Source organism: Ensifer sp. R1-3, from assembly GCF_056739175.1.
Genome location: NZ_CP096517.1, coordinates 225829 through 1142465, shown reverse-complemented (window position 1 = coordinate 1142465; position 916637 = coordinate 225829). Strand labels below are relative to the sequence as shown.

Annotated in this window: 800 protein-coding genes and 73 pseudogenes (2 of these 873 only partly in view); 469 read left to right on the top strand and 404 right to left on the bottom strand. The window is 60.6% G+C overall.

Annotation, left to right across the window (positions count from 1 at the left end):
* Window positions 1–270 (bottom strand): annotated as a pseudogene (locus tag M1D43_RS30405) (carbon-nitrogen hydrolase family protein) (it extends 356 nt beyond the left edge of the window).
* A gap of 285 nt (window positions 271–555) precedes the next feature.
* Between M1D43_RS30405 and M1D43_RS30400 the strand changes: the two are divergent.
* Entirely contained in the window at window positions 556–1347 is a 792-nt protein-coding gene (locus tag M1D43_RS30400; protein WP_434118755.1) for a class I SAM-dependent methyltransferase, read from the top strand.
* 12 nt (window positions 1348–1359) lie between these two features.
* Here M1D43_RS30400 and M1D43_RS30395 read toward each other — a convergent pair.
* The 4 genes and pseudogenes from M1D43_RS30395 to M1D43_RS30380 all read right to left on the bottom strand — a co-directional run.
* Window positions 1360–1656, bottom strand: a pseudogene (locus M1D43_RS30395) (thermonuclease family protein); the annotation flags it as partial.
* 9 nt (window positions 1657–1665) lie between these two features.
* Window positions 1666–1772 (bottom strand): annotated as a pseudogene (locus M1D43_RS30390) (SOS response-associated peptidase); the annotation flags it as partial.
* A 2-nt stretch (window positions 1773–1774) separates the two neighbouring features.
* A pseudogene (locus tag M1D43_RS30385) lies at window positions 1775–1933 on the bottom strand (site-specific integrase); the annotation flags it as partial.
* Window positions 1934–2152, bottom strand: a complete 219-nt coding sequence (locus tag M1D43_RS30380; RefSeq protein ID WP_498814817.1) for a hypothetical protein — start codon at window positions 2150–2152, stop codon at window positions 1934–1936.
* Window positions 2153–2881: 729 nt separating this feature from the next.
* Between M1D43_RS30380 and M1D43_RS30375 the strand changes: the two genes are divergently transcribed.
* From M1D43_RS30375 to M1D43_RS30360, 4 genes are all read left to right on the top strand, one after another.
* On the top strand, window positions 2882–12424 hold the full coding sequence (locus M1D43_RS30375) for a hypothetical protein (RefSeq protein ID WP_498814638.1): 9543 nt from the start codon (window positions 2882–2884) through the stop codon (window positions 12422–12424).
* A complete protein-coding gene (locus tag M1D43_RS30370; protein WP_498814637.1) occupies window positions 12424–17895 on the top strand; it encodes a hypothetical protein in 5472 nt (1823 codons plus the stop codon). The genes M1D43_RS30375 and M1D43_RS30370 overlap by 1 nt, the downstream gene beginning before the upstream one ends.
* Before the next feature lie 55 nt (window positions 17896–17950).
* Window positions 17951–18568, top strand: a complete 618-nt coding sequence (locus M1D43_RS30365; protein WP_434118759.1) for a hypothetical protein — start codon at window positions 17951–17953, stop codon at window positions 18566–18568.
* A gap of 857 nt (window positions 18569–19425) precedes the next feature.
* Window positions 19426–19965, top strand: coding sequence for a hypothetical protein (locus M1D43_RS30360; RefSeq protein ID WP_434118760.1), 540 nt, complete (start codon window positions 19426–19428; stop codon window positions 19963–19965).
* 168 nt (window positions 19966–20133) lie between these two features.
* Here the strand turns inward: M1D43_RS30360 and M1D43_RS30355 are convergent, their stop codons facing one another.
* The 4 genes from M1D43_RS30355 to M1D43_RS30340 all read right to left on the bottom strand — a co-directional run bounded on the left by M1D43_RS30355 (window position 20134) and on the right by M1D43_RS30340 (window position 28535).
* Entirely contained in the window at window positions 20134–22821 is a 2688-nt protein-coding gene (locus tag M1D43_RS30355) for a patatin-like phospholipase family protein (protein ID WP_498814635.1), read from the bottom strand.
* Window positions 22822–23485: 664 nt separating this feature from the next.
* Window positions 23486–24733 carry a lipase family protein gene (locus M1D43_RS30350; protein ID WP_498814634.1) on the bottom strand — a complete coding sequence of 416 codons (1248 nt, stop codon included), beginning with the start codon at window positions 24731–24733 and terminating at the stop codon, window positions 23486–23488.
* Between the two features lie 587 nt (window positions 24734–25320).
* A complete protein-coding gene (locus tag M1D43_RS30345; protein WP_498814632.1) occupies window positions 25321–27024 on the bottom strand; it encodes a YncE family protein in 1704 nt (567 codons plus the stop codon).
* 362 nt (window positions 27025–27386) lie between these two features.
* Window positions 27387–28535: a hypothetical protein gene (locus tag M1D43_RS30340; RefSeq protein ID WP_498814631.1), complete on the bottom strand. Its 1149-nt coding sequence runs from the start codon at window positions 28533–28535 to the stop codon at window positions 27387–27389.
* 521 nt (window positions 28536–29056) lie between these two features.
* Between M1D43_RS30340 and M1D43_RS30335 the strand changes: the two genes are divergently transcribed.
* Window positions 29057–29752, top strand: coding sequence for a hypothetical protein (locus M1D43_RS30335; RefSeq protein ID WP_498814630.1), 696 nt, complete (start codon window positions 29057–29059; stop codon window positions 29750–29752).
* A gap of 42 nt (window positions 29753–29794) precedes the next feature.
* Here the strand turns inward: M1D43_RS30335 and M1D43_RS30330 are convergent, their stop codons facing one another.
* The 5 genes from M1D43_RS30330 to M1D43_RS30310 form a co-directional block, all read right to left on the bottom strand.
* Entirely contained in the window at window positions 29795–30931 is a 1137-nt protein-coding gene (locus tag M1D43_RS30330) for a hypothetical protein (protein ID WP_498814629.1), read from the bottom strand.
* A gap of 170 nt (window positions 30932–31101) precedes the next feature.
* Entirely contained in the window at window positions 31102–31233 is a 132-nt protein-coding gene (locus M1D43_RS30325; protein WP_498814627.1) for a hypothetical protein, read from the bottom strand.
* Window positions 31234–31380: 147 nt separating this feature from the next.
* On the bottom strand, window positions 31381–31971 hold the full coding sequence (locus M1D43_RS30320; protein WP_498814626.1) for a hypothetical protein: 591 nt from the start codon (window positions 31969–31971) through the stop codon (window positions 31381–31383).
* Window positions 31972–31977: 6 nt separating this feature from the next.
* Window positions 31978–32910: a Shedu immune nuclease family protein gene (locus M1D43_RS30315; protein WP_498814624.1), complete on the bottom strand. Its 933-nt coding sequence runs from the start codon at window positions 32908–32910 to the stop codon at window positions 31978–31980.
* Window positions 32911–33810: 900 nt separating this feature from the next.
* Entirely contained in the window at window positions 33811–34923 is a 1113-nt protein-coding gene (locus M1D43_RS30310) for a histidinol-phosphate transaminase (protein ID WP_127624240.1), read from the bottom strand.
* Between the two features lie 129 nt (window positions 34924–35052).
* Here M1D43_RS30310 and M1D43_RS30305 point away from each other — a divergent pair, with 129 nt between their 5' ends.
* The 11 genes and pseudogenes from M1D43_RS30305 to M1D43_RS30255 form a co-directional block, all read left to right on the top strand.
* On the top strand, window positions 35053–35820 hold the full coding sequence (locus M1D43_RS30305; RefSeq protein ID WP_017263983.1) for an SDR family NAD(P)-dependent oxidoreductase: 768 nt from the start codon (window positions 35053–35055) through the stop codon (window positions 35818–35820).
* 305 nt (window positions 35821–36125) lie between these two features.
* Entirely contained in the window at window positions 36126–37259 is a 1134-nt protein-coding gene (locus tag M1D43_RS30300) for an ABC transporter ATP-binding protein (RefSeq protein WP_127624241.1), read from the top strand.
* Window positions 37260–37292: 33 nt separating this feature from the next.
* A complete protein-coding gene (locus tag M1D43_RS30295) occupies window positions 37293–38408 on the top strand; it encodes an ABC transporter substrate-binding protein (RefSeq protein ID WP_010967208.1) in 1116 nt (371 codons plus the stop codon).
* 65 nt (window positions 38409–38473) lie between these two features.
* On the top strand, window positions 38474–39418 hold the full coding sequence (locus tag M1D43_RS30290; RefSeq protein ID WP_088195837.1) for an ABC transporter permease: 945 nt from the start codon (window positions 38474–38476) through the stop codon (window positions 39416–39418).
* Window positions 39415–40215: an ABC transporter permease gene (locus tag M1D43_RS30285; RefSeq protein ID WP_010967209.1), complete on the top strand. Its 801-nt coding sequence runs from the start codon at window positions 39415–39417 to the stop codon at window positions 40213–40215. The genes M1D43_RS30290 and M1D43_RS30285 overlap by 4 nt, the downstream gene beginning before the upstream one ends.
* Window positions 40212–41582: a histidinol dehydrogenase gene (hisD, locus tag M1D43_RS30280; RefSeq protein WP_088195836.1), complete on the top strand. Its 1371-nt coding sequence runs from the start codon at window positions 40212–40214 to the stop codon at window positions 41580–41582. The genes M1D43_RS30285 and hisD overlap by 4 nt, the downstream gene beginning before the upstream one ends.
* Window positions 41583–41585: 3 nt before the next feature.
* Window positions 41586–42599 carry a zinc-dependent alcohol dehydrogenase gene (locus tag M1D43_RS30275; RefSeq protein WP_088195835.1) on the top strand — a complete coding sequence of 338 codons (1014 nt, stop codon included), beginning with the start codon at window positions 41586–41588 and terminating at the stop codon, window positions 42597–42599.
* 63 nt (window positions 42600–42662) lie between these two features.
* Window positions 42663–43394 carry a histidine utilization transcriptional repressor HutC gene (gene hutC, locus M1D43_RS30270; RefSeq protein ID WP_088197695.1) on the top strand — a complete coding sequence of 244 codons (732 nt, stop codon included), beginning with the start codon at window positions 42663–42665 and terminating at the stop codon, window positions 43392–43394.
* A 43-nt stretch (window positions 43395–43437) separates the two neighbouring features.
* On the top strand, window positions 43438–44730 hold the full coding sequence (locus tag M1D43_RS30265) for a hypothetical protein (RefSeq protein WP_498814622.1): 1293 nt from the start codon (window positions 43438–43440) through the stop codon (window positions 44728–44730).
* Window position 44731: 1 nt separating this feature from the next.
* Window positions 44732–45877 (top strand): alpha-hydroxy acid oxidase, encoded by a 1146-nt coding sequence (locus tag M1D43_RS30260; protein ID WP_498814620.1) that lies wholly within the window; start codon window positions 44732–44734, stop codon window positions 45875–45877.
* 271 nt (window positions 45878–46148) lie between these two features.
* A pseudogene (locus M1D43_RS30255) lies at window positions 46149–46476 on the top strand (transposase); the annotation flags it as partial.
* 648 nt (window positions 46477–47124) lie between these two features.
* Here the strand turns inward: M1D43_RS30255 and M1D43_RS30250 are convergent.
* Entirely contained in the window at window positions 47125–47766 is a 642-nt protein-coding gene (locus M1D43_RS30250) for a TetR family transcriptional regulator C-terminal domain-containing protein (protein ID WP_088195832.1), read from the bottom strand.
* 255 nt (window positions 47767–48021) lie between these two features.
* Here M1D43_RS30250 and M1D43_RS30245 point away from each other — a divergent pair, with 255 nt between their 5' ends.
* The 12 genes from M1D43_RS30245 (at window position 48022) to M1D43_RS30190 (ending at window position 59313) form a co-directional block, all read left to right on the top strand.
* Window positions 48022–48849 (top strand): uracil-DNA glycosylase family protein, encoded by an 828-nt coding sequence (locus M1D43_RS30245; RefSeq protein WP_088195831.1) that lies wholly within the window; start codon window positions 48022–48024, stop codon window positions 48847–48849.
* A 3-nt stretch (window positions 48850–48852) separates the two neighbouring features.
* The gene (locus M1D43_RS30240) at window positions 48853–50478 is read left to right on the top strand and encodes a GMC family oxidoreductase (protein WP_498814619.1); all 1626 of its coding nucleotides are present in this window, start codon (window positions 48853–48855) and stop codon (window positions 50476–50478) included.
* A gap of 12 nt (window positions 50479–50490) precedes the next feature.
* Entirely contained in the window at window positions 50491–50811 is a 321-nt protein-coding gene (locus M1D43_RS30235; RefSeq protein ID WP_014528773.1) for an NIPSNAP family protein, read from the top strand.
* A 106-nt stretch (window positions 50812–50917) separates the two neighbouring features.
* Complete coding sequence (locus M1D43_RS30230; protein ID WP_017265517.1) at window positions 50918–51943, top strand: BMP family ABC transporter substrate-binding protein; 1026 nt, start codon at window positions 50918–50920, stop codon at window positions 51941–51943.
* Window positions 51944–52092: 149 nt separating this feature from the next.
* Window positions 52093–53673, top strand: a complete 1581-nt coding sequence (locus M1D43_RS30225; RefSeq protein ID WP_498814618.1) for an ABC transporter ATP-binding protein — start codon at window positions 52093–52095, stop codon at window positions 53671–53673.
* Window positions 53670–54707, top strand: coding sequence for an ABC transporter permease (locus M1D43_RS30220; RefSeq protein ID WP_014532027.1), 1038 nt, complete (start codon window positions 53670–53672; stop codon window positions 54705–54707). Before M1D43_RS30225 ends, M1D43_RS30220 begins: the two co-directional genes overlap by 4 nt.
* Window positions 54704–55597: an ABC transporter permease gene (locus tag M1D43_RS30215; protein ID WP_014532026.1), complete on the top strand. Its 894-nt coding sequence runs from the start codon at window positions 54704–54706 to the stop codon at window positions 55595–55597. Before M1D43_RS30220 ends, M1D43_RS30215 begins: the two co-directional genes overlap by 4 nt.
* A 9-nt stretch (window positions 55598–55606) precedes the next feature.
* Window positions 55607–56032 carry a VOC family protein gene (locus M1D43_RS30210; RefSeq protein ID WP_498814616.1) on the top strand — a complete coding sequence of 142 codons (426 nt, stop codon included), beginning with the start codon at window positions 55607–55609 and terminating at the stop codon, window positions 56030–56032.
* Window positions 56029–56967 (top strand): nucleoside hydrolase, encoded by a 939-nt coding sequence (locus tag M1D43_RS30205; RefSeq protein ID WP_498814615.1) that lies wholly within the window; start codon window positions 56029–56031, stop codon window positions 56965–56967. Before M1D43_RS30210 ends, M1D43_RS30205 begins: the two co-directional genes overlap by 4 nt.
* A complete protein-coding gene (locus M1D43_RS30200) occupies window positions 56964–58490 on the top strand; it encodes an amidohydrolase family protein (RefSeq protein WP_017265033.1) in 1527 nt (508 codons plus the stop codon). The genes M1D43_RS30205 and M1D43_RS30200 overlap by 4 nt, the downstream gene beginning before the upstream one ends.
* A gap of 227 nt (window positions 58491–58717) precedes the next feature.
* Window positions 58718–58993 (top strand): type II toxin-antitoxin system ParD family antitoxin, encoded by a 276-nt coding sequence (locus tag M1D43_RS30195; protein ID WP_013845882.1) that lies wholly within the window; start codon window positions 58718–58720, stop codon window positions 58991–58993.
* Window positions 58990–59313 (top strand): type II toxin-antitoxin system RelE/ParE family toxin, encoded by a 324-nt coding sequence (locus M1D43_RS30190; protein ID WP_017265035.1) that lies wholly within the window; start codon window positions 58990–58992, stop codon window positions 59311–59313. The genes M1D43_RS30195 and M1D43_RS30190 overlap by 4 nt, the downstream gene beginning before the upstream one ends.
* Window positions 59314–59560: 247 nt before the next feature.
* Here the strand turns inward: M1D43_RS30190 and M1D43_RS30185 are convergent, their stop codons facing one another.
* Window positions 59561–60274, bottom strand: a complete 714-nt coding sequence (locus M1D43_RS30185; protein WP_127509154.1) for a 3-keto-5-aminohexanoate cleavage protein — start codon at window positions 60272–60274, stop codon at window positions 59561–59563.
* A gap of 629 nt (window positions 60275–60903) precedes the next feature.
* On the opposite strand from M1D43_RS30185, the gene M1D43_RS30180 reads away from it, so the two are divergent.
* The 5 genes from M1D43_RS30180 (at window position 60904) to arsH (ending at window position 63674) form a co-directional block, all read left to right on the top strand.
* Window positions 60904–61257: an ArsR/SmtB family transcription factor gene (locus tag M1D43_RS30180; RefSeq protein WP_040120628.1), complete on the top strand. Its 354-nt coding sequence runs from the start codon at window positions 60904–60906 to the stop codon at window positions 61255–61257.
* On the top strand, window positions 61254–61781 hold the full coding sequence (locus tag M1D43_RS30175; RefSeq protein ID WP_088195824.1) for an arsenate reductase ArsC: 528 nt from the start codon (window positions 61254–61256) through the stop codon (window positions 61779–61781). The genes M1D43_RS30180 and M1D43_RS30175 overlap by 4 nt, the downstream gene beginning before the upstream one ends.
* A 66-nt stretch (window positions 61782–61847) precedes the next feature.
* Window positions 61848–62546 (top strand): aquaporin, encoded by a 699-nt coding sequence (locus M1D43_RS30170; protein WP_088195823.1) that lies wholly within the window; start codon window positions 61848–61850, stop codon window positions 62544–62546.
* 2 nt (window positions 62547–62548) lie between these two features.
* Complete coding sequence (gene arsC, locus M1D43_RS30165; protein ID WP_088195822.1) at window positions 62549–62974, top strand: arsenate reductase (glutaredoxin); 426 nt, start codon at window positions 62549–62551, stop codon at window positions 62972–62974.
* The gene (gene arsH / locus M1D43_RS30160; RefSeq protein WP_088195821.1) at window positions 62967–63674 is read left to right on the top strand and encodes an arsenical resistance protein ArsH; all 708 of its coding nucleotides are present in this window, start codon (window positions 62967–62969) and stop codon (window positions 63672–63674) included. Before arsC ends, arsH begins: the two co-directional genes overlap by 8 nt.
* A gap of 98 nt (window positions 63675–63772) precedes the next feature.
* On the opposite strand, the gene M1D43_RS30155 is transcribed toward arsH, so the two are convergent.
* Window positions 63773–64822 carry an extracellular catalytic domain type 1 short-chain-length polyhydroxyalkanoate depolymerase gene (locus M1D43_RS30155; protein WP_088196370.1) on the bottom strand — a complete coding sequence of 350 codons (1050 nt, stop codon included), beginning with the start codon at window positions 64820–64822 and terminating at the stop codon, window positions 63773–63775.
* Window positions 64823–65027: 205 nt separating this feature from the next.
* Between M1D43_RS30155 and M1D43_RS30150 the strand changes: the two genes are divergently transcribed.
* The 3 genes from M1D43_RS30150 to M1D43_RS30140 all read left to right on the top strand — a co-directional run bounded on the left by M1D43_RS30150 (window position 65028) and on the right by M1D43_RS30140 (window position 66185).
* Complete coding sequence (locus M1D43_RS30150) at window positions 65028–65351, top strand: hypothetical protein (protein ID WP_088195820.1); 324 nt, start codon at window positions 65028–65030, stop codon at window positions 65349–65351.
* Window positions 65352–65499: 148 nt separating this feature from the next.
* Window positions 65500–65856 (top strand): hypothetical protein, encoded by a 357-nt coding sequence (locus tag M1D43_RS30145; RefSeq protein ID WP_088195819.1) that lies wholly within the window; start codon window positions 65500–65502, stop codon window positions 65854–65856.
* A gap of 47 nt (window positions 65857–65903) precedes the next feature.
* Entirely contained in the window at window positions 65904–66185 is a 282-nt protein-coding gene (locus M1D43_RS30140) for a hypothetical protein (protein ID WP_127579024.1), read from the top strand.
* A gap of 21 nt (window positions 66186–66206) precedes the next feature.
* Here the strand turns inward: M1D43_RS30140 and M1D43_RS30135 are convergent, their stop codons facing one another.
* The gene (locus M1D43_RS30135) at window positions 66207–66557 is read right to left on the bottom strand and encodes a hypothetical protein (protein WP_088195818.1); all 351 of its coding nucleotides are present in this window, start codon (window positions 66555–66557) and stop codon (window positions 66207–66209) included.
* Between the two features lie 437 nt (window positions 66558–66994).
* On the opposite strand from M1D43_RS30135, the pseudogene M1D43_RS30130 reads away from it, so the two are divergent.
* Window positions 66995–67102: pseudogene (locus tag M1D43_RS30130) on the top strand (class I SAM-dependent methyltransferase); the annotation flags it as partial.
* Between the two features lie 18 nt (window positions 67103–67120).
* Here the strand turns inward: M1D43_RS30130 and M1D43_RS30125 are convergent.
* Together M1D43_RS30125 and M1D43_RS30120 are read right to left on the bottom strand one after the other, a co-directional pair.
* Window positions 67121–67516 carry a response regulator gene (locus M1D43_RS30125; RefSeq protein ID WP_127509156.1) on the bottom strand — a complete coding sequence of 132 codons (396 nt, stop codon included), beginning with the start codon at window positions 67514–67516 and terminating at the stop codon, window positions 67121–67123.
* A 146-nt stretch (window positions 67517–67662) separates the two neighbouring features.
* A complete protein-coding gene (locus M1D43_RS30120; protein WP_088195816.1) occupies window positions 67663–68556 on the bottom strand; it encodes a LysR family transcriptional regulator in 894 nt (297 codons plus the stop codon).
* A 153-nt stretch (window positions 68557–68709) separates the two neighbouring features.
* On the opposite strand from M1D43_RS30120, the gene M1D43_RS30115 reads away from it, so the two are divergent.
* On the top strand, window positions 68710–69363 hold the full coding sequence (locus tag M1D43_RS30115) for a hydrolase (RefSeq protein ID WP_127509159.1): 654 nt from the start codon (window positions 68710–68712) through the stop codon (window positions 69361–69363).
* A 347-nt stretch (window positions 69364–69710) separates the two neighbouring features.
* Here M1D43_RS30115 and M1D43_RS30110 read toward each other — a convergent pair whose 3' ends face one another.
* The 5 genes from M1D43_RS30110 to M1D43_RS30090 are packed head-to-tail and all read right to left on the bottom strand — an operon-like array spanning window position 69711 to window position 74951.
* A complete protein-coding gene (locus tag M1D43_RS30110; protein ID WP_088195814.1) occupies window positions 69711–70457 on the bottom strand; it encodes an amino acid ABC transporter ATP-binding protein in 747 nt (248 codons plus the stop codon).
* Complete coding sequence (locus tag M1D43_RS30105) at window positions 70454–71551, bottom strand: amino acid ABC transporter permease (protein ID WP_127638094.1); 1098 nt, start codon at window positions 71549–71551, stop codon at window positions 70454–70456. The genes M1D43_RS30110 and M1D43_RS30105 overlap by 4 nt, the downstream gene beginning before the upstream one ends.
* Entirely contained in the window at window positions 71548–72699 is a 1152-nt protein-coding gene (locus M1D43_RS30100; protein WP_127638095.1) for an amino acid ABC transporter permease, read from the bottom strand. The genes M1D43_RS30105 and M1D43_RS30100 overlap by 4 nt, the downstream gene beginning before the upstream one ends.
* Before the next feature lie 17 nt (window positions 72700–72716).
* Complete coding sequence (locus tag M1D43_RS30095) at window positions 72717–73733, bottom strand: amino acid ABC transporter substrate-binding protein (protein WP_127638096.1); 1017 nt, start codon at window positions 73731–73733, stop codon at window positions 72717–72719.
* A gap of 36 nt (window positions 73734–73769) precedes the next feature.
* A complete protein-coding gene (locus tag M1D43_RS30090) occupies window positions 73770–74951 on the bottom strand; it encodes a trans-sulfuration enzyme family protein (RefSeq protein WP_127509165.1) in 1182 nt (393 codons plus the stop codon).
* Between the two features lie 103 nt (window positions 74952–75054).
* Here M1D43_RS30090 and M1D43_RS30085 point away from each other — a divergent pair, with 103 nt between their 5' ends.
* The gene (locus M1D43_RS30085) at window positions 75055–75960 is read left to right on the top strand and encodes a LysR substrate-binding domain-containing protein (RefSeq protein ID WP_088195809.1); all 906 of its coding nucleotides are present in this window, start codon (window positions 75055–75057) and stop codon (window positions 75958–75960) included.
* A 323-nt stretch (window positions 75961–76283) separates the two neighbouring features.
* Here M1D43_RS30085 and M1D43_RS30080 read toward each other — a convergent pair whose 3' ends face one another.
* A complete protein-coding gene (locus M1D43_RS30080; protein ID WP_234827314.1) occupies window positions 76284–77102 on the bottom strand; it encodes an NIPSNAP family protein in 819 nt (272 codons plus the stop codon).
* Between the two features lie 115 nt (window positions 77103–77217).
* Between M1D43_RS30080 and M1D43_RS30075 the strand changes: the two genes are divergently transcribed.
* Window positions 77218–77838 carry a TetR/AcrR family transcriptional regulator gene (locus M1D43_RS30075; RefSeq protein ID WP_127509171.1) on the top strand — a complete coding sequence of 207 codons (621 nt, stop codon included), beginning with the start codon at window positions 77218–77220 and terminating at the stop codon, window positions 77836–77838.
* Between the two features lie 25 nt (window positions 77839–77863).
* Window positions 77864–78014, top strand: a pseudogene (locus M1D43_RS30070) (carbon-nitrogen hydrolase family protein); the annotation flags it as partial.
* Window positions 78015–78077: 63 nt separating this feature from the next.
* Here M1D43_RS30070 and M1D43_RS30065 read toward each other — a convergent pair.
* The 7 genes from M1D43_RS30065 to M1D43_RS30035 all read right to left on the bottom strand — a co-directional run bounded on the left by M1D43_RS30065 (window position 78078) and on the right by M1D43_RS30035 (window position 83988).
* Window positions 78078–78641, bottom strand: coding sequence for a hypothetical protein (locus tag M1D43_RS30065; RefSeq protein WP_127638097.1), 564 nt, complete (start codon window positions 78639–78641; stop codon window positions 78078–78080).
* Window positions 78604–79407: an AfsR/SARP family transcriptional regulator gene (locus M1D43_RS30060; RefSeq protein ID WP_127578428.1), complete on the bottom strand. Its 804-nt coding sequence runs from the start codon at window positions 79405–79407 to the stop codon at window positions 78604–78606. The genes M1D43_RS30065 and M1D43_RS30060 overlap by 38 nt, the downstream gene beginning before the upstream one ends.
* 159 nt (window positions 79408–79566) lie before the next feature.
* Window positions 79567–79854: a response regulator gene (locus tag M1D43_RS30055; protein ID WP_234827270.1), complete on the bottom strand. Its 288-nt coding sequence runs from the start codon at window positions 79852–79854 to the stop codon at window positions 79567–79569.
* A gap of 502 nt (window positions 79855–80356) precedes the next feature.
* On the bottom strand, window positions 80357–81097 hold the full coding sequence (locus tag M1D43_RS30050) for an SDR family oxidoreductase (protein WP_088202519.1): 741 nt from the start codon (window positions 81095–81097) through the stop codon (window positions 80357–80359).
* 126 nt (window positions 81098–81223) lie between these two features.
* Window positions 81224–82105 (bottom strand): helix-turn-helix domain-containing protein, encoded by an 882-nt coding sequence (locus M1D43_RS30045; protein WP_088202520.1) that lies wholly within the window; start codon window positions 82103–82105, stop codon window positions 81224–81226.
* 144 nt (window positions 82106–82249) lie between these two features.
* On the bottom strand, window positions 82250–82963 hold the full coding sequence (locus M1D43_RS30040) for a formylglycine-generating enzyme family protein (RefSeq protein WP_088195807.1): 714 nt from the start codon (window positions 82961–82963) through the stop codon (window positions 82250–82252).
* A complete protein-coding gene (locus M1D43_RS30035) occupies window positions 82933–83988 on the bottom strand; it encodes an aldo/keto reductase (protein WP_498814609.1) in 1056 nt (351 codons plus the stop codon). The genes M1D43_RS30040 and M1D43_RS30035 overlap by 31 nt, the downstream gene beginning before the upstream one ends.
* 1055 nt (window positions 83989–85043) lie before the next feature.
* Here M1D43_RS30035 and M1D43_RS30030 point away from each other — a divergent pair.
* The 3 genes and pseudogenes from M1D43_RS30030 to M1D43_RS30020 all read left to right on the top strand — a co-directional run.
* The gene (locus tag M1D43_RS30030; protein WP_015241953.1) at window positions 85044–85340 is read left to right on the top strand and encodes a hypothetical protein; all 297 of its coding nucleotides are present in this window, start codon (window positions 85044–85046) and stop codon (window positions 85338–85340) included.
* A complete protein-coding gene (locus M1D43_RS30025) occupies window positions 85330–85932 on the top strand; it encodes a type II toxin-antitoxin system VapC family toxin (RefSeq protein WP_088195806.1) in 603 nt (200 codons plus the stop codon). The genes M1D43_RS30030 and M1D43_RS30025 overlap by 11 nt, the downstream gene beginning before the upstream one ends.
* Window positions 85933–86374: 442 nt before the next feature.
* Window positions 86375–86545, top strand: a pseudogene (locus M1D43_RS30020) (aldose epimerase family protein); the annotation flags it as partial.
* Between the two features lie 243 nt (window positions 86546–86788).
* On the opposite strand, the gene M1D43_RS30015 reads toward M1D43_RS30020, so the two are convergent.
* Window positions 86789–87928 carry a M14 family metallopeptidase gene (locus M1D43_RS30015; RefSeq protein ID WP_088195805.1) on the bottom strand — a complete coding sequence of 380 codons (1140 nt, stop codon included), beginning with the start codon at window positions 87926–87928 and terminating at the stop codon, window positions 86789–86791.
* A 55-nt stretch (window positions 87929–87983) separates the two neighbouring features.
* Here M1D43_RS30015 and M1D43_RS30010 point away from each other — a divergent pair, with 55 nt between their 5' ends.
* Window positions 87984–88259 (top strand): hypothetical protein, encoded by a 276-nt coding sequence (locus M1D43_RS30010; RefSeq protein WP_153314766.1) that lies wholly within the window; start codon window positions 87984–87986, stop codon window positions 88257–88259.
* A 298-nt stretch (window positions 88260–88557) separates the two neighbouring features.
* On the opposite strand, the gene M1D43_RS30005 is transcribed toward M1D43_RS30010, so the two are convergent.
* The 5 genes from M1D43_RS30005 to M1D43_RS29985 form a co-directional block, all read right to left on the bottom strand.
* Window positions 88558–90594, bottom strand: a complete 2037-nt coding sequence (locus M1D43_RS30005) for an ABC transporter ATP-binding protein (protein WP_498814606.1) — start codon at window positions 90592–90594, stop codon at window positions 88558–88560.
* Window positions 90595–90596: 2 nt separating this feature from the next.
* Window positions 90597–91484 (bottom strand): ABC transporter permease, encoded by an 888-nt coding sequence (locus tag M1D43_RS30000; RefSeq protein ID WP_088195803.1) that lies wholly within the window; start codon window positions 91482–91484, stop codon window positions 90597–90599.
* Entirely contained in the window at window positions 91481–92434 is a 954-nt protein-coding gene (locus M1D43_RS29995; protein WP_088195802.1) for an ABC transporter permease, read from the bottom strand. Before M1D43_RS29995 ends, M1D43_RS30000 begins: the two co-directional genes overlap by 4 nt.
* On the bottom strand, window positions 92431–93102 hold the full coding sequence (locus M1D43_RS29990; protein ID WP_088195801.1) for a dimethylsulfonioproprionate lyase family protein: 672 nt from the start codon (window positions 93100–93102) through the stop codon (window positions 92431–92433). Before M1D43_RS29990 ends, M1D43_RS29995 begins: the two co-directional genes overlap by 4 nt.
* A gap of 68 nt (window positions 93103–93170) precedes the next feature.
* Window positions 93171–94694, bottom strand: coding sequence for an ABC transporter substrate-binding protein (locus tag M1D43_RS29985; RefSeq protein WP_088195800.1), 1524 nt, complete (start codon window positions 94692–94694; stop codon window positions 93171–93173).
* 111 nt (window positions 94695–94805) lie between these two features.
* On the opposite strand from M1D43_RS29985, the gene M1D43_RS29980 reads away from it, so the two are divergent.
* Window positions 94806–95684, top strand: a complete 879-nt coding sequence (locus M1D43_RS29980; RefSeq protein WP_088195799.1) for a LysR substrate-binding domain-containing protein — start codon at window positions 94806–94808, stop codon at window positions 95682–95684.
* Window positions 95685–95769: 85 nt separating this feature from the next.
* On the opposite strand, the gene M1D43_RS29975 is transcribed toward M1D43_RS29980, so the two are convergent.
* Together M1D43_RS29975 and M1D43_RS29970 are read right to left on the bottom strand one after the other, a co-directional pair.
* Window positions 95770–97410 carry an HAL/PAL/TAL family ammonia-lyase gene (locus M1D43_RS29975; RefSeq protein ID WP_127668145.1) on the bottom strand — a complete coding sequence of 547 codons (1641 nt, stop codon included), beginning with the start codon at window positions 97408–97410 and terminating at the stop codon, window positions 95770–95772.
* A 480-nt stretch (window positions 97411–97890) separates the two neighbouring features.
* Window positions 97891–99090: an NAD-dependent formate dehydrogenase gene (locus M1D43_RS29970; RefSeq protein WP_028005114.1), complete on the bottom strand. Its 1200-nt coding sequence runs from the start codon at window positions 99088–99090 to the stop codon at window positions 97891–97893.
* A 327-nt stretch (window positions 99091–99417) separates the two neighbouring features.
* On the opposite strand from M1D43_RS29970, the pseudogene M1D43_RS29965 reads away from it, so the two are divergent.
* From M1D43_RS29965 to M1D43_RS29955, 3 genes and pseudogenes are all read left to right on the top strand, one after another.
* A pseudogene (locus tag M1D43_RS29965) lies at window positions 99418–100251 on the top strand (plasmid partitioning protein RepB C-terminal domain-containing protein); the annotation flags it as partial.
* A 160-nt stretch (window positions 100252–100411) separates the two neighbouring features.
* The gene (locus tag M1D43_RS29960) at window positions 100412–100687 is read left to right on the top strand and encodes a type II toxin-antitoxin system ParD family antitoxin (protein ID WP_013845882.1); all 276 of its coding nucleotides are present in this window, start codon (window positions 100412–100414) and stop codon (window positions 100685–100687) included.
* Window positions 100684–101007 carry a type II toxin-antitoxin system RelE/ParE family toxin gene (locus tag M1D43_RS29955; RefSeq protein ID WP_127668144.1) on the top strand — a complete coding sequence of 108 codons (324 nt, stop codon included), beginning with the start codon at window positions 100684–100686 and terminating at the stop codon, window positions 101005–101007. The genes M1D43_RS29960 and M1D43_RS29955 overlap by 4 nt, the downstream gene beginning before the upstream one ends.
* A gap of 448 nt (window positions 101008–101455) precedes the next feature.
* Here M1D43_RS29955 and M1D43_RS29950 read toward each other — a convergent pair.
* From M1D43_RS29950 to M1D43_RS29935, 4 genes and pseudogenes are all read right to left on the bottom strand, one after another.
* Window positions 101456–102790 (bottom strand): annotated as a pseudogene (locus tag M1D43_RS29950) (acetamidase/formamidase family protein).
* 274 nt (window positions 102791–103064) lie between these two features.
* A complete protein-coding gene (locus M1D43_RS29945; protein ID WP_088195796.1) occupies window positions 103065–103841 on the bottom strand; it encodes an alpha/beta fold hydrolase in 777 nt (258 codons plus the stop codon).
* Between the two features lie 23 nt (window positions 103842–103864).
* Window positions 103865–104275 carry an organic hydroperoxide resistance protein gene (locus M1D43_RS29940; protein ID WP_088195795.1) on the bottom strand — a complete coding sequence of 137 codons (411 nt, stop codon included), beginning with the start codon at window positions 104273–104275 and terminating at the stop codon, window positions 103865–103867.
* Window positions 104276–104313: 38 nt separating this feature from the next.
* Window positions 104314–105585 (bottom strand): epoxide hydrolase family protein, encoded by a 1272-nt coding sequence (locus M1D43_RS29935; protein WP_234827265.1) that lies wholly within the window; start codon window positions 105583–105585, stop codon window positions 104314–104316.
* 392 nt (window positions 105586–105977) lie between these two features.
* Between M1D43_RS29935 and M1D43_RS29930 the strand changes: the two genes are divergently transcribed.
* Window positions 105978–108749, top strand: coding sequence for an ATP-binding protein (locus M1D43_RS29930; protein ID WP_153320657.1), 2772 nt, complete (start codon window positions 105978–105980; stop codon window positions 108747–108749).
* Between the two features lie 32 nt (window positions 108750–108781).
* Here M1D43_RS29930 and M1D43_RS29925 read toward each other — a convergent pair.
* From M1D43_RS29925 to M1D43_RS29915, 3 genes and pseudogenes are all read right to left on the bottom strand, one after another.
* Window positions 108782–108977: pseudogene (locus tag M1D43_RS29925) on the bottom strand (IS3 family transposase); the annotation flags it as partial.
* A gap of 80 nt (window positions 108978–109057) precedes the next feature.
* Window positions 109058–109591, bottom strand: coding sequence for a cytochrome P460 family protein (locus M1D43_RS29920; protein ID WP_127627025.1), 534 nt, complete (start codon window positions 109589–109591; stop codon window positions 109058–109060).
* A gap of 5 nt (window positions 109592–109596) precedes the next feature.
* Window positions 109597–110646 carry an alpha/beta fold hydrolase gene (locus M1D43_RS29915; RefSeq protein WP_153320654.1) on the bottom strand — a complete coding sequence of 350 codons (1050 nt, stop codon included), beginning with the start codon at window positions 110644–110646 and terminating at the stop codon, window positions 109597–109599.
* A 417-nt stretch (window positions 110647–111063) separates the two neighbouring features.
* Here M1D43_RS29915 and M1D43_RS29910 point away from each other — a divergent pair, with 417 nt between their 5' ends.
* From M1D43_RS29910 to M1D43_RS29895, 4 genes and pseudogenes are all read left to right on the top strand, one after another.
* Window positions 111064–112086 carry a DUF3095 family protein gene (locus M1D43_RS29910; protein WP_088196366.1) on the top strand — a complete coding sequence of 341 codons (1023 nt, stop codon included), beginning with the start codon at window positions 111064–111066 and terminating at the stop codon, window positions 112084–112086.
* Between the two features lie 30 nt (window positions 112087–112116).
* Window positions 112117–112314 carry a hypothetical protein gene (locus M1D43_RS29905; protein ID WP_127627022.1) on the top strand — a complete coding sequence of 66 codons (198 nt, stop codon included), beginning with the start codon at window positions 112117–112119 and terminating at the stop codon, window positions 112312–112314.
* A gap of 318 nt (window positions 112315–112632) precedes the next feature.
* The gene (locus M1D43_RS29900; protein ID WP_498814815.1) at window positions 112633–113877 is read left to right on the top strand and encodes an epoxide hydrolase family protein; all 1245 of its coding nucleotides are present in this window, start codon (window positions 112633–112635) and stop codon (window positions 113875–113877) included.
* A 398-nt stretch (window positions 113878–114275) separates the two neighbouring features.
* Window positions 114276–114439, top strand: a pseudogene (locus tag M1D43_RS29895) (LysR family transcriptional regulator); the annotation flags it as partial.
* Between the two features lie 477 nt (window positions 114440–114916).
* On the opposite strand, the gene M1D43_RS29890 reads toward M1D43_RS29895, so the two are convergent.
* The 6 genes and pseudogenes from M1D43_RS29890 to M1D43_RS29865 form a co-directional block, all read right to left on the bottom strand.
* Window positions 114917–115390: a (R)-mandelonitrile lyase gene (locus M1D43_RS29890; RefSeq protein WP_088195790.1), complete on the bottom strand. Its 474-nt coding sequence runs from the start codon at window positions 115388–115390 to the stop codon at window positions 114917–114919.
* A 35-nt stretch (window positions 115391–115425) separates the two neighbouring features.
* Window positions 115426–116220, bottom strand: a complete 795-nt coding sequence (locus M1D43_RS29885; RefSeq protein WP_088195789.1) for a carboxymuconolactone decarboxylase family protein — start codon at window positions 116218–116220, stop codon at window positions 115426–115428.
* A gap of 193 nt (window positions 116221–116413) precedes the next feature.
* Window positions 116414–117160, bottom strand: coding sequence for an SDR family oxidoreductase (locus tag M1D43_RS29880; RefSeq protein ID WP_153320652.1), 747 nt, complete (start codon window positions 117158–117160; stop codon window positions 116414–116416).
* 86 nt (window positions 117161–117246) lie between these two features.
* The gene (locus tag M1D43_RS29875) at window positions 117247–118329 is read right to left on the bottom strand and encodes an alpha/beta hydrolase (RefSeq protein ID WP_498814603.1); all 1083 of its coding nucleotides are present in this window, start codon (window positions 118327–118329) and stop codon (window positions 117247–117249) included.
* Between the two features lie 31 nt (window positions 118330–118360).
* Window positions 118361–118817: pseudogene (locus M1D43_RS29870) on the bottom strand (cyclophilin-like fold protein).
* Window positions 118814–120001 (bottom strand): MFS transporter, encoded by a 1188-nt coding sequence (locus M1D43_RS29865; protein ID WP_318859762.1) that lies wholly within the window; start codon window positions 119999–120001, stop codon window positions 118814–118816. Before M1D43_RS29865 ends, M1D43_RS29870 begins: the two are co-directional and overlap by 4 nt.
* A 130-nt stretch (window positions 120002–120131) precedes the next feature.
* Here M1D43_RS29865 and M1D43_RS29860 point away from each other — a divergent pair, with 130 nt between their 5' ends.
* Complete coding sequence (locus M1D43_RS29860; protein ID WP_040120657.1) at window positions 120132–121025, top strand: LysR family transcriptional regulator; 894 nt, start codon at window positions 120132–120134, stop codon at window positions 121023–121025.
* Between the two features lie 75 nt (window positions 121026–121100).
* On the opposite strand, the gene M1D43_RS29855 is transcribed toward M1D43_RS29860, so the two are convergent.
* The 3 genes from M1D43_RS29855 to M1D43_RS29845 all read right to left on the bottom strand — a co-directional run bounded on the left by M1D43_RS29855 (window position 121101) and on the right by M1D43_RS29845 (window position 123679).
* The gene (locus tag M1D43_RS29855; RefSeq protein WP_127509220.1) at window positions 121101–121595 is read right to left on the bottom strand and encodes a hypothetical protein; all 495 of its coding nucleotides are present in this window, start codon (window positions 121593–121595) and stop codon (window positions 121101–121103) included.
* A 113-nt stretch (window positions 121596–121708) separates the two neighbouring features.
* Entirely contained in the window at window positions 121709–122266 is a 558-nt protein-coding gene (locus tag M1D43_RS29850) for a hypothetical protein (RefSeq protein WP_127509222.1), read from the bottom strand.
* 696 nt (window positions 122267–122962) lie between these two features.
* Complete coding sequence (locus M1D43_RS29845) at window positions 122963–123679, bottom strand: GntR family transcriptional regulator (RefSeq protein ID WP_017268460.1); 717 nt, start codon at window positions 123677–123679, stop codon at window positions 122963–122965.
* A gap of 128 nt (window positions 123680–123807) precedes the next feature.
* Here M1D43_RS29845 and M1D43_RS29840 point away from each other — a divergent pair, with 128 nt between their 5' ends.
* The 11 genes from M1D43_RS29840 (at window position 123808) to M1D43_RS29790 (ending at window position 137201) form a co-directional block, all read left to right on the top strand.
* Entirely contained in the window at window positions 123808–124872 is a 1065-nt protein-coding gene (locus M1D43_RS29840; protein ID WP_014531220.1) for a zinc-dependent alcohol dehydrogenase, read from the top strand.
* Window positions 124869–125870: an NAD(P)H-quinone oxidoreductase gene (locus M1D43_RS29835; protein ID WP_127668140.1), complete on the top strand. Its 1002-nt coding sequence runs from the start codon at window positions 124869–124871 to the stop codon at window positions 125868–125870. Before M1D43_RS29840 ends, M1D43_RS29835 begins: the two co-directional genes overlap by 4 nt.
* A gap of 35 nt (window positions 125871–125905) precedes the next feature.
* Entirely contained in the window at window positions 125906–127651 is a 1746-nt protein-coding gene (locus M1D43_RS29830; protein WP_153320655.1) for an acetolactate synthase catalytic subunit, read from the top strand.
* Window positions 127652–127695: 44 nt separating this feature from the next.
* Window positions 127696–128898, top strand: coding sequence for an ABC transporter substrate-binding protein (locus M1D43_RS29825; RefSeq protein ID WP_127509228.1), 1203 nt, complete (start codon window positions 127696–127698; stop codon window positions 128896–128898).
* Between the two features lie 126 nt (window positions 128899–129024).
* Complete coding sequence (locus M1D43_RS29820) at window positions 129025–129912, top strand: branched-chain amino acid ABC transporter permease (RefSeq protein WP_014531224.1); 888 nt, start codon at window positions 129025–129027, stop codon at window positions 129910–129912.
* A gap of 50 nt (window positions 129913–129962) precedes the next feature.
* Window positions 129963–131729 (top strand): branched-chain amino acid ABC transporter ATP-binding protein/permease, encoded by a 1767-nt coding sequence (locus M1D43_RS29815; RefSeq protein ID WP_234834222.1) that lies wholly within the window; start codon window positions 129963–129965, stop codon window positions 131727–131729.
* The gene (locus M1D43_RS29810; RefSeq protein ID WP_127509233.1) at window positions 131716–132420 is read left to right on the top strand and encodes an ABC transporter ATP-binding protein; all 705 of its coding nucleotides are present in this window, start codon (window positions 131716–131718) and stop codon (window positions 132418–132420) included. The genes M1D43_RS29815 and M1D43_RS29810 overlap by 14 nt, the downstream gene beginning before the upstream one ends.
* A 2-nt stretch (window positions 132421–132422) precedes the next feature.
* Window positions 132423–133232 (top strand): 3-oxoacyl-ACP reductase FabG, encoded by an 810-nt coding sequence (gene fabG, locus M1D43_RS29805; protein WP_164780898.1) that lies wholly within the window; start codon window positions 132423–132425, stop codon window positions 133230–133232.
* Between the two features lie 137 nt (window positions 133233–133369).
* Window positions 133370–134185, top strand: a complete 816-nt coding sequence (locus M1D43_RS29800; protein ID WP_127668139.1) for a shikimate dehydrogenase family protein — start codon at window positions 133370–133372, stop codon at window positions 134183–134185.
* On the top strand, window positions 134185–135594 hold the full coding sequence (locus tag M1D43_RS29795) for an FAD-binding oxidoreductase (protein ID WP_498814600.1): 1410 nt from the start codon (window positions 134185–134187) through the stop codon (window positions 135592–135594). Before M1D43_RS29800 ends, M1D43_RS29795 begins: the two co-directional genes overlap by 1 nt.
* The gene (locus tag M1D43_RS29790) at window positions 135591–137201 is read left to right on the top strand and encodes a GMC family oxidoreductase (protein ID WP_318859764.1); all 1611 of its coding nucleotides are present in this window, start codon (window positions 135591–135593) and stop codon (window positions 137199–137201) included. The genes M1D43_RS29795 and M1D43_RS29790 overlap by 4 nt, the downstream gene beginning before the upstream one ends.
* Before the next feature lie 110 nt (window positions 137202–137311).
* Here the strand turns inward: M1D43_RS29790 and M1D43_RS29785 are convergent, their stop codons facing one another.
* The 4 genes from M1D43_RS29785 to M1D43_RS29770 all read right to left on the bottom strand — a co-directional run bounded on the left by M1D43_RS29785 (window position 137312) and on the right by M1D43_RS29770 (window position 140166).
* Window positions 137312–137914 carry a PIN domain-containing protein gene (locus M1D43_RS29785; protein ID WP_234891418.1) on the bottom strand — a complete coding sequence of 201 codons (603 nt, stop codon included), beginning with the start codon at window positions 137912–137914 and terminating at the stop codon, window positions 137312–137314.
* Between the two features lie 37 nt (window positions 137915–137951).
* Entirely contained in the window at window positions 137952–138410 is a 459-nt protein-coding gene (locus M1D43_RS29780) for a helix-turn-helix domain-containing protein (protein WP_153320643.1), read from the bottom strand.
* A 496-nt stretch (window positions 138411–138906) separates the two neighbouring features.
* Window positions 138907–139392, bottom strand: coding sequence for a GNAT family N-acetyltransferase (locus M1D43_RS29775; protein ID WP_153320644.1), 486 nt, complete (start codon window positions 139390–139392; stop codon window positions 138907–138909).
* A 141-nt stretch (window positions 139393–139533) separates the two neighbouring features.
* Entirely contained in the window at window positions 139534–140166 is a 633-nt protein-coding gene (locus M1D43_RS29770) for a LysE family translocator (RefSeq protein ID WP_153320645.1), read from the bottom strand.
* Window positions 140167–140796: 630 nt separating this feature from the next.
* Between M1D43_RS29770 and M1D43_RS29765 the strand changes: the two genes are divergently transcribed.
* The 13 genes from M1D43_RS29765 (at window position 140797) to M1D43_RS29705 (ending at window position 155478) form a co-directional block, all read left to right on the top strand.
* Window positions 140797–141780, top strand: a complete 984-nt coding sequence (locus tag M1D43_RS29765; protein WP_127668135.1) for a Bug family tripartite tricarboxylate transporter substrate binding protein — start codon at window positions 140797–140799, stop codon at window positions 141778–141780.
* Between the two features lie 54 nt (window positions 141781–141834).
* The gene (locus tag M1D43_RS29760) at window positions 141835–142308 is read left to right on the top strand and encodes a tripartite tricarboxylate transporter TctB family protein (protein ID WP_015241974.1); all 474 of its coding nucleotides are present in this window, start codon (window positions 141835–141837) and stop codon (window positions 142306–142308) included.
* A gap of 8 nt (window positions 142309–142316) precedes the next feature.
* Window positions 142317–143816, top strand: coding sequence for a tripartite tricarboxylate transporter permease (locus M1D43_RS29755; protein ID WP_127662794.1), 1500 nt, complete (start codon window positions 142317–142319; stop codon window positions 143814–143816).
* 69 nt (window positions 143817–143885) lie between these two features.
* Complete coding sequence (locus M1D43_RS29750) at window positions 143886–144770, top strand: GntR family transcriptional regulator (protein WP_015241976.1); 885 nt, start codon at window positions 143886–143888, stop codon at window positions 144768–144770.
* A gap of 144 nt (window positions 144771–144914) precedes the next feature.
* The gene (gene acnA, locus M1D43_RS29745; protein WP_127665397.1) at window positions 144915–147521 is read left to right on the top strand and encodes an aconitate hydratase AcnA; all 2607 of its coding nucleotides are present in this window, start codon (window positions 144915–144917) and stop codon (window positions 147519–147521) included.
* Between the two features lie 602 nt (window positions 147522–148123).
* Window positions 148124–148255 carry a cytochrome oxidase gene (locus M1D43_RS29740; protein WP_088195778.1) on the top strand — a complete coding sequence of 44 codons (132 nt, stop codon included), beginning with the start codon at window positions 148124–148126 and terminating at the stop codon, window positions 148253–148255.
* A gap of 197 nt (window positions 148256–148452) precedes the next feature.
* Window positions 148453–149313, top strand: coding sequence for an FAD binding domain-containing protein (locus tag M1D43_RS29735; protein ID WP_127668133.1), 861 nt, complete (start codon window positions 148453–148455; stop codon window positions 149311–149313).
* Window positions 149313–149789: a (2Fe-2S)-binding protein gene (locus M1D43_RS29730; RefSeq protein ID WP_026030725.1), complete on the top strand. Its 477-nt coding sequence runs from the start codon at window positions 149313–149315 to the stop codon at window positions 149787–149789. The genes M1D43_RS29735 and M1D43_RS29730 overlap by 1 nt, the downstream gene beginning before the upstream one ends.
* Before the next feature lie 2 nt (window positions 149790–149791).
* Window positions 149792–152044 carry a xanthine dehydrogenase family protein molybdopterin-binding subunit gene (locus M1D43_RS29725; protein WP_102903850.1) on the top strand — a complete coding sequence of 751 codons (2253 nt, stop codon included), beginning with the start codon at window positions 149792–149794 and terminating at the stop codon, window positions 152042–152044.
* Between the two features lie 9 nt (window positions 152045–152053).
* Window positions 152054–152299, top strand: coding sequence for a MoaD/ThiS family protein (locus tag M1D43_RS29720; RefSeq protein ID WP_027988886.1), 246 nt, complete (start codon window positions 152054–152056; stop codon window positions 152297–152299).
* A gap of 853 nt (window positions 152300–153152) precedes the next feature.
* On the top strand, window positions 153153–154064 hold the full coding sequence (locus tag M1D43_RS29715) for an NAD(P)/FAD-dependent oxidoreductase (RefSeq protein ID WP_127668129.1): 912 nt from the start codon (window positions 153153–153155) through the stop codon (window positions 154062–154064).
* 37 nt (window positions 154065–154101) lie between these two features.
* The gene (locus tag M1D43_RS29710) at window positions 154102–154539 is read left to right on the top strand and encodes an Rrf2 family transcriptional regulator (protein WP_127623938.1); all 438 of its coding nucleotides are present in this window, start codon (window positions 154102–154104) and stop codon (window positions 154537–154539) included.
* Window positions 154540–154851: 312 nt separating this feature from the next.
* Window positions 154852–155478: a class I SAM-dependent methyltransferase gene (locus M1D43_RS29705; RefSeq protein ID WP_127662792.1), complete on the top strand. Its 627-nt coding sequence runs from the start codon at window positions 154852–154854 to the stop codon at window positions 155476–155478.
* Between the two features lie 426 nt (window positions 155479–155904).
* Here M1D43_RS29705 and M1D43_RS29700 read toward each other — a convergent pair whose 3' ends face one another.
* Window positions 155905–156798: a LysR family transcriptional regulator gene (locus M1D43_RS29700; RefSeq protein ID WP_027990738.1), complete on the bottom strand. Its 894-nt coding sequence runs from the start codon at window positions 156796–156798 to the stop codon at window positions 155905–155907.
* 228 nt (window positions 156799–157026) lie between these two features.
* Here M1D43_RS29700 and M1D43_RS29695 point away from each other — a divergent pair, with 228 nt between their 5' ends.
* Together M1D43_RS29695 and M1D43_RS29690 are read left to right on the top strand one after the other, a co-directional pair.
* The gene (locus M1D43_RS29695; RefSeq protein ID WP_127583879.1) at window positions 157027–157761 is read left to right on the top strand and encodes an SDR family NAD(P)-dependent oxidoreductase; all 735 of its coding nucleotides are present in this window, start codon (window positions 157027–157029) and stop codon (window positions 157759–157761) included.
* A 72-nt stretch (window positions 157762–157833) separates the two neighbouring features.
* Window positions 157834–158432, top strand: a pseudogene (locus M1D43_RS29690) (NADPH-dependent F420 reductase).
* A 209-nt stretch (window positions 158433–158641) separates the two neighbouring features.
* Here the strand turns inward: M1D43_RS29690 and M1D43_RS29685 are convergent.
* Complete coding sequence (locus M1D43_RS29685) at window positions 158642–159202, bottom strand: TetR/AcrR family transcriptional regulator (RefSeq protein WP_088895945.1); 561 nt, start codon at window positions 159200–159202, stop codon at window positions 158642–158644.
* A 140-nt stretch (window positions 159203–159342) separates the two neighbouring features.
* Here M1D43_RS29685 and M1D43_RS29680 point away from each other — a divergent pair.
* From M1D43_RS29680 to M1D43_RS29670, 3 genes and pseudogenes are all read left to right on the top strand, one after another.
* Window positions 159343–159975: pseudogene (locus tag M1D43_RS29680) on the top strand (NADPH-dependent F420 reductase).
* 41 nt (window positions 159976–160016) lie between these two features.
* Complete coding sequence (locus tag M1D43_RS29675) at window positions 160017–160970, top strand: SDR family oxidoreductase (RefSeq protein WP_127668127.1); 954 nt, start codon at window positions 160017–160019, stop codon at window positions 160968–160970.
* Window positions 160971–161030: 60 nt separating this feature from the next.
* The gene (locus M1D43_RS29670) at window positions 161031–161651 is read left to right on the top strand and encodes an NADPH-dependent F420 reductase (RefSeq protein WP_127668126.1); all 621 of its coding nucleotides are present in this window, start codon (window positions 161031–161033) and stop codon (window positions 161649–161651) included.
* Between the two features lie 350 nt (window positions 161652–162001).
* Here M1D43_RS29670 and M1D43_RS29665 read toward each other — a convergent pair whose 3' ends face one another.
* Window positions 162002–162925: a LysR substrate-binding domain-containing protein gene (locus tag M1D43_RS29665; RefSeq protein ID WP_127623929.1), complete on the bottom strand. Its 924-nt coding sequence runs from the start codon at window positions 162923–162925 to the stop codon at window positions 162002–162004.
* 488 nt (window positions 162926–163413) lie between these two features.
* Here M1D43_RS29665 and M1D43_RS29660 point away from each other — a divergent pair, with 488 nt between their 5' ends.
* Window positions 163414–164373, top strand: coding sequence for an LLM class oxidoreductase (locus M1D43_RS29660; RefSeq protein ID WP_127626813.1), 960 nt, complete (start codon window positions 163414–163416; stop codon window positions 164371–164373).
* Complete coding sequence (locus M1D43_RS29655; RefSeq protein ID WP_127668125.1) at window positions 164367–164873, top strand: flavin reductase family protein; 507 nt, start codon at window positions 164367–164369, stop codon at window positions 164871–164873. The genes M1D43_RS29660 and M1D43_RS29655 overlap by 7 nt, the downstream gene beginning before the upstream one ends.
* A gap of 275 nt (window positions 164874–165148) precedes the next feature.
* Here M1D43_RS29655 and M1D43_RS29650 read toward each other — a convergent pair.
* A pseudogene (locus M1D43_RS29650) lies at window positions 165149–165740 on the bottom strand (Fic family protein); the annotation flags it as partial.
* Between the two features lie 412 nt (window positions 165741–166152).
* On the opposite strand from M1D43_RS29650, the gene M1D43_RS29645 reads away from it, so the two are divergent.
* Window positions 166153–167832, top strand: a complete 1680-nt coding sequence (locus M1D43_RS29645; RefSeq protein WP_498814596.1) for a phospholipase D-like domain-containing protein — start codon at window positions 166153–166155, stop codon at window positions 167830–167832.
* A gap of 505 nt (window positions 167833–168337) precedes the next feature.
* Here the strand turns inward: M1D43_RS29645 and M1D43_RS29640 are convergent.
* Window positions 168338–168787 carry a VOC family protein gene (locus M1D43_RS29640; RefSeq protein WP_127623926.1) on the bottom strand — a complete coding sequence of 150 codons (450 nt, stop codon included), beginning with the start codon at window positions 168785–168787 and terminating at the stop codon, window positions 168338–168340.
* A gap of 54 nt (window positions 168788–168841) precedes the next feature.
* Here M1D43_RS29640 and M1D43_RS29635 point away from each other — a divergent pair, with 54 nt between their 5' ends.
* A complete protein-coding gene (locus M1D43_RS29635) occupies window positions 168842–169447 on the top strand; it encodes a TetR/AcrR family transcriptional regulator (protein WP_010968053.1) in 606 nt (201 codons plus the stop codon).
* A 75-nt stretch (window positions 169448–169522) separates the two neighbouring features.
* On the opposite strand, the pseudogene M1D43_RS29630 reads toward M1D43_RS29635, so the two are convergent.
* Window positions 169523–169594, bottom strand: a pseudogene (locus tag M1D43_RS29630) (hypothetical protein); the annotation flags it as partial.
* Here M1D43_RS29630 and M1D43_RS29625 point away from each other — a divergent pair.
* Window positions 169574–169711: a hypothetical protein gene (locus M1D43_RS29625; protein WP_234891416.1), complete on the top strand. Its 138-nt coding sequence runs from the start codon at window positions 169574–169576 to the stop codon at window positions 169709–169711. The pseudogene M1D43_RS29630 and the gene M1D43_RS29625 sit on opposite strands and share 21 nt — an antisense overlap.
* A 199-nt stretch (window positions 169712–169910) precedes the next feature.
* On the opposite strand, the gene M1D43_RS29620 is transcribed toward M1D43_RS29625, so the two are convergent.
* The 4 genes from M1D43_RS29620 to M1D43_RS29605 form a co-directional block, all read right to left on the bottom strand.
* Window positions 169911–170984: an ROK family transcriptional regulator gene (locus M1D43_RS29620; RefSeq protein WP_127623947.1), complete on the bottom strand. Its 1074-nt coding sequence runs from the start codon at window positions 170982–170984 to the stop codon at window positions 169911–169913.
* 59 nt (window positions 170985–171043) lie between these two features.
* On the bottom strand, window positions 171044–171646 hold the full coding sequence (locus M1D43_RS29615; protein ID WP_420377088.1) for an SGNH/GDSL hydrolase family protein: 603 nt from the start codon (window positions 171644–171646) through the stop codon (window positions 171044–171046).
* A gap of 207 nt (window positions 171647–171853) precedes the next feature.
* Window positions 171854–172312, bottom strand: coding sequence for a helix-turn-helix domain-containing protein (locus M1D43_RS29610; protein ID WP_153320643.1), 459 nt, complete (start codon window positions 172310–172312; stop codon window positions 171854–171856).
* Window positions 172313–172628: 316 nt separating this feature from the next.
* Window positions 172629–173516 (bottom strand): LysR family transcriptional regulator, encoded by an 888-nt coding sequence (locus M1D43_RS29605; protein WP_017266788.1) that lies wholly within the window; start codon window positions 173514–173516, stop codon window positions 172629–172631.
* A gap of 88 nt (window positions 173517–173604) precedes the next feature.
* Between M1D43_RS29605 and M1D43_RS29600 the strand changes: the two are divergent.
* Window positions 173605–174646: pseudogene (locus tag M1D43_RS29600) on the top strand (NAD-dependent epimerase/dehydratase family protein).
* A 367-nt stretch (window positions 174647–175013) separates the two neighbouring features.
* On the top strand, window positions 175014–175169 hold the full coding sequence (locus M1D43_RS29595) for a hypothetical protein (protein WP_017264742.1): 156 nt from the start codon (window positions 175014–175016) through the stop codon (window positions 175167–175169).
* Window positions 175170–175220: 51 nt separating this feature from the next.
* On the opposite strand, the gene M1D43_RS29590 is transcribed toward M1D43_RS29595, so the two are convergent.
* Window positions 175221–176093 (bottom strand): LysR family transcriptional regulator, encoded by an 873-nt coding sequence (locus M1D43_RS29590; protein WP_153320764.1) that lies wholly within the window; start codon window positions 176091–176093, stop codon window positions 175221–175223.
* Between the two features lie 90 nt (window positions 176094–176183).
* Between M1D43_RS29590 and M1D43_RS29585 the strand changes: the two genes are divergently transcribed.
* Both M1D43_RS29585 and M1D43_RS29580 read left to right on the top strand, forming a co-directional pair.
* The gene (locus tag M1D43_RS29585; protein WP_153320763.1) at window positions 176184–176888 is read left to right on the top strand and encodes a haloacid dehalogenase type II; all 705 of its coding nucleotides are present in this window, start codon (window positions 176184–176186) and stop codon (window positions 176886–176888) included.
* Window positions 176889–176913: 25 nt separating this feature from the next.
* Window positions 176914–177705 (top strand): aldolase, encoded by a 792-nt coding sequence (locus M1D43_RS29580; protein WP_153320762.1) that lies wholly within the window; start codon window positions 176914–176916, stop codon window positions 177703–177705.
* Between the two features lie 63 nt (window positions 177706–177768).
* On the opposite strand, the gene M1D43_RS29575 is transcribed toward M1D43_RS29580, so the two are convergent.
* From M1D43_RS29575 to M1D43_RS29550, 6 genes and pseudogenes are all read right to left on the bottom strand, one after another.
* The gene (locus M1D43_RS29575; protein ID WP_272950236.1) at window positions 177769–177891 is read right to left on the bottom strand and encodes a hypothetical protein; all 123 of its coding nucleotides are present in this window, start codon (window positions 177889–177891) and stop codon (window positions 177769–177771) included.
* Window positions 177888–178964 (bottom strand): Gfo/Idh/MocA family oxidoreductase, encoded by a 1077-nt coding sequence (locus M1D43_RS29570; RefSeq protein WP_153320761.1) that lies wholly within the window; start codon window positions 178962–178964, stop codon window positions 177888–177890. The genes M1D43_RS29575 and M1D43_RS29570 overlap by 4 nt, the downstream gene beginning before the upstream one ends.
* A 13-nt stretch (window positions 178965–178977) precedes the next feature.
* Entirely contained in the window at window positions 178978–179241 is a 264-nt protein-coding gene (locus tag M1D43_RS29565; RefSeq protein ID WP_498814813.1) for a putative quinol monooxygenase, read from the bottom strand.
* 162 nt (window positions 179242–179403) lie between these two features.
* On the bottom strand, window positions 179404–180243 hold the full coding sequence (locus M1D43_RS29560) for a type 1 glutamine amidotransferase domain-containing protein (RefSeq protein WP_498814594.1): 840 nt from the start codon (window positions 180241–180243) through the stop codon (window positions 179404–179406).
* Between the two features lie 77 nt (window positions 180244–180320).
* Window positions 180321–181013 carry a type 1 glutamine amidotransferase domain-containing protein gene (locus M1D43_RS29555; protein WP_014990288.1) on the bottom strand — a complete coding sequence of 231 codons (693 nt, stop codon included), beginning with the start codon at window positions 181011–181013 and terminating at the stop codon, window positions 180321–180323.
* A 194-nt stretch (window positions 181014–181207) separates the two neighbouring features.
* Window positions 181208–181716 (bottom strand): annotated as a pseudogene (locus tag M1D43_RS29550) (SDR family oxidoreductase); the annotation flags it as partial.
* A gap of 195 nt (window positions 181717–181911) precedes the next feature.
* Here M1D43_RS29550 and M1D43_RS29545 point away from each other — a divergent pair.
* Complete coding sequence (locus M1D43_RS29545) at window positions 181912–182868, top strand: LysR family transcriptional regulator (RefSeq protein ID WP_498814811.1); 957 nt, start codon at window positions 181912–181914, stop codon at window positions 182866–182868.
* A 111-nt stretch (window positions 182869–182979) separates the two neighbouring features.
* A complete protein-coding gene (locus M1D43_RS29540) occupies window positions 182980–183450 on the top strand; it encodes a CHAD domain-containing protein (RefSeq protein ID WP_127672499.1) in 471 nt (156 codons plus the stop codon).
* A gap of 82 nt (window positions 183451–183532) precedes the next feature.
* Here the strand turns inward: M1D43_RS29540 and M1D43_RS29535 are convergent, their stop codons facing one another.
* Window positions 183533–184342, bottom strand: coding sequence for a class I SAM-dependent methyltransferase (locus tag M1D43_RS29535; RefSeq protein ID WP_498814593.1), 810 nt, complete (start codon window positions 184340–184342; stop codon window positions 183533–183535).
* A 303-nt stretch (window positions 184343–184645) separates the two neighbouring features.
* On the opposite strand from M1D43_RS29535, the gene M1D43_RS29530 reads away from it, so the two are divergent.
* Window positions 184646–185719: an extracellular catalytic domain type 1 short-chain-length polyhydroxyalkanoate depolymerase gene (locus M1D43_RS29530; RefSeq protein ID WP_498814810.1), complete on the top strand. Its 1074-nt coding sequence runs from the start codon at window positions 184646–184648 to the stop codon at window positions 185717–185719.
* A gap of 64 nt (window positions 185720–185783) precedes the next feature.
* Here the strand turns inward: M1D43_RS29530 and M1D43_RS29525 are convergent, their stop codons facing one another.
* Complete coding sequence (locus M1D43_RS29525; protein ID WP_010968030.1) at window positions 185784–186239, bottom strand: winged helix-turn-helix transcriptional regulator; 456 nt, start codon at window positions 186237–186239, stop codon at window positions 185784–185786.
* Between the two features lie 92 nt (window positions 186240–186331).
* Between M1D43_RS29525 and M1D43_RS29520 the strand changes: the two are divergent.
* Window positions 186332–187569 (top strand): annotated as a pseudogene (locus M1D43_RS29520) (MFS transporter).
* Between the two features lie 304 nt (window positions 187570–187873).
* On the opposite strand, the gene M1D43_RS29515 reads toward M1D43_RS29520, so the two are convergent.
* Window positions 187874–188764, bottom strand: coding sequence for an NmrA family NAD(P)-binding protein (locus M1D43_RS29515; protein WP_015241985.1), 891 nt, complete (start codon window positions 188762–188764; stop codon window positions 187874–187876).
* Window positions 188765–188842: 78 nt separating this feature from the next.
* On the opposite strand from M1D43_RS29515, the gene M1D43_RS29510 reads away from it, so the two are divergent.
* Window positions 188843–189757: a LysR family transcriptional regulator gene (locus M1D43_RS29510; protein ID WP_498814591.1), complete on the top strand. Its 915-nt coding sequence runs from the start codon at window positions 188843–188845 to the stop codon at window positions 189755–189757.
* Window positions 189758–190237: 480 nt separating this feature from the next.
* Here the strand turns inward: M1D43_RS29510 and M1D43_RS29505 are convergent, their stop codons facing one another.
* Window positions 190238–191221 (bottom strand): LysR family transcriptional regulator, encoded by a 984-nt coding sequence (locus M1D43_RS29505; protein WP_014990280.1) that lies wholly within the window; start codon window positions 191219–191221, stop codon window positions 190238–190240.
* A 102-nt stretch (window positions 191222–191323) separates the two neighbouring features.
* Between M1D43_RS29505 and bla (M1D43_RS29500) the strand changes: the two genes are divergently transcribed.
* The 3 genes and pseudogenes from bla (M1D43_RS29500) to M1D43_RS29490 all read left to right on the top strand — a co-directional run.
* Window positions 191324–192328 carry a class A beta-lactamase gene (bla, locus tag M1D43_RS29500; protein WP_127638270.1) on the top strand — a complete coding sequence of 335 codons (1005 nt, stop codon included), beginning with the start codon at window positions 191324–191326 and terminating at the stop codon, window positions 192326–192328.
* Window positions 192329–192497: 169 nt separating this feature from the next.
* Window positions 192498–193392 (top strand): annotated as a pseudogene (bla, locus tag M1D43_RS29495) (class A beta-lactamase).
* A 112-nt stretch (window positions 193393–193504) separates the two neighbouring features.
* Window positions 193505–193881, top strand: a pseudogene (locus M1D43_RS29490) (Ku family protein); the annotation flags it as partial.
* A 665-nt stretch (window positions 193882–194546) separates the two neighbouring features.
* On the opposite strand, the gene M1D43_RS29485 reads toward M1D43_RS29490, so the two are convergent.
* Window positions 194547–195263, bottom strand: a complete 717-nt coding sequence (locus tag M1D43_RS29485; protein WP_010968022.1) for a Crp/Fnr family transcriptional regulator — start codon at window positions 195261–195263, stop codon at window positions 194547–194549.
* A 268-nt stretch (window positions 195264–195531) separates the two neighbouring features.
* Here M1D43_RS29485 and M1D43_RS29480 point away from each other — a divergent pair, with 268 nt between their 5' ends.
* Window positions 195532–195738, top strand: coding sequence for a hypothetical protein (locus tag M1D43_RS29480; protein WP_013845721.1), 207 nt, complete (start codon window positions 195532–195534; stop codon window positions 195736–195738).
* A 213-nt stretch (window positions 195739–195951) separates the two neighbouring features.
* Here M1D43_RS29480 and M1D43_RS29475 read toward each other — a convergent pair whose 3' ends face one another.
* Window positions 195952–196845 (bottom strand): DMT family transporter, encoded by an 894-nt coding sequence (locus M1D43_RS29475; protein ID WP_041169756.1) that lies wholly within the window; start codon window positions 196843–196845, stop codon window positions 195952–195954.
* 63 nt (window positions 196846–196908) lie between these two features.
* Here M1D43_RS29475 and M1D43_RS29470 point away from each other — a divergent pair, with 63 nt between their 5' ends.
* Both M1D43_RS29470 and M1D43_RS29465 read left to right on the top strand, forming a co-directional pair.
* Window positions 196909–197907: a LysR family transcriptional regulator gene (locus M1D43_RS29470; protein ID WP_498814590.1), complete on the top strand. Its 999-nt coding sequence runs from the start codon at window positions 196909–196911 to the stop codon at window positions 197905–197907.
* Window positions 197900–199399 (top strand): FAD-dependent monooxygenase, encoded by a 1500-nt coding sequence (locus tag M1D43_RS29465; protein ID WP_015241991.1) that lies wholly within the window; start codon window positions 197900–197902, stop codon window positions 199397–199399. Before M1D43_RS29470 ends, M1D43_RS29465 begins: the two co-directional genes overlap by 8 nt.
* A gap of 210 nt (window positions 199400–199609) precedes the next feature.
* On the opposite strand, the gene M1D43_RS29460 is transcribed toward M1D43_RS29465, so the two are convergent.
* Window positions 199610–200848 carry an MFS transporter gene (locus tag M1D43_RS29460; protein ID WP_015241992.1) on the bottom strand — a complete coding sequence of 413 codons (1239 nt, stop codon included), beginning with the start codon at window positions 200846–200848 and terminating at the stop codon, window positions 199610–199612.
* Window positions 200845–201483: an NAD(P)H:quinone oxidoreductase gene (wrbA, locus tag M1D43_RS29455; protein ID WP_010968017.1), complete on the bottom strand. Its 639-nt coding sequence runs from the start codon at window positions 201481–201483 to the stop codon at window positions 200845–200847. Before wrbA ends, M1D43_RS29460 begins: the two co-directional genes overlap by 4 nt.
* A gap of 154 nt (window positions 201484–201637) precedes the next feature.
* Between wrbA and M1D43_RS29450 the strand changes: the two genes are divergently transcribed.
* The 3 genes and pseudogenes from M1D43_RS29450 to M1D43_RS29440 all read left to right on the top strand — a co-directional run bounded on the left by M1D43_RS29450 (window position 201638) and on the right by M1D43_RS29440 (window position 203455).
* Complete coding sequence (locus M1D43_RS29450) at window positions 201638–202558, top strand: LysR family transcriptional regulator (protein ID WP_498814588.1); 921 nt, start codon at window positions 201638–201640, stop codon at window positions 202556–202558.
* Between the two features lie 4 nt (window positions 202559–202562).
* A pseudogene (locus tag M1D43_RS29445) lies at window positions 202563–202807 on the top strand (hypothetical protein); the annotation flags it as partial.
* Between the two features lie 138 nt (window positions 202808–202945).
* Window positions 202946–203455, top strand: coding sequence for a DEAD/DEAH box helicase family protein (locus M1D43_RS29440; RefSeq protein WP_010968015.1), 510 nt, complete (start codon window positions 202946–202948; stop codon window positions 203453–203455).
* A gap of 587 nt (window positions 203456–204042) precedes the next feature.
* Here the strand turns inward: M1D43_RS29440 and M1D43_RS29435 are convergent.
* On the bottom strand, window positions 204043–205035 hold the full coding sequence (locus tag M1D43_RS29435) for a Bug family tripartite tricarboxylate transporter substrate binding protein (protein ID WP_017276714.1): 993 nt from the start codon (window positions 205033–205035) through the stop codon (window positions 204043–204045).
* A gap of 336 nt (window positions 205036–205371) precedes the next feature.
* Between M1D43_RS29435 and M1D43_RS29430 the strand changes: the two genes are divergently transcribed.
* Together M1D43_RS29430 and M1D43_RS29425 are read left to right on the top strand one after the other, a co-directional pair.
* On the top strand, window positions 205372–206046 hold the full coding sequence (locus M1D43_RS29430; protein WP_017276713.1) for an XRE family transcriptional regulator: 675 nt from the start codon (window positions 205372–205374) through the stop codon (window positions 206044–206046).
* Window positions 206043–206663 carry an RES family NAD+ phosphorylase gene (locus M1D43_RS29425; protein ID WP_127672505.1) on the top strand — a complete coding sequence of 207 codons (621 nt, stop codon included), beginning with the start codon at window positions 206043–206045 and terminating at the stop codon, window positions 206661–206663. Before M1D43_RS29430 ends, M1D43_RS29425 begins: the two co-directional genes overlap by 4 nt.
* Window positions 206664–207885: 1222 nt before the next feature.
* Here M1D43_RS29425 and M1D43_RS29420 read toward each other — a convergent pair.
* Window positions 207886–208473 carry a TetR/AcrR family transcriptional regulator gene (locus M1D43_RS29420; RefSeq protein WP_088195726.1) on the bottom strand — a complete coding sequence of 196 codons (588 nt, stop codon included), beginning with the start codon at window positions 208471–208473 and terminating at the stop codon, window positions 207886–207888.
* 110 nt (window positions 208474–208583) lie between these two features.
* Between M1D43_RS29420 and M1D43_RS29415 the strand changes: the two genes are divergently transcribed.
* From M1D43_RS29415 to M1D43_RS29390, 6 genes are all read left to right on the top strand, one after another.
* Entirely contained in the window at window positions 208584–209204 is a 621-nt protein-coding gene (locus tag M1D43_RS29415; protein WP_088196354.1) for a (2Fe-2S)-binding protein, read from the top strand.
* A 2-nt stretch (window positions 209205–209206) separates the two neighbouring features.
* A complete protein-coding gene (locus M1D43_RS29410) occupies window positions 209207–210223 on the top strand; it encodes an FAD binding domain-containing protein (protein ID WP_088195725.1) in 1017 nt (338 codons plus the stop codon).
* Window positions 210223–212337 carry a xanthine dehydrogenase family protein molybdopterin-binding subunit gene (locus M1D43_RS29405; RefSeq protein WP_127540722.1) on the top strand — a complete coding sequence of 705 codons (2115 nt, stop codon included), beginning with the start codon at window positions 210223–210225 and terminating at the stop codon, window positions 212335–212337. Before M1D43_RS29410 ends, M1D43_RS29405 begins: the two co-directional genes overlap by 1 nt.
* A 69-nt stretch (window positions 212338–212406) precedes the next feature.
* Window positions 212407–212826 (top strand): DoxX family protein, encoded by a 420-nt coding sequence (locus tag M1D43_RS29400; RefSeq protein ID WP_127667915.1) that lies wholly within the window; start codon window positions 212407–212409, stop codon window positions 212824–212826.
* Window positions 212827–213587: 761 nt separating this feature from the next.
* Window positions 213588–213929: an ArsR/SmtB family transcription factor gene (locus M1D43_RS29395; RefSeq protein ID WP_014527972.1), complete on the top strand. Its 342-nt coding sequence runs from the start codon at window positions 213588–213590 to the stop codon at window positions 213927–213929.
* Entirely contained in the window at window positions 213926–214852 is a 927-nt protein-coding gene (locus tag M1D43_RS29390) for an SRPBCC domain-containing protein (protein WP_127662867.1), read from the top strand. The genes M1D43_RS29395 and M1D43_RS29390 overlap by 4 nt, the downstream gene beginning before the upstream one ends.
* A 368-nt stretch (window positions 214853–215220) precedes the next feature.
* Here M1D43_RS29390 and M1D43_RS29385 read toward each other — a convergent pair whose 3' ends face one another.
* The 3 genes from M1D43_RS29385 to M1D43_RS29375 all read right to left on the bottom strand — a co-directional run bounded on the left by M1D43_RS29385 (window position 215221) and on the right by M1D43_RS29375 (window position 218472).
* Window positions 215221–215343, bottom strand: coding sequence for a hypothetical protein (locus M1D43_RS29385; protein WP_267880213.1), 123 nt, complete (start codon window positions 215341–215343; stop codon window positions 215221–215223).
* Between the two features lie 355 nt (window positions 215344–215698).
* Window positions 215699–216958 carry an MFS transporter gene (locus M1D43_RS29380; RefSeq protein ID WP_015242008.1) on the bottom strand — a complete coding sequence of 420 codons (1260 nt, stop codon included), beginning with the start codon at window positions 216956–216958 and terminating at the stop codon, window positions 215699–215701.
* Window positions 216955–218472, bottom strand: a complete 1518-nt coding sequence (locus tag M1D43_RS29375) for an FAD-dependent oxidoreductase (protein ID WP_017265342.1) — start codon at window positions 218470–218472, stop codon at window positions 216955–216957. The genes M1D43_RS29380 and M1D43_RS29375 overlap by 4 nt, the downstream gene beginning before the upstream one ends.
* A gap of 44 nt (window positions 218473–218516) precedes the next feature.
* Here M1D43_RS29375 and M1D43_RS29370 point away from each other — a divergent pair, with 44 nt between their 5' ends.
* A complete protein-coding gene (locus M1D43_RS29370) occupies window positions 218517–219011 on the top strand; it encodes a MarR family winged helix-turn-helix transcriptional regulator (protein ID WP_017265341.1) in 495 nt (164 codons plus the stop codon).
* Between the two features lie 213 nt (window positions 219012–219224).
* On the opposite strand, the pseudogene M1D43_RS29365 reads toward M1D43_RS29370, so the two are convergent.
* Window positions 219225–219575: pseudogene (locus M1D43_RS29365) on the bottom strand (LysR substrate-binding domain-containing protein); the annotation flags it as partial.
* Between the two features lie 634 nt (window positions 219576–220209).
* Between M1D43_RS29365 and M1D43_RS29360 the strand changes: the two are divergent.
* A pseudogene (locus M1D43_RS29360) lies at window positions 220210–220546 on the top strand (hypothetical protein).
* 713 nt (window positions 220547–221259) lie between these two features.
* On the opposite strand, the gene M1D43_RS29355 reads toward M1D43_RS29360, so the two are convergent.
* On the bottom strand, window positions 221260–221478 hold the full coding sequence (locus M1D43_RS29355; RefSeq protein WP_015242012.1) for a hypothetical protein: 219 nt from the start codon (window positions 221476–221478) through the stop codon (window positions 221260–221262).
* 11 nt (window positions 221479–221489) lie between these two features.
* On the bottom strand, window positions 221490–221771 hold the full coding sequence (locus M1D43_RS29350) for a hypothetical protein (RefSeq protein ID WP_017265338.1): 282 nt from the start codon (window positions 221769–221771) through the stop codon (window positions 221490–221492).
* A gap of 389 nt (window positions 221772–222160) precedes the next feature.
* Here M1D43_RS29350 and M1D43_RS29345 point away from each other — a divergent pair.
* Both M1D43_RS29345 and M1D43_RS29340 read left to right on the top strand, forming a co-directional pair.
* Window positions 222161–222499 (top strand): annotated as a pseudogene (locus tag M1D43_RS29345) (hypothetical protein).
* A 338-nt stretch (window positions 222500–222837) separates the two neighbouring features.
* Entirely contained in the window at window positions 222838–224616 is a 1779-nt protein-coding gene (locus M1D43_RS29340; protein WP_127638263.1) for an SLC13 family permease, read from the top strand.
* 163 nt (window positions 224617–224779) lie between these two features.
* Here M1D43_RS29340 and nhaA read toward each other — a convergent pair.
* The 3 genes and pseudogenes from nhaA to M1D43_RS29325 all read right to left on the bottom strand — a co-directional run bounded on the left by nhaA (window position 224780) and on the right by M1D43_RS29325 (window position 226816).
* Window positions 224780–226051, bottom strand: a pseudogene (gene nhaA / locus M1D43_RS29335) (Na+/H+ antiporter NhaA).
* A 224-nt stretch (window positions 226052–226275) separates the two neighbouring features.
* Window positions 226276–226443, bottom strand: a complete 168-nt coding sequence (locus M1D43_RS29330) for a hypothetical protein (RefSeq protein WP_164822838.1) — start codon at window positions 226441–226443, stop codon at window positions 226276–226278.
* Between the two features lie 97 nt (window positions 226444–226540).
* On the bottom strand, window positions 226541–226816 hold the full coding sequence (locus tag M1D43_RS29325; RefSeq protein ID WP_027988854.1) for a DUF1488 family protein: 276 nt from the start codon (window positions 226814–226816) through the stop codon (window positions 226541–226543).
* A gap of 436 nt (window positions 226817–227252) precedes the next feature.
* On the opposite strand from M1D43_RS29325, the gene M1D43_RS29320 reads away from it, so the two are divergent.
* The 3 genes from M1D43_RS29320 to M1D43_RS29310 all read left to right on the top strand — a co-directional run bounded on the left by M1D43_RS29320 (window position 227253) and on the right by M1D43_RS29310 (window position 228621).
* Window positions 227253–227633, top strand: a complete 381-nt coding sequence (locus M1D43_RS29320; protein ID WP_017263404.1) for a hypothetical protein — start codon at window positions 227253–227255, stop codon at window positions 227631–227633.
* A gap of 382 nt (window positions 227634–228015) precedes the next feature.
* Entirely contained in the window at window positions 228016–228297 is a 282-nt protein-coding gene (locus M1D43_RS29315; RefSeq protein WP_027988853.1) for a hypothetical protein, read from the top strand.
* Between the two features lie 129 nt (window positions 228298–228426).
* Window positions 228427–228621 carry a DUF2934 domain-containing protein gene (locus M1D43_RS29310; RefSeq protein WP_080589961.1) on the top strand — a complete coding sequence of 65 codons (195 nt, stop codon included), beginning with the start codon at window positions 228427–228429 and terminating at the stop codon, window positions 228619–228621.
* Window positions 228622–228958: 337 nt separating this feature from the next.
* Here the strand turns inward: M1D43_RS29310 and M1D43_RS29305 are convergent, their stop codons facing one another.
* The 8 genes from M1D43_RS29305 to M1D43_RS29270 all read right to left on the bottom strand — a co-directional run bounded on the left by M1D43_RS29305 (window position 228959) and on the right by M1D43_RS29270 (window position 237574).
* Window positions 228959–231304, bottom strand: coding sequence for a PBP1A family penicillin-binding protein (locus M1D43_RS29305; protein WP_027988852.1), 2346 nt, complete (start codon window positions 231302–231304; stop codon window positions 228959–228961).
* 749 nt (window positions 231305–232053) lie between these two features.
* Entirely contained in the window at window positions 232054–232317 is a 264-nt protein-coding gene (locus M1D43_RS29300; RefSeq protein WP_015242023.1) for a hypothetical protein, read from the bottom strand.
* Window positions 232310–233845: a S8 family peptidase gene (locus tag M1D43_RS29295; RefSeq protein WP_015242024.1), complete on the bottom strand. Its 1536-nt coding sequence runs from the start codon at window positions 233843–233845 to the stop codon at window positions 232310–232312. The genes M1D43_RS29300 and M1D43_RS29295 overlap by 8 nt, the downstream gene beginning before the upstream one ends.
* An 83-nt stretch (window positions 233846–233928) precedes the next feature.
* Window positions 233929–234090: a helix-turn-helix domain-containing protein gene (locus M1D43_RS29290; protein ID WP_080991238.1), complete on the bottom strand. Its 162-nt coding sequence runs from the start codon at window positions 234088–234090 to the stop codon at window positions 233929–233931.
* A gap of 322 nt (window positions 234091–234412) precedes the next feature.
* Window positions 234413–235639 carry a bifunctional alpha/beta hydrolase/OsmC family protein gene (locus M1D43_RS29285; RefSeq protein ID WP_015242025.1) on the bottom strand — a complete coding sequence of 409 codons (1227 nt, stop codon included), beginning with the start codon at window positions 235637–235639 and terminating at the stop codon, window positions 234413–234415.
* 205 nt (window positions 235640–235844) lie between these two features.
* Complete coding sequence (gene msrA / locus M1D43_RS29280; RefSeq protein WP_014527954.1) at window positions 235845–236351, bottom strand: peptide-methionine (S)-S-oxide reductase MsrA; 507 nt, start codon at window positions 236349–236351, stop codon at window positions 235845–235847.
* A complete protein-coding gene (gene msrB / locus M1D43_RS29275; protein ID WP_027988850.1) occupies window positions 236352–236795 on the bottom strand; it encodes a peptide-methionine (R)-S-oxide reductase MsrB in 444 nt (147 codons plus the stop codon). It lies immediately after the preceding gene.
* A gap of 176 nt (window positions 236796–236971) precedes the next feature.
* Complete coding sequence (locus M1D43_RS29270; protein ID WP_027988849.1) at window positions 236972–237574, bottom strand: TetR/AcrR family transcriptional regulator; 603 nt, start codon at window positions 237572–237574, stop codon at window positions 236972–236974.
* 99 nt (window positions 237575–237673) lie between these two features.
* Between M1D43_RS29270 and M1D43_RS29265 the strand changes: the two genes are divergently transcribed.
* The 4 genes from M1D43_RS29265 to M1D43_RS29250 all read left to right on the top strand — a co-directional run bounded on the left by M1D43_RS29265 (window position 237674) and on the right by M1D43_RS29250 (window position 242577).
* Entirely contained in the window at window positions 237674–238789 is a 1116-nt protein-coding gene (locus M1D43_RS29265) for an efflux RND transporter periplasmic adaptor subunit (RefSeq protein WP_127638261.1), read from the top strand.
* A complete protein-coding gene (locus M1D43_RS29260; RefSeq protein WP_498814585.1) occupies window positions 238786–241896 on the top strand; it encodes an efflux RND transporter permease subunit in 3111 nt (1036 codons plus the stop codon). The genes M1D43_RS29265 and M1D43_RS29260 overlap by 4 nt, the downstream gene beginning before the upstream one ends.
* A gap of 152 nt (window positions 241897–242048) precedes the next feature.
* A complete protein-coding gene (locus M1D43_RS29255) occupies window positions 242049–242273 on the top strand; it encodes a TetR/AcrR family transcriptional regulator (protein ID WP_234835513.1) in 225 nt (74 codons plus the stop codon).
* The gene (locus M1D43_RS29250; protein ID WP_234704514.1) at window positions 242212–242577 is read left to right on the top strand and encodes a hypothetical protein; all 366 of its coding nucleotides are present in this window, start codon (window positions 242212–242214) and stop codon (window positions 242575–242577) included. The genes M1D43_RS29255 and M1D43_RS29250 overlap by 62 nt, the downstream gene beginning before the upstream one ends.
* A gap of 599 nt (window positions 242578–243176) precedes the next feature.
* Here M1D43_RS29250 and M1D43_RS29245 read toward each other — a convergent pair.
* The 6 genes from M1D43_RS29245 to M1D43_RS29220 all read right to left on the bottom strand — a co-directional run bounded on the left by M1D43_RS29245 (window position 243177) and on the right by M1D43_RS29220 (window position 249028).
* Window positions 243177–244136 carry a sugar phosphate isomerase/epimerase family protein gene (locus M1D43_RS29245; protein WP_015242034.1) on the bottom strand — a complete coding sequence of 320 codons (960 nt, stop codon included), beginning with the start codon at window positions 244134–244136 and terminating at the stop codon, window positions 243177–243179.
* A 12-nt stretch (window positions 244137–244148) separates the two neighbouring features.
* Window positions 244149–245159 carry a Gfo/Idh/MocA family oxidoreductase gene (locus tag M1D43_RS29240; RefSeq protein WP_027988846.1) on the bottom strand — a complete coding sequence of 337 codons (1011 nt, stop codon included), beginning with the start codon at window positions 245157–245159 and terminating at the stop codon, window positions 244149–244151.
* Window positions 245160–245169: 10 nt separating this feature from the next.
* On the bottom strand, window positions 245170–246144 hold the full coding sequence (locus tag M1D43_RS29235) for an ABC transporter permease (RefSeq protein WP_498814583.1): 975 nt from the start codon (window positions 246142–246144) through the stop codon (window positions 245170–245172).
* Complete coding sequence (locus M1D43_RS29230; protein WP_015242037.1) at window positions 246144–246920, bottom strand: ATP-binding cassette domain-containing protein; 777 nt, start codon at window positions 246918–246920, stop codon at window positions 246144–246146. Before M1D43_RS29230 ends, M1D43_RS29235 begins: the two co-directional genes overlap by 1 nt.
* A gap of 17 nt (window positions 246921–246937) precedes the next feature.
* The gene (locus M1D43_RS29225) at window positions 246938–247894 is read right to left on the bottom strand and encodes an ABC transporter permease (RefSeq protein ID WP_027988845.1); all 957 of its coding nucleotides are present in this window, start codon (window positions 247892–247894) and stop codon (window positions 246938–246940) included.
* A gap of 102 nt (window positions 247895–247996) precedes the next feature.
* Window positions 247997–249028, bottom strand: a complete 1032-nt coding sequence (locus M1D43_RS29220) for a sugar ABC transporter substrate-binding protein (protein WP_015242039.1) — start codon at window positions 249026–249028, stop codon at window positions 247997–247999.
* A 77-nt stretch (window positions 249029–249105) separates the two neighbouring features.
* On the opposite strand from M1D43_RS29220, the gene M1D43_RS29215 reads away from it, so the two are divergent.
* Complete coding sequence (locus M1D43_RS29215; protein ID WP_015242040.1) at window positions 249106–250263, top strand: LacI family DNA-binding transcriptional regulator; 1158 nt, start codon at window positions 249106–249108, stop codon at window positions 250261–250263.
* 200 nt (window positions 250264–250463) lie between these two features.
* On the opposite strand, the gene M1D43_RS29210 is transcribed toward M1D43_RS29215, so the two are convergent.
* Window positions 250464–251060, bottom strand: coding sequence for a tyrosine-type recombinase/integrase (locus M1D43_RS29210; protein WP_498814808.1), 597 nt, complete (start codon window positions 251058–251060; stop codon window positions 250464–250466).
* 248 nt (window positions 251061–251308) lie between these two features.
* On the opposite strand from M1D43_RS29210, the gene M1D43_RS29205 reads away from it, so the two are divergent.
* A complete protein-coding gene (locus M1D43_RS29205) occupies window positions 251309–252010 on the top strand; it encodes a class I SAM-dependent methyltransferase (RefSeq protein ID WP_015242041.1) in 702 nt (233 codons plus the stop codon).
* Here the strand turns inward: M1D43_RS29205 and M1D43_RS29200 are convergent.
* The 6 genes and pseudogenes from M1D43_RS29200 to M1D43_RS29175 all read right to left on the bottom strand — a co-directional run bounded on the left by M1D43_RS29200 (window position 251982) and on the right by M1D43_RS29175 (window position 258486).
* Window positions 251982–252779, bottom strand: coding sequence for an ABC transporter ATP-binding protein (locus tag M1D43_RS29200; protein ID WP_015242042.1), 798 nt, complete (start codon window positions 252777–252779; stop codon window positions 251982–251984). The two genes, M1D43_RS29205 and M1D43_RS29200, sit on opposite strands and share 29 nt — an antisense overlap.
* Before the next feature lie 8 nt (window positions 252780–252787).
* Window positions 252788–253822, bottom strand: a complete 1035-nt coding sequence (locus M1D43_RS29195; protein WP_015242043.1) for a FecCD family ABC transporter permease — start codon at window positions 253820–253822, stop codon at window positions 252788–252790.
* Window positions 253819–254820 carry a FecCD family ABC transporter permease gene (locus M1D43_RS29190; protein ID WP_028010733.1) on the bottom strand — a complete coding sequence of 334 codons (1002 nt, stop codon included), beginning with the start codon at window positions 254818–254820 and terminating at the stop codon, window positions 253819–253821. Before M1D43_RS29190 ends, M1D43_RS29195 begins: the two co-directional genes overlap by 4 nt.
* A 22-nt stretch (window positions 254821–254842) precedes the next feature.
* Window positions 254843–255823 (bottom strand): ABC transporter substrate-binding protein, encoded by a 981-nt coding sequence (locus M1D43_RS29185; protein WP_050579892.1) that lies wholly within the window; start codon window positions 255821–255823, stop codon window positions 254843–254845.
* Window positions 255824–255998: 175 nt separating this feature from the next.
* Window positions 255999–256925, bottom strand: a pseudogene (locus M1D43_RS29180) (ornithine cyclodeaminase family protein); the annotation flags it as partial.
* Window positions 256926–257160: 235 nt separating this feature from the next.
* Window positions 257161–258486 carry an NAD(P)/FAD-dependent oxidoreductase gene (locus tag M1D43_RS29175; RefSeq protein WP_027988837.1) on the bottom strand — a complete coding sequence of 442 codons (1326 nt, stop codon included), beginning with the start codon at window positions 258484–258486 and terminating at the stop codon, window positions 257161–257163.
* A 235-nt stretch (window positions 258487–258721) separates the two neighbouring features.
* Between M1D43_RS29175 and M1D43_RS29170 the strand changes: the two genes are divergently transcribed.
* On the top strand, window positions 258722–259198 hold the full coding sequence (locus M1D43_RS29170) for an Lrp/AsnC family transcriptional regulator (protein ID WP_003533554.1): 477 nt from the start codon (window positions 258722–258724) through the stop codon (window positions 259196–259198).
* Window positions 259199–259306: 108 nt separating this feature from the next.
* On the opposite strand, the gene M1D43_RS29165 is transcribed toward M1D43_RS29170, so the two are convergent.
* The 7 genes from M1D43_RS29165 to M1D43_RS29135 form a co-directional block, all read right to left on the bottom strand.
* A complete protein-coding gene (locus M1D43_RS29165) occupies window positions 259307–260962 on the bottom strand; it encodes an ABC transporter ATP-binding protein (protein WP_015242049.1) in 1656 nt (551 codons plus the stop codon).
* A complete protein-coding gene (locus M1D43_RS29160; RefSeq protein WP_010967983.1) occupies window positions 260962–261825 on the bottom strand; it encodes an ABC transporter permease in 864 nt (287 codons plus the stop codon). Before M1D43_RS29160 ends, M1D43_RS29165 begins: the two co-directional genes overlap by 1 nt.
* The gene (locus M1D43_RS29155) at window positions 261822–262772 is read right to left on the bottom strand and encodes an ABC transporter permease (RefSeq protein ID WP_010967982.1); all 951 of its coding nucleotides are present in this window, start codon (window positions 262770–262772) and stop codon (window positions 261822–261824) included. Before M1D43_RS29155 ends, M1D43_RS29160 begins: the two co-directional genes overlap by 4 nt.
* Window positions 262773–262863: 91 nt before the next feature.
* Window positions 262864–264474, bottom strand: a complete 1611-nt coding sequence (locus M1D43_RS29150; protein WP_027988836.1) for an ABC transporter substrate-binding protein — start codon at window positions 264472–264474, stop codon at window positions 262864–262866.
* Between the two features lie 69 nt (window positions 264475–264543).
* Window positions 264544–265257, bottom strand: a complete 714-nt coding sequence (locus M1D43_RS29145; RefSeq protein ID WP_026029646.1) for an HAD-IA family hydrolase — start codon at window positions 265255–265257, stop codon at window positions 264544–264546.
* A 243-nt stretch (window positions 265258–265500) separates the two neighbouring features.
* Window positions 265501–266877 carry an aspartate aminotransferase family protein gene (locus tag M1D43_RS29140; protein WP_015242050.1) on the bottom strand — a complete coding sequence of 459 codons (1377 nt, stop codon included), beginning with the start codon at window positions 266875–266877 and terminating at the stop codon, window positions 265501–265503.
* 14 nt (window positions 266878–266891) lie between these two features.
* Window positions 266892–267728, bottom strand: a complete 837-nt coding sequence (locus tag M1D43_RS29135; protein ID WP_015242051.1) for a GNAT family N-acetyltransferase — start codon at window positions 267726–267728, stop codon at window positions 266892–266894.
* A 316-nt stretch (window positions 267729–268044) separates the two neighbouring features.
* On the opposite strand from M1D43_RS29135, the gene M1D43_RS29130 reads away from it, so the two are divergent.
* Together M1D43_RS29130 and M1D43_RS29125 are read left to right on the top strand one after the other, a co-directional pair.
* Window positions 268045–268713: a haloacid dehalogenase type II gene (locus tag M1D43_RS29130; protein WP_015242052.1), complete on the top strand. Its 669-nt coding sequence runs from the start codon at window positions 268045–268047 to the stop codon at window positions 268711–268713.
* A 16-nt stretch (window positions 268714–268729) separates the two neighbouring features.
* Window positions 268730–270007 (top strand): NAD(P)/FAD-dependent oxidoreductase, encoded by a 1278-nt coding sequence (locus M1D43_RS29125; RefSeq protein WP_027988835.1) that lies wholly within the window; start codon window positions 268730–268732, stop codon window positions 270005–270007.
* A 264-nt stretch (window positions 270008–270271) separates the two neighbouring features.
* On the opposite strand, the gene M1D43_RS29120 is transcribed toward M1D43_RS29125, so the two are convergent.
* The 6 genes from M1D43_RS29120 to argE all read right to left on the bottom strand — a co-directional run bounded on the left by M1D43_RS29120 (window position 270272) and on the right by argE (window position 277113).
* A complete protein-coding gene (locus tag M1D43_RS29120) occupies window positions 270272–271726 on the bottom strand; it encodes an NAD-dependent succinate-semialdehyde dehydrogenase (protein WP_027988834.1) in 1455 nt (484 codons plus the stop codon).
* A gap of 34 nt (window positions 271727–271760) precedes the next feature.
* The gene (locus M1D43_RS29115; protein WP_013845665.1) at window positions 271761–272804 is read right to left on the bottom strand and encodes a tartrate dehydrogenase; all 1044 of its coding nucleotides are present in this window, start codon (window positions 272802–272804) and stop codon (window positions 271761–271763) included.
* Window positions 272805–272813: 9 nt separating this feature from the next.
* Complete coding sequence (locus tag M1D43_RS29110; RefSeq protein ID WP_017264873.1) at window positions 272814–274277, bottom strand: aldehyde dehydrogenase family protein; 1464 nt, start codon at window positions 274275–274277, stop codon at window positions 272814–272816.
* Between the two features lie 332 nt (window positions 274278–274609).
* Window positions 274610–274963, bottom strand: coding sequence for a cupin domain-containing protein (locus tag M1D43_RS29105; RefSeq protein WP_014990237.1), 354 nt, complete (start codon window positions 274961–274963; stop codon window positions 274610–274612).
* Window positions 274964–275053: 90 nt separating this feature from the next.
* Window positions 275054–275977: a 2-hydroxyacid dehydrogenase gene (locus tag M1D43_RS29100; protein WP_015242057.1), complete on the bottom strand. Its 924-nt coding sequence runs from the start codon at window positions 275975–275977 to the stop codon at window positions 275054–275056.
* 11 nt (window positions 275978–275988) lie between these two features.
* Window positions 275989–277113 (bottom strand): acetylornithine deacetylase, encoded by a 1125-nt coding sequence (gene argE / locus M1D43_RS29095; RefSeq protein WP_017264872.1) that lies wholly within the window; start codon window positions 277111–277113, stop codon window positions 275989–275991.
* Window positions 277114–277441: 328 nt separating this feature from the next.
* On the opposite strand from argE, the gene M1D43_RS29090 reads away from it, so the two are divergent.
* Window positions 277442–278332 (top strand): GNAT family N-acetyltransferase, encoded by an 891-nt coding sequence (locus tag M1D43_RS29090; protein ID WP_164822773.1) that lies wholly within the window; start codon window positions 277442–277444, stop codon window positions 278330–278332.
* 191 nt (window positions 278333–278523) lie between these two features.
* On the opposite strand, the gene M1D43_RS29085 is transcribed toward M1D43_RS29090, so the two are convergent.
* From M1D43_RS29085 to M1D43_RS29070, 4 genes and pseudogenes are all read right to left on the bottom strand, one after another.
* On the bottom strand, window positions 278524–279834 hold the full coding sequence (locus tag M1D43_RS29085; protein ID WP_027988833.1) for a PQQ-dependent sugar dehydrogenase: 1311 nt from the start codon (window positions 279832–279834) through the stop codon (window positions 278524–278526).
* Between the two features lie 268 nt (window positions 279835–280102).
* A pseudogene (locus tag M1D43_RS29080) lies at window positions 280103–280271 on the bottom strand (Fic family protein); the annotation flags it as partial.
* A 183-nt stretch (window positions 280272–280454) separates the two neighbouring features.
* Window positions 280455–281057, bottom strand: a complete 603-nt coding sequence (locus tag M1D43_RS29075; RefSeq protein WP_015242061.1) for an alpha/beta hydrolase — start codon at window positions 281055–281057, stop codon at window positions 280455–280457.
* Window positions 281058–281108: 51 nt separating this feature from the next.
* Window positions 281109–282027: pseudogene (locus tag M1D43_RS29070) on the bottom strand (VOC family protein).
* A gap of 118 nt (window positions 282028–282145) precedes the next feature.
* Between M1D43_RS29070 and M1D43_RS29065 the strand changes: the two are divergent.
* The 12 genes from M1D43_RS29065 to M1D43_RS29010 all read left to right on the top strand — a co-directional run bounded on the left by M1D43_RS29065 (window position 282146) and on the right by M1D43_RS29010 (window position 294303).
* On the top strand, window positions 282146–283045 hold the full coding sequence (locus tag M1D43_RS29065; protein WP_318853691.1) for a LysR family transcriptional regulator: 900 nt from the start codon (window positions 282146–282148) through the stop codon (window positions 283043–283045).
* 243 nt (window positions 283046–283288) lie between these two features.
* Entirely contained in the window at window positions 283289–284197 is a 909-nt protein-coding gene (locus M1D43_RS29060) for a helix-turn-helix domain-containing protein (protein WP_027988832.1), read from the top strand.
* Between the two features lie 144 nt (window positions 284198–284341).
* Entirely contained in the window at window positions 284342–285250 is a 909-nt protein-coding gene (locus M1D43_RS29055) for a helix-turn-helix domain-containing protein (protein ID WP_015242064.1), read from the top strand.
* A gap of 214 nt (window positions 285251–285464) precedes the next feature.
* Window positions 285465–286376 (top strand): helix-turn-helix domain-containing protein, encoded by a 912-nt coding sequence (locus M1D43_RS29050; RefSeq protein WP_010967962.1) that lies wholly within the window; start codon window positions 285465–285467, stop codon window positions 286374–286376.
* A gap of 236 nt (window positions 286377–286612) precedes the next feature.
* Window positions 286613–287263 carry a hydrolase gene (locus M1D43_RS29045; protein ID WP_010967961.1) on the top strand — a complete coding sequence of 217 codons (651 nt, stop codon included), beginning with the start codon at window positions 286613–286615 and terminating at the stop codon, window positions 287261–287263.
* 85 nt (window positions 287264–287348) lie between these two features.
* Window positions 287349–287639 carry a XapX domain-containing protein gene (locus M1D43_RS29040; RefSeq protein WP_014990228.1) on the top strand — a complete coding sequence of 97 codons (291 nt, stop codon included), beginning with the start codon at window positions 287349–287351 and terminating at the stop codon, window positions 287637–287639.
* Window positions 287639–289624 (top strand): amidohydrolase, encoded by a 1986-nt coding sequence (locus M1D43_RS29035; protein WP_017264867.1) that lies wholly within the window; start codon window positions 287639–287641, stop codon window positions 289622–289624. The genes M1D43_RS29040 and M1D43_RS29035 overlap by 1 nt, the downstream gene beginning before the upstream one ends.
* A gap of 13 nt (window positions 289625–289637) precedes the next feature.
* Window positions 289638–290096: a DoxX family protein gene (locus M1D43_RS29030; RefSeq protein ID WP_127672515.1), complete on the top strand. Its 459-nt coding sequence runs from the start codon at window positions 289638–289640 to the stop codon at window positions 290094–290096.
* Complete coding sequence (locus tag M1D43_RS29025) at window positions 290093–291685, top strand: MFS transporter (protein WP_027988831.1); 1593 nt, start codon at window positions 290093–290095, stop codon at window positions 291683–291685. Before M1D43_RS29030 ends, M1D43_RS29025 begins: the two co-directional genes overlap by 4 nt.
* A 19-nt stretch (window positions 291686–291704) precedes the next feature.
* Window positions 291705–292679, top strand: a complete 975-nt coding sequence (locus M1D43_RS29020; protein ID WP_127672517.1) for an MBL fold metallo-hydrolase — start codon at window positions 291705–291707, stop codon at window positions 292677–292679.
* A gap of 76 nt (window positions 292680–292755) precedes the next feature.
* Entirely contained in the window at window positions 292756–293595 is an 840-nt protein-coding gene (locus tag M1D43_RS29015) for an alpha/beta fold hydrolase (protein ID WP_498814579.1), read from the top strand.
* Between the two features lie 465 nt (window positions 293596–294060).
* Entirely contained in the window at window positions 294061–294303 is a 243-nt protein-coding gene (locus M1D43_RS29010) for a hypothetical protein (protein WP_027988828.1), read from the top strand.
* Window positions 294304–295278: 975 nt separating this feature from the next.
* Here the strand turns inward: M1D43_RS29010 and M1D43_RS29005 are convergent.
* From M1D43_RS29005 to M1D43_RS28995, 3 genes are all read right to left on the bottom strand, one after another.
* Window positions 295279–297180, bottom strand: coding sequence for a potassium transporter Kup (locus M1D43_RS29005; protein WP_027988827.1), 1902 nt, complete (start codon window positions 297178–297180; stop codon window positions 295279–295281).
* Window positions 297181–297796: 616 nt separating this feature from the next.
* Entirely contained in the window at window positions 297797–298066 is a 270-nt protein-coding gene (locus tag M1D43_RS29000) for a hypothetical protein (RefSeq protein WP_027988826.1), read from the bottom strand.
* A 60-nt stretch (window positions 298067–298126) separates the two neighbouring features.
* Window positions 298127–298249 carry a hypothetical protein gene (locus M1D43_RS28995; protein WP_017264058.1) on the bottom strand — a complete coding sequence of 41 codons (123 nt, stop codon included), beginning with the start codon at window positions 298247–298249 and terminating at the stop codon, window positions 298127–298129.
* A gap of 620 nt (window positions 298250–298869) precedes the next feature.
* Here M1D43_RS28995 and M1D43_RS28990 point away from each other — a divergent pair.
* A complete protein-coding gene (locus M1D43_RS28990; protein WP_027992839.1) occupies window positions 298870–299073 on the top strand; it encodes a hypothetical protein in 204 nt (67 codons plus the stop codon).
* 255 nt (window positions 299074–299328) lie between these two features.
* On the opposite strand, the gene M1D43_RS28985 is transcribed toward M1D43_RS28990, so the two are convergent.
* The 3 genes and pseudogenes from M1D43_RS28985 to M1D43_RS28975 form a co-directional block, all read right to left on the bottom strand.
* Window positions 299329–299751: a hypothetical protein gene (locus tag M1D43_RS28985; protein ID WP_017264060.1), complete on the bottom strand. Its 423-nt coding sequence runs from the start codon at window positions 299749–299751 to the stop codon at window positions 299329–299331.
* 184 nt (window positions 299752–299935) lie between these two features.
* Entirely contained in the window at window positions 299936–300397 is a 462-nt protein-coding gene (locus tag M1D43_RS28980; RefSeq protein ID WP_088196305.1) for a GFA family protein, read from the bottom strand.
* Window positions 300398–300473: 76 nt separating this feature from the next.
* Window positions 300474–301182, bottom strand: a pseudogene (locus M1D43_RS28975) (aldehyde dehydrogenase family protein); the annotation flags it as partial.
* A 97-nt stretch (window positions 301183–301279) separates the two neighbouring features.
* Between M1D43_RS28975 and M1D43_RS28970 the strand changes: the two are divergent.
* Window positions 301280–301891: a TetR/AcrR family transcriptional regulator gene (locus tag M1D43_RS28970; RefSeq protein WP_088196304.1), complete on the top strand. Its 612-nt coding sequence runs from the start codon at window positions 301280–301282 to the stop codon at window positions 301889–301891.
* Window positions 301892–302390: 499 nt separating this feature from the next.
* On the opposite strand, the gene M1D43_RS28965 is transcribed toward M1D43_RS28970, so the two are convergent.
* Window positions 302391–305744 carry an AAA family ATPase gene (locus M1D43_RS28965; RefSeq protein ID WP_088196303.1) on the bottom strand — a complete coding sequence of 1118 codons (3354 nt, stop codon included), beginning with the start codon at window positions 305742–305744 and terminating at the stop codon, window positions 302391–302393.
* Between the two features lie 112 nt (window positions 305745–305856).
* Between M1D43_RS28965 and M1D43_RS28960 the strand changes: the two genes are divergently transcribed.
* Window positions 305857–306051, top strand: a complete 195-nt coding sequence (locus tag M1D43_RS28960) for a hypothetical protein (protein WP_033053163.1) — start codon at window positions 305857–305859, stop codon at window positions 306049–306051.
* 125 nt (window positions 306052–306176) lie between these two features.
* Here the strand turns inward: M1D43_RS28960 and M1D43_RS28955 are convergent, their stop codons facing one another.
* A complete protein-coding gene (locus tag M1D43_RS28955) occupies window positions 306177–307070 on the bottom strand; it encodes a LysR family transcriptional regulator (protein WP_127672519.1) in 894 nt (297 codons plus the stop codon).
* A 91-nt stretch (window positions 307071–307161) separates the two neighbouring features.
* Between M1D43_RS28955 and M1D43_RS28950 the strand changes: the two genes are divergently transcribed.
* Together M1D43_RS28950 and M1D43_RS28945 are read left to right on the top strand one after the other, a co-directional pair.
* On the top strand, window positions 307162–307605 hold the full coding sequence (locus M1D43_RS28950) for a PACE efflux transporter (RefSeq protein ID WP_088196301.1): 444 nt from the start codon (window positions 307162–307164) through the stop codon (window positions 307603–307605).
* A gap of 165 nt (window positions 307606–307770) precedes the next feature.
* A pseudogene (locus M1D43_RS28945) lies at window positions 307771–308043 on the top strand (SDR family NAD(P)-dependent oxidoreductase); the annotation flags it as partial.
* On the opposite strand, the pseudogene M1D43_RS28940 reads toward M1D43_RS28945, so the two are convergent.
* Window positions 308038–308199 (bottom strand): annotated as a pseudogene (locus M1D43_RS28940) (nucleotidyltransferase family protein); the annotation flags it as partial. The pseudogenes M1D43_RS28945 and M1D43_RS28940 sit on opposite strands and share 6 nt — an antisense overlap.
* A 13-nt stretch (window positions 308200–308212) precedes the next feature.
* Window positions 308213–309580 (bottom strand): alpha/beta hydrolase, encoded by a 1368-nt coding sequence (locus M1D43_RS28935; RefSeq protein ID WP_164831136.1) that lies wholly within the window; start codon window positions 309578–309580, stop codon window positions 308213–308215.
* Between the two features lie 879 nt (window positions 309581–310459).
* Here M1D43_RS28935 and M1D43_RS28930 point away from each other — a divergent pair.
* Window positions 310460–310707: pseudogene (locus tag M1D43_RS28930) on the top strand (damage-inducible protein).
* Between the two features lie 27 nt (window positions 310708–310734).
* Window positions 310735–310857: pseudogene (locus tag M1D43_RS28925) on the top strand (type II toxin-antitoxin system RelE/ParE family toxin); the annotation flags it as partial.
* 103 nt (window positions 310858–310960) lie between these two features.
* Here M1D43_RS28925 and M1D43_RS28920 read toward each other — a convergent pair.
* On the bottom strand, window positions 310961–311266 hold the full coding sequence (locus M1D43_RS28920; protein WP_027992830.1) for a hypothetical protein: 306 nt from the start codon (window positions 311264–311266) through the stop codon (window positions 310961–310963).
* A 671-nt stretch (window positions 311267–311937) separates the two neighbouring features.
* On the opposite strand from M1D43_RS28920, the gene M1D43_RS28915 reads away from it, so the two are divergent.
* The 3 genes from M1D43_RS28915 (at window position 311938) to M1D43_RS28905 (ending at window position 313044) form a co-directional block, all read left to right on the top strand.
* On the top strand, window positions 311938–312189 hold the full coding sequence (locus M1D43_RS28915; protein WP_015242086.1) for a GlsB/YeaQ/YmgE family stress response membrane protein: 252 nt from the start codon (window positions 311938–311940) through the stop codon (window positions 312187–312189).
* A gap of 27 nt (window positions 312190–312216) precedes the next feature.
* Window positions 312217–312702, top strand: a complete 486-nt coding sequence (locus tag M1D43_RS28910; protein ID WP_017264070.1) for a YidB family protein — start codon at window positions 312217–312219, stop codon at window positions 312700–312702.
* A 78-nt stretch (window positions 312703–312780) separates the two neighbouring features.
* The gene (locus M1D43_RS28905; RefSeq protein ID WP_192925902.1) at window positions 312781–313044 is read left to right on the top strand and encodes a hypothetical protein; all 264 of its coding nucleotides are present in this window, start codon (window positions 312781–312783) and stop codon (window positions 313042–313044) included.
* 36 nt (window positions 313045–313080) lie between these two features.
* Here the strand turns inward: M1D43_RS28905 and M1D43_RS28900 are convergent, their stop codons facing one another.
* Both M1D43_RS28900 and M1D43_RS28895 read right to left on the bottom strand, forming a co-directional pair.
* Window positions 313081–314397, bottom strand: coding sequence for an aspartate aminotransferase family protein (locus M1D43_RS28900; RefSeq protein WP_013845634.1), 1317 nt, complete (start codon window positions 314395–314397; stop codon window positions 313081–313083).
* Window positions 314398–314399: 2 nt separating this feature from the next.
* On the bottom strand, window positions 314400–315449 hold the full coding sequence (locus M1D43_RS28895; RefSeq protein WP_318853479.1) for a phosphotransferase: 1050 nt from the start codon (window positions 315447–315449) through the stop codon (window positions 314400–314402).
* 170 nt (window positions 315450–315619) lie between these two features.
* On the opposite strand from M1D43_RS28895, the gene M1D43_RS28890 reads away from it, so the two are divergent.
* From M1D43_RS28890 to M1D43_RS28865, 6 genes are all read left to right on the top strand, one after another.
* Window positions 315620–316300 carry a GntR family transcriptional regulator gene (locus M1D43_RS28890; RefSeq protein WP_127623636.1) on the top strand — a complete coding sequence of 227 codons (681 nt, stop codon included), beginning with the start codon at window positions 315620–315622 and terminating at the stop codon, window positions 316298–316300.
* 75 nt (window positions 316301–316375) lie between these two features.
* Window positions 316376–317116, top strand: a complete 741-nt coding sequence (locus M1D43_RS28885) for an SDR family NAD(P)-dependent oxidoreductase (RefSeq protein WP_013845631.1) — start codon at window positions 316376–316378, stop codon at window positions 317114–317116.
* A gap of 231 nt (window positions 317117–317347) precedes the next feature.
* Complete coding sequence (locus tag M1D43_RS28880) at window positions 317348–318373, top strand: ABC transporter substrate-binding protein (protein ID WP_318853508.1); 1026 nt, start codon at window positions 317348–317350, stop codon at window positions 318371–318373.
* Window positions 318374–318435: 62 nt separating this feature from the next.
* On the top strand, window positions 318436–319551 hold the full coding sequence (locus M1D43_RS28875) for an ABC transporter ATP-binding protein (RefSeq protein WP_050579953.1): 1116 nt from the start codon (window positions 318436–318438) through the stop codon (window positions 319549–319551).
* Window positions 319548–320726 carry an ABC transporter permease gene (locus tag M1D43_RS28870; RefSeq protein WP_027990357.1) on the top strand — a complete coding sequence of 393 codons (1179 nt, stop codon included), beginning with the start codon at window positions 319548–319550 and terminating at the stop codon, window positions 320724–320726. The genes M1D43_RS28875 and M1D43_RS28870 overlap by 4 nt, the downstream gene beginning before the upstream one ends.
* A 3-nt stretch (window positions 320727–320729) precedes the next feature.
* Entirely contained in the window at window positions 320730–321512 is a 783-nt protein-coding gene (locus tag M1D43_RS28865; RefSeq protein ID WP_027990356.1) for an ABC transporter permease, read from the top strand.
* Between the two features lie 372 nt (window positions 321513–321884).
* On the opposite strand, the gene M1D43_RS28860 is transcribed toward M1D43_RS28865, so the two are convergent.
* Window positions 321885–323264 carry an enoyl ACP reductase FabMG family protein gene (locus M1D43_RS28860; RefSeq protein ID WP_027990355.1) on the bottom strand — a complete coding sequence of 460 codons (1380 nt, stop codon included), beginning with the start codon at window positions 323262–323264 and terminating at the stop codon, window positions 321885–321887.
* A gap of 553 nt (window positions 323265–323817) precedes the next feature.
* On the opposite strand from M1D43_RS28860, the gene M1D43_RS28855 reads away from it, so the two are divergent.
* The gene (locus M1D43_RS28855; RefSeq protein ID WP_017264078.1) at window positions 323818–324717 is read left to right on the top strand and encodes a helix-turn-helix domain-containing protein; all 900 of its coding nucleotides are present in this window, start codon (window positions 323818–323820) and stop codon (window positions 324715–324717) included.
* Window positions 324718–324756: 39 nt separating this feature from the next.
* Here the strand turns inward: M1D43_RS28855 and M1D43_RS28850 are convergent, their stop codons facing one another.
* Window positions 324757–326895, bottom strand: coding sequence for a TonB-dependent siderophore receptor (locus M1D43_RS28850; RefSeq protein WP_164856458.1), 2139 nt, complete (start codon window positions 326893–326895; stop codon window positions 324757–324759).
* Window positions 326896–327199: 304 nt separating this feature from the next.
* Here M1D43_RS28850 and M1D43_RS28845 point away from each other — a divergent pair, with 304 nt between their 5' ends.
* From M1D43_RS28845 to M1D43_RS28820, 6 genes are all read left to right on the top strand, one after another.
* A complete protein-coding gene (locus M1D43_RS28845; RefSeq protein WP_015445481.1) occupies window positions 327200–328195 on the top strand; it encodes an iron-siderophore ABC transporter substrate-binding protein in 996 nt (331 codons plus the stop codon).
* Window positions 328192–329238, top strand: coding sequence for a FecCD family ABC transporter permease (locus M1D43_RS28840; protein ID WP_014531406.1), 1047 nt, complete (start codon window positions 328192–328194; stop codon window positions 329236–329238). The genes M1D43_RS28845 and M1D43_RS28840 overlap by 4 nt, the downstream gene beginning before the upstream one ends.
* On the top strand, window positions 329235–330272 hold the full coding sequence (locus tag M1D43_RS28835; protein ID WP_017264080.1) for a FecCD family ABC transporter permease: 1038 nt from the start codon (window positions 329235–329237) through the stop codon (window positions 330270–330272). Before M1D43_RS28840 ends, M1D43_RS28835 begins: the two co-directional genes overlap by 4 nt.
* Complete coding sequence (locus M1D43_RS28830; RefSeq protein WP_127623633.1) at window positions 330272–331114, top strand: ABC transporter ATP-binding protein; 843 nt, start codon at window positions 330272–330274, stop codon at window positions 331112–331114. The genes M1D43_RS28835 and M1D43_RS28830 overlap by 1 nt, the downstream gene beginning before the upstream one ends.
* On the top strand, window positions 331111–332181 hold the full coding sequence (locus tag M1D43_RS28825; RefSeq protein WP_027990353.1) for a DUF2218 domain-containing protein: 1071 nt from the start codon (window positions 331111–331113) through the stop codon (window positions 332179–332181). The genes M1D43_RS28830 and M1D43_RS28825 overlap by 4 nt, the downstream gene beginning before the upstream one ends.
* Before the next feature lie 420 nt (window positions 332182–332601).
* Window positions 332602–333297 (top strand): class I SAM-dependent methyltransferase, encoded by a 696-nt coding sequence (locus tag M1D43_RS28820; protein ID WP_027990352.1) that lies wholly within the window; start codon window positions 332602–332604, stop codon window positions 333295–333297.
* A 16-nt stretch (window positions 333298–333313) separates the two neighbouring features.
* On the opposite strand, the pseudogene M1D43_RS28815 reads toward M1D43_RS28820, so the two are convergent.
* A pseudogene (locus M1D43_RS28815) lies at window positions 333314–334081 on the bottom strand (IS5 family transposase).
* 233 nt (window positions 334082–334314) lie between these two features.
* Window positions 334315–335373 (bottom strand): YeiH family protein, encoded by a 1059-nt coding sequence (locus M1D43_RS28810; RefSeq protein ID WP_027990351.1) that lies wholly within the window; start codon window positions 335371–335373, stop codon window positions 334315–334317.
* Window positions 335374–335577: 204 nt separating this feature from the next.
* Here M1D43_RS28810 and M1D43_RS28805 point away from each other — a divergent pair, with 204 nt between their 5' ends.
* Window positions 335578–336459: a LysR family transcriptional regulator gene (locus M1D43_RS28805; RefSeq protein ID WP_017264087.1), complete on the top strand. Its 882-nt coding sequence runs from the start codon at window positions 335578–335580 to the stop codon at window positions 336457–336459.
* A gap of 43 nt (window positions 336460–336502) precedes the next feature.
* On the opposite strand, the gene M1D43_RS28800 is transcribed toward M1D43_RS28805, so the two are convergent.
* Window positions 336503–337567 carry an FAD-binding oxidoreductase gene (locus M1D43_RS28800; RefSeq protein ID WP_017264088.1) on the bottom strand — a complete coding sequence of 355 codons (1065 nt, stop codon included), beginning with the start codon at window positions 337565–337567 and terminating at the stop codon, window positions 336503–336505.
* Between the two features lie 437 nt (window positions 337568–338004).
* Between M1D43_RS28800 and M1D43_RS28795 the strand changes: the two genes are divergently transcribed.
* From M1D43_RS28795 to M1D43_RS28780, 4 genes are all read left to right on the top strand, one after another.
* The gene (locus M1D43_RS28795; protein WP_017264089.1) at window positions 338005–339087 is read left to right on the top strand and encodes an amidohydrolase family protein; all 1083 of its coding nucleotides are present in this window, start codon (window positions 338005–338007) and stop codon (window positions 339085–339087) included.
* Window positions 339088–339098: 11 nt separating this feature from the next.
* Window positions 339099–339452, top strand: a complete 354-nt coding sequence (locus M1D43_RS28790; RefSeq protein ID WP_017264090.1) for a Rieske (2Fe-2S) protein — start codon at window positions 339099–339101, stop codon at window positions 339450–339452.
* Between the two features lie 19 nt (window positions 339453–339471).
* Window positions 339472–340941: a betaine-aldehyde dehydrogenase gene (betB, locus tag M1D43_RS28785; RefSeq protein WP_153500378.1), complete on the top strand. Its 1470-nt coding sequence runs from the start codon at window positions 339472–339474 to the stop codon at window positions 340939–340941.
* 193 nt (window positions 340942–341134) lie between these two features.
* On the top strand, window positions 341135–342136 hold the full coding sequence (locus M1D43_RS28780) for an ABC transporter substrate-binding protein (protein WP_153320726.1): 1002 nt from the start codon (window positions 341135–341137) through the stop codon (window positions 342134–342136).
* Window positions 342137–342324: 188 nt separating this feature from the next.
* Here the strand turns inward: M1D43_RS28780 and M1D43_RS28775 are convergent, their stop codons facing one another.
* Complete coding sequence (locus M1D43_RS28775) at window positions 342325–343215, bottom strand: alpha/beta fold hydrolase (protein WP_153320725.1); 891 nt, start codon at window positions 343213–343215, stop codon at window positions 342325–342327.
* Between the two features lie 100 nt (window positions 343216–343315).
* Between M1D43_RS28775 and betI the strand changes: the two genes are divergently transcribed.
* The gene (gene betI / locus M1D43_RS28770) at window positions 343316–343927 is read left to right on the top strand and encodes a choline-binding transcriptional repressor BetI (RefSeq protein WP_010967911.1); all 612 of its coding nucleotides are present in this window, start codon (window positions 343316–343318) and stop codon (window positions 343925–343927) included.
* A gap of 143 nt (window positions 343928–344070) precedes the next feature.
* Here betI and M1D43_RS28765 read toward each other — a convergent pair whose 3' ends face one another.
* Complete coding sequence (locus M1D43_RS28765; protein WP_164780967.1) at window positions 344071–345099, bottom strand: GlxA family transcriptional regulator; 1029 nt, start codon at window positions 345097–345099, stop codon at window positions 344071–344073.
* Window positions 345100–345150: 51 nt separating this feature from the next.
* Between M1D43_RS28765 and M1D43_RS28760 the strand changes: the two genes are divergently transcribed.
* Window positions 345151–345696 carry a cysteine hydrolase family protein gene (locus tag M1D43_RS28760; protein ID WP_318853480.1) on the top strand — a complete coding sequence of 182 codons (546 nt, stop codon included), beginning with the start codon at window positions 345151–345153 and terminating at the stop codon, window positions 345694–345696.
* A 740-nt stretch (window positions 345697–346436) separates the two neighbouring features.
* Here M1D43_RS28760 and M1D43_RS28755 read toward each other — a convergent pair.
* A complete protein-coding gene (locus tag M1D43_RS28755; protein WP_017265248.1) occupies window positions 346437–347387 on the bottom strand; it encodes a LysR family transcriptional regulator in 951 nt (316 codons plus the stop codon).
* Between the two features lie 115 nt (window positions 347388–347502).
* Here M1D43_RS28755 and M1D43_RS28750 point away from each other — a divergent pair, with 115 nt between their 5' ends.
* From M1D43_RS28750 to ade, 3 genes are all read left to right on the top strand, one after another.
* A complete protein-coding gene (locus M1D43_RS28750) occupies window positions 347503–349305 on the top strand; it encodes an adenine deaminase C-terminal domain-containing protein (protein ID WP_318853483.1) in 1803 nt (600 codons plus the stop codon).
* Between the two features lie 47 nt (window positions 349306–349352).
* Window positions 349353–350753, top strand: a complete 1401-nt coding sequence (locus tag M1D43_RS28745; protein WP_017265250.1) for an NCS2 family permease — start codon at window positions 349353–349355, stop codon at window positions 350751–350753.
* 72 nt (window positions 350754–350825) lie between these two features.
* Complete coding sequence (ade, locus tag M1D43_RS28740; protein WP_017265251.1) at window positions 350826–352613, top strand: adenine deaminase; 1788 nt, start codon at window positions 350826–350828, stop codon at window positions 352611–352613.
* Between the two features lie 227 nt (window positions 352614–352840).
* On the opposite strand, the gene M1D43_RS28735 is transcribed toward ade, so the two are convergent.
* From M1D43_RS28735 to M1D43_RS28725, 3 genes are all read right to left on the bottom strand, one after another.
* Complete coding sequence (locus M1D43_RS28735) at window positions 352841–353101, bottom strand: hypothetical protein (RefSeq protein ID WP_017265252.1); 261 nt, start codon at window positions 353099–353101, stop codon at window positions 352841–352843.
* Between the two features lie 35 nt (window positions 353102–353136).
* Window positions 353137–354030 (bottom strand): arginase family protein, encoded by an 894-nt coding sequence (locus tag M1D43_RS28730; RefSeq protein ID WP_017265253.1) that lies wholly within the window; start codon window positions 354028–354030, stop codon window positions 353137–353139.
* 136 nt (window positions 354031–354166) lie between these two features.
* Entirely contained in the window at window positions 354167–354595 is a 429-nt protein-coding gene (locus M1D43_RS28725; protein WP_017265255.1) for a Ros/MucR family transcriptional regulator, read from the bottom strand.
* 127 nt (window positions 354596–354722) lie between these two features.
* On the opposite strand from M1D43_RS28725, the gene M1D43_RS28720 reads away from it, so the two are divergent.
* Both M1D43_RS28720 and M1D43_RS28715 read left to right on the top strand, forming a co-directional pair.
* Window positions 354723–355901 (top strand): low temperature requirement protein A, encoded by a 1179-nt coding sequence (locus tag M1D43_RS28720; RefSeq protein WP_027990347.1) that lies wholly within the window; start codon window positions 354723–354725, stop codon window positions 355899–355901.
* Between the two features lie 376 nt (window positions 355902–356277).
* Window positions 356278–356871 carry a hypothetical protein gene (locus M1D43_RS28715; RefSeq protein ID WP_027990345.1) on the top strand — a complete coding sequence of 198 codons (594 nt, stop codon included), beginning with the start codon at window positions 356278–356280 and terminating at the stop codon, window positions 356869–356871.
* A gap of 149 nt (window positions 356872–357020) precedes the next feature.
* Here M1D43_RS28715 and M1D43_RS28710 read toward each other — a convergent pair whose 3' ends face one another.
* A complete protein-coding gene (locus tag M1D43_RS28710) occupies window positions 357021–357230 on the bottom strand; it encodes a hypothetical protein (RefSeq protein ID WP_015242121.1) in 210 nt (69 codons plus the stop codon).
* A gap of 690 nt (window positions 357231–357920) precedes the next feature.
* Between M1D43_RS28710 and M1D43_RS28705 the strand changes: the two genes are divergently transcribed.
* Both M1D43_RS28705 and M1D43_RS28700 read left to right on the top strand, forming a co-directional pair.
* Window positions 357921–358376, top strand: a complete 456-nt coding sequence (locus M1D43_RS28705) for a transposase (RefSeq protein WP_015242122.1) — start codon at window positions 357921–357923, stop codon at window positions 358374–358376.
* 256 nt (window positions 358377–358632) lie between these two features.
* A complete protein-coding gene (locus M1D43_RS28700; protein ID WP_127540869.1) occupies window positions 358633–359244 on the top strand; it encodes a hypothetical protein in 612 nt (203 codons plus the stop codon).
* Window positions 359245–359839: 595 nt separating this feature from the next.
* On the opposite strand, the gene M1D43_RS28695 is transcribed toward M1D43_RS28700, so the two are convergent.
* The 3 genes from M1D43_RS28695 to M1D43_RS28685 all read right to left on the bottom strand — a co-directional run bounded on the left by M1D43_RS28695 (window position 359840) and on the right by M1D43_RS28685 (window position 362754).
* Entirely contained in the window at window positions 359840–360256 is a 417-nt protein-coding gene (locus M1D43_RS28695) for a response regulator transcription factor (RefSeq protein ID WP_015242124.1), read from the bottom strand.
* Window positions 360257–360337: 81 nt separating this feature from the next.
* Window positions 360338–360979, bottom strand: coding sequence for a response regulator transcription factor (locus M1D43_RS28690; protein WP_010967892.1), 642 nt, complete (start codon window positions 360977–360979; stop codon window positions 360338–360340).
* Window positions 360976–362754, bottom strand: coding sequence for a sensor histidine kinase (locus M1D43_RS28685; RefSeq protein ID WP_318853510.1), 1779 nt, complete (start codon window positions 362752–362754; stop codon window positions 360976–360978). The genes M1D43_RS28690 and M1D43_RS28685 overlap by 4 nt, the downstream gene beginning before the upstream one ends.
* A gap of 440 nt (window positions 362755–363194) precedes the next feature.
* Between M1D43_RS28685 and M1D43_RS28680 the strand changes: the two genes are divergently transcribed.
* The 3 genes from M1D43_RS28680 (at window position 363195) to M1D43_RS28670 (ending at window position 368415) form a co-directional block, all read left to right on the top strand.
* Window positions 363195–364862 carry an arylsulfatase gene (locus tag M1D43_RS28680; protein ID WP_015242126.1) on the top strand — a complete coding sequence of 556 codons (1668 nt, stop codon included), beginning with the start codon at window positions 363195–363197 and terminating at the stop codon, window positions 364860–364862.
* An 85-nt stretch (window positions 364863–364947) separates the two neighbouring features.
* Entirely contained in the window at window positions 364948–365961 is a 1014-nt protein-coding gene (locus M1D43_RS28675) for an HAD family hydrolase (protein WP_027990341.1), read from the top strand.
* Window positions 365962–366021: 60 nt separating this feature from the next.
* The gene (locus M1D43_RS28670; protein WP_318853511.1) at window positions 366022–368415 is read left to right on the top strand and encodes a tetratricopeptide repeat protein; all 2394 of its coding nucleotides are present in this window, start codon (window positions 366022–366024) and stop codon (window positions 368413–368415) included.
* Window positions 368416–368918: 503 nt separating this feature from the next.
* Here the strand turns inward: M1D43_RS28670 and M1D43_RS28665 are convergent.
* The 5 genes from M1D43_RS28665 to M1D43_RS28645 form a co-directional block, all read right to left on the bottom strand.
* Window positions 368919–370223 (bottom strand): metal-dependent hydrolase family protein, encoded by a 1305-nt coding sequence (locus M1D43_RS28665; RefSeq protein WP_041169768.1) that lies wholly within the window; start codon window positions 370221–370223, stop codon window positions 368919–368921.
* A 319-nt stretch (window positions 370224–370542) separates the two neighbouring features.
* Window positions 370543–370821, bottom strand: coding sequence for a YMGG-like glycine zipper-containing protein (locus M1D43_RS28660; RefSeq protein ID WP_015242130.1), 279 nt, complete (start codon window positions 370819–370821; stop codon window positions 370543–370545).
* A 1533-nt stretch (window positions 370822–372354) separates the two neighbouring features.
* Entirely contained in the window at window positions 372355–374190 is a 1836-nt protein-coding gene (locus M1D43_RS28655) for an SLC13 family permease (RefSeq protein WP_015242132.1), read from the bottom strand.
* Between the two features lie 85 nt (window positions 374191–374275).
* Window positions 374276–375487 carry a M20/M25/M40 family metallo-hydrolase gene (locus tag M1D43_RS28650; protein WP_041169770.1) on the bottom strand — a complete coding sequence of 404 codons (1212 nt, stop codon included), beginning with the start codon at window positions 375485–375487 and terminating at the stop codon, window positions 374276–374278.
* Window positions 375488–375524: 37 nt separating this feature from the next.
* On the bottom strand, window positions 375525–377075 hold the full coding sequence (locus M1D43_RS28645) for an AbgT family transporter (RefSeq protein WP_015242134.1): 1551 nt from the start codon (window positions 377073–377075) through the stop codon (window positions 375525–375527).
* 350 nt (window positions 377076–377425) lie between these two features.
* Between M1D43_RS28645 and M1D43_RS28640 the strand changes: the two genes are divergently transcribed.
* Entirely contained in the window at window positions 377426–378499 is a 1074-nt protein-coding gene (locus M1D43_RS28640; protein ID WP_234841904.1) for a helix-turn-helix domain-containing protein, read from the top strand.
* A gap of 338 nt (window positions 378500–378837) precedes the next feature.
* Window positions 378838–379344, top strand: coding sequence for a cupin domain-containing protein (locus M1D43_RS28635; RefSeq protein WP_015242136.1), 507 nt, complete (start codon window positions 378838–378840; stop codon window positions 379342–379344).
* Window positions 379345–380255: 911 nt separating this feature from the next.
* On the opposite strand, the gene M1D43_RS28630 is transcribed toward M1D43_RS28635, so the two are convergent.
* Window positions 380256–380471: a hypothetical protein gene (locus M1D43_RS28630; protein ID WP_041169771.1), complete on the bottom strand. Its 216-nt coding sequence runs from the start codon at window positions 380469–380471 to the stop codon at window positions 380256–380258.
* Between the two features lie 514 nt (window positions 380472–380985).
* Between M1D43_RS28630 and M1D43_RS28625 the strand changes: the two genes are divergently transcribed.
* The 4 genes from M1D43_RS28625 to M1D43_RS28610 all read left to right on the top strand — a co-directional run bounded on the left by M1D43_RS28625 (window position 380986) and on the right by M1D43_RS28610 (window position 384199).
* A complete protein-coding gene (locus M1D43_RS28625; protein ID WP_318853485.1) occupies window positions 380986–381570 on the top strand; it encodes a GNAT family N-acetyltransferase in 585 nt (194 codons plus the stop codon).
* Between the two features lie 797 nt (window positions 381571–382367).
* Window positions 382368–382613 (top strand): hypothetical protein, encoded by a 246-nt coding sequence (locus tag M1D43_RS28620; protein WP_015242139.1) that lies wholly within the window; start codon window positions 382368–382370, stop codon window positions 382611–382613.
* A gap of 1065 nt (window positions 382614–383678) precedes the next feature.
* On the top strand, window positions 383679–384020 hold the full coding sequence (locus M1D43_RS28615) for a hypothetical protein (RefSeq protein WP_013845580.1): 342 nt from the start codon (window positions 383679–383681) through the stop codon (window positions 384018–384020).
* 56 nt (window positions 384021–384076) lie between these two features.
* The gene (locus M1D43_RS28610; RefSeq protein ID WP_003528336.1) at window positions 384077–384199 is read left to right on the top strand and encodes a hypothetical protein; all 123 of its coding nucleotides are present in this window, start codon (window positions 384077–384079) and stop codon (window positions 384197–384199) included.
* 301 nt (window positions 384200–384500) lie between these two features.
* Here the strand turns inward: M1D43_RS28610 and M1D43_RS28605 are convergent.
* The 3 genes and pseudogenes from M1D43_RS28605 to M1D43_RS28595 form a co-directional block, all read right to left on the bottom strand.
* Window positions 384501–384852, bottom strand: a pseudogene (locus M1D43_RS28605) (PIN domain-containing protein).
* Window positions 384836–385012, bottom strand: coding sequence for a CopG family transcriptional regulator (locus M1D43_RS28600; RefSeq protein ID WP_196315486.1), 177 nt, complete (start codon window positions 385010–385012; stop codon window positions 384836–384838). Before M1D43_RS28600 ends, M1D43_RS28605 begins: the two are co-directional and overlap by 17 nt.
* Before the next feature lie 274 nt (window positions 385013–385286).
* Window positions 385287–386240 carry a LysR family transcriptional regulator gene (locus M1D43_RS28595; protein ID WP_127669544.1) on the bottom strand — a complete coding sequence of 318 codons (954 nt, stop codon included), beginning with the start codon at window positions 386238–386240 and terminating at the stop codon, window positions 385287–385289.
* Window positions 386241–386288: 48 nt separating this feature from the next.
* On the opposite strand from M1D43_RS28595, the gene M1D43_RS28590 reads away from it, so the two are divergent.
* Both M1D43_RS28590 and M1D43_RS28585 read left to right on the top strand, forming a co-directional pair.
* On the top strand, window positions 386289–386609 hold the full coding sequence (locus tag M1D43_RS28590; RefSeq protein WP_015242142.1) for a nuclear transport factor 2 family protein: 321 nt from the start codon (window positions 386289–386291) through the stop codon (window positions 386607–386609).
* Window positions 386609–387388 carry an SDR family oxidoreductase gene (locus M1D43_RS28585; RefSeq protein WP_013845578.1) on the top strand — a complete coding sequence of 260 codons (780 nt, stop codon included), beginning with the start codon at window positions 386609–386611 and terminating at the stop codon, window positions 387386–387388. The genes M1D43_RS28590 and M1D43_RS28585 overlap by 1 nt, the downstream gene beginning before the upstream one ends.
* Window positions 387389–387528: 140 nt before the next feature.
* Here M1D43_RS28585 and M1D43_RS28580 read toward each other — a convergent pair whose 3' ends face one another.
* Window positions 387529–388155: a DUF924 family protein gene (locus tag M1D43_RS28580; RefSeq protein WP_434153453.1), complete on the bottom strand. Its 627-nt coding sequence runs from the start codon at window positions 388153–388155 to the stop codon at window positions 387529–387531.
* Window positions 388156–388266: 111 nt separating this feature from the next.
* Between M1D43_RS28580 and M1D43_RS28575 the strand changes: the two genes are divergently transcribed.
* On the top strand, window positions 388267–389190 hold the full coding sequence (locus tag M1D43_RS28575; protein ID WP_498814571.1) for a LysR family transcriptional regulator: 924 nt from the start codon (window positions 388267–388269) through the stop codon (window positions 389188–389190).
* 545 nt (window positions 389191–389735) lie between these two features.
* Here M1D43_RS28575 and M1D43_RS28570 read toward each other — a convergent pair.
* Together M1D43_RS28570 and M1D43_RS28565 are read right to left on the bottom strand one after the other, a co-directional pair.
* Window positions 389736–390713 (bottom strand): NmrA family NAD(P)-binding protein, encoded by a 978-nt coding sequence (locus M1D43_RS28570; protein ID WP_318853487.1) that lies wholly within the window; start codon window positions 390711–390713, stop codon window positions 389736–389738.
* Complete coding sequence (locus M1D43_RS28565) at window positions 390710–391801, bottom strand: alkene reductase (RefSeq protein ID WP_080991249.1); 1092 nt, start codon at window positions 391799–391801, stop codon at window positions 390710–390712. The genes M1D43_RS28570 and M1D43_RS28565 overlap by 4 nt, the downstream gene beginning before the upstream one ends.
* A gap of 83 nt (window positions 391802–391884) precedes the next feature.
* Here M1D43_RS28565 and M1D43_RS28560 point away from each other — a divergent pair, with 83 nt between their 5' ends.
* Window positions 391885–392760, top strand: coding sequence for a LysR family transcriptional regulator (locus M1D43_RS28560; protein WP_318853488.1), 876 nt, complete (start codon window positions 391885–391887; stop codon window positions 392758–392760).
* 278 nt (window positions 392761–393038) lie between these two features.
* Here the strand turns inward: M1D43_RS28560 and M1D43_RS28555 are convergent, their stop codons facing one another.
* Window positions 393039–394793, bottom strand: coding sequence for a cation:proton antiporter domain-containing protein (locus tag M1D43_RS28555; RefSeq protein WP_127540855.1), 1755 nt, complete (start codon window positions 394791–394793; stop codon window positions 393039–393041).
* A 194-nt stretch (window positions 394794–394987) separates the two neighbouring features.
* Between M1D43_RS28555 and M1D43_RS28550 the strand changes: the two genes are divergently transcribed.
* Window positions 394988–395704 (top strand): fimbrial biogenesis chaperone, encoded by a 717-nt coding sequence (locus tag M1D43_RS28550; protein ID WP_318856889.1) that lies wholly within the window; start codon window positions 394988–394990, stop codon window positions 395702–395704.
* Window positions 395705–395906: 202 nt separating this feature from the next.
* Here M1D43_RS28550 and M1D43_RS28545 read toward each other — a convergent pair.
* Together M1D43_RS28545 and M1D43_RS28540 are read right to left on the bottom strand one after the other, a co-directional pair.
* Window positions 395907–396043 (bottom strand): annotated as a pseudogene (locus M1D43_RS28545) (nitric oxide dioxygenase); the annotation flags it as partial.
* 757 nt (window positions 396044–396800) lie between these two features.
* Window positions 396801–397013, bottom strand: coding sequence for a hypothetical protein (locus tag M1D43_RS28540; RefSeq protein ID WP_434153452.1), 213 nt, complete (start codon window positions 397011–397013; stop codon window positions 396801–396803).
* Window positions 397014–397510: 497 nt separating this feature from the next.
* On the opposite strand from M1D43_RS28540, the gene M1D43_RS28535 reads away from it, so the two are divergent.
* Entirely contained in the window at window positions 397511–399010 is a 1500-nt protein-coding gene (locus M1D43_RS28535; RefSeq protein ID WP_318853512.1) for an FAD-dependent oxidoreductase, read from the top strand.
* A gap of 130 nt (window positions 399011–399140) precedes the next feature.
* Window positions 399141–402530, top strand: coding sequence for an AAA family ATPase (locus M1D43_RS28530; RefSeq protein WP_318853489.1), 3390 nt, complete (start codon window positions 399141–399143; stop codon window positions 402528–402530).
* Between the two features lie 210 nt (window positions 402531–402740).
* Here the strand turns inward: M1D43_RS28530 and M1D43_RS28525 are convergent.
* Window positions 402741–403005, bottom strand: a pseudogene (locus M1D43_RS28525) (Fic family protein); the annotation flags it as partial.
* Between M1D43_RS28525 and M1D43_RS28520 the strand changes: the two are divergent.
* Complete coding sequence (locus tag M1D43_RS28520; RefSeq protein WP_164822812.1) at window positions 402944–403423, top strand: ester cyclase; 480 nt, start codon at window positions 402944–402946, stop codon at window positions 403421–403423. The pseudogene M1D43_RS28525 and the gene M1D43_RS28520 sit on opposite strands and share 62 nt — an antisense overlap.
* A 341-nt stretch (window positions 403424–403764) precedes the next feature.
* Here the strand turns inward: M1D43_RS28520 and M1D43_RS28515 are convergent, their stop codons facing one another.
* Window positions 403765–403974, bottom strand: a complete 210-nt coding sequence (locus M1D43_RS28515) for a hypothetical protein (protein WP_013845569.1) — start codon at window positions 403972–403974, stop codon at window positions 403765–403767.
* Window positions 403975–404484: 510 nt separating this feature from the next.
* A complete protein-coding gene (gene eglC / locus M1D43_RS28510) occupies window positions 404485–405882 on the bottom strand; it encodes an endo-1,3-1,4-beta-glycanase EglC (protein WP_010967830.1) in 1398 nt (465 codons plus the stop codon).
* Between the two features lie 318 nt (window positions 405883–406200).
* Between eglC and M1D43_RS28505 the strand changes: the two genes are divergently transcribed.
* The 4 genes from M1D43_RS28505 to M1D43_RS28490 all read left to right on the top strand — a co-directional run bounded on the left by M1D43_RS28505 (window position 406201) and on the right by M1D43_RS28490 (window position 411284).
* Complete coding sequence (locus tag M1D43_RS28505) at window positions 406201–406656, top strand: transposase (protein ID WP_010967829.1); 456 nt, start codon at window positions 406201–406203, stop codon at window positions 406654–406656.
* A 916-nt stretch (window positions 406657–407572) separates the two neighbouring features.
* Entirely contained in the window at window positions 407573–407875 is a 303-nt protein-coding gene (locus M1D43_RS28500; protein WP_498814569.1) for a hypothetical protein, read from the top strand.
* A 98-nt stretch (window positions 407876–407973) separates the two neighbouring features.
* Window positions 407974–409737 (top strand): adenylate/guanylate cyclase domain-containing protein, encoded by a 1764-nt coding sequence (locus tag M1D43_RS28495; protein WP_015242161.1) that lies wholly within the window; start codon window positions 407974–407976, stop codon window positions 409735–409737.
* A gap of 248 nt (window positions 409738–409985) precedes the next feature.
* Window positions 409986–411284, top strand: a complete 1299-nt coding sequence (locus M1D43_RS28490; RefSeq protein ID WP_017267452.1) for a mechanosensitive ion channel family protein — start codon at window positions 409986–409988, stop codon at window positions 411282–411284.
* A 98-nt stretch (window positions 411285–411382) separates the two neighbouring features.
* Here the strand turns inward: M1D43_RS28490 and M1D43_RS28485 are convergent, their stop codons facing one another.
* Together M1D43_RS28485 and M1D43_RS28480 are read right to left on the bottom strand one after the other, a co-directional pair.
* Window positions 411383–411895 carry a pilus assembly protein N-terminal domain-containing protein gene (locus M1D43_RS28485; RefSeq protein ID WP_498814568.1) on the bottom strand — a complete coding sequence of 171 codons (513 nt, stop codon included), beginning with the start codon at window positions 411893–411895 and terminating at the stop codon, window positions 411383–411385.
* 112 nt (window positions 411896–412007) lie between these two features.
* Window positions 412008–413303, bottom strand: coding sequence for a pilus assembly protein TadG-related protein (locus M1D43_RS28480; RefSeq protein WP_010967824.1), 1296 nt, complete (start codon window positions 413301–413303; stop codon window positions 412008–412010).
* A gap of 259 nt (window positions 413304–413562) precedes the next feature.
* On the opposite strand from M1D43_RS28480, the gene M1D43_RS28475 reads away from it, so the two are divergent.
* The 8 genes from M1D43_RS28475 (at window position 413563) to M1D43_RS28440 (ending at window position 421155) form a co-directional block, all read left to right on the top strand.
* Window positions 413563–414075, top strand: coding sequence for an A24 family peptidase (locus tag M1D43_RS28475; RefSeq protein WP_014528725.1), 513 nt, complete (start codon window positions 413563–413565; stop codon window positions 414073–414075).
* A 42-nt stretch (window positions 414076–414117) separates the two neighbouring features.
* Window positions 414118–414909, top strand: coding sequence for a Flp pilus assembly protein CpaB (gene cpaB / locus M1D43_RS28470; RefSeq protein WP_010967822.1), 792 nt, complete (start codon window positions 414118–414120; stop codon window positions 414907–414909).
* Window positions 414910–414915: 6 nt separating this feature from the next.
* Entirely contained in the window at window positions 414916–416676 is a 1761-nt protein-coding gene (locus M1D43_RS28465; RefSeq protein ID WP_498814566.1) for an AAA family ATPase, read from the top strand.
* Window positions 416673–417098: a TadE/TadG family type IV pilus assembly protein gene (locus tag M1D43_RS28460; RefSeq protein ID WP_010967820.1), complete on the top strand. Its 426-nt coding sequence runs from the start codon at window positions 416673–416675 to the stop codon at window positions 417096–417098. Before M1D43_RS28465 ends, M1D43_RS28460 begins: the two co-directional genes overlap by 4 nt.
* Window positions 417099–417442: 344 nt before the next feature.
* Window positions 417443–417613, top strand: coding sequence for a Flp family type IVb pilin (locus M1D43_RS28455; protein ID WP_003526943.1), 171 nt, complete (start codon window positions 417443–417445; stop codon window positions 417611–417613).
* A 43-nt stretch (window positions 417614–417656) separates the two neighbouring features.
* Window positions 417657–419150 (top strand): TadA family conjugal transfer-associated ATPase, encoded by a 1494-nt coding sequence (locus M1D43_RS28450; RefSeq protein ID WP_010967819.1) that lies wholly within the window; start codon window positions 417657–417659, stop codon window positions 419148–419150.
* Between the two features lie 28 nt (window positions 419151–419178).
* Window positions 419179–420180, top strand: a complete 1002-nt coding sequence (locus tag M1D43_RS28445) for a type II secretion system F family protein (RefSeq protein ID WP_010967818.1) — start codon at window positions 419179–419181, stop codon at window positions 420178–420180.
* 9 nt (window positions 420181–420189) lie between these two features.
* Window positions 420190–421155 (top strand): type II secretion system F family protein, encoded by a 966-nt coding sequence (locus M1D43_RS28440; protein WP_010967817.1) that lies wholly within the window; start codon window positions 420190–420192, stop codon window positions 421153–421155.
* Window positions 421156–421209: 54 nt separating this feature from the next.
* Here M1D43_RS28440 and M1D43_RS28435 read toward each other — a convergent pair whose 3' ends face one another.
* The 8 genes from M1D43_RS28435 to M1D43_RS28400 form a co-directional block, all read right to left on the bottom strand.
* Window positions 421210–422274 carry a chemotaxis protein CheB gene (locus M1D43_RS28435; RefSeq protein ID WP_498814565.1) on the bottom strand — a complete coding sequence of 355 codons (1065 nt, stop codon included), beginning with the start codon at window positions 422272–422274 and terminating at the stop codon, window positions 421210–421212.
* 9 nt (window positions 422275–422283) lie between these two features.
* The gene (locus M1D43_RS28430; RefSeq protein ID WP_498814563.1) at window positions 422284–424410 is read right to left on the bottom strand and encodes a hybrid sensor histidine kinase/response regulator; all 2127 of its coding nucleotides are present in this window, start codon (window positions 424408–424410) and stop codon (window positions 422284–422286) included.
* Window positions 424397–426037, bottom strand: coding sequence for a methyl-accepting chemotaxis protein (locus M1D43_RS28425; protein WP_498814562.1), 1641 nt, complete (start codon window positions 426035–426037; stop codon window positions 424397–424399). Before M1D43_RS28425 ends, M1D43_RS28430 begins: the two co-directional genes overlap by 14 nt.
* Window positions 426015–426683, bottom strand: a complete 669-nt coding sequence (locus M1D43_RS28420) for a chemotaxis protein CheW (RefSeq protein ID WP_015242171.1) — start codon at window positions 426681–426683, stop codon at window positions 426015–426017. Before M1D43_RS28420 ends, M1D43_RS28425 begins: the two co-directional genes overlap by 23 nt.
* The gene (locus M1D43_RS28415; RefSeq protein ID WP_498814561.1) at window positions 426680–428041 is read right to left on the bottom strand and encodes a CheR family methyltransferase; all 1362 of its coding nucleotides are present in this window, start codon (window positions 428039–428041) and stop codon (window positions 426680–426682) included. Before M1D43_RS28415 ends, M1D43_RS28420 begins: the two co-directional genes overlap by 4 nt.
* A gap of 153 nt (window positions 428042–428194) precedes the next feature.
* Window positions 428195–428878, bottom strand: a complete 684-nt coding sequence (locus M1D43_RS28410) for a LuxR C-terminal-related transcriptional regulator (protein WP_010967811.1) — start codon at window positions 428876–428878, stop codon at window positions 428195–428197.
* A gap of 190 nt (window positions 428879–429068) precedes the next feature.
* Window positions 429069–432284, bottom strand: coding sequence for a sensor domain-containing protein (locus M1D43_RS28405; protein WP_498814559.1), 3216 nt, complete (start codon window positions 432282–432284; stop codon window positions 429069–429071).
* Window positions 432285–432425: 141 nt separating this feature from the next.
* Window positions 432426–433097: a protein-L-isoaspartate(D-aspartate) O-methyltransferase gene (locus M1D43_RS28400; protein ID WP_010967809.1), complete on the bottom strand. Its 672-nt coding sequence runs from the start codon at window positions 433095–433097 to the stop codon at window positions 432426–432428.
* Between the two features lie 293 nt (window positions 433098–433390).
* Here M1D43_RS28400 and M1D43_RS28395 point away from each other — a divergent pair, with 293 nt between their 5' ends.
* From M1D43_RS28395 to nuoG, 14 genes are all read left to right on the top strand, one after another.
* On the top strand, window positions 433391–433891 hold the full coding sequence (locus M1D43_RS28395) for an NADH-quinone oxidoreductase subunit J family protein (RefSeq protein WP_010967808.1): 501 nt from the start codon (window positions 433391–433393) through the stop codon (window positions 433889–433891).
* On the top strand, window positions 433891–434193 hold the full coding sequence (gene nuoK, locus M1D43_RS28390; RefSeq protein WP_003526959.1) for an NADH-quinone oxidoreductase subunit NuoK: 303 nt from the start codon (window positions 433891–433893) through the stop codon (window positions 434191–434193). Before M1D43_RS28395 ends, nuoK begins: the two co-directional genes overlap by 1 nt.
* A gap of 4 nt (window positions 434194–434197) precedes the next feature.
* On the top strand, window positions 434198–435661 hold the full coding sequence (locus M1D43_RS28385) for a monovalent cation/H+ antiporter subunit D family protein (protein ID WP_014528720.1): 1464 nt from the start codon (window positions 434198–434200) through the stop codon (window positions 435659–435661).
* On the top strand, window positions 435658–435912 hold the full coding sequence (locus M1D43_RS28380) for a hypothetical protein (RefSeq protein ID WP_127637234.1): 255 nt from the start codon (window positions 435658–435660) through the stop codon (window positions 435910–435912). The genes M1D43_RS28385 and M1D43_RS28380 overlap by 4 nt, the downstream gene beginning before the upstream one ends.
* Window positions 435905–437665 (top strand): Na(+)/H(+) antiporter subunit D, encoded by a 1761-nt coding sequence (locus M1D43_RS28375; RefSeq protein ID WP_153409379.1) that lies wholly within the window; start codon window positions 435905–435907, stop codon window positions 437663–437665. The genes M1D43_RS28380 and M1D43_RS28375 overlap by 8 nt, the downstream gene beginning before the upstream one ends.
* 6 nt (window positions 437666–437671) lie before the next feature.
* Window positions 437672–439147, top strand: a complete 1476-nt coding sequence (locus M1D43_RS28370; protein ID WP_010967804.1) for an NADH-quinone oxidoreductase subunit M — start codon at window positions 437672–437674, stop codon at window positions 439145–439147.
* Complete coding sequence (locus M1D43_RS28365) at window positions 439144–440583, top strand: NADH-quinone oxidoreductase subunit N (protein WP_010967803.1); 1440 nt, start codon at window positions 439144–439146, stop codon at window positions 440581–440583. The genes M1D43_RS28370 and M1D43_RS28365 overlap by 4 nt, the downstream gene beginning before the upstream one ends.
* A 215-nt stretch (window positions 440584–440798) precedes the next feature.
* Complete coding sequence (locus M1D43_RS28360; protein WP_088218277.1) at window positions 440799–441164, top strand: NADH-quinone oxidoreductase subunit A; 366 nt, start codon at window positions 440799–440801, stop codon at window positions 441162–441164.
* The gene (locus M1D43_RS28355; RefSeq protein WP_010967801.1) at window positions 441152–441655 is read left to right on the top strand and encodes a NuoB/complex I 20 kDa subunit family protein; all 504 of its coding nucleotides are present in this window, start codon (window positions 441152–441154) and stop codon (window positions 441653–441655) included. The genes M1D43_RS28360 and M1D43_RS28355 overlap by 13 nt, the downstream gene beginning before the upstream one ends.
* On the top strand, window positions 441652–442200 hold the full coding sequence (locus M1D43_RS28350; RefSeq protein ID WP_010967800.1) for an NADH-quinone oxidoreductase subunit C: 549 nt from the start codon (window positions 441652–441654) through the stop codon (window positions 442198–442200). Before M1D43_RS28355 ends, M1D43_RS28350 begins: the two co-directional genes overlap by 4 nt.
* Before the next feature lie 16 nt (window positions 442201–442216).
* Window positions 442217–443431: an NADH dehydrogenase (quinone) subunit D gene (gene nuoD / locus M1D43_RS28345; protein ID WP_498814557.1), complete on the top strand. Its 1215-nt coding sequence runs from the start codon at window positions 442217–442219 to the stop codon at window positions 443429–443431.
* Window positions 443432–443449: 18 nt separating this feature from the next.
* Window positions 443450–443956, top strand: coding sequence for an NADH-quinone oxidoreductase subunit NuoE (gene nuoE / locus M1D43_RS28340; RefSeq protein ID WP_318882535.1), 507 nt, complete (start codon window positions 443450–443452; stop codon window positions 443954–443956).
* 3 nt (window positions 443957–443959) lie between these two features.
* Window positions 443960–445225, top strand: coding sequence for an NADH-quinone oxidoreductase subunit NuoF (gene nuoF / locus M1D43_RS28335; RefSeq protein WP_127673006.1), 1266 nt, complete (start codon window positions 443960–443962; stop codon window positions 445223–445225).
* 28 nt (window positions 445226–445253) lie between these two features.
* Window positions 445254–447815, top strand: coding sequence for an NADH-quinone oxidoreductase subunit NuoG (gene nuoG / locus M1D43_RS28330; RefSeq protein ID WP_153409375.1), 2562 nt, complete (start codon window positions 445254–445256; stop codon window positions 447813–447815).
* A 91-nt stretch (window positions 447816–447906) separates the two neighbouring features.
* Here nuoG and M1D43_RS28325 read toward each other — a convergent pair whose 3' ends face one another.
* From M1D43_RS28325 to M1D43_RS28310, 4 genes are all read right to left on the bottom strand, one after another.
* Entirely contained in the window at window positions 447907–448347 is a 441-nt protein-coding gene (locus tag M1D43_RS28325; protein ID WP_010967795.1) for a CBS domain-containing protein, read from the bottom strand.
* Window positions 448348–448390: 43 nt separating this feature from the next.
* Window positions 448391–448957 carry an NADH-quinone oxidoreductase subunit I gene (locus tag M1D43_RS28320; RefSeq protein ID WP_010967794.1) on the bottom strand — a complete coding sequence of 189 codons (567 nt, stop codon included), beginning with the start codon at window positions 448955–448957 and terminating at the stop codon, window positions 448391–448393.
* 69 nt (window positions 448958–449026) lie between these two features.
* Entirely contained in the window at window positions 449027–450013 is a 987-nt protein-coding gene (gene nuoH, locus M1D43_RS28315) for an NADH-quinone oxidoreductase subunit NuoH (protein ID WP_010967793.1), read from the bottom strand.
* 159 nt (window positions 450014–450172) lie between these two features.
* On the bottom strand, window positions 450173–450319 hold the full coding sequence (locus M1D43_RS28310; protein WP_164822436.1) for a hypothetical protein: 147 nt from the start codon (window positions 450317–450319) through the stop codon (window positions 450173–450175).
* A gap of 44 nt (window positions 450320–450363) precedes the next feature.
* On the opposite strand from M1D43_RS28310, the gene M1D43_RS28305 reads away from it, so the two are divergent.
* On the top strand, window positions 450364–450555 hold the full coding sequence (locus tag M1D43_RS28305; protein ID WP_003526979.1) for a DUF6494 family protein: 192 nt from the start codon (window positions 450364–450366) through the stop codon (window positions 450553–450555).
* Between the two features lie 45 nt (window positions 450556–450600).
* On the opposite strand, the gene M1D43_RS28300 is transcribed toward M1D43_RS28305, so the two are convergent.
* The 5 genes from M1D43_RS28300 to M1D43_RS28280 all read right to left on the bottom strand — a co-directional run bounded on the left by M1D43_RS28300 (window position 450601) and on the right by M1D43_RS28280 (window position 456106).
* A complete protein-coding gene (locus tag M1D43_RS28300; protein WP_003526980.1) occupies window positions 450601–451521 on the bottom strand; it encodes an ABC transporter permease in 921 nt (306 codons plus the stop codon).
* Window positions 451521–452585: an ABC transporter permease gene (locus tag M1D43_RS28295; RefSeq protein WP_013845536.1), complete on the bottom strand. Its 1065-nt coding sequence runs from the start codon at window positions 452583–452585 to the stop codon at window positions 451521–451523. Before M1D43_RS28295 ends, M1D43_RS28300 begins: the two co-directional genes overlap by 1 nt.
* Window positions 452569–454104 (bottom strand): ABC transporter ATP-binding protein, encoded by a 1536-nt coding sequence (locus M1D43_RS28290; protein ID WP_010967791.1) that lies wholly within the window; start codon window positions 454102–454104, stop codon window positions 452569–452571. The genes M1D43_RS28295 and M1D43_RS28290 overlap by 17 nt, the downstream gene beginning before the upstream one ends.
* 84 nt (window positions 454105–454188) lie before the next feature.
* Window positions 454189–455283 (bottom strand): BMP family ABC transporter substrate-binding protein, encoded by a 1095-nt coding sequence (locus tag M1D43_RS28285; RefSeq protein WP_010967790.1) that lies wholly within the window; start codon window positions 455281–455283, stop codon window positions 454189–454191.
* 52 nt (window positions 455284–455335) lie between these two features.
* Window positions 455336–456106 (bottom strand): GntR family transcriptional regulator, encoded by a 771-nt coding sequence (locus tag M1D43_RS28280; RefSeq protein WP_014528712.1) that lies wholly within the window; start codon window positions 456104–456106, stop codon window positions 455336–455338.
* 231 nt (window positions 456107–456337) lie between these two features.
* On the opposite strand from M1D43_RS28280, the gene M1D43_RS28275 reads away from it, so the two are divergent.
* Genes M1D43_RS28275 through M1D43_RS28260 form a run of 4 tightly spaced genes read left to right on the top strand, consistent with a single transcriptional unit; the run spans window position 456338 to window position 460598 of the window.
* Window positions 456338–457204 (top strand): aromatic ring-hydroxylating dioxygenase subunit alpha, encoded by an 867-nt coding sequence (locus tag M1D43_RS28275; RefSeq protein ID WP_318876453.1) that lies wholly within the window; start codon window positions 456338–456340, stop codon window positions 457202–457204.
* Between the two features lie 39 nt (window positions 457205–457243).
* Window positions 457244–458149, top strand: coding sequence for an aromatic ring-hydroxylating dioxygenase subunit alpha (locus M1D43_RS28270; protein WP_498814555.1), 906 nt, complete (start codon window positions 457244–457246; stop codon window positions 458147–458149).
* Between the two features lie 24 nt (window positions 458150–458173).
* Window positions 458174–459940 (top strand): PDR/VanB family oxidoreductase, encoded by a 1767-nt coding sequence (locus tag M1D43_RS28265; RefSeq protein ID WP_498814553.1) that lies wholly within the window; start codon window positions 458174–458176, stop codon window positions 459938–459940.
* A gap of 10 nt (window positions 459941–459950) precedes the next feature.
* Window positions 459951–460598 carry a glutathione S-transferase family protein gene (locus M1D43_RS28260; RefSeq protein WP_498814552.1) on the top strand — a complete coding sequence of 216 codons (648 nt, stop codon included), beginning with the start codon at window positions 459951–459953 and terminating at the stop codon, window positions 460596–460598.
* A 201-nt stretch (window positions 460599–460799) separates the two neighbouring features.
* Here the strand turns inward: M1D43_RS28260 and M1D43_RS28255 are convergent, their stop codons facing one another.
* Window positions 460800–461912 carry a pyridoxal-phosphate-dependent aminotransferase family protein gene (locus tag M1D43_RS28255; protein ID WP_014990162.1) on the bottom strand — a complete coding sequence of 371 codons (1113 nt, stop codon included), beginning with the start codon at window positions 461910–461912 and terminating at the stop codon, window positions 460800–460802.
* 330 nt (window positions 461913–462242) lie between these two features.
* Between M1D43_RS28255 and M1D43_RS28250 the strand changes: the two genes are divergently transcribed.
* Complete coding sequence (locus M1D43_RS28250) at window positions 462243–462476, top strand: hypothetical protein (RefSeq protein WP_013845530.1); 234 nt, start codon at window positions 462243–462245, stop codon at window positions 462474–462476.
* Window positions 462477–462870: 394 nt separating this feature from the next.
* Here the strand turns inward: M1D43_RS28250 and M1D43_RS28245 are convergent, their stop codons facing one another.
* A complete protein-coding gene (locus tag M1D43_RS28245; RefSeq protein WP_088198260.1) occupies window positions 462871–463794 on the bottom strand; it encodes a LysR family transcriptional regulator in 924 nt (307 codons plus the stop codon).
* A gap of 158 nt (window positions 463795–463952) precedes the next feature.
* On the opposite strand from M1D43_RS28245, the gene M1D43_RS28240 reads away from it, so the two are divergent.
* From M1D43_RS28240 to M1D43_RS28220, 5 genes and pseudogenes are all read left to right on the top strand, one after another.
* The gene (locus M1D43_RS28240; RefSeq protein WP_015242186.1) at window positions 463953–464399 is read left to right on the top strand and encodes a (2Fe-2S)-binding protein; all 447 of its coding nucleotides are present in this window, start codon (window positions 463953–463955) and stop codon (window positions 464397–464399) included.
* A gap of 14 nt (window positions 464400–464413) precedes the next feature.
* Window positions 464414–466657, top strand: a complete 2244-nt coding sequence (locus tag M1D43_RS28235) for a xanthine dehydrogenase family protein molybdopterin-binding subunit (RefSeq protein WP_318869056.1) — start codon at window positions 464414–464416, stop codon at window positions 466655–466657.
* Entirely contained in the window at window positions 466654–467028 is a 375-nt protein-coding gene (locus M1D43_RS28230) for a c-type cytochrome (RefSeq protein ID WP_498814550.1), read from the top strand. Before M1D43_RS28235 ends, M1D43_RS28230 begins: the two co-directional genes overlap by 4 nt.
* Window positions 467019–467254 (top strand): annotated as a pseudogene (locus M1D43_RS28225) (MFS transporter); the annotation flags it as partial. The gene M1D43_RS28230 and the pseudogene M1D43_RS28225, both read left to right, overlap by 10 nt.
* Complete coding sequence (locus M1D43_RS28220) at window positions 467209–467682, top strand: cyclophilin-like fold protein (protein ID WP_425336889.1); 474 nt, start codon at window positions 467209–467211, stop codon at window positions 467680–467682. The pseudogene M1D43_RS28225 and the gene M1D43_RS28220, both read left to right, overlap by 46 nt.
* Window positions 467683–467742: 60 nt before the next feature.
* On the opposite strand, the gene M1D43_RS28215 is transcribed toward M1D43_RS28220, so the two are convergent.
* Both M1D43_RS28215 and M1D43_RS28210 read right to left on the bottom strand, forming a co-directional pair.
* Window positions 467743–470163 (bottom strand): GcvT family protein, encoded by a 2421-nt coding sequence (locus M1D43_RS28215; protein ID WP_498814549.1) that lies wholly within the window; start codon window positions 470161–470163, stop codon window positions 467743–467745.
* Window positions 470164–470398: 235 nt separating this feature from the next.
* Entirely contained in the window at window positions 470399–471286 is an 888-nt protein-coding gene (locus M1D43_RS28210) for a LysR substrate-binding domain-containing protein (RefSeq protein WP_014528701.1), read from the bottom strand.
* A 224-nt stretch (window positions 471287–471510) separates the two neighbouring features.
* Between M1D43_RS28210 and M1D43_RS28205 the strand changes: the two genes are divergently transcribed.
* The 12 genes from M1D43_RS28205 (at window position 471511) to M1D43_RS28150 (ending at window position 482977) form a co-directional block, all read left to right on the top strand.
* Entirely contained in the window at window positions 471511–473046 is a 1536-nt protein-coding gene (locus tag M1D43_RS28205) for a trimethylamine methyltransferase family protein (protein ID WP_010967775.1), read from the top strand.
* Window positions 473047–473053: 7 nt separating this feature from the next.
* Window positions 473054–474046 (top strand): GlxA family transcriptional regulator, encoded by a 993-nt coding sequence (locus tag M1D43_RS28200; protein WP_014528700.1) that lies wholly within the window; start codon window positions 473054–473056, stop codon window positions 474044–474046.
* Between the two features lie 91 nt (window positions 474047–474137).
* Complete coding sequence (locus tag M1D43_RS28195; RefSeq protein ID WP_498814547.1) at window positions 474138–475442, top strand: M24 family metallopeptidase; 1305 nt, start codon at window positions 474138–474140, stop codon at window positions 475440–475442.
* Window positions 475442–476122, top strand: coding sequence for an isochorismatase family protein (locus tag M1D43_RS28190; RefSeq protein WP_318882543.1), 681 nt, complete (start codon window positions 475442–475444; stop codon window positions 476120–476122). Before M1D43_RS28195 ends, M1D43_RS28190 begins: the two co-directional genes overlap by 1 nt.
* Window positions 476123–476272: 150 nt before the next feature.
* Window positions 476273–476935, top strand: a complete 663-nt coding sequence (locus tag M1D43_RS28185) for an ABC transporter permease (RefSeq protein WP_010967771.1) — start codon at window positions 476273–476275, stop codon at window positions 476933–476935.
* A complete protein-coding gene (locus M1D43_RS28180) occupies window positions 476932–478047 on the top strand; it encodes an osmoprotectant ABC transporter ATP-binding protein OsmV (protein ID WP_014531500.1) in 1116 nt (371 codons plus the stop codon). The genes M1D43_RS28185 and M1D43_RS28180 overlap by 4 nt, the downstream gene beginning before the upstream one ends.
* On the top strand, window positions 478044–478799 hold the full coding sequence (locus M1D43_RS28175) for an ABC transporter permease (RefSeq protein ID WP_014531501.1): 756 nt from the start codon (window positions 478044–478046) through the stop codon (window positions 478797–478799). Before M1D43_RS28180 ends, M1D43_RS28175 begins: the two co-directional genes overlap by 4 nt.
* Window positions 478800–478822: 23 nt before the next feature.
* Window positions 478823–479713 carry a glycine betaine ABC transporter substrate-binding protein gene (locus tag M1D43_RS28170; RefSeq protein WP_498814544.1) on the top strand — a complete coding sequence of 297 codons (891 nt, stop codon included), beginning with the start codon at window positions 478823–478825 and terminating at the stop codon, window positions 479711–479713.
* A 126-nt stretch (window positions 479714–479839) separates the two neighbouring features.
* Window positions 479840–480964 carry a mandelate racemase/muconate lactonizing enzyme family protein gene (locus tag M1D43_RS28165; RefSeq protein WP_498814543.1) on the top strand — a complete coding sequence of 375 codons (1125 nt, stop codon included), beginning with the start codon at window positions 479840–479842 and terminating at the stop codon, window positions 480962–480964.
* Window positions 480961–481965: an Ldh family oxidoreductase gene (locus M1D43_RS28160; protein ID WP_498814542.1), complete on the top strand. Its 1005-nt coding sequence runs from the start codon at window positions 480961–480963 to the stop codon at window positions 481963–481965. Before M1D43_RS28165 ends, M1D43_RS28160 begins: the two co-directional genes overlap by 4 nt.
* Window positions 481966–482072: 107 nt before the next feature.
* Entirely contained in the window at window positions 482073–482462 is a 390-nt protein-coding gene (locus tag M1D43_RS28155; RefSeq protein ID WP_010967765.1) for an MbcA/ParS/Xre antitoxin family protein, read from the top strand.
* Window positions 482459–482977 carry an RES family NAD+ phosphorylase gene (locus M1D43_RS28150; protein ID WP_010967764.1) on the top strand — a complete coding sequence of 173 codons (519 nt, stop codon included), beginning with the start codon at window positions 482459–482461 and terminating at the stop codon, window positions 482975–482977. The genes M1D43_RS28155 and M1D43_RS28150 overlap by 4 nt, the downstream gene beginning before the upstream one ends.
* Here the strand turns inward: M1D43_RS28150 and M1D43_RS28145 are convergent.
* Window positions 482959–484002 carry an AraC family transcriptional regulator gene (locus tag M1D43_RS28145; protein ID WP_010967763.1) on the bottom strand — a complete coding sequence of 348 codons (1044 nt, stop codon included), beginning with the start codon at window positions 484000–484002 and terminating at the stop codon, window positions 482959–482961. The two genes, M1D43_RS28150 and M1D43_RS28145, sit on opposite strands and share 19 nt — an antisense overlap.
* Window positions 484003–484123: 121 nt before the next feature.
* Here M1D43_RS28145 and M1D43_RS28140 point away from each other — a divergent pair, with 121 nt between their 5' ends.
* The 4 genes from M1D43_RS28140 to M1D43_RS28125 all read left to right on the top strand — a co-directional run bounded on the left by M1D43_RS28140 (window position 484124) and on the right by M1D43_RS28125 (window position 487908).
* Window positions 484124–484891: a 3-hydroxyacyl-CoA dehydrogenase gene (locus M1D43_RS28140; RefSeq protein ID WP_010967762.1), complete on the top strand. Its 768-nt coding sequence runs from the start codon at window positions 484124–484126 to the stop codon at window positions 484889–484891.
* A 24-nt stretch (window positions 484892–484915) separates the two neighbouring features.
* Window positions 484916–486106: an acetyl-CoA C-acyltransferase gene (locus M1D43_RS28135; RefSeq protein ID WP_010967761.1), complete on the top strand. Its 1191-nt coding sequence runs from the start codon at window positions 484916–484918 to the stop codon at window positions 486104–486106.
* Window positions 486107–486235: 129 nt separating this feature from the next.
* Complete coding sequence (locus tag M1D43_RS28130) at window positions 486236–486436, top strand: hypothetical protein (RefSeq protein ID WP_013845516.1); 201 nt, start codon at window positions 486236–486238, stop codon at window positions 486434–486436.
* Window positions 486437–486594: 158 nt separating this feature from the next.
* Window positions 486595–487908, top strand: a complete 1314-nt coding sequence (locus M1D43_RS28125; RefSeq protein ID WP_498814541.1) for an MFS transporter — start codon at window positions 486595–486597, stop codon at window positions 487906–487908.
* Between the two features lie 170 nt (window positions 487909–488078).
* On the opposite strand, the gene M1D43_RS28120 is transcribed toward M1D43_RS28125, so the two are convergent.
* Window positions 488079–488792 carry a ferritin-like domain-containing protein gene (locus M1D43_RS28120; RefSeq protein WP_498814540.1) on the bottom strand — a complete coding sequence of 238 codons (714 nt, stop codon included), beginning with the start codon at window positions 488790–488792 and terminating at the stop codon, window positions 488079–488081.
* 251 nt (window positions 488793–489043) lie between these two features.
* On the opposite strand from M1D43_RS28120, the gene M1D43_RS28115 reads away from it, so the two are divergent.
* From M1D43_RS28115 to M1D43_RS28080, 8 genes are all read left to right on the top strand, one after another.
* Complete coding sequence (locus tag M1D43_RS28115) at window positions 489044–489808, top strand: FadR/GntR family transcriptional regulator (RefSeq protein WP_010967758.1); 765 nt, start codon at window positions 489044–489046, stop codon at window positions 489806–489808.
* Between the two features lie 60 nt (window positions 489809–489868).
* Complete coding sequence (gene kdgD, locus M1D43_RS28110) at window positions 489869–490774, top strand: 5-dehydro-4-deoxyglucarate dehydratase (protein ID WP_003527022.1); 906 nt, start codon at window positions 489869–489871, stop codon at window positions 490772–490774.
* Window positions 490775–490848: 74 nt separating this feature from the next.
* Window positions 490849–492357 (top strand): ABC transporter substrate-binding protein, encoded by a 1509-nt coding sequence (locus M1D43_RS28105; protein ID WP_010967757.1) that lies wholly within the window; start codon window positions 490849–490851, stop codon window positions 492355–492357.
* A gap of 74 nt (window positions 492358–492431) precedes the next feature.
* The gene (locus M1D43_RS28100) at window positions 492432–493346 is read left to right on the top strand and encodes an ABC transporter permease (RefSeq protein ID WP_026029732.1); all 915 of its coding nucleotides are present in this window, start codon (window positions 492432–492434) and stop codon (window positions 493344–493346) included.
* Window positions 493347–493358: 12 nt separating this feature from the next.
* Complete coding sequence (locus M1D43_RS28095) at window positions 493359–494276, top strand: ABC transporter permease (protein ID WP_003527027.1); 918 nt, start codon at window positions 493359–493361, stop codon at window positions 494274–494276.
* On the top strand, window positions 494273–495925 hold the full coding sequence (locus M1D43_RS28090) for an ABC transporter ATP-binding protein (RefSeq protein WP_010967755.1): 1653 nt from the start codon (window positions 494273–494275) through the stop codon (window positions 495923–495925). Before M1D43_RS28095 ends, M1D43_RS28090 begins: the two co-directional genes overlap by 4 nt.
* Window positions 495926–496097: 172 nt before the next feature.
* Entirely contained in the window at window positions 496098–496616 is a 519-nt protein-coding gene (locus M1D43_RS28085) for a VOC family protein (RefSeq protein WP_498814538.1), read from the top strand.
* A gap of 47 nt (window positions 496617–496663) precedes the next feature.
* The gene (locus M1D43_RS28080; RefSeq protein ID WP_010967753.1) at window positions 496664–497680 is read left to right on the top strand and encodes a zinc-binding dehydrogenase; all 1017 of its coding nucleotides are present in this window, start codon (window positions 496664–496666) and stop codon (window positions 497678–497680) included.
* 1 nt (window position 497681) lies between these two features.
* On the opposite strand, the gene M1D43_RS28075 is transcribed toward M1D43_RS28080, so the two are convergent.
* Entirely contained in the window at window positions 497682–498341 is a 660-nt protein-coding gene (locus M1D43_RS28075) for a TetR/AcrR family transcriptional regulator (protein WP_010967752.1), read from the bottom strand.
* 255 nt (window positions 498342–498596) lie between these two features.
* On the opposite strand from M1D43_RS28075, the gene M1D43_RS28070 reads away from it, so the two are divergent.
* The 9 genes from M1D43_RS28070 to M1D43_RS28030 all read left to right on the top strand — a co-directional run bounded on the left by M1D43_RS28070 (window position 498597) and on the right by M1D43_RS28030 (window position 508352).
* Window positions 498597–499709, top strand: a complete 1113-nt coding sequence (locus tag M1D43_RS28070; protein ID WP_014528694.1) for a sugar ABC transporter substrate-binding protein — start codon at window positions 498597–498599, stop codon at window positions 499707–499709.
* Window positions 499710–499783: 74 nt separating this feature from the next.
* Entirely contained in the window at window positions 499784–500749 is a 966-nt protein-coding gene (locus M1D43_RS28065) for an ABC transporter permease (protein ID WP_003527033.1), read from the top strand.
* A 10-nt stretch (window positions 500750–500759) separates the two neighbouring features.
* Window positions 500760–502271 (top strand): sugar ABC transporter ATP-binding protein, encoded by a 1512-nt coding sequence (locus M1D43_RS28060; RefSeq protein WP_010967750.1) that lies wholly within the window; start codon window positions 500760–500762, stop codon window positions 502269–502271.
* Between the two features lie 7 nt (window positions 502272–502278).
* On the top strand, window positions 502279–503220 hold the full coding sequence (locus M1D43_RS28055; RefSeq protein ID WP_010967749.1) for an ABC transporter permease: 942 nt from the start codon (window positions 502279–502281) through the stop codon (window positions 503218–503220).
* A 9-nt stretch (window positions 503221–503229) separates the two neighbouring features.
* Entirely contained in the window at window positions 503230–504264 is a 1035-nt protein-coding gene (locus tag M1D43_RS28050; RefSeq protein WP_014528693.1) for a zinc-dependent alcohol dehydrogenase, read from the top strand.
* Between the two features lie 162 nt (window positions 504265–504426).
* Window positions 504427–505923 (top strand): aldehyde dehydrogenase family protein, encoded by a 1497-nt coding sequence (locus M1D43_RS28045; RefSeq protein WP_014528692.1) that lies wholly within the window; start codon window positions 504427–504429, stop codon window positions 505921–505923.
* Complete coding sequence (locus M1D43_RS28040) at window positions 505923–507518, top strand: GMC family oxidoreductase (RefSeq protein WP_498814534.1); 1596 nt, start codon at window positions 505923–505925, stop codon at window positions 507516–507518. Before M1D43_RS28045 ends, M1D43_RS28040 begins: the two co-directional genes overlap by 1 nt.
* Window positions 507519–507745: 227 nt before the next feature.
* Window positions 507746–508021: a type II toxin-antitoxin system ParD family antitoxin gene (locus tag M1D43_RS28035; RefSeq protein WP_014531516.1), complete on the top strand. Its 276-nt coding sequence runs from the start codon at window positions 507746–507748 to the stop codon at window positions 508019–508021.
* Window positions 508002–508352: a type II toxin-antitoxin system RelE/ParE family toxin gene (locus M1D43_RS28030; RefSeq protein WP_074853348.1), complete on the top strand. Its 351-nt coding sequence runs from the start codon at window positions 508002–508004 to the stop codon at window positions 508350–508352. The genes M1D43_RS28035 and M1D43_RS28030 overlap by 20 nt, the downstream gene beginning before the upstream one ends.
* 65 nt (window positions 508353–508417) lie before the next feature.
* Here the strand turns inward: M1D43_RS28030 and M1D43_RS28025 are convergent, their stop codons facing one another.
* Entirely contained in the window at window positions 508418–509239 is an 822-nt protein-coding gene (locus M1D43_RS28025) for an aldo/keto reductase (RefSeq protein WP_013845505.1), read from the bottom strand.
* A 124-nt stretch (window positions 509240–509363) separates the two neighbouring features.
* Between M1D43_RS28025 and M1D43_RS28020 the strand changes: the two genes are divergently transcribed.
* From M1D43_RS28020 to M1D43_RS28010, 3 genes are read left to right on the top strand one after another with little or no spacing between them, the layout of a single operon-like run.
* Entirely contained in the window at window positions 509364–510935 is a 1572-nt protein-coding gene (locus tag M1D43_RS28020) for an acyl CoA:acetate/3-ketoacid CoA transferase (RefSeq protein ID WP_014528688.1), read from the top strand.
* Entirely contained in the window at window positions 510932–511702 is a 771-nt protein-coding gene (locus M1D43_RS28015) for an enoyl-CoA hydratase/isomerase family protein (RefSeq protein ID WP_010967742.1), read from the top strand. The genes M1D43_RS28020 and M1D43_RS28015 overlap by 4 nt, the downstream gene beginning before the upstream one ends.
* 12 nt (window positions 511703–511714) lie before the next feature.
* Window positions 511715–512974, top strand: a complete 1260-nt coding sequence (locus M1D43_RS28010) for a glycerate kinase type-2 family protein (protein WP_010967741.1) — start codon at window positions 511715–511717, stop codon at window positions 512972–512974.
* Between the two features lie 114 nt (window positions 512975–513088).
* Here the strand turns inward: M1D43_RS28010 and M1D43_RS28005 are convergent, their stop codons facing one another.
* Window positions 513089–514105 carry an aldo/keto reductase gene (locus M1D43_RS28005; protein ID WP_010967740.1) on the bottom strand — a complete coding sequence of 339 codons (1017 nt, stop codon included), beginning with the start codon at window positions 514103–514105 and terminating at the stop codon, window positions 513089–513091.
* A gap of 159 nt (window positions 514106–514264) precedes the next feature.
* Between M1D43_RS28005 and M1D43_RS28000 the strand changes: the two genes are divergently transcribed.
* From M1D43_RS28000 to M1D43_RS27975, 6 genes are all read left to right on the top strand, one after another.
* Window positions 514265–515407, top strand: a complete 1143-nt coding sequence (locus M1D43_RS28000; protein WP_010967739.1) for an acyl-CoA dehydrogenase family protein — start codon at window positions 514265–514267, stop codon at window positions 515405–515407.
* Entirely contained in the window at window positions 515404–516183 is a 780-nt protein-coding gene (locus tag M1D43_RS27995; protein ID WP_010967738.1) for a 3-ketoacyl-ACP reductase, read from the top strand. The genes M1D43_RS28000 and M1D43_RS27995 overlap by 4 nt, the downstream gene beginning before the upstream one ends.
* Before the next feature lie 8 nt (window positions 516184–516191).
* Entirely contained in the window at window positions 516192–517340 is a 1149-nt protein-coding gene (locus M1D43_RS27990; RefSeq protein WP_498814532.1) for a dihydrodipicolinate synthase family protein, read from the top strand.
* Window position 517341: 1 nt separating this feature from the next.
* Window positions 517342–518199, top strand: a complete 858-nt coding sequence (locus M1D43_RS27985) for a sugar phosphate isomerase/epimerase family protein (protein WP_010967736.1) — start codon at window positions 517342–517344, stop codon at window positions 518197–518199.
* A gap of 16 nt (window positions 518200–518215) precedes the next feature.
* Entirely contained in the window at window positions 518216–518965 is a 750-nt protein-coding gene (locus M1D43_RS27980) for an electron transfer flavoprotein subunit beta/FixA family protein (RefSeq protein ID WP_498814531.1), read from the top strand.
* A 116-nt stretch (window positions 518966–519081) separates the two neighbouring features.
* Window positions 519082–520011, top strand: coding sequence for an electron transfer flavoprotein subunit alpha/FixB family protein (locus tag M1D43_RS27975; protein WP_010967734.1), 930 nt, complete (start codon window positions 519082–519084; stop codon window positions 520009–520011).
* 15 nt (window positions 520012–520026) lie between these two features.
* On the opposite strand, the gene M1D43_RS27970 is transcribed toward M1D43_RS27975, so the two are convergent.
* Entirely contained in the window at window positions 520027–520914 is an 888-nt protein-coding gene (locus tag M1D43_RS27970) for a LysR family transcriptional regulator (protein ID WP_014528684.1), read from the bottom strand.
* Between the two features lie 189 nt (window positions 520915–521103).
* Between M1D43_RS27970 and M1D43_RS27965 the strand changes: the two genes are divergently transcribed.
* The 18 genes and pseudogenes from M1D43_RS27965 to M1D43_RS27880 all read left to right on the top strand — a co-directional run bounded on the left by M1D43_RS27965 (window position 521104) and on the right by M1D43_RS27880 (window position 539532).
* Complete coding sequence (locus tag M1D43_RS27965) at window positions 521104–522273, top strand: NAD(P)/FAD-dependent oxidoreductase (RefSeq protein WP_014528683.1); 1170 nt, start codon at window positions 521104–521106, stop codon at window positions 522271–522273.
* On the top strand, window positions 522270–522527 hold the full coding sequence (locus tag M1D43_RS27960; RefSeq protein WP_003536978.1) for a 2Fe-2S iron-sulfur cluster-binding protein: 258 nt from the start codon (window positions 522270–522272) through the stop codon (window positions 522525–522527). Before M1D43_RS27965 ends, M1D43_RS27960 begins: the two co-directional genes overlap by 4 nt.
* On the top strand, window positions 522520–523872 hold the full coding sequence (locus M1D43_RS27955; protein WP_498814530.1) for an FAD-dependent oxidoreductase: 1353 nt from the start codon (window positions 522520–522522) through the stop codon (window positions 523870–523872). The genes M1D43_RS27960 and M1D43_RS27955 overlap by 8 nt, the downstream gene beginning before the upstream one ends.
* A 100-nt stretch (window positions 523873–523972) precedes the next feature.
* Window positions 523973–525448 (top strand): ABC transporter substrate-binding protein, encoded by a 1476-nt coding sequence (locus M1D43_RS27950; RefSeq protein WP_017276789.1) that lies wholly within the window; start codon window positions 523973–523975, stop codon window positions 525446–525448.
* Between the two features lie 167 nt (window positions 525449–525615).
* Entirely contained in the window at window positions 525616–527031 is a 1416-nt protein-coding gene (locus tag M1D43_RS27945; RefSeq protein WP_498814529.1) for an amidase, read from the top strand.
* A 29-nt stretch (window positions 527032–527060) separates the two neighbouring features.
* The gene (locus tag M1D43_RS27940) at window positions 527061–528545 is read left to right on the top strand and encodes an ABC transporter substrate-binding protein (RefSeq protein WP_003536988.1); all 1485 of its coding nucleotides are present in this window, start codon (window positions 527061–527063) and stop codon (window positions 528543–528545) included.
* A gap of 78 nt (window positions 528546–528623) precedes the next feature.
* Window positions 528624–529544, top strand: coding sequence for an ABC transporter permease (locus M1D43_RS27935; RefSeq protein WP_003536990.1), 921 nt, complete (start codon window positions 528624–528626; stop codon window positions 529542–529544).
* Window positions 529544–530503 carry an ABC transporter permease gene (locus tag M1D43_RS27930; protein ID WP_127713316.1) on the top strand — a complete coding sequence of 320 codons (960 nt, stop codon included), beginning with the start codon at window positions 529544–529546 and terminating at the stop codon, window positions 530501–530503. The genes M1D43_RS27935 and M1D43_RS27930 overlap by 1 nt, the downstream gene beginning before the upstream one ends.
* Window positions 530500–531486, top strand: a complete 987-nt coding sequence (locus tag M1D43_RS27925; protein WP_498814528.1) for an ABC transporter ATP-binding protein — start codon at window positions 530500–530502, stop codon at window positions 531484–531486. The genes M1D43_RS27930 and M1D43_RS27925 overlap by 4 nt, the downstream gene beginning before the upstream one ends.
* Window positions 531483–532466, top strand: a complete 984-nt coding sequence (locus M1D43_RS27920; RefSeq protein WP_010967725.1) for an ABC transporter ATP-binding protein — start codon at window positions 531483–531485, stop codon at window positions 532464–532466. The genes M1D43_RS27925 and M1D43_RS27920 overlap by 4 nt, the downstream gene beginning before the upstream one ends.
* Window positions 532463–533191: a sulfite exporter TauE/SafE family protein gene (locus tag M1D43_RS27915; protein ID WP_013845492.1), complete on the top strand. Its 729-nt coding sequence runs from the start codon at window positions 532463–532465 to the stop codon at window positions 533189–533191. Before M1D43_RS27920 ends, M1D43_RS27915 begins: the two co-directional genes overlap by 4 nt.
* A gap of 7 nt (window positions 533192–533198) precedes the next feature.
* Window positions 533199–533957: an SDR family NAD(P)-dependent oxidoreductase gene (locus tag M1D43_RS27910; RefSeq protein ID WP_003526782.1), complete on the top strand. Its 759-nt coding sequence runs from the start codon at window positions 533199–533201 to the stop codon at window positions 533955–533957.
* Between the two features lie 193 nt (window positions 533958–534150).
* Window positions 534151–534424 (top strand): annotated as a pseudogene (locus M1D43_RS27905) (ABC transporter ATP-binding protein); the annotation flags it as partial.
* 263 nt (window positions 534425–534687) lie between these two features.
* Window positions 534688–534901, top strand: a pseudogene (locus M1D43_RS27900) (type II toxin-antitoxin system RelE/ParE family toxin); the annotation flags it as partial.
* A gap of 270 nt (window positions 534902–535171) precedes the next feature.
* On the top strand, window positions 535172–536392 hold the full coding sequence (locus M1D43_RS27895; RefSeq protein WP_498814526.1) for an extracellular solute-binding protein: 1221 nt from the start codon (window positions 535172–535174) through the stop codon (window positions 536390–536392).
* Window positions 536393–536455: 63 nt separating this feature from the next.
* Window positions 536456–537544: a carbohydrate ABC transporter permease gene (locus M1D43_RS27890; RefSeq protein WP_127510292.1), complete on the top strand. Its 1089-nt coding sequence runs from the start codon at window positions 536456–536458 to the stop codon at window positions 537542–537544.
* Entirely contained in the window at window positions 537541–538941 is a 1401-nt protein-coding gene (locus M1D43_RS27885) for a carbohydrate ABC transporter permease (protein ID WP_498814525.1), read from the top strand. Before M1D43_RS27890 ends, M1D43_RS27885 begins: the two co-directional genes overlap by 4 nt.
* 408 nt (window positions 538942–539349) lie before the next feature.
* Window positions 539350–539532 (top strand): DUF3606 domain-containing protein, encoded by a 183-nt coding sequence (locus M1D43_RS27880; RefSeq protein WP_003526775.1) that lies wholly within the window; start codon window positions 539350–539352, stop codon window positions 539530–539532.
* A 597-nt stretch (window positions 539533–540129) separates the two neighbouring features.
* Here M1D43_RS27880 and M1D43_RS27875 read toward each other — a convergent pair.
* Entirely contained in the window at window positions 540130–541134 is a 1005-nt protein-coding gene (locus M1D43_RS27875) for an MBL fold metallo-hydrolase (protein ID WP_498814523.1), read from the bottom strand.
* 195 nt (window positions 541135–541329) lie between these two features.
* On the opposite strand from M1D43_RS27875, the gene M1D43_RS27870 reads away from it, so the two are divergent.
* Both M1D43_RS27870 and M1D43_RS27865 read left to right on the top strand, forming a co-directional pair.
* Window positions 541330–542133, top strand: a complete 804-nt coding sequence (locus M1D43_RS27870) for a helix-turn-helix domain-containing protein (RefSeq protein ID WP_095926500.1) — start codon at window positions 541330–541332, stop codon at window positions 542131–542133.
* Between the two features lie 187 nt (window positions 542134–542320).
* A protein-coding gene (locus M1D43_RS27865; protein WP_498814793.1) for an IS630-like element ISRm10-1 family transposase occupies window positions 542321–543264 on the top strand; the annotation gives its coding sequence in 2 pieces (ribosomal slippage) (window positions 542321–542657 and window positions 542657–543264; 945 coding nt in all).
* A 334-nt stretch (window positions 543265–543598) separates the two neighbouring features.
* On the opposite strand, the gene M1D43_RS27860 is transcribed toward M1D43_RS27865, so the two are convergent.
* Complete coding sequence (locus tag M1D43_RS27860; RefSeq protein WP_013845485.1) at window positions 543599–543973, bottom strand: VOC family protein; 375 nt, start codon at window positions 543971–543973, stop codon at window positions 543599–543601.
* Between the two features lie 341 nt (window positions 543974–544314).
* On the opposite strand from M1D43_RS27860, the gene M1D43_RS27855 reads away from it, so the two are divergent.
* Window positions 544315–545136 (top strand): DUF1206 domain-containing protein, encoded by an 822-nt coding sequence (locus M1D43_RS27855; RefSeq protein WP_498814806.1) that lies wholly within the window; start codon window positions 544315–544317, stop codon window positions 545134–545136.
* A gap of 351 nt (window positions 545137–545487) precedes the next feature.
* Here the strand turns inward: M1D43_RS27855 and M1D43_RS27850 are convergent, their stop codons facing one another.
* Window positions 545488–546339 (bottom strand): sugar phosphate isomerase/epimerase family protein, encoded by an 852-nt coding sequence (locus M1D43_RS27850; RefSeq protein ID WP_010967715.1) that lies wholly within the window; start codon window positions 546337–546339, stop codon window positions 545488–545490.
* 314 nt (window positions 546340–546653) lie between these two features.
* Here M1D43_RS27850 and M1D43_RS27845 point away from each other — a divergent pair, with 314 nt between their 5' ends.
* Genes M1D43_RS27845 through M1D43_RS27830 form a run of 4 tightly spaced genes read left to right on the top strand, consistent with a single transcriptional unit; the run spans window position 546654 to window position 550451 of the window.
* Window positions 546654–547541: a sugar phosphate isomerase/epimerase family protein gene (locus M1D43_RS27845; RefSeq protein WP_010967714.1), complete on the top strand. Its 888-nt coding sequence runs from the start codon at window positions 546654–546656 to the stop codon at window positions 547539–547541.
* 48 nt (window positions 547542–547589) lie between these two features.
* Window positions 547590–548759, top strand: a complete 1170-nt coding sequence (locus M1D43_RS27840) for a mandelate racemase/muconate lactonizing enzyme family protein (protein ID WP_013845481.1) — start codon at window positions 547590–547592, stop codon at window positions 548757–548759.
* 2 nt (window positions 548760–548761) lie between these two features.
* The gene (locus M1D43_RS27835) at window positions 548762–549454 is read left to right on the top strand and encodes a FadR/GntR family transcriptional regulator (protein WP_017264147.1); all 693 of its coding nucleotides are present in this window, start codon (window positions 548762–548764) and stop codon (window positions 549452–549454) included.
* 25 nt (window positions 549455–549479) lie between these two features.
* Window positions 549480–550451 carry a 2-hydroxyacid dehydrogenase gene (locus tag M1D43_RS27830; protein WP_017264148.1) on the top strand — a complete coding sequence of 324 codons (972 nt, stop codon included), beginning with the start codon at window positions 549480–549482 and terminating at the stop codon, window positions 550449–550451.
* 109 nt (window positions 550452–550560) lie between these two features.
* Here M1D43_RS27830 and M1D43_RS27825 read toward each other — a convergent pair whose 3' ends face one another.
* The 7 genes from M1D43_RS27825 to M1D43_RS27795 form a co-directional block, all read right to left on the bottom strand.
* Window positions 550561–551637 (bottom strand): ABC transporter ATP-binding protein, encoded by a 1077-nt coding sequence (locus M1D43_RS27825; RefSeq protein ID WP_498814792.1) that lies wholly within the window; start codon window positions 551635–551637, stop codon window positions 550561–550563.
* Window positions 551637–552746, bottom strand: coding sequence for an ABC transporter ATP-binding protein (locus tag M1D43_RS27820; protein ID WP_017264149.1), 1110 nt, complete (start codon window positions 552744–552746; stop codon window positions 551637–551639). The genes M1D43_RS27825 and M1D43_RS27820 overlap by 1 nt, the downstream gene beginning before the upstream one ends.
* Entirely contained in the window at window positions 552743–552946 is a 204-nt protein-coding gene (locus M1D43_RS27815; protein WP_003526763.1) for a hypothetical protein, read from the bottom strand. The genes M1D43_RS27820 and M1D43_RS27815 overlap by 4 nt, the downstream gene beginning before the upstream one ends.
* The gene (locus M1D43_RS27810) at window positions 552943–553902 is read right to left on the bottom strand and encodes a carbohydrate ABC transporter permease (protein WP_003526762.1); all 960 of its coding nucleotides are present in this window, start codon (window positions 553900–553902) and stop codon (window positions 552943–552945) included. The genes M1D43_RS27815 and M1D43_RS27810 overlap by 4 nt, the downstream gene beginning before the upstream one ends.
* A 1-nt stretch (window position 553903) precedes the next feature.
* The gene (locus M1D43_RS27805; protein WP_003526755.1) at window positions 553904–554809 is read right to left on the bottom strand and encodes a carbohydrate ABC transporter permease; all 906 of its coding nucleotides are present in this window, start codon (window positions 554807–554809) and stop codon (window positions 553904–553906) included.
* 135 nt (window positions 554810–554944) lie between these two features.
* Window positions 554945–556252 carry an ABC transporter substrate-binding protein gene (locus tag M1D43_RS27800; RefSeq protein ID WP_498814790.1) on the bottom strand — a complete coding sequence of 436 codons (1308 nt, stop codon included), beginning with the start codon at window positions 556250–556252 and terminating at the stop codon, window positions 554945–554947.
* 355 nt (window positions 556253–556607) lie between these two features.
* Complete coding sequence (locus M1D43_RS27795; protein ID WP_017264152.1) at window positions 556608–557249, bottom strand: TetR/AcrR family transcriptional regulator; 642 nt, start codon at window positions 557247–557249, stop codon at window positions 556608–556610.
* 104 nt (window positions 557250–557353) lie between these two features.
* On the opposite strand from M1D43_RS27795, the gene M1D43_RS27790 reads away from it, so the two are divergent.
* The 7 genes from M1D43_RS27790 (at window position 557354) to M1D43_RS27760 (ending at window position 565202) form a co-directional block, all read left to right on the top strand.
* Window positions 557354–558550 (top strand): Tm-1-like ATP-binding domain-containing protein, encoded by a 1197-nt coding sequence (locus M1D43_RS27790; RefSeq protein WP_088196221.1) that lies wholly within the window; start codon window positions 557354–557356, stop codon window positions 558548–558550.
* Window positions 558551–558561: 11 nt separating this feature from the next.
* A complete protein-coding gene (locus M1D43_RS27785; protein ID WP_498814788.1) occupies window positions 558562–559404 on the top strand; it encodes a phosphoenolpyruvate hydrolase family protein in 843 nt (280 codons plus the stop codon).
* Between the two features lie 29 nt (window positions 559405–559433).
* Window positions 559434–559847 (top strand): cupin domain-containing protein, encoded by a 414-nt coding sequence (locus tag M1D43_RS27780; RefSeq protein ID WP_088196219.1) that lies wholly within the window; start codon window positions 559434–559436, stop codon window positions 559845–559847.
* Between the two features lie 34 nt (window positions 559848–559881).
* Window positions 559882–561069 carry a M24 family metallopeptidase gene (locus tag M1D43_RS27775; protein WP_127623698.1) on the top strand — a complete coding sequence of 396 codons (1188 nt, stop codon included), beginning with the start codon at window positions 559882–559884 and terminating at the stop codon, window positions 561067–561069.
* 666 nt (window positions 561070–561735) lie between these two features.
* Complete coding sequence (locus M1D43_RS27770) at window positions 561736–563058, top strand: MFS transporter (protein ID WP_014990105.1); 1323 nt, start codon at window positions 561736–561738, stop codon at window positions 563056–563058.
* A gap of 598 nt (window positions 563059–563656) precedes the next feature.
* Complete coding sequence (locus tag M1D43_RS27765) at window positions 563657–564505, top strand: alpha/beta fold hydrolase (protein ID WP_498814787.1); 849 nt, start codon at window positions 563657–563659, stop codon at window positions 564503–564505.
* Window positions 564506–564554: 49 nt separating this feature from the next.
* Window positions 564555–565202, top strand: coding sequence for a dihydrofolate reductase family protein (locus M1D43_RS27760; RefSeq protein ID WP_010967700.1), 648 nt, complete (start codon window positions 564555–564557; stop codon window positions 565200–565202).
* 589 nt (window positions 565203–565791) lie between these two features.
* Here the strand turns inward: M1D43_RS27760 and rctA are convergent.
* Entirely contained in the window at window positions 565792–566160 is a 369-nt protein-coding gene (gene rctA, locus M1D43_RS27755; protein WP_010967698.1) for a conjugative transfer repressor RctA, read from the bottom strand.
* Between the two features lie 96 nt (window positions 566161–566256).
* On the opposite strand from rctA, the gene M1D43_RS27750 reads away from it, so the two are divergent.
* The 13 genes from M1D43_RS27750 to virB11 are packed head-to-tail and all read left to right on the top strand — an operon-like array spanning window position 566257 to window position 576361.
* Window positions 566257–566775, top strand: a complete 519-nt coding sequence (locus M1D43_RS27750) for a hypothetical protein (protein ID WP_017277528.1) — start codon at window positions 566257–566259, stop codon at window positions 566773–566775.
* 3 nt (window positions 566776–566778) lie between these two features.
* Window positions 566779–567453, top strand: coding sequence for a lytic transglycosylase domain-containing protein (locus M1D43_RS27745; RefSeq protein WP_498814786.1), 675 nt, complete (start codon window positions 566779–566781; stop codon window positions 567451–567453).
* On the top strand, window positions 567450–567749 hold the full coding sequence (locus M1D43_RS27740; protein ID WP_010967695.1) for a TrbC/VirB2 family protein: 300 nt from the start codon (window positions 567450–567452) through the stop codon (window positions 567747–567749). Before M1D43_RS27745 ends, M1D43_RS27740 begins: the two co-directional genes overlap by 4 nt.
* A gap of 4 nt (window positions 567750–567753) precedes the next feature.
* A complete protein-coding gene (locus M1D43_RS27735; RefSeq protein WP_014528661.1) occupies window positions 567754–568095 on the top strand; it encodes a VirB3 family type IV secretion system protein in 342 nt (113 codons plus the stop codon).
* Window positions 568088–570466, top strand: a complete 2379-nt coding sequence (locus M1D43_RS27730; RefSeq protein ID WP_498814785.1) for a VirB4 family type IV secretion/conjugal transfer ATPase — start codon at window positions 568088–568090, stop codon at window positions 570464–570466. Before M1D43_RS27735 ends, M1D43_RS27730 begins: the two co-directional genes overlap by 8 nt.
* Window positions 570466–571167, top strand: a complete 702-nt coding sequence (gene virB5, locus M1D43_RS27725; RefSeq protein ID WP_017276191.1) for a P-type DNA transfer protein VirB5 — start codon at window positions 570466–570468, stop codon at window positions 571165–571167. The genes M1D43_RS27730 and virB5 overlap by 1 nt, the downstream gene beginning before the upstream one ends.
* Entirely contained in the window at window positions 571164–571397 is a 234-nt protein-coding gene (locus tag M1D43_RS27720) for an EexN family lipoprotein (RefSeq protein WP_013845460.1), read from the top strand. The genes virB5 and M1D43_RS27720 overlap by 4 nt, the downstream gene beginning before the upstream one ends.
* 5 nt (window positions 571398–571402) lie before the next feature.
* Window positions 571403–572338, top strand: a complete 936-nt coding sequence (locus M1D43_RS27715; protein ID WP_017276192.1) for a TrbL/VirB6 family protein — start codon at window positions 571403–571405, stop codon at window positions 572336–572338.
* Complete coding sequence (locus tag M1D43_RS27710) at window positions 572335–572649, top strand: hypothetical protein (RefSeq protein ID WP_017276193.1); 315 nt, start codon at window positions 572335–572337, stop codon at window positions 572647–572649. The genes M1D43_RS27715 and M1D43_RS27710 overlap by 4 nt, the downstream gene beginning before the upstream one ends.
* Before the next feature lie 4 nt (window positions 572650–572653).
* Window positions 572654–573325 (top strand): VirB8 family type IV secretion system protein, encoded by a 672-nt coding sequence (locus tag M1D43_RS27705; protein WP_017276194.1) that lies wholly within the window; start codon window positions 572654–572656, stop codon window positions 573323–573325.
* Entirely contained in the window at window positions 573325–574179 is an 855-nt protein-coding gene (gene virB9 / locus M1D43_RS27700; protein ID WP_498814782.1) for a P-type conjugative transfer protein VirB9, read from the top strand. The genes M1D43_RS27705 and virB9 overlap by 1 nt, the downstream gene beginning before the upstream one ends.
* Before the next feature lie 9 nt (window positions 574180–574188).
* Window positions 574189–575361 carry a type IV secretion system protein VirB10 gene (gene virB10 / locus M1D43_RS27695; RefSeq protein ID WP_017276196.1) on the top strand — a complete coding sequence of 391 codons (1173 nt, stop codon included), beginning with the start codon at window positions 574189–574191 and terminating at the stop codon, window positions 575359–575361.
* 10 nt (window positions 575362–575371) lie between these two features.
* Complete coding sequence (gene virB11, locus M1D43_RS27690) at window positions 575372–576361, top strand: P-type DNA transfer ATPase VirB11 (protein ID WP_088201145.1); 990 nt, start codon at window positions 575372–575374, stop codon at window positions 576359–576361.
* A 310-nt stretch (window positions 576362–576671) separates the two neighbouring features.
* Here the strand turns inward: virB11 and M1D43_RS27685 are convergent, their stop codons facing one another.
* Together M1D43_RS27685 and M1D43_RS27680 are read right to left on the bottom strand one after the other, a co-directional pair.
* Complete coding sequence (locus tag M1D43_RS27685; RefSeq protein WP_088201146.1) at window positions 576672–577898, bottom strand: MFS transporter; 1227 nt, start codon at window positions 577896–577898, stop codon at window positions 576672–576674.
* Between the two features lie 38 nt (window positions 577899–577936).
* Complete coding sequence (locus M1D43_RS27680; protein WP_318880005.1) at window positions 577937–578548, bottom strand: TetR/AcrR family transcriptional regulator; 612 nt, start codon at window positions 578546–578548, stop codon at window positions 577937–577939.
* 527 nt (window positions 578549–579075) lie between these two features.
* On the opposite strand from M1D43_RS27680, the gene napE reads away from it, so the two are divergent.
* The 7 genes from napE (at window position 579076) to M1D43_RS27645 (ending at window position 584153) form a co-directional block, all read left to right on the top strand.
* Window positions 579076–579261: a periplasmic nitrate reductase, NapE protein gene (napE, locus tag M1D43_RS27675; RefSeq protein ID WP_088198221.1), complete on the top strand. Its 186-nt coding sequence runs from the start codon at window positions 579076–579078 to the stop codon at window positions 579259–579261.
* Window positions 579261–579761, top strand: coding sequence for a ferredoxin-type protein NapF (locus M1D43_RS27670; RefSeq protein WP_088201148.1), 501 nt, complete (start codon window positions 579261–579263; stop codon window positions 579759–579761). The genes napE and M1D43_RS27670 overlap by 1 nt, the downstream gene beginning before the upstream one ends.
* Window positions 579754–580041, top strand: coding sequence for a chaperone NapD (locus tag M1D43_RS27665; RefSeq protein WP_498814781.1), 288 nt, complete (start codon window positions 579754–579756; stop codon window positions 580039–580041). Before M1D43_RS27670 ends, M1D43_RS27665 begins: the two co-directional genes overlap by 8 nt.
* Window positions 580016–582520 (top strand): periplasmic nitrate reductase subunit alpha, encoded by a 2505-nt coding sequence (napA, locus tag M1D43_RS27660; protein ID WP_127525417.1) that lies wholly within the window; start codon window positions 580016–580018, stop codon window positions 582518–582520. The genes M1D43_RS27665 and napA overlap by 26 nt, the downstream gene beginning before the upstream one ends.
* Window positions 582490–582993 carry a nitrate reductase cytochrome c-type subunit gene (locus M1D43_RS27655; RefSeq protein ID WP_498814780.1) on the top strand — a complete coding sequence of 168 codons (504 nt, stop codon included), beginning with the start codon at window positions 582490–582492 and terminating at the stop codon, window positions 582991–582993. The genes napA and M1D43_RS27655 overlap by 31 nt, the downstream gene beginning before the upstream one ends.
* A 3-nt stretch (window positions 582994–582996) precedes the next feature.
* Window positions 582997–583698 carry a cytochrome c3 family protein gene (locus tag M1D43_RS27650; protein ID WP_088196046.1) on the top strand — a complete coding sequence of 234 codons (702 nt, stop codon included), beginning with the start codon at window positions 582997–582999 and terminating at the stop codon, window positions 583696–583698.
* 266 nt (window positions 583699–583964) lie between these two features.
* A complete protein-coding gene (locus tag M1D43_RS27645; RefSeq protein WP_498814778.1) occupies window positions 583965–584153 on the top strand; it encodes a hypothetical protein in 189 nt (62 codons plus the stop codon).
* A gap of 249 nt (window positions 584154–584402) precedes the next feature.
* Here the strand turns inward: M1D43_RS27645 and M1D43_RS27640 are convergent, their stop codons facing one another.
* Complete coding sequence (locus M1D43_RS27640) at window positions 584403–585296, bottom strand: LysR family transcriptional regulator (RefSeq protein WP_153491719.1); 894 nt, start codon at window positions 585294–585296, stop codon at window positions 584403–584405.
* 101 nt (window positions 585297–585397) lie between these two features.
* On the opposite strand from M1D43_RS27640, the gene M1D43_RS27635 reads away from it, so the two are divergent.
* Window positions 585398–586138: an SDR family oxidoreductase gene (locus tag M1D43_RS27635; RefSeq protein ID WP_088198219.1), complete on the top strand. Its 741-nt coding sequence runs from the start codon at window positions 585398–585400 to the stop codon at window positions 586136–586138.
* Between the two features lie 21 nt (window positions 586139–586159).
* On the top strand, window positions 586160–586378 hold the full coding sequence (locus tag M1D43_RS27630; RefSeq protein WP_013845422.1) for a tautomerase family protein: 219 nt from the start codon (window positions 586160–586162) through the stop codon (window positions 586376–586378).
* A 611-nt stretch (window positions 586379–586989) separates the two neighbouring features.
* Here the strand turns inward: M1D43_RS27630 and M1D43_RS27625 are convergent.
* Together M1D43_RS27625 and M1D43_RS27620 are read right to left on the bottom strand one after the other, a co-directional pair.
* A complete protein-coding gene (locus M1D43_RS27625; RefSeq protein WP_153491717.1) occupies window positions 586990–587355 on the bottom strand; it encodes a hypothetical protein in 366 nt (121 codons plus the stop codon).
* Between the two features lie 288 nt (window positions 587356–587643).
* A complete protein-coding gene (locus tag M1D43_RS27620) occupies window positions 587644–588513 on the bottom strand; it encodes an aldo/keto reductase family oxidoreductase (protein ID WP_498814775.1) in 870 nt (289 codons plus the stop codon).
* Between the two features lie 113 nt (window positions 588514–588626).
* On the opposite strand from M1D43_RS27620, the gene M1D43_RS27615 reads away from it, so the two are divergent.
* The 3 genes and pseudogenes from M1D43_RS27615 (at window position 588627) to M1D43_RS27605 (ending at window position 591275) form a co-directional block, all read left to right on the top strand.
* A complete protein-coding gene (locus M1D43_RS27615) occupies window positions 588627–589550 on the top strand; it encodes a LysR family transcriptional regulator (RefSeq protein ID WP_498814774.1) in 924 nt (307 codons plus the stop codon).
* 1237 nt (window positions 589551–590787) lie between these two features.
* Window positions 590788–590877, top strand: a pseudogene (locus M1D43_RS27610) (type II toxin-antitoxin system HigB family toxin); the annotation flags it as partial.
* A 17-nt stretch (window positions 590878–590894) separates the two neighbouring features.
* Window positions 590895–591275: a helix-turn-helix domain-containing protein gene (locus tag M1D43_RS27605; RefSeq protein ID WP_127525420.1), complete on the top strand. Its 381-nt coding sequence runs from the start codon at window positions 590895–590897 to the stop codon at window positions 591273–591275.
* Window positions 591276–591331: 56 nt separating this feature from the next.
* Here the strand turns inward: M1D43_RS27605 and M1D43_RS27600 are convergent, their stop codons facing one another.
* Window positions 591332–591541, bottom strand: a complete 210-nt coding sequence (locus tag M1D43_RS27600) for a hypothetical protein (RefSeq protein ID WP_234837684.1) — start codon at window positions 591539–591541, stop codon at window positions 591332–591334.
* A 462-nt stretch (window positions 591542–592003) separates the two neighbouring features.
* Between M1D43_RS27600 and M1D43_RS27595 the strand changes: the two genes are divergently transcribed.
* Window positions 592004–592879, top strand: a complete 876-nt coding sequence (locus M1D43_RS27595) for a LysR family transcriptional regulator (RefSeq protein WP_498814773.1) — start codon at window positions 592004–592006, stop codon at window positions 592877–592879.
* A 90-nt stretch (window positions 592880–592969) separates the two neighbouring features.
* On the opposite strand, the pseudogene M1D43_RS27590 reads toward M1D43_RS27595, so the two are convergent.
* Window positions 592970–593445: pseudogene (locus M1D43_RS27590) on the bottom strand (LysR substrate-binding domain-containing protein); the annotation flags it as partial.
* Window positions 593446–593573: 128 nt separating this feature from the next.
* Between M1D43_RS27590 and M1D43_RS27585 the strand changes: the two are divergent.
* Both M1D43_RS27585 and M1D43_RS27580 read left to right on the top strand, forming a co-directional pair.
* Entirely contained in the window at window positions 593574–593843 is a 270-nt protein-coding gene (locus M1D43_RS27585) for an antitoxin (protein ID WP_127624257.1), read from the top strand.
* Entirely contained in the window at window positions 593840–594253 is a 414-nt protein-coding gene (locus M1D43_RS27580; protein ID WP_127621819.1) for a type II toxin-antitoxin system VapC family toxin, read from the top strand. Before M1D43_RS27585 ends, M1D43_RS27580 begins: the two co-directional genes overlap by 4 nt.
* Window positions 594254–595479: 1226 nt before the next feature.
* Here the strand turns inward: M1D43_RS27580 and M1D43_RS27575 are convergent.
* The 3 genes from M1D43_RS27575 to M1D43_RS27565 all read right to left on the bottom strand — a co-directional run bounded on the left by M1D43_RS27575 (window position 595480) and on the right by M1D43_RS27565 (window position 598602).
* A complete protein-coding gene (locus M1D43_RS27575; RefSeq protein ID WP_318880267.1) occupies window positions 595480–597651 on the bottom strand; it encodes a xanthine dehydrogenase family protein molybdopterin-binding subunit in 2172 nt (723 codons plus the stop codon).
* Window positions 597652–597661: 10 nt separating this feature from the next.
* The gene (locus M1D43_RS27570) at window positions 597662–598132 is read right to left on the bottom strand and encodes a (2Fe-2S)-binding protein (protein WP_015242247.1); all 471 of its coding nucleotides are present in this window, start codon (window positions 598130–598132) and stop codon (window positions 597662–597664) included.
* A 77-nt stretch (window positions 598133–598209) separates the two neighbouring features.
* Window positions 598210–598602 carry a c-type cytochrome gene (locus M1D43_RS27565; protein ID WP_127623994.1) on the bottom strand — a complete coding sequence of 131 codons (393 nt, stop codon included), beginning with the start codon at window positions 598600–598602 and terminating at the stop codon, window positions 598210–598212.
* 473 nt (window positions 598603–599075) lie between these two features.
* Between M1D43_RS27565 and M1D43_RS27560 the strand changes: the two genes are divergently transcribed.
* The gene (locus M1D43_RS27560; protein WP_498814770.1) at window positions 599076–599339 is read left to right on the top strand and encodes a hypothetical protein; all 264 of its coding nucleotides are present in this window, start codon (window positions 599076–599078) and stop codon (window positions 599337–599339) included.
* Between the two features lie 168 nt (window positions 599340–599507).
* On the opposite strand, the gene M1D43_RS27555 is transcribed toward M1D43_RS27560, so the two are convergent.
* Complete coding sequence (locus M1D43_RS27555; protein ID WP_498814768.1) at window positions 599508–600944, bottom strand: sensor histidine kinase; 1437 nt, start codon at window positions 600942–600944, stop codon at window positions 599508–599510.
* Entirely contained in the window at window positions 600944–601663 is a 720-nt protein-coding gene (locus M1D43_RS27550; protein ID WP_027992214.1) for a response regulator, read from the bottom strand. The genes M1D43_RS27555 and M1D43_RS27550 overlap by 1 nt, the downstream gene beginning before the upstream one ends.
* Window positions 601664–602041: 378 nt before the next feature.
* Between M1D43_RS27550 and M1D43_RS27545 the strand changes: the two genes are divergently transcribed.
* Window positions 602042–602314: a hypothetical protein gene (locus M1D43_RS27545; protein ID WP_498814766.1), complete on the top strand. Its 273-nt coding sequence runs from the start codon at window positions 602042–602044 to the stop codon at window positions 602312–602314.
* Window positions 602315–602527: 213 nt separating this feature from the next.
* Here the strand turns inward: M1D43_RS27545 and M1D43_RS27540 are convergent, their stop codons facing one another.
* The 9 genes and pseudogenes from M1D43_RS27540 to M1D43_RS27500 form a co-directional block, all read right to left on the bottom strand.
* Window positions 602528–603379, bottom strand: a complete 852-nt coding sequence (locus tag M1D43_RS27540) for a DUF3313 domain-containing protein (protein WP_498814804.1) — start codon at window positions 603377–603379, stop codon at window positions 602528–602530.
* A gap of 188 nt (window positions 603380–603567) precedes the next feature.
* Window positions 603568–604908, bottom strand: coding sequence for a sensor histidine kinase (locus M1D43_RS27535; RefSeq protein ID WP_498814765.1), 1341 nt, complete (start codon window positions 604906–604908; stop codon window positions 603568–603570).
* Window positions 604905–605576, bottom strand: a complete 672-nt coding sequence (locus tag M1D43_RS27530) for a response regulator transcription factor (RefSeq protein ID WP_498814803.1) — start codon at window positions 605574–605576, stop codon at window positions 604905–604907. The genes M1D43_RS27535 and M1D43_RS27530 overlap by 4 nt, the downstream gene beginning before the upstream one ends.
* Before the next feature lie 874 nt (window positions 605577–606450).
* Window positions 606451–606864, bottom strand: a complete 414-nt coding sequence (locus M1D43_RS27525; protein WP_498814764.1) for a hypothetical protein — start codon at window positions 606862–606864, stop codon at window positions 606451–606453.
* A gap of 49 nt (window positions 606865–606913) precedes the next feature.
* Window positions 606914–607552, bottom strand: coding sequence for a MipA/OmpV family protein (locus M1D43_RS27520; protein ID WP_498814801.1), 639 nt, complete (start codon window positions 607550–607552; stop codon window positions 606914–606916).
* On the bottom strand, window positions 607504–607749 hold the full coding sequence (locus M1D43_RS27515; protein WP_498814818.1) for a hypothetical protein: 246 nt from the start codon (window positions 607747–607749) through the stop codon (window positions 607504–607506). The genes M1D43_RS27520 and M1D43_RS27515 overlap by 49 nt, the downstream gene beginning before the upstream one ends.
* Window positions 607750–608069: 320 nt before the next feature.
* Window positions 608070–608198 carry a hypothetical protein gene (locus M1D43_RS27510; protein WP_267880576.1) on the bottom strand — a complete coding sequence of 43 codons (129 nt, stop codon included), beginning with the start codon at window positions 608196–608198 and terminating at the stop codon, window positions 608070–608072.
* A gap of 4 nt (window positions 608199–608202) precedes the next feature.
* Window positions 608203–608823, bottom strand: a pseudogene (locus M1D43_RS27505) (efflux RND transporter permease subunit); the annotation flags it as partial.
* Window positions 608747–609259 carry a helix-turn-helix domain-containing protein gene (locus tag M1D43_RS27500; RefSeq protein ID WP_498814800.1) on the bottom strand — a complete coding sequence of 171 codons (513 nt, stop codon included), beginning with the start codon at window positions 609257–609259 and terminating at the stop codon, window positions 608747–608749. The gene M1D43_RS27500 and the pseudogene M1D43_RS27505, both read right to left, overlap by 77 nt.
* Window positions 609260–610288: 1029 nt before the next feature.
* Between M1D43_RS27500 and M1D43_RS27495 the strand changes: the two genes are divergently transcribed.
* Window positions 610289–611947, top strand: a complete 1659-nt coding sequence (locus M1D43_RS27495; RefSeq protein WP_088198206.1) for an arylsulfatase — start codon at window positions 610289–610291, stop codon at window positions 611945–611947.
* A 171-nt stretch (window positions 611948–612118) separates the two neighbouring features.
* Here M1D43_RS27495 and M1D43_RS27490 read toward each other — a convergent pair whose 3' ends face one another.
* From M1D43_RS27490 to M1D43_RS27445, 10 genes are all read right to left on the bottom strand, one after another.
* Window positions 612119–613507 carry a BatD family protein gene (locus M1D43_RS27490; RefSeq protein WP_498814762.1) on the bottom strand — a complete coding sequence of 463 codons (1389 nt, stop codon included), beginning with the start codon at window positions 613505–613507 and terminating at the stop codon, window positions 612119–612121.
* Entirely contained in the window at window positions 613504–615072 is a 1569-nt protein-coding gene (locus M1D43_RS27485) for a VWA domain-containing protein (protein WP_498814761.1), read from the bottom strand. The genes M1D43_RS27490 and M1D43_RS27485 overlap by 4 nt, the downstream gene beginning before the upstream one ends.
* Entirely contained in the window at window positions 615069–616073 is a 1005-nt protein-coding gene (locus M1D43_RS27480; RefSeq protein ID WP_088198203.1) for a vWA domain-containing protein, read from the bottom strand. Before M1D43_RS27480 ends, M1D43_RS27485 begins: the two co-directional genes overlap by 4 nt.
* Window positions 616060–616581: a DUF4381 domain-containing protein gene (locus tag M1D43_RS27475; RefSeq protein ID WP_498814760.1), complete on the bottom strand. Its 522-nt coding sequence runs from the start codon at window positions 616579–616581 to the stop codon at window positions 616060–616062. The genes M1D43_RS27480 and M1D43_RS27475 overlap by 14 nt, the downstream gene beginning before the upstream one ends.
* A complete protein-coding gene (locus tag M1D43_RS27470; RefSeq protein ID WP_498814758.1) occupies window positions 616582–617577 on the bottom strand; it encodes a DUF58 domain-containing protein in 996 nt (331 codons plus the stop codon).
* Between the two features lie 15 nt (window positions 617578–617592).
* Entirely contained in the window at window positions 617593–618564 is a 972-nt protein-coding gene (locus M1D43_RS27465; protein WP_498814757.1) for an AAA family ATPase, read from the bottom strand.
* Window positions 618565–618685: 121 nt separating this feature from the next.
* Complete coding sequence (aspT, locus tag M1D43_RS27460) at window positions 618686–620359, bottom strand: aspartate-alanine antiporter (RefSeq protein WP_498814756.1); 1674 nt, start codon at window positions 620357–620359, stop codon at window positions 618686–618688.
* An 80-nt stretch (window positions 620360–620439) separates the two neighbouring features.
* A complete protein-coding gene (locus M1D43_RS27455) occupies window positions 620440–622026 on the bottom strand; it encodes a bifunctional aspartate transaminase/aspartate 4-decarboxylase (protein ID WP_498814754.1) in 1587 nt (528 codons plus the stop codon).
* 24 nt (window positions 622027–622050) lie between these two features.
* Window positions 622051–623739, bottom strand: a complete 1689-nt coding sequence (gene aspT / locus M1D43_RS27450) for an aspartate-alanine antiporter (protein ID WP_498814753.1) — start codon at window positions 623737–623739, stop codon at window positions 622051–622053.
* Window positions 623740–623886: 147 nt separating this feature from the next.
* On the bottom strand, window positions 623887–625104 hold the full coding sequence (locus M1D43_RS27445; RefSeq protein ID WP_498814751.1) for a hypothetical protein: 1218 nt from the start codon (window positions 625102–625104) through the stop codon (window positions 623887–623889).
* A gap of 314 nt (window positions 625105–625418) precedes the next feature.
* Between M1D43_RS27445 and M1D43_RS27440 the strand changes: the two genes are divergently transcribed.
* The 3 genes from M1D43_RS27440 to M1D43_RS27430 are packed head-to-tail and all read left to right on the top strand — an operon-like array spanning window position 625419 to window position 628335.
* The gene (locus tag M1D43_RS27440; RefSeq protein ID WP_498814750.1) at window positions 625419–627254 is read left to right on the top strand and encodes a sensor histidine kinase; all 1836 of its coding nucleotides are present in this window, start codon (window positions 625419–625421) and stop codon (window positions 627252–627254) included.
* Window positions 627255–627263: 9 nt separating this feature from the next.
* Window positions 627264–627926 carry a response regulator transcription factor gene (locus M1D43_RS27435; RefSeq protein WP_234851583.1) on the top strand — a complete coding sequence of 221 codons (663 nt, stop codon included), beginning with the start codon at window positions 627264–627266 and terminating at the stop codon, window positions 627924–627926.
* Between the two features lie 7 nt (window positions 627927–627933).
* Window positions 627934–628335 (top strand): response regulator transcription factor, encoded by a 402-nt coding sequence (locus M1D43_RS27430; protein ID WP_498814748.1) that lies wholly within the window; start codon window positions 627934–627936, stop codon window positions 628333–628335.
* Window positions 628336–628543: 208 nt separating this feature from the next.
* Here M1D43_RS27430 and M1D43_RS27425 read toward each other — a convergent pair whose 3' ends face one another.
* Together M1D43_RS27425 and M1D43_RS27420 are read right to left on the bottom strand one after the other, a co-directional pair.
* Window positions 628544–629545 (bottom strand): HAD family hydrolase, encoded by a 1002-nt coding sequence (locus M1D43_RS27425; protein ID WP_498814747.1) that lies wholly within the window; start codon window positions 629543–629545, stop codon window positions 628544–628546.
* Between the two features lie 185 nt (window positions 629546–629730).
* On the bottom strand, window positions 629731–631404 hold the full coding sequence (locus tag M1D43_RS27420; RefSeq protein ID WP_498814746.1) for an arylsulfatase: 1674 nt from the start codon (window positions 631402–631404) through the stop codon (window positions 629731–629733).
* Between the two features lie 399 nt (window positions 631405–631803).
* Here M1D43_RS27420 and M1D43_RS27415 point away from each other — a divergent pair, with 399 nt between their 5' ends.
* From M1D43_RS27415 to M1D43_RS27340, 16 genes and pseudogenes are all read left to right on the top strand, one after another.
* Complete coding sequence (locus tag M1D43_RS27415) at window positions 631804–632607, top strand: transporter (RefSeq protein WP_498814745.1); 804 nt, start codon at window positions 631804–631806, stop codon at window positions 632605–632607.
* A 134-nt stretch (window positions 632608–632741) separates the two neighbouring features.
* Window positions 632742–634109 carry a DUF3300 domain-containing protein gene (locus M1D43_RS27410; protein ID WP_498814743.1) on the top strand — a complete coding sequence of 456 codons (1368 nt, stop codon included), beginning with the start codon at window positions 632742–632744 and terminating at the stop codon, window positions 634107–634109.
* An 18-nt stretch (window positions 634110–634127) separates the two neighbouring features.
* Window positions 634128–635105, top strand: a complete 978-nt coding sequence (locus tag M1D43_RS27405) for a DUF2950 family protein (protein ID WP_498814741.1) — start codon at window positions 634128–634130, stop codon at window positions 635103–635105.
* A gap of 33 nt (window positions 635106–635138) precedes the next feature.
* The gene (locus M1D43_RS27400) at window positions 635139–636089 is read left to right on the top strand and encodes a formylglycine-generating enzyme family protein (RefSeq protein ID WP_498814740.1); all 951 of its coding nucleotides are present in this window, start codon (window positions 635139–635141) and stop codon (window positions 636087–636089) included.
* A gap of 17 nt (window positions 636090–636106) precedes the next feature.
* Window positions 636107–637780: an autotransporter outer membrane beta-barrel domain-containing protein gene (locus M1D43_RS27395; RefSeq protein WP_498814739.1), complete on the top strand. Its 1674-nt coding sequence runs from the start codon at window positions 636107–636109 to the stop codon at window positions 637778–637780.
* A gap of 120 nt (window positions 637781–637900) precedes the next feature.
* Entirely contained in the window at window positions 637901–639172 is a 1272-nt protein-coding gene (locus M1D43_RS27390; RefSeq protein ID WP_498814738.1) for an alpha/beta hydrolase, read from the top strand.
* 67 nt (window positions 639173–639239) lie between these two features.
* The gene (locus M1D43_RS27385; RefSeq protein WP_318876755.1) at window positions 639240–640031 is read left to right on the top strand and encodes a hypothetical protein; all 792 of its coding nucleotides are present in this window, start codon (window positions 639240–639242) and stop codon (window positions 640029–640031) included.
* Between the two features lie 216 nt (window positions 640032–640247).
* The gene (locus M1D43_RS27380) at window positions 640248–640538 is read left to right on the top strand and encodes a FadR/GntR family transcriptional regulator (protein ID WP_498814737.1); all 291 of its coding nucleotides are present in this window, start codon (window positions 640248–640250) and stop codon (window positions 640536–640538) included.
* Window positions 640539–640673: 135 nt separating this feature from the next.
* Window positions 640674–641359: pseudogene (locus tag M1D43_RS27375) on the top strand (PhnA-like protein); the annotation flags it as partial.
* A gap of 337 nt (window positions 641360–641696) precedes the next feature.
* Window positions 641697–642095: a response regulator transcription factor gene (locus M1D43_RS27370; RefSeq protein WP_498814735.1), complete on the top strand. Its 399-nt coding sequence runs from the start codon at window positions 641697–641699 to the stop codon at window positions 642093–642095.
* Between the two features lie 627 nt (window positions 642096–642722).
* A complete protein-coding gene (locus tag M1D43_RS27365) occupies window positions 642723–645176 on the top strand; it encodes an autotransporter family protein (RefSeq protein WP_498814733.1) in 2454 nt (817 codons plus the stop codon).
* A 9-nt stretch (window positions 645177–645185) separates the two neighbouring features.
* Window positions 645186–645914 (top strand): DUF6065 family protein, encoded by a 729-nt coding sequence (locus M1D43_RS27360; RefSeq protein ID WP_102763453.1) that lies wholly within the window; start codon window positions 645186–645188, stop codon window positions 645912–645914.
* Window positions 645915–646532: 618 nt separating this feature from the next.
* On the top strand, window positions 646533–647906 hold the full coding sequence (locus M1D43_RS27355; RefSeq protein WP_014528618.1) for an ISNCY family transposase: 1374 nt from the start codon (window positions 646533–646535) through the stop codon (window positions 647904–647906).
* A gap of 287 nt (window positions 647907–648193) precedes the next feature.
* Window positions 648194–649195 (top strand): IS30 family transposase, encoded by a 1002-nt coding sequence (locus tag M1D43_RS27350; RefSeq protein ID WP_088196131.1) that lies wholly within the window; start codon window positions 648194–648196, stop codon window positions 649193–649195.
* A gap of 187 nt (window positions 649196–649382) precedes the next feature.
* Window positions 649383–650810 carry an ISNCY family transposase gene (locus M1D43_RS27345; protein WP_274857858.1) on the top strand — a complete coding sequence of 476 codons (1428 nt, stop codon included), beginning with the start codon at window positions 649383–649385 and terminating at the stop codon, window positions 650808–650810.
* 283 nt (window positions 650811–651093) lie between these two features.
* Window positions 651094–651201 (top strand): annotated as a pseudogene (locus M1D43_RS27340) (helix-turn-helix domain-containing protein); the annotation flags it as partial.
* 132 nt (window positions 651202–651333) lie between these two features.
* Here M1D43_RS27340 and traR read toward each other — a convergent pair.
* Together traR and M1D43_RS27330 are read right to left on the bottom strand one after the other, a co-directional pair.
* Complete coding sequence (gene traR, locus M1D43_RS27335) at window positions 651334–652038, bottom strand: autoinducer-binding transcriptional regulator TraR (RefSeq protein ID WP_498814732.1); 705 nt, start codon at window positions 652036–652038, stop codon at window positions 651334–651336.
* A gap of 193 nt (window positions 652039–652231) precedes the next feature.
* Window positions 652232–653183: pseudogene (locus tag M1D43_RS27330) on the bottom strand (LysR family transcriptional regulator).
* Here M1D43_RS27330 and M1D43_RS27325 point away from each other — a divergent pair.
* Window positions 653171–653924: pseudogene (locus M1D43_RS27325) on the top strand (IS110 family RNA-guided transposase); the annotation flags it as partial. The pseudogenes M1D43_RS27330 and M1D43_RS27325 overlap by 13 nt on opposite strands.
* A 653-nt stretch (window positions 653925–654577) precedes the next feature.
* Here the strand turns inward: M1D43_RS27325 and traI are convergent.
* Window positions 654578–655198 (bottom strand): acyl-homoserine-lactone synthase, encoded by a 621-nt coding sequence (gene traI / locus M1D43_RS27320; protein ID WP_088196126.1) that lies wholly within the window; start codon window positions 655196–655198, stop codon window positions 654578–654580.
* Between the two features lie 179 nt (window positions 655199–655377).
* On the opposite strand from traI, the gene rctB reads away from it, so the two are divergent.
* The 5 genes from rctB (at window position 655378) to M1D43_RS27295 (ending at window position 660017) form a co-directional block, all read left to right on the top strand.
* The gene (rctB, locus tag M1D43_RS27315) at window positions 655378–655701 is read left to right on the top strand and encodes an SMa0974 family conjugal transfer regulator (protein WP_088196125.1); all 324 of its coding nucleotides are present in this window, start codon (window positions 655378–655380) and stop codon (window positions 655699–655701) included.
* Between the two features lie 278 nt (window positions 655702–655979).
* The gene (locus tag M1D43_RS27310) at window positions 655980–656711 is read left to right on the top strand and encodes a helix-turn-helix transcriptional regulator (RefSeq protein ID WP_088196124.1); all 732 of its coding nucleotides are present in this window, start codon (window positions 655980–655982) and stop codon (window positions 656709–656711) included.
* Window positions 656712–656923: 212 nt separating this feature from the next.
* Window positions 656924–657994 (top strand): class I SAM-dependent methyltransferase, encoded by a 1071-nt coding sequence (locus tag M1D43_RS27305; protein WP_153492871.1) that lies wholly within the window; start codon window positions 656924–656926, stop codon window positions 657992–657994.
* Between the two features lie 170 nt (window positions 657995–658164).
* The gene (locus tag M1D43_RS27300; RefSeq protein ID WP_192925935.1) at window positions 658165–659394 is read left to right on the top strand and encodes a hypothetical protein; all 1230 of its coding nucleotides are present in this window, start codon (window positions 658165–658167) and stop codon (window positions 659392–659394) included.
* A gap of 113 nt (window positions 659395–659507) precedes the next feature.
* Window positions 659508–660017, top strand: coding sequence for a GNAT family N-acetyltransferase (locus tag M1D43_RS27295; RefSeq protein WP_234834580.1), 510 nt, complete (start codon window positions 659508–659510; stop codon window positions 660015–660017).
* A 405-nt stretch (window positions 660018–660422) separates the two neighbouring features.
* On the opposite strand, the gene M1D43_RS27290 is transcribed toward M1D43_RS27295, so the two are convergent.
* Window positions 660423–660683 (bottom strand): helix-turn-helix domain-containing protein, encoded by a 261-nt coding sequence (locus M1D43_RS27290; RefSeq protein ID WP_088196121.1) that lies wholly within the window; start codon window positions 660681–660683, stop codon window positions 660423–660425.
* 141 nt (window positions 660684–660824) lie between these two features.
* Between M1D43_RS27290 and M1D43_RS27285 the strand changes: the two genes are divergently transcribed.
* The 7 genes from M1D43_RS27285 to pepT all read left to right on the top strand — a co-directional run bounded on the left by M1D43_RS27285 (window position 660825) and on the right by pepT (window position 669300).
* On the top strand, window positions 660825–661373 hold the full coding sequence (locus tag M1D43_RS27285) for a hypothetical protein (RefSeq protein ID WP_498814729.1): 549 nt from the start codon (window positions 660825–660827) through the stop codon (window positions 661371–661373).
* A gap of 163 nt (window positions 661374–661536) precedes the next feature.
* Complete coding sequence (locus M1D43_RS27280; protein ID WP_498814728.1) at window positions 661537–663132, top strand: ABC transporter substrate-binding protein; 1596 nt, start codon at window positions 661537–661539, stop codon at window positions 663130–663132.
* 6 nt (window positions 663133–663138) lie between these two features.
* Window positions 663139–664116, top strand: a complete 978-nt coding sequence (locus tag M1D43_RS27275; RefSeq protein WP_318889040.1) for an ABC transporter permease — start codon at window positions 663139–663141, stop codon at window positions 664114–664116.
* Between the two features lie 13 nt (window positions 664117–664129).
* Entirely contained in the window at window positions 664130–665005 is an 876-nt protein-coding gene (locus M1D43_RS27270) for an ABC transporter permease (RefSeq protein ID WP_127664885.1), read from the top strand.
* The gene (locus M1D43_RS27265) at window positions 665002–666675 is read left to right on the top strand and encodes a dipeptide ABC transporter ATP-binding protein (RefSeq protein WP_498814727.1); all 1674 of its coding nucleotides are present in this window, start codon (window positions 665002–665004) and stop codon (window positions 666673–666675) included. Before M1D43_RS27270 ends, M1D43_RS27265 begins: the two co-directional genes overlap by 4 nt.
* A gap of 32 nt (window positions 666676–666707) precedes the next feature.
* A complete protein-coding gene (locus tag M1D43_RS27260) occupies window positions 666708–667943 on the top strand; it encodes a CapA family protein (RefSeq protein WP_498814726.1) in 1236 nt (411 codons plus the stop codon).
* Window positions 667944–668073: 130 nt separating this feature from the next.
* Complete coding sequence (gene pepT / locus M1D43_RS27255; RefSeq protein ID WP_498814725.1) at window positions 668074–669300, top strand: peptidase T; 1227 nt, start codon at window positions 668074–668076, stop codon at window positions 669298–669300.
* A gap of 160 nt (window positions 669301–669460) precedes the next feature.
* On the opposite strand, the gene M1D43_RS27250 is transcribed toward pepT, so the two are convergent.
* From M1D43_RS27250 to M1D43_RS27230, 5 genes and pseudogenes are all read right to left on the bottom strand, one after another.
* Window positions 669461–670006, bottom strand: a complete 546-nt coding sequence (locus M1D43_RS27250) for a hypothetical protein (protein WP_164820836.1) — start codon at window positions 670004–670006, stop codon at window positions 669461–669463.
* A 78-nt stretch (window positions 670007–670084) separates the two neighbouring features.
* Entirely contained in the window at window positions 670085–671722 is a 1638-nt protein-coding gene (locus tag M1D43_RS27245; RefSeq protein WP_010967491.1) for an arylsulfatase, read from the bottom strand.
* Between the two features lie 232 nt (window positions 671723–671954).
* Window positions 671955–672283: pseudogene (locus M1D43_RS27240) on the bottom strand (response regulator transcription factor).
* A 162-nt stretch (window positions 672284–672445) separates the two neighbouring features.
* The gene (locus tag M1D43_RS27235; RefSeq protein ID WP_498814724.1) at window positions 672446–673060 is read right to left on the bottom strand and encodes a response regulator transcription factor; all 615 of its coding nucleotides are present in this window, start codon (window positions 673058–673060) and stop codon (window positions 672446–672448) included.
* Between the two features lie 4 nt (window positions 673061–673064).
* Window positions 673065–674966 carry a sensor histidine kinase gene (locus tag M1D43_RS27230; RefSeq protein ID WP_498814723.1) on the bottom strand — a complete coding sequence of 634 codons (1902 nt, stop codon included), beginning with the start codon at window positions 674964–674966 and terminating at the stop codon, window positions 673065–673067.
* A gap of 256 nt (window positions 674967–675222) precedes the next feature.
* Here M1D43_RS27230 and M1D43_RS27225 point away from each other — a divergent pair, with 256 nt between their 5' ends.
* The 5 genes from M1D43_RS27225 to M1D43_RS27205 all read left to right on the top strand — a co-directional run bounded on the left by M1D43_RS27225 (window position 675223) and on the right by M1D43_RS27205 (window position 681545).
* Complete coding sequence (locus tag M1D43_RS27225; RefSeq protein ID WP_498814722.1) at window positions 675223–676566, top strand: DUF3300 domain-containing protein; 1344 nt, start codon at window positions 675223–675225, stop codon at window positions 676564–676566.
* A 19-nt stretch (window positions 676567–676585) separates the two neighbouring features.
* The gene (locus M1D43_RS27220) at window positions 676586–677536 is read left to right on the top strand and encodes a DUF2950 domain-containing protein (RefSeq protein ID WP_498814720.1); all 951 of its coding nucleotides are present in this window, start codon (window positions 676586–676588) and stop codon (window positions 677534–677536) included.
* A gap of 68 nt (window positions 677537–677604) precedes the next feature.
* A complete protein-coding gene (locus M1D43_RS27215; protein ID WP_127624232.1) occupies window positions 677605–678081 on the top strand; it encodes a hypothetical protein in 477 nt (158 codons plus the stop codon).
* A 3-nt stretch (window positions 678082–678084) separates the two neighbouring features.
* Window positions 678085–679314 (top strand): HlyD family secretion protein, encoded by a 1230-nt coding sequence (locus tag M1D43_RS27210; RefSeq protein WP_028011581.1) that lies wholly within the window; start codon window positions 678085–678087, stop codon window positions 679312–679314.
* Window positions 679315–679448: 134 nt separating this feature from the next.
* On the top strand, window positions 679449–681545 hold the full coding sequence (locus tag M1D43_RS27205; RefSeq protein WP_127624233.1) for a mechanosensitive ion channel family protein: 2097 nt from the start codon (window positions 679449–679451) through the stop codon (window positions 681543–681545).
* A gap of 453 nt (window positions 681546–681998) precedes the next feature.
* On the opposite strand, the gene traA is transcribed toward M1D43_RS27205, so the two are convergent.
* On the bottom strand, window positions 681999–686618 hold the full coding sequence (traA, locus tag M1D43_RS27200) for a Ti-type conjugative transfer relaxase TraA (protein ID WP_498814718.1): 4620 nt from the start codon (window positions 686616–686618) through the stop codon (window positions 681999–682001).
* Window positions 686619–686796: 178 nt separating this feature from the next.
* On the opposite strand from traA, the gene M1D43_RS27195 reads away from it, so the two are divergent.
* The 3 genes from M1D43_RS27195 to traG are packed head-to-tail and all read left to right on the top strand — an operon-like array spanning window position 686797 to window position 689223.
* Complete coding sequence (locus tag M1D43_RS27195; RefSeq protein WP_017275861.1) at window positions 686797–687084, top strand: TraC family protein; 288 nt, start codon at window positions 686797–686799, stop codon at window positions 687082–687084.
* The gene (locus tag M1D43_RS27190) at window positions 687074–687313 is read left to right on the top strand and encodes a conjugal transfer protein TraD (RefSeq protein WP_498814717.1); all 240 of its coding nucleotides are present in this window, start codon (window positions 687074–687076) and stop codon (window positions 687311–687313) included. Before M1D43_RS27195 ends, M1D43_RS27190 begins: the two co-directional genes overlap by 11 nt.
* Window positions 687304–689223, top strand: a complete 1920-nt coding sequence (traG, locus tag M1D43_RS27185; protein WP_498814715.1) for a Ti-type conjugative transfer system protein TraG — start codon at window positions 687304–687306, stop codon at window positions 689221–689223. The genes M1D43_RS27190 and traG overlap by 10 nt, the downstream gene beginning before the upstream one ends.
* 505 nt (window positions 689224–689728) lie before the next feature.
* On the opposite strand, the gene M1D43_RS27180 is transcribed toward traG, so the two are convergent.
* The 7 genes and pseudogenes from M1D43_RS27180 to M1D43_RS27150 all read right to left on the bottom strand — a co-directional run bounded on the left by M1D43_RS27180 (window position 689729) and on the right by M1D43_RS27150 (window position 695575).
* The gene (locus M1D43_RS27180; protein WP_014531615.1) at window positions 689729–689896 is read right to left on the bottom strand and encodes a hypothetical protein; all 168 of its coding nucleotides are present in this window, start codon (window positions 689894–689896) and stop codon (window positions 689729–689731) included.
* A gap of 342 nt (window positions 689897–690238) precedes the next feature.
* Window positions 690239–690562: a DUF736 domain-containing protein gene (locus tag M1D43_RS27175; RefSeq protein WP_010967482.1), complete on the bottom strand. Its 324-nt coding sequence runs from the start codon at window positions 690560–690562 to the stop codon at window positions 690239–690241.
* A gap of 621 nt (window positions 690563–691183) precedes the next feature.
* Complete coding sequence (locus M1D43_RS27170) at window positions 691184–691429, bottom strand: type II toxin-antitoxin system Phd/YefM family antitoxin (protein WP_498814714.1); 246 nt, start codon at window positions 691427–691429, stop codon at window positions 691184–691186.
* 327 nt (window positions 691430–691756) lie between these two features.
* Window positions 691757–692121: pseudogene (locus tag M1D43_RS27165) on the bottom strand (hypothetical protein).
* A 205-nt stretch (window positions 692122–692326) separates the two neighbouring features.
* Window positions 692327–693268 (bottom strand): DUF2493 domain-containing protein, encoded by a 942-nt coding sequence (locus tag M1D43_RS27160; RefSeq protein ID WP_088196104.1) that lies wholly within the window; start codon window positions 693266–693268, stop codon window positions 692327–692329.
* A gap of 328 nt (window positions 693269–693596) precedes the next feature.
* Window positions 693597–694628 (bottom strand): DUF7146 domain-containing protein, encoded by a 1032-nt coding sequence (locus M1D43_RS27155; protein WP_015242406.1) that lies wholly within the window; start codon window positions 694626–694628, stop codon window positions 693597–693599.
* Window positions 694629–694633: 5 nt separating this feature from the next.
* A complete protein-coding gene (locus tag M1D43_RS27150) occupies window positions 694634–695575 on the bottom strand; it encodes a strawberry notch C-terminal domain-containing protein (protein ID WP_498814712.1) in 942 nt (313 codons plus the stop codon).
* A gap of 747 nt (window positions 695576–696322) precedes the next feature.
* On the opposite strand from M1D43_RS27150, the gene M1D43_RS27145 reads away from it, so the two are divergent.
* Window positions 696323–697513: a DUF1173 domain-containing protein gene (locus M1D43_RS27145; RefSeq protein WP_498814711.1), complete on the top strand. Its 1191-nt coding sequence runs from the start codon at window positions 696323–696325 to the stop codon at window positions 697511–697513.
* Here the strand turns inward: M1D43_RS27145 and M1D43_RS27140 are convergent.
* The 5 genes and pseudogenes from M1D43_RS27140 to M1D43_RS27120 all read right to left on the bottom strand — a co-directional run bounded on the left by M1D43_RS27140 (window position 697431) and on the right by M1D43_RS27120 (window position 701175).
* A complete protein-coding gene (locus M1D43_RS27140; protein WP_498814710.1) occupies window positions 697431–698042 on the bottom strand; it encodes a hypothetical protein in 612 nt (203 codons plus the stop codon). The two genes, M1D43_RS27145 and M1D43_RS27140, sit on opposite strands and share 83 nt — an antisense overlap.
* Window positions 698043–698124: 82 nt before the next feature.
* Window positions 698125–699315, bottom strand: coding sequence for a hypothetical protein (locus M1D43_RS27135; protein ID WP_013845376.1), 1191 nt, complete (start codon window positions 699313–699315; stop codon window positions 698125–698127).
* Between the two features lie 145 nt (window positions 699316–699460).
* Window positions 699461–699883, bottom strand: a complete 423-nt coding sequence (locus M1D43_RS27130) for an antirestriction protein (protein WP_013845375.1) — start codon at window positions 699881–699883, stop codon at window positions 699461–699463.
* Between the two features lie 119 nt (window positions 699884–700002).
* Window positions 700003–700413, bottom strand: a pseudogene (locus M1D43_RS27125) (DNA-binding protein); the annotation flags it as partial.
* A 111-nt stretch (window positions 700414–700524) separates the two neighbouring features.
* Entirely contained in the window at window positions 700525–701175 is a 651-nt protein-coding gene (locus M1D43_RS27120) for a plasmid pRiA4b ORF-3 family protein (RefSeq protein WP_234826691.1), read from the bottom strand.
* A 345-nt stretch (window positions 701176–701520) separates the two neighbouring features.
* Here M1D43_RS27120 and M1D43_RS27115 point away from each other — a divergent pair, with 345 nt between their 5' ends.
* Window positions 701521–701772, top strand: a complete 252-nt coding sequence (locus M1D43_RS27115; protein WP_498814708.1) for a hypothetical protein — start codon at window positions 701521–701523, stop codon at window positions 701770–701772.
* A 49-nt stretch (window positions 701773–701821) separates the two neighbouring features.
* Here the strand turns inward: M1D43_RS27115 and M1D43_RS27110 are convergent, their stop codons facing one another.
* The 3 genes from M1D43_RS27110 to M1D43_RS27100 are packed head-to-tail and all read right to left on the bottom strand — an operon-like array spanning window position 701822 to window position 707281.
* Window positions 701822–705085 (bottom strand): error-prone DNA polymerase, encoded by a 3264-nt coding sequence (locus M1D43_RS27110; protein WP_498814707.1) that lies wholly within the window; start codon window positions 705083–705085, stop codon window positions 701822–701824.
* Window positions 705085–706509, bottom strand: a complete 1425-nt coding sequence (locus M1D43_RS27105) for a Y-family DNA polymerase (RefSeq protein ID WP_027993062.1) — start codon at window positions 706507–706509, stop codon at window positions 705085–705087. The genes M1D43_RS27110 and M1D43_RS27105 overlap by 1 nt, the downstream gene beginning before the upstream one ends.
* Entirely contained in the window at window positions 706463–707281 is an 819-nt protein-coding gene (locus M1D43_RS27100; protein WP_027990999.1) for an ImuA family protein, read from the bottom strand. The genes M1D43_RS27105 and M1D43_RS27100 overlap by 47 nt, the downstream gene beginning before the upstream one ends.
* A gap of 444 nt (window positions 707282–707725) precedes the next feature.
* Here M1D43_RS27100 and M1D43_RS27095 point away from each other — a divergent pair.
* Window positions 707726–707872: pseudogene (locus M1D43_RS27095) on the top strand (Y-family DNA polymerase); the annotation flags it as partial.
* On the opposite strand, the gene M1D43_RS27090 reads toward M1D43_RS27095, so the two are convergent.
* A complete protein-coding gene (locus M1D43_RS27090; RefSeq protein WP_498814706.1) occupies window positions 707872–708369 on the bottom strand; it encodes an SOS response-associated peptidase family protein in 498 nt (165 codons plus the stop codon). The pseudogene M1D43_RS27095 and the gene M1D43_RS27090 overlap by 1 nt on opposite strands.
* Window positions 708370–708426: 57 nt before the next feature.
* On the opposite strand from M1D43_RS27090, the gene M1D43_RS27085 reads away from it, so the two are divergent.
* A complete protein-coding gene (locus M1D43_RS27085) occupies window positions 708427–709017 on the top strand; it encodes an SOS response-associated peptidase (RefSeq protein WP_122102918.1) in 591 nt (196 codons plus the stop codon).
* A gap of 45 nt (window positions 709018–709062) precedes the next feature.
* On the opposite strand, the gene M1D43_RS27080 is transcribed toward M1D43_RS27085, so the two are convergent.
* From M1D43_RS27080 to M1D43_RS27035, 10 genes are all read right to left on the bottom strand, one after another.
* Window positions 709063–709506, bottom strand: a complete 444-nt coding sequence (locus tag M1D43_RS27080; RefSeq protein WP_206379497.1) for a VOC family protein — start codon at window positions 709504–709506, stop codon at window positions 709063–709065.
* A gap of 168 nt (window positions 709507–709674) precedes the next feature.
* Window positions 709675–710442 (bottom strand): SDR family NAD(P)-dependent oxidoreductase, encoded by a 768-nt coding sequence (locus tag M1D43_RS27075; RefSeq protein WP_498814705.1) that lies wholly within the window; start codon window positions 710440–710442, stop codon window positions 709675–709677.
* Window positions 710443–710452: 10 nt separating this feature from the next.
* Window positions 710453–712162: an SMP-30/gluconolactonase/LRE family protein gene (locus M1D43_RS27070; RefSeq protein WP_498814704.1), complete on the bottom strand. Its 1710-nt coding sequence runs from the start codon at window positions 712160–712162 to the stop codon at window positions 710453–710455.
* A complete protein-coding gene (locus M1D43_RS27065; protein WP_498814702.1) occupies window positions 712141–713121 on the bottom strand; it encodes an NAD-dependent epimerase/dehydratase family protein in 981 nt (326 codons plus the stop codon). Before M1D43_RS27065 ends, M1D43_RS27070 begins: the two co-directional genes overlap by 22 nt.
* Before the next feature lies 1 nt (window position 713122).
* A complete protein-coding gene (locus M1D43_RS27060) occupies window positions 713123–714211 on the bottom strand; it encodes an ABC transporter ATP-binding protein (protein WP_192936539.1) in 1089 nt (362 codons plus the stop codon).
* Window position 714212: 1 nt separating this feature from the next.
* Window positions 714213–715043: a carbohydrate ABC transporter permease gene (locus tag M1D43_RS27055; protein ID WP_127623796.1), complete on the bottom strand. Its 831-nt coding sequence runs from the start codon at window positions 715041–715043 to the stop codon at window positions 714213–714215.
* Between the two features lie 11 nt (window positions 715044–715054).
* Window positions 715055–715960 carry a carbohydrate ABC transporter permease gene (locus M1D43_RS27050; protein WP_498814700.1) on the bottom strand — a complete coding sequence of 302 codons (906 nt, stop codon included), beginning with the start codon at window positions 715958–715960 and terminating at the stop codon, window positions 715055–715057.
* Between the two features lie 82 nt (window positions 715961–716042).
* Window positions 716043–717308, bottom strand: coding sequence for an ABC transporter substrate-binding protein (locus M1D43_RS27045; protein ID WP_127666600.1), 1266 nt, complete (start codon window positions 717306–717308; stop codon window positions 716043–716045).
* A 32-nt stretch (window positions 717309–717340) separates the two neighbouring features.
* On the bottom strand, window positions 717341–718510 hold the full coding sequence (locus M1D43_RS27040; protein ID WP_498814699.1) for a mandelate racemase/muconate lactonizing enzyme family protein: 1170 nt from the start codon (window positions 718508–718510) through the stop codon (window positions 717341–717343).
* Complete coding sequence (locus tag M1D43_RS27035) at window positions 718507–719436, bottom strand: dihydrodipicolinate synthase family protein (protein WP_164821173.1); 930 nt, start codon at window positions 719434–719436, stop codon at window positions 718507–718509. Before M1D43_RS27035 ends, M1D43_RS27040 begins: the two co-directional genes overlap by 4 nt.
* A gap of 84 nt (window positions 719437–719520) precedes the next feature.
* Here M1D43_RS27035 and M1D43_RS27030 point away from each other — a divergent pair, with 84 nt between their 5' ends.
* The gene (locus M1D43_RS27030; RefSeq protein ID WP_153404692.1) at window positions 719521–720462 is read left to right on the top strand and encodes a 2-dehydro-3-deoxygalactonokinase; all 942 of its coding nucleotides are present in this window, start codon (window positions 719521–719523) and stop codon (window positions 720460–720462) included.
* A gap of 115 nt (window positions 720463–720577) precedes the next feature.
* Here M1D43_RS27030 and M1D43_RS27025 read toward each other — a convergent pair.
* Window positions 720578–720804: pseudogene (locus M1D43_RS27025) on the bottom strand (NapC/NirT family cytochrome c); the annotation flags it as partial.
* A gap of 175 nt (window positions 720805–720979) precedes the next feature.
* Between M1D43_RS27025 and M1D43_RS27020 the strand changes: the two are divergent.
* Window positions 720980–721111, top strand: coding sequence for a hypothetical protein (locus M1D43_RS27020; RefSeq protein WP_498814697.1), 132 nt, complete (start codon window positions 720980–720982; stop codon window positions 721109–721111).
* A 60-nt stretch (window positions 721112–721171) separates the two neighbouring features.
* On the opposite strand, the gene M1D43_RS27015 is transcribed toward M1D43_RS27020, so the two are convergent.
* The 5 genes from M1D43_RS27015 to M1D43_RS26995 form a co-directional block, all read right to left on the bottom strand.
* A complete protein-coding gene (locus M1D43_RS27015) occupies window positions 721172–722614 on the bottom strand; it encodes a DUF1254 domain-containing protein (RefSeq protein WP_498814696.1) in 1443 nt (480 codons plus the stop codon).
* A 57-nt stretch (window positions 722615–722671) separates the two neighbouring features.
* On the bottom strand, window positions 722672–724222 hold the full coding sequence (locus tag M1D43_RS27010) for a DUF1254 domain-containing protein (protein ID WP_028010638.1): 1551 nt from the start codon (window positions 724220–724222) through the stop codon (window positions 722672–722674).
* Between the two features lie 52 nt (window positions 724223–724274).
* Window positions 724275–724610, bottom strand: coding sequence for a hypothetical protein (locus M1D43_RS27005; RefSeq protein ID WP_017276535.1), 336 nt, complete (start codon window positions 724608–724610; stop codon window positions 724275–724277).
* The gene (locus M1D43_RS27000; protein WP_017276536.1) at window positions 724607–725419 is read right to left on the bottom strand and encodes a DUF2092 domain-containing protein; all 813 of its coding nucleotides are present in this window, start codon (window positions 725417–725419) and stop codon (window positions 724607–724609) included. Before M1D43_RS27000 ends, M1D43_RS27005 begins: the two co-directional genes overlap by 4 nt.
* A gap of 63 nt (window positions 725420–725482) precedes the next feature.
* Complete coding sequence (locus M1D43_RS26995) at window positions 725483–725791, bottom strand: hypothetical protein (protein ID WP_017276537.1); 309 nt, start codon at window positions 725789–725791, stop codon at window positions 725483–725485.
* A gap of 247 nt (window positions 725792–726038) precedes the next feature.
* Between M1D43_RS26995 and M1D43_RS26990 the strand changes: the two genes are divergently transcribed.
* The 4 genes and pseudogenes from M1D43_RS26990 to M1D43_RS26975 form a co-directional block, all read left to right on the top strand.
* The gene (locus tag M1D43_RS26990) at window positions 726039–728291 is read left to right on the top strand and encodes a tetratricopeptide repeat protein (RefSeq protein WP_274858091.1); all 2253 of its coding nucleotides are present in this window, start codon (window positions 726039–726041) and stop codon (window positions 728289–728291) included.
* 8 nt (window positions 728292–728299) lie between these two features.
* Window positions 728300–729766, top strand: coding sequence for an alpha/beta hydrolase (locus M1D43_RS26985; protein WP_028010641.1), 1467 nt, complete (start codon window positions 728300–728302; stop codon window positions 729764–729766).
* A gap of 118 nt (window positions 729767–729884) precedes the next feature.
* Window positions 729885–730028, top strand: coding sequence for a hypothetical protein (locus tag M1D43_RS26980; protein WP_017276538.1), 144 nt, complete (start codon window positions 729885–729887; stop codon window positions 730026–730028).
* Window positions 730021–730305, top strand: a pseudogene (locus M1D43_RS26975) (hypothetical protein); the annotation flags it as partial. The gene M1D43_RS26980 and the pseudogene M1D43_RS26975, both read left to right, overlap by 8 nt.
* An 80-nt stretch (window positions 730306–730385) precedes the next feature.
* Here the strand turns inward: M1D43_RS26975 and M1D43_RS26970 are convergent.
* The 3 genes and pseudogenes from M1D43_RS26970 to M1D43_RS26960 all read right to left on the bottom strand — a co-directional run.
* The gene (locus tag M1D43_RS26970; RefSeq protein WP_017266938.1) at window positions 730386–731369 is read right to left on the bottom strand and encodes a helix-turn-helix domain-containing protein; all 984 of its coding nucleotides are present in this window, start codon (window positions 731367–731369) and stop codon (window positions 730386–730388) included.
* Window positions 731370–731392: 23 nt separating this feature from the next.
* Entirely contained in the window at window positions 731393–732565 is a 1173-nt protein-coding gene (locus tag M1D43_RS26965; RefSeq protein WP_127510100.1) for a type II toxin-antitoxin system HipA family toxin, read from the bottom strand.
* Window positions 732566–732858: 293 nt separating this feature from the next.
* A pseudogene (locus M1D43_RS26960) lies at window positions 732859–733289 on the bottom strand (transposase); the annotation flags it as partial.
* A gap of 106 nt (window positions 733290–733395) precedes the next feature.
* Here M1D43_RS26960 and M1D43_RS26955 point away from each other — a divergent pair.
* From M1D43_RS26955 to M1D43_RS26940, 4 genes are all read left to right on the top strand, one after another.
* A complete protein-coding gene (locus M1D43_RS26955; protein WP_017276542.1) occupies window positions 733396–733641 on the top strand; it encodes a hypothetical protein in 246 nt (81 codons plus the stop codon).
* 714 nt (window positions 733642–734355) lie between these two features.
* Window positions 734356–735648 (top strand): CmpA/NrtA family ABC transporter substrate-binding protein, encoded by a 1293-nt coding sequence (locus M1D43_RS26950; protein WP_028010644.1) that lies wholly within the window; start codon window positions 734356–734358, stop codon window positions 735646–735648.
* A 62-nt stretch (window positions 735649–735710) separates the two neighbouring features.
* Window positions 735711–736604 carry a nitrate ABC transporter permease gene (gene ntrB, locus M1D43_RS26945; RefSeq protein WP_014989842.1) on the top strand — a complete coding sequence of 298 codons (894 nt, stop codon included), beginning with the start codon at window positions 735711–735713 and terminating at the stop codon, window positions 736602–736604.
* Between the two features lie 13 nt (window positions 736605–736617).
* Window positions 736618–737418 carry an ABC transporter ATP-binding protein gene (locus M1D43_RS26940; protein WP_010967299.1) on the top strand — a complete coding sequence of 267 codons (801 nt, stop codon included), beginning with the start codon at window positions 736618–736620 and terminating at the stop codon, window positions 737416–737418.
* Window positions 737419–737853: 435 nt separating this feature from the next.
* Here the strand turns inward: M1D43_RS26940 and M1D43_RS26935 are convergent.
* Both M1D43_RS26935 and M1D43_RS26930 read right to left on the bottom strand, forming a co-directional pair.
* Window positions 737854–740314 (bottom strand): annotated as a pseudogene (locus tag M1D43_RS26935) (adenylate/guanylate cyclase domain-containing protein).
* Between the two features lie 174 nt (window positions 740315–740488).
* Window positions 740489–741580 (bottom strand): branched-chain amino acid ABC transporter substrate-binding protein, encoded by a 1092-nt coding sequence (locus M1D43_RS26930; RefSeq protein ID WP_014531894.1) that lies wholly within the window; start codon window positions 741578–741580, stop codon window positions 740489–740491.
* Window positions 741581–741975: 395 nt separating this feature from the next.
* On the opposite strand from M1D43_RS26930, the gene M1D43_RS26925 reads away from it, so the two are divergent.
* The 3 genes from M1D43_RS26925 to M1D43_RS26915 are packed head-to-tail and all read left to right on the top strand — an operon-like array spanning window position 741976 to window position 744866.
* Entirely contained in the window at window positions 741976–743415 is a 1440-nt protein-coding gene (locus M1D43_RS26925) for a DUF7125 family protein (RefSeq protein ID WP_015242552.1), read from the top strand.
* Window positions 743416–743421: 6 nt separating this feature from the next.
* On the top strand, window positions 743422–744465 hold the full coding sequence (locus M1D43_RS26920; protein ID WP_017276544.1) for a sensor histidine kinase: 1044 nt from the start codon (window positions 743422–743424) through the stop codon (window positions 744463–744465).
* An 11-nt stretch (window positions 744466–744476) separates the two neighbouring features.
* The gene (locus M1D43_RS26915; RefSeq protein ID WP_010968081.1) at window positions 744477–744866 is read left to right on the top strand and encodes a response regulator; all 390 of its coding nucleotides are present in this window, start codon (window positions 744477–744479) and stop codon (window positions 744864–744866) included.
* 774 nt (window positions 744867–745640) lie between these two features.
* Here the strand turns inward: M1D43_RS26915 and M1D43_RS26910 are convergent.
* The 3 genes and pseudogenes from M1D43_RS26910 to M1D43_RS26900 form a co-directional block, all read right to left on the bottom strand.
* The gene (locus tag M1D43_RS26910) at window positions 745641–745832 is read right to left on the bottom strand and encodes a CsbD family protein (protein WP_017276545.1); all 192 of its coding nucleotides are present in this window, start codon (window positions 745830–745832) and stop codon (window positions 745641–745643) included.
* A 443-nt stretch (window positions 745833–746275) separates the two neighbouring features.
* Window positions 746276–746584, bottom strand: a complete 309-nt coding sequence (locus tag M1D43_RS26905) for a type II toxin-antitoxin system RelB/DinJ family antitoxin (protein ID WP_153443969.1) — start codon at window positions 746582–746584, stop codon at window positions 746276–746278.
* Window positions 746585–747175: 591 nt separating this feature from the next.
* Window positions 747176–748069: pseudogene (locus M1D43_RS26900) on the bottom strand (class I SAM-dependent methyltransferase); the annotation flags it as partial.
* Between the two features lie 452 nt (window positions 748070–748521).
* Here M1D43_RS26900 and M1D43_RS26895 point away from each other — a divergent pair.
* Window positions 748522–748693: pseudogene (locus M1D43_RS26895) on the top strand (arginase family protein); the annotation flags it as partial.
* 86 nt (window positions 748694–748779) lie between these two features.
* On the opposite strand, the gene M1D43_RS26890 reads toward M1D43_RS26895, so the two are convergent.
* The 4 genes from M1D43_RS26890 to M1D43_RS26875 form a co-directional block, all read right to left on the bottom strand.
* Window positions 748780–751056 carry a glycosyltransferase family 4 protein gene (locus M1D43_RS26890; RefSeq protein WP_127637985.1) on the bottom strand — a complete coding sequence of 759 codons (2277 nt, stop codon included), beginning with the start codon at window positions 751054–751056 and terminating at the stop codon, window positions 748780–748782.
* Window positions 751053–754295, bottom strand: coding sequence for a glycosyltransferase (locus M1D43_RS26885; RefSeq protein ID WP_153443968.1), 3243 nt, complete (start codon window positions 754293–754295; stop codon window positions 751053–751055). The genes M1D43_RS26890 and M1D43_RS26885 overlap by 4 nt, the downstream gene beginning before the upstream one ends.
* Window positions 754292–756526, bottom strand: a complete 2235-nt coding sequence (gene glf, locus M1D43_RS26880) for a UDP-galactopyranose mutase (protein WP_017276576.1) — start codon at window positions 756524–756526, stop codon at window positions 754292–754294. Before glf ends, M1D43_RS26885 begins: the two co-directional genes overlap by 4 nt.
* Before the next feature lie 190 nt (window positions 756527–756716).
* Complete coding sequence (locus M1D43_RS26875; RefSeq protein ID WP_026030081.1) at window positions 756717–757877, bottom strand: glycosyltransferase family 4 protein; 1161 nt, start codon at window positions 757875–757877, stop codon at window positions 756717–756719.
* A gap of 528 nt (window positions 757878–758405) precedes the next feature.
* Between M1D43_RS26875 and M1D43_RS26870 the strand changes: the two genes are divergently transcribed.
* Window positions 758406–758666 (top strand): DUF2934 domain-containing protein, encoded by a 261-nt coding sequence (locus M1D43_RS26870; RefSeq protein WP_017276579.1) that lies wholly within the window; start codon window positions 758406–758408, stop codon window positions 758664–758666.
* A gap of 708 nt (window positions 758667–759374) precedes the next feature.
* Here the strand turns inward: M1D43_RS26870 and M1D43_RS26865 are convergent.
* The 8 genes and pseudogenes from M1D43_RS26865 to M1D43_RS26830 form a co-directional block, all read right to left on the bottom strand.
* A pseudogene (locus M1D43_RS26865) lies at window positions 759375–760072 on the bottom strand (alpha/beta hydrolase).
* Between the two features lie 486 nt (window positions 760073–760558).
* The gene (locus M1D43_RS26860; protein ID WP_017276581.1) at window positions 760559–760972 is read right to left on the bottom strand and encodes a DUF6766 family protein; all 414 of its coding nucleotides are present in this window, start codon (window positions 760970–760972) and stop codon (window positions 760559–760561) included.
* 148 nt (window positions 760973–761120) lie between these two features.
* Entirely contained in the window at window positions 761121–761612 is a 492-nt protein-coding gene (locus tag M1D43_RS26855) for a DUF4142 domain-containing protein (RefSeq protein WP_017276582.1), read from the bottom strand.
* A 185-nt stretch (window positions 761613–761797) separates the two neighbouring features.
* Window positions 761798–762097: a DUF982 domain-containing protein gene (locus tag M1D43_RS26850; protein ID WP_017276583.1), complete on the bottom strand. Its 300-nt coding sequence runs from the start codon at window positions 762095–762097 to the stop codon at window positions 761798–761800.
* Window positions 762098–762197: 100 nt separating this feature from the next.
* Window positions 762198–762479, bottom strand: a complete 282-nt coding sequence (locus M1D43_RS26845) for a hypothetical protein (protein ID WP_127637988.1) — start codon at window positions 762477–762479, stop codon at window positions 762198–762200.
* Window positions 762480–762527: 48 nt separating this feature from the next.
* The gene (locus tag M1D43_RS26840; protein WP_234834261.1) at window positions 762528–762701 is read right to left on the bottom strand and encodes a DUF892 family protein; all 174 of its coding nucleotides are present in this window, start codon (window positions 762699–762701) and stop codon (window positions 762528–762530) included.
* Window positions 762682–762963, bottom strand: coding sequence for a DUF892 family protein (locus tag M1D43_RS26835; RefSeq protein ID WP_234844134.1), 282 nt, complete (start codon window positions 762961–762963; stop codon window positions 762682–762684). The genes M1D43_RS26840 and M1D43_RS26835 overlap by 20 nt, the downstream gene beginning before the upstream one ends.
* A gap of 661 nt (window positions 762964–763624) precedes the next feature.
* Window positions 763625–764520: pseudogene (locus M1D43_RS26830) on the bottom strand (MBL fold metallo-hydrolase).
* A gap of 370 nt (window positions 764521–764890) precedes the next feature.
* On the opposite strand from M1D43_RS26830, the gene M1D43_RS26825 reads away from it, so the two are divergent.
* The 8 genes and pseudogenes from M1D43_RS26825 to M1D43_RS26790 all read left to right on the top strand — a co-directional run.
* Window positions 764891–765523, top strand: coding sequence for a GDSL-type esterase/lipase family protein (locus tag M1D43_RS26825; RefSeq protein ID WP_044558323.1), 633 nt, complete (start codon window positions 764891–764893; stop codon window positions 765521–765523).
* Between the two features lie 81 nt (window positions 765524–765604).
* On the top strand, window positions 765605–766606 hold the full coding sequence (locus M1D43_RS26820) for a LacI family DNA-binding transcriptional regulator (RefSeq protein ID WP_127637989.1): 1002 nt from the start codon (window positions 765605–765607) through the stop codon (window positions 766604–766606).
* 178 nt (window positions 766607–766784) lie between these two features.
* Entirely contained in the window at window positions 766785–767819 is a 1035-nt protein-coding gene (locus M1D43_RS26815) for a sterol desaturase family protein (RefSeq protein ID WP_017276589.1), read from the top strand.
* Complete coding sequence (locus tag M1D43_RS26810) at window positions 767816–768127, top strand: MocE family 2Fe-2S type ferredoxin (protein ID WP_017276590.1); 312 nt, start codon at window positions 767816–767818, stop codon at window positions 768125–768127. The genes M1D43_RS26815 and M1D43_RS26810 overlap by 4 nt, the downstream gene beginning before the upstream one ends.
* 72 nt (window positions 768128–768199) lie before the next feature.
* A complete protein-coding gene (locus M1D43_RS26805; protein WP_017276591.1) occupies window positions 768200–769144 on the top strand; it encodes a substrate-binding domain-containing protein in 945 nt (314 codons plus the stop codon).
* Window positions 769145–769202: 58 nt separating this feature from the next.
* Window positions 769203–770408: an NAD(P)/FAD-dependent oxidoreductase gene (locus M1D43_RS26800; protein WP_017276592.1), complete on the top strand. Its 1206-nt coding sequence runs from the start codon at window positions 769203–769205 to the stop codon at window positions 770406–770408.
* Window positions 770405–771264 (top strand): annotated as a pseudogene (locus M1D43_RS26795) (sugar phosphate isomerase/epimerase family protein). Before M1D43_RS26800 ends, M1D43_RS26795 begins: the two are co-directional and overlap by 4 nt.
* A gap of 13 nt (window positions 771265–771277) precedes the next feature.
* Window positions 771278–771448: pseudogene (locus M1D43_RS26790) on the top strand (S-(hydroxymethyl)glutathione dehydrogenase); the annotation flags it as partial.
* A gap of 466 nt (window positions 771449–771914) precedes the next feature.
* On the opposite strand, the gene M1D43_RS26785 reads toward M1D43_RS26790, so the two are convergent.
* Window positions 771915–772016, bottom strand: a complete 102-nt coding sequence (locus tag M1D43_RS26785; protein ID WP_234827283.1) for a hypothetical protein — start codon at window positions 772014–772016, stop codon at window positions 771915–771917.
* Window positions 772017–772291: 275 nt separating this feature from the next.
* Complete coding sequence (locus M1D43_RS26780; protein WP_086023399.1) at window positions 772292–772927, bottom strand: NADH dehydrogenase ubiquinone Fe-S protein 4; 636 nt, start codon at window positions 772925–772927, stop codon at window positions 772292–772294.
* A 385-nt stretch (window positions 772928–773312) separates the two neighbouring features.
* On the opposite strand from M1D43_RS26780, the gene M1D43_RS26775 reads away from it, so the two are divergent.
* Window positions 773313–773675, top strand: coding sequence for an SPW repeat protein (locus M1D43_RS26775; RefSeq protein WP_086023400.1), 363 nt, complete (start codon window positions 773313–773315; stop codon window positions 773673–773675).
* A 475-nt stretch (window positions 773676–774150) separates the two neighbouring features.
* Here M1D43_RS26775 and ftsH read toward each other — a convergent pair whose 3' ends face one another.
* Window positions 774151–775992, bottom strand: a complete 1842-nt coding sequence (gene ftsH / locus M1D43_RS26770) for an ATP-dependent zinc metalloprotease FtsH (RefSeq protein ID WP_044558321.1) — start codon at window positions 775990–775992, stop codon at window positions 774151–774153.
* Between the two features lie 517 nt (window positions 775993–776509).
* Here ftsH and M1D43_RS26765 point away from each other — a divergent pair.
* Window positions 776510–777388, top strand: a pseudogene (locus M1D43_RS26765) (Crp/Fnr family transcriptional regulator).
* Between the two features lie 72 nt (window positions 777389–777460).
* Here M1D43_RS26765 and M1D43_RS26760 read toward each other — a convergent pair.
* The 6 genes from M1D43_RS26760 to groES form a co-directional block, all read right to left on the bottom strand.
* Entirely contained in the window at window positions 777461–778414 is a 954-nt protein-coding gene (locus M1D43_RS26760; protein WP_020479881.1) for an ABC transporter permease, read from the bottom strand.
* Window positions 778404–779342 carry an ABC transporter ATP-binding protein gene (locus M1D43_RS26755; protein WP_017276601.1) on the bottom strand — a complete coding sequence of 313 codons (939 nt, stop codon included), beginning with the start codon at window positions 779340–779342 and terminating at the stop codon, window positions 778404–778406. Before M1D43_RS26755 ends, M1D43_RS26760 begins: the two co-directional genes overlap by 11 nt.
* On the bottom strand, window positions 779339–780526 hold the full coding sequence (locus M1D43_RS26750; protein WP_234893750.1) for an NEW3 domain-containing protein: 1188 nt from the start codon (window positions 780524–780526) through the stop codon (window positions 779339–779341). The genes M1D43_RS26755 and M1D43_RS26750 overlap by 4 nt, the downstream gene beginning before the upstream one ends.
* Before the next feature lie 42 nt (window positions 780527–780568).
* A complete protein-coding gene (locus M1D43_RS26745; RefSeq protein ID WP_017276603.1) occupies window positions 780569–781903 on the bottom strand; it encodes a Do family serine endopeptidase in 1335 nt (444 codons plus the stop codon).
* Between the two features lie 180 nt (window positions 781904–782083).
* Entirely contained in the window at window positions 782084–783712 is a 1629-nt protein-coding gene (gene groL, locus M1D43_RS26740) for a chaperonin GroEL (RefSeq protein ID WP_017276604.1), read from the bottom strand.
* Window positions 783713–783753: 41 nt separating this feature from the next.
* The gene (gene groES, locus M1D43_RS26735; protein WP_017276605.1) at window positions 783754–784068 is read right to left on the bottom strand and encodes a co-chaperone GroES; all 315 of its coding nucleotides are present in this window, start codon (window positions 784066–784068) and stop codon (window positions 783754–783756) included.
* A gap of 1606 nt (window positions 784069–785674) precedes the next feature.
* Between groES and M1D43_RS26730 the strand changes: the two genes are divergently transcribed.
* From M1D43_RS26730 to M1D43_RS26720, 3 genes are all read left to right on the top strand, one after another.
* Window positions 785675–785947 carry a DUF2934 domain-containing protein gene (locus M1D43_RS26730; RefSeq protein WP_017276607.1) on the top strand — a complete coding sequence of 91 codons (273 nt, stop codon included), beginning with the start codon at window positions 785675–785677 and terminating at the stop codon, window positions 785945–785947.
* Window positions 785948–786123: 176 nt separating this feature from the next.
* Window positions 786124–786402 carry a hypothetical protein gene (locus tag M1D43_RS26725; protein ID WP_017276608.1) on the top strand — a complete coding sequence of 93 codons (279 nt, stop codon included), beginning with the start codon at window positions 786124–786126 and terminating at the stop codon, window positions 786400–786402.
* 706 nt (window positions 786403–787108) lie between these two features.
* Window positions 787109–788521, top strand: coding sequence for a PhoPQ-activated pathogenicity-related family protein (locus M1D43_RS26720; RefSeq protein WP_153443965.1), 1413 nt, complete (start codon window positions 787109–787111; stop codon window positions 788519–788521).
* Window positions 788522–788839: 318 nt separating this feature from the next.
* On the opposite strand, the pseudogene M1D43_RS26715 reads toward M1D43_RS26720, so the two are convergent.
* The 3 genes and pseudogenes from M1D43_RS26715 to M1D43_RS26705 all read right to left on the bottom strand — a co-directional run bounded on the left by M1D43_RS26715 (window position 788840) and on the right by M1D43_RS26705 (window position 790549).
* Window positions 788840–789123, bottom strand: a pseudogene (locus tag M1D43_RS26715) (type II toxin-antitoxin system RelE/ParE family toxin).
* Window positions 789120–789428, bottom strand: coding sequence for a type II toxin-antitoxin system RelB/DinJ family antitoxin (locus tag M1D43_RS26710; protein ID WP_127637991.1), 309 nt, complete (start codon window positions 789426–789428; stop codon window positions 789120–789122). Before M1D43_RS26710 ends, M1D43_RS26715 begins: the two are co-directional and overlap by 4 nt.
* A gap of 229 nt (window positions 789429–789657) precedes the next feature.
* A pseudogene (locus M1D43_RS26705) lies at window positions 789658–790549 on the bottom strand (LysR family transcriptional regulator).
* Between the two features lie 82 nt (window positions 790550–790631).
* Between M1D43_RS26705 and M1D43_RS26700 the strand changes: the two are divergent.
* The 4 genes from M1D43_RS26700 (at window position 790632) to M1D43_RS26685 (ending at window position 794346) form a co-directional block, all read left to right on the top strand.
* Window positions 790632–791558, top strand: a complete 927-nt coding sequence (locus M1D43_RS26700) for an NmrA/HSCARG family protein (protein ID WP_164852589.1) — start codon at window positions 790632–790634, stop codon at window positions 791556–791558.
* A 2-nt stretch (window positions 791559–791560) separates the two neighbouring features.
* Window positions 791561–791824, top strand: a complete 264-nt coding sequence (locus M1D43_RS26695) for a DUF2798 domain-containing protein (RefSeq protein WP_080590566.1) — start codon at window positions 791561–791563, stop codon at window positions 791822–791824.
* 528 nt (window positions 791825–792352) lie between these two features.
* Window positions 792353–793903: a calcium-binding protein gene (locus M1D43_RS26690; RefSeq protein WP_017276429.1), complete on the top strand. Its 1551-nt coding sequence runs from the start codon at window positions 792353–792355 to the stop codon at window positions 793901–793903.
* A 158-nt stretch (window positions 793904–794061) separates the two neighbouring features.
* Window positions 794062–794346: a TniB family NTP-binding protein gene (locus tag M1D43_RS26685; protein WP_017276428.1), complete on the top strand. Its 285-nt coding sequence runs from the start codon at window positions 794062–794064 to the stop codon at window positions 794344–794346.
* Here the strand turns inward: M1D43_RS26685 and M1D43_RS26680 are convergent.
* The 9 genes from M1D43_RS26680 to M1D43_RS26640 form a co-directional block, all read right to left on the bottom strand.
* Window positions 794329–794844 carry an EAL domain-containing protein gene (locus M1D43_RS26680; protein ID WP_017276427.1) on the bottom strand — a complete coding sequence of 172 codons (516 nt, stop codon included), beginning with the start codon at window positions 794842–794844 and terminating at the stop codon, window positions 794329–794331. The two genes, M1D43_RS26685 and M1D43_RS26680, sit on opposite strands and share 18 nt — an antisense overlap.
* Before the next feature lie 296 nt (window positions 794845–795140).
* The gene (locus M1D43_RS26675) at window positions 795141–796355 is read right to left on the bottom strand and encodes an MHYT domain-containing protein (RefSeq protein ID WP_017276426.1); all 1215 of its coding nucleotides are present in this window, start codon (window positions 796353–796355) and stop codon (window positions 795141–795143) included.
* A gap of 257 nt (window positions 796356–796612) precedes the next feature.
* Entirely contained in the window at window positions 796613–797149 is a 537-nt protein-coding gene (locus M1D43_RS26670) for an invasion associated locus B family protein (protein ID WP_017276425.1), read from the bottom strand.
* Window positions 797146–797622, bottom strand: a complete 477-nt coding sequence (locus M1D43_RS26665; RefSeq protein WP_017276424.1) for a DUF4189 domain-containing protein — start codon at window positions 797620–797622, stop codon at window positions 797146–797148. The genes M1D43_RS26670 and M1D43_RS26665 overlap by 4 nt, the downstream gene beginning before the upstream one ends.
* Before the next feature lie 10 nt (window positions 797623–797632).
* Entirely contained in the window at window positions 797633–798310 is a 678-nt protein-coding gene (locus tag M1D43_RS26660; RefSeq protein ID WP_026030062.1) for a hypothetical protein, read from the bottom strand.
* A 13-nt stretch (window positions 798311–798323) separates the two neighbouring features.
* Window positions 798324–798902 (bottom strand): invasion associated locus B family protein, encoded by a 579-nt coding sequence (locus M1D43_RS26655; RefSeq protein ID WP_017276422.1) that lies wholly within the window; start codon window positions 798900–798902, stop codon window positions 798324–798326.
* Window positions 798903–798906: 4 nt separating this feature from the next.
* Entirely contained in the window at window positions 798907–803421 is a 4515-nt protein-coding gene (locus tag M1D43_RS26650) for a YadA-like family protein (protein WP_020479870.1), read from the bottom strand.
* Window positions 803414–803839 (bottom strand): hypothetical protein, encoded by a 426-nt coding sequence (locus M1D43_RS26645; RefSeq protein WP_017276420.1) that lies wholly within the window; start codon window positions 803837–803839, stop codon window positions 803414–803416. The genes M1D43_RS26650 and M1D43_RS26645 overlap by 8 nt, the downstream gene beginning before the upstream one ends.
* Window positions 803840–804188: 349 nt before the next feature.
* Window positions 804189–804923: a helix-turn-helix domain-containing protein gene (locus M1D43_RS26640; protein WP_017276419.1), complete on the bottom strand. Its 735-nt coding sequence runs from the start codon at window positions 804921–804923 to the stop codon at window positions 804189–804191.
* A gap of 1081 nt (window positions 804924–806004) precedes the next feature.
* Here M1D43_RS26640 and M1D43_RS26635 point away from each other — a divergent pair.
* Window positions 806005–807000 carry an SLAC1 anion channel family protein gene (locus M1D43_RS26635; protein WP_017276417.1) on the top strand — a complete coding sequence of 332 codons (996 nt, stop codon included), beginning with the start codon at window positions 806005–806007 and terminating at the stop codon, window positions 806998–807000.
* A complete protein-coding gene (locus tag M1D43_RS26630; protein ID WP_017276416.1) occupies window positions 807000–807959 on the top strand; it encodes a GlxA family transcriptional regulator in 960 nt (319 codons plus the stop codon). Before M1D43_RS26635 ends, M1D43_RS26630 begins: the two co-directional genes overlap by 1 nt.
* 288 nt (window positions 807960–808247) lie before the next feature.
* On the opposite strand, the gene M1D43_RS26625 is transcribed toward M1D43_RS26630, so the two are convergent.
* Both M1D43_RS26625 and M1D43_RS26620 read right to left on the bottom strand, forming a co-directional pair.
* The gene (locus M1D43_RS26625) at window positions 808248–808346 is read right to left on the bottom strand and encodes a hypothetical protein (protein WP_164849193.1); all 99 of its coding nucleotides are present in this window, start codon (window positions 808344–808346) and stop codon (window positions 808248–808250) included.
* A gap of 430 nt (window positions 808347–808776) precedes the next feature.
* Window positions 808777–809016: a homocysteine S-methyltransferase family protein gene (locus tag M1D43_RS26620; protein ID WP_017276415.1), complete on the bottom strand. Its 240-nt coding sequence runs from the start codon at window positions 809014–809016 to the stop codon at window positions 808777–808779.
* A 339-nt stretch (window positions 809017–809355) separates the two neighbouring features.
* Here M1D43_RS26620 and M1D43_RS26615 point away from each other — a divergent pair.
* The 6 genes and pseudogenes from M1D43_RS26615 to M1D43_RS26590 all read left to right on the top strand — a co-directional run.
* Window positions 809356–809596: pseudogene (locus M1D43_RS26615) on the top strand (site-specific integrase); the annotation flags it as partial.
* Window positions 809597–809677: 81 nt separating this feature from the next.
* The gene (locus tag M1D43_RS26610) at window positions 809678–809875 is read left to right on the top strand and encodes a transposase family protein (RefSeq protein WP_420377043.1); all 198 of its coding nucleotides are present in this window, start codon (window positions 809678–809680) and stop codon (window positions 809873–809875) included.
* Window positions 809876–810191: 316 nt separating this feature from the next.
* Window positions 810192–810491, top strand: coding sequence for a transposase (locus tag M1D43_RS26605; RefSeq protein WP_420377042.1), 300 nt, complete (start codon window positions 810192–810194; stop codon window positions 810489–810491).
* Window positions 810439–810930: a hypothetical protein gene (locus tag M1D43_RS26600; protein WP_020479934.1), complete on the top strand. Its 492-nt coding sequence runs from the start codon at window positions 810439–810441 to the stop codon at window positions 810928–810930. Before M1D43_RS26605 ends, M1D43_RS26600 begins: the two co-directional genes overlap by 53 nt.
* A 38-nt stretch (window positions 810931–810968) precedes the next feature.
* Entirely contained in the window at window positions 810969–811154 is a 186-nt protein-coding gene (locus tag M1D43_RS26595; protein ID WP_017277193.1) for a hypothetical protein, read from the top strand.
* Window positions 811123–811350: a transposase gene (locus tag M1D43_RS26590; RefSeq protein WP_420377041.1), complete on the top strand. Its 228-nt coding sequence runs from the start codon at window positions 811123–811125 to the stop codon at window positions 811348–811350. The genes M1D43_RS26595 and M1D43_RS26590 overlap by 32 nt, the downstream gene beginning before the upstream one ends.
* A gap of 252 nt (window positions 811351–811602) precedes the next feature.
* Here M1D43_RS26590 and M1D43_RS26585 read toward each other — a convergent pair whose 3' ends face one another.
* The 8 genes from M1D43_RS26585 to M1D43_RS26550 form a co-directional block, all read right to left on the bottom strand.
* Window positions 811603–812799, bottom strand: coding sequence for a M20 metallopeptidase family protein (locus M1D43_RS26585; protein WP_017277191.1), 1197 nt, complete (start codon window positions 812797–812799; stop codon window positions 811603–811605).
* A 70-nt stretch (window positions 812800–812869) separates the two neighbouring features.
* Window positions 812870–813871: an ABC transporter ATP-binding protein gene (locus M1D43_RS26580; protein ID WP_127637994.1), complete on the bottom strand. Its 1002-nt coding sequence runs from the start codon at window positions 813869–813871 to the stop codon at window positions 812870–812872.
* Window positions 813868–814848: an ABC transporter ATP-binding protein gene (locus M1D43_RS26575; protein ID WP_026030195.1), complete on the bottom strand. Its 981-nt coding sequence runs from the start codon at window positions 814846–814848 to the stop codon at window positions 813868–813870. The genes M1D43_RS26580 and M1D43_RS26575 overlap by 4 nt, the downstream gene beginning before the upstream one ends.
* Window positions 814845–815759, bottom strand: coding sequence for an ABC transporter permease (locus tag M1D43_RS26570; protein WP_017277190.1), 915 nt, complete (start codon window positions 815757–815759; stop codon window positions 814845–814847). Before M1D43_RS26570 ends, M1D43_RS26575 begins: the two co-directional genes overlap by 4 nt.
* A 4-nt stretch (window positions 815760–815763) precedes the next feature.
* Window positions 815764–816738 carry an ABC transporter permease gene (locus M1D43_RS26565; protein ID WP_017277189.1) on the bottom strand — a complete coding sequence of 325 codons (975 nt, stop codon included), beginning with the start codon at window positions 816736–816738 and terminating at the stop codon, window positions 815764–815766.
* A 148-nt stretch (window positions 816739–816886) separates the two neighbouring features.
* Window positions 816887–818497, bottom strand: coding sequence for a gamma-glutamyltransferase (ggt, locus tag M1D43_RS26560; RefSeq protein ID WP_017277188.1), 1611 nt, complete (start codon window positions 818495–818497; stop codon window positions 816887–816889).
* Window positions 818494–819348 (bottom strand): alpha/beta hydrolase family protein, encoded by an 855-nt coding sequence (locus tag M1D43_RS26555; RefSeq protein WP_017277187.1) that lies wholly within the window; start codon window positions 819346–819348, stop codon window positions 818494–818496. Before M1D43_RS26555 ends, ggt begins: the two co-directional genes overlap by 4 nt.
* 59 nt (window positions 819349–819407) lie before the next feature.
* Window positions 819408–820982: an ABC transporter substrate-binding protein gene (locus tag M1D43_RS26550; RefSeq protein ID WP_017277186.1), complete on the bottom strand. Its 1575-nt coding sequence runs from the start codon at window positions 820980–820982 to the stop codon at window positions 819408–819410.
* A 188-nt stretch (window positions 820983–821170) separates the two neighbouring features.
* Between M1D43_RS26550 and M1D43_RS26545 the strand changes: the two genes are divergently transcribed.
* Complete coding sequence (locus M1D43_RS26545) at window positions 821171–821938, top strand: IclR family transcriptional regulator (RefSeq protein ID WP_017277185.1); 768 nt, start codon at window positions 821171–821173, stop codon at window positions 821936–821938.
* A gap of 59 nt (window positions 821939–821997) precedes the next feature.
* Window positions 821998–822230: pseudogene (locus tag M1D43_RS26540) on the top strand (ISL3 family transposase); the annotation flags it as partial.
* A 321-nt stretch (window positions 822231–822551) separates the two neighbouring features.
* Here M1D43_RS26540 and M1D43_RS26535 read toward each other — a convergent pair.
* From M1D43_RS26535 to M1D43_RS26525, 3 genes and pseudogenes are all read right to left on the bottom strand, one after another.
* Window positions 822552–823150: pseudogene (locus tag M1D43_RS26535) on the bottom strand (LabA-like NYN domain-containing protein).
* A 462-nt stretch (window positions 823151–823612) separates the two neighbouring features.
* Window positions 823613–824524: a hypothetical protein gene (locus M1D43_RS26530; protein WP_017277184.1), complete on the bottom strand. Its 912-nt coding sequence runs from the start codon at window positions 824522–824524 to the stop codon at window positions 823613–823615.
* A 119-nt stretch (window positions 824525–824643) separates the two neighbouring features.
* Window positions 824644–824913 (bottom strand): annotated as a pseudogene (locus M1D43_RS26525) (ATP dependent DNA ligase); the annotation flags it as partial.
* A 274-nt stretch (window positions 824914–825187) separates the two neighbouring features.
* Between M1D43_RS26525 and M1D43_RS26520 the strand changes: the two are divergent.
* From M1D43_RS26520 to M1D43_RS26500, 5 genes are all read left to right on the top strand, one after another.
* Window positions 825188–825634, top strand: a complete 447-nt coding sequence (locus M1D43_RS26520) for a VOC family protein (RefSeq protein WP_017277182.1) — start codon at window positions 825188–825190, stop codon at window positions 825632–825634.
* A 3-nt stretch (window positions 825635–825637) separates the two neighbouring features.
* On the top strand, window positions 825638–826297 hold the full coding sequence (locus M1D43_RS26515) for a phytochelatin synthase family protein (protein ID WP_026030194.1): 660 nt from the start codon (window positions 825638–825640) through the stop codon (window positions 826295–826297).
* A gap of 148 nt (window positions 826298–826445) precedes the next feature.
* Complete coding sequence (locus tag M1D43_RS26510) at window positions 826446–827183, top strand: TerC/Alx family metal homeostasis membrane protein (protein ID WP_017277180.1); 738 nt, start codon at window positions 826446–826448, stop codon at window positions 827181–827183.
* Between the two features lie 534 nt (window positions 827184–827717).
* A complete protein-coding gene (locus M1D43_RS26505) occupies window positions 827718–828281 on the top strand; it encodes a dual specificity protein phosphatase family protein (protein ID WP_026030193.1) in 564 nt (187 codons plus the stop codon).
* A 180-nt stretch (window positions 828282–828461) separates the two neighbouring features.
* Complete coding sequence (locus M1D43_RS26500; RefSeq protein ID WP_017277177.1) at window positions 828462–828779, top strand: DUF1476 domain-containing protein; 318 nt, start codon at window positions 828462–828464, stop codon at window positions 828777–828779.
* Window positions 828780–828967: 188 nt separating this feature from the next.
* Here the strand turns inward: M1D43_RS26500 and M1D43_RS26495 are convergent, their stop codons facing one another.
* The 3 genes from M1D43_RS26495 to M1D43_RS26485 all read right to left on the bottom strand — a co-directional run bounded on the left by M1D43_RS26495 (window position 828968) and on the right by M1D43_RS26485 (window position 833459).
* Window positions 828968–831019, bottom strand: coding sequence for an NADH:flavin oxidoreductase (locus M1D43_RS26495; protein ID WP_127637995.1), 2052 nt, complete (start codon window positions 831017–831019; stop codon window positions 828968–828970).
* A 17-nt stretch (window positions 831020–831036) separates the two neighbouring features.
* Window positions 831037–831876, bottom strand: a complete 840-nt coding sequence (locus M1D43_RS26490) for a sugar phosphate isomerase/epimerase family protein (RefSeq protein ID WP_017277175.1) — start codon at window positions 831874–831876, stop codon at window positions 831037–831039.
* 98 nt (window positions 831877–831974) lie between these two features.
* Window positions 831975–833459, bottom strand: coding sequence for an FAD-dependent oxidoreductase (locus M1D43_RS26485; RefSeq protein WP_026030192.1), 1485 nt, complete (start codon window positions 833457–833459; stop codon window positions 831975–831977).
* A 146-nt stretch (window positions 833460–833605) separates the two neighbouring features.
* On the opposite strand from M1D43_RS26485, the gene M1D43_RS26480 reads away from it, so the two are divergent.
* From M1D43_RS26480 to M1D43_RS26470, 3 genes are read left to right on the top strand one after another with little or no spacing between them, the layout of a single operon-like run.
* Window positions 833606–834607, top strand: coding sequence for an SIS domain-containing protein (locus tag M1D43_RS26480; RefSeq protein WP_017277173.1), 1002 nt, complete (start codon window positions 833606–833608; stop codon window positions 834605–834607).
* An 18-nt stretch (window positions 834608–834625) separates the two neighbouring features.
* Complete coding sequence (locus M1D43_RS26475; protein WP_127637997.1) at window positions 834626–835336, top strand: GntR family transcriptional regulator; 711 nt, start codon at window positions 834626–834628, stop codon at window positions 835334–835336.
* A gap of 10 nt (window positions 835337–835346) precedes the next feature.
* Window positions 835347–836285 carry an ornithine cyclodeaminase gene (locus M1D43_RS26470; protein WP_127637998.1) on the top strand — a complete coding sequence of 313 codons (939 nt, stop codon included), beginning with the start codon at window positions 835347–835349 and terminating at the stop codon, window positions 836283–836285.
* A gap of 4 nt (window positions 836286–836289) precedes the next feature.
* On the opposite strand, the gene M1D43_RS26465 is transcribed toward M1D43_RS26470, so the two are convergent.
* The 3 genes from M1D43_RS26465 to M1D43_RS26455 all read right to left on the bottom strand — a co-directional run bounded on the left by M1D43_RS26465 (window position 836290) and on the right by M1D43_RS26455 (window position 838915).
* A complete protein-coding gene (locus tag M1D43_RS26465; protein WP_020479932.1) occupies window positions 836290–837081 on the bottom strand; it encodes an amino acid ABC transporter ATP-binding protein in 792 nt (263 codons plus the stop codon).
* Entirely contained in the window at window positions 837078–838001 is a 924-nt protein-coding gene (locus M1D43_RS26460) for an amino acid ABC transporter permease (protein ID WP_026030191.1), read from the bottom strand. Before M1D43_RS26460 ends, M1D43_RS26465 begins: the two co-directional genes overlap by 4 nt.
* Window positions 838002–838069: 68 nt before the next feature.
* Window positions 838070–838915, bottom strand: a complete 846-nt coding sequence (locus tag M1D43_RS26455) for an ABC transporter substrate-binding protein (RefSeq protein WP_011970326.1) — start codon at window positions 838913–838915, stop codon at window positions 838070–838072.
* Between the two features lie 242 nt (window positions 838916–839157).
* Between M1D43_RS26455 and M1D43_RS26450 the strand changes: the two genes are divergently transcribed.
* The 6 genes and pseudogenes from M1D43_RS26450 to M1D43_RS26425 all read left to right on the top strand — a co-directional run bounded on the left by M1D43_RS26450 (window position 839158) and on the right by M1D43_RS26425 (window position 843684).
* Window positions 839158–840264: a LacI family DNA-binding transcriptional regulator gene (locus M1D43_RS26450; protein WP_017277169.1), complete on the top strand. Its 1107-nt coding sequence runs from the start codon at window positions 839158–839160 to the stop codon at window positions 840262–840264.
* Window positions 840265–840479: 215 nt separating this feature from the next.
* Window positions 840480–841409: a PfkB family carbohydrate kinase gene (locus M1D43_RS26445; RefSeq protein WP_017277168.1), complete on the top strand. Its 930-nt coding sequence runs from the start codon at window positions 840480–840482 to the stop codon at window positions 841407–841409.
* A 312-nt stretch (window positions 841410–841721) separates the two neighbouring features.
* Window positions 841722–842354 carry a GNAT family N-acetyltransferase gene (locus M1D43_RS26440; protein ID WP_017277167.1) on the top strand — a complete coding sequence of 211 codons (633 nt, stop codon included), beginning with the start codon at window positions 841722–841724 and terminating at the stop codon, window positions 842352–842354.
* Window positions 842355–842580: 226 nt separating this feature from the next.
* Window positions 842581–842981: pseudogene (locus tag M1D43_RS26435) on the top strand (hypothetical protein); the annotation flags it as partial.
* 30 nt (window positions 842982–843011) lie between these two features.
* Window positions 843012–843371: a type II toxin-antitoxin system RelE/ParE family toxin gene (locus tag M1D43_RS26430; RefSeq protein ID WP_015241874.1), complete on the top strand. Its 360-nt coding sequence runs from the start codon at window positions 843012–843014 to the stop codon at window positions 843369–843371.
* Entirely contained in the window at window positions 843361–843684 is a 324-nt protein-coding gene (locus tag M1D43_RS26425; protein WP_003526806.1) for a helix-turn-helix domain-containing protein, read from the top strand. The genes M1D43_RS26430 and M1D43_RS26425 overlap by 11 nt, the downstream gene beginning before the upstream one ends.
* Before the next feature lie 284 nt (window positions 843685–843968).
* On the opposite strand, the gene M1D43_RS26420 is transcribed toward M1D43_RS26425, so the two are convergent.
* A complete protein-coding gene (locus M1D43_RS26420) occupies window positions 843969–845078 on the bottom strand; it encodes a sulfite oxidase (RefSeq protein ID WP_086023409.1) in 1110 nt (369 codons plus the stop codon).
* Between the two features lie 531 nt (window positions 845079–845609).
* Between M1D43_RS26420 and M1D43_RS26415 the strand changes: the two genes are divergently transcribed.
* Window positions 845610–846713, top strand: coding sequence for an IS5 family transposase (locus M1D43_RS26415; RefSeq protein ID WP_153444512.1), 1104 nt, complete (start codon window positions 845610–845612; stop codon window positions 846711–846713).
* Window positions 846713–847057 carry a hypothetical protein gene (locus M1D43_RS26410; RefSeq protein WP_013845644.1) on the top strand — a complete coding sequence of 115 codons (345 nt, stop codon included), beginning with the start codon at window positions 846713–846715 and terminating at the stop codon, window positions 847055–847057. Before M1D43_RS26415 ends, M1D43_RS26410 begins: the two co-directional genes overlap by 1 nt.
* Before the next feature lie 16 nt (window positions 847058–847073).
* Here the strand turns inward: M1D43_RS26410 and M1D43_RS26405 are convergent, their stop codons facing one another.
* Window positions 847074–847568: a hypothetical protein gene (locus tag M1D43_RS26405; RefSeq protein ID WP_153444235.1), complete on the bottom strand. Its 495-nt coding sequence runs from the start codon at window positions 847566–847568 to the stop codon at window positions 847074–847076.
* A gap of 1277 nt (window positions 847569–848845) precedes the next feature.
* Complete coding sequence (locus M1D43_RS26400) at window positions 848846–849580, bottom strand: class I SAM-dependent DNA methyltransferase (RefSeq protein WP_017277654.1); 735 nt, start codon at window positions 849578–849580, stop codon at window positions 848846–848848.
* Window positions 849581–850069: 489 nt separating this feature from the next.
* On the opposite strand from M1D43_RS26400, the gene M1D43_RS26395 reads away from it, so the two are divergent.
* Entirely contained in the window at window positions 850070–850876 is an 807-nt protein-coding gene (locus tag M1D43_RS26395; protein ID WP_017277653.1) for an AraC family transcriptional regulator, read from the top strand.
* 782 nt (window positions 850877–851658) lie between these two features.
* Here the strand turns inward: M1D43_RS26395 and M1D43_RS26390 are convergent.
* The 8 genes from M1D43_RS26390 to M1D43_RS26355 form a co-directional block, all read right to left on the bottom strand.
* The gene (locus tag M1D43_RS26390) at window positions 851659–852081 is read right to left on the bottom strand and encodes a hypothetical protein (protein WP_017277652.1); all 423 of its coding nucleotides are present in this window, start codon (window positions 852079–852081) and stop codon (window positions 851659–851661) included.
* 6 nt (window positions 852082–852087) lie between these two features.
* Entirely contained in the window at window positions 852088–852243 is a 156-nt protein-coding gene (locus M1D43_RS26385; protein ID WP_020479970.1) for a hypothetical protein, read from the bottom strand.
* Between the two features lie 675 nt (window positions 852244–852918).
* Window positions 852919–854352, bottom strand: coding sequence for an FGGY family carbohydrate kinase (locus M1D43_RS26380; RefSeq protein ID WP_017277651.1), 1434 nt, complete (start codon window positions 854350–854352; stop codon window positions 852919–852921).
* Window positions 854353–854355: 3 nt separating this feature from the next.
* On the bottom strand, window positions 854356–855585 hold the full coding sequence (locus M1D43_RS26375; RefSeq protein WP_017277650.1) for an FAD-dependent oxidoreductase: 1230 nt from the start codon (window positions 855583–855585) through the stop codon (window positions 854356–854358).
* On the bottom strand, window positions 855582–856991 hold the full coding sequence (locus M1D43_RS26370; RefSeq protein WP_017277649.1) for an NAD(P)/FAD-dependent oxidoreductase: 1410 nt from the start codon (window positions 856989–856991) through the stop codon (window positions 855582–855584). The genes M1D43_RS26375 and M1D43_RS26370 overlap by 4 nt, the downstream gene beginning before the upstream one ends.
* A gap of 117 nt (window positions 856992–857108) precedes the next feature.
* Window positions 857109–858203, bottom strand: a complete 1095-nt coding sequence (locus M1D43_RS26365; protein ID WP_017277648.1) for a type 2 periplasmic-binding domain-containing protein — start codon at window positions 858201–858203, stop codon at window positions 857109–857111.
* 38 nt (window positions 858204–858241) lie between these two features.
* Window positions 858242–859579 (bottom strand): TRAP transporter large permease, encoded by a 1338-nt coding sequence (locus tag M1D43_RS26360; protein WP_017277647.1) that lies wholly within the window; start codon window positions 859577–859579, stop codon window positions 858242–858244.
* Complete coding sequence (locus M1D43_RS26355) at window positions 859576–860088, bottom strand: TRAP transporter small permease subunit (RefSeq protein WP_017277646.1); 513 nt, start codon at window positions 860086–860088, stop codon at window positions 859576–859578. The genes M1D43_RS26360 and M1D43_RS26355 overlap by 4 nt, the downstream gene beginning before the upstream one ends.
* 544 nt (window positions 860089–860632) lie before the next feature.
* Here M1D43_RS26355 and M1D43_RS26350 point away from each other — a divergent pair.
* The 3 genes from M1D43_RS26350 to M1D43_RS26340 all read left to right on the top strand — a co-directional run bounded on the left by M1D43_RS26350 (window position 860633) and on the right by M1D43_RS26340 (window position 863489).
* The gene (locus M1D43_RS26350; RefSeq protein WP_017277645.1) at window positions 860633–861406 is read left to right on the top strand and encodes a DeoR/GlpR family DNA-binding transcription regulator; all 774 of its coding nucleotides are present in this window, start codon (window positions 860633–860635) and stop codon (window positions 861404–861406) included.
* A 292-nt stretch (window positions 861407–861698) separates the two neighbouring features.
* Window positions 861699–862139 carry a hypothetical protein gene (locus M1D43_RS26345; protein ID WP_044559005.1) on the top strand — a complete coding sequence of 147 codons (441 nt, stop codon included), beginning with the start codon at window positions 861699–861701 and terminating at the stop codon, window positions 862137–862139.
* 153 nt (window positions 862140–862292) lie between these two features.
* Window positions 862293–863489: an IS256-like element ISRm5 family transposase gene (locus tag M1D43_RS26340; RefSeq protein ID WP_088197378.1), complete on the top strand. Its 1197-nt coding sequence runs from the start codon at window positions 862293–862295 to the stop codon at window positions 863487–863489.
* Between the two features lie 505 nt (window positions 863490–863994).
* Here M1D43_RS26340 and M1D43_RS26335 read toward each other — a convergent pair.
* A complete protein-coding gene (locus M1D43_RS26335; RefSeq protein WP_026030087.1) occupies window positions 863995–864507 on the bottom strand; it encodes a tetratricopeptide repeat protein in 513 nt (170 codons plus the stop codon).
* A gap of 25 nt (window positions 864508–864532) precedes the next feature.
* Window positions 864533–864859 (bottom strand): hypothetical protein, encoded by a 327-nt coding sequence (locus M1D43_RS26330; RefSeq protein WP_026030088.1) that lies wholly within the window; start codon window positions 864857–864859, stop codon window positions 864533–864535.
* Between the two features lie 304 nt (window positions 864860–865163).
* Between M1D43_RS26330 and M1D43_RS26325 the strand changes: the two are divergent.
* Window positions 865164–865292, top strand: a pseudogene (locus M1D43_RS26325) (IS3 family transposase); the annotation flags it as partial.
* Window positions 865293–865435: 143 nt separating this feature from the next.
* Here M1D43_RS26325 and M1D43_RS26320 read toward each other — a convergent pair.
* The 11 genes from M1D43_RS26320 to M1D43_RS26270 all read right to left on the bottom strand — a co-directional run bounded on the left by M1D43_RS26320 (window position 865436) and on the right by M1D43_RS26270 (window position 877123).
* On the bottom strand, window positions 865436–866671 hold the full coding sequence (locus M1D43_RS26320; protein WP_234835553.1) for an NAD(P)/FAD-dependent oxidoreductase: 1236 nt from the start codon (window positions 866669–866671) through the stop codon (window positions 865436–865438).
* A gap of 42 nt (window positions 866672–866713) precedes the next feature.
* Window positions 866714–867478: an amino acid ABC transporter ATP-binding protein gene (locus M1D43_RS26315; RefSeq protein WP_010968133.1), complete on the bottom strand. Its 765-nt coding sequence runs from the start codon at window positions 867476–867478 to the stop codon at window positions 866714–866716.
* Window position 867479: 1 nt separating this feature from the next.
* On the bottom strand, window positions 867480–868346 hold the full coding sequence (locus tag M1D43_RS26310) for an amino acid ABC transporter permease (RefSeq protein ID WP_044558330.1): 867 nt from the start codon (window positions 868344–868346) through the stop codon (window positions 867480–867482).
* Between the two features lie 111 nt (window positions 868347–868457).
* The gene (locus tag M1D43_RS26305; protein WP_017276625.1) at window positions 868458–869348 is read right to left on the bottom strand and encodes an ABC transporter substrate-binding protein; all 891 of its coding nucleotides are present in this window, start codon (window positions 869346–869348) and stop codon (window positions 868458–868460) included.
* A gap of 110 nt (window positions 869349–869458) precedes the next feature.
* Complete coding sequence (locus M1D43_RS26300; protein ID WP_010968136.1) at window positions 869459–869839, bottom strand: RidA family protein; 381 nt, start codon at window positions 869837–869839, stop codon at window positions 869459–869461.
* Between the two features lie 89 nt (window positions 869840–869928).
* On the bottom strand, window positions 869929–870723 hold the full coding sequence (locus M1D43_RS26295) for an ABC transporter permease (RefSeq protein ID WP_014528259.1): 795 nt from the start codon (window positions 870721–870723) through the stop codon (window positions 869929–869931).
* On the bottom strand, window positions 870720–871580 hold the full coding sequence (locus tag M1D43_RS26290; protein WP_014528258.1) for an ABC transporter permease: 861 nt from the start codon (window positions 871578–871580) through the stop codon (window positions 870720–870722). The genes M1D43_RS26295 and M1D43_RS26290 overlap by 4 nt, the downstream gene beginning before the upstream one ends.
* A 1-nt stretch (window position 871581) precedes the next feature.
* Window positions 871582–872667 carry an ABC transporter ATP-binding protein gene (locus M1D43_RS26285; protein WP_014528257.1) on the bottom strand — a complete coding sequence of 362 codons (1086 nt, stop codon included), beginning with the start codon at window positions 872665–872667 and terminating at the stop codon, window positions 871582–871584.
* A 110-nt stretch (window positions 872668–872777) separates the two neighbouring features.
* Window positions 872778–873800 (bottom strand): ABC transporter substrate-binding protein, encoded by a 1023-nt coding sequence (locus tag M1D43_RS26280; RefSeq protein WP_014528256.1) that lies wholly within the window; start codon window positions 873798–873800, stop codon window positions 872778–872780.
* Between the two features lie 121 nt (window positions 873801–873921).
* The gene (locus M1D43_RS26275; RefSeq protein WP_014528255.1) at window positions 873922–875622 is read right to left on the bottom strand and encodes a thiamine pyrophosphate-binding protein; all 1701 of its coding nucleotides are present in this window, start codon (window positions 875620–875622) and stop codon (window positions 873922–873924) included.
* A gap of 16 nt (window positions 875623–875638) precedes the next feature.
* Complete coding sequence (locus M1D43_RS26270; RefSeq protein ID WP_017276626.1) at window positions 875639–877123, bottom strand: aldehyde dehydrogenase; 1485 nt, start codon at window positions 877121–877123, stop codon at window positions 875639–875641.
* A gap of 274 nt (window positions 877124–877397) precedes the next feature.
* Here M1D43_RS26270 and hutC (M1D43_RS26265) point away from each other — a divergent pair, with 274 nt between their 5' ends.
* The 7 genes from hutC (M1D43_RS26265) to M1D43_RS26235 are packed head-to-tail and all read left to right on the top strand — an operon-like array spanning window position 877398 to window position 883587.
* Window positions 877398–878153, top strand: a complete 756-nt coding sequence (gene hutC, locus M1D43_RS26265; RefSeq protein WP_014528253.1) for a histidine utilization transcriptional repressor HutC — start codon at window positions 877398–877400, stop codon at window positions 878151–878153.
* A gap of 22 nt (window positions 878154–878175) precedes the next feature.
* Window positions 878176–879501: a UbiD family decarboxylase gene (locus tag M1D43_RS26260; RefSeq protein WP_017276048.1), complete on the top strand. Its 1326-nt coding sequence runs from the start codon at window positions 878176–878178 to the stop codon at window positions 879499–879501.
* 2 nt (window positions 879502–879503) lie between these two features.
* Window positions 879504–880097 (top strand): UbiX family flavin prenyltransferase, encoded by a 594-nt coding sequence (locus tag M1D43_RS26255; protein ID WP_014528251.1) that lies wholly within the window; start codon window positions 879504–879506, stop codon window positions 880095–880097.
* Window positions 880094–880807, top strand: a complete 714-nt coding sequence (locus M1D43_RS26250) for an aspartate/glutamate racemase family protein (RefSeq protein ID WP_014528250.1) — start codon at window positions 880094–880096, stop codon at window positions 880805–880807. Before M1D43_RS26255 ends, M1D43_RS26250 begins: the two co-directional genes overlap by 4 nt.
* Window positions 880804–881910, top strand: coding sequence for an NAD(P)/FAD-dependent oxidoreductase (locus M1D43_RS26245; protein WP_017276049.1), 1107 nt, complete (start codon window positions 880804–880806; stop codon window positions 881908–881910). The genes M1D43_RS26250 and M1D43_RS26245 overlap by 4 nt, the downstream gene beginning before the upstream one ends.
* Window positions 881900–882214: a (2Fe-2S)-binding protein gene (locus M1D43_RS26240; protein ID WP_017276050.1), complete on the top strand. Its 315-nt coding sequence runs from the start codon at window positions 881900–881902 to the stop codon at window positions 882212–882214. The genes M1D43_RS26245 and M1D43_RS26240 overlap by 11 nt, the downstream gene beginning before the upstream one ends.
* Complete coding sequence (locus M1D43_RS26235; RefSeq protein ID WP_153444257.1) at window positions 882211–883587, top strand: FAD/NAD(P)-dependent oxidoreductase; 1377 nt, start codon at window positions 882211–882213, stop codon at window positions 883585–883587. Before M1D43_RS26240 ends, M1D43_RS26235 begins: the two co-directional genes overlap by 4 nt.
* Before the next feature lie 91 nt (window positions 883588–883678).
* Here M1D43_RS26235 and hutC (M1D43_RS26230) read toward each other — a convergent pair whose 3' ends face one another.
* Window positions 883679–884452 carry a histidine utilization transcriptional repressor HutC gene (gene hutC / locus M1D43_RS26230; protein ID WP_017276052.1) on the bottom strand — a complete coding sequence of 258 codons (774 nt, stop codon included), beginning with the start codon at window positions 884450–884452 and terminating at the stop codon, window positions 883679–883681.
* A gap of 176 nt (window positions 884453–884628) precedes the next feature.
* Window positions 884629–885117, bottom strand: coding sequence for a TIGR02444 family protein (locus M1D43_RS26225; protein ID WP_026030016.1), 489 nt, complete (start codon window positions 885115–885117; stop codon window positions 884629–884631).
* Between the two features lie 554 nt (window positions 885118–885671).
* Here M1D43_RS26225 and M1D43_RS26220 point away from each other — a divergent pair.
* Together M1D43_RS26220 and M1D43_RS26215 are read left to right on the top strand one after the other, a co-directional pair.
* Window positions 885672–885872: a type II toxin-antitoxin system VapB family antitoxin gene (locus M1D43_RS26220; protein WP_013851145.1), complete on the top strand. Its 201-nt coding sequence runs from the start codon at window positions 885672–885674 to the stop codon at window positions 885870–885872.
* The gene (locus M1D43_RS26215) at window positions 885869–886252 is read left to right on the top strand and encodes a type II toxin-antitoxin system VapC family toxin (RefSeq protein WP_010968151.1); all 384 of its coding nucleotides are present in this window, start codon (window positions 885869–885871) and stop codon (window positions 886250–886252) included. Before M1D43_RS26220 ends, M1D43_RS26215 begins: the two co-directional genes overlap by 4 nt.
* A gap of 140 nt (window positions 886253–886392) precedes the next feature.
* Here the strand turns inward: M1D43_RS26215 and M1D43_RS26210 are convergent, their stop codons facing one another.
* From M1D43_RS26210 to M1D43_RS26180, 7 genes are all read right to left on the bottom strand, one after another.
* The gene (locus M1D43_RS26210) at window positions 886393–886596 is read right to left on the bottom strand and encodes a hypothetical protein (RefSeq protein WP_026030017.1); all 204 of its coding nucleotides are present in this window, start codon (window positions 886594–886596) and stop codon (window positions 886393–886395) included.
* Between the two features lie 763 nt (window positions 886597–887359).
* Complete coding sequence (locus M1D43_RS26205) at window positions 887360–888085, bottom strand: MBL fold metallo-hydrolase (protein WP_412549036.1); 726 nt, start codon at window positions 888083–888085, stop codon at window positions 887360–887362.
* Between the two features lie 8 nt (window positions 888086–888093).
* On the bottom strand, window positions 888094–888834 hold the full coding sequence (locus tag M1D43_RS26200; protein WP_017276056.1) for an amino acid ABC transporter ATP-binding protein: 741 nt from the start codon (window positions 888832–888834) through the stop codon (window positions 888094–888096).
* A 24-nt stretch (window positions 888835–888858) separates the two neighbouring features.
* On the bottom strand, window positions 888859–889536 hold the full coding sequence (locus tag M1D43_RS26195) for an amino acid ABC transporter permease (protein WP_026030019.1): 678 nt from the start codon (window positions 889534–889536) through the stop codon (window positions 888859–888861).
* Between the two features lie 16 nt (window positions 889537–889552).
* On the bottom strand, window positions 889553–890392 hold the full coding sequence (locus tag M1D43_RS26190; protein ID WP_234835554.1) for a transporter substrate-binding domain-containing protein: 840 nt from the start codon (window positions 890390–890392) through the stop codon (window positions 889553–889555).
* A 119-nt stretch (window positions 890393–890511) separates the two neighbouring features.
* Window positions 890512–890814, bottom strand: a complete 303-nt coding sequence (locus M1D43_RS26185) for a GYD domain-containing protein (RefSeq protein WP_017276057.1) — start codon at window positions 890812–890814, stop codon at window positions 890512–890514.
* Window positions 890811–891485 (bottom strand): cysteine hydrolase family protein, encoded by a 675-nt coding sequence (locus M1D43_RS26180; RefSeq protein ID WP_017276058.1) that lies wholly within the window; start codon window positions 891483–891485, stop codon window positions 890811–890813. The genes M1D43_RS26185 and M1D43_RS26180 overlap by 4 nt, the downstream gene beginning before the upstream one ends.
* A gap of 108 nt (window positions 891486–891593) precedes the next feature.
* Here M1D43_RS26180 and M1D43_RS26175 point away from each other — a divergent pair, with 108 nt between their 5' ends.
* Together M1D43_RS26175 and M1D43_RS26170 are read left to right on the top strand one after the other, a co-directional pair.
* Window positions 891594–892502, top strand: a complete 909-nt coding sequence (locus M1D43_RS26175; RefSeq protein ID WP_164782777.1) for a LysR substrate-binding domain-containing protein — start codon at window positions 891594–891596, stop codon at window positions 892500–892502.
* 31 nt (window positions 892503–892533) lie between these two features.
* Window positions 892534–893460, top strand: coding sequence for a LysR substrate-binding domain-containing protein (locus tag M1D43_RS26170; RefSeq protein ID WP_127643308.1), 927 nt, complete (start codon window positions 892534–892536; stop codon window positions 893458–893460).
* A gap of 7 nt (window positions 893461–893467) precedes the next feature.
* Here the strand turns inward: M1D43_RS26170 and M1D43_RS26165 are convergent.
* Window positions 893468–893746 (bottom strand): annotated as a pseudogene (locus M1D43_RS26165) (transposase); the annotation flags it as partial.
* A gap of 80 nt (window positions 893747–893826) precedes the next feature.
* On the opposite strand from M1D43_RS26165, the gene M1D43_RS26160 reads away from it, so the two are divergent.
* Complete coding sequence (locus M1D43_RS26160) at window positions 893827–894198, top strand: Abi family protein (protein WP_080590509.1); 372 nt, start codon at window positions 893827–893829, stop codon at window positions 894196–894198.
* Between the two features lie 516 nt (window positions 894199–894714).
* On the opposite strand, the gene M1D43_RS26155 is transcribed toward M1D43_RS26160, so the two are convergent.
* The gene (locus M1D43_RS26155) at window positions 894715–895674 is read right to left on the bottom strand and encodes an MBL fold metallo-hydrolase (protein ID WP_498814680.1); all 960 of its coding nucleotides are present in this window, start codon (window positions 895672–895674) and stop codon (window positions 894715–894717) included.
* A gap of 93 nt (window positions 895675–895767) precedes the next feature.
* On the opposite strand from M1D43_RS26155, the gene M1D43_RS26150 reads away from it, so the two are divergent.
* Window positions 895768–896721 (top strand): LysR family transcriptional regulator, encoded by a 954-nt coding sequence (locus M1D43_RS26150; RefSeq protein WP_020479824.1) that lies wholly within the window; start codon window positions 895768–895770, stop codon window positions 896719–896721.
* 102 nt (window positions 896722–896823) lie between these two features.
* On the opposite strand, the gene M1D43_RS26145 is transcribed toward M1D43_RS26150, so the two are convergent.
* Together M1D43_RS26145 and M1D43_RS26140 are read right to left on the bottom strand one after the other, a co-directional pair.
* Complete coding sequence (locus M1D43_RS26145; protein ID WP_017275963.1) at window positions 896824–897150, bottom strand: type II toxin-antitoxin system RelE/ParE family toxin; 327 nt, start codon at window positions 897148–897150, stop codon at window positions 896824–896826.
* Window positions 897147–897422, bottom strand: coding sequence for a type II toxin-antitoxin system ParD family antitoxin (locus tag M1D43_RS26140; protein WP_020479825.1), 276 nt, complete (start codon window positions 897420–897422; stop codon window positions 897147–897149). Before M1D43_RS26140 ends, M1D43_RS26145 begins: the two co-directional genes overlap by 4 nt.
* A gap of 441 nt (window positions 897423–897863) precedes the next feature.
* On the opposite strand from M1D43_RS26140, the gene M1D43_RS26135 reads away from it, so the two are divergent.
* Window positions 897864–898259 (top strand): response regulator, encoded by a 396-nt coding sequence (locus tag M1D43_RS26135; protein WP_127638002.1) that lies wholly within the window; start codon window positions 897864–897866, stop codon window positions 898257–898259.
* 288 nt (window positions 898260–898547) lie between these two features.
* On the opposite strand, the gene M1D43_RS26130 is transcribed toward M1D43_RS26135, so the two are convergent.
* Entirely contained in the window at window positions 898548–898859 is a 312-nt protein-coding gene (locus M1D43_RS26130; protein WP_017275966.1) for a hypothetical protein, read from the bottom strand.
* A 332-nt stretch (window positions 898860–899191) separates the two neighbouring features.
* Here M1D43_RS26130 and M1D43_RS26125 point away from each other — a divergent pair, with 332 nt between their 5' ends.
* The 4 genes from M1D43_RS26125 to M1D43_RS26110 all read left to right on the top strand — a co-directional run bounded on the left by M1D43_RS26125 (window position 899192) and on the right by M1D43_RS26110 (window position 901619).
* Entirely contained in the window at window positions 899192–900028 is an 837-nt protein-coding gene (locus M1D43_RS26125) for a TIGR02587 family membrane protein (protein ID WP_026029999.1), read from the top strand.
* Window positions 900025–900471 (top strand): TIGR02588 family protein, encoded by a 447-nt coding sequence (locus tag M1D43_RS26120; protein ID WP_017275968.1) that lies wholly within the window; start codon window positions 900025–900027, stop codon window positions 900469–900471. Before M1D43_RS26125 ends, M1D43_RS26120 begins: the two co-directional genes overlap by 4 nt.
* A 243-nt stretch (window positions 900472–900714) precedes the next feature.
* The gene (locus tag M1D43_RS26115; protein WP_017275969.1) at window positions 900715–901380 is read left to right on the top strand and encodes a DUF433 domain-containing protein; all 666 of its coding nucleotides are present in this window, start codon (window positions 900715–900717) and stop codon (window positions 901378–901380) included.
* Entirely contained in the window at window positions 901377–901619 is a 243-nt protein-coding gene (locus M1D43_RS26110) for a DUF5615 family PIN-like protein (protein ID WP_026030000.1), read from the top strand. The genes M1D43_RS26115 and M1D43_RS26110 overlap by 4 nt, the downstream gene beginning before the upstream one ends.
* Before the next feature lie 359 nt (window positions 901620–901978).
* On the opposite strand, the gene M1D43_RS26105 is transcribed toward M1D43_RS26110, so the two are convergent.
* On the bottom strand, window positions 901979–902383 hold the full coding sequence (locus M1D43_RS26105; RefSeq protein WP_017275970.1) for a MerR family transcriptional regulator: 405 nt from the start codon (window positions 902381–902383) through the stop codon (window positions 901979–901981).
* A gap of 54 nt (window positions 902384–902437) precedes the next feature.
* Between M1D43_RS26105 and M1D43_RS26100 the strand changes: the two genes are divergently transcribed.
* The 3 genes from M1D43_RS26100 to M1D43_RS26090 all read left to right on the top strand — a co-directional run bounded on the left by M1D43_RS26100 (window position 902438) and on the right by M1D43_RS26090 (window position 907799).
* Window positions 902438–903226 (top strand): glutaredoxin family protein, encoded by a 789-nt coding sequence (locus M1D43_RS26100; protein WP_017275971.1) that lies wholly within the window; start codon window positions 902438–902440, stop codon window positions 903224–903226.
* A 149-nt stretch (window positions 903227–903375) separates the two neighbouring features.
* Window positions 903376–903987: a class I SAM-dependent methyltransferase gene (locus M1D43_RS26095; RefSeq protein ID WP_015242586.1), complete on the top strand. Its 612-nt coding sequence runs from the start codon at window positions 903376–903378 to the stop codon at window positions 903985–903987.
* Between the two features lie 443 nt (window positions 903988–904430).
* Window positions 904431–907799 (top strand): hypothetical protein, encoded by a 3369-nt coding sequence (locus tag M1D43_RS26090; RefSeq protein WP_234893798.1) that lies wholly within the window; start codon window positions 904431–904433, stop codon window positions 907797–907799.
* A gap of 154 nt (window positions 907800–907953) precedes the next feature.
* On the opposite strand, the gene M1D43_RS26085 is transcribed toward M1D43_RS26090, so the two are convergent.
* The 9 genes from M1D43_RS26085 to M1D43_RS26045 all read right to left on the bottom strand — a co-directional run.
* Entirely contained in the window at window positions 907954–911079 is a 3126-nt protein-coding gene (locus tag M1D43_RS26085) for a LysM peptidoglycan-binding domain-containing protein (RefSeq protein ID WP_153444261.1), read from the bottom strand.
* Between the two features lie 186 nt (window positions 911080–911265).
* On the bottom strand, window positions 911266–912084 hold the full coding sequence (sctT, locus tag M1D43_RS26080) for a type III secretion system export apparatus subunit SctT (RefSeq protein ID WP_026030001.1): 819 nt from the start codon (window positions 912082–912084) through the stop codon (window positions 911266–911268).
* A gap of 7 nt (window positions 912085–912091) precedes the next feature.
* The gene (sctS, locus tag M1D43_RS26075; protein WP_015242590.1) at window positions 912092–912361 is read right to left on the bottom strand and encodes a type III secretion system export apparatus subunit SctS; all 270 of its coding nucleotides are present in this window, start codon (window positions 912359–912361) and stop codon (window positions 912092–912094) included.
* Window positions 912362–912366: 5 nt separating this feature from the next.
* Window positions 912367–913017: a type III secretion system export apparatus subunit SctR gene (gene sctR / locus M1D43_RS26070; protein ID WP_015242591.1), complete on the bottom strand. Its 651-nt coding sequence runs from the start codon at window positions 913015–913017 to the stop codon at window positions 912367–912369.
* A complete protein-coding gene (gene sctQ, locus M1D43_RS26065) occupies window positions 913010–914110 on the bottom strand; it encodes a type III secretion system cytoplasmic ring protein SctQ (RefSeq protein ID WP_234836225.1) in 1101 nt (366 codons plus the stop codon). Before sctQ ends, sctR begins: the two co-directional genes overlap by 8 nt.
* On the bottom strand, window positions 914064–914501 hold the full coding sequence (locus tag M1D43_RS26060; protein ID WP_153315233.1) for a type III secretion protein: 438 nt from the start codon (window positions 914499–914501) through the stop codon (window positions 914064–914066). The genes sctQ and M1D43_RS26060 overlap by 47 nt, the downstream gene beginning before the upstream one ends.
* A gap of 47 nt (window positions 914502–914548) precedes the next feature.
* Window positions 914549–915895 (bottom strand): FliI/YscN family ATPase, encoded by a 1347-nt coding sequence (locus tag M1D43_RS26055; RefSeq protein ID WP_127638007.1) that lies wholly within the window; start codon window positions 915893–915895, stop codon window positions 914549–914551.
* Window positions 915892–916497 carry a type III secretion system stator protein SctL gene (gene sctL, locus M1D43_RS26050; RefSeq protein ID WP_498814677.1) on the bottom strand — a complete coding sequence of 202 codons (606 nt, stop codon included), beginning with the start codon at window positions 916495–916497 and terminating at the stop codon, window positions 915892–915894. The genes M1D43_RS26055 and sctL overlap by 4 nt, the downstream gene beginning before the upstream one ends.
* Window positions 916494–916637 carry the end of a hypothetical protein gene (locus M1D43_RS26045; RefSeq protein ID WP_017275977.1) on the bottom strand. 537 nt of this gene lie beyond the right edge of the window, so only the last 144 of its 681 coding nucleotides appear in the window; its start codon lies beyond the right edge, outside the window — the gene reads right to left on this strand; it ends in the stop codon at window positions 916494–916496. Before M1D43_RS26045 ends, sctL begins: the two co-directional genes overlap by 4 nt.

Sequence of the window (916637 nt, the reverse complement as noted above, 5' to 3'; positions counted from 1 at the left end):
CGAATATTTCCGGATAGTGCGTCTCCATGCCGAGCGCGCATCCGAAGCGGACACCATCAAGCGCCGCATTTCCACTCCGCTGGAACGGATTCCGGAAATGTCGCGAGGGTCATTGAATAGCGACGTCTGGGCTACGCCCAATCGCATTGATCTCGCATCAGCACGATCTGGCGATGTCTGGCGTATATGCCTGAGAGCTGCGGTGTAAGACTCGCCCGTCTTCGCTGCGCGAGCGCGTACACGACGTTTGAAGCTTCCATTGTGGGTCATTGTCAGGGCCTTTCGCGTGACGGTCGGAGTTCCCCAGCAACTGCGGCCGAAACGATCGGTCCAGGACAGCGACCCGAGACTGAAGTCCCTTTGCCTCCGTTGAAGACCGCGCTGGGGAGGGTCTTGGGAGGTTCGGCGGTGGGCCGCGGCGGACCTAAGGAGGCGCATGCCGCCGTGATTCGTCAACGCCGGGTCCGCGGACGCGTTTGCCCCTTTACACGCTGAGTGGCTCGCTTCAGATTGCTGGGACAACCTCAGACTGCACCCGGACCGAGGACTCGCATGATGACCGATCCAAATGCGTATTACGCCGCAGGCCTCGGTGTCGAGCTTTACGACCTGTTTACAGGAGGGGGATTGCTCACCGGCGACGTCGAATTTTACCTGGATTCCGCCCGACGCTTTGGCGGACCAATCCTTGAGATCGGGACCGGGACCGGGCGCGTATTGGTGCCGTTGGCGGACGCAGGCCATAAGGTAGTGGGAGTGGACCTTTCCCGCCCCATGCTCGATCGCGCCGCCGCCAAGCTCCGCGAGCGGCCTGAGCTGACCAGTCGTGTCCGCCTCGTCGAAGGTGACATGACGAGCTTTGACCTGGAACAACGGTTTGCGCTCGCCCTCGTGCCGGCGCGAAGCTTCCAGCACGTCATCACTCCGGAGGGGCAACGGTTGGCGCTGAATTGCATTCGGCGCCACCTACTTCCCGGCGGCCATCTGATCCTAGACCTCTTCGACCCGAATTTCGAATTGCTGTTTGGAAACGACCGCAACGCTCCGCCGCGAGAAGCGCAGCATCCCCGCTCGGACGATTTGGTCCGCAGGACAGTCGTCGCCCGCGACACCGACGCCTTCCGGCAGACGGTCCATGAAGTCCTTCGTTTCGAAGAATTCGATGGAGCGGGGAATGTCGTGGGCTCCGAAGAAACGTCTTGGTCGCTGCGCTGGAACATGCGGCAGGAAACTGGCTACTTGCTCGAACTCACCGGTTTCGAGGTGATCAATCTTTATTCCGACTTCAACCGATCGCCGCCCGATTACGGGCGAGAACAGCTTTGGGTCGCGCGCGCGAGACAATGACGTTTAGCCAACGCAGACGCCGACAAACCGCTGAAATCGAACGCGTTCGACAAATTCACAGCGCGTCGAGCGGGACTCGGCGAGAAACTGATCGAGCGCGAAGGCTGCCTCTTTGCCGCACCTATAGGTGCCGCCGTCGCCATCCTCGCAGGTTTGCCAACTCTCCGGAGCATCGACGCCGTGCAGTCGAATGCGCTCGCCTCTGATTTCGAGCGTGTCGCCGTCGATGACGGTGGCGCGGCCGATAATCGGACCGGCGGAGTGGGCGGGCAGAGCGATCCCGAGGGGAGACCGCGACGACAAGGAAATACGAAGGCATCATGGAATGGGCTCGGTTGGGTCGAGGATATCGGCGGTGTCGTTCTTCGGTGAGCCGACCCTTCGATCAATCGGCCCATGGTCATGAGTTTGGCCGGGAATGGTTTCCGCTCGCGGATCTCCTTGGATCGGAAGGAAAGAACCAGTCGTAAGCATTCGGCTTGATCGACTCGATGAGCCGGCCGCGATCTCGGGCACGGGAATGGCATGTGGCTTTGCGTTCTTAGTCGATGATGCGTTCCTTGGCATCCCACTGATCGACATGTAACTACGTACCCGCGAGGGGATTCTCTCCGAGGCTAGTCGGTTCCGATTTCGTTGGCGCTTGGCCGACAGCGGTCTGCGATATGTCGGCACCATCGGACGCCTTGCGGGAAGCATTGCCGCCGCTACGGCCTAGTTGCCGCAACTCTCGGCGAAAGCTACCGATCCCGTTACCCACTTCAGACATGAACCCCGATATCCGGGTTCCGCCAAAAAACAGCATAATTACGGCAAGAACGATAATCCAGTGCCACGCACTCAGCGACCCCATGACCTTCTGAACCTATTGCTTCCCTGTCGTGCGTCGCGCCAACGTTTCAAGTCTGCATCCTCGTAAATGAAGATCCGGGTGATTTTGCAAAGGCCCGAATTTCCGTCATGAAGTTAAAAAGCCTTCTTCTCTTAGCACATCCGTTGCCATTGCGTGATCTTCCGTACGTAGATCACCCCATAATAACAATAAGGGAACACGATACATTGCAATTAGATACAGAAGTATCTTTCGCAGCAGATCTGCGCCAAACAATAACCGACAAAAGCCAGGGTTCGGGATAATCAAGCTGCCTCAAAGGGGGCAGATCTTGACCCCGCGTTCCTCCCCATTCGTTAGTATCTTTTTATATTCGAAAAAATCAAGTCAATTCTGGATGGATATTTGAGAAAAATGCGACTTCTAGTATTGACGTGCGGCGTGCTCGGTGTATCAAATCTCCTAACGTGGCCGACTACCGCGGTCGTAGAAGGCCGATGAGGGGGGATTACCTTGGCCCGTTTGCTCGACAGCAGCGGATCGCCGCTGCATGGGAGTCTGCCTGTTGGATGGCAAGAGCTCATTAACCCAAGAATGACTCGGCGCGCACTGTTGCGCGGTCTCGTGGCCTCGCCAGCCGCTCTTTACTCGGGCCCAGGAGTCGCTCAGACAGGGGATGCGCCCCCTTGGTATGATCTGGAATTGATCATTTCTGACGACCAGAGCATGGTATCGGTGCGTGAGATCATGGTCGACGTGCGGATCACGCAGACCAAAGTCAACGGCAAGACTAAACAGGTTATCTCTGAAGCTCGTTGTGTAGAATGCATTTGGGATGTACCGGCGGCTGCGTTTGGCAAAGAAGCCTATTTCGACATGAGCTTGCCAGACGCTCGTCCAATCGATGAGAAGAATGCCTATGAAAGGGTCTTGTATGTCCGGCGTGTGAACTATGGCTTGCGCTTCACCGAACAAGACCCGGAAGGCAAGACGCCAACAGTCGCCCATAGCGGCAATATCAACAAACTGGGGTATGTAGCCTTTCGCTTCACCCGGCCGGAGTCGCGATGGATGGTCTCCTACGAGACAGACTTGTGGCTGCGGTCAAGGGGCAGCACCGAGTCAATTGTTAGCAGCCGGGCGGTCAAGCTCGAGGCCTTCATCGGTGAGACTGCAAAACGGCAGGACAAGGTCCAAGCAAAAGGGAAGCCTACGCCAGCCGCAATGCGCCTGCGCCCGGCGGAATTCATCGAGGCGGGCCGCGTCGGCAAAACGTTGCAGATCACATTCGGCGGCCTCGTTTCAGCTGCCGCGCCGTCCAACGGTATATTCGATGTATCTATCGACAGGCATTTGGTCTGGCATATCGAAGCGCTTGGGCAGGCAAGGCTAATCGCTCATGAAGGAGAAATTCGTTCGTCCAAACTCAGTTTCGCCTGGCGGCGGTTTAAGGAGGACAATCCCCAACAAGCCGGCGCCGGCGGCACTGCGTCCCGGGGCCACCAAAGTGCGGCTCGCTCGGAGGATGTGGTCTATTTTTCGGGCGAGGCTGCTTCCGAGAGCCTTTCGGTTAATACTGCGAACGGCATATACCGGCTCGGTAACGGGGGCGGCCACCATATCGGGATTCGGATTCTTCCGGAGGGCACTACCAGGCTCGACGTCATTGTCGGTTCCGCTCCGTCCTTGCCGATGAAATTGCAGGCTGTGTGCGCCTTAAGCACTCCGAAAGCGGCGCTAGCGGTTCGGACGGGCGACACGACGCTCGTGGACAGTATAGCCGTCGATACTCTGACGATCGCCCAGACCAGAACTCCCGGTGCAAACGGCCTGCCCCGCGTCTTGCGGACGGTTCTGTGGGGTAATGCTAGCGGCGCAGGAGAACGCCTTCTGGAGGCGGCTATCTCGAAGGAAGAAGGTGCTACAGGCCCGAAAAAAGAAAAACAGTTCGGTGGAGCGGGGATTATCGACACTCCGATCGGCCCTCTTACGGTAGACAAACCCGTCCTGCGTCTTGATCTCCCAACGGAACAGCACGGCGGCGAGAAAAAGGAAGCGAAGACTTCAACCGCAACCGAGTCTTCTTCGAAGGTTGAGTATGCTTGTCAGCCTCCCAAAGTCGGCGAAGTCGAGCCAGAAACCGGGGATCAGGACGTCAAGCGGCTGGTGCGCTTCTTCCAGTCCGCGAATGGCGATCGCGGTGGCGTGCCCGAAGCTTCAGTCCATGCTCTGGCCGATCGTCCATGGTCCGGTCCGGAGGAGACGCTCCTAAGGCGAGTCCATATCGATCTGACGCTGTTGGGGGTTGCCACCGCGCTGCCCGACGCCAGTTTCAGCAGATTAGCTTTCCGGCGAACCGAACTGCGCTTGGCTTTCGAGGATGGCACCCCGATCAAGGAGCTCTCGGGTGGGGAATACCCGCGTGCTCTTTCCACAAGCTTTGTGTGGATCGGGGCTCCCTCGTCGGTTGTGGCGCAGCCACTCGCGTTGATCGATCTGTCGCGAGCTACGCTGACCTGCGCCCGCGACTACGACTTGATGAAGCTGCGTCTACGTTTTCACGACCTGCTACTGCATTACGGTCCGCATCCGACGGTCCGGCCGGCCCGGGATGACGCTCGAATGCGTGTCGGGGACGACGGCGCTGTCCAGGACAGCCGCCCGATCCTTGTGGCCGAATTTGACCCGCAGCACGTCATGGAGGAAGCGGTTTTTCTGCCGGAAACACCTGAACTTCCCGATGTCGATCTCGAGCCGCTGGGCGATGGTGAAAAGGCCGGTGACCATCAGGATAAGGGTTCTCGCGAGCAGATCCTGATGCATCTCGCAAGCCTCCAGTATGAGGCGGAACGAACCAAGTATAGAGAGAAAATTCAATCAGCGAAAATCGTCAAAGAAGACCCGCAAGGTCCGTTCCGAGACATCGCCAATAACTTTCAGGAGCAACTCAAGAAACTGCCAAACGAGTTGCGCCCGCCTGCCGATCAACACGTTTACATCGGCCCGTTCGCTCTCGATCCCGACGCCTTGGGCGTTGCGCGCAAGCTTATGCTCGACAAGGGCCGGGCGGGCGTTCAACAAAGCGTAGAAGGCACGTTGGCGCGCGCCCGGGCGCAGGTAATCCCGAATGGGCCGCTCGACGGGAAGAAGTTGCTTGGAGACGTTAAGGACGCTTCTGACCAGCAAAAAAGTTTTGCAAATGCCGTGCGCAACGAGGCGCTCCTGGAATCACTCGAACCACTCTACGGCGTTTTCCGGGATTTCTGGCGGGAATTTGTGACGGGCGATCCTTCGGTGGCTCAGGCAGGGCCTCCCAAAACCGCCAATTGGATGCAGCGCGAATACCTGATCGAGGGCAATCGGCCGTCGAGCTATGGCGATCTAGGAGAATTGTACAGCAAGGTTATGGACGCTTTCCTCGACCGCGCGCTCGGCAAAGACCCATTGGATCGGCTAATGGGTGCGCGGCTGTCAGGCCCCAGCCGCCTAGCTTTCCGTGTGAACGGAGAGGCACAGGTCGGCGTCGACGCGCGCCAAGCCGGGACGCTGCCGAGCAGCGGCGACGGCATTAACAGGTCCGGTGCAGGTAACACTCACTTCAGGCCGATCCCGTTCACGTTCGAAGGGTTGACCGAATGGTCACGCTTCGAGCCTCAGGTGACGAAGCGTGCACGCAAGCTGTTCCAAGCCCTTCCGTCGGGCGCATTACCACGTCCGGGGAACCGCGCCACAAACCCAAGCGACCAGGCGATGATGCGTTTCCAAGGTTTCACGGAGGCGCCGACCACCGGCGAAGCGCGCATGGCCGAGGTGCGCGCCTCGCTGAAAAGCGAGCGAATTGCATCCCTGCAAAACGGTGAGGACCGCCCGTTTCCCGGAGAGCCGCTGGACTTCGAGACCGCGATCGAACTGCCTTCGCGACTGATCCTGTCCACTGCGCAGGATGCGGTGTGGCATACCAATCGGCGGCTCCCCAAACAGGTCTTCGGCTCGGACAAAACCAATCCTATCGCGGTGCCGCCAGCCGACGAAGGATTGCCTGAACTCGAGAACGGTGCTGCGCTTGCCGGAGACCTGCAGACCAATGGGCATCCTTATGACCTTTGGTCCGTGCGTCTTGCCACACATGGTGAAACGCCAGGAGTTCGTGCCGTTTCCTCTCCCGACTTGCGCCCAACAGCCTTGGTTCCACGCAGGAGAGAGATAGTTGAGCGGCTGCCCGGCGAGGGGGCGCCGCCGCGCGGTCCATATGCACCTTGGTTCATTGGCCTTGACCAACTCGAGAACCAAACGCTGACCGAAAATGCCGAGCTTCCAGCCTCAAGATTGGCGCGGTGGCTGAAGGACCGCCTGAAGTTCCGCGACGACCTGCCCAAGCGCGATTTTACCTATTTCCGCACGTCACTTGACGCCTTCGACCGGCACGAGCTTGTCCTGCTGACTTCGAGTTACGGTCTCCCAGTCGTCGGCAAACGGCTGCCAGGTCCGGACGGAGCCAGCGATGCTGGTGGTGGATTGATTGCAGATTCAGGTCAGATCGAGCCCGGTGAGAAATTTGCACTTCTTGATGCCACCGACGACCAGGCCCTCCACAAGCCCGTGCCGTTGGAAGTCAAGGCATTGTCGCTGACGGCGCTCGGCGGCTCTCTTCTTCATGAGACGGCCTTCAAGCCTTCTGCCGGAGCAAATGACATATTCGGCCGTAAGTTATTTGAAGGCTTTTCGATCGACACATTGCAGCAGGACATTGTCCTCGGACGCGACATCCGCACGGAGGTCGTATATAAAGGCTATCTGCTGCCTCTTGGCCACAAGGCATCGTTCGTGAAGCTGACCGAGCGAATCTTTTTGCGCGTGGCCAATCATGGCGTCAAGGCCATGCTACGCCAGCGTATGTTCCTGCGCATGGCCGACCCGGAAAAGCTATATGCAGCGATGGGCCAGCCACATGGCGGACGGCTGTGGTGCGCCAAGAAAGTCCGGCTGACGACAGACAAAACGCCCGATATCGTGGATCCGACCTTCCCGATTGGCGGCGACCTCAGCGAAAAACACAAAGTCAGTTTGAGTGGACGAGTCTGGCTTGCAAATGGTCCAGGTTTGGCATTCTGGCCACGTACCGACGTCACGGATCAGGGTGTTTTCCGCTTCCCCGTGACCATCGACGGTTCGCCGACTGAGCTGCCGATGTTGTTCCTCGATAACATCGCTGCAACATCAGCCGAGTCCGTTAAGGCCGCGTGCGATTATTACAACAGCCTGGTGCCTGAAGAAGCGGAGGCACAGCCGGCCGCGCCGCGGCCCTATACCCGGACGCTCCGATTGGCGGGCCGCAAGATCGACTACGCGCCTAACAGCCAGTCAGGGGAGGGGCAGTTCGAAACCGAACGGATCGTGGTAAGAGCTCAGGGTCGCCTCCTCGCGGCGAGCAGCGACAGTTGGGTTGGCCAACTCGAGGCCGAAGACAATTTCATCACGACTGGCGTACTGGAAGGCGCCAGCCAGCCGCCTTTCTACCCGATGATGGAGTATGCCACCATCAGGCTAGGGCAGGTCGAACGCATGAGCGGCGGTCGCCCCGCACCCGTCGACGTCCAGTATGATGGTCACTATGTGCTGTATGGCTTCCCCGGCGAGCAGGCGCCGAAGGGCTATCCAAAACCGGAAGGCAAGAATGCCAATCCGCAGGAAGTATTCCTGATCCTTCGCGAATGGCGCAAGCTCGACATGGGCAACAGCGGCGATCGTTCCGGAGGAATTGCCCGTCCAAACTCGAACCTCATCGCCATTAGCCGCAGCAAGGGCCCACTTGGCGGCGATGAGGCGACATGGTGGAGTGTGGCGCCGGGCCAAGAACCGCCAAGTGGCGAGTTGGTGCATGCAGGCGGTGAGCCCGACAAAGAAAAGCTCGCAGAATTGATTGAGCGCGGGGCGCTGGTTTCGCTGGCGTCTTACTGCAACGCTGCGGTCCCACGTCAGATCATCCAGGAACCCACAAAGGAAGAAGACAAGGATCCGTACGGTGCGGTCCAGTTGTCAGAGGCCGTCCATCAGATCCGCTCTTTCTTTAGCATGGATGCCAAGCTGCTGGGCACTGTCAAGCTTAAGCATCTGATGCGGCTGCTTGGCTTGTCGGTCGACAGCATCCCCGTTCTCAAGGAACTGCAGGAGTTCGGCACGGCTGCGCTTCGCGAGGTCGACGCCGCAAGCGGTGACGTGCGCAGTCGGGTTCTTGTGCCGCTACGCAATATTGTATCACTGTTGCGCCGTGAGTGGGATTTGTTCGACCAAAAGGTACGCGAGGCGTCCTCAAACCTCCAGGAGGGATTAGAAGGCCTTGGGGAGAAGAACCCACTCAGTCTTGCCGCTACCTATCCGGAGGTTGATACTGGTCTCGAAAAGCTGCAAACGTCCCTCGATGACGCTTTGGCGACCGAGGACGCAACAAGCCTGATCCCCAAGCTCGCGGCTGTTCACGCTGCCGCCAAGGAGCTTCTCCGGGGACTGGCAATCATAGCTTCCAATCCGATTGAACGTCTCGAAGAGGCCGTCACAGCGAACCTGCGAGAAAAGATCGCATCGCTTGAATCGGTGCTGAATGAACTGAAGGACCTCGGGGGCAATTTCAAGGCATTTGTCGACAAGTTTCTGGACGATGTACCCGAGGATGCGGCGCAGGACATCACCAACTGGATATTTGAGAAGCTCTCGGGCAGTTCGGAAGCGAGCATTCGGGATACGAAGGGACCGGCTGAACTAGCGAACGTCATGCCGTTTGCATCCCTGCCACCCAGCCTTGGCGAACTGACGAAGCTGCTGCTTGTGAATGTCGAGAACAGCGCTCAAGAGTTCTGGCAGGCCGTTTCGAGGGAAGGCGGTATCGCGGACAGGCTGGTTCTCGACATCCGGAAAGTCTCCGAAGAGGCGCTTAGGTCAACCCTGACGCGATCGCTGAGCAAGCTTTTCAGTGGCGATGATCCTGCGACTGTGCTCGAAGAGGGCTTGGCGGCCTACCGTGAGACGGTCAAAGCTCGGATTGGCGGCGCGATCACTGCAGCAAAGCAGGCGCTGGAGGAGGCCACCACGGGTGCCGACACCGCGGTTAAGGACGCGGTCAAACAACTGCAGGTGATGCTCGACGGCTATGTCGAGCAACTGGAAAAGAAGCTCCTACCGGTCGCACCTGGCGTCGCCGGCAAATACCCGGAAGAGTTGAACGCCATTGCTGTGGGCATAGACAGGATCGATGACACCATTCGCGAGGGCAAGGTGTTCGCGAGGGCCATCCGAGAAGGTGATACAAAGACTATCCTGAAGGCTAGCGGTGCGTTTGCCAACGATGTGCTGGGCATCGACATCGCCGCCCTGAAAGCCGAGGTCGAAAACATCGAGCAGAAACTAATGGCGGGCGCTGTCGCTCACGCGCAAGCGGTCTTCACCAAAGGCGTTTTCGAGATTTCTCCAAACAGCGGTGAAGGCTCGGTTCTTTCCAAGGAGCTCCGCGCCTTGGAAATGCTGCAGGCGGAAAACTATCAGCCAAAAACACCGGGTCCGCTTCCGATCTACAGCGTTCAAAATTCTACAGCCGTCATTGCGAGCAATGAATTGCTCGCGGCTGTCGGTAGGCAACTGCGCGACCTTGACAAGCTTATCGATCCAAGCGGGGACACCTCGCTCGACAGTCTCAAATCACTTGTCGAGGCCAATCGAGGCAAGATTGACGATGCAGCGAAAGCGGCCAATACGAGCGAACTCGGCGCGGATGGTCTTCTTAACTTCATTGCGAACCTCCGGTTCCTGATCCAAGGCACCAATCTCGACAGAATGGACTGTTTAGTCTCCGATCTGGAGGGCCTCTACGGCGACGTGGTAGATGTCGTTGTGTCGACGCGCGGTCTGAAGACCTTGGTCGATAATTCGCCTGAGACCCTACGCTCGTTCCTGCCAGTGCTAGGCGAGACAATGCGCCGGTTGCGTCAGCTTGGTGAGAAGCTGGGCAATGGAGTAGCAACGGTCGTGACTCGCGTGCGGATGTTTGCGGTCAAACCGGAGAACAGGCCTTTCGTCGAGACTGGCGCAATCCTTGGTGGTGCGTCCGCGATTCTCAAAGGCTACTTGGACAAGAACCAGCTGAAGGATATCGCTGACGATGTCAGACAGGCGATCACGAATGCCATGAGCGCGTTCGATCAGGCAGAGGCTGATGTCGTCGCGCAGCTGACGACGATCACGAACTTTGCGCTCCGGCTTATTGGCAACTCCGTGTTCGGAGGCGCGGATGTTGTCGGCCAAGTGGCCGAAGCGTTGCCGAAATTGGCAGCCGCCGGCTCGATGTTTGGGTTTGATCTTCGCGAGGAAATGAGCGCGCTCACCAATGTAGTGGGCGAAATCAAGACAAAACTAGAAGGCTTTCAGGGATTCGTCGTTCCTGAAGGTCTCCGCAATCTCGAAAAATTTCTCACCGCCGACCTCGATCCGAGCGGCGAGGAGCGGACGCTGCATAAATTCTTTAAACCTGACAGTGCAGATAACACTTTTCATGCGGTGGAAGCGAGCCTCAGGAATCTCGAGAATGGCGCTGTAAGTGAATGGCGCAAGCTGGAACAACGGCTGACCGGAGCGCCCGAAAGACTGCGGCACGAGGCCGAAAGCACGCTAATTGCAACTGGAGTCTTTTCGGCAATCAGCAAGGCTTATAAAGGTCTTGAGAAGCAGCGCACTGATCTCCTCCAGTTGGCCGAGAAAGTTCCCGTTTTCAACGTCGCAGCACGCAAGGCGTTGCTCGTCATGCCTGTACAAGTACTGGCCAGGGATGAGAATGAAAATCTCGCGCAGTGCAATGTGAATGATGCGACGGCCGAAAATCCCATGCTGGATTGCGACCGGCTGGCGCAGGAGGCCAGCGTAGCCGAAGACGTTGCTGCGCTTGTAGGAGGCGCCTCACTCGAGCAAAGCCACCGTCGCCGTGTGGTCGCGCTTCTGCGCGGCTGGTCGGGCGAAGCTGCGCCGCTGGTGATTCTGGCGCAGGCCGACGACATGGCCAAGAATCTGATGCGCGGTGACGTGCTTGCCGCAATCGATTTCGGGGCATTCCGTGATCAGATCGAGGATGCGATCTCCAGCCTGATCCCGACCAAGGTTCACCTCAGCTACGACTTCAACTCAACTGTCGCGAGCGACGCCGGTCCACAAGCGATTTTTCGGCCGCTGATGGGATCCTCGTTTGGGATAATGCTGCGCGCCACTTTGGACCTTTTGGAGCGAAAGTCGGATTTCAGCGCGACTGCAAGCCTCGGTCCGTTCGAGATCTATCTCATCGGCGGAGTTGTCGACGCCCTGCGGCTTAAATTTGGTGGTGCAGCTTTCACGATAACCAATAACACCAGCCCGCGCTTCGACGTGATCTACAATGCATTCGAGATCGGCCGCGATCTGGAGTTCGCCCAAAAACTGCAGAGTTATTTGTCGCCAAAGGACGGAAACGGTGTCTTCATCCAACCAATGACCCGAAGCGCTGGTATTGAGGCTGGATACGGAATCAACCTCGGAACCATTGGGATTGGCGCGACGTCCTTCTTCAATGTTTCGCTGAACGTTTCGGCGGAGCTTCCGTTCGGGGACGAAGAATCTCTGTTCAAGGTCTCACTTGGAAGGCGGCTTTCTCCTTTTACGATGGGCGTCTTTCCATGCGTCGGCTCGGGCTATTTCTCAATTTACGCCGCCGCCGACGGCGTCAGAGGGTTCGAGGCTTCGTTCGAATATGGGGGTGGCGCGGCCGTCGGCTACGGACCTCTTCAAGCGAGCTGTCGCATCCAGGTTGGCGTGTTTGTCAGGGTCATCAAGAACTCTGCCGGGAAGAGGACGACCGACCTTTATGGCACCTTCTTCGCTGGCGGTTCGGCCAGCATCTGGATATTCCATTTTGCAACATCGCTTTACGTGAGGTTGGGTACTGCGGCCGGCGGGGCCATGTATGGCGAGGCGATCTACTCGTTCTCGTTCTCACTCGGCATCGCCGACTACGACTATTCAATTACCGCGTACAAAATGGAGCGCGCGCTGGGGAACCAGCAGGCGTCGGTGTCAGGAGGAAGGACCCGCTTCGCGGCACTCGACAGGGACATTGACTTCATGACGACAGGCTCGACGAGCAGGTCGATCGTCATTAGGGCGGTCGACCAAGCGCGGGACTGGAATACTTATGCAACATATTTTGACACCAATCTGACCAAGGAGTTCATATGATGAGCGGGTCATTGGTCAAGCCTCTGTTTCGCGTCGTTGCGAACGGACTCAAAGATGACAAGACGGTACGACTGACGGTAGTTGCGACGCCTCGTCAGAGCAGCGAAGCCGATGCCTTCGAACTGCGGAACTGGCCGCGCGAGGTGGCCAGGGGTCTGCGAGAGGGCAAGTCGCCGTTTCCAGAGGGAGGGCTGACGCTGTGGTTCCGCGAGATAGACTCGGAGCCCATCCCCGCAATTGGCAAGCCGCGGTGGAAGACCGCAAAAATGCTGCCCAGCCGAGGGGCGGCGTACTCGAGTGCCGCAGACTGGGACGAAATCAACAGTCTATGGCAGGGCGCGCTTGGCGCCTCCGGCGCAAGCTGGGCGGAACTCGCGAAAGACATTGCCGATTCGTTGAAGGGGTCCAAGCACACGGCCAATCTCAAAGAGAGCTATTCAGGCGCGACAGGCGCGCGCGACCAAGTTGACAAGCAGGACGAGGAACTCGCCGGCAAAACTCTTGCGGATGACGGCTCGATCGCGATTAAGAGGCCCACTTCGGGCGACTCCCTAAAGATCAGTGCGATCTTACCGGTCAGGCAAAGCGACTTGGCGGTCGAGGAGGAAACTGTGCGCGCCGCCCGTCTGCTAGCAAAGCAATTTTTGGGTCCCTTTTCGGTGCTCGATGATCGCGATGGGGATACTGTCGCTGGCACTGCTGTGGAGCGGTTCAAAGCCGTGATAAAGGCCACGAGAGCCGAGCGCAGCTATTCCAAGAGCAACTACGACAAGGTTAAGGAGGCGCTTGCGAACGACGCTGCGGACGGCACTGCGCAAGGAGGGCCTACTCGCCCGATGCTAGTCCCCGAAGCCTCTGATGTCGTGGCTCCGGAAAACCAGACTGCGATCGACGGGATGTCGCAGCGCCAGCAGAGGCGGGCCACACAGGAATACGGAGCCTGGTTGCAGCGGCGGCCCGATCTCACGGGCAAGAAGGAGGGCGACCGCATTGCTCCTCCCGACATTACAACTGGCCAAGCCGTGGATCACACTGATGATGCGCCGCTGCAGAAGATGCGAGGCATTTATTTTGCGCTTCAGGGCGATCCGATTCTGTCGCGCCTTTTCGGTCTCGCGTTCGATTTTGAGGCATCGATCGACGAAATCGTGCCGGCAGGGGGCGAAATCAGGCTGCATCTGGCGGTCGCCGCAGAGGCCGGGGCATCCGACCCGGGTCAAGTCGCGACTGCCGCGAAACTGCACAACAGCGGTTTTTGGCCGGTCTCGGTCTTCGATACCAAAGCGGCAGCGACCGAAAACAAGCAAGTACACCTGATTGAGCAAGTGGATGGGATATGGAGGCTCGGCGTGTCCGCTAGTGGCGGACCGCGCTACGAACTGGCTTCGCTCGATATCCGCCGTTCCGTGGATTCCAAGACGCTAGGTCGCGATCGTGGCGAAGCTCATCGAACCGGCGGCTTTACGATTCTGGACCGCGGTAGGTCAGAGCAGATCACACGAGACATCGCTCTTGCGGACCTCAACCGCGAGAAACTTTCAACCAACGCCCCGGTCGTTGTCCTTCATGCCGAGGAATTGACCATCGGGCGGCGGGTCGACGTGGCCGTCGCCCGTCCGGGCGAATTGCTGGCCAATATCCAGTGGCGAAGTCTCATGAACCGCTTCGTGGACTTCGATTTCGGAACGAATGACAAATCTGTCGAATTTGTGCTGCGCGCGCTTCTCGGAGCCAAGACAACTGAAAAGGGAATACTCGAGGAAACGTCGTTCCAGACCGCGTCGCGATTTGTCCCCAAGAAGGGTGAGGGCGACGCGGCTTCGGAGTTCGAGGCCGTTGCCGAGGAAGCGATTTTTTTGTGGGATGGAACGCCGGTGAGCGTGCTCACCGACAGCGGTCTTGGGACAAACTCGATTTCAAGTAGCCTGCCGTTTGATCGATTGCTCGACCTACCAGGTGCAGATCCCGCAGAGGCCGGTTTGCGTCCTCCACCACTGCGCTTTGGGGTTCCATACCTGTTCCGGTTCCGCTCCATGTTTTTGGGAGGTGGCTCTCCGCCTTTGTCAATGCGGAGTGGCCGCGGGGCTGTGTTGCCTGCTGAAAAGGAAGTGGGCGGTAGCCTCGCGACGGCGCCCAGGCGGTATCTTCGTCACGAGTCAATCAGTGCGCCCATTCTACTTCTCCCGCGTCATCTAGCTGAACTGCGGCGCGGCCAGATGGGGTACGAACTAGCCGACCAAGCGATTGTCCGCTCATGGAACGACGAGGATTCCAAACTTGCAGCATTCCACGTGCCGGACGAGATCAAGGGGGAATACGTCGGCAAGAACATTCGGGCAAGTCCGTCTGAAACGATCCGCGTGTTCGTCGCGCCCGAGGCGCCGCATGATCTCGTCTCGGCGCATGGGAGGCTGGATAATCCGAATGCGGCCGAAATCCGCAAAGGCGGTTTGCGCGACATCAGCTACACGCCGCGCCAAAACGATGGAAACGCAGCTAGCCTCGATGATGGAACGGAAAGGCCGAGCGGTTTTCCGGTTGCGGTAAGTACTCGGCGCGACGCCCTCGATAACGAAGGTGTGATCTATCCTCGATCAGTTTTTTCGCTCGACAAGAATCCTCCGCGTGGCATCCCTGTTTTCGAGCCCGGAGGTAAGAACACGACGCAAATCGGTCAGGTCGGGTACCTACCGGATCCGGCTATCGTTGAATACAGCATCAGAGCAAAGATCAAGGGCAGCGACAGATATTTGACTGGCGCCCGTGCGGTCGCGCTTTACCAGAGCATAAGCTATCCTCACGCACTACCTCTCGTGGTGAAAGTGGTCCGCGTCGCGTCGATCCGGCATTCTGCACCAGTCTCGATCGATGACATATCGAGCAAACCAGTGGTGACTTTCATGGATGATGCGGGCAATGTTCCGGCGAAGACCCCGAAGCGCGCCCGTGTTCAATTTCTCCTGGTCTCTCTGTACCAGGGCGAGGATTTTGACCTCGAAATAAGCTGCCTCCCAGATGCTGAGATACTGGCAAGCCGGTTCTCGGTTATTGAGACTATGGCGGTTCAACTACTCTCCGCCGCGGCCGACAAGGAAGCGCGGGAACGCCTGGTAGAAATTTGCGGCAAGTCGGTGCTCAACGCTTGCGTGTCGGGAGGTGCTGATCAACTGACCGGTGTGGGCGGCAACCAGGTGCCGAACGCGACTTATCGAAATAATGTAGCGAACGGACTGCTCGACGCCATCAAGACAAAATGGCCTGTTGAGGAACTCGCTGCAGTGACAACCCTTCGCGTGCATCACGCGCTCAACAAGCCGCCCGCGAAGTCTATCGGCTGGTTGTCCGATTCCAAAAGCACGCGGTCGATCCGAACTCGCCATGCGAGCGTGTGCGGCCCCACTCCTGGTGGAGAAAACAATTGGGATGAAAGGGATGCGACCGAACTAATGATTGACGGGAAAGTGCAGGTCGACCTCGATCTAGTCGAGTCCTTCCAAGTGATCGCCACTACGATAGCGGCCAATGGTTTCCAGGTTGATTCGCCCGATCGCGGACGGAGCATGATTTCCAAGCGGTCTGGCCGCTGGCCGGTCGTTACAAGATCTGATGGCAGCGAAGCATATGTGGCGCCCGCGGACGTCGTAGGCTTTGCCGTTGCCGAGGATGGGGCGGTTACACTACCACGAGAACCAGTTACGCTCCTGGCCGTCGGTAATTTACCAATGACGAAGGCGATCGACCCGATATTGCCGGTGAGGGTGGCCGCCAACCCCGAATGCACGCCCTACGTCTTCCGGACGCCGGCTGAGGGGCGGGTGACAGAAGTTTCGCTGAAGCCGTTGTTTGCCGCGGCAATTGCTGAGGTGCCAATCGAACAATCCATTGGAATGCCGGCTGACGGCGAAGACAGAACGCACCGGAAACGAAGGCTACAGATTCAGCGACCGCACGTCTTCAACGACACGCTTGCCCGGAAGCTCACGCTCAATCTCGTGGCGGTCTCGCGAGGCGCCGCGGCCTTCGAGACCGCACCAACCTATGTACAGGGGCAAGAGCAGACACTGTTTCGTCGACAGCCGCTTAAACGGATCGATCAAGCAATCCGAGCTTCGACGCCGGTCGAGATATGGATGAATTCGACGAAGGCACCATCGTCGCCGGATGCCCGTCGGCCCGAGCCTTCTTTTTTCTTCAGCCGTTGGGCCACCCGCGTGGAAGGCAGCCGAGCCGTAAGGTATGTTGTCGAACGCCACGCACTGGCGCGGATCTATCTCGGCCGAGGTTGGTTTAGCTCGGGCGAGGGGGAGCGCCTCGCTATAGTTCTCTGGCCGCCGAGTTACAATCAACTCGACTGGAAAGAGCTGGATAAAAATCTCGTTCGCGCCGGCGGGCGGACGATGGGGCTGACGGATTTCGAGGACCGCGACCTCGGGGCCGCTGGTGGCTACGTGACGAGATGGGGCGGTGATCCCATCCGCCTCGACAAGAATGTCCAAGATGGCAACTTCATTCCGCCTGATGCGTTCGCGGACGTGCCAAGGTCCCAGAATCCGGCGGAAGCTATGACAAATGGGGAGGGAGATCCGGCAGAAGTCAATGCGCAAACCAATCCGCACGACCCCAAGTTTGTCGGGGAGGCGCTGATGCCCATCCCAAAGGCTGCGCCACCAAAAATGGACGGAGAACCGGGCAACGACAAGCCCAGCAATAATATGCGAGATTTCCTGCCAGTGTCGCTGCTCACCTACGAGCCTTGCTTCGACCTTGATCGGGAGGAATGGTACGTCGATGTCGCCCTTAAAGCGAATCGCGCGTCAGAGCCTTTTGTTCGGTTCGGACTGGTGCGCTATCAGGAACATTCGATCTCTCCGGACTTGGCGACTTCTGAGCCGGTCACCGTCCACATGCAGCTTTTGCCGAAGCGTAGAGTCAGCGTCCACGTTGAGCCGAGGGACAAGACGAATCCGCTTCCCTCTGGAAAGAAAATAACGGTCGAAGTCGCGGGGCGCGGTTCACGAGGGATAAAAGAGTTTGATTTTAGCGCGCTGCCTCCGGATACGGCCGAACGGCAAGCCGCGTGGAAAAAGAACTTCGACCGGCTGAGGCTCCCAAAGATACGAGCCACCGTGTTCCATGAACGCGGCGAGGCTACAAACCGCATCCGTAAGCCGATCAGCCCACTTGGGTGGCATCCGGCATATCCGGAGCAGGATTTGCCCCTGGAAATGCCGGAGCCGGACGTCGATGGCGATCCAGACCTAGTCTGGAAGCAGACTTTCGAGCTGCCTCAATCCATTTTAAGCGATCTCGGAGAAGGTCAGGTCGTAATCTACCTAGAAGAGATCGATCTACGAATGCCGGCAGCCTATCGTGAAGAGCCGATTACGTTTGACCGCATGTTTGACGAAGAAACATTCGTGGCGTCAGGCCCGCGCTTCAGCGCCAGGGTGCCGTTCCTCGAACTGCTGTAATGTATCTTCCGTGCGAAGGCACAGCAAAGTTCTGCTTACCAAATGGGGACAGGACATGAAATTGAAACGACCTCTTTTTATTTGTTTCATTGCGATGGCGGTATGCGCGGGAGAGAGCTTTGCCGGCTTCACCTGCGGCGGTCCGCTGAAGTCCAGCCAAGTCGAGGGCTTCAAGACTTTTTTCGATCCAGACTTTAGCCCCTCGTTGAGCCACATGGGAGGCGCCGTCGCGCCAGAGAACATGTCAAAAGTCGTGTCTGCTGCAGAGCTTAAAAACCTCGAGGTAGAAAAGCCCGCAGTTGCAGCTTCTGCGAAGCTAGACAGTTCCGGTGCGAAAAGCCTTCAAGATTGGCTAAATGCCAACGCGAACGATACGATACCGGGCTGGTTCAGTACGACATTAGGAATTGTCTCTCCCGCAGCATGGATAGGTTTGGCGGCGGACGTTGCCATTCAGCTTATAAACGTTGCTGGTGACGCTGGTCGGATCAAACTGGCAAATATTGCAGGTACTGTCTCGGAAGGCGGATTTGTTGGTGTCGTCCACCGGATTGCAACGAGGGATCGTGGTGGGCGTTCTTACATCTGGAACTATGTGTATACGGCCGAGCTGAACGGCAAGAAAATTACATTTCTGCTTGCTGTGTGTTCTGCCGATGTCGTGGTGAAATGATAAAAAAACTAATTTATGACGTGACAATTGAACGATTTGTTGTCCCATACGAGAAAACCACGTTCGCGGCAGTCAAGGCGCGCACGGCGAAACAACCGTTAAGAGGACAGGCGGTTGTTTGATTGTGGGCGAGGTTTGTGCACTTGGATTTCCGTCGACTGAGTTTCACTGGCAGAACGGAAAACCGTTTTGGGTCGCTGCGTTACTCGTCGCTCTACCGATGGCCCTTCCCATGGCTGCACTGGTTACGAAAGGAGGACAATAGCGGCCCGCTTCGAGAGTACTCGACAGCAATAGCCTTGGCCCATTGCTGTTATGCACGTTGACTAGTTTAGAAGATGTATATTGCACATAGTCTCATGAGGAATTTACCTGGCAATTTAAAATATATCCAAAATATGGAGACTGGTTATGAGATGTCTTACACGCCGACTGGGTGCTTGCTACATCAGCATCTTGATCTCTGCTGGTGTCAGTGAAGCGGAAACAGTGACGTTCACAAATCCAACGAACAATAATCTGGAGCTACACCTCCGGAATGGACCAATTGAAACACATCCAGACAATCGTGGGTCTCGCAACACCACTATGAAGCCATCTGACGTCTTCCAAAATGATGTGGGAGACGGAGACACCTGGTTTACTTATGGAAACCAAGTCGTGAACGATAACGATAACCCTCCGTTGTGCAATGCAGGGGCTGGGCAGACCATCACGCTCGATAAATCTCATTCTTGCTATGTAAACAACTGAAAGCAAGTGCCGGTGTAGGAGTAATGAGCTAAAACTGTCCTTAACGGCAGCAAAGCAGTGGTCTCGATATTTCTTTATCCCAGAATCAGTCTTGGAGGTGCGCCATGAGCACCAGGTTAAATTCAGAAATCGCAGAGCAGCGTACGCGCAAGGCGGCCTTTCAGTTAGAGGATAAGCGAGTTCAAAGCGAGCAATTTCTAACCGTCTGGAAGGCGATCTTTGAATACGCTCAGATTGCTGTTCGAGCGATTATCTTAGCTAATGGCGCGGGGGCAATCGCGATATTGACGTTCCTTGGCCATGCGGTGGATAAAGACGCAGTTCCAGTCAATAAAGTCTTGTTAGGGGCAGCTGGGGGAATATTCGCAATCGGTGTTGCTATTGGTGTGCTGACCGCTTTTTTTGCCTATCTGAGCCAATATGACGTTATCCGGATCGCCATTGCCAATGGTGGGAGCGTGCCAGTCGGAACGGCTTCAAAACGGGTCGCAGGAATTGTCCTTGCGTTTGTGGGCTTGGCATTTTTCTTGGTCGGCATTGTCGTTGCTATTTTTGGCTTTCTTTTGGTACCGGAACCTCCCTTCCAAGGGAACTTACTCCGCCCCATGGCGGCGTTACAGAACGTTTTATGTCCTAAAATGTGACTTCGTGGGGTTCGTGGCGCGCAGCTTCGATCACCCACCACCTGGGCGAATGAGTGCGTGATACAGGGCAACGAGGCCCAATGGTGCCCCTTTTTGGGAAGCCACAGCGCTGCGGGTGAGTAGGAGGAAAGGCGTGTGAATTAGCCCACTCGAGCGGCAAACTTCGCTCTATCCTGCTTGAGCATTTCGATGAAAACCCCGTGCCGACGCAGTGCGCTGCGCATTCAGTCGTCGTATAAGATGAACCAATAGCCCGTTCCGGTTCATGGAAGCATACGGCATATCGTAGTTGGGCTCGGGTCCGATAAAGCTGCGGGAGGCGTAGGTCTGTGCCTGGGCGAAAACCTCATTGACAGCGTGGAAGCCTAGTGCCCTGTAGGCTTCCATCTGCTCTTCGGAGAAGAACTGGTCGCTTGTCGCCTCATGCGGAAAATTCGGATATCGCCGCTCATAGTCCAACACATAGTCCGGCTCTTTTCCGGTGACAGCGGCCTTTATGTACAGAAGGATACCTTGATCGCCGTTTTCATAGGTGATGCAGCCGATGGCGAAGTGGGGAAATCCCTCGATAGGACGAGAACGCGACTTGGACCGGTCAGCCAATCTTTCGAGTGCGGCATCTCTTACCGGACACCAATCAAGCGATATTAGCACCCCAATATCAATACGTGCAAAGCGTTGCACGTCGGCAAAGGCGCTAAAGTTCATGCCCGGATCGGCCTCCGCGTCTATTACGATGATAAACTTGCAGCCGCGCTTAAGGAGCTGATAGAGGCCAATGTTATCAATGTGGCCGCCGTCGGTGACATAAATACGCGAGCTGTCAGAGCGGAGCCTTCCAAATGCCTCGGCAAACAGATAGAGTCGAAAGAGATCCTCCCAGTGCCTGTCTTGAGCTTTTGGTCTGGAAGGGTTTGGAAGCCAGAATCCCAGTCGGAGGTTCAGCAGCGCCAGGGTAGGTCCTAATAATCCTATTCCGATCCTGCCCATGCTCGACGACACCGCAGCCCCTGAAATTGCAGCCGCTGCTGCCAGGTCGAGTTCAGGCTCGACTGACCACATCCAGTTCGGGTTGGCGTAGCCTGTCGATTCGCTGCCGATGGCATGCTTGGAAAAGAGGAAGAACTCCGCATTTCGTCCGCGCTTCGCCGGATCTGGCAGTCGGTGACGATCGGTCGCCGCTACCGCGGCGCCGGCCTTCACCTTTCCGTTTGCCGTACGTTCATCCTTCCTCGGCAATCTGACATTCAAAGTGCCGTTGACGAGTAGATAGGGAGCCTCTTCTGGAAGAGCGTGTATAGGCAGGCGCCTTCCTTCTTTGTCCCCGAGGCGATAGGCAACCCGGAGCCGGTCTCGGTAAAGCCTGTGCAGCCCGTTCGCGTTCTCGGTGAATGCTGCCGCAACTACGGCCACCGCAAAGCTTAGTGCCAAATAGTTGCTAAGGATGATCCAGTCCTCGAGATTCTTGCTAGGCCCGCTTCTCGTCGCGATGGCCGCAACTACTAGGGCAACCAACCATGTGCCGACCAGCACCAATATAGGAACGTTGAAGTGGCCGTGCACAATTGCTGTCAGCGTTTCCCACGGACGACTCTTTAGACGCCTGCTTAAAACCTGAGTTGCGGCAAGAAACAGAACAGCGAATCCAGCGATCACCGTGGAGAAGGTCCAACTATCTGAAACAAGGAAACCAGGACTGTGCGGGAAAGCGCCTCCGTCTTTGATTCCCCAGGTCACGATTAGTAGAAAGACAGCATATATGGTCAGTGGCAGCAACATCGCCGCGCCATACAGTACACTCTTTGCCAGGAGCGACTGCAGGTGCGCAGCAATGGAAGGGACACTCAAGGCCCGTTGAATCCAAACAACCAATTTGCCTTGGAACGCTGCGGTCAGTCCAACGATTGCTCCAGTGATTGTTGCAAGACCTGCGAGCCCTTGTGTACTTCCACCATCGCTGTCCAATCGAATTTTTACGGCTCCTATAATGATAGGTTGGAGTTCCATTGTCGCTGCGAAGACAAAGGCGATAATCAACCAGCGGCCAACCCTTGCGCCGTAGCCGTCGTACTCCAGAGACGCCCTTTCGTTCGGATGCGAACGGCCGAAACTTTCAACATACGAACGCCGGAGAGCCCAGCCTATCAGCCATAGGCACAGACAAATAGCGGTAATCACTGAGAAGAGGAAAGGGCTAGCGATCAGCGGTTCAACGCTCAGCCACCAAGAACTGCTTTTTGTCCACTCCTCGCGAAGCACTAGGTTTGCCACGTCCAGGAGTATGCTGTGCTTGAGTTCCTCCGTCGTCGGGTTGCTGAGAATAAAAACTGTTGCCACGGGTAATAGAAACGAGAGCAACAGAAGGACATTTACCGCCAAGCCACGCATTATGATGACTGTCGAAGTTATTATATCCAATAGGCCGCGAGGTGCGAGAAAGCGGCTGTAGTCGCGGAGATGACTCACCGCTTCAGGGTCTCGGAGACTTTCGTTGGAGGGCCGAGCAAATGGGAATCCAGGCTCGCCATTTTCTTCCTGGTTCGCATGCATGCCGGCGATCATGCTCGTACCCACGTAGCCGCCGCCAGAAACTGTTGACAGATAGTCGATACGGTGGATCAAGCCCCACGCATGCAGAGCCTGTAGTGCACCCAGGCAATACGAGGCCGAGCGTATTCCGCCCCCCGAGAGAGAGACGCCAAACAAGTCGGCAGGGCGTCCGTGAGGGGGGCCAAGCTCATCGGGAGTCTCAACTTTTGCGGCACCGCGGCGAATCCGAATGGAGGCGTGCTCAAGCGCAAGGACCTCCTCGAAATCATGGACGCGGTTTTCATCTTCCGTTTGTTTGATTGTCATATCGGCCCATCCTCCCCCTTAGGAATAACCAGCCGCAGACGCCTTCGTTTGGGAAAGCTTGTTGGATGTTCATTTTGAATGCGGTACGGAACAAACCAATGCCTTGGTACAGGTTTTTGCCGCTCGGACGCAGGGACGCGCTTCCTATGCAATTTTTAGGTTATGATGTTCTAAAATACACTACGCACGTCCGATGGCAAGTGACTAGGCATCGCAGATCTGATGCGGCTCGAGAATAGGCCGTATGCTTCTCCGTACCGTGCCGATCTAGTCTATCATCCTTTAATGATGGCTGAGAAAGGTCGAAGCCACCGCTCTTTCCGACAGCTAAAAATCGAAAGCTATGCCCCAGCCACGAAGGTAGTGCTACCCACGTGTGTTGCCTGGCCGGCGGCTTCCATCACGTCGCGCGTTGCCTCCAAAGCCACATCAGCCCGATGCTTCCAAGCGCTTTTGCCTAGAGAGCTTTAACAAAGGCATTCCAGTTTCTTCATCGCGGATCGCTTTTCGTCGAGGCAGCGAGTACCGACGATTGGTGACGGAGGCTGCGTTAATATCGGCTGCAGCTCGGGCGCATTCTGGCCGCTGTGAGCAGGTGTCGAACCTTTCGTTGAGGATCGCCGAAGCTTCGTGTATCCGGTCCGCTGCCGAGTGAGGTTCGGTTTCACGAAGGCGCCCTAACGAGCGGTTCGCCAACTGGCTTAGGCGCTGCGATAAACTCGACAATCGCCCTCAAAGCCAATGGATGCGTGTAGGACCAGGAATGCGTCAGAAAGGCGTCCATTGTGGACACATCTGAGCCCTGTACAACCGGGTATTGCCCAGGTGGCGAAGCCTCGACCGCGACAGTTATTGTGGCGGCGCAAGGTCCCAGCTCTGGAACGCTTGTTATCGCCAGGAGGGCGGTACAAGCGACGGCGAGTAAAAAGAGGGCGCCGAGGAAAGTGCCAAAGGAAGCCATCCACACGAGCAGCGTGACAACAACTCGTACGTGTTCAATGAAAAGGAGGGCAGGCATGGCGATAGCAACAACGATCAAAAAAAACCACCTGGGAAGCGCGTTCAAAACAAACGGATATCCGACCCCGAGCACGCTCGTGGGGGGCTCCGGCGGAATTCGATCCGGTGCCCAAAGGACATAATATTCAGGGAAATTTATCCGGACCCACACGCCAACGAAGATCGCTGCGAAAACCACTGCGAAGCTGGCGCCCAGCCAAGCGCCAAACAGCCTGAGCGGCTTGCTATGTCGGCTTTGCCATTCGTTGAGCGAATTAACTAATTCGGCGGTTTTCGTCGTAATGAGACTGTCGAAAGGCCCCCGTCTTCCCCAAACGACGGTCACTAACAATTCCAAAGCATGGAGCAGCGAAATCAGTGCGCTAGCTTCATCGCTGGGTCCCCTCACGATCAGGAACCGTTTCGGATGAATCTCCGGTATGGCCAGGGTTGTCAGGAACCATTTCGTTAGAGGGTCCATTGCCTCAACGAGATAGACGAGCGCAAGTAGCAGGCCACCCACAATTAAAAAGGTGCCAACGGTGGGAGCGTCGTTAAAAATGCTGCCGGGGGGGTCGTTTGGGTCCCCACGGAGTGGCCACCATGCGATGAGAAAAATTAGCCAAAAGTAGCTAATAGCAGCTGCGACCCGGCCGAGTACGCTGAGCTGTCGGCGCCGCGCGACCAGGTAGGGCGTCGATAACGAGACGACGCCCGCGACCCTTTTCGCAAGAGCCGGATCGCGAAGAGCATACAGAAGGACGAGGGTACCGTAACTGTGACCAATCACGTAGTGCGATCCGGTATGCTCTTCCGTTACGTTCCACAGATATGCCTGCAGTCGCTTCCCCGCGACGTGACGCGCGATATGGCTCGGCAGGCCGGACCATCTAAAATCGTCATGGAAGTGCACTCTGCCCGGAAAAGCTTCTTCTAACGTCTGCCTGAGTAAGGACCCTTGCCGGGTCCACCTGGCCCCACGTGCACAGGTGCCGTGTACGAGTGTAATATGCGTTTCCTGCGCAGTCCCATCCATGGCTCGCTTCCAGGTCTCCGCACGCGGGATCATTCTCAGCGACAGCTGCAAATCGGTCGGAGAGGAACGGAAATTCGCTCCTTGTACTAGCAGCAGGTACAGCTGCGCGAGCCGGTCTGCTCTCAGCCAAATCACTTCATCCGGAAACGCATCTTATATAATTCGATTTCCGCTGACGAGTCATGCCGAACGCGGGCGCCGTACAACCGAAGCATTTTCGCGCCTCTGCGGCGGCCGGGCGAATGGATCCAAGTCGCGACGCCTCACCACGGGACCGGGACGGAGACCGCGTTGCAAGGGCCCATCGCACGAGATCGTAGCTATGGGACGATCCGTGGAGGCCTCTGGCACAGCAATCAGGGAACGCGCTTGCTGGGCCTGTCGAGGTAACGGGGTCATCACCCCCCCCCCCCAAGATTTCTCTTAAGTTTTAATAACATGCGTACGCAGATTTGATGTGAAATCTATTTCGCGATCTGTTCCTTCCAAAGAATTCTCAGAATCGATGTTCCGTCGGTGCGCCACGGCCCGCCGTAGGCGAACACTATGTTCCCAGTGACGGCGAGCCCGCGCAGCGCCAAATCGGTTTCGAGTTCGCCAATCTCCGTGCCCGAGTTGATGTCAATTGCGCGAACAGTCCCGTTGGCCGTTCCAACCACCGCAATACGTTCCGCAAGTGGCTGAACAGCCACGTACTCGGTAGAAGGCGAGACTGTTAGCATTCTATTATAGGCCCCACGCGTGAGGTTCACTTCGGCAAGCAGGCCAGTGCCGACAATGACAACGGAGTCATTCGAAAAAGTGCACATCGCGCGGATTGGCCGATCAACCGGAACCTCGGACTGAATTTCGAGGTATTCGTCCAGTACGAGCACCTTTTCGTCAACTGCAACGACGATCTTGTCGCTCCATTTGGCGATCGCGTGAACGCACTTACCGAACTTTTCGCTGCTGACTCTCGCTCCATTTCTATGAGCGCTTAGTCCACCGGAAAGGGTCCATCTTCTGACATGACCGCTTTTCGATCCAGAGACGATTGCGGCGCCTGCACCACCCCAATCCATTACCTGGACAGCCGATATGCGTTCGGAATAACTGGATCTGACCGTGCCGCGATTTCGGTCAACGCCTTGCACCCAAAGCAACCCCTCGGGAGTTCCTGCGACGCATCCGAGGCCGCGAGGCAAGAGACTCACGGAATGAATATCATCTTGGCTCGGAGCAGGGAGACGCAAAAACTGCCCAGTTCGCTTTGTGTACGTTCCACTCATTCCGCGGCGGCCAGCAAAAAGAACATCTCCGTCTCTTCCAACGGAAGCGCACGTGACAGCCGGTGACGCTGCCTTTGATTGAAGTGAAAACGCTACCGTCTTGTTGTCTTCATTATCTCCGTTGAAAATATCTTTAATTACGTTTCCTATAAACTTTACGAACCGCGTGCCTTTATCGATTATAGGTGAAATCGCGTCAATAAGGTCTTCAACCTTTTGATACTTCTCGGAAATAAATTCAGAAAACTTGATTATGTCGGCGATTATTTTGTCGACGCCGTCATTGAGAAATCTAACTGTACCCTCGAATACTACGCCCATATCGAAGTTTAGCCGGATGGCAAACACGCTAGCGCTAAGTCGCTTAATATTCATCTTAAACTCTCGAACAAGATTAATGGTGTTACCATCAAAGTTCAAGATATTTAGGTTTATCGTTCTCTGCGTAATGTTTACGTTGGTGATGATGGAGTTTGCCTGTTCAGAGACCTCCTGGGTAATTGCTGGCTGTACGATTGCACGTGAAGTCGCAGCCAGACTGTCAACTACTTCTTTCGCCTCAGCGATTTCGCGGTCGTTGTGCTGAACAAGCCGTTCGACATCAACGTAGAGGCGGCTGATCGAGTTCAGCAGTTGTTCAATTGAATGCCCATGTTCGTCTTGCCCATCTTGTGCTTTCTGAAGGGCATCGTGCAGGCTATCTCGGATTATATGGATACGGGCAAGGTCATCCTGTGTGACACTCATTGGCTCGATCGACATGGCATGGGTAATCGCCTGCATGCCAACCGTATCTACGTACAAATCCAGCGGGGCGTTTGACTTTTGCCGCAGTTGCGCAGCGAGATTCTCCGCGCTGGTTTGCACTCGATTGAGATACTTGCCTGCATCTTCCATTGCGAATCCGTCGTGAGAGGCCTCTTAACTTAATTTCTTCGTTAATGGGCACGGTTGCAACATTTGGCTTATGCAATCCCCTGCAATCGGCGTCCTTTGCGGAAATCTTCGGTTGCCCTGAATAGTCAACGGCTATCGATCGGTATGCACAGCAGCAATGGTGCTGCTGGTGAAATGGTAGATCGAAAATGACGAATGCAATTGAACTTCTCAAGTCCGCAGCAATGATCTCTTTTTCTCATGCGCTCCTTTTGTACAAAGGCTAGGAAACGAGACGAAAAGAGCCATAGAAGACCAGCGGACCGGGGGCGAGAGGAAGGTCACGCAGCCGGAGACGCTGAGGACAACGACACGGAAAGGCATCACCCCCCGAGGGTCAGCTTGTTCCAGTCGGGAAACTCGCCTTGGCCAAGCACCGTCAGCAATATCCGTTGGACAATCCGATCCGCTGCAGGAAAATGCGGCATCTTCCTTGACGAGAGGACACCAGTGTGGACAGACTGTGATCTGGCGCCATAAAGTTTCTTAATTTCCTTGAAGATCGTCGCCCGTTCCTGAGACGTCTCTCCCAGGAGCCACGCTGCTCTCGTCCCAAGCTTGTGTGAAATCTCGGTATTCTCGGAGTCTTGGTCGTGCATTAGCACGATCTCAGCTGCCAAGCCGAGAAACGCGGCGCGGTCAACATCCCTCGTAGCAGCGCGGCTGCGGCCAAGAGCGTCAATTGCCCTCTCTAATTTTCCAAAGCCCTTGTAGGTCGACAGGAGAGAGTACGCGCGTTTGACATCCGAGGCACGCACGGTCGAGACTTCGAACTCGAAACCTAACCGCCTTGGCGCTTCTTGCATTGGGAGCGCAAAAAGGGCGTCGTTTTCCGGCCGGATGCCATACGCGGGAATTTCGACGGGCCCCTCGCTCGAAAGGAGACACGCTAGCCGGACATTCCGGCGCGCACGATCTCGGCGTTTTATGCTCGGCGTTGCGGCAGCCGTCTTTGTGCCGTCGCTTTCCATGGAGAAAGCTGGATTCAGGATAAATGGCTGTGCCACGAAGGCGGTACCTTCTGGCAGCATCGTATTGGTGAACGGCCGGCAGCTATACGACCTGGAAAAGCTATCGACGGGAGGAACCTGAAGGGTCAGGCCATCTTCAATCACACACTCTTCGTCGAGGCTGACGCCAAGGACTGGCGACAACTCTGTATATTCAGTGAAATTGCGAGCGACCTGCTCTAGGAACGCCTCGATGACGGCTTCGCCGGATTTCTTACTTAGAAGGACAGCGATTACCCAAGACCCGAGCTCCATCCGACAAGGCTGATTGTTTTCGGCTTCAGCGAGGATGAACGCGTCCAAATAATCGCGAAAAGGAGCAAGGGCGGAAAGTCGCCGGTCAAGGGACCATTCATTTTCCTCTCGCCAGAACATGTAGTGGCGGCCGCGGCGAATTTCGGCAAGCTCGGCGGCGGCCACATCGAGAACAGCGAGCGCTTCCGCATAGATCGCCTTATCCAATCTTCCGTCTCCTGTGTCCTCGCACTAGGCTTTGCGCGTTAGTGGCTCACCTAGCGTACACAACTTGGAAACGTCCTAAGATTGCAACCGTTTAAGAATCCTTTGCGACGGCTGTGCGATTGCCCGGTCGAAGGAGGGCAAAGGCCCTGAGCATGGGCCCGCCTTGGGGCGGATGATCTATTCGATCGACGAGGCCTTTGTGAGCCTTGCTGGAATGACGTGGCGACTGGCGCCGCGACCGCTTCTCTCTCGGGCTCAGCAACACCAGAACTATATTGGGTATGCTGTAGCGGCCGCCCGATGGGCGTTAAGATCGCGCGGTCGGGTAAATTATCACTTACGATAGAGCGATGCCGATCGCCGACATAACGAATGCTTGTGAGGCGTCGTCGCTGGCGTCGAGGTGAAAACATTAGAGTATCGAAACGCCCAGCAGGCGCAGGCCGGGCATTTTATCCGTGCTCGACCCGTACAGCCGGTTTAGTACCGGCTGATCGTTTTAGCGGATCGCGAGGAACTCCATGGACGTCAAATATTTCGCCGACCTGCGCACCAACTTCATCCGCATGTACTACCGCGAAGGACGCAGGCCGTTCGTTGACATCCAGAGAGCGAACGACGAAGGAACGCCGCCTTTTGACGAGCCGCCGCGCGGGTACGACTTGGAAAGCGGCGAACCACCATATCTTAAGGAATGGCTCCAGGCCGAGATGGCGCTAAACGTGCTGGGCTACTCATGTCTCTCGATGCTGTCGAACTCACTCAAGATCGCCTTCATGAACTTCGAGCGCGAATTTGGATTCAGGCCGAGCGCCGAGGCGAAGAAAACACTCTTCAAGCAAGGTTTCGTCAAGGGCTATAAAGGGGTCCTCTTCGAAATTCTCGACACCGATTGGAGCGACTGCCCCGCAGATCTAGCGATCATCGAGCAGGTGGTTCTGGCCCGCAACATCACCCAGCACACGAACGACTACTCGGGTTTCGACGCCTACTACGATGACAGTACGATCCGGAAGCACCCAAGCCTCTTCTTCGTAGGCGGCGACAAGGAAGAGCTTAATCCGGAGGATTCCGCCTCATGGTTCGGTCGCCGCGTCGAAGTTACCGAAGCGGAACTTTTCCGAGCCATTGAGGAGGTAGAGAAGCTGGTTGGGTACATCATCGGACGCGAAGACAAGGCTTTTGAATGGCGAAAGGGTCGACGGGAAAAATCCTAGTCTGGGCTTCCAGAAACGTCGCCACTTAGCCATCCGCGCGTCCTACTTGTCGTCAGCGGGCTGCCGTTTGACGGCGGCTAGGAGGCATTCCTCGCAGTCGTCTCTGTATCTCGCAGCCTGAAGGTGCTGCCAATATTCCTCTCGTGTCTTTTCACCTGCGAGAGCCTGTTCCCGCGTCACCTCGTCGGGATCTGGCAGCATGGTCGAAAGGGCCATCCGAAAGATGGCGGCCGGATAGGACAGGATCCATGTGCCATTGTCTAGGCGGAATTTCTCCGTTTCGACCGGATTGCCATGGAGGAAATCGTTCCTCAGATCGTGCATCTTGACATAGAGTGCATTGGCAAGCCTGACATTACCGACGTTTCCACCGCCGAAGTCCGCCTGATGCGTCGCTTCCTGCATCATCTTGCTCTGCCATGAAATGGTCTTGAGCAGGTCGAGGACTCTCTGACGAGTGGCCTTGCCCGTCGACCCCGGATGAACGAGAACCTCGAAAGCGCTTACCCACAAGGAGAGGATGCGGCCGTAGTCGTAGAAGGACTCGGTCGCACCTGTCGGAGAAGACAGTCGAAGCGCAGAGGTCGCCATCTTCAGCGATCGGAGAATGGCACGCGACGTCCAGCCGTCCTGTCCGTCGATAAAATGAGACTTCCAGATCGCATGCAGTTGCTTGAAGAAGCGCGGATGCGTTGCCTCCCGGCCGACTTCCTGCACGGGGACGGCAGCCGAGGCGGTTCCACGGAACTTGTCGAGTTCATGCACAGCCCAGAGCGCGGCATTCTGCGCAACGAGCCTTTTCCCATCAGGGGCAATCATCCACGGGTAGATCTCGAAGGAGTCGGCGTAGAACGGGCCGACATTCCTGCGCCACGTCACCGTGCGCACCCTCACGTCCAGCACGACGCAGGCGATAACGATATCCATGAAGCTCGAGATGGCCTCCGAGTTCGGACGCTCGGGATAGGCGTCGGACCTGATCAGCAGACTCGGCCTCAGTCGCTGACCGTTACTGCCTTCGATCTTCGAAAGGAAGGTGTGAAGGTTCGGCCCATTGGCGATCGCATCCCGATAGCGATCGTCGTGAGCGCCCGCCACGGCCAAGTATTCGCCTGCGAAATAGTCCGGCTTCATGTCGATGCTTGGTAGGGCGCCGAGCGCCGTCCATTTCAGGGCCATCGAAATCTCTTACGTAGCGTCTTGTTCCTTCGGAACGTAAAAGATCAGCGCGGCGCCTGGTCAACGCGCCCGCGGGGCCGTCCACAGGAATGCGGCATGCCTCATCGTCGAGACGGCTTTCGAGGTTTCCCGCTCCATTGCGACTGAACATCGGTTGGGCTGTCGTCGCGTTAGTAGGGAAAAAGTTCGAGAACCTTAGCGAACGGGTTCTTTCGCTCCGCCGCCGCTCTGGCCTTCTCCCGGATCACGAGGCCGGGATCAATTCCCCGGCTTAGAGCAATGTAGATGTCCTGGCCGTCCATCAGGATGATCCGCCGGGACGTAAAGGCGGCAGATGACGGACCCGAGTAACCCGCGTGGCTCACGTGAAGCCCACGCGTCCAAATTGGTCGCTCTTCGATCTTGCCTTGGCAGGAGTGCAGCATCGTGGCATCGGTCTGTGCCCGGTGTCACTTCGCCTCCACCAGATACGTCGTGCCATCGTGCTGGAAGGAACCGTCGATCTGCTCTCCAATGGTCCGGAAGGAGGCGCGGGCATCCAGCCCCCAGGTGTCGAACCAGCGTTTCAAGAACCTCTCGAACTCGTAACCTCGCTCTTGCGGGCGGTCGTCCATTACCTCCAACGAAAGGAATTCGGCTTCAAGCGCAACGAGGACACCTTTCGACGGTCGAAGAGGCGGTGCGGCCTTGGGCTCCTGGGCAACAGTCGCTCCCGGCAGTGGGGCTCCACCGAGCCGCTCAATGATCGCACTTAGCTTCCTGCGGTTGTCCGCCGTAGCCGATTCTGGTCGCTCGGCTTCGAGAAACTCCCACAGGCCGGCGAGCGCCTTCGCTATCGCCTTGGGTTGTGCCTTCTGCGTGAAGGCGATCAAACGCTTCCCCTTCGAGCCGCCCCTGAATGCATAGACGTCGTCGTAGATGTCGACGCCGACCTCGTGTTGAAAGAATTCGAAGAACGTCCGGTTCGTGAATTCGAGGACATATCCGCCTTGGACGAACAGTTCCTCCACGAGCTGGGTTTCAATGGGGCGGAGCGTCATCTGGTATCAGTCTCTCGTAATAAATCTCGCGCGGTCGAGAAGCTCGTCGAAGGTTACGATATCCAGGTTACGGGTGTCCCGCCGGAATAGCTCGAACGTGTCGCGCCGCACCTCGGCGTCGCGGGTGCTCCCATTGCCTTCGATGTCGCGACGGCGCCCTATGACCAGGATCGCTTTTGGATCGCGGGTTCTCGCCATGAGGCGACGGTCGCCCGACTTGTCATAGTTCTGTCCAGTCTGAGCCTGCACGAGCCATTCAGCTTTCTGTTCGAGTACCTGTGAAACTGCATCCATGAACTCGTTGCTGAACCTCCAAGTGCCAGAGCGACCGGAGCGACGCTGATGAAAGATCGGAGTATCGGGACGCTTGATCTCGACGAGGACGGAGTAGTCGGTGAAGTTCATGAGGTAGTCGACGGTGGGTCTGTCGCGATCGTCCGTTCCGCCTGCGCCGACCACCATCTCTCGGTCGAAGGGGCGCATTATCCGGTAATCGAGCCCGTAGCCGAAGACCCAGGTTTGCCGCTCGAAGAAGTTCTGCCAGTCGGCCTCAGCCCATCGATCGGCACTGAGCTGGCGTTCGAACTCCTCGAGTCCTTGCCGACGTCCGAGCAGAAGATTGATTTCGGCTTGGCTAAGTTCCGCCTGTATGCCCCGAAGGAGATGTTCCCGCTCCCTGTGATCCAGGTCTTTGATTCGGGCAAGAAGCGCCTCGTCCGCAGCGTCGGTGATAATCTTCGATCCGTGAGCGACGGAGATATCGCGGATGTCGAACCGCCCCTCGTTCGACCGATCTATGAAGTGGATGCTTTGCAAAAAATGAAACGAGCCTTGCGAATTCGCCCGCTCTGAAGGTGAAGGAATGCTCTTCGTATCCGCGATACCAGTCGCCAGCCCGGTTTTGGAACGTCTGCAACGTGACGCGCCGTATGCCGCCATCGTCCTGACTGACAAGAGCCGTCACCTGCGTCTTTCGCTTCTCCCCCGTAAGGCGCAGGCATAACGCGCCTTGGATTTCCCCAAGCAGGACCTTATCGGTTCCTTCGAGAACCCAGCGGACGTTGCGACGTCGTTCGGGATTGATCGATCCATGCGTAAAAACGGAAGTCAGGTAGGTTCTGCCCTCCTTCCGGAGCTCAAAGAATTTCACGTCATCGTCGTTCATACCAGACATCCAGAGCACAAGAGACGGTGCGAACTAGATCATGCCCGTCGCTTCTCTACAACCTGCAGGGACGCTTCGCCGCCGTGCCCGCCACAAGGATGCAGGTCACACCACGTGCCGAAGATCGTCCGGGATTCGGTCGGCAGCCGCCCGGTCGAAGCGAGAGCGCCCCGGGCTCGCCATGAATTGACAGCCCGCTTCGGGCTTAATCAAGCCCTAGATCGGGTCCGGCGCCAAAGTCCGCAGCGCTTGAAGGGAGCCGTTCTTCACGAACGCCGTGCGCGGCTTGTTGCGACGATGTTCACGTTCTGGGCCAAAGAGATCGCATAATGTATCATCAGGAAACATTTGTCGTAGGCTGGACTGCCGTTGCGGGCGCAAGTCCCGTTGCTATTACGACTGTGATCCCGACGATGTCGATCGTCACAGTGGGTGGCAATCTTCCGCCGCTGCTGCATTAACGACTCAGTTGTGTGTGAGAATGTTTTTACGCGTGCCGTCTATTCCTGCTTACCTTCGCGACAACAGCGGTCGTTGCGGCGGCTTGACATTAGTCTGAAGACGCTCAAGGGGCTCACCCACTACGGAATACACCTGCGAGTTCTGGGCAAACGAGCCCAAACGCTTCAGGTTCGACCCCATCAAATGCCTAAACAGTCCGGTTCACGCCTGCCTCATCCGGCAGCCTCGACCTCCTTCAACGCATGGATGAAGTGGTCGTTTTCCACAGGCGAGCCGATGCTGACGCGAATATACGTGTCGAATCGAGGTTGTTTCCAGGGTTTGACGATGACGCCTCGCCGGAGCAGTGCTTCGGCCAACGGGGTCGCTTCTGTGCGTGCGTCGAAAAACAGGAAATTGCATTTCGATGGTGCAATCCGGTAGCCCATCGTCGCGAGCTCTTTCTTCATCCGTTCGCGTTCGACAAGAGCAAGCTCGACGGAACGGTTTAGGTGATCGGTATCATCAAAGGCGGCGAGGGCGGATACTTGCGCGATCGCATTGGTGTTGAACGGAGTGCGCGCACGATTGAAAAAATCGCAAAGGCTGCCGTCGCTGACAATACCATAGCCGATACGCAGGCCTGCCAGTCCGTAGGCTTTGGAGAAAGTCCGTAGCACGACCCAGTTCAAGCCCGTCACCTTCAGCACTTCGGCCGCACTTGGATAGTCGTCGCCGGCTGCATATTCCGCATAGGCCTCGTCGACCACGATGAGCGTTTCCGGATCGAGCGCGGCGACAACCTTTGCCAGTTGGAGCGGTGTCAGCCATGAGCCGACGGGGTTCATCGGGTTCGAGAACATCAGCATACGCGGCTTGCGGGCAATCGCGGCGAGAAGTGCGTCCATGTCGACGGAGAGGTCGGGGGTAACGGTGACGCGATCGACCTTTCCGCCCATCAGAGTCGTATAATCTTCATGCAGGGGGAAGGATGGATAGAGCGTCACCACAGTGTCGCCCGCGCGCACGACGGAGCGGCAAATGACGGCGATCAGATCTTCCGAGCCGTTGCCGAGGATAACCTGATTGTTCTCGACATCGAAGCTGGCAGCCAGCCGGGCGCAGAGCGCGCGGCCCTGCGGATCGGGATAAAGCCGGGCTAGTTCGCCGATGTCGGGAAAGAGCCGGCGCAAGGCGGGCGAGGGACCGAGAGGGTTCTCGTTGGAGCCGAGCTTGGCAACTTCGTCGACATGGTACTTCGCTCGCACCTCCTCGAGCGTCAGTCCGGCATTATAGGGGGCGATCGAGCGAATTTCTTCCCGTATGGGCCTTGAAGGGATTGCCATTTTACCGTCTCCATGGGGTGCCATTGCCATGTGCTGTTCATAAGCCGGGATTCATGATCTGTATATATGTATAGACATGTTGTTGAGATAATGATGTCATCCCGGTGGGGAACCAGAACAGGAGCCGTCATGACCAGCCCGATCTTCGACCTTTCCGGCCGCCGCGCTCTTGTTACGGGAGCAAGCCGCGGCATAGGGCAGTCTATCGCCCTCGCTTTGGCCGAGGCCGGTGCGCACGTGGCCGTGACCGCGCGAACGGTAGAGGGTTTGGCCGAGACCCGGGCACTGATCGAAAAGGCTGGCAGGCGCTCGGTGGCGCTTGCCCAGGATGTCCGCGACGTCGAAGCCTGCGCAAGCGTCACGAGAGCAGCGGCTGAGGGTTTGGGCGGTCTCGACATCCTGGTCAACAATGCCGGGTTCGAGAATGTCCGGCCTTCCTTCGATGTAGACGAGGCGCTCTGGGAAACGATTGTCTCGACCAATCTGAAGGGCGCCTTCTTCTGTGCCCAGGCGGCGGGCCGGATCATGGCGGACGCAAACGGCGGCGCGATCGTCAATCTCTGTTCCCTGACATCCTACGTCGGCATTCCGACGGCGGTACCCTACGGCGCCTCGAAATCCGGCCTACTCGGCGTGACGCGTGCCCTGGCAACCGAGTGGGCAGCGCACAACATCCGGGTGAACGCCATTGCTCCCGGCTATTTCCGCACTGCCATGACTGAGGGCTTCTACGAGGACGAGGACTGGCAATCCCGCATGCTGGAAAAAATCCCTCAGCGGCGCTTTGGCAAGGAAAGCGACATCGGCGGTGTCGCGGTTTTCCTCTGCAGCGATGCGGCTGCCTATATCACGGGGCATTGTATTCCTGCCGACGGCGGCTACCTCGCCTCGATCTGATCCGTGCGCGAACCTGCATGAGTGCTCCGTGTGGGGTGCAAACCGTACGACGGACCCGTCTTGCCTGCTTGTCATTCTGTCCGTCGCTGCCAAACTGTCAGCGGCTTTGCGCCTTGCTTTCGCACGTGCACAAAAAATTGGCATACAGAATTGCAGCGCAAAAAATGCGCAATGCCGGTTGACGGTACTTGTACTAATATGTATAGACAACTAGGCGTAAAGGCTGGTGGAGTGCCTTCCCGCCGGGTGGAATAGAATAAAGCTTCGCCGCGGTCTCATCGGTTGGAGCAAGACAGGGGAATCGTATGGGCGTTGTTGCTGCTGGTCTCCGTCCGACCGGATCCGTCAATCCGGTCGCTGTTTCCGTCAAGGACGTCGGCATGGCTTTCGGCGATGTTCACGCTGTCAGGAATGCCTCATTCGACCTCCCGAAGGGGCGGTTCCTGACCATTCTCGGCCCGTCCGGATCCGGTAAGACGACACTGCTGCGCATGATCGCCGGTTTCGACCGGCCGACCCACGGTGAGATCTTCATCAATGGGCGGCCGGTCAGTGCCGTGCCGCCGCACAAGCGCGCCATCGGTATGGTGTTTCAGAAGCTCGCGCTTTTTCCGCATATGACGGCGGCCGAAAACGTCGCCTTTCCGCTCAAGATGCGCCGCCATGACGCGCGCACGATCCCGGAAAAGGTCGAGCGCTATCTCGATCTCGTGCGCCTTGGCGGCTACGGAGACCGACGGATCAATGAGTTGTCGGGCGGCCAGCAGCAGCGTGTCGCCATCGCCAGGGCGCTGGTGTTCGAGCCCGATCTGCTGCTGCTCGACGAACCGCTTGCCGCGCTGGATCGCAAGCTGCGCGAGGAGATGCAGCTCGAGTTCCGCCGCATCCAGAAAGAGCTCGGCGTCACCACGATCAACGTCACCCACGATCAGCGAGAGGCGCTGGTGGTTTCCGACGAGATCATCATCATGAATGGCGGAGCCATCCAGCAAAAGGCCCGGCCGGTCGATGCCTATCGCGCGCCGTCGAATGCCTTCGTTGCCAACTTCATCGGCGTGACCAATTTTCTCGAAGGAAGGATCGTTGAACTTACTTCGACGCAGGCCGTGTTTGAAACGAACGGTGTACGTCTCGTCGGCATCGCTGCCGATGCCGCTCTCGCGCCAGGTCTATCCTGCAGCGGAGCGCTTCGTGCGGAACAAATACGCATTGCGCCCAGGGGCGGGCGGCTCGATGAGTTGGAAACGCTGGTCGACGGCCAAGTGGTCGATTGCATTTTCGAAGGCGATCGAGTCGTTTACGAGATCCGGGTTCCGGATCTGGCAGGCGTGCTGATGCGCGTCTTCGATCACGATCCGGAATCCCAATTGCAGTTCGGTCCGGGCGACGAGGTTCGCCTCGGCTGGAATGCAAGGGATATGCATGTCTTTCAAAAGTGACCCCCAGAAGGTCCAGCCAGAGGAGAACCTGTAATGTCGCATGAAAAGTTCCTGTCCGCGCAGATCGGCCGCCGGACGCTGCTTGCGTCCATGGCCGCGGCCGGCGCTTCGGCGGGTCTTTCGACCCTCGGCGTCAGCCGCGCCTTTGCCCAGGAGCCGGAAAAGCCGGCCGAGATCATCGTTCGCGCCTGGGGCGGCAGCTGGGTCGATGCGCTCAAGGCTGGCGTGTCCGACAGCTTTACCAAGATGACCGGGATTGCCGTCCGTCACGACCTGACCGAGGACAACGAGATCCAGCCGAAGGTCTGGGCCGCCGTTGCCCAGAAGCGCGTCCCGCCGATCCACATCAACTGGGATACGACGACGAACGCCACCAAGTCCGCTTTGCGCGGCGTGACCGAAGACCTGTCCGACCTGCCGAACCTCAAGAACGCCACGGATCTCGCAAAGCCGGTCGGCCTCGACGGCTATCCGATCGTCAACACCTACGGTTATGTCTACGTGCTCGCCTATCGCCCGTCGGCCTTCCCGAACGGCGCGCCAAAATCCTGGAAGGATCTGCTCGACCCCAAGCTCAAGGGCCGGATCGCATTGTATAACGACGGGATCGGCTTCCACTTCCCCGCACAAGTCGCCGGCGGCGGTAAACTCGAGGACATTCCCGCCAACATGCAGCCGGCCTGGGATTTCATCTCCAAGATCAAGGAGCAACAGCCGCTGCTCGGCGAGGACCCGGATTTTACCACCTGGTTCCAGAAGGGCGAGATCGACGCCGCCTGCACCATCTCGACCAATGCGCGCGAAGCCAAGAAGAACGGCATCGAGATCGCCTGGGTCGTGCCGGAGGAAGGCGCCAAGTTCGACACCGACGGCCTTTGGATACCGAAGGGTCTGCCCGAGAACGAGCTTTACTGGGCCAAGCAATATATCAACCACGCCCTGACCAAGGAAGCGCAGCAGATCTGGCTGGACGGTCTCGGCTTGCCCGGCGTCATCCCCGGCATCACGCCGCCCGCCGATCTCGTGGGCGATCCCTCCTATCCAACAACGGAGGAGGACTTCAAGCAGCTGATCCGTATCTCGGCCAAGGTACAGGTCGAGAACGAGAGCCAGTGGTTCGCCAAGTTCAAGGAAATCATGCAGGGCTGATGCCTTATCTGCCCGCCGCACCCCTTGCGGCGGGCAGCCTTCTCTCGTGAAACAGGATCGTTGCCATGCGCGCTCCCCGTGCTGCATATCCCCTGACGTGGCGTGTCATGGATGTCCTCGAACGCCTTGCGGCCATCGTCTGGCCATCGAGCTTCCAGCGGGGCCTGCCCTATCTCATGCTGATGCCCGCGCTCGTGCTTGTGGGCCTTTTGGTGCTCGGTCTCGTCCAGATCGGCGACACGAGCCTGAGAACGCTCGACACCAATACCTTCCTGATGTCGGAGAGCTACACGCTCGCCAATTATCAGCGTGTTCTGACCGAAAGCTTCTTCGCGACCGTTGCCGGCCGCAGCCTTGTCGGTTCGGTGATCGTGACGGTGATCACCCTGCTGCTCGCTTTTCCATATGCCTACCTCATGGTGCGTACGCCGTCGTCCGCCCTTCGCAAATTTCTGCTGGTTGCGCTTTTCCTGCCCTTCTTCATCGGGCAGGTGGTGCGCGCCTATGGCTGGCTCATCATTCTCGGCAACCAGGGCATGGTCAACGAGGCGCTCGGTCTCGTCGGCGTGCCGCCGATACGTCTGCTCTACAACTACCCGGCGGTACTGTTCGGCCTCGTCCAGTACATGCTGCCTTTCGCGGTGCTGATGCTCGCACCGGCTCTGACCGCTATCCCGAGCGAACTCGAGGCCGCTGCCGCCTCGCTCGGCGCGGGCTGGACCCGGACATTCCGCCACGTCGTTCTGCCGCTCTCCCGGCCGGGGCTGGTCGGTGCCGGTTTGGTGGTATTGACGCTGTCGCTCACCGACTTCGCCATTCCCGCCATCCTCGGCGGCGGCACGCAGGATTTTATCGCCAACGCGATATACGACCAGTTCTTCCGCACCTCCGACCAGGGCATGGGTGCCACGCTGTCGCTGATGCTCGTTGCGGTCGGGTCCATGCTCGTCGGCGTCGTCTTCATGCTGTTCGGTGCAGGTACGCTCGCCATGACGGGAGACCGCAAATGACGGGCAGCAAAAGCAAATCCTTCGTCCTGTGGGCCTTCGTCACGACTGCACTTTTGATGCTGTCCGCGCCCACGGTCGTGGTGCTCGGAGCCTCCTTCACCGCCGGCAACATCATCACCTTCCCGCCGGACGGCCTGTCGCTGAAATGGTACGGCGCGATCGCCCAGGCAAGTGACCTCAGGCAAGCTTTTGTTCGTTCGCTGATCGTTGCCACGATATGCACCCTGGTCTCGATCCCGGTCGGCACGCTCGCCGGCATCGCATTGGCCAAGTATCGGGTGCGGTTTGCCCGTTCGATCCAGATCTATCTCTTGTTGCCGTTCACCATTCCGCTGATCGGTTCCGGCATCGGCATGATGCTGGTACTCGGCAATATGGGCGTTCTGGGAAAATTGTGGCCGGTCGGGATCGCCTGCGCTGTCATCAACCTGCCCTTCATGATTTGGGCTGTGACGGCGAGTGCCAGCAATCTGTCGCCCGATCTGGAGCTGGCGGCGGCCAATTGCGGAGCCCCGCCGCTGCAACGCTTCCTCTACATCACGCTGCCGGCGGTCCTGCCGGGCGTGATCACGGGATCGCTGCTGATGTTCATTCTGGCGCTCAACGAGTTTCTGGTCAGCCTGCTGCTGGTCGACGCCCGAAGCGTGACGCTGCCGGTCCAGATCTACAATTCCATCCGCTCGATCATCACGCCGGACCTGGCCGCGATCTCGGTCGTATTCATCGCCTGCGCCGGTCTCGCGATCGCGCTGCTCGACCGCCTGGTCGGTCTGGATATCTTCCTGAAATCGAAATGACCCTCCGGCCCCAACTGGCCAGATACAAGGACAAGACGATGACATCAGTGTCTTTCTACGAATATTCGAAGCTGAACGCCGAAGAGAAGGCCGCCTTGCTGCGCCGTTCGGAAACCGACATATCGGGCTTCATCGAAAAGGTCGCGCCGATCCTCGAAGCGGTCCGCACCGAGGGCGACAAGGCACTGGCACGCTTCGGCCGCGAACTCGACAAGGCCGATGTAACGGAAGCCAATCTCAAGGTTACGGCGGCAGAGTTCGATGCGGCCTTCAAGCTGGTTGATGCAAGTGTCCTCGAGTCCGTTCAATTCGGCATCGACAACATCCGCAAATTCCATGAGGAGCAGAAGCCAGAAGCCATGTGGCTGAAGGAGATCCGCCCCGGCGCTTTTGCCGGAGACCGCTTCACGCCCATTCAGTCGGTCGCGCTCTACGTCCCACGGGGCAAGGGCTCCTTCCCGTCGGTGACTATGATGACATCGGTCCCGGCCGTGGTTGCAGGCGTCCCAAACCTGGCCATTGTCACGCCGCCGGCGCCGGACGGTTCGGTCGATGCCGCGACGCTGGTTGCTGCACGTCTCGCCGGCGTTGAAACCGTCTACAAGGCGGGCGGCGCGCAGGCCGTTGCTGCCGTCGCCTATGGTACCGAAACCGTCAAGCCGGCGGTGAAGATCGTGGGTCCCGGCAGCCCGTGGGTGGTCGCCGCCAAGCGCTCGCTCTCCGGTGTGATCGATACCGGTCTTCCCGCCGGTCCCTCCGAAGTGATGATCCTTGCCGATGATACGGTCCATGGCGGCCTTGCCGCGCTCGACTTGCTGATCGAGGCCGAACATGGCCCTGATTCCTCGGCCTATCTCGTTACTCACAGCCGCCGCGTTGCCGAGGAGGCGCTCGCAGCCCTGCCAGAACACTGGGCGAGGATGACCGAACAGCGCACCGCCTTCTCAAAGACCGTGCTGAGCGGAAAGACGGGGGGCATCGTCCTCACCTCGTCGATTGAGGAAAGCTACGAGTTTGTCAACGCCTATGCGCCGGAGCATCTGGAGCTCCTGTCGGAACAGCCCTTCATTCATCTGGGCCACATCACCGAAGCTTCCGAAATCCTGATGGGCACCCATACCCCGGTCAGCATCGCCAACTTCTCGCTCGGACCGAACGCCGTATTGCCGACCAGCCGTTGGGCCCGCACGTTCGGTCCGCTGTCGGTCGCTGATTTCGTCAAGCGCAGCTCGATCGGCTATGTCACGGCACCGGCCTATCCGGAATTCGCCAAGCATTCCCATAATCTGGCGATCTACGAGGGTTTCTCCTCGCATGCGCTTGCCGTATCGCCCGTGCGCGATCGTTATCTGAAGAAGGGCGCCTGAACCATGAAGGCTGTGCGGCTTTACGGCGCAATGGATTTGCGGGTGGGAGAGGTCGCCGAACCGTCGGCTCCGCCGCCGGGCTTCGTCAACCTTGAAGTAAGGGCTGCTGGCATCTGCGGTTCCGACCTTCACAACTACCGTACCGGCCAATGGATCTCGCGCCGGCCCTCGACGGCAGGCCATGAATTCTGCGGTCGCGTGACTGCGATCGGAGAGGGCGTCAGTCACGTGGTGCGGGGAGACGTCGTCTCGGCGGACTCACGCATGTGGTGCGGCACTTGCCCGGCTTGTACGAGCGGCCGCAGCAATGTCTGCGAGACCTTGGGCTTCGTCGGCGAGATTTGTGACGGCGGCTTTGCCGAGGCAGTGCAATTGCCAGCCCGACTGGTCGTGCGCCACGATCCGCAGCTTTCGCCCCATGTTGCCGCCATGGCCGAGCCGCTGGCAGTGGCCTTGCATGCCGTACGTCGCCTTGCCATTCCGGCCGGCGAACCGGTCCTCGTCATCGGCTGCGGCACGATCGGTGGGTTGAGCGCGCTTCTTCTGTCCCGGCTGCATGATGGTCCGCTGCTGCTCGGCGATCTGAACGCCGACAAAGCCGCCCTTGTCGCTGAGGTGACTGGCGGCGCGGTCGTTGCTCTTGACAGGGCGGTGGTCGAGGCCGCGCTTTCCGGCGGAAGGGTGCGCTATGCACTGGATGCCACCGGCAGCATCCAGGCGATCGCCCGAGCTCTCGACATTCTGTCGGGCGGCGGAGCGCTGGCGCTCGTCGGCATCGGCCACGGCAAGCTCGATTTCGATCCGAACATCATAGTGGAGCGGGAGATATCGCTCGTCGGCTGTCATGCCTTTGCCGGCGAGTTGCCTGAGGCCGTCGGGTTGCTCGTCGATCTCGCGCCCGCGCTGCAACGTTTCATCGAGGTGCTGCCGGCGCTCGACGATGTGCCTGAGGCTTACGAAAGGCTGCTGCGGGGCGAGAGCAAGGCGCTCAAGACCATTATTGAGGTGGCGGGCTAAGTCCAGTCCGTCATGTCATTTCAGATGCCGGCTCACTCGAGGCGGCGGTGGAGGCAGTGAACCATGAATACGCTTTCAGATTCCGCATCGCCGCTCTATGAGAAGGTGAAGGACTTTGTCCTCGGTAACATCGGTAGCGGCAAGTGGGCCCGCAACAGCCGGCTTCCGTCTGAGAACGAGCTAGTGGCGGCACTCGGCGTCTCCCGCATGACCGTTCATCGGGCGCTGCGGGAACTCACTTCGGAGGGGCATCTGCGCCGCATTCAGGGTGTCGGCACCTTTGTGGCTCCGCCAAGGCCCCAGTCGACATTGATCGAGATCAGCAACATCATCACCGAGATCAGGGCGCGCGGTAGCCGGCACCGGGCCGAGGTGTTCGTGCTCGAGCGCATCGAACGACCGGAACCAGAGCTTCTGCTCGCCTTCGAGTTTGAGGCGGTGAACCCCGTTGACCATTCCGTCGTCATTCATTTCGAGAACGACCTGCCGGTCCAGCTCGAGGAGCGCTACGTCAATCCCAATCTCGTTTCCGGCTATATCGACCAGGACTTTGCCGCAGTCGCCACCTATGACTACCTTCAGAATGCCACGCCGTTGACCGAGGTGGAGCACCTCATCAGCGCTCTGCCGGCCAATGCTGAACAGGCTCGCCTGCTGAACGTTCGCCCTGGTGACTGCTGCCTGATCCTGCACCGCAAGACCTGGACAGGGCCGGTCGTCGCAACCGTCAATACCTTCACCTATGTCGGCAGCCGCTACTCGCTCGGCAGCCGCTATCTGCACGGCGGCAAGTGACCGCCGTTCCTATGCCCAGAAAGACCCATCCGGAAAGAACGCCATGAGCCAGCCCACGAGCCGCACCGCGGAAATAAGAAAGGTCGCCAAAACCGGAGACGGCAAGGCGGAACAGTTGCTGGCCGAGCTGCTGCGTGATCTCTTCAGGATCGAGGCAAGGAACGTCGCGATCAATCACGACCAGTACAGCCTCAATTCGCTCAATGGCTTCTTCGAGACGGAGAACGGCGCCTTCTTCTTCAAGTTCCACCAGGAAGAGGGAGAAGAGGCCATGAGCGGCGAATATTATCGCGCCGACATCTTGGCGCGCGCCGGCCTGCCGGTGGACCAGCCATTGCTGATGTCGGTGCTTCCTGGCGAACAGATACTCGTCTATCGCCGACGCACCGATCCGCGTTTTTCAGATGTGCTGAGGGCATTGGACTTGAAGGACGATGCCGCGGCGAGGGGAAGGGCGGTTGAGGCCGAACGCCGGCTGAGCGAAGCCGTGCTGAAGGTCTATCTTGCCACACTGCATACGGTGGGTGCGAGGGAGGTTGCGGCCGAGCCGATCCACCGTCTGTTTTACGAAAGGCTCGTAGACCCTTCGGCAGCAAGCTATCCGGGCGGGCGCATGGCAAGCTTCTATGTCGGCAAGGACTTTGCCTTTCCCAACCTGACACTCGATTGGGAGACGCTCTCGCGCTGCCGGTTTGTGGTGAACGGCATCGAATACAGCGACAGTATCGGCGCCCTGTTCGATGCCGCGCATGAGCGGCTGAACCCCGCGCGGCTGGCGGATGCCGGGGGAGTGGTCGCGCATGGCGACGCCCACAATGCGAATGTCTGGTACGAGGAGCGCGATGGCGGGGCACACTTGTCCTTCTTCGATCCCGCCTTTGCCGGCGAGAACATTCCTGCATTGCTCGCCGAGGTGAAGACGACCTTCCACAACATCCTTGCCCATCCGCTGTGGCTCTACGATCCCGCCATGGCGGCCGGGCGCTACAAGGCAAGCGCAGTGCTTGATGGCGCTCTGCTCCGCGTTACCACCGATTTCGCGCCGAGTCCTGTCAGGCGGGCGCTTCTCGACGTAAAGGCAGAGGCACTTTGGCGTCCGCTGCTTAGCGAACTGAAGGCGCGGGGCATGCTTCCGGCCGACTGGCGCCGGGTCATCCGGCTTGGCCTTTTCCTCTGCCCAACGCTGGTGATGAACCTGCGGGCTAGCGCAACGACCCATAACGCGATTTCCTCCCTGATAGGCTTCTCCGTCGCGGTGATGGCCGGAAGCGAGCCGGTTGCGGGAGACGATTTAATTTCCCGCTTCATCGACACAATCGATCCGGACAACGGCTGACATGGCGCTGGTCAACATCGACGACTTTCGCGATCTCGCCCGGCGGCGGCTGCCGAAGATCTTTTTCGACTATATCGACGGCGGTTCCTTCGAGGAGGAGACGATGCGGGCGAATCGCTCGGACTTCTCCCGCCTAACCCTGCGCCAGAACGTGCTGGTCGAGCCGCAGCCGCAGGACCTTGCCACGGCCTATCTCGGGAAACGTCATCCCCTGCCGTTCATGCTCGGGCCGGTCGGCTTCCTCGGCCTCTATTCCGGCAAGGGCGAGGTCAAGGCCGTGCGGGCGGCGCATGCCGCGGGCATCCCCTTCTGCTTATCAACCTTTTCCATCGCCTCACTCGCCGACCTTCGGATCGTCACGGACGGGCCGCTGCATTTCCAGCTCTATGTGCTGGAGGATCGCTCGCTCTGCGAGGAATTCCTACGAGCGGCAGAATACGCCGGCGTCGACACCCTGTTCGTAACGGTCGACACCGCCATTACGGGTATTCGCGAACGGGACGTGCGAAACGGATTCCGATCGCTGACGCGGGTGACGCCGGACCTCCTCGCGCGCCTCGCGCTGAAGCCGCGCTGGCTTGCAGAGGTGGTCCTTGCCGGCATGCCGTCGGTCAGGGCTATCGAGCACCGGCCGGAATTCGGTCGCGGCGCGCTGGAGCAGGCGGCCAATCTCTCGCGCCGAATCGACAAGACGCTGTCGTGGAAGGACATCGCCTGGCTGCGCCAACGCTGGACGGGCAAGCTCGTGATCAAAGGCGTTCTCACGCCCGCTGATGCTGTGCGCGCTCGCGATCTCGGCTGCGATGGGGTGGTGGTTTCCAACCACGGCGGACGCCAGCTCGACGGTGCCCCGAGCACGATCCGAGCCCTGCCCAGCATTCGCGCCACCGTGGGAACCGACTTCTGCCTTATGCTTGACGGCGGTATCCGCCGCGGCGCGGACGTCATCAAGGCGATCGCACTCGGCGCAGACGGCGTGATGCTTGGCCGGGCTTATGCCTACGGCCTCTCGGCCGCCGGGCAGGCGGGGGTGGCCGAGGTGATTGCCATCCTCGAGCGCGAGATTTCGATCAGTCTTGCGTTGATGGGGATTGCCTCGGTCGAGCAACTCAAGGCTCTCGGCGCGGAAGCCGTCTCGACACTCTGACGGAGCGCCGCGCGCCGTTTTTTAGGGCCGGGCTGCTGCTGCCGCCCCCATCGTCATCCGCCCCCCATCCCTTCTAATCATCACCAAGCGGCTCCTCTGCCTGCTGACCTGTCGCTTGGCAGATAAATGGGGTCTTCCTCACTTTGTGTGGTGGCGATTTTGGTCAAGCGGCAGCACGCGTGCCCTGAGCAGCTCCGGGCCAGCTCTGCCATAGATTGCACGCTTGATTGTCTTCAGGCGGTTGATTTCGCCTTCCCCCTGGCCGTTGCTCCTGGTGGCGCTGACGTTTGTGGCGGCCGTTGATGCGCCGGAGCGATTCCGCTCCTCGCGCGCGGTGGGGCCGCACTTGGGATTGACGCCGAAGAAGTGTCAGTCGGGCGAGACCGATCATAGCGGTCGCATCTCGAAGATCGGCGATGGCAGCGTGCGAACCGCGCTCTACGAGGCGGCCAATGTCAATCCTGACGCGACCGGTCAAAGGCTCCGATCTGAAGGGTTGGGCGTTGGCGGTCGCAAGACGTGCCGGCCCCAAAAAGGCGCGCGTGGCGCTGGCCCTCAAGCTGGCGGTGGTGTTGCATTGCATACTCAGGGATAGAACTTCATTGCTCATAAGGGAGCGCCAGCCCTGGCGGCTTGATCGGAGGAGACGACGAGACAGGCTTTCGGACGGGCACAGCCATCAGCCCTCCGCAGCAAGGTCCCTTCGCCGGGACGATGGATGGGTTAGGCCGCTATGCGATCAGCAGCACGCGGTGACTGCGCTTCTAAGATTGGCCAACCGGTCCTCAGCAGACACCATAGAGCAGCGGCAAAGCTCCGACTGCGGACAGAAGCAAGCCCTCGGCGACGGATTAAGCGCACAAGGGATTGACGCAAAGCCCGTTACAGAAGATCGCATAAGGTATCAATTGGACGGGGGCGTTAAGCCCGGCCGACACGCAGTTCGTTTGCACATCCCGGACCAACACAGCGAAAGTGTCGGTCGATTACACTTTAGGTAGTATCTGATGATGGTCTTGCGGATGGACTCTTGCCGTTTGTCGTCAAGCACCCCGATGCCCGTCCGGTCGACCGCCCTTGCGATCCACCAACAACGTTTCGTCCCACCGTTTCCTCAAGGCTAATTCGCGCTTCTCGAAAGACGGGGGTGAATGAAGAGAAGGGCCGATCGAATCGCATCAAGTCCATCACGTCGGTAGGCGCGTTCGGCCAGAGGGTCCCAAGAGGCGACTCTGTCCGGCATCGATTCAACTGTGCACCGGGCCGGGTAGAATGCCTTTCAGGATCGTCTCCGTAATTGTCGTTGCGGCTGCTTCATAATCCTCCGCTTTCAAACGCGCCTTCCTTAGCCCGTCGGCGGCGATGGGCTCAAAATCCGCGTAAAACTGCGTTGAAGCCCACAGCATGATGAACAGGTGGCGCGGATCAACCGGCAGCAACTTTCCGGCCGCAATCCAACCCTCCACGACCGCCACATGCGCATCCGTGACGTGGCGCATATGGTCGCGATCCTTCTTCTTCAGGAACCGCGCTCCCTGAATGATCTCACTGGCGAAGAGCCGGGACTCGGCGATGTTCTTGCGCGTGTAGTCGAGCTTTGCCTTGATGTAGAGCCGGAAGGCCTCCGCCGGCTCACGCTCGGGCGAAATGTATTTTAGCGCCTCGTCCCAGCTGGTAATGAGGTGCGCAATGATGGCCCTGTAGATCTCCTCCTTAGAAGAGAAATAGTAATAGACGTTGGCCTTGGGCAGGCCCGAGGCCTCGGCGATCTCGGCGATCCGCGTACCATCAAAGCCCTTGCGCGCGAATATCTCGATCCCAGTTTTGATGATGAGGCGCATGTTGCGTTCGCGGATGCGCTCCTCTGGATCCCGTGCTGCCGTTGCCATGCGATCTCGTCCCTCTCACGTCGCCGCTTCCTACCAGGCAATCATGCGTGGCGGCGAGGTCGTTTCCGCAATTGCCGCGTTTTACGGCGAAATGCAAGCGCGCCACTATTCAAAAAACCGACGATCTGGTCAAAAAAAACTGACCCATTCGTCATTTTTTTCCTTTAAAAAGTTGACACTTTGGTCAGCTTTTGTCTAGTCTCATTTCAACGAACGCAGGGGAGCGGCGTGATGCCGGCACGACTGAGAGAGGCGATGGCAGAATCGCTCGCCGGCTGGCAAGCCGACCTGCCGCATGCCTGGCGGGATGCGCTCGGACCCGTCGAAGAGGATTTCGACCGCATCGATGCCGGGCTCGATCTGGAGGCCTGGGAGCCGATCTTTCCCGCACGCCGCGGCAAGACCTTTCCCGGCCAGCCCCGGGGTGCCCATGTCCTCGCCGCCTTCGACGGCATCGCGCCGAACGGCGTCCATTGCATGATCCTTGGCCAGGATCCCTATCCGGAACCGGGTCTGGCAACAGGTCGCGCCTTCGAGGCCGGCAACCTGGCCGCGTGGAACGAGCTGGACAAGATGTTCTCCAAGAGCATCCGTGCCTATATGCAGCTCATTGCGGCCGCGCGTCTCGGCGATGAGAGTCTGGCGCAAAGCTTCGACCGCTGGCCCGACGTGCGACGTCTCTTGTGCGACCCCGCCGGCCCGTTCGAGGCACCCGGAGTGATTGCCGGTCGCTGGGTGGGCGAGGGCGTGCTGCTGCTCAACGCGTCGCTGACGCTCTCGCGCTTCCGGGTCGATATCGATCCGCATCAGTCGCGCGGGCACCTTCCTTTCTGGCGACCCTTGATGCTGCGTGTGATCGATATGCTGGTGGCGCGGGGTGAGCCGGTCGTGTTCCTCGGATTCGGCGCGGCGGCTGCGGACATTCTTGCGGAAGCAAGCATTCGCGAGGGGCATGCGGGCCATGTCGGCTATGTCCAGCGCGAGCATCCCGCCTTCGCCGACAAGGTGCTCGGCCGGGAAAATCCTTTCCTTCTCTGCAATTCCTATCTGGAGGCGATGGGCGGCCGGCCCATCGCATGGTGAACCATGGCGTCTACCCCGGAATATGATTTCATCATCGTCGGCGCGGGTTCGGCCGGCTGCGTTCTCGCGAACCGTCTGTCGATGGACCCTGCGAACCGCGTGTTGCTCATCGAGGCTGGCCGCAAGGACCAAAATCCGCTCTTTCGGTTGCCAATGCTAATGGGCAAGCTTTTCCATTCGGGCATCTACAACTGGCACTATCACACGGAACCCGAGCCCTATCTCAACGGCCGGTCCCTCTACTGGCCGCGCGGCAAGGTGCTGGGCGGAACCTCCACGATCAACGGCATGATCTACGTGCGTGGCAATCGCCACGACTACGACCGCTGGGCGCAGCTCGGCCTGCCCGGCTGGTCCTATGACGAAGTCCTGCCGGCATTTCGCCGCTCGGAAGCGCATATCCAGCGCAATGGGGAATTTCACAATGTGGACGGCGAGCTCACTGTCTGCCGTGCCCGTGGCCACAATCCGTTGATGGACGTGTTCTGCGAGGCAGGACTGCAGGCCGGCTATCCTCAGAACGACGACTTCAACGGTGTGACCCAGGAAGGGTTTGGCCGATACGATTTTACCATCCGCAAGGGCAAGCGTTGGTCCACATCCTGGGCCTTCCTGCGCCCGGCGCTCGGCCGAAAGAACCTTACCGTACTGACGGGCGCTGAAACGACGCATGTCCTCATCGAGGGTGGCCGGGCATGCGGCGTCGGATATTTGAAGGACGACAGGCCCGGCCTCGCGCGTGCAGGTCGCGAAGTCATCCTGTCCGCCGGCGTGGTCAACTCGCCCAAGGCGCTGTTGCTTTCCGGCATCGGGCCGGCAGACGAACTGAGTGCCCTCGGCATCAAGCCGACGCTCGATCTTCCCGGTGTCGGCAAGAACCTCCAGGATCACGTCGACTGCGTCATGAGCTGGGAATGCCGCGAGCCGGTCACGCTGTTCGGCGACCTGCGCGCCGACAAGCTCATTCCTGCTGTCGCGCAAGGGATGCTATTCGGCGAGGGTATCACGACGACGTTTCCCTACGAGGCGGGTGCCTTCATTCGCTCGAACGACGGCCTCGTCTCGCCCGACATCCAGCTGCATTTCATGCCGGCGCTGGAAAAGACCGCCAACCTGCATTTCCCCAATCCCTTCGCCAAGAAGCGGGCGGTCGAGGCAGATCACGGCTTCACTATCCGGGTCGGACCCGTCAATCCGGCGAGCCGCGGCGAGATCACGCTACGGTCGGCGAACCCCACCGACAAACCGAAGATCCAGGCGAACTACCTCCAGTCCGATTTTGACGTCCGCACGATGATTGACGGCATCCGGCTGACGCGCGACATCGTCGGCCAGAGGGCTTTCGACCGCTATCGCGGCAAGGAGCTGGCGCCCGGGCCGGAAGCAAACGACGACGCTGGGTTGACCCGCTGGCTACGGGCCACGGCCATGACGACGTTCCACCCTGTTGGCACCGCCAAGATGGGTAACGATCCCATGGCGGTGGTGGATGCGCAGCTCAAGGTCCATGGCATCGCGGGTCTGCGTGTCGCCGACGCCTCGATCATGCCGATCATCTCGAGCGGCAACACCAACGCGCCCGCCATCATGATCGGCGAGAAATGCGCCGAATTGATCCTGAACAGCTAAGGGAGTGATCCGATGATCCTCGAACACCGCACCTATACGTTCAAGCCCGGCACGGTCGACAAGTGGATGAAGAAATACGAGGCTGACGGTCTCCCGGTGCAGAAACGTCATCTCAACAAATTCGTCGGCCTCTACGTTTCGGAGCTCGGCACGCTTCACACCACCGTTCTCATGTGGGCCTACGACAGCCTTGCGGATCGCGAGGCGCGCCGCTCGGCCATGTACGCCGATCCGGATTGGAAAAAATTCATCTCCGAGGTCTGGGCGCTCGATGCGATCCAGAAGCAGGAGGTGATGATCATGAACCCTGCATCCTATTCGCCGCCGCTTTGAGACGACCAGGCACGTGTCGCCATTGCCCGCGTGTCGGAATGCGCATGACACAAGACAATTAACAAAAGAGGGAACGATCATGACTGACAAGGCTTCACAACACATAATGCACCGTCGCACATTCCTACAGGCGAGCGCGGGCGCCGCTGCGCTCGGTCTTGCCGCCAGCATTGTGCCCGAATTTGCCAGGGCGTCCGGTGGGCTGGTCGCACTGGTCCACACGCAGGCCGCCGGCGACAACGGCCCGGTCGATCAGATGATCGCCAAGCTCAAGCAGCTGTCGGAAGAGAAGGGGTTTGAGCACCGTGCCATCTACGCGCAGGACCCCGCGACCTACGAGACCATCTACCGCACGCTCGGTGACGCAGGTGCTGCGATCATCATCTCCACCTTCAACGAAGTGGCCGAGCCCTTCAAGGCGCTGGCGCCGTCCTATCCCGGTACCAAATGGATCCAGCTGTTCGCCGACCCCTTCGAGCCGGCGATCCCGAACGTGGTGACGGTGTCCTACGACTACTATCTCGGCTGCTATCTCTCTGGCGTCTTTGCGGCCAAGATGACAACGACGGGCAAGACCGGCTTCATCGGAGGTGTTTCGATCCCGCCGCTCAACGCCGATTTCAACGCTTTCAAAGCCGGCGTCCACTCGATCAAGCCGGACGCCAGCGTCATCGCCGCCTTTGCCGGCTCGTTCCAGGATCCTGCAAAGGGCCAGGAAATCGCCGCCCAGATGTACAATGACGGCATCGACTACATTCAGACGGACGCAGCCGCCACCGACGGCGGCATTATCGCCGCAGCCAACGAAAAGGAAGGCCGCATGGTGAGCTGTCTTGCGCCAGGACAGTATGCACTCGGTCCGAAGTCGCTCATCTCCATCGTCGGCCTCGATTTCGGCGTCTCGCTCTACAACGAGGCAACGAAGGCCGTCGGTCCTGAATGGAAGGGCGGCACGCACGAGCATACGGGCCTTGGCACCGGCGTCATCGACTTCATTCCCTCGCCCGTCTTCGCCGAACAGGGGCCGCCTGAGCTGAACGCCAGGGCGAAGGAAGCGCTGGTCGAGGTCGAAAAGGCGCGTGCCGGTATTCTTGATGGCTCCATCAAGGTTCCGTTCAACACCACGCTCTGAGCTCCGGCGCCGGCCGCAGGGTCGGCCCCCGGAGCCTTGACGGAAAACCGGTATCGGCCTTTGCCTTCGGGGAGGGCCGCCGGACGTTCGCGGATCGTCTTCCTTCCTGTTGACGGTCCGTGAGCCTTCGCTCTCGATGGGAACTTTTGATGTGCAACCTTCTGAAGCCTGCGCTGGAGTGCCGGGATGTCACCGTGAAATTCGGAGACGTGACTGCACTGTCGGGCGTTGCCGTTTCGTTTGTTCCCGGCCAGATCCACGCGGTCGTGGGCCAGAACGGCGCCGGCAAGACAACCTTCGCCCGCGTCGCTGCGGGGCTCGTTCAACCGACTGCCGGTGCCGTCGACGTGATGGGCCACGAAATTCGCACCGGCCAGGTCAGCGTGAGCCGAACGGCGGGTGTGGAGCTGGTTCATCAGAGTTTCGCCCTGCCGCCATCCTTCACGGTCGCGGAAATCATGGAGTTCGGCGCCACTGGCAAAGGTGGTATTTACAGCCGCAAGGGGCTCGCCAAAAGATGGCGGGGGCATATCGCCGACCTCGACGTCCAAGTTGACCTAAACCGGCGGATCCGCGACCTGCCGATCGAGACCCAACAGGGCATCGAGATCGCAAGGGCGCTCGTGATGGATGCGCGCGTGCTCATCCTCGACGAGCCGACCGCGGTGCTCTCGCCCTCCGGCATAAACATGCTGTTTGCTCGTGTCCGCCGCCTCAGGGAACGTGGCGTTACCGTCATCCTGATCCTGCACAAGATCCGTGAGGTGCTCGGCATCGCCGACACGGTAACGGTGTTGCGCGGCGGCCGAAAGGTCGAGGGGCCGCTTCCGATAGCCGAGGTTTCGGCCGAGAGGCTCGCCAACCTGATCGTCGGTGAAGCGGCTGCCAAGACTCTTGATCGGCATGAGCGCGACGCGCTGGTCGGAACGAAACCGCCCTCAGGCGAGGGCGCAGGTCATCCAAAAAATGCAAAAGGTCCGAGCGTGCTATCCTTGAAGGCCGTCTCCACGCGGCCCGACAGTGAGGGCATCACACTCGATGGCGTCGATTTGGACATTCGCCCAGGCGAGATCGTTGGTATAGCAGGCGTGGAGGGCAACGGACAAAAGACGCTGGTGCGCGCCATTTCCGCCCTTGCCGATCTTGCCGGCGGATCGATCGTGCTTGCAGGCCATGACGTGACCGGCAAACCGCTCGCCGCCCGTCGCGCGATTGGGCTCAGGATCATTCCCTTCGAGCGCAACGTCGAAGGTCTCAGCCTCACGAGTTCGCTCTGGCAGAACTGGAGCGCAAGGGAGTTGCTGCAGGAGAGCCTGCTCAAGGTGATCCGCCCCTCGGCGGTGCGCGAAGCCTGCGACCGGTCGCTTAGGGAATGGAGCGTTCACTACCACAATTCAGCTCAGAAGGCGGGGTCCTTGTCGGGCGGCAATGCCCAGAAGGTGATCCTTGCGCGCGAGGTCGATCGCGATGCCAGGCTGATCATCGCGGCTCAGCCGACGCGTGGTCTCGACATCGGTGCCACCGCCTTCGTGTGGCAGGCGCTCCGGCAGGCACGCGATCGCGGCGCCGCCATCCTTTTGATTTCGTCTGATCTCGACGAGCTGTTCGACATCTCCGACCGTGTGGTGGTGATGCTGTCGGGACGTGTGAACGGTGAATTCCACGCGCCCTTCGATATCGCGTCGGTGGGCGCAGCCATGACCGATGCGGCTGCGAGGGTAAGCGCATGAAAGACAGTCTCGTCACGGTTGCCCGCAGCCTGATCTTCGTCGCCTTTGCGCTCATCCTGTGCGCGCTGGTGTTCCAGTTTGCCGGCTACAATGCGCCGGTCATGCTCTGGGCGGTGGCCGACGGCGCCTTCCTGCGCAGCGGTGCGATCGAACAGAGCCTCAGATGGGCATTGCCACTGTTCATCACGGCCGTAGGCGTCGGGATTTCCTTCCGGGCGGGTTTCTTCAACATCGGCGCACAGGGCCAGTTCTATGTCGGCGCAATCTGCGCTGCCTTCGCCGCCGAGGCATTCAAGGGCGGGCCGGCTTTCCTCGTCATCCCGGCACTCATCATTGCCGGTACGCTGGGCGGCGCCCTCTGGGCTCTCTGGCCGGGACTTCTGAGGCTACGGTCCGGCACTGACGAGGTGATCACCACGCTGATGGGCAACTTCATGGCCGGCCTGCTTCTGGTCTATGTGACCTCGGGACCGCTCAAGGACCCTTCGGGGTCCGGTCAGCAGGCATCGAGCCGCCCCCTCGACGCGGCCTACCGCATCTCGGACTCGCTTGGCATATCCCCGACCACCATCGCCATCGGGGCCGCCGTCGGCATTTTGATGTGGCTCCTTGTCAACCGCACGGCATTCGGGGTTCTTGCAAGCCTTGCCGGCCGCAACGGCACGATGGTGGAGTGGCAGGGCGCGCGGCTGTGGAAGCTCGGCCTGTCGAGCTTCATCATCTCGGGCGCACTGGCGGGTCTTGCCGGAACTATCGAGTTCATGGGGCCGAACGGCCGCATTGCGTCCGGGTTCCTGCCGGCCCACGGCTTCACGGCAATCCTGATCGCACTCGTCGCCAATCTCTCCGTGGTCGGCACTGCGGCGGCGGCGGTGTTTTTCGGCGGCCTTGCCTCGGCGGCGCTCTATCTGCCGATCATGGCCGGGCTGCCGGCCGCCGCGATCGACATCATCAATGCGGCGATCGCGCTGTTCATCACAGCAAGGTCGAAACTCGTCGACCAAGTGCTGCGTCTCGGAGGACGCCCGTCATGAACGAGATCATCATCGCCATCCTGCGTTCCGGGACGCCGCTGATCTACGTCACCCTCGCTGGCGTCATTGCGCAGCGGGCAGGGGTGTGGAACCTCGGTCTCGAGGGCCTGATGATCATGGGTGCCTGCGCCACGATCGTCGGCATCATGCTGACCAACTCCATCGTTGCGGCCATCCTCATCGCCATCCTCATCTGTGTGCTTGCCTCCGTCCTCCTCTGGTTCGTCATCGACAGGCTCAAGGCCAATCCGATCATCGCCGGCCTCGGCCTGACGGGCCTTGGCCTCGGTGGCACGGCGCTCGCCGTTCAGTCGATCTTCGGAAGCCAGGCGAGCGTGACCGCACCGTTCGGCATTCCGAAGCTCGGGCCGGCCTTCGGCGCCTATGGCGTGCTGTCGATCGCGGTCGCCGCCATGCCTTTCGTCGTCTTCGGCATGTGGGTAATGCTCCGCCGCACACGCTTCGGTCTCCGCCTCGCCGCCTGTGGCGAGCATCCCTTCGCTGCCCGCAGCGTCGGGGCCAATCCCTCGCGGATGCGCCTCGTGGCGCTGGCGATCGGCGGGGTGCTGTGTGCCATCGGCGGGGCGGAACTTGCCGCCGGCAGCCTGCAGTTCTTCGCCCAGGGCATGACGGCGGGTCGCGGCTTCATGGCCTTTGCTGCGGTCATCTTCGGCGCTTCCCATCCGGTGGGGGCCACTTTCGCTGCGCTGTTCTTCGCCGTCGTTGGCGCGCTCGGTATCCGGGCGCAATTGATGTTCGGCGACAAGATCCCGCACGACCTTCTGCAGGCTTTGCCCTATCTCGCGACTGTCTTCGGCGTCTGGCTTTCCGGCAAGCTGCGCGGCGGCGCGAAGGCCGCCAGCTCGTTCGCCGAACTCAAGGATCAATAGGGAGGCACCATGAAGTTCGCGCAACTCCATCCGATCCAGGATGTCTGCATCCTGGTCACCGACGTTGAGGCGTCGATCCGCTTTTATACGCAGAAGCTCGGCTTCGAACTCAAGCACCGCGCACCAGGCTTTGCCGATTTCATCGGCGCGGGGCTGACGCTCGCGCTGTGGGAGCGGTCGCATATCGAAAGCCACACTGATATGCGCGTGCCCGTAGGGTCGGCATCGGCCGTGCTCGTGGCGGTGCGAGTCGACAGTCCCGCTGATATCGATGTCCTCTATGCGGACCTCGAAAAAGATGGCGTGACCTTCGTCAATCCCCCGGCCGACTACCCGTGGAACGCCCGGTGCCTCTATTTCCGCGGACCTGACGGCGAGACCTGGGAGCTTTACGCGTGGCTTGATGGCGGCGCTCCTGGCAGGGTGGCCGCATGACACGCAAGCTGATCATCCTAACCGATCCGGGTCAGGACCAGGCGGCTGCCATCCTGACGATCCTCGGGCAGAAGCAAGCGTTCGAGGTTCTCGGACTGGTCGCCACCGCCGGCAACATCAACCTCGATCACACCATCGCCAACTGCCTGAAACTGATGGAACTGGCCGGCCGGCCGGATATTCCCGTCTTCGCCGGTTGCTCGCATCCGATCATCCGTCCGCTGGTCACGGCCGAGCATGTGCATGGTCCGACGGGTCTCGACGGTCCGGACCTGCCGCCGCCGTCGATCAAGCCGCAGGAAAAGCACGGCATCGATTTCATAATCGACACCGTCTGCGCGCATCCCGGCGAGGTCACCATATGCTCGCTGTCCCCCGTGACCAATTTGGCCATGGCTTTACGCAAGGCGCCCGACATTGCCGGCAAGATTCATGAGGTTGTCGCGATGCTCGGAGCTTATTTCGAGGTCGGCAACATCACGCCGGCGGCGGAATTCAACTGCTATGTTGACCCCGAAGCCGCGGACGTCGTGCTGAAGGCCGGCATCAAGACCACGCTCCTGCCACTCGACGTGACACACCGAATGCGCTCGACGCCGGAGCGGCTCAGCGCAATGCGGGCTCTGGCAAACCGCTGCGGCGTGGCGACCGCCGAAATGCTGGAATATTCCCAAGCCTTCGACCTCAACAAATACGGTTGGGAGGGCGCACCGCTGCATGGGCCATGCGTGCCCGCCTTCATGCTGGCGCCGGACATGTTTTCAGGCCGGCAGATCAATGTCTCGGTGGAGCTCAACGGCACGCTGACAGCGGGGATGACGGTCGCCGACTGGTGGCAGACCACCGACCGTCCGAAGAATGTCTTCTATGTCAGGGATGGCGACCCCGTCGCCTACTACGACCTTCTCATTCAATCTTTGGCGAACCTGCCATGAGTGAAATCCTGATCCGCAATGCGACGATCGTCGCTATGGACGCTACCCATGGTACAGCGCCGTTTACCGGTGATATTCTGATTGATGGAGGAAAGATCAAGGCGATGGGCGCGGCGCTTGCCGCCAAGCCGGATGCGAGCATCATCGAGGGGCACCGCAAGCTGGTCATGCCTGGACTCGTGAACGCCCACACCCATTCCAGCGAGACCTTCCTTCGCGGCCGCTATGAGCGCATGCCGCTTGAAGTCTGGCTGCTCTATGCCTATCCGCTGCTGATGAACGACCCGATCGGCGAACGCCTGCTCTACCTGCGCAGCCTGCTGCTGGCGATGGAGTCGTTGCGTAACGGCGTCACCACCTTGTGTGACGATTTCTTCGATCCGCCCCGTCACGATCTCGACAGACTGGCGACGGTGTTCCGCGCCTACGACGATGCGGGCATCCGCGCCAATGTGTCGAGTGCCGTGATGAACGTCCACACGCTCGAAGCGCTGCCCTTCGCGCGCGAGGTAATGCCCACTCAATTGCAGGACCTTCTCGATTTCGGCCCGCCCATGACTGCCGCCGCGTATCTGGACTACTGCAAGTCGGCCTTCTCCAGCCTGCATGGCAAGTCCGGCCGCCTGAATTTCATGATTGCGCCCTCGGCGCCGCAGCGTTGCTCGCCTGATCTCATGGCCGCTTGCATGGATCTTGCAATCGAAAATCACGTGCCGTTCCACACGCATATTTTGGAAACCAAAACCCAGGCGGTAACGGGCCACTTGCTCCACGGCAAGTCGCTGATCGCTTACATGGCCGATCTTGGCCTTTTGAAGCGCAACACAACCATTGCGCATTCAGTCTGGGTAAGCGATGAGGACATGTGCCTGATGGGGGAGGCGGGTGTCTCCGTCGCCCACAATGCCGTATCGAACATGAAGCTAGGCGCTGGCATCGCCCCGATCCGCCGCCTGCTCGATGCAGGAGTGACGATTGGCCTCGGCACCGACGGCGTCTCTTCGAACGACACCTCGCGCATCTTCGATGTTATGCGTGTTGCCGGCCTCATCCATAGCGCTTCCGGGCCCGACTATGCGAAATGGGTTGCGGCGGACGAGATTCTCGCGATGGCCACGATCGGCGGTGCGAGGACGGCCTTGCTGGAACAGGTGACCGGCTCGCTTGAGGCCGGCAAGGCGGCAGATCTTCTGATTCTCGATTTGCGCACCTACCCCTTCATGCCACTGAACGATCTGGCTAAGCATTTGGTCTATTCGGAGAACGGTTCCTCTATCGAGACCGTGATCGTCGCCGGTCGGATCGTGATGCATGACAGGCGGTTGACCGCGTTGGATGAGCCGGCCATCTTCGACGAGATTGCCGAGCTGGTGCCGGCGTATCTTGCCGAACATGCTGACCTCGAGCGCCGCAACAGAATTTTCGAACCTGTCATGGCGGAGATCCATCATAGGGCGGCTCTGATGGATATCGGCCTGAACCGCTACCACGGGACGCCGCCTGATGTCGGCCGTAGAACATAATTCACATCCCTGCTGTACCGTCACCACGAGCGCCACCGTCGCGCGAGCGGCTTCGTTCTTGGTCGAAGGAAGCCGTGCATCACGAGCCCGGGCACGGCTTGTTGCAAGGATCTTCACGTTCTGGGCTAAATAGATCGCATAATGTATCGACGGGAACCTGCGTCACTGCCATGCTGCGGATTCGGCATTGCGGCGTCGGTCTCGTGGTTGAAGGGAAGCGAGCGGTCTTGCCAATTTTTGCCAAAACCGGTATAGTCACTTGCATGGGCACAATGAACATTTCCCTGCCGGACCACCTTAAGAGCTTCGTCGATGAGCAAGTCGCCGGACGGGGTTATGGGACAAGTAGTGAGTATATTCGGGAGTTGATACGTCGAGATCAGGATCGCCTCGCGTTACGCAGGCTGTTGCTTGACGGAGCCTCGTCCGCACCAACTGAGCCGGTCGACGCCGATTATTTCACCAGTCTGCGCGATCGAGTTCGTGGTGAGCACAGCAAGTGAAGACTATTATCCCGCGGCAGTTGGCGCGCAGCGATGTCGAGGCGGCCATTGACTATTATGCACGCGAAGCAGGAACCGAGGTCGCCCTCGGATTTATCGACGCACTTCAAGCGGCGTACGCTTCGATCGCGAGCCATCCGGAGGCCGGATCGTTGCGATATGCATACGAATTGGGATTGCCTGACCTACGGAGTGTCTCTCTGAAGCGATATCCCTATCTCATTTTGTATCGCGACCAGCCAGATCATGTCGATGTGTGGCGCGTGCTACATGCCAAGCGAGACATTCCGCAATGGATGCAGGAGCCGAACAATCACTGACCGCTCGGACATTCCCGCCGAAGCTATTGGTGGGCCGGCGGTTCGTATCCTCTCAACTGCGTCAGACGTCAAATGACGGGGGTCTCAGGTTCTACTCCCTGCAAGGCGAAGGACCGAAACTCACCTCGGAGACCGCAATGGGTGGTGAGAAGTCGCCCATGGTCAGCACACGGGACCGCCGAAATGCGGACGAAGCTGCCATTCGAGCGGGGTGTTACCGTGCTGAATGGAAGGCCAATCTGGCATGTTACGAGCGAAAGATTTGAAGCGCATCTGCCACGAGGTCGGCGTTCCCACCCGCTATTTCACCATTCGTAAGTTGGCACCCATCCTCCAATCCAACTCGCGTAGACCAGCGCCGTTGATGCGCGCGGTTGACGAAGTGCCAAGCGGTCGCGTCCAACCCGTGTAGAAGGACTGGTCGTAGGATATTCGCGCGCTCAAGAACTTGCGCGATCCCATCCGCGATTGCGTCAGCCTTTCCGAGGTCCTGTTCTTCGATCTCGATGAGGATGCGGAAAGCTCGATGGCGATCCGGAAGCGTGACAAATCGCTCGGCATCCGCGACCGTGGCCAATCCCGCCTCGACGCCGACACCCATGCGGTGCAGCAACGCGATAACCGCTGGAGCATCTCGCTCGGAGATATTGACGGAGGCGTAGTCGGGCAGCTGCCGCCAAGCAGAGATGCAGTCTCGCGTCTGCTTCTCGTCGCGTTCTATCCACGCGCCCGTTGACACTCCGACAAGACTTCCCGGACAAGCGCGCCGCACGGCGTATATCGCCTCATCGACCGCCAGGAGGCTCTCACGTCCGTCCGGGCCGCGGGGGTGTATGTGAAGTTCGGCAGCCCCCGCGGAGATGCATGCCGCACCGTCGAGGGCAATGGCATCCGCCGTGAGCGGTAGCCGCGGGTGATAGTCGCTAGGACGTGCACCGTTAAGGCAGGCTTGGACGATCATGTTGGTCTCCAGTATTTGTGGGGCCATGTTAGCTGTAGAGAGAAGGTCTGCAATGGGCTCATTCGAGCCGCTCATTGCGCCCATCGCTGACGACCACTTGCGGGCGAAGGGAGCCGTTCGTCACGAGCTCTGTGCACGGCTCGTTGCGAGGATGTTCACGTTCTGGGCTAAGAAGATCGCATATTGTATCGTCAGGAACGACAGGGATTGCCGCTGTGCTTCTAACAGCGCCTCCGATTGGAACTGCGCGGGGCCAGGAAGCGATCGATTTCGCCGGGCGGCGACATTGTTGGAGAATGCGTGCCGCCGAGAACCTTTCGACAACGCCGCACCGATTGCCGCCGATTGTCGCATATTCTACCTTCCATTGCAGGATTACCTGATATCCGCACGCGCGGTATCTTAGGTTTTGCCATCCAACGCACTCGACATGTGATGGGGGCCCCGTCGCATCCCAGTGAGCGGGTATCTAAGGCGCTGTCGCTCGGCAGAATGGGCCGAACCGCCGGCAGCGCCGTCGACTTTCGCTGTCTCGATCGCCACGACAGGTAAGCGCGGACGCCGCTGCTCAGCCACCCGGCGCAGTATCAAACGGTTGACGGTGTCGACATTTCCGGTATTCTCGACATATGGAACAAGAAACCGCTATTCTGGCCTTGGCGGCGCTGGCGCAGTCGACCCGTCTGGAGACATTCCGTCTCCTCGTCCGGCATGAACCCGAGGGGTTGCCGGCAGGCGACATCGCACGTGCCCTGGCGGTGCCTCACAACACCATGTCGAGCCATTTGAACATTCTCGCGCGGGCAGGTCTCGTTACCTCCGAACGCCACAGTCGGCTGATCGTCTACCGCGCCGAGTTGGCGCGCCTTCGCGAGTTGACCCTGTTCCTCGTCAAGGACTGCTGTGGAGGGAATGCCAGCCTCTGCGCGCCGCTGATCGAGGAACTCGTGCCCTGCTGTTCAAAGGAGAAGGTGTCGCAATGACCAAGACGAAGTTCAACGTGATGTTTCTCTGCACGGGAAACTCCGCCCGGTCGATCATCGCCGAGAGCGTGCTGCGAAAGGACGGGGGTGGCAAATTCAACGCCTTCTCCGCCGGAAGTCAACCGAAGGGGGAGGTGAACCCTTTGGCGATCGAGACCCTTGCAGGCCACAACTATCCCGTAGAGGGCTTACGCTCTAAGGGTTGGGAAGAGTTTGCAGGTTCGGATTCTCCACAGATGGATTTCATCTTCACCGTCTGTGACAGCGCAGCGGGGGAGGCCTGCCCCGTATGGCCGGGCCATCCGATATCAGCCCACTGGGGTGTGGAGGATCCAGCAGCGGTCGAGGGCGCAGACGCCGACAGGCGTGTCGCCTTCGCAACCACGCTCCGATACATGAAGCTTCGCATTGCAGCTTTTGCCGCTCTCCCAGTGGAGAGTCTTGAGCGGATGAGCCTGACGTCCAAGCTACACGAGATCGGCCAGATGGAGGGTTCCACTTCGGCAAGGTCCGAATTCGGATGACCGGCATTGTTGCCAGCCATCGGCCCTCTGAACCAGTGCAGAACAGCAATCACACGGGACTGAAACATGGTGTTCGACCTTAATCGTCGCCTCGCCGCCGAGACCCTGGGCACGGCCGTTCTGGTGGCGACCGTCATCGGCTCCGGGATCATGGCCGATCGCCTCTCCGACGATGTGGCGGTTTCGCTGCTCGGCAATACGATACCGACGGGCGCGATCCTCGTCGTGTTGATCAGCATTCTCGGACCGATCTCCGGCGCGCACTTTAACCCGGCGGTGACGATGGTCTTCGCGGCGAGGCGGGAGATCGAGATACCTGAGGCTACGCTATACATCCTCGCCCAGGTCTTAGGCGGCATTGCCGGCACGCTGATTGCCCATTCAATGTTCGAGGTCGAGATCTTCCAGATATCGGAGACGGTACGAACGGGAGCGGGGCAGTGGATCGCCGAAACAGTCGCCACCTTCGGTCTGGTCTTTACGATCCTTGCCGGGCTGCGATGCCGACGTGAAGGCATTCCGTGGCTGGTGGGACTCTACATCACGGCGGCATATTGGTTCACTGCCTCGACCTCATTCGCGAATCCCGCCGTCGCTATTGCCCGCGCCTTGTCAAACACCTTTTCGGGTATCCGCCCGTTGGATGTCCCAGCCTTTATCGTCGCCGAAATTCTTGGCGCGCTTGTCGCTGCGGCTCTAGCCGGGTGGATGCTCGTGCAGCGAAGCGCCTCTGCTTCACCTGTTACCGTCACAGGAACCGAATGACCATGGACGGCACTATTTATCACAATCCCCAATGCGGAACTTCGCGCAATACGCTGGCGCTGATCCGTCACTCCGGCATCGAGCCGACCGTCATCGAATATTTGAAGACGCCGCCGAGCCGCGACGAGCTTGCACAAATGATTCGCGACGCCGGCCTCTCGGTTCGCGAGGCGATCCGGGCGAAGGGAACCCTCTACGAGGAACTCGGCCTGAACGACGCCTCGGTGACTGATGACCAATTGCTTGATACAATGCTTGAGCATCCGATCCTCATCAATCGACCGTTCGTCGTCACCCCGTTGGGCACCCGGCTGGCGCGGCCGTCGGAGGCGGTTCTCGACATTCTGCCCGCCAACGCCTTCGACCGAGCATTCGTCAAAGAAGACGGCGAAAAGGTCCTCGACGAGGAGGGGCGCCGCCTTGTCTGATCTTCCAGCTGCCGATCCCTGCCATTTGCGCACACCCGACATCAACGCGCTTCGGCCGCCGGTATCCAGCCATCGGCCGCGCATTTTGGTTCTCTACGGATCGTTACGCCAGGTGTCCTACTCACGGTTCCTCGCCGAGGAAGCTGGGCGATTGCTGCAGCAGTTTGGGGCCGAGGTACGCTTCTTCAATCCGTCCGGGCTGCCGCTGCCGGACGATGCACCGGTCAGCCATCCGAAAGTCCAGGAACTCCGCGAACTCTGCGGGTGGTCCGAGGGCCAGGTCTGGGTCAGTCCCGAGCGCCACGGAGCGATCACCGGGATCATGAAGGCACAGATCGACTGGATACCCTTGTCGATCGGATCGATCCGACCGACCCAGGGCAAGACCCTGGCGGTCATGCAGGTGTCGGGCGGCTCCCAGTCCTTCAACGCGGTGAACACCCTCCGCCTGCTCGGCCGTTGGATGCGCATGATCACGATCCCGAACCAGTCCTCGGTCGCGAAGGCCTACCAGGAGTTTGACGCAAGCGGGCGCATGAGGCCGTCGTCATACTACGACCGCGTCGTGGACGTCTGTGAGGAGCTCGTAAAATTCACACTGCTGACCCGTGACGCTTCGGCCTATCTCGTCGACCGATACAGCGAACGCAAGGAAGACGCGGAAAAACTCGAACAGCGGGTCAGGCTCAGTTCAATCTGAACCTCCCCAACCAGGTCGAGCAAACTCGCATCCGAGTCACTTGCCAAGGAGTACTCCCGGTGAACATGCGGGTGGAAGGCGCCGAGAATGCGATTGCCTCACTTGGAGCTGATGAACCCTGCTGCCCTCAAAGCCCTCTCGATCACCGCACTGATCCCATCTGGGGTCCGCGACGGCGTTTTTATTCTCCTCTCGATCGGCGTTTTGATCAGCCCCCAAGCCAGAGCGGTCTCGATCGTGGAGGAGAGACCGACGTCCAGGAAGAACCTCCCACTCATTTCGTAGCCCGCGGAGGTATCGATAGCTACCCCGTGAGCCATGCCGGGCAGGGTATAGAGTTCTATGACGTCGCGACCGCTGGCGTCTTTCCAGATGTCCAGCGATCCACCACCCCGTTGCTGCGTGACAGTCGGTTGCCGGCCGACCCCATGCACGCCCCGCCACTGTTCGACAATCGCCCTTGCATTGGCGGGGACCACGGTGTCATCCTTGGCACCGTGCCAGATGGAGACTGTTGGCCAAGGTCCTTGGTGATCCGAAGCGTTGCGGAGTTTCGTTCGCAGGGTTTGACCATCCGGCAGACCGTGCCCTCGCATGCGATCGAAGGCCTCCGGGACTGTCGACGCCGCCTTATAAGGCAGGCCTGAGAGAATGGTCCCTGCCGAAAAGACCTCCGGGTAGGCGGCCAGCATTGCGTTCGCCATCGCCCCACCTGCCGAAAGGCCCGTGATGAATACGCGGCTAGGATTCACACTGTGCCGTTTAATCATGTGCTCGACCATCTGCCGGATGGAGAGAGCTTCCCCGGAATTCCGGCGGATATCGACGGGATTGAACCAGTTAAAGCACAAGTTCGCATTGTTGGAGCGGAGCTGTTCTGGAAACAGCACGACGAAGCCATTGTCGTCGGCAAGTCGCGACCAGCCTGAGCAGGCATCGAAGAGCGCTGCGGTCTGGGTGCACCCGTGCAGGACCACCACGAGAGCGGGGGACCTTCCGACCTCCACCGGAACGTGGGACCAGGCGCGCAGTTGACCGGGATTTGATCCGAAGCCTTCCAAAGGCTTAAGCCGAGCCGAGCGGAACCGTGAAGCATCCGTTTCAGAGAGTCGGTTGAGGCGCCTCAAAGTGGCTGAAAGAGATCGCACACTGCTCTCCTTGGTCATTGTCTAGGACACCTCGGAAACGCTCAGAATGCAATTTAGTTGCTGCACTGCACAAAACAAAATGACGTGGTGTTAGGAAGCGAGCGCTCCTTAACCGCGCTTGAAGTTTCGGCCGAAGATTTTATTGGTATGATTTTTGATATGCTGAAATATGGGCCACCTGCAGACCGCAGTGGAGGATGAAAGCATGGGTGAGAAGCGGAAGAAGATTTACGAAGCCCTGGTCGAGGGCGCCATGCATGGCCACTCCGACAAGGAGCTTTATGAGTTTGTAGCAGAGCGTTGTCCAAAGACATCGAGCAAGAAAATCGTCCGCGCTTCGCTGCTGGCTTTGAGCGACCCCGCGCTGAAGGATCGCAACATCCTCAGCACAATCTACGCCTTAGCCATTAAGCACCGCCTGGATGACGTCCGTGCCGATGATGTCGAACAGGACGATGATCCGGCCGAACTCGCGCCATCGATCTCCCGCGAGAGAATCAAACAATCGCCCGCCACAGAGCCGCGTTGAAGCAAAATCGCTTCGTGATCTTCGGAAATTGAGGGTGGTCTCGCTGCGGCCTAAGTGTGTGATTGCCCATAATTCCCAATGCGTGCCCTCCCGATCGCGGAACTCCAACCGCCCTTGAACGTTCCGGCGCAAGTCAAGGAGAACGCCAATGGCAAAGAAAAACCGTGTCCCGAAGAAGATTGCAGGCGTGAAGGTTCCTAAGCCGCTGCGTAAGTCCAAGGTGTTGCGGTCGATGATGGCCACCAGTGTTGGGCGTGACGTTTTCGCCAACGCCCTTACCGCGGGGGCAGGTGCTGCCGCGGCGATTCTGGTTGAACAGCGCCAAGACGTGGGTGACACAGCCAAAGCGACCGCTCGCAAGGGTGCAAAAGCGGTTGGCGTGGCGGGAGAAGCCTTGCAGGGTGCGTTTTCTGCTGCCATGGACGTGGTGCGGCGTTCTGAGCTCCCCACAAAGTCAAAGCGGAGGAAGAAGGCTTCCCCTTCCCGGCGCGCCGCGATGCACTAGGCGCAGCGGGGCGCGACCATGGCCGCGAATCGGACGATGGGCTCGGTGTGATAGAGCGCTTCCTGATAGCGCATTACGGTCGCGAGTTTGCCTCGCGACTGGTCGTCGCCGCCTCTGTGCGAGCCATCTCCGTGCTGATCCGAGAACATCCGCTGATCGCGGCAAGGCTGCTGGGGGCGGGCTTGGCGCGAGCGGCGCAAGTCGGCGTGAGCGATCTTTTTGAGGTGGTGCGTCAACGCGATGATGACGGCAGCGCAGAGCCGGACGCAAGCGCGCGGCCGCCTTCCGTCCCGCTTGTCGGGACTTCAGCTAATTTTCGGGAAGAATAGCCAAGTGTCGACGCGATGGCATTAATGCAATTGAGCACTCTTGGCGGGGCTTTTACCTTTGCTCTTTTTATTCGAGGGGATGGTATCGCGCACCACCTCCATTGCTGCGGAAAAGCCGCTTTGCATTGCCTCGCGGGCGAGACCGACTGCAGAGGCGCCTTTCTTTGTCACGGCGTTTGCGGCGTCCCCGACATCGTCGCGATGGTCCATCAGGACAGCCGCGGCGGCGCCGGCCCCCGCTTTGAGCGCGTTTGCCAGGACATCGCGTCCGACATCGCTGCTCATCATCGCTCTGAGCGCCTTAGATTTGCGTAAGCCCTTCGGGACTTTAACGCCGGCGACCTTTTTCGGAATGCGGTGCTTCTTGGCCATAGATCGTTCTCCTGATCTCTGGAACGTCGAATTTCCCTGCACTGTTCAGGAACATAGCAAGAAACTGGGCTAGCTTCCAGATCGCCGCGTGCAACCGTTCGTTCAAACCGATGCTCGGGAGTCGCCGAAGACGTGCTGTCCGGACTGCTTCTTAGAATTCGAGAGCTTGTTTATGACGGCTGTATCACGGACCATCCGAATGCTTGCCTTCCATTTTCTGCGGAAGGCTGCCGAGGGCATGATGCAGGAGATGGACATAAGCTCGAGCTGTCCGCGGCGGGTGCCTCATCGCTCCTGGAGAAGAACCCTTTTGGGCAGTCCCCAACCATTCTTCGGCGGAGATCTGTTTATTTCGATACCGTGGAGGGAGACCTATCCAAACGCGGCCTGTCGCTGCGGATCCGCCAATGCGGAGAGGAAAGCATCGAGCGCTACCCGAGGCGACTGTTCTCCATCTCGGCTGTGGTCTCGGCAGTCGGATCTTCCGGATTGATCCTGGGCCGGGAGTTCGTTGGTTCGAACTGGATTTTCCCGATGCATTCGCGTGAGGGTTAGCCCCCAAGCTATTCCAAAGCTGCGACTCCTGCCGTTCTGTCATTTAGCAACTGCGAAATTGCAACGATCAATTGTGACATGACAAAAGGCTTTTCGATCATGATACTTTTAGGAACGCCTTGAGAGGCCCAATCGGGAGCACTGTCTCCGCTGATGTAGACGACCGGCATCTCAGGGTCGATCTCCCTTGCAATGCGGGCGACGTCCCAACCGCTCGGGGATTCAGCGAAGCGGATGTCCGTGACTATTCCAGCAATGGAGGACTCTGCGGCTTTCAAGTGCTCGACTGCCTTCTTGCCGCTCGTCACCGCCAGAACCATGAACCCGGCCTCTTTAAGCGCGTCTTCGAAGTCCAATAGCAGGAGAGTCTCGTCTTCTGCGAGCAATATGGTGACTGATTCCAATGCCTGTCCCCCGAGAATAAGGTTCCCGTGAACGCGCGGTTTGGCAAACGGTTCCCTTGATGTGACTGAATTCGGCGCCTGCTCAGGTTTCTCGCCAGGTCAGACCGGATGTTCGCGCGGCAGCAGCGACCACTCACGTTCGTGACTCACCGGCCTGCGTCCACAGGTGCCGCACTTTGTTGGAAACACTCGATCAGCATTTCGGTAAGGACACGTATCTTTCTTGCGGGATGCTGCCCCGGCGGGCGGATAACATATATGCCTGCCGGAGGCGGGGGATAGCGTGTCATGACCGGAACCAACGCGCCGGATGCTATATGCTCATGGGTTACGCCGTCGGGGATCCAAGCTATGCCAACCCCTGCCAATGCGGCGGCGGCGAGAGCCAGTGCGTTGTCGGCCTTGAACCGTCCCCGTGGATGAACCGTAATGATCTCGTCACCATCCATGAATTGCCAGGCTTCCGTTCCTTGCATCAGGGCCTGGTGGGTGATGAGCGCCTCCGGCGTCTCGGGGGAACCGTGCCTGCTGATATACTCCGGGCTTGCGACCAGCCTCCCGTAAAGTGGCCCGACGCGTTTTGCGATCATATTGGAGTCCTGCAGATAGCCTACTCGGATGGCGCAATCAAAGCCTTCCGAGACGAGATCAACGAAACGGTCGCTGTAGGAAGCATGGATGTGGAGCTGCGGGTGACGTCGCGCCATGTCCGCGAGCACGGGGGCGAAGTGGGTCGGGCCAAAGGAGAGCGGCACGGCAATTCGCAAGCGGCCGCAAAGGTCACCGGCGGGTAGGATCGTTTCCCTAGCCTGGTCGATCTCGGCGCAGACCCTTGCTGCATGGTCGCGAAACGTTATCCCGGCTTCTGTGAGTGCCGCGCCGCGGGTCGTTCGTGCAAGAAGCTGGACGCCAAGTTCCGCTTCAAGCCGGAAGAGCCGCCGACTGACCATTGACTTGGAGACGCCGAGACGCCGGGCGGCGGGCGAAACACCCCCGGCATCAGCCACTTCCACAAATGTCCGCAGTTCCTCGATATCCACTTAGCGTTCCCCATCCCGCGACACAACTTGGCACAAAGCGAGGCTACCGTATCGCAAACGGGAATGACAGTGTTCGTATCGCAGGCGGCGCGCCGCTGTCGGCGCATGTCTGCCAGTAACCGATCTCACACAAACGGCAGCAGAGGATTATCCATGAACTTTCGTAACGGCCTTGCTTCGCTTCTTCGTCCCAAAGACTCCGTGCTGGTACTGATCGACCACCAGCCTTACCAGCTCGCGAACCTTAACAGCCACGATCCACAGATGGTCGTCAACAATGCGACGGCTCTCGCGAAGGCCGCCAAGGCCTTCAGCGTCCCCACCATTCTGACCAGCGTGATCGCTGACCGTGGCGGCCTCATTTTCCCGCAAATCACCGACGTGTTCCCGGGCCAAGAGGTGATCGACCGTACATTCATCAACACCTGGGAAGACAAGAAGGTGGTGGACGCGGTCAAGTCAACGGGGCGCAAGCAGCTGATCATCGCTGGCCTGTGGACCGAGATATGCGTCGCGATGCCGGTGATCCAGGCCCTTGGCGAAGGCTGGGACGTGACGGTCATCGCCGACGCGTCGGGCGCTGTTTCGGTAGAGGCTCACGAGGTCGCCATCCAGCGCATGATCGCGGCCGGCGCAAACATGATGACTTGGCTGGCGCTGGCGGCGGAATGGCAGCGCGACTGGGCCCGGACGGAGCACGCCGCAGAGTTGACCGACGTGCTCAAGCAGCATGCCGCGGGTAGCGGCATCGCGTACTTGTGGGAGCAGCAGCTGCTCAACACGCCAGTGCCGAGCAATGCAGGCTGATTTGAGCGGGGATGACGAGAACCATGAACGAAGCGATGTAAAAAGTTCATTGCTTATCTAGGCTCGTCATCCCCATGCGTTGGACGCCAAGGTTCGAGGTCTCGTTTGGATCATAACCGGAAATTCCGGGTCGTAACCATGAGCTTTCGCAACCGGTCGATTTGCGCCGTAGCGCGATCAGCTCGGCTGATTGCAATGGGATCCGAGGGCAGTCGTTCTCAGCCTGTCTGCTACTCGACACGGCATGTTCACGTTCTGTGCTGAAGGATCGCATAATGTATCGACCGAAACGACCTGGCACGGCATTTGGTTCGCGATACCGCAAAATGTGCGCTCGCGAGACCGCGCTAGTGCATGATGTTGGCTAGAAATCGCTTGGTGCTCTCTTGTTCCGGAGCGTCGAAGAAAGCTTGAGGTTCGTTTATTTCTACGATCTGGCCCTCCTCCATGAAGACGACGCGATCTGCCACCTTGCGTGCGAAGCCCATCTCATGGGTAACGACGATCATGGTCATTCCTTCTCCGGCAAGAGTTACCATAGTGTCGAGGACCTCTTTGACCATTTCCGGGTCGAGCGCTGAGGTCGGTTCGTCGAAGAGCATGATCTTTGGTGTCATGCAGAGCGCCCGGGCGATCGCGACGCGCTGTTGCTGTCCACCCGATAGTTGCCCGGGATACTTGTCCGCCTGTTCCGGGATCCGCACCTTACCCAAGAAATGCGTGGCCACTTCCTCAGCGTCCTTACGCCGCTTTCCGCGCGACAAAATCTGTGGCAGGGCGCAGTTTTCCTTCACTGTGAGGTGCGGAAAGAGGTTGAAGTGCTGGAACACCATCCCAACCTCGCGCCGGATCGCGTCGAGGTTCTTGACACTTTCGTTGAGCGCTATGCCATTGACGGAAATGCTGCCTCGCTGGTGCTCTTCCAGGCGATTGACGCAGCGGATGAGTGTCGACTTGCCGGAGCCTGAGGGACCGCACACGACAATCCGTTCCCCGGCCGCCACGCCGAGATTGATGTTCCTCAGCACGTGGAATGTACCATACCACTTGTCGAGGGCGGAGACCTCGATGGCGTTGGGTCGAATTGTCATCATCGGTAGCTCCGGGACTGAACGCGGCATTCAAGCCAGCGGCTGTAGTTGGATATGCCAAAGCAGATCAGGAAGTAGATCAAGGCGACGAACACATAGCTTTCCACATAAGGCGCAGGCCACAGAGGATCAGTGGCTGCTACACGACTGGCGCTCAGCATGTCGAAGACGCCGACGATCAGCACGAGGCTCGTGTTCTTCACCATGACGATTGCCGTATTGGTCAACGGTGGAATGACCTTCTGAAGTGCTTGTGGGAGCACGATGTGCCAAGCCGCTTTCCAGCTTGGAATTCCGAGCGCCTTTGCTGCTTCGATCTGGCCGGCTGGAATACCCTGAAGGCCGCCGCGGATCACCTCCGCTAGATAGGCGGCGGCAAACACAGTCAGCGCCGCCAAGGTGCGGCCGAGTTTGTCGATCGACCAGCTGGCAGGGAGCAGAAGCGGCAGCAGGATCGATGCCACGAACAGCAGCCCGACCAACGGCAGGCCTCGCACAAGCTCTATTGTCAGCAAGGACAACAATCGGGGGATCGGGAGCGTTGAACGCCGGCCGAGCGCGAGGAAGACGGCGAAGGGAAAACCAAGGCTCAGCGAGAGCAGCGCGAGCAGCAGCGTGATTGGCAGTCCGCCCCAGCTTGACGTCGGCACGGGCGTCATTCCGAAGACGCCGCCCCACATCAAGATAAGCATGACCGCAACCGCCGAGACCCACGTATAGATGAGCTTCTTGCCCCACAGCCTCGGCGAAAGAGAGGTGAGGCTCATCGTGAGGATGAGGCCGGTCACCAGTTGCGGGCGCCATTGTTCTTCCGGCGGGTAAACGCCGAAAATGATAAACCGGAACTTTGCCGTGATAAACGCCCAGCAGGCGCCGCCTTCACGGCAAGTGGACGGATCGTGCGCCAACCACACTGCATCGAGCACCGCCCAGTTCAGAGCCGGGATCATGAGCATCAGCAGAAAGCCGGTGGTGACGGTGAGAACCGAGGCAACAAGGTCGCCGAAGAAAAGGTGAAGGATCGGTTTGCGCGGCGGCTTTGGCGGAGCTGAAGGCTCTATATGTGCAACCGGAGTACTGATGTCGATCGCGGTCATCGTGCCTCCACCAATGCAACATGTGCATTGTACCAGTTCATGAAGAGCGATACGGCGATGCTGATCGTTAGAAAGATGCCCAGCAGGAGGGCAATGCTCTCGATCGCCTGACCGGTCTGGTTGATGACCGTCCCGACGACCAGACCGAGTTCGGGATATCCGACGGCGAGAGCCAAGGTCGTGTTCTTGACTGTGGAGAGGTACTGCGACGTCATCGGCGGGATGATGACCCGTAGCGCTTGCGGTATGATGATCTTGGTGAGCGTGTGCCGCTCCGACAAGCCGATTGCGCGCCCCGCTTCCCATTGCCCGAGGGACACTGCATCAATGCCACCGCGGATGATTTCGCCGATGAACGCCGAGGTGTAGATCACCAGCCCCAGCATGAGGGCCGCAAATTCGGGCGACAGTCTCAGACCGCCCGCGAAGTTGAAACCCTTCATTTCGGGGAAACTGATTTCGGCCGTCGGCTGAAGCGTCAGTCCTAGGACGATCGCGAATAGCATCACCAGGGCAATCAGGGACAGAAAAGGATGTCGAGCTTTCAATCCGAATGTCGAGAGGATGCGGCGGCCGAAAATGACAGCGATCAGGACACCGGCAGAAACGAGACACAGGAGTGCTACTGCACCGTCGTCCAGGTTGAGAGACGGGATGTAGAACCCACGGAGTGAGAGGAAGACGCCAGGAACCGGATTGTAAGCCTGGCGCGGCGCGGGCAGGGCGGTCGTTGCGACTGCATACCAGAACAACAGATGGACGATCAGCGGCATGTTTCGCGTGGTGGTTACGAAGACGCCGGCCACGCCGGCCGTGAGCGGGTGCTTTGAACGCCGCGCGAGCCCGACAACGAGGCCAAGAGCCGTCGAGAGCAAAATTGCGAGCAACGAGATCGCCAGAGTATTGCCCAAGCCCGTAACATAGGCCCAAAGGAAAGTGTCAGAAGGGTCGTATGGCACGACGCTTTCCGAGATGGGGAAGTTCGCGGTTCGCCACAGGAAGTCAAAGCCCACACGGATCCCGCGGGCATCGAGGTTGGTGACGGTATTGGCCACAAGCCAGGCGAGAAGGGCCAGCAAGCCGGTCAGCAGCAGGATTTGCCCGCCCCAACTTCTGAATCGTCTGTTGTCCAGAACGGCCGAAAACATGGATGTCTCCTCCGATCCTATTGGAATGCCATCGGAAACATCATGCCGCCGTCGGAAAAGAGCTTGTTTGGACCGCGCTCGATCTTCAAAGCGCTGCCTTTGCCAAGGTTGCGGTCGAACACTTCGCCGTAGTTGCCCAGCTGTTTGACGATGTTGTAGGCGAACTTGTCATCAAGACCGAGTGCTTTGCCATTGCCTGGCTCGACACCAAGAAAGCGTTTCACGCGCGGGTCGTCTGTCGTCAGCATCTCATCGATGTTCGCCTGAGTGATGCCGTAGAGCTCCGCGTTCAACAGCGCCTGGATCGACCAGTTGACGACGTCCAGCCAGTTGTCGTCACCGTGGCGGACGGCTGGAGTTAGCGCATCCATGTATTTGGTCGCCGGAAAGATGACATAGTCATCGGGTTTATCCGACTGCGTGGCGCGAACGGAAGCAAGTGCCGCTGCGTCGGTAATCAGCGCATCGCATCTGCCGGAAAAGAACGCCTGCCGGGTGGCCGCGACATTGTCAAACACCACCGGCTTCAGATCGAGGTTCAGCTTGCTGGAGACGTCGTTAACCACGACCTCCGTTGTCGATCCCGTCTGCACACACACGGACGCACCTGTCATCTCCTCGACCTTCGTAACGCCGGACGACTTAGCCACCATGAAACCGGTGAACTCGTAGTAGGTCGGCGTGGCGAAGTTGATGCCGTTGGCATCTCGCTGCAGGGTCCATGTAAGTGTGCGCGGCAGAATGTCGATTTCGCCTGTTTGGAGGGCAGGTATCCGCTGCTGGCCACTGAGCGGAACGAACTCCACCTTGTCCTTGTCGCCAAATATCGCAACGGCCACCGCACGGCACGTTTCCACATCGAGCCCGGTCCAGTAGCCTTTGTCATCCGGCGAGCCGAAGCCAACGGTGCCTTGGCTTGCGCCGCAGACGATGTGTCCGCGGGCTTTGACTTTGTCCAATGTGGGTCCCGCGTGAGCGGTGGTTGCGGCGAGCGCGACACCGGCGGCAAGGGTCGCAATCTTCCAGTTTTTCATGACGTTGTTCCCTTTTTTCTTATCGGGTTGGCCTGTTCAGGCGGTTCTTGCAATCGCGGGTTCAGATGCGATGACATTCACGATTGGTTCGAGATCGGCCCAAAGGTCATTTTCGTCCTCAAGACCGATGCTGATCCGGAGGATCGTTCCTGGATGGGCATTGGCATCCGCCACGCGGCTGATGGTCATCGGGGCAAGCAGACTGTGGGTTCCTCCCCAGGACGCTCCAATCGAGAAGGTCTTTGCGGCGGTCAGCAGATCCGGCAAGGCTTCTTCGGCGTGCGCAGGGATGCTGACGCTGAATACGCCGCTCGATCCGGAAAAGTCTCGCTTCCATACCTCGTGCCCGGGGGCAGTTCGCAATGCAGGATGAAGGACCAGACCCGGTGCCACCCGGCTGGCGATCCGCTTGGCAAATTCAAGCGCTACCCCTCCGGAATGGCCGAGACGAACCCCCATGGTTTCCATCCCGCGCAGAGCCAGAGCACAGTCATCCGGAGACACGCCGAGCCCGATCATCCGCATGGTGTCCTTGATCCGGCGATACAGGTCGATGTCCTTGACCGCGATCGATCCCATCAGAAGGTCCGAGTGACCACCAACGTATTTGGTCAGGGCCATGGAAGAAAAGTCGATCTCGTGGGCGAGCGGCTTGAAGTAGAGCGGCGTAGCCCAGGTGTTGTCGCAGCCGGTGAGAACGCCTCGGCTCTTCGCCACTGCGACGATTGCGGGAATGTCCTGTACTTCCATGGTGGTGGAGCCGGGTGACTCCGTCCAAATCAGCTTTACCGTCGGATCGATCAACCCGGCGATCGCGCCTCCAATCATCGGATCATAGATCCGGTATGAAATGCCGCGCGGCTTCAAATAGTTCTCGCAGAAGCCTGCGACCGGTGGATAGGCCGTGTCAGGTATCAGGACACTATCACCAGGCAGCAGGACAGCCAGGAATACGATGGTAATCGCTGCCTGACCGGATGGCACCAGCACAGTTCGCAGACCCTGTTCCAGCGCGGTAATCGACGCTTCCAGCGTGCGCGAGGTTGGTGTGCCGTGCAGGCCATAGGTGTAGCCATCCGGGCCCCGGTATTTGCGATTGGCGTAGGCCTCCGCGCTATCGAACACGATTGTCGAAGCGCGGTAAGTCGGTATTGCGAGGCTTGCAAAGCCTTCATGGGAAACTTCGGGCCACTTTACGCACAGCGTCTTGTCACGCATGGATTGTCCTCGTTGAAATTTCCAGCAGTCTAAGCGGACGCAGGGTAGACAAACAATTGACCAGCGTGTCTAAGTCTATGCGTAATCCGTATAGGCGTCCGACATGAATTTCCGTCAGATCGAGGCGTTTCGCGCCGTCATCATCAGCGGCACTGTCTCACGTGCGGCTGAGCTTATGGGCGTCACGCAACCGAACGTCAGCCGCTTGGTCGGCGAGTTGGAAGAGGCTATTGGCTTCGCACTGTTCGATCGCGTGAAGGGAAGACTGATCCCCACGCCTGAAGGCCAAGCGTTCTACCGGGATGTCGATGCCAGCTTCAAAGGCCTTGATCTGTTGCGTTCGTCGGCGGCTCGTATCCGAGACTTCGGCTCCGGGCAGATTCGCGTGGCAAGCCTCGCAGCCGCTGGATCAACCATCGTGCCCCGTGCGGTGAAGCGGTTTCGACAGAGCTTCCCGTCGGCAATCGTCACCCTCAGCATCATGACCTCTGCGTCGGTCAGAAACCACGTGGTAGACGGGGAATACGATCTCGGGCTTGCGGCAGACGAAGTCGACCTGTCAGGCGTTGAGCATCAGGTATTCGGCAGTTTTCCTGCACTGTGTGCCATCCCCGCAGGTCACCGCCTTGCGTCTAAGAAGGTCATCCGGCCGGAGGACTTCGATGGCGTTGACTATGTCGCCCTCTCTCCCGAAGACAGAGCACGTCTCCAGTTCGACCGCTTCTGCGAGCAAGCCGGCGCGAAGCCAAACCTCGTCATCGAGACGCCATTCGCCATAACGGCCTGCGCGCTGGCGCTGGAGGGGGTCGGCATCGGAATTGTGAATCCTCTGGCCATCGACGGCTTCGCCGAGCGCGGGCTGATATTCCGGCCTTTCGAGCCGGCAGTTTATTTCAAAAGCTACCTCTTGTTCCGCCCCGACATGCAGAAGGCGAGACTCGTGCGCGCCTTCGTGTCCTCGTTGCTGGCGGTAAGAAACGTCCGCTCCGCAGTACGCGTAGACGTATGAAATCGCCTCCGGCTACCTCTCGAGACGCCCGAAGAGGGCGAGTTCGTCCGGGCGGCAGAGGCGCCCGGCAGTCGTCTGGGCGGTGGGTGACATCCGCGCCACCTGAGCGACGTCCCATCCGAATGATCCTCGATGAGCTGCAGCCCCGGCACCAGCCGCTCCAGCTCTGCCGGGCCGTCGGCATACGTCGTGTGTCGAAATTGCGTCGGTGCGCCCCGACACTGCGCGGCTGTGCGCCGGCTGCACCTCGGAACCCAGCCGCTCCACCCAGTTTCTCTCAAAAAGGCCGAGCGGCCCGAAAAATAGTTTCATCTGTCGTCTCGTTAGCTGGGCACTTTCATCGCGAGCGATGAAAGGCCTTCAGCATGAATCAGTGACCGCGCTGTCGGCGTCAGCCGGGAAATTTCGTTCGGCCGCCACACGCGGCTGTCCATCTCCGGAAGGATGCGCTCGGTCCATTCCCGCGTCTCTGAAAGAGCATCGAGGTGAGCGTCATAGGCCACCTCATCGCGAAAGAGCAAAAACCAGACGAAGACGGTTTCTCCCTCCCTCACGGGCAAGCGCGGAAAGGTGTTTTGAGATCGCTCCGCGACGAAGGTCCCAAGCACGGTCGCGCCCGCCCGAATTAAGATCGGCGACAAGTCCCGGATGAAGAACTCCGCGAAGGCGCCGTCGGTTCGCGGAGCAAGGTGTGCGACCGTTGCGACGACGAGACCGGGCCGGCTCCCTTTTGCATCGCGAGGCGGTCGCCGTACAGCCGTCATCCTACATGCGTTCTCCGGCGAGAGCGGGCGCAGCAGCAGAACGTTGTCAGAGTTCACCATCGTTCCGTTGGCGGCATCGCGATGCTGGGCCCAGATCGACCCCGAATAGAAGGCCCGCAGCGCCGTCTCGCGGGAAGTCATGTTGGCGAAGCCGCGCAGCCAGACGAAGCTGTCGGGCGCGTCGAGGTCACGGAACTGGCCGATGACATGCATGCCGGCCTCCTCCTGCGTCTCCACGAACTCCCGATCGAAAAGCTCGATCAATTTCTCGCGGCTTCCCGGATGCAAGCGGTATCGGCGCAGCTCCACCACGGAGATCGGATCCTGGCCTGCAGGTGCCGGCATGGGCCCTTCGGCAGTCGTGTCCAACGCTTTCATTGCATAGTTCTCCCTTTGGCAGGACGATCATCCTGTTTTGACTATACAGGACACTTGTCCTGTTCTGTCAAGCTGCTATCTTCCGGCCGGCGACGCAGCGATAATGGAGGATCAAATGACGACGGATGCGGCGCGGCCAGACGCACGGCGAAACGATCCCAGGGGCACGAGGGAGCGGTTGATTGATACCGCCTATGCTGCTTTTGTCGGCAACGGCTACCACGCGACTTCGATGCACGATCTCAAGCGCGAGGCCGGTGTTTCCGGTGGCGCGCTCGCCCATCATTTCCCGACCAAGAAAGACCTCGGCCTGTCGGTCCTACGCGACCGGGTCACCAGAGCGGTCGAGGAGACGTGGATCGCGCCACTACAGGCAGCCTCCGGCGCGCGCGAGGGCATTCTGTCCATCTTCGGTGAGATCGCCGTCGAACTCGAAGGCCGTGGATCTGTGACCGGCTGCCCGCTAAACAACCTGTCCTATGACATGGCGCGGCAAGACCCGGATTTCCGCGATGAGATCGAGCTGACCTTCCGTCGCTGGCGCGACGCAATCGCCAGAAAAATCCGTGACCGCCAAGGGGCGCTCAATGAGGTCGATCCCGACGCTTTCGCGGTGCTCGTCGTTGCCGCTTATTCAGGCGCCATGGCAATGGCCCGGGCCAGTCAGACCGCGGCTCCACTCAAGGCCTGCGCCAGCCAGCTCGAACGTATCATGATTGACTGGGACATCATTTGAAGAGAACTCATCGCGACCCTTGCTGGACACCGGCGAGCTGGTTGGCCGATATGAACGAGCGGATGCTTTCAACACAAAGATATCGTTCATCTATTCGCCGGGGAAGACGACGTTCGAGGTCAGGCCTCCGTTTCGGATGTGCGCTTGGCATGGAACTCCATTACGGCGAAATCTTCGGCACCCGATGAGAGCAGACAGCCTCACGAAGATACCAGCCGATCAGAGACTAACCATCTGTCCTAAATGGACGGGGGGACAAGAAGAGCGTTTGAGTCCGGGAAATTCGATGCGAGCGTTCGGGCCCGGCGCAGGCTGGGCAACGTCAAGCGCGAAAAGTACTGCCGTCCGATGAGATAGCGATGATAGGCGGCAGGGTTCTGCTCAAAATGAGCGCGGGTGATCCGATGACGCTCGATTTCGCTCGCCACCGAAAGTGCCAAGCGCCGAGATATGTCGCGGTTGTTCCGCGCCAGGTCCCGCCCGTCGATGCTGAACCGCTCGGCCCAAACGATCTCGTCGCTTGCCATGTATATAAGCTGGCAGAAAAGAGAAAGATCACTATCGACCCCGCTTAACCGGGTGTCCAGAACATAGCTGACGTCGTGGTGCTCGAACGCCGCCGCTTTATCGGCAGTCTGCCGGCTGATCTGAACAGCGGAATACGGCGCCATGACCTGATTGCTGTTGAGCACGCAAAAGCCGATGGTGATGTCTTCGAGAAGGGCCGTCACGATTCCGGCGGCCGCCGGGTCGCTGCCGCGGTTGCTAGGTGGCAGCAATGACAAGCGCGGGACGCGGGCCATGGGGGTGTACCGCCGCTTCCGTGGCTGGCACCTCCAACGTCGGCGAGTCGGCCCTGGTTGATACGACGGCACCCTTCACCGATCGCTTGGCGGCCGCTGCCCATGATGAGAGCAGACGGCTGCGTCGCTCAAAAACACTTCGAAAGTGGTTCACCTCACTCTGTGCATCGTGGGCCTCGATCAACACTCTGCGGGCAACTTCATCCTGCGGGTGCGCGAGGGAAACCAGAAGCGCGGCTTCCTTGACGAGGGCAATTTCGCCCGGTTTTGCAGCGAGAGGTCTGGCAATGTCTACCGCGCGTTCCAGCGCTATCGTCTGCCGCTCTCGCTGTTGCGCGAGCCAATCGCTAAAAACGATGCTTCGGGGACTGATCCCTTCCAGGAATAGCCCCTCATGAAAGCGCTCAACGAGGAGTGCGAGTTTTTCGAATGGCTCTTCTGGTCCTGCTACTCCAAAGGCAGAAACGTCGCAGCTAAGCAAGGACGGATTGAGTTCGATCCTGCTCTCAGAGAACGAGAGAAAATGCCTGTCGAGTTCCAACTGCCTGTTCTTAATCCGCGAGATCAAACTGCGAAGATTGGTGAATGACGTGCTGGGGGTGCTCTTTCGCCAAAGCAATTCGGCCACGGTCACCCTTGGGACGGAGGCCCGATCCGCTGCGATCAAGCAAGCGATGATCACAAGACCTTTTTCAGGGAAAGCGGTGGCGTGTCCCTGCTCATCAAGCAGGCGCAAATCGCCGAATGTGCGCAACCAGAATTTCATTCAGCAACGCTAGGGTGAGGGCCGAGATGATGGCTATAGCGGTTGTGGCGCTTAACCCGGTCCACCTGCAAGATCGTGCGTGGAAAAAGCAGCAGTCCACCTCGTGGCAAGGACGCGCTAGGCGACGGCGAGAGCCTTGCCCCTAAGTCGTTCCCCAAGTCATTCCAAAGCTGCGGCTCCTGCTGTCCTATCATTAAGCAACTGCGAAATTGCAACGATCAATTGTGATATGACGAAAGGCTTTTCGATCATACTTCTAGGAACGCCTTGAGAGGCCCAATCGGGAGCACCGTCACCGCTGATGTAGACGACTGGCATCTCTGGGCCGACCTCCCTTGCGATGCGGGCGACATCCCAGCCACTCGGGAACTCAGCGAAGCGGATGTCCGTGACTATTCCGGCAATGGAGGACTCTGCGGCTTTCAAGTGCTCAATGGCTTTCTTCACTCCATGGCATTTCGCGGAGCGGGCTGAGATTGCCGTGGCACATCCTGATATAGAAAGACCCCGATGCGGGAGGAGTGCATCGGGGTCTCTGAACTAGATCGGTCCTGGGAGGAGGAGTGAACCGATCGCGTCTGGCGCCGTGGGAGGAGGTACAGCGCTTCGACAAGGAGGAGAATAAATCACTCCCCCTGAATTAATAGGGACAATATTGCATCGCAGCATTGCGCCCAGAGCAGGGCAGCAGGCCGACCCGGCCACTGCATGCGGCAGGCGCCTGGCCCAACGTAACGGTTTCCGAGGCCGAAGAACGCTGTTACGCCATGCTGGACGCGCAAGCTTCCGGGCGGGCCGCTTCCGGCGCTCAATCTCGCGAAAATCGGCTAATCGGGCCTCGCCCTTCGCATGAATGCATCTTCTCCACACCAGCGGTCAAGATCCTGAAAGACATGGCCGCCTGTCGAAAAAGCAAGCGAAACCGTCGGCACATTATGATTGTCGCTTATCAGTGCATGATCAGCCCGCCATCGACGGCATATTGGCTGCCCGTGACGTAGGAAGAATCGTCAGAGAGAAGAAACAATGCCACCGCCGCTGCTTCATCGGCCGTTCCGACTCGTCCTAGCGGCACTTGATTTAATACGAAGCGTTCGAATCCGTGGCGAGCTTCGTCTGGCAAGAAGCTTCGGAGGTTGCTTTCGATCGGACCGGGAACCAAAACGTTCACGCGAATGCCGCGCGGAGCCATTGCTGAAGCCCAAGAACGGGACATCGCGACGACAGCGCCTTTGGTCGCCGCATACAGGCTGGTAGCTGACGCACCTTCATAGGTCGAACTGGACGAGGTGAGAACGATGGAGGTGCCTGGCCTTAGTAGTGGTGAGAGCTTCGCCAACTGAAGCATAGGACCACGCACGTTCGTAGCCATCATCCGGTCGAAGTCCCAAGCATGAATTTCTTCTGGCGGGCCCAGTGCCGCGAATGCCGCATTGAGCCAAAGTCCATCTATTCCTCCAGCAGATTTCACAATCTCGGAAAGATCTGCAGACGCCGCAGGATCAGCAGCATCGTTTCTCACAACTACTGCTTTGTCGCCAAACTCTTTGCGAGTCGCCTCCAGTCTGTCTTCGTTCATCCCGGTCAGAATAACCATTCCGCCCTCTGCGACGATGCGACGTCCGCCAGCGAGTCCGATGCCGCTCGTGCCGCCTGTGATTAGAACATTTTTCCCAGTAAACCTGGTCATGGACTTCCTTTCAGTGACACGGGCGCTGTGTGGTTTTCGAGAACATCGCAGACGCGACTACTGTGATATCGCGCCCCAAGCCTCTTGCATGCCGCTTCTGTGCGTCGCGCCTGGAAACCTGGCCGACTACCGATCTCGGAGGAAGCCAGCATCAGATCGCTTTCGCCATTCCGAGGGGGAATGGCCTTTGCGGGTGCGAAAAAGGCGCGCGAAATGGCTCGGGCTCTCTATCCCGCAGTGCGCCGCCACCTCGATGATCTGTAAATCCGTTTCGCTCAAGAGGCGGGCCGCGTGGTCCATCCGCCGGTTTGAAATTGCCTGCAGTGGCGTCTCGCCCGTTGCTCCACGAAACGCCCGGAAAAAATGACCCTCTGAAATACCAAGTGGGATCGATAAGTCGGCGATGGCGATAGGCGCCGCCAGCATGGCGTCGATCCTCTCATAGGTGTCGTTGAGTTGCCGTCGCGTCAGCGTGTACCTAGCCGAGGCGTCTGGCTGCCGCTGCCCTGCAATTCTGTTGGAGAGGTATTCGGAAAGGGCGAGCGCCATTGTCGAGCCGTAGGTAGCATCCAGACTGCCGTCGCGATGGAAGACACCACCCATCTGCGCGGTCATGCCATAGATGAAGTCGTCGCGGCAGACCAAGAAAGACTTGATGTTCGCCAGCCTCGGGCTCGAAATGGCTGGATCGATGGCGATTGCCCCCCATTCCCAGGCGACGTCGCGGAGAATGAGCTCGCGCCGACAACCGGCAGGCAAAAAGGAAACCATTCCCTTGGCGTCGCGCCCCTCATACCGATATCCGTCGTCCGTCCGAAAGGCATGATAGGCGGCGCCGCCGTTTAGGGTCACCATAATGAGGTGGAAGTGCGGCTCGATCTTCCCTTCGACCTCTCCCGTACGACCTCTCCGGGCGGTCTCAAACCGGCCACCGGACCATTCGGCTTTAAGATGGTCCTGGGGCGGTTGCGTCAGTTGCCAGTCTTCGGTTTTCATCGTCTGTTGCATTGGTACACCACTCGGCTAGCCTCCCGCTATGATGTATCCAGCGGGCAGGATGCCGAGCGTATGGCTGGTTAGAGGTACACGCATCAGAAATATCGGGGGTTTTTCCACGGACCGTTCAATAGTCCGTGAGCATTCTTGCAGCAGTTAGGATTTAAGGTCATAGGCACAGCGGAATCCGACATAGGCGACGTAGAAGTCGGCGGGCTTCCACTGCATGGACTCTTCCCGCATCTTGTCCGGGCCATACCACCACGAGCCCCCGGCGGTCAGCGCGTCGCCGCCTTCCCGGTCCGCGAGCCATTCCCAAACATTGCCACCCATGTCGTGGAGGCCATTCACGCCCTGCCGGGTGGCTCCTCGTGGCGCATGCCTCGCCCAGGCGTCATCATCGCTGGTATTTGCCCCTTCAGGCGTAGCGCCGGTCGGATACCGATATGTCGTACCCGTGACGAAGCCTGCTGCCGACCCGCCGCCATGTTCCCGGTAGGCTGCCAGCCGCCATTCCTCGCGCGTAGGCAGGCGCCCGCCGACCCAAGCGCAGTAGCCTCTTGCCTCGTGCCAGCTGACGTGCACGGCAGGTTCGAGCGTGTCTAGTGGTGGTTCACCATAGGGGGTGCGAAACGTCCAGCCGGGGCGGCGTTCCCAGCCGCTTCCCCATTCACGGCCCCCGCCTTCCTGTTCGGCGGCCGTCTTCAGCTTCGTTGCTTCGGCGAAGGCAGCGAAGTCACCGATGGTGACCTCGTTCCGGTCTATGGCAAAATCTCCGATGGCGATCCGGTCGCTGGCGCCAAGGGCGGAAGGGGGGGCGACGAGGAATACTACCGATGTCAGGTACGCTTGGGTTGCGGGAAAGGCCACTTGACGACGCCTCCATATTGCTTGCCGGGATAGGGAGGTTGTTTAAGCGCGTCCGCGACGCCTGTCAGCCCGGTGTAGTGATCCGTCATCCGTTTGCGCATCGCCTGATCGGGAAGGTCGCCGTAAAGCGCACCCATGTTATCGACGACATGCTCCGGCTGACTGGTCGCAGGGATGACGTTGGTCACCGCCGGATGGGAGATAATCCATTTCAGGAAATATTGGGCCCAGGTCTCGATACCCAGTTCTCTTGCGAAATCCGGAACCGGCTGCCCGGCCACAGGCGTGAACAGCCTTGCCTTCTCAAAGGGAGTGTTGACCTGGACCGCGACGCCGTTCGCAGAACATGCATCGAGCAGCCGCTGTTCGGCGGCCCGTGTCACGATCGTATAGGCGATCTGCACGAAATCCAGCGTGCCTGTGTTCACGAGGCGCTCCATCGTGTCGTAATATTCAGGACTCCATTGCGTGATCCCGATGTAGCGGATGGAGCCCTCGGCTTTCTTGTGGGCCAGCCAGTCGCGCACCTGATCGTGGTTCTCGAGGCTGTGAACTTGCAGAACGTCGATCCGCTCCCGCCAGAGCCTTTCGCGCGATTGCCTCAGTTGTCGCTCCGAATGGCTATTGTCCGAAAGATAGTCGCCTGTCGTCCATGTTTTGTTGGTGATGAAGATGTCGTCAGCGATACCGAGGTCCATGATAAAATCACCGACACAAACCTCGGCCGTCCCGTAAAGCGGGGAAGTATCGATGACCCGCCCACCATTCTCGTGGAACAATCGGATGACATCACGAAGGTCATCTCGGGGCTCGCCGGGTAGGATATCGAAAGTCTCGAAGGTGCCGAGGCCTATGGCCGGGATCATCTCGCCCGATTTCGGGATTGGGCGTCTGATCGGCGTGCGGCTGGCCTGTTGTGCGCCGGCCGCGCGAACCGGAAGAGCTGCACCCAAAATCGATGTCGCAGCGACAGCTGCCGAGCCGGTCAGGAATGTCCGACGCTTCGTATGTTGTCCTAAAGTCATGTCCCAGTCCCTATTGTGATAGAGGCAGACTAGGTGGCGGGCTGGCGCGGCGCGCGCCGGATCCTGATCATTTGCTCGATCCTGACCCATTTTTCGCAGCCATCTAGGTCAGCTTCAGCTTTGTGATCATCGCGCGGCTGGTGTTGCACGGTCCTAAGCCGAGCGGCCTCCTTTTCTTTTGCAGGCGATGGGGCGTCCAAATGAAACTCATGCAGAGTTGGCCTACTTTGGTTTCGGCCTCCTGCTGACGGTTGGGGGTCTCAGAAATTTGTTCCAACATTCCGGTCAGTTCGGGAAAGTGCCAGACTCCTATGTCCCCGAATTGTTGATATGTCAGCGATCGATCTTGCATCAGTCAAATAACGTCAACGCCGCCGCGGCTCCCCCAGCGCTGTTCGGGTCTCGTGCAGGTGCACCAATCCTTCAACACGTCCCGCATAACGGCAATGCCGTCTGGTCTGTAGCTGCGCTGAAACATCGGCGTGGTCGTAGCTGGCACAGCGATTCCAAAAAATTAGGGAGGTCGTAATGGCTTTTCAGAGACCCTTGTACGCTATCGAACGCCCCCTCAGGCGACCTTTTATGGCCACCTCGGGGAACGGAGCGGAGTCCCGTGCGTTCCCGACCATCGACACGGAAAACTCCCATGCACAATCAAAGATATAGTGTGAAGCGTGAGCAAGATGGGACCTGGACGGTCTTCGACGTCTTCACGGGGGAGCCAGCCGTCATTGGTCCCGACAAGCTCTCCTCGCAGCTCAGCCCTGAAGAGGCCGACGAGGTCGTGGGTCTACTCAACCTGCTGGATGCCATTAGGCGGAACATCTTGGAGGAGCCCCCTCCGACGATCCATTAGAGGGGAGGCTCTCGCCTGTTCTCGAGCTGGACCTTGCGGATGGCCTTCGACGGGGGCACGCCTCTTCGAAGACTACGAAAACAGTGACCTCGTTGAGAGAGCAGCGCGGGATCTAGTCACCCGAATCCGAAATTCGTGTCGATGCGCCTTGTTTTCATGTTGAACACTACATATAATATGTTCAACATAGGAGGCTAGCATGAGTGCCCAAATCCGTTCTGCTGCAGACAACGAAGCAAAGGTCGCGCTGACCCGAAACAAGCTCGTGCTCGAGCAAGCGAGGGCTATTGGCCTTCTCGGCACGGCGAAAAATACGCGGTTGTCCGGGCGTGTGCCCTCCGAGCTGATCGACGCAGCGAAAAAGCGAGCCCACGTTACTTCGGACACCGAGTTGTTGGAACTGGCGCTGTCGCGGTTGGCGCTGGAGGACGACTTTGGCGTCCGACTCGTTAGGCGCAAAGGCAGCATTCCGTCGGATATCGACCTTGGGATTTGATCTCGCAGAAACCCTCCGTTCACTCAAACCTCAGAAACGCCAGGGAACGCTTGAGCGGCGAGTCGACGACGATCTGCCTTGGGTCGATGACGAGCCAACCATCGGTGGCCCATTATTCCTGGACACCACCGTCTATCTGGACGTGCTGCAGGGGCGATCGCCGGGAGCGGTGGATACGCTTCTGACGTATCGGCTATGTCACCATTCGGCTGTGTGTCTCTCTGAGCTGACCCACGCATTTGGCCGGCTGAATCCGAAACACGCCTCTACCAAGACGGTCTTGGAAACGATCGAGGCGACACTAGACGACATACCGGAGCACAGACTTCATACGCCGGACGTGGCCATCTGGGGTCAAGCAGGCGTTCTGGCCGGCTTGCTCTTTCGGTTAAGCAACTTGCCAAAGGGTGAAGGCCACGAGCGCAGGTTCGTCAACGACGCTCTGGTTTTCCTGCAGGCGCGGCAATTGGGAGCGAGTGTGCTTACCGGAAACATCCGGGACTTCGACTATCTTTCCCAACTCGTTCCAACGGGGCGCATCATTCTATATCGATCTCCGGCAGCGTCGAGGCGATTGGCTTCGGGCTGGTAGAAATGCACGGTGCGGAGCGTAGTAGCCTCCTAAGTAGTTTCCCTCTTTCGGACAGTCCACTAAGGCTGGGCGGCTTTTTTGATACGCTTTATGCCCGTTACGACGAGCGCTTTGTCGTCAGTGCCCCCGATCTATCAAGCACGACTCGCCGGCTAGAATGGGATTCCACCTCTCCGTCGTTTCAGGTTCCATGTCTCGATTACACTCCGCGAATTGATGGCAAAGCTGGCGGTAGCGAGGACCCAAAGTAGGCGGAACCGACGATTAAGGGAGATATAGTGTAGTACAAACCTGCCCGCCAAGAACCTCCAAGTGGCATTCAAGCCGCGCCTTCAGATTTTTCCGATGGATCAAAGCCAGCGCCGAGGTTGGTGCGTCTGTTGTATGGAACAAGGCATGAAGTTTTCACTTGTATTGGGTACCCTAGGAGACGACGCCTTCGACGCTCGTCGGCGCGGCCGGTCAGTACTACCGCCAGACCGACGGCTTCTGCCTTGAGACGCAGCACTTCCCGGATTCGCCGAACAAACCGTCCATTCCGACGACGGTGCTGAAACCAGGCGAAACGCTGAAGTCGACTACGATACACAAGTTCTCCACCTATGCGTCTTAGCTGATGGAGGTGCGTCCCTTCCTAGTCGCTGAACGGATGGGATTACAAATCGGAGATCATGGATGACGAGCGTTTCGATCGAGGCAAAGCTGGAATTCTGGGCGTCGTCAAGTGGAATGTAAGGCATCCGTCCGTAGCCTTAGCTTTGTGCTGGCGCTCTGACCTGCACCACAATACGATCGAACGCTGCTTGTGAGGCGGTACCGAAGGTTGATGGACCGGTCGTCCTCCGCTCTCCGCTCCCTATGCCACGGATACCGCCAGCAGCTGTTCGACAAACCGGAATGCAGCCGGACGGTTCTCTTCCCAGGTCGGCAGGATATGGTCCGGAGGCAGGATGAAACCGCCTTCCTGGAAGGTGCGGGGCCTAAGTTCGACCGTGAAGGACGGAATGCCGTAGGTGCCGTAGGTCCAATCCGTTGTGTCGCCCGCGGTTGGGTAGAGCGCGGAAGACTGCTGCGGGACATAGATCTTTCCATGCACGCCCTGGATCAGGGTTTGCATCTCCTGTGCCATCCCCGCCATCTGCTCCCGATGTTGAACGTCCGGTATGGGCTTGTCCGTGTAACCCCAGGGGTAGAGTATGAGCTGAGAGTAGCTGTGATAGGTGATCACGCCGGCGAAGCGTTCGCAGCCTACAAGATCGCGGACCGCTTGCGTCTCCGGCTCGGAGAAAGCGCGCGGGCCGACGTAGGTCTCGTCGCTCGGCACTTGGCTGGAGGTAGGGACGTCGAGAATGCCCCACATGTAGCCATAGTTGCGGTTCGGGTCGACGCCGAACGAGCCGTCGTCGTTACGCCGGCGATTCTTGCGCCAAAGCCGCTCTTGCGCCCGACTGTATTCGTGGCCGTCCGGGTTGACCATCGGGGCGACCCAGACTTCTCCGCTCGTAAGCCAGCCTGCGATCGGCGCCTCGTCAGCCCGCTCCACGAGTTCCTTGGCGAGCAGGAAGGGCACTTCCACAGCGATCCACTCGCGCGCGTGATGGCAGCCCATGAAGAGAATTTTGGGAACACCACCGCGACGGTCCCCGATCCGCAAGGCGAAGATAGGTCGGCCCTCGATGCTTCGACCCATCTCGATCAGCTGGGTGATGTCCGGCTTCGCTTCGGCGAGCTGTCGCAGTTCCTCCTCCAGACTGGCTGCCGAATGATACTGCTCCGCCGCCTCGGTTGCGGCGAAGGTGGACAGGTGCCGCGCTACATCTTCGAGCTGCTCAACCAGGTAGCCCATGCGGGACAGGCGGTCCAACTGAGCCTCGGTTCCACGAAGGATCAGGTGATCCGGCTTGACCTCCCAGACGTCGATGCCCAGCGGCACCCGAAGAACGTCCCCAAGTGGCTTCTGCGGTCCCGAAGACGTGACCTTGGCGATGAGGCTCATACGACCATTCCTTCGTTTTGATAAGGCTAGCTTAGCTCGATCAGGAACCTTCCGGTTGCTCATCGGAGCGATCGGAGTTGGGTGCGTCACTTTCCAGGGCGGCGATCGGGCGGAGGCGCTCTACGCCAGCTATTCGTCGGCGCTCGAGCTCGACAATCGTCCGCTCGGAGGCAGCCGCCACGACGGCGTCAGCTTCCCGTTCCCACACATCAAGGCTCAATGGAACCTTCAGGAGATCGTTAACTGTGCGGCCCGCGACTGGAGTGAGGCGAACCAGCCAGCGGACCCTCGCGCGCTCCGGCATATCAGGTGCTCCTCGGGTTTCAAGTAGCCTGCCGCGATTTTAGCTCCCCCCGAACTATACGGCAACGCCGCCGCCCGGACGGCACTTGGATGAACGGCGGTAAGACACTCGAAAGCCGCTGCTCGGTGGACCAGGATGAAAGTCTCGAACGGCCGAGGGCAGCCGTTCCTGACGAGCGTTGTGCGCGGTTCATTGCGAAGGTGTTTCACGTTCTGCGCTCCGAAGATCGCATAATGTATCAACAGGAATTGGCGATGCTATCTGCTGGCGATCGGCGCAAGGCAGAATGCAGAACGCCGGCTGGCTTGCGCCTTATCGTGCGAGATCAGGGCATCGATGTCATATGCTCCGACTGGCCGTTGTGGCGGGCCGGGGAGGAGTGGCGTACCAGTGCTTCGGACGGTATATGGCAGCGGATGATGCCGGCAGGCGTGACCTGGACAGGTGGCCGGTTCTCGACGCAGGTGTTGCCGATCTGGCGCGGACAGCGGCCGGCGAGGGGACAGCCGACGCCCGGTACGGCCCTCGACCCCTGAACCGCGGGCGGGCGTGAGACGTAGTGGTCCTTTTTGAGGCCAGGGGCGGCTTTGAGTAGCATTTCCGTATACGGATGGAGTGGCGCGCCGAGCAGCATGTCTGTGTCTGCCAGTTGCATGAGTTCGCCCCGATAGAGCACGGCCACCCGATCGGCGAGCTGCCGCACGACGGCGAGGTCATGCGAGATGAAGAGCATGGCGACGGCCTGCGTCTCTTTGAGCGAACGCAGGAGCTCGACGATCCGTGCCTGTACCGAAACGTCGAGCGCGGAGAGGATCTCGTCACAGATGAGCAGCTTCGGATTGACCAGAAGTGCACGGGCGATGGCGATGCGCTGGCGCTCGCCGCCAGAAAGCTGCTCGGGGAAGCGGTCGAGATAGCCGACATGGAGGCCAACATTCTCCAGCACCGTTTCAAGCCTGTTTTCATCGGCGTCGATGCCGAAATGCTCGAGCGGGCGCTCCAGAATCGAGCGGATGCGCCTGCGAGGGTTCAGGGAGGCGTCCGGGTTCTGGAAGATGTATTGGATCTGCCGCAACTCTTCGACCGAGCGGTCTTTCAGCGAGGGCGCAAGGGCGGTGCCGTCGAGGCGGATGATGCCGGCGCGGGGCGGGAGGCGACCGCTGATCGCCCGGGCAATCGTCGACTTGCCGCTGCCGGATTCGCCGACGAGCGCGACCACTTCCCCGGCAGCCAGGTTCAGATTGATCTCGCGCACGACGGCAGGGCTCGTTCGGCCCAGAAGCCTATTGAAGAGGCCCGGCTGCTGGTAGGAGAGGCTTAGCTCGGTAACCGAGAGCAAGCTTTCCGACCTAACAGCGGTCCTTGCGACAGCCTTCGCCGTCACGCTCGGCGCCAGCGGCGCGGTTGCCTCCCGCCATCGCATGCAGGCAACGGATCGTGCGTCTTCAATCAGCTCGAGCAGTTGTGGTGTGGCACGGCAGGCGGCGGTGGCGAAACCGCAGCGCGGTTCAAACTCGCAGCCGGTGGACATCTCATCCCGGCGGAGCATGCCGCGAAGACCGCGCGCCTGCCTGTCGGTGCCGTCGTTGGTTGGGATCGAAGCGATCAGCCCACGAGAATATGGATGGGCCGGCGCCGACAGGAGCTTATCGCAAGGCGCAACTTCGACGAGTTGGCCAGCATACATGACGCCGACACGGTCGGCGATCTGGGCGAGCAGCGCAAGGTCGTGTGTCACGTAGAGCATCGCCATGCCGATACGGCTTCTGAGATCCGCGAGGAGCTGGATGATCTGGCGCTGCGTGGTGACGTCGAGTCCGGTGGTCGGCTCATCAAGCACCAGCAGATCCGGATTGCAGGCGACCGCCATGGCGATCGTCACGCGCTGCTGCTGTCCGCCGGACAGCTCGTGCGGATAGCGGTGACCGACATCCGGCAGGCCGACCAGGGTGAAGAGCTCGACTATGCGGCGCTCCATCGTCATGCCGTCCGGCAGGGCCTTGTGTGTTGCGATCATCTCGCAAATCTGCGAGCCGACCCGCATGCCCGGGCTGAGCGAGGTCGTCGGGTTTTGCGGCACGAACGCGATCCGATTGCCACGCAGACGCATCAGTGAGGCGGCGTCAAGCTTCAGGAGATCGGTTCCATCGAAGAGCACTTCGCCGGTTTGCACAAGACTGTTGATGGTGCCGTAGCCGAGCAGGCGGTAGGCGACAGTGGATTTGCCGCAGCCGGATTCGCCGACCAGGCCGAAGGCTTCGCCGGGGGCGATTTCGAAGGAGACGTCCTGCACGACGTTGGTCCAGCCGGACGGCCCGCCATAAGCGATGTTGAGATTGCGTACTTCGATGAGGTTTTTCATATTCACGCTCCCGCGACCGGCCGCTGGCCGAGCATGCGCGACAGGCCGTCGGTGAACAGGTTGAAACCAATGACGAGGGAAGCAAGGCCGAGGCCGGGCCCGAAGACCGTTACGGGTGAGGCTATCAGCAGGTTGCGGTTCTCGCTGATCATCAGACCCCATTCCGGCGTCGGCGGACGGATGCCGAAACCGAGGAAGCCGAGAGCGCCGATCAGGATCGGCGCATAGCTAAGCCGCAGCGAGAACTCGACGAGCAGCACATTGGCGGCGTTGGGAAGGATCTCGCGGAAAACGATCGACCAGGTACCCTCACCGCGCAGTTCCGCCACGGCGACGTACTCACGGGTGGCGATGTCCATGGCGGCGGCCCGGGCAATTCGGGCAATGCGCGGGGCATAGACGAGGCCGACGACGAAGACGATGAGCACGGGTTCTCCGGCAAGCGCCGGACCGGCGGCGATGATCATGACCAGAGCGAGGGCCAGAAATGGAATGCTGATCATCGCCTCGACGATGCGCTGGGTGACCTCGTCGAACCAGCCGCCGATATAGCCGGAGAGAAGGCCGAGCGTAGTGCCGGCCACCATGCCCAGCATCGTGCCGGCAAAGGAGAGCATGAGCACGATATGTGCGCCATGCATGAAGCGGCTGAAGACGTCGCGACCGATCTGGTCGAGACCCATCGGATGTTGCCAGGATGCGCCGGAGAGCGGCAGGCCCGCTCCCATTTCGGCAAAGCCGTAAGGGGTCCAAAAGACTCCGAGGATGGCGAAGAGCGCATGGGCGACGAGGATGACCGCGCCGACCTTGAAGGGACCGGGGGTCGCCCGCCAGCGCTCGGCATTGAACCGGGAGAACCTTCGGGCGGGGATTGTTGTGATAACGCTCATCGGCTTGTCCTCAAGCGCGGTTGAAGCAGCACGGCTAGGACGTCGGCTACGAGATTGGCTGCAACATAGACAACGGCGCTGATCATCACGGTTGCCTTGATCAGCGGAATGTCGCGCAGTTGCAGCGCATCGATCAGCAGCGTTCCGAAGCCAGGATAGGAGAACACCCGCTCGACGATGACGACGCCGCCGATCAAGAAGCCGAGGTTCAACGCCGTGACGTTGAGCGCGGGCACGATGGCGTTCGGCAGGGCATGGCGAAACAGCACAGCGGTAGGGCGCAGGCCCTTTAGCTCGGCGAGGCGCACATAGTCCGAGCGCAGCACCTCGATGAGGCTGTCGCGCAGCACGCGAATGGCATAGACGGCCATCATGATGGCGAGCGTTACGGCCGGCAGCACCATGGCACGCAGCGTCTCCTGCCAGGTGCTCGCCTCCGAGATCGTCGCGAGCGCAGGCAGGATCGGCACCGCGACGGCGAAAAGGAAGAGCAGGATCGTCGCGAGCAGGAAATCAGGCAGCGACAGCAAGACGAGCGTGATGACCGAGATGATGTTGTCTACGGCTTTGCCGCGGTTCGTCGCCTGGATGATCGCCGGAACGAGCGCCAGCACGAGATAGATGGTAAAGGCGAAGAGGGAAAGGAGCAGCGTGTTGACGATGCGGGGCCCAAGAACATCGGTGATCGGCCGGCCGGTTGCGATCGAAACGCCGAGATCACCGCGCAGGAAATCGCCGAGCCACTGAAAATACCGGACGAGAGCGGGCTGATCGAGATCGAGCTGACTGCGCAGCAACTCCAACGCCTTGACGGTCGCATCGCGGCCGAGAATGCGGGTGGCGACGTCGCCAGGAAGCGCCTCGAGAATCAGGAAGATCAGGACCGAGACGAGAAGTAGCGTCAGGGCCGAAAACAGGATCCGGCTCGCAAGCAGACGTAGCACGCTCATGTCGCATCCAATCCCGTGGAAGAAAGGGCGGCGTCCGCCGTCACGGTGTCAGGAATAAAGGCGGCATCGGTTTCGAGGTCGCCCTCCCAGATGTAAAGAAGTACCAAGGGGCCCTCCGCTGAGAGCGTCGCATGAGGCAGCCAGGGCGGATGGTGAATGATCTCATCGATGCCGCGCCGGGTCCAGTCCGCCTCGCCCGCTCGCCAGAAGGAGGGGCCGGTAACGGTGTAGTAAAGTTCGTCGGCCGGGTGGTGGTGGAGCGGATAGTGGGTCTTCGGCCCCAGCAACATCAACCCGAAGGCGATTTCCGGGTCTTTGATCAGGGCTGGCGGGCCGCTATTCGGGCCGCAGATGACCCCATAGCCGTAGTTCTCGCCGAAATCGCTGCTCGGCGGATTGGCAAGATAGCTCTTGCTGCGGGTGACGTGAACGAAGGGCAGGAGAGTGGCAAGCGCTCGGGCGATCACTGACTGCGTCTCACGGGCGGCAAGCTCGGCCTCACACGTCGCCTGGATGGGCACGCGGCTCTGCGGCACGGCGCTCATCGGCGGCAGGTGGTCTGCAAGCCGGCGCAGCCGGGCGGCATGTGATCGCGACACGGTTCGCGCATCGCGATCGAGTGCATCGGCAAAAGAGTCGAGAAAGGTGGTCAGGGCAGAAACCGTCATGCAGCTATCCTCTTCCACGGGGTGCATGCCCGTGGACGCGGTTGTCTCGGAATGGTGGATGGCAGCGCCTAGTCGGCGCAGGTCAGTTCGGCATAGTCGATGCGGTTCACGTCGACATTGGGTTCGTAGCCCGAGCACCCCTTGCGCAGGCCCGCCACGACGGAGCTGAAGACCGGTAGGATCATACCGCCCTCATCGGCGACCATGCGCTGAGCGTCCCGATAAAGATCGTTGCGCTGCTTCTCATCCGCTGTCTGCCCGGCCTTGACGACAAGAGCATCGAAATCATCACGCTTCCAATGGGTTTCGTTCCATTCGGACTTGCTGTTGAGCGACAGCGTCAGCGCCTCCGCCGGTGGACGGGCGCTGGTGTAGGAGATGACGGCCGGCTTTTTCAGCCAGATCGTGTCCCAGTAGCCTTCCGCTGGCGAGGTGATGACATTGACGCGGATGCCAGCGGGAGCGGCCATCTGCGCATAGACCTGGGCAAGCAACATCATACCAGGATAGGAATCCGAGGTGTAGAGATCGAAGTCGATGCCATCCGGATGGCCCGCCTCCGCGAGCAGCGCCGTCGCTTTCTCGATATCCGCGGTCTTCGCCGGCGTGCCGAGGCCGAACGGCGAGGAGGGCGGGATCGGCGTGTCGGCGCCAACCTCGCCATAGCCGAGCAGCACCGTGTCGAGGATCTTCTGCCGGTCCATCACCAGCTTCATCGCCTCGCGAACCTTGACGTCGTCGAAGGGCTGCGTGTCCGTCCATACGGCTATATAGAGCGACGTCGCGCCCGGCGTGGCAGCGAGCTCGACGGCGGGATTGTCCTTCAGCGTGATGAGGCTCGCCGGATCGACTGTTAGCGACAGGTCGACCGTTCCGGACAGCAGCGCGGAAAGACGGGAAGTCGGCTCCAGGCTGGTGGTGATCTCCAGGCACTCGGCTTTTGGGAGGCCGGCACGCCAATAGTCGGGATTGCGCCGCATTACGCGCACCGCGCCGTTGATGGTGAAGGTCTCCTGCATGAAGGGGCCGGTACCGTTGCCCTTGACGCGCAGGTCTGCGGACTTGGCGCCCTCCGGAACCATCAGCGCATATTTGGTGGCGATCAGCATCGGCAGCTCGACGACAGGTTCCTTCACTTTGAAGCGCACCGTATGGTCGTCAATGGCGGTGATGCCATCGGCATCGAGGAAGGCAAGCGTGGAGAAGCCGCCCGGCGAGACTGCGGGGTCGAGCAGGCGGCGATAGGAATAGACGACATCCTTAGCGTCGAAAATGGAGCCGTCGTGGAACTTCACGCCCTTCCTCAGGTGAAAGGTCCATTCCGTCGCGTCAGCATTCGATTCCCAGGACTCGGCGAGTGCCGGCACGGGCTGCATCGTATTGCTGCGATCGACAAGCGGTTCGTAGACCGCCCGGATATGGTAGACGCTGTCGGTGCCAATGAGGCCGGCCGGGTCCATGGTCTGCTTCTCGCCGTCGGATTCATAGCCGAGCACGCGTACGCAGCTCTGTTGTGCAAACGCGGTTGCGGGAAGCGAACAGCCCGCCATTGCCACGGCGAAAACGGTGCATTTCAGAGGGTGGCTCTTCATTTTGGTTCCCCATGTTCTTGGATTATCTCACGAGTATGAAAACGCGGTCGGCGCCTTGCAAACGATTAGAATTTACGTCTACATGAGTAAAATTCATGTGGGGCTGCGAGCATGGTCCGTCGCAATTTACCTCCCCTGACGACGCTGAGGGCATTCGAGGCAGCGGCGCGGCTCATGAGCTTCAAGGCGGCGGCAGAAGAGCTTCGGGTTACCCAATCCGCTGTCAGTCACCAGGTCGCCTCGCTAGAGCGCAATCTCGGCACGCCACTGTTTGTGCGACTGCCAGGCCGCGTGGAACTGAGCCAGGAGGGAGCGGTCTACTTTCCCGTGGTTCAGGATGCGCTTGACAAGATCGCGCTGACCACCGATCTCATCCGCAAAACCAACACGCCCGCCTCGCTGACTCTCCAGGTCTATGTCACTGTCGCCGTGCGCTGGCTGATACCGCGGCTCCAGACATTCAAGGAGTCCTCTCCGGAGATCGCCGTGAACCTGGATGCAAGCCTCCTCGACTGGGAGTTCAATTCGGATCGCGCCGACGTCGGCTTAATCTATACACGCGCACCGAACCGGCCGAACCTCACTTACACTTTGCTGCGCCGGGAACGACTCGTCGGTGTCTGTGCGCCTGCCATAGCCAGGGCCATCAAGACACCTGAGGATCTGCGGCATTTCTCATTTCTTTCTGTCAGCGGGACTACTGAGGATGCGGAGACCTGGGCTGCCAGTATCGGGCTAGCTGGCCTTTCGCAGAAATCGTCGCCGCTCTTCGACAGCAACCTGCTCGCCATTGAAGCAGCCGCCAATGGACAGGGCGTGGTCGTCGTTCCGCAGTTTCTGGTGGAAGGGGACATTGCCAACGGCAATCTCGTCGCACCGCTCACTTCCGATGTCATGCAGCCCGGCGGCTGGTATCTCGTTCATCTGCAGCGGCGCGCCAGCGAGAAGGCAGTCCGCAAATTTCTGCAATGGATCCAGAGCCAAGGTTGACGTCGCCGCGGACGAAAAAAGCGGCTCGCAACAGTCACGTTGAGAGCCGACAGTGCGGGAGACCTTCGCGCGTATTGCTGGCGGCTCAGTTGGTCAGCGCATAGTCCTTCAGGAAAGCGGCTCCGGCGGCGATGTCCGGGGTCATGGATCGGTCCCGATCCAGGAACGGCACCTTATCGCGGAACGCGCCGTGGAAGGAGGCTGTCGCCGTTGAAAGTTTCCGCTCCGGATGCTCCTTCAGGCGAAGATCCGCCGCTTGCGCGGCATGCAACAGTTCCATCGAGAGGATGGTGAAGCTGTTGTCGATTTGCGTCCTTATACGCTCCACGACGAAGGGCGCGTTCGTGCCGACATCTTCGACGCCGCCGGCAATCGGGCGGGAGTCGAAGGATGTGGGCTGCGCCAGCGCCCGGTTTTCTGTCGCCAGCGCCATCAGCGGTGCCTCGACCACGAGGAATGCGTGGTGTGTGTTCTCCGTGCCGAGATAGCGCGTGAGCTTCGTATGGGTCGGGTTGTTGAGCTTCAGGACGCGTTCGGACGATGCCGTCGTATGGTGCGCCAGTACTATGCCGAGTTCCTCGAAGGCGATGATCCACGGCAGAGGCTCGAAATTCGCCGTCGGAAGCACCGCGCCGCCTTCGACATAACCCCTCCGCGCCTGGAAGAGGTCCGACTTCGGCTCAACGCCCACTACAATGCCGGGATTGTCGTCCGAGGAGTTGATCTGGATTTGCACGAGCGCCTTGGTACGCGCGAGGCTGTCGGCAAAGCTGCCGAGCAGGTAGGGCGCAGTGCGGAAACTCAGTGGATCCTGGAGGATGCGCTTGTCATCCGCCTGCCACAGGTAGCTGCCTTCGAGCAGCGCCCGCAGTTCGGCGGTCGAGCTCAAATGGCTCGGGAAGGGCCGGAGCGCCGCGACGTCCTCGAGAAGAGGGGAGACGTTGCCGTTCAGGCCCTCAAGGCTGAGCGCATAGACGAGGCGAGAAGTAGAGAGAAGCTGTTCGGCATCGTGGATGGCAAGGGCAGCGAGACCCGCGGCGTAGGCATTGGAGCTGAGGATCGCGAGGCCGTCCTTGCCAAACGGTTTTAGCGGCTCAATGCCGGCGGACTTTAGAGCCTCTCCGGCCGGCATCCGGCGGCCCTGATAATCGACGTCGCCTTCACCGAGCATGGCAAGACCGATATGGCTTAGCAGCGTCATATCCGCCTGACCGACGGAGCCGCGCGAAGGCATGGTCGGCGTGATGCCTTTGTTCAGGAACCCGATTAGCATCTCGGCGACGTGAGGCTGAACGCCCGGGCCGCCCGTCAGGATGTTATTGAGGCGGACAGCCATGGCGGCGCGAACGACCGGAACTGCGGCATCCGGGCCGACCCCCACGGAATGCGCGCGCAGTAGCCCTTCGTTGAATTCGCGCGACGCCTCCATGAGCTCTGGCGTGAGTTCCCCGGTGGCATCGACCATCTTCCGGTCTTTGTTCCACCCGACGCCGACGGTCAGCCCGTAGATCTCCTGCCCTTCCTTCGCGCCCTGCAAAAGCACGGCATATGCTCGTTCGACCTTGTCGAGGCTTTCGCCGTCGACCGCAACGGCTTCACCCTTTGCCACACGGACGATCATTTCGGGCGTGGCGTTGCGACCGTTCAAAAGAACATCGGCCATAACTGGACTGGAAAAGAATAGGCAAGCGCCGACAACACTGTGGAAAAGACTATCTATTCGCATCTGAATTCCCCTTCCATTGGAATGGGGGAACTATCGAAGGTGGGAGAAATTACCGCAAATGATGAGATTTAAACTCCACTTGAATGAAATTCATGTGGGATGGACGGTAGATACTCACGCGTCGATCGATGATCAGGGAGCGACCTTCCTTCGGCGAACTGACTTCCAGTTCTCTCGCGCCGGCCGATGGAAGTTCCGTCGCTCAGGCTGAGGGAACGAAAACACCAGCTTTCTGGAGCTCTGGGATACAACGTTTTGATGCGATAGCGGAAAGCCCAATTCGAAGGCCGACGGTTCAACTCCCTTCAAGGCGCCCAAGGTTCAAATCTCCACGGCAGATGCTTGTGGCAGAGTGATTCTGACGGCTTGCTGAACACGGTGATCGCAGAGATCACACCGGTGAACTGTAAGACGGCCGCTAGAGAAACATCAACTTGCCGTGCGGCTGCCCCGCAGGGCCTCAGAAAAGCCCGCCCGCGTTCAGGTCTTGAAGTGTGCTGCTTCCTCGGATCCGCGAGTCGCGTCTCCGGCGCTGTAGGAGTGGGCGCCGGCGCCGGCGAGCTTGCCGCCGGAGACGATCAGATATTCCTCGCGGATCGGCCTGCCCTCGAACCAGCATTCGAGAATCTCTCGCGTGCCCGCGGCATAGCGCGCTTGGGCGGAGAGCGAGGAACCCGAAATATGCGGCGTCATGCCGTGATGGGGCATCGAGCGCCACGGATGGTCCTTGGGCGCCGGCTGCGGGAACCAAACGTCACCGGCATAGCCGGCGAGTTGGCCGCTTTCGAGCGCCCGTGCGACGGCATCGCGATTGCAGATCTTGCCGCGCGCGGTGTTCACCAGATAGGCACCGCGCTTCATCTTGCCGATCATCGCCTCGTTGAAGAGGTTTTCCGTCTCCGGGTGGAGGGGCGCGTTGATCGTCACGACGTCGCAAACGGGCACCATTTCCGCCGCTGTCTGATGGAAAGTAACGCCGAGCTCCTTCGCGACCTCGTCCGGAAGCCGGTGCCGGTCGGTGTAGTGCAGCTTGACATCGAACGGTTTGAGCCGGCGCAGCACCGCGGTGCCGATCCGCCCAGCGCCCACCGTGCCGATGTCCATGCCCTCGATGTCATAGGATCGCGCAACGCAGTCGGCGACGTTCCAGCCACCTTTTACGACCCACTGGTACGAGGGGATATAGTTGCGCGCGAGGCTGAGGATCATCATCACCACATGCTCGGACACGCTGATCGAATTGCAATAGGTCACCTCCGCGACGGTAATGCCGCGGTCGATCGCGGCCTGCAGGTCGACGTGGTCCGAGCCGATGCCGGCGGTGATCGCAAGCTTCAGCCTGGCCGCCTTGACGATCCTCTCGGCGGTGAGGTAAGCCGGCCAGAAAGGTTGCGAGATGACGATCTCGGCGTCGACGAGCTCCCGCTCGAAGACGCTGTCGGGACCGTCCTTGTCCGATGTCACCACCAGGGTATGCCCTTGGCCTTCGAGAAATTTTCTTAAACCCAGTTCGCCGGAGACGCTGCCCAGGAGGGCGCCTGGCTCAAAGTCGATCGCCTTCGGGGTGGGGAGCGTCTGGCCGCCGGGGTAGCGCTCCAGCGTCGGCAGGCCATCCCGCGCGTAAGCCGTCGGGTAGCCATCGACCGGATCATCATAAAGTACGCAAACGACCTTTGCCATTTCCATCTCCCTTCATCGGAAACGAAGAGGAAGGGCGCGACCTGTTCAAGACTGCCGGTCAATGCGGACGAACAGCAGGGCGACATGCTCTGTTGACGATCTGTGGGCAGCAGGCTTGCTCCTGGCCCTCCCACGTTCGTGGCGCTAGTACTGCGCGAGAAGATGGAGGAGCCGGGCGAGGTTTCAAGTGGCCGCAGCGCTGCATGAGGGCAGATGAATTCGTACGACCTCGCTTTGGGTCGAAGGGAGCCGTTCTTCACGAGTCCCGTGCACGGCTTGTTGCGAAGATGTTGACGTTCCGGGCTAAAGAACCGGGACGTTGCGCACAAGTTCCTGCGGATCGGTGTTCGCGAGAGCCGGAAGTTTGGGCAGGTCCTGAGCTCGATCAGGATAATTGGACTCGTCGAGGCACCGGTGGTCTTTGCAGATACAAGGAGCGCGGGAACCTGGTACCTGCTCGATGGACACCTGCGGCTGGAAGCACTGAAGGAACTAGGCTTCGCGAAGGTCGAGTGTTTGGTTGCGATTGACGACGACACCTACACTACAACAAGCGGGTCAACCGGCTGGCCCCGATCCAGGAGCACAGGATGATTGCTCGTGCCATCGAGCGGGGCGTTTCTTCGGCCGATATAGCCGATGCATTGGGGCTTCAGAGTCCGTCATTCGCCGGTTCCGTCTGTTGGAAGGCATCAGCCCGAGGTAGCCGAGATGCTGAAAGACACGCCCTGCTCGATGAAGGTGTTCGATGTCCTGCGGCAGATGAACGCCGTTCGGCAAATCGAAGCGGCAGATTTGATGATCGGTCAGCACAATTTTACGCTTATGTTCGCGCGAGCGATACGCGCTGCCACGCCTCACAGCCAGTTGGTCGCAGCCAAAAAGATGACAGGCGCTGCTGCATCCACGCCGCCAGGCCAGCAGATTGCTCGCATGGAAAGGGAACTGGCAGCACTTCAGACTCAAGTGAAAAGCGTCGAGGAAACTTACGGCATCGACAATCTGCATCTTACCGTCGCACGCGGATACGTTGCCAAGCTCCTCGCCAACACTCGCATCACCCGGTGGCTTTCGTATCACCGCCAAGAATATCTTGGGGAGTTTCAGAAAATCGCCGAGATCGAAGCGATCGGTCCTCAGCCGGAGGCCCCGGAGGCGTAAAATTCCTTATGGGGAAGAGACGTGGCCCACTGGAAGCACGAAACGTTCCCGGCTTGTTCGTCCAGGATTGCATAATGTATCGACGGGAACCTGCGTCACTGCCATGCTGCGGATTCGGCATTGCGGCGTCGGTCTCGTGGTTGAAGGGAAGCGAGCGGTCTTGCCAATTTTTGCCAAAACCGGTATAGTCACTTGCATGGGCACAATGAACATTTCCCTGCCGGACCACCTTAAGAGCTTCGTCGATGAGCAAGTCGCCGGACGGGGTTATGGGACAAGTAGTGAGTATATTCGGGAGTTGATACGTCGAGATCAGGATCGCCTCGCGTTACGCAGGCTGTTGCTTGACGGAGCCTCGTCCGCACCAACTGAGCCGGTCGACGCGGATTATTTCACCAGTCTGCGCGATCGAGTTCGTGGTGAGCACAGCAAGTGAAGACTATTATCCCGCGGCAGTTGGCGCGCAGCGATGTCGAGGCGGCCATTGACTATTATGCACGCGAAGCAGGAACCGAGGTCGCCCTCGGATTTATCGACGCACTTCAAGCGGCGTACGCTTCGATCGCGAGCCATCCGGAGGGCGGATCGTTGCGATATGCATACGAATTGGGATTGCCTGACCTACGGAGTGTCTCTCTGAAGCGATATCCCTATCTCATTTTCTATCGCGACCAGCCAGATCATGTCGATGTGTGGCGCGTGCTACATGGCAAGCGAGACATTCCGCAATGGATGCAGGAGCCGAACAATCACTGACCGCTCGGACATTCCCGCCGAAGCTATTGGTGGGCCGGCGGTTCGTATCCTCTCAACTGCGTCAGACGTCAAATGACGGGGTCTCAGGTTCTGCTCCCTTCAAGGCGAGGGACGCATCCGGACTGGGCGACATCTTGCCGGTTCCGGCCGTCTCGGTCGGGTGGAGTTCGCGTTAATACCCTTTGCTCTGAAGGCCCAGGAAGCGTCATGCCGATGGATGAGCAGTTCATGGCGACGATCGTCACTTTGCAAAGGCGTGCCGGCGGAAGCCGGCTGACGATGGCGTCTCATAGCCGTCCGCCCTGCCGGCGCGCCTAATGCCGCTGAATTCTGCAGCGCTTCGGTTTGCCGGTCGGAGCTTCACCGGTCAGTGCAGGCCCACACGCAGCAACGACTCTTGGAGAATTGCAGGCAAATGTTTTGGCCTGCGGAATCTGCCGGCCAGTCGCTATTCCCCGTCTCTTAGATTGTAGACGCTGCGTGCCAGATGGCCGATGCCCTTCTTGTCAAGCATGGAGAGCGGGACTCGGAAGGTGACGCGCACGACTCCGGGATTCCGGGCGATCTCAATCGCACCCGCGATTGTCGCCCTGTTCTTCACCTCGCCGATGCTAATGCCTAAGAAATCCGCCGCGCGTTGCAGACCGTTGTCCGTGGCGTCGTTCAAGGTCCGACCTGAGCCAACGAAGGTGATCGGCGCATCCTTCTCGATCACCTCGACGCCGTGTGTCTTGGCTAGCGACTGGGCGCGGCGAAGTTCCTCTTCGTTCAGAGGGCGTGCGAGATGCGGGAGGTCCTCGGGAACAGTGAAAAGGATGGGGCCGTCGATCGTAAGGCCTTTGAGGACGCTAACCTCGAGCGTGACGGTGCCTGCGACGTCAGCCGTATGGCCGGCGATCTCGCCGTCGCCCTGCATGGCATGGATGTCGCCCATATAAATCCCGCCGGCTGGAACCTTCACGGGACAGATCATGATCGCGCCCTCTCGGACCGTGTTGTCATCCAGGTGGCCGTCCGTAATATGGGTTGCGATCTCGTCTTTGGAGATCGAGAAAGCGTGCGGGGCGTCGAGGAGGAAGTGACCGAAATCGCCGGCATTGTGAGAGTCCGGTATCAGCTTCGATGGCGAAGTGCCGAGCTGACCGAGGAAGGGACGCAAGCGTGTCGCGACGCCGACGAGATCAGAGGGCGCAAACAGCAGGATCGGGTGCTGGATTGAATTGTCGGGTACGGCCATGACCTTGGAGGCGTTACACGCCATGCCCTCCGCAGCGGCACGTCCTATCGTTAAACCGATTTGGCGTTCTTCGTCGAACGCCATCGTATACGCGTTTTCGAAGATGAACGGCGTCGCGTCGGCACCGCAGTTCGTGCAGCGGATCGAGGTTGGCCCGATACCTTCTACTCTCGTATGGGGCCATTCGATTCCGCATCCTGGGCAAACTGCGGCGCAGAAGGGGTCGCCATTGTGCCGGCCGGCCATCACGGTATCGCTTCCCGACGACGTGGCCGCCGATGTCACGACAATAGAGCGGATGCGGATCGCGATCGCATCGCCGACTTCTGCCCCCTCCACAGCAACAGGATGCGTGACTTCGTGGCCGCCACGGATTTCCGGCGTGATCATTGGGCCCTAACAGCCTGGCGCTGGGTTAGCGACGATGACGCCCCCATCAGCGACAGGGCCGAGCATGGGCTGGGCTGGATCCAGCGTCCCGTTGGTGAGCTGATTCACGAAAAGCGTCGTTGCCCCACGAACCTCTGTCTTCGATATTCTATTCATACCTACCTCCCTGCTTATTGGTTTAGTTAGATGTGGAATCGAAATATTTACTGGGCCGAATTGCCTCGGCCGAGAACGCTGATGCTGTAGCCAGCATCGGCTAGTTCTGAGCGTGGCGAACTACGCCAATGAGGCCGCCACACCGATCCTCGAACACCATAAGCTCAGTGTCAGCGGGGCTGATCTCGTGGGGATACGAGCGCACTGCCAACCGTGAGAGCATGGCTGTCCGTGCATCTGTGTCTAGGCGCGGGCAGAAGCCCGCGCCGCAACCTCACTGGACGGCGGCGGCCCGCTCAATCAGCCCGGCGACCTCCGGTGCATGCGACACCATCACGACGTGCGACGCGCCCTTAACAACCACGGTCTGCCGCGACTTCGCCCGCTCCGCCATGAAGCCCATCGCGACCGGCGGGATGTTCTTGTCCATGTCGCCATAGATGAACCACGAGGGCACGGTCTTCCACGCCGGCTGGGTGGACACCTCCGACAACGCCGCCTCCGCGACCGGGCGCTGGCCGGCGGCCATCAGTTGCGCCTGCGCCGCGGGCACGTCGGCGGCGAACTGGTCGTGGAAGCGTGCTTGAAGGATGTAGAGATCGTTGCCGCCCGCCATCAGCTTGACCGGCGGCGCGAGGGCGGATCCGAGCGTGCTGCCCGGAAACTTGCCGGTCAGCCCGAGTGCCGTCTCGCCAGCATCTGGCGCGAATGCGGCGACATAGACCAGCCCCTTCACATTCGACAGCCCCTCGGCCGCTTCGCTGATGACCAAGCCGCCATAAGAATGGCCGACTAGCACCACTGGACCGTTGATGCTCTTCACGACATCGACGACGACATCCGCGTCGGCGCGAACTCCGCGGAGCGGATTGGGTGCCGCGACGACCGTGTAGCCGTCGCGCTGGAGGATGGTGGCGACGCCGTTCCAGCTCGACGAATCCGCGAAGGCGCCATGGACGAGCACCACGGTTGGCTTGGCGGGTTGGGCGTGCGCGGCGGAAGCGAGCAGCGCGGCGGCGAGCGCGAGCCCACCGGCAAGGATCTTCTTCATGTCGATGTCCTTGTTACCCGAGGTCAGACGAGCGCGACCACGGCGTCGATGTTGCCTTTGATCGCCTTGGAGTAGGGGCAGGTGCGGTGCGCGGTCTCGATGATCTGGCGGGCGACTTCCGGGTCGGTGCCGGGAACATGGACGTTCAGCCGCGCTGCGAGCGAATACCCGTCGTCGCCGTGGCGAAGCTCGACCTGCGCATCAATCGCGAGCTCGGCCGGCAGGGTGACGCCTTTCGCCTTGGCGGCGATGCCCATCGCGCCCTGGAAGCAGGCGGACCAGCCTGCCGCGAAAAGCTGCTCCGGGTTGGTGCCCTGACCGGGTCCGCCCGGAGTGGACAGCTTGACGTCGAGGCGGCCGTCGCTGCTCCTGGCGGCGCCGTCGCGGCCCCCGGTCACATGCACGTCGGCGGTGTAGAGGGTCTTGGTGGTCACGGTCTATCTCCTTCTTGCAATAAAGTGTGGGGTCGGGGTCAGCGAAGCGAGCGGAAGGCCGTGCGGAGTTCCTGGGTGAACAGCTCGGGTTGTTCCCAGGCGGCAAAATGGCCGCCGTCGCCGACTTCGTTGAAATAGAAGAGGTTGGTGTAGCAGCGCTCGGCCCAGCTCTTCGGCGCGCGGAAGATCTCTCCCGGAAAGACGCTGACCGCGACCGGCATGTCGATGATGCCGCGCGCGTTGAAATTGTTGGAATGATCCTCCCAATAGATCCGGGCGGCAGAGGCGCCCGTGCCGGTCAGCCAGTAGAGCGAGATATCGTCGAGAATCGCGTTACGGCCGAGGACGCGCTCAGGCTGGCCGTCGGCGTACACCCACTGCGCGATTTTCTCGTACATCCACGCGGCCATGCCGACTGGCGAATCGACCAGCGAATAACCGATGGTCTGCGGCCGGGTGTTCATCATCGCCGCATAGGCCGAGTTGTCGCGATAGAAGGCTTCGAGCTGGTCGAACGCCCCGCGTTCTTTGGCGGTCAGCATCGCCGGAGCAGGATCGCCAGCAGCAAGGGTGCGGGCGATATCGGCGGGCACCACGGCGGGCATATTGAGGTGGATGCCGAGTAGGCCGGGCACATGCTGCAACGCCATGCGCTGCGAGATTACCGAGCCGCAATCGCCGCCCTGACTGACATAGCGATCATAGCCGAGGCGCAGCATAAGCGTCGACCACGCCCGCCCGATATGATCCGAACCCCAGCCCGGCACTGTCGGCCGCGCGGAAAATCCGAAGCCGGGGATCGACGGGATGACGAGGTGGAAGGCGTCCTCCGTCTTGCCGCCGTGCGCGGTCGGGTTGGTCAGCGGATCAATCACCCGCATGAATTCGAGGATTGACCCCGGCCAACCATGCGTGAGGATCATCGGCATCGCGTTTTCATGACGCGAGCGGACATGGATGAAGTGGGTGTCCAGCCCGTCGATCTCGGTCATGAACATTGGCAGCGCGTTCAGCCGAGCCTCGACCTTGCGCCAGTCATAATCGCCAGCCCAGTAGCGCATTAGCGGCTCCAGCGTCTGGCGGCGCACGCCCTGCCCATCGTCGAGGACAGGCTGCGCATCCGCCCAGCGCGTCTCCGCAATGCGGCGCTTCATCGCCGCGATATCGGAGGCGGGAATGTCGACTTTGAACGGTCGAATAGCCGTGCCGTCCGCCTGAGCGCGGGCAATTGACGGAATGGCGCTCATCGCACCGACGGCGGCGGCACCAACAACGAATTGGCGACGTGAAGTGGAAAAATTCTCGAACAAAGCTCGTCTCCTCAACCGATGTGAACTGGTTGGGAGAGAGATAAAGCGACATCGCCGCCGGACGCTTGTTAGGCGCCGTGATGCGGTGTTAGCGTTCGCGATAGGGCCCGATCAGGGACCGCACGGTCACGATCGAATTCGCAAGGCCGTGGGTGCGTGCCTACTCCTTCACTTCGGATGAGATGAACGGGATTGGCAGCTATTCGAGCTGGGTAAAGATCAGGCGTGAAATTCTAATGCGCGCACCATCTATACCAACTATAAGGAGAATCGTTAGTGGCGGGTGATGCTGACGGCCGTTGAGCCGCTGGCAGCGCCCGCTTTGCTGTTTCGCCACCGTGGGAGCGCAACACGGGGGGCATGGGTACGGAAGTGGTATAGTCGTGGCGATCATGGAGAATCGGCATCTTGGCGAGCAAATAGTTTTCGGCCCTTTCTGCCTGTCGCCAGGTGAGCGGTTACTGACCAAGGATCGGGAGCCTGTCCCGATTGGGGGACGCTCGCTCGACCTCCTTGTTGCCCTGACGGAACGGCCTGGGCAGGTGCTGTCCAAGCGCGAACTGATGAAGCGAGTCTGGTCCGACGTCGTGGTCGAGGATGGCAGCTTGCGCTTCCATATGGCGGGCCTGCGCAAGCTGCTGGGCGATGGCGAGGACGGCGCGCGTTACATCGCGACGCAGGTCGGCGTCGGCTACGCCTTCGTCGCCCCGACCGAGCGAGTCGATCCGGCGGGCGATATGCCCGCTGTCCCTTCGTCCCCGTCAATCGCCGACGTGATCGAGACCGGAGTGGCCGCCAACTCCACCAACCTGCCGCCACGCTTGTCCAATCTGGTCGGGCGTGAACGCGACATCCGGCTGCTCAAGGAGCAAGCCGACCGAGCGCGGCTGTTTACGATCGTCGGCCCGGCGGGCGTCGGCAAGACCTCACTCGCGATCGAGATCGCACATCAGGCGGCTGCTGAATTCGGCGGCAGTATCGCTTTCGTCGACTTCAGCATGCTGGAGAATCCGGCGATCGTTCCATCGATGATCGTCGGCGCGATGGGGCTCACCGTAGAGGGCGAGGACGCGCTTGCGGTGATCCTCGGTCATGTCCGTGGTCGGCGCTTCCTGCTGGTGCTCGACAATTGTGAGCATGTCATGGAGCCGACCGCGACGATGGTCGAACGCATCATGGACGAGGCGCCCGGCATACGCATTCTCGCCACCTCGCGCGAGACGCTGCGGGTACGCGGCGAGCATGTCCATCGCCTCGACCCGCTGGGCTATCCGGAAGACCCGGACACGCTGGCGGTGAAGGAAATCCTTACCTTTCCGGCGGTGGAACTGTTCTGCGAGCGCGCGGCCGCCGCCGACAGCGCGCTCGACGTAGACGAGAAGGCCATCCGCCTCATCGCCGGCATGTGCCGGCGGCTCGACGGCATGGCGTTGCCGATCGAACTCGCCGCCGTGCGCGCCGCAACCCATGGCATCGCGGCGACCGCGCGCCAGCTTGGCGAACGGTTCAGCCTGGGTTGGTTGGGTCGGCGGACCGCACAACGGCGCCAGCAAACACTGCAGGCGACGCTCGATTGGAGTTATGACCTGCTATCCGACTTGGAGCGGATCGTGTTCGAGCGCCTTTCCATCTTCGTTGGGCCGTTCTCGATCGACGCCGCGCTCGACATCGCCTCGGACGAGGCGATTGGCCTGGACGACGTCGCCGTTGCACTTGATGAACTGATCTCAAAGTCGCTGGTCAACGCCAACCGCTCGAGTGGCGCTGGGATGTACCGGCTGCTGGAGATGACCCGCGCCTATGCCCGCGAGAAACTGCGCGCGCGGGGCGCCGACCATTATACCGCCGCGGCGGCCCGACACGCGAGCTTCTATCTTCGCGAATTGGAGGCGGTCGCCGGGCAGGACGAGCAGGCGCTGGAAGACTCAGAGCCTCTCCGCCTGCAACTGGGCAACATTCGCCATGCGCTCGACTGGAGTTTCGGCAAAGACGGCGACCGAAAGATCGGTGTGCGCCTCGCCGCTGCCAGCGCGCCCGTCTTCCTCAACCTGTCGCACCTCATTGAGTGCCAGACCTGGTGCAAGCGCGCGATGGCCGAAATCGAGGGGGCGCCGCGCGAACTGGAACTGGAGCTGCAGGGGGCGCTGGGGATTGCGCTGATGTTCACGCGCGGGAACGGCACAGCGGCCGGCGATGCGCTTGACCGCGCCCTCGACCTCGCTACCGGGCTGGAGGATCGCTGGAACCAGCTACGGATGCTGGCACGCCTGCACATCTTCCACAAGCGCCTCGGCAATTACGCTATTGCCCAAGCCCATGCGGTGCGCGCAGTCGAAGTCGCGACGCAAATCGGCAATGACGAGGCTCTGAGCGTCGCCTTCTCACTATCGGGGATTTCGCGATATCTGGCGGGCAATCTGGTGCGCGCGCGGCAGGAACTCGAGCTGGCCATGGAAAAGAGCGGGCCTTCGCTGCGCAGCCGGACGATCCGCTACGGCTTCGACAATCGCAGCCGAACGGGCATCGCGCTCGCCTACACGCTCTGGCTGCTGGGCGAGCCTGAAGCGGCGGGCCGCCTCGCCCGCCAGACGGTGCGCGAAGCCGCGCAGCTTCAGCACGGGATCACGCATTGCATCGCCCTGGTGTGGTCGCTGGTCATTCATCTGTGGATGAACGATTTCACCGCTGCCGAAGAAGCGCTTGCCGTCTTTACCGAATCCGCCGAGTCAAACGCGCTCGATCCCTATATCGCCGCTGCCAGCGGCTTTCGCGGCGAACTAGCCTTCCAGCGCGAGGGCACACCGGCCGCGCTGGACGCGATCGCAGAGAGCCTTGCCGGGTTGCGCTCGGCCAGGTACGAACTGCTCATCGCTCCGCTCACGATCATGCTCGCGTGGGATTTGTTGCTCACCTCCCGCCTTCAGGAAGCGCGCGCGCTGATCGAGGCGGCGGTCTCCCGCTGCGAAGCGATCGGCGAGCTTTTCGTCATGCCCGAACTGCTGCGGATCAAGGCGGAAATCGCGTATCGGCTGGATGGCGACGCCGCCGCAAGCGAAACGCTGCTGCGCGAAGCGATCACGCTCGCCCGTGAGCAAGGCGCCGTGGCCTGGGAGCGTAAGTCTAGCGCGAACCTCGCGGCCTTGACCAGCACTCACGCATCCTGAACCAGCCACTTATTCGCTCAGTGACCGGAAGGTAGTGCGCAGTCCGCTGGTGAAGCGCTGCCCAAGCTGATCTCCAGAACCTTCGCCTGTCGACAGAGCGCAGGTCATGCTGACCGTCGATCATCGCCTTACGCTCGGAAGTCCGGCCTTCCCGAGCGCGCCGGACAAAGAATCGTTCTCCCGCGTCAGCTCCCCGATCTTCGCGTGCAACGTCTTCACGTCGACCGTCCGTCGGCGCGCACGCTCACGGCCGGTCATGCTTGGCATTACCGGCCGTGAGTTCGTTTCCGGAGGCGCGTCGCCAGCGATCAGCGGGAATAGCCGGTGAAGACGAAATCGGTGCCGGCATCGAGCGTCTCCAGCTTCCGGTGGCAGGCGAAGCAGGACTGCACAAGCGCCCGGTCGGGGTTTGGCCGGCCGCCCTCGAACTGCCCATAGCCCCAGCCGCCGGTCGCGGCATAGCGTTTCGGATCCTTGACGCTGACCTGCACATTGGTTGGTGTCCCCGCCGCGAACGACTGCGGTGCGGGGAAAACCTTGTCGTTGCGCGCGGAGGATTCATAACGCCAGGCGAGGCGGACGATGACCGCTCCGTCGGGAAAGGGCCGCTTGCCTTCGCGGAAAGCCCTGACCGCGACGTCGTTGCCGAGGATGGCGCGGATGTCGTTGTTCCGGCCATTCTCCTGCGCGACGCTGATCAGCTTCCAGTCGCGGTAGCCTTCGGGCAGCTCGACGCCATAGATCGGCGACGCCCTCTCATCGTCGCGCAATGCAGCGACGCCGGTCGAGATGCCGAACAGCAACGTCGAACCGATCAGGGCGGAGGCGCCGACCCTTCGCATCCCGCTCATCGCGCGAGCTTCGCCGCGTCGAACACCGCCTGCGCGAAGGCGGCCGGGGCTTCTTGCGGCAGGTTGTGACCGATACCGCCCGTGATCAGGCGGTGGGCATAGGGCCCCGTGAATTTGGCGCGATATTGCTCCGGCTGCGGATGCGGCGCCCCGTTCGCGTCGCCTTCCATCGTGATCGCGGGGATCGTTATCGCGGGCGCGGCCGCCAGCTTCGCCTCGAGCGGGTCATATTGCGCCTCGCCGTCGGCCAGACCCAGCCGCCAGCGGTAGTTGTGAATGACGATCTCGACATGATCGGGGTTGGCGAAGGCGGCTGCCGAGCGATCGAAGGTGGCATCGTCGAAGGACCATTTCGGCGAGGCGAGCTGCCAGCTCTGCTTGTTGAACGCGTTGGTGTTCGCGGCATAACCCGCCTTCCCGCGCTCGGTCGCGAAATAGAATTGATACCACCATTGGAGCTCGGCGGCGGGTGGCAGCGGTTTGGCATTCCCCGCCTGGCTGCCGATCAGATAGCCGCTGACCGAGACCAGTGCGGCGCAGCGCTCCGGCCAGAGAACCGCCATGATATCGGCCGTGCGCGCGCCCCAGTCGAAGCCGGCGACGATCGCCTTCTTGATGCCCAGCGCATCCATCAACGCGATGCCGTCGGCGGCCAGTGCCGCCTGCTGTGCATTGCGTGGAGTCGCGTCCAAGCGGAACAGCGTCGTGCCATGCCCGCGCAGATGGGGCACGATGACGCGATAGCCTTTCTTGGCGAGTAGCGGTGCCACCTCGGCAAAGGCATGGATGTCGTAGGGCCAGCCGTGAAACAGCAGGATCGGCGTACCCGCCTCAGGACCCATCTCGACATAGCCGATATTGAGCACACCGGCGTCGATCTGCCGGATAGGGCCGAAGATCTCCGGTGCCTGCGAAGTAGTTTTGCGCCCCGCAGCGCCGCTTTCGGCCTGCGCCGCGCCGGTCAGCACGGTCGCGGCGATCACTGCTGCTCCACACACGAAGGCGCGCCGGTCCGGGTTGATGGTTTGCGGAGTTATTTTGGTCATGACTCTTTCCTTCAGCCTGCTTTCGAAGAAGCGCCACCATAGGCTCGCTGTCAGCCAAGCGCCTGTTAGACGCCATGAAGTTCTATGAGTGGTGGCCCGTCCAATCGCTAACATCGACATTCATGCTTCATTCGCGTGAATGACGGCCGGGGAGCAGAGATATATGCCGAGGCCGTTGTATGACTTGTACTGGGTTGTTTTAGCGGGTTGGTTTGTTCGCCGGTCTATGCCGCTGGTGTTAGGATGAGTTTACAGTCGCAAGTTTCCTTATGCGGCTCCACTCCCGCGCCTTGGGGATAACCGTTCCTCACGCCGCATAACGGGCTCATTGCGTACGAATTTGCCATGCATTATGCGTGATCGATGTCCGTCCAGTCGCGGATCGATACCTGATTGGTGGTCCTGATGGAGCTGGCGATGACTGCAACCGAGGCGCATTTGGCCCGAACATATGATGATTTTGACCGCATCCTCGACCAGGCAGCTTATGATCCGCTACCAGAGGACTGGCTGATCGGGGTGACCGATGTGGTCAATTCAACCGCGGCCATCCGACGCGGTGCGTATGAAGACGTCAATTTTGTCGGGGTGTCGGTGATCGCCGCGCTTGGCGCCGAACTGGGTGACTACAGCTTTCCGTTCGCCTTCGCCGGAGACGGTACGTCATTCGCCGTGCCGCAAGATCGGCGTGCGCAAGCAGCCAGCGTATTGCGACAGGTGATTGTCCTGGCACGGAACGATTTTGATCTTGAGTTGCGCGGCGGGCTGGTTCCGGTCCGCGACATCCGCGCCAATGGGCATGATGTCAAAATCGCCCGCTACGCTGCCTCCGAGCATGCGGTCTACGCCATGTTCGCGGGCGGCGGTCGCAAATGGGCCGAGGCGGAAGTCAAGCGGGGACGATATGCCATCACTCCGGACGATGACGTTTCAAGACCTGACCTCTCCGGGCTGTCGTGCGAATGGAGGCCAATCCCAAACCGTCATGGGTTGATCCTGTCCCTGCTGGCGGAGCCGCTGGAGGCGAAAGGCAGGGAAACATTCGCGCAACTGGCGCGGCGTGTTCTCGAGATATTTCGGGAGGATCAGAGACAAGGCCATCCGCTGCCGCTGACGATGCCCACGGCAAAACACGACAAGCAGCTTGACGCCGACAAGTGGTTGGAGGTGGCCGCCAATTCCGATTTCAGGAAATACGACGACATCCTGCGACTGACCCTCGACTGTTCCGCCGCACAGGCGGACAGGGCGGAGGAGATATTGAGAGACGCGTCGTCGCAAGGCCAAATCCGCTATGGCGCACACCGCCAGACACACGCCCTGATGACGTGCTTCGTCCCGTCCTCCGATTTGAAGGGGCACCTGCATTTCCTCGACGGCGCAGACGGCGGATACGCGACGGCTGCAGACAACATGTCACGGATTAGCCTGACAAAGTGACTGTGGTTTTATAGAACGCGGTGCGGAGGCATGACCTTTTCGCTCAAGAGCGCGTTCGTTCCACATCCTCCTGCAGACAGCTCAAAGCCGATAGCGACGCGGGCAGACGGCCGCAACACCTTGGTGTTCCTGTGGAGAGGCAGCCAGTTCAGTGCTGGCACCAACCACAACGCGTATCGCACATGGCTGCTGCTGGCGGTCGCTCGCGAACGCCATTTCGTGTCATGAGAGTGCATCATTACCCATGCTGAAAGTGGGGTCGCCGCAATGGCAGGCCACGCGCGATCACAATGGGCGCTGTACCTGCGCGCCACCACAGCAAACGGCAATTACGGCGACTGACAGCATATCACATCGCATAACGGGCTGTTTCTCCTTCTCCTCGATACGAACCGGCACGCAAGCAGAGCCGAGACCGTTCACATCAACCTGAGGAGAACTTTTATGAATTTCAACAACCCTAAAACCATTGATCAAAATCGACGCCGGTTGCTGGGCATCGCCACCATCGGCGTCGCCGTCGCGGGCCTACTGCTCGCGCCTCAGATGGCGGCCGGCGCCAGCGCCCGAACCTCAAGCCAAGGAAGTTTAACCGCGGGTACGACCGACGATACCGCTATCCGTCCCTTCTCCGTCAATTTCCCGGACGAAGCACTTGCCGATCTTCGCCGGCGCGTCGCAGCGACTCGCTGGCCGAGCCAGGAATTGGTTGCAGACGACACACAGGGCGTGCGGCTCGCCACAATGCGGAAGCTCGCCGACTACTGGGCTAACCAGTATGATTGGCGCAAGGCCGAAGCGAACATCAACAAATATCCCCAGTTCGTCACCAGTATCGACGGCGTGGACATCCACTTCATCCATGTGAAGTCGAAGCACGAGAACGCCTTGCCGGTGATCATCACACATGGCTGGCCCGGCTCGATCATCGAGCAATTGAAGATCATCGACCGGCTGACCAACCCGACAGCACATGGCGGCACTGCGGCTGATGCGTTCGATGTCGTCATTCCCTCGCTCCCCGGCTACGGCTTTTCGGGCAAGCCCACCGAACTCGGCTGGGATCCGCAACACGTCGCGCGCGCCTGGGCCACGCTGATGAGCCGCCTTGGGTATAACGAATATGTCGCGCAGGGTGGCGACTGGGGTGATGCTGTCAACGAGCAGATGGCGGTGCAGAAGCCGGCGGGCCTGCTCGGCATCCACACCAATATGCCCGGCACGCTTCCCGACTCCATCTCGGCGGCACTGGCCGGCGGCCCACAGCCGACGGGCCTTACGGGCGATGAGGAATATGCCTGGAAGCAACTCGACTTCTTCTACAAGAATCGTGTCGGCTACGCGTTGGAAATGGGGGCCCGGCCGCAGACACTCTACGGCTTGGACGATTCGCCGATAGCGCTCGCCGCCTGGATGATCGACCACGACCCGGAAAGCCAGCAGCTGATCAACCGCGTCTTCGACCGGGCGAGCGAAGGTCTGTCGCGCGATGATATCCTCGACAACATAACGCTCTACTGGCTGACCCAAACGGGGCTGTCCTCGGGCAGGCTGTTCTGGGAAAGCAAGCTCGCCTTCTTCGCGCCGAAGGGTGTGACCATCCCGGTCGCCGTCAGCGCCTTCCCGGACGAAATCTACACCGCTCCGGAAAGCTGGTCGCGCAAGGCCTTCCCCAACCTGATCTTCTACAAGCGCCACGACAAGGGCGGTCACTTCGCCGCCTGGGAACAGCCACAGGCGCTTGTCGAGGATATGCGCGAGGGATTTCGGTCGTTGCGCAAAGCGAGGTGACTTCTTCCGAATGCGGTGCGCGCCGTGCGCGCCGCATTCTCCGGACGACTTTTGAGATGAGGCACGATCAAAGCGGAGGAGCGATCTTCGGAGAGCACACAGATGAAGACGCGCACGGTCTAATGCTCCCTTTGACGACCGTGAAGTTCACTGGCGGAATGGACTTTTGACGCCTCGTTCAAAGCACGTCTTCTGCGTTCGGTGCCCGTCCCTTTTTTGTTCTATGCGCGAAGCAACCGAAGAAGAAGCAGGAGACCGAACGCATCGGCGCACCCTGCGGACGGCCGCTTCGTTCGAGGGAGTGGCGGCTCTGGCCTCCGGTAAAGTCGTAAAGTCCTGAGGATCCTCCTTGTCAGAACCTGTGCCTGGCACACTTGAGGACGAGGCTTCGCTCTAATGTTTCGGAGGACATCGTGGCGCGGCAGATCGCATCCGGTGCACTGGTGCAAGTTCTCGGCGACTGGTCGCCTATTTCGACGGCTATTTCCTTTACTATCCGAGCCGCCGGCAGAACCTGCCGGCGTTCAAAGTCATCGTCGACGCGCTGCGGCATCGCAGTTAGGATGAGTCAACCAGATCCGATGGATTATGCCCCTGATCGGTGCCCCCAAGGCGGCCGGTCTGGAACCGGCCCCGGAACCGACTTACATCCCTCGCCTTGAATGGGATCGAACCTTCGACCTCTTGAGCGTATACTTGGCCAGCGTGATCCTGCGTCTCAATTGGGGCCGACAAGAGACAGTCTGCTTCCAGCCGGGCGAACGAAAAAGCGGACATGCCAACATTCAAGTGCAGGAAGCTAAGGCACTGAGGCAGGGGCTGGCGCCTAGGATAGAGGTGCGAGCCGCTAGCTCCAGCGCATTTTCGACGCCGACGCTGAGATATCTCACGGCGTTTCCGTTCACGGGCGACCATAGAAAAACAGAGGCACGGCCCCGACGGGTGCGGGACCGTAGTCTGTCGTCGTATGCTAAGCCAGTTCCACAGCCTGCAGCAACGGTCGTTCAACTTCCGGATCATCGATGCGAGTGGGCCGGCGCTACCTGTCAAGATACTGCTCGTCAGAAACGAGTTCCATCCATTCAGCGTTCTTGCCGTCCTGGATGTAGGTGATGGCGTAGTGGCTCATGGCGTTTCGCGCAGTCCCACCATGCCAGTGCTTGACACCGGCTGGGATCCATACCGTCTGGCCTTGCGTGATCTCCTGACGATCCTGGCCTTCCCGTTGCACCCACCCTTTTCCTGCTGTGACAATCAGCATCTGACCAAGCGGGTGGCTATGCCACGCTGTTCGAGCACCGGGTGCGAACGTGACAAGTCCGGATGACGCTGGCGTCGATAGTGAACTAGGCAGAAGCATATCGACGACGACGTGGCCTGTGAAGTTCTTCGCATCCGCGAGGACAGACGCTGCGGCGCCTACGGGGTTGACGGTAATGCTTTCGGATCTTGCGGCCGGCGCGTCGACTAATGCCATGGTGGAAAGGGTGGCTGCGATGAGGGTGTTCTTCATGGATCAATCTTCCTGTTCGGTATGGCCTTCTTCGCTCACGGCTGGCGCTTCTTGAGCACTTCGGCAACGACAGGCCCTGCCGAGAAAGCATTCGGCCAGCCGGCGTAGAAGGCAATCTGCGTCACGACCTCGCCCGCCTGCTCGCGAGTGAGGCCGTTGTCGAGCGCCCTGTTGAGGTGCCCTGCGAGCTGAGCCACCTGGCCGTTGGCCATTAGGGACGTGATGGTCACGAGACTGCGGTCACGCGGCGAGAGATCCGGTCGCAGCCAGACATCCTTGAACAGCGGATCCGTCGTGAAGTCTGCCAGCCCAGGCGATGCATGGCCCAGTAGGCCTTCGACCGCCTTTTGACGTGCAGCCTCACCCTCCCGGTTGAGCGGCATGAGATCCGGAGAAGCTTCAGGCAACTGATCTGCGCCTATGTTCCGCTCGGCGAAGATGTCATGGGCGACAGCCACCGCCGACGTGGCGTTCGTCCAGCCCGCATAAAATGCAAGATGCGAGATGATCTCGGAAAGCTCCTTCGGCGTGACGCCGTTGTCGAGCGCGAGGCTCATGTAGTGTGGAAGATCGGCAGTCTGGCTGCGGGCGATAAGGGTGGCGACCGTGACGACGCTACGATCGCGGACGGAAAGCTGCGGGCGGGCCCACAGGCCTTCGACGACGTCCTCCTTCTCGTATCGCCCGAGAGCGGGGGAAACGCTCCGGATCTCGTCCGAAGACACGCTTGTCGATCTGGTCATGGTCGAGCTCTGCTGGGAGAAGGCGGGTGAAGATGCGATGGTCGCAAGAGTGAGGGTGGCGGCTGCCAGAAGTTTCACGGTCGTCATCCTTTCGATGGTGTACCAACCACCATGAGATAGGAGCGAGGAAACGCAGGATTAGAACGCCGTTTCTGATAGGGTCTATCCGATCTCGACATCAAACGTCGGCGACACTGCAAAGACGAAGACGGCCGAGGGGCTGTCCTTCGGCCGTCTTGGGTCAAGTCGGAAACCGCCGCCGGGCGGTCAAAAGGCTGGTTTAAAGTTCCTGCGCCGTCGGACGGAACAGGATCTCATTCACCGCGACATCCTCGGGTTCGTTGATTGCAAAGGCAACCATCCTGGCAAACGTGTCGGCTGGGACGCCGACCTGACCTACGTAATCCTGGTTCGCCTGCTGCACGTCCTTCTCACTGATGTGGTCCAGCAGCTCCGTCTTGACGGCGCCGGGCGAGATGATCGTCGTGCGGATGTTGTAAGGCGCCATCTCCTGCCGCAGCCCCTCCGACAATGCCCTCACTGCGAATTTGGTGGCCGAGTATACTGCCGAGCCCCCGAAGAGCTTGTGGCCGGCCACGGAGGATAGATTGATAATGTGGCCCGACCTCTGCTCCTTCATATGGGGGAGCGCTGCGGCGATGCCGTACAAGACGCCTTTGACGTTGACGTCGATCATCTGGTCCCATTCGTCCACCTTCAAACGATCCATGGGCGAAAGCGGCATGACGCCCGCGTTGTTGATGAGCACGTCGACCCGTCCATAGGTCTCAACGGCCGCGTCGATCAACTTCCGCAGGTCCTCTTGCCTCGTCACGTCGGTGACTACAGCAGTGGCCTTGTGGCCGGCTTCGTTGAGTTCGGCGGCTAGGGCGTCGATCCGATCAGAGCGGCGCGCTCCAAGGACTACGTTGGCGCCCTTGGTTGCGAGATACCGGGCGGCTGCGGCACCCATGCCGCTCGAGGCGCCCGTGATCACGATGGTCTTGCCAGCGATGTTGTCTGTCATTTCGTGTCTCCTGACGAGAAGCGAGACGGCGTTGTGACCAGAAGGTCACCTCGCCGCCTACGATTAGTTCGACCGGCGAGTTTGGCTTATGCCAGATGTTGACCGAAGAACTCGGCCATCCGGTCGAAGGGGATCTTGTCCATGCGGTCGTAAAGGTCGGTATGGTTTGCGTCCGGAATGATCATCAGTTCCTTCGGCTCCGCGGCGGCTGCGAAGGCGGTTTCGCTGAAGTAGCGTGAGTGAGCCTTCTCGCCGTGGATGAACAGCACCGGACGCGGCGAGATCTCCGCGATGTAGGTCAGAATCGGCATGTTCATGAACGAGATCGGCGTGGTCTGCGACCAGGCGTTGCCCGAGTTGACAGCGCGCTTATGATAACCGCGCGGCGTCGAATAGTAGTCGTGGTAATCGACCATGAACTGCGGTGCATCTGGACCGACCTCGGCGTTGTACGCCGCCTGGTACGCAGGAGTACCCTTTACCGCATCGACCCAACGCTGCCGGCTCAACTGCTCCAAGGTCTTGGTGCGCTGTTCCAGTGTGACTGTGTCGTTGTACCCCTTGGACATGACGCGCGTCATGTCGTACATGGTGCTGGCGACGACTGCCTTGACGCGCTTGTCGACGGCAACGGCATTCAAAGCCATTCCGCCCCAGCCGCAGACGCCGATAACGCCGATCCGTTCGCGGTTCACTTCTGACCGCAGCCCGATGAAGTCCACCGCGGCACTGAAGTCCTCGGTGTTGATGTCCGGCGAGGCGATGTTACGCGGTTCACCGCCGCTCTCTCCGGTATATGATGGATCGAAGGCAAGCGTCGCGAATCCACGTTCTGCCATCGTCTGCGCGTAAAGCCCGGACGACTGTTCCTTCACCGCGCCGAACGGCCCGCTGACGACGATGGCGGCCAGCTTGCCGTTGCCTCGCTCCTTGGGGAGGTAGAGATCTCCCGTCAGCGTGATGCCATATCGGTTCTTGAACGAGACCTTTTGATGGTCGACCTTGTCGCTCTTCGGGAACGTCTTGTCCCATTCCGTGGTCTGAGCCAGGGCCTGGGTGCCGGCAGCCGCCGGGATGAGGCTCATGGCCGCGACGGCGACACCGGTTGCTTTCATCAGGCCGCGCCTGCTCGAATTGAAGCCGTCCTGCCTCTCAATGTGCTTGCTCATTTGGAAATCTCCTGTCTGGATGAGTTGAGTGTCACTGGATGCGCTCGATGCGCAGCGGGAATTCCCCAGGGACGTGAAGCGCCTCATAGCCGTCTTCGAAGCGACCGAGGCGGACGAGGCCCGGATGCTTGTAGTCGGCGTAGAACATCGCGAGATTTCCCCAGGGCATGTAGTAGCAGAGGTCGTATGGCCGCTCGTCGGAGAAGGGTCCGTGTCCTTCGACCGTCAGCTTGCGTGGCAGGTATGCGATCTTCTCGTTCGATCCGAAGCCCTTGATCTCGAGATCGAGTGGAAGCAGGAGGCGAAGTCACGGGCGGACGGATTGTCGTAAAGTGTCGCCGTCATCGTGTGGTCGCCGAAGGTAAGCCTTATCTTCACGTCAGTCGGCTCCTGTTGTTGGGTTCGGTGCGACCCAGGCCTGGCAGAGCAAGGACGGCAGCAACTAGCACCAGGGTCCGGCGCGACATGAAGGGCGGCCGATAGCTCATGAGGCTCTCCTGACGGTGTACCAGGCGGCGATCGACGCGAGAGACGAGCCGACAAGCAAGGCTGCGCTGAGGGCAAAGGCGGACCACCAGCCGACCGTGTCGAAGAGGAGGCCGCCGATCGATGCTCCTGCCGTGATCGCGAGCTGGATGACCGCGACCTGCAACCCTCCTCCCGCCTCGGCGTCATCGGCGAGATATCGGCTGAGCCAGGTTCCCCACCCGACAGGAGCGGCTGTCCCGAAGAGGCCCCAGCCAACGAGTGCGGCGAACACGGGAAGCTCCCTGTCTCCAAAAGCGATCAGGAACAAGGCGATTCCTGCCATCACCAAGGGTATGACAACAAGGATGCTGAACAGACGCTGCCTCAGCAGTCTACCGATCAACCAGGTGCCACCCGCCCCAGCGAGGCCCATCACGAGCAGGCTGAGCGAAAGCGTCTCGATGCCGAGATCAGTTACCTGCTCCAGGAAAGGTCGCAGATAGGTGAAGAGCGCGAACTGTCCCATGAACAGGAGCAGGATCGCCATCATCCCCGCGATGACAGGGGGTTGCCGGAGCAACCTCAACACGTTCGGCGAAGACTGGCCGGCCCGGACAGGCAGCGAAGGAAGGCTGATAAACTGCCAGAGGATCGCAAGAAGGCTCACCGGAACAACGAGGAAGAACGCGCCTCTCCAGCCGACGTATGCGCCCAGGAGGCTGCCGGCCGGAGCCGAGATGGTCGCGGCGATCGCATTCCCGGCGTTGAGCAGGGCCAGCGCTGCAGGCACCTGGCTCCCTGATACAAGCCGCATGACGATCGCTGTCGACATGGACCAGAAGCCTCCGATCGAGATGCCAAGCAGCGCGCGGCCGATCATGAGGACGTGATATGTTGGCGCGCACGTCACGATAATGCCGGAGACCGTCAGAAGAGCGGTCAGTCCGAGAACCACGATCCTCCGGTCGCGCCGACGGGTGATCGTCGCGATGAAGAGGCTTGTGATGACTGCGAAGACGCCGGAGATCGAGATCGCCTGCCCGGCCTGTCCCTCGGAGATGCTCAGGCTCGACGCAATGGGTGTCAGAAGACTGACCGGCATGAACTCGGAGGCGATCAGAACGAAGACGCAAAGCGTCATGGAGAATACTGCTCCCCAAGCGGCCTTCTGGCTCTCGATGCCATCTTGAAAGGTTATGCTCATGTCATGGATCCTTGCGTGCTCGCGTTTCGCGACTTGCAGGAGAAAGATATTGCCGAGGGACTTTGCCAACAATCCGTGCTAATCCGCATGAAGTTATCGATACGGAACATCAATAGGAGCCTAGCTGGTCATGCTGCGGGAGGATGTGAAGGATCTGCTGTGGTTCATCGAGGTGGCGAGGGAGCAGAGCTTCACCAAGGCCGCGGCCACGCTCGGCACCTCTCAGTCGACCCTCAGCCATACGATTAAGCAGTTGGAGGCGCGGCTGGGAGTACGCCTGCTGACGCGGACGACCCGCAGCGTGGCAACAACGGAGGCTGGCGAGCGCCTGCTACAGTCGCTCGCTCCAAGATTCGAGGGGATCGAGGCAGATCTTGCGGATCTGGTGGCTTTCCGGGAGAAGCCGTCAGGCACTGTGCGCCTGACGCTTTCAGATCATGCTCTCCAGACAACGGTCTGGCCTAAGCTCAGCCGCATCCTGGCCGATAATCCCGACGTCAAGGTCGAGCTCTACAGCGACAACGGGATGCGCAACATCGTTGAGGAGCGTTTCGACGCCGGCGTCCGGCTCGGCGAGAGCGTCGACAAGGACATGATCGCCGTGCGCATCGGCCCCGATTGGCGGCTGCGCGCCGTAGCCTCCCCGGAATATCTCGCCAGGCACGGGATCCCCGAGACCCCGCAGGACCTCGTCAGCCATGTCTGCATCAACACGCGCCAAGCCACTTGGGGCGGATTCTATGCCTGGGAGTTCGAGAAGGACGGGAGGGAGCTTCGGGTCCGGGTCGAGGGGCAGCTCAGCTTCAATTCCTCGATCTCCCAGATCGACGCCGCCGTCAAAGGATACGGGATCGCCTACATTCCGGAGGACCTCGTGGAAGAACACATCCAGGCGGGAACGCTGCAGGCTGTCCTCGACGATTGGAGTGAGCCGTTCGCGGGATACCATCTCTACTATCCCAGCCGACGCCAGATGTCTCCCGCGATGGCACTGATCGTCGATGTTCTGAGACATCGGAGCTGAACACGCGCCGCTTGCTTGTGTGAGCCTTCCACGGCAGAAGCCCTATCTGTCGCTCCGGCTAGTTCGTCTCGGAGATCAGGTGTAGGCTAGAAGCCGTCCGGCGAAGATGATGCCCGTCCATGCGGTCAATGATATTGCTGCCCCGAGGCGGGCGGCGACGGGAGGCACCGCAGCATCCGTCCAGTTATCCACGCTCCGGTAGATGCCGCCGTGGAAGACAGCTACATTGACGCCGGCAAGAACTAGCAGACCGAACTTCCATGGTGCGGCTCCGGCGCTGGCGATCACAGTCGCCTGCGCACTCATCAGTGCGACGCCAGTTGTTGCGGCGATGGCCAAGCCCGCGTGGGAAACCGGGAGCAGATAGCGCGCCGTTGTGGTGACGGAAACGGTACGGTGTCCCAAACCCAGAAGGCGGAAGTCGAAGGTGAAAGCGGGGCCGACCAGAAGAGCGATCCCAATGATGTGGATGGCCTCAAGCACGGGATAGAAGTAACGGGCATTCCGTACCACATCGCCGAGGGCTGAACTCTGCAACATCATCAGCAGAGAGCTGAGCAGATCAAACATATCCGTACACGTCCATTCCGCGGGTGATGGCGCAGGTGAAAGGATCTTCCCACGCCTGCTGAGATGACGGCGAGCAGGATCGCCTCAAGCCATCAGTCTGTAGCGGCCGAAGCCTACTTCGGAAGGGGGGCTCGTACCGGAAGCGTGTTGCCCAGCACTTGGTTCACCGGCACATTGTCATCGCCGTACCAGAACACGACCGGACGAAACAGGCCGTCGTTCGTCCGATTGATGTAGCCGACGGCCCGGAAGCGCTCGCCGATCTTCAGCGCACGGCCCAGGCCCCACCTGCCCGACCACGCAGGAGGAGCAATGATGATTTCCAGCTCCTTATGGGGACCTTTATATGAGCGAGCAGCATTGACTCGGCTGCTATCCTCAGGATCTTGCAACTCCTCCGGAATCCTCAGATCAGGAGTGTCGGCAGGCATGCTGCTGTCCAGTGTGACGTCGAACTGGGAGTGCGGGTTCCCCCAGACGCCGTCCGAAGAAACCGTTCCCGAGATATAAATGAGGCGATCGGTCTCGAAGCCAGGCCACCCATGATGCGCGGCAGCAGGAGACACCGGACCCAAAACGGCTCCAAGCGCGATCAAGGCGGCAATCCCTGACGTGGTTAGCTGCCGGAGTCCCCTAATGACACTAGGCGTATTAAAGTTCATGCTTTTCATCTGGCGCTCCCTTCCTTGCTGCACGCGTCATCGCGCTGCGCGGCATCGGATGCGAAAGGAGATATCACTGCGTGGCGCGCTCGATTAGCTGCCGTAGATCGCATGTGCTTATTGGAACGGGACATAAATGGGCGCGAACACATGCGAGGCTGTAATCGGCGTCGGGCGACCTTAGCTGTCACCCGCCCTTTGCTTCCACTCTGTAACATCGTGAGCAACGGCCCTCGGAGGCAGTATCGCCCTTTAACAATGCCGGACCGGTTGAGAGAAGTCGATCAGCACCGAATGCCTCCTTTCGGGCGGGCGCGATGATGGCGTCTATGACCGACATGGGGCGCAAACCCGCCGTCCCTGCGTAACGAATTGATTGTCCGCGCCGGACTACCAAATCGTGTCCGAAGCCGAAGTGCACAGTGATTGAAGGGATCCGTTCTTCACGAGCGCGTTGGACGGCTGGTTGCTAGGATGTTCACGTTCTGGGCCAACAAGACCGCATAATGTATCAATGGGAACACAGCGTCGGCCTTGGCCGGGGCCCCTACGCCCGCCTGTTGCTTACCATTGGGAGAACGCGGTCACCAGCCTAACCCGACGTCGCGCGAAGGCCCTCTAGCTCGCAAGTTGCAAAAGCGAGCAGTGCGCGACGGGGCACACACATGAAACTGATCGTTCCCGCGTTCGCATGGCGCCAGCCCATTACGTACCCTCGTCGACATCCTTCACGTGTGTCAGGAGACCCTGGCCGCCGCGCTCGATATCCTCACGGATGGCATCACGCGCGCCTTCTCCGTCGCCGGCCCGTAGCGCCGCGATTACGCGCAAGTGTGGGTGCGGCTCCCAGTCCGGCAGTCCGGCGTCGTAGAGATGCGACAGGATCGGCCCGCAGCGCACCCAAAGCCCTTCGACGATATCGTAGACGATCGGCATGCGTCCGAGGCGGCACAGGCCCAGGTGGAACTCGGTATTGAGGTCGACCGCCTTTTCGAACTGTTGCGAAAGATGGCACTGTGAGATCTGCCGATGGATAGCCTCCAGCCCGTCGATTTCCTGCTTGGACGCAAATCTGGCCGCGGCCGCGGCCGCGCGCCCCTCCAGATCGGTCCGAACCGCGCGGATCTCGAGCAACTGGTCAAGCGTGAGGGTGGGGACAACCACGGTTCCGCGTGCGTCGAGGGTCAACGCCTTCTCGCTCACGAGCCGCAGCAGCGCCTCGCGCATCGGCGTCGCGCTGATCCCGAATCGTGCTGACATCGGCCGTAGACGCAGGAGCGCGCCCGGTCGCAACTGCCCGCGCATCAGCGCTTGGCGCAGGTCGGAATAGGCGCGATCGCTGAGGTTCTCCTTGACGATCGGCTGCACCCAGTCGGCCTCTTCCAGGGTCTTCGCACTATTTTCTTGCAGGCTTCTTGACACGCGTCACCTTCTTCGCGGATAGTGTTATAACAAATTACATATATCACAAACTTCGGCTTGTGCGAGCGGAAATCGTACACAGGGACGGGCGAGGAGGCCAGTCGCCGGAGCAAAAGCGGAGGACAAGCATGATCGCGCTGCGCAAAACCGTGGCCGCGTTCGGCGCCGAACTCGTATCGCTCGGCGTTGCGCAGGCGCCCGGCTATGGCGAACTGGCCATCGAGGTAGCGGCCGCCGGCATCTGCGGCAGCGATATCCATGCCTATGAGTGGACAGCTGGGTACGAGTTCATGACCGCAGTCATGCCGGTCACGATCGGACACGAGTTCTCCGGCGTGGTGCAATCCGTCGGGGAGGGGGTAAGCGGCTTTCGAGCCGGCGATCGCGTCACCTGCTGGCCGACAAAGACCTGCGGCAAATGTCATGCCTGCAGCGCCGGGCGGCCGCAGGACTGCGGCCACCGCAGCATCATAGGTCTTCACTGCGATGGCGGCTTTGCGGAGAGAGTCACGGTGCCGGCTTCCAACTGCCGCCGCATTCCTGACGGGCTGGATCTCGAGATTGCCGCCCTGACCGAGCCGCTGTCGATTGCTGTCAACGCCCTCGATGTCGCCGAGGTGGCGCCCGGCGACTGTACCGTCGTGCTCGGGCCGGGACCGATCGGCCTCGGTGTTGCCTGGGTTGCCGCCAATCGCGGTGCCGATGTCCTGCTGGCCGGCTTCAACGACGCGGTTCGCCTCTCCCTCGCCCGTGAGATGGGCATTCCTCACATCGCCGATCTTGCCGAAACCAGTCTTGCCGACGCTGTGACCGAGGCCTTCGGTCAGCCGGCCGATCGAGTGATCGAAGCCACGGGTGTCGCGCAATCTGTCGCCGACGGTCTTATGGTGTTGCGCTCCAGCGGCATTCTGGTGGCCGCCGGCATCCACTCGTCGCCGCTCCAGCTCGACCTCACCCGCTTCGTTCGCGAGAAGAAGCAGTTACGTGCGGCCCATGACACGACATCGAAGGCGCTCGAGGAGGCGATCCGACTGCTTGCAGAGAATGCCGAGACGCTCTCGTGTCTCATCACCCATCGGCGCCCGCTTTCCCAAGCCGTCGAAGCCTTCGAACTCGCCCGCAGCCGACAGGCGGTGAAAGTGCTGCTGCTGCCGGGTGCTTTGCCCAGCCAGTTCAACGGAGAAGAGGCATGAGCGCCACCACCCGTGCCGTAATCGCATCCAGGCCCGGCGGCCCCGAGGTTCTCCAGATCGTGGAGCGACTCCGCCCCGTTCCGGGTGAAGGCGAGATGCTCGTGCGCGTCAGCGCCGCCGGCATCAACCGACCGGACGTGATGCAGCGTCAGGGCAACTATCCTCCGCCGCCCGGTGCCTCCGACATACTCGGGCTGGAACTCGCGGGTGTGGTCGAGAGCCTGGGGTCCGGAGTACGCCGCTTCAAACCCGGCAACCGGGTGATGGCCCTGGTCCATAGCGGCGCTTATGCCGAGTGGGCGGTCGTGCAGGAGGCCTCCGCGCTGCCGGTGCCCGACGGCATGTCCTTGGTGGAGGCCGGCGCCTTTCCCGAAACCTATTTCACGGTGTGGAGCAATGTCTTCGAGCGGGCGGGCCTAAAGCGGGGCGAGACGCTGCTTATCCATGGTGGCACGTCAGGCATCGGCACCACGGCACTGATGCTCGCGAAGGCCATCGGCGCCAAGGTAATTGTCACCGCCGGATCGCCCGAGAAATGCGAGGCATGCCTGAAACTCGGCGCCGATGGCGCGATCGATTACCGCCGCCAGGACTTCGTGGCCGTTTCGAAGGAGCTTACAGGCGGTCGCGGTCCCGATGTCATCCTCGACATGGTCGGCGGCGACTATATCGCCCGCAACCTCGAAGCCGTCGCCGTCGACGGCCGCATCGCCCAGATCGCCTTCCAGAAGGGCTCGAAGGCGGAGGTCGATTTCCTGCCGCTCCTGATGAAGCGGATCACACTGACCGGTTCGACGCTGCGCGCCCGTCCGCTCGCCATGAAGGCGAAGCTGGCTGCGTCGCTCGAGGAGCACGTGCTGCCGGTTCTCGCGCGCGGCGAGGCACGGCCGCTGATCGACTCCACCTATCCCTTTGAACAGGTCGCCGATGCCCATGCCCGCATGGATAGCGGCAGCCATACCGGCAAGATCGTTCTCGTTATGGACACGCAGGCATAGGCCTGCCCTTCGAAAGGCCAGGAAAGGAAATGAGCATGAACGTTATGAGCAGGTCACAGGCGACATCGGCCGCCGATAACATGACCGGCGCCCATCTGCTCGCCGCAGCCCTTCAGCGCCACGGCGTGAAGGAGATCTTCGGTCAGAGCATTCCCTCCGCCCTGTTCCTGGCCGCGCCCGATTACGGCATCCGCCAGATCGGCTACCGCACCGAAAATGCCGGCGCCGCCATGGCGGACGCGTTTGCGCGAGTCTCCGGCAAGGTCTCTGTCGTCACCGCCCAGAACGGGCCTGCGGCGACCCTGCTGGTGCCCGGTCTTGCCGAGGCGCTGAAGGCATCGATCCCGGTCGTCGCGATCGTACAGGACGTGTCGCGCCGCTTTATCGACAAGAACGCATTCCAGGAGCTCGACCATTTTGCGCTGTTTTCGGGTGTCGCGAAATGGGTCCGCCGCGTGGCCGATCCGGCCCGCATCGACGACTATGTCGACATGGCCTTCACCGCTGCCGCGACCGGCCGCGCAGGCCCCGCGGTTCTCCTCGTCCCGCTCGACGTCCTGGACGAGCGTCCGGAGATCGATCCCGCACAACCGCGCCGCAGCGCGAACCTTGGAACGTTCCCGCTCGACCGCACCGCTTCTGATCCGGCCCGGATCGCAGAGGCCGCTCGTCTTATCGCAAAGGCCAAAGCCCCGATCGTGATCGCCGGCGGCGGCGTGCATGCCTCGCAGGCATCCGCGGAGCTCTCTGCATTGCAGGCGCTCGGCCTGCCGGTCGCCACCACCGTCATGGGCAAGGGCTCGGTCGACGAGACCCATCCGCTCTCGCTCGGTGTCGTCGGCTATTTCATGGCCCCGCGCGGCCGCACCTCGCATCTGCGCAGTCTCGTGACCGAGGCCGACGTCGTGCTTCTCATTGGCAACCGCACCAACCAGAACGGAACCGACAGCTGGTCGCTCTACCCGAAGGGCGCAACCTATATCCATCTCGACGTGGACGGCGGCGAGATCGGCCGCAACTACGAGGCACTGCGTCTTGCGGGCGATGCCAAGCTCACGCTCGCGGCGCTGAAGCAAGCGCTGGACAAAGAGGACCTGTCGGCACTTTCCACTCGCTGTAAGGCGCTCGAGGAGAAGATCGCCGGGGGCTTGGCCGCTCATCGCGAAGACATGAAGAGACTCGTCGACATGGACGCAGCGCCCCTGCGCCCGGAGCGCCTGATGGCGGACCTCGACAGCGTGCTGACGCCGGAAAGCATTGTCGTCGCCGATGCCAGCTATTCGTCGATCTGGATCGCCAACTTCCTGACCGCCCGCAAGGCCGGCCAGCGCTTCATCACGCCGCGCGGCATCGCCGGCCTCGGCTGGGGACTTCCCTATGCGCTCGGCGCCAAGGCGGCGCGTCCGGACGCGCCGGTCGTCTGCCTCACCGGCGACGGCGGCTTCGGTCATGTCTGGTCGGAGATGGAGACGGCGCGCCGCATGAAGCTGCCGGTCGTCGTCATTGTGTTGAACAACCAGATCCTCGGCTACCAGAAACATGCCGAGCTCAGCCTGTTCGGTAATTTCACCGATGTCTGCGACTTCGAGGCGGTCGACCATGCGGCCATCGCACGGGCCATTGGCTGCAACGGCGTTCGCGTCGACCGGCCGGAAGACTTTCTGCCGGCCCTGAAGGAAGCACTGTCTCGCGACGAACTCACCGTTATCGACGTCATCACCGACGAGCGGGCGCATCCGCCGATCACCAGCTTTCAGGGGAAGGATGCCCTGAACTACTGAGAGCTTGAGACCATCGTAACCAACGGCATTTCCGGGAGGAGAACATGAAACTGTCGTATCTTCTGAAGACCACCGTCGCAGCCATCGTGCTGTCGGCAACCGCTGCGCATGCCGATGTGAAGTTCGGGGCGCTTTATCCCTTCAGTGGCCAGCTCGCGCTTCTCGGGGAGGAGAGCGCACGCGGCCTGGAGATCGCGGTTGACGAGATCAATGCAGCCGGCGGCATCCAGGGCGAAAAGGTCGTCCTGGTTCGCGGTGACGCGGTCGACAACAATCAGGCGATCGGCGAAGCCCGCCGCCTGATCTCGCTCGAGCAGGTGGCGGCGATATTCGGCACCTATTCGTCGGCGCGATCTATCGCAGCAAGCCAGGTTGCCGAGCTTTCCGGCATTCCTTATTTCGAGCTCGGTGCGGTCGCCGACGAGGTGACTGGCCGCGGCCTCAAGTACCTGTTCCGCACCAACCCTTACGCCGCCGACATGGGCAAGATGATCGTCGACATGGTCGCGGACAAGATCGCACCTGGCATCGGCAAGAAGCCGGAAGAGCTGAAGATCGGCATCATCTACGAAGACTCGAGCTACGGCACCTCCGTCTCGACACACCAGGCCAACTACGCCAAGGAGAGGGGCCTGAACGTTGTTGTTTCCTCCGGCTATCCGGCGGCGACCGTCGACATGTCCTCGTTGGTGCTGGAGCTGAAGCAAGCCGGCGTCGACGTGGTGCTGCAGACTTCCTACCAGAACGACTCCGTCCTGTTCCTGCAGCAGGCCAACGAGGCAGGCTACAAGCCTGCGGCCGTCATCGGTGGCGGTGGCGGCTACTCTATGCAGCCGACGGCCGATGCTGTGGGCCATGATGTGATTGACGGCGTTCTCGACGTGGACTTCACCCAATACCTCGTCAACACCAAGGCGACGCCTGGCCTTGACGCCTTCGTCGAGGCCTATAAGGCTAAGTATGGCAGCGCCCCGCGCTCCGGTCACTCGTTGAACAACTATGTCGGCGCCAAGGCCTTGCTCGAAGCGATCGACAAGGCGAAGGGCTTCGAGCCTGACACTATCGTCGAGGCGGTCAAGGCCATGGACATTCCGGACGGCGCGACCGCGGCCGGATACGGCATCAAGTTCGGCGAGAACAACCAGAACGAACGCGCCTCTATGATGGGTATGCAGTGGCAGGGTGGCAAACTCGTCACCGTCTATCCCGACGCGGCCGCGACGGCGCCGATCCAATTCGCCGACTGAGGCGACCTCCCGAGCGGAAGGCGCATCATGCCGGTTGCGCCTTCCGCCGCAGTTCTCCTTGGGTAGCACGCTGCGTTTCGGTCATCGTGGCCCCGATCGCCGTGCCCAACAGACAGTGAGGCGTTGATGGATACGTTTCTACAAGTGCTTGCCAGCGGTCTGATGCTCGGCGCCCTCTTCGCCATCGTCAGTATCGGCCTCACTCTGATCTTCGGGATCGTCAAGGTCGTGAATTTCGCGCATGGCGAGTTCCTGATGATCGGGATGTACCTTGTCTACCTGATCACGGCCAAGCTCGGTCTCCATCCGCTCGTAACCGTCGTGGCGGTCGCGCCGCTCTTGTTCCTGGTGGGCGTCGCCACGCAGCGCTTCATCATCCAGCCGCTGATGAGTGCGCGCGACGACCACATCCAGATCTTCGCCACCGTGGGTCTCTCCACGGCATTGATCAATCTGGCGCTCCTGATCTTCGGCGCCGATATCGCCAACACGCCTCCGGGTGGCCTGCGCATGCCCATTCAGATCGGGCCCGTCCGCGTGCTGCTCGGGCAGATGATCATTCTGCTCGCTTCTGCGGCGCTCGTGGTCGGACTGCGGATGTTCCTGCAGCGGACGCAGACCGGCCGAGCCATTCGCGCGGTAGCGCAGAACCGCGCCGCCGCCCAGCTCATGGGTATCAATGTCAACCGCATCTACATGCTGACCTTCGGCATCGGCGCCGCTTGCGTAGGCTTCGCTGCCGCCATGGTCGCGCCCCTCTATCCGACGTCCCCGACCATCGGCACCTACTTCGTGCTGACCGCCTTCGTGGTTGTGGTGCTCGGCGGCCTCGGTTCGATCGGCGGCGCCTTTGCCGGTGCGATGATTATTGGCCTGATCGACAGCTTTGCTGGCTTCTACATCGGATCCGATCTGCGTGAGGTCGCCGTCTTCGGCGTGTTCCTGCTGATCCTGATCCTCAAGCCATCGGGTCTCTTCAGCGAGCGCCTCAACCTCTCGCACGTATCGCCATGAGGAAAGCCATGACAGATACCACGCTCGACAACACCGTACCCGCCGCGCGCATGAGCCCGTTTCCGCTGAAGAAGGCTGCGGCGCTGGGCGCGCTCTTGCTGGCGCTGCTGGCGGCTCCGATTGCCATCGGCGACCAGTTCATCTCGCACATCTTCATCACCATCTTCATCTTCGCCGGTCTTTCGACCGCCTGGAACATCGTCGGCGGCTATGCCGGACAGCTCTCGCTCGGTCACGCCATCTTCTATGGCATTGGCGCCTATGCCGGCGTGATGCTGATGAACATGGGCATTTCCCCTTGGCTCGGCATGTTTGCCGGTGCGGCGGTGTCCGTCGTCGTCGCCGTTGCGATCAGTTATCCCTGCTTCCGCCTGCGCGGCCCGTTCTTCTCGCTCGCGACGATCGCATTCCTCGAGGTATTCCGGGTGCTCGCGCTGCACCTTCGCGAGTTCACGGGCGGCGCGACGGGCCTGATGATCCCGCTGAAATTCGGCTGGGAATGGATGGTTTTCCGCGACCGTACACCGGCGCTTCTCATCGCCTTCGGCTTGCTGGTCGTGGCGCTGGCCGTCGCCTGGTGGATCCGTTCGCACCGCCTGGGTTTCTACCTGGTCGCCACACGCGAGCGCCAGAGCGCCGCCCAAGCCGCCGGCGTGAACACGGTCAAGGTGCGCCTGATCGCGGTCTCGGCCTCGGCCGCGCTCACCGCTTTCATCGGCACGTTCCACGCCATGTATCTCACTTTCATCGAACCGGCGGCGATGTTCTCGTTGACCATGTCGATACAGATCGCGATGTTCGCGCTCATCGGAGGTCTTGGTACCGTCATCGGACCGCTCGTCGGCGCCTTGTTCCTCGTGCCGCTCTCCGAACTCGCCCGTGGCTGGCTCGGCGCCCAGGCGCTCGGCCTGCACGGCTTCGTTTACGGCGTCGTGCTGGTTCTTGTCGTGCTCTTCATGCCGAACGGTCTGATGGGCATCCTCTCACGCTACCTTGGCAACGCGACACCGCAGCGCGGAACTCAGTCAGCTTCGGTTGCCGCTACCCCACGCGCCGCCGAGCGTCCGCCGATCGGCAACGACATCCTGATTGCGGACCATCTGGACAAGCACTTCGCCGGCCTGCACGTCACCAACGACGTCAGCTTCTCGCTGAAGGAAGGCGAGATCCTCGGCCTGATCGGCCCGAACGGCGCCGGCAAGACCACCGTGTTCAACATGCTTTCCGGCTTTCTCAAACCCGACAGCGGCTCTGTCAAAGTTCGGGCGGAGGACGGCTCCTGGCAGGCGCCGCTGACGCCGGGGGATTTCGCCGCGATCGGCGTCGGCCGGACTTTCCAGATCGTCCAGCCCTTCGCGGCGATGACGGTCGAGGAAAACATCATGGTCGGCGCCTTCCACCGCTACCGCGACGTCAATGACGCCCGCGAGGCGGCGCGCGAGACGGCCTTCCGCATGGGTCTCGGTCCCTGGCTCCACGCCGAAGCAAGAGGTCTTACGATCGGCGGGCTGAAGCGGCTGGAAGTCGCCCGCGTCATGGCCATGAAGCCGCGGATCCTGCTCCTGGACGAGGTCATGGCCGGCATCAATCAGACCGACGTCCGCCGTGCCATCGACCTCATGCTCTCCATTCGTGACAGCGGTGTCTCGATCATCGCCATCGAACACGTGATGCAAGCGGTGATGTCGCTGTCGGATCGTGTGGTGGTGCTGAACTCCGGCCAGATCGTCGCAGAGGGCAAGCCCCAGAATGTCGTGCGCGATCCGCATGTGATCGAAGCCTATCTCGGAAAGGAATTCACCCATGCTCAGGCTTGAAGGCATTCACGCCGGATACGGCGCGACAACCATCTTGCACGGCATCTCGCTCAACGTTCAGGCGGGCGAGGTCGTAACCATTGTCGGAGCCAACGGCGCCGGCAAGACGACGACGCTGCGCACCGTCGCCGGCCTGATCAAGCCAACCGCCGGACGTATCACCTTCGAGGGGCGGGATATCACCAGACTTCCCGCGCATGAGGTCGTCGATCTCGGTATCACGCTCATCCCGGAAGGCAGGCAACTCTTTGCGGATATGACCGTGCATGAAAACCTCCTGATGGGCGCCTATCGCGCGGAGGCGCGTGCGAAGCAAAAGGATACACTCGACCAGGTGCTATCGCTCTTTCCCCGTGTACGGGAACGGCTGAGCCAGAGTGCCGGCTCACTGTCGGGAGGCGAGCAGCAGATGGTGGCGATCGCAAGGGGCATGATGGCCCGCCCGAGACTCCTGATGTTCGATGAGCCCTCGTTGGGTCTCGCGCCGATCATTGTGCAACAGGTGTTCGACGTCATTGGCACGATCGTCAGGACGGGTGCCACGGTCCTGATCGTCGAGCAGAACGTCTTCCATACGCTCAAGGCCGCCGACCGCGGCTATGTCCTCGAAAACGGCGAGATTGTTCTCTCCGACAGCTCTGACGCGCTGCTTACGAACGATCACGTCCGTCAAGCCTATTTGGGAATTTGATGATGCCTGCAAGAGAAGAAAACCCTCGCTCCATCTCCTACCGTCCGAGCCACGCCGGCCGCCGCGTGCTCGTCACCGGTGCCGGTCGCGGCATCGGACGGGCGATCGCGATCGGCTTTGCTGCCCGCGGCGCGACCGTCGGCGTCGCCGACATGAACGCGGACGACATCGCCGAAACCGTGGCGCTCATCAAGGCCGATGGTCACGGCGAGGGTCTGCCGCTTCTTCTCGACGTTGCAGACTATGACGCGGTCGAAGCAGGGCTTGCCGATGCGGCGAGGGCCATAGGCGAAGCCTTCGACACCGTCGTCAACAATGCTGGCATTTCGCCGAAGCACGATGGGGTTGCGCACAAGGTCTGGGAGATGGATCCCGCGGAATGGAGCCGCGTGGTTGCCGTCAACCTCTCCGGCCCGTTCAATACGATCCGCGCGCTCACGCCATCGATGCGCAGGGCCGAACGCGGCTGGATCGTCAATATGTCGTCGGTGGCGGGCAAGACCTATTCGCCGATCGTTGCCTGCCACTATGCGGCGACGAAATCGGCGCTTATCGGCTTCACCAAGCATCTTGCGGCGGAACTCGGCCCCTATGGCATCCGCGTCAACGCGCTGGCGCCGGGCCGCATCGAGACCCCGATGGTGCGCGGCGTCGCGCGCGAGATCAACGAGGAGCAGGTGAAGCTGACGCCAATGGGCAGGCTCGGCCAGCCGGAGGAGGTGGCGGATACCGCCGTTTATCTAACCTCTGCCGAATCAAGCTTCGTCACCGGCCAAACGATCGACGTCGCCGGCGGTCTTTATATGACGTGAGGGCAGGCTCCGCGCCCACCGCAACAGACGAGATCAAAGATGTTGTTACAGAACGTATTCGCCGCACAATGGCGTTCGGCGTCCAATGCCTGGCGTCAGACCAATCCTTCCAACGTCCGAGCGACACGGAGCATGGCATGACGGATGCACCCGCCCATCGGATCACGGGCAAGACCCGCATCTACGGTATTCTCGCCGATCCGATCCATCACGTGAAGACGCCGGAGGTCATGGCCGAGGTCTTTGCCCGTCACGGCGTGGACGCGGTGCTGATCCCCTTCCATGTCCTGCCCGAAGGGCTGGTGACGCTGGTATCCGGCCTCAAGGCGATGGAGAATTTCGGCGGGTTCATTGCGACCGTGCCACACAAGCCGGCCATGCTCGGGCTCTGCGACGGGGTGACCGAAGAAGCCCGCAACATCGGCGCCGTCAATTGCGTCCGGCGCGAGGCGGACGGCCGTATGGTGGGGACGATGCTCGACGGCATCGGCTTCGTCGTGGCGCTTCGGACGGTAACCGGCTTCGAGCCGGAGGGCAAACGCGCCTACGTGGCCGGTGCCGGGGGTGCAGCCTGCGCGATCGCGTTTGCGCTGGCCGATGCCGGTGTCAGCCACCTCACCATCGCCAATCGCACCATCGACAAGGCCGAGGCTCTTGCTGCGCGGCTGCGGCGGGCGCATCCCGGCCTCTCGCTCTCGACCGACGCCGCTTCGGTGGCCGACCACGAACTCGTCGTCAACGGCACATCGCTCGGCATGAAGGGGACCGACGCGCCGCCCCTCGATCTTTCCAGTCTCTCTGCCAGTCAGGTCGTCGCAGACGCGATCATGGACCCGGTGATGACGCCGCTTCTGAAAGCGGCCGAGGCGTTCGGGTGCCGCATCCAGCGCGGCCTACCGATGCTGCAATGCCAGATCGAACTCATGGCAAAGCACATGGGGGCGATCGCGTAATGGCCGAGCAGAACGCGCTTCTCGATCAACTGCGGACGATCTGCGGCCCTGCGGCAGTGCTGACGGCGCCGGGCGACGTCGAGCCCTATGCCGTCGACTGGAAGCGGAGCTTCGTCGGGAGCCCCTTCTGTGTCGTGCGTCCGGGCAATACCGGCGAGGTGGCGAAGGTCGTCGCCGCCTGCCGCAAGCACGGCACATCGATCGTGCCGCAGGGCGGCAACACGGGCCTTGCCGGTGGAGCGACGCCCGACGCCAGTTCGTCGCAGGTGCTGCTGTCGCTCAACCGCTTGACCAGGATCCGCAGCCTGGACCCCATCGGCATGACCGTGGAGGTCGAGGCCGGTACGATCCTGCAGTCCGTCAAGGAGGAAGCCGCGAAAAAGGAGCGGCTGCTGCCCGTCAGTCTCGCGGCCGAGGGGTCTGCCACCATCGGCGGCATCGTTTCCACCAATGCCGGCGGCGTCAATGTGCTGCGCCATGGCATGACGCGCGCTCTCGTGCTCGGGCTCGAGGTCGTGCTTGCCGACGGCACGATCGTCAACGGCCTCCGGCACCTGCGGAAGGATAATGCGGGCTACGACTGGAAGCAGCTCTTCATCGGCGCCGAAGGAACGCTCGGCATCGTCACGGCCGCCGTCCTGGGGCTCGTGCCGGCGCCGCGCCACAGCGTCACCGCGCTGCTCTCAGTCGCAGACGTGGAGACGGCGATCGCGCTTTACGCAAAGGCCCAGAGCGAGATCGGCGATGCGCTTTCCGCCTTCGAGCTCATCTCGGGGGAATCGATTGCGCTCGTCGAGAGGCACGCCGGCCTGAAAAGTCCGATCGCCGCGGGCGAGTGGTTTCTGCTGATCGAAGCCGCGTCCAGTCTGACCGGCCTCGAGGCGGCGATGCAGGTGCTGCTTGCCGCCGCTTTCGAGGAGGAACTCGCCCTCGACGGCGTGATAGCCGCGAGTCACCAGCAGGCGCAATCGCTGTGGGCGCTGCGTGAACACGTGACGGAGGCAGAGGCGCGGGAGGGCCGCGGCCTGAAGCACGACATCTCCGTGCCGCTCACCGTCATGCCTGCCTATCTCGCGGACGCACGTGCCGCGGTAGCGGCCGTCTCGCGCACGGCGCGGCTCAACGTCTTCGGGCATCTCGGCGATGGCAACCTGCACTACAACGTGCTGCTGGGACCCGAGGACCATCCGGCTGCGGTCAATCGCGCGGTTCATGATGCGGTCGTTCGCCATCGCGGTTCGATCTCGGCCGAACATGGGCTCGGCCAATATCGCGTGGGCGAGTGGCAGCGCACCAAGCCGGCCGCTGAACAGGCGCTCGCCCATACCATCAAGCAGGCGATCGATCCCGCCGGTCTCTTCAATCCCGGAAAGGTGCTGGCCGCGCCGAACAAAGGAGGTGCGGCGTGAACGCTGCTGCGGAAACCTTCGACTACATCATCGTCGGCGGCGGCAATGCCGGCTGCGTACTCGCCAACCGTCTGACGGAATCGGGCCGCCACAGCGTGCTTCTGCTCGAGGCCGGCGGCGTCGGTCGTAGCCCGTGGATCGGTATCCCCGCCGGGTTCTCGAAGCTGCTGGTCGATCCGACTTACAATTGGCGCTTCAAGTCCGAACCGGAAGAGGCGACAAAGAACCGCGTCATCGCCGTGCCGCGCGGCAAGGGCCTCGGCGGCTCGACGCTGATCAACGGCATGATCTATGTGCGCGGCCAGCCCCAAGATTATGACGGCTGGGCCCAGGCAGGCTGCCGTGGCTGGAGTTTCGACGATGTCCTGCCTTTCTTTCGGCGCATCGAAGATTATGACGGCCCCGCAAACGATCTACGGGCGCATGGAGGTCTCTTGCCGCTCAGCACCGTCGCACTCCGCCCGGGAATCGGCGAGGCCTTCATCAGGGCTGCCGAAAAGGCCGGTTATGCGCGCAATCCCGACTACAACGGCGAAAGCCAGGATGGCTTCGGCTACTATCAGGTGAACCAGCGCGGCGGCCGCCGCGTCAGTGCCGCCGAAGCCTATCTGAAGCCGGCAATGAAGCGCCAGAACCTCAGCGTCCGGACCGGGGCGCATGTCCTTTCCGTCGATCTCGATGGAAAGCGGGCAGCCGGGGTCACCGCGCGTATTGGCGATGTGAAGCTCCGTTTCAAGGCGAGGGCGGAGGTCATTCTTGCGGCGGGTGCGGCGCAGACGCCGCAATTGCTGGAACTTTCCGGCATCGGCAATCCGGGCATCCTGCAGAACCTCGGCGTCCCGGTGGCCCATGCCCTTCCGGGGGTCGGGGAAAACTACATCGACCACTTCTGCACCCGCATGAACTGGCGGGTAAAACAGCCGGTCACGCTGAACGAGCAGACGCGCGGGGTGAAGTTCGCAATGGCCGTTGCGCAATATGCCGCCACCCGTCGCGGTATACTTACGCTCGGTACCGGCCTCGTTCACGGTTTCGTGCGGACCCGCGAAGGGCTGGAAGGCCCGGATGTTCAGTACTTCTTCATGCATGCAAGCTATGCGAACGCCGCCGAACGGGTGCTTGACCGCATGCCCGGCATGACCATCGGCGTGACGCAATTGCGACCGCAGTCGCGTGGCGTCATTCATGCGGTCTCCCCGGATCCGTTTGTGGCCCCTTCGATCCGGCCGAACTTCCTCGCGGAGGAAGAGGACCGCCGCGTCATTGTCGAGGGCATGAAGATCGCCCGCCATATCGTCGAACAGGCGCCGATGGACGTCTTCCGCGACATGGAAATGAACCCCGGACCCAATTGCCGCACGGATGCGGACTGGCTGGATTTCGCCCGTTCCAATGGCCAGACGATCTATCATATCTGCGGCACATGCCGGATGGGATCGGACGAGAAAGCGGTGGCGGACCCGACGCTGAAGCTGCGCGGCATTGGAGGCCTCCGCATCGTAGACGCCTCGATCATGCCGACGATGGTATCCGGAAACATCCAGGCGGCTGTCTTCATGATCGCGGAAAAGGCGGCGGACATGATCCTGGCTGATGCTGCAACATAAATTAGCCCTAAAATTGAAGTGCGAGGCGTGGCCCGCTAAGGCGATGCGTTTTTCGCCTTATGTCTCGCTTTGTGCGTCCATGATCGCATAATGTATCACCGGGAACACGGCTATGGAGTTGCGGCGCTCCAGGGAGGGTAGGTGGCCTCCTTCGAACCTAGAGCGAGAGAATGTGGGGCTTTAGGACGTCCACGGTTTCCGTAAGGCCGTTTGCCTCCATATCCAAAAGAAGGATATCGGCGGTTTTTTTCCGGCTTTCTGAAGCGCTCTCTCATGCGCCTAACCGCTGCCACCGCTCTACCGGTGTCCAAGGCAATTGTATCAGCGATAAAGGCATCGGCCGACCTCGCTTCAAGGTTCGACCGGCGGAGCAACTCCTCGGGGAAGTCTCTCAGATTATCGGTCACAATTACAGCGGCCTGCGTCTTCAGAGCAGCTGCAACTACATGCGCGTCGTTTTCGTCGGGGAGACCCTCGCAAGCGGAGAGAAACTGATCAAAATCAACGACCATCGCTTCCTCGAATGCAGCCTCCATGCTTGCTCTTGCGCGCGATGCACGTACGGTGGCGTCGGCGACGTCCTTATTGGCCAAGATCTTCTCGATGGCCTTCTGGGTCTCATCAAGAATAGTTGCGGACCAGCGGAGTCGAAAGAATTCCGCTTCGCAAGGGTCAGCAGCAGGTTTCGCTTTAGTGCACTTGCGAGTGTGCAGGCGTCGACGAAGGCGGTGAATCGATTAGCGAACAAGCTTACAGATGCTCCGCGTCCAACTCGGCAAGATCTGCAAGGGCCTTACTCCGCTTCTCGTCGCGTTCCTTCTTGTATTTGAACAGATGATCGGCCTGAATCCTTCGATGTCGACCAACAAGCGAGTACTCGATCTCGCCCTTATCGAGGAGGGAAACCAGGAATGGCCGCGATACATTGAGAATATCCGCCGCTTGTTGCGTCGTCAGCATCTTGCTGACGGGAACGAGCGTCACCGCGTCACCCTTGCCGATATGACGCAACAGCTCCATTAGGAGACTGGACAGCGCTGGGGTAAGGGTAATCTCCGTTGGCTGCTGCGTCTCATCGTCGAGCACGCGCAATTTTGCGTCGCCGGTAGCATGAGCCGCCAGTATCTTCCGCAGGTGGTTCGCGGCAGCTTTTTCGGAGGCTGACGGCAGGCGCCCGCCCAGTTCCTGGGCTGCTGCTGGAACTGTCATTTTGATAGCCCTCCATTTGGAACTCTTTTCTACCCTGTATTCGAAGCAGACGCAATAAACGAAATAAACGAAAATACCCGAAGCTCTTAGAGCCGACTCAAACCCCGGCTTTGTTGAAATCCCTGGTCTGCAGTCCGATTCCGTTCAAGGCGAGGGATAGGAGACATACGGGCTGCCCGCTATGGTCTTCGAGTGGAGAGTTCGCGCTACTATCCATAATCTGAACGCCCAGGAGCGTCGGGAACGGATACTTGTCCAGTGTGACCCGACCGTCTCAGCGTTTCCGGTCTCGGGGATCAGGTAGGACTGGCCGTGAGATCTGCACCAGGTAGTCTTGCCAGCCGCGTTGATGCCTTCGACGACGACAATCATCATGTTCCTCTTGGTTGCCGTACGACCGTACGAAGACAATGCCTTCATCCGCAATGCCGCAATGTCGATGTGGCGCGACGCTGCCGAAGGAACTTGGCAGCTTTCGGGCCCGAAGCAGACAAAACTACTCGCTCAATTTTTTCCGATAGCGGTGAGTGGAAACGACGAACTTATGATTGATGCCAGTCGGTGCCCAGAGCGCATCGTCGAATGTGTCAAAGAGGCTCCAACCTTGTCGTCGGTAAAAGCGTTCAGCTCGGGCGTTGCCGGCTGTACAAAGAAGTACCGCCTCAAGTACCCCATTTTCCCGCAAAGTCCTCTCTGCGAAGCTTAACAGGCCAGACGCCACGCCAGTGCCCCGAGAGCCTACGGCGACGTAGAGCTTGACGACCTCGATCCCCTGCAAAGAAACGAAACCAAGCAGGTTCTCGCCCGATCGAGCAACGTATAAAGTATCCGGCGCTTCCTTCGACCAGATGAGGAAATGGCTCTGCGTTCGGTATGGCAGAACCTCTGGAGGAACCAGTTCGGCATGAGCGTCATGCCATCTCTGATGCCAAAGGTGAACGATCGCCTCCTTGTCCCCGAAGACTGCTGGTCGAATATACATACGGATTCGCTGCCGATTCTGAAGAGTATCAACGCAACTTGGAGATTACGCAAAGCCTCATGGAAGGCAACGGGACGACATGTCCGGCCTGAGACAAGGCGGAGAAACGCGCAATCGCCCGAAGCGTACCTCCGGGGTTGGTCAGGTGCGCTGCAAAGCAACGTGCAAACCTAGCCCTACAAGGATAGTGCCACCCGTTCGTTGGACAAGCTTCTGGGCCGCGCTGGAACCCTTCAGCTTCTTCATGATGAACCCGGCAAGCAATACGCAAACGATATCTGCAAACGTGAAAATAGCGTTGACGATCGCTCCGAGTACAGCGAGCTGCGCCCAGAGTGGAAGACTTGCATTGACGTCAACGAACTGCGGAAGAAACGCCATAAAGAAGATTGCGGTTTTGGGATTCAACACTTCAACGGTGACGCTTTCCCCGAATGCCTTTCTTGCGGACTTCGGTGACGCAGCCGACACACCGTCAGAGCTGGAATCCCTCCTTCGGAACATCGAGATACCGAGCCAAATCAAATAGAGTGCGCCTGCCAGCTTTATGAGTGTGTATGCCACCGGTACGGCATGGAAGAGTGCAGACAACCCTGCTGCGGCTGCGATGATATGCACGTAAGCACCAAGGTGGATGCCCAGCACTGCCATCAATCCAGCATGTCGGCCGCCCGCCATGGTGCGGGCTGCTGCATACAGCATTGCTGGCCCCGGAATGAATGCGAACACCGCCGTGGTGACGGCAAATGCGAGCAAAACCTCAAGTGGTGGCATCCGGCGGTTTCCTTGTGCGGGGAAGGAGTCAGAACACTAGAGACTTTTTTGCCCACGCAATGACCGTTCCGTCCGGATCGAAGAATCTGAATACGCGTTGAACCCAAAATTGTTGCCTGACCTCGTCGTCCCTCATGCACTTTCCAGTTTGGCTAAGTGTGTCGGCTTTAATTAGCATGCCCGGTTAATAAACAAAATCTCATTTTCGTTAATTAGTGAGATCGCTTATTTAATCTGGTCGCGGATCATAGCCTCAGTTCGAACCCTTCAAGGCAAGGGCACCCGGACCATTGTATTTGCGGGTCTACGTCTCGATTCCGTTCAAGGCGAGGGATGAAAGTCGGTTCCGCGCCAGAAGGGGAATCTCTTCTTTAGCTGCATTGCACGCATGGCTGCCGTCCTGCAACCGACCTGTTTGCCGGCCTTCGCTCTCGTCGTGCTCCATTTGACCTCCGGTCCGCAAACTTAAACGGCGCCTCGCGGCAGTCCTGGGCAACTCCACCTACAGTCGATCTGACGCAAAGCGGCGCTCCGTCGGCCAAAGCGTTCGCTTCAAGGCGGGACAACTATTTACTTTTATAATTATATAATGCAATGTCCCTCGCGTCGCCCTCGGGAGGGCTAGCCGCAATGAGGAGGAACTTCGTGCGAAAGATACTAGGATTTGGCCTTGCGGCCGCAGCGCTCACAGCTTCGTTCGCGTCGGCAACGGTTGTCGGCGCTCAAGAACTTGAACTTACAGTCACTGCGCCGGCGGGCGCGGGCGGCGGATGGGATTCGGCCTCGCGATCGCTGCAGGAAGTGATGACGGCGACTGGCAACGCGAAGAGCGTGCAGGTCGTGAACGTCCCCGGTGCCGGCGGCACCGTTGGTCTCGCCCAGTTCGTTGGTGCAGCCAAAGGTAGTTCAGACCAGTTGCTCGTGGCGGGCATCACGCTGGTCGGTGCGAGCATTTCGAACAACTCTCCGGTCGATCTTACGCAGGTGACGCCGATTGCCCGGTTGACGGGAGATCCGCTGGTGATCGTCGTGCCGAAGGATTCGCCGATCCGGACGATCGCGGACCTTCAAGCTACCATCAAGGAGGACGTCGCCAAGACGATCTGGGTTGGCGGGTCGGCTGGCGGTGCAGACCACATCCTGGCAGCACTTGTGACCCAGGCCTCCGGAGAGGATCCGAGCAAGATCAACTATGTGGCTTATTCGGGCGGCGGTGAGGCTCTTGCGGCTATGCTAGGCGGTCAGGCGACTGCTGGCGTTTCCGGCTATGGCGAGTGGCAGGGCCAGATTGAGTCCGGCGATCTGCGCGCTCTCGCAATTTCCTATCCCGATCCGATCGAAGGTATCGAGGCAAAGCCACTGAAGGCGCAGGGGCTCGACATCGAGCTCGTCAACTGGCGCGGCGTGTTTGCCGGTCCCGGCGTCGAAGGAGACGACCTGGAGGCATTGAAGACGGCAGTCGATAAGACAGTGAAGTCACCCGAGTGGCAGGCTGTCCTGAAGGCTCGTGGCTGGACCGACTATTATGCACCGGCCGAGGAGTTCAAGACCTTCATCGGTTCAGAGACGGAACGCGTCCGCGGCATTCTGAAGTCGGTCGGCCTCGCGAACTAAGCAACCCTATCGGACCGGGGCGTGGTTCTCCGCATTCCGGTCTTGGAGGCATTCATGACAAGCAATCCTTTTCGCGTGCCAGACCGTCGATCGGCAGTTGTCGGCGTCGTTCTCTTTGCGATCGCGGCGGTCACCTACTGGGATGCCAGCCGCATGGTCGTGCGGGCAGGATACGGCATGGGGGCGAACACCACTTCCTATTTCGTGGCCGTGCTCTTCGCGCTTCTCGCAATCGGGCACCTCGTCAGCGCCTTCAAGCCTTCCAACTACGAGGCCGAAACGGCCGACTGGAAGGCCGTTGGCTTTATCGCAATCGCTCTTACGGGGCTCGTGGCCACGATCTGGCTTGGCGGCGGCTTCATCCTCGGGTCGACGCTCCTTTTCGCATTCACGGCGCGAGCCTTCGGGCGAGCCGCGCTTCCGTTCGACATCTGTCTCGGATTGGGGATCGGCGTCGTCGTGTTTCTCTTTTTCAACAAGCTCCTGACGCTGGCCCTTCCCATGGGACCGCTTGAGCGCCTGTTATAAGGCTTCCCATGGACTCCCTAATCTATCTCTTCCAGGGATTCGCGACGGCGATCGAGCCCGCGAACCTGTTGTTTGCAGCAGTCGGCGTCTTCATCGGCACGGCCGTGGGCGTTCTTCCTGGCATCGGACCAGCCTTGACGGTCGCGCTGCTGCTGCCCGTGACCTTCAAGCTCGATCCGGGAGGTTCGATCATAATGTTCGCCGGGATCTACTACGGTGGCATGTACGGCGGCTCGACCACGGCGATCCTTCTGAATACCCCAGGAGAAAGCGCCTCGGTCGTCACCGCTCTTGAAGGAAACAAGATGGCAAGAGCAGGCCGCGGAGGCCCAGCTCTCGCAACTGCGGCAATAGGGTCCTTCGTAGCGGCTCTAATCGCCACAGTCGGATTGGCGCTGCTGGCTCCTCTCCTCGTCAGGGTGGCGGTCCGCTTTGCACCGTGGGATTACTTCGGCCTGATGCTGATCGCGTTTGTTACGGTGTCCGCCACTTTCGGCTCGTCGCCTTTGCGCGGGCTGACCAGCTTGGCCTTCGGCCTGTGGCTCGGTCTCATGGGCATCGATCAGCTAACCGGACAGGCCCGTCTTACCTTCGGCGTGCCCGAGCTTCTCGACGGGATAGAGGTGACGACGCTTGCGGTGGGTCTATTCGCGGTAGGCGAAGCGCTCTTCGTGGCGTCGCGCCACCTCTACAAGCCGGAGAAGCCGATTCCCGTGAAAGGTTCGATCTGGATGACGAAGGAGGACTGGGGCCGGTCCTGGAAGCCGTGGCTGCGAGGCACCTTCCTCGGCTTCCCGATCGGCGCCTTGCCCGCGGGCGGCGCCGAGATCCCGACCTTCCTCAGCTATAACATCGAGCGGAATCTGTCCAAGAAGCCTGAGGAGTTCGGTTCAGGCGCGATCGAAGGTGTGGCCGGACCGGAAGCGGCGAACAACGCTTCTGCGGCAGGGACCCTCGTTCCCCTTCTGACCTTGGGCTTGCCGACGTCGGCGACGGCCGCGGTCATGCTTGCTGGATTCCAGCAGTACAACATCCAGCCGGGCCCGCTGCTCTTTGCCCAGCATGCGGACCTCGTGTGGGGACTGGTTGCAAGTCTCTTCATCGCGAACGTGATGTTGCTCGTCCTGAACCTCCCGTTGGTCGGCCTGTGGGTTCGGCTGCTCGCCATTCCATTGCCCTGGCTCTACGCAGGCATCCTGGTCTTCGCCGCTATGGGAACCATCGCCGCGAATCCGTCGGTCGTCGAGCTGCTTCTGCTTTGCGGCTTCGGCGTCGTCGGTTTCCTGATGCGACGGTATGACTATCCGATAGCGCCGGCGGTCGTCGGTCTCATTCTGGGTCCTCTCGCAGACAACGCCCTCAGGCGGTCCCTGCAGATGAGTCTGGGTGACCCGATGGTCCTGCTCCAGCATACCAGCTCGGCCATAATGATCGGCATCGCAGCGTTGGCATTGGTCGCCCCCTTCATTTTCAAAGGGCTCTCGCGCTTCCAGCAGGACGAGGATTGAGATGGGGCGGCGCCTTGTCCATCCGGAGGGGCAGATGATAGAGAGCGGGCAGAAAACCCGAGCAGGTCCATGGCACGAAAGAGTCTGACGCCGCAAATCAGTGGGAGCATCATGGAGTTCGTGAAGGCGAACAACATGCGAGAAGGCGATCATCTGCCGTTGCAGATGCTTGCGGATACCTTCCGCGTCTCCCGCGCTCCAATCATGAGTGCTCTCAGATTCCTGGAGACGCAAGGCGTCGTGAGGTCGGAGCCAAACCGAGGCTATTTTCTCACGGTCGGTGCGAGGAGCATGCCGAGTTCGCAGCCACAGCGAATGGATGGATCGCAAGACGACGAGGCCGTCTACTTCCGTATCGCGGAAGACCGGCTATCGGGGAAACTTGGCGAACGGGTCTCCGAGAACGAGCTGATGCGGCTCTACGGTCTTCCTCGCACGAGGCTGCTGCGAATCCTGCGTCGGATTTCAGAGGAAGGGTGGATCGAGCGGCTACCCGGCAACGGCTGGGAGTTCAGCCAGGCATTGACGTCCAAGAAGAGTTACGAGGATGGTTACGCTTTCCGCGCCGTCATCGAGCAGCAGGCCATGCTCCTGCCCACCTTCGAGGTGGACATGGAGGGGCTGAAACGCGCGCGAAAGGTACAGACCCAATTGCTCGAGGGCGGGTATGAAACGTGGTCCCGGGCGGAGATCTTCAAGGCGAATAACGAGTTCCACGAGATGCTCGTTGCCTGTTCGCGTAACGAGTTCTTCCTTGACTCCATCAGGCGCATCAACCGCCTGCGGCGCCTAATTGAGTATCATATCACCATCGACCGGAGCCGCCTTCCAAGGCAGACAAGCGAGCACCTGCATATCCTTGATCTGATCGAAACTGGAAGGCGGAACGAAGCGGCTGCCTACCTCTACACGCACATCATGGGCGCAGGACGCATCAAGACGCCACAGGTATAGGCAGCAATCCCACCTTCACTCCGGATGAGCCAGCACGCTTACCGACTATTGCATTTTATAATCACGTTATGTAGCGTTCCTGCGGCTCCAGACCATTGAGACACTTAACATCGCGGACTTGGTCCCTGCAGCGGATGGTGATGAATGCCCACAGCATTTGAGTTTGAAGGCACTCGCTACAAGGTCATCGATCTTGTCGCAGAAGCAGGTGACCGCTTGTACCGTATGCCGTACATCCACCGCATCCTGCTGGAGAACGTGCTGCGCACGGCTGAAGACGCTCAGATGGCGATACAGGCGTTCCTTGAATGGGTGGAGACAGGTGGGAGCGACGTCGAGATTCCGTTCCTTCCAAACCGTGTCTTGATGCACGACACCACGTGCGGGCCGGCCCTCGTCGACATTGCGGGTATGAGGTCGGCACTTGCCGAAGCAGGAGGCGACCCGGTTCTCCTGAACCCGGTCGTACCCGTTGACGTCTCTACCGACCATTCAGTCGCTGTTGATGTCTTTGGAACCGCCTCGGCGCGTGAGCGCAACGTGAGGAGGGAATACGAGCGCAATGCGGAGCGCTACAGCTTCATGAAATGGGCGACGAACACGCTCGCGAATTTCCGGGTCCACCCGCCGGGTACCGGAATCATGCACACGCTCAATCTCGAACGCCTCGCTACGGTCGCGACCGCCCTCGAGCGAGATGGCGTGCTGTGGGCCGTTCCCGACACCCTCATCGGGACGGACAGCCACACGCCGATGATCAATGGCATCGGTGTGCTTGGATGGGGCGTAGGGGGGCTGGAGGCGGAGAGCGTCTTCTTCGGAATGCCGGTCGCGCTGCGCGTGCCGGACGTCGTCGGCGTCCGCCTGACGGGCTCTCTCCGGAAGGGGGTATTGGCAACCGATCTGGCGCTCGTCGTCACGCACCTTCTTCGCCAGAGCGATCTTCAAGACAAGTTCGTGGAGTTCTACGGTCCAGGTGTTTCAAACCTTACGGCGGGCGATCGTGCTGTGGTGGCGAACATGACGCCTGAGTTCGGCGCCAACAGCGGCTATTTTCCGATTGACCGTCAGTCGATCGGCTATCTTGCGCGCACGGGGCGCTCACGTGAGCACTGTGCGTTCGTTGAGGCCTACGCCAAGCGCGTCGGCATCTGGTTCGACCCCAATGCTACTCCGCGCTACTCCTCGACCGTAGAGCTTGATCTCGCAACCGTGGAGGCGAGCCTGGCGGGTCCTCGACGCCCGCAGGACAGGATCGCGATAGGCGACACACGTGCCGCTATCGCCGGGATGAAGCGGAAGGCCATCGCGCCATTGGTCGAAGGCGAACCGAACGACGGCGCGGTCGCCATAGCGGCCATCACCAGTTGCACGAACACTTCCGATCCGAGGCTCCTGATCGCGGCAGGACTGGTTGCCCGCAAGGCGCGCGCCTTCGGCCTGCGGCCGCCCCGCTGGGTGAAGACCTCGACGGCGCCAGGATCGCCCACAGCGGAGCGATATTTGAGACGCGCCGGACTTCTGGACGATCTCGAGGCTATCGGTTTCGGCATCGTAGGATACGGTTGCACTACCTGCATCGGGAACTCGGGCCCACTTACTGAGCCTGTCGTCAGCGCGATTGCGGAGCGAGATATCCTGCCGGTGGCGGTGCTGTCAGGAAACCGCAATTTTCCCGGACGCGTCCATCCGCAGCTCGAGGCAGGTTTCCTTGCGTCTCCGCCGATGGTCGTCGCATTTGCCCTCGCTGGTACCGTTGAGCTGGACATCATACACGATCCGATCGGGATATCCGCGGACGGGCGGCCAGTGACCCTCAAGATGCTCTGGCCCCAGGCTTCCGAGATCGACGAGGCGATGACGCTGGCGTCGAGCACCTCCGACTTCGCTCCGTCCTACGATGCTGCCGAAGCCAGCGAAGCTTGGAAGGACCTTCCAGCGCCAACCTCCACACTGTTTCCTTGGGATGAGACGTCCACATACATACGCCGTCCGCCTTTCGCGAACATCGGCCGCGGCACGAGACTAGGCGTCTACGAGGCGCACCCGATCCTTGTCGTGGGAGACGACATAACCACCGACCATATCTCGCCCGCCGGAGCAATTCCTCCGACAGGAGATGCAGGTCGGCATCTTATCGAGCGAGGCGAAAATCCCATCGATCTGAACGTGTTCTCGTCACGGCGCGGAAACTGGGAGGTCATGATCCGAGGGCTGTTCACAAACAAGACGGTGCGCAACCTCATTGGAGAAGATATACCGCCCGGTTCCACCATTCATGCAGGCACGGGGGAGGTTCTGTCGCTCTGGGAGGCGGCTCAAAGATATAAAGCAGAAGGGCGCGCCACCGTCATAGTGGCCGGCGAGCGCTATGGTATGGGTTCTTCTCGCGACTGGGCAGCAAAGGGAGTCGCTCTTCTGGGTGTGCGGGCCGTGCTGACTTCAAGTTTTGAGCGGATTCATCGGTGGAACCTGATCGGCATGGGAGTGCTTCCGCTTCGGCTGCCTACCGGCACGACGCCGGAAACGCTGGGTCTGTCAGCCGATGCCACGATCATCATCGAAGCCGACCCTTCATCAATCTCGCCACGTGCAGCGATCGCCGTCGGCATCAGGCATGCCGATGGCTCCCTCGTCTCATTGGACGCAACTGCGGCGATCGAAACTCACGCAGAGGTGGAGATTCTGCGCGCCGGGGGCGTCTTGCCACTCATACTCGAGCGGCTGATGAAGCGACGTTTAAGTACTTGATGTCCAATCGCCGGTCAGCACTCTTTGCCCGTGATCGGCAACGTTCGATTTCGGACTGACCGCTCGTCTTCAGAGCGACCTGCAGAAAGGCCCCTACAATCATCTGAAGGGCGTCCCAAACTCTTTCGGGTAACGGCAGAGCTTACCGCTACAATTGCCTTGCGGGCGCAAGGCGGGCAAGCACGACCCCGCCTCTGAGACCCTGCATTGGGTCGAAGCGAGCCGTATTTCACGGCCGGTGCACGGCTTATCGCGAGGATACTCTCTTTCCTGCTAAAAAATCGCATAATCTATCGACCGGAACCGGATGCGGGTGCAGGGGCGGGTTGTGAAGATCCGAAATTTAGGGAGTGATAAGCAAACCGCTGCAATCTGCTAGCGGGTGGCGACGGCGCCGCGATGAGACCCTCGTGATTTTTTCGCCGACCCACTCGGAAAGACCGGTGCAAAGCTGATCCAGCCCCACCTGGCGAGCGATCTCGATGATCTGCTGATAGGAGATCGGCCTAATCTCGGCTTGGCCGCGCCCAGCCTGGCATCAAACAGGCCCAGTTTGGACTTCCGGGCCGTCGGGAACCAAGAGCCACGCGACCGCGCTGCCTATGGCCGGCATTCTTTTCGATACAGCCGAAATAGCCCTTATTATACTCCCGTTGATGCTATTTCATTTTATTCAGCTGTTGGTGCTGGCAGTCGCCGCCCAGCGCAGTGCCATACCCTGTCAGGCAGGCTAGCGTTGGACAGGTTCAGAACATTAAGACACCTGGAGTGGACCCCTGAACTCTGCGTCGGGACCCGGCTAATCGGACTGGAAGGCAGAACTCGGCTTGCAACCAAACAGCGCAGTTCACAGCGTGATGCGGAAGATCGCTCGACACACTTGGGTCTGCGGGTTTAGCGTGTCCCCCAATGCATAAAGAGGAGGGTTCTTTTGCGCTATATTCGTCCTAGTTCAATAGAAGATGCCGTTGGTCTCTTGGCGGAAGCGTCAGGCAAGGCAGCCGTTCTGGCCGGCGGAAGTGATCTGCTGGTGAGAATGAAGGGGGGCTTCATCGAACCCGAGCTCATTATCGACATCAAAGCTATAGACGCCCTGAGACACATAACTGAAAGCGAGGATGGTTTCGTCATCGGCGCTGCGGTGCCTTGCGCGGTCCTCGGCGAGAATGCAGCGCTCCGGCGGGCGTGGCCCGGCGTGGTGGAAGGCGCTAATCTCATCGGTTCCAAGCAAGTGCAGGGGCGTTGCACCATCGTCGGAAATCTCTGCAACGCATCGCCTGCGGCCGACAGCGTGCCCGCGCTGCTGGCGGCCGGTGCAAAGGCTCTGATCAGGGGGCCGGCCGGCTCCCGCACGATCGCTGTCGAAATGGTGCCGGTGGGGCCGGGCAAGACGTCGCTTGCGCCGGGCGAGATCATCGAGGCCATTCTGCTCGACAAGCGGCAGCCGCGTTCGGGCGACGCCTATCAACGGTTCACGCCACGCACCGAGATGGATATTGCGGTCGTCAGTGCCGCGGTGAAGCTCACTCTTGATGATCAGGGTGTCGTCCAATCGGCGCGCGTCGCGCTTGGCGCGGCGGCGCCGACGGTGCTTCTGGTCGAGAAAGCGGCCGAAATCCTCACTGGTTCCCGCGTCGACGACAAGACGCTTGACCGCCTGGCCGCGGCCTGTTCAGGCGCCTGTCGTCCCATAGACGACAAGCGAGGCACTGTGGAATTCCGAAGGAAAGTCGCGGGAGTGCTGGCCAAGCGGGTCGCACTGGCCGCCTATCAGCGTGCAGGACTGGAATGATGGCAGGCATAGCAGTTTCAACGAACATCAATAGCGACAACGCCGAGTTTCTCTGTCACGCCGACGAGACGCTGCTTGACGTGTTGCGTGATCGCCTGGGGCTTATGGGAGCGAAGGAAGGCTGCGGAACGGGCGACTGCGGCGCCTGCAGCATCATTCTCGACGATCGGCTGGTCTGCTCCTGTCTCGTGCTTGGGGCAGAGGCGGAAGGCCGGCGCATCGAAACCGTCGAGGGCATGGCTCAGGGTGACCAGCTTCATCCGCTGCAACAGAAGTTTCTCGAGCATGCCGCCTTGCAATGTGGCATCTGCACACCCGGCTTCCTCATTGCCGCAAAGGATCTGCTGGCGAAGAATCCGGATCCGACCGAAGAGGAAATACGCTTCGGCCTTGCCGGAAATCTCTGTCGTTGCACCGGCTACGACAAGATCGTGCGCGCCGTTCAGGACGCAGCAGGCGTCATGAGAGGAGCTTGACTATGAATTTTGATCCCAGCCACTCGAAACGCAGCTTCTCCTCCGTGGGCACTCGACCCATCCGGCCGGATGGAGTCGATAAGGTGACGGGCCGCGCGCGCTACGGCGCGGACTTCAACATGCCAGGCCAGTTGGTCGGACGGATTTTGCGCAGCCCGCACGCTCATGCCATCATTCGCAAGATCGACACGTTGAAGGCCGCGCAACTTCCTGGCGTCAAGGCGGTTTTGACGGCGGCGGACCTGCCCGACCTCACCGATGGTGACGCGGCGATGTATGACATTCTCGACAACTGCATGGCGCGCAAGAAGGCGCTCTACGACGGCCACGCCGTGGCCGCCGTGGCAGCAATCGATGCGCGAACCGCCAAGCAGGCGCTCAAGCTCATCGAAGTCGAGTATGAACTCCTGCCGCACGTTACCGATGTTGACCAGGCGTTCGCGCCGGATGCTCCGCTCATCAACGATACGATCTTCACAACAGGCGTCGATCCCAAGCCGGATCGCCCTTCGAATGTCTCAATGCGGAGCCAGTTCGGGCATGGCGACGTCGATGCCGGGATGGCAAGGGCCGATTTCGTCGTCGAACGGACATTCAAGACCGAACAGACGCACCAGGGCTATATCGAACCTCACGCCTGCGTCGCAAGTGTCAGTTCGGACGGCACAGCGGACCTATGGGTTTGCACCCAGGGTCACTTTGTCTATCGCCAGCATTGCGCGCAACTGCTCGGCATGGATGCCTCCAAGCTGCGCGTGACGTCGTCGGAAATCGGCGGAGGCTTCGGCGGCAAGACCCATGTCTGGGCCGAGCCTGTCGCGCTCGCACTGTCGCGCAAGGCCGGCAGGCCGGTCAAGCTGGTGATGACGCGCGACGAAGTGTTTCGCGCCTCCGGCCCAACAAGCGCCACGTCGATCGACGTGAAGATCGGCGCATTGAAGGACGGAACGATCATCGCCGCCGATGCGACGCTGCGCTATTCCTGCGGCCCCTATGCCGGAGCATGGGCGGAGGTTGGCGCCATGACCGCATTCGCCTGCTACAAGCTCGAGAATGTCAGGACGGTCGGCTATGAGGTGCTGGTGAACCGGCCGAAGACCGCGGCATATCGCGCGCCTTCGGCGCCGATGGCGGCGTTTGCAGTGGAAAGCGCCATCGATGAACTTGCCAAGAAGGTCGACATGAATCCGATCGATTTCCGGATCCGGAACGCGGCACAGGAGGGAACCAAGGCATCCTACGGCCCAGTCTACGGCCCGATCGGCATCGGCCCGACACTGGAGGCCGTGAAGAACCATCCTCACATGAAGGCACCCCTTGGCAGGAACCAGGGGCGCGGCATGGCATGTGGGTTCTGGTTCAACTTCGGGGGCCAGACGTGTACCGATCTCAACATCGGGATGGATGGCACAGTATCGCTCGCGGTTGGCACGGTGGATGTGGGCGGTTCGCGCGCATCGCTGTCGCTGGTGGCCGCAGAGGAGCTCGGGATCGACTATTCGCAGGTCAGAACGGTGATCGCCGACACGTCCAGTCTCGGCTACAATGACATGACCGATGGCAGCCGAGGAACGTTCTCGTCGTCGATGGCCACCATTTCTGCTGCCCGCAACGCTATCAAGATTCTCCGAGAGCGGGCGGCACAGATGTGGGACATTCCGGTCGAGGACGTGACCTGGGAAAAGGGCCATGCCGTCGCCAAGGGCGAGACGCACGGAAACCTTCCGAAACTGTCTCTGAAGGAGATTGCCGCGGCATCGGGCACCACGGGCGGCCCGATTGCGGGGCACAGTGAGATCGTCGCCGACGGCGCCGGCGTATCCTTCGCCACCCATATCTGCGATATCGAGGTCGACCCCGAAACCGGGGCTACCAAGGTGCTGCGCTACACCGTGGTGCAGGATGCCGGCAAAGCCGTGCATCCGACCTATGTCGAAGGACAGTACCAGGGCGGCGCTGCGCAGGGCATCGGCTGGGCACTCAACGAAGAATATATCTACGGCAACGACGGCCGGCTGCAAAATGCGGGCTTCCTCGACTACCGTATCCCGGTGTGCTCGGATCTGCCTATGATAGACACGCAGATCCTGGAGATTCCGAATCCCAACCACCCCTATGGGGTTAGGGGCGTCGGGGAAACGTCCATCGTCCCTCCGCTTGCAGCGGTGGCCAATGCCGTGTCGAATGCGGTCGGCGTGCGGATGCTGCATATTCCCATGTCGCCGCCGCGGATCCTGGCAGCGCTTGAAGCGTAAGGAGGACCGATGGTAGAGGTCACGCTCTGGGGCTCTCTCGCCGCGGCAGCTGAGGGCAACAGCAAGATCGAGATCGAGGCAAAGAATATCAGGGAACTGTTCGCGAGGTTGAGCGAACGGTTCCCTCGGCTCGAGCCGCTCATGGCACGAGGGATCGCAGTCGCAATTGACGGAACGATTTATCGGGACACCTGGTCGAAGGAACTGCCGACGGGCGCGGAAATCTATTTGCTGCCGAGGCTGGCAGGCGGTTGAAGGCGGTCGCGAGAGCGCCCGCGTAGACGCACTGTTTCGACGAGGCAATGCACATCTCACCTTGATCGTCGTCCTGCAGCAAAGACTTGGAAATCGCATTCGCCCAGCGCAGTTAACCAGACCCGTCTCCCTATAGTCAAACTGCGCGTGTGACGCATGGAATAGGGTCGCCCGGGGGTCGATTCGTACGCTGGGCTGTGGGTTCGTCGATGCTCTTCCAGGATCGTCGATTGCTCTCAGCAGTGACGGCTGCATGCGCGCTTATAGAAGTAATGACGAAACAAAATCAGGAGCAGTTCTGGCGGCTTTGACTTATCCAGTTGGTTTGACCAAACGACCGCAGGCCGCAGAAACGACAAGGTCAGATTATGTTCGATCGGGGCTTAACCAGTCATTTCGACGAGCTGGACATTTTCGTTTCGCGGAAGGTGAACGATCCAGACAGCATCCAGTCGCTCATCAACAAAACGGGACGCGCGATCGTTCCAAAGCGACTTTTCGAAAGGCCGCATCCGCACTTCCTTCGATGGCACCGGGATAACTGCTTTAAGCATTGAGTGCCGCGGTAGGTCCACAGCGGTAGGATAACACATTGCAAGGCTGTCTCGAGAACGCGCTTAGCATGGCGGAAGCGCAGATGAACGTGGTTATGACCGGCTCGGAGTTCCTGACCGTGTTTGCCGCCGCCTCGACAGCGCCATTCCATGCGGAAGAAGGGGCCTTAGCCGGATCAACGAAGCAGCCATCTGCGGCAATCGTAGCTCTTCGCATCCATTTGTAACGTTTGATGTTGCAAAAGGGGCTGCACGCCCTATACTCTCGACCCGAACGAAATTCAGAGCGAGACAGTGGTATGGAGCTTGTTGTGGACGCGGCAATCGTCGGCGCGGGCGTCGCGGGTCTAAGCACCGCTTTGTTCCTCGGCAGAGCAGATCGGTCGGCCATCGTATTCGACGGAGGCACAACCCGCATCGAAAGCGTTGAGGAAGTCCGCGAATACCTCGGCTTCGATGGGTTGCCGCCCCAGGAACTTCTTTCCCGAGCGCGCGCCGAGGTTCACAGATATGGGGTCGAGATCAAACGCCAGCGGGTAACGTCGGTGACGCCACGTGCCGACGGCCTTTTCGAGGTGCATCACGGCCATTCGGTAACGATGGCTCGTACTGTTGTTCTTGCAACCGGGCTGATCGACAAGCTGCCGCCGCTTTCAGGAGTGTCTAAGGCCTGGGGCCGAGATCTTCGCGTCTGTCCATGCTTCGACGGCTATGAGGTGCGAGGGAAGCGCTTCGTGGTCTTCGGAGTGCCGAAGAGGCTGGTCCACATGGCGTCATGGGTTTGGATGTGGTCTCGCGATGTGACGGTGGTTTCGGAGCATGCGTTCACCGACGCCGAGCTCGACCGCCTGCGGCTTCTGGATATCGACGTGATAGCCGACGAGGTGACGGGACTGGTTCACAGCGGCGAGCGGCTTGAAGCGCTCTCGACACGCGGGGGCAAATCGATCGCTTGCGGCGCCGCGTGGATTGCCGCTGACATGGTAGCGGCCTCCGATCTCGCCGCGAGCTTGTGCGATGTCGATGACATGGGATTGGCGCGGATCGACAGCGCCGGACGGACAAGCAGAGCGGGGGTTTTTGCTGTCGGGAACGCTGCCGATCCCGCCGCCCACCTCGCTCACGCATCCGCGGCTGGCACAAATGTTGGTCCGCATGTCGTCATGTATCTGCTGGAGAGAGAAATAGAGCGACGAACGACCAATCAGTAGGAACGCCGATTTTGGGTGACATTTCACAGAGAGTGACATGAGAACCGACAGCCGCTTGTCCCGCATGCTCCACGTCCTGCTGCACATGGCCCGCCATGATGGTCCCTATACGTCCGAGCAGATCGCGGGAATGCTTCAGACGAACGCTGTTGTCGTTCGTCGGACCATGGCCGGCTTGCGCGCCAATGGCTACGTTCGGTCTGTCACAGGACAGGGGGGCGGCTGGACGATTGCCTGTGATCTCAACAGAACGACCTTGCTGGACATTCATCGGGCGGTCGGCGGCCATCATCTCTTCGCGATTGGCCTCGACAACGCCAATCCATCCTGTGCAGTCGAACGGGTCGTCAACAGCGCAGTCGCGGATGCGCTGGATCGAGCCGAACGGCTGCTGATCGGTAGATTGGCTGAGGTCACACTCGCCGAGTTAGCGGAACAGTTCGATGCCATCTGCCTAGCCGAACTCCAACAGTAACGCCGATCGGTGCTGCCATCGAATGAACGCAACAAGCTCAAGCAGAAGGATTGTCACGCCCATGCTTCGTTCATGACCGCGAAGCCGACGGTCCGCTGTGTGCCCGCGTCGGCCGGTCGCGAATGACCGACATGAAGGCGCATTGCCGCCCGGCAGCATTGGCAATCGGTCGGTGGTGTTTCTGATCGCATTTCTGCTAAAGCTGGGAAGCAAATCGCCCGCGATGTCACCAACTGCCGAAGTGTGAAGGGCGCAACGGGCTGATGGGCCTCTCGCTCATCGGGCCTCTTGTCTGGAAGAAGGAGCGCGAGGATGAGCACCGACCGGGAGACCGTGTGGTCCTATGATACGGTCGCGGCGGAGTACGCTGCTGAGGCCGCGGTGATGCCCGAATGGGTTGCGACAGAGATGGATGCGTTCGTGACCGAGCTGGGCGGCTCGGGCAGGGTGCTGGAGATCGGAAGCGGTGGCGGGCGAGATGCACTTGAGCTTGAGAAGCGGGGAATTAGCGTCCGGCGCACCGACATTTCAAAGGGTTTCGTCGAACTGCTTCGCGAAAGTGGCTTCGAGGCCGACCTGTTGGACCCGCTGACCGAAGACTTGGTCGACCCGCAGCGTCCCGGCACGTCGTACGACGGGGTCTGGGCCTGTGCCTGCCTGATTCATGTCGCGCGCGAGGATTTCGGCACGGTACTTGCGCGGCTTGCCGAGGCAACCCGGACCGGTGGCCGACTGCACGCCTCGGTTAGAGAGGGCGAAGGCGAGGATGTGTCCACACACGGCAGTGCTGCAGCACCTCGGCGCTACGTGGAGACCTACTGGCGCGAGCCTACCCTGCGGTCCGCACTCACAGACGCCGGCTGGATTGTCAGCGAGATACGTCGATGCGTCGGAGAGCCTCATGATCGGTGGCTGAGCGTTCGGGCGACTCGGGCGTGACGCACACAGAACTTGCGGGAATTGGTTGTGGCGCGACTATGAACTCTAGGTGGTCACCGGAATGCCGGCTTCCGGGCGAAGGCAAAGATCGCCTCTATGGCCGACATGAAGGCGCAAAGCGGACATTCGATATGCCGCTGGCGAAAGTCAACAGCGAGCAGGACTCCCGTCCAGGCTTCGCGGCGAAAACGCAGAAAGGGCCAAGGTAGCCGTCCTCACGAGCCCTGAAACGGGTTGCGCGTATGTTCACGTTCTGGGCCAAAGTCATCGCACACCCGGAACTGACGCTCACCCGGGCCGACGGCTTTCGGGAACGACTTGGGATAAAGCCGCCAGTGTAAAGGCCACTTCGCCGGGGGATGTCTCTAAGGCTATCTGCTTGCAGGCACTTGTCCACTGCAAGCGCCGCCGGCGATCTACTGCGCGTCAGTCGCGCGATATGGACAGCCCCGCTAAAAGTGGGGCGTAAGCGGTGAGTCTGCGGAATACGAACTCGGTGAGGAGCCGCACGCGCTTCGTCTTGCGGGTCTCTCCCTGAGTGAGAACCCAGACCGGTCCATACAGGTGTAGATTGGTACCTGGCACCCTCTCCAATAGGGGATCGGTATCTCCGACGAAACACGGGAGCGCCGTGATGCCTATACCTTGCCGGACCGCCGCGATCTGGGCTTCGAAATCCATTGTTCGGAACGGCGTCCCAGTCGTGCGACGTTCTCCCTCGCGGGTCCAGTCCGGTACTCCATGACCGCTTATGGCGATCCACCTAGGATCCGGCCCGCCCGCCTGCCACTCGGCCAGTTTATCGCCGGACATGTAGAAGCCGCCGTACAGCTCCGGTCCCTTCAGACCGTGAAGATTGAGCGGCAGGGCTTCGCGGTCATAGACGACGCGGATCGCCACGTCGGCTTCTCTGTTGGTCAGATTTGCCAGTTCGCCGGACGACAGGATTTCCATCTCGATACCCGGATGCAGGCCTACGAACTCCGCGAAGTCCGGCATTAGCAGGTGTGCTGCGAGGGGCGCCGGCAGCGTCACCCGCAGAAGCCCGCCCACGCTTTGATCGCGCCCCAAGACGCGCGTTTCCAGTTGGTGCGATGACGCTTGCATCTGGTCCGCGAACTCGAGGACCTCCTCGCCCGCAGCTGTTAAGCGGTAGCCCGAAGGCAGCTTTTCGAACATCTGCGCCCCAAGGCGGTCCTCGAGTTGGGCGATGCGTCGCAGCACGGTCGCGTGGTTCACTCCGAGACGTTTGGCGGCGGCCCGCACTGAACCTCCTTGCGCGGCGGCGAGAAAGTAACGAACGTCATCCCAGTCGATCATGGTGCATCCCCGCGCCGCGCAGTGTGGCCTCCGAAGCTCGTTCTAACATACAGAGCCCGAGTTTGCGCGAAGATTGTGGCGCTTGATTACCGGTATGGATCGTTTTCGCACCACCGATGCGCGCGATTGCTCACTATCCCGCTGACTTCGGCAGGGCCATGTTGAGGTTCTCGGGAAGACCTCCCGTACAGCCAAAGACCAGAGATAGCGAAACGAAGGATACACGAAATGACCAGATTGAACGGAAAGACCGCCGTGATCACGGGTGGCGCCACCGGCATCGGCCTTGCCGCTGCAAAGCGCTTCATCGAGGAGGGCGCTTTCGTCTTCATCTTCGGCCGTCGGCAGGATGCGCTCGACACCGCCCTCATCGAGCTCGGGTCCAATGCACGCGCGGTGCAGGGCTCGGTCTCCGATGAGGCCGATCTCGACAAGCTTTATGCGGCGGTGAAGACCGAGCGCGGAACCCTTGAAATCGTTTTTGCGAACGCCGGGGTAGGAAGCCAGCTCAAGCTCGGCGAGATCACCGCCGAGCACATCGACGAAACCTTCGACGTCAATGTGAAGGGTACGATCTTCACGGTCCAGAAGGCGCTGCCGCTGATGGGCGAAGGCGGCACGATCATCCTGACCGGATCGAGCGCCGGCACCACGGGTGCCCCGGCGTTCACCGCCTACAGCGCAAGCAAGGCGGCCGTGCGCAACCTCGCACGAAGCTGGGCAGAGGACCTCAAGGGCACCGGCATCCGGGTAAACGTCCTGTCGCCCGGGGCCATCGCGACCGAACTCGCGACCGAAGCGCTCGGAGAGGCCGGCTTGAAGGCTTACGGCTCAATGACTGCGTTTCAGCGCATGGGCGATCCGGCAGAGCTCGGGGCGGTGGCGGCCTTCCTTGCCTCGTCGGACAGCAGCTTCATGACCGCCAGCGAGGTAGCCGTAGACGGCGGCCTGGCCCAACTCTGACCTGCTACGCCTGGACGGGTTCCATTCGATATTCGGCGCTCGCCCGGGCGTGGTAAACAAAGGAAAATAAACATGAGCTACGCAACTATCGGCTTCGGCAACATCGGCAAAGCCCTGGCCAAGGCGTTTGCACGCAAGGGCATCGCGGTGTCCGTGGCAACCACGCGCGACCCGGAAAGCTTTGCAGTCGATGCGGCGCGATTGGGCCCACGATCATTCCCAAGAATCTGGCGGAGGCAGTCAAAGCGGACATCATCTTTCGGGCAGTTCGTTTCGAGTCGCACCTCGATGTCGCGAACGCGCTGCCCACCCGGCAGGGGAAGAGCATCGTCGATGTGACCAATGCCTATGGCGTGCCCCCTGAGGAACTGGGCGGACAGCCGTCTTCGAAGTTCATAGCGCAGGCTTTCTCTGGTGCAAGACTGGTCAAGGGCTTCAACCATCTTATCGCTGCCACCCTCGACCAGGATCCAGCCGTAAAGGGTGGCAGGAGAGTCGTATTCCTGGCGAGCGATGATGACGACGCTGCGGCGCACATTGGTACGCTCGCGGAAAATCTCGGTCTCTCGCCGATCAGGCTAGGCGGGCTGTCGGAAGGTGGGCTGCTCGTCCAGGCGCGCGGAAACAGCTGGGGTCATCTGATCTTCAAGGGCTTGGTCAAATTCGACTGACGAACATATGCCCGCCGGCATGGCGACGGTGCACGGATCGGATCGAGCGCGATCCGATCCGTGCGAAAAGGAGAAACTCCCGTGAGTATTGAGCAGAACATCCAGACCGCAAAGGACCTCTTCGCCGCGATCGGCCAGGATGAAGTGCTCCGCCTCTAGTCAGCAGTCGAGCGCGGCAGATGCCGATCCGGCTCAACATGCCGCCTTCTTTACATCTTTGCTCGACGGTTTGTCAGGATGGCGCCCGTGATGATGTGAAAGAGGTGATCTGCCCGCGGCGCGAATGAGGGTTGATCGACCGCCCAGCCGAGAGCCGTCATCAGGGCGAACAGATCATCCCCATTCATGTCGGGCCGCGCCGCGCCTTCGGCCTGAGCACGGAGCAGCAGTCGCGCGCTCGCCGAGTGCACCGCAGCGCATGAAGCATAAAGAGCGGAGTCCGGGTTCGTGTGGGCCGCTGCCATCATGGCGACGACGCCCCTATAGCTTTGGGCGAACGCCAACCATTCCTGGAACCAGGAGATGAGCGCTTCGTCAGGCGAATCCGAGGTTTTGAGTTCATCTGCCTTCTGCGTCAGTGCGTCCAGATTCGTACACAGCAACGCTTCGAACAGGGCTTCTCGTGTCGGGAAGTGACGCAGCAGCGTGGCTAACCCGACGTCAGCCCGGCGGGCGATATCGCGCATCGACGCGTCGGCGCCGTGTTGGGTGACGACCTCACGCGCGACCGCGAGGATATGGCTGTAATTTTTTTTTGCGTCGGCTCGCATGAGATGCCTTGATAAACGGATCAGTGATCCGTATATGTGGATCGATGATCCGGTTAATAAGCGGATCGGTGAACCACTAAATAGAGTGCGTCTGCGCAAATGGCAACAAAGGCGCTGCCGGTCCCGCAAGGAAAATGAACATGAGCACCATCAGCATCATCGGCTCAGGCGGCATGGCCGCAGCGATCGGCGGCCTCGCCGCCAAGGCCGGACATGCCGTCGAGGTGATGAGTCGCGACGCCGCCAAGGCACGGGCGCTGGCCGCAGGTTGGAGCCGGCGCGACGACAGGGACTTTCGGCGCCGCTCCGGTCGGGGACATTGTCATTCTGGCGGTTCCTTATTCGGCCGTTCTGACGTGGTGAAGCAGTACGGCGAAAAGCTGGCAGGCAAGCTCATCATCGACATCACCAACCCCATCAAATCCGACTTCACGGGTTTCTTGACCCCTGAAGAGAGTTCCGGTGCGCAGGAGATCGCCAAGGTTGCTCCTGCCAATGCCACTATCGTCAAGGCGTTCAACACCCAAAACGCCCAGGTCTTGGCTGCCGGTCTGGTCGGGGGCGATCCATTGGACGTGTTCATCGCCGGGGACGACTCTCAGGCGAAGCTGTGTGTCTCGGCGTTCATCGACAGCCTCGGACTACGTCCGATGGATACCGGACGGCTGACTATGGCGCGGACGCTGGAGCACGCCTGCATGCTGTGGCTGGGCCTCATGGCCCACTCCATCAAACACACCAACTTCTCGATCCGCGCCAGCCTCTTTGGCTGAACCCGCGACGTCTCGCATCACATTACCCAAGGAGCAGCAGCATGCGCGTTTTAGTTACTGGCGGGACCGGCCATATCGGTTCGTATATCATCCACGAGCTCATCGCGGCCGGACATGAGGTCATTGGCCTGGCCCGGTCGGACACGTCCGCGACTGCGGTGTCGGCGCTCGGCGCCAAGGTACGACGCGGGGATATCACTGACCTCGACGGGCTCAAGGCCGCGGCGACGGAGTCCGACGGCGTCATCCACGTCGCGCACCGGCAGGACCTGCTGCCCTCTGGCGGGATCGACGCCGTGGCCGCCGCGGAGTTCCAGATCATGCTCGCCTACGGCGAGGCGCTGGCGGGGACCGGAAAGCCGCTCGTCGTCTCGGGGAGCATCGGCTCGCCGGGCTGGGAAAGCCTGGGTCGCCCAGCCACCGAGGAAGATCCGGCTCTTCCCGGCGGCGATGCATACAAGGGTACACTGCGGGTTCGTAACGCGGTGGAACTCGCCGTGATCGGCTTAGCGGGACGGGGCGTGCGGTCTTCGGTCGTCCGAATTCCTCCCATCGCGCACAGCACGACCGATGCCGGCTTCCTCCAGCTGCTGATCGGTCTCGCGAGGGAGAAGGGCGTTATCGGTTACCCCGGAGACGGCGCGAACCTCTGGCCGGCTGTGCACGCCCGGGACCTGGCCTCCCTCTTCCGACTGGCGCTTGAGAAGGGGCCGGCTGGCAAATATTGGCACGGGATTGAGGGCGACGGCATCCGGTTCCGCGAGATCGCCGAGGCTTTGGGCAGCCGTATGGGCGTGCCCGCCGTGCCCGTCCCCGCGGACGTCCTGATGTTGCCGGCCTTCTTCGGCTTTCTCGCGAATCTGGTCACGCTGGACCTTCCGGCGTCCAACGCCATCACCCGCCAGACTCTCGGCTGGGACCCAGTTCAGCCGGGCCTGATCGAGGACCTCGACAACGGCCATTACTTCCCGGCGGGCCGTATCGCGATCCCGTAATTCGTCAAACCAATAGACGGATCCTCCGCCTAGAGACCACATCTCAATAGGAGACTGCACATGAGCATTATCAGCATCATTGGCTCTGGAGCTATGGCCACGGCGATTGCCGGCCGTGTCGCCAAGGCTGGATACACTGTCGAGGTGGTCGGCCGCGACCCCGCCAAGGCGCGGGCGCTCGCCGAGCAACTTGGAGCCGGAGCGATCACAGGGACGTACGCCGCCGTCCCCGCGGGCAACATCGTCATCCTCGCCGTGCCGTACAGCGGCGCAGCGGCGGCGGTGGCCGACTTTGGGAAAGCGCTCGATGGCAAGGTGATCGTCGACATCGCCAACCCGGTTGCCCCCGACCTCTCTGGCCTCGTCACGCCCCACGGCAGTTCCGGCGCGCAGGAGACCGCGAAGGGCCTCCCCGCCGGCGCGCATGTCGTTAAGGCGTTCAACACGATCTTTGGTCACGTGCTTGCGAAGGATGGACGCCTCGACGCGTTCATCGCAGCCGACGATGCGGAGGCGAAAGAGAGCGTCTCGACGTTCCTCGAGAGTCTCGGGCTGCGTCCGCTCGACGTCGGTGGCTTGCACATGGCCCAGACGCTTGAGGCGCTCGGTTTGATGATGATTGGCCTCGCCAAAAACGGCGCCGGCACTTGGGATTTCGCCATGAACGTCGATATCGGCTGAACGACCGACACCACGTCCTCCGCGGCAAATCCACGTGGCAGGCAATCGCTGGCAGATCTAGGGACGAGTCAAGAGAGTTCGCAGGACCGACAGCATGGTGGCGGTATTTCAGGCGCATGGAGCTCCGACCAACGAACGGCAGGTATTGCGATTGCGGCTGGACAGGTTGAACGTCGGCCTTAAGGGCGCAAAGCGGCCACCAATGACTCCGCCCTTGAGACTTCTGCACGGTCGAAGAGAGCCGTTCTTCACGAGCCCTGTACCACTTGTCGCGGTGCCTCGGACGCATCCGCGGCAGCGACATCCGATCCGTGCAAGTGCGGGCGGCATGCCACCGCACAGTTTTTGGATCACAAGACCTCGACAGCGTCATCCGCTATTGTCGACCTCGGCGCCTCGGCCTCCTTGATCAACCACTCCACGAACCGAGCAAGAGCAGGTCTCTCCGTTGCTTGTGGCAGGGTCACGACATAATAGGCAAATTCCGTCGGCCATGGACGTTCGAGCGCCACTGACAACCTCCCTGAAGCCACCTCCTCGCGAGCGTAGATATCTCTGACAAGCGCGATCCCTTGCCCTGCTTCAGCCGCTCGTATGAGGAGGAAATCTTCGTCGAAGGCTTGTCCGCGCTCGATTCTCGGATCGCCGTCGACACCAAATGCCTTGAGCCACAAACGCCAGTCAGAGCGATCGGAGTCCTGCAGCAACGGGTACGCAAGGCAATCACCGGGCTCATTGATCTCAGGACCCTCGGCGAGCAAGCGCGGGCTTGCGACGGGGATCAACTCAGGCGCCATCAGATGAATTGCCTCGAGACCGGGGTAATCGCCCAGCCCGTGACGGATCGCAACATCGACGCGTCGTTTCTGTAAGTCGACAAGGGCCGACGAGGCTTCCACTCGAACCTCGATCTCCGGATGAAGTGTTGTGAAGTGACCGAGCCGCGGCACCAACCATGAAGCGGCAAAAGAAGGGACTGTACAAACCGTCACAGACTGGGCGGCGCAACTTGCTTCGAGTGCGTCGAGCCCGCTTTCGATCTGGTCGAAGGCTCGAAGGATTGACAAATGGACCTTCGCTCCGACCTCGGTCAGCTCGACGCCGTACCGAGTCCGGGAAAAGAGGGATGCGGCGATTCGCTCTTCCAACAGACGTAGCTGCTGACTGACGGCACCGGAGGTGACCCCCATAGCCTCGGCGGCACGCTTTATGCTGCCGTGCCGCCCGGTTTCGGCAAACGCCCTCAAGGCGAGAAGGGGAAGTACTCGACCCATCGATTTTTCCCGTTCAAGAGTTTAGGTGAACTCAACATAGTTTCGGGCTTTTCCATTGGCTACCGAAAGTTTGTGACGGTGCTTATTATAGATCAATATTGGGGCCTGTTCTGGTGGTCGAGGGAAACAAAGACCGGTTGTGGCTGCCACCAAGAACTTAGCGTACCTAAATTTAAGATTAGAAACGATCGTTTCCCGGCGCAGGGTTCATTCCCTAAATTCCGTTCAGGGCGAGGTTCGTTAGTGAGGCGATTTCGGATCAAGGCAACCGTCATCGTTTCGGGGGCCGCTGCACTTGATCGCTATTTGCCTCAACCAGGCGCGGTGATGTTGAGGGCGGATCCCCCGACTGCTCGCGGACCTAAATGCCCCGAACTGTCGAATGAAGGAGTGACCTTGTGAATATCGTACCTTCGAGCACTCATCCAGCAGCCGCGACCTCCGGCGCCTCATACGAAGCGTTCGCCAACCACCCCGGGTACCGGCGCATGTTTGCGCCTGATCGCCTGACGATTGGCATTTTTCTGCCGCTGCGTTTTTTCCAGGGAGATATGACCGTTTTACAGGGACAGTCCGAACTTGTCGCCGAAATCGATCGGTTCGGCTTTTCCGCGGTGTGGGTGCGGGACGTGCCTTTGTTTGACCCCGCGTTCGGCGACGCAGGACAGTTGTTCGATCCGTTCACCTATCTGTCTTATCTGGCCGCCCGCACGCAAAAGGTTGCACTTGCTACGGGCAGCGCGATCTTCACGTTGCGGCACCCTATCGATCTCGCCAAGGCGGCCACCACAATCGACCATCTCTCCGGCGGACGCCTTGTCCTCGGGATCGCGTCCGGCGATCGCCCCGTCGAGTTCCCCGCCTATGGTATAGATATGGAGAGCAGAGGCGAGCGGTTTGCGGAAGCTGTCAGCTATTTCCGCCATCTCACCGCACCGGGCCGGCCACAGATCTCGTCCAGGCTTGGGGCCCTGAACGGAGCGGACTTTTTACCGAAGCCGGCGGCCGGCCGAATTCCTCTGATTGTGACAGGCTCCAGCCGCCAGGACCGAACCTGGTTGGCCGAAAACGCCGACGGGTGGCTCACCTATCCTCAGGCGACCCATACGGCCGAAGGGCCGCAAAGGTTGGCAAATATCATTCAAGATTGGCGTACAAAGATACCGGATGGCGGGTTTCGTCCGCACATGACGAATGATTGGCTTGATTTGGTGGACGACCCCGACTTTCCACGCACCCCGCTGCGTGGAGGCTTTGTCCTCAAGACAGGTCGCAAAGGTCTCATCGATCTCTTGAGCGAATGGAAGAAAGCTGGTGTCAACCACGCGGCGCTCGGCATCCAGTTCTCAGAACGACCGGCCAAGGAAATCATTCAAGAGCTCGCTGAAGAGATCCTTCCGTTGTTTCCGTCGCTGGAGGGGCCAGAGCCGCTTTCCGCAAAATGGTGAGCGGCGCCGAACGAGCCGGACTTCCTGTTCCCGCCCTCAAAGAGCTCTTTGCTCACATACCGACTTCTGTCGCTGTGATCACCATCGCAAGTGGGGCTGGACGGTATGGCGTGACAGTCGGCACGCTTAGTGTTCTTTCGCTCGAACCCGCTTTGGTGGCGTTTGCCTTGAAGGCGGACTCCGGCTTGTTACCGCATCTACACACCGGTAGGGCCGCTGGGATCAATGTTCTCGCTGACGGCCAATCAGACGTGGCTTTGCGGTTTGCCACCGCGTCGATCGACCGCTTCAACAGCACACGGTGGTGCGAGGAACATTCTTTGCCTCGCATCGATGATGGCGTTGCCTGGCTTGCAGTACGGGTCGAGGACCGATTTGTTTTGGGCGATCACACCCTGGTTACGGCCCGGGTCGAACACGGAGAGACCAGCCGGCTCACTCCATTGCTGCACTGGCGGCGGGATTTCCACTCGCCCAACCCGATCGCCTCTGCGGTCTGAACCATGAGGAGAATCTCGTCATTTCCACTTCTATCAACCGCCCGGCGGCTGGAAAGCAATCGGGTAGAGGACTGGTCGAAGCGCTTGGACGGAGGGCTCTGAGAACTGAACACATTTCGAACCACAACTTGGACAATCGGGCGAATTCCAGTCGTCTACGAGGGCGCCGCTCGAGTCAGCCGTTGCCAGCCGGTTCATAGGTTCGGCTGCGAAGCGTGCAGCGAATGGTGTTCCTGATGAAAGATCGCATAATGCATCACCTGGGTCGGCCCAGCTTATGAACGAGCAGCGTTAGTGCCCGCGCCGTCACTGAGAATGTCCATATAGGCGCGATAAACGAACACCCGGCCACGGCGCCGTCCCGTGGCTTCCTCGACGATGCCGAGTCTCTGTAGTTGGTCTAGTGCAGCGTTCACGGTCGGCACTGTCAGAGCGCTTCGCTTCGCCGCGGACGCTGCGGTCAGATAGGGGCTCGTGCGCATGATATCGTGAATCTGAAGGACCGATCCGGTGCGCTCGGATTCTCTCACAATCCGTTCCCTGTTGTCGTCAAACAGTCGTGCAATACGGTTGGCCGTCTCAAAAGCTTGATCCGCTGTTTCGGCCACGCCGTCCAGGAGAAACTCTAGCCAGGCTTACCACGTTCCATATTCTCGGACTTCCTGCAGAAGCCGGTAGTAATCGGGCCGTCGCGATTTGCATAGAGGCTGAGATAGAGCAGAGGTTGTCGAAGCACGCCGGTCGCGCAAAGAAACGTGTGATCAAAAGTCGACCGAGGCGACCATTTCCATCTAGGAAAGGATGAATGGTTTCAAACTGGACATGGATAAGGCCGGCCTTAACCAGCGGCGGAATGCTTGGCGTGTCCTGAAAGTCGGTTCCGCGCCAGAAGGGGAATCTCTTCGTTAGCTGCATTGCACGCATGGACTCCCGATTCAGGCTTTGGCGGAAAGGCAGAGAAGGTAAGGGGCCTGTTCTTCACGAGCCCTGTGCACGGCTTGTTGCGAGGATATTCATGTTCTGGGCTAGAACGATCGCATAATGTTTCGTTGGGAACGACAGGGATTGCCGCTAACAGCGCCTCCGATTGGAACTGCGCGGCGGCCAGTAAGCTATCGATTTCACCGGGCGGCGACATTGTTGGGGAATGCGTGCCGCCGAGAACCTTTCGACAACGCCGCACCAATTGCCCCCGATTGTCGCATATTCTACCTTCCCTTGCAGGATTACCAGCATGGTGAGAAGCTCCAGTCGGTGCCGATTCCTCGGGGAGGCAAGGATGCGGAAGAAGGGCAGTCGCAACGGTGTCACGGCACTCGCGGTGGCCGGCACGAATGTCGTTGTTCTCGGTTGGGACATGAGCGAGGAGGATATCCGCACGCGCGGTATCTTAGGTTTTGCCATCCAACGCACCCGACATGAGGATGGCGAGAAAATATGGCTGTCAGGTCTGAAAACGTTCGAGAGCGTCGACCCGCATCCGGATCCGGGAGTTCCGGTGTCGTCGTTCCGGCATCCATTGCAGACGTTTCAGTGGTCCGACTACACACCGTCACCCTGGAAAAAATACACGTATAGAATCGTAGCAATGGGGGGTCAGCCGGGTGCCTTGGTCGAGGCCGCAGACGTTTCCCTCGAGGTGACGACAGAACGTATTGACCAAGGCAAGCACGCGATCTTTTTTAACCGCGGAGCAATCGCGTCGCAGGAATATGCCCGGCGCTTCCAAAACCTCCCGCCCAATGAAGTGGGCCAGGCAGCTTACGATTGGCTATCGCGTGGTTTGGTTGAGGGGCTCGAGGCGTTCCTGAGTCAGGCAGGCCAAGGAGATGAGCTCTATGGCGCCATCTTTGAATTCGAGAACAAACGAATTCATGTCGCGACTAGGGCAGCCCATGATCGTGGCGCCAAGATCAAAATCCTTTACGACGGCGACAGCCAGCGCGAGGGCAACGAAAATGCGCTGAAGGGCTCAGGGATCGCGGGTCTCACCAAAGCTCGCACCCGATCCGGGCAGTTCGCGCACAATCAGTTCTTCGTGCTCCGGCGAGCTGGAAAATTCTCCGAAGTGTGGACCGGCTCGACCAACCTCAGCGACAATGGAATTTTTGGTCATTCGAACAATGCACATATCATTCGAGACCAGAAGATCGCAGAAGCCTATTTCGCGTATTGGGAAGTCCTAAATAAGGACAAGACAGTTCGGCCGACCGCAACGGCCTCCACAGCGATTTCGCCAACCCCACCGCAGCAGATAAACACGTCAGGCGACACCGTCGCCGTCTTCTCCCCACGGACCGACCTTGCCGCTCTCGACTGGTATGCGCAGCTTGCCGGAAATGCCGAGCGGGCTCTTTTCACCACCTTCGCATTCGGCATGAACAGCCGGTTCGTAACCGTCTATGACCAGACGGACGACGTATTGCGCTTCGCCCTCATGGAGAAAAAAGGCAATGGCAGGAACTATAAGGTCCAAGCGGCCGAGGTGGATCGGATCCGGAAGCGACCGAACACCACAGTTGCGGTTGGCAACAACATCACAACCAACGCATTCGATCGCTGGTTAAAGGAAATCGATCGGGTCCAGGACGATGTACACGTTCGGTTCGTTCATACGAAATACATGCTGATCGACCCCCTTGGGTCTAAGCCGATCGTCATTGTCGGATCTGCGAACTTCTCCAAGGCATCGACCGACACGAATGATGAGAATATGCTGGTCATTGAAGACAACGACGCCGTCTCCGACATTTACCTCGGTGAGTTCATGCGACTGTTTTCACACTATGCGTTCCGAGAGTCGCTTACCTTCGAGAAATCGAACAAGCCGGCCGACATTCTGCGGCGAAAGCATCTGAAAGAAGACCACTCCTGGATTGACGGAGATGGCGGCAATTCAGGTTACTTCGTTCAGGGCTTCGACCGCGCTCTTCGACGCCTTTATTTTTCAGGCCAGTGAAGCGGGAGAAGGAATCCGGGAGGCTGCGCACGGATAGGGGTCCTCGTCGCAAGCACCGACGTAATCTCATTTGCAGCATGGCCGTTCGGGGGGAGCAGTGGATGCTCGTTGGAGTGTTGCGCGTTCGCCGACCACAGAAAACGGCTGGTCACTACCGCACTCTTCCGGCGCCGATGAGCATGTGCTGAAGACATAGGGTTTGCCGGTTTGAGATTGATTTAGCAGCCGGTCTACTGACCAGCAGTGGCCGCAACCAGACCCGGCCTTCTCGATTAGAAAGATCGAAAGATCCCATAATGCATCGAGTGGAATGCCGGGAACGCGCCCGAACGGTGCTGAAGTTCTCAGCGCGGACGGTGAAGGAGGAACACGCCGATGAGCAGGCCGAGCCCGTAGTGCCGCCCTTCTCCCGGCTGCAAAAGGCGGTGCGACAGACTGTCCTCGCCTGCGCTGTTCTCCAAGGGAGCCGTGCCGGCTCTTCCAGTTCGAGTTCCGTCTGCCCGGTTCAGGCTCCGGTCTGCTCGTTCCAGCGGCGCTGCATCTCTTCCGGCGCCACATCCTCGATCTTCTGCGAAAGCATCCACCGATGGCCGAAAGGATCGACGACCATGGCGACGCGCTCCCCATAGCCTTGATCTGCAGCGGCACGCAAAACGACGGCCCCCGCGTCGACGGCCCGGGCAAGATCGGCATCGACCGCCAGAGTTGCGAGGTGGAAGGTCACGGGAGAGCCACCGATCGTGTCTGGGCTCAGTGCACCGAAGTCGGGATACTCGTCGGCAATCATGACGGTACTTTCGCCGATCTTGAGTTCCGCGTGGCCGATCCGACCGTCGCGCGGGTCGGTCATCCGGAAGAGCTCCTCGGCGCCAAAGGCGCGACCGTAGAAATCAATCGCTACGCGAGCATTCTTGACAATGAAGTAGGGGGTCAGGGACGAAATCGAGGTAGACATGGACGGCCTCTTGTCGCTGGCGTATAGTTACGTTACGTTACGTTTTATAAATGCATGAGTCAACAGCACATGAGCCCACCGAAACGGCGCGGAAGACCGCCAAACCAATTGGCGCAGGCGACAATCCTGAAAGCGGCGCACGACATCCTGACGGAGGACGGGTTTGGCCGTCTGACCGTCGAGGCCGTTGCCGCGAGGTCCGGTGTGGGGAAACCGACGATCTACAGGCACTGGGCGAACGCCTCCGAACTCGCCATGGCCGCCTTGATGTCCGGAGACCCGGGCATCTTCGCAGAAGGCGGAACAAGTCTGCGATCGGCCCTCGCGGGGCAGATGCGATCGCTGATCCAGGCCTTTGCGACGACCAGAGGGCGCCAAATCGCCATGACGCTCGCGGCCGCCGACCCCGAAAGCGAATTCACCAAGGCCTTCCGCAACCAAGTCATCCTCTCGAGCCGCGAGGCCGGTCGCGCCATGTTGCTCGAGGCTGCCGCCAGGGGGGAGATCACGTTGCAGCAAGACCTCGAGGTGCTGCTCGACATGATCTACGGTCCCGTCTTCTACCGGCTGCTCGTCGGGCATCGCCCACTCGACACGGGCTTCGCCGACAGCATCGTCGCGATCGCCCTGGAAGCAGTGGCAGCCAGCCCGCAAAGCTAGGAAACGAGAGCGGACCGTGATTTTCTCGATGCCATTACGCTCGGACAGGCTGTCGATATCGCTGAATATTGCATTGAGCAACTCAACCAGGTGGACGGGCGAGAGATTTTCCGCGAGGTCCGTGAAATGGACGAGGTCGGCGAACAGAACGGTACATTCGCCGTGGCTCTGGGCCGGGATGCTTTCACCGTTCAGGAGGTGTTGCGCGACATCCGCACGAACGAGCTCGCGAAGCATCTCCGCCGACTTCGCGCGCTCTTTTGAAGTTTGATGTAGTTCGCGATCGAAGATCGCGAGTAGCCGAAGAGCAAATACGTCATCACCGCGGCAACGGTGACGGTGTTCGCAATGTATGGGGACGTCCGATCCGACTGCTCCAGAGCGAGCAAGGGCGGTCGCCACACGACAGGAATTCCGCAACGCCCACACCCATGGCAAGGGCCGCGTGCGCGCGCCTTGCGGACTAGTTCACCATAAAACGCGAACTAAAGGGGAGGCTGGCGGCGCCGACTGCTTTCGGAGCTGCGGATGTCCTTCCCACCACCGCGTTAACGGAGGGGATTTCCTGCCGGACGAGCGTACACAGCGCCTCACAAATAGCGGCGGGAACGAAGGACGAGAGGACGACGGTCCTGAGTTCGATGAATTGCAGCAGCGATTGCGTCAGTTGAATGAGATTTTCAGCGCAGGCCTGCTGCCAGTCTGCAAGAGTCGCTCCCAACGGAGGCCAAGACAAATCCTGGCCCCAGAGTTTCTCCGCCATAGCGCTGTCCGCCGGCAGGCGGCGTTCCAGGGCGAGCACGCCGACATCATAGCTAAGCGGCGAATTGCCGTTGTAAATCTGGTGATTAAGGACGAGGCGGCAGTGCAGGCGGGCGCCGAGATAGAAGAACAGGAAATCCTGCAACTGCCTCGCCGTCCCGAACAGGCTTTCGCCACCGGCTGCGGCCGTGATGTCGTTCTGTACGAAGACGGGAAGACCGAACTCGGCCTCCAGATAGCGGTGCAGCACGTCGTGGTCCGGCTCGGAGCGGATTGGCGGGGTGGGAAGCGCGAGGCCGACGCCGGCGATACGGGCCTGCCGGCTTTCTGAAAGGCCGGCGACGGCCAAGCGAATTTCGAGCGCCAACGCTTCCGGCGCATCGAACGTGTCGGCCGCCTTGTGCGGCATCACGCGATGGTGCTGGACGTTGCCGATGAAATCGACGACGACGATGTGGGTGTTGTGGTATCCGACGCTCACGCCAACCGAGTAGGCTCCCTCGGAGTTCAGCATGAGAGGCGTCGTCGGCGGGCCGACGCGGCCCTTCTGTGCCTCGCCGCGCACGACGAGGCCTTCCTGTTCGAGCGAGCGCACGATCACTGAAATCGTCTGCGCCGAAAGGCCCGTCTTCTCGCCGATTTCAAGGCGGGTCGTCGCTTCGTTCTGCAGGAGCAGGGAGAGCACTAGACGCTCGTTGTAGCTGCGCACGCTCAGCGAGTTGAGGCCGCTGGCGCGGTCGGCGATGCGAAGCGGATTGGGCGGCGCGAAACGCATGTCAGGCAAGGGAGCGATCCTTCCTGGAAAGGGCGACGGTCAGGGAGAAGGAGACGGAGTTACGCATCGGGCCACCCGATCGCCAGCACTTCCTGGGCGAGAGCCTCGCCGAGCAGGCGGTGGGCATCCTCGTCGATGTGGAAGCCATCGGCCGGCGAACACTGGCAGACCGTACCGGCGTCGAAGAAATGCGCCTCCAGAGAATCCGCCATTATCTCGAACTCCAGCGCCAGCTTGCGAGATTTTTCCTGTGCGCCTGAGAAAATCGACTCCCATTCCTTGAGATCTTCCAGCATCGGCGACGGGGCGACGATCATGATTTCGGGATCGTTGCCGGTCCGGCCGGGCGAGAGTTCTCGGATATCGTGCACGAGACAGCCGATGCCCATTGCGACCTCGGACGGTGGCATGTTGAAGCGCCGCTTCAGGTCATTGGTGCCGAGCATAATGATGATAAGGTCGAGCGGTGCATGGCTCTGCAGACAGGGGCGCAGATAGGTCCGGCCGTTCTTGAGCGAACCTTCGATCGGATCGTCATGCACGGTCGTGCGTCCGCTCAGGCCTTCTTCGATAACCTGCCAGTTCGGGCCGAGTAGGCCTTGCAGAACACCGCCCCAGCGCTGTTCGCGTCGGTAGCGATCAAGCGGTCCGCGGCCAGGTATCTGGCCGTGAGTGTTGGAAAGGTGGCGTCGGCGACGTCCTTATTGGCCAAGATCTTCTCGATGGCCTTCTGGGTCTCATCAAGAATAGTTGCGGACCAGCGGAGTCGAAAGAATTCCGCTTCGCAAGGGTCAGCAGCAGGTTTCGCTTTAGTGCACTTGCGAGTGTGCAGGCGTCGACGAAGGCGGTGAATCGATTAGCGAACAAGCTTACAGATGCTCCGCGTCCAACTCGGCAAGATCTGCAAGGGCCTTACTCCGCTTCTCGTCGCGTTCCTTCTTGTATTTGAACAGATGATCGGCCTGAATCCTTCGATGTCGACCAACAAGCGAGTACTCGATCTCGCCCTTATCGAGGAGGGAAACCAGGAATGGCCGCGATACATTGAGAATATCCGCCGCTTGTTGCGTCGTCAGCATCTTGCTGACGGGAACGAGCGTCACCGCGTCACCCTTGCCGATATGACGCAACAGCTCCATTAGGAGACTGGACAGCGCTGGGGTAAGGGTAATCTCCGTTGGCTGCTGCGTCTCATCGTCGAGCACGCGCAATTTTGCGTCGCCGGTAGCATGAGCCGCCAGTATCTTCCGCAGGTGGTTCGCGGCAGCTTTTTCGGAGGCTGACGGCAGGCGCCCGCCCAGTTCCTGGGCTGCTGCTGGAACTGTCATTTTGATAGCCCTCCATTTGGAACTCTTTTCTACCCTGTATTCGAAGCAGACGCAATAAACGAAATAAACGAAAATACCCGAAGCTCTTAGAGCCGACTCAAACCCCGGCTTTGTTGAAATCCCTGGTCTGCAGTCCGATTCCGTTCAAGGCGAGATGGATAATCAGTCCGCGTACCGATTGGTAAACCTCGGGCGATTGCGCATCGTCATTTTTCTAGGCTCCTCGTCAATCGATCGACGGGAAAGTGTTGGGCGCTGTTGTGCCCTTTGTGAGATAGAGGTGAACAATGTCTGCAAATTTGCGTCACGGTGTGCCCTAACGGCGGCCATAGCTCTCGAACGCCTCGACCAGATGATCGAAGAGTGCCGCGACGCGTGGCAGGCGACGAAGATTTTCGTGCGTGACGATCCATGTCGGCAGTTGCGGAAGTTCCACGTCCGGCAGAACGCGTTCCAGTTCGGGGTACCGCGCAGCCGCCGGAATCTGGGCGACAGCAATACCGAGGCCGGCGCGTGCGAGCGCGAGCTGTGCAGGATGGCTATCCGTCCGCGCGATCCAACTGACGGGGACGGAACCTGCGATCTGTGCGGCTACGGCGAGATCGCCGCGATTGCGGTCCGGCCCGATGAACAAATGGTCGCGGATCTCGGTCTTGGTGGCGGGGCGGCCGTAGACAGCAAGATAATCGCGATGAGCAAACAGGCCGAGCGGGATAAGCGGTACCTTCTTTGCCACCAGCGCGGACTGTTCAGGCGGATGCATCCGCACCGCGACATCGACCTGTTGGTCGAGCAGGTCGGCGCGTGCATTGCTCAGTTCGAATTCGACGGTGAGTTGCGGATGCTTGTCGCGCAGGCTGCGAAGCATGGGCGGAAGAACCTCGATTCCCACGAATTCTGAGACGCTAAGCCTTACCCGGCCCGCCGCTGTCGCTGAGTCCGCCGACGCGGCGCGTAGCATGGCCTCCGAGGCGTGTGCCATTGCCCGGGCGGGCGTGGCCATTGCTTCGGCTGTCGGCGTGGGTACCAGTCCATGGACCGAGCGGGTGAACAGCGCCGTACCCAGCGCGGCTTCCAGCCCTTCGATGCGCGCGCGCACAGTGGGTTGAGACAGTCCCAGCCGTCGTGCGGCCGCCGACAGACTGCCGGTTTCCATCACCGCCAGAAAGGCCCGCTGATCGTCCCAGTCCACGTTCTTGCTCATAAATTTCTTATAGTCAGATGGAGGCTTATTGGCAATTTTCTTGTGATCCGATCTGACAAAAGCTCTCCTCATCGAAAGGAGATTACTCATGGTTCAGACTGTTTCCACACATGTAGGCAACCGGGCGGCCAACCGGACCGCCCTCGTTCTTGGCGCTACGGGCGGCGTTGGCGGTGCCATCGCTGCCAGGCTCATGCGCGAGGGATGGCAGGTCCGTGCCCTGTGCCGGAACGCCGATGCGGCCAGGTCCGGCTGGCGACATGATTGCCCGGCTCCGCAGTTCGTCACGGGTGACGCCATGGACGGGGCGTCCGTCGTTCGCGCGGCCACGCTGGGAGATGGCGTCGCGGCCATCGTCCATGCGGTCAACCCACCGGGTTATCGAAACTGGTCGTCGCTCGTGCTGCCGATGATCGACAATACGCTGGCGGCCGCTCGTGCGGCAGGCGGCGCCCGTATCGTGCTGCCGGGCACGGTCTATAATTACGATCCGGTGCACACGCCTGTGATCGACGAAAACACCCCGCAGAATGCACGCACCACGAAGGGCAGGATCCGCGTCGCGCTTGAGCGGAAATTGGCGGAGGCGTCCCCGGAGGTTTCCTCCCTCATTTTACGGGCGGGCGACTTCTTCGGGCCGGGAACACGGGCCAGCTGGTTCGCGCAAGCGATGGTGCAACCGGGACGGCCGGTGCGCAAGTTTACCAGCATGGCTTCGGGTGTACCCCCATGCCTATGCCTATCTGCCTGATCTTGCTGCGGCCTTCGCCGGCCTTATGGCGATTCCCGAACGATTGCGCGCCTATGAAACGGTGCAGTTCGCCGGCCATTGGGATCCAACCGGTACGCAGATGCGCGATGCGGTCCGCCGGGCCGTGGCCCAGGATGTTCCGGAACGCGCCTTCCCGTGGTGGATGATGCGTCTTGCCGCGCCCTTTGGCGGGTTTCCGAAGGAAACGCTGGAGATCGAACCGGCGTGGAAACACCCCATGCGCCTCGACAATCAACGTCTCGTTGACCTGCTGGGCGTCGAACCGCATACGCCCCTCGACCAGGCCATCGCCGCGGCGTTGACCGATATGGGCTGCCTTGCCCGATCGCAGAGCCATGCCCGCCTTCGCCATGCCTAACCTTGAAAGACGGAGATACAAGGTGAACTGGAGGACCTATGTGATCGCACAGACACCGGGCGTCGCGGCCTTCAACACGCCCTGCAATGCGGCCTAAACCGCCCCCTCTGGCGTGGCGAGGCGGTGCTGACGTTCGACCGGATCGGCGCTGACTTTGCCATGACGCCGATCTGGATCGCCCTGCTCTCGGTGCTGCTGGGCACCCCGTTCAGCAGGAAGGCACTGGCCGACGGGCGGATGATCGGCCGGGCGGGCTTCGGCCGCATCCGCTCGCAGCCATACTGCTACCCAATCTGGTCGTCCACTCCGTCCGCCATCGCCCCCTCTGCGCATGATCCTGGCTCTACCACTGGCGCTTACTCTGCCCATGCTCGGCGACGGGCTGCTCACGCCAGTCACCGCAATCGGTAGCCAGTCGGTCATCACCATCGCCTTCAGCCTCGTCATCGTGCCGCTGGTCGCCCATGCCACGATTTCCGATATTCCGGCTGCGCCCGACCTTGATAAACAAGCGAGCGCTTAGCGGGACGGCGAGTTGATGGACGGCGGGATAAAGGACTAAGAACCAAGCCCTCTACGTGAACTTCATCGCTTTCAGGCTAGCCAGCAGATAATCCACAAGGTCCTGCAGGACGGGGTCCAGCTTTTTCGCGATGGTGATGAGCGCGAGTTCCGATGCGGGTTCCGGCAGAAAGCCATCAGTCTCATGCAGCAGCCGATGTTCGGGCAGCACCGCATCGTTGGGCAGTAGGCTGATGCCAAGGCCGGAGGCGACAGCGGCCTGGACGCCCATGAGACCCTGACTGGAATAGGCGATACGCCAAGCTTTGCCGCTGCGTTCCACCGCCCGGATCACTCGCTCCCGATAGATGCAGCCTGAGGGGAAAACCGCAAGGGGAACCGGATCGTTGCCGACGGCGAGCAACGGGTCACCGATCCAGACCAGGCGTTCTTCCCATTTGGCGATGCAGGCGCCGTCCCCCGGCTCACGCTTTACAAGGGCGAGGTCGATTTCTCCTGCCTGCAAGAGCCGACGAAGCTCGAAACTCCAGCCGCTGATCGTATCGAGCCTCGTGCGCGGAGAAGCCCGTGCAAATCCAGAAAGCAGATCAATCATCCGTCGCCCAGCGAAGTCTTCGGGAACCCCAAGGCGAACAGTCTTCGGCGAGGGCATCGATCGACCGAGCGCTTCGTTTGCTTCGGCCGAAACCGACAATATCCGGCGGGCATAGCTCATCAGAAGTTCGCCCTCCTCGGTGGTGCGAACGCTCCCCGTTGCGCGGTCCCGGATAAGGAGAACATGGCCAAGGTTGGTTTCGAGCTTCTTGATCTGCTGGCTGATCGTCGATTGCGTGCGATGAACCCGTTCCGCTGCGCGCGTAAACCCACCTGTCTCCACGACAGCGGTGAAGGCGCGCAAAAGATCGAGATCAAATCCGAAAGTCATTCGGTTTTCCAATGGAGAATATGTCAACATCCAATTTCCAAATAACGGCGCTTTATGTCAATCCTGCTGCCAGTTAAACAGGAGAGCGACATGATCCGTTCTGGACGGCGGCCGGAATGGCTGACTTTTGATTGCTACGGCACTCTCATTCAGTGGGACGAAGGCTTGCTGGCGGCGATGGAGAGGATTCTTGCGGGAAAGAACCGTTCCATCGAACGCGATGACTTTATTTCCGTATACGACCGGTACGAGCATCGGTTGGAACGGGAGCGTCCGCACCGGTCGTTCAAGAATGTGAGCGCGACAGCCCTTGCGCTTGCGATGGGCGAATTCTCCCTCGATGTATCACCTGACGATGCAGACATCCTGACGTCGTCAATTAGCCGCATGCCGCCCTTTCCGGAGGTGGTCGCCACGCTTACCAGGCTGAAGGCGGCAGGGTTCAAGCTCGCCATTATCTCCAACACGGACGACGCGATCATCGCCGGAAACGTCGCTCAACTTGGCGGTTCGGTCGATCGGGTCATCACGGCGGAGCAGGCCGGAGCTTACAAGCCGGCAAGGCAGATATTCCAGCATGCCTGGAGAGAGTTGGGTATCGAAAAGGAGCAACTGGTCCACATTTGCGCCAGTCCGCATCTCGATCTCGCCGCAGCAAGGGAGCTTGGCTTCCGAACGATCTGGGTCGACCGCGGAACCGGGCGGAAGCCGCTTGCCGATTACGTGCCGAATGAAACGGTTGCCCGGCTTGACGAAGTTTGCGGCTTGCTGTCCGCCGCGGGCTGGATGGAATAGCGATTGTTCTTACGGAGATATATTCATGGCGCATGAACTTAAACGCGGACTGGCTGCACCGGCGATCCTGCGAAACGTCGATCTCGGCGGGGAAGAGATCTGGCAGGCGCGTGTGGATCTGGCTGCCTGTTTGCGGGCGGCGGCGCGATATGGCCTTGAGGAGGGGATCTGCAATCATTTTTCGGCGCTCGTGCCTGGGCATGCGGATGTCTTCCTTGTCAACCGGCTTGGCTGGGCTTTCGAGGAGGCGACGGCGTCCAGCCTGCTGATCTGCGGTTTCGACGGCAATGTGCTTTCCGGCGATGGCGAACCGGAGGCGACGGCCTTCTTCATTCATGCGCGTCTGCATAAGGCGGCGCCGCGTATCGGTGCGGCGTTTCATACCCATATGCCGAACGCGACGGCGCTCAGCGTGATCGAAGGAGAGCCGCTTGAATGGGCCGGGCAGACCGCGCTTAAATTTTACGGGCGCACCGTGGTTGACGAGGACTACAACGGCCTTGCGCTCGACGACCGCGAGGGAGATCGTCTGGCGAGCGTTCTTGGCGACAAGGATATTCTCTTTATGAAAAACCACGGTGTCATGGTTTGCGCGCCGAATATCGCGGAGGCGTGGGATGATCTTTATTATCTCGAGCGGGCAGCGGAAGTGCAGTTGAAGGCGATGAGCACGGGGCGGCCGCTTCTGCCGGTCGATACCGAAATTGCTGCGGCGACCGCCAGACAGATGCGGGAGGGCGATCCGGAGAGTGCGCGGCTGCATCTGGAAAGCCTCAAGCGCAGACTTGACGTTGTGGCGCCCGAATACAGACTGTAGTGTGAGAAAGGAATGGCGACGGCTCTCGGACATTGCCATTCCTATTGGTCAGGCCGTCAGCGCCTAGTCCTCGGGGCGAGGTTCCGCTTCGCCGACATCGGCGCGGGCGGCGGTCATGGGAGCCATGACGAACCGGTTGCGCAGGGTGCGCCCCGCCAGCTCGTATGGTTCGAACAGGCTGTTCATGGATTTTCTCTCATATTTACTTGGGGGGTCATTGCCGGGGATGCTCGAGTCTGCGTCTGAATTTGCTGCCAAATCGCATCGAGGAAGACTTGCGTCTTTTCTGTCGCAGACAACCAGATCTCCCGCTCGGCGGCGTCGCCGTTGCGGATCAGATCGGCGAAGTTGTCGATCATGAGGGCGTGTTGTGATCTTTCGCTCGGCGTCTCGATGAAAGCGAAGTCATTCCGCGTGGCCAGGCCGGAACGATGGATGAAACCCGTTTGAATGTCGGGATTATCGAAGCCGAAGCCGCTCTGCCAGTCGAGGACGAAATCGTCCTGCGTCAGGATGCCGGATGTGCCGGCGACGGTGAGCTCCATCACCGCCGCACCGGCTGTATAACCGACATCGAAGGTCGCGGTCTTGCCGGCGTTGAATTGCAAGACGCCGGTTGCGCGGATGACCGCGCCTGAGTGCGGGTCCCACTCGGCAAAGACCTTGATATCTTCGAGCGCGTCCGGTGCGAGGTATTCGACGACGGCCCGCATCGAATACCAGGCCATGTCGCCCGCCGCGCCCATCGGCTCGTCGCTCGGGTCAAAGCGGATGTTCTCCCGGTTGGAGAAGGGGAAATAGAACATAGTGTGCAGCGAACGCGGGGCGCCGATCAGTGCGGCCAGACGCTGGCGCATCGCGGATGTGCGCGGATGATGAACGAAGTGGGTGGCGTCCATCAGCACGAGGCCCTTTTGACGGGCGAGAGCCGACAGGCGTTTAAAAGATGCCGCCGAATGCAGCGGCTTTTCGATGAGGACATGCTTGCCGGCAGTGAGCGCACGGCTTGCGACGTCTTCCTTCGCTGACGTTGGGGTCGCGATATAAACCGCGTCGACATCATCGCGTGCGATCAACTGATCGGCACCCTCGACGGCGATGGCGCCCGGATAGTCGGCGACAAAGCTTTCGGCCTTCGCAAGTGTGCGGCTCGAAACGGCGTCTAGCCTCGCCTTCTTGGATGACTGGATTTGCGGGGCAAGGATCGTCGCAATAAAACCCGTGCCGACGATTCCGATTTTTACCTTAGTCATGGTCATGCCTTCTGTCGCCTCAGGCGATCTGTTCGAGGGGGTGGATCTCGATGTGGGCGATCGTTCCGGCGGGCAGTTGCCTGTTGAAGGCGCGGATGGCTTCGCCGGACATGTGCTGTTCCCATACCTGGCGGGAGGCCCATTCCTCGACGAAGACGTAGACGCCCTTTTGGTTGAGGTGTCGATGGAGATGATAGGAGAGGCACCCCGCCTCGGTCCCTGTGGCGACCGACAGTTCCGCCGCATATGTCTCGAATTCGTCTTCGTTGCCGGGTGTGATCATGACGCGCGCCACTACTTTAATACTATTGGTCACTTTTCTGTCCTGTCAGGCTGGTTCCCCGCTTGCGATATGGGCAGCGCCCAAGCCGCTACATGGCGGTGTGAATGATGGTGAAGCATCGTCACCGTTCCGGGAGCGGCGTTGGCCACTGGTCGGGCCGGTTTATTTCAGGCGTTTCAGCAGTTCTGTGGCAACGGCCGGGGCGGAGGCAGGGTTCTGGCCGGTGATCAGTTCGCGGTCGGTCACGACGTTTGAGGCCCACGGCGCCTCATTGCTGACGAAGTCTCCGCCGGCCGCTTCCAATGCCGTCTGCGGATAGAACTTCATCTTGCCACCGTTCAGCAAACCCTTGGCGATTTCCTCTTCCTGATTGCTGATGACGGTCATCTTGTAGCCTGCATAGATCCAGCCCTCGGCCTTCGCTGAACCGCTCGTCTCAAGCTTTGTGGTGAAGGCCGACGCATCGGGCAGGGTCGACAGGAGCGCGATCGGGCCGTGGCAGGCAAGGGCGGTTGTCTTACCCTTCGCATGGAAGTCGGCGAGTAGCTTGCCGAGTTCCGGGCTGACCAAAAGATCCTGCATCGGGGCATGGCCGCCCGGCACATAGACCGCATCGAAATGGTCGTAACCGATCTGCTCGACGCGGGCGAGGCTGACGACCGGCGAGCTGCTGTCGGATGTCAGCTTGAGCTTGTCGAGCATGGCAATGCTTTCCTGCATCGCGGCCTCGTTACCGCCGAAATACATGTTGTCCACGGAGGATTTGTCCAATGTCGGCGCCGTACCCTTCGGGGTCGCAAAGGTGATGTCGTGACCGGCCTCGGTGAGCGCCTTTACCGGCTGCATCAACTCGTTGAGGTAGAAGCCGGTCTCGAAAACCTTGCCGTCCTTGAGGTCGAGGTGATCGGAATCGGAAAGAACGACCAGCACGTTGGCGGCCTGTGCGGTAAAGGCACTTGTTCCAAGGACAACGGCGAGAGCAAAAGTGCGGATGGGTTTCATGTTTTTTCTCCAGGCGAAGGCCATTCCCAAACCGCACGGGCAGGGATGGCTGATGATCCGTTATGAGTGATGCGGGGTTATGCGGTCAGCAGGTCGCGTAGAGCTTCGCCGACGCCCGTTGCTGACTGCGGGTTCTGGCCGGTGACCAGCCTTCCATCGACGACAATCTTGGCCGCCCAATCGGCGGCCGGATGATGATGTGCACCGCGGGCGGAAAGCGTGCTGGCAAGCAGGAAGGGAACCGTCTTGTCCAGCTTGACGGCCCGTTCCTCGTCGTCGGTAAAAGCGGCGACATTCTTGCCGGCAACCAGGTGGGCGCCACTGCTCAGGGTGATGTTGACCAGTGCCGCGGGGCCGTGGCAAACGGCGGCGACGACACCACCAGCCTCATAAATGTCGCGGGCGACGCTGTTGACGGCCGGGCTTGTCGGGAAATCCCACATAGCGCCATGGCCACCGGCGAAGAAAATGGCGGAGTAGTCTTTTGGATCGACATCGGAAAGACGCGACGTGTTGCGGATGGCGTGGCGGAAGCCTTCGCTGTTCCAGTAGCGCGCATTGACAGCGTCATTGAGGTCGAGGCCGTCGACCGGCGGTTCACCACCGGCGATCGAGGCGAACTCGACCGGGATGCCGGCGGCATCGAGGACGGCGAGGGGATGGGTGACTTCGCCGAGGTAGAAGCCTGTGGATTCGCCAGTTTCGCCTTTGACGCTATGGCTGGTGAGGACGAAGAGAACCGGTTTGAGATCCTGAGTTGCGCTTGTCATGATCTGCTCCTGAAATCGGGATGAGTTGGATCGCATCGATTGCCTTGAACGTATTAAAGCTGCGAAAGTGGATAAATGGGCTTTCGAGGAATTCATTTGTTCGCAGAAGGACAGAATGGTGGCCAATAATACGCTGCCGTGCCACAGGGACGGTTCCGCTGCCCTTCTGTCTGGTTCACCCGACGCGAAATGCCTCAGAGCAGTGCCTTCCCGATCGATGCGCCACAATAAACAAACAGTGTCTGGCCGGTGATGAAACCGGCGTCCTCTGACAAGAGGAACTGGATCGCGGCTGCAATTTCGTCCGGCCTACCGAGCCGATGCATGGGAACACCCGTCAAATACTGGTATTCCCTTTCGCAGTTCGGTTCGGTCGGGACGGGCGCCACATTGACCGTAATGCCTGTTTGCGCGAGTTCGAGCGCCCACGTCCTGGTGAAGCTGACCAAGCCCCTTTGCGGCCGCATAAGCAGTTCGCTCGGCGATGCCGACGGTGAGGCTGCAGATATTAACGACACGGCTCCGTCCATTCGCTCGCATTCGGGGCAACGCTGCCTGCACGGCCCGAATGCCAGGATGTAAGTTCAGGCGAAGGATCGCATCGGGCGCGTCGAGGTCGACATCGCCAAGGGCTTGCTGGCCGCACGTGGCCGACATTGTTGACAATCCCGTCGATCCCATACCGCTTGGAAATATCGTGGAGTGCGGCTTTCCACGAGAAATGTACGTTGTTGGGTCATGATGCGTGCCTTTCGGTCTTGCTATCAAAGGTGGCGTCTGGGAGCTGACGCGGAATTTGGTCTCCACCCGACAGGGGGAAGGGCTAAAGCACTTTATTGATGCCAAAATCGAGGATAAAGCTGTCCCAAAGAAACTAACTTATTCGCTAGGGGTCAAAATGGGACGGCGGTTTGATCATCTTGGCGATGTGGAGGCATTTATCACCGTTGCCGAAAAAGGCTCGATGACTGAAGGCGCAGTCACACTGTCGACGACGCCGTCGGTCCTCAGCAGGGCGATTACCCGTCTTGAAGCCCGCCTTGGCGCGCAACTGATGCGTCGAACCACGCGACGGTTAAGCCTGACGGATGAAGGCCGCGCCTATCTGGAGCAGGCCCGAGCCGCTTTTTCGATGATCGATGATGCGGAGCGGGCGATTCAAGGCCCAACAGGAGCGTCGTTGACGGGTCATGTGCGCATAAGCGTGCCAACGACCTACGGTCACTATCGACTCCCGGCGATGCTGGACCGCTTCACGCAGATCCACCGAGAAGTCCAGGTTGAACTGAGCATCACCAACCGCAATGTCGATCTGGTGGCGGAGGGTTACGATCTGGCGATCCGCCTCGGCCCGTTTCCCGACAGCGGGCTGGTGGCGCGCAAACTGGAGGATGCTCCTTTGCGGCTGGTTGCCTCTCCGCATTATCTCGAACGGGCCGGCGTTCCGCGGAGTGTCGAAGACTTGGCGACACATCAGTGCCTGCCGTTCGTGATGCCGAGCACAGGCCGGTGCGCCCCATGGCTGTTTCGTGTCGAGGGACGTGACGTTGACTGGACGCCATCTGGTCGCATCCGGGTGTTTGACGACGTGCTGGGTGTGGTTTCGTTGGCGGAAAACGGCCTCGGCATCTGTCAGACCTACGATTTTATTGTGCGGGGCCGTATCGAACGGGGGCGTCTTGTCGATGTGCTGGAGCACGCGCGCGGCCGTTCCCGGCCTTTCTCGCTCATCTTCGCCCCACACCGCCGCCTCTCGGCGGCCACGCGGACGCTCATCGATTTCCTTGCCAGTGACGGGTTAGGCACCTGTCTGGCGCTTTCCGGGCCAGGGCGCAGGACATCCGTGAAAGTCTAGCGGCGTCTTCGCTCTGCACGGCGCGCGGCACCGTTTCCTCGGCCCTTTTGACTCCCACAGTTCCGGAGTTCGAACGACCGTAAGCCGCGTTCGCTTCGGCGCGCGAGATCGTTGATCATCGACTTCGCCGAATGGATTTCAATGAAAGATTGGCGGAGCGACAAAAAGGGCGCGGCGTTGCTCGCCAGCCCAGCAAAGAGTTTCGCCTCTACTGTCCTGGACAAGCTTTGGAAGAGGGTGACGAGGGGCGGCAATCTTGTCGATCTCGACGACGAGGCCCGCCATCAGCTGCGGATAACGGCAAAGAAACTGCGCTATGCGGCGGAGTTTTTCAGCCCTCTCTGTATGGGCAAGGCGGAAACCAAACGCCACCAGCGATTTATCACGGCGATGGAGGGACTTCAGGATCAACTCGGTAGCCTGAACGATCTTGCGACCGCTCCCGATATGCTGTCGAAGCTCGCTCTTTCGGGCGTTCCGGCAGCGGGGGACCTTGTCAGTGCTGCCGATAAAGGCACGCTTCTAAACGCTACCGCGGAAGCGGATGATACCTTTGTTGACGCGAAGCGCTTCTGGCGCTGAGGCAGGGGAAAACAGTTATCGCGGCAGGATTTGGCTCATTTCTTCTTTCGGATCGTGTGATCATCCCGCCGCTGCGATGCGCTCAGAAACCATACCGAATGAGGCGCCCCATAGGATAAGGTATGGTGCTGAAGAGCTGCAGCGCCACCTGGGCGGCGGGTGACATCCGCGCCACCTGGCCGATGTCCCAATCCGAACGATCCTCAATGAGCTGTAGCCCCGGTACCTGCCGCTCCAGCTCTGCCGGGTCGTCGACCGCCCATTGGAGACTGGCACCGGTGGCTCGGATCGCCGGATTGAAGCGCAGTAGCCGTATCGCAGTACTGCTATAGGCATCGAAAGCTATCTCGCCCTCGGGAAAGTGCCCGGCGATCCGGCGCAGAACCTGCGAAACCTCATGATCTTCCAGATACGGGAGAACACCCTCGGCGACGATCATCGTCGGTCTGTCGGCGGGAAGTCTCTCAATCCAGCCACGCTCGACAATCGAGCAGGCAATCGTTGTGCAGCCCGCACGGCCGGGATAGATCCGTTTCCGCCAGGAAATGACATCAGGGACATCCAGTTCGAACCAGCGAACTCTCGGCCCGGGATCGATCCGGAAGATGCGACTGTCGAGACCGCAGCCGAGATGCAGAACAGTGGCCTCCGTGCAGCGCTGGAGGAATGCCTCGGTCCAGCGATCAAGCATATAGGCCCGCAGCGCGATGCCGATCGTCATGTCGTGACCAATCTCAAGGTGCCGACCATCCGGATCAAGACGGTGCAATGCATCAGCAGCAAAGCGGTCGCGAAGCAGCGAATCCGGCATGGCGCTTTCGGCTGCCTTGGCTTGGAGCGTAATGAGCAGGGTTTCCGTTGCGCCGGTGAGGCGGACTTGCTCCGGTTGCATTGCTTCCTCCAAAGTGCCGGATCAAGAGGGTACCCTCTCCGCCGCATCAGCAGCAACGATCATCTTATCCTTGCCAAGCATTGAGAGCCGGGAGTCGAGGTAAATTCGACTGACAAACCGCCTTAGCGGAACCAGCGTCCATTTCCCCGGGTTTCGACGGAAATGGGCAAGGCACGTGATTTTTGTAGGACAAGGCAGCGGAACTAGAATATTGTGCAGTGCAGCAACAAGAGGCAATCTGCCGCGTAGCACCCATGATCGCCTGGCGGCGACAGCGAGGAGGCGACATGCGATCCCTTTACACTGGAGCGACTGTCCAGATTTCGTAAGGACAAGAGTGGCCACGCCGCTACCGCAAGGTCGAGGCTGTCTCGGTTGCAACGGTTCGGTTCAAATCCCGGAGCTTTGCAAGGTTGGTACCATGTTCCTGTCGGCCTGAAAGAGTCACCGGCCTTGGTCGTTGTTCTCCATGGATGTACGCAGAATGCTGCCGGTTATGATCACGCATCCGGGTGGTCGAAAATCGCTGAAGATTTCGGGTTCGCGGTCCTTTATCCGGAGCAGGTTCCCGCCAACAACCCAAATGTGTGCTTCAACTGGTTCACCCCAAGCGATATTAGGCGCGGCCAGGGAGAGGTCCACTCGATACGGCAGATGGTGGAGACCATAATTGTCGAATATGGCATCGACCGTCGTCGGGTTTACATCACCGGGCTATCGGCGGGAGGCGCGATGGCCAACGCGGCGCTTTGCGCCTATCCGGAGATCTTCACCGGCGGCGCGATCATCGCTGGCCTCCCTTTTGCCGCTGCGTCGACAGTACCAGAAGCCTTCGATCGCATGCGGGGACACGGCATTCCCGATGTGGAAAGCCTGCGAAGCCGGCTGTCCGGCGCCTCGCCCCATGCCGGTCCATGGCCGACCATATCGGTGTGGCACGGCACAAACGACCGGACCGTTGCGGAGGCGAACGCCAAAGCAATCATCGCTCAATGGAGCGGCGTCCATGGTGTCCCATCGAACCCTTCGTCGGTCGAAACGGTCGACGGGCACAAAAGGCTGGCCTGGCGAGACCGATCCGGTAGGGACGCGATCGAGCTCTACCTCATCGAAGGTATGGGCCATGGGACACCACTCAAGGTCGCATCTGGCTACGGACACACAGCACCACATATGCTGGACGTGGGAATTTCCTCTACCCTGCACATTGCCCGCTCATGGGGCCTTACGCCGTTGTCCCGCCGCCAGCCGGAAAAAGTTGGTTCCGTAAAGCCCGCGCCGCCACATCAGGCTGCGCACCGATCACAGTGGGATCGGCGGGCAGACATTCAGGCGGTAATCGAAAGGGCACTGCGCTCGGCGGGATTAATGCGTTGACAGCCCCGCATCAGTACACCCCTGATCCCCCTGGCTCAGGGTGGGCTGACGCTAGGAGCCCTGCTTACCCTAGGTCCTCCGAGATCTTGAGGATAACCGTCTCCTCAGAATTCACCGGGCGCCCGTCTTCTGTCAGCACATCGAGGCGTATGGGTCGTCCGGTCGATCGTTCGACGAGCTTCGAGCGCTTCTCGTTGGGCGCGAAAAGATGGCGCTCGCCGAACTGTCGCAACGCGACCATTACGGGGAAGAGATCACGCCCCATTTGCGTGAGACGATATTCCTGGCGCGCCCCACCTTCGGATATGGGCACCGCCTCCAGGATTCCGCGGTCGACAAGGGTGCGAAGACGGGCGGTGAGGATGTTCCTTGCGATCCCCAAGCTCTTCTGGAACTCGCCGAAGCGCGTCACGCCGTCAAAGGCATCGCGGACGATCAGCAATGACCACCAATCGCCGATCACGTCGAGCGATCGGGCGCTCGGACAATAGTCTGAGATGTGACTCTTGCGTCGGACCATGCATGCTCGTTCAGTTTCCAAAATCAGTTGCAATATTAAACTTTCCGCGATATCCGTCAAATAGTTTAATGTTGCAACTGTCGAAGGGCCTCATGTCGATATGTGAGATCGAATCCACGGCTATCGCACCGGCATGCGATACCACGTCGGGAAAGCGTTCGAAGCCGGGGTTATCTCGGTCGTTAACTCTGCTCTTCGCGGCAGCGAGCGGCCTCGCTGTCGCAAACGCGTATTTCGCGCACCCGCTTCTCGATGTGATCGCCGACGATCTCTCGCTGCCGCGGGCGACTATCGGGTTCGTGGTCGGCGCCACCCAGCTCGGCTACGGACTGGGTCTCGTCCTGCTTGTACCCGTGGGGGATCTGGTCGACCGGCGCAAGCTCGTCATCATCCAGTCTCTCCTATCGGTTCTGGCATTGCTCTGCGTCGGCTTTGCTCCGACAGAAGAGGTGCTCTTCCCGGCGTTGATTGCGATGGGCTTTTTCGCCGTGGCTACGCAGGCATTCGTCGCCTATGCGGCAAGCCTCGCACGACCCGAGGAGCGCGGCGCAGTCGTCGGTACGGTGACAAGCGGAATCGTGCTCGGCATCCTGCTGGCGCGGACGGTGGCCGGCGCCGTCGTCGACATTGCCGGCTGGCGCGCGGTCTATCTGCTGTCGGCTGCGTTCACGCTCGCTATCACCGCAATTCTCGCTCGTGTCGTGCCAGCGCAGCCGAAGAGCGGTCCGGCGGTCTCTTATCCGAAGCTAATCGGATCCCTGTTCACGTTGTTTCTGCAGGAGCCGGTCCTGCGTGTCCGGGCGATCCTCGCGTTTCTGATCTTCGCCGATGTCACGACGCTTTTGACGCCGCTCGTCCTTCCCTTGAGCGCCCCGCCTTATTCGTTGTCGCATGCTGCGATCGGTCTGTTCGGATTAGCGGGCGCGGCGGCGCGCTGGGGGCTTCGAGGGCGGGACGTTGGACCGACGAAGGCTTCGGCCAGCGCGTTACCGGCGTGGCGCTCACGCTGATGCTCTGCTCATGGATTTTGATCGGGCTGCTTCCTTATTCGATCCTTTTCCTCGTTGCGGGGGTGCTGCTGCTCGATTTCGGGCTCCAGGCCGTTCACGTGGCGAGCCAAGGCCTGATCTATCGGGTGAGACCTGAAGCCCAAAGTCGCCTCACCGCCGCCTATATGGTATTCTACTCGACCGGATCTGCTCTCGGCTCCTCTATCTCAACCCTGGTCTATGCCCGTTGGGCGTGGACGGGAGTAAGCATGCTTGGTGCCGGCATTGCGGCGGCGGCACTCCTCTTTTGGGCGATAACGCTTCCCAAGCGCATGGCCTGACTAAGTGTTAGAGCAAAGCTGCATTCTGCGGCGTCTGACCAGGACTATATAACTTCCCCCGGCGTTCAAGGCGCGGCCGGCAGGTGAGTCTCGCCACCGAACCTCAGGGCCTGAGTTGCTTGTGGCTTTGAGGGCATAGTTTTGAACGTCGCCGGTTGTTCGGCGATGATGAGCCTATCTTACTCCCGCGAAGCTCCCCGATAGTTCCAGCTCCGGTAGTAGTCGGCCGGCTTGTCGCCCGCGGTTGCGCCGCCGGTAAGTCGACCTCGTGTTCTGGCCAACGCACTAGAGGAGCCGCGCAGGCTCAGGTAGCCAGGCCGCTAGCATCCTCTCCCACTTCCCGCACAATCCTTTCGACCGCGCGGGCCAACGCGACGGAGCCGCGGCGCTGTTGGGCACCTTCTTCGTGCTCGACCCTGCCGTTGGCGATGCCATCATACATGCCGAGCAGCGCATCGGCGACTTCCGCGGGGACTCCTTCCTGGGCGAGAACCGCAGCACGAGCCCCTGGCGGAACGAATGCGGTCACCACATTGCGATCGAGTACCCTGCCGAATGCGGCCGCAACATCGTTCGCGCTCCAGTCTTGCGGGCCCCGCAGCTCAACGATCCGCTTGCCGCTGAATTCGTCACTGAGCAGACAGGCGGCGGTGCGCCCTACGTCGATTGTGCTCACCATCGGGATCTTCTGAGAGGGTTCGAGAAAGCTCGGAAGCACGCCGTCGGCGATCACTGCCGGTGCTATCTCGCCCCAAGTCTCGACGAAATAACCCGGCCGCAAGAAGGTAGTCGACGGCGCTACCTCCGCGAGATGCTTCTCGAGGCTATTGAGCGTTGCGATGACACCTGTACCCGTTTGGTGCTGGGCACCGACGGAGGACAAGGCGACGACCTTTGACAGCCCAGACTGTCGCACCGCTTCTGCAAGTGCGCTGCCGATCTCGTCCGCGCGCTTGTAGGGATCGCCGCTCACGGGCGGGGGAGAAAGCAGGAAGGCGCCCGAGGCTCCGCTCAATGCTGCGGCGAGGCTTGGCACATCCTCGATGCTGCTGATCGCTACACTCGCTCCGAGCTTCGTCCATTTTTCGGCCTGCTCCGGCCGCCGCAGCACGACTCGGACGGGTTTGCGCAATTCGATCAGGGCGTGAGCGGTCTCGCTGCCGGCTCGCCCGTTTGCTCCAAGCACTACGTACATGTCGGTTCTCCTTGGTTGACGACCTGGATACTAGCGTTCACATTGCCATGCGTCGAATGCATGGAGTGTATAGAAGCGATGCGCGAAGTGGATTTAAGGCATGCCGACCTCAACCTCTTAGTTGTCCTTAATGCACTGCTGGACGAACGGAGCGTTACCCGAGCTGCGATGCGGCTTGGCATGAGCCAACCCGCTGTCAGCCGGGCGCTTGCGCGCTTACGGGCACTCTTCTCCGATGCACTTCTGGTGGACGGACCGGGTGGATACCTGCTGACCTCGCGCGCGGAGGATCTGCGTCCTCTACTACGCAACACCTTGGCAGGCGTCAGCGAACTTCTCGACGGCAGAACATTCGATCCGATGCAGGCGACCGGGTCCGTGCGCCTGCTGATGTTGGATCTCGAAGCTGCAGTACTCGCCCCGCGGCTGATCGCCAGTCTCGCGGTGCAAGCGCCGGCCGTCGATCTCCAGGTTGTGCCGCCAGGGCTGCGGCCGCTCGAGGCGCTTGAGGCCGACGCTGTGGATGCCCTCATCGGCGTCGTCGAGGACGCACCTGCGGGAGTCAAAAAACGCAAGCTCTACCAGGACAACTTCGTAACGCTGATGCGCGCCGAGCATCCTGCTGCGGCCAGGAAGATCACGTTGGAACGGTTTCTTGAACTGGATCATGTCGTGGTCAGCATCACCGGGACCGGCCGAGCATGGGTCGATGAAATCCTCGCTCGCTCGGGCAGAAAACGCCGGGTGAAGGTACGGGTGCCGAGCTTCTTCGCGGCAGTCGAAATCGCCGCGCGTTCCGACCTTGTCATGACGCTGCCGTCCAGCCTTGCGCGAACTGCCGCTGACATGCGGCGGTTCGTCATGGCGTCGCCGCCGCTCGACCTGGGCAGCGTGGTCATAAGCCTCGCCTGGCATGCGCGCCATCAGGATGCCCCGAGACATGTCTGGCTGCGCAGAACGATCGCCGCGGCCGTTGCCGATATCGGCCTATAGCGTTCCCGCAGCCGCTGCAGACCAGCGGCGCGAGTGCTCCGGATCGAGCATGCCAATGAGGCGTCTCCTCTCGTTTGGGATCGCAATTAAGTGCCGGAAATCTCTGGTAATCGGCCAATGTGACAAGGCCCGGGCAGGGCCAGGTGTCACTTGCATGGCCTCAGTCAAGATAGGGCGGCCAATTGGTCGAATCGTCGGCTTCGCTAAGTCAGCATCCGGCGAGCGGATCGCTACAATCAACTAAACAAGCCGCTCGCCTCGATCAGGCGCCTTCCTCAATCAATACCTCGGTGACCTGGACGCCTCCAACGCGTCGATGAAGACAGTCGCTATAGGCGCGATGGTTCCAGTAGCAGGCACGCCATGGAAGCAGCGTGGGCCAGTGGCCACTATGGCGTGCTCTGCGACCTTGCTCGGGCCTTGGCCCGCAGAGTAGCCGTGCGAAACGTGCAGGGCGGGATAGGTCTCGACAGAAGCGCCCTAATCCTGGCCGCTTCCGATCCTGTTGGCCGTTCCTCCGCCGGCGTCGCCATGTTTGGCTGCGGCGTCTTGAATTATGCTTCGAGCCCACGAGATTGCCGGCTCTTGCAAGGCGGAGATACCCCAAAGCAACGAAAGCTGTGATCGTCGGGGTGGGTCAAGGCGAATGAGCCGGAGATCAGGATGGCGACAGATCAGCGCTCGGGCGGAACGGTCCGGCATCGATGCGATCAGATCCGTAGCCTCGAGCACATGCCCCAGGGCGGCATAACTCGGCACGGAGAAGGCAATTTTGCGGTGCTTTCCAGCTCGCGCCAGTTCCACATCGAGGTAGTTCTGTGACGTCGGCCAAGGAAGCGGATAGATGTGTTGCTGCGCCAGGTAAAGCTCGGTCGAAATGCGATCGGAACCGGCATGGAGCGCCGAGCGCGGGCCGGCCAGAACGACCAGCTCATCCTCCCACACGATGGCAGCATCGACGAGTGCTCCGATAGGTGTGGCGCCTCCGACAGAAAGCACAAAGTCGACCCGGCCTGTGGCGAGATCGATCTCGTAGCTGCGACGCTCGAACGGTTCGATTGTGAGCGACCAATGCGGCGCGCGGCTCCGCAATATTGCTGCTAATACTGGCAGGAGCGAGATCTCCAGAGCTCCTGGAGAAACGATCCGAATGTCTCGCACCGACTCGCCGGGCTCGAATGTCGCGCCCGGCGCGCTCACTCGACCGGCCTCCAGCTCGACGTCCAATACTGCTTTCAAAAGAGAAAGCGAGCGCTCAAGGCTTTGTGCACGCGCGGTTGGCAACATTCCGCCGCCCGTTCTGACGAACAGAGGGTCTGAAAACATCTGTCTTAGCTTGGCGAGCGCATGACTGACTGCAGAAGGGGAAACAAAGAGGCGTTCGGCGCAGCGAGCGACGCTCCGTTCTTCCAACATAACTGCCAGCACCTTGAGAAGGTTGAGGTCGATTCTGCGCCAATCCACGTGAACTGAATCCTGTTCAGATTAAGATGAGAACCTATCATTTGGCTCAGTTTCACCGATGTGGCAATAGCTCTGGAGCACATCCTCCAAACTGGTGAAAGTATGCCAAAAATCGTTAGCTTGACCGCTGCGCTCGCAGTTTTTGCAAGCCTCGTCCCAACTCAGTTGATCGCGAGCGGTTTATCTGATCGGGACCGTCTTCGCTCTGAACTCACGGTTCTCGCCAACGCACATCCTGGGCGAGTAGGCATCTGCGTGCGGGATGAGGCGTCGCCCGCAATCTGCGTGAATGGCGAGCAGCGTTTCTCACTGCAGAGCGTGATGAAGGTCGTCGTGGCCGCGGCCGTGATGCAGGCGGTCGACGACCGTCGCATCGCGTTGGGAGACCGCCTTACTATTCGGCGTGACGATCTGAGCGTCAACATCCAGCCCATCGCCGATATCGTCGCCGAAAGGGGCTCCTTTGAAACCAGTATTGGGGACTTGGTCAGCCGCGCAGTGGTGGAAAGTGACAGCGCCGCGACTGACGTCCTGATCTCGCACCTGGGAGGCACGAAGGCGGTGCAGGCGTTTCTCGACGAAGCAGGGCTGCAGGGAATCAGGATCGATCGAACGGAGCGGGAGCTTCAAACCGAAACGGACGGGCTGACCTGGACACCGGAGTTCGTGTTCCCGGAACGCCTCGAGCAGGCTCGCAAAGAGGTTGCCGATGCCAGGCGTCAAGCCGCATTCGAAGCGTACCTCAAGGATCCGCGCGACACCGCCACGCCCATCGAAATGGTTGGTTTCCTGCACAGACTGGCGACGGGCCAACTCCTTTCCGCATCCTCGACCGCGCACCTTCTCGAAGTCATGAATAGGACTGTAACTTTCCCCGACCGCCTGCGTGCCGGCGTGCCTTCAGGCTGGACGATCGGGCACAAAACAGGCACGAGCCAGACCCGCAACGGTATCAATGGCGTGACCAACGACGTCGGCATTCTGACTGCCCCGGACGGCACTCACGTTGCCGTAGCCGCATTCGTGGCGGAGTCTCGTGCTGGCAAAGATGAGCGCGCCGCCACGATTGCCGCAGCGGCCCGAGCCATTACGGCAGCTTACAAGTAGTCGCTGCGACGAGGGATGATTCACTTCATCTCTTGCAAGCTGAGTGGTCCGGACAGACCGTAAATCTCGCCGATTTGTGGAGGCCTCGGATCCTCACATAGCCACTTATGCCGTCTCGGCCTTTGACGGCGACCCCTGAAGAGCCACTACAAGAAAGGAAAAAACGATAATGACGACCTTGATTTCGCGCCGGCGCGCGCTCGCAGGAGCGATCTTCGCCATGCCTGCGCTTGCCACCGTTTCGACTATCGCCCGGGCAGAATTGCAGCACGCACTTGAGGCAAGGCTTGCTGAGCTGGAAAGGCGCCATGGTGGCCGCGTCGGAGTCGCCGCGCTCAATCTTTCGACCGGAGCGCGGGTGGGGCATCGGGCGGACGAGCGATTCTTGATGTGCAGCACGTTCAAGGCACTTGCGTCGGCAATGGTCCTCGCGCGCGTCGATAAAGGAGTTGAAAAGCTGGATAGGAGGATCGTCTTTTCGAAGGAAGTCCTCGTCTACTTCTCACCCGTCACAGAAACGCGTGTCGGCGGTGAGGGAATGTCGGTCGCGGAACTCTGCATGGCGACCTTGACGCAGAGCGACAATACGGCAGTAAACCTTCTGCTTGAGAGCTTCGGGGGCCTCCAGCCCTAACCGAATTTGTCCGTTCCTTCGGCGACGAATTAACGCGCCTCGATCGTTTCGAGCCCGAATTGAATGAGCACGACGGTCCGGACGATTTACGTGACACCACCACACCTGGAGCCTGATGGAGACCCTGCGCAAGCTGATCTTCGGTGAGGTCTTGTCCAGGTCTTCCCGTGCGCAACTCGCCGGATGGATGGTCATGAACAAGACGGGGGACTCACGGCTGCGCGCTGGTATGCCAGAGTCATGGATGATCGCGGATAAAACCGGTGGCAATGGAAACCAGCACGGCAACAATAACGATATCGCAGTAGCGTGGTCACCGAACCGGGGTGCAATCGTTGTGGCTACTTACTGTGAGATTCCCACCATATCCGCCGACGAGCGAAACGCGGTCGTCGCTGAGGTCGGGCGCCTAGTGGCGGAGCTGGCATGAGCTACACGAGCCGCAGGATCTTGCGCTCCTGCGGCGCTGTCCAGGAGCGGACGGTCCTCGCAGCGATGAGGAGCGGCAGTGCCTGAATCATGACAATCTTCGCTTTCTTTGCGGCGGTAGTCGTTTGAAGGTGGTGGCCGTCGCCCAAGCGGTCCTCTTCCGCCGGATGCGCGCCGTCATGCTGCGCCGCATGATAAAGGGCTGATCGCCACCACGCTGAACTTTGATTACGAGGTCCGCAGCGCCAAGGAGGCCTTCAAAGGGATCCCCGACATCAAGATTGAGGCCGATATGCCCGACTTGGCGAGGCACATCATTGGCATGAAGAAGGGCACATCCTCAGCCGAAGAGTGCGATGATCGCTACGAGCCACACTCGCCGAGTTGATCAAGGCCAAGCTCGAAGGAAAATCCCTGCCGAAGCGTGCACCCCGAAGGTTCAAGGGCCAACGATCTAAGAATCTTTGAAAGACAGTATAGCGGCGCGCGGTCGGGTGCTGACAACTGTCCGGCCTCTGATGCGGCCTTCCATTTGCCGCGTGCCCGTATGAATGGCTGCCGTGCTTGAAGGGCGACCAGGGTTCGCAGGTCGGCGAGGTATCCCGCGCCCTCCGCTGGCTTGCCGTTGGCAGCGATTACCGGGGAAAACGAAAACGATCGTCCCGGTTGATGGGCCTCGGTGCGCGCAAATAGCTCTTCCATTCATACAGATTCAACGGTGTTTGAGGCGCCCCGTCTCTACCTCGCGATCATCCAGGAGGTCGTTCATCGTGCGATATTCGTCACAGAGCTTGTTGAAGCTTCAGCCCGTCGCACGGTCTCTTCATTCTCGAAGGAACTCGCCGACAATAATCGGCTACGCTCAACCATCCTGTCGGTACATTGTCTTCTGCCCCTCCGGCAGTATGCCTATATGCGCGGCCGTTATTGCGTCGGCCCTCTTGCAACGAACCTGGCGGTCGCGTGCCGTGTACCAGAAGAACGCGTCGTGAAAGACAGCAACGGAGCCCATTCCCAGACGGAGACTCCGCCACGCTCATGAAGGATCAAAGGCTTGCATCTCCAATCGTTGGGAGCGTCGTTTTCTCGACTCCCTGCGGCTGGCGACGGCAGAATTATTTGCAGGAGGGCGCGCTGGAGGCGTATTTCCGCGGTTCAGAAGAGCGCAGTCATAAGTCGGCGGTATTCCGCCTCCGGCTTGCCATAGGCGTCCCGCGCGAACTCTTCGAGGGCTTGCCTGTTTCTGATAATAATGTTGCCCCTGTTCGAGCGAATGAAACCGTTGCCTTCAAGGACGTGGAGCGACGTTGTGACGCTTGGACGGCGAACCGCGAGCATCAGCGAAATGAACTCGTGCGTCAGAGGAATCTCGTCGCCTGATACACGATCGTGACACATCAGAAGCCATCTGGCTAATCTCTCGTCCACTCCGTGCAACGCGTTCGAAATCGCAGTGTAGGTAAGCTGAATCGAGAAGGCCTCAATGCATCGGATCATCACCCTGGCGAAGTTCCGGTTGCGATCCATCCATTTCCGGAATGCGCTGAACTCCATCCGGTAGGCGTTTCCTTCGATCTGCATGATGATGTCGTGCACACTGAGCTCTACGCCCATAGCAGCAGAAGTCGGGATATAACCTTCACTCCCGAAGATACCCGCCTCCGCTTTGTTACCCTCAGGCGTCGAGGCGACCAGGGAGCCAATCCCGGACGTGAGATAATAAACATGGTCTATGGGGGCGCCGGCCGTAGCAATAAGAGCGCCTCTAGTCACTTTGACATAGTCGAGGTCGGGCGCAATCTGATTATAGTCAGGCTCCGGAAGCAGGTCCAGCAACTGGTTGTCAACCGCGGCTTCGGGTGGAATCGCCATTGCCTTCCCTTAATGGGAGCCGGGGGTGCCGCGGCTCTGTTGGCAGCTTTCTGCCAAGTATTGCGGATCGGTATTACATGACTCTAGCATGCCGGCTGCCCATCGACTATGTGCAAGTCAGCAACATTCTGAGGCCAGTCGTCTCCAATCGGGCGGTGACCGTACGGTTCCGGACCCTTTGTCCTTGGGCGCAGTATTGACTCGCCATGTAGACCAAGGCGCGTAGACTTTCCCAATCGAGGCGATCGCCAGGCCGGAGGAAGAGCTAATGAGACCCCAAAGAGTACCCACCCTTGATCCACTAGGGCCTGACGAGCTCGAGATGATCGAGGGCGTTTTTCGTCGCGAACTGGAATTGCGAGCATTGCCACTGAAGTCCGAGGAGGCTGCAATACTCGCAGCGAGGCTGATCGGTGCCTATCAGTCCGGAATACGCGACGCTGTCGGCCTGACCGCGGCGGCGGAACGTTTGTGAGGCAGCACCTCCCGATCACCTTGAAGCGCACCTGCGCGCCTGCGTACTCACAAGCGTTGCAGGTTACCTGGAGCGGTTCCTCAAGGGCACGCCTTATCGCGAGGATGTTCACGTTCCGTGCTAGAAGGATGGCATAATGTATCGAACAAGAACCTGCATAATTTATCGTCAGGAACTGTCGGCCATCGGAGAAGGTGAATTCTGACGACCGTATCAGGAGCGACGTCCCCAACTGTTTACAATGATGACTCCGGCAAGAGCCAGTGCGCCGCCAAGAATGGTGTTTGCCTGCGGAATTTCACCTAGCAGGAGCCACGCCAGTCCAACAGAGGACGGTGGAACCAAATAGAGAAATTGACCTGCCCGCGCGGCACCGAAACTCTTGAGTGCGTAGGTCCAGCAGCTTTGACCGATAATGCCCGGACCGACGGCCAGGAACATGATCATCAGCCAGGTGTCCGGACGCGCGCGCATCAATTGGGAGACGCCGGCCGGTAGCCAGGGCGTGAGGGCGAGAGCGCCGGCAACGATGACGAGCGCCGTCACGTCGAGCGGCTCGGCTCTGGCGAAGAGAGGGCGCTGGAGGATGGAATAGGCCGCTGCACAGGCTGCGGCGAGCACGATCAACGTCGATCCCGTCCCGAACGACAGCCCCCCGGGCTGCCCCGAGGCGATCAGGGCCACTCCGGAAAAGCCAACTATCGTTCCAACCCAATTCCAGCGACCGAAACGCTCTTTCAAGAAGAGCACCGCGAGCAGCACCATGAAAAGCGGCTGTGTGTTGACGATGAAGCCGGCAGCGCCGGCGGAGACGGTTGCCTGCCCTAAATTGAGGAGCACGTTGTACGCGGCAATGCCAAGGAGGCCGCTGATCGCCAGAACGACGAAATCCCGGGGGAGGAAGCATCGCGGACGCCGCCAGGCAATCCACGCAATCGCGAAGACCGCCGCTAGCGCGAAGCGGATAGCTGCCAAGGGCAAGGGTTCCACTTCGCGCAATGCATAGCCGATCGCCGCAAAAGAGAAAGACCAGGTGATGACTGTTCCTGCAATCGCAAGTGCCGGCAAGAAGGGCGTCATGGGGATGTCAGCTGCATTTTTGTTCATGCGAGCTGTGTGCCACACAAACATCTGTTGACATAGAATGCGCGCCGACATTCAGATGTGCTCATGACGCACAACGATGAACTGCCGCCGCTCGAGGCGCTTCAGGCCGTCCTGTCGGCTTACCGCCTCGGCTCGTTCTCGGCTGCCGCGGCTGCGCTTGGCATTAGCCATGGCGCCGTCAGCCGACGTGTCGCAGCGACGGAACGCTGGGCCGGTCTCCGTCTTTTCGGCCGTCACGGGCGAGGCGTGCGAGCGACACTCGACGGCGAGCGCTTCGCCGCACGCATAGAACTCGCCTTGGCGATGCTGCACGACAGTCGAGGCATGGGTCGTTCGGATCATGGGCTCGATACCGTTCGTGTCGGCGTCGTGCAGTCCTTTGCGCGTCTTTGGTTGACACCGAGACTGGCAGCCCTCGAAGGCACGCCGCCCGACCTCAGGATCGAGATGGACATCGACAACGCACATATGGCGCTTTCCGACGCGCGCATTGCCATTCGGCTGGGCCGTGGCGGCTGGCCAAATGTCGTCTCGGAGCCTTTGTTCGACGAAGGTCTGCAGCCTTTTGCCTGCCAAAGGATTGCTCTTGAACTGGGGCCTGACCCGGCTGCCAGGGATCTGCTGCGTTATCCACTGATCCACGATGCGTCCGAGGCTGGTTGGCGCCTCTGGCTGGCCGCGCAGGATCTGGTATATCACCCGGAAGGCAAGGATCGGACCTTCGGCGGCCACGATCTGGCTTTAATAGCAGCGGCTTCGGGCATGGGCATTGTTTTAGGGCGCAAGCCCTACGGTATCGAGCAGCACGAACGGATGGGGCTTGTTTCCGTTCATCCGGCTGTGGTGGATAACGTGGAACGGTTCCACGTCGTTACGCGATCAGGTGCGCGGCACGGGGCGAGATCCATCGTCTGCGGAGCCAGGCTCGTCAGTCGCAGCCTAGAGCGGAATGAGAAAAAGCGTGCGCGGCTTTCAGCCCGCATTCCGCTATGGCGGTTGCAGTTAGGAGAGAGTCAATGCGCTTTATGTCACGCTGCCGCGCGGGGATCTGTCGATGACTGAGCACGCGGTAATCATTGCGGGAGGAGGTCCGACAGGGCTTATGCTCGCTTGCGAGTTGACATTGACCGGGATCGATGTTGCCATCGTGGAAAAGCGCGTCAGCCCGGCCATTGTGGGATCGCGTGCGGGCGGTCTCCATTCCCGCACTATTGAGGTTCTCGACCAGCGGGGCATTGCTGACCGGTTCCTCTCCGAAGGACAGGTGGCCCAGGTCACGGGTTTCGCCGCGACCAAGCTCGACATCAGCGACCTCCCGACGAGGCACCCCTATGGGCTGGGGCTGTGGCAGAACCACATCGAGCGCATACTTGCCAGCAGGGCCGACGAGCTGGACGTCACGATATATCGCGGAAGTGCGGTATCGGACTTTGAACAGGACGACATCGGCGTAGACATGAAGTTGTCCAACGGTCAATCGCTTCGGGCCAAATATCTCGTCGGGTGCGATGGCGGTCGCAGCCTTGTTCGGAAGAAAGTAGGGATTGAATTCTCTGGATGGGAATCGACGACAAGCAGCCTTATCGCGGAGGTCGAAATGACCGAACAGCCGCCGATGGGCACTCATCACACCCCTCTTGGGATCCACTCTTTCGGCAGACTGGAATATGAGATCCGTGATGGCGAGGTTGTCTATAAGGACGAAGGGCCGGTACGCGTTCTGGTACCCGAACAGCATGTCCGCGGAGCGGCTGGGGAGCCCACCCTGCGCGAACTTAGCGCCGCGCTGATCGCCGCGTGCGGAACCGACTACGGCGTGCACAGCCCCACGTGGATTTCTCGATTCACCGACATGGCCAGACAAGCAGCATCCTACCGTAAGGGGCGGGTGCTGCTGGCAGGCGATGCCGCACACGTTCATTCCCCGGTTGGTGGACAAGGGCTCAATACCGGTGTGCAAGATGCCGTAAATTTGGGGTGGAAGCTGGCCCAAGTGGTCAGGGGAACATCACCGGATACCCTACTGGATACCTACCATTCAGAGCGCCACCCCGTAGCAGCCCGGGTGCTGCGCAACACGTTGGCGCAAGTCGCGCTGCTGCGCCCTGACGATCGCACCGAGGCCGCGCGGAGCGTCGTGGCAGAACTGCTGCAAATGGACGAGCCGCGCAAGCGGTTTGGAGCCATGATGTCAGGCTTGGATATCCACTACGATCTCGGCGAGGGACACCCGCTGCTCGGCCGCCGGATGCCCGACCTGAACCTGGTGACCGCCACCGGACAAGTACGGTTTTACACCTTGCTGCACTCGGCGCGGCCGATACTCCTCAACTTGGGCAAGCCCGGCGCGTTCGATATCAAACCATGGATTGATCGGGTCCAGCTCGTCGATGCGCAGTATGCCGGCGCGTGGGAGCTTCCAGTGCTCGGAAAGGTCACTGCTCCCGGCGCTGTGCTGGTCCGACCCGATGGCTATGTCGCCTGGGTCGGAGATTCAACCCGGCGTGGGTTGGTTGACGCATTGTGGACATGGTTCGGAGCGCCAGCGGACTAAAGACCAGTAGCTGATAACGAGGGCAAGCCGCTATAGGTCTACTGGAACAGCGCTGTTCGATTTTCAGTACGCGTGCCGGATCAACGGCGCTGCGCCCCAAGCGCATCAGGGGAACGGAGGACATGCGTCGCCGTCGCATCTTTATTTTTGCTCCGCACTCACCCAGCCGGTGAAACTGGCGGGAAGCGTTTGAGGGCGCCACACCGGGGTTCAGAATCTACCTCCTGCGCGCGTAAGTGGGCTTTGGCCGGAAGCGGCTTCAGTCAATTGCCTCTTGTTGAAGGGCAGCACAAGCAGCGCTGCCACGAAGGCGATCCCAACAATAGCAACGGAGACCATCGGCCAGCCGAATGCGCCGGCAAGGCCGCTGGCGGCGGCAGGACCGATGATGAGGCCGAGGTTATTGCCTTGCATGGCGAAGCCGATGGTCACGCCGACGAGTTCAGGCCCCGGGGCTTGACGCGGCGCGCTATCAAAAATGACGACGGGGATCAGCCCGCCGGCGAAAGAGAAGACGACACAGAGCGCATAGGAGGCGATAGCCCACAGGGTATGGCTGAAGATCCCGATCCCGCAAAGGGCCATGATGCCGAAGCTGAAGTGCAGCAGGCGCGCCGGCAGGAAGCCGCGGGCGAGTAACTGTCCGCACACGAGGTTGCCGACGCCGCTCGCCGCTATGGCCAGCGCGCTCAACATGCTCGCCGTCTCATTGCTTACCCCGAGGCGTTGAGAAAGCAGCGGTGGCAGAAGGCCGAACACGGCAAAGAAGATCGCCGAGAACGCCGCGAACAGACCTCCCAGCACCCAGGGTCCGGGCGAAACAAGCGCCTCACCGATGTCCTGATGGATCTTGCGGTACGGTCGCGGGTGGTTGGGTGGCGGGTGCAGACCCCACCTGAGAAGCATCGCGTAGCTGACGAGGATCGAGGCATTCAACAACCAAAACCCGCGCCAAGTGACGATGCTCAGCAGCGGTGCGGCGAGCATGATCACTGTTAAGCCCACTGGCATGAAGCTTGCCCACAGTGCCATCGCCCGGTCGCGGATCTGGATCGGGGCTAATCCGGCGATCAGGGCGGGGGCGGCAACAACAAGGCAGAGAAAGCCGAGACCTTCGATCACCCTTGTCGCGAGAAGGGCAGTAAAGCCAGGCGATAGCGCGCCTAAGGCCGAACCAGCAGCCTGAAGAAGCAGGCCAAGGGCAGCCATTGTTCTGGCTCCGATGCGGTCGACAGCCAGTCCGATTGGAGCACCGGCCAGAGCGCCGAGGATGGCGAAAGCTGAGATGAGCCACGACGCCGCGGCGAGACTGAGCGCCAGATCCCCCTGTACCGCGGCAAGTGCGGCCGGCGCCTTACCCACCTGGAAGGCAGACACCACGCCCGCGCCCACGACGAGCGAAATCCGGGGCCATGCCGATCCGCCCGATGTGAATTGGGAGACAATCAACGGACCAGCTCCGGCTGAAGGTGACTGCGACCGAGCTGCATGGCAGCTGCGACCTCGGCGACGTGCCTGCCCTGAAACCGTGCGCCGTCCAGTTCATTGGCGCTCGGGCTGCGGTCGCGGTGGTTTTCGTCCTCAGCCAGCGTCGAGGCGCCGTATGGCGAACCGCCGGTGATCTCGTCCATACGCATCTGGCCTTTGAAGCTGTATGGCAAGCCCACAATCACCATGCCGAGGTGCAGCATGACGACGTGCGTGGAGAGGATCGTCGACTCCTGTCCGCCGTGTTGACTGCCCGTAGAGGTGAAGACGCTGCCAACCTTCCCGACCAGCTTGTTTTCGGCCCACAGGCCGCCGGTCTGGTCGAGAAAATTCTTCATTTGGCTCGCCATGTTGCCGAAGCGAGTCGGCGTGCCGATGACGATTGCATCATAGTCGGCAAGCTCGGCAACGGTTGCGATGGGCGCTTCCTGGCCGAGCCGGTATCCTGAACTCCTAGCGACCGCCTCCGGCACGAGTTCCGGCACGCGCTTGAGCGCCACGGTGGCGCCCGCCTGCTTGGCCCCATTTGCGACCGCTTTCGCCATTGCCTCGATGTGACCATACGAGGAATAGTAGAGCACGAGCATCTTGGTCAGCTCTTCGTCCTGTCTTGTTGCGGGTGACCGGACGCGGACGAGGTTGCCTCCGTGCCGGTCAGCACCGGTTGCCTTCTGCCAACCAATAGATGACATGGGCGAGTGATCAGGGTAATTGTGAAAAAATCGGCCAAGTCGATCTATGGAATAGATCATGTTGGATGCCCTTACGCTCGACCAGATGCGCATCTTCGTCGCCATAGCGGCGACGGGGAGCTTCCGCGCGGCCGCTGCGCGCCTCTCCCGAGTTCAATCCGCACTCAGCCATGCGGTTGCCAATCTGGAGGCGGAGCTCGGGGTCAGCCTCTTCGACCGCTCCGGGCACCGGCCGGTGCTAACGCCGGCGGGCCGCTCGTTACTGAGCGATGCGCGCGCCATCCTTCTCAAGACAGACACAATGCGCGCGCGTGCTCGCGGACTTGGCGGGGGAGTCGAACTTGGGCTGACGATCGCGCTCGATCCGCAATTTCCGCCCGGTCTCGCCGGTGCTGCACTGGAGGAAATGCACCGGGACTATCCCTCGGTCGCCATACGGCTACTCACGGCATCTCTCGGAGAAGCAGTTCATGCGCTACGGGAGCGCCGCTGCGCTGTGGCCATCAGTGGCATCGATCTTCCCGATCCACATATTGAACGGCGGGCGCTCGCCCTTGTGCCGCGCGCCGCCGTCGTCGCTGCGAGCCACCCACTCGCTGTCTTGGCTGCAGCGGGAAATCCGGTCACAGCCGCGGATCTGGCGGACCATGTGCAGGTCGTTGCCGAGGATCCATCTCCGCTTACACGAGGCCGCGACTTTAACGTTCTGTCTCCTGGAACATGGCGGGTGGGTGACAACATGACAAAGCATGCGCTCATCCTCGCCGGAATCGGCTGGGGAAACTTGCCGCTCTGGCTGGTCGAGCGCGATTTGGCGGAAGGCCGGCTCGTGCGGGTTCCCGCCGCGGAATTCGCTCCGCAAGGCGAAACGCTGACAAATGCCTACCTGATGCATAGGACCGACGAGCATCTCGGCCCCGCCACACGTGCATTTTGCGACGCGTTGCTGCGCATGGCCGGCCACCGAACGGTGCCGTGATGCCACCTTCTCGCCTGTGGCCAGAATGTACTACGCAGCCTCGACGACGATCTGCGGCGCCCACGCGATTTCCGAGGGCGGCCGAATGGTGCTTGGGGCGCAGGCCGGCAAAGTAGGCCCGACCGGGTGTTCCGCAAAGCCGGAATCACCCATTTTCAGAGCGCGATAGAAACGCCGTTCAACCTGATCCTCGAAGCACGGCTCAAATCTTTCGGCAGATCAACGACTACGTCCGCAGCGGCATCGTAGTAGTTCGCCAGATCGGTGCCACTGCCGCCGTCGAACCGGTCGGCGTACCGAAACCTTCCTTGCTCAAGTGAGTTCGTTGGTGAAGCGTCCGCACTAGAGTCTCTTCTCACCGGATTGAATGCCATGTAAACGGCGCCTATGGGAATTAAGAACTATCTGATCGAAGGCGGCTCCGGCACTGGAAAGACGTCTGTCGCTACCGAACTGGAGCGGCGGGGCTACCATGTCGTCCATGGTGACCGGGTCTTGGCCTATGTCGGCGATCCTGAGACAGGCCAGGCGCTCGCAGGACCACCCAAAGGCGCGGACCGCATCGTTTGGGGGTACGCGCACTGGATCTGGCCTGTCGACAAGGTCCGCGTTATTGCTGCCGACACCACCTATCCTGTCACCTTCTTCTGTGGTGGCTCGCGCAATTTCCACAAATTCCTCGACCTTTTCGACAAGGTTTTCGTGCTCGACACAGACGTCGAGACGTTGAACCGACGATTAGATGGGCGGCCAAATGAGCCGGGCTTCGAGCCGGCAGAGCGCGCGTTGGTACTCCGCTACCATGATACCCGGGAATACCTTCCAGCCGGCATCAATATCGACACGGCGGGCACCGTCCAAAGCGTCGTCGACGGTATCCTCGCTCAACTCACTTGAAGCCCGAAAAGTATTGTGAATGGGATGGAAAGCACTCGAATATTGCAGGAAAGACCCTAGCCGCTTGGAATGGCTCACTGGCGGAGTAGCCAATGATGTTTGAAGCGCACAGGGGTGGCTTGCAGTCGCCTGCCTTGGCACGCCGAGCGACGCTGATCTGGCTTGGGCGACCGGCAGCTTTCGGAACGACGAACCGGCTTTCCAAACGGCCGGAATGAGGGCGCGAAGCGATCTTTCAGTAGATTGAACCTTTATGTCTGCAATTTGCCGAAGGGGCCGTACCTCACGAGCCCCGTGCACGGCTTGTTGCGAGTTCACGTTCTAGGCTTTAAAAGATCGCGTAATGTATCGAGTGGAACGCCATCGTGAGCCTGCCGCACGCGGCAACACGGAAGTCTCACAATAGGCGCCCTGGTAGCACTGCCATCCTCCGATCACGACGCGGTGAACGATTACTGCTCACTGCACCGCAGCAGGCGGGCATTCTTCTGCTGGAAGCTCATTCGGTCCCCCGAGAAATAACTGAAGTTCGACATCCTTAGCTTTTCCGGCCGGGACGAATTGAGTCGGTAGGCGACAGCTGCAGATTAATCCATCTGGATGTTGGCGTCGCGGACAACCGGGATCCATTTGGCAAGCTCGGCTTTGACGTGGGCGGCGAGCTCCTCGGGCGTCGAACCCACGATCTTGGCGCTGAATTCCTCCATGCGTTTCTGCACCGCTGGATCGGCCATGGCCTTCTTCGCAGCTTCGTTAAGTCGGGCGATCACCGGCTGTGGCGTATTGGCCGGAGCGAAGAGCGCATTCCAGGTATAGGTCTCGTAACCGGGAATGCCCGACTCAGCGATGGTCGGAATGTCCGGAAAGGACGATGCGCGTTCTGCCGTCGTGACAGCGAGCGCGCGAAGGGTGCCAGCTTTGATGTGACCGGATGACGAGGGGAGGTTGTCGAACATGATCGGCACCTGATTGCCGAGAACGTCGTTCAGTGCCGGGCCGGAGCCCTTGTAGGGAATATGCTGCATCTCGACACCAGCCATCTTCTTGAAGAGCTCGCCGGAAAGATGTAGCGGCGTTCCATTGCCCGAGGAGGCGTAGGCGTACTTCTCGGGTTCAGCTTTCAAAAGCGCCAGCAATTCCTGGACGGTCTTGGCGGGCAGCTCCGGGTTGACCACCAGGACGTTCGGAACGAGGACCAGGAGTGAAATCGGTGCGAAATCCTTCTCGGGATCGTAGGGCTTGGTCTTGAGGATCAGGGGGTTCAGCGCATGGGTCGCGACTGTCGCCATGAGGATCGTATAGCCATCCGGTTCGGCGCGCGCGACATTGGCTGCCCCGAGGTTACCGCCGGCGCCGGCGACGTTCTGAACGATGACCTGTTGGCCGAGATCCTCGGACATTTTCTGCGCAATGATCCGCGCGACAACGTCGGTCGAGCCGCCGGCAGCAAAGGGAACGACAAGCGTAACGGTCCGATCGGGAAAGTCCTGCGCATTTGCGGGCGCGCTAAGCGCGAGCGCGGACCAGAAAGCAAATCCGGCGGCCATGGCGGCGCGGCGGGTCAAGCTTGGAAATATCATGCGAAAATCCTCCCGATCTTAAACACAAGGTGCTGGCGTGCTGCCGGCTGTTCTAACAATAGGGCCGACTTCCTGTCACGCAATGGGCGGATACGATTCGCCGTGATTGGCCGGTGAAATATGGGGTTCTTCAGTGTTCTCCCGTCGGCCCCTTGAAGCACGGCCGACGGCTTGCTAACCGAATCGGTCGCCGAAGGCACATGGCGATCATGGTTCTCTCTAAGATCCAGGCAAACCATAGCCACTGGGGCTGGCTGAAAGCCGTGATTTACGAACTTAACAAACTTGACGAACTGTCCCATGCTGCCTAAGTTATAGCGCAGGAGGCTGAAGACCATGCCCGCGACGAAGACTCTAGCCAACGAATCCCGAAACGATTCTTCGAACATTGCGCTCTCGATGAAGCTGCCACGGAAAGCCGATTTCGAGAAGGCGCTGATCAGGCAATACGCCAAGGCGGTCAAGCTGAGCCGAAAGGCCGGCCATCAGGTCAGTTTCCGCGTCGTCGTGGATCCGCTAGCCGGCGCGCAGACGATTTCAGTCGTTGAAGAAGAGCCGCTGTCTCATCAGGATGCGTTTCCGGTAGAAGAGGTGCCAGAACCGGATGATGAACTCCAGGCAGCGTTGGCTGCCGCACGGGAACGCGGCCGGCGTCGCGCGGCGGAAATTCTCGCGGAGGGCGATATGCTGAGCGCGGAAGCGTTCGCGGACCTGCTCGGCGTTTCGCGCGTCACCGTCAACACAAAGCGCCATAACGGGCAGGTTCTCGGTCTCGACGGCGCCAAGCGGGGCTTCCGTTTTCCGTCATGGCAACTCGATCGGGACGGTCGACCCTATGCTGCGCTTCCAAAGCTGCACGAGGTCCTGGGCGGTGCATGGGCGGTTTATCGCTTCCTTGTCACGCCGCACGGCGCTTTGAATGGCCGGACGGGCCTCGACGCATTGAAACGCGGTCAGGACGAAGATGTGGTTGCAGCGGCCGAGGGTGTCGCCCGCGGTGACTTTCGCTGAATGGCCGCATCAAGCCGCCCCCGGGTTTCGAGAATTCCCCGCTCGATATCGAGACCGTTCGTGCCGGTCGTCGATTTGGACGAATCTATGCGAGCGCCTTTCCCGATCCGTTAGGATATGGAAAGACGCCGAGCCGGTTCAGTGATCCCCGCCAGCGTGACCCGGCAAGGCGGTTTGGTGTTGTCTATTTGGGCGACACACTCAAGGTCTGCTTCCTGGAAGCGGTCTTGCGTGATCGGCGCGATGGCCTCATGGGCGATCTCCCGATCGATGAGAAGGAGATCTATGCGCGGCGCTACGCAGAGATTGAGACGATCGCGGATCTCCGTCTTGTTGATCTGCGCGAGGACCACGCGATCAGGATGGGAGTGCCGACGGATGTCGCAAAATCCTCCCGCCAATCCCTCGGGCGGGCGTGGTCGCTTGCTTTCCATGAGCACCGGTCCGTGCCGGACGGCATCATCTATCCTTCCCGCCTGAACGGACATACGAATCTCGCGATCTTTGACCGCGCCATCTCAAAATTGTCGGCAGTACGCGTCGTGCCATTAATTGGAGCACCGGGCCTTGCCACCATCATCAACGATCTTCGTGTGAGCCTCGTCGACATCATTTAGACCAAGGCCATGAAACTCAAACCGGCCGCACTTGCCAGCGTTGGACCTCGCGGTGCAAGATACCCCTCACCTCGTGGCAGGGGTGACCAATTAAATCATAGATCACCGGCCCCGCTCCTCGTAGAACATGCCTGATCCTATGAGATCGGCATGGAAATGCCACTCTGAACGGCAGTTGCTAGCAATGAAGCAAGATCGGACGCTCCGTCCGCGAGTTCTGGGGATCGCGGAAATCCCAGACGGCCGTGCTTTGCCTCAGATTTCGAGCGCCTGTGCAGATACGGGCAGCTTTGTCGACTCCGTCTTTCGCTCGGTCGAAAACAGGCTACTGCTTCCAGAGGAGATCATCTGATGGCTGAAGAGAACGGTACAGTAATGCCGGGGAACCTTTTCCAGCCGCACCGCAAAAGATGATTGGGTGAGAAACAATAGTTCAACAGGATCGCGGCCCGGTTTGCTCAAGGTGGGAACACTATGAAATCACCATGGAAATTCCTTGCCAAATTGACGTCGTGGCGACCATCGGCGAAAGCGCAAGGGAGTTCTATCGGGAATGACACTAATTCCAAGCCTTTCGAGAGCGAGGTTGATCCCGTAGCGCTTGGCCAGCGTCCTCAGGCTCTCTTGACTATTCTGTATTGCTCGACGGATCGCCTCTGTCGTTGTGGCGCTGCCGTGAAGAACCTGTCCCGTAGTGCATCCTTCCATTTCTGGGAAAGCAATGCACCATCAAAACCTGGGATCAAACACCTAGTATCTAGCTGCCGGCCTGCCATTTGCAACCGCCCTTACCGTCTCGGAGGCATTCGAGCGGATGCGCAGGCAGGCATCCCTACATGCTTGGCGTTGGTATATTTTCGACTGTTCACATTGCCCATTCCTGGGGACTGATGCGAGAACCGGCCGGAGACCGAGGTGCCCAATCGATTGCACCTTCCGCGTCGGCCTTGAATGCGGATCCTTTTCATCGACTCAGAACTAAATATGGAGGGTCATTGGCGACGCTCTTACATCGGCCGGGCTGACGTCTTGAGCGGCCGGCGATGTTCCACGGAGGGCGCGTAGTTTCACCGGCAGCGGATCGAGATGCGGTTATACGAACACCGCGGCGCACTCCGTGGAACGCCGGTGCGAGCTGCCACTTCCACCATGCTCCGCGACGAGCGAAAGAGCGCGCACCATGCAGATCCGCCCCGGCGCGCCATGACCTCTCGGCCTTCCTCTAGGCCCGTCGCCGGCTAGTCTCCTGAATGCCTCCGGCCTTCTCGAACTGGTCAAGAGCCGCCTGCACGTGGTCTGTAAAACTTTTCTCCATTTCGTCGGCGCGCCAGTTTTCCAGCGCAACTTTCCATATGGCTGCTCCAATCTCTGCCACGACCCGCGCATGCGAGGGATCGATGCCCCGCTGCTTTAGCGCATGATCAATTGCGGAAGCCAGCATGTGTAACTTCATAAGTTCCCGTTCCTGCAAGTCGCCATGCGTGGATATCAAAAGCTGGCGCAGCTTTACGATGGGACGGTGGCCGTCAATAAACGGCGCGACCGACTCAAAGGCGTGAGCCACCATTGCGAGTGGATGCGAGCCGGATTGGGCCCGCGCAATTTCCTTGGCTATCGTGACCTGGTGATCTCCGGCCCGCCAAAACATCACTTCTCGCTTGTCGCTGAAGTAGCGGTAGAACGTGCGCTCGGTTAGCCCTGCTTTCGCAGCAATTTCTGGCACAGTCGTTGCTGCGTAGCCCTGCTCCCTGAACAGACTGTACGCGGCGCTCTCGAACCGCTCGCGGGCATTTTCGGCCTTTTTTACCACTCAGACACCTCTCTTTTTCGTGAACCTAGGCCAATTGACAGGCTCTGACAATGAGGATACGTCATTGTCAGAGACTGACAATGACGGTCTCGCTCGGGTCGGAGGATCACATGGCAGACAAACTTTCGATTGACTCACAGACCACCGGCGTTACGCGCCGCGTTGTCCTTGCTACCGGTGCTGGAACAGTCACGGCGAGCGTGTTGCCGCTTGCGCCACCAGCCTCGGCACAACAGCGGTTCACTCGTGTCGAAACCGGGCAAACGGTTCGAATCTCGGCGAGCGTGAACGGTCAAGCTGTTACTCTTGAGATCGACTCGCGCGCTTCTCTCCTGGATCTCTTGCGTGAACGGTTAGATCTCACCGGAACGAAGAAGGGCTGCGATCACGGCCAGTGTGGTGCCTGCACGGTTCATCTAGATGGCCGACCTGTCTCGTCCTGTTTGACGCTGGCGCCGAAAATTGATGGACGGCACGTCACGACGATCGAGGGGCTCGCCGAGGGCTCAGACCTCCACCCCATGCAACAGGCTTTCATAGACAACGATGCACTTCAGTGTGGGTATTGCACGCCAGGACAGATCATGTCCGCTGTCGCCTGCGTGACCGAAGGGCGCGCGGCCCATCCAGATGATATTCGAGAATTCATGAGCGGGAACATCTGTCGGTGCGGCGCCTATGTAGGCATTCTCGCGGCCATCCAGCAAACAGCCAAGGTCATGGAGGGCTGAAGATGCGAGCCTTGAGCTATACTATTGCCGCGTCCGCGGAGGCTGCAGTCGCGCAATTTGCGGAGGCTCGCGGATCGGCACGATATATTGCGGGTGGCACCAACCTTTATGATCTCATGAAGCTCGGAATTGAGGATCCGGCCCACTTGATCGACGTCAGTCGAATTGACGGGATGGACGCGATCGAAACCGACGGCGACGTTCTGCGCTTCGGTGGCCGCGCACTGATGGCCGATGTAGCCTACGCACCGGTGGTGCGCGACCAATATCCCGTGCTTTCCGAAAGTCTGCTCAAGGCTGCGTCACAGCAGTTGCGGAACATGGCCACCGTGGGCGGGAACCTTTTGCAACGCACCCGCTGCATGTACTTTCGCAACGGCGCGGGATCGACTTCGATGGTTGGCGTTTATCCTTGCAACAAGCGTCAGCCTGGCTCCGGTTGCTCGGCCATCGGCGGACTCGATCGCACTCATGCTGTTCTTGGCACAAGTGAGGCTTGCACCGCGGTGGCGCCTGGCGACTGGCCGGTCGCGCTAACGGCGATGGACGCAACGGTAGAGATTCTCGGACCTAAGGGTCCGCGTACCCTTCCGATTGCTGAATTCTACCGTCTCCCCGGTGACACACCCCACCGCGAGTTCAATCTTCAGCCGGGCGAGCTGGTGACGGCGATCACCGTGCGAAAAACTCCTGCCGGTCGTGCATCGACTTATCACAAGATCCGCGACCGCGAGAGCTATGCCTTCGCTTTGGCCTCTGCTGCGGTGGCACTCGAGATGGATGGCGCCACCGTCCGCGCCGCGCGCATCGCGCTCGGCGGTGTCGCGACCGCACCTTGGCGATCCCGCGCCGCCGAAGCAATTCTTGCTGGTTCACCACTCACACCTGAACTTGCACTTCGGGCTGGGAGGGCGGCATTCGCGGACGCCCGCAGCGGTCAGCACAACGCATTCAAGATCGAACTCGGCGCGAGAGTTGTCACCGAGGCGCTGACCATCGCCGCTGAAAGGAGGGCGTAATGCCCACGCAAGCCTTTTCGGAAATTCCACGTGTCGATGCGAGAGACAAAGTTCTCGGCCGAGCGCAGTACGGTGCCGACGCCAAGCTGCCCGGAATGCTACATGCCATGCTGGTGCCCGCGACTATTGCGAAAGGCAAGGTAAGTGCCCTCGATGTAGCGCCCGCGATGGAAACCCCAGGCGTTGTGCAGGTGCTGGGTATAGGAGATTTCCCAACGCTTCGTGCAGAGATATCGTATCGGGGCCAGCCTATGGCGCTGGTGGTTGCCGAGACCGTTGAAGCGGCGATCGAGGGCGCCGAAGCGGTGACGGCGCTTTACGAGACGGCGCCCTACATTCCGCTGATGACGAGTCCAGGGGCGCATCGGGTCGATGCTGAGGAATTCAATGCAGGTGACGTCGATGCAGCGTTTCAAAGCGCAGCCCACATCGTGACGGGCACCTTCGAAACGCCAACCCAGCATCACAACCCCATGGAGTTGTTCGGCACTGTTGCGGAATGGACCGATGGCCGACTGACCGTATACGAGGGGTGCCAAAATCTGGACGCCGTCAAGGGTGCGCTCATGCGAGCATTCGAGCTTTCACCCGACCGGATCGTGGTCAAATCGGAACAAGTCGGCGGCGGGTTCGGACAGAAATCTCCTCCAAAGTTGCAGACAGCCCTGGTCGCGCAGGCGGCACGCTTGACACGGCGCCCGGTGAAGCTGGTGACGCCTCGCGGACAACTCTTTCATATAGCCAATTACCGACCTCGAAGCGTCCACAACATCCGCCTTGCTGCCAGCGCGGAGGGGCGTTTGCAGGCCATCATTTACGATGTGGTGCAAGAAAACATCCCGGACGGAAGCTTTCGCTCGACCGGCTACCATGAAGATATCGCCCGCTTGTATTCGATCGAAAATTTCCGAGCGACTGCCGGCGATATTCACGTCGACCGCCAGATGCCACGCCACACACGGGGCACGCATCCCTTTCCGGCGGGCTTTGCATTGGAAAGCGTGATTGATGAAATGGCCTACAAGCTTGGCAAGGACCCCGTCGAGCTTCGCCTTGAACACGAGGCTAAGAACGACATCATTGCTGGCCAACCTCTATCGCCGCATTTTCTGAATGACTGTCTGCGAGAGGGGGCCAACCGATTCGGCTGGAGTAGGCGTCTTCCCGCACCGGGATCGATGCGACTAGCCGACGGGACGTTGGTCGGTCTCGGTGTCGCATGTGGCATCTTCGGTGCGTCGATGTCCGCGAGCGAGGCAACGCTCAGGGTGCGCGCCGATGGAACGACACGCATGATCAGCTCCGGGCACGAGATGGGCCAAGGAATACTAACCGCGATCGCCAACGTCATCATCCAAGGGCTCGACATCAACCCCGATCGTCTGGAAATCCTGCTCGGCGACACCACGTTAGGGCCACAGCTCGCCACGGTCGGCGAGCGCGGGACGGCCAGCTGTGTGCCAACGGCTGCAAAGGCGGTGGAGGTTCTACGCGCCAAGTTTGCCGAACTCGCCGGGGCCAATCCGCCAGCCGGCAACTTGCACCAACAGCTTGCGCGCCTGAAGCGTCCCTATATCGAAGTCAAGGTTTCAGAGCTGGCGCCAGGTCAAGACGCGTCGGCCATCGAGGCCTACCGTACCGGCGGCCGGGCAGGGGCAGGGCCCGATTACCCCGGCTTCACGTCAATGAGCTATATCGCGCAGTTCGTGGAGATTCACATCGACCCGACGACGGGGCGGATCAGCATGCCACGCGCGGTCAGCATCGCTGACGTTGGACGGGTCGCAAGCCCTAGGACCGCGAAGGGGCAGATGTACGGCGGTGTCGTCTGGGGATTCAGCACAGCGCTTCGGGAAGTGTCAGAGGTCGATCCGCGTTTTGCCGGTTACCTCAATGACGACCTGGCCGATTACGTGATGGCAGTGAACGCCGATATCGGTGAAGTGAATGTTGGGCTCATAGACAAGCCTGATCCCAGGATCAACTCGGTCGGCGTGAAAGGAATGGGCGAGCTGGTAATGCTCGGAACCGCGCCGGCAATCGCCAATGCGATTTATCACGCGACAGGCAAACGCATACGAAAACTGCCGATACGCATAGAGGACGTGCTCTAACACATGCCGAGCCGCTGTGCACTTGTTTAAGCCGAACTTGCAGTCCGTCTGGTCAACCTGGAGGCAAACATGCCCGCTTTGCAAATACCCTATATCCGCGACTTTGCCCCTCATCTTCTCAGTGTCTTGCGCATCTTTGCAGCAGGATCATTCTTCACTCACGGTACGATGAAGCTTTTCGGCTGGCCCGCACCCTTCGAATATCCTCTCAGCCCCATGCTCTACATCGCCGGCGTTCTCGAAGTGACTGGCGGCCTTTTGTTGGTAATTGGTCTGCTCGCTCGCCCGGTTGCCTTCCTGCTTTCAGGGTTGATGGCCGTCGCATACTTTATCGCACACAGCTCTGACAGTTTCTTCCCGGTACTCAATCACGGCGAAGCCGCGATGCTGTATTGCTTCCTGTTCCTATATATTTCCGCAGCCGGACCCGGGGCTTGGAGCTTGGATGCGCTGCAGGAGCGTAAGTCTGAAGCGCCCCAGACCGCCTAGCGCTGGCGATATTTCACTTTTCGCGCACCAACCGCGGGTGCGTCCATGGTGATGACCCAGGTTTCGCCAACTTGATTTGCACCGGGCGAACAATAAGGTGTGCCGATGAAGCCAAAGGAGTGAGCGAACGTGGATTCCGCTCGCGGTGTTGGCATCCAGCTTCCGCGTCAAAGCACACTTCTTGCCATTGCCGGGCAAAAACAGAGGACCACTATGGTCACGTTTTCACTTCAGGCTCGCCCGGATGTGCAGAGAAGCGTCGAAGCGAGCCGTTCTTCACGAGCCCGGTGCACGGCTTGTGGCGTGAATGTCGTCGGGAACACGTCTATGGTGCTGCGGCGCCGCGCAGGTGAAGAGGGACCTTCGACTCTAAAACGAGAGATGTGTGGCTTTAGGACGTCTACGTTTCCGTAAGGCCGTTCGCTTCCATATCTAAAAGCAGGACAGCGGCGGTTTTTCCCGGCTTTCTGAAGCGCTCTCTCTTACGCCTAATCGCTGCTACCGCTCTACCGGTACCCAAGGCAATTGGAGAGGCGAAATTCCTGTTCGTGACTGGGGGCGCAAGCCGACAGGCAGCATGAGGATCTGGCTCTTCGGATTGCGGGTATCGGATCCGCGCGAGCTTCGTTGCACTGACCTTTCCAGCGGGTTCTGCAACAAAAGGGGGCTGGTCTAGGGACCCGACAAGCTAGGTGAGAAAACTTAGCAGATTGACGAAGTTTTCTCTTGCGTCGCCAATAGCGCTGATGATAGTTAGCTTTATGGCTAAGCATGATACGGATCTTTCGCTGCTCTTCCACGCGCTCGCCGACCCGACCCGTCGGTCAATCCTAACTCGACTCGCCGAAGATTCGGCGCGAGTCACGGATTTGGCCGGACCCACGGGACTGCGTCTGCCCACGGTGATGCGGCACCTTTCCGTGCTGGAGGAGGCAGGGTTGATCTCCACTTCCAAGGATGGGCGGATACGTACCTGCGCCATCGTCCCGGAGGCTCTGGACCCGGTACGGACATGGCTGGATGAACAGCGAGCCGTCTGGGAAGCCCGGCTCGATCGGCTGGACGCATTTGTGATTAAGGTGATGAAGGAGCGCGCAGAATGACACGGATCCCGGATTCAAGCAGCGTGGCCCGCACGGCGCCAGATGACAGGAAGGACCGTTTTGCGACGCTGACCTTCGAGCGGGACGTGGCCGCGCCGTTATCGGTACTGTGGCAGGCCTGGACGGCCCCGGCCGCGCGGGCGGTTTGGGCCGCACCCACGCCCTCGGTCACCGTGGAGTTTCTGGAGGCCGAAAGCAAGGTGGGCGGACGCGAGGTCTCGCTCTGCAAGGTGGAGGGGCAGCCAAATATCCGCTGCGAGGTTGGTTGGCTGGAATTGCAGCCTGCGCTGCGCAGCGTGAACTACGAGGCAATTTCGTCCGGGGGCGTGACGCAATCGGCGGCGCTGGTGACTGCGGAATTCTCAGGCACGGACGAGCGCAGTCGGCTGGTCGTCACGGTGCAACTTTCCTCGCTGGCCGAGAATATGGAGGCGGGATATCGGCAGGGCTTTGGCGCGGGGCTGGACAATCTCGCGAGCGCGGCTGAGCGGACGATGGTGCTGGAGCGCGTGATACAGGCACCGCGAACTCTGGTCTGGGGTGCGTGGCTGAATCCCGAGACGCTGCCGCAATGGTGGGGACCGGACGGGTTCTCCTGTCGAACGACGCGGATAGATCTGCGGACGGGCGGCGAATGGGTCTTCGACATGATTGCGGCGGATGGCACAGTCTACCCGAACCACCATCGTTATGGTGAGGTTCGGGCCTATGAAAGGATCGGCTACACGCTTCTCTGGGGCGAGAATGGGCCGAAACATGCCGATGCCTGGGCCTCGTTCGAGGATCTCGACGGATGCACGAAGGTGACGCTGGGCATGATCTTTAGCACGGTTGCCGAGTTCCAAGAGGCGAGGGGCTTCGGCGCTGTGGAACTGGGACTGCAAACTCTGGGCAAACTTGAACGCTTCGTCGTATCCCAGTGAAGAAGCAATGGGTTCCCAACGGAACGGGCTGCCGAAAGCGATCTAAATTCAAGAAAAGATGCGGGAGCGGCTCGCTCCGGACGAACGGCGGTTAAGGGGCGCAGTTGCCGTTCACAGACTTTAGCGTGGACGTCGCTTAGGGCCGGAGAGTGCCATTTTTCCACGAGTCCTGCCGAGAGCCTCCGCGATTTTCACGAGGGTGACCAAGTTTGACTCTCCCTAGCCGGAAAGCTACCGCGCAGGCTCCTCCAGACCTGTCGGGAACGAAGGGGATACCCCCAGCGTTTTCAAGGACTGCAGAGGTGCAAAGGTGTCGCTGATTAGGAGATCTGAAATGGATATCACCACATTACTCGTCATCGTCTTGATCATATTGCTGCTCGGGGGTGGCTGGTACGGCCGAGGTCGCTGGTATTGATCACGAATAACACCAGCTTGCCGCAAACCGTTGCTGGCGCGGTGACGATCACCGCGTTCGTGCTGCCGTTCATCAGCTCGTATCTTTAGCCTATGCCGGTCTCGCCAGACCTCGCGCCAGAAGGCACGGAAGGCATGCCGCATCGCAATTCCGAGCTCAGAAAGGTGGGAGCTGTCACTTCCGCATCAGCCTCCAGATGGCGTTCGACAGAAGCATCCGACCACCGGGCTTGACGACATCATCGATATCGCCCGGTCGGGAAGGTGAGGCGGTTCCCGCTCAAAGAAGCGTTTTCCCGGGCGAAGGCGGTCATGGTTCCGCTTTTCTCGCGGCGCTATGCTCCAGCCGACAACCAATGTTGTCCAGCGCGCGTCCGGCCACGCTCTGCCGACGCCTGGGGGGTTCGACGATCATCAACCGCCTCACTGTCAACGGATCCTTAGGTCGGATGCACTCGCTGCCCGTTCGATACCATGGTGCGGAAGACGCGTTGCTGCGACAACCGCACCCGCCAGTGCAATTGCAACCACTGCGCCGATCCATGCTCCGTAGAAGCCCAAGCCGAGAATGATTCCTGCCAAGACCGGTGAAACAATATCCGTCATAGCACCGAGCGCCTGCCCGGTTCCGATGACGACTCCTTGTCGGTCCGAAGGAACACGGTTGGAGAGCGCCGCGATGTAGGTGGGTTTTGCAAGAGCATCGCCCGTGCTGACGCACAACACTGCAAAGGCAAGAGCCGGAATTGTACTCGCCAATCCCGCACAGAGAAAACCCGTACCGACGAGAGCGAAAATCAGAACGATCATTCCGCGTTCCGAAAAGAACCGATCAAGCCATCTGAGTAGTAGAAGCTGGACGAAGATGTTGATCATTCCGTCGGCAGCTATGAGGTAGCTCAATTCGCGCGTCCCGAAGGCGTGGCCGTTCCAGGTGAACCTCTCGCCGAGAAACATGGGAAGCTGAGAGGTGTACATCCCATAGGCCAGGAAATGACACAGCATCACGGCGGCGAGCACACGGATGACGGGAGAGCTGCCGATCGCGCGCAGCGAGTGCTGCTCGCGGTCGGTCTCGATCACGCGTGAGCCCGCCGCCGGTCCGTCTTTCATGCCAAAGAATGTCACCGCTATGCCGATTGCAGACATGCCGAGCGCCAAATAGATCGGAGCGGTGAGCGAGACATCGGACAGAATACTCGAGAGGACCGCACCGACGATCGCTCCTAGGCCGCCGCCGGCACTGACTATACCGATCGCTCGCCGGCGGGCTGTGGGAGAACTGTTGTCTGCCGCATAGGCGGCAGCGGCCGAGAAATTGCCGGCAGTCGGTCCGAACAGAAACCGTGCAAGCAGGACGATGAGAATGTTTTGCGCGAGAGCAAGCAAAAGAAGACTGGTGACGGCCAGAGCCTGGCTGGCGAGAAGAACGTTCCTGCGACCGAACCGGTCGGAAAGCTGGCCGAGCAGAGGCGCCGCGGCGAACTGGCTCAGCGCTTCTGTTGCAAGGACGATGCCGAACACGAAAGGGTTCGCTCCCATCTCACGCAGATGGAAAGGCAGCACGGGCAGAACCGCGCCGATGCCGGCAGCGTAAAGGCCCGTAATCACGAATACCGGCAGCAGCAGTCGCCAGTCGAGCCCGTTCGACCCCCCGGCATTCTTCTCGGGCAGTGGGTGCGCCATCATCTTACGCCCGCCCCTTTGAACCAGTCGACGCCGACATTCGACAGATAGATTTCAAGCCTTGGGATCGCGTCTGCATCGAACGTCGCACCGACATACCCGTCAGGCCGGATCAGGACACACTCACCGGGAGCCAGTCCGTAAGCCTCGCGGACGTGTCCCCAGGCGTCGACGACGTCGCCGCCTGTGCCTAGGCGATAGATGTGCAGGCCCGGGCGTGGCGCAACCATGTCACGCCGGTCTTCAAACACGAGCAGCGTCCAATGCGGCCCCTGGAACAGTCGGAACAGGCGCGACGGTTGGCCTGCCGCGCCCTTCACCGGGGCGTCAGGAGCGCGGTTCCCCGCACGTACGCCGTGGCTGCGCTCGGGAAGCTCCGTGGAGAGCGGAGAGTCCGGATAACCGACGTCGAGTTGATGCACCTCCCGGCCACGGCGCATTCCACCTTGCTTCTGTGCCTCGAGCAGCCGGGTTGAAAGGCCCAGAACTGCTTCTGCGATCGGACGCCGTTCTCTTTCGTAGGTATCGAGCAGACGATCTTGAGCGCCGCTGAGCACGGCCGCGAGCTTCCATCCGATGTTGTAAGCGTCCTGGACGCTGGTGTTCAGGCCCTGCCCGCCTGTCGGCGGATGGATGTGAGCTGCGTCGCCGACCAGGAATGTCCGACCGACCCGGTAGCGATCGGCAAGCCGGGCGTTCATCGCATAGGCCGAAGCCCAGGCGACAGAATTCACCGCCATGTCGCTGCGGCTTGTCCGCTCTCGGAGAATGCGATTGAGTCCTTCGGCGGAGAGGTCGATTTCACCGTCCACCGGTACGGGCGCCTGAACCTGGAAGAGATCGGTTCCGGCGAGCGGGCAGATAGCGACCATTCGCTCCATGTCACCATCGTTGAACTGGTGCCACGCGTCGCGTTCCAGCCCGGTCAATGTCACATCTGCCACAAGCGCACGCACGCCCAGGGTCTTTCCGGGGAAATCCACGCCGAGGGCGCCGCGCACGAAGCTGCGCCCGCCATCCGCCCCGATAAGATATCGGGTGCGTATGGTTGCCTGGCCTGTCGGCCCGGCGATGCGCGCCGTGACGCCGTTGTCGTCCTGCTCAAAACCGGTCAGTTCGCATTCGAACTCTGCCATGTGGCCAAGTTCGGCGAGCCGATCGCGCATAATACGCTCTGTCACGAACTGGGGGACCATCAGCGCCAGATGATACGGTTCTGTCGGTGTCGGATCGAGCCGCTCGACGGGATCCCTGTCGCTATAGCTTCCATCGGGGTGATAGGCGCGTAGTGGCGGATAGACGCCGCCGGCAGCGACGGTTTTATCGAGGATACCGAGATCTTCGAAAATTTCCTGGGTTCTGGGCTGAAGCCCCTTGCCGCGCGAGCCATGGAAGGGCTGCGCCCGCTTGTCGATCAACCGGAAAGAAATTCCCCGCCGTGCAAGTTCGATCCCCAGCGTCAGGCCAGCCGCTCCCGCGCCGCAGATGAGCACATCCGCTGCAAAATCATCTGTCATTTCTCTCTCCATGTGTGTATTATGCACATAATAGGAGATTTCAAATGCCGTCAAGAGAAAGTGTGCAAAATACACATATCAGCATTCAGATTCGCGAGCTTCACGGCGCGCTGATCGACATCGTCAGTTTTATGAACCAGCCGCAGCGGGACGAAAGGATGGTGAAGGAAGCCGGAATTTCGCTCGACCGCGCCCTGTTCCCTCTGCTGGTCGGGATCGAGCGACGAGGGCCGATCGGCATCGTCGAACTCGCCGCGGGGGTTGGCCGTGATTACACGACTGTGAGCCGTCAGGTCGCCAAGCTGGAAAGTCTTGGCCTGGCGGAACGAAGGCAGAGTACGGCGGACCGCCGTGTAACCGAAGCTGTGATCACGCCGAAGGGCAAGGCGATGACAGACAATATCGACGACGCACGCGAGCGGTATGCTCGTGCAATCTTCAAGTCCTGGGACGCACAAGACATCGATGAGCTCGTGCGTCTCATGCGTAAATTCGCCGATGCGGTGAACGACGAGCCACAGGGTTTGGCCGGACTCTGAAATATTGACAAGTCACGGGCCCGGAGAATTCCAGGTGCTCCGCGAACCGGCCGGCGGTGCGATGGGCGGTCCCGCAGTGTCGCCCACTGAAGCCTTCTGAATAGAGGGTCTTCCTCAATTTGTGTGGTTCACTCACCGTTAGACATGATGCCGCTATGGGCAAGAGGCGTGACGCCTGTTGCTGGGCAGTGAAGCCTCTCGACGAGGATTTCGCTATCTCTGCCGGTATCGAAAAGCTTCGACAAACGCAGCGAAAGCCGGCGATGGATGCCGCCGGCTAGGATAGTAGAGATGGTACCCTTGAAACGTAGGAGCCCAATCCGCGAGCACTTCCTGCAGCCGTCCGCTCTCAAGGTGTTGCCGGACGAGGTCCTTCGGCGCATATGACAGCCCTACGCCGTCAAGAGCGGCATTGAGCGCCGGATCTATATTGCTCATCGTGAGTTGGCCCTCGACACGTACGCTAAACTCGCGACCGTCCTTTGCAAACTCCCAAGCGTAGAGAGCGCCTGATGTTGGAAGCCGCAGGTTAACGCAATTGTGCTTCGTCAAGTCGTGTGGCGTCCGGACTCGCAGGAAGCCCATCCCATTGACTTGGTTGGTTGGATAGACGACGTCGCGGTCGTGCCCGCCCGAGGGCGTCGCGATGGACCTGAGAGCAGGGGAAGATGATAGCCGGCGCTCTTGGAACTCGTCGAGCGCACGAGGCCGCCAATTCCGCGTTGGCCGCCTAGTCGCGGAGTTCGCTTTCAGCGCGCGGTTCATCTCGGGCTCCGCTCGATAGTTGATCTGCGTCACAGCGCCCCCTCAGTCGAATAATCATGGCATTGGGTGGGCGGCTTCACCAGCCAACACCACCCGTCGTTCAGTTCTTTTGAAGCTGGGCCGAGTTTGCCGGACCGCCAGCGACACCACGTCCAATCCCGAACGGACCAGCGTTGTCTCATCGGGAGTACGAAGCTGTTCATGGCGAGTCAGGGAGAGCAGTCGGGCAATCCGGATTTCTCGGCCCACAGCTCTAGGAAGTCGTCTGGCCACAGCGCGCGGGGAAACAGCTACTAAGGTCCATGCGCTGAGCATGAGACGCGCGGGAATCCGTGAGACAAGATGCGAGACTTCCTCATCTGATTATCGAGTGCGCTCTTAATGTGATAGAAGGTGGCTGTAACGTGGTTCGTAGGCCAACGAGGAGGTCACCATGCCGCCGAGAAAAGGCACCAAGGATTACCAGAACGAAATTATCAGAGTGTACTACGGCATCAACAACCAAACCCTTGGAGTACAGTCAGTGTGGGAGACGCGCGGCGGTAAGCTGGCCTCGATGTCTGCCGGTCACCACTTTAGGCACCAATGTGTTGCTGGAAATACCGCTCACTCGGACGCGGTGTCCTTTGCCTTCGACCTTACAGGCGTTTTCACGCTGCCCGTGGATGTTGAGAACCATCCACTTGTAAACGAGCTTGAAGAGAAGGCCTCGATCATGCGTGCCCAACGAACCCACGACGCACTTCCGTGAGGTCCTCTCGATTGCGTGAACCACCGCGCTGCTCTACGCTGAACGTCGTCGCGATATGCGCGAAGGGTGTCACCGGCCACTTGCCGTTTTCATCCTTTGCTGCTCTGTAAATCATGACGCCTCTATCCATGGTGAACGTGGCCTGTGCATAACTTCCGTTTCAGGATCTATGTAACGATCACGAGAGGTTGTCTTGGTGCCCGTATTCAATGGTCAGACGCTCTTCCTAAACAGAACGCCCGCGCTCCAGCGAGAAACGTACGTGCTTTCGTCAGACGGGTGCCGCCGAAACTCGGCCATCAGAAAACTGCAACGTCTTGAGCACCTTTCCTCCGCGGAATCTCAAACTCGACGCAAACGGCCTCGTCTTCGCATCGAAGGACGCACTTCGGCCTCGCTCAACGCTGAGACGATCTCGTCGTGATAGTCGCGCATCGTATTATCCGGCGCTTTTTGCAACGTATTGAGAACCCGTAGTGCCCGTGCGGCATTCGTGGGGTTAAGCTTCCTGCCATTGTCCAATGGCCTGTTCTTACTGTCTCCCCCGTGAAGAGGTGGTGGATCGTATAGGTACCGTCTCCTTCGAAACGGCGGCCATATTGATAGAATTGTCCAGATCTGTCAGGCGCCCCGCCTTCAGACTCCCATACGCTGAGGGCGAGCGCGTGCTCCTCGTGTTTGCTCTTCAACTTTTGGCCCTCCTCGGGCTTGCTCTTACCGCGAGCGCGATCGTCAGTGAGGGGATGCCATGCCCCATTCAATCGGTTCGAGATTGTCTTCCCCGCTGACGCGTTCCTGGCCGAGTTCGTCATTGCGAATGCGATACTGGGGCCAGTTGGATGTCAACGGCAGTTTGGCCGTGATGCGATAGGTCTCTGCCGCGCCGGGCGAGATATACGTTCTGTCTTTGAGGCGCACGGACAGACCGATGGGGAAGGTATGGTCGCGCATTGAATTTGCCTTCACAGGTTGGATGACGCTGCCGCATCGCGCTGATCGAAGGCTATGAGGGCTTCGATCTCCTCTGGATCGATCGGCACAAGGCGCATTCGGTACTTGTTCTCGGTTGTTGGCGGGAGCGTGATGAACGTTGCTACGCGACGATAGGCCGACCAGGAGAGACCTTCGATCAGCTCCTCTTCTTCATCGACTACGTAGTCGCCGGCAGTGACCATCTCAGATAGTCCTGATATCCAGAATGGCTTATCAAAATGAACCGTTCGGTGGCTTGTTCTGGCGAACATGATTTGTGTCCTCTGCGGGATTTAAAAGTGGGCCGGATCGGCAGTTTTTTTAGCTCGGGGAGTTTTCCGTCCCGACTCGCCTCTAGAAACAGAAACTCCCACCGATATCAATGGTAAATAAATACACCGATATTGAGGCATTACTAAGTCACGACACAAGAAGTTACAGAGAGGACGGAATAAGACGTTTATTTATTCCAAATCAAATGTGCGGGAAGAATTTAATTTTTCTTAGAATTGGCGGTGCGGTATCGTAAAGATGGCATCGAAATAATAGTATGTTCACATTTTTATCTTTAGGGAGCAGATGAAAAATCTGGTTTGCAACTGTCTCCTGGTTAAAGAACAGGCCCGCATCGACCTCGATAACCGGTTAGAGGGAATAGCACATGACATTCGAACAGGGCCTTGAACGGACAAAACCCTCTACCATCGGCCTGGTGGTAGGAGGTTTTGCTGCACCCATCGTCGGGTTCAATGCGGGATGGATTACAACCACGACGGCCAGCGCGCAGGCGGCCGAGACACCAGAGTGGATGCGCTCACGGGCATTTGCTCGAGTGCCGCAGGGCGAATGGCAACCGCCCGCAGCACAGACCTGGCCACCCTCAAGGGCTACGACAATCGTGCGAAACGCGACGAGCGCGTCGCGGTCATTATGACCGATATTCAGGTTCCGGCGGACATCCTCGACAAGATCAGCACGAGCTAGCCGCTCACTATCTTGAAGCAACGCGAAATGCCGCTTTGGGCATCTCAGAATTCCGCAATCAGGAAGGCGAAATGAAAAGCTCGTGCACGCTCGCTTCTATACCTACGATTTCACGCGTTCGGTCGCGATGATTGCCTTTACTCTGACGATTGCCGTAAATTGTCTATTCGGTCCTTTCCGGAAGCATTCTATAGGTGCCGATCATGCGTGCATCCGTTCAATGAAGCTGGAAAGCATCGTGGACCGGCGTTGGGAGTGCCGAGCCATTGAATGAAGCCGACAAGTTATCCCGACATTAGCTCTTCAGGCGAGTAAAATGGACTCGACATCGAAAGAGTTCGTCGGATCCTAGAGATGACACAGCCTCAGGCTTTCGCATTCGCCATTCTGATCGGCCTGATGATCGCTTTCATATGGGGACGCCTCCGCTACGACCTCATCGCAGTCCTTGCGTTGCTCGCCGCAGTTTTCACCGGCATCGTGCCGCATAAGGTAGCGTTCTCCGGCTTCGGGGACGACATTGTTATTATCGTCGCCAGCGCCCTCGTCGTAAGCGCTGCGTTTGAACGCAGTGGTGTCATAGAGGCATTCCTTCATCGCGTGGCGCCCCGCGTGACTTCTGTGCAGGGTCAGGTTGTTATTCTCGTGGCGGCGGTCACGGTTCTTTCCGTCTTCATCAAGAATATCGGGGCGTTGGCGATGATGATTCCGGTCGCGTTCCAGATGGCACGCCGCTCGAAAGCGTCCCCTTCGTCATTTCTTATGCCGATGGCGTTCGGCTCCTTACTCGGTGGGCTCATCACCCTCGTCGGCACATCACCCAATATTGTTGTGTCACGGATGCGTGAGGAACTGACGGGCCAGCCTTTCAGCATGTTTGATTTTACGCCTGTCGGTATTGGTATTGCCGCAGCGGGAGTGGTTTTCCTGGCCTTCGGCTATCGGCTGCTTCCTCGAGACAGAGAGGCGGTGCCTACGATGGAGAAGGCGCTGAATATCAAGGACTACATGACGGAAGCTCGCATTACTGGGAATTCGCAGGTCGTCGGCAAGTCGATCAGGCATTTGTCGGCTTTGCTGGATGACGAGGTCATGGTCACCGGGCTCGTGCGAAATCAGGTCGAGCGCCTTCTGCCACTGCCGGATCTCGTCCTCCAGCAGGACGATATCGTCTTGCTGGAAGGAGATCCTGAAGCGCTGGAGCGAGGTATACGGCGCGCGCGCCTGGAACTGGAAGGGCACAACCGCCCCACCGAAGCAAAAGGAGTCGACGAAGAGATTGTCGGAATTGAAGTGGTAGTCGGTCCGAGATCAGTCTTGATTGAGCAAACGGCCAAGCGCTTGGCGCTGCATAACCGATTCAACATCAATTTGCTCGCGGTAAGCCGGAGTAGCCAGCGCTTCACCGAACGTTTGCGCGACATCGTGTTGAGATCAGGTGACGTTCTCGTTTTAAAGGGCGATCTCGTGCTTCTCCCGACCAAGCTGATGGAACTCGGTCTTCTTCCTTTGGCCGAACGGGAGATCCGACTGGGCAATCCGCGAGAACGCTTGATGCCCATGCTAATCCTAGCCGGCGCAATGGCGTCTACCGCATTGGGTGTATTGCCCGTTGCCACCGCGTTCTTCGCTGCTGCTGTTCTGACGGTTTTGTTCGGTGCCCTTTCGCTCAGAGAAGCTTACGAGGCTGTCGACTGGCCTATTGTGATAATGCTCGGCGCTCTCATCCCAGTCAGCGAGTCCATCCGTACGACCGGTGGTGCCGATCTTATTGCCGGCGCCCTCGCTCAGCTTGCTGGCGCCTTGCCCGTCTTCGGCGCGCTTGCAATGATCATGGTGATCGCAATGGCCGCGACGCCGTTTCTGAACAATGCCGCCACCGTTCTGGTCGTCGCCCCAATCGCGGTTACCCTTGCTCACCGCCTTGGCTACAACCCGGACGCCTTTCTGATGGCAGTCGCAGTAGGGGCAGCTTGCGATTTTCTGACGCCCGTCGGACACCAGTGCAATACTCTGGTTCTGGGACCTGGTGGTTATCGCTTCGGCGACTATTGGAAGTTGGGGCTGCCGCTCTCGTTTATTGTGGTCGTGCTGGGCGTGCCTTTGATCCTGTTGTTTTGGCCGACAGTTTAGTCCGTCGCGCCGATGCAGCGCGTCTGTCGCGCGATAGAGATAGCCGGCGGGACTGGAGAAGCGGATCGGCATTCTGCGGCAGTGTCCTATCCCCTTCATAACGGTTCCGGGCGATGGACGCAGAATGCGGATGCGTCGCTAGGAACGCCGATGGGCGCCTTCACTATCGTCTGTTAGGAGACGTCAGTAAGGTCAGCGCCATAAAACCGAGTGCGGCCGATATGACGGAAGCGCCGAGCACACCGAGCTTGACGGGGATCAGAGCTCGGGCTCGAAAGCAAGCTCGGCAATGAACAGAGCCATGGTGAAGCCGATCCCGGTCAGCAGACTGCCGGCCGCCAACAGGCTCCAGGATAGCTGTTCCGGACGACACGCGAGGCGAAGTTTCACGGCGAGGAAACTGAAGAGCACAATGCCAGCCGGCTTGCCGACCACGAAGGCGACGACAATTGCGATCGTGAGGGGAACGTCGAAGTTTGCATCCTCTATCGGGACGCCCGCGTTGGAGACGGCAAAGAGCGGCATGATTGCGAATGCGACCCAGGGATGGAGGGCGATCTCGAGACGCTCGATCGGCGACACTGCTTCGCGGGTCGCGACGCCTGCCCGATGAAGGTCGCTGCGTGCCGCCGTGTCACGGCTGCGATGGTCGCCGGGGGGATGGGCGATCACCCGGTCGAGTATCGCGTGGAGGCGGATCTCGCTTACCCACCTTCGCGTCGGCGTCATCAAGCCAAGGATCACTCCGACGAGCGTCGCGTGAACGCCCGATGCGTCGAATGCCAGCCAGATGGCGCTACCCATCACGAAATAGACCGCAATGCTGGGAATGCCCAGAAGCGCAATTCGTGCGACGAAGGCAAATCCGAGTCCGCCGGTTCCGAGTGCCACCCAATTCAACGGTTCGCAATAGCCGACCGCCACGATCAATATGGCGCCGATGTCGTCGAAGATCGCAAGAGAGAGCAGGAACAGTCGCAAGCTACCAGGTACGCGCGAACCGAGCAAAGCAAGGCACCCGATGACGAACGCCGTGTCCGTGGACATAACGGTGCCCCAGCCGCTCGCACCCGGCCCTCCGCCGACAAGCAGCAAATAGATTCCGGCCGGTGCAGCCATCCCCCCGAGAGCGGCGGCGACGGGTAGAGCGGCCATGCGCGGATTGCGCAGCTCCCCCAGCACCAGCTCGCGCTTCACCTCAAGGGCGATGACGAAAAAAAAACGTCATCAGCCCGTCGCTGATCCAGTGCTTCAGCGAACGATAGATCCCGATGTCGCCCAGTCTGACACCCGCGGGCATCTCCCAAAAGGCGAGAAACGACGGCGACCACGCGGTATTTGCGAGGCCGAGCGCCTCGATCCGGAGGAACCGCATAAACGGCTTGGTAAGCCGATCTGCCGGTTCCCTGGGAAGCCGTGAGAGACTGTCGTTCATGCCGTGAACCACTCCTGCGGTTTTGATCGGACAGGCAGATGTCTCCAGCGACTATTGCGGGGCCTGCGCCGCATAAGGTCCACACCCGGACGACTTCAAGACGGGTTTCCCGAAAGACTTGATGAGGGTGACATCGGCCGCATCACGGTCCGCCAAACTCGGATCCTGCCGACCCGCAGCGTATTGTCGTATTTGTGCCATCCATCGTCACGAACACCCTCCATTCAGGCGGTATCCATCGCGTCGACGACCGGGACGTCGATGCCGCCGATATGACAGCTTGCCTTCGTCCTCGATTGTGGGATCGCCACGTATCGTCGTTTCACCCGCCGGTGCGACAAGCCGCCCGCACCGGTGACCCAGGAGATCGCGATGAAGTGATGTCGGCACATCGGGGGCGGTCAATGTCGTTTCCAGGAACGCGAATATCGGCCGCGGTCCCGTGGAGCGCAGCGAACCTACGAACGCGGATCAGCCTCTGGATCCATCCTAGCGGAAATGGGCGGCGGTTAGGGTGTAACAGTCGCGACGGCCGCCCGAATAGGCCTTCCGTGCGACATCATAGACGGACGAGCGCGATGCGTCGAAAGCAGAAAGGAGCTTCGATTCAGAGACTTTCGATGTGTCCAGTTCGGCATCGGCCACCACGAGCGCGTCAGCCTCGACGAAGAACCGCACCTCAAACATACCCTCGTGGCCAAGGAAACGGACGGCGTTTCTTTTTTCATCGAAGCTGCGGCTCGAATTTGGAAATAACAGCGTCATACTCAGCGTGCCTCAGTTTCGCACGACGCTGAAGGCGCGGGTTCAGATTAGGCTGCCCCGCCGCCTCCAGCGTTCCGCATGCGAAGGTTATGGTCGACACGCGCCGGTGAAGTGGGCGGTGCCTACGTATAGCAGGTTTGAACGAACCGACTCTCCACGCCCGCGCGGCGCAAGACCTCGCATCCTAATCGTGGTGAATAGGAGGTCCTTTGAGGCGGCGAACCCAAACCTCAGCCAGATCAACGAGTTGTATATATGTGCTTGAATTGGTCTTTAAACAAGGCGCTCGGGTCTTCCGGACGCCGGATCCGCCTGATTGTTCCATCTGTGTGAAGGTCGACAAGACCAGAGACGGCGGTAGCGCTCGCGAGGAACGAGGAACATCCAGACGCACGCAGAGTTTTGTTTCAGAGAATTCACGCACTGGGAGGTGATGATGAGAAAGCGCTCCCCCAAAGCATCGCCTGAGGTGCGCGCGGCGATCAGCGCATTTTTGAACGGGTGTCAGAAAGAAGCCCGGCCATTTGCGACCTCTGAAGCCCTTGGCGCGGTGCGCCGCATGTTTCCTGACCTGGATATATCAGATACAGATCTCATGGCCGCTATCAGCAGCGAAGCAGCTTTAGCGGGTTTCGACGTAGACACCCCAGAACCAAAGTCTGCGCTGCGCATGAGGGATTCGCTTGAAGAATGGGACAATGAAGGCGGCGCAGTCGACAAATTGCCGCGCGGCGAAACCCAAAGCAGGCGTGGCAATGACACGGACGGCAAAGGGCGGCGGGCAAAAGCTACCAAGGATAGAAATGAGCTTCTCTAGCACAGCACAGCAAGGGGCTCAGAAGTTCGATATTGGACAATTCGCGAACTTCAACCCCGGCGCAAGCCGTCTTTTTTGAGGCCTGTGCAAAGGCGAGTCTGTGTGAAGGAAGCCGCTCGCACCGCTGAATAGTCCTTCAGGAAAGCCGGTGAGGGTAGAAGCGCCCATCCCTTCCTCATCGCGCTCATCTTGGTCCTTCGGCGGGGCCGACCTGGTGCCTCCGGTACTCTTGACCCTTCTATCGATCGCGTCTTTACGAATGAAACGCAGGCGATTGCTATTTGCATGGCCTAGGCGCAGTGTGCCGATCTTCGGTAGCAAATTTTTCGGGCGCTGCTGTTTGAGGGCTAGCAGGCCCTGGCCCCAAGGAAAGGAGGACGTCATGTCTTCCATCGAAAACAATATCGCACCTGCCGATCTTGAGATGATCCGGTCCGTCTTGGACGATGCCGGCTACGATTCCAGCGTCCTTGTCGAGGATCAGTGTTTGTTCGACACGGCGGCGTTGCTCGTGACAAAGCTGTTCCTGTCTGGTGTAGACTCCCGGTCGGCACTAGCCGCGAAGCTGGAGTCGCAACTCGGCAGAGCCGGAACGCACAGACGGTCGCTGTCGCGCTACGCAATTCAAGGTCTTCCGTTTGAGTCACAGGCGAACAAGTCATAAGCGGTGGCTATTTGAGGCTCTTCGACAGCCAACGAGTGTTTCTCGAGCTTGCTTATTCGAGCCAAGGTTCATCGGCAGGCTCCGGAAGTGATCGCGAAGGTGCAACAGGTTGAATAAGGAGTGCACTCAATGGCACCAGGTAATGAACAAAGTAGAGAAGAGCGGATCCGCGAACGTGCCCATGAAATCTGGGAGCGCGAGGGTCGCAAGGATGGTGATCACGAGCGCCATTGGGAGGAGGCGGAAAAGGACTTGAGAAAGAAAGAATCCGGCATAGGTCCCTCCGCGAACCCATCTGGGCCGGGCGATTCCAGCGGCGCCTGAGTGTTCCGGAGAAACCACTACAATAGTCCGAAAAGCCCACATCAGCGCCGCTCGGAAGCTTGCGACGGTGCTGTTTATATCTGTGCTTTGCGTGGTTCAAATACGTCGCGCCAATTCTATCTCGACAGGGCGACATCCGGGGAAACGAATCCCCAACCCCGAACCGGTGCACGCTCACGCCCCAAGGGGACCAAATCGCAGCGGCATGATGTCTTGGTCACAAAGCAAATGAGGTGCCCATCGCCAGGGCGCACCCCCGCAAAGATCGCTAATGTATCGACAGAAACTGTTGGCTGTGCGCCAGCGCCCTGAGTCAGGACTTTAGTCCAGGCAAACATTACTTTTCACATGTTCGACGCCGGCCGGAATAGGGCTGATAAGTGCAATCCGAAGGGCGGAAGGAACGATAGCTGCGGGAGCAAGCTGTAATGTTGCAGGATCGCGGTACGCCGTGGCTGTCGACAATCGTGCCCTCCGGCCGCTCACGATTTGGCGCAGGCGCGGCCATAGCCTCCCGCATGAAGTCCCGCCAAATATGCGCTGGCAGGTCACCACCGGTGACCCCCTTCATAGGCGTGTCGTCGTCATTGCCTACCCACACGGCGGCGACGAGCGGCTCCGTGAAGCCTACAAACCAGGCGTCGCGATTGTTCTGGCTGGTGCCGGTCTTGCCGGCCGCGAATGCGCCCGGATCGGCCTCGCGCCCGGTTCCGCGCTCGACTACTAACTGCAGAAGGCCAAAAAGGTCGGACTGGTATGCCGATAGATCAATGCCCGGCCTGGTATGTGCGCCAACCCGAAACGCCCTCGGCTGCCCGGCGGCGTGAAAATCGATAATGCCCCAGGGCTCGACGGGTGCCTTGCCGAAGCGGACCGACGCATAAGCGCTCGTAAGTTCAAGTAAGCTTACTTCCGAGGTGCCGAGGGCCAGAGACGGCGTATTAGCAAGGGGTGCATCGATTCCGAGCTCGCGTGCAGCGGCGATCACATTGTCGAGGCCGACTTCCTGGGCAAGCGCCACTGTCGGTGCATTCAGCGACCGGGCGAACGCCTCGGCAATGGAAATCCAGCCGCGATATCGGCCGCTAGAATTCTCCGGCGACCAGCCATTGACGTCGATCGGCGCGTCAAGGACCCGGTCAGTTGGAGTGAACCCGGCCTTCAACGCTGCATAGTAGACGAACAGCTTGAAGGTGGAGCCAGGTTGCCGCATCGCTGTGACTGCACGGTTAAACTGGCTTTGCTTGTAGTCGCGGCCGCCGACCATGGCAACGACCGCTCCATCCGGCGTCATTGCGACCAACGCAGCCTGGGATGCGCCGACAGCCCTTCCTTCAGTATCCAAGGCATTTCTTACCACCCTTTCAGCGATCTGTTGCAGGTGCGGGACCAATGTCGTGCGAACCGTGGTGGTACCCGGCGATGGACCGGCGATTTCGCTTGCCTGTGGGGAGATCCAATCGGCGAACCAGCTTCCGGAGCGTGGCGTCGGCGTCGTCGGATTCAGCGCAGCAAAGCTCGCCTTCACGTGCTCCGCGTCGGGCGCGGTGATCTTGCCATTGGCCACCATCGTGTCCAGAACGACGGCGGTGCGTTGCCGGGCGCCTTCGAAATTGCCGATTGGATTCCACTGGCTGGGGGCCCGCAGCAACCCTGCCAGCATCGCCGATTCCGGCAGGCTGAGCGCGCCGATGTCCTTGTTGAAGTAGACCCGCGCGGCTGCAGGCATGCCGGTCGCGCCGGCGCCAAGATAGGCGCTGTTGAGATAGCGCGTCAGGATTTCCTTTTTGCCGAGTTTCAACTCCAGCCAAAGGGCGATAACGAGCTCCTGTATTTTTCGTTTTATCGTGCGGTCGCTGTCGAGGTATTGCAGCTTGATGAGCTGCTGGGTGATCGTGCTGCCGCCCTCTACAACCGAACCAGCTTCGAAGTTTCGAACGAGCGCCCTTCCGATGCCTCGGACATCGATACCGAAATGATCCATGAACCGCCGATCCTCAATTGACAGCACGGCATCGATCAGATGTGGCGGGAATTGGTCATATTGCGTGTAGGGGCCTTGATAGGGGCCCTGCCTTACCAGCGGTTCTCCGTCCGCTGTTTCGAACACCACGACGGGTTTCAGGGTTCCGTTGCGAATCTCATTCCAGGGCACGTCCTTCAGCGCCCATACCATTACAGCTCCAATAAGCATGATGCAGGTCACGAAGGTCAATCCGACAGTGACTTTCCACCCGCTGGCATTTTGCCATGCGTATCGGCTGAACTTCAGAGGCCTTGTCAGATAACGAACACCTCGTCCTGTGTTGGCCACAGCAGTCGCAGACCATTGGCTGATATTGTGAATGGTTGGTAAATCAGCCTGTCGGCTCGATTTGTTGAACTTTGCCTTTAAAGAGGAAGCGGCCGCCTTGGCACTAACCTTCGTCGAGATGGAGATTGCATGCAAATCATGGCGCAACGCCTGCAGTAACTTGTGCGCTGCCAGTCTGCTCTGCTCAAATGGTCTAGGGGGCTGTTGCGGCTGGTCAGCTTGGATGAATGCGCTGGCTTCTCCTTCGGAGCTCGAAACGGATTCCGCCCCTGCGTGGTCACCCGCGAAATTCGGCGTTGCTTCCGCTACGCCGCTACCTTTATCGGAGCCACTGGCACTTCGACATTGGGTTTTAGAAGGGCGTGGCATTGGTTACCGTAAAAGGCTCCAGGGCGACTTGGAAAGCTCGCAGCGTAGCACAGCGACGCGGCGGCTGCCGGGTGGCCCGTCCCAGCCACGACGAGATCCAAGGTGACGCGGGACTTGGCGCAAAGCGGTAAAATCAGTGAAGGGCTTCTTCGTATGGTTTAATTGACGTCTGCTCATTCCCGGCCCGCTCGCGTTCCAGTGGGCTCGATCGGAGAGATTTGTCCCTTTGCCCATTCGGAGGCGGCAATGGCAGAACCAAGCAACAGCACGGGCAGTGCCAGTGCGACAAGGAACCTGAGCACCTGAACCCGTCGGATGCGTCTTCCCTCCCAATCGTGATCCATCGTCTCTCCGCCTGGCGTGTGCGCATCGCAGAGTAGCCAGTAAGACAGGAAACCAGAGAGGGGTCGACCGGTCGAGTCTTTTCAGCGTGTTCAGGCCGGGAATCCATTTCGCCTCGCTGAATTTTTCGCGCTCGTCGTATGGTCATAGGACCTTAGTCCGTCAAAAAGCGGGCAAAGGTCCTACACCCGTTCCGAGATTACAAGGCCGGCCACACACCAACTGCCCGAGGGAACGACGCTGATCATTCATCCAGACGTTTCTTTGGAGTTTTTCGCTGTGCCTTCTCGCAAACGATGGAGACATAGGGCAGCCGCGTTCGCTTGGCGGACGATTCGCCGCTATCGGGGCTCGGGCACATCTCCTGCGATGCAGAAGATCAACTGTACTGTCTGCAATGTGGCGCACTATGTCCGAGGTTGCAGCCCCCGTCGCGCAGGTATGGTGACCTGCTCCACCTCTGGCATGTCTCTTATGGCTGAGAGGCAATCAGGTACGATTGACCCTTCACTCAAACGAGCGAAATGTATTCGCCTCAAGTTAGCGCTGCTACTGTCGCGTTTGACCGGAGCCGTCAGCTCAACACCCGGGAGAGCCTGGATCCTATTCAACAGGCGCTCGCGTTCGTCGACACTCATGCCGATGCGGATCGTGAATATGATGTCAGTCATTGGTGCCTATGCCGGCAATCAATCGTTCCAGGTTTAAACGACCATACCCGAAATCGGGGGTAAAGTCTTGTTCGCCCATCGCAGGCACCTTGTCAGCACTGGCCGTAAGGGCGCTTCGGATCGCCGCGGGGTCTCTCTTGCCTCCATTTGCGATGTAGAGTGCCGCAGCCGCTGCAACGTGCGGGGCGGCCATCGAAGTACCGGGCCAGGCGTCGTAGTCCGTTTCGCGGATAGCGGCCTTTCCTTGCCACCAATGGCCATCCGGGCCCCTTTCTGCCCTCCAACCTATTTGGCCCGGGTAGGTCGGGAGCGTTGACCAGATAGCATCGCCCGGCGCTGCGATCGTTATGTGGTTGCCCCTGTTGGAAAAATTCGTGATGCGGTCCTGGAGGTTTGTCGCTCCCACAGCGATGACGCCTGGCATTGCGGCAGGGTATGAGATTGGGCTACCGTCGCGTCGTTCGTTCCCCATTGCCGCAACAATAGTGCTTCCGTTGGCCAGCAAAGCCTCAAAGGCCGCACTTTCTGTCGGATCCGGCGCCCCTCCGCCACCGATCGAGAGATTGATAACATCGATGCCCTGATCCACGCAGTCGAGCAGCGCACGTAGATACATCACCGGATCGACAAAGTATGCAAATTCCGCTGTTCCATCGGGATGCGTCAGCAAGTCAGGGCGATCGTCGAAAATCTTCCACGCATGGATCCTCGCTCGCGAAATGCCGTTGATGCCTACGTCGTTGTTGATCGTCGCAGCAATCGTACCTGCCACATGAGTACCGTGTCCTATCAGATCTTGATCTGAACTCGCCCCCGGGAGGTCCGGGTGCTCATATATGTATCCGGCGACCTGGTCTTTGAGGTCAGGGTGACCAGCATCAATTCCCGTATCGAGGACCCCGACCTTGATCTCGCTCGCGTCGTTGAAACCATTCAGGTCCCGCGCTTCTTGCCAATTGATTTTGCGGAGATTCCACATTGTGTGCGACGGTGGCGGGGCCGCGGCACTTCGCTCCCGACCGACGGCTGATGGTTTGGACGGGTTTCGCGGCTTTTTCGCTGTCAAATAGCGCAGCGGAACCCGTGAAACGGACGCGACGCTTGGATCGCCAGCAAGCGCGAGCTGAAGCTGTCGCACGTCGCCAGCGCTTGCCAACTCGAGGAGACTCGCTGCGCCGCCCGGCGTCCGTTCGTCCATCGCAGCACTTAAATTGAGGGCAGACGCAGACCATCCCTCCGCTTCGTTTCCCGGAGCCCCAAGAAGCTCCGGCATGACACGGGCGTTGCGAACGGAACTGACGAGCATTCGGCTGGCATAGTGCGGTGCCTCCTTCGAGAGAGGTGTCACGCGTTTCACCAATCCGGCCCGTTCATAGTAGGCCAACGCCTGGAGACCACTGCTCAACGCAGAACGCGCTGCGGTAAATGTCGCCTCGAAACTTTCTTGGCGTTGCTGGGGCCGCATCCGCACGAACAACATCGCCTCGTGGTAAAGGGGAAACCCCGAATTCCTAAACAATGGCCCCATAGGCACACATCCTCCGCCTCGTCTTACCTCCGACGATACTGGCAACTGAACTGGCCGACAATTCTGGGTTTATTCGGTGTCGGTCACATCCTTGCTGCGTCACTCTGGAGAGTGGCGCAGGCAAGCCGCCATGCCCGCGGAGACATCCCCTTCCAGGCCATGAAACCTCGAGTGAAGTGCGCAGGGTCGGTGTATCCGAGTTGACAGGCAATCTGCGAAATCGAGGAATCCGGTGTAGCGAGCATCCATCTCCGCCTGACCCTCGAGGAGCGCCTTTAGTGTAGCCTCAAAGCTCGTGCCCTGCTCGGCCAACCTGCGCTGTAAGGTACGTCTCGACATCCCGAGCCGACGATCCATCCGGTCAATTGTGGGGCGATCGTCCAACAAATCGAGCAGGATCAGGTGTTCGATACAAGATAGGAGGTCATCTCCAATTTGCCGACTGCAGCTAACGGCGGACGAAGGTTGTGCCGACCTCATCGGACGTGTCAAGCTGGTGGCGTGGAAAATAGAGAGCAGCCTCCGTGCTGAGCGACAGATCAGTGCCCAGGATGAGCTTGGGCACTTTCACTTCACGACCGTTTTTATCTTCGCCACTGTTTCGAGCGTGCGATGGACCGGGCACTTGCCGGCGATTTCGACGATCTTCTCGCGAAGCTCCTCCGAGACCTCGCCTTCGATGGAAATGACTCGTTCGAAGCGGTCGATTTTGCGGCTATCGCCACGTTCCGTCTCGGTGCACTCCTCGCAGTCCTTAGCATGGATTTTGGTATGCGAGACGTCGACGCCGATGCGCCCGAGCTTCAGCTGCTTGTGGCCGGCATAAAGGCGCAGCGTCATCGAGGTGCAGGCGCCAAGTGCGATCGCCAGGAAGTCGTAGGGCGATGGTCCGGAATCGAGCCCGCCTACGCTTTCGGGTTCATCGGCGAACAGCCGATGCCCGCCAGCCTGAATCGCGTTCTGAAACTTGCCTTCGCCGGTTTCCCTCACGTGGACATGTTCGATCGGGCCCGCGCCTTGCGGCGTATCGGCGGCAAGATAGCGTGTCAGCCATTCCGAAATGATCCGTCCGGCAAAGGCCGCGTCCTCAGGGTCGGTAAGCAGGTGGTCGGCCTCGTCCAGCGAGATGAAGCTTTTCGGATGCCTGGCCGCGACGAAGATTTCGGTGGCGTTCTCGATCCCGACCGTATGGTCCAGCGGCGCGTGAAGGATGAGGATTGGCTTCTTCAGCCTCCCAACAGCATCCTTAATGCGGTGCGCACGCGTGTCCTCGACAAACTGCTTTCTGATAAGGAACGTGCGCCCTGCGAGATCGACGTCGGCCTCACCGTTCTTGTCGATCTCCTCGAGGCTCGCTCCGAAGTTCTTCAACACGTGGCCGACATCAGCCGGCGCGCCGATGGTGGCTACGGCGCGCACCTCCGGAATTTCCCCGGCGACGGCGAGGACCGCTGCGCCGCCGAGCGAGTGGCCGATCAGCACCGCGGGTGCCTGATAGTGGTGGCGCAAATAGTCCGCGGCTGAAAGAAGGTCGGCAACGTTGGAGGAGAAATTCGTCGAAGCGAATTCGCCTTCGCTCGATCCCAGCCCCGTGAAATCAAAACGCAGGACAGCGATGCCTTCACGCGCAAGCTCCGCCCCAATCTGGCGTGCTGCCGCCAGATCCTTGGAACAGGTGAAGCAATGGGCAAAAAGCGCGTAGGCGCGCAATGGCCCATTTGGCAGATCGAGGCGGGCGCTAAGCGTCGCGCCGGAATGCCCGGAAAATTGGAGCCGTTGCGTATTGAATGCCATGGTAACGACCCTCCGCTGCAGATAAGTATTTTACATCTGCAACGGCTACCGCCTAGGCGGAAGTCGTCATCGTTCGAATCCCTGGTCAGCGTAGCTCGCGGAGCGCAGCCGGTAGCGAGGGAAACTGCCCGAGTGTTTTCCGAGGAGCCCGGCGTATCCGCAAGGCCCCTCGGAGTGGCTTTAGGTGGCGAAAATCTTCGGCCGTTTACTCGGCCGCGGACCGCCGGGGTAGCACCCAGTTGGGGCGCGGGAAGTGGCAGGTGTAGCCGTTGGGATAGCGCTCCAGGTAATCCTGGTGCTCCGGCTCCGCCTCCCAGAAGTCTCCCACCGGCTCGACTTCAGTCACGACCTTGCCCGGCCATAGGCCAGAGGCCTCGACGTCTGCAATCGTCTCCTGGGCAATTCGCTTCTGCTCGTCGTCGACATAGTAGATCGCCGAGCGGTAGGAGGTCCCGATGTCGTTGCCCTGTCGGTTCTTCGTAGTCGGATCGTGGATCTGGAAGAACAGCTCCAGGATCTGCCTGTAGCTGATCCTCTCGGGATCGAAGATGATCTCGATGCCTTCGGCGTGCGTGCCGTGATTGCGGTAGGTCGCATTCGGCACGTCGCCGCCAGTGTAGCCCACGCGGGTCTCGATGACGCCGGGGAGCTTGCGGATCAGGTCCTGCATCCCCCAGAAGCACCCACCAGCCAAAACAGCTCTCTTGGTCATTCAGATATCCTCCACCTGGTTGAAATAGCCGTCGTAGCCCTCGGCCTCCATTTCCTCTCGCGGAATGAACCGCAGTGCGGCGGAATTGATGCAGTAACGCAGGCCGCCCCGATCCTGAGGGCCGTCGGGAAACACATGGCCGAGATGGCTGTCACCATGAGCCGAGCGGACCTCGGTGCGGATCATGCCATGTGAGTTGTCCCTGAGTTCGTTGACGTTTGCCGGTACGATCGGCTTGGTGAAACTCGGCCAGCCGCAGCCGGAATCGAACTTGTCGGCCGAGGCGAACAGCGGTTCGCCTGAAACGATGTCGACATAGATTCCCGGTCTCTTGTTGTCAGTGTACTCCCCGGTGAAGGGGCGTTCGGTGTCATTCTGCTGGGTCACCCGATACTGTTCGGGCGTAAGCTTGCTGACCGCTTCGTCGGTCTTTCTATAGGTCATTGCCCTTGTCTCCGTTGCTGGACTTGTTGCCTGAATATGGCGAGCGGTCCTGAGGATTCCGCCATCGGTGGCCGGCGCATGCTCCCGTCCGCCAGTTTCGCAACGAGCTCCAGCCCGGAGCAGCCCCTGGTCGGCGACTGAAACAGTTGCGCCGCGCGCTTCGGCTGGAAGCATCGTCATTGGCGCGCTCCCGGCTCTGCATCGCCCGCAGACGCCTTCAGCACGCTCTCGGCGGCCGTCTTCAGGAACCGCTTTGACATCTGCTCGTCGTTGACAGCGCGCGAGAGGAGCACTGCGCCGACCATCGTCGACAGAATGGCCATGGCCTTGCCGTCCGGTTCCTCGCCGTCGGCCGCCCCAATCCACTCACCGAGCACCTCAAGATATTCCCTGATTCCGGCTTCGAAGGACGCCTTCACGTCGACGCCTTGCCTGGCAGCATCCGAGCCGAGCGCAACGACCGGGCAGCCGTCCATCTTCTCTTCTCGATGTGCCATGCTGAGATAGAACGCTACCACCGCGCCAAACGGGTCCTGCGGATTGGCCGCCGCGGCAGCGGACCATCGACGAAGGGCGCTCTCCAGGGCGCGCCTGGACGCCTGCGCCGCCAGATCGTCCTTGGATTCGAACTGCTTGTAGAATCCACCTTGGGTCAGGCCGGCTCCCTTCATCAGATCCTTGAGCCCGATGCCATCAAAGCCGTGCTTTCGAAAAAGCCGGCTCGCCACATCGATGACCGCTTCGCGATTTGCCTCCGCCTGGGCTCGACTAACCCTCATGATCGACCTCCGATTAGATTTCACTTGACATCTATACCACGATTAGATTTAGATCGCAATCTAAATTGAGGCGGCACCCGTCAACAAGGGTCATCTGACATGAAGCGCAAATTTCTTCTCGCATCGATCGGCCTCGTGGCTGCAGCCGGGGGCGCGGCGTTCGCGTTCGTTTTCGAGACGCCTGCCCGGGACGAGGAGTCCGCCGATCCGCGCCTCGCGCCACCGCTTGTAAGGGTGGCGGAAGCGACGAGACCGGAAAGAGCCGAGCGAGCCTTTACAGGTACGATCGCCGCCCGAGTGCAGAGCAATCTTGGTTTTCGCGTACCCGGCAAGATCGTTGAGCGAGTGGTCGACGTGGGTCAGCAGGTCAAGGCAGGTCAAGCTCTGATGCGCATCGATGAAACCGATTTGCGTCTTGCGCTGACTGCCAAGCGTAACGCGGTTGCCGCGGCCCGCGCGGTCCTCGTTCAGGCAATCGCGGACGAGAAACGCTATGCCACTCTTGTCAAAGGCGGGGTGGCCGCTACTCCCCAACGTTACGAGCAGGCCAAGGCGGCGCTTGACACCGCCGCGGCACAACTAGCCGCCGCGGAAGCGGAAGCCAGAGTCGCAGAAAACGAAACGACCTACTCGGTGCTCGTGGCCGGAGCGGACGGAACGGTGGTCGCGACGCTCGGCGAACCTGGACAGGTCGTCGCGGCGGGACAGGCGGTGGTTCAACTCGCGCATGCAGGCCCGCGCGAGGCCCTGGTCGCGCTTCCCGAAACCGTTCGTCCGGCGATCGGATCGGAAGCCGAAGCAAGTGTCTACGGAAGTGACGGGCGGCGCGGAAGAGCGCGCATGCGACAGATCTCAGATGCCGCCGATCCTCAGACCCGCACATACGAAGCTCGTTACGTGCTCGATGGAGACGCCGCCTCGGCACCGCTTGGTGCGACGGTCACGATCAGCATCCGCAACGGAGAAGGGCAGTCGGAGGTCGCGGTGCCGGTCGGCGCCGTGTTGAACGATGGCAGCCGCACCGGGGTTTGGGTTGTTGACCAAGCCTCTGCCACCGCGCGCTTTGTTCCGATCGAGATCAAAAGACTCGGTGAAGAAACTGCGTCTGTCACCGGGATCGAGCTCGGCGAGCAGGTCGTCGCCCTCGGGGCGCATCTCCTCAAAGATGGCGCGCCGGTCAGGACCGAGCTTCAGGCAGAGGTGTCCAACCGATGAGCTTCAATCTTTCCGCGCTCGCGGTTCGCGAACGAGCCGTCACGTTGTTCTTCATTGTTCTGCTGGCCGCCGCTGGCGTCTACGCCTTCATGAGTCTTGGGCGCGCGGAGGACCCCTCCTTTACCATCAAGACCCTGACGGTCACTACGGTATGGCCAGGCGCTACCGCGCGCGAAATGCAGGATCTTGTGGCGGAGCCGCTCGAAAAGCGCATCCAGGAACTGACCTGGTACGATCGCGTCGAGACGACGACAAGGCCGGGCTACGCCTTTCTGACCGTCACGCTGAAAGACAGCACGCCGCCCACGGCTGTCGAAGAGGAGTTCTATCAGGCGCGCAAGAAGTTGGGGGATGAAGCCCGCAACCTGCCTTCTGGTGTCTTCGGTCCCTTCGTCAACGACGAATATTCGGACGTGAGCTTCGCCCTTTATGCGCTAAAGGCCAAGGGTATGCCCATGCGCGAGCTTGTGCGGCAGGCGGAGGTGATCCGACAGGATCTTCTGCACGTGCCGGGCGTCAAAAAGATCAACATTCTGGGGGAGCGACCGGAACAGATCTTTGTCGAGTTCTCATATGCCAAGCTCGCAACCCTTGGCATTTCAGCGCAGGACATCGCTGCGGCTTTGCAAAGGCAAAACACCGTCACACCGGCAGGCTCGATCGACACGCGCGGGCCGCAGGTCTTTATCCGTTTCGATGGCGCCTACAACAGTGTGCAGGCAATTGCCGACACGCCAATCGTTGCTGCCGGACGCACGTTGAAACTGTCAGATTTCGCGGAGGTGCGGCGCGGTTATGAAGACCCCGCGACCTACATCATCCGCCATGAAGGCGAGCCCGCTATCATGCTGGGCGCAGTGATGCAGCAAGGCTGGAATGGGCTGGAACTCGGAAAGGCGCTCGAAGAAAGATCTGCCGCGATCGCACGGACGCTGCCGCTCGGTATGACGCTCGCCAAGGTCAGCGACCAAGCTGTCAACATCGACGCTGCGGTCGGCGAGTTCATGCTGAAATTCGCCATGGCGCTCGGGGTTGTGTTGCTCGTGAGCCTGCTCAGCCTCGGTTGGCGTGTCGGGATCGTCGTGGCGCTGGCCGTTCCGCTCACCCTTGCCGTCGTGTTCCTCATCATGTTGGAAACCGGCCGGTTCTTCGATCGCATCACGCTCGGCGCGTTGATCCTTGCGCTGGGCCTTCTTGTTGATGACGCCATCATCGCCATTGAGGTGATGGTGGTAAAGATGGAAGAGGGCATGGATCGCATCAAGGCGGCCGCCTATGCCTGGAGCCATACGGCAGCGCCCATGCTGTCCGGTACACTCGTGACCATCATCGGGCTGATGCCGGTTGGCTTTGCCAGATCAACCGCGGGCGAGTACGCCGGCAATATCTTCTGGGTCGTGGGCTTTGCGCTAATCGTTTCCTGGTTCGTCGCAGTCATCTTCACGCCCTACCTCGGCGTCAAGATGCTGCCGGCGATTAAGCCAGTCGAGGGCGGCCACCACGCCATCTACGACACCCCGAATTACCGGCGCCTGCGGAGTTTCATCAAGTTCGCCGTGCGGCACAAGTTCATCACATGTGCGGTCGTCGGCGTCGTCATGGCTCTTTCCGTCGTTGGCATGGGAGGGGTGAAACAGCAGTTCTTCCCGACGTCGGATCGTCCCGAGGTGCTGGTCGAAGTCCGCATGCCCGAAGGTACGAGTATCGAGACGACGACGGCCGCGGTCGAGAAGGTTGAAAGCTGGCTGCAGAACCAGCCCGAGGCAAAGATCGTCACCAGCTATATTGGGCAGGGCGCTCCCCGCTTCTTCTTCGCCATGGCGCCGGAATTGCCGAACCCCGCTTTCGCCAAGATCGTTGTGCTCACCCCTGACTCTCACGCGCGCGAGGCTTTGAAGCTGCGCCTTCGGGCTGCCGTTTCAGACGGACTGGTTCCCGAAGCCTACGTCCATGTCACGCAGCTTGTGTTCGGCCCGTATACCCCGTTTCCGGTCGAGTTTCGCATCATGGGGCCGGATCCTGCGCAATTGTACCAGATCTCCGAGAAAGCCCTCGAGATCATGAAAGGCGTGCCGGACGTCCGTCAGGCAAACCGCGACTGGGGCAATCGTACGCCTGTGCTTCGCTTTGTCCCCGACCAGGACCGGCTCAATCTGATTGGCCTTTCGCCGGCTGAGGCAGCCCAGCAGATGCAGTTGCTGCTGAGTGGCATTCCGCTGACGCAAGTGCGCGAGAACATCCGCAACGTGCCCGTCGTCGCACGCAGTGCTGGCGAGAGCCGCCTCGATCCGGCGAGGCTCGCCGACTTCTCGCTGATGAGCAGGGGCGGCCGTCAGGTTCCGCTCGATCAGATCGGCCATTCCGAAATCCGGTTCGAGGAACCCATCCTGAAACGTCGCGATCGAACGCCAGTCATCACGATCCGATCGGACATCAACGAGGCGACGCAGCCCCCGGAGGTCTCGCAGCAGATCATGACGGCACTTCAGCCGTTGATAGCCTCGCTTCCCGTCGGATATCGCATCGAAATGGGGGGAAACATTGAGGAATCTCTCAAGGCCAATGTCGCGCTGGTCAAAATCTTCCCGGCCATGATTGCCGCCATGCTGATCGTCATCATCCTCCAGGTCCGCAGCCTGTCAACGATGACGATGGTCATGTTGACCGCGCCGCTCGGTCTTGCCGGGGTGGTTCCGGTGTTGCTCCTCTTCAATCAGCCCTTCGGCTTCAATGCCATTCTCGGATTGATAGGACTGGCGGGAATCCTGATGCGCAACACTTTGATTCTGACCGAACAGATCAAGGAGAACAAGGCGGCCGGCCTCCCCGATTATCACGCCGTTATCGAGGCGACGGTGCAGCGGACTCGCCCGGTTATCCTGACCGCACTTGCCGCCGTCCTTGCCTTCGTTCCGCTTACCCATTCGGTGTTCTGGGGATCGATGGCTTATACGCTGATCGGCGGCACGGCGGTTGGCACGGTGATGATCCTACTTTTTCTTCCGGCACTGTACGCGGCATGGTTCAGGATCAAGCCGACTGCAGATGACACCCATGAGGAGCCGACCGAGGGGCCGGAATTGCGAATAGCAATGGCTGCCGAGTAGCGTCTGCCGCGGGCTTGCCGGCCTTGCCTGCGCGCGAGCTTGGCCAGCCTTACGACTTGCCGCTCGCAAATGCTTCACGGCGGGCCGTTCCGTTCATCCATTCTGGGGGCATCCATGGATTATCCGGTCCGACCGGGGCAGATAGCGAAAACATGCGTGCACGCATCCAGGAGGTGGCGGAGGAGCACTTCCGTCGTATAGGTCATCACAAGACGTCCGTAGCCGACATTGCCTCTGAACTCGGCATGAGCCGGGCGAACGTCTACCGTTTCTTCCCCTCCAGGGATGCAATCAAGGAATCCATCTGCAGGCGTCTTGAACGGTACCGCCGAGCTCGCCCTCACGATCGCACGCAGGAGCACGCCGCCCTCGGATGAACTCGAGGAACTCCTGACCGCCGTTCACCATCACAACAAGCCGAAACCGCTCCACGACAGGCAGATGCACGACCTGATCGTAGCCGCCATGCAGGAGAACCGGCCGGTCATCAAGGTGCATGCTGAGCAGATGATGACGATTCTCGAGGCAATCATCCGCGAGGGCATCGAAACGGGCCAGTTCGAGGTCGAAGATCCCGCCGAAGCAGCGCGCGCGGTCAAGACCGCGTTTATACCGTTCTTCCATCCGGTTCTGATCGAGCACCGCCTTCGACATGGAGAAGACATCGAAGGGCTTGCCTGAGCAAATTCGGTTTATCCTAAAGTCTCTCGAAAGGTCGGGCAATGCCCGCTGACCAGCCGGATGCGGACCTAGCCGCCTCAGCATCTGACAGTCGGCTTAGGGTGGACTGCGGAAGTTCGGCTGTCTCGGCCGATGAGACCGGAATGTGCCCAAAAGCGGCCATCGCGCCAAACGGCACATAGCTCCAAGCGGCCACACTCACATTCCACCCACAGGTCCCCGTGAACAGGCTATCCGGCTAGCCCGGTCGCTGAGCCGGACGCCGGCACTCGTGCGGCACGTCTCCGCAAATGCTCCCGAAACAAGGTTCGAAGGTCTCGATAGTTCTCGAAGCCGAGGAAGCCAGCGAGCCGGACGACGGTCGTTGGAGACACCGAACAGGCAAGCGCCACCGAGTTGGAACTACCAAAAGCGATTAGTTCCGGCGTGACAAGTGCTCGGCGGATAACTCGTTCAAACCGATCTGGGAAGACGAGTTGTCTCGAGGCAATCATCGACTTCAGCTCCGGAAGGCTGCTTGGCGGTACACCTTCGCTCCGGTGTCGCATAGTCTGCTGTTCTCGAGATGTGAGCGACATCGGCAGAGCTTCGTTCGACCGTCAGATTGCCTGCGGCTTGAAGTCACTCGGCGCGACGGGCATCACCCCCTTGAGCAGGGCGACCGATTTCTCCAACCCTTCGAGGCTATTGAGCAGCACGTCCTCGTGCTCGATCGACAGCCAGCCGTCATAGCCGGCCATCTTTAGGCGGTAGCAGAACTGTCGCCACCACTCCTCGCCATGGCCGAAGCCGAGGGTGACGTAGGACCAGCTTCGCGCCGGAATGTCCATCAGCGAACCATTCTCGAGAAGCGAAGTTGTCGCCTGGACAGGCGCGTTGAGCATCGTGTCCTTGGCATGGACGTGATAGACGGCCTCGCCGAGCGCTTCGGCGGCGACGAGGGGATCCGCCCCCATCCAGAACAGATGCGATGGATCGAGATTGGCGCCGACGATCGGGCCGACGGCCGCCCGGAGTTTCAGAAGCGAGGGAACGTTGTAGACGCACTGGTTGCCGTGAAGCTCGAGCGCGATGCGCTCGACGCCATTCTCCTCGGCGAGTGCCACGGTCTCGGTCCAGAAGGGGAGGAGCTTTTCCTCCCACTGGTAACGCAGGATCTCTTGCGTTTCCGGCGGCCAAGAAGAGACGACCCAGTTCGGCATCAGATCGCCTTTACGTCCTGCCGGCAGTCCGGACATGGTGCAGACGGTCTTGATCCCCATCTCGCCGGCGATGCGGATCGTGTCCCTGAGGCACTCGCCCTGTTCGGGCTGGGTTGGATGCAAGGGATTGCCGTTGGCGTTCAACGCAATGATCTCGAGCCCCCGCGTTTCGAGGGCGCGAGTGAAGGCGCGGCGAGCGTCGGCGCTTGCCTTCATCGTCTTCAGGTCGAAGTGGGGAGCTGTCGACCAGCCGCCCGTGTTGACCTCCACCCCCGAGACTCCAAGACGCGCGGCGCTGTCGAGAAGCCCATCGAAGGTCATTCCGCCGACGCTGTCAGACACGAAGCCGAGTTTCATCTCTTTAATCCTTTAATGTTTGTAGAGGGACGGCTTTTCCGCCCTTGCAAGGGTGATACGCGCGCCCTTCACGAGGGCATCGACGCCGGCCTCTGCAACGCGCGCTGCGCAGTAGCCGTCCCAAGCGTCCGCCGCGATTGGAGGGAATTCCCCGGTTCGGACGAAATTGAGAAAGGCCTTGTTCTGAAGCCGATAGGCTTCCGCAAATCGCGGCCTCCAATCCGGCGCATAACGCTCGTAGGACATGAGCCGGCCATTCTGTCGGGTATGGATCGGCGCGTTGAGAAAGACTGACCCGTTTTCGCCGACGAGCTCACCGCGGACGTCATAGCCGTAGGCGGCGTTGTTATTGATCTCGATGTTGACCAACTGGCCCTTGTCGGTCTCCAGGACCATGAAGACCGGCGCTCCCGTCCTGGAAGCGTCTATCCCGGCCGGCTGGAAGACGGAGATCGCCTTGTAATCGGCGCCGAGGACGAACCGGGCGACATCGAACTCGTGGGGGGCAGAGTTGGTGATAGCCATCTGGCCCGTGAAGTTCGCAGGCGCTTCCACGTTCCGGTGGAAATTGTGCATCATGATCGCGGCCCCGAGGGAGCCGTCGTCCAAGGCCGCTTTCATTTCCCGATAGGACGGATCGAAGCGGCGCATGAAGCCCAGTTGGACGAACTGCCGGCCGCGGGACACCTCCGCCTCGATGACGTCCTGGCACTCCTTCGAGCTTTGCGAGAGTGGCTTCTCGCAAAGGGCGGGCTTTCCAGCTTCGATGGCTGCAAGTGCAAGCGGCGCATGGGTTTCGTCGGGGCTGGCAATCAGAATGGCATCTACGTCATCGCGCCTTATGGTGGCAAGCGGATCGTCCGAGGCGTCACCTGCCCCGTATTCGTCGGCCGCCTTGCGCGCACGCTCCTGCGAGGCGTCGCAGACAACCTGCAGCGAGGCTCCCGGAAGATCTTCGGCGACAATGCGGGCGTGGTCGGCCCCCATGATGCCCGCGCCTATGATCGCTATTCTGACAGACATTTTGAATCCTTTACTTGCGAAGTGCCCATTGCCGCAGCGATCGGTCGCCGTAGGCGGCGAGTACCACGATGAGACCAAGGACGAGGATGAACCATTGTGGACGGACGCCCGTAACCACGAGATAGGATTGAATGGAGGACAGAACGAAGGCCCCCATCAATGCACCTGGCAGCGAGATCCTGCCGCCGGCGAGTAGGCAGCCGCCAAGCACGCAGGAGGCAATCGCCTGCAGTTCCATCAGGCGCCCCATCGAGCCGTCTGCGAAGCCAAGCTTGCCGGCCTCGAGCGTGCTAGCGAAACCCGCCAACATGCCGCACAGGACAAAAGCGGACAGTTTGATGTGATCAACGCGAATGCCACGCGAATGCGCGCTTTCGGCCGACCCGCCAACGGCGAGTAGGCGGTTGCCGAAAGGCGTTGCTTTCAACGCCACCAGGAGAATAACGGTCAAGGTCATGAGCCAGTAGAGCGCGGTGTTAAAGCCCAGGAAGTCACCGCCGCCGAGGACGAAGTAGGTCCAGCCCTTGCGCGCTGCATAGGGAATAGAGAATGAAAATCCCTCGGTCAGAGCGATGGCGATGCCGCGAAAGATCATCAGCGTCCCAAGCGTTATGATGAGGGATGGCGTGCCGGTTCGGGTGACCAGCAAGCCGTTGAACAGTCCGATCGCGGCGCCGACCAACACTGCAGCAACAGCGGCTATCGACGGGTCAACCTGAGCCGCAAGCCAGAGATAGGTCAGCGCGCCCATGCCGAAGGTCGAACCGACCGAGATGTCGATCTCGCCGGTCCCGATCACCAGAGCGACGCCGAGACTCATCAAACCCAGCGTTGCCGTCACCTGCAGGATGGTGCCGATATTGTAGAGATTGGCCCATCGACCGTCCGAAGTTGAGGCGAAGATGACGATCAGAACGACGCCGATCAGGAAGATCCCGATTTCCGCGTGACGTCGAATGAGAGGCTTGGCGGAGGAGAGAGCCATCAGACCGCCTCCCGCTTTTCCACGACGCGCCCGCCCTGGCGGATAACCTCTTCGAGTTCTTCCGCCGTCATGGAATCCGTCGTTGCGTCCGCGACCTTTTCGCCATTCTCCATGATCACAATTCGGTCGGCGAGCCTGTGCACCTGGAAGATGTCGTGGGTGATGTAGATGACGAGCAGGCCCTGCTCCTTGAGCTGGACGGCGAGCTCGTTGACGTGCTCGCGTTCGCGTACTGACAGATGGTTGGTCGGCTCGTCCATGATGACGACCCTGTTCTTGAATTCGACCGCGCGACCGATCTTCACTGACTGACGTTCTCCGCCTGACAGGCGTTCCACCTCGTCGTCCGCGGAGACATTTGCACGCAAGCCGAATTGCCGGATCACGCGTGTAGACTTCTCTCGCATCTTGCCCATATCCAGGAAGGGGATGCCGAGAACACGCTTGACCGGCTCGCGTCCGAGATAGAAATTGCGGGCGATCGACAGGTTGTCGCAGAGGCCGACGGACTGCTGGATCGTCTCGATCCCCTGGTCGATCGCAAGCTTCGGGTGAAATTTCTCCACCTTGTTGCCATCGAAAAAGACCTCGCCCGACGTCGGGGCGTAAATGCCGCAAAGGACGCGGATCAGGGTCGTCTTGCCGGCGCCGTTGTCGCCGACCAGGCCAATCAGTTCGCCGGCGTGAAAGTCCACCGAGACGTTCTTGAGGGCGTGGAAAGCTCCGAAGTGGAGGTCAAGGTTTTTGACCTGAATGAGGGGGTTGCTGTTCGCCAATTTGATGTTCTCCCGCGTCAAACGCTGTGTCCGAGGAAACGGGCCAATTTCTGATTGAAGATGACCGCCACAATGAGCACGACACCGACGAAGGTGACGTACCAGGACGAGGGCGCGCCAAGAGCGATGAGTTCGTAGCGGAAGCTGACGACGATCAGAGCTCCGAGTACGGCTCCAATGATCGAGCCGCGTCCGCCAGTCAGCAGGCAGCCGCCAATGACCGCGGCAGAAATGGCCTCGAGCTCCATATTTTCGCCCAGCGTGACATGGGTTTGAGGCTGGTTGCATAGGGTCAGGATACCGGCGAACCCCGCGAGCAGCGAGCAAAGGACGAAGGCACAGATCTTCACTCGGTCGGTGCGAACGCCGCGCGATTCCGCGCTTTCGCGGTTTCCGCCGGTGGCCAGAAGGCGATTTCCGAAGGGTGTCGCCCAGAGGACGATACCGAGAACGGCCGCGACCACGACAAGCCAGAATATGGCCGCTTCGACACCGAACAGTTCGCCGCCGAAGAGACGGGTCAACGGATGGATGCGTGCATCGGCTGAGAAATTGTGGACCGAGCCACCCGTCCAGACATAGATGATCCCGCGGACCGCAAAGAGGCCGCCGAGCGTCACGATCATCGACGGCAAGTGCCCCTTCACCACGGGTAGCGCCTGAAGAAGGCCGACGAAGGCAGCCATGGACAGCGCTATAACGAGCGAGGCGGGCACGCCGAAACTCGGCTCCAGCGTGATGAAGGCAACGCCTGCCAGCCCGTAAACGGAGCCGACAGACAGGTCGATTTCCTTCGTCATGATGACAAGGGCCTGGCCCATGGCGACGAAGGACAAGATGGCTGTGAACTGCGTGACGTTGGCGATGGTCTGGGCGGTCCACCAACCGGAAAAGTCGATCAGGGAAAACACGACAAGCATGACGACGACGCCGATGATCGCGCCGAAGCCTTGGCTTCGCACAAGCTGTTTCATGACACTCTGCTCGCTGGTTTCAATGTGCGATATCAGGCGCACAAATGGGTCGGGGCAGCCGGCGCACCTCGTCGCAGCCGGCCGCCCCTCCGGGAGGAACCCTTACCAGGTGTTCTGCTCGTCGTAGGCCTTGTCGCCAAAGACGCCGCGGACCAGTTCGGCCCACTTGTCTGCGTTGTCCTTGTTGATGATCACGGGACCGGTCAGGATATTCGACTGCGGCGCGTAGCCGAACTCCTTGTTCCAGTAGAGCCATTCCATCGGCGCGTAACCCTGCAGCCAGAAGCCCTGGCTGTTCGTCGCCAGCACATGTCCGGCGCGCACGCCCTCGATCGAAACCGGACCCTCGTCAACCGTTAGGACGGTCACGCCCTTGTCGTCGACATCCGGGTCGAGCTTCATCTCATTGGCGACACCCCATGCCCAGGGTGAAGACCAGCCAGCAACCGTGAAGATGTAGTTGGTGTCCGGGTTGGCCTGCAGGAAGGACTGCAAGGTGTTGCGTGCCGTCGCCGGTTCGGCGCCGATAAACAGTTCGTCAACCTTGGCGCCGGCCTTCTCCATTGCGTCCTTCATGCCGGCGCAACGAGCCTTGAGACCCTGGTGGGCGGAGTCATGGCTTGCGCAGACGACATGGGTCGGTTTCGGGATTTCGCCGGCTTCGGCCTTTTCGAGCGCGTATTCGCCGAGCTTCTTGCCGGTCAGATATTCATCGCCGCCGACATAGGTCAGGTAGGGAATGCGCTCGCCCTCGGGCCGGCCGTCCGGAATATTGAAGGCAACGACCGGAATGCCGGCTTCGATGGCCTTGCGCAGCGGCCCTTCGAAGGCATCGGAACTGACGATCGGGACGGCAATGCCATCAGGTTGCGTCGAGATGGCCTGCTCGAGAAGGCGAACGTGTTCCTGGACCGAATAGTTGTTGGTGGAGATGTATTCGGTTTTGACGTTCGGATATTTCTTCTCGAACTCCTCCATCGACTTCGTCAGCCAACCCATGTTCGGATCGTTCGATCCGATGTGAGAGACCATGACGAAGCGATATTGCTTTTCGCCGTCCTGCGCATTGGCTATGCCTCCGAATGCGGTGGCGGCCATCAAGGCTGAAAGCAGAACTGAATTTCGGAATTTCATGGGGTTCCTCCTCCGTTAGCGATGTGATTATCTGGATTGGAATCACATCAGACAAGGAAGATGAAGGACGATTTCTGATGCTAAATACATCAGACGTTCCGCACAGCGGAAAACTGTGGCAAGCCGTTCAAAAATTTGGCGCTGCAATGAGCAATGACTTCCGAGATGATGTTTTTACCATCAGTTTTAGGCGGAAACTGGAGAAAGCTGTGGTCGATCACCTGCAAAATCGGAAATGGAAAGGCCCCAAGGTCCAGGAAATTGCCCAGCTCGCAGGGGTCGGTCCTGCGACGGTCGACAGGGTCCTCAACAACCGCAGCGGCGTCCGAGAACGAACGAGAGCCCGCGTCCTGGCGGCGCTCGAAAAGCTGAAGAACGAAAGCGCGGACCGCGACATCCCTTTGCATATTCGTCTATTTTGTGACTCTGGCGAAACCTTCAATGCAGCAATGGCGGCCGCTGTAACCGAGATCAACCGAACCCTTGCCGGCATCGAGATCGAGGGAGATTACGTAACCACGAGCGAAGTCGAGCCTTCATCGTTTGCGCGCCGGATTGAGCAGCAAGGCAGCGCCGCGGATGGCGTCGTGATCATCGCTCGCGAGCATCCGGCGATCAACCGCGCGATACGAAAGCTGCGGACCGTCGAAATTCCCGTCATCTGCCTAACGACCGATCTGCCGAGTTCCCGTCGCAGCGCCTACATAGGCAATGACCAGTATGCCGCCGGCAGCGTGGCCGCGCTTCTGATCGGCAATGCGCTTCCGAAGGAGCGTAACAATATTCTGATCGTCATGAGCGTGGCGTTCCGCTGCCAGCAGGAGCGTGAGATGGGGTTTCGAAGGGTGCTCCGTTCCGATTTTCCATACTTGAAGATCGAGGAACGTGTGATTTCTGACGACAGGCCGGAGAGCACTTGTGAGCAGTTGACCCGCTATTTCGAGGCACATGGTCACCCGGCCGCGATCTACAATGTCGCCGGCGCTAATCGCGGCGTGGCAGCGGCACTGGAGCACGCTGGAAGGGCCCGTGATACGATCTTCGTCGGCCACGAGTTAACCAACCACTCGCGAAACCTGCTGGAATCCGGGGTCATGGACTATGTCATTTCGCACGACTTCAGCGGCGAGCTGGCGGCAGCCGCCAAATGGATCCGTGACAACGTCGGGGGCGTGACCGTGGAGCCGTCCTATTCGCAGATCCTGGTGCACACCCGATACAATTGCGGTCTGTGACGAAAAAGACTACCGGGTAATGGCGGAGATCTGGGCAGGGGCGTGGAATCGCCTCACCCGCGTATCGCCGAGCGAACGTCTCCGAAGAGCTCCAATCGAGCCACTCATGGCATCTGCCTTCGCTGACCGTTTTGGGTCGAACGATGGCCCTCAGCGCAGCCAGATGGCGGCGCCTCTGTTTGAAGCGTCGCCATTGAGCACTACAATTCAAGTTGCTCAGAGGTGGCCAAGGCGTCGTCCACCTCGATTCCGAGGTATTGTACGGTGCTCTCCAGTTTCTTGCGGCCTAGCAAGAGCTGGACGGCGCGCAGGTTGCCGGTCCTCTTGTAAATGCGTGCCGCCTTCGTCCGCCTCATCGAATGCGTGCCGTAGCGTTTGGGATCAAGCCCGATGCTCGACACCCATCTTTCGACAATCCTGCTATATTGCCGCGTCGACAGATACGGCTTTGTGTGCACGCGGCTCGGAAACAGGTAATCCCGTTCACCGAGTCCGCGACTTTCAATCCAGGCGCCGACAGCCTCCCGCGTTTGATCGGTCAATTCGAATTGCACGGCTCGGCCGGTCTTCTTCTGAACAATGATCGCCCGGTCGCGAACCCTCCCGGAGATCGAAACATCACCCACTGAGATCGCGACGAGATCACAACCCCGCAATTTGCTATCGATCGCGAGATTGAACAGCGCCAGGTCGCTCACTGCGCTCAACATCTGAAGGCGGGGACGGATGGCCCAGACCTCCTTTGGTTTCAATGGGGGCTTCTGACCGATGATGCGGACCGAGTTCCAGCTAGACATAGCCTTCCTCCCAGAAGCCACCCCCACACCACAGCGCTCAACCCTCCAAACGGACGGATGGTACTTCGACAAGCGATTTTTCGGGTGGGACTGCGACGTTCGCAGCCAGAGAGCGGAAGGACGGCATTGCGGCCATTTGCGGCATTATCGGAGTCGCGAGCTTCGAATTCACTCGATTTGATCTATCCGCCTCGAGCTCACCATCCTATGAGATTGGCTTCGGATGAATCGCATCGGAGAGACCGCAGATGAACCATGACGCCCAGAAAACCATCACCACCTGGTACGTCGACCCTGACGCGGACGACAGAATGTCAGACGGACATGCACCGATCTGGCGGCATCTCATCGACCTGATCGTCGAGCACGATCTTTCGGAAAAGAATGTCCTCGACTTCGGCTGCAACCAGGGCGGTCTGCTACGGCATCTCTATGCGATCAGGCCGTTCCGCAAGGCGCTCGGCATCGATATTGCGGCGCAATCGATCGCAAAAGCTGAGACCTTCAAGGGCAACATTCCCGTCCAGCATGCTGTTGGTGGAACTCTCGAAGGGTGGGTCGAGGAGTTCGATCTCGCAATCAGCCACGAGGTCATTTACCTCCTCGAGGATATCGACGCCCATGCCACGGATATCTTCAAGGCTCTCAAGCCCGGTGGCGCCTATTATGCTGTCACTGGCTGCCACACCGACAATCCGCTCTGGCCGAAATGGCGCGAGCTCGTGGCGAAGCGCACGAACACCGTCGTCCAGGATCGCTCCATTTCGGATTTCGGGCGCGCATTTGCCAAGGCCGGTTTTGAGGTCTCCGGCCGGAAACTGGAATACGACGGCTTCATACCGTTCGTTGAGGATGGCTGGACGTCGGATTTCGCCGACGCCCTGAACTATTACACCGAGACCAAGATCATGTTCCGCCTGGTCAAGCGCCCGAACGCAGGAAGCGCGTAAGCTCGATATCGAAATGCGGCGGTTTGTCCGCAGCAACCTCGACGAACCGCCCTTTCACCCGAAATGTCTTCTCGATCAGGCCGCTATCGGCGAGCGCCCGTGGCTCGCCGTCGAAGCGCAACTCGCCTTGCTCCAGCAGCGAGATACGGTCACTGACGGCAATCGCTTGGTTGATGTCATGGATCGCCATGACGATCGTCACGCCTTTCTCCCGGCTGAGACGATGGACGAGGTCCAGAACCTCCACCTGATATCCGATGTCCAGGAACGACGTCGGTTCGTCGAGCAGGAGGATGCCCGCCTCCTGCGCCAGCGCCGCCGATATCCACGCCCGCTGCCGTTCGCCGCCCGAGAGTTCCTGAAGCGTTCGATCTGCCAAACTCGTGAGGCCGGTGCTCTCAAGTGCCCATTGGATGGCCGCCTCGTCCTTGCGGTCATAGGAGCGGAAGAGCCCGACATGGGGAAAGCGCCCCTGCCGCACGAGCTGGGCGATCGTCATCTCGTCCGGGGCGGACGGCTGCTGCGGCAGGAAGGCCAGCTTTTTGGCGATTGTGCGTCGCGCCATCGAAGTCACCGGAACATCCCCAATCTCCGCTTGCCCCTCCGCGGGCTGGATTAAGCCTGCCATTGCCTGTAGTGCCGTGCTTTTTCCGGAGCCGTTCGGTCCTATAAGGGCGCGGATTTCGCCCTTCTGCACCGATAACCGAAAGCCGTTCAGCGCCTTCCGACGACCGTAGTTTACCGACAATTGCGAACATCTCAGAGGCATGGGCGATCTCAGGGAGCTTTGCGTAGAAGGGCGAGCAATACCGGCACGCCGACGATGGCCGTGACCACTCCGATCGGCACTTCCTCGGCGTGTCCGACCAGACGACCGATCAGGTCCGCGAGGGTGACGATGACCGCTCCAAGGACGACCGTCAGAGGCAGCACCAGCGGGAAATGCCGCCCAGCGAGAGACCGCGCCAGATGCGGAACCATGAGCCCGACGAAAACGATCGGGCCAACTGCCCCGACGGCGCTTGCGGAGAGGGCACAGGATAGAAGCAGGGCGAGCGAAAACTGCTTGCGGTAGGAGAGGCCAAAAGAACGGGCGACAGCCGAGTCGAACTGCAAGAGGACCAGCGGACGGTAGATCATAGGGAGGACGGCTAGGCCGGCGGTCGTGAACGGCAGCAGAAAGATCGCATGATCCCATGTGCGCGCGTAAAGGCTTCCGGAGAGCCATTCGAGAATGATCTCGATGCGTGCCGAACCCCAGCCGGCGATCAGGCCTATGGCAAGCGCGTGCAGCACCGCCCCAATCGCGATCCCGCAGAGGGTGATCCTGAGCGGACTGAGGTCGAGCCGAAAAGCCATCAGGTAGATGATGCCTCCCGCCGCCATGCCACCCACCATTCCGGCCGACGGCAGCCATCCGATCGGCAGCTCGGCGACCGTGTTGGAACCGGGATTGAAGATGTAGACGGTGAACAGCAAGAACACCGTGACGGTCAAAGTCGCTCCCTGCGACACCCCCATCAGTGAGGGATCGGCGAGTGGGTTTCGGGTTATCGTCTGAAGCAACAGTCCTGCGACGGCGAACTGAATGCCGGCAAGGATACCCGTGACGATACGCGGCAGACGGATGTCGAGAACAATCGAACGGGCTTCCGGCGAACCGCTCCCGGTCAGAACCGAGGCGACGTCCGCCGCGGGGATGTCGACCACGCCAAGGAACACGGCAGCGACGAACGAGAACAGGACGAGCAGAATGACCGCAGGCAGGAGCCATGGTTTCGGTCGGGTGAGGACGAGCGGGTCTGAGGTCATGCCTCTCTCTTGAAAGTGAGACGCCCTCGATGGATGAGATAGATGAAGATCGGCCCGCCGAGAAGCGCAGTTATGATGCCGACCGGCAGTTCCTTGGGAATGGCAACGGTGCGGGCGACGAGGTCGGCTGAGGTCACCATCAGAGCACCGATTGCCGCCGTGAGCGCGATCTCCCAGGCCGTCCCTGAGGGCCGCAGGAGCCGGGCGATGTGCGGGGCTGCGAGACCGACGAAGGCGACGGGTCCCGCGACCGGGGCGACGCCCGCCACCGGACAGGTGCCGAGAAGCAAGAGGACCGGTTTCCAAAAGTTGAGCTGCACGCCCATTCCGGCGGCGGTGTGGTCACTCAGGGCGAACATGGCAATCACCCGATGCAGCAACAGCGCTCCCACCAGCCCAAGGCCGACCCAGGGAAGCATCTGGACGAGGTGCGACCAGGTGCGTCCGGCGAAGCCGCCGGACAGCCAGAACAGCAGTGCAGTCGATTGCGGCCCGGCCAGAAGCAGCACGTAGATCGTGATCGCTCCGAGGAATAACGATACGCTGACCCCGCCAAGCGCCAGGTGAAGCGGACGTCCGTTTCCGCCGCGCGCCACCCAGAATGTCACTGACGCGGCGGCGAGACCGCCCGCGAGGCCGACGAAAGGGTAGTAGACGGATGAAAACCACGGCAGCAGAACGAAGCACCCGACGATGGGCGCGACCGCGCCGGCGGTGACGCCCGTGATCCCCGGATCGGCGAGCGGGTTGCGGGTCAGTGCCTGCAACAGATAGCCCGAGACAGCCAAGCCCGACCCCGCGACGGCGGCCGCGAGGCTTCGCGGCAGTCTCAGGGTCCAAACGAGGATCGACTCGATCTTGCCATCGGGAGCAACGAGCACGCGCAGCACGGCATCGATGGAAAGCGTCCTCGCCCCAGGCAGCAGCCCGACGAGGACAATCAGCACGGTCGCCGCGAAGACGAATCCTATGGCTATCGAGGATTTCCGTGTGCCCATCGCCATCGCGATCGCTCGTCCGTTATTTCTGAGCCTCGGCCGGGATGATCTTGGCGGCTTCCGCCTTTACGTCCACCACAGGGAAGACGTTGGGATAGAGGTAGTGGGCGGCCTCGCGTAGAACAATTTCGCGGGCAATCGGGCCATTGGTCTCGACCCACTGGTCGCCGACATAGAACACTCTCTTGTTCTTGACGGCCGTCAGTTCCTGCCAGATTGGGTTGTTCTCATGCGGGCGGTCGGGGCCGGAGTCGTAGATGAAGAGGACTTCCGGGTCTTTCTCGAGCATGGTCTCCAGGCTGAGATCGACGCCGAATTCGCCGCCGGGGGTCATGTTTCCAGCGATGTTTTCGCCACCAATCGCCGCAACGATGGATGCTGCCGTGTTTTCGGTATGGAATGCGAACGGCGTCTCGCCACCCCACATGATCGCGAAGCGCGGATGAACGTCCTTTGGAGCCTTTGCGGCAAATTCCGCCAGATGCTCGCGAAACTCCTTGTTCAGTTGAAGGCCGCGCTCGGGATTTCCGAGGATTCTCGAAAGCTCGGCGATTTCACGGTCACTCCCGTCCAACAGCTCCATGTTGTAAGCGACGTAGGAGGCAATCTTCTCAAGCTGCGGCGCGTTCCCGACGGTATAGCGCCGGATGGCGACGATCAGGTCGGGCTTGGCTTCCGAAAGGAGTTCCAGGTTCGGTTTGGCGCGCTGGCCGATCTGCTTCATGCCTGCCGTCAGGCCGAGGAGGAAGTCTGGCTCGCGTCCGGCCGTCATGTAGGTGCTCGCCACGGGCTTAATGCCAAGAGCAAGAGCTACGTCATCCCCGAAGTAGGAAATCGAGGCGATGCGCTTCGGCTGAAGCGGGACCTCCACCTTCACGCCACGGTCGTCGGTGGTCGTGAGGGTTTTGCCGTCCTGTGCTCGGACGGGGCCTGCTGCTATCACAGCCAGAAGACCGAAGAGAATTGCGATTTTACCTGCGTTCGCCACGGCGATGTCCTCCATATGAATGTCGAGATCGCTTTTAGCCATCAAAGAGGAGCGCCGCAATCCACTTTAACCGCACTCGCTGCCCAGATCCGTGAGTCACTTCCGCTTTTGGAGCGAGCACCGGAAACTCCGTGCGCTGTCGGCGGATGACTGCGGATGACTGCTTAGGTGGGGTAGTTGCGCAGGGTCATTACTCAAAAAACTGAAAGAAAGTGCCGACGTTTCTGGCTATTGCGTTCTGATAGATTTTGCTGGCTGTCGTATTGTCTTGTATGGCCACCCCCGTGGAATCGAAAATCGTGATTGCGTCATCACTTTCTCGTCCCGGCTTCCTTCCCAACAATACCGCACCGATTTCGCCATGGATGTCGTCATTAGCGATGATGTTTTTTGTTCAGCGGGTGCCAGGTTTCGCCCTTTTCTGTGCATTGCGAGATCGAGTCGACGATGATTTTGGCGTTCCTGAAGAGCTCCGGATCCAGCTCCTGTTTGCCGCGTTGATCTGTGCCGATTGTAACGATGTGTGTTCCGGGCTTCACCAAATCCGCTTCCACAAGCTCCCCTTTTCCCCGGGTCGTAATCAAGATATCGGCCTGCTCAACCGCTTCCTTCTTGGAACTTGCGACGATGACGGGAATGCCGAATTCGCGTTGGATGTCCGTCTTGTATCTGGAAAGGCGTTCCGGGGTGCGGCTCCAGGCGTGGATCTTTTCGATCTTCATTCTCTCGTTGACCGCACGGATTTGCATTCTCGCCTGATTACCTGTGCCGATCGATGCGATCGTCCTGGCGTTCTTTCTCGCCAGTGCTTTGACGGAGACGGCTCCAGACGCCCCCGTTCTGAGGCCAGTGATCAAGCTTCCATCCATGATGCAAATCAACGCACAGCTCCTGGCATCAAACAGGAGAATGGTGCCTATGCTATTGGGCACGCCATGTTCTGCCGGGTTGTTGGTGAACCTTCCAGAGTGCGCTTTCATGGAGATGATTTCATTGCTTTATAATAGCCAAGCTTGAAGTCGATTTCTCCACGGAGAGAGGGGTGATGTATCCCAATATAGTCAGGTTGTTCCACCTGATCGCTGCTGAAGGCCTTGTAAGCCTCTTCCACCGCGCCGGCATGACCTCTCTATTTTTGGATTCATGGGATGCATCGGCACAGCACGCCTGTACCGCAACCACCATAGTGGGCGAGCGGGGAGACTAGTGGCCGCATTCCCCGCGAGCTGAAGCAGATTGCTTTGTATCGCATAGGGGCTTTGGCAGAGAGTTGCGGCAGGCGTCTTTCTGAGCTTAGGCGAAAATGTTGGAAGAGGCGCTTGCCGGCACTGGTCGCCATGCGAGGATCTCATCTAAAAATCAGCGACTTTACCCCAGGCGGATTTTCCGAAGCGGTCCGGATGGTAGGGGCGGGGATCGACGATCGGCTCGCTGCCGGTCACGATATCTGCGATCAAGTGACCGGCGCCCGGACCGATACCGAAGCCGTGCCCGCTGAAGCCGGCGGCGAGGATGAAACCCGGTATTGCAGCGATTTCGCCTATGCCCGGCACCCCGTCCGGCGTGCTATCGATATAGCCCGCCCAGGCGGCGGTGATCCTGGTGTTCTTCAGAGCAGGCAGTAGGTCGAGCGCGCGCGAATGGGTGAGGCGAATGGTGGCGTTATCGACTGCCGGATCAAGGATGCGCATGCGCTCCATCGGTGTGGGGGCGTCCAGTCGCCAGCGGACCAAGGTCTCATGGCCGGAGCGGAAGCCCTCAAGCCCGCCCGGTGCCAGGCTGCGCCACCGTTTGATGAACATCGGCAGAAACTGCGGCGCGAACCTGAGTTGCTGCGGGGTCGGGTCGATGCGGCCGCGGCCGCTGATGGCGAGCGAATAGCCCCCATCGCTGCGGCGCGTCACCGAAACCGCCGCCGTATGCAGCGCATCCGGAAGGCTGGTGACGCCCGGCGAGACGGCAAGGATCGACGAGCGGATGGCGGCTTGTGGAAAGCGGATGCCAAGCTGGCGGCAGAAGGAGGACGACCACGCACCGCCGGCAAGGATCGCCGTCTTCGTGCGGATGGCGCCATGCTCGGTGACGACACCGGAGAGACGGCCCCCTTCGGTCTCAATGCCGCGAGCAGCGCAGGATTGGTGGATGGTGCCGCCGAGCTCGAGGATCGCACGAGCCACCGCGGGTGCCGCACTTGCCGGATCGGCAGTGCCGTCGGTCGGCGAAAAGACCCCGCCCTTCCATGGCTTGCCGGTTGCGCGGCCGCGCTCGGTCGCCTGTGCGCTGTCGAGCATATGGGTGGTTACGCCGACGGTTCGGGCGAAATCGCGCCAGCGTGCCCAGCCGGCCAGCTCCTCTTCGCTATTGCTGAGGTAGAACAGCCCGCAGCGGCGGAAGCCGGTGTCTTCGCCGTTTTCAGCGGCGAAACGCTCCCAAAGATCGAGGCTCTTCGTCGCCATCGGCAACTCGCGGGCGTCGCGGTTCTGCTGGCGGCACCAACCCCAGTTGCGGCTCGATTGCTCCGCGCCGATCCTTCCTTTTTCTACAAGTGCCACCTTCAATCCACGGCGGGCAAGGTAATAGGCCGAGAACACGCCGATGATGCCGCCGCCGATCACGACGGCATCCGCGGCATCGGGCACCTCACATGTTGTGTGGACGAATTTCAGCGGTGCGGGCATGGCGGGACCTCCGTTTCGGCGCAGTTTAGCGGCTTTGGCGCGGCGGCGTTGTCGGAGTACGGCCGGAGAGCAGCAGAAGATGCCGTCTTGCAGGAGCAATACCGCCCTTTTTGCTTCGGTTCACTGCTCCAAACCAAATCGACACGCCTGTCGCATGTGTTAAGGTTGTCGCTGGGAAAGTCGCAGCACAATCTGCTGCGCCGTTGACCCACTTCAGCAAGGGGAAAGACGCGCCATGAAACTCGACCGGATCGACATCAAGATTCTGTACGAACTGCAGAAGAATGGTCGCATCACCAATGTCGAACTCGCTGAGCTGGTCAATCTCTCGCCGAGCCCCTGCCTGATGCGGGTGAAAAAGCTGCAGTCGGAGGGCTATATCGACGGCTATTCCGCGCAGATCAACGTCGGCAAGCTCGGACAGACCCTAACGGTCTTCACCGAGATCACTTTGAAGAACCACCGACAGATCGACTTCGCCCGCTTCCTTGCGGCAATCGAGAAGGTCGACCAGGTGATCGAATGCCATCTGGTGTCCGGCGGCTATGACTATCTCTTGAAGTTCGTCACGGCCGGCATCAACGAATACCAGACGATCATGGAGCGCCTCACCGACATGGACGTGGGCATCGACAAATATTTCAGCTTCGTTGTGCTGAAGTCGCCGATCGTCAAGGCGCACATGCCGCTGACCAGCCTGTTTCGGGTCTGATTCGGCCGAAATCTGCAATCCCGCCCCCGGGTGACACCCTCTGCCCGGCAGGGCAGAAGAGTGTATCACACCCTTTCCCGTTTCCGCGGTGCGATCAGATGGGAGCCTCTACCTCCGGCAATAGGCCCTGACCAATTCCGGATCCTGTTCGAGGCCATCGAGCCAGGAGGGATCGAGCTTCGGCACCGAGGAGAAGAGCAGCTGCGAATAGGGGTGGTGGGGCGCATTAATCTTGGCCGGAGTGATGTCCTCAACCTTTTTGCCGCCATACATCACGGCGATCTCGTCGCAGATCGCCTCCACCAAGGAGAGGTCGTGGCTGATGAAGATGTAAGAAAGACCGAGCTCGCGCTGCAATTCCTTCAACAGCTCGATGACCGCGGCGGCGACGACCGTGTCGAGCGCCGAGGTAATCTCGTCGCAAAGGATCAGCTTCGGATCAGCGGCGAGCGCGCGGGCGAAGTTGACGCGCTGTTTCTGGCCGCCGGAAAGCTCGCCCGGCCGGCGATGACGCAGGTTGCGAGGCAGGCGCACCATGTCGAGCAGCTCGTCAATGCGGAGGCTGCGGGCCCTCGCATTCATCCCATGATAGAAGACGAGCGGCCGGTCGAGGATGTCCTCGACCGATTTCGCTGGGTTGAGGGCGGTGTCGGCATATTGAAAGACGATCTGCATTTCGCGCAGCTGGTCGCGCGTGCGCTCGCGGGCGCTCCGACCGAGTTCCTTGCCGTCGAAGACGATCTTGCCGACGGCGGCCGGCAATATGCCGGCAATGGCGCGGGCGAGCGTCGACTTGCCGCACCCCGACTCGCCGATGATACCGAGGTTGCGACCCTTTTCCACCTTTAGGCTCACATCTTCGACGGCGCGCACGAGCGGCAAGCCGTCGGTCTTGGACGCACCGTATCCCGCGACCAGGTTTTCGATCTTGAGCAGGGGAGCCGCTGCGCGTTCGGCTGCGTCGGCAGCCTCCCGTGGCTTTGGTTCAAAGGCCGAGAGGAGTTCGCGCGTATAGGGGTGCTTGGCGCTCGAAAGAATTTCCTCGGTGGTGCCGACCTCCTGTACTTCGCCGCCCTTCAAGACGACGATATGGTCGGCGATCTGAGCGACGACCGCGAGGTCATGCGAGACGTAGACGCCGGCGATGCCGCCCTTCTTCATCACGGACTTGAAGGCGCGTAGCACCTCGATCTGGGTCGTTACGTCTAGCGCCGTCGTTGGCTCGTCGAAGATGACGAGCTTCGGGTCGCTGATGAGGGCCATGGCGGCCGAAAGACGCTGCAGTTGTCCGCCGGAAACCTGGTGCGGATAACGGCTGCCGATCGTCTCGGGCTCGGGTAGCGACAACGCCCGGAAAAGTTCGACGGCGCGGGCACGCGCCTCGGCGGCAGCCATAAGTCCGTGAATACGGGTGACCTCGATCACCTGGTCCATGATCGTGGCGGCCGGGTTGAATGCGGCTGCAGCTGATTGCGGAACATACGTGACCTCGGTGCCGCGCACCTTGGCTCGCTGCTTTTCCGTCAACGTCACCAAGTCATTGCCGGCGACCAAGACGCTGCCGCCGGAGATGCGGCAGCCCGGGCGGGCATATCCCATCAGCGTCAGCGCTATCGTCGTCTTTCCCGAGCCGCTTTCGCCGATAAGAGCGACGATCTCGCCCTCGGCGACATCGAGGCTGACGCCCTTGATGATCTCTACACGGCGGCCGGTATCGGTGGTGGCTTCGACCTTCAAGTCACGGATTTCTACGAGGTTGCCCATTATTCGCTCCGATCGCGGATCTTCTGCGGCAGGTTGTCGATCAGGAGGTTCACGCTGATCGTGAGGCTTGCGATGGCAAACGACGGGAAGATTACCGCCGGTGCGCCGAAGGGAAGGCCGCCGATGTTTTCGCGCACCAATGCCCCCCAATCGGCATAGGGCGGCTGGACGCCGAGGCCGAGGAAGGAGAGGCCCGAGAGCAGCAGAACGATGAAGACGAAGCGGATGCCAAGGTCGGCAAGTACCGGGCCGATGATGTTCGGCAGGATCTCCGAACGGATGAGATAAAGCGTGCTCTCGCCGCGGATACGAGCCACGGTAATGAAATCCATCGCATTGATGTTGACAGCGAGCGCGCGGGCGAAGCGGTAGGCGCCCGGGATGTATATCACCGACAGCGTCAGGATCAGCACGGGAATGGAGGAGCCGACGGCGGCGACCACCACGAGACCGAAGAGCTTGCTCGGGATCGAATTGAGGGCGTCGAGAAGGCGGCTGAGCAAAGTGTCGAGCCAGCCGCCGGCGACCGCTGCAATCATGCCGAGGACCACGCCGCTGAAGCAGGCGATGGTGACTGCCGCAAGCGAGATGCCGACCGTGTAGCGGGCTCCCATCAGGATGCGTGAGAGCATGTCGCGGCCGAGGTAGTCGGATCCAAGCCAAAAGTCGCGGCTCATGGGGCCGAAGTAGTCGAGATCGACGATCTCCCCGACCGGATAGGGGATGATTAGCGGCGCGAAGATCGCGACGAGCGCCCAGCAAAGGATGATGGAAAGACCGACCATCCCGACAATATTGAAGCGATAGCCGAGCCGGGTTCCGGAAATCCGGGCAGACTTGGTCTCAGAGTGGGTCATTGTCATCGTAGCCTCGGATTGGAAAGGATGGCGATGATGTCGGCTGTCGTGATCAGGAGCAGGTAGCCGAGGCAGAAGACCATCGCGCAGCTCTGGATCAGCGGCAGATCGCGGGTGGAGACGGCATCGACCATCAGCTTGGCAATACCGGGATAATTGAAGATCGTTTCGACGATGATGACGCCGCCGAGCAGATACGAGAGCGAAAGTGCAACCGCATTGACAATCGGCCCCAGCGCGTTTGGCAGCGCATGGCGAAACACCATGCGCGACCGGGAGGCACCCTTGAGCAGCGCCATCTCCACGTAGGGCGTGTTGAGGGTCTCGATCACTGCTGCCCGGGTCATGCGGATCATTTGGGCCGAGATGACGAAGGTGAGCGTGATGACCGGCATTGCATAGACACGCAGGAGATCGGTCATCGACGTCACCTCATTGGCAAAGGAGAGTGCCGGCAGCCATTTCAGATAGACGGCGAAGACCAGCACGGCGGAAGTCGCTATCATGAATTCCGGCACGGAGATGACCCCGATGGTGAGCACCGTCACGATCCGGTCGTAAGGCGAACCGCGCAGCATCGCCGACGTAATCCCGAGGGTGAGTGCGATCGGCACAGAGAAGAGGGCGGTAACGCCGGCGAGCTGCAGTGTGTTGACGAAGCGCCCGCCAATCAGATCTTTGACCGGCATCTCGTTGGCATAGGATGTGCCGAGGTCGCCTTGCAGCAGACCGACGATCCAGCGCAGGAAACGGAAGATCGCCGGCTCGTCGAGGTGCATCGCCTTGCGCAGGCCTTCGACGGCCTCCGGCGTGGCGGCCTGGCCGAGCAGGATCGACGCGGTGTCCCCCGGCAGGAGCGTCGTCGCGAAGAAGACGGCGAAGGAGACGATCACCAAGGTGATCACGGCGATGAGCAATCTGCTCAGCACGAGGGATAGGACCCGGTTGTTCACGGCGCTCCCTTTCGGCTTTTCAAGACAGGTTTCGAACCAAAGTGCCGGGGGCGCAGCGATGCGGTTGCAGCCCCCCAGCCCAGTTGCTCAGTCAGGCCTCGAGCCAGACATATTCCGCAAAAGCATAACCCATCTGCCCGCCAAGCGGATTGGCTTCCAGGCCCTTAAGCTTGGCGGTGATCGCGTCGACATTGGAGATATAGGCCGGAATGATGGTGCCGGCTTCACTAGCGACCATCACCTGCATCTCATTATAGATCGCCTTGCGCCTCTCCTGGTCGAGCGAGCCACGCGCCTCGATCAGCATCTTATCGAACTTCTCCGACTTGTATTGGCTCTCGTTCCACGGAGCCTCCGAGGAGTAGAGCAGAGAGAACAGGATATCCGGCGTGGGGCGCGGGTTGATGTTGCCGAAGTGGACCGGCGCCTTCAGCCAGTAATTATCCCAGTAACCGTCTGCGGGAACGCGCTGGACATCGAGCTTCAATCCGATTTCGGCAGCGGAGGCCTGGATGATCATCGCCATATCGACCGCGGAGTTCGCTGCATCGGAGGCAACCACCGGGATCGACTGGCCTAGCATGCCGGCCTTCTCGAAGTGGAACTTCGCCTTCTCGGGGTCGAAGGCGCGCGGCTTCAGGTCGGGATTGTGATAGAAGTTGGCCGGGGATACCGGCTGGTCGTTGCCGACCTCACCCAGACCCCGAAGCGCCGACTTAACGATCTGCTCGCGGTTGACGAGATACTTCATGCCTTCGACGAAGTCGCGCTTGCTGCCGGGTTCCATGTCCAGCCGCATGTTGAGGTTGGTGTAGTTGCCGGAGGTCGTCTTCGAGAGGACGAAGCCGGCGCCCTGACTCTCGACCAGGCGCATGGAGCGCGGATTGATCGTGGCGGCGAGGTGGATGTCGCCGGACAAGAGCGCATTCACCCGGGAACTGTCGTCGCTGATCGCGAAGTACTCGAAAGACTCCACGTTCGGTCCGGACTTCCAGTAGTTCTTGTTCTTGATGCCGACGGAGCGCACGCCGGGCTCGAAGACTTCTCTCACGAAAGCGCCGGTGCCGTTCCCTTTTGAGAAGTCGGTGGTGCCGTCGGCGACGATCATGAAGTGGTGCATCGAGAGGATCGTCGGCAGGTCGGCATTAGGGCTCGCAAGCGTGATTTCGACCGTCTGCTTGTCCACCGCCTTGAAGCCCGTCATCTGCGCGGCGATCTTGGCGACCTTTGAACCGACAGACGGGTCGAGGTGGCGCTTCAGCGAGAAGATCACGTCGTCGGCTGTTAGCGGCTTGCCATCATGGAAGGTGACGCCCTTCCTCAGCTTGACGGTCCAGGTCTTCGCATCCTTGGTTTCGATGGCTTCGGCCAGCTCCATCTGCGGCGTGCCGCCTTTATCGAGGAAGGCGAGGCGGTTATAGAAGGAGCAGCAGCGGACATAGTCGGTGGAGAGCGATGCCTTGGCCGGATCGAGCGTGTCGGCGGTGGAAGCCGACCACCCGGCCGCTCTGAGCGTACCGCCGGAGACCGGCGTTGCAGCAACCGCATTCCCGGCTCGGCCGAGCACCAGGCTGCCGGCGGAGAGGGCGGCACCGCCGGCCAGCATCATCTGCAGGAGCTCGCGGCGTGTCGCTCCGCGACGAATGGCCGTTTCGACCATAGCGTCGTCGGATCTGGTCCAGTTGGTGATCTTGTCGTTCATGTCATTCCCCTTTTCGTTTGTGGCGGGCTGCCCGTCTTACGCGGGTTCGGACCCGATACGGTGAACTGGTCAGCCGCGTGCGACGACCACGGCATCGGCAAGAGCGGCCATGGAGGTGAAATGGTAATCGGGTGCGGTGAATTCGGCGGGCTCAATAGTGCCGCCATAGCCCTTCTGTGCGTGGCGACGCTCGATCCAACAGTTGGCCAACCCGAGCTTCCGGGAAATGCCGATATCGTGATATTGGCTCTGGGCGACATGCAGAATGTCGTCCTTTGAATTTCCTTCCGAGCCGACGAAATCGAAGACCTTCTCGAAGAAGACGGGGTCCGGTTTTTCAGTCCCGGTATCGTCAGCCGTAAATGCCGCGTAAAAAGGGTTGCCCAGCTGCTGGGCGAAGAGATCGAAGGCCCAGCGACGGGCATTGGTCATCGCCACGAGCCGGCAACTTTTGGCAAGCCGTGCCAGCGCCTCGGCGCTGTCGGCAAAACCTTTCCAGTTCTTCGTGGAGTCCCTGAAACGTTCTCCATATTTCGGTTCGGCTGGCAGGCCAAGCTTTGGCGCGATTTCAAGATAGACCCGTACGAGGTCGTCTGGGAAGAGGTCGGCGTCCTTGGAATAGCGCGCTGCGCGGTAAAGGCTGAGCGCTTCCTCGCCATCGATCGCGACACCTGCCTCGGCGGCAATGCCGGCGAGACAGTCCTTGAGGCCACCTTCGAAGTCGATCAGGGTGCCGACGACGTCGAAAGTCATGTATTTGAACTCCTGAAGGCTCTTGCGCACGTCGATACCCCAGTTTTTCGGGCGCTCCCTCGGGAGCACGGCTTCGTGAAGAAGGTTATACTGTTCCCGGCGGCGGGTGATTTTCCCGCTCTTGGTAAAAGGGCTCGAATTTGCTCGGATCCGGTCCTTTTCCTCGACTCCAGTTTGGCACTTGTGCTGCACGGAAGTGGCCGAAAAGACATTCTGAAGCGGCACAAAATTCCGAATATGACGTTTTCGCGATATATCGCGCCCCGTCATGCGTCAGGTCTTCAGAGCCCGGCGAACGTCCGGGTCCTCCAGGGTCTCATCCAGTGATTGGCGGGTGCGCTCGATAATCGCGTCGATTTCCGTTTCGCTGCAGCAGAGAGGCGGCGCATAGCCGAGCACGCCATTGGCGAAGGCGCGGATGACGAGACCATTTTCCCAGGCACGGTCGAAGATGCGGCGCGCAGGTTCCGCGGCTGCCGGCAAAGGGGTCTTCTGCGCCTTGTCGACGACGAGTTCGATGGCCGCGAGCATGCCACGGCCGCGCACGTCGCCGACGAGCGGGTGATCCCTCAGGCTTCCGAGACCTTCCATCAGTCGGGCACCGGCCTTCACGCCGTTCTCCAAAAGACCGTTCTCGTAAAGCCTCAGCACCTCGAGGCCGACGGCGGCGCTGACCGGGTGGGCCGAATAGGTGTAGCCGTGGCCAACGGCGGAAGCGCCGGCACCGTCGGCTATCGTCTGGTAGATGTGGTCGGCCATGAAGACGGCACCCATCGGCACATAGCCGGAAGTGAGACCTTTGGCCGTGGTGATGAAGTCCGGCACGATCTCGTCTTCGGTCGAGGCAAAGAGCGGACCGGTGCGCCCGAAGCCGGTGATCACCTCGTCGGCCACGAAAAGGATGCCGAGGTCGCGGCAGAGCTCGCGCATCGCCTTCATCCAGCCCCTGGGCGGCACAAGCACGCCGCCCGACCCCTGGATAGGTTCGGCATAGAAGGCAGCAACGCGCTCGGGGCCGATTTCCTCGACCTTGCGCCTGAGGGCTGTGAGCGAGGCCGCGATGATCGCCTGCGGATCATCACCCACTGGATTGCGGTAGGCGTAGTGCGACGGAATTTTGTGCTGCCAGTCGAAGGGTATGCCGAAGCCGGTGTGGAAGGCGGGCAGCGCCGTCAGGCCCGCCCCGACGGTCGAGGAACCGTGGTAGCCTTGCTCGACCGAGATGAACTGGTCGCGCTGCGGCTCGCCGCGCGCAATCCAGTAGTAGCGGATGAAGCGGATCGTACTGTCGACGGCGTCGGAGCCGCCGAGCGTGAAATAAACATGATTTAAATTGCCCGGCGCGCGCTCTGCGAGTTCCGAGGCGAGGCGGATCGCCGGTTCCGAACCGAGGCCGAAATAGGCCGTCGCGTAGGACAGCTCGCGCATCTGCTTTGCCGCCGCCTCGACGATTGTCTCGTGGCCATAGCCGGCATTGACGCACCAGAGACCGGCAAAGCCGTCGATCAGTTGCTTGCCTGAAGCGTCGGTGACCGTCGCGCCTTTGGCCGAGGCAAGCACGCGCACGCCGAGCTTTTCGTGGCCGCGATAGGAGGCGACCGGATGGATGAGGTGGGCGCGATCGAGTTCGATGAGGGAGTTGCTGTACATCAAGAACCTCCGGATCAGCCGAGCGCCTGGTTGGCGAGGGCAAAGGTGTTAGCGGTGGGATCGGCGGCGCGGCGGATCGGTGGCTTCATCATGGCGATGCCGCCGCCGACATGAGCGAGCCCCTGTTCGGCAAGCCATACGGAGAGGCCGGTGCCGGCGGTCGTATCGACGCGGAGGAACCGGCCCGGCCGTGCGGCGATGAAATGGGCGACGAGTGCCTTGGCATTATCGAGGTCGGCGGCGACCACGGGACCGATGACCTCGCCACGGCCGAAGGCACGCAGCGCGGCGAACCCGGTGACGCGGCCGTCACGGCGAAGGACGGCGAATTCGCCCACCTTGGCGAGATAGGCAATCAACGCTCCACGGTCGGCGCCGAAGGCAAGGCGGTCGAGTTTGGCGATCGCTTCGACATCGGCGGTGCTCGCAGCCTCCGGTTTGGCCGCTGCGGCGATTTCTCCGACTACGCCCTGATGCTGCAGGACGGCGTCGCTCTCGCCAAAACCGAGCTTGTCATAGAGCGGCAGGCCTTCGGCCGTCGCCACCAGCCGGAGCGGCCGGTCGCCGGCGATCCGGAATGCGGCGTCCATCAGCTTGCGACCGAGGCCGCGACCGCGCACCGCCTCGTCGACGATGACCATGTTGATGGTCGCGCAGTCCCTTTTATATGGGGTGACAAGCACGGTGCCGACGACCCGCCCGTCCTCAACGGCGACGATACCTTCGCTCAAGGCGAGCGCCATCTGCCAGTCTTCCAGCCGATGCGGCCAACCGGCCTGCCGCGAGAGCCTGATGGCGGCTTCAAGATACTCGGGACCGAAGGCGGTGAGTTCGATCTCATTTGTCTGCATGGGGATGTCCTTCATTTCTGCTCTGAAGTCTGAAGGAGTGCCGGCCGGCAGTTCGTCTGAAGGCTGCGGTCCAAGCGAAATCTTATAGCTTTGCTCTCACGGACCGCCGCATCTAATGCTGCCAGGCAAGAACGGCAGCGAAAATCTGGGCGGCAATAAGCAGAGCGGCAGGCAAAGCTCGCAACCTTCTGCCAAAGCCGACTTTGGATACGATAGATTCTGCTTCTATTCTTGCGAAATCAGGTGAGCCGAGGAATGAGCTGGCGCCTATGATCTTACACGTAAACCCTGGTCCGCTCTTTCGAGGATAGTTCACATGTCGATCTTCCGTCCGAAATACATCACCTTCGATTGCTATGGCACGCTAACCAACTTCCAGATGGCGGAAGCGGCGCGCGACCTTTACAGCGAACAGCTCGACGAGGCGCGCATGGCGGAATTTATCAAGAATTTCGCTGCCTACCGCCTCGACGAGATCCTCGGCGACTGGAAGCCCTATGCGGAGGTGGTGCACAATTCGCTCGAACGGACCTGCAAGCGCAACGGCATTGAATTCCGCGAGGAAGCGGCGCGCATGGTCTATGAACGCGTCCCGACCTGGGGTCCGCACGCCGACGTACCGGCGGGGCTCGCCAGGGTCGCCAAGGAGATCCCGCTTGTCATCCTGTCCAACGCGATGAACTCGCAGATCATGTCGAATGTCGAGAAGCTCGGCGCTCCTTTCCACGCGGTCTACACCGCCGAACAGGCGCAGGCTTACAAACCACGTTTCAAGGCGTTCGAATACATGCTCGACATGCTCGGCTGCGGTCCGGAGGATATTCTCCATTGTTCATCCTCCTTTCGCTATGACCTGATGTCGGCGCATGACCTCGGCATCAAGAACAAGGTCTGGGTCAATCGCGGCCATGAGCCGGCCAACCCCTATTACGGCTACGTGGAGATCACCGACATTTCGGGGCTTCCTGGCGTCGTCGGTCTTTAGAGAGAGGCGTAGCGCCATGAAATTCCTGTCCTACTGGCACGACACCGCCCCGGCCTTTGCCGGGGCTGCTCAGGGTTCGGTCGAAGGCCATTTCGACGTCGCCGTGATCGGCGGCGGCTTCACCGGCCTCGCTGCTGCTCGGCAGCTCGCCAAGGCGGGCTCGAAGGTCATCGTGCTGGAGGCGGAGAAGGTCGGCTGGGGCGCCTCCGGCCGCAATGGCGGACACGTCAACAACGGACTTGCGCATAGCTATCTGGCGGCCAAAGCGGAGCTCGGCAAGGAGCGGGCGATCGCGCTTTACAAGGCGCTCGACGACTCGATCGACACGATTGAGGCATTGATCGCGGAGGAGGGAATCGACTGCAGTTTCCGCCGCGCCGGCAAGCTGAAGCTCGCCTCCAAGCCTCAGCATTTCGAGACGATCGCACGCAACTTCGAAGCCGTGCACGCGGAGGTCGATCCCGATACGGCGCTACTTAGCGCAGACGACCTTAAGCAGGAACTCGGCGCGCCTTTCTTCGGCGCCATGCTCTCGAAGAAAAGCGCGATGATGCATATGGGCCGTTACGTCGTCGGTCTCGCCGAAGCGGCCACGCGTCACGGCGCCACGATCTTCGAGCAGGCAGCCGTCACTGAGCATCGGCAGGAAGGCGGCGGTCGGCACGCGTTGAAGACCACCCGCGGCAACGTCACTGCGGATGCAGTGCTCGTCGCCACCGGCGCCTATACGCCTTCGGCCTTCGGCTATTTCCGCCGCAGGATCATCGCGGTCGGGAGCTTCATCATTGCCACCCGGCCGCTGACGGCGGAGGAGATCGAGGCGACGATGCCGGGCAACCGCACCTGCGTCACGTCGATGAACATCGGCAACTATTTCAGGCTCTCGCCAGACAGCCGGCTGATCTTCGGCGGCCGCGCCCGCTTCTCGGCGACGTCCGACCAACGCTCGGACGCGAAAAGCGGTGCGATCCTCAAGGCGAGTCTGGCCGAGATCTTTCCGCAGCTCGCCAAGGTCGACATCGATTATTGCTGGGGCGGTCTCGTCGACATGACCAAAGACCGCTTCCCCCGCGCCGGCTGTCACGATGGAGTCTGGTACGCTATGGGCTATTCCGGCCATGGCGCACAGCTTTCGACTCATCTTGGGATGATCATTGCGGACGCGATCCTCGGCCGGCCGGACCGAAATCCACTGAAGGGTTTCGAGTGGCCGGCGGTGCCGGGCCATTTCGGAAAACCATGGTTTCTGCCGCTCGTGGGCATGTATTACAAGATGCTGGACAGGATCCGGTAGACAGCGCAGGCTTATAAAGGAAGGGCGCGGACCGAAATGGTGCCGCGCCCTGTTGCTTGGAGATTTAGCCCTGGGCAAGCCGCCTAAGGCGTGCAGCAGTCTTGCGGCGGCGACATGCGCAAGGGCAAGGAATTGAAGCGCCTCGCACGCGCTCGAGGGCGGGATGAGGAATGGACGGTGGCTTTCCGCGCCCATAGCGCTCTAACCTGAGAACCCGATCAAGTTTAGGGTCTTGGGTCGATCCGACCCAAGACCCTAGGGACCTTAGTCCAGCCCGCCGATATGGAAGCTCTTCATCTCGAGATATTCCTCGATGCCGACCTGGGCGCCCTCGCGTCCGAGGCCGGATTGCTTGACGCCGCCGAAGGGCGCGACTTCGGTCGAGATGGCGCCGGTGTTGAGGCCGATCATGCCAAACTCCAGCGCTTCCGCCACCCGCCAGGAGCGCTTCAGGCCTTCGGTGTAGAAATAAGCGGCCAGCCCAAAGGGCGTGCCGTTGGCGATGGCGATCGCCTCGTCTTCGGTCTCGAAGCGGAAGAGCGGGGCAACGGGACCGAAGGTTTCCTCGCTGGCGAGCAGCATGTCCGTGGTGGCGCCGGTGAGCACAATCGGGGCCGTATATTGCCGGCCCCCCGGCACCGACCTGCCACGCGCCGCCAGCTTTGCGCCCTTGGCAATCGCGTCTTCGACGTGGCGGTCGATCTTGTCGATCGCAGCCTCATTGATCATCGGGCCAATTGCGATGCCGGGCTCCGTCCCCGGGCCTACCTTCATCGCGTTGACGCGGGCGCCGAGCTTCTCGGCGAAGGCGTCATAGACGCCGGCCTGCACGAGAATTCGGTTGGCGCAGACGCAGGTCTGCCCGCCATTGCGGAACTTCGACGCGATCGCGCCTTCCACCGCAAGATCGAGATTGGCGTCGTCGAAAACGATGAAGGGGGCATTGCCGCCGAGTTCGAGCGAGAGCCGCTTGACGCTGTCTGCAGCGCCGCGCATCAGCAGCGAACCGACGCGGGTCGAGCCGGTGAAGGAGATCTTGCGTACCGTCTCGTTCGTCATGAACTCGTTACCAATCGCCGTCGGCATGCCCGTGACGATATTGACGACACCGGCCGGAATGCCGGCGCGCTCGGCGAGCACGCCGAGGGCGAGCGCCGAGAAGGGCGTGAACTCCGAGGGCTTGATGACCACCGTGCAGCCGGCGGCGAGCGCCGGGGCGACCTTCCGGGTGATCATCGCGTTGGGGAAATTCCACGGCGTGACGACGGCGCAGACGCCGACCGCTTCCTTCAGCACGACGATGCGGCGGTCCGACGTCGGGGAGGGAATGGTGTGGCCGCCGATGCGGCGGGATTCTTCCGCGAACCATTTGACAAAGGCGGCGCCGTAGCGGATCTCGCCACGCGCCTCCTCGAGCGGCTTGCCCTGTTCCATCGTCACGAGCACCGCCAGATCTTCGAGGTTTTCGATCATCAGCGCGTGCCAGCGCTCGAGCACGGCGGCGCGTTCGGCGTGCGTTTTCTTCTTCCAAGGCCCGAAGGCGGCATTGGCCGCTTCGATGGCCGCGCGGGTTTCGGCCGTTCCCATGTCGGGCACGGTGCCGAGAACGGCCTGGTTCGCAGGATCGATGACGTCGACGACCTCGCCCGAAGCTCCGGCGATCCACTCACCGCCGATCAGGCCCAATTGCCGGAAGAGTTCCCTGTCCTTCAATCTCATGTGTTTATCCCTCCTGTGTTTATCCCTCTTGCGATCAGTCGAGCGCGGCGAGCACTGCCGCGGTGATGGATCGGGTCCTATCTTTTCCCGGAACGGTGCCGATGCCGCGGATGGTCGTGCGTTCGAGCGCGGCCATGATCATCCCCGCGGCCTCTCTTTCTCCAAGATGCTCGAGCATCATCGCGCCGGACCAGATGGCGGCGATGGGGTTGGCGATGCCGAGATGGGCGATATCCGGGGCCGAACCGTGCACCGGCTCGAACATGGAGGGGGCGCTTCTGTCCGGATTGATGTTGGCGGAAGCGGCAAAGCCCAAACCGCCCTGTATGGCGGCGCCGAGATCGGTGAGGATGTCTCCGAAGAGGTTCGAGGCGACAACGACATCGAGGCTTTCGGGCGCCATCACGACGCGCGCGGCCATGGCATCAATGTGATAGCTCGTCACCTCGACGTCCGGATACTCGGCAGCGAGCTGTCGCGTGACCTCATCCCAGAACACCATCGAGTGTTTCTGGGCGTTCGATTTGGTCACCGAGGCGAGCTTGCCGCGTCGCTGACGTGCCTGCTCGAAGGCGAAGCGCAGGATCCGTTCGACACCCGCGCGGGTGAAGATTGAGGTCTCGACCGCCACCTCGTCCGCCGTGCCCTGATGGACGCGACCGCCGGCGCCGGAATATTCGCCCTCGGTATTCTCGCGGACGCAGAGGATATCGAAGTCGCTCGCCTTCAGCGGTCCTTCGACGCCCGACAGCAGTCTATGCGGCCGGATATTCGCATATTGCACGAAGGCCTTGCGGATTGGCAGCAGCAGGCCGTGCAGCGAGATGGAATCCGGCACCTCCGCGGGCCAGCCGACAGAGCCGAGCAGGATGGCGTCGAAAGGGCGCAGCGCTTCGATGCCGTCCGCCGGCATCATCGCGCCGGTCTCCTTATAGAAGGCGCAGGACCAGGGAAAAGACGTACCGGTTAACGTGAAGCCGGAATGCCTGGCGACGGTGGAAAGGACCTGCCAGGCGGCATCCGTCACGTCCTGGCCGATTCCGTCGCCGGGGATGAGTGCGATCGAATAGGATTTCATTGCTTTTCCCTAGAGGCTGATGAGCACGCTCTTGCTCTTGCGGTTGGCGTGGTAAGCCTCGCGGCCAAGATCCTTGCCGATGCCGGAGCGCTTGTAGCCGCCGGTCGGCAGGATGTGGTCGCGAGAGCGGCTGTAGCGGTTGACCCAGACGGTTCCCGCCTGGAGTCTTCGCGTCAGCCCCAGGGCGCGCGACAGGTCGCGGGTGAAGAGGCCGGCGGCAAGGCCGTAGATCGGGTGATCGGCGAGCGCGAGCGCCTCCTCTTCGTCGGCGAAGGTCTGCATGGTGAGCACCGGGCCGAAGATTTCCTCGGTAATCGCCGGCGAGGAGCTGTCGCGTACGGCCATCAGCGTCGGCTGATAGAAATAGCCCGGCGCATCCATTTGGGCGCCACCGAACAGGCATTCGCCGCCCGCCTCGACGGCCGCCTCGACGATGCCGTGGATGCGGTTCAACTGGCGCTTCGAGATGATGGGCGAGTATTCGCTCGTCTCGTCCCAGGTCGGGCCCGGCTTCGCAGCCTCCATGCGCGTGACGATCGCTTCGGCGAGGGGAGCGGCAATGCATTCTTCGACGATCAGCCGGGAGCCAGCGACGCAGGCCTGGCCGGCATTCGAAAGCATGCTCTGCGCGATCGCCGCCGCCGCCTTGTCAAGATCGGCATCGGCGAAGACCAGTTGTGGGCTTTTTCCCCCGAGTTCCAGCGTCATCGGCTTGATGCCGGTGCGGGCGACGTTGGCCATGATAGCGGTCCCCGCGCCGGTCGAGCCGGTGAAGCTCACCTTAGCGATATCCGGGTGTCCGGTCATGGCCGTGCCGGTGACGGGGCCGTCGCCCAGAACGACGTTGATGAGGCCGGCCGGCAGACCGGCCCGGATCGCGAGCTCCGCAAGGTAGACAGTCGAGAACGGCGTCATTTCCGAGGGTTTCAGCACCACCGCATTGCCTGCCGCGAGTGCGGGGCCGAGCTTCCAGGCGGCCATGGAAACGGGAAAGTTCCAGGGCGTGATGGCACCGACGACGCCAAAGGGCTCGGTCATGATCATGCCGAGATTGCTGTCGTCGGTTGGCACGAGATCGCTTCCCTCCTTGTCGGCGAATTCGGCGAAGAAACGGATCTGTTCGGCGCTGACCGCAATGTCGCCGGCGACGAGATGACCAACGGGCCGGGTTGAAGAAAGCGCCTCGAGCTTGGCGAGGGTTTCCGCCTCGCTTTCGATCAGGTCTGCCCAGCGCTGCAGCACGACTGTTCGCTCGCGCGGCCGCACGCCGCTCCAGTTGCTCGCCTTGAGCGCCTTCTTGGCGGTTTCGACGGCGCGATCGACGAGCACCTCATCCGCAAGCGGGCAGCCTGCATAAGGCTTGCCATCGGAGGGGCGATGCATGTCGATGATGCCTTCGGCCGGCACCAGCCGACCGTCGATGAAGTGGCCGACGGGCAGGGGAAGTGTGTCTGGATCAAAGCTGAGTGTCATCGCGTATCCTCGGTATCGGCTTGAACTCAAAGCTACTGGAGGACCGCGAGCAGCATGCATCGACTGGCGATGCCGGCACGGTGGAAAATTACGTTTTTGGCGGCACGACAACCAAATCTTCGGCGGTCATTATGGCGCCTGCCGTGCGACGCGTCGGCAAGGTGTGGGAGGCGATCCGAGGAGGGCGGCGGACAGACGTCAGATAGTCAAGCGGAGACGGCTCGGTCGGTGATGGCACGCCCGAGAACCAGAGAGCGTGCCATCTTCAGCATGAAGGTAGAGAGAATGCTCTTGCGCGACCTCTGAGGCGACCGGGTCGCGCGGCCTCGGCGTCACATCACGGTCACGTAGATCTTGCGGACCGTCTCGATTGTCTTCCAGATGCCGACGAAGCCCGGCTTCATGACGAAGCTGTCGCCGCTCTTGTAAACGACCGGCTTCCCGTTTTCCGGCGTGAGTTCGACGACTCCGGAGAGAATATGGCAGAACTCGAAGGTCTCCCCCTTGACCGAGCGCGTCTCGCCGGGGGACGCTTCCCAGACGCCGGTGTGGATCATTTCCCCGCGTGCGACGTCCTGTGCCCAGGTCTTGAAGGCAGGATTGCCGGAGATCAGACGTTCGGGGAGCGGGCTGGACTCGCGCGGCGCGAAAGAAGGGTTGGTCTCGATGGTTTTCAAGAGCGACATGGTTTTCCTTTCCTGGGTTTAGAACTTGATGCATGCCGCCCAGCGGGTACAGGACAACCGGCATATGGCTTCGATCTGGTTCGACGCGCCTCAGTAGCCGCGGCGACGGTCGACCAGCCCGATCGGCTCGAGACCTTGCCGGTGCCGTTTGATATTCTCGATCACGGCTCTGGCGGCGGTTTCCGGCTGGGTGACGCTCGCGATGTGCGGCGTCAGCAGGATCTTCGGGTGGGTCCAGAAGCGATGACCAGAAGGAAGCGGTTCGGGGTCGGTCACATCGACCATGGCGCCGGAGAGATGGCCTTTATCGAGTCCCTCGACAAGTGCGTCGTGATCGAGTTGAGGGCCGCGGCCGACATGGACGAGTGCTGCACCGGCCGGGAGCCGAGCAAAGAGTTGGGCATTAAGGAAGCCGCGCGTCTCGTCGGTGAGCGGCAGGAGGCAGACGAGAATGTCGGTCGAGCCCAGCAAAGTGTCGAGACCGTTCCGGCCGCTTAGGCACCTCACGCCTTCGATTTCATGCGGGCTGCGGCTCCAGCCGGAGAGCGGAAAGCCGAAAGGCTTCAGCCGATCGAGTACCGCAGTTCCGAGCATGCCGAGCCCGAGCACGCCGACGCGGCGTTCGACCGCCTGGACCGGGGCAATGGCCTCCCAATTTTCGCCTTGCTGCTGCTCGAGATAGGCCGGCAGGTTGCGGTGATGCGCGAGCACGGCAAGTGTCACATATTCCTGCATCATCCGAACGATGCCGTCCTCGACCATGCGCACTACCCGCACATGCGGCGGCACCGCCTCGATGCGGAACTGGTCGACGCCGGCGCCGATCGAGAAGAGGATTTCGAGGCTTCGATAGCGTGCGAGATTGTCCGGCACCGTCCAGGTGATCAGGTACCGCACGGCATCGGGATCCACCGCTGCGGGATCCACGGCAAAAGGAATGTCGGGCAGCTCGCGCGCGAATGTTTCGGCGAAAATCGCGCCGCGCTTCGCATCGGAGTTGAAGAGGAAGGCCATGGCGCGTCTCCTTACGCTGTGCAGCGGGCGCCGAGCGCCTCGACCATCGCCCGACATGCCATGAGCTCATCGATGAGGATGTATTCGTCTGGCTTGTGGGCGCGCCCAATGTCACCGGGGCCGCAGATGATCGCGTCGATGCCGGCCCGTTGGAAAAGGCCCGCCTCGGTGCCGTAGCTGACGGCGGGGAGAGCTTCGCGGCCAGTCAACTCCTCGAGCAGGGCCGCCAGCGGAGCGTGAGGTTCAAGCGAAAGCGCCGGATAGGCACTGAGTTCCTTCCACTCCACCTCGAAGCCTAGTGTCGTCAACGCCTCGGCGGTCTTTCGCACCGGCGCCAGCAGCTCTGCCGGGTCGACGCCGGAAATCGCTCGGGCCTCGAACTCGACCTCGCAGCTGTCCGGAATGATGTTGACCGCCTGACCGCCCTTTACCGTTCCGATCTGGAGGGAGGAGTAGGGCGGTTCGAAGACATGCTCGAAGGGCCCGCCGACCAGCCGGTCGGCTTCCGCGACCGCCTGGGTCAGCACGCCTGCTACGCCGTGTATCGCATTCAGCCCCTGATCCGGGCGCGAAGAATGCCCGGAACGCCCCCTGACCGTCAGCCGTGCCGCCGCCTTGCCCTTGTGGGCACGGATCGCGCGCATGCCGGTCGGCTCGCCGATGATCGCGCCGAGCGGCTGGCGGCAAAGTTCCGGCAGGCGTGCGATCATGTGTGGTACGCCGCGGCAGCCTGCCTCCTCATCATAGGACAAGGCGAGGTGCAGCGGCCGACGAAGCGGCATTGCCGCAAGCTTCGGAACGGCTGCGAGAACGGCCGCAAGGAAACCCTTCATGTCGGTGGTGCCGCGGCCATAGAGCCGGTCCGCCTCGACGCGAAGGCGGAAGGGATCGCTCGTCCAGCCGGTCTCCGCCGCCGGAACGACGTCCATATGGCCGGAGATAATATAGCCACGCGCCTCTTTTGGCCCGATGGTGGCGAAGATGTTGGACCGATCGCCCTCCGGACCGGGAAGGACATCCACTGCGATGCCGTGGCTTTCCAAATAGCCGCGGATCCAGGACACGACGTCGTTGTTAGGCAGCCCCACGACGGAGCGAAAGCCGACGAGCTTCCCTAGTATTTCCGCTGCCTGCATTGGTGTCCTCGCAACATGCCCGGCTTGTCAATATCTGCCGTCGATCATGCGTCCGCAACGAAAGGTTTGTATCGCGTCGCCATGCATGAGATGACGGGCAAGCGACCGCTATCTCGCTTCTTCTAGATAGCTTAGAAGCCTGCGAACGATTTACATGCCGAAAGCGCATCGAATTCGGAGGATTGTTGTGCGCGCAATGCGCTCTCGAGCGAAACCTGTCGAGCGGCGGGCTTTATTGTGAACAATTGAAAAGCTTTCGCCGTTGCCTGGCCGGAACTGAATTGGTGAAGACGAGACGAAAGCAAAAGCAATGGCAGGGAGGCAAGTGGTGGACGCACCGGCATCCGAATCCAAGTTGATCGACAGCTTCAAAATGCACGTGGCTACAATTGAGAGCGCCAATCTCGAGCAGTTGCATGCCTTGTCCGTTTCCGTCGGTTGGCCTCTCCGCTCCGAGGACTTGCAGTTTCTGCGCGACTGCGGCCGCGGCTATGTCGCACACGATGACATTGGCAGGCTAACAGGTTCGGCCATGTGGTTCCCACATGGCGACGATTTCGCCACCATAGGCATGGTGATCACTTCCCCGCGTCTGCAGTCAAACGGCACCGCACGCTGGCTCATGGAACACGTGCTTTGGGATTGCTGCGGACGCAATCTCAGACTCAATGCAACGAGGGCCTCCCGCCGGCTCTATCATTCGCTCGATTTCCAGCCCATGCGGACCATATACCAATGCCAGGGCGTCGTCCGCCAGGCCGACTCGACCGCAACGACGGAGCAGCCACCGGTCAGGCGACTGGAAGGCGAGGACCTTGCCGCCGTCGCTGAGCTGGATGCAGGGGCATTCGGCGTTTCGCGGACGGCTCTGATCGGCAAACTCTTCGCGCAATCGGTCGGTTACGGCCTATTTCGTGGCGGTCGGCTGGAGGCTTTCGCGCTTTGTCGTCCTTTTGGCAGGGGCCATGTTATCGGCCCGGTCGTTGCAGACTCTGATGCCGACGCCCTCGCAGTGATCCGACGGCATGTCGCCGCACACGAAAACCAGTTTCTGAGGCTGGACACCCCGGTCGAGACCGGCCCATTCGCGACATTTCTCTCCCAGTCCGGCCTGGCCGTCTTCGATACGGTGCTCGCAATGTCGCGTCGGGGCAAAGGCCGCGCCGACGTGGTACCAGGGTCGAACCTCTACGGCTTGGCAAGTCACGCTCTCGGCTGAGCCTTTACGGCCTCCGAGATTGGGAACGCAGACGCGAAGAGCGGCTTTGGGGCAGTACCCGGACATTCCAAGCGGTGTCGTTAATCGGCCAACCAGCGACCTATCCGCCGGTGATAGGTGCGCGACAGCTCAACAGAACTTCGCGGTAGCGTGCAATCCATATCGGTGCGGCGTGCGGCACCGTTGTGCATTCAGCCGCGCTCCGCCTCGCCCGTCACGCGCCAGATCACATCGCCGACATCGTCCGCCACCAACAGGGAGCCGTCAGGGCCGATGGCAACTCCAACCGGCCGTCCATAGGACGCTCGCTCGTCGGGTGAAAGGAAACCCGTCAGAATGTCACGCGCCGGCCCGGCCGGGCGTCCATTCACGAATGGCACGAAGACAACCTTGTAGCCGCTCAGCGTGCTGCGGTTCCAGGAACCATGCTGGCCGATGACCATGCCCTCCGAAAAGCCGGGCAGAATGCCTGCGGGAAGCCAGCAAAGACCAAGTGATGCAGTGTGTCCACCCAAGGCATAGTCCGGTGTTATAGCGGTTGCGACCATCGCCGGTTCCTGAGGCACCCGGTCGTCGACGATCTGCCCCCAATAGCAATAGGGCCATCCATAGAAGCCGCCGTCGCGCACCGATGTCAGATAGTCGGGAGGCGTCTCGTCGCCCAAGCCATCGCGCTCATTAACCACCGTCCAGAGTGCACCTGTTGTTGGCTCCCACGCCATGCCCACGGGGTTGCGCAAGCCGGAGGCAAATATGCGGTGCTCACCACTCTTGAGGTCAAGCTCGTGGATAGCGGCCCGTGCTTCCTCGACCGCCATGCCGCGCTCGCCTATGTTGCTGAGCGAACCGACGCCGATAAAAAGCTTTTGTCCATCGCGACTCGCAAGCAGACTTCGCGTCCAATGCCCGCCGGCCTTGAGGTCAGCCAGCTTTCGTCCGGTCGTGCTGATACGCGTGTCGCCCGTTCTATACGGGAACGCAACCACCCCATCTGTGTTGCAGACGTACAGCGTATCGCCCAGCAACGCCATGCCGAACGGCTGACGGAGTCCGTCGAGAAATACCGGGCGCACTTCGGCCACGCCGTCGCCATCGGCATCACGCAACAGCGTGATGCGATTTGGACTTGCGCCCACGGCGGCCGCGCGCTTCATCGTGCTGAACATGGCGTAGTCGAAGGCGGATTTGATGCCCCCCGGCTCGCTCAGTGCCTCAGCGACCAGCACGTCGCCATTCGGCAGCACATGAATCCACCGGGGATGTTTGAGCCCGGCCGCAAATGCGTTCACCTTGAGCCCGGCCGCCGCAGTAGGCATCTGCTCCGCGGCCCATCCCTTGGCTGTCGGCATCTTCAGTGTCGGAATACCCTGCGGCTTGGCTTTCGGGATTTTCGGGGTCCTGCCATAAGCTGGTTCCAGAGAATCGCTGTCCTGGCGCCGCAAAAGGATAGCCGCAGCGCCGATCAGCGCGACCACACGACCGAAAATATCTGACAGACCCATGTGCCCTCCTAATCCTGATGTGCACGCTACCCGAAGCGCCTGCCGGTTAGTATCCTTAAACGGCATTGCTTTCATGGAGACCTCCCTGGGTGGGAAGCGCGCTACACCCGCTTGGCAGTTGGTGACAAAGATCTTGACTGGCTCCGCTTCGGGCGAGAGAGGCGCAAACTCAGGCGATGGCAGCCGTTCGCCACGAGCCTCGCGCCTGGCTTGTTCCCTTTTAGTGCTTGAAGCGATTGGAGCCCACCAGCTGTATGCACGCTCAATGCTAGCTGCCCGCGCTGTCGCTGAGAACGTCCATGTACGCGCGATAAACGAACACCCGGCCTCGGCGTCGCCGGGGCTTCTTCGACGATTCCAAGGTTCTGTAGCTGGTCCAGCGCTGCGTTCACAGTTGGAACTGTGAGACCGCTCCGTTTAGACGCCGACATCGACGAGCCGCCATTCTACTCGCGCAATTGTTCGCCGTGCAGGGACCCGGACGCAAGCGGTCGACCAGAGCCGAACCCTGATTGCTTTGCGTGTTTTGCCAGATCTTCACCAGCATGGCCGTGAAAATACATGAACTCGAGGCCTGCCCCGGCTCCGGCGAGCACCAGCGACATCGGAAAGCGCGTCTATTACGTCAGGAACGTGTGCAATGCTTCCAATTCCTCCGGTCGGATCTCATGTCCGCCGGAATGGTAACATGCCTCAACGCGGGCCTTCTGTGCCGCGAAATAGTCGGCCAGCCGCTCTGAGAGAGGGAGCGGGCAGATCGGGTCGCGTTGCCCCGCGGTGATCAGGATTGGTCGATCTTTCAACTGCTCGCTGTTCGGGGGGATCCATGGAATGAGTGGATGCAGCAGGGCAGCTCGGTCGAAAAGGCCGGCATTCTTGAACAAAACGGACGCAAGGATGGTTGCCCCGTTCGAATAGCCGAGCCCGTATATTGGCCGCCCCGGATTTGCTGCTTTGTGGGCGGCAATGAATCTGGCCATCTTTTCTGTTCGCAAGGTCAGGTCCTCCATGTCGTAGGAGCCTTCGCTCGTCCGACGAAAGAAGCGCAGCGCGCCAAATTCCGACACGTCCCCTCTCGGCGAAATAACTCCGGCATCCGGCAGGATTTGCCTGGCCAGCTCGGCGAACTGATGCTCGTCTCCGCCCGTCCCATGAAAAGCGAAGACGATGGGCGCGTTGGGTCCGGGCGCTTTTATCAGCGTCTGATAGGATGAGATCGTCATCGTGGTCTTCTCCGTCGGGCTGGACGCGAGCTGCCGCGGCCCCGAAGTTGGTTAGTCTTTGATCGGTTTTAGACGGCGTGAGATCTGGTCGCGATAAGGCTCGTAGCGCGTGGGAAGCTTCACGGCCCCACAGAGGTGTGCGGTGTCTTCATCGCGGTCAAACCCCGGCTCGTTGGTCGCGATCTCGGACAACACGCCCTGGGGCGTGGGGAGGTAGAGCGCCCAGAAGTAGTCACGGTCTATGACAGGCGTTACCTGATAGCCGGTGTCCATCAGGCCTTGCGAACCTCGAGCTGAGCCGCCCGATCGTCCACGGCGAAGGCGATGTGATGCACCGAGCCCGCGCCGAGGCGGCGAGATCGGCGTTGGGAACTGTTTCCAGAGTGATGACGTCGGCGCCGTTGCCGCCGCTGATGGCGAAGCTCGACCAGTCGCCTTTGCGATCCACCTCCTGGTAACCCATGAAGCTGATTAGCTCGCGCGTTGCACCGGCATCCTTTAGAGGCAGACTTGTCCGGTGGAAGCCCGTGATCGCCTTGTCCGGGTCGACCTCTGTGCTGCCGAACCGGAGCGCGGAAGCCATCGATTGCGACCAGCGAAAAGGCATCCCCGTCGGGGAACCCTGAAGCGAAGGCGCTTCTCGTCCCAGAGTTCGAGCTCCGAAAGTCCGGCCACATCGTAAGAAGCGAGTCTTTCTTTCCAGTAGCCAAGCGTGTCCTCGGCGATGGCGAAAGAAATCTCTCCCAATTCGGCACCCGGACGTGCCTTGGCGACATGCGGAAACGGAAAATAGGTCATCACCGAGCCAGGCGTGCCGATGTCGTCGCTGTAATAGAGGTGATAGACCTCCGCGTCGAAATTCACAGGCTTCTTTACGCGGCGTGGCCGAGCGCCTTGGCAAGTCGCTGTTCTCCTGGGTGCTGGCGCCCATCGACGTGAGATGATGAAGGCCTTTGATCTTTGTGAGCATGGCAAGTTCCCTCGGCTAGCGTGTTTCGCCTGATCCGGAGAGAAAATCGCTCAGGTCCTCACGAAAGTGAACAGCAATAATATTGACAAATTTGTTGCGAAAATTGCAATAAAATAGCATGGGCGATCTAAGCGATATCCGGGTTTTCTTGGCCGTAGCGCAGCAGCGCAGCTTCACCGCGGCGGCGCGACAGTTGTCGATGACACCGCCGACCGTGACCCGCGCCGTCAGTGCGCTGGAGCAGAGCCTGGGAGTGCAGCTCCTGCTGCGCACCACACGTCAGGTTTCACTGACGTCGGCCGGCGCCGTCTACGCGGCGCGCGTAGAGCCACTGATCAGGCAGTTCGACCAAGTGAGGGACGACCTGCGCGAAGAGCAAGGGCACGTGGCCGGGCTCATCCGCATCAATGCGCCGCTTTCACTCGGCCAACAACTGCTGCCGGACATCGTCTCGGGGTTTCGGGCCGAACATCCGCAGGTAAGCGTTTCGCTGTCTCTAACCGATCGCTTCATCGACATCGTGTCCGAGCGTTTCGATCTCGCATTGAGAGTTTCGGAGGCGCCGCGCGACAGGTCGACAATATGGCGCAAAGTGTGTCGCGTGCGGCGCATCCTTGTCGCCTCCCCAGGCTATCTCGCCATTTTTGGAACACCTGAGACGCCCGATGATCTCAGTCGACATGGCTGTATCGCCTACGACGAGGAGGCGATCTCCGAGACTTGGGAGCTGACGAACGGTGGGCGCACCCGCAAGGCGTTGGCCGGCAAAGTGCTGGCGGCGAACAACGGCGAGTTAATTGCCAAACTGGTGGAAGACGGGCAGGGCTTAGCCCTGCTGCCGCATTTCATCGTCGGCGATGCGCTAGCGCGCGGCGCGCTGAAGCAGGTCCTTGCCGAGTGGGAGCCTCCGGAGCTCTGGCTGACATTGTACTATCCGCCCTACGAGAAACTGCCGATGCGCGTTGCGAGATTCTCGGACTTCTTCGAAAGATATGTTACCCATACGCGCCCGCTGTGAAGAAAAGGCGAACTCAAGTCCTCTTTTCGCGTCGAAGGCGTCCTTTCCGGCAAAAGGCGAGCATATGTTACAAGAATTTGACGACGCCCTCAGGCATGCTTCCTTTGAATCGGACTTGAACGGCCTATATGCGGCCCTTCTGTTGTCGAGATCTTTTGGGTCTTCCGAATCGCGAATACGGTCCCTCGGCCGGTCGCTACCGGACCTCTCGCAACAGAAAAGCAGATTTGTTTGGAGGCGCGAATGAGTCAAAGGACCGGAACGGAAGAGGGCGTCGGCGCACATTTTGGGCTGCCGTATGCTCCGTGCCTCCCGGCTCGACCGGTTCGGGACGCCGGGTTTTCCGTGACGCGCCTGGAATGGCGGCTCAACGGGGAGGCCAACCGCTTGGTATCCTTGCCGCCCGATTCAGCATACTTTCTGATGCTGTACCTCAAGGATGCGTATCATTGCGACGTTGCTCCCGATGGCACCGAGAGCGAGACTCTCCGCTTCCGGCAGGGCTCCGTTTGCCTCGTCGATCTCGCTCATGGCGCCTGCATCCGGCTGTTCAGCGATCTCGATTCCCTCGCCTTCCAACTGCCGCGAGAGCTCATTCGGGAAGTAAGCGAGTTCTCGGCTGCCCCAAGAGCAACCACGCTTAGATGCCGTCGCGGCGAAGACGACGATGTGTTGCGCAATCTCGGAGCGGCTCTTCTGCCGCTGTTCGAGCGGCAAGGAAATTCCCACACTGCGGTCTTACAGCACATTGCCATCGCCATTTGTGCCCACTTGCTCCACGCTTACGGCGATCATGGCGGTCAGGGGGGGCCCCGTTCAACTCAATTCACTGTTTGGCAGGAGAGGGCAGCCAAGAACTTCATGATCGACCATTTTGCCGATCAATTCCCAATGGCGGCAGCAGCTTCGGCGGCTGGTGTTTCCATCCGTCGCTTTGTCGAAAGCTTCAAACGCGTAACGGGCCAGACGCCGCAACGGTGGCTACTGGGCTATCGAACAGCACGTGCCAAGCAGTACCTCGGCGAGCGTTCTTTGACACTTGCAGAGATCGCCACCCGGTGCGGCTTCACCGACGAGGATCATTTTACCAAGGTTTTCCGTCGAGTGGCGGGTACCACCCCGGCAGCCTGGCGGGCGCGTTGGCTGCATTGACAGGGGTTTCGGTTTCGTGTGCGAATGAGGGCCGCTCCGCATTCCAACTTTGGACTATTGTAGCACCGCAATCGAACCCTGGACTATTGTAGGATCCGAAACAACGGTGTATCGCGCCTAGCCAGAAATCGGGAGACCACGTCGATGGCCCTGCACGAAGCATTGAACGCCGCAGGTCGTGTGCCGGGCCCGATCGTCAAGTCGATTGCTGCCGGCGATATCAACGTTACGAGGACCTATTCCGATCGGTTTGATCTGGACGTCGCACCGGCCATCCCCTGCACAGACGCATTTGGCGTTATTGTTCAGCTTCGTGACTTCGATACCCATCGGCTATGGCGACGTGGCCAATTGGTTTACGAGGGCGGACACGCAAAGGCGTCGCTGGCAATCACCGACCTACGCGACCAGTGGCAGTGCCATCATCTCTCGCCGTTCGACAATATCCGCTTCCACATTCCGTTTTCCCGCATGCGTGCCTTCGCGGAAGAGGTGGGCCGTAGCGAATATATGGCGCTCGCTTGTGTCCAGGGGCGCATAGATCCGGTCATGCACGGCCTTGCCCAGGCATTGCTGCCATCGCTCGACGATCCTAACAAGGCCAATCCTCTGTTTCTGGAGCAGATCAATCTCGCCATGTTGGCGCACCTCAGTCAAACCTATGGCGGGCTGCACTTCCCCGTGGACAAAAAAGGGACTCTGTCGCCTTGGCAGGAAAGACTCGCTACGGACTTTTTGGCTTCCCATTTCAACAAACCGTTCTCGATTGGAGATCTGGCTTCTCGCTGCGGATTATCGCGCAGCTATTTCAACAAGGCTTTCAAGGAGAGCTTTGGGCGCACCCCTTCAAAGTGGCTGACCGAGTACCGGGTCGCGCGGGTCAAGGAAATGTTGTTGTTGGACCTGTCGATTGCTGAGGTCTCGATCAATTGCGGCTTCGCCGATCAGAGCCACATGACCAGGGTCTTCACAAGTCTGACTGGCGACACACCGGCACGCTTCAGACGAAAGAACAGGACGTTCGCCGTGGCCTTGGATCCGCTAATGGTCTAATCGCCTCCATTGGCTCACATCGTTCAAAACGCGTGAATTTCGTACAAGATCGTTATCCCGGTCGCGGCGATGATGCGGCGATTGAGGGCGACTCCGCGCACCTGAGTGGAGGCTGCCTCTTGAAACTACGATCGCACAGGGCCTCGGTCCTATGCCGATGTTTGTGGTCGAGAGGTTTTCGCTACAGGTAAGCTCAAAATACGGGACCCAAGGCATGACGGACGTCTCTTCCATCGCAGCAACCAAAAGACATGACAGTCTCGGCTGCTCCATGGACAGGCTCGACGATGACCGAACGATCGAGGGCCGTGACATGTCGTTCCATCGCAAGAGGTCGGCTTCGGCGCCGCCCGGCAGAGTCACGACACCAGCGACCGGACGCGGATATCTGCTCGGTCTCTCCGCAGCAGGCGGACACAGTCGGCGGATCATCAAAGAGCACCATTCGACTGTTCATGATTTTGAGCAAAATGCGGTCTACCTGCGGAATTTCGCCGATGATTATTGTGCTGACCTCAGCGGCTCCTTCGACTTCATGCTGCTCGAAATCAATCATAACGCGCTCGAGCGGATAGCCGACGCGGCGGACTTGAGAAGTGTCAGCGAGTTGCGCCCGGTTGCCGCCCACGCAGATCCTGTGCTTGGTGGCATGCTGGGCGCCTTGTTTGCGACAGTGGACGGGAGCGCCGACAGGAGCGCCTTGTTTGTTGACCAGCTCTCGATCGCAATTGGGGTTCATGTTGTTCAGCAATACGGCAACGGTCGCGGCAACGTGGCGGCCAGCGGGCGCCGGCTTTCCTCACGTTGCCAAGCCAGGATCAAGGACCTCGTCCAAAGCCAGCTGAATGGTGAGCTGACCGTCGAACAGCTCGCTTCGGCCTGCAATCTGTCGCAGGCCACTTTTCTTCGGGCCTTCCGCGAAACGATGGGGAAGACGCCGCATCGATGGCTGCAGCAGCAACGCATCGAAAAGGCCGTGGATCTGCTGCAGTTCTCACAAACGCAGTTGAGTGAGATCGCCAGCGTATGCGGCTTCTCCGACCAGAGCCACTTCACACGTGCCTTCGTACAGGCGATGGGCGCCACCCCCGGGGCCTGGAGACGAAGCCGGCAGTTGAGCGCTTGAAAAAGAAAGCGCGGTTCCAGTCAGGGAGCCTTGGGAAGGCCGGGAGTGCGCTATGCGACGGTACGGTTGATACCTCTCTTACTGGTTCAACTGCAGCAAGTGATCTCTCATCAATTCGTAGGTCGCGCGTTTGGTGGCGATCAAAAAGTTCAAAAGTCCCTCATCCGTTACAAGAAATGGGCAGTCGTCCTCGCCATGGTGTCGGACATCAGCAACCAACCGAAGAGGCCACTACCATGACCGCGACACCGACCCCCGGGAAACTTCTCGTTTCGCCCAAGGATCACGCCCTGATCATGATCGACTTCCAGTCGCAAATGTCCTTTGCCACAAAGTCGATCGACGCTGTGCAACTGCGCAACAACGCGGCGCTGGTCGCGAGCGCGGCTGCCGGCTTCGGTGTCCCGACGATCCTGACGACAGTCGCGGAAAAGAGCTTCTCCGGCCCAATGTTCGCGGAGATCACCGATGCCTTCCCCGAACAGCCGCTTCTCGACCGCACCTCCATGAATACCTGGGAAGACGCAGCGGTGATCGAGGAGGTCAACCGAATCGGAAAGAAGCGCCTCGTCTTCTGCGGCCTTTGGACCTCCGTCTGCATCGTCGGCCCGACCCTGTCAGCGCTCGATCAGGGCTTCGAAGCCTACGTCATTGCCGATGCCTGTGGCGACGTGTCGGACGAGGCGCATGAGCGCGCCATGGACCGCATGGTGCAAGCCGGAGTCCGTCCGATGACCTCGCTCCAATACATGCTCGAGCTGCAGCGCGATTGGGCACGCACCGACACCTACGACATGACCACCGGCATCGCCAAAAAATTCGGCGGCGCCTACGGCCTCGGTATCATCTACGCCAAGACCATGTTCGGCGCTTCCGAAGGCCACTGACCTTCACTGGGGTTGCTCAGCCGAGCGCCACTCCGGCCGCCTCCAGCGGGCGGAGTGGCGACGACCAATGTTAAAGGGAATGACGATGAAGATGTATCTCCTTTCACTCGGGGCCGGGCTACTCGTGGGTGTCATCTACAGCCTGCTCAACGTCCGCTCCCCGGCTCCGCCGGTGATCGCGTTGGTGGGGCTATTAGGGATCCTCGTCGGCGAACAGGCAGTGCCACTGGTCAAGCGCCTGATGTCCGGCAATCCGGTCAACATTTCTTGGTTCAATAGTCACTGCATCCCGCATGTTTTCGGGGAACTGCCGACCGGTGCCGCACATAATCCTGTTGCTGCGCGCGACGAGCCGTCTGCACGGGAGATCAGCTAATGCCGACCCGCCGCGGTTTTCTGGGTGCAGCGTCCGCCCTGGCGCTCCCTAACCTGTTTTCACCGGCGCGCGCCGCCGATCCCGTTTCGACCTCAGGAGACAAGCCAATGAGTGCCGATCTGATCCTGCACCATGGTCTGGTGACCACGCTGGACCGGACGAACCCGAACGCCACGGCCATCGCTATTCGGGACGGCAAGTTCCTCGCCGTTGGCGACGACAGGGACATCATGGCGCTTGCCGGACCGGAGACGAAGGTGATCGACCTGAAGGGCAAGCGCGTCCTGCCTGGACTGATCGACAATCACACGCATGTCGTCCGCGGCGGTCTCAACTACAATATGGAGCTGCGCTGGGACGGGGTGCGCTCTCTCGCCGATGCGATGGACATGCTGAAACGTCAGGTGGCGATCACACCACCGCCGCAATGGGTCCGGGCGGTCGGCGGCTTCACCGAGCACCAGTTCGTCGAAAAGCGCCTGCCGACAATTGACGAGATCAACGCCGTCGCGCCGGACACGCCAGTCTTCCTGCTGCATCTCTATGACCGCGCCCTGCTCAATGGTGCCGCGCTGCGCGCCGTCGGCTATACGAAGGACACGCCGAACCCGCCGGGCGGCGAGATCATCCGCGACGCCAGCGGCAATCCTACTGGCATGCTGCTCGCGAAACCCAACGCCGCCATCCTCTATTCGACGCTCGCGAAGGGGCCGAAACTGCCCTTCGAGTACCAGGTCAACTCGACCCGCCACTTCATGCGCGAGCTCAACCGCCTCGGCGTCACCGGAGTCATCGACGCGGGCGGCGGCTACCAGAACTATCCGGATGACTACGCGGTCATCCAGAAGCTCGCCGACGATGGGCAGATGACTGTTCGTCTTGCCTACAATCTCTTCACCCAGAAGCCCAAGGAGGAGAAGCAGGACTTCCTCAACTGGACTTCTTCTGTGAAGTACAAGCAGGGCGACGACTACTTCCGCCACAATGGTGCCGGCGAGATGCTGGTGTTCTCCGCCGCCGACTTCGAGGATTTCCGCCAGCCACGCCCGGACATGCCGCCGGAGATGGAAGGCGACCTTGAGGAGGTCGTGCGTGTGCTAGCTGAGAACCGCTGGCCCTGGCGCATGCACGCTACGTACGACGAGACCATCTCACGGGCGCTCGACGTGTTCGAGAAGGTCAATCAGGACATGCCGCTTGAGGGGCTCAACTGGTTCTTCGACCATGCGGAAACGATCTCTGAGCGATCTATAGACCGCATCGCCGCGCTCGGCGGCGGCATCGCCACCCAGCACCGGATGGCCTATCAGGGGGAATACTTCGTCGAGCGATACGGGCATGGGGCCGCCGAGGCAACGCCGCCGATCGCAAAGATGCTGGAGAAAGGCGTGCACGTCTCCGCCGGCACCGATGCCACCCGGGTCGCCTCCTATAATCCCTGGGTCTCGCTCTCGTGGATGATTACAGGAAAGACGCTCGGCGGCATGCAGCTCTATCCGCGCGCCAATTGCCTCGACCGCGAGACGGCACTTCGGATGTGGACCGAGAACGTCACGTGGTTCTCCAACGAGGAAGGCAAGAAGGGCCGGATCGAGAAGGGTCAGTTTGCCGACCTGATCGTGCCCGACAAGGATTTCTTTGCCTGCCCGGAAGACGAAATATCGTTCATAACGTCCGAGCTTACCATGGTCGGCGGCAAGATCGTCTACGGGACCGGCACGTTCGCCGATTTCAACGAGAATGACGTTCCGCCGGCTATGCCGGACTGGTCTCCGGTGCGCATGTTTGGCGGTTATGCGGCGTGGGGAGAACCCGAGGGCGCGGGCAAGCGTTCTCTGCGGCGGACTGCGATGGCCACCTGCGGCTGCGCCAGCAGCTGCAACGTGCATGGCCACGACCACGCCGGGGCGTGGACATCGAAGCTGCCGATTTCGGACCTCAAGGGCTTCTTCGGCGCACTCGGCTGCTCCTGCTGGGCCGTTTAGGAAGGACCGTTTCATGACGACCATTTCGAAAGAGACCCGCGGAGCGGCCTATGCGCGGCCGCTCCTTACCTCTCCGCCGATCCGCTTCCTGGCGCTGCTGGCCCTGTGTTCGGCCTACATCCAGGGGCCGCTGATGAAGATATATGACTTCGAAGGCGCGATCGCGGAGATGAACCATTTTGGCCTGACGCCAGCTCCGCTGTTCGCGGTCGGCGTCATCGTCTTCGAACTCGCCATGTCGGCGCTCATCCTTCTCGGCATCTTCCGCAAGGTGGCCGCACTTTGCCTGGCAGTCTTTACAGTGGCTGCGACCTTCCTGGCGTTTCGCTTCTGGGAGCTGCCGTCCGGCATGGAGCGCATGATGGCGACCAACGGCTTCTTCGAGCATCTCGGCCTCGCCGGCGGGTTCGTCCTCGTCGCCTGGCATGATCTGCACGAGCGCACCGTTTCCGGAAAGATGCGTGCGCTATGACGGATGTGACGGCACCGACAAGTGGCTTTGCGCCGCTACGCCAGAAGGTCTTCGCCGTCCTCTGGATCGCCACGATCGTCGGGAACACCGGAAGTTTCATCCGCGATGTCGCCAGTTCCTGGCTGGTGACCGACCTGTCGGCGGCGCCCGCTGCCGTCGCGATGGTGCAGGCCGCGGCGACACTTCCGATCTTCCTGCTGGCGATTCCAGCAGGCGTGCTGTCGGATATCCTCGACCGCCGCAAGTTCCTGATCGTCATCCAGCTTCTCCTTGCGGCGGCCAGCATCTGTCTTATGCTCTTGTCTGCAACCGGACTTCAGTCGGTCAGCTCGCTAATTGCGCTCACCTTCGTAGGCGGCATCGGCGCGGCACTGATGGCCCCCACATGGCAGGCGATCGTTCCTGAGCTTGTGGCAAGACAGGACGTCAAAAGCGCTGTCGCCCTGAACTCCCTCGGCATCAACATTTCCCGTTCGATCGGTCCGGCGGTCGGTGGCCTGTTGCTGGCCTGGTTTGGCGCGGCCGTCACCTACGGCGTCGACGTCATCAGCTATGTCTTCGTGATCGTGGCTCTCACGTGGTGGAGACGCGCCGCAACTCCAGACGATGTCCTCTCGGAGCGCTTCTTCGGAGCCTTCCGCGCCGGACTCCGCTTCGCGAAGGCCAGCCGCGAGCTGCACGTTGTGCTCCTGCGCGCGGCTGTCTTCTTTGCATTCGCCAGTGCTGTCTGGGCGCTTCTTCCACTCGTCGCGCGTGATCTCCTCGACGGGGACGCGGGCTTTTATGGCATCCTTCTTGGCGCGGTCGGAGCTGGAGCGATCGGTGGAGCGCTGATCTTGCCGAGGCTGCGGACACGGTTCGACGCCGACGCGCTTCTGCTGGGGGCCGCAGTCGTTACCGCAGCAGTCATGGCAATTCTCTCGGTCGCCCCGCCGCGGTGGGGAGCCATCGTGGCACTTCTTGCGCTCGGCGCTGCCTGGATCACGGCGCTGACGACGTTGAACGGCGCGGCCCAGGCGATCCTGCCTAATTGGGTGCGGGGCCGCTCGCTGGCCGTCTATCTGACCGTCTTCAACGGAGCGATGACGGCGGGAAGTCTCGCCTGGGGCGCTGTCGCTGAGGCACTGAACATCCCGCTCACTCTCAATATCAGTGCCATTGGCCTTGCTGCAGCCGGACTTTTCTTCCATTTCGTCAAGCTGCCGAAGGGCGAGTCCGATCTTATCGCCTCAAACCATTGGCCCGAACCGTTGGTCGCCGCACTTGTCGACAACGACCGCGGTCCTGTCCTCATCCTCATCGAGTATAAAGTCGACAAAACCGAGCGTCCGGACTTCCTGAAGGCACTGGCGAAGCTTTCGAACGAACGCCGTCGCGACGGGGCGTATGGCTGGGGCGTCACCGAGGACGCTGCCGATCCGGAGAGGATCGTCGAATGGTTCATGGTCGAATCCTGGGCCGAGCACCTTCGCCAGCACCGGCGCGTCTCTAAGGCCGACGCCGATGTCCAGCAAGAAGTCCGCCGCTTTCACAAAGGTGCAGAAGCGCCGGTCGTGAGCCACCTTTTGTCGATCAATCGTCCGCAGTAAACCTAGGAGAGAGAGAACGATGACCACTCGCAGATCGGTACTTAAGGGAACGCTCGCCCTCATGCTGGCCCCCACAGCAATGACGACACTTGCGCCGCCCGGCGCGGCCGCGAAGGCGCAGCAAGTCAAGATCCAGGCTCCAGGCTACTACCGGATGATGCTGGGCGACTTCGAGATCACGGCGCTTTCCGACGGAACGGCGAAGTTTCCCGCCGAGACCCTCTACGCCGGTGCCAAGGATCAGGTCGCAGCGCTACTCGCAAAGGCTTTTCTCGACTCGCCGGTCGAACTTTCGGTCAATGCCTTTCTGGTCAACACGAATGAGCGGCTGGTGCTTATCGATGCCGGTGCCGGAGGCTTCTTCGGCCCGGCGCTCGGCAAGCTCGTTCCCAACCTCGTCGCCGCCGGCTACCAGCCGGAGCAGATCGACGACATCATTCTCACCCATGCCCATGTGGACCACCTCGGCGGCCTCGTTGCCGGGGAAAAGATCGTCTTTCTCAATGCCACTGTTCACCTCAACCAGCGCGATGCCGATTTTTGGCTGAGTTCCGCCAACCGCGACGCCGCGCCGGATGCAAAGAAGGAATTCTTTTCTATGGCCGTGCAAGCGCTTTCACCCTACCGCGATTCCGGCAGGCTGAAGACCTTTGCCGACGACGCTGAGCCGGTGCCCGGCTTCAAAACGGTCCTGCGTGCCGGCCACACCCCCGGCCACAGCGCGGTCGCCATGGAGAGCAAGGGCCAAAAGCTCGTATTCTGGGGCGACATCACCCACGGCGATGTCGTGCAGTTCGAGGAGCCGGACGTGACGATCGGCTTCGACGAGAACCCGGCCGCGGCTGCAAGCGCGCGCGATGCTGCCTTCGCCGAGGCGGTCAAGGAGGGATACCTCATTGCCGGCGCGCATACGCGTTTCCCTGGCATCGGCCATGTCGGCACGGACAGCGACAAGTTCGACTGGGTGCCGCTGAACTATAGAGCGACGCTCTGATCCGCGGTTTCCCCCTGATCGGGGTCGCCCCGGAGGCTTCGGGCGGCAGTCTCTATCTCGAACCAAAGCAAAAGGAATGGCTTCCATGACGCAAAATTTCATCAAGACCGAGGACGGTGTCGAAATCTTTTACAAGGACTGGGGCTCCGGGCAGCCGATCGTCTTTCACCACGGTTGGCCACTTTCCTCCGACGATTGGGACGCGCAGATGCTCTATTTCCTGGGCAAGGGCTATCGCGTCATTGCCCACGACCGTCGCGGCCACGGTCGCTCGACCCAGGTCCGCGATGGCCATGACATGGCGCACTATGCAGCGGATGTCGCCGCACTTTCAACTGAGCTCGATCTGCGCGATGCCATTCACATCGGCCACTCCACCGGCGGCGGCGAGGCTCTGGCCTATGTCGCTCGCCACGGTGCCGGACGAGTCGCCAAACTTGTCATGGTCGGCGCGGTGCCGCCGATCATGCTCAAGACGGAAGCTTACCCCGGCGGACTTCCGATCGAGGTGTTCGATGGTCTGCGCGTTCAGCTCGCTGCAAACCGCGCGCAGTTCTTCCTCGATCTGCCGAGCGGACCTTTCTATGGATTCAACCGCCCCGGTGCGCAGGTCTCGACCGGCGTGATCCAGAACTGGTGGCGGCAGGGAATGATGGGCAGTGCCAAGGCCCATTATGACGGGATCAAGGCGTTCTCAGAGACCGACTTCACCGAGGACCTCAAGAGGGTCGAGGTGCCGGCGCTGGTGATGCACGGAGACGACGACCAGATCGTGCCGATCGACAGTTCTGCGCGCCTCGCTGTTAAGCTTCTGAAAAACGGTACACTGAAAGTGTACAAGGGTTATCCGCACGGCATGCTAACGACGCATGCCGATGTGATCAATGCGGATCTGCTCGAGTTCATCAAAGCCTAAGAAAATCCGGGCCGGCGATGGAAACGTCGCCGGCCCCGCAGAGCCGGCGCTGCAGGGCATTCGCGAGCACGCGGCGACCCAAGACATCGGGACTGCGCTCTTGGTTTCGAGAGGGCGTTCACAAGCTTGTCGATAAAACGCAAACCTTGGGCGGGCAGAGCCTGGTCGTCGGACAAACCGCCCAGATCGCGTCTGTCTCCGAGTCCGCGTCCGCAAAGGCGACGCGTCAGCGGACCGGACTTAAGGTCGTCGGCAATCGCGTCTCGAAGGCCGACGCCGATATCCCACAGGAGGTACGCCGCTTCCACAAGGTACCCGAATGCCCGGCCGTCCAGCGCTTCCTGTCCATGGCCCTGTTGTGCTTCCCTGACTCGGAAGGAAGAGCATGGATCCGCACTGGCTCCGATTGGACAGGTTACATAGCCGCGCGGGGACGTCTGCCAACGATTCACACACATAAAGACGATGACCAAGCTTGCGACCATCCCATCAGTCATCTTGGCCGCCGCAATCTTCAGTGCACCGGTCGCAGCACTCGCAGGTGGCAGCTACTATCGAGGGGTCACGTCGGAGCCGATCAATATCGGCCACAACGTGAACTCTGCAACCCAGAAGAACTCTCTCAGGGCCAAGGTGGTGGCGAACCACTCCTTTCCTAAGAGAGGAGCATATTACAAGGGCCTGATGCGGAACGAGCAACCGCGATGAAGCATCTGTAGGCTGGGCGCGGTGCTGCCGACCATGCCGATGACGCCCTCGAGCCCCGGCGGGCGTCCCATCGAGTTCTTCGACGGCGTTCGGTCCGCGAAAGCCTATCGGCTGCCCGCCTCCGCAGCCGCGACGCTACCGTCGCACCGCACCGATTCGTCGGCAGGTGCGCGCGGAATGGGATAAGCCGCTGCGCCACTGTGGGGGGCTCGGACTCAATTTGAGATGTGCGTTGATCACACTGCTGCATCTCAGTCGTCGCAAATTTCCCGAGTTCTGCCCAGTGAAATTGACGGGGTCCGCAGCGAGCGCCGTGGCCAAGTTGCGCCGTTTCCCTCTTTGCATTTTCTCTAGCATTAAACTTTCCAAGGGACTTTGCAGAAACAACCCAAGTCATTGATCTAGAGGGAGCACCTCCCGATCTCCTTCAAGGGCACGTGCGCCTGCGTACTCACAAGAGCTGCAGGTTACCTGCTAAGAGCTGAGTGGCCATCCAAGGGCGTTGGGAATAGCATAACAGGGAGATCCTGAGACCAACCGAGGACGGCCTCCGTTAACGAATCCAGGTCTGGAACAGGAAACGATCAGTCCCTGATTTACTCCTCAGGCCTCGAGCCACGTCACGGCAAATATCGCAACGATACCAAGGAGAATCATGATGCCAGCGACGTTGACCGGATCCATTCGGGTTTCCTCCGTCTATCGTGCTCAACCCTGCAGGCGATGGTATGTTCTGCATGAATCTGTCGAAAGCTAAGAGGCGCCAAGAAGGGCAGCGCTCCCGGATTGAAAAGGAGCGCTGCAGTTGGTCGACTTGTGCGATTATCGCTAAGCCAACGTTTCAGCGGAGAACTTCCGTCTGAATAGGAACTCTCTTTTAACCGCTTGCTTGTTGAAATGTTCCTTAAACTGGGTCCAGATCAAGCTACGCGCGGCTGATGCCTGGTGATGCCGCTGCTACCGCGGAGTGCGCACTTAGATAATGACTTGCTCTCCCAGCTCGACGACTCGATTAGCGGGCAGATGAAAGTACTCAGTTGGATCAATGGCCGAGTCCGCCATGGCGATGAAGAGCTTGTCTTGCCATTGGGGCAGCCCTGACTGGGGGTCGGCTATCAGCTTGCGCCGGCCGAGATAGAAGGATGTCGACATGATCTCGAACCTAAAGCCTTCCTTTCTGCAGCGCGCCAGTGCACGTGAGACATTCTGATCGTCCATGAAGCCGAACCTCAGCTCCAGCAGGCTGAACCGATCAGACAGCTTTGTAATTGTGTAGCGGTCCTTCTCGGGCACGTAAGGGACCCGGGCGGTCTTGATGGTCATGATGACGTTGTGCTGATGAAGGACGTGATTGTGCTTGATGTTGTGCAACAGAACTGCCGGCGTCGTGTCGGGCGTGGCGGTCAGGAAGATCGCTGTTCCGGGGACTTGGACAGGAGCATGCTCGGACTTTCGTTCGACTATGGCCATGAACTGGCTCAGCGGGATGTCCTGACGGGCGGTCTTCTCGCGCAGCACGCTGACACCCTTCCGCCAGGTCCACATCATCGTGATCAAGGTGCCGGCGATGAGGATGGGCACGTAGCCCCCGTGGTGAACCTTCAACAGATTGGCGCCGAGGAAGACCAGTTCGAGACTGAACAGGGGAAGCAGGACAGCTATGGCTGTCAGAGCGGGCCAGCCCCATTGGCGCCGAACGAATTCGAAGGCGAGAATGGTATCGATCACCATGGCGCCCGTAATGGATACGCCGTATGCGGGGGCAAGGGCTTCGGAGCTACCGAACATCAGCATGAGGGCGAGAACACCGGTCAAAAGGATGGTGTTGACCAAGGGCAGGTAAATCTGACCCGTTTGCGTTTCCGAGGTGTAGCAGATCTCGAAGCGGGGCAGGAAGCCGAGGTGGATCGCTTGCCGTATAAGCGAAAAGGCTCCGGTGATCACCGACTGGCTGGCGATGATCGTTGCGGCCGTGGCAAGGATCACCATCGGCAACAAGGCCCAGTTCGGGAACATCAGGAAAAACGGATTGGAGATGGCATCGGGATGGGACAAAACCAGCGCGCCCTGCCCGAGATAGTTCAACGCGAGGGCGGGAAAGACGACTGCAAACCAGGCCGCCTGGATGGAATGGCGACCGAAATGGCCCAGATCGGCATAGAGCGCTTCAGCTCCGGTCACGGTGAGGAAGATGGCGCCGAGTACGATAAAGCCGATGAGGCCGGCATTCCATAAAAAACCGATCGCATTGAGCGGGTTAAAAGCCGAAAGGATCGCCAGATCGTCGCCTATATGCGCAACGCCGGCAGCTGCCATCACGAGAAACCAAACGAGCGTGATCGGGCCGAAGAACACGGAAACGGCACCGGTCCCGCGTGACTGGACGGCAAAAAGCAGCAGGATTATCACGACGGAGATCGGCAGAACGTAGTCGTGAAGCGCCGGCGCCACGAGCTTCAAACCCTCAACGGCCGACAGTACCGACAGCGCCGGGGTGATCATCGCGTCACCGATGAACAGGGCGGCGCCGAGAACGCCGGCAAAAAACATGAGGACCGGATATTTGGTGCCCTTCTTCAGCAACAGGGCGAGCAGGGACAAAGTGCCACCCTCACCCTCGTTGTCGGCCCGAAGCAGAAAGAGCACATATTTGATGGTCACGATGGCGGTCAGCGTCCAGAGTACCAGCGACACGAGACCGATGACTTCGTCCCGCCCAACGCCACCTGGTCCAAACGGGCGCAGTGCCTCGCGGAAGGCGTAGAGAGGGCTGGTCCCGATGTCGCCATAGACCACACCGATTGCCCCGATGGTCAGCGCCAGAAACTGCGGCAGATTGTTCGCTTGTGCCGGTGCGTGGTCGAGGGAGTCGGCCATATGTTCTCCCTATCCTGAGGCGAGCTTTAAACAGTAACTCGGCTGGAGACGCTAGACGTCGCTCGTTTGAGAGCAACGGAATTAACTGGACCGCGTTCTTATTTGTTCCTGCTTAAAAGTAAATACAACCACCGCAGGGCGGTTTGTAGACCGGAATTCGGCCGTTCCTTCTCGACGAGCGACTCTGCTGCAGGTGTGATGCGCGAAATTCTCCAGAGGATCGAAGCGGGCCGGCGGGACTGCGCACAGGTGAGGCGTTGAGATGGCAGCGCCTCCGGCGAGGGCCTGCTCAGGTCGGCATTTGCAGGGGTTCTATAGAGCCGACACGAACTCACGTTACACCTCGAAGCGAGGGCGTCTAACGGTCGGTCACTGAAGAGGCAACCGGGCCCTTCCTTAGAATGCGAGCCAAGCCGGGACGGATAGCGCGGTGATGACAAGGAGATCAGCAACCGTTGAGCGAGTGCATTCAGGGTGCCTTCGCATTCTCGCTCAACATCACCTGGCAACGGTAAGTTCCGCCGCCAGACCAACCCGCGCCTCCGTCCGCTGCTTAACTGGCCGCTCCAGGTCCAGCGTAGTGCATGTGGAATTCTGACCGCTTAAGCAACCACGCCTAAATCTTCAGCCTCCAAATCGTTCCGAAGAACTCCGGCTCTGTCCACCGCAACGTGGGGGAGGGACTCATATCGTCGTCTCCGCCCGGATCATGCCACCGTCTTTGCCAGTCGTCTCCCAGCGCTTCTTTTGCTTGTTGCCCGTCCAGTCGGCTCAATAGCTGTTGAAGCAGATGGCTCTCCGGAATGCCGCTCTCCGGATGCAGACACGCGGCGATGTCTCGCTCGCAATCTTCGATCAGCTTCTTCATCTTCTGTGCGTCGGCCATAATACCTCCTTGAGCGGGTTGATATGTTTGTCGATGGGCACGGCTTTTCGCTGCCGACATTTACCAGAGGACGCCGTAAAGGGTGACGAAAACGATCATCCCGATACAAAGCGCGGGCGTTGATCTGATCGCGAATTCGACCGGGTGGAACCGGTATCTGAAGCTTCCAACAGAGGATGTCATTTTTCTTCTCCCTGGTGCGGGTCATTTAGGACGCGCAGTGCCCGAGCTGCATTTCTGGGGCTGAGCCCGTCGAACCGCCACCTTCTTATTTCTGCGACTTCGCCCGAGGAGACATGATAGACCGTGTAGGTTCCAATCCCTGGAAACTGCGACCATTGACGGAGTTTGCCGGATCTGTCCGGTGCGCTTCCTTCTGCCTCCCAACGGCTGATAATCTTAGAGTGCAGTTCGTGTTTGCTTGTCATCTTAGAACCTCTTTGCCGTGACGCATGGAGGCAGTCGGCGGGATGGCTCATCCACGCACAGGCACTGTGCTGGCACTGATCGTCGTCAACACGTGTGCGCAGAAAAACGGCTCTTGCCGAGAACTCAACAAACGGGGAGTTTGATGGGCGGGTGGGGTGCACCCGGAAGCCGAGCACCTGGCCCTGGAAAAAATAATATCTCCCAAAACTAAGTCTTTAATAAGTTCCTGCTAAAAAACAGGCTTTAACCTCGACCCTATAACTGTGGATTGCGCAAGTCACACGACATTATTGCGCCCGTCGTTGCGGCGAAAACCGCCGCACAAATATAGAGAGGCCGTAGCGCGGCCTTTAAGGGGGCGCTAAACTGCCGGCATGACCCAGCGATACGAATTGCATGACGACAGCAACGGCTTGTGGAGCGTGATTGATCGCTTCACTGGCTGGCCCGCTCGATGGGAAGGCATATCGCAGACCGGCCTAGACTATTTCGATGCGGATGATCTCACCGACTTGCTCAATCTGCTAGACGAGCGCAGACGAGCAAAAGGCAAGCCCGAAAGCGACGAGCTAAAGTGAACGGTTTCCGATCGTGAAGTGCAGAGAAAAGTGAGTGCCCGCACGAGAGGCGGGCACTCTGAACAGGTTGGGGGACCTGGTGCCGCGGCAATGCGCGACGCCACGGTAACGCATCTCGTGCAACGTTGTTCCAGGCTTCAGTATTTATTTGCCGGGCTTGGCTTTCCTCGGTTTGGATCAAGACGGGTGGCGTCGTTTCATGCCGGCTTCTGATGGTGACAACGGCGAGGAGCGGCGCACGTCGGTCATCGCATCCTATGAGGTCATCAAATCGATGATTCGCATGATCGCGACCGAATTGCTCGTGTTCTGGGTGCCTTCTGTTGTATCGGCTTTGGCGCATGTCCAAACATCACCCTTCTTGACTGTGAATTTTTTTTCGTTCTGAACGACCGAAAGTTCTCCCTCAGTCATGTGGCAAAGCATGTCGTTCGTCATTACGTTGTCCGGCGTCTTCGCACCTGCTTGGATAACGACATCCCGCAGTTTGACCATTTTATAAGTCGGGATAACCGAAGCTCGCTCACCAAGCGCAACAACTCTGACACCGGGACCGATCTCCTCACCCTCATCGGGGCCGTAAGTCTGGGCGGCTGCTGGTGTCACCCAAGCGATCAGAGGTGTGGCGGCCATTGTAAGACCGAGTGCGAGTGTGGATCTACGATTTACGGCTTCCATTGCTTCCTCCCTAATCAACTTGTTCCTGCATAAGTGGGCAACCGACCAGTGTTGAGCCGCTGCCACCAAGAGTCAATAGGTCCGTACTATCAGGCATGTCTGCTAGCGGGCTTAGCTGTCCTGGATGCATGAACATGACTGTGACTTCCGAACCGGCCGAGGATGCTGCAGGGCAGCGAACATTTCACATGCCTTTCATGATCATTTTCGCGACCGCCAACTCGCTCGCGAAATAGCCGCTGTATTTGGGCAGGCTATCGGGCATGTCCAATACACGACGGTGATAGAATATATCCATCCGAACCGGCGGCAGCCGAGCCACGGGCGCGAAATTGCATGCCGGGATGAACAGCACCTTGAACGGCCCAAAGCCGGCAACCTCCACAACCGGCTTGCCGCAAGTCCGGCAGACACCGCGGTTGAAGTTCGGCGGAGGGCGGTATTTCTTGAACGAGATATTGCCGGCTTTTTCCAGCACTACATCCTTGGCACGAACAGCGACCACATCCGCGAACGGTCTGCCGTTGAACGCTTGGCAGATCAGGCAGTGGCATCGGAACCTGACTTTTGGCGACGTATACACCTCGAACGAACAAGTGCCGCATTCGCACGAGCCGCATAGCGGCAACGATGTGTCGATGGCCATGTGCTGGTTTTCCTTTGTTTCATTGGCAAACGGAAACCCGATCACCGAAGCATCATGTTGAGGATGGTATCGACGCCTGGTCGAGGGTTTTGCCTTTGGCGACAATGACCGGCGATTTACCCCCCAGTTCAAGGGTAACAGGGACAAGGTTGTCGCTCGCAGCCTTCATCACGCGCTCGGCCCACCGCGGTGCTGCCGGTGAAGACGAGATGGTCGGACGGCAACGCAGTGAATTTCGCCCCTACCGCCGCATCACCGGATACCATGGCGAACTGTTCTTCCGAAAAGATGTCTCCCAGCATCTTCGCGAGCAGCGAATTGGTGACGGGCGTGAACTCCGATGGTTTCAGCATCACCCGGTTTCCGGCAGCGATGGCCGTGACAACCGGCATCAGCGCGAGGTTCACCGGGTAGTTCCACGGTGACATCACGCCGACGACACCAAGCGGCTGATATTCAATGCGGGCGGTGCCCATCCGCATGTGTAAAGCAACTTGGCGGCGGGTCGGCGACATGAATCTGGGAAGATTGCGGATCAGATACTTCGTTCCCTCGGCGACCCCTCCAACCTCCATGATCGCCGTCTCATACCTCGAGCGATGCCCGAAATGCGCACTAATGGCATCTTCTATCGCTTTGCGGTGCGCAATTAACGTGGCCCTGAACTTGGCCAGATCAGCGCGCTGCGCCAGCGAAGGCGCTCCGTCACGCAGGAAAGCAGCACGCTGAGCCACGAGGAGACTGCCCAGCCGACCAGCGTCGGTGATATTTGCGGTTGCGTTGATGGCCTACTCCAATGTAGACAAGAGAAACTTATGCCCTTGACGTAGGCGTATAAGTAGCCACTGTCAACAATGTAAACACAAGAAACTTCGAGGTGCCATGCAGGACACATCCAACCGCCCCTATCACCACGGTGATCTCCGTCGTGCGGTTATCGAGACCGCGTTGGATATGCTTCGGGAGGAGAAGGGCTGGCAATTCACGCTGCGGGAAGTCGCCCGCCGGGCTGGCGTGAGCCACGCGGCACCTTACAAGCACTTCCCGGACAAGGCAGCGCTGCTTGCAGAACTCGCTATGATTGGCTTCGACCGGCTGCGCGTGTCCCTTTCGGCTGCGAAGTGTGAAGCGCCTAAAACCCTGCGCGACGAAATTACTCCGATAGCCCGTGCCTACGTCGCTTTCGGAACGGACAACCCGGCTCTCTACCGCCTGATGTTTAGCGCCGAGGAAGGGAAATCAGTGGGCATGCATCTCAGTGAGCGGGCGCTTGCGGTATTCGATGTTCTCCTCGAAATCCTCCGGCGCGGCCAGGCCGAGGGGAGCATTCGCAACCGGCCGATTGAAGGTCAGGCTGCAGCCGGCTGGGGGCTCATCCACGGCATGACCATGCTTGCGATCGATGGTCTCTTGGTACCCGAGAAGGTGGGATCGGCCCCCTTGGATGCGGCCTTGAGCACGCTGGTGGAAGGACTGGCGGACCCAGCAACGTGACACTCGCTGCCCATACATAAACCCGCTCGTTCGGGAAGGGAATCCGTGCGCGACAAGGTCCGAATTGGGTCAACTCGCGCTTCATTCTGAACGGAAGGTACGGGTCGACAGCAGCCAGGCGAGCATCCGACGTAGCGTACCGAGTAGAGTGTTCCCGTTCTGTGCACAGAAGGTTGCTCCGCGCCGGCATTGTCGAAGGCATTTTCCCCAACCTTGAGCAGGCCGCCAGCCTCACGCTGAGACGGTTTCAGTTTATTGCGTACTATTTTTATGGTGGCGGGCGAGGGAATGCCTTCGATCTCCTCCTTCACGCCTTTAAAGCCGCGTCGGTGGCAGCCATGCCGTCACCCAGATGAATGCCCTCGTCACCGTTTTCCAGATAATATCCCGGTAGCTCGATGGTTTTGCTCCTGCCCTTATAGGTGACCTCAAAGGGGCGCGCCGACGTTGTGATCGCCTATTGCCTCGGTGTCTAGTGGAAGTCGGCTCAGGGCTTGTCTCAATGTAACCTGTCGAGCAACTGCCTGGCCTGCGTCAGGTCGCGCGTATTGAACCCTTCGGTGAACGACTCATAGACCGGCCATAGCAAATCCTGAGCTTCATCGCCGCGGTCGTGCTCAGCCCAAAGCTTGGCAAGGCCAAGCGCTGCGCGGAGCTCGAACGACTTGGCGCTCTGACGTCGCGCTGTTACCAGGGCCGATTGGAACCTAGCTTCACATTCCACAGTGGACCGCGCACACAACTCAAGCATCTCGGCCTCGATCCGCTCGACTTCCGCATCCCACATGTGCTCGCAGTGGCAAGCGGCTTGATCCTTCGCCTCAGCGACGACGGCTAAGGCAGATTCGGCTGCGCCGGACTTCTGCAATGTTGTTGCAAGCATACAAAGATACCGGACATGATACCAATTCACACCCAATGCGGATCGAGCCTTCAAATTCTGACGCATAATCGCCAACCCTTCCTCGACGGACGCGCCCTGGGCGATCGCCCAACCTCGTAGGAACATGCCGTTTAGTCGCCAGTAGTGCAGACTATGTTGATCTGCCAAAGCAACGATAGCGTCGGCATGCCGGCACACAGCAGATGTTTCACCAATAAGCTCATCGAGTCCGGCGCCCGCGTATGTTCTGACGTGGGCGGTGAGGTTTGCCTGGTTCAATTCTTCAGCATACCGAAGCGCTTCGATGGCCAAAGTCCGCGCGGTGTCCGATTGCCCGAGAATCCACTTGATGATTGCCAAGTAGGCAAGAGCTGAAATTTTCGGATCATGGATGTACAGTACTGGTGGCGGACGGTGGCGGTTGGGATCATAGAGGCGCAGGATCGTCTCAAACTCGTGGGAAGCCTCGGTGAAGGACCCGTCGTACATTGCCGTGATGCCATCCATGCGGTGCCCTGCCAACTGAAATGCATCGTCGCCCGTGCGCTCTGCAGTCCGCTGGGCTTCCTTCGTCAACCGCCGCATCATTGCGCGGTCACCACGAACGAAGTGGTAAACGAACTCGCCGCTCAGCGTCGCGTGCAGGGCAGCGGCGTTCCCGAATTTTTGGCAAAGAATGCGTGCGCGAGCGTATGCTGCGGCGGTCTGCGCCGCAGCATATCCGTGCACGGAAATCAGCGCCGTTCCGATTGCCGTCTGTAGAGCGAGTTCCTTCCAGTCCTTCTCCGATCCTAACGGAAGCGCTTCCAGTGCCTTCAGACCCCTCGAAAAGTGATCGATTGCCTCCAGATTTGCGGAGCGTTGGGCAGCCTGCTTCCCCGCGATGAGCCAGTAGTCGATCGCACGGGCCGCTTGCCCCGCTTTTGCAAAATGATGAGCCAGGACCTCGGGTTCGCGGGCAGCCCGGCCTGGGAATCGCTCTTCCAAAGTCTGAGCGATTTTGGCATGCAACTGTTGCCTGGGATGACGCAGGAGCGTGTTGTAGGCTGCGTCCTGCACAAGGGCATGCTTGAAGAGGTACATTGAATCGGCCGCCGTTCCGCGTGGGAAGACCAGCCCGGACGACGTAAGCTGATCGATGAACGCCCGCAGCTCAGTTGCCTCATACGGTGCCACCGCGGCCAAAAGGTCATGCGAGAACTCCCGCCCGATAACCGCGGCGATCTGTGCCACGTTTTTCGCCGCGCCTAGTCGATCTAGACGGGCCATAAGGGACGCGTGCAGGGTGGCCGGGATGCCAAGACTCGCCGACGATGCTGCCGACTGCGCGTGGTCTCCCTCCGCGCACATTTCTGCCACTGCTTTCGTGAACTCCTCGAGGTAAAGGGGCACTCCGTCCGTGCGCTCGACGATCCCTTGAATGGCTTCCGCAGGTAAGTCTTGTTGGCCAAGAACATGTTCGACCAGCGCGACTCCGTCGCGCTGTCCCAGGCGGCCAAGTGTCATCATTGACACGTGCGGCTGCCCGGACCAAGGCGCAGTGAACTCGGGCCGGAAAGTCACAACAAGCAGCACGGGCAGCATCCGAATGCGTTCGACAGTTCGATCCAGAAGTTCCAGGCTGGTCGGATCAATCCAATGCACATCCTCGAAGATCATCACGACGGGCTGCCGCCCGGCGAGGACCTCCAATTGCCGTACGAGTGCCTGCAGGGTTCGTGATTTTCGCTGTTGCGGACTGAGATCCAACGTGGGGAAGCGCCCGGAGCTGGGCAACGAGAGCAGATCTGAGAGGAGGCTGCAATCTTCCGCCGCAGTCGAGGTGGCCGCGAGCAGGGTTTCAAGCTTGTCGAGTTTCGTCGGGGTGTCATCATCCGGGCTCATTTCAGCGGCGCGCTCAAGCTGGCGGATGATCGGGTAGAGGGCGCTACCGCTATGATGTGGCGAGCAGAAATAGCAAAGATGCGTCCGCTGCTCGTTCGTGATCTCCTCCAGGACGGCGACAGTGATACGCGATTTGCCGATGCCTGGCTCTCCCACGAGAAGGATCACCTGACCCTCGATGCCCTTTGCGCGCTGCCAGCAGCGGCGCAGCGCTTCGATTTCGTTCTCGCGGCCCACCAGCGGGGTGAGCCGCTCACCGTGCAATGCCTCGAAACGACTATCCAGAATGCTCGGTCGAAGCACTTGGTAGGCGCGGATTGGCTCGGAATAGCCCTTGACCTGGAGAGTGCCAAGGTCACGAAAATCGAAGAGATGGCCGAGGAGGTGGTGGGTTCTCTCCCCGATCACTACCGTGTCCGGTTCGGCCAAACCCTGCAGTCGCGCAGCAATATTCGGCGTCTCACCGATTACGCCTCGCTCGCGAGCCTCACCAAAACCGACAATGTCTCCGACGACCACGATTCCGGTAGCGATGCCGATACGCACTTGCAGTGGATCCGAGAGTTCAAGCTCATTGACAATGTCGATTAGCGCCAGGCCCGCCCTTACCGCCCGTTCAGCGTCATCTTCATGTGCCTGCGGATAGCCGAAATAGACGAGCACGCCGTCGCCCATGTATTTGGCTACGAAGCCGCCGAACCGCTTGATCGTATCGGATACGCATTGCTGATAAGCGCCAATAATCTCGCGAAGATCCTCGACGTCGAGGCGCGATGCCAAGGCCGTCGAGCCGACGAGATCGCAAAACATGACAGTTAACTGCCGACGCTCGGCACCGGCCTCTGGCGAGGCGGTCGGCGCTGCTAGAGGCCGATCCATCGATACTTTGGTTGAACGGGCATCCTGGTCGCGCAAGTCCGCAATCGCATCAAAAAGCTTGCGACGGTGTCCGATCGAAGCAACGCCAAGGTCCTTGAGATCCTCGGCGTTCAGCTGCAGGAGAAGTTGTGCGTCAATGTCGTTGTCACGAAACGCCGACGCGTATTCCCCTAATCCCAAACTGCGCAACCAGGCAGCGATGTCCACCGCAGAATCCTCCGGCTTGCTTTGATCTTTCAACAGCCAGAACGACGGGGGCCATTCTACAGCGATTTGAATTAAACACGATGCGGAATGTCACGCTTAAAGGGAGGCTTGCATGAGCAGGCGTATCATCAGGGGCAATGACGTCGCGATCGCCACCAGAGCTTTCGACGACTGGGCGCATCCGCCGGCCCTCCTCATCATGAGGGGGCATGGCACCCATGCTATGGTGGCCCGAGAGATTCTGCCGCCGGGCCTCGGAACACGGCCGCTTTGTCATTCGCTATGGCTGAGCTGGCGCGCTTACTAACATCGCGCTTAAGTGGTGCATGCCAATAGAGGGCTGCAGTCTGACTTACGATGTCATCCAGTTCCCTCGGCTCGCGCCAACCCCTCGTGGCAATCACCGACGCAACTCGATGCTCCGGGACGCCGTCACTCAGCGACCATGTCGATCTTGGTCGTCGCGAAGCGCTTCCGCAACCATGTCGCCGCTGGGCCGGTGGGGCGTTGCTTGTGCCAGACCAGCTCTAACGCCACCGGATGCGCGCCGTCGTCGAATTGAAGCGTGGGGATCGCAAGATCCTGCGCTACCGGCGACCTCGCAAGGATATGCGCAGGGATCAAGGCCCAGCCAATACCCTGCTTTAGAATCTGCAGAATCACCCAATGGCTCTCGACCCACCAGACTTCCGCGGCCACGCGAAGGCGGTGCCGTTCCATTCCTTCGGTGCGCACCGTCACCATAATTTGGCGGTGACGCTTGAGATCCTCCCAGCCTACGATCGCGTTGGCAAGCGGATGGTTCCTGCCGCAGACCAATTTCAACTGCACCCAGCCGATCGTATGAAAGCCCAACTCCGCGGGCAGATCCTCTTGCCGCCACATGACGCCGAGATCCGCTTTCCCATCGAGGACCAGCCGGCTGACGTCTTCCATCATCGGGAACAGCAGCTCGAGTTCAACATGAGGAAAATGCACGGCAAACTCGGCAAAAAGTTCGCCCAACGCGTGCTCGGGATAGAGTTCGTCGATAGCGACCACGAGACGCTTCTCCACATGCGCTTCAAAGCTGGCCGCCACGCCGATCAGGTGCTCACGCCTGTCGAGGATCAGCCTCGCTTCCGACAACAGGCGTTCGCCGGCGGCCGTGAGGGTCGGATTGCGCCCCTGCCGACTGAACAGCTCCAGTCCGAGATCCTCCTCAAGGTTCGAGACCTGCGTGCTGACGGCCGATTGCGCCTTGCGCAATGCCCGGCCAGCGGCCGAGAACGAGCCGTGTTCGGCCGCAGCAACGAAGGCCTCCAGCTGTTCCATTGAGACCGTCATCCATCTTATTTCCAGATAGGACCTAACTTCATAATCTCAGAAATAGAGATATAAAGCGCTCCAATCAACATAACTCAAAAGGAGATGCGTCGTGAAGATGCGCACTTTCCCGGACCGGATTCGGCACGCATTGTTGTTTGAGGCCATTGGCTTGATGATTATCACTCCGGTTGCGGCCTATCTGTTCAACAAGCCCATCATGCATATGGGCGTCGTTGGCATCGGCTCTGCCACAATTGCAACGATCTGGAATTTCGTTTTCAATCTCGGTTTCGATCACGGTATGCGCCGGATGTTCGGGGACACCAACAAAACCTTCAAAATGCGTCTGGTGCACACGGTGCTGTTCGAGATCGGCCTTTTGGCGATCCTGCTGCCGCCCATCGCCTGGTACCTGAACATGGGGCTTTTCGAAACGCTGCAGCTCGACCTGGCCATTGTAGCCTTCTATCTCGTCTACAATTTCGTCTTCAATCTTGCCTATGACCGAGTTTTCCCCATCCCGGCGGGGCGGCGAGCCGAATACGCTACCTAGAGACAAAAACGCGCTCTGACAGCCGCCCGCATACATATGCGTTAGGGCATCACGGGTTTTCAGGGGAATGGGCGTCCATCGGGTTTGTATACGTGCATGATCCGTACGGAAGTGAACGGATGGATTTGGCGGCTCACGGGCGTAGATGGGCGCAGTGACCGAACATCATCGAGGACCTCTGACGGTGTTGATCGCGTCGCTGCGGACATCGTTGAAGCCGGTGGCGCGGCGATCGGCATTGTGTGCGAGGTGGGCGAGCTTGACCAGATCACCGCTGCAGTCGACCAGGTCGTCGCCGCTTACGGCCGGATTGACATTCTGGTGAACAACGCATCCGATCGCTCCGCAGTCTTGTCAACGATTCTCGACCTGTCGATCGAGCAACTGCAACGGAACTTCGATACCCGGGCGATTGCTTACATCCGTTTCATGCAATCCGGCGTCGGCTAAGGCTTTTGTGACGTCGCCCGCGAATGGACCGGGGCCGGGGAGGCCAGCACGGCGCAGCGTGCTCACCATCCGCCTCCGCTCCCGGATGTTGTCCTTGATCTCCTTGTGGGCCTTCACCCGCTCCGTGATCGCCTCGTCGGAGTGCTGAAAGCGATTATCACAAGGCCTGCTGGACATCCGATACCCGCCAGAAAGGCCGTTTGATTTCGACGATTTGGCGACGGGGATCGCCAGCCTTTGCTCTATCGCGGATAAGCGCAATGAAGTCAGCTTTAACGGCGGGATTGGACAAGAAGTAGCTATGGCCAATGAAGCCGCCGCCTGGAAACTCGATGAAATCGACTAACTCACCCATCTGAGACCCTGCCCATCTGGACGCCGCTTCGCTCCTGTTTTTGGGAAGCCTGTCGACAGCGAGCTGCCCCAGCCGCAAGGCGCTACCGAAGAGCAGCGTTGATGCCCCCAGCGCTTTGTCCCTTGGAGACGAATAAACCGTGAGATGCAGAGGGCCTTGAGGCGGGACCGTGCTCGGCCTTGGTTTGTTGCCGAAGGCCAGGTCTGGATCCGATACCCACGCGAACATCTTGGAAGAAGCCACGTCGAGATCAATATCGGGCGCGAAAAACACCACGTTCGCGATCTTGTAGCGCTGCCACATTGAGGATTGACTAACATATGCTTCAATGCTGAGTTGTTGGACCACACTCGCGAGCACATCGGTCCCGCGGCTATGCGCCAAGAGGTGAAGCCGCTCGAGCCCCTGAGTTTCGGCGATGATGCGAATGGCTTTCTTAAGATCCGCGACTGAAAACTCGCTCGACTCGCGGTCGATATTGTAGCCGAAGAAAAAGCCGCCGGAGCCTCCAGCAGGCCAAGTCAGGACAATGCAGACAAACTGGTTCTGCAGCGACCTGCAAATCTCGCCTGTGGTGAGCGCGGCGGCGTCGAAGCTGTTACCATAACCGTGAACAAAGACCACGACTTCTTTACGATCACTTGTTGAGAGCCGACGAGCGACTTCGGCCTGCAGCGATGCGGCGGCCTGGTCGTGGGCCGTGACCGCCTCCACCGAGCGGCTTAGCCCGTTTGCGGTCGCCTCAACGCCGTAAGGTGTCGCCGGAAACCGGCCAGTCTGTGAAACCGCGCTGACACGTAACTCACTTTTGCTGGTGAGAGGTTTGCGTGTCGACGCGATCGACACCGACCCGAAGCTCAAAAATGTGGCTCTTTCAGCGCCATAGGACAACGCGCTGTCCGAAGCGGTAATGGGTGCGCGGTCGGTAATATAGAGGAGGTCGAACGTTCCGGAACTTGGGTGTGACCGAACGGTCTGAGTCCTGTGCGACGCTGCGGAGTCAGTGTTGAGCAGCGTTGGAAGCTCCACGTGCTGCGTGGCACAACCAGCTAGGCAGAAAAGCAAGAGGAAGCCTACCACCGCCCAAGAAAAGTTTAACAATCTGACCTGTTTAATATAGCTGGTGGGTGTGCGGCCAAGACCAAGTAAAGCAACGCGATGGCTATTCACTAAATCGTTTCCCCTCTGAGTTATTCTTCCGTGATTAGCAGCATGCTTAAATCTGCTCCGGCGGAGCACCGATGCTCGCAACGAGTTTGACATAGCCCATGGGAGCCTACTTGGCATCCAATTTCGGATTAGGCGATCGCATCAGTGCACACCAGTAGTCGATCTTAGAAGTGCGGTGCACATCCTGCTCGTGGCCGTTGTCGAGGCAGGGCTGGCCGGCCCGCTGGCCGGGGCGTCAGGACTGGGCTGGTGGCCTGCGGCCGTGTGCATCGCGGTACCGCGGGTAGTGCCTCGCCGCCACTGTCGAGATGGTCCGGCGGATGATCGCGGGCATCATCGCCGGCTCGCGGCAGCCGGAGGCGATCGTGTGAGCGAGCTCCTCCTGCTCATCGCCCTCCTGGCCCTCGGTCCGTTCCTCCTCGTCGAGGGCTTGCTTGCTCGCTACGAGCTGATGCTCTACACCATCGGCCGGCGCCCGCCGGCCGCTAGGCTCCCACCGGAGGTGCCCTACGCCAGGGGTGCGCATGCAGGGCGACCGCCGGACGCCTACGTGGTCTACCTGGACGGAATCGGCGAGCGCCGCTTCACCGATACGCGCGACGGCGGCCAGCTCGTCGAGGCGTCATCGCCTCAGCTGCGCGTGCTGGGCCAAGTCAAGCCCTATTCCCCCCTGGCAGCGCCGCTCGTGGGGCGCCCGGCCTGGGACTGGCTGCGGCGCCACGTCGGCATCACTCTGTTCCTGCATAACGTCATGCAGATCTTTGTGGCCGCCGATCGTCGATACCGACCGCTGTACAACCAGGCAGTGGGCGCGCAGCTCGCCGATGAGCTCCGGCTCGCGGGCTACGAGCCAGCCAGCGGCATACCGGTCGTCCTGTTCTGCTACGGCGGTGGCGCCCAATCGGCCACCGGCGCGGTCGAGGAGCTCTTCATCCAACTCGGCGCTCCGCTGTGGCTGATCACGCTCGGCGGTTTCAGCCACAGAGAGGCTCACGACGCTTGGTTCCGCGCCAAAGTTTTGCGGGCACTCGAGGACACTCGACCCGATGCGGACGACGCCGACGCCGATGCGCACTTTCGAGAGCGCCGCGCCAGCTTTGCGCAAGGCTGCGGCGGGTGATCGATGAAGGTCGTGCGCTGACGATCGCGACGCCATCTTCAGCTACATCGAACGAGAGAATCCGAGGGCGGCGGTCCACGTTGACGAGGAGGTCGTCAGCGCTGGTCGTCCGCTGGACTTTCCCGAAAGCCGCCGCCCTGGCCGGATTGCCGGAACTCCATGAGCGGACAATAGGCTCTCCCTTGCTTTCCTAAGCGAGCAAGGACGAATGGATAGCTCAACCGGGTTTCGCCACCCGCTGCGTCTTATCTTCGCAAGTTCTAAATCCCTGACCCGTCGAGCTCTCGCTCGTCTTCCCCTTCCCAAGGTGAGGGCATCGAGGTGCGATTGAGATTGGCCGAGGGCATCGGCATCCAGCACTTCAATTCCGGCTCGGCGTATTCGATGATGCGGCCGGGCGAGGAATCAGAGGCGCGCCAGCCATCTGCACCGAACTGATCGCCATTCGACCAATATACGAGATCAACTTCTGCCGCCCCCTGTTCGGACGGGCGGATCGTGACGAGGATCCGACTGCCGTCTTTCGGCGCGCTTGCCATGTGGCGCCAGGAGTCTGGCTCGGGCATCATTTTTCCTCCCGCCTTGCTGCAGGTTGCAAGTGTCGCCTCGCTATCTAAAACGGTCAACTCACACTTTGCGCAACCATCGTCTATCACTGTCCGGTCAGGTTGGACGCTCCTAATTGAGGCGTACCATCGCTCCTCGGCGGCATTTCGTAGCGCGGGTCCGCCAGCACATCAAATGCAACAGCAGCAAACCGGTCGATGTGCGCGGGCGAGGGGAACGCGGTGTCAGCAGTGTCAGGCGAATCGAGGAATAGGGCGCGCATTGCCTTAAGCACAATGTTACCGAGAGTGTCGATGCTCCGACTGGATGGCCATGGCGCGCTGTCCCGGTTCGGAGGGTCGAAGGCGAGGCGGATCAGTATGCCGACACGACCGGAGCTGGTGGCAGCCATGGCCGCGCAGACGCGTTCGTTATCATCGGCTGCAGGACCGAACGGGTACTTGGCATAATAGATATCTTCGATCCTCTCATTTGCCGCCCCGGTTCTGGTGGAATATTCGTCGCCGCTCCGCTGTGGGGACTGACGAGCCGGCAAAAGACAAGGGATGCGCCTTGTCGGGGCGTGTTATGTGTGTTTTCCTGATGCCCCTTGGTGTTTCCAAAGGACGGGAGCCTCGGAACTCGCCGATGCAATTAGCAGACTTGCTACCTAAAACGAGGGACTTCTGGAATGGGTATAATCTGGACCATTATCATTGGCTTTGCCGCCGGTATCGTGGCGAAGCTCATCGTCCCCGGCGAAAACGAGCCGAAAGGCTTCGTCCTGACGACGATCCTGGGCATTGTGGGGGCTTTCGTCGCGTCATATCTGGGGCAGGCATTGGGGTGGTACAACGCCAACGAGGGCGCCGGGTTCATCGGAGCCATCGTCGGTGCCGTGATCGTTTTGCTTCTATGGGGCGCCGTCGCCCGGCGCGCTTAAGGGTTCACCAAGCAGAAAGGAACTGACATGGCCTCATCTCGCAACACCATGCCGTCGCTCGCGGCGCTATTGGGGCTGCTCGCGGTCGCTGGCTACCAGAACCGGGATAAGCTGGGACAGATCTTTCAGGACGCAAAGGGGCGCGCTCCGAACAGCGGTGGCATTCTCGGCGAACTCGGCAAGATGTTCGGCGACCCCGGGGAAGGTTCGCTCAGCAAAGGCCTGGGAGAACTTGTCGATGCGTTCAAGAACGGTGGAAACCGGGAGGCGGCAGACTCCTGGGTAAGCGCCGAAAAGCCGTCTCAGGGCATTTCGGCCGAACAGGTCGAATCGTCGATCGGCAAGGATACCCTTCAGGAACTGGCCGCGAAGACCGGGCTGGACTACAATGAGCTGCTGAAGCGCCTTTCGACATCGATCCCGGACGCGGTGGACAAGATGACTCCGAACGGTCAGTTGCCGCAGAACGATGAGGAAGTCCTTGGGCGCTCCGTAGGACCCGCTTCCGCATAGCCAGGTCCGCGGAAGGCAACACGTCTCCCGATTTTGCGACTCCCACGCCTTGGCGCGCCCCTCGCGAACATTGACTGCATGCCGGCAACTATTTCGCATCAGGGCGTGGCAAGGCTTTCGCAAGCAGCCTCGGCCGTCGCCGGCGACTTCATGAGCAGCGGATCCCTTGGCACCGTCGCGCCGACCATTGCGGACATCGTCCCATATGCGGGGTTCGGCGCGTTCTCGTTGCTGCGTTCCTCAGTCGAGCTTCTCGTCGCGCTGTATCGCAACGTGGATGCCAGCGTTTCCATGTTGATGGTCCACCGGTGTGGGCAGAAGCAGATCATGAGTTTTGGGTAAGCACACCATGGTACCGACACACGCTTACCTCTTCTTTCAGAGTGTCTTCAGCACGTTGCCGAGTGCATCAACCAGCATGTCGGCATTCTCGCGCGAGAAGATGAGGGGAGGGCGGATCTTCAGAACGTTTGCATTCGGTCCCGAGGCGCTGATCAGGATTCGCCGCTCGCGCAGGCCGTTGACGATGCGCGTCGTGAGTGCCGCGTCAGGACGCTTTATGGTCGAGTCGGCGACGATCTCAACGCCGATGAAGAGCCCGGAGCCGCGCACGTCGCCGATCGCCGGATGGATGGCTGAGAGGCTCTTCACCCTTTCCATAATATGGCGACCCACCACCAGCGCATTCTGCTGCAGGCCTTCAGTGCGGATCGTGTCCAGCACGGCTTTGCCGGCGGCGGCAGCGACCGGATTGCCGCCGAACGTGTTGAAATAGCGCGCCCGAGGACCGAACTCGGCAATGACTTCCGGCCGCAGAACGATGCCGGCCATTGGGTAGCCGTTGCCCATCGGCTTGCCGATCGTCACGATATCGGGCGCGACGCCGTGGCGTTCGAAGCCCCACATGGTCTCGCCCGTGCGGCCGAAGCCGGGCTGTACTTCATCCGCAACGAAGAGACCGCCTGCCTCGTGGATGGCGTCCACCGCCGGCTTCAGAAAACCTCTCGGCCCGTCGAAAATGCCGTCGCTCGAAAAGATCGTGTCGGTGATCAGCATGGCCGGCTTGATGCCGTGGCGCTTCAGGTCGGCAATCGCCGCGCGCACATCGCGGCCGAACTTTTCCATTATCTCTTCGGGGGAATGACGGTAGCTGTCGGGGGCGGACACGGTGCGCACATGCGGCCCAAGCGTCACGGATTCGCCGAGGGAGGGCGAGAATTCCGCCACGGCGCTCGTGAGCCCGTGATAGGCAAGCTCCGTCGCGATGATGCCGGTGCCGCCTGTGACGAAGCGCGCGATGCGCACGGCAAGGTCATTCGCCTCGCTGCCGGTGCATGTGAACATGGCCTGACTGAGTGCCTCCGGGAAGGTGGCCGTTAGCGCCTCGGCATAGTCGACAATTCCCTCGTGCAGATAGCGCGTATGGGTATTAAGCACGGCGGTCTGCCTGGTGATAGCCTCCACCACGCGCGGGTGGCAATGGCCGACCGAGGAGACGTTGTTGTAGGCATCAAGATATCGTTCCCCGGCCGCGTCATAGAGAAAGACACCTTCGCCGCGCACGAGGTGCAGTGGCTTTTCGTAGAAGAGGCGATAGGCGGGACCGAGCACTTTTTCCCGGCGCGCGATCAGCGCCCGTTCGGCCTTGTCGAGCCGTTCGAAATCTTCGCGCGAGAAAGCATTCACCATTGACATGATCAGACCTCGTAAAAGTTGGGAACGAGCTTTTTCAGCCCGGCCGGTGTCAGATCGGATATGTTTTGAAGTCCCCGCCAGGCAGTGGCGTGATTGCGCATGATGTAGTCGCGGTTTTCCGGAAAGCGTGCGGAGCGCCACTCGGCGATGATGAGGGACATCGCCAGCCGCGCCCGGGTCAACACCGGCAGAACCTCGATTTCCCCGGGCTCTAACGCACGTACCGAATGGAACCCCTCCAGGAAGGAGCCGGTGCGCGCCGCCCAGTTTTCCGTCCCCAGATGATAGGAAAGCGCGACGGCAAGGTCGTTGATGAGCGGCGCATGCACCATGTCGCCGAAATCGATGATGCCAACGACCGTGGTGGGTGAGGAGGGATCGAGCAGGACATTGTGCGGGTTGAAGTCGTTGTGGATGATCTGCCGCCGCTTGAGCCCGGTGATTGCGGGAAGCGCTCGCTCGAACTCCGCCAGCACGGCCTCCGCTTGCGCCCGCCGTTCCGGCGCGACATGGTCGACGACGGCGGTGAGATCGAGCGTATGGGAAATGTCCCACATCAGTTTTCCCGCCGGTGGGCGTCCGTGATAGTCCTCAAGGCCAAGCCCGAGTTCCGCAAGCGCCCTGCCGACATTCCGGCTTTGCGCCTCGGAAGTAGGAGTGCGGTACTGCAATTCGCCGCGCAAGAACGTAAGCAGGCGCATGACGCGCGGGCCATCTGCGGTGGAAAGCGTGTGGCTCTGCTCTCCGCTCTTCGTGCGTACGAGGCGCGGTACCGGCACAACGGGGGCGGCAGCCTCCAGATGCAGGAGCGCACCGTCCTGGAATTCCAGCGCGGCCGCGTCCTCGGCTGGATTGGCGATCTTGAGGATGAAGTCCCTTCCATCCGAGCGGGTGAAAAGAAAGGTCTCGTCCCGTTCGCTGGAAAGCCGCCTGACAGTGCCGCCCGCCCCATAGACCCGCATCACCGCGGCCGCGGCATCGGCAAGGGACGTCGGATTCCATGTCGCTGACATGGAATCCGTCTTCTTGGTGGCCGGCGTTGGCTCCGTCATGCTTGTTCCATTGGCGCAGTTTTCCGTCTCGTCTTCAATTATCCGTACCGTCTGTTGGCCAATGGCGCTGGCTGCATTGCCGCGGCAACCGTTTGGCGGACATGATAGTTGAAACACCGCGGAAAAAGATGCATCAAGTATCTTAATATTCCATTTTACGGACCAGTTCCATGCCTGATTTCGCAACACTGGAACATGAGAACCTCAACAGCGCCGTCTACGGCGCGTTGTGCGATGCCTTGATGCAGGGGCGGTTCCAGCCCGGCGATCGGCTGAAGATTCGCGATCTGGCGGAACAATTCGGCACGAGCGTCACACCAATCCGCGACGCCATCCTCCGGCTTGCCAATGACGAGGCGATCACCTTCCGCTCACCACGCGACATCCGCATTCCCGGCCTGAGCGAAACCCGCTACCGCGAAATCCGCACAATCCGCGTCCGGCTCGAGGGACTGGCGGCGGAAACGGCTGCCCAGGTAGCGACGAGTAAGGATATTGAGGCGTTGGAGCGAATCCTACGCGAAAACGAACTGGCAATCGAGGCCGGCGACCGGCTGAAGGGCACGCAACTCAACCAGGCCTTCCATTTCATGCTGCCCCAGATCGCTGGGCTCCCAGTGCTGAACGGCATCCTGCGGCGGCTCTGGCTCCAGATGGGGCCGCACATTTCCGATGTCTACATAGAGGGAGGACGAGCGATGATCGACCATCACTACCCGGTCGTCGAAGCCCTGAAACGGCACGATTCCGCCGCGGCCTCCATGGCGATCGTCGACGATATCCTGCTCGGAGGCAAGCCGATCCTCGCGCGTATTGAGCGGGCTACGGAGCGGCAGGCATGCCCAGCCTGATCCCGCTTGGAAGAGGGGCTTGCTTTTCAGCCGCTCCAGATTACGATGTATCAAGCATCAACAGTGAGCGCCCCGATGACAGAAGAATGCCGTTACATGTTGCTGACGGGGGCGAGCCGCGGCATCGGTCATGCAACTGTAAAGCTCTTCCAGTCGAAAGGCTGGCGCATTCTCACCGTTTCCCGCCAGCCCTTCGCCGAAGAATGCGCCTGGCCCTCCGCTCGCGAAAGCCATATCCAGGCCGACCTGGCGGATCTCACCCAAATTGACCGCTTGGCGGCGACCGTGCGCGAACGCCTGCCGAACGGCCGTCTCCACGCGCTCGTCAATAACGCCGGCATCTCGCCAAAGGGGCCGGGCAAGAACCGCCTCGGCGTGCTGGATACGGATGCGGACGTATGGACGCAGGTCCTCAACGTCAATCTTGTCTCAACTGCTTTGATCGCCCGCGCGCTCATGTCGGAACTGGAAGCGGCGAAGGGCTCGATCGTCAATGTTACGTCCATCGCCGGCTCGCGCGTCCACCCCTTTGCCGGCGTGGCCTATGCGGCATCCAAGGCGGCGCTTGCCTCTCTGACACGCGAAATGGCGCACGAATTCGGCCAACGCGGGGTGAGGGCGAACGCCATTGCGCCGGGCGAGATCGAAACGTCTATCCTCTCGCCCGGAACCGATGAGCTGGTGGCGGCGGAAGTGCCGATGCGGAGACTGGGTGAACCGCGCGAAGTCGCGGAGACCATTTATTTCCTTTGCACCGAACCATCGTCCTACATCAACGGCGCGGAAATCCACATCAACGGAGGACAACACGTCTGACGATCGTCAACGAGGGGAAGCCCCGTTGACCGACAAGGACCGGGATGCATCATTCGGAAGAAAAATGACCGGACAGGGCTCGACGACGAGAGAGGCTGTAATCATCGCGATACGCCAAGGCGGTGGCGAGTCAGCAGTTGCCTGAGATCGGTATCGGAGGCCGCTGACGTCGGATTCCTTCACAACGAAGAAAAGGGGAGTGTAATGAAGACTATCTTCAAATCGGGCGTTCTGGTGGCCGCTGTCGCCGTGCTGTCGACAAGCCCTGCCGCACCGGCGTTCGCACGGGATCTGACCGTCGTCTCTTGGGGCGGCAACTATCAGGACGCGCAGCGCGACATTTATTTCAAGCCCTTCGCCGAAAAGTCCGGCAAGCCGGTGCTTGACGAAACCTGGGACGGCGGCATTGGCGTTATCCAGTCGAAGGTCAAGGCCGGCGCGCCGAATTGGGATGCGGTGCAGGTTGAGGCGGAAGAACTGGCGCTCGGCTGTGCCGACGGTCTCTACGAAACGATCGACTGGGACAAAATGGGCGGCAAGGGTAAGTTCCTCGAATCTGCGGTCAATGACTGTGGTGTCGGCGCAATCGTCTGGTCCACGGCGATCGCCTATGACGGCGACAAGCTGAAGGAAGGGCCGGTCTCCTGGGCGGACTTCTGGAACGTCGAAAAATTTCCCGGCAAGCGCTCGCTGCGCAAGGGTCCGAAATATACGCTCGAGTTCGCGCTGCTTGCCGATGGCGTCTCTAAGGACGAACTCTACGACGTGCTCGGGACCGACGAAGGGGTCGAGCGCGCGTTCAAGAAGCTCGGCGAGCTGAAACCGCACATCGTTTGGTGGGAATCGGGCGCCCAACCGCTGCAGTTCCTCGCTTCCGGCGAAGTGGCGATGACGTCGGCCTACAACGGTCGCATCACCGGCATCAACCGCACGGAAGGCAAGAACTTCAAGGTGGTCTGGCCGGGCAGCATTTACGCCGTTGATAGCTGGGTGGTGCTCAAGGATGCGGAAAACAAGGACGCTGCACAGGACTTCATCGCCTTCGCGAGCCTGCCCGAGCATCAGGCGAAGCTGCCGGAATTCGTAGCTTACGGGCTGCCGAACAAGGAAGCCGCAGCGAGGGTTCCGCCAGAATTCGCCAAGGACCTGCCGACCGATCCGGTGAATATGAAAGAGGCGATCTCGCTCAACGTCGACTTCTGGATCGATAATGCCGAAACACTGACTCAGCGCTTCAATGCCTGGCTGGCCCAGTAAGAACATCCGCGGTGAAGGGCGTACCCGATGGGACGCCCTTCTTGCTCGGGCGGATGCGTTCCATGCTCTTCCAGATGACGCATCCTTCGCCACTAGCGATGGAGTCTTCCGTGGCCGAATTCATTCAATTTGACCGCATCACTAAGTTTTACGGCCCCCTATGTGTGGTTGAAAACCTCGTTCTCGGTATCGGGCAGGGCGAGTTCGTCAGCCTGCTCGGCCCCTCCGGCTCTGGCAAGACGACGCTCCTGATGATGCTGGCGGGTTTCGAGCAGCCGACCTCCGGCAATATCCTGCTGGACGGGACGGCGATCAACGACGTTCCGACCCACAAGCGGGACATGGGCGTCGTCTTTCAGAGTTATGCCCTGTTCCCGCATATGTCGGTCGGCGAGAACGTCGCCTTCCCGTTGCAGATGCGCGGTTTGGGCAAAGCGGAGATTGCCGAGCGCGTGGCGCGGGCGCTGGACATGGTGCAACTGTCGGCCTTCGCGGACCGTCGGCCCTCACAACTCTCCGGTGGGCAGCAACAGCGGGTGGCGCTTTCCCGCGCCCTGGTCTTCGAGCCGCGCGTCGTGCTGATGGACGAGCCGCTCGGCGCGCTCGACAAGCAGTTGCGCGAGCAGATGCAGTTCGACATCCGCGACCTGCACCGCCGCCTTGGCCTGACAATCGTCTTCGTCACACATGACCAGTCGGAGGCGCTGACCATGTCGGACCGCGTCGCCGTCTTCAACAGGGGCAAGATCGAGCAGATCGGTACGCCGCGGCAGGTCTATGACGAACCGGCGACGCGCTTCGTCGCGGAATTCATCGGCGAGACCAATCTGGTCGAAGGTGTCGTCGAGACCGTGCAGGGGCAGGAGGCGATCGTGCGCCTCCCGTCCGGTGCGCACATCGTTTCAGCCGGTTCCGGCAGCTTGGCCTCGGGCCAGTCCGTTTTTCTCTCCATCCGGCCGGAGCGGGTCGACCTCAGCGAGACGCGCGGCGACGCTCGCAATTGCCTGGAAACGGAAGTGACCGATTCCGTTTACCAAGGTGACCACCTGCGCGTGCAGTTGCAAAACGCCGCCCATCCGCTGATCGCCAAGCTCGGTCGCCGGTCGCGCGAATTTCCACCTGGCACCAAGGTCTATGCGGCCTTTTCTGCCAACGATTGCCGGGTCATCGCACCATGAGTGCAGTTTCGTCCCGGGCCGGGCGGTCGGTCGCCCTTCTTGCGCCGCTGCTTCTCTTCCTTATAGGTTTCTTCGTCTGGCCGCTGCTCAGTATGATGTCGCAGGCCGTGTCGGATCAGGCCGTGCTGCGCCTGCTTCCGCGCAGCGCCGTCGTGCTGACGGATTGGGACCGAAAGTCGCCGCCAACGGTGCCCATGCAGATGGCGCTGATGGAAGACTTGAAGGCCGTCGATGACGATCAGGCGCTCGGCGATATGGTCCGCCGCCTCAACAGCGCCCGTTCCGGCTTCCGCACGCTGATGTCAAAGACGACGCGAGCGCTGGACGACACGGCGAACCCGCCCGCCAACCTGGTCTCAATCGACAAACGTTGGGAGAAGCCGGAGTTCTGGCTGGCGATCGCCGACGCGCTCTCGCCGCTCACCGACCGGAACCTGCTCGCCGCCGTCGATCTTGGCCGCAATTCCACCGGCGATATCGAGCATTTGCCGGCCGACCAGTCGGTCAACCGCATTATTCTCATGCGCACCTTCTGGATTGCCGCGCTCGTCACCTTCGCCTGCGCCGGAATCGGCTTCCCCTATGCAATGATCGCGGCTTCGCTTACCGGCTGGAAGCGCGACCTGATGCTGGCCGCCGTGTTGCTGCCACTCTGGACCTCGCTTCTGGTGCGCACCGCCGCGTGGTTCATCCTGCTGCAAGAAAAAGGGCTGATCAACGACCTTCTGCAAACGCTCGGGCTGATCAACGCGCCGCTGCCGCTGATCTTCAACCGTACAGGGGTGGTTATCGCTATGACGCATGTGCTGCTGCCTTTCATGGTGCTGCCGATCTATTCAGTCCTTATCACGATCCCGAAGAACTTGATGCCGGCGGCCGCCTCGCTCGGGGCTCCGCCATGGCGCGCGTTCCTGCGCGTGCTGCTGCCATTGAGCCTGCGCGGCCTCGCCTCCGGCAGCCTGCTCGTCTTCATCTCGGCAATAGGCTACTACATCACGCCAGCGCTGATCGGCGGGCCGGGCGATCAGATGATCAGCTCGATTATCGCCTTCTACGCCATGGGCTCTGCGAACTGGGGCATGGCCGGGGCGCTTGGCGTCGTGCTGCTTGTCGCGACGCTGCTGCTCTACAGTGTCTATGCGCGGCTCTCCACTGGCGAACCGGGGAGGCGCTAGGTCATGCCGATGAAACTTGCGAAGTTCGCTTTCGCCTCGCTGACGATCCTGTTTCTCGTTGCTCCGCTCATCGCCATCCTGCCGCTCGCCTTCACCTCGAGCGTCATCCTCACCTATCCGATCCCGTCCTGGTCACTGCGCTGGTTCGAGGAACTGTTCACGGCGGATGCCTGGCGACGGGCGATCTTCAACAGCCTGATCATCGGGACGGGCACGACGCTGCTCGCCACCGTTCTCGGCACCGCAGCCTCGCTAGGCCTGCGCAATCGCCTCATCTTCTTTCGAGGCTCGATGCGCACGCTCTTCCTACTGCCGATGGTGGTTCCTGCCGTCGTGCTCGGGGTCGGCATGCAGGTGCTCCTTGCAGGTCTCGGCCTGACGAACAGCTATGCCGGCGTGATCATCGCCCACACGGTGGTCGCCGTGCCCTTCGTCGTGGTGAGCGTGATCGGGGCGCTTGACGGCATCGACGAGCGCGTGGAACTCGCTGCACAAAGCCTGGGTGCTTCGCCCGAAACGGTCTTCCACCGCGTGACGCTGCCGCTCGCTCTGCCAGGCGTACTCTCCGGCGCGGTGTTGGCCTTCGCCACCTCGCTCGACGAGGTTGTGCTCACACTTTTCGTCGCCGGCCCCAACCAGCGCACGCTGGCTCGGCAGATGTTCTCTAGTATTCGCGAGAACATCAGCCCAGCGATTGCGGCAGCGGCCTTCCTCTTCATCGCCGCGACGATCTTCTTCGGCCTCGTTGTCGTGCTGTCGCGCTTCATGCTGGCGAAGCGGCGCTAGGATTGGCGCGGGCTTCGTGCGCCAAGCGAACATAGGGGCGATCACACGGTCCCGTCGAGTTCCTGAGCGATTTCATCGAAGGATTGTCTCGGCATTCTTCTGGGCTGGACTCTTGACCGCTTATCAGCCGTGTCGCGATGGTCACGCGGCCGCCCACTTTACACCAACCTCTCGAGGACTTGTCGGTGCGATGTTCGTTGGCCTGGCTACACACAAGCCGTCGGAGGTGATGGTGGGCGGACGCCCCCGCCGATCGTGATGCAGGTGCCTGCGCCTGGATCGCCATTCGCCATAAACGCAGTCGTTAGAACCGCCGTCTTTGCCGCTGGATTTGGCGCGTGGTCTGGTGGAGCGAGTTAGATTGGGACGCTGTCAGGCCAACTCAAGCTGAGAGTCTTTCGCCGCTTGCGCGAGCAACGGTGCGGGAGCCTTCCTTTGCAGGTGGGAAGCGTTAAGTCGGCGCGCCACGATATCGTGGTTGAGCCACTGGATGGGGCCGGAGGGATCTGAGGACGCGCCAAAAATCAGCTGCCCGGTCGCCTCCACCACGAGAGCACTCAGGAGGTCGCTGATCATTGCCTTGCTGTCCCGATGCATCTGCGTGATCTCGTTGGACGTGCCGATGGTCAGATCGGCCTGCGCTTGGCTGTTCGCCATCGGCCACGCCGAAAAGTCGTAAAACGGGCGCATGACTTCGTTGGCCTGCATATCGGCAATTTTTTGGAACACATCCTTCATCGTGAAGCCGTCTGCCAAAAGCTCCTGACATGCCTGCCATTGGTCTTCTGCCCATTGGCCACCGTTCTCTTTCCGCAAGGCGAGTAGCAGCGGTATCAGCGGAAGTTCGATACCCGTGAATACGTCGGAGGAATTGGTCCGGATTTCGGGACAGTTATAGACGGTTGCCTTGACACCCGCTGCCCAGGCTTCTTGCGCGATGCATTCGAGCCGCATCTTGGCGTAACCCTGGGTGTAGTTGGTGTAGGTCTGCCAACGATAGCTCCCGTCAATCAGGATTGCCGTTCCATGGTAACCGTAGGCGGTGTACCGGACCTGAGCACCAGATGCCTCTACGCGCTCACGGATCGCCGCGCTGTAGTCGATAAGATGTCGAAACGTGATTGCGGTGACTTCGTCGAAATTCTGCAGGATGAGCTTGCCCATCTCGCTGTTGAGCAGCGCTTGCGAAGACATGTGGCGGGGACCACGTCCCTTGTAGATTCGATTGGCAACCGCCAGGAATACCTTCGCTTTCGGGATGCCGCCGGCCATTGTATGGGCGAAGAAGACATTGCGGCCCTCGGCAATCATGCCGTCGAGAACGGCCATGACCTGTGAAAGCGCATTGGTGAACCGTGAGGTGGCGATGTCCCGGCACTGCTCAATGTAGCCCCAGTCGAGCCTCTCAAGTTCCCAGCTCTCCAGCGTCATTGTTGCGAGGAGATCCGTCGGAGTGGGGCCTCCTGTCGGAGCGTCGAGATCGAACCCGGCCATAAGAGGTATGTTGATAATCCTGCCGCCCAGTCGTTCCTCGGCGGCAGAGAGTTCCTCGGCGTTCAAAGGCCGAAGTGCGTTGTTCTCGTCGCGCCGCCCGACCGTGATGCCCACGATCTCCATTCCAGCGCGCCGGGCTTCGTCGAGCAAGCCGGTCGCATATCCGCGACCGAATAGTTCACCGAAGAGGACGAAAACATCACCTTTACGAAAGACGCTGTTTTCGGCGATGCGGTTCAATGCGACCGGGTTTTCCATACAGTCAGCTCTTTGGTCCGTTGTAGTCGAGCGGTGGCTCAGACATCTATAATCACATGACCGCCCTGACGCGTTATGGGAAGTCATTTTAAGTGACCGTTCATTTCAAAGCGTGAAGTCCCCATCAGGACTTCTCGGCAGTGAGCAGAGAAATCACCCCGAGCTTGTCCCAATTTGAACCAAAGGAGATGCAGGCGGGAATGTTTCTGATCGGGCTGCGTCGACACCCCCCCTGACCTTCCTCCGAAACTGCGGTTGGGCAGATCGAGCGTCCATTCCAGCGCTAAGCTCACCGTCAAGACGGTGGAAAGCGTCGCAAGTCTGTTTTATCCGGTTCAGATCTTCAAGCGGGTACCGAGATCCGAACTGCCTTTCAGGTAACTTTTTGATTCCACTTTTGAGCTCCATAGAAGCCCAGCTTGCCAGTTTGCAAATAAAATGAGAATACGAGTCAACTTACTTGGCCTTGAGATGTGGATGGCGCCGAACGACAGTGCAATTTCCCTGCGAGCACCGACATCTGGCACCTTGAAGAGGAAGAACTGATCTACAAATGGGCTTCTGGCATTCCATGTCTTGGAAAACCGAAGGCATTCGGGTCACAGCGCCAGTCCAATGGCGCCAATACGATGGGATGGTCAGCGTCCTGTGGGAGGCGGAAAGTCAAGCCGGTGCCAGTGGCTATTATCTCGCCGACGATCCGCGCATCATGTTTTTCTTCAACGACGTCTCGTCGAGCGTTCGCATTTCGAACCAGGACAATGATCTAGCGAGGAATTCGCGCCCCATGGCGCGTGCCGTGTATGTTCCTGCTGGTGTCCCGTTGTGGACGGGCAGTCGGAAGACGCATAGCTTCAGCCACCTTAACCTGCACCTTCATAAGGATCGGGTGTTGCGGTTTCTGGCTCCATCGGTCGGGAACTCCGCAGCGCAAACGGCATTACGCTGTCCAGTGGAGCTTCAAAACGTGGCGGCAATCGATGCGTTGGCGAAGTTGTTGGCCGACGAAATAAAGAGCCCCACCAAGCATGCAGTCTATGCAGAGAGCCTTATAGGCAGCATCATCGCGGGGCTTCTGGATATTCCTACCGAGAGGGAGGAAAGGGCTGGCGGCAGGTTGACACAGGCACAGATAAACAAACTCGTCTCGCATATCGACGCGCTTGGTGATTATCGTATGTCTGTCGCCGATATGGCTGCCGTCGTTGGCCTGTCCGAAAGCTGGTTTGCAAGCGTTTTCAAGCAAACAATGGGCATCACACCCCTGCAATGGCAACTCGCGAAGCGAGTCGAGCTTACGAAAAAGCTGCTCGGCGAAAGCGACCTCCCAGTTGCCAGCATCGCCGCGCAGCTCGGCTTTGCCGATCAGGCACACCTGACGAAGGTCTTCCGCCAGATCGTTGGCGAAACTCCCGCGGCTTGGCGGCGGATGCGGCAATTCCGGCAACCGTAGAGATCCCACCGCGGCGAGTCGTGGGCGGGCTGACTTGCCTTACCAACTCTGGCGCAGGGTCGCGAGAATGCTGCGCCCGGGATTGTAGTAGACCGCCCCGGAGTCCTTGCTCGCGACGTGTTTCTCGTCGAACAAATTGTTGACGTTCAGCTGGAACGTCGTGTTTTCCTGAATCTTGTAGGTGAAGGCTGCGTCGAAGACGACTGCACTCTCCGACGATGTGGTGTTAGTGATGCTGGTGTAATAGGCGTCCGTGTAGCGAGCCCCGAGCCCGAACAACATGTCGCCCCGCGCGCCGTCGCCCTCCAACGTGTAAGTGCCCCACACCGAGGCCATATTCTTGGGAACACGCATCAGGCGGTTGCCATCATTTGCGCCGCCAGGTTCTTCGATCTTGGAATCGATGTAGCTGTAGGCGGCAATCACGCTGATATTGTTGGTTACTTCCGCCTTGGCTTCGAGTTCGAAACCACGATGTCTGACCTTTTCGACGGTTTGCGGCAGATAGGTGACCTGATCAAAAACGGTAATGTTGCCCTTCGTCAGGTCGTAGACGGACGCAGTGAACATGGCCGGAAAGGCATCCGGACGATATTTGATCCCGACTTCATACTGCTTACCCGTCGTAGGATCGCTACCTGCGGCAGGTGGCGCGGCCGACTCGGCGTAGCTGATGTAGGGCGCCAGTTCCTCGGTAACCTTGTAGCTCGCGCCGATCCGCGTCGTAAATTCGCTGTGGTTGCCAGCCCGCCTGGTACCTGCAAGGAGATTTGTCTCGCTAAGATCAAGCCAATCATTGCGCAAGCCAAAGCTTACGGTGAGCCTATCGAAGAAGGTCAAGTCCTGCTGCAGATAAATGGCATTGGTCTGCTGGTCGTTGTTCGTGCTGGCATAAGGCGCCATCGCGCCCGGCCCGCCTGAATAGATCGGGTTTTCCCAATCGATTGAAGGCGCAGGCGCGTAAAAGTTGGCATTGTCCGACTCGTATTTGTTGTAGTCGGCACCGAAAAGTGTTCGGCTTTCCACATTGTCGAGACTTGCTTCGTAAACCAGGTGCGCATCGATGACGAATTGTTCGGTCGATTTCTCGTTTCCGAAGAAATAGCGACCCGCCACGGTCGAGCCATCGGTTGGTGTGCTCCCGATATAGGCACTGCCGAACCCGTCGTTCAGGTTGCTGTAGCGGGCGTTGGAACTGAAACTCAAGCCGTTGCCGAAATCGTGGTCGAAAAGGACGCTGTAGCTATTGCGGTTCGTCTCGCTGAAGTAATAGTCCGGTTCCCCAAAAAACTGATCCCTGTCGAAATCAGTCCCGAGCGGGTGGCCACCGCTACCGGGAACTCCGTCCTTGTCGAGGTGGTCGAAGACAAATGTCAGACTCGTCGCGTCAGTGGGGCGCCACGTCACGCCGCCCATGACGAAGTTCTCGTCATCCTGAGAAAAATCATATTCCGCATCCGAGCGCTGAAACTTGCCGGTCAAACGGTACGATAGGGTTTCGTCCGCTGTGAGGTTGTCACCGAAATCAAATCCCAGTTCCTTATGTGAAAACGAGCCGCCAGTGCCATAGACTTCACCGAAACGATCGCTCTTCGGTGTTTTCGTGACATAGTTTACCGATCCACCGGGTTCCGCCGCTCCAAAGCTTGAGGAGCTGGCGCCCTTCAACACCTCAATGCGCTCGAAAGCATAGGGCTCTTCCCTGACCCCTGCAAAGGTCCTGCCGATCGCCAAGCCGTCGCGATACGTATACGGAGTAAAGCCGCGAATATCGAAGTAGTCATAACGGTCGTCCGAACCATAAAAGTCGGTCACCACCCCTGCCGTGTATTGTACGACTTGCTCGATTGTGTCGGCGGCGCGTTCCTCGATTTCTTTGGAGGTGATGACGGAAACCGAGGCAGGGGCTATCAGGATATCGGTCGGCATCTTGCCGGCGCCGGTCGTTTCGGTGGCGATGATCGACTTTGAATCTTCATCCGTATTGAGAACGCTTCCGCCGCCAGCGCCGTGCGCCACAATCGTCTCCAGCACCGTTGTGTCGCCTTCAGGGACTGCGTCCTGTGCAAACGAGAGAGCAGGCGTTAAAGCAAAAAATGCTGTGCAGCCCAACAGAAATGCATTTCGTGAACGAAGCGGTAATCTCGTTGGCCAGGGGCCGGTCTGATCGATGTCCATGTTCATGTTCCAATTGACGTAAGTGCTGAAAGCGGGCCTCAAACTCCTTTGAGGTCGCCGAACTGCATCGCGTCTGGCCGTCCGCTAAGCATGAAAGCTTCGCTCAACCGACCCCGGCTTGAAGTCGTTGTCCCACGAACCGCTATTAACTGGAGCTGTTTTGTCTAGTATTGTATGTTTCCCCGGTTTTGTACGATTCGCCGGAAATCTCCACGCACTTTCTGGATATCGGCTGCTTTGCCGTTGACGCCGTTTAATTAAGCTGAGAATGGGGGTCAACTTAAACGTTGAATGGAGTGTGGCGATGAGGCTGTTTCGTTTCGCCGTACTGGCAGTCATAGCCCTTCATTGGGCAGACCGGCACGGCACTGTGTTCGCTGCCGAGAGTACTTCGTATCCCATCACCATCAAGCATGCCTTCGGCAACACCATCATCGCAAAGAAGCCGGAGCGTGTTGCAACTGTCGCCTGGGCGAACCATGAAGTGCCGCTGGCTCTTGGCATCGTTCCGGTTGGAATGGCGCGCGCCAACTTCGGCGACGACGACGATGACGGCATTCTGCCGTGGGTCGACGCACGGCTCGGTGAACTCAAGGCTGAAAAGCCGATGCTTTTCGACGAGGGCGATGGTATCGATTTCGAGGCGGTCGCCGCCACGCGACCGGACGTCATCCTTGCGGCCTATTCGGGCCTCAGCCAGGCCGACTATGACACGTTGAGTGATATTGCACCTGTCATCGCCTATCCGCAGGCTCCCTGGTCGACCGACTGGCGCGAGACGATCCGGTTGAACAGCGCCGGCCTCGGCATGGCCGCGGAAGGGGAAGGGCTTATAGCCAGCATCGAGGCTGAGATCGACCTTGCGCTTGATGGACATCCCGAACTCAAGGGCAAATCGGCGATGTTCATTACCCATCTCAGCTCATGGGACCTCAGCGTCGTCAATTTCTACACGACGAACGATACGCGCGTCAGGTTTTTCGGCGATCTCGGGCTTATGTCGCCGAAAAGCGTGGTGCAGGCGTCACAACCCGGAAGGTTCTCAGGTTCCGTCAGCGCCGAGCAGATCGATGCTTTCGACGATGTCGATATTCTCGTTACTTACGGAGACGGGATGCTTTTCGACGCTTTGAAAGCCAACGCGCTGATGATGCATATGCCCGCCGTCGCTCGAGAATCAATTGTCATGCTAGGCAACAACGCGGTCGGTAATGCCGCAAATCCCACGCCGCTGTCCATCAGATGGGTCCTGAAGGACTACGTGAAGCTGCTCAGCGAGGCAGCCAAGAAGTCGCAATGACCGCCGGGATTATCAAGACATCGGACGGGCGTTGGTCGCCCGTGTCCCGTTCCAACAGAATGCGAAGTCTTTGGCTTGCAGCGCTTTTCGCGCTCGTGATCGTCTTGCTTGCCGCCTCCGTTACGGTCGGCACGCGCAATGTCGGGTGGGACGATGTCGCCGCGGCAATGGGCGGTGCACAGAATAACATCGATCGCGCGTCGGTTGCTTTGCGCATTCCGCGGACCGTGTTGGCCCTGCTTGCCGGGGGCGCTCTCGGCTTGGCCGGAGCGATCATGCAAGGCGTGACACGCAATCCGCTTGCGGATCCCGGCATTCTCGGCGTCAACATGGGGGCATCTCTCGCGGTCGTCGTCGGCGTCGCCTGGTTCGGGATGTCGTCGTTATATGCGTACATCTGGGTGGCGATCCTGGGTGCCGGATGCGCCGCGATCTTCGTCTACGCCATAGGTTCGCTGGGCAGAGGCGGCGCGACCCCTCTGAAAATGGCGCTCGCAGGGGCGGCAACGTCGGTCGCATTTGCGTCCATGGTTATCGCCGTCGTGCTGCCGCGTGGCGATATTGCAGGCGGTATTCATTCCTGGCAGATCGGTGGTGTTGGCGGCGCGACTTACGAGCGGATCCTTCCCGTATTGCCGTTTCTGCTTGTAGGATTCGTGATCAGCCTGTTGTCGGCCAGAAAACTCAACTCTCTTGCACTCGGTGACGAGCTGGCGACCGGGCTCGGCGAAAGCGTCGCAACCGCGCGCGCCGTTGCTTCCCTCGGCGCCATCCTTCTCTGCGGTGCGACGACCGCCATATGCGGGCCGATCGGCTTTCTCGGGCTGGTCGTACCACATCTCTGCCGCCTCTTGGTTGGCGTGGACCATCGGTGGCTGCTGCCTTTTTCGACGCTCGCAGGCGCGTGTCTCCTGCTCGCGGCGGACGTTCTCGGGCGAATCGTCGCGCGCCCCGCAGAGATCGACGTAGGCATCGTCACCGCGATGATCGGTGCGCCATTCTTCATCTGGATCGTCCGGCGCCAGCGTGTGAGGGACCTGTGACAGCTCCCTCGTCCACTCTTGATGTCGTGATCGCACACCGACGCAAAAGAGCGCGCAGGCACCATGCCATTATCGCAACGTTGCTGACCCTTGTCGCAGTGACCTTCGGCGTCACCTTGTCGATTGGGCAATCCATCACGCCGCCGAGCGATGTTCTCCGTGTACTCCTCGGTGAACCGGTTCCGGGCGCATCCTTCACGGTGGGACAACTGAGATTGCCACGCGCCGTGCTGTCGATCCTGGCAGGCTTATGCTTTGGACTGGGCGGCGTGGCGTTTCAGGTCATGTTACGCAATCCGCTCGCCAGTCCCGATATCATCGGGATTACCTCCGGCGCTGGGGCGGCAGCCGTTTTCGCCATTGTAGTCCTGTCCATGACCGGTCCGATCGTTTCGGTTATCGCTGTTGTAGCGGGGCTTGGCGTGGCGCTGCTCGTCTATGCCCTTTCCTTCCGCAACGGGGTCGCCGGTACCAGGTTGATCCTTGTCGGTATTGGCGTTTCCGCGATGCTGCAGAGTGTTATCGCCTATATCCTTCAATCGGCGCCCGCCTGGAATTTGCAGGAAGCGATGCGTTGGCTTACTGGCAGCGTCAACGGCGCTCAGCTTGGCCAGGCGCTGCCGCTTCTGCTTGCCCTCATCTTCTTCGGCGGGCTACTGCTCGTTCGCGGTCGCGATCTCGAGACACTACGGCTGGGCGACGATACGGCGGCCGCTCTTGGAACGGGAGTCTCGAATACAAGGATGCTGGTGATTGTAGCGGCGGTCGGACTGATCGCATCGGCGACCGCGGCAACGGGACCGATCGCCTTCGTCGCTTTCCTGTCGGGACCGATCGCCGGCCGGATCGTACGAAACGATGGCTCGGTGCTGATCCCGTCTGCACTGACGGGCGCCGTTCTCGTGCTTGCCGCCGATTACGTCGGGCAGCACCTTCTGCCGAGCCGCTACCCTGTAGGCGTCGTAACCGGGGCGCTTGGCGCACCCTACCTGTTATACCTCATCGTTCGTACCAATCGGATCGGAGGGTCGTGATGACCGACCATCTGCTCGTCGCCAGCGGATTGACGGCCGGCTACGACAAAACCGAAATCCTGCATGCGCTTGACCTCACCATCCCGCCGCGCAAAATCACGGTGATCGTCGGCGCCAATGCCTGTGGCAAGTCCACGTTTCTCCGCACGCTCTCGCGGTTAATCGCGCCCAGCAAGGGGCAAGTTCTTCTCGACGGCAAATCCATCCACCGGACACCCTCGCGAGATCTCGCCCGCACGCTGGGTCTGTTGCCCCAATCGCCGATCGCGCCGGAAGGCATCACAGTGGTCGATCTAGTCAGCAGGGGACGGCATCCGCATCAAAGCCTGTTTTCCCGCTGGACGCGACGGGACGACGAGGCGGTCGACAGTGCGCTTAGGGCGACAAAGACATTCGACCTTGCCGATCGGCCGATCGACGAGCTCTCCGGGGGCCAGCGGCAGCGGGTCTGGATCGCCATGGCACTCGCCCAGCAGACCGACATCCTGATGCTCGACGAGCCGACGACCTTTCTCGACATCAACCATCAGATCGAGGTGCTCGATCTCCTGACCGATCTCAACAGCGCGCGTCGAACTACGGTCGTCATGGTGCTGCACGATCTCAACCTTGCTGCCCGCTACGCCGACCATCTCGTGGCGATTGCCGGTGGGCGCGTGCACATTTCGGGCACTCCGGAAGAGGTGCTCACCGAAAAGACCGTGCGGCATGTTTTCGGCCTTGATAGTCGCGTCATCAGCGATCCCACGTCGGGTCGGCCAATCATGCTGCCGATCGGGCGACACCGGATGGCCGTCATCGACGACATGGGCGAAGCACCACAAAAGGAGAGGAGCGCATGAACGCAGTTCATTCATTCAAGCTGTCCGGCGTAGCGGTCCCCGGTAGTGCCGCTGACATGCTCGACGAGATCTGCGAGCATTTTGTCGAACATGCCGAGGTCGAACGGAGAGACGACCTGGCGGTGCTGCAGAGCGAGCTAGGTGTCGCGCGCATCAGCATCGAAAACGGGCGCTTGTTGATCGAGCTCGACTGCCCGACGCGTGAAAAGCTGCACATGAGCCGCACGATCCTGGCGGAACATCTTTTCTATTTTGCCGAAGGCCAGCCTTTCGAATTGATCTGGTCGGAACCGACGTCCTTGTCGGTGCTCCCGAACCTTCATGAGGTGACAGTCGTCTCGGCGCACGACGTCACTCCGCACATGCGTCGCGTGATCTTTTCCTGCGCCGATGTAACGCCCTTTGTGGGCAGCGACATGCATGTCCGACTGCTGGTGCCGCCGAAGGGCAAGCCGCCGGTCTGGCCCGGCTACCGGGAAGACGGCCGCATCGCCTGGCCGGAAGGCGAGAACGAGCTTCTGGTTCGTGTCTATACCATCCGCGCCGTCGATTTGGATCGGAGCGAGTTGTCGATCGATTTCTTGCAGCATCCCGCTCCTGGCGTACCGACTCCGGGTGCAGACTTTGCGCGCGATGCGCAGCATGGAGACGTGGCCGCCCTGCTAGGGCCAGGCGCAGGCGGTCTGCCAGCGGAGCGATCCATTTTACTAATCGGCGACGAGAGCGCTCTACCAGCCATAGCACGGATCGCGGCCGAAGCTTCGGCTGAAACGCATATACGTGCCATCATCGAGGTTGAGGACAAGGCGGAAGAGCAACCGCTTCTGACTGATGGCGTGCTCGACGTGCGTTGGTTGCACAGGGGGAGCTACCCGGGAGATGCTGCCGATATTCTCGTGTCCGAGGCGAAAGCAGCGATATCGGCCGTCGATGACGAGACGTTTGTTTGGGTTGCGTGCGAAAGAAGAGACATACGAGCTATCAGGACCTTCCTCAAAGCTCGGCAACATGATCGCAGGAAGATGTATGTCGCTTGGTACTGGGAAAGAGACGCGAAAATCGCATGATGTATGACCCGAAAGGCGAACACCTGCGGCGTCGAGATTCCCAGCCACTTCGTCACTCATCTCGCTATCTCGACTTGTCCGATTGTATGATAGTCGACGGAACGACGGGCTCCAGCTTAGCCTTGCTTGGCTCAGTTCAAGAGGCTGAGTGAGCCAAATGGGATCACAGCATTTCAAAGAGTTATGGCGATCACTTTGTCGGTTTGGCGCAAGATTTTGGCTCATGATTCGTGGATAAGCTTCTGTTTGCGCCAAACTAAGGGAGTCTGTTGCGTGTACCACTAGCTCAGGACTCATTGATCAAAGCTGAACGCATGGCCTTGGCAGTGGAGGCGGCCGTTCGATATGATGGGCGTATCAATGGTATTAGAAGCCGATAAGTGCTCGTCTTCGGACGGGCCTTTGCCGCTGGAGTAAACATTGCCTGAGAATGACTATGATGCGTTTGCAGCGGCCTATGACGCTGACAACGAGAACAATGCCTGGAATGCCTATTACGAACGACCAGCCATTCTTTCGTTGGTTGGAGATGTCACTGGGCTTCGAGTGCTTGATGCGGGGTGCGGCGGCGGAGCCCATGCTGCGGCGCTCCTCGACCGAGGGGCAATCCTAACCGGTATCGACTCAAGTGCGGGATTGCTCGAGATCGCACAACGTCGCCTTGAAGGTCGGGCGCGATTGTTGGTGGCGGACCTGAACGAACCAATGCCCTTCCACGATGGTTCCTTCGATTTGATCCTTGCCTCCCTTGTCATGCACTATCTGCCAGACTGGGCACGTCCCCTTTCGGAATTCGCCCGTCTGTTGCCCCAAGGCGGCCGCTTGGTTTTCTCCACGCACCACCCTTTTATGGATCACCAGTTGGCGGGTCACGAGAACTATTTCGAGACCTATAGCTTCAGCGAAACGTGGCAGCGTGGCCGGAAGGCCATGACAATGCGCTTCTGGCATCGTCCACTTCACGCCATGGTTGATGCATTGAAGGCAGCAGGGTTCCAGATCGAGTCACTGAACGAACCTCAACCCGATCCTGAGGCCCGCTCACGCTTCCCACAGGCCTATCAGAACCTGACGACCAAGCCGCGATTTCTCTTCTTTTCGGCGGTGAAAGCGTGAGGGCGGCTCTTGTGGGTCAAAGCCAAAAGATCATGGTCGCCGCGATGCAGATTGCCGAGAAGAAGGTGTGTGCGCATCGGTCGTACCGCGTTGCGATCCGGCGCCAATCCTTAAGTTTCGCGAACGTGTTCTCGACCTTATGACGCTGGCGATAGAGCGTTCTATCATAGGGGGAGTTTTCCGGTTGTTGATCGGTGGAATGCAGGGCTCGATGTCCTTGTCGGCAAGAGCCTCCCGGAACCAGTTGCTGTCGTAATCCCGGTCGGCGATGAGGCAGGTGGCAGATGGAAGGGCCTTGAGGATGAGCCGAGCGCCCTTGTGATCGCTCATCTGCCCCTCGGACAAGAGCAGGGTGATCGGCTTGCCGGCACCATCGCAGACAGCGTGGAGCTTGGAGTTCAGTCCGCCCTTGGTTCGCCCCGATACGGCGTGGAACATCCCCTTTTTGAGCAGGCTCGCAGCCGTGCGATGTGCTTTCAGGCTTTCAAGTGTGTGGTGTCGATCATAAGATCATAATGCGCTCGGGCTTTTGCCCCTCCGCGGCTAGTGCTGCGAAGATACGGTCGAATACACCAAGCCGGCTCCAGCGGATAAAGCGATTGTAGAGTGTCTTGTGCGGGCCGTAATCGTTCCGCGCATCTTTCCATTGCAGGCCATGCTTGATGACATAAACTATGCCGCTGATCACCCGCTGGTCATCAACGCGAGGAATGCCACGCGCCAACGGGAAATACTGCTCGATCGGTGCCATCTGGCGGTCGCTCAACAGAAACAAATCGTTCACCATGGTTTCCTTTCGGAAACCCTGAATCATACCTCAGGCCGAATTATTAGGTCCTGAGCCTAGCTCGTAGGAGTGTTTGAAATCAGTATTTCCTGGATCGGTGCCCTGAATGCCTGCCTTTAAGGCTTGGCTGCCGAGAAGCGTGGCGGCGGAGAAGTTTCGAAGTTTCCCGAATTGTTCTTTATACTTGGGTAGTCCGTACATTGCGCGGGGTGAAAGACGCGACTCATCGGCTATTCTCTGTACCAGAGAAGGCCGACCACGATGAAGGCCGCAAGAAATGCGGTTGCCAGCAATGCGAGCGTGACATGTGACGGTCTGATGCTAGCGAACTCCTTTAGGGACGTTTTCAAGCCGACGGCTCCCAGCGCAGTTAGAAGTAACCAACGCGAAAGATCGTTGGCGACGTCGCCCGCTGCCGCCGGCAGAAATCCCATCGATTTGAGGGCCGCGAGGAATGCAAATCCCAGGACGAAACCGGGTATCACCTGGCCCAATTTTTGTGGCTTCTGACCGGCGCCTGCTCCCAACACTGTGACCATGATCGATACGGCAATTATCGTTGGCGCAAGCAGGCTTACGCGAACAATCTTGACGAGTGTCGCAATCTGACCAGTCTCCTCCGACATTGCGAAGCCGGCACCTACGACCTGAGCAACATCGTGGATCGTTCCACCGATGAACACGCCGGACTCTTTAGCGTCGAATTGCAGATGGGACGCGAGCACCGGATAGAGCACCATCGCTGATGTCGACAGGAGTGTTATTGCCACAATCGTCAAGGCGAGATCCCGGTCGCTGTTCTGTCGCGGAGGAAGAACGGCATTTAAAGCTACAGCCGCTGAAGCTCCGCAGATGGCGACGGCTCCTCCCGTTAGCAGTGACAGTCGCCAATCCATGCCGGCGAACTTGCCGACAATAATGGCGAACAAGATTGTGCAAGCAAGCGCGGTAGTCACCAGGCAGAGCAGGCTAACGCTCAGGTCGCTCAATACCTCCAACGACACCCGTGCACCCAACAGTGCCACGCCGAAACGAAGCACAGCGCGGCTGGCAAAATGGATGCCTGGAACGGTCCTGGCACCGCTTTCCGACAAAAAGTTGAGAGACATGCCCAACAGAAGCGCCATCAAGGTCGCCGGAGCCCCATAGTGCTCGGAAAGAAATTGAGCCGAGATTGCGATCAACACTGCCACGGCAAGGCCGGGAAAATACGATACTACGCGTGTCCTTAAGTTCTGGGTTGGGCGAGGGATATCGCTCGTGGCGACTTGTTCAGTTCGATCGCTCACGGCTCAACCCTTAGCTCGGGCACTGACGGTGTCGTTCTCGTTGAAGGCCGGGAGTCTGAAATTGTGGCAGTCAGGCTCGACGCTGAACATTATTTTCTCCCGAGACGTGTGGGTCGGAACTCGAAGCGACCCCGAGATGACAACATTTCTTTGATGTGATAAACGCGCTCAAAAGCAGATATTAATCGCCATTTGCGATCGAAGATGAATCTGGACCTGATCGACACTTTCCTTGACCTACTCGAGACCGGCAACTTCAATCGAACTGCCGAGCGGCTGGAAACGACGCAGTCCACCGTCAGCGGTCGCGTCAAGGCGCTCGAACAGGCTGTCGGGGCGAAGCTTTTTCAGCGCGGGCGGGCCGGAGCGATCCCGACGCCGTCCGGGCTTCGATTTGAGCAGCATGCGCGGTCTCTGAAGGCTGGCTGGGCCCATGCCCGCCGGGATATTGGCGGACTGGAGCGCTACGAAGGCTCACTACGGGTCTCCGGACAGTTCAGCTTGTTGCGCACGCTCTTCCTGGACTGGATCGGCGAACTGCACGCAACCAACAAGCGCGTCGCGCTGCACCTCGAGGCGGATTATTCGACGCAGATCATCTCTGATCTGGCCAATGGCGCAATCGACATTGGAGTCGTGTTCGCTCCGAAATTCCTTCCTGACCTCAGCATCGAGGAGATTGGTGCCCAGAGGCTGGTGATGGTATCCACCGAATTCGCGAACGTGGGCAATGTCACCGCTGACCGGTATATTCGCGCATCCTACACGGCTTACATTGAGCGTGCTCACGCCGAGCTCCTGCCCCATCTCGCCCATCCGGCTCTGACCGTGGGCTATGAGGAATTGGCCGTTGGTATTATGAAACGTTTCGGAGGCACAACCTACCTTCCGGAGCATGCACTCGATTATCTCGCAAGTTCCGGTGTTTCGGCCAAAGTCGTTGAGGACGCTCCCGACATCCACCAGCCGGTTTATGTGGCGACGCAGAGGCGTCGCAAACACGATCCGTTAGTGCACCGTGCAATTCTTGCGCTGAAAAGCGTTGCAGATCGCCATTTCAAGATTTCGAAGGTGAAGGATGCCTGAGGGCCGGCCTCGGACCTTCAATCGATCCCGCAGGCGTCCGTTCTCATGCGTCGATGGATACGGAGCCCATTGGGCGGCTGCAGCAGGCCAGGACAAATCCCTCTGACCTCTCGCACGCCGGCAGTCCGCCAAGATCCTGCATGTCCACCATTCCCTGTGTCAATTTCACCTTGCAGCTTCCACAAACTCCCTGGTGACAGGAACTCTCAATCCAGATGCCAGAGTTCAGTGCTGCTTCCAAGATTGTTTCCCCTGGCGCGCAGGTTCCGTGTTTGCCAGAGAGTGAGAAGTATACCTCGCCACCTAACTTGTCCGGTTCTTCGATCGGAATCCTCTCGCCGAAGCTCTCCTCGTATACTGCCCGGATCGGCACCTCTGCCGCCATGGCGCGAGCGGCTTTCATAAAGCCCTCCGGTCCGCACATGAAAATCTCGCGTTGCGGAAGGTCCGGAACAAGCGACTGCATTAAAGAGGCACTTATCGTTCCCATCCTCCCACGGAAGCAAGTTTCTTCGCCGGTTTCGCCCACCACCATATGAACCTTGATGTTGGAAAAACGCCTGGCGATGAATTCGAGCTGATCTCGAAAAATAATGTCTTTCGGGGTCCGTGCGAAGTGGACGAACTCGACGTCGACCTGATCAGCGACGTCGGTGATGTATTGCAGCATCGACATTACCGGTGTCACGCCCGAGCCGCCGGAGAGTAAAAGCGGCTTCCGGGAGGGAATGTCAAAATAGTTGAAGCGGCCGGCGATGTCGGCAATTTCGACGGACATACGGGGGCGCATGTGGTCGTTCAGCCAGTTAGACACCAGCCCGCCAGGCACGCGCTTGACGGTAATCTGGACGTTGTGAGGACGGGTGGGCGTTGAACAGATGGAATAGGCGCGGGGGCAGAGCTTACCTTCGATCTCGAATTTGAAGCTGATATATTGCCCGGGTTTGAAATCGAAGCTCCTGCTCTGGCTGTCTTCAAACACGAACGTTTTGCTATCATGCGTCTCGTCGATCACGGCTTTGCATACCAATGTTGCCGGACCTCCGCGGTAGCATGGTTGCTGGTTGGCTGCGGAAAGGGAGAAGGGAAAGCTTGCTTCCATAAGCATAAAGGGCACCTCTGACTCTGTGCCACAGTTATATCAAGCTCCGCAAAGTGGATTGAGCGGGGCAAAACCCTCTTTTCAATCGTAAAATGCGATCATTAGGGGGTTAATTGCGCCACAGGCCGGGCAAACGTGCCCCAGGCACTGACCGCGTCGACATCATAATGAAATACGACTGCCCGGAAAGAAGCGCCAGGTCGTCGGAACGCTCCCCCCGTGAGCTGTCGTGAGCTCTCACGGGATTTTTGCAGCGTCTTGCCCACGAAAGGCCAACAGAGAGAGCCCAATCACGCGTCCCAGGAACGCTCACGTAGTTCGATCGCAGTTTACGATCAATAACCCCAGTTTGTCGCCGTTTATCGATTGAGCAATTTGTTGTCCTATGTCGCTGCGTCATTCACGCGCATCGAGTTTCGACCCACTTGGGGAGGGAGAATATCTTGTTCATCGTCGATAGCGATTGCCATAACTACTGGTGCAGCGCGACCGTCCTGGAGCCGTACATGGACGGCTTCTTCAAGGACATGTTCGTTCGCGGCGAAAAGACTGGGCCACGCGGCGCATTTCCGCACGGCCATCGTCCCTGGTTTCATCCAGAAGGATTTTCGCGGTATGACGTCAACCCGGTCGAGGAAGACGACAATTACGCGATCATGAAGGAAAAGCACCTCGATAAGTACAATATCGATGTGGCGATTCTAACCGGCGACGAGCCGATCGAAGCGTCTACCTTGGCAAACGCCCATTATGCCAATGCGCTCTGTAGGGCGTACAACGACTACATGATCGATTACTGGCTACCGAAGGACAGTCGGTTCTGGGGGTCGATCATTGTTGCCCCGCAGGACCCAAAACTGGCGGCCGAGGAAATCCGACGTCTCGGCTCGCATCCGCGAATTGTCCAGGTTCTGGTAAGCCATGGCGCCCAGCGGCCCTACGGCGACCCATTCTACCATCCCATTTACGAGGCTTGCGCCGAAATGGGGTTGCCGTTCGCCATGCACCTTGGTGGTCAGGGTGGTGTGAACTCGACGCCTATCGGAGCAGGACCGTCGACGTTCTTCTGGGAAACCCATGCGATACTTCCGCAGTCCGCAATGACGCATATGGCTTCCCTGATCGCCCAAGGCGTCTTTGAGAAATGGCCAAGCCTCAAAGTCGTGATCATCGAGTGCGGGGTGGCATGGGTGCCCTCGGTGCTATGGAGACTGGACGCCAACTACAAGGCACTGCGCAAGGAGACACCCTGGTTGAAGCGGTTGCCCTCGGAGTATTTCAAAACGAACATTCGCATGTCGACCCAACCACTCGAGCAGCCGGAAAATGTTCAGCATCTTTGGGCAACCCTGGAGGCGATGGACGGGGAAAACACACTGCTGTTCGCGTCCGACTATCCGCATTGGGATTATGACGATGTCACGAAGCTGCACATTCCCCCTGCCTGGCGCGAGAAGGTACTCGGCCTGAACGCGCTCGACGTTTACCGGCGAATTCCCCGGCCGGCCGCGATCGCAGCAGAGTAAGGGGGCGGGCAATGGCTTCAAAACAGTTTGCATGCAAGGCTTCGGAGGTTCCTGCCGATGCTGCCAAGATCATCAAACTCGGCAATTTGTCGCTTGGTATCTTCAAGGTTGGGGACGGATATCACGCGCTTCTGAACGTGTGCCCCCACAAGGGAGCAGCGCTTTGCCAAGGACCCGTATGCGGGACCACGAAACAGACGGACAAGGCGGAGTTTGTTTATGAGCGGGCAGGTGAGTTGGTCCGTTGTGCTTGGCACGGATGGGAATTCGATATCCGGACGGGCGAGTTCCTGGTCGATCCCCGTGTGAAAGCCCGCACATTCCCGGTTTCCGTCGAAAGCGAAGACATCTTCGTTCACGTTTAGCGAAAAAGAGGCGTCGCCTATGCAAAGTTACGAAATTCGCAAAATGGCGACGCCGCTCTGTCAGCCGGCCGCTTCACATTTTATCGACGGCACCTTTATGGAGGATCGCACCGGTCCTGAGATCCTCTCCGTCAATCCGGTGGATGGTGAGATCATCGCCAAGTTGCACGGGGCGACTTCCTGCATCATCGAGAAGGCAATTGCCTCGGCGGAACGGGCGCAGAAAGAATGGGCTCGGAAAGGGCCGGCGGAGCGGGGTCGCGTCCTCAGTCGCGCCGCTGACATCATGCGGGCGCGAAACATGGAACTGTCGGTTCTCGAAACGCGCGATACAGGCAAGCCAATTTCTGAAACACTGGTGGCGGACGCCGCCAGCGGTGCCGATTGCCTCGAGTATTTTGGCGCAATCGCGGCGACACTTTCGGGAGACAGCATCCAGTTCGGAGAAGATTGGGTCTACACACGGCGGGAGCCGCTTGGGGTCTGTCTCGGAATAGGGGCCTGGAACTACCCCATCCAGATTGCGGCCTGGAAGGCAGCCCCCGCGCTTGCGTGCGGGAATGCCATGATATTCAAACCATCTGAAGTGACTCCATTGTCAGCGCTCAAACTCGCGGAAATTCTGACTGAAGCGGGGCTGCCCCCTGGCGCTTTCAATGTTGTGCAAGGTGCCGGTGATGTTGGAGCTGAGCTCGCCACCCATCCGGCGATCGCCAAAGTCTCTCTCACAGGATCGGTCAAGACGGGCGCGCGGGTCGCCTCGGCCGCCACGGCCGGCATTCGGCCAGTAACGATGGAGCTTGGTGGAAAGTCTGCGCTGATCGTCTTCGACGATGCAGATGTTGAGGCAGCTGTCAGCGGCGCAATTCTCGGGAATTTTTATTCGGCCGGCCAGATCTGTTCCAACGGTACGCGCGTTTTCCTGCAGCGCGGAATAAGGGAAGCGTTCCTTGCGCGCTTGCTGGCCCGGGTCGCGGCTTTGAAGATTGGTGATCCGATGGACGAGGAGACCGACATCGGGCCGCTAGTCAGCGCCGCCCATCGCAACCGGGTTGCCACATACGTCGCCCGCGCCGAGGTTGAGGGAGCATACCAGATGACGCCTCCGCGCAAGCTTCCACCAGGGGATGCCTGGCACGAGCCCGTAGTCTTCACGAATGTTACGGATTGGATGACGCTTGCTCGGGAAGAAGTGTTCGGTCCGGTCATGGCCGTCCTGGACTTCGATGACGAGCAAGATGTCGTCGCAAGAGCCAATGCAACGGACTTCGGATTGGCGGCAGGCATATTCACGAGAGACCTCGTTCGTGCCCATAGGTTGGCGGCTGAGCTCGAAGCCGGAACCGTGTGGATCAACGCTTACAACTTGACGCCAGCTGGCATGGCGTTCGGCGGAATCAAGAGATCAGGCATCGGGCGCGAAAACGGGCGTGTCGCGATCGACCACTATACCCAGCTCAAGTCTGTGTTCGTCAGCATGCAGACATAACACGAGAATTGACACGGTCGACGGCCCAGAACCTCAGCCAATCGGCCGTTTTCTCATACGCGAATAGGGGCCCGGCGTTCGAGCAGTCTCCCGAGGGGGAGGAAGGATTCGTCAGGGTCCTGTTACGGCCACAGCGGCAGCGGCCACGCTGTGAGGCCGAACGAGGAGAGGCCGCAGTTCAAGGGGAACCAGAATGTTTGGGAAATTGCTCGCACCTGCCTGTTTTGCAGTTGGCCTTGCCAGCCTGACACAGGGTGCTTTCGCGGAGGAATGTGGCGACGTCGTTATCGCCAATATGAATTGGCAGTCAATCGATGTCCTGGCGAATATCGACAAGATCATTCTTGAAAACGGATATGGGTGTTCGGCGGAAATCACCATCGGTGACACCGTTTCGATCATGACGTCGATGATTGAAAAGGGAGAGCCGGACATAGCACCGGAAGCGTGGCTCAATGCTTTGCCTGAGATTGTCTCGAGAGGCATCGCCGAAGGGAAGCTGATATCGGCTGGCAACGCCCTGAGCGATGGCGGAATCCAGGGCTGGTATATCCCAAAGTACATTGCCGACGCTCACCCGGAGATCAAGACGGTTTCCGATGCGCTGAAGCACCCGGAACTCTTCCCGGCTCCAGAGGACAGTTCCAAGGGCGCAGTCGTCAACGGTCCATCAGGTTGGGGCGCATCGACTACAACCAGCCAGCTTTACAAGGCTTACGACGGGGACGCCAAAGGCTTTGTGCTGGTTGACCCAGGCTCGGCGGCGGGTCTGGACGGTTCAATCGCCAAGAACTACGAACGGAAGATCGGCTGGTTCGGCTACTACTGGTCACCCACTTCGTTGCTCGGCAAATACCCAATGGTCAAGCTTGATTTTGACGCGCCACACAACGCAGCGGAATGGAAGCGTTGCAACACGGTGGTCGATTGCGAAGATCCAAAGGTAAACGATTGGCCGACCGATAAGGTGGAGACACTCGTCACTCACGAGTTCAAAGAGCGTGCCGGTGCGGCGATGGATTACCTGAAGACGCGGCGCTGGGATAACGCAACGCTGAACAGCCTGTTAGCCTGGATGACCGACAACCAGGCGACGGGCGAAGATGCTGCAAGATACTTCCTGGAGAAGAACCCCGAGATTTGGACAAAGTGGCTTTCTCCCGAGATCGCGGAGAAGGTGAGATCGTCGCTCTGACTTGTAAAACCACGATCCGCCGGCGGTTGTCGGCGGATTACCCTTTTTGTCAGTCTCTAAACCCGCCGACCGCCACGACACCAAGCTGCAGCTTTACGACGATGAGGCGAGCTTTTGGTGATCTCGGCGCTCCGCCGAGATCATTTCACTTCCGACATTTCCCTTAACGGCGTAACCTCTTTCGAATGTCACTCCGACAGGAATGAATTGATTAGTTCGGCCGCCTTTTCGGGCCGCTCCCAAAACATATTGTGACCAGCGCCCGGGAAGGTTTCCAAGCGAGCTTTAGGAAACGCCGCCTTTAGCTTCGCTTGCTGCGGCGCGTTCATCAACTGGTCTTGATCCCCCCAGAAAATCATGACCGGCGCTTTGATCAAAGACGATATCTTCCCGAGATCACCTGTCGTCGTACCCCACAGGACACCCTTCCAAACGTGGATGGGCACGGCAGCGCTCTCTTCACGCTCAGGCTTGATGAACCTCTCGTCAACCGGGTTCGGGTTCCAATACCAGTCCGTCATAAACTTGCCGTTTGGATCGATAGGCGGCTGGAGCGGCTTGATATTATCCCAAAGCCAAGTGCCAGGTCCGCCGCCCGTGTTGAGTGTCGAAGAGATCAAAACGACCTTTCTGACCTTCTCAGGGTGCTGCGCCGCCAGCATCTGAACGGCCAGCGATCCCAGCGAATGCCCGACCACGTCGGCCTGCTCAATCTTCATCGCCTCCAAAAAAAGGAACGCGTCGTTTGCGAAATCGAGATACGTGTAGCAGCACTCCGGGGCGCTCGATTTCCCATGGCCGCGAAGGTCGATGGCGTAAATATGATGGTTCTTCAGGTGCGGGGCGACCAATGACCAGCTTCGCGAATTATCAGTATAGCCGTGAATGAGCAGTAGGGGCGTCCCTTCGACGTTGCCCATTTCGGAGTATGCCAGCTTGATGCCGTTTGGCAGGTCTACGGTCTTCTTGGCCGCCGCCCATTCCGTCTGCGTCGGAACGGGAATTTCCGTCGCGAATCCAGGCCCGGCCGCGAACAGCAAGCCGACTGCCAATGCCAATTTTAGGATGGTGGTTGTCATCGTTCTCCCTCATATTCTTACCCATTGGTCTGCATATTGACCAATTGGTCAACACTTGAACTCGGCGCTCGATTTGTCAATAACGATTCAGGAGCATGTGATGGCACTTACAAAAATCAGCGATATCCGGAGGCGGGAACTGCGGCGTGCCGCCGTGGAAGTCATGAAGCGTGAGGGCGCCGCCGGGACGACGTTGGAAAAAGTGGCTCAAGAAGCCGGAGCCTCGAAAGGTATTGTCCTCCACTATTTCCGAAACAAGCAGGAGCTGTTCGAAGAGGCGATGCGCGAGGCCAATGCGGGCCTGAGGGATGACGTCGTGAGACGGCTAAAGAAGGCCCGCTCGCCTATCGAACGCATCTGGGCAATCGTCGAAGCAAACCTTGGTGAAGACGTTTTCAAACCACCCCACGGGCACGCTTGGCTGTCGCTATGCGCTGAGGCTCCGCGAGAGCCGCAGCTGGCAAGATTGCAGAGTATTTTCCATGCGCGGATGCATTCGAACCTGATGTCGGGGTTTCGTTCATTGGTTCCACACTCGCAAGCCGAGCGACTATCCTTGTCAATGTCTGCTCTCATCGATGGCCTCTGGGTCCGGCTGGGCATCGGCGATCGGACTATGACATCGTCAACAGCTACTTCACTCGCCCGCGACCTCTTGACCAACGCTCTCCCGACTATTGCTATTCCGGACGTGACCAAGTGCGAGCAATGAAAATACCCCCGCTGAGAGGTTTCAGCAATCCGAGCATAACCGCCGCTCCGATATGCTGCCAATGAGCATCATCGCGGCTGTTGCTCCGATCGACCGAGAAGCGGATTGTGCTGCTGTCAACGGTGTCGAGCGCGCTGACCTCATCAAGTTCCAGGTGACAATTGATGCGAAGTAAAACGCTGACGATACTCGGCAGGGGTCAGCCCAATGATACGGGTGAAGATTTTCCGAAAGGAGCTCGGATCACTGTAGTGTACTTTCCAGGCGATGGCATCGACAGGATCGCGCGTAAACTGGAGTAGGTCGCGTGCCTTATTGATACGCAAACGCTGGACATACTCGCCGGCCGTATGACCGGTTGCCTTTTGGAATCGCCGCATGAAGGTTCGCGGTTCCAACCGTGCATGCTCTGCCAGCACGGCAAGGCCCATGTCCTTCCCGCCGGTGGCCTGAAGCCAGTGTTGAACCTTCAAGATCGCGTCGTCACCGTGATTGAGACGGGGAGAGAAGGCGCTGTAGTAGCTTTGTTCCCTGCCGGGCGGGTCGACGAGGAAGGCTCTTGCTGTTTCGACCATGATCGTCGGGCCGAGAAAACGCTCGATCAGTATCAGGCTGAGGTCGATCCATGCCATCACGCCGCCGGCGGTCAGGATGTCGCCGTCATCGATGATCAGACGGTCCGTGTTTACATTGATGTCGGGAAAACGCGAGACAAGGTGCTCCTCATAGCTCCAGTGGGTGGTCACGGTGCGCCCCGCAAGGAGTCCTGTCTCTCCCAACAAAAAGGCGCCTTTGCAGATTGAGCACAGGCCCGCGCCCTTCGAATGTTCAGAGCGAAGCCAGTCTGCATAGTACCTCGCCTCCCTCTCCGGTAGCGGATCGCCGAGGCCCGGAGGAATGACAATAACAGTCGGACGGTCACCTAGCGATACGGGATCGGACGAGAAAACCCGTTCAGGCGTGCGTTTACCGGTTGCTCGCGTCCAATGACTTACGCGAAGAGGATGACTGACGCCGTGCCGCTGGCGAGCGATGCCTGCGGCGGCGGTCAGAAGATCAGTCATGCCCAATACAGCCGCGGCTTGAGCGCCGTCGTAACGGAGGATTCCGATCTCCAATGTATCTTCCATGCTGTCCATACCGCCCCTGTATTTGTCAATTATGCCACTCATATGGTCGATCGCGATCTGTTAAATCAAGACATAGTCTGGAAAGGATATCCTATGAGCAAGCGTGCGATCATCGTCGTTGACCTGCAGAACGACTACCTGGCAACAGGCAAATTTCCCTTGGTGGGCATTGACACAGCACTTGAAAACGCAGCACGCCTCGTCGACGCGGCTCGTCGGTCCGGCGATCTCGTCGTCAATATCCGCCACGAGAGCCCAGCCGGTGCACCATTCTTCGTGTCGGGCACGGAGGGAGCGGAGATAATTCCCAACATCGCTCCGCAGCATGGTGAAGCGGTTGTCACCAAACGATACCCCAATTCATTTCGCGAAACCGAGTTGGCCTCCCTGCTGTCTTCTGACGGTGTCGATGAAGTGACAGTCATTGGCGCGATGAGCCACATGTGCATCGATGCGACCGCCAGAGCAGCCTCCGATCTCGGCTACAAGACGACGGTCGTTGAAGACGCCTGCGCTACGCGCGACCTCGAGTTCCGAGGCGAGGTCGTGGCCGCCGCGAAAGTCCACGCTGCATATATGTCCGCCCTGGCCTTCGGGTACGGACAGGTGGTTTCGACCCGTGACTATCTGGCAAAGTGATCAATAGTCGACATCGGTTGAGGTATCCGCGGTCAGCTGATGCCATGCAGCTTGGGCCGCAGTAGACCGCGAAGCTCATTTGGTGTCATTTCGCACTCTGCCGGAGCCGACCTTTTGTGCTCGCCAGGGGAAACATCCGATATCGGCGAGAGACGTCGTCCGGTCTGGCTTGCCTATCGGGCGAGCCGGTGTCGTCTGGCTTCTCCAAATGCTCGGGCGAGCGGACTGCGACGCCGAGAGCTCGCTATAGCGAATTGCTTGTGTCCGTCGTTGCCTTCCGCAAGTGGTGCATACGGTGGGAAGCCGCTCGGCGCATCTCGCGACGCACCCAGGAGTTTTCCTCCAGTGGCTGCTGACAATAGAGCGTATCGACCGAAGCCCACACTCTCGCGGACATTCTCGTCAAGATCGCTGCCAGAGCTGATGTGGAGAGTAAGAAGCACCGCAATGTAAGAAAACAATGCGTTGATCATCTACTCGGTTTCGGCGTGTATATGTCCAGTGCCGATTGACGATTGACACAAGCTCCGGGTGTGCTGAGCGTCGACCCGCGGGCCTTCTCAGGCAGTGACCGGGATCTTTTCGCATGGGGCGCGCCCAGGCCGAGTCCCGTCGCCGATACGAATACCGACATTTGACGCGCCAAGGCGACGTAGGAGGTTCTTTGCCGCTTGGAGACAAATGGTGTGGGCGGCATCGGTCGCCTTGGAGCGAGCAATGCTGATCCCGCCGCTCGGCATTTAAAGCTTTTCGCGCGCGATCTTTTCGACGAAATAGCGCGGGATCTGGTCGCGTTCGCGTCGGCGGTAGAACTCCATGCAAAAGCTCACAAAGGCCTTGAATCGGCGGGAGACGTGCCGGCGCCGCGAATAGACAAGGTTGATTGCCATTTCGCGCGACCGCCATTCCGGAAGGACGGGCACCAGAAGCCCGCTCTGGCACTCCGTTTCGACAAAGAAGCCCGGAAGGTAGGCGATGCCCTGTCCGGCGACGGCAAAATATTTGAGGGTCCAGTAGTCGTTCGCTGTCAGCGCGGCAGTGAGCAGGATTTCCGTCTCCGGTCCGCCCGGCCGCGAAAGGTGCCAGGGTTGCAACCTCGTCGTGCTGCGAAAGATCAGGCCCCGGTGGCGCGCCAATTCGTCTTCGCTTGCCGGTTGGTCGTGTTGCGCCAGGTATTCGGGGCTGGCATAGAGGCCGTAGGAAGCCGTTGCCAGCCGGCGGCTGACATAATCGACGTCTGACGGCTCGCCCCAATGGAAGATACCATCCAGCGCCATGTCCGAAACGTCGGTGAACGGCTGGCGGGCGGAGAGGAACACGACGTCGAGGATGATCTGCGGATACTTCATCTGGAAGGCGTAAAGCAATTCGGAGGTGACGGTGGTGCCGAACTCGCCCGTCGAGCCGACCCGCAGCGTTCCCGCCACCTCCTTATGCATTTCGGCCATTGCGGTGACCGCATCGTCACAGCTCGCCCGGATCTTCCGAGCATGGCGCAGGAGTTCCGAGCCGGCATCGGTCAGGTGCAGCTGGTGGCCCTCGCGTACGAACAGCTCGACACCGAATTGGTCTTCCAGTTGGCGGATGCGATGGCTAAGGGTCGACTTCGGCAATCGATGAAGGCGCGACGCTGCCGAAATAGACCTTGCATCCGCTACCTTCACGAAACAATCGACTACTGAAAGGTCCATTGGTCGTTTCCCTTCGTACAACATGTTGGACGATACGTTCGATAATAGGGCTGGTTCGGCCAGTTGTTCAAACATAAACCAACTGGAATACTCCCTTCTGACAAGGGAGGTCTGAATGTCCGACGTTCGAGAATTCATCCGCGCCGCTTCGGGCGGGGAGACCAAGGCGACCGTGGCTGTTTGCGGCGGCCGGCTGGTCAATGTTGTTTCGGAAGAGATCTATCAGGCTGACGTCGCCATCTACCGCGATCGCATCATTGCGGTCGGTGATATCAGTGAATATATCGGGCCGCAGACGGAGATTATCGACGCGGCGGACAGATATCTCACTCCCGGCATGATCGACGGCCATCTTCACGTCGAATGCTCGAAACTGTCGCTGACGAGCTTTGCCAAGGCAGTTCTGCCGCTTGGCACGACCTCAATCGTCTCCGGCCTCGACCAGATCATCGTCGTTGGTGGTCCGGACGCCGCGCGTGAATTCCTCGACGAGGTCAGGCAGACGCCGCTCAAAGTGTTTTGGGGTGCGCCGTGCAAGACGCCCTACACCATGCCGCGCTCCACCGTAGGCCACTATTTCAGCCCGAAGGACCACCGCGATACGCATCATTGGCCGGAATGCGTCGGGATATGGGAGACCGTGCGCGAATTCATCCAGGAGGAGGACGAGGACGTCCTGCAGGCCATAGAGATCGGTCAGGCGAACCGCCTGCCTGTGCTCGGTTGCTGCCCTATGACCCGCGGCGCGCGCCTCAACGGATACATGCAGTCGGGCGTGCGTGCCGATCACGAGAGCTACACCCCTGAGGAAATGGTGGAGAAGCTGCGCGCAGGCATGCACGTCGTCGTGCGTGAATCCTCCATCTCTCACTTTTTGTCCGACAATCTGCGCATCGTCACGGAGATGGGGGTGAAGGCGCTGCGCCGCATCAGCTTCTGCACGGACGATGTGGTAGCCAGCGACATTCTTTCCCGCGGACATCTCGACAACATGGTCCGCATGGCGATGGCCATGGGCATTTCGCCGATGGCCGCCATCCAGATGGCGACGATCAATGGAGCGGAAGCACTGCGCATCGACCACAAGGTCGGTTCGATCTCTCCCGGGCGCACGGCCGACATCCTGATCGTTAACGACTTGCGTGACTTCCGCATCGAGGCGGTCGTGGCAAACGGTACCGTGGCGGCCCGCGACGGGCGTATTGTAGTGAAACTGGTCCCGCCGCAGCGCAGCGCCGGCCTGCTGCGGTCGGTCAAGACTACGCCAGTGACGGCCGCAGACATCGCCGTGCCCTTCACCGGCACGACGCCGTTCGCCGAGGTGCTCGCGATCGCGGTGACGCCGGAGAAGGTTTTCGTGCGCACCCGGCGGGACGTGAGGCTGCCGGTGGTCGACGGAAAGGTCCTCGCCGACGCGAGCCAAAACGTACAATACGTGACGGTCGTCGAGCGCTATGGCAAGACGCTGAACCGCCCCGTCGCCTTCGTGTCAGGCTTCAATCTGAAATCCGGCGCCATCGCCAGCTCCACGGCCCCGGACGACAACAACATCATTTGCATCGGTGCCGATCCCCAGGACATGGCGATCGCCATCAACCACCTCGTCGCCAACAATGGTGGTCAGGTCGTTGTCGATAAGGGCGAGGTCGTCGAATTCCTGCACTTGCCGATCGGCGGCATCGTGTCTGACATCGATCCCGCGGAGATGGCGGCGTTCGAATTGCGCCTGGACGAGGCGGCGCGCAGGCTCGGTTGCGATCTGCCCTGGCCGTTCATGTACATGTTCGTGCTGCAGATCACCGCCATCCCCGATTATGCCATGACCGATCTCGGGGTCGTCGATTGCGTCAATCTGCGGATCATTTCGCCGCTGGCCCCGGATGGGCCTGCCAAGGCGAACACGCTTGCGGCGGAGTAGGAGACCCGTCAAGCGACTCGATGATGTTCAAAATGGGGAGGAACACTATGAACTATCAGTCGAAAGTCGGGGGAGATCCCGCCAGCCCGGAGAAACCCGGGCTCGGCGGCGCCATCGACCGCCTATTTGAGGTCACCCGCAGCGGATCGACGATCCGCACGGAAATCATCGCCGCCCTGACGACTTTCCTGGCAGCGTCCTATGTCATCGTGGTTAATCCCGCGATCCTGCAGAATGCGGGCATCCCCTTTTCCGGAGGGGTCACGGCCACCGTCCTGGTCAGCTTCATCGGCAGCTGCGCAATGGGGCTCTATGCGCGCAGCCCCATTCTCGTCGCGCCTGGCATGGGAATCAACGCCCTCTTTGCCTACACGATGGTAATGGGGGCGAAAGTGCCGCTGGAAATCGCCCTCGGCTGCGTGTTCTGGGCCGGCGTGCTCTTCACTGTCCTCGCCATGCTCAACCTGCGAACGGCCGTCATCGAGGCGATTCCGAAGGATCTGCGCTACGGAATCGCTTGCGGGATCGGCCTGTTCATTGCGCTGATCGGCCTGGAGAACGCCAAGTTCATCGTCGCCAGCCCGGATACGATCGTCGCCCTGACCCAGTTCACGCCGGTCACGCTCACCTTCATCACCGGCTTCATCATCACGGCTGCGCTGGTCGTGCGCCGTATACCGGGCGCAATGATGGCCGGCATGATCATCACCACAGTGCTTGCGATACCGATCGGTCGCCTGTGGGGCGACGGCAGCGCCTTTGCGGGTGGGACGCCGGATGTCTACACGCTCGTCAACTGGAGCGGGCTGTTTGCTGCGCCCGATTTCAGCTTCGTCGGCAGGATCGACCTTCTCGGTGCCCTTCAGGTCGCCTATGCACCGTTCATCTTCGTCTTCCTCTTCACCAACTTCGTGGAGGCGCTGTCGACTTTCTTGGGGCTCGCGGAAGCGGCCAACCTGAAGGACGAGAGCGGGATGCCACGCAACATCAAGGAATCGATGCATGTAGATGCCGTCGCGGCGCTGATTTCCGCACCGCTCGGCACGAGCCCGGCAACGGTCTACTTGGAATCGGGCGCCGGCATCGCGCAGGGTGGGCGGACGGGCCTCGTCGCCTTCATTGCGGGGCTCCTATTCCTGCCGTTCCTGTTCCTCTCGCCGCTTCTTTCGCTGGTGCCGGCGATTGCCACGGCGCCCGTCCTCATCCTCACGGGCCTTTTCATGTCGGAGCCGATGGGGCAGATCAACTGGGCGGATATGGAAGACGCCATCCCGGCGTTTCTCGCAATCGTGCTCATTCCGCTGACGTTTTCGATAACTCTCGGCCTGTCGCTTGCCATCATCGCCTTCGTTTTGATGAAGCTTGCTCTCGGAAAGGTTTCCGAGATCAAGCCCGTCATGTGGTTCGTCGCCGTGCTTGCCGCGATGCTGGTGATGCAGGTTCAATGATCTCCTCCGGTGGTGTCGCGTAGCGGCGCCGCCGGTTCGTATCGGTGCTTGGATTAGGAAGGGTCGGCAGAAATGCTGCAGCCATGGTCTGAAATCGCGCCACGCCTCGTAGATGTCGCGATGGGGCGGAAGCAAGCGGATTTGGTCGTCCGCAACGGCAGGTGGGTGAACGTCTATTCCGGGGAAATCGTGCCGGGCGCCGATGTCGCGATCGTCGGGGGCCGCTTCGCTTATGTCGGTCGCGACGCCGGCCACACAATCGGGGAGGGGACCAAGATCGTCGATGCGGCCGGCCGCTACCTCGTCCCCGGTCTCTGCGACGGGCACATGCATGTCGAAAGCGGGCTGGTGACGGTGACCGAGTTCGCCCGCGCCGTCATTCCGCACGGCACGACGACCATGTTCGTGGACCCTCACGAGATCGCCAACGTGCTCGGCATGGCCGGCGTGAAGCTGATGAACGACGAGGCGCAGACCCTGCCCGTCAACATCTTCGTGCAGGTTCCGAGCTGCGTCCCCAGCGCACCCGGGCTGGAGAATGCTGGCGCGACGCTGAGCGCCGCGGACGTGCGCGAGGCCCTTGCCTGGCCCAACATTATCGGACTCGGCGAGATGATGAACTTCCCCGGGGTTGCTGCGAACGATTCCAAGATGGTTGCCGAAATCGCCGCAACGCGGGCCGCAGGCCTGACGGTCGGCGGTCACTATGCCTCGCCGGACCTGGGCCGAGCCTTCCATGCCTATGCCGCCGGCGGCCCGGCAGACGACCACGAGGGAACCACCGTCGACGACGCGATCGCGCGCGTTCGGCAGGGCATGCGGGCCATGCTTCGTCTCGGCTCGGCCTGGTTCGACGTGGCGGCACAGGTCAAGGCTATTACCGAACGGGGCATCGATCCACGCAATTTCGTGCTCTGCACGGATGACAGCCACTCTGGCACACTGGTCAGCGATGGCCACATGAACCGCGTGGTGCGCCACGCCATAGCTCAGGGCCTGAAGCCGATCACCGCGATCCAGATGGCGACACTCAACACCGCACAGCACTTTGGCCTGGAGAGGGATCTGGGCTCAATTGCCCCGGGACGCCGCGCCGATCTCATCGTGACCTCCGATCTGACCGCCTTGCCGATCGAGATGGTGTTCGTCCGCGGTCGGCTTTTGGCGGAGAACGGCGTGCTGGTTGCCGACATTCCCGCCTACGACTATCCGGCGAGCGCCAAAAACACGGTGAAGCTCGGCAAGAGGCTTGCCCCAACCGACTTCGACATTTCTGCGGCCGGATCGTCGGACGTCGAGGTGCGGGTGATCGGCGTCGTCGAAAACCAGGCCCCGACCAAAGCCTTGCAACGCCGGCTGCCGGTAGAATGCGGCGTAGTGCAGATGGATAGCGCCAGCGACGTCTGCCAGATCGCGCTGGTCGAGCGCCATCGGGCGACTGGCGGCGTGGTCAACGCCTTCGTCTCCGGCTTCGGTTACGACACCCATTGCGCCATGGCCTCAACGGTCGCCCATGACAGCCACCATATGATCGTCGTTGGCACGAATAAGGCTGACATGGCGCAGGCAGCGAACCGACTGCAGGAGGTGGGTGGCGGAATTGTGCTCATTGCCGGCGGGCGTGAACTCGCTCTCGTCGAACTGCCAGTCGCCGGGCTCATGTCGGACGAGCGCGCGGAAATCGTTGCGGAAAAGGCAAGTCGCCTCGTGGAAGCCATGCGCGCCTGCGGCTGCAAACTTAATAATGCCTATATGCAGCACTCTCTGCTGGCGTTGGTGGTGATTCCGGAACTGCGTATCTCCGACGTCGGCCTAATCGATGTTACGCGTTTCGAGAAGACCGAGGTGATCGTTCGTTAGTCGCTATCTCTCCCGTCGGCGTAGGGCGATCATTCTCCAGATCTCAACGACAGTAGCGGACCGATGCGGCCGATGAAGGTGTGCGTCGTGGGGAATGCCCTCCTTTGGGAGCGTATTGTTGCTCAATGCGATCAAGTCGGCTTCGGACAAGATGAGCGCGTGTCCCATGCCCTGAGTTGAGCCGCCTCCAGCGCATAAAATGAGACTACCTGAAAGGCGAAGCACTGTCACAGGCCCGGAGCGACGGCGAACATAATCCCATGTACATCCCGCCAGTAGGCCTCGCACACTTGCGGCGGAATATCGGCGCGCCACCAGCAAAACGCCGTCAACGCCAGTTCGGCAGCGTTCTCACGTTTGGCCGTGTCCATCACAGCAAGCGATTGGTTGGTCTCTATCACAGCCTCGGCACCCCCTTCGGCTCGATTTTCGGAGCTCTGAGAAAAACGAAGAAGGGCGCAAAATGTTGCGCAGTCATCAAACGCCATCCGCTGCGCCGGAAAGCAGACGTTGCTCGTCGTGTTCAGGGCGCTGCTGTTCCGAGGGTTGTGGCCAGTACGTCGGCCAGGTCGCGCCCGGCGCTGCCGTCCTCATCAAGGCGCGGATTATAGATGGTGATCTCGATGCCGACTGCCTTGCCACTCGCCAAGGCAACCCGAAGCGCGGCCCCTAGCTCGTCCCACGACAACCCGCCCGGCATGCGGAAATCCACAGCCGGCATGATGGCGTCGTCGAGGCAATCGGCGTCGAGATGGATGAAGAAGCCGTCCAGTTCCTCTCGCGTCAGGTGGTCAACCGCTTCGCGCGCGGCGGCCTCAATGCCCAATGCGCGCACGGCGGGAAGGTCAATCGCCTTGAGCTCGTTAGGGAGCGGCTGGCTTCCGTACTCCTCCTGATCCTTGTGATCGCGATATGCGAACGCGACAGCGTCTTCGGGACGGACCAGAGGACCGCGACCTTCAATGTCGGTCAGATGTGACGGGCCGTAGCCGGTAACGAGGGCAAGGTCCATGGAGGCGCCCTCACCATTAGGCTCCGCCTCGGGCTGGAAGAAATCGGCGTTGCCGTCGATGAAGAACAGGCCGTAGCGGCCGCGTCGGCGAAACGCGAGCATCGAGCCCAGCACGATCGTGCAATCGCCGCCCAGCACCACCGGAAATTCGCCCGCGGCAAGCACTGCTTCCACCGCGTCGGCGAGCTTGGGCGACCACGCCGCAATTGCCCTGGCATTCAGGATGCCAGTCTCGGGATCGGGCGTAGGCTCCTTCGCCGGCACCGCCAGCCGCTCGGCGTGGCGCGCCTGGATGCGCTCCGCAAGACCGAGATCCAGGAGTTGGTCGGGTAGGCGCTCCACTCCGGCGGTCGCCAGTCCCAACGTGGAAGGGGCTTCGAGAATTGCATAAGGATGGGTCGGCATAGGCGCCTCCGTTAGCGACTACTTTGCGGAGTAGGTCGCTGCCTCGATTTTGTAACCATCTGGACCGCGGACGAACGCCCCATAATAGTTGGCATCGTAGTTCGGCCGCAGCCTCACCGCGCCATCGTCGCTGCCATTATGCATCAGCGGGCGTTGACGCCCGGCTCTTTCCCAGCCCCATCGAGCGTGCGAGTTTCGAGCGCTGCAGGGCATAGTTGCGAGCGGTCATCGGGTATTCGGATGGAAGCTTCCATTTTTCACGATACTGGTCCGGCGTCATACCGTATTTTGTAGTCAAATGCCGCTTGAGAGATTTGAATTTCTTGCCGTCCTCCAAGCAGACGATGAAGTCGTCGGTCACCGACTTCTTGATCGGGACCGCGGGGCGTTGTTCCTCGACTGCTGGCGGGGTCTCCGCTGGTCCAGAAGTTTCGTTCAGGGAGCCGTAGGTTTGCTGGATGAGATAAGGGAGTTCGTCGGGGGCAATGACATTGCGGCTCAAATATGCCGAAACGATGCGGCTGGTGAGTTCAAGTCTCCGTTCGTTTGTGCGCGTTTCCGTCAAAGATCTTCTCCGCAGCCTGTTTCCAATGAAATCGAGCGATGCAGAGTGCAGATATTTCCGTCGGAACGAAGGCGCTATGACCCGCGAGTCGCTAAATATCTCTGCTTGTCATCCTTACGAGGGTCCCATGGCTGAAAACCACCCGCACTGGCTCCGGAAGGAGAATACGGATCAGACAAAGGCGAGCTTTCCTGAACTCTTTTTCGATCTCGTTTTTGTTTTTGCGCTGATTCAGCTCTCCGAGACCCTTTCGGATGATTTCAGTTTTGGCATAGCTGCCGAAGCAGTGCTCTTCATCTTCGCGCTTTGGTGGGTATGGATCCATACGACGTGGGTCATGGATCTTCTGGATACCGAGATCGAACCGGTCCGCCTGCTGCTCTTCACCCTGATGTTCTGCGGCATCGTAATGGCGATTGCGCTGCCCGAGGCCTTCAAAGGCATGGGCCTTGTCTTTGCCGTCGCCTATTCAGCAATGCAGGTCAGTCGGTCGCTGTTCGCACTCTATGCATTCCGAAGAGGCGACCCGGCCTCGTTCATGGCCTTTTTCCGGATCACCGCCTGGCTTACGATTTCGAGCACCTTCTGGATTACGGGAGGCCTGTCGGAACCGCATGTGCGCGTCGTCCTGTGGATCGTGGCGCTCGTTGTGGAATATACAGGTCCGACGGTCCGCTACTGGGTGCCACTTATCGGAGCGTCGCCGCGGGAAACCCTTGATATCGACGGGGAACACCTAGCTGAACGCAGCGCTCTTTTTGTCATCATCGCACTTGGCGAGACCATCCTGACAACTGGCAAACATACGTTCAGCAACCTCGAGACTGAGGGCACGCCATGGGTCCTCTGTTTTTCATTTCTCACCACGGTTCTCATGTGGTGGATCTATTTTCACGACGGGCAGGAACGGGCCGCTGACAAGGCAGAAGGCACGTCCAAACCGCAAACCACCGCGCAGTATCTCTTTACCTATGGCCACCTTCCGATCGTAGGGGGCATCATCTTCACGGCGGTCGGAGAAGATTTCAGCCTGGCGCACCCTTACGAACCGGGAACATACAATTTCGCGCTGGCTCAACTCGGCGGGCCGATCCTGTTCCTGGCAGGGACGATGTGGATGAAAAGGGTGTCATCGCGCGTCCTGCCCTATTCGCATGTCTTTGGCATCGGCCTGCTCACAGCTAGTTTCACGCTTGTGCCATTCGTCGCCAACTTCGTTATCCAGGCGCTCTCAGGTGCGATACTGCTCGTGGTCGCCGTCTGGGAGTATGTCGCGCTGAAGCACCTGCGGCGCAGCGCCGCTTGATTGCCACGGCTTTCGTTTCTGTTGCGCGCTAGAAGCCCCTTCGACGACATCCCCGTCTGCGAGTTCTGGGATCGTGGAAATCCCAGAGGGCTTCGCCCAAGGTTCAGGGCGCCGCTGCAACAAGGGCAGCTTTGTTGACTCCGTCTTCCGCTCGGCCGAAAACAGACTTCTGCTTCCAGAAGGAGATCATCTGATGGCTGAAGAGAATAGTACAGTCCTCAATGACAGGCTTGTCGTGGCGGACGCCACGGAAAGACACCGACGACAGAAGAGTATACTGCTGTCGAACCTTTCCCGCCGCATTAAAAGAAAATGTCTGGGTGAGTAGCAAAACCTCAATAGGACCGCAGTCCGGCTTGCTCAAGGTGGGGACACTATGAAAACACCGTGGAAATTCCTTGCCCAATTGGCGTCGCGGCGACCATCGGGGAAAGCGCAAGAGAGCTCGGCCGGGAATGACACCAAGTCCCAGTCTCTCGAGCATACGTCCGCACTTCCACCCAGTCCGACGCTCGCTGACAGCCCACTTGGTCGAAATGAGCACGTCTTGGTTGATCAAGGGCCAATCGCACCGATTGAGCCGGAAGGTCATAACGGCGTCGCACAGGCGTTAGAACCGCCAATCGATGCTGATGAAGCTCAAACAACCGCGCGTGACGAAGCCGACCAATTGGACGCCGAAGCGAATTCGCTGGTTCCGAAAAGCGCGGCAAGCACAAAGTCGCACCGCAAACCGCGGATCAAGCGTCGAGAACGTGGGAAGAGAGCCAACGCCCACGTGGCTGCCCAGAGCGCTGTCGTCCAAAAGCATCATCAAAGCCTGCAACAATCGTCTTCATGTGACTTGTTTTTCCATGAATTGGCGACACTCGACGAAGAAATCAAAATGCTGAGGACCCAACTCGCTCAAAAGCTTCATCTGCAGAACGTTCAGCTGAAGAAAATGCTCGAGCGATTCGAACTTTCGTGAACTCGGCGGCACTCCTATAAGCGCGGCTGAGTCATCTTCGTTTGGTGGGAAGCCCTCGCCGCCATTCAATTGAATCGGTCCGAAAGCCTGTTGAGCAGGCACCCATCAAATAGGGCGCAGTGCGTACTTTCGCCGACGCGTGCTGCGCCTCAGGACAGCCCAGCGACAATACTCAAGCCCAGGTCGTCGCGAACCCCTGATTGATATGCATTTATCAGTTTTGCGGCGAGCGCTTCAGCTTCTTCTGACTTGCGTGGCAAAGCTCGCCTTTGCAGTTCGTGCAGGAAGGCCCTTCCGATTGTCTCCAACTCGTCAGGCCCAATTGGATCGAAACTCGAGGTTTGAGCTGATTCCATCATTCCCCTCCCTCCACCGCCGGCTGCGACGGAAGACCCTTCGTGCCTCTGCGTTTCTGCCTGAACTGCACGGGTGCAGCTTGGCTTGAGATCTATCGAAATTGAGCCGTATTTACGGCCTGACGGTCCGCATCGATCCACTGCAGCGCCCCAATGGCCGAACCAAATAGCAGAGCAGGCACAGCCAGAGCTCCCATGAACCTGAGCATTTGGAGCCGACGTGTTCGCTTTCCATCCCAATCATAAGCCATTTGCACGCCCCGTCGTATAAAGCACGCCGAGATAGAACCAGAGAACGACTTTCTCGTCGAGTCTATTTTCAAGTATTACTTTTAGAGGAATTTCGCCTGCGGGTTTTATATTGCGCGTCCGAGGGCGTTGATACAACATGAGAAGTAAAGGTGGCCAAGCAAGCAAGGTGATCGCGTTGGCAGGCGGTGCCCTGCGGCATTTACACTGCGATAGCCTTCGCTCGCGCCGAACCTGCGCCAACCTGTAGGGGGCCACGATCGTCGAATTAGGGATAGGGGTCGGCCCCGTCTATTTCCGGTGAGGGCCGGAAGCTCTCATCGGTAGATCGTCTCTAGGTGTGAGCAAGGCATCAACTGTCCGTAAAGCAGGACTCTGATGGTTGTGTTGACTCTGTGGGGCACTCGGCGGAAAACAGGCGATGACTAAAGGAGGGAATTACTGATGGCTGACGAGAGCAATACAGGACCAGTTGCTGCGGCTGTAGCGGCGGACGCTGAAGTGAAAGCACCAACGGCTAAGAAGCTGAGGTCGCCACGGCCTCAGAAGGCGGCTGCCGAACCAGCTCAACCAAAGGCGCCGGCCGCTAAACCCAGGAGGTATGGCGAACAAGAGAGGAACGACAAGCTTAAGCTGATCGAGACGCAAGTCAGCGAAGGCAACACCCTCAAGAACGCTATCCAGAGCGCCGGCATATCAGAGCAAACCTACTATCATTGGAAAGGTGCCGCGAAGTCTATCGGAAAAATGGACACGAAGAGTGCCAAGCCCCTGCCGGCCGGCGATGAGTTGGCAGATCTTGTCAAGCTGGAAGAGGAAAACCAGAGGCTCCGCAAACGACTGGCGGAGAAGCTGCGCGCGGAAAACGCCGAATTGCGCAAGAGGCTCGGTCTGGATTGACAGAACCGGGAATGCGCGGGGCGACAGGTTCTTCGTCGTCCTCAGTGTTCTGCCAGATGTGCCTCCGCAATTCGCATTGTCGCGACAAGCGAACCCTGCTGTTCCCATCTCGTCGCCGGGTGAAAGACACGCGAACTGCGGGGTTGGTTTAGCAGGGAGTTGAAGCGGGCGAGGAACGGCTGTATTGGTGCGCCCGCAGGAATGCAACGGCGCCAATCGGCGTTCATTTTTCACGTTTGCTTGGGATCGAAAGTAGATGAAGACTCCACAACGGAGGTTTGTTGTTGAATTCAAGTCGGGGCGACGACAGCCAAAAGCCCAGACGAAGTCAATCTGGGGAAACACAGATCTTAAGGCTTTGGCCCGCGAAGTGGAAGAGACCACGCCGCATCTGTTCAATCCAAGTGAAGCGGCTGGAACGCTAAACTCGGCTGAAACTGCGCCGGCTGATCCGATCGATGCAGAGCCTGTCAATCAACCCGCCCACGATGTCGACGTTGCATTAGCACCGATGCCATTTGCCAACGGCGCAGAGCTCGAAATCTCAAAGCACCAGGAGGCCGATCATCCGCCCGGAACGGTCGTGCAAGTAGAGGAGGGCCAACCGGCGTCGCAGCCAGGAACGACATCAACCGGCACCCCTCGAAAGCGCGCCAAGCGCACGTACGCCCAGCCGATCGCGCACAATTCGGAGGTTGGGATCGAGGATCCAAAGCCGCAGACCGGGACTGTCGACGAGCGGATCTCCCTCGACGAGCTTGCCGCCCTGGAGGCAGACAACAAGCGCCTCAAAAGGTTGCTGGCTAAACAGCTTCATGCACAGAACGTGCAACTCAAGAAGATGCTTGCGCGGTTCGACGTCGAATAGCAAGGTCGCACCACTGGCGTAAGAAAACCGGTCAGGCGTGAGTTCCGCGGCTAGCCCCGCGCGCCGGGTGCGCTACCTCGACGTCACCTGCCAGGTTTTCGCGCATTTACACTGCTGAAGGTGTCGGTTCTGACAACCCGACATCGCCATGTCATGCGGAACGTCAACGTTGGCACTTGGGATGCAGCGGCGATGCGCCTGAGCCTGGCGGAGGGCACGCGCTTCTGGCGAGTCAAGAATAGGAAGTGGCCAACCGCTTGACGGTCATCCTCAACAAATCGGGGTGCCCTTTGCCACGAGTGCCGATGCGGGCCCATCAAAAGCCGCTTTCGGCCACGAGACGGGAACCTCGAATCGTTGAAGCAATTCAAAGCTCAGGCTCGATATCCGGCAAAGACCAGTTGTTGTCGGAAAACCCTTCGGTTGGCCCGTACCAGCGGAGATATGCAAACCATCCTCGCCCCGGCAATGTCTTGACCCAGTTTAGGTGGCTCGCGGGCGGCTCAGGCCCAAAATGTGCGACTCCGGCTACTCCACACTTTGTGAGGTGAAATTCGACCGCTGCCAATTGTCCTTTCGCGACGTGGGCTCGCGTTCAGTTGCCCGGCGGACCCTCCAGCGCCCTGTTGACAGCGCCGATCAATAAGTCGGCCGGGAACGGCTTGTGAAGATACGCGACGCAGCCCGCCTTAAGTGCCTCCCGTTCGAGGGCCTCGTCCTCCACCGCGGTGATGAAGATGATCGAGAGGTTCGTGCCAGTGTCCCTCAGACGGTGCCACAGCGCGATGCCCGACATGCCGCCTAAGTGGATATCGAGCACAACACAGCCAATCTGGCTTACATCGGCACTGTTGAGAAAGGCTTCGGCCGACGAGTGTCCTTCAGCGACAAATCCATTTACCTTCAAGAGGCGCTCGACGCTCCTGCGCATGCTCGGATCGTCATCGACGACAGCCACTATGCGCGCTGGGCTTTCCAATTGACGCCTTTCTGGAGCCGATGGAAAAAGCATGACCAGCCCCGTTCGTGACGATCGTATGACCAATATTGAGCCCTGGCTATTGCCCTTTGGTGAAGCGGGCGGCCCATGTAGCTACCGTTGCAGTTGATCCGCCGCTGAATCGACCAGACCAAGTCTCTCGGCGATCGACACAGTCTCCGCCAGCGACCGCGTACCAAGCTTCTCCATGAGGTTGTGACGGTGTGCCTTGACCGTTCGTTCGGATGTGCCGAGCGCTTGGGCGATCTGCTTATTGAGTTTACCGCGGACAATCAGGCCAAATACTTCGAACTCACGGGGCGTCAGGTTCGCCAGGCGCCGCCGGAGTGCATGTTTACGATCCTGCTCTAAGCGCCGTAGTGCGTAGCGGCGCAACGCACGCCCGATGGTTTCCAACAGCACCTCCTTGGGGGTTGGCTTTTCCAAAAAATCTTCGGCACCAGCCTTCATCGCTTGGACGGTTGCCCTGATGTCGCCACGTCCCGTCAGAAAGACGATCGGCAGCAGCGGCGCTTTCTCGGCGAGCCGGTCCTGCAGTTCCAGTCCGCTGAGACCGGGTAGACCAAGATCCAGCAGAACGCAGCCAGGCTCGCCGTCAGCGAATTGTGCGAGAAACTGATCGCCTGATTCATAGAGGGCCACGCGAAAACCGGAGGCCGCAAGCAACCGCCCGACCGCGGTGCGGAACGATTGGTCATCATCTACGATATGAACGATCGGCTCCAAATCATTCACCCGTTTCGTGCGAGAGGCAGCACAACACGAAAAACCGCTCCGCCTCCAGGACGGTTGGCGGCCGAGATCTTGCCGCCGTAGGTTTCGACGATCGCACGCGCGATGGAAAGGCCGAGTCCCGTCCCGTTTGGCTTGGTGGTATAGAACGGCTCGAAAACACTGGCGAGTCGCTCGTCGGGGATGCCGCGGCCCGTATCGGAAATCGACAGCTCCACCTTGGATTCTGTCGTCAACCTCGTCTCGAGCAGGAGTCTCTTTTCGGTCGTTATCACCTCGAGCATTGCGTCCATGGCATTTGTCGCGAGATTGAGAATGACCTGTTGAACATGGACCTTGTCGGCCCGGACCGGCAGCTCGCGTGATGCCTGGCTGGAACTGACAACTACGCTCCTCCGCTCTGCCTCGCCACGCAGAATCCTGATCGCGCTCGTCGTCACGTCATTGAGATCGAACTCCTGCCAGTCGATCTCGCTTCGTTTCTTGAGCAGACCCCTGATGCGGGAGATGACGTCGTGGGCGCGCTGATCGTCGTCTTGAATATCCACCAGGATCTGTCCGATCAGTTCGAGGTCAGGCCTCTCCGACCGAAGAATGACCGCTGCCGCCTCGGCATTGCTGCGAATTGCACCAAGGGGCTGGTTGAGTTCATGCGCGATGGATGCCGAGAGCGCGCCCGCGGTCGCGGACTGGTTGAGATGAACGACTTCGAGGAGACGATGGCGGGATTCGGTCTCCGCCGCCTGACGGCGGCGGCGTTCGATGAGCAGTCCGGCAATAACGGTGCCCTGGAACGTGATGACGGCAAGGGCGAAAACTGCGGCGAGCCAGTATTGTTCCCAGAAAGTCGGTTCTTTGAACATCTGGATTGCGCCTGCAGGAAGATTTTTCTCCGACAGCCCCCAACGTTCGAGCTGTCTCGCATCGGCCACATAGGTTTGCGGAGACTCGAGATTGGAAATCGGTTTACCAGCAACGGCTTCGAGCGCGAGGTCAGCAACGGTCTTGCCCAGCGACTCGAACGTGACCACGCTGCCCCCGACAACACCGTAATCGATGTAAGTGAGGTACGGACCGTAGATCGGCGCGCCGGCAGTCTCCGCAATTTGTTTGACCGCTTCACGAGGCATGAAATTGCGGCCGTCGCGATCCTTTAAGATCGTCAGTGCCAGGATGATGCTGTCACGGGGAACCTCGGCGGCCACCTTGGTGAACTCTTCGATCGTCAGGTCCTCCAGGTAGGTCGTTTCGTAATCCTTGGAAAAATCCGCAAGATCGGCCCGCGCTCTAGCGAGCCAAGAACGATCGAATTCGGATGATCCTCCGATTATGAAAAGATGGCGCGCCTCCGGCTGGAGTCCGCGGGCCATTTCCGCAGTCTTGACTATGTCAAACTCGCTGAAGGCTCCGACCACATCGTTGGGAAGGTCCATTTCTTCGGCGGTGGAGCTGCTGAAGCCGGCGACAATTATCTTTGCACTCGCGGCGAGCTCTTGGCGATTGGCCGAGATGAACCGCGCTGATACTTCGCCAAGTGCAATCACGACGTCGGGGCGGCGATCCGCATATTTGGCCGAAAGATATCTGGCCATGCGACCGATGTGCTCGGCTTCGGGAAACCTTGAAAGGTCGAGAAACTCGGAGAAGAGATCAATTCTAGCTTTGGTCGCGTGGAGCAGTCGTTTCCTAACGGCCTCGCCGGCGGCAGTTGTCGCGGCTAATCGTTCGTCATACGGGTAAAGGATTAAAACCCGGGGGACATGGTCCACGGTCTTCACGGCTGCAACTGGCGCGGCAGCAAAGGTTCCGAGAATAACACAGCAAGGAACCACGTATCGCCCGAGCTGGCGCGATCGCGTCGTCCAATGGCGCTCCAAGCTCATTGCCTTGCCCCCGAGAAGGTCATCGACAAATAGCAAAGCCGCAGCGTCCTTACAACCGCCACTGCGGCGTCGATCACAATCTGAAATAGTTGCCCCAAGGTACAATATCGCAGCAGCTCGCCGTGCGGTAGAGTGCTTTCCATGAGTGTCGTCCGCAACCCGCGGCGGACACTCTGGTCGGATGCCGCTCCCGATCGAAGGCGTCCGGATTTCAAGTTACTCCAGTTGTTTCGATTGATTCCAATTTGAATACGCGACCGGCGACGCTCGTTTAAATTCCGCCGTGCGCTTGGGTGAATCACCGTTCGGCCGGAGATCTCAACGGAGGACTCGTAATGAATCGCAGGCTCATGCGCAGCGTTGGAGCATTCGTTGCTTCAACCGTTCTATGGTGTACCGCATCCAGCCCTCAGGCTCAGGAAGCGCGACCAAAGCCCAACATTCTCTTTATTGTATCCGACGACACCGGTTATGGAGATCTCGGGCCTTACGGCGGCGGCGAAGGTCGTGGGATGCCGACCCCGAACATCGACAGGTTAGCGGACGAAGGCATGACCTTCTTTTCCTTCTACGCCCAGCCGAGCTGCACGCCGGGCCGCGCCGCGATGCAGACCGGGCGCATTCCGAACCGCAGCGGCATGACGACGGTCGCCTTCCAGGGCCAAGGCGGTGGGTTGCCGGCCGCCGAATGGACGCTCGCTTCCGTCTTGAAGCGCGGTGGATACCAGACTTATTTCACCGGCAAGTGGCACCTCGGCGAAGCAGATTACGCGTTGCCGAATGCCCAGGGCTATGACGAAATGAAATACGTCGGCCTCTATCATCTCAATGCCTACACCTATGCCGATCCTACCTGGTTTCCCGATATGGACGCGGAAACACGGGCCCTGTTCCAGAAAGTGACGAAAGGCTCACTTTCCGGCAAGGCTGGCGGCGAGGTGACGGAAGACTTCAAAATCAACGGGCAATACGTCGATACACCTGTAATCGACGGGAAGCCGGGCGTTGTCGGCATCCCGTTCTTCGACGGGTATGTCGAGAAAGCGGCGATAGAATTCCTGGATGCCGCCGCCAAGAAGCCGGATCAACCATTCTTCATCAACGTCAACTTCATGAAGGTGCATCAGCCCAATCTTCCGGCCCCCGAATTCCAGCACAAGTCCCTGTCTAAGTCCAAATATGCCGACTCCGTCGTGGAGCTCGACACACGCATCGGCAGGATCCTGGACAAGCTGCGTGAAACCGGCATGGACAAGAACACCCTGGTTTTCTACACGACCGACAACGGCGCCTGGCAGGACGTCTACCCGGACGCCGGATACACGCCATTCCGTGGCACCAAGGGCACCGTTCGCGAAGGCGGCAACCGGGTCCCTGCGATTGCGTTCTGGCCTGGCAAAATCCAGCCGGGCTCGAGGAGTCATGATGTCGTCGGCGGTCTCGACCTGATGGCGACATTCGCTTCGGCCGCCGGCGTGCCTCTACCTGACAGGGATCGCGAGGACAAGCCCATCATTTTCGACAGCTACGACATGACGCCGGTTCTGCTCGGAACAGGCGAGTCGGCCCGGAAGAACTGGTTCTACTTCACAGAGAACGAGCTGACACCCGGAGCTGCGCGCGTCGGTCATTATAAGGCGGTTTTCAACCTGCGTGGTGACAATGGACAGGCCACCGGTGGCCTTGCCGTCGACACGAACCTGGGCTGGAAGGGTGCTCAATCCTACGTGGCAATTGTGCCGCAGGTGTTTGATCTGTGGCAGGATCCGCAGGAGCGCTACGACGTCTTCATGAACAATTATACCGAGCACACCTGGTCTCTGGTCTCCATCTCCGCGGCGATCAAAGACCTAATGAAAACATACGTCGAGTACCCGCCGCGCAAGCTGCAGAGCATGGGGTACGACGGTCCGATCGAACTGTCCAAATATCAGATGTTGCAGTCGGTTCGGGAGCAATTCGAGAAGGAGGGTGTCCGCATCGCAATGCCGACCGGCAACTAAGCGTGCCGCGGCGGCCCGGATCAGGCCCGGGCCGCCGTGTTCCGGGACGGACCTGACCTTCGCACAGATCTTTGGAGGACGCCCAATGTTCGCAGTTCATGATTTCCTGAAATCCGCCCAACGTGGCGCGGTGGCGGTTGCCGCTGCACTTCTCCTTGTCACTTCAGCAAAGGCGCAGAGCGATCCGTTGCCTTCGTGGAATGACACCGCCCCGAAAGCGGCCATCGTGGCCTTCGTCGAGAAGGTGACCACCGAGAACTCGCCCGACTTCGTTCCGGAGCCGGAGCGCATAGCCGTCTTCGACAATGACGGCACGTTGTGGGTCGAGCATCCGATGTACACCCAGCTCGCCTTCGCGCTCGACCGCGTGAAGGCTGAGGCTGCGGCCCATCCGGAATGGAAGGACAAACAGCCGTTCAAGGCGGTACTCGAGGGCGACATGAAGGCGCTCGCGGCAGCGGGCGAAAAGGGTCTCGTAGAACTCATCATGGAGACCCATGCGGATATGACCCACGATGAGTTCCAGAAGGTCGTCTCCGAATGGATCGCCACCGCGCGTGATCCGAAATTCAACAAACTCTATACCGAGCTCGTCTACCAGCCGATGCTTGAATTGCTTGCCTATCTGCGCGCCAATGGCTTCAAGACCTTCATCGTATCGGGTGGCGGCATCGAGTTTGTGCGGCCCTGGGCCGAACAGGTCTACGGCGTTCCGCCCGAACAGGTCGTAGGCTCCTCAATCAAGACGCAGTTCGAGATGCGTGACGGGACGCCCACCCTGTTCCGCCTGCCACAGGTCAACTTCATCGACGACAAGGCAGGCAAACCTGTCGGGATCAACGCGCATATTGGCCGCCGACCGATCGCCGCTTTCGGCAATTCCGACGGCGATCTGGAAATGCTGCAATGGACGACCATGACCGGTGGGAGCGTCCGTTTCGGGATGATAATTCATCACACCGATGCAGACCGCGAATACGCGTACGACCGCAAAAGCGAATTCGGCCGCCTCGACAAGGCTCTTGATGCGGCGGCGATAAACAATTGGACAGTGGTCGACATGAAGGCGGACTGGAAAGAGATCTTTCTGGAGAAATAAGACTGCGCATCCGCCGGTTCCGCCCCTTCCACGAGAGGAGCTCTGGTGAAAGTAGTTTGGATGAAGCCGCCGCGGATTTCGGGCAGGTCTCTGGCCCAAATCTTGGGTCGTGCGTTCTGGCTCAGCGCGCGCGATCTGCCAGGATGGTGGATGCGAGCCGTTCGATCGTGCGTGTGCAACAGCCGAGCGGCAGTTCTTTGGACAGTGGTATTCTGTTCCCTCGCTGCGCTGACAGGAAGTGTGGCTGCTTCCGAAAACTCCAAAACCTCCATGGCCGACCCGCTGATCGCAGTTCATGACGGTTTCGTGGACGAGAAAACCTGCTCATCGTGTCACGCCGATCAGGCTGCCGCCTTCGCCAAGTCGCATCACGCCAAGGCGATGACTGTCGCCGACGACAAGTCGGTGCTGGGCGACTTCAACAATATCCAGTTCGATCGCGATGGCGTTGCCGCATCGTTTTTCCGCCGGGACGATCGCTTCTTTGTCCGCACCGAGGGGCCAGACGGCAAGCAGGCGGACTACCAAGTCAAATATACGTTCGCCTATGAGCCTCTCCAGCAGTATCTAGTCGATCTCGGCGGCGGCAGGTTGCAGGCTCTAGACATTGCCTGGGACACACAAAAGCGGGAATGGTTCTGGCTTGGTGAAGGCAGTGCGGCAAAACCTGGCTCAACCTTTCACTGGACGGGTCCATTCTATCGTTGGAACCGCACCTGCATCGACTGTCATTCCACCGATCCGCGGACCAATTTCGAGCCGCAGTCGAACGAATATAATTCGTCTTATGTGGCCACCAGCATTGGCTGCCAGTCCTGTCATGGGGGCGGTGCGAAGCATGTCGAATGGGCGAGAGCCAAAGCGGCAAATGCGTCAACGGCGGCGGCAGATCCCGGCCTCGCAAAGGTCGACTCGAACACCTGCTTCGCCTGTCATGCCCGCCGCACTAGGCTGGTCGATCGGTATCAGCCGGGGGGACACTTTCTCGATCAGTTTTCCCCTGCATTGCTTCGCAGCGACCTCTATTTTCCGGACGGGCAGATCCTGGACGAGGTTTTCGAATACGGTTCCTTCCAGCAAAGCAAGATGGCGATGGCAGGCGTCACCTGTTTCGACTGCCACCGGCCGCACGAGGGTACCGTCAAGGCCAAGGGCAATGGATTATGCACGCAGTGCCACGCCGAGACTGGCCCGGAACGTTTTGCAGGCAACGACCCGAGCGGCGCGTTCGACACCCCGGCACACACGCATCATCCCCAAGGCTCACCTGGCGCTCTTTGCGCCAATTGTCACATGCCGGAACGGACCTACATGAAGGTCGATCCCCGACGCGATCATTCCTTCGTCACTCCTCGCCCTGACCTTTCCGCACTCTACGGAACGCCGAATGCCTGCATCTCGTGCCATACGGGCCAAACGAATGCCTGGGCGTCCGAGCACCTGGACAGGTGGTATGGCAAGGCCTGGCGTGAACGCCCGACGATTGCGCATGCATTCGCGCGAGCGGCGCAGAACGATGTTGCCGCAATTGAGAATCTGCGCAGATTTGTGACCGATCGGGAACAGCCGGGCATCGTCAGGGGGAGCGCGATCGGTGAAATGACAAGGCTCGATGGAGCAGCCACCGCCGCGGACGTCAAAGTGGCAGCGGGCGACCCCGATCCGATCGTCAGGTTGGGCGCGGCGGAGGCGGCTGCCAATTTGTCAGCTGACCGGCGATTGGACGCGATCGGCTTCCTGCTTGCGGACGAGACCCGAGCTGTCCGAGTGGCCGCCGCCAGGGTTCTTGGCACCACGCCGTCACTGGACCTTCTCGGCGCTCAACGCGGCGCTTTCGACGCCGCACTCGACGATTTGGGTGCCTATGCAGAGGCTAACGCGGACGTCGCCGAGACGCAGAGCACCTACGGATCCATACTCTTCGGCCAAGGGCGCACGGACGAGGCGGAAAAGGCTTTCCGCGAAGCGATCGTTCTTGATCCCACGCTTTCTGGTGCGCACATCAATCTTGCCGAGTTCTATCGCGCTACCGGTGACAATGAGAAATCCGAGCAGGCTTACGCCGAGGCGGTAGCCGCGAATCCGGCTCGGGCCGATCTTCGCTACGGACACGGCTTGTCGCTCGTTCGCCTAAAGGCCTTGCCGGACGCAATTGAGGAACTCACGGCGGCCATGCGCTTGGATCCTGCCAACTCCCGGTACAGGACGACGGCAGCGATCGCGCTTGATTCCATGGGCCGAACGGATGATGCCTTCGCTTTGTTCGGCCCGACCATCGCAGGGGGTGCAACTGAGGCCAACCTGCTCGGCACTGCCATTCAGCTCGGGCTTAAACTTGGCCGCTATGCCGAGACGCTTAAGTTTGCGGAGGCGCTCGCTCGTCTTCGGCCGAACGATCCACAGCTCGAAGAACTTGTCAGGCAATTACGGGATGCTGTTCAACATGGCAGATAAATACTTCGGTTTGCACCGGTGGCTGTGGGAACAGAGTGACAAGGACTGTGAAGGCGGTGTTGATTATCCGGCGACATCTCCTGTTGGAAATGGAGGCACCGTGCACATCGCCGCCTCCGCTCCTCGATCTTCGCTACCCCAGAAGGGGGCGGTGGCTCCTTCTCTTTGCGATGCTCGTTCTGACTCAGGGATGCGCGGCCATCCGAGGGTGCGGGGCGGGAGGTGTGAAGGACTGAAGAATTGGGGAGTGATGCAAAAACCGTTGCGTTGCTATCCGGTGGCGACAACACTCTCAGAGGACCGCGACGAGGCCCTCCTGATTTTTCGGGCCGGCCCCGGCAGAGAGATCGGCCCAAGGCGAGGGATGCACGATCAACCAGTCAAACTAGCGAAGGCGGCGATCGTGTCCGCCCTTCAGCGAGCGTCTCAGTTGGGTGACGCACGGTGGACGCCGGCGTTCGCGGTCAGCAGACCATCGGCGGCGTCCGCGGCTCAGTCATTCCTCATTGAGTCAGCGCGTTTTTGTAGATGATGCCGTTTTTCATGATGATTTTGAAGCTGTTGGCAGGATCGGCCACCAGGTCGATGTTCTCTAGCGGATTACCTTCGACGAGCAGGAGGTCCGCGAGAGCGCCTTCCTCGACAACGCCCAGCTTTCCCGGGTAGGGGTTGCGTTGGCCCGACAGCGCCAGCAGTTCGGCATTGGTCCCTGTCGCCATGACGAGCGCTTCGGCAGGCGTGTACCAACGCACGAGCGAAGCCAGTATTGCTCCCTGCTGCTTCGCCAGCGCGCGGGAGAACAGGACGTCCGTGCCCCACGCGGTCTTGATCTTGTACTTCTTTGCTAGTTCGTATGTTCTGCCGATGCCCGGCCACACCTCATCTGCCTTGGCGCGCTCGACCGAACCCTCGCGGAGGCCTGTCCTCATCAATTCGGGAAGCGGCTGCAAGCTCAGCCAAATGTCCTTTTCAGCGATCAGCCTGGCGGTGGCCTCATCCATGAGGAAGCCGTGTTCGATGCACTTCACACCAGCCGCGATGGCTTTCCGTATCGCGTCAGAGGTGAAGGCATGCGCGGCAACGTAGGTGCCCCAATTCTCGGCTATTTCGACGGCGGCCCGCAATTCGGACTCGGTGAAGGTGGTGACGTCGAGCGGGCTAAAGGGTGAAGACACCCCGCCGCCCGCCGTTAGCTTGATCAGAACGGCTCCCTGCATGAACTGTTCGCGGACGCGCAATCGCACCTCGTCCGGGCTGTCGACGACCATCGCACCCCCGACCGTCTCCATGGGGGTGAGCAGACCGCCGGTTCTCCGCGGCAGGTCGGTGAGCTGGCGGAAATCGCCATGCCCACTGGTGACTGTGATCATGGCACCGGATGCATAGATGCGCGGTCCGGGGATGATGCCCCGGTCGATCGCACGCTTGAGGCCGAACGCCGGTCCCCCCACGTCGCGGACAGTGGTGAACCCGCGCATCAGGGTATCCGTCGCCTCCTCGCCGGCCAGGATGCTTGCGAAGCTGACGTCGCCCATTGCTTCCGCCGGGCTGGACGCAGCCAACATGGCATGCCAGTGCGCATCGATCAGGCCCGGCATCAGCGTTCGCCCGTCGCCGGCAATTCGCTCAGCGCCTTCGGCCTCGATGGGGCTTGTCGAAATCGCCCCAATCACATTGCCCTTGACCAGAACATTCGACGGCGCCGAAAGAACAGCACCTTTTCCGTCAAAGATGCGGACGTTCTCGAAAAGCACGTCATCGGCGCTGGCGGTGGCGCAAAGTCCGAGCACGAGAGCCGCTGCAAGCATTTCTCTGCCAGGGTGAAGCAAAGTGAAAACGGAACGCGCAAGAAAGAACAATGCTGCAGCGCAGGACACGGCGTGCGCCACAACTTTGCTTTTCGACAATTTCTGCGGTCCAAAGAATTTTGGGCACATGACGATTATCTCGCTTCGGGAGGAGAGATGTTCACTGCGCAGGGGCAAGTTATGGCCTACACGGCGCCGGCATCAAGAAGCATTCCAGACCGGTTCTTCCGCAGTGAAGGTCGCCTCGAAGGGCTGATCCGCGACGGAACCCGGTGCAACGTTACGCGCCGCTTGGATCGAAGAATTTTGTCGCGTTGCATTAGCATCGCGCAATGATGATCGTGCCATCCGGTTGCCTGTATCTGCAGTTTCCGCGGTTTTGAGGCGAAGTGGTAGCGGTTCCGACAGCGGCACCGACAAGCGCTCCGCCTGCGGCCCCGGCGACGGTGCTCGTAGTGTTTCGGCCGATCAATTGGCCTGCCACGGCTCCTGTTCCGGCACCCACCAACGCACCGCTTAATCCGCGTTGATTCTGCGCGGTGGCGCAGCCCGCAAGTAGCGTCATCGTGAGTGCGGCAAAAAGGATTTTCCGAGACATAACAACTCCTATGCTGAGATTGCGGGGGATCGTGAATTATGGCCGCGGGTTCGCCTCCAGAGGCTGCCGCCTGCGGTGCTATCTCCTGATCCGTCGTATCTTCATAACCCGTCCGCCCGGCTTTGCTCAGCGCGACCTCGAACCGCCGCATTCCAACAGAGGCTCGGTATACATAGAAGCGTTGGCGGCAATCGGCGCGCCTAATATCCCGAAATCCCCTGATACGGAGCGTCGGCAAACCTGCGCATCGCACCCTCTACCAATTTTGCCGACGGATGCATCATTCCCAGGGGCTTGTACTTGTCAAGAAAGAGGAGGACCTGTTGCCTGAATTGGGGATGGAACGTCAAGGTTGTGGATTCCCGGCTCATGACTGTGCGGATGACGGGACCACCATGAGATGCGCCGATCCGCCCGAACAATGAGGGCTTGTGCAATGTCGAACTGGGGTGACGGGCTGGATCGCCGGGGTTTGACACTCTCATCAATCGCACGGCCGCGCTTCTGGCCCAGGAGCGAGTACTGTGAGAGCAGAGGCGCAGGATGGCGCTGCCCCACTTGCCAGCCTATCGGAAAGGAAAGCGGGTTCTTTATCGGAACGCTTGATCCCGGCGCATCGGGACTTGGTGGAGTTGCTCGTGGAGAACGAGTTCTGCTGCCTTCATGCGCCGCCTACCAGCAGCTCTTTTCCAAGCAGTTCCGCTATCCACCGCGTAGAGGCGAACTGGGTGCAGAATGAAAGAACGGCGATGGTGATGGGAACGCCGATGAACGCGCCGAATATCCCGCACAGGAACGTCCAGAGAAAACAGAGAAAAGGACAAGCGGCGGAGATATGCCGAGAGTGTTCCCGGCACTCTCCTCGATGTAGCTCCCCTATTACGAACTGGGCAGTAGTCAAGCAGGCGAAGACGACCAGGGCCGACTGAGGCGACTGGAATTGAGCCAGGGCATAGCAGGTCGGTAGGAGCGTCGCGAACCCCGGGCCGATGAACGGGATCTAGTCAAGGTGAACCCGAAAATTCCCCATTCAGCCGCGAACCGCAGTCCGAAAGCCGTGGCAAGCCCAGACGGCAACGTCCTGATGAGAAGATATCGTCGGATACGCGAGGCCGCGAATTCGAAGCCGCCGATGATGCGAGCCGCATTACCGTCCGTGGGCCTGCAAATTCTGGCGCCCAGGTCCGACACTTCCAGAAGCCCGAGAATGACATAGAGGAGAACCACGAGCCAGAAAGAGACCATCGTGTTCAGCCGAGCTGAGATCCCCTTCAGGACGCGTAGCAGGAGCCGGGAGGCGAGGTTGTCCGCCCAGAACCGGCGAGAGTTATTCCGTGCCCCTCCAGCCACGCGACCACAGTCAGGATGCCGGCACGGCCACCCTACCGCGTTCGGTTATCGTGCACCTTCAAGGACGTTGGCAGCATTTTGGCAGCTCTGGAAATGGATTGCGTGCATTTCTGTTTTTCCCCACGGAGACGCTTTATGCTGTTTCCGGGCGCAAAGCCGCCACACACGCTCGCGGGAATTGCTCTAGAAGCGCCATATCAGGGGAACGACGAATACCGAGACGACGAAGAACCACATCAGCAGAGGCAGGCCGAGCTTCCAATAATCGCTGAACGCATAGCCTCCCGGGCCCATGACCATCAGGTTTGTCGGTGTCGCAATCGGCGTCAGGAATGCTGCCGCCGCCGCAACGGACGTGCTCATGAGAACCGGGCGAGGGGACACCCCCATGGTCGTCGCTGCGGCGACCCCGATAGGGATGATAATGAGGGCCGTCGCCGTATTGCTGATCAGTTGCCCCAGAACGGCGGTCATGACGAATAGGCCCGCCAGAAGAGCGACAGGCCCCGCGTCGCCGACGAGATTGACGAGCTGCTCGGCCATGAGCTTCGCCGCGCCCGTCTCTACCATCGCAGTGGAGAGCGGCATCATGGCCCCGACGAGGATCACCGTCGTCCATCCGATCGCCCGATACGTCTGCTCGATTGTCATGATTCCGGCGAGGATCATCGCGCCGGCAGCAAGAAGGCCGGCAACAGCTGGAGGCACTATTCCGGTTGCGAGCAGGAGCACCATTACGATCAGGACGACGATGGCTTGCCATGCCCCCGGACCCATGGGAACCGCCTGACGCCGAACGAGCTCCGGGGAGCTCACGACCAGGACATCCGGGTCGTCAAGGTGAACATCCAGTGCTTTCCAGGTTCCTTGCAGCAGCATCGTGTCTCCGGCCTGCAAAGTCGTTCCGCCCGAGCGTCCGCCTCCACCCTCGGCGTCGATCCCGTTTCCGCCTCTTTGGACGGCGAGAACGATGAGATCACCGCTTTCTGTAACCATACCGGGAAAGACCTTTCTTCCGATAAGGCCCGAGCGGGGCGGAATGACCACCTCCGCAAGGCCCGATCTGCGATTGAAGAGCATATCCTCGCCGCTGGAGGAGTCGGTCTTCTCCCGGAAGGCGAGATGCATGTCGGCGGCAAGACGCGCCACGGCATCGTTGTCGCCCCGCACCAAGACGAAGTCGCCTTCGGCGATGGCAGCTCTGCGCAGCGGCCCGCCCGTTTCACCGTCCTGCACGGCAACCAATTGAAGGTTGGCGGCCCCGGAGAGATCGATAGACGAAGCCGCCGCGCCAACAAAGGGAGAGGTCGCCCGCACCCGCATCTGATGAATCCCGCTCTCGAGTCCATATTGCTCGACAAGCGTCTTGGCGTGTCGGCTGAAGTCGGCAGGCATTGCGGCGCCGTTCCGTTCCGGCAGCAGATGACGGCCAAACAGGATGATTATCGCTACGGTTCCGGCAAGCAGAGGAAGACCGACAAGGCCGAATTCGAAGAAGCCGAACTCACCCACGCCCGCTTCGTAGCCGGCGTCCGACACCAGTACGTTCACGGGGGAACCGGTGAGAGCGAGCTTTGATCCAGCGTGTGCGGCGAACACCAGAGGCATGAGAAGCTGCGATGAAAAGCGCTTCAGCCTGACGGCGATCACCACCACCACGGGCAGCAGTGCTGCAACAGCGCCGTTGACGCTGATGAGAGCGGTGAGGAGCGCGACCAGGCCCATCGTCAGCAGCAGCAGACGGGTCCTGCTTTCGTTGCCTGCTCCGCGTATCAGGAGCTGTCCCGCCCAGGCGGTCACCCCCGTTATCTCGAGACCTGCGCTGATCACGAAAAGCGAAGCGATGAAGATGACGGCGGGATCACCAAACCCTCCGAGCGCTTGCTCGATCGTCAATACGCCGCTCACCCAGAGCGCCAGGGCAGTCATCATTGCGACCAGAACGACCGGCAGCTTGTTCCAGACGAACAGAACGACGGTCAGGGCGACAATTGCGGCAATATACCCGATCGGGCTCAATGGATGGGCTCCTTGACACCGCTCCGCGAACGGATCCGGCTGCTAATTTCGCTTGTGCAATTTCCTTGCCGCAGATTGGATCCCGCTATTCCGGCATCGTTGCAAGCAGCACGCCAAGCCGACATCCTTTCTCGTATTCCGTAAGGTCGACATACTCGTTCACGGTATGGATTTCCGCCTGACCTGCACCGATTGTGACCGTCGGAATGCCGTGCTTGTCCAGCCAATTGGCGTCGAGTCCTCCGTTCGAGAACAGATGGTTCGGCTCGAACCCGAGCAACTTCATCGCCTTGGCTGCGCGAACCACGACGGGCGCTTTCTCGTCGAGCTTGAATGGCGGATAAGCGATGTGGTGAAGGAAGGTTACGCGGGCAGTCTCGCCGTTGCCATCCTTCACCGCCTGCTTCGCCTTCTCGAAAGCAGCTTCGAAACCTTCGGCGATCATCTTCGCGAAGGCCAGCTCCGGACTGCGGGCCTCGCCTCTCAGGCAAGCGTAGTCGGTGACGACGTTAGTCGCGTCGCCGGCTGCCATGCCGTCCTTGCCGCCGAATATTCCGATGTTGCTTGTGCCGCGACCGGCGGATTTCTCGATCTTTCCGAACCAGCCTGCCGCATGGGCCTCGGCCAGGGCGAGGCCCCCCACGAGCGTCGCGGATATCCCCTTTTCAGGCGCGACTCCAGCGTGGGACGCCCGTCCCACGATTTCCGCCTCCCAGTTCTCCTGTCCCACTGCTCCAATGATGAGGTCCGATGCGAGCTGGCCGTCGACGTTGACGCACATCACCGGTCCGCCAAGGACGGCAGGGTCGAGTTCGCGAGCGCCGTGGAGCCCGCTCTCCTCACGAACGGTAAACAGGAGGGTGATCGGCGGGTGCGGGAGGCTATGCTTGATCAGCGTTTCTGCCACGACCACCAGAAGAGCGACCCCTGTGCGCGCGTCCCCGCCGAGGGCGGTTGTCCCGTCCGACACTATGCGATCGCCGTCACGCAGGGGTTTTGCTCCCGCACACAAGGGTACAGTGTCGAGATGAGTGGAGAACAGCAGCCGAGGGCCGAGCCGGGTACCCGGAAGATCAACGATCAGGTTTCCCGTCTCGGTCGGTAACGGGATTCTCTCGTTGGCGTCGTCGAAGCGGATGTTCGCTCCAGAAACGCCAACGGCCTTCAGAGCTTCGATGACCGCCGACGCGATGTTCGCCTCCTGTCCCGTCACGCCCTCGACGGAGAGGAACCTCATGAGGTGATCTTCGGCAGCGGCCCTGTCCAGGGGAATCGAGAAGTTGTTCATCTTGACCATCCGTTAATGCGCTTAGGTTCTTGAAGCAAAGACCGCTCTACACCCCCCAGGGAAGTCCGAGCATTTTCCAGGCCGCGAACAGCAAGGTCCACAACACGAACATCCAAATCACGTAAGGCAGCATCAGTGACACTATTGTCCCGACCCCAGCCGACCTGTCGTATTTTTGGGCGAAGCCTACGACCAACGCGAAGTACGCATTGAGCGGGGTAATGGCGTTCATCGGGGAGTCCCCGACACGGTAGGCAGCCAGGACCGCCTCCGGCTCGACACCGAGCTTCATCAGGAGCGGCACGAAGACTGGCGCGAATATCGCCCATTTTGCGATTGCGCCGGTCAACAGGAGATCGATGATCGCAACGACGATGATGAAGCCGAGGAGCAGGGGCAGGGCCCCGACGTTGGCGGCCTGCAGCGCGCCGGAAAGGCTCAAAGCCATGACGGTGCCCATGTTGGTATAGGTGAAGTAGGCGACGAACTGGCTAAGCACAAAGAACAGGAAGATCGTACCGCCGAGATTCCTGATGGATTTCTCAACCGCCGTGATCACCTCGGTAAGCGTCCGCAGGGTCCCGGCCCCGATGCCGTAGCACCATCCGGAGACGAGGAAGACCAGCATGATCAATGCTATGAGGCCGTTCATGAAGGGCGAGTTGCCGATAAGCTCGCCGGTTTCGGCGTTCCGGAGCGGTGCCCCGCCAGGCAGCGTCAGAAGGCAGAACACGATCACGAGGCCGATCAGACCGAAGGACGCGAACCGTAGCCCGCGCGATTCGGACGCCGAGAGCGCGGCTCCTTCGTTCGGGCGCTGACCGGTTGCGGGTTCGTCGGGGACGTAGGTGCCAAGTCTGGGTTCGATCATGCGGTCGGAGACGAAGGCAATCACGCCGGTCAGGAACAGTACCGATGCGATGGAGAACCAGATGTTCGACGCCAGCCCGATCGACCTGTTCGCATCGACAAGATGTGCGGCGTCATTGGTGAACTCCACAAGGACCGCATCAAGCGGCTTGATCAGCATGTTGACGGTGAAAGCGCCCGCGACCGCAGCAAACCCCAATGCGAGACCAGCAAGCGGATGACGCCCCACGGCCAGGTAGGCGATACCCGCAAGCGGAATGAGAACGAGATAACCCGCATCCGCGGCAACACTCGCGATGATCCCTACGAAAGCGAGAATGTAGGTCAAGGCCCAGCGCGGTGATACGATAACCAGTTTCCGGATAAGCGCCGTTACGAGCCCGGACTCCTCCGCTACGCCAGCACCGATCATCGCGGCTATCATGAGACCGACTGCAGTGAAGCTCATGAAATTCGGGATGAGCGACACATACATGAAGCGGATGCCGTCGGTATTGAGCAAGCTTCTTATCGAAGTCGTTGAGGACTCGAGCTCATGGGTTCCGGGATTGATCCGCTCGAAAGTCACGGAGGTCCCAAAAATACCCAGAACCGCTGACAGTGCGATTACTACGGTAATCAGAATGAGAAAGATTATGACGGGGTGGGGGACCATGTTGCCCACCTTTTCGACGCCGTCTAGAAACCTTTGCATCACGGTTTTCGAAACCGCTCCCACCGTGGACATGGATACACTCCTGTGCTCCAACCCCCCGCATCCGGGGCGTGATGCCGACATCGCCGCCGCAGGCGAAAGTGGACGTCATCTTAGTTGACGCAACCGCAGAGTCATGAGTACAGAATCCACAACCTGAGCCGTCTGTCCCGAAAACTGAGCCGATTGTGGCGGATATCGTGGGTGCGCTGCCGCAGGCGACGGGCTTTTCCGCCCTCGCAAACTTAAGCAGGCGTGCCTGCAGGCGGCTCTGCTGGCGAAGAACCCCGGCCTGTACACGGTGCGCGTGAGCAGCCGCGGCAGTGATTTATTGACTTTAGTTCAATTAAGCGTACGACTTATGATTGAGCATGCAATAGAGTTTGCAGAAGAACCTCGAAGGTATTGCTATGAATACAATGCCAACGACAAGTGTCGGGCGGGGTATTGACGTTAAATTTGCGTGCTCGATCGATGTAAGTACCCGGTCCTATCCTCGGGAAGATCAGTTCGAGATATTCAAGAATGCACATGCCGGCGTCGCGGATCTAACCTTCTGCAAGAGCGCGGACGGGTCCTTTCCAGCCCGGCTGATGGTGTGGACCCTCGGCTCAATGGTCATTGTCTCCACTATACTGCCTGGAGCAGGTCACGCTCACGAGTGGCGGCATTTAAAGAAGCCGGCCTTAGACAACTGGTACCTGTGGCTTCCACGACGGTCCGTCGATCAGAGCGTTGGCGCGCGGACGATGCCTCATCTGCACTGCCTCGCGAAGCCATTTCACGCCATGGTCGAAGACGAGGGGGCATGCGCCATCTATCTTCCGTCGGAGGGTTTCGTTTCTACATCGATCCTTGATTGCCTGCTCGATAAGTATGTCCAGGGGGCGTTGGGGCATCTCCTCACCGACTACCTCATGCTCTTGGTTCGATCCCTGCCTCACATGACCGTGGCAGAAGTTCCATACGTCGTCGAAGCAACACGGAATCTCGTCGTTGCATGTTTGGCGCCTTCGCCTGATCGTGTTGTAGGCGCTCAAAGACCGATTGCGGCGGTCGTTCTGGAGCGGGCCAAACGCATGATAACCTCGAGACTTGTTGATCGCTCGCTCACGCCCGAGGCGATTTGCCGCGAAATGGGCATCTCGCGCTCGCGGTTGTACAGATTGTTCGAGCCGCTTGGTGGCGTCGCGGCCTACATCCGACACCAGCGCTTGGTTCGGACCCGCACGGTTATTTCCAGTATTGAAGACGTCCGGCCGATATCTCGCATCGCGGAGGAATGGGGCTTCGACGATCCTTCAGCATTTAGCCGGGCCTTTAGGCACGAATTTGGAATGACCCCGAAGGAAGCAAGGGAGATGGGATGGACCGGTGCTGCTGTGCATGTGCATCGGGAGAGGTTTCGTGAAGAAGCCTCGACTACACTCCGCCAGCTCCTTCAAAGGGTAGCGTGATTGCTGTCGCTCGCCTATTCGCGTGACAATGCAGCCGTTTTCACTTCGATAGTATGTAAAAATCTGAGCTATCAGTCTCCCATTTCGAAAACGGTTGCGAGCCGTGACAGTCAACTTCAAGCACCAACCGACGGCGGTTGCGCGCACAAAATGGAAGATCGTTCGACAGCGGCGAGAACAAACGCCGGGTGGGGCCGAACCAATCGTGCCTCCGAATTCTCCACGTGCGCAGTGTGGGGCGCTGATGCTTTGTGCTACGCAGGTCGCATAATGTATCGTCTGGAAGCGATTTTGCGCGGCACCAGTGGGCGGCTAAATTCTAGCGAACGGAGGCCAGCATGTCGGATCACCCTCGTCATTACGGTCATGGCCATCATCAGGCAGAGGACCGGTGGAAACATAACGGCGTTCGCGTCATCAAGGGGGACAAACTCGATGACAACACGGCCCAGACTCCCGGCATGTATCGGCAGGCGGCCATCAATCACGCGCGTGTCGGCGCCCAGAAGATCTGGGCCGGCACGGTGTCAATCGAGCCCAATGCCAAGACCGGCGTGCATCACCATGGTCCGCTCGAGAGCGTAATCTTTGTCGTTCGCGGCAAGGCGCGCATGCGTTGGGGCGACAGGCTCGAATACGTCGCGGAAGCCGGCCCGGGCGACTTCATCTACGTACCACCCTTTGTGCCACACCAAGAAATCAATGCCGATCCCGAGAACGTGCTCGAATGCGTGCTGGTGCGATCCGACAACGAGGCGGTGGTGGTCAATATTACCGATGTCGATCCGGTGGAAAAGCCGGAGGAAGTCTATTGGGTTGATCCAATCCACAAACATCCAGGCTGACCGTTTGGGAGCCTCTGTTTCGTTCGGCGGGCCGGGCTGCCCCGGTTGCGGGATGGACTTCGCCTCACGTTGTCTTGCAGCGCGCGTCGTCGGAAAGCGCCGCTTGCGCCAGGATCGCGCGCCCGCCTAATGGCAGCGTCTGCCCTTCGAATCCTTTCAAGGCGAGGATGCGCAGTCGACTCCGAAAGCCACATTCGCAACGGGGGATCATCGATTGTGCAAAATGGGTAGAACAAGAAGTCCGACGCGAACGGTGGACGCCCCTTTGCTGCCAGAAGGAGTTATCCAGCGGCTGCGAGTGCAAGCGAAGCCAGCAGGGAGGAACGCTCTCTGCCCTACAGCCACCGTCGGACGCGGGTCTTGTAGGCACGATAGACGTCGCCGAACATGCGCTCGAGGTAGACTTCCTCGCGGGCGACCACGCCGTTGCGCATGGCGAAGTAGAACGGTACCAGCGTGATAAGGAGTCACAGGCTATCGAAGCTGACGGAGAGGCCGATCAAGCCGAGAAACATGCCGACATAGATCGGGTTACGGCTGTAGCGGTAAGGACCCTTGTCGAACGATCGTCGTCGTAGGTTGGACGGTCTCGATTCGCGTGCCCGCTCGGCGAAAGGTCGCCGCGGCCCAGACGAGTAGTCCCAGGCCGGCGAGGAACACAATAGCGCCCACCCAGCCGGCCGGCATGGCCGCCGACAGGAAGGGCAGCGGATAGAGAGGATCCAGCACGAGCCCAGCCAGGACCGCAACGGCCAGGCGATCGGTGGCCGCACCACCGCGCCGGAACTGTCACAAAAACTGCCGCCTGCGTCATTCATCCAATTCCCTTCCGCGTGCCCGTACCGGAAGCATTGCCAGGATTCGGATCGCTGGGATGGGATCGACCTAAATCAAGGCGTTTGCCCGACCGCCTAAACAAGCCCGGCGACGGCATAGGCAAGCAGGGTACCGATGATCGAAGCTTGATACCGGAAGATTGCGACCGCGGCTGCCGCTGTCAGCACGAGCGTTGGCAACACCAGTGAGGATGGATCGGGGACGTCGAGTGCGAACCACCCGAGCCTCCATGTAACAACCTTCGAAAACAGCGTGTGCAGGCCGAACCAGACTGCTAGGTTGATGATCACTCCGACGACGGCGGCGGTGATTGCCGATGGGAAGCCGATGAGAAGGAGTCATGTGGAACTTTAGGACAACCCGCAGCGCGAGCAATGATCGCTGCAGCTCAAATCGAGTTCGTATGTCCCTCCGCGAGGACAAGGAGGGGTCGAGCGCGGACGGCAGCTTAGGGATGACATCGATGAGAAGCGGCCGTCTGTAGCGACCTTGAACAGGCATTCCAACGACTTCTCTCGGCTTCTGGAAACAGATATTCAAACACACTTGTCGGCTACCGCCATTTGTTCTGATCTGTAATGGTTACCCGCACCTAAAGACGCTCACTCCCAAGCGGGTCGAAGTCAGTTGCATCTGAGGCGATATCTTTGATTGGCCTATGTCCCAAGGCCAGAGTGGACCGAAGCGAAGCCGGAACCGCCGAGCCGGCAGCAACCGCTATCGCTCCCAAGCCGTCCGGGTTAGGATGCGTAGCTGAGAACGGGCCCGGGCGCCTCGTCGGACCACCTACGCCGGGAGGGCAGTATGAAATCGCCAATAGTGAAAGTTATGGCCGCGGCCGAGGAAGGTCTGGCGGTCGAAACGGTAATGCTGGCGTTTGCAGCGGATCCTATGGCGCGATGGACCTGGCCGAATGCACACCAGTACCTTGCGGCCATGCCGCGAATGATCCGGGCGTTCGGGAGCAGCGCATTCTCTAACGGAAGCGCCTTTTGCACTGACGACTACGCCGGGACGGCGCTGTGGCTATCGCCCGGAGTGCATTCCGACGAGGAAGGGCTTGGTGCGGTGCTCGAGAGCACGGTTGCGCGCTCGCTTGCCCCCGAAACCGCGGCCATATTCGAGCAGATGGCCGCGTACCACCCGACCGAGCCACATTGGTACCTGCCCCTGATCGGCGTCGACCCGGCGCATCAAGGCAAAGGTCACGGCGACGCTTTGATGGCGTACGCACTCGCGCGGTGCGATCGCGATCACGCGCCAGCCTATTTGGAGTCCTCGAACCCGCGCAACATTCCGTTTTACCGACGCTACGGCTTCGAACCGCTCGGCGCGATCCAGTTCGGTTCGTCCCCGACGCTCGTGCCGATGCTACGGCGGACGCGTTGAGCTTCAGTTCGATCTTCGTCGAGGCGAAGACGCGAACGCTTGTGAGTTCGCGTCTATGTCTACAGCGGGGAAATTGCGTGTTCGCCGATTTCTGGATCAGATTGGGTTCAGATCGAGGCTCCGGCTGATCATTGTGCTGCCGCAACAGGTGTCACGAGCGAGCGGTCGAGCGATAGCCTCGCCGCACCCCCCGGCGATCACGCCATCGCCGCCCAGGTCAGCTGGATCGAGGTTCCGGTTTCGCCGCTCGAGGTGACACGCTTATAGGACCATGGTCCGATGATGAAAAGGCAAAGGTCCTACACCCATTGCGGGAGCTCACTGCCGAAGCACATACTCACTGCCCGAGGACACGGCGGCGATTCATCCACTCAACAGATCTTTCGGAGCTTCCCACTATGTCAGCTAGCAAACGATGGAGAGATCGAGCAGCCACGTTCGTTTGGCGCATGGCAACAAGCCCCTTCTCGATCGGCGTCTACATCGCAATCGCAATATGGATCTCGTTTCTTGTGAACGCAGAAACAGGTATTCCGGCTTATCTGCTGATGGCTGCCCAGTTTTTGCTCGTAGTATTTGTCGACCCCCCAAAAAGGGTCGCACAGTACAGAGACCGGCGATATGGCCGGCCAGCACGTTCGCCGAACTCTCGCACAGTGGCTCGCGTCAAGCAGCACCGGTAGCCGCCCCCGGAGTCTTCACCGTGCGCGACGTCCCAACCCTTGCCTGCAGCCGTTCGGCTTCTATCCTTCCTTGATGTTGCTGACCCTATCCGCCGCCTTCGCGGCGGGATCGCCATGCTCTTCTACGTGTACTGCGCACCTGCCATGCACACTCCGATACAGCATTCGGCTCAGACCACGATGGTTGCGGCGGACAGTCATTCCCATGAGCACGGCGACCACTTGCACGATGATCTCGATTTCGTCGGCGACACGAGCACGGCTCCCGACGACCACCATGCCTTAAAGGCAGAGCTGGTGGCGGCGGGGCGTTTGCAACACCGCTGCCCGTCGATCCGTAGTTTCCCCGGCGACCACTAGCCTGAGGGAAAGACCGCCCTACGGGATTGAGCGCCTGCCACGCATCCCAATGTTGAGGTGATCATCGCCACCTTGGCGGCTGTTTAACACCTTCACGGAAACACATCATGAAACAACCGCTCTCGCAGGCGGCAGCCGTGCCATTGCGCCCTTCGGCCAGCTGAACGTCCACAATTTTGGCAATCGGAAACGGTTTAGTCGATGTCCTCAAGGACCTCTCCGACCACCCTTAAAGGGTACTTTGGTATGGACCAGCAAGAGGAGCCCGCCGGGGCGGGCTCCTCTCTAAAAACTAATCACATGCTTGAGCGTCTTCAATAGATAAACTTCTGATGGGTCACCGGGTATAGCCCCCTGGATCGCTCTGGTCCAATCACTTTAGTAATTCGTACTTTACGAAGACCCGGCCGCCATCACTATAGGGCCGACAGTGGACCTGGGGCGTATCTACTCGCCCAACCTCGCAGGAGGAGTCATGGTTCTCGGCTATCGTTGCACTATTCGCCCTGGCTTGGCTGGTAGCTTGAGGAGTAAGCCGGCCGGCACCATTCCTTGCGGCCGATCGCATGGCTCGCCGCAATCCAATTTCGGAATGGGTAGACCGCGGGGAGGCGTACCAAATTGCTGAAACTAACGAAGAGCCGCCAAGCGAGATATCGTGCCGTACTGGACCGGATTAGGGTCGTCGTCGGGCTTCTATTTGTTGCGCTCTAGTTTCTCAAGCATTTACGCCATATTCATCAATACCAAAAGTCACCCAAAGTATGGAAATCGATCTGTAAAAGTTGAGGAATGAATATACCGGTATTTAGAAAAATGTTGTGTTATATCGGAAAAGTCTTTGCGTTATGAGGAAGCGGCATGTTGAGGCGCCGCGAATTTGAATTTTGTTAAAGAAACATGCAGCCACCAATTAACAAATATATTTCGTCGATGGTCGGCAGTATTTGTTTACTTTAATGGTTTTTAAGCGCACTGTAAAAAATCTGGATTGCCATTGGCTCCTGGTCTGAGCGCGGGCCCGCAACGATCCCGATAATCAACCTGATTAGAGGGAATGAAATCATGACACTCGATCAAATTCTTGAACGGACAAAGCCCTATGCGATTGGTTTAGTCGTTGGGCTTATCGCCGCGCCGATCATCGGTTTCAATGCCGGATGGATTACCACGACCAACGCCAGCACCCTAGCGGCAGAGACGGCCAGAGTGGATGCGCTTTCGGGAATCTGCTCAACTGCGGCAGGGCGAATGGCTACTGCCAGCAGCACCGACCTCGCGGCGCTCAAGGGCTACGACAACCGTGCGAAGCGCGACGAACTCGTAGCAGTCATTATGGCGGACATCCAAGTTCCAGCGGACGTCCTCGGCAAGGTCAGCACGAGTTGCAGTCGATCACTATCCTGAAGCACGGCTGCCGCCGCGCTTTGGAGATCTCAATCAGACGGAATCAGGAGACCGCAATGAAAAGCTTCATTCCCGCCCGCTTTTATACCTATGATTTCTCGCGGCTGTTCGTAGCACTTGCGTTTACTCTGGCGATTGCAGTGATTGTCTATGCGTCCCTATTCGGAAGCATCCTGTAGTCGTCTGCGAATATCGGCCGTATAATCTGGAAAGCATCCTGGGAAGGACATGCGGGATGCGGCGGCGCAGCGTGAGCTGCTCCAGGTGGGCAAGGGCCGGTCTAGACCGGCGAGAAGGTCTACATTTGAGCCACCGATTCAGCTGCGCGGTGTCAGAGCTCTGGGTCGCAGTTTACTTCGGCGGACCGGGGCGGACGGTGGGAGTTTTCGGCGGTATTGGGCGAAGAGCGGGACTGTTCCCGTCCTGTGTTGAAAAGATCGCATCATATATCGACGGGGCCTCAGGACCTGTTTGCGGTGATCAGGTGACCGGCGCTGCTGACAGCTTGCGATCGAATGTCGCCAGCTGACCGACACTCCTTCGCAAACGTACGCAGATGGGTGTCAGTTACCTGCCCGGACGTTAGAGATTTCGTGGGAGCGACATCGCCTGACCTGACAACGCTCACATCTTCCGGCCAACAACTATGACCGGGGAGCGACCGCAATTTGCCGACGATCCGGATGACGCCATTTTCGGTTATGGGGGCAGGTGGCCCACGCGGTCTGATCTACCGCCGCGAACCATTCGTGCGCGTTATCATAGCGTATATGGCTCGGATCGGTCAGGGCAGAACATTGACGTCGAGCAGAAAGTCACGGCGGTTCGTCACGCAAGGCGCTGACGATCTCGAGCGTCACGGGGGTGCGTCCGACGACGCGACAGGAGAGGAATTTTTTCACGCTCGCCGCAGGCGCGCGGCCGGCTCCGTGAACGCTCTTGCCAGCTCGGAAAATGACCTCGCCGATACTCCGCTGTTGCTGGGTTGCCATTGCCTCGCGGCGATCCGGACATCGTCTTCGACCGAAAGGGTCGTTCTCATGTCTGCCTCATCGCGCATCAATCATCACGCATCATGTGAGCAAGAGGTCGGGCATCTAAGGCTGATACCGAAGAAAGACAGAGTCATTGAGCCAATCTGTTCATCGCCGGACGGCTTGAAATTATCGAAATCACATTCTCAAATCTGTGCGCCAACTATTGGTCGCAGGTTCGAATCTACTCAACAGCGAGGCCATTGGTCTAAAGGCGCGCTTTGTGAGCGAGTCACTCAGCCGCGCGTCGCGAGAACTCACGCGCTAGTTCCAAGAACGCTCTGATTCCGGCCGATAGATTTCGGCGCCCAGGATAGTACAAGCAAAGCCCGGGATACGGCGGCGTCCAGTCTTCGAGGACACGGACAAGACGCCCCGCCTTGATGTCCGGGAGAACTTCCTGTTCCATGGTGTAGCCCACGCCGGTACTTTCAAGCACCGCAGTCCTCACGATGCTGGCCTCATCGAGTGTGATTGGCCCCCGCACATCGATTTGCAACGGTTCGCCGTCTTTTTCAAACCGCCATCGAAACAGGGAGCCATCAGGCAGCCGAACGCGAATGCACCTGTGATTGAGAAGATCCGGAGGAACGATGGGCTTGCCATGTTGCTCGAAGTACTTAGGAGAACCAACAACGGCGTGTCGCTGAGGCCGGCCGAGCGACAAGGCGATCATGTCGCTGGGAACGAGACCTGCAACCCTGACGCCCAAATCGAACCCGTCCTTGACGATATCGACCATCTTTCCTTCAGTGACGATATCGACATTCATGTCGGGATAGCGGCGCAGAAACTGAAGCACGAGTGGTGAGATGATAGCGCGCGCCGCGAAGGGCGCCGCGTTGATCCGTATTGTTCCGGAAGGTGTTTCGCGTTGCGAGCGCACTGAATCCAGAGCGGCATAGAGATCCTGGAGTGAAGGCGCGACCTGCTGCACAAAGAGTCTGCCTGCATCTGTCAGCGATACGCTGCGCGTAGTGCGGTTGAACAATCGCACGCCCAGCCCTGCCTCAAGCCTGCTTATTGTGTGGCTCAGCGCGGTCGTGGACATGCCGAGATCGATGGCCGCGGCGCGAAATGTCCCGCGCCGGGCAATAGCGATAACTGCTTCAAGTTCCTTCAGGTTGGCTTGTTCCATTGTCCCGATCTGTTCAATGCCGCATGCCAGTTTGTCCCACTTATTCATGCAATGGTCGAGGGCTAATTTGTGGGTCGGTTCATGAGGAGAAACACAATGGATCTGCCCGATATTGTGAACATGTACTTCGACGCCGACAGCTGCAACGACACGGATGCGCTGTCGGAAACCTTTGCGCCCGACGCCGTCGTCGAAGACGAAGGCGCTCGCCATCAAGGCGTCGTCGCAATCCTCAGATGGTGGGTGGCTGCGAAGAAGGCGGCTTCGTACGTTGCTGAACCTTTGAAATCTACGGTCGACGGCGACAAAGCACTCGTACGAGCCAAGGTGAGCGGCCAATTTCCCGGCAGCCCGGTGACCCTCACCTACTCCTTCACCATCAAAGATGGCAGGATCGCCAGGCTGGAGATCCAGTGATGATCGAATTTCTCAACCTCAGAGGCAAACGAGCCCTCATTACGGCTGGAACCAAGGGTGCCGGCGCTGCGACCGTCAGTCTGTTTCTGGAACTCGGCGCGCAGGTGCTGACGACAGCGCGGGCGCGTCCAGAAGGCCTCCCGGAAGAGCTGTTCGTCGAAGCGGACCTGACCACTAAGGAAGGATGTGCAATCGTCGCCGAGGCCACGCGTCAACGCCTCGGCGGAGTCGACGTCATCGTCCATATGCTGGGTGGCTCGTCAGCCGCCGGGGGCGGCTTTTCGGCGCTATCGGATGATGACTGGTACAAGGAGCTGTCGCTCAACCTCTTCGCGGCTGTTCGATTGGACCGGCAACTGGTTCCGGACATGGTTGCCCGAGGAAGCGGCGTCGTCGTGCATGTCACATCCATCCAGAGAGTACTGCCGCTTCCGGAATCGACGACAGCCTATGCCGCAGCAAAGGCCGCGCTTTCGACCTATAGCAAGGCGATGTCGAAGGAAGTTTCGCCCAAGGGTGTCCGGGTCGTCCGGGTGTCGCCGGGCTGGATCGAAACGGAAGCCTCGGTTCGCCTCGCCGAGCGCCTGGCGAAGCAGGCCGGAACGGACCTTGAAGGCGGCAAAAAGATCATCATGGACGGACTGGGCGGCATTCCGCTGGGTCGTCCGGCAAAACCGGAAGAGGTCGCAAACCTGATCGCATTCCTCGCCTCGGATCGCGCCGCTTCGATCACCGGTGCCGAATACACGATTGATGGGGGGACGGTGCCCACAGCGTAGGCGGCGACATGCACCTGCAAATCAGGCGGGCGCCTCCCACCCGCCGATTTGGGAACAAGTCGCTTTGCGGAGATAACGCACGTCGCGGTTCAGAACGGCTAACTCCGTCGGCGTCTGGGTCGAGGCCTGCAAGCACGTCCTTATCCTGCAAACCCGCCCGCGTCCAAAAACCGCTGTTCCTTCTCCGTCATCATCCGCCCAAGAATGACGTTGCGGTGCGGGAATCGCCCGAAGCGGTGAATGATGTCGTGGTGGCGCTTTGCGTTGGACAGGCTCGGCTCTCCCAGGCGTCCGGCGAGCTCGACGGATCGCTCCTGATCGGCGAGCTTTTCAGAATGGCCGAAAGGGAGATAGAAAAAGAGCTGCAGATCGGGCGGTCCTTTGAGATCGTGACCAGCGTCGACCGCGGCCCATGCAACGCCAAGCGCCAGGGGGTCGGTGTCGTACATACGCCGCGTGCCGCGAAAGGCATTGCGCGGGAATTGATCGAGGAGAATTAGCAGCGCCAGCGTCTTTTCCGGGGAAGCGGTCCACTTAAAAAGCTCGCCGCGCCTCGCCGTTTCGTAGGCAGTGAGGAAGCGATCGCGAAAGGCGCGGTCGAACTCGGCGTCCTTGGCAAACCAACGCGTCAGCCCGGCCTCGCGCCAGAAATCGATGACTGCCGCCGCCTCAGCCGGCGCCGCAAGTGCTTCGCGCAATCGCCTGTTGAAGACCGGATCCGCCGCCGCGGGGCTTTGCGCCCGGGTCGCCGGTGTACCAGGTGAAATCGCTCATATCTTTCCTCCGTAGCGTTTTCAGTGGGGACCGCGTGGCCTCGCCTGTAGCAGAGAGAACTACGCAGTTGTTCATGCTGAACAAAGTGATATAATTTCAGCATTATGCTGAATGAAATCGACCTGTCACGTGCCGATCTCAATCTCCTGGTGCTCTTCGAAATGGTGCTGGAGGAGAGGAATGTCGGTCGCGCGGCGGCGCGGCTGAACCTCTCCGCCTCCGCCGTCAGCCACGGTCTTGGCCGCCTCCGGCGGTTGCTCAACGACCCGCTCTTCCTCAAGACGCCGAAGGGCGTGGTCCCAACCGAGCGCGCCAGGGCGCTGGCGGCGCCGATCGCCGATATCCTAGCGCGGGTGAGAAGCGTCATTTCGACCGCCGAGCCTTTCGATCCGGCACACACCCGCCGTCGCTTCACCATCGGTACGGCGGATGGCTTCTCGGTGTTCCTGCCGCCGCTGCTTGACGAAATCGCCCGCAAGGCGCCGGGCATCGATATCGTCGTGCGCCACATGCAGATGGAGTCGACTCTTTCCGATCTCGATGGGCGGTTGATCGATGTCGCGGTCGCGCCCTTTTACGAGCTGCCGGCCCGCTTCGCCGCTCAAAGGCTCTACGAGGAAGAATTCGTGGTGGCGGCTAGGATTGGCCATCCGTTCCTCAAAAACCCGACGCTCGAAAACTATTGCCGCATGCAGCACCTGCTCGTCGCCCCCAGAGGCGATCCCCGGGGTCTCGTTGATCAACTGCTCGAGAGCCGCAACCTTTCCCGCCGGGTCGCGCTAGCGGTGCCGAATTTCATGCTGGCGCTTGATCTCATCGTGAAAACAGAACTGGTCTCCGTACTGCCGAAACGCTTCATCGAGATGCCTGCGGAGCGCTTCGCCGTTGCCACCGCAAGGCTGCCGTTCGATCTTGCCATCAGCTCTATCCAGGCGGTTACGCCAAAGGCGGCGCTGATGGATGCCGGTCTCGTCTGGCTTCTCCAGGTGCTCGGGCGAGCGGACTGCGACGCCGAAAGCTCGCTATAGCGAATTGTTCGTGTCTGTCGTTGCATTCCGCAAGTGGGCTATGGCGGAAGCCCGCTCGGGCGCATCCGGTGACGTCAACTTGACGAGGAGCTTATTCCAGGGTTGGAGCTTTTTGCTTCGAGCTTGATGAAGGTAAGACTGGTTGGTGCTGACAGCAGCGCGTATCGCCCGAACCCCATACTCTCGCTGGCGACGCAATCTCGGCCCTTGGATGGCTCGGTGGAGTTCTGCGCCGCTCGGCAACGCAATGGTAGCCAGGGAGCCTCGGAACCCGGGTGCAAGCGGCCGAGTCATGTCGACCATGGATCCGCAAGTTCCGAAAGCTCCTGCGGCTCTACCCGCGTCTGCCCGAGGCGGCTGACCAAGGGGCCCTGCGCCAAATTGGCTTTGGCTTGAGGACTTAAAGTCGTCGCACTGGAATTACCTGCTCTGGCCTTTTAAGCGCTGTCGGATCACTCACCAGAGGTCCTTCCTCTATGATTTTCTAATTCGGCCGAAAGGCAGGTGCCCATTCCGCTACTCTTGAACTGCCGGCACACTATGCATCACGAAATTAGTTGCTGGCTTTTCGCCCATCGCGTGATCGCATCTCGGGATGTAGGGGCGGGTCCGAAGAAGTGCTCTTGCTTCGAAATGTTCGAAACATAGACGCCCTTCTTGAAGAACAGCAACATCTGGATCAGATCGTAGCCAAGCTCGGAAAACGGCTTTACCGGGTGTACGAGCAAGCGGAGAACCAGCCAGGGCACAACCCGGACCTTAAGAGATTTCTTCGCAATTTCGGAGACGAGATCGGCAATCTCTTGCTGGCTCTTGGGGCCATCGCGCGAGCCGACATCGATCGTTTGGTTGTTGATCTCACTGCCAGGAAACGTCGCGGCTTTGGCGAGATATGACGCCAGATCATCTGTGAGAACATAGGACCATCTCGTAGTCTTATCGCCCATCGCCAGGAACCGGCCTGTTTGGGCACCCTTCGCAATAAAGTCCGTACTCTGATCGAGAAATGTGGGCGCGCGGAGAAATACGTACGGCACCCCGGAGGCCTGGATCAGATCCTCGGCCACTTTCTTGGCGTGGAAATGCGGGACTGCTGACGCGGCCTCGCAGCTAACGATGCTGAGAAAGACAAATCGGCCAACGTTGGCTCTTGCTGCCGCCTCGATTAGATTCCTGTTGCCCTGGAAATCCGTGTCGAGGCTTCCCTTCATGTAACTGTTAGCCGAGGTGACGACGACGTCCACACCCTGCAAAGCACGATCCAACGACCCTGGATCCATCATGTCGCCGCGCACCCATTCGACGTCGGCGCTCTCATTTGAGGGGGCGCCCTTACGCGACATCGCAACGACGGCAACGCTCGCATCATGCGCCAGGTTGCGGAGAATTTTGGTTCCGAGGAAGCCTGTTGCGCCGACGACCAGAACTTTCTTTTTCGCCGCGGCGCTTGAATTTGCGGTGTCGGCAAGCACCTCGTTATCCGAGGGATGCGGTGATTGGGTCAATTTAAAATCTCCGGTCATGAACTGGTATTGGTTCGGGCGCTCAGGACAGGGTAATCGATGTAACCCTTTGCAGCCCCACCGTAGAAGGTTTTGGGATCTGACTCGTTCATCGCCGCATCAGCCTTCAGTCGCGCGACGAAGTCCGGATTGGCGAGAACCATCTGACCAAAGGCTTCGAGATCGGCCAGTCCGGAGGCCACGTCTGCGCCGATCTGGCCGCGCGGACGACCCGGCCGGTTGAGGATCAGCGGCTGGCGCCAGAGCTTGCGGATATCGGCAAGCAACGGCTCGTTACTCTGGTGCAAGATGTGCACATAGGCGAGCCCGAGCTTGTCGAGTTCGGCGACGAGATAGCGGTAGAGGTCCGGCCCCTCGGCGCCTTCGTCGATCCCCCACAACGCCGTGCCGGGGGACAGTCGGATTGCGGTTCTGTCCGCACCGACCTCCTCGGCGATCGCCGTGGCCACCTCAATGGCGAAGCGGGCGCGGTTCTCGATGGAACCGCCATATTCGTCCGTGCGCGTGTTGGCACTCGGCGCGAAGAATTGCTGGACGAGGTAGGCGTTTGCGCCGTGAATCTCGATACCGTCGGCGCCGGCCTCGATCGCCGAGCGGGCCGCGTGGCTGAATTCGGCGACGGTCCGGCGCACTTCTTCGGTCGTCAGCGCGCGCGGCGTGGGAATGTCCTGCATCCCTGTCGCGGTGAACATGCCCGCTCCCGGCGCGATCGCGGACGGTGCGACACCCTGGCGATGATGCGGCGTGTTGTCGGGATGCGACATACGCCCGGCGTGCATCAGCTGAATGAAGATGTGGCCGCCTTTGTCGTGCACAGCGGACGTGATCTTCCGCCAGCCGGCGATGTGAGCAGGCGTGTAGATGCCCGGTGTGGTGAGATAGCCCTGGCCGTCATCCGAGGGCTGGGTGCCTTCAGTGACGATCAGGCCGAGGCGGGCGCGCTGGACATAATATTCGGTAGCCAGCTCTCCTGGCGTACCATCGAAGGCGGCGCGGCTGCGGGTCATGGGTGCCATGACCAACCGGTTGGGAAGCATGTAGCGGCCGACGCGGACAGAGGTGAACATGGGATTCATCGGGATCTCCATTTGCTAGAGCCCTTGTCCACTATTCCAATTTAAGGATAAATCCGGCAAAGTTGAAATCAGTTTTCCATCTATGGCGCAGTCACATGAGACATTTGAACGACATGGCACTATTCGTGGAGGTCGCCAGAGCCAGAAGCTTTCGGAAGGCTGCGGAGGCTCTCGGAATGCCAAACTCCACCCTGTCGCGACGTGTCAGCGAATTGGAGAAGGCGATCGGTTTGAGGCTCCTTCACCGCACGACACGCAAGGTAGAGCTCACCGAGGCCGGTCAGCTCTATTATGAACGAAGCAAGCGGATCGTCGACGAGGCTCGGCTCGCGCACGAACAGCTCGGCACGATGCTTAACCAGCCCAGCGGTGTCCTCCGGGTTTCGCTCCCGGTCGATCTCGCTACCTTTTACCTTACGCCGATCATCGGCGAGTTCGCACTGCACTATCCCGGCATCACGTTCGAATTTGATCTGACCCCGCGCCGGGTCGATCTGGTCGCCGAGCCATTCGATGTGGCGATCCGCATAGGCAAACTCGAAGATTCCGGTCTGATCACTCGCCTGATCGGGCGGCATTCGCGCCACCTCTATGCTTCTCCTGGCTACATCGAGGCGTCCGGCGAGCCCGCCACACCGGCGGAACTGGCTGAACATGAATGCATCGGCATGCTGCGAAGCCCGATCTGGAGTTTGCACCAGGGGATAAACAAGGTCGATGTCGCCGTTCGCGGCCGCTTCACGCTCAACAGCGTCGGGATGATCCGTGCCCTGGCCGTCAACCACCAGGGTATCGCCCTGCTCCCCGAGAAGATCGTTGCTGAGGACGTGGCATTCGGCCGTCTCCGACGCATTCTGCCCGAGTGGCAGGGCTCGGCGGTCAGCATTTTCGCCGTCACCGAAACACGCCTCATTCCGGCCAAGACCCAGCGTTTCATCGAATTCCTGTCCTCCAGGTTAATGGAAGCTTGAACATGCTGGAGGCTCTTATGCACGCGGGATCGGCAACGGCGCCGTCGGAACCACCAACACCTACAACCAATTGCTGCAATATCAGCGGAGCCGATGCTCCATTTTGGCGACGTCGGCCCGCGGCCGGTGCGATGCGCCTACAATCGGCAGCAGTTAGGAGTAGAACGCCGTCCGCCGTCTGGTGGTCATCGCCATTGGTCAGAACTGACTTCTCAGAACGACCGCCTCGGGGAGACAAGCCTGTCCAAGGCGCGGGAATAACTGAAGGTCCTACAAGGCTACTCGGACGTGAGGCGGGATTCGCTATCGCTAGGGGTGGTGATGTCAGGTGCATTGATATTGCTCAAGATATGTTCCGAGATGCTCCGAGCAATCTCCTTCTCGCCCATTATGATCAGATTTGCGCCCAATCTCTTTAAGTACTCGACCTCGGCATCGGAATGGGCGCGAGCGATAATCTCTAACTTCGGATTGGTGGCGCGGGCGTGTTCGATGAAATTGCCACTCTCGAATGGATTCGGAATAGCGCTGATCAACCACTTAGCCGAGTTAACGTTGGCGGCCTCGAGTAGCCCTGGCTGAGCGGCGTTCCCTGAAATGACGTCAACGCCGCCGGCGCGTAGTTGATCAGCAACCACTTGCCGTTCCTCGACGATCAGGTATGGCTGCCCTGCGTTCTGCAATGTCTCGGCGACCAAGCGTCCCACGCGTCCATAGCCGACAAGGATTGCATGGTCAGTAAGGCTGGTAGTTGTCAGTTTGGGTGTGATGTCGATCCGGCCTTCTTCTTCCGTCCTGACTGGCGCCCGATTTTCGAGCCGTGGCATCAGCCGATCCAATCCGGCAAATAAAAGCGGATTGATGAGGATCGAAAGGATCGCTCCGGCAAGTACCAGGTCACGTCCCGTCTCTGGAAGGAGATTAAGTTCAACACCTAACCCCGCAAGGATAAAGGAGAACTCGCCTATTTGTGCCAGGCTCAGGCCGAGTGTCACGGCTATGGGCAAAGAATAGCCGAACATGACGGCGATGGCGGATGCGGCTGCAGCATTACCAATTACGATGATCAGGAATGTTGCAGCGACGAGCAGCGGTTGCTCAACCAAAATCATGGGGTTGAACAACATGCCTACGGAGACAAAGAAGAGCACGGCAAATGCGTCGCGCAACGGAAGCGTCTCCTGAGCGGCCCTTTGGCTCAACTGCGATTCGGCGAGAATCATTCCCGCAAAAAAGGCGCCGAGAGCGAATGAGACCCCGAAGAGTTCCGCGGCCCCGAAAGCCACTCCGAGGGCAATCGCGAGCACGGCTAGACGGAAAAGTTCTCGCGAGCCCGTATGAGCTACGTAGTGAAGAATCGCGGGAATGACACGCCGGCCGACGATTGCCATGAGCGCAAAGAAGGTGGCGAGCTTGGCCAACGTAAGTCCGAGCGCACCCGAAATCGTATGCGGCTCAAAAAATGTTAGCATTCCGCTGTTTTCTCGTTCCGCCCGGTTCGCAGTACCGCCGAGGACATCGGCGAAGGCTGGCAACAATACGAGCGCGAGGATCATGGCGACGTCCTCGACGACGAGCCATCCGACGGCAATACGCCCTCCATCGGTTTCCAGTTGTCGCTTCTCCTGCAAAGCTCGGAGAACCACAACCGTGCTCGCCACTGACAGGGCCAATCCAAACACGAGGCCAGCTCCGATCGGCCATCCGATCGCCTGCGTGACGATGAATCCAAGCGATGTCACCAGAGCCATTTGACCGAAGGCCCCGGGAACCGCGATCGTCCGTACCGAAAGTAGATCGTGCAAGGAGAAATGTAAGCCTATGCCAAACATCAACAGGATTACACCGAGCTCGGCGAGTTGGCGCGCCAACGCTTGGTCTGCAACAAAGCCGGGCGTGAACGGACCAATCAACACACCTGCCAAGAGATAACCGACTAGCGGCGACAGGCGAAGTCGGTTCGCCAGCGTGCCGAGAATGAAGGCAAGCCCAAGGCCGGCAACAAGGGTAGCGATAAGTGGCGTGTGGGGCATTTCTCCCGATCCGGTCGGATTTCATTCAGAGGCCAAGTGCTGCACGAACCTAGAAATAGTGGACTACCACGTGGATGTCTCGATACCTTTCGCCACAAATATAGGATGCTGGCGTCGAGCGTCGTTGTATGACAATTTCTCGGGTGTGTGGGTCTCGCACAGAAGCCATGCTGACCAATGGACAGGAGATCGCCATGACTTCCATACTGAAGAGCACCGGCGCAGTTGCTTTGCTCCTACTGTACACCCTCACCGCCAATGCCACTTCGCTCATGATTTCGCCATCCTCCATCGAGCGTGTTGCACCGGATCGAGCAGCGGTTTTCCACCTCAGAAACCAGATGGACCGGCCGATTAGCATAAAGGTGCGGGTCTTCCGTTGGAGCCAAAAAGGCGGGGTAGAGAAACTGGAGCCGACTGGCGACGTGATCGCAAGCCCGATATCAGCGCAGCTGTCGCCGAACGGCAACCGCGCCGTCCGTGTGGTCCGCGTCAGCAAGGAACCGCTACGCTCTGAGGAGGGCTACCGAGTGGTGATCGATGAGGCTGATCCAACACGGAACACGCCCGAGGCCGAAAGCCTTTCAGCCCGACACGTTCTGCCAGTCCTTTTCCGTCCGCCGGACGTCCTTGGGCCGGAGATTGAATTGAGTCTAACGCGCTCCGATGGCTGGCTTATGCTCGTGGTCGAAAATAAGGGGGCGAGCAGGCTGAGACTGTCCGATGTGACGCTGGCGCAGGGCAGTGCAGTCATTGCCCGCCGAGAAGGGTTTGTCGGTTATGTGCTGCCAGGCCTGACGCGGCACTGGCGAGTTGGCAGAGAAGACAGTTATTCTGGTGGCATTGTTACCGTTTCAGCGAATAGCAGCGGCGGCGCGATCGGCGAACAGCTTGTGGTGAGCGGTCGCTAGGGCTCTCGCATAGGTTCCTCCCCGGACATTCGAAATACGCCGGTGTCCCACTGTTGACAGGACTTGCGCGTTGAACGATCCGGATCAACGCCGCACACTTCGCATGATCTTCGCCGGCCGAGTCAAAATTTCGGCCTCATCAAACTGTGAGGCTTTCTGCGTTAGCTACGACCGGATCGCCGGCCTCTGACATTGCGGCTGTTTCTTCACGGACAATGAATTGGCGCCAACCGGTCACACCACCCTGCCGCTCTAGAGTGCACTCTCCATCCCGGCCGGAATGCCCGCAGGATTGCCATAGGCTTGCGCCCAGGCTGATATGATCTCATCGGTGGCAGCAGCAGCGCCGACCTTGTAGTAACGACACTTGTGCGGCTGCGACAGGGCTCTACCAGGCCAGAGTATATAAAGTATGATGAATCATCGGGCCCCTAATTTCTTATTGCTTCTGCAAGACTACCGGGTAATATCCTTTGTGCAGCGGCACATCTTTCCTGAATTGCCCTTAGAAATTTCTGTATTGGCGAGGGGGAAGAAGTATTGCGGTGTCGATGCTTGATGTTGCATGAGAATACAGTTTGAACATTGATTGAGCCCGGATCGCAATGGTCCGGGCTTCTTTCGACCTCAAACGATTATTGTAAAACTGGGGAGACAAGCCGTTTCGACACGAGCAAGGCCAGCCTTTTCAAGGTTAACCCTCAAACGCAGCCTTGCTCCTAAGACTGCGAGCCATGCCAGGGCGAACTTCATCCAACAAATTGACGCCGGCAGGCAGAACCGCATCTGTATGATCGTGAGACTGCAACACGGCTCGACCTCTTCGAACTGACCTCTAGCAAGCGTCCCCGTACAGTTTGCCGTCAGCGAAATCATGCGCCTCAGGTGGTTCGCGAGCAAGAGGTTTGCTCCCTGCTACGGAAGTCATGACAAGTTCAATATGGTGGAGGGGCTTTCTCGGAGATTTCCAGCCGCCGGGTACTTGGAGGCGTTGTTTCAGGCGATGTTCACGCGGGCCTCCGCAGCATACCGCAGGATGTTCTCGATCTGTAATCAAAGGGTCGCGTCGCACCGCACTATGGTAGTTGTGCACCGCTCAACCCGCCCTATTGAACGTCGTCACCTCGTGCGTGCGCTGGCCCTCATACCTGAACATCATCGGCTTCCGGCCCGCCATGTAACCTGTCTCCACCCAATGCGACCCCAGATCGATGTGAGCCGGTCCTGCCACCAGCGCCACACCGGCATCGGGTGCCAATCCATGTTCGACGAACAGCAGCTTGCCGGCAGGTTTGAGTACGCGCCGCATTTCTGCAATCGCCGCAACCGCCTGGGATTGTACGCAAGGTGCAGGTGGTCACGACTGTGCCGACGCTCTGATCGTCGAGGAAGATGGATACTGCCGTCCCCTCGATGAAGCTGACGGGCATTCCCGGATCCGGCACGCGACGCGCCATCGCTAGACGCTTTGGGGCCGTTCGAGTGGGAGAACTTCCTAGCCGGCCGGTAAAAAGGGCAAGTTAAGGCCCGAACCGATTTCGGCCTCAACGACTCGTCCTCCGCCACGCCGATCAGTTGCTCTCGATAGGGTCGCGGTCGGTCATGGCGCATCGAAAGATCACAGAGCTTCGGCAAGATGATACCGGTGTAGATGCCCATGTGGTGTCGCCGTGCTCACAACGACGCGCCTCGAACGTGCTCGGCAATTTATGATAGTTGATTTTAAGGGATTGCGTTTGGAGGGCTGCGCCCGGCTGTAGAGTTCGGTCCGGAACATTCGCGAACGGCTGTGGTTATCGAAATCACATGCAATCGCAGGACGTCGTCTGGATGGTCAACTTGCCGGGAAATCGCGGAAGCTGCTGGGTGGCCACCGCCGACCGAACGGGCTATCCGCAACTCGACAGTTCGATACATGCCGAAAACGTGGTCGTCGGTGGCGGGATAGTCGGGCTCACCACAGCGCTGCGTCTCCTCGAGGCGGGACGTTCAGTGATCCTTGTCGAAGCGCTTGAGATTGGCCAACAGGTGACCGGCCGCTCGACAGCAAAGATCACCACCCAGCACGCGCTGATCTACCGCCATCTGGTCGACACTTACGGTGTGCCAACGGCGCGCAACTATGCCGAGGCGAATTCGGCAGGAGCCGAATTGATCAAGGACTGGATCCGGGAATATGGGATCGCCTGCGACCTGGAACGCAAGGATGCATACACGTACGCCACGAGCTCGAAAGGACGCGGAGCGATCAAGGCCGAGGCAGAGGCTGCGCGGCAAGTCGGGCTGCAGGCGGAGGTACTCGACCGCGCACCGCTTCCCTTCGAGACGGTCGGCGCGCTTTGTTTTGCCGATCAAGCGCAATTCAATCCGTCCAAATACCTTGTCGGTTTGGCGCATACCGTGGCGGACCGAGGCGGTCGCATCTTCGAACACAGCCGCGCGATACTGATAGGCGAGGCGAGCCGGTGGCGCGTCGTTACCGCTCACGGGACAGTTCACGCGGAAAACGTGGTTGTTGCGACGAACATGACCGTCAAGAGCCCGGTAGGGATGGCAAACCGAACGCAGCCGCGGTGTCATACCGCAATGGCCTTCCGCGTTGATGATCCGCTCGTCATCGATGGTATGTTCATCGGCATTGATGATCCCACGCACTCGTTTCGAACCGGCCGGGATGACAGAGGTCCGCTGCTTGTCGTGCTAGGCCCCAAGTTTAACACCGGTCAGGATGGGAACGTCGCGGCACGATTCGTCGACCTGGAAGAGTGGGCGCGAAAGAACCTGCGCGTCGGCGATGTTGCCTGGCGTTGGTGCAATGAGGACTACGACACGGCGGATCGAGTGCCTTATGTCGGCGAACCCGATCCCGACAACGCTCCGGGTTTCCATATCGCCACTGGTTTCAATGCCTGGGGCATCAGCAATGGGACCGCAGCTGGCATGATGATCGCGGACAGGATCCAAGGCCGGTCCAGTCCATGGCAGAGGCTCTACAACCCGACCCGGACCTACCCCAAGGACTATCATCAGAACGGCGAAAGCCAGTCGATTGTCGGACGTGCCGACGACATCCCGCGGGGCGAGGGCGGAGTGATCCTCAGGGGTGACGAGAAGATCGCGGTGTGTCGGGATGTTGAAGGGTCGCTCCACGCCGTTTCCGCAACCTGCACGCACAAGGGCTGCACGGTGACCTGGAACAACGCCGATGGCACTTGGGATTGCCCCTGCCACGGCTCCATCTTTGCATCGGACGGGTCGGTAATCCACGGTCCGGCGCGCAAGCCGCTTGCCCCCGTGAAGCTGTGAAGCAGCCGCAATGAGCAGGTGAACGCCTTCGAACGACGCCATGCGGTCCTCTTTGCTTGGGGGCGTGCGGATTAGAGACTTCTGGAGTATGCTGAAGAACCTTGCACTCCGAGTAAACGGAGAAGGAGCCATGGACATCGGTGCCTGGCTGCGCGATCAAGGGCTGGGACAGTACGAAGGCACGTTCCGCCAAAACGACATCGATCCTGAAGTACTCAGGCATCTTACGGCCGAGGACCTGATTGGGCTTGGCGTCGCTTCAGTAGGGCACCGTCGTAAACTGCTTGCCGCCATCGCCGCACTGCGTGAGGTCGCTGAACAACCCAGCGGCGCAGCTGGGTTTGGCGCGACACCTGTAATCGTCCCGGAGGCGGAGCGTCGTCAGCTCACGGTGATGTTCGTCGACCTTGTCGAATCGACCAGGCTTTCCTCACGACTCGATCCAGAGGAGATGGGCGAACTGCTGCGGGGCTATCAGCGTGCGGTGGCGAGTGCGATCGCGCGATTCGAAGGACACGTTGCCAAGTACATGGGCGATGGCGTGCTCGCTTACTTTGGCTATCCGCGCGCTCACGAGGATGAGGCCGAGCGAGCGGTGCGAGCGGGGCTCGCGGCCATCGAAGCAGTGCGGAAGCTGCAACCACCGCATGGGGAGACGCTGGAAGCTCGCGTCGGCATCGCGACCGGCTTGGTTGTTGTCGGCGAACTGATTGGCGAAGGTGCAGCGCGTGAGGAGACGGTAATCGGCGAAACACCCAATTTAGCGGCACGACTACAAAGTGTCGCCGAGCCGGGAGCTGTGGTGGTAGCATCCGCTACCCGGCACCTGATAGGCGGTCTGTTCGATCTCGCCGAACTCGGCTTCCACCCGTTGAAGGGATTTGCTGCTTCGATACCTGCGTGGCGAGTGCTCGGTGAAAGCTCTGCGGAAAGTCGCTTCGAGGCGTTGCACGGGGCGAGCCTGACCCCGCTCGTCGGTCGCGAGCACGACATAGTCCTCCTGCTGAAGCGCTGGGAGGCAGTCAAAAAGGGAAAAGGCCGCGTTGTGCTGTTAGCGGGCGAGCCCGGCATCGGCAAGTCGCGTCTTGTTCGTGCCCTGCGCCGGCGTCTGGAAGGCGAGCCGCATACGACAGTAAGTCACTACTGCTCGCCATATCATCAGACCAGCCCGCTCTATCCGGTTATCCGCCTTCTGGAGCGGGCAGCTGGTTTCGCCGCGGAGGATCCCCCCGAAGTGAAATTGAGCAAGCTCGAAGCGCTGCTCACGCAATCGACCGAAGAGGTCGCGGACGCGGCTCCGCTGCTCGCGGCGTTGCTGTCGGTGCCAGCGGACGATCGCTATCAGCCGTTGGAGTTGAGCCCGCACCGGCAGAAGAAGCGAATGCTGGAGGTACTCGTCGATCAGCTCATCGGGCTCGCGGCACGTCAGCCCGTTCTGGTAGTATACGAAGACGTGCATTGGGCTGATCCTACATCGCTTGAGTTGCTGGATCTTGTTGTGAACCGAGTGCAAGACTCGCCGGTGCTGGTGCTCATCACATTCCGGACCGAGTTTCTCCCACCGTGGACGCGCTATCCCCATGTCACCGTCTTGACGCTTGGTCGTTTGAGCCGTCGGCAAGCCGCAGAGATGGTTGACCGGCTGACCGGCCGCAGGGTTCTGCCTACCGAAGTGCTCGATCAGATCGTCGCAAAGACAGACGGCGTTCCGCTCTTCGTGGAGGAACTAACGCGCGCGATATTGGAGACCAGCTTGCTTAAGGACGAGGGCGATCACTACGCTCTCGCGAGGCCACTGTCGGCAATCTCTATTCCAGCTACGCTTCACGAGTCGTTATTGGCCCGGCTCGATCGACTTGCGCCGGCCAGGGAGGTAACGCAGGTGGCCGCCGCAATTGGTCGAGAATTCTCGCATGAGTTGCTCGTGACCGCCGCGCCGTTGCAGACGAGCGAGGTAGAGGAAGCACTGGAGGACCTCATTGCGTCGGGGTTGGTGTTCCGCCACGGGACTCCCCCGCAACTGACCTATAGCTTCAAGCACGCGCTCGTACGCGACGCCGCCTACGCCACCCTTGTGCGCACGAAACGACAAAGGTTGCACGCGGCGATCGCCACAGCGATCGAGCAACGCTTCCCCGAAATGGTGCAGACGCAGCCGGAACTTTTAGCCCAGCACTATGCGGAGGCGGGACGGCTAGAACCCGCGGTCAATTATTGGCTCAGAGCCGGGCAAGCAGAGATTGCGCGATCCGCAACGACCGAAGCGATTACCCATTTGACAAGAGGGCTGGAGCTGCTTGGAGGACTGCCTGATGATGCTGCGCGATGGAGAAAGGAACTCGAATTGCAAGTCGCTCTCAGTGTCGCCCTCATGACTGCCAAGGGTTGGGCAGCGCCAGAGGTCGGCCGGGCAAATGCGCGAGCACGCAAATTATGCGAGCGGCTGGGGGACAAAAGCAGGCTCTTCCCTGTCCTTTATGGGGACTGGGTCTTCCACGTCGTGCGCGCTGAGCTGGAGGCGGGGAGGAAGGCGGGAGAGGAACTGCTCCGGCGCGCGCAGGAAGAACGGGAGGTGTCCGGTGAAACCGTCGGCAACCGCATCGCTGGAACCGGTGCGTTTCTTCGCGGCGAGATCGCTAGTGCCCGTGAATATCTGGAACGGTCGCTCGCACTCTATGACCCGCAGCAACACCGCGCCCTCGCGTTCCTGTTCGCCCAGGACCCTCGGGTGGCGGGGCTGTCGGTCCTCTCCTTGACCCTCTTCGCTCTTGGGTATCCCGAGCAGGCCCAGGCGAGAAGTAACGAGGCATTGGCGGACGCAAGGGAACTTTCTCACAGCAACACGCTTGGTTTCGCCCTGCTCTACGGCTGCATCCTGTCGCAGCTTCGCGGTGACTGGCGAGAAGCCCGAGACCGGGCAGATTCACTAATCACGCTCGCAAGAGCGCAGGGTTCTCCGCATTTCCTCGGTGCCGGTAAAATTGTGCAAGGTTGGACGTTAGGACAGACGGGTGAGTTACCGGCGGCCAGCACGAAGGTGCAAGAAGGCTTAGCGTCATGGCAGATGACTGGAGCGAGATTCCTGGTTCCATACTTTTTGAGCTTGCTCGCGCGCGTCGAGACCCAGACCGAAGGAGCAAAGCGAGCCTTGGATTTGCTGGCCGACGCGCTGCAGCAAGCGCGCGAAACGGGCGAGCGGTGGTTCGAGGCGGAGTTGCATCGGCTGACGGGCGAGCTGATGCTGCAGCTGCCCGCGTTTGATCGTGCCGAGGCGGAAGCACGGCTCCAGCACGCGGTCTCGCTGGCGCGAGGGCAAGGCGCTGACTTGTGGGAGTTGCGCGCAGCGATAAGCCTAACCCGACTATGGATCGGGCAGAACCGGTTCGGCGACGCTCATCGCCTGCTTGCGCCACTCTGCGGCAAGTTTACGGAGGGTTTCGCTACAACGGATCTGCAATCTGCCCAACGGCTGCTTCGTGAGACAGCCGGTTTCAATGGCGCGATCAGGTCATCCGACTAGTCAGCCGAGCTGCTTTGTGCTGCAGCGGGATGATCGGTGCGAGCGGAGCGGAGGACGCGACATGCCTTTTAAAGAAGGCCACGCGACGCCATAAATACGCGGCGTCTAACGTAGTTCCGCTCCGGTTATGGACGCCGCTGCACGGGCCAAAATTATCGGATCGGCATGACGAAGGAGCGGTTTCGATCCAAGGTCGGCGGCGGCGATGCGGTAGAGCAGAGGTTGTCGAAGCACGCCTGTCGCGCAAAGAGAGAGGGTGATCAGAAGCCGGCCGAGGCGGCCATTGCCGTCCAAGAAAGGATGAATGGTTTCAAACTGGATATGGATCAGGCCGGCCTTGAGCAACCGGCGGAATGCTCGGCGTTTCTTCATGAATGAATCTTGCCCAGTGACCATGGCACGTCACGACTCGTTTGGCGTCGGGCGGTACGAACGTAGCGTTTTCCGGCCGTGTGCCGCCGATCCAATTCTGTGAGTTGGCCTTTCAACGTAAGGAGACAGTTTTGATCAGACAACTCGCTGACATATATCGTGCCTACTTGGATTGTCTCAATCGGCAAGCCTGGGACGAGCTTGGCCACTTCGTTGACAACGAAATCCAGCATAACGGTCGGCTGCTAAGGATATCGGGCTACCGGGAAATGCTGGTGAAGGACTTCGAAGACATTCCAAATTTGCAGTTCAATATTCAACTGCTTGTATGCGAGCCGCCGCGCCTTGCCGCCCGCCTCTCATTCAATTGCTCACCTAAAGGCGAGTTCTTGGGCCTGAGCGTCAATGGACAACGAGTGTCCTTTACGGAGAACGTTTTTTACGAGTTCGTAGGATCGAAGATCGTTTCGGTATGGTCGATCATCGACAAGTCGGCAATCGAGGCCCAACTCTCACAGTAGGGAGAGTTGGTCAACGACGGCCTTAAGGCCGAATCGAATACGTCATCGTTGACCGGTAACATGCTGCCTCCGGCGACGATCAGGGACGACTTGTCGATGGCAGTCGGCGCCCAGTTCCTCAAAGAGATGCGTCGAACCGAGGTTCAATCACGATCGACAACCAACTATAAGGGTCCTGACGCTTGGATCGTTCATCACGATATCTCGATGAGTTTGCCCGACCGCGCTGCATGCGGTAGCGACGTTGACGGAAGTCATCTGGCCCACTGACATCGGAAATCCAGGCCTGGATTGAAAGCTCGTCGCTGCGCCAGTGCGATGAACGCCTTGGGGCGGAGCATTCAGGCATCTCGGCTGGCAACCGGTACCTCACAACGCCATTTTCTGACGCTTAGGCCTGGATGCTGTCCAGACCAGTTGCTGACATACATAACGGAACGGAACATACATTGCGTCAGCGAATCTTGGATCTCGAGCTCCAGGCGCTCCTCACGGCACTTTTCGGGTGCTGACAAAAGGCATACCGTCAGTACAAGAGTTACCGGCCCCATAATCATGCCCTCCTGCGCTCGAATTAAGCACACGCGGATAGCGTCGATGACCGTATTGATGAACTAGGAACCCATTCATGTCATGTGCGCTTTCCCTTTCGTGCACGAGCTGTTTCTGCAGATTTCGGTTCTAGGCGCTCATTTATGACAGTTACTGGAAATCCCCGCAGTTCCTAAGGGAACAAGTTTGGCGATTTCCCGGAGATCTCGATCGGGGGCACTTCGTCCCGTTTCCCTTCTTGCCCCATGAAACTGTCAACGAGCCCAACCGGTCTGCCGGGTGAAAACGCCCCAAGTGAGCGTTTGCCCTTGCGAAAGATTCTGATTGCACCGACGTCTTCGCGGCACGTCGATGCTTGATGAGGAGCTGGTCCTTCATCAAAGAGAACGCATGCACGGTGTAAAGAATGGTTAGCGAAAGCGGGTTCAGTCGATCCATTCTGACCGGCAGGGCCTTGGGGCTGCCGGCCGCTGGAAACCTCTTTCCTGGTTCAGGTCTGCTTTCCTAACTCAGATGTGCCAGTCGGCGTCGAGCGAATAGGCCTTGACATAGTCGACCTTCATTTCAGCGCCGCCCATGAGCCCGTCGGTTGGCGGGCCTGCCATCCCGCCAATCGCAAGATTGACAAGCATGTACATCGGATCGTGCATGTCCGAGGGCGTGTCGGCGCGTGCGATCGCGGCATCGTCGAAGTACCAGACGATCTCCTCTTCCGTCCAAAGCACACCATATTTGTGAAAGCCACTTGTATCGGTGACCCTGGCTGCGCTTGCGATGCTGGTCTGAGAACCGGTCTCATTGGAATGCACGGTGGCGATGACGGTATTCGGATCCTGGCCGTGCATCTCGACCACATCCAGTTCCGGGGGCCAGGTGCCGTCGCCCGGCAGCAGCCAAAATGCTGGCCACGCCCCCTGATCATCCGGCATGTCGGCGCGCATCTCGAAATAGCCGTAAGTCTGAGCAAATGACGAGTAGGTCGTCAGCATGCCGGAGGTATAATCATACCCGTTGGTTTCGGCTTGGATCGCCTGTGAAGCCGGCTTGGCGGTGATCGTGAGAACGCCGTCCGTCACGGAAAATGGATTGGCCGAGGCGGTCGGCTGATAGGTCGGATTGACGTACCATTGCAGCTCGTCATTACCGGTGAGGGTTGCCCCCTTCTCGGGTGCCCACCAGTACTTCGGGTCCCAGACACCGCTGGTACCATCGCTGAGCTGCAGAGTGTTGAAGTCATCGGAGAAGGTCTGCGTCAGAACGGATCGGTCCAGCGCCAGGCTGAACTGGTTCGCATGCAGCTGATCGGCGCTCGTATTTGCAAAGACGAGATACTCGCCATCGGCGAGACTGAGCTTGAGATCCAAGCCTTCCTGGGCAACGTTGGCAAGAATGTGGTCGAACGACGTAAAACCATAACCTTCGAGCCTCACCACATCGTCGGAGCCGAAGTCGCTGATCAGGTCGCTACCGTTGCCCCTTTTGAAAGCGAAGGTGTCTGCACCACCCGCCCCGGTGAGGACGTCGTTGCCAGCGCCACCGTTGATCGTCTGGCTGCCAGAGCCGCCGCTGATGATGTTGCTGGCACTATTGCCGAAGCCAAACCCTTCGACGCCGGTGACCGTCAGGTTCTCGAAATTCTCCGGCAGGGAGTAGCTCATCCAGGTGTTGATGGTATCGACGCCCGCACTGGGCGCCTCAGAGGCTCGGTTGACCCCCGAATAAAGATAGTAGATGTCGTCGCCTGAGTCCCCAATCATAGTGACATCGACGGAACTGTCAGCCCACATCGAATCGTTGCCGGCCGTTCCGTAGAGCAGCGGTCCGGACCCACTGGCGGAAAACCATGCCGTAGAACTACCGCCATAGGACAGCGGCTCGCCTAGGGCATTCGTGACAGTTCTGCTCATCGAGAAGTCTCCTGTTTAGTGGTTTGACCCCCGCCCCGCAGGGCCACCCCTAGCATCCCGTAGTGTGACTTGTCGCACACACCTCCCGCCTTAACCGAGCAAGATGGCCGAGCAAAATGGAGGTGAGGTGAGCTATGGCCCACACCCGCGACTGGTGCGCCGTGCCGTAGCTGACAGGTACGACTACGCTGCAAGCACCCATGGCTCCCTCGTACGGGGTCCAACATCAACAATCTGTAAAGCAGATGTTTGATAGTCATGTTGACTCTGTGGTGCACTCAGCAGAAAACAAAATCATAACTAAGGAGGGTATTGCTGATGGCTGACGAGAGTAACACCGGGTCAATTGCTGCGGCTGTAGCGCCAAACGCCGACGTGAAAGCACCAGCGGCTAAGAAGAAGAGGTCGCCACGGCGCCAGAAGGCGGTTGCCGAACCAAGGCGAGCTGTATCGGAGACGCCGGCCGCCAAACCGAGGCGATATAGCGAACAACAGAGAAAAGAGAAGCTTAAGCTGATAGAGACGCAAGTCACCGAAGGCAAAGTTACGCTCAAAGACGCTATTAAGAGCGCCGGCATTTCCGAGCAAACCTACTATCAGTGGAAGCGGACCGTAAAGCCGGTTGAGCAAAAGGCCGAGAAACGTCTTCCCACCGGCGAGGAGCTGGCGGATCTCGTTCGACTCGAAGAAGAAAACCAGAGGCTCCGCAAGCTTCTGGCGGAGAAGTTGCGAGCGGAAAATGCCGACCTGCGCAAGAGGCTTGGGCTGGATTAGTCACGACCGGGATGCGCAGGCTCGACGGTCGCTTCGGCGTCCTACTGCGTGACGCCAAAAGCTCGAGTTTGCTTCCAATTTCTAATTGGGCCGGCAAAATGATGCGCTGCTGGTTCCCCGCCGTCACCTCGCGAAAGGCTCGCTAGCTGCGAGTGGGCACGTAAAGCATAGAGCCGCGCGTGAGCTGAAAGGCGCGGGGAGGGGCTGTATTGGTGCGGTCATCAGGCGCGGCGCGCCCGACCGGCGTTGTCCTTTTCACTTTGCTTGGGACCGACAGGCTATGAACGCCACAACGGAGATTCGCTGGGGAATCAATGTCGGTGCGACGACAGCCAAAAGTCCCAAAACTCAATCTGGGGAGACACGGACCTGAGGACTCTGGAGCGCGACGTGAAGGAGAAGGCGTCGCATCTGTTATGCCCTTCTCAGCTGAAATCGCACCGGCACTCCGACAAATTCAGGTTTTAGCGAGATGCGGGCGATGTCGACATTGCACGAGCAGTGATTCTGACCGCCGGCGGAGCAGAGCTCGATGTGCCGAGGCAGCAGGAGCGCCCGCCAGGATCTTAGGCTCGAACAAGATCTAGGGGCACTCCTCGAAAGCGAGCAAGCGGCTCAGGCGGCTGTTGGCGGGACAGCTTCATGCACAACTTGCTTTTCAAGAAGAAGCTCTCGCGGTTTGATGTGGTATAGCGGGATTGCACCCCATTCTGGACAAATCGCCGGACTGACGCCTCGGTAGCCTCCGCTGGTGATCGAATAGCGAAAAAACGGACGTCTGAGGTGGAGTTCGAGTAGAAGGTGTGGCGCCTGATTCGATCGTTTTCGGCAACCCAGGCGGACTGCGAATATCGCCCGATGCATGCTACCGCTCGGGCCCGGGCGAGCGTATTATCGGGGCTGCGACTTCACGAGGATGGATGATTTGGATTTACAGGCCTTCAGAGATTCGCTCGCCGAGCCACAACCGCCCGTCGGTCTAAGCCCTGCGCTGGAGGCGCTGTGGTGGGATGGAAAGGGCGATTGGAACAAGGCGCACGAACGCGCGCAGGAGCACGAGAATAGGGCGGGTATGGATGTGCATGCCTATCTCCATCGCAAGGAAGGCGATCAATCGAACGCAGAATATTGGTATCGCAGGTGCGATATCGTCCCATCGACCTTGACGGTCGATGAAGAATGGGAAGAGCTCGCACGGGCACTTTTGAAGCAAGGCTGAGCTCTGCTCTCGAAGTGGTTCTGCATGTTTTGACGTTGATGGACGGAAAGGGACGGCAGATTTTTTGATCCGCGGGCACTGGGAAGGCGCAATCGCGTATGGCCAAGGAATCCATCAGACGCCGGCTTGCAGCCATTCTGGCCGCTGATGCGGTCGGTTACAGCCGGCTCATGGAGCGGGACGAAAAGAGCACCCACACTTTGCTTATGGCTCGGTGGAAAGAGGTGCTGGAGCCGCTCGTCGGTATTCATCAGGGCCGTGTCTTCAAGAGGACTGGTGACGGCGTGCTCGTTGAGTTCGGCAGCGCGGTTAACGCCGTCGAATGCGCTGCAGCACTTCAGCAGGCCATGGCGGCCGCAAACAGAGACCTGCCGGAAGACCGTGCCATCGTACTCCGCGTCGGTGTCAATCTCGGCGACATCATGGTTGAGGACAGCGATCTCTTCGGCGACGGGGTCAATGTAGCTGCCCGCATCGAGGCGCTTGCCGACCCCGGCGGCGTGGCGATTTCGGATGGAATTCATGAATATGTGCACGGCCGCACCGATATCGACTTCGTCGACAGTGGTTATCATGAAGTCAAGAACATCGAGCGGCCGGTGCACATCTGGACCTGGTCGCCTAAGGACCGCGCGAGGGAGCCCCCTAACATTGCTGCCGAACCGCCCCCGCAGCTTCCGGCGAAGCCGTCCATAGCCGTCCTTCCATTTGACAACATGTCCGGCGACCCGGAGCAAGGTTACTTCGCCGATGGTATTACTGAAGACATCATCACGGATCTCTCGAAGGTTTCCGGCCTTTTCGTAATCGCCCGAAATTCCTCTTTCGCCTACAAAGGCAAGACGCCGGACATCCGCAAGGTGAGCCGGGAACTCGGTGTACGCTATGTCCTGGAAGGCAGCGTACGCAGGGCGGCCAACCGCATCCGCATCAACGCCCAGATGATCGACGGCACGACCGGCGGCCATTTGTGGGCAGAGCGTTACGATCGGGGGCTTGAAGATATTTTCGCCGTTCAGGACGAGGTGACGCGCACCATCGTCAATGCGCTGCGCGTCAAGCTGACCGCCGGCGAGGAGGAGCGGCGCGAGAGCCGCGGCAAGGTCGATCCAGAGGCCTATGACCTGCTCGTCCGCTCCCGTCAGGCGATCCTGCAGTTCAACGCGTTGTCCTCCATGGAGGCCCGCCGCATGCTGCACCGCGTCCTCGAGATCGATCCAGGGATGGCGGCTGCCCACGCTTCGCTTTCGATTATCGCCTTGACCGACTTCATCAATCAGTGGAACGGCGCGACGCCTGACAATCTCACACAGGCACTTGGGCTGGCCCAAGAGGCAATCGATACCGACGGTTCCGAGCCGCAAGGTCACTACACACTCGCGCTTGCCCTTTCCTGGATGCGGCGTCTGGACGAGGCAGAGCACGCTGCAGAGCGGGCTATCGAACTCGACCCCAATTCCGCCAACGCCTATACGGCACTCGGTACCATTCGGGATTTCCAGGGCCGGCACGAAGAGGCTTTGGCGCTGTATACACGAGCCCACCGGCTGGACCCCCAATTCGACCTGTCGCTGCATTTCCAAGGGAGGGCTCTGTTGAATCTCGGCCGTTTTGACGAGGCCGAGGTCGCCTTCAAACGTCGGTTATTGCTTGCGCCCCGGTCGGATATGACACGCTTTTATCTTGCCTGCCTCTATGGTCGTACCGGGCGGCATGAAGAAGCGCGAGGCTACTGGCGGGAGGTATTGGGGGTCAACCCGAGCTTTTCCGTCGATCATCTGAGGCGATCTTTACCCTACCAAGATCCCCATCTGATGGACCGGCTGGTGGAAGGTCTCCGCGAGGCGGGAGTCTCTATCTAGAGCACTTTCAGAAAAAGTGTGTAACGGTGTTCCGTGCGGAAGTGCGTACTTTCAAAGTGTAGGTCGACGCGGCGCTGTAGCACTTTAATCTGCTGAATGTTTTGTCCTTCAATCGGCTACGATCAAAGGAAACATGCAGTGGGCCCCGTGCAGCAGGGCACTGCGGAAGTGAACTATTTTCCACTGGACCGCTTCGGAGTAACATTTTGTAACAGGGGGTTTAAAGATCTAGTTCAAGAGGCACCGCCGTGGATTTCATGCAGATGGTTCGACCGCTTGAAATCTGGCTCAGGACATTCGTGCTCAGCGAATGGACATTCTATCAGCTTGGGATTATCGCCGCCGGGTACGTTTTCGCCTCCTTCGTCGCATCGAGAACCGAGCCGGCGATGGAATCCAGGGCTCGGCGTATCAAGGGCAATCCAGATCTGCTGCGCGTCATCATCGCCTTCATGCGCCGCCTGAAATGGCTTTTTCTGACCCTTTGGTTGTGGCTTGCGAGCGTCATTCTCAAACAGGGTACCTGGCCGTCACAACGATGGCTGATCGCTACGGCGCTGTCCCTGGCGGCCGCCTGGTTCATAATTTCCGTGCTGACCAAGATTATCCGCAACCCGACCCTGTCGCGCCTGGTTGCCATGGTAAGCTGGGGATACCTCGCCGTATATGCCACCGGCCTTGACGGTCCTATCCTGTCGGCGCTCGATGCTGCCGCAGTCAATCTGGGCGTGATGCGTCTTTCACTGCTGATCGTTCTGAAGGCGGTTGTTCTGACAGTCGCCCTTATCTGGGTCGCAGTGCTCGTCGGCAATGTGCTTGCCCATTGGGTTCAGCGTTCGGGTGACCTTTCGCCATCGTTCAAAGTGCTGATCAGCAAGGTCATCAAGATCGCTCTAATCATGATCGCCGGTGCAATAGCATTGTCCGCGACAGGTATCGATCTCACGGCGCTGACGGTCTTTTCGGGTGCTGTCGGAGTCGGCGTCGGCTTCGGACTGCAGAAGGTCGTGTCCAATTTCATATCCGGGATCATCATCCTGCTCGACAAATCGATCAAGCCCGGCGACACGATTACGCTTGGTGAAACGTTCGGATCCATCCGCGACCTCCGCGCGCGTTTCGTGTCGGTTATTACCCGCGATGGGAAGGAATACCTCATCCCCAATGAGGACTTCATCTCGCAGCAGGTGGTGAACTGGTCGTTTTCGAGCGACTACGTCCGCATCGACGTCGATTTCGGCACCTCCTACGACAGCGATCCGCATGAGGTGGTACGGATCGCCGTCGAAACCGCATCGGCCGTTCCCCGCGTCGTCAATGACTACAACGCGCCCGTCTGCTGGATGACCGCCTTTGGTGCCTCCTCGCTGGATTTCCGACTGCGGTTCTGGATCTCGGATCCGGCAAACGGCCTGACGAATGTGCGCGGCCAAGTTCTGATGGCACTATGGGATTCATTCAAAGAGGCTGGGGTGTCCATCCCCTTTCCGCATCGAGAAATCATCATGAAGACGCCGGTGGAGATTCAGCGGCCGCCGCGAGGATAGATTCAGTCAAAAGTCTGCTCGGCGGACGGACGCCTCCTCACTCAACGCGTCATCGTTCGGTTAACAGCGGCGGCGTCCCTTGGACCAACATAATGCCGTCACTGCTGGTTGTCTGGGGAGGGGGCGGAAAAGCCGTTGCGCGCGGCAATTTGAGAGGCCGTGGCGTTGAAGTGGTCAGCGTCGTCTCCGACGAGCAGAACCGGGTCGCAGCGCCTCGCGCATGTGAAGGTCGCCCGCCGCGCGCCTTGATGAACCGTGACCAGACGGCCGCTGCTCGCAACGACATCCAGAACGAGGTTCGCCACTTCGGCGCCGTCGCTGTCGATCACGATCAGGTTCGTAGAGCCGGGTGTCTTGCCGGTGAGGATCACGGTCCTGTCGTCGCTCAGGCTTGCTTGTGCTATTCCCGTGTTGCCGATGATGACTGTGCTCGCCGGCCGAGGAAGCGCAACGGTCTTGGCAAAGTCGACGACAAGCCGCTCCACCCCTTCGGCTGCTGTGCTCCTTTGCTGAACCGGAATAATAGCCGCTTTTTGCTCGTCCGCTGCTGCGGGCCTGACCAGAGCTGACATCGCCAGCAACAAGACGGCCCCTTTTGAGCTCCTGGACATGGGAAAACTCCTGCATTGATGACAGTCGAAGTCAACGGCTGGACGTCTCTTGCGTTCCGGCCAGCTACAAAGAAGTTGCCGCTCCGCTTGCGGACATGGCGGCGTGTCGCCCTCACTCGATTAGCGACACGGTCCGACCGACCAGGATTTCCTCCGTCGGCGAGGCGCAGGTCTCCATTGTCGAATTGCCCGTGAAAGTGACCTGATCAGCAATGATCTGCGTACACCCTCCGGAAACGGTCGAGTTTCCGGTGAAGTCGATTTTGCCCGTCGGCGCGTAGAGGTTTCCAACCAGGGTCGACTCGGAATTGCCTGTTATCTTATGGAGTACGCCGGCACTTTGGCGACTGGAGAAAAACAGCAGGCCAGCAAAGGGTCCGCCGGTCGGAGCGGACAGATCGATGTCGGCGTTGCCCAGCAGATTGGCGGCCGCCGAGTTGGTGAAGAAAAAGGTAACGCCTTCGCCGGTGAGTTTTGCCCCGGCCGTTATCGTCAGTTCGCCGCCGTCTATGATATAGAGGCCAGGCTTTAGCGTGATCGTTCCCTTGATGTCCACTCCGCCGCAGAAACGGATTGCCTCGAATCCGCTTGCAAGCCGGTCGAAGACATAGGTGGAGTTCGAGACATAGGTCAGATCTCGGCAAGGAAGCTGCTGAATGTGCAGTTTGTCGGGTTCGGCGACGGATGCAAAAGGATCCGGCGTCGGCGGAACCTGCTGGACGGGTTTGCTGCAACCGGTAAGCGTGAGGCCCGTCGTCGTTACGGCTTCGCCGACGGTATACACGCAATCGGTCGACATGAGCGCGCTGCCGTTCTTCATCAGAAAGGCGTCGGCGGCATTAGAATTGGAAACCACGCTGCAGCCGGACAATAGGACTTCCGTTGAGCCGGTTACGGTGACGGCGCCCGAAGCGGAGTTCGACAGCGCAAGCACGCAAGCCTTGGAGCCGCCAGTGACCTGAGCGACCGCGCGTGCCTTCATGGTGATGGTCCCAGTGCCGAACACGGAAGAAAACATGCGCGGATGCGTCTCGGTCAACTCGACCGTCACCTTGTTCGATCCACCGGCAGAGCCCGGGGCCGTGGACACGGTGAGGCCCCCAGGCGAAAACCCGGAGCCACCTGCTACCCTGCGCGCGGCGGTCTCGAGTGCGGATTGTTGATCACCTGCGCGATGGCGCACGGCTGCGGCATAGGCCGATACGTCCGCCGCATGCTGCAGTTTACGCTTTTCCAGATACCAGTACCCCGTCTCGACCCCCAAACCCATCGCACCGACGAGCACGGGAAAAGCGACGGCAGCGATGACGGCGACGGCGCCGTCTTCGGCAGTGAGAAATCGGCGTGCGAGCCTTTGTCGCCGAGGCGAACGGCTCGCTTCACCGATTGCGTCAATTCTCTTGCTCATCCAGGTTTCCCGAAGTCGAAGGCATATCGTTACTCGGAACCGCTGCATTCTTTGGGTGAGATGCAGTAGGGCGTTCCAGTGGGACGATATATCCCGCCTGCCGCCTGCCGACGATTCGGCCAGTCGGCCTAGTCCGGGCCGCAGCCCTTCGCGTGGCGTGCTTAGTCCATCAGGTCGAATGGATATTCCTTAGCGCAGTGGGCACATTCCGGACATTCCAACCGGCCCCGCATCGGCCCTTGTGCATGAGGCATCGACGATGATCTCGACATCCGCAGCTTGGTTCGCTTTCCTGCTTTTCGCCGGAGCGATGACTTACGCCGGCATCAGGGACGTGGCGACGATGACCATATCCAACCGCCTGGTCGTCTTCCTGGTGATCGCCTTCGCCATTCTTGCGCCCGCTGCAGGTCTGAACCTCGCGACGGTCATGTCGAGCGTTGTCGTTGCCTCCGCCGTGCTCGCTTGCACTTTCGTACTCTTTGCTGCCGGCTGGATCGGCGGCGGTGACGCAAAACTGCTGCCAGTTGCCGTGCTCTGGCTCGGCGCCGACCTTGCGCTCCCCTTCATCCTCTACACGTCGGTTATCGGCGCGGCCCTGACCGTTGGGCTTCTTCAGCTTCGACGGGTACCTCTACCGCTCGCCCTGAAGAAAAACGCCTGGGCGAAGCGTCTTCTCGACCGCGAGACGGGTATTCCCTATGGCGCAGCTATGGCGCCGGCTGCCCTTCTGCTGCTTCCGGAAAGCCACTGGTGCTCCGTCCTCCTTTAAACCATCGCGTGGCGATCCGCCGCGCAAGACGAGGTTTGACCCATGATCCGTATCGTCATTCTCCTGCTCGCACTGGCATCCGGTGGGGCCGCCTCCTGGCTGGCGCTCGGCACCGGCGATCAGCGCGCGGTCGAGGTTGCAGAGGTTCAAGAAACGCCCTCGCAGGAGGTGCTCGTCGCAGCTGCAGAGCTCAAGCGCGGTGCAGTGATCGAAGAGAACCAGCTGCGTTGGCAGCCGTGGGAGGGCGAAATCCCCCCTGTCTTCATCAGCCGCAGCTCCCGACCCGATGCGACGACAGCGCTCAAGGGTTCGCTCGCCCTAAGCGGCTTCGTAGCGGGAGAACCCATTCGCGACGACAAGCTTGCGCAGGGCGGCACGGGCTATCTGTCCAGCTTGCTGCCTTCGGGAAAGCGGGCGATTGCCGTTCGCGTCACGGCCGAGAGCACCGCCGGTGGCTTCATCCTGCCGAACGACCATGTCGACGTTATTCACACCGTCGCCCGGCCTGACGCCTCCGGCGACGCCGGTAAGGTCGTCAGCCGGGCGATTTTATCCAACATTCGCGTCCTCGCGGTCGATCAGACCGTTTCACAGGCATCCGATGGAGCCTCGGTGATCGGGAAGACCGCCACGCTCGAAGTAGATCCCGAACAGATCTCAGCCGTCGCGGCGGCGGAAGCCTCCGGCACGGTTTCGCTCGCACTTCGTGCGATTACCGACAATCACGAAGCCTCGGTCGTGGAAGCAGAGGGAACCCGACCCGGCGTGGTGCGCTTTTTCAACGGCGGACGCATGTCGATGGTGGAAGTTCCCTCCCGTTCCGGCGGCAGCTGATCCTTTATGGAAATTCCGAACATGAAACAGCTCGATAGCGAAACCAGGCAAGCACCGCAGCCGATGACCGCTGCACCGCTGTTGCCCATACCGAAGGTGGACATCGCCGTCTTCTGCCAGTCGGAAGAGGTGAGAGAGGCCGTCGGCACGGCGGCGATCGATCGTCGCATGGCGCGCGCCACCGTAACGGTGAAGGCCGGAGGAATGAAAGAGGCGACTGCGCTTTATGGCGGCGTAACATCGCCGAACCTCGTCGTCGTAGAGAGCGACGATGGCGAGGCCCGTCTGATGGCCACCTTGGAAACGCTCGCAATGGAGTGTGTCACGGGGACCAAGGTCATCGTCATCGGCCGCTCCAACGATGTGGGTCTCTACAAGAAGCTTCTGGACGCCGGTGTGAGCGACTATCTCGTCAAGCCGCTCGAGCCGATGGACTTCGTCGCGGCGGTGCACCGCTGCTTCCGCGACTCTACCGAGGAAAAGCTGGGGCGCATCGTCGCATTCGTCGGTGCCAAGGGAGGAACCGGCTCCTCCACGCTCGCGCACAACGTGGCATACGCCATGTCCAAGCGGGTGGATGCCGATGTTCTTCTGGCGGATCTTGATCTTCAGTCCGGTACGCTCGGACTGAACTTCGACATCGAGGCGAAACACGGCATGGTGGATGTGCTCCAGAGCCCCGATCGTCTCGACGACGTGCTGCTGCGACGCCTGGCGGTCAGCTACACGGACCGCCTGCACCTGCTTCCGGCGACCACGGATCTCGACAAGTTCATTAATCTTCGGGAGGGCGATGTCGATCATCTCCTCGACGTCGCTCGTTCGAGCTCGTGGCATGTCGTCGTCGATCTGCCGCACATTCTGACGCAGTGGACGAGGAAGATCCTGCTAGAGGCGGACGAAATCGTCGTGACGGCGACGCCCGACCTGGCCGGCATGCGCAATGCCAAGAACCTGATCGATTTCCTGAAGAAGGCGCGGCCGAACGATCCGCCGCCGCGCCTTGTGCTCAACAAGGTTGGCACCCCGAAACTTCAGGAGATCAAGCCGAAGGATTTCGTGGCGGCTGTCGGCCTGGAAGAGGGCGTCTCTCTGGCGTTCGAGCCGTCCTTGTTCGGCGCGGCGGCCAATAATGGCCGGCTGGTCATCGAGTCGGCACCGGATTCGAAGGCGGGAAAAGCCATAGTTTCGCTCGCCTGGCGGGTTGGCGGGACGCGGGAGAGACGGACGCGGCAGAAAGGGGTCAAAGCTTTGCTGCAGAAGGTCTTCAAACGCGGCAAGCCGAAGGCTCCGTCCACGTTGCGCAAGAAGGCCGGGGAATTGAAGACGTCCGAGGCCGGTGCTTCGGCGGTCGAATTCGCGCTAGTCGCGCCGGTCCTCGCTCTCGGTCTCGTGGCTACGGCCGATCTCGGTCTTGCGATCCATGAGCGCATGACGATCGACCATGTCCTGCGCGCCGGCGCGCAGGCCGCTCTGGCCGATCCCGGCGCGGCGCAGGTCCAAAAGGTGCTCGTTTCCACCTTGGCCGAGAGCCCGCGTCTGGCGAGTGCCGTGCTGCCGGCAGTGAAGCGCTACTGCGCCTGCCCGGAAAATGCCGATGTCGCACCTGAAGCCGCGCCGCAATGCGGAACGGTGACCTGCGCGAACGCGAAACCGCAATTCGTGTATTATCGGCTCGCGGCTGCAAAGTCCTATCGGCCCATGTCCCTGCCGGCGGTACTTCCCGTGTTCGAGCTCGGGTCCTCCATGCAGGTGCAAGTCCAATGAGGGCTCCGCCCGCCATCCTCCGCCGTCTGTTTCGGAGTCAGTCAGGCGCTACGGCGGTGGAATTCGCGCTCGTCTGCCTGCCTTTGCTGCTGCTCGTCTTCGGCATCATCGAGTTCGGCCGCGCCTTTTACGTGCGCAATGAACTCTCGCACGCCGTCGACGTTGCCGCTCGGCGGGTGCTGATCGGGCAGATCGCGCGTGATGCGACCGACAGCGAAGCACTGACCAAGCTGGCTGGCGCGGTGCGCGAGAGCTTTCACAGCGGCGATCCGACGCTGCTCACTATCGCTGTCACCAAGGAAACCGTGGACGGCATAGCCTTCCGCGTGCTCTCGATCCGCTATCCCTTCACCTTCGTCGTCCCCGGTCTCGCCCAAAGCCCCGTCAGCCTCAATCTGTCGCGGCGCATCCCGATCGGGTGATTGAGCTTCCAGCCAAGGCCGGCGAATTTCAACTGGCGTGTTTGCAACGATCTCTGGGCGGCGGTGACGGTTATCTGGAGCGGGGCGCAGTGTCTCGGACGATCCATGCGTCGCGGCGCATCGCAACTTCAAGGTACCGCAAATTGCGGTTCTTGCGATCGGACTAGACCAACCGGACGAGCCACTTGCACCGCCGGATCGGCCATCAGGCTGAATGGATCAGGAGGGTTAACAAAGTCTATATAAGGGCCACACAGCAAGCGGGACACGAGGCAGAACCCGGCCCGGCCCTGTGACGCCGAACCTGGTTTCGGCACTTTCTCCAACCCATGAAGGACCGAACCATGAAAAATCTTCTCGCCCGTTTTGCTCGCAATGAGTCCGGCGCAACCGCCATCGAATACGGCCTGATCGCTGGTCTGATCTCTGTCGTGCTCATCACCGTTATGGGGACCATAGGCACGGGGTTGACCACCAGATTCACCGCTATCGGCACGGCGCTCACAGGCGGCTGACGCTCTCGACAACGCGCGCCGGTTGCCAAGCGAAGCGGAAGGCATGCCTTCCGCTTTCGCATTCAACGAACTCAAACTTCTCAATCTCGGGAACAGAGCGACAACGATGTTCGGCAAGAAATCCATTTCGGAAGAACGGACAGCCGAAGCAGCGGTCCAGCCCGTCGTCGAAAACGAACTGCAGGCCGCGCACGCCCCTGTCCAAGTTCGGAAACCACCCCAGGTTCCGGCAACTGCGAAACCCGAGAACGCCGAACAATATTACAGCTTGAAGAAGGAAATCTTCAGCGCCCTCATCGCGACGATCGACGTTGCAGCACTCTCCAATATGGATGGCGAGCAGGCGCGCAACGAAATCGGCGCGATTATAAACGACATCGTCGCGGCCAAGAAGGCCGGCATTTCGATGGCCGAGCAGAACGACCTTCTCAGCGACATTTGCAACGACATCTTGGGTTACGGCCCGCTCGAGCCCCTGCTCGCACGCGACGACATCGCCGACATCATGGTCAATGGCGCAAACCAGGTCTTCATCGAAGTCAACGGCAGGGTGCAGGAGACGGGAATCCGCTTTCGCGACAACGAGCAGCTACTCAATATCTGCCAGCGCATCGTCAGCCAGGTTGGCCGGCGCGTCGACGAATCGAGCCCTATCTGCGACGCGCGTCTGGGCGACGGTTCCCGTGTCAACGTGATTGCGCCTCCGCTGGCAATCGACGGCCCCACGCTGACGATCCGCAAGTTCAAGAAGGAAAAGCTGACCCTCGACCAGTTGGTCCGGTTCGGCTCGATCTCGCCGGAGGGCGCCGAGGTTCTCAAGATCATCGGACGTGTGCGCTGCAACGTCCTCATTTCCGGCGGTACCGGCTCCGGCAAGACAACGCTTCTGAACTGCCTGACCGGCTATATCGACCACGGCGAACGCGTCATCACCTGCGAGGATGCGGCAGAGCTTCAACTGCAGCAACCGCATGTGGTGCGCCTCGAAACGCGGCCGCCGAACATCGAGGGGCAGGGCGAGATCACCATGCGCAACCTCGTGAAGAACTGCCTGCGCATGAGGCCCGAGCGGATCATCGTCGGCGAGGTGCGCGGGCCCGAGGCCTTCGACCTGCTGCAGGCGATGAACACAGGCCACGACGGCTCGATGGGAACGCTCCACGCCAACTCCCCGCGCGAAGCGATGGCACGCATCGAGGCGATGATCACCATGGGCGGGAGCTCGCTGCCGGCCAAGACGATCCGGGAGATGCTCGTCTCGTCAGTCGACGTGATCGTGCAGGCAGCGCGACTTCGCGATGGTTCGCGCCGGATCACCCACATCACCGAAGTGCTCGGCATGGAAGGCGAGGTGGTCACGACGCAGGATCTCTTCGTCTACGACATTCTCGGCGAAGACGAGAAGGGAAACATCATCGGAAGACACCGGTCGACCGGGATAGGTCGCCCGGCATTCTGGGATCGCGCACGCTATTACGGCGAAGAGGCCCGGCTTGCCGCCGCCCTCGACGCGGCGGAATTGAAGGCCGCCGCCTGACGACACGCTGACACAGGGGCCAAAACAGATGGCGACTTCTTTGCTGTTTCCCGTCTTCGTCTTCCTCCTGGCGTCCACCAGCATCGGCGGCATGATGGTGGCGGCGTTCTATCCGCGTGTCTCCAAGGCAAGCGCCTATCGCCAGAGGTTCGAGCGCATTTCGGCGCGGGCGGAAGACAAGCGAAGCGAGCCAGCGGAGACGGATGGCCGCGACCGGCGTCGGTCGGTGGAAAAGACGCTGCGCGAGATTGAGGAGAAGCGCCAGGCGAATGCGCGCAAAGGCAAGGTGACGCTTTCGGCCAGGCTCCGTCAATCCGGCCTTCATTGGTCCCGCAAGGCCTATTTTCTCGTCTGTGCCGGCGCTACGCTGGCCACCTGGGTCGTGATGCTGCTACTGCTGGGCCTCGGCCCGCTGGTGTCGGTCGGTTTCGCCATCGCGGGCGGGCTGCTCCTGCCGCACCTCTATGTGAACATGAAGCGCAATGCGCGCTTTACCCGGTTCGCTGCCGAGTTCCCGAACGCCGTCGACGTCATCGTCAGAGGGCTCAAGGCAGGCCTGCCGATGCCGGATTGCCTCAGGGTGATTGCCATGGAGGCACAGGAGCCGGTCAAGGGCGAGTTCCTCGCGATCGTTCAGGATCAGACGCTGGGAATCCCTGTGGACGAGGCCGTGAAGCGCATGAGCGAACGCATGCCACTGGCCGAAGCCAACTTCTTTGCCATCGTCGTCGCCATTCAGAGCCGCACCGGCGGCAGCCTTTCGGAAGCGCTCGGGAACCTTTCCAAGGTGCTGCGCGAGCGCAAGAAGATGAAGGGCAAGATCAAGGCGATGAGTTCGGAGGCGAAGTCCTCGGCCGGCATCATCGGTGCCTTGCCGTTTCTCGTCGCCGGCGCCGTTTATTTCATGAGCCCGGACTACATGGCGCTCCTGTTCACGACGATGATCGGTAAGGTCGTCGTCGTTGGCTGCGGCCTTTGGATGGGCATCGGCATCCTCGTCATGCGCAAGATGATCAACTTTGACTTCTGAGAACTTGAGATGAACCTTGGCGTCCATATCCCCGATCCGGAACAGTTGGCGGCTATAATGGCCGGCTTCTCCGCCTTTTCAGCGGTCGTGGTCGTTTCCTGGCCTTACGTCTTCCGGGACACGCTGTCAGACCGTATGCGAAGGGTGGAGGGCGAACGCGAGCGTATCCGCCAGCGCGAACGCGCCCGGCTGGAAGAGAAGAGCAGGGTATCCTTGCGTGTGGAACCCAAGCGCCTCTTTCAGGCGATCGTCGACCGCTTCCGTCTTGCCAAGCAGGCGGAGGACGGCGAGATCGTGCGCAAGTTGAGCATGGCGGGTTATAGGGGCCATGCCGCCGTGACCGCCTTCCTTGCTTTCCGGCTGATTGCGCCGGTTGCCATCTTCGCGGCCTGCTTGCTTTATATCCTGCTGGTGGTTCGCCCGGAGGCACCGCTGCTTCTGGTGGTGGCGATGGCTGCCGCCATGGGCGCGCTCGGATATTTCTCTCCGGCGATCTTCGTCAGGAACAGGATCACCAAGCGGCAGCAGTCTATCCGGCGTTCCTGGCCGGAGGCGCTGGACCTTCTGTTGATTACCGTCGAAGCCGGCATGGGGATCGAAAGCGCCTTCCGAAAGGTTGGGGAGGAGATCGGCACGCAATCGCCGGAAACTGCGGAGGAGATCCTGCTGACGACTGCGGAGCTTTCCTACCTGCAGGACCGGCGGCAAGCCTTCGAGAATCTAGGGCAGAGAACCGGCGTGGAGGGCGTGCGCGCCGTCGTGACCAGCCTCATCCAGGCGGAGAAATACGGCACGCCGCTCGGTCAGGCGCTGCGCGTGATGGCACAGGAGAACCGGGACATGCGCATGAGCGAGGCCGAGAAAAGAGCGGCTGCCCTTCCGCCCAAGCTCACCGTGCCGATGATCCTGTTCTTCCTGCCGGTCCTCTTCGCGGTGATCATCACACCGGCGGTCATTCAGATCATGAGCACCTAGAGGGGGGCGGTCTGGCGCCTGCGCGTCAAATCCGACGCGTGGGCGCCACAGCTTTCATGTCCTCGTTTCCCCTTCCGGTTCGCTCCGCCCCCGGGCGATGGCAGTGATGTTCTCGGCTATGCTTTCCAGCGGCAGCACCAGGTCCACGAGACCGGCACCGATCGCCGACTTCGGCATGCCGAAGACGACCGAGCTCTTCTCATCCTGCGCGATTGCCTTGCCGCCCGCCATGCGCAGTGCCCGAAGCCCCTCGGTTCCGTCATCGCCCATTCCGGTCAGGACGACCGCGAGGGACTCTCCCTTGAAGGCACGCGCGATCGAGCCGAAGAGGTAGGATCCGGACGGTTTGAAGCCGTTGACGGGAGCATCGTCCGAGACGCGTAGGCGTGACCTGCCCGAGACGCCGAGCTGACAGTTGTCCGGCGCTAGGTAGACCGTGCCGGGTTTGAGAAGCTCTCCATTCCTGGCGACCTTCACCGTGAGCGGCACGGTCGCGTTGAGAGAGGCGGCAACGCCGTCGATGAAGCCGTTCGACATGTGCTGGACGATGAGGATCGGCACCTGGAGATCGGCTGAGATGTCTTTCAGTATCGCACGGATCGCCGCCGGCCCACCGGTCGAGGCCGCGATTCCCACGATTCCGATCGGCGTCCTTGCCGTTGGCGGTTGGTCTTTAGCCGCGCGATCTCCGCGGACCTTCTGGCGCCATTGCCGGACGACCTTTACCTGCGACATGGCTTTGATCGTTGAGAGGAACTTTTCGATGGCCGGTTGTTCGAGCGGCATGCCGTGCGCGGCCGGCGCCGGGATGACCGCGAGAGCGCCCGCTTCGAGTGCCCGCGCCGATATGGTCCCGAGCTGCGAGCCGTCCCGATGGGAGAGCATTACGACCGGTGTCGGTGCCGCGATCATTATCTCCCTGACCGTTTCTGCGCTGTCATCCCCGGAGGGGCAGAGCTCCACGGCGACAATGTCCGGCAAGAGTTCGCCGGTCATTCTAACGGCTTCTCTCCCGCTTCTTGCGATCAGTACGAGCTCCGCTGAGGCGTCCCCCTCGATAGCCCTCTTTACGAGATCCTCGAGCTCGACTGTCGATGTCGCGAGAAGAATGCGTACCATCCTCGTCCCTCAAACGACCTGCCGCATTGTTTCCAGGAAGTCGTGCGCATCGAACTGATCCTTCCTCAGATAGGCGTTTGCGCCTGCGCGCAGTCCTTTCACCTTGTCCTCCAGGGATTCCCGCCCGGTGACGAGTACGACGGGCGTGCCGGTAAAGCGGTCCGACTGGCGAATGGCCCGGGTGAGCTCGAAGCCGTTCATCGACGGCATGTCGACGTCGGCTACGACGACGTCGGCTCCATGGTCGCGAAGCTGCTTTAACGCTTCCGTGCCGTCGGTCGCCATCGTCACATCGTATCCTGCGCCTTCCAGTATGAGCTTCACCAATGTTCGCACATATTTCGAATCGTCGACGACAAGGACCTTCCGACGAGCGGCCGCAACGCTCCGGCGCGCGCCGACCTCGTTGCGAGGCCGCACCTCGGCGGCAGCTTCCGCGAGAGCTGCGACGTTCAGAAGGAGGGCGATGCGCCCGTCCGGGAGGACCATGCCACCGCTGTAACGCCGGACATTTGCCAGGCGCGGACCGAGCGATCGTGCGAGCAATTCCTGTTCCCCGGTGATTTCGTCGACGAGCACTGCCGTGGACCCGCTCGGCGAGTCGACGACCACTGCCGGCGTCGTTTCGCTCGCAGGACTGCGATTCGGCTGGAGGCGGAGCCAAAGTGAAACATCGACGAAGGGCATCGGACCTGCGGGGGTACGGACGAAATTCCTGCCCTCTATCAGCGTGAAGTCCCCCCGGTCGATCCGGATGACGCGCTGGACGGACGTGGTGTCGATCGTGAACACATGTCCTCCTGCAAGAACTTCCAGAACGCGAACCGTTGCAAGGGTCAAAGGCAGGGTGAGGGTGAAGGCAGCACCGCCGGTAGGTACCTGCGATACGTCGACCGCGCCACGTAGCTTTTCCACATTCCTTTTCACGATATCGAGACCTATACCTCGCCCTGAGAGGCTGGTGACGGTCGCCGAGGTGGAGACGCCCGGCTCGAAGACACGCCGCAGGATATCCGCTTCGGCCTGCTTGCCATGTGTGCTTTCGCCTGTCGCCGCACTCAGCAAAGCCAAGTTCAGGCCGCGGCCGTCGTCTTCGACGCGAACCTCCATGCGGTTTCCGCGCATCGCGGCCGAAACCAGAATCCTGCCCTTTTCCGGCCGTCCTGCCGTCCGACGCTCCTCCGGCGTCTGGATTCCATGCGCAACCGCGTTGCGGACGAGGTGGCGAAGCGAATCCTGCAGCGCTGAAACAATGGAGCGATCGACCTCTAACTCTCCGCCGCTGATCTCCAGCTCTGCGCGTTTGCCCGATGCCGCCGCCACGTCCCGGACGATGCGGCCCAGACCCTTGCAGGCTTCTGCAAAGGGCTGCGTGCGCGCAAGTCTGATCTCCTCGTCGAGTGCGGTCACGGCACTTTGCATCAGGCGAACGTCCTGGCGGAGGAATGCTGCGAGCTGACGCAGGCCGCCTTCGACGCTCGCCACCTGTCCGGTGGGATCAGAACCCGGTGCGCGCATTTTCCTTGCTTCCTCGCGCAGCGAAGAGGCCTGTTCGGCATGACGCCGCATGACGGCATTGAAGGTCAGCATCTCACCGCTCCTGTAAAGGAGTGCATCCAGGCGCGCGGCTGAGACGCGCATGGACCCGTCGGTGTCGGTGGCGCGAATGGCGATCCCCGGCTCCGCCATGGGCGGATGGTGGTGCGCTTCTTTTAAGCCGTCATCGGAACCCGCGGTCGCGACGGCCTTCAGCTTTTCGACCACGTCCTGGCCATGCGCGGGAGAGGGGATTTCGCCGCTCTCAAGCAGATTGGCCGCGTCCCTGATTGCGTCCGCAGCCGACAGTAGCAGGTCAAGCCTCGATCGTTCGAGAACAAGCCCTACATTCGCAGCCATCGAGAGAATTTCCTCCATCCAGTGACAAATCGTTTCGACGCCGCGCACCTGAAGCAGGCCGGCGGCACCCTTGAGGCTATGCGCCACTCTTAGAAGCTGTTCCTGCAGATGCCGTTTCCGATCTGCATCGCCGGACGCCTCAATTGCCAGCACGGCGTTCTCCATCTCCGACGCGCGTTCCCGCACTTCTTGAGTGAACATGGTCAATAAGCCGGGGTCGAGTTCTTCAGGTGTTATCATGTTCGTTGCCGTGGTCGGTGAGCATTTCCTTCAGCCTCGAGCCGAGTTCATTCAGATCTTTTGCGGCCTCCTCTGCCTGGCGTATCGCCGAGAGGTTCTGGCTGCTGGTCTGTTCGATGTAATGCATCGCTTCGTGAATCTGCTTCATTCCGGCGCGTTGCTGACCCGCCGAGGCGGCGATTTGAGCCACCGATCGCGCGGAATCGGCGACGATTGCCTCGAGTTGCCGAATGGTTTCGCCCGCTTCGCTGACCGTCTCGAGCGCACGGCTGACGCTCTTGGATCCATCCTCGGCGCCGATCACCGCGGAGTTTGTCGATTTTTGAATTTCCATGAGGATGCGGCGGACCCTGGTGGTCGCAGATTTCGACTGGTCGGCAAGCGTCCGGATCTCGCTGGCGACAACATTGAAGCCCCTGCCGTGTTCGCCGGCACGCGATGCCTCGATCGCAGCATTCAATGCCAGGAGGTTCGTCTGGTCCGCGATCTCGGCAACGACCGAGACGATTTCGCCGATTTCGAGGCTGTTTTCCGCAAGCGACAGAATATCCGCAGCGATCGTCTCCGTCCGGGCACTAACGGCATTCATCACCTGCACCGTGTCGTCGAGCGCTCTGCGGCCCTCATTGCTGATCTTGACGGCGTTGTCGTAGGAGGCGGCAACGTGCTGCGCGCGCTGTGCTGCCTGTTCCGACGTCTGCAATACCTCGTCGACGCTCGTGACCGTCTGGGCAACGGCCGAGGACTGCTCGCGCATGCCTTCGACCTGCTGCGTGGTGCCGGCGAGAATTTCGGCAGCTGACGATGAGAGGTGTTGCGCCGTTTCAGAAATCGTGGCGAGCAACTTCTCGAGCCGCTCCCTGCTGCCCCGCTCGTTGTCGATCATACCGGCAAGCCTTGCGGTCATCGCGTTGAAGGAGTCGCCGAGAACCGCGAGCTCGTCGCTGCCCTCCACGGATGCCTTCTGCGCCAGGTCGCCGGCGCTGACCTTTTCCGCCAGGACCGCGAGCGCGCGCGTGCGGCGGGCCAGACGGCGCACGACCCGCAGCACGTGAAGGAGCAGCAGCACGGCGAGTGCCGAAAAACCAAACTGCAGCAATTGGGAGCGCTGGAGCCGGGTCACTCCGGCCTGTTCGATGCGGCTGATCAATCCGTCCAGACGCGCCGCAAACGCTCTGATCTCCGGATCCAGCTCGTCCAGTGCGCCGCGACTGAGCGGAGCGCTGGCCATAACGCTTTCCAGACCGGGCTTGACTTCATCCAGCCATTGTTGGCGGGCTTGCTCAAGCTGCGTGAGAGCAGCAGGATCGTTCGCCGCCGCCAGACCGATCCCTTCTTCGCTATTCGCCAGACTCGCAAGAAGCCGCTCATTGCGAGCCATCAATCGGCGCAGCTCATCGGTAGCAGCGGCCCGAGCCGGACCCTCCGCTCGTTCCAGGTGACTGGCCGTGTAGATCATCTGGTAGGCGAGCCGTTCCTTGCCAAGCGAGGACGTTGCCGCGAGATCGGCCCGCACGCGTTCCAGAGCAATGAAGCTGGACCCGACAAGCAGCGCCGATGCTGCCACGAATAGGAGCATTGCCAACCCCAATGCGCCATAGAGGCTATTCGCTGGTCGGGGACTCATGGAACTCGGTCCTTTCCGTCTCGTCGCTGGCGGTGATCTGCTCATCCTCAAGAAAGAAGCGGCGGTCATCCAAAAGGCGGCGGCCGTCGAGAATGACCGCCCCGATTTTCGTCGTCGCCCAATGCCATGGTTTGCCTGGAGCGGGCTCCGCTGCTCGGATTTCCTCCAGCGGGAGCGTCGATATTTCTGGGGCGGCTTCGGAAAGTATCAGGAATTCGGGCCGTTCCTGCCCGCACACGATCGCCCAGTCGTCGGCGATACGGGCCTCTTGCGGGAGATCGAGCGGTCCGCGCAGATCGAACACGGGAAGCAGTTGACCGCGCAGGTCGTAAACGCCACAGGCATGCGGGGGCATTCCGGGGAGCGGGCTGACGCGTGCCCTCGAAACGATTTCGCAAACGTAGCGGATCTCCAAGGCAAACTGGCGATCCGCCAGGACGAAGATCACAAGACCGACGGCCTGTTCTTCGCTTTGCCCCGCGGATACGTCAACGGCCACACCGGGTGATCGTTGCTCGTATTGCGCTTCCGAATCCTGTTGTGCCGCTTCCAGAAGCGCCTCCGTCTGTTCTATCGCGGCTGCCATACGGCTTCTGACGGCGGTCCAGTCGAGCGGACGGGCGGCGGGACGGGAAGGTGTCTTCATCCGGGTTCGCTCCCGAGATGTTGGCGTATCGTGGCGATCTCTCGCCGTGCACGCTGTGCCAGATGGCCGGCCGTCGCCTCGGGCATCAACTCAACGTGTTCGCGGGGCGAGCGAGATAGGCAGGACGAGAGCGCATTTTCGAGGGCGCGCAGGGCCGCCCGCGGATCGCTGTCCTTGAGGCAGACACCGAGTAAGAACTGTGCAGCCGCCAGTTTGCCGTCGAGATATGCCACCCGCCGGAGTGCTGCCTTCGCCGCATCGGTCTCGCCGCTGGCCATCCGGGAGACACCTTCAAGGAAGTGCAGTTCCGCTGATAGCGGATGCCTCTCGATCGCTCGGGCGGCAAGGCGCGCGGCCTCACGGGGCTCACCCAGGTCGAAACGCGATCGGATTTGCCGGGCGATGGCCTTGGCCGTATCGTCGCCCGTCGTTTTTCGCGAGGCCGCGGCGCGAGCCCGGGCGAGCGGAACGCCCGCGACCGGGTTGCCGGTTTCGCGTCGAACGGGAGCGACGCACGCGGTCGAGCTTTTACGTGTGTCCGGAGCCATGATGCGGCGGTAGACAATGCCCGCGGGCGTGATCGACGTCTCGAAGGGGGCGTATTTCCACAGGGGCGGGTCGGTCGGGGCCGTCAGCAGCCAGCCGCCATCGGAAAGGCAAGCCAGAAGCTGACGGGCGATGCGGCGCACTGCGCTCGCTTCGAGATAGACGAGCACGTTGCGGCAAAGGATCAAATCGAACTCAGACAATCGCTTTTCCGGTGCCGGAAGCGCGTCGGTGCCGAGGTTCAGATGAGCGAAGTCGACCTGCCGGCGCAATTGCTCGTTCAGTCGAAAACGCCCCTCGCACGAAGTGAAATATCGCTGTCTCAGCCTCGGGCCCGTATTCCTCAAGGCCCACTCGCCGTAGTCGCCAGCCTTGGCCGCGGCGAGCGCCCTCCTCGAAATATCGGCTGCATCGATCCGGACGCCGTCCAAGAGGCCTTCCTCTTCGCATAGAATGGCAAGCGAATACGGTTCCTCGCCCGTCGCGCAGCCGATGCTCCAGATTCGCAGAGGAGACCCCTCGGGCCGACGTCGCAGCAGTTCCGGGAGAATTGTTTGCCGTATCAGCTCGAATTGCTCGGGCCCGCGGAAGAAATGCGTTTCGGCAACTGTAACCGCGGAGATTACGTCCTCGGTCAAATCCTCGTCCGATCCCAGCCGGTCGAGAAGCAAGCGACCCTCGCCAATGCCGCGCCGCACCATGACCCGGTCTATCGCCGAAGCGACGGTTTCTTTCCGGGATGCCGGGAAGCTCAGGCCGATCCTGCCTGCAACCTGTTCAGCGAGCTCCAGCGACGGGCCGCGCCTGGTCACTGGACACCTCGTTGCCCGTTCGGGATGAAGCTCTCTGTCGAAACCGGCTGGCGCATTTTCGTTCCACATACATTGACTGCTGTCGTCACTACGTCCTGGCGTGCATTTGCGCTATTCGTCCGGATGACCTAGAGGGCGGCCTATCCAAGCGGACTATTGTCGGTTTTCGGTCATCGGCAAAAGACGTGCTCCGGCTGCGGCCGCCTCCTGGCGGTTCCTGACCCGTAGGCTTCGGAATAGTGCTGCCATGTGGATCTTCACGGTGCCTTCGCCGAGTTTCAGCTTGCGTGCGATTTCCTTGTTCGAGAAGCCCTGTACAAGGAGCTGCAAGACTTCGCGCTGCCTCGGCGTGAGGAATTCGATCGTACGGTGGCGTTCGTTCTGGACGCCCCCGCCAGGCGCGGGCGTCTCTGCCTCGGAAGGGGAGGCGCGGCCTGCGATGGAGGGCGGGACATAGACGGATCCGTTGAGAATGGCGCGAACCGCCTCGGCGAGATCGGTCGCGCCGAGCCCCTTGGGGACATAGCCGTTTATGCCTGCCGTCAGGGCGGAGAGGATATCCGATCGACGCGACGATGCCGAAACGACCGCGACTTTCAAATCCGGGTGGACGTCGCGCACGGCAGCAAGGCTGGCAACGCTTTGCATGCCCGGCATCGCCAGGTCGAATAGTGCCAGCGAGACGTCTTCGCGTTCGGAAAGCCTCTCGATTGCCTCGTCGAGTGACCCAGTCTCGATAATCTCGGTAAAGCGCAATTTGCTCTTCAAAATGAAGCCAAGCGCAATCCTGAAGAATTCATCGTCATCGGCAATAAGTGCGACGCCTGAGGCATTCATTACGCTATCCCCGCTCGCTGGCTCACGCCAAGGGCTTCCGAACCCGTCTAGTCGACTTGCAACTAACGATCGTCTCCGCGAATGAGTTCCCGCCATTTCCATCAATGACTGGTAGTAATTGGATTGTGCCACACACGCCGCGAGACGTGTAGGGCTAATTCCTGCCCTGTTGGCAACTGCACCAATCGAGTTAGAGGGAACCGGCCGCGATCAACTTGGAAATTTCCGCGGCGGGCAGGGGGCGAGAAAAGAGGTAGCCCTGCACCTCATTGAAGCCCTCCGAATCCACCACCGCCAGCTGATCCTCCGTTTCGACGCCCTCGACCGATGTCGTCATGCCAAGGCTTTGCCCAAGGCCCGCGACGGCCTTGACGATCGCGAGGGACTCCTTGCCGTGCGGCAGGTCCCGGACGAAGGCCTGGTCAACCTTGATCTTGTCGAACGGAAAGCTGCGCAAGTACCCAAGTGAGGAATAACCCGTTCCGAAATCGTCCATCGCGATCTTGACGCCGAGCCTTCGCAAGTCCTGTAGCAGCTCGAGATTATGCTCGCTCTCGTCCAGGAGAACCGTCTCCGTGATCTCCAGTTGCAGACGAGCGGGATCAAGCCGGGTGGCTGAAAGGGCCTTGGCGACGGCCCTCACCAGGTTGCGATGCTTGAACTGGACAGGAGAGAGGTTTACGGCAACACTCACACGTTCCGGCCAGCGAGCGGCCTGGCGGCATGCCTCGCCCAGGATCCACTCGCCAATCGGAACGATCAAGCCGGTTTCTTCGGCAATTGGAATGAATTCGGACGGTGCGATCATCCCACGCTCAGGGTGCCGCCATCGCAACAACGCCTCGCAGCAGCTCACGCAACGCGACTCCAAGCTCACCAGCGGCTGATAGTGCAGCTCGAACTCTCCCTTCGCCAGCGCGTCCCGCATTGTGATCTTCATCTGCTGGTGTGCTTGCAGCTGCGCATGCATCGCCACGTCGAAAAGCTTGTAGGTGCCGCGGCCGCTAGATTTCGCACTGTAGAGTGCGATATCAGCCGCCTTGATCAGCTCATCTGCAGAGGTTCCGTCTTCTGGCGCAAAGGCAATTCCGATGCTGGTCCCGACGTTTGCGGCGGCGCCCTCGATGCTGAAGGGCTCGGAAAGGGTATCGATCAGTCGCTGTGCGAGGCGGAAAGCTTCGTCACGTGACTCCGTCAGAGGTTGTATTATGGCGAATTCGTCACCCCCAAGTCGCGCGACGGTTTCCGTGGTCCTGACTGCCTGGATCAGTCTTGTGGAAACCTGGCGCAGTAAAGCGTCGCCGGCCGGATGGCCGAGCGTGTCGTTGACGGCCTTGAAGCCGTCAAGGTCCAGGCACAGCACTGCCATACGCGCATGGTTGCTCTCGTTCAGCGCTTCCTCGAAGCATTCGCGGAAGAACATCCGGTTCGCGAGGCCCGTGAGCATGTCGTGTCTGGCCATATGCGCCATCTGCTTTTGGGCGAGCAGCGTGTCCTCTTCAGCCCGACGCCGCTCGGTTATGTCTCGGCAGAAAATGGAAATGCCGTCTCGCGTTGGGGAGGCGTTCGCTTCGACCCAGCGGCCGAGCGACGACAAATGGTCCTCAAAAAAGGAGCGGACCCGTCGGTCCATCACTTCGCGGCAATGCTTGGCGAAGCTCCCCTCCTCCTCTTCGGGGAAGAGTTTCCAGAACACTCTTCCGAGGGCCTCGTCTCCGACCTGCAGGAGCTTCCGGGCATTCTCGTTGAGATAGCGCACGCGCCAGTCTGCGCCGAGCAGCATGACGCTATCCATGGTGCTCTCGAGAACCGAGGAAAGTTGGTCGGCAGCGGCTTCGGCGTGCCTTTGCGCACGGCTTATTTCGTCGCTTGCTCGCTTCGCAACGGTAATGTCGCGCCAGATCGACAGGATTCGGAACGGCTTTCCGTGATGGTCTGTGATCGGGGCCGAGATCACGTCCATGCATCTTTCTTCACCGCCAGCATCCCGAACGGAAATCTCGAAACGCGCTGTCTTGCCGCGTCTGACGCTTTCCCAGGCCGCCTCGACCTTGTCGGCGTCGGAAGCTCGCCCGATGGAGTCCCATGTCTGCCCCGTCACCGGCGCGCCTTCGTTCAGTCCGAAGATACGCCGCCCGGCCTCGTTCATGAGCAGGGGCCGTCCCTCCATGTCGAGCACGCGCACACAGTCGGGGCTGCTGTCAAAGATGCTTCTGATAAACGCCTGAGCTTCCTGTTGAGCGATCTCCGCGGCTCGGCGTTCCGTGATGTCGAGAACGGATCCAACATAACCGAGGAAGGTTCCGTCGGCGGAGAAGCGCGGTTGCCCGACGTCGATGACCCATGCCCAGCTTCTGTCGGCTCGTCGCAACCGGTACTCGCTGCGCACCGGTTCCTTGCCCGCAGTCGCCCTAAAGAATGTCTCCTGGACTGCCTGGCGGTCATCGGGATGGATGACGTCGACCCAACCGAAACCGAGCGCCTCAGCCTCTGTTTGCCCAGTCGTTTCCAACCACAAGCGATTAAAGAAGCTTGTGTCGCCTGTGGGGTCCGCTACCCAGATCATGACGGGGGCGTCGTCAGCGATGGCTCGAAAGCGGGCCTCGCTTTCGCGCAAGTCGTCGGCAGCGCGCCGCCTTTCGTCGATATCCTCCAAAACGCCGTACCAGCGCACGATTTCTCCATCCGCGTCACGCTTTGCGGCTGCGCGAGCGCGGAACCATCGATAATCGCCGGTCTTGGTCAAGAGCCTGTATTCGCAGTCGAACGGTGCACCGCTTGCCAGGGACCGGCGCCATTCCTCTTGCAATGCCCCCGCGTCCTGCGGATGAACCGCTTTGGCCCATCCGCTGCCGAGTGTCTCTTTTTCGCCCAGTCCGGTCAGTTCGCTCCATCGCGGGCCAACCTCCAGGACCTCTCCCGCCGTGTCTGCGGTCCAGGGAACTTGCGGGTGAAGGTCGACCAGAGAGCGATAATGCTCTTCGCTCGCTCGGAGGGTCTCTTCGGTCCTGCGCAGGTTGGTGATATCCACGATCGTTACGACCACGAACTTCTCTTGTGTCGAACCGGCGGGAATGCTCACGCACCGTTTTTTCGTCAGGAGCGTGCGCTGTGTCCCATCGGGCGTCGTGATTTGCTCTTCGAGCTCGTGGCCTTCGCTTGTCGAAAGTACGATCCTGTCGAGCGAGACGATCCTGTCTGCCTGCTCCCCCGGTAATATGTCGTGGTCGGTCCGTCCAATGAGCTGGTTCCGGTCTTTCCCCAGAAGGTTGCATGCCGCGTCGTTGATGAAGACGAACCGTGACGCATCGTCCTTGATAATCACCGGTTCGGCGATGCCATCCATAAGCCGCTGGAAGAGATCATGGGATCTATGGGAGGGCGGTTCGGGCGTCGGTGCGTTCATGACACGACACTTAGACCGGTGAGGCGCTGTAGCGCATTGAAGAAATCCCCACTAGGTTGTGCAAACTCGGTCAACTGATCGCGACTGCAAATTGTTCCCGGAGAATAGATACAGCCGCTCCTGCGGCAGGGTACGCGCGCCTTAGACCGCCTCGAGCTTGCTGAACCGAACCGGGATGAGTTGCCGCGCCAGGAATTGCCCTTCCGAATCCTTGTCGATGACAGTCAGCACCTGTTCTTCCGAACCCACAGGAAGAACAAGGCGGCCCATTGGCTTGAGCTGCTCGAGCAAAGCCGGAGGCGGCTCCTCAGCCGCCGCCGTGACCAGGATCTTGTCGAATGGAGCGTGCTCAGGCCAGCCGCGTGAACCGTCGCCGATACGAATGCCGACATTAGACATGCCGAGGCCGTGCAGGAGAGCCTCGGCATGGCTTGCGAATTCCTCAATGATCTCGACGCTCCAAATCTTCCCGGCGAGTTGAGCGAGGATTGCGGTTTGATAGCCCAGGCCGGTGCCGATCTCAAGCACGGCCTCATGCGGTTTGGGAGCAAGGAGATCGGTCATGAGTGCGACCATGAAGGGCTGCGACACGGTTTTATCGAAGCCGATCGGAAGCGGCATGTCCTGGTAGGCAAAGGGCGCAGCTTGGGCGGGCACGAACAGATGCCGCGGTACCCGCAGCATCGCTGCCATTACCCGTTCATCGAGCGCCGCCTTGCCGAGTTCTTCACTTGCAAGGTCGGCATAGATTGCGACCACCTCGACCATGTGCCTGCGCAGAACGGCGAGGTGCTCTTCGTTCATTGGCTTCATGAGGGCGCGCTCTCCTCAGCCAGTTGGCCGGCAATGGCCTCTCGAACATTAAAGGGTGACGAGCCTGCAATAGCAAGGCCAAATGGCGCGAACAATTCGCTAGCGATCCGGCGCCGCGCCGGCAAGGTCTTAGGGTGTGAGCCGACGGCCGCAGAACGGATAGAGCATCGGAATTTGTCAGAGCGACAATAATCTTGTGAAAAATCCGATACTAGGGCACAATTTGTGAGTGCGGCGCTATCTCGACTCCGGCCGTCTTGCGCCGAGAGTTCGTGGGCGAAAGGTCGGCGTCGATGCATCAGGGGTTCTTTCTTCTGTTCGCTACGGTGTCCGTGGTCACAGCCCTGACGCTGGTCCTGGCGCGCAATCCGGTTCACAGCGCATTGGCGCTGATGGCGTGCTTCCTGCAGATTTCCGCAATCTTCGTTATGCTCGGCGCGCCGCTGCTCGCGGTCATCCAGATCTTCGTCTATGTCGGCGCGATCATGGTCCTGTTCCTGTTCGTGATCATGATGGTCGACGTGCGCGAAGCGGTGCTGCAGCGTTTCATGCCCGGCGGCAACTTGCCGGCGCTCGCGCTTCTCGTCCTGCTCGGCGCCGAGATGGTCGTGCTGGTGCTCTGGAGTGATCGCTTTATCGAATCGCCGCCCGTCGCCGAACGCGGCGGCGATGCGATCAGAGATCTCAGCAAGACGCTCTTCTCGGACTATCTCCTGCCGTTCGAAGTCGCCTCCGTCATCCTGCTGGCGGCTCTCGTCGGCGCCATCGTGCTGGCGCGGAAGGAGCCTGGCTGATGGTCCCGCTCTGGTGGTCGATCCTGCTCGGAGTGGCCCTGTTTGTGATAGGAGCGGGGGGCGTCCTTCTGAGGCGCAATATCCTGATCGTGCTGATGTCGCTGGAGCTTCTGCTCAATTCGGTCAACATCAATTTCATCGCCTTCGGGCAGTACTACGACGACTTCCGCGGACAGATCTTTGCGATCTTCGTCATCGCGATCACCGCGGCGGAGGTTGCCGTAGCCCTCGGCATATTGGTCGCGCTGGTGAGGAACAAGTCCACCCTCAAGGTAGACGACGTCACCATCATGAAAGGATAGCGGCTTGGACCCGGTGATATCGACCCGGCCGCTGCTCGCCGTCGCCGTCGCCGGACTGGCGGCCCTCGCCATTCTCTTTCTCAACAAGCGCGAAAAACTCCGCGACGCGGTATCGCCGATCGCCGCGGTCGCCATGTTTGCGATCGTCGTCTCCATGGCGCCGACGGTGCTGGCCGGCGGCACCGTCGAACTGCGGTTGTTCGAGGTCCTGCCAGGGATCGACGTCGCTTTGCGGGCCGATGCGCTCGGCATGGTATTCGCCACTGTCTCTTCGCTTCTGTGGATCGTGGCCGCGGTCTACTCCATCGGTTATATGCGGCACTTGCACGAGCACGCGCAGACCCGGTTTTTCGCCTGCTTCGCCACCAGCCTCGCGGCCGCAGTGGGCGGCGCCTTCGCCGCAAATCTGTTCACGCTGGTTATCTTCTACGAGGTGCTGAGCCTCGTCACCTATCCGCTCGTCTACCACCACGAGGACGAAGAAGGATGGCGGGGCAGCCGCAAGTATCTCGTCTATCTGATGGGCGCTTCGAAAAGCGTGCTTCTCGCTGCTTTGGCGCTGACCTATCACATCGCCGGGTCGCTCGACTTCGTGAGGGGCGGGTTGCTGACCGGCGCCAATGCCTCGGCGACGCTGCTCACTGTCGTCTATTTCTGCTATCTGTTCGGCTTCGCCAAGGCGGCGGTGATGCCGATGCATGCCTGGCTGCCCGCCGCAATGGTGGCGCCGACGCCTGTCAGCGCGCTCTTGCATGCCGTGGCGGTCGTCAAAATGGGCGTCTTCTGCGTGCTGCGGGTGATCTTTCATGTTTTTGGCGTCAGCACGGTCGGGGAACTGGGCCTTGGGGTCGCCACGGCCTATTTGGTCTCGTTCACCATCCTGATGGCATCGGTCTACGCGCTGACGCGCGACGACCTGAAGGCGAGGCTTGCCTATTCGACCGTCAGCCAGCTCTCCTACATCGTGTTGGGCGCGGTACTCCTATCGCCGCTGGCCATGGTCGGCGGGATCATCCACATCGCCGCGCATGCATTCTCCAAGATCACGCTCTTTTTCTGCGCGGGGTCGATCTATTGCGCGTCCGGAAAACGCAACATCAGCGACATGGCGGGCATCGGCCGGAGGCTTCCCTGGACGATGGGGGCATTCTTCGTCGCGTCGCTGAGCATGATCGGCATCCCGCCGACGGCAGGTTTCGTCAGCAAGTGGTATCTGGCGGAGGGCTCGGTAGAGGCCGGACAGATGGCTTTCCTGGCCGTGCTGCTCGCAAGTTCGGTCCTCAATGCCGCCTATTTTCTGCCGGTCAGCTACACCGCCTTTTTCGAGGCGGAGACCAAGGAGAGCCGGGCGCCGGTCCGCGAAATCCCGCTTGTTGCGATCCCGCTGGTCGCGACCGCGATCCTATCAGTGCTGATGGGCATCTTCCCCTACTATTTCCTCACCCTCGCGGACGGAGTGATCCGATGATCAAGCCTGTCGTCGATTTCTTTGGTGACGCGCAATATGCGAGGTTGCGCCGGCGGCTGTTCTATGTGGTGCTCGTCCTGATCGTCGCCGCCGACTTCCTGGTTCCCCGCGACCACGCCGAATACCTGTGGGAGCGCCTGCCGGGCTGGCCGGCGGCGTACGGCTTCGGCTCCTGCGTGCTGCTCATCTTCGTTTCCAAGTTTCTCGGCCATCGCGCCGGGCTGATGCGGCGCGAGGACTACTATGATTGATTTCGTCCACCCGGCTCTCATCTTCATTCTAGGCGCTCTGCCGATCCCGTTCTTAACGGGACCGGTGCGTAAAGCCTATCTCGTGCTGATCCCGGTACTGGCGATCGTCGCCGTCACGGCGATAGAGCCCGGCAGTTATGGCGAGACGCAGTTCCTCGGCCAGAACATTCTGATTGCGAAGGCCGACAAGCTCAGCATCGTCTTCGCGACCGTCTTCACCATCATGGCGCTGATCGGCACGGTCTATGCATTGCACCTTTCCGGCGCCGGCCAGCATGTGGCTGCCTTCGTCTATGTCGGCAGCGCGCTCGGGGTGGTGTTCGCAGGCGACTATCTGACCCTCTACCTGTTTTGGGAGGGCATGGCATTCGCCTCGGCTTATCTGGTCTTCGCTCAAGGAGGCCGACAGGCGATCCGCGCCGCTTTTCGGTATCTTATGGTCCACGTCACCGGCGGCGTCGTCCTGCTCGGGGGAATTCTGCTCCATGGGGCAGCCGCAGGCTCGCTGCTCTTCGGTCCGGTCGAGGGCCCTTTGGGCGCGGGTGCCTACCTCATTCTTGCCGGTTTCCTGCTCAACGCGGCGGTGCCGCCGCTCAATGCCTGGCTGACCGATGCCTACCCGGAGGCGACCGTCACCGGGGCGGTGTTCATGAGCGCCTTCACGACCAAGACCGCCGTCTACGTGCTGGCGCGGGCGTTTCCGGGTATCGAACTGCTGGTCTGGCTCGGCACGGTGATGGCGCTCTATGGCGTCATTTATGCGGTGCTGGAAAACGACTGCCGCCGCCTTCTTGCCTATCATATCGTCAGCCAGGTGGGCTACATGGTCGCGGGCATCGGCATCGGCACCGAGCTGGCGGTGAACGGAGCCACCAGTCACGCCTTCGCGCACATCCTTTACAAGGGGCTCCTGTTCATGGGCGCCGGGGCGGTGATCTACGTCACAGGCCGGCGCAAGCTCACGGAGCTTGGCGGGCTCTACAAGGCAATGCCGCTGACGGTGGCGCTCTATATGATCGGCGCCTTTGCGATCTCGGCATTTCCGTTCTTCTCGGGTTTCGTCAGCAAATCGATGGTGGTGGCCGCTGCAGGGCAGGATCACCGCGCGCTGGTGATGCTGGCGCTGACGATGGCGTCATCCGGGACGTTCCTGCACACCGGGCTCAAACTCCCCTATTACATGTTCTTCGGTACCGACCGGGGGCTGCAGGCACGGGAGCCGCCCGGCAACATGCTGGCCGCGATGGGCATGGCGGCGGCGCTTTGCATTGCCATCGGCGTATTCCCCGGACCGCTCTACGCGCTTCTGCCCTATCCTGTCGTTTTCGAGCCCTATACCGGCGTCCACGTGACCGAGAGCCTCGGGATCCTGATGTTCACGGCTCTGGGCTTTGTGATCTTCCTCCGGGCGCTCGATCCCGAAAACACGATCAGTCTCGACACCGACTGGTTCTATCGCAAGGGCGCCCGCGCCTTCATGTGGTTCGCAGAAAGACCGTTGGCGCGCTATGAGAAGGCGGTCAGCGACGTGTCGGAGACCACGGTTCTGCCCTTCCTGCACGGCTCGGCGCGCACGGGGATGCGGCTCGATCTCAATGGCGTGGATGGAGTCGTCAATGGCGTCGCCCGATCGATCCTCGAAGGCGGCGGCGTATTGCGGCGCTTGCAGACCGGCGTCATCACCCATTACGTGCTGGCGATGATCGCCGGTCTGATCGCGGCCATCCTCGTCTTCGCGGTCGTCTGGAGGTAGGGCGCGATGTCGATCCCGCTGCTGAGCCTCATCGTCTTCGTGCCCGTCGCCGGGGCGGCCGTTCTGATGTTCATGCGCAGCGACGATGCGGTGCGGTGGACTGCGCTCGGTTTCGGGATTGTCGATCTCGCTCTCTGCGTGGTGATGCTGGCCGGCTTCGACACGACGACCCACGAAATGCAGTTCACCGAGAGCCGTCCCTGGGTGCCCGCGCTCGGGATCACCTATGCGCTCGGCGTCGACGGCATCAGCGCGCTCTTCCTGTTCCTGACGGCGCTGTTGAGCTTGATCTCCGTGCTCGCTTCCTGGGTGGCGATCGACCGCAAGGTGAAGGAGTTCATGGTCAGCCTGCTGGTCATGCAGGCGCTGATGCTCGGTGTCTTCTGCGCGCTCGACCTGTTCCTGTTCTACGTCTTCTGGGAGGCGATGCTGATTCCGATGTATCTGATCATCGGCGTCTGGGGCGGCGAAGGCCGGGTCTATGCTGCGTTCAAGTTCTTCCTCTACACGCTGGCCGGCAGCATCCTCTTCCTGATCGGCGTCATCGTGCTCTATTTCCAGGGGGGCGAGACCTTCGACATACTCGCCCTGACGGGGCAGGATCTGCCCTTCGGCGTCCAGTCCTGGCTGTTCTTCGCCTTCCTGGTGGCCTTCGCTGTCAAGGTGCCGATGGTGCCGGTGCACACCTGGCTGCCGGACGCCCATGTGCAGGCGCCGACTGCGGGCAGCATCATTCTCGCGGGCGTGCTCCTGAAGATGGGTGCTTACGGATTCCTGCGCTTCTCGCTGCCGATGCTGCCGGAAGCATCGCTCTATTATTCGACGCTCATGCTCGCGCTTTCGGCCCTTGCGATCGTTTATGGCGGCCTGCTGGCTCTGGCCCAGGACGACCTGAAAAAGCTGGTGGCCTATTCCAGCATCAGCCATATGGGATTCGTGACGCTCGGGATTTTCGCGCTGAATCTGCGCGGGCTCGAGGGCAGCATCCTGCAGATGTTCAATCACGGGATAACGACGGGCGCATTGTTCCTGTTCGTGGGCCTGATCTACGAGCGCACGCATACCCGCAGCATCGCGAATTACGGCGGGCTGATGAAGGCGGCGCCCGTCTATACCGCCTTTCTTGCGCTCTTCACCCTGTCTTCGATGGCGCTGCCGGGGACGAACGCTTTCGTCGGCGAACTGCTGGTGCTGTCAGGCGGGTTTGCGGCAAACCTCGCCGCGGGCGCCGCGGCCGTGGTGGGCGCGTTGCTGAGTGCCGCCTACCTGCTCGGCATGTACGGGAAAGTGGCGCTTGGTCCGCCGAGTGTGAGTGCGAGGTATGAGATACATGACGTGAACGGGCGCGAGATGGCTGCCATCCTGCCGCTCGCCATCTTCGTGCTCTGGGTTGGGCTCTATCCGCGCCCGTTCCTCGAGATCATCGATGCGTCGGTTCGAAATCTGCTGGTGCAGGTACACGGTGAAGGGAGTGGTCGATGACTGCTGCCGCGCTTCTCCAATGGGCCTTGGCGAGCGTCCCCGAGATCATCGTGGTCACCGGTGCCTGCGTCCTGCTGATTGTCGGAGAGCTTGTGCGCAAGGGACGCGACGATCTGCTCCTGTGGGCTTCAGTAGCGATCGTGCTCCTCGCCGCGGTAGCCACGCTCATGCTGGCAGGCGAGATGCGGCCAGCCTATGCGGGCATGTTCATTTCCGACCGCTTCGCCGTCTTCTTCAAGTTGGTGTTTTATCTGGCGACCATCCTGACCTTCTTCCTGTCGCGGAAATACGCCGAGATAGAGGGGATCGGCAGGAGCGAATATTATGTCCTGCTGCTCTTTGCCCTTGTGGGAATGATGATCATGGCCTCGGCGATCGACCTCCTGTCGATCTATGTGGGTCTCGAGTTGATGGTGCTCTGCACCTATGTGCTGACAGGCTTCCTGCGCAAAGAGCGGCGGTCGAACGAGGCGGCGTTGAAATATGTGATCCTCGGCGCGGTCTCGACGGCGATTTTCCTTTATGGAGTCTCGCTCATCTACGGGCTCACCGGAACGACCCAGCTGGACCGGATGGCTGAGGCGGTGAGCGGCGGTCCGCTCGATCCCGCCCTGCTGCTGGCGGTCGTTTTCATCGTTGCGGGGCTCGTCTTCAAGATCGGCGCCGTGCCGTTCCATATGTGGGTGCCGGATGTCTATGAAGGCGCGCCGACGACGATCACCGCCTTCATGTCGGTCGCGCCCAAGGCGGCCGGATTCGCGGTGATTCTCCGGGTGTTCCTCAATCCGCTTGTCGAAGCCTCGAACGCCTGGATCATCGTCGCGGCCATTGCGGTGGCAACGATGGCGCTCGGCAGTTTCGTCGCGCTTGTGCAGGATAATTTCAAGCGCCTGCTCGCCTATTCCAGCATCGCCCATGCGGGTTTCGCTATTTTCGGCGTGGTGGCCGGCGGCCAGGACGGGATCGCCAGCGTAATGCTCTATCTGCTCATCTACACTTTCATGAATCTCGGCATTTTCGGCGCGGTGATCATGATGCGGAACGGCGACTTTTCCGGCGAAGTCATCGAAGACTACGCGGGTTTCGCCAAGTTCCATCCCGGACTCGCGCTTCTGATGCTCCTTTATCTCTTCTCGCTCGCCGGCATTCCGCCGACGGCCGGGTTCTTCGCCAAGTTCTACGTGCTGGTCGCGCTGGTCGAGCGCGGTTTCGTCGCGCTGGCGGTGATCGCAGTCCTGCTCAGCGTCGTCTCCGCCTATTTCTATATCCGCATCGTGATGGTGATCTACATGCGTGAGCCGGAAAGGGCGTTCGAACCTGCGTTGACGCCGCTCGTCAGCGCCACGCTCGCCTTCACCGCCGCCGGCACCATCGGCATCGGCCTGTTTCCGGCGTGGTTCCTGAGGCTTGCTCAACAGTCGGCTTTCGGCGGGTAAGGCGGGTTTTCGCTGCTGTATCGGCGTTTGCTACAGGCGGGCCGATTCGGATCATGCATTACTAATCAATTGGATTTGCATTGATCCGCCCGACGGCATAGACTCGCCTTGGAGGAAAAGGATTGCCCAGGCCGCCTATCGAGGCGCCGGCATCCCCGGTTCCGAAGGGGCCGATCGCGGCTGAGAAAAGCCGCTGGTTGGCCAAGGCCAACGCTATGACGGCAATGGAGTTCCTGCCGGTTCTGTTTATGGCTACCGGGATAGTCCTGGTGGCGGCGGCGACGCTTTTCGTCTCATCGCTGTTGCGTCCGTCCAATCCCTATCCCGAGAAGAACGCCCCTTACGAATGCGGTATGGAAGCGGCGGGCGAGGCCGCAGGCGGGCGCTTCCGGGTTCCGTTCTTTATCCTCGCTATCCTCCTCGTGGTCTTCGATGTCGAAGCGATGTTCCTCTTTCCCTGGGCGGTCGTCCTGAAGGAGATCGGCTTCGTCGGCTATATCGAGATGTTCGTCTTCATGTTGCTGCTACTTGTGGGCTTCGCCTATGCCTGGCTGAAGGGGGCGCTGGAATGGCAGGAGTAAACGACGCGATTCGCGACAGCGTACTGTTCACCACGGCCGACAGCATCATCAGTTGGAGCCGGAGGTCGGCCCTGTGGCCCGAAACCTTCGGCATTGCCTGCTGCGCCATCGAAATGATCTCGGCCGGTTGCGCGCGCTACGACCTCGACCGGTTCGGCGTGGTGTTCCGGCCTTCTCCGCGGCAGTCCGATGTGATGATCATTGCCGGCACAGTCACGCGGAAATTCGCGCCCGTCGTGCGGCGGCTTTACGACCAGATGCCGGAACCGCGTTGGGTGATTGCGATGGGGACCTGCGCGATTTCGGGCGGAGTCTACAACACCTATGCCGTGGTGCAGGGATCGGAAACCTTCGTCCCCGTCGACGTGCATGTGCCCGGCTGTCCGCCGCGGCCGGAGGCGCTGATGCACGGTTTTCTCCTGCTTCAGGAGAAGATCAAGAAGTCCCGCGCACTTACCGGGACGCCCCTGGGACGGGTTATAGCATCATGACCGGGGAGCGGCCCGTCCATCTCACGGCGATCATTGGCAGCTTCGGGGGAGCGGTCGAGAATCTCGGCGCTGCGCATGGTATTTACGCCTTTGCCGTCCCACCGGAGCAGATCGTCGAGTTCTGTCGGTTCCTGAAAGAACACCCGGCGCTTGAGTTCGATTTCCTCTCGGACATATGCGGCGTCGATCACTATCCCGAGACGCCGCGCTTCGAGACGGTTTACCACCTCTATTCGCTGAAGAACAAATGGCGTGTTCGCATCAAGTGCCGGCTCGGCGAGCCGCCGCATGTTCCCACTGTCACGGGAGTCTGGCGAACCGCCAACTGGCATGAGCGCGAGGCCTGGGATATGTACGGCATCCGCTTCGAGGGGCATCCCGATCTGCGCCGCATCTACATGTGGGAAGGCTTCGAGGGCTTTCCGCAACGGAAGGATTTCCCCTTGAGGGGCTACAAGGACAAGCTGAACCCCTTCGGTGCCGAGGGGCCGCCGCCGACGCAGCCGGACCTCGCCACTAACGATATACCCCAAGGAGGCCGCTAGACGCCGGAGAGTTGAGATGACCGAAGTCACCGAGCTCATGAGGCCGGAAGGCGAAGCGCTCAATACCAAGGAGGTGCTTCTCAATCTCGGTCCGCAGCACCCGAGCACCCACGGGGTTCTGCGGCTCGTGCTCCAACTCGACGGCGAATATGTCGAGCGCGTCGACCCGCATATCGGCTATCTCCACCGTGGCACAGAAAAGCTCGCGGAGAGCTTCACCTATACGCAGATCTTCCCGCTGACCGACCGGCTCGACTATCTCTGTCCGCCTTCGAACAATCTGGCCTTCGCGCTCGCCGTGGAGAAGCTGCTCGGCATAGAAGCCCCGATCCGGGCGCAATATATCCGCGTCATGATGGCCGAACTCGCACGGATTTCCGGCCATCTCCTGATCACCGGCGCGCTGCCTATGGACCTGGGCGCCATGACGGCGCTGCTTTACGCCATGCGCGAGCGCGAAATGATCATGGACCTCCTGGAAATGATCACCGGTGCGCGCATGCACACGTCCTACTGCCGCGTCGGCGGGGTGCGCGAGGACCTGCCCGATGGATTCCTTCCGAAGATCCGGGAGTTCTGCGAGATATTCCCGAACCGGATCCGAGACTATGAGCGCCTGATAGAGAACAACCGGGTGTTTCTCAGCCGTACGCAAGGGGTCGGCGTGATCTCCGCAACGGACGCGATCGACCTCGGCCTGAGCGGACCGAACCTGCGTGCCTCCGGCGTCGACTGGGACATCCGGCGCGACGAACCCTATGAAATCTACGACCGGCTCGACTTCGACGTCATCACGCGCGAGGAGGGCGATTGCTATTCGCGCTGGCTTTGCCGGGTCGACGAGATGCGCGAGAGCATCCGCCTTATCGAACAATGCATGGAGCAGATGCCGGAGGGGCCGTTTCAGGTCGATATTCCGACGATCGCCTTCCCCGTCGATAAAGAGCGCGTGCATTGCTCGATGGAGGCCCTGATCCAGCATTTCGATCTCTCCGCCTATGGCTTCGACGTACCCGCGGGTGAGGTCTATTCGGTAATCGAGGCGCCCAAGGGGGAACTCGGCTTCTACATCATCAGCGACGGATCGCCGAAGCCGTTCCGCATGAAGGTGAGGGCGCCTTCCTTCGTCAATCTCCAGGCGCTCTTCGGCGTCACCAATGCATGCTACCTCGCCGACATGATCGCGGTGCTCGGCAGCCTCGACCCGGTGATGGCGGAGGTGGACAAGTAGCAGGGAGGATCGGACGCGATGACGATGCGCGAAGAGATCGAGGCGGCGGCGGCACGATACCCCGACCGGCGGTCGGCGATCATGCCCGCGCTCATGATCGCGCAGAAGGAGCATGGTCATCTGCCCGGCCCGGTTCTCGAAGAGGTCGCCCAAATCCTCGGCGTCGAGCGCGTTTGGGTCTATGAACTGGCGACCTTCTACACGCTCTTCCATACCGAACCGATCGGCAGGTTCCACCTGCAACTCTGCGACAACGTCTCCTGCATGCTGTGCGGATCCGAGGCGCTGCTGACGCATCTGCAAAAGACACTGGGGATCAGGAAGGGCGAGACCACGCCGGACGGTGCGTTCACGCTTTCGACCGTCGAATGTCTCGGGGCCTGCGAAATGGCTCCGGTTATGCAGGTCGGCGACGATTACCACGGCAACCTTGATGCCGCGCGGCTCGATGCGCTGCTGGAGAGCTTCCGCGCGGCGGAGCGGGTGACGAGCGTCGAGCGCGCTGCTGCGGCGCCAGGAGAGTAAGCCATGTTCGAGCCTGTCCTGCTCAGGAATGTCGATGTACCGGACGGTCATCTGCTGTCGACGTACGAGGCCGGCGGCGGCTACCGGGCGCTCAGGAAGGCGCTCGGCGAATATACGCCCGGCGAGATCGTCGAGCTCGTCAAGGAGTCCAACCTGCGCGGCCGCGGGGGTGCCGGGTTCCCGACGGGCATGAAGTGGAGCTTCGTGCCGAAAGCGGCCGGCAAGCCGAAATACCTCTGCTGCAATGCCGATGAAGGGGAACCCGGCACCTTCAAGGACCGCATCATCATGGAGCGTGACCCGCATCAGCTCATCGAGGGGCTGGCGGTCAGCGCCTATGCAATCGGAGCCGAGACGGCTTACGTCTACATTCGCGGAGAATATGTGACGGCTATACGCCGCATGGAACAGGCGATCGCCGAGGCACATGAAAACGGCTATCTGGGCATCGGCATTCTTGGCTCGGACTTCAATTTCATGGTCCACATCCATCGCGGTGCCGGCGCCTATATCTGCGGCGAGGAGACCGCAATGCTCGAGTCACTCGAGGGCAAGCGGGCGCAGCCGCGACTGAAGCCGCCGTTTCCGGCCGTGGCCGGGCTCTATGCCAGCCCCACTGTCATCAACAATGTCGAGACGCTTGCCTGCGTGCCGCATATCGTGATGCGCGGATCGGCATGGTTCCGCGGCATAGGGCCGGACAGGAGCCCCGGCCCGAAACTCTACTGCCTCAGCGGTCAGGTTCGCAAACCCGGCCTCTATGAGCTGCCGATGGGCATATCGCTGCGGGAGCTCGTCGAGGAGCACGCCGGCGGATCCCTGCCGGGGCGAAAGCTCAAGGCGGTGATTCCCGGTGGGGTATCGGCGCCGGTTATCCCGGAGGGCGAGCTCGAGGTGGGCATGGATTTCGACTCGCTCACTGCCGCCGGTTCGATGCTCGGCTCGGCAGGCGTGGTCGTGATCGACGACTCGACCTGCATGGTCAAGCTCGCCACGCGGATCATCGAGTTCTTCCACCATGAGTCCTGCGGCAAGTGCACGCCATGCCGGGAAGGATTGGACTGGACTGTGAAAGTCCTGCGGCGCATCGAGGCAGGCGAGGGTGAAACCGGCGACCTGGAGCAGTTGGAGATGCTCTGCAAGGGCATTTTCGGCAACACGTTTTGTGCCCTGGGCGACGGCGCGGCCATGGGACTGCGAGCCGCGCTCAAGCATTTCCGCGAGGAGTTCGTCGCGCATATCGAAGAGCGGAGGTGCCCTTTCCACTGAGGGGCACCGGGCCGGTCTGGGAGGAAGTATGATCAAGGTCACGATCGACGAACAATCGCTGGAGGTCGAGGCCGGCTCCACTGTGCTTGCCGCCGCCGAGCGTCTGGGCATCGAGATCCCCACCTTCTGCTACTGGAAGCGCCTACCGCCACTCGCCTCGTGCCGCATGTGTCTGGTGGAGATCGAGGGACTGCGGCGGCTGCAGCCGGCCTGCGCCACTGTGGCAGCAGACGGTATGGTGGTTCGGACAAATACGCCGCTGATTGAGGAAACGCGCTCGTCCATGCTCGACATGCTGCTCGCCAATCACCCGCTCGATTGCCCGATCTGCGACAAGGGCGGCGAGTGCGAACTTCAGGACATGGTCATGGCGTATGGGCCCGGCGAAAGCCGGTTCCGCGATCCAAAACGTGTGTTCCATTCGAAGGACATCCGTCTGAGCCCGGTCATCATCATGAATGTCAACCGGTGCATCCAGTGCCAGCGCTGCGTGCGCATGTGCGAGGAGGTCGTGGGCGCGGTGGCGCTAGGCACCGTCGAAAAGGGCATGGACACCGCCGTCACCGGTTTCGAGGGAAGTCTTGCAAGCTGCGACCAGTGCGGCAATTGCGTCGAGGTCTGCCCGGTCGGTGCGCTGATGAGTTTCCCCTATCGCTACAGGGCACGGCCCTGGGATCTCGCCGAGACCGACACGATCTGCCCGCATTGCGGCACCGGATGCCAGCTCACTGTCGGAGCGCGCAAAGGCGAGTTCATGCGCGTCCGCTCGGACTGGGAGCATGGGGTCAACCGCGAAACGCTTTGCGTGCGCGGCCGCTTCGGCCTCGACTTCATCGAGAGCCGGGATCGGATCAAGCGGCCGATGATCCGCCGCGATGGGGCGCTCACGCCGGTGTCATGGGAGGAGGCGGGCGATTTTCTCCGCCAGCGCCTCGGGGTAGCGGAGGGCAAGGCCGCCGGCGGGCTCATCTCGCCGCGTCTGCCGAACGAGGTGCTCTACCAGTTCCAGAAGCTGATGCGGACGGTGTTGCGCACCAATAATGTCGACTGCTCGTCGCGCTGGTCCGCGCCCCTCGACATTCTGGTCCCCATAGTGGCAAGCTTTTACAGCCGCGACCCTCTCGAACAGGTGATCGGCAAGGACTCCGTCCTTATCATCGGCGGCAATGTGACCGAGGAGAACCCGGTCACCGAATACCTCCTGCGCGATGCCGCGCGGCAGCGGCATACCCGCTTGCTCATGCTTTCGGCGCGGCCATCGCGCCTCGATGCCGATGCCCGGGCGGTCCTTCGCGCCCATCCCGGCGGCGAGGGTCAGAGCCTTGCCGCGGTCGTGGCTGCTCTCGTGGCCGTAACCGATGAGGGCTTGCCAGACGATATCCTTGCGAAGACCAGCGGGACGATCGCCAGTTCCGGCGCCAATGACGCGTTGGACCGTCTGGTCTCAACGCTCAAGGAAGGTCGGAGCGTCACTCTCCTGGTAAGCGTCGATCTGCTGAGATCACCGCTGGCGCGGAAGACGCTCGAGCAGCTCGGCAATCTCCTGCAACTCCTGCGCCTGCTAGGCAAGGAACCCTCGCTGCAGTTCCTCTTTGATCGTGCCAATCAGATGGGCGCCTGGGACATGGGTGTTCTGCCGGGAGTTTTGCCGGGGCTGGGCCCCATCGCCGATGAGGCAACACGCACGAAGTTCGAACGGAGCTGGGGCGCAGAGATCCCACGCGAACCGGGCGCCGATGTCGACGCGATGCTGCAACTCTGCGAAAAGGGGGGGATGGGCGTGCTCTATGTGGTCGGAAGCGACCCGCTGATATCCTATCCCGACCGGGAGTTCGTGGAGCGCGCACTCGGTGCCGCCAATCTTCTGATCGTGCAGGACGCGTTTCTCACCGATACGGCCGGACTGGCCGACGTCGTGCTGCCTGCGGCCGGTTACGGCGAAGAATCCGGCACGTTCACCAACAATGAAGGTCGTACCCAGGCGCTCCGCAAATTCCGCGAACCGGCTTTTGACGCCAGGAGCAATCTGGCGATCTTCGGCTTTATCGCGGCGCTTCGGGAGCAGCCGCTGCAGCCATCGACCGAGACCGTCATCTTCGAGGAGATGACCCGGTTGGTTCCCGCCTATGAAGGCTTGACGTGGGAAGGGCTTGGTGCCGACGGTGCCTTCACCACGTCAGCCCCGAAGCCTTGGACAAGCGGGTTCTTCGCTCCTCTGTCTGCACCTGGGGTGACGGACGTGCTGCAGCTGATCACCGGCAACTGCCTGTTCCACAATGGCTATGTTTCCGAGCACTCGGAAACCCTGAATTCGGTCGCAGATGACCCCTTTATCGAGATGAGCGCTCAGGATGCCGCTGGTCTCAGCCTTTCGGACGGCGATCAGGTGCTCGTGCGATCTGCCCGGGGCGAGCTGACGGCGAAGCTCAAGGTCAACAGGCGCTTTCCGCACGGGCTCGTGTTCGTTCCCGAAAACTACCGCGCCCTGCGGCTCAACAGCCTGATGCGGCGGGGCGAGTATCCATGTCTGGTGGAGATCCGAGAGTGTGCGAAGCGCGCAGAACCTGCTCTCGAGGACGACAGGGTCTGATTGCATCCGGATCGACGGGCAGAGGGGGTATATGCTGCAGCCTTGCTGTTGATCGGGTCGACTCCCAGGCAATCTGCGTCCGGCGATTTCGTCAGCGATAGTTGGCTCCGCAAATGTAATCGTGCATGTCCCGCTCCGCCTGCAATGCTTCTTCGAGCCGGTGTTTGACCACGTCGCCGATGCTGACCACGCCGACGGCATCGTTGCCGTCCATGACTAATACATGGCGCGTGCGCCGCTCGGTCATGATCGACATCACGAATGGGAGGAAATCCTCCGTCGAGCAGGTCGCGACAGTGCGGTTCATGATTTCTCCCACCCGCATCAGGGGTGCTTCGGTGCCGTACTCGGCCACGGCATAGCAGCAGTCCCGCTCCGAGAGTGTGCCCAGGCATTCCCCTGGCGAACGGCCGACGACGACGAAGCCGATATTCTTGTCGCGAAACAGCCGCAATACTTCCACCATCGTTTGATCCGGCGTGACCGAGAAGATTTCGGGAGACTTGCTCCCCAGGATTTGGCAGATGTGCATCTGAACCTCCAGTCCCTGCTTCGGCGCAACGCCCGGCGCGCCTTCACTTTCGTCGAATATTCCGCCACCAATTGTACCCGCGCGGCTCGCTGGCCTCGACCAGAACATCCCGTTCGGTGTTCAAGCGCGCAGCCACGACACCGCCGCCGGTCATCGCCTTGCCCGGCTTGGCGAGCAGATCGTCACGGCCGATCACCAAGTCGCGCGAGGAGAAACTCGAAAATTCATATTGTTGGCCAAGAGCGATCGCGTCCGCCGGGCAGGCGTCCTCGCAGAGCCCACAGAAGAGACAGCGGGCCGTGTCGATTTCGAATTTGGCAGGGCGCCGATTGCCCTTCTCGTCCTCGTAGGGGACCACTTCGATGCAGTCGCAGGGACAGATGCGCGCGCAAAGTTCGCAAGCGACGCATTTGATCTCGCCCTCGTCGTCACGCTTGAGGAAATGATGCCCGCGATAGCGCGAATAGGGCAGCCACTTCTCCTTGTCCGGATATTGCATGGTGACGGGTCTGGAAAACATGTAGCCGAAGGTCAAAGCCAAACCATTCGCCAGATCGGCGAAGAAGGCCCAGCCGATCCATCTTCCAGCTTTGTCCAGTGCACGCGACATGGCCGCCTCGCTGCGGCTCCTGAGAGTCGTCTTGCATGTCCGTGCCCAGAGCTTCCGGGGCGGCATGCATCAAGAAAATACAACACCGCTGATGATTATGTTCGCCAAAGACAGGGGAAGCAAGACCTTCCATCCGATCGCCATCAGTTGGTCGTAGCGGTAACGGGGGAAGGTGAAGCGGAACCACATGAACAAATAGACGAAGAAGGCAACCTTCAGCAAAAACCAGAGGAGCGGCGGCAGCGGGATGAGCACGCCGTTCCACCCGCCGAAGAACAGGATCACGGTGAGGACCGACACCAGCACCATCACGACATATTCGCTGACCATGAACAAGGCGAAGCGAATGCCGCTATATTCGGTGTGGAACCCGGCTCCCAGATCGCCTTCGGCTTCCGCAAGGTCGAAAGGAATTCGCTGCGCTTCTGCAAGGCCCGCGACGAAGAACACGAAAAATCCGATCGGCTGATAAACGACATTCCAGACGTCGGTTTGCGCCCGCACGATGTCCAGCAGGCTCATGGATTGCGCCAGCATGACGACACCGATGACCGCGAACCCCATCGGGATTTCGTAGCTGATCATTTGCGCGCAGGTCCGCAGAGAACCAAGGACCGCATATTTGCTGTTTGCCGCCCAGCCGCCGAAGATGACGCCATAGACCTCCAGCCCGATCACCGCGAAGACGAAAAGCAGCGCCACGTTCAGGTTGGAAATGTAGAGCGTGATCTCGTTGCCGAGGACCGAAACGCTTTCGCCGAACGGGATTGCTGCAAACACCACGAAGGGCGGGGCAAGCGCCAGGATCGGTGCCAGTTTGAACAGGAAGCGGTCGGCTTCGGCCGGTATATGATCCTCCTTGGTCAGAAGCTTGATCCCGTCCGCCACCGGCTGCAGCAGTCCGTGCCAGCCCACGCGCATCGGTCCCATCCTCTGCTGCATGTGCCCGGCGATTTTGCGTTCCAACCACGTCAGCGGCAGGGGCAGCAACAGCAGGATCGCGATCACCAAGGCGACCTTGAAGACGATCACGCCGAGGGCGACGATAAGTTCCATGACTTTGAGTCCGTTGCCCGGCGCGCATGTTGTCGGACGCGCAGAGCACGATGTGGCACTCTGGATCGCTGCATGACTTCATCCTTGGTTCGGCCAGGTTCTTAAGGCAACATGCAGCAGCGCGCGTTTTGCGCACCTGTCAGCCTCACGGTACAGCCGTCACGCTCCACTTGCAATGAGGGGGCAAGGAACCGGCGTCGACAGCATCTGCCGGCGGTATGCTGAACCCGATCCCCACATGGCGGAGGCGGCCTCGCGGCTGATCTGGTTTTCAGCAATCCGCGCGGCCGTTGCTTCCTTGTTCACGCCCCTTCTCCTACAATCACTTCCAGAGACAGAGGAGTCCTGCCATGAGCGAAGATGCCTTCAATATGTCGATCCGCAAGTTCCTGAAAGAAGTTGGAGTCACGTCGCAGCGAGAGATCGAGGAGACGGTGCGCAAGGGGCAGATCGACGGCAACAAGTTGAAAGTCCGCATGACGCTGACGGCGGAAGGCACCGATCTCAATCACGTAGTGGCGGGTGAGATAGAGCTTCCATAACCCGAGAGCGGAAGCTCCAGCATCACCGCCACCTTTCCTGGAACGCTAGCTCGCCGCCCGGAATGGCTTTGCCAGCGACGCCGGGAAGTGCAGCGTCAGCAATTGGCGATTTTGCGAGATGATCACGAGAACTATGATCGTCGCGAGATAGGGAAGCGCCGAGAGCAGCTCCGAAGGGACCGCGATGCCGAGAGCCTGGCCCTGCAGCTGCAGGATCGTCATGCCGCCGAACAGCCAGGCGCCGATCAGCACGCGCAACGGCCGCCATGTCGCAAAGACGACGAGTGCCAGCGAGATCCAGCCCTTGCCGGCCGTCATGTTTTCCACCCAGAGCGGCGTGTAAGCGACCGACAGGTATGCCCCGGCAAGGCCAGCCATCAGACCACCGAAAAGCACCGCCAGATATCTGATCCTGATGACAGGATAGCCGATCGCGTGCGACGTCTCAGGCGACTCGCCGATGGTGCGCAAGATGAGGCCTCCCTTGGTGCGGTAGAGGAACCAGGTGATGAGGCCGAACATCCCGATTGCCAGATAGACCATCGGATCGAAGCGGAAGAACATCGGCCCGACCACCGGGATATCGGAGAGGAAGGGGATATGGACGCGCTTCAGCGCATCGATCGGCGCGCTGCCGAACCCGCGGCCCAGAAACGCCGAAACCCCCGACCCGAATATGGCGAGCGCCAGGCCGGCGGCATATTGGTTTGTCAGAAACGTCAGCGCCAGCACTCCGAAGAGAAGCGAGGTGGCGGCGCCGGCGAGTGCGCCGGCGGCGATGGCCACGGGCATCGGCAGGCCGGCGATCACCGCCCAGAAGGCGAAGGCCGCCCCCATCAGCATCATGCCCTCGAGTCCCAGGTTGAGCACGCCGGACTTCTCGACGACGAGCTCGCCAAGGGCTGCGAATATCAATGGCGTCGCGGCGATAATGGTCCCGGTGAAAATGGCAATGAAAAGATCCATCAGGCGTGCTCCGGAAGACGAAGACGATAGTAGATGAAGAAGTCGGCAGCGAGCAGGAAGAACAGGAGGATGCCCTGGAAGATGCGGGTGAGCGCCGCCGGCAGGCCGAGGGTCATCTGGACGGTTTCGCCGCCGAGGAAGAGGAGCGACATCAGCAGCCCCCCGAGCACGATGCCAAAGGCGTTCAGCCGTCCGATGAAGGCGACGATGATGGCGGCAAAGCCGTAACCGGGCGAGATCTGGGGCGACAATTGTCCGAGCGGGCCGGCCACTTCCGCCATACCGGCGATGCCTGCCGCAGCGCCACCCGCAAGCAGCCCTGTCCAGACTGCGGAGGACTCGCGAAAGCCCGCATAGCGTGCCGCAAGCGGAGCGGCGCCGCTCACCGACATCTTGTAGCCGAGAAAGCTGCGATCGGTGAAGAGCCACATCATGACGACCGCCACGGCCGTGATGAAGATCGACGGATTGAGCCGGTAGGAATAATCGAAAGGCTCGAACATTGCCGCCGCGGGCAGGAGCGCCGTTTGCGGATAGTTGAAGCCCGCCGGATCGCGCCACGGCCCGTGCACCAGAAAGGACAGCAGCAGCGTCGCGATATAGGTCAGCATGAGCGTGACCAGGATCTCGTTGGTGTTCATGCGGGCTCTGAGAAATGCCGGGATCGCTGCCCATGCCATGCCGGCTCCTGCGCCGGCGAGAAACATCAGGGGAATGAGGAGCGGGCTTTCGGGATCGGGATAGAAAAGGCCGACGCCACAGGCTGCGATAGCGCCGATGATGAGTTGTCCCTCGGCGCCGATGTTCCAGATGTTGGCACGGAATCCGACCGCCAGTCCGCAGGCGATCAGGATCAGAGGCGAAGCCTTGAGCAGCCACTCCGAAAGGCCGTTGGTGGAATTGATGGGCGCCACGAAAAAGGCGTGCAGCGTCGCCAGCGGATCATAGCCGAGCGCGGCAAACAGTACGGACCCGGCGAGAAAGGTCAGCGCGGTGGCGATCACCGGAGCGGCGATGCGCATCTGGGCGGATGGTTCCTGCCGTTGTTCAATCCTCAAGCGCAACTTCGCTTCTCCTCGTTTCGCCATGGCCGACCCGGGTCATCAACAGGCCGATCTCTTCGCGATTGGTCTGCTTTCTGATCAATGGAGGGGAAACGCGGCCGTTGGAAATGACCAGCAAACGGTCGCAAATCTCGAATAGTTCATCGAGCTCCTCCGATACGACGAGCACCGCGGCGCCGCCGCGGCTTAGATCGACAAGCGTCTGGCGGATGAAGGCAGCTGCACCGACATCCACGCCCCAGGTCGGCTGGGACACGAGAAGAATCTTCGGCTCCAGGGTGAGTTCGCGGCCGACGATGAATTTCTGCAGGTTGCCGCCGGAGAGGCTTTGCGCGCTCGCTTGCGGTCCATTCGCCTTCACCTTGAAGCGCTCGATAATGTGCCTCGCGAACTCGCCGGCCCGCCTGCGGTCGACGAGAGCGTTGCGCACGAGGCCCGCCCGGTGGGCCGTCAGCACTGCGTTTTCCCATAGGGCATGGGGCGGAACCGCGCCACGGCCGAGGCGTTCCTCCGGGACGAAGGCCATGCCGAGCTTGCGCCGTTCGCCGGCGTTGAGATGGCCGGACGGTCTGCCGCCGATGAGGATCGTCTCCGCACGCGGATGGGTCCGCTCGCCGCTCAACAGCGCGATCAACTCCGCCTGGCCATTGCCCGACACACCGGCCAGTCCGACGATCTCGCCGCCATGCACCTCGAGGGATACATCCGTCAGCTCGGTGCCGTACTTGTCCCGGGCGGGAGCGGACAGCCCTCGGACTTCCAGCAGCGGCTTGGCGCTCGGGGCTGAAGGACTGACATGCATTTGCGGAAGCTGCGAGCCGACCATCATCCGGGCGAGCTCCAGCGACGTCGATTCCTTGGGTTTTGCCGTGCCGGTCACCTTGCCGTTGCGCAGCACCGTGGCGGTGTCGCAAAGTTCCTGCACTTCATCGAGCTTGTGGCTGATATAGACGATGCTGCAGCCTTCGCTTGCCAGTTGGCGAAGCGTTTCGAAGAGCTTCACCACGGCTTGCGGCGTAAGCACCGAGGTCGGCTCGTCCAGGATCAGAAGTTTGGGTGACTGCAGGAGGCATCGCACGATCTCCACGCGCTGCCGCTCGCCGACGGAGAGATCGTGCACCCTGCGGTGCGGATCGATCGGCATGCCGTAGCGTGCCGAGAGGGTCTTGATCTCGGCCGCGAGCCGGTCGAGGTCGAAAGTGCCTTTGACCGCCAGGGCGATATTCTCGACCACCGAGACGGATTCGAAGAGCGCGAAATGCTGGTAGACCATCTCGATCCCGAGCGAACGCGAGATTGCGGGATTGTGCGCTTCGATCCGTCTGCCGTCGCAATAGATCTCGCCCGAATCGGCTTGAGCCGCGCCATAGATGATCTTCATCAGCGTCGATTTGCCGGCGCCGTTCTCTCCGAGGACGGCGTGTATCTCTCCCGGCAGGATCGACAGCGAGACGGCGTCGTTCGCGACGGTGCCGGGATAACATTTGGTAATGCTGCGCAGTTCGAGGCGGGGGATCATGGCCGCTCCTGCCGTGGTTGTGCGTTGGCGACGACGTGTCCGCGGCGCGGATTCCGCCGCGGCACGCCGATTTCAGGACGCGGCTCAGCTGAGCTTGCCGATCATTCCCCTGACGAACCAGTTCATCCCCCGGATGTCGGTATCCGAAAGAACCGACCCGGCAGCGACCTTGACGTTGCCGTCCTGGTCCTTGAGCTCGCCGGCATAGGGATGGATCTTGCCCGCTGCGATATCGGCTTCGAGCTGCTTCAATTTGGCCTGGATGTCGGCAGGGATCGCCTCGTTATAGGGGGCCATCTTGACGACGCCGGCGGCAAGCCCATCCCAACGCGCCTCGGCCTTCCAGGTGCCCTCCGCGACGCCTTTTGCGGCACGCAGATACTCACTGGACCAGTCGAGCGTAAAGGCCGTGAGTTGTTTGCCGGAGCCGAACTTGGCCATGTCGCTGGCGTAGCCGATCGACCAGGCGCCGCCTTCGCCGGCCACCTGTACGCCGGTTGCCGTATCGGTCATCGAACAGATGACGTCGCAGCCTTGCGACAGCAGTGTATTGGCGGCTTCCTTCTCCTTGCCCGGGTCGAACCAGGAGTTGAGGAAGATGGCGTTGCAGGTGACCTCCGGATTGACGCTCTGCGCGCCGAGAAGAAGCGCATTCGCCGGCCCGACAATGTCCGGGATCGGGAAGCCGCCGATGAAGCCGATCTTGCCGGACTTGCTCATATGCCCGCCGGCAGCGCCCGCGACGAAGGTGCCCTCGTAATATTTGGCCTCGAAGGTGCCGAGGTTTGCGCGGTGCACGATGCCCGAACAGTGTTCGAAGGCCGTCTTGGGGAAGCGCGGCGCCACCTTCTGCATCGGCGTGCCGTGCGAGAAGCTGGTCCCGAAAATCAGCTGATTTCCCGAGGCGGCGAGCTCGCGGAAGACGCGCTCGGCATCCTGGGGCATGAAGATGTTGTCGATGACCGTTATGGCGACTTTGTCGCCGAATTCCTTCTTGATCGCGTCGACGCCCAGGCTGTGCTGTTTGGTCCAGCCAATCTCGGCGATCGGCGAGACATAGACGACGCCGATCTTGAGCGGCTCCTCCGCGCCCGCGAAGCTGGCAAGGCTTCCGGTTCCGAGTGCCACACCGGTCGCGCCGGAATATCGAAGGAATTGTCGTCTGGTCAGGTTGAACATGGCAGTACCCCTTTGTCGTTCGTGTCGTTTCTCCGGCTTGTGTCCGCCGGATCTATTTCGTGGCGTGAACGTGGCGACCCGCGCCGGTCCCGCCGCTTTCTCCCGTTTTCCTGCGAGGCGCCGGCTTAGGCGCCTCGTCTGCTTTGCCGTCGAGATAGGGCTGAAGCGCCTCCCGCGGCGTCAGCTCCGGAAAGACCTGCCGATCCATGATATAACCGCGTACGACGCTGCGGTGATGGGTGTCGATCAGTTCCATGACGGGCTTCAGCCGGCCCTTTTCGAGCAGATCGATCACGCGCTGGTGGTCGTCCAGCAGATTGCAATAGTCGAAATCGGCGGAGATCAGTGAGCGCAGGAGCGTGGTGCGCCGGACGAGCTGCGCGTGAATTTCCTGCATGACCTTGTTTCGGCTGAGGCGAACGAAGAGAGTATGAAACTCCTGGCCGAGAACGTCGGCAAGCGCGTCGTTGCCGGATGCGACGGCTTGGCGTTGCCGCTCCACGTGCTGGCGCAACTCGGCGAAGCCGGCGGGCCCGAGCCGGTCGCAGAGCTGGGCGGCGACGCCCTGTTCCACGAGCGTCAGCGCGTCGTATATCTCCATCGCCTCTTGCATGCTCGGGCGCGCGACAAAGGCGCCGCGATTGCGCTCGATCTGCGCCAGCCCGTCGTCGGCAAGCCTGATCAGCGCCTGGCGGATGACGATGCGGCTGACCTCGAAGATTTCCGCAAGTTCGCGCTCGCCGAGCTTGCATCCGGGTACGAGCCGGTGATCGATGATCGCCCGGGTCAGGATATCGGCAATCGCCTGCGAACGGCTGCTCATGACGGGTCTCTCCATCTCCCGCAGAAAATCTGCGGGACGGTCGCACCGGAATGTTGCATGGCCACATATCCGGCGTTACGAATTCCATATCGGTATTCAATCAAATCAAGCTGTCAATCAAAAAACACGTTTTGCCATGCAAATTTTTATTGATTGGTATCCAATCTTGTGGTTCCAATGAGTTCATCAAGGAGCTAGGTTCATCGGGAAGCGCTAGCCAGGGAGGGTGCGATGAGCAGAACTGCCCTTTGTAGCGATCGAGTTCTTCTTAATGACTGGCATGTCGTTGCGGACCTGACGAACCTGTCGTCGACCGCGCCCTTTCACACCCGCCTGCTCGGTGTTGATCTCACCATCCACTGTGGTGGGCGCTATCGCCGACAGGTGGTTCGCAGCCATGGCGGCGAGCCGGTGAATTCCGACAGCCGTTACGGTTTTCTCTGGGCTTGTCTCGGCAAGCCCGAGCGCGACATCGTCTTCGTGCCGGAGGCGAACGAGGCGGACCGTTATCTCGTGACCGGTGGATCGATCGCCGTGAACGTCTCGGGGCTGCGCGCGGTCGAGAACTTCCTAGACATGGGGCACTTTCCTTTCATTCACACGGGCTGGCTCGGTGAGGAACCGCACACCGAGGTCGCGCCCTACAAGGTCGAGCTTACCGACGCCGACGAGGTCGTGGCGACCGAATGCAAGTTCTATCAGCCGGTCGCATCGCCAACAGCGAAGGAAGGCTTCGTCGTCGATTACATCTACAAGGTGATCCGTCCGTACACGGTGGCGCTTTACAAGAGCAATCCTGTTCATAAGGCGCGGCTCGACGTAATCACGCTCTTCGTGCAGCCGGTTGACGAGGAACGCTGCATCGCCCATCCGTTCCTCTGCTACCTGAAGGAAGGCGTCAGCGAGGCCTCGATCCGCAGCTTCATGCAATTGATCTTCGCCCAGGACAAGCCGATCCTGGAAAATCAGCTGCCGAAAAGGCTGCCGCTTGACCCGCGCGCCGAAACCCCGATCCGAGCCGATGCCGTTTCCGTCTATTACCGCCGATGGCTGCGCGATCGCGCGGTCACCTTCGGCGCGATCCCGGCCCGGATGTAACCGCCTTATGATCAGACGCCATTCACGGAGATGAACGACATGAGCCCGACCAAATGCCAGGACCAGGTGGTTCTCGATCTTTGGCACCCGCTGGCGGCGCTGGAGGAGATGCCGGCGAGGACGGTTCAGGATACGGTGCTGCTCGAGGAACGCATCAGCTATGTCTCGGACGGCGAAGGCAAGGCGGCCGCCTGGCATTCGCGCCCGGAGCTCCCTGCCGGCCGCCGGGTCGATATCGATACGCTCGACGGCGGTCTTCCGGTCAAGATGGCCTACGGGTATATCTGGACCTCGCTGGGCACGCCGCCGGCCGAGCTGTTCGCGATTCCGGAATATGCGGAGTCTGACCGTCGCAGACTGAATGCTGCCAGCATCGGCGTCAATGTCTCGGCGCCGCGCGCGATCGAGAATTTCCTCGACATGGGCCATTTCCCCTATGTCCACACCGACATTCTCGGAGCCGAACCGCACACGGAGGTCAAGGAGTACGACGTCGAGCTTTCGGTCGAGCGCGATGAGATCGTCGCCACGCGCTGTCGCTTCTTTCAGCCGATGGCCTCGACCGCATCGACCGGCGGTGCCGATGTCGAGTACATCTATCGGGTGCCGCACCCCTACTGCTCGGTGCTTTACAAATCCAGCCCCGTCGACGAGAGCCGCCTCGACGTCATCGCCGTTTTCCTTCAGCCGGTCGATCAGGAGCATGTCCGCGCGCATATGATGCTCTGTGTCCTCGACGAAGAGAACGAAGACAAGGTGATCAAACGCTTCCAGCAAACGATCTTCGGCCAGGACAAGCCGATCCTGGAAAACCAGTTTCCGAAGCGTCTCCCGCTCGACCCGCGGGCCGAGACGCCGATCCGCGCCGACAAGTCTGCGATCGCCTACCGCCGTTGGCTCAGCCAGAAGGGCGTGACCTACGGGGTCATCCCGGCCGCCACCTGACGTTTCAGAATTCTGGAGAGAACGATGCTCGATACCGCCAAGACCAGATGGCATCCCGTTGCCGCATCCTATGATCTGCCGTTCCGCCACATCTTTCATGCCCAGTTGCTCGGCCGCGAGTTCGCCGTCTGGCGTGCCGACGACGGCTACGTCAATATCTGGGAGAACCGCTGTCTGCACCGCGGCGTCCGCCTTTCGATCGGCATCAACGATGGCCGTGAGTTGAAGTGCCAGTATCATGGCTGGCGCTATTCCAACCGCACCGCCGGCTGTACCTATATTCCGGCGCACCCGGCCGACGCTCCGGCCCGCACCATTACCAACCGTACCTTTGCGAGCGTCGAGCGCTATGGCCTCGTCTGGACGGCGGAGGAGCCTCAAGGGGACGTGCCGGAAGTTACAGGCCTCGCCGAAGGCGATCTTCTCACCCTTCGCGGCATTCCGGTCAATGCGCCGGCCGATGTCGTGGTGGCGGCTCTGACAGGCTACCGCTTCCAGCCGAACGGCTGCCTCGAAGGCAGAGCGGCGGATATGTCGCTTAAGGCGAGCGACGGCTTCTCGGTGGCGCTCACGGCCCGCGAAGAGGGCGCCGAGACGCTTGCCGTGTTCTTCGTCCAGCCGGTCGACTCCAACCGTTCGGTCATCCGCGGCGTACTCGATTCCTCGCCGCGCGGCGCCGAACGGCTTACCGTCCTGCACCACCACAACGAAAGGCTTTCGAAGCTTCGCGAGATCGTGGAGCGCGAGGCTCAAGCCGCACCGCAGCCGGCGCCGCTCGAGCCGGTGATCGAGCGCGTTTCGCCGGAACTGGCCGAGCTGCCGGAGATGACCGCCCACGGCCGCAAGGCGACGATCCGTGTCACGGTCGCGCGAAAGTGGATGGCCGCGGACGGGATCGCGGCGTTCGAGCTTCGCCCGATCAAGGGCCTGCTGCCGACTTTCCAGCCCGGCGCCCATATCGACGTGCACATGCCGAACGGGCTGATCCGCCAATATTCGATCACCAATGGCCCGGGCGAAAGCGACAGCTACGTTATCGGGGTCAAGCTGGAACGGGAATCGAAGGGCGGCTCGCGATGCATGCATGAGACGCTTCGCGCGGGCGACGTCCTGGCGATTTCGGAGCCGCGCAACAATTTCCCGCTGCGTCGCGATGCCGAGAAGACGATTTTCGTCGCCGGCGGCATCGGCGCCACGCCGCTGATTGCCATGGCACAGGCTCTTAAGAACCAGAGCCTGGACTTCGCCTTCCACTACTTCGCCCAGAACCAGGCACAGCTCGCCTTTCCGGAAAAGACCGCTCTCCTCGGCGAGGCGCTGAAGCCCCAGCTCGGGCTCGACCCGGAAGGGACCGCAGCTAAGCTCAAGGACATTCTTTCCGGGTATCGGCCCGGCATGCATGTCTATCTCTGCGGTCCGGGGCCCATGCTCGAGGCGGCGCGCCGGATCGCTGCGGAGGCCGGCTGGCCGGAAACTGCGGTGCATTTCGAGTATTTCAAGAACACCAATACGATAGACGACAGTTCGAGCTTCGAGGTGGCGCTGGCGCGCTCCTGCGTGACATTCAAGGTGCCGGCCGGCAGGACCATCCTCGATGTGATGCGCGAAGTCGGGATCGATATGCCGTCATCCTGCGAGCAGGGTGCCTGCGGCACCTGTCTTGCGACCGTGATCGAGGGTGAGCCCGATCACCAGGACGTCTATTTGAACGACGCCGAGCGCAAGTCCGGCACCAAGATCATGACCTGCGTGTCGCGCGCCAAATCCGCGCGCCTCGTCCTCGATCTCTAGGAGCTGCCCGATGATCACCCTCTACGATTACGAACTCTCGGGCAACTGCTACAAGCTCAGACTTCTGATGAGCATGCTCGGCATCGAGTACAAGACGGTACCGGTCGATTTCTATCCCGGCCGCGAACACAAGTCGGATTGGTTCCTGAAGCTCAATCCGCTTGGACAACTCCCGGTGATCGAGGATGACGGACTGGTGCTGCGCGACGCGCAGGCGATCCTCGTCTACATCGGCTCCAAATATGATCCTTCCGGCACCTGGTATCCGCGTGACAACCCGGCGCTGCTCGGCGAGATCAGTCAGTGGCTCGCCTTTGCGGACGGGATCACGGGCACGGCTTCGGCCGCGCGTCTCCATGACGGCCTGTTCTACGAACTGGACGTCGAGGCGGCTCGGGCCGGTGCGCATAGGCTGTTTCGCATCCTCGACGAGCATCTCTGGTTCGGCGAGCAGGAAGGGCGCGACTGGATCTGCTCGGCCCCACACCCGACCATCGCTGACATCGCCTGTTTCCCCTACATCATGCTGTCGGAAGAGGGGGGCATTCCCCGGCAGGACTATCCGGCAATCCGTCGTTGGTGCGATCGCCTCAAGCGGATCAAAGGCTTCACGGTCATGTCGGGGATCTTTCCTGCCGGCCCGGCGCGTGCCGCTTGAGGGCGTTCCAGCGACTGGATTGCGTGCGTCGATACGGCGAGGTCGCGCAGTCGACATCCGTACGGCGCTCGCATTGGTGGAGCGGCAACTCCGCCTGAGGAGGCGGGAACCTCTCACAGCACATGCACGCTATCGCCGCCGCCCACGGAGCGGAACCCTCCCGATTGCGCCAATGACAGTTCCTGCGGGGGCTGGTACGCCCTACGGCAGAACTGCCGCGATCGCTTCGGCCAAGCGATCGACATTCTCGATCCGACAAGTCTCGCCCATCAGTCCGATGCGCCAGATGCGCCCGGCGAGCGGCCCGAGTCCTCCGCCGATCTCGATCCCGAATTCGTCAAGCAGCCGTCTTCGCTCGGGCACGTCCTTCACGCCTTCCGGGAGCCAAACCGTATTCAGCTGCGGCAGTCGGTGCTCCTTGTCGACGACGAAGGCGATGCCCAGCCCTTGTAACCGTTCGACCAGCCGGTCATGGGCGGCGCGGTGACGCGCCCAGGCAGTCTCCAAGCCTTCGCCCAACAGGCGGGAAAGGCTTTCGTGCAGGCCGTAAAGCGCATTGACCGGCGCGGTGTGGTGATAGGATCTGGCACCCTCCCCCTCCCAGTACCCAAGCATAAGACCGAGATCGAGGAACCAGCTCTGGATTGGCGTCTTGCGCGCCTTCACTGCCGAGACGGCGCGATCGGAAAAGGTGATCGGCGCAAGGCCTGGCGGCGCGGACAGACATTTCTGCGTACCGGCATAGACGGCGTCCGCCTGCCATTCGTCAACCGACACCGGAATCCCGCCGAGGCCCGTAACGGTATCCACGACCGACAGCAACCCCGCTTCGCGCGCGAGGGCACAGAGGGAGGCCGCATCCGATCGCACTCCGGTCGAAGTCTCCGCGTGCACGAAAGCGAGCAGCTTGGCCTGCGGTGCCTCCAGAATCGACGCGCGAACCGCCTCGGGGTCAACAGGCTTGCCCCATTCGACGGAAACCAGCCGTACCTCCGCGCCCGCGCGCCGGGCAATTTCGGCCATGCGTCCACCGAACACGCCGTTTTGCGCGATAATGGCGGTGTCGCCTGGCTCGAGCAGCGTCACCAACGCCATCTCCATGGCGAGCGAGGCCGGGGCCGATAGGGGGAAAGTCACACGGTTATCTGTTCGGAAAGCGAGGCGGAGTTGATCCTTGATGCGGTCCATCAATCCCACGAAGCTGGGGTCGAGATGGCCGATCGTCGGTCGCGCCTGTGCCGCGAGCACTTCCGGCGAGACGTTGGAGGGACCGGGGCCCATCAGCAGGCGGGGCGGCGGGGAAAAAGCATTCATCAGAGCATTCCTCTGCCGGCGGTCCCGGCGCGTTTGTTGCCGGGAGAAAGATGCAAGCAGAGGCGGCGTTAAGTAAAGTTTAGTTTATTTAGAAGTTCGATAAGAAAATTTTATCCACGCCAGCCTTTGCAGGTGCGCCCTTTGGAGCCGTTTTTCAGGCGAGATCGACGCATCGGCCACCAGGTTCCAGCCGCTGCCGCAGATCCCGAGCCGGGGTGACCAAGTCGCGCAAAACCCCAAGGCCAAGGAAAATGGTAAGGAAGCGTCGCCCGCTGGTTTCTGCTAAGCTCTGAAACGTGTGAACTTTGACTAGCAAAGGCGGGGCTTCCAATGAGCGATCCAAAACCCGAAAGGCTCCACCTTACCTTGGCTGAGCTAATCAGCGAACAAATTGAGCAACGGCATGCAACCGAGCTGCGAGCCGTGCTGTCAACCGGAAACGAAATCACCATGCATGGAAGGTTCACAGTCGGCAGCGACTTTATAATCTACAGAACTGCGAAGGATAATAGCGGCAAATGGGCGATGACTCCCTTTGCTCATATCGTACAGCTGGCAATCTGATTTCAGCTCCGGGGTCATGCCTGAGGGCATCATCCGCCACGAAGACAAGGCCACCGGTCGGCTTGTAACCGACTGCGATAGCGCGTGCCATGCCGGACGCAGTTTTCGGCACGCGGGAGAGACGCTCTCTTCCGATATTGTGCATTCTGCAAATCTTTGCGTGCAGACGACCCCGACACGTAGCACGGATGGACACCTGCGGCGGCGGCGAACACGGAACGCAGATCGTCCGCGCTGCCCAGTTCAACGTCGACGCGCCGCCAACGTGGCTGGCAATCCACATCTTGCCCTCGCTGCCATCGTCCATGCTGGCGTACGGGCCACGCAGGAAGATCTTTCGCTCCTGATCTCGGAGCCCTTACCGCCCGCGGCTCGTCCGCGTGCGGCCTATGTCTTAAGCATCTCGCGTTCCCTCGGAATCTGGTGTGCCATGGTGTCGCAGGGCGTCCACGATCACCTTGAATGCGGGTGAGTTGTGGTATCGGCTAGGGTAGTAAATGTAGTACCCGGCAAATGGAGGCGACCAGGGCTCGAGCAGCGCTACCAGGCGTCCTCCCGCAATGTGCCCCGCGACGAGATCTTCCGGCAGATAGGCTATGCCGTGACCTTTCAGGGCGGCATCGACCATGGGGTATGAGCTATTGAAGGTGAGTTGTCCGTCGACCCTGACGCGGAGCTCTTGCCCGTTCTTCTCGAACTCCCATACATAATGTCCGCCGCCTGTTGCCTGGCGCGAGTTGATGCAATTGTGCTGGATCAGTTCCTGTGGATGCTCTGGCAGCGGACGATCTGCCAGGTAGTCGGGCGAAGCCACTGCCAGAAGCCGCCAGTCCGGTCCGATACGGACCGCGATCATGTCCTTTTCGACGCTCTCGCCGAGGCGAATGCCTGCGTCGAAACCATCTTCCACGATGTTCCTGAAGCCGTTGTCCCTGCTCAACTCGAGCCGAATGTCGGGGTATTCCAGAAGAACCGGCTGTAGTTTCGGCCAGACGAGGCTCTCCAGGGCGTGGTCGGACAAAGTGATTTTGACCGAGCCGGACGGTTTGTCGCGAAAGGCCATAAGGGCCGCGATTTCGTCCCTTATGGCCGATATCCGCGGCGCCAGCGAACGAAGCAGGCGCTCGCCAGCTTCCGTCACGGCAACGCTCCGGGTGGTCCTGGTCAGAAGCCTCAGGCCCATCCTCGTTTCGAGGCGCTTGATCGTGTGACTGAGCGTCGATTGGGTTATGCCGAGCTTGGCAGCGGCCCTGGTGAAGCTGCGCTCCTCGGCCACGGCGAGAAACCACAGCAGATCGTTGAAGTCTTCCTTGGGCATACTCTACATCCGCACGCTCGATTTATGGTTCATGTCGATAGATGTAAGAGAACTATGCCCACTAATCCATAGGCTATGCTTTTGCTACCGTCCCAGCTGAAACAGTTTGCTCGCTGTTTCCGCGCCCGTTTTCCCGCAAGCTGCATTGAGACACCGCCATGGAACTCACCATCAACGGCTCTAGACACCAGGTGGACATCGAGCCGGATACGCCGCTGCTCTGGGTTCTTCGCGATGAACTCGGCATGACCGGAACCAAATATGGTTGCGGCCTCGCCCAGTGCGGCGCCTGCACGGTTCTCGTCGACGGACAGGCGACGCGCTCCTGCGTCACTCCGGTGGAGAGCGTTGCCGGTTCCGAGATCATGACCATCGAGGCCATCACCGAAGATCCAGTGGGCCAGAAAGTAGTCGAGGCATGGGTTTCCAATCAGGTACCTCAATGCGGCTACTGTCAGTCGGGCCAGGTCATGGCCGCGACGGCGCTCATAAAGCAGAGTCCTCGGCCGAGCGACGAGGACATTGCCGGCGCAATGATCAATCTCTGTCGCTGTGGCACCTATAACGCCATTGCGGCTGCCGTCCGGCAGGCCGCTGAGGCTTGATCGGGAGCGACACCATGAACGACATGACACCGGTTACCTCTGAAATCACTGCCAGCGAGATCGGCAAGCCCTTCAAGCTTTCTCGGCGCGGCTTTCTCGGCGCCTCGCTCGGCGCCCTCGTCCTCGGCGTCACTCTTCCGGTCGGCCGGGCCAGAGCACAGGCAGCCGCTACGACCATAACGCCCGGCACCCGGATTTCCGCTTTTCTGGAGATCCTGCCCGACGAGACCGTCCTGTTCCGCAGTGCTTTCATCGAGGGAGGGCAGGGCATATTCACCGCCATGGCGCAAATCGTCGGTGAGGAACTGGACGTCGATCCGATGCAGTTCGTCGTCGAAGGCGCGCCTCCGGGTCCCGATTATCTGCTGACCGGCGGCGGGCGGTTCACCGGCGGCAGCATGTCCGTGCGCATGAGCTACGACGCCATGCGCAAGCTCGGCGCTTCCGCGCGCCACATGCTCATTCAAGCCGCTGCGGTACGGCTGCGCGTGCCGGTATCGGAGCTGTCGACGGAGCCCGGCCGCGTCGTGCACGGCGCTTCGGGGCGGACCCTTCAATACGGTGAGATCGCAGATGCGGCAGCGGGCTTGCCGCTCCCCACCAATGTCGTGCTGCGCGATCGCGCAGACTTCCGCTGGATCGGCAAGCCGGTGCCGCGGCTCGATGTGCGCGACAAGTCGACGGGCAAGGCTCGGTACGCAATCGATCTGAAAGTCGACGGAATGCTGCATGCCGCGGTCCAGCACAGCCCGCGTCTCGGTGGCGAGCCCGGTGCTTTGCAGAATGAAGCGGACGTGCGCGGCATGCCCGGCGTCCATTCCATTCACAGCCTGCCCGGCACCGTCGCCGTGGTCGCCGATAGCTGGTGGCGCGCGCGCATGGCAGCCGAAGCCCTGCAGGTGACCTGGACGGAGCCGACTCGCGGAACGGCCCACGTCATGTCGGCGGATTTTTCCACCGAGGCGCACATGGCGATGCTGAAGGCGACGCCGGGGGAGGGCGTCGCCTACGAGACCGTCGGGAATGCTGCAACAGCGCTCGGTGATGCTGCGCGGGTGGTCGAGGCGACTTATGACGCGCCATATCTGGTGCATGGGCAACTCGAGCCGCCATCCGCGCTTGCGCGCTGGAACGACGACGGGTCGCTCGACCTCTGGGTTCCCAATCAGGCACCGGAGATGTTTCAGGCAGAGGCCGCGAAGGTAGCCGGCATCGCGCCGGAGAAGGTCACCATCCACTCGCCGATGCTCGGCGGCTTCTTCGGGAGGCATTTCCTCTATCAAACGGCCAATCCGTTCCCACAGGCGATCCTGCTTGCAAAGGCTGTCGCTCGGCCGGTCAAACTCATCTGGAGCCGCGAGGAGGAGTTCCTGCGAGACACCCTGAGGCCGATGGGCGCCGTTCGTTTCCGCGCCGGGCTCGACGCCGAAGGATTGCCGGTGGCACTGGAGGCGGTGGCGGTGGGCGAAGGTCCGACGGGCCGCTGGTTCGGCCGCCAGCCGGACAAGGTCGATAGTTCTTCCGTCGAGGGCATTGCGGGCAAAGTCTATTCGATCCCCAACCGGCATGTCGGCCAGGTTCATGTGGACGACCCCGCGATCATCGGCTTCTGGCGGTCCGTCGGTCACTCGATGAACGACTTCTTCTACGAGACGTTCTTCGACGAGATGGCCGATGCGGGTCAGCAGGATCCTTACGAATTGCGGCGGCGTCTCCTCGCGGACAGCCCGCGGCACAGAACCCTGCTGGAAGCCGTGGCCGAGCTCTCCGGCGGTTGGCGGCGAGGACCGTTCATCGCGGACGACGGCACGCGCCGCGCCCGGGGCGTGGCCATGGCCTCACCCTTCGGCAGCGAGGTGGCGACGATTGCCGAAGTGTCGTTGCGGAGCGGCGAGGTCGTCGTGCACGACGTCTGGGTGGCTATCGATCCGGGCAGTATCGTCAATCCGGCGATTATCGAGGCACAGGTGAACTCGGCCGTCGCGCTCGGGCTTTCCTCGGCTTTGCTGGAAGAGGTCGTCTATGTCGACGGCATGCCGCAGGCCCGCAACTACGATGGCTATCCGATTTTGACGCCGGATCGCATGCCGCGGGTTCATGTGCGGATCGTAGCAAGCGGCGCTCCCATGGGCGGCATTGGCGAGCCCGGTTTGCCCGGGGTGCCTCCGGCCATCGCAAACGCCGTTTCCGTTCTGGCAGGGCGGCGCGTTCGAAGCCTGCCGCTGTCCAAACACGATTTCAAAGGAGTCGACGGTTGAACAAGGTCGTCATTGCTGCGCTCGTTTCTCTTGCTGTTTCAGGCCACGTCACGCCGGCTCTGTCTCAGGAGGCTGCGCCAGGTCAGAAGCTGTTTCAGCAACGCTGCGGTGCGTGCCATCAGCTCGAGACACCTCGAAACGGCGTCGGACCGCATCTGCTGGGTGTCGTCGGCCGAACGGCCGGCAGCGTTGACGGCTTCAGGTATTCCGCGGCGCTTAAAGGTTCCGGTATCGCATGGACCGCCGAAACGCTGGAAACCTTCCTGAGCAATCCCGCCGCGATGGTTCGCGGAACGCGCATGGCCCAGCGTTTCAACAACGCCGACGAGCGTCGAGCGATCATCGCGTTCCTTGGGGCGCTACGGCTCTGATGGTCGGTCGGGCGCTGCTCGGCGTTGCCATCGGCGGATTCTGGTCGATGTCCACCGCGGTCGTCATGCGCCTCCTGCCGGAGAGTGCGGTGCCGGAGGGCCTTGCGTTGCTGAATGCCGGCAACGCTATCGCTGCCACGATTCTCCGCTCCGCTCGGCAGCTTTCTGGGATTACATCGGCTGGCGGGGCGCGTTCTTCTTCGTGGTTCCGCTGGCGCTCATTGCGCGCCGCGGGTCTTGATCGGCGGCGCCATCACCAGGGCCGTACTGCCGCGCCTGGTATGGGCTCAAAAGGAGACTAACATGAAGATGCGCATTGCCTTTGCCGATCACGTGTTCACGGCTACGCTCTACGACAGCCCCCCGGCGCGCGACCTCTGGTCGATGCTCCCGCTCGAGCTGGAGATCGACAATTACGCCAACAACGAGAAGATCGCCTATCTGCCCCGAAAGCTGACGGAGGAAGGCAGCGGTTCGTTCTCCAACGAAGCCCCGGGCGACCTCTGCTGCTATGCTCCCTGGGGTAATCTGGCATTCTTCTACGCTGGCTATCGCTACTCGGCCGGTCTGATCCGGCTTGGCCGGCTGGATGGCGGCGTCGAACCTTTGCTCACGCGCGGAAAGTTTCCACTCCGCATCGAACGACTGTCCTGAAGATCATGCTCGCACCTGTTCTACCGTGCCGCCTGTAGAGGGACGGCACGCATCTGTCCGTCACATTCGAAGCCTTTCGCCTGCGGGGTCGAAGGGCGGCCGTTCCAGGATGACTGCGTCATGGGCGCGGCCGAGGATCGCAACACTCACCTTGTTACCCGGTTTCGCCATTTCAGCCTTGATGTAGCAGAGCGCTAGCGACATGCCGACCGTATAGCCGTAGGCGCCGGATGAAACCTGGCCGATCGGGGTGCCGTCCCGGAGAAAGATCGGCTCGCCGCCGGTGGCGTCCGCATCCGTGGCGTCGATCGATATCATGGCGAGCTTCTGCCTCGGAAGCTTCCCTGCGATTTCCTGGTAAGGGGCCTTGTTCAGGAACGCGTCCTTGTTGAGCTTGATCAGCCGGTCGAGAGCGCATTCCTGCGGCCAGTATTCCGGCGAATACTCGCGGCTCCAGCTGCCATAGCCCTTTTCGATGCGCAGCGAGGCGAGTGCGCGTGAGCCGACCGGACCCGCGCCGAGATCCGCGCCGGCTTCCAGCAAGGCGTCGTAGAGCGCGACCTGCCTTTCGGCGTCGCAGTAGAGTTCCCAGCCGAGATCGCCGGTGAACGAGACGCGCAGCGCGATGACCTCGACGCCAGCGACGCGCATCCTGCGCGACCGCATGAAGGAGAAGTTCTCGTTGGAAAGGTCGTCATTTGTCAGGCGCATCAGCAATTCGCGCGATTTCGGCCCGGCGATGTTGAAGGCGCAAAGGCGCTCCGTGAGCGAGGTGAAGGTCGTGTCGTCGGGAAGCGGAACCGCATTGAAGAAGCGCTGATGGTAGCGTTCCGCCATGCCTGAGCCGAAGATCATGAACTCGTCGTCGCCGAGCTTCGTCACCGTGAAATCCCCGGCGATGCCGCCCCGCTTGCCGATGAGAGGCGTCAGGCACGAGCGGCCGACCCCAGTAGGCATGCGGTTGGCAAAAAGCGCGTTCAGCCAGTCGGAGGCACCCGCTCCCTTCACTGCGTATTTCGCAAAGTTCGAGATGTCGATAATGCCGGCGCTTTCGCGCAGCATGCGGGCCTCGCGGCCGACGGGCGCCCACCAGTTCTGGCGGGTAAACCCGATCGTCTCTTCCTTCGGCTCGCCCTCGGCGGAAAACCAGAGCGGATGCTCCCAGCCGAAATTCAGGCCGAAGACGGCGCCCATCGCCTTCTGTTTCTCATAAGCCGGCCGGGTGCGAACGGGTCGTCCGGCTGCCCGCTCCTCATTGGGAAAGTGGATCTTGAAACGGTGGCTGTACTGGTCCTGGACGCGCGCCTTGGTGAAGGCCTTGTTCGCCCAGTGACCGAAGCGCGCCATGTCCCAGCCGAACATGTCGAGCGACGGCTCGCCCTCGATCATCCATTCCGCTGCAAGCTTGCCCATCCCGCCCGACTGCGAGAATCCGGGGATGATGCCGTTGCAGCAGAAGTAATTCGTCATTTCCGGTACCGGACCGAAGAGGACCGCGCTATCTGGCGACCAGATCATCGGCCCGTTGATGACGCGCTTGATGCCCGCCGTTCCGACCACCGGCACGCGATCGATCGCGCGCATCATATTTTCCTCGATGCGTTCGAGGTCGTCGGGGAAGAGTTCGTGACCGAAACCGAGCGGCGTGCCGTCCTCGGCCCAGAAGCGCATGTCGCGCTCATAGGCGCCGATCAGGAGGCCCAGGCCCTCCTGCCGCAGGTAATACTCGCCGTCGCGATCAGCGACGGAGGGAAGCCGCCGGTCAAGGGCGGCGATCTCCGCTATGGTCTCGGTGACGAAATACTGGTGTTCCGTCGGCATCAGCGGAAGTTCGAGGCCCGCCATGGCGGCGACTTCACGGCCCCACAATCCTGCGGCGTTGACCACCCACCGGGTGCGTATGTCGCCTTTCGGGGTGCGCACGATCCAGCTGCCGTCCGCTTGCGCCTCTGTACCGGTGACGGGCGTGAAGCGGTGTATTTCGGCGCCGCGCCTGCGCGCGCCTGCGGCATAGGCCATCGTCACACCGGAGGGGTCGACATTGCCGCCCTCCGGCTCGTACATGATGCACCGGATGCCGTCGAAGTTGACGAGCGGATGCAGCCGCTCGGCTTCGTCACGGCCGATCTCGTAGAAGTTCATCTTGTAGCGGCGCGCCTTGGCCTCCTGGAGCCGGAGCTGGTGCTCGCGCGCCTCGGTCTGAGCAAGATAGAGCGATCCCGGCTGGAAGATGCCGCATCCTTGTCCGGTCTCGACCTCCAGCTCCTTGTAGAGCGCCATCGTATAATGCTGAAGCAGGCTGATATTGGTGGAGTCGTGCAGGCCGTGGATGTTGGCGGCCGCATGCCAGGTCGACCCTGATGTCAGTTCGCTCCGCTCGAGAAGCACGACGTCGGACCAGCCGAGCTTGGTGAGATGGTAGAGAATGGAGCAGCCGATGAGACCGCCGCCGATGACGACCGCTTGAGCGTGGGAGCGCATGGAAATCCAGCCTTGAAACGATGACCTCTGCCGCCGGCGGATCTCTGCCGGCGCGGCTCCAGTTTAGGGACGGGCCGTTTTTTGCAAAGCTGCGTAAAGCGGGAAATCGGGCCCTTTTGTCATCGGATGGACAAATAAAACGAGGTCATTGATCTCGCAATTTTCGTTTGTTGCGCGGCAAGTTCCGGCTAGTTTGAAATCGGCCCTTTCCGGCATCGAGCCAACGGGTCACCGGTCAGCCGATCACCTTCTGAGCCTCGGCGATGATCCAGTCGCGCACCTTCGAGACGGTCGTTCCTTTCGACGCCTGTCCTTCGGCGAGGTAGTAGTTCCACGCGCTCCTGGTGCGGATCTGAAACGGCTCGACGAGCAGGCCGCGATCCACATAGGTCCGCGCGAGCGACTGGGTGGTCACGATGCAGCCGGCGCCGCTCGCCGCCATTTCCAGCGCGATATTGGTGGAATTGGTGGAAAGCCGCTTGTCGTTTGCGGATGCATCTATGCCGAGCGCATCGGCCATTTCCTGCCAGAACTCCTGCCGCCCGTGCACGGCGATCCAATTCGATTTAAGAACGTCGGCCGGCGTCCTGACCGCATTCTGGCCGTGGACGAGCTGGGGCGCGCATAGAAGCACAAGCCGGTCGTTCCACAATTGCATGCCGCTTGCCGGCATGTTGTCGAATCGGCGGATCGAAATCAGGATGTCGGCGATTTGCTCGGTCGAATCCTCCCAGATCGTACCGTGCAGAAGGATTTCCACGTCGGGATGTTTCCTGCTGAACCCGGCCACGCACCTTGCCAGCCAGTTTTCGGCAAGGCTCGTCGGGCAGGAGATGACGACGGTTTTGTTGCGTGCCGACGCAAGAACCGCTTCCGTAGCGAAATCGATCTGGTTCAGAGCCTGGCGCAGGGTGGGAAGAAAGGCCTCGCCCATCTCGGTCAGCTTGAGGCTGCGCGGATAGCGGATGAAGAGCTGGCGCCCGAGATATTGCTCGAGCGCCCGCACATGATTGCTGATGGCGGCCTGCGTATAGCCCAGTTCGCTGGCCGCCTCGGTGAAGCTGAGATGCCGGGCAGAGCACTCGAAGGAGCGGATGTAGTTCAATGGCGGCGGCGGCTTCATCTGAAGTTCCCTTTTGTGCGACGCTAGCCTGCCCGCTCCGGCACTTGCAAGACGCAAGCGTGCAATGACATGGTTTTTTTTGGGCATTGCCGCCGAACTTATCATGTGAAGACCGGTGCATCATTGGCCATAGTTTCGGTGAGCGGAACAGAAAAAGCACAAGTATTCGGAGCAGGCCTTCTGTGGCCTAGCTGCGCGGATCAGGGGATGAAAGGCAGTTCTCGATGAGCGGCAGACGCGGCGGGGGAAGACGATCGCGGGCAATCCGGGGCGGCGATGGTATCTCGCAGCTGCCATGGCAGGAGGTCGTCAACACCTATGCCCCGATGCAGCTTCTCGACGAGGAGCGTATTGAGGCCCTTCACCGCAATTCGATGCGCATCCTCTCCGAAATCGGCATTCGCGTCATGAGCGAAAAGGCGATGGCGCTGTTCGAGAAGGCGGGCGCAATCGTCGACCGCGAGAACCTGATGATCCGCATCGACGAATCCATCGTCGAGGCGGCGCTCGCCACGACGCCGTCTTCCTTCACGCTGACCAGCCGCAATCCCGAAAAACGGCTGACGATCGGCGGCAACACGATCGCCTTCGGGCTCGTGGCAGGTCCGCCCAACGTGCACGACCGGGTCAACGGCCGGCGGCAAGGCAATCTCGCCGATTACCAGAACTTCACGCGTCTGGCCCACCACTTCAACGCTATCCACATTCTCGGGAACCAGGTCTGCGCGCCGATGGAGCTGCCGGCCAATTCCCGGCACCTCGATACCTACAAGGCGAATCTTGCGCTCAGCGATCTTTGCTTCCACTGCACCGCCATCGGGCGGGGTCGGGCCGTGGACGGCATCAACATGATGGCGATCGCGCGCGGCATCAGCGTCGAGGAGATGAGCCAATCCCCCGGCGTCATCACGATCATCTCGGTGAACTCGCCGCGGCTTTTCGACGACGCGATGGCGGACGGACTGATCGCCATGGCCGAGCACGGGCAGCCGGTGACCATCACGCCCTTCACGCTGATGGGCGCCATGACGCCGGTGACGCTTGCGGCAGCACTCTGCCAGCAGAATGCCGAGGCGCTGTTCGGCGTCACGCTTGCGCAGCTGGTCAATCCGGGTACGCCGGTCATGTATGGTGCATTCACGTCCAATGTGGACATGCGCTCCGGCGCCCCCGCCTTCGGCACGCCGGAGAACGCCAAGGCCAACATTATCGCGGGCCAGCTCGCGCGGCGCTACAAGCTTCCCTATCGCACGTCGAACGCAAATGCCTCTAACGCCGTCGACCTTCAGGCAGCCTACGAGACGGAAATGGCGACTTGGGGTGCGGTGCTCGGGGGTGCCAACCTCATCTATCACGCGGCGGGATGGCTCGAAGGCGGCCTCACGGCCTCCTATGAGAAGCTCGTGCTCGATGTGGAGATCCTGCAGAACATGATGGGCTTCCTCGAGCCCATGCCCTTCTCCGAGGACGATCTCGGCTTCGACGCTATCAGATCCGTACCGGCGGGCGGGCACTTCTTCGGTTCCGAACACACGATGGCACGATACGAGACGGCCTTCTATCAGCCGATGCTGTCCAACTGGCAGAATTACGGCAGCTGGCAGGAAGCCGGCGGCCGCGACGCGCTGGAGCGCGCGACCGACATCTGGCAGCAGGCCCTGCGAGAATATGAGGAGCCGGTACTCGACCCGGCGATCCGGGAAGAGCTCGATGCCTACACGATCAAGCGGCGCGCGGAGATCGGGGCGGGCGAACCTTGAGGGGCAGATGAGGGATACGCAGGAAATCCGCTTTGCGGTATTGATGTTTCCGAACTTTCCGTTGATGGCTTTCAGTTCGGTCATCGAGCCGCTGCGCGCAGCCAACACGTTGTCCGGCAGGCGCTGCTATTCCTGGCTCACGGTCGCTGCCGGCGAGAAGATCAGCGCGTCGAATGGCATCGGTATCGAGCCGGACTTTCATGTGCGCAACGCACCAGAGGTCGATCGGATTGTCGTGTGTTCGGGCGGTGACGCAGAGCATCTCGTCGCGGACGAGGAGATGGCGTGGATCCGCAAGAATCTCCGCGCCGGGGCGCAACTTGGTGCGGTGGCCGATGCTGCCTTCTTCCTGGCGCGCAAAGGGCTGCTCGACGGCCACTCCTGCACGCTCCACTGGACCAGCCAGCCGGCCTTCAAGGAAGCGTTCCCGCATCTCGACATGCGCTCGGACCTCTATGTGATCGACCGCCGCCGCTTCACCTCCGTCGGCGGCATCGGCAGCCTCGACATGATGCTGGACATGATCGGACGGGACTATGGCGCCGAGCTCGCCGACGGCGTCGCCGGCTGGTTCATGCACAGCCCGCTGCGGCCGGACGCCGATCGCCGGAAGCTGACCTTGCGTATCCGGAGCGGCATCGCCGACGACCTGGTCCTTTCCGCGGTGGCGATGATGGAGGACGCCATCGAGGACGTTTTGCGGATCGAGGACCTGGCAAGCCGGCTGAATGTCTCATCCGATAAGCTCGAACGCGCCTTCAAGGCCGAACTTGGCGTGTCGCCCAACAGCTACTATCGCAATCTGCGGCTCGGTCATGCGGCAGACATGCTGACGCATTCAAACCTCAAGGTGAATGAAGTCGCCGTCGCGTGCGGTTTCGTAAATGCCGCAAACTTCTCCCGCGCCTTCAAAGAGCAGTTCGGATATGTCCCGCACAGCGTTCGCCGCCGCGTCTCGCGAGCGGGCGAGGCGCCCCGCGCGTTCGCGGGGCTGAAATAATGAAGCCGCGCGGATTCTGGCATAGATCCTGCGGAATCGGCGCAAATGCGCGCTCCGACTCTTCTCCATCCTGCTGGAAAAGGAGAATATCATGAGCATTGTTGTATTCGATCCCGACAGCGTGGATGACGTGGACTTCAAGGAGCGGATGCGCCATCCGGAGACAGCCGATCCGGCCGGCGGCATGTGGCTTTCGGACACGGAACCGTCCTTTATCGACGCCGACGCCCTGCGCAACGGGCGTTTGAAGAAGCTTCGCGACTGGATGCGCGCTGCCGGTTACGGCGCGGTGGTCCTTTTCGACCCCTATAACCAACGCTACGCGACGGGCTCCCGAAACATGTTCGGGTATTTCCTGCGTAACTCCACCCGCTATTTCTTCATCCCCACTGAAGGTCCGGTCGTCCTCTTCGAATATCCGCAGAGCTATCACGTCTCGATGGTCCTCGACACGATAGACGAGGCTCGCCCCTCCAAACTTGTCTGGTCCTCCGTCTCCGGTAAGGACGACGAGACCGCCGGGCCGTTCGCGGACGAGATTACCGATTTGCTCAAGCAGCATGGCGGCGGGTCGATGAAGCTCGGAATGGACCGCTGCAGCCATCTGCAGGCACTGGCGCTCGAAAAGCGCGGGTGCGAGGTGAAGGACTGCCAGGGCGAAATTCTCGCCGTCAGGGCCGTAAAGACTCCTGAAGAGATCAAATGCCTACAGGTATCCATGGCCGGCGCCGAAGCTGCCGTGGCCGCCGTGCGCGAAGCGATCAAGCCGGGCGTTTCCGAAAACGAGCTCTTCGCGATCATGTATCATGAAGTGATCCGGCAGGGCGGCGAGTTCATCGAGACCCGGCTGCTGAGTTCCGGCCAGCGAACCAATCCCTGGTTCAACGAGGCAAGCGGCCGCAAGATCAGGCCGGGTGAACTCGTGGCCCTCGATACCGATACGATCGGCTGCTACGGCTACTATTCCGATTTCTCGCGAACCTTCCGCTGCGGTCCCGGCAAGCCGACCCCTTACCAGAAGTCGCTCTACCGGATGGCCTACGACCAGGTTCAGCACAATATCGACATCGTCAAGCCGGGTATGGCCTTCCGCGAGATCGCCGAAAAGGCCTGGAAGATACCAGACCGCTTCGTCGATCAGCGTTACACGTCCGTGATGCACGGCGTCGGCATGCACGGCGAGACGCCGTTCATCGCCCATGCGATGGACTACGAGACCTACGGTCGCGATGGACATCTCGTGCCCGGAATGGTCGTGTCGGTCGAAAGCTATATCGGCGAAAAGGGCGGCCGAGAGGGCGTGAAACTCGAAGACGAGATCCTCATTACGGAGAACGGCACGGAGCTCCTGTCGCGCTTTCCCTATGAGGACGAATTCCTGAGCGGGGAGACTTGATGAAGAAACCGTTGCGGATCGACCGTGCGAAAGCCGCCGCCATTTTTATCGATCTCCAGGAGGAGCATCGCCGCGACGAGCGCTATCTCGTCGAAGGTTACGATACGGTGCTCGGCAATGCCGCACGCCTTCAGTCGGCGGCCCGCCGAAGCGGCATCCCCGTCTTTCACTGCGCCTATATCGTCGATCTCGCCGACAATTTTCGCCCGTTCCATCCGATCGGACCGGACGGACGTTCCGCCTTCAGCGACAAGGACGATCCGCTCACGGCGATTTGCCCGGAGGTCGCTCCGCTTCCGTCGGAGCGGCTGCTTGTTAAAAACGAAGCGAGCGCCTTCGGCAAGAGCCCCTTGATCGGCGAATTGCGGGACGCAGGCGTGGAATGGCTGGTGGTCGCCGGCGTCTGGACCGAGGCTTGTGTCGATGCAACGGTCAAGGACGCGATCAACCTTGGCCTGCATGTCCTACTCGTAAAGGATGGCTGCGGCAGCGGCGGCCTTGCGATGCACCAGACCGGCATTCTCAATCTGGCGAACCGCCTCTATGGCGGTGCGGTCGTCGGTACCGAAGCCGCTTGCGCCCTTCTGGAAGGAGATACGGTCGAAGCATGGCGGGTCGAGGGATCGGTGCCCCTGCGCTACACTTTCGAGAATGCCGCTAAACTTTACGGCGAACTCTGACGAGCGTTGATAGGGGCACGCATCAGAGCGGAAGGCCGGGTGTCCCGCCTGCATCCCGCTCTGATTTATTGGAATCGGTCACGCGCATGGTTTCAGGTCGAACCGGCCTGAGACATCGTGATGCAGTTTAGGAGAGGCAGGCGGCAACGAATGGAGATCGTTCGGTTCATCATCGACAATCTGGACATCATAGGCACGCGGACGATCGAGCACATTTCGATCGTCTTCCTGGCGGTTGGGATTGCGATCGCGACGGCCGTTCCGATCGGGGTTGCGATCACGCAGTCGAAGAGCACGGCCGACACCGTTCTCTATCTCGCGTCGATGATGATCACCGTTCCCTCGATTGCGCTGTTCGGCCTGATGATCCCGCTGCTCTCGCCGATCGGGCATGGCATCGGCTATGTCCCGGCGGTCGTAGCCGTCATTCTCTATTCCCAGCTTCCCATCATCCGGAACACCTACACCGCCATCACCAATGTCGATCCGGCTCTTCGGGAGGCCGCGAAAGGGATGGGGATGAGCACATGGCAACGTCTGCGCCAGGTCGAAATCCCGCTTGCCATTCCGGTCATCATGGCCGGCGTCAGGACTGCCGTCGTCATGAACATCGGCGTGACAGCGATTGCGGCCTATATCGGCGCAGGCGGCCTTGGCACGTTCATCTCGCGCGGCATCAGCCAGTCCGATCCCCGTCAACTGGTGACCGGAGCGCTGGCGGTTTCGCTGCTTGCGATCGCAGCCGACCTTTTCCTCGCGCTCGTGCAGCGCCTTCTCACGTCACGCGGTATTCAGGGGGAGGTCACGCCATGATCCGGCTCGAGAATCTGACGAAACACTACGGCCCGGCGCATGATCCGCTCATTGCCGTCGACAATGTGAGTCTAGACTTACCCACCGGAGAGATCTGCGTGCTGCTCGGTCCCTCGGGATGCGGCAAGACGACGACGATGAAGATGATCAACCGTCTGATCCAGCCAACCAGCGGCAAGGTCTTCATCAACGGCAAGGACACGAGCACCATCGATCCGATCAAGCTGCGGCGGACCATCGGCTATGTGATCCAGCAGATCGGCCTTTTCCCGAACAAGACGATCGAGGAAAATATCTGTGTCGTGCCGGACCTTCTCGGCTGGGATCGCCGCAAGTCGCGCGCCCGCGCCAAAGAGCTCCTCGAGCTTGTCGGCCTCCAGCCCGACCTTTTCCTCAAGCGCTACCCGAAGGAACTTTCAGGCGGCCAGCAGCAGCGTGTCGGCGTTCTGCGCGCCCTTGCGGCCGATCCGCCGGTCATGCTGATGGACGAGCCGTTCGGGGCGATCGATCCGATCAACCGCGAAGCCATCCAGGAGGAGTTCCTGAAGATGCAGCGGGAGATCCGCAAGACGATCATCTTCGTCTCGCACGATCTCGACGAAGCGGTGAAGATGGCGGACAAGATCGCGATCTTCCGCAGCGGCAGGCTCGAACAATATGCCGCGCCCGACGAACTGCTCGCCCGTCCCGCCAACAGCTTCATCGAAGACTTCCTGGGCTCGGACCGGGCACTCAAGCGGCTGAGGCTCGTCTCGGTGCGCGACGCCATGGAGACGGGTTTCATCACGGTCCGGAGCTCGGACTCGGTCGAGCATGCGCTTGAGCGCATGCGATCGTCGCGCAGCGCTGCAGTCTTTGTGCTGAACGCCGACGGCGCACCGCAATCTCTCTTGAGTGAGCAGGTGGCGGAGCTGCGCTCCGGTACGGTGGGCGATCATGCGGAACCGGTAAAGTCTGCCGTCCCGACCACCGGCGATCTTAGGCAGGCCGTGTCGATAATGTTCGCCCACGACATGCCGCTGCTGCCCTGCGTCGACGAGGGCGGTCGGATGGCAGGCGTGATGAGCTACCGTTCCATCGTGCACTATCTCGCCCATGGAGCAAAGGCATGAGCGCTCTCGTCAGCCCGGCCGCACCGCAGCAAAGGCGCCGGATCGAGACCGCGCCTTTGATCGTGCTCATCGTGCTGGCCGGAACCGTCGCCTGGCTGTGGTGGAGCGGCATGGCAGAGGAAATCCTCGCCTATTCCGACGACATCTCCTATCTCACCGTGCAGCATCTGGAACTGGTCGCCTGGGCGGGAGGGCTTGCCATCCTTGTGGCCGTACCGGTCGGCATCGTGCTTTCGCGGCCCGCCTTCCGCCTCGTTTCGGAGGCGGTGATGCAAGTCTTCAATATCGGCAGCACCGTGCCGACGCTTGCGATTCTGGCGCTTTCCATGACGCTGCTCGGGATCGGTACGGTGCCCGCGGTCTTCGGTCTCTGGGCGGCCACCCTCCTTCCGATCGTGCGCAACACCTATGCCGGCCTGCGCGCCGTGCCGCCCCACCTCGTGGAGGCCGCAACCGGCATGGGCATGACGCCGCGGCAGGTTCTGTGGCGGGTCGAACTTCCAAACGCCCTCTTCGTGATCTTCGGCGGCATCCGCACGGCGCTCGCGATCTGCGTCGGCTCCGCGCCTCTGGTCTTTCTGATCGGCGCGGGCGGGCTTGGCGAACTGATCTTCACCGGGATCTCGCTGGACGAACTCCCGATGATGATGGCCGGGGCCATTCCCACGGCAATGCTCGCGGTCCTGGTCGATTTCATCGTCGGCCAGATTCAGTACTACCTCGTTCCACGGGGCATCAATCCGCTGCGATAACAAAATGAGAGAGAGGAACTGAAATGAACTTCGCACCGAAACTTGCCAAGACCCTTCTGTCGGCGGCGGCCATCGCGCTCGTAACGACGACCGCCTGGGCCGCCACCATTACCGTCGGCGGGAAAAACTTCACCGAGCAGCTGATCATCGCAGAGATTACCAAGCAGCTCCTCGAGAGCAAGGGCCACACCGTCAACAAGAAAGACGGCATGGGCACGAAGATCGTCCGCGCCGCACTGGAGAATGGCGAGGTCGATCTCTACTGGGAATATACGGGGACGTCGCTCATCACCTTCAACAAGGTGACGGAACGGCTTTCGCCGGAGGAGACCTACAACCGCGTCAAGGAACTGGACGGCGAAAAAGGCCTCGTCTGGCTCGCACCGTCCGCAGCGAACAATACTTACGCCTATGTCGTCAAGCCGGGTAACGCCAAGACGGAAGGCATGGAGACGATCTCCGACCTCGCCAAGGCATATAACGACGGCAAGGATATACTCATGGGCACGACGGCCGAATTTCCGAAGCGGCCGGACGGCCTGATCGGCCTGGAGAAGGTCTACGGCTTCGAGACCGGGCGCGCCAATGTGCGGCCGATGGACCTTGGTCTTGCCTACAATGCGCTGGCCAACGGCGATCTCGACACCATCGCCGCGCAGGCGACCGACGGCCAGATCGCGGCACTCGGCTTGAAGACGCTGAAGGACGACAAGGGCTTCTTTCCCAACTATGCGCTGACCCCCGTCGTGCGCAAGGAAGTGCTCGACGCGAATCCGGACCTCAGGGAAACGCTCGAAACGGTCTCGAAGAAGCTCGATGACGCCACGATGCAGCGTTTGAACAGCCAGGTCGATGTGGAGAAGAAGACCATCGAAACGGTCGCCGCCGACTATCTGAAGTCGCTCGGCATGTAAAACGCGCCGCCGAACGTCTCGTCCCGCCTGCAGGTTTCCTGCCGGCGGGCGGGAAGGATGCGTGCCGGAGAACCCGGCGCGGATATACCGGATCGGCCGTGCCGGCCGTCTTTTCGAGGAACGAGAATGGTCAAAATATCAAACGTCCGCGTCCGCCCGCTGGTTCTGCCGCTCAAGCAGCCCTACCACTGGTCCTACGGCATCCGCGAATCTTTTGCGGTCAACCTTATCGAGATCGAGGCGGATGACGGCACGGTCGGCATCGGCGAATGCACGGTCGCGCCGGACCAGACCGGTACGGCGGCGATCCTTTATCGCCTCGCCAAACATCTCGTCGGCCATTCGCCTCACGACGTGGCACCGCTCATCGCTCGCATCTTCCACCAGGAATATCTCGGGCATGGCGCCAATATCATGCGGGCGGCCAACCAGATATTTTCTGGCATCGACATGGCTATGTGGGATCTTCAAGGCAAGCTCGCCGGCCTGCCGGTTCACCAGCTGCTTGGGGGCGCTCACCGGAAGGCGGTCGGCTACTTCTATTTCCTGCAGGGCGAAACCGCCGAGGAGCTTGCGCGCGATGCCGCCGTCGGCCACGCCCAGGGCGAGCGGGTCTTCTATCTCAAGGTCGGCCGCGGAGAGAAACTCGACCTCGAGATCACCGCGGCGGTTCGCGGCGAGATCGCCGATGCGCGGCTTCGCCTCGATGCGAACGAAGGCTGGAGCGTCCATGACGCGATCAACATGTGCCGCAAGCTCGAAAAATACGACATCGAATTCATTGAGCAGCCGACCGTCAGCTGGAGCATTCCGGCCATGGCGCATGTGCGCGAGAAAGTCGGTATTCCGATCGTTGCGGATCAGGCTGCCTTCACGCTCTACGACGTCTACGAGATATGCCGCCAGCGTGCTGCGGACATGATCTGCATCGGCCCGCGCGAGATCGGCGGCATACAGCCGATGATGAAGGCGGCAGCCGTGGCGGAGGCCGCCGGACTGAAGATCTGCATCCACTCTTCCTTCACCACGGGCATCACCACCTGCGCTGAGCACCATATCGGGCTTGCCATTCCCAATCTCGACGACGGAAACCAGATCATGTGGCAGCTCGTCCAGGAGGACATCGTCTCCTCGCCCGATCTCACGCCCAAAAACGGCTGGCTCGATGCCTTCAGGAAGCCGGGACTTGGTTTCCAGCTCGCCGAAGACCTGGTCGCCGAAGGCGAAGGACGCTACGCGGCAAGCCGATGACGCCGGTCGAGACCTCCTGGGAAGAGATCGAGGCGGTTTGCCTCGAGGCGCTGACGCTCCATGGTGCGGCAGCCGAAACCGCACGCGCCGTGGCGGGCGCGATCACCAGGGCTGAGGCCGATGGCAATCGCGTCTGCGGCCTTTACTACCTGCCGATCTTCTGCAGGCACCTGGCGATCGGAAAGGTCGATGGAGAAGCCGTTCCCGAGGTGACGACGCGCGGTGTGACGGTTACGGTCGACGCAAGATCCGGCTTCGCACATCCCGCCACAGCCGCCGGCACGCCGGCCCTGATCGACCTTGCACGCCAGGCGGGCCTCGCGGCAATGGCGGTGCGCAACTCCTATAATTGCCTCGCGCTCGGTCATCACGTCCGGCCCCTTGCCGACGCCGGCCTTATCGGCATCTGCGTTTCGAATGCGCCTGCCTCTGTCGCGCCGCCCGGTGCGACGCGGGCGCTCTTCGGCACGAACCCGCTTGCCTTCGCCGTACCTTCGAAAGAAGGGGCTCCGACAATCGTGGTCGATCAGAGCATGAGTGCTGTCACCAAGACGGAGATGATCCTGCGCCGCGATCGCGGCGAGGCCATCCCGATCGGCTGGGCGCAGGACGGGAACGGACAGCCGACGACCGACGCGGCCACCGGGCTGGAAGGCTCTCTGCTGCCCGCCGGCGGTCGCAAGGGCGCCAATATCGCCCTTCTCGTGGAAGTCCTTGCTGCGGCCCTGACGGGTTCGGCCCTCAGCACGGAGGCGAGCGCCTTTGGAAACGAGGAGGGTGGGCCGCCGCATGTCGGCCAATTCCTGATCGCCATCGACCCTGATCACTTCGCCGCCGGTCACTTCTCCGAAGCGATGGATAATCTGGTCGCCTCCCATGACGCCGCCGGGGTAAGGCTTCCCGGCCACTTTGGACGAAAGCAGCCCGTTTGCGTCGATGCTGATCTTTGGAAGAAGGCCGTTTTGCTTTCGAAGTCGAAGAACCGCCAGAAGCCTGGATAAGAGTGCAAAGCCCGCTCATCATCGATTGGCGGTCGTGTCGGTCTTGCGAAATTGCATGGACTGACATATATTTTGCACAGGAAATATGTTCTTGGATATGACGCAATATGGCTCAGGCTCAAAAGATCCAAAGCGATGGCGGACCGCTGATACTTTCCTACATGGACAAGGGCGGAAAGATCGCAGTTCAGCAGGTCGCGGTCGGCTTCGGCATGTCGAAAACGCAACTTGCCGAAACGGCCGGGCTTGCGCGTGAAACGCTCTACCGGCCGGAGCGCAGCCGGGGGACGAAGACGCAGAACCGTCTCCGCGAAATGCTCGAGATCATCAGCCGGGTCACCGACTGGGCGGGCGGCAAGGAGCAGGCAATGGCGTGGTATCGCGCCCAGCCCCTCCCGGCATTCGGCGGGCGAACGGCCGAAGCTCTGGTGAAGGACGGCAAGGCGGCGGCCGTGCGCGATTATCTCGATCACATGGCCCTCGGGGGCTTTGCTTGAGGTTCACGGGAACCTGCTATCGCGCGCATGACCCTCGCTGGGCTTTCAAACCTGCATCCGGCGATGGCGCGGCAATAAAGGGCGCGCGCTTCAATCCGAAGGGTGTGAAGACGCTTTACCTTGCACTCAGCATCATGACAGCGGTCAAGGAGGCCAATCAGGGCTTCGCTCATCGTATCGATCCTTGCGTTCTTTGCTCCTACGACATCGATTGCGCTGACATCGCTGATCTCACGGCGGAGAGGGGGAGAGCGGAACACGGGGTATCGCTGGAGGAGATGGCCTGCAGCTGGGCGGGCGCGTTTGCCGAGGGGAGGCGTCCGGCTTCCTGGGCCATTTACAACCGCCTCCATCCGCGCGGGACCGCCGGCATTCTGGTTCCGAGTTTCGCACCGGGGACCGAAGCGGGAGACCGGAATCTCGTCCTTTGGACGTGGGGACCGGATCTGCCGCATCGCCTCGACGTGTATGATCCAAGTGGTCGGCTTCCTAAGGATCAGCTCTCCTGGGGTTGAGTGCGTTTCCGTGGTGAACTGCTTTCCGCGAAATCCGTCTGCGTAGCATTACGCCGGAATTGCGCCGGGGACTTTCCGGTCCATTTCCGGAATGCGCGGTGAAAGGCGCTCGGCTCGGAAAAGCCGAGCTCGACGGCAAGCTGGGCCACATTCGTCCGGCCGTCAGCCAGGGCTTCCATCGCAAGCGCCCGGCGCAGGTCCTCCTTGATCGATCGATAGGTCTGGCCCTCCTGCCTCAATCTCCGCCGAAGGGTCGGCGCTGCAATCCGCATGCGCGCAGCAATCGCCTCGAAACCCGGCCAAGCGGATGGAGCCGTAGCATGGAGCCGCTGGCGTATTGCCGCGGACAATCCCGCGTCGTGGCGATAGCGCACGAGAATATTTGCAGGCGCATGCCGGAGGAAGTGCTTCAGCGCCCGCTCGTCACGGATGGGCGGCAGTTTCAGGTACTCGGCATCGAAGACAAGCCGCGTCCGGCGCTGATCGAAGTGGACGGGCGCGCCGAAGAAGAGCCGATAATCGGTTCCGGCGGGTGGCGCACTGCAGCGGAAGTCGACCCAGCGGATCGGAAGCCGGCGCCCGATCAGCCAGCAATTGACGCCATGCAGGATGATCCAGAAGGTACGGTAGGCGAAGGCGGAGCGTGTCGCCCCGGCGTCCTTCAGAACAATCTGTGCCAGACCGTTTTCGACGACCAGCTCGCCGTGCGGATTCTCGAGGACCACCCTTAGGAAGCGCAGTGCTCGCCGCAGTGCATGTTCGAGCGTCGCGGTGGAAAGAATGGCGTGGCAGAGCAATGCGAAGCTGCCGGCGCGCATCGGCCGTGCGCCCTCGCCGAAAAACTCGTCATCCATCGCCTGCGCCACCGCATGCCAAAAGGCGCCGTATTGATTGGCCGAAACTGGCCCGGTGACGATGGATGGCAGGCCGGCTTGTGCAAGGAGGGGTCCGGCATCCACTCCATGGCGCCGGAGGCATTCGAGCGTGTCGTCCATGAAACATGGGGCGATCATCCGGCGTTCCATGTGCGACGGTCCCTTCTCATTGAACATTGCAAAAGCGATCACATAAGCTGAGCCATTCGGTCATTGCATACCATATTTTTCCTCTGCATCATCCGATTGGAAACAGTTGGAGCTGGAGCCCATGCAACTCAAGAGCCGCGTCTTTATCGTTACGGGGGCCAGTTCCGGGCTCGGCGCGGCTGTGACGCGCATGCTGGCTCAGGAGGGCGCGACAGTGCTCGGGCTGGACCTGAAGCCGCCAGCGGGGGAAGAGCCTGCCGCCGAGCTCGGCGCGGCGGTGCGCTTCCGAAATGCCGACGTGACGAATGAGGCCGACGCCACCGCCGCTCTGGCATTTGCGAAACAGGAATTCGGGCACGTCCACGGATTGGTGAATTGTGCCGGCACTGCGCCCGGCGAGAAGATTCTCGGCAGGAGCGGCCCGCACGCACTGGACAGTTTCGCCCGCACGGTCGCCGTCAACCTGATCGGGACATTCAACATGATACGGCTTGCCGCCGAGGTCATGTCGCAGGGAGAGCCGGACGCCGACGGCGAGCGGGGGGTGATCGTCAATACCGCCTCTATCGCCGCTTTCGACGGGCAAATCGGCCAGGCCGCCTACGCTGCGTCGAAGGGCGGCGTCGCCGCCCTGACGCTTCCGGCCGCGCGCGAGCTCGCGCGTTTCGGAATTCGCGTCGTCACCATTGCGCCCGGCATCTTCGATACGCCGATGATGGCCGGCATGCCTCAGGATGTTCAGGATGCGCTCGCGGCAAGCGTGCCCTTTCCCCCGCGCCTTGGTCGGGCGGAGGAGTATGCCGCCCTCGTGAAGCATATTTGCGAGAATACGATGCTCAATGGCGAGGTCATCCGCCTCGACGGGGCTTTGCGCATGGCGCCCCGGTAAGCATGGCCATGCAGGGAGGTTCGAATGAACAAGCAGGATCCTGTGGTCATCGTCGGGCAGGCACGAACCCCGCTTGGCAGTTTCCAAGGTGAGTTGAAGGACCTTTCCGCCGCCGACCTCGGCGCGGCCGCGATTGTCGATGCTCTGAAGCGCGCCGGACTTGCGCCGGATGCGGTCGATGAGGTGATGTTCGGTTGTGTCCTGACCGCGGGACAGGGACAGGCGCCAGCCCGTCAGGCGGCGCTCGGTGCGGGTCTTCCGCCCGGCGTCGGCGCGACCACCGTGAACAAGATGTGTGGTTCGGGCATGAAGGCGGCGATGCTGGCGCATGACCTGATCAAGGCGGAATCGGCCTCGATCGTGGTTGCGGGCGGCATGGAAAGCATGACCAATGCCCCCTATCTGCTCGACCGCGCGCGGCAGGGCTATCGCATCGGACACCAGAAGGTTCTGGACCACATGTTCCTCGATGGGCTGGAGGATGCCTATGACAAGGGGCGCCTGATGGGCAGCTTTGCCGAGGATTGCGCGGAAGCCTATCAATTCACCCGCAGCGCCCAGGATGAGTATGCCATTGCGTCCCTGGAGAAGGCGCAGAAGGCAAGCGCCGACGGCAGCTTTGCGGAGGAGATCGTCCCCTTGAGCATCGCCTCGGGCAAGGGGGAACGGACCGTCAACCTGGACGAGCAGCCGCAGAAGGCGCGGCTCGACAAAATTCCTCTGTTGAAACCGGCTTTTCGCGACGGCGGCACGATCACGGCCGCGAACGCCTCTTCGATTTCCGACGGGGCAGCGGCGCTGGTGCTGATGCGCCGGTCGGCGGCGGATAAACAGGGCATCGGGCCTCTGGCGGTGATCTGCGGTCATGCCACCCATGCGGACGCCCCCAGTCTCTTTCCGACGGCGCCGATCGGAGCGATCAAGGCACTCTGCCGGCGCATCGGCTGGGACATTGGTGAGGTCGATCTCTTCGAAATCAACGAGGCCTTTGCCGTCGTGCCGATGGCGGCAATGCGCGAGCTCGGCCTTGATGCGGAGAAGGTGAACGTCCACGGCGGCGCCTGCGCGTTGGGCCATCCAATCGGCGCCTCGGGCGCCCGGGTGATCGTCACGCTCGTCAATGCGCTGCGCCGCCGTGGCCTTAGACGCGGCATCGCGTCCGTGTGCATCGGCGGCGGCGAGGCGACTGCAGTCGCGGTGGAGATATCGGGCTGACGGGATGACGGGCCGCCCGTGTCGGGGTGGCGGGGGTTTCACATTGATCCGGGTTCACCGGCGTCCGGTCGGCTTGCGATCGCTTCTGCCAATGGTGTACGTAGGTAATTACCCATATGGAGCTGAGCCGTGAACATCACGAAAAACGGTCTGGTAGGCATCACCGACCGCGGCAAGCCTTCCGATGCCCTGGCGACCCATGACGAATTCGGGCGCTTGACCGGCAAGCAACGCAGCCTTGTCGACTCTCTCGCCATGCCCGGCCAGTCGGCAATCGATTTCGTGCTCCCCCGCGTCGAGATCAGGCGCCGCGATGTTGACTTGTCTTGAGGCACTTGCTGGAGAGCAAGGTCGTTTCCAAACTGCGCAAGGACGGATTTGCCGGTTGACGGTGCGGCTGCGGCACGCTGCGGCCACCAGCATGCCCCGACCGGCGCAGCAAGGCCGAGGTGCTGATTGCAGCGGCTCGCCAACTGGAGAAAGGGCGAATGACGACAATCACAGTAGACGATGCGCTCGATCGCGCCGGCACGGGAACTTACCAGCGCAGACTGATGGCCATATTCGGTCTGGTTTGGGCTGCCGATGCCATGCAGGTGCTGGCGGTCGGCTTCACCGCCGCATCGATCGCCGCCACTTTCGGCCTGACAGTTCCGCAGGCACTTCAGACGGGCACGCTTTTCTTTCTCGGAATGCTGTTCGGCGCCGCGGGTTTCGGCAGGCTCGCGGACCGGATCGGCCGCCGGCGCGTTCTGATCGCCACCGTCGCCTGCGATGCCGTCTTCGGTCTGCTGTCCGTCTTTGCGCAGGACTTTACCGTTTTGCTTCTGCTGCGGTTTCTCACGGGCGCAGCTGTCGGCGGCACACTGCCGGTCGACTATGCGATGATGGCGGAGTTCCTGCCGGCCCGGAACCGCGGCCGCTGGCTGGTCATGCTGGAAGGTTTCTGGGCTGTCGGCACGCTCATCGTGGCGCTCGCCGCCTGGGCTGCGAGCCTCGCCGGCGTCGCGGATGCCTGGCGATACATCTTCGCAGTGACGGCAATCCCGGCACTGATCGGCGTGGGCCTGCGTTTCCTGGTGCCGGAATCGCCGCTTTATCTGCTCCGCCTGGGAAAGACGTCCGAGGCGAAGGCCATCGTCGATGAGATCCTCGTCGTCAACGGCAAAATGCGACTTGGCGCCGGCGCATCGCTGGTTCCGCCGCCGCCGACGGCGAGTGCGGGTATTTTTTCCGCGGATATGCGCAAGCGCAGTCTGATGATCCTGGCCATCTGGTTTCTGGTTTCCATATCCTATTACGGCGTCTTCACCTGGATGCCTCCGAGGCTCGCAGGCGAAGGCTTCGGCTTCGTTCGCGGCTACGGCTTCCTCGTCGTCCTGGCATTGGCCCAGATCCCCGGCTATGCGCTCGCTGCCTACGGTGTCGAGAAATGGGGCCGACGGCCGACCCTGATAGGCTTCTGTTTGCTGTCGGCGCTCGGCTGCCTGCTCTTCGTGGCGGCGGGAACGGCCATGCTGATCGGCGTCTCGCTCCTGATCATGAGCTTCGCCCTGCTCGGCACCTGGGGTGCGCTTTATGCCTATACGCCGGAACTCTATCCGACCGCATCGCGGGCGACAGGCATGGGCGCGGCCGGCGCTATGGCCCGGCTGGGCGGCTTGCTCGCCCCGTCGCTGATGGGGCTCGTGGTGGCGCAGAGTTTCGGTCTCGCCATCGGCATCTTTGCCGGCCTTCTGCTCGTGGCTGCCGTTGCGGCCTTTCTGATCGACGCCGAGACGCGCCGGGTATCGCTCGCCTGAGATCTCCGCAACGATGTGAGATCTCTTGCGTATCCCAGGATGCCTCTCCTCATGCCCACGGCGGCATCATGTTGAGGCGGGAACCAAACAAATTTAGGAAGAACGCGATCAAATGGGAACCACGCGTGCTCGCCCGGGGACGCATCGGCACACAGTGACTTGCTCCCGATTCAGGTACTTTTTATCTTGCCGTTCATTCCATTGGGGTAAAAGCCGCCCTTGCTGGCACCTTCCTTGTCGGAGATATACACAATGCGTAGGACCTCTTGCGGGGTCCGGGTGAACGCAATCGCATCCGGCGTCGAGGGGACGATGTTGGCCTTGCCATCCACCTGAAGGCCCTGATCCTTGTCTTCCGGCCCATCGATTTTGTCCCGGGCGTCCGATACCGCCTGCGCGGCCTTCCAGGCTTCTTCGCCCTTTCGATAAAGGGTCGATCGCGCCATTCCCATGTGGTAGGCCTCGACTGCCAGAATGCCCGCGGCGGCGGCGAGAAAGTCCTTGTTCTTGAGGACGGTGGCTGCTCCGGCATAGGCGGTAACGCCAACATCTTCGAATAGCATGCCGCCGAGCACGAAGTTCGTCTCATTACCGAACGGATCGAAGTCCTCGCCGAGCCCTGCCGATTTCGCAACCGCGGCAAAGCCGGCGTCGAAATCAATGGCCGGCCTCGGCACAGCCTGATCTGCGAGCGTCTTGCGATAGAACCTGACGTGGGCAAGTTCGTTTTCGGCTACCTCCTGCATGAACTCGCCGATCGCAGGGGTATCGAAGGAAACTTGCTTGCCGCCGGTCACCGGGCCGGCGTCAGAACCTGCATCGGAATCATCGATGCCTAAAAGGCGACGGCGCGGAAGGAAAATTGAGGGCATTGGACGGATCATGGCTTCCTCCTTGAAGCCCGCCCGGCGTCAGTCTTGGCTCCTCAGGTGCGTGCCAACTCTCTCGAACATTGGGCGAGGCGAAATGTTCCGGAACATGCTTGCAGTGGTCCCTTATCCGACTTCGTCTCTGGCTTGCGACATCTCGTCCGCGAGTAGCCGGTTCGAAATCTGCTGTACCGCCGTCCGATAATCCCATAAGATGTCTGCGACAACTATCGGTCGTAGTCATATGATGATTTTGGATGTGGGGTATGGGAATATTCATGCCGAGTACGAAAAAAGGGGGCGGTCGCCCATCGCTGTCCTCGCAGGTGGCAGACGCTATAAAGGCGCAGATCGAGGCGGGATACTATGCACCGGGCGACAAGTTGCCGACCGAGCCGGCCTTGATCGACAAGTTCGGCTTCAGTCGGACGGTGGTGAGGGAGGCGATTGCGGCGCTCAGGGCCGATGGCCTGGTGGAGTCGCGGCAGGGGTCGGGCGTCTTCGTGATAGGGCCGCGGCAGAGCGACCCGGGCCTCAAGCTTTTCACCGGCGAGACCGACAAGATTTCCGACATCATCGAGGAGCTGGAACTGCGCATCGGTATCGAGGTCGAAGCGGCAGGTCTGGCGGCGGCACGCAGTTCCCCGGCGCAGGAGGCCGAAATCCAGGCTCAGGTCGAGCGCTTTGCCCAACTTGTCGCCGAAGGGAAGCCCACGGACGAGGCGGATTTCCAGTTTCACATGGCTATAGCGACGGCCACTAACAACACCCGCTTCCGCACGTTTCTGGAGCATGTCGGGCGCCGCATGATCCCGCGCGTGAAGTTTCGCACGGTCATGGGCGGCGTGGATCCGCTGCCGAACCGCGACGAGCCCATTCTCCTCGAGCACCGCGAGATCGCCGAGGCGATCCTCGCGCGGGATCCGGACCGGGCTCGGGAGGCCATGCGTCGCCATCTCGTCACCGGGATCAAGCGGTATCGCTCGCTGACGACCTGGCGACCGAGCGAAAAAACCGATGCGGTTGATTGACTCATCTCAAAAGTCATCATATGAATTTTCCGTCTTAAGCTCGCAGCCGGAGGGAATTCATTGTCGCCTGAAGAAATCAAGTCGCGTGTCGGTTCGGGGCTCTTGTCCTTTCCGGTCACTCACTTCACGTCGGACTACAAGCTCAATCTGGAGAGCTATCGGCGTCATGTCGAGTGGCTTTCCGGCTTCGAGGCCGCGGCACTGTTCGCTGCCGGCGGCACCGGCGAGTTCTTTTCGCTCTCGCCGAATGAAGTGGGCCAGGTTACCCGCGCGGCCAAGGATGTATCGGGCGAGGTGCCGATCATTGCGGGTTGCGGCTATGGCACGTCCCTTGCCGTCGAGACGGCGAAAATCGTCGAGGAGGCGGGTGCCGACGGCATTCTCCTGCTGCCGCACTACCTGACGGAAGCACCGCAGGAAGGCATCTATGCTCATGTGAAGGCCGTCTGCGATTCGACGGGCCTCGGCGTCATTCTCTATAACCGCGCCAATTCGGTCGCCAATGCCGACACGGTCGCGCGCCTTGCCGAGGCCTGCCCCAACCTGATCGGCTTCAAGGACGGGACCGGCAAGGTGGACCTCGTGCGTCACGTGACGGCCAAGCTCGGCGACCGGCTCTGCTATATCGGCGGCATGCCGACCCATGAGCTCTTCGCGGAAGGTTTCAACGGCGTCGGTGTCACGACCTATTCGTCGGCAGTGTTCAATTTCGTGCCGGAACTGGCGCAGCGCTTCTACCGGGCCATGCGAGCCGGCGACAGGGCGGTGATGGAAGGCATCCTTCATACGTTCTTCTTCCCCTTCGCAGCCCTGCGCGACCGCAAGGCCGGCTATCCGGTCTCGATCATCAAGGCGGGCGTCGAGCTTGCCGGTTTTGCGCCCGGCCCGGTTCGCCCGCCCCTGGTGGATCTGACCGGCGAGGAGCGGGAGATATTGCAGGGACTGATAGAGGCATCGCGCCGCTGAAAAGAAACATCGGGCGGGCGCCAGGAGGATGGCGCCCGTCTCTAACGTCGTCGTTCCAACTGGGGAGGAGTGCAATGGGAAACAAATCTGTTCGCGTCATCGCGGGAGCAATGGTGGTCGCCGGCTGGGCCGGCTACGCCGCTGCGCAAAGTGCCTCGGAAATCAAGATCGTCCTGCCGGAGCAGCCGGCCAATCTCGAGCCCTGCGGTACCATCATCACCAATGTCGGCCAGATATTGAGCCGCAACGTGGTCGAGCCGCTGACCATCATCGATCCGAAAAGCGGCCAGCCGACACCCGGTCTTGCGACCGAGTGGAAGCAGACCGATCCGAACACCTGGCAGCTCAAGCTGCGCGAAGGCGTCAAGTTCCAGGACGGAGCCGCCTTCGACGCAGAGGCGGTCAAATTCTCCATCGAGCGGATGACCGGCGGCAAGCTGACCTGCAGCAACATTGCCAAGTTCGGCGATGCCAAGCTGACGGTCACGCCGCTCGATGAGCTGACGGTCGAGATCAAGTCGGACAAGCCGCAGCCGATCCTGCCGACGCTGCTCAGCGTGGTCATGATCGTCTCGCCGAACACGCCGGCGGACAAGGCCGTCAACGACCCGGTCGGTACCGGGCCGTTCAAGCTTTCGAGCTTCACGCCGCAGACAGTCGTGCTGGAAGCCTTCGACGGCTACTGGGGCGAGAAGCCGGCCATCGCCAAGGCCAGCTATGTCTGGCGCCCGGAATCCTCGATCCGCGCCGCCATGGTGGAAACCGGCGAGGCCGACCTGACGCCGTCGATCGCGATCCAGGATGCGACCAATCCGGAAACGGACTTCGCCTATCTGAACTCCGAAACTACCGCGATCCGCATCGATGCCGGTTTTGCTCCGCTCGACGACGTCCGAATCCGCAAGGCGCTGAATCTGGCGATCGACTGGGATGGCCTCGCGCAGCTCTTCGGCGAGGACGTGCAGCGGGCTTCGCAGATGGTCGTCACCGGCATCAACGGCCACGACGACAAGCTGGCGCCCTGGACGTTCGATGCCGAAAAGGCGCGTGCGCTCATCGCCGAGGCCAAGGCCGCGGGCGTTCCGGTCGATACCGAAATCGAGCTGATCGGCCGCAACGGCATCTACCCCAACGGTACGGAAGCCATGGAAGCCATGATGGCCATGTGGCAGGATGTCGGCCTGAACGTGAAGCTGACGATGCTCGACGTGAATGATTGGCTGCGCTACCTGCAGAAGCCCTTCCCGGAGAGCCGCGGGCCGAACCTGCTGCAGATGATGCATGACAACAACAAGGGTGATGCCGCCTTCACCATTCCGATCTTCTACACCTCGGCCGGAAGCTATTCGACCTTCAGCGACGCGGCACTCGACAAGGAGGTCGCCGATGCCATGGCTGCCACCGGTGAGGACCGTACGGCAAAGTTCAAGGCGATCTTCGCGAAGGTGCATGACGATCTCGCGGTCGACATCCCGATGTTCCACATGATCGGCTACACCCGGGTCGGCAGCCGCCTGGAGTGGAAGCCGGACATCACGACCAACAGCGAGATCCCGCTCGCCAATATCGCTCTCAAGGACTGAGTGCCATCCGGGCGAGCGCGCGACAGGTTCGCGCGCTCGCATTGAACTGCAAGGGAATCCAGAGGCTCCGCATGATGCTCGGCTATATCGGCCGGCGGGCATATCACAGCGTAATTTCGGTGATCGGCCTGCTGACGCTCGTCTTCTTCCTCACGCGTTTGACCGGTGATCCGTCGGCGCTCTACCTGCCGCTCGATTCAAGTCTCGAGGCGCGCCAGGCCTTTGCACGCTTGAACGGCCTGGACCAGCCGATTTACGTGCAGTTCTTCCAGTACCTGCAAAACCTCATGTCCCTGGATTTCGGCCAGTCCCTGCGACAGAACCGGTCGGCGATCGAGGTGGCTCTCGAGGCCTTTCCCGCCACGCTGAAGCTCGCCTTGGTCGCGATGTCGCTCGCGACCGTGCTGGCCATCGTCGTCGGCGCGCTGGCCGCTGCCCGTCCCGGTAGCCTTTTCGACCGCATCGCCGGCCTCGTTTCGCTGGCGGGAGCGAGCACCCCCGATTTCTGGATCGCGATCGTCGGCATTCTCGTCTTCGCGGTCGGGCTCGGCATGTTGCCGACGTCGGGTACGGGCACTGCCCTGCACTGGATCATGCCGATCGTGGTGCTGATGCTGCGCCCTTTCGGGCTGCTGGTCCAGGTGGTGCGTGGCACGATGATCTCCGCGCTCGCCTCGCCCTTTATCAAGACCGCCCACGCCAAGGGCATGAAGCGTCGCAAGATCATCTTCGGTCACGCGCTCAGGAACTCGCTGCTGCCGGTGATCACCGTCGCCGGTGACCTGGCGACCGGGCTGATCAACGGTGCTGTCGTCGTCGAGACGATCTTCGGCTGGCCGGGCATCGGCAAACTGATGATCGATTCGATCATCCAGCGCGATTTTGCCGTGGTGCAATCGACGATCCTCGTCACGGCAATCGCCATTTTCATCGTCAACATCGCGATCGACCTGCTCTACGCAGTGCTCGATCCTCGCATCCGCTACTGAGGGGAGGCGACAATGACCGACCTGGCATTGCCATCTGTAAGATCGCCCGGAGCCCTGCGGCAGCTTGCAATCTATCTCACCCGGGACAAGCTGGCGCTCTGCGCAGCCGTATTTCTGCTCGTGCTCATCGTCTGCGTGCTTGTCGGGCCGCTCTTCGTCGGCGAACTTGCCGGCAAGCTCGGGCTCAGGCAGCGCAACCTGCCGCCCTTCGCCCTGGAGCACGGGTTCATCTACATTCTGGGAGCCGACACGCTCGGGCGGCCGATCCTGGCGCGGCTGATCGTCGGGGCGCAGAACACGCTCGGCATCGCGGCCGCCGCCGTCTTCTGCTCCATGGCTTTAGGCGGCATCCTCGGACTTGCCGCCGGGTATTCGGAGCGCTGGTATAGTCACGTCATCCTGCGGCTTGCCGATGTGGTGATGAGCTTTCCCTCGCTGCTGCTCGCATTGATCGTGCTCTATACGCTCGGTCCCAGCATGACGAACCTGGTGATCGTGCTGGCGATTACCCGCATGCCCATCTTCATCCGCACGGCGCGGGCCGAGGTTCTCGAACTGCGCGAGCGCATGTTCGTGAGTGCCGCGCGCTCCATGGGCGCAAGTACGGGACGCATCTTGTTCCGTCACATCGCGCCGCTCGTGCTGCCGACGCTGGTGACGATCGCGGCCATCGATTTCGCTACCGTCATCCTGGCCGAATCCTCCCTCAGCTTCCTCGGGCTCGGCATTCAACCTCCGGATTTCACCTGGGGCGCTATGGTGGCCAACGGCCGCGGCTATCTGAAGACGGCGTGGTGGATCGCTTTCTGGCCGGGGCTCGCGATCCTGCTGACGACGCTTTCCTTAAACATTCTCGCCAGCTGGGCGCGGACCGTCGCCGATCCGCTGCAGCGCTGGCGTCTGCAATCGCTGCGAAAGGCCCCGCGATGAACGCGCCGGACAAACCCATTCTGCGGATCGACAAACTCACGGTCGACTTCCTGTCCGAAGGCGATCCCGTGCGTGCCGTCGATGACGTCTCGTTCGATGTCTGCCCGGGCGAAACCCTCGTCATCCTCGGTGAGAGTGGATCGGGAAAGAGCGTCAGCACCGGAACGGTCATGGGGCTGATCGACTGTCCGCCGGGCGACATCGTCTCGGGCTCGCTGGTTTTCGACGGCACCGACCTTTCCCGCCTCGATGACGAAGGCCGGCGTGAACTGAACGGCCGCCGCATCGCCATGATCTTCCAGGACCCGCTGGCCTATCTCAACCCGGTCTACACCGTCGGCAGGCAGATCGCCGAGGTGTTCGAGAGCCACGGGGAAGGCGAGGGCGGTGCGGTGCGCGACAAGGTCGTTCGGCTGCTCGAACGGGTCGGAATTCCGGAAGCGGACGAGCGGATCGACTATTATCCGCACCAGTTCTCGGGCGGACAGAGGCAGCGCGTGATGATCGCCATGGCGATCGCGCTGAAGCCGGATATTCTGATCGCCGACGAGCCGACTACGGCACTCGACGTCAGCGTTCAGGCACAGATCCTCGAACTCCTGCGGGACCTGCAGCGCGAGACCGGCATGGCTCTGATCATGATCACCCATGATCTCGAGGTCGCCGCGGCCATGGCGGATCGGATCATCGTAATGAACGGCGGCAAGGTGGTGGAGAGCGGCAAGGCCGAGGACGTCTTTACCAATCCGAGCCACGCCTATACCCGCCGGCTGATGTCGGCCGTGCCCCATGCCGACGCGCCGAAAGCGCCTCGGAATGCCGCACAAGGCGAGGTCCTGTTGCAGGTCGCCCATTTGAGCAAGCATTACAAGCTGGGGTCCGGCCCGTTTTCGCCCAAGCGGGAGTTCAGGGCCGTGGACGATGTCAGTTTCACGCTTCGTCGTGGGGAAACCGTCGGGATCGTCGGCGAGTCCGGTTCGGGTAAATCCAGCATTGCACGCATGCTGCTGAGACTGAACGAGCCGACATCGGGCGCGGCACTCTTTGCCGGCGAGGACATTTTCGAGCTCAAGGGCAAGGCGCTCGATGGTTTCCGCCGAAGGGTGCAGATGGTGTTCCAGGATCCGTTCGGGTCGATGAACCCGCGCATGAACGTCCGTTCGATCATATCCGAGCCTTGGGCGATCCACAGGGACATTCTGCCGCGCGAACGCTGGAACGAGCGGGTCGTGGAGCTGCTGGAGCTTGTCGGCCTGAAGGCAGAGCATGCTGCACGGCATCCGCATCAGTTTTCGGGCGGGCAGCGGCAGCGCATCGCCATTGCCCGGGCGCTCGCCAGCGAACCCGAGCTGATCGTCTGCGACGAGGCGGTCTCGGCGCTCGACGTGTCGATCCAGATGCAGGTCATCGAGCTTCTGGCCGATCTGCGCCAGCGCCTCGGCCTCTCCTACGTCTTCATTACCCACGATCTGCCCATCGTGCGCCAATTCGCCGACCGAATCCTGGTGATGCAGCGCGGCAGGATCGTCGAGGAAGGCGAGACCGAAGCCCTTTTCGTCTCGCCTCAGCACGAATACACGCAAGCTCTGCTGAGGGCCGTCCCGCAGCCGAAGTGGTTGCGGAGCGATCCGGCGCCGATCGCAGGGTAGAGCATTTCCGGGAAAGTTTGAAACCGTGTCCGGTCGGGTCCGGCCGGATACTCCGGTGCGCTGTCCCCGAGCGCTTGACTCAAGTCTCCTGCAGTGAATATAACGCACTAACCAGTTACATAGTTAACTGCGGTGTAGCTGTTGTTCCGAGCGATGACCGGGGAGGGGATCGATGAGAGTTTTCGGCATGCAGCATATCGGCTTCACCGTGCCGCATCTGGAGGAGGCGGTTCGATTCTTCGAAGCTGCCTTCGGTGCCGTGACGTGTTTGGAGACCGGACGCATCGAAGCCGACGACGCCTTCATGCAGAGAAGGCTCGGCGTGCCAGCCGGCTGCAGGATCGAGAACATAAAGGTTCTTCGAATTGGCAACGGCACCAATCTCGAACTTTTTCAATACTCGGGCGAGGAAGACGGCGAAGAGCCATTGAAGCGCAATAGTCAATCCGGCGGCTTTCACCTGGCGTTTGAGGTGGATGACTGCCACTCGGCCGCGGATCGGCTGCGGCAGGCGGGCGTCGACGTGCTGGAGGGGCCGACTTTCGTGGATGCCGGAGCGATGCAGGGTCTCACCTGGCTTTACCTGCGTACGCCGTGGGGGCAGTTCCTCGAGCTCGTAAGCATGAACGGTGCGCTGGGCTATGAGCGGGCCGGTGGGCCGAAACAGTGGTCCCCGGTAACCGGAGAGTGATTTCATCACCGATCGCAAGAAGGCCGTCGCCACGGAAAGGAGTGCGCTTGCCCCACGAGATAACGATCCCTGCAAAGCAGACGTTCCGACTCGACCGGTATGTGGACTTGCCGCTAAACTCCGGCGAAATCCGTGGGCGGACGGTTTGTACTTTGGTCAGCCCCGGAACCGAACTCGGCTGGGCGAATGGCGATGTTTTTCCGATTCGGCCCGGCTATTCTGCCGTCTTCGAGGTGGAAGAGGTGGCGGACGGCGTGGATGGTATTCGGCCCGGTGAATTGCGTTTCGCGATGGGCATGCACCGAAGCACTCAGACGCATACGGCGCGGGACACGGTTCCATTGCCGGCCGGCTTGAGGCCCGAGATCGCCGTTCTCTCACGCCTCATGGGCGTGTCGCTCACGAGCCTCATGACGACCAAGGCCCGGCCTGGCGATCACGTCGTCATCACTGGAGCCGGCCCGGTCGGTCTTCTCGCGGCGCAGCTCTTCAAGATTTCCGGTTACCGCGTGACCGTCGTCGATCCGGATCCTCTGAGAAGGGCGCAGCTCGCCAGTTGCGGCATCTCCGATTGCCGCGAGCGTGTCCCGCTTCAGTCGTCGCTTCAGGGGCAGGTCGCGCTCGTTCTCGATTGTTCCGGCCATGAAGGGGCCGTGCTCGATGCATGCCGCATCGTTCGCCGCCTGGGCGAGGTCGTCCTGGTTGGCGTTCCATGGCGCAAGCTGACCGAGATCTCCGCGCATGAGCTTCTGAACGCGGTTTTCTTCAATCTCGTGACCTTGCGGTCGGGCTGGGAATGGGAATTGCCGGTTCATGCCCGTGCATTCGAGTGGGAGGAACTGCTGGGCGGTTACAATAACGCGCGCCACAGCGTCTTCGGAGGGTTTGCCCGGGCGCTCGACTGGCTGGCAGAGGGAAGAATCGAACTCGGCGGACTGCTGCGCCGTGTTCCTCCGACCGATCCTGCCTCTCTCTACGCAGAAATTGCCGCAAGACGTAACGAGGAACCGTTCATCGTCCTTGATTGGACCGATTTCGACGGACCCGACCTGAAGTCGTCGTGATCTAAGCGCAAACCATGCGCATGATGGTCTCTATGTTGAATTGAACGCGCTCTTCGAGCGCGTCTTTCGCCATCAGGTCACGCTCGAAAACGATCGAACCGGTGAAGCGGTTGGTGATGTAGTAATAGCCGATGGCCGCGATGGTGAGGTTCAGTTGGACCGGGTCGATTCCCGGCCGGAAAACCCCTTCGGAAACGCCCCGCTCCAGCAGTTCCTTGACCATGCCGACGAATTTTCGACTGGTTGCACGGACCACCTGGGACTTCTTCAAGTGCTTGGCGCGATGAAGGTTCTCGCTGTTGACCAGCGTTATGAACTCCGGGTGCTTCAGATAGTATTCCCAGGTGAAACGTACGAGCTTCTCGAGGGCAGCCTTGGGTTCAAGGTCATTGAGGTTGAGCTTTTGTTCCGCGGTCCGTATCCCGTTATAGGCGTCTTCGAGAACGGTCTGGAAGAGGTGGTCCTTGCCGTCGAAGTAGTGGTAAATCATCCGCTTGTTGGCGTTCGCCTTCTCGGCGATCACGTCCACCCTGGCGCCCCCCAATCCGTTTTTTGCGAATTCTTTCTTCGCGGCCTCGAGGATGCGCGCCTTGGTTGCTTCGGCATCGCGTAGCCGCGGCTTCCCGGCTGATTTCGCTTTCTGTGCACTCGTCGTTCTCAAGGTCTGACCTTCACGCGTTCATGGCTTGTGTTGTCCGACTCATACACGCCTGCCGGTATAGCCGTCAAAGCCGCCTGCCGAGATGGTCGGCTTGATGAAAATATATGAAAACCCTTGACTCATGCAACACTAAACAAGTAACTAGTTAGTGCGTTAACGGTAGTGGCGGCGGAAGAAGGGTGCGGGCGGGGAAGGATCATTCTCCTCCATGAAGCCGTCGGTGCCGGACACTCAACTGCATTGGGAGGAATGCGAATGTCGACATTCATCAAGAACTTCATCGAGCGTGAGACGATCAGCCGTCGCCACTTTCTGCTTGCCTCGGCCGCAGGTCTGGGGGCAGCGGTCCTGCCAAACCCGCTTGGCGGCAGCGCGCGCGCTGCATTGACGGATCCCGCGATCGCCTGGAGCTATCGCGACCGCGCTTCGGCCTATTGGAACTCGGTCGTCTCCGGCGGCGAAGCATTCGTCGAATCGCTCGGCAAGCCGAAGAGCGCGCTCGTAAGTCTGATCAACGAAGGATCATCCGAGAAATCTCTGGCCGACATCAAGGCCTTCCTTGCCAAGAACAATGGAAATTGCGCCCTGGCCTGCGATGCCAATGACAGCCCGAATGCGCGGCCGATCGTGGAGGCGGTGGCGGCTGCGGGCGGCTACATCTCCACGATCTGGAACAAGACCGATGATCTCCATCCATGGGATTTCGGCGACAACTACGTGTCGCACATGACCTGGTCGGACGAGAAGCCCGCCGAAGAAACCGCGCGCATCCTGTTCGAAGCCATGGGCGGCGAGGGCGGTGTCGTCCACCTGGGCGGCATTGCCGCCAACAACCCTGCGGTCGAGCGGCTCAACGGTCTGAAGAATGCGCTGAAGGACTTTCCCAACATCGAACTGCTCGACGCGCAGCCGGCGGACTGGGACACGCAGAAGGGCGCGGCTTTGATGTCCTCCTTCCTGACCCGCTACGGCGACAGGATCAAGGGCGTGCATTGCGCCAACGACAACATCGCCTACGGCGTCATCGAGGCGCTGCGCGCCGAAGGCATCGAGGGCATGCCGATCGTGTCCTATGACGGCAATCCCGAAGCGGTGCAGATGGTCATGGACGGCCAGCTGCTCGCGACGGTCTTCACCAATCCGCACTGGGGCGGTGGCATCACGTCGGCGCTCGCCTACCATGCGGCAACCGGCAGCTTCAAGCCGTCGGAAGAGCCGAAAGAACATCGCGAGTTCTACGGACCGACCGTCCTGGTCAGCAAGAAGGATGCCGAGGAGTTCAAGGCCAAATATCTGGATTCGGTACCGAAATACGATTGGGCCGACTTCTGGGGTCCCTCGAACGGACAAATTCAGTATCGGTCCTGACCCTCTTTCCGGGGACGGCGCACAGCTGACCGTCCCCGATATTCCTATCCGAGACCCTGCGAAAGGTGCCCATCGTGACCCGGCCCATATCGCGCGAGACCCTGATCAAATGGGCGCCCCTTCTGGTGCTCATCGCGCTTGTGATCTTCTTTACGGTTTTAAACCCGACATTCTTCTCGGCCCGCAACTTCGCGCGCATCGCCATCGCATCCGCCCCCGCCTTGATGGTGGCCGTGGGCGTGACTTTCATCATCATCATGGGCTCGATCGACCTTTCCATGGAAGGTGTCATCTCGCTTACGGCCGTGCTCTTCTCCTTTGCCTTCATAAAGCTCGGCGGCACCTTGCTGGGCACGGCGTGGCTCGCCCTTCCGCTGATCCTGATCATAGGCGGGCTCATAGGCTTCCTGAACGGCCTGGTCCACGTCAAACTGCGGGTACCCTCGTTCATGGCGAGCCTCGCGATGGGCTTCGTCGGAACCGGCGCGGCAATTCTGATCACCGGCGGCGACATAGTGAGGGTCAGCGATCCGGCGTTCCGTGGCCTCTTGACCGTCAGATGGCTTGGCTTCCCGCTCATGGTGTACGTGGCCGCCGTATTCCTGATCGTGGCCTGGTTCATCCAGGAGCACACGAGGCTCGGCCGCAACTTCTATGCGGTCGGCGGCGGAGAAGAGCTGGCGCATGCCTCGGGCCTCGACGTCAGCCGCGTGCGGATCGCCGGCTTTGCGCTTGCAGGCGTGTTTTACGCGATCGCGGCAGTCCTCGTCGTCGCACGCATCGGTCAAGCGGAGTCGGTGACGGGTTCCAATTTCATGTTCGTATCGATCACCTCCGTCGTCGTCGGCGGAGTGGCTCTGTGGGGCGGCATCGGCGGCGTGTGGAATGCGCTGATAGGCGTCCTGATCGTCGGCGTCATCAACAACGGCATGGTGGTCATCGGTCTGCCGGATTTCCTTCAGGACGGAGTTCTGGGCCTCCTCGTCATCCTTGCCGTCGTGCTGTCGACCGATCGCAAGCTGGTCTCTTTCGTGAAGTGAGGGTGAGGACATGTACGAGCTGAAGTCCCTCGACAAGAAGTTTCCCGGCGTTCATGCGCTCAAGGCGATCGACTTCCATATCAAGCGCGGCGAGATCGTCGGGCTGGTGGGAGAGAACGGCGCGGGAAAATCCACCCTGATGAAGGTGATCTATGGCGCCTACCAGCCCGATGGCGGGCAGATCCTCATCAACGGCGATGCCGTGCGCTTCGCGAACCCCCGCCAGGCGATGGAAAAGGGGATCGGGATGGTGTTTCAGGAGCAGTCCCTCATCCCGAACCTCACGGTGATGGAGAACATTTTTCTCGGCTACGAGCAGCAGTTCGTCCGCCTCGGCGTCATCAACTGGAAGGAGATGGCCAAGGCCGCGAAAGCACAGCTTGCGAAGGTCAAGCTGGACATCGATCCTTCGACGGTCACATCGAAACTGTCCTTCGCTCAGCGTCAGCTGGTCGAACTCGCCAAGGTCCTCACACTCGAAGAGCGGGTCGACGGCGATCTCGTCATCCTCCTCGACGAGCCCACCTCGGTCCTGTCGAAGGACGAAGTCGAGCTTCTGTTCAAGCTCGTGCGCGAGCTCGTGACCCGTGCCTCCTTCATATTCGTCTCGCACCGAATGGACGAAGTCATGGAGCTGTCGGATCGGATCTACGTGATGAAGGACGGACAGGTGGTCGACGTCGTCGAGCGGGGCGGGGGCGGAGCCGATGCCGAATCGATCCAGCACAAGATGGTCGGGCGGAACGTCGACAAGCAATATTATCGGGAGCAGCTTCAAAAGCCCTACGATCCCTCGAGAGTCCTCGTCGAAATGTCCGGCATCGACCTGCCAGGCCGCACGAAGGATATCTCGCTCAGGCTTCACGCCGGTGAGGTCCTGTGCCTCGTCGGAACCGAAGGCTCGGGCCGTGAAGCGATCCTGCGCGCAATCTACGGCATGCTCAGCCCCACCGGCGGACGCCTGAAGATCAAGGGACGGGAGGTGAGGACATATTCGCCGCGTCAATCGGTCGGCCTCGGCGTCGGATATGTTCCGCGCGAGCGCAAGATCGAGGGCATCGTGGCGGGCATGAATGTCTACGAGAACATGACCCTCTCGCAGTTGAAGAAGCATTCGACGGCGAGCGTTCTGCAGGTCGGAAAGGAGCGCGCGCTTGCGCGGGAGTGGATCAGGAAGCTCTCCATCAAGGCCCATTCCGAGCTCGCCGACTGCGGCAACCTTTCAGGCGGCAACCAGCAGAAGGTCGTTCTCGCCAAATGGCGCTCCGCGGGCGCCGATATCATGCTCCTCGATCACCCGACGCGCGGTCTCGACATCGGGGCGAAGGAGGACGTCTACGAAATGATCCGCGCCATGAGCGATGCGGGCGTCGGGATCGTCCTGGTGGCCGACACGCTCGAGGAAGCGATCGGACTCTCCCATACGATCGTCGTCGTCAAGGATGGCAGGATCCAGAAACGGTTCGATTGCGTGCCTGGCGCGAAGCCCTCCCTCTATGACCTCCTGCATTACATGATCTGAGGATAAGATGGACATACAACGCCTCAAACCGCACCTGCCCTGGATCACGCTCACGGTGCTCGTCGCCATCGTCGGCATGGCCGATCCCGGCTTTCTCAAGCCGCAAAACCTCATGAGCCTCGCAGGCGACATCGTGCCGCTCTTCATCATGGCGCTCGGCCTGACCTTCGCCATCTATATCGGAGGCATCGACCTGTCGGCCCAGTCCATGGCCAACATGGTGACCGTGATTGCCTCGGTCTACCTTGCATCGATGGGAGCCTGGGTGGCCCTTCTCTGCGTGGCCGCGGGTTTCCTGCTGGGCACCTTGTCGGGCTACATCACCACGAGGCTTTACGTTCCGTCCTTCATTTCCACTCTTGCCGTAGGCGGCGTCGCTTTTTCGGTCGCACAGTGGCTGTCCGGCCAGCGCGCGCTGAACATGGACGCGGCGCAACGCAACGAGACCTTCGGCTGGATGATCGGCCGGACATGGGGGGTCCCGAACGAACTCCTCATCGCGGCAGTGCTCCTCCTCGTCTGCCTCTTCATCGAGCGCCGGACCATTCTCGGACGGGCGCTGAAGGCCGTCGGCGCAGGCGAGCTCGCCGCCGCCGCATCGGGTTTGAACGTGGCCCGCTACAAGATACTGGCCTTTGCGATTTCCGGTGCGCTTGCGGCGATTGCCGGCCTCCTGTTCGCAGTCAAGCTGTCGGGCGGAGCGCCGACGATCGCCAACGGTTTCCTGCTGCCGGCTATCGTCGCCGTTCTCGTTGGCGGAACTCCGCTGACGGGCGGCGTGGGTGGGGTCCTCAACACGGTTATCGGCACCCTGATCGTGGCGGTCATTCGCGCCTCGATGCTCTATTTCGAGATCGATGCGACACAACAGCAGATGGTCTTCGGCATCGTCCTCATCGGCGCCATCGCCTTGACGATCGACCGGGCCAAGCTCAGGACCGTGAAGTAGGAGAGAAGGATGGCGACGATGAAAGCTGCCGTTCTCGTGGAGCCGCGCCGGTTTGAAGTCAGAGAGGTCGGCATTCCCGAGATCGGTCCCGCCGACGTCCTGATCCGCGTAACGCGGGCGGGCATATGCGGTACCGACCTCCACATATTCAACGGCCATTACGCGGCCGATCGGTTGCCGATAGTGCCTGGGCACGAGTTCTGCGGGACGATCGCCGAGATTGGCGCAAGCGTGACGCACCTCAAGACCGGGATGCGTGTGGTCGCGGACATCAATATCGGTTGCGGCAACTGCTACTGGTGCCGACGCAACGAGGTTCTGAACTGCGGCGAAGTGGAGCAGATCGGGATCGGGCGCGATGGAGCCTTTGCGCAGTATGTCGCTCTTCCCGGCCGTCTGGTGCTACCGGTGCCGGATGGGGTTCCGGAAGCCGTTCTTGCCCTCGTCGAACCGGTCGCCTGCGTCGTCCGGGCGGCGCGCAAGGCCGGTGCGGCCTTCGGTCGGTCGGGAGTGGTTCTGGGAGCGGGCCCCATCGGCAACCTGCATGTCCAGATGATGCGCCTTGTCGGCATGGCCCCGATCATTGTTGCGGATCTGTCGAGCGAGCGCTGCCGCATGGCGGTTGAGGCGGGCGCGGATGCTGCTGTATCGGAGCCGGCGACGCTCAGGAGCAAGGTGCTGGAGATGACGGGCGGACGCGGCGCAGATTTCGTCGTCGAAAGCGTCGGCAGCTCGAAGCTCTATCGCCAGGCCTTCGACCTGGTCCGCAAGGGCGGTCATGTGGCTTTCTTCGGGATTACCCCGCCAGGCGAGACCATTCCGATCGAGATACTCAGGACTGTACTCGAGGAAAACAGCCTCAAAGGCTCGGTTGCCGGAATGGGGGAGGACATGCATGACGCGCTGACGCTTCTGTCCCATGGCAGGTTCCGGACCGCGGCCTTCACCGCTGCTCACTATCCGCTCGAACGCATTCAGGAGGCCTTCGAAACGATTCCGGCAAGAACCGGGCACCTCAAGACCCAGATCCTGCTGGACGCTTAGTGCGGGATGAGGAAGTGTCTGCGCGGTTTTCCGCCGCATCCCGCTCCAGTTTTTTGAATCGATTACGGCCATGACTTCAGGTCGACCGGACCTAAAGCCATCGTGGTCGAGTGCGCAGCTAACAGCAATATCCGTTTAGTTACTAGAATAGGGAGGCACCCGATGGACCAGCTGAACAACTTCCTTTCCCCTCCGGCCGCCCCGCGGGATTTCGGTTTCTTCGTGGACGGCAAATGGCAAAGCGGGCATGACTTCTTCGTGCGGCACTCGCCCGGACATGGCGTTGCGGTCACCCGCACGGCAAAATGCAGCGTCGACGACCTGAATGCCGCAGTCGCCGCCGCACGCCGGGCTTTCGAGGACCGGCGTTGGTCCGGTCTCCCGGGGGGCTCTCGTGCCTCGGTACTGCTGCGGGTGGCCGAGATCCTGCGCACCCGCCGCGATGAGCTCGCCTATTGGGAGACGCTGGAAAATGGCAAACCGATCGCTCAGGCGCGCGGCGAGATCGACCATTGCATCGCCTGCTTCGAAGTAGGCGCGGGTGCAGCCCGCCTTCTGCACGGCGACAGCTTCAATTCGCTCGGAGACGGATTGTTCGGCATGGTTCTGCGCGAGCCGATCGGGGTCGTCGGGCTCATCACGCCATGGAACTTTCCTTTCCTTATCCTGTGCGAGCGCGTTCCCTTCATTCTCGCATCGGGTTGCACGATGGTCGTGAAACCGTCGGAGGTGACTTCCGCGACGACTCTCATCCTTGCCGAGGTGCTCGCCGAAGCCGGACTGCCCGACGGCGTGTATAACGTCATCACCGGCTCGGGCCGGACGATCGGCCAGGCCATGAGTGAGCATCCGGACATCGACATGCTGTCGTTCACGGGTTCGACCGCCGTTGGCCGTTCCTGCGTGCATGCGGCCGCCGACAGCAATTTCAAGAAGCTCGGCCTGGAGCTTGGAGGCAAGAACCCGATCATCGTCTTTGCCGACTCCGATCTAGAGGATGCCGCCGATGGCGCAGCTTTCGGCATCAGCTTCAATACGGGACAATGCTGCGTGTCCTCATCGCGCTTGATCGTCGAGCGATCGGTGGCGCGCGAATTCGAAGCGCTGCTTGCAGAGAAGATGAAACGCATACGCGTCGGGGACCCGCTGGACGAGACGACCCAGGTCGGCGCGATCACGACCGAAGCGCAGAACACGACCATTCTCGACTATATCGCCAAGGGCAAGACGGAAGGAGCGGAGCTCGTGACCGGGGGGAACGCCATCGATCTCGGCCGCGGGCAATACATCGCGCCCACGCTGTTTTCGGGCGTGTCGCGTGAGATGGCGATCGCGCGTGACGAGATCTTCGGGCCGGTGCTTTGCTCGATGACCTTCGACACGGTCGAGCAGGCGGTCGAACTGGCAAACGACACGGTTTACGGACTGGCTGCAAGCGTCTGGACCAAGAATATCGACAAGGCCCTGACCGTCACGCGCCGCGTTCGTGCGGGCCGCTTCTGGGTCAATACCATGATGGCCGGCGGGCCGGAGATGCCGCTCGGAGGCTTCAAGCAGTCCGGTTGGGGCCGCGAAGCCGGCATGTACGGGGTCGAGGAATATACGCAGGTGAAATCGGTCCATGTCGAGATCGGCAAGCGCACGCATTGGATCTCCTGATGATGGAAGGTTTTGATTACGTCATCATCGGCGGCGGATCGTCGGGCTGCGTTCTGGCCGCCCGCCTTTCCGAGAACCCTTCGGTGCGCGTCTGCCTGATCGAGGCGGGCGGGCGCGACCGTCACCCGTTGATCCACATACCGGTCGGCTTCGCAAAGATGACCGCGGGGCCGATGACCTGGGGCCTGACGACCGCCCCGCAGAAACATGCAAACAACCGCGAGATTCCCTATGCCCAGGCGAGAGTGCTCGGCGGAGGGTCCTCGATCAATGCCGAGGTCTATACGCGCGGCCACCCGCGGGACTATGACCGCTGGGTGGAAGAGGGGGCCGACGGCTGGAGCTTTCAGGAGGTGAAACCTTACTTCCTGCGATCCGAGGGCAATACGATCCTCTCCGGCGAGTGGCACGGGACGGACGGTCCTCTCGGAGTCTCCAACCTTCCCGATCCGCAGCCGATGACACGGGCTTTCGTCCAGAGCTGCCAGGAACTCGGCATCCCCTATAATCCCGACTTCAACGGGCCGGTCCAGGAAGGTGCGGGGGTCTACCAGACGACGATCCGCAACAGCCGCCGTTGCTCGGCCGCTGTCGGATATTTGCGGCCGGCGCTCGCGCGCAAGAACCTCACGCTCATCACGGGTGCGCTTGTCCTGCGCATCGTATTCCAGGGCCGCCGCGCCGTCGGCGTCGAATACTCGACCGGGGGCGCCGCGAAGATCGCCCGGGCGGAAAGCGAGGTTCTCGTCACCTCGGGTGCGATCGGAACGCCTAAGCTCATGATGCTTTCAGGCGTCGGCCCGGCCGCCTCTCTGCGGAGCCACGGTATCGACGTCGTGCAGGATATGGCGGGGGTCGGCCAGAACCTCCACGATCACTTCGGCGTGGACATCGTTGCCGAACTGAAGGGGCATGACAGCCTCGACAAGTACAACAAGTTCCACTGGATGCTCTTGGCGGGAATCGAATACGCGCTTTTCAAATCCGGGCCGGTCGCCTCGAATGTTGTGGAGGGTGGAGCCTTCTGGTACGGCGATAGGGCAAGCCCCTATCCCGACCTGCAATTCCACTTTCTTGCGGGGGCGGGAGCCGAGGCCGGGGTGCCGAGCGTCCCAAAGGGTTCCTCCGGCGTGACCTTGAATTCCTACACGGTCCGGCCGAAGTCACGGGGTTCCGTCACCCTTCGTTCTGCCGACCCCCGTGCCCTGCCGATCGTCGACCCGAACTTCCTCGATGATCCGGATGATCTCAGGATCTCGGTCGAAGGCATCAGGATCAGCAGGGAAATTTTCGGGCAGCCGTCGCTGCAGAAGTACATCAAGACGATCCGCTTCCCCGACGAGAGCGTCAGGACACAGGCCGACTTCGAGGCCTATGCGCGGCAATACGGGCGGACGTCCTATCACCCGACATGCACCTGCAAGATGGGTCGCGACCATATGTCGGTGGTCGATCCGCAGCTCCGCGTCCACGGCCTTGACGGCATCCGCATCTGCGACAGTTCGGTGATGCCCAGTCTCGTGGGCTCCAATACCAATGCGGCTACCATCATGATCGGCGAGAAGGCGGCCGATCTGATACGGGGCAACATTTGAACGCGCGGGAGCGGCGTCACCTTTCTCTGCCGACCACGCAGAGAAAGGTACGGTGGGCTAGCGTGAAATCTGCTGAAGTCCACTTTAGTCTAGCAAGCGACAGCCTAGCGCCTGGGCGTGGCCACGATCCGACGCGACGCTTGACTGCGACGCAGTAACGGATGAGTCCCGACGCAATTTGACAAGTGTGCTACTGAGTAGCATGATGGGCCAAAGGAGTTCAGCCGATGAGTGTCAAATCATCGATCTCACTGACCGATCAACAGGATGCGTTCGCCCGTTCGTTGGTAGAGAGCGGCCGGTATTCCAGCCTGAGTTCCGTCCTGCAGCAGGGCCTCGAACTGCTTCGTCAAAAGACGGAAGCGGAGGCCGTCGAAACGGCAGCGCTTCGTGAGGTGATCCAGCGTCGATTAACAGGACCGATGATTTCTGCGACGGAAATGGAAGGCCGCGTCGCGGCAATGATTGAGCGGAAGCGACGGACTGTGCGTGTGGACACTTGAATATTCTGCGGATGCCGAACGCGATTTCGAGCTGATCTTCGATCATCTGTTCGACGCTTATGTCAAACTTGGAGATCTGCCCGACGAGGCGTTGGAGCGTAGCGCTGAACGAATCCGCAAACTGCGCCTCGAATTCGATCGTCTCGTGGATACGCCTTATATCGGGACTTTGCGGCCCGATATACATTCCGGGATCCGGTTTCTTCGGCGGGACAAGACGGCAATATGGTTTCTACCGGTAGAACGTAGCCGTACAATCATTGTGGCAGCAATTTTCTATGGTGCGCAAGACCACATCAGGCATATGCTCGCACGCATGCTGGCGGAATAAAGCTCCTCCCTTCACGCCGCTCATTGGATGTTTCAGGCGTCCCACGGGCGGAGGAGGTGCGTGACCTACCGGTCCCAGTCCGGAACCCAGGGCAACATCCCGGCTTTCAGAATCCGATAGTTTGTCGCGTTCATCGCATCGATCCGCTTCATGTCGTGCGGCGAAAGCGCAAAATCCAATATCTCGAAATTCGCCCGGATATTCTCCGGCTTGGTGGACATGGTATTCATGGACACGCCCTTCTGAAGAATCCAGCGAAGCACCGTCTGGGCAGCCGTCTTGCCGTATCTTGCGCCGATCTCGGCGAAGACCGGATGCTTGAACACCTCGCCCCTGGCAACCGAACAGTAGGATGACAGCGCAATCTTCGTTTCCTCGGCTGCGTCGAGAAGCCGGCTCTGGTCGATGAGCGGGTGGAATTCGACCTGGTTGGTCACCAACGGCGCCTCTACGATCGATTGTGCTTCGCGCATCATCGGGGCCGTGTAATTGGAGACGCCGATGTTGCGGGCGAGACCGATGTCGAATGCCTTCTGTAGCAGCCGCAGGGATCGCGCGTTCTCACCATTGATCTCCGGCCAATGCAGCATCAGGACATCGGCCTGATCGACCCGCAAGGCCTTCAGGCTCGCCTCGACCGAAGGCAGGAATGCTTCTTCGGAATAATTATCGGGGTGCACTTTCGTGGTGATGCATAGCTCGTCACGAGCCAGGCCGCTTTCGGCAAGCGCTTCCCCCGTCTCGGCCTCGTTGCCGTACATCTGCGCGGTGTCGAAGGCGCGGTACCCGACCGTGATGGCCTCGCGAACGGCAGCCTTCAACGGCTCGCCCTTCAGTGGGTAGGTGCCGAAGCCTCTCTGATAGCTCTTCTCGAAATAGACGCTCATCGGTCCTCCCATTGGTTAGCCATTAAAACGGGAGCTGAGGAAAAATGCCCCCTTGCCTCTACCGTTCATCATGCTTAAGCTATAACTGGTTAGTTACTTACGCAACAAGAAAAGGAGCCTTGGCATGGCAAAAGTGATGACCGCAAACGAGGCCGCCGGGCTGGTCAGGGACGGGGCGGTGCTGGCGGTCAATTCGTCGTCCGGCCTGGGTTGTCCCGATGAGGTTCTGAAGGCGCTCGGAGAGCGGTTCGAGTTGGAGGGACATCCGCGCGGACTGACGTCGGTTCATCCCATCGCCGCCGGAGATTTCTTCGGGACGAAGGGTGTCGATCACATCGCCAAACGAGGCATGCTCAAGAAGATCATCGGCGGTTCGTATCCTTCCGGTCCGAGCAATGCCGAGCCGCCGCTCATCTGGCAGATGATCCTGAAGGAAGAGGTGGCCGCCTGGAACGTGCCCTCTGGCATCGTCTTCGACATGCTGAGGGAAGGTGCGGCGAAACGCCCCGGCGTGCTGACCAAGGTCGGCATCGACACCTTCGTCGATCCCGAACAGGAAGGCTGCGCCATGAACGCCGCAGCGCGGAGCGAGCCGATCGTCAGGCGCGTGCGCTTTGCCGACGACGACTGGCTGCACTTTCCGCCCATTCAGCCCGATGTCGCGATCATCCGGGCGACGACCGCCGACGAGAGAGGCAACCTGACCTTCGAGCACGAGGGTGCGACGCTCGGCGCGATGGAGATGGCGCTTGCGGCGCGCAATTCCGGCGGGATCGTCATCGCCCAGGTGAAGAGGGTCGCGGCCGAGGGAACGATGCGTCCTCACGATGTGCGCGTTCCGGGGATACTCGTCGACGTCATCGTCGAAGCGCCCGATCAATTGCAGACGACTGCGACCCCGTACGATCCTGCGATATCCGGGGAATTGTTCCGCCCGCTTCATACGTTCCGCACGCCGGCGCTGGACCCTGGCAAGGTGATCGCCCGCCGTGTGGCGCAGGAACTCAAGGCCGGCTGGGCGGTCAATATCGGGTTCGGTATTTCGGCAAACGTTCCGCGCGTGCTGATAGAGGAAGGGCATCACGGCAAGATCACCTGGGTGATCGAGCAGGGCGCAGTGGGCGGCGTGCCGCTGCTCGATTTCAAGTTCGGCTGTGCCTCCAACGCCGAGGCCTTCGTAGCCTCGCCGCATCAGTTCTGCTATTTCCAGGCGGGCGGGTTCGACTGCTCTTTGCTTTCTTTTCTTGAAATCGACGCCGAAGGTTCGGTGAATGTCAGCCGTCTCGCAGCGACACCCCACCGCACGGCCGGCGCGGGCGGTTTCGTCGACATTACTGCGCGCGCAAGGAAGATCGTTTTCTCGGGCAATTTCAACGCGGGCGCGAAAATGCGTATCGAGGACGGGCGGCTCGTCATCGACAAGGAAGGACGAATTGCGAAGATCGTCCCGAAAGTCGATCAGGTCAGTTTTTCCGGCAGGCGCGCACGCGTTCAAGGTCAGGATGTCACCTATGTGACCGAACGCTGCGTGATGAAGCTCGAGCCCGACGGGCTCGTCGTCAGCGAGGTTGCCCCCGGATTGGACCTGAGACGGGACGTTCTCGATCAGGCAGCGACGCCCCTGCGGGTAGCCGACGGCCTCAAGGAGATGGACCAGGCCCTGTTTCTTTCAACTGCGATGGGGCTAGGCCTGTGAGCGAGCCGGTTCGACTGAAAATCGGGGAAGGTGTCGCCTGGCTGACGATCAGCCGGCCGGATAAGCTGAACGCGCTTGACGGCGAAATGGTCGATGCAATCGTCCCGGCCTGTCGTGAAATCGAGCGTTCCGCGGCGAAGGTGGCGATACTGACCGGTGAGGGGGAGCGTTCGTTCTGCGCCGGCGGCGACATCGATGCCTGGAGCAATGCTTCGCCCGAGGCCTTCGGCCGCCATTGGGTGCGTGATGGCCATGCGGCCTTCGATGCTCTGGCCCGGCTCGCGGTTCCGCTGATCGCGGTGTTGAACGGGCACACATTAGGGGGCGGGCTCGAGCTCGCCGCCTGCGCCGATCTCCGGATCGCCGAGGCGCACGTCAGGATAGGGCAGCCGGAGACGGGGCTCGGAATAATTCCCGGCTGGTCCGGAACGCAGCGCGCGGTGCGAAGGTTCGGTCCGCAGCTCGTCCGGCGCATGGCGCTCTTCGGACATGTCTATGGCGCTGAGGAGGCGCTCGCTCTGGGATTGGTGGATCAGGTGGTCGCAACGGGCGAGGGGCGCGCCGCGGCGGAAATTGCAGCGGCAGGCGTAATGAAGCGATCGGCGCGCGCGACCGAACTTACGAAGATGCTCATCAACGCGGCCGAGGGAGAGGAAAGCGAGCGGGTCGTCGAAGCCTTGGCGGGTGCCGTCGCCGCCGCGTCCGACGAGCTGCAGGAAGGCTTGTCGGCCTTCCGTGAGAGGCGGCCGGCGCGGTTCGGTCAATGAACTGGAGTTTTCATGTCGCCTGAAGATCGGGACTTTCTTTCGGAATTGTTCGAAGCGGCCGTGGGGGCGGCAGACCCGAAGCTTGCGCTTCGCGCGCGATTGCCGCAGCGCCCGCGCGGGCGCACTGTCGTCGTTGGGGCGGGCAAGGGCGCGGCCCAGCTGGCGGCGGCATTCGAGAGCCTGTGGGGCGGCCCGCTCGAAGGCGTCGTCGTCACCCGCTACGGCTACGCCGTTCACTGCGATCGGATACGAGTGATCGAGGCGGCACACCCGGTTCCCGACTGCAACGGACTGATCGCCTCGCACGCGCTGTTCGAAGCCGTTCGGGGTCTGACGCCGGATGACCTCGTCGTCGCTCTTTTCTGCGGAGGAGGCTCGGCCCTGCTGCCTTGCCCGCCCGAGGAACTCGCACTCGAAGATGAAATCGCCCTGAACAGGGCACTGCTCGCAAGCGGCGCACCGATTTCCGTGATGAACGCGATTCGCAAGCAGGTCTCCCGCATAAAGGGTGGGCGGCTCGCCGCCGCCTGCCATCCGGCGAAAGTGATAAGCTTCATCGTTTCCGACGTCCCGGGCGACGACCCGGCACAGGTCGCCTCGGGACCCACCGTTCCCGACGCGACGGACCGAGCTGCTGCCCGCGCAATGAGGGATGCCTGGCGAATCGAACTGCCCGAGAGGCTGGTCGATTGGCTGAAGGGCGAGAACGGGACGGCTCCGTCGCCGAACGATCCCGTCTTTGCGGGGCACGAGGTCCAGGTTATCGCCTCGGCGCGGCTTTCGTTGGAGGCTGCCGCGGCTCGGGCCGATGCACTGGGAATTCCTGCCATCATCCTGTCGGACGCGATCGAAGGGGAGGCGCGCGACGTCGGCAAAGTCCACGCCGCAATCGCGCGCGAAGTGGTTTTGCGCAACCGCCCCTTCGAGCGTCCCGTGGTTCTGCTGTCGGGCGGTGAAACGACGGTGACGCTTCGCGGGCATGGAAGGGGAGGGCGCAATACCGAGTTCCTCCTTTCGCTTGCGATCGCAGCCGAAGGCCTGTCCTTCGCCTCACTGGCGGCAGACACCGACGGTATCGACGGTTCGGAGAGCAATGCGGGAGCGTTTGCGGACGGAAGCAGCGCCACGCGCTTGCGCGCACTCGGCAGAGATCCGGTCGCATTGCTCTCGGGCAACGACGCCTGGACTGCTTTCAATTGCCTCGAAGATCTGTTCGTGCCCGGGCCCACAGGTACCAATGTGAATGACTTCAGGGCGATTCTGGTCCGGTGAAAGGCGGCTAACCTTCTCTCCCGGCAGTGGATGCGGGCACCCTCTTCAAACGTCTTCCTCGGGCCAAAGCCCGAGAAAGACGATCGGAGAGGGCGCAATCTCTCTTGAGTCGCCTCACGCGGGGATCGGAGCATCCTCGCGCAGGAGCCCCTTGGACTTGAGTTCCGTCCAGAACCCAGCCGGAATCGGGTGGCTGAACCAGGAAAGGTTCTGGCGCAGCTGTTCGATCGTCCGTGTGCCAGCCATGAAGGAGGGAACGGCCGGGTGCGCGACCACGAATTGGAGTGCGGCTGCCCCAAGGGGCACATCATGTGTCCTGCACACCGCCTCGATTCGCGCCACCTTCTCCAATATGGCCTTCGGCGCCGGTGCGTAATTGTATTTCGCTCCTTCCCTCGCCCCCGTTGCCAGGATCCCTGAGTTGAAGCCTCCGCCGACGACCACGGCTGCGCCTCGCTCTTCACAAAGGGGCAGGAATTCCTCGAGTGCGTCCTGTTCGAGAAGCGTATAGCGCCCAGCAAGCAGGAAACAGTCGAAATCCCGCTGCTTCAACGCCTCGTGACACACCTCCCATTCGTTGACACCGACCCCGATCGCCTTGACCAGGCCTTCCGACCGGAGTTTCTCGAGCGCCCGCCAGGTCCCGTCCATGGCCTGGCCGAATACTTCGGGCTGCTCGCTTCCCCGCGTGAAAACGTCGATGTCGTGGATGAAGCAGATATCCATCCGTTCCAGGCCCAGCCTCTGCAGGCTGTCTTCGAAGGAGCGCATCGTGCCGTCATAGCTGTAGTCGAAGCGCATGCTGAAGGGCGCGGCGTTCACCCAGGGCGCGAAGTCGATCGTCGATCGCTTGGCGGGCGTCAGCAATCGGCCGACCTTCGATGAAAGCACGTATTCGTCCCGATCCCTCCAGCGCAGGCCCTGGCCGGTACGAAGTTCGGCCAGGCCATGCCCGTACATGGGCGCGGTATCGAAGAAGCGCACGCCCGCATCCCAGGCGAGCTCAAACATGGATTGCGACGTCTCTTCGTCGATTTCACGGAAGATGTTGCCGAGCGGCGCTGTCCCGAACCCGAATGCGGTGACGTCGAGGTCCACGCGGCCGAACTTCCGTTTCTCTCCCGGATGCATTCGCAAATCTCCTCATGTAAGTAACTGGATGGTGCATAATACGCGCGGCGACGGCCGGTGCGCAAGCCTCGTTGTGGTGCGATCGGCGATTTTCCGGCTTGACCGTCTGCCGCATCCCGATGTATGTAACTGGATAGTTACTGAATGCGGGATAAGTCTATGTATCTAACGGAAATACAGGGGCAGGTGCGTGATATGGCGCGCGCGTTCGCCGACGAAGTGATCCGGCCGATGGCGGAGTCTCTCGACCGCGAGGAACGTTTCCCCGCAGAACTTTACGGGGAAATGGCGAAGCTCGGATTGTTCGGTATCGGCGTTCCCGAACACCTCGGCGGACCGGGCTTCGATACGCTGACCTATGCGGTCGTGATGGAGGAGCTCAGCCGCGGTTATGCGTCGGTTGCCGATCAGTGCGGGCTGGTGGAGCTGATCTCCACACTGCTCGTCCGTCACGGGACCGAAGGTCAGCAACGCATGCTCCCCGACGTTCTGAACATGAGCGCCAAGGTCGCTTACTGCATCACCGAGCCCGAGGCCGGAACCGACGTATCGGGCATTCGGACGACGGCGGAACGCGACGGCGACGGCTGGATGCTTAACGGCGGCAAGATCTGGATCCATAACGCGCCCGTTGCCGATGTCGGTTTCGTTCTGGCGAGGACCGACAAGGAGGCCGGCAACCGCGGCATGTCGATCTTTATCGTCGATCTCAATTCCGCAGGGGTCGAGAGAGGTCCGAAAGAGCACAAGATGGGCCAGAGAGCCAGCCAGGTGGGAGCGTTGACCTTCACCGATGTGCGCCTGCCGGGCGGTGCTCTGCTGGGCCAGGAGGGCCGCGGTTTCCACATGATGATGTCCGTTCTCGACAAAGGCCGCGTGGGCATCGCCGCACTCGCCGTCGGCATCGCCCAGGCGGGGCTGGAGGCGGCGGTGGACTATGCCGGGACACGCAAGCAGTTCGGCAAGGCCATTTCCGATTTCCAGGGCGTGCAGTGGCTTCTCGCCGACATGGCAAAGGACATCGAAGCCGCGCGTCTTCTCGTCCATTCGGCCGCCTCGAAGATCGACCGGGGCCTGGACGCGACGAAGGCCTGCTCGATCGCAAAATGTTTCGCCGGGGACATGGCCGTTCAGCGCACAGCCGACGCGGTCCAAGTCTTCGGCGGGTCGGGCTATATTCGCGGCTTCGAAGTCGAGCGGCTCTATCGTGACGCAAAGATCACCCAGATCTACGAAGGCACGAACCAGATCCAGCGGATGATCATTGCGCGTGAACTTCTGAAGAAGGGGGCTAGGGCGTGAGTAATCCGACCGCGAAACCCGTGGCACTGGTGACGGGCTCGTCACGCGGTATCGGTCTTGCCGCTGCCGAAGCCCTGGCGCGGGAAGGGTTCTCCGTCGCAATCAACGGGCTGACGGCCGACGACGAATTGGCGGCCGCTGCCGCACGCGTCTCCAGGCACGGAGCGCCGGTGATCGCGGTGGCCTTCGACGTCGCAGAATTGGCTGCTCACGAGGCGGCGCTCACGAAGATCGAGGCGGAGCTCGGCCCGCTCACGACACTCGTCAACAATGCCGGGGTGGGCGTTCTGAAGCGCGGCGACCTCCTCGATGTGACGGAAGAGAGCTGGGATCGTTGCCTCACGGTGAATGCCAAGGCGATGTTCTTTCTGAGCCAGGTTTTCGCGCGCCGACTTCTGGCTCGGGAGCGAAGCCCGCTTTTCCACTCGATCGTCAACGTCACTTCGTCGAATTCCGTGGCGGTCGCCGTTCAGCGCTCGGAATATTGCGCCTCCAAGGCGGCGGCGTCGATGGTGTCCAAGGCGCTCGCGGTCCGCCTTGGGCGGGAAAACGTCGCTGTTTACGACGTCCAGCCCGGCCTGATCGCCACCGAAATGACCGCTCCGGTGATCGACTCCTATCGAGAGCGTGCGGAGCAGGGGCTGACGCTTTTTCCGCGCGTCGGAGAGCCCGAGGAGGTCGGGGCGGTGATTGCCTCGCTCGCCTCCGGAAGGCTCCCCTACACGACAGGACAGACGATCTCGGCAGATGCCGGCATGCTCGTTCCGCGATTTTGAGGTCTCCAATGAAAATTGCTCTTCCCGATGCCGAAGGCAGGCTGGCCGAATACAGCCTTTCAGGCAACGCGATAGCGGGCGCGGCCCTCGGTCCCGGTCGTGCTCGTGTCGTCTATTCCGCCGCGCATGTCGTGGCAGACCCGTTCACCGCCAACGAGCCCTCAGGACGGGCGACCGTCGACTGGCCGAAGACGCTGGAGTTCCGCCGCTATCTTGCGGGGCTGGGGCTCGGGATCGCCGAGGCCATGGACACGGCACAGCGCGGCATGGGTCTGGACTGGGCGGGCGCCCTGGAACTCATTCGCCGCACGAAGGCCGAGCTGCCGGACGCGCTGGTTGCGAACGGCTGCGGAACCGACCACCTGGACCTTTCCAGATCCCACAGCATCGACGACGTGAGACGTGCCTATCTCGATCAGGTCGAAGCGGTGCAGAAGCTGGGCGGGCGGATCATCCTGATGGCGTCGAGGGCTCTGGTTCGGGCGGCCAGGGGGCCGGACGATTACATCAGCGTCTATTCCGACGTGCTCGATGCCTGTGACCACCCGGTCATCCTGCACTGGCTGGGCGACATGTTCGACCCGCAGCTTGCCGGATATTGGGGTAGCCAGACATTCCAGCCCGCGATGCAGACGGCGTTGGCCGTTATCGGAGCGAACGTCCGCAAGGTCGACGGCATAAAGATCTCCCTGCTCGACAAGGACAAGGAGATCGTTATGCGCCGGCTGCTGCCGGCGGGCGTCAAGATGTATACCGGCGACGACTTCAACTATCCGGAGCTGATCGAGGGGGACGAGCAGGCCTTTTCGCACGCACTTCTCGGCATCTTCGATCCGCTCGCGCCGGCTGCCGCCTTTGCGGTACAGAGACTTGGCGAGGGCGACGTTAGTGCGTTCCGCGCGACATTGGATCCGACAGTGCCGCTGGCGCGGCTGATCTTCCGGGCGCCGACGCAACACTACAAGACGGGCGTGGTCTTCCTGGCTTGGCTGAACGGCTTTCAGGATCACTTCGTGATGCTGAACGGCGCGCAGGCGATGCGGCCGCTTCCCTATTTCACCGAGGTTTTCAGGCTCGCGGATCAATGCGGTCTGCTTCGCGATCCGGAAGTGGCCGTCACCCGCATGAAGCGCCTCCTCGCAGTCTACGGAGTCTGAGATGAGGGACTTCTCTTCGGACCACTCGGCCCTCGCACTGAACACGGCGAGCCTCGGCCACAACCTCGAGGGCCACGGTGCGGGCTGGACGAGCGAACAGGTCATCGATGCCTGTGCCGAGCGCGGTTTCGGGAGCATCGTGTTCTGGCGGCGCGAGATCGGTGAACGCGCCGTGAAGATCGGCGAACGGGTTCGTTCTGCCGGGCTGACCGTGGCGGGTCTGTGCCGGACCCCCTTTCTGGTAGGCACCCAGGCGACGGATGTCGAAAGCGTCATGGACGATTTCAAAAGGTCGATCGACATGGCGGCAGCCTTGGGGGCTCCGGTCTTAACGATCGTCGTCGGAGGCGTGCATCCGGGGACCAAAGGGGTTGCCGAGAGCCTGAAGATCGTGGCGGACCGCGTTGCCGAAGCCGCTCCCTGTGCACAAGCAAGCGGCGTGAAACTGGCGCTGGAGCCACTCAATCCCGTCTACGCCGGCAACCGGTCGTGCCTCACGACGCTGCGCGACGCCGTGGACCTTTGCGATCGCATAGCTGCCCCGAATGTCGGTATAGCCGTGGATGTCTACCATGTCTGGTGGGACACGGAGCTTGAACGGCAGTTGAAGCGTGCCGGCGCCGAGCGAATCTACGGCTATCACCTCTGCGACTGGCTCGCCGAAACGAATGACGTGCTTCTCGACCGCGGCATGATGGGCGACGGCGTCGCCGATCTCAAGGCGATCCGTTCATTCGTTGAAGGCGCCGGCTATCGCGGCCCTTGCGAGGTCGAGATCTTTTCCGCGAACGACTGGTGGAAACGCGATCCCGGCGAGGTGCTGGACGTGATGGTCGAGCGTTTCCGCAACTGTTGCTGACAGAGAGTAGGAATCCATGAAAATACTTGTGACGGTGAAACGGGTCGTCGACTACAACGTCAAGATCCGGGTCAAAGCGGATGGATCGGGCGTCGAGCTTGCCAATGTGAAGATGTCGATGAACCCGTTCGACGAGATCTCGGTCGAAGAGGCGCTGCGGCTGAAGGAAGCCGGCAAGGCGAGTGAAGTGGTGGTCGTGTCGATCGGCCCGGCCAAGGCGGAAGAGACGCTCAGGACCGCGCTCGCCATGGGCGCCGACCGGGCGATCCTGGTCGAGACGGAGGACCAGGTCGAGCCGCTCGCCGTCGCCAAGATCGTCAAGGGCGTGGCCGAGGCCGAACAGCCGGGGCTGATCATCGTCGGCAAGCAGGCGATCGACGACGATTCCAACCAGACCGGCCCGATGCTGTCGGCATTGCTCGGCTGGGCCCAGGGCACCTTTGCCTCCAAGGTCGAGATCGGCGACGGCAAGGTCAACGTCACCCGCGAGGTCGACGGCGGCCTGCAGACGGTCGAACTGAAGCTGCCGGCGGTGGTCACCACCGATCTCAGGCTCAACGAACCGCGCTATGCCTCGCTGCCGAACATCATGAAGGCGAAGAAGAAGCCGCTCGACAAGAAGACCCCGGCCGACTTCGGCGTCGACACCAGCCCGCGGCTGAAAGTCTTGAAGACGGAAGAGCCGTCCGGCCGCAAGGCCGGCGTCAAGGTGAAGACGGTCGCCGAGCTCGTCGAGAAGCTCAAGACCGAAGCCGGCGTGCTTTAAGTTCATGCGTCCGGAAAGTGGATACCGGTTTCCGGACAAACGCATGAACCACTTCAGACTCATGAGCTCCGACCCGGAACGGATCGTTGAGCTCAATCGAAAGGGAGAATTCTACCATGGCCATTCTGCTTCTGGCTGACCACGACAACAGCCACCTTTCCGACCAGACGGCGAAGGCACTGACGGCGGCAGCGAAGATCGGCGGCGACGTGCATGTGCTGGTTGCCGGTCAGAACGTCAAAGGCATCGCCGAACAAGCCTCCAAGCTCTCGGGCGTTGCCAAGGTGCTGGCCGCCGAGGACGCCTCGCTCGCCAACAATCTCGCCGAGCCGCTGGCGGCCCTGATCGTTTCGCTCGCCGGCAATTACGACACCGTCGTTGCCGCCGCCACCTCGGTCGGCAAGAACGTCATGCCGCGGGTCGCAGCCCTTCTCGACGTCGCCCAGGTTTCGGAGATCATCGAGGTCGTCTCGTCCGACACGTACCGGCGGCCGATCTATGCCGGCAACGCCATCCAGACGGTGCAGACGAGCGAGCCGAAGAAGGTGATCACCGTGCGCACCGCCTCCTTTGCCACCGCTCAAGAAGGCGGCTCGGCACCGGTCGAGACGGTTGCCGCCGCGGCGAATCCGGGCCTTTCCGCCCATGTTTCCGATGCCCTGTCGTCCTCCGACCGGCCGGAACTGACCTCGGCGAAGATCATCATCTCCGGCGGCCGGGCGCTCGGCTCCTCGGAGAAGTTCAAGGAAGTCATCTTGCCGGTTGCCGACAAGCTCGGCGCCGCCGTCGGCGCCTCCCGCGCCGCCGTCGATGCCGGCTATGCGCCGAACGACTGGCAGGTCGGCCAGACCGGCAAGGTGGTCGCCCCGGATCTCTACATCGCCTGCGGCATTTCCGGTGCGATCCAGCACCTCGCCGGCATGAAGGACAGCAAGGTGATCGTCGCCATCAACAAGGACGAAGAAGCGCCGATCTTCCAGGTCGCCGACTACGGCCTCGTCGCCGATCTCTTCGAAGTCCTGCCGGAACTCGAAAAGGCGCTTTGAGGCGAGCATGGCCAATCAGGATCTGCCGGAGAGCTCGAACTGGCAGTGGCTGAAGAAGGCCCGGACGGTCTCGTTGTCCTTCAGGAAGTGCGCCGTCCCGAAATAGATGGGAACAGGCGTGAGGCTCAGCAGCTCCACCCGGGTTATCGTGTCGTCGTCCGGTCCGACGGACCAGGTAGGCAATATGGAAAAGCCGAGGCCTTCGCTGACATAGCGCTTGATGCTGACGCTTGACGAAACCGAGATCAGCGGCTCGACGACCGCACCCTTGCTGCTGAGGAAACCGGTGGCAATGTCCCTTATTATCTGTCCCGGTTCATGCGAAACGAAAGGACGACCGCGGGCCCATTCGGGAATATCTCCCTCGGCGGGAGCGGGTCCCCAGGTTCGGGGATAGACGAGCGAAAGGCTGTAGCGGCCGATCAACTGCTGGATCACGACGGAGTCGCCAAAGTGCCGCTCCGCAATGAATATGTCGAGGCTGCCCTGGCGGACCAGGTCGGACAGGGCGGTGTCACGCTCGTAGACGACAAGCTCCACGTCAGGGCGGCTTTCATGGAATTTCCGGACGACCCTGGGAAAGAGATCATGGAAGATTCCCTGCGGCATGCCGATCCGCAGCACCGGACGCTGGCTCTCCATCAGTCGCGTCAGACGCGTCAGCATGATGTCGAATTCCGGGCGGATCAACTCGTAAAGCGCAAGTCCCCGCGGTGTCAGTCCCACGCGCCGTGCCCCGCGCTCAGCAACGACCAGCCGCTCGCCGAGGAGGTGTTCCAGCCGCCGGATATGGTTCGCCACGGATGGATGGCTGAGATTGAGCTCCCGGGCCGCAGCGGAATAGGAGCCGGTCCGTCCGAGTTGGTAGAACGTCTGGACAAGTGAGAGGCTGATGCTGGGCAAGTGGCGGTTCCTGCGGTTCGTGGGCATTCGCGCCGAGGACGTTACGGTGAGCAGGGGCAGGGCCGCAAGGCGTAGCTTCGGCAAGTTGTAAGTTTTTTCATAACTCGTGCCCTTGTTCTTTTATCGACGCGGTTTTGCCGGGCGCGCTACGATCTGTCCCGAGACCTCCTTGCAAGGCGTTCAGATCAGGTGCGCGAGCAGCATTCTTCACCACCAGTCATTGTGATAGGCGCGGGCATTGTCGGCGCCGCGACCGCGTCGTTTCTCGCGCTCGCGGGTACGCCAGTTCGGCTGCTCGACGCTTCGACGCCGGCCAGCGGGGCGACCGGCGCTGCAGATGGTGCGGTGTCGGTGGCGAGCAAGCGCCCGGGTCCGATGATGACGATGGCCCGGGCCGGAGCGGCGCTTTATCGCGAACTCGCGGAGGAGGGGTTGTTCCAAGGCCTCTTCCACAGGCGGCCCACCTTCCTCGTTGCGACGAGCGATGCGGAAGCCGACGTCCTTTCCGACCACTCGGAAGCTCTCGCCGAGGTCGGTGCGCCGGTGCTTTGGCTCACCCGGGATATGGCTGCAGACCGATTGGCCCCGCTCTCCCGAAAGACGGTGGCAGTGCTTGAAGTCGAAGACGAGGGGCACGCGATCGGCTACAGCATAGTTTCGCGCCTGATTTCCGCCGCAGGGTTGAAGGTGGAGCGCAATTCCCCCGTTGCGGCGCTGGAATACGACGGACGATCCGGCCGCGTCAGCGGCGTTCGTGTCGGGGAAGCGGTGATCGAAGCCTCGGCGGTGGTCGTCGCCGCAGGTGGCGGCGCGGGCGGGCTTATAGGACTTCCCGATGTGTCGCGTCCACGTAGGGGGCAGCAACTGGTGACCGAGCGGGCACCCACCCTGAATGCCGCCCTGCCGGGATCGCTTCTCTCCTGCAGCTATCTCCTCAGCAAGAAGCAAGGGGGCGATGCGGATCAGCGCGGATATGGCGTCGTCATCGACCCGCTCGAAACCGGCCAGTTCCTGATCGGCTCGACACGGGAGGAGGGCCGCAACATCCCTGAAAATGATATCGACGCGGTGGCTCACCTGGCGGCCTCCGCTGGGGACATGGTGCCCGCGCTAGGGCGCTTGCGCATCCTTCGGTGCTTCGCCGGAATCCGCACTGCGATATGCGATGGCCTGCCGATGGTCGGCAGGATGCCCGGTATCGACAATCTTTTCGTCGCAGCCGGGTTTGAAGGAGACGGCATCTGCCTTGGTCCGCTGACTGGCCGGATTGTGGCGGATCTTGTTCGGGGGGAGGAGCCGGAGATCGATGTTTCGCCGTTCGATCCGGGCCGGTTCGCCGGTAGGAGCATCGCGGCATGACGGCCGTCCGGACTTTTTTCTGGCGGGGCTCCGAGGTGCCGTTCCGAGCAGGCGAAAGCATTGCAGCCGCCCTTGCCGGTTCGAACATCCATGGATTCGGAAAGGATCCTGCCGGGTCACCAACCCGGTATTTCTGCGGCATCGGTGCCTGTCAATCGTGCCTCGTCCGTGTGGATGGGCGCGCAACCGAGGCCTGCCTCGAACCGGTCTATGACGGAATGGTCGTGATGGCGCTGGAGGATGACGATGCGTGAGGCCGACGTCATCGTCGTCGGCGGTGGACCGGCCGGCGTGGCGGCGGCGATCGAAGCCGCGAAATCGGGGCTCTCGGTGATGCTTTGCGAGCAGAGGCCGGCGCTCGGCGGCGCCATCCATCGCCAGCCGGCCGAAGGCGCAACCCCCGTTGCCGTCTTACCGTCACTTAGGGGCCGCTGGCAGGCCCTGTCTGCGGAGCTTTCCGCCTCGGGCGTGGATGTTCGGACGCGCCGGGCATTCGTCGGCGTCGACAGCACAGGCGCCGTGCTGATCGAAGACCGGGCAGCTGGCAAGGTCGAAGTACGCCGGCCGCGCGCCTTGATTTTATGCTGCGGGGCCGTGGAGCGGGTAAGACCGCGTCGGGGCTGGCATTTGCCCGGCGTCGCAGCGGCAGGCGGTCTCCAGGTGATGCTGAAGGAGGGCCGCGTGCCGGAGGGACGCATCCTGCTTGCGGGGAGCGGCCCGCTGCTGCTCGCTTTGGCCGCACAAATGACGGCAGCCGGCAATCCGCCCGTGGCCGTCATCGAGGAGGGAGATCCTGCTTCGCGGCCCCTGGCAGGTGTCCGTCTGCTGGCTCATCCATCCATCCTTCCGGACATGGCTGCCCTGATGATACCTGTCCTCTTCCGCCGCGTCGTGTGGCGCCGCGGCACGCGTCTGACTGAGATCACCCAATCCGGCGATAAGCTCACCGCGTGCCTCATCGCGCCAAACGGGCGGGAGGAGCGGATCGAGGTCGACCGCATCGGTCTCCATGACGGGCTGCGTCCGAACGATTTCGGCCTGCCGGCCAACGATGCCGCGGCAGGCCTCGTCATCCTGCGGGCCGGAGATGTGCGCGAAGTGCTCGGCGCGCACGCCGCCGAGGCGGATGGAGCCGAAGCGGGCCGCGAAGCTGCGGCACGGCTGACAGGGCGCCCGCCGCGCAGTGGCCCGAACGGGATTCGACGCCTGCGCTCTCTGCAGACCAGCCTTTCCCGCCTTTTCGCGCCGGGCCACGGTGCACCGATCCTGGACGATTGTCCCGGCGACACGGTGATCTGTCGTTGCGAGAACCGGACGATCAGCCATCTGAAAGCGCAATTGTCGGGGCCGGACACCGTTTCAGCACGAGAATTGCGGCTCAACGGACGGTTCGGCATGGGCGCCTGCCAGGGGCGCTTCTGCTCCGAATGGACGCTTTCACTGCTGTCCGAACTGCGCCCCACAGCCTCTCCGTCAAGCATCGCCGAAATGGGCGCTTGCCGTTGGCCGTTGCGGCCCGTAGCTCTGTCGTCGCTCGCAAAAGCTGGCACGAACGCCGACACACTGACAGAACGGCATATGGAGGAGATCTCGGCATGACGCTGCAGGCCCGTTGAGGAAGGGGTTGCCGCCGCGAGCTTCGCTTTTACCCTTACGATCGAGGATGCAAAACAAAAATTCCAATAAGAGGGGTACACAGATGAACACAAGAATACTGGGTTTGGCCGCCGGCCTCGCCGTCCTGTTCGCGTCCACATCTTGGGCGCAGTCGATCACCGTAGCGATCGGCTCGGAGCCTTCGACCCTCGATCCCCAACTCCGCGATGACGGGGGTGAGCGACAGGTCAACGACAATATTTATGAAGCGCTGATGGCGCGCACTGCGACTGGCGATCTCGTGCCGGGCCTTGCCGCAGATGCGCCGACACAGGTGGATGCCAGGACCTGGCAGTTCAAGCTGCGTGAAGGCATCAAGTTCCACAACGGCGAGCCATTCAACGCCGATGCCGTCGTCGCTTCGGTGCTGCGGGTGATAGATCCGGCGAACAATTCGGAGCAGATGGCCTATCTTGGTCCGCTTTCAGGAGCCGAAAAAGTCGATGACCTGACTGTCCGCATCATCACATCCGCCCCCGACCCGATCCTGCCGGCCCGGATGTATTGGCTGAAGATGGTCCCTGCCGCCTACTCGAAGAACGCGACCGCCATCGCGGAGAAGCCGGTCGGAACCGGCCCCTACAAGTTCGGCACCTGGGACCGCGGGAACAGTATCACAATGACGGCCAACACCGATTACTGGGGTGGGGAGCCGCAGATCGATGATGTGACCTACCGCTTCGTGAGCGAGGCAGGCACGCGGCTATCGGGGTTGGTCGCCGGTGAATTCGACGTTGTCGTCAATCTGCTTCCCGAATTTGCCGACTCCGTGCCTCAGGCAAAGTCGGTAAGCGGCCTCGAGACATCGGTCATCATTCTCGGCGTGGACAATCCGGCCGTGAAGGATGTGCGAGTGCGCCGGGCGCTCAACATGGCAATTGATCGGCACGCCCTTGCGGAAAGCCTGTTTGCCGGCAACGCGAAGGTAACAAAGGGACAGCTCGTCCTGCCGGGCGCCTTCGGCTACAACGAGAGTCTGGAAAACTGGCCTTACGATCCACAGGGTGCGAAGAAGCTGATCGCGGAAGCGGGCGCGGCCGGAACGACGATCGATCTCGTCGGCGAGGCGGGGCGCTGGCTGAAGGACCGGGAGCTGATCGAGGCGGTTGCCGCGTATTGGACCGAGGTCGGACTGAAGGTGAATGTCGAGATCCTCGAATTCTCGGTGTATCTCGACCGCATCTTCGACATGGGCAATCGGCCCGACAGCTACTTTGTCCTCAACTCGAACGAGCTTTTTGACGCCGATCGTGAAATGGCCTTCGCTTACGAACCGGGCCAGGGCGGTGCCTCGAACAGCGACAAGGCCCTCGGCGAGGCCATCCGTGCAGCACGTTCGGAAGTCGACGTGGAAAAACGCAAGGCCGCCTATGCCGTGATCACGAAGAAGCTGCACGACGAAGCCTATGACGTCCCGCTTCTGAACCATCAGGACATTTACGGCATGTCCGAAAAGATGGAATGGCAGCCGCGGGTGGATTCAAAGATTATTGTCAGGGAAATGAAGGTCAATGAGTGACGCTGGCAAGATCGAGGCGCAGTTGAGGGCGATTGCGAAGGTCAGGCTGCCTCATGGGGCTTCTGAGGAAGAGATCGCGGATTTTGTTCGAGGCCTCGCCATACTCGATGACGTGACGTTGCGGGCGCGTCGCGTGGCCGAAAGGCTAGCCCAGACGAGATGCAGCCATGACCGCGCTTGAAAACCTGTCGATCAGGAAACTTGCGGCGATGATCCGGGCACGTGAGATCTCCGCCGTTGATGTGACAACCCATTTCCTTGGCCGGATCGTGGCCTACGACGATGCACTTTGCGGGTTCAACGTGCCGGCACCGGAAGCAGCTCTGGGCGCCGCACACGATCTCGATACGTATCTGAATGCAGGAGGCGAGGCGGGGGCGCTTGCCGGCATACCGCTCTCCATCAAAGATACAGCCGATGTTGCCGGGCTTCCCTCTGCGGGGGCCTCGGCGTCACGGTCAGGGCGCACGGCCACTGCCGATGCGACTGTCGTTGCCCGTATGAAGGCGGCGGGTGGGATCGTGATAGGCAAGGCGAACTGCCACGAGCTTGCCTTCGGCGGCCCGTCTTTCGATCTGCCTTTCCCGCCTGCCCGCAATCCCTGGAATCTTGACCGCTTTCCCGGTGGCTCGTCGAGCGGATCCGGCGTCACCGTCGCTGCCGGCCTCTGTCTCGGATCGCTGGCGACCGACACGGCCGGTTCGATCCGGCTTCCGGCCACGATGTGTGGCGTCTTCGGCCTGAAGCCCGGTCACGATACGCTGCCGCTCGACGGTATCGCTGTCCTCGCGGCCACGATGGACCATGTGGGCCCGGTCGCCCGGACCGCCGATGATACCCGCATCCTGTTCGACGTCATGGCAGGCCGCAGCCCCGGTTCACCCTTCGTCGGGTCGCTAAAAGGCCTTCGGATCGGCGTCCCGGAGAATGAATGGGATGTTGGACGGCTGATACATCCCGATGTGCGGGCGGCTATCGACGGCGCCATCGAAGTCGCCCGGTCTGAAGGCGCAGACATCGTGCCGCTCCGGCTTCCTTCGCTGGAGGATTTCCACGCCCCGGGCACCGTTCTCATGATGTGCGAGGTTGCTGCGGAGCATGCCGCTTCCGTCCGTGCGGCCTGGGACAAGTTCGGCGCGATATTCCGGGCTCGCGCACTTGTCGGTGAGGGGATAGCGGTTCATGACTTCCGACTGGCCGAACGTCTGCGCCCTGTTTTGAGGAAGAGGCTCTTGGACGCTATGTCGAACGTCGATTGCCTGCTGGTCCCCGGCGCACTCGCGCCGCCCGGGCCGCTTGCGTCGGTCGACCCCTTCTATTTCATGAAGGACCCCATTCCGAATATCGTCGCCAATTATACTGGCTTTCCCGCTCTCGCCTTTCCGGCGGGTTTTGGCGGCGACGGGATGCCGGTCGGAGTGCAGATCATGGGGGTGCCGCGCTCCGAGCATCGGCTGCTCGACATTGCCGAGAGCTTCGAAAGGGCTGATCCATCGCGGTTTGCGGCCAGGACGCCTCCGGGACTGGAGGGCCGGCCCGAGCCTTGCCTGTTCAAACTAGAACTTCCGGCTCGAGCCATGTGATATCTGAAGCAAAAAACAGGGGAACTTGGATGAAGAAGATACAGAGACTGACTGCCGGCGTCGTGATGTTGCTCGCGTCGACACTTGCCGCATCGGCAGCATGGGCACAATCCATCACCATCGCCATCGGGTCGGAGCCTTCGACGCTCGATCCGCAGCTTAGGGATGACGGCGGCGAGCGACAGGTCAACGACAACATCTATGAGACGCTGATGGCAAGGACGCCGACCGGCGAACTCGTGCCGGGTCTGGCCGCGCAGCCTCCGAAGCAGGTCGACGCCACGACCTGGCAGTTCAAATTGCGGGACGGCGTCAAGTTCCACAATGGCGAACCTTTCAATGCCGATGCCGTGGTTGCATCCGTCTCGCGGGTCATCGATCCTGCCAACAATTCCGAACAGATGGCGTATTTCGGTACGATCAAGACGGCCGAAAAGGTCGATGACCTGACAGTCAACCTCGTCACCACAGGCCCGGATCCGATCCTGCCGTCGCGCATGTACTGGATGAAGATGATCGCGCCCGGCTATGCCAAGGACGGCGATCTTGCCGGTGCGCCGGTCGGAACCGGCCCGTACAAGTTCGACAGCTGGAACCGCGGGACGGACCTGAAGCTCGTTGCAAACGCGGACTACTGGGGCGGGGAACCGCAGATCGACGACGTCACCTACCGCTTCGTGACGGAGCCGGGCACGCGCCTTTCCGGCCTGCTTTCCGGCGAATTCGACGTGATCACAAACCTCCTGCCGGAGTTCACGACGAATGTGCCGAAGTTCGCTGCCGTTCCCGGCCTCGAGACGTCCGTCTTCGTTCTGGGCACGGACAACGAAGTTACGAAGGACCCGAAGGTGCGTGAGGCGCTCAATCTCGCCATCGACCGCAAGGCCATGGCCGAGGGCCTGTTCATGGGCTATGCGACCCTCGCCAAGGGGTCGCACATCAATCCGGCCGCCTTCGGCTTCAACGAAAAACTGGAGCACTATCCCCATGACATCGAGAAGGCGCGGGCGCTGATCAAGGAGGCAGGGGCCGAGGGCAAGCCCCTCGTGGTCGTCGGCGAATCCGGCCGCTGGCTGAAGGACCGTGAGCAGATCGAGGCGGTCGCGGGTTACTGGGCCGAGACCGGGCTGAACGTCACGACCGACATCCAGGAATTCTCGCAGTACCTCGACAGCCTGATGGGCGACGGGCCGCGTCCCGACGCGATCTTCATCGCCAATTCCAACGAACTGCTCGATGCCGACCGGGAAATGTCCTTCATCTACCACAAGGACGGTGCAGCGGCATCGAACTCGGATGCCGAAATGGCCACCATGATCGAGGCGGCACGCGTCGAAACGGATACTGCAAAACGCAAGGCGCTTTATGACGATATCCAGAAGAAGGGGCACGACCTGAACTACACCGTCCCGCTGTTCAATCTCCAGGACATCTACGGAATGTCGGAACGCATGGAATGGCAGCCACGTGTCGACGCGAAGTTGATGGTGAGCGAAATGAAGGTAACCGAATAGCGTCGTCCGCAGGTGGATTAACTCTTGCCGCGGACCTGTTCTGCGGCAAGGGTCGCCCCGACCACAGGAATGCCTCATATGCTGGAATTCATCCTCCGCCGCCTGTTCCAGGGCGTGCTCGTCGTCTTCGGGGTGACAGCGACGGTCTTCGTCGTGACCCGACTGGTGGGCGATCCGGTTGCGCTGATGCTTCCGCTCAGCGCAACGGAGGCGCAAAGGGCTGCCTTTGCCCAGCAGATCGGCCTGGACCAGCCGATCGCCACGCAGTTCCTGCGTTTCGTCGGGGACATCGCCACACTGGACTTCGGAAACAGCCTCTGGCAGCGTCGCCCTGCGATCGAAGTCGTGTTCGAGCGCTTGCCGAACACGCTGCTGTTGATCGCGGCAGGGCTTGGAGCCGCAGTCATGCTTTCGATACCGCTGGGCGCCGTTTCGGCTCTGCGTCCGGGCGGACTGGTCGATCGGCTGACCATGTCGGTCGGCCTTCTCGGGCTCGCGATGCCGCAATTCTGGCTCGGTCTCGTCGCCATCATGATCTTTGCGGTCACGCTGAGATGGCTGCCGACCTCCGGCATGGGCACGGCCGCTCACCTTGTTCTTCCAGCCCTTACGCTCGCCCTGACGCCGCTTGCGCGCTTCACGATGATGGTGCGCGCGTCAATGATCGACGAACTCAACAAGCCCTATGTCAAGACGGCAAGGGCAAAGGGCCTCGGGCTAACGCGTATTCTGCGCGTCCATACCTTACGCAACATCCTGGTTCCCTTTCTCTCTATCTCCGGATGGGAACTGATTGCCACTCTCTCCGGCTATACGGTTGTGGTCGAAACGGTGTTCGCGTGGCCGGGGCTGGGCCTGACGGCCGTGCAGGCGATCCAGCGGGGCGACCTGTTTCTGATGCAGGCCATCGTCTTCGTCATCGCTTTCCTGATCGTCTTGATCGGCATCGCGCTCGACATCCTGTCGAAGGCGGTGGATCCGAGGATGGAATTGAACTGATGGCCGCTTCCGCTTCCGCCGCTTCACCCACTCCTGTCGGCACGCGCGTGCCGCGCGGAAGGATATCGGAGCTCTGGCACGACAAGACCGCCGCCATCGGCCTCGCCTTCATCCTGCTCATCGTGTTCCTGGCCCTGTTCGCTCCGCTCATCGCACCTTACGATCCGGCCGCGCAGTCGATCATGGCACGGCTGAAGCCGCCGGTCTGGATGGAGCGCGGTACCTGGGAACACTTGCTCGGAACCGATAATCTCGGCCGCGACGTCCTGTCCCGCATCATCTGGGGTGCGAGGGCGACGCTGACGATCGGCGCCGTCACCTGCCTTCTGGCGGCGACACTGGGGACCGTCATCGGTCTTTGGGCAGGCTTCATGGGAGGGCGCACGGACTCGATCCTGATGCGTCTGGTCGACATTCAGGTGAGCTTCCCGGGCATACTTCTCATCCTCCTCGTCGTCGCGGTTCTGGGGCCAGGCGTCTGGACGCTTGTTGCGGTCCTGTCGGTGACGAACTGGATGGTCTATGCCCGGCTCGTGCGCGGCATCGTCTCGTCGACCCGTCAGACCCCTTACGTCGAAGCAGCCGAAGTGATCGGCTGTCGTCCTGCAAGGGTCATCTTCAGGCATATCCTGCCGAACATCGTCTCGCCGCTGATGACGCTCGCGATCCTGGAGTTCACCAATATCGTGCTGGCGGAAGCAGCGGTGTCGTTTCTCGGCTTCGGCGTTCAGCCTCCGGCGACGTCATGGGGGCTCGACGTCGCCTCGGGACGGGACTACCTGTTCATCGCGTGGTGGCTCGTGACCTTTCCGGGCCTTGCGATCGTCGTGACAGTGCTGTCCATCAATCTCTTCGCCAACTGGTTACGGGTAACGACCGACCCCGAGGAACGGGAGAAACGCTTTGCGCGCGCCGAGGCGGCCAGGCGGCGGCGCGGGCGACGGAGGGCGGAAGCATGACCATGCCTCTGCTCGAGATCGACAACCTGCATGTCTGTTTCGATACGCGCGCCGGGACCGTCCAGGCCCTGCGCGGGGTGTCCCTGACCGTCGCACCGGGCGAAACGCTCGGCATCGTCGGCGAATCCGGATCCGGCAAAAGCGTGACGGCACAGGCGGTCATGGGCCTGATCGACGTCCCGGGGCGCATCTCGGACGGTGAGATTCTCTGGGAGGGAAAGCCGCTCGCCGGGTTCGATGTCGCCAATGCTGCGCGCGATATCTGGGGCAGGGAGATCACGATGATCTTTCAGAACCCGATGACATCGCTCAATCCGCTGATGACGGTGGGGGCGCAAATCGCCGAGGTGATCGAGGTTCACTTGGGATCCAGCAGGCGAGCGGCGCGACGTCGGGCGGCGGAATTGCTTTCGGCAGTCGGCATCTCCGGGGCGGAGCGGAGGCTCGATCAGTATCCGCACGAGTTTTCCGGCGGCATGCGACAGCGCGTCATGATTGCCATGGGAATCGCCTGCGAGCCCAAGCTCCTGATCGCCGACGAACCGACAACGGCCCTGGACGTAACGATCCAGGCCCAGATTCTGGAGCTTCTGGCGAAGTTGCAGGAGAAGATGGGGTTGGCGATCGTTCTGATCACCCATGACCTCGGCATCGTCGCAGGCCTCTGTCACCGCGTCGCCGTCATGTATGCGGGGCAGATCGTCGAAACCGGTCCGGTGGATGCCATTTTCGAGAATCCATCGCATCCCTATACGCAGGGCCTGATCCGCTCGACACCAGGCCTCGATGCCGACGAGGAGCGGCTGACGGCGATAGACGGAGCTCCGCCGGGGCTGTTGCAGCCGCCTTCCGGCTGCGCTTTCCTGCCTCGCTGTCCGATTGGCGACGACGGTTGCCAGGGGCCTCAAGTTCTCCGTGCGGTCGGTGCGGGCACAGTGGCCTGCCGCAAGGCCGGCGAACAGGCATGGAGGGAGGCAGTATGACGGTCGCCCCCGTGCTTTCGGTTTCCGGCCTCGCCATCGATTACGAACTCTCGTCCGGCGGACTTTTCCGCAAACGCCGGAGCGTCAATGCCGTCAGCGATGTGAGCTTCGACCTGGCACCGGGCGAAACGCTTGGTCTTGTAGGCGAATCCGGCTCCGGCAAGACGACCGTCGGCCGTGCGGTGCTCCGCCGCATTCCCGCTGCGCAAGGCAGGATTGTCTTCGGCGGCGAGGACATTACCCATCTCGGTGGCGAGCCGCTGCGACGCCTGCGTGCGCGCATGCAGATCGTCCTGCAGGATCCCTATACGTCGCTCAATCCGCGCATGAAGGTCTCGAGCATCGTAGCGGAACCGCTTATCGTCCACGGCCTCGCCGCTTCCGCAGAGGAGGCGCGTGCCGCCGTTGCCGAATTGCTGGAGCGCGTGGGACTGCCCGGCGATGCCGCCGACCGCTATCCGCACAGCTTTTCCGGCGGACAGCGCCAGCGGATCGGCATCGCCAGGGCCTTGGCGCTGAAGCCGGCGCTCATTGTGGCTGACGAGCCTGTCTCCGCCCTCGACGTCTCGGTGCGGGCTCAGGTCGTCAATCTTATGCAGGACCTGCAGCGCGATCTCGGAATATCCTACCTCTTCATCGCGCATGATCTCGCGATCGTGCGGCACATCTCTCACCGGGTGGCGATCATGTATGCGGGGAGGATCGTCGAGATCGCGCCGCGCGACGCCATCTACCAGCGGCCTATCCATCCCTATACAGAGGCATTGCTGTCTGCGGTTCCGGTCGCCAATCCGAAGCTCCAGCGCGCCCGGAGGCGCATCGTGCCTCCGGGCGAGTCCGTCGATATCGCCAGTCCGCCGACCGGCTGCCGCTTCCATCCGCGCTGCCCGCTTGCGACCGACCGGTGCCGCGAAGAGGCTCCGCAGCTCCTGCGCAAGACCGGCGATCACTTTGCCGCCTGCTGGAATCGTCACGCATGATGGAATTGTTGATCAGCCCTCAGGGGATAGCCGCGGCCGTTGCGCTCATTCTTGCCGGCGCGGTTCAGGGTTCCACCGGTTTCGGGTTCAACATGCTCGCAGCGCCGATGCTCGCCATCATCGATCCCGCCTTCGTACCGGGCCCGATGCTGGCAATGGCGATAGCCGTGAGCGCCGGCGGTACGGTTCGGGAATGGAGCGACGTCAACCGGCAGGACCTTGCCTTCTCCCTGACCGGACGCCTGCTGGCGGCAGGGGCGGCCGCGTTCTGCCTGCAATTGCTAAGCCCAGATGCCTTCGCGGCCGTATTCGGCTTCGGCGTGCTCTTCGCCGTGGCGCTCAGCCTTGCGGGGCTGAGGATCGACACGACGCGCAGTTCGCTCTTTCTCGCCGGTGTCCTTTCGGGGTTCATGGGCACCTTGACCTCGATCGGGGCTCCGCCCATGGCCATGGTTTATCAGAATACCGGCGGCGCACGCATGCGTGCGACCCTGAACGCCTTCTTCGTCGTCGGTGGCATCATCTCGATCGGAGCGCTTTTCGTCGCCGGCAGTTTCGGCCTCTCCGATCTCCTTCTTGCCGCCACCATGCTCCCCTTCGCCTTCCTCGGCTTCCTGCTGTCGGGCTGGGGACGACGACTCGTCGACCGAGGGCATGTGAAAGTCATCGTCCTCATCGTGTCGGCGGCTTCAGCTCTTGTTCTGCTTTTGCGCGCATTTTCATGAGGATGCCATGACAGACGCACCAAGAATTCTCATTACCGGTGCTGGCAGCGGAATCGGCGCCGCAATCGCGCGGCGCATCGCGACGCCCGGCATGCGGCTTTTCTTGCACACGGGCGCGAATGCGGAAGGACTAAGGACAGTCGCGAAGGAGGTGAGCGCAAGAGGCGCCGAGGTTGCCACGGAACTCGGAGATCTGTCCGATCCGACCGTTCCCGGACATCTCGTCCAGGCGGCGCGTGCAGCCTTCGGCGGGCTCGACCAGATCGTTTCGAATGCCGGCCGCGCGCAGCGATCTTCGTTCGGTCAACTGACGGACGCAGACCTGCAGACCGCGTTCGACATGATGCCGATGGCCTTTTTCCGGCTGGTCGACGCCGCTCTGCCGGACCTGAGAACATCCATGCAGGGGCGAGTGGTCGCCGTCAGTTCCTTCGTCGCCCACGGCTTTGGAACGAATGGGATGCATTTTCCCGCATCCGGTGCCGCCAAGGCTGCGTTGGAGGCTCTAGCCAAATCGCTTGCTGCCCAGCTCGCGCCGGTGGGTGTGACGGTAAACTGCGTCGCACCCGGCTTCACGCGCAAGGACACCGGAGGCCATGCCGCGACTTCATCAGCAGCAATGGAAAGCGCACGTGCGGTGACACCGAATGGCAGGCTCGGCGAGCCGATCGACGTGGCAGAATTGGTCGCCTTCCTTCTGTCACCCGGAGCACGCCATATCACAGGGCAGGTCATGCATGTGGACGGCGGACTGCTGCTGGCATAGCCGGCGTTGACGGTCTCAACATCAGATGAATACCGGGCTTCTCGCAGTCGCGGTCGCTCATCGCAATCGATCCGACCCGCAATCTCCCACGCCGTCAAAACGTCGGAGAGTGACATTCTTACTTTGCAGAATCAGGACACTTTAGATTCGCGTTTTGACAACCGGCCGACCCTCCGATCGGACGACCGACGGCCTTCAGGCACAGATCCTGGAACTCCTGCGGGACCTACAGCGCGAGACCGGCATGGCTCTGATCATGATCACCCATGATCTCGAGGTCGCCGCGGCCGTGGCGGATGATCGGATCATCGTAATGAACGGCGGCAAGGTGGTGGAGAGCGGCAAGGCCGAGGACGTCTTTACCAATCCGAGCCACGCCTATACCCGCCGGCTGATGTCGGCCGTGCCCCATGCCGACGCGCCGAAAGCGCCTCGGAATGCCGCACAAGGCGAGGTCCTGTTAGCATGCGTGCAATGGCTGGATTTGCCCCAACCGGACTCGCCGACGATTTCCCCACGACGAAGCGTGAAACTGACATCGTCCACGGCCCTGAACTCCCGCTTGGGCGAGAACGGGCCGGACCCCAGCTTGTAATGCTTGCTCAAATGGGCGACCTGCAACGACTTGCTCGAAGCTCAATACGCTCTGTTGCCGCAATCACGGCCGATGCTTGCGCAAACGGGCCCAAACATCCGATCGATGTAGCACAGTACTCAAGTGAGTGTCCTTAAGGCGGCGGTCCACGTCAACGAGGAGATCGTCAGCGCTGCACGTCGTCTGCTTTTCCGAAAGCGGCCGGCCTGACCGGATTGCCGGAACTCGAGAGCTTGTCATCCCGAGGACGCCTTATCTTGCAGCCTATATGGTGCTGGCAGATATGATTCGGATTCTGCGTGTCCTACATGGCACCCAGATGTCGCCCAGCGAGTTCGAAGACGAGTAGAAGCGGCTCCACTTCCTACTTCGTGGATCCCTGCTGCAATTCCCTGAGCGCGCCGATGACGCCGACCGGCTTGTCGCAGATTTCGGGGTGGGCTTGCCCTGATCTCAACGTTGCCAACGCTCAGCGAGTATACTCGAATAGCTCGGCGATTTTGGCAAGTAATGGGCCGCCGCTCGACGTTTCCGCAGACAGAGCTATCTACCTCCTGAAAAGCGGGACGCTTTTGTCCGTACCCGCGCGACGTGGCTTTTGATCGGAGGGAGGACCGACATGCTGTTCCGTCCTGGAGCTCTCGTTGCAGCGACCATGCTCTTTGGGTTGCCGGCCTCTGCTGAGGAGATTGTGCGGATATCCGGCTGGGGTGGGTCCGAGGTCGCCATTGTCAACGGGCTATTAACGAACGTTCTTGCCGAAAAGCTCGCGGAAGAGGGGATCAGGGTAAAGTACGAGCCTGTTGATGGCGACTATTCGCAATTCATCATCAACGGCCTGTCGGCGGGCACCGCTCCAGACCTTTTTTACGTCGACACCTTTTGGGCGCGGTCGGTATTCAGCGCCGGTCAAGCCGCACCGGTAACAAACGACGTTTCTGGTTTTGCAGCCAATCTGCTGACCGCCTTCACCTACGATGGGAAGCTTTACTCAATCCCCAAAGACTTCAATACGCTAGCCATACATTTCAACAAGGACATCTTCGATGACGCGGGCGTCGGCTATCCGAGCGACGACGACACGTGGACGACGCTGCAAGAGAAATTGGTGGCCGTGAACAAGTCGCTTCCGGAGGTCGATGGTCTCTGTGTTGTGCCGGAATATGCCCGGTTCGGCGCCTTTGCGTTGTCGACAGGCTGGTCGCCCTTTGATGATCGGGGAAAAACCGTACTGGATAAGCGCTTTCGTCGGGCATTCGATTTCTATACCGGCCTCGTGAAGTCCGGGGCCGCCGTTATGGCCGCCGACGCGGGGCACAGCTGGACTGGCGGTTGCTTGGCGTCGGAGCGGGCTGCCGTAGCGATAGAGGGTGCTTGGATCCTCAGCGCGTTGCGCGATAGTGCTCCAAACATGAATCTCGGCACTGTCCGGATGCCGAAAGACCCAGAAAGCAGCAAACGAGGCAATATCGTCTTCTCCGTCGGCTGGACCGTCAACGCGGCCTCGAAGGTCAGTAAGGCTGCTGCAAAAGTCGCCGAGCTCCTAACTACCGAGGAGGCCCAGCAATGGGTTTTGGAGCAGGGGCTGGCCCTCCCGAGCCGGACTAGTCTGAATGACAACCCGTGGCTGCGCGGCGGCCAGCCTGAACAGATCGCAAGCCGAGTGGTCCTTGAAGGCCTCTCGGACGATCACGTTATGCCGTATTTCTTTGGAGACGTCGGAGGGAGTTGGATGCAGCCGATCAATGCTGCGCTCAATTCTGTCATCCTCGGGGAGGAGGATGCGAACACAGCTTTGCCATCGGCACAAAGCGCCTTTGACCGGATGCTCGCCAAGTAAGTTTCTCTCGGGCTAGCAACGGTTAGAGAACGCACGAAGCAGGCGCCCGCGGGAGGAGCATGCATGTCACGAGCAAGGTCAGAAGAGAGGAGCGGCTGGCTCTTCGTACTGCCTTTTACGATCTCGATGATGCTGTTTTTTGCCTACGCGATTGTTCGGACAGCTTACTACAGCTTTACCGATTTCGACTTGTTCAAGGCTCCAAGCTTTGTCGGGATGTCCAATTACACTGCATTGGTCTCCGACGAACTTTTCCTCCTCGCCTTGCGCAACACTATCGGCTTCTCGCTCATCGTCACAACGACCCAGACTGTGCTCGCACTTGGTCTGGCAGTTCTCGTGAACCATGCCGTCCGGGCGAGGGGACTCATTCGGACGGTGTTTTACCTGCCATCGATCATGTCCAGTGCGGCCATGACGCTTATCTTCCTGTGGCTCTTCCAGAGAAATGGCTTCATGACCGCGATCGTCAGCGTCGTGCTTGCTTATCGCCAGCACATCCTTTTGTTCCTCGTGGGCATGGCTGCTCTGCAGGGCGCGCTCGTTCTCAACGCACGACGCAGCTACGAAGGCATTTCGATCTTCGATCCGTTCTTCCTGCTCGTCGCCGCCGTCGGCGCGCTGGCGCTTGCTGCTTCCTGTGCCCTCGCGGGATTGCTGTCTGTTTTCGACAATAATCTCCTTATTTCCTGGCTAAATACGCAGCGCCATTTCCTTTTCATGCCGGTCACGCTGTGGTCCGTGGCGTTAATGAACGTTTTTACGACGGTCCCGACGCTGATGCTGTTGTTCCTGGCAGGCCTGCAGTCGATCCCGAGCAGCTTATACGACGCGGCCGAGGTCGACGGAGCCAACGCTTTCCAGCGATTTCGCCACATAACCGTGCCGGCGCTCAGGCCGGTGACCTTTGCCGTCGTGACGATGGGCGTCATTGGTACCCTACAAATGTTCGACCAGGTCGCAATTCTAGGAGATGCGGCTCCCCTCGCAAGCCGGGTAACGCTTGCCTACTACGTTTATGAGAACGCCTTTCCGGCAGGCGCCTCTTCGAGAATCGGTATGGCAAGTGCTGCGGCCCTGGTCCTTGGCATTCTTACAATCGCAGCCGTCTACGTGCAAAAATCGGTCGGCGTGAACGAAAAGGGCGAATGATGGCGAGCATGCCGGCTGCGGAAGTCTCGCCCTCGCGCCGCCGTTTGCCGGCTGGCGCGCTTCGTCGGCGGCAGCTTGCAGCGAGCGCCTGGGTATATCTGGCCTTTCTCGCCGTTGCGACCATCATGGCGGGGACATTCGTTCTCGCCTTTATAGCGAGCTTGAAGGTCGACCCACTCGAGAGACCGTTCCGCATCTATTTCGATCAGCTCAATCCGGCCGCATGGGTCGCCGCCGCTCGCTTGGGACGGGAAGGTGCGGGTGACGCTTTGTGGGGAGGGCTTGCTCCTGGCGCCAACGTTCAATTCAGTGTGACGTACGCGGCACCCGCCGATGCTAGGATTGTTGAACCCAGAGCCGAGATTCCCCGCCGCCGCCCGGGTTCGGGCATCGCCGCTGCGCTCATGCGGCATTATGCGGCGGATTATGCGTCAATTGCATTGAGAAGCTCCAGTTCGGCAACAAAGCAGGCTCGTGACAAGAGGGGAATTCGGCAGGGTTGGCAGGCGCGGACATTCGTCTATGAGATCACCTACCGCTCCGACCGCCATAATGGCCCCTGGATCGAACGTACGCCCGTCAATCTTACCGCTCCGACCTCTCAAACGCTTATCGACAGTCCGATTTCGCCATCGCGATCCGAGCGTCGCGGACGTTTGCTGAGCTGGGATAACATCACACCAGGCGCTCTCGGGTTGATCTTCAACAACTACCGGAGGGTGATAAGCGAGACGGCTGACCTGCAGACTGGGAAGAGCCTGATTGGAAGCTGGCTTGGCAATAGTCTTGCGATCGCCACTGGGCGCCTGGTCCTGACGCTCGTCGTCGCTAGCCTTGCGGGGTATGCGCTCGCGCGGCTCAAGTTCAGAGGCAGCCGCTTACTGTTCGCTGCAGCACTCTTCTCCATGACGATTCCGGCGCAAGTGACCTTCGTGTCAAACTATCTGATTTTCAGGGATCTGTCGCTTCTGAACACACCCTGGAGCGTAATCGTCGTTTTTGTCGCCTCAGCCAACGTCCTCTTGATGAAACAGTTTTTCGAGGGGTTTCCAAGAGAGATAGAGGAAGCTGCAATCGTCGACGGCGCAAACCGTTTTCAAGTGTTCTGGAAGATCGTTCTGCCAAACGCCAAACCGGCCTTGTTGGTCAACGCGATTCTCGCGTTTCAAGGCGCCTGGAACGACTTCTTTTGGCCCCTCGTCCTCATCACCAGCCCACCTGAAGCGCTGACGATCCAAGTCGGGCTTCTCAGCCTACGTCGTTCGTTCGGGGGGGTGCAGGGTGATTGGGGACTCGTTTTGGCAGGTGCGTTCATTTCGATCGTGCCAGTCGTTATCCTTTTCGTGCTCTTCCAGCGCCACATTGTCTCCACTGAGTTCGCCAAGGGCACCACATAGCAATGCCACCCAAAGCCGTCCTTTGTGAGTGCCGGAGTGCGGATTGCTGATCAAATGCTTGTCCATAGCGCAGTGCTTCCAACGGCGACTTGTGCGATGCGCGGATTGCCGAGTAAAGGCCAAAACGAGGCCGACCAGTGCCGAGAACGGAGAGCAAGCAGAACCGCACAGCCGAAAGCTCGACCCACATTCCGAGCTGCTGTTCGGCAAAGACTGCCCCGCCGAAGCCGATCGCGGCACCTACATTCCACTCCTCCTGTTTGCACGCTTTCAAATGTCACAGCGCCAGCTCCCTTTCCCGCCTGCGCTCGAGTGTGCCCCATGTGTTGGGTTGAAGCGTGATGGTCGTGCGGGGAACTTGCGATTCCCGCCTGCGTTGTTCGTCAGTCAACGGAAGGAGGGCCTTGGATGGCAGACGACAAGACTAAGACGGCAGCTGACCGCCGACTGGTATCGGGCACCCAGAAGTACGAGGTCGACTACTTTGCGAGGAAGCACGGCATCGCCGCTGCGGATGCACGCCGCATCATCAAACAGCACGGCAGCGACCGCGACGCTGCCGACAAAGCGGCCAGCCGCTTGAAGGGCTAGAGGCGATTCTGTCTCCTACGGAAGGCCTAAGCTGAAAGCCCGCGTCTACCTGTCTCAGCGGGACGGCCCGCCTCCGCTCGCAGCCTTTGCGGCACGCGGATGAGGGTTTGGGGAGGGTATCCCTGGCGCACACCGAACGAAATCGACCCGGCTCTAAGGCCGGTGAGATAGCGACAGGTTTAGCTCGACACGACACTTCGCGCGAAGGTGCCGGTCTCGACCGAGCGCGGTCGAAAGTGCCGTCGCCGCAGAAATGCGCGCAAGCGGTAGAATGAGTGACCGACTTTGACGGAAAGCGCCCCTCAGCCTGCAGCTGCCCCGTCAGCCAAGTGGCCTTGCTCGGTGTGAAGGCATTCAAGCTGGTCGCCGCGCGCGTGACTGCCAGTTCTACTAGGAAAAATTATGAGAACGCTGCTCGATTCCAGAGGAATCGGTAACTGACGGCGCGATGCAAGAGCCGCCGAGGCAACGTCGGCGCCCTTGGACGACCAATACGCCGCCAATCGTAACCCTCACTGCAAGGAATGGGGTGTTGGCTCCCCGGCCCGTAGGAATTGATGCGAGACAATCAGGTCACGCTCTACGGTTGCAACGGGCCTATAAACTGAACTGATAGGAAATCGGCAGCCAACGATAGCCTCTATCCTTCCGCTCAACAAACCCGAGCGAGGGGAATGACGTATGGTATCCGGCGACGGGAAGCCGATCGGTTGCAACCATGTCATAGATGTGCTGCCGGGTCTCCGCGCCTTTGGCCTTATCCATGTCGAAAAAGGCGTGCCACTCGGGATACGCAAGCGATGCTACCTCGTGATGGGCGCAATCGCCCCAGACGAGCAGTTGTTTGCCCTCGCTTTCGATGTGAAACGCGAGGTGGCCAGGTGTATGCCCATGGGCCTCGACCGCACGAATGCCGGGAACCACATCACCACCCGGTTTGATGAAGCTTGTACGTTCGGCCAAGGGAACGACATTGCTGGCGAAGAGCTTTGCCGACACATACTCGTTGTCACTGGGAGGGGCTGCGAGACGGTCCTCGGACGACCAGAAATTGAACTCCACATCACCGATTGCATATCGAGCGTTGGGGAATAGTGGTCTTCCACCCTCGATGAGGCCGCCTATATGATCAGCATGGCCATGGGTCAGGACCACGACGTCGATCTGCTCCGGTGCAAAGCCGGCCGGGCCCAACAGGTTTGCGAGCCAGCCGCCATTGGGCCTCGGGACGAAGCCGTTTTCGCCGTTACCGGTATCGAAGAGCACGAGCTCTTTGCCCGTGTTCACGATTGTGGGGGTAAAGCCCGGCCGAAATTTCCTTTCCGGAAGCAGGCTTTGCCGCATCAACTCTTCGACCTCGGTCCGCGGGCGATCTTGCCCGACGATGGGCCACGGTCCATCGAGCACGGGGCCGGCATCAAGGATATTGGTCACTTCAAATCTTCCGAGCTTGAAACGATAGTGCGTTGGCATTGACGGACCGAGCGGCATTCCGGCACCTTGTGCCGCCGACCCGAACAGGCCGGCTATCGCCGGAGCTGCTACCAACGAAGCGGCCGAGGCCAGGACTTGTCGTCGAGATAAGTGGGGTAGAAGCATCATGCGGTATCCTCCACGTGGGTACTGGTCTCTGCTAGAGCAGCTCCACTCCGCTCGAAGCAGTGAGCCGCGTTAGCCGCAGCCGATCTGACGGCATAACGCTCCAGCACAGGTCATTCCATTTCTGCGAGGTTCACCTACACTGCAGTCCCGCGATCGAGATGAGGCTAGGTGGTCGCAAGTATTGGGAGGTTAGCCATGTCGGCACCGGATGGCTTGTATGAACGTGCTGCTCCGGACGGCATGCTCCGGCCCTTTTGGCACGTGGATGAAGTGCATACGTTCTTTGTAGGACCTCTCGAGTATAACAGGCTCCACCAGCATGGCGCTCCCGTTTTTCTGGCAGGAATCTACAGCGAATTCCGGCTGCGAATCCATGGGGGCCATTGGCATTCGTGCCGTACGGCGGTCATTCCCGCTGGTGTATTTCACGAGCTTGATCTCTGCGGCTATCCGCTGGCCGTATTTTACGTCGAACCAAAGCATGGCGGCATCGAAGTACTTGTACCGCTGTCCGGCAACATTTGGGAAGTGGACGGCGTTGTTATGGGGCGCAGTGGCGAGGTTGCCGTCATGCGCGAGCTGTGGGAGGATAGTGCCGCCGCCAGATCGGCCGGTTTGGCTCTGGAGGACTTGCTCGGCTTTTCCGCACGACGGGCCGCTAAAAACAGAGACACGCGAATAGCGGCGGCTATTGATTACCTGCGAACACACCCGGGCGAACTCACCTCAGTATCGCCTCTCGCAAAGAGCCTAGGCCTTTCCTCGTCGCAGTTTCAACGCGTATTCACCCGAGAGGTGGGTGTGCCTTTCCGTCGCTACCGCGCTTGGAACCGGATGCGTGTGGCCATAAGTGAGATCGTGAACGGCAGCAACTTTACGACGGCCGCCCACACCGCGGGCTTCTCGGATCAAGCGCATTTCACCAATGATTTCCGCCGGACTTTCGGCGCGCCGCCTTCAGTCAGTCTTCTGGCTTTGAGGAAGCCTCCTTCCCAGTGAATGCAAGTGGGTACGGGATAAGCCCGTCCCCAAGAGCGGGCTCCGGCCCCGGCCTTGGACGCCTGATGTTAACGTCTCGCTGTCGTTATTGGGCCATCACTAGAGCACGTGCTGCGATCGATGAATCGATTGTGAAGTGACGACGCAGGCCGAAGCTGATTCAACATCCACAGCGAAGAGGTGGATGATGGGCCAGGCACTGAGCGACGATCTTCGAATACGGGTTTTGAAAGCGTCTGCAGCGGGCATGTCAGCTCGACAGGCTGCAGCCCGGTTCGGAGTTGGGATCTCGACAGCGATCCGCTGGATCGCGAGAGCGAAAGAGGACGAGCTGACCCCTCGGCCGCAGGGCTGGAGGCGGCCATCGGCGGTAGACGCACACGAGGAATTTGTTGTCGCCCTGATCGAAGAGCGGAAGGACGTGACGCTCGATGAAATGGTCCAGCGCTTGTCCGTCGAACGGCAGGTGAAGATCAGCCGTAGCGCACTTGGCGCCTGGCTTCGAGGCCGAGGATGGACCTTTAAAAAAAGACCGCACACGCACTGGAGCAAGACCGGCCGGATGTCCTGAAGCGCCGGCGCGTCTGGTTTGATGGTCAGCTCGATCTCGATCCGGAGAAGCTGATCTTCATCGATGAAACCGGCCTTTCCGCGAAGATGGCACGTCTGCGCGGGCGTGCACTGCGAGGCGAACGTTGCCGGGCCGGCGTACCGCACGGGCACTGGAAGACAACGACCTTCACCGGCGCCTTGCGCCTAACCGGAATGACCGCACCGTTTGTCTACGACGGCGCGATGAACGGCAACGTCTTCCTGGCCTATGTCGAACAGGTACTTCTGCCGACCCTTCAGGCCGGGGACGTCGTAGTCATGGACAACTTGCCAGCACACAAGACATCCGGTGTGCGGGATGCCATCGAGCGCGCCGGGGCCAAGCTTATGTTCCTCCCGCCCTATAGCCCAGACTTCAATCCCATCGAGAATGCATTCTCGAAACTGAAAGCCATGCTGCGAGGCCGCGCGGAGCGAAAGATCGATGCCCTGTGGGACGCAGTCGGCGCCTTGATACCCCGCTTCACTCCTGACGAGTGTGCCAACTACTTCAGGGCTGCCGGGTATGACCCGGATTGAACAGGATCTGCTCTAGACGGCGCATGTCGAGCGGCGGCCACGAACATTGGTGGGAGGCCGTGTCCCGCAAGCGCGCCAAACCTTGCCCTAGATGCGTCGCTGAGGTGCATTGATGCCTGTCAAAGCAAGGGTTGCACAATGAACGGGCCTGCGGTTCGGATCTTTCAGGAGCTTTTACTCGGGGCCTGATTCAAGACTTTGACCGAGGATCCAACCAAGACCGGGCGTTCATCCAGCGTAGCGGGGGGCCGCCGGAAACCGATGCTCAATGTCCGACATGAGGGGCGGCCGCAGGTAAGCGAAGCCCCCTTGTGGATGTCCCTCGATGGCGGGATCAGGCCTCGGGTTCGTGGCAAACCACTTCGATGTTGTGCCCGTCCGGACCAATGACGAATGCTGCATAGTAGTTCGCGTGGTAGTGGGGGCGCAGGCCAGGAGCACCATTGTCTTTGCCACCCGCCTCGAGAGCCGCGCGGTAGAAGGCTTCGACTTGCTGGCGATTGTCGGCCGTGAACGCCAAGTGAAGATGCGCTGGCTTCTCCTCGGTTTGGTACAGGCACAATGAAGCCTTGCCCTTTGGGCTAAGCTCGACACCGTACGCCGGCAGACCCTCAGAGACTACGGCTACGCCGAGCGGTTCGAGTGCCTTGAGGAAGAACGCTCTGCTCGCTGCGTAGTCGCTGACGCCGAACTTGACATGGTCAAACATGAGTTTCTCCTGAAGTGTGTGGGCTTGCCTGACGAAGATACGCTCGGAGCATACCTTTGCTGCGCACCTTGTGATGTCGGCTTGGCTGCAACGGTCTTCGCGGGCGCTTGCGTCTGTGTCTTGATGGCATGTCTCAGCGATTAATGGCAAGGAACAACGTGGGGAGTGAAGAACCGCAACACCCGAATTCCCATGACAAGCGGCTGTTCGGGCAATGTCCGGGCATTCGATCTTGCAATGGGTGTTTGCCTGTGGCCGACCGAGGGTTTGGATCGGACCGCGACAACCTTCCGGCAGGTCGTGGGTTAGTAGACGAAGAAAATTGGAGCGCGGAGAGCACGATGATCTCAAGATTTCGTTTCGACGTACTTGCGAAAGCCGGCTACACCGCCCGTGGTGTCGTGTTCATTCTCGTTGCCGGACTCGCTCTTTTCTCCGGAGTGACAGGCGGTCAACCGGAAATGAAATCAGCGCTCTTGACGCTGCTTGGACAGCCCTTCGGCCGGGTCTGGGTCGGATTGATCGGGCTCGGCCTGCTCGGGTTCGTCGCCTGGAGATTGGCCCAGTCCCTTGCAGATAGTGATGGCCACGGATCCGGTCGCAAGGGGCTCACTGTGCGCAGTGCACTGTTCGGCAGCGCTGCAATCTACCTTGGGCTTGCCGGCTACGCTCTTGGACATGCATTATTTTTCGCGGGAGGAGACCAGGAATCGGGTGAGAAAGGGCTGGCGGAATGGATCATGTCGAAGCCATTCGGCTCGTACCTGGCAATCGCGGTCGGGATCGGCTTCATCGTCGGTGGGGTCGTCACCGCCTACAAAGGCCTCACCCGAAAGTTCGAGCGATATCTTCGCATTCCCGACCGGAACCGCGTCCTTACGTTGATCTGCATTTACGGCCTCGTCGCGCGTGGCGCAGTCTTCGTGATTATCGGTATCCTGTTTGCCTATGCGGGATTCCGGGTCGACCCGGAACAGGCTGGCAGCATCAGCGATGCCCTGGAGTGGCTTCGACAACTGCCGTTCGGCTCGATTCTGTACATCGCGGCCGCTGCCGGTATTGCTGCTTTCGGCATCTATAACCTCGTTGAAGCGCGGTATCGCGTCGTCCGCGGCCCTGATCTGACAGCGGTGAAGCAGCCGATCTCGCTGCAGAAAATCTGACCCGATTCAGCCGGCCAGGCCGAATTGACCTTTCGAGAACTGGCACGTCGACTGTAGCCCATCGGTAAACTACGGAATCAGAACCCGCACAGTGATTGCGTAGGTTTCCAACCAGTCAAGCGGACGGATCTAAGCTTTAACTTCCATGCTGAACGCTTTGGACGAGCAGGAGGAATTCCACAAATCCAAAATCGGTAAGGCAAGGCGACGCTTAGTCCTGCCGGCCCCAACGAACCTGGTGACGCTCGCGCTGCCACCGCGCCCAACTTCAACTGTTCGGGAGCGTTGGTGAGCGCGCCACAAAGACTATTTCAACTGGAGTTCTGTGATTTCGTCCAAAAGGCCGGTTCGTCATGCCGCTGCCTTCCATCCGTCCCGGATGTGACGGTATCCATCGCGATAGACGACTTCGGGCGTCTCGGAGAAATCGCGCCAGACCTTCGTTGCTGCCGCGAGGTCTTTCAATGCGCGGCCGAAGGCCTCGATTGTCAGCCAGCCGTCATAGCCGCTCGCACGGATTGCCTTGAAGGTCTCCGGCCATGGAATGTTGCCATGACCCGGTACCCCGCGGTCGTTTTCTGAGATGTGGACATGAACGATTCGGTCCGCATTGCGGGTGAAGGCCCCCACGGGATCGGCTTCCTCGATATTGCTGTGAAAGGTGTCATACATGGCGCGAATGTTCGGATGCCCGATTGCATCAATATGAGCAGTAAGGTCGTCCATTGTGTTGACGAGATAACATTCGAAGCGGTTCAGCGCCTCGAGCGCAACGGTGACACCGCGCTGGGCGGCATGATCGCCGATCGTGCGCTGCGAGGAGATGGACCGCCTCAGTTCCGCGGCGGTGGGCCCGGTACCGGAGAACTGGCCTAGCGTAGAATGCAGTGGACCGCTTAGCGCGTGAGCGCCGAGGGCGGCCGCGCAATCGATAGCCCATTGCATGTAGGCGATGCCGCGCTTGCGGCTCGCAGTGTCAGGCGAAATCAGGTTCATGGATGGGTCGCTCATGGCAGAAACAGCAGTGCGCTCCAGACCTATGCCATCGAGCAATGCGCCGAGGCGGCGGTAGTCGTCCGGAGTGCCCTCGAAGATCGGTATTTCTACACCGTCGAAGCCAGTCGCCCTGATGTCCCGGAGTAGCTTTTCATGTTTCCGGCTGACGCTCGTCGTCCAAAGAAACATGCACATACCGATCTTCATGGTTCCTTCCTCCCGTTTCTCACTGCCGCGGTAACGCCTCCCCACCCGGTCGCCATCTGGTAATACCAAATGCGGCGATCTGGTCAAGTTAGCAACGGCGATGATTTTGGACCGAAGCACCGAGATAGGATGGACACTTGTGAAAAATCCCAGAAACGCGAGGTTGCGTAAGCCGCCTTGCCGGCACATGTAATTTGGGATAGACCTTTTAGGGAAGTAGAATTGGCCAAACCAGAATAGGTTCGGTCGGAGTGGAGGAGATGCTCCGGCACCCTCGAGTGCCGCGGCAGCTACGATAGTTTGGGAGGACGTTTATGCACCTTTCGACGCACAACTGGATGCGGGCGGAGCCTCTCGCCGTCACGCTGAAACGCATCAAGAAGTACGGCTACGAGAGCATCGAGATTTCAGGCGAGCCGGCCCAGTACGACATCAAGGACACCCGCGCACTGCTCAAAGAACACGGCATTCGCTGCTGGGGAGCGGTAACGCTAACGCTCGGTGAGCGCAACCTCGCAGCCAAGGATGAGAGCCAGCGAGCAAAGTCGGTGGACTACGTCAAGAGTGTTATAACGATGGTCAGTGAGCTCGAAGGCGAGATCGTCACCCTTGTACCTGCGACCGTCGGCAAGGTTGTTCCGGATGGCACCGAGGAGGAGGAATGGCAGTGGGTCGTGGATGCGACGAAGGAGTGCTTCGCCCACGCCCGGGAAAAGGGCGTCCGGCTGGCGATTGAACCGCTGAACCGGTTCGAGACTTATCTCTTCAACCGTGCTGCCCAAGCGCTCGCGCTAGCCGATGCAGTTGATCCCGATTGCGGCGTTTGCCTCGATGCTTTTCATCTCAACATCGAGGAGGAGGACATATATGACGCCATCAGGCTTGCCGGAAACCGGCTTTTCGATTTCCATGTGGCGGACAACAACCGCTTTGCGGCGGGCCTCGGTCATCTCGACTGGCCGAAGATCGTCGCCACGTTGAAAGAGATCGGATACGACGGCGCGCTCACCAATGAGTTCGTGGCTCCGGTAGACCGCACGCCGGCGGCGAAATACCCCGATATGGTCGAGCGCAACCCGGTCGATATCCCGCCGGAGCAGCTCAAATTCATCCAGGACCACGGATCGAGCCTACTGACCGAGAAATTCTACGATGACCAGATGCGGATCACCGCAGAGACGATCCTGCCGCTGATCAAGTGAGGACGGAGCATGCCCTGCGGCCTTCGTGCTGCGAGGTTGGGAGGCGAAATGCGTATCAAGACCGTCCAAGCCTGGTGGGTTCGAATACCTATCGCAGCCAATCGGCAGCATCAAAGCGATTTCGGTCGCCTGACAACCTTCGACGCGGCGATCCTGCGCATAGAAACAGATGACGGGATCGTGGGGTGGGGTGAGGGCAAGAATGCTGCGGGTAGTGCGGGTTCTTACGGCACGCTCGTGCACATGCTCAACTATGAGGTAGGGCCGAGGCTCGTCGGTCGCGATGCCGCTGATATCTCCGCCGTCTGGGAGATGCTCTACAATGGCGTGCGCCACGAAAAGGCGGCGATGTCGGGTCATGCTATGCCGGAGCTCTCACGCCGGGGCCTCTCGATTGCCGCTATCAGTGCTGTGGACATCGCGTTGTGGGACATCCTTGGCAAATCGCTGGGCGTGCCGGTATGGAAGCTGCTCGGCGGGCGTAAGGCGGATCGGCTGCCTGCTTATGCTTCGGGCGGGTGGGAGAGTGCCGAAAAGATCGGCGGCCAACTGCAGTCCTACCTTGCCAGTGGCGGTTTCAAGGCGGTCAAGATGAGGGTCGGCGCGATGGACGGCGCGCCGTATGTCTCGGCCGCCCGCGTGCGTGCTGCCCGCAAGGCGCTGGGCCCCTCGGTGGATATCATGGTCGATGCGCATGGCACCTACACGGTTGCCGACGCGAAACGTTTCATCCAGCTCGTCCGGGATTGCGATCTTGCCTGGTTCGAGGAGCCGGTGATCGCAGACGATAAGGCCGGCATGGCGGAAGTGCGCGCCGCTGGAAACGTGCCGATCGCCACCGGCGAGAGCGAGGCCACTCGCTTCGCTTTCCGCGACCTTGCGGTGCTGCGCTCAGCCGATATTTTCCAGCCTGATCCGGCGTTCTGCGGCGGCATTACGGAGGCCATGCGCATCGGTGCGATCGCCAGTGCCTTCAACCTCCGTCTTGCACCGCATTTGTGGGCCGGTGCGCCGTGTTTCTTCTCTGGCCTGCACATCTGCGCGGCCTCCCCGGCAAGCTTCGTCGTCGAATACTCGGTCGGCGCGAACCCGATGATTCACGACCTCGTCGAGGAAACTGTCGCCGTTAAGGACGGGATGCTAGAGATTCCCGATAAACCAGGCTTGGGATTTACGATAAATGAGCGCGTCCTGGAGACTCATGCGCAAAGACTTTAATTATGAAAGAAAACAATCTGCTTTCGGATCTGGCGGCCCATCTATTTTCGACTTCGAGCGGCAGTGGGCGAACACCCTCGGAGCGGGAGCTCGCCGAGCACTTCGCCGTCAGCCGGGGACAGGTCCGGGAGGCTCTGGCAATCCTGGAGGCCATGCGCATTGTGGAGCGCCGGCCGAAGTCGGGTATCTATCTGACGACGACGGAGGCGAGTGTTGAGGCTATAGCACTCTTCGCGCGCGCTGGCGTACCACTGGACCCGATCGTGATCTACGAGACGGTAGAACTCCGCAAGATCCACGAAATCAAGGCTGCGGAGCTCGCCTGCGCACGGGCGACGGAAGAGAACTACGAACGGCTGCGCGAAATTCTCGCCGCTTCCGAGACGAAGATTGCTGCGGGCGAGGGCCTCGCGCGCGAGGACAGGGACTTTCATCTGGAGATCGTGCGGGCGACGAAGAACAGCGTGTTCCACCGGATCTGCAGCGTCTATTACACCATGGGCGAACAGCGACTGCCTATCTACTTCGCTGATATCGCCCGCAGCCGCCGCTCGCATGAAGAACATATCCGTATCTATGAGGCGCTGCTCGCACGCGACGGCAATCTCGCACAGGCTTTGATGAACGCGCATCTTCAGGGCGCGGAAAGCTACTGGAAGGGTCTCATCGGCGGGCCTGCAACAGCCGCGGAGTAGTCCCCGGTCGGCAATGAGGAGGCCGATGAGTTTCATTTTCTCGACCCACCGCCTGCACCCCGATGCCGAAGCTATGCTGAAGGCGGGTGATCTCCGCGTCGCGTCCGCCCCGGATCCCGAAACGTTGCTTCGTGAAGGTGAGGGTGCGGAGATTGTCATCGTGCGCGCTCCGATACCGCCCGCCTTCTTCGGAAATGTACCGGCCCTGCGCGCCGTAGTCCGGCACGGTGCGGGGCTCGACATGATTCCCTATGACGCGGCCACGGCCGCCGGTGTGCTTATCGCCAACGTGCCGGCGGTCAACGCACCGACCGTTGCGGAGCATGTATTCATGGTGACGCTTGCGTTGCTGCGACAGTTCCGTCCTATGGACCGCGATCTCAGAAACATGGGTTGGAGTGCTGGGCGAGCCCACTCCGACCGAGCACTTGATCTCGCCGGCCGGATCATGGGTGTCATCGGCATGGGCAATGTTGGAAAGGCGGTCTTCCGGATCGCGAAGTACGGGTTCCAGCTGGAGATCGTTGCGAACAGCCGCTCGCCGGAAAGCCTGCCGGACGGTGTCCGGTTTCTCTCAGTCGACGACTTGGTGTCGACGGCGGATATCGTCGTTCTCTGTTGCCCGCTCACGCCCAAGACGACCGGGCTTTTAAGCCGCGAGCGAATTGCGCGCATGAAGCCGGGCGCGATCCTCGTTAACGTGTCGCGCGGTCCGGTCGTGGACGATGCTGCCTTGATCGAGGCGCTAGAGAGGGGGCGTATCGGCGGCGCTGCCCTTGACGTGTTCTCTACACAGCCCCTGCCGCCCGAGCATCCCTACTTCCGGCAGGACAATGTGATTGTGACGCCTCATCTCGCCGGCATCACCGAGGAAAGCATGATGCGCATGGGAAAAGGAGCTGCGGCCGAAGCGATCCGCGTCATGGAAGGGGGATTGCCCGTTAATCTCCGCAACCCTGAGGTCGTCGAACACTACAGGCGGCGGTTCCCTCGATAGGGCTTCGCCCGTTCCGGGTGGACGCGTCATGGTGGCCATGTGAATGACGGGCAAACGGGCGGAAAGGCACGACCAGGACTGAATCGGTTTTTTTGCCGTCAATGACGCCTCAGCCAGCATGGCGCAGGCTCATCCCGCTTCCGCCGTCGAAGAGCACGACTTTTTCCGGATTCCAGGAGAAGCGAACACACTCCTCGATCTCGAGGTCGGTCTGAGCTGGCACCGTCGCCTGCAAGAAATGGTTACCTGTACGGAGCGTGACGATCTTCTCGACGCCATGGTTCTCGACGTCGTGTACGCGGGCCTCACCTGGTGCGCCGCTTTCGAGAAAGAGATCCTCAGGGCGAATACCGAAGGTAAGTGGCCGTCCGTCAAGCCCAGCGCCGAGGGCGGCGTCAAAGGGCAAGCGGTAGCCTTCGTCCGCGATAGCCTCGCTGGCCCCGAGCTTGCCGGAGATCAGGTTCATTGGCGGCGATCCGACCGCACGTGCAACGAAGGTGTTGACTGGATAGCGATAGATCTCCTGTGGGGTGCCTGTCTGAACAAGCTGGCCGTTGTTGAGTACGCCGATCTTGTCGCCCATTGACATGGCTTCGATCTGATCGTGGGTGACGAAGAGGAAGGTCGCGCCGAGATTCATCTGAAGGTTCTTGAGTTCAGTGCGCAGCGCCTCCCGGAGTTTGGCGTCGAGGGCGGAAAGGGGCTCGTCCATCAAAAAGAGGCGCGGCTTGCGCACGATGGCTCGGCCGATGGACACGCGCTGCATCTCGCCCCCCGAAAGGCGGTCCGTCTTGCGGTCGAGTAGATGCTCGATGCGGAGCGTCCTCGCGACACGCGCGACACGCTCCTTGATCTCGGCCGGTTCGACACGCCGGATGCGAGATTTCAGCGGGAATTCGAGATTCTCGCGGACGGTATAGCGCGGATAGAGCGAATACTGCTGCAGCACAAGTGCCACGTCGCGCTCGGCGGCGCCCCAGTCGGCAACATCCTCACCGTCGATGAAGATCTGTCCGCCCGTCGGCTTTTCGAGCCCGGCAATCAGCCTGAGGGTCGTCGTCTTGCCGGCGCCCGTCTCGCCGAGCAGCACGAAAAACTCTCCGTCGGCAATTTCAAAACTGAGATCCCTCAGGGCGGTGTGGGTTCCGAAGGTCTTGGTGATGCCTTTGAGTTCGATATGCGCCATCAGAGCCTGATCCCGAAAGATGTGCCAGTCGAGCTGTCGAAGAAATGCGCCTGAGCCGGATCTATTCGAGCCCAGACGGCCTCGCCGGGCCGGGGTACGAAACCACTTTTTGTCCGCGCGCGCAGCATCTGGTCGCCAACCTTCAGGTCTATGATGTCATGCGAGCCGAGCGGTTCGATGATATGGGCCTCGACGGGCACGAAGCCCTCACGTGCTTCCCTGGACACGAGAACCCCTTCAGGTCGTACGCCGAGGGTGAGATTACCGCTTTGAGCCCCAGCGACAGCGAGCTGGGCCGTGAGATTCGATGGAAAATCGAAGGAAGTTGGAGCACCTCGGACCACGACGCGCGCATGCCCGGCGTCCTCGGAAACCGTCACGTCAGACATGTTCATGACCGGACTCCCGACAAACTGCGCGACGAACATGTTGGCAGGACGAGCGTAGACCTCATGAGGGCTGCCGACTTGCTGCAGCACACCTTCGTGCATGACGACAATGCGGTCGGCGAGGGACATCGCTTCGACCTGGTCATGGGTTACGTAGATCGTTGTCGAGCCCTGTTTGATGTGAAGTCGCTTGATTTCAGCGCGCATCTCTTCGCGGAGCTTCGCGTCAAGCGCGCCGATCGGCTCATCCATGAGCATCGCCTTCGGACGCCGGACGAGTGCCCGACCAATCGCCACGCGCTGCATGTCGCCGCCGGAAAGAGCGGAGGGTTTTTTGACGAGGAGGTGGGTGATCTGGAGCGTTTTTGCAACCGCCTGAACCTCGCGCTCGATATCCGCACGGTTGCCGCGTGTGGCGCGGAGCGGGAAAGCGATATTCTCGAACACCGTCATGTGCGGGTAGAGGGAGAAGGACTGGAATACAAAGGCGATGTCTCGGTGCGCCGCCTTTATGTGCTGCACCGGCTGACTGTCTATGAGGATGTCGCCTTCATCGATCGTTTCGAGCCCGGCGATCGCACGTAGAGTGGTCGTCTTGCCGCAGCCGGACTGGCCAAGCAGAACAATGAACTCGTTGTCGGCGATGGTGAGATTGAGGTCCTTGATCACCTGAACGGCACCAAAGTGCTTCTCAATCCCGCGTAATTCAATTTGCGTCATGGGTTCCTGCCTTCGTCAGCTTTCTGTTCCGGCGGAACCTTCGACGTGATCATGAAGGCAATCAGCCCAACTAACGTCATCGTCAATCCATAGCGATGAAGGAACAGGTTCCATGGCTGGCACAGGGCGATGATCCCAAATATCATCAGAAGCTGCGCGCCTGGCGCGAGATACTTCTGGTTTATCGCACGAAACGTCATTTGCGAATCGCTCCGAAGCTCATGCCGCGCAGGAGATGGTTCCTGAGCAGGAAGGTGAAGATTGCGACCGGTAGCAGGAACAGGAAGGTACCTGCAGCGATGACCGTCCAATCGGGTAGGCCAGAACCGACCTGGCTTGGGATGAAGGGCGGTGCCGTTTGCGCGCGCCGGTTCGTCATAATCAGCGCGAAAGCATATTCATTCCACGCTGTAATGAAGCAAAACACGGCGGTCGCGGCGATCCCTGTGGCGGCCTCCGGCAACACAATCTTGAAGAAGGCTTCCAAGCGCGTGTAGCCGTCTACGAGCGCCGCTTCCTCATACTCCTTCGGAATCTCGTCGATGAAGCCCTTCATCAGCCAGACCGAGAAGGATAGATTGAAGGCGGTGTAGAGGATTATAAGACCCCAGTGAGTGTCGTTCAGCCCGACAGCCCGGTACATTAGGAACATAGGGATAGCCACGACCACGGGCGGCAGCATGCGTGTCGATAAAATGAAGAACAACAGGTCCGCTTCGCCTTTCACTTTGAAACGCGAGAAGCCGTAGGCCGTGAAGGTGCCCATGGCGACGGCGAGCACTGTAGAGGTGATCGCCACGATGAGCGAATTCATGAAGCGATTGGGATAGCCGGATAACTGCACCTGACCGCGTCCGGAACGCACGACCTTTTCACCCCCGTCGAAGACCAGCCGTTCCCACCAGGGAGCGGCGGCATAGTCTTCGGGCTCAGGTGCTGACCGCAACTGAGAGCGCTTGGTGAAGAGCTTGACGAAAGGCGAGATCTCCGGCTCGAAGATAACCGTCGGGGGGATGGTCGTTGCGAGGTTGCGCGGTTTGAAGGCCGTTGACGTGATCCAATAGATCGGTGCGAGGAACAGCAGCGTGATTACGAGCACTGCGGCGATCGCTAGCCGGTTCAGCGCGCGCTCGGAGCGAGTTTGGACGGCCGCCATCTCAGCGCTCCTTCACCCTGTTGAGGTATTTGACGTAAATGTTGGTGATCGCGAGCACCATGATCAGCACTATGTAGGCGAGTGCGCAGGACCGCCCGGTCTGCCATTCCTGAAACGCCATCTTGTAGAGGCGGATCGAGATCACCTCTGTGGTCGGTTGGCTCGTGAGAATGTAGGCGAGATCGAAAGTCTTGAAAGCCTCCATCGTGCGAAAGATGATCGCGATCATGAGTATCGGCGCAACGAGCGGCAGAGTGATACGGAAGAACGTGTAGAACGGTCCCGCTCGGTCGATGGCAGCCGCCTCGTAAAGGTGCCTCGGTACGGCGGAGAGGCCTGCGAGCGAGAGCAGCATCACGAATGGTGACCACATCCAGATGTCGGTAATGGCGACAGCGTAAAGTGCCATTTCGGGATTCGCCAGCCACTCGAAAGAGCCGAGGCCGAGCGCGTAGTTGATGATGCCGAAGGAAGGATCGTAGAGCAGCTTCCAGAAGAGCCCGACCACCGCCATCGACAGCATCATCGGCAGCAGAAGCAGTGTCGTGATGAGACCCTTGAACGGAATTTCACGGTTGAGCAGCATCGCCGTGCCGAAACCGACGACAACCTGACCGGTAACCGACACGATCACGTATTTCGCCGTAATGGCGAAGTTCGCCCAGATGAAGGGGTCGTTTAACAGTTCCCGGTAGTTCTGCAGGCCGACGAAGGTGGCCGGCGCGTTCGTCGAAGCACGAAAGTCGGTGAAAGAATAGCCGAGCGAGTAGATCAACGGGAAGATGTTGAAGACGATCAGGAACAGGATCGTCGGAATAATGAAAAGATTGCGAATTTTGATGTCGCTCAAGCCGCGCGAAGCCGCGCGTGACTTCGAATCCAACGATGTCATAACCACGGTGGCCAATGTGCTCCTCCTCCCAGAGCCCGACGCCGGGCGCACTTGCGCCATGTGTTGCCCGCGCGTCGCCGCGTCCGAGCCTGTCCGGTGCCAAGTTGAAGAACGGGAGGGAGCCGGGCACCCTCCCGTAGTGTCTTAGCGTTATTGGCGACCGTACTTCTTGAAGGTCGCGTTCCAGTCCTTGGCGAGAGCGTCGAGCGCCTCCTTTGCTGTACCCTGGCCGGCCGTCACATAGGGATAAATGCGTTGGTTCATCTGGATCAGCAGCTCGGCATATTCCGGCGTTGCCCAGAAGTCCTTTACTCTGAACATGGTCTCGTAGAAGGCCTTGTTGTAGGGCGTCGCGTTTTGGAACTCTTCGGACTCCAACACCTTGGCGCTTGCCGTGTAACCGCCGAGCTCGGCCCAGCGCTTCTGTGTCTCGTCCTTGACGAACCACTCAAGGAATTTCATCGCCTCTTCCTTGTTTTCCGAATAGGAGACGATGGAGATGCCTTGGCCGCCGAGCGCGGCGTACTGGTCGCCCTCGGGGCCGGCCGGATTGGCAAAGAAGCCGGTGACCTTCGCGTTTGGGTTTGATGCTTCATTGACCAGCGCCGGGAAGAAGGCGAAGTAGTTCATGCTCATCGCCGCCAGATTTTCAGTGATGGCCTGGTTGTTCTCAACGAAGAAGGACTTGGCCCATCCAGGAGGCGTAAAACCGTAAAGCTCGCGGTAGGCTTCCAGAGCCTTGACGTTCTTCTCCGAGTTGATGATCCCATCGACCTTGTAAGTGCTGTAGTCTCCGAGTTCTCCTCCAAAAGAGAAGATGGCGTTCTCCACGCCCATAACGAGGCCGTCGTAGGAGTTGTCGGTGTAGATCGCGATGCCGTAGCGTTTCTGGTCCGGACGATGGAAGAACTCGGCGATGTCGCGCAACTGCTTCCAGTCCTTGGGCGGAGCGAGATCATAGCCATACTTCGCCTTGAAGGCTTCCATCTCCGTAGGGTCCTCGAACCAATCCTTGCGGTATGACCACCCGACAGCGTCGCCCTCGGCAGGGATCGACCAGTACTTGCCGGAGTTCGCAGGATACTCCGAGTAGTACTTCACCGTAGCAGGAGCCATCACCTCGTTTAGCTTGTGCTGGTTGAAGAACTCGGTGAGGTCGACGTAGTGGCCGGCCTCAGATGCGGCGCCGATCCACTGTGAGTCGCCGACGACCATGTCATAGGCCGAGCCTTTGGCGTTAAATTCGGTAAAGGCCTTCGTTTGAAAGTCCGCCCATGGAGTCGTTTCGACCGTGACTTTCACGCCGGTATCGGCCTCGTATTCGTTTACAAGCTCCTGGAGATAATTGGCCGGGTCCCATTCGGCCCAGAAAATCGTCAGTTCTTGTGATTGTGCGGACGTCCCGCAGGCGATCATAAAGCTGATACCGGCCAACAGCCCGGCCACTGTCTTGCGCATAATTTTTCCTCCCCTTTTGTGCATCCCGCCCGCTTTACAACGGCGGTCCGTCTGTCAAATCCTCCTGATTGGCGCTTCTGCGGCGGGTCCTCCTCCGACCCATTGCGGCTTGGGACAGATATCAGGCCCAAACGAACGCAGCACCAATCTGGTAGTACCAAAGCCAACGAGCGTCAAGATTACTGTTCGTCGCCATCTGCCGCAGATCACCGTTCATAACGCTGGATTCTCCTACGGAATTGAACCTGTATACTTTACCTCAGCTCAAGCAGGAAAGAGCTGTCGCTAAGTCGTTATGCACGCGCATCATCTAAATTGGTCAAACCAGTTCCTATGCGGGCGGGAGTGCGCGAGATCATGCCGCGGTTTGCGCATCCCGGACCGCCGCCTCGACCAAGGCTGCTGCCGCCCATTCTGCAACGGCTTGCGCGCGTTCGGCCGAGAGGCCCCAAATATCCTTGAGCACGACCAGCACCTCGACACCGAAGACAAGCGAGAGCGCCTGAGCCAGCTGCTCGCGGGCCTCAGCCGACACCTTGCCCTCGAGTGGCACGGTGACTTGTCGAAGGAGTTCGACGCGGTGCCCTCGCGTGAGCTGTGGTTCGTTGCCGAGCGTACCTGCCTGGCGCTGCGCCCACTGGTCGAGCGAGAGCTTCAGCGCAGCCTTGAACGTCGCCTCGAACTCATCGATGCGCGGCATGGCGGTCGCGAGCAGATCGCCAACGCGGGTGAGCGCATCGGGCGCTTCGGATCTCCAGTCGAGGATCGGGCCGAGCGCCTCGTGCACCACCGCATGAACCAGCGCCGCCTGGCTCGGAAAGTATCGGTAGGCGGTGGCGCGCGAAACTTCAGCGGCTTCCGCGACCTCACTCACCGAGGGGGTTATACCGGACTGCATCAACCGCGTGGCGGTATCCAACATGAGTTTGCGTGTGCGGGCTCGGGGACCGCGTTCGGCGGGTGCGGAGGATTCGCTATGTTGACGTGAGACATCCATGTCTTTACGATACGCGCATCTCATATTTTTGCAAGTGCCGGCAATCGGGCGGCATGAGGCGGCTTTTCAAGGCAGAGGAGGGCCAGGGCCGCCGGGGAGGAGAGATGAAGCGTATCTACGTCGTTGGCACGGCCGACACGAAGGGGGAGGAACTCGTTTATCTTGCGTCCTGCGTTGAGGCAGCGGGCGGCCGGCCCGTTTTGGTCGATGTCGGCACGCGTCGCCCCACGGTTCTGGTCGACATCTCCGCCGAAACCGTGGCCGCGGTGCATCCGGGGGGCGCCGCCGCGGTGCTTTCCGGCAACGATCGGGGAACAGCGATCGCTGCCATGGGCGAGGCCTTCGCAAGGTTCCTGCCCGCCCGGGACGACGTCGCCGGCGTGGTGGGCATGGGTGGCGGCGGCGGGACGTCGATTATCACCGCCGGCATGCGCAGGCTGCCGCTCGGGCTACCGAAGGTCATGGTCTCGACGCTCGCGTCGGGCGACGTGGGACCTTATGTTGACGTCTCAGACATCATCATGATGCCGTCGGTTACCGACATGGCCGGGCTCAACCGCGTGAGCCGCGTGATACTAAAAAACGCGGCCGAGGCGACTACCGCCATGGCGAACAGGCCTGCGGAGGAAACAGCCTCGAAGCCCGCTCTCGGCCTGACCATGTTTGGCGTGACGACGCCCTGTGTGACTGCCATCGTTGAACGACTGAAGGCCGACCATGACTGTTTGGTTTTCCACGCCACAGGCACCGGCGGACGAGCAATGGAGAAGCTTGCAGACAGCGGGCTTCTATCGGGTGTGCTCGATATCACGACGACGGAGGTGTGCGATCTTCTCTTCGGCGGCGTGCTGCCGGCCACCGAGGATCGTTTCGGCGCAATTGCGCGCACCGATTTGCCTTATGTCGGCTCCGTCGGGGCTTTGGATATGGTCAATTTCTGGGCGCCAGAGACAGTACCGGAGCGATATTCCGGCCGGCTCTTGTATCGCCACAACCCCAACGTCACGCTCATGCGCACGACTCCGGAGGAATGCGCCGCGATCGGAAGGTGGATTGGCGCAAAGCTGAACCTCTGCAGCGGACCTCTCCGGTTCCTGATCCCGGAGCGAGGCGTGTCGGCGCTGGATATCGAGGGCGGCGCCTTCTTCGATCCTGCGGCGGATGCGGCGCTCTTCGAAGCATTGGAGACCACCGTCAATAGAAGTGACCGGCGCCGCATCGAACGCCTTCCGCTCCACATCAACGATCCGCAGTTCGCCGAGGCCGCAGTCGCCGCCTATCGAGACATTGCCAACCCCTGAAAGAGAAACCGATGCCACTAATCCCCCGCAAGACCATTCTTGAAAAGTTCCACGGCATGATCAGCGCCGGCAAGCCGATCATCGGAGGTGGGGCCGGCACGGGAATTTCGGCCAAGGCCGAGGAGGCGGGCGGCATCGACCTCATTATCATCTATAACTCCGGCCGTTACCGAATGGCGGGCCGCGGCTCGGCGGCCGGTCTGCTCGCCTATGGAAATGCCAATGAAATCGTGAAGGAAATGGCCTTAGAGGTGCTGCCGGTCGTGACGGCTACACCGGTACTCGCCGGCGTCAATGGCACCGACCCATTCATTCTCATGCCCCAGTTTCTCGCGGAACTGAAGGCCATGGGCTTTTCCGGCGTACAGAACTTCCCCACCATCGGCCTCTTCGATGGACGGATGCGGCGGGGGTTCGAGGAGACCGGGATGGGCTATGGTCTCGAGGTGGACATGGTCGCCGAGGCCCACCGGCTCGACCTCCTGACGACACCCTATGTCTTTAACGAGGAAGAAGCGATCGCGATGACGAAGGCGGGTGCAGACATCGTCGTCGCTCATATGGGCGTTACCACGGGAGGCGCGATCGGCGCCACTTCCGCGATCTCGCTCGACGACTGCGTGAGCGAAATCGACGCGATCGCGGCGGCCGCGCGCTCGGTCCGCAAGGACGTCATTGTGCTCTGCCACGGGGGGCCGATTTCGATGCCGGAGGATGCACGGTACATCCTGGATCGTTGCCCAGGCTGCAATGGTTTTTATGGCGCGAGTTCAATGGAACGCCTGCCTGCCGAGGTGGCGATCCGCAGGCAGACGGAAGAGTTCAAGGCGCTTGCCATCAGTACTGTGGTCTGAAGCGAGCAAGATGCGGAGGAGGCCGCGGCATGGCAAAGGAAGAATATTTTCTCTACCCGACGGATGTCTACAGCTTCGGCTTCGACTGGGGCCGACTTGCGCTGACGGTCGCGCCGGAGGTGAACGGGGCCGAACGCTTCTCGGGCGGTGTGGTCGATTTGCCGAGCGGGGAGGGGCATACGCGTCACAATCATCCGGGCGCGGAAGAGATCATTTTCGTCGTCTCGGGAGAGGGCGAGCAGATGGTGGAGGACGAGAACGGCGATCCGGTGACGCAGAGGGTTGGGCCCGGTTGCACGATCTATGTACCGGAAAGCCGATTCCACTCGACGAGGAACACGGGTCCCGGCCCGATGCAGCTTTTCGTGGTCTATTCACCGGCAGGTCCTGAGCGTGCGCTTCGGGATCTGCCGGATTTCCGTCTAATCCCGCCCGGTACCTGAGGGCGCACGACAACGGCTTTGTGGGAGAAATTCCGTGGCTATCAGCCCAAGACAAACGCTGGCGGCGGGGCCGCCCTTCGATGCGGCGAAACTCGACAGGCTCATGGAGGAGGCGGGCATCGACGTTCTGCTCGCCACGTCCAAGCACAACACGCAGTACCTGCTGGGCGGTTACAAATTCATCTTCTTCGCCGCAATGGATGCGATCGGCCACAGCCGTTATCTGCCGATCGTCGTTTATGAGAAGGGCTCCCCCGATCATTCCGCGTATATTGGCAACCGCATGGAAGGGGGAGAACATCAGAACAACCCTTTCTGGACACCCGCCGTTCATACGGCGACATGGGGTACGCTCGACGCAGCAGCGCTTGCGGTCGAGCACCTGAGGAAGATCGGAAAGGCGGGTGCTCGCGTCGGCATCGAACCGTCCTTCCTGCCCGCTGATGCGCGGGATCTCTTTGCTTCTCGCCTTGATGGTGCGCGCTTCGTGGACGCGACGCACACGCTCGAGCGACTGCGCTCGATCAAGACACCGCAGGAGCTGGAGAAGCTCAAGGTTGCCTCCGAACTGATCACCGATTCAATGCTCGCCACCATCGCGGCTGCACGAGAGGGATCCACCAAGGGCGAGATCATTGAACGACTCAGGCGAGAAGAGACCAATCGCGGGCTGCATTTCGAGTATTGCCTGCTGACCTTGGGTGCTAGTCACAACCGTGCGGCCTCGCCGCAGGCATGGGCGAAAGGTGAGGTGCTTTCGATTGATTCCGGCGGCAACTACCAGGGCTATATCGGTGACCTTTGCCGGATGGGCGTGCTCGGCGAGCCCGATGCGGAGCTCGAGGACCTGCTAGCTGAAGTCGATTCGATCCAGAAGGCGGCCTTTGCCAGGATCAAGGCCGGGGCAACAGGCAGTGAGATGATTGCTTCGGTGGAAGAGATTTTGAAGAGCTCGCCTTCGGCCGCCTTTACTGACTTCTTCTGCCACGGCATGGGGCTCATCAGCCACGAAGCACCGTTCCTGATGACCAACCACCCCGTCGCCTATGAAGGCGTGGACGCGGATCGGCCCCTGGAGGTAGGCATGATCATTTCCGTCGAGACGACGATGCTTCATCCGCGACGCGGTTTCATCAAGTTGGAGGATACGGTCGCCGTCACGACGGACGGATACGAAATGTTCGGCAACAGAGGGCGCGGATGGAACCCTGGGGGGGTTTAGGAGCGGCGAAATTTTGCGAAAGACGGAGCCCGGCGCACGTTGGCATGCCGGACTCGTAGTATGTCATGTGTGGTAAATCTCGACGCCAAGAACCCTAAGGCACTCCGCATGATAAGCGTGCGTTGAACGCCGAGAATCCAAGCCTCATGGACTTGATGATTCAAGTCCATGGATCATTCCTCGGTCTTACAATTCTATCGTCTCCCTGCTTCCCTAGGCCCTGCAGTCAGCTTTCCTGCGCTCCGACTACTACGGAAGCTCCGCGCTAGCATCGTCCCTGTCCGGCCTTCGCGGCTAGCCCAGTCCACATTGGGCAGGCGTGCCAAGTCCCGTGTTCCTTTCTTCAACCTTCGTATCAACAGGCGATAGGCTTCACTCCAGCGATACAGGAAAGGGGCAAAGAGAATTGTACCCGTTTCGGACACGGTTCCCGTGCACGCAGTGAGGATCGATGAGCCTCACCGCTTCAAATCGCGTGTCTTGCCTCCCATCCAATGGCGCGACTTGGAGGCGTTACCGGTTACAATTGCCGCGGGTGAGGAGTTTTCCGCCAGCCCTTACTTCCAGGGATCTGTCCGTTCCGGAGCAATACTCAATTTTGGCCAAGCTATTTTTTGTGGTAAAGTATTGTACTGGGAGCCATGTCTTGAAACGGGAGGAAGCAACATGGCTGTTCAAGTCCCGACGGATTTCCGCCGTGTGATCGTTGCGGCATCGGTGGGAAACATCATCGAATGGTATGACTTCTATATCTTCGGGAGCTTGGCTGCGGTTCTGTCCGTCAAGTTCTTCGAGCAATCACACCCGGTTGCGGCGCTGCTGAGTACGATTGCGCTCTTTACGGCAGGATTCCTGATCCGCCCACTGGGCGCTTTCCTCTTCGGCTGGATGGGCGATCGGGTCGGCCGCAAATACACGTTCCTGATTACGCTAACTGGAATGGGGTTGGGCACCGGTGCGATCGGTTTAATCCCGACCTACGAGTCGATCGGTCTGACGGCTGCGTTCCTTCTCTTCAGCTTGCGGATGATCCAGGGCTTGTGCTTGGGCGGCGAGTATGGCGGTGCCATCACCTACGTCGCCGAGCACGTCCCTGACGAGCGCCGCGGCTACTACACAGGCTGGCTTCAGACTTCTCCAACTCTCGGGATCGTGGTGTCGCTGGCGGTGATCATCGCGGCACGAACCTATTTCGGCAGTGAAGCTTTCGACGCATGGGCGTGGCGCGTTCCGTTCCTGGTATCGTTCCTGCTGGTAGGCATCGCAGTCTACATCCGGCTCCAGCTCCAGGAGACACCAATCTTCCAGGAGATCAAGGCCAAGGGGCAGATGACCCAAAATCCCTGGAGGGAAGCTTTCCTCAGCTCCAACATCAAATATGTGGGCATTGCCACCATCGTGCTCATCGGCCAGGGTGTGGTCTGGTACAGCGGACAGTTCTGGGCGTTGTACTTTCTGCAGCAGGTCTCCAAAGTGGATCCGCTGAACTCCGCCTACATCGTCGGAGCGGCACTGCTTCTCGCAACGCCGAGCCTAATCCTGTTTGGCTGGCTTTCCGACATAATCGGCCGCAAGCCAGTAATCCTGGGAGGAATGCTGCTCGCCGCGCTCACCTACTATCCGCTGTATTTGTGGCTCGGTGCGGTCACGCAGCCTGACAACATCAACTATCCAATTGCGATCTTCATCATCTTCATCCTCGTTTGCTATGTCGGCATGGTCTACGGGCCGGTTGGGGCGTTTCTGGCTGAGTATTTTCCCGGAAGGATTCGGTACACGTCGGTATCAGTGCCGTATCACATCGGAAACGGCTGGGGTGGCGGATTGGTACCGTTCATCACCTCAGCGGCTTTCGCAGCGACGGGTAGCATCGGGTACGCGCTGATCTATCCAATCGCAGTTCCTGCAGTGTGCTTCGTGCTAGCCATCTTCCTAATGCCCGAGACCCGCAGAATAAGCATTTGGCAGCCAATCGAGCCTCGAACGTAACAGAGATGCAGAAAATCGGCGGTCATCGCCATTGGGGCGCTTGGGGCAATTACGGTGCTAGTCGACGCAGCCATGGTGGTCTGCCCATCCGGGACACAGCACTGTGCCATACACCCCCACCTTATCGGCGGCCTGTGTGTTCAGTCGAGTTCCGACTTGCGCGTGTGAGGCTAGTGACGGTCACCATCAGCTGCCGAAGTTCGTGCGCAGCTAAAAGAGATCTCCCTCCAAATCTTTTAGCTAATCTGATAATAAATTAAGGCTTTGATGGCTTCTGTAAACAAATCGGATGAAGCCGTCGCGGGGCTTGGTGGCGACGCTTACGACGGGCCTTCAGTAAATGTTCCGCGCATGTACGGAGCCGAACATCCCTCCGTTCGAAGCGAATGGGCGCGATCCAGTCGTCATTCGACCCTTTGTCGCCAGCACCTTCAAAGATTGATCTAGGGGTAGCCCCAAGCGGGGGCAGGCCATCCTATTTGAGCGGCTAATTTGAAATTTCGAAGAACTGATTGCAAAACAGAACCGGTTGTACTAATCTGCAACCAGTTGCCATTCGCAACCACATTTCAGCAGATCGAGGGAGGCTTGCAAGAGCATGCTCATCATTAAGGGCAATGACGTCGAGATCGCCACCGAAGCCTTCGGCGATTCTGCCCATCCGCCGGTCGTCCTCATCATGGGGGGAATGGCATCTATGCTATGGTGGCCTGAGAGATTCTGCCGCCGGGTCGCTGAACACGGCCGCTTTGTCATTCGCTACGACCATCGCGATACCGGTCTCTCGACGAAATATCCGCCAGGTCAGCCGGGATATGCCTTCGACGATGCTGTCGGGGACGTGATCCGCGTTCTCGACGGCTACCGAATTTCCGCGGCCCACGTGGTCGGGATGTCCCTCGGTGGCATGATCGGCCAGGCAACAGCGCTCAAACATCCTGAACGCGTGCTTTCCCTGACCGCGATCAGCAGTTCGCCGGTTGGAATGAACACAACCCACCTTCCTGCCAGCGGTACGGCCTGGATGGAACACATGAACATGGAGGTGGACTGGTCGGACCGGGCAGAGGCGGTCGCTTACATGCTCGAGGATGCGCGTTTGGTCGCGAGCACGGTACATCCGTTCGACGAGGCCGAGACCAGAGCCTTCATCGAACGGGATTTCGACCGCTCAGGCGGCTACCTCAGCGCCACCGATCATAGCGTCCTGTTTGAGATCAGCGACGCGTGGCGAGATCGGCTGCACGAGATGAAAGTGCCCCTTCTGGTCATTCACGGCACAGCTGATCCGGTTTTCCCGGTCGAACATGGAGCGGCCGTCGCAACGGCGGTTGATGGAGCCAGGCTGGTCGAAATCGAAGGGGGCGGACACGAGCTGCACCCGGCCGACTGGGATAAAATTATCTCCGCAATCATCAAGCGCACCAACACTCGCCCGAACGAATGATTTCGACCCACCAGATCGTCCATCAACCAAGCAGTTCAGGAGACATACCATGTCCAAGCTTCGTATTCATGCTTTCTCGATTTCGCTCGATGGATACGGCGCCGGGCCCGACCAGAGCCTCGATAATCCGTTGGGCAGGGGTGGAGAGGCGTTGCACGAATGGTTTTTGCCTACCCGCACCTTTCAGCGGATGTCGGGCAAAGAGCAGGGGACGACCGGTATTGACGAGGATTTCGCCGCACGCGGGTTTGACAATATTGGTGCCTGGATCCTCGGCCGGAACATGTTCGGGCCGGTGCGAGGACCCTGGCCCGACCAATCCTGGAGGGGCTGGTGGGGCGAAAACCCGCCCTATCACTGCCCAGTCTTCGTCCTCACAAACCATGCGCGTCCGTCGCTGCAAATGGAGGGCGGCACGGTCTTCCACTTCATCACTGACGGCATCGAGGCCGCGCTCGCCCGCGCGAGGGAGGCGGCGGACGGTCGTGACGTCCGCCTCGGTGGCGGCAGCGCCACTGTCCGGCAATATCTGAACGCCAGGCTAGTAGACGAGATGCATATCGCCATCTCGCCCATCCTTCTCGGCAGCGGCGAGGCGCTCTTTGCCGGCATGGACCTGCCTCTCCTCGGCTACGAGGTGACCGAGTATGTCCCGTCGCAAAAGTCGACCCACATCGTCGTGTCGAGGCGGGCCTGAACCCGTCCGCTAGTTCTGACGCGAACCTAAAGGCTCTCCGCAATCCGCAGGCCGGTAACTAAGGAATAAAAGGCAGTGGTTCGGGAGGACATACTGCAGCGCTTCGGCCTTCTGGCCTTCCGTTTGAAACGCGCACAAACTACCTGTTCGGCGACACCTTCGGTGTGGCGGATCGGTATCCGTTCATACTGACGGGCGGGGCGCAGGAACTCGGGTTCCCGCTCTCCGCGTGCTATCGCGATTACGTGGCGCGCATCGAGGCACGCCCCGCTGTGCGGGAGGCGGAACGGCGTGAAGCGCTTTCCGAGGCTTCTTCCTCGCAACTATGAGGCATCAGCCTTGAAACGGCCGAATTCGACGGCGAGGCGAACAACCGCCCCTAACGGAGCGACGGGCTTCGCCCGCGTCTTTTCCCGCCCAAGCAGTGCAGACGAAATCATTGCTAGCGTGTGCCAGCATGACGCCCTCGGATAGTAGATGTTCGAGTGGTTCGGCTTTGACTGTCGCGAACCCCGCGTCTCCCAACCAAGGCTCCGGGATGGTCTTAGCGGACGCCGGGAGCGCCGGGTTTAGTATGGCAACGCCGCCACTACGCTCCTCGCTTTCGCTCCTCACTGCCCGACCTTAGTCGGTCGAAAATCTCCGGACAGAACTCGAACTGCCTCGCAGTTCCGCGCCCCATGGAGTTCTTCACAATTGTCTCTGTAAGTATCCCGCGCTCAACGAGCGGGTCGACCGATTCCGCCACGGCATTGCGTGTCAATCCGGTAATTTTGACGATATTTGAAAGCGTTAGCTTTTCGTGACTCTGGTGCATCATGTAGAGGACCGTCATCATCCCGAGCTGCTTCAGCCGCGATTGCGGCGTCTCTCCGTCGATCGGTTTGTCGAGAACTTCCTGCAATGCGTAGGCCGCAAATAGCTGGCTCTGCCAATGTACGTTGAGTGCGCTTGTCATCTTTTATACTGTCAGTTATATGATTGTAAAACGAGTCGCGAGCTCGCAAAGCCTGATGGGGTCCGTGCATGTTCGCGTCGGTGAAGGGTGGTGGTCATGAACACGTCTCTCGTACGGGCATTCGTCGCTGCAGCCAGCTTAGCGTCATTCTATCTTGTTTTCGACGGTAAAGCGCGAGCGGACGACTGGGGATGCCAGGTTATCCTGTGCCTTTCCAATCCCGGTGGTCCGACGCAGTATGCCGAGTGCCGGCCTCCGATCGAGAAGCTCTGGCGCGCGCTTGCAAAGGGACACTCTTTTCCGGCCTGCAGCGGCGTTGGGTTCCAGGCCTCGCGCCCCGGATACGAGCCGTATTACTGCAATGATGGCTACCGCCTGACGACGCGGTATGGAGATCGCGGGCGCGAGGCTAGTTGCATCTCGACCACGCCGCAAATCGTCTCAAGTCATGAATGCTATTTCGACAATGATCGGAGCACCTCGCCGAGGTGGCAGCGGAGCGAAGGCCGCATAAAGTGCCAACGCTATGTGACGACGCGGCCGAACATCCGCCCACAGCCTCATTATGTCGATGTGACCATCGACGGCGGCGGCAAACAAAGGGTGTGGTACTGAGCCATGCCCGCTGCGTTCCTCGATCTGGCGCAAACGTGCGCCCCTATAGTTGCGGCCGAGACACTTGCCGGTGTCGTCAGCCTTGAAAGCCGGTTCGAACCATTCGCCATCCGGATCAACAGCGGAGTCCCGCTCTCGGAGCAGCCCGCAACCAAGACGGAAGCGATCGCGATGGCAACGTCGCTGGCAGCCGAGCGGCAGGACATCCAGCTCGGTCTCGGAGGTATCGGCATGGGGGAGCTCCGGAGGCTGAAGCTCTCAATTTCCGACGCCTTCGATCCGTGCCTCAACCTTCATGCCACCGCGACGCTGCTCGACGGATATTACCGACTGGCAATGAAGGCCGGAGCGGATCCGGACCATGCCGAACAAGTGATGCTGCAATCCTACTACGGCCGAGACGACCCGTCCGTCGGCGCCATGGTCCAGTACGACCAGCAGGTCCGCCAGGAAGTGAAGCGGCTCGGCAAAAGTCTAGCCGCTCTCATGATCGGAGATGGCGGACAGGCGACGGGAATCACCACCGAAGAGAGCCCTGTCGATGTGGCTGCAGAGAAGCCGCCGGGCGACCGGCCGGTCGACGAGAGGGCGTCGGTGCCGTCCTGGGATGTTTTCAGTTCGCGACGGAGATCATCCGTCCTCGTGTTTCAGAACAGTCAAATGGAGCAGAGTGAATGACTTTCAGTTCCCGTATCCGTCCGATAGCTGCATCCACTGTTATGGCAACGGCCATCATGGTGACCATGGTCGAGCCGGCCTTCGCGCAAGCCGCCGGAATCGAGACCGTGCTGCAGAACATCGTCGACATGCTGACCGGTAACATCGCCAAGCTGCTCGCCGTCATCGCGGTGATCGTGATCTGCATCGCCTGGATGTTCGGTTACATGGATCTGAGACGGGCAGGGTTCTGGATCATCGGCATTGGCGGCATCTTCGGCGCCACCGAACTCGTGAATACCATCGTCGGAAGCTGACACCATGGCGGACTCAGGACCGGCATTCGAGGAGGATACGCTGTTCATCGCCTGCACGCGGCCCGCAATGATCGCCGGCGTAACAATGGAAGCCATGGGCATGAACATCATGCTCACGACCATTCTTTACATCGTCGCCGGCTCCGTCGCTTACGCGCTCGTCGGCGTGGTCTTCCATCTGGTGTTCCGCGCCCTCGTCAAACACGACCACAACATGTTTCGCATCCTGCTGGCCTGGATTGAGACGCGCGGCCGGTCCCGCAACAGCGCCTATTGGGGCGGGGCGACGCTTAGCCCCATGAAGCTCGCCCGCAAATACGATGAAAGGGACCTCGGATTTGCCTAGCCTGACCACACTCAGATCTCGCGAACTCGGTCCGGAGACCTTCATCCCCTATGTCCGCCATGTCGACGAGTCGACAATCGCGCTCGATTCCCGGGCGCTGATGGTGATGATCGCGCTCGAAGGCGTCTCCTTCGAGACCGCCGATATTCTCGACCTGAATGCCCTCCATCGCCACCTCAACACCCTCTACCGCAACATCGCCGACGAGCGGCTTGCCTTGTGGACGCATCTCATCCGCCGTCGCGACAACAGCTATCCGGAAGGCACGTTCACCACACCGTTCTCGGCGGCGCTCAACGATAAGTACCGCGAAAGAATGGTGGGCGAGGACCTGTTTCGCAACGACCTCTATCTGTCGATTCTCTGGTCACCAGCTCGCGATCCGGCAGACAAGGCGGCAAAACTGCTGTCGCGCCTGCGTCGGGCCCGCCGGGTCGGGACCGAACTCGATGAGGGCGCCCTCAAGCATCTCCGCGACAAGGTCATCGACGTCACCGCCGCTTTGAGACGCTTCGAGCCGCGCGTGTTGACCCTCTACGAGCACGACGGCCTCATGTTCTCGGAACCGAGCGAGGTGCTCCATCAGCTCGTCGGCGGCCGTCGCGAGCCGATCCCGCTGACAGAGGGGCACATCGCTTCTGCCATCTACTCGGATCGCGTCATCGTGGGGCGCGAGACGATTGAGATCCGGCACGAGGCGGACAGCCGTTATGCCGGCATGCTGAGCTTCAAGGAGTATCCGGCCCGCACCAGGACCGGCATGCTTGACGCCGTGCTCACCAGCCCGTTTGAACTCATTCTGGCGCAATCCTTCTCTTTCGTCTCGAAGGCCGACGCGCGCATGATCATGGGCCGCAAGCAGAACCAGATGGTCAGCAGCGGCGACAAGGCGGCCTCGCAGATCGAGGAACTTGATGGGGCGATGGACGATCTGGAGTCCAACCGGTTCGTGTTCGGCGAGCACCACCTGACGCTTTCCGTCTTTGCCCCCTCGGTGAAGGAACTGACCGACAATCTTGCCAAGGCACGCGCCAGCATGACCAGTGGCGGCGCAGTCGTCGCGCGCGAGGATCTCGGCCTTGAGGCGGCCTGGTGGGCGCAGCTACCGGGTAACTTCCGTTATAGGGCCCGGTCCGGCGCGATCACGTCACGGAACTTCGCAGCGCTGTCGCCCTTCCACTCTTATCCGCTCGGCCAAAAGGACGGTAACGAGTGGGGACCCGCCGTCGCCCTGCTCAGGGCCGCGTCCGGCTCGCCGTACTACTTCAACTTCCATTACGGCGATCTCGGCAACACCTTCGTCTGCGGGCCGTCCGGCGCCGGCAAAACGGTGCTGCTCAACTTCATGCTGTCGCAGCTAGAAAAGCATGATCCGCATGTGGTGTTCTTCGATAAGGACAGGGGAGCCGATCTCTACGTGCGCGCGGCCGGCGGCACCTATCTGCCTCTCAAGAACGGCATCCCGACCGGTTGCACCCCCTTAAAGGCCCTCGAATTAACACCGGAGAACAAGGTCTTTCTGACACGCTGGGTCGGCAAGCTGGTCGGCTCGGCGACGCGTGAACTGAGCGTGACCGAACTCCGCGACATTTCGTCCGCCATCGACGGCCTTGCCGACCTGCCGGTCGAGCGTCGGACGATCGGCGCGCTCAGGACCTTTCTCGACAACACGAACCCGGAAGGGATCGCAGCCAGGCTGCGGCGTTGGGAGAGGGGAGGGCCGCTCGGCTGGGTATTTGACAACGTCATCGAGGATATCGGTTTCGGAGAATTCGGCGGTGGCAAATTGGTCGGCTACGACATGACCGACTTTCTCGACAACGAGGAAATCCGGGCCCCGCTGATGGCCTATCTCTTCCATCGCGTCGAGCAACTGATCGACGGCCGCAGGATCATCATCGTTATCGACGAGTTCTGGAAAGCGCTCCAGGACGAAGGGTTCCGCGATCTCGCGCAGAACAAGCTCAAGACGATCCGCAAGCAGAACGGCCTCATGCTGTTTGCGACACAAAGCCCGCGCGACGCGATCGTCTCGCCGATCGCTCACACCATCATCGAGCAATGCCCGACACAGATCTTCCTGCCGAACTCCCGCGGCAATCATGGCGACTATGTCGATGGCTTCAAGCTGACGGAGCGCGAATTCGAGCTGGTCGCGCGTGAGCTCTCCATTGAGAGCCGGCGGTTCGTGTTGAAGCAGGGACATAACAGCGTCGTCGCCGAGCTGGATCTCAAGGGCCTCGACGACGAACTCGCCATCCTCTCCGGACGAACCGCCAATGTCGAACTTGCGGATGCGATCCGTGCGGAGGTCGGCAGCAATGCAAAGGATTGGCTTCCCGTTTTCCAGCAAAGAAGGAGTGCGACCTGATGGCTTTCTTTCGAATTAACTGTGTGGTGATTGCCTCTGCGCTCATCCTTTCCGCCACCGGTGCGGCAGGGCAGGGGATCCCGGTGATCGACCAGACCGCGATCGCCAAGCAGATCGAGAGCATCGCGCAGCTGAAAGCCCAACTCGATGCGCTCAATCAGCAGATCGAGCAGGCACAGCAGCTCCACGGCTCGCTCAACAAGCTCACCGACATGTCGGATGTTGCCAGCGTCTTGAACGATCCGGCCATTCGCAAAGCGCTGCCGGCAGACTTCAGCGCCATCGAGGGCCTGTTCAAAGGCAACGGTACGGGCGTCTTCGCTGACTCAGCCTCAAAGTTCCTCGACGGTAATACGACCTATCAAACCAACGCCGCCGACGACTTCTACGCGCAGGAACTATCGCGCATCCAGAACAAGAACGCCGGTCAGATGAGCCTCGGCCAACAGATTTATGATGCCGCGACCAAGCGCATCGACGGCATCGACCAGCTGCGCGAGAAGATTTCGACGGCAGGCGACGCTAAGGATATCGCCGACCTGCAGGCGCGACTTCAGGCCGAGCAGGCCTTCCTTCAGACCGATGTGTTGCGGATGGAGGGTCTGCGCATGGTGCAGCAGGCGCAGGTTCAGATCGATGAACAGCGCAAGGCCGAGGACTGGCGCCAGCGCATGGATGCGATCAAGGCGGCCCTGCAATGAGGAAACTGATCCTGCTTCTGACGACTCTTAGCTTGCCCGCCTGCTCGGAGCAGACTGAGCGGACCTACACAGTCGAAGAACTGGTCGCGGACGAAGCGCTGCTTTCCAGCATCGTCACCAAGTGCCGCAACAATCCTGGCGAGCTCCAAGATACGGCGAACTGCAGGAATGCGGAAAGCGCCGACGGCAAGCTGCGGCTACAGCGCATGCGGCAATCTTTGGGAGGTTGATGCCCATGTATGAGGTGTTCGCCTTCGTCGACGAGCAATTCAAGACACCGTTGGAGAATTTCATCTCCACCGGAACATCGAACATCTCCGAGTGGGTCTCAGGTCCTCTGACGGCAGCGGTGACCCTTTATATCGTGCTCTACGGCTATCTCGTTCTCCGTGGCTCGGTCCAGGAACCGATTCTCGACTTCGCATTCCGCGCGATCAAGCTCGCCATCATCGTCATGCTGGTGAAGAACGCCGGCGACTACCAGACCTATGTCACGAACATCTTCTTCGATGTGCTTCCGCGCGAAGTGTCCCAGGCGCTGAACACCGGTACGGCGCCGAGCGCATCGACCTTCGACAGCCTGCTCGACAAGGGACAGGCCTCAGCCACCGATATTTGGTCACGTGCCTCCTGGCCGGTCGACATCGTCACCGGCGTCGGCGGCATGATGGTGATCGGCGCGAGCTTCATCGTCGCCGCGATCGGCTATATCGTCTCGCTTTACGCGCGGCTGGCGCTTGCCATCGTGCTCGCGATTGGACCAATTTTCGTGGCGCTCGCCATGTTTCAGGCGACGCGTCGGTTCACCGAGGCATGGATCGGCCAGCTTGCGAACTTTGTGATCCTCCAGGTCCTCGTCGTCGCCGTCGGCTCTCTGCTGATCACCTGCATCGACACCACCTTCGCGGCGATCGACGGATATAGCGATGTGCTGATGCGGCCGATCGCACTCTGCGCCATCTGCCTCGCGGCTCTCTATGTCTTCTATCAACTCCCGAACATCGCCTCGGCGCTTGCCGCCGGCGGCGCGTCGTTGACCTACGGCTACGGCGCCGCACGCGACGCCCACGAAAGCACGCTCGCCTGGGCGGCTTCCCATACCGTCCGTGCAGCCGGACGTGGTGTCCGTGCCGTTGACCGAACCTTCACCTCAAAAGGCTCCGGATCATGACGCTTTTCGCTGGAACAAGAGAAAGGCTCTCCAGGAATATTCAGAACATTCCGCTGCTTTGCATTGCGGCGATCTTAAGCGGTTGCGCATCGATGACCTATCCGCTCCCGAAATGTGACGGCTATTCGCGCCGGCCGCTCAATCGATCGATGTGGCAGTGGGAAGACAATAGCAACTTCAAGCTGAAACAGTCCGATGCGCGACCGGCGGCCTCTCAGTCCGTCGCCACCGCTTATGTCGACGAGGGCAGGGAATTTCCCGCCTTCGCACATCTCGACATCGACGCATCCTATCGTCCTTGCGAGGGTTGACTCGATGGTCTCGGCGGACGAACTCAAGACATACTTCGAAAAGGCGCGACGCTTCGATCAGGACCGCGTGATCCAGGTCGAGCGCTCGGCACGCATCGCCTGGTCTATTGCGATCGTAGCCGGCATTCTTGCGGGAGCTTCGATCTTCGCCGTCGCCGCCCTCACGCCGCTGAAAACGATCGAGCCATTTGTCGTGCGCGTCGACAATTCGACGGGCATTGTCGATGTCGTCTCGGCGCTGACGTCGACGGCCGGCACTTACGACGAGGCCGTGACCAAATACTTCGCCGCGAAATACGTGCGTGCGCGGGAAGGCTATGTCTGGAGTGAGGCGGAGGAGAACTTCCGCACCGTCGCCTTGCTGTCGACGCAGCCGGAGCAAGCTCGTTTTTCGGCCATCTATCGCGGCAGCAATCCAGACTCGCCGCAGAACACGTACGGGCGCAGCGCCACAGCGCGCATCAGCATCGCGTCGATCTCGCTAATCAATCCGAATGTCGTGTCCGTCCGTTACATGCGCACGATTACCCGCGGCGAGGAGGTTCAACCCACCCATTGGGTTGCGACGCTCACCTTCTCTTATGTGAACTCGCCGATGTCATCGACGGATCGGCTGGTGAATCCTCTTGGTTTTGCGGTTAGCGAATACCGGGCCGATCCGGAGGCCATCAACTGATGCGGACTACTTTCATCGCCACCCTCCTTCTTACGGCCACCGCCTCCACGGCGCTTGCCCTCGAAATCCCGCGCGGCGCGGCGCAGGACAGCCGCGTCCGTTTCGTCGACTACCAGCCCTACAACATCACCCGCATCATCGGCTCGCTGCGCTCCTCGGTGCAGGTGGAGTTCGCGCCCGACGAGGAGATCGCCCATGTCGCGCTCGGCAACAGTGTGGCCTGGGAGGTCGCCCCAGCGGGCAACATCCTGTTTCTCAAACCGCGGGAAAATCAGCCGGTCACCAATATCTCCGTCGTGACCACCCGGCGCGACGGATCGACCCGAAGCTACCAGATGGAGCTGACGGTACGGGATGGAAAGGTGGAGGTCGGCCAGAACACCTACTTTTACGTCAAGTACCGATATCCCGCCGACGAAGCCGAACGCAGGCGACAGGCCGCGGCCGCGCGTGCGATCGCCGCCCAGGCGAAGGAAGCCGACAACGTGCTGGCCATTCATGAAGCCTATGGGCCGCGGAACTGGCGCTATTCGGCGCAAGGCGCACAGGCGCTGGAACCGCAATCGGTCTACGACAATGGCAAGGTCACGACCTTTGCCTTCGTTGGCAATCAGGAAATGCCGGCCATCTACATCGAGAACTCGGACGGCAGTGAGAGCCTGGTTCCCAAGTCTGTCGACGGCAACCTGGTGCTGGTACACGCGATCAGCCGCAAGTTCATCCTTCGGAGGGGAGGGGACGTTCTTTGCGTCTTTAACGAAGCCTACGACCGCGTCGGCATCAATCCGGATACTAACACGACCTCGCCCTCCGTCGAGCGGATCGTGCGGATCGACGCCGGAGCGGTGCAATAGGAGGCTGCCATGGCTCAAGATGATGAAAACCGAATACCGGGCGAGCGGGCCGAGACGGTTTCCGGCAGGAAGATCGATAACAATCCCATGCTGAAGCGCGGCGCCGTGGCGCTGGCGGTCGTTGCCTTTGTCGGCTTCGCCTTGTTGTCGATGGGCGGGGAAGGGAAACGGCAGGACAATGCCCAGCCGGAGCGCGTGGTCATCCGACAAACGACGAACTTCGAACCGGCCAAGGAGAAATTGGAACCCGTTCAGCCAGTGCCGGAAGTGAATCTGCCAACTCCCGTCGTGACCGAGGAGGTCAAGGAGGAAGACCCACTGCTCGACTCGGCGCGGCGGGCGCCCGTCATCGCCTATAGCAGCGGACAGAAAAACGCGACATCGCACCGTGACACCGAAAATCCTCCCATTTCGGCGGACAGCAATTTCATACCGCTCGATGGAGACACGATGGGCCAGAATACGGCCAATGCCGATGAACAGCGGTTCAACGGGTTGCTGCGGCCGACCAGGCTTGAGGGCTCACGCGCCGGCACGCTCGGCAACCGGAACTTCATCGTTGCGATGGGAACCTCAATACCCTGTGTCCTGGAAACTGCCATGGCATCTGATCAACCTGGCTTCACAAGCTGCGTGGTCAACCGTGACGTCCTCTCGGATAATGGCCGCGTCGTGCTGATGGAGAAGGGCACTCAAGTTGTCGGCGAGTACCGCGGTGGTCTCCAGCGAGGACAGAAGCGCCTCTTCGTGCTCTGGAACCGTGCGAAAACCCCGAATGGCGTCATCGTCACATTGGCCTCGCCGGCAACGGATGCCCTCGGCCGAGCCGGCGTGGATGGCTACGTCGACACTCACTGGTGGGAGCGGTTTGGAAGTGCGCTTCTCCTTTCCATCGTAGGCGACGCCACGAGCTATGCCAGCAGCCGCCTGCAGGACAGCGACGTCGACGCGCAGAACACGACGAGCGCAGGCCAGCAGGCGGCGGCGGTCGCTGTCGAGCAATCGATCAACATTCCGCCGACGCTCAACAAACATCAGGGTGAACTGGTCTCGATCTTCGTGGCGCGCGATCTCGACTTTTCTGGTGTCTACGGATTGCGGGTGACCGGGTCGAAAAACAAGGTCCTCGACCGGGCGGTGCCGGGAGACTTCAGGCCGCAGTCAACGCTCGTGACGAAGTAGAGCAAGGCCGATGACCGAAGGTGCCGACGCAACGGTCGTTCGTGAACTGCTCTCTCCGTTCGCGCCGTTGCTCGGTGACAGGTCGCTCTACGAAGTGATCGTAAACCGGCCCGGGCAAGTGCTGACGGAAGGCGCTGGTGGTTGGCGGACCTATGACCTGCCGGAGCTTTCCTTCGAGAAGCTGATGCGCCTTGCCCGGGCAGTTGCCAGTTTTTCCCACCAATCAATTGATGAAACGCGACCGATCCTATCGGCAACCCTGCCCGGGGACGAACGCATCCAGATCGTCATCCCGCCAGCCACCACCAGGAATACGGTCAGCATCACTATCCGCAAGCCATCGTCGGTCACATTCACCCTCAATGATCTGAAAGAGAGAGAGTTTTTCTCAGAGACGCGATCGGCCGACGACGGCGCCTCGACGTGGGACGAGGGCTTGCTGGCGCTTTACCGTGCCGGCCGCTTCAAGGAATTTTTGCGGCAAGCCGTCATTTCACGGAAGAACATCATCATCTCAGGCGCAACCGGCTCGGGCAAGACGACTCTCTCGAAAGCGCTGGTTAAACACATTCCCGAGCATGAGCGGATCATTTCGATCGAGGACACACCCGAACTCATTATTCCGCAGCCCAACCACGTGCGCCTATTCTATTCGAAGGGTGCCCAGGGACTCTCGGGGGCTGGCCCCAAAGAGCTGCTCGAATCCTGTCTCCGGATGCGGCCGGACCGAATTTTGCTGCAGGAACTGCGCGATGGCACGGCATTCTACTACGTTCGCAACGTCAACTCCGGTCACCCCGGATCGATAACTACCGTGCATGCCGATTCTGCCAAACTCGCCTTCCAACAGTTAACGCTTCTCGTGAAGGAATCGGCAGGGGGACGGAATCTGGACCGTGATGACATCGATAAATTATTGAAGGTATCAATCGACGTAATTGTTCAATGCAAGCGAATAGATGGGCGATTTCGTGCAACAGAAATCTACGTTCGATCCTAAACTTGTAGGCCCGCGGTTCGAATTGAGTCTGAAGCGTTTCTTCATGCGCTACGCACGGCGCAGATTCTCAATGTTCTTTCGGCAACCGATGGAGGGCGCTCACCGCCTATGGATGTTCTTACTTTCTCTGCATCGGGAGCCAGTGCGAGGATCTTCGGGGCAGCGCCGTATCAGGCGAACTCAGGCGTGTTGACGCATAACGATCGCAGACTCAAGGCTGCGCGCATGATCATCAACGCAGCCTTGAGAAATCGCTCCCCAACGGCATCAACAGCCGCAGATCGGCGATTGGAGGCGACCCTAAATTCGTTCAATGCTGCAAGCTTCTTTCCTGACCGTGTTTCTCGGTCAGGAAGATGGCGACCGCTGTGGCGGGCAGCGCGAAGCCGATCATGGACGCGAACCACCATCCACCAGAGGCAAAAGCCCAGGCACCCAAGGCAGAGCCAATGGCGCCGCCAGTGAAGAAGATAGCCATGAACAGGCCGTTGAGCCGGCTGCGCAAATCGGGGCCGAGTTCGTAAATCGAGCGCTGCCCGGTCACCAACGTCATGGTTACGCCGAAGTCGAGCAGGATGGCAGCAAGCGTCAGAAGCGTAAGCGCAATGGTTGAACCTTCAGAAGCGATTTGTGTCATCAGAAAAGCGACACCGACACTGAGAAGGCCGAATGCCGTCGCCGGCCGAACCAACCCCTTGTCCGCGAGGCGTCCCGCGATGGGGGAAGCAATGGCGCCCGCAACACCGGCGAGGGCGAAAAGCGCAATGCCGTTGTGACCCAGCCCAAAGCGCGGGCCTGCAAGATAGAGCGGCGTGACGGTCCAGAAGAGGCTGAATGCGGCGAACTGACAGGCCTGATATGCGGCGCGGCGCTGCAGGACCGGCTGCGTCGCGAGAAGCTGGGCCATCGACTTGAGCAGCTGGCCGTAACTCAGCCGGGCCGTCGGCATGCGCGTCGGCAGTTGGACCCATAGCAGGGTTCCAAGCCCGACCATGACGATAGCGGAAATATAGAAGACGGCATGCCAAGAGCTGAGGCCGGCGATCAGCCCGGCAATCGGCCGCGCCATCATGATGCCGACCATCAACCCGCTCATGATATTGCCGACGACGCGGCCCCGAGCCGCATCCGGAGCAAGGTTAGCAGCGAAGGGAACGATCATCTGGACTGCAACCGAGCCTACCCCGATGGCAAGCGAAGCGGTGAGGAAGGGCCCGGGCGTGGTTGAGAGGCCGGCCGCGATCAGGGCGAGAGTAACCAGGCCGATCATGGTCACGATCAGCCGACGATTTTCCACGAGGTCACCCAGCGGCACGAGCAGCAGCAGCCCAAGGCCATAGCCGATCTGCGTCAGGGTAACGATCAGGCCGGTTGCCTCTGCCGGCAGGCCGATGTCGACTGCGATCGGCCCGGCGAGTGGCTGGGTATAGTAGAGGTTGGCGGCAATCAGGCCGCAGGCGGTGGCCATCAGAAATGTCATGCCGGCAGAGAGTCCGGGCGGATGCTGCGTCTGGGCGGTGGAAGCGGGAGTTGTCATTGAAAATTCCGTGGGAGAAAGGAGGGCGGGCGGTTTATTCAGTCGAGAATGCGCAACACGGCTTCGGCGGAAGGGAGCATCTGGTTCTCCAACTCTGCGGTTTTGCCGGCGATGCGGACTCCCTGAAGATAGGAAAACAGCGCAAGCGCGGTCGCCGCAGGATCGACGTCCTGGCGGATTGAGCCGTCCAACTGGCCATCCCGGATGAAACCCTCGAGCCGGGCGACGAGCTTGCGATTGTGTCCGCCGACCCTGTCGGCGATCTCCGCGTCGGACAGAACCAGTTCCACGGCGGCGCCAATGGCCAGGCATCCGCGCCTACCGGTCTCGCCACAGGCGGACATGGCATAGAAACCGACGACGCGGGCAATCTTTTCGCGACCGGTGGAGGCTGAAGACAGCGCCTGATCCAGAAGATCGGCCCGGATCTGTTTATAGCGGTCGTAGGCGGCGACGAACACGTCACGCTTGTCACGAAACGCCTTGTATATGCTGCCGGCGGTCAGTCCCATTTCCGTTTTCAGTTCGGCGATGGAGGTCCCGTGATAGCCCTTCTCCGAAAATATGCGGATCGCCGCATCCAGAGCCTGGTTCATGTCGAATTCGCGCGGCCGCCCGACGCGGCGATTAGAGATGCTTCCGAAGTTCATCTGACAACCTAATAGGAAACGAGCATTTCCTATTAGGTTGCGGAATTGATTTCGTCAAGCCATTCGCTCATCGGCATCGCAGCTGATGGCACCAAGTTGCAGCACCAAGCGCTCGACCTGCGGAAATATTCCTCATTGCCTCTGCAAGTATCTTAAGGCTGGCCCATCGTTGCGTTGTTGACCTTGATCAAATGGGTTTGTGCTCCGCTGTGTAGTCCGAGACATCGCCTAAAGAGTCACCTTTATACCGACCAACAACGGCTATCTCGACGCAGCTCTCGCCGCGGCCAACAATAAACGAAGCCAGGTAAACAGTAGACCAATCCATACACCGGGCCTCAATGCCTCGCTACGCGCTTGTATTAGACTTCGGTAATATTTATCGCCCCGCTCCCCAAGTAATTGACAAACAACAATTTCCCTTGGAGCATTGTAAACTGCGACACACGAATTATCTGGGATCTCCCTTTATTTTTATCTGCTAGGTACTAAACTTCTCTCAGGCGTATGCGGAGAGGAGACGCTAAATGCCCGATGCTGATCAGCCAACCGCGAGCCTACCACGATCGCAGCGGCGAAACGAATTCACCACCTTCCTCGTCCTGGCCTTCGGCATCTGGCCAATCGTCGCCGTGGGCGTCGTGGGTGCTTACGGCTTTCTTGTCTGGATGTTCCAGATCATCTTCGGCCCACCCGGCCCTCCGGCGCACTAATGAGCAAGCCGGTCCACCTATCGAGGCGAAATTTTCTCCGCGGTTTTAACAAGCGGGGGAGTGGGCGTGTCTCTCCGCCGGGAGCAACCCCGGAAGGCCTCGAGGCCTGCACCGGCTGCGGACGGTGCGTCGACGCCTGTCCGACGCAGATTATCCGGCTGATCAAGGATCGCCCGGCGCTCGATTTCTCCGTCGCCGAGTGCACCTTCTGCGGCCAATGCGCGGAACTCTGTCCCGAGCCGGTCTTCGCCGGCCGGCCACAACAATTTCCACACATCGCGATGATCGGCGAGAGCTGTCTTGCCAGGAATCGCACCGATTGCCAGGCCTGTCGCGACGCCTGTCCGACGGAGGCGATCCGCTTCCGGCCGCGTGCCGGCGGGCCCTTCTTGCCCGAGCTTGACGAAGAGGCCTGCACCGGCTGCGGCGCCTGCCTTTCCGTCTGTCCAGTGGCAGCGATAGGCATTCGCGAGGTCGAGTGGGAGCGCGCCCATGTCTGATCGGAGCGCGTCCTATCATATCTCCAGCGCCGTCATCGTGACGATGCCGCATATGCGGGAGCGTGTCGTCGCTGAACTTGCCGAGATGCCGAACGTCGAGATCTACGCCCATGAGGCGGGAAAGATCGTCGTCGTGATCGAGGGCACCAGCACCGGGATGCTCGGTGAAAGTCTTTCGCGTATCGCGGTGCTCGAGGGCGTGGTGGCAGCCAACATGGTGCTTGAGCATGTCGAAACTCAAGGAGAGATCGGCCATGACCGGCGAACTGACGCGGCGTGAAATGTTGAAGGCGCATGCGGCCGGCATCGCCGCTGCGACGGCGGGGATCGCGCTTCCGGCGGCGGCCCAGCCCGTGCCGGGCGGCGTCGAAGCGCTTCAGATAAAGTGGTCCAAGGCGCCCTGCCGTTTCTGCGGTACCGGCTGCGGGGTGATGGTCGGGGTCAAGGAGGGACAGGTCGTCGCCACCCATGGCGACATGCAGGCCGAGGTCAACCGCGGCCTCAACTGCATCAAGGGCTACTTCCTGTCGAAGATCATGTACGGCGCCGACCGTCTGAAGACGCCACTTCTGCGCAAGCGCAACGGTGCCTTTGCCAAGGACGGCGAGTTCGAGCCGGTGAGCTGGGACGAGGCCTTCGACGTCATGGCCGAGCAGGCGAAGCGGGTGCTGAAGGACAAGGGCCCGACCGCCGTCGGCATGTTCGGCTCTGGGCAATGGACCATCTTCGAGGGTTACGCGGCCACGAAGCTTATGCGCGCCGGGTTCCGCTCGAACAATCTCGATCCCAATGCCCGCCACTGCATGGCCTCGGCCGCCTACGCTTTCATGCGCACCTTCGGCATGGACGAGCCGATGGGCTGTTACGACGACTTCGAGCACGCGGACGCCTTCGTGCTCTGGGGCTCGAACATGGCGGAAATGCACCCGATCCTGTGGACGCGTCTCGCCGACCGTCGGCTCGGCCACGAGCATGTGAAGGTGGCGGTGCTCTCGACCTTCACCCACCGCAGCATGGATCTGGCCGACATCCCGATCGTCTTCAAACCGGGCACCGATCTGGCGATCCTGAACTACATCGCCAACCACATCATCCAGACCGGCAGAGTGAATGAGGATTTCGTCAGGAAGCATACGACGTTCATGCTCGGCGCGACCGACATTGGCTATGGCCTGAGGCCCGACAATCCGCTCGAGGTCAAGGCCCTGAACGCCAAGGATGCGGCTAAAATGACGCCGAGCGACTTCGAGAGCTTCAAGACTTTCGTGTCGGAATACACGCTCGACAAGGTGGTCGAACTCACCGGGGTCGAGGCCGGATTCCTCGAACAACTGGCCGACCTTTATGCCGATCCCAAGCGCAAGGTCATGTCGCTCTGGACCATGGGGTTCAACCAGCATGTGCGCGGCGTCTGGGTCAACCAGATGGTGTACAACCTGCATCTCCTGACCGGGAAGATCTCCGAGCCGGGCAACAGCCCGTTCTCGCTGACCGGTCAACCCTCGGCCTGCGGGACGGCGCGCGAGGTCGGCACCTTCGCCCACCGGCTGCCAGCCGACATGACCGTGACCAATCCGGAGCACCGCAAGCATGCCGAGGAGATCTGGCGCATTCCCCACGGCATCATTCCGGAGAAACCCGGATACCATGCGGTTGAGCAGGACCGGATGCTGAAAGACGGCAAGCTCAATTTCTATTGGGTGCAGGTCAACAACAACGTCCAGGCGGCTCCCAATACGCAGAACGAGACCTATCAGGGCTATCGTAATCCGGACAATTTTATCGTCGTGTCCGACGTCTATCCAACGATCACTGCTATGAGCGCGGACCTGATCCTTCCGGCCGCCATGTGGGTGGAGAAGGAAGGCGCCTATGGCAATGCGGAGCGGCGCACCCATGTCTGGCACCAGCTCGTCGATGCGCCCGGCGAGGCCCGTTCCGATCTCTGGCAGATGGTGGAGTTTTCCAAGCGCTTCACCACCGACGAGGTGTGGCCGACCGACATCCTCGACGCCAGTCCCGGCTATCGGGGCAAGACCCTCTACGACGTGCTCTTCAAGAACGGCAATGTCGACCGCTTCCCGGCAAGCGAGATCAGCAGGGAATACGCCAACCGCGAGGCCGAGGCCTTCGGCTTCTACATCCAGAAGGGCCTGTTCGAGGAATATGCCTCCTTCGGGCGCGGTCACGGGCATGACCTCGCCCCCTATGACCGCTACCACGAGGAGCGGGGGCTCCGCTGGCCTGTCGTCGACGGCAAGGAGACGCTCTGGCGCTACCGGGAAGGCTACGATCCCTACGTGAAGCCGGGGGAGGGCGTGAAGTTCTATGGTCGTCCGGACGGCAAGGCGGTGATCCTCGCCGTTCCCTACGAGCCGCCGGCGGAATCTCCCGACGACGAATACAACGTTTGGCTGGTGACGGGCCGCGTCCTCGAGCACTGGCATTCCGGCTCGATGACGATGCGGGTGCCGGAACTCTACAAGGCGTTCCCCGGTGCAGTCTGTTTCATGAATGCGGGCGACGCACGCGATCGCGGTATCAACCAGGGGGCCGAGGTCAGGATCGTTTCCCGCCGCGGCGAGATTCGCGCGCGCGTCGAGACGCGCGGCCGCAACCGCATGCCGCCGGGCGTCATCTTCGTACCCTGGTTCGACGCCAGCAGGCTGATCAACAAGGTGACACTCGACGCAACCGATCCCATCTCCAAACAGACGGATTTCAAAAAATGCGCGGTCAAAATCGTCTCTGTCGCATGATGAGAAGCCCTGGATCGATACTGGGGGCGCCGTTGGCCATCCTGGTCGTCGCAACGGGAACAATCGCGCAAATGGCTGACAAACGGGTGCCGGAGCTTTCCGGCCCGCCGCAAGAAATGGGCGAAGTAGAGGCGCACCCGATCCCGAAGTGGGTTGTTGACGACGTCCGCAAGGAGCGCGCCTATCCCGACCAGCCCCCAGTCATCCCGCATTCGATCGAGGGCTACCAACTTTCGGTCAACACCAACCGATGCCTTTCCTGCCACAAGCGCGAACTCACACAGGAGTCCGGCGCGCCGATGATCAGCGTCACCCATTACATGACGCGGGAGGGGCAGATGCTCGCCGACGTTTCGCCGCGGCGCTATTTCTGCACAGCCTGCCACGTGCCGCAGGCGGACGTGCGACCGCTCGTCGGCAACACCTTCCGGGACATGAGCGAGATGGGCGTCAGCCAGGCGGGGAGCGAGTAGGCCATGGCTCGGATAAAGCGCCTCCTACTCTGGGTGTGGAAGATCCTGACTACGCCGGCCGCAACGCTCAGCCTCGCCTTTTTGACACTCGGCGGCTTCGTCGGGGGCGTGATCTTCTGGGGCGCTTTCAACACCGCCTTGGAGCTCACCAACACCGAGGAGTTTTGCGTCTCCTGTCATGAGATGCGGGCCAACGTATATGAGGAGCTTACGCGCACGGTTCATTTCTCCAACCGCTCGGGCGTCCGGGCGTCCTGTCCCGACTGCCACGTGCCGCATGAGTGGACGGACAAGATAGCCCGCAAGATGCAGGCCTCAAAGGAAGTGTGGGGAAAGATCTTCGGGACCATCAACACGCGCGAGAAGTTCCTCGACCACCGCCTGGAACTCGCCAAGCACGAATGGGCGCGGCTCAAGGCCAACGACAGCCTCGAGTGCCGCAACTGTCACTCCTCAGCGGCGATGGACCTTTCCAAGCAGACGCAGCGTGCAGCAGAAATCCATACGCGCTACCTGCTGCCGGGCAGGGCGACCTGCATCGATTGCCATAAGGGCATTGCCCACGAACTGCCGAACATGCAGGGGGTTGAGCCCGGCTGGAAGCTGCCGCCCGAACTCGAAGGAGAGACGCTCCCCTCGGCCTCGGCGATCGACGATCTAAAGCGCGTAATGAACAAGGCTCACAGCGCGGCGCTCGCAAACTAATAATGCCTTAAGCCAGAATGGTTGCGGCGAAGGTTCCTGCGACGATGGAGAGGCCATGCGGGCGTGAGCACGTCACTATCTTTACCGCTAAGAGGGGCTTTCTTTCGGATGAGTGTTCTGCGTCTTGGAGGCAAGATAGTCGCAGAAGAGGCAACATAGCGTGGTAATCGACAGGGGCACAGGCAATAAGTCATACTTTATTTTACTTCTTGCTTAATTAGACTTTGGTAGCATAGTCTGGCCGTCCACTGCCTGGGAGGAGCAAGATGGAGCATGTCGAAGCCGAAAAGCTTTCGAAGCACACCGTTGCCAAGGTTTGGAACGTCCGCGAATATTGCGAGCAATATCAATTGGGTGGGAAAGAGGAGATCCGACTTCGCCGGCTGTTTGGCCGGTTTGCCACAGCTTCCGAGCTGCAGCATAATGCCAAACGCGCTCCGAAGTGGAGATACTGAGGTTTGGTGATAGGATCTGCGCACTAAGGTCGGTGCTGTTCGAGGGTCGTCGCCGCCGCCCGGCCGCAGTGCTGCTCTCGGGCGGGCCTGTTTATAGGGTGAGCTAGAATTCAAGCGCCGTCTTCACGCGGTCAGGCAGGAACGGGTAGTGCCGAAGGCGCACGCCGCCCCCGGGCCGAAGCGATGCCGGGCCGGCAGACTGCTGTGGTCGCGAACTGAGCGGTGGTCCAGCCGGCATTCGACCAATCGTCACAAGTCGGCCTCGGAGAACAGTTTGACGACCCAGTCGAGAAAGACGCGCACCCGCGGCGAAAGCTGGCGGTTTTGGGGATAAAGCGCCGAAAGCGGTGTCGGCGGGGGAGGGAACTCGGCGAGGACCTCGATCAGGGCTCCTTCGTCCAGGTCCCGCTGCAAGCGGTACCGCGGCGCCTGAATTAGGCCGAAGCCGCGAAGGGCGAGATCGTTCATGGTGTCCGAGTTGTTGACGGTCAACCTGCACGGCAGGGTCACGTAGCGGACACTGCTACCCATCGTGAATTCGAGCGGCATGATCTGTCCGGTGCGGGACGAGATGAATCCCACGGCGCGATGACCTTCCATCGTATCGGGGGAGTGGGGAATTCCGTGCCTCTCGATGTAGGCCGGGCTGGCGCAGGTGATTTCAGTAATCATCCCGAGGCGGCGCATGATCAAGCCGCTGTCCGCAATCTCTCCGGCGCGGATGACGCAATCGATGCCTTCCCTGACGAGATCCACCAGGCGATCGCCCTGACCGATCTGAAGGTCAAGCAGAGGATAACGATCGAGGAATTCGGTGAGCCGCGGCAGGAGGAACGTGCGTGTCAGCAGGGGATGCGCATCGACGCGCAACAGGCCGCGGGGCTGCATGTCGCGGAAGGCGTTTTCCGCTTCGTCGACCTCCGCGAGGATCGCAATGCAGCGCTGGTAGAAGGCCGCGCCGTCCAGCGTCGGTGCGACATGCCGGGTCGTTCGCTCGAGAAGCCGAACGCCAACATCGTGTTCCAGCTGCTTGATCGCTTCCGTGGCGGTGGATCGGGCAAGCCCGAGGTCGGACGCCGCCGCAGCAAAGCTGCGCCGCTCAACGATCCGGATGAAGAGCTGCATGCGGTCGAGCCGGTCCATGGCTTTGTTCACCACAGCCGAATTCTCATGTCAATCCTTGCCCAATTGTTCTGAACCGGCGTCGGCAGTATCTCCCTGTTAGTCAAACAGGAGACTATGACGTGACCATCAAAGGACAACGCGTCGCGATCGTCACCGGCGCATCCAAGGGAATCGGCCGGGCCATTGCGCTACAACTGGCAAAGGACGGCATCGCCGTCCTGGTGAATTATTCCAGCAGCCCTGGGGCTGCGGCCGCCGTGGTTGCTGAGATTGAGGCGGGCGGCGGCAAGGCGGTCGCGGTGCAAGCTGACATAAGCAGCCCGAGCGCCGCTGCTGACCTGTTCAATGCTGCCGAAGGAGGCTTTGGCAGCGTCGACATCCTCGTCAACAACGCCGGCATCCTGAAGCTGGCACCGCTTGCCGAAACCGACGACGCGAGCTTCGAGCAGCAGATCGCGATCAATCTCACCGGTACGTTCCGCGCCATGCGCGAAGCAGCTAGGCGGCTCCGCGACGGTGGACGCATCATCAACTTCTCGTCCAGCGTGGTCGGCGCCTATGGGCCGACCTATGGCGTCTATGCCGCCAGCAAGGCCGCCGTCGAGGCCATGACCCATGTCGCGTCGAAGGAACTCGGCCGCCGGGGCATCACAGCCAATGCGGTCGCGCCCGGCCCGGTCGAGACCGAACTGTTCATGACCGGCAAGTCCGATGAATTGGTCGAGAGGATCGTCGGGACGATTCCGCTCGGGCGGCTGGGTCGGCCGGACGACATTGCCTCGGTCGTTTCCTTCCTTGCCAGCCCCGAAGCAGGCTGGGTGAACGGCCAGGTGCTCCGCGCCAATGGCGGCATGATCTGAAGAAACCTAAAGGAGAATTCCATGCCATTCGTCAACATCAAAACCCCTGAAGCTGCGCTCAGTCGCGGCCAGAAGGAAGAGATCGTGCACCGCATGACTGATATGCTCGTCGAATACTTCTCGGAGGCGGCAAGGCCGCACACGATGGTGCTGATCGAGGAAGTAAAGGACGGCGGATATGGCCGCGCCGACGAGATTTTCGTCCTGCCGGACGCCTATCGCGTCAAGAAAGGCGGCTAGTTCGGAGCTCATCGAGAGCCAGCGGTAACCGGCCTTCGCTGCGGCCTGCCTGTGGGCGCGCCAGACCTGCGATTGCCGGAAGCCCGTTGTATGACCCGGCCCGACGCGAGCCGGGCTGGGGGAGGTCTTCGACGTCGAACCGGGCCGGCCATATCGCCCGTCAGGCCATGAAGCGGGCGAACCAGTGGAGCATCTGTTCCGGCTCGCAGGAAATAGGTATAACCGTCCCACCGCCGCGTCGTGCCCTCGATCCAGTGCAGCTTCTTGTTGGCAATCGGGATGTTGTCAAACATGGCCTGGATGTCGTCCGGCCTCGTATAGAGGTCGTCTCTTACCTGGTAGAGGAACGTTGGGATCATGAGGCTCTTGGCCCAGGGGGACGGGCGAGAACTGATCGAGCGTAAAACTCGTCTGCAACCCGACGCGGTCCTTCAGATCTTCCATATAGCTGGCGGGAACGCCGAACCGCTGGCGCGACGCCGCTGGACAATGGCTGCGGCGACACCATGCAGCGTTCACCATCGAAAACGCCGGGCCGACGCGTCATGGCGAACATAGTGGCGTTGCAGCCCAAGCAGCGGCTGAAAAGCCCGATGGTCATTTCCCGCGTATCACTGCGGCTGCGGACATCCATAGGCCAGCACATTGTAACCCGCGTCGTGCAGGATCTTGTAATCCGGCACGAAATTGACCTCGAAGTCGTTGCCGGCAGAACGGCCCAACGACTTCCACGGCTCGAGATGTGACGGCAGTCCGGCCCGGTTGAACCACCGTGGGTGGTTGGCGATGATCATCTCGTCCGATCCAGATCGCGGGATGAACCATCCTTCAGGCGGAATGCCATCCTCCGAGGGAAAGAAGACATCCTCGTACTCCAGGCCTTCCTCGTGCGGGCAGTGCAAGATGGGCGCTCGCCGCCACGTGCGGACGCCTTCCGCCAAAGCCTGCAGTGTTTTCTCGGTTTCTTCCCGCGTCACACCATCCTCCTGTCGAGTGTGGTCGGATGAATCGGGAAGTCATGTCCGTCGGCCGCCGGAACTCCTGGGGAGGTTCTGGTCGCTCAGCCGACGAGCAGGACGCCCTGAATGATTTCGCGCAAGGTATCCCACCAGCGGGCAGCGGCGACCATGTGTCAAAGTCCAGGTTTCTGTTGCGGCCGTCCAGAATCGGTATCCAAGCGTCCCCGCCGCTGCCGCGGGCTCGGTCGGTAGGAAGCGGAGCGCGTTGTTCGCCCGACGCGCCGTGCTCCATCCGCAGGTTCTCCTTCAGGCGGGCACCATTCGGTCGAGTTCGGCCATTGCTTCGTCTGGGAAGTCGACTTCGGCGGCGGCGAGATTCTCCCTCAGATGCACGCGCGAGGAGGTGCCGGGAATCAGCAGGATGTTCGGCGAGCGCTTGAGCAGCCAGGCGAGCGCCACCTGCATCGGCGTCGCCCCTAGCCGCGCCGCCACATCCGACAGCGTCGAGGATTGCAGCGGCGAAAAGCCGCCGAGCGGGAAGAAGGGCACATATGCGGTGCCTTCGGCGGCAAGCCGGTCGATCATGGCGTCGTCAGCGCGGTTGGCGAGGTTGTACATGTTCTGCACACAGAGGATCTCGGTGATCCTGCGGCCTTCCTCGACTTGCCTCAAGGTCACGTTCGAAAGGCCGATATGCCGGATCAGCCCCTGCCTTTTGAGATCGGTCAGCACCGTCAGCGGCTCCTCAATCGAACCCTCGGCCGGGCCGTGCACGCTGAACATGGCGCGCAGGTTCACCACCTCGATCGCGTCGAGCCCGAGATTGCGCAGGTTGTCATGCACGGCCTGCGTCAGATCTTCCTTCGAGAACGCAGGATTCCACGAGGCATCCGCGCCGCGCCTGGCGCCCACCTTGGTGACAATGACGACGTCGTCCTGGTAGGGGTGGAGCGCCTCCCGTATGATCTCGTTCGTCACGTGCGGGCCATAGAAGTCGCTGGTGTCGATGTGGTTGACGCCGCTTTCAACCGCTTCGCGAAGGACGGCGACCGCTTCCGCGCGATCGCGCGGAGGGCCGAAGACACCTTTGCCGGCAAGCTGCATCGCACCATAGCCGAACCGGTTCACCGGCCGCTCGCCGAGCATGAAAGTTCCTGATTCTGCAACACTGGACATGCACTGATCTCCATTTGAGCCACAAAAGCGGGATTAAGGCTGTTTCATCGGCAGGACAATCAGCTACCATTCGAACGGGCTGTGCGGCACGCCGAACAATTGGGAGCGGGAATATGGAACGGGACAGGCCCAACATGGCGGATGTGGGCGCTTTCATGAAGGTCGCTCGGGCCGGTGGGTTCCGGGAGGCGGCTCGGGCGAGCGACATCAGCGCGTCGGCGCTGAGTGACGCCGTACGGCGCCTGGAGGCGGAACTCGGCGTCAGGCTTCTCAACCGTACCACCCGCAGCGTCGTACCGACCGAGGCTGGCCGGGGGCTGATGGAGCGGCTCGGACCGGCATTCGGAGAGATCAATGCCGCGCTCGATTTCGCTCGCGGCTTCCGCAACCGCCCGGCGGGCGTCCTGCGGTTGAACGTGCCGGTCAGCGCCGCGCGGCTGATCCTGCCGCCCATCGTGCCACCGTTCCTTGCGGCCTATCCCAACATTAGGCTGGAGATCGTGACCGAGGAGAGCTTCGTCGATGTTGTCGCCGCGGGCTGCGATGCTGGTATCCGCTACGACGAGCGGCTGCAGCAGGACATGATCGCCGTTCCGATTGGGCCACGCGTGCAGCGTTATGCGAGCGGCGCCTCGCAAGCCTATCTCGACGCGCATGGCCGGCCGCAGCATCCGCGCGACCTGCTTTCTCACAGCTGCATCCGCGGCCGTTTTGCCGGCCGGCCGATCAGTCCCTGGGAGTTCGAGCGCGACGGCGAGGTGATCACGATTGACCCGCCCACGTCCCTCGTGGTGCAGGCGGGCGGCGGCTCGGATCTTGGGATCGCAGCGGCGATTGCCGGAACTGGAATCGTCTCGCTCTTCGAGGACTGGTTGCGTCCGCAGTTCGAAAATGGAGCGCTGGAGCCCGTGCTGGAGCCATGGTGGCTGAGTTTTCCCGGCCCCTTCCTCTACTATCCTGGGCGCCGGCTGGTGCCGGCGCCCCTGCGGGCCTTCATCGACTTCATCAGGGCCATGCCGGCGGCTCCATCGGGTTGAGCAACAAGCCGCATGCCGCTATCCAGAGCCTGAAGGTGCGCAAACGCGTCGGTATGCTCATCAAGTCGCTCGGTGAACATGAGTGGCAGCGGTCCCAATCTCGCGTCGGCGCAGATGCTCCGTCGGATCCAGCTTACTCGGGATCGTTTTGGCGCCCCAACTGACTCCGCTTGCGCAGAGCCTGTTCGAGCATCTTGAAGGCGAAGGGGAGGGGCCGGCATTTCCACGGAGCCCGGCACAAGAGAGGACCACCGGCGGTAAGCACGGCTGATGTTCTCGTTGTCCCGCCGCAATTCGGGCAGTAACAGACCGGTGGATGAGTGATCGTCTCCCTCGTCAGGTGGGCCGGCAAGGGCCTTTGCCCCAGGGGCGACTTCGTCTTCGCGGCGACTGCGGACGGCGAGACTGATGGAAGGCCCTTGTGCCTGTTCGACGACCGCTTACGCGTCGCTTTGCTCCAGGCGATTATTGCAGCCGCGCCCCGCCGCTATCCACGCTCGATTCAATCAGCAACCTTTCAATGTAGGCAACCCAGTCGGCATCAACGGAGGTGAGATCCGTCGCAACTTAAAGATTAGGACAAATGCAGAATAGCTCTACTTGTTAGGGGATGCGCGGGCCTGGGCCGGATCGCAAGCTGCGGAGCGCAAGCTGCAGGAACTAGCGAAACCGGGCGCGTTAGTGGTCAGTTTCGTGCTACGGGCTGAGCCTGGCACGCCTTCCGTCGCCTTTGAACGGCGCTCCGCAAATATCTCGAACCAGCTAACGATCCAGCCGAAGCCGTCCCATTCGCGACCGTCGAGCGGATCGGCAAAAGCATTGGTTCTTTTCTTGCGGTGTTGGGTTACTCTCTCTACATACAATCGTCCATTGCAGTATCCCGTCCCGTCCAGCCCATCGTCTGACCGGCGACAAGCCCAGAAGGGCAGTTCCGATGGGGGTCAGGACGGATCCGTCCTTTGGGAATACAAGCGTCACTGTTCGCCCGTCTGCGGTGTCAGTTTCATACTCTACCATCGATCCCATTCGCACGACATTCCCAAGCACGGCAGCGTCGGAAACCACGCGTGCGCGTTCGAGCTCGAGCAAGAGAGATAGCCGAGGTTGACATGCAGGGGCGGCCCATTCCGGCCAGATTCGCGCCAAAAGCTCTCCTAGACTGCATTCCGTCGATGTTGCTTTGGTGGTAGTTGAGAGTGCCCCGACTACACAATTTCCAAATTGGGAACTTCACGCGGGGCTGGTCGCATTTCGATCAAAGCGGATTTTCGTTCTGTTTGCCGGGACGCACGCCCAGTACGATGCGATCGACGTCAAAGACCTCTGACGTGAAAGGAAGTCGACATGTTGGATTTGAAAGCTTTTCGAACGCTTCAGAGTGAGGTCGAGTACAACGCCGCGCTGAAGGAAGTTCGGCCGTATTTCGAGAACGAACCCGATGAAGGCTCTGAGGAAGCTGCGCACTTTGACGCGCTCGTCCTTCTAATCGAACACTACGAAGGTAAGCACTATCCAATCCCGACGGCGAGCCCGGTTGAGGTGGTCAAGTCGGTGATGGCTGCGAACAATTACACGCGTGCCGATCTCGTGGCGGTTATTGGCTCCAAAGCGCGGGCGGCCGATCTTTTGAACGGCAAGCGGGAAATCAATCTGGATCAGATCCGAAAGCTAAGCAAGGAATGGAACATTCCGGCTGGCTCACTGATCGGCGACGTCGCGGCTTAAGGGATACCCACAACCAATAACTGAAGCGCTCGGCGCCCTGGCCACTTTACGGTGACCTAAATACTCAAGCCGAGGCCCTTCTTCAGGCTCCGCGTGAGTTCGTAGGTTCGGCTCAACTCCGCCCGGTGTGTCCGGTCGACGAGGCTGGCGACCTCGTTGATGCGGTCGATCGCGGCCGTGTCCTTCAATCCCAGACGGTCGAGCTCCGTCTTGAAGCTCCGCGGATCCGCACTGCCGAGACGATGCGCCGCCCCGCCGCTATCCACGCTCTATTCAATCAGCAACCTTTCAATTTAGGCACCCCTGTCGGCATCAACGGAGGCGAGGTCCGTCGCAACTTAAAGATTAGGACAAATGCAAAATAGCTCTACTTGTTAGGGGATGCGCGGGCCTGGGCCGGATCGCAAGCTGCAGGAACTAGTGAAACCGGGCGCGTTAGTGGTCAGTTTCGTGCTACGGGCTGAGCCTGGCACGCCTTCCGTCGCCTTTGAACGGCGCTCCGCAGATTTCTCGAACCAGCTAACGATCCAGCCGAAGCCGTCCCATTCGCGACCGTCGAGCGGATCGGCAAAAGCATTGGTTCTTTTCTTGCGGTGTTGGGTTACTAGCTCTCTATATACAATCGTCCATTGCAGTAGCATCTCGTTTCTCCGCCATGCTGTCTGGCCAGAATGTGGTTCGTGGCGGCTTGAAGATGTAGACGCACAAGCGAAAGGCACGTTTCAGAGATGAAACTCGAGAATTGGGATGATCTTCGGTTGTTCCTGCACGTCGCTGAACAAGGCGGGCTGGCGGGTGCCGCCGAGAGGGCGGGCGTCAGCGCGCCTACAATCGGACGGCGCATGCTGGCGCTTGAACGCGCCATTGGGAGAGCGTTGTTTGTACGGGCGCGTACGGGATACGAGCTTGCACCGGACGGACACGTTCTGCTGGAGCGCGTGAAGGCGATGTATGAGGCGGCGCAAGATATCCACAACTGGCAGGAGTCGGTACACTCGCTGCCAATGGTGCGGCTTCTTTCCGACAGCACGTTGTCGTGCTTCACGGCCGCGAGCTTCAACCACCTGTGGTCGCCCAGCGACGCGTTTCGCGTGTGTTTCAAAACTTCCGAGGCCATCCTTGACCTGACGTACCGCGAAGCAGACATAGGACTAGCCGCCGAGCGGCCGGAGACTGGTAATGTCGCTGCCCGCCGTTCCGTCCGGATCGCCTACGCGCCCTACTGCGCCCAGGGTTTTGATCAGCAACGCAACAACAACTGGGTGTCGCTCGGCACCGACGTCGCAAATCAGCGGTGGAAGCGGTGGACGTTTGAACATCGGGGCCAGTTCATCACAAACTGGGTGAACGCACCTCGTTCGATGTTCGATCTTGTGAAGGCGGGAGCGGGCGTCGGTGTTCTGCCGTGCTTCATCGGCGATCGCGATCCCAGCTTCCTTCGGGCGGGCCACCTGATTGACGAGCTGAGCCACCACTTGTGGATCGTGCTGCATGATGACGAGCGGGACCGGGAATCCGTCCGCACTGTCGCTGACCGTCTGTCGGCGCTGCTTGCAGCGAACGCCCCGCTATTCTGTGGATTCACTGGGCAAGATCCCTTGTGAACGGAGCGGGTAAAGCGACCCCAGCAGGCTCAAGTGCGTGATCCGCTGACACATCTGTTCACCTCAACTTGACGCGTATAAGGGCTCGCCTCAATTACTGCCCCATACGTCCATCAGCATCTTGAGAAACCTTTCCGCGGCCGGCGATAGGGTGCCGCCGCGACGGCGGACCACGCCGATGGTACGCGATATCTCGGGATCGCTAATCGGGAGTGTGATCAAGAGCGGATGGTCATCCTGCGGGGTCGCCATGCGCGGCAGGACTGAAATCCCTAAGGGCATCGACCAGACCGAGCGAGGTGGACAGATTGGTCACTTCGTAGAACCACCGCAGCTTGATATTCGATTTTGTCAGGGCCGCATCCAGCAAGGTTCTGTTTCCGTTTGAACGATGAGCGGTGATCAGATGGTAGGGCTCGAGGTCTGCCCAGCCGACTGAGGGTTTGGCGGCAAGCGGGTGATCTTTGCAGGCCGCAAGCACGAAAGGGTCTTCCCCCAGCCGGGTCCGACGTGCCCACGAACTCCATCTTTCCCCGTGCGACCGCCCGTAGGCCGTCGAACGGCGGCCCCGGGCGGCATTCGATGCAGCGCGCCCACGCCAGCGCCGACTAAACTCGCGAGGGGTCTCTGATCAGGCGCTTGAAATCCAGCCCACGGGGATGTATATGCACATGTATATGCAAAGGAGGCCGAGATGCCCCAACTCCGACACAACGAACCAACACCGCCAAGGGAAGCCAAGCTCTTCCGAAATAATAGAAGTCAGGCTGTACGTATCCCCGCTGATTTTGAGCTTCCCGGCGATCGGGTGATGATCCATCGGGACGGAGATCGGCTGATAATAGAGCCGGTGCTCCGCAAGAACTTGCTGGAAGTGCTGGCTGGTTTGGAGCCGCTCGGGTCTGAAGATGAGTTCCCTGACGTTGACGAAGCCCTGCTGCCGGTGAAGGAAATCAACCTGTGAGCAGGCTCTACATGCTGGACACCAATATCGTGTCCGAGCTTGCGCGAAACCCACAAGGGGCTGTCACTAAACGCATTGCCGAGGTAGGACCGGATGCAATCTGCGTCAGCATCATTACGGCGGCAGAGTTACGCTATGGATGCGCCAAGAAGGGATCATCGAAACTGCTGGCGCAAATCGAGACCATTCTTGGAAGTATGCAAGTGCTTGCGCTCGATGTGCCTGCTGATGCCGAATACTGCGGCATCCGGGCTGAACTGGAGGCCGCTGGGAAGCCCATCGGCCCGAATGACCTGTTCATCGCGGCTCATGCCTGTATGCTTGGAGCGGTGCTGGTAACGGCCAACAGTAGCGAGTTCACACGCGTTCGTGATCTCAAGGTCGAGAACTGGCTGGATTTCACTTCTTAGGGTTGAAGCCAAGGGCGCTCATGCTTTTGCCGACTTCGAGCAAGGGGAGAGACGGCATAGCGAATGCGCTGACTTCGTGCTGATGGTAGTAGAAAACGTTTATCCCGGCCTCAATGTTGTGGCGGCACCTTCGTCGTGCAGGCCAGGTGAACGGCGATCTAGCGCGCCAGTCCTCATCCAGCAGACGCTGCGCCTCCTCAATCCCGAATTCCGAACATCCCTGCCCCATAAAGACTGCATGACAAATGAACCTTATGGAACTAGAGCGACTCTTGCTCAATTGCACCGGAGCCATCTCGGGCGATTTGTTCGGCCTTGTTCGTCGTCAGGGGTCTACGTTCCGTGTCGATCCGAAAATCGCAGAAATCGTCGGAGTAGGTGAGGGGACGACATCGCAGCCAGTGCCTCGATGCCCTCGGCGCTGTAGGTCTTGCGGACGTTCCTCGGATCGGCGTCGAGCTTGCTCAAATGCAACAGTGATGATGTCAGTCATGATGGTTCCCTTTTTCCCTATTCCCGCGAAGCGGCCTCATGCCCGAAGGGGCAGGAGCCCCGCTCCTGCTCCCCGAACTCGCGCGGAGCAGCGGGGGAGAGGGGGCAAGGGGACAAGTCGGAGGGGATCACCCGCCCGAAGGGGCGACGCAAAATCCACCTCGAGCGGATCCGCGTCGATCCTGCACGGAGCGAGATAAAGGCGAGCGGAGGAAGGACGGGGAGACCGATTTTCCCCTTGCAGGGGAGAGGGGGCAGCGCGCCCTTTCCCCACTGAAGCAAACAAATGAGCATACCGGGCGAAGGCGCAGCCGAAGCCAGTTCGCAACCGCTTGACCGGTTAAAAGGGCAGCCGCAGGAGGTTTAGCATAGCGCCGCCCGAAGGGCGGAAACCGGGACCGACTGCCCCCGGCAAGCGGTTCATTTTGGTCTTCCACCTCTGGTGCCGGCGTTTCCCACAAGCGTTCGGCAAACCCTACGGCGCTACCTGGCGGGCGCGGGTTGCCTTCGGCTGCTCCGCTCACTGATGCTCGCTGCGGCCGCTTGTGCCGGCTATGCCGGCGCGGCTGAAAAACGCCTCACCCAATTCGGGCCGCAGCGTGGGCGCTGAACTTCTCAACAGGGTGGGATTGCGGGGTTTGACCCGCCATGGCTGCGGCACCATCACCCGCGGTCGCGTCGGGAGCGTCGTTGAAAGGCGCCTCGGCAGCGCGCGATGCCTTCGCCACCACCCATCAAACGCCGAGGCTGTTGTTCTTCAACGGCAATTGTCGGATGCGCTTGCCAGTGGCCGCAAAGACCGCATTCAGAACCGCTGGTCCCGCTACCGCGATCGTCGGCTCGCCGACGCCGCCCCAGAAATTCCCCGATGGCATGAGAATGGTTTCGACGGCCGGCATCTGGTCCATACGCATGACCTCGTAGGTATCGAAATTCTCCTGTTCGACGCGACCGCCATTGATCGTGCACTCTCCATAGAGGCAGGCTGAAAGACCGTAGACGAACGAGCCCTCCACCTGCCGCTCGGCCTGGGCGGGATTCACGATGTGGCCCGGGTCCGTCGCCGCGACGATGCGGTGGATCTTAAGCTGCCCGTCTGTGACCGAGACTTCCGCCGCGGCTGCGACGTAGCTGCCGAATCCCATGATCTGGGCAAGGCCGCGATGGATACCGTTTCCTGCCGGCTTTTCCCAACCGATCCGTTCGGCGACTGCGTCGAGAACGGCAAGGTGGTTAGGATGGTTGACCAGCAGTTTTCGCCGCAATTCGAGCGGGTCGATGCCGGCCTCGTGGGCGAGCTCGTCCATGAAGCATTCGACGTAGAGAGCGTTCTGATTGAGATTGACCCCGCGCCAGAACCCCGGTGGAACTGGGGGATTGCGCATCGCATGATCGATCAGCAGATTGGGGATGGTATAGCCGAAGGCGCCTTCGGCACCGCCGTCGTTCAGACCCTGGAACACGGCCGGATCGCGCCCGGTCTCGCGCACCTCGGCGCGCAGCGACCAGAGAATCGACTGCCCGCTGATCCGCATGTGAAAGGCGGACACGTTGCCCTGCTTGTCGATTGCTGCTCGCAAGCGGCATTGCGTCACCGGATGGTACGCGCCGTGCAGCATGTCCTCTTCGCGCGACCAGATAAGCTTCACGGGGGTGCCCGCGAATTCTTTGGCAAGCCTCACGGCCTGACGGACATATTCCTGGTAAGCGCCACGCCTCCCGAAGCCGCCGCCGAGATGCAGCTTGTATACCTCGCATTGCTCCATCGGCAGGCCGGAGGCTTCGGCGGCAGCGACAAGGCTCGTCTCTCCGTTCTGCGTCGGCACCCAAACTTCGCATTTATCCGTCGTATATCGCGCCGTCGCGTTCATGGGCTCCATCGTGGCATGGGCTTGGTATGGAAAAGAATAGGTAGCCGTGACGACCTTGGCGCTTTCGGCAAGTGCTGCCCGAACGTCCCCAATCGCCGTGCCAACGACTGCCTCTTCTGCGTCCAGACCTTCTCGCAGCATCGCGGCAATCGTTTCGCTGGTGACGTTCGTGTTCGGGCCTTCATCCCAAACGATCGGCAGCGCATTAAGGGCGGAATGCGCCTGCCACCACGTGTCGGCAACAACGGCAACGGCCGTTTCATCGACCTGAACGACCTTCCTTACGCCCGGCATGCCCGAGACGGCTGCGGCATCGAAGCTTGCCACCTTCCCTCCGAAGACCGGGCAGGCTTTAATCGAGGCGTTCAGCATGCCCGGCAGTTGCAGGTCGACACCGTAGACCTGCTTGCCTGTCAGCTTGTCGCGCGTATCGAGCCGCGGCAACGGCTTGCCGGCAATCTTCCAGTCCTTCGGATCCTTCAGCGGCACATTGGCCGGCGGTTGCATGTGCGCTGCGAGCGAAGCAACGGCGCCGTAGGTGACGGTCCGGCTGGAGGGATTGTGGGTGATGACGCTGTTCGCCGCCGAGCATTCCTGCACCGGGACTTTCCAGAGGGTCGCGGCCGCAGCGACGAGCATTTCGCGCGCGGTGGCTCCGCCCTGACGCACATATTCGTGCGATTCCCGAATTCCTCGGCTGCCGCCGGTCGAGAAATTGCCCCAGATGCGGTTCCGCCTCAGGCTTTCACCGGGTGTCGGATATTCCGTCGTGACTTTCGACCAGTCGCATTCGAGCTCCTCGGCGACGAGCTGGGCGAGGCCGGTGAGCGTTCCCTGACCCATTTCGGAGCGGGCAATCCGGACGACGACGGTGTCGTCCGGATGAATGAGGACCCAGGCATTCACCTCGGGCAGGATGGCGTTTCTCTCCTGGGCCTGTGCAGCAAAAGGCAGGTGAAAGCCGAGCGAGAAGCCGCCGGCCGCAGCGGCGGTGCCGATGAGAAAGCGGCGGCGCGACAAGATTGAAACTGTCATGGTCTGGCCCTCATCCTTTCTGGGACGTGCTCATGGTTTCCGCCGCGAGCTTGATCGCCGCACGGACGCGGTTATAGGTGCCACAGCGGCAGATATTGGTGATTTCCGCGCTGATATCGTCGTCGCTTGGGGTTGGTGTGCTGTTGAGCAGGGCGGCAGCCGCCATGATCATGCCGGCCTGACAGTAGCCGCATTGCGGAACGTCGAGCGCAAGCCAGGCTTGCTGGACCGGATGAGAGCCGTCCTCGGACAGGCCCTCGATCGTGACGATCTGTTGATCCTGCGCGATCGCGCTTGCCGGCATGGTGCAGGAACGCGTCGCCACGCCGTCGATAAGCACGGTGCAGGCGCCACATTGCGCAACCCCGCAGCCGAATTTCGTGCCGGTGAGGCCCGCCTGTTCACGGAGCACCCAGAGAAGTGGCGTCTCCGGATCCACTTCGATATCCCTTGTTCGGCCGTTTATGGTCAATCGAGCCATGACATGATCCTATCGTTAGCGAGGAGAACGACGGCGGCGCACCGCCGGCATTCGCGTTGAACCGACCGGGGGAATGCCTAGTGGACCGGCCCTGTCGAAAGATTTTGCAGATAGGTGATGATGGCCGAGCGTTGCGCCTGATCGCGAACGCTCACGCTCATGGTCGTACCCGGCACGGCCTGGCGAGGATTGTTCAAGTAGGCGTGGAGGCGTTCCTCATCCCAGACGAAACCGGAGGCGCTGAGCGCCTTCGAGTAGCGAGCGTCTGCGACACTGCCGGCAGCACGCCCGAAAAGCTCGGAGAGATGCGGGCCGGCGCGATTTTCGCCTGGGTCCACACTGTGGCAGGAGCCGCAACGGCTGCGGAAAAGCCTCTCGCCCTCGGCAGCGGCCGGTTCCTGTGCCAGACTCGCGCCGGGACAGAGCAGGACGCCGAGAATGCAGGCGGAGATCAGATGCTTGTTCTTCATAATGGTCCTCCGAACGGGCGGCTGCAGGGAGGGCGGAATGCCTCCGATGGAGATCGCTTCGAGAACCAAAGGTAGTCGTCATTTGTCGCAGAGATTTGCCGCGGGAACGGCCGAGTTGTAACGAATTATCTCAGAAGCATGCTGGATAAGCCGCGCGCCAAACAGGCTGGCCGCCTGCCACAGACGCAGGGCGATTGAGTTCCCACGCCTCGGCGATAGGTTTGGCGTCTCAAGGTTTGCTCCGCCTGCGCGAGCTGTCCTGGCGGAAGTGCCCCGGATGAATATTCGGCCCTGCTGAGTTTTATATGCCGCATGCTCGGGCCGCCACGCGGCTTTTAATTTATACTTCCGGCTCCTTAAACCAAGCCGCCCGGCATATCCTGATACAAATTACCATCGAACCTGGGAAAATATTGCGACAAGTTGCGGCTAAGCTTCGACCATCAATTCATCCCGCAAGGAAGTCCTGGAGCATGAAACGTAAACTCGCCGAGAGTGAGCCTGGGTATCTTCGTGATCGCCGTGAAGCTGTTGCGCGGCCAGCGGCGAATGTACTAGCGGGTTTATTTCTGAGCGCAGCTTCGATCCTCTGCGCCGCGATGATTGTTCCGGCGGCTGACCTTATCGAAGAGACCTGCACGGCTCAGACCGCAAGTGTCGAAAAACAAGCGCCGTGCCTGAAGCTGGCCCCGGCTCAGGTCTACGGCGCGCAATCTTCATTGCAGCACACAAGCTGAAAGCCGACGTGGGCCGTCGCCCGCCAACCAAGGGAGGGCGCGGCCGCACGCATCGCCATTGCACCGCCGGGATGCCGTATGCGCTCGTCGCCGATCTGGACGGTAGGGTTGCCGTTATCGGCGCAGGGGGCCGCCGGAACGCCTATCCACAGCCAAGATAGCAGCGCTTCAAGCGCCCCGATCCGACTTGGGAAGCGTTATCGTCGCGCTCAGGCCATTCTTCATTCGCGATAGGGTGATGTCGCCGCCGTGGTGGCGAACGGTTGCCCGGGCGATCGACAGGCCTAGGCCAACCCCGCCTGTTTCGCGATTTCGCGAGGACTCCAGTCGGAAGAATGGCTCAAAAACACGCTCGAAATCTGCTTCGGGAATCCCGGGCCCCTTATCCTCAATTGCGATTCGAACGGAGGAGGGCGTCTCATTGAGCTGGACGCGAGCCTCGTTGCCGTAGCGCACGGCGTTTTCGATCAGGTTGCGGACGGCGCGCCTGAGCCCGTCCGGACGGCAGCGATAAGTGATCTTGGGGCTATCGAGAAATGTTACATTTTGCCCGAGGTCAGCAAGGTCGTCACAGAGGCTTTCGATCAGAGCGGTCAAATTGACGGTGCGTGTTGCCTCCGTCACCGCCTCCTCGCGCGCAAAGGCAAGCGCTGCCTCGGTCATCGTCTGGATCTCTTCGATAGTCGCCATCATTTTCTGCTGAGCGTCGCTATCCGTCACAAATTCAGCCCGCAGACGCAGCGAAGTCAGCGGTGTGCGAAGATCGTGACTGATCGCGGCGAGCATGCGCGTCCTATCCTCGACGAAGCGCGTAAGTCGCGCCTGCATCCGGTTGAAGGCCTCCGTCGTCCTGCGGATATCATCGGGGCCGGTTTCAGGCAGTGGCTCGACGGATTGGCCTCTGCCGAGAGCCTCCGCGGCGCCGGCCAGCCGGCGCATGGGTCTTGCCATGCGGTTAGCTACGAAGACACCGATCAACGCAAGCGTCGTGGCGGTGACGGCGAGCGAGACGAGGGACTGCGTGTTCCAGAAAGGATTCGGCATCGTCTTGCGATAGACGGAGTTCAGCCAACGCCCGTCGCTGAGTTGGACCGCAAGCCCCATGCCGTGGGAATCGCCGAGCGGCAGAAACTTGGCAAATCGGGGCAGGGTCCATATGTCGGACGAAAGGCGCGTCCAGCCCTCGGAGGCAATTGCCCTCTCGAAAAGCTGGAGACCCTTGCCTGACGGCGCCTTGGCTGGCGCAGCCGAGGTTAGCTCAGGCGGGCGATAGGCTGGGAGCAGGTTGGGTAGCGGTTCCTCCAGTTGCGCGACTGCCTGTTTTCGCCAGGCGAGCGTATCGACGGGATCCTGTCCCGACATCCAAAAGCGTGTATACGTTGTTCCGCTTGCCCGCAGGACATCGGTATGGAAACCTGGAGGAATGGACTCGAGCAGAGTTGCAAGCGACGCCGTGCGGCTCAAGAATTCACCCTTCGATGCCGCACGCAAAGCCTTGTCGCGTTCGTCCCAGGAGATCAGAAACCCGATCACTTGCGACAACACAAGCGCCATCAACAGAAAACAGATGAACTGAGCCGCGAGGCTCTTCCTCCACCATCGCATCAGTAGGCTTCTACCTCCGCCACGAAGCTGTATCCTCCACCCCAGTGCGTCTTGATCAAAGATGGATTTTTCGGGTCGCTCTCGATCTTCTTGCGCAACCGACTGACCTGGTTGTCAATGCTGCGATCGAAGCTCTCCGCCGCTCGCCCTGCGGTCAGATCAAGTAGCTGGTCACGGCTCAAGACCATACCGGGGTGTTCCAGGAAGGCATTGAGCAGCCGGAACTCCGCCGTGCTCAACGCCACGCTGACGCCATCGCGTCCGACGAGCTCCCGGCGTCCAGTGTCGAGTTCCCAGATATCGAAGCGGATGGTCTTGGCCTTGATCCTCCCGCGCTGGGGAGGAAGGCTGTTGACACGCCGCAGCACCGCCCGGATTCTTGCCAGGAGTTCGCGCGGGTTGAACGGCTTGGTGATGTAATCGTCGGCGCCGAGTTCCAGGCCGACGATCCGGTCCGTCCCGTCCGCCATCGCTGTCAGAAAGATGACCGGAAGCTCCGTTGTCGTGCGCAACTGACGGCAAACGGTCAATCCATCCTCGCCGGGCATCATGATGTCCAGCACGACGAGATCTGGGGCGCCTTTTTCCAGAAGACGTCGAAGCGCTTCGCCGCTTTCCGCGAGGGAAACGCGGTAACCCTGTTGTGTCAGATATTTTCCTACCAGATCGCGAATATCGCGATGATCATCCACAACGGCAATGTGAGGCGTCGATTGCATATGGGTCCGCCCGGGGTGGAGTTGTCCTTAGAAACACATACCGCCACCGCTGAGAAGCCGCATTGAAAAAAGTGTATCAAACGGTATCAGTTGCGAAACTTCTATCGGTGGCCACGGCATTCTACCGCATACCCATATTTGCGCTGCAGCATGGCCGAGAGGTATAATTGAGGGCAGCGCAAGGCACCCAACCCCGCCGCAACCTTGCTACACTTGGTCACAAACCGCGCATAGCGTCGCATACCCGTGCGACAAATCACGTCTAGGGTTCTCCCGTCCGAGGCCGTGTGTTCTCGCACCAGTCCGGACGTCGTCGCCATCGCGCCCTGATACCTCCCGAACCAGGGCGCGATGGAACAACGGACAAAGGAGAATTCCATGACAATCAAGCATTACATCGCAGCCGCTCTTACGTCGTTTGTTGTACTTGCGAGCGTCGCACCGGCGCTCGCCAACTTCGACTACTATGAAGGCGTCGACATCAATGCGAAGCGCGGCGCCGCTTCGGCCGTCAAGAGACCCGACGGCGGCGCCACCGGTAGCATCAGGACAAATGCCGCCACCTATGGCTTCCCAAGCACGGCGAAACCGGTTCTACGGGTCGTGAAGGGCGGTGAAGGTGAATACTACCAGGGACTCAGCCGCCAGTGATCCAAACGACCTCGGGCGCTCCGGTGAGACAAATCAGCCTTCAGACTGAAAGAGGAATTGGCACCGGGCCGCTCGGGGGTGCAAACTCCAATATGCATCAAAGGTTTCGCTCGGCCATCGGGCTAAATCCTCATAAAAGCCTCGCGATCTGCCTCCGATGCCGCAGGCGCAAGGCCGGCAGCACGTCGATTTCCGCGTTTCCCGTCGCGGCAATCAGGGCGTCATGGCCAGCTTCGGCTTCTTGTCGACCCATTGCGGCGGAGCACCGTATTTTGAGGCAATGACGCCCAGCAGTCCCGGAGCACGGCCGAACGTTTCGCAGGCTGCATATTCCGGCTTTCCGCCGAACCACGACTTGACGCGCTGCCGCGAAGGTATCGACAGGTTCAACCCCTTCGGCTCCTTGCCAGTGATCAGCAGCCGCGATAAGTCGCTTGCGAACTTCGTCGCCAGACCGTAGGCGTCCCCGACCTGCGACACACGAGGATTGTCCTGGATCGAGTTTGCGCCCCGTGCCCAGAGCATCGCCGCGCTTTGGACTCCTGCCCTGTCTACTGCTTCAGCCTCAACCGCAAGTCCGCCCAATCCGAACGGCAGGCGCGGAATGCTGACAGGCAGCGCGAAACCGGAGCCGACGCTGACCGCCGTAGCAACACCCGCCATCGCCTTGTTGGTCGGAACGATGTCTGCGACGGTCGAATGAACGGTCAAGTCCGCCGGCTGATCGGCCGGAACCATCTGATACTTGTCGCTGAGCGCGACGCACAACGCACGATCGAGTGCATTCGTCACTAGAAAACGGTCTGCGTCGGACTTGATCTTGGACGCCGCACTGAAAGAGAATGTGGTCGGCAGGATCCGCACGGTCTTCACCTGCGCCAGATGGCGGCCGTCGACGTAGATCTGCTTTTTTTCCAGCGTCCCTTTGGGAGGACTGAGCTTGGTGTAGGAGCCGAGCGTTCCGGCCTGTTTGATTGGCACGGACGTGCATCCGGCAGCCACGGCGGTCAGAAGCAGCACGATCGACGACGGGAAAAAATGTTTGATCAAAAAGGGAAATGACAGGCGAGATTTGCTGGAATTGCTGCGCACGCTCACGGGCCTCCGACGTTGACTGTGCTAAGGACAGTGGTCAGCAACAATTGCCGCAGCATTACAGACATCGACGGGGCGGGGCTTGCCGCACCGGGCACAGGAAGAGGCGCCGCGGCAGCAACGAATGTCCAAGCCAAGACAGGCGAGGGTCCCTTCCGTCAAAGCCGGAACGTGACTTCGGTTCCCGTCGGGCCACTCTTCAGGCTGACACCACCGCCGTGATTTTCGACGATCTGCTTGACGAGGCTGAGACCCAAGCCGGCGCCCTTGCTGCTGGGAGAAACCCGGTAGAATGGCTCGAACACCAGTTCCTGTTGATCGTCGGGAATGCCGCTTCCCTCGTCGGTCACGCCGATCCGGCCGTCTGCAGACACCGAGATGGTGATTGCGCCGGTGTTGCCGCCATATTCGATCGCATTGCGGACCAGGTTGCTGATTGCGCGTTCCAGGGCAGAGGGGCTCCCCTGGCGCACGAGATGTTCGATGTCGCTTTGCAGGGAAATCTGATAGCCGGCCCCGATCGCCAGCGGGGCGAGGTCGGCCACCACCGTCTGGGCAATCGCGACGAGATCGACTGTCTCATGAAGTTCGGTCGCTTGGTCGTTTCGTTCGAAAGCAAGAAGCTGCTCGGCCGTGTCGGCCAGGCGTGCGACGTCCTTGAGCATTCGTCCGCGTTCCATGCCCTCCGACATTCCGTCGATGCGGGTCTGCATGATGGCGATCGGCGTCCTGAGCTCATGGGCAGCATCGATCAGGAAGCGCTGGCGTTTTCGAAATTCGCTCTCAAGTCGCTCGAGTGCACCATTGAACGCGATGACAAGGGGAGCGACTTCCCGCGCAACCCCCTCGACGGGCAGGCGCGTATCCGGTCGGTGTGGCTCGATCTCCGAGGCTTTCTGCGCGACATCGCTTACCCTTGCAAGTTCGCGTCTGACGATCTGCGGAACGGCAAGAAAAATCGCGGGCAGCGTGATCGCAATCAACGACACGTAAATCGGATAGGCTCGCAGCAACAACGCGAGGACCGGCCAACCTTTGCTACTTGCGCCGCCGGAAAGTATTCTGACCTCACCGATCGCCGTTTCTGCACTGTCTATCGTCGCGATCTCCCTGGTGACGGCCGAGCCACGGATGTCGGCATCATCGAACAAATGCACCAGCCCCGCCAATTGGGCGTAGGCCGGCGGGATGGTTCCATAGGAGACGTGGGCACCGTCTGTGGTGGCCGCGACGAACCAGAGCGTGGCGTTCTGCTGTTTCAGCACCTGAAGCCCCGGCGTTTCCCGCAGCAGGAAGCGTCCCTGATGGTCGCGTGCCGCGGCTTCGCCGATGACCGCGCCGACTGTTTCCTCCATCGCCATGTTCGGAGACATGATCGTGGTTGCCCATACGCAAAGCCCGATGATCACCGCGGCAACCACGGCGACGATCACCAGGCTGAGTTGCCAGCTCAGCCGCCACCACAGAGACGGGTTCGATGTTTTCGCCACGCGTGTCATTCGTCCTTCAGCAGATATCCGACCCCGCGGATGTTATGGATGGCGATGCCAGCGCCCGCATCGAGCAATCGCTTGCGCAGCCTCGAAATATGCGCGTCGAGCGCGTTGGACTGGATCTCTTCCTCGTAGTTGTAGACGGCGGCCTCCAGCGTCGAGCGCAGGACCGTCTTGTCTTTGCGCTTGGCCAGTGCGACGAGAACGAGAAGTTCACGCCTTGGAAGATCGAACGGAGCGGCATCGATCGCGACGCTCAAGTTGAGCGGATCAATGCTCATGCGCCCGACGGTCAAGACAGGTTCGGCAAGGTTCGTCGGGCGGCGGAGCACCGCCCTGACGCGCGCCATCAGTTCCTCGACAAGAAACGGTTTGCCGAGATAGTCGTCGGCGCCGATGTCCAGACCCTTGACGCGTTCCAATGGCTCGTTTCTGGCCGTCATCACGATAATAGGAGTATCTCGCCCTGAGCGCCGCAACATCGGAATGAGCGTCAGCCCCTCGCCGTCGGGCAGACGACGATCGAGGAGGATGGCATCGTAGTCGTTCTGTAGCGTCAGTTCGAAGGCATCGACAAGGCGCGCCGTTTGATCGGTGACGATGCCATGCTTGCCCAGCGCGACGGCGAGTGCCGCGGCCAGTTCCTTCTCGTCCTCGATCAAAAGAAGTCTCATCGTTGCACCGCTTTCTCTCGCTGCCTTCTCAACGGCTAGGATTGCGGCAGCATTACAAGAGACGATGGAACTTATGTGCGCATTATCGCTCCAGGATGCACCGGCGTCGCCATTTCGTGTCTGGCATCGTAGGGATAGTTCGGATGGTCCTTGTGATGATCGTCGAGAATGTCGAGAAGTTTGGCGACCGCCGCGGCAGAAACACCAGTAGCCGAAATACTCGTCGTATCTCGACAGATGGCTCTCGTTCCAATGAGCGTCGCTCATGGCCGGGTACCACCGCTGCATGAAGCCGTCGAGTTGCAAGGCCCGGTCCTTGCCTGCACAATAGAGCACCGATAAGGCTCGGATAGGGATCGGGCCGAAGCAGCCGCCGGGACGGATCGTGCGGCCGCCTTCCGAGATATCCCGCGCGCACGTCGACCAGCGCGTCGCAGGACTGTCCTGCAGCGGCGCAAGCGCCAGAAATTCAAACACAAGGGTGGATTTGTGGCGAGGGACCTCGAAGAGAATGCACCAGGCCAGGATGCGGTACGGTTCGTCGATCGTAGCGCCTTAAAGCATGCGATCGCTGGGTCGCCCGCCGAAAAGTCTGTTCAGCCGAAGGATCATCGACAAGGCGTCGAGTGCGCTGTGGACCAAATCTAGCACCTCGGCATCTGTGCGATGCGCCGAAAAGCCGGCGACGGCGTTTTGACAGGACATGCGGAACAGATCCCAAGCAAACCCCAGCCGCTGTGAGGGGCGAGCCGCGGGCCACCGGCGCAGAAAGCAAGCTCCTCGGCGAGTTCCGCGTTTACCGCAAGGTAAATGGTAAAGTGTCCTTGGCTCTTAATTTGATGTTTCATGTTGTCCTTGTCCATCGAGACGGATCTCACCACTCAGGCCCCTTCGGATCGATCAGGACAGTGCGAGCCTCGTCTTCGGTAGAGGACCGTCTGGTCTTTTTCGGACTGGCGACGTCGAAGAGCCGCTTTATGAACGCAGCCGTGTCGAAACGGCTTGCGGCTTTCGTGTCATCGGCCCGTGTGGTGTTCTGGAAGACAAAGGCGTCGATATTGACCACGGGAAGCGCGGTGATCTGGCGTATCGTCTGAATGCCGGCCGTGTATGTCGCCGCCACGTCGAAGCGGCCGATCCTCGCCGCGGCCTGGAGTTCAGACACTGTGACGGCCGTCGTGACGACCATGCCGTGAGACGTCAGCAGTTCGCCCATGCGGACGGCAATGTCCGGTTGTTTGGCATAAAGGAGGACGGCGATCGGTCCTGGTTCGCGCAATGATTGCATTGAAAGATCCGATGAAAGGCGCTGCCGGTCGGCAGAGCCGGTTGCGATGTTAAGCCAATATCGCGGCGATTGGCTTGCCGCGATGTCTTTTGGTCGGCGCCTTAGAACCGGTAGCCGACGACGAGCATGGCGAAGGGCTGGACATCCTCCTTGACAATCGGACTGTCTTTGGCATCCCCCAGCAGAAAGCCGCGCCCGCGGCCCCGGTGACCATCCAGTGCTCGGTCCACAGATAAGTAGTCGTTCCCTTGATATCGACGCGTTTGAAACCGGCCCCGGCTTCGTACTCGGCGAGACCGGAGCGCGCCGACTGGGCCGCGTTGATCCCGAAATAGGATTCCATGTGCTTGTCGTCGGCCCAGGTGCCGGAGAGATCGGCCGAGAAGATGAACCGTTCGTATTGATAGGAGGCTTTCGTTCCGACGGTGCCCGTCAGCCCCTCGCTGCCGCCGATCGTCTTGTCGAGCGCAGCATAGAACTCGAAAGGCCCGGTCTCGAAGCCCACCAGGCCTCCGACCACGCCGCCCGGATCGATGTCGCCCAGACCGCGAAGGTAATAGGAATCGTCCTCCTTTCGGCCCATGTCTGCGCCACCGGTGATGGCGAACCTGAAACCGCTCTGCTTCCAAACGTCGACCTTCAGCCCGTCCGTATCGAGGAAGACGCGGTCGCCGAAGTGCGCGGAGATGAGCGGGAAAGGCTGGACCTCATATTCGTCCGACCCTTCATACTCGGGAAATAGACTGCGCCGAAGCCGGCGGTCACTTTCCAGTCGTGAAGCTTTCCGCGAATGCCGCCGACGCGTTCCTCCTCCTCGCTCGCGATGGGGATGTCGGCTTCCCCGGTATTGAAGACGGCGGCGAGCGCGGCGGCCGGAGACAGCATCCAAGCCATCCCGATCGCTGCGAACGCAATATTGGCCCTCGTTCCCTCACCCATTGAGACGAAGGGGACACGCGCGAAGGCTTCGGACCTCGCTGTTTCATGGCGAAGTCGTTTCTCTGTGGTCACTTGGATATCTCCTGTTTTGACTGCGCAGAAGCCGCAAGCAAGCGGTTTGCGCTGGAAGAGTGGGGGAGGAGAATTGCCGCTACATTACAACTTCGGAACGCCGCCTGGAGACGGTACCGAACGGCGGCACCGCGGCGGTGGACTCACTGCGGGCGACGCTGGCGAGCGAAGTAAGCGGTCTCGCCTGCTTGCTGCTATTGAAGCATCCGCCCGGAAATAATGATCAGCATGACGATCGGACCGCCAAGCAGCGCTGCGAACATCAGCGCCAAAAGCAATACCCGGCCGAGCAGGCGCGGTAGAAATCTCTTCTTGCCGCCCATCGGTCTATCTCGCCTGCGTGGCATCGGGATGCTGCGGCAAAGCGCGTGAGCGGCGCGTGACCCGCAGCCTTACGCTGTCGATCAAGGAGAGGGCAGCAGGAACGACGACGAGCGTCAGGATGGTCGAACTGATTAGGCCTCCGATCACGGCGTGCGCCATGGGTGCCCGCTGTGCGCCGGCACCTGCGGCTGTCATGGCAAGCGGGAGCATGCCGAAGATCATCGCAAGTGTCGTCATGACGATCGGGCGCAACCGCACCATGGCGGCATTTTCCAGCGCTTGGGACAGCGGCAGTCCGCGCCGGCGTTCCCGGTTGGCGAAATCGACCAGCAGAATGCCATTCTTAGTCACGAGCCCCATCAGCATGATGAAGCCGATCATCGAGAACATGTTGATCGTGCTTCCGGCGATCAGCAATCCGGCAAGCACGCCGACCAGGGAGAGAGGGAGCGCTGCCATGATGGCGGCCGGCTGGCTGAAGCTTCCAAATTGCGACGCCAGCACGACATAGATGAAGATGACCGCCATGACCAGCGCCTTCAGCATGCTAGTCGCCGCCTTGCCCAGATCTTCGGCGTCTCCGCCGAACTTGATTCGGTATCCGGACGGCAGCTTCTGGCGGGCGATCCGCGGTGCGAAACCAGCCCTTGAAGTCGGTACTCCATTCGTCGTTCACTGCCGTTACCGCTGCATACGGCCGCCGCTGGTCGATGGGCCGACGGCGGCGCTTCACCGGCGCAACCAGTCCGGCCTGCTTGAGGATGTCTCCAATCGTCGACGCCGCAGGCCAGGTTACCTCCGGCGTCTGACGCCTAAGCTTTGCCAACAGCTTGCGCGGTCCCAGATCGGGAAAACGTTGCCGCATTGCGACGATCTCTTCGTTCAGCGCCTCCGCGGTCCGGTGCGGGCAGTGTAGTGGCGCGTGCGAGGGATCCATGAACCAGTCCGCAGCTCCGCTGTCGCGCCGACTGCGCCACGCGTAAAACGTATCGCGGCAGACGCCGTATCGACGGCAAAGCTCCGAAACGCTCCAGTTCCCGCTGTCATACTCCGCAAGCATCCGAACCCGTTCTTCCATCCGACAAGTCTCGTTAAAACGGCATCAAAAGGTCTCCCTTCGATGCCAATCTAACCTGTCGACAATCATTCCGCTCTAATCTGCCGATAATCTACCCGGTCTTAACCAGGGGGAACACCCGCCCGAGGCGGAGCCGAAGGGGCGACGCAAAATCCGCCTGGAGCGGATCCGCGTCGATCCTGCACGGAGCGAGCCGAGGGCGAGCCGAGGAAGGACGGGAAGACCGATTTTCCCTTGCAGGGGAGAGGCGGGCAGAGCCCTCTTTCCCCTCCGAAGCAGACAATGAGCATACTAGGCGAAGGCGCGGCCGAAGCCAGTTCGCGCACCGCTTGACCGGTTAAAAGGGCAGCCGCAGGAAGTTTAGCATAGACCCGCCCTAAGGGCGGAAACCGGGACCGACTGCACCCGGCAACGGTTCATTTTGGTCTTCCACCTCTGGTGCCGGCGTTTCCCACAAGCCTCCGGCGCGGGCGCGGGTTCCCTTCGGCTGCTTCGCTCACTGATGCTCGCTGCGGCCGCTCGTGCCGGCTATGCCGGCGCGGCTGGAAAACGCCTCCGGGGAATTCGGGCCGCGGCGTGAACGCTGAACTTCTCAATAGGGTGGGATGCGGTCATTCGCTGCGTCTTAAACGAACGACAGCTTTTGGGCCGACGAGCGGCCGCTTGCAAATCAGCGGCTGAAGCCGACGCGGAGCTGCCGCTTGTCAATATCCAGGGCATCCCCACCCAGGCCAATTCTTGACGACATCGACTTCAGTCCTTTGGCCGCTGTTGCCCCTTGGTCCAACTTCTCTTCGATCATCCTTCGACCGATAATCAGGCCGGCTCTCAAGATGCGTGCTGCCCTTTGGCTGGGGGATTGGCTTCCAGCACAAGCGATAGGCCCGCAGGGGAGGATATACCGGCGAGAGCGACTCCGGCTTGCAATCACTGCCGTACCGGCCGTGGCGTGCCGATAAGGGTACACCGTATGCATTTCGGATTTAATCAATATTGATCGAGGAGTAGAGCATGAGCCGTCCAGATGCCGAAAAGCGCGGAAACGCGCAAGATTCCTTCACGATAGATCGTCGAAGCCTCCTTCTGGGCGGTACGGTCCTTGCGGCTGCCGCTGCGGCAAGCGGTGCTGCGGCAGTTCGTACCGCACAGGCCCAGGAGCAACCGGCGGCAAGCACCAGCAAGCCGCCGAACGTCCTCGTCATCTTCGGCGACGACATAGGCATTCCACAAATCAGCGCCTACACCATGGGCCTGATGGGTTATCGTACACCGAACATCGATCGTATTGCCGCCGAGGGTGCGATCTTCACCGATGCCTATGGGCAGCAGAGCTGCACCGCAGGGCGCGCTTCCTTCATTCTCGGCCAGGAACCGTTTCGCACGGGGCTGCTGACGATCGGCATGCCCGGCGACCCACACGGCATTCAGGACTGGATGCCGACCATCGCCGACGTCATGAAGTCCAAGGGATACGCAACCGGTCAGTTCGGCAAGAATCACCTGGGCGACCGCGACGAGCATCTGCCGACAAACCACGGCTTCGACGAATTCTTCGGCAACCTCTACCACCTGAATGCCGAAGAGGAGCCGGAAGGCTACTTCTATCCGAAGGACGAGGAATTCCGGAAAAACTTCGGGCCGCGCGGTGTCATCAAATCGAGCGCGGATGGAAAGATCGAGGATACCGGAGCACTCAACACCAAGCGCATGGAGACCGTCGACGAAGAGTTCCTCGCGGCCGCGAAGGATTTCATCGATCGCCAAACGAAGGCCGACAAGCCGTTCTTCTGCTGGTTCAACTCGACCCGCATGCACGTGTTTACCCACCTGAAACCGGAATCCATGGGCAAGACCGGCAAGGGCATCCACGCCGACGGCATGGTGGAGCATGATGGCCATGTCGGCCAGCTGCTGCAGCAGCTCGACGACCTCGGCATCACCGAGAACACGATCGTGCTCTACACGACCGACAACGGCGCCGAGCTCGCTTTGTGGCCGGATGGCGCGATGACCATGTTCCATGGCGAAAAAGGAACGACGTGGGAAGGAGGCTTTCGCATTCCCATGATGGTGCGCTGGCCGGGCGTGGTGAAGCCGGGCACGCAGATCAACGATCCCGTGACGCTGATGGACTGGATGCCGACCTTCGCGGCCGCGGCCGGCATCGCTGATGTCAAGGAGCAGATGAAGACGGGCTTCAAGTCCGGCGACAAGACCTTCAAGGTCCATCTCGACGGCTACGACCTCACCGCCCTCCTGAAGGGCGAGGCTAAGGAGCCGCCCCGCGAAGCGGTCTACTATTTCGATCAGGGCGGCAACCTGAATGCCATCCGGTGGAATGACTGGAAGCTCAGCTTTGCCGTCAACAGCGAGGGCAACATCGCCACAGCCACGCGTGAGACGCCAAGTTGGGCGAACATCGCCAATCTTCGAATGGACCCCTATGAACGGGGGACGAAAGAAGGCGGAGGCGCCATGGAGTTCATAGCCCGAAACATGTGGCTCCTCGTGCCGATCCAGAGCAAGATCAAGGAGTTCTTCCAGGATTTCGACCAGTACCCCTACCAGCCCGGCAGCACGCTTAACGCTAGCGGCATCAACTACAACCTGCTGCAGCAGCAGGCCGCGCTCAAGCGGCTTGGCGAGCTGGAGCGCCTGGCGCCTCGCTAGCCCAAAAGCGGGAGGCGAGATTTCCCGCGCCTCCCGCTTTTCCTGTTGTAGGTTTGCTGGACCGAACCTTGCCAATCCTGCAGCGCCGCGCGTTTTGTCAGACGCGCAAAGGTGCTGTAGCACTTTGATTACCGCATTTTTTGGCCTAGCTCGGATGCGATTAAATAAGCATTACGGTCGATCGCCGCTGCCCTCGCGGGTGGCGTCCGCTCCGATCATGGCGGGATTGAGCGGGGGCAGCGCGGCTCGGCGGCCACCCCATGCCTCGTCGCCTCTCACCATCCAGAGCTTCCGCGCCTTTCGGATGCCGGGAAGAAGCGGTTTCATGAGCGCTTCCGGCAAGGACTTATCCGAAAAGCGATATTGTGCTCTTTGATAGGCGTCGTAGGCGTTGCGCGTCTTGATGTCGGCAAAGCGATCAAGCCAGCGCCCAAAGGGGACAAGCCCCGCCCTGCGCGACCAGGCGTCGAGCGCCTTCGCCATCTCGGCTGTAGAGCCGTCGTGGCAGGCATGCTCGAAGCGCCGGAAATAGGCCGCTTCGGATTCTCGGCGAGCCGATTGACGCTTTTCCCAACGACTTTCCAGCCATGACAGGCCGCGGGCGAGGAACCAGATTGCAACGCCGGTCGCTGAAGCGGCGGCCGCGATGGCGCCAGCAAGCGACCAATTGAAAGGCGCGGGCTCGGGTCCGGGCATTGGCGGTGCTATCGCTGCGGACGACGCGGGAGCAGCCGCAACCGACACGCTCACAGCAGGCGCGCTTGCCGACTGCGTCGTCGCCGTCGTCGGATCGAACCAGCTGAGGTCCATTGCCGGGAGCAGGAAAGTCCCGGAATTCTGGAAGAGGTAGCCCGCAACGTCCTTGCGCACGCCGGCAACCGGCTGGCCGTTGCGGTCCGTTTCTTCCGAAAGTGCGGGATCCTGCCGGTAGAGGCGCACCCCTTCCGGGGCTGAAAAATCCGGCTCGGGGATCATCATGGCGCGAAGTCCTACGGCGCGCACGGTGACCGTCCGGACTAGTGTGTCACCCGCCTTCAGAGCTGCCGGATCCCGATCCAGCTCCTGGCGGATGCTTACCTTTGCGGCAACCACACCGGGACGTTCTCCGGCACTCGCCGGCGCTTCCCGAACGGTGAAGCGAAGCGGTGGAAGCGTAACTTCGCCGCGGGTGGCCTGAGGGGGTACTGCCGCATAGCCGAAAGTGATCACGGCAGGAGGCAAGGTGAAATCGCCCGGCGACTGGGGCGTGACGATATAGGTGCGGCGAATGCCGGAGTAAGAGGTCCCGTCGATCGTTTCGTTGAGGTTGAGCGCCCGCCCGTCGTCAAGCGTCACGATCGCGCCCGGCAGGTCGATCGCGGGGAACTGCGGCGGTTGCAGGAAGTAGTTCGGGACGAGCACGTCGACGTCTATGAGAATTTGCTGGCCGGCATAGAGCGTTCCCCTCGACTGCAGTGAAGCCCGGGCGAGCGGATCGGCGGAGAGGGCCGGGCCTGCGGCAGCGATCCAGCAGAACAGCGCTGCAATGAGCCGGTACAAACGGGACGCTCGCGTCATCATTGCCGGTCCCCTTCCGATGCCTCAATCGCGAACTTGCGTGCCAGAAGGGCGGCCGGTGAAACCTGGATGTTGCGCATCCACATCTCCGCCGTCTGCGCGCCCGCCTGGACCTGACCTTCCTTGCCGTGCTTGGCCTTGTCGTCGAACTGGACGTCGTCCGGATCCAGTCCGGCGGCCTCCTGCTGCTTTTCCTCTTCCTGCTTGTCCTTCTCCTTCCTGCGCCGTTCCGCCAGCGCCAGATTGGTCTTTGCCTCGGCCCAATCGGCGCGCTGCCTGAGAGCCTGCCGGTAGGCGGCGATCGCTTCGTCGGGCTTGTCCAGATGCATCAGGGCGTTGCCCTGATTGAAATAGCTTTCCGGTGCCGTCGACTGGGCGAAGGCGTCGATCGCCTCCTGATAACGCCCGGCGCGATAGAGCGAGACACCGCGCCATTCCGGATCGGCGAAGTGTTCAGCCGCCGCGGCATAGTCGCCGCGCGAGAAAGCGCGTTGCCCCTGCTGGTCGGGCGTCAGCCAGATGTCCACGAAATCCGCCGCCTCCGCCCGTCCGAACATGGCGAACGACAGGAACACCACGAAAGCCCCGAGCCAACGGACGTTCTGACCACGGCGGAAGGTGAACGCGACAAGGATCGCGATCGCGATGGTCAGATACCAGCCCATATCGCGCCAGCGGGTAAGACCCTCCTGCGTTCTTTGCGCGAAGGATGTCTGTATACGCCGGACGATCCAGTCGACGTCGCCATCATCGAGGGTGACGGTCGCCACCTGCGCAGGGGAGGCGGACTGAAGTTCTTTCAAGGCGTCGACGTCGAGTCGCGCCTGAACACGGGCGCCGGTGCCATCGGTCAGATACGCGCCGCTTCCGATCTTCACGGGGCCGCCTTCTTCGGTGCCGATGCCCAGCACCATCAGGTCGTTGCGGCCCTTATATCGCGAGAAAGCGGCAGATGCGCCCTGCTCGACCCCATCGGTCAGAAACAGGATCGTGCCCGGCGCCGGCTCGGCGGCCAGGGCCGCCTCTGCGGCTTCGAGCGCCATGGCGGTATCCTTGCCTTCGACGGGCATTAGCGCTGGCGACAGCGCTGCGAGATAGGTGGCGACGAGCGACGCGTCCTCGGTCAGGGGCAGCACCATGTGGGCCGAGCCGGCATAGGCGAACAATGCCGTCCGGGCGCCTTTCCGTCTGGCCATGATGTCGCGCACCTTGAGCTTGGCGCGCTCGAGCCGTGTCGGCGAGATGTCGGTCGCATTCATCGTCTGGCCAAGGTCGACCGCGATGGCGAGCGGCGCCGTGTCTTCCACGAAGGGCGGACGCTCGCGTTCCCAGGTCGGGCCGGCCGCGGCAAGGCCCGAGAGGGCAATGAGGCCGGCCACCAGATAGACGGGCCGAAACCCGCGGACCTTGCCGTGGTCGATGAGGAGGTGGTCGAGCAGATTGGGAGCGATCAGGTGCTTCCAGCGGGAGCGCATATCCGATTGCCGGCGCATGAGCCATACGAGCAGTCCCGCCGCCAGGACAGCAAGCAGCCACCACGGGCGAAGGAAATGGAAATCGGCGATCATGCTTCTGCCTCGCTGTTACGCCTGCGGGCGGCGCGGATCGACCGAAGCCACATCAGGCCGTGATAGCCGAGCACGAGGAGAACGGCGGCACCCAGCGGGTAGTGGAACAGCTCGATGCGCGGACGCCAGCTCAGCGTCTTCTGGTTCGCCGGCGTGATGCTGTCGAGCAGCGCGTAGATATCTGCAAGCGCCTGCTGGTCCTGGCCGAAGAAATATCGCCCTCCCGTCGCCGAAGCGATCTTCTGCAGAACCGCCGTGTCGAGCTTCTCCTCCCCTTCGGCATTTGGATCGCCGATCCCAATCGCATGGATGCGGATGTTGTTCTGACCCGCGATCTCGGCTGCCTTGTCGGGCGGCATCTTGCTTGCGGTGTCGTTGCCGTCGGTCAGGACCACCAGCACCTTGTCGGGCGCCTGGCTCTCCTCGAACAGCTTGATCGACAGCCCGATCGCGTCGCCCAGCGCGGTTCGCGGGCCGGCCATTCCGGGCAAGGCGCCCGTCAGCATGGATCGGACGGTCGTATGATCCATGGTAAAGGGAACGAGCGGGTAGGGAGCGTCGCCGAAGGCGATCAAGCCCAGCCGATCATGCGGGCGGCGCTCGACGAAGTCCGCCACCACGGCCTTCACCGCATCGACCCGCGCCTCGAGATTGCCCTGCGGATCGCTGAAGTCGCGCGTGTCCATCGATTGGGAAAGGTCGAGGGCGAGCATGAGATCGCGCTGAGGCTCGGTCTTCTCGATCGGCGGCTCGACGAATTGCGGGCGGGCGAGCGCCGTCAGCACCAGAAGCCAGCAGACCGGGGCGATGATCTTCTGCAGCAGGTTGGCACGCGGCACGACCGAACCTTCCGTCGGGCCGATGCCTGCGGCCTTGGTGATGTCCTCGAAGAAGGGAATGCGCACTGCCGGCGTCTGCTCCCGGTACGGCGGCAGCAGCCACCAGACGAGAAGCGGCGCGGGCAGGAGCATGAGGAGCCAGGGATGGTCAAGGACGTACATCGTGGGCCTCGATCCATTGGCGTGCCGCCGCGAGGCTATGACGCGCCCTAGCCTCGTCCGTCGCGGCCAGGTCCGACGGGCGGTATTCGCTCTCGGCGAAGAAACGATAGGCTTCATCGTCTATCCTTGCCGTGCCCGCATGTGCGCGCAGGAAATCGGACCAGCCTTCCCCGCTGAGGGAGGCGACCGCTTCCCTCTGCCAGGCCGCGAGCGCCGTGCGCTTGAGAAGCGCTGGCAGGCTTTGCAAAGCGTGCCTGCGCCCGGCCGGCGTGTCGATGGCTTTCTCCAGCGTCGAAAGTTCCGCGAGCGCTTCCCGCCGATAACGGTTCCGCGCGCGTCGGCGGAGCCGGCGCCGGAGGACCGCGGCGAGGACGAGCACGACCGCCGCAAGGAGCGCAGCCCAGCCCCAGGTGGCCGGCATCATCGATACGGGCGGCGGCAAGGCGATATCGGCCATCTGCCTTAGGGTGGCGTCGAGCATCGGGTCGGGCGCGGGGGTAGGGTCCATCTACCGCCTCCTTTGCCGCCAGGCCAGCTGGCCGAGGAGCGTGCGCAGTTGCGGTGCCACTTCTTCGGCCGCGGAGACGGGCAGCATGGGCAGCCCCATCTCTTCCTGCCACGAAAGCAGTTCGCGGCCCCTGTTGCGCGCAAAACTGTCTACCGCATCGCGAACATTGCCGCGGCCGAACTGCAACTCGGCCTGAAGCGCGCCGCCGCTCACGACCATCTCGCCCTGGTGCGGCAGGTCGAGAAGGAAGGGATCGTAGACGAGGACGGCGATGACGTCGTTTGCGACGGACATGCGCAGGAGGAGGTCGCGGGTCGCCGGCCCATGCCCGTCGAAATCGCTGACGACGATGATCAGATGGTCGTGCCGGGCGAGGGCTGCGACCTTGCCGAGAACGGCATTCAGTTGACCGGGCGACCTCTCGATATCGGAACCTGCGCTGAGCGCATTGTTCTGGATCGAAATCGTTTCGGCGAAACGGATGACGGCCCCGCGGCTCCGGTGCGGCCGGATGGCTTCCTGCTTCAAGTCGTTGAAGACCACGCCGCCGACGCGGTCGCCGAGCGCCATCACGCGCCAGGCGCATAGCGCCGCAACCTCGGCGGCGGCTACCGATTTCATCGACCGGCGGCTTCCGAAGAACATGTTGGTGCGCTGGTCGACGATGATGAGGGCGGGGCGGTCCTTCTCTTCGTTATAGACGCGCACGAATGGCTGCCCGGTGCGGGCGGTGACGCGCCAGTCGATCGTGCGGATATCGTCCCCAGGCATATAGGTTCGAAGTTCCTCGAAGCTGAGGCCACGACCGCGCATGCGCGACTCATGGCGCCCCGCGAGGAACCGGCGAACGGGGGCCTTGCGCAGGAAAGTCAGGTCGGAGGCGATCGATTCCAGCGCCACGAGATTGTCGACGGAAACGTAGGCGCCATCCGTATCGCCAGCGGCCCGGCGTACGATCTCCTTCGTTCTTCCGAATGCGGGCAGGGAAATTGCCATCGCAAGTCCTCCCTATCAGGCGGTTGCCACTTTCTCCACGATCCGGTCGACGGCCTGGTCCGCGGTGATCCCGCCGGCATGGGCTTCGTAGGAGAGCACGAGCCTGTGGCGGAATACGTCGTTTACGATCGCCTGGACGTCGTCCGGCGTCACGAAATCGCGGCCCTTCAGCCAGGCGTGAGCACGCGAGACCTTGTCGAGCCCGATCACGCCGCGCGGACTGGCGCCGACCTGGATCCATTTGGCGAGCTCCGGATCGATCTTGTCAGGATAGCGCGTCGCCATGACGAGCGCGACGATATAGTCCTCGACCGCCTTGGAGACTGCAACCTCCGATATCTCCCTTCGCGCGGCGAGCACCACCTCGGCGGCGAGCTTCTGCACCTCGGCGCTCTTGGCGTGCTGCTCCTTTTCCTCGGAACGGACGAGCTCCATGATTGCGACTTCCGAATTCGCATCCGGATAGTCGACGCGGACATGCATCAGGAACCGGTCGAGCTGAGCCTCGGGCAGGGGATAGGTGCCCTCCTGCTCGATCGGGTTCTGCGTTGCCATCACAAGGAAGAGGGCCGGCAGCGGGTGGCTCTGGCCGCCGACCGTGACCTGCCGTTCCTCCATCGCCTCGAGCAATGCCGACTGCACCTTTGCCGGCGCGCGGTTGATCTCGTCGGCGAGGATCAGATTGGCAAAGACCGGCCCCTGCTGGAACTTGAACTCGCCCTTGCCGCCTTCGCTGAAATAGACTTCGGAGCCGGTGATGTCGGAGGGCAGCAGGTCGGGGGTGAACTGGATGCGCGACAGGCTCGCTTCCAGGTTCCTGGCGAGGCTCTTGATCGCCCTGGTCTTGGCAAGCCCGGGCAGACCCTCGACAAGAAGGTGGCCGTTGCCGAGCAGACCGAGCAGGAGACGCTCGATCATGGCTTCCTGACCGATGATCGATTGCCCGATCCTTTTGCCGAGTGCCTGGATGTCTTCCCGGTTGCCCATCACGTTTCCCTCTGTCCATTCGCGTACGCATTCGAGCATTTCGGTTTCGGTGCACTGCGCCGTGCACGTGAAGGCTGCATCAAGATACGCGCCAAGGTTATGCAGCTTCCCTTGGCATGCGTTAACTCGCCAGCATCGCGGCCAGGGCGACCACCACAGGCCCCATGAGCGGCAGCAATACGTTCGAGATCGCGTAGGTAACCGTATATCCGATCACGGGAATGGAATTCCCGGCCTGGGAGACGAGCGCGCTTATCGTCGGCGTGCTGCAATGCTGCCCGGCGATCACGCCCAGGAGAATAGGCGTTTCGATCTTCATCAGCTTCGAGCCGACCAGCAAAGAGACGAAAGCCGGGATGAAAGAGACGAGCAGGCCCAGGACCGGCAGGATCAGGCCGTATTGCATGACCAGGTCGATCGCGTCGGGTCCGGCGCTGAGGCCGATCGCGGCGATGAACGCTGCCAGACCGAACTCCTTGGCGAAGTCCGCGGCGGCGACCGGCAGGTTGGCGCGCGCCGGGTTGCGCATGTTGAGCCAGCCGAAGGCAAGCCCGGAGATCAAAGCACCGCCGCCCGAGCCGAGCGTCAGCTCCAGCGCGCCGATCGTGAGACTGAAGTGGCCGATCAGGAGACCGACGACGATGCCGAGCCCGAGAAAGATGAAATCGGTCCTCTCGCCGGGGGGCAGCGTCTTGCCGAGTTCGGCGGCAGCCCGAGAGACTGCCTGCTCTGGACCGTAGAGCGTAACGATATCGCCTTGCTGGAGGATCGTCCCGGAGAGCGCGGGGATGTGCTGTCCCATGCGACGGACGCTCGAGATGAATATGCCTCGCTGCAATTCGGGCGCCGCCATCTGCCTCAACTGCCGTATCTGGCGGCCGAAAGCCTCCTTGCGCACGAGCACGACGTCGCGTGTCGTCAGGGCGAAACTCGTCTCCTGGGGAACCGGCACTTCGTCGCCCAGCCGGTCGCGAACCGCAATCACGGCGTTGCGGCGTCCGCGCACGAACGCGATGTCGTCCGGCTCCAGCAGGAAATCGCCCGCCGTTTCGAGGATTTCGCCGCGGCGCTGCACGCGTTCGAGAGCGACGGAAAAGTTCCGGCTTTTCTCGAACTCGCCGACGGTCTGGCCCGCTGCAGAGCCGGCCCGGAAGGCGCGGCCGACGAATACGGGAAGGCCTTCCGCCTGGTCGTCCTCTTCATCGGTCGAGCCGAGCTTGCGCGCGAGCTCCTGCGCCTCCTTTCTGAGATCGGCCTTCAGGATCAACGGGGCGATCTGGGTCGTGAAGATGACGATGGCGATGAGGCCGAAGAGATAGGTGAGGCTATAGGCGGTCGCGACATTCGCTTGCAGGAGCTCGATGTTCTCGGGCGGCAAAGGCAGGTTCGAAATCGCTTCCGATGCGGTTCCGAGGACGGCGGACTCGGTTGCCGAACCGGCAAAGAGCCCCGCGGCCGTGCCCACGTCGAGGCGAAAGACGAGGATCGATACTGCCAGGAGCAGGAGGACGCAAACAACCTCGATGATCGAAAAGATCCCGTATCGCCATCCGCCGCGGACATTGGCGAAGAACTGCGGTCCGGCCGAGAAGCCGAGCGCGTAGATGAAGAGGGCGAAAGCGGCATCCTTGAGATCCGGACTTATCCGCACTCCAAGCTGTCCCAGGGCGAGCGCGACGAAAAGCGTTCCGCAGACCCCGCCGAGTTGAACGGGGCCGACCTTCAGCCGACCGATGAGATAGCCGAGCGCGAGCGATATGAAGAGGGCTATGACAGGGTCGGTCAGAAACGACATGGACAAGTCCGTTGCGCATCGAAGGTCGATGGAATTCCAGTCTCATGCGGGCGACATCGCCGCCCGCACGAGCAGCGAAATCAGCGCTTCTCGTATTCCTCGTGGAATTCGTCTGCCATCCGCTTCAGGGCATGTCCGATCGCGGCATATTCGTATTCGTTGAGATTGGCGAGGGAGGCTCGGCCAGCCGGTTTCTGCGTACCGAAGCCTGTTCCCGGCAGAAGCACGATGCCCGTCTCGTCGGCTATGCGGAACAGCAGCTCACGGCCGTTGAACTTCTTCGTCACCCATTTGGCGAATTCCTTGCCGTAAAGCTTGCGGGCGAGATCCTCGAGGTCCAGCAGGGTGTAGTAGTCGACGGCATTTGGATCGGCCTCCAGGGACAGGCCGAGTTCGCGATAGAGCGCCGCCTCGCGCTTGCGGATGATGTTTTTGAGCGATGTCTTGTAGCTGTCTGCCTCATCCATCAGCGCGAACAGCGAGAAGAGGACGAGTTGTACCTGCTGCGGGGTCGAGAGGCCGGCGGTGTGGTTGAGGGCCACCGTTCGGCTGTCGGCGACGAGCCGGTCGATGAACTTCAGCGAGCGCACATCCGGCAACAGCGAACCATAGCGGCGGTCGAGCGCCTTCTTTGCTTCCTCGGGAAGATCGGCGAGCCTCTGGTCGAGGACGTTCTGCCGATGCGTCGCGACCACCCCGAGCCGCCATCCGGTCGCACCGAAATATTTCGAATAGGAATAGACGAGGATCGTGTTCTGCGGGCATGTCGCGAAGAGCGACCGGAAATCATCCGCAAAAGTGCCGTAGACGTCATCCGTCAGAATGATGAGATCCGGGCGGTCGTTGACGACGATGTCGGCGATCCGCTTCAGGCTTCTGTCGTCGAGTTTCACCGATGGGGGATTGCTGGGATTTATGCAGAAGAAGACCTTGATCGCGGGATCTTTCAGCTTGTCGAGCTCGTCGTCGGAATATTGCCAGCCATTGGCCGGATCCGCGTTCAGCGCCACCTCCTCAAGTGCGTATTCATCGAGTTCCGGGATTTCGATGTAGGGCGTGAAGACCGGCATGCCGATCGCAACCCTGTCGCCTTTCTTCACGAGGTGGTTCTGCTTGAGGGTGTTGAAGATGTAGGTCATTGCCGCCGTTCCGCCTTCGACGGCGAACAGATCGATACTGTTCGGCGGCAGAAAGCCGCCAACCATCTCCTTGACGATGTAATGCTTGGCGATTTCCTCACTTATTCTGAGCATTCGCGGCGGGACCGGATAGTTGCAGCCGATAATGCCTTCGACCATTTCATGCAGGAATTCGGAGGCGGAAAGCCCAAGCTGGTCGCGCACATAGCTCAGCGCGCGGGCCAGAAAGGCAACGCCCTCCATATGGTGGTTTTCAGAGGCGAAGCGCTCGAACCGGGCCTCGATGCCCTCTATGTTGGGCAATCCTCCGATACCCTTCTGGAGATAGGAGAAGGAAAGCTCCGACTCGGCGGTTGCAAAAAGGCCAAGCTGAAAGAAAGCACGGCGAGGAAGCGTCGCCAGAAAGTTCGGGTTGCCGCGGCCGGCATTCAGCATCAGGCGGTTCTGTTTGGCCGAGGCGAGCTTGATCAGTTCGTCCTTCAGCTCGAACGGGCTCAGTTTTGCATAGCGGCTATAGTCTGTCTTCATCGGGGTTCTCCCTCATGAGCGAGATCAGGCAAAAGCGACGACAAGCGGCCCGAGCAGCGTCAGGAAGACGTTCGCCAGGGCATAGGTGATTGCGAAGGGGACGGTCGGAACGGAATTGCCGGCCTTGTCGAGAATTTCGCCGAAAGCCGGGTTGGCACTGCGGGATCCGGACAGGGCGCCGGCAAAGATGGCCGCATTGTCATAGCGCAGCAGATATCTGCCGACCGCCATGGTGACGAGCAGCGGAAGGATGGTGACGATCACGCCGATCAGGAAGATCGAGAGGCCGTGCTCGGCGATCGTCGTCACCGCCTGCTGCCCCGACTGCAGGCCGACCACCGCCACGAAGCCGGCAAGACCCAGATCCCGCAGAAGCGTCGAAGCGCCGGTCGGCATGTTGCCGATCGCCATGTTCCGCGTCCTCAGCCAACCGAAGAAGAGGCCCGACAGAAGTGCGCCGCCGCCGCTTCCAAGCGTCAGCGGTATCGAGCCTAGGCGGACCACGATCAGACCGACGAGAAGGCCGAAGACCAGCCCCAATCCGTGATACACGAAATCGGTCTTGTCGCTCGGGACGATGGTGGTCCCTACGCGATTTGCGACGCGTGCGACGTCGTCGGTCGTGCCGTAAAGGGTTACCACGTCGCCGGCTGCGATCAGCGTGTCCTTGGCGAGGGCAAGTTTCTGCCCGCCGCGCTTGACCTCGATCACGAAGATTCCGTGCTTCAGTTCCCGACTGGTCTTCTCGCGGATGTCCGCCACCGTATGGCCGACGAAATCGCGACTGGAGATCACGACGTCGCGCGTGACGACGATGACGTCCATCCCTTCGGAGGACTGAAGCTCGCTTCCGAGCATCGGCGCCGCCGAAACAACGGCGTCACGCCGTCCGACGACAAGCACGACGTCGCCGGTTTCAAGCTTCAGCCCCGGATCGTTGCCGATGAGCTTGCCGCCGCGTTTGACGCGTTCGATCGAGATCGTTGCGGCCGGCCCCTGTCCCTCGAGTTCCAAGATCGTTCGGCCGGCGGCCTTGTCGACGCTGAAAAGGCGCCCGACCAGCATGGGCAGCGCCGGTTGCTCGCCTATGCCGTAGACGCTGGCGCCGGCCAGCATCTCGGCTTCCGCCTTGATCGCGTCGTCGCGGATGCTGCGGCCCATGAACCATTCGAGAATGTTGACGCAGACGATGATCGCGCCGAAGGAGCCGAAGATGTAAGTGACGGCATAGCCGATGGCGACATTGGCCTGCAGTCTCTGCACCTCCTCGGCCGCAAGGCCGAGCTTCCCGATGGCCGCGCCGGCAGTGCCGATGATCGCGGACTGGGTCAAGCCGCCGGCGGCAATCCCCGCCGCCAGCCCCTTATCGAGCCCGAACAGGCGGGCAAGGACGACGACGGTGACGAGGCCGGTGATCGCCAGCACCGCGGCCATGATGATCTCCCGTATCGACTGCCGGCCGAGAGAACGGAAGAATTGCGGCCCGCTTTCGAAGCCTACGGCATAAATGAAGAGCGCGAACAGGACGGCTTTGACGCCATTGTCTATGGTCACGCCGATCTGGCTGATCAGGACTGCGACGAGGAGCGAACCGGCCACGCCGCCAAGCTGGAACTTGCCGAACTGGAACTTGCCGATCCAATACCCGCCCGCGAGCGCCAGAAACAGCGCGATTTCGGGAGACTGGTGCAGAAGAGACTGGATGAATGTCACTGATGCCCCCTCGAAAGACCGTGTGAGAAACGGGAATTCCACGCTTTGGCAATTTAAACGAGAACCAATGAACGACTACACTCAAATCTGCAGGGTCGGGGTCGGCTCGGCGTCTTGGACCCTTGCGCCCAGCCCGGACTTCGCCGCTCATAGGAGGAGCAGCTTCTTCAACACCGAAAAGACCTCCTTGTAGGGCAGCTTCGTAGCGCCGGCGACGGCAAAGGGGATGAGCGCGGCCGCAGCGACAGGCAGCACCGCGGTTCGGCTGACCAGGATCGTCGAAAGCTTGCGCGTCGCCTCGAACAGCTTGCTCGGATCGGGAATATCGTCCTCCGGCTCGGGCGTGGGATTGTCAAAGACGTTGCGGCCAATGGATTTTCGTTCGACGGCCCGATGGTAGCGCGTCGCCTGCGCGCCGAGCAATGCGAGGCCCTCTTCCTTCAGGCGCGCGAGCGGGGGCGTGAAGGCCGAAAGCGGGTAGGCGAAGAAGAGGATCACGATCGCCAGCCATCCGCTCATGACCATGCTGAAGGTCGTCATCGACAGAGTGTCCTGCAGGAGGTTCTTGGCGATTGCCGCGGCAATGGCCGAGCTCATGCCGAAGACGAACAACGCATAGGCGTTCGGATATTGCGCCAGGAACGCGAGCCCGCCCTTGCCGTCGGGATGCGCGGCCACGAGCCGGAGATCTAATCTCGCGATGCGGCGCAGGAGCTGCGCCCAGACGAGGTGTCGCCAGATGCCGCGCAGAAAGAGGAAAACGAAAAGCGGCAGACTGAAGCAAATCGACCACCAGCCGGCGGCAGTAATCCTGTTGCCTTCGGGCCGATGCTCGACCGCCCAGGAAGAAGCGTCGACCGTGTGAAAGTTGAGGTAGGAAAAGAGCCCGGCAACGATCGCAAGCACAAGGCAAACCAGTTCCGCCGCGTGAGAATCGCGCTGGCGCAGCGCCTCGGTGACCTCCTGCGTGGCTTGCGGGACTGCCGCTGGAGCGATGATCGGGGCGCGCACGAATTGCGCCAACCGGGCCCTGAGGCCGCGCTCAATCTGTCCTTCGGCAAGGACGAAGGCGCCGATCGCGATCAGGAACTTCGCCCATACGCCCGGATCCGCAAGATAGGCGCCCTGTCCATAATCGAGTGAGAGGCTGCGCGGGATACCGAGGAGAAAGGGCACGCCCCAGGCCAGCGCGACGAACAGGACGGCTCGTGTTCCCGAGCGCAGCGTATTCTCCCGAAGGAGCTTCAAGCGATGTTGAAGTTCGAAAAACGGTCCGCCGTGCGATGCGCGAAAGTCGACGAGGGCGGCAGAGGATGCCTGTTCTCCCGCGTGGTTGCCCGTCGGCGGATGCGCAATATCGTTCACGCTCGTGACCACCATAGCCTGTTTCAACGATGGGCGCCCCGGGCACGCGCATGTGCTGGTGAGCCCCGAGTGTATCCATCCGCGATTTTTCGGATGAACGATAGATGGACCAAGGGCCAACTTCAGCTTGTCGAACCACTCGTCGTCGGACAGCTGCGGGTGTAAACTGCCGGCGCGGCTACCCCTAAAACTTGACGGCTTGCAATTCCGGCGAGCAAATCGCACAACGATGAATTGTCACGGGTTTGTCATGAGTTGCCCATCATATCTGCGTGGTGCCCGTTGACGAGGCACGGAGGCCGACAGCACAACGCATGAGACTCCAAATTCGCCCGTTGGTATTTGTCCTTGCCTTGTTGGCCTTCCCAGCGACGGCCATCGAAGGGCAAACTGCGGCGCCAAAGCGGGTACTCATCGTTTATGAAAACGAAAGCACGCTCTACGCAGCCGTACAGGTGGCGGCCGGAATTCGCCAGCATATGGAGGCGAATTCGTCCGAGCACATCGAGTTCTATACGGAATATCTCGACACCGTCCGCTTTGCGTCGCCCGACCATGCAAGCCGCCTCGTGGCCTTTCTCGAAGCGAAATACCGGCAGCTCCATCTGGACGTCGTCATGGCCGGCGGTCCTGGCGCTCTGCGCTTCGTCCTGGAGAACCGAGACCGTCTGGCCAAGGGCGTACCCGTCGTCTTCGGCGCGGTCACGGAGAACTCCATCGGCGACGACCTGCCGCCGGACGTCAAGGGCATTGTCAGCCGCTTCGACCTGGGCAGAACGGTACAATTGGCCAGCCGCCTTCAGCCGAGGGCGCGAAGGGTCGTGATCATGTCCGGTTCGGCGGATTTTGACCGGAGCTGGGATGCGACGGCGCGCCGCGTCCTGGGCGAGCGTTACGCCGGCCTCGATGTCGAATATGTGTCCGGCCTCTCGCTCGCCAGCTTCCGAAGCAAAGCCGCCGAGCTGCCTTCCGATTCGGTTCTCGTGATACTCACCGTCTTCCAGGATGCGGAGGGCACGAAGTTCGTGCCGCGCGAAGCGGCCACCAGGATCGCGGCAGCGTCGAGCGTGCCGGTCTACAGCGTGTACAGCTCCTATTTCGGTTCGCACGTCGTCGCCGGCTACGTAGGCACGTTCCAGTCGATCGGAGCGCAGATGGCCGCACTGTCGTTGGACATCATCATGGGCGACCTTTCGGCACCTCCGACGACGCCCGCGCGGGAAGTCGCGCTTGTCGATTGGCGTGAGGTTCGGCGATGGGAGATAGATGACCTCCTGATACCGGAAGGCGCCGAGATTCTGAACGACCAGCCAACCGCTTGGGAGCGCTACCGCCTGGCCATCATCGCTGCCCTTCTGGTGATCGTCGCGCAGATGCTGACCATCGCCGCGCTCACCTACCAGAACCGGCGCAGCCGCAAGCTCGAAGCGACGCTCGTCTCCGAGCGCCTGGAGCTTGCTCATCTCTCCAGGAGGTCTCAGCTCGGGGAACTCTCAGGAGCCCTGGCGCATGAACTCACCCAGCCGCTGACCTCGATCCTTGCCAATGCCGAGGCGGGGCAGAGGCTCGCAACGGATGAAGCTCCGGAGATCGACGAGATCCGCGCGATTTTCGAGGACATCGTCGCAGACGACAAGCGGGCCGCCGCGGTCATTGCGCAACTGCGCAGCATGATGCTGAAGGGCGAAGCTTCGCGGGAAGTTCTCGACCTAAACGAAGCGGTGCACTCGACCGTCGCCTTGGCGCGCGCCGAGCTGCTTGCGCGCCGAACCGAGGTGGAGGTCATCGAGCAGATCGCGCCCCTTTCCGTGAAGGGAAACCTCGTGCAGTTGCAACAGGTGATCCTCAACCTGCTTCTGAACGCGGCCGACGCCATGGCGGCCATCCCGCCAAAGCGACGCAGGGTTGAAATCACACTCGGGAAGCGCGAAAATGGTGACTGTGAACTGACTGTCGCCGACAGAGGACCGGGAATTCCGCCCGAATTGCGAACCGAGGTCTTTAAACCGTTCGTCAGCTCGAAGAAGACCGGCCTTGGTCTCGGCCTTGCGATCTGCCGGACCATCATCGAGTCCCAGGGTGGGACGCTGTTTTTCGACGACGGTGTGACGCGCGGAGCACGGGCCGTCGTCATACTGCCTTCAGCCTAGAGGTGTGCCATGAGGGAAAGCACCGGCAAGGTACTGCTCGTCGACGACGACGAAAGCATATTGCGGTCGCTCGGAAGGTTGCTCGGCGCCTCGGGCTATCATGTGCTCTCTTTCCAGAGCGCCCGAGCACTGCTGGACTCCGGCGAAACCGAAACGGCCGATTGCATCATCCTGGATCTCGGCCTGCCAGACTCCGACGGTCTTCACGTCCAGGAGACGCTTGCTGCCGCCGGGGGAGGCCAGTCGATCGTCTTCCTGACGGGTCGGGGAGATATTCCGGCAAGCGTGCGGGCGATGAAGGCCGGCGCCGTGGACTTCCTGACAAAACCGGTCGAGGCCGAGACCCTGCTTGCCGCCGTCAACATGGCGCGCCAGCGTGCCTGCGCGTTGCGTGAAGTCGAGGAGAAAAAGGCAAGCGTCGTGAGGCGGCTCGACAGCCTCACGGCGCGTGAAGCGCAGGTGATGCATCTTGTCGTCGCCGGCCGGCTGAACAAGCAGATAGCCGCCGATCTCGGCATTATGGAGAAAACCATCAAGGTCCACCGTGGCCGCATGATGGCGAAACTGGGGGTGCGAACGGTTGCCGACCTCGTTCGCCTCGTCGTCTCAGGCCCGCCAGACGCGGCATTGGGCCCAAGTCCAACTACGATCAGAGAAGGCAATGAGCTATGAATGATGGATGAGCGGACAACAGAACATCATCGCGATTGTAGACGACGACGAGCTAGTCCGTCGCGCCCTTTGTCGCCTGGTGCTGTCATTGTCCTTCACGCCCGTAGCGTTCGCCTCCGGTGAGTCGTTTCTGAAAGCGCTCGATCAGACTTCGCCGTCCTGCGTCCTCTTGGACTTTCACATGCCGAGCCTGAACGGCCTCGACGTATTGCACGAGCTCAGGGCACGACAGTCGATGCCGGCCGTTATCGTGATAACCGGTGCGGATGATGATGGCCTGCGTGAGAGCTGCATGCGTGCCGGCGCAGCGGGCTTCCTCAACAAGCCGCTCTCCCGCGACACGCTTTCTTCGGCGATCGAAGCCGTGCAGGAAGATCGCAACGCCAGGTCGAGCCGGCCTCAAGAATGAGGCCGGTTTATCCGCCTGCTGCACGGAGCGGCGCGAGGAGCCTACTGCATGTTGTTAATCGTATCCGATTAAAGGCCAAAAACATGTAGCAAAACAAAAATGCTACAGTGATCGCTGCGCGTCCGATAAGACGCACGGCTGAGCTCGCTTGATGCTGCGGTCGAAGCCTCTGCGGGCGCGGAGAGGTTTGGCGCGGCCGGTGCTTGGCTTACTTCGGATAGATGACCTTCCAGTCGTCCTTCATGCTGACGATCGTCCAGCCGCGCGCGGGCGCCTCGTCCAGACCACGGGCAAGCCGGCCGAAATGGGAGTCCCGGTCGTAGGCGTTTTCGCGCTCCGCATCATCGTGATGGACGATCAGGCCGAAACGGCGCCCAGGTCCGGACGTCGTCCATTCGAGCATCTCGAAATCGCCGTCCGAATTGCCGAAGGCGGCGATCGGCCGCCGGCCGATGAACTTGTGGATGCCGACAGGCTTGCCTGGACCATCGTCGATGAAGTCGACTTCCGGCAGGCGTAGGATCGCCGGCACGCCGTTGCGCGGCTCGTACTTCGTCTTGATGCTGGAGCCGACGACGTTCTCCGGGGGGATGCCGTAAACCCGCTCGGTCCACGGGCGCATGAATTCCACGCCGCCGCCCGAGACGATGAAGACCTTGAACTCCTTGGCCTTCAGGTAATCAATCAATTCGATCATTGGCTGAAAGATGTGGGCGGTATAGGGTTTACCCGATACCGGGTGCCGGGCGGAAGTGGTCCAGTCGGAAACGATCTTTTCGAATTCCTCGGTGGACATGCCGGCATGGGTGGCCGCAAGGAGTTCCACCAATCCCTTCTGGCCGCTGGCCGCAACGCCCGCCATGTCGCCGGAAAGCACGGATTTGAACGGCCCCTTTGTCTGCCATTCCGGATGTTGCGGCGCCAGCTGCTTCACGCGGTCGAGGACGAAAGCAAGCTGGACATACATCGGCTGCTCGCCCCAGAGCGTTCCGTCGTTGTCGAAGACCGCCACACGATCCGCCGGCTCGACGAAATCGGCGCTTCCCTCGGTCGTGGTCGCGGTAACGAAATCGACGATCCGTGACTTTGTCTCTCCATCGACCCATGACGGCAGGACTTCAGCGTCGGCCGCGAGCGCGGGTGCAACGGACGATGCCGCGACTGCGAACGCCGCTATCTTCAGGGCCAAGCGGCGGTTGACTTCGAACATGTTCTCACTCCCTGCAAATTCAGGTTTGCCGCAGCGTTGGTGAGCTGCAGCGCCTTGCGTCGGTTTCTGCGCCTTGTGTGCCCCGCAATGTTGAGCGGACGAACGAAGCGGTTTGTGCCTTGTTTCATGGAACCGAGGACCGACGCCAACGGGCCGGTCCTCACGCGTTCGAGTGCGAATCCGGCTCAATTCCTCATGCCGGCCCGCAGGCTCTCCTCTATTTTGCTGAGGTTGAACGACCCCGGCGTCTGACTTGGCGGGTAGTCCTTCATCGTCTGCAGGAATCTTGCCGCCATGCCCTGAATCGGAACCACGACGAAGGCGCGTTCGAGGAACCAGTCGTTGTAGGTGTTCGAATTGTGTTGCGCCTTCTCGAACGGGTCGCGCCGCAGATTGAACAACAGCGGCACGCGCAATTCGGTGAATGGCTCACGCCAGACGCCGAAGGCTTCGCCGCGGTTCTCCAGGAACACGACCTTCCAGTCGTCGTAGCGGGCCGCGACGACCTGCCCGTCGTCGTTCACGTACCAGAATTCGTGACGCGGCGACTGGTCGACTTTCCCCGCGAGGTAGTCGAATTGATTGTAGCCGTCGATGTAGTTGCGATAGCGGCGACCGTTGAGTTCGACACCGTTCGCCAGCTTCTCCTTTACGTCCGTTGCGCCGGCGATCGCAGCAAAGGTCGGCAGCCAGTCCTCGTGCGCAACGATGCCGTTGAGGGTCTTGCCTGCGGGAAATTGAGCCGGCCAGCGAACAAAGGCGGGAACTCGATAGGCGCCCTCCCAGTTCGAATTCTTCTCGCTCCTGAACTGGGTCGTGGCGGCATCGGGCCAGGTGTTGTAATGCGGCCCGTTGTCGGTCGAGTACATGACGACGGTGTTCTCGGCGATTCCGAGGTCGTCGAGGAGCTTCAGCAATTCGCCGACATGCATATCATGTTCGACCATGCCGTCGTGGTATTCGTCGCCGCTTGGTCCCGATATGCCGGTGTGTTCCGCCTTCACATGCGTGCGAAAATGCATGCGCGTGCCGTTCCACCAGACGAAGAAGGGCGTGCCTGCCTGATTTTGACGGGTAATGAAATCCTTGGCCGCGGCGAGGGTCTCCTCGTCGATCGTTTCCATCCGTTTTTTGGTCAGCGCGCCCGTATCCTCAACCTTGCCATCGGCGAAGGAGTGAATAACACCACGCGGACCGAAACGCCGGCGGAACTCCGCGTCCCTGGGATAGTCGCGGTTCTCCGGTTCTTCCTCCGCATTGAGGTGATAAAGGTTGCCGAAGAACTCGTCGAAGCCGTGGTTGGTCGGCAGGTGCTCGTCGCGGTCGCCCTGGTGGTTCTTGCCGAACTGGCCCGTCGCATAGCCTTGGCTCTTGAGAACGGTCGCCATAGTGATGTCGGTTTCCTGCCAGCCTTCGGTCGCGCCGGGGAGACCTACTTTGGTCATCCCGGTACGCACCGGCACATTGCCGCCGATGAAGGCGGCGCGCCCGGCCGTGCAGCTCTGCTGCCCATAGTAATCGGTGAAAGACAAGCCTTCCTGAGCGATGCGGTCGATGTTCGGCGTCCTGTAGCCCATCATGCCGCGGTTGTTGTGGCTGATGTTCCAGGTGCCGATGTCATCGCCCCAGATGACCAGAATGTTCGGCCGGTTGGCTGGTGCGCCAGCGGCTGGCGCTTGGGTCTGGGTTTGCGTCTGGGCTTGGGCACGGGCAGGCTGCGCGTTGCCGGTGAGAACGGTGGAGGCGGCGGCAATGGCCGTACCGCCGAGCAGGACGCTGCGCCGGGTGAGGCTGGCCTGCTCGCGGGGGCCGCTCTCGACGGTGTCGCGCGCGTCTTTGATCGTCGTCTCGTCTTTCATCAGGATTTCTCCTCTGGTGGAGCGCCGGTGGGGAGAGGATGCGATTCAAGGCCGGTGCGGGGCTCAGTCCCGCGCCCGCGGCCTGGCCGCAGTATGATTCGGCCCTTTTCCGCTGAGAGATAGTTGGACCAAAGGCCAACTTGTCGTGTCCTGTTGGTCGTAATTCATTGGAAGCGAGGTACTTTGGCGAACGAGTGTCCGGGGAGGCGTCACTTTATGCCATCCTTCGCCCGCGACGGATTGGACGAAAGCACTGCATCAAGCCCGGAGCGACGCGCGCCGCCCGGGGTGCAATGCCCCTCGAATTCGCCGGTTGCAAGCAAGGTGGCGGTCACGGATTGTCTTGATTTTCCCCGATTCATCGCCCTCCACCGGTGACCTAAGACAGGAGAGTGATCCGTGACACTCAGGCTTCCGCTCCCAGCCCTTGTCGTGACTGCCGCCATCTCCGGCACTGCCCACGCACAGGATTCGTCCGGCGCGGACCTCGCCAAACAACTCTCCAATCCGATCGCATCGCTGATCAGCGTGCCCTTCCAGTTAAATTACGATCGCGGCTACGGTCCGGACGACGGACACCGGCTGACGTTGAACATCCAGCCGGTGATACCGATCTCGCTCAACGAGGACTGGAACCTGATCTCGCGGACGATCCTGCCGGTGATTTCGCAGGACGACATTGCCGGCCCTTCGGGCGATCAGTTCGGCCTCGGCGACACCGTGCAGAGCTTCTTCTTCTCGCCCAAGGAGCCGACGGCCGGCGGGATCATCTGGGGCGCCGGTCCGGTCTTTCTGATCCCGACGGCAACGGACGATCTCCTCGGCGGCGAGAAATGGGGCATCGGTCCAACCGTGGTGGCGCTGAAGCAGGACGGACCTTGGACATATGGCGCGCTCGTGAACCACATCTGGTCCTTCGCCGGCGATGACGACAGGGCGGACGTGAATTCGACCTTCCTGCAGCCCTTCGTTTCCTACACCACGCCGGACGCCTGGACCTTCGCCGTCAACACCGAAAGCACCTATGACTGGGAGAGCGACGAGTGGTCCGTTCCGATCAACTTCCAGGTGTCGAAGCTGGTCAAATTCGGCGAACAGCCGGTGAGCTTTACCGCCGGCGCCCGCTACTGGGCGGCGGCGCCCGACAATGGTCCGCAGGGGTGGGGTGCACGCGTCGCCGTCACGTTCCTGTTCCCGAAGTGAGTTAAAGCGCAGCGAGACTCGTTGGAGGGCGCATTGCGCCGATCGAGGTCGCCGCAGAACGAAGGCATGAGACCGGGACCGGGCAACCGCCCCGAAACCGCAACCTCGAAGGGCAAAAGCGTGGGAGTAATGCTATGCCAAATCAGTTGCTCAGATTGTTCGTACGTCCAATCGGTGTTGCGGGCCTGGCAATGCTGATAGCCGCCAGTCCGACGCTGATTCCTCGGAGCCTTGCTCAGGGGACCGCTGCAGGCCAGGCGAGCGCGCCAAGCGAGGACCAACCCGATCTCTTGTCCGAGGACGAGCTCGAGGTCATGGTTGCGCGCATCGCGCTTTATCCGGACGAGTTGGTCGCGCTCATCAGCACCGCGTCGCTGTACCCACTGCAGATCGTCGAGGCGCAACGCTTCCTCGAACAGAAGAAGACAAACAAGGACCTGCAGCCGAAGGATAGCTGGGACGACAGCGTGATATCGCTTCTCAACTACCCCGAGATCGTCAAGATGATGAGCGACGACCTCGACTGGACCCAGGCGCTCGGCGGCGCGCTCGCCTATCAGCAGAAGGATGTGCTGGTCGCCATCCAAACCTTGCGCGACAAGGCCGTGGCGGACGGCGTGATCAAGACGGACGACAAGGTGAAGGTCGTCAACGAGGGCGACAATGTCGTCATCCAGGCGGCGGATCCGGAAAAAATCTATGTTCCCCGGTACGAGCCGCAAATGCTCTACGAGCCAGGCTACGCGCCGGCGCCAATCGCCTATTACGAGAACCCCTATCCCAACTATTACTATCCCTCGGCGCCGTACTTCGCGGCTGCGATCACCGGTGCCGCGATATGGGCGGCGGCGGTGGATTGGGACGACTGGGGCGTCTGGGGTGGGCATTGGGACGGCGATGTCGATATCGACTGCGACAATTGCTTCAACGACATCGACATCGACCGGGACAAGTTCAAGATCAACGACGTCGACTGGAAGAACGTCGACCGGTCCAAGATCAAATTCGACAAGAACCAGTTCGCCAATATCGATCGCGACAAGTTCAAGAACGACTTCAAGGCGAACCGCAACAACAACATCGCCAATCGTGCGAAGGAGGTCCGTCGCGGCCGCGCGGACACGATCGCGCACAGGCCGGGCAAGGTTTCGGTCGACGACATCCGCAAGAGCAGGGTCGACGCGAACCGCGGTCGGGCAGAACGCGAGCGGGCGGCGAACGTTCAGCGGCGCGCGGGTGGAGAAGCGGCCGTGAACCGCGCCCGCGCCAGCACCGTAAAACACGCCACCTCCAGGCCGCATGTCAACCGCAAGGTCACGAGGCCGAAGCCCGGCGCGCATGTGCAGCACCGCTCCGGTGGCAAGCATTCCGCGCTTGGCAAAGTCGGCCACAAGCGGCAGACGCATATATCGTCCAACCGTGGACGTCATTCCATGGGTGGCGGCCATCGTGGCGGTGGCGGACACAAGATGGTGAAGCGCGGCGGTGGACGTCGCCGGTAATCGGATCGGGAGGCTACGATGACGAAGTCCATTCGTGAAGGGATCGCGCTCCCACTTCTCGGGATGATCCTACTTGGCAGCACCGCCCTTATGCCGGCGGCGCTTACGCCGTCCCTGGCGCACGAAGCCGGCGATGAGACGCCGCTTTCGGAATATGCGGCGGCCGAGGATCCGCCTGTCTTCGACACGCCGGAAGCGGCGGTGGAGGCGTTCAAGTCGACGGTCACCGGTGGCGACTTCGACAAGCTCGCCGCCCTCGTCGGGCTCGACGCAGCCAAGGCCAAGGCGAGCGAGGGCGTCATGGAGACCTATGCCGAGATCAAGGAAGGGGTGAAGGAGAAGGTCGTCGTCGAGGACGTTGAGGGCCGCAAGGTCCTCGAGATCGGCGAGGAACTCTGGCCCTTTCCCTTCCCGATCTCGAAGGGGGACGATGGCAAATGGGCGTTCGACACCTTCGTCGGCCTGGAAGAGATCGCCAACCGCCGGGTCGGCGAGAACGAGCTCGCCACGCTTGCCACCATGCGCGCCTATGTCGAGGCGCAGGAGGAATACGCGCTCGACGATCATGACGGCGACGGCGTCATGGAATACGCCCAGAAGCTGATCAGCAGCGAGAGCGCGCAGGATGGCCTCTATTGGCCGGCCGAGCAGTTCGGCGGCGAGGAAAGCCCGGCGGCTGCGGCTCTTGCCGAGGGTGCCGCTCTGGACCGGGCGAAGGACGGCGAAGGCTTTCAGGGCTATCGCTACCGCATCCTGACCAGCCAGGGTGAGAATATTGCCGGCGGGAAATACGACTACGTCATCAACGGCAACATGATAGCCGGCTTCGGCCTGGTGGCCTGGCCGGTGAAATACGGGGTCAGCGGCGTGAAGACCTTCGTGGTCAACCGCAACGGCATCGTCTACGAGGCCGATCTCGGCGAGGACACCGAGAAGACCGCAGCAGCGATCCGCACGTTCAATCCGAACGACGACTGGGAAGTCGTCCAGGATTGAGGACCGATGTCGAATGCGTTCGGGAGATCGTCGATGAAGTCTGCTGCACTGGAGCATCGACCGGCGGCGGAGATGGTCTGGGTTCCCGGTGCGACGTTCATGATGGGATCGAACGACCATTACCCCGAGGAAGCGCCCGTTCATCCCGTAACCGTCGACGGCTTCTGGATCGACGAGGCGCCGGTGACGAACCGGCAATTCCTCGAATTCGTAAATGCGACGGGGCATGTGACCTTTGCGGAAAGAAAGCCGCGCGCCGAAGACTATCCGGGCGCCCCTCCTGCCAATCTGAGGGCCGGCTCGCTCGTCTTCACGCCTCCGAAGCGCCCGCTGCAGGGGAACGACATATCGCAATGGTGGATCTTCACGCTCGGCGCCAACTGGCGGCACCCGCTGGGGCGCAAGAGCAGCATCGGAGCCATACTGGACCACCCGGTCGTCCATGTCGCCTATGACGATGCCAAGGCTTATGCCGAATGGGTCGGCAAGGAGCTGCCGACCGAGGCCGAATGGGAACTCGCCGCGCGTGGCGGTCTTGACGACGCCGAGTTCGCCTGGGGCGACGAGCTTGTGCCGGGCGGAAATCACATGGCCAATACCTGGCAGGGCAGCTTCCCGATCGAAAATGCGATGGAGGACGGGTTCGCGCGGACGTCGCCGGTGAGATTTTATCCTCAGAACGGCTATGGCCTCTATGACATGATCGGCAATGTCTGGGAGTGGACCTCGGACTATTGGTCCGTGCGCCATGCCGAGCCGGCCGCCAAGCCGTGCTGCATTCCGAGCAATCCGCTGAACACGAATGCCGATGCGAGCGTCGATCCAACGGCCAGGGTGAAGGTTGCGCGGCGCGTGCTCAAGGGCGGATCGCATCTTTGTGCGCCGAACTACTGCCGGCGGTACCGTCCCGCGGCGCGGCACGCCCAGGAGATCGACACGACGACGAGCCACGTTGGTTTCCGTTGCGTGAGGCGGACCCCATGATGCGACGGGTGCGGAGCATGCTTGGCGACCAAGCCCACCATTGTGGAAGACTGGCGCAATCCATATATCTCGGTGGGGCTCTGATTGCGGGCATCCCGGGCCTTAGTCCAACCGGGGAAGCATTTGCTGCGAACTGCAACTCGCGCGGCGGCCTGGCCTATCTCGGAAACACGCAAGGGGCGACGCGATCAGTCTGGCTTTCGGGGACCAGTGCTGGCTCTTTCAGCCTCGAGGCGGCCAAGGGCAATCAAACCGTCGATACCTGGAATAAAAGCAAACGCGGTCTCCACCTCTCGCTTTCGCCGGTCGTTTCGAGCGGCAACGGCGGGACGCACAAGCTCTACGACACATCGACCGGCAAGCCTTGTCTGCTCGACACGCAGAACCAGAAGCGCGGGCCGCGTCCTGACATCACCTGGCCGCAGGGCCTACCGGATGTCGGCCCTCAGCGCGTCTTTCCGGATTTTTCGCTGCCCGACGGCCGGCCTGACGTCGGCCCGCAGCCCGTCGTCCCGGATTTCTCCCTGCCTGACGGCCGGCCTGACGTCGGCCCGCAGCCCGTCTTCCCGGACTTCTCCCTGCCTGACGGCCGCCCCGACGTCGGCCCGCAGCCTGTCTTCCCAGATTTCTCCTTGCCTGACGGCCGCCCTGACGTCGGCCCGCAGCCCGTCTTTCCTGGGTTCGCTCCGCCCACCCCGACCCCGGCTAGAGGTGGCCGCGTGACCGCGGCCCGGACGCCGCAGACCTGTATCGACCCCCGCTCCGTTGATACCAATCAGCGGCGCGACCTGCCGATCTGCCCGGATCTCGTTCCCGAAGAGGCAGCCGCCCAGGGAAGGGCGCAGTCGCCAGCGGTGCCGTTGACGCCCGGCCGTGATCTGCCTGCCCCCTCGCTGTGGAATTTCTGGTGGGATGCGCGGTTCGCCGACATCTCCGACGAGCGCTACGAGCGCGACAGCGACACGCTTGCCCGCTCGCTGGACATGGGCCTCGATCGCCGTATTACCGACGACCTTGTCCTCGGCATGTCCTTTTCGTTGGAAGACAGTTCGACCGACGCCTTCAGCGGGTCCCTGGACATCGATACCGAAGGCTTCAGCTTCGGCCCCTATTTGGCTTATCGCCTGTCGAAGCACTGGGCGGTCGACGCATCCCTGACCTACGGCCGCTACAATAACGATGTCGACCTGAGCGTACTCAGCGGCGACTACGATTCAGAGCGCCTCGCCGGCGAGGTTTCGCTACATGGTCAATACAAGTTCGGGGCCTATTTCATCCGCCCAAAGGCATCCGTCACCTTTTCACACGTCGACAGCGATGGTTACGATCTCTCGGGCAATATTCTCAATCTTCCGGTGAGCGTGTCGCTTCCGGGCGACAGCTACAATTATGGGGCCCTGGATCTGTCGACAGAGGTCAGCCGGTTCTTTCGCCTGCCCGACGGACAGCCGTTCCTCGTCTTCGCCGAGCTCGGCGCTCAATATGAATTCGAGCGGCCGAACGACGGCAAGATTCTCACCGGTGATCTTAACGAAGCAACGCCGTCGCCCTGGGTGTTTTCACTCCGCTCGGGTTTCAGGATGCTGTTGAACGATAACCTCCAGATCGAAGCGACCGGAGGATATCTGAGCCTCGGCCAGGACGACCTCGACATATGGGAGGGCAAGCTGCATGTCTCCTGGAGCTTCTGAAGGCGGGAGGTGCCCTCCCGGCAGTTTGCTGATGGACCTCGTGCTCCGGCCCCACAATTGCCAGTCAACTGATGTGGTGGCAAATGTGTCAGCAGCGCCGAATCGTGGGGGACAGGACAGTTGCTGAGGGACGTGCGCTTGCAAGAAAATGTGTCCTCTGTTGCGAAGTTTGGCCGGCGAGCCGCTGCGGCCTTCGTTGCGCTGTCTCTTGTTTCGGGTTGCGGGGGTCACCCTAAAGGCGTCATGACTCCGGTGGCTCTGGCGCAGCCGTCGAACACCTCGCAGGTCGACATGCTGGTGGCGACCACGCGCCAGCCCTCGGGCGACCCGGCGACCCTGTTTTCGGGAGAGCGCAGCCCGACGCTTTCGATGACCGATGTGGCGGTTTCGATCCCGCCGGACTCGCGCCGCGCGCCGGGCACGGTGCAGTGGCCGCGCAAGCTGCCACCCAATCCGGAAACCGATTTCGCCGTCACGCGCGTGCGCGAAATGGCATCGGAAGACGAGGCGCGCACCTGGTTCCGCGCCCATAACAAGGACGGCCATGTGCTTCTTTTCGTGCATGGCTTCAACAACCGCTATGAGGACGGCGTCTTCCGGCTGGCCCAGATTGTCCATGATTCCGGTGCGCAGGCGACACCTATGCTGTTCACCTGGCCGTCGCGTGCGCGGGTGTTCGACTATAATTACGACAAGGAGAGCACCAACTATTCGCGCACCGCGCTCGAGGATACGCTGCGCACGCTGGCAAATGCCCCGAACGTCAAGGACGTCACCATCCTTGCCCATTCTATGGGAACCTGGCTGACGATGGAGGCGCTGCGCCAGATGGGAATTCGCGACGGGAAGATCGCGCCGAAGATCGAGAACGTGATTCTCGCTTCGCCCGACATCGACCTCGACGTCTTCGCCAAGCAGTGGACCGATATGGGCGATGAACGGCCGAAATTTACGATCTTCGTCTCGCAGGACGACCGGGCGCTGGCGCTTTCGCGACTGATCTCGGGGGATGTCTCGCGGCTCGGCGCGATCGACCCCAGCGCCGAACCCTATCGCACGCAGCTAGAGACAGCCGGCATTACTGCGATCGACCTCACCAAGGTCGAGACGGATGACGGCTTGCACCACGGCAAGTTCGCTGAGAGCCCCGAGATCGTGCAACTGATCGGGCAGCGGATCATCAAGGGGCAGACGCTGACCGACTCCGAGATCACTTTGGGCGAAGGGATCACCGCCGTCGTCGCCGGCACGGCCAAGAATGTCGGCACCGTCGCGGCTGCCACGATCACCGCGCCGGTCACCATAATCGAAGGCCGCGGCACGCCGCCGAAGAAGGTCAATCTCGAGGAGACGTTGACAAGCAATGGGAGGGCCGAAAATGTGTCTCGTTAGAGATTCGAACGGATTTAAGTATTGGCCGGAATCGGCCGCAAACAGCGCGCGTTGATTGGAGGATGTGATGACGTCTCGCTTCGTACGGGCCCTGATCTCCATCGGAGGCTGCCTGCTTGCCGGCGGCGCAACGGCCGCGGATATCTATTCTCCGGTGACGCCGGAGGTCCAGCAGGTCACGACCGAGAGCGGCTGGACGTTTTCCTTCGCGCCGTACTTCTGGGCGGCGGGGCTCTCAGGAGATATTCAGCAGTTCGGTCTGCCTGCCGTCGACGTGGATGCCAGCTTCAGCGATGTGTTCGACCACCTCGACTTTGCTGCAATGGCGATCGGCGAGGCGCGCTATGGGCCCTACAGCATCTTCGGCGACGTGCTGTACACTAAACTTTCGGGTCAGGGCGGCACGCCCAGGGGCATTCTCGCAACCGACGTCGAACTCTCGACGGAGACTTTCGCCGGCTTGATCGGCGCCGGCTACACAGTCTTTCACGACAGTTCCCTGCGGCTCGATGTCGTGGGTGGCCTGCGTGTCTGGTCCGTCGAAAGTGAACTCTCCTTCAGCGGCGGCATTCTCGACGGGGTTTCGAGAGAGGACGACGCGGCCTGGGTGGACGGGCTGGCCGGCTTTCGCGGAACTTATTCGATCACGCCGGAAATCTACCTGACGGGATGGGGACTGGTCGGCGCCGGCGGTGCCGATCTCGATTGGGACGTGGCCGCCGCGATCGGTTACCGGTTCAGTGACACCATATCTGCCGTCGCCGGATATCGCGCGCTTGGGGTCGACTACAGCGATGACGGGTTTGTCTTCGACGTCGTTCAGCAGGGGCCGATACTGGGTTTGGTGGTGCGGTTTTAAGCCTTGGCGCCAGAATCCGCCAGGGTCGGCCGGGAGATGGCTTCCCTCCGTTGCCCCCTGATCGAGGAGAATGCCAAGCCTACGCCAGAGGAGGTCGATTTTCCTCGCCCCGGGCGATCAGCGCCATGTCCTCCTGAGCCTGCTGAACCGCGTTGCTCGCCATCGCGGGCAACTCGGACAATGTCATCCTCTGCGCCTCCTGCATTCAAGGCCCGGATGAGCCTGCCTCTGATGGAACTGCGCCGGGCGATTGAGCCCGCCGTGGCGGAATTGGCAGCCTTGCGCGCCAAGGTCCACGAAATATTGGTTATCACGGATGCATTCCGCGCCATGGAGAAGGCCGATACCCTGCAGAGCTTTTCGGAAGCGGATTTGGCTTTCCATCGGTCGCCGTTTGTTGCTTCGGGCAACCCGGTCTTCATGCAGCTCGAGGTGGTTCTCGATCCTCCTGCTGCGAATGTTCCTCGACAAAGCGCTTTCTGCTCCGCCCGCCAAGATGGGCGTTGAACTTCACCGGGTGGTCGTGGCCGCCATCAATGCCCGTAATCTCGGCGGCGCACGGCGCGTGATGGAGGGCCTGATAGCCTGGACTTTTCTTCTCCATGTGAGTCTCTGCCGGTGCCAGGAATGATCGCCAGCATTCCGGATCCCAGTACGTTTTCCATTGTCGGGGGTCTCTGGTTCGTAGTCTCGGGCATCGTCGCAGCCTTCGTAGGTGATATGTCGCCAGCCGCGTCTCCGGCCGCCCCAGCAAGGCGACCGGGGGTTACCATGGACTGACCAGTTGGGCCGTCACGACATTGGTCGTACTCTATCTGCTGACGACCTCGGTCGGTACCCTGGTCGGCGGCGCCTTCAGCGGCCTGAGCAGCATCATCGGGGGCGTCGGCAGAACTGCCGCCATCGTGACCACTGCAGCAGCACCTGCGGTGGCATCATCCGCCGATCCGACGGCGGACATCGAGCGGCAGATCAGGAGCGCAACCGGCGGCAACGATCCGGCAGCTCTCCGCGACGCTGCGGTCGCAGCCGTACGTGCGGCAGTCACCGGCAATGAGGCGACCGCGGAAGAAGCCCGAAGCCGCGCCGCTGACGCCATTGCCAAGGCGCAGAACATTCCGGTGGACCAGGCGCGCGCGCAGGTTCAACAGTACGAAGAGAGCTACAAGGCCTCGGTGGAACGTGCCAAGCAGCAGGCTACCGAAGCCGCCGACACCGCCGCCACAGTTGTCTCTATCGGAGCCCTTTTGGGCTTTGTCTCGCTGGTTCTAGGCGCCGTCGCTGGTTGGTTCGGTGGCGCGTTTGGAACGGGCCGAACCGTGTACCCACGGAGACAACCCGCCGCGCCGGCTAGAAAATCCTCCGCTCATCGTTGGAGCGCCGAGAACGACTGGACTGCCAAGGATCGTCTCTACGAAGACGTTCGGCCGGCGATTCAAGATGGCCGCTTAAACTCATGCCGGGCCAGCTACGGTGCATTCGTCGCGATCCTGTTGAACAAGCAGACAGCCGGAGAAAACGATCAAGGTCCACCGTGGTCGCGTAATGGCGAAACTGGAACGGTTGCCGACCTCGTTCGCCTCGTCGTCGTCTCAGGCCCGCCCGACGCGGCATTGGGCCGAAGTCCAACTACGATCAGAGAAGGCGATGCGCTATGAATGACGGATGAGCGGACAACAGCGCATCATCGCGATTGTGGACGACGACGAGTTGGTTCGTCGCGCCCTTTGTCGGCTGGTGCTGTCATTGTCGTTCACCCCGGTGGCGTTCGCCTCCGGTGCGTCGTTTCTGAAAGCGCTCGATCAAACGTCGCCGTCCTGCGTCCTCCTGGACTTCCACATGCCGAGCCTGAACGGCCTCGACATTTTGCACGAGCTCCGCACGCGACAGCCGATGCCGGCCGTTATCGTGATAACCGGTGCGGACGAAGATGGCGTGCGTGAGAACTGCATGCGTGCCGGCGCCGCGGGCTTCCTCAACAAGCCGCTCTCCCGCGACATGCTGTCTTCGGCGATCGAAGCCGTGAAGTGCGGATGGCGTCCGCGACCCAAACGATTTTCCTAAAGTGCTTTATGGAGAGATCCCATGTCTGGCCGGAGAACCAGTATGTGCATCACAGAACCCACCCAGACACGCCGCTGATGATCACTGTAGCCCTAGGTTTTCTCGGGTTGCACAATTTCCCGTAAATTGTACCTTTCGGATCTGCGACTCTGGCGCGCAAGCATGGGAGACGATGAATACGGGACTTTTTACCGAGCGCACAACGTTGTTGGCGATAACACGACGCACCATCGCCAGGCGGTCTCCACGGGCCGGCCTTGTTTGATATGGGGACGGTTCCTGCTGGGCACCGTCCGCGCGAAGCGCACTCAGGGGAAGCAAAACTCGACGGGGTAAAGAATGGCTTTCAATTCTGGTGAATACACCGAGTCCGGCGATTGGCTCGGGGCCAATCGCAAGGGCACCGAAGCGTTCAGGGTAGCGACCGCTCACCGCTTGCTTGTAAATCCCACTCCTTCGAACAGTGCCCTTGCCACACATAGTGCCGTCCCCGTCCCCGCACCGCAATCGCCCCTGCGCATCCGACGCGACCTAAACAAACTCTTGCTCGGCTCTGTCGCTTCGATCCCACTTCTTTGCAGCCTCGCTACTGACGCCCGCGCAGCGTGCGTGGAAACGAGCCCCGGCGTGTACGACTGTTCGGGAAGCAATCCCGGTTGGCACTCCAAAGGATCGGTTACCGTCAACCTGTTGACCGGCGGCAGCTTTTACAGCGATTCGGAGTTCCAGGGACCTGGGACAAGCGTATTCAACAATGACGGTACCGTGTCGAACAACGTGCATGCGATGCACAACGACCGCTTCACCTTGAACAACAGGAGCTCGATCTCCGGCACGATCTTTCTGCAGGGCTCCGGCTTCAATTTCATCAACAACACGGCGACCGGCAGTGTCCAGAACGGCGTCAACAGCGTCAATGACTCGATCGATTACGTGGTTAATCGCGGCTATTTTGCAGGCTTGATTTCACTCGGCGACGGCAATGACCGACTCGACCTGGTCTCCGGAACTCTGGCTTCCGGCGTCGACATGGGCGACGACGACGATTTCTTCGACTGGTCGGGAGGGTTCATTCCGCCTTCGGTGCAGATGGGCCAAGGCAACGATGCCGCGCTTTTCCGCAACCTGACAGAAGATAACCTCAGCGCCGGGAAGATCATTGACGGCGGCCAGGGGGCCGACAGGCTAACCTGGAGCAATTCCTCGAACAGTCACGGCAACGAGGCCGGAAACGCCCCGTCCGATCTCATCAACTGGGAGGAAATCGAGCTTCGCAACGGGTCGGAGATGACCTTCATCTACAGCACCGGCAATCTGACGCTCGGCGATTCGGCGACCGGGACCGGGACGCTGTCGATCGACGGGACGAGCGCGGTCAGGGCCGGAAATTCCTTCGGGTATGGCGTCAAAGCTTTCGATTCGTCGCAATTGGTGACGGTCTACAATGCCGGCCTCATCGACATGACGAACGACATGGTGAGTGCCGGTGGCAGCTTGCACGATACGTTCACGGTCTACGGCAACTATGTCGGCCAGCAGGGCGGGCTGCAGTTGCACACGGTGCTCGAAAGCGACGATGCGCCCTCCGACAAGCTGGTCATCAGCGGCACGGGCGCGAGCGCTTCGGGCGAAACCTTTATTTTGATCACCAATGTCGGCGGGGAGGGAGCGCTGACGCTCGCCGACGGCATCAGGGTCGTGGATGCCACTGCCGGTGCCACCACCGAGGGCACTGCCTTCACACTGGGCGCCCCCGTCGCGGCCGGCATTTTCGAGTACCAGCTCTATCGCGGCGGTGTGACCGAAGACCCGGAAAACGACGACGACTGGTTCCTGCGCACGGGCGGCGTTTCTCCGCCGCCACCGCCGCCACCGCCGCCACCACCACCGCCGCCACCGCCGCCACCGCCGCCACCGCCACCGCCGCCGCCGCCACCGCCGCCACCGCCGCCGCCGCCACCGCCGCCGCCGCCACCACCGCCGCCGCCACCACCGCCGCCGCCGCCGCCGCCGCCACCACCGCCGCCGCCGCCGCCGCCACCGCCGCCGCCACCACCGCCGCCACCGCCGCCGCCGGGGCCGCCGCCGGGGCCGCCGCCGATTACGCCGTCGGTCCGGCCGGAAATTCCCGGCTACATCATCACGCCGGCGCTTGCGCAGAAGATGGGCGTCGCCGCAATAGGCACCTTTCACGCGCGGCAGGGTGACGAGTTCCTGCTGAACAGCAGCGGGAATCTCCCCGGTGCTTGGGGACGGCTGTTCGGCGAATCCTTCGACCAGACCTGGTCGTCCAAGATCAGCAGGTTCGAATTCGAAGTCAGTCCGTCCTTCTCGGGAGAGCTATGGGGACTTCAAGCCGGTCAGGACCTGATCGGCGCCCTGCACGACGACGGAAGCCAGGATCGTGTTGGGCTGTTCTATGCCTATACCGGCACTTCGGGCTCGAACGGAGGCAATACTCTCGGGAGACTGCAGTTCGAGGTGGGCTCGATCGACCTCCATGCGAATTCGATCGGCGCCTATTGGACCCATATCGGCGCGGACGGCTGGTATGTCGACAGTATAGGAATGTACTCATGGCTCGATGGGGGCTCGAGCTCCGACCGGGGCATCGGGGCCGACACATCCGGGAACTCTGTCGCCTTTTCCGTCGAGGCGGGTTACCCGTTCAGGTTCGACAATGGATGGGTGCTCGAACCGCAGGGTCAGCTCATCTGGCAGCACGTCGATCTGGATGACGCGCGGGACCGCTTCACGGGTATCGATTATGAGTCTTTCGGAGCCTGGACGGGCCGCCTCGGCATGAGGCTCGAAGCGAACACCACGATGAACGATGTTCCGGTCCAGCCCTTTGCCAGCATCAACTTGTGGCATGACTTCGATGCGGACTATAAGGTCTCATTCAACCGGGTTCCGGTCGTAACCGAGCTGGAGCAAACGTCGCTCGAATTGAATGTGGGTATGTCGGCTCAAATGAGCGAGACGGTCAGCATCTATGGCGGTCTGCAGTTCGCAACCGGGCTCGACGATGGCGACAACCGAAGCTACGGGGGCAATGTTGGCCTGCGCATCAAATGGTAGATATTCGGGATGACGAGACTGACCGCCTATGTGATCGACGGACATGAGATGACCATCCGCCCCGCTCCCCTGGAGCGGGAGTGGATGAACGGGACAAACCAGCGCTTTGCCTATCGCTGCCTGCCCTTGAACATCGCGAATGCGCATGGGTGGGAAATTCTGAATGCGGCCGGTTTTTCCGCGGCATGGGATGGGGGCGAACGGGAGAATGCCGTTCGCATCGAACCGGATCCGGGCACGCATGCGCCCGCCGTCAGCCACTTCGGAAGCGGTACGCTGACCTTTCACATACCCTGCCTGTTCAAGACGGACAGCGGAACCGACCTGTTCGTGACGGGACCGTTGAACAGGCCGAAGGACGGCATCGCTGCGCTGACGGGTATCATCGAGACGGATTGGTCGCCCTACACATTCACCATGAACTGGCAGTTCACCCGGGCGGGGCATCGGGTTCGCTTCGAACCGGGCGAGCCGATCTGTCACATCTTTCCCGTTTCGCGCGGCGGGCTCGAGGCCGTCACGCCGGAAATGCGCAAACTGTCGGAAAATCCGGAGCTCGAAGGCGAGTATAAGGCGTGGTCGGACAGCCGGAACAGCTTCAATGAGGGGCTGAACGATCCGAACTCCGATGCGGTACGGGAAAAGTGGCAGAAGTCGTATTTCCGCGGAGTGTGCCCGTCCGGGCGCAATGGGCCGGAGGATCATCGCAGCCGGTTGAGGCTGAAGCCGTTCGGCTGATGGTTTTCTCGGACGAAAGGGAAGTCGTCTAGGACTGAGGACTTAATGATAGACGAAGATGCCGCAGTTCCATAAGGTATGTATGTATGCATTATGTTATAACGTGACACCGAGATTCTCAAGTGCGACATGCCACTTTTTGAGGGTTGACCCCGCGATCGGTCAGACATGATTCCACTGGCTGCGATCGGCTGCGGAAGCGCCGAGTGCGGCAGCCGGCACGGGTGAGGTGTCAGCTGCATTGGCAATGCGCCTTCTCAAGGATGTGAAGGGAACAGCAGATCGCCCTGGTGGGGTCGCGCCGGCGATCGCGAACGCTATCTTTCACGCCACGGGCAAGCGCATCGGGAATTGCCGGTGACGCCCGACAAGCTGCTGTGACAGGCGTTAGCTAGCGGCGCCCTTCGTCGTGCAGGCCAGCTGAACGGCGATCTAGCGACGAACAAGGCCGAACAAATCGCCCGAGATGGCTCCGGCGGTGCGCTTGAGCAAGAGTCGGCTCTAGTTCCATAATGCTGATTATCTGATTTCGTTATGTAGCCGCAAAGTTAAAGTGTCCTGTTTCTGCAATGTAAGAATGTCACTCTCCCCGGGTTTAGATGACCTGGGAGATTGCGGATGGGATTGATTGCGATGAGCGAGCGTGATCTGCAGCGGATTGAGGTTTTGTCGAAGGTCATCGATGGTCGGATGACGCTGGTAACGGCCGCTCATGTTCTGGGGTTAAGCACGCGCCAGGTGCGTCGACTGCTGGAGCGGATCCGGACGGATGGTGCCGCATCGATCCGGCACAAGGCGATCGGTCGGCCATCGAACAACCGGATCAGCGACGGCGTTCGGGATTATGCAGTGACGCTGGTTCGCGAACGCTATGCCGACTTTGGTCCGACGCTAGCGGCAGAGAAGCTTGCCGAGCGCGATGGCTTGCGGGTGTCGCGCGAGACCTTGCGCAAATGGATGTCGGAGGCCGGACTTTGGCTGTCGCGCAAGCAGCGGCGCACCTTCCACCAGCCACGATTGCGACGCGAGGCCTATGGCGAGCTGGTACAGATCGATGGATCGGAGCACCGCTGGTTCGAGGATCGCGGTGATCCATGCTCGCTGCTGGTGTTCATCGATGATGCGACCGGCAAGCTGATGCAGTTGCGTTTCGTGCGCTCGGAAAGTGCGTTCAGCTATTTCGAGGCGCTGGAGCTTTATCTCAAAAATCATGGTGCTCCGGTCGCCTTCTATTCCGACAAGCATTCCGTGTTCCGGGTGGCGAAGAAAGACGCCAAGGGCGGCCAGGGCATGACCCAGTTCGGGCGTGCGCTTTCAGAGCTAAACATTGAGATTCTTTGTGCAAATTCGAGCCAGGCGAAGGGCCGGGTCGAGCGGATGAACCGGACGCTGCAGGACCGTTTGATTAAGGATCTGCGCCTGGAGGGCATCTGTGGCATGGACGACGGCAACGCCTTCCTGCCTCGGTTCATGGAGGGCTATAACCGGCAGTTTGCCATTACCCCTGCCCGACCTGATGATCTGCATCGGTCGCTGAATCTTGCCCCGGATCGGCTCAAGGAGATCCTGTGCAAACGCGAGCAGCGCTACGTCGGTGCGCAGCTGACGTTTTCGTTCGAGCGCCAGCGGATCATGCTTGAGGAGACCGAGGTGACGCGCGGGCTGGTCGGTCGCTATGTCGAGACCTACGCCTATGCCGACGGCCGGCTCGATGTGCGGTGGAAAGGCCATTCCCTGCCCTACCGGGTATTCGACAAGGACCAGCGGGTGACGCATGCGGCGATCACCGAGAACAAGCGGCTCGGTGATGTCCTGGCCTACATCAAGGCGCGCCAGGACGAGCGGCCGGCGCCGAAGGTGAAGACCAACAGCGAGAAGATCGGCTACCGACCGCGTGGCCGCAAGCCGGGCAAGCGGACGGATTTCACCAACGATCCAGCGGTCATTGCCCGACGGCGACAAGCGCTCTCTGAGCTCGATGCGGCGGAATGACTGGCTGCTGCAACTGTCAAAGCTAAAGCCGATGGGTGCGTCTCATCCGCCCCCTCCCTTCCCTTACAACCCGATCCAGCCGGTCCGGTCGGGGGCTTGGCTCAGCGCCAGTGGAGATGCCGCGTGTCGTATTTCTAAATGGCTGAAGACGTATCCAAAGTGACATTTCAACTTTGCGCCGGAGCGGACATTTCAACATGGCCGCCACACGTTATGTAGCCGGGTACATTCTATTTCCAAGTGCGACATGCCAATAAAAACAAAGGCTTCGCCCTGGAGATTTTTGGATGTCGCAGTGCTATTTGCAGCTCACCCTTCCCGATCGCCGACGCGTGCATCAGCTTCTCGAACGCAAGGTGCCGATTGCTGAGATCGCCCGCCAACTCGGTCGGCATCGATCGACGATCTATCGTGAACTGAAGCGCAATACCTTTCATGATGCCGAGTTTCCGGAATACAGCGGCTATTACAGCGGTATCGCCAACGACATTTCCAAGGAGCGTCGGCGACGGCTGCGCAAGCTCAGCCGCCACCCGCAATTGCGCGAACTGGTCATCGAGCAGCTGAAGGCACTTTGGTCGCCGGAGCAGATCGCCGGCCGTCTGCTTGCCGATGGTGTGAGCGCCGTCCGCGTCTGCACCGAGACGATCTATCGCTTCATCTATGGCAAGGAAGATTGTGCGCTGGAGCTCTATCGGCATCTGCCGGAAGGCCGTCGCAAGCGCCGCCCACGCCGCTCCCGCAAGCCCCGCGACGGCTCGATCCCGTTTGATTGCAGAATCGGCCAACGCCCTGATTTCATTGCCGATCGCTCTCAGTTCGGCCACTGGGAGGGTGATCTGCTGATCTTCCGGCGCGACCTCGGTGAAGCCAATGTCACCTCGCTGGTCGAGCGCAAGAGCCGCTACACGGTGATGATCAAGAATGGCAGCCGTCACTCTCGTCCGCTCATCGACAAGATCATCGATGCCTTCTCACCGCTACCCGCCTTTGCCCGGCAGAGCTTCACCTTCGACCGTGGTACCGAGTTTCGCGGTTTCAAGGCTTTGGAAGATGGACTCGGCGCCAGGAGCTGGTTTTGCGATCCGAATTCACCGTGGCAGAAAGGCGCGGTCGAGAACACCAACAAGCGCATCCGTCGCTTTGTGCCGAGCGATACGGACCTGTCCGCCGTCAGCCAGCCGCAACTGGTCGCCCTCGCCCACCATCTCAATTCACTGCCCAGGAAGTGCCTTGGTTACCGCACGCCCGCCGAGGTCTTCATGGCCCATTTGCGCGATTGCGGGTAATCCCCTACCCTCCACTCGTCATTGTTGCACTTGGATTAGATTCTCCACGGCCGTTTAGAGATGCGACATATGAGCCAGTTAGAGATGCGACAGTCGTCGCCTCTTGGGATGCTGGTCAAACGTCAACGTTTGGAAGGAAGACTGGCGACGTGAAGCGTGGTTGAGACCATGAGCGTTCGGAGTCGTCATGTCTTGTTTGATCACCATGTCGCAGAAGGAATTGCATCGTCTTGAACTGATCCAGCGGATTCGTGGGCGTAGCCTGACCGTCGTCGAGGCGGCCGAGTTGCTTCGTCTTAGCCGCAGTCAGGTCCACCGGCTGTTGCAAGCCTATGACCTGGCCGGCGCCGACGGGCTGGTCTCGAAGAAGCGCGGCCGGCCGAGCAACCGGCGTCATAGCGAGGATTTCCGCAACCTGGTGCTCGACCTGGTGCGTGAGCATTATGCGGATTTCGGACCAACCCTGGCGGCTGAGAAGCTGCTCGAACGCCACCGGATTGCCGTCAGCAAGGAGACGCTGCGTCAGTGGATGATGGAAGCCGGCATCTGGGTGTCGCGACGCGAGCGCAAGAAGCGGGTTTTCCAGCCGCGCGGCCGGCGCGATTGTTTCGGCGAACTCGTCCAGATCGATGGCTCGCTTCATTGGTGGTTCGAGAACCGCGGTCCCAAATGCGCCCTGCTCGTCTATATCGACGATGCCACCGGCAAGCTGTTGCACTTACGCTTTGCGGGCTCGGAGAACACCTTCGACTATCTGCACGCGACGAAGGCCTACCTGCAGCAATGGGGCAAGCCGATTGCCTTCTACAGCGACAAGCATGGCATCTTCCGCACCACCCATGCTTCCAAGAAGGACAGAACCAGTGGCCTGACGCAGTTCGGGCGGGCCCTTTACGAGCTCAACATCGACATCATCTGCGCCAATACCCCGCAGGCCAAAGGCCGCGTCGAGCGCGCCAACCAGACGCTGCAGGATCGCCTCGTCAAGGAACTGCGGTTGCGCGGCATCGATACGATCGCGGCGGCCAATGCCTATGCGCCGGAGTTCATGGCCGACTTCAATCGTCGCTTTGGCAAGGCGCCGCGCAATCCGAAGGACATGCATCGGCCGTTTGCCGCGCATGAGAACCTCGATGGCGCCATGTGCCGCAAGGAGATCCGCAAGCTGTCGAATTCGTTGACGCTGCGCTATGACAAGGTGATGTTCATTCTCGATCCGACAGATCGCGCAGCGGCGCTGGCGGGTAAGAAGGTTGTCGTTTGCGACTATCCCGACGGACGCCTGGAGATCACAGACGGGGAAGCCACCCTGCCCTACAGGACGTTCGACACGCTGCGCTCGGTGCACCGCTCCGAGGTGGTTGAGAACAAGCGCCTGGATGACATGCTGGCGCTGGTCGCCGCGATGCAGGCCGGACGAGAGCAACAGCGCAGCAAGGGCGGGCCGCGCCGCACCGGCCAGACGGACCATATGTTCGGCATTCGCGACGGCAGCCAGAGCAATGGCTACCAGAAGCGCGGCACGAAGCCTGGCCGGAAGACGGATTTTACCAAGGATCCGGTGGTCATCGCAAAGCGCCAGCAAGCCCTCGCGCAGCTGAAAGCGGCGGAGTGACCGGCGTGTCAAAGCTAAAGTTTATCTTGCACCGCAAGCCATCCGCCGCCGACCGGGCTGCGCAACCCTGACCAGCTCCACCCGGTCGGCGGCTTGCGTCTCCGTACTTTGTAAATATAGCAACTTGCAAATGCAGTAGTACTGGATAGGATGATGTCGCGTTTCTAAATTGACTACTTTGTCTCATCTTTAAATAGCTGTGACATGTTATGTAGCCGGGTACATTCTATTTCCAAGTGCGACATTCCAATAAAAACAAAGGCTTCGCCTTGGAGATATTCGCATGTCGCAGTGCTATTTGCAGCTCACCCTTCCCGATCGCCGACGCGTGCATCAGCTTCTCGAACGCAAGGTGCCGATTGCTGAGATCGCCCGCCAACTCGGTCGGCATCCGTTTGTCCTCGATCCGACTAATCTCGCCAAAACCCTAAGCTGGCAAGAAGGTGATAGCGAACATCCCCGCGGACGACCATTCTAATCAGCAGATTCATCGTCCGCAGGCGCTCGCCGCGTGCACTTGGCTTCAAATGAGCCTGAGCTTTGTCGCCAATGCCGTGGCCTGGGCCTGTGTGCTGGCATCGAGCTTCCTGCGAGCATTGTTCATATGAAAGTTCACATTCGCATAGGTCATGTTCTCGATGGTGGCGATGTCTCTCATGGACTTGCCCTCGGCCGACCACTTGAGCATCAGCGCCTGTTTGGCGGTCATGCGGATGCTCGGTTTTGCCGTGGGTTCAAGTTCCGCTTGCTCGATCCGCACATGAAGCTGGGCGACCGCCGTCGCGGCTGCGACCGGATCGATATCGAGATTCAACGAAAGGCTCGGCTTGTGCGAGGCAATGGTCAGCATCGCCATGCGCCGGAATGCAGTCGCCACCGGAATCGTGATGCCCGATCGGATGCCGAACCCGGCAGCATCCAGGTAGAACTGCCGAACCCGCCTCGACCTGACTTTCCGCGTGTTTTCCGAAGACCAAGTGAACGCCCTCATCGTGGACTTGGCGATCAAGACCACGGGATCAATCTCACTGAAGCTCTTGGAGAAATACCGATCCTGCCATTCGGGTGAATAATTCGATACAGCGAATGTTCCGACCGGCTGAAGATTGAGGTAGGCGTAATATTCGAAGCCGAGTTCCCTCGCGAGCTCGGTGAGTGCCTCATTGAACATCTTCCTGGTGCGCGCTACCGCCGTAACATCGATCAACTTCTGGAACCAAATCTCCATCTTCTAATCCCCTCTTATTGCATCCCGTCTCATACTGCTCGTGCCCACCAAAATCAGGACATTTGGTCGGCCACTACTTTTCAACGAGGGCAGTGCAAAGCCGCCCCGCAGAACTAAAAGCTCCGAACGCGGCAGAAGCACATCAAGGCATCACCCCCAGCGCTGACGACGCCAATCTCATCCTGCCACGACCCTACTTCGACTGGCTACTCTCCATGTGCCGACCCGCGGCGCTCTTGCCGGGTCTTTCAGAATGCCCGCCGGCGGGTTTAAGCGGCCGCGAGACCGATGCGAGAGAGCGGGCGATTTCCACGAACTCTTCACGGTTCGCGGTGGGGTCTTCCTTGTTCCAGGCGAGCCCCATGCCGATCGTAAAATCCACTCCCTCCACTTCCCGAAGGCGAAACGACCGGTGGGGCAAATCTATCGTCCATTCCGGCACGAAACCGACCCCAATCCCGGCGGCAACGAGCGAAACCAGGGAGAGCGTATCGTCGCAACTGTAGGCGACCTGATCGAGAAGGCCGTGTTTTCTGAACTGCTCGAAAAAGTACTTTTCCGTGTAAGATAGATTCGAGCGGGAAAAGGCGATGATCCGCGCCCGTTTGAGGTCGCTCATTGTGACGGTTTCCGCCATCTCCAGCGGGCTGCCAAACGGCACCGCCAGAAGATATCGTTCGTTGGCGATGCTCTGCCAGCGGAGCGAGCCGATATTTTCGACCGGCCGGATGAAGCCGAGATTGATGCGGCCCTTCTCCAGATCGCGGATGATTGCATCGGTCGAGCCACTGCTGATGTGAATCTGAACGTCGGGAATCGCTTGCCGAGCTTGCTTAGAAAGAGCGGCAAGACACCGAAGGTCGCAGGGTAAATGGTACCGATCGTGATCCGATCGACATGCTTGCCCGCAACCGCCCGGACGACGGCGGAACTGTTTTCAATCTCCTTGAGAACACGGATACACCGATACACCGCTCATAAAAAACTTCGCCAGGCTTGGTCAATTGAACGCGACGGGTAGAGCGGGTGAGAAGCTGCACGCCGAGCTCCCTTTCCAGCGTCTGGATCTGCACGCTGAGGGCGGGCTGCGCCATGGCCAGGATCGCCGCGGCGCGGCCGAAATGAAGCTCCTGAGCCACGTGTATGTGCGATGGTCAGAGCGCCAGATCCGGAGGACGAAGATCGGCGTCGGATTTGCCGGGAACGCAAAGTGTTGATTGCTGAACGGGTCAGACATGTCAATCGCGTCAAGGGTCTACTCTTCGCGCAAGGCGTCAGCGGCTATCAACCGCTCCGTAAGGATCGCCGTAAGCGGCTGGAGGAGCTCCAGACCGGAGACGGGCGCGAGCTACCGAGACCTCAAGGCTCAAGTCGATCGCGAACTCGACCGGCTCGAGTTGCTGCTAGAACAGATTGCTACAGTGGAGAACGAGCGCAATTCTCTCCTCTCGACACACGAGCAGCCAGCGGTGGAGGCAACCACGCCCGAAGCGATGCTGCTTTCCTTGAAGGGTGTTGGCGCTAAACTTGCCGCCGTTCTTTGGACCGAAGCACTGTGCCGACATTTTGATAATCGGCGGCAGATTGCTGCCTATGCAGGTTTGACACCGACCCCATGGATGAGCGGGACGATTGACCACGAACAAGGGGTGTCAAAAGCAGGGAATCCCCGGCTGCGCACCACGATAATTCAATTGTCTTGGCTGTGGCTACGCAATCAGCCTGCGTCAGCGCTCAGTCGTTGGTTTGTGGATCGGGTCCAGTCGACTGGTGGACGTTTAAAGAAAGCCGCGATTGTTGCCCTGGCGCGCAAGCTCCTTATCGCGCTGTGGAAGTTTGTCACTGCAGGTGTTGTCATCGAAGGGGCTGTTATGAAGACCGCCTGACGACCAAAAATTGGCCGAACACGCAAATCTTCCAGGACTGATCATTCCTGGCGGATCCAGGTGAGCGAACCGCCTCAAAGTCGGGCTTCAAATGCCGCGCTTTAGATTGGTCCCGTTCTCCTGGCCTTGCCGCTACGCAAGCGGGATAGTGGTGCTGCCGGACAAAACGGCGACCGTATTTGAGTTTGAACCGGCGACGGAAACGTGCCGCGTCGAGCAAGGTGGCTCAGACCATGGGTTCGATACGAAATCGACAGAGGCACGTTATGAAACCATGATTGATCTTGACGGCGAAATCCTCATGCGAGCTTTACACAAGTTGCAGGAACCCACTCTTCTCCCGATCGACAAAGGATGGCTCTGACATCGTTCTCGCCTGCGAGATGGACGATCTCCCCGACCCCCAGAACGAAGGATGACCTGATATCCCTCGGATTCTAGGATACGGATGACCAGCAGATAGTAATCCGCATCAATCGAGCCAATCAGGATCTGGGGCCGCTTGGATTCAAAGACCTCTCCTTTGGACTCCATGTCTGATTCGGGTCGATCCCCGAGCGAATTCTGGCGTCATTCTCTGCAGCGGCGGCCATTAGGCCGGCCGACCGTGCAGCGACGACACTCCGCGCGGCGCCCCCGGTTGCCGGTATCTGTCAAGCAGCGACGGTGTGGCGAGTCCCTGTTCGAGCGGCAGCAGCGCGAATCCGATCAAGACTTCCGACATCGGCAGAAAGAATTCCGGCAACGGCCAACGAGTTGCCAATAGGGCACGGCGGGCCGAGGCGCTGCATCGGCCACCCGGCACGCTTCAGAATGCGCTCGAAACGCAGATCAGTTGCGGTGACAATCTCGTGGTACCCGTTCGCCATCGACCATTCGATGATGCCGGCGAACATCATCAGCGTGGTCTTGTGGAGAGGCCCTGGCGTTCTGTGCTGGTCGAGCGCAGTGTTGACACAAAAGCGCGAGCTCTCGACCATGCCTGGGTGAGCGTTCAAACCGCGCGCTGGCAGGAGCTGCGGAAAGGTGTTGGCGAGCATTGTCGGGCCTGTAGCTGGCAGAAGCCTTGCACAACCCGCCACCGCACGTGTGGGGGAAACAGCCAGGATGTAGGTCGGGTCGAATTGATCGTAGGCGTCGGCTTCACGCCCGTCCCTTATCTCTACGTCCCAATCCAGCCTGTCGCCAAAGACGCAGGCACGCAGTCGGTGCATCGAATCAATTAGGTCAGCAAATTCTCCACGCGCCGCGGCCGGTACAGCCAGTATCTCCATCACCAATCTCCGAAGAAATCTCGCTCGCAGACTACTGAACACGAGTCTTGGCGCTCGGGCGACTAATAGAGTTAGTAGTCGAGTGCTTGACCGAAGCGTGCATGAATATCGCGGAATGAGTAGCTCGGAACGGAAGCCAATCAAGGATCAAGGATGAAGGTTAAAGGGAAAGGAAGTCGATGTACAAGCACACCGCCGAAGCTCTCGTTTACGCAACGCACACCGATTGCGCCATCGAGAGCCTTTCTGCACGAATCGGAAAGTATTGTGGAGCAATCAGGCACTTAGAGACCGGCAGGATACTCGACTTCGGCGAGGGTGAAGCGATCATAAGATCGACTGAGGGCGTACTTTTGTTTCGCGTCTCCGCTCGAGACATCTTAACATTTTATGGCATTCAGGCGCTTTTGCAGGGGAGCCTGCCCGTCATCGCCACGTTTCCTGGTGAAGCCGTCGAATGGCGCCCGGTGGACAGCGCGCCATTCGACTCTATGAGAGGATGACCCAGACACATCCAGCACTGGCAGGGCGGGAAATAGCCCCTCCCTGGACCTGCCGAATTCCCTTCAGCTGCTCATCGCAAGGAACGTCAAAGTATTCGCGCGACGGTGAAAAGTCCGTCCCGAGGATGAGAAACAGCATGCCGCTCGGCCTTATGCCCCCCTTGCCATATCTGCCACTCGTATTGCCTACAGTTTCGCTACGGGAGCGCTGGCATTAGGATCCGGTTCTCCAGGTTTGAGACACAGAGCGAATGGCAGCAAACCGAAGCAGTCCACCGATGATCGACAACCGTAGACTGTCATTGTCCCTGAGGACGCTGCAGTCAGCGAAGCACCGCGATGACCTTCACCCTGCGCTGGACGAGCTTTGCGCGCGATACGGCCTCTCGCATATGACATTCCTTGTGGTTTGCAGCGGAGGCAGGTCGGGTTTGTACCCCGATTACTGCACGACCTATCCCGGTAAGTGGACTGAGATATACGTAGACCAGCGCTATTTCGACATCGACCCGGTGATTGACGTCATTCGGTGGGGATTTCTCCCGGTGGACTGGTCCTCTCTCGATCGGCGGTCAGCACAGGCGTACCGTTTATTTAAGGAAGCGCGTTCGTACAACATCGGGCCCCATGGCTTGACGATCCCAATCCGAGGCTCGAAAGGCGAACGCTGTCTCCTTTCCGTGAGCTCGAACCTGCCCAAGCGCGATTGGTCGCGGCTACGCGCTTCGAGCATTCACGAGCTGCAGATCCTTTCTCACTATCTTCATGAGACGACGCTTTCGGCCAGCGGTCTGCGAGAGGTCGGCCGTTATCGGACCCTGTCCAGGCGCGAAACTCAGTGCCTGCAGCTGCTTGCAAGGGGCCGGATTTCCAAGCAGATAGCAGCGGACCTCGGCATCTCAGAAAACGCCGTGAAATTGTACCTGCGTTCGGCAAGGATCAAGCTGAGTGCTGCTACAAGTTATCAGGCCGTCGCCAAGGCGAGCTTCCTCGAGTTAATCAAGATCTGAGCGCGATCGATCGAGGATTTCGGGACCTGTATGCCTTCATCCGGCTTTTCCGACAGGATCAATCTACCGAATTCGGTAGATTGGCTGCCCCGTCGCCAGGGTTCACACATGGCACTCACAAACTCACGCACGGAAGATGCCGGCGCAGCCGAAACATATCGACGGCAACTGAGATGAAGCGCGCCCTCGGCCGGTGATATCCGGAGGTGGCTATGGTGGATCGACTGACAATTGAACACTGGCGAAACGCTCCCAGGCTTACATCGTTCGCACCGTTCTTCGAAAGGACCGCAAGCGGACAAGGTGGTGCACCGGACCTTGCCCAGCCGCAGCTCGACCTGAGCCTGCTCGACTTCGATCTTGAGGTCGCTGTTTTCTCGGATACGCATCGACGTCTTTGGGGACACTTCGACAGCCACTACTTCGCGAGCATTCCCTATAGGCTCGAAGAGGAATGCCGCCTTGGCGCTGCGATACTTTCCTTTGCCTTGAGGACCTGGGCACGTAGCGCTTCCCCGACGACAATATACACGCTGGGCACGGGCACCGGCTGCCTTGCGCGCACGCTTGCCACGCTTGGTAATGGTCGCATTGAGGCGCTCTGCTGCAGTCCAACGGCCGCCAACCGGGCATCGTTCCTTGCGAACCGAGGAAGCGAACACGCGCACTTCTTCCACGGCCCGTTTTTTGAGCTGGACGACGACCGATACGCAACCGACAACGATCTCCTCCCATTTCGGGGCGGATTTGACGTGCTCTTTGAGGACACGACGTTTCAGATGTACGACCGTGATCGGCTAAAGCAGCTGGAGTTCGTGGTTCCTCGTCTACGGCCGGGCGGTCTCCTCGTGCAGCTGCAGAAGCTCGCTCATGAAGACCGCGACATCTATGAGGTACGCGAGCGGCAGAAGGACGAGGTTTTCAAATCCCGGTTCTTCTCGACGGGTCACATCTCCAAGAAAAAGGATGAAGTCCTGAATACGATGACGGATCTTCAAGTCGATCTGGCGACCACGGTAGCCGCTCTGAGAGCGTTTTTCCGATACTCAGTGCTAACCTGGAACAGCGGGAACTTCTACACGATCGTGTCATCCAACTCCCGGGCTTCCGCGTTGGAGCTGATTTCACTGATGGTGAAGCCGGCAATTCCACCAGGCTATTGCTACGAACGTTTGCCAGCCGCGATCGTCGATACAGAGGTAGAGGCGTTAGCTCCTGATCTGACGTGGCGCAGCGCGAACACAATGGTGCCGCTCGCGCCGAAGCTCGGCACCATGAAATGACGGCAATCCGGAAGGCCGGCGAGCATTGCAGCGCAACCGACGTGCGACGCGCGTTGTCTGCCTTGATCCCGCATATCGCCCCGTATTGGGAACGTCCCCTTCGGGGCTACGCTTCGCTTGCCTATGATGTCGAGCAATTCCGTTCCGAGTGTTCCGTGCGTTGTCACGCAATGGAGCTGCTCCGCAGCTGCATCGAAAGGGCGGCGCGCAGGTCCGGTTACGACCTCGAGGAAGCTCGAAGGGCCGGCATTCAGTTGATGGCGTCGCCGGTGCTGCAGACCGGTCCGCATTGCCTGCTTCTGATCGAGCCGGATGCGTTCTACACGCATCTGTTCAGCCTTTTGGGCCTGAACGCAAATGGCCGCGAATGGTACATCACCTATCACGCCTCGACAGTCAGTTTCTCGGAGAAGGCAAAGAAGGGTCCCGGCTGGCTCTGGATTGAGGACGGGCCCCTCAACGTCTTCGGCTTGCGTCGGAGCCGGATGGATTCGTTTAGCATCTGCGGCTCGAACGGTCCCTATCGCTTCGCTTTCTCGAATGCCAAAGGCGATCCGGCACCAAATGCCTCCGCAGCCCGTCTCCTCGCCGAACTGCCGTCGGATGAATTTGCTTCAGCGGCCGACGCGATCAGGGCGGCCAACCAAACGCTCTGGCGCGGCAAGCTCCCCTCCCCCATCAAGCTGCTTCAGCTTGACGATTTCGACATCGCGGACCTAGTCGCCGACCATCTCGACGACGCGGGATCCTGGATGTCGGCTGGTTTCATCGCAGACGGAAAGGCTGCCGAGAGCATCCTGCACGCGATGGATCGCCTGAACGTTGGACCCTGGCGGGGTTGGGTACGCAGAACGACCGATCTCTTCTGGCGCATGGAAAAAGGCAGGATCGTTCCGCTGCGCCTCCAGGACAACGCCCTCAGGGCACCCGCCCCGTCCGTTTTCGAATTGAAGTTCCAGCCGGACAATATCGCAGCGGCCCTTCGGCAACGAGCGATCGTGCCCAGCCTCTATACAGTCTTTCTGGTGACATCCATCCTACCCGGCGTGAGAGCGCTTGGGGGATGTCGCCAGACCATCTACTACCCGCTCATGCGGTACATTACTGCGGTCGGCCTTGAGCAATCGGGTAATTTCGATCTCCTGACTGAACTGCGCGGGGACGACCGACCTGGGCTTTGGGGCCACCGTGTCTTGACGCCCGCCGGTGGCTATCCCTTCCAGGAGCTTTTCCGAGAGGCCCCGATGCCCCTTTCAGAATACGCGGAGATGCCTTTGGTGCAGTCGAGCGGTGATCTCGCAAGTTTCACCGGGGATCCCATCTGGACGAACCTGTCGGAGCAAATCGCCAGCGAGGTCATCACCTCGGGGTCGGTCGAGTGGCAATGGTCGGGTTCGTAATCGAAGAAGGATGCTGAGCGGTTTCGATGCTGGTCCTCGTACCATTCGATCACATGCCGAGGGCGGCAGCACACGGCGTTCCCAGCGCGACCTAGGAACTGGTGGAGGTTGATGTGTCGATTGAAGGAGGGTCGGTAATCAGGCGCTTATCAGTCAGGGACGTCGACGTCTTTCGCCGCATACGTCTGGAGGCGCTTTCACACGAACCGCTCTCGTTTGCGAGTGTATTCGGTGATTGGGTCCATCTCTCCGACCGCGATTGGCGCCAGCATCTGGATCAGCCGGTGTTTGTCGCGTTCCTGAGTGGGCAGCCCGTCGGCATGATGGGGCTCAGGTTTGAGCGTGCGAGGAAAATGGCGCATCGCGCGAGGCTTGTCAGCGTCTATGTGCGAAAAAGCGAGCGCGGAACCCGGATTGCCGCAGACCTTTTGCACGAGGTTACAGAACATGCACGGAACCACGGTGTTCTGCAGCTGGAGCTCGCGGTGAATGCCGAGAATTCGGCAGCGATACGCTTTTATGAACGCCACGGTTTCGTAGAGGTTGGCCGCATTCCAAACGGCTTTCTCGGCCATGATGTGGAGAGTGACGAGTTAATTATGGTCCTGCGCTTGAGGCGGTGACCTTTTCCGTTTCTCTTCACCCGCCCGGCGGCGAACCTGTGCAACGGCCCCCTGAGCCAATACCGCGAAGTGCCGGTACTGGAGCCTCGAAGATCTGGCCGGGCAGAAATGAGCGTACCACGCTTCGGCCGTTCCCACCGGCAGGTCCCGTTCGCGCGTGGCTTAGCCGGTTAAAAAGGCTCGCCGCAGTCAGCCTGGCGCCGACTGGAGGCCGGGAACCGGGACCGACGAACTCCGGCAAGTCGCTCCATCTGCCTAAAAGGGTGACATCTCTCGCAATCAGGACCTCTGGTCCCTCACCTGCCCTACCGCACGAGCAGCCAGATACAGCACGGCAACGTCTATCTGCACGGAGAGAGACGCTACGAAGATCGGTGACCCGGACCACGGACGACCCTGCGACTACTACTTCAAACGAACACCCACGCCACCACCGTTTTCGGGGATAAACTGGATACCCGCGGTTTCCAAAGCCAGTCGAATGGCCTTTAGGTTTGCACTCGTAAGGGATGTGGTTCCATCCTCAACTTCCGCACGGCTCACTGTTGCAACACCAACCCCAGCTGCCTTTGCAAGCTCTTTTGCGCTCCAACGGATCAATGCGCGCGCCGCGCGTATCTGCGCACCAGTGATTTCGTTGGCATCATGTGATTTAGAATTGATCAATCGGATCTCGTGTGCTACCTAGACGTTTCTTGAGACTGCAGTTCACTCTCGAATGGCGGTAATCAAGGGAACTGCGGCTGCATCCGGTGCTGGAACACCGAATACAGCCTGACCACAACCAAGCTTACGGGAGCTCGGATCATGGCTGATTCCGACAATAGCAGAACTTTGTCTACGGTCACCCGGGGAGATTTCTATTCCTTCGCGGCGGCGTCTTTACCCACATCTCAAGAGTTTGCCAGGGCGACGCGCCTACCTTCGGATGCGTGCAATGACGATCCCGCGCTCGTGGTCTGCAAACAGTGGTGCAACGCCCGGGAACATCTGAGCGAATCAAGTTTGCTACAGCAGCGGCTCGAGAGATCGCTCTTTTCGGCTGTTTTGCCCGCACCGCTTGAGCAATCCGCGCGTTTGCGAGCTTACGAAAAGGCGCTCGAAGCTGAAGATCGCGTATCCATCGCGGAGGACCACGCCGCGGAAGCCCTATGGCGGACACCAGCGCGATCGGTCGCAGGCGCAACGGCCAAGCTCCACGCCCTCGGCACGAAGTGGCAACCATCTTCCACAAGCGAAGAAGAACCCTGGCCACAAATCCGCTCCGTCATCGCCGACCTCCTGAAGATTGACACCGGCTCTGTTGCGAGCCGCCTGTCTATGCCCGAACGCCAACCCGAGCTTCAAGGCGATTGAAGGGGAATGGTTCACCAGGACACGTGATCCCCGGCGCGCCGCCGACCTGACAAGCTATGCGCACCGCGCCTTTGCATGCATTTCGCCGTGGAAACACCGCGTTGGGGAACTGCTTCCAACGCTGCGTTCCGACTCTACCAAAAACTAAAACAAGGAACTTCAAATGAAACTGGGAAGCCCATTTCGGCCACGCCTGCTTTCCGCATTTCTGATCTCCATCTTCCTCGGGAGTGCTCCGGCGACGCTTGCGCAAGAACGCGGAGAGCTTCGGATCGCTACGTCGTACAAGCTGATGACGCTGGATCCGCAATATGCCAATCTCAACGAGAATACCTCACTGCTCTCCCATATTTACGAGCGGCTCGTCTACCAGGACGACAATCTCGAATTGAAGCCTGGCCTCGCCACCTCCTGGCGGCCACTGTCCGACACGCAATGGGAGTTCAAGCTCCGCGACAAGGTCCGCTTCCATGACGGCTCGGCCTTTGACGCCGACGATGTCGTCTACACGATCGAGCGCATCCGGGACTTCCTCAAACCGCCGAGCGGCGGCTTTCGCTCCTATGTCAGCGGCATCAAGTCGGTCTCGGCACCCGATCCTCTCACAGTACTGATCGAAACCGACGGCGCGGTCCCCAATCTGCCACTCTTCTTCTCCTCCATGTTCGTGATGAACCGGCCCGCTGAGGGGTTCGAGACGACCGAGGACCTCAACGCGGGTCACCCGCCCAACGGCACTGGACCCTACCGGTTCGAGAGCTGGAGTTCCGGCGAGAGCCTGAGACTGGCCCGGAACGACGACCACTGGGGCGGCAAACCTGCCTGGTCCAAGGTTACCTTCCGGGTGATCGAGAACCCGGCAGCGCGCGTGGCGGCGCTCAGCACGGGAGAGGTCGATGTGGCCGACGCGATCCCGGCCCGCGACGTTGCCTCCTTGAAGGAGCGCGGCGCCAGGGTCGCGAGCGTCGGTGCTGCACGTGTCAACTTCGTACAGTTCGACGTCGCGCGGGACACGCTTCCAGGAGTGACGGACAAGTCGGGCGAACCGATCGCCAATCCGTTCAAGAACCCGCTCGTGCGCCGAGCGCTTACGCTGGCGACGGACCGGGGCATTCTCGTCGACAAGATTCTCGCCGGTTATGGCACGGCCGCCGCTCAGGTCTTTCCGAATGGTCTGCCGGGCACCTCGGCGAAACTGCTGCCTGAGGCTCCAAACTATGACGAAGCAAAGATGCTTCTCGCGAAGGCCGGTTTCCCGGACGGCTTCAACCTTGTTCTTGCCGGGCCGGCGGGCCGTTACCCCGGTGACGCCGAAAGCCTTCAGGCAGTCGCCCAAAGCTGGGCCCGCATCGGCGTCAATGCTCAACCAGCAGCCGCGCCTTTCTCGGTATTCAACACCAAGCGAGCGGCAGGGGATTACGGCGTCTGGTACGGCGGCACCTCCGGCGAGGCGGTCGACATCATTCTCCATACTCTGCTGGCATCCCCGGACCCAGAGCGTGGGACCGGTGCGTTGAACTTCGGGAAGTATCGCAACGAGGCCTTCGACGCGATGCTCGCAAGGGCGGAAAGCATTGCGGTAGGGCCGGAGCGCAATGCCGCACTCGCGCAAGCGACGGAACTCGTGATGGCCGACCAGCCGATCATCCCGCTCTACCATTTCCATCACATCGTCGGTTACGGCTCGCGGATCGGCTCCTATGTCCTGCACCCCCGCGGCTGGACGACCGCGATGCAGACGCTTCCGGCGATGGAGTAAGCGGTCATGGGCATGATCTCGGTTGCATTGGGAAGGCTGGGCCAAGCCTTCCTGCTCCTCATCGCCATGTCGTTGATCGGCTTTATCGGCATCCACAGCGTCGGCAATCCGGTCTTCAACGTCGTCAACATCGAAACAGCTACGCCCGAGGATATTCACGCCGCAACGATCGCGCTCGGTCTTGATCAGCCGATCTGGCGCCAATACCTCGCATTCATCGGCAATGTCGTCAGCGGCAACTTCGGCACCTCCTACATCTATCATCTGCCCGCCTTCGAGTTGGTGATGAGCAAACTGCCGGCAACGCTTGAGCTCGCCTCCATCGCGATGCTGATCGCCGCACCGCTCGGGACCGGACTCGGTCTCCTGGCCGGCCGACGCAGCGGCACGCTGTTCGACAGAACCATGGTCAAGGCGAGCGTGTCGGCGCTGAGCATCCCTTCCTTCTGGCTGGCGATGATGCTGATCCTCGTCGGCGCCATCCTGACCGGCTGGTTCCCGTCCGGTGGCCGCGGCTTGACTGCGAGCTTCCTGGGTCAGGAATGGAGTTTTCTGACTGCAAATGGATTATGGCACCTCGTGCTTCCGGCCTTGGCGCTGGCGATACCGAACATCGCTCTGATTGCCCGTCTATCGCGATCGGGAACAATCGAAGTCGAGAACCTGGATTACACAAGGTTTTGCCGCGCCAAGGGGCTTTCCTCGCGAAGGATCCTGTTCCGCCACACCCTTCCGAACATCAGCGTGCCGATCGTGACGATCATCGGACTGCAGTTCGGCGGCATGCTCGCCTTTGCCGTGGTGGTGGAAACGATCTTTTCGTGGCCGGGCGTCGGCAAGCTTCTGATCGACTCCATCCAGCTCCTCGACCGGCCAGTGGTGATGGCGACGCTGACCTTCATTGCCGTCGCCTTCGTCGCGCTGAATGCCCTCGTCGACTTGTTCTATGCCGTGCTCGACCCGCGCGTGCGCCTGTCTTCATGAAAGGTGACCCGTCATGAAAGCCCAAATCGTAAGCGCGCTGAAGAGGCGCCGACACGGACCGGTGCTGACCGCGTCCAAGCTGCTGCTGGCAAGCTACATCCTGGTTGCCATCGCTGCACCCTTGATCGCGCCGCAAAACCCCTATGACCCGCTGCAGATCTACGGCTGGGAGGCGTCCTCGCCACCCGGTACACGTGGCAGCGGCGGCTATCTCTACCTGCTTGGAACCGACGGTCTCGGCCGAGACATCGTCAGCACCATTTTCTACGGCCTGCGCATCAGCCTGGTGGTGTCGATCGTCAGTAGCGCGCTCGCCGCGCTGATCGGGCTGACCGCCGGCGTCAGTGCCGCGTATTTCGGGAAATGGGTCGACATCGCGATCATGCGGCTGGTCGACCTGCAGCTCAGCCTGCCGACGATCCTGATTGCGCTCATCGCCATCGTCACGCTCGGGCCCGGCATAGACCGGATCATCCTGGCGTTGATCATCGCGCAATGGGCGACCTATGCCCGGATCGCCCGCGGCGTCGCACTCAGCGAAGCGAACAAGCCTTACATGGATGCGGCCCGCTTGATGCGGCTGCCAACGTCCCGGATCATCTTCCGCCACCTGCTTCCGAACAGCATCGCGCCCGCCGTCACCTTGATACCGATCGAGGTCGGCCATGCCGTCGCACTCGAGGCGACCCTCTCCTTTCTTGGGCTGGGCGTCCCGATCGACAAGCCCTCGCTCGGCTCGGCGGTCGCAAACGGGTTCCAGTACCTCCTGACCGGCCAATACTGGATCAGCCTGTTCCCGGGCCTCGCCCTCTTCGGCCTGATCGCCAGCATCAATCTCGTCGGCGAAGACGTTCGCCGCAGCCTCGATCCAAGGAACCATTCGCGATGACAGTGGAACACGTGACGACACCCCTGCTGCGGGTTGAGAACCTTGGCCTTCGCCATGTCTCGGGCTCGGCCACAACAGCAATCCTGTCCGACGTGAGTTTCGAACTCGGGCGCGGCGAGATCCTCGGCATCATCGGCGAGTCCGGCGCCGGCAAGTCGACCGTCGGCAATGCCATCCTCGGGCTGCTTTCGCCCGAGTTCCAGCAAACCTCCGGAACGATCGAGTTCGATGGCAAGGCGATCGACGGCATGACTGCCGACGAGCGCGAGACGCTGCGAGGACGGCGGATATCGGCGATCTTCCAGGACCACACCGCCTCGCTCGATCCGCTGATGAGCGTCGGCGCCCAAGTCGAAGATACCTGCCTTGCGCTCGACAGCTCGCTTTCCAGGCGCGAGGCGCGTGCCCGCGCGATTGATCTGCTTGCCCGTGTCGGCATTCCCGAACCGGAGCGGCGATACCGCAATTACCCGCACCAGTTCTCCGGCGGGCAGAGGCAACGCGTCGTCATCGCCATTGCGCTTGCCGGCTCTCCCGACATCATCATCGCCGACGAGCCGACCTCGGCGCTCGATGCGACGGTCCAGAAGCAGGTTCTGGAACTTCTAAAAATTCTTGTCGACGAAACCGGTGTCTCGATCATCCTCGTCACCCACGACATGGGCGTGATCTCCGAAATCACCAACCGGGTTCTCGTCATGCGAAAGGGCCAGGTGGTCGAAGCGGACCGCACGACCGCCATTCTCGATCAGCCCCGCCATGACTATACGAAAAAGCTGCTCGCCGCCGTCCCAAGGCTTCGCATCCCGACAGGCACTGCCAACACGGAAGACAACGGCGGCCAGGCGCACTCTCCCGCCACAGACGGCGACCAGAACCCACTTCTCATCGCCGAAGGCCTTTCGAAACAGTTCGCGCCGCAGGGTTTTGCCTGGGGCGTCGGCCGGGGCAAGCCGAGATTCGGCCTGCGCGACGTCGGTATTCGCCTGGCGCGCGGGTCGATCACCGGGATCGTCGGCGAGAGCGGCAGCGGAAAGACGACCTTCGGCCGCATCCTCGCGGGCCTCGACAAGGCGCCGACCGGCCGGATCACGATCGGGGAACACGCCTTCGACGTTTCGCGAAGTGGCCGCCGCAGCGGTCTTCTCGGCCGCGTCCAGATGATCTTCCAGGATCCATCCGTCTCCTTGAACCCCCGCATGACCATCGGCGAGACGCTCGACGAAAGCATCCGCTTCGGCGCAAGGACCCGTTCCGGCAAAGAGCCGGCGGACCTGGCCGCAATGATGGATCGGCTTGGTCTTCCGCGAAGCCTGCTCGGCCGCCATCCGCATCAGCTCTCCGGTGGCCAAAAGCAGCGTGTCTGTATCGCTCGCGCCCTGTTGGCACGGCCTGAGATCATCGTCGCGGACGAGCCGACGTCCGCGCTCGACGTCTCGGTTCAGGCCGAGATCGTCCAACTCCTGAAGGACACCATCGCCGAGCGGGCGATGACGATGGTCTTCATCTCGCACGACCTCGCGATCGTTCAAGCGATGTGCAGCTCCGTCTACATCTTCAAGGACGGCCGGATCGAGGATTTCGGGCCCACCGAGTTCATCTTCTCGCGATCCGACAATCCCTACACCCGCGCCCTCATCAACGCCCGCCCCCAGCGGTTCACATGCTGAGCGGCGCGGCATTGCCACAGAAGGTCACCTCAATGAATGACAGGTTCACATTGGCCGTAACCGGCCAATCGCTCATCAAGCACGATATCCGCGACATTCCTGCTCCTGCCTTCCGTGAGCTTCAGTCCCTTCTTCGCCAGGCGGATCTCTCATTCACCAACTTCGAGGGAACGATCCTTGGGCGTCACGGCGGCTGGCCGCTCAAAGGTTCGTTCTTCGGCTGCAGCGATCCGGTCGTTCTCGACACCCTCCGGGCGATAGGGTTTCGGGCACTTTCGCTCTCGAACAACCATGCTTTCGACCTCGGCCCGTCCGGCGTGCTTTCGACGCTCGAGGAAGTGGAGAAGCGAGGCTTCCTGCATGCCGGCCTCGGCCGCGATCAAGCGCAAGTCTCGCGGGCGAGCACCGCAACGATCGGCGGGCGGCGGGTCGCGATCGTCGCAATGGACGGGGGCCCCGGTCCGGATTTCATGTATGCTGCCGATGGCGACGACGACCGACCAGCACGCCCGGGCGTCAACCGACTGCGGCTCACCCAGGTACTCGCGGTCGACGGAGCTGCCTTCGAACAGATTAAGGCCATTCGCGACAAGATCGGTTATACGGCGATCGATCTCACCAATGACAGTCAGCCGGACGATCCGCCGCGCCTCGCCGCGGAATCCGAGGTCGGCATCGCGCGGGCCGTCTTCAGGCGATCGGGGCAATTCGGACGCAGCGTCAGGATCGATGAGGCGGATCTTTCCAGAAATCTCGCCTCTATCGCGACCGCGGCCAAGGACGGATCTCTGGTGGTCGCGTATCTGCACCATCACCATTGGGCGTCCGACTGGTACCAGGTCCCTGGCTGGGTGAGCGGCGTCGCCAGAGAGTGCATCGATGCTGGTGCTGCCATGTTCGTCAGCCACGGTGCGCCCGTTCTCCAGCCGATCGAGATCTACCGGGGCCGGCCGATCTTCTACAGCCTGGGGAATTTCATTTTCCATGTGCGTTCGGAGAAGTCGACGTGGACGGCACCCGAAGTCTGGGAAAGCGTCGTCGGGGTCTGCTCGTTCGGCGAGCACAATAGACTTATCGAGATCACGCTTTATCCCGTCGCCATCGGAGGCGACGAGGCATTGGCAGACAGGGTGCTGGAACGACGCCTGGCGCCACATCTTGCGACCGGGGAAAGTGCCGCGCGCATCTTGCGGCGGTGTTCAGAACAATCGGCCAGGCTCGGCGTCGACATCGAGGTTTCCGGCGGTGTTGGTCTTATCAGGCTCTAGCGAGCCCCGTGCGGAGCTCACGAACTTTCTTCGCAGTCCAAAGCGACTAGGAGGAGCGGCACTTGAGCGGCCCATTCCAGCCAAAAACATGAGCGACAAGCGTCGCATTTTCTGCATGAGGATGACGAGCATGAGAGTTCGGGAAGAACTTGTCAGCCGGTTTTTTCGCTATGCCGCGATCGAGAGCCAAAGCAACGGCCGCTCGCAGTCCCTGCCGTCCTCGCCGGGACAGGCGGCACTTGCCGCCCTGCTTGCCGACGAGATGCGCGCCATCGGCCTGGAGGACGTCTTCATCGACGCGCATGCCATCGTGACGGGAGTCAAACGTGGCAACAGGCCTGCAGCACCACCGATCGGCTTCATCGCGCATCTCGACACGGTCGATGTCGGCCTCTCGCCCGTCGTCCGCCCGCAAGTCCTCCGCTTCGAAGGCGAGGACCTTTGCCTCAACCGTCAAGAGGACATCTGGCTACGGGTCGCCGAACATCCGGAGATTCTGGATTGGGTCGGGGAAGAGATCATCGTCGGCCACGGCACCAGCGTGCTCGGTGCGGACAACAAGGCCGCCATCGCCGTGATCATGACGCTGCTTGCCCGCCTCGATCACGAGGTCGGCCACGGCGACGTCTTTGTCGCCTTCGTGCCGGACGAGGAAATCGGAATGCGCGGCGCCAAGGCGATGGACCTCTCCCGCTTCCCTTGTGACTTTGCTTACACGATCGACTGCTGCGAACTTGGCGAGGTGGTCCTGGAGACATTCAACGCCGCGTCCTGCGAGATCGTCTTTACCGGCGTCAGTGCGCACCCGATGTCCGCGAAGGGAATGCTGGTCAATCCCCTCCTGCTGGCGATGGACTTCATCTCCCACTTCGACCGCGAGGAGACGCCTGAATGCACGGACGAACGCCAGGGCTTTTTCTGGTTCAAGGACCTCATCGCCAACGACAGCGTGGCGAGCCTGACCGCCCTGATCCGGGATTTCGACACAGATGGCTTCAATCGGCGCAAACACCGGGTCGCCGAGGTCGCGGAACAAATGCGATTTCGCTATCCCACCGGAAATGTCCGGTATCAGATCATCGACACCTATCGGAACATCTCCACGAGCCTCGCTCGTGACGAGCGTGCCGTCGCTCTTCTGTTCAAGGCCATGGAGGAACTCGGCATCGAGAAGAAAGTAATCGCGATGCGCGGCGGCACCGATGGCGCGGTTCTCTCGGCCAGAGGAATACCGACACCGAACTTCTTCACCGGCGCCTACAACTTCCATTCACGCTACGAGTTTCTGCCCGTGCCAGCCTTCGAAAGATCGTTGGAAGTTGCGTCGAAGATTTGTCAGTTGGCGGCGACCGAGTGAGAACGTTGCGAACTGCGTACTCGAGCGGCTAGGCGCTCGACGAACGAGACAACAGCCTGCTTGGCCTCGCCTTCAATGGCAACAGGTAGCTCTTTGCACCGCGAATGAATAGGTCATGGCCCAATCTCCTCACGGTTCTCATCAGCAGGCACGCCATGGGTTACGTCACGCCGCCATGATCAAGGCCATCGCGATATTCCAAGAGCAGATCCCAAAGCCGGCCTTCACCGAGTGCAACGGCAAATTCCCTCGAAGCTAGATAGGGGATGAGTATCAGCAGCATGACTACGCTTGTTGCCAGAAGCTCTGGTAGCTTGGCGCCTCCAACTTCCGCAAGCGTGGCGGCGATCGTTCTGCCGTTGCTGAGCCCGACGATCGCTTCCTCGACGATGGATAGGACGATGAGCAGAAGAAGGTAGAGCCCGGCCTTGTAGGCGATAACGGAAACGAGCCGCAGCCTTCCATATCGTTCACCCAATTTCATTGCATGGCCGAGAAGGATGAACTTCCCGAGGATCAGCGCCTTAATAATCGGGACGCCGAATGCAGAGACGTGCACGCCCTGACTGCCAAGTATAGCCATCTTGTAAAGGACGAGCGCACCGAAGCAGACGTACAGATACACGGACAAAAGGGCATACTCCTTCAGCTCGCGCTTTGCTCTTTGGGCAATTGTCGCAGTCAGACGGGCTTTCTCTATCGTCATCAGTCTGCCTTTCATTCGCGCTGAAGGTCGCGCCGGCTGCTTGCCTTGCGCGACCCTGCGACAATTTCATAAATCGGGTCAGTGTCTGCCGCCCTCCTGCAGCTTCGCCATCACTTCGTTCAGCGCAAAGCTGCCAGGCGTTTGCCGCGGCGGGAAATCGACATAGGTCTGCAGGTGCCGGACCACGAAAGCCTGGGCCGGCACGAGCGCAAAGGCATGCTCGACACGCCACCGGTCGTAGTCACCGGCGACATGCTGGGCGATCTCGAAAGGATCAGCCCGCAGGTCGATGAGCTTGGGGAAACGCAGCGTTATCAACGGATCCTGCCACACATCGAGACCTTCGGCCCGTTGCTCCATGAACACAAGCTTCCAGCGGTCATAGCGCAGCGCGGCGAGATTGCCGTCGTCCGTCCAGTAGAAGTATTCCTTGCGCGAACTTGGCCCACTTCCCGCGAGCAGTTCCCGCTGATTGTACCCGTCGAGATGGACCTTGAAGGTCTTGCCCGCCGCCTCGTAGCCGGTGAGAAGCTTTTGCTTGACATCCGGTTCGCCGGCCGCCGCCACGAATGTCGGAACCCAGTCTTCGTGAGAGACGATGTCGTTGATTTCCGTGCCGGGCTTGATGACCCCCGGCCAGCGCATGACCCCAGGAACCCGGTAGCCACCTTCCCAGTTGGTGTTCTTCTCGCCATGAAACGGCGTGGATCCACCATCCGGCCACGAAAAGACCTCTGCGCCGTTGTCGGTTGTAAACAACACGATGGTGTTGTCAGCGATGCCCAAGTCGTCCAGTTGCTTTAGAAGCTGGCCAACCATGCCGTCGAATTCCGTCATACCGTCGGCCACCAAGCCGAGGCCGGTCTTGCCTTGTGACTCCGGCTTCAGATGCGTGTAGATATGCATTCGGGTCGCATTGAACCAGCAGAAGAACGGCTTTCCGGCCTTCTGGTTCTTATCGATGAAATTCATCGCGGCGCCCAAGAATTCCCCATCGACCGTCTCCATGCGCCTTTTGTCGAGAGGTCCGGTGTCCTCAATTTTCTGCTTGCCTACCCTGCCAAAGCGCGGGTCTTCGGTCGGGTCATCCGTGTCGCTCGCGACGCATCTAAGCACGCCGCGCGGACCGAATTTGGCGCGGAACTGCGGGTCTTTCGGGTAGTCGGGGTTTTCCGGCTCCTCTTCTGCATTGAGGTGATAGAGATTGCCGAAGAATTCATCAAATCCGTGCACGGTCGGCAGGAATTCATTGCGGTCGCCAAGATGATTCTTGCCGAACTGACCGGTAGCGTAGCCGTGCGGCTTGAGCAGCTCAGCTAGCGTTGGATCCTTGTCCGACAGGCCTTCCTTGGCGCCTGGAAGACCAACTTTGAGGAGCCCGGTGCGGAAGCAGCTTTGCCCTGTAATGAACGCGGCTCGGCCCGCAGTGCAGGATTGTTGGGCGTATAGGTCGGTAAAGATCGCCCCTTCGTCGGCAATGCGGTCGATGTTGGGGGTTTGGTATCCCATCTGGCCGCGGTTGTAGGCGCTTGTGTTCCACCAGCCGATATCGTCGCCGAAGATAACCAGTATATTCGGCTTTTTGCCCGCCGTTTGCGCTTTTGCGCCCGCGCCGGTCAAAGACCCCAAAGCCGTTACGGCCAGCAAAGATCCTCCCGCAAGCAGAACCTCGCGCCGGCTTGGATGGCGGCGCGAATTTGCGTGCTTATCGCTCATCTTTCTTCTCCCTGATTGCTTTGAAGGCAGGCATGGTGGCACCAACACCCGCGGGCGTCCGGCCACTTCGGTCGGAACACACCCTCCCTCAATGATGTCGGATTTTCTGGCACTCTCCCCTTGATGGCGCTTCCGCTGTTTTTCTGGTGGCAATTCTATGAAGTTTATGACCAGGCGCTATTGTACTTTGGGGAAGACACTTCCTGTATGCGGGTAGACCCCGATCCGACGCTCAATCCGTTGCATCCCCAGCGAGTGCCTCCTTGACTGCAGCAATCAACGAGGCAGCGGCAAACGGCTTCTGGAGATAGGCGAGGCAACCCACCCTACGCGCCTCCAGTTGCCATCATCGATAGCCGTGATGAAAATGACCGGGAGCCGGCAATGAGCGGTTTTCAGCCGGCGCCGCAACTCCATGCCCGACATGTCCACAAGGTGCATGTCGAGCACGACGCAGCCGAGCTTCGCCGGCGTAGCGTGGCTGAGAAAGGCTTCGGCCGAGGAGTATCCCTCAGTCCTCAAACCACAGGCGTTCAGCAATCGCTCTACGCTCGTCCGCATGCTCGGATTGTCTTCCACGACAGCAACCGGTCGGGTTCCCAACGTACTGCCTTTCCAGTGCTGGTCGGCCGCGGAATGCGGTCATGAAGGCCATTAGGAGGCAAAATTGCGGTGTCGCCTATTGTCCTTAGGGGAAGACGAATGTGAAGGCCGGCGCGTCAGTCATGTGGTTTTTTCAAGCAAGCCCAGTCGTTCCGCCATCGACACGACCTCGGCCAGAGAGCGGACTCCCAGCTTTTCCATGACCTTGTGACGGTGTGCCTTGACGGTCCGCTCGGATGTGTTGAGCTCAAAGGCGACCTGCTTGTTGCGCTTGCCACGAACGATCAGGTCGAAGACTTGTGACTCCCGTGGTGTCAGGCTGGCAAGAAGAGTATGCAACGCTTGGGCACGATCGTGGTCCTTGCGTCTCGTCTCACAAAGCTGCAGCGCCCGTTCAACGGCTTCAAGCACCGCCGCGCTCGAGGCCGGCTTTTCGAGAAAGTCATGGGCGCCAGCCTTCATCGCCCGCACAGTAATCCCGATATCGCCACGGCCAGTGAGAAAGACGATCGGCAGGAGAGGTGCCAAATCGGCAAGACGAGCCTGCAGCTCCAAGCCGGATAGGCCAGGCATCTGCAAGTCGAGCAGAATGCAGCCGGACCCCCTTGGCAGGCGTGCCAGTAACTCTTCCCCCGATGAGTAGGACTCGATTTGGAAGCCCGAGGACGCGAGCATTCGCCCCACCGCTGCGCGGAACGATTTGTCGTCATCGACGATATGAACGGTCGGGCCCACTGAATCACCCCGGTCGCGCGAGGGGCAGGACAAAGCGAAAGACAGCACCGCCCTGCGGGCGGTTGTCGGCCCAGAGCTTGCCACCATAGATTTCTATTATGACGCGAGCAATCGAAAGACCAAGCCCGGTGCCAGTAGGCTTGGTCGTATAGAAAGCATCGAAGATGTTGCTGAGCTTGTCGCTTGGAATCCCGCTCCCGGTGTCGGAAATCGACACTTCAACCTTTTCATTTCTCTCTACCATCGTCGTTTGAAACATCAGATTTCGCTCGGCGGTCGGTGCTTGGAGCATGGCGTCCATCGCGTTAATCGCCAGGTTGAGAATGACTTGCTGGACATGCACCCGATCGGCGCGAACCGGCAGCCCTTGCGCGGACGCAACGGAACTGACGGTCACATCTCGTCGCTGAGCTTCCGGGTGAAGAATGTGAATCGCGCTCCGAACGACATCGTTCAAGTCGAATTCTTGCCAGTCGATCTCGCTGCGCTTCCTCAGCAATCCCCTCATCCGGTCAATGATGTCGCCAGCGCGCTGGTCGTCGTCGCGGATGTCGGCGAGAATCTGCTGGATCAGCTTCAAGTCGGGATTCGGTCTCTCGAGCATCAGGGCTGCGGTTTCGGCGTTGATGCGGATGGCACCGAGCGGTTGATTGAGCTCATGGGCGATCGAGGCCGACAGTGCACCGGCAGTGGCCGATTGGTTCAGATGGATAACCTCGAGAAGACGATGACGCGCTTGAAACTCCGCGGCTGCCCGGCGACGGCGTTCAAGGACCAACGAAACGATAACCAGACTTTGAGCTGCGACAAAGGCGGATATCGCTATGATCTCCTTCCAGTATTCTTGCCAAAGCGACCTTTCCTTGAACAATACGGCGGTGCCAAGCGGAAGATCGGCTTCGGAAAGCCCCCAACGCCGCAATTGCCGTGAATCGGCCATGTAGCTTTGCGGTACGGTGATATCGGTGATCGCCTTGCCGGCAAGGGCGTCGATGGCAAGACCGGCGACGGCGGTCCCGGTGGATTCGAAAGTCGCCGCATTGCCGCCGACGACGCCATGGTCCAGATATGTGGAATATGGACCATAGACCGGGGCGCTGGCCGCTTTCGCGATCTTTTCCAGTGAATTGCGCGGGACGAAGTTCCGGCCGGTGCGATCACTTAGCACGGTCAAGACGACGACAATTGTGTCTGGCGGAAGAGCTGCCACGCGCTCGACAAACTCCTCGATGGACAATCCGGTGAGATAGGTCGTCTCAATATAGCTCGGCAGGCCGATCAGGTCTTCCTGCGCCGCCGCGACCCATGCTTTGTCGAATTCGGCAGATCCCGCAATCACCACAACTTGCCGGGCGTCCGGCTGCAATCCGATCGCCATCTCGACGGTTTTCCTTATCTCGAATTCCGTCAATGCGCCCACGACGTCATTTGGCAAGCGCAACTCCTCGGCAGTGGCACTGCCGAATCCGCCGAAGACGATTTTCGCATCCGGCGCGATTGCATTTCGGTTCGCAACAATGAAACGGGTCGATTCCTCACCCAGGGCGATGACCAGGTCCGGTCGGCCATCGCTGTACTTCTCAGCGAGATAGCGCGCTATGCGATCGACGTGGCCTTTCTTCGGAAATCTCGAAAGATCGAGGAACTCCGAGAAGACCTCGACCTTGCCGGAGGTCGCCTCGACGAGCCGAGTTCTCGCGGCCTCACCGACGATATTCGTAGCGGGAATGCGCTCATCATAGGGGTAGAGGATCAGGACACGTGGAACCGGCCCTGCGCCTTGCGCAGGACAAATTCCGGTCGCCGCGAAAATCACGACCAACAGAAGACAGATGAAGGCGGACGCGTTCAGGCATGAGGGGCTCACACGGATTCTGCCGAAACGTGCCTGGGACCGAGCAATCATGCGACACCAGGTGGCTGGAAATTATCGAGGAACGCTTCTGAAATGACCTTGAAAGATTACTTCGTCGGTTGCCCTAAAGGACAATATTCTAGACGCTAGCTTACCACTAAAATTCACCTATGGTGAGTGTCGGTTGCATTGATCCGACGTGCTTCGGTCCCCTCAGATTGTCAGCACATGCACGGCACCTGGGACGTAGCGATAGCGAAAGGACGTGCAGTGAGCATTCCGCACAGGTTCGGGGAGGAGTGAATCGATGATACCGCCGAGGATCATTGCACTGAGCAGCGCGATGACGATCATGCTGTCATTGCAGGTGACCGCACCTCTTGCACAAGAAGCGCCTACCCCCTCCGGGCAGGAGCAAGCCGCCCCAGAACCGCTCTCCGAGGATGAACTCGAGGTGCTCGTCGCCCGTATCGCGCTCTATGCGGACGAGTTAGTCGCGCTGGTCTCGGCCGCGTCGCTTTTTCCCCTGCAGGTCGTTGAGGCGGAACGGTTTCTCGAGGCGCGCAAGAAGAACCCTGACCTGATGCCAAAGGAAGGCTGGGACGGCAGCGTGATCTCGCTGCTCAACTATCCCGATATCGTCAAGATGATGAGCGAGGAACTCGAATGGACGCAAAGCTTCGGCCAGGCGATCACCTATCAGCAGAAGGACGTGCTCATCGCCATCCAGCAATTGCGCGACGAGGCACTCGCCAAGGATATCATCAAGTCCGATGACAAGGTGAAGGTGGTCGAGGAGGGTGACAACATCATCATTCAGTCGGCGAGCCCTGAAATAATCTACGTGCCGCAATATCCGCCGGAGATGCTCTACGAGCCGGATTACGCGCCAGCTCCGGTGGCCTACTATCCGGATCCCTATCCGGCCTACTACTATCCGGCTGCGACCTTCTTCGCCGGAGCGGTGACAGGCGCGGCATTCGCCGCCGTCGTGGACTGGGATGATTGGGGCGTCTGGGGCGGTCGCTGGAACGGCGACATCGACGTCGATTGCAATAAGTGCTTCAACAACATCGATATCGACGGCAAGATCAAGTGGAGCGATATCGACTGGAAAAACGTCGACCGCAGCAAGCTTCAGATCGATCGGGACCAGTTCCAGAAGTTCGACCGTGCGAACATCAAGAACAACATCAAGGCGGACGGCGACAACAACATCCGCAACCGTGCCGCCGAAATCAATCGCGACCGGGTGGGCGCACGTCCGGGCGCGGGCGCCGCCCAGGTCAAGGATGTCCGCAGGAGCACACTCGAGGGCCTGAAGGCGCAACCGCGACCAGAGGTGCGGCCAGCCGCAGGCCCCGGCGGCGCGCGGGCGGTCGCGAAGGCCGCACCCGGCGGTTCGAAGGCCAGCGTCAACCGTCCCAAGGGCAAGAAGCCCTCGCAGGTCAACCGCCCGGCTGGCAAGCCGAAGATGGCGGCCAAGGCGCAGAACCGGCCAAAGAAGCCGTCCGGCCTCGGCAATGTTTCATCCGGGCGGCGGGAGGTGGCGTCGTCGCGTCGCGGCGGCGAAAGCATGGGCGGCGGCCATCGCGGCGGCGGATCGCACAAGGCGATCAAGCGTGGCGGCGGTGGCGGTCGCAGACGTTGAACGAAGGGGAAGCACGACCATGACACAGCTCTTGCATACTCTTCTCCTCGGATCGGCAATTACGCTCACGCTCGTCAATGCGCCGATCAATGTGGCACTCGCGCAGGCGCAGCCGTCGGTAAGCGTCGATGACTATGCCGCCGCAGAAGACCCGCCTGCCTTCGACGATCCATCGAAGGCGGTCGACGCCTTCAAGTCGGCGCTGACCACCAATGACTTCGACGGTCTTGCAGAACTCCTTGGCCTTGACGCCGCAAAGCTGAGGACGGGTGAAGGAGCGATGGAGACCTTCAATCTCATCCGCGAGGGCGCGGCCCGCAAGGTCGTCGTGCGCGATCTCGACAATCGCAAGATCCTCGAGATCGGCGACCGGCTGTGGCCGCTGCCGTTCCCGATCACCGAGCGCGAGGAAGGCAAATGGGCCTTCGACACCTATGTCGGGCTCGAAGAGATCGTCAACCGCCGCGTCGGCGAGAACGAGCTCGAGGCGATAGAGACGGTACGGGCCTATGTCGAGGCGCAGAAGGACTATGCGGAACGGGATCGCGATGCGGACGGCGTCTTCGAATATGCCCAGAAGCTGATCAGCAGTCCGGGCCAGACCGACGGCCTCTACTGGCCGGCCGACCAGGGCGATGGCGAAAGCCCTGTCGGCGACGCCATCAGCGAAGCCGCATTGGAAAAGGCTAAGGCCGGCGAAGGCTATTTCGGTTATCGCTTCCGCATCCTGACCTCACAGGGGGACAACATAGCCGGCGGTCGGCACGACTACGTCATCAACGGCAACATGATCGCCGGCTACGGATTGATCGCCTGGCCGGTCACATATGCCGAAACCGGCGTGAAGACCTTTGTCGTCAACCAACAGGGCATCGTCTATGAAAGGGACCTCGGAGCGAGCACCGCGGAGATCGTGCCCTTCATCGACCGCTTCGATCCGGACGACAATTGGAACGTGGTCAACGACTGAACCGCTTACCTCTGAAGCAGCCAGGCCCGCAAGGGCTAGATCAAAACAGCATTCTAGGGGTCGCAGAAATGGCAGAGACATTGCATCCGGCCGCAGTCGATCATCTCCCTGTGTTCATCACCGCTCCGGGGGACACGGATATTCTCTTCAATGTCATGGTGGTGTTCGTGCTGCTGCTGATCTTCCTGATCGGCATTCTCTATCTACGGCTGCACGCGCTGCCGGAGCACATGGCGCATGGCGCGAGCAAGGTTCAGCTACAGTTGGTCGCCGTTCTGTCGCTGATCGCGCTGTTCACCCACAATCATCTGTTCTGGATCGCCGCGCTGTTGCTGGCACTGATCGAGTTTCCGGATTTCTCGTCTCCCATCACCTCGATGGCCGACTCGCTTCGGAAAATTGCCGATCGGAACGATCGGCCGCTGGAAACCGCGTTGATGGAACCACAAGAGAAACCGACAAAACCGCACCCAGCGCAGCCCGAATGGACACCGTTCGAACCGGGGCCTTCGGCCAGCGACACCTTATCAGAGCGGAGGGGTTGAGCCATGTTGGAGTTCATGATCTGCTCGATGCTGACGATCTTTCCCGACTTTCTCTTTCGCCGCTATGTTCAGGGAAAGAGGATCGGCCGGGAGATCAATCTCTATTCCATGTGGTTCGAGCTGCGTTGGGGTATCACCGCCTGCGTGATCCTCACCCTTTCGCTGATCACGCTGATTTTCTATTTTCATCCTTCCACAAAGAACGTCACAGCCGTTTTCCGCACGGTTACCATCTTGCCCGAGTCGACCGGACGCGTGGCCGAAGTGTTCGTCGGCACGAACGAGAAAGTCGCGGCGGGAGCTCCCCTCTTCCGCCTCGACAACACGGAACAGCGGGCGGCGCTTGAAACGGCCCGCCGGCGCGTCGCCGAAATCGACGCTGAGACGGCGGTCGCGCAGACCGAACTGGCGGCGGCTGATGGGATGATCGCACAAGCGCAAGGCGCGTACCAACAGGCGCTGGACGAACTCAACACACAGGTTGAGCTCAATCGTCGCAACCCGAACGTGGTGGCAAGGCGGGAAATCGAAAGGCGTCAGGTGGCCGTGGACGGCCGCAACGGTGCGCTTGCCGCCGCCGTTGCCAACAAGCAGACCCTTCAGACGAAAATCGCCTCCCTTCTGCCAGCGCAGAAGGCCAGCGCCGAGGCAGCGCTAGCCCAGGCCCAGGTCGAACTCGACAAAACCATTGTGCGTGCAGGCACCGCCGGTATGCTTCAGCAGTTTGCTCTGCGGCCCGGCGACATCGTCAATCCGATGATCCGCTCCGCCGGCATCCTGGTGCCTGATGATCGCCGGATTGGGCTGATCGCCGGCTTTGGCCAGATCGAGGCCCAGGTGATGAAGCCGGGCATGATCGCCGAGGCGACCTGCGTCGGCAAACCCTTCACCATTATTCCGATGGTGGTAACAGAGGTCCAGAACGTTATCGCCACCGGGCAGATTCGCCCGACCGATCAGCTCGCCGACGTGCAACAGATGTCGCGTCCTGGGACGCTGACCACTTTCCTGGAACCGCTTTTCGACGGCCAGTTCACTGGCATCCCGCCCGGAAGCAGTTGCATCGCCAACGCCTACACCAGCAATCACGACGAATTGCACTCGCCGGACATTAGCACACCGCGCTGGCTGTTCCTGCACATGGTGGACGCCGTGGGGCTGGTACACGCCATGATCCTCCGGCTGCAAGCGCTGCTCCTGCCGGTGCAGACGCTTGTACTGACAGGGCATTGAATTGGAGGAGCGCCGGATCCTTGACTGGCGGCGCCTTCTTGCTCGTCTCGGAAGCCTACGGGCCGGTGCAACGACGTAATCCGCCCGCCTGGGTATCGTGGCCGTCTATAACCGGTGCAAAGGACTGGAAGCAGATGAGTGCAGTCTTCAAGCATGGTGATAGAGGCCTTGCCGCGATCGTTCTGTGTCTCCAGCTCGTTTTCGGGCTTGCCTCTACGGTGGCAGCACAGGAGCCGGCGACCGCTACCGCGCCGCCCGCGAAGGTCCAGCAACTGATCGAATTGCTGGACGACCCGGAAGTCCGGCAATGGCTCACCGCCGAGCAGGCCGCGGCGCCGGCCGCCGCCACGGCACCGGCGGGTCTCGCATCCCAATGGATCGCAGAAGTCAGGAGACACCTTGGCGGCATGCGGAACGCCGTGCCGCGGGTGGTTCCCGAGTGGATGGCGGCGAGAGAGCGCATCGCGGCCGAGATGCACCAAGGGACGATGCCGATCCTGCGCGGCTTCGCCTTTTTGCTCCTTGCCGGCTACGGCGCCGAGTTCCTGCTGCGTTATCTCCTGCGGCGCAGTGCAAGCCGAAGCTTGGCTCAGTTCGGGCCTGGTCTTGACGCTCTTCTTCGCATCGCACCGCTGGTCGTCTTCGCGATCGCAGCGATCGCGGCCTTCGTGTTAGCCGGCTGGCCACGCCAGCTCGAGGTGGCGGTCGCACCGCTGCTCATCGCCTGGATCGCCGCCCGCTTGCTGGTTGCAATCGCTGCGGCCGTGTTCAAGCCAGCAGAGGACGGCAGGGCGCTGGAGGCGGGCGTATCTCTCACGCCGGAAGCAGCGCATTTCTGGCACAGACGGTTGGTGCTGTTTGCCTGTTCCGTTGCTTTCCTGTGGGCCGTTATCGACGTGATGCAGGCACTCGCGTTTCCGGCCGACGTCCGCGATCTTACGGCTGCCGCCCTCGGCCTCGTCGTACTGGGCCTGGCGATCGATACCGTGTTGCGCCGACCCGTCGCGGAAATGTCAGCCGGACGGCGGATAATGCGCAATGCGCTGCTCATCGGCTTCCTTGTGCTGCTGTGGCTCGTCTGGGTCGCGGGCATGAAGGTGCTGTTCTGGCTCGGCATCTATGTACTCGGCCTGCCGCCGCTGTTGCGTTTCACCAGTGCCACTACAAAGACAATGCTGGACGCCGAAGCGGCGGATAACGTCCGGGTCATGCGCAACGTCCTGATTGACCGGGGTGCCCGGTTCGCGATCATAGCGCTCGCGGCCGCCTGGCTCGCCGTCGTTTTCCGTATCAACGGCAGTGCGATGATGCAGGACGATGTTTTCAACCGGATCTTCCGCGGTCTTCTTGCAGGCGTAGTTATTCTGCTTGCGGCAGATCTGATCTGGCAACTGGCGAAGGGTTTCATCGATCTGCACCTGAGGCGGGCGAGCGTCAACGGTGCCGACTCAGCGCAACTCGCCCGCAGCATGCGGTTGCGCACGCTGCTGCCGATCCTGCGCAATTTTCTCGCGGCCTTCATCGCGGTCGTCGCCGGCATGATGGTGCTCTCCGGCCTCGGCGTTCATGTCGGCCCGCTGATCGCCGGTGCCGGCGTCTTTGGTGTCGCCATCGGCTTCGGCTCACAGACACTGGTCAAGGATATCCTCAGTGGCGTGTTTTACATGATGGACGATGCCTTTCGGGTCGGCGAATACATCCAAAGCGGCAGCTACAAAGGCACAGTGGAATCCTTCAGCATCCGTTCGGTGAAGCTTCGGCATCACCGCGGACCGGTGTTCACCGTTCCTTTCGGCTCGCTCGGCGCTGTCCAGAACATGAGCCGCGACTGGGTTATCGACAAGTTCATGATCAACGTCTCCTACGACGCCGACGTTGCCAAGGTGAAGAAGGTCGTCAAGGGCATAGGCGCCGCGCTCCTCGACGATCCCGAACTCGGGCCGCTGATCATAGAAACGGTGAAGATGAAGGGCGTCGAGCAGTTCGGCGACTATGGCATCACCTTAAGTTTCGCCATGACGACGAAGCCCGGACACCAGACCCAGATCAGGCGCCGGGCCCAGGCCATGATCAAGGATGCCTTCGCGGCCAACAGCATCCATTTTGCCTCGCCGACCGTTCAGGTCGCTGGTGATGAAGCGCAAGCGACAGCGGCCGCCGCCGCGACACGCGACGCAATCGCGAAGAGGAATGCGGCCGCGGCGCAGAAGGGGGAGACAGCCGCCGAGTAGTTCATTGGTCTGCGGGAGTGAAAGTGCATGGGCGCCATCGTTCTTGTGCCGCTTCACGGATATGGATCCGGCTCAAGACGGCAGCTGCACAATTTGTCAAACACAGCGGCTGGGTCCGAGACACGACTTTGCAGTGCCACCGGTATATGTCCCGAAGTGGATGCGAAGCTGCCGTTCGGCAGCTTCGCATCCACTTCGACTGTCCACCACTGCAGCCCTTAGAAATCGACACCGAATGGCGGAAATCTGTGCAACTACGTCAATCGCTGGTCGCCAATCGCGTTTGAGCAATTCTGGCGCCACCGAGGATCCTTGTCCTCAAGCTCGTAGACGCGACCGGGGACGATCGCGCGCCTGGTTGACGATCTCGATGGCGATCTCGGGGCGAACGACCGCGTCGTAAGAGCTTCCCCGTTCAGGCATTCGTCTCTCCTTCTGCTTTCTTCAATATGCTCATCGGGTGACGCCGCGAGCGCGATCGATGACGCGCCGCTGCCGCTCCGAAATGATCTCCTGACTGCTCTGAATGCGAACGGCCTGCTGCAAGATCGTCAGCCTGTCCCGCATCGCCTCGAAGGCGCGGCGCTGGGCCGGCGAGACGCGATTGATGACGTCCGTCTCGCCGCGCAGGATGGCGTTTCTGCCGAAGCGCTCATCGAGCGCGCGGCTGACCTTGGCGAACTCTCGGGCGATGTGCGGATCGAGCGAGCCCGCGGCGACGTCGAGCTTGCCGTCCTTGTTCTTGATCTGCGCCGCCAGCCGCTTGAGCGCGTCCTCGGCCGCTGGCGACAAACCGGGAATGGCAACCGCCATCCGGCGGCGCTCCTCGGTGATACTTCTAGTTTCGGCATCGAGGGCACTGGCATAGGACGCGCCGAGGGAACGGATGCGGCTTGCCGCTTCCGGCACAGCTTGAAGTGCGCCCTTCCGCTCCCGGCCGACGGCAAGCAACTTGTCCATGATGCGGTCGGAACCGCGCAGCGCCCCATAGGCGGCGGGATCATTGCTAACGGCCGCCGCAATCCGCTCACCCGCGAACCCCTTGACGATCAGATCCTCGATCTTGCCGATCGCGTCTGCTGGGTCTCGCCAGACGCGTGTTGCCGTTTCAACGAGGGCCGCGCGGTGATGTGCATAGTGAGGAGCGGCGAGCGCTCGCTCCCTCGCTTCCTCGTCCACCGTCGTCTTGAACTCGGTGACAGGCGCAAGCATCGGCAGCACGGCAAAAGTCTCCTTCCCCAACTCGACACTGGCGCCGGCAACGATCTTCGACCGATCCTGTCTCTCGGCAAGGTGCTGTTCTTCGGCGAAGCGCCTGATGACGGCGAACAGGCGCGTCAGCTTTTCGCGACGCTCGGGAGCAAGATCCTCCGGCATGCGCTCGGCGATATTGCGCTCGGCAATCACATCCGCCTTCGCGGTGAAGGCGCTCCAGCCGAAGCGTGCGGTCAAGGCCTCGTTGACGGCCTTGACCTCCTGGACCAGCAAGCGGTCCTCGACGGCATAGGTGAAGGCGGTCCGGTAGGCGTCGTCTCCCCCTTGCTCGCGGACCGCCTCGATCTCGACCAGGCGCGCCATCGCCGTTTTCGAGAGCGCCGGAACCGACAATGCCATATGCGCGCGCCGCTGCTGCTCGCGGATACCGAAGCGTTCGGCGTTTCTGCGGAACTCGGTCGCGTGAGCGCGTGCCAGAGGCAGCAATTCCGACAGCGCGACTGTCGCCGCGGTGCGCTCGTCGCGCGCGGCGCGGCCGTCGACCACGAGCTCGGACCCGCGCAGTCGGCCAAGCCGGTCGGGTGCTTTGCCGAGATCGTCGGCAAGCTTGCGCGGCTCGATGGCGGCGTCCGATGCCAGCGCATTCAGCGCCGACAGCGCGCCATCAGGATCGCGATAGATTTTCGCGAGCACCGGATGCAGGATCGCCTCCCGCTCCTTCCACCGTTGCGAGGAGAGCTGCGCAAGACGTGCATCCTCCGCGACGCTGCGGGAGAATGTCGTGGTCGGCGGGACCAGATATTTTCCATCCGACGGAATTCCGGTCGAGAGGGTTTCGGTCCGTTCCTCGTTGTAGGAGACACGCCGTTCCCGCTCGATCGCAAAGCCGAGCGCAACGCTCGCCCGCTCCCAGAGCTTGGCCACCTGCTCCCGCTTCTCGGCAATCCCGGCCCAACGCCGCAACACCTCCGCTTCCATTCCGGCCGCGACCAGCGAGAGATGATAAAGCCCGCGCCGTCTGGCAAAGTCGCGGGCCTGCGCCTGATAACCGGCCTCATCCTCAAAATCGAGCGTCGTTGTCTTGGCGCCGGAGCGCGACAGGCGCTCGACGAGCTGCTTGAACAGTTGCGGCCGATGGCTCTCGCGCTCGATCCGCTCTTGGCGGGCCGCGGCGGTTTCCAGCTGGCTTGCGCTCCAGACATTGCGATCGACCTGCCGTTCCTCGAAGCGCTTCTCACCGGTTTGCGCATCGACAATCGGAACCTGGACCTTGACCCGCTCCACGCCGTCTTTGCGCAACGTGATCGTGTCGCCTTCCGCGGCGCCAGCATCCTTAAGCGCCTTCGGCAGGCTGACGCCCCAGAGCCGCTGGACGGTGCCGTCGTCGGTCCTGATGTCGGCATAGGGGCTCTCGTCCGCATCCTCGTCATTGGGCCGGAACTTCGCCATCCCTTCTTTCACCAGTTCGCCGGTGACGCCGGCGGCATGGTCGACACGCGGCTTACGACCCCATTCCGGCTTCGCCTCGAAGTCCTCTTTCGCCGCGTAAAGATCGGCGCGGTCGCGATGGCGGGTCATCGCCACATAGGTCAGATGCTGGTCCATCATGCCGGTGGCGAGCACGAAGGTGCGGTCGACGGTCGACCCTTGCGACTTATGGATGGTCGCGGCATAGCCGTGATCGACATTGCGATAGCTGTCCTCGCTGATGACGACGTCGCGGCCACTGTCGAGGCGCACCGACAGCAGCGTATCGCCGCGTCTGTCGCCGGTGGAAACGATCGTACCGAGCATGCCGTTCTTCACGTATTGCGGTCCAAGCCGCCGTGCCCGCGGCTCAACGAAGCGGGCGTTTTCCAGGAAGATGATCCGGTCGCCGGCGGCGAACTCGCGAAGCCCACGCGCCGTCTGGAATTCCCGCGCCCCTGCAAGCGCGCCCTCGCCGATCATGACGTTGCGCAGGGCCTCGTTCAGCTTCCGGACATCATCGTTGGTGTGGGCGAGAACCAGCAGCTCGTCGCCGCGAAGGCGGCCCGGATGTTCGCCGTCGGCGGATTTCTGAAGCAGGTCACGGCGGGCATTGGCCCAATCGGCAACGATGCGGTCGACGATCTCGGCGCGGGTTTCGGTCTCGACAATGCGGCCCTGCTGCGCATAGGCATCGAGACCCTCTTCGACCTTGCCGCGGGCGAAGAGACGCGAGGCATCGCGCGCCCACGCATCACGCTGGCGGCGCACGCCGGCAAGTTCGGCAAAGCCGATCCGTTCGGTGATCGCCCGGAACGCCGCACCCGCCTCGATCGGCTGCAGCTGCATCGCGTCGCCGACCAGCACGGCTTTCGCGCCGGCATCTTCCACCGCCTTCAGGACACGCGCCATCTGCTGCGACGACACCATGCCGGCCTCGTCGATCACCAGCACATCGCCGCGCTGGAGCTGTTCGCATCCGCTTTCCCAGGCCAGTTCCCAGGAAGCCAGCGTGCGCGACCGGATGCCGGAACTGTCCTCCAGCCCCTCGGCCGCCTTGCCGGCCAAGGCTGCGCCGATCACCCGCCGGCCTTCACCTTCCCAGGCGACGCGGGCGGCCGCCAGCAGCGTCGACTTGCCGGCCCCGGCAAGACCGACGACGGCTGCGATGGCGTTGTCACGCGTAACATGACGGACCGCATCGACCTGCTCGGGGTCGAGCCGGAAGGGCTTTTCGGTATCAGCCGTTTCGATGCTTCGGACGGCTGCGGCGGCTCGCGCGTTGGAGACGCCGAAGCCCTTGCGCCTTGACAGCACCTCAGCCGACCGCGCCATGGCATATTCGAGGCGCAGCATCTCCCGGGTGGTGAACACCGCCGGCTGCTTCGCCTTGCCGGCCTCGGCATCGACCTGCTGCGGCTTCAGCAGCACCAGCTCGTCGGACGCCATCAGCCGCGCCCGGATATTGGCAAAGTCGACGGGATCGTCGACATAGCGGTGCAGCGCCTTGGCGATATCGCGCTCGTCGAAGGTGGAGCGTTCGTTGCCAAGCTGCTTCAACAGAAGCTCAGGCTCGGCCAGCAGCCGGTCGGCCATTTCCTGCCGGCGGGCGAGATCGGCCGGCGCAAAATACATCGCGACGCCCTTGCGGGCGAGCGCCGCCTTTTCCGGCCCAAGATGTTTCTGTGCGATGCCGTCGAGGCCCTGTTCGGCATAGGAGCGGCCGTCGAGGCGGATCTCGTGGCCGGCAAGCGCCAGATGCCGGTTGGCGGTTTCCGCCCAGGCGATCTTCCAGGCCTTGATCGTTTCCTTGTCGCCGGCCCAGAGCTTGTAGACGATCTTGCCGTTCGGCCTGTCCGGCGTGATGACACGCAGCGGCTCGCCGTCTTCGCCCAGGACCGGAACCTTCTTCGGCCCGAACCCCTCCTCCGTCAGCGGACGCAGCGCGGTCATCAGATGGATGTGCGGATTGCCGTCCTTGTCGTGATAGACCCAGTCGGCGACCATGCCTTTCGACGTCAAATTGTCCCGGACGAACTCGCGCACCAGGGCAATGTTCTCCGCCCGGGTCAGCTCTTCCGGCAAAGCGATGATCAGCTCGCGCGCCAGCTGCGCGTCCGCCCGCGTCTCGTGAGCCTCAACCGCATTCCAGAGCGCCTCGCTCGCCTTGGCGACCGATCGCCCGTCAATCGCCGCCTTCAGCCAGGCGGGGATATCGTCCGGCAGCGCCAGCTCCTCATGCACCAGCTCCGAGGCGCCGCCGCGATAGCTGAACGAGGTTCCGGCCTGCTCGTCGATCATCCGGGTGCGATGGCGATAGGCGGCGGCCGAGACGATGCTGCGTCCCGCTCCCCTGCCGATCACCTGCGCTCTGACGAACATGATCGCCACTGATGTCTCCAGACTTGTCCAGGCACGTCGCGCCAGCGACGTATATTGCGCCCTCAAACCGATCGGCCTGCCAGGGCCGATGCCGCTTCTCGGTTGCAGGCTAGTCTATTTAACTATATTATACTAGATAGTATAACCACGCCGTAGAGATTGCTCGAACCGGAAAGGACACATTCGAATGGCTGCAAAATCATCGATCGCCGACATCGACGCCCAGATCGAAAAGCTGCGTGCGCGCCGACGATCGCTGATAGTAAAATCCGCCGAACGGTTTGCGCGCGCCGCGACAAAATCAGGTTTGGCGGAGATGGAGATCACGGAGGAGGAGCTTGACCGGATCTTCGAAGAAATGGCCGCGCGATTTCGCAATGACGAGAAGAAGGGGGTGGATCACGCAACTGCTTCGCCGCGTCGGCCAGCAGCTGGCGCAACTGGAACGGCGGCGGAGGTTTCTCATGACGGCTGATCGCAAGAACGAGGCCCGCGAGAAATTCCGGCTCGGCGGCATCGTCGTCAGGGCCGGACTGACGAAGGCGGACCGGGCGTTTCTGCTCGGCGGCTTCATCGAACTGGCGAGGGTCACGCCCGGCTCTGCCGAGCATCGGCGGCTGCGCGATATCGGCGAGGAAGCCTTCAAGGCTCCCGCGCTTGATGGCGGTTCGCCTGGCAAGGCGGAGACGGCGGAATGGCACTGAAGGCAAAACCACATCCGAGCCTGTTGGTCATTCTCTTCCCCGTCGCCGTCACCGCCGCTGCCGTCTATGTCGTCGGCTGGCGCTGGCCGGGGCTCGCCGCCGGCATGCCGGGGAAGACGGCATATTGGTTCCTGCGGGCGGCGCCCGTGCCAGCGCTACTGTTCGGGCCGCTCGCCGGCCTGTTGGCCGTTTGGGCCTTGCCATTGCACCGGCGAAGGCCAGTCGCAATGGCGAGCCTCGCCTGTTTTCTGACGGTCGCGGGCTTCTACGCGCTCCGTGAATTCGGCCGGCTGTCCCCCTCCGTGGAAAGCGGTGCGCTATCATGGGACCGGGCGCTGTCCTACCTCGACATGGTCGCTGTCGTCGGCGCGGTCGTTGGCTTTATGGCCGTCGCTGTCTCCGCGCGCATCTCCACCGTCGTGCCCGAACCGGTAAAGCGCGCTAAGCGCGGAACCTTCGGTGACGCGGACTGGCTGCCGATGGCGGCGGCTGGAAAGCTGTTTCCGCCGGACGGCGAGATCGTCATCGGGGAGCGCTACCGCGTCGACAAGGACATTGTCCACGAACTGCCCTTCGATCCAAACGATCCGGCGACTTGGGGCCAAGGCGGCAAGGCCCCTTTGCTGACCTACCGCCAGGACTTCGATTCCACCCATATGCTGTTCTTTGCGGGCTCGGGTGGATACAAGACGACCAGCAACGTCGTGCCGACGGCGCTGCGTTATACCGGGCCGCTCATCTGCCTCGATCCGTCGACCGAGGTCGCGCCCATGGTGGTCGAGCACCGAACCCGCGTGCTCGGCCGCGAGGTGATGGTGCTTGATCCGACGAACCCGATCATGGGCTTCAACGTGCTCGACGGGATCGAGCACTCACGGCAAAAGGAAGAGGACATCGTCGGCATTGCCCACATGCTGCTGTCAGAAAGTGTGCGCTTCGAAAGCTCGACCGGCTCTTACTTCCAGAACCAGGCGCACAATCTCCTGACCGGCCTGCTCGCCCATGTGATGCTGTCGCCCGACTATGCCGGACGGCGAACCTTACGCAGTCTCCGGCAGATCGTATCCGAGCCAGAGCCGTCGGTGCTGGCGATGCTGCGTGACATTCAGGAGCATTCCGCGTCCGCTTTCATCCGCGAAACGCTCGGCGTCTTCACCAATATGACCGAGCAGACTTTTTCGGGCGTCTACTCTACGGCGTCGAAGGATACGCAGTGGCTGTCGCTCGACAGCTACGCCGCACTCGTTTGCGGCAACGCGTTCAAGTCGAGCGATATCGTCTCGGGCAAGAAGGACGTTTTCCTGAACATCCCCGCGTCGATCCTGCGCTCCTATCCGGGCATCGGCCGCGTCATCATCGGCTCGCTGATCAATGCCATGATCCAGGCCGATGGCTCATTCAAGCGCCGGGCGTTGTTCATGTTGGATGAGGTCGATCTCCTCGGCTACATGCGCCTCCTCGAGGAGGCACGCGACCGCGGCCGCAAGTACGGCATCAGCATGATGCTGCTGTACCAATCCCTAGGGCAGCTGGAGCGGCATTTCGGGAGGGACGGTGCGGTGTCGTGGATCGACGGATGCGCCTTCGCCTCCTATGCCGCAGTTAAGGCGCTGGACACGGCGCGCAACATTTCGGCGCAATGCGGAGAAATGACGGTTGAGGTAAAAGGAAGCTCCCGCAATATCGGGTGGGACACGAAGAACAGCGCACCGCGCAAATCGGAAAACGTCAATTACCAGCGCCGGCCGCTGATCATGCCGCACGAAATCACCCAGTCGATGCGAAAGGACGAACAGATCATCATCGTCCAGGGCCACAGCCCGATCCGCTGCGGGCGCGCGATCTACTTCCGACGGAAGGACATGAACGAGGCGGCGAAGGCCAATCGCTTCGTCAAGGCGATCCCTTGAGGAGCCGCCAGTGTCACGTTGGGAGAAGCCCCATCGATCAGAACGGCGCCGCCGCGCAAACGGGTCCTCCGCGCCGCGCGGAGTGAACCAGTCGAGGAAAATCGTGTAGCCGATCGCAAGGGCAACAAGCCCGAGCGCCGTCAGATCGAACGCCCAGAAGGACATGCCATTGGCCCGCGTAGGACGGGCGTATACCACGATCGAGATCGGCACCTTGACCATAGCATCATGAAACTGTGATTGGGCGAAGCATGCAAAGGATATGGAAGGCGAGATACCACGCGCTGTAAACCGCCGCTCTGACGATGCCGAAGGCGCTCACGAACGGAGGCCCGACGATGAACCGAAGCGCAGGGAAAGTACCGCTTCGGCTCGTCGCGTCGGTTTCGCGTTAAGCGCTTTGAGGCTCTGTCGACTGACCGGTTCCCTCGGCAGGAGACTATCCGTTTCCTGAGAGTTTATCCGCAAGCCCAGATCGACCCAAGCGAGAGGGCAAACGCCGCCCTCAGAAGGGCGGCGCGGCGTCAATGGTGCCCTCCAGTTCGGCGATCGCTGCGGCCAGTTCGGCCTCAGCCAATTCCAGCTCCGCTTTGATCTGGCAGCGTTCGGCGGCGTCCGCGTTCCTGAGCTCGGCGCGCAGTTCTTCTACCTGGATTTCAAGTGCAATCGTCATCGTCGTCATCTCCTTGGATAGTGTGAAAGATGACGCCCGGAGTCGTGAGGATCGGGCCGGGTCAAGGATCGCGTCAGCGACCGCCGGAGGCGGCGAGCGGAGGAACCGATTTTCTGACGGTGCCCTTCAGGGCAGCGGTTGAAAATTGGAGGGGCCGCGAAGTCCTTGAGGCGGCGCGATGCTCACGGCAGACTTGGCTATCTGAGCAGACAGGCTTTCCTCTCGTGTGGCACGGCAGGAGGAGCACAATCGGGCTCGATGCCCGTTTTTGCTCCCGATGCTGCGCGAAACGATGAAACGGCGAAAGCGGCCCCGATTGCTCGGGGCCGCTCGCTTGGCTCGTCAGTCCGGATTGTTCCACAGGATCACCTTCTTGCTGGGATCGCCGCCGGGTGCCGGTGCGAGGTTGCCGAAGATCACGCCGATCTCGGGGGCCTCCAGCTTCACCGAGAGGTATTCCTCGCCCGTCTGGCGGGCGATGCGGTTCCAACCCGCTCCGATCTCGAAGCCGGTCTTGCGGTGGATGACGCGGTAATCGGGGGCTTCTTCGCTCGACTTGCTTGCGTTCGGGATGATGGCGATCGGGGCGTTGACCCGGATGGTGGCGAAGACGCCTTCGAGGATGCCGTCGGTCTTCTGCGTCAGGGTTGCGATCGTGGTGGCCATGGTTCTGTCTCCTTCGGTTGCTCGGGACCATTCCCGATGGCGCACGAAGAGACGGCCGACCTGCTGCGGTCAGCTCGGCCGAAATTTTTGCAAAATTCTATTTTCCGCCGAGAGAAAAAGAACCGAAATCGAATTTTTCAAAAATTTCGGCTCGAGACTTACCCCTTTAGGGGTTGGCCGCAAAAGCAGGCGGTCGTCTATACGAGCGACATAAAACGGGAATGGTTCGGGGCGACTGAAGGACGCGACAAACCACCATAGCCGCCCGACCCAGCGCTGCGGGATATCGGCCGCGCATCCCTTGAACGTTTTGCCTGCAAGCCAGTCAATTGCGTACCCTCGCCCGCTCCCAACTACAGCAAACGGGTGGGCACCCCTTTCGATATCATCCCTTTGTTGATCCGAGAGGTCGACGCGGCCACGGTATGGCGCCTGCAGACCGTGCGGCAGTACCGGATGAAGCTAATCGCGTGGACATCAGACGAGTGATCTTTCCCCACTCGTCCCTCCGCGCGCCCGGCCATCTGAGCCGTCGGTCTTCGCCAGGCACATCGCCGCTGGCAAGCGTGCCATCCGAGCGATCGGAGCCGGCTTGGGCAGTGCAACCAAGCCCGTCGGAGATCACGAGACAACAGGATCCGAGCAAGTGACGTCATCGGCAAGTTTGATCTTTCCGCGCAATGCTCCTGGTTTCCGTATGACGACGTCTGACGACGGCGGTCCGATTTCCGCAACGACCTTATGATGGGACGTGAGGACGAACCTCTGCCCGTCTTCGACCTGCTTGAGGAAGGACGTCAGGTTGCCGCGAAATTCCCGCACGCCGACGCGGCGGGGAGTTGGTGTCTGCTGCCGGGATTGAGGCATGGCGAGGCTCCGTTTCAGTGGGAAATGTGTACACATTTTTCAAGAAATGAAAGCTTGTCGAGCCGCGTGGAGAGACGGAGACCCGGCCGGCATGACGAGGACATGTTGTCGTGAGGCGGAAGGGCGCGGCCTTTCTCGCCTGCATGTTGAGACGACCGCGGTGACCATGCCAGCCATCAGCACCGCGATATCTCGATGCGCTGGCCGGTGCGGAGATCGACCAAGGCGATCTTGCCACGGTCACGTCCCGACACAATCGCTGTCGCCTCGACAGACGCTCGCATGCTCCGATCCGTGGGCCTAGGAAAGTGTGGCTCCGGCTTTCACTTACTCCGTCCGATTGACGCGTCGGCCCGATTTGCGCGGCGCCTCGCCAAAGGCTGCGGCAATCCTCATCATGAAGGCCTTGCTGAACCGGCCAAGCGCCTGCTCGTCCGGCCCGATGTACCAGGATCGTTCGGCGACATCGTAATTGTATTCGTCGACAACGACCCAGCAGCGCTTGCGATCGCTAAGGCCTGCCCGCCGGCACTCGATATCAGAAACTTCCAAGGCGATCCTATCGGCCTGCGGCGGCTGGGTTGTGAACGCGAGAAGCGCCAGATGCGTGAGAGCCATTCGCCGCGCTCGTGTTGCCACGCCCAGAGATAGGGATAAGCAATCACCTGACCGGGCAGGAACTCACGACTCATCGTCATACCTTTCGGCCGCGCCAGCCGGTCGATCTCCGCGGCGAAGAGCTCCCTATGCTCCTCCGGCATCTCGGAAGCGCGATGGACGCTGCGCGGATCGCCGCCGGTGCGCATCTGCTCGTAGTATTCGTAGCTCATCAGCACGAAGCGGGGTTTCTGGTGCTTGGTGAGAACCATCTTTTCCAGATTTGCAAGAAAACGGCGCTTACGCGCCGCTTCCCGAAGCCTGCCAGACCGGGATGCCAAGGCGGCGAGCCTTGTCGGCGAGGTTCTCGGTGATGCCGGAGCCGGGAAAGATGACGACGCCTGATGGCATGACCGAGAGCATGTCGTCGTTGCGGCGGAAGGGTGCCGCCTTGGCGTGCTTCGTCCAATTCGGTTTGAAGGCGATCTGCGTCACCTTGCGCGCCTCGGCCCAGCAGGCGGCGATGCGCTCTGCTCCCTTGGGCGAGCCGCCATGCAGCAGAACCATATCAGGATGTTTCGCCAAGGCCTGATCGAGTTTCGCCCAGATCCGTTCGTGATCGTTGTAGTCGATGCCGCCGCCGAAGGCGATCTTGGTGCCGGCCGGGATCAGCACCTCGGTCTCGGCGCGGCGGCGGGCGGAAAGAAAGTCGCGGCTGTCGATCATCGCCGCGGTCATATTGGCATGGCTGACCTTGGAGCCGGTCCGCGGCCGCCAGGCGGATCCGGTCTGAGCTTCGAAGAGATCGGCTGCATAGTCGCGCATGAACTCGAAGGCGTTGCGGCGCTCGAGGAGCGTGATGCCCTCGGCGATCAGGCGTTCAAGCTCGACGCTTTTCACCTCCGAGCCGTCCTGCTCGCTCTGTCCGGCGCGCTGCGCGTCCTCATTGCGCTGGAGCTCGCGCTGGATGCGCTCGCCGGCGCGGTGGAAGAGATTGACCGTCGACCAGAGCAGATCTTCGAGATCGGGTTCCAGCCGCGTGTCGCCGAGCATCTCGAACATGGCGTCGAACATCGCAGTCAGCGCCGACTGAACGACCGGCTCCTCGGGAAGTGGGCGCGGGTCTGGTTCGTCCTGGAAAGGGCGATGGCCGTAGATTTGCATCTCGTAGATGAAGCGGTCGGTTGGGGAAGACGCGTGGTGGGGCTCGAAGGCGTCGTCGAGGGACGAGGTAAGACTCATGATGATCTCCGTCGGTTTTGGGCCGCGGCTTTCGCGGCCTGACGGCGATCCCTGTCCATGCGGCGGCGGGCCGGAACCGCGAGCGCAGCGAAGCGGCCCAGCGCAGCGCCGGGCGGCTGAGGGAGGGTTTCTTGGCCCGCAAGGAATGCCGGGTTGCGAAGCGGCCCGGCAGGGGAAGAAACCTGACTGACCCGCTGAAGACCCGCCTGCCGTATGGTAAGGGTCGTCTCTCGGCAGGTCCGCGGGCGCCGCCCACCCGTACGCGATCAGCAGGGTTCGGCCTTCTCTGCCACGCCACGCCCTCCCCACGCCTTCCCGTCCAGCAGCATCAGGTGGGCAAGAACGCCTCGGCGTCTTCCGGCGCGAGCTGGGCTCTCAGGTGCACAGTGAGCCGGTCGGATCCGAGCCGGAGCAGGTCCTCGTTGAAGTCGCCGAGCTCCGGGGCAAGCACGAGCGGTAGGATCCCGAGCGCCTGCGCGCGGCGGCTCAACCGCTCGGCGCCATGCCGGCCGGCCGCGTCGGCGTCGGCTGCGATGTAAAGGCGCCGGCAACCATCGGGCAGCCGAAAGGCGGCAAGGTGATTGGCGGTCAGCGCCGCGGCCATCGGCATACCGGGCATCACGTGCGCGACCGACAAGATGCTTTCGAGCCCTTCGCCCGCGGCCGTGACCGGCACTGGGCCATGGGCGGGAAACCGGAAGCGCACGGCATTTCCGAGCAGCCCGCCGAGCGCGCGGCGGGGATCGTCCACCTTCGCCTTTCCGTCGCCCCCCGGATCGAGCCAGGTGCGATGCACACCGGTGATCGCCCCGGAGGGATCGGTCACGGCTGCGATCAGCGCCGGATAGCTAAACGTCCTGCCGGTCACGAGGTCCCGGTAAAAGCACGAGGGATGGAAGCGGAGCGCCTGGTGCAGAGCTGCCCGCAGGATGCCCCGCTGGCGCAAATAGCTGTCGGCCAGTGTGCCGGCGAGCGGCTTCGTCATCCGGAACAAGCGTCTTGCGCGTTCGCCTGCCGGTCTATCGACCGGCGGATCGGTGTGGGCGTCGCCCCTGTGGGACGGCGCAGGATGGGGAAGGCTTAGGAAACGCCGCACCTCGTCTGCGACATCACGGAAGTCCACCAACCCGCAGGTCTCTCGAACGAGGTCGAGAAGATCGCCATGTTGAGAGGTTGCTGCATCCGTCCACCGTCCGGCACGCGGGCCGGAGAGATGGACATAGAGCGACTTGCCCTTGCTGTTCGCGACGTCGCCGACGATCCAATAGTTGCCGGCCCGATGACCGGCGGAGAGGTAATGACGGCAGACCGCCTCGGCGTCGCGCGCGAGACGATCCGCCAATTGAGAAGCGGACAGCATGGCGATCACACCGGTCCAGTGACATCGACGATCGGATGCCGTTCGACGAGGCGGGCGAGGATCGCCGATCCTTCCTCGGATCTCGGAATGAAGAACCTGAGCTTCCAGGCGATCGTCTCGGAGAACAGACCCATTGATTTGAGCCTGTCCCGCATCCCGTCGGTGGAGCCACTGAGTGCGACACGATGGTCGCCCATCAACCGAACTCGGCGCAACGTCGTCATACCGCCGGCGAGGGCAACGACCGAGGAGCCGCCGAGAAGCGATTGCCAGACCTGGTCGGCGTTGAGGACCTCCGTCTGATCGAGCCCGAAATTCCGGCTAAACCGTGAAAGCCCGCCGGTCTGGCGCTGACCCCGGGTAATCGCGTCGAGTGCGTCAAGGCGCCGAGCAATTGTTGACAGGAAGCGCCGTTCCGCCTTGACGTTGGTGGCGATCATGCGGAAGCGCGGCGGCTGTACGATCGCCATGAAGCCGGTACCGGCGGACGGTTCATGCAGGGTATCGTTCGCAATGACGCCGGCGGCGTGAGCCGCGACAAGGCCAAGCGGCAGCGGCGTGGAAAACTGCTGGAGCTGTTGGCTTTCCTCGGAGCGCCGTGTGTGGGTCAGGATCGGGCCCACGACCTTCTTCAGCATGACCAGCGCCGCCTGAGGCGCGTTCGCGCGAGCGGAAATCGCTGCACCCAGTTTGCGCAGAAACAGGATCTGCGCGACCTCGGTCGCCGCATAGGCGTCCTTCCGCGCCGAAAAGCCTTCGGCGTCCGATCCTCCGACGACATTGGTTAGGGTAGCGCGAAGATCGGTGGTGCCAATTGCCTGGCCGCGTTCGAGAAACGGCAAAAGCTGATGGCCTGCAACAAGATTTTTTCCTGCACGGTCGGCACGGACGGAGGGAGCCAGCGGGACGGCGGCCGCGTTCGCGGCGCGAAAGGAGGTCACGTTCATGGGAAAACCCTGTCGAGAGCGGGATGGAACTGCCCGCCCGGACGCTCTCCAAGCCCCAGCAGGCCGTCCCTCTCTGGCCCCTCTCTCCCTCCGGGGCGATTAGGCAGCCAGCACGCGACTTTCAGCAGGGTGCGAGCTCCAGTTCGACGAACGCCGCAACGCCGGCGACAGACAAGTCATGCAGAACGGCCTTGCACCCAGCGGTGATCCAGGTTGCGGTCTCTCTGCGCTAAGCTGATGGACATGGAGGAAATCGCGCTCGGCAGTCGCGCGCTATCGTTTGAAGGCTTCCCGATCCTTGAATGAGAAGAGTGTGTCGCCCGGGCCGCCCCAATAGGCTGGCGAAGCACACGGGCTGAATGACTCCGAGCGGAAGTTCAGAAAAACGGGCGCGGCGGCGCAGTGCCGATTGAATGCGGACATAGTCATGATGCTCTCCTGAAAATGCCGAAGGCCCAGTGCTCCTATCGGAGCGCCGGACTTGGTTGGGGAAGATGAAGGTGGAATTGCCAGGGTGAGGACTGAGGCGTCGGGTCGGACCACCGAGAGCCTCTCCTCCGGGCTAAACTGCCATCCCCCGCCGCCCCCTTTCTCCTCTGGCTGCTACCTCGGAGACATGCGCAGACAGTCTGATTCTGACGCCTCGGCACTTGAAAGGACAGATGCCAAGAGCCTTTACTATCAAATTTATGATAGTAACTGAAACGGTGTCCGTGTACCTTCGGCCGAAGCAAGGGGAGAATAGAAGTGCGTAACTTTGCGATCGGCGATCAGACAGTGGACGAATCCTCGCCCGAGTTTCGGGCGCTGCTTCCGCACGCCTATGAGCAAAAGCTTCGCCCGATGTGCATGTGCAAGGAACCTCCGGTTCCAATGTATATCGCGCGCCTGGACGATCAGTATCTCATCAAGCGCATGCCGCTTTCGGGGCGCGACCACGATCCTGCATGCCCCTCCTATGAGCCGCCCTACGAGCTTTCCGGTCTCGGTCCCCTGATCGGCAATGCGATCCAGATCGGTGCCAGCGGCAAGGCGGACCTGAAGCTGGATTTTTCGCTGACAAAACGCGGGCCACGATCGGCGCCGGGGGCGTCGGCTGAGGCGGCGGAGCCGGGCATCCGCAGCGAGCCGAAGAAACTGTCGCTCAGGGCGATGCTGCATTATCTCTGGGAGGCCGGCGAACTGACGGAATGGCGCTCGACGTGGACGGGCCGGCGCGGCTGGGGCCGGGTGCGTACGAGCCTCATCAATGCCGCCTCGCAGATGACCGCAAGGGGCGGTCCGTTGAGCGACATGATCTTCGTTCCTGAGGTGTTTCATCCTGACGACAAGGACGGGATCGCTGCTCGGCGCGCCGCCGCGCTCAAGCGTATCCAGACTTCAGGTTCGGGAACGCGCAAGCTCATGATGATCGTGGCCGAGGTGAAGGAGTTTTCCGCGGCCCGCGAAGGGCACAGAATCGTCGTACGGCACCTGCCCTTCCCGCTGATGATCGAGGATGGCGCGTGGCGGCGGCTCGCAGGGCGCTATGAGGCCGAACTGGAACTGTGGCGCTCGAGCGAGGCATTGCATCTGATCGTCATCGCCACCTTCGGCGTCTCGACCGCCGGCATCGCGTCGGTCGACGAGGTCGCCCTGATGGTGGTCAACGAGCATTGGCTGCCATTCGAGGACACTCACGAATTGCGGCTCTTGGAAAAGCTCAGTCATCTCAAGCGAAAGAGCGTCAAGGGGCTGCGTTTCAACCTACCCCGCGATGCGCCGATCGTGTCAGTAACATTGCCCGAACAGAAACCCGTCCCCGTCGCGATGTTCATTGTGCCGGCAAGCGCCGGAGATGAATACGAGCAGGCACTCACCAATATGATAGACGCGAGACCGGAGATCGCACCTTGGATCTGGAGAGTGGCCGAAGGCGAGATGCCGCGACTGCCTTGATACGGGAACACGGAGCTGCGGGGGGCGTTGACCGGGCGAGACGATAAGAACACCTGTGGCATTGACAACTATCCGTCTTATTCAATCGGACCTTCGTGAAGCCTTCAAAAAACCGTTCGTCGTGGAGATCAAAAATCGGCGTCGCCTCACCACCGCTCCTCGGAGGCTCAATGATCGCGCCACGGTGCCCCTGCACCACGAACGGCCACGGGAATTCGCTCAAGTCGATGTCGACTGACGCTGCCGTATCGGCGTCGCCGGACAGGGCGGGCAGAAGGGCAATGATGCGGCTGGCAATGAAGATGTTGAGCGCACTGTCGACGTGTGGCGCCGATGCGCGAAAGGCTTCGTTCAGTTCGTGTCGCCTCACGCGGATCGGATGCATCGCTCCGAAATCGGTGAACGGGACAAGGCTCGCTTCGATTTCGCTGCATTCGAGCGCATTGGTCAGAACCAGCGTTTCGGGCGGCGTGATGTGGGCAAGAGGGATGGGCGGGTGGCAGATGATGCTGGCTTCGATATTGGTCATGATTTTCTGAGTGCGAAACGCCCGGCACAATGGCCGGGCGATGAAGAGGATTGATAAGGATGTGCATGCTAAGAGGCAGCAATCAGGCTGCGCTTTCCAGCAGCTTCCTCGCTTTGCCCTCCAGTTCGAGCCGCGTGTCCTGATGGGCTTTTCCGCGGGCAAGCGCGGTGATGCCCTGGACAAAATCGAAGATGCTCTCGGGTGGCCGCCCTTCTTCGGAAAGCACCGTCTCGATGATCTTGCCGGTTTCGGCCTTGGAGAAGCCGCGCTTGCGCAGGAACTCCGAGCGATCCTCGTCATTTCGCGCAACGACCCGCTCACGCGCGGCGCGGATGCCGGCAATGAAGGGCGCGGGCGAGGAATTGGCGAAGTTCGTCAACGCCGGGGCGGCTTCATGGGCAAAACGTTGCGCCGCGAACTTCGAGTGCCGGATGGTAATTTCCTCGAAATTTTCGGTGCCCCAAAGATTACGATTGGCACAAACCGCCCGCAGATAGAACGAAGCGATGCCGAGCGTCTTGGACCCGACTTCGGAGTTCCAGGCATAGAACCCACGGAAGTAGAGGTCGGGCTCGCCGTTCGGTAGGCGACCGGCCTCGATCGGGTGCGTGTCGTCGACGAGGAATAGGAACACATCACGGTCACTGGCGTAGAGCGTGGTCGTATCTTTCGTGACATCGACGAAGGGATTGTGGGTCATGGTTGACCAGTCGAGCATGCCCGGCACCTTCCAGATCGTGTCGCCGGTTCCGTTGCCGGCGATGCTCATCACGGCGGCAACCAGATCTTTATCCCAGATGCGCCCGTATTCAGGGCCAGTCACCGCCCGCAACTCGACGCGACCGTCATCCATCTCCAGTGTTTTGACCAGTTCGGCTTTGTGGCTCAGAAGCCCGTGCTGAAGATTAATCGCCGCCAATGGCGCAGGCAATTGTCGCATATAGCTCGCGGGCGCACCGGCCAGGCTGCAAAGCTGACCGTAACTCCAATGCGTCGGCGCAATCGGCTCACGCCCGCCGGGAACGATCAACGCAAGACGCTCGGCATTGTCACGGGTGGCTTCCACGCGGATCTCCGCGCTTTCAACCGTTCGAACACGGGCGCGATCGGTTCTGGCGCTGACCGCGCAAAGAAGATCGGAGAGCGACAGGAAGCGCTCATCGTCGGGGCGCGAGAACCATTCGGATGAGACGCGGCCGATGCGCTCGCCGCGGGAAATATCGACCCTGAAGCCGGACGAGACCGGCCGCGGGCTGGAAATCATGGTGTTCATGCTCAAATCTCCTCAAACGAAGAATCCCGGCTGATCGCTGTCGCGACACCGGGCTGGTGGGGTGGAAGACGGCTCGCCGAAGCGTCTGTCGGGCGCGGCAAACGGGCGGGACGCTCAGGCGCGCCGAGGGCGGCGCGTGTTGGTTTCAATCGATCGCCTGGAATATCTCGACAGCCTCTGGATGGTCGGCCGAATAGGCGTAGAGACGGCCGTAGCCTTCAGAGAGATGTTCGGACTGATACTGAAAGGAGAGATGGGAGAAGGCGAACAGTGTGGCGATGATGCCGGCGGCCTCGGCGGACACCTCCCCCTGAAATCCGGTGATCTCGCCGGTGATCCGAAACCGCGATTTGGATTGCGGAGCCAGGAAGAGCGGCTTGCCTTCGTGTTCGTAGAAAGCCCAGAAGCCACCGCCATAGTCGAGCGGGCTCAGCCGCTCCATCAAGCTATAGACTGCATTCTCGGCGACGATCAGGAGTGAACGACCGAACAGGGTGGGCAGGAATTCCGGGCGACTCGCTTCGGGGACAATGGTGGCGCTTTGGGGTGCAATCACGGATGTCGACATCGATGTACTCTCCAGAGAGGCGACAGGGTTCAGGCCGGACAACCCTCTCTCCATTGCCCGGCTTCAACCCTCCCTGGCCCCTCTCTTCCTCCTCCGGCCGACTGCAGCCGCCCCTTCCCGGGGTCCTGCAGCCATTCGCCATTATCCTGCTCGAACAGGTCGCACATGACGACACGGCTGGCAGCCTCATAGGGCGTCGATGCCGACATAGACGACGCGTCGATCGGACGCCCAGACCGCGGTCTCGTCAGCATCCGGCGGCTGTAATAGGCGTCCTGATTATGGGACCGCGAGATCGTGTCCCAAACCTGCTCCTGCCGGAGGTGGTCATTGGTGGTCGAAAATGCCAAGCCTGGCCGAGCTCTCGTCATTGGCATAGAATTCGAGCAGGCGCGGCGAGACGGAGGTCAGCCGCAGGCGCTGCCTCACCGTCGCTACCGAGATGTTGAAGCGGGCGGCGATCTCTTCCTCGTCGAACCGTGATCGCGCGGCTGCATCAAACCGCGAAACTCGTCCAGCGGATACATTTCTTGGGTTGTCTTCAAGTGTCCTGTCAGCTGGATGACGTCGATTCTTAGATCTTTTTGCCTGCGCCTTGTTTTTTCAGGGTATTTTTGGCGTTGAAGCGCAGCCGCACGGTGTCAATCACGATGGCTTTCTCGACGGAAGCGATAGTCGCCCTTAGATGCGCGTAGTGCTTTGCCAATCGCTTTGTTGATTTCATCGACATTGCAAGCTTCTGGGTGGAACTTGCGACCTACCCACCGGCGCATGGCCTTATGTTCCTCATGATCAGGATCAAGCCACGCGTCGAGGAAGTCAGCATAGCCTGAAGTGCCACCGACATCTTCTGGAGGTCCGGATCGTTTGCCGGCAAGACAGCGGGGATATTTCACACCTTCCTGGCGGGCGACGCGCTCCAGGCGCAGCAGATGACGCCAATTATCGCCGAAGTCGTATTCGTAGAGGATCGTGAGAGGGTTTTCCTCGGGATCGTAGGGAAATTGAAGGTCGATCATCCTGACCTCAGTCGCCTCGAAGGTGCGGCTGTCGGACAGACCGTCCTCATCGAACTCCGGGGCTCCGTAGATAAGGCCCCCAATATTGAACTGATGCAGATGGCTGTCGGTCCAGCCAAAGGCCGCTTGCAGCACCTCGTGGAGTTGGGCAAGGTTGAGAGTGATCGGCAATTCGAGAGTGCGGCTGATCTTGGGCTCGATGCCGAGGATATGGACCTCGGCGCGCACAATGAAGCGGTCTGGATCGAATGGGTCAAGCATGCCGCAGATCATGCCGCGCACGAGTTTCGCAGGCAATGGATGAGCGACAAATATCCTTTGGCGGGGCGACACGAACGCACAATCTTAGACGACGTCAGGTTTTTAGCCAGCGCGGGAGGGGCACCGGCTTCGCGGATCGATCACGTACGGCGATCAGGCGGGCGCTATGACGCTTCTGCCGCTCAACCTCCGTTTCGGCTTCTCGACGAAATGACCCGCAACCTCGTCAGCGACTACGGTATCGACCTATCCCGGCAGAAGGATGCGAAGTGTCATGGAGGAGACATTCCCTGATGCGGGCTGGAAGGATGGGAAAAATAGAGCCGGACATGCGGAACGATCCCAAGGATCGGAATGTTGTCGCGGCAGCAGTCGCTGCCGAGCCACTGTCATCGTGACCTCGACATGCGCGATTTCAGCAACCTTTCCGACGGCATCGTTGCCATAAGCTCTGATGAATTCCTTTCGAAGATCCTCGCGAAAGATCCAACGGAGGTACTCGAGGCGATCACGGCTCAAGCAGGCGCTACCGGCGCCGACCACATGGGAGTTGATCGAAAGTTTGCGCTCACTTCACCTGGTTTGCCGAGCAGGCGCTCGAAGCCTTAAATGACGGCTGACCTTAGTCGGTGACGACCAGGAGCCGCGCTCCGGCGCTCTACTGGAAATTCCGGCTCTTGATCTTCAGCGTATCGATATGAAGATCCGGCACGAGTATGTCCCTCGCGCGAACGCCCGGAGGAGCCTTTCCGCGGGAATCCGCGCTGCCCGGCGAACCATGGGCGAATTCGTCGCCACGGCCAGTCGGCGGCCGAAATGCGCCATCGCGCTCGGCAAGGCTCGACAGGTCGGCCGAGAGATCAAAGAGCTGCTGGGCGACGAGATGAACCACCTCGCCTTCGCGCTGGATCCTGCCGTTGATGGCCATCATGCTGGCGCCGAGCACCACGCGGCGCGACCGCTCGAAGAGCTTTGGCCAGACGACGATGTTGGCGATACCGGTTTCGTCCTCAATCGTGATGAACATCACTCCCTTCGCCGATCCCGGCCGCTGACGCACCAGCACCAGGCCGGCGGCCATCAGCCATTGCCCGTCGTGCGCCGTCATCGCCTGGGCACAGGTGACGATCCGGCGCTTGGCGAGGTCGTCCCGCATGAAACGCAAGGGATGCTCCCGGAGCGTCAGGCCGGTATGACTGTAGTCCTCTACGACGTTGTGACCGTCGGTCATCTGTCTTAGCTCGACTGCCGGCTCCTGCTGTTCGGCAATTGCCCGAGCCTCGCGATCGGCGGCGGCGGTGAAGAGCGGAAGCGGCTCGTCGCGCAGTGCCTTGATTGCCCAGAGGGCATCCCGTCGCTCGAGACTGAGAGACGGCAGGAAGGCGTCGGCCTCAGCCAGCTCGACCAGCGAGGCGACCGGCACGCCCGATCGCCGCCACATGTCGTCAACCGATGTGAAGGGTTCGTCGGCGCGGGCGGCTACGATCCGCGCGGCGTCGGCGGTCGCCAGACCGTGCACCAAGCGCATGCCGAGCCGGACCGCATGCCCGCCGGAGCCGTCGATTGGCTCAAGCATGCAGTCCCAGCGGGACCGGTTGATGCAGATCGGCCGGACTTCGACACCATGCTCGCGGGCATCCCGGACGATCTGGGCGGGGGCATAGAACCCCATGGGCTGCGAGTTCAACAGCGCCGCGCAGAAGACATCCGGAAAATGGCATTTGATGTAGTTGGAGGCGTAGGCGATCAGTGCGAAAGAGGCAGCATGGCTCTCGGGGAAGCCATAGGAGCCAAAGCCTTCGAGCTGTGAGAATGTCTTTTCCGCAAACTCCTTTGTGTAGCCGTTTCGGATCATCCCGTTCACTAGCTTGTCCTTGAATCGCGAAACACCACCTGTGAACTTGAAGGTCGCCATGGATTTCCGGAGCTGGTCGGCTTCGCCGCCGGTAAACCCCGCACAGACCATGGCCACCTTCATCGCCGACTCCTGAAACAGTGGCACGCCGAGTGTCTTGTGGAGGACCGCCTCCAATTCGGGCGTCGGGTACTCGACCTTCTCCTTGCCTTCGCGCCGGCGGAGATAGGGATGGACCATGTCGCCCTGGATGGGCCCGGGACGGACGATCGCCACTTGGATGACGAGGTCGTAGAAGGTTCTCGGCTTCATGCGTGGCAGCATGGACATCTGCGCCCGGCTTTCGATTTGGAATGTGCCTAGGGTGTCGGCCTTTCGAATCATCGCATAAGTCGCCGGATCCTCCTGCGGGATGGTGGCAAGATCGATATCCTCATGCTTGTGCTCGCTGATCAGCGCGAATGCCTTGGCCATGCAGGTCAGCATGCCGAGCGCCAAGACGTCGACCTTCATGAATTTCAGCGCCTCGATGTCGTCCTTGTCCCATTCGATCACCTGCCGGTCGGCCATGGTCGCCGGCTCGATCGGCACCAGATCATCGAGCCTGTCATGGGTGAGCACGAAGCCGCCGGGATGCTGACCGAGATGGCGCGGCGCACCCATCAGCTGCTGTGCAAGTTTTAGAGTCAAAGTGAGACGCCGATCGTCCGGATTGAGGCCGAGTTCACGCACCTGCCGTTCGCCGACGGTCTCCGACCAGGACCAGATGCCGGAGGAGAGCGTCTTGATCAGGTCCTCCGGCAGACCAAGGGCCTTGCCGACATCGCGAATGGCGCCTTTGGCCCGATAGCGGGTGACGGTCGAGCAGAGAGCCGCCTTGTCGTGGCCATAGGTCTTGTAGATCCACTGGATCACCTCCTCGCGCCGCTCGTGCTCGAAGTCGACATCGATGTCGGGCGGCTCGTCGCGCTCTTGGGAGACGAAGCGCTCGAACAGGAGATCGTTGGTCTCGGGATCGATCGAGGTGATGCCGAGCACGTAGCAAACGGCGGAATTGGCGGCCGATCCCCTGCCCTGGCATAAAATGCCCTGCGACCGGGCATAGCGGACGATCGAGAAGACGGTCAGGAAGTAAGGCGCATATTTCATCGTCTCGATCAGCGCCAGCTCATGGCGGATGGTCTTCTCGACATGAGCCGGCAATCCCTCGGGGTAGCGCGCCCTGACCCCCTCCCAGGTGTAGTGCTGCAGCGACTGTTGTGCCGTCATGCCTAGGATCAGCGCTTCCTCGGGATATTGATAGACGAGCTCTTCCAAGGAGAACCTGCAGCGTTCGACGATCTCCATGGTTCGCGCCAGCGCTTCCGGGTAAGCCGGAAAGAGACGGGCCATTTCTTCCGGCGGCTTCAAGTAACGATCGGCGTGCCGCTCGCGCTCAAAGCCGACATCGTCGATGGTCATGCCGGTGCGGATGCAGGTGACGACATCCTGCAGCTGCCGGCGGCCGTGCTCATGAAACAGCACATCATTGGTGACGATCGTCTTTACCCGGTGTTTGACCGCCAGGTTCGTTAGCTCGTGCAGTCGCAGCTGATCGTTGGGCCGACGACGAAGACAAAGAGAGACATAGGCGCGGTCGCCGAAGACCTCCGCTATCTTCCTGAGCTGCACGGCGCAGACCTCGTCGGCCAAGTCCGGCACCAGGATGCCGATCAGGCCCTCGGCGTAGAGCGCCACATCGTCGAAATGGATGATGCAGTTTGCCTTCCCGCCCCGGCCCTTGCCCAAGGTCAGCAGCCGCGTCAGCCGCGAATAGGCAGCGCGATCGGTCGGATAAACGAGGATCGACATGCCGTCCTGCAGATCGAGCCGGCAGCCGACGACCAACCGCAGGCCTGTGGCGCGCGACGCCTCCAGCGCCCGGACGATGCCCGCCAGGCTGTTGCGGTCGACGACGCCGAGCGCTTCGATACCCATCAGCTTTGCGGTGGCAAACAGTTCCTCAGCCGAGCTTGCGCCCCTCAGGAACGAGAAATGCGTGGTGACCTGGAGCTCGGCGTAGCGCATCACGCAAACATCCCGTGCATGAACCACTTATGCGATCCTGTTTCCGCATCGACGCCGTCGCCGGATCGGAAAATCCAGAAGCGCTCGCCCCTATCATCCTCGACGACGAAATAGTCGCGGACCGCAACCCATTCTGAGCTGTGTTTCCACCACTCCCCAAATATCCGCTCCGGTCCGTCGGCGCGCTTCACTCTGCGCCGCTTGCTGCGCCACGTGAACGAGACGGGCGGATGATCGGGCAAAAGTGCGATCACTTCGATCAGTTCGGGACGCGCCAGAAGCCGCGGCGGTCTTGGCCAGTTGAGCGGCCACGTGGCGCCGTCCTCGTCGGCGATCGGAGCGATCCGCCGGACGCTACGTTCCGGGACGTCGCTTGCGACCGGGGCCACACGGAATATCCGCTGTCCACCGCGATTGCCAAGCACGTCGATGAGCGGCGTCACATCGGTTACCTGTTCTTCAATGAGTGACGAGGCTGACTGTGCCTCAATCAGCGGCTCGGCGAGGATGGCCGCAAGACCGAGCTTCTCGATGCCGAAGCCTGGTTCGATCCTCTCGATGCGGTCGCGGAAGAGTTTCGTCAGCCAGGCGATGTCACGGACCGGCTTCGCCGTCCCCGCCCTCAGTGCCTGAATGGTGTTATCGACGCGATGGACGATGAGGTCGGCGCGTCTGACCCCAAGCCCGCGCTTCTCGAGCTCAAGACAGAGCTGCCGCACCAGGCGGCTCACATATTTCTCGATCGTTTCCGGCGCGCCGATGGGCTCAGCGAAAGATTTTTGGACCTCGACAAGTTCCGCCGGCCGGATCGGATCTATCGGCTCAGCGATATGGCCGAACATCTGATCGAGACGGCGGCCGACCTCCAGGCCGAAGCGCAGCGTCAGCGGTGCCCGCGGTGTGGCAGCCAAGTCGCCGACGGTGGTAAAGCCGAGGGTTCGAAGGCTTTGAACAGTTTCGGCCGGCAGCCGCAGCGACGACAGTGGCAGCCGGTTCGCGGCCCTGGCGGCATCGCCGCGCCCGACGGTGACCGTCTCGCGATCTGTGGTCCGGGCAAGCGCATGCGCGGCACCCCAGGTATCGGCGATTGCCGCGCGGGCAGCGAGACCCCGGCCGCGGAAGCGATTGACGAGGCCGGAGAGCATCAGGTCCTCGCCGCCCTGAAGATGATCGGCGCCTTCGGTATCCATGACGATACCGTCGGGAGGGTCCATCGCGACCACCGGAGAATATTGTGACAAGGCCCAGAGCGCCAGCCGTTCGAGGACAGCGAGATCGGCTGCCGTATCGGCATCGATCATCACCAGACCCTGGACCAGTGCCTGCGCCTTGGCGGCCGGCATGCCGACACGAAGGCCGAGCTTGGTCGCCGCCGTATCAGCTGCCGAAATCCATCGCTTCGAACCGCTCCTGGCGATGACCACCAGCGGCTTTTCGACCGATAGCGAAGGATCGGCCCGCCTGATCCGGTCCGTTGGCAGTTTCGGAAGAAAGACAGATACGACCCTGGCCATCACATGCTCCGATGATGAACTCGCCTCCCTCCCCAGCTCTCACGCGCATAAGCTCCGCCAGCCATCGCGCCCGGCCAACACCCGGCACGGGAAGCGGCTCGGACGGCAGCACCGAGATCCGCCAGCGCGTTGCCGCAGCCGTCGGCATGCCAAAGTCCGAGGCTTCCGTCTGGCGCCGCCAGCGGCGGATCACCAGCCCCAATGTCCCCGACTTCTCCGCCGCGAGCTGCAAGCGGCGGGATGCCGTCATCGGCAGTCGCACCAGTTCGGCAACCACGGCGCCGAGGCCGCCGTAACGCAAAGCTTCTTCAAAGCTTGCGAGCACCGTCTCTTCCTTATCGCACTCGACGAAAATGACGCGGTCGGGATGAAGCCCGACCTGGGCGAGCGCCGGAAAGAACAGATCGAAGCGTGTCAGGCACCAGACCACCTTGCCGGTGGTACGGGCGGCGATGCCGCCGATGAAGAGTGCCGCGGCGGCTCCATCGATCGCGCCGTTTCCGCCACCGGCCACTTCGTGCAGCGCGCCAAAGGCGAGCCCACCTCCCGGCAGTTGCGCGTCGAGCTCGGGGACCCCGAACGGTAAGATGCTCCGATTGCGTGAGCCTGCCCCTTCCAAGCTGGCGATTTTCCCGCGCAACTCGTGGAGGACGGGGTTCGAAGTGGCGACGGCTGCGGACATGATCTCCTTTACGGCAACCCGTTTTCGGCTTGAGATGGTGCAATATGTTCTGTATTTGTTCTCAAAGCGAACATGAGTCAATGCGCATGTGGCGCGCGGAAGTTGAGCGACAGTGCCCATCGGAGAATTCCGCCAACGGATTCAAATCGATGGCGGGAATGGGAATTTTTTCGCATGCGCCCACGGCAGCCTATGAACGATCTGGCCCCGAAACTGAAGAATCGCCGGAAGCCGATCTTCGAATTCATCTGTGCCCATGTCATCGCCACTGCGCGCTTGAGCGCAAGCTGTTGGTGAAAGCGTTTGGCGCTGGCATGACCTTCGCTGTGATCCGCCGGCGCATGGCGATAGGCTGCGAGCCCTTACAAACGCCTTAGGGTGACAAAATGCGGCGCGCACTTCCCATGTCTGGGCGATACAGATTGTCCTGATGGAGGCGAGGCCATGACAAACGACGAAGGCAGCGAGCGGCCGCGCAAAATCGTGCATGTGGACATGGATGCCTTCTACGCATCGGTCGAACAGCGCGACAATCCCGACCTGCGGGGCCTGCCGGTCGCCGTCGGCTATCCTGCCGCCCGCGGCGTGGTTTAGACTGCCAGCATCGGCTGAACAGGAGAGGTTGAATGGCGCGTAACCCGGAATGTCCCTGCCGGCAGCCGGCGAAGGATTTCGCCTTCGGGTACCAGTCCGTCGAACCAGGCCATGCGTTGCTCCCGTCTCAGCACAACCATCTGCCGGTCGTGAAACGGCGCAAGATCGTCATTCGCCTCGATCGTCAGGATGGCATAGGAGTCTGGCCAGTCGTTGATCGCCGGCCGCCAAATCCCCGCGAAATAGAACCAGTCACCATTCGCGAGCGAGAAACTGAAGGTTCGGTGGCGAAACTCGGAAGCGGGCACCAGGCAGCGGTGGGTCGGAAACGTCCTTCCTTCCGATCGAACGACGTTCACGGCGCGCGCATCGCCGTCGCGCGGGCGCAGCCCCCACGGCAATTCCACCATCTCCACATCGCCGTCATGGCGCCTTATGATCACCCGGCGCTCGTCGAGCGGAGCGTCGGACTGGAAAACGGTCGCACTCGTCATAGTTAGAACATAGCAGGAACAACTTCCCCACACAATCAGACCTGAGATGGAGGACGCATGTGCAATGATTATCGGCTGATGGTGGATGTCGCCTCGATCGTCGAGGACTTCGCCGATCTGAAGATCAAGGTCCGTTTCGGCGAAGGCGCGCCGAATCTTGAACCGCGCGAGGACATCAAGATCACCGATGTCGGCCCCATCGTCAGAACGCTTGACGGAGCCCCGGATGAGGTCGAGCTCGTGCAGCGGCGCTGGAGCTGGCCCGGGCCGAACAAGCGGCCGGTGTATAATTTCCGATCTGAGGGTCGCGAGTTCAATTCAAATCGCTGCCTGATCATCGCCGACGGCTTTTACGAGTTCACCGAACCGAAGGACCCGAAGAAGAAACGCAAGGACAAATGGCTCTTCACCAAGAAGGACGAGCCGATCTTCTGCATCGCCGGAATCTGGCGTGAGACGCCGGAGGTCGGCCAGGCCTTCACCATGCTAACGATGGAGCCGGGAGCGGACATTGCCCCCTACCACGATCGACAGATTGTTATTCTGGAGCGGAACGCCTGGGCTGATTGGCTGGATCCGACCGTTTCCGCCAAGTCGCTCATCAAACCGCTACCCGCAGGCACTTTAGTCATCGATCACGTGGGCTAACTGGTAAGCACTCTGCAACATCGCTCTTCGCGGAAGCCTTAAGCCTTACGGGAGTGGGCTCAAGTCAGTCTCCTCCGGCAAATTGGCCGGATTCCACACGACCTCCCACAGATGGCCATCGGGATCGGTGAAGTAGCCCGCATATCCCCCGTAGAACGTCTCTTGGGCGGGCTTCACGATGGCCGCGCCCGCTTCGCGTGCCTGTTCCATGACTTCATCCACCTCGCTTCGTTGCGAGACGTTGTGGCCGATCGAGAACGATGTGCTGCTGGCCGGCACTTTCGTCAGTCCGCTATCGTGAGCCAAATCGTCCTGACCCCAGATCGCAAGTTTGACACCGTTCGAAAGATCAAAGAACGCGACGGCGCCATGCTCGAATTCGCCGCCCACGATCCCTGGAGTCTGCAGTCCCAGTCCGTCACGATAGAAAGCGAGAGACCGTTCAAGATCTGCAACGCCAAGCGTCAGTACAGAAATGCGGGGCTTCACGAGCAATTCTCCCGTTAAACCGTGGCTTGCCACATCCAGTTTCGCGCTGTCTTTGCGTCCAAACAGCATTGCCGTGTCACGTGCTTCCATGTCTACCGAAATTCGTGCCATGTTCCACCAGCGAAATTCACGCGCTACCCGCATGACACAATCGAATGCGACGACCCTCTAGAAGCCACCCGACATCACGACGGCCTCGCCGGTCATGAAGCTACACGCATCCGAGGCGAGAAAGAGCGCAGCGCCCACCATTTCGTCGGGCCTGCCTGCGCGGCCCATCCAGTTGAGCGTCCGGACGTAGTTCGACCATGCCTCAGGATCGCCGTCGCGGCGGGCAGCGTTTCGGTCCGTGTCGATGAGTCCCGGTGCAAGTGTGTTGAGTAACACGCCGCGGGAGGCATAATCGCGAGCGACGCTTTGGATCAGGTTATGCTGGGCTGCCTTGGTCGCCGCATAAATGGAGACGATCGATTTCGGCCGCAACTGGTTGATGCTGCCAATGTTGACGACGCGGCCCCAACCGCGTTCCGCCATAGCGGGCAACGCCGCCTGCAGCATCTCGACTGTAGAGCGAAGGTTGACATCGATCTGGGTGGCGAAATCCTCCGGTGTCACATCGTGGAGCGCCCCGTTGATTTGCGCCGATGCGTTGATGACCAAAATATCCAGGGGACCTGCGGCGCCTTCAGCCGCCGCAATCAAGTCGCGCCCGGCACTGGGCGGAGAAAGCTCGCGATGGATCGAGACCGCGTCACCGCCGGCAGCGCGTATCGCCTTTTCGATCTCGGCCGTAGCGCCGGGCCTCTGTCCGTGCAGGACAACACGCGCGCCATACGCTGCATAGGCTTGTGCGATCGAGGCCCCGATGCCGCGGCTCGAGCCGGTCACCAGAGCTGTTCTGCCCTTCAGCGAAAATATGTCCTTATACGTGCTCACAACTGTCCCCTCAGACGCCGAAGAGCGAGGTGGGCAGGCCGCGCTCACCGGGATTGCAGGCAAAAATGCCGCCGGAGAGCGGTGCTTCCGTCAGCGTTGAGGCCGGGAGACGGGTGCGCGCACTGGTGATGAACAAAGTCGCAAGCTCGTCCCCGCCGAAGGCGACGCTGGTGGGGCGCGGCACCGGCAGTTCGACGGCTCGATCCAGCCGGCCATCTGGTCGATAGCGGTTCACGCGCCATCCGTCCCAGATCGCACACCAGACCCCGCCATCGGCATCGACAGCAAGACCGTCCGGGCGCCCTTCCGCCTCGGGCACCGTAACGAAGACACGGCGGTTGGCGATGCTCCCCTCGCGTGCATCGAAGTCGTAGGCATAGATGATGCCCGGCACCGTATCGACGAAGTAAAAGGTCGAACTGTCCGGACTCCAGGCCAGCCCATTGGCGACCGTGAAACCGCTCCCGGCGCGGATTACTTCGCCGGCACTCGTAAGGCGATAAAGGCTGCCGGTCGGACGGCTCACGTCGAGCCGCATCGATCCCACCCACAGGCGGCCGCTCGGATCGACTTTGGCGTCATTCAGGCGGTTTTCCGGCAACCCGGGTTCCGGCTCGGCGAAGGGGTTAAAGTCGCCGCGGTCGAAATCGAAGTGCTCGACGCCATCCTGGGAGGCGACGATCAGTCCCTCATTCCGCGTCGGAAGGACAGCACTGACGAGTTTGGCGACGTTACAGCTCTCGTTCTTACCAGTGACGGGGTCGAAGCGGTGCACAGCCGGATGGAGGATGTCCACCCAATAGAGCCGCTTCTCCCTTTCGACCCAAACTGGCGCCTCTCCGAGCTGAGCGCCCCAGGGCAAGACGCATTGCACGTCGTTGAAGCCCCCCGAGCGCGTGCGGGGGCGTGGTCCAGAGCTGATCGCAACCGCCCCGACCGTGCCAGTGATCCGTCGCGCCGCCGCCATCAACTCGCGCCCAGCCGGATGGATGGCGGAACTGTCGAGGCGGGAAGCCGGCCCAAGCACGACGAGTGCGCCGAGTGGCACTCCATCGCGCCCGGCGATCGGAGCAGCGACGGAATTGACCCCGGCCAGATGCTCCTCGTAGGAAACGGCGTAGCCGCGGGCACGTGTCAGAACGAGATCGGCCTCCAGCGCCTGCGAATCCGTGATGGTGTTTGACGTAAATCGATCATATGTGATCTGCCCCGCCAGCGATCGGGCGAAAGACGGCTCCTGAAACGCAAGCAGGACCTTGCCGGCCGCAGTGCAATGAATCGGCACGCGCCGGCCGACCTCGATCAACACGCCCAAGCCACCACTTGACCGCTCTTCCAGATAGACCACGCGCTGACCGTCCAGCCGGCAAAGCGCAACCGTCTCTCCGAGCTCGCTCGCAAGGCGATCGAGCTCGGGGATGGCGGCGCTGACGAGGTCGAATTTGTCCCACACCCGATGTGAGAGCTCGACAAAACGGTGGCCGAGCAGATAGGCCCCCGTGGTCTCGTCCTGGCGGATCAGCCGGAAGACCATCAGCGTCTTGAGCATGCGCGCAAGCGTTGGCTTCGGCACACCGCTCATTTTCTGCAGATCGGCGAAGCGCAGCGGTTTCGGCGCCTCAGCTATGAGGTCGAGGAGAGCAAGCCCCTTGGCGAGCGCTGCCGCCCCCGCCGGCGCACCGCGATCCTCCAGCCCGCCTAAGCCTGCCTTATCGTCCATTCCGCTACCGCCTCGTCCAGCATTCGCATGATCGGCCAGTCAGGCTCGAAACCGAGTGTCTCGCGAATGCGCTGATTGGATGTGTGATACCAAACACCGGCGCCAGGCAGATCCACCGTCAAAAGCGGCAACCCGGTCATTTGCGCCATTACGGGCAGGATTTGGGCGAAGTCAACAGGTTCGGTAGCCCCCAGATTGAAGATACCACCGGCTGCCTTTTGGTGCGTAAGTGCAAGAAGCACGCCTTGGGCCATGTCGCGGGTGTCGGTAATATGCATTCGGAACGGCCGCCCTTCTTCATTGCGGGTCAGCACCAGCGCGGGCCGACCGGGGTCGGCCGCACGCAGAAGTTCGGCCGCAGCCTTATTGCCAAAGTTTTCCTGCTGCTCGATTTTGGGTCGAAGAAAGAAGCGCGGCCCGGAGAAGAAGCTTTCGGGGTCCAGCAGCTCACTTGCGTTCTGCGTGTGCGAGAAGCGCAGGATTACCGTCTCCATCGACGATACGCGCCCCTGGAACGTCACCAGTTCCTCGCCGAGAAGCTTGGTCAGGCCGTATGGCGACAGCGGCTTCTTCGGATGGTCTTCGGTAATCGGTTGAAACTCCGGTTTGTTTTCCGGGTAGACCTCGCCGGAACTCGCGAAGACGAAGCGCCCGACCTTAGCCGCGGCCGCGGCCTCGAGCACGATGCGCGTCCCCTCGACATTTGCCCGAAAGAGTTTGTCGCGATCGCTTGCCAGCCAGGACATGAAAGCGCCGAGATGAAGCACCGCGTCGGTGCCTTCGCAAGCGCGTATTGCCGCTTCCCGATCGTCGAAGGCCCCGACGACTTCGTCGAAGCCGCCGTCCTCGATACCGGCCGAGCGAAGGTCGAAGCCCCGGACTTGATGGCCGCCGGCAATCAGCCGCCGGACGACAAAGGCGCCGACCCTTCCGGCAGAGCCCGTTACAAGCACTTTCATGTCAGTTTACTGCCTTTTCTGTCTTCGCGTCGAAGAGGTGGACCTCTGAGGCATTGAACGAGAGCACAAGCTCTTCGCCCTCGCGGATGGGGCCTGCGTGTGCGATACGGGCGATTAGACCCTTGCCGCGCTCCTCGTCGCGCGCATCCGCTCTGTAGGCGTGCTCGCCAGGTTCGAAGTAGACGTACTTTTCCGAGCCGAGGCTTTCCACCAAAGTCGGCTTTACGGTGAATGTGACGTCACCTGGACCGAGCGCGAGGTGTTCGGGCCGGATGCCGACGATGATCTCTCCCGCGCCGACGCCGACAGCCGCATTGAAGGTCTGGTCGAAGAGCGTCAGCTTGCCGGCTTCGATCCTGGCGCGCAGGAAGTTCATGCCCGGCGAGCCGATGAACCCGGCGACAAAGAGGTTCTCCGGCTTGGCGAACAAAGTATCAGGGTCGGCGATCTGCTGGATGGCGCCGTCACGCATGATGACGACACGATCGGCCATGGTCATCGCCTCGATCTGATCGTGCGTGACATAGACCGTCGTGACCCCGATGCGCTTGTGAAGCGCGCTGATCTCGGCGCGCGTATGGACGCGCAGCTTGGCGTCGAGGTTGGAAAGCGGCTCGTCCATAAGGAAGGCGCGCGGCTCGCGCACGATAGCGCGGCCGAGTGCGACGCGCTGGCGTTGTCCGCCCGACAGCGCCTTCGGTCGCCGGTCCAGCAGATGGTCGACTGCGAGGATCTTGGCCGCCGCGCGAACCCGCCTGTCGATCTCTGCCTTGAGCATCCCACGCATCTTGAGCCCGAAGCCCATATTCTGACCCACCGTCAGATGCGGGTAGAGAGCATAGTTCTGGAAAACCATCGCGATGTCGCGGTCGCCCGGGGCAAGGTCCGTCACGTCCCTGTCGCCGATCATGATCTTGCCGCCGCTTGCCGGCTCCAGCCCGGCAAGAATTTTCAACATCGTTGACTTGCCGCAACCCGAAGGACCGACCAGTACGACGAACTCGCCATCCGCGATCTCCAGCGAGAACTCCTTGAGCACGTTGAGCGCTCCGTAGTCCTTGTAGACGTTTTGAATGCTTATTCCGGCCATTTCACTTCTCCGCGCCGGCAGTCAGGCCGCCGACCAAATAGCGTTCGAGGAACAGGTAGATGAGGATGATCGGCAGCGCGATGAACACGGCCGCCGCCGAGATCTCGTTCCAGTCGGTGACGTACTCGCCCTTCATCGTGGTGATGCCGAGATTGGCCGTCCAACTGCCCTGGGCATTGGTCAGGAAGGTGCGAGCATAGGCATAATCCGCCCAGGAGAGGACGAAGGCATAAAGCGCCGTTGCAGCTAGACCAGGCGTCGCTACCGGAAGCACGACCCGGAACAGGGCGCCAAGCGGAGAGCAGCCATCGACCATCGCCGCCTGCTCCAACTCGCGCGGGATCGTGTCGAAGTAGCCCTTCAACATCCAGGTGGTGAAGGGGATGATCAGCGTCGCATGGGCGAGGACAAGCGACCAGAGGCTCCCGATCAGCCCCATCGAGCGGAAGATGCCGAAAAGCGGAATGACAAGCAGCGTTGCCGGCAACATCTTCGCCGTGAGAATGAAGAGGCCGAGCGATCGCCCGCCCTTCACGCTGAAGCGCGACAGACTGTAGCCTGCGAAGACCGAAACAACCATCGACAGGGCTACAGAACCGAGCGCCGCGAGCGTCGAGTTCCACAGCCATAGGAAGATCGGCCGCTCGCTACCCACTTTGGCGAAGGTGCTCCACTGCGGTTCGGCCGGCCAGAAGGACGGCGGCAACTGGCGGATTTCCGCGAGCGTCGACAGCGCGGTGACGAACAGCCAATAGATAGGAAAGAGAAGGACACCGCAGACGACGGCAAGGCCGGCGTAGAGCGAGAGCGTTTGAAGGGTGGTGCGCTGCATCGCTCGACCTCCTAATACATTGCCTGGGACTTGCGGCCGAGCATCAACAGGCTGGCGACGACGCACAGCACGAGGGTTACGATGCCGATTGCGGAGGCGTAACCCATATTGAAGAAGCCGAAAGCCTGATCGTAAGTCATGATCGAGAGCGTTTGCGTCGCCTTGAGCGGCCCGCCGTCGGTCAGCACTTTGATTATTGAAAAATCCCGGAAGACCCAAAGGACAACGAGCACCGACGTCACGCCGAGAACAGGCATGAGCACGGGAATGGTGATGTACCAGAAGCGCTGGAACGCGTTCGCGCCATCGACCTTGGCGGCGTTGTAGAAATCTTCCGGAATGGACTGCAAACCGGCAAGCGTCATGATGGAGACGAAGGGGTAACCCTTCCAGATCATCGTTATCGCCACCACCCAGAATGCGGCGGTCGGTTCGGAGAACCAGTTGATCATCTGGCTCGTGATGCCGAGCTTGATGAAGAGCCAGTTCATCAGGCCGAAGGAAGAATCGAAGATCCAGGCGAAAATGACGACGGCGATGACTTCGGGAACGGCCCAGGGCAGAGCCACGAAGAGACGCGCTAGCGTCCGCCCCTTGAAACGGTTGTTGACCAGCAAGGCCGTGCCCAGACCGACGGCGAAACAGGCTGCACTGACGACCGCGACCAACTTGATCGTCACCCAGCACGAGTTCCAGAAATCCGGCGAGGCGAACAGCTTGTGGTAGTTTTCCAGTGTGAACGGCTTGCGCGGTGCGCTGAGCGTCGCCATGCCGATCTTCTGGAAAGACAAGTCGAGGGACACGAACAGCGGATAGACGATGATCAGGGCGACCAGCGCGACGGCCGGCAGCAACAACAGATAGCCCAGCCAATGCTGCCGGCTCGGCCGTGCCAGATCGAGGAAGCGTAGGCTCATGATTGCCTCTTGTTTCTTGCGGGGACCAGACGCCACATAAGGGGCGCCCGGTTTTCCTTTATGTGCCGAGGGCGGCAAGCGTCTATTGAAGCGCCTCGGCCTTCTCATGCATTGTCTTGGCGACCGCAGCAGGATCGAGATCTTCGATTATCATCCTCTGCGCCTCCTCCTGGATCATTTTAGAGAACTCGTTGAACTGGATCTCGAGGCCGATGGGAATGCGGTCGATCTTGTGGTCTGCCGCTGCCTTCTGCGACTGCGCCATCAGGTCGAAATGCGGAATCTGCGCCTTGGCTTCGGTGAGATCGGCGCGCGGGCTCGGCGGCGTCGAAGCGGCAAGCGTTGCGAAGCTGGTCTGGAATTTGTCGGAAGTCGCAATTGCGATGAAATCCCAGACAAGCTGCTTCTTCTCTTCGGAAATCTCGCTCGGCATGGCGAGAATGTTGGAGGAGCCGCCGAGCGGCGGATCGAAGGGAACGCTGGCGAGCTTCAGCTTATCCTTCGCCGCTCCCTGCTGCATGATGGAATAAATCCAGGGACCGTCGACCTTCAGCGCGATCTTTCCATCGGCAAAGAGCTTGCGGACTTCGCCGGCCGATAGATCGCGCGGCGTCAGGTTTTCCTTGACCACCGTCTTCCAGCGCGTCAGCCCCTCGACCATCTCAGGGGTGTCTATGGTCACCTCGCCTTCTGCATTGGTGAAGCGCGCGCCGGCGTCGAAAAGGTAACTCGCCATCTCGGCTATGTACTGGCCACCGCCACCCTTGGTTTCGTGGCCGGTTCCGAACTGATCGACAATGCCATCACCGTTCAGGTCCTTGGTCGTCGCTCGAGCCGCGGCAAGGAATTCCTCGTAATTTGTAGGTACGTCGACGCCCGCCTGCTTCAGCATCTCCTCGTTGTAGCCGAAGATCGTGCCGTAATAGAGCATCATGATGCAGACGGTCGTATCCTGGAACTTGCAGATGTCCTGCCCGCTCCAGCCGTCGAGCTCGAGCCCCGCCTTCTCGACCCAGGGACCGAGATCTTCAAGCCAGCCATTATTGGCGAAGGTCTGGAACTCGAACGAGGCCAGGTGGACGATATCCGGCGGCGTGCCGCCAGCAAACAGTGTCGTCATCGTGTCGGAGTAGGCGCTGCGCTCGACCTTGGTCCACTCGATCGTATTGCCTGGATGCTTCGCCTCCCACTCCTTGATCACCGAACCCCACCAGTCGCCGATGCCCTTCTCATCCTTCTGCCATGACACGAATTTGAGTACTTCCGCGCTTGCGGGCACCGCCGAGGCGGTGCAGGCAAGCATTGCGGTCACCGTTGCCGCGACGGCGTATTTTCCGATGGTCTTCATTTTCTCCTCCACTCCTCCGAGAGAATCTTCTTTCAATGCTGCTTGAGCAGCCCTTGAGCCTCCTTGGACGGCTCGACGCCGAGACCCGGGCCGGTCGGCACGACGTACTCGCCGTTCAGGCAATCCATATCGCCGACGAGAAGCCGCCGGTTGGGCTCAAAGATCGAATGCTGGAACTCGTGGCAGTCGACATTCGCCAGCGCCGCACTCGCCTGCAGACTCGCAGCAAGGAAAATGCCGGCCCCGATCGTTGCGTGAGGGATGACTTTGATGTGGTGGACGTGGGCATATGCGCCGATGCGCATGAATTGGGTGATCCCCTTATGACCCATTTCAGGCTGCACGATCGCGAGCGCACGGCGAGCGACGCGCGGCACCATATCGTAGACGGTTCGCCACTCCTCGCCGACCGCTATGGCCGTCGAGACACTCGCGGCGACCCGGGCCAAGCCGTCGATATCTTCGGTGCGCACCGGCGCTTCGGCGAACCACAGTCCGTGCGGTTCCATCGTCTTGATGAGCGCGACTGCCTCGCTTGCGGTATGGGCCCAATGCATGTCGCAGGCGATGCGCACGGCCGGACCCAGCCTTTCGCGCAGGGTTTCCATCTCTTTCGCGACGCCGTCGTCGGCGACCGGCGATGCGAATTTGAAAGACGAAAATCCCTTTGCCTGCCAGGCCGCGGCGAGTTCTGCGCGTTTGGCGCGCGTATCCTCGGGCAGCCCGGAGACATATGCCGCGATACGATCGCGCCGCTGCCCGCCGAGAAGCTTGCAGACAGGCAGTCCCGCGAGTTTGCCGGCCAGATCCCACAGGGCGATGTCGATGGCAGCGAGCGCATCGACGTAAAAGCCGCCGGTATAGCCGCGCACCCGCATGAGGTCGTACAGATCGTCATGGATCGCCGCCGCATCGAAGGGGTCGCGGCCAATCGTGAAATCCGCAAGGAGATCATCGATGATCTCCATCGTGGCGCGTGGGGCAACCAGCCCGTAGGTCTCGCCCCATCCGACGGCACCATTCTCGGTTTCAATACGCACGAGCACGCTGCGATCGAATGTTGGATAGACGGTACGGTTGCCCTTGCGCACTAGATAGCCGCGCCCGTTCGGCTCCTCGCCCGGACGCGACTTGCCCAGATAGGGCGTTTCGCGCGGCAGCGTCAGAGTGAAGCTTTCGATCTTTTTGACGCGATCGCTCATTTTGTCCGCCTCCATTTGTCCGCCCCGACGGACCCGAGGCCACACTCCTGGAAGCATCGTTCGATGTCCCGCACGGCCAAAGCATCGAGATCCGGTGTCGGCGCGCGTACAATGGGGTTGTCGAGAACCCCGCGCAAGCCGAGCACATGCTTTGTCAAGCGCATACGGTAAACGGCCTGCAACACCAACAGAGGTAGAGACTTGACGTAAAGAGCCCGCGCTTCGCTTCCACGACCGTCACGGTAACTGCGGTCGAGTGCGGCATGCAGATCGGCGATTTCCAGTGCCGGCATCGCCGCACATGCGCCTCGATCGTACTCGTCCAGGATGTAGCGGGCGCCTCCGCCGCCGATGACGCCAAGCATATGCTCCGGTGCGTTCGCCAGGATGGCCGTAATCGCCGGCCCCGCGGGCAGCGTCTCCTCCTTGACGTAGCGAACGGCTGCAACCCGACGGACGACTTCGAGGACTGCCTCGGGAGCGAGATCCGAACCACGCGGCGCCGGGGCGTTTTGAAGGATGATTTCCACCTCAGGCAGTTGCGCGGCCGCGGTCGCGAGAAAAGCGGTCACCGCACCGGCGCCGGCACCGATCGATTTCGGCGGCTGGATCATCAGCCGCGTGATCCCGAGCCCGAGCGCCTGTCGACCATACGCGACGACTTCGTCCACCGTCGGCGCGCTGGCGCCGGCCACGATTGGTACGCGGTCCCCCACCTCGATCGCGACCACCTTGAGAAGGGCTTGACGCTCCTCCCCCGTTAACGCCTCCACCTCGCTTGCGAAGCCTGGGAAGACCACACCCGCTACGCCGGCATCCAAAGCGAAACGGACGATGCGGCGCATGGCAGCAAGGTCGACACCCGTTTCGGTGAAAGGGGTCGGGAGAACCGGGAGAATTCCTGTCAGCCGCATCAAATGATCCATATTGTGAGACTTGTTTTCTATATTGTGGACCATACGCGGACATGGTAGGTCGTGTCAATCATCGAACTTCGAAGGAGATCGACCTTGTCCAACTCTGCTTTCAAACCCGTCACGGTCGTGCTCGATTGGGGCACCACAGGCTTTCGGGCTTTCCTGGTGAGATCGGACGGCTCGCTCGTCGATCAAAAGGAAGGCGAACGGGGCATTCAATCGATCGCGAAAGGGGAGCATCGGCGCGTCGTCAGCGAGGCGCTTGCATCCTGGCGCGCCGAGTATGGGCCCCTCGATATCGTGGCGGCAGGGATGATTGGAAGCCGCAACGGATGGATCGAGATGCCCTATGTGCCGACCCCGGCAAGCGCAGCGGATGTGGCCGCAGCGGCCCGCACCGAGGGCCTCCCGGAAGGGGACAGGATCACTTTCCTGCCTGGCTTGACTGATCCCACCGGATTCCCATTTCCGGATGTGATGCGCGGAGAGGAGGCGCAGCTTGTCGGCTTCGGCCTGGACAAGGACATAATCGTCGTCCTTCCCGGTACCCACGCCAAATGGGCCGAGATCCGCGGCGGCCACATCAAGCGGTTCCGCACCTTCGTCACCGGTGAGATCTACGCGACGCTGGCCGACCATTCATTCCTGTCGAAAGTCGCCACCGCCGAGCGAGATCACGCTGCTCAAGCCTTCGCGGAAGGCGTTGCGCTCGCGCAGGAAGAGAGCACCCGGGCCGGCGGCTTGTTGACCCGGCTCTTTGCCGTCAGGACCGGCTGGCTTGCGGGCGCGATTGCGCCGGATGAAATGAAAAGCCGCCTTTCCGGTCTCATCATCGGGTGGGAATTCGTGGAGGCTCGGACTGGTGGCTGGTTCAAGGAGGGTGACACGATCGCGGTCGTCGGCGACGACGATCTTGTCGAGGTCTATGGGAGGGTGGCAGAAAACTTCGGGGTGAAACTCGCGCCCGCGCCTGCCGACGCGGCGATCCGCGGCGCGCTAACGATCTTGCGGCGGCATCGCCTCGCCGCGAAATAAAAGAGCGATCTCCCGATTGATCACGGCCAATGGGAACCAAGACACCGCGACCAACTCTTCGCCCAGATCGCGTCCTACCCGGTGTTTGCCGGCCATTGATCGTCGGGCCCGAGGTTGAGCGGTTGGAGAAATGAACCGTGCGCGTAAACTCCTCATATACGTTGGCCCGCATCTCATGACAGGAGACGCAAAATTCCTCGGTGTTGGTGAGCTCGAAGCCAGTGTTGGAGGCGCCCCAGAAGACCACGCCCCAACGAAGCCGCCGAGTGTCAAAAAGGCGAGGCTGAGCGTTGCGGCCGGCGTAATCAGGATCTTCCACGGGTGGCTGAAGCCCGGCGAGATGCTCGTCTCCGCATTTTCAGAGACGACGTTCGTCTCTGAAAATCGGACCGTTCCTGGCTTGTGACCGCAGCCAACTCTAAACAACGGCGAACCGAAGCGCCCGCCAATATAGCCGAATATCCCGCCGACTATCAGTCGCCTCGTGAGCGCGCCTGCCGCCTATCCGAAACACGGCATGACGACAACGGCGACCAACGCCGCTTTCGACAACGGTGACATTGCTGAACGCGGCAATCTTCAGCAACTGGAGACCGGTATCCTCTCTTCAGCGGCTGAGACGCAAGCGGGGGCGAAACCTGCAAAATAGGCGTCTCAACCCGCACGCTTCTCTGCCGACATCCTCATTCGCTTCGCCGATCACATGTCTCTAAGAGACCCGTTTCACGCCGGGTGGCTGCCATGTCCCTTTGCCCGCAGGAAGGATCGAGGGTGGCGTAGTCTTCGGCCAATATAGCCGCATCACCAGATAGATTGCGCCATCCGGGGCCGGAAGCCAATTTGCTTCCTTGCCCGCACCGGGGTTGTCTTTTTGAATGTACAGCGTCAGCGAGCCGTCCGGCGCCGTCTTCATCCCCGGCAACATCGGAGAATTGATGAGGTAGCGATTGATCGGGTTCTTGACCAGGAACTGGCTCTTGCCGTCATACATCGTAACGGACCAGAACGCATTCACAGGCGGCAACTGGCCGGGTGGAAAGGTGAGTGTGTACTTGTGCTTGCTGCCGTCGAGCGGTTCCCCTGTCGCATCCGTTCTGGTGAATGGGTACATGGCCTCTACTGCATCGTTGCCATAAAGGCCTGCCTTTGCAGCTCCGGCCCGCCTCAACCAATCGCCGTTGTAGAATGCCTCGTCGCCAAGAAGCGAGCTGACGTTCCAGCCGTTGATGGGTTTGTTTCCGCTGGCCAGCCATTCGTTGATTTTATCGTCACCTAGCTTCATGCCTATCAGCATTTCGGCTTTGTGTTCGAGCGATAGTTCCTTGAACTCGAAGGTCTTGCCGGGACCTATGCCTATCGTGGCTAGCTTCGCACGGATCGCCTGGTCCCTTGGCGTCTCAGGAACGAATTGCAGGGCCGCGTCGAGATATTGGACGAAGTTGTCCTTGATCCCGGCGGTGGTGGCTGGAACGAACGCGATCTCCGGCGCGGCGGTCGGGGCGGGTTGTTTGAGGAATGCGGAAAGCGGCTGCGCCTTGTAGCCGGCCTGCACCTTTTCCACGTTCGGCATGTCTTCTACGTTGATAAGCTGGGTCCGAAAGTTGGCGAATACGAACGGGGTGGTCGATCGGAAGACCTGCTTGATGCCCTTGGGCTTCTCGCCTTTCCAGTCGGGTCCGACAACGAGATAGGAGCCTGGCGCGGTCCCGGTGGCGCGAGAGCCGATATATCCGAAATTGTAGGTGTTGCCGTCAATGAGTTGGACCGAGTAATAGCGCTCTTTGTCGACAGCCGGCACCGAGACCACCACAGGTTCAGCGCGCAAATCCAGCCAGAGGATCGAGTAAGGGGTGTCGCTGTTCGGCGTGATGATTGCCGTATCCTCGGGGCTGGCGACCTGGTGCATGTTGTTGATTTCGTTGAACGGTGCCTTGAACTGACCCGAGTCCCTGTTTACGGCGAACTCCTGCATGACCGCATAGTTCATCACCAGCGGTAAGCCGTAGATGAAGCCTTCTTCGGCGACGTCCTTGGCCTCCAGCGGGCTCGGCCATTCGGCCTTGTCCTGAGCAATCACCGCAGTGGAGCTCGCCGTCGCGGCGACGAGTGCCCCTATCGCAGCAGAGCGAAGCAGATCGCGTTTCGTAATCATTCCAGACTTCCTTTTGGTTCGTAGATGCGCCGCACCCGGATGCGCCGCTCCTCCTAGTTATCTCACCTCTTCGATCTCGCCCGGCCGCCAGGTCTTGTCGAACCAGGGTTCGAGCGGACCGTAGAGGCGGAGGAGCGAGAACCAGCCCTTGCCCGGAACCGTCTCGATCCAGTTGCTGTCCTTGCCCGCGGGAGCCTTGGGTCCAAAGTAGAGATCGACCGAGCCGTCGGCGTTGGCGACCAGTTTGTCGCGCTTGCTGTTCCTGCTTGGGAAGGGCTGGCTCGTCTGCAGTTCGGAGCGTGTCTGGGGATCGTAGAGCACGACCGACCAGAATTCCTTTGCCGGAGGGTTGGAGGGTACGTTCAACCGGTAGGTCTTTGCGCCATCGAAGGCGCTACCGGTGGCGTCGGCGGTAATGAGGGCATATTGCGACCCCTTGCCGATCAATTTCGCGGCCATTGCCGGCGTGTTTACCGTGGCCATATAGAAGAAGTTGGTGCGGGCATCCTTGTTGCGGCCAGAGACGCCGTCGAGGTCAATCCAGCGATAATCGCTGCCGACGAAACCGCTCCTCCATTGGCTGTTCGGATACAACGGAGAGCGAGGATCGCGGTTGTGGAAAGCAATCGACCGCGCCGTGGCGTTGCCGATGCCGACGGCGTCGGTCAGAATCTTCGTCATCCGATCGTCAGGGGCGAACGATCTGCCCTTGCGAATGCCGATGCCAGCCGCCAGGCCCCGCAATTCGGGATCGAACAGGTCGATCGGTTCCTTCTGGATGACGTGGTCGAGCTCCTTGTAGAACTCGAAAGTGTTTGCGTGGACCGTGTTGAAGGCGACCTTCGAGCCGTCGAGGAACTCCATCTTCGGCGGATTGCTCTTCTTGGCGAGCGGGTAGACCTTGAGTCCCTCGCGGAACAGCTTTGACGCTGCGTCCGGCTTGCCGTCGACGAGGAAGCCGCGAAGGATCAGCCAGTTCACATGAGACGGAGAGCGCGCCACATAGTAGTCGCCGCCCTCGCTCTTATCCTTCGGGAGGTCGCCCTTGTAGTCCGCCGGGACGATGAGGTACTTGCCGCCCTTGCCCTGGTCCGGTCCGGGCGCGCCCATGTCGATGACGAAGCGGAAGAACGCGTCGTTGACAGTGCCGGGGCCGGTGCCGGGCGGAACCTCGACGACAGTCGGCCCGTCGGTCTCCAGGTCGAGGAACACGGAGCAGTAGACGGTGTCCGTGTTGCCGGTGAGCAGAAGGGGGTTGGAGTCGAGCAGTTGGTCGAAGATGAGCGCTTGGTTGGCCTTGGTCGCGCCCATTTCGGCATTGCCCATCCGGAGGCCCTCCAGGCTCGCTGCCGGCATGAAATTGAGGAAGACCTCGACGCCGCGGAGGGTGTCGAGGTAGTCGTAGACTTTCCCGGCGGTCTCTGCGGTAGGCACGCCGTCCGCGAAATTCAGCGTCCCTATGCTCGATTCGACCTTGTCCGGCGTCAGGATTTGCTCGGGAATTTTGGTGTTGTAGCCAGGCGTCGGTGACTGCGCATACGATGTCGTGACGGCCAACGCGGCAACGAACGCTGCGGCAATGGGGCCGTATTTGCGGGCGATTTTCATGATCCTGTCCTTCAATATCAATTCGATACGTGATTTTCGCTAATTGCTGGAATCAGTCCACGTAGACGACGACGTAGCGGCCGCCATAGGGCTGGTAATAGGTTGGTCCGCACTGCCATAAGACCGTACCGCTGACGCTCGTCTTCACGCATGCGGCAGGCAGGGCGGCCACGTAGATCGCCGAACGCCGTATCGTCCGGCGCGTGGTGCGCCGCGCGACGCCGGCGACGCTGGCGGGGGTCAGCGGCCGGCCGACGCGCGCCTGGGCATTGCCGATGAAGACCGCGCCGTGGCCCGACTGTCTTGCAGTCCAGCCGTCAACGGTCGCGAGGGCGGCCATGATGGCCGCAGCCGAGATATATTTTACGGAGGTCCGCTTCATGCTCATTGCTGTGTCTCCAGGAGCAGGTCGCCGACGACATCGGCGTGGACCACGTCCACCTTCCTTGCCTCGACTGGCGGCTTGAACTCGAACGATTTCGAGCTAACGCCGCCTGTGCGCCAATTTCGGAACCGCAGCGTGTATTGTGGCGAACCTGTCACCCATTTTGTCGTGATGACGTATTTCAATGGCAGGTTCTGCTCGCCCTTGCTGATCCAGAGCTGCCAGTCCACGTCATCGTTCCGGAACGCCAGATGATCGCACAGCATGCCGCCCACGAAGGCGGTGCCGACCAACGATCCCGAAACGACGCCTTCCGTCAGCGAGGCATACGGATCGGCGGACAGGAAGTCGGCCCCGGCGGCGTCAAATCCTGTCGCCGCCCGAATCTCCGCGACCGCTTCGTCGATCGAGGGGCCAGGACTGTCGATCCGGGCGTAGACGTTAAGCCGCTTGCCATAGAGGGAAACAACCTTGCCATCGAAGCTGATCTCGGTATCCGTATACGGGCCCCGCCGCGTCATGCGGAACCCCGCGGATCGGGACATCGCGATCCGCCCCGACGCGCTGTACTGGATTTTCTCCCCGTCCAGCTGGACGACCTCATGGTCTGTATCGTATTCGACGGAGAACTCCTTCAGTGCCTGCAACTGATCGGTCATGGCGCGCAGGACGGAATCCGCATCCGGATTGATTACACTCTGGGCTCTGGACGGCGCATTCGACAGCGCGACGGCCATTGCGGCGACCGCCAGTCCCCCCGCTCGACGTCGCATCCCGGAAACGAGATTGGCACCCACATGCTGTTGCTTCATGTCACACACTCTCACCTAGTACGATGCTTGGGTGCATCGCCAATGACTTATCGGGCGACCGCTTCACCCGGGGCTCCCCGGACCCGGCTTCCACCCTCCGTGCTCTGCAAGCGCCTGGCCGATTTCGCTGGCGAGGCAATCGATAAGCTCCTGCCACTCGCGCTGCCGCTCTTCAGGTTGCCTGGCGGATTGCGGAACCCGGGCCAGCGCGTCCTCGGCCTCTGCGAGCTCACCGCACAAGTCGTAGAAATCCTCGCTCATTCTCATCAGACGTCGGATCGTGAACTCGGCCTGCGGGAAGCGGCGTGCCGCCGATGAAAATGCCTGCTCCCTGCCCGTCAGGTCGTTGATCTTGGTCATCGCCGCTCCCATCAGCAGGCAGCCTATGCGGAGTTTCGGTATATGCGCAGGAGAACTGCTGTAACTTACGTGGTAAACTGTTGCCCGCCGGCTACCGGGAGGCGATCGCGCAGTGCTTCCCCAAGTTCTTGCTGTCACCGTCGCACTAAGATCATCTATCACCGGTTGTCGCAGTTGCGTTTCACACCTTTGATGTATAGCTTGTGCTACTGGATGCGTCCTCCGGCTGGCGGGAAGGCTTTCACGTACGGGGGGTGCCGTGATTCACGCTGCAGCATCGGAAGCGGAGAAACCGCAGTCCACGGACTCCAGGTGTCTCGCCCAGCTCGCCCGCATCCGGCAGAGCGCCGAGTTCGACGCGACCGGCCGCGAGCACCGCTTTCTGCAGTATGTCGTCGAGGAGACCCTCGCCGGGCGCGGCAGCCGGATAAAGGCGTATACCGTTGCCGTGGAAGTGTTTGGCCGGGACAGCACGTTCGATCCGCAGAACGATCCGATCGTGCGCATCGCTGCGAGCCACCTCCGCCGATCTCTCGAGCGCTATTACCTAACGGCTGGGAAATCCGATCCTATTGTCATCGGCATTCCCAAGGGCGGTTATCTCCCCACCTTCTCGGAGCGAGGCTCGCCGGAAGACGCTAATGCGGCGGAAAGTTCGATGCCGACGATGCAGGCTCAGGCAGCAGGACCCAGCGATGCCTCGCCCGTTGCCGCGCGCCCGCCTCCGGGTCCGGGTCCGGGTCCGGGTCCGGGTCCGGATGATGTTCGCGCCCAGTTCGAGCGGATAGTATCGAGCAAGGAATTTCACGGCGGCGGGCGAGGAGACGCGCTCCTGCGCTATATCATCGAGGAGACGCTCGCCGGCCGCGCCGAGCGGATCAAGGGCTACTCGATCGCCATCGAGGTCTTCAAGCGGGATAAGAGCTTCACGCAGGACGATCCGGTCGTGCGTATCGAGGCGGCACGTCTGCGGCGGGCGCTCGAGCGCTACTATCTGGTGGCGGGGCAGAACGATCCGTTGCGGATAGAGGTTCCCAAGGGCGGGTATGGGCCGACGTTTAGCTGGAAGGAAGCCGTGCGTGCCGAATCGGACAGGACGGCGGTTCCGGATGCGTCCGGCCCCATCGTCTCTGCGAGACGGCGGGGCCGGGTGTTGTTGAGCGTAGGCGTCGTGGCAGTCGCGGCCGCCGCGATCCTCGGCTACTGGACGATTGATCGGCCGGGGTCGGTTTCCTCTCTTCGAGCGGGCAGTGTTTCGGTGCCCGATGGCCCAACGCTAGTGATCGCGCCCTTCGCGAATCTTGGAGAAGGGCCGAATGCAGAACTCTATACAGACGGTGTGACGGAAGAGCTCCTGACCGCACTTCCTCGATTCAAGGAGATCAAGGTATTCGGTCGCGAGACGTCGAAATCGCTACCGCCGGACGTGGACGTATCGCAGGTCCGGGATGAGCTGGGTGCGCGCTATCTGCTCGCGGGCGGCGTGCGGGTCTCTGGCAGCCGCATCCGAGTGACCGCGCGGCTCGTCGATGCCTCCGACGGAGCGATCCTATGGTCGGAGGACTATGACAACGATCTGCAGTCGCGCGATCTGTTCGCAATCCAGTCCGATGTAGCGAGCAAGGTCGCGACGGCCGTTGCGCAGCCGTACGGCATTATCGCCCAGACGGATGCCGCCAATCCGCCGCCCGACGACCTTGGCGCTTACAGCTGCACGCTGAGTTTCTACGATTACCGCGCCGAACTGAGCGTCGAACGCCACGCCAAGGTCAGTGCATGCCTCGAAAGCGCTGTTGCCCGCTATCCAGGCTATGCGACGGCGTGGGCGATGCTGTCGATTGCCCATCTCGACGAGGAGCGGTTCAAATTCAATCCGAAGTCCGGCGCTCCGACGGCCATGGAACGGGCGCTTCAGGCGGCGCGCAGGGCCGTCCAGCTTGATCCAGGCAACACTCGCGGTCTTCAGGCGCTTATGACCGCATTGTTCTTCAACGGGCAGTATGCCGAGGCGATGCGCACCGGAGAGCAGGCGCTCGCCATGAACCCGAACGACACCGAGCTCATGGGAGAGCTCGGAACTCGAGTGGCCATGGGCGGCCAATGGCAGCGAGGCGCGGCGCTTCTGGACCGTGCGATTGCTCTCAATCCAGGTGGAGCGGGATACTACCACGGGACTCGCGCCCTCGCGGCCCACATGCTTGGAGACCATCCGGCCGCGGTCGCCGGGATTAGACAGGCCGACCTGCAGAAATTCCCGCTCTTCCACGCCGTGGCCTCGGTCATCTATGCGGAGGCCGGGATGCTGCATGAGGCCCGGCGAGCGGGCGAAACGTTCATGCGGAGGCGCCCGGATTTCGTTCCCAACCTCCAAGCCGAGTTCAAGATGAGAAATCTCCAGCCAAAGGACCAGCTCCGTCTGGTCTCGGGACTTCGAAAGGCGGGATTTTCGATACCGGACGGCGTGGAGGCATCGATTGCGGCAGCGGAAGCAGCCGATGCGAAGTCGCGCTAGAGATATGCGTGTCCTTGCTCGCGTTTCCGATCCGTAACCTCCCTGATGCTACGGGCGCGCCGCTCTGTCTTCGGCTAGTTCTGTGTGTGGGCCGGGGGCGGCTGATCGACGGCATACCGCATCTCGCGGGACTCACTCTTAACATGGGGAAACAAGTGACCGGTCAAAATCGCCGCACGATTCACTCCGGACTCTTCCGGCCTCTGCAAAGCATCGTGGTCTGCGGAATGCTCGTTGTCGTTGCGGGATGCGGCGGGCATCCCAAAGGCGTGCTGACGCCGGTCGCCGACAGCATGCCTGCAACGAGCCGGGTTGACATGCTGATCACTACCACCCGTGGCCGTTCAGAAGTGCCCGGGGAGATGTTCACGGGCGAGCGGGCACGCGCGCCAGCCTTCGCGAACATAACGGTCTCGATCCCGCCTGTCCGGAAGGTCGGCGAGGTTGCCTGGCCGAAAAAACTTCCGTCCAATCCGGCCACTGATTTCGCGACGTTGAAGGCGGACGACCTGACCAGGGATGGAGCCAAGACCTGGCTCAATGCCACGGTCAGGAAGAGCCCTGACCGCAGTGTGCTCGTGTTCATTCACGGCTTCAACAACCGCTTCGAGGACTCCGTCTACCGCTTCGCCCAGATCGTCCATGATTCCGGCGTCCACAGCGCCCCTGTCCTGGTGACATGGCCGTCGCGGGGCAGCCTGCTTGCCTATGGCTATGACCGAGAAAGCACCAATTACACCCGCAATGCGCTGGAATCGCTCTTCCAGTACCTCGCCGCCGATAAAGAGGTGAAGGAGGTGTCGATCCTCGCGCATTCGATGGGGAACTGGCTCACGCTCGAGGCTCTCCGCCAGATGGCGATCCGCAATGACGGCCTGCCCGCCAAATTCAAGAACGTGATGCTTGCGGCTCCGGATGTCGATGTCGACGTCTTCCGCTCGCAAATCGAGGACATGGGCAGCCAGCACCCCCGGTTCACCCTGTTCGTATCCCGTGACGACCGGGCTCTTGCCTTCTCGCGCAGGGTCTGGGGCGACATTCCCCGGCTCGGTTCGATCGACCCCGAGGCCGATCCCTACAAGCAGGAATTGGCGAACAACGAGATCACCGTCATCGATCTTACCAAGATCAAGGCAGGCGACGGCATGCATCACGGCAAGTTCGCCGAGTCCCCGGAAGTCGTCCGGCTCATTGGGGCTCGCATCTCCGAAGGTCAGCCACTGACCGACAGCCGGATCGGTCTCGGAGACCATCTCATTGCGGGCACGACGGGAGCCGCCGCAGCAGCCGGCAGCGCTGCCGGCCTGATCCTCGCTGCTCCGGTCGCCGCCATCGATCCGCATACCAGGGGCAACTACGCCAACCACGTCGGCGCGGCGATGGGACAGTCGGATGGCAAGCAGAAGATCGCCGTGACAGACTGCGTTTCGAGACAGTCGGCTGAGCGCGATCCGGCGTGCGCGCCGCAAAACTGACTGGTTTCGTCGCGGGAAGTCGATTTGGATCCTGCGAATTCGGGGCCGACACTTCCTGTCGACATGGCCTTTATCAACCAAAAACAGCATAACCTCGATAGCCGAGGAATCTGATCGTATGGGGAAGTCAACCTTCGCGGAGCTTGAAGAGCTTAAAACCGTTCACAGCAAGATCGATATCAGCGCCCTCAAGGTCCGGCTTCGCGAACTCAATATCGAAATCGTTGATCTGGAAAATCAGGCCGATCCGGCAACAAGATAATCTTGACAACGACAGCATATTTACTGTGCTGGCGAACTGCATTCGCTAGGCCAGGAAGAGGGGGCAAGTGATTTTGGTCACGCACAATCCTAACCTGGCGGTTGGGGCGGATGCCGAGCAGGTACTTTACGTAACTTTGGACAAAGCGGCTGGCTACAAGTTTACTTATGAATCCGGGTCTATCGAAAATCCGCGTATCAATGACGCTATCGTGAAGATTCTTGAGGGTTCAAAGCCGGCGTTTGTGCAACGCCGCCTTGCGTACCAGATTAAATAGCTCTCCGCTTGAATCATGCTGTCGTGGCCGAGTCGGCAGATTGCGGTCTTTGCGCCATCCCAAGCGGTTTGCGGTCACCGCTAGCGGCGCGGACGACGTTCTTTGCTGATGGGGCTATTCAACAAGCGTTGCACTTCCGCCTCGACGCGGTTGAGCGAAAGCCCTGCCACACCGAACCTCTCATAGAGCGACGTCAACAACGGGAGCATGCATTCGGCCAATCGGCTCTCGATATCGTTGGCAGAAAAGTTTGCCTCCAGCACGGCTTCATCGCTTCGTGCCGCATGACCTTCGACAAGCAGATCACTCAGCGGGTTAGCCCAGGAGCGCAACACGCGACCGCGCAGGCCCGTGAACATCACGCGGAAATGAACCGTCACGGCTGTATCGGCATCTTTGCGAAGGAGCGACGCAAGCTTTTCCGCGTGCAACAGAACCTCACCCATCCGCCATAGGGGAAGCGTCGTGTCGAGGATCGTTCCGGCGGGGAACGTCTCCGCACCATCTTCCTGATAACCGCGGATCAGGAACATGCGCCCCGAAGGGGCCGCACGCCAGAAATCGCAATGCGCAGGATCATTGAACCCGCGCTCGACTTCCTCGCCTTGCGGAGCAAGCCAACATTCAATCAGTCCATCAACTTCACGCGGCTGAATAGCCTCGCGTGTCGGAAGCCAGAACGGCGGCCAGCCCGTTTTCCGAACTACGGCCTTTTCAAGAATGCGTTCAAAGGCGGTCAGCTCCGACATCTTGAGATCGCCCTCAAGCCAGTAGTCGAACCGATACCAGCCATTTGGAAACCGCGCAGGCGAATCCTGGGGGAGCGGAGCAACCAGATTACGCCAACGCTCAAATGCATCGCGCACAAACCGGGCTTGCGTGTCCCCCTCGGTAGGCTCATCCACCAAACCAACGACGCGCAGGATGTCGAGGGCTTTCGCCAGTGTCAGGGTCGTTTCACCACGCTCGAACGCAGCCATTGTCGGATGGCTGACACCCGCCAAAGCCGAATGATGTTTTTGAGTAAGACCTTCCGCCTTGCGACGGCGCAAGGTTTCTTCCACGTACCGTTGCCACGCAAGCGGAGCTATGTTTCCAGTATTCTCAGGCATGAGTTGTCCACGATCTCCTTGAATCTATGCACGAAGCCATCCGCCGGCTCCGCGTCGGGCGGACGGATAATGGATGCAGCCTTCTCCACCTGCCGCTTTAGCTGTTTGAATGTCTGGTCGATGGCCCTGTCCGGCAGGCCGATCTCCTTGCCGAAGGCGCGGAAAATTGCCTGGTTGGCCGCTTCCAGATGGATTTTCTCACCGCCGATTGACAGCGCCAATGTTTGGTCGAACCCGTCATAAAATGCGGTGTTCACCACATCATAGGCGGGGGATAGCCGTAAGCCCGTCGGCGTTTCCAGAAGGGAGAAGTTTTTCAGGTGGGCATCGCAATTCCCGATCAGGGTGAAGACAATCAGGCGATTGAAAAACCGCAACAGGTCGATTGGCGCGCGCGATGAGTGCTGACGAATGATCGCGGCAATATCCTCGTAGGCCGCATCATACTTGCCTGCGTAGTCCTGTCCCTTGGGCTTGCTGAGGATCTGCGCACAGTCTTCGAGGCGCAGTTTCTCGCCGTTCGGTCTCCGGTCGAAGCGGGTAACAATGAGCGCCGTTTCGTCAACAACCGCGGTGAGCGAGGCCGTGAACCCGGTTACTTCCCTTTCGCCAAGGACGGCGGCGGTCCACCGCAGGCTCAGGAGTTCATTTCGAACGAGGTTGTCTATTCGGTCGGAATTGAATTTAGCGATATAGAGCGCTGATCCCGTCGCACTCGCGGGAACAAACCTGTTTTCATCGTCCTTGGTGACAAGCAGTTTCTTCTGCACACCTGAAACCGTGCGTCCGGGACTGACGGTGGCTTCGGTGATTTCCGGGAGCTGTGCGGCATCGTCCGGCGGCCGGATGCTGACGGCCCCGATACAGTCTGCACCGTAACGAAGGAGCAGCCCAAGGTCGTCTTCTTCGACGACATGGGCCGAACGTGCCTGTTGTTCGCGTAACCATCCTTCCGGGCCGAGGTGCTGGAAAAACGGATGCAGGCCGACCTTCCATTCATGTTCGCGTTGCGTGGAGGGGAAGCAGCACGCGATATTGCCTTTATTCCAGTCTGAATGATAGGCGAAGCGCGTTCCGCCGTTGGCCGTTTCGACCAACGTGCCGGCGGTTTCATCCTTGAACAAAATATTTGCGCTTCTCAGTGCCATTAAGTTATGCCTTCGCTCTCTACCTCGTACGCGCCCGCTGGGGGGCGCTTACGAAGCCATACATCCATCATGGTGTGCTGATTTGTAAGAAAATCAAGGTATAACTCGATTTCATGCATTTCGCGCGAAACTAACAATCTTTAGCTTTATATCCGTCCGATCCGCGCCAGCCACAGCTCGCCTGCGAAACTATGACTCGAATCTAGCGTAAAAATCCATTCGCGGAAGGCCGTTTTGTCCGAGGACATCGATGAACTTCGTCTTCGGCGGGCTGGCTTCCTGTGCCAGCATCGTCAGGTTGGCCTGCGACGGGCGAAGAGGGCGAGATTGTAGGCGACCACCGAGGAGGTCTCGAAGTGGTGGAGCCCGCGCCAGGTGCAGTGGGCCAGGCCATAGGTCCGCTTCAGGCCGGAAATGCCGGCTTCGATGCCGGCCCGGAAGTTTCTGAGCTTGCGATACACCCAGCGGCTCCTGACCATATCTTTGATCCGGAGGCGGCCGCTCTTCTTATGGAAGGCCATATCGCGCATACCCCAGGCCTTGGCCTGGGGTATGTTTTCACGGCTCGCATAGCCGCCGTCGGCGCCCGCCTGCGCGCGGCGCCTCGCCATAGAAGGATGTGGCGCTCCAGTAAGGGCAAAAGCCGCTCGCTGTCGGCCGGATTGCCGGCTTCGATGACGAGATAGAGAATCAGTCCGCTCCTGCCGGTGGTCAGATTGATCTTGCGCTTGAGTTTGACTTGCTAGAACCCGGGGGTTGGGGGTCGGTGCGTGATATCCGGAACCTCCCCCTCCGTCGTCGGTTCCTCCTTCCCTAGCAGGAGAAACAACATGGCGAACGACGAACTGAGCGCCGGCTTCACCGGGAAGCCGACCGAACCGCCCACGGGTGTCCGAAAGATAGCTAAGGTAGCCAGCGGCGCAGTTGGCCGCGAAGCGAACGCTGTCGTGGTAGGGGCCGCAGATCACCCATACACTGCAACAGGATTGGCGCTCACAGTCGGCGCCATTGCCTTCGCGGTCGGTTATAGTATGGGTCGATCGTCAAGCGAAAAGGGCCGAAGTTACTGGCGATAGAGGCCGCGCAATGCACAAAATCGCGCGCCGGTGGCGCGCTGCTGGTGTAGACGCAAGTTGTGGCGGTGCTTGCCACGCATCCGCCGAAGGCGACTGGATGCGCAACTCACCCCGCCATGAGCGGGGTTTTTTCACAGTTTCAGATCAGTACGCCTTTTAGCTATGCGTTCCGCTCGACCAACTGACCTTCGGGCCCCTCGTCTTTCCCGCGTCACCTTGGATCTCGTCGTGGTTGGAACGGGTCACCCTTCCGCGCAGTCGGCATCGAGGCAAACAGCATTCACGGGATACACCGACATCAGCATGTTTTCCCAGGCAATGGCCGCCCTGGCGGCTTGACAGGCTCGCTCAACGACATTTCAACGGCACCGCCGCTTTTCTACGCGGAATGACGACTTAACTCGTGCTGCAGTGCACAACATTTCATCGTGATTTGCTAATGTTGCTTTTTTGAGCAGGCGCCTGAACCACCCATTACTTATTAGATTCAAAGGGATATCGTGACCGCCCAAAACTGGCATGGGCCTTGCTTTTTTATCATTGCTTTGATCAACGGCGATTGAGGCGAGCTCAGGCGCCGATAGCGCCTGCCAAAGACACCGACGTCGCAAGGTCCTTGCCTCCATGGGTTTCCTTCCCAACCCAGGAGCGCAATGCCCAAGCGGCGTTTTTTTGTCGGCTTTCGACCGGCCACCACATTGAGGGAACGTGCGCATGACCAAGGCTTTGTTCGGCGGCCTGACCCGCCGCAGCGTGCTGAAGACCACCGCGACGGCCGCCATGGTCGGCGCAGCGAGAACGCTTTTGCCCTCCGGGGCCTTCGCCCAGGGCGCCGGTCCCGAGACCGCGAAGGCCACCCTCGGCTTCATCGCGCTGACCGATTCAGCCCCGCTGATCATCGCCAAAGAGAAGGGTTTGTTCGACAAGTACGGCATGACCGAGGTCGAGGTGGTGAAGCAGGCCTCCTGGGGCACGACCCGCGACAATCTGGTGCTCGGCTCGGCCGGCGCCGGTATCGACGGCGCCCATATCCTGACTCCGATGCCCTATCTCATCTCGACTGGCAAGGTGACGCAGAACAACCAGCCACTGCCGATGGCGATCCTCGCCCGCCTCAATCTCGACGCGCAGGCGATCTCGGTCGGTGCAGCCTATGCCGATCTGAAGGTCGGCATCGACGCCTCGGTGCTGAAAGATGCCTTCGCCAAGAAGAAGGCCGGTGGCGAGGCCGCCAAGGTCGCCATGACCTTCCCGGGCGGTACACACGACCTCTGGATCCGCTATTGGCTCGCCGCCGCCGGCATCGACCCGGACAAGGATGTCGAGACCATCGTCGTCCCGCCGCCGCAGATGGTCGCCAACATGAAGGTCGGCACCATGGACTGTTTCTGCGTCGGCGAACCCTGGAACGAGCAACTCGTCAACCAGAAGATCGGCTACACCGCTGTCAACACCGCCGAGATCTGGGCCGAGCATCCGGAGAAGTCCTTCGCCATGCGCGCCGACTGGGTCGAGAAGAACCCGCGCGCCGTCAAGGCGCTGGTCATGGCCATCGAGGAAGCCGCGCAGTGGTGCGACGATATGGCGAACAAGGACGAACTCGCCAAGATCGTCGGCAAGCGCAGCTGGTTCAACGTGCCGCCAAAGGACATCGTCGATCGGCTGAAAGGTGAATACGACTACGGCAACGGCAAGATCGTGGAGAACAGCCCCCACTTCATGAAATTCTGGCGCGAACACGCGTCCTACCCGTTCCAGAGCCATGACGCCTGGTTCCTCACCGAGAATATCCGCTGGGGCAAGCTTGCATCGGATACGGACATCAAGGGGCTGATCGCCAAGGTCAACCGTGAGGACATCTGGCGCGAAGCGGCAAAGGACCTCGGCATCTCCGACATCCCCGCCTCCACTTCGCGCGGGCCGGAGACCTTCTTCGACGGCAAGGTCTTCGATCCCGCAAATCCCGAAACGTACCTGAAGAGCCTGGCAATCAGCCGCATCGCCTGATGCCGCATCGGCAGCCGGGTCCCCTCCCGGCCGCCTTCGATTAACCCCCCTAGGAGAACGGCATGTCCGTCACCAATCTCAAGCTCAAACCCCAGGCGACTCCGCAGACCTCCGCTCAGGTCATCGCTCTCGGGCAGACGGCGAGCCGCGGCATCGATGGCCGTCTGTCGCGCTTTGTCACCCAGACGGTCACCAACCTCTTGCCGCTGCTCGTCACACTGACGTTCTTCACCCTTGCCTGGCAGCTCATCTGCTCGTCGCCTGAATCGAGCCTTCCGGCCCCGTCGCGCGTCCTCGAGGAGAGCTGGGAGCTGATTGCACATCCCTTCTACATCGGTCAGGGTGTTGATCAGGGTCTGTTCTGGCACGTCTTCGCCAGCCTGCAGCGCGTCGCGCTGGGCTACGCGATGGCTGCGGCGGTCGGCGTCGCGCTTGGGACGCTCGTCGGCCAGAGCGCGCTCGCGATGCGCGGCCTCGATCCGATCTTCCAGGTGCTTCGCACCGTGCCGCCGCTCGCCTGGCTGCCGCTTTCACTCGCCGCCTTCCAGGATGGCACCCCTTCGGCAATCTTCGTCATCTTCATCACGGCGATCTGGCCGATCATCATCAACACCGCGGTCGGCATCCGCAACATTCCGCAGGATTACCAAAACGTCGCCAAGGTGCTGCGACTGAACGGCTTCGAATATTTCGGCAAGATCATGCTGCCGGCCGCTGCCCCCTACATCTTCACCGGTCTTAGGATCGGCATCGGTCTCTCCTGGCTGGCGATCGTGGCGGCCGAGATGCTGATCGGCGGCGTCGGCATCGGCTTCTTCATCTGGGATGCGTGGAACTCGTCGCTGATCAGCGACATCATCGTGGCGCTCATCTATGTCGGCATTGTCGGCTTTCTCCTCGACCGCCTCATCGCACTCGTCGGCCGCGCCGTCACCCGCGGCACTGCAAACGCTTAGAGAGGGAAGCCCGATGACCAAGAGCTATCTTTCACTTGAACTGCTGGACAAGAGCTTCGAACGCGGCGGAACACGCACCGAGGTTCTCAAACAGGTCTCACTTACAGTCGACAAGGGTGAATTCATCTCGATCATCGGCCATTCTGGCTGCGGCAAGTCGACCCTGCTTAACATCGTCGGTGGGCTGACACAGGCGACGACCGGCGTCGTCCTCCTCGACGGCAAGGTCGTCGACGAACCTGGACCGGACCGCGCCGTCGTCTTCCAGAACCACTCGCTGCTGCCGTGGCTCACGGTCTACGAAAACGTCCGGCTGGCCGTCGACAAGGTGTTTTCGAGAACCCGCAACAAGCAGGAACGCCATGAATGGACGATGCGCAACCTCGAGCTAGTGCAGATGGCGCATGCCGCCGAGAAGCACCCCTCAGAGGTCTCCGGCGGCATGAAGCAGCGCGTCGGCATCGCCCGGGCGCTTGCCATGGAACCGAAGGTGCTGCTTCTCGACGAGCCCTTCGGGGCGCTCGACGCCCTGACCCGCGCGCATCTGCAGGACCAGGTCATGCAGATTCACGCGACGCTCGGCAATACGGTGCTGATGATCACGCATGACGTCGACGAAGCGGTCCTGCTTTCGGACCGCATCGTCATGATGACCAATGGACCCTCTGCACGAGTCGGTGAAATCCTCGACGTGCCGCTCGCGCGTCCGCGTCGTCGCATTGAGCTCGCCTCCGATCGAACTTACCTGACATGTCGCGAGTCGGTGCTGAAGTTCCTCTACGAACGCCACCGCTTCGTCGAAGCTGCAGAGTGATTATTCCGAACGGAACTCGATCTCGGTAAAGGCTCTCACCAGCGGCCATCTTCTACAGCTTGCGGTATCTTAGTTGTGTCGTCCCCTGCCCTGCAACGATCAACAGCACGCGGCGGTTTGGGTCAGTTTTGGGTGGCGAAGGCTTCCTTCCGGGCCCGATCGGACTGTTCCAGCCGCACCGCGTGCTTCGATGGAGCCATCGAAGGTGCGCTTGTCGGCGCAACCAAACCTGAGCCGCGCAGCCGCCAGACGTCGGCTCTCCAGCTCGCCGACGGCTTCGTTCGCGGTTAGGGCCGAGCTTATCCCTCGCCTTGACCGGGTCCGAACCATGGGCCACTTAAATCTTCCGCACCAGCGCCGGTGGAGGTACCTTTGGTCCTGTGAACAAGCACGCGATTAGCGAGAATCTGGTTCGTTCTGCGCTGGCAACTATGTCTAACGACGGAGTCGGTCGAGTGTTTCGCGAAGGGCGGTTATCGCCACTTCGCGCTCGCCGGTCGACATGAGTTCCGGCTCCGCCTCGAGCCTTAGATGGGGCAGCTCGGTTCGAATGGCATTGCAGCTCTTGGTCAGATTGGCCTTGAAGTCGACGACGCGATAAGTCGCGACCGGATAGGCTATTCCCCTGATCTGGACACGTCCCGTCTCCTCACAGTGGATCAGGTCCTTTACCTGCGCGAAGGTCTCGTAGGAGATGAGCACTGAGCCGGGGGCGGCCTCCTCTTCAAGTCGGGCGGCGAGGTTTACGGCGCCGCCGATGATCGTATAGTCCATCCGGTCCTCGCTGCCGAAATTGCCGACCGTGCAGTAGTCAGTATGAATGCCGATCCGGCAGCGCAGTGGCATCTCTATGCCGACGCTGCGCCAGGTTTCGCCGAGTTCGCCCATCCGCTCCTGCATGGCGAGTGCCATCGAGACACAGGCGATCGCGTCCTCCCTAATGCCGCGTGTTTCGGGGTCGCCGAAGAACATCAATATGGCGTCGCCTACGTACGTATCGATCGTAGCCCCGAAGGACAGAGCAATCTTCGACATTTCCGTCAGATACTGATTGAGGAGTTGGGTCAGTTCCTCGGACTCCATCTTGTCGGTTGTTTCCGTGAATGCCGCAATGTCGGAGAAACAGATCGTCAGCTTCTTCCTCCGGCTTTCGATCCTAACGTCCTGTTTGCCGCTGAAGATCGAGTTATAGACCTGCGGCGCGAGGTATTTGGCAAGCTTGGCGGAGAGCGCCTCGAAGGCAACTGATTTTTCGGAGAGATCCTGCTCACGGCGCTTGAGCTCCGTGATGTCGGAATAGACCGCGACAGTGCCGCCGCCCGAAATCCGGCGTTCGCTGATCTGGATCCAGCGATCTGGGCCGCGCTGCTGAAGGAGTGTTCCGGTCGGATTGCGATGTGCTTCGAGGCGCTCGGCGAGCCATTCTTGCTCCCGCCCGATCGCATCCTCTATCAAGCCACGCTCCGCTGCCGCGCGGATGATCGCCTCGAAATGGTTTCCGGAAACGACTGTGTCATCCATCCCCGGGTAAAGAATGTCGCGATATCGACTGTTGCAGACGAGAAGCCGATCTTCGCTGTCATAAAAGGCGAAGCCCTCCGATATGCTTTCAATCGCGTCGATAAGGCGCTGGCGGGCTTCAGCCACAGTGCGCAGGTTCTTCTCCTCGACCTCGATCGCCGTATCGCGGAATACGCGAAGAGCCTTGGCCATACGGCCGATCTCGTCGCCACGGGTCTGCGGTAACGGCACCCGAAGGTCGCCGGCGGCGATGGCAAGCATGCTATGGCTTAGGCCAGTAAGGCGTGCAAGAAGATTGCGGTCGACATAGAGCCAGACGATCAGGGCCGAACTCAAGAGGCTCAGAAGGGCGGAGCCAAGCACGACCCCAGTACCATAGCGCCGAACCGTTGCGGCTTCCGAGCCCGCCTCGGCGATGTCGCCTTTGGCCGCCGCCACCAGGCGGTCCACGGCCAGAGTGAGCTTCCGCGACAGCTCATCGTTCTCCACCACTAACTTCTCGCCCTCGGCCACAACCGCGAGCTCTTCGTTACGCGCGTTCGGGATGCTTCTCTGGCCGTCGATCAGCGCCTCGAACTGGTCTACGAGCTGCTGAAAACGCTTGCGCAATTGCTCATCGAATTCGGGGGGTCAGCGACTCGAGCGTCTCGATCGAGCGCCGCAGGGGGAATGAAATCAGCGACAGGTCGCCTGGCGTCGGCGCGACAGCGGCCTGCAGAAGCGTGTCATTGATTGCCGCGATCTCCCGCTGCGCGGTCTGCTGTGGGATGTAGGCGGCGATCGCTCGCGCCAGGTCTCTTGTGGCCGCGGCCTCTGCCTCTGGCGTCGTCACCGCATCGGCTGTGGCTGCCCGCCATCGCGGCACTTTGGAATTCATAACGAGAATACCGGGCGCGACGAGGCGCTGGCTAGCATTTGTCGTTGCCGACAGGCGACGCAGAAGTTCCTCCTTGCGTGCGACGGCAGCAAGGCGGACGGTGACGAGGTCGTCGAGAGCATGCAAGTTGCGCCTGAGCCCGACCGCCGCGTCTTCGATCTCGCTGACCACCCCCGAGCTCAGTGTCGCTCCCTTTAGAGCCGCTAGTAGCTCTTCGAGTCGCGCCATCTCGCTGCCTATCGCGGCCGAGACCTCGCTGTGCCGCGCTCTACTGGTCGAAGCAAGGAAAGCCGGCGCGGTAGCGGCTACACGTTCAGCATGGCGGGAGAGTTCGAGGGACGCGAGCGCGGACGGGGCCCGGCGCTCCGTTACTCGTTCTAGCACCTGACTGAGCTCAAGAAAGGCATACAAGGCGCCTACGGTCGCAAGCACCGCAAAGGCGCTGATGCCGAAGAAAGCGAACAACAATCTGCCACGAACGCCGAAACGGTCAAACATCGCGGCACCCCCTAGCTTCCGATTGAAGGTGGCCAACATGGTCCGCACGGAACTCTTCTCATAAGGCGAGCTGCTGCGATCAGCGCCTACAGCGCCGTCGTGTCTTCGGACGCACCGAGCTCGCCGTATATGTTTTTTACCCTTTGATCGGCTCCAATTAGGCAAACCTGCGGGTTACTCAACAGGCACGTACTCGCCACTTTTCCAAACATACCATACCCAGCTTTGGACTGTGAGATCGCCCTTCTTATCAAAGTCGATCCGGCCCAGCACCGTATCGAATTGGTCTTCGCGCAGCGCCGCTATCACCGCCTGAAGGTCAAGCGAGTTCGCCTTCGTGACCGCTTGAGCCCAGATCTCGGCAGCGCCGTAGCTGTGGAGCGTCCAGGAATCCGGCTCGAAGTTTTCGGCTCGGAAGCGCTCGACGACTTCCGCGGCCTCAGCATTTCGACGCGGGTCGGCGACAAAGGTGAAGAGCGTCCCCTCGGCGGCAGGGCCGGCAATAAGGCCAAATGCCTCGGTCGCGGTGTCGTCGCCCGAGATAAGCTGGACCGGGTAGGCGCGGTCGCGCGCGGCGCGGACCATAAGGGCTGCTTCCGTATGATAACCCCCAAGATAAAGCACCGCGATATGTGCCGTCTGCAACGCGGCGACCTCAACCGAGTAATCGTCCTTTCCGGGCGTGTAGCTTTGATAAACCGCTTCGGTCACGCCCCGCTTGTTGAGTTGCTTCTTCGTCTCGTCGGCAAGTCCCTTCCCATAGGTCGTGTTGTCGTGAAGGATCGCAATCTTGCTGTCGCCCCAGTGGTCGGCCAGATAGTTGCCGGCCTTGTGGCCCTGGGCATCGTCGCGACTGCAGACGCGGAAGACATTGGCGTGCCCTTGCTCAGTCAACATCGGATTGGTCGAGGACGGCGAAATCTGCAGAACGCCAGCGGCCGCATAGATCTTCGATGCAGGGATGGAGGCTCCGGAGCAGTAATGCCCGATGACGAAGACTGCACCGTCTGCGACCAGCTTCTCGGCGGCCGCAAGCGCCTGCCGAGGATCGCAGAAGTCGTCGGCCACGATGAGCCGAACCTGCTGGCCGAGCACACCGCCTGCGGCATTGATATTGGCAACGGCCATCTCCGCACCGCGCCTAAGCTGGGTGCCGGTCCAGGCGAGCTTACCGCTCATCGGGCCAGCGACGCCGATCAGGACTTCCGCCTCACTCTGGGATGCAAGCGCGAATGCAAGTGCAGCAGCGGCGAAAAGATGGCGCATGGAGGGCCCTCCCCGTTTGCATTTTACTCTTTACGGATGGGGACCGCCACCGTGCATGACGGCAGTGGTCAAGCGAAGCGGGTCGCAGGATCCGGCTCTTGGCCGATAAGCCGGTTCAGCGTGGGTTGATCAACATTCCGCCCCTATCGATCCCTAACATTTCAGCGAATGCCGTGAACCGCTTGCTTGCCTTGGAGACGGCTCTCGGCCGTCACGAAGACGGAGCCGCTGCTCTTATGCTGTTCGTAGGATAGAGGGTGAAGCGGGTTAGCACTGCGCGACCCGCAGGCTTTAGCGGCTCGCCGTCTTTCTGCTCTGTTTAGAACTCGAAATCATACCTGGACGCCCTAACTTCCATTCTCGTCTTCAATGTTGAACATCATCGAGAGGTGAACGTGGCAGAGCGCAAGAAGCAGACAGTGGTGAGCTCTGGTATCTCCGGGCTAGACGAAATCCTCCGCGGCGGCTTGCCAGCATCAAATCTCTACATCGTCCAGGGCGCACCGGGGTCGGGCAAGACGACCGCGGCGCTGCAATTCCTCCGCGCTGGTGTCGCGCTGGGCGAGCCCTGCATTTATGTCAGCCTGTCTCAGACCAGAGCCGAGTTGGAGGCGATCGCGCTGTCGCACGGCTGGACCCTCGATGGAATCCGCGTGGAGGAACTTTCCGCTTCAGATTCGATAAACCGGGCCGCCGACCAGACCATCTTCCAGACGACTGAACTCCGTCTGGACGAGACGAGAAAGACCATCGAAAGCGCAATCGAAGAGCATAAGCCGAGCCGATTGGTTTATGATTCCCTGTTGGAAATCCGGCTGATTACCGGCGATTCACCCCGCTTCCGACGCGAGCTGATCGCCTTCAAAGCGTTCCTCGCCCAGCGCAACATCGTCGCACTGTTGCTCGACACGCAAACCTACGAGACGGATCGAACGGGCGAAGAGGTCGACGGCATCGCCCACGGGGTCATTCGCCTGGACAAATCACTCGAAGAATATGGGGGCGTTCGCCGCCGCATTGAGGTGAGCAAGATGCGTGGCGTTCCCGTCGCCGATGGCTATCACGACATGGCGATCCGCGAGGGCGATGGCGTCGTCGTGTTCCCGCGAATCGTACCGGGTGCGGCGTCGAGAACCGTCAAGCCGCAGCTGATCAAGTCGGGTGTCGATACTCTGGACGAAATGTTCGGCGGCGGGCAGGAATCGGGAACGACAACGCTCGTCATAGGCCAGGCGGGCACTGGCAAATCGACGATGGCGTCGCTCTATGCGACTGCAGCCCTCAAGCGCGGTGAAAGTGTTGGGCTCTTCCTGTTCGAGGAACGAATCGAGACATTCTTCCGGCGCTCCGAGGGGCTGGGAATGGCTCTGCGTCAGTTCCATGAGGATGGCCAGCTGATCCTCCGCGACTTCAATCCCAACGAGATCTCGCCGGGAGAGTTCGGCCAGATCGTCCAGCAGGCGGTGAACAGTGAAAAGGTGAAGGTCGTCGTAATCGACAGCTTCACTGGATATTTGAACTCGCTGCCACATCGTGAGAAGGCGGTTCGCGACATACAGTCGCTCCTCAAATATCTCGCCCGGGCCGGCGTGCTCACCGTTCTCATCGTCGCGCAACACGGTCTGCTCGGCCAGGGCGTAGGCATCGACGTCGATGTGAGCTTTCTGGGTGACACCGTGCTTCTGCTGCGAATTGCGGAACACGAGGGAAGGCTCCGGCGCAGCATCACGGTCGTGAAGAAGCGGCATGGCCCGCACGATCTCGATGTACGCGAATTGTTCATTCAAAGCTCGGGCGTCTCGGTGATCGCGTATAACCCGCTCCCGGAGGTGTGATCGCTCGTGGACGCGACCGACAGCCCTCTCGACTGGGTGTTGACGATGGCGCCGTATCGGCGCGACGCCGAGCATCTGGAAGCGCTCTTGGCCCAAAATGGCTTGCCCGTCCGGCGCGCGGAGGGCGTGGAAGAGCTGACGGCGCTGTTGGAGCAAGGCCCAGGCGTTCTTGTCGCGACCCACGAGGCGCTCAATCCGAAGGTACTGGAGGTTATCCGCCGCCATCTGATCGACCAGCCTGAATGGTCCGAGATGCCCCTGGTTATCCTACTGGACCGCGCAGTGCCTCAGGCCCGCGTCCGCGCTGAGCTGTCGGCAGCCTGGCCCCGCTCACGCCAGCTCTATTACCAGCGTCCTGTCACCACGCTGGAATTGCTAAGCGGTATCCAGTCGATTCTGCTGGCGCGTCTGCGTCAACGCGACATACGCGATCGCATCGAGCGCGAGATCGAACTGCGACGCGAGCTCAACCATCGAGTAAAGAACATCTTGGCCAGCGTTTCCTCCATCTTCCAGATGACCCGGCGACGCGCTGTTTCACTCGATGAGTTCGCCGATGATTTCGCGGGCCGGCTCGCGGCGCTTGCCAACGTACATTCGGCGGTCTTTCAGGCGGACGGCGAAGCGGTCGAATTCTCCAGCGTTGTTGAACTGACCTTCAGTCCTTACCGGGTAAGAGGCACGGATCGCCTCGTCTTCACAGGTCCAACGGTCCTGCTGCGTCCGGATGCAGCGACCACGGTTGCGCTTTGCCTCCACGAGTTGGCGACCAATGCGCTCAAGTATGGTGCGCTCTCGACACCAGAAGGTCGGGTCAGCTTGCAATGGTCAATTTTGCAAGAGGCCGATCTGCTGAGCCTTGAATGGGTCGAGAGTGGAGGTCCGCCAGTGTCGGAGCCGTCGAGGAGTGGATATGGAACGCGGTACATCCGCTCGGCGTTGTCTAGTCAGTTTGGCACCCCGCCGGTCATCCTGTTTCATCCGCAGGGATTGCGTTGCATCGTATCGGGCCCGCTTTCGCGCGTTTCACCGACTCAGCCGGAGGTATAGGAGATTAGGGTATGGCCCCTTCCGTGTCGCCGTTGCGGATATTCTATCTCGAAGACAACCCGCTGATCGTCTTTCACATTGAGGCGATGATCGAGGATCTGGGGTATGTCTTTGCAGGCTCCGCCAGCAGCTTCGCCGACCTGGTTGGCAGGATAGAGACGATCGAGGTCGACGGGGTGCTGGTAGATATCGATCTGGCCGACGGGCGCACCGGCCCGGCTGCCGCAAAGTGGCTTCGCCAGCGCGGCATTCCAAGCATCTTCGTCACCGGACAGGAAGCGATCGCCGCTGAGTATCCCGAGACAGCGCTCGCAACGATAGGCAAACCGGTATCGGAAAGCGAACTCGCCGAGAAACTAGAACTGTTTCGGCTCACCAGCTCCACCAGCAAGACGATCTAACAAGTCGTTGCCATTTGCCTTGGGCGCCGCATCTCGCGGTCAGTCGGCGGCGCCGCGGCATTCTGCTTCAGCCACTCGTTTCACGACTTCGGCAAGTCTATCCGCTCGCATATCGACCTCCTTGCTTAGCTGGATGACACTACCCCCGAACGCAAATCGGGAAAGCCGAGATGGAGGCGATTGTGCGGCGCCCGTCGGCGCGCTCAAACTCGCTCCTGCGACTGCATGGTGGCAAACCGATTCAGCGACGAAGCGACCCATCCGGAAGGTGAAACCGCCGTCCGGCGCTGTGCGATTATCGTATGGTGGCGCCTGTGAGAACATGGCGCTGGAGCCGCTCTTCAAGCCGCCTGATTGAAAGGGTGCGATTTTCTAATCTGCAGCGACGCCTCTGGCACATTAGGTAAGACAACGGGTCTGTATCGAACTTAATTGCAGGGATGTCGGTTGAACCGCGGCTAGGTCCGGACCTTCGTAGAGCTTTACGATTGTCCACTGGCTTGAGGCCGCCATGGCGCGCTGCTTCTGCACGTCAGGTCCGGCCAGAAAGATTGCCAGTGAAATCGCCTCCTCTTCGGAGTATTTGGATACGCCGACATTCCAGCCGCCGACGGTCGCCGCTGTTCTGCCATGTTCACCTCCGTTCGGAGCGGCGCTACACGTAGGGTTCCGGCCTCCTGCCGCATATACGCACCGGCCGTGGACCTTCATTCTTCACCCGAAGCGGTCCGGCAGGCGCTAGAACAGGTTCGCACCAACCGCAGCTTCAATGCTTTAAGTCTTGTCGACAGCGCCTTTAACTGCGTCCTTTAGCTTTCCCTTGGCTTTCTGGGCACCGCCCTTTGCCTCTTGCGCTGCGCCTTTGGCGCGGAGCGAGTTGTTGTCGGTTGCATCGCCTGCGGCCTTCTTGGCCTTGCCAGCGAGCTCATTGGCCTTGCCGGCCATTTTGTCCTTTGCACTGCCCATGGGGGTCTCTCTCCCGGTTTGGAGGCGCGACGGCGCCCCGCAGACGCTCGAACGAGCGGCTCGGCGCTTTGTTCCCACTTGACTGGATCAGGCGGCACGCATCAGCACAGGCTGCGGTCCTCCAACCGTATAATTTGGCTTTACCGAGATCCTCGCACCTGGAATCCGAAGTGGTCAGCTCCACGATCCAACTTTCGCCTCCGGTACGGGAACCCTAGCCCAACCGGGCAATGATTGGATTGAAGAGGATCAGAAATTCGCTCGCGTGGTGGCGAGAGGCCCGACGGCGCCGTCGGTTGCGCCATTGTGAGGCTTGGTGTTATCGCATGCGACTCGCTCACGATGCCGTTGCACTCTCAAAAACAGGCGGGTTTCGCGAACGACAGGCACGCCGCTGATCGTTCTTGTCCGCTAGTCGTCGGCACACCGCGCCCAGACGAGCCTCATTGATCACCCGCCGCAGCCTTGCCCAAAGCTGTCGCCCGGCGCTCTCGAAAGTGTGCATCGGCGTCGGCATCATCGACGTCGGGTCGGGTATCCTCGAGTGCCCACAACACATGGGCGCGGAACCAAGCGTCGTGCGCCTCGCTGTGGCTGAAGAGTTCCAGCGGCACGGCGCCCTCATTCGCCGTCCGAGTTAACAGGATTCGGACAGCGTCCGAGACCGTCAGACCCATGTTCTCTAAAACCGCCGTGGCGCGCTCTTTGACCTCGGCATCGATCCGAGTCTGAACAAGTGCATTTGAAGCCATGTGCAATCTCCTTCATCGCCAATGCAATGCACATGCATGACAAATTCTAGAGCCGCCGCAACTGTCTCATGCCGCATTCACACCGACTCGGGCCGGCGACAGCGTGCCGGTGTGGCTGGGCCAGAGCAGCTTAGGGGCTTAGGCGCCATATGGGACCTTGAACGGGCGTTCCACGATACGGACTCATGCATAGTGCTCGCGTTTGCCTCACGATGCCGTTGACGCCTCTTTCGTGACGCAACCTTGAGCACGCCCCGGCTGGTTGCGGCAAATGACCGACTGCAGACCACAGTCTGCCAACGCAATCTCAAACCTGCTAACGCCGATGTCTTTCAGCATGTGCTGATCCGCGGCCAAAAGGGCGCGGGTAGTGGCCAAACGCCTTCTGTGGTTGAGAAGGTTTCTCACACCGGCTCGCAAAGCTGCTACCAAAACCCGCTCCGTCCCTCGAAACGGCAATGCCGCAACTGATGTCGCTGCCGTACTTTTCATATTGCTGCTCCACACTGTTAAGGAAGGGAGCGAAGCTGCGCGGCGCTCACTCCCCTTTAATTGCTGCCGTTCGAAGCGCAAGAGACGGCTGCCGAAAGTTTAGAGCCGTGCTTCGAGGATCAGGTTGAACGGCGTTTCCATCGCGCGCCGAAAACGGGTGAATCCGGCTTTGCGGAACACCCCGGCGAGCCTGCTTTCGCCGGCCTGCGCCCCAAGCACCATTCGACCGCCATCGGAAATCGCGTGGGCGCAGCAGATCGTGGTCGAGGCCGCGTAGTACATCCTGGCCACAGGCGAAATATTGTCTTCGACCCGATCATTGGCGAAAGGCTCGACGAGCATCACCGCGCCGTTCGGCGCGATCGCCTTGGCTGCGTACGTCGCGGCAGCGACCGGATCACCCATATCGTGCAGACAATCGAAGAAGCAGATCAGATCGTAGCCAGACCCGGGATAACTGTCCGCCGCAGCTTCCGCGAAGGTGACCCGTTCCGAAACGCCTGCCTCGGCAGCAACCTCGCAAGCCTCATCCACGGATTGGCGATGCGCGTCGAAGCCCCGGAACAACGAAGCCGGGAAAGCTTTGGCCATGAGCACCGTTGAATGCCCGTGCCCGCATCCGATATCCGCCACGAGTGCGCCAGCCTTGAGCCTTTCGCCCACGCCCTCGAGGGCCGGCAGCCATTCCGAGACGAGGCTTGCCTTGTAGGCATTGCGGTAGAAGCCGGCGACCCCGCAATAAAGTCGCCCGTCGTGATCGCCCCAAGCTACGCCATTGCCGGTGCGGAAAGCCTCCACCGCTTTGTCCTCGTCCGCCCACATCGACGCCGGGACAGCCCAGGCGTTGGGGATGAAGAGAGGACTGTCCTCGTCGGCAAGGACAAGCACCTGCTCCGGCGTGAGTTCGTAGGTGCCGCTCACCGCGTGGTAGAGGACGTATCCGCCGGCCACCTGAGAATTTAGCCATTCCCGAACATAGCGTTCAGCACAGCTCGGCGGACCGTACCCGAGTTCCCTCGCCCGTCCGATGACAAGCGAACATCCGCCAGGGCGACGGAGATCAGCAGCCAACTATGGCGGTAAGCGCCGGAAATTCCCTTCGGAAAGTAAAGTGCGTACAAAAGTATTACAGGGTGGAGTCTCGTTTGCATCAAAGGATTGAAACGCCGCCGGATCGTCCTCCGCCACGAATTCAAGGAGATCTCCCGGCCATATCGTCATTCACATTTTTTCGGCCAGTATTCGCCGACGAGTACGACAACCTCCGTCTGGGGACGTGCCTGGTACTTGGAATGCCTATTGTCACCGCGAGCGGCACCCTCGTCAGCCGCTCGTGCGGCAACAACACCGCTTTTGCGTGCCGCTTCGAGTCGAGCAGCTCCAAACCCCTTTCACGCGATGAATCGCGCAGAGCACACGGAATAGATGTGGAGACCGCGGAAGCCTCTGACCAGCTCTTGGGCCTCGGTCTCGCAGAGCGCATTCATGCGCGCCACGCCGAGCGGCTGTCGGTGCTTCCGAAGGACCCTACGCCTGATGCCGAGACTGGCACCCCTGAATGCCAGGGCAATTGCGGCGTGGTCGCCCAAGCTCGCCGACGCGGTGGAAGTGGTGCTACCGCAGGCGAATTGGCGGGCGGAATGATTTCGGAATGAGGGGCGGCTTGCCTCGGAATCTGAAGCTCAGAGCTTCGGTGTGGATTATTACGGATCGTTTTTGACACCCGGGACAAGTTCAAGTCTGCGCTGAATCTCCCGCAAAGCACGGGCAAGAGGTCGATATACTGCACGTCCCTCACCCGAAATCTGCGCCGCAAACAGACCGTTTTCGCAAGGCCGCTCGTCATCCCAGCCGAGATGAGAGATAATTGGATAAAGGCATATGCCCTCTACGGGCACTCCGGCGTCCATAGCGGCTCTGACCTCGGCGTAAACATAGGTTATCCAATCGGCGCGTCGTTCCGCTTCTATCCCCGTTTCCGCGACAAAGAGCGGTTTACCATATCGCGCATATGTTTCGATCAGAATTGTCCTGAGTGGCTTGTAGAGCGGATGATCAATATCGATCGGCCGCCCGCCGTGGATCCATTGATTGTTATGGTAGTAGTTCACGCCAACGATATCGAGGAACTTGTCAGCACCGCCAATCTGCGGCCAGAGCCGTCCCGCAAGCAGGTCCCAGCCCTGAAACTGGGATTGACGGTGGCCCTCAGCGGCGCGCCGCTCCCAAGGGCGCGACGGATCGGTTATAACATTGATCACCGGATCGCAGTGAACGAAGCGCGCTCTCGGTTCCACTGCAAGAATGGCTTCCATCGCCGCGATAGAAGCACGCGCCAGCTGAACCTTCAATTCGAAGCCGCGCCCATTGGCAAAAGGATTGAGGTAGCCGGCGTCGCCGCCGCCCCACGAGAAGAACGATATTTCGTTGACGGGCGAGTAAAATGGCACGGCGTCGCTTTCCTGCCGTACGACACTTGCCGCAGCACCCGCAAAGCGCGCGAAACGTGTCACAAAATCCGGAGTCCAGATGTCGATGTCGTCGGGCCAGCCATAATGCAACAGATCCCAGACCACCTGCGTCCTGGTCTCCTTCGCTGCCCTGAGCATCGACAGGAAACTTGACCAGTCGTACTTCCGGGGGACCGTCTCAATCCGGTGCCAGCGCAATCCGTCGCGCACGGTGCGGATCGCATGGCGAGCGAGCTGTGCATAGTCGCCCGCGGCATGGACATCATGCCTAGTCTCAGCGATCACATCCAGGCGTTTTCCGATAATTTCGCCCCCGCGTGGACGCAAGCGATGCGTGGAACACTCGAAGCCGCCCTGAAGAAAGGACTGGAATATGCCCGCGGGGCCCGACTTCCGCCTCTCGGCGACGGCCTTCTGGATGACGCTTTCCCACTGGGGCACTACGGCCGCCACACTGTAGTGGGTTTCCACCTTTGAACGCAGAGCCTGTCCGAGCTTTCTGCGCAAATCGGCTGACGCGATCAGCGTCTTCATCGCCGCCGCGACTGCGGCCGGGTCGCTATAGGGCACGAATATGCCCGACACCCCATCATCGATCTGCTGCAAGGCGCCGTTGTCAGGCGTCGCGATAACAGGCAAGCAGGCCGCGCCCGCCTCCGCTATCACATGCGGCATACCTTCGCCCTTCGACAACCAGGTGAAAATGTCGAAAGCCGACAGAAGCGCCTGAATATCCTTCCGGTCCCCAAGAAAAGTCAGCACATCGCCCAGCCCGCACGAAGCGACTAGCGACTGCAGCTGCACGGCGTAATCCGGCATAAACGCGTCCGGACCACCGACAATCACGAAACGCGCAGACTCATTTTCCGCATGCACAATCGCCGCTGCTTCGATGAAGTCCTCGACATTCTTCTTTGGATCGAGCCGCCCCACCCAGCCGATAAGAAGCGTATTTTCCGCCACACCAAGCGACGCACGCGTTGCGGCGCGCTGGGTAGCGTCGAACTCCGCCAGATCGACCATCGAGGGGATTTCGATCGCATCTTCTCCGCGCTCCGGCATGACCGAGGCAGCGGCGTCGCGTATAGATCGGCAGACGCCGACATAGCGGCTGGTGAAATGCTTCGGCCCTGCCAGCGCTTCGGACACAAGTCCACCATGCTCGATCAGCGGCGGTCGCAGATGGACACGCTCCAACGCCGGGTAAATATCCGCAACATTCTGACACGCCACGACGACGTCATATCCCGGTATCTTATTTGCAAGATAAGAAACCGTGTCATCGAACGACAGATCGTAAGGCGTCGTATCCACGTCGACACCGAGGGCCGTCAATTGTTCATGCGTCTGGCTGGGCATGTTGGGCTTGTGGAAACAGGCGACAACATCGATCCGGTAGCGAACTCGGTTGAGACTACGAGCCAGAAGTCGAACTTCCGTCTCCTCGCCCCCGACCACCAGCCATGCGAAGACGAACAGAATACGGAGTGGTGGCTCAAGCGGCCTCATCCGCTGACCTTGAAGACGATCTGCAGGAATTCCGGCCGGTTCTCCACCAGATCAGCGAGGAATTTTGGCCCATCGTCGAATGGAACGACATGCGTGATCATATGCTCGCGAATGAGATCTCCGTGGGTTTTTACGAGCTGGACGGTTTCCTCGGCAAGCCGCCGCCTGTTCCAATGCGGCGCCAGTCCTCTGGGTACGCGGTCGATCTGCGCGCAGCGGATGTTGAGGCCATTGTGATGAAATTCTTCGCCTAACCGTAACCGCTCGCCGCCGCCCTGATAAAAGGCGAGATCAATGACCGTCCCCTGCGGGCGTAGTGCCTTCAGCGCGACGTGGAGGCTCCACGGGTGCGCCCGTGTCTGAAACACCACATCGGCGCCGCGATCGCTTCCGCCGTTATGCCATCGCGTTTTGGCGTGCTGCCAGACCTCATCCTCGGTCATCGCAATCAGACCCATGCCCCGCGCCTTGTTCCGCCGAAACGCCGAAGGATCGGCAACGACGATTTCCGAGGCCCCCGCTTTCCGCGCAAATAGCGCCGTCATCAATCCAACAGTGCCTCCTCCAAGCACGACCACGTGACGCCCCGCAACGCCAACTCCGAGACGGGATACGTTGCTCCCCAGAGCCTCCGCATCAGCATGTAGAATGCCGTTGGCCGCGATAGGGCCCATCTGCGCTACGAAGATGCCGAGAACGGGATCGATTTCGGCTGGCAAGGGCACCAGTAAGTCAAGGAACGGATCGGCAGTATGGCCGCTTTTGTGCGCGTAGGTGGCGGCAACGACATCCCCTTCCTTGAAGCCGACCGCTTTCGACTCCGAGACGCGCGCCACTTCCATGTATCCCAGAAAAGGCACCGGGTAGTGAAGATCAGGCTCGTTCTCGACAAACACGCCACGCCCGCTATCGAAACGGGAGTGGAAGTAAGGATTGGTGTTCTTCATGAAGGTAAGTTCGGTGCCGGCGGAAAAGCCGGTAAAGAGCGTTTCCAACCGGACATGGCCGTCAGCGGGCGGACCCTCTTCATAGTCGAAGAAGAATGCTTTTCCAGGCCCTTCGATACCAAGAGAGCGGATGGCGCGGTGGCCTGGGGATAGGCCCTGCGAGGTCCCGGACGGCGGTTGATTCTGCAGCGTCGTCACGGCGTTGCGGACTATCACAGGCGGATCGAGCTTTATCGGCTCACCGCTGCGCGCCGAGAGTGCGACCGCGAGCGCGAGCCGGTGCGTCGCCAGCGCATCCGCGTAAGCACAGCGAATGTTATTATTGCCCCCGCGCACGGCGTCGACAAAATCGCGATCTTCCCGCCAGACGGGATCGCCCTCGGCATGCCGCACGGGTCGACCAGCACCCACATCGATCATGATGTCATGGTCAGTCAGCTCGATTGCAAGACGGTCGGCGAAGATGTTTAGTCCGACCCTGTGGCTCCAACCGAGAAGACATGTCGAGGAGATGTTGCCGATAACGCCGGACTGAAAGGTGAGGCTCGCAGTGGTCACCGCCGGCACATCAAGGCCCGGAAATTCGGGGCGGTCTTTGAAGCCGACACGGCCATACACGTCAGTGACTTCACCGATGAGGTATCGCGCCAAATCGATGATGTGGGTCGCCTGCTCAACCATCTGGCCGCCCGAGCGGTCGTTCTTCCACCACCATTGCGGCGGTGGCGTCTGGTCCAGCCAATAGCCCGAAAGAAGCTGAGCGGGATTTTCGGCCAGAAGCCGGCGCGCCTCCTCTACCGTATCGAGATTGCGCCAATGATAGCCGACAGCCGTGATCAGCTTTGCGGCTTCGATCGCGGCAGACAGTTCCTCTGCCAGCCCGATATCGAGAGTGATGGGCTTTTCGACAAAGAACGGGATGCGACGCGCGATCAGATCACGTTCGGCATCGCCATGGGCAAAGGGGGGAATACAGATATAGACCGCGTCCAGCGCCTCTTTCTCCAGCATCGCACTGTGGCTCTCGAACGCCTTCGCACCGAACCGCGACGCGGCACGCTCGGCGCGTCTGAAGTCCGGATCTGCAAAAGCAACGAGCGCCACGTCCTCGAAACCGGCGAAGATATCGAGATGCCGCTGGGCGATGCCCCCGACACCAATGAAGCCGACACGTGTCTTGTCCATGAAATACTGTCCTTGTTTATTCTCCGTTTGCTCGGGAAGAAATCGCCGATAAACAGCCGCGGTTTCGTCGGCCATTCGCTGCGCTGAAAATTCAGTGTGAAACCTGTCCCGGCCGGCCCGGCCGATCGTTTTTGCCCGTTCCGGGTCTCTCAGAGCGTCGATCAGGACGCGGGCCAATGAGGACGGATTTTCGCATTCGGCCAGGAACGGATGTTCCGATCCAAGCGCCTCGACGGTGCCGCCGATCCGGGTTGCGACGACAGGCAGTCCGATCGACATTGCTTCGAGCACTGCTAAGGGAAGCCCTTCAAATCGCGACGGCAGAACGAAAAGGTCGGCGCTGCCCATCAACTGGTCGACCGCGATGCGATGCCCCAGAAATTGGACATGCGGACCAAGCGACAGGTCTTCGACCAGTGCCCGAACAGCCTCCATTTCCTCCCCTTTGCCCACAAGAAGCAAAACGACCGACGGGTCCGCGGCTAATACTGCCGGCATTGCCTTGATCAGAGTGGCGTGGTCCTTCTGCTTAGAAAAGCGCGCCACCGTAATGAGGACGTTTTTTTTCTCGAGCCCAAGTGTGGCTTTGCTGCGGCCGGCAATATTCCGTGTGCCTAGCGGGAAGATTCCATTGCGGACGACCGTCATTCGGTTGCCATTGACCCCGTTGCTCTCGAAGCTGAACTTCGATGCTTCCGAAACAACAATATGATGCGCAAGAGCATCACTTTCGCTGGCATAGCGCTCCTTCTGCTCGGTATCGGTGAGCAGATAGGGAAGATGCTCGGTACGGATCACCGGGATGCCGCAGGCGACCCCTGCGCGCGCTATCTCATGCCCCTCCCAACCGATGCCAGCGTGGACGTGGAGCAAAGAAACGCCCGAAAACCCCAGCCAATGTTCGAACGACGCGTTATCATCGATGCCTTTGACCGCAATCCCGCAACGCGCAGCCCGTGTCAACAGGGTGGCTTCTATCCCATCCATGGCGGCAAGCGTCACGTCGAACTGGCCCTGGAGCGCCCGCCCGAGCGTCAGCATGTGTTCACCCATTCCGGATGGATCGACGCTGTCAGTCGCAAGCACTATGCGCAAAAGTGTGTTCATTGAGCGCTGGCAGCCATGGCGTTGCTCAGGACTGTCTTCACCATCCGCCGATAGGTTGCTAAAGCCTGACCAACAACCTGGTCCATATTGAAGTATTTGTAGGTTCCCAGTCGTCCGACAAACGTTACGTTCGCGCGCTGTCGTGCCAAGGCCTCATATTGCTTGTAGAGTGCCTGGTTTTCCGGTCGCGGAATCGGATAGTAGGGATCCCCGTCGGCACAGGCGAACTCATAGGAAATGCTGGTTTTCGGGTGGATCTGCCCGGTCAAATGCTTGTACTCGGTAACGCGGGTATAAGGCACGGCCTCAGACGGATAGTTTACGACGGCTACGGGTTGCATGCGACTGATATCATGGGTTTCGTGCTGGAACTTCAGGCTGCGATACGGCAGCCGGCCAAAGCGGTAACCGAAATATTCGTCGATAGGCCCTGTAAAGATCGTGTGCGCTGCCAGGTTGTCCCGGTGAATGTCGGTATACTCGGTGCCAGTCATGACAGTGATGTTCTCGTGATCCAGCATCTTTTCGAACATTTCGGTATACCCATGAAGCGGCATCGCCTGATAAGTGTCTAGAAAATACCGGTCGTCCGTATTTGTGCGCGTCGGCACCCGCGCCGTTACCGACTTGTCGAGCTGCGTGGGATCAAGCCCCCATTGCTTTCGGGTGTAACCCTCAAAGAATGCACGGTACAAATCACTGCCGATCTGTGCCACGACCACATCCTTCGACGTCACGATCGCACCGCACGGCTCGGCGCGGCTGGCCAGAAACAGCGCGGCTTCCGCCTCGTTCTTGAGGTCAAGACCGTATAGGGCGTTCAGCGTCGTTCTGTTGATGGGAACAGGCACTAGATGATCGCCGAGTTGTGCAAGTACCCGATGCTCGTAGGGTCTCCAAGCGGTAAACCGCGACAGGTAGTTGAGGACTACCTCGCTGTTGGTGTGGAAGATATGAGGTCCGTATCGATGAACCAGGATGCCGTCTTCATTGTGGAAATCATAGGCATTTCCGGCGATATGCGGTCGTCGGTCGCAAAGAAGCACGCGCTTGTTGCCATCGGATGCAAGTCTCTCTGCCAGGACCGAACCGGCAAACCCTGCACCGACAATCAGACAATCGTAAGCCAAAGAAATCGCGGCGCCTGATCTTTGAGGATGGCTTCTTTTGGGAGGCAGCTCAGGCACCATCCGCCGTCTCACAGCTTCATCCATGAGAGCATTCATCGCAAGGAACGTCTTGTCCCAAGATGACCGCGCAAGCACCGTATCGACTGATGCCAGCCAATCCGTGCCTGACCTTTTCAAGGTAAGCGCACTTTCGCATGCCGTAGCGAAATCATCGGCGTCTCCAGCCAGAAATACGCCACCCACATCACCGTAAAGACGCACCACATCGGTAATCCGCGTGCTGACAACTGGCCGTCCGGCTGCCAGATATTCCGGCGTCTTCGTGGGGCTGATGAACTTCGTTGCCTCATTGAGGGCAAACGGCATCAATGCCACATCCCATCCCGAAACATAGGCCGGCAGTTCAGTGTAACTCTTTTGACCGAGATAATGGATGTTTGGAGCCTTCGGCAGATCATCCCGCGAAATCTTGGAAATCGGACCGATAAAGATGAAGGAGAAGTTTGGTCTGGCTTTCGCCACTGCATCTATCAGGGCCAGATCGAGACGCTCGTCGATAACGCCATAATATCCGAACTTCGAGCCCGAAATCGTCCGTTGATCGGACGGTTCCTCACAGTTCAGCCGTGCGCTCTGAAAATGGCTTGCGTCGACACTCGATGGAAAAGGATGAATGTTAGCATGGAGATGGCGCTTCGCCTCGTAAAGGCTATGTCCTCCAGTGAATACCGCATCGGCCCGCACGATGAGCGCAGCTTCCGTTTCCTTCAATCGGAGCGGTGCAAATTTAAAATTCGCCAGTTCGTCCATGCAGTCATAAATGATTGCCGACGCATCCACATGGCTGGCGAAATCATACATCATCGGAGTGTAAAACCACAAAATTGGGCGTGTCGCGCCGCAAAGCCCGAGGAGATCATCCAGCAGTTTTCTCAGCGCCCGCTCTCGGTCGCCTTCGCTCCATCCATGCGGAACCCGGGGACGAACGGCCTTGACCGCCGTTCCGTCGAATGGATGAATTTCGAGATAAGCAAGATGATGGTCTGTCGGAATAAACTCCTCAAAGAAAAATACCTGCCGATCTTTGGCAAAGCGCTCCATCAGGTGTTGCGGGCGTTGCAACACAAAATCCCAGCGTAAGTGAGAGAAACAAATAAGGGGCGTGTTGTGGGCGGACACGGTGTGTGCCGCTTGAGAAAGCGAACTGGAGAGATTCATTGCACATCCGCGCTTGAGAGACGGATGCAAACTACGTTCTTATTGGTTTGTTCCGCGGCTTCCTTCAAAATATCTAATATGCTGAAAAATTCATCAGTGTTCTCAGCTTGCGCACCGAGTGCGGCCAGGTCCAGTTGTCGAGCACGGTTTGACGGGGCGAGAAATCGGAAAGCGTCGAGAGCATCTCGAGAATACCTTCGTGAAACGCTCCAGCTGCTGCGACGCGCCCAGTCTGCGGCGTAATATACTGAAGCCCGCACCGAAGCGCGCTGTTGGCAAGGACGGGCAATCCGGCAAGCATGTATTCGGTCAGGATCGCTGGCGCCCCATCATCGACGCCGCAAACGACGCCAATTTTGGCCTGGTTCATCAAGCGGTTTACCTCGGCAAACGGGACGCCCGGCGGACCGACGAAGTCAACGTTGATCTGTAAGGCACGAGCTTGCGCACGCAAAAGTTCGCTCATCTCCCCATAGCCAAAGACGCACAACGCCCGATGGGTGGGCGGGATTTTCGCCAAAGCTTCGAAAAGAATGTCGTGACGCTTGTAACTCTGCGCGGCTGCGACATAGATGACGTCATACGGCTTCGGGCTTTGGAACGGATAGAACATTCTGTCTGACGCGAATTCCGGACCGATGGGCAGGATGGCAGTTTTCATTCCGGGATGCCGGTCGGTCACCTCGTCTGACTGCCACTTAGCACCGGTGAGCACGAGATCGAAATGCCGGCTAATCTCAGGCGGGATACGCAACGCTGGCGCATCAATGGAATTGTAAATCAGGTAACTGCCTTTACAGGCGGCGAGTATGTCTTCGGAAACGCCAAGGCCCCATACGCAAAGAACGTCAGGCGGACCAAACGTAAAAATGTGAGCCAGCATGTCGTTTGATGCAACCGGTACTTCCGGACCATTCATCTGAAATGAACGTCGGAAGAGAGGTCGCACTTCCGCTGGATCTGTCTCCGGAGGATTGTCCCCGCGCCTATGTGTCCAAATCTCCACAGCATCGACTATCCCCACTTTCAAGCAGGCCAGAGGAAGACGTTCGATGTATCCGCCCTCTACCACAAGATCGCGATGTGCCAGTTCAATTGCCTTAGGCTGTTCATGCGCACGCTTTTCCCACTGCTTCTGGAAATCTCCAACGGAGGGTACCCGGGAGGCAAATGGCCACCCGGCCTGAGAATCGCTGATGACGACAAGCCGTCGATGTTTGGGATGCGAAGTCATGCTGTAGACGGAAGAATCGTGCCGTTAGTTCCTGTATGTAGGCTTTGAGAAACCCGCTGATGCGTAGTTTGATCCGCCTCGATTCTGATTCGTGAGAATCTTTGGCCTTCCGACGGTGGCCGCCGCCGGACCATAGCGCCGCACCGAAGCCGCCCTAGCCGTCAGACAGTTCAAGCGCACGTCAAGTCGCGGCGACCGGCTGTAACCGCCCATTGCGGGCATCCCAAGTAGCGTCCCAAGTTCCAAGCGATACATTATTAACTCCACACTGCCGTCTGGATGAATCCGGCAGCAAGCCCATCTCAAGAGATTCCACATTTCCTTCACGCGCTCCGGCCACCGCTTTATCATGGCCGGCGGACAGTCAGGCCGGCCTAGCAGTAGCCACAAGAATGGGGAGCTCAGGCACGCGCGAACGACTATCGACAGCGCCGCGGATCACTTTCTTCCGCCGGCGGCGCACTTCCACAAGGGGAGGCAAGGATTCACGCTTATTCTCACTAAACAAAAGTCTAGAAGGAGGTATCAATGGTTGTTCGCAGAAAAGGGAACGAAGACCCGGCCGAAGGCTCAAGAGAGACGATTGAACGCGAATTGGAGAGGCGCGATCATAGTGGCACCACGCCGTCCGATAGAAGCGATGAGATGGAAGAGCGCATTCGGAGGCGCGCCTACGAAATCTGGGAGCGGGACGGCCGACCCGACGGAGAGCATGACCGCCACTGGCATCAGGCGGAAAAGGAGCTCGAAGGAGAACGAGGAGCCAGCGAGAGCGGAGGAGATGGTTGAAGTGCGTCTCGCTTGCTGCACAATGCCGTTCCAAAGCTGCGCCGGCGTCGCGCAGCATACCCTGAGAGTGCGCTCACGCCTTGACTGAGGGGAACAGCGTGCTGCTGCCTGAAGCCATTCCAACGGTCCGCGATCGTGGCACTAATCACTCCAACTTCATCTTCGGCCGTGGGTCGCACCGCGCATGGCCGGATCCATATCGCCAGGCGTTGACCACGGACTACCGGGCGACGGCTACCAGAGCTTCCGTTCTCGCTCGCCAATCGTTTCTGCAAAGATCTCCACGGCGGACGCACTCTGCAGTTCACCGTCGGCAAGTTCGGCTGAGCGTCCGCCAACCCTCAGCTCAGATTAGGACGGGGCTACTTGTACTCACCACCGGCTCTGCCATCGGCGGCCTGTCGACATAACCAGTGACTTCCTGGAACGTTTTATGTTGGGGGAGCATTCTTTGCACAAAATACATAGGACCGGAGGCTTTCGTGAAAGACAAGACACGCAATCCGAGCGAGGACAAACGGAGCCTCCCGGTAAAGGGCGCGCAAAGAGCCCGACCCACGGCAGGACAAGGCCGCGACCGATCCCCATCCAGGCTCGGTTTCCGATGGCACCCATCCGGAGGCGAATGAGGTTAAGCGCTAATTGCGAGCGGCGGCAGGCGCTTCGTTCAACCAGCAGCGGCAATCTGTGACCATTGTGGCAGCCGGGTTAACGCGGGACGTTATCTCTCGCTCGCGCCTCTTCGATGGCTTTCTTGATCCACTGCCGCGCAAAATCATTGATCTTGCTAGCCATGCGCGTGGGCAGGCGGTTCATCCCGTGGGGTCCTTCCGGCACAATCAACAGCGTCGCGTTGTGGTTCGCATTCTGCCACTTATCATACATCAATAGACTATCGTCCAGGACCGGGTCGAGTTCACCGACAATAAAAAGGGCCGCCGGCAAGCCGGCAAGGTCACAAAACAGAGGCGACAGAGAGGGGATCGGCGCTGCGCGTCGTCCATTCCCGAGGTCAGTCGCATGAGATTTTGAAGGGCGGACGGACCATGCATGATTAGCGCTTCGGCTGAAGAGTTCCTGAGACTCGGAGTGCCTGCCATGTCGTAAGTGCCGTAGAATAAGACCGCGCCCACGACGGAGGATAGATCGGCCTGCCCGTCGGACAGCGCCGTAAGCGCGCAAGCCGCAAGATGGGCTCCCGACGATTCGCCCCCGAGGATCACTCGATCCACTCCAAACTCGCTCCGCATGTTTTCAAGTATCCACCCCGTCGCGGCAAGCGCGTCTTCTATGGATGGGCGGATCCAATCATCGCGCGCCAACCGGTATTCCACACTCGCGACGACCGTCTGGCATTCCGCCGCGATCGCACTGTTTACTCGATCGTTGAAGCGGGCATTGCCCATCACCCATGCACCACCGTGGAAATCCAGGTAAATGCCCTTGCACTGCCCCTTCGGTTGGAGCACGCGGAGTTCTACATGATGACCTTCCCAGCATATGACACGCTGCGAGGTGTTCACGCTCGGGCAAGTTGCGCCTGCGCTCGAAAAGGCTTGCGCTGCGCGCAGCAGAGCATGCAGCAGCAGGGACTGCCATCGGCGATGCGGCTTGAAGCGCGGCGTCCAGTCGAGAACCCTGTTGAAACGTGCCGCACTTAATCGATCGCTGATCGTCAGCGATATCGCATCAGGTCCGATGATCGTCATGTCGACGGTAACCTTTTTCGGCTATTGCGAGCTACCAAGCGAAGACGTCTCTCTTGAACAGGATCTTCGCTCCATCGTTCACTATGGTCAACTCGATGTAGCTAACCAGCCGTATTGCGGGAGATGCGGGCACTCTCGCGATACGGCTATTCTTAGGCCGAATGCTTCGCCAGACTCTAACCATCACCTATGCTGATGAGGCACGCCCGTATGCCGCCCACCATATTGTTCGTCGAGTTCTTTGATAATGGTCTGGCCCTTCTTGCGATCCACCAGTTTTAGAAGCTCGTCCAGCTTCGCTTCCACTCGATCGGAGCCCTCCTTCGACTGCGGGGATCCGACGAACAGCAGGAAGGCAAGGCCACCAACCTGCCAGAGCAACTGCAGGAATTCCGACTGCCAGTTTTCGAGCGTGTCGCGCGACATCTCAATGATGTAACCGCCCGAATCTGCCGGTTGCCGAAGAGCACTCTGCTCGTCGACGTAGGCAAACCAGCCGAATATCCAGTGGCCGACGACGGACAGGATGAAAAACGCGAATGTGATCCAGGCATAGCTATAGGCTCGCCAGATGGATTGGGTTTTTGGTTCAATCATTGGGGACGCCTTCCTGCTGTGCGCATCCAACTCTGCTCGCGCCAAGATGGCCGCGCGGATGAAATCACCGGGGAAATTCAACGATCCCGCAGGAGCTTTTTTCCTCTAGCCCATTCGAGCTTTGCGTGGCCAACAGGAGTAAGTCCCGCTATTGCCCAGCCAACTTCTGGACATGTTCAAGGTGACGCTGAACAACCGCAGACGCCTTCGTCGCGTGCGCCTTCAGGGGCTCGCTGTCGCCGCTTTGGGCGTAGCTTTGCATGAGCTTCAAAGCCTCCTGGTGGGCCAAGAGCTGGGCTTCGATGTAAGCCTTGTCGAAGGTTTCGCCTTGCGCATTCTGGAGTTTCTGCAATTGTGCGGCGTGCCTGTCGATCATCTGGGTCGGAACAGTGACTTTAGCTTCGCCGGCGGCAACCTTCAGCTCCTGGCTCGCCTTTGTGTGGTCGGCGACCATCATTTCAGCAAACTGCTGAACGCTTGCCTCCTTGCTGTTCTTGGCTGCGAGCTGTCCGGATTGCACCTCGAACAAATCGGAACTCGCAGCCATAGCTACGAACTCCTCCGACGACATTTGTTGCGCGTAAGCGTATGACGCGCCAGCTATCAGCGCAGCGGCGATGGCGATGTTGATCACTCGCATGGTTACCTCCGGGCTTTGCGTGCGAAGAATGCTCCAACCCCAGAAGAGGAATGATGTTCCCCGCCTGCGACACTCTTCGATTCGCTGGGGCTGCGGCCGCGCGAGCGAGCCCACCTCGAAGAAAGCGGACGTTCGGCCGTAGCTGCCGGTCTGCCGCCTTCGGAAGCGACCTTCAAGAAGATATATCAATGTCGCCGGCGCACGGAAGCGCTCTTCATCGAAACCGGAGCGTGATTGCGGCGAGCCTCCGCGAATGGCATGGACGCCTCTATGCAGGCGTCGATGAAAGATCGCCTTGCGACCTCGGCCGTCTGAAGGCTCGACAGCGCGGCACGGCAATCTCTGACGGCACGATGGAAGCGCCTTCCATGATTCGGCCACTCGTGTTCGAGGAAGTCCAGGGCGTCGTAAGGACCGCAGAATCGTCGTTCTATGCCATTTTGGAGTTTTACCGAGAGGGGTACGCGCCAGGGGATCTCCTTCATTGGAACCTCCCATAATGTCCTGCTACCCAACCGGCGAAGAAACGTGTCGGTTCCGTCATCTGGGGCCGCATTTCAAAGGAAACTGGAGGTGAACCTCACCTCAGCGAAATTCGCGCTTATCGCCCAAAAAATACTGCCGCGACTCGACCACATAGGGTCTCGCGTGCTGCAAGAACGCCCCTGTTTCGCCAGGCTTTTTGTTGGAGGCGTACAAATCATCCCGCGCTGTCACATCAACGCTGATTTCATGCTCGGGGTTTTGCGGCCTAAAGCGCCAAAAAGAGGATTGTCCAGGCGGCCTGGTGTCTTCGCTTCTCAGGGGACCGAACCACAGCAGAACCAATGCCGCCTCGAGCGGCAGGGCCATGACAACGATGAGCACTACGCCTCCCATTGGCCCCTTCGAGACGGCTTCGTTAGTGTTTGGCGGTCATTCCTTGCTGATCGCGTTCGAGAAACTGCGGGTGATAGTGGCAGCATGTTCGTCGAGCCACTGCGCCATAGTTAGTTCCTGCTGCAGGATCGCGTCGCACACGCGTTTGGTCTCCTGATCGCCGGCATGCTCCGCCGCGGCGATGAGGATCTTATAGCTGGCGATTTCCATCTGCTCGAAGGCGTAGCTGGCGAGTGACCCCCTTGACGACCTCGTCGTTGACGAACAGTCCGCTGAGGCCCTGGCCGAAGGGTCCAATCCTCCCGGTGATATCCTTGATAGTGGAAGCACCGCCGATCCGTTCCAGACAACGATCAAGCATGACGATCTGATCGCGGGTTTCCTGAAGGTTGTCGGTCCGTGCTTTTACGCCGGGATAGTTTTCCAGCCTCACGGACTGACTGGTGAGGATTGTGACTGTCTGCTCTTCCATGGCGTGCGCGTCCCTGAGTCAGGCATGCAGATGGTCGGCCGGTGTGCCCATTGTCCCTTCCTTCGTCCTCATACTTCATCTTTCCAGAGACGTAGAATCTGAGGTTTCCGGAAAGGGCCGGGACAGGGGCATTCCAACGAGCTGAGCGACAATCAAAGGTCTGTTTCGCCGATGCGGGAACATCCTCCTCTTTGCTCCGTCTTCCGGGGGCGGATTCCCACGATCATCGGAACCCGCACGAGGAGGCTACCATGGTGACTCCCAAGGAACTGGAAGACCGTATTCGTGTGCGCGCCCACGAGATCTAGGAGCGCGAAGGCCGGACTTATGGAAATCACGAAGGCCATTGGCACCGGGCGAAGGAAATCGAGGAGGAGGAGCAGGCCGGACTTCCAAAAGACAACCACCGGAAAGCACCATCGCGGCGCTAGGTTTAGCCTAGGGTGGGCGCCCGCGGCGATCAACTCTGAGACGAGTAACTGTTGGCCGACTGTACGTCTTGCCTCGAAGGAACAGAGCAGCGGCTGCGCGACTGCCCGGGCCGCAATTCTTGAACGGGCGCGAACGCACAGGACAGCACGGCAGACAAGTTCCATCACAGCCCGCCCGGCGTTGCCCCGCCAGCATATTGCGGTGGCAAGCAATCAACCACTCCTGCAAATCAGGGCTGCCTGTACTCACCGTCCTTTCGTTCGGCGGCGGGTCTCTCCACGTACGTCCCTCCCGCGGGCACGGCTACACGATCGAAATTCGCGGCGAGCCTATGGAGTGCGTCACGCATCTGCGCGCCCTGCATCGCAGGGCCGTGACCGGTGATCACCCTCTTGGGCTCAACCGAGGCGAGCAGTTCGACCGAACTGCGAGCGTCGTCCCAATTTGTCGTGTAATACATCGGGGCCCGTGCATCTCCGGCTCCTGCACTGCCACGGCATAGGCGGACTCCTGCCGGGTCGTTATGAAGGCATCGCCCGCGATAATCGTTCGGTCCGCCTCCCTCCAGAGCGATACGTGGCCGGGAGTGTGTCCGGGAGTGTGAAGCCAACGCCAGCCCGGCATGTGCGGGACGCTGCCGTCGTCCGCCAAGGTTTTCAGCCAACGGCTCACGTCGACGGGCCCGCGCGGATAAAGCGGCGACAGCATCGACATAAGGCCGCCGCCCACGGAGGGGTCCGGCGGAGGATAGGCCGCGCTGCCGTCGAGATAAGGTCGCTCAAGGCCATGTGCGTAAATAGGAGTCTGCCACCGGTCGGATAGCTCCTCGAGAGCGCCGACGTGGTCGAAATGTCCATGCGTCATTACGATTGCGGCTGGACGTGACTTTGGTCCGAAACGTTCCTCGGCCGCCCCGGTAATCAGGCCGGTCGTTCCGATGACGCCGGCGTCGATCAGAACCCACTCGCGGTCGCCGGCGCACGGTCTTCCGAAAAAAACGACATTGACAATGCCAAGACGCCGGTAAGCGAGGTCGGAGCACAGCTCCTGTGTGCCGTACCGTGCCGCGCTGCTCTGCGGGTTGTCGGCGCGACCATTTGGATCGAGCGGTATCTGCTGCGCCATCTCCCTGCCTCCTTCCGCTGCCTGGAGGTGCCGAACCATCGCCGATGAGATTGGTTCCGAAGCTATCGGAGGGTGGGGCTTAGGCGCAGTTTGTCCAGGGGAGTCGAGAAGCCGAAGTGCTCGCCGCAAAACTGTTTGATGCCTATCAATCTGGTATTCGTCAAGAAACGGGCCTGACGTCTGCAGGGCTATGGGGGCGGTCCCCAGCCGTGTTCCCGCCTTGCCGACCGTAGTTGGAGCCCTATCCTTCATCGCTGTTGATGCAGGAAGGGCCATGCAGATGCAGCTATCGCGCAGAGGTATCTTGGTAGCGTCGGCAGTGTTGCCCGCGATCGCGCACGCCTCACTCACTCTGGCCGAGGAGGCCGCTATGGCGAAAAAAGTCGTACTGCTCGGTGATTCGGTACTCGACAACGGCGCCTATGTCTCCGGTGGTTCAGACGTCTTGGAGCAACTTGTTCACCGCTTGCCTGACGGGTGGTCTGCCATGCTACTCGCATCTGATGGCAGCCGGATGGGCGATGTGCGCCTGCAATTACAGCGCCTGCCGGCGGACGCGACCCACCTTATCGTGAGCATGGGCGGCAACGACGCGCTCGGCGTTTCCGAAGTGTTGAATGCACCCGTCCGCTCTATCTCAGAGGCGCTGCTGAGGATGGCGGCTATACGAGAAAGCTTCTGCTCGAATTACCTGTCCACCCTAGACGCCACTCTTGCTGCAGAACTTCCGACGGCTATCTGCACGATCTACGACGTGCGGTATCCGGACGCCGATCAGAGGCGGATTGCCGTAACCGCACTGTCGATTCTCAATGACTGTATCACGCGCGCCGCCGCAAAGCAGCGAGTGGCCGTGATCGACCTCCGCGTCATCTGCAACGAGGATAGCGATTTTGCCAATGCAATCGAGCCCTCTGAAAAGGGCGGCAGCAAGATCGCTGCCGCCATCGTCTCTTTCCTGACCCAAGTTCCGGCGGGCCGCGCCGAGCTGATCACGCGATGAGAACCTCAGCGCCCCTTGCCGTGCCGGCGTTCCACTCGATACAACCATGGCCCGCGTCAGCCCACTAGAGGGTGCCGGAAAGTGAGCAAACCGAACTATCGTGACATCGCCCGCCATGCGGGCGTAGGGACTGCAACGGTCGAGCGTGTCCTGAACGGGCGCGGAGGTGTTCGCCCGGAACTGGTCGAGAAGGTGGTCGTTGCCGCGCGCGCACTGAACTACCCGCGCACGCTTCCCGACGCCCATCGAGGATTGCTGCGCATCGAAGTGCTGCTGGTCCGCCCCGAGACGACCTTCTATCGACGGCTTTCGAAGGCGTTCGAAAGAATTGCCTACACCCTCGATCCTTTGGTGGTCGTACACCGCAGCTTCGCCGAAGAGATGAAGCCGGAAGAGATTGCAAAGCGGATCCTGTCCGCGGACCTCACCCGCGCCGGTCTGATCCTTGCCGTACCCAGCAGTCCGGTAATCGGCGCGGCCGTGGAGGCGGTCGTCGAGAGAGGCCTGCCGGTCGTCCATGTCGTGACCCGAGCCTCCGTAGACAAGGGGGAGTTCGTCGGCATCGACAACTACGCGGCCGGGCGGACTGCGGCTCACTTCATCGCCCGCATGGCGCGGGCAGAGGGGCCGGCCGTTGGACTATGCCATCCTATCTATCAGGTACACCGCGATCGCATCCGGGGGTTCTCCGACTACTTTCGCGACAACCCCGGTCCCATTGCCTTCGAATGGCTCGGCTTCACTCGCGACGAAGAACACTACAGCGCCGAAACCCTGTCCACTGCACTTGAAATCTATCCGAACCTGGTCGGCCTCTATAATGCGGGCGGCGCGAACTCCGCTCTGATCGATGTGCTCCGGCGTCATCGACGCGGCCGGGATGTACTGTTCGTCGGGCACGAACTGACCGAATACACGCGCGCCGCCCTGCGCGAGGGCATTATGGATGTCGTGTTGGATCAAGCGCCCGAGGCCCAGGCCCAGCGTGCGCTCGATCTGATCCTGCGTCGCATCGGCTTGACGGCGATCGAACCGGATTACGCCCCCATTCGCTTCATCACCATCACGCCCGAAGGCCTTTGATCTAATTAGATCAAAGAAGGTCTCGAAGCCTGGAAAGCCTCCTGCTAACTTCGCGGCAAGGAGGAGAGCTTGAGTTACAAGAGCAGCGCACCGGATCACGGCGCGACTGCATCGCTCCTTCCGCCGTAAAAATTCGAACGGGCGCGGGACCTTCAATCCACGCCCGAAGGAGAGCGCTATGGACGATCTCAAATATGGAACGCGCAACAAGCGCGGTGACTGGGCGCCGAACCAGCCGGTCAAAACCGCCCCCCTATTCGCCTTTCCGCCGCGCCTCAAGGCAGTCCTGAAATGGCTGCCGCACTACATCTTTCCTTGGAACATGATCTTTGCGGCCTCGGCAGTGGCCTACTGGGCCTGGGTGATCCCGCCGGTGGAAAGGCTGCAGACACTCGGCATCGAGTGGATCGCGTGGCTTTACGTGGTGAACGCGATCTCGGTGTTTCTATTCTACGGCGCTTTCGAGCTGCATCTCTATGTCTTGAAACGGCAGGAAAACCGCTTCAAGTACAACGGCAGGTTCCCGGCCGATCAGAAAAGCAAGGCATTCTGGTTCGAAAGCCAGAACCTCGACAACCTCCTGCGTACATTCCTCTCGGGCGTGACCATCTGGACCGCAGTCGAGGTCGCGATGCTGTGGGCCTATGCCAACGGTTATGCGCCCTGGCTCGACTTTGCGGAAAATCCCTGGACGCTCGCGTTGGTCGCGCTGGTGGTTCCGATCATCCACGAGTTCCATTTCTTCTGCATTCACCGGCTCATCCACACCCCTTTGCTCTACAAGTGGGTGCACTCGGTCCACCACAATTCGGTCAACCCTTCGCCCTGGTCCTCGCTATCGATGCATCCGGTCGAGCATCTGCTCTATTTCGGAACGGCCTTCTACCACCTGATCCTGCCCTCCAATCCGGTGCTGATGCTCTATCAGCTTCATTACGCGGGCTTCGGGGCCATTCCCGGCCATGTCGGCTTCGACAAGGTGGAGATCGGCGAGGATAAACTGGTCGATAGCCACGCCTATGCTCACTACCTGCACCACAAGTATTTTGAGGTGAACTACGGCGATGCCCTGATCCCGCTCGATAAGTGGTTCGGCACCTGGCACGACGGCTCCGTGGAGGGCGAGGCGCGGATGCAGGAACGCTACCGCAGGAGGAAGGAAAAACTCGCGGCCCGCAAGGCGCGCGTCGGAATGGGGGAGGCTGCCGAATGACCTTGGTTTCAGTCTGCAAGCTTGACGATATCGAGCAGGAAGGGGCCATCCGCTTCGACCACGGCGGACGCACCTACGCTATCTATCGCGGTCCGGACGACAGCGTTTACTGCACCGCAGGGCTCTGCACGCACGAGGCGATCCATCTCGCGGACGGACTGGTCATGGATTTCGAGGTGGAATGTCCCAAGCATTCCGGCGCCTTCGACTATCGCACGGGCGAGGCCATCCGGCTTCCCGCCTGCGAGAACCTGAAAACCTATCCGGCGGAAGTGATCGACGGAGAGGTTCGCGTGGCGCTCGCTTAGCGGCGCGTCATCGGCTGGGCCGCACCGGCCTCCGGGATGAACTGGTGGACCGGCACCCGATGGGAGGATGAGATGAAAACAAGTTCTGTGGCGGCTGTCCTGGCCGCCCTGATGGCGGGTACCGCATCGGCCGAGACGATCGGCGTGTCGATGCAGAGCTTCGACAACAACTTTCAGACACTGCTGCGCGAGGGGCTCGATGCAAGAGCTTCCAAGGTGAGCGGGGTCAATCTTCAGATCGAGGATGCTCAGACAGACATTTCCAAACAGCGCAGCCAGATGGACAACTTCATCGCCTCGGGGGTGGACGCAATTATCATGACCTTGGCGGACACGTCAGCCGGCCCGGGCATAAGCGAGGCTGCGAGCAAAGCAGGGATTCCGCTCGTCTACCTCAATCTCGAACCGGAAAATCTCGATCGGCTCCCTGAGAAGCAGGTCTATGTCGGTTCGAAGGAGACCGACTCGGGAAGGCTCGGTGCGGAGGCCGCCTGTGAGCTTTTGAAGAAAAATGGCAAGATGAGCGATGCGCAGGCCTACATCTTGATGGGCGATTTGGCTCACCAGGCGTCGCGCGATCGCACCGCGTCGGTCAAGGAAACGCTGGTGCAAGGCGATTGCAAGGGCGTGACCATCGCCGACGAGCAGTCCGGCGCCTGGACGCGCACCAATGCGATGGACCTGACCACGAACTGGGTCACCGCCGGTCGCCCGATCGACGTGATCTTTGCCAACAATGACGAGATGGCGATCGGCGCGATTCAGGCGCTCAAGGCCGCGGGGATGTCGATGGGCGATGTGATCGTCGTCGGCATCGATGCGACCCAGGATGCGCTTGCGACAATGGCGGCGGGCGATCTGGACGTGACGGTATTCCAGAACGCCAAAGGACAGTCAGCAAGTGCGGTGGATGCTGCCGTCGCGCTCGCTCGGGGGAAGAGCGTCGACAGGGAGGTTTGGGTGCCCTTCGAACTCGTGACGCCCGAGAACATGGACCAGTACAGCCAGAAGAACTGATCCCCCTGACCGGCGCACTGCCCTGTATGCGCCGGTTCATCTTCACGTGGAGAATGCGATGGACGGTATCTTCATCATTGGTGCCGGGGAATGCGGCACCCGAGCAGCATTCGCGCTGCGCGAAGAAGGCTACTCCGGATCGGTCACGCTGATCGGAGCCGAGCCCCATCTGCCGTATGAACGGCCGCCGCTGTCGAAGCCCATGAGCGGTGCGGTGCAGATGAAATTGATCTGCGCGAAGGAAGCGCTGGAGGCGGCCGGCATCGACTATCTTCAGGGTGTGTCGGCCTCGAAGCTGGACGCCGGCGCCGGAACCCTCACCTTAAGCGACGGGCGGGTGTCGGGGTACGAGAAGCTGCTCCTCGCCACGGGCGCACGTCCGAGACGGCTCGCATGCCCAGGCGCGGAACTCGCGCTCGACTTCCGCACCCATGCCGACGCCGCGGCGATTTTCGCCAGTATTGCTCCAGGGCGAAGCGTTGCGATCATCGGCGGCGGTTTGATCGGAATGGAGCTCGCGGCGGTGCTTCGCGGAAAAGAGGTCGCGGTCAGCGTGATCGAAGCCGCGCCGAAACCTCTAGGCCGGGCGGTCCCTTCGCGCTTTGCAAAAAAGCTCGTTGCCAGGCATGCGGCCGAAGGCGTGCGGTTCCATCTAGGTCAGGGCGTTACGGCGATCAGCGGCGATGGAGTAACCCTGACCGATGGCAGTAAGGTGCCCGCCGATCTTATTGTCAGTGCCATCGGCGTTTTGCCTGAAACCGCGCTGGCGGAGGCGGCCGGACTGGCCACCAAGAACGGAATCCTAACCGACGTTCGTCTCCGCACCAGTGCACCAAACGTTTTCGCCGCAGGCGATTGTGCGGCGGTGGCGCAACCAGGTGGCGGACACACTCGATTTGAAAGCTGGCGGAACGCGAGGAGGCAGGCCGAGACCGTCGCCCGGAACATGGCCGGTGCCACCGAGACTTTTACCTCCATCCCGTGGTTCTGGTCCGATCAGTACGACCTTGGGCTCCAAGTCGCAGGGCTCCCGCAGCCTGCGCATCAGAGCGTCGTCCGTTCAGTCGCGGCCGGCGAGCTTGAGTTCTACCTGGACGATGGGCGCCTTGTGGCTGCGGCGGGGCTTGGCATCGGCAATGGCTTGGCCAAGGACATCAAGCTGGCCGAGATGTTGATTGCCTCTGGAACGAACCCGGACCCCGCAGCACTGGTCGACCCAGGCTTGAACCTCAAGGCGCTGTTGAAGAGCGCACGGGCGGCATGATGCAAAAGCTGCTGACTTTCCAGTCGCTCTGGGCCATGGAACGCCGGCACACGGACGGGCACGAACGCAGTCTCGATGAAAACATCGAAGCGATTTCGGGGGCTGGTTTCGATGGGTTCAGCGCTCACTATCCCAGTCGACACGATGTCGTGCGCCTCAACGAGGCCATTCGCGGCAGCGGCCTGAAGGTCGAAGGCGTCTGCTTCCCGCTTCCGTCGAGGAGCTGCGCCTACCGCTGGAGCTTGCCGCGGAGTTCCCGGTAAGCCACATCAATCTCCAGCCCGACATCCGCCTCCGCCGGATCGACTGCCTGCCGCTGCTCGACGGGTGGATGCGGCTGGCCGAAGATGCGGGCATTCCGGTGTTCATCGAAACGCATCGAGACCGGATGACTACGGACCTGTTCTTCACGTTGGATCTGCTGGACTACAGGCCCGATCTGCCGCTTATGGCCGATCTTTCGCTTTCCTGGTCGGCCGCGATTTTGCCTTTCCGGTTGATGCGGAAAATCACGCAATGATCCAGCGCATCCTCCGGAATGCTGAGGCTTTCCATGGTCGTGTCGCGTCGCGCAAGCAGGTGCAGATCGAGATCTCCTTTCCGCATCACCGTCCCTGGGTCGATCTCTTCTTGGACTGGTGGAGCTACGGTCTTCGGAACTGGCGGTCCCGGCGCGCCGGATGACGCCGAGCTGGTCTTCACCTGAGAACTCGGTCCCAAACCACGTGCGATCACCGGGAGGGACGGCCACGACACGACCGACCGATGGGCGGAGGCGCTGCTGCTCCGGCAGATGGCGCGCGACCTATGGACCGCCACTGCCGAGCCGGAGCAGGCCGGCGGCGGTCGCGATTAGGTCGACCATTCCCTTTGAGGGCATCGGCAACGTCAACGTCATCCGCACGCGGATGGTGCAGTCCGTCATCATCGGCGTGGCCGGTGCGGGACAGGAGATTCGACGCGGCCGTTCCAGCTTGTAATGGGTCGGACATGGCGGCGGCGTCAAGGTCCGGAGCCAGCTGCCGGGCATGGCTGAGGAAACACCGCTTGCGCATCGAATGCGTCCTTCTCTCCGGCCAACACGCCACAGACGGTGACTGCCCGCCACCAAGCTGCGAAGTAGACGATGGATCTGGCGGCGCAGAAACGCAGGGAAGAATTCCAGCCCGAAGATCGTGGGTTCGACGCGCCCACGTCAAGGCCGAGCTTGCCAAAATGGATCCTCGGCAGACCAAAGCGGCCGATCGGAGCAGACGAGATCAATGTCCTGACATCTCGCCTGATAAAGCGCAAGCCAGAGCCGAGATTTGGCTCGCCAATGAGCGTTGCGCCCTGAGAGCAGCGTAGAACCGTGAGCGTCGCCAAGCGGGAATACGGCCGTTCCCTTGCTTAATTCATGAAGCTAGTTTCCGAAGACGCGCAGGCGCCAGTTCAGCTGCTTCCAATTTATGGGGCGGAGCAAGGAAGAGCGCCAGCTCGTTCTTCGAGAAAGCTCCCGCGCCGATTTCACGCAAACGCGAGGTCGACTCCACTGCCGGCGAGCTCGCCGGTACGCGGATCGGCGCCTCTGTTCAGCGCCCTGCATCGTAAAGCGGCTGCTAGCGCCAAGGCAAAACGGTTCGGGACAAACTTTTCACAATCGTAGACGATGAACGGTCCATGACGTCACCTCATGAAAAGGTCTGCAGTCTCCGGTCCGAGCCTTTGCTGCCGGGCCTCCCCGCATCTAGCGCAAGCAATGCCAGTTCGGCCTCGTCGAGCCGAGACGGGCGGCCATTTTCAGGCATGCCCTGGTCCGTTGCCCGGTCGATCAGATATTCGGTCCAAGCCCAGTCTCTAAGGATCGCGCGCTTCTCCTCGAGAGTGAGACGGTGATCGCCCAATCACGCCGAATGGGCTATCCCCCTCTCCGATACTTGCGGCCCCTTCTGGACGCGATCATCAGCCTTCGCGGGCGTTCCCGGCCCGGTGAACTCAACGGCGGTACCTGTGCGAGTGTGCTCCTCGACGCTGCGTCGCCCCCAGCCCTTCGGCTTGGCGTCATGCGGCCACTGGATGGCGTAGTTCAGTCCCTGCCTCTCGCAATAGGCAGTTGCGGCCTCCAGCGTGGGAAATTTCAGTTCCACCTGCGTCATCGGATCGTCACTCCCCGCCCACCCCATCAGCGAATCGATAAAGGGTGCACGGCGACGCTCGAAAACCAGCCGCCAATCCTTTGTGCCCGTCTTGCCGGACGTTGTGATCGATCGGCACGGCCGGAAGATGCGAGCGCTCAGATTGGATTCGAACGCTGCCGGTCCGAAAGAGTGGGAAGGCCATTGTGTCTCGGCGCCCAGCCTGAGGACGCTATCAATTTGCGGCGACGCGAGCTGCTCGGCGCTGAGATCCTCTATTGCTTCTCGCTTCCGATGCCGGGAGGGGTAGCGCGGGCGGTATCTTTGAGACAGCAGCGAGCTTCGGGGTATTGAACGTCGTTCAGGTCGACAGGGGCCAGTTGCCGGCCCAGATAATTCGAACATGTTTCTCATAGCCACATCCTCCATCGAGCAACATGGATACAAGACTGCGACCGGTTTCGAGGCATGTAGTCCGACCGGTCCAGGCAGGCGATCATCGCGAATAGCAATGTAGTTCAATGTGTTACGCGTTCAAGAAGGCGCCGCGTTGAGGCGCTCGCAGCAATTTGCCGCCGCCCCCCGGACCTCCTCGAACGCTTCATCAAGAGCCGATTGCGCCGTCACAGAGTGATGAAGTGAAAGGTCTCGGGCAAAGACAGTCAAGGGATCGGTTGCCCATACCACATGCATGCGAGTGGATATTGAATGCGATTTTTCCCGAAACTATCTGTTAATTAGCCTGCTGGAAACAGCTGGCATGTTCTGTCAACTACAATCTTTGGAGGTTGTGATGGCAACGCTGATGGAAAGGAAAAAGCCGCAGGACTGGATGAATCTCGTCCTCGCAGTCGCCCTTTTCGTCTCGCCTTGGGTCATGGGCTTCGCTGGTGAGTTCATGGCCGCTTGGAACGCGTGGATTGTCGGCGTCGTCATAGGTGCTCTGGCGCTCGCCACATTGACCGCGTTCTCAGAATGGGAGGAATGGGCGAATATTGTAATCGGGATCTGGCTCGTTGTCGCACCCTGGCTTCTCGATTTCGCCACGAATGCTAATGCCATGTGGACACATGTGGTCCTCGGCCTGCTTGTCGCGGCGATATCAGCTTGGGCTCTCTGGGATGAGCGCCAGAATCCTCACGCGCGCGCTTGATCGCGATGGTGCCCGCCGCCCAGGTGGCGGGCACCATCTAGCCGACCGGCCGTCCTAGTCATATCATCGGTGATCCTGACCAACTTAGCCGCCGTAGTCCTTCAAGATCACCCAAGAGCGCTTGAATTGCCGGAGCAAGGTTTACGACCATAGCCGATGGAAAAAGCAGTTGAACGCATTGCTATTGCAATGGTCATCGTCTCGGTCTCCGCGTTCATCTTGCTGCCGATCGCGTTCAAATCAGAATAGACGTGAACACGCCCGCGTACCTCCGCCGGTCCCGTCCGGGTCCCTGCCACACTGACAAGATGCAGCTCGTTACAACACTGCAAAAATTGTTACCCTGGCTCCACCATCCACGCACGAACTGTTGCATGGTCTGACTCGTTGTTATTACGAGCAGAATGGAGTGCGTCGGAATGTTACGCTGGCGCTCCCTGAGCGGCCGGCGCGCGCTTCCGAAAGCGCAGAAAGCTCATGCAGGTCGCGCGACCGTCGTGCGCCGGGTCGCATCTCCGCCCGCCACGATCTCGCGCAGTTCATCCTCAGTGATCGTCTCCTGCTCCAGAAGCAGCTTCGCCGCCCGTTCAAGGGTGGGTCGCTGCTCCTTAAGCAGCGCAACGGTCCGGTGAAACGCGTGCTCCACGATCCTGCGGACCTGCTCGTCGATCATGGCAGCAGTCGCCTCGGAGTAATCGCGCTCGCGGGGGCCATAGAGCGGCTCGGGGGTCAGGAGGGAGCGGCGATCCCGCTCGAGCGCTACATGCCCCACGTCCTCGGTCATGCCGTAGCGGGCGACGATGGCTCGCGCAATGTCGGTGACCTTGACCAAGTCGTCGGCCGCACCCGTCGACAGGTGGCCGAAGGCGATCCATTCCGCGGCGCGACCGCCTAGCAGCACCGCCATCTTGTTCTCCAGCTCCTCTTTCGTCATTAGGAAACGGTCTTCGGTGGGTCGCTGGATCGTGTAGCCGAGCGAACCTATGCCGCGCGGGATGATCGAGACCTTGTGAACGGGGTCGACCCCGGGCAACGCCATAGCGACGAGCGCGTGGCCCATTTCGTGATAGGCCACAATCTCGCGCTCTCTTGGATTGAGCAGGCGATTGCGCTTCTCTAGCCCTGCAACGATCCGCTCTATGGCGTTGTTGAAGTCTCCCATGGTCACGGCATCAGCCTTGCGCCGCGTTGCCAGCAGCGTTGCCTCATTCACGAGATTGGCGAGATCCGCTCCCGTAAAACCCGGCGTCAATGCGGCGATCTGCTCCGACTTGACGTCGGCAGCGAGTTTGGCTCGCTTCAAATGTACATCCAGGATTTGCATGCGGCCGTGCTTGTCCGGGCGGTCGACGAGGACCTGCCGATCGAAGCGTCCGGCCCGCAACAGCGCGGGATCGAGAATTTCGGGTCTGTTGGTAGCGCCGAGGAGGACGAGTCCGGCCGAGGGGTCAAAGCCGTCGAGTTCGACCAGCAGCTGGTTGAGGGTCTGCTCCTTTTCGTCATGCCCGCCTGCCATCGGGCCAATTCCCCTGGCACGGCCGAGCGCGTCGAGCTCGTCGATGAAGATGATGGTCGGCGCTTTGGAACGCGCCTGTTCGAATAGATCGCGCACCCGGGCCGCACCTACCCCGACGAACATCTCCACGAATTCAGAACCGGAGATCGAGAAGAAGGGCACCCCTGCCTCGCCGGCGACCGCTCGTGCCAGTAGCGTCTTGCCGGTCCCCGGCGGACCGACGAGAAGAATGCCTTTCGGCATCCGCCCCCCGAGGCGGCCATAGCCCTTGGGATCCTTGAGGAAATCGACGATCTCTTTCAGCTCGTCTTTTGCCTCGTCGACGCCCGCGACGTCCTTGAACATCACACCGGTGTCGATCTGCATATAGATCTTCGCCTTCGATTTGCCGATCTGCATCAGCCCTCCGCCGAAGCCGCCCCCGAGGCGCCTCAGCATGAACATCCAGATACCGATGAAAATCACGCCTGGGATCACCCACGACAGTAGGTCGCGGACGAACGTACTCTCGATGTGGCCGGTAACGACGACGCCACGCTCCTGCATCTGCCGGGCGAGGTCCGGCTCGACCCGGGTCGTGATGAACATTGGTTTGCCGTCCTGGGGCGCCTTGAAACGTCCCTGGATGAACTGGTCAGAGACGGCGACCTCCGCGATCTTGCCTTCGTTGAGATACGTTTCGAACTGGCTGTAAGGGATTTGCGCTATCTGCGTGGCGCTCGCGAAGATGTACTGAAACATCATCAGCGCGAAGAAGGCCACGATCCAGTACCAGATGTTGAACTTCATCTGCCTTTTCATGTTTGCAGCCCATCGAATTGCAGCGTCGCCCGGCTGCCGGTCAGACTGGAAGAAGGATTTGCTCCGCCGGCAGCAACGAAACGTCGGCGGACAGCGACGGTTCCCTCGTAAGCGCCAGGCGCAGATGGTTCGATGCTTCTGGAATCAGGAGGCCGGACGCGATCTCTTGGAAGTCCTTAGCCATGCCAGCCGTCCCCCGCGTCACCAGTGCTCGTTGCAGGACCTGAAGCCGTGCGGGGCAGCCTAACCATGCCGCGCTTCGATGGTCAGCAACCGAGATCGGATACAACCTCTTGAACCAAAGAACCGAAGGCATCGCTACGCCTACCCTTGCCGACGAAAGCTGCAACCCGCCCCGCCGCCTCATCGGCGATATCAGCGATCCAGCTCAGGTACTCGAATATTTTGCAATCTTGACGGAAGCAGCGAGGGAGGGGAATGACGACCTGCAAATAGTTCTGCTGTCGACGCCGTCCTTGAACGCGTGAAGACGGGCATCGCGGCCTTCGACGACCTCATGATGGGCGGTCTGCCGCGGCGGCGGACCACCATCGTTGCCGGTACGCCCGGCAGCGGAAAGACGGTTTTCGCCACTCAGTTCCTCTCCCAAGGCATCATGGAATTGGATGAGTCTGGCGTCTTCGTAACCTTCGAAGAATCCCCATCCGAGATCGAAGCGAACATGTCGACTTTCGGATGGGAGATCGGTCGGTGGCTGCTGGAAGAGGATTGGGACATACTAGAGCCGCTCCTGGAGGAATGGTCTGCCACGACGGGTGCGGTTTTGCATGAACTCGGTGACACGGTACGCTTCGCCTATTTCCCGCGGGGCAGCAGCCTGATCTCCTACTTCGTTGTCCTAAGCGAAGGACGCGCGGTGGAAACGGCGCTCATAGGCCGGGAGGGGGCCGCGGGCGGAATCGTCAGTCAGGGGCGTCTGCCGGCTTTTACGCGTGCAGAGGTGCAAGTCGGCGGTCCCTTCTACCGCATTGAGCTTAATAGTTTGGAGGGCGCCAAGAAGCGCTCGCCCACACTGCGCCACTTATTCGCACGCTATGCTGATTGCCTCATGGCCCAGATCTTTCAAGCGATCGCCTGCAACGCAGTCCACTCGCTCGAGCAAGGAACGGTGAAATGGCTGCTCGCCGCGATCGAGCGCACGGGGACCGTAGACTGTTCTTACCCAGGAGCAGCTCTCGGCGATGCTGGGCGTGGGGCGCAGCTATCTCAGCCGCATCATACATAGCTTGAAACAGCGCTCAGTCATGGAAACAGGCGCGGGCGTATCGCTGTCCGTGACGCCAGTGCGTTACGGCAGCTCGCATGCGAGTGCAATGCGGCCGCGGCGCGCCACTTCCGGGATGTCCTCAAGGGCGTCTATCCGGTCGACACCTGAAAACTCCCGTCCCTTGCTCTCCTGCTCCGCAGAAGAATTCGTTATGGCCGCCCGCTCCGAACGCAGCAGACGTCATGCCCTGATCTCCTGACGCTGGAAGACGACATAGGCTAGGGTAAAAAGTAGGATCATTGCCGCGATCATTCCTGAAAACTGTGGCCAGACGATAATCAGGCTCTGCATTGTCGGCAGGGGAGCGCCGGCTATGGCGCCTTCGACCTGATCGAAGAACAGCGGACCGACGGATCGAGCCGCCGGGTTGAGCAGGATGGCGGCAACTTCGCCGTAGAGCTTCTCAGGGGACAATCGAGCGATTGCCTGTTGTGTCTCGAACTGTGTTACCACCGTCATGGGATTGAGCGGATCGATAGGTGCCAGCGCCCCGGCGATCAGGGGCGCGACCATGCCCCAGAACATCGTCAGGACCAGCCAAACAGATAGTGCCGCGAGCGCTGAAGTCGCCGGGGAGCGGATCAACGTCGAAAAGGCGATCGCGAGCGCGAGCCAGACGCCAGCATAGGCGAGCGTGGCCGCAAGATAAGCGGTGCCACGAACAACGTCGGCGGCCGAGGGAGGCAGTCCGAGGAACAAGATGCCGAGTCCGGTCATGATGAGCCACAACGTCAAAAGCGCGATAGCAAGGACGATCAATGCGCCGAGGAACTTTCCGGAAAGCACGGCGTCGCGATAGATGGGCTGTGCCAGGAGGCGGCTCATCGTCCGGCGCGCGTACTCGCCATTAACCGCGTCGAACCCGAGCGCTATCGCCACCAAAGGCAAGAGAAAACCCAAAAAGGCCACAAAGGACGGCAGCGGTTCACGTGACACTGTGAGGAGCTTCAGAAAGAGGAACGGGTCCTCCGCCGTGGTTTCTGCAATCCTGCCGATCGCGCCATAGACCGCGCCGATGGCCGTGAGCATCACAAGCAGCATGATCAGGTGCATGCGCGCTCCAGTCATATGGTCGGCGGCCTCCTTGAGAGCGACTGTCATTGTTCCCTTGAAGGGCGATCCTTCACGAGTCATGGCTAAACTCCTCGAAGTAGCGGTTATAGGCCTGATCAAGCCGGGCACGCCGCAGGTCGAGGTTTTTCAACGCCCCTCCTTTTTCGATGATCAGTCGGGCAAGCTCCGGCCTGATGTCGCGCTCGGCTTCGATCAACCAGTGGCCAGCTCTGTCTGGCTCGACCGCCTTCACGTCGCTGGACATCTGATCCAAACCGGACAGATCTATCCCGTCCGCCTCAACGTCGATGACGAATGCGGCGCCACCGATCCTCGCGTTGAGCTCTTCTATTGTGCCAATGAATCCGATCTTGCCTTTGCTGAACAAGGCGATGCGGCTGCAGACGGTTTGTACGACGTTGAGCATGTGCGACGACAATAGGATGGTCATGCCGTCTCGGCTAAGAGCCCGGATAAAGTCGAGCAATTCCTGGGTGGACTGCGGATCAAGCCCGGACGTCGGCTCGTCCAAGATCGCGACGCTGCATTTGCGCATCAGCAGTTCGGCCAATCCCAGGCGCTGGCGCATGCCGCGCGAATAGGTGGCAACGCGCCGGTCCGCTGCCTCCGTGAGCCTTACCTTGTCCAGCGCGGCCGCAATACGCTCGCGCGCCAGGTCCTGGGACATGCCGGCTAGCCGCGCCGCATAGGCAAGGTTTTCCCGGCCCGTCATTGTCTCGTAGAAGCCGACGGCGTCGGGCAGGTAACCGACCTCCTGCTTGACCTCAAGCGGTTGACGCAGCGGATCCTTGCCGAGGATCCTTACGCTGCCCTCACTCGGTTCCGTCAAACCCAGCAGCATCAGGATAGTGGTCGTCTTGCCGGCACCGTTCGGGCCGAGGAGACCGACGACCTCCCCGGCTTCGACTGCAAGGTCGACGCCGCCAACGGCGATGGCGGAACCGTAGCGTTTGACCAAGCCCTTTGCTTCGATGATGGTCGTGCTCATCGCCGCCCATACCTCATCACTGCCATGCCAAGAACAACGGCCGCGGCTGCGATGACGCCGATCCCGGCCATGCCCCACGCCGTCGATGCTTCGACGGTGACGCGGAACTGTGCCGATTCCGAAACAGGGTCGCCGTTTGCGCGGAGGGATACCATGTAGTCCCCCGCTATCGCCCGCTCAGAGGGCGTGATCTTAACGTTGACCTGGCTCGTTCCGTCAGGTGCGATCTGATCGATGCGCTCGGGATCGAACTCCACTTTCCAGCCGGACGGCGGGCTCGCCGAGAGCGCAATTTCCCTTGCCGCGGCGCTTCCGGTGTTTGCAAGGGTGAACGGGAAGCTCGATTCCTTACCGGCCACCGCATCGCCGGAGAGCCGCTCCTGAGGACCTGTAAGCGTGATATCGGGTTGGCCGGTTATCTCGACGGTGAGTTCCGCCGCGGCGCTCGCGCCGCCTCCCGAAACCTCCATCGCGACCGGGTAACGCCCGGCCGGCGTTGAGCGCGGCGGCGTCACTTCCAGCGTCACCGTCTCCGTCGCCCCGGCTTCTATCGGTAGGCCCGTGATTTCTTCGGAACCGTAACCGCGCTTGAAGCGTGTCTGGAAGCCGTGCGGGACGTTCGCGACGAGGTTGAAGAGGCTTTCGTCGCCATCATTCGTCACGTCCACCTTAAAGCTGAATGTCGAACTCGCCGTTCCTCGCAGCGCCGGCAGTTCGGGCTTGAGCTCCAGCCCGCGTTCTGGCTCGCTGGACAGGCCGACGGATAGCGGCAGCTCGGCCACTTGATCGCCGTAACGCGCCCTGACATCGATCGCGACCCGGTCACCGGCCGCACCCTCGGGCGGTGTGAGTTCAAGTTTCACCTCCTGTGTCGCATCCGGCCCAACGATCACCGCTGAAACGTCGCGGTTTCCGCCCTTCAACGACCACTTCCAGTCCTGCGGAATGCCGGACACCTCGATGGAGGCCCGCTGCGGCGGCTGGTTCGAGTTGCGAAGCGTGAGCGGGATCGTCTCGGTTTCACCGGGGCGGATCGCCAGTTCGGGATGCGGCGTGGTCAGCCAGAAACCTGTCAGTTCCGCCGTGCGGCTCTGCGGCTCCTGCCCCGGCGCGGCGGCCGGATAGCCCAGAACCGTTGCGACGGCCATGAGCATTGCAATGATCGAAAGCGCAGTCTTCTTCATCTCCTTCTCCATTTGCGCTGCACGTCTTCGCGCCGAACCCCGTCAACGAACCACGAGGAACAACCTCATGCCGTCCCGGAACAGATCCAGCGCGAGCGTACCGGTGACCTCCTTCAGGGCAGCCGCCAGGTCGGCGGTAGAGCCGACCGGCCGCCGGTTTACGGCGACGATGACGTCGCCTGCCTCCAGACCCGCACCGGCTGCGGCGCTTCCATCTTCGACGCCGGTTACGACAACCTTGCCGGCGGCATCCTGGAAGTGCGCTCCTTCAAGCGCCCGCGGCATGCTCGATACATCTCCGTTGCCGTCTTCCGGCTCGACGCGGAGTGCGAGCGTCTTGCGGCTGCCGTCGCGCAAGTATTCCACCGTAACCTGCGAGCCGACCGGCGCCAGGCCGATGCGGTTGCGAAGATCGGCCGACCCGGAGATGCGATGTTCGTCCAAGGCGACAATGACATCGCCGGCCTGAAGACCCGCGCGAGCCGCCGGCGAATCCGTGTCGACACTGCCAACGACGGCGCCGTGAGTCTCGCTAATGCCAAGGGCTTCGGCGAGGTCGGGTGTGAGGTCCTGAACGGCAACCCCTATGCGTCCGCGACGCACTTCGCCGTGCTCGATCAATTGCTTCATCACCGCAGACGCCATCCCGACCGGGACTGCGAAACCTATGCCGACATTGCCGCCCGCCGGCGCGATGATCGCGGTATTGATGCCCACGAGCCTGCCGTCGGCGGTCACCAGGGCGCCGCCCGAATTGCCGGGGTTGATGGAGGCGTCGGTCTGGATGAAATCCTCATAGCCCTCGACATTGATGCCACTGCGGCCGAGTGCGCTGACGATGCCTGAGGTGACCGTCTGGCCGAGCCCGAAGGGGTTGCCGATCGCCACGACCGTGTCGCCGACGCGCAACCTGGCCGAGTCGCCGAAGGGAAGCGCCGTCAATCTCTTCGCGTCGATCCTGAGCAGGGCGATGTCCGTCGCCTGGTCACTGCCGACCAGCTCCGCCGTGAAGCGACGGCGATCCTTCAACGTGACGGCAATCTCGCCGGCATTGGCGACGACATGATGGTTGGTCAGGATGTAGCCCTTGTCGGCATCCACGATCACGCCGGAGCCGGCGCTCATACGCTGGCGCTGTTCGGGCAAATTGAAGTATCGGCGGAAGAAAGGATCGTTGTAGAGCGGATTGGATTCGGCGGGGTCGCGCGACCTCACGGCTATGTTGACGACCGCCGGCGTTATGGTTTCGAGAACGTCGGCGAGGGACCGCTGCGGGCTCGCTGCAGTTTGCGGCTGCGCCGGTGATACCGGCGTGGGTATCAGGACCAGAGCGAGTGCGATGAATAGTCCGATATATTTCGACGAACGCGTGTTCATTTGCTTGCCCCTGAACTTTGCAATCCTCCTTTTGTCCGGGCAGGCAAGGATTCCTTGGAATCAGGCGTCCAACGTATGCAGCAATGCCCGGAACCGCCGCGCCCACTCATACGCGCGTTCCTTCTCAGTTCGGTCGATCGATCTTCGCGCGCCAGATGCGCGCGAAGACGCCATTCCCATTCAGAAGTCCATGCCTCCGCCGGGCATCGCCGGCGCGGGTGCCTCCTTCTTCGGCTTCTCGGCCACCATCGCCTCCGTCGTCACGAGCAGACCCGCAACCGACGCGGCGTCCTGTAGCGCGGTGCGCACCACCTTCACAGGATCGATGACGCCCTGCTCGAAGAGGTCGCCGAATTCGTTGGTTTGGGCATTCCAGCCATAGCTGAGTTCACTCGCCTCGCGCAGCTTGCCGACGATGATCGAGCCCTCGGCACCTGCGTTCTCGGCGATCTGACGCACCGGCGCCTCGAGCGCTCGGCGAACGATTTCGACACCGTGTCTCTGGTCGGCATTGTCGGTCTGGACATTCTTGAGAGCTGTAACGGCTCTCAGAAATGCGACGCCACCGCCGGGCAGAATGCCTTCCTCGACCGCTGCCCGAGTTGCGTGCATCGCATCGTCAACGCGATCCTTGCGCTCCTTCACCTCGACCTCGGTGGAACCGCCGACGCGGATGACGGCAACACCGCCGGCAAGCTTCGCAAGCCGCTCCTGCAGCTTCTCGCGATCATAGTCGGAAGTCGTCTCCTCTATTTGGGCCTTGATCTGGGCTACGCGTCCCTGGATCTGCTCCTTGGAGCCGGCACCGTCCACGATGGTCGTGTTTTCCTTTTCCACGACTATTCTCTTGGCGCGACCCAACATGTCGAGCGTGACATTCTCGAGCTTGATACCAAGGTCCTCGGAGATCGTGGTGCCGCCTGTCAGAATGGCGATATCCTCCAGCATGGCCTTGCGGCGATCGCCGAAGCCGGGCGCTTTCACCGCTGCCACCTTCAGTCCGCCGCGCAGTCTGTTGACCACCAAGGTGGCCAGTGCCTCGCCTTCAACGTCCTCCGCTATAATCAGAAGCGGCTTACCGGACTGCACAACGGACTCGAGTACCGGAAGCATCGCCTGCAGGTTGGACAACTTCTTCTCGTGGATGAGCACATAGGGTTCTTCGAGCTCTACGCGCATCTTTTCCTGATTGGTGATGAAGTACGGCGAAAGATATCCGCGGTCGAATTGCATGCCCTCCACGACCTCGAGCTCGGTCTCGGCGGTCTTGGCCTCCTCGACGGTGATCACGCCTTCGTTTCCCACCTTCTCCATCGCCTGGGCAAGAAAGCGCCCGATCTCGGTGTCGCCATTCGCCGAAATGGTGCCGACCTGGGCGATTTCGTCGTTTCGGGTGACTTTTCTGGCTTTGCTCCGCAGTTCTTCAACGATGGCGTCGACGGCTTTGTCTATGCCCCGTTTGAGATCCATCGGGTTCATGCCGGAGGCAACCGCTTTCGCACCTTCCCTCACGATGGCCTGTGCCAGAACCGTGGCGGTCGTGGTGCCGTCGCCGGCTATATCACTGGTTTTCGAGGCCACTTCGCGCACCATCTGGGCGCCCATATTCTCGAACTTGTCCTCAAGCTCGATTTCCTTCGCAACCGTAACCCCATCCTTGGTAATCCTTGGAGCGCCAAACGATTTGTCGAGCACCACGTTGCGTCCCTTCGGGCCGAGCGTGACCTTGACGGCATTCGCAAGGATATCGACGCCGCGCAGCATCTTCTCACGAGCATCGGAATGGAATCTCACTTCTTTGACAGCCATTTTCCTACTCCCTCAGTAAATGGTCCTTCCCATCGGCGCGCTCATGCGGCCGTCCTGGCTTGCGCTTCGGCCTCGACCACGCCCATGACATCCGATTCCTTCATGATCAGTAAGTCCTCGCCGTCGAGCCGGATTTCCGTGCCGGACCACTTTCCAAACAGGATACGGTCGCCGATTTTCACGTCGAGCGGCCGCAGCTGACCGCTGTCGTCGCGCGCGCCGGGGCCGACGGCGATGACCTCGCCCTCCTGCGGTTTTTCCTTTGCGGTGTCGGGAATAATGATGCCGCCGGCGGTCTTTTCCTCGGCTTCGATGCGGCGGACCAGAATACGGTCGTGCAACGGACGGAACGTCATGTCGTCCTCCCTTTAGAGCAGCTTGTTTCAAGGGGTCCTCCGCGCCGCATCCGAAGCGAATCCGACGCGGGGCGCGCGACCTTTTGGGCGCGCGCAATCGATCTGGTCTTTGCTTTTTCGGGTTTCAAGAGGACAGCGAAAAATTTTAGCACTCGACCTTCTGGAGTGCTATCGAGCTGGAATGCAAAGGCTGTTTAGCGCGGCACTCGGGATGCCGTTCCGGATTGACGCCTTCAGGGTCGTCGCTGCTCGGGACGTTTCTCTCGTGCAGGAAGGTTGCACTTGAAGAAGATGCCAGGGCCAGCCACCCCTGCGGGGATGAGCCAGAAGCAGCCCCTCCGGCTCACCCGTATCAACGTGTCTATTGGTCGTTTATCGCGATGCGTTTGACTTTCGATTGACCCTGTTCCCCTCCCCTTTGGGCGCTGCCCGCATTGAGCGAAGATTGTCAGAAAGACACCGCCGCCAACCTGCCGCTAGGCCGGACGACGGCCCGGGACTGGATCGAGATCCTCGTCCGCCCATCTCCGGTAGTCGCAGCAGTTCTGCAGTCGGCAGATATGGCACATCGTCGACTAACTCATACCCGGCCTCGTTTAGCTCGCGGACAGGCGAAGGCCGGAGTTTCAAGTCGCCAGTTTCGTGTCCCGGGCATGAAGGACAGACTAGGCCGCCACGCGCAATTGCTTACACGCGGGGCATGTACTTGCCGGACTTTGGTCCGGTTCATCGATTGGAAAGGCACAACGCCGAGCGACACCATTGAGGAATATCGGAGTCACCGGTGCGGCATCCTCGTCAGCCGCTCGAGTGAGTGGCGCCTCAGAGCTACATATTTGCCCTCCACGCAGCTCCGAGGCGTCACCGCCTTACCGTGGGATTGCCGATGCGAGAAAGAAGAGACTTCGATTATGACCTTCTTAGCCGAGAACCTGAGCATCTCGCAAAAAGCTTTGCACAGGCTCATGGAAGAACGGCTCTCGACCGCTAAGCCGACGGTCAGACGATGGGGCCTAGATGCGCATCTGTCTGGTCAGCGTATCGGGGCTAGATGAGTGTTGGGCCCGCGACGACTCTTTGCCAACTTCCGGCACCCAGGCGCAAGTCCCCCAAAAATTGGATTGTTGAGGCGGCCTGGTGAGCTCGTTCCTCAGAGGCCCGAACCACAGGAGAACCAATGCCGCTTCGAGCGGCAGGGCCATGACAACTATGAGCACTACGCCTGCCATTTACCTCAGACGGCTCCGTTAGTGTTTGGCGGTCATCCCTGGCTGGTCAGCATTGTGACTGTTGCTCTGCCAGAGCATCTGCACCCATGAGGCCGGTATGCAGATGGTCGGCTGCCCGTGTCCAATCTTGAGCTCTTGTTCTTGTGAACATAGAACCTGAGGCTCCCAGAAAAGTTCCTCAGACGGCTTCAGCAGGAATGCGCGGCGTTTTTGTTAGCGCTCCAACTCGATTTTTCGGCGCGTTGGCGGCGACAGGTTCCAACTGTTGCTGCGCCCGCTGTCATCATGGCGGCCGCTAAGGCAGCAGCCCGGAACATCTTCCTCTTTGCTCGGTTTGCAACGACCCAGCACAATCATTGCGCAGGCGGAGGATCGAAATGGCTAATAACAGGCGGAACGCAGATCCTGCCGAGGGCTCCCGGGACACGATTGAACATGAATTGCAAAATCGTGACCAGGACAACAAGGCACCCACTCCGACGAGCCAAGCGGAGGAGAACCGTTCAGGTGCTGCCGATGAGAAGGAACAGCGTGTCCGAAGGCGCGCTTACGAGATTTGGGAACGCGAAGGCGGGATTCACGGTGACCACGAGCGCCATTGGGAACTGGCCACCAGCGAAATCGACGAAGAGGAGCAGCTTGGCTCTTAGCCTTAACCCAGCGGCGCGCGGCGGGTGAATGGCTCCACCCGAAAAGAGTCGACCGGGGCGGTGGTCGTAGGGCGCCCTCTTTAGGGGCTACGGAACCTCGGTCGAGCGTTCAGGGTCAAGGAACGAGGCGTACCAGACAAACGGAACGAAATGTAGATTCAGATCGTGGAGGCACCATGTTGACTGAAGCACAGAAAGTGACGCTGGAGCAAAGCGTTCGTGACGTCCTGCAGGACTTCGATCAGAGCGGTGCCGCCTTTACGGCGCCGATGCTCGTCTCTGCCCTTAGAGAAACTGATATCGCCGAAGACGAGGATCTTCTTGACCAGGAAGATACGGAAGCGTTCATCACCGACATTGTTACGCGCCGCCGCGACGAACTGGACGGAGGTCCACGCCAACTCGTTGTGCTGGAAATCGATCCGGAGCAGAAATGGGGGTTCAAAGACGCGTAGCGGTCGCTTTCGACGCTTCGGTTGGAAGCAGCGCTCCCTAGAACGCGATAACCGTGGTCCCAATGACCGCCTGCACTTTGAGCAGCGAAGGGCGACGAAGGCTTCGGTGGGTAGGTTTCCGACACCGTAGCGGTTGCCTTTGCTAACCAGTCCAATCATCCCGGTCAATCCTCGCGTGTGCGGAGCCACGTTCCCGTCGACATTATGCGATCTTTCTAGCCGGAACGTGAACTCCTCGCGACAAGCCGTGTAGGCGACCGGTCTAGTGTCGTTGGCCGACTTGGGGGCAGCCTCCGCCGTATTGCGCCTGTCTTGCGTATCGGACAACTGACACAGCACCGGATTGCGAATTGGCACTTTGTAACCCCTCAGGCGCAAATTGTTCCCCGGTAACTGCTTCGCTGCTTACCATGCCGACCGATCCCCAAGCTCGGAGCTCTGCAAAGGAATGCTCGAGGCATCGGCCCTCAGCTGAAACCGACACACCTGCCGCCATCAAACCTCAGCGGGAAGCTCGATCTTGCCCTCGATCGAAGCTGCGCGAAACAGGCGTCGCTCCCCGAAACTTAAGGTCTGGGATGGCAGGCTGCGGATGGCGGCCACGGTGTGCGGCTGGGCGTGAAGCAAGCTAGCAGACGACAGCTTTGTCCCTGACTTCCCGAGCGAGCGGTGTAGAATACAGCTCTGCAGTACGGGAGCCCTGCCCATGCCGAAGGCAACGCTTGCCGCCATCTTCGCTTCCATGTTGGCCATGGTGCCGACGCCATCTGCGGTGGCTTACGGCGAGACAGCGCTTGACCGCTATGTCGCCGCGGCCGACCCGGCCTACCGGTATGAGCTGGTGACGACCATACCGGGCGACGGCTACACCGCGCACGTCCTCGACATGACCTCGCAACAATGGCGCTCGGCGCGCGAGGTCGATAAGCCGCTCTGGAGGCACTGGCTGACCATCGTCAGGCCTGAGCGTGTCGAGACTCGCATCGGCGTTCTCGTCATAGGCGGAGGCTCAACCGCGAGCCGTCCGCCGGCGCGCATCAATCCTCTCCTCACCTCGCTTGCGGTGATGACGCGCTCGGTGGTCAGCGAGGTGCGCATGGTGCCGAACCAGCCGCTCACGTTCGCAGAGGAGGAAATGCCGCGCTCAGAGGACGCGATCATCGCCTATAGCTGGGAGAAGTACCTCAGGACCGGCGATGAGACATGGCCGCTCCGCCTGCCGATGACGAAGAGCGCGGTCCGGGCGATGGACGCGGTGACCGCGTTTTGCGCCAGCCCGCAGGGCGGCGCCACGGTCGTCGATCGGTTCGTGGTCGGAGGTAGATCGAAGCGGGGCTGGACCGCCTGGACCACGGCCGCCGTCGATAAGCGAGTGGTGGCGATCGTCCCGATGGTCATCGACATGCTGAACATCGAGCCCTCCATCGAGCATCACTATCGCGCCTATGGACGCTGGGCCTCTGCGCTCGGCCCCTATCAGGAAGCCGGGCTCATGCAATGGCTCGGCACGGCGCAATCGCGCGAGCTCCTCGCCATCGAGGATCCTTACGCCTATCGTGATCGGCTGACGATGCCGAAGATGATCGTCAATTCGACGGGGGATCAGTATTTTCTACCGGACTCTTCGCAGTTCTACATCGATGGCCTGCAGGGCGAGACCTATCTGCGCTATGTGCCGAACACCGACCATTCACTGCGCGGTTCGGACGCGGCAGAGAGTAGCCTCGCCTTCTACCAATCGATCATCGCCGGCTTGGAGCGGGCGCGATTTGAGTGGAGCTTCGAAAAGAACGGATCGATCCGTCTCAGGACGCAGACGGAGCCTACGGTGGTGCGATTGTGGCAGGCGGCCAACCTGACAGCGCGTGACTTCCGTCTCGAGACGATCGGGCCGGCCTTTCGCAGCTCAGTGCTGAACGACGAAGGGGACGGCGTCTATACCGGCAAAGTGGCAACGCCAGCCCAAGGCTGGATCGCCTTTTTCCTCGAGATGACCTATCCGAACGAGCTTGGTAATTCGTTCAAGTTTACCACCGGCGTGCGCGTGGTGCCGGATGTTCTGCCGTTCGAACCTCCGCGCAGCATGGAAAGCCAAGCACTTCCTGGCAAGGAAGAATGATCAGAAGTTGGCAGGTAGTCGTGAGAATTTAGCTGTGCACATAACTCGAGGATGAGCACTTTACGTGACAATCGCGCCGTGGCCACTGCACTTAAGTGCCGCGCGAGAGCCGCAGTTGCAATTTCGCAGAATGGACGCGCTTAGCGACCGCCCAATCGGTAATGTGGAACGACCACCCACCTGAGACCCTCGATCTATCGCCGACGTGACTGTCGACTGTGCATCCCTCGCCTTGAACGGGATCGAACCTCCGACCTCTTGATAATCGGCGTGCTTAGGGGACTGCAGGGACCCACGACGCCATAAGTGAGGCTGCTTCTACTCGTCGTCGAGCTCGCTGGGCCACTCCTGGGCGCCATGCAGGACACGCAGAATTCGAATTCTATCCGCCATTACCATGTAGGCTGCAATGTAGGGAGTCCGAGGGATAACAAGCTCTCGAGTTCCGGCAACCCGGCCAGGGCGGCCGCTTTCCGGAAAATCAAGCAGACGACGTACCGCTCCTCGTCAACGTGGACCGCCGCCCCCGGATTCTCCCTTTCGATGTAACTGAAGATGGTGTCGCGATCGTCCAGCGCATATCGCGCCCAGACAAGCCTCATCGATCACCCGCCGCAGCCTTGCGCAAAGCTGCCGCCTGGCGCTCTCGAAAGTGCGCATCGGCGTCGGCATCGTCGACGTCGGGTCGGGTATCCTCGAGTGCCCGCAACACTTTGGCGCGGAACCAAGCGTCGTGCGCCTCGCTGTGACTGAAGAGTTCCAGCGGCAGGGCGCCCTCATTCGCCGTCCGGGTTAAGAGGATTCGAACAGCGTCCGAGACCGTCAGACCCATGTTCTCTAAAACCGCCGTGGCGCGCTCTTTGACGTCGGCATCGATCCGAGTCTGAACAAGTGCATTTGAAGCCATGTGCAATCTCCTTCATCGCCAATGTAATGCACATGCATGACAAACTCTAGAGCCGCCGCAACTGTCTCATGCTGCATTCACACCGACTCGGGCCGGCGACAGCGCCGTTCCTGTTGATTACTTTATGCGATTTTTGATGGAGGGGACGAGCGCGATAACGACGCGCCCGGAAATCTGGCTCATCTCCGATGCCCCTGAGGGGCAAAAAGAGGCAGGCTGCGCATACGTATCAAAGGTCATCGAGTCTGAGCCGCATGGCTAGGAGGTCAACGAACGCGCGCACCTTCGCGGGCGGACGTGTACTTTCTTGCCAGAGGGCATGAATCGGCACTGGCTTGGGCTCAAACGCCTGCAATACGATTTCTACCTGCCCGGCATCCACAAGATGCCTGATCTGCCACAGAGGAGAATACCCCAACCCTAGGCCACTTCTTACAGCAGAATAAATCGCTGCCATTGCATTGGAGCGAAACGAACCCCGGACTCCAACCATCCGCCTCTTTCCATCAATTTGGAAGGCCCACTGCCCCGGTCTGTTGCCGATTGTTCTGACAATGCAGGCGTGCTGGCGCAATTCCGCAGGATGTTCTGGCCGGCCATTCCGAGCAAAGTAGGAGGGTGCTCCGAACACCACCCGCCGTAGCGCACCCAATCTTTTACTCTGCAGGTTGGAATCAGGCAGGTCGGCAATGCGGACCACTACATCTATCCCTTCGCTTGCAAGGTCGACGAACGCATCTGTCAAACTTAGATCGACCTCGGCCTGCGGATAGCTTTCAATGTATTCCGCGACGATCGGAACTAGAAAGTCTGGCCCGAACAGCGTTGGCGCACCCACGCGCAGAATTCCGGATGGTCCCGTCCTGCGACCAGCCGCCTCAAGTTGGGCCTCTGATTTCCAACACCGCTGGCTTCACCCGCCGATAAAAGGCCTGACCAGCCTCGCTGAGCGCAGAATGTCGTGTCGTGCGGTGAACAAGCTGAAGCCCAACGTCGATTTCAAGTGATGTAAGGGAGCGGCTCACCGCTTGCAGCGAGCGATTGAGACGAGTCGCAGCCCGGGTAAGGCTACCACTTTCCGCGATATGGATGAATGCTTCAAGGTCTTCGAGGCGGCTCATATTATCTCGAATATTGTGATTCTATCTCCATCGCGACGTCAATTGTTACATCTTCCACAGGAAATTAAAGTGCTCCCGCGTCATGAAATTCGCAAAGGACACGCTTATGGTATTGAACCAACCAAAGATCCTCGTTGTTGGAGCCACCGGCAAATTCGCGCGCTGGGTTATTCCCGAACTGATGCGCCGCGACGCTGTCGTCCATGCGCTCGTGCGCAACGATGCACGGGCAGCCGTCGCCCGCTCGCTGGGTGTGGCCGAGGTTTTCATTGGAGACCTCCGCAATACAGACAGTCTTGCCGAGGCAACGCGAGGCATGGACGGTGTCTTCCATATTGGCCCCGCGTTCACGCCTGACGAAGCAGCAATGGGGATTGCCATCGTCGAGGCCGCAGAGCGAAACGGTGTGAAGAAGTTCGTCTTCTCGTCGGTGATCCAGCCTACGAACACGCGCCTGAAGAACCATGCAAGCAAAATCCCGGTCGAGGAGGCGCTTTACTCGTCACGGCTCGAATATACAATCCTGCAGCCGGCGAACTTCATGCAGAACATCGGGATCGCGTGGCCATCGATCATTCTGCATGGTCGCTTCGGAGAGCCATTCCCGAAAGACATCAAGATCGCTCGCGTTGACTACCGCGACGTCGCCGAGGTCGCAGCCATTGCACTTACGGAGGACAAGCTGGCATTTGCCACGCTTGAGCTGGCGGCAGGTATGTTCAGCCGTAATGACGTTGTTGCGGCTATCTCGGCAGAGCTCGGACGCCCGATAGAAGCGTTTGAGCCCAGCTTCAGCGAGTGGGTGCAGAGCGCCCGTCTACCTTACAGTGAGCAGCAGATGCACCTGCTCTCAAAGATCCACGAGCACTACAGAAACTACGGACTTGGGGGAAATAGCCTTTCGTTGACCGCTGCGTTGGGCCGCGAACCTCGTTCGCTGCGTGATTATATTCGGGAGTTGGCACGACAGAACGATCCGTTAACGCCCCATCTCGCTAAGGATTCGTAGTCATGCAAATCGACCGTGAGCAATTGATGCGACGAAAGCTCCCGCCGGGCTATGCGAGAGTTGTGATGCCACTTGTTCTGTCCACCTTGATGTCGGGGGTCGTATCGGCAGTGGCTACCGCTAGTAACATAGGGCCAGGAGCCAGCTTTACTGCGGCCTGGCCGAATGCGTGGGTCGCCTCATGGATGGTCGCATTTCCCACGCTGCTCGTCGTGTTACCACTCGTGCGTCGGCTCGTGGCAATAGTCGTGGAGCAGCCACATTAAAGCCACTTACCTTCGGCTCACGCCTCCGATATAGCTAGACTTTCCTCCGCTACGGCGGCGTGGACTCCGATCCCGTTTCACAGGCAGGCGTGAGAGGGAGTCCCGAGGCTGCGCCCAAACATGGGCGACGATCCGGTGAAAATCATCGCTGGCGGTGCGGCCAGCAATCACGACCGAAAACTGGAGAGACTCTGTGGCCCCTGATTCCGCAAAGACGTCGGAAATGAAGAAGCAAGACGATAAATAGCGCCCTTCCCTACCCCCCCGCCCTTCGACCGAAACCTGCACCTCGATCGATTACAGTTAGTGATATGCTGCCCATGCGCTATCGGATTCTCTCCAGCACCGGCGGGTTAATTCCGCCGCCCGCGCTCGGCGCGCTTTTCCCCTCACTCCAGATACTCAAATATTCATATTAAAGTACTTTCACTTCATACTTACATTTGCAGAATATCCAGTGAGAATTGGGAGCTATATTATTCCCCTCTCGGGATATTATAATTCCTCTTCACGCTGAGGAGCCCTATTATGGCAAGGATTGTTGGAACGAGTGCCGACGATACTCTGGATGGCATGGCGGAAGGCGACCGGATCTGGAGTCTCGACGGCAATGATGTCGTGGATGGCGGCGCAGGCGACGACTTCGTCGATGGCGGGGCCGGCGACGATGCGCTGACAAGTTCAAGCGGCTTTGACGAGTTCACCGGCGGCGAAGGCAATGATCGGCTGTCGTTCATCGGTGTCGGCGGCGCGGCACGGGGCGGCACGGGGGTCGATACGCTTGTGGGCGATTACGCCGCAATATCCGATGCCTTCCTGTTCGATGGAATGCATGGCCACGCAGCCTTCGGCGATCTGTCGGTTAAGGGAAACCACCTTTATTTCCTCGATATCGAGCGGCTCTCTCTGACGACCGGGATCGGCGATGACAGGATCATTGCCACGGGCTTCAGCTTCGTCAACGTCCATACCGGTGCGGGTGACGACCGTGTCGAAACCGGCATCGGCGATGACCAGATCTATGCTGGCGACGGCCGGGATCTGCTGTTTGGCGGCGGCGGCGACGATTTTATTCACGGCGGTCAGGGCGACGACTACGTTAACGGCGGCAACGACGACGACAGACTCGAGGGGGAGGATGGCAATGACAGTCTTGTGGGCGGTCGTGGCAACGACCGGCTCGACGGCGGGAGCGGCGATGATGACGTCAATGGTGGCGACGGCAACGACTCTCTGACCGGAGGCCTCGGATCGGATACGGTGACGGGCGGTGCCGGGGATGATTACCTGAGCAATAGTTTTGCCGCCGGAGACATACTGCTCGGCGGCGACGGCAATGACACTCTCTCGGCGGGCGGGGAAGACACCGCCTATGGCGGATGGAGTGATCTCTACGGCGGCGCCGGCGATGACAGACTTCACATCTATACGGATGGTTCCTTGGGCGCATTGGACGGCGGCGAGGGTTTCGACCGAGCGAGCATCGCCCTCGATGATGTGCCCGCCGGCTTCGTTCTCGATGCATCGCGTTTTGGCTCGATCGAGGAGTTCAACATTACCGTTAAATCCGCCTATCGAGGCGTTCACCTCTCCGGCGGGAATGGCAACGACAGGCTCTTCTGTTTTGATACCTACAGGGAAGGTCCCAGCGGAAACGATGTTTTGAACGGGCGCAACGGCGATGACATACTCGTCGGCGGCAGTGGAGCAGATAGTCTGCTGGGCGGGGAGGGCAACGACTCGCTGAGTGGCGAATATCACTCGGACAGGCTGCTCGGCGGCGCCGGCGCAGATCTTTTGACAGGTGGATCCGATGCCGACACGTTCATTTGGGACGAAGCCTCTGTCCGCAATGACAGGAGCGTCGATCGGATCACCGACTTCCGCGGCGGGGACGGTGATGTGCTTCTATTCCGCGGCTTTGGCGGTACCGAGTTTCGCGACTTCGAAAGCTTCCTCGCCGCCGCCCGGGACACGCCCGAGGGGGTTTACGTCAGTTTCGATGGCGACGCCCACGGCATATTGATCCAGAATACCCTGCTCGCTGATCTTTCGGCGGCGGACGTCTTGTTCGCCTGAGCACAGGTGTCGCCCTTCCCGAAAGCCCGGCGCCTCCTACAATGACTACCTCAGAAATGAAGGCGAGGAGCGTGCGCCTGATTCGTTCCGTCTGCGCTCCCATCTCAATTCCCTGCCCAGGAAGTGCCTTGGTTACCGCACGCCCGCCGGGGGTCTTCATGGCCCATTTGCGCGATTGCGGGTGGGTGCTCTACGCGCGCGCCAAGCAGGCGCTCGATCGGCTGAACCAGCTCCTCGATCATCCACGAGGGACGCGCATGCCTTCCGTCGCTATCTATGGCGACAGCGGCATGGGCAAGACGATGATCATGAAGCGCTTCCGCGACCAGCATCCGCCAACGTTCAAATCACTGACAGGAACACTGAGCACATCGGTTCTGGCCATAGAACGATTGTCGCGGCCATTTCGGATATTGGCCTGTGATCTAGTCGCCTTTGGATGAACGTTCAGCGGCCAGGTCGTCTGTCGCGACCCGACATCCCAGAGCTCTTGCCTCTGAAAGTAGCGCACTCACCAAGGCAGCGTCTGCGAAGGGCCGAATTGCGGTAAACCTGAGAACGAGCCTCGAGGCCAGTTGCGATCTGGCGGCAATCTGATCGCGAATATGAGCCCAATTTGCAGGATCAGAAACATTGTCGTCCGAGAGAGAATATCCAAGAACGGATAGAGGGTCGGATTCGAGTGCGTCCAGGACGAGCTTGATCATATGCCGGCTCAGGAGCGGCGCTGCTCCCAGCGCCTCCAGTGCGGGCACAAACACTGTGTCCTCATGCTTCGTCCCGTCCCGGCCGGTCAAACGAGGCAAGCACTCTCCATACAGGACATGCCCCGGACCGTCGAAGGTGTGCATGTTCTGAACGACAAGGCCGATACGATCTTCGGCAATTGCTTCCTGAACAATTGACACGTGCCGCTCATCGAGCAAATCGAGATCAAGCATGCAATCCTCGCGGTACGAAGGACCTGCAGCGATACCGCTTCGGGTATCTGGGCGTTGCGGGCGGTCTCGGTTGGTGGCTCGTGAGGCATTACGGCGCATGTTCTATCCACTATGCGGTTCCCTGAACGAATCCTGTGACAGGCTTTCAGGAGATCGTGGCGGCAAGCTGTTCTTCATAGCCAGTGCTCGCAAGTCGGCGTGCCAAGCCGCGGCACGAAGCATCGGAAATCGCACGAAGGGCGGTCTGCTTTGCACGAATTGCGTCAGCGGTTATGACCTATTTGCTGATTCCGCAATCAGACGCCGCGCCTGACCAGCCCCAGACGCGCCCTGAGTTCGGCTATTTTGGCGCGGCTTACCGGCACCAGATGCGGCACTTCTCCGTCCAACTCGACGACGGCACCATCGCCTTCCTTGCGGATCAAAGAGACAAAGGGGAGGGATACGATATGGCTGCGGTGGACGCGCATGAACGTGGCTCGGTCGAGTCGCGCTTCCGCTTGCGAGATCGCCCACGGACACATGCGCTCACGGCGACCGTCGTGAACGAGTGTATAGTGTGCATTTGCCTTGATGCTGCGGATCTGTCCGATCTCGACGAAACGGGTTCCGTCGGCGCCCTCGACAGGCACCCGAGTCACTGCGGCGACACCGGACGGTCCACCGTCAAGGCGGTGCCTTAGCCGACCCTGCTCCATCTGCGCGGCGGCTGAATCCGGGGTACTCCCGTCAAGCGTCGCCGCTTGGGCATAAATGGCATCAGTATCGGCTTGGCCAGCGGACGCTGAATTCAGAGCGCGCGACACCGGTTCGGGTACGAGAAGCAGCAGGAAGCCGAAGACAATCAGAAAACACAAAGGCGAGACTATCAGGGCCAGGGCTTCCCGGGAAACGGCCAGTGCGCTTGCCGCGTGGTCGAATGGTGTTTCCGGCACGAAGCGCATGCCATGCATGGCGGTAAAATGCATGCCGGAGACTGCGATACCGAACGCCGTGGCGCTCAGCGCGAGCCGCATGCCGCCATGCCGGTCCAGAAAGATACGTAGGCCGCCATAGGCCGCGCCCACGGCGATCGCAACGGAAGCCATGATCATTGGGCGCTGGTGCTCGATGTGAAAGCTGCCGGAAAGACCATGGATGCCGACATAGTGCATCGATGCGATGCCGAGGCCCAGCAGCAACGCCGAGACGACAAGCCGCATATGCGAAGGCTCGCCGAGCGAGACGAAGAACAGCGAGATCCCCATCACAAGGGCGCAAATCAGAAAGGACACGACCGTTGGCAGTACAAGATAGGTGGCGTGGAGGGGTATCGGCGCGGCCAGCATCGCGACGAAATGCATGGTCCAAACGCCGACCGCAAGGAAGAACGCCGCGCAGGCAAGAAACATCCTGCGCCCGGCAATGCCGGTGCCCCGCACACGGGCGGCCAGCCCGAATCCTGTATATCCCCCCAGGATGGCGATCACTACTGAAAGTGCGATCAGAAGGGGGTCGTGCCCTGCAAACATCTCCCGCCTGACGGTGCGAGCTTCTCTCTTGCACCACCTAAAGGTCGCGCACGCCGATTGCAACGATCAATTTGCCTGCTTGAGATGCGTAACGGTCGCATTGTGGCGATCACGCGATGGCTCCGCTGCAATGACATTGCACATTGAATGGGCCACTTGGCGATCTGGATCATTGGCCCATTTGTGACGCCCGTCTCGTTTACGGGCGCCTCGGGAAATTGGCCTGGCCAGACATGCTGCTCACCGCTCGGCTTGCCTCAGCCCTCGCTTAAGGTAGCCATGCGATCGAGCGCTATATTCAATCCGCGGAGCGAAACCGGGACCGTCAACTGGGTCTCAGCGGCTGTCGTGACCTTGAGCTTCAGCACCGAACCTTTTCTCAAATTTTCAAGCGTCGGAGGATCGATCGAGAACTGGGCCAGGCACCCCGTGGGTAGGCAAGTCCTGAACCGCAACGCGGATAATGGCGTCTGATCGTCGATCTGCGGCGTCACGCCCGAATCGAGCAATATTCCGAAGGGCAGAAGCAGCATTGCTGTTGCAGACCCGTCCGCATGCCTCTGCATCTCTACGGCGAGGAGTCTTTGGCCGTTCTCCCGCGCCTGGTCCTGCGAGAGCAAACAGACTTTGGTGTTCTCCCTGATCGAGCAGGCTACACTCCAATCCTGGTATGCCTCGCGGAGGGACGATGCTCCACCCGGTAGGGCCGCCACCCGTTGCTGTGCCGTGGCGGACGACAGCAATGGGCATAGGAAAACCCCGCAGGCGAAGATCAACTTCGACACACTTTTCATGTGCACACCCACTCGCGGATTTTGCATGCATCTCCACTCCGCTCACAAACCTGCAATGCAAGGTCTTCTGCTTCCCGACGGGTCTGCGCCGACTTTGCGCCCCACCCCATGAGCCGGCCGGGCGTCTCCTCGCCCACGGCGAGCGCGCCGCAATGGTTGTAAGGAATGCCCGTGTTGTCATCGTCATCCCAGTGCCGGTGATTGCGGAATAGGCTTACCACGACGCAAGCGTTGCCGCCGTTGCGCTCGCAGTGCTCGAGGGCAATGTCCATTGCCTCCTGCCGCTTATCGGCACCCCAAAAGAAACCGTGCTTCCCATCGCTCTTGGAATAGGCGATTGCCGCCCAGATTGCTTTCTCCTCCTGCGGCGGAACGGGTATGTCCGCCTCCGTCGCAGAGAGATCTGCCGCGCTCAACCGCGCAGCGGAGAGCAGCACCATGCCTGCCGCACCGAAAATAAAACGCAGTCTCATCTTCGCCTCCTTACTGTGCCGCCGCCGAGGCTACGGAAATGACGATGCAGCTGTCGCCGCTCGGCAGGAGCATCGCGTTTCCTCCGTTATCGGGAAGTTCGTAGACGCTGATCTGCGCAAGATTGTTGGTCAGCTTGCTGCCCTTCGGAAGCATGGCCGGCATATCCGAACATGATGCGGAAAACGGTGCGATCCGGACCATCGAGCCTTCACAAAGAGATCCGGTCGGCGCAGCGACTATGACACCCGCGGCAGGACCGCTATATTGTTCTGTGGCATAATTCATGCCTACCAGCGCCTGCACCGCATGTGCATCCGGTTTGTCGTCGTTCCAAATCGATTGGACGCCGTATTGGGAACCGTTGGTGAGCAGCACTCCCAAGCCCGGAAAGACGTTGGAGCAAGCCAGCAAACCAGCCTCCCTGGCGTGCTGTAGAAACGGTGTATCGGCCCGGCTCGGGTTGGTTGCTTCAGTTTTGGCGACCGCCGGCTGCGACAGGACATTCCCGATCCCATCGTAGCGCAAGGCAACGTAACCGGCCGCGCCGACAACGGCGAAACCGAGAAGCGACAAGACAGCCCTTTTCGGCCAACTCCGCTTCGGTTTGATCCGATCGTTGCTCTCGATCTCAGGAGGATCACCGCTCTTTCGAGACATTATGCGATCGTGAATGGACTGCTGGTTCATCAAAATGCCCCTGTTAATTGATTGCCTTGACGGCCGTGGAAAGGCCCTTGAGAGTTGCGGTCACGCTGACGATCCTCCCGTCTCTTGTCGCATAGGACACCGTTGGTGCGGCGTCCTTCGAGATCTGCTCGCGCATGATCGGGCCGATCGGCAGCATCCCGACACACACGGCTGCGTTGCATCCATCGAGTCGAACCTCTACCGGCTCCATGCGGTCCTCGAACTTCAGCGAAATCGAGCCATCGCTCCTGGCAACCGGTGCGGTGCGCAAGATCATGTAGGGCTTGCCTTCCGGCGTGGCGGCAAGAGACCAACTGAATGCGATCTGTCCTGCCTGGTTTTCAATCGTCTGGGTGACGTTGCAGACCCTTTGGCGGGCCTTTAGATTTTCGTCGCAGATCAGTATCCAGTTTTCAAACGGACGGATCATCCTCTGGTACTCGCCAAGCGGGACCGCCGGCGGCACCGCCACATCGGAAGGCCTGATGCGAAAGCCGGAAGAATTTGCCTCCTGCCCGGCCGCATATTGGCCGGACAGGAGCAAGCAAAGCACCAGGTTGAATATGACTGCGAGCGGTCGCCTGTTCGTCATGCCGCTAGTTCAAAGTGAAGCTGAGGCCTGCACCGACGCCGACATCACCACCGGCGACCGTACCTGACAGGTTGGCACGGACGCGACCGTTCTCGCTGGTGTAGCCGGCGCCGAAGGCAAGCGCACCTTCCTGGCGCCAGTAACCGCCGCCCATCGCCACGCTCAGCTTGCCTGGGCGATCGTCGTAACGGAGCGACGCCGCTGCAAGGCCGATAGCCGCCGCCGTTCGGGCTTCCGAGCGGATACTGCCCATTTGTTGGTTCAATTGGTTGAACTTCTGGTCGGTGTAGGTATTGGCCGTTTCGATAGCAAAGTCCACGCGGTTGTCGGTATAGGTCTTGGCCTGGGTGACACTCTCACCGAGTTGAGCGACATTGACCGCATCCGTTCCTTTGACACCCTTGCCGACATTCGAGATGACAACTGGCGCGTTGATGTCGCCGCCGACCAGCGTGATGCTGTTCTTCTTGCTGCCGTCGACGTTGCGATCGTAGAAGACCGCATTGTCGTTGATATTCCCGACGCCGTCCTGCAGATCCTCGATTGCCGAATTGGTCGCGTGAAGTTGGGAGCCATTGATCGCGTCGGTACTGTCCGCGGAAATGCGCCCGGCCGCGACGTTGGTGATGGTCCTTTCCGAACCGTCGGCGCCAACGCTGACGGTCCCGACCGGCGCAGTGCCTGCGAAATCGTACTGTTTGCCTCTGATTGTAGTTCCGGAGGTGCCCACAGCCGCCTCGGTCACGGAACCCGAACCGAGGGCGACATCATTGGCGTTGTTTGCCTGCGCTCCCTGACCGAGGGCAACCGAGCCCTGTGCGGAAGCTGTGGCCCCGTGACCCGCCGCCAGGCTGTCGGTGCCGCTTGCTACGCTCTCCGGGCCGATCGCGACGCTATTGCTGCCGGTTGCGGAGGAGTCGGCCAACGTGGAGTTGGCGTGGAAGTATTTGATGCCGCCGCCGCCATTGATCTGGTTGGTGAGATTGGTGAGGCTCGCATCGACCGCAGTGAACCCGTCATAGACGGTCGAATAGCTGCCGCCCTGGATACTGTAGGTCGGTCCGGTGATCGTTCCATCCGGGTTGATCGTAGTGCCGCCGCCGACAAGATTGGTGATGTTGCTGCCGAGACTCTTGAGCTGGCTGACGTTCACGCCGTCGGTATCGGCCGAGCCGGCTGCGACATTGGTCAGCTTGCGCTCCGCTCCGGCCGACCCGAGAGACACCTCGCCGGCCGAGTTCTGCAACGTGGCAAGCCCGAAGCCGGCATAGTTCGTCTGCGCGCCTACCGTGGTCACCGATTGCGAACCAAGCGCGACGCTGTTTATGTGGTTGCTCGTCGCGCCCGCACCAAGCGCAACGGACTGGACGCCTGCGGCCGTCGAATTCGTACCAAGCGCGATACCGTCGGCCAACATGACATGTGCGTTCTGACCGATCGCCGTGCCGCCGGGCGCTACCTGATCGACGATCGCACCGTTGCCGATCCCGATACCATTGTCGCCGTTGACCACGGTCGTCGGACCGACGGCAATCGATTCAGCTCCGACGGCAAGAGAATCGCCGGCCGTTGAATTGGCATGAAAATACATGCTCGGGGTCGCTGCGACCGAGGCAATGGCACCCTGGAGCTGGCGAATGGTGACAGCATCCTGGGCATTCGTCCCATCGGCGACGTTGGTGATCTGCCGGTATGAGGTGTCGGTGCCAACCGATACCGCCCCCAGGAGCGTCTTGTCGGTCGTGTTGTATTCGATGAAGTTGGTCGGGCCGGCCGCGATCTGGCCGGTGGCGGGCGCCAAGGCCCGATCGGAGATCGATCCGGAGCCGAGCGCAATCCCGCCATCGATCGTCGCCTGGCTGCCCCGGCCGAGCGCGAGCGAATTGTCGGCGAGGGCGAGGGCGTCATAGCCGACCGCGGTGGAACCGATGCCTTGAGCGGAAGAGTCGCTGACAGCAAGCGTCCGGTCATTGGTGCGCACATACCTTATGCCGTCTCCGTTTGCGTCGGTGAAAGCCGTCGACGTGTCGCCGGCAATATTGTTGACCGTGGTGCCAATATCACCAATGGTATTGCCAAGATTGACGATGTCGGTGGTGTTCTGTGTGACCTGCTGGTTGGTCGCGAAGAGCTGCGATCCGTTCACAGCGTCGGTCGAGGTGCCCGAGAGCTGACCGGCCGCGACGTTCTGGATTTGGCGCTCGGCCCCCGCCGAGCCGACCGAGAAGGCGCCTGCCGGCGTCGTGCCGGCGAAGCTGTAGTTCACGCTGCCGATTGTCGTGCCGCCCACCGCGGTCGTCGCATTTGATTGCGAATTCAGACCGATCGCCACGTCTCCGGCATTGTTCGCGACCGCGTTCGGGCCGACAGCAACCGAGTCGGCCCCCAGTGCCTGCGAATCCGGCAGAACTGAATTGGCATGAAAGTACTTGATACCGGCACCGTCGTTGATCGAGGTGATACTGTCGCCCAGATTGGTGATATCGGTGGTGTTCTGCGTGACCTGCTGATTGGTCGCATAAAGCTGCGACCCGTTGACCGCGTCCGTCGAAGTGTCGCTGATGCGACCGGCAGCGACATTGGTGATGGTGCGTTCGGCGCCCGCCGCCCCGACGCTGACTGTGCTCGCCGGGGTGGTACCGGCAAAATTATAGGTCGTCCCGCCGATCACGGTGCTGGCCGTGCCGACTGCGGCAGCGGTGACGGAACCCGAACCCAAGGCGACGTCATCGGCATTGTTTGCGACGGCAGCATCACCGAAGGCCACCGCGCCCGCAGCGCCCGCACGACTGGTATTGCCAATCGCCACGGAACCCTGGCCGACCGCAACATTGCTGTTGCCGATCGCGACCGCGCCATTAGCCATATTCGCCGCGGTGGCGGTTGCCGTGCCGTCGGCATTGGCGATGTTGTCCGCGCCGCCCGTGAAGGCGCCGGTGCCGCTGGCAAAGCTCGGATCGCCGATGGAGACCGCACCGTCGCCATATGCAACGTTGTCGGCGCCTATGGCCACGGCCTTGCCGCCGCTTGCGTTCGCCCTGGTGCCGATGGCGACGGAATCGGCGGAGGTCGCAGCGGACCGGAGGCCGACCGCAATGGCGCTGGTGGCGGTCGCCCGGCTTTCGCGCCCCATCGCAATGGCATCTACTTGAGATGCGGTCACGTCCGTGCCTATGGCGATGGCGCTCTGTGCACTGGCGCCTGCTCCGAAGGTGCGAGCGCCGAGATAGATGGAGTTCAACGCGGACGCGCTCGCCGCAGCGCCGACAGCGACGGAATTCTGGCCGCTAGTTGCGGCACCGACGCCGAGGGCGGTGCTGCCGAGTCCGCCGGCATTGGCGCTGACACCGGCAGCGAACGAATTGGCTCCCGTCGCATTTGCGCCGGACCCGAATGCGGAAGCGTTCTGGCCGCTGGCAACAGCCGTGTTGCCGACTGCCGTGCCGGCGTCGGCAGTTGCATTTGCGGCAGAACCGATCGCGACGCCGAAACCGCCGGAAGAGACCGCGTTGGTGCCGATCGCGATGCTGTTGGGTATGGCCGTGTTGGCTTGAACGCCCGCGATCGCGCCGAGGCCGAGCGCGATCGACTGGTTGCCCCAGGCCCTGGATGTAGTACCTATCGCCGTGGCGCCCGTGCCCGTCGACTGGCTTGCGCGTCCCATCGCAATGGTATCGGCTTGGGATGCAATCACATCCGTGCCGATGCCGATGGAGCTCTGTCCGCTGGCGCCCGTTCCGACAGTTCGCGAGCCTAGATAGACGGAGTTGTATCCGGATGCGATCGTCTGAAAGCCGATAGCGACGGCATTCTGATCGGTTGCTCTGGCGCTGTTGCCTTGGGCCATGGCATCTATTGCGGTTGCGTTCGCGCCAAACCCGAGCGCGGTGGCGCGCAACCCCGTCGCTCGGCTAACATAGCCGATCGCCGTCGAGTTCACTCCGTCGGCTCGCGCGTTCAAGCCAAAAGCGGCCGCACCTGCGGCGGCAACCGAGTTGACGCCAATGGAGCTAGCTCCCTCCCCAACGGCTTGGGCGTTCCCGCCTATGGCAAGAGCATTGGTGCCGGTCGCGCCCGCAAAGACACCTATGCCAATGGCGTTGAGGCCATTGACACCCATCGAATAGCCAATGGCGATCGAAGCGTTGCCCGTTGCACTGTTGGAGGTGCCCAGCGCCAAGCTGTTCGCGCTATTCGCTTGGGTACCGTTACCGATGGCAACGGCGTTACCGGCTGAAGCCGTGCCGCCGCCGGCGGCATATTGCGCATGGGCCGGCGTCGAAAGGCCGATTGCAAGGACTCCCAAACCGCCCGACAGGACGAAACCAAGGCTGCCGCCAGCGCCCAGCGTTCCAAACCCCAGGCCCTTGCGCCGAAAACCAAGAACGCGATGGGCCAGGCGGAGGATCGCTAGTAGCCGCCGGCGAAGCGACCGGTTGTCGCTTTCACCTGCGGTTCGCTTGTCGGGGACACCGAAACGGAACATGCGCTGAGTATGCCCTTGAACGCATTCAGTCATTGTACATTTCCTCGTTGTTGCCCAGGCGCTCCGTGGGTTTGGAGTTCGCATCTACGCCTGTCGTTTTCTCGGTATTGTGCGCGCTCTGCCGCAGCACGCTTCCCATCTGCACGCCTTTACCCTCGATGATCCCGCGGGCGCTCTCGACCCACGGCTGGGTCGCCTCTGGGACCGAATGAAGCGCAGTCTCCAACCGCTCCGACGGCAGTTTGCTAGCCACCAGCGCGCGGCAGAGTTCAAAATGAAGGGTGGGCTCCTGCTCGGCGTAATCAGGAGTGGTCAGCCCCATGACGAAACAAGCAAAGAGATGGTCAATCTCCGACTCACTTATTCGACCGGCGTACTGGAGCTGGAGCGCACTCCAGGCCGCTTCGACCTTTGGGGCGAAGAATTCGGCTTCGGGGAACTGGTTGTCCACGGAGGATCCAGCATGCCGCACTGAATGATTGCCAGATAATACCACTGCGCACCAACTGATTGTCTTGCAGCGACGATAGGCCAGTCGGAGGCGCCCCGTATTTTGTGAAATTCCGATTTCTTTTTAGGAAGGTCCGGTCTGCGCTTGCCTTGCAGCAAGTGCGGCCATTTCGTCGCATAGCGAGAGACGGGATATCAAGCGGCGTCGACTTTTCGGCGAGAACGGATCGCGCAGGTGAGTCGCGATAGATCTATTGATCGCGGCCGAGCGCGCGTGCTTTTTCTTCGATCCTTCCCGCTGAGGAAAGAACCGAACTCGTGAAAAGATCAAAGCCGCAGCGACAGAAATACTACCGCTGCTGCTTCACCTGCCGAGGAGTCCTGTTCCTATGTTTCGACATGGTCACCGTCAGATGGCTCTGATCCGAAAATCCGCTGAGATGGGCAATTTCGGCGATGGACAGAACGCTCTCGACGAGGAGTTCTTCAGCAAAATTGAGGCGCAGCCGAAGAACATATCTGTGCGGAGACTCGCCGAAGGTCTTCGTAAATGCCTGGATGAAATGGCGTGGCGAAAGACCGGAGACGGCCGCAAGCTCGCCCACCGTGATCTTGCTGGCAAACCGCGACTCCAATAGCTCGCGGACTCGCTCGGCACTGCGATTCGAAAGACCGCCACCACTCTTTCGCCGCGGTGGCAAACTGTCTGCGCCCGTATAATTTCGGACGATATGCACGCCGAAGATGGTGATCAGCGATTCAATATAGATCTTGCTTGGAACTTCGCGTGCCAGTTCCGCCTTCAACATCTCCGCGAGATGTAGCGCTCGAAGGTCTATGAGCCCAAATGGGGGCGGTTGGAGTACGGCACGACCCGCGCCGAACTCGTGCGCCGACAGCTCCAGCAGGCGCTGAGGCGGCATTGTAACGATTACTTTCTCGCAAGTAGAAGACCACGTCACCTTGCGCTCGGAATTTGCAGGCATAACCGATATCGTCCCGGCATCGCCATCGTATTCGTGGACGCGTTGATCGTCGAAAGATACCCTTATTCCGGGCGAAGCTGCGAGCATCACCGCGACCATATGCTCCCGTGGCCGGAGCCTATGCGATCCGGGCGGCCGAACAACATGAGCAACGGCACCCCGGTCGGTGATGACGCGCGGCCCCTTGTTTCCCGGGATTTCATCGAAAATGTGTTCGTTTGCTATTTGCCGCTCCATCGAAGGGGCGGCGGACGGCGCCGTATCAGGGCGGACCGCCGGTAGCCGGGCCGTAGTGCTCATGAACCCCCATATCCCCGTCACAGCAACTTACCACATCCAACTCGGATATCGCCTGGTGCCCCTCCGGCGCCTCTCCGGCGCCTCTCCCAGAGCAGTTAGGCGGACCACCAAAGCGAGCTCGGAAAGTAAAGTGCTTACAAAAGTATTACAGGGTGGAGTCTCGTTTGCATCAAAGGATTGAACACCGAAGCGATTTGCTCCACCATTGTCGCCATTGTACAACACTGAATTTACAGGGGAATTTCTTTTAGTGAATGCTGTATAAGTGACGCGAGTTATATTGATCATGCTTGCTCGGGCGGGCAAGCATTCGTGCAAAATTCCACAATATTCGCGGTGGCGACACGCGCCACGACGAAGCCCTAAAACTGGGTTCCCGCCGCGGCCACTATCGGCCAGAGGCGGGCGGTAAGGTGGGTGCTCCGTCTGCAATCGTGGAGGCGCCAGATGGAGGCGCTAGAACCTGCCCAATGCCGTCGCATCTGCCAGAAACGCCGCCGGATCGTCCCCCGCCACGAATTCAAGGAGATCTCCCGGCCATATCGTCATTCACAATTTTCGGCCAGTATTCGCCGACGACCCTCGAAAGGCACAGGCCCTCGACCGGGCGACGTACCTAAGTTCCTGGCGGCTGTATTCTCCACAGTTTAAACGTGTATGGCCAAGAACATCCCGATATTGGCCGAGAATGTTCGAAACGAGTTCTCGCAAGAGACTGAAATCAGTTTGCTTCGCCGCAGCTACTTCATTTGAGGATTCGTCTGCGAGATCCTGTCCGGAAACGTACGCGATGAGTCTGGAATCGTCCCAATAGACCCATTTAAGACAAAACTGCTGCGTGCTTTAATCATGTCAGCATCTTTCGGACAAGGAGCGGCCGATGACCATTCAATCCATCAATATCTCGAGCAGCTCGCCGCTGGCGCGCCGTTCGATTTCGCAACTTCCCATTAATCTGTTCGCCTCAGTAATGGGGATCACCGGGCTGAGCCTCGCCTGGCGTGAGGCGGCAAAGTCTCTGGGACTACCGAGCTTGCCGGGAGAATATATCGGCGGGCTCGGCACTTTGGTCTTTGTTGTCCTAGCCATCGGCTATGTCAGCAAGTGGGTGCGGCACCCTTCTTCAGTTTCGTCAGAGTTCGCCCATCCGGTTCAAAACAACTTCTTCGCCACCGTGGCTATCGGCCTTCTGCTGCAATCCGCTTTCCTCAATCGCTACAGTCCGCTTCTTTCCCAAGGTGTTTGGATAGCCGCGTCGGCGTTAACCTTCGCGTTGGCCTATGTCGTCGCCAAAGCCTTCCTGGGGCGTCAGCAATTGCGCGAGACGACACTGCCGCCCCTGCTCATTCCCGGTGTAGCGACACTGGACATAGCGGTAACCGGGTATGCCATGCCGTTTTCCTGGGCGCATGAAGTAAACATGCTCGCGTTCGCGATCGGCAGTGTCATAGCCGCAGTTTTCGTTGCGCTCATTTTTGCCCGTCTGCGGCACGAGGATCCCGTTCCGCTGCCTGCCCGCCCATCCTTGATGGTGCTGGTCGCTCCATTTGCGGTCGGCTTTCTCGCCTACACCAACGTCACTGGTTCGGTCGACCTATTCGCCACGGTTCTCTTTTACTTCGGCCTGTTCCTGATGCTTGTGCTCTCGCCGATGGTCTTCCGGACGCATATTCCCTTCAGCATTACCTGGTGGGCAATCAGCTTCCCGCTCGCAGCTCTGTCTATCGCCTTCTTCCGATATGCTGAGGCTGTGCAAAGCAATTTCCTCGTCATGCTGGCAGGGGTCATGTTCGTCTTCCTTGCCGTTGCGATCACCGTCGTTTTTATCCGCAGTGCGTGCATCGTTCTTACCGGCAGGCTTTTCGAGGTAAAGTGATGTCGACGCACAAAATTGCGATCGTAGCGATGCAGGGCGTGCAATTGCTCGATGTGATCGGCCCGTCCGACGTGTTCTCGGAAGCAAACCGCCAGAGTGGTCTCGACTACTACTCGGTAGAGGTCGTCAGCACTTCTGGCAGCCCCGTCAGAGGATCATCTGGGTTGGCACTCATTCCCGATCGCCTGATCGACGAAGAACCGTCCGAAGTCGATACGCTGCTTGTAGCAGGCGATCCGCTCATCCAGGAGCGGCCGCTCACCGAAAACCTCCTGCGCTGGGTGAAGCAGGCCTCGGCCAGAGCCAATCGCGTTGGGTCCGTCTGCTCCGGGGCTTTTGTGCTCGGCGAGGCAGGTTTACTTACCGGCAAGCGAGCGACCACGCATTGGTCGCAGGCATCGGAGTTTGCAAGGCGTTTTCCGGATGTGAAGCTTGAACCAAATCGCATTTTTACAAAGGACGGCAGCGTTTGGACATCGGCCGGGGTTACCGCTGGGATCGATCTGGCGCTTGCGATTGTCGAGCAGGACCTCGGTTTAGAGATTGCCCTCAGAGTCGCTCGAGAGCTCGTGGTGTTTCTCAAACGGCCCGGCGGACAGACACAGTTCAGCACGCTCCTTGCCGGGCAGATTGCCCAGAAAACGCCGATTCGTGCTGCCCAGGACTTCGTCGCCGACAACCTCGCCGCCGACCTCACCGTGGCGGCCCTGGCGAAGCGCGTGGGAATGAGCGAACGAAACTTTTCAAGGCAGTTCAAACAGGAGGTCGGCATGACACCGGCCGACTATGTCGAAAGCATGAGGCTAGAGGCGGGTCGCAGATTGTCCGAGGACACCAGCATTCCACTCAAGAAGATCGCCATTGATATAGGCTTCAGCGACGATGTCGCCTTCCGGCGATCCTTTGCCCGCAGATTTGGCACATCCCCGGCTGCCTATCGGAGGAGCTTCGGATCCTAGCCGTATGCCGCCATCAGCTGCCCGTTACCTGAGCGGTCGACCAGATCCGGGAAGCGCTGACTGTACAATCAGTCGGGCGTGTTCACTTATGATCCCGGATTCACATCAACAGCCTCCACGGAATCGGGATTACCTACATTGATGGAGACGATGGCGTCCGACCGAGGAATACCGGGTGAACCCGAGCACGCACGATCACGTCGCCAATGACAACCTCGATCACCGCTTCGCCAGTAGAGGCCGCGGCTATCTGACAACGCGCCGGTTCCGTGGAAACCTGCCGAGCGTCTAAGACCACACGACGCCACCCAAAGAGCTGCGCCGGTGAATGCCGAGCCGATGCGCGATCGCCGAGACGCCCGCCCCTTGCTCTAATGCCTCCGCCACCGCCCGTGCCTTGAAACCAGCGTCGGCGAAGCTGCCGCGGTGCACCCTCAAGGCGGTCGGCAACAGCTTCGGTCATATGGAAGGTTCCAGTTCCAGAGCTAAGCGCAGACATAGAAGCTCACAGCAGCTCATCGTGTCCGTTACCGATATCCGACCGCTCACCCCCTCCGCCAGACGGGGGTCTGCTTGCCGCTTACGTTGACGAGGCGGTATTCGAAATTTAAGCCGCTACCGAGTCCTCAGGCCGCGGCCCAAAGCGGCACTTGGAACATCAGCCCCGACACCTGTTTCGTCGTCGTGGGCCGCAACTGCCCTTGAAGCCCGGTCGACCGGCGCTCAGACGCCCGCCGCGATGAGAGCCTTGATGTGCCGCATGTCCGAGCCGCAACAGCCGCCAACGACGCGCAATCCGGGGAGCCGCTCTGCTATTTCAGCGTAAAGCGAACTCCTGCGGGTCACCGTCATCGAGCTCGGTGGCTTCGTCCAGTTCGGCATGGCTGCGGCGCGAGGCGTTTGACCGTACCATGCCAATCCGGTTGAGCCAGCGCGATGGCAACTGTTCGCCGAAATGCTCGGGATGGGCGCAGTTGATCCCGTAATAGCGAACGTAGCCGCCAGTCGCGGCTTCGACCTCGCTGAGCGCGGAATCGAGGTCCTGCCCAGTCGGCAACCGCCCGTCGGTCTCCACCGTGAATGACAGTGCGAAAGGCAGGCCAAGATCGCGCCCGTTTGACCATGCCGATGGTCTCGCTTGGATGGGTGATGGTGAAGGCCGACGTGATGTCCACACCTTCTTCGGCAAAGGTCTCCAGCTGGGCGCTGTGCAGGCGGGCCGCTTCGGTCGGGGTCAGAAGCTGCTCGGGTGCATAGCCATCGCCTGCCGGCCCGAGCACCCCTGAAGGCCAATGGTGACCTAAGGAGAACCAGAATGGGTATCGCACAATATGATCCCGCCCCACTGGGCCGGCCGGCTTGAAACGTCGGCCGACAAGTTGGCGTCAAGAAGCCCCTGAAGCAGCGCCAGATTTGGGCGATCCGCTTCTTCCTAGACCGAGAAGGGCGGATGAGAGATCGTGCGCTGTTCGATCCCGCCATCGACAGCAAGCTCCGCGGCTGCGATCTCGTTAAGATTAAGACCGGGACCCTCGTCACCGGCCCAGAAAATTCGAACTCGTGCCATGGTCTTTCAGCAAAAGACTGGACGTCCCGTACAGTTCGAGATTACGACCGAGGTCAGGCAAGCCTGCTTGCTGTCGTTTGGCATTTAATTGGGGTCTTCCTCAATTTGTGTGGTCCACTCGCCGTTAGACATGATGCCGCTATAGTCTGGTATGCGAACGAAAATGGAATGGTCGCCCGACGCAGGCATCAAAGTTCTGGGTGTCGCGCTCACTGATGATGACGGTTGGATTGTTTCCGCTGCCGGACCAGCGTCCGGCATTTGTCCTGATTGCGGGCGGCGGACCCGAAATCAGCATGGCTGGTCCAACCGAAGCCTCCAAGATCTGCCGGTCCAGGCAAGGCCGTAACGGTGAAGCTTCGGTTGAGCCGCTGGCGGTGCGCGCATCAGAAATGCGAACAACAAACGTTCACCGACCGGCTGCCGACTATTGCTTCCCCTTATGCGCGCCGGACAAGGAGGGTCTCCGAGATTGTCGGCCTGCTCGGCCATAGCGCAGGCGGCCGGCCCGGCGAGCGCTTGATGCGACGGCTCGACATGCCGGTCAGCGACGACACGATCCTGCGGCAGCTGAAGCGGATGCCGCGCTCGTTTCCTGCGATGCCACGATCCGGGTCGTTGCCATAGATGATTGGAGCTGGCGGCGATCACGGCGCTACGGCGCGATGATCGTCGACCTGGAGCGCCGCATGGTTGTCGACATTCTTGGCGACCGGAGCGTTGCGAGTGCGGCGCGATGGCTGGAGCGGCACCCTTCTGTCGAGATCGTCAGCCGAAACCGATGCGGGCTGTACGCGCAAGCTGCGCGCGAGGGTGCGCCGCAAGCGCGTCAAGTCACTGATCGGTTCCATCTCATGCAGAATCTGCGGGTCGCGGTTGATGAGCCTTTCCGGCCGCGCCACGGGACGAGCATTGCTGCCGGACAAAGGTATCGGAAGCGCGCAAATCGATCCGATTCAGGATGACCCGCACGTTGACGCAACGCACCGGCGCCGGGTGCGTCACGCTCATCAACAATCACGGCAGGCGGTGTTCGATACTGTGCACGCTTTGAACAAGCAAGACCTGTCCTATTCGGAGATCGCACGCCGCACCGGCCGGCTCAGCATTGCGAAATGGCTGACTTTCGAGACGCCACCCGACCGACAGAAGGCGGCGTTGAAGCCGACATCCCCCTTATATTTTGAGGCGTTTCTCGCCCAGTGCTGGAGAGATGGCAATCGCTGCGGACGGCATCTGCTCTACGATATCAAACAGCGCGGCTACACGGGCAGTTTCTCGAATCTCGAGCGGCTTCTCGCAAGCTCGCGCCGCCCGGAGAGATCGGTCAAGGACAGCGCGTCGCCCGCTCCGATCATATCGTATCAACCGGGCCGCGATGCCGTCCCGATACGCGATCCTTAGACAGGCCATGTGATCTCGCCGGTAGTCGCAGCTGCCCTGTGCATGAAGCCGCGAAGCATGCTGACGATCACTCAGGCGAAAAGGTCGATGCCTTGAAACAGGGCTCGCCTGAGTTCGCTTTGATGCGCAGCCTTGGCATGCGCTTCCGCGGAATCTTTCGCAGCCGCGATCCGGGCAAGCTCAACAGCTGGATTGACGATGCCGTCGGGTTTGGTCGCAATTGAGCGGTTCGCACGCGTCTTGCACCGCGATCTTGACGCCGTCTACAACGCCATCGAGCTGCCATGGAGCAACGGCCAAGCGGAAGGCCAAATCAACCGCCTGAAGACAATCAAGCGTGCAACGTATGGCAGAGCTGGCGCGGAGCTGCTCAGTGCACGCGTGCTGCCGCTTGACCAAAATCGCCACCACATAAAGTGAGGAAGTACCTCTTTAAATGCCAAACGCGGCTGACAGCCAAGTTCTCACGTTTCATTGCCCAGTGACAACTGGGCAAGAAGGGGTCAGAGCAAATGCGGCGAACGATCTCGGCTTCTGGTTAGTGCCTTTTCCGTCGGAGAACAACCTATCGGCCGCGGCACACTGGTCCCACGCGGCAAGGTTCACGTCGATACTGTATACGACTTCTTGGGGCACAGAACGTGAACATCTCGCGCAATCTAGAACGGCTAGTCAGCTCAGGAGATCGACCGCGGTTCGCGCCAGAGCCAGCGTTCCGAAGGCGATGGATCGCTCGTCGGGCTGATAGTCCGGGTTGTGCACCTTATCCGAACGGCCTGGCTGGGAGGAACCGACGAGCAGCCGGAACGACGGGACCATTTGCGCGATCAGCGCAAAGTCCTCGCCTCCCATGCTTGGTTCATAATCGAAGGCCACGTCGCCAAGCTGCGCGCTGATCGCACCCATGGTGCGCTGCAGCATGCCCGCATCGTTGAAGATGGGGGGCGTGCCGCGTCTGTAAGCAAGCTCGCAGCCCGCCCGGAAGCTCAACCCCACGCCCTCGCAAAGCCGACGCAGGCCGGCCTCCGCTGCATTCCGGGCCTCCGGCTGCCGGCTGCGCACGGTTCCCTTCAATTCGCACCGTTCAGGGATGATGTTGCGGGCCTCGCCGGCATGGATCGAGCCGACTGTCACCACGCAGGCATCGAGCGCCCGCACATCCCGCGACACGATGGTCTGCAACTGCCCGATCAGCTGGGCCGCGATGACGATCGGATCGACGGCGGCGTAAGGACGGGCCGCATGCCCGCCCTTGCCATGCACGGTGATGTCGAATGAATCGACCGCGGCGTTCGCATAGCCGTGCACGACGCCGAACTGGCCGACGGGTATTTCGGGCCGGTTATGCAGGCTCAGCGCCATGTCAACGCCTTCCATCACCCCGTCGGCAATCATTTCCTTCGCGCCGCCGGCGGTTTCCTCCGCCGGCTGAAAGATGAGGCGGACGTTACCGGCCAGCCGGTCCTCCAAGCGCTTCAACACGGCGCCGACGGCAAGGACCGTCGCGGTGTGGAGATCGTGGCCGCAGGCATGCATGCGGTTCGCGATCTTACTCGCATAGGCCAGCCCCGTCTCCTCCTGCATCGGCAGGGCGTCCATGTCCGCACGGATCAGTAGGGTCGGACCGGGCCTCTTGCCGCGGATGTGCGCGACGATACCGGTGCGACCGACGCCGGTCTGGTGCTCGATCCCGAGGCTCGCCAGGGTCTCCGCGACGAGGGCAGCCGTCCGGACCTCCTCGAAGGCGATTTCGGGATATTCGTGGATGCGCCTCCGGATATCGATGAAGCGCGCCTCGTTTTCATCGACGATAGCCGCAAGCAGCGACGCCACGTCATTGACGCCGGAATGGGAAAGCTTCTCGGCCACGGCTGACCTCCTGCCTCTCGGGTTGAATTTGTTGATGCGACCGCGTCCTAGTCGAGCGCCTCCGGCGCGATCAGCCATCCAGATGACAGGCCGACAGGTGGTTCGGCGCGATTTCCTTGCGGACCGGGACTTCCACGCGACAGCGCTCCATGGCGAAGGGACAACGGGGATGGAAATGACAGCCTTTGGGCGGATCGAGCGGGCTAGGAAGTTCGCCTTCCACGGCTTTGAAACGCCGTTTGCCCGCTTCGATGCGGGGAACTTCCGCCAGGAGGGCCCTCGTGTAGGGGTGGTTTGGACGTCTGAAGACATCCTCGACGGGCGCTTCCTCGACGATCCGGCCGAGATACATAATCGCCACGCGGTCGGAAATGTGCTCCACCACGCCGAGATCATGGCTGACGAAGAGGTAGGTCAGGTCCAGCCGGTCCCGCAGGTCCATGAACAGGTTGATCACCTGAGCCTGGATGGAGACGTCGAGGGCGGCGACGCTTTCGTCGCAGACGAGGAACGTCGGCTGCACGGCCAGCGCCCGCGCGATGTTGACCCGCTGGCGCTGACCGCCTGAGAACTGGTGCGGATAGCGTGTCTTCATGGACGGATCGAAGCCGGCCAGTGTCAGGTAGTTGTCCACGTAGGAGGCGCGTTCCGTCGCGGTTGCCATGCCGTGCGTCTTCGGCGCCTCCCAGATGAGCTCCTCGATAGTCATGCGCGGATTGAGGGCGGCCATCGGGTTCTGGAAGATCATCTGCGTGGCAAGGCCGGCCTCCTTCTGCTCGGCGGCAGACATTGTGTTGCGGTCCACCCCCTTCCAGAAGACGCTGCCGCCGGTCGGCGTAGCGATCCCGGCGATGACGCGGCCGAGAGTCGATTTTCCGCAGCCGCTTTCCCCGACGAGGCCGACGACCTCACCGCTGCGAATGCTTAGGCTGACGCCATCCAGCGCATGAACCACCGGAGCGGGCTTTGCCAGCTTCAGGCCGAGCGCGATCTTCGCGGCAAGGTCCGGCCTCGCGCCAAAACGCTGCGTTATCGTCCTGGCCTCGATCAGGGGGGGCTCGACAGCCTTCATGATGCTGATACTTTCGTCACGGGATGGATGCAGCGGAAGGATCGGTCGCCCGAAGGCGCGAGCTCCGGTATGACGAGACAGCCGTCGTCCGCCCGCTCGCAGCGCGTGCGGAAACTGCAGCCCTGCGGGAGGCGGTTGAGGGCTGGCGTCATCCCGTCGATCTGGCGCAAGCGCTCGCTGCGTTGGTTCTGCGAGGGAACGGAGGCGATCAGGCCTGCGGTGTAGGGATGGCGGGGATCGTTGAGAACCTCGGAGACGGGGCCGGTCTCCACCAGCCGGCCAGCATACATGACGGCAATATCGTCGGCCAACCGCGAAACGATGGCGAGATCATGGGTGATCCAGATCACCGCAGTCTTTGTCTCCTCGGTGAGCTTCTGGAACTCCGCGATGATCTGGCTCTGAATCGTCACGTCGAGCGCCGTTGTCGGTTCGTCGGCGATAATGAGGTCCGGCTTGTGCAGGAAAGCGATGGCAATGGCCACCCGCTGGCGCATGCCGCCGGAAAACTGGTGGGGATAGGCTGCGAGCCGCTCCTCGGGGCTCGGAATGCCGACAAGGCCCAAGGCGTCGCGGGCGCGCTGCCGGGCGATATCCTTCGACACGCTCTCATGGGCCAGCACGGCCTCGATCATCTGCGTGCCCACCGACAGAACGGGGTTGAGCGTCACCGTGGGATCCTGGAACACCATCGCGATCCGCTTGCCGCGGAGACGGCGCATCTCCTCGTCCGAATTCCGGCTGAGATCCACGCCGTCGAAGAGGATCTCGCCCGAGGCAATGCGGCCGGGCCGCTCCAGAAGCCGGATAATCGAGAAACCGGTGACGGATTTTCCGGAGCCGGACTCGCCCACGAGGCCGAGCACGCGGCCGCGTTCAACGGAAAAGGACACATCGTTGACAGCCCGGATGCCGGACCGCCCTTTGCCCCCGCCGAACTCGGTGACCAGATTGCGTACCTGCAAGAGCGCGGTCATGATGCGTTCCTCGGATTGAGCACGTCGCGTAGGCGATCGCCGACCAGATTGATGGCGACGATGGTGACCAGGAGCGCAATGCCGGGAAAGAAGCTGATCCAGTAGAGGCCCGTCAGCAGATACTGGTACCCGGTCGAGATCAGCATGCCGAGCGAGGGTTCGGTGACGGAGGCACCGAGACCGAGGAAGGAAAGCGTCGCCTCCAGGCCGATGGCGCGCGCCACCTGCATCGTCGCGATCACGATCACGGGGGCAAGACAGTTCGGCAGCAGATGCCGAAAGAGAATGCGCCAGCCCGGCAAGCGGAGCATGCGCGCGGCCTCGATATATTCCTTCTCGCGCTCGACCAGGGCGGTGGCGCGGACGGTGCGCGCATAGGTCGCCCATTCGGCGATGATCAGCGCGATGACTACATTGAGCACGCCCTTGCCGAGGACCGCCAGCATCATCAGCGCCATCAGGATAGTCGGGAACGACAGCTGCAAGTCGACCAGGCGCATGATCACGATTTCCGTCCGCCGTCCCATATAGGCGGCAAACAGCCCCGCCGTCGTTCCGATGATGGCGGCCGCGAAGGCAGAGAGCACGCCGACCAGCAGCGACGTGCGGAGGCCATAGAGGATGCCGGACAGGATGTCGCGGCCCTGACTGTCGGTGCCGAGGTGGTAGACGAAGCCGGTCATGGATTCCGAACCCGGCGCGAGGCGCCCGTCCATGATGTCCAGCTGCATCAGGTCGTAGGGGTTCTGCGGCGATATCCAGGGCGCAAAGAGCGCCAGGCAACAGATGACGAGGAGGGTAATGAAGCCGATCGCCGCCGCCGGCGAGGCGAAGAAATCGGCGAGGTACTTGGAAAGGCGGCCGGGTTCCGGCAGCGCTTTGTCCGTCTCTTGCATATTGTGTTCGGCCATGCGTCTAAGCCTTTGAATCCAGCCGGACCCGCGGATCCAGGATGGTGTAACAGACGTCGATGATGAAGTTCAGGACGACGAAGAGGAGGACCATCATCATCAGGTAGGCGACGATGACGGGCCGATCGAGAAGGTTGATCGAGTCGATGATCAGCTTGCCCATGCCCGGCCAGGCGAAGATGCTTTCGGTTACAACCGAAAAGGCGATGAGCGAGCCGAATTCGAGGCCAATGATCGTCACGACGGGGATCATCAGGTTCTTGAGCACGTGTACGGCGATCACCCGGCGCTCGCGCAAACCCTTCGCCCGGGCGAACTTGACATAATCCTGGGGCAGGACCTCCTGCACCCCGGCGCGCGTCAGCCGCAGGATGAGGGACGTCTTGAACAGAGCGAGGTTGAAGGCGGGCAGGAGGAGATGCCTGATCCCCTCGCCGGTCAGAAACGACCATTGCACGCAGAACAGCTCCAGCGTCGGGCCGCGCCCGTTGGTCGGTAACCAGCCAAGCTCGACCGAGAAGACCATGATCAGTATCAGGCCGACCCAGAATGTCGGCAGTGAAAACCCGAGGATCGAGCCGCTCATGATCAGCTTCGATGAGACCCGGTTCGGATAGAGTCCCGCGTAAAGACCGAGCGGCAGGCCGAAGACGAGCGCGATCGTCAAAGCCGAGATCGCCAGTTCGAGCGTTGCCGGCAGCCGTTCCAGGATGAGCCCCATCGCCGGGCGGCCATAGACGAAGCTGTCGCCGAAATCACCGTGCAGCAGACCTTGCAGGAACAGGAGATATTGCCGCCAGAGTGGCTGGTCGAGACCATAATGGGCGATCACACGGGCGCGCTCGGCCTGATTGGCGTCGGGGTTGATCAGAATATCGACCGGATTGCCGATCACGTTCACGCCGATGAACACGATCACCGTCATCGCGACGACGACGAACACCGCCTGTATCAACCGCCTGATTATCGATGTGACCATTGTCTTCTCCAGGGCCCTGTTCTTACCGCATTGTCCAACCCGCAGCGGTTTCGCTCCCGAGCGGTTTTCCGCCCGCACCCCGCTTTAACCCAATAGAAATCGATCACCTTCATGATTTTAGGTCGGTCCGAGCCAAAATCGTCGTGATCTAGGCGACGGAGATCGCCATCCCGTCGCGTTGCGGATCGGCGGCTCCCCTGGAGACGCCGTTTTCAATCCTGATCGCGTGGACCGCCGCGAAGGCGTAGGTCTGGGGCGAGCGGGCCACTTGATACCCTTCCGCGCGCAGTTCGTCCTCGACCGAATGGCGGATGCGGTTGCAGATGTCGATGGTGTTCGACACCCCGACGATCCGCGGCGCGACCACCGCCTCGAGGACCGGCATGCCGAAGTCGATCATGTTCATCAGGCATTGTGCGACGGCCGGGGCGATATAGCTCCCACCCGGCGCACCGATCACGATGCTGGGTTCTTCGTCCTTGAAGACGATGGTCGGCGCGGCGGAACTCGGCCTGCGCTTTCCGGGAGCGATTGAACCGGGCTTCCCCGGAACCGGATTGAAGCGGCTCATGGTGCCGTTATACATGAAGCCGAGGCCGTCCGTGATAGCGCCGGACGGGCTGCCCAGCGTGTGGGTCATGGCGACGGCGTTGCCGTCCTTGTCGATAACCGAGATATGGGTCGTCTCGCGTTGCGACCGGTCGAGGCGCGAGACATTGGCTCTCTCACCGGCCTTGATCGACGCGGCCAGGGCGGCTGCATGGTCGCGAGACAGCAGCTTCTCGTAGGGCACCTCGACATAGGCGGGATCGCCCATGTGCGCGTCCTTGTCGATCGTCATCCGCTTCATGGCCTCGAACAGGATGCGGATATGCTCGGCGCTGCCGTGCTGCATCGTGCCAACGTCGAACTGTTCCATGATGTGCAGGAGTTCGAGCATCGGGAAGCCGGAACCCGGCGGAGGCGATGTGGCAATGCGGTGCCCGCGATATTCGCCCCAGACGGGTTTCACGCGCGACAGCTCGTAGCGCGCGAGATCCTGCCGGTCGATCAGGCCGCCATTGGCCTTGAAATCCTCGGCGATCTGCTCGGCGATCTCGCCATGGTAGAAGATGTCGGATCCGCCGCTGTGCGCGATGCGTTCGAGCGTCTGCGCCATGTCCGTGTTGACGAGCATTTCCCCGACATTGCGAATATTGCCGTCCTCATGGAAATACACGCGCCGGCCCGTGACGGAGTAGCGCAGCTTTTCGTACGTGTTCGCGAACCCGTCGTCCGACTGGTCCTTGGTCCAGTACCAGTGCATGTGGCTGCGGATCATGAAGCCGTCGCGGGCATAGCGGATCGCTGGCGCGATGAGATCGGCCCAGTCGAACGTGCCGTGGTCCCGGAGAGCTGTCTCGTAGCCCTTGAGGGATCCGGGCGTGCAGACCGCAAGGTAGCCGATATCAGAGACATTGCCTTCCAGAACGTAGCCGAAGCCGTCCCGGCTCTGATGCTTGATCGCGCCCAGCCACATGTCCGGCGTCGCCTTCAAGGGGGCGCGGGCGTAGAATTCGAGGATCTCGTGCACGCCCTTTTTCGGCATGTGCACATGCATGGAGCCGAACCCGCCGATGCCCGCCATCTGCGGATCGACGACGCCCTGCACGAAGGCGCAGGCGAGCGCGGCGTCGATAGCGTTGCCGCCGCGCTCGAGCACATGAGCACCCGCTTCCACCGCCTCAGGCTGCGGCGCGACAATGGTTGCATTTCTCATCTTGCGCGACGGTCCTTTAATACCTTTGCGAGGAAGCTCTTGACATGGCCCAACACCTTGATCCGGTCGTGGGAGACGCCCGGCACGCGCTCGAAGCTCACATTCACACCCGCATCGCTGAACGATTTCGCAAGCGCCGCCAGACGCTCGGGGCGCGTTGCGCCGGCATCGTTCGCGCCCTCCATGTAATACCGCCCGCCGGGCTGGTGGGTGATTTCCCAAGTCTCCAAATCGGCGTCGCCGACAACCATCTGAACCGGGACCTTCGCAAGTTCCTGCGGCTGGAACGGACGGCCGAAACGGGCTTCCAGGTCACGTATGCCGACCCACCAGTCGCGCGTCGCATCGAGAAGCGTAACCGAGCCGGGAGCGCCGATCGACGCGGCCCAGAGCTTTTCAGCGTGAAGGATGGCGAAGCGATGGGTGAAATGCCCGCCGCCCGAGAAGCCGAACATGGCGAAGGTCGACCAGTCCTGTCCATATTTGGCAGCGACTTCCTCGACCATGGCGAGAACGACGCGGTCATAGCGGATCTCGCCTTCCTCGATGAACTTGTAGCCGGAGCGCGCACCGTCGCCGAGCACGCCGACGGGGAAGATCGGACACAGGATGGCGCAATCGTTGTAGAGGCCGAATTCGGCGAAACCGTCCCGGAAATCGATGGCCGAGGTGCGGCCAGTGCCGTGCACGGCGACCAATAGGTCGAGTTTGCGGCCATCGGCAGCCGTCGGCGGGACGTAGAGCAGCATATGAAGGCGCGGGTCGGCCCTCGACGCGAAAATCGCCGTCTGGCCGTAGTCATAGATCGCCTGCGCCCGGGCATTGGCATCGCCCGTTCCGAGTTCCTGCATGATTGTCTCCTGGAAAAGTCAAGATGGGGGGCCGCCTCGCACGGCCCCCAGGCCCGCCGTCAGTTTGCGGGTTTTACTTCATAGGCAAGGGTGTACTTGTCGCCGCGCGGCGTGTAAGCGACCGTCTTTCGGGCACCGAGCACGACGTTTTCGTAGTGCATGGGCAGGATCCAGAGATTATCGAAGGTCTGCTTCGACAGCTCCTGCAGCAGCGGGACGCGCTTCACCTCATCGAGTGTCGAGCTCGCGCGGGCGAGCACCTCGTCTATCTTCGGGTCCGACACACCGCCGCCATTATAGCGCCCGGTTCCCTTCTCCTCGTCGCGCGTGGCGACCAGGGCGACCGTCGGATTTGTCGTCTCGCCGGTGTTGACGCCCCACGAGCCGAGATAAGTGCTGTACTGGCCTTCCGCATAGGCTTCCGAATACATGGCCCAGGGCATCACCTCGACCTTGGACTGGATGCCGATGCGCGTGAACATCTGCCCGACGGCCTGGAGCACCTCGGCATCCTTGACGTAGCGGCCGGAGGGGCCGTGCAGCGTCATGCTGAAGCCGTCCGGATAACCCGCCTCTGCCAGGAGTGCCTTTGCGACGGCCGGATCATAGGCGACGCTCTCGACCTTATCGCTATGGCCGGCATAGCCTTCGGCGACGAACTGGTCGGCGACGGTGCCGTTCTTCTGCATGACGCGGTCGACGATGGCAGGGCGATTGATCGACATCAGCATTGCGCGGCGGACGCGGATGTCCTTGAGCGGGTTCTTGCCGAGGTCCGAACCGTCCGTCGCCGTTATGAAGGGCGAGGCGTCGCGGCCCACATCCATGCCGAGATAGACCAGGCGTGAGGACTGGCCGTTGATGATCTGGAGGTTTTCGCTCGCCTCGACTCGCGCCATGCCGTCTGCCGGAAGGGCTTCGATAATGTCGATCTCATCCGACAGAAGCGACGCCAGCCGGGCGCCGTCGTCGGGCAGGAAGCGCAGGGTGACGTTCGACCAGTGTGACGGGCCGGCGAAATAGTTGTCGTTCCGCTTCATCGTCAGGCCGCCGCCCGGTGTATAGGAGACGAAGGAGTAGGCCCCGGTCCCGATCGCGCACTTGCCGCTGTCGAAATCCTGGACCACCGCGTCCTTGCAGTCGGCGCTGATGATGCGGATGCGGCTGACCGAATTGAGGATCAGCGGATCGGGAACCTTGGTCTCGACGATGACGGTGAGCGGGTCCTTGACGCTGACATTCGCGATGTTGCGGGTGTAGGACGCAAAGCCCTGGCTAGGCTTGTCGCGGGCCCGCAGTAGCGAGGCGACGACGTCGGCGGCGTCGAACTCACTTCCGTCATGAAACTTCACGCCCTCACGCAGCTTGAATTCCCAGTGCGTGTCATCGAGAGCCTTCCATTCGGTGGCAAGTTCCGGAGCGTTGGCCGACGTCCCTGTGAGATTAATGAGACTGTCCCAGATGTGCCGGGACGTCGCGTTGTTTGGCGCCGAACTGTCCTCATGCGGATCGAGGGTGGTGGGCGTCGTCGACATGCCGATCGTCAGGGGGGTCTCCTGCGCGGCGGCGAGTGCAGGAATGGCGATCGTGCCGAGCAGAGCGACGGCTGCTCGCGTCAATATATTTGCGGTCATGTTGTTAAATCCCAGTTGGAGTTCCCTGCCGGTCTGATGCCAGCCTTACGAGCGGTTCTGACCCTCTCTTGGAAAAAAGAGTAGGTTCCGAGGACGTTCATTGTCAAACGGAAAACGATCATGTTACGGTCATCGTAACGTTCAATCCCGAGCCATAATCCAGTTATTTCTCTGAAGGAAACTCCCCCGTGGACGATGAGCGAAAACAGGAAAAAATCTCCACGGTTCAATCCGTTGATGTCTGCATTGATGTGCTTCTCGACGTTGCGAAGAATCCGGACTGCAGGTTGGCCGACATCGCCAGAGACATCGGTGAAACCAAGCCAAGAATCTTACGAATGTTACGCACAATGGAACGCCGAGGACTGGTCAGGAAGAGTAGTAGCGGGACTTATCGCCTCGGAAACACCGCGATCGTGCTCGGCACGGCCGCGTCAACGCAGGTTGACTTGGTCAGAATCGCAAACCCGATCCTGGAAGAGCTAGGGCAGAAGGTAAATGAAACGACCCAGCTGAGGATCATCGACAATGGCGAGTCCCTCTGCATCGCCAAGTTCGAGCCGACCCGGGATCTTCGGGTGCATTCTATGATCGGAAGGCGCCGACCGCTTCATGCCGGCTCTTATAAGGTTCTACTCGCCTACCTGCCGCCGCAGGTCCAAGCGCAGATGATTCCCGACAAGCTCGAGCGCTTCACCGCCCGGACCATCACGACCCGCGCCAGGCTGGAGGCGGAGCTGAAACGCGTTCGCGAGGCCGGGCATTGCGTCAGCCGCGGCGAGGTCAGTGATCAGCTTGTGTCGGTATCCGTCCCGGTGCTCGCCTTCGACGGCTCGGTCATTGCTGCCGTGAACATCGCCGCTCCAGCGTTTCGGACACAGGACAGCGACATTCAGCGTTACATCGCTCTATTGAAGAACGCCGCAAGGAAAATATCCGAGGGGCTCGGTTGGTAAAATTGCGACGGCGATAATCCGTTGACGATCTTACCTTGCGATGCGACGGTCCCCTTGGCATTGAGCACTGGCGGTGCACACATGAGACTTGCGAACGACAAACGTTCACCGACCGAGCGCCGTCGACTGCTTCTCCTTATGCGCACCGGACAAGGAGAATCTCGGAGATTGTTAGTCTGCTCGGCCATCGTGCCGGCGGAAGCCCTGGCTGGCACTTGGATACGACCGGCTGGGCATGCCAGTCAGCGGCGACACGATCCTGCGGCAGTTGAAGCGGGATGCCTCGCTCGCCTAGTGCGCTGCATTCCACACGATACATTATGCGATCCCTTCAGCTCAGAACGACGCCAGGGTTCTTCGTCGGAAACGCCATCGCAAACAACGCCCGTTCCCTGCCAGTCAAGTGTGGCGCGGGAGACGAAAGCACCTACAGCAGCGCTGCAAAGATCAGGGCCGCGTAGGTAAGCTGGTGCAGCAGTTGATCGGCTCCGTGCACGGCCCAGTAGGCCCGGGTCGTAGCATCCGCGCGGCTATGTTGTGACAGCAATGCCTTGCCATAGTCTATGGGTTATTATTCATCATACTTGACGTACTCTGGTGCAGCGGTAGCGCGCTACGCTGGGCTGCCTCCCGCATCCAGTATAGGTTCGCCGTGCCCATTTTTGCCGGCGTGCAAGGCGTTTTCTGAATGCTCCCGACTTATCTCGCCACGGAGCCCGACCAAATCGATGAAGTGATCGGCTTCGCGGCGCAGTTCGTCTGAAATCATTGGCGGCCGTGTCGCCATGGTCGACACGACCGAGACCTTGCACCCTTTGCGTTGCAATGCCGCGACAAGACTTGTGAAGTTGCCATCGCCTGAGAAGATCACGAGATGATCGGCCGTCTTTGATATCTCAATCGCGTCGATCGCTAGCTCCACATCCATGTTGCCCTTGACCTTGCGACGCCGAGCGAGTCGGTGAATTCTCTGATGGGTTTGGTCACCACCCGGTATCCGTTATAGTCGAGCCAGTCGATCAGCGGCCGGATTGTGGCCGTTGCCTGGTCCTCCGCCAGCGCGGAATAGTAGTTGGCACGAAGCAGATAGGCTCGCTTCCGAAAAGCCTCAAGCAGCTTGCGAAAATCGATGTCGAAGCCGAGTGCCTTCGAGGCAGCAAAGAGATTGGCGCCGTCGATGAGGACGACTATCTTCTCCCTCTGATCGAACATGGCCGCGGTCTCCTTCAGAGGAGCATTATACGCCAAGAATGCACCACCTCCGCATCCACCTTTCGGCTCATCCTCTCTCTCTCTCTCTCTCTCTCTCTCTCTCTCTCTCTCTCTCTCTCTCTCTCTCTCTCTCTCTCTCTCTGCCGATAGGTTCCGGTTGCCATAAGCGCTTGCCACGGCGAACGGTACATGCCCTCGCACAGCGCCTCCGCCAGCCGTGGCATGCTGTACAAAACCGGCGGAGTCCCGTCCGCTCGGATATATAGGGGAACGATCAAACCTCTGGCAGCGGCAAGCCCGCTGGCAAATCGGCGTCGATCGCGACTTCACGTGGGCGCCCGCGTACGAAGGCCAAGATGGTGAAACACTTGTCCGGCAGTCCCCGCGTTCCAGCGCGGCGAGCCGAAGGCTTTCCCGACCAATCGCCGATCTCCCGCAGCTGCGGGAGATCGGCGCTGCTTACTAGTCGGCGCGGCGCGTGGCGCCAGTCGTGACCAGAGCACGTGGCGTTCCAAACGCGCCACCGAACCAAGCAGCGACCGCGCCAACAACGAGGGAGAAAAAACCTAAGATGGCCCCGCTTGAAACGGCGGTGGCGGCCGTATCGGCGGCTTCGGTCGCCTGTTGCTTGGCGCGTTCGATTGACGCCTTGTAGCTCTCTTCGTATTGTTGAACCTGCGCGCGTGCCTGGTCCACCGGAATGTTCTGTGCCTTTGCAATGGCATCAGCAGCACGATTTCGTGCTTCTTCCGCGGTCGCCTCGTCGCCGGTGACTGCTGCCTGCACAGCGGCGACTGCTGCGTCGCGGAGCGCTGCCGGATCGTTGCCCCCCGTCGCACTTCTGACCTGCCGCTCGATGTCGGCCATTGGATCCGCGGACGTGGCGATTGCCGGTGCGGCGGCAGAGGTGACTGTGGCGGCAGTCTTGCCGACGCCCCCGATGATGCTACTCAGACCGCTGAAGGCACCACCCACCAGCGCGCCGACGGAGGTCGTGAGGAGATAAAGAACGATCAATGTCGTAACGGCCCAACTCGTCAGTCCCTGGTAACTTCCCGTCGTTTTGCTAGGGCGGCCGGAAACCCTGCTGGCGATGTATCCGCCGACGAAGGCCGCAACTATGCCAGAGACGACGAACCAGAGACCGCCGGCAATCGAAAAAGTACTCGGGTTTGGGTTGTCGGTCGTTGTCGGATCGATCACGGCGGCTCCAATGCCGACGCCCAAGAGGTTTAGCAGAAATTGGACCGCGAGCGCGAGCGCGACGCCCGCAAACACTGCTCCCCAAGAGATTTCGTTGGTGGCGGAATTTGCCGAGAGATCAGGAGCGTAAACGGTCTCGCGGGTTTGATGAACGGCGACAGGATCGCTCATGATGGTGTTCCTCCCTTTATGCAACTTGTCTAAAACTAGGCACCCGCGAAAGAGTTCCTTGGCCGCTGGGGGCAAGCTCACCTAGATCAATCCGGGGTGAAGGCTGTAGGGATTACCGCCTAGGCGAGCGCGCTTTGGATATCAAACGCCGTCGGGTCGTCCACCCTCTCCCTAATCTCTTTGGACGAAGCGTGCGGTAGTTTTCCATCGTCGGTCCAGGCGCGATACTCGACCTCGGCGATTAGCACCGGCTCGACGAAGACAGCATCCTTCCTCTTCAGGCTCACCGCGGGCGCTTTCGTCGCCATTCCCTCAAGCAGCGTCCGCAGCTCTCGCGAAAGGTCGCTTGACCAGCCGGTCCCGCAGCCGCCGACGTGGACGAGTTCGTTCTGGCCGGGTTCATCTAATTTTAAGCCTTCAGGTTGACACCGGAGAATATCTACGTTGATATCAACGTTCAGACGCAATTTATAGAGTCCTTAGCGGACGGGCAATCGAGATTGGATCCGCCAGTACGACGGACGCAATTGCCGACAGAGACGGAGGTTACCCACGCCTGATCGCGCACCTCCCGCATCCGAACAAGAAGCGGCCAATAGCGAGCAATCTCCCGGCCGTTTCCGCCCGAAATCCGACTTAACATGGCGACATAAGGAGGTGATCATGAAGATTGTGACCAGCCTTAGCTTCCAAGGGCAATGCCGCGAGGCGTTTGAGTTCTACGCTAAGGTGTTGGGCGGCAAGATCACCGCTTCTCACTCCTACGGTGAAGCCCCGCCCGACATGCCGATCAACGACCCCAAATACAAGAATTGGCTGATGCACTGCTGGCTAGAGGTTGGCGACCAAGCGCTGATGGGCGCTGATATGGACGTCGGATGGGCCCGGAACATTGACAAGCCCAAGAACGGCTTCGATGTCACTCTGCACACCGAGAACAAGGCCGAGGCCCAACGCTGGTTCGATCAGTTGTCCGAAGGGGGCAAGCCAGTCATGCCATTTGCCGAGACCTTCTGGTCGCCTGGCTTCGGTTCGCTGATCGACAGGTTTGGGGTGCCGTGGATGATCAACGTCATTCCGTCGGCTGACTGGCGGCCGCCGCCGGGCTGATGCATGAGGTGGGCTAGTCCACTTGCCGCCGCCGCCGTGGTCGCGTTGCTCGCTGCGGGTGCGGCGACCCTTGTCGGCATGCCGGCCGGTGTTTCAAGCGAGACGATCCAACTCTCGGTGACGAGGACACCCGCCCTCCTGCAGCGCGCCTGGTCGCTGCCGGTCGCGCGGACCTTTCATCATCAGGTTCTCTGGCAATCCAACGCGTCGCGTTGTGGCCCGGCGAGTGTCGCCAATGCATTTCGATCGATCGGCGAAGAGGAAACGACGGAGGCCGCTGTACTCGATGACACCGGCTACTGTTGGACCGGCTTCTGCCTCATCGGTCTGACATTGGATGAACTCGCGGATCTTGCGCGAATGAAGACCAGACGCAGCGTAACGGTGCTCCGAGACCTCACTGCAGACGATTTTCGGCAACACATGAGGCGGTCCAACGACCCAAATCGGCGTTACATCATCAACTTCAATCGAGAGGGCATCTTCCGTGCCGGAAGTGGCCATCACTCGCCGATTGGTGGTTATCTCGAAGCGGAAGACATGGTTTTCGTCCTGGACGTTAACGAAAAATTCAAGCCTTGGCTCGTCGAACGGGAACGCCTATTCAACGCTATGGATACGCTCGATGGCGACCGCAAGCGCGGTCTGATCTTGATCGAATAGCTGTCACTCAGGAGGCCTGGCCGCTGCATGACCGGCAAGGTAGCTCCGATCCAATCACCGTACAGTCGGTCTTCAGCACTCGGTAGACCGACGTCGAAACGGCTGCGCCTTATCACGCGAAGTTCTTGCGAGTTTCGCCGCATGTGCAGTGCTGTTCGGACTGTACGTCGGCCTCTTGTATGAGCCAGATCCGCAGTATTACGATATTCCCGCCGATCTGAACCGCCAGGCGGTCGTCCAGTACTTCACCGGTTATCTCCTCGAAACGGCACTAGCGCTCGACAATATCTTCGTCATTTCGCTGATCTTCACCCACTTCTGCATCCCTCGCGAGTATCAGCACCGTGTGCTGTTCTGGGGGATCATAGGAGCGATCGTGTTTCGCGGGATTTTCATCTCGCTTGGCGCCGCGGTCGTGAATTCCAGGACCTGGGTGCTCTACGTCTTCGCGGTGTTCCTTATCTACACCGGCTGGAAGATGATCACCGGACGCGGCGCGGAGTTCAGGCTTGGGGACAGCAGAATTCTCGCGTTCGCCCGTCGACACCTGCGGGTGACAGACCAACGGCACGGTCACCATTTCTTCGTTCACCTCCCGCATCCCGCGACCGGGCACGCGACACTCTACGCGACACCACTCTTTCTGGCGCTGGCGATGGTTGAAACCGCCGATATCGTTTTCGCCGTAGACTCTGTTCCGGCGATCTTCGCGGTCACGCGTGATCCCTTCATCGTCTACACGTCGAACGTCTTCGCCATCCTTGGCTTGCGCTCGATGTACTTCATGCTCGCCGCGGCGGCGGCGCATTTCAAATACCTGAAGTACGGACTGTCGCTGGTGCTCGTGTTAATTGGGGCGAAGATCATCTGGAATTTTGGCCTTTGAAAAGAGCTCGGCCTGGTGCCTTACCTGGCGCCACAGTGGGCCTTGCTTGTAACGCTGTTTTGATCGGTGGCGCCATCGCCTATTCCGCGCTCCACACCCGCCGCTCTCGTATGAGGCAAAGGGGTTGAGCGCCGGGCTGCCGGGCGCGCGCTTTGCGGGCGTGTTGCCGGAAGGATCCAGTATCGTTGGGAGCTTGCGAAAAGCGCCGCCAAGCCAAGTCTCACAGACCCGTCAGTATTTGGACAGGTCCGGGAGATAATGCTCCGACGATCATGGATCAAACGGCAACATCGGAGTGCATTATCTGAATCTATCCCAAACGTGTGACCTGTCAGGTCGTCGGGGTCGCGCCCGGCGTCGGCTGGAAGGCACCGCGCGCGGTCGTCCCGGCAAGTGTATCGATAAGGGTCGAACGATCACCGGCAATAGACCTCGGTCTTGGTCTCGCGAATGCAGTCGCGAGCATGGCGCTCCCGCCGGGAAAGCCAGGTCTGCTGATTCCGTCCACTTTCCTGCGCAACAACAGGGTTGAACATGAACAGATTTTTGAAGGCAATCGCAGGCACGGCCTGGACAACTGCGCTCGTTTTCGGCGGCTATCTGGGCGTTCTCCAACTCACCGGCAATTTCCACGAGGTGCTGCCGGCGGAGCTCTACCGGTCGGCGCAGCCTTCTGCCGCGGACATCGCGACCTATGCACGGCAATACGGCATCAAAACCATTGTAAACCTCCGTGGCAAGAGCATGGAGGCCTGGTATCTGCAGGAGGTCGAAGCCGCCGGCCACGCCGGCATCACTCATTTCGATTTCCGACTGTCAGCTGCGAAACGGGTGTCGCCGCAGCAGGCGCGGCAGCTGATCGCATTGCTGCAGACCGCACCCAAGCCGATACTCATCCATTGCCAAGCCGGCGCTGATAGAACCGGGCTGGCCTCCATGCTCTATCTTCAGCAGATCGCCGGCACCGACGAAGAGATCTCGGAGCGGCAGCTGTCGGTCCGCTACGGTCACATCGGCCTTCCATACATTTCTGCAGCCTTTGCCATGGATGAAAGCTGGGAGATCCTCGAAGAGGTCCTCTTCGGTCTGACGAGTTGAGGCCTCTGGATAGAACCTACTTCGCTGTCGCCCACCGGGATTGCCGCGAGCTTGCGTCCACCGACTGACACGATCAGGACTTGCGAGCATCGTCCAACCGCGCCATGCTCGGTTCCGACGACCCCGTGATTTTGTGGATATCGGGCACGTCGGAAATCATACCGGATTGGAGGCTAAGCCGTGAGCATAAGAGATCGTCAGGAAGGCTTCGAAAAGAAGTTCGCGATGGACGAGGAAACGAAGTTCAAGGCCATGGCCCGTCGAAATAAGTTGCTCGGCCTGTGGGCCGCCGAAAAGCTCGGCAAAACCGGTACGGATGCGGACGCCTATGCGAAGGAGGTGGTTCAAGCAGACTTCGAAGAGGCCGGGGACAATGATGTGTTCCGCAAGGTGCGCACCGATTTCGATGCGGCCGGCGTAATCCTGTCAGATACTCAGATTCGCAGCATCATGGATGAACTGCTGGCGGCTGCAGTCGAGCAGATCAACAACAGCTGAGCACTGCTTAACCCGATAGAAATCACTTTGCCACGAACGGCAGCGCAGTTCCGATCGATACATCATGCGATCTTAGGATCTTAGAAGCTGAATGGAAACGGCAGCAAGGCGAACAGCATCGACCCGCGGACGGAAGTCGTCGAGCGCGCCTCCGTCGCCGCCGCCCCCGCCTAGTCAGTGCACATCCTTCAGAACTGCACCCCGAGTCTGAGGGCATCCAGCATGGCGGCATGAACAGACCGGCTGCTGACGGCGTCGCCGATCCGGTGCAGTTCGAAACCGGAAGCTGGCCGGGGGCGCAGAGGCGCAGGACCGATCAGGCTTTCGATCTCCGTGATCCCGTCGTTCGCCGAGAGGGGCCGCAATTCGTCGAAGAGGTCGTTCACCGGGACCGTCCCATGCTCGACGATGACCTGGGCGTGGCTCTCGCGGCGTTCCTGGCCCGTGAGGAGGTGGCGCAACACCACCTCGCGCCACCCCTCCCGCGCGTGCACCGAAACCAGTTCGTATTCCAAGAGGACCCGCACGTCATGCCCGGCGAGCGCCTTGCGGTAGGTGATGCTCGAGTGATGCTCCATCTCCGGCGCGATGGAAGTGTCGCGGGCGACGAAAGTCACCGTTCTACCGGTTGCTGCGATCTCGGCGGCGGCCGAGGGCGCGGGATGGCGCCCGGTCGCGTCATAGATCAGCACGTCATCCGCGACCTGCGCGGGATTGCCAAGAGCGTCGAAGACACTGAGGCACAGCTCGCTTCCCCCGACGGACCCGAAATCCGGAATGCCGCCGGTGGCGACGAGAACGAGATCTGGCGCGTCGGCAAGAACGTCCAGCGCCTCCGCATAGACATTGAGCCGGACATCCACCCCGAGGCGCTCCAGCTCGGCAACGCGCCAGTCGACGATGCCGATCAGGTCGCGGCGGAGACGGGCCTTTGCAGCCAGCACGAGCTGCCCGCCAAGCCGGTCCGCCGCTTCCAGGAGCACGACGTGGTGGCCCCGCTCGGCGAGCACCCGCGCAGCCTCCAGCCCTGCTGGCCCGCCGCCCACGACGACTGCCTTGCGCCCGGCATCCGCCGAGCGCCCGATCACCTGCGGCAACCAGGTCTCGCGGCCGGTTGCCGGATTGTGGATGCAATGCACCGGACGATAGAGACAATGCGATGCGCCGACGCACGGCCGGATCTGGTCCTGCCTGCCCGAGCGCAGTTTGTTGACGATCTGCGGATCTGCCATATGCGCACGCGTCATGCCGACCATGTCGACCAGCCCCGCGTCGATCGCGTAGCGCGCGGTCGCGACATCCGCGATCTTGGCAGCGTGGAAGACCGGCAGGCTCGTTTCCGCCTTGAACGTCCCGACTTGGCGCAGCCATGGCGCGGATGCCGCCGTCATGTCGGGAATGTTATAGACTAGCAGGTTGAGGCGGGTGTCGAACCGGCCGAAGATGCAGTTGAAGAAATCGACCAGCCCTTCCCGCTCCAGCCTGTTAGCAACGGTGACTGCCTCGGCAAAGCTCAGGCCGTCCTTGTGATCCTCATCGATCGTGTAGCGGATGCCGACCGGATAATTGCTTCCCACTTGCTGGCGGATCTCTTCGTAAACCATGCGCAGGAAGCGCATCCGGTTTTCAAGGGAGCCGCCGAATTCATCGGTGCGGCGATTGACCATCGGCGACAGGAACTGCCCGATCAGGTGGCCTCCGGTCATCGTCTCGATGCCGTCGAGACCGCCCTCGCGCGCCCGTCGCGCCGCATGGCCAAAGTCTCGCACAATGCGCGCGATATCATGGCTGTCCATCTCATGGGCGAAGTTGCGGTTATAATCCTCGCGGGAATGGGAGGGGCCGAGCGCGGGAAGCCACGCGCCGACCGTGGCATTCGCCCGCCGGCCGACATGGGAGATCTGGCACATGAGCGCCGCCCCATGGCCGTGGATGCGCTCGGAAAAGGTGCGGAACGCCGGGATGACCGCATCGCTCGACACGTCGAGCTGCGTGCCGCCCCAGCTCGTATCGGCGGAGATGCGCGCCGAGCCGCCGAACATCGTCAGCGCGACGCCGCCCTTGGCCTTCTCCTCGTGATAACGCTGATAGGCTTCCAGCGGGTGCCCGCCCTCCTCGAGGGCGGTCTCGTGACTGGTGCTCATGATCCGGTTGCGCAGAGTAAGCCGGCCAAGCTGCAGCGGTCGCAGCAACGCATCGGCCCTGCCTGCCGGCGCAGCGGCTGGGTTTTGCTCCTCCATGTCCGAGCCCTCCCCGCCTATTCCGAACCGAGGGCCTTGCGCATGGCCTTGACGCATTGTTTCAGCGGCGGGGTAGGATCAACATTGTATTTCCAGTTGGTCAGCTCGATCGTCAGCGATCCTTCGTAATTCTGGCTGCGTAGATAGGCGATCAGCTTGTCGAGATCGATGATGCCATCGCCCCAGGCGAGGTGGCTACCGCCGGCATCGGAATCGGTGAAATGCACATGCGCCACGCGGCCGGCGAGATGGGTGAAATAGTCCTCCGGCGTCTCACGTGTCATTACCGCGCCGGCCACGTCGTAGACCGCGTGAAGCGCGGGGCTCTTAAGCTTGTCCATCAGTTCGCGGATTTCCCGGGCCGAGCGGATGATGTTGGCAAAGGTGTCCGGCAGGGATTCCATCCAGAGATCGATGCCGAGTTTCTGCGCGCGGTCGCAGAGAATGCCCATGGAGTCGGCACAGCGCTCCAGTGCCTGTTCCGTCGGCTCGTCGCGATAGCCGCCGCCTGCGGTGACCAGAAGCGCCGGGGCGCCGCATTCGATGGCAAATTCCATCGACTCCAGGAAGTAGCGCAGCGAGCGGTCGCGCAGCTCCGGCTCCCTCGCGGAGATATTGATCGGGTAGATGCATTGCTCAGGCGTGAAGGCAACGATGTTGAGGCCCATGCCACGCACTTTCCGTCCCAGAGCCCGCGCGTCGGCTAGCGTCTTGTCGCCGATATAGAAATGCGGCGCGGCCGCCCAAAGCTCGATACGCGAAACCCCGGCATCGCAGACATCGGCCAGAAACCGGTCCATCGTATGCCGCACATAGTGAAAATTCATCACGCTGATATTGCGCTCATCAAGTGCCATATTCTGTCCTCTCTAGTGATCGCCGATGCGGCAACTTCAGCTTACTTATGCGAACGTTCTCATTCGATTCTGCAGGTCTGCGCGCCGCTTCATGGCGGCTAAGATGTCCGAACACTGAATTCGGTTGTCGTCTCGTCGATGAAATCGGCGATCTTTGCCGCCGTCTCTTCAGGCGTCCAGCCGAGATGCGGCGCCGCAAGCTTCGCGGCCCCTTCCACATGGCGTAGGCCGAGATCCGGCTCCCAGCCGACGGAAAGGCGGCGGCGCAGGATATCTGAGAGCGTGCGCGCCTGCTCGTTGAGGACAGCATGGGCGACCGAGGCTTCCGTGACTTGGTCCATATCCGGAAGATGCAGCGACGGCTCATCGAGCTGGCGCGGCGGGCCGGAAGGTCTTAGCCGGCGCGTAACGGCGCGCTTCAGCCGCCGCCCGGCATCACGGTGGGTCATCAGCAGCCCACCGGTGAAAGTGAAGACATTAGGCAAGCCCTCATGGGTGAGATCATGCTCGCGGACGACGGGCGCGGACCCCTTGCCGTCCCTGGCAAGGCTGCGCGGCCGCACGCCAGCCCAGGCATAGAGCACATCCTCGCGCTTCAGGCCGAAACTCGGGAACAGGCGGCTGAGCTGATCGAGAATGGCGGCGATCTCCGCCTCCGTCGCGCGAAAGCCTTCCGGCCTGCCATCCGAGGCAGAATCCCACGGGCCGACATAATGAAGCTCGCCCCAGGGGATTAGATAGAAGGGTGCACCCGCCGCCGTCACGGTCTCGAAGCCGATGCCGCGCAGGCCCTCCGGCAGGCGGACAACGATGTTAGTGCCCTTCTCGCCGGTATTCTTGCGAATATGCGGTGCCCCCGCCAGCGCAGTGACCTCATCGATCCAGACGCCCGCGCAATTGACGACCGCACGCGCTAGAACATCGCGCGATCCCTCGGCGGCCGTCAGAGTGACCCGCCAGAGATCGCCCTCCCGCGCCAGCCCCCTCACGGCCGTATGGTTCAGCGCCTCCATGCCGATCGCCCGCGCCTTCATCACCGTATCGACCACAATGCGCTCCGGCCAGTGATACTGGTATTCGGTGAAGCTCATCGCCCCGCGAATGCTCTTGAGCCCCACCATGCCCTGAAGCGCCGGATGCGCCCGCGCCTCTTCAGCGGAAAGGATGCGAAGGTTGAGCGGCACCTTGCCGCCGTCGCTTGCCGCCATCAGACGAAAAGCCAGGCGGGCTTTCCAGCGGGGAATGGCGTTTTCCGGCGTCAGCGGAATGATGAAGGTGACGGGCTTCACCCGCTCGGGCGCCAGACGCACGAACTCCGCCCGCCCCTGCATCGAGCGGCGCATGAGGCTGACGCACTCGATCGCGCTGCGCGGGTGGGCCAGAAAGGCAGCAATCGATCCGCTGGCGGCAGAAAGGTAGCCGAGCCCGCAATGCTGCAACCGCGAGGTCTTGCTGGAGGTGCCCGCGCCATAGTCGCCGCGCTCGACCAGCAGCGTGCGATAGCCCGCCGCCGTCAGGTGCTGACCAGCCGCCGCGGCGATGATGCCGCCGCCGATAACCACGGTGTCGTACATCTCGGTCACGCTCCACTCCCGCCCATCGCCGCAGCGATGACATTCCCGTTCCATGTGAGAACGTTCGCAAAGTTCGGGCCGAGGTGTCAAGGTCCGCTTGACACCGTCGCGAATTTTACAATACGTATTATGACGTCATATAGAAAGGTACGACCATGTCCCTCCCCTCCGCCTTTGACGCCGGCGTCGTTGCGGCGCTTTCCGCCCTAGACGCAAAATCGGTGAAGCATGTGTTCTTCATCGCCTGCGGCGGCTCGCTGTCGATCATGCATCCGGCCAAGTTCCTGCTCGACCAGCACGCGCCGCTGCCGTCAGACATCTATAATGCCGCCGAGTTCGTCGCCCGCGCTCCGCGCTCGCTCGACCGGAATGCGCTGGTCATTCTCTGCTCGATGACCGGCACCACGAAGGAAACCACCGCCGCGGCCGAATTCGCCCGTTCGAAAGGCGCCACCACCATCGGCCTGACGGTGGAGCCCGCCTCCCCCCTCGCGGAGGCGGTCGACCATGTTGTCGGCTTCGAAGCGCCCTACACGACCGGCGTGCCGATCGATGCGAAGAACAGCAATTATTCGCGGATCTACCAGATCGTGATGGGTCTCGTTGCGCTCACCGGCGGCGAAGACTTGACCGAGACGCTGATCGACAGCCTTGTTGCCCTGCAGCCAGCAATCGACCGGGCGCACGCCACCTTCGCGCCGATGTTCGAGGACTATGCGCCGCGGTTTGCCAAGGAAGACGTGGTCTACACGGTCGCCAGCGGCGCGAGCTACGGCGCGGCCTATTCCTTCGCGATCTGCGTGCTCATGGAAATGCAGTGGATCAACAGCCAGGCGATCCATGCCAACGAGTTCTTCCACGGCCCCTTCGAGGTGCTGGACAAGAACCGCGCCTTCATCCTGATGAAGGGTCTCGACAGCACGCGGCCGCTCGAACAGCGCGCCGACGAATTCCTGCAACGCTTCGGCTCGGCCGAGAACATCCTGGTGCTGGATGCTGAAAAGCTCGATCTCTCCGGCATCGACCCGCAGTTCCGGGGCAACGTCGTGCCACTGATCTTCTTCGACACGCTCTGGCGTTTCGCCTATAAGATCGCCGACCTGCGCAAGCACGAAATGCTTGAGGCGCGGCGCTACATGAAGAAGATCAGCTACTGAAAAGGCCTGGAAGGGCGGATGCAAGATCAAGCCAACCTTTTGCCGCTCTACGAACAGGTCCGGCGCGAGATCCTGGCCGGCATCGAAACCGGCCAGTTCGCCGAGGGCAGCTTTCTGCCCCCCGAGCCGGAGCTGATGGCGCGGTATGGCGTCAGCCGGATCACCATCAGGCGCGCCATCGGCGAGCTTTGCGGCGACGGCCGCCTGCAGCGGCAGCAGGGCCGCGGCACCTTGGTCATGCCGGGCAAGGTGCGCCAGACGCTCGTTTCCCTCTCCGGCTTTTCCGAAACGATGGACGGGCTCGGCCGAAAAGCCAGCCATCGCATCCTTGCTCGGACCGACAATCCCGATGCGCCGGCCATCCGCGCCCGGATGCAGGCGGAAGCCCTGATCCGCTTCGACCGGCTGCTGGAGGACGACGGCAGGCCGATGACGCTCGAAACCCTCTGGTTCGACGCGGCGCGCTTTCCCGATGTGGTAGAGACGGTCGCCGCCGGCGGCTCCTTCTTCGCCGCCTTGCGCGACAAGGCCGGCATTGAGCCGGCCCATGCAGAGCGGCAGATCGACGTCAACCTCGCCTCGGCCAGCGAGCGCGCCATTCTTTCCGTCAGCGCCGCCCAGCCCGTCTACCGCATCGAAAAGATAGTCACCGACGCCGAGGGGCGCCCGCTCGCTTTGTCGCAGCTCGTCACCCCAAGCCATCTGGTCACCTACACGATCAAGTCCTGAAAGGTTCGACATGCATGTTTTTGACGCAGCCGCCGTTCACGCGGCGCTTTCCTGGCAGTTTCTGATCGAGGCACTGCGCAAGGCGCATCTCGGGGAAATGCCTGCCTCCGAGGTCGTGGTGCAATCTGACCCAGGCGGCGGCGAAGCCCAATTCGTCACGCTGCCCGGTTGGGCAAATGGCGGCCCGATCGTCGTGAAGATGGTCGGCGTCTTTCCACAGAACACGAGCCTCACGCCACCACAGCCGGCCGTTCAAGGGCTGGTGGCGCTATTCGACAGCAAGACCGGCGGGCCGCTGCTTATCGCCGATGGCGCAGCCATGACGGCGCGCAAGACAGCCGCGGATTCCGCTCTCGGCGCAGCCATCCTGGCCCGCGAGGACGTCGAAGACCTTCTGGTCGTCGGCGCCGGTGCGCTCGCTCCGCATTTCGCCGAAGCGCATCTCGCCGCACGCCCCTCGCTGCGGCGGGTCACGATCTGGAACCGCACCCCCTCCAGGGCCGAGGCTGTCGCAGCCCAGCTTCGGGAGAAGGGCATCGACGCCGTGGTCGGCGACGATCTCGATGACGCCGTCGCCCGCGCCGACGTGGTGTCTTGCGTCACCATGTCGGACAAGGCGCTGGTCAAGGGCACGCTTCTGCGGCCCGGCGCCCATCTCGATCTCGTCGGTGCCTATCTGCCTCATCTTCGAGAAGCGGACAACGCGGCCCTGACGCGCGGCACGATCTTCGTCGACAGCCGCAACAACATGCAGGGCGGGGGCGATCTTTCGCAGGCCGTCGCATCCGGCGCAATTACCTGGAATGCCGTAGAGGCCGATCTTTTCGAGCTCGTGCAGCGGAAAAGAGAAGGCCGCACCGGCGCTGATCAGATCACCGTGTTCAAGAACAACGGCGGCGCCCATCTCGACCTTTTCACCGCCGCTGCTCTTTTGCAGACGCTCGGCTGACGCCTTAGGCGTCCGCCAGAACCCGTGCCAGAAAGGCCCGCGTGCGGTCGTGCTGCGGGCGCGTCAGCACGTCGACTGGCTGCCCCTGCTCGACGATCACCCCACCGTCCATGAAGATCAGGTGATCGGCGACGTCCCGCGCAAATCCCATTTCGTGCGTGACGACGACCATGGTCATGCCGTCGTCCGCAAGCTGACGCATCACGGCGAGAACCTCGCCGACGAGCTCTGGGTCGAGCGCCGAAGTCGGCTCGTCGAAGAGCATGACATCCGGCTTCATCGCCAGCGAACGTGCGATGGCCGCACGCTGCTGCTGGCCGCCGGAGAGCTGCGCCGGATAGTAGGTCGCGCGGTCCTTCATGCCAACGCGCTCCAGAAGCACCATCGCCTCGTCGACCGCCGTGGCGCGCGGCACGCGCTTGACCTGCACCGGCGCCTCGATGACGTTTTCGAGCACGGTCTTGTGCGGAAAGAGATGGAAGCCTTGGAAGACCATGCCCATCCGCTGACGCTGGCGGGCTAGCTCGTTGAAGCTCATCTCGTAGAGTTTCTCGCCCTTCCAGCGCACGCCGACGGGCTCGCCGCGCAGGAAGATCGCGCCGCCGGTCGGCTTTTCGAGATAGTTGAGACAGCGCAGAAGCGTGCTCTTGCCGGAGCCGGAGGGCCCGACGATGCAGGTCACGTCGCCGCGCATCACCGCGACGTCGATCCCGCGCAGCACCTCATGCGCGCCGAAACTCTTGCGCAGGCGCTCGACCTTCAGCAGCGGCTCGGCAGTCATTTGGTCGTTCATCATATGGCCTCCCGCTGGCGTGCGAAGAGCCGGCATGGGAAAAACCCGCCCGCCTTCTTCGCGCCGGCGTGGTGTTCGGATTTCAATCGGTGCTCGACGGCATGTTCGACGACCGTCAGGACCGTGGTGAGCACGAGATACCAGATCGTCGCGACGAGCAGCAACGGCACGGTCTGGTAGGTGCGCGCATAAACCATCTGGGCGGAATAGAGCAGATCGGGCAGCGCCAGCACAGAGACGAGCGAGGTGAATTTCAGCATCGAGATCGTGTCGTTGCCGATCGGCGGAATGACGATGCGTAGCGCCTGCGGCAGCACGATGCGGCGCAACGTCTGCCCGCGCTTCATGCCGAGCGTGGCGGCCGCTTCCGTCTGGCCTGCATTCACGGCCTGGATGCCAGCGCGGATCATTTCGGCGGCATAGGCGCTCTCGGTGAAGGCAAGGCCCATGATCGCGGCGCTGAAAGGGGTGATGAGCTGGTTGGTGTTCCAGGAAAGGAGCTTCGGCCCGCCGAAGGGAATGCCGATCGAGATTTCGGGCAGGAGAAGCGCCAGGTTGTACCAGAAGATCATTTGGACCAGCGGCGGCACGCCTCGGAAGAACCAGATCCACCCCCAGCTGACGACCTGGAAGACGCGGCTGGCCGACAGGCGCATGATGGCAAGCACGACGCCAATCGCGAGGCCGAGAACCATGGCGAGGAACGTCAGGAGCAGCGTCATGCCGAGGCCCGACAGGATGGCCGGGCTGAACATGTATTCGGCGACGACGCTCCATTGCATGTTCTTGTTGGTGACGAGCACTTGCAGGAAGACGACGGCCAGGATGGCAAGGACCACGCCGCCGATCCAGTGGCCGACCTTCGGCACCGCGATGGGCTTGACGTCGTGGATCGAGGGGCGGTGTAACGGTTCTTGAGACATTGTCATATCCTGTGCCGGTCGCAAGCGCCCCCCGGCCCGGAGGAAAAGCCCGGGCCGGGGGGGCGTTCCTAGAGGTCCGCCGGATTTTCTTCCGTGATCAAAAGCGCCTTGGTCAGCATTCCGGAATCGTTCAGACCCCACTTGGCCATGATCTTCTCATAGGTGCCGTCGTCGATCATCGACTGAATCGCATCCGTCATGACCTGCCCGAGCGGATCGCCCTTGCGCACGCCGATGCAGCTGTTCACCGGCGAGAGAACCAGTTCGGACACCTTCAGATCCCCGGTCTGCTTGGCCATGTAGGCGAGCTTGACGGAACCGGCCACGGTCGCCTGAGCGCGTTGGGAGCGAACGGCGAGCTCCGCCTGGGCCTGCGTGCCGTGTGTCTGCATGGTCACCGGATTATCCTTGCACTCGTTGTCGTTCAGCTTTTCCAGAAGCCCGAGATCCCACGAGCCGTTCAGCACCGCAACCGTCAGACCGCAGGCATCAGCCGCCGTCTTGATGTCGAGCTTGCTGTCGGCCGGATAGGCAAACGAGGTGCCAATCTTGCGTTGGGAGACGAAATCCAGTGTCTTCAGGCGTTCCGCCGTGGTGCCGAAGGACGAGAAGCCCGCATCGAATCGCTTGGATTGAAGGCCTGGGATGATGGCGTCGAAGCTCGTCCCTTCGAAGGTGAAGGGCACGCCGAGGCGCTCTTCCATCTCCTTGGCAATATCGACGCTCCAGCCTTTGAGCTGGCCGTCAGCGTCCTGAAACTCGTCCGGTGCCCAATCGTTGAAGACCGCGGCCTTTACGCCGTTTTCCTTGTACTCCTGCGGCAGGGCATCGTGGAGCGCGGGAATGACCTCGGCGAGCGCCGGCATCGCCAGCACCGCACTTAGGACACATCCAGCCAGAATGGATTTAAACATGACATCCTCCTTGTTGTAGCGAACACGGTGGGTCCGCGATTGCGTTCTCTGGTTCCCCTTGTGCATAACGAGAACGTTCTCACATATGAGACACGGAGAATGGCTGTCAGTCAAGCGTGCAGGTGCGGAGAAAAAGTTGCAATAGACGTTGAAATGGAACGCCGATCTGGTAACACCTAAAAAGGACTACAATTTTTCTCAAACCCCAACTGAAAAAATTCTCATTTAGCGAGGCCATAGATGTGAGAGGAAATTTCCCCGGGGCTCCGAAAAGCAAGGCGACGATCGCGGATGTTGCACGCACAGCAGGCGTTTCCACGGCGACCGCGGGCCGCGTTCTTGGCGGCTACGGCTATACTAGCGAAAAGAAGAAGGAGCAGGTGCTCAAGGCCGCCCAGGATCTCGGCTACCGGCCTAATTCGCTCGCGCGCAGCCTCATCACCGGCAAAACCCGCACGCTCGGCGTCGTTGCCGGCGATATCCAGAACCCGTTCTACGCCTCGGTGCTGCGCGGTATTTCCAATGTCGCGGAGGCCAACGGCTTCGGCCTGCTGATCACCAACAGCGACGAAACACAGCTCAAAGAGGTTCATTCGGTCGAGTTGTTGGCGCAGAAGCAGGTGGACGGACTGATCGTCACCCCCAGCGACACGCGCAAGGCGCGGCACCTGCACAATCTGCGGACCATGGGCGTCCCGCTCGTTCTTATCGACCGTGCGGTCGCCGGCCTGATGGTGGACCGCGTAGCAACAGACAACATCGCCGCCGCCGAACATGCGGTGCGCCAGTTGATTGCAGCCGGACACCGCCGGATCGCCATCGTGGCGGAACTCGTCGACGAAGGAAGCGGTGGGCTCGATACATTCCTCGCCCGCGCAGTGGCCGGCGACCCGATCGAGACGGATACGCTCTATCCGAGCTGGCAGCGCCTCCTCGGCTATATTCGGGCGCATAGAATTGAGGGCCTGCCCGTCGACCCGCGCCTGACACTGCAAGCGGGCAGCTATTCCGCGCTTGCGGCGCAAGCGGTCGTCCCGCGCCTGATGATAGCGTCGGACCCGCCAACGGCGCTGTTCACCACGGACGGCACAATGTCCGAAGGCGCCATGCGGGCGCTCACGGAGCTGAAGCTTTCAATCCCGCAGGATCTCTCCATCATCTGCTTCGACGATCTCGACTGGATGAGTTTCCACCGCCCCGGCATCACCACCGTGGCACAGCCGCGTCTCGCCATGGGCGAAGCCGCCGCGCGGATGCTGCTCGAGCGCATTCGCGGCGAGGACTATCCGCCTCGCACGGTGTTGATGCCAGCCGAATTGATCGAACGCGGCTCCGTCGCCCGGCTCTAACCCACAAAATCAGCCCAGGCGCTGCTTTTTAAGGATTCTCTTCCAACGCCCGCGAGTTTCGCTGGGTTCCCTCCAAGCTCCTGCCGTCCGAACTTTGCCCGCATACAAGCCACGGTATCTGTTTCAGACACTCCCACGGAGAAATTCAGTTGCCTTTCAAGGTGCAGTTCTTTAATTGAGAACGTTCTCAGTATCTTCTCAGGAGAGTTTGTTAGATGCCACGTCCCGTCAGAATTCTAGCCTTCGGTGACAATGTGGTCGATTGCTACCGCGGCGAGAACCTCATGTTCCCCGGCGGGAATTGCGTGAACCACGCCGTCTTTGCCCACCGCGCGGGGGCGGAGACGGCTTATGTCGGCGCAGTCTGCGACGATGATGCGGGACGCCTGATCCGCGACGCACTGATTAAAGAAGGCGTCGATGTTACCTCGCTGCGGATAGAGCCGGGGCGGACGGCCTATTGTGTGATCGAGACGCAGGACGGTGATCGGGTGTTCGTGGGCGCGAACCTCAGTGTGTCGATCATCGCTCCCTCCCAAGCGGACCTCGCGCGGCTTCCTCACTTCGACGCCGTCCACACCGGTCGCTCGAGCCATGTCGATGCGTGGCTGCCGCGCTTCGCCGAGGCGACGAAGGTATCCTACGATCTTGCAACGGTACACGACGCCGAGCGCATCGCCCGCGTCGCACCCTATTGCTTCCTTATCGCCTTCTCGGATGGCGGCGCATCGCGTGAGAAAGCGCTGGCGCTTGCGCAAAACGCGAGGGCAGCCGGCGCACGCTGGAGCCTCGTCACCCGTGGTGCCGAAGGTGCGCTTCTGGCTGGTGAGGGCGGAGTGTTCGAAGCACCGGCCACTCCGGTCGAGGCGATCGATACTCTTGGCGCGGGCGATACTCATATCGCCAACGTCCTCGTCGGTCTTCTCAACAACCGCCATCCAGAAACGGTCCTGAAGGAGGCGGCAGAGGCGGCTGCGAAGACCTGCCTGACGCGCGGCGCCTTTGGACACGCGGCCACCATGAGCGTTGACCTTTCAAACATGATGGATTTGGAGGAGATCTACCGCACCACTCGTTCCGCAAGCCCGCCCGAGGAAGCCAACCGAACGGTCACCCTAGCCTCGGTCCGAGGGAGCGAGCAATAGGCGCCTTGCCTGCTAGTTAGGCGCCGGTTCCGACCTATCTGCAGAAGCTCCACTTGCTGACTTGCTGCAAACCAGATGGATCATCTATGACCCATCGAGCGTCCGCCGGAACGAACGTTCCAGGGGATACGTTATGCGATCTTCGAGGCACAGAACGCAAACATACTCGCAAGAGGCGGGCAGTGGTTCGTCCAGAACGGCTGCCCTCGAGCCATAGCCGTATTGCGTCCGGCGCGATGAACGACTTAAGCCTGCACTGGACAACACGCACCGTCTGGATTTAGCTCAATCGGGTGCCAAAGAGGATTAACGATGGATCGCCTTATCTTCCGTTTGGCTGACATAGAGGAAGCCGATCTGGTCCAGGCAATCAGTGCACGAGCCTACATTCCCGCCTACACTGCCGTCATCGGAGTAGCGCCGAAGCGAGCATTTGAGGACTACCGCCCGAGAAACGAGAGGGGAGAAGTCTGGATGGCCGCGCTTGGCACCGAACCAGTTGGCATCCTCGTCATGGAGGACGCGCCGAACCACATCCTCATTTACAGTGTTGCGTTGGAACCCAGCCATCAAGGCAAGGGACTGGCAAAGGCCATCTTGGGCCAAGCGGAGCGGATCGCTCGCGGCAAAGGGAAGCCGGAGCTGCGACTTTACACCAACCAGAAAATGCGAGCGAATCTACGGCTGTACTCAAACTGCGGGTTCTCCGAGCTCAGACGTCGCCCTCATCCAAGCCGGGATAGTGACCCTAAACATGGCCCTGATCGTGACCTTATAAATGACCTTGAACCCGTGGAGCTCAATGACCGACAGCACTGGTTTCTAGCGCGTGTTTCTGAGGGTGGCCGATGTGGTGCCAAGGAGATTATGGTCGTCTGGGAAGTCAGTCTCAAGACCGCTCGACGGGATATCCAGGGCCTTCAGCGCGCCAGATTGCTCGAGTAGGTTGATCTCGCCGGAAAGGCAGGTACCGACGACGTCTCTAGCAGTGACGGTCGAGCAGCGCGGACCTCATTGACCTCTATGAGAAAAAAGCAACGCGCGACGTGGACGGGTTTGAACCAACGACCCGCGATTTTTTCCCAAGTGCCTGGGACTATATGATAATCACCTCTATCACTTGTCTCGGCTTGGATTGAAGCCATATCTTCACTGTGGTGAGACGGGTGGCCGGCATCCTGCCGTGCTGCTCGCCGGCGCTGAGGATGCAGGGACTCTGTCCCTAAAGACGACCAAGACCACGAGCAAAGACGCCTCTTTCGCCAGACAACCTTCTACAAGGCTTGGCGAACTGCGATCTAACGCTATGGGATCTACAACCCGTACACCGGTCGCGGCGCGATCAAGGGCTTGCTTCCGCATGGTCCCCACAACGTCCGCGATGTCCTTGCCACTCATATCCTGAAGCAAACCTGATCCTGCGAGCAGCCAAGGTACGCCATCCAGGGCACGCCGGAGATGATTGCCAACCCTGCGGGTCCCTTCTCGCCACAAGACAAAGCGGCGCTTGCTGCGACGATTCTGAATCAGGTATGGAAGCGTAGTTCCTGCAAATTTTTCCCGGAAACTTGATAGGTGTAGCACGGAGTGCTATATGAAGAGATGTCAGAACGGACTTTCAAAACGGCGTGGTTTTCCAAAGCAGCGAAGAAAGCGCGGATCTCCGACAAGGCCCTTTGCAAGGCGATTGAGCAAGTCGCACGCGGACAGGCTGATGACCTCGGTGGCGGCGTGTTCAAGAAGCGGCTCAACGACAACATGCATCGTTCGATCGTTCTGGCGAAGGCCGGTGAGTACTGGGTGTTCGCCTATCTGTTCGCGAAGAAGGACCGCGCAAACATCGATGACGACGAGCTCCTGGCTTTCCGGAAGCTTGCCGAACTCTATCGGCGCAAGACACAGGCCGAGCTTGATGCGGAAATCGGGACCGGCGCCCTATTGGAGATTTGCAATGGCGACTAAGCGCAAGTTCAAGAGCGATGCCTTTGAGGCGATCCATAGCGCCGTCGAAGACATGTATTCGGCAGGTACCATCGACAAGGAAACCATGAAGACCTTCGATGAGACTTGCCTTTCCATCCCGCAGGAGCTGACGCCAAGCGAGATCAAGGCGCTGCGCGAGAACAATCATGTGAGCCAACCAGTCTTCGCGCGCTACCTGAACACCAGTGAATCAACAGTGCAAAAGTGGGAAACCGGCGCGAAGCGGCCGAGCGGCCCCGCATTGAAGCTGCTCTCGATCGTCCGGAAACACGGTCTTGAGATGTTGTCCTAGAAGGACACTGCCGCAGAAGGATAAGCGCGCGCAGTTCCAGCCGATACATTATGCGATCTTCGTGGCCGAAAAAGGTGAACATCACAGCAACAAGCCGTGCAAGGCTCGCGTGAGCGCGATTCTGTCCGCCGTGAGGCGACGTTCACGCTTAAATCTGTGAAGGCAGCATTGCGCCCGCATAATGGTCATCGAGCCACCGGTCGCTGTCGCCGCAAAGCGGACATGACGCAGTGACAACGCGGGTCGCAGTTGCGCCAAGTCGCCATTCCGCCCCATGCGGGTGATTAGATCACGAATTCCTCCTCGAACGTCTGTGGCTCGGGAACGACCGTAACCTCCACCGGAACGATCCAATTGGCCGCGTAGCTCTCGCAGTCGGAACGCGGGAGCTCAGGCTGCACGCACCCCGCCCCATCGATCGCGCGACATCGCAGTATATTTCGCCCGACTTCTTCAGGGGTCCACATGTACTCCCACAAGCGCCAAGCAAAGGGACGTTCTGTTTCGAGGAGCCTTCCCTCGCGCCAGCCCGTGCCATCTCCGGTGCAGACCTGCACCTGCCGGATAACAGCCTCTCCGCTCCACGCGGCTCCGAAAATCCGGTACGGTTGGCCGGCGATGAGATGCGCCCCCTGTACGGGACGCGCGATCTGCGCTTTGACCTCCATCTCCGCAAGCGGGACCAGCCTGGGTTCCCCGAGGCTGCGCTCCCAACGGAAATAGTCGCGCGCCTGCCAGTAGCCAAGGAACGGTTGCTCCACAACCGTGATATGCGTGATCCACTTGACCCAAGCCATGCCGAACCAGCCACCCACGACCGCGCGTAGCGGGTAGCCGTGATCGCGCGTCAACGCCTCCTCGTTCATCGAATAGGCAAGGATCGTGCTGTGAGCCATTGCCTTCTCAAGCGGTAAACTGCGCGCAAAAGCGATGGGGCCGGGAGAAGCCGTTTTCTTGTTCGTGTCGACGACGCCGCTGTCTGCGCCTACGAGCAGAACCTCACGTGCGGTTCGCTTAACGCCCGCCATTTCCAAAATCTCGCGCAGAAGAACACCTGTCCACGCGGCATTGCCGACGGCTCCGTTCTGCCACTGCAACCCCTCCTTCGGCGGCACATAGTAGACGCGCCCGTTCCCTGCGCACTCGACGACGGCGGTGAAAGTCGTGCTCCGCATCGCCTTGATGCTGTCGAGGTCAAGTTCGATTGGCCGCTCCACCGCCCCGCCAACGCGCAATCTCCAGTCTCGCGCATCGAGGTCCGGCGACGCGAAATGGTTTCGCACGAAGAACAGCTCGGTTGGGATCAGCCAATCGGAGAGCGACGCAAACGGAAACTCGATGTTCTGTGGGGATTTCTGTCGAACTATTAGACTGGGTCGCTCTGGTGTCGGCATCGTCCTCATCTCCCCTTCCAAGAGCACAACGCCGGCTCTCGGTCGCGCGAATTCCGGTTCGATCACACCGCCCCTCGCAGTGAGTCTGTCGCGTTCCGCCCTTCGGTTGCATTCTAGCACATACCGCACGTTTCTCGGATCGACCTCGAACGGCAGCAAAGGGCCCGAATGCTGCTATAGGCCCACGTCTCTTTTGCGCCCCATTCCCGACGTTCACAATGAGGTTGCAACATCCAAGAGCTGCCGTTGCTCGAGTGTCAAGTAGGGGGACGGATAGTGGAATACCTAAGCCAGGTTTGGCGGAAATATTGAACGGGGATATCTTTGCGCCGAGCGGGGGGCAGGCACCCCGACGTTTCGCATCGGCGATATAAAAGGCACGAGGGTTCGAGGCCGGATGGATGAGCCGAAAATCCGGCGGAGCGACAAATATCCCAGTGTTTGGCGCGTGCGCTAGCAGGGTGTTGAAAAAGCCTAGCGCCCGGGGTCTGGTCATGATTCACTCGCTGTATTGCGATTTGGAGCTGATGGATGCGCGGCGGCAATGTGAGGACAGGCGCACTCTTCAGCTATGTCGATCTTGAGGATCGTGTTCGAAAAGATCATCCTCTACGTGCCATCCGTCAGATCGTGAACGATGCACTCGTCTCGCTGGAACGAGATTTTGCAGCACTCTATTCGCCGATCGGACGGCCTTCGATCGCGCCTGAGAAGCTTCTACGTGCCATGCTTTTGCAAGCCTTCTATTCGATCCGTTCTGAACGGCTTTTAATGGAGCGGCTGGAATACGACCTTCTTTTCCGCTGGTTTGTTGACCTCGGCATTGACGATCCAGCTTGGGACCATTCGGTGTTTTCGAAGAACCGCGACCGGTTGCTGGAAGGCGACATCGCCGCGAAGTTCCTGGTCGCAATCCTTTCGCAGCCCAAAGTAAAGCGGTTGCTGTCAACGGACCACTTCTCTGTCGATGGCACGCTGATCGAAGCTTGGGCGTCGATGAAGAGCTTCAAGCCGAAGGACGGCCCCAGGGGCGATCATGGCGAACCACCGTCGGATGCGGGCGGTCGGAATAAGGAAGCAGACTTCCATGGCGAGAGACGCTCCAACGAGACGCATGCTTCAACGACCGATCCGGATGCGAAGCTTTATAGGAAGGGAAAAGGCAAGGAGGCCAAGCTGTGCTTCATGGGGCATGGGCTGATGGAGAACCGCCATGGCCTACTGGTCGATGCCTGCCTAACAGAGGCCAGCGGATATGCCGAACGTGTCGCGGCGCTTGCCATGATCGAACCCTTCTCCGACCGGCCACAAGCGATCACGCTGGGTGCCGACAAAGCATATGACACAAAAGACTTCGTCAAAGATTTGCGATCGATAAAGGTGACACCCCACGTGACGCAGAACATCAACGGTCGCCGTTCGGCCATTGATGGGCGCACGACGCGACATTGCGGCTATAAGGCCAGCTTGCGTATCCGCAAGCGCATCGAAGAGGCGTTCGGCTGGATCAAAACCGTCGCGGGGCAGGATAAGACGAAGTTCCGCGGGCGCGACCGCGTCGGATGGGCCTTCACCTTCGCGGCCGCCGCCTATAATCTGGTGCGGCTGCCGAAGCTCATGACGGAGACAGGCTGATGGCGAGAGTTTCTCCCTTCGCCAAGGCCTTCGCCGGTCGTTGGCGCATCGTCGAGATGGACAACTGGGACAACGACGTCCTCGATCTCGTCGAAGAGGCGCATCTGACATTCCAGGGCACAGCGGACGGCGAAATCGCATTCGTCGCGCTCAAGGGCTTTCTCGATGTTCGCTATGGCGCACGCGATGGATCAGCCTGTGCAGAGTTCTCATGGGAAGGACAAGACGAGAGCGACCCGGTCTGTGGTCGTGGATGGGCAGCTCTCGGCTCCGCTGGACGCCTTGTCGGACACATCTACGTCCACAACGGAGACGATTCCGGTTTCGTGTGCGAACGCGACTGACTTCTTCAACAGCCTGCTAGGCGTTGACCGTCCACCCCTGAGGCTGGACGTGAACGACAACACCTTGCTGCTCGACGGGTGGATATTTCATGAAGTGCTTGCGGAACGAGGTCACGAGACCGTCGTCCCCGGTGTCTTTGCAGAGTTGGTGTATTTGCTTTCCGAGGCGCAGTTCGATCGTATAACGCGACGCTTTGATCGTCTTCTTGGCAGTCTCGAACATCGCGGACGCGTCATCTGACAGCGATGCAGTGGACCAGAACTCAAATCGAACCTTGAGGTTATTCCACTCGGGGTGCGCCTTTACAGCAGCGTAGATGACCGGGACGTTATGTTGGAGCCAGTGCGAGAAATCCTTGTCCGGCACGTCTGTGTAGGGATTGTAGCCCTTGCACTCGATGAATGTGACGGACTTATCATCCACAAGGGCGACCACGTCGGCTTCTGCTTTTTTCCATCCTTGCCCGGTTTCACCATGAAGCTCAGATAAGACGGCGCAGTGAGGTCCCATGCAAATGTGCCAACCGTTGGCGCACTGTCCGGCCCGCGCATGGCAACCTTGTCATAGCTGACGAAGCCTAGTTTCCGCACCCAGTCGCGAACAGCGAATATCAGGAACTCTTCGGTTATCAGGCGAGCGCGCATTTCAGCGGCCATGACGTCGAAATGGTGTTCCGACTGTACCAGGGATATGCAGGCTCCGAGGCCGGGAACATCCCGTCGTTCCAATAGTCCTGCCTGAACGAGGCGTTGGAGAACCGTCTCCGGCGACAGGTGCTTCGCCTGCTTAAGTGGCGACCCGCAGGCAATTGGAAATTGGGGCTCGGGAATGACGCCGCCCCTAAGCCTAATCGCGGCAATGGCGTAGCCGTAAGCCGAGTTCGTGTCCTGCAGCGCATCGACCAGATTGCTCCAGTATTCCGGCGAGCCGAATTGCTTCTCTAGGTAAACGTACCGCGCTTTGCGGGGAAAGGTGATGTAGGCCAACCGCCTCACTTCACCAGAGGCGCGAGAAACACGTTTGCGGGCCGCCGCTGGGGTCAGGCCGAGGTTCTGTACCAGATGGTCGGAGACCGCACTGGTGAGACAGGGCCCTTGATATCTTATGAAGTCTTCTACCGGATCGACCACGACCTTCTCCCTTGTCACACAGCGCTATTAATAACTTAAGTACATAGACCCGTCGTCTGTTTTTCGAACAGGAACATATCCGTTTGATTCTGCGTGATAAATCCGACATTTCTGAGCGACGTTCAAAGGCCATTGTCACAGTGGACTGTCGCATAGGCGGGGTTCCCCAGCGAATTCTGTAGTTTCAACACCCATCTCCATGCTGTGTTGGCCATGAGAGGGCTAGTCCGTGAGATGGAAAATCGCGATCTTCGCTTACAGGTCATTGAATGACGACATCGTTGACCGGCGCGGGAACGCTGTGATCTTAGACATGTTCAGATCTGTCCTGTGACAACCGCTTCGGGGCCGACAGCGGAAATGTTTTCCGCTTTGCGCATAAGCCCGCCAAGCTCATGTTTACGGCGCGCTACTTTCGGCCCAACGCCATTTCTTTCCTGACCGCGGGATCATCATCGACGCTTCGCGCCTAATGTCGGTCGTTTGGGCTGGCTTCAACAGATCCTGAAAGCGGACACGCCAACGATAAAGCCAAGATGCAGGAGATGCTCTCGTTGCCTGCTGCTTGTGACCGGAAGCAGCGGCATGGCGTTGAAAGCGGCCGGCTTCCCATCGACGCGTTGCGGACGAGGGTGATGACGCTTCGCTCCACGCGTCCTAACCTTCAACCTTCTGCCAGACGGAGACATGTTTTTCGCTGACCTGCGTGAACAGCTCCTTTTTCCAGCCGCCCCAACGCTCTTTGAGCCTTAAACCAGCCAGTCGCGCCATAAGGTCGAATTCAGCTGGCCAGGCATAACGAAACGGTACTGAGAATCGCTCATAGCTTCCGTCACGGAGCCAGATGTGATGGGACGAGAAATTCTGGTTCACCACGTCGTACTCGTCGACGCCCCAATGCGTTTCGCCGTGGTCGAACGCCAGGATCGTCTCGCCGACCGGCAGCCGCTGAAGCGGTGGCACGCCGACCTCAATCAGGAAGTGTCCACCAGGTTCGAGATGCGCGGCTGCGTTCCGGAAGCAGGCGAGCTGAGCGTCCTGCGATGTCAGGTTGTTTATCGTATTGAAAACCAGGTAGACGAGTGAGAACCGTCTCGCGACATCCGTCGTTACCATATCGCCGATCGCTACCGAGATTTCCGCGCCTCCTTCTTTAGCGCGAAGGCGAGACACCATCGGCCTCGAAAGCTCGATTCCCTCCACCTGCACCCCTTTCCGCGCGAGGGGAAGTGCGATACGTCCGGTTCCGATCGCGAATTCCAAGGCGCGCCCGCCTCCTGCGAGCTCGGCCAGGAGATCAACGGCCGGCTCGATCACCTCTGGCGCAGAGATGCCTTTATCATCATCGTAGGTCGCAGCGATCTTCTCGTCGAAAAGCCCGTCATCATGCATTCTGTCTGCCTCTCTGGTAACGCTTGTTTCAAGACCGACGGCGCTATCGCGTTGACCGCGGCTTCGTGGACATCGCATTAATTCGTGAGCCGTCGCGAAAGGGATCAGCGAGGGCTTCCACCCATCCGCTCGGGGCATGGGATTCCCCGCAGGCAAGCGCATCCATGGCGGCGGCCGGTGATCTGTTTCGCCGCTCGCTGGCTGCGACGGTGCCAGTCCAAGCGAACTCGCGAATATCGCGACGCGCAATACCTCGGTGCAGTGCGTGTTCGGACTCGCTCCGTTGCCACCAGCCCACAACGACGGAGGCTCCGAACCTCAAAGCTGGTAGCTTCGTCAGAAGGCCGCGGGCAAGGCGCTCCGGGATTTCGGCTATTTGGAATTCCAGTGTCATGACCTTCGTCCAAGTTGTGCTGAGTTAATGCCAACCTAGTGAATTGCCGTCAGACGTGTTATCGGCAGTCTGACAAATTATGTCTCTGAGCCGCCATGATTGCCCGCGACAACCTGATCAACGTTCATTTGCCGGAAGACGGGTTCGGAGATTATCCGCATACCGCTGTCGCTCAGGGCGGAGCAGAGCCCGCCGGGCGGACCTACGCTTTTCATACGCACCACCGGGCGCAGCTTTTCCAGATCGTGCGGGGTTCGCTGAGGCTGGAGACGGAGCGGGGTTACTTCATCATCCCGCCCGAACGCGCCGTGTTCGTGCCGTCCGGGGTCCTCCACGAGGTGACCTACCTGCAGGAGACGGAGCGCAGCTATCTCTTTTTCCGCCCCGACGCGGTAGCGAGCCTGTCACCGGAAGTCTCCGTGATCGGTACGACGCGGCTCCTGCGCGAGCTAATCCTGGCGTTTCTGGAAATACCTCGCGCGGATGCGGGCAGCCTCCGCGCCGAACGACTTGTGGCAGTCATTCTCGACCAGCTCCAGACGAGTCCGGTCGCACCGTTGTCTCTCCCGTTGCCGGCATCCGAACGCCTCCGGGACATCGCCGCAGACATGCGGAATGAGCCGGGCGCAGATTGGCCCCTCAATGAGCTTGCGTCACGTGCGGCCATGTCCCCACGTAGCTTCCAGCGTCACTTCCAATCTGAGACAGGGATGAGTTTCCGCGCCTGGCGACAGCAGGCGAAACTGCTGAAATCGGTGGAGTGGCTCGCCGGTGGCCGAAGCGTCGGCGACATCGCTTTTGCACTCGGCTACTCAGGCCCCAGCGCCTTCATCGCGGTTTTTCGGGCGGCCTTCGGTGCCTCTCCCGGAAAATACTTCCAAGACACGCCTCTGGAGCTGTGATTCACCGGATGCCCGGCGCGGCTTACCGCGTAAGTCTGCCTTCTTGGCCTCGCTCTCCAGAACCTGCCAGTCTCCTTCCGGCCCCAGAGCCGACTTTCATTCCTCGACTTGAATGGATCAGAACCCGCGACCCATGGCGATGACCTGAGCTTCGTTGTCATGAAGACTGGCGCAGATGGCGACGAGATCTGACCAGTGCTCGAGAGCAGTGCGTTTCGAACGCCGAATTTGCCCACAGAGAATATTTAGCCTCGCATATTGGCTGGGGTGGCTCCGGAGTCGATCCAATGAAAAGCGGGGCCGCGCCACTGTCGCGATATTCGCTACTTTCCCATACCCTCCATTTATTGATTGGCGCGGCAACGTCACTCAGTTCTTGAGGCGAACTCGACGAGACATTGAAATGAAAGCTACTGTACATATGGGTTCCACGCGCAGGCCGGAAGCTCATTACCAATCCATTCTTATCGAGGTGCAGACATGCCCGCTCATGTCTGTATCGAAGGGACGTAGCTGTTTCCGGTCCGTGCTCTTCCTCCAACACCCAATCGACGCCATATGCAAGGCAGTCTCCATCAAGCGGCGTCTTTAGCCACGTCATTGGTTGACCAAAGTCCATGCTTTCGAGCACGCCAAGGACTGCATCGCCCCCCTCAACGCGCTGCATAAATAAGATCAGGGCGGCGGCGCTTCCAAAGTTAACCCGCGCCAACTCACCGGGGACAAGCTCCGCTGTTCTCTTTACATTCAGAATTGATATGCGCTTCACGATTCACCCATTTCTAACGCCTGATTAGCTTTCGAAAGTCCCTGATGTTTGTGAAAGTGTCGGGAGCGTGGATGGCCGCCTCCATCTCTTCCCGTAAATCAGTATCCGCATTGATCATGTTCAAGAAATCGCAAATCAGGTTCTTCGCGAGCCGCCCGGTGCGGCCCGACATCTGACCGTCGAGATAAATAGCGCAGGCCATTTCAAGATCGTTGGCAAGCTCTTTGAACTCGTCCTCCCATGCGGAGATGTCACCTGCTTTTTTTGCCTGATGAAGTCGATCAACTCTTTCCATGATACTGGCACGCATCGCCCCTATGGCACCCGCGGATACGGCCAGACGATCATTTTTCATTTGTCGACCTACGAACAATAGGCCCGCAAATGCGACCGGAAAGCCGACGATCGTGATAATATCAGACAGGGTTTCGAGCACGGCCGCTTAGTTTCCGCCGTCAGGTTTCGGTTTTCCGATCTTATTAGGGACGTTGCTGGTCGTGAATGACTTCTGAATCGACGCTCCCTTTTTGCCGTCGTAGGTATTGTGGGTGCCTGTCTTGGGAGTGGACGCCGGGTTGTTCGTTTTCTTATCAGTCATGAAATTGTTTCCTTAGCTCAGCAAAAGACGGCGGGATCGCTCCCGCCGTCCCCATCGTCACTTCTTTCTAGTATCGCCGTGGCCAGGCTTCGGCACCCGCTCCACAGTCGTTGTGCTCGGACGCTTGACCGCCTCTTTCACTGGAATGAATTGACCGGATTTGGAGTCTCGTCCGCGAGGTGTTGTTTTGCTGCCACTTGCCATAAGTCTTATCTCCCTGGCCTTGCTACGCAAGCCTCCGGGACCTATGACGGAGTTGTCAGACTACCGCTGCAGCGTCACTGTTCGTCTACGGCGACCAGTATACCGCAGCCCAAACAAACAAAGGCACGCCCGAATCGATTCGACGCGTGCCTTTTTATTGCGCATGCGCGCCAGCGTAGCAAGTTCATCAAAGAGTTTTGCCCCTGAAATTCACGGGCGATGAATTCCCCGCAAGTATGTACCAAGTATAACGTATGCAGATATCTTTATGTCGGAATGGATGGTATAGGGATGGAGCTTTAGTCAGGCAGAGGTCATCAACTCTCTGCCGCCCAGGCCGGACAGGGGAGCCACCCACAGCATTCGCTAATAATTTAGATTCTCAGTCCACGGAATCTCAAATTAAATGCCAACCAAGAAAAAAATGGCCGGAATCTTATCGTTAATGCCAAGCGACACTTCAAAACGCCGCTAGCGCTCCGCCAAGCCCTGATGGGCCGGTTTTCGGCTGGCACTTCTCCAGTCCCGCGCGCATGCGAGAGCTCTGGCAAACCTCTCATGGTGCGAAGTCGTGACCGATCCGTCAGGAATGTAAGTCGAAGTGGCCACGCGAGCGGCGGCTGTGTCTACGCCGCACAATTCCGCCAGACCGAGGGCAGTTAGTTCATGCGTGGCTGGAACGATGATCCGTCGCTCGCAGGCGGATGCAAGGAACCGAGCAAAATAGGTGCTTTGAGAAAGCCCCCCATCGATTGAAATGGCGCCTTCCGTATGGATGACATCAGCGGCAGCGTTAATCAATCCGACGGTGAGCATGGCGATACCCTCAAGCACGGCACGCACCATGTCCCTGCGGTCTGTTGCATGATCCATGCCAATGAAGACCGGTGCCGCGTGGCGATCCCAATGCGGTGCGGCCAGACCAGACAACGCTGGTACAAAGGCGATTCCCCGACCCAACGCCGAGCATCCGTCAAAAGCATCCAATTCCTCCACAGAGGAAAACAGGCCGATTGTGCGAGCCCACTCGATCGCAGCTCCGGCGTCGTAGACGCCACCCTCAAGAGCAAAGACGGGCCTTTCATGGTGTCGCTGCCAGGCAACGGTCGGAAGGAGATCCCCTTCCAACGGACGTTCGCTACCGGCAACCGCCAAGAGGAAGGCACCGGTGCCGAACGTGATCTTGCAGTCGCCGGGCCGGCGGCATCCGTGCCCATAGAGGGCCGCCTGCTGATCGACGATGGAGACCTTTACCGGTGTTCCGCCGATGAAACCGAAACTCGCGTCGACGGGAGCGATCGGCGGCAGGCATTCGATGGGCACCCCGTGCAGTGCGCACATTTCTGGGCTCCAAACCTGCCTGTCGAGGTCCAGTAGCCCCGTCCGGGAAGCGGTTGCGACGTCGGTTGAAAAGCTACCGCACAAACGATCGAGAAAGAATGCGTCGGTTGTACCAAGACGAAGGCGGCCGGCAGACAATGCCGACTTCACCGCAGGTACGTTTCGCACGAGCCATGCGAGTTTGCTTGCAGAGAAGTAAGGATCAAGCGGAAGCCCTGATACTGCCTTCGAGCGCGCGCCTGCGCCAGCGTCGAGCTCGGCCAGTACGTCCGCCGTGCGGGCATCCTGCCAGACGATGACACGCGACAGAGGTTCGCCGGTCACAGCATCCCACGCAAGGCAGCTCTCTCCCTGGTTGGCAATGGCGATGGCGTCCGCGGAACGACCCTTCTTGAGGACTGTGACGATGTTTCGCAGCAACTCCTCCGGATCGTGTTCGACCCACCCGGGGGCCGGGTGAAACTGAGTGTGGCGAATGGCAGCAACAGTCTGGGCTTGGCCGCCGTCCTCGACAACAAGACATCGAGTCGATGTCGTGCCCTGGTCTATGGCCGCAACGCGCATTCGTTATTCCTCCCGAAAGCGGAAATGGACTGCCTGCGCTTGGTGTGCAGCATCCGGGATTGGTACGAGGACCCGTCGTTCCGGCATCCACTGTTGCGCCTTTCGCCACACCTCGCGCCCATCGAGTTCAAGCGATAGGACACCGCGACAGCATCGATTGAAGCGCAGCTGGAATTGGCGGAAGGCGGACGCATTCAGCTCGATGCGTCGTAGGATCTGCGGCACCACCAGTTTCACCGGCGGATCGAAAGTTAGAGCAACCGGCAACCCGGCCTCCTCCCCTCGCCGGTCTAGATCTGACGCAATCGCCGCACCCACGGCTGTACCTTCGCAGAACGCCCAGCCGCCGGTCTCAACCGCGCGCAATACGTTGCCGCTGGCGAAATAGAGGGGGTTTTCCGTACGGCCGTCCTGATCAACAGCCGGCCCGGCACTGCCCGAAGCAATTCTGATCGAAGACTGCAGGAACAGCGCGGCCTCCGGCGTGAAGCGCCCTGTGAACAGAATTCCGTCGCAGGAAATGGTCTGGGTGCCGCCGTTCTGCAGCCGAACTGTCGCGGCCTCAACACGCGACGTTCCGCGGATATCGACAACATCCGCACCGCAATGGAACGGGATGCCAACAAGGGCAGGAAACCAGTTGAAGGGTGCACGTGCGATCGCATGCCGTTCGGGCTCAATCACGGCAACCGGTCGCGCCCGATGGGACAGACAGGTCAGGACGGCAGACAGTGACACCAATTCAGAGCCGACGATCAACGGGCGACTGAACGGCATGAGGCCATGGAGGGAGACATACGACTGAAGTGTGCCGGTCGTGACGATACCTACTGGGCGATCCCCGGAAACCAGCCTCGCCGAGCGCGGCATCTCGCGCGCGCCGGTTGAAACCAGGATGCGGCGAGCCGACAGTGTCGCGGTGCCCTTGTCGGCTACAATGGTTACGACACCATCATCCCCCAGCGAAACGACGGAATGCCCAGTGCGGACATCAACCTGCGCGATTCTAGCTTGCCTTTCGAGCCGCCTGCCGTAGGCGGCTCCGAAGTAAATCCGACCGAATTCCCTCATCCCAAAAGGCGAGTGGCTACAATGACGGGTCGCGCCACCGAGGTACCTTTCCCGCTCCAGGATCACTACACGCTCAATGCCGCAGCGGCGCAGTTCGAGAGCTGCGGCAACGCCGGCAGGTCCGCCACCAACGATGATGACGTCCGCATTCAAGTCGTTCATGATCGTTCCAACTCCGCAACCGCAAGCGGTGTCTTGAACATGCCCTTCGTCATCTCGGCCAGACGCGCATTACAATAGAACCCCTGGCAACGCCCCATCCCGGCGCGCGTGCGGCGTCTGAGGCCACCGAAGTCGCCCGGAGGTACAGCGCTATCGAACGTAGCCTCGATCTCGCGCTTTGTGACAAGTTCGCAAAAGCAGACGATTTCCCCGTGATCCGGCTGCTGCCAGTCGCGATCCTGTGTTTCTGCCAGGCTTGGGACGCTGACCTGTGGCACCTTGGCTGGAGGAGACAAGACGACGCCGAATCTCTCGTGCAGCGCCAGTGCATGGCGCGCCAGGCCAAGTGCTGCGCTGAGCCCGGTTGAGCGGATGCCGCCGAGCGTTATCGCCCGCTGTTCCGGTCGGGTGTAAACGCGATACGCCTTCTTTTCGGTCGCCGGTCGCAACCCAGCATAGACCCCCGTTACGGGAATGTCGGCCAGTGCCGGCACGATCTGCGAGCCACGCTTCAACAGCGCCTGCAGCGCATCCTTTGCAACTGTGGCGCGGACCCGATCATCCTGCTCTTCGGCGGTTGGTCCAACGAGAACGTTGCCGAATGCCGTCGGGCACACCACGATACCCTTGGTGACCTCAGTTGGAACCGACAGCACGATGCGCGGCACGAACCGAAAGGCCGCTTTGTCGAGAACGACGAACTGTCCCTTGCGCGGCCTGATCTGAAACTCGGGCTCAAAGCCGAGCCTTTGATCGACGACATCGCCGAACAGGCCTGCTGCATTAACGACGGAGCGGGCGACCACGGCGCCGGCGGTGGTCTCCAGCGTCCATTCGGCGTCGAACTTGCCGCTCAGCAATTCGGCGTCGCGCAGTAGGACAGCCCCAAGCGCCAAGGCCTGCGCGAGGTAGGCGAGAGGCGCTGACCACGGATCGATGACGTGCTCGCCCTCCACCTCAAGAGCCGCGACCAGGCTCTCAGCGAGCGCCGGCATCGATTTGCGCGCCTCGGCGCGTGTCAGCAACTTCAATTCGAAGATGTTGTTTTCGCGCCCTTGCGCCTCGATCGCTTCCAGCTTTTCCGCCTCCGAGGGGGTCCAGGCACACACGAGCGCGCCAGTCCTGATAATTGGAAGATTGAGGCTTTCCCTGATCTCCAGGTATTCCTGCCTGCCTGCGCGAACGAGTTCGAGTTCGAGGCTTTCGGCCGGTGCATCAAAGCCAGTGTGCAGGATGGCACTGTTGGCCTTCGAAGCGCCCGATAAAATGTCCGCTCCCTTCTCGATGACGACTACCCGGGCTCCGGCAAGTGCAAACCGGCGAGCAACGGCGCACCCGACCACGCCGGCGCCAATGACGGCAACGTCGAAAAGATCTTGCGTCGTGAACTTGGATCGTTGGAGCATCACGGGTCTCCTTCCACTCTGTAGACAGACAGTCAGTATGGCTGTTGGAGCGCGATTGCGGGAGGCGGCGATGGTGATCCGCCCCATTGCAGGGCGGACCAGGTTTTTGAGTGCGCCTCAACGGTAGGGGTAGCCGGCCTTCTGCATGGTCTCGGCATATTTCTTGAAGGAGCCGACGACCTTGCCTGCGCGAGGGCTCGAAGCGGCAACCTCGTCCCAGAAGCCCTCGGAATCCTTGATCACTTGCGCCCATTCCTCGGCCGGGAGAGCCGTCAACTCCATCTTTTCGCCCTCGACGCGCAGCTTCGCCTCCCCTCCCCAGTACCAAACGTCGCGGTAGTAGTGCGACTGGTCGATCGTAATACGGAAGAGTTCCTGCAGGTGTGGTGGCACTTTTTGCCAGCTGGGTGTGTTTGCGAAATAGCTGCCGAACCAAGCGCCTGTAACAGAGTTCGCCAGCGCGTATTTGCAGACATCCGCCCAACCCACTTCATAGGCTTCGGTGAAGCCGCACCAGGCGACGCCGTCCAGTTCCCCCGTCTGCATCGCAACTTCAACGTTGTCCCAGGGAATGGTTACCGGGACCAGGCCGTAGCGCGACAGGAAGCGCCCTGCGGTCGGAACACCAAAAACACGAAGGCCTTGCATATCCGCAAGGCTGCGGATCGGCTTGTTGACGGTGAAGATGTGCAGCGGATCCCAGGCGCCGGTAGAGAGCCAGGTGACGTTCTCGACTTCCCCGTAGGCTTCTTCCCAGATCTCCTTCAAGCCGTAGTACCTGAACAAGGCGGGGACATCGAGGCTGTAGCGCGTGGCGAAGGGGAAGTATCCGCCAAAAACCGCGATGTCGACCGGGGATGCCATTGTCGCCTCGTCGGATTGCACTGCATCGAGCGTGCCGCTTTGCAGTGCCCGGAACAGATCAGCTGTCGGTACGAGCTGATCTGCGTAGAAGAGTTCAATCTCCATCTGGCCATTGGCAGCGGCATTGAAGGCGTCGATCTGCGGTTTGATAACGTGCGCGCCGAGCGGGGCGCCGGAGTAGGTTTGCAGGCGCCACTTGATCGGGCCGCTCTGGGCGTTAACATAGGGGGCTGCCAGCGTCGAACCGGCAACCACTGCGCTGGCGCCCAGACCAGTCTTTGTCAGGAAATGTCGACGGGTTGACAGGATCTGCTGCGATGCACTTGGTACCTTCGTGTCCTTTGTCATCCTATTCTCCTCTGGTTATCTGGGGCTTTTTCGTTCGGTCAGCCCTTCACATTCAAGTGCTCAGGAAGCCACAGCGCCAGCTGCGGGAAGGTCATGACTAGCGCGATCGTCGCAGCCATGATGAGGGCGAACGGCCAGATCGACCGATAGATGTCGACCAGCGTGATCTCCTTCGGCGCCAGCGAGCGCATCAGGAAAAGGTTGTAGCCAAATGGCGGAGTGATATAGGCGATCTGGCAGGTCATCGTATAAAGCACGCCGTACCATATAAGCTGGTTATCAATGCCGAGATCCAGGATTTTGACCAGCGGGATATAAAGCGGCGCCACAATCACCAGCATTGCCGTGTCATCCAGAAACATTCCCATTACGATGAAGCTTATCTGCATCATTATGATGATGGACCAGGGTGAAAGGTCCCACTGACGGATGAAGAGGTTTTCGATCGCTTTCACCGCGCCGAGGCCATCGAAGACGGCGCCAAAGGCCAAGGCGGCAAGGATCAGCCACAGGAACATGCACGAGACCGCGAGCGTCTTCATAGACGTCTCGCGCACCAGATTCCAAGTGAAGCGCCCTTTCAGCACCGCGGCCAGCGTCGCACAAGTGGCGCCGACCGCCGAACTCTCGACGAGGCTCGTGTAGCCGAAGACAAAAAGGCCGGTCATGAAGAAAAAGATCGCGAAGGGAATGATCCCTGCCCTTGCCAGCGCCAGTTTCTCGCGCAGCGGCATGTCGAGTTCTTCGTCTGCGACGGTAGGAGCAAGCTTTGGGTTGAGCCGCGAGCGTAACACGACATAAAGAACAAAAAGAGCGGCCATGATGAGGCCGGGAACAAGGCCGGCGAACCAGAGCTTGGAAACCGGCTGGCGGGCGATCATGCCGTAGAGCACCATGACGACAGAAGGTGGGATAAGGATACCAAGCGACGAACCACCCTGGACGACGCCGGAAATCAGTACTTTGTCGTAGCCACGCCGCAGCATTTCCGGCAACGCGATCGTCGCGCCGATGGCCATACCTGCGACCGAAAGGCCGTTCATGGCTGAGATGATGACCATCAGGAAGATTGTGCCGATGGCAAGCCCACCGCGCACACGGCCGAACCAGACATGCAGCATCTTGTACAGGTCTTCGGCAATCCCTGACTCCGACAGGATGTAACCCATGTAGATAAACATTGGCAGGGTCAGCATCGCATACCAATTGAACAGCTTGAACACCTGATTGAATGGCAACTCGATCGCACCTGGCCCATAAAGCAGGAGCGCTGCAGCGGATGCTACAAAGCCGATCGCCCCAAATACGCGCTGGCCGGTTACGAGCAGCAGCACCATCGATGCGAACATGAGGAGTGCGATCATTTCGTAGCTCATCGCAATTCCTCACCGCGCAGCGCAGCAACATGCTTAAACACCAGCGCGATTGCCTGCATCAGCATGAGGATGAGACAGGCCACCATCAGCGACTTGATCGGAATGACGGATGGGTTCCAGATGGAAAAGCGTCGCTCGCTCGTCTGGATCGCGTAGATGAGGCTAGAGATCGAGCCGGCCAGCAGAACGCCGAGATAGAAGATGAGACAGCCGACAGTCGCAAGATCCACCTTAGCGCGGCCGCGTATCGACAGCGTCGAGTACCAGAGGTCCATTCGGATATGTTCGTTGTTCTTGAGCGTTATCGGCCCGCCCATGAAATAATAGGCAGCCAGCGTGAATTGTGTGAGCTCCACTGCCCAGTGGACCGGCATCCTGACGAGGTTTCGCGTCACTGCGTCGAAGAGAAGGGTAGCGCCCATGAGGAATATCAGCGACGCCGCCAGATAACCTACATAGTCGGAGATTTTCTCGGTCGCTCTGACATAGACAGCGATCAGACCACGCATGCACGCTCCTCGCATTTCCATGTGTTGCCGTCGAGGTGACGTATTCGCTCCATTTCCAATAGAAAGTCTGAATTGAGACCAGCAACTTGATGGAGACGGAACCGCTACGCACTCGTACGGACAAAAGCCGACTTGCCAGTCAATCGGCAGCGTTAACTGAACGCTTTCGCCGGTCGGTCGAAGCCGGAGCTCAAATGGGGAAGACCGCTGCGACGCGGCCGCCACTGCGGGGGGCTGCGGCGAATATACAATCTCCACCCTCGCCGACGCGCAATCGCGCGCCGGCAAGCATGCACTTTGATCGTGAGGATGAATGCCTCATCAGCCACTGTAGCTTGTTTTTTGCCAAAGAAAAGACACATTCCGACGAATTGTGCCCATACAGCAATTGTTCGGTCAAACGTCTGCCCGTTCAGCGACCGACCACACATAGAGTTGACCGAACATACATACGATCCTACAATTTCCGGCCATTGAAGCAACGGAAGCGGGTGACCGCATTGCCGCAAGTCGGCGCGGCACTCCGCTCCCGTGGAGAGACATCTTGCAACCATCCAAGCGCTACGAGGAGATATCCCGCCTTCTCGATCATTCGGGCGAGATGACGGTTGAGGATTTTGCTGACCGGCTTGGCGTCTCGCGCGAGACAGTCAGGCGCGATCTGACCCGGCTCGATGCGATGGGGAAGCTGCGAAAGTTCCATGGCGGAGCGCGGATTGCATCCCGTGGCAACGCTGCTATCGAGGCGGAAGATCCCTTCACACAGCGCATGGCGCAGAACGCCGACGCGAAGAAGAAGATTGCCAGCGCTGCACGCCGCCTCGTTGCATCTGGAGACTCACTCTTTATCGACACGGGAAGTACGACCGTGGCAATGGCTGAGGCACTCGTCGCACTTCATGGTCTTGTCGTCATCACGAACGCTCCACGGATCGCGGCAATCGTCGCCGGCAACCCTAGCCACAAGGTCTTCCTAATTGGCGGGGCGTACGGAGTGGACGCAGGAGAAAGCCTCGGGCCGCTCGCGCTTGAACAGATCGCCAAGTTTCGTGCGCGCCACGTCATCCTGACAGTCGGCGCTATCGACGCCACCTCCATAATGGACTTCGATCTCCAGGAAGCGGAGGTCGCAAAGGCAATGATAGAGCGGTCTGACCGCATCACTGTCCTTGTCGATCACAGCAAATTCAATCGGCGCGGGGTCTTCGAGGTTGCTCCGCTGTCGGCAATCGATTCGCTCGTTACAGACAATCAACCCGATGCAGCACTTGTCGAAGCGCTCACTGCCGCAGGCATCGAACTGATCATTGCCGAATGACTGGGATGGGTGATTGTCCGTCGTCGAGCGTCTCAGGCAATTTTCTCTCCCGTTCACTACCTTACCGTTGCACCCTGCTGGTGATGAAACGCCACGCTTGAACGGGGCTTTTGGACGGTGATTGACTTGTGCTTCCCCATCCCCGGCCGATCCGTTCATCGAGCGTAACATGCGCGCGTGGCAGGTGCTTTGTCCATCGCGGCAGACGGCCACGATCCCGCTCACTGGCTTGCCCAAAAAGGTCCAAAGCGCGATACTTTTCCTGCAATTTGTGGGAACGGAGGATTCGACGATGAGACATCACACACGCGAAGAACTCCATACTGTTGCTGGCATTCACCGCGATGCCGACCACCACCCCCTGACACGTGACGAGCGTGTTGCGCGATGGGCGGAACTCTTGGAGCAGGATCCGGATCGGGCCCTCGTAACGCTTCAGGAAACCGAATACCAGCCTGACATCATCCGCGATGAAATGCGAGAAGACGGCTCCCCGATCACCATTGCCTTTAAAGACCCGGTGCTGCGTGGTGAGGGGTTGACGAATGATAGCTACGGCGAAGCGAAAAGGTTCTTTGAATTCACCGACTGCCAGTTGCACTATATTGTCTGCAGCTGTCATTCGGGGGTAACGGTGCGTGGGGACGCAGCCGCAGAGCGCGTTCGCGACGTGGCAAAACCACACCCTGGCCTGATCGGAATGCTGTGGGATGCACTATTGATCTTTCGCTGAAGGGCCCGCTAACCAGGCAAGGGGCGCCCTTGCGCAACTAGGCATCACGACGTGGGGGTAGTGTGCTGAAGGTTCTGCAAATTCACTGAGAGAGGCGGTCATGGCAGGCTGGTGATGTTGAACGTCACCTGATTCCCTGGAAGGAACGCCACCATGACCAAGACTGAAGGTAAGACAGCCAGCGCCGCCGTCAAAGACATTTTGCTTTCGAACCCCGATGGGCTGCGCGAGGTGATCCGCACGGTGATGCAGGAGGTGCTGGAAGCGGAGATGGACGAGGCGCTGGGAGCTGCGAAAGGCGAGCGCACGCCGGAGCGGCTCGGCTACCGTTCGGGCCACTATGGCCGCACGCTGATCACGCGGGTGGGCAAGCTCGAGCTGCGGGTGCCGCAGGATCGCTCGGGGCACTTCTCCACCGAATTGTTCGAACGCTATCAGCGCTCCGAGCGGGCGCTGGTGGCAACCTTGGCGGAGATGTATGTGCAAGGGGTGTCGACGCGGAAGGTCAAGGCGATCACCGAGGAGCTGTGCGGCCATGCCTTCTCGGCGTCATCGATCTCGGCGATCAACAAGCGGCTGGACGAGAGCCTGAAGGCCTTTGCCGAGCGCTCGCTTCAAGAGCCGTTTGCCTACCTGATTCTCGATGCCCGTTATGAGAAGGTGCGCGAGGCCGGTGTGGTGATGAGCCAGGCGGTGTTGATCGCTGTCGGCATCGACTGGGACGGACGGCGGCAGATCCTGTCGGTCGAGATGGCCGGCCGTGAAAGCCGTTCCGCCTGGAAGGACTTCCTCGTCAGGCTGAAAGGGCGCGGTTTGAAGGGCGTCGAACTGGTGGTCTCCGACGACCATGCCGGTCTCGTCGCGGCAATTGGCGAGGTGATCCCGGAAGCTGCCTGGCAGCGCTGTTACGTGCATTTCCTCAGGAACGCCCTCGATCACCTGCCGCGCAAACATGGCGACGATTGCCTGCAGGAGCTTCGATGGCTCTATGATCGCCGCGACCTTGATGAGGCGAAGGCCGATCTCGCCGCGTGGCTGGGAAAATGGTCGGTCCGCTATCCGCGCCTGACCTCCTGGGTTGAGGAAACCATCGAGCAGACGCTGACCTTCTTTCGTCTGCCGCGCCAGCATCACAAGCACCTCAAGAGCACCAACATGCTGGAACGCCTCAACGAGGAAATCCGCCGCAGAACCTACGTCGTGCGCATCTTTCCCAATACCGAGAGCTGCCTACGCCTCGTCCGCGCCCTCGCCGTCGAAACCCACGAAAACTGGATGGAGGCCAATCGCTACATCAACATGGACGACCTGCGAGAGCACAAGAAACTCGCACTCCGTCAAGCCGCATGACCAGCACGCATGACCGTCCAATTTTGCAGAACTTGACGCACACAACCCGTGATGCCGCATGCCACGCCTCGTAAACATGGCTGCAGCGACACCCGCGATCCCGCCCGGATCACGGGTCCTTCACATCTGCCTCAGGCCTTGCAGGCCGGTCCATTCAAAAACAGCTTGGGCATCGGTGAAGTTTCAATGGCGACACCGGGTGAGCCGCGTCTCGGGGGCGATGTAGTCGTGCTTGCAAGAGTGGGTGCCAGGACGCACGCCTCGCGATCGGATGGCGGGTAGCCGATGAAACCCAATCTGGTCTAGCCTGAGACGGCCTTGGTTCGTTCTGCGTCGCACGACTTCATGCGAACCAGATTGGGCTGCCCGGCTGCCGCTTTTGTGGTCACGCAGGCCTGCAGACCCGCCTTCCGGGCTCCTTCGACAAACAGCTCCGCCTCAGCTTTGGCGTAACCGCCTATGCTGCTGAGATATTGTTCGGCATTCCAATCCGGCCCAAGCTTCATCACTTCAGAGGCCGCTTTGGATGCCTCCTCCTGCTCTCCGAGGTAAGCCCGGGACATCGCTTCGAACGCCTTGTCCAGTGCAAACGGCTCCTTGATCGTCCTGGCGTATCTTGCAGACTTCTCGAACTGCCTTCCAAAGAAGTAGACGTTCGCGAGCCTTGCTTGTACCAGTCAGGATGAAGGGGATTGAGAAGAACAGCGCGGTCAGCAAGCCCCACCGCTTTTTGCGATTCGCCGAAGCTCGGCAGGTACCAAGCTATCAGAATGAGGACGTCGGCATTGTTGGGAGCCAATTGTTCGGGCTTTGTGAACTCGGCCATGGCGCGCTCCGGTTCCCCATTAAAAGCGTAGGCCGATCCCATGGCTAGGTGCGTTTCACCGTCATTTGGGTCAAGGGCCATGGCGCGCTCCGCAGCCTCACGATGTTTCGGCAGGATCTTTTCGGGTGGAGCGATGCCTAAGTCGAGCATGTAGCCGTAGACATAGGTCAGCGCTACATAGGCCCGCGCCATACTGGGATCGAGTTCGATCGCCTTTTTAAACAGCCTCTCGGCCTCTGCAAGGCTTTCCCTCGTAACCTGATGCTTTGCCCGCTCCGAGCAAGTAGGTTTCGTAAGCGTTTAGATTGTCGGGTGGCTTTCGTCTGACGATCTCGAGCTCGGCACCAGAGAGTTGACCATCGTAGCCGGCCAGGGTGGTAGCAATGCTGCCGGTTACCTCGGTCTGAACCTCGAATATGTCCTCTGCTTGTCTGTCAAAGCGTTGCGACCAGATGTAACCACCTGTCGTCACGTCGATCAGCTGTGCAGTAATGCGCAGTTTTTCCCCGCTCGCCTGAAGGCTGCCCTGCAGGAGGTACTTCACTCCAAGCTCCCCGCCAACGCTTTGCGCATCTTGTCCCCTTGTAGCGCTCGGTAGAGCTACGAGCGACAACGAGAAGGTTGCGGGAGTGAGACAGGTCGGTGATGATGTCCTCGGTCAACCCGTCCGCTATGCGTTCCCATTTCGCGTCACCGCCGAGATTGTTGAAAGGCAGCACGGCAAGCGAAGGTCGGTCACTGCTGATGAGGCGAGGCTGTTGCAGCCAAGCGGGGATACCGAGGGCAGCAACCCCGGCAACGACAGCGACAAGCACCGCTGCGGCGGCGGCGCCGATCCAGCGATGTCGCGGGTCTGGCAGATCACATCCGCCGACCGGAAGATGGTGCGCTATCGGTCCCGCCGACCGCCGGAGGTCGAACAGCGGGAGAAGCTGCGTGACCTCGCCAACGAGCTTCGGCGCTTCGGCTGTCGGCAGCACTGTCGTGGAGCAACGGTCAGGCGGAAGGCCTAATTAACGGCCTAAGCGTGAATGTATGGCAGAGCTGGCCGGTAGCTGCTCAGAGCACGCACGCTGCCGCTCAACCAAAATCGCCACCACACAAAGCAAGGAAGAGCCGCTTAATGTGAGAAGCGAGATGGTGATAATCCAGATATATCTACCGAAGCCGAATGACCTGCGGCAAGTCCCGCCATAATTTTGCCAGCCATAGGTCCCAAGCCGAACCCATGTCCGCTAAATCCGGTTGCTAAGAGCAGACCTGGTCGCTCATGGACATGACCCATAACCGGAACAACGTCCGGAAGCGCGTCAATGACACCCGCCCAAACCGCTTCGATCGCAAGTTCGGCAAGCTGGGGCACAAACTGACGCAATTCGTCCTGGGCTTGTCGTACGCGATAATGTGCAGGCCGAGCGCCTTCCGAACTTGGCGCTATGTCTGCTATCGGGCTTGCAATGCGCGAAGACATGAACCGTAGAATTGGACCGAAATAATTCACGCGAGCCGCGTCAGGGTTGGCTCTTCTGGTTTCTCTATAGTGGTGTAGGTATCGCCAGGAGTCGAGCCGTACGTCATATTCGCCACCAGCGACCGAGAATATAAATGCCCCCTTCTCATCCTGCCTTAATCCGGTGAATGGGAGCGAGATGCAGCATGTTAGTGTTAAGCCGGGTGCAGGAAGCGTGCGCGCGACGGTCGCCCGAATGCGTTCCTGCGGCAAATTATAACCGACCCCTCGCAGGAGTTTGCCGCTCCCCGTCCCGGCGCTACAAAGAACCCGGTCCGCGCGATAGAGCTTATCGTTAACCCAAACCCCGTGAACATTTCCGGCTTGCAGCTCAAGCTGCGTAACGTGAGCACCCAAGATGACAGAAACGCCTAGCTCTACTGCGGCCTCAAAAAAAGCTCTCGTCGTCCGGCCTGGTTCGGCGCGCCCGTCTGAAGCGGTGAACATTGCGCCGCAGAGGCTAGCTTTATCTGAGAGGAATGGAAGTTTTTCGCGGGTTTGTGCCGATGTAAGCAGGATTGTATCGAGGCCAAAGTCTTTTGCTTTTGACTGCCAGTCGGCTTGGCGCGCGGTCTCGCGATCATTAGTAGCTAAAACAACGTTCCCGCCTCGAAGCCAGCCGACCTTCCGGCCAAGGTCCTCTTCAAGGTCATTCCAGAGGCGTAATGCGGCGATGGCGAGGGGAAGCTCACGAAAGTCCCGCCCCTGTTGGCGAACGAACCCGAGGTTTCGACCAGATTGGCCTGAACCGGGTGTGTCACGCTCGACGATGAGCACCCTTAAGCCTAAGCGTGCTGCATAGAATGCCGTGGAACAGCCGACGATACCGCCGCCGATAACAATCAAGTCCCACTTTTGAGATGGACCAATGCCTTGCCGAGTTCGCATTTAGTGGACTTTCGACAGGAACGAGCGCGTGCGCTGGAAAGCGGGTTTGTCGAATATTTCAGAAGGCGCCCCACATTCGACAATCTCGCCAGCCTGCATAAACGCAATTCGATTGCACACCTCTCGAGCAAAAGACATTTCGTGCGTCACCACCATCATGGTCAGACCTTCGGCTGCCAGAGAACGCATGACGTCGAGGACTTCTCCGACAAGTTCGGGGTCAAGCGCACTGGTCGGTTCATCAAAGAGCAAGACCTTAGGCTTCATTGCCAATGCGCGTGCAATTGCGACCCGTTGCTGTTGACCGCCCGACAACATCCGGGGATAGCTTTGCATTTTATCGGCCAAGCCGACCCGCTCTAAAAGCGCGGTTGCCTGCGCTTCGGCATCACGTCTTGCAAGGCCTCGAACATGAACCGGCGCCTCAATGACGTTCTCAAGAGCGGTTTTGTGTCCAAAGAGGTTGAAGTTCTGAAACACCATCCCAATCCCAGCACGCTGGCGGGCAACCAACTTCTCCGGAAGCTCATGGGCAAGGTTACCGACGCGTCGGTAGCCGATCAATTCCCCATCGACTGTGATGCTGCCCCGCTCGATTCGTTCAAGATGGTTGACGCAGCGCAGAAGTGTCGATTTTCCGGAGCCGGAAGGACCAATAAGGCTAATGACCTCACCGGTAGCGATTTCCAGATTGATGTCATTGAGGACAGTCATGCTGCCGTAACTTTTCGATACCCTGTCAAAGACAATCATCGGATGGGACATGTTATCGAGCCTTCTGGCGAAAGAGACGTCGGCGTTGTGTGATATTGGCTCGCTGGCTTGAGCGAGCGAAGTGACGCTCAATGCGAACCTGAACTGCACTCAGGATGGTGGTCGCGGCCAAATACCAGATGCATGCGACGATCAATAACGGTATCGTTTGGAAGTTACGCGAATAGATAGTTTGGGCAGAATAGAGAAGATCTGCCAGCGAGATCACGCTAACGAGGGATGATGTCTTGAGCATTCCGATCGTCTGATTGCCTGTCGGCGGTATGATGATGGGCATAGCCTGTGGTAACAAAATGCGCCACAATGTTTTCCCATTAGTCATGCCCAGGGATTTCGCGGCCTGTCTTTGGCCAGGGTCGACCGACATCAGGCCGCTTCGAATGATTTCGGACATATAGGCACCCTCGTTCAACCCAAGCCCGAGTACCGCCGCGGTGACGGGCGATATGAGGGTGTTGGTGGGCACCGAGACCCACAATGAAGTGAACGGTACGCCTACAGAAAGCTGCGGGAACAGAGCCCCTAAATTGTACCAGAAAATCAATTGCACCAAAACGGGAGTGCCGCGAAAGAACCAAATGTAAGCGTTGGCGACTGTCGAGATGACAACATTATCGGCCATCGCCATGATCGCGAAAATGGTTCCAAGTACCACACCGATAACCATTGTTACGACCGTGAGCCATATGGTCAGAGAAAGCCCCCAGAGAATGCGACTGTCAAACAGATAGTCCGCGACTACATCCCATCCAAAATTGGGATTCGATGCAATCATCGTCGCGCAGTAGAGGACTAAGAGGATCAGCAACGTAGCAGCGGACCGGGTTTTCCAAGTGCTAGCCGGCACATAGGTTAGCATTGGTCGATCCGGTGAAGCGGTGGGGGCAAGCGTTAAATCGTTTGACATGATCGCTGTCTCTCAGGAATGGCCACTTTGCTGCGGCCGGTGAGAGGGCACCGGCCGAGATGGTTATTTTGTCTGGGGTACGGTAGCGAGATTAATGCCAGGCTCATGCTCCATTGCCATTGGCAAGACAGTCCACTTGGCGTAGATCTTCTCGTAATCGCCGTTCGCCCTGATCTCCTTTAGAGCGAGCAGCAGAGCGTCGCCGAGATCTGTTTCATCCTTGCGAAACGCAATGCCACTCGGCATTCGGGGTAGAATTTGCATCGGAATGACTTTGACTGGATGCGGTGCTACCTTCTGAATTTCTCCAGCGAGGGCTGCCGAGGTCAAAACGAAATCACTGCGGCCTGAATAGAGAGACAGCAAGGTCGCTTCTGATGTTCCAAATTCGGAAACGGAAGGCTTGTCCTTGCCGGCTGCAACGCACGCATCCCCTATTTCCTTGGCGATCATTCCAACCCATTCTGTTCCGCTTTGGGCTGAGCCTTTTAGACCGCAAAGGCCAAGATGGTCTTTTATTTCAGACCCTTTTTGCTCAAGGACATAAGCGGAAGACGTCGTGTAGCCATAGTCGACGAAACTGACAACTTTCTGGCGTTCAGCATTGTCTGTGATGCCTTCCATGGCGATGTCCCATCGCCCGGCTTGAACACCTGGTATGAGGGAGTCGAATGAAACGGACGTAACATCGACTTTTACGTTAAGCCGGTCAGCAATCGCATTCCAAAGGTCGACTTCGAATCCGACGATTTCCCCTGCGTCGTTGACCGATTGGAATGGTGGATATTTTGCATCCGTAACGAGTTTGATGACGCCGGCATCTCTATATATATGAGGTAGGATATCCGCGGCCGTCTGCGCATGAACGGCGCCTGTTGTTAGAACGACGCCGACCGCTACCCAAGCAGTTGCCGCCACTGCAGTCTGGTAGCGTTTTGCTTTCACTGCACTCATATTTGCTCTCCCATTTTGTGGCCTAAACTATTCGCGAGCCACCGGCCGTTGTCGCTCGCATTTCCCTTTTCGTCCGCATTGCGTACGAGAGTTCCACCTCATCCCACGCCTCAGCATTCCAGCGATGCAGTGATCTCAATCTCGACCTTTGCGCCTGGTGCAGGAATCTCGCAAATGAGCATCGTGCTCGTGGGCCGAATATCTCGGAAGACTTCGCCCAGCACGGCCGTAACGTCAGCCGCGCAGGCCTGATCAACGACATACACCCGGCTGACAACGGCATTTGCGAGGCTGCCGCCGGCCTGCCGAAGCGCCTTGTCGATAGAGGCGAGCGCGTTCCTGGCTTGCTGGGCCGCATTGTCGGGAAAGTTACCGGTGTCCGGGTCCCGCCCGGTCGTGCCGGAGACATAGACTGTAGTGCCGACTATGACGGCTTTGGCATAACCCGCCATTTCCTCCGACGGAACACCGGCGAATATACGGTTTTTCATAATGGTCTCCTCGCGTATTGCCTTTAGAACAAAGGCTCTCTCTTTTCGGGTGAAGGCTCGAATAAGGCTGACGCCAGGCCTGTTCCTTGTCAGGACCGCAGAACGCGGCGCAGCCCTGCAAGTCGGTCAATGACCACCATGGCCACGGCAGATAGCAGAATGAGCGAACTCGCCAGCGCCGCCGCCACTGCGTCGTATTGAAACTTGATGTACGAGTAGAGCTCGACCGGAAGCGGCGTCCAGGATGGAGGAGCGAGGAAGACCGAGATCGGGAAATCGTTCCACGACAAGATGAAGCAGAGCGTAAGGCTTGAGATCAACCCCGTACGGATCACTGGTAGCGTCACCGAAAACAGGGTCCTGATGCGCCCAGCCCCTACGTTACGCGCCGCCTCTTCGTAGGAGGGATCAAAATTGAGCAGGCTCGCGGTCAGTATCCGTACGGCGTAGGGCATGATATGGATTGCATGCCCCACGAGCAGCGGGACCAAACCGGATCCGTACCCGACACGAACGAAGTATATATAGAGGGCGAGACTGAGGATCGTCGTCGGGATCAGCAGGGGTGTCATGAGGATCAGATTGATCGCTCCCTTGCCAGGGAAGTTCGTGCGCGCCAGCGCGATAGCAGCTGGCAGCGCGAGAGCATTGGCGATGAGAGCGGCCGCAAGGCCCAAAACCAAACTAACTCCCATTCCTCGAAGAAACGTCTTCGAACTCCAGGCGGCTCTGAACCAGTCGAGGGTGAACCCGTTTGGCGGCAGAACGAATTCACGTGGATTGACCGCCACGATCAGCGTTACCGCGATCGGGAAGATCAGGAAGGCCATCATCGAAAATGTGACGAGCCGCAGTGCAATGGTGCTGATATCCCAACGAGTCATCGTTTTGCCTCCAGCCGGCTGAGTATGAGGCGGCCGGCAAGCGCGGACATGCCCAAGATAAGCAACGCGTTCACCGAAACCATGATCACCGAGAGCGCCGAAGCGAATGGAAGATCGTTGTTCAGAAGCGCCTCGCGATAAATGACCAAACCGATCATCTGCGTATTGCTGTCGCCGATCATCAAAGGAACCGCGAAAGCAGCGAAGTTCAGCGAGAAGACGATCACAAGACCGGCATAAAGACCTGGCGTCGACAACGGAAAGACTATCTTCCAGAAGGCGGTCCACCGGTTGGCGCCAACATTGCGAGCAGCTTCGACCAGGAAAGGATTGATGCGCTCGATGGAATCGAGCAGCGAAAGCACGATGTAGGGCGTGCCGATGTACACAAGGAGGATAACCACTCCCTTTATGTCCCACATGTAGCGCACGGGCTGGTCATATACGCGAAGGGCGATCATGAGTGAGTTCATGAGACCGCCCCCCCGGAAGATTACAATCCACCCATAGACGAGCGTCACTAGGCCTATCAGCAGAGGAGCCATCGTCAGCGCCATGAGCACATTGCGCTGCAGCCCCGAGGTCTTCGCGATGTACAGAGCGACCGGATAAGCGCAGATCACCGAGATCGCAGTGGCCAGGAGCGCGATGCGAACCGAGAACCAGAGCGTATTCACCAGGTACCAGGGTTCGGTCAGGAAACGCGTGTAGTTCTCGAGGGTCATCGCCTCAACTATATAGGCCCCTTCCGCAAGCTCATTGAAGCTCGTACGAAATACCCAGACCATGGGAAAGGCTACGAACAATAGCAGCGCGAGCAACGCGGGCGAGAGAAAAGGAAGAATTCGCCGGGTCATCTCAGGCATTCCTCTCGTCGGGAATGAGGCGCAGATGTTCCGGTGAAACGCAAATCCAGACGCGGCTTCCACTCTCGATGAAACTGTCGAAATTGTGAACTTCGGCGCGCAGGATATCGCCGCTGTCGAGGCGCACCGAATAGCGCAGCAGCGCGCCGAAATATTCGGCCAGGACCACTTGCCCTGTCAAAATGTTATCGCCGTCAGCGGCGGTCGTTTTGAGCGTCACCCGTTCGGGGCGAATGAGTGCACGCACCTTGGTACCCAGAGCTACGGGTTGTTTCGTAACTGCGCGCAACATCTGACCTGAGCCGAGTTTCACCTCGACTCCTCCGCCTTCCGCGCTTGTTACGATGCCTCCGAGGAAATTGGTGATGCCGACAAAATCTGCCACGAAGCCGGTCGCAGGATTTTCATAAAGCTCGAATGGCGCTGCAACCTGTTCCACTTGCCCCTTGTTCATGATCACCACGCGGTTCGACATTGAAAGCGCCTCTTCCTGGTCGTGGGTCACGTAGAGTGTGGTCATTTTCATCCGCGCCTGGAGTTCCTTGAGTTCCCGGCGCATGGTGACGCGGAGCGCGCGGTCGAGATTCGAGAGCGGCTCGTCCATGAGTAGGACCTGCGGTTCCAGTGCCAGCGCGCGGGCGAGCGCCACGCGCTGCTGTTGCCCGCCCGAAAGCTGGCGCGGCAGCCGGTTCTCATACCCCGAGAGGCCGGTTGTCGTAAGCGCTTCCGCGACTTTGTCGCGGATGAAGTTCCGATTTTTCTTTCGCAGTTTCAGGCCGAAAGCGACATTCTCAGCCACCGTCATATGGGGCCAGAGTGCATAATTTTGGAAGACGAAGCCCAGATCGCGCTTTTCCGGCGGTAGGTGGGTAACGTCGCGGCCACGGACCCGGAGTAAGCCGCCGGAGGGATCGACGAAGCCCGCGATCATCCTGAGCGTCGTGGTCTTTCCACAACCGCTCGGGCCGAGCAGCGACACGAACTCCCCCTGGCCAACATCGAAGGATACATTGTCGACGGCCGTCATCGCGCCATAGCGCTTCGTGATCCCCTCGACCTGAATTGAATCATTGGACATGGTTGCATTGTTCCTGTTCTGGCAGTTCCGCCGGGAACGCGCCTTGCCGAAAGGCCCGGCTCACAAGGTTAGCCGTGGCGCTCGATCGTGCGTGCACCACGGCCGCTTGCTTAGCGCGTAGCCTTCTGGTTCAGCTGCTGCTGCCAGCCCGCTTTGTTGGCAGTGATCTTCTCCTGATCCGGCAGGTAGAGACGGCCGAATGCATCGTTCAGCACAAGCAGATCCCGGAACTCAAAATCATCGGGTATTTCGGCATTCTTTACCGTCGGCGCGTAGAGATTCCGTGTCGCGAAAGCAACCTGGACCTCCGAACTGAGAATGTAGTTTACGAAGGCCGCCGCCATCGCCGAATTCTTTGCATCCTTGTGGATGTTTACGCTTGTGATCAGCGGGAAAGTGCCTTCTTCCGGGCGTACGAAGCTCACATTCGTCACGCCTTTCGACAGCAGTTCCTTCATCCGTCCGGTTGCGAGCATTCCAAGCCAGGCATCCCCCGTTTCGAAGAGCGAAACCATCTGGCTTTCGACATCCAGCGAGCCGATTAGATTGCCGCTCTTGATCAACTCGGCCATGCGGTCGAGCCCGGGCTCGACATTGTCGATACTGCCGCCGTTCTTCTCCGCCTGCAGAACGGTGAGACTGAGGGTTGGGATATGGTCGATCCCGTAGATGACGACGCGGTTCTTGTATTCGGGTTTCCAAAGCTCGTCCCAGGTCGCCGGGACGGTGGTGACCGTGTCCTTGTTGTAGGCCAGTACGTAGTCGCCGACGTTTGCAAAGACGGTGTAGGGCGAGTGGACCGCATTTGGATAAAGATTTGCCATGTTCGGGATCTTTGCAGGATCGAGCTTCTGCCAAAGCCCTTCCTTCTCGCCCGCTATGGAATTCAGTAGCGTATTGGTGACGACGTCGACCTGGCCCAACCGTGCCTTGATGAGGTGATCGGGGCTCGCACCCACCACCCATTCGATGCGGCAATTGTGCTCCTCTTCGAATTTTTGCGCCACGGCTTGATAGGTGGCCTGATAGCTGCCGCCCCAGGTCGTAACCCTTAACGCGCAATCTTCCGCGACTGCCATTCCCGCCCAGGACACTGAAATCGCAGCACCGGCAATGAGATGTCGAATATACATTTGTGACTCCTCCCGTCTGACAAATGAAAGGCTGGCAGAACCGCTGCCTCGGCATGTGTCCGGTTCATCGTTCGATGACTCCGGAGGCCTGCCCGCCCGCACCAGATGCTGGCGCAGATGGTTATTCCTCGTTGGGTACCCTCGCTGCGCGGCGGGCACGCAGATCGCTCAGCGAGTAGCGGCAGTGGATGGCTTCCGGATCAACGACCAGTTCGATCAAGGCAGGTTTGCCGGCGGCGAGGCAGCGTTCGAAGGCGGGGGCGAATTCCTTGGTGCAAGTCACCCGTTCTCCATGAGCGCCGTACGCTTTCGCCAGCAGCAAGAAATCGGGATTCGTGAGATCCGTGCCATTGACACGCCCCTCGAGACGGGTTTCCTCATGGATGCGGATCGTGCCGTAGAGCCCGTTGTTGAAGAGCACAATAATGATATTCACCCCGTATTGGACGGCTGTCGCCAGTTCCTCGCTGCTCATCTGGAAGCAGCCGTCGCCGACGAATTCCACCACCACCCGATCGGGATGGGCGATCTTCGCCGAGATCGCCGCCGGGAGCGAATAGCCCATCGAGCCGCTGATCGGGCCGAGTTGCGTGTGCAGGCGATAGTGGGGGAAATAGCGCTGGCTCCAGGTGGCATAGGCCCCGACGCCGTTCGTGACGATCGCATCCTCCGGCAGGCGTTCGCGCAGCCAGCCCATCACTCCGGGCAGATCGATTTCGCCTGGACAGGGCTGCGGCTCACGCTCCTTCATCAGGGTGGCGCGCAGCGTCGAGGTCCAGTCGGCATGTTCGGCGCGCGGGGTTGCCGATCGGCGTGCCAATGCGCGGGCGGTGGCGTCATTGTCCGCCGCCAGCGCCAGATCAACCTGAAACACTCGATTGAGATCGCCGTGATCGGGCATAACGTGAACGACCCTTTGCCTGGGGCGCGGGATCGAGAACAGCGTGAAACCCTCCATGTAGCCGGCACCGATCGTGTTCACGTCGCTCAAGGCATCATTCAACATCAGGATGAAATCGGCTTCGCGAATATGCGCGAGCAAGGTGGGGTTGGAGCCGATGCCGATCTCGCCGACGTAACAGTCGAGACGATGATCGATGATGTCACGTCGACGGAAGGTCGTGACCACTGGCAGGCCAAGATTGGTGGCGAAGCGCTGAACGTCCTCGCGCGCCGTTTCGCTCCAGCCCGAACCACCGACGACCACCAGCGGCTTTGCTGCCGCCGCGAGCATTGCAAAGATGCGGTCCAAATCCTCCTCGCGCGGCGCGCCTGCATGCGAGGCGACGGCAGGCCGCGCCGAAGGCGCCACGTCGCACTTCTCCTCCAGCACATCCTCCGGCACCACAAGGACGACCGGCCCTCGGCGCCCCGAAAGCGCCGTCGCCCAGGCACGCTGGATGAATTCGGGGATCCTCGCCGGATCGTCGATTTGCCCCACCCATTTGGCCATCGGGGCGAACATTGTGCGGAAGTCATAGGACATGAAGGCCTCGCGCTCGAGAATGGAACGCTTGACCTGGCCGACTATCAGGATCATCGGCGAGGAATCCTGAAACGCGGTATGGACGCCGTTCACGGCGTTCGTCGCGCCGGGGCTGCGCGTGACGAAGGCGATCCCGGGCTTTCCCGTCAGCTTTCCATAGGCTTCCGCCATCTGGGCTGCGCCGTTTTCATGGCGGCAGCTGACCGATCGGATGCGCGGATGGCGCGTGGTTAGAGAGTCGAGCGCAGTGAGGAAGCTCTCTCCCGGGACATGATAAACGATCTCTGCCCCGTTCACGGCAAGTTCGTCAGCGAGTATTTCGGCACCTTTTCTCATTCTTTCCTCCGCCGCGTCAGCCGATTACAAATGGATTTGCGATCTCTTCGGCGGTCGACAGCCAGACCGCTTTGGTCTGCAGATATTCGTAGATCCCGGCCACGCCGTTCTCGCGTCCGATGCCGCTTTTCTTGTAGCCGCCAAACGGCGTGGTATAGGAAATGTCACGATAGGTATTGACCCAGACGCTGCCGGCCTCGAGCCGCTCCGACATCTTCAGCGCAAGGCGCATGTCCGAGGTCCAGACGCCGGCACCAAGACCGAACTCGCTGTCATTGGCGATTGCGAGGGCTTCTTCGGGTTCATCGAACACGATGGCCGAAAGAACGGGGCCGAACACCTCCTCCCGCGCGATGCGCATGTCGTTGTTCACGCCGGCGAAGATGGTCGGCTCGATAAAGTAGCCAGTGCCGCATTCCTCAACGTCGGGGCGCCCGCCGCCGAGGATGAGCTCGGCGCCTTCCCGGCGAGCGATATCGATATAGCCGAGGACCTTTTCGAACTGCATGCTGTTGGCGATCGGCCCGATCTGCGTTTCGACCTTGCGCGGATCGCCGATACGCGCCGTCTTTGTGAAGACGGCGAGCTTCTCCAGGAACTCGTCGTGGATTGAGCGGTGCACCAAAAGACGCGAGCCGGCAATACAGGTCTGGCCGACGGCACCGAAGATCCCCCCTACGACGCCGCGCACCGCATTGTCGAGATCGGCATCGCCAAAGACGATATTGGGGGATTTGCCGCCCAGTTCGAGGCTTACGCGCTTCACGTCTTTTGCAGCGAGGGAATAGAGATGGGCGCCTGTCTTCGTCGAACCGGTGAAACCCACGTGGCGGGTCAGCGGATGCGTGACAAGCGGCTCGCCGACCTCAGGGCCGTAGCCGGTGACGACATTGATCACGCCGGTCGGGAATCCGGCCTTCTCGACCAGCTCCATCAACTTAAGCGCGGTAGCGGACGTGAATTCGGCCGGCTTCATCACCAATGTGTTACCCGCCGCCAGGGCGGGGGCAGCCTTAAGGGAGAACAGGAGCAGCGGCGCGTTCCACGGTACGATGCCGACGCAGACGCCAAGCGGCTCGTGACGAGAAAAGCTCAGCGCAGGCTTGTCACAGGGGTGAAGCGTACCTTCGATCTTGTCGGCGAAACCGGCATAGTAGTGATACCAACGCGGGATGTAGCGGATCTGATGTGTCATCTCGGCGAGCAGGCGACCGTTGTCACGCACCTCGATGTCGGCGAGCGCGTCGGCGTGCTCCTCGATCAGGGCGGCGAACCTCTGGATAATGCGTCCGCGTTCGGTCGGGTGCATCTTGCCCCAAGGACCCTGGCTGAAAGCACGATGGGCCGCACGTACCGCGCGATCTGCATCTTCCGCATTGCCGCGCGGGACAAGGGCCCACGGCCTTGCGGTGAAGGGATCCACCGTCTCGATGTATTCCCCTGATGCCGGGGCGACCCATTGGCCGTCGATATACATGGACAGTTTCGGCAGGTTTTGCATGGATATATATCTCCTCCTCGCGTCGTGAGGCCGTGCCTCAGCGTCATTTCTATATCTATTGCGATTTAAAATGACATTCCTTTGACGTGTCAAGGACAGAATTACGCTGGCAAAAAAACAAATAAAATGCCTAAAATATCGCCATCTGTGTCTAATTATGCCCGAATATTAGGCATAACCGGCAAATTCTCGACTTTTTGACAATCGCTCTTGCCTTAAAGGCCAATCTGGTGTGACTTGGGTTGAAAGATAATGATATCATTTGGAGAATGCAGTGGCATCAGACCAACCCCTATACGAGCAGATCAAGAGCGCGATCGATCGCCGTATCGAGACGGAGGAATGGCCGCCCAACTTTCAAGTCCCCTCGGAACAGGACCTTGCCAGCGAATTCGGCGCATCCCGCCTCACCGTGCGGCGGGCCCTGCGCGAGTTGCAAACCGACGGCGTGCTGCTGCGCGTTCAGGGACGCGGTACCTTTGTCATAGGTCCGCGGATGCAATGCGCCGTTTTCAACCTGGCCGACATATCGGAAGAGATAGCGTCTTCCGGGGCCGCCCACAGCTGCCGTGTCCTGCAGCACTCCATCCTGGGCAAAGACGGCCTCGGTCGAAACATGCTCCAGCTCGGCGCCGAGGACACCATCTTCCATACGCGCCTTCTGCATCTGGAGGATGGAAGTCCGATTCAACTCGAGGATCGCTATGTGAATGCCGCAGAAGCACCCGCCTACATCGAGCAAGATTTCTCAAAGATGAGTCCGCACAGTTGGTTGCTCCGGGAGACCACCGTCACGACTGTCGACAACACGATCCGTGCCATCCGTGTAGACGAGGAAATCCGCCAGCACCTCCGCATCGACGCGAGTCAGCCCTGCCTGTTGCTGGACCGATCGACCTGGCGCGACGGTATCCCCGTCACGCGCAGCCGCTTCATCTACCCCGGCGACCGCTACCGCATGCGCTCCAGTCATGAGGCGCGCACCAACCGCATCGTCACCATCCCCGCCACAGCCGGCACAGGCCGCTAACGCCCGCCAGAAGGAGCCCTTCATGAGAGACTTCGTCCGCAAACTACAGGAACGCGGTGACCTTTTGGTCGTCCAGCGGGAAGTCGATCCCGCGCACGAATTGGCTGCCGTCACCCATCTCGCTCAAAAGAAATGGGCGAAGCCCGTGATGTTCACCAATGTGAAAGGCACGCGCTTTCCCGTGGTCACCAATGTCTACAGCACTCGCGAGCGGCTGGGTGAGGTGATCGGCATCGACGCCGGGGATTTCTGCCGGCAGTGGAGCAGACTTTCCTCGCTCGGCTCGGCCGAAATGCGGGAGCCGCTCGTTCCGGCGAACCAGCCCCCTGGATACGACGAGGTCAAGCTCTCCGACCTTCCGCTGATCACCTACTCTGATCGCGACGGCGCGCCTTACTTCACGTCCGCCATGTTCATCGCCAGGGATCCCGAGACCGGCGTGGGCAACCTCTCCTACCACCGCTCGATGTTCATCAGCGACAACGAGCTGCGCTGCCGCCTTGCACCTCGCCACCACCTGACGATCTACCACGAGAAGGCCGAGAGAATGGGCAAGCCTCTCGAGGCCGCCATGCTGATCGGTCCGCCGGCCCACGCCTTCCTTACCGCCGCCGCCCCCCTTGCCTATGACGTCGACGAGTTGGAGGTTGCCGCCCGACTCCGCGGCAAGCCAATTGAGATGCGCCGCTGCAACCACATCGACCTAGAGGTACCCGCCGAGACCGAGGTGGTGATCGAGGGCCGCTTCATGCCCAACGAACGCCGCCCCGAAGGTCCGTTCGGCGAGTTCATGGGCTACTACGTCCCTGTCGGCCCCAATGCCGTCTTCGAAGTGCTGGGCGTCACCGTTCGCAAGGATGCCATCTTCCATTCGATCCTCTGCGGCTCGCCCGAGGAGGTGTTGACCCTCGAGCTTTCCGTCTCGGCCAACATCTACCAGCGGCTGAGTGCCGCGCTTCCGGGCATCGTGAACGTGACCTGTCAGCCCTTCGTCAACCATGCAGTCGTTCAAATCGAGCCCCAGTTCGAGGGCCACGCGCGTCAGGTCATGCTGGCGACGATCGGCGCCGAGCCAATCTGGGCCAAGCAGATTACGGTCGTCGACACCGACGTCGACATCTACAGCATGGACGACGTGCAATGGGCAATCTTGACCCGTTGCCGCCCGGACAAGGATACCATGATCATTCCCGAGACGCCTTCTTTCTACCGGGACGAAGCAAAGGATCACTGGGGGCGCTTGCTTGTCGATGCCACGAAACCCTGGGGTCGTGAGGAGGAATTCGAGCGCAAGCGCTTGCGCATGGTCAACGACATCCGCCTTTCCGACTGGTTTGCGGGCGCCTGAACATGAGCAGTCGGCGGTTGATTGTCGGAATCACAGGTGCCTCCGGCGCGGCCTACGGGATCCGTGCCCTTGAGCTCGCGCGGGCAGCGGGGGTGGGAACACATCTCGTCGTCAGCCGCTCGGCTCTTCTCACGCTGAATCAGGAGCTCGGCCTTCAAAAGGCCGATCTCGCGGGCCAAGCCGATATGATCTATCCGGTAGCCGATATTGGCGCCGCCATCGCCAGCGGATCATTCCCCACCATCGGGATGCTGATCGCCCCCTGTTCGGTGCGGACAATGTCGGAAATCGCCACAGGCGTGACCTCCACTTTGATGAGCCGCGCCGCCGACGTGGTGCTGAAGGAGCGCCGGCGACTCGTGCTCATGCTGCGCGAGACACCGTTGCATCTGGGGCATATCGAGACTATGGGCGCCCTCACCCGAATGGGAGCCATCATCATGCCCCCGGTCCCTGCCCTCTACGCAAAGCCGCAGAGCCTCGATGAAATGATCACGCATTCCACCGCCCGCGCCCTCGACCTCTTTGGCATCGATACCGGAGCCGTCAAACGCTGGAGCGGCCTCAAAGACGCCCTGGCAGAGGAAGCGACATGAGCAACAGCCGTACGACAGTTCATGGCACGATCGTCGGCGTGATCGTGCTCGACACAGGCTTTCGCCGTCTGCCCGGTGACATCGCCCATGCCGCAACCTGGCCGTTCCCGGTCCAGTTTCGTATCGTGCGCGGTGTGCGCCCCAGGGACGTGATCGAGGGCAACCCTCGACATTCGCTCGACGCGTTCCGTGCAGCGATCGATGATCTGGTCGCGCTGGGTTGTACCGCGATCACGACCAGCTGCGGATTCCTCGCCGCCCTTCAGGGCGAATTGACGCTTCACTCTCCCGTGCCCTTTCTTTCCTCGGCGCTGCTGCAGATCCCGATGATCGAGCACATATTGCCTGCCGGAAAGAAGCCGGGGCTGATCCTGTCGGATCCGCATTCGATCACGGAGCGTCACCTCCACGCCGTCGGGGCTGCGCCGGGCCTGCCAATGGCGGCGCTGCCGGTAGACGGGCCGCTGCTGCGCAACATGCGCGAACAGGCGACGGAAGTTGATGCCGCCGCCCAGGAAGCCGACGTGATGGCAACAGTCGCAGAGCTAATGGCGCATCACTCGGAAGTGGGGGCGCTGGTCTTTGAATGCGCCAACCTGCCCCCCTACTCGGCAGCTGTGTCGCGGCGGTTCGGGCTCCCGGTCTTTGATATCGTCACATTGGTACGCTGGATGCAGCTATCGCTGGCTCCGCCGGATTATTTCAAATGAGCGACCGCTGCGATTTGCTCGTCATCGGCGGTGGCCTGATCGGCTCGGCGATTGCCTGGGGAGCGGCGCGGAAAGGTGCACGGGTTACGCTTCTTGACGAAGGCGACATCGCCTATCGTGCCTCACGTGCGAACTTCGGGCTGGTCTGGTTGCAAGGCAAGGGGCTGGGGCATCCGGATTACATGCATTGGTCGATCCGCGCCGGGCAGCTTTGGCCGGAGCTTTCGACTCTCCTCCTGAAGGAGACGGGCATCGATATAGGCTGGCGCGGCGGCGGTGGCTTGCACTTCTGTCTTTCCGAATCGGAGATGGCGGCGCGTCGCGCTCTTATCGCGCGCTCGTCTGCCGAAGGCGCCGCGATCCGCATACAGCTTCTCGATCGCGACGCGCTGCACGAGATCGTACCGGATATAGGACCCGAAGTTCGCGGTGCCTCGCTCTCCGATCTGGACGGCGAGGCAAATCCGCTCCTGACCCTCAATGCACTTCAGCTTGCTTTTCAGCAGAACGGCGGCCGGCTGGTCGTACAATTCGCCGCCCGAAACATCCGCTCCGAGCCGGCGCGCGGTTTCGTGGTGAGCGATGCGAACGGCGACGAAATCTCCGGCAGGCGCGTGGTCCTTGCGGCGGGTCTCGGAAACAACGAACTAGCGCGTCAGGTCGGCCTGAAGCTGGGCCTCACCCCTGAACGCGGCCAGATCGTCGTCACCGACCGGATCGCTCCATTTCTTCGCTACCCGAGCAATGCGATCCGCCAGACCCGGGAAGGCACCGTGCTCCTCGGCAGCTCACACGAGGATGCAGGATTTTCCACCGGAACGGACGTCGAAACCATCGCACGCCTTTGTCGTATCGGCACACGGGTATTCCCGGCTTTGCGGGTAGCACGGCTGATCAGGGCCTGGGGCGCATTGCGCATCATGAGCCCGGACGGTTTACCTATCTACGAAGAGGCGCCCGAAATGCCCGGCGCCTACGTCGTCACTTGCCACAGCGGGGTCACTCTCGCCAGCCTGCATGCACTCGAGCTTGGCCCGGCGTTAGCCGAAGGGCATCTTGGCCCGGCCCCACGATCCATGAGGAGCACGCGCTTTGCCCTTTAAACGCCTTGACCCGGTCGCCCGATCCGACGCCGGCAGCTTCCTGTTCGAAGACCGGCCCATTGCCTTTCGCCCGGGAGAGACGCTTGCCGGTGCTCTGCTTGCGGCGGGTGTCACGCATTTTCGCGAAACGCCCGTATCGGGCAGTCAACGCGGCCCGTGGTGCCTCATGGGCGTTTGCTTTGAATGTCTGGTTCGGGTCGATGGCCGGGACAATCATCGTGCCTGCATGACAACCGCCGAGGCAGGCATGATCGTCGAGCGTCAGATCGGCCCGCGACGCGACGCTGCGGGGTACGCAGAATGAGCCTCTGGGATGCCATTGTCATCGGCGCAGGTCCGGCGGGAATCGGTGCTTCGAGTCTACTGGCCAAGAACGGGGCAAAGGTTCTCGTGATAGACGAGGCTCCCGGGCCCGGCGGCCAGATCTGGCGCGGGGTCGAGGACGTTTCTGACGCCCGTGCGCGGATACTTGGATCCGATTATCTGGCGGGCCGCGATGAAGTCCGGCGGCTGCGTGCCAGCGGCGCCGAGCTTTCCTTCGAAACCCAGGCATGGCGGGTCGAGCCCGAGGGCACCGTCTGGCTCAAGGATTCCCATGGTATCCGTCGCGAACGCGGCCGCCGGCTCCTGATTGCCACGGGCGCAATGGAGCGACCATGTCCCCTCGACGGTTGGACGCTGCCGGGTGTGACCACCGTCGGCGGCCTGCAGATTCTTCTCAAGCGAGAGGGAATGCTGCCCGGAGGTCCGCTCGTCCTGATCGGGACGGGCCCGCTGTTCTACCTGTTTGCGGCGCAATGTCTTGCGGCCGGCATGCGAGACCTCTCTCTCATCGACACCGCCGCGGCCGGCGCGATTGTCTCCGCCCTCAGACATGTTCCGGCTGCACTCACCGGAAAAGGACCTTCATATCTGATCAAGGGGCTGAAGCTGCTTTGGATGCTCCGACGGGCGGGCGTCGACATTTATAATCATTCGGGCGATCTTCGCATCAAGTCGGCCGCGGACGGACTTGAGGTCCACTTTCGAATGCGGGAGGTTGAGCATCGTCTATCCGCAAGTCACGTCGGACTCCATGAAGGAGTAATCCCGGAAACGCATCTTCCGCGCGCATTGGGGTGTAGGATGCACTGGTCGGAGGCTGGGGGCGCCTTCCACCCGCATCGTGACATCCATCTTCAAAGTTCGGTTGCAGGCGTCTATATTGCCGGCGATGCCGGCGGAATCGGGGGCGCCACCGTCGCCTTGCTTGAAGGTCGGCTCGCCGCCATGGGAATTCTCGCGAGCCTGGGCCGGCCAATTGACGAGTTGCTCCTGACGGCGACGCGTCGCGACCGAGCGGCCCATCTTGCAGCACGGCCGCTCCTTGACCACCTCTATCATCCGTCTCCCGCGATATTGACGCCCGCGGACGGGGTCCTGGCGTGCCGGTGCGAGGAAGTGACCTGCGGTGAAATCCGTGCAGCACTGCGTGCCGGCTGCGCCGGGCCCAACCAGGTAAAGGCCTTTTTGCGCTGCGGGATGGGTCCGTGCCAAGGGCGAATGTGCGGTATGACGTTGACGAGTTTGGCGGCGTCGACCCACGATATTTCGATGGATTATGCAGGTTTCCTAACAATTCGTCCGCCGCTCCGTCCGATATCCCTCGGAGAAGTCGCGGATCTTGTCGAACCGTGACGGACGGAAGGACAGCGTGTCACCGGCTATCATACTCTCTTAACTTCTGCTGGGCGCGGCAGAGGAGGATCTCCGGACTAGATCATCTGTGTCACTTGATTTTCTTGAGCGACTTAGACACAGCCGGTCCACGCGTGGTCGCGATGCGGCTCTGCCGCGCCTCGTGTGAGCTGCGCAGCCGGTACCGATCGCCAGGATAGATAAAGCGGCTGCGTGTCACCGGAACACCTTCACGCCAGGTCGATCGATCCAGCAACAGACATGGTTGGCTGCTGTCGATCTGCAAAAGCCGGCATGCTTCTTCGTCCGGCCTGATTGCGCGAATCGTGTTGTCCACCGAAGTAACGGTCGTCTCACGAAGCAAAAACGCATGTGGTGTGATTTTCGTGAAATCCTGCTCCAAGAACGACGGAGCCTCTGTTGCATTCACATAGCGGTCTTCGAGCTGGATCGGCGTACCGTCCTCCAAATGCAGCAATCGCACATGAAAAACGACCCCATCGGGCCCCAAAACCAGCATATTCGACTCCGAGCTGTCCCGTGGAATTACGCCAAGGTTTATCAACTTGCTAGTATGGGCGCCGCCACTGAGCGCTATCTCCTCGGCCATGTCGGAAATATTGAAGACGGCACATTGCATACGCCGGCCAACGACGAATGTTCCGCGCCCTTGTATGCGTATGAGCACGCCCTCGGCTTGCAGTTCACGCAGTGCACGCCTCACGGTAAGGGGCGACGCGCCAAACTCCTCCGCGAGTTCAACCTCCGCCGGAACTTGAAACTCAGCGGGCCATTCCTCCGCTTCAACACGGCGGTCGATGGTCTCCTTGATCTTTTCATAAAGGTGCGGATCGGACTCAGGCATATTCGGCCTTGATAATGATATTGTTTGAGGGGTATCACGCTTTGTGTGTATCTGTCCACGTACCCTCCGCAAGCAAGATACTGATCACACGTTGTTCGAGACGCGGTTCCCAATGCTTAAACCGGCGATTTCGTTCTGATATTATTTTCTGCTGGCTCACCGCTTCAGGTTCGGTACTAGCGTCGCAAAAGCGACCGTACGGCGTCGACGATCAAACTTGCTTGGGGCAACTCTCCCGTTAAGTTGTTGTCCGCAGCGAAGTGGCTGAGCACCATATGCGCAACGGCAGCGATCCGCGCCGGCTTATCGACGTGATTCTCGGTTCGCGCTAGAGCGATTATTGCTTGTTCCAATACAGAGACCTCCAGCTTCTCGGCTTCTAGTTCGAGCGCCTTTATCCTTTCTCGAAAGGCTACCACGGGTTCATGGTTTTCCTTCCAGGGGTTGGCCTTTAGCTGCACCCTCACCGCGCGCAGGGGACGTACGACCTCGGCGCGCCATTTCCAGCAGGCGTTGTCAAGCGCCCGGATCGTATCGGCGTCAATGCGGTAACCCCACCCCGCCCCATGGAGCAAAGCAAGAAACAGCGGTACATCGAGCTCAAACCGGTCCTGCAGCTCCAGGCAAGCCTGAGCGACTCCCGGCATTGCATAAAGCTCCAACATGAAGGTCCACAAGTCGGGAACAGTAGAAGTGCGAAGTGTCAAAGTTTACCTCCTTGCGCCTCGGCATCACGTCAGGTCACTGCCGCACCCAGAACGGATCGATCTTTTCAGTTCTTACTTGCGAAGGCTTACAACCTATACGAAACTCACAGCATTGTACGAAGACGTGTGCGGTTTTCCACCCGCAGCACGCTCTGTTCGGGCGATCCGAGTTCAATATCGCCTTGATTTCGCGCCACCGCTGCCGACGACAGAAGAGGCCTTTCGAAATCGACGTCTCACCGTATAAACTCCAAGCAGGATTTTTGTGCCTAAGTTCGGCCCAAGGTCCTGCAAGCCGGCCCTGCGTTGAATCTAGAGCCCCCGGAATGACTGATCCAGCAGCTTCGAAGGCAGTGGACGAAAGCCGTGTCAATCACTTGAGTGGAATCGAACCCTCGGCCCCTAGCCAGTCTTAAGCTTGTGCGGCCGATGCGGTCGCTAAGACGGCCGATTCAGGCGTAGATTTCTTCACCAAATGGTGCTATTTGTAACACTAAAGCTAGGAACCGACGATGCGATCGACTATCAACCTCGACGACACTCTCATGGAAAGGGCTAAGTCCCTAACCGGCACAAAAGAAACCGCCGCTCTGGTCCGCCAGGCATTGGAGACGCTTGTTCGTGTGGAGTCAGGAAAACGCCTCATCGCGCTCGGGGGAACTATGCCGGATGCGGAAGCAGCTCCACGCCGCCGGAGCGCAGCTGCCAAGTGATTCTTGCCGACACTTCAATCTGGATTGATCATTTCCGGCATACCGATGCCGAGCTGCGTAGGATTATTGAGGACGATCGTCTCCTCTGCCATCCGGCCGTGATCGGAGAGCTTGCACTTGGCAGCCTTCGGGAACGCAGTAGCGTGATAGCATTCCTGATGGCTCAGCGCGAAGCACTCGTCGCAACGCACCAGGAGGTCATGATGATGATCGATCGCCACGCCATTTTTAGCATGGGGATTGGCTACACGGATGCCCATTTGCTGGCCTCGGTTCTCCTCGATCAGCGAATGGCTTTGTGGACGAGAGACAAGCGTTTGCAGGCAGCGGCCGAAAAGGCGGGGGCGTCGCTGCACACCCCCGCCCATACGCGGAACTGAACACTAAATAAAAGGCCATGGCCGTTGCTCTTGCTGGTCAACCGGTCGAGCCACACGGCGCAAAATTCCGGTTGATACATTATGCGATCTTCGGTAACGGGCTTTGCGTCAATCGATCAGCTCAACGGAAAGACCTGCTTTCACCCACCCGGCATGGAGCCACTGCGACAAGGAGCCGGCCTCCAGGCCAATTCGCTCCATCGTCCCGCGTGCTCGCCGAACCAGGCGATCAACGCATCGGGTTCGCTGAGGATCTTTGCTCCCCGCACAATGCGGCCATCCACATCCACCACACACACACTCGAGTATTCCAGTGATACGTCGATGCCGGCATGCTCCTTCATGATCGTCTCTCCGTGCTGCTATGGAGCAGGCCACTCCCGCGACACCATCATTGTGAGGGACGACCACCGCCCCTCGAACCGGCGGGCCGGTCCGCCCGTTTACACCATCTTCTTAGCACAGGCCGTGAACATTCTCGTAACAAGCCGTGGCACGACGGCTCCTTCGACCCGTTACTGCCGTTCGCCCCACCCCAGGAGGTCTACGAGAACCGGCGAGTCTTTTCGTGGCGGGGTTTGTCGGTTCTCCGGCGATGAATTTTCTTGAAGGAAAAACTATCCGGCGATGGTGCATTCCAAATTGGTAACGTCAGTGTTGATGTATCCGCCTGCAAGATTGATCAATCTGCGACGGGACCGGCTACTCTCGGCGCAAGATCCGAAGACGTGTCCATCGTGGAGCCCGGATCGCTCAACAGCATCAAAGGGACGCTATCTGTGACGGAACTCCTGGGCTCAGATGCGCTTGGCTGGTTCACTTGGGGGGGACGCGTCAGAGTCCGTCTCAGCATCGAAGCTGCCAGAGCCTTACCTAGGGACGTCGGGCTCCGAGTTGATATCGCAAAGGCTTCGTTCATTTTTAAGGAGAACGGAAGGCGCTTGTAAGCTTCGTGCTCAGCGACCGCGTCCAGGTCCCCGGTCTTAAGGCTCTGTTCCGCAGCAGCACCGGCGCTTCCGTGCATCAGTATTTACTCCGCCTCCGCGTCGAATATGCCCGATGACCACGGCTTCCTCAAAGTTCCATTGCTCGTCCATTTTGATCTTCTCAGCCTTCCTTCGAGCGCAGATAGGTGATGGCGATCTCACGCAGCCGGTCTCTACTAAACCTCGTTCCATGCCCCCCGTGAACGACGTCGACGTCAAGCTCTGACAGGCGCTTCATGGTGGCTTTGTAGGCTTCGATGTCGCATCCCGGCAAATCATCCACGAGGCCACCCTCGTATATGGCGTCCCCGCTGAAGAACTCCCCTGTCCTATGGTCGAGCAGTCCGATGGAACCGGGAGAATGGCCGGGAAGATGCAGGACCGTGTAACAGGCGTCGCCGATGTCGATGACGTCGTTCTCCGCCAGGATCCTGGTGAGCGGTGCCGGCGAAATTCTGTAGGCTTCCGGCGTCATGCCCGTGGGAGCTGCTGCGGTCAAAGCGTCCGGCTGCTTGCGAAAATAGCCGGCGAGCGTGTCCGCATCCGGCATGCGTGCGAAGGCCTCGGCTTCGGCCGCGTGGCCCAGCCGGGGCTCGAATTCATGCAACGAGCCGACGTGATCGACGTGAACGTGAGTCGCCACCGCAAGCACAGGCTTGCCTGAGCGAATGTCCAACGCGCTTCTGAGATCGCCGAGGCCCATGCCGAAATCGATGACGAGGTCGGCATCCCTGCCGACGACATGGAACATGTTGGCCCGGAAGAATTTATGGACATGCGGCTCGCAGATCCGGGTAACCCGACCCGAGATCACGACCTTTGAAAACCAGTTCGTGTTGGTCAAGATGGCCTCGCTCAATGCAGCAGCTTGCCGAGGAAGCGCTTCGTGCGCTCGTGCGTCGGGGCGGAAAACAGCATGTCGGGCTTGTTGCGCTCGATGATCTGGCCTCCGTCCATGAAGACCACTTCGCTGGCGACCTCACGCGCGAAATTCATCTCATGGGTGACGCAGACCATCGTCATGCCATCGGCGGCGAGCGAGATCATCGTGTCCAGCACCTCCTTGACCATTTCGGGATCGAGCGCCGAGGTCGGCTCGTCGAACAGCATGATGCTGGGGTTCATGCAGAGGGCGCGCGCGATGGCGACGCGCTGCTGCTGGCCGCCGGAAAGCTGGCCGGGATATTTGTCGGCCTTTTCCGGAATGTGCACGCGTTCGAGATATGTCATGGCGATCTCGACCGCCTGCTTCTTCGGCAGCTTGCGCACCCAGCGCTGGGCGACCGTGCAGTTCTCCAGAACCGTCAGGTGCGGGAACAGGTTGAAGTGCTGGAAGACCATGCCCACGTCGCTTCTAACGCGGTCGATGCGCTTGAGCTGACTGGTGAGTTCGATGCCGTTGACGACGATTGAGCCTTCCTGGTGCACTTCCAGACGGTTCATGCAGCGGATCAGCGTCGATTTGCCGGAACCGGACGGGCCGCAGATGACGATGCGCTCGCCCTTGTGCACCGTAAGGTCGATGCCCTTGAGGACCTGGAAGGCGCCGTACCATTTGCTGACGCCGGCAACCTGAATTGCGGTTTGCGTGTTCATATCCGACCCATGGGTTTGCGGCGATCAGCGATAGCCGCGCGAAAGCACATGTTCGATGCGGTTCTGGGCGAGCGTCAGCACCGAGACGATGACGAGGTAGTAGACGAGTGCTGCGCCATACCATTCGAGGAAGCGGAAGCTGGTGGCGATCGCAAACTGCGAGACGGTCATCAGTTCCTTGAGCGAGATTACAGTCGCAAGCGACGTGGTCTTCAACAGCGAGATGAACTCGTTCATCAGCGCGGGGACCGCGATCCTGAGCGCCTGCGGCATGGTGATGACCAGGAAGATCTGCCAGCGATGCATGCCGAGCGCCGCTGCACCCTCCCGCTGCCCATGTCCCACGGCGGCAAAGGCACTGCGCAGGATTTCTGCCAGATAGGCGATCTGAATCAGGGACAGCGCCAGGAAGGCCGCGAAGAACGGCGTGAACCAGCCGGCGCGAAAGATTTCGGAGATCTGCGGCAGGCCGTTCCAGACGAACAGCAGCACCAGCAATGCTGGTGCGCCGCGAAACAGCCAGACATAGAGCGTCGCCAGCCATCGGGCGGAGCGGCGCGGTGAGCCTGCCATGGAGCCAAGCGCCATGCCGAGCACGAGGGACACGGCCATGACGCAAAGGGAGAGGCCGATCGTCAGCAGTGCCCCTTTGAAAAGGGGGGCACTGAAGATAGCCTGCAGGAAGAGGTCGAGCTGGAACAACGTAGACCGCCTATCGTCAGTTCACGTCGTGGGAAACGTCGGTCGAGGTTTCCGGCAGGTTCCACTTCTTGAGAAACGCCTTCATCTCGCCGCTCGCCTGCAAGGCCTCGATCGCTTCCTTCAGCATCTGCCGGTCGCCCTCGCTTTTGCGCAGGTAGATGCCGTAGTTCTCGCTTTCCTCGTAGGTATAGGGAATGGCCAGCCGGCCCGGCACCTGCAGCATGCGATAGGCAGCGGTCGTATCCTGCGTGATCGTGGCGGTCGCGCGACCGACCAGGATCTGCTCGATGACGCCGGACGCCGACGGATAGGTCTGCGCCTGAATCGGCGCCTTGCCGGCTGCTTCCAGTTCGGCATTGAGATCGGCGACCGTCTGTTCGTAGGTCGTGCCGGCTTCGATCGCCATGATCTTGCCGCTGACATCGGCCGGGACTTTCGTCTCCGTGTCGCTCGCCGCGGTGACCAGCACGACGTGAGAGCCGAAATACGGTATGCCGTCGTACTTTTCGACGCGAGCCGGCGTGATCATGATGCCGCTCGCGACGAGGTCGCAGCGCTTGGAATCGAGCGACGGAAGCAGGCCCTTGAAGTCGCCGACGACATACTCGGCCTTCGCACCCCACCGCTTGGCGATCGCGTCCATGACGTCGATTTCGAAACCGACGAGATCCTTGTCGCCCGGATTTTCATAATATTCCATCGGCGGAAATTCACCGCTGGTGCAGATCTTCAAAACGCCGCCCGATACGAAATCGGGCTTCTGGTCAGCGGAAAGAGCCGTGCTGGCGCTGAGCAGAGCGGCAAGCATGGTGCCTGCCAGAAGAGACGTTTTCGTTCCCATTGTTGATTTCGTCATGATCGTGTTCCCTTGTTTTTGGTTTCTTCTATTGACGTTTTGTGAAGTCTTATGCGAGCGACTTTCGCAAACAAGCTAAATGTTTTCCTCGGAATGTGGCAGGAAAACTAAACTGTTGATCAGCCTACGGCGTTGAGAATCTGGCCGTATGTCTCGGTGTCGAATGCAGGGAGGATGAGTGGCTCGACATGTCCGTCCCGGCGCGCCGTGAGCACGTATTGCATCATCGCTTCATTGCTCGGCATTTCAAAAACCTGCATGAAATCATAGGTCCCAAGCAGGGCGTAGAAGGCGATCGATCGCCCGCCGAGTGCCGCGACGCGGTCTTCGCTGACCTTCCGGCGCTTCGCGCTATCGGTCAGTTCGGCGAGCCCCTTCTGCGTCAGGCGCATCAGCGAAACGTATTTCTGGATCTCACTCATGCCTTGGAATTTCCCAGCTTCTTCAGGCCTTCAAGCACCGCTGCGGTATCGGTCAGCGCGCCGAAAATGCCGTTTTCAACGGTGACCATGTGGAGGGCAGCCTCATGGGCATATTGATCGCCGCTGGCGCAGGCATCCGAGATCGTCAGGCACTGGAAATTCCGGTCGCAGGCTTCACGCAGCGTCGTGTGAACGCAGACATCCGTGGTGCAGCCGGAAAACAAGAGATGCGTGATGCCCTGCGCGCGCAAGACATGCTCGAAATCGGTATAGGTAAAGGCACTGTTGCAGGTCTTGTCGACAATGACGTCCTGCGGGCGCACATCGAGTTCGGGAACGATCTGGAAACCGGGACTCGACCGCAGCAATGCCGTCGTTCCCTCAAGGCCCGACCGCTGCCGCCGCCATTTTTCATAGGGGGTCATATCCGCGAGGTCTTCGCGGTAACCCTGTCGCGTGTGGATGATCAGGATGCCCGCCGCGCGGCACGCAGCGATGAGCTGGTTTACCGCGGGAAGGATCGCGCGCAGCGGTGCGGGATCATATCCCTGCTTGGCGAAGTAACCCGTGGTGGAAAGGAAATCCTCCTGAAGGTCGATGACGATAAGCGCCGTTTTGCGCGCATCGAGATTGCCGTCATAGGGATAGTCGAATGGTTTTGCCGAGATCATGAACAAGCTCCTCTTTGTCGATGAGATAGCACCCCTGACAGTTTGAAAAAATCAATTTAAAATCACCGATATCGTTCTATAATGCTAAACGATCAGTCGGATATCCAGATGAGCCGCCTCCTACCCTACCTGCAGTATCTGCCCGCTTTCGAAGCGACGGCGCGCCTTGGCGGCGTGCGGCAGGCGGCGGAGGAATTGAACCTCAGTCCGAGTGCGATTTCGTTGCAACTCAAGAAGCTGAGCGATGCGACGGGCATCATCCTGTTCCGGAAGTCGGGCCGAAATGTCGCTCTCACCCAGGCGGGCAGGGATTTTTCGCAGACCGTCGCCATATCCTTGGGGCAGCTCGACACGGCGACACGGGCATCGCGAAAACTAACCTCCGGCGATCAGCCCGCATCGCTGTCGGTTTCCGTGCCGACCGCGCTCGGGATTGCCTGGCTGACGGCGACCATCGTCGATTTCGCGCAGTCGCACGGCATTTCCAACCTCACCATCAACGAGGCGATCACCGCCGCGGAGGTGGATTGGGCGGATAACGATCTGGCGATCGTCTACGACAATCCGCCGTTCACCGGAAAATACTGGCGCTCGCTCAGCGAGGTTCGGCTCTGTGCAGTGTGCTCGCCGACCTTGTTTCCGCGGCTCGACCTGCGCAATCGCGACAAAAAGCTGAGTTCCGTCGCGCTGCTGCATGAAGACGACGGTGGAGAATGGGCAAAATGGTCCGTCGCAGCGCGGATCGCCCTTGAGGGCAACACCCGTGTCCGGGTGAACTCGGTCGCGCAGGCGATCGCCTCCGCCGTTCAGGGCCGTGGCGTGGCGCTGGTCTCGGATGTGCTCACGCGAAACTATCTGAGCGAGGGACGGCTCATCCAGCCGTTTTCCACCACGATCAATGCGGCCCGGGAATATTACATCGTCTGCCCGGTCGACCGCGCAAACGACCCCGTGCTGCGCGCCCTGGCCGACCGTGTGGTCGAGCAGCTACGGCCGGGGCGTGACCAGAATGCCTGATCCGTTGAATGTCAACTGAGGGAAGAGACCGATGGCGCTGCCACCCCTTCATGCATTTCGTGTCTTCGAAAGCGTCGCGCGGCTCGGCAATGTCAGCGCGGCGGCGGCGGAGCTGCATGTGACGCCCGGCGCCGTCAGCCAGCAGATCCGCGCGCTCCAGGTGACGCTCGGCGTCGACCTCTTTCAAAAACGCGGCCGGCAACTGGCTTTGACACCAAGCGGAAGCCAGCTCCAGCGCTCGGTGGCAAGCGCCATGAAGGCCATCCACACCGGCGTGCGTCAGCTGTCGGCGCATAAATTTGGTGGCGCGCCAAAGCAGGCGCTCACCATCTCCATCCCGCAGGTGCACGGCGTTGCCTGGCTTGCCACCCGGCTTTTCACCTTCATGGCGGAAAGCCCGAATTTTCAGCTGAAGGTTCTCACCTCCAGCCATTTTCACGGCGTCGACTGGCGCAAGACGGATGTCGCGATCATCTACGGCATGCCGCCATGGCCGGGTTTCTGGTGGCGCTTGCTGCATGGCATCCACATGACGCCGGTTTGCAGTCCGCAACTCCTGCGCGGGCCGAACGCCATCCGCCAGCCCTCGGACCTTGCCTATCATCGGTTGCTGCATGAGGACGATGGCTCGCAGTGGCGACGTTGGCAGGCTGAAGCCGGCATTCCCTATGCGGGCGAATCCGACGTGCATTTCGACGACTTCGGCATCGTGCTCCAGGCCGCCCGAGATGGCTTTGGCGTGGCACTCAGCGATGAAGTCGTGTCCGCGCGCGATCTCGACGAAGGCCGGCTGGTGCAGCCGCTGCGCCTGAGCGTGCCGGCCCTCCACAACTACTATTGCATCTGCCCCGACGCAAAACGAGAGGCCGCCGAGGTCAGCTCCTTCATCAACTGGCTCATCGAAGAAGCGGCGTCTCCACCAGCACCACAGGCTGAACCCTACAATATACTTGGCTAAGCTGGTGAAGGGATCGGAACTCCTTCACCTGGGCCTGAAGCGCCCGGTATTCGGAAGCCGGAACGACCTCCTCTTCGGCGGCAGTCGCCGTTAGTGCCCCTTGGGACGCCAGCTTGCGCCAGGCGAACAACTGGTTCGGCTGGATGCCGTGCCGACGCGCGACGATGCTCACCGTCGCGTCCGCCTCATAGGTCTCGTGGATGATGGCCAGCTTCTCTGCCGTGCTCCAGCGCCGCCGACGTTCCGGCCCGGAGAGGACTTCCATCTTAAAATTGCTGCTAGTCATATTACCAACATTACTCCTACCCACTTAGTTACGTGGGGAGCATGTCCGGGCCTTTCGGGGGCTAATTCACTGAATATGGATTGACGAATGGCCGTGTATTTGCGACGTGGCTTCGATCGCTCAACTACATGCGGAACGTATGCGCGCATCACAGTCGGCTCTGGAACCGCAACATTGTTGATCAGCCTAAGCTGCCCCCAAAAGAGCAAGTCGCCTTTGTCGCCGATTTCGAAGGAAATGAGCGCTTACGTGCCCGACCATATTTGCTTTTTTGCATAGCCCAGCAGCTAATGAGTGTAATTAATCCTTCGTCCACATGGTGGGACCGTGTCAACAAATTGCTTGCGGATGAATTTCCTGATGTAAGCCACATCGGCATCACGCTCGACAGCCTTGGTGTGGATGCAAATTGGAAGGACCGCAAATGGGCAAAGGCAATAAAAAACCCCTGAGCAGCTTCCGTGCAAAGCACGATAAGCCGACAGGGGCCGTGTTGACGACATAATTAGCACGGTCGCGTGACGTGTCAAGAAGCCAACCTAGGGCGGTGCCTCCATTAGCGGTTCCAAGCGATACATTATGCGATCTTTTGAGCACAGAACGCAAACATCTCCCACTGTGTGCGGCTCCCTCGATCCAAACCTCCATCATTCACCGTTTTCCGGTCAACTCCCAAGTGCCGGGCCTAAAGATGGCCCACTCGAAATCATCAGGTGGAAGCGACGGACGGATTACACCAAGCCAGCAAACCAAGGCCTCATTGGATCGATATTCAACGATACAATACAGTACCACCATCGATTGTGAGGCGGTTATCTTGGCGAGAGAGTTCACGCCGTCCAAAAGGCGAGATCAGCTGGCACGTGGCAAGCGAGCATTCGTCGCTGCGGACGAAGAGGCTATTGCGGAGCCTCTCCTGGCGATTGCCTGTTCCGCGCGTTTCGCTGGAGGATAGCCGGTCGTCAGAACTACGAATAGTTGACCGGTAGCCAGTCGCAATTGGTGCTGTCTTTACGCACATGTCCGATGCCCGGAAAGGCGATGTGTGCGCCTGCCACCAGATATTTGCCTGCCACCGCCTGTCGGAACGCAATGTTGCGCGCATCAACGGCGGCCTTCTGGTCAATATCGAATTCGATTGCGATGCCGGGTTCATCGAATTGCAGGATATCGCCATGCGTGATGTCGCCCCAGAATACGATCTTCTGGCCTTCGCTTTCCAACGTGATGGCGCTGTGAGCCGGTGTATGTCCGGCATAAAGAATGGAACCAAGGCCGGGAATGGGCGCTGCGCTATCCGCGAAGGTTTCGAATTTTCCGGCTTTGACGTAAGGCGTTACGCACTGGTCCGCCTCGCGAAAATGCTGCTTGACGATACCGGTCGCTGCCCTGGCGTTCTCCGGGCTTAGCCAGAATTTGGCCTCCCGCTCATTGACCCGCAATGTGGCGTTCGGAAAGGTACGCTTGCCATTGCTCATCAACCCGCCGGAATGATCGGTGTGAATATGGGTGAGGATGACATCATCGATGTCATCCACCTTGTAACCGGAAGCCTCGATGTTGGCCACGAGTTTGCCGAGCGATGGCCCGAGATAGGCACCGGTGCCCGCATCGATCAGTATCAGCCTATCGCCGTTGTTGACCAGGAAGGCGTTGACGGAGGTTGGTACGAGCTCCGGCAGAAAGGCATCCTTCAACACGTTCTGGGCATATTGTTGGCTGGTATTGGTGTACAGCTTGGCCAGCGGCAGGGCGACCGTGCCGTCCGACAGGGCCGTGACCTCTACGGAGCCGATTTTCAGCCGGTAGAAACCGGGCGCCTGAACAGCGGCATAAGGTGCCTTGGCGAAGGCGGGCGACGGTGCGACGAAGGGTGCAGCGATGATGCCGGACAGAACGCCTTTGAGAATGGAACGACGCGATGGCATGGGTTTGCTCCTTGAAAGATGGTTCGGAACGGCTTGCAAGTTCCTGCTCATCAGCTAAGGATGCCTCGGTCAGCAATCAAATCGATATCGATCATGCAAGTCATCGATCATTTCAATCTTCGTTCCTTCGACCTCAATCTTCTCGTTGCCTTCGATGCGATGATGGAAGAAATGAGCGTGACACGTGCTGCGCAGCGCTTGAAAATCCAACAACCTGCCATGAGCCACAATATATCCACGCTGCGCACACTGTTTCAGGATGAGCTTTTCATCCGTGTAGGGCAGGTGATGAAGCCCACCGCACGGGCGCTCAATTTGTCCGGCCCGGTGCGGCAGGCTCTGCGACAGGCGCAGGCGGCCGTGTTGATGGCAGACGCATTCGATCCGGCCACCGAACGGCGCACGTTCCGGCTGGGGCTTTCCAGCGAGGTGGAACTGCTACTGCTTCCCGATCTGACGGCTCGGCTGCGCGATATCGCGCCGGGCATCCGTATTCTGGCCCGCGGTGGTGATGCCCAGGAGGTTGACGCGATGCTGGAGGCAGGCGTCGTCGATCTGTCCGTGGGGTGCAGCTATCTGCCCGATTCACGGCACCATTGCGAGCCTCTGTATCAGTCCAGCGTTTTGTGCTGTTTCAATCCGCAATTGCTGAAGGTTTCGAATCCGGTAGGCCTCGATACCTATATGACCGCACAACACGCGGTGATCTCACAGACAGACAGCCTGCATGGCTGCGTCAAGGATGCGCTGAAACACGCGGGCGCAGAACTGGAGGTGGTGGCGGCAGCACCCGATTTCATGTCGATATTGGCCACGGCACGCTCATCTGCCGTGATTGCCACCGTATCATCGCGCATTGCACTTCGTTACGGACCGCTGCTGGGACTTGAGGTGAGCCCGGTGCCACTGGAGCTTTCTTTTCCACCCGTGGCAATGGTTTGGCCGCTTCAGACGGACAGCGATCTTGGCTGCGCATGGTTGCGGCAGCAGATCCGTGAGGCGATGCTGAGGACGAACGGGAGTAACGTCGCGCATATTGCGGCGTGACGGGCGGTGGAGATCAGCGTGTGTGTGAAGGCCTCGCCTTGAGTGGATTCGAACCGCAGCCCCACAATCTTTCAAGGCCCCACGGCTGCGGAAATGTTGCATTCAATGATTATCCGGCTCCTGCATCCCCTGCGGAATGTCGCGTTTGGCATGAAGCACACGCCAGACGTCGACATGATTTGGCTGGTCACGATAAAAGATTAGATAGGGATATCGCTTCAGCGAAACGCTCCGCAGATCAGGCAACCCCAACTCGTATGCATACCGCAATGATCCGGCCTCCGGGTGGCTTGCGATCAGATCATAAGCATCTTCAAGTGCGTCGATGAAGCCGAGAGCGACTTCGGACCCAGCTTCGCGAGCATAGTAATCGACGGCTGCCTCGACATCACTGCGAGCAAGCTCTCGGGGAACAATCGATTTATTCACTTGCTGTGCCGACCACGTGCTCGATCGCGAAGGCTGCTGAAGTAATGCCCATCGACCGGTTCGGACCGTGCGGACGATGCTCCGTCAAGCAAAAGCCGGCGCAGAACAAGACGGTCCTGATCTCGACGGATCAGTTCGCGGATATACTCGCTGCTCGTCCCGTAGCCCCGCCCCGCAACCTGCTCATCGACGAAGCTCTTCAAGTGGTCCGGTAGAGAAATGTTCATCGTGCCCATACGAGAGACCATAACGGCAATGGCAAAAATTGGCAAGATTGCATCGCGTTCCCATTTAACTCCCGCCGCACGGAAGACGGGAAGCCATTGCACGTTCCCGTCGATACATTATGCGATCTGTTGAGCACAGAACGGGAACATGCGCGGCAAGTAAAAGATTTACCAAGTATTCCAGTCCAGTATGCATAATCCACACATGACAACCTTGAGGCGCCGAGCTAGACCAGGGCAAGATGGCGCTTGGACGTGTTCGACGGGGTTCACCGGCAGCCGTTGGTGTTTGCGAGAAGCAACGCGACGCGAAGGTACACCGAAGCTCGAGACGTATCCCATCTGTTGCACTTCCATGACGCGCTCCCGCGCGAACATCCAGTCTGGCCTGACCAGTAACCTGAGCAGGCGCCGAATTCAGTCACATTAAGGGAACCGTTTGCCAAACCGCGCGTTCACGGGAACCTTATTCTCGGGGGACAGGCATTGGAATCAGTCACCATATTGCTCGCAGAAGACGAGACTCTCCTGCTATTGGACTTCGAAGACGCGCTTAAAGAGGCCGGGTTCATGGTTCTGGCGGTGACGAGCGGCAAGAAGGCAGTCGAGCACTTGAAAGCCGCAGAGTCCTCCATTGCTGGAATAGTCACGGACATCCGCTTCGCTGAATCCCCGAGCGGTTGGGACGTCGCCCGCATTGCAAGGGAGATCGACCCTGAGATGCCGGTCGTCTACATCAGCGGAGACAGTGCTCCCGATTGGGCCTCTCAAGGCGTTCCTAAAAGTATCATGATCGAAAAGCCTTTTGTCATGTCACAAATGATCGTAGCAATTGCGCAGTTGCTAAATGACAGGAGGGCAGGAGCCGCAGCTTTGGAATAACTTGGGGGCTAACCTTCACGAGGAGGCTTTTCGCCTCTGTCCTGTGACAGGATCCGCGACCCGCATGCACGGCGTGTGGACTGCCGATTTCGACTCGGCTTCCGGTCGCCCCGCATTCTGCCTCGGCCGCTTCACCGACGCTCCTACCGCAAATTTGGTTGCCGCCCAAGAAACGGACGAATGGCATATCGTCATCGAGGCCCTCGTTCAGTGGCCTGGCAGCTGTACCGCCTCAGCACGGTAGACGTTCGACCTTGCCATTGCTACAGAGCGATCCCGACAAGAATCTTATGCCTCATCATCGCCGTTGCCCCCGCTACTCTGCGACAGAACCTGTACGAGTCGGTCGCAGTCTGCATTTTGACCTGCAAGCAGGCTTGCCGGGTCAATGATTCCTACGCTGACCCCGAGGGCATTCGCAGCTGCCCATCCCCAATCTTCCTGGGCGCGTTGGAGAAGCCTTGGAGCTTCGGCAGCGACGCAGGCGCGTCCTGCCTGGACAATCTCGGTTGACGGGACACCTCGAAGACGCTCGGATATTTCCGCCTGCAGCGGACCGACGACAAGGATGGCAAACAGATAGCTGATGAATTCCGACACTGCATTCTCCGGGCTGGTTTCGGGAGAGATATGGGGATCGCTGCAGAATAAAACCATAGATCGGCGCCGCGCGACCTAAACGGCTCAAGCGGCGGAAGGATACTCTCCCAGGATAATGCGCACCCCCTTACCAAGGGAGGCCCGTTCCCCCGGCGAGTTGAAGGTCCGATCCCGTGCGGCTGCTTGGGCGCGAGGATGGAACGACCAACGAAGCGCAGCGATCGAAGTTGCACGCGATGTGGCGGAACAAGATCGCGCAGCAGACATTGTTTCCCCACTTGATCCCAGCCGCCGAGGCTGGTGGTCGAACTACATCGTGAACGGGGAGCGACGTGACGCCAGCTGAAGTAGTCGTCGGTCCGACACCGCGCGAGTTCTGGATTGGTCTTGGCCGCGCGTTCGCCGGAGCATTGATCTTCGCAGTGCCTGTACTGATGACGATGGAAGCTTGGGCTCTGGGCTTCCACCTTCACCCCTTGCGCCTTGCGCTATTGCTAGTAGCCACCGTTCCCACCCTGGTGCTGCTGCACAAATATGGTGGCTTTCGCAAGTCAGTGGGGCTGCGTGACCGAATCGCGGACGCATTCGTGGCGCTTTTCGTAGCTGCTGTCGCCGCGTCGGCGATTCTCGTTACCTTTGGCATCGTGGACGCAGACATGCCGTTGCGGGAGATCGTCGGGAAGGTTGCCGTGCAGATTGTACCCGGCAGCTTGGGCGCATCGCTGGCCCGGGCCCAATTGGGTCCAAGTCCATTGGAGGGGGATGCCGTTCTTGAGCCCGCCTATGCGGGAGAATTGTTCCTGATGGTGGTCGGAGCGCTGTTTCTGTCAGTGAACATCGCACCGACCGAAGAGGTTGTCCTTATCGCCTACAAGATGAACCCCTGGCACGAAATTGCTCTGGCGCTGGGCACCCTGGGCCTAATGCATGTCTTCGTCTATGAACTCGAATTCCGCGGTACGCACAATCCAGAACCGGGCGCCGGGTTTGTCAACATCTTCTTTCGTTATACGATCGTCGGCTACTGTCTGGTGATGCTCGTGAACTTCTACATCCTTTGGACTTTCGGCAGAACTGATGGTGTCGGTTTTTCGGAGACGCTCAGCGCTGTCGTGGTCCTATCCTTCCCAGGCGCACTTGGCGCGGCGGTAGCGAGGCTCATTCTGTGAACAAGGGCTTCACAAAAGCCAAAAGGCAAGAGAACTCTCGCTCCGAAAACGAGGAACCCACGCGAAAGCCGGGGACCTCCATCGCGGAGTGGATCGTGGCAGGAGTAAGCTGCCTGGCCCTGCTTGCAGTCCTCGGCTACCTCATCCGCGACGGCTTAAGCGGACGTAACGGGGCCGCCGATATCATTGTGCTGCCGACCGAGGTCACGGCCATGAACGATGGTTACGTGGTCGAGTTCGCCGCCAACAATCGTGCAGGAAAATCGGTTGCTGCGGTCGAGATCAAGGGTGAACTTCGCGATGGCGAAGAGGTGGTTGAGGAGAGCGGTGTCACGATTGACTATATTCCACAAAAATCGGAGAGGAAGGGCGCACTGATCTTTCGAAGTGACCCGGAGGGCTACGAGCTGCGAATTTTTGCTAGTGGATACAGTGAGCCTTGACCAGCAGGACTGCGATGAGCTTGTTCTGCGGTTCGGGTGGCCGCAGAAGGTCGGTTATTCATCTGTTTTCACGAGACCTGGCGCAAGGCAAAGTCCCGGCCGGACACGGCCTCGATCGCCTCAGCAGAACGGCTTGCGATAGCTCCACGCTACTTCGGGCGACTTCGATGCAGCGGTGCATCGGCATCGATCATTTCCGACGGCGATGGTGGCCGCAAGCGAGATCGACCGCGAAGATATAATATGGAGGCTCACATGCCCGCGGTTGCGGAAATGCTGAAGGCGAGCGAGGCCGCCGTTGTCTCACGTGTGAGCCTACGCGACGTCAATCGCGTTATCGATGAGCACATCCTGCCAGACGCCTTCGTTTCGCTCGACAATGGCCGCCACGTCCTGGCGGGGGCCTGTTCACTCATCGCCTTCTATTTTGAGAGCGCGCGCCGCCTGACGTCGGAGGAGCGACTGTTTGCCTTCCGCACCGCAGAGGTCCGACTGGCAAAAGCGCGCACACTCCCCTGGGCGGCCCTGTTGCGCGAGGATTGGACCGTGCAGCACGAGTTTTTGACGATCGATCTTATGCCCTTTATGAGAGGTGCGAGCGAACGGCTGGACGACCTTGCCGCAGCGCGAGAAATCGTCACAGCCTCACCCGACGTCCTTGGCGGCACGCCTGTCATCCGCGGCACCCGCGTTCCGGTCTATGATGTTGCCGCATCCGTAGCTGCTGGTCATTCGGTTGAGCGCATCCTGGAAGCCTGGCCTAGCCTGGACGCGGAGAAGATAAGGCTCGCCTCTATCTACGCGGAAGCGAACCCGTTGCGCGGCCGGCCCCGCGTCTCCGGCGACATTCCCGAAGGCTTGGTCATCGTCACGGATCGTCGCGTCCCCCGTCGTAGGAAGACGGGATGAAGTTTCTGATCGATGAGTGCCTCAGTCCTCAACTGGCAAAAATGGCAATCGAAAAGGGCCACGGCGAAACAAGCCACGTCGTCTGGATGAAAATGGGCGGCCTGAAGGACTGGGAGCTCAAATCGATCATTCTCGAAGGCGACTTGACGTTTGTCACGAAGAACTCGGTCGATTTCCAGGGACCAAAGACAAGCCGGGCACCAAGGGACAATATCCCGAAGCGGTGCAGCAGTCGCTGACAAGTCGGTGAACCAGGCCGCGCGCTACTACAATGATGAGGAGCGAAAGTTTGGCAGAGCGGCGCGTCTGTTCGTCTGAGCTGGCACAGCGCTATCGGACCACCCGGCGCTCTGTTCCTCACAGGTACCGCCGAGAAAATATGTCGATCCTCTATTCTGTCGACACGGCCCGCCGTCAGATCGCGAAGATAGCCGCCGCCGAGTTGACATGCCCAGCTCTCGCCAGATTGCATGCAATACGATGTTCTCGATTTGAAGAGAAGCGAAGACGCTCGAAACCTGATGGTCAAAATCAAAGAGGCCATGGAAGGCTGCGATGCGCCAAGCCCGATTCCCTCCGCGGCCGACCTGATCCGAGCTCAAACTCCAAAGGAAGCCAGGATGGGACACGGCCCGCTCTTGTCCTCTGCGCATTCAGAGACCAGCTTACGGAGTGCTTCCCGGGCGCGATTAAGCTCTCCAATCCTGGCATCCAGCTGCTCAAGCTTCTTCTTCGCCAGTTCCCGTGCGGCCGAGCGGTTGTGCCCGGCATCCAGTGCCAGAAGCTGCCCGATCTCCTCAAGCGTGAAACCGGCCGCCTGCGCCTGTTTTATGAAACGTAGTCGGCGCACGTCTTCGCCTCCATAGCGGCGCACGCCTTGTAACCGCTTCGGCGTCGCCAGCAGGCCCTTGCGCTGGTAGAAACGGATGGTTTCAACACCCACGCCTCCGGCAGCCGCAAGTTTCCCGATCGTCAGTTCTTGAAGGTCTTGACTCTGTACCATGCTACGGAACTTATAGTCCTGCCAACGATTTCACAAGAACAAGGAGATGTGAAAATGTTGGACAGGACCAATCCGCATGATCTCGCCAGGAAGGCCGTCCTGTACCGGATGGTAATGCCAGGCCACACCTGCCCCTACGGATTGAAGACGAAGGATCTGCTGCAGCGGTCGGGCTACGAGGTGGATGATCATCACCTGACCACCCGCGAGGAGACGGACGCCTTCAAGGCGCAGCACGGCGTGCCGACGACGCCTCAGGTCTTCATCGATGGCAAGCGGGTCGGCGGCTACGCCGATTTGCGTCGTTTTCTCGGGAAGCCCGTTGCCGATCCGAAGGCGACTACGTACCGCCCGGTTATCGTTTTGTTCACGCTGACCGCACTCACGGCGATGGCGGCGAGCCATGCCGTCAACGGAACTCCATTCACTTTGCGCGCCGCCGAATGGTTCATCGCCTTTTCGATGGTGGTTTTGGCGATGATGAAACTCCAGAACGTCGAGAGCTTTGCGACGATGTTCTTGAACTATGACCTCCTGGCAACGCGCTGGGTTCCATACAGCTACATTTATCCCTATGCCGAGGGATTGGCTGGTGTGCTCATGGTGGCAGGCGCTCTGAACTGGTTGTCTGTTCCAGTCGCGATGTTCATCGGTACGGTAGGGGCTGTTTCGGTCTTCAAGGCGGTTTACATCGACAAGCGTGAACTGAAGTGCGCCTGCGTCGGGGGATCGAGCAACGTCCCCCTTGGTTTCATCTCGCTTACGGAAAACCTAATGATGATCGCAATGGCAGTCTGGATGGCCGCTGGGAGCATTGGGCTCATAGCAACCCACGCCATGTAACGCAGCGCGATGCAAACGCGGCCGATGAACGTGCGGGGCGTCGAGAGTGGCTTACCGGCGCATTCTGCAAAGGACGATGCGTTAAGCCTATCTCGGCGCGGTTTTCCAGAAACCAAGATCTGAGGGAGAGTCCTAGCGGGAGAAGAACCATGGGCATCTATCGGGACGTGATCTTGCCGAGGCTATGCGATCTCTCGATGCGCAATGAACGTCTGCGCCCCTACCGTGAGCGCGTCATCGGCGCCGCGCAGGGGCGCGTTCTGGAAATCGGCGTCGGCTCTGGCTTGAACCTCCCGTTTTACGGCCCTGTGGTGGGTGAAGTTCTGGCGCTCGAGCCGTCCGCGGGTCTTGTGGCGATGGCCCGCGACGCCCCGCGTCCCGACTTGCCCGTCAGCTTCATCGACGCGTCTGCCGAGGCCATACCGCTCGATGATAAGAGCGTCGATACCGTCGTGACGACTTGGACCCTATGCACGATTCCGGACGCGGTCACGGCGCTGACGGAAATGCGCCGCGTACTCAGACCTGGCGGAAAACTGCTGTTTGTTGAACACGGCCTTGCGCCCGACCGCGGAGTACGTTGGTGGCAGGATACTCTCACGCCTGTCTGGCGGCGGATCAGCGGCGGCTGTCATCTCAATCGTCCGATCCGGTCAATGATCGAATGCGGCGGTTTCCGAATCGAGCGGGTCGAGACCGGATACATGCAGGGACCGAAGCCCATGACGTTCATGTACGAAGGCAGCGCCCGTCCGGAGTGATACGCACCGCCGGGGTCACCCGGCTTCTCCCGATGAAGTAGTCTTACTGTGAACGTGAGCCCACAATGCCGGCTGTGTCTCGGTAATCAACGTTTTGAGATCGGAGGCATAGCAGGCAGAGAGAGGGCATTCCGAAAATCTGATGAGATTGAGCGAGCGGACGGCCGCTGATTTGTTTCGACCACGATTCTCCCGGCCCCACCGGTCGCACCAGTTTGAATGCGACGAATGCGCGTCTCTCCTGATGTTTGCGAAAGGCGTGGACCGTCCTGAACTTCTGATACCGGAATCGCGACATTTTGATCTTGCAACAGCCCCCAAGATATGAGGGTTGCTGATACTGCTGGTTGTGTCCTACGGTCGTCATCTCGGTGTCACAAAGCTTACCGGATCCCAATCAGGACAGCATGGAATTCCCGACCGCCAAGGACAGGAGGCCCCCTTTGACTCAGCCGATCAACCTTCAGCGTCTTGCTCGCCAGCAGTTTTTGCGCTCGTCAAGCCATTCCGCAGAAAGCAACTTCCAGGCTGCGCTCGGCAGGGCACGAGATCCCCAAGCAGCCCAGAACAACAACGGGGCGAGGGACACGCAGACGCCGGGCGGCATTATCATCCACAAGATCAAGTGCGGTGATACGGCCATCGAGATCGGCGAAGGGCGTGGCTACAGTCTCGATCAGCTGCAACTCATGAATCCTGATCTGCGGGACAACCCAAACGTGATCGTGGAAGGCGGCACGCTTACAGTTCTCGACCAGAGGCTCTTCAACAATGTGAAAGCCGCCGTCAAAACGACGGACGAAGCCGTCTCGGCGCAGGCTTCTTATGAAGACATGACCACAAACCTGGGCGATGTGGCTCCCCATGTGCGCAAGCTAATGGCGATCGAGGCGCCTTCAGTCCGGGAGACCGCCGCGGAAAAACGGCGCGAGGCTGCGGAATTGCTTACACCCGGCCTGCTGGAAGAAGGGCTCGCAAACGCGCTTGACGAGCGTGCCATGAACGAAGCACTCGACGCCCACGCGGCCGCGATTGCGCCGGTCGGAGATGGGCACCCGGGGTTCGAAGCGCTCATCAAGGAGGCAAAATCCGGTGCGCGTGACCAGATCAATGACATCTTCGGACGGAAGGTCGAGTTCACCGATCAGACCACCGGGAGCAAGAGAACCGCAGATCTGCGTGAGCTGATGGCCGAGGCGGAAGGTACTCCGGCTGCATCGAGGCAACGGGACGCCTCTGCGCAGTGGCAGAACGTTCAGCATGGCATGGTGGCGCTGATGGACGGCCTTTCCCAAGAAGCCGTCAAAACGAACGGCGGCGCGGGAGCAAATAAAAAACTGATCGAGACCCAGGCGGTGCAGAATGTCGCCCAAATCCTAGCCGCGGCAACACCGAACCGGGAAACGCCCCTGGAAAACGATCCCTATATATCGACCGTCAACGTCGCAGCGGACGAGATCCTTGTCATGCGGTCTATCAGAGCCGTCAACGATGCCGCAAATGACCTGGATGCCGCTCTCGATTCGCTGGATTCCATCCCTGAGCTGGCAGAGCTCGTTGAACAGACCGAGGGCATCGATACCGATCTTGCTGTCCAGCGAATCGAGGGATCGCAGTCCGTCGTAAATTCCGCGATATTCGATCTTTTCCGCAGCCAGGTCGACCACGGCATGGGCGCGATCATGGCCGATGACCGCCGGGTTCAGGATGCCGTGACCAAGCTGACGATCCTTGCAGACCGGATGCACACGTCGAAGGGCGAAGAAGCGGTCCAGGAACTCGCCTCATCGCTCGCACGAGTAATCCATTCAACCGGAGAAAAATCCCGCCAGTCATCCGAAAGCCTGGCTATCCAAATCGGGAGCGGCCTGAAAGAAGCGATCGCCGCTGGCCACAGCCCGGCTCTTGCGCAGGAGGTTGCGCGCCAGCTGATGGATCCAAGCGTCGTTGGTACAGGCAATAAATACGAGAAGGAAGCCTCCAGTATCCTCCGGCAGGCAGGTATGGGGGTCGAAAAGCTGCAGGAGACGGCGGAGTCCACAGGGAAGGAGTTTTACGAAAAGATCGTCTATGTCTCCGAGCTCGGGCGGCAGAATATCGGGGAATCCAGCACGTTTTCCCATGCCGATGGCGTCAACTCGCTGCTGGAGTCGGAAAAATCCCTGGTCGAAAAGACCGACCACTATGGCGAGGCGATCGTCCTGACCCTGGCGTCGACGCAGGAGTTGCCTCCCGAATTACAGGGCCTGGAGGGTGCCCGCCATCTACAGGATGCGCGTAACTCTCTAAAGAATGAGGTCGATCAGGAGATCGTGGCCGGCAAAGGAAAAGATGCCGCAATTAATTCCATTCCGCTATTGGCCCAATCGAGCCCGAGTGCGGGCCTGGCATCTCAACGTGTTGCGCAGGACGCCGCCCTGGACAGAATGAAGGATGTGCCCGCGGAAGATCTCAACCGCCTGGTTGAGGAACTCGGCAACTTGCCGACGGATGATCCCTATGCGGAAATGGCGACGCAGCTCCAGTCACTGGAGGATCCCAAGGCCGTACTCCACGACAACCCGGCTCTTACGCTTGCGCTGCTCGACCGTTTCAGCACTGGGGATCAAACCGAGCCTGATGTCCGTCCCGCTCCGAACGCCGGCTTCCTCTCGCGTGCCGGACGCGACGTCCTGCTGGAGGTTTTCAAATTCCAGACCCAGGGTGGCGGCGGGCTGATTCCGGGCATTTCTCCCATTCAGCCCTCGGCCGATACGCGTTTCGACGCGATGGACCGGCGTCTCGATGCCCTGCAAAACCGGCTGAGTGCGCAGAGTGGCACGGCTGGGCGCCTATCCGGGCTGACGGGCGTCGCCCGGAACCTCTGGCTCAAGACCTATCCAATACAGACGATCGAGGCCCGCACCGGGCTCAACGCCCATACTCCCTCCATACCCTTCGTCAACACCGGCTCTGCCTTGCTCAACCTGTGGGGAACGGCAACTCTCACCCGGTCCGATGTGCCTATGGATCAGGCCTGGGGATGGTATTTCGCTGGCGGCGCCGCAAAGGATCTGGCCCTTGCCGTCGATGGCACCCGCGGGCTGATAACCGGCCGGGCCGGTTTCTCGCAGATTGCGGGATTGCGCGGCTGGGAATGGTTGCCCCGCATCTATAATGGCGCGGGCGTTGCTCTCTCGGTGCTGCAGGTCGGCCATGAACTGGGCAAGGGCGACCTGCCGATGGCGGCCGCCTGGCTTCCCGGCACGGCGGCCAGCATCTATGCGGCAATGCCTGGTGCCGTTGCAGCCGGACCAGTCGTGACCATCGGCTTCCTACTGACAGCCGGGCTGGTTACCGGCATCAGCCAGTATCGCCACGTCCAGGATGCAAATCGCCTCGAAGGCCCGCTCGGCGCCTATCTCAAGGGTGCCGCGCCAGGTGTCGAGAAGCCCGAAAGCCTCGCCAATTGCGATGAAAATGGCGTTCCTTATCTGGCGCTAAACCCAACGCTCGCCAAAGCGCAGGGCGTCTCTCCGAGCCAGATGATCGACTATCTCTATGAGCTTGATGTAGATGAACGCGACAAAATGATCGATTACGCCCTGCAGGTAAAGCCGAACGATGATGGAGAGTTTCCACTGAAGAACGATCCGGATGAAAAAGCCGAAGGGCAAACCCCATGGATGCCCCAGGGGCGCGGCGTTTATATTCCCCCTGGCAGCCAGTACCCGGCAGCGCGCGATACCCGCATTCAACGTCATCAGATCGCTACGGTCGAAGATTTCCAACGATGGGCCCGTGAATACGACTACACGCTGCCCACCGGTTGATTTGGCCGATTGGCTTTGCGTCAGCCCCGCTGCTGCCCGAAGGCCCGCACCTGTTGCCAGCCCCACGGCAGCACGCTGAACCGTCGCATGGGGTCCAGCCGTCGACGCCCGTGCCGATTATCTTATCGGCGCGGAGCGTGCCCTAGCCAGCGCATTACGCCGTCGGAACGGTAATTCCGAGTTCCACCAGGACAATGTCGATTTGCGCCGCCGACGAGGGAGCAGCATTGCCGTCTTTGATCTTCTGCGCGGTGCTCGGGAGATAGACTTCTCCACTCACATATCCTGCGTTCAGGCGTTCCGGGTCGGTATAGGCTTCGTCCGAGACTGCGGTCGCAGCCAGTTTCATTGCATTGCCCCCAAACGCATCGAGCGTGTGGTGAAGATTGTCCCGCAACGCCTCGAGCTTGTCTTCCGGAATGGCTTTCAACCAATCCACGAAGCGCTGGCGGTCAGATGGCTGGTCCAACTGGTAGCCCTTCAGTTCCGCATATCTGGTGAGAATCGGGACCGGGCTGTGGCCGTCGCCGCTCTGATCCACGAGGACGCGAGCGGTCCCCTCGTCAACACCGGAACGCGTGAGGAAGCGCATAGAGGTGTCGTTCATATATTTGTTCGAATCTCGTGTATCGGCGACGATCATCTGGCCGATTACTGCGCCGCCGACGATGACAAGACCGGCCGGGCCGAACATCGTGCCGGTCCCGAGCGCGGCCATGATCGTTCCGCCGGCCGCGGCCGCCGAGAGGCCACCCATCAAAGGGTCGCCCGCTTTGAAATGGTCGACCGCCATCCACGCATCGAAGCCGCCGCTAATTGCGCCGAGGAACTTGACTGCCGGCCTGCTGCTGCTTCCGAAGTGCTTGACGGCAGCGGACTCGGCGTCGAGTTGATCCATCCCGCCCAGGATCTCGACCGCGCGCTGGCCGAGTCCAGCGGCGTCGATGACCACTTTCAGATTGTTGCGGAGCGTGGGGTTATTCTGCGCTGCTGCCGCCGAATTGGCGAGGCTCGCTCCCGTGGCCGCCAGGCCGACCATACGCAGCATCTGGCCGGGGCCGGTCGTGTTCGCGAAGGACCGGACCCCGCTTGAGCTCTTGAGATCATTGAGGTCTTCGTTAAGCCTGGCCATTTTCGCCCGGGATTGCTCGACCGTCTCGCCCGGCTCCGGCAGGGATTTGCCCACGACGTCGATCGCCCGGTCCATGTCGGCCTTAGGAATGCCGAGCATGTGTTCAAGCTTGCTATCTTTGAGCGCTTCCAAGCTCGCCTTCGCCTTACCGATCGCAGTAGGATCGCCCGATTGCAACTCTGTGAAGGACGGCAGAACCTTGTGTCGGATGATCTGGGTCGTCGCCTCTTCCGCGAGCTTGCGGCCGCGATCGGTCAAGCGAGCCTGGTAGCCCATCAGATTGAGCACGGCCGGACTGTCGAGCAGCGCCGGATTTTTTTTCATCGCGATCTCGACGGCCATCGCGGTCTTTTCGTCTGATAGGATCTTGCCGATTTCGTCATTGACGGCCTGCTGCTGCGAGCCGAGTTCCGGTGGAAGGTTGCCGAGCGCTGTCAGTTGCAACAACAGCTTTTCGGCACTCGCCGCGATGTTGCCCTCAAGGCGCTGCTCGGTGGCTGCCCATTGGGCGCCCTTTTCCGTCTTGTAGTCTTCGATGGCCTTGGTGAGTTGCTCGGCGGTCATGGTCTTGCCGTGGTTTGAGACCAGCCACTGCAGTTCTTGCATATGCGCCGAATAGGCGATCACGTCCTGGTTGACCATGCCCGACGCGTATTGCTGCACATTGGGAGCAATGTTCTGGACGACGAAATTGGGAGCGGCGCCGGCGCTCTCAGCGGCGACGGCAATCGGATAGTCGAGACGCGAACCGTTGCTGATGGCCATGGGCATGACGTTCGGATGATATCCGCCGAGGGCGGCGAAGCGCTGGACGAGCTGATCGGCGCCCGGACTGCCCGCAATGCGGTCGATGATCCCCATCAAGTTTGCCTGGCCGTTCATGCCAATCAGATCGCCACCGATCTTCTCCTGCTTCCTGACATTCGCCGCTTCGATTGTCGGCATGGCGGCGGATACGAGCTCGACTGCCAGTTCCGGGGCGGTTCCTGCGGTCAGCCGCTCGAGATTCATCATCGTGGTCGCAGCATCGCCCTGGTCGCTGACGCTTCGGTCCGGCTGGTAGTCGGCCAACGGCTTCGATGCCCAGTTTGCGGCCTTGTCGATCAGCGATTTCGCATCTTCGGATCGAAGCAGAACGCGCCGGACCTCCGGCGTTGCCGAGCCATAGGCGGAAGACACGGCACGGAATGCTTCGCCGGGCGCACTGGCGTCGTTCGCGCCATCGATAATGCTGCGCGCTCTGCCTTCGACCTCGACGCCGGCATGCGTCGAGTGACGCAACGTGATGTTGAGCGCTTTCGCGGTATTCTCGATTGCGCTCTGAGCAGGGGCGGCATCCTGCCAGTCACGATCGTACAGGCGTTGCAGCGTCTCTACCCGTTGTGCCTCCGGCAGCCGTTCCACAAAGCGTTTCACGTCCTCGGCGACCTCGCCGGTTTGCGCTTGGTAATCGACCTGCGGGTCGCCGGAATATTGGACCTGATTGCCGCGTTCGTAAATTTCGTCAGCCAAGACGGATTCCTCATCCGTCTTCAGGCCGCGCTCCTCGATCGCGGCCTTGACGGCAGTGCCGGCGGGTCCCGCATCTGCCCAGTCGCTGCACGCCAGCCGCAAGGCGGCCGATTGCCGGTCTGACGCGGGCAAGCTGTCTAGATAGCTGCCGATATCGCGCTGCATGCTCTTGCCTTCGGCGCTGTAGTCTATCTTCGACGGATCGTCAGCATAGGCGAGTTTGTTTCCCCGCTCGTAGAGATCGCTAATGAAGGCGACTTCGCCTTCCGGAACGCCTTGGCCATTCACGGGGCCTCGCGCGACGATCTCCGGTGAGCTCAGCGGCACGATCATTACTTCATTCGGGTCAATGCTCGCCGCCTGTCCAGTGAGCTTGATCCGGTTGGTTGCGAGCAGGTCGTCAAGGCTCACATGGTTTTCCTTGGCAATCTCCCAAAGACTATCCCCCTTCTCGACGACGATGGCTCTTTCCTTGAGCGCATCGATCGCGTTCGGGCCACCCGCCTCGGCCCGCTCGCGTACCGCGGCATTGATCTGCTCTATGAAGAAGCGTCGCTGTTCCTCCGACATCGCAGTCGCCCGGTCGCCCGCCGCGTTGTAACGGTTCCGGCCATCGATATCGATCCGATAGGACATGAGTCCTCCTTGAGGTGAGGCGCGTCGAAGATGCCGTTTCCGGGAGAGCCGGCGGACGGGTAAGCTCCTCAAGACGCGAATATGTCGGTTGCGCGTAAACGCGGTGCGCACGCACTATGCTGCGCTTGCTTAATGGATTGATGACAGGAGTCGTGTTTTTTCGAGGCCGTCGCTCTTTCGACAGGTCTAATTCGACGCGCCGGCAAGGCCGCGAAGCAGCTGCGGAGCGGCCTTAAGGATCGCGAGCTCCTCCTCCATATATCGCAGGAGGTAGGTCAGGTAGAGGACGATCAGGATCGCGAAGATCAGGTTTTTGACCGCGAGCGACAAATCGAATACGTGCAGTTGCGGCGACATTCGCGACAGGTAGGCAAGCATCAGATCGGCGATCAGCAGCGCCAGCACGATTGGTGCGATCAGCAGAACGCCGATTTGCATTATGCGATCAAGAATGGCGAGAACAGCCATTGCGGATTCGGAACCGAGCGTCGGCCGAAAACTGGTCACAGGCCAAATTTCGTAGCTTTTATAGAAGGTATCGGCGAGCAGGGAAAAGCCTCCCGACTTGAAGAAGACGGCGACCAGCGCCAGCACGAAAAACGTACCAGCAATGCTCGTCTCCGTCGCCTGCAGCGGGTCCACGAGTTGCGCCGATGTCGAGCCTCGCTGCAAATCGACGAGATCGCCAGCGACCTCGGCAGCCCAGAACGGAATGCCGAGGACGACGCCGAGGACGATCCCGATTATGATCTCCTTCATCAAGAGGCCGGCTACCGTGATGGTCGTGAGACCTGGCGTGTTGATCAGCGTCACCGTGAAGCTCGGCACCAGCGGCAGAGCTATTGCGATCGCTACGCCCGAGCGAATAAGTCCTGTCAGGCCAAGCCGCACAAAAGCTGGCGTGATCACGATCATTCCCAGTGCTCGGGCCATGGCAATGGCTGCCCCTGCGAGCACCGGATAGATGGCGTCGAACATCGCTGATGCGGCGACGAGAGAATCCACGCGCCACCTATCGCGTCAGCGCGGGAAAGATATCGAGCGTATTGCTCGCGAAGTTTGCCACCTGCACCGCGAGCGCCGGTCCGAGTACGATCAAGGCCAACATAACTGCGACGAGCTTGACAGCCTGCGGCAACGTCTGGTCCTGAATCTGCGTCAAGGCCTGCAACAGGCCCACAGTGACCCCGATGACAATGGCGATCGCAAGTGCGGGCGCAGAGGCGAGCAGCACCATCAAGAGCGCTTTTTGCATTTGAGCGAGGAAGGCAGTTTGATCCATTGGCTCTATCCGTAGCTCAGTATCAAGCCGTGCATCAGCCGCGACCAGCCGTTGACGGCGACGAAGAGGAATATCTTCAGCGGAATTGAAATGAGTGTTGGAGACACCATCATCATGCCCATCGCCATCAGCACGGTCGAGACGATGAGATCAATGACCAAGAACGGCAGATAGAGCAGGAAGCCGATTTCAAAGGCGCGTGTCAGCTCCGAACTGACGAACGCCGGGACGAGGATCAACAGGCTGTCGGTCTTCACCTCGGCCCGGGCCTCCTCCGACCATATTCGCTCCGTCGCCTGCATGAAAAACTGGCGCTCGTTTTCGTCGGTATAGCGTTTGAGATGCGTCTGTAGCGGCACGCGCAGCGAGTCCGCTGCCCGCATCATGCTATCGATCGATTGCACGTCGACCGGCTCGCTGGAGAGCGTGCGGTACATCTCGCCGACCAGCGGCGTCGTCACATAGACCGTAAGGATCAACGCGACGCCATAGAGCACGAGATTGGGAGGCGACTGCTGGATGCCAAGCGCGTTGCGGATCAGGAAGAGGACGATCGAGATTTTCAGGAATCCCGTCATCGTCACCACGGCGAGCGGAATAAGACCGATCGTCGATACAATGATGATGATCGGTATGAGATTGGTCGTCTCACCCATCGTTCGAGAGCCGCACGATGCGCACGCCGAGACCTTCGCCGATCCTGATTAGTTCGCCCTTCCCGACCAGCCGGCCGTTCGCCATGATATTGACTGGGCTGGAAAGGCTCGGACTTGCATGAAGCACCGTCCCCTCCCCCATCTTGGCGATTTCCTTGAGCGGAAACTCGGCCCGTCCGATCTCGAACACCAGTTGTACCGGCAGGTCCGTGAGCGGTTCGGGCTCTTCAAACGACGCGTCCTGTTTTGCCATGAAGGAATGTTCCCAGCTTGTTATTAGATTTCGCCAGCCGGACGTCAGTATGTAACCTGCGTCGCTCCGGGCCAGCGAGGCGATCATGTGATTTGCAACGAGGGCAAAGGGTTCCGTGTGAGGCTGCTCACACATGACGACGTCGCCGACCTGCAGACTTTCGAACACGCCAGCGCTTAGCTGCTGCGTCCCGGCGCAGAGCCGGATTGGTTGAACCAGTTCCTCTGTAAACCTGTTTAGTGCGTTTGTGGGGCGATCAAACGCCCTACCGATCTTGAGCGCCGCCCCAGTGCTAAGCTGCAGCTCGGCGTAATGAGGCAAGCCGCCGAACTCCATCATCCATGAAAGGTTGATCGGATTGTCCGTCGGCATTTCAAGCGAACCGAGCCTCACCGGTTCACCGACAAGATTCTCCAATGTTTTCAGGTGATGGGAGAGGGTTTCTTCAAGGAGAATATTACGCTGGGCAGGCGTCAGCGTCGAGATTTTCGCACGAACCCCGAGCGCTGGTGCGAGCTCGTCGAGGGCAACCGCGGGAATCATAAGGCGCCCGGCGGAAGCGCCGATGAAAAAGGTGAGCTCTACCGGCTCCGTCAAAGGTCGCCTGTCCTGCGCCGGCCGGACGGAAACGTTCACGGTCGACACCGGGAGCGGGAAGGCTACACGGATCCTTGTCAACATGTTGAACGCATCGACATGCGCGGCGGCAACTTCCGGCAACCAGGAAGGGTCCTGCGCAAGGGAGCGAACCTCCGCGGCCTCGGCGTGGCTCTCTGCAGTCATCCTCATCTGGTCACCTGGAGCGCTTGCGGCTGTTTGGGCGAAGTGCATCTTCTTCATCGAACTCGCTAAAGACGTCTGCTCGCTTGGCGTCCAAGCGGCGCTTTTCCTCCGCTACCAACGAAATGCGCTCATGCAGCTTCTGTTTGCGCCGATACTCGGCGGCAAGCTCTTGCTTCCGTCTTGCCTCGCGCAACTCACTCTCTCGAGCCGCGTGAATTTCCCCATCCAACTGTCGGGCGCGGTCATCCAAGGCGCTCAGGGCACCACGGTAATTCTCGAGATCGCGCTGATCGAGCAGGTCATGGGCGAGCTGGGAATAGAGAGCCTCCTCCTGCTGTCTGCGCTCCGCCTCATGCACAAGGCTCTCGTGTTTCGCTGCCTCGACGGCGCGGGTAGCCTGCCGGTGGCGCCCATACTGGAGCTCCGCCGCGGCTTCCGCACGCCGCATCCTCAATGCGCGCAATTCGACGAGTCGGCGCAAATCGACTTTCCGGGTCACGATGCGATCCTCTTCAGCAGCTCCTCGGTCGTGTCCAAAGACGAGAACTCGTTGTCGTCCTGCCTGAGAAAGGCTTCTATTGCCTCGCGCTTTACGATCGCTTCATCCGACAGCGCATCGACACCGCGCTCGTACTCCCCCACCCGCAGCAACAGCTCGATCTCCTCGTAGCGGGCAAGCAGCGCACGAATGTGAGCGGCATGTTCCCGGTGCGCCTTGCCTGCGACGCTTTCCATCAAACGGCTACGGCTCTTCAGCACGTCGATCGCGGGAAAGAAGTTGCGCTCGGCCAAACTGGAACTCAGCATGATATGGCCATCGAGAATGGCTTTCGTTTCCTCGGCGACAGGGTCCAGCGTCCCGTCACCCTCGGTCAGGACCGTGTAGAGTGCCGTGATGGTACCGCCTCGCCCGGGCCCTGCCCTCTCCAACAGCCGCGGTAATGCGGCAAAAAGAGAGGGCGGATAGCCTCGGCGGGTTGGCGGCTCGCCTGCCGCGAGTCCGATCTCCCGCTGCGCCCGGGCAAATCGGGTGACACTGTCCATCAAAAGCAGGACGTCTTGACCTTGGTCGCGAAAATACTCGGCTATCGCGGTCGCGCAGTAGGCTGCTTTCACACGCTCGATCGCCGGGCGATCGGAAGTCGCAACCACCACGACCGAACGCTTGCGGCCCTCCTCGCCGAGCTGCCGCTCGATGAACTCTCGCACTTCGCGGCCGCGTTCGCCGACAAGACCGATTACCACGACGTCCGCTTTCGTGCCGCGAACAATGGCAGACAGGAGCGAGGACTTTCCAACGCCCGGCTCTCCGAAGATACCGACGCGTTGGCCGCGAGCTACGGTGAGCAATCCGTCGATGGCCCGAATGCCGAGTTGCAGAGGATGGGTGATGAGATCGCGCTGCAGCGCGTTGGGCGGCGGTCGATGTGTCGGGTAATAGGTCCCTGTAACAAGCGGTACGGTACGATCCTCGGCCAAGTCGAGGACTTCTCCCAAAGGGTTGAGTACCCGGCCGAGGAGGCCCTCGCCAACGGGAATCTGCAACGTCTTGCCGGTGGCGATGACTTCCGCTCGCGTAGACATGCCCTCAAGATCACCGATCGGCGTCAGCACTGCCTCCTCGTCTTCGAAGCCGACGACCTCTGCTGGCACGGTTGTGCCGGAGACCGTATCTCGGAGATAGCAAAGCTCACCGATGCGGACCATCGGGGCGGTCGCATGGACGATGATTCCCGTGATCCTGCGGACGCGTCCGTGAACCGGTCGCGTGTCGGACGTCAGCGCCCGCCGGCGCAGGCGCCGAATGAGCTCGCCAGGATCCGAGAGCGCCTGCTCGATCATGCGACAGAGCCTGAAGTATCTGCTTGAGCACCGAGCAAGGCATCGCGAATGACGGAAAGTTGCGCGTCGAGTCCTGCATCGACGACAGCCACGGCATTGGCGAGAACGCACTTGCTGCCATCGATCCGGGGGTCCGCGAGAACCGAGATCTGGAGGGCGGCATTCTTGTTATGCTGCTCGATGATTTCAGTGACCCGCTCGACCAGGACGGGGGAGACGGTGATCGTCACCTCGCGCTCATGCTGGAAGGATTGCAGCGCCTGCTGTGCAAGGTTGGCAACCAGCTCCGCTTGATCGAAATGGCCAAGCAGTTTCTCGACGATCGCGAGGCTGAGTTCGGCGATCTGCCGGTCAAGCCCGGCGACATAGGTGTTGACGTCGGCAGTCGTTTTAATCAGGAGGGCGGCGGCCTGGCGCTCTCCCTCAGATCTGCCCTCTTCGTAGCCCTGCTTTCTGCTCGCTTCCACGACCTGGCGCACCTGCGCGAGCTGCTGATCCGCTTCGGATTTTGCCGCCTCTAGAAATGCGAACCCTTCGAGCCAATGACCGCCTTCTGCCTTGCGGAGGATCTTTGCCGTGGGCCTGCTGGGGAGTTCTTTCATTGACCCTCCCTGCCGGCGAGGTGCGTATCGGTGTCTTCTTGGCGCTGGAGACGCCGGATAATCGCCGCGCCCCTGGCGCGATCCGCCGCTTCGGCGTGGTGAATGCCGTAGTCGTCCACCTCGTCCGTCAAGCGCAGCCA

Excerpts from the sequence above, each read along its gene's own strand:
- M1D43_RS30400 (WP_434118755.1), top strand. The coding sequence starts at position 556 with ATGACCGATCCAAATGCGTATTACGCCGCAGGCCTCGGTGTCGAGCTT.
- M1D43_RS30380 (WP_498814817.1), bottom strand. The coding sequence starts at position 2,152 with ATGCTGTTTTTTGGCGGAACCCGGATATCGGGGTTCATGTCTGAAGTG.
- M1D43_RS30370 (WP_498814637.1), top strand. The coding sequence starts at position 12,424 with ATGAGCGGGTCATTGGTCAAGCCTCTGTTTCGCGTCGTTGCGAACGGA.
- M1D43_RS30365 (WP_434118759.1), top strand. The coding sequence starts at position 17,951 with ATGAAATTGAAACGACCTCTTTTTATTTGTTTCATTGCGATGGCGGTA.
- M1D43_RS30360 (WP_434118760.1), top strand. The coding sequence starts at position 19,426 with ATGAGCACCAGGTTAAATTCAGAAATCGCAGAGCAGCGTACGCGCAAG.
- M1D43_RS30355 (WP_498814635.1), bottom strand. The coding sequence starts at position 22,821 with ATGACAATCAAACAAACGGAAGATGAAAACCGCGTCCATGATTTCGAG.
- M1D43_RS30345 (WP_498814632.1), bottom strand. The coding sequence starts at position 27,024 with ATGGAAGATGCAGGCAAGTATCTCAATCGAGTGCAAACCAGCGCGGAG.
- M1D43_RS30335 (WP_498814630.1), top strand. The coding sequence starts at position 29,057 with ATGGACGTCAAATATTTCGCCGACCTGCGCACCAACTTCATCCGCATG.
- M1D43_RS30330 (WP_498814629.1), bottom strand. The coding sequence starts at position 30,931 with ATGGCCCTGAAATGGACGGCGCTCGGCGCCCTACCAAGCATCGACATG.
- M1D43_RS30325 (WP_498814627.1), bottom strand. The coding sequence starts at position 31,233 with ATGGACGGCCAGGACATCTACATTGCTCTAAGCCGGGGAATTGATCCC.
- M1D43_RS30320 (WP_498814626.1), bottom strand. The coding sequence starts at position 31,971 with ATGACGCTCCGCCCCATTGAAACCCAGCTCGTGGAGGAACTGTTCGTC.
- M1D43_RS30315 (WP_498814624.1), bottom strand. The coding sequence starts at position 32,910 with ATGGCGGCATACGGCGCGTCACGTTGCAGACGTTCCAAAACCGGGCTG.
- M1D43_RS30310 (WP_127624240.1), bottom strand. The coding sequence starts at position 34,923 with ATGGCAATCCCTTCAAGGCCCATACGGGAAGAAATTCGCTCGATCGCC.
- M1D43_RS30305 (WP_017263983.1), top strand. The coding sequence starts at position 35,053 with ATGACCAGCCCGATCTTCGACCTTTCCGGCCGCCGCGCTCTTGTTACG.
- M1D43_RS30300 (WP_127624241.1), top strand. The coding sequence starts at position 36,126 with ATGGGCGTTGTTGCTGCTGGTCTCCGTCCGACCGGATCCGTCAATCCG.
- M1D43_RS30295 (WP_010967208.1), top strand. The coding sequence starts at position 37,293 with ATGTCGCATGAAAAGTTCCTGTCCGCGCAGATCGGCCGCCGGACGCTG.
- M1D43_RS30290 (WP_088195837.1), top strand. The coding sequence starts at position 38,474 with ATGCGCGCTCCCCGTGCTGCATATCCCCTGACGTGGCGTGTCATGGAT.
- M1D43_RS30285 (WP_010967209.1), top strand. The coding sequence starts at position 39,415 with ATGACGGGCAGCAAAAGCAAATCCTTCGTCCTGTGGGCCTTCGTCACG.
- hisD (WP_088195836.1), top strand. The coding sequence starts at position 40,212 with ATGACCCTCCGGCCCCAACTGGCCAGATACAAGGACAAGACGATGACA.
- M1D43_RS30275 (WP_088195835.1), top strand. The coding sequence starts at position 41,586 with ATGAAGGCTGTGCGGCTTTACGGCGCAATGGATTTGCGGGTGGGAGAG.
- hutC (WP_088197695.1), top strand. The coding sequence starts at position 42,663 with ATGAATACGCTTTCAGATTCCGCATCGCCGCTCTATGAGAAGGTGAAG.
- M1D43_RS30265 (WP_498814622.1), top strand. The coding sequence starts at position 43,438 with ATGAGCCAGCCCACGAGCCGCACCGCGGAAATAAGAAAGGTCGCCAAA.
- M1D43_RS30260 (WP_498814620.1), top strand. The coding sequence starts at position 44,732 with ATGGCGCTGGTCAACATCGACGACTTTCGCGATCTCGCCCGGCGGCGG.
- M1D43_RS30250 (WP_088195832.1), bottom strand. The coding sequence starts at position 47,766 with ATGGCAACGGCAGCACGGGATCCAGAGGAGCGCATCCGCGAACGCAAC.
- M1D43_RS30245 (WP_088195831.1), top strand. The coding sequence starts at position 48,022 with ATGGCAGAATCGCTCGCCGGCTGGCAAGCCGACCTGCCGCATGCCTGG.
- M1D43_RS30240 (WP_498814619.1), top strand. The coding sequence starts at position 48,853 with ATGGCGTCTACCCCGGAATATGATTTCATCATCGTCGGCGCGGGTTCG.
- M1D43_RS30235 (WP_014528773.1), top strand. The coding sequence starts at position 50,491 with ATGATCCTCGAACACCGCACCTATACGTTCAAGCCCGGCACGGTCGAC.
- M1D43_RS30230 (WP_017265517.1), top strand. The coding sequence starts at position 50,918 with ATGCACCGTCGCACATTCCTACAGGCGAGCGCGGGCGCCGCTGCGCTC.
- M1D43_RS30225 (WP_498814618.1), top strand. The coding sequence starts at position 52,093 with ATGTGCAACCTTCTGAAGCCTGCGCTGGAGTGCCGGGATGTCACCGTG.
- M1D43_RS30220 (WP_014532027.1), top strand. The coding sequence starts at position 53,670 with ATGAAAGACAGTCTCGTCACGGTTGCCCGCAGCCTGATCTTCGTCGCC.
- M1D43_RS30215 (WP_014532026.1), top strand. The coding sequence starts at position 54,704 with ATGAACGAGATCATCATCGCCATCCTGCGTTCCGGGACGCCGCTGATC.
- M1D43_RS30210 (WP_498814616.1), top strand. The coding sequence starts at position 55,607 with ATGAAGTTCGCGCAACTCCATCCGATCCAGGATGTCTGCATCCTGGTC.
- M1D43_RS30205 (WP_498814615.1), top strand. The coding sequence starts at position 56,029 with ATGACACGCAAGCTGATCATCCTAACCGATCCGGGTCAGGACCAGGCG.
- M1D43_RS30200 (WP_017265033.1), top strand. The coding sequence starts at position 56,964 with ATGAGTGAAATCCTGATCCGCAATGCGACGATCGTCGCTATGGACGCT.
- M1D43_RS30185 (WP_127509154.1), bottom strand. The coding sequence starts at position 60,274 with ATGATCGTCCAAGCCTGCCTTAACGGTGCACGTCCTAGCGACTATCAC.
- M1D43_RS30180 (WP_040120628.1), top strand. The coding sequence starts at position 60,904 with ATGGAACAAGAAACCGCTATTCTGGCCTTGGCGGCGCTGGCGCAGTCG.
- M1D43_RS30175 (WP_088195824.1), top strand. The coding sequence starts at position 61,254 with ATGACCAAGACGAAGTTCAACGTGATGTTTCTCTGCACGGGAAACTCC.
- M1D43_RS30170 (WP_088195823.1), top strand. The coding sequence starts at position 61,848 with ATGGTGTTCGACCTTAATCGTCGCCTCGCCGCCGAGACCCTGGGCACG.
- arsC (WP_088195822.1), top strand. The coding sequence starts at position 62,549 with ATGGACGGCACTATTTATCACAATCCCCAATGCGGAACTTCGCGCAAT.
- M1D43_RS30150 (WP_088195820.1), top strand. The coding sequence starts at position 65,028 with ATGGGTGAGAAGCGGAAGAAGATTTACGAAGCCCTGGTCGAGGGCGCC.
- M1D43_RS30145 (WP_088195819.1), top strand. The coding sequence starts at position 65,500 with ATGGCAAAGAAAAACCGTGTCCCGAAGAAGATTGCAGGCGTGAAGGTT.
- M1D43_RS30135 (WP_088195818.1), bottom strand. The coding sequence starts at position 66,557 with ATGGCCAAGAAGCACCGCATTCCGAAAAAGGTCGCCGGCGTTAAAGTC.
- M1D43_RS30115 (WP_127509159.1), top strand. The coding sequence starts at position 68,710 with ATGAACTTTCGTAACGGCCTTGCTTCGCTTCTTCGTCCCAAAGACTCC.
- M1D43_RS30110 (WP_088195814.1), bottom strand. The coding sequence starts at position 70,457 with ATGATGACAATTCGACCCAACGCCATCGAGGTCTCCGCCCTCGACAAG.
- M1D43_RS30105 (WP_127638094.1), bottom strand. The coding sequence starts at position 71,551 with ATGACCGCGATCGACATCAGTACTCCGGTTGCACATATAGAGCCTTCA.
- M1D43_RS30100 (WP_127638095.1), bottom strand. The coding sequence starts at position 72,699 with ATGTTTTCGGCCGTTCTGGACAACAGACGATTCAGAAGTTGGGGCGGG.
- M1D43_RS30095 (WP_127638096.1), bottom strand. The coding sequence starts at position 73,733 with ATGAAAAACTGGAAGATTGCGACCCTTGCCGCCGGTGTCGCGCTCGCC.
- M1D43_RS30090 (WP_127509165.1), bottom strand. The coding sequence starts at position 74,951 with ATGCGTGACAAGACGCTGTGCGTAAAGTGGCCCGAAGTTTCCCATGAA.
- M1D43_RS30085 (WP_088195809.1), top strand. The coding sequence starts at position 75,055 with ATGAATTTCCGTCAGATCGAGGCGTTTCGCGCCGTCATCATCAGCGGC.
- M1D43_RS30080 (WP_234827314.1), bottom strand. The coding sequence starts at position 77,102 with ATGAAAGCGTTGGACACGACTGCCGAAGGGCCCATGCCGGCACCTGCA.
- M1D43_RS30075 (WP_127509171.1), top strand. The coding sequence starts at position 77,218 with ATGACGACGGATGCGGCGCGGCCAGACGCACGGCGAAACGATCCCAGG.
- M1D43_RS30065 (WP_127638097.1), bottom strand. The coding sequence starts at position 78,641 with ATGGCCCGCGTCCCGCGCTTGTCATTGCTGCCACCTAGCAACCGCGGC.
- M1D43_RS30060 (WP_127578428.1), bottom strand. The coding sequence starts at position 79,407 with ATGAAATTCTGGTTGCGCACATTCGGCGATTTGCGCCTGCTTGATGAG.
- M1D43_RS30050 (WP_088202519.1), bottom strand. The coding sequence starts at position 81,097 with ATGACCAGGTTTACTGGGAAAAATGTTCTAATCACAGGCGGCACGAGC.
- M1D43_RS30045 (WP_088202520.1), bottom strand. The coding sequence starts at position 82,105 with ATGCAACAGACGATGAAAACCGAAGACTGGCAACTGACGCAACCGCCC.
- M1D43_RS30035 (WP_498814609.1), bottom strand. The coding sequence starts at position 83,988 with ATGACTTTAGGACAACATACGAAGCGTCGGACATTCCTGACCGGCTCG.
- M1D43_RS30030 (WP_015241953.1), top strand. The coding sequence starts at position 85,044 with ATGAGTGCCCAAATCCGTTCTGCTGCAGACAACGAAGCAAAGGTCGCG.
- M1D43_RS30015 (WP_088195805.1), bottom strand. The coding sequence starts at position 87,928 with ATGAGCCTCATCGCCAAGGTCACGTCTTCGGGACCGCAGAAGCCACTT.
- M1D43_RS30005 (WP_498814606.1), bottom strand. The coding sequence starts at position 90,594 with ATGAAAAACCTCATCGAAGTACGCAATCTCAACATCGCTTATGGCGGG.
- M1D43_RS30000 (WP_088195803.1), bottom strand. The coding sequence starts at position 91,484 with ATGAGCGTTATCACAACAATCCCCGCCCGAAGGTTCTCCCGGTTCAAT.
- M1D43_RS29995 (WP_088195802.1), bottom strand. The coding sequence starts at position 92,434 with ATGAGCGTGCTACGTCTGCTTGCGAGCCGGATCCTGTTTTCGGCCCTG.
- M1D43_RS29990 (WP_088195801.1), bottom strand. The coding sequence starts at position 93,102 with ATGACGGTTTCTGCCCTGACCACCTTTCTCGACTCTTTTGCCGATGCA.
- M1D43_RS29985 (WP_088195800.1), bottom strand. The coding sequence starts at position 94,694 with ATGAAGAGCCACCCTCTGAAATGCACCGTTTTCGCCGTGGCAATGGCG.
- M1D43_RS29980 (WP_088195799.1), top strand. The coding sequence starts at position 94,806 with ATGGTCCGTCGCAATTTACCTCCCCTGACGACGCTGAGGGCATTCGAG.
- M1D43_RS29975 (WP_127668145.1), bottom strand. The coding sequence starts at position 97,410 with ATGCGAATAGATAGTCTTTTCCACAGTGTTGTCGGCGCTTGCCTATTC.
- M1D43_RS29970 (WP_028005114.1), bottom strand. The coding sequence starts at position 99,090 with ATGGCAAAGGTCGTTTGCGTACTTTATGATGATCCGGTCGATGGCTAC.
- M1D43_RS29945 (WP_088195796.1), bottom strand. The coding sequence starts at position 103,841 with ATGAAGAAGATCCTTGCCGGTGGGCTCGCGCTCGCCGCCGCGCTGCTC.
- M1D43_RS29930 (WP_153320657.1), top strand. The coding sequence starts at position 105,978 with ATGGAGAATCGGCATCTTGGCGAGCAAATAGTTTTCGGCCCTTTCTGC.
- M1D43_RS29920 (WP_127627025.1), bottom strand. The coding sequence starts at position 109,591 with ATGCGAAGGGTCGGCGCCTCCGCCCTGATCGGTTCGACGTTGCTGTTC.
- M1D43_RS29915 (WP_153320654.1), bottom strand. The coding sequence starts at position 110,646 with ATGACCAAAATAACTCCGCAAACCATCAACCCGGACCGGCGCGCCTTC.
- M1D43_RS29910 (WP_088196366.1), top strand. The coding sequence starts at position 111,064 with ATGACTGCAACCGAGGCGCATTTGGCCCGAACATATGATGATTTTGAC.
- M1D43_RS29905 (WP_127627022.1), top strand. The coding sequence starts at position 112,117 with ATGACCTTTTCGCTCAAGAGCGCGTTCGTTCCACATCCTCCTGCAGAC.
- M1D43_RS29900 (WP_498814815.1), top strand. The coding sequence starts at position 112,633 with ATGGCGGCCGGCGCCAGCGCCCGAACCTCAAGCCAAGGAAGTTTAACC.
- M1D43_RS29890 (WP_088195790.1), bottom strand. The coding sequence starts at position 115,390 with ATGAAGAACACCCTCATCGCAGCCACCCTTTCCACCATGGCATTAGTC.
- M1D43_RS29885 (WP_088195789.1), bottom strand. The coding sequence starts at position 116,220 with ATGACGACCGTGAAACTTCTGGCAGCCGCCACCCTCACTCTTGCGACC.
- M1D43_RS29880 (WP_153320652.1), bottom strand. The coding sequence starts at position 117,160 with ATGACAGACAACATCGCTGGCAAGACCATCGTGATCACGGGCGCCTCG.
- M1D43_RS29875 (WP_498814603.1), bottom strand. The coding sequence starts at position 118,329 with ATGAGCAAGCACATTGAGAGGCAGGACGGCTTCAATTCGAGCAGGCGC.
- M1D43_RS29865 (WP_318859762.1), bottom strand. The coding sequence starts at position 120,001 with ATGAGCATAACCTTTCAAGATGGCATCGAGAGCCAGAAGGCCGCTTGG.
- M1D43_RS29860 (WP_040120657.1), top strand. The coding sequence starts at position 120,132 with ATGCTGCGGGAGGATGTGAAGGATCTGCTGTGGTTCATCGAGGTGGCG.
- M1D43_RS29855 (WP_127509220.1), bottom strand. The coding sequence starts at position 121,595 with ATGTTTGATCTGCTCAGCTCTCTGCTGATGATGTTGCAGAGTTCAGCC.
- M1D43_RS29850 (WP_127509222.1), bottom strand. The coding sequence starts at position 122,266 with ATGAAAAGCATGAACTTTAATACGCCTAGTGTCATTAGGGGACTCCGG.
- M1D43_RS29840 (WP_014531220.1), top strand. The coding sequence starts at position 123,808 with ATGATCGCGCTGCGCAAAACCGTGGCCGCGTTCGGCGCCGAACTCGTA.
- M1D43_RS29835 (WP_127668140.1), top strand. The coding sequence starts at position 124,869 with ATGAGCGCCACCACCCGTGCCGTAATCGCATCCAGGCCCGGCGGCCCC.
- M1D43_RS29830 (WP_153320655.1), top strand. The coding sequence starts at position 125,906 with ATGAACGTTATGAGCAGGTCACAGGCGACATCGGCCGCCGATAACATG.
- M1D43_RS29825 (WP_127509228.1), top strand. The coding sequence starts at position 127,696 with ATGAAACTGTCGTATCTTCTGAAGACCACCGTCGCAGCCATCGTGCTG.
- M1D43_RS29820 (WP_014531224.1), top strand. The coding sequence starts at position 129,025 with ATGGATACGTTTCTACAAGTGCTTGCCAGCGGTCTGATGCTCGGCGCC.
- M1D43_RS29815 (WP_234834222.1), top strand. The coding sequence starts at position 129,963 with ATGAGCCCGTTTCCGCTGAAGAAGGCTGCGGCGCTGGGCGCGCTCTTG.
- M1D43_RS29810 (WP_127509233.1), top strand. The coding sequence starts at position 131,716 with ATGCTCAGGCTTGAAGGCATTCACGCCGGATACGGCGCGACAACCATC.
- fabG (WP_164780898.1), top strand. The coding sequence starts at position 132,423 with ATGCCTGCAAGAGAAGAAAACCCTCGCTCCATCTCCTACCGTCCGAGC.
- M1D43_RS29800 (WP_127668139.1), top strand. The coding sequence starts at position 133,370 with ATGACGGATGCACCCGCCCATCGGATCACGGGCAAGACCCGCATCTAC.
- M1D43_RS29795 (WP_498814600.1), top strand. The coding sequence starts at position 134,185 with ATGGCCGAGCAGAACGCGCTTCTCGATCAACTGCGGACGATCTGCGGC.
- M1D43_RS29780 (WP_153320643.1), bottom strand. The coding sequence starts at position 138,410 with ATGACAGTTCCAGCAGCAGCCCAGGAACTGGGCGGGCGCCTGCCGTCA.
- M1D43_RS29775 (WP_153320644.1), bottom strand. The coding sequence starts at position 139,392 with ATGTATATTCGACCAGCAGTCTTCGGGGACAAGGAGGCGATCGTTCAC.
- M1D43_RS29770 (WP_153320645.1), bottom strand. The coding sequence starts at position 140,166 with ATGCCACCACTTGAGGTTTTGCTCGCATTTGCCGTCACCACGGCGGTG.
- M1D43_RS29765 (WP_127668135.1), top strand. The coding sequence starts at position 140,797 with ATGAGGAGGAACTTCGTGCGAAAGATACTAGGATTTGGCCTTGCGGCC.
- M1D43_RS29760 (WP_015241974.1), top strand. The coding sequence starts at position 141,835 with ATGACAAGCAATCCTTTTCGCGTGCCAGACCGTCGATCGGCAGTTGTC.
- M1D43_RS29755 (WP_127662794.1), top strand. The coding sequence starts at position 142,317 with ATGGACTCCCTAATCTATCTCTTCCAGGGATTCGCGACGGCGATCGAG.
- M1D43_RS29750 (WP_015241976.1), top strand. The coding sequence starts at position 143,886 with ATGGCACGAAAGAGTCTGACGCCGCAAATCAGTGGGAGCATCATGGAG.
- acnA (WP_127665397.1), top strand. The coding sequence starts at position 144,915 with ATGCCCACAGCATTTGAGTTTGAAGGCACTCGCTACAAGGTCATCGAT.
- M1D43_RS29740 (WP_088195778.1), top strand. The coding sequence starts at position 148,124 with ATGGCCGGCATTCTTTTCGATACAGCCGAAATAGCCCTTATTATACTC.
- M1D43_RS29730 (WP_026030725.1), top strand. The coding sequence starts at position 149,313 with ATGGCAGGCATAGCAGTTTCAACGAACATCAATAGCGACAACGCCGAG.
- M1D43_RS29725 (WP_102903850.1), top strand. The coding sequence starts at position 149,792 with ATGAATTTTGATCCCAGCCACTCGAAACGCAGCTTCTCCTCCGTGGGC.
- M1D43_RS29720 (WP_027988886.1), top strand. The coding sequence starts at position 152,054 with ATGGTAGAGGTCACGCTCTGGGGCTCTCTCGCCGCGGCAGCTGAGGGC.
- M1D43_RS29715 (WP_127668129.1), top strand. The coding sequence starts at position 153,153 with ATGGAGCTTGTTGTGGACGCGGCAATCGTCGGCGCGGGCGTCGCGGGT.
- M1D43_RS29710 (WP_127623938.1), top strand. The coding sequence starts at position 154,102 with ATGAGAACCGACAGCCGCTTGTCCCGCATGCTCCACGTCCTGCTGCAC.
- M1D43_RS29705 (WP_127662792.1), top strand. The coding sequence starts at position 154,852 with ATGAGCACCGACCGGGAGACCGTGTGGTCCTATGATACGGTCGCGGCG.
- M1D43_RS29700 (WP_027990738.1), bottom strand. The coding sequence starts at position 156,798 with ATGATCGACTGGGATGACGTTCGTTACTTTCTCGCCGCCGCGCAAGGA.
- M1D43_RS29695 (WP_127583879.1), top strand. The coding sequence starts at position 157,027 with ATGACCAGATTGAACGGAAAGACCGCCGTGATCACGGGTGGCGCCACC.
- M1D43_RS29685 (WP_088895945.1), bottom strand. The coding sequence starts at position 159,202 with ATGCGAGCCGACGCAAAAAAAAATTACAGCCATATCCTCGCGGTCGCG.
- M1D43_RS29675 (WP_127668127.1), top strand. The coding sequence starts at position 160,017 with ATGCGCGTTTTAGTTACTGGCGGGACCGGCCATATCGGTTCGTATATC.
- M1D43_RS29670 (WP_127668126.1), top strand. The coding sequence starts at position 161,031 with ATGAGCATTATCAGCATCATTGGCTCTGGAGCTATGGCCACGGCGATT.
- M1D43_RS29665 (WP_127623929.1), bottom strand. The coding sequence starts at position 162,925 with ATGGGTCGAGTACTTCCCCTTCTCGCCTTGAGGGCGTTTGCCGAAACC.
- M1D43_RS29660 (WP_127626813.1), top strand. The coding sequence starts at position 163,414 with ATGTTTGCGCCTGATCGCCTGACGATTGGCATTTTTCTGCCGCTGCGT.
- M1D43_RS29655 (WP_127668125.1), top strand. The coding sequence starts at position 164,367 with ATGGTGAGCGGCGCCGAACGAGCCGGACTTCCTGTTCCCGCCCTCAAA.
- M1D43_RS29645 (WP_498814596.1), top strand. The coding sequence starts at position 166,153 with ATGCGGAAGAAGGGCAGTCGCAACGGTGTCACGGCACTCGCGGTGGCC.
- M1D43_RS29640 (WP_127623926.1), bottom strand. The coding sequence starts at position 168,787 with ATGTCTACCTCGATTTCGTCCCTGACCCCCTACTTCATTGTCAAGAAT.
- M1D43_RS29635 (WP_010968053.1), top strand. The coding sequence starts at position 168,842 with ATGAGTCAACAGCACATGAGCCCACCGAAACGGCGCGGAAGACCGCCA.
- M1D43_RS29625 (WP_234891416.1), top strand. The coding sequence starts at position 169,574 with ATGGACGAGGTCGGCGAACAGAACGGTACATTCGCCGTGGCTCTGGGC.
- M1D43_RS29620 (WP_127623947.1), bottom strand. The coding sequence starts at position 170,984 with ATGCGTTTCGCGCCGCCCAATCCGCTTCGCATCGCCGACCGCGCCAGC.
- M1D43_RS29610 (WP_153320643.1), bottom strand. The coding sequence starts at position 172,312 with ATGACAGTTCCAGCAGCAGCCCAGGAACTGGGCGGGCGCCTGCCGTCA.
- M1D43_RS29605 (WP_017266788.1), bottom strand. The coding sequence starts at position 173,516 with ATGAGCAAGAACGTGGACTGGGACGATCAGCGGGCCTTTCTGGCGGTG.
- M1D43_RS29595 (WP_017264742.1), top strand. The coding sequence starts at position 175,014 with ATGCTCGGCGACGGGCTGCTCACGCCAGTCACCGCAATCGGTAGCCAG.
- M1D43_RS29590 (WP_153320764.1), bottom strand. The coding sequence starts at position 176,093 with ATGACTTTCGGATTTGATCTCGATCTTTTGCGCGCCTTCACCGCTGTC.
- M1D43_RS29585 (WP_153320763.1), top strand. The coding sequence starts at position 176,184 with ATGATCCGTTCTGGACGGCGGCCGGAATGGCTGACTTTTGATTGCTAC.
- M1D43_RS29580 (WP_153320762.1), top strand. The coding sequence starts at position 176,914 with ATGGCGCATGAACTTAAACGCGGACTGGCTGCACCGGCGATCCTGCGA.
- M1D43_RS29575 (WP_272950236.1), bottom strand. The coding sequence starts at position 177,891 with ATGAACAGCCTGTTCGAACCATACGAGCTGGCGGGGCGCACCCTGCGC.
- M1D43_RS29570 (WP_153320761.1), bottom strand. The coding sequence starts at position 178,964 with ATGACCATGACTAAGGTAAAAATCGGAATCGTCGGCACGGGTTTTATT.
- M1D43_RS29565 (WP_498814813.1), bottom strand. The coding sequence starts at position 179,241 with ATGATCACACCCGGCAACGAAGACGAATTCGAGACATATGCGGCGGAA.
- M1D43_RS29560 (WP_498814594.1), bottom strand. The coding sequence starts at position 180,243 with ATGAAACCCATCCGCACTTTTGCTCTCGCCGTTGTCCTTGGAACAAGT.
- M1D43_RS29555 (WP_014990288.1), bottom strand. The coding sequence starts at position 181,013 with ATGACAAGCGCAACTCAGGATCTCAAACCGGTTCTCTTCGTCCTCACC.
- M1D43_RS29545 (WP_498814811.1), top strand. The coding sequence starts at position 181,912 with ATGGGACGGCGGTTTGATCATCTTGGCGATGTGGAGGCATTTATCACC.
- M1D43_RS29535 (WP_498814593.1), bottom strand. The coding sequence starts at position 184,342 with ATGCAACCGGAGCAAGTCCGCCTCACCGGCGCAACGGAAACCCTGCTC.
- M1D43_RS29525 (WP_010968030.1), bottom strand. The coding sequence starts at position 186,239 with ATGGTCCGACGCAAGAGTCACATCTCAGACTATTGTCCGAGCGCCCGA.
- M1D43_RS29515 (WP_015241985.1), bottom strand. The coding sequence starts at position 188,764 with ATGTACGTAGTGCTTGGAGCAAACGGGCGAGCCGGCAGCGAGACCGCT.
- M1D43_RS29510 (WP_498814591.1), top strand. The coding sequence starts at position 188,843 with ATGCGCGAAGTGGATTTAAGGCATGCCGACCTCAACCTCTTAGTTGTC.
- bla (WP_127638270.1), top strand. The coding sequence starts at position 191,324 with ATGCCAAAAATCGTTAGCTTGACCGCTGCGCTCGCAGTTTTTGCAAGC.
- M1D43_RS29485 (WP_010968022.1), bottom strand. The coding sequence starts at position 195,263 with ATGGCGATTCCACCCGAAGCCGCGGTTGACAACCAGTTGCTGGACCTG.
- M1D43_RS29480 (WP_013845721.1), top strand. The coding sequence starts at position 195,532 with ATGAGACCCCAAAGAGTACCCACCCTTGATCCACTAGGGCCTGACGAG.
- M1D43_RS29475 (WP_041169756.1), bottom strand. The coding sequence starts at position 196,845 with ATGAACAAAAATGCAGCTGACATCCCCATGACGCCCTTCTTGCCGGCA.
- M1D43_RS29470 (WP_498814590.1), top strand. The coding sequence starts at position 196,909 with ATGACGCACAACGATGAACTGCCGCCGCTCGAGGCGCTTCAGGCCGTC.
- M1D43_RS29465 (WP_015241991.1), top strand. The coding sequence starts at position 197,900 with ATGACTGAGCACGCGGTAATCATTGCGGGAGGAGGTCCGACAGGGCTT.
- M1D43_RS29450 (WP_498814588.1), top strand. The coding sequence starts at position 201,638 with ATGTTGGATGCCCTTACGCTCGACCAGATGCGCATCTTCGTCGCCATA.
- M1D43_RS29440 (WP_010968015.1), top strand. The coding sequence starts at position 202,946 with ATGGGAATTAAGAACTATCTGATCGAAGGCGGCTCCGGCACTGGAAAG.
- M1D43_RS29435 (WP_017276714.1), bottom strand. The coding sequence starts at position 205,035 with ATGATATTTCCAAGCTTGACCCGCCGCGCCGCCATGGCCGCCGGATTT.
- M1D43_RS29430 (WP_017276713.1), top strand. The coding sequence starts at position 205,372 with ATGCCCGCGACGAAGACTCTAGCCAACGAATCCCGAAACGATTCTTCG.
- M1D43_RS29415 (WP_088196354.1), top strand. The coding sequence starts at position 208,584 with ATGGCAGACAAACTTTCGATTGACTCACAGACCACCGGCGTTACGCGC.
- M1D43_RS29410 (WP_088195725.1), top strand. The coding sequence starts at position 209,207 with ATGCGAGCCTTGAGCTATACTATTGCCGCGTCCGCGGAGGCTGCAGTC.
- M1D43_RS29405 (WP_127540722.1), top strand. The coding sequence starts at position 210,223 with ATGCCCACGCAAGCCTTTTCGGAAATTCCACGTGTCGATGCGAGAGAC.
- M1D43_RS29400 (WP_127667915.1), top strand. The coding sequence starts at position 212,407 with ATGCCCGCTTTGCAAATACCCTATATCCGCGACTTTGCCCCTCATCTT.
- M1D43_RS29395 (WP_014527972.1), top strand. The coding sequence starts at position 213,588 with ATGGCTAAGCATGATACGGATCTTTCGCTGCTCTTCCACGCGCTCGCC.
- M1D43_RS29390 (WP_127662867.1), top strand. The coding sequence starts at position 213,926 with ATGACACGGATCCCGGATTCAAGCAGCGTGGCCCGCACGGCGCCAGAT.
- M1D43_RS29385 (WP_267880213.1), bottom strand. The coding sequence starts at position 215,343 with ATGAACGGCAGCACGAACGCGGTGATCGTCACCGCGCCAGCAACGGTT.
- M1D43_RS29380 (WP_015242008.1), bottom strand. The coding sequence starts at position 216,958 with ATGATGGCGCACCCACTGCCCGAGAAGAATGCCGGGGGGTCGAACGGG.
- M1D43_RS29375 (WP_017265342.1), bottom strand. The coding sequence starts at position 218,472 with ATGACAGATGATTTTGCAGCGGATGTGCTCATCTGCGGCGCGGGAGCG.
- M1D43_RS29370 (WP_017265341.1), top strand. The coding sequence starts at position 218,517 with ATGCCGTCAAGAGAAAGTGTGCAAAATACACATATCAGCATTCAGATT.
- M1D43_RS29355 (WP_015242012.1), bottom strand. The coding sequence starts at position 221,478 with ATGCGCGACCATACCTTCCCCATCGGTCTGTCCGTGCGCCTCAAAGAC.
- M1D43_RS29350 (WP_017265338.1), bottom strand. The coding sequence starts at position 221,771 with ATGTTCGCCAGAACAAGCCACCGAACGGTTCATTTTGATAAGCCATTC.
- M1D43_RS29340 (WP_127638263.1), top strand. The coding sequence starts at position 222,838 with ATGACACAGCCTCAGGCTTTCGCATTCGCCATTCTGATCGGCCTGATG.
- M1D43_RS29330 (WP_164822838.1), bottom strand. The coding sequence starts at position 226,443 with ATGTGCCGACATCACTTCATCGCGATCTCCTGGGTCACCGGTGCGGGC.
- M1D43_RS29325 (WP_027988854.1), bottom strand. The coding sequence starts at position 226,816 with ATGACGCTGTTATTTCCAAATTCGAGCCGCAGCTTCGATGAAAAAAGA.
- M1D43_RS29320 (WP_017263404.1), top strand. The coding sequence starts at position 227,253 with ATGAGAAAGCGCTCCCCCAAAGCATCGCCTGAGGTGCGCGCGGCGATC.
- M1D43_RS29315 (WP_027988853.1), top strand. The coding sequence starts at position 228,016 with ATGTCTTCCATCGAAAACAATATCGCACCTGCCGATCTTGAGATGATC.
- M1D43_RS29310 (WP_080589961.1), top strand. The coding sequence starts at position 228,427 with ATGGCACCAGGTAATGAACAAAGTAGAGAAGAGCGGATCCGCGAACGT.
- M1D43_RS29305 (WP_027988852.1), bottom strand. The coding sequence starts at position 231,304 with ATGCCACGCCCTTCTAAAACCCAATGTCGAAGTGCCAGTGGCTCCGAT.
- M1D43_RS29300 (WP_015242023.1), bottom strand. The coding sequence starts at position 232,317 with ATGACTGACATCATATTCACGATCCGCATCGGCATGAGTGTCGACGAA.
- M1D43_RS29295 (WP_015242024.1), bottom strand. The coding sequence starts at position 233,845 with ATGGGGCCATTGTTTAGGAATTCGGGGTTTCCCCTTTACCACGAGGCG.
- M1D43_RS29290 (WP_080991238.1), bottom strand. The coding sequence starts at position 234,090 with ATGCTCGCTACACCGGATTCCTCGATTTCGCAGATTGCCTGTCAACTC.
- M1D43_RS29285 (WP_015242025.1), bottom strand. The coding sequence starts at position 235,639 with ATGGCATTCAATACGCAACGGCTCCAATTTTCCGGGCATTCCGGCGCG.
- msrA (WP_014527954.1), bottom strand. The coding sequence starts at position 236,351 with ATGACCAAGAGAGCTGTTTTGGCTGGTGGGTGCTTCTGGGGGATGCAG.
- msrB (WP_027988850.1), bottom strand. The coding sequence starts at position 236,795 with ATGACCTATAGAAAGACCGACGAAGCGGTCAGCAAGCTTACGCCCGAA.
- M1D43_RS29270 (WP_027988849.1), bottom strand. The coding sequence starts at position 237,574 with ATGAGGGTTAGTCGAGCCCAGGCGGAGGCAAATCGCGAAGCGGTCATC.
- M1D43_RS29265 (WP_127638261.1), top strand. The coding sequence starts at position 237,674 with ATGAAGCGCAAATTTCTTCTCGCATCGATCGGCCTCGTGGCTGCAGCC.
- M1D43_RS29260 (WP_498814585.1), top strand. The coding sequence starts at position 238,786 with ATGAGCTTCAATCTTTCCGCGCTCGCGGTTCGCGAACGAGCCGTCACG.
- M1D43_RS29255 (WP_234835513.1), top strand. The coding sequence starts at position 242,049 with ATGCGTGCACGCATCCAGGAGGTGGCGGAGGAGCACTTCCGTCGTATA.
- M1D43_RS29245 (WP_015242034.1), bottom strand. The coding sequence starts at position 244,136 with ATGAAACTCGGCTTCGTGTCTGACAGCGTCGGCGGAATGACCTTCGAT.
- M1D43_RS29240 (WP_027988846.1), bottom strand. The coding sequence starts at position 245,159 with ATGTCTGTCAGAATAGCGATCATAGGCGCGGGCATCATGGGGGCCGAC.
- M1D43_RS29235 (WP_498814583.1), bottom strand. The coding sequence starts at position 246,144 with ATGGCTCTCTCCTCCGCCAAGCCTCTCATTCGACGTCACGCGGAAATC.
- M1D43_RS29225 (WP_027988845.1), bottom strand. The coding sequence starts at position 247,894 with ATGAAACAGCTTGTGCGAAGCCAAGGCTTCGGCGCGATCATCGGCGTC.
- M1D43_RS29220 (WP_015242039.1), bottom strand. The coding sequence starts at position 249,028 with ATGAAATTCCGAAATTCAGTTCTGCTTTCAGCCTTGATGGCCGCCACC.
- M1D43_RS29215 (WP_015242040.1), top strand. The coding sequence starts at position 249,106 with ATGCTAAATACATCAGACGTTCCGCACAGCGGAAAACTGTGGCAAGCC.
- M1D43_RS29210 (WP_498814808.1), bottom strand. The coding sequence starts at position 251,060 with ATGTCTAGCTGGAACTCGGTCCGCATCATCGGTCAGAAGCCCCCATTG.
- M1D43_RS29205 (WP_015242041.1), top strand. The coding sequence starts at position 251,309 with ATGAACCATGACGCCCAGAAAACCATCACCACCTGGTACGTCGACCCT.
- M1D43_RS29200 (WP_015242042.1), bottom strand. The coding sequence starts at position 252,779 with ATGCCTCTGAGATGTTCGCAATTGTCGGTAAACTACGGTCGTCGGAAG.
- M1D43_RS29195 (WP_015242043.1), bottom strand. The coding sequence starts at position 253,822 with ATGACCTCAGACCCGCTCGTCCTCACCCGACCGAAACCATGGCTCCTG.
- M1D43_RS29190 (WP_028010733.1), bottom strand. The coding sequence starts at position 254,820 with ATGGGCACACGGAAATCCTCGATAGCCATAGGATTCGTCTTCGCGGCG.
- M1D43_RS29185 (WP_050579892.1), bottom strand. The coding sequence starts at position 255,823 with ATGGAGGACATCGCCGTGGCGAACGCAGGTAAAATCGCAATTCTCTTC.
- M1D43_RS29175 (WP_027988837.1), bottom strand. The coding sequence starts at position 258,486 with ATGCCCGCACCGCTGAAATTCGTCCACACAACATGTGAGGTGCCCGAT.
- M1D43_RS29170 (WP_003533554.1), top strand. The coding sequence starts at position 258,722 with ATGAAACTCGACCGGATCGACATCAAGATTCTGTACGAACTGCAGAAG.
- M1D43_RS29165 (WP_015242049.1), bottom strand. The coding sequence starts at position 260,962 with ATGGGCAACCTCGTAGAAATCCGTGACTTGAAGGTCGAAGCCACCACC.
- M1D43_RS29160 (WP_010967983.1), bottom strand. The coding sequence starts at position 261,825 with ATGACAATGACCCACTCTGAGACCAAGTCTGCCCGGATTTCCGGAACC.
- M1D43_RS29150 (WP_027988836.1), bottom strand. The coding sequence starts at position 264,474 with ATGAACGACAAGATCACCAACTGGACCAGATCCGACGACGCTATGGTC.
- M1D43_RS29140 (WP_015242050.1), bottom strand. The coding sequence starts at position 266,877 with ATGTACAGCAACTCCCTCATCGAACTCGATCGCGCCCACCTCATCCAT.
- M1D43_RS29135 (WP_015242051.1), bottom strand. The coding sequence starts at position 267,728 with ATGCAGACAAATGAGATCGAACTCACCGCCTTCGGTCCCGAGTATCTT.
- M1D43_RS29130 (WP_015242052.1), top strand. The coding sequence starts at position 268,045 with ATGTCGATCTTCCGTCCGAAATACATCACCTTCGATTGCTATGGCACG.
- M1D43_RS29125 (WP_027988835.1), top strand. The coding sequence starts at position 268,730 with ATGAAATTCCTGTCCTACTGGCACGACACCGCCCCGGCCTTTGCCGGG.
- M1D43_RS29120 (WP_027988834.1), bottom strand. The coding sequence starts at position 271,726 with ATGAGATTGAAGGACAGGGAACTCTTCCGGCAATTGGGCCTGATCGGC.
- M1D43_RS29115 (WP_013845665.1), bottom strand. The coding sequence starts at position 272,804 with ATGAAATCCTATTCGATCGCACTCATCCCCGGCGACGGAATCGGCCAG.
- M1D43_RS29110 (WP_017264873.1), bottom strand. The coding sequence starts at position 274,277 with ATGACACTCAGCTTTGATCCAGACACACTTCCCCTGCCCGTCGGCCAC.
- M1D43_RS29105 (WP_014990237.1), bottom strand. The coding sequence starts at position 274,963 with ATGTCGCTCTTGAAAACCATCGAGACCAACCCTTCTTTCGCGCCGCGC.
- M1D43_RS29100 (WP_015242057.1), bottom strand. The coding sequence starts at position 275,977 with ATGGCCTTCCTCTTCAACTCCGATGCGAAGCGCGGCGCGATTTTCGCC.
- argE (WP_017264872.1), bottom strand. The coding sequence starts at position 277,113 with ATGCAGGCAGCGGAAATACTAGGGAAGCTCGTCGGCTTTCGCTCCGTC.
- M1D43_RS29085 (WP_027988833.1), bottom strand. The coding sequence starts at position 279,834 with ATGGGTCTGTCAGATATTTTCGGTCGTGTGGTCGCGCTGATCGGCGCT.
- M1D43_RS29075 (WP_015242061.1), bottom strand. The coding sequence starts at position 281,057 with ATGACGATCTCATCCTATCAGACGCTGATAAAAGCGCCCGGACCCAAC.
- M1D43_RS29065 (WP_318853691.1), top strand. The coding sequence starts at position 282,146 with ATGGGCGATCTAAGCGATATCCGGGTTTTCTTGGCCGTAGCGCAGCAG.
- M1D43_RS29060 (WP_027988832.1), top strand. The coding sequence starts at position 283,289 with ATGAGTCAAAGGACCGGAACGGAAGAGGGCGTCGGCGCACATTTTGGG.
- M1D43_RS29055 (WP_015242064.1), top strand. The coding sequence starts at position 284,342 with ATGGCCCTGCACGAAGCATTGAACGCCGCAGGTCGTGTGCCGGGCCCG.
- M1D43_RS29050 (WP_010967962.1), top strand. The coding sequence starts at position 285,465 with ATGACGGACGTCTCTTCCATCGCAGCAACCAAAAGACATGACAGTCTC.
- M1D43_RS29045 (WP_010967961.1), top strand. The coding sequence starts at position 286,613 with ATGACCGCGACACCGACCCCCGGGAAACTTCTCGTTTCGCCCAAGGAT.
- M1D43_RS29040 (WP_014990228.1), top strand. The coding sequence starts at position 287,349 with ATGAAGATGTATCTCCTTTCACTCGGGGCCGGGCTACTCGTGGGTGTC.
- M1D43_RS29035 (WP_017264867.1), top strand. The coding sequence starts at position 287,639 with ATGCCGACCCGCCGCGGTTTTCTGGGTGCAGCGTCCGCCCTGGCGCTC.
- M1D43_RS29030 (WP_127672515.1), top strand. The coding sequence starts at position 289,638 with ATGACGACCATTTCGAAAGAGACCCGCGGAGCGGCCTATGCGCGGCCG.
- M1D43_RS29025 (WP_027988831.1), top strand. The coding sequence starts at position 290,093 with ATGACGGATGTGACGGCACCGACAAGTGGCTTTGCGCCGCTACGCCAG.
- M1D43_RS29020 (WP_127672517.1), top strand. The coding sequence starts at position 291,705 with ATGACCACTCGCAGATCGGTACTTAAGGGAACGCTCGCCCTCATGCTG.
- M1D43_RS29015 (WP_498814579.1), top strand. The coding sequence starts at position 292,756 with ATGGCTTCCATGACGCAAAATTTCATCAAGACCGAGGACGGTGTCGAA.
- M1D43_RS29010 (WP_027988828.1), top strand. The coding sequence starts at position 294,061 with ATGACCAAGCTTGCGACCATCCCATCAGTCATCTTGGCCGCCGCAATC.
- M1D43_RS29005 (WP_027988827.1), bottom strand. The coding sequence starts at position 297,180 with ATGGCCGACTCCCTCGACCACGCACCGGCACAAGCGAACAATCTGCCG.
- M1D43_RS29000 (WP_027988826.1), bottom strand. The coding sequence starts at position 298,066 with ATGGCCGACGCACAGAAGATGAAGAAGCTGATCGAAGATTGCGAGCGA.
- M1D43_RS28995 (WP_017264058.1), bottom strand. The coding sequence starts at position 298,249 with ATGACATCCTCTGTTGGAAGCTTCAGATACCGGTTCCACCCGGTCGAA.
- M1D43_RS28990 (WP_027992839.1), top strand. The coding sequence starts at position 298,870 with ATGACCCAGCGATACGAATTGCATGACGACAGCAACGGCTTGTGGAGC.
- M1D43_RS28985 (WP_017264060.1), bottom strand. The coding sequence starts at position 299,751 with ATGGAAGCCGTAAATCGTAGATCCACACTCGCACTCGGTCTTACAATG.
- M1D43_RS28980 (WP_088196305.1), bottom strand. The coding sequence starts at position 300,397 with ATGGCCATCGACACATCGTTGCCGCTATGCGGCTCGTGCGAATGCGGC.
- M1D43_RS28970 (WP_088196304.1), top strand. The coding sequence starts at position 301,280 with ATGCAGGACACATCCAACCGCCCCTATCACCACGGTGATCTCCGTCGT.
- M1D43_RS28960 (WP_033053163.1), top strand. The coding sequence starts at position 305,857 with ATGAGCAGGCGTATCATCAGGGGCAATGACGTCGCGATCGCCACCAGA.
- M1D43_RS28955 (WP_127672519.1), bottom strand. The coding sequence starts at position 307,070 with ATGACGGTCTCAATGGAACAGCTGGAGGCCTTCGTTGCTGCGGCCGAA.
- M1D43_RS28920 (WP_027992830.1), bottom strand. The coding sequence starts at position 311,266 with ATGCCCGAGCCAGACTCCTGGCGCCACATGGCAAGCGCGCCGAAAGAC.
- M1D43_RS28915 (WP_015242086.1), top strand. The coding sequence starts at position 311,938 with ATGGGTATAATCTGGACCATTATCATTGGCTTTGCCGCCGGTATCGTG.
- M1D43_RS28910 (WP_017264070.1), top strand. The coding sequence starts at position 312,217 with ATGGCCTCATCTCGCAACACCATGCCGTCGCTCGCGGCGCTATTGGGG.
- M1D43_RS28905 (WP_192925902.1), top strand. The coding sequence starts at position 312,781 with ATGCCGGCAACTATTTCGCATCAGGGCGTGGCAAGGCTTTCGCAAGCA.
- M1D43_RS28900 (WP_013845634.1), bottom strand. The coding sequence starts at position 314,397 with ATGTCAATGGTGAATGCTTTCTCGCGCGAAGATTTCGAACGGCTCGAC.
- M1D43_RS28895 (WP_318853479.1), bottom strand. The coding sequence starts at position 315,449 with ATGACGGAGCCAACGCCGGCCACCAAGAAGACGGATTCCATGTCAGCG.
- M1D43_RS28890 (WP_127623636.1), top strand. The coding sequence starts at position 315,620 with ATGCCTGATTTCGCAACACTGGAACATGAGAACCTCAACAGCGCCGTC.
- M1D43_RS28885 (WP_013845631.1), top strand. The coding sequence starts at position 316,376 with ATGACAGAAGAATGCCGTTACATGTTGCTGACGGGGGCGAGCCGCGGC.
- M1D43_RS28875 (WP_050579953.1), top strand. The coding sequence starts at position 318,436 with ATGCTCTTCCAGATGACGCATCCTTCGCCACTAGCGATGGAGTCTTCC.
- M1D43_RS28870 (WP_027990357.1), top strand. The coding sequence starts at position 319,548 with ATGAGTGCAGTTTCGTCCCGGGCCGGGCGGTCGGTCGCCCTTCTTGCG.
- M1D43_RS28865 (WP_027990356.1), top strand. The coding sequence starts at position 320,730 with ATGCCGATGAAACTTGCGAAGTTCGCTTTCGCCTCGCTGACGATCCTG.
- M1D43_RS28860 (WP_027990355.1), bottom strand. The coding sequence starts at position 323,264 with ATGGAAAACCCGGTCGCATTGAACCGCATCGCCGAAAACAGCGTCTTT.
- M1D43_RS28855 (WP_017264078.1), top strand. The coding sequence starts at position 323,818 with ATGGGCTTCTGGCATTCCATGTCTTGGAAAACCGAAGGCATTCGGGTC.
- M1D43_RS28850 (WP_164856458.1), bottom strand. The coding sequence starts at position 326,895 with ATGGACATCGATCAGACCGGCCCCTGGCCAACGAGATTACCGCTTCGT.
- M1D43_RS28845 (WP_015445481.1), top strand. The coding sequence starts at position 327,200 with ATGAGGCTGTTTCGTTTCGCCGTACTGGCAGTCATAGCCCTTCATTGG.
- M1D43_RS28840 (WP_014531406.1), top strand. The coding sequence starts at position 328,192 with ATGACCGCCGGGATTATCAAGACATCGGACGGGCGTTGGTCGCCCGTG.
- M1D43_RS28830 (WP_127623633.1), top strand. The coding sequence starts at position 330,272 with ATGACCGACCATCTGCTCGTCGCCAGCGGATTGACGGCCGGCTACGAC.
- M1D43_RS28825 (WP_027990353.1), top strand. The coding sequence starts at position 331,111 with ATGAACGCAGTTCATTCATTCAAGCTGTCCGGCGTAGCGGTCCCCGGT.
- M1D43_RS28805 (WP_017264087.1), top strand. The coding sequence starts at position 335,578 with ATGAATCTGGACCTGATCGACACTTTCCTTGACCTACTCGAGACCGGC.
- M1D43_RS28800 (WP_017264088.1), bottom strand. The coding sequence starts at position 337,567 with ATGCTTATGGAAGCAAGCTTTCCCTTCTCCCTTTCCGCAGCCAACCAG.
- M1D43_RS28790 (WP_017264090.1), top strand. The coding sequence starts at position 339,099 with ATGGCTTCAAAACAGTTTGCATGCAAGGCTTCGGAGGTTCCTGCCGAT.
- betB (WP_153500378.1), top strand. The coding sequence starts at position 339,472 with ATGCAAAGTTACGAAATTCGCAAAATGGCGACGCCGCTCTGTCAGCCG.
- M1D43_RS28780 (WP_153320726.1), top strand. The coding sequence starts at position 341,135 with ATGTTTGGGAAATTGCTCGCACCTGCCTGTTTTGCAGTTGGCCTTGCC.
- M1D43_RS28775 (WP_153320725.1), bottom strand. The coding sequence starts at position 343,215 with ATGACAACCACCATCCTAAAATTGGCATTGGCAGTCGGCTTGCTGTTC.
- betI (WP_010967911.1), top strand. The coding sequence starts at position 343,316 with ATGGCACTTACAAAAATCAGCGATATCCGGAGGCGGGAACTGCGGCGT.
- M1D43_RS28765 (WP_164780967.1), bottom strand. The coding sequence starts at position 345,099 with ATGAGTGGCATAATTGACAAATACAGGGGCGGTATGGACAGCATGGAA.
- M1D43_RS28760 (WP_318853480.1), top strand. The coding sequence starts at position 345,151 with ATGAGCAAGCGTGCGATCATCGTCGTTGACCTGCAGAACGACTACCTG.
- M1D43_RS28755 (WP_017265248.1), bottom strand. The coding sequence starts at position 347,387 with ATGGACCTTTCAGTAGTCGATTGTTTCGTGAAGGTAGCGGATGCAAGG.
- M1D43_RS28750 (WP_318853483.1), top strand. The coding sequence starts at position 347,503 with ATGTCCGACGTTCGAGAATTCATCCGCGCCGCTTCGGGCGGGGAGACC.
- M1D43_RS28745 (WP_017265250.1), top strand. The coding sequence starts at position 349,353 with ATGAACTATCAGTCGAAAGTCGGGGGAGATCCCGCCAGCCCGGAGAAA.
- ade (WP_017265251.1), top strand. The coding sequence starts at position 350,826 with ATGCTGCAGCCATGGTCTGAAATCGCGCCACGCCTCGTAGATGTCGCG.
- M1D43_RS28735 (WP_017265252.1), bottom strand. The coding sequence starts at position 353,101 with ATGGCGTTTGATGACTGCGCAACATTTTGCGCCCTTCTTCGTTTTTCT.
- M1D43_RS28730 (WP_017265253.1), bottom strand. The coding sequence starts at position 354,030 with ATGCCGACCCATCCTTATGCAATTCTCGAAGCCCCTTCCACGTTGGGA.
- M1D43_RS28720 (WP_027990347.1), top strand. The coding sequence starts at position 354,723 with ATGGCTGAAAACCACCCGCACTGGCTCCGGAAGGAGAATACGGATCAG.
- M1D43_RS28715 (WP_027990345.1), top strand. The coding sequence starts at position 356,278 with ATGAAAACACCGTGGAAATTCCTTGCCCAATTGGCGTCGCGGCGACCA.
- M1D43_RS28710 (WP_015242121.1), bottom strand. The coding sequence starts at position 357,230 with ATGATGGAATCAGCTCAAACCTCGAGTTTCGATCCAATTGGGCCTGAC.
- M1D43_RS28705 (WP_015242122.1), top strand. The coding sequence starts at position 357,921 with ATGGCTGACGAGAGCAATACAGGACCAGTTGCTGCGGCTGTAGCGGCG.
- M1D43_RS28700 (WP_127540869.1), top strand. The coding sequence starts at position 358,633 with ATGAAGACTCCACAACGGAGGTTTGTTGTTGAATTCAAGTCGGGGCGA.
- M1D43_RS28695 (WP_015242124.1), bottom strand. The coding sequence starts at position 360,256 with ATGCTTTTTCCATCGGCTCCAGAAAGGCGTCAATTGGAAAGCCCAGCG.
- M1D43_RS28680 (WP_015242126.1), top strand. The coding sequence starts at position 363,195 with ATGAATCGCAGGCTCATGCGCAGCGTTGGAGCATTCGTTGCTTCAACC.
- M1D43_RS28675 (WP_027990341.1), top strand. The coding sequence starts at position 364,948 with ATGTTCGCAGTTCATGATTTCCTGAAATCCGCCCAACGTGGCGCGGTG.
- M1D43_RS28670 (WP_318853511.1), top strand. The coding sequence starts at position 366,022 with ATGAAGCCGCCGCGGATTTCGGGCAGGTCTCTGGCCCAAATCTTGGGT.
- M1D43_RS28665 (WP_041169768.1), bottom strand. The coding sequence starts at position 370,223 with ATGCTTGCAGCGGCTCTCGTGCTCGGACTTTGCGCCACCGCCAGCGCC.
- M1D43_RS28660 (WP_015242130.1), bottom strand. The coding sequence starts at position 370,821 with ATGTCTCGGAAAATCCTTTTTGCCGCACTCACGATGACGCTACTTGCG.
- M1D43_RS28650 (WP_041169770.1), bottom strand. The coding sequence starts at position 375,487 with ATGGTCAAGATGAACAACTTCTCGATTCCCCTGGACAGGGCCGCTGCC.
- M1D43_RS28645 (WP_015242134.1), bottom strand. The coding sequence starts at position 377,075 with ATGTCCACGGTGGGAGCGGTTTCGAAAACCGTGATGCAAAGGTTTCTA.
- M1D43_RS28635 (WP_015242136.1), top strand. The coding sequence starts at position 378,838 with ATGTCGGATCACCCTCGTCATTACGGTCATGGCCATCATCAGGCAGAG.
- M1D43_RS28625 (WP_318853485.1), top strand. The coding sequence starts at position 380,986 with ATGAAATCGCCAATAGTGAAAGTTATGGCCGCGGCCGAGGAAGGTCTG.
- M1D43_RS28620 (WP_015242139.1), top strand. The coding sequence starts at position 382,368 with ATGCTCTTCTACGTGTACTGCGCACCTGCCATGCACACTCCGATACAG.
- M1D43_RS28615 (WP_013845580.1), top strand. The coding sequence starts at position 383,679 with ATGACACTCGATCAAATTCTTGAACGGACAAAGCCCTATGCGATTGGT.
- M1D43_RS28610 (WP_003528336.1), top strand. The coding sequence starts at position 384,077 with ATGAAAAGCTTCATTCCCGCCCGCTTTTATACCTATGATTTCTCGCGG.
- M1D43_RS28600 (WP_196315486.1), bottom strand. The coding sequence starts at position 385,012 with ATGGCAACCCAGCAACAGCGGAGTATCGGCGAGGTCATTTTCCGAGCT.
- M1D43_RS28595 (WP_127669544.1), bottom strand. The coding sequence starts at position 386,240 with ATGAATAAGTGGGACAAACTGGCATGCGGCATTGAACAGATCGGGACA.
- M1D43_RS28590 (WP_015242142.1), top strand. The coding sequence starts at position 386,289 with ATGGATCTGCCCGATATTGTGAACATGTACTTCGACGCCGACAGCTGC.
- M1D43_RS28585 (WP_013845578.1), top strand. The coding sequence starts at position 386,609 with ATGATCGAATTTCTCAACCTCAGAGGCAAACGAGCCCTCATTACGGCT.
- M1D43_RS28575 (WP_498814571.1), top strand. The coding sequence starts at position 388,267 with ATGCTGAATGAAATCGACCTGTCACGTGCCGATCTCAATCTCCTGGTG.
- M1D43_RS28570 (WP_318853487.1), bottom strand. The coding sequence starts at position 390,713 with ATGACCGGAGATTTTAAATTGACCCAATCACCGCATCCCTCGGATAAC.
- M1D43_RS28565 (WP_080991249.1), bottom strand. The coding sequence starts at position 391,801 with ATGGAGATCCCGATGAATCCCATGTTCACCTCTGTCCGCGTCGGCCGC.
- M1D43_RS28560 (WP_318853488.1), top strand. The coding sequence starts at position 391,885 with ATGAGACATTTGAACGACATGGCACTATTCGTGGAGGTCGCCAGAGCC.
- M1D43_RS28555 (WP_127540855.1), bottom strand. The coding sequence starts at position 394,793 with ATGCCCCACACGCCACTTATCGCTACCCTTGTTGCCGGCCTTGGGCTT.
- M1D43_RS28550 (WP_318856889.1), top strand. The coding sequence starts at position 394,988 with ATGACTTCCATACTGAAGAGCACCGGCGCAGTTGCTTTGCTCCTACTG.
- M1D43_RS28540 (WP_434153452.1), bottom strand. The coding sequence starts at position 397,013 with ATGCGGCGCGTACTCAAACCTGCCGGCAAGCTGCTGTTCGTCGAACAT.
- M1D43_RS28535 (WP_318853512.1), top strand. The coding sequence starts at position 397,511 with ATGCAATCGCAGGACGTCGTCTGGATGGTCAACTTGCCGGGAAATCGC.
- M1D43_RS28530 (WP_318853489.1), top strand. The coding sequence starts at position 399,141 with ATGGACATCGGTGCCTGGCTGCGCGATCAAGGGCTGGGACAGTACGAA.
- M1D43_RS28515 (WP_013845569.1), bottom strand. The coding sequence starts at position 403,974 with ATGGGGCCGGTAACTCTTGTACTGACGGTATGCCTTTTGTCAGCACCC.
- eglC (WP_010967830.1), bottom strand. The coding sequence starts at position 405,882 with ATGAGCAGAACTGTCACGAATGCCCTAGGCGAGCCGCTGTCCTATGGC.
- M1D43_RS28505 (WP_010967829.1), top strand. The coding sequence starts at position 406,201 with ATGGCTGACGAGAGTAACACCGGGTCAATTGCTGCGGCTGTAGCGCCA.
- M1D43_RS28500 (WP_498814569.1), top strand. The coding sequence starts at position 407,573 with ATGGATGATTTGGATTTACAGGCCTTCAGAGATTCGCTCGCCGAGCCA.
- M1D43_RS28495 (WP_015242161.1), top strand. The coding sequence starts at position 407,974 with ATGGCCAAGGAATCCATCAGACGCCGGCTTGCAGCCATTCTGGCCGCT.
- M1D43_RS28485 (WP_498814568.1), bottom strand. The coding sequence starts at position 411,895 with ATGTCCAGGAGCTCAAAAGGGGCCGTCTTGTTGCTGGCGATGTCAGCT.
- M1D43_RS28480 (WP_010967824.1), bottom strand. The coding sequence starts at position 413,303 with ATGAGCAAGAGAATTGACGCAATCGGTGAAGCGAGCCGTTCGCCTCGG.
- M1D43_RS28475 (WP_014528725.1), top strand. The coding sequence starts at position 413,563 with ATGATCTCGACATCCGCAGCTTGGTTCGCTTTCCTGCTTTTCGCCGGA.
- cpaB (WP_010967822.1), top strand. The coding sequence starts at position 414,118 with ATGATCCGTATCGTCATTCTCCTGCTCGCACTGGCATCCGGTGGGGCC.
- M1D43_RS28465 (WP_498814566.1), top strand. The coding sequence starts at position 414,916 with ATGGAAATTCCGAACATGAAACAGCTCGATAGCGAAACCAGGCAAGCA.
- M1D43_RS28460 (WP_010967820.1), top strand. The coding sequence starts at position 416,673 with ATGAGGGCTCCGCCCGCCATCCTCCGCCGTCTGTTTCGGAGTCAGTCA.
- M1D43_RS28455 (WP_003526943.1), top strand. The coding sequence starts at position 417,443 with ATGAAAAATCTTCTCGCCCGTTTTGCTCGCAATGAGTCCGGCGCAACC.
- M1D43_RS28450 (WP_010967819.1), top strand. The coding sequence starts at position 417,657 with ATGCCTTCCGCTTTCGCATTCAACGAACTCAAACTTCTCAATCTCGGG.
- M1D43_RS28445 (WP_010967818.1), top strand. The coding sequence starts at position 419,179 with ATGGCGACTTCTTTGCTGTTTCCCGTCTTCGTCTTCCTCCTGGCGTCC.
- M1D43_RS28440 (WP_010967817.1), top strand. The coding sequence starts at position 420,190 with ATGAACCTTGGCGTCCATATCCCCGATCCGGAACAGTTGGCGGCTATA.
- M1D43_RS28435 (WP_498814565.1), bottom strand. The coding sequence starts at position 422,274 with ATGGTACGCATTCTTCTCGCGACATCGACAGTCGAGCTCGAGGATCTC.
- M1D43_RS28430 (WP_498814563.1), bottom strand. The coding sequence starts at position 424,410 with ATGATAACACCTGAAGAACTCGACCCCGGCTTATTGACCATGTTCACT.
- M1D43_RS28425 (WP_498814562.1), bottom strand. The coding sequence starts at position 426,037 with ATGAGTCCCCGACCAGCGAATAGCCTCTATGGCGCATTGGGGTTGGCA.
- M1D43_RS28420 (WP_015242171.1), bottom strand. The coding sequence starts at position 426,683 with ATGAAGACACCTTCCCGTCCCGCCGCCCGTCCGCTCGACTGGACCGCC.
- M1D43_RS28410 (WP_010967811.1), bottom strand. The coding sequence starts at position 428,878 with ATGAATGCCTCAGGCGTCGCACTTATTGCCGATGACGATGAATTCTTC.
- M1D43_RS28405 (WP_498814559.1), bottom strand. The coding sequence starts at position 432,284 with ATGAACGCACCGACGCCCGAACCGCCCTCCCATAGATCCCATGATCTC.
- M1D43_RS28400 (WP_010967809.1), bottom strand. The coding sequence starts at position 433,097 with ATGAAGCCAATGAACGAAGAGCACCTCGCCGTTCTGCGCAGGCACATG.
- M1D43_RS28395 (WP_010967808.1), top strand. The coding sequence starts at position 433,391 with ATGCATCAGGGGTTCTTTCTTCTGTTCGCTACGGTGTCCGTGGTCACA.
- nuoK (WP_003526959.1), top strand. The coding sequence starts at position 433,891 with ATGGTCCCGCTCTGGTGGTCGATCCTGCTCGGAGTGGCCCTGTTTGTG.
- M1D43_RS28380 (WP_127637234.1), top strand. The coding sequence starts at position 435,658 with ATGATCAAGCCTGTCGTCGATTTCTTTGGTGACGCGCAATATGCGAGG.
- M1D43_RS28375 (WP_153409379.1), top strand. The coding sequence starts at position 435,905 with ATGATTGATTTCGTCCACCCGGCTCTCATCTTCATTCTAGGCGCTCTG.
- M1D43_RS28370 (WP_010967804.1), top strand. The coding sequence starts at position 437,672 with ATGTCGATCCCGCTGCTGAGCCTCATCGTCTTCGTGCCCGTCGCCGGG.
- M1D43_RS28365 (WP_010967803.1), top strand. The coding sequence starts at position 439,144 with ATGACTGCTGCCGCGCTTCTCCAATGGGCCTTGGCGAGCGTCCCCGAG.
- M1D43_RS28360 (WP_088218277.1), top strand. The coding sequence starts at position 440,799 with ATGACGGCAATGGAGTTCCTGCCGGTTCTGTTTATGGCTACCGGGATA.
- M1D43_RS28355 (WP_010967801.1), top strand. The coding sequence starts at position 441,152 with ATGGCAGGAGTAAACGACGCGATTCGCGACAGCGTACTGTTCACCACG.
- M1D43_RS28350 (WP_010967800.1), top strand. The coding sequence starts at position 441,652 with ATGACCGGGGAGCGGCCCGTCCATCTCACGGCGATCATTGGCAGCTTC.
- nuoD (WP_498814557.1), top strand. The coding sequence starts at position 442,217 with ATGACCGAAGTCACCGAGCTCATGAGGCCGGAAGGCGAAGCGCTCAAT.
- nuoE (WP_318882535.1), top strand. The coding sequence starts at position 443,450 with ATGACGATGCGCGAAGAGATCGAGGCGGCGGCGGCACGATACCCCGAC.
- nuoF (WP_127673006.1), top strand. The coding sequence starts at position 443,960 with ATGTTCGAGCCTGTCCTGCTCAGGAATGTCGATGTACCGGACGGTCAT.
- nuoG (WP_153409375.1), top strand. The coding sequence starts at position 445,254 with ATGATCAAGGTCACGATCGACGAACAATCGCTGGAGGTCGAGGCCGGC.
- M1D43_RS28325 (WP_010967795.1), bottom strand. The coding sequence starts at position 448,347 with ATGCACATCTGCCAAATCCTGGGGAGCAAGTCTCCCGAAATCTTCTCG.
- M1D43_RS28320 (WP_010967794.1), bottom strand. The coding sequence starts at position 448,957 with ATGTCGCGTGCACTGGACAAAGCTGGAAGATGGATCGGCTGGGCCTTC.
- nuoH (WP_010967793.1), bottom strand. The coding sequence starts at position 450,013 with ATGGAACTTATCGTCGCCCTCGGCGTGATCGTCTTCAAGGTCGCCTTG.
- M1D43_RS28305 (WP_003526979.1), top strand. The coding sequence starts at position 450,364 with ATGAGCGAAGATGCCTTCAATATGTCGATCCGCAAGTTCCTGAAAGAA.
- M1D43_RS28300 (WP_003526980.1), bottom strand. The coding sequence starts at position 451,521 with ATGGATCTTTTCATTGCCATTTTCACCGGGACCATTATCGCCGCGACG.
- M1D43_RS28290 (WP_010967791.1), bottom strand. The coding sequence starts at position 454,104 with ATGATCCCCCGCCTCGAACTGCGCAGCATTACCAAATGTTATCCCGGC.
- M1D43_RS28285 (WP_010967790.1), bottom strand. The coding sequence starts at position 455,283 with ATGTTCAACCTGACCAGACGACAATTCCTTCGATATTCCGGCGCGACC.
- M1D43_RS28280 (WP_014528712.1), bottom strand. The coding sequence starts at position 456,106 with ATGAGCAGCCGTTCGCAGGCGATTGCCGATATCCTGACCCGGGCGATC.
- M1D43_RS28275 (WP_318876453.1), top strand. The coding sequence starts at position 456,338 with ATGAGCAGAACTGCCCTTTGTAGCGATCGAGTTCTTCTTAATGACTGG.
- M1D43_RS28270 (WP_498814555.1), top strand. The coding sequence starts at position 457,244 with ATGAGCCCGACCAAATGCCAGGACCAGGTGGTTCTCGATCTTTGGCAC.
- M1D43_RS28265 (WP_498814553.1), top strand. The coding sequence starts at position 458,174 with ATGCTCGATACCGCCAAGACCAGATGGCATCCCGTTGCCGCATCCTAT.
- M1D43_RS28260 (WP_498814552.1), top strand. The coding sequence starts at position 459,951 with ATGATCACCCTCTACGATTACGAACTCTCGGGCAACTGCTACAAGCTC.
- M1D43_RS28255 (WP_014990162.1), bottom strand. The coding sequence starts at position 461,912 with ATGAATGCTTTTTCCCCGCCGCCCCGCCTGCTGATGGGCCCCGGTCCC.
- M1D43_RS28250 (WP_013845530.1), top strand. The coding sequence starts at position 462,243 with ATGAGCGATCCAAAACCCGAAAGGCTCCACCTTACCTTGGCTGAGCTA.
- M1D43_RS28245 (WP_088198260.1), bottom strand. The coding sequence starts at position 463,794 with ATGCCCAAGGAAGACTTCAACGATCTGCTGTGGTTTCTCGCCGTGGCC.
- M1D43_RS28240 (WP_015242186.1), top strand. The coding sequence starts at position 463,953 with ATGGAACTCACCATCAACGGCTCTAGACACCAGGTGGACATCGAGCCG.
- M1D43_RS28235 (WP_318869056.1), top strand. The coding sequence starts at position 464,414 with ATGAACGACATGACACCGGTTACCTCTGAAATCACTGCCAGCGAGATC.
- M1D43_RS28215 (WP_498814549.1), bottom strand. The coding sequence starts at position 470,163 with ATGCGCTCCCACGCTCAAGCGGTCGTCATCGGCGGCGGTCTCATCGGC.
- M1D43_RS28210 (WP_014528701.1), bottom strand. The coding sequence starts at position 471,286 with ATGAAGCCGCCGCCGCCATTGAACTACATCCGCTCCTTCGAGTGCTCT.
- M1D43_RS28205 (WP_010967775.1), top strand. The coding sequence starts at position 471,511 with ATGAGCGGCAGACGCGGCGGGGGAAGACGATCGCGGGCAATCCGGGGC.
- M1D43_RS28200 (WP_014528700.1), top strand. The coding sequence starts at position 473,054 with ATGAGGGATACGCAGGAAATCCGCTTTGCGGTATTGATGTTTCCGAAC.
- M1D43_RS28195 (WP_498814547.1), top strand. The coding sequence starts at position 474,138 with ATGAGCATTGTTGTATTCGATCCCGACAGCGTGGATGACGTGGACTTC.
- M1D43_RS28190 (WP_318882543.1), top strand. The coding sequence starts at position 475,442 with ATGAAGAAACCGTTGCGGATCGACCGTGCGAAAGCCGCCGCCATTTTT.
- M1D43_RS28185 (WP_010967771.1), top strand. The coding sequence starts at position 476,273 with ATGGAGATCGTTCGGTTCATCATCGACAATCTGGACATCATAGGCACG.
- M1D43_RS28180 (WP_014531500.1), top strand. The coding sequence starts at position 476,932 with ATGATCCGGCTCGAGAATCTGACGAAACACTACGGCCCGGCGCATGAT.
- M1D43_RS28175 (WP_014531501.1), top strand. The coding sequence starts at position 478,044 with ATGAGCGCTCTCGTCAGCCCGGCCGCACCGCAGCAAAGGCGCCGGATC.
- M1D43_RS28170 (WP_498814544.1), top strand. The coding sequence starts at position 478,823 with ATGAACTTCGCACCGAAACTTGCCAAGACCCTTCTGTCGGCGGCGGCC.
- M1D43_RS28165 (WP_498814543.1), top strand. The coding sequence starts at position 479,840 with ATGGTCAAAATATCAAACGTCCGCGTCCGCCCGCTGGTTCTGCCGCTC.
- M1D43_RS28160 (WP_498814542.1), top strand. The coding sequence starts at position 480,961 with ATGACGCCGGTCGAGACCTCCTGGGAAGAGATCGAGGCGGTTTGCCTC.
- M1D43_RS28155 (WP_010967765.1), top strand. The coding sequence starts at position 482,073 with ATGGCTCAGGCTCAAAAGATCCAAAGCGATGGCGGACCGCTGATACTT.
- M1D43_RS28145 (WP_010967763.1), bottom strand. The coding sequence starts at position 484,002 with ATGGAACGCCGGATGATCGCCCCATGTTTCATGGACGACACGCTCGAA.
- M1D43_RS28140 (WP_010967762.1), top strand. The coding sequence starts at position 484,124 with ATGCAACTCAAGAGCCGCGTCTTTATCGTTACGGGGGCCAGTTCCGGG.
- M1D43_RS28135 (WP_010967761.1), top strand. The coding sequence starts at position 484,916 with ATGAACAAGCAGGATCCTGTGGTCATCGTCGGGCAGGCACGAACCCCG.
- M1D43_RS28125 (WP_498814541.1), top strand. The coding sequence starts at position 486,595 with ATGACGACAATCACAGTAGACGATGCGCTCGATCGCGCCGGCACGGGA.
- M1D43_RS28120 (WP_498814540.1), bottom strand. The coding sequence starts at position 488,792 with ATGATCCGTCCAATGCCCTCAATTTTCCTTCCGCGCCGTCGCCTTTTA.
- M1D43_RS28115 (WP_010967758.1), top strand. The coding sequence starts at position 489,044 with ATGGGAATATTCATGCCGAGTACGAAAAAAGGGGGCGGTCGCCCATCG.
- M1D43_RS28105 (WP_010967757.1), top strand. The coding sequence starts at position 490,849 with ATGGGAAACAAATCTGTTCGCGTCATCGCGGGAGCAATGGTGGTCGCC.
- M1D43_RS28100 (WP_026029732.1), top strand. The coding sequence starts at position 492,432 with ATGCTCGGCTATATCGGCCGGCGGGCATATCACAGCGTAATTTCGGTG.
- M1D43_RS28095 (WP_003527027.1), top strand. The coding sequence starts at position 493,359 with ATGACCGACCTGGCATTGCCATCTGTAAGATCGCCCGGAGCCCTGCGG.
- M1D43_RS28090 (WP_010967755.1), top strand. The coding sequence starts at position 494,273 with ATGAACGCGCCGGACAAACCCATTCTGCGGATCGACAAACTCACGGTC.
- M1D43_RS28085 (WP_498814538.1), top strand. The coding sequence starts at position 496,098 with ATGAGAGTTTTCGGCATGCAGCATATCGGCTTCACCGTGCCGCATCTG.
- M1D43_RS28070 (WP_014528694.1), top strand. The coding sequence starts at position 498,597 with ATGTCGACATTCATCAAGAACTTCATCGAGCGTGAGACGATCAGCCGT.
- M1D43_RS28060 (WP_010967750.1), top strand. The coding sequence starts at position 500,760 with ATGTACGAGCTGAAGTCCCTCGACAAGAAGTTTCCCGGCGTTCATGCG.
- M1D43_RS28055 (WP_010967749.1), top strand. The coding sequence starts at position 502,279 with ATGGACATACAACGCCTCAAACCGCACCTGCCCTGGATCACGCTCACG.
- M1D43_RS28050 (WP_014528693.1), top strand. The coding sequence starts at position 503,230 with ATGGCGACGATGAAAGCTGCCGTTCTCGTGGAGCCGCGCCGGTTTGAA.
- M1D43_RS28045 (WP_014528692.1), top strand. The coding sequence starts at position 504,427 with ATGGACCAGCTGAACAACTTCCTTTCCCCTCCGGCCGCCCCGCGGGAT.
- M1D43_RS28040 (WP_498814534.1), top strand. The coding sequence starts at position 505,923 with ATGATGGAAGGTTTTGATTACGTCATCATCGGCGGCGGATCGTCGGGC.
- M1D43_RS28035 (WP_014531516.1), top strand. The coding sequence starts at position 507,746 with ATGAGTGTCAAATCATCGATCTCACTGACCGATCAACAGGATGCGTTC.
- M1D43_RS28025 (WP_013845505.1), bottom strand. The coding sequence starts at position 509,239 with ATGAGCGTCTATTTCGAGAAGAGCTATCAGAGAGGCTTCGGCACCTAC.
- M1D43_RS28020 (WP_014528688.1), top strand. The coding sequence starts at position 509,364 with ATGGCAAAAGTGATGACCGCAAACGAGGCCGCCGGGCTGGTCAGGGAC.
- M1D43_RS28010 (WP_010967741.1), top strand. The coding sequence starts at position 511,715 with ATGTCGCCTGAAGATCGGGACTTTCTTTCGGAATTGTTCGAAGCGGCC.
- M1D43_RS28005 (WP_010967740.1), bottom strand. The coding sequence starts at position 514,105 with ATGCATCCGGGAGAGAAACGGAAGTTCGGCCGCGTGGACCTCGACGTC.
- M1D43_RS28000 (WP_010967739.1), top strand. The coding sequence starts at position 514,265 with ATGTATCTAACGGAAATACAGGGGCAGGTGCGTGATATGGCGCGCGCG.
- M1D43_RS27990 (WP_498814532.1), top strand. The coding sequence starts at position 516,192 with ATGAAAATTGCTCTTCCCGATGCCGAAGGCAGGCTGGCCGAATACAGC.
- M1D43_RS27985 (WP_010967736.1), top strand. The coding sequence starts at position 517,342 with ATGAGGGACTTCTCTTCGGACCACTCGGCCCTCGCACTGAACACGGCG.
- M1D43_RS27980 (WP_498814531.1), top strand. The coding sequence starts at position 518,216 with ATGAAAATACTTGTGACGGTGAAACGGGTCGTCGACTACAACGTCAAG.
- M1D43_RS27975 (WP_010967734.1), top strand. The coding sequence starts at position 519,082 with ATGGCCATTCTGCTTCTGGCTGACCACGACAACAGCCACCTTTCCGAC.
- M1D43_RS27960 (WP_003536978.1), top strand. The coding sequence starts at position 522,270 with ATGACGGCCGTCCGGACTTTTTTCTGGCGGGGCTCCGAGGTGCCGTTC.
- M1D43_RS27955 (WP_498814530.1), top strand. The coding sequence starts at position 522,520 with ATGCGTGAGGCCGACGTCATCGTCGTCGGCGGTGGACCGGCCGGCGTG.
- M1D43_RS27950 (WP_017276789.1), top strand. The coding sequence starts at position 523,973 with ATGAACACAAGAATACTGGGTTTGGCCGCCGGCCTCGCCGTCCTGTTC.
- M1D43_RS27945 (WP_498814529.1), top strand. The coding sequence starts at position 525,616 with ATGACCGCGCTTGAAAACCTGTCGATCAGGAAACTTGCGGCGATGATC.
- M1D43_RS27940 (WP_003536988.1), top strand. The coding sequence starts at position 527,061 with ATGAAGAAGATACAGAGACTGACTGCCGGCGTCGTGATGTTGCTCGCG.
- M1D43_RS27935 (WP_003536990.1), top strand. The coding sequence starts at position 528,624 with ATGCTGGAATTCATCCTCCGCCGCCTGTTCCAGGGCGTGCTCGTCGTC.
- M1D43_RS27930 (WP_127713316.1), top strand. The coding sequence starts at position 529,544 with ATGGCCGCTTCCGCTTCCGCCGCTTCACCCACTCCTGTCGGCACGCGC.
- M1D43_RS27925 (WP_498814528.1), top strand. The coding sequence starts at position 530,500 with ATGACCATGCCTCTGCTCGAGATCGACAACCTGCATGTCTGTTTCGAT.
- M1D43_RS27920 (WP_010967725.1), top strand. The coding sequence starts at position 531,483 with ATGACGGTCGCCCCCGTGCTTTCGGTTTCCGGCCTCGCCATCGATTAC.
- M1D43_RS27915 (WP_013845492.1), top strand. The coding sequence starts at position 532,463 with ATGATGGAATTGTTGATCAGCCCTCAGGGGATAGCCGCGGCCGTTGCG.
- M1D43_RS27910 (WP_003526782.1), top strand. The coding sequence starts at position 533,199 with ATGACAGACGCACCAAGAATTCTCATTACCGGTGCTGGCAGCGGAATC.
- M1D43_RS27895 (WP_498814526.1), top strand. The coding sequence starts at position 535,172 with ATGCTGTTCCGTCCTGGAGCTCTCGTTGCAGCGACCATGCTCTTTGGG.
- M1D43_RS27890 (WP_127510292.1), top strand. The coding sequence starts at position 536,456 with ATGTCACGAGCAAGGTCAGAAGAGAGGAGCGGCTGGCTCTTCGTACTG.
- M1D43_RS27885 (WP_498814525.1), top strand. The coding sequence starts at position 537,541 with ATGATGGCGAGCATGCCGGCTGCGGAAGTCTCGCCCTCGCGCCGCCGT.
- M1D43_RS27880 (WP_003526775.1), top strand. The coding sequence starts at position 539,350 with ATGGCAGACGACAAGACTAAGACGGCAGCTGACCGCCGACTGGTATCG.
- M1D43_RS27875 (WP_498814523.1), bottom strand. The coding sequence starts at position 541,134 with ATGATGCTTCTACCCCACTTATCTCGACGACAAGTCCTGGCCTCGGCC.
- M1D43_RS27870 (WP_095926500.1), top strand. The coding sequence starts at position 541,330 with ATGTCGGCACCGGATGGCTTGTATGAACGTGCTGCTCCGGACGGCATG.
- M1D43_RS27860 (WP_013845485.1), bottom strand. The coding sequence starts at position 543,973 with ATGTTTGACCATGTCAAGTTCGGCGTCAGCGACTACGCAGCGAGCAGA.
- M1D43_RS27855 (WP_498814806.1), top strand. The coding sequence starts at position 544,315 with ATGATCTCAAGATTTCGTTTCGACGTACTTGCGAAAGCCGGCTACACC.
- M1D43_RS27850 (WP_010967715.1), bottom strand. The coding sequence starts at position 546,339 with ATGAAGATCGGTATGTGCATGTTTCTTTGGACGACGAGCGTCAGCCGG.
- M1D43_RS27845 (WP_010967714.1), top strand. The coding sequence starts at position 546,654 with ATGCACCTTTCGACGCACAACTGGATGCGGGCGGAGCCTCTCGCCGTC.
- M1D43_RS27840 (WP_013845481.1), top strand. The coding sequence starts at position 547,590 with ATGCGTATCAAGACCGTCCAAGCCTGGTGGGTTCGAATACCTATCGCA.
- M1D43_RS27835 (WP_017264147.1), top strand. The coding sequence starts at position 548,762 with ATGAAAGAAAACAATCTGCTTTCGGATCTGGCGGCCCATCTATTTTCG.
- M1D43_RS27830 (WP_017264148.1), top strand. The coding sequence starts at position 549,480 with ATGAGTTTCATTTTCTCGACCCACCGCCTGCACCCCGATGCCGAAGCT.
- M1D43_RS27825 (WP_498814792.1), bottom strand. The coding sequence starts at position 551,637 with ATGGCGCATATCGAACTCAAAGGCATCACCAAGACCTTCGGAACCCAC.
- M1D43_RS27820 (WP_017264149.1), bottom strand. The coding sequence starts at position 552,746 with ATGACGCAAATTGAATTACGCGGGATTGAGAAGCACTTTGGTGCCGTT.
- M1D43_RS27815 (WP_003526763.1), bottom strand. The coding sequence starts at position 552,946 with ATGACGTTTCGTGCGATAAACCAGAAGTATCTCGCGCCAGGCGCGCAG.
- M1D43_RS27810 (WP_003526762.1), bottom strand. The coding sequence starts at position 553,902 with ATGGCGGCCGTCCAAACTCGCTCCGAGCGCGCGCTGAACCGGCTAGCG.
- M1D43_RS27800 (WP_498814790.1), bottom strand. The coding sequence starts at position 556,252 with ATGCGCAAGACAGTGGCCGGGCTGTTGGCCGGTATCAGCTTTATGATC.
- M1D43_RS27795 (WP_017264152.1), bottom strand. The coding sequence starts at position 557,249 with ATGGATGTCTCACGTCAACATAGCGAATCCTCCGCACCCGCCGAACGC.
- M1D43_RS27790 (WP_088196221.1), top strand. The coding sequence starts at position 557,354 with ATGAAGCGTATCTACGTCGTTGGCACGGCCGACACGAAGGGGGAGGAA.
- M1D43_RS27785 (WP_498814788.1), top strand. The coding sequence starts at position 558,562 with ATGCCACTAATCCCCCGCAAGACCATTCTTGAAAAGTTCCACGGCATG.
- M1D43_RS27780 (WP_088196219.1), top strand. The coding sequence starts at position 559,434 with ATGGCAAAGGAAGAATATTTTCTCTACCCGACGGATGTCTACAGCTTC.
- M1D43_RS27770 (WP_014990105.1), top strand. The coding sequence starts at position 561,736 with ATGGCTGTTCAAGTCCCGACGGATTTCCGCCGTGTGATCGTTGCGGCA.
- M1D43_RS27765 (WP_498814787.1), top strand. The coding sequence starts at position 563,657 with ATGCTCATCATTAAGGGCAATGACGTCGAGATCGCCACCGAAGCCTTC.
- M1D43_RS27760 (WP_010967700.1), top strand. The coding sequence starts at position 564,555 with ATGTCCAAGCTTCGTATTCATGCTTTCTCGATTTCGCTCGATGGATAC.
- rctA (WP_010967698.1), bottom strand. The coding sequence starts at position 566,160 with ATGACAAGCGCACTCAACGTACATTGGCAGAGCCAGCTATTTGCGGCC.
- M1D43_RS27750 (WP_017277528.1), top strand. The coding sequence starts at position 566,257 with ATGAACACGTCTCTCGTACGGGCATTCGTCGCTGCAGCCAGCTTAGCG.
- M1D43_RS27745 (WP_498814786.1), top strand. The coding sequence starts at position 566,779 with ATGCCCGCTGCGTTCCTCGATCTGGCGCAAACGTGCGCCCCTATAGTT.
- M1D43_RS27740 (WP_010967695.1), top strand. The coding sequence starts at position 567,450 with ATGACTTTCAGTTCCCGTATCCGTCCGATAGCTGCATCCACTGTTATG.
- M1D43_RS27735 (WP_014528661.1), top strand. The coding sequence starts at position 567,754 with ATGGCGGACTCAGGACCGGCATTCGAGGAGGATACGCTGTTCATCGCC.
- virB5 (WP_017276191.1), top strand. The coding sequence starts at position 570,466 with ATGGCTTTCTTTCGAATTAACTGTGTGGTGATTGCCTCTGCGCTCATC.
- M1D43_RS27720 (WP_013845460.1), top strand. The coding sequence starts at position 571,164 with ATGAGGAAACTGATCCTGCTTCTGACGACTCTTAGCTTGCCCGCCTGC.
- M1D43_RS27715 (WP_017276192.1), top strand. The coding sequence starts at position 571,403 with ATGTATGAGGTGTTCGCCTTCGTCGACGAGCAATTCAAGACACCGTTG.
- M1D43_RS27710 (WP_017276193.1), top strand. The coding sequence starts at position 572,335 with ATGACGCTTTTCGCTGGAACAAGAGAAAGGCTCTCCAGGAATATTCAG.
- M1D43_RS27705 (WP_017276194.1), top strand. The coding sequence starts at position 572,654 with ATGGTCTCGGCGGACGAACTCAAGACATACTTCGAAAAGGCGCGACGC.
- virB9 (WP_498814782.1), top strand. The coding sequence starts at position 573,325 with ATGCGGACTACTTTCATCGCCACCCTCCTTCTTACGGCCACCGCCTCC.
- virB10 (WP_017276196.1), top strand. The coding sequence starts at position 574,189 with ATGGCTCAAGATGATGAAAACCGAATACCGGGCGAGCGGGCCGAGACG.
- virB11 (WP_088201145.1), top strand. The coding sequence starts at position 575,372 with ATGACCGAAGGTGCCGACGCAACGGTCGTTCGTGAACTGCTCTCTCCG.
- M1D43_RS27685 (WP_088201146.1), bottom strand. The coding sequence starts at position 577,898 with ATGACAACTCCCGCTTCCACCGCCCAGACGCAGCATCCGCCCGGACTC.
- M1D43_RS27680 (WP_318880005.1), bottom strand. The coding sequence starts at position 578,548 with ATGAACTTCGGAAGCATCTCTAATCGCCGCGTCGGGCGGCCGCGCGAA.
- napE (WP_088198221.1), top strand. The coding sequence starts at position 579,076 with ATGCCCGATGCTGATCAGCCAACCGCGAGCCTACCACGATCGCAGCGG.
- M1D43_RS27670 (WP_088201148.1), top strand. The coding sequence starts at position 579,261 with ATGAGCAAGCCGGTCCACCTATCGAGGCGAAATTTTCTCCGCGGTTTT.
- M1D43_RS27665 (WP_498814781.1), top strand. The coding sequence starts at position 579,754 with ATGTCTGATCGGAGCGCGTCCTATCATATCTCCAGCGCCGTCATCGTG.
- napA (WP_127525417.1), top strand. The coding sequence starts at position 580,016 with ATGACCGGCGAACTGACGCGGCGTGAAATGTTGAAGGCGCATGCGGCC.
- M1D43_RS27655 (WP_498814780.1), top strand. The coding sequence starts at position 582,490 with ATGCGCGGTCAAAATCGTCTCTGTCGCATGATGAGAAGCCCTGGATCG.
- M1D43_RS27650 (WP_088196046.1), top strand. The coding sequence starts at position 582,997 with ATGGCTCGGATAAAGCGCCTCCTACTCTGGGTGTGGAAGATCCTGACT.
- M1D43_RS27645 (WP_498814778.1), top strand. The coding sequence starts at position 583,965 with ATGGAGCATGTCGAAGCCGAAAAGCTTTCGAAGCACACCGTTGCCAAG.
- M1D43_RS27640 (WP_153491719.1), bottom strand. The coding sequence starts at position 585,296 with ATGGACCGGCTCGACCGCATGCAGCTCTTCATCCGGATCGTTGAGCGG.
- M1D43_RS27630 (WP_013845422.1), top strand. The coding sequence starts at position 586,160 with ATGCCATTCGTCAACATCAAAACCCCTGAAGCTGCGCTCAGTCGCGGC.
- M1D43_RS27620 (WP_498814775.1), bottom strand. The coding sequence starts at position 588,513 with ATGTCCAGTGTTGCAGAATCAGGAACTTTCATGCTCGGCGAGCGGCCG.
- M1D43_RS27615 (WP_498814774.1), top strand. The coding sequence starts at position 588,627 with ATGGAACGGGACAGGCCCAACATGGCGGATGTGGGCGCTTTCATGAAG.
- M1D43_RS27605 (WP_127525420.1), top strand. The coding sequence starts at position 590,895 with ATGTTGGATTTGAAAGCTTTTCGAACGCTTCAGAGTGAGGTCGAGTAC.
- M1D43_RS27595 (WP_498814773.1), top strand. The coding sequence starts at position 592,004 with ATGAAACTCGAGAATTGGGATGATCTTCGGTTGTTCCTGCACGTCGCT.
- M1D43_RS27585 (WP_127624257.1), top strand. The coding sequence starts at position 593,574 with ATGCCCCAACTCCGACACAACGAACCAACACCGCCAAGGGAAGCCAAG.
- M1D43_RS27575 (WP_318880267.1), bottom strand. The coding sequence starts at position 597,651 with ATGACAGTTTCAATCTTGTCGCGCCGCCGCTTTCTCATCGGCACCGCC.
- M1D43_RS27570 (WP_015242247.1), bottom strand. The coding sequence starts at position 598,132 with ATGGCTCGATTGACCATAAACGGCCGAACAAGGGATATCGAAGTGGAT.
- M1D43_RS27565 (WP_127623994.1), bottom strand. The coding sequence starts at position 598,602 with ATGAAGAACAAGCATCTGATCTCCGCCTGCATTCTCGGCGTCCTGCTC.
- M1D43_RS27560 (WP_498814770.1), top strand. The coding sequence starts at position 599,076 with ATGAAACGTAAACTCGCCGAGAGTGAGCCTGGGTATCTTCGTGATCGC.
- M1D43_RS27555 (WP_498814768.1), bottom strand. The coding sequence starts at position 600,944 with ATGCGATGGTGGAGGAAGAGCCTCGCGGCTCAGTTCATCTGTTTTCTG.
- M1D43_RS27550 (WP_027992214.1), bottom strand. The coding sequence starts at position 601,663 with ATGCAATCGACGCCTCACATTGCCGTTGTGGATGATCATCGCGATATT.
- M1D43_RS27545 (WP_498814766.1), top strand. The coding sequence starts at position 602,042 with ATGACAATCAAGCATTACATCGCAGCCGCTCTTACGTCGTTTGTTGTA.
- M1D43_RS27535 (WP_498814765.1), bottom strand. The coding sequence starts at position 604,908 with ATGACACGCGTGGCGAAAACATCGAACCCGTCTCTGTGGTGGCGGCTG.
- M1D43_RS27530 (WP_498814803.1), bottom strand. The coding sequence starts at position 605,576 with ATGAGACTTCTTTTGATCGAGGACGAGAAGGAACTGGCCGCGGCACTC.
- M1D43_RS27525 (WP_498814764.1), bottom strand. The coding sequence starts at position 606,864 with ATGCAATCATTGCGCGAACCAGGACCGATCGCCGTCCTCCTTTATGCC.
- M1D43_RS27515 (WP_498814818.1), bottom strand. The coding sequence starts at position 607,749 with ATGCTGTCTCCGGCCGCCGCGCTCGCCGCCGTCTTCAATACCGGGGAA.
- M1D43_RS27510 (WP_267880576.1), bottom strand. The coding sequence starts at position 608,198 with ATGGGCGGCAAGAAGAGATTTCTACCGCGCCTGCTCGGCCGGGTATTG.
- M1D43_RS27500 (WP_498814800.1), bottom strand. The coding sequence starts at position 609,259 with ATGCTTGCGGAGTATGACAGCGGGAACTGGAGCGTTTCGGAGCTTTGC.
- M1D43_RS27495 (WP_088198206.1), top strand. The coding sequence starts at position 610,289 with ATGAGCCGTCCAGATGCCGAAAAGCGCGGAAACGCGCAAGATTCCTTC.
- M1D43_RS27490 (WP_498814762.1), bottom strand. The coding sequence starts at position 613,507 with ATGATGACGCGAGCGTCCCGTTTGTACCGGCTCATTGCAGCGCTGTTC.
- M1D43_RS27485 (WP_498814761.1), bottom strand. The coding sequence starts at position 615,072 with ATGATCGCCGATTTCCATTTCCTTCGCCCGTGGTGGCTGCTTGCTGTC.
- M1D43_RS27480 (WP_088198203.1), bottom strand. The coding sequence starts at position 616,073 with ATGTACGTCCTTGACCATCCCTGGCTCCTCATGCTCCTGCCCGCGCCG.
- M1D43_RS27475 (WP_498814760.1), bottom strand. The coding sequence starts at position 616,581 with ATGGACCCTACCCCCGCGCCCGACCCGATGCTCGACGCCACCCTAAGG.
- M1D43_RS27470 (WP_498814758.1), bottom strand. The coding sequence starts at position 617,577 with ATGGCAATTTCCCTGCCCGCATTCGGAAGAACGAAGGAGATCGTACGC.
- M1D43_RS27465 (WP_498814757.1), bottom strand. The coding sequence starts at position 618,564 with ATGGGCAACCGGGAAGACATCCAGGCACTCGGCAAAAGGATCGGGCAA.
- aspT (WP_498814756.1), bottom strand. The coding sequence starts at position 620,359 with ATGTCGTTTCTGACCGACCCTGTCATAGCCCTCTTCATATCGCTCGCG.
- M1D43_RS27455 (WP_498814754.1), bottom strand. The coding sequence starts at position 622,026 with ATGAAGACAGACTATAGCCGCTATGCAAAACTGAGCCCGTTCGAGCTG.
- M1D43_RS27440 (WP_498814750.1), top strand. The coding sequence starts at position 625,419 with ATGAGACTCCAAATTCGCCCGTTGGTATTTGTCCTTGCCTTGTTGGCC.
- M1D43_RS27435 (WP_234851583.1), top strand. The coding sequence starts at position 627,264 with ATGAGGGAAAGCACCGGCAAGGTACTGCTCGTCGACGACGACGAAAGC.
- M1D43_RS27430 (WP_498814748.1), top strand. The coding sequence starts at position 627,934 with ATGAGCGGACAACAGAACATCATCGCGATTGTAGACGACGACGAGCTA.
- M1D43_RS27425 (WP_498814747.1), bottom strand. The coding sequence starts at position 629,545 with ATGTTCGAAGTCAACCGCCGCTTGGCCCTGAAGATAGCGGCGTTCGCA.
- M1D43_RS27420 (WP_498814746.1), bottom strand. The coding sequence starts at position 631,404 with ATGAAAGACGAGACGACGATCAAAGACGCGCGCGACACCGTCGAGAGC.
- M1D43_RS27410 (WP_498814743.1), top strand. The coding sequence starts at position 632,742 with ATGCCAAATCAGTTGCTCAGATTGTTCGTACGTCCAATCGGTGTTGCG.
- M1D43_RS27405 (WP_498814741.1), top strand. The coding sequence starts at position 634,128 with ATGACGAAGTCCATTCGTGAAGGGATCGCGCTCCCACTTCTCGGGATG.
- M1D43_RS27400 (WP_498814740.1), top strand. The coding sequence starts at position 635,139 with ATGAAGTCTGCTGCACTGGAGCATCGACCGGCGGCGGAGATGGTCTGG.
- M1D43_RS27395 (WP_498814739.1), top strand. The coding sequence starts at position 636,107 with ATGCTTGGCGACCAAGCCCACCATTGTGGAAGACTGGCGCAATCCATA.
- M1D43_RS27385 (WP_318876755.1), top strand. The coding sequence starts at position 639,240 with ATGACGTCTCGCTTCGTACGGGCCCTGATCTCCATCGGAGGCTGCCTG.
- M1D43_RS27380 (WP_498814737.1), top strand. The coding sequence starts at position 640,248 with ATGAGCCTGCCTCTGATGGAACTGCGCCGGGCGATTGAGCCCGCCGTG.
- M1D43_RS27370 (WP_498814735.1), top strand. The coding sequence starts at position 641,697 with ATGAGCGGACAACAGCGCATCATCGCGATTGTGGACGACGACGAGTTG.
- M1D43_RS27360 (WP_102763453.1), top strand. The coding sequence starts at position 645,186 with ATGACGAGACTGACCGCCTATGTGATCGACGGACATGAGATGACCATC.
- M1D43_RS27355 (WP_014528618.1), top strand. The coding sequence starts at position 646,533 with ATGGGATTGATTGCGATGAGCGAGCGTGATCTGCAGCGGATTGAGGTT.
- M1D43_RS27350 (WP_088196131.1), top strand. The coding sequence starts at position 648,194 with ATGTCGCAGTGCTATTTGCAGCTCACCCTTCCCGATCGCCGACGCGTG.
- M1D43_RS27345 (WP_274857858.1), top strand. The coding sequence starts at position 649,383 with ATGTCTTGTTTGATCACCATGTCGCAGAAGGAATTGCATCGTCTTGAA.
- traR (WP_498814732.1), bottom strand. The coding sequence starts at position 652,038 with ATGGAGATTTGGTTCCAGAAGTTGATCGATGTTACGGCGGTAGCGCGC.
- traI (WP_088196126.1), bottom strand. The coding sequence starts at position 655,198 with ATGGAGATACTGGCTGTACCGGCCGCGGCGCGTGGAGAATTTGCTGAC.
- rctB (WP_088196125.1), top strand. The coding sequence starts at position 655,378 with ATGTACAAGCACACCGCCGAAGCTCTCGTTTACGCAACGCACACCGAT.
- M1D43_RS27310 (WP_088196124.1), top strand. The coding sequence starts at position 655,980 with ATGATCGACAACCGTAGACTGTCATTGTCCCTGAGGACGCTGCAGTCA.
- M1D43_RS27305 (WP_153492871.1), top strand. The coding sequence starts at position 656,924 with ATGGTGGATCGACTGACAATTGAACACTGGCGAAACGCTCCCAGGCTT.
- M1D43_RS27300 (WP_192925935.1), top strand. The coding sequence starts at position 658,165 with ATGGAGCTGCTCCGCAGCTGCATCGAAAGGGCGGCGCGCAGGTCCGGT.
- M1D43_RS27285 (WP_498814729.1), top strand. The coding sequence starts at position 660,825 with ATGGCTGATTCCGACAATAGCAGAACTTTGTCTACGGTCACCCGGGGA.
- M1D43_RS27280 (WP_498814728.1), top strand. The coding sequence starts at position 661,537 with ATGAAACTGGGAAGCCCATTTCGGCCACGCCTGCTTTCCGCATTTCTG.
- M1D43_RS27275 (WP_318889040.1), top strand. The coding sequence starts at position 663,139 with ATGGGCATGATCTCGGTTGCATTGGGAAGGCTGGGCCAAGCCTTCCTG.
- M1D43_RS27270 (WP_127664885.1), top strand. The coding sequence starts at position 664,130 with ATGAAAGCCCAAATCGTAAGCGCGCTGAAGAGGCGCCGACACGGACCG.
- M1D43_RS27265 (WP_498814727.1), top strand. The coding sequence starts at position 665,002 with ATGACAGTGGAACACGTGACGACACCCCTGCTGCGGGTTGAGAACCTT.
- M1D43_RS27260 (WP_498814726.1), top strand. The coding sequence starts at position 666,708 with ATGAATGACAGGTTCACATTGGCCGTAACCGGCCAATCGCTCATCAAG.
- pepT (WP_498814725.1), top strand. The coding sequence starts at position 668,074 with ATGAGAGTTCGGGAAGAACTTGTCAGCCGGTTTTTTCGCTATGCCGCG.
- M1D43_RS27250 (WP_164820836.1), bottom strand. The coding sequence starts at position 670,006 with ATGACGATAGAGAAAGCCCGTCTGACTGCGACAATTGCCCAAAGAGCA.
- M1D43_RS27245 (WP_010967491.1), bottom strand. The coding sequence starts at position 671,722 with ATGAGCGATAAGCACGCAAATTCGCGCCGCCATCCAAGCCGGCGCGAG.
- M1D43_RS27230 (WP_498814723.1), bottom strand. The coding sequence starts at position 674,966 with ATGATTGCTCGGTCCCAGGCACGTTTCGGCAGAATCCGTGTGAGCCCC.
- M1D43_RS27225 (WP_498814722.1), top strand. The coding sequence starts at position 675,223 with ATGATACCGCCGAGGATCATTGCACTGAGCAGCGCGATGACGATCATG.
- M1D43_RS27220 (WP_498814720.1), top strand. The coding sequence starts at position 676,586 with ATGACACAGCTCTTGCATACTCTTCTCCTCGGATCGGCAATTACGCTC.
- M1D43_RS27215 (WP_127624232.1), top strand. The coding sequence starts at position 677,605 with ATGGCAGAGACATTGCATCCGGCCGCAGTCGATCATCTCCCTGTGTTC.
- M1D43_RS27210 (WP_028011581.1), top strand. The coding sequence starts at position 678,085 with ATGTTGGAGTTCATGATCTGCTCGATGCTGACGATCTTTCCCGACTTT.
- M1D43_RS27205 (WP_127624233.1), top strand. The coding sequence starts at position 679,449 with ATGAGTGCAGTCTTCAAGCATGGTGATAGAGGCCTTGCCGCGATCGTT.
- M1D43_RS27195 (WP_017275861.1), top strand. The coding sequence starts at position 686,797 with ATGGCTGCAAAATCATCGATCGCCGACATCGACGCCCAGATCGAAAAG.
- M1D43_RS27190 (WP_498814717.1), top strand. The coding sequence starts at position 687,074 with ATGACGGCTGATCGCAAGAACGAGGCCCGCGAGAAATTCCGGCTCGGC.
- traG (WP_498814715.1), top strand. The coding sequence starts at position 687,304 with ATGGCACTGAAGGCAAAACCACATCCGAGCCTGTTGGTCATTCTCTTC.
- M1D43_RS27180 (WP_014531615.1), bottom strand. The coding sequence starts at position 689,896 with ATGACGATTGCACTTGAAATCCAGGTAGAAGAACTGCGCGCCGAGCTC.
- M1D43_RS27175 (WP_010967482.1), bottom strand. The coding sequence starts at position 690,562 with ATGGCCACCACGATCGCAACCCTGACGCAGAAGACCGACGGCATCCTC.
- M1D43_RS27170 (WP_498814714.1), bottom strand. The coding sequence starts at position 691,429 with ATGCCTCAATCCCGGCAGCAGACACCAACTCCCCGCCGCGTCGGCGTG.
- M1D43_RS27160 (WP_088196104.1), bottom strand. The coding sequence starts at position 693,268 with ATGAGTCTTACCTCGTCCCTCGACGACGCCTTCGAGCCCCACCACGCG.
- M1D43_RS27155 (WP_015242406.1), bottom strand. The coding sequence starts at position 694,628 with ATGCTGTCCGCTTCTCAATTGGCGGATCGTCTCGCGCGCGACGCCGAG.
- M1D43_RS27150 (WP_498814712.1), bottom strand. The coding sequence starts at position 695,575 with ATGAACGTGACCTCCTTTCGCGCCGCGAACGCGGCCGCCGTCCCGCTG.
- M1D43_RS27140 (WP_498814710.1), bottom strand. The coding sequence starts at position 698,042 with ATGACCAATATCGAAGCCAGCATCATCTGCCACCCGCCCATCCCTCTT.
- M1D43_RS27135 (WP_013845376.1), bottom strand. The coding sequence starts at position 699,315 with ATGAACACCATGATTTCCAGCCCGCGGCCGGTCTCGTCCGGCTTCAGG.
- M1D43_RS27130 (WP_013845375.1), bottom strand. The coding sequence starts at position 699,883 with ATGTCGACATCCGTGATTGCACCCCAAAGCGCCACCATTGTCCCCGAA.
- M1D43_RS27120 (WP_234826691.1), bottom strand. The coding sequence starts at position 701,175 with ATGATCTGCGGCATGCTTGACCCATTCGATCCAGACCGCTTCATTGTG.
- M1D43_RS27110 (WP_498814707.1), bottom strand. The coding sequence starts at position 705,085 with ATGCGCTACGCCGAGCTCCAGGTCACCACGCATTTCTCGTTCCTGAGG.
- M1D43_RS27100 (WP_027990999.1), bottom strand. The coding sequence starts at position 707,281 with ATGTCCGCAGCCGTCGCCACTTCGAACCCCGTCCTCCACGAGTTGCGC.
- M1D43_RS27090 (WP_498814706.1), bottom strand. The coding sequence starts at position 708,369 with ATGACGAGTGCGACCGTTTTCCAGTCCGACGCTCCGCTCGACGAGCGC.
- M1D43_RS27085 (WP_122102918.1), top strand. The coding sequence starts at position 708,427 with ATGTGCAATGATTATCGGCTGATGGTGGATGTCGCCTCGATCGTCGAG.
- M1D43_RS27070 (WP_498814704.1), bottom strand. The coding sequence starts at position 712,162 with ATGGACGATAAGGCAGGCTTAGGCGGGCTGGAGGATCGCGGTGCGCCG.
- M1D43_RS27065 (WP_498814702.1), bottom strand. The coding sequence starts at position 713,121 with ATGAAAGTGCTTGTAACGGGCTCTGCCGGAAGGGTCGGCGCCTTTGTC.
- M1D43_RS27060 (WP_192936539.1), bottom strand. The coding sequence starts at position 714,211 with ATGGCCGGAATAAGCATTCAAAACGTCTACAAGGACTACGGAGCGCTC.
- M1D43_RS27055 (WP_127623796.1), bottom strand. The coding sequence starts at position 715,043 with ATGCAGCGCACCACCCTTCAAACGCTCTCGCTCTACGCCGGCCTTGCC.
- M1D43_RS27050 (WP_498814700.1), bottom strand. The coding sequence starts at position 715,960 with ATGAGCCTACGCTTCCTCGATCTGGCACGGCCGAGCCGGCAGCATTGG.
- M1D43_RS27045 (WP_127666600.1), bottom strand. The coding sequence starts at position 717,308 with ATGAAGACCATCGGAAAATACGCCGTCGCGGCAACGGTGACCGCAATG.
- M1D43_RS27040 (WP_498814699.1), bottom strand. The coding sequence starts at position 718,510 with ATGAGCGATCGCGTCAAAAAGATCGAAAGCTTCACTCTGACGCTGCCG.
- M1D43_RS27035 (WP_164821173.1), bottom strand. The coding sequence starts at position 719,436 with ATGGATCATTTGATGCGGCTGACAGGAATTCTCCCGGTTCTCCCGACC.
- M1D43_RS27020 (WP_498814697.1), top strand. The coding sequence starts at position 720,980 with ATGACGACAACGGCGACCAACGCCGCTTTCGACAACGGTGACATTGCT.
- M1D43_RS27015 (WP_498814696.1), bottom strand. The coding sequence starts at position 722,614 with ATGATTACGAAACGCGATCTGCTTCGCTCTGCTGCGATAGGGGCACTC.
- M1D43_RS27010 (WP_028010638.1), bottom strand. The coding sequence starts at position 724,222 with ATGAAAATCGCCCGCAAATACGGCCCCATTGCCGCAGCGTTCGTTGCC.
- M1D43_RS27005 (WP_017276535.1), bottom strand. The coding sequence starts at position 724,610 with ATGAGCATGAAGCGGACCTCCGTAAAATATATCTCGGCTGCGGCCATC.
- M1D43_RS27000 (WP_017276536.1), bottom strand. The coding sequence starts at position 725,419 with ATGAAGCAACAGCATGTGGGTGCCAATCTCGTTTCCGGGATGCGACGT.
- M1D43_RS26995 (WP_017276537.1), bottom strand. The coding sequence starts at position 725,791 with ATGGGAGCGGCGATGACCAAGATCAACGACCTGACGGGCAGGGAGCAG.
- M1D43_RS26980 (WP_017276538.1), top strand. The coding sequence starts at position 729,885 with ATGGGGAAGTCAACCTTCGCGGAGCTTGAAGAGCTTAAAACCGTTCAC.
- M1D43_RS26965 (WP_127510100.1), bottom strand. The coding sequence starts at position 732,565 with ATGGCACTGAGAAGCGCAAATATTTTGTTCAAGGATGAAACCGCCGGC.
- M1D43_RS26955 (WP_017276542.1), top strand. The coding sequence starts at position 733,396 with ATGGCGAACGACGAACTGAGCGCCGGCTTCACCGGGAAGCCGACCGAA.
- M1D43_RS26950 (WP_028010644.1), top strand. The coding sequence starts at position 734,356 with ATGACCAAGGCTTTGTTCGGCGGCCTGACCCGCCGCAGCGTGCTGAAG.
- ntrB (WP_014989842.1), top strand. The coding sequence starts at position 735,711 with ATGTCCGTCACCAATCTCAAGCTCAAACCCCAGGCGACTCCGCAGACC.
- M1D43_RS26940 (WP_010967299.1), top strand. The coding sequence starts at position 736,618 with ATGACCAAGAGCTATCTTTCACTTGAACTGCTGGACAAGAGCTTCGAA.
- M1D43_RS26930 (WP_014531894.1), bottom strand. The coding sequence starts at position 741,580 with ATGCGCCATCTTTTCGCCGCTGCTGCACTTGCATTCGCGCTTGCATCC.
- M1D43_RS26915 (WP_010968081.1), top strand. The coding sequence starts at position 744,477 with ATGGCCCCTTCCGTGTCGCCGTTGCGGATATTCTATCTCGAAGACAAC.
- M1D43_RS26910 (WP_017276545.1), bottom strand. The coding sequence starts at position 745,832 with ATGGGCAGTGCAAAGGACAAAATGGCCGGCAAGGCCAATGAGCTCGCT.
- M1D43_RS26905 (WP_153443969.1), bottom strand. The coding sequence starts at position 746,584 with ATGGCTTCAAATGCACTTGTTCAGACTCGGATCGATGCCGAGGTCAAA.
- M1D43_RS26890 (WP_127637985.1), bottom strand. The coding sequence starts at position 751,056 with ATGAGGCCGCTTGAGCCACCACTCCGTATTCTGTTCGTCTTCGCATGG.
- M1D43_RS26885 (WP_153443968.1), bottom strand. The coding sequence starts at position 754,295 with ATGAACACACTTTTGCGCATAGTGCTTGCGACTGACAGCGTCGATCCA.
- glf (WP_017276576.1), bottom strand. The coding sequence starts at position 756,526 with ATGGAGCGCTTTGCCAAAGATCGGCAGGTATTTTTCTTTGAGGAGTTT.
- M1D43_RS26875 (WP_026030081.1), bottom strand. The coding sequence starts at position 757,877 with ATGACTTCGCATCCCAAACATCGACGGCTTGTCGTCATCAGCGATTCT.
- M1D43_RS26870 (WP_017276579.1), top strand. The coding sequence starts at position 758,406 with ATGGTTGTTCGCAGAAAAGGGAACGAAGACCCGGCCGAAGGCTCAAGA.
- M1D43_RS26860 (WP_017276581.1), bottom strand. The coding sequence starts at position 760,972 with ATGATTGAACCAAAAACCCAATCCATCTGGCGAGCCTATAGCTATGCC.
- M1D43_RS26855 (WP_017276582.1), bottom strand. The coding sequence starts at position 761,612 with ATGCGAGTGATCAACATCGCCATCGCCGCTGCGCTGATAGCTGGCGCG.
- M1D43_RS26850 (WP_017276583.1), bottom strand. The coding sequence starts at position 762,097 with ATGAAGGAGATCCCCTGGCGCGTACCCCTCTCGGTAAAACTCCAAAAT.
- M1D43_RS26840 (WP_234834261.1), bottom strand. The coding sequence starts at position 762,701 with ATGGAAATCGCCAGCTATAAGATCCTCATCGCCGCGGCGGAGCATGCC.
- M1D43_RS26835 (WP_234844134.1), bottom strand. The coding sequence starts at position 762,963 with ATGGAAGAGCAGACAGTCACAATCCTCACCAGTCAGTCCGTGAGGCTG.
- M1D43_RS26825 (WP_044558323.1), top strand. The coding sequence starts at position 764,891 with ATGGCGAAAAAAGTCGTACTGCTCGGTGATTCGGTACTCGACAACGGC.
- M1D43_RS26815 (WP_017276589.1), top strand. The coding sequence starts at position 766,785 with ATGGACGATCTCAAATATGGAACGCGCAACAAGCGCGGTGACTGGGCG.
- M1D43_RS26810 (WP_017276590.1), top strand. The coding sequence starts at position 767,816 with ATGACCTTGGTTTCAGTCTGCAAGCTTGACGATATCGAGCAGGAAGGG.
- M1D43_RS26805 (WP_017276591.1), top strand. The coding sequence starts at position 768,200 with ATGAAAACAAGTTCTGTGGCGGCTGTCCTGGCCGCCCTGATGGCGGGT.
- M1D43_RS26800 (WP_017276592.1), top strand. The coding sequence starts at position 769,203 with ATGGACGGTATCTTCATCATTGGTGCCGGGGAATGCGGCACCCGAGCA.
- M1D43_RS26780 (WP_086023399.1), bottom strand. The coding sequence starts at position 772,927 with ATGTTCGAATTATCTGGGCCGGCAACTGGCCCCTGTCGACCTGAACGA.
- ftsH (WP_044558321.1), bottom strand. The coding sequence starts at position 775,992 with ATGAAAAGGCAGATGAAGTTCAACATCTGGTACTGGATCGTGGCCTTC.
- M1D43_RS26760 (WP_020479881.1), bottom strand. The coding sequence starts at position 778,414 with ATGACTCGTGAAGGATCGCCCTTCAAGGGAACAATGACAGTCGCTCTC.
- M1D43_RS26755 (WP_017276601.1), bottom strand. The coding sequence starts at position 779,342 with ATGAGCACGACCATCATCGAAGCAAAGGGCTTGGTCAAACGCTACGGT.
- M1D43_RS26750 (WP_234893750.1), bottom strand. The coding sequence starts at position 780,526 with ATGAAGAAGACTGCGCTTTCGATCATTGCAATGCTCATGGCCGTCGCA.
- M1D43_RS26745 (WP_017276603.1), bottom strand. The coding sequence starts at position 781,903 with ATGAACACGCGTTCGTCGAAATATATCGGACTATTCATCGCACTCGCT.
- groL (WP_017276604.1), bottom strand. The coding sequence starts at position 783,712 with ATGGCTGTCAAAGAAGTGAGATTCCATTCCGATGCTCGTGAGAAGATG.
- groES (WP_017276605.1), bottom strand. The coding sequence starts at position 784,068 with ATGACGTTCCGTCCGTTGCACGACCGTATTCTGGTCCGCCGCATCGAA.
- M1D43_RS26730 (WP_017276607.1), top strand. The coding sequence starts at position 785,675 with ATGGCTAATAACAGGCGGAACGCAGATCCTGCCGAGGGCTCCCGGGAC.
- M1D43_RS26725 (WP_017276608.1), top strand. The coding sequence starts at position 786,124 with ATGTTGACTGAAGCACAGAAAGTGACGCTGGAGCAAAGCGTTCGTGAC.
- M1D43_RS26720 (WP_153443965.1), top strand. The coding sequence starts at position 787,109 with ATGCCGAAGGCAACGCTTGCCGCCATCTTCGCTTCCATGTTGGCCATG.
- M1D43_RS26710 (WP_127637991.1), bottom strand. The coding sequence starts at position 789,428 with ATGGCTTCAAATGCACTTGTTCAGACTCGGATCGATGCCGACGTCAAA.
- M1D43_RS26700 (WP_164852589.1), top strand. The coding sequence starts at position 790,632 with ATGAAATTCGCAAAGGACACGCTTATGGTATTGAACCAACCAAAGATC.
- M1D43_RS26695 (WP_080590566.1), top strand. The coding sequence starts at position 791,561 with ATGCAAATCGACCGTGAGCAATTGATGCGACGAAAGCTCCCGCCGGGC.
- M1D43_RS26690 (WP_017276429.1), top strand. The coding sequence starts at position 792,353 with ATGGCAAGGATTGTTGGAACGAGTGCCGACGATACTCTGGATGGCATG.
- M1D43_RS26685 (WP_017276428.1), top strand. The coding sequence starts at position 794,062 with ATGGCCCATTTGCGCGATTGCGGGTGGGTGCTCTACGCGCGCGCCAAG.
- M1D43_RS26680 (WP_017276427.1), bottom strand. The coding sequence starts at position 794,844 with ATGCTTGATCTCGATTTGCTCGATGAGCGGCACGTGTCAATTGTTCAG.
- M1D43_RS26675 (WP_017276426.1), bottom strand. The coding sequence starts at position 796,355 with ATGTTTGCAGGGCACGACCCCCTTCTGATCGCACTTTCAGTAGTGATC.
- M1D43_RS26670 (WP_017276425.1), bottom strand. The coding sequence starts at position 797,149 with ATGAAAAGTGTGTCGAAGTTGATCTTCGCCTGCGGGGTTTTCCTATGC.
- M1D43_RS26665 (WP_017276424.1), bottom strand. The coding sequence starts at position 797,622 with ATGAGACTGCGTTTTATTTTCGGTGCGGCAGGCATGGTGCTGCTCTCC.
- M1D43_RS26660 (WP_026030062.1), bottom strand. The coding sequence starts at position 798,310 with ATGAACCAGCAGTCCATTCACGATCGCATAATGTCTCGAAAGAGCGGT.
- M1D43_RS26655 (WP_017276422.1), bottom strand. The coding sequence starts at position 798,902 with ATGACGAACAGGCGACCGCTCGCAGTCATATTCAACCTGGTGCTTTGC.
- M1D43_RS26650 (WP_020479870.1), bottom strand. The coding sequence starts at position 803,421 with ATGACTGAATGCGTTCAAGGGCATACTCAGCGCATGTTCCGTTTCGGT.
- M1D43_RS26640 (WP_017276419.1), bottom strand. The coding sequence starts at position 804,923 with ATGGTCGCGGTGATGCTCGCAGCTTCGCCCGGAATAAGGGTATCTTTC.
- M1D43_RS26635 (WP_017276417.1), top strand. The coding sequence starts at position 806,005 with ATGACCATTCAATCCATCAATATCTCGAGCAGCTCGCCGCTGGCGCGC.
- M1D43_RS26630 (WP_017276416.1), top strand. The coding sequence starts at position 807,000 with ATGTCGACGCACAAAATTGCGATCGTAGCGATGCAGGGCGTGCAATTG.
- M1D43_RS26610 (WP_420377043.1), top strand. The coding sequence starts at position 809,678 with ATGCGAACGAAAATGGAATGGTCGCCCGACGCAGGCATCAAAGTTCTG.
- M1D43_RS26605 (WP_420377042.1), top strand. The coding sequence starts at position 810,192 with ATGATCGTCGACCTGGAGCGCCGCATGGTTGTCGACATTCTTGGCGAC.
- M1D43_RS26580 (WP_127637994.1), bottom strand. The coding sequence starts at position 813,871 with ATGAAGGCTGTCGAGCCCCCCCTGATCGAGGCCAGGACGATAACGCAG.
- M1D43_RS26575 (WP_026030195.1), bottom strand. The coding sequence starts at position 814,848 with ATGACCGCGCTCTTGCAGGTACGCAATCTGGTCACCGAGTTCGGCGGG.
- M1D43_RS26570 (WP_017277190.1), bottom strand. The coding sequence starts at position 815,759 with ATGGCCGAACACAATATGCAAGAGACGGACAAAGCGCTGCCGGAACCC.
- M1D43_RS26565 (WP_017277189.1), bottom strand. The coding sequence starts at position 816,738 with ATGGTCACATCGATAATCAGGCGGTTGATACAGGCGGTGTTCGTCGTC.
- ggt (WP_017277188.1), bottom strand. The coding sequence starts at position 818,497 with ATGAGAAATGCAACCATTGTCGCGCCGCAGCCTGAGGCGGTGGAAGCG.
- M1D43_RS26555 (WP_017277187.1), bottom strand. The coding sequence starts at position 819,348 with ATGCAGGAACTCGGAACGGGCGATGCCAATGCCCGGGCGCAGGCGATC.
- M1D43_RS26550 (WP_017277186.1), bottom strand. The coding sequence starts at position 820,982 with ATGACCGCAAATATATTGACGCGAGCAGCCGTCGCTCTGCTCGGCACG.
- M1D43_RS26530 (WP_017277184.1), bottom strand. The coding sequence starts at position 824,524 with ATGAGCGATCCTGTCGCCGTTCATCAAACCCGCGAGACCGTTTACGCT.
- M1D43_RS26520 (WP_017277182.1), top strand. The coding sequence starts at position 825,188 with ATGAAGATTGTGACCAGCCTTAGCTTCCAAGGGCAATGCCGCGAGGCG.
- M1D43_RS26515 (WP_026030194.1), top strand. The coding sequence starts at position 825,638 with ATGAGGTGGGCTAGTCCACTTGCCGCCGCCGCCGTGGTCGCGTTGCTC.
- M1D43_RS26505 (WP_026030193.1), top strand. The coding sequence starts at position 827,718 with ATGAACAGATTTTTGAAGGCAATCGCAGGCACGGCCTGGACAACTGCG.
- M1D43_RS26495 (WP_127637995.1), bottom strand. The coding sequence starts at position 831,019 with ATGGAGGAGCAAAACCCAGCCGCTGCGCCGGCAGGCAGGGCCGATGCG.
- M1D43_RS26490 (WP_017277175.1), bottom strand. The coding sequence starts at position 831,876 with ATGGCACTTGATGAGCGCAATATCAGCGTGATGAATTTTCACTATGTG.
- M1D43_RS26480 (WP_017277173.1), top strand. The coding sequence starts at position 833,606 with ATGTCCCTCCCCTCCGCCTTTGACGCCGGCGTCGTTGCGGCGCTTTCC.
- M1D43_RS26475 (WP_127637997.1), top strand. The coding sequence starts at position 834,626 with ATGCAAGATCAAGCCAACCTTTTGCCGCTCTACGAACAGGTCCGGCGC.
- M1D43_RS26470 (WP_127637998.1), top strand. The coding sequence starts at position 835,347 with ATGCATGTTTTTGACGCAGCCGCCGTTCACGCGGCGCTTTCCTGGCAG.
- M1D43_RS26465 (WP_020479932.1), bottom strand. The coding sequence starts at position 837,081 with ATGATGAACGACCAAATGACTGCCGAGCCGCTGCTGAAGGTCGAGCGC.
- M1D43_RS26460 (WP_026030191.1), bottom strand. The coding sequence starts at position 838,001 with ATGTCTCAAGAACCGTTACACCGCCCCTCGATCCACGACGTCAAGCCC.
- M1D43_RS26455 (WP_011970326.1), bottom strand. The coding sequence starts at position 838,915 with ATGTTTAAATCCATTCTGGCTGGATGTGTCCTAAGTGCGGTGCTGGCG.
- M1D43_RS26445 (WP_017277168.1), top strand. The coding sequence starts at position 840,480 with ATGCCACGTCCCGTCAGAATTCTAGCCTTCGGTGACAATGTGGTCGAT.
- M1D43_RS26440 (WP_017277167.1), top strand. The coding sequence starts at position 841,722 with ATGGATCGCCTTATCTTCCGTTTGGCTGACATAGAGGAAGCCGATCTG.
- M1D43_RS26430 (WP_015241874.1), top strand. The coding sequence starts at position 843,012 with ATGTCAGAACGGACTTTCAAAACGGCGTGGTTTTCCAAAGCAGCGAAG.
- M1D43_RS26425 (WP_003526806.1), top strand. The coding sequence starts at position 843,361 with ATGGCGACTAAGCGCAAGTTCAAGAGCGATGCCTTTGAGGCGATCCAT.
- M1D43_RS26420 (WP_086023409.1), bottom strand. The coding sequence starts at position 845,078 with ATGCCGACACCAGAGCGACCCAGTCTAATAGTTCGACAGAAATCCCCA.
- M1D43_RS26415 (WP_153444512.1), top strand. The coding sequence starts at position 845,610 with ATGCGCGGCGGCAATGTGAGGACAGGCGCACTCTTCAGCTATGTCGAT.
- M1D43_RS26410 (WP_013845644.1), top strand. The coding sequence starts at position 846,713 with ATGGCGAGAGTTTCTCCCTTCGCCAAGGCCTTCGCCGGTCGTTGGCGC.
- M1D43_RS26405 (WP_153444235.1), bottom strand. The coding sequence starts at position 847,568 with ATGGGACCTCACTGCGCCGTCTTATCTGAGCTTCATGGTGAAACCGGG.
- M1D43_RS26400 (WP_017277654.1), bottom strand. The coding sequence starts at position 849,580 with ATGCATGATGACGGGCTTTTCGACGAGAAGATCGCTGCGACCTACGAT.
- M1D43_RS26395 (WP_017277653.1), top strand. The coding sequence starts at position 850,070 with ATGATTGCCCGCGACAACCTGATCAACGTTCATTTGCCGGAAGACGGG.
- M1D43_RS26385 (WP_020479970.1), bottom strand. The coding sequence starts at position 852,243 with ATGACTGATAAGAAAACGAACAACCCGGCGTCCACTCCCAAGACAGGC.
- M1D43_RS26380 (WP_017277651.1), bottom strand. The coding sequence starts at position 854,352 with ATGCGCGTTGCGGCCATAGACCAGGGCACGACATCGACTCGATGTCTT.
- M1D43_RS26375 (WP_017277650.1), bottom strand. The coding sequence starts at position 855,585 with ATGAACGACTTGAATGCGGACGTCATCATCGTTGGTGGCGGACCTGCC.
- M1D43_RS26370 (WP_017277649.1), bottom strand. The coding sequence starts at position 856,991 with ATGCTCCAACGATCCAAGTTCACGACGCAAGATCTTTTCGACGTTGCC.
- M1D43_RS26365 (WP_017277648.1), bottom strand. The coding sequence starts at position 858,203 with ATGACAAAGGACACGAAGGTACCAAGTGCATCGCAGCAGATCCTGTCA.
- M1D43_RS26360 (WP_017277647.1), bottom strand. The coding sequence starts at position 859,579 with ATGAGCTACGAAATGATCGCACTCCTCATGTTCGCATCGATGGTGCTG.
- M1D43_RS26355 (WP_017277646.1), bottom strand. The coding sequence starts at position 860,088 with ATGCGTGGTCTGATCGCTGTCTATGTCAGAGCGACCGAGAAAATCTCC.
- M1D43_RS26345 (WP_044559005.1), top strand. The coding sequence starts at position 861,699 with ATGAGACATCACACACGCGAAGAACTCCATACTGTTGCTGGCATTCAC.
- M1D43_RS26340 (WP_088197378.1), top strand. The coding sequence starts at position 862,293 with ATGACCAAGACTGAAGGTAAGACAGCCAGCGCCGCCGTCAAAGACATT.
- M1D43_RS26335 (WP_026030087.1), bottom strand. The coding sequence starts at position 864,507 with ATGGCGCGGGCCTATGTAGCGCTGACCTATGTCTACGGCTACATGCTC.
- M1D43_RS26315 (WP_010968133.1), bottom strand. The coding sequence starts at position 867,478 with ATGTCCCATCCGATGATTGTCTTTGACAGGGTATCGAAAAGTTACGGC.
- M1D43_RS26310 (WP_044558330.1), bottom strand. The coding sequence starts at position 868,346 with ATGCTAACCTATGTGCCGGCTAGCACTTGGAAAACCCGGTCCGCTGCT.
- M1D43_RS26305 (WP_017276625.1), bottom strand. The coding sequence starts at position 869,348 with ATGAGTGCAGTGAAAGCAAAACGCTACCAGACTGCAGTGGCGGCAACT.
- M1D43_RS26300 (WP_010968136.1), bottom strand. The coding sequence starts at position 869,839 with ATGAAAAACCGTATATTCGCCGGTGTTCCGTCGGAGGAAATGGCGGGT.
- M1D43_RS26295 (WP_014528259.1), bottom strand. The coding sequence starts at position 870,723 with ATGACTCGTTGGGATATCAGCACCATTGCACTGCGGCTCGTCACATTT.
- M1D43_RS26290 (WP_014528258.1), bottom strand. The coding sequence starts at position 871,580 with ATGACCCGGCGAATTCTTCCTTTTCTCTCGCCCGCGTTGCTCGCGCTG.
- M1D43_RS26285 (WP_014528257.1), bottom strand. The coding sequence starts at position 872,667 with ATGTCCAATGATTCAATTCAGGTCGAGGGGATCACGAAGCGCTATGGC.
- M1D43_RS26280 (WP_014528256.1), bottom strand. The coding sequence starts at position 873,800 with ATGTATATTCGACATCTCATTGCCGGTGCTGCGATTTCAGTGTCCTGG.
- M1D43_RS26275 (WP_014528255.1), bottom strand. The coding sequence starts at position 875,622 with ATGAGAAAAGGTGCCGAAATACTCGCTGACGAACTTGCCGTGAACGGG.
- M1D43_RS26270 (WP_017276626.1), bottom strand. The coding sequence starts at position 877,123 with ATGCAAAACCTGCCGAAACTGTCCATGTATATCGACGGCCAATGGGTC.
- M1D43_RS26260 (WP_017276048.1), top strand. The coding sequence starts at position 878,176 with ATGAGAGACTTCGTCCGCAAACTACAGGAACGCGGTGACCTTTTGGTC.
- M1D43_RS26255 (WP_014528251.1), top strand. The coding sequence starts at position 879,504 with ATGAGCAGTCGGCGGTTGATTGTCGGAATCACAGGTGCCTCCGGCGCG.
- M1D43_RS26250 (WP_014528250.1), top strand. The coding sequence starts at position 880,094 with ATGAGCAACAGCCGTACGACAGTTCATGGCACGATCGTCGGCGTGATC.
- M1D43_RS26245 (WP_017276049.1), top strand. The coding sequence starts at position 880,804 with ATGAGCGACCGCTGCGATTTGCTCGTCATCGGCGGTGGCCTGATCGGC.
- M1D43_RS26235 (WP_153444257.1), top strand. The coding sequence starts at position 882,211 with ATGAGCCTCTGGGATGCCATTGTCATCGGCGCAGGTCCGGCGGGAATC.
- hutC (WP_017276052.1), bottom strand. The coding sequence starts at position 884,452 with ATGCCTGAGTCCGATCCGCACCTTTATGAAAAGATCAAGGAGACCATC.
- M1D43_RS26225 (WP_026030016.1), bottom strand. The coding sequence starts at position 885,117 with ATGTTGGAGCTTTATGCAATGCCGGGAGTCGCTCAGGCTTGCCTGGAG.
- M1D43_RS26220 (WP_013851145.1), top strand. The coding sequence starts at position 885,672 with ATGCGATCGACTATCAACCTCGACGACACTCTCATGGAAAGGGCTAAG.
- M1D43_RS26210 (WP_026030017.1), bottom strand. The coding sequence starts at position 886,596 with ATGAAGGAGCATGCCGGCATCGACGTATCACTGGAATACTCGAGTGTG.
- M1D43_RS26200 (WP_017276056.1), bottom strand. The coding sequence starts at position 888,834 with ATGAACACGCAAACCGCAATTCAGGTTGCCGGCGTCAGCAAATGGTAC.
- M1D43_RS26190 (WP_234835554.1), bottom strand. The coding sequence starts at position 890,392 with ATGACGAAATCAACAATGGGAACGAAAACGTCTCTTCTGGCAGGCACC.
- M1D43_RS26185 (WP_017276057.1), bottom strand. The coding sequence starts at position 890,814 with ATGAGTGAGATCCAGAAATACGTTTCGCTGATGCGCCTGACGCAGAAG.
- M1D43_RS26180 (WP_017276058.1), bottom strand. The coding sequence starts at position 891,485 with ATGATCTCGGCAAAACCATTCGACTATCCCTATGACGGCAATCTCGAT.
- M1D43_RS26175 (WP_164782777.1), top strand. The coding sequence starts at position 891,594 with ATGAGCCGCCTCCTACCCTACCTGCAGTATCTGCCCGCTTTCGAAGCG.
- M1D43_RS26170 (WP_127643308.1), top strand. The coding sequence starts at position 892,534 with ATGGCGCTGCCACCCCTTCATGCATTTCGTGTCTTCGAAAGCGTCGCG.
- M1D43_RS26155 (WP_498814680.1), bottom strand. The coding sequence starts at position 895,674 with ATGCCATCGCGTCGTTCCATTCTCAAAGGCGTTCTGTCCGGCATCATC.
- M1D43_RS26150 (WP_020479824.1), top strand. The coding sequence starts at position 895,768 with ATGCAAGTCATCGATCATTTCAATCTTCGTTCCTTCGACCTCAATCTT.
- M1D43_RS26115 (WP_017275969.1), top strand. The coding sequence starts at position 900,715 with ATGGAGGCTCACATGCCCGCGGTTGCGGAAATGCTGAAGGCGAGCGAG.
- M1D43_RS26110 (WP_026030000.1), top strand. The coding sequence starts at position 901,377 with ATGAAGTTTCTGATCGATGAGTGCCTCAGTCCTCAACTGGCAAAAATG.
- M1D43_RS26105 (WP_017275970.1), bottom strand. The coding sequence starts at position 902,383 with ATGGTACAGAGTCAAGACCTTCAAGAACTGACGATCGGGAAACTTGCG.
- M1D43_RS26100 (WP_017275971.1), top strand. The coding sequence starts at position 902,438 with ATGTTGGACAGGACCAATCCGCATGATCTCGCCAGGAAGGCCGTCCTG.
- M1D43_RS26095 (WP_015242586.1), top strand. The coding sequence starts at position 903,376 with ATGGGCATCTATCGGGACGTGATCTTGCCGAGGCTATGCGATCTCTCG.
- M1D43_RS26085 (WP_153444261.1), bottom strand. The coding sequence starts at position 911,079 with ATGTCCTATCGGATCGATATCGATGGCCGGAACCGTTACAACGCGGCG.
- sctS (WP_015242590.1), bottom strand. The coding sequence starts at position 912,361 with ATGGATCAAACTGCCTTCCTCGCTCAAATGCAAAAAGCGCTCTTGATG.
- sctR (WP_015242591.1), bottom strand. The coding sequence starts at position 913,017 with ATGGGTGAGACGACCAATCTCATACCGATCATCATCATTGTATCGACG.
- sctQ (WP_234836225.1), bottom strand. The coding sequence starts at position 914,110 with ATGAAGAAGATGCACTTCGCCCAAACAGCCGCAAGCGCTCCAGGTGAC.
- M1D43_RS26060 (WP_153315233.1), bottom strand. The coding sequence starts at position 914,501 with ATGCGGCGTGCGGAAGCCGCGGCGGAGCTCCAGTATGGGCGCCACCGG.
- M1D43_RS26055 (WP_127638007.1), bottom strand. The coding sequence starts at position 915,895 with ATGATCGAGCAGGCGCTCTCGGATCCTGGCGAGCTCATTCGGCGCCTG.
- sctL (WP_498814677.1), bottom strand. The coding sequence starts at position 916,497 with ATGAAAGAACTCCCCAGCAGGCCCACGGCAAAGATCCTCCGCAAGGCA.